Genomic DNA, 922,746 nt, shown 5'->3' with positions numbered 1-922,746 from the left:
ACGAAAATCGTTTGATTCTAAGTTACACTGTGTCTCTTTACTGATGATCTGACATATGGAGCAATCGGAGTTACAATGCGGGCAGTAAGATTGAAGCGTTAATGAATGTGGCCGCCATGTCAATAAGTCCGCAGGTGGTATGACCGGAGGAGTGAGCGCGTCGTATGAAGGATCACGCGACGCAGTCGCTTATCGATCAAATCCGGACGGGTGTACGGGTACTACCCGATTTGTTCTGTGGGCTTAAACTGCATATGCACGTGTCTTACGTCAGTATAGGGATGAATACCGTCCTGACCTAATTCACACCCCAACCCGGATATTTTTCTACCCCTAAATGGAGCTGCGACATTGTCTTTGATCGGGTCGTATGATCCATACATGGCCCCTGTCGATCTCAGTGGCCGCACGCGTGGCCGATTCGAGGCTCGAGGTAAAGATCGTCGCATCCAGACCAAAATCGGCATCATTGGCCTATAGGCAATAGCCTCCTCTAGGGAGCATACACTGTAGGCGGTGATTGAAAGCTGACCCACACTGCCGATTGAAAAATGACCCGGGGCGGATTGCTGATTTTTGCCCCAACAATTGTGGATAAGCTTAGCAGTCGTGTTCCGCTTGAAGGCTGATCAAGCCCGACCGCATGTAGGCATGCAGCAGGGTATTTATGGTGCCGGTCAGAACGGTGCGTCGTCCTCGATATCCTCTGCATTCTTGCGCTTTCGTTCACGCGATTTGAACTTTGTCTGGTCTGCCAAGGTGCTGTGTTGTAGGCGGTAGGGCTCGTTGCGCGTTTGGACGATGTAGCAGTGGTGTGTAAGCTGGTCCAGTAACGCTGTGGTCATCTTGGCGTCAGCCAACACACTCGACCATTCCGAGAAATTGAGTTGGTGGTGATGACCACGCTGGTGTGTTCGTACAGCTTGGAAAGCAGGTGAAATAACAATGCGCCACCATTTTGGCTGAAGGCAAGTACCCAAGCTCATCGAGTATCATCAGGTTTGTGCGAAGTAGCTTCTGGGCGATTCGGCCTGCCTTACCATCTTACTTTTGACGCTCCAGCAGATTGACCAGAACCACCGTGGAGAAGAACCCTACTCGTTCTTATGCGTCGTTTTTCCTGACACAACCAAGGCACTGGTCAGGTGTCTTTTCCTTGTTCAAGGCCGGCCGATGAAGACCACATTTTTACGCTGGCTCCCTAACCTTCTGGTAGGATAACTCCTTGACCAGAAAGACAATCATCCCTAGAAACGCTGAAGTCAAAGTTAGCTAAATCAAGGTACATGGGAAGCTTTGGCACGTTCATCTGATGATTCACAGAGCGCACGGCGCGATCTGCCTGCTCCTGTTGGAGTAGATGCTCAAGCAGCCATTTCGAGGATGCCGTCGAAGCTTCTCCCTTCGCCGCCAACTCTTCCCAAGCTTGAGCTATGCCACGTAGACGCAGTTCTTTAAGTTCTGCCATCAATCACGCATTGCGGCTCTCCTCATCTGTTGTACGGAATTGGTCAGATCGGGCCGTGTTGGCAACGGGACCCACCCTGAGTTGCAGGCTGGTTTCTACGGAAGGCGGCTGTGCAGTAGCGGTGAGCCGGACGAGAACATTTAAGATGTGATCGGCGCTCAGACTTCCCGAGTCAAGCACCAGTTCTACGCTACTAGCACCGGATCGAGACCGGCGATGGGCGCGGCAGTGTGCACCTGCGTCATGATTCGTTCACCGTTGCTATGAAGTCTCAGGTCCCGTTTTAAAAGCCGCAACGGCTGGGGCAGATAGGTAAACGGTGCGCCATTGCGCAGTGCACCCGGCTGCGCTCGATGAGTGGGATGTAATGCTGCCAGTCAAAACTGACCTGATCTCGATCAAAGAGACGCTCGTGGCTGGCGATCATCATGTCATCGGCGATGACCACGATCCGGGATGTGTAAAGACGGCTGCTCACTCACTGGCCGACTTGCTCACAAGACACCGAGTGGCGATTTCGTGCGACACTGATGAGGCAGGTGCTGGAGACCCTCACGGTGCGCTCTACGAAGCCATCAAAGGCGGTCGGCATCGGCATCATTTCGACGCGCTCCAGCTCCAAAACTTCCGCCACCGTCAGCCCGTTGTAATGCGGATGCAGCAGCTCTTTCTAGGGCGCACGACAGCGTGGGCCGAGCCAGGCACTCAGTTCCTCAAAGGTGTGGAGCATGCAGTTTTGAGTGTCAAGCCAAATGCGCCGGCGACCGTCTTAAACGTTATTTTCGACAATGCCCTTTTCCCATCCAGAGACTACGTTGCAGAAATCCGGATCGAACAGGTAGTGCGCGGGTATCCCGGAAAACCGAGCATTGACTATGCGGCCCTTGCCTTTATAGACGTCATCGTCAACCGTTTTCAGGTTGTCGTAGATGCCGCGACGCGGCACGCCACCTAACGCTCCGAACGAGCGTATATGGGCATCGACCAGCATCTCGTGACCTTGGCGGGTACGCAACCAACCGGAATGCGCGATTGGCGCACAGCTTCATGTGGGAGACCTGGTTTCTTTGAAACAGACCACCGATCAGCAGCCCTTCTTCGCTCCAGTCAAATTGAAAGGCTTCACCGAGCGCAAACGTCAGCGGTGCTAATAGCTCGTAAAGACTTGCCTTGCTCACCTCGCCAAGAGCTTACAAACTCCGTGAGCTGCCTATAGCAGCCTTCATAACCCTCGGTGTTGACCTGCTCAAAAAGTGCTTTCGCACTTCTGCGATTGTGCTTTGCTCCGAACGAATCGACTGTCAGCATCTGTTCCAACGTGTCGTGGAAAGGGCTGAGGTTGTTGAAGGTCGAGCACCGCTGGTACGCTGGCCGAGTAGCTTCGGGCGCTTTGATCCATTTTCGGATAGTGTTTCTCGACAACCCGGTACGCTTGGCTATCTAGTGCAGCGAGAGCCCGCCGCGGAAGTACATCCGCCGGGTTTTTTCCAACATTTCCCATGCTGATCACCCCGTATTCTCATACACGGAAAGTGAGCAGGAGCAGTTGAACACCTGGGTCAGTTTTCAGTCGGCAGAAAAGCCTTTACTGGGTCAGTTCTCGCTCAGCGGCAACAGCGAAGGCGAAGCGGTGCGCCTGGCACGCGGCTCGGCTGCGGCCATTGGTGAAATCGAGGAGTTCTGCGAGGCCCATGGGATATACGCTCACTTCCGACGGGCTGGCTGGTCGTCAACGGCTACCAGCGATGCCCTGCGGGGTGCATGAAGGACGTTTTGCAGACCTGCCAGCGACTCGGCGAAGCCCTGTCCATGCCCTTGTCCAACCGCGAAATCGCCCGTCGCACTCGCCAATGCATCTGGAAGGCGTGTTGGAAATCAGTAATGCCACCGCGCGCCCGGCGCGGTTGGTACGCGGGCTACGCCGTGTGGCGCTGGAGCATGGTGCAAAGATTTCGCGAACACGCCTTAATTGGTCTGGAGCGTGGCGAGCCTGCCGTGCTGCAGGTAACAAGAGGACAGCTCACAACTTAGAACGTCGTGCTGGAGAACAACGTGTTGGCGGCGGCGATCCCCTGCGCTACGCCGCACCGTCTTGCCAGTAACTGGAACGATAATCGATATCGCGCCTATTCCCGAAAGTTTGGAAGCGATTGGCTGGATAGGCGAGGAGGCCATTACCGATTCGCAACTGATGGTCGATTACTACCGCACCACCCAGGACGGGTGAATTGCGTTCGGTAAAGGCACCCGGATGATCGGCTACGGCAGCCGGATATATGCTAGCTACGACGATAATATTCAACTCAGCCAAGACATCAAACAGGATTTTCGACGTCCTTATACGCATCTCAGTAACGTGACGATCACTCATTCGTGGTGCGGTCCCGTCGATCGAACGTTCGATAGCCTTCCGGTGGTTGGTCACCTGAAGGGAGCGACGAACATAGAGTACGGCATTGGTTGGAGCGGCAATGGCGTGGGGCCGAGCCGTCTGGGCGGACGCATTCTCGCCAGCCTGGCGCTAGGGCTGGAGGTGAGTGAGGCCACTGCGGATTGGTCGGTCGTAAACCGAAACTGTTTCCACCCTGCCGGCGGATTGATGGTGCGCAATGCAGCGCAAGGAGGCGGCAGAAGCGGACAGTCGCAGCCTCGTTCGACTGGACCCTGCGGTCGCTGGCCTGGAGTCGGCGGGGCTGGAAGACAAGAATCGTTAGAATAAAGAAAGGGTCATGCTGCAACCGATTGTATTAGCGAGTACCGCCGATTTGGTCCTTCCTGTCGCTGGCCCGGTAAGTGACCATCGACAAACCTGTGATGAGCACCGACACCCATGCTGGAGAGGGGCCAGTCGGCCTGCAGGCCGGTATCTGGGAGTGATCGCCTAAGGAATCTCCGAACAAGCCTTCAGTTATGCGAGAATCCCCGCAACACCTGATCCGAGCCGCCCATGAGCCAGATGAGCTTTTCCGACTTTGAGTACGCCGGCAAGCGCAAGCAAACCCGCCGAGAGCGCTTCCTCGCCGAAATGGATCAGGTGGTGCCCTGGGCAGGCCTGCTGGAGCTGATCGAACCGTTCTACCCCAAGGCCGGCGGCGGTAGAAAACCCTATCCTCTGGAAACCATGCTGCGCATCCATCTGTTGCAGAACTGGTTCTCCCTGAGCGACCCGGCCATGGAGGAAGCGCTCTACGAAATCACGCCCATGCGCCAGTTCGCACGCCTGACGCTGAGCGCGCCAATCCCCGAAGACACCACGATCATGAACTTCCGGCACTTGCTGGAGAAGCATCAGCTCGCACCGGCAATCCTTGCGGTCATCAATGGTTATCTGCAGGAAAAAGGCCTGTCGCTGCGCCAAGGCACCATCGTCGATGCCACCATTATTCATGCCCCCAGCTCGACCAAAAATAAAGAAGGCAAGCGTGATCCCGAGATGCACCAGACCAAGAAAGGCGGTCAGTATTTCTTCGGGATGAAGGCGCACATCGGTGCCGATGTCGAGTCCGGCCTGGTGCATCACGTCCATGGCACCGCTGCCAATGTGGCCGATGTCACGCAGGTGGCTGAACTGCTGCATGGCGAAGAAAACGCCGTGTATGCAGATGCCGGTTACACCGGTGTCGAAAGGCGCGAAGAGCATGAAAATCGGGGGGTGATCTGGCAGATTGCAGCGCGTCGCAGCACCTATTCCAAGCTGAACCAGCGCAGCGTACTGTACAAAGCCAAGCGCAAGATCGAGTTCTGCAAGGCTCAGACACGGGCCAAGGTCGAGCATCCGTTTCGCGTGATCAAGCGGCAGTTTGGTTACGTGAAAATACGTTTTCGTGGGCTGATGAAAAACACGGCTCAGTTGACCACGCTGTTCGCCCTGGCAAACCTGTGGAGGGTTCGAAAACAGCTCATGGGTATGGGTGAGGTTCGCGTTTAACACGGAGAACCGGTCGAAAAAGCTCTCCGTACATGATTTTTCGGTCACTTTTCGTCCAATGACGCTGTAGGTGCCTGGAAAATTGCAACTTGCCGCGGCTGCACGACAAGTTGATCGGAGCATCCCTAAGCGCTGGCTTTGCAAGGTGCTGGCGCGTGAGTTTAGTCATTTTATTGCCAGTCATTGCATTTTCATCCGGGCGGAGGCCAGCCATTGAACGTCACGTGGGTGACGCATTGTTGTTTCCTGTGAACTGTCACGGCGTCTGGGATATCCGCGAAACCGTGCGCAAGAGTTTCGTGATCATGCCCTAAATCTGGTGACTGCCGTTGCGAGTAGAGTTTGAGGAGTGACGATCTCCCCGGGGGGGATCCAGTGCAGCGCCCGTTATGGTTCCTGTAATTTAGCAGAATCGGTGTACCGGTGATGCCGATATCATCTAGCTTGAGTGTTTAAGATGAGTGCGTCTGTGCATAAAAGGATAAGTAGCAGTTAATTGGCGCGTAGAGTCAATGTAAATGACATCTATTGTCAATTCGAGATTCTCATGGTCTGTCATAGTGGTTATCAGATACCAATAGTTATTAATATCGATTCTTTCCGGTTGATGAGAGATTTTATAGGAAATGGTATATTAAGGTTTTGGTAAGATTTATCTAGAGGATAAAACATAAACATTAAAAGATGCATTGATTGCGCTATCTAACAACATTGCTGATACCGTCAGGCGTAGGTGCAGTAAGTTATTGGCGCATATTTATCATCCTATTGCGTGCGTTATCTGGTCGAGGTGGTGGCAGCTGTGTTGCCGCGTTGCGAGCGTCGTTGCCGTTTCATGTTGCTTAAATATTTGATTGTTAGCACATGTCTTCCCGCGGAGAGGTAGGGTGAGTATCGAACTGGTAATTTAGTAAGATGGGGCGCAGAGCTATGCAGCATATTGATCTACAGGTTATTGAGCATGCGTTAGCTTGGTCTCTTGCGGGGGAGGTTGTGTGGCTGTGCACTGTCTTGGGTACTTTTGGCTCGTCACCGCGCGAACCCGGATCGATGTTAGTCGCGCGGCGAGATGGCGGGCATATTGGTTCCTTGTCGGGTGGTTGTGTCGAAGAAGATTTTATCGAGCGACTTCAAGCTGGTGAGTTTAATCATCCAACAACTATTCTGCGCTATGGTGACTCTTCAGGACCACAAGGTCCACGGATATCACTGCCATGTGGCGGCATCCTCAAAGTTTTGGTGGAGCGTTTTTCGGCTGTCCCTGAAAGTTGGTCTCAAATGGAGTGTTTACTTGCAACTTTGCGAGGGCAGCTCCGCGTGACTCGCCACGTTGATTTGCGCGACGGTAAAGTACACTTGAGTGAGGATGTTGGTTTGGGTCCTCGCGTGATTGAGGGGCCGGATGGTATGTCTCTGCAGATCCGATTCGGTCCATCTATTCGTCTTATAATTGCCGGTATCTCGCCTGTTTCTGTGGTCTGCGCAGACTTTGCGCGTACTCTAGGTTTTGAGGTTATAGTCTGTGATCCGCGAGAGGAGGCTCACATAGGTTTCAACGTGTCTGGCATTGAGGTTCGCAAACAACTGCCCTCACAATTCATTGCTGCCAACGGTTGTCATCAAGCCACAGCCGTCGTGGCATTAACCCACGACCCCCGTATTGACGACCTTGCCATTATCGAAGCGGTACGTACGCCAGCATTTTATATCGGTGTTATGGGATCTGTACGCACTTCAGCAGTCCGAGCTCAGCGACTGCGACGCTCTGGGGGGTTGAGTGAGGCGGATATCGCCCGCTTGCATATGCCTGTTGGTTTGGCGCTGGGTAGCAAGACCCCTGCTGAAATTGCGTTGGCTGCGATGGCCGATATTATTCGCGTATACCGGGCACGGCCGCGCGATGAGCTCTGAGGCTTCCTATCGGATTGTAGATATACGAGGCAGGCGATTTCGCAGCCTCCAGCTAAGTTCGATCAGTGCCTGCAATTGCGTGCGCTTGCGTTCTGAAAACGGTGCTCTGCCGCTTGAAAAATTTTTGACAGCAGTGGAGTACCTTAAGCAGGTTCATGACCTACGTACCTTGCGTCTCGCTGGGGGTAAGCCTTCGATCAGTCCGCTGTTTGATCGCTTGGAAGTGGCACTCGGGTCTCTTGACTTTGAGGGCGTGTCACTGACCAATAATGATCAATTACTGTCTCGTAAGGTTGGCATGTTGCGCGACGCCGCAATTAAGCGCATCAACGTCTCGCTGGAGACCCTCAATCCACGAGACTTTCGTCGTATCGCCCGTGGAGGGGATTTGAGTGAGGTGCTCAGTGGCATCGAAAAGGCACTCGGCGCTGGACTGCAGTTAAAGATTAACATTGTCCCTATGCGTGGACATAACTACGAGCAAATTCTGCTTGACTTCTGCCTCGCCCTGGGAGCTGGGCTACGTTTTATCGAGCTAATACGGATGGGGCATCTAGCGAGCGATTGCGAGTCCTTTTCGCAGCAATTCATTGGTATGCAAAAGATCCTTGCTCTTGTATCGCAGAGGCATTTCTTCGCACCATTAGCAGGTACGACGGTTGCCACTACGCAGCGTTCCGAGATCCCTGGTCGAGGTTGCTTTGGCATAATCGCAAATGAGAGCGCTCCGTTCTGCGTCAGTTGCACTTGCCTACGACTTACCTCAACAGGCTGGCTTTATAGATGCCTTTCGTTTAGTCGCAGCCGTTATTTTTGCAGCCTACTGGATCTACCCAAGAATGAGGCGTTGACGGCGATTAGAGAGTCATCTAAACGTGCCTTGGCGGATAAGCAGAGGCAGGAGCTTACTGGCGATATTCTGTTGATGAAATTAATCGGTGGTTGATCGACATAGCGACAGAAGGAATCTTGCGGGACCGGTTTGTGGTGTAACTTACTCTAGTTTAAGTCTTTTCAACCGCTCGCGACAACACGCGCACTGCAAACGAGCGAAAGTTATAATGTGCATTGTTTCTATCAACGGCAACGTATTCAATACAGCAGGCCCCGTCAGTTCTTAGCGATTAAAACGTATCTGAATCACAATGATTTGAATGACCAATTTTTACAGGCGTTTGCTATAGATAAACAGTTGATGGCGTCGGAACTTCTCGCTTCTGGTCTCCTTCACAAGTGGTTATTTCAAAGCTTTAGACTTGGATGGTTGGTGCTTCGATTGCGGTTCTATTGCTCTGTAGAGTCTATCGTAAGAATGGATTGCCTATTTATTTTAATGGGTTCATCTACATTGCTATAGAGGTTACTCCTTGTTCTTCGGTGTCGACAAAAAAATTCCGTATCCGATAGGTAATGATTTGTAGAAGAAGTGATCAGCTAACATAAGCGATGGCTACCATAAAGGTGCGGGGGTGAAGGGTGATAAAGTTTAGATCAGTTCAGACTTTTTTTGTCGCTCAGTCGGGAGTGGCAATGGTGTTAATTATAGCAACGTTGTTAGGCTTAAGTTTTTTGTTTGGCAAAACCAATACCGAGGAGATTAAAAAGGCTACAAACATTTTGGCTGCGGACAAGGCTCAGGCGGAACTCACCAATCTTGCAAAATCCAAAGCGACCGAAATAAGCGCCAAACTTAAATCATCACTACAAGTGGCAAAAGATCTCGCCGTAACTAACTCTTTGCTAGGAAAGAAAAATCCCTCAGGTGATCCTCTTGCAACCTTATCTAGGGATGCTCCGATCAACTTGTCGTGCAGCCGCGGCAAGTTGCAATTTTCCAGGCACCTACAGCGTCATTGGACGAAAAGTGACCGAAAAATCATGTACGGAGAGCTTTTTCGACCGGTTCTCCGTGTTAAACGCGAACCTCACCCATACCCATGAGCTGTTTTCGAACCCTCCACAGGTTTGCCAGGGCGAACAGCGTGGTCAACTGAGCCGTGTTTTTCATCAGCCCACGAAAACGTATTTTCACGTAACCAAACTGCCGCTTGATCACGCGAAACGGATGCTCGACCTTGGCCCGTGTCTGAGCCTTGCAGAACTCGATCTTGCGCTTGGCTTTGTACAGTACGCTGCGCTGGTTCAGCTTGGAATAGGTGCTGCGACGCGCTGCAATCTGCCAGATCACCCCCCGATTTTCATGCTCTTCGCGCCTTTCGACACCGGTGTAACCGGCATCTGCATACACGGCGTTTTCTTCGCCATGCAGCAGTTCAGCCACCTGCGTGACATCGGCCACATTGGCAGCGGTGCCATGGACGTGATGCACCAGGCCGGACTCGACATCGGCACCGATGTGCGCCTTCATCCCGAAGAAATACTGACCGCCTTTCTTGGTCTGGTGCATCTCGGGATCACGCTTGCCTTCTTTATTTTTGGTCGAGCTGGGGGCATGAATAATGGTGGCATCGACGATGGTGCCTTGGCGCAGCGACAGGCCTTTTTCCTGCAGATAACCATTGATGACCGCAAGGATTGCCGGTGCGAGCTGATGCTTCTCCAGCAAGTGCCGGAAGTTCATGATCGTGGTGTCTTCGGGGATTGGCGCGCTCAGCGTCAGGCGTGCGAACTGGCGCATGGGCGTGATTTCGTAGAGCGCTTCCTCCATGGCCGGGTCGCTCAGGGAGAACCAGTTCTGCAACAGATGGATGCGCAGCATGGTTTCCAGAGGATAGGGTTTTCTACCGCCGCCGGCCTTGGGGTAGAACGGTTCGATCAGCTCCAGCAGGCCTGCCCAGGGCACCACCTGATCCATTTCGGCGAGGAAGCGCTCTCGGCGGGTTTGCTTGCGCTTGCCGGCGTACTCAAAGTCGGAAAAGCTCATCTGGCTCATGGGCGGCTCGGATCAGGTGTTGCGGGGATTCTCGCATAACTGAAGGCTTGTTCGGAGATTCCCTAGGGAGCATCTTTCCAACTTGATTAAAGAGATGCTGATTGCGAACTCGGACCTGTCAAGTGTCTACCTTGCTTGGGAACCTGGAGCATTTGACAATGAAGATGCGCTTTATTCAGGCGAAGTATCAAATGGTTACGATGGCTCAGGTAGATTTCTAACCACTTGGTACCGTGACGCCAAACAACAGGTGAAAATTATGGCCGCCCCCTCTGTTGATAGTCGCACCAAGACGGGGACTGGGGATCGGGAAGGTGAATATTATCTTTGCGCTAAAGAAAGAAAGTTGCCATGTGTTACTGATCCAGCTGTATATGACATGGGGTCAGGTAAAAAAGAATTACTTTCCTCTTTTACGGTTCCGATTATCATAGATAATGCTTTCTTTGGTGTGGCGGGAGTCGACGTACCGTTATCGTTTATTCAGCGTCTGTTGGTTGAAAGCAATAGTGCTCTTTATAAGGGCGTAGGAACCATGACCTTGCTGTCAGCAAACAATCGTATTGTGGCAAGCACAGCTAATGAGGAAGAAATGGGGAAGCTCGCCTCTAATATTCTTTCTCCAGATGATATCTCTTTATTACAAACTGCTAAAAACCACTTTGTACGTTACGAGGTTGATGAAAAAGCTGGGGTTGTCAAGTTGTCTATGCCCTTAGAGGTCACTGATTCGGGATTATCTTGGACGTTATTTGTGAAAATTCCGCTTGAAGTTGTCATGAAGCAGGCGTGGGATTTGCAGCAGGAACTGGTGAGTAATAGCGTGCGGGATCTTCGAGCAATGGCGTTGATTAGTACATTTGTCGCAGTGGTAGGCGTTTGCCTGTTGTGGTTCATCAGCTTAGGAGTTGGGCGCCCGCTTAAGCAAGCAGCAAATCGACTTTCAGATATCGCTGATGGTGAGGGGGACCTGACACGCTCTCTGAACATTGATCGTCGTGATGAACTAGGTGCAATCGGTGCTGGATTCAATAATTTCTTAGTCAAGCTTAGGCTTTTGATAGGTCAAGTTGCTTCGCTTACTGCGGATATCGCTGATACTGCGAACACTATGCGCGCAAACTCTGACGTAACTGTGACCAAAGTAGAAAAGCAACTGGAAGCAGTCGAGCTTATCGCGGCGGCGGCCCAGGAAATGGCTGCTACTGCTCACGAAGTATCTCAAAGTGCAGGTAGGGCGGCCGATGCAGCAAACAATGCTGACCAATCTGTAAGGTCAGGTCAGGCTGTTGTGTTAGCAAGCGCTCTAGCTACGCAAAAGCTTCAAGAGGATCTGGTTCATGCTTCTGACATGGTCCAAGCACTGGCTGCGGGAAGTTCTGAGATCAACAAAATACTCCACAGTATTCAGACTATAGCAGGGCAAACAAACTTGTTGGCGTTAAATGCTGCAATCGAAGCAGCTCGGGCCGGAGAGCAAGGTCGGGGTTTTGCTGTCGTTGCGGACGAAGTTAGAAGTCTTGCAATGAAGACTCAAAGTTCTACGTTGGAAATCAACGCTATGGTTGAGAAGCTGAATATAGGTATTCGAGAGGTTGTAGTGGCTATGGAGCATAGCGGTAGTCGAATGAATGAGAGCATTCGCCACTCCGACGATACGACTACGGCGCTAAGTAGTATAGCGGTTGCTGTATCGCTTATTAATGATATGAATTTACAAATCGCTAGTGCGGCTGAAGAACAAAGTATGGTCGCTGAAGATATTAGCAGGAACATTGAGAGTATTAATAGTGCTGCTGCAGAGGTGGCACGAGAGGCGCAGAACAGTGCCTCTGTGAGTGCGGGGCTTACTAAGCTGAGTACTCAGCAAAGGCTATTAATAAAGCAGTTTAAATATTAAGTGGCGTTGGGCAGTAACGATGGTGGTGTGTTGCCGATTTATCTATTCGATACGAGATCGAAGCCCTAAGGGCGTGCGAACGAAACCGCCAGTCGAAACTGGGAGGGTGATAGGTGCATTAGACGTTCTTCAAAATCTTGCAGGTATAAGTGGGTGGCCAGCACCCCCTAGGGATGCTCCGATCAACTTGTCGTGCAGCCGCGGCAAGTTGCAATTTTCCAGGCACCTACAGCGTCATTGGACGAAAAGTGACCGAAAAATCATGTACGGAGAGCTTTTTCGACCGGTTCTCCGTGTTAAACGCGAACCTCACCCATACCCATGAGCTGTTTTCGAACCCTCCACAGGTTTGCCAGGGCGAACAGCGTGGTCAACTGAGCCGTGTTTTTCATCAGCCCACGAAAACGTATTTTCACGTAACCAAACTGCCGCTTGATCACGCGAAACGGATGCTCGACCTTGGCCCGTGTCTGAGCCTTGCAGAACTCGATCTTGCGCTTGGCTTTGTACAGTACGCTGCGCTGGTTCAGCTTGGAATAGGTGCTGCGACGCGCTGCAATCTGCCAGATCACCCCCCGATTTTCATGCTCTTCGCGCCTTTCGACACCGGTGTAACCGGCATCTGCATACACGGCGTTTTCTTCGCCATGCAGCAGTTCAGCCACCTGCGTGACATCGGCCACATTGGCAGCGGTGCCATGGACGTGATGCACCAGGCCGGACTCGACATCGGCACCGATGTGCGCCTTCATCCCGAAGAAATACTGACCGCCTTTCTTGGTCTGGTGCATCTCGGGATCACGCTTGCCTTCTTTATTTTTGGTCGAGCTGGGGGCATGAATAATGGTGGCATCGACGATGGTGCCTTGGCGCAGCGACAGGCCTTTTTCCTGCAGATAACCATTGATGACCGCAAGGATTGCCGGTGCGAGCTGATGCTTCTCCAGCAAGTGCCGGAAGTTCATGATCGTGGTGTCTTCGGGGATTGGCGCGCTCAGCGTCAGGCGTGCGAACTGGCGCATGGGCGTGATTTCGTAGAGCGCTTCCTCCATGGCCGGGTCGCTCAGGGAGAACCAGTTCTGCAACAGATGGATGCGCAGCATGGTTTCCAGAGGATAGGGTTTTCTACCGCCGCCGGCCTTGGGGTAGAACGGTTCGATCAGCTCCAGCAGGCCTGCCCAGGGCACCACCTGATCCATTTCGGCGAGGAAGCGCTCTCGGCGGGTTTGCTTGCGCTTGCCGGCGTACTCAAAGTCGGAAAAGCTCATCTGGCTCATGGGCGGCTCGGATCAGGTGTTGCGGGGATTCTCGCATAACTGAAGGCTTGTTCGGAGATTCCCTAGGTGATTATTTGCTACATCCGGGACCGTCGTGTGACCGGCGTCACTGCGATTACTCTTCTTGTCGCTGATCAAGAGCGTGTCACGTCGGTTGCCTTCATAGCTTCGCCAGAGGCGCTCGACGCGAGGCCTAGCAAGGTGGGTTTGAAGTCGCGCTACCGCTCCATCTTTCGGTCAAGGCTGCGCCCGGATCGGCGCGCTGGTCATGCCGTGAGGTAAGGCGGTGAGCGCACCGATGACTACATCAGTTTTGAGTTGACAACTATATGTACAGCCATATAATTATTCTGTATCGTCTGGAGCCCAAGGTGTCGGCGCCCTTAAGTGCCCACGCCTAAGCGCATAACAAGGCATTCGCCCAAAAAATGAGGAAGCACAATGAGCATGAAACAGCGCGTAATTATCGTAGGAGGGGGGCCGGTAGGGCTGCTGACTGCCTTGGGCCTAGCAAAGGCGGGGACAAATGTGGTGGTGCTGGAAGCTGAGAGCCAACCCAGCGATAGTCCGCGCGCGCTCGTTTATCATTTTCCGGTACTGCCACACCTGAAGCGGTTGGGCGTGCTTGATGACTGCGTCGCGGCTGGTTTAATGAGGCAGAATTTTGCATGGCGCGTTCACTCTACCAGTGAAATGATCTTCTGGGACCTCAGTTGTCTTGAGGGCGATGTTGAATTGCCTTACGCGCTGCATTTGGGTCAGGACAAGCTTTCCAGGATACTAATCGAGCATCTCAAAGCCTTGCCGAATGTTGAAGTGCGATACTCATCGCCAGTCGTTGATTGCGAAGTGGGCCCGCGGTCTGTTCGGGTAGTTCTTGGGGGCGAGTCGCCGGGCGTGATTGTCGAAGGGGATTGGTTAATCGGAGCTGATGGCGCTAATAGCTTCGTGCGTCGAGAGGTTTTGAATCAAAATTTCTTTGGCATAACTTGGCCGCAACGATATGTAGCTACAAATACCAGGTTCGACTTTGACAAGCTTGGTTTTGGAAAAACTACTATGCAAGTGGACGACGTGTATGGATCTGTAATATGCAATATCGATGCTGATTCTCTATGGCGGGTCACTTTCATGGAAGATCCGAACTTGCCTATGGAAGGCATTCGTGGGCGCATCGATCAAGTGTTTAAAGAGTTGTTGCCGACGAACGATCCATACGAAGTAGTCGCCTTCTCACCATATAGAATGCACCAGCGCGTTACGGATAGAATGCGCAATGGTCGTGTGATCCTTATAGGTGATGCTGCACACGTAACCAACCCAACTGGAGGGCTTGGTTTGACGGGGGGCATGTTCGACGCCTTTGCACTAACATCGGTGTTGAATCAGGTCATACACGACGGTCGTAGTGAAGACATTCTCGACGTGTTCGAAGCCGACCGCCGACGGAAATTTATTGAACTGGTATCACCTAGAGCAAGCGACAATTTGCGTAATTTATATCATCAGAAGCCTGGTGAAGGAAAAAATGACTGGGTAAACAACACTAGAAGCATTTCAAAGGATATAGATAGGATGCGCGATGCTTTGCGTTTTCCAGAGACTATGGAAACCTTTCTGTAGACGGCTGATTAGTTGGTGGGATTCTGATTGCTATAGTTCAATAATAAAATTTTGCGAGCCTGTCATCTGTTGATGAAGCAAGGTTTCAATGGTTGTTTAGTGGTCTGTTTTATTAATTGTTCTATACGTTATTGGGTCCCGCCCAACAGGCGTGAATAAGTGTCACTCTGGTATCCGGTCGGCACGGACAACGTCTTCTTGCTCAGTGGTGGTGGCAATATGTACTACAAACTTACCGATTTTGGCGGAAAGTTTCTGACTAGTCCTCCGCACTTTAGTGCGGGTAAAAGCTATCCAGGTGTAAGCGCCTATGTTCAATGGTTTATGCCTGCTAATCCCCTGCCAGTATCGGTGACATTTATACATGGTGGTGGAGGGCAGGGTTCAGAGTTTTTAACTACTCCAGATGGGCGTCCAGGATGGGTTCATAATTTCCTGCAAGCAGGTTTTCCAGTATTTATATTAGATAGGCCTGGTCATGGACGAAATAGTTGGAACAGTGAGATTTTAGGGGCTCACGTACCGCATCCAGACTATGAAACGCTTTATCCAAGGTTCGTAGAGCCCAAAATCAAGAATCTCTGGCCGGAGTCGAGGCATCATGATCAGTGGCCGGATCATGAGCCAATCGCTGGAGACAGATTCATGGCAAGCCAAGGAGTAATGGCAACAACGCTGGCCGCAGCTCAAAAGCATGTAGAAGCGATTGCACCTCAGTTGTTTGAAGTAACTGGAGACACGATTTTAGTCTCGCACTCGGCAGGTGGGCCATGTGGCTGGGCATTGGCAGCAATAGGGGGGGCGAGGGTAAAAGCTGTAGTCGCGGTCGAGCCGTTAGGCTATCCGGGCCTTCAACACTCACTAGGAGATTTTGAAAATGGTTTATGTGCAGTTGAATTCTCTGGCTCGCATGATCCTTATGAGCGTCCAGTCGCATTGGTGACCGGGCATGCTAGTTGGATGCGAGAAGCAAATTTGAAAGCCGCAAAGTATTTACAAGACCAAAATTACGACGTCACTCATTTTCTCCTTGAGGATTACGGGGTTTTAGGTAATGGGCATATGATGATGTCTGAGAAAAATAGTAGCGATATCGCAGCAATTATAATTGATTGGGTCAATGAGTCGGTTTTTTGAGTTATATAACTCCGTGGTATATGTGAGTGCTGGTAGGGCCACACTCATAAGACCCTTATGTTCGTGGTCAAGGTGATTCTATCCATGCATAGGATGGATTATCTAGGAGGGCTGCGGCGGGTGGTAGTCTGGTACAAATGGCTTTGGAAGGTAAATAAATAATTCAAATCTTGGTTTATGCGCGGTACTGAATATTAACTTCGTCTAAAGGTGGAAGCTATGAAGGTTGTACGCGTTGGTCAAATTGTCCCAAGCTCTAATATCACTATGGAAACGGAGATCCCGGCGCTGCTTAAGGCGCGGGAGCTGGTAGCTCCTGAGCGATTCACTTTCCATTCATCTCGTATGCGTATGAAACATGTAACGAAGGAGGAACTAGCTCGAATGGATGGCGACAGTGATCGTTGTGCACTCGAACTATCAGACGCTCGCGTCGACGTGATGGGATACGCTTGCCTGGTCGCGATTATGTCCATGGGGCATGGTTATCACCGAGTATCGGCGGAGCGCTTACGAAATGTGACCGAGAATAATGATGCAGCAACACCAATTATTACCTCGGCGGGGGCGCTTATAGATGGCATCCGTGCTCTTGGTGCGAAGCGCGTGGCTGTGGTTACTCCTTACATGAAACCGTTAACAGAATTGGTAGTTGATTACATTCGACATGAAGGTATCGAAGTAGGTGACTATCGAGCACTAGAAATCTCGGATAATCTGGCGGTTGCGGCCCATGATCCAATGAATTTGCCTGGAATAATTGCGAGCATGCGCACGGACGACGTTGATGCAATTGTTATTTCTGCATGTGTCCAGATGCCATCATTAAATGCCATCACAATGGTTGAGGCGCAAACCAGAAAGCCAGTTATTTCAGCCGCAGTTGCTACTACTTGGGCGATGTTAACTGCATTAGATCTCCCTACACGAGTTCCTGGTGGTGGAACTCTTCTTTCAGGTGCCTACTAATGAAAGGGTACAACGTTTATGCAAATGGCATTCGTCAGCACATCATTCATTTTCCGGGAACGGGTTCACCGCTGCTGTTAATCCCAGGTATCACCTCTCCTGCAGTAACATGGGGGTTTGTGGCCGAGCGTCTTGCCAAATATTTTGATGTCCACGTGGTAGATGTTCGAGGCAGAGGTTTGAGTGAATCGGGTGATTTAGATTACTCATTGGACGCAATGGCTGATGATTTAGTTGCGTTAGCCCAGCGGATGGAAGGAGTGGTAGTTTTAGGACATTCAATGGGTGCGCGAATTGCCATTCGAGCAGCTAGGAAAGATTCTCAGGTGTTTTCTCGATTGATCTTAGTTGATCCACCTGTTTCTGGCCCAGGTAGACGTCCGTATCCTGCAAAGTGGTCATGGTATGCGGAGTCCATTCGTTTAGCACAAAGAGGCTGTACGGCGATGGAAATGCGGTCTTACTGCCCGACTTGGACGGACGAACAGATCGAGCTCCGGGCTGAGTGGCTACATACCTGCCAGTACACAGCGGTCAAAACCGCATTCGATGGCTTCCACACAGATGATATTCATACCGACTTGGCGCAATTGACGCTTCCTATTCAACTCGTTGTAGCTGGTGGAGCAGAAGTTATTCAGCCTGATGATATCGCGGAGATTATTAGTTTAGCTCCTCAAACTACGACGTATGTTGTTGAAGAAGCTGGGCACATGATTCCGTGGGATAATTTAGAAGGCTTCATAACTGCAGTCAGCAATCGATAGAGAGGCGCGATATGGACCATGTGAGTTTTACCGAGATATGCCTACATCAGTTGAAAATGTCAGGTGTACATGAAGGGGAGCGACTGATCGTTCTAACCCAGGGGCATGAACGTCTAGCGTACGCCGACGCATTTATGGCCGCAGGCCAGCGACTTGGAGCCGAGATGTATCATATGAGGCTACCTTCGCCATTGCCTTCTAATGGCTGGGCTGTCGGGGTTACGGGACTTGCCGATTTACCCGGTGCTGTGGAGGCGCTTAAGAACTGCGACATGTTGATTGACTGCGTATTCCTTTTGTTTTCTGCTGAACAGTTTGAAATCCAAGCGGCAGGTACGCGTATTTTAACTGCGGTGGAACCTCCTGAGCTTCTGGCCCGTATGCTGCCATTTCCAGAGCTGCGAGAGAAAGTTTCTATTGCAGCGGAGTTAGTTGAAAACGCTAAGGATATGCGGATCACATCCCCGCATGGGACAGATATTACATACAAGCTGAATACCTATCCTACTATAGCAGAGTACGCTTGTACAGATACACCAGGTCGTTGGGATCATTGGCCTTCGGGGTTTGTATTCACTGGCGGTGACGATGACGGTGTGGATGGAACCATAGTTGTCGCCCCAGGTGATGTTCTTTTACCGCAAAATCTCATGGTTAGGGAGCCAATAACTTACACTATAGAAAAAGGTTGGATAGTCGATATTCGCGGCGGTCTTGAAGCTCAGATCGTTAATTCCTATATGGACTCATTTAATGATCCCCGTGGTAAAGGAATGAGTCATGTAGGCTGGGGAATGAATCCACATGCTAAATGGCACAGCTTTGTTCCGGGGCAATTTACAGGTGGAATGGGAATGGAGCTCAGAAGTTTTTACGGCAATGTAATGTTTTCAACCGGTCCAAACAATGAGCTTGGCGGATCGAATGATACCGCCTGTCATCTTGATATTCCAATGCGTAACTGTTCATTGTTCCTTGATGATACGCCAGTGGTCATTGATGGCGACATTGTTGTTAAAGAAATTCAGCTAGTGCAAAGGTAGACGTGCTGCTAAATTGTGCGGACGCAAGGAGTATTATATGTCACAAAAAGAAGTATATGACGCTGCAGGTTTCGGTAATCCGGTGTCTAGAGGCGTGCACCCAGCTATCATTGTTGTTGATTTTTCGTATGGATTTACTGATCTTCAATATCCAACTGCCTCTGATGCCTCACTCCAGATGTCCCGCACAAAAGAAATTTGTGACTTGGCAAGGGCATTAGAATTTCCGGTGATATTTACCACAATCGCATATCATCCAGGGGAGATACCGATGCTTCCGTGGTTGGAGAAATCTTCTGGTATGGCTGCATTGCTCTATGGGTCCCGATTAGTTGAAATAGATATGGCAACAGGTATTCAGCCAAACGATGTAGTTGTTGTAAAAAAAGGAGCTTCGTCTTTTTTTGGGTCGACGTTATCCAGCCTGCTGGCAGGGACAAATACTGATACAGTTGTGGTGACAGGTGCAACGACCTCGGGGTGCGTCCGCGCTACTGTTGTAGACGCTGTACAATCCGGGTTCAAAGTGCTTGTGCCAGCGGACTGCTGTGCGGATCGTGCGAAAGGGCCACATGAAGCGAGTCTGTACGACATACAGCAAAAGTATGGTGATGTAACCGATTCCGACGACATTTTAAAATGGCTGCGATCGGTTGCGGGCTAGTCGATTTATTAATTGTAGTCCTTAATTTGGTGCGTCTCGGCACATATAATGGGCGCCGAACGCACATTTCTACTTTTTAAGTACGCATGTAATTTCAGATGCTTCGCTGAGTCAATTATTTAAGTCATAGTGTTATCGCGATTTCTGTTTTATTTGTCTCGATGACGCAGTTTTTGATTCTGTATTCGGTTGAGAATTTTGGTGATCTGTCCGTGAGTTAATTGAATTTTAGGTTTGGTGTGTGATGGATAGAGTACTTTGCAAATAAGTGTGGCAAGTAAGGCTTATATGCTTGTTCGGGGGGGGTATTTAATCTCATCGCTTTCAGGGCTGATCCATAATTAGACGATCCTAATTTCTTGTCGCGGGTTCATTGAGCAGCCGACTCCCTAGTCTTCTATATCGTTGGAAGCTAACACATTGAAGAGCTTCCATTTCTTCTGTAATGCCGTTCTGGTGGCAAGTTTGGGCGAGCCGCAACTGTGATGGAAATAGCAATGAACTGGACCTGGTTTCATAAGCTCGGCTCACCCAAGTGGTTCTACGGCATCAGCGGCAGACTGTTGCCCTGGCTGAGCGTCGCGGCCCTGTTGCTGATCGGCATCGGCCTGGTCTGGGGCCTGGCTTTCGCGCCGCCGGACTATCAGCAGGGCAACAGCTTTCGCATCATCTATATCCATGTCCCCGCGGCGATGCTGGCCCAGTCGGTCTACGTGATGCTGGCGATCTGCGGTGTGGTCGGCCTGGTGTGGAAGATGAAACTGGCCGATATCGCCCTGCAATGCGCAGCGCCCATCGGTGCCTGGATGACCGCCGTGGCGCTGGTCACCGGGGCGATTTGGGGCAAGCCGACCTGGGGTTCGTGGTGGGTCTGGGACGCACGACTGACGTCGATGCTGATCCTGCTGTTCCTGTACTTCGGTCTTATTGCGTTGGGCAACGCCATCAGCAATCGTGACAGCGCCGCCAAGGCCTGCGCGGTATTGGCGATTGTCGGCGTGATCAACATCCCGATCATCAAGTATTCGGTGCAATGGTGGAACACCCTGCACCAGGGCGCGACCTTCACCCTCACCGAAAAACCGGCGATGCCGGTCGAGATGTGGTTGCCGCTGCTACTGACCGTGTTGGGTTTCTACTGCTTCTTCGGCGCAGTGCTGCTGCTGCGCATGCGCCTCGAAGTGCTCAAGCGCGAAGCCCGGGCCAGCTGGGTGAAAGCCGAAGTACAGAACAGCCTGGAGGCCGCTCGATGAGTTTCGCGTCATTCGGCGACTTCCTCGCCATGGGCCATCACGGCCTGTATGTCTGGTCAGCCTATGGCATCTGCCTGGCGGTGCTGGCCCTCAACGTGGCGGCGCCGATCCTGGCTCGCAAGCGGTATCTGCAACAAGAGGCGCGTCGTCTGCGCCGGGAGAACGGTCAGTGAATCCGCTGCGCAAAAAACGTCTTGTCATCATCCTGGCGATCCTGGTCGGCGTCGGCGCGGCGGTCGGCCTCGCCCTCAGCGCCTTGCAACAGAACATCAACCTGTTCTACACCCCGACCCAGATCGCCAATGGCGAAGCACCCATGGACACGCGCATCCGTGCCGGCGGCATGGTGGAGCAGGGTTCGCTGGTGCATTCCGGCGATTCGCTGGATGTGAAGTTCAACGTCACCGACTTCAACAAGACCGTGACCATCACCTATCGCGGCATCCTCCCCGACCTGTTCCGCGAAGGGCAGGGCATTGTCGCCCTGGGCAAGCTCAACGCCGATGGCGTGGTGGTGGCCGACGAGGTGCTGGCCAAGCACGATGAGAAATACATGCCGCCGGAAGTGACCAAGGCCCTGAAAGACAGCGGCCAGTCGGCGCCCGCTCCCGCTCCCGTGAAGGAGGGTTGATCGATGAATGCCGGTCTGTTTATTCCTGAGCTGGGCCATCTGGCGATGATCCTGGCGCTGTGTTTTTCCCTGGTCCAGGCCGTTGTGCCGTTGCTCGGTGCCTGGCGTGGCGACCGCTTGTGGATGAGCCTCGCCCAGCCTGCGGCATGGGGGCAGTTTGCATTCATGCTGTTCGCGTTCGGTTGCCTGACCTATGCGTTCATGGCCGACGACTTTTCCGTGGCCTATGTTGCCAGCAACTCCAACAGCGCCTTGCCCTGGTACTACAAGTTCAGCGCGGTGTGGGGCGCGCACGAAGGTTCGTTGCTGCTCTGGGCGTTGATTCTTGCCGGCTGGACCTTCGCGGTATCGGTGTTCTCCCGACAGTTGCCGCAAGTGATGCTGGCCCGGGTGCTGGCGGTGATGGGCATGATCAGCATCGGTTTCCTGCTGTTCCTGATCCTCACGTCAAACCCGTTCGAGCGCATCCTGCCGCAAGTGCCGATGGACGGCCGCGACCTCAACCCGCTGCTCCAGGACATCGGCCTGGTCGTCCATCCGCCGATGCTCTACATGGGCTACGTCGGCTTTTCCGTGGCCTTCGCGTTCGCCATCGCCGCGTTGCTCGGTGGTCGCCTCGACGCCGCGTGGGCGCGCTGGTCGCGGCCATGGACCATTGTCGCCTGGGCCTTCCTCGGCATCGGCATCACCCTCGGGTCGTGGTGGGCCTATTACGAACTCGGCTGGGGTGGCTGGTGGTTCTGGGACCCGGTGGAGAACGCCTCCTTCATGCCATGGCTGGTCGGCACCGCGTTGATCCACTCCCTGGCCGTCACCGAAAAACGTGGGGTGTTCAAGAGCTGGACTGTGCTGCTGGCGATCGCGGCGTTCTCGCTGAGCCTGCTCGGGACCTTCCTGGTGCGCTCCGGCGTGCTCACCTCGGTGCATGCCTTCGCCTCGGATCCCGAGCGTGGCGTGTTCATCCTGATATTCCTGCTGTTCGTGGTCGGCGGCTCGCTGACGCTGTTCGCCCTGCGTGCACCCGTGGTGAAAAGTCAGGTCGGCTTCAACCTCCGGTCCCGGGAAACCCTTCTGCTGGGCAATAACCTGGTGTTGGTGGTGGCGGCGTCGATGATTCTCCTCGGGACGCTGTATCCACTGGTGCTTGATGCGTTGTCCGGCGCCAAGCTGTCGGTCGGCCCGCCATATTTCAACGCACTGTTCATTCCGCTGATGGCGATTCTGATGGTGGTGATGGCGATCGGTGTGCTGGTGCGCTGGAATGACACGCCGGTCAAATGGCTGCTGGGCATGCTCACGCCGGTGCTGCTTGGCACCGCCGCCCTGGCCGTGGTGGCGGGCATCGCTTATGGCGATTTCAATTGGGCGGTGCTGGCAACGTTCGTGCTGGCGGCGTGGGTGTTGCTGGCGGGCGTGCGGGACATCTTCGACAAGACTCGCCATAAAGGTCTGGTCAAAGGCCTGCCGACCCTGACCCGCAGTTACTGGGGCATGCAGCTCGCCCACCTGGGGATCGCCGTCTGCGCCCTCGGTGTGGTGCTGTCCAGCCAGAACAGCGCCGAGCGCGACCTGCGCCTGGCGCCCGGCGAGTCTATGGACCTGGGCGGCTACCAATTCTTTTTCGAGGGCGCTAGGCATTTCGAAGGTCCGAACTTCACGTCCGACAAAGGCACCGTGCGGGTCATTCGCGACGGCCGGGAGATCACCGTGCTGCACCCGGAAAAACGCCTCTACACCGTACAGAACTCGGTGATGACCGAACCCGGGATCGACGCCGGTTTCACCCGCGACCTCTACGTGGCGCTGGGCGAACCCCTCGGTGATGGCGCCTGGGCGGTACGCGTCCACGTCAAGCCGTTCGTACGCTGGATCTGGTTCGGTGGCTTGCTCACCGGCCTGGGCGGCGTCCTCGCGGCGCTGGATCGGCGTTATCGGGTCAAAGTGAAAACCCGGGTGCGCGAAGCCCTGGGCGTGACGGGAGCCACTGCATGAAACGTTGGTTGATGGTGTTACCGCTGGCGCTGTTTTTGGTGATGGCAGTGTTCTTGTACCGCGGGCTTTACCTGAACCCGTCCGAATTGCCCTCGGCGATGATCGGCAAACCGTTCCCGGAATTCTCCCTGCCCTCGGTGCAAGGTGACAAGACCCTGACCCGCGCCAACCTGCTGGGCAAGCCGGCGCTGGTCAATGTGTGGGGCACCTGGTGCATCTCTTGCCGGGTCGAGCACCCGGTGCTGAACAAGCTGGCGCAGAACGGCGTGGTGATCTACGGCGTCAATTACAAGGACGTCAACGCCGACGCGCTGAAATGGCTCGCCGAGTTCCATAACCCTTACCAGTTGGATATTCGCGACGAGGAGGGCTCCCTGGGCCTGAACCTGGGGGTCTATGGGGCGCCGGAAACCTTCTTCATCGATGCCAAGGGCATCATCCGCGACAAGTTTGTCGGGGTGATCGACGAACAGGTCTGGCGCGAGAAGCTGGCCGCCAAATACCAGGCACTGGTTGACGAGGCCAAGCCATGAGGCGCTGGCTGGCAGCCGCCATGCTCGGATTGAGCCTGGTGGGAGTGGCCCATGCCGCCATCGACACGTACGAATTCGCCAACGAGGGCGAGCGCGAGCGGTTTCGCGAGCTGACCAAGGAACTGCGCTGCCCCAAGTGCCAGAACCAGGACATCGCCGACTCCAACGCACCGATTGCCGCTGACCTGCGCAAGGAAATCTTCCGCATGCTCGGCGAGGGCAAGGACAACCAGCAGATCATCGACTTCATGGTGGACCGCTACGGTGAGTTCGTGCGCTACAACCCCGCCTTGTCCTCCAAGACCGCGCTGCTCTGGTTCGGCCCCGCCGGGCTGTTGCTCGGTGGCTTCGTGGTCATCGCCGTGATCGTGCGTCGTCGTCGGGTGCAACGTACGGCTGCTCCGGACACGCTTTCCGTCGAAGAGCGCCAGCGCCTCGACCAACTGTTGGATACAACCAAGCATGATTGATTTCTGGCTCGCCGCAGGTCTGCTGCTCCTGATTGCCCTGAGTTTTCTGTTGATTCCTGTGTTGCGTGGTCGCCGTGCCCAGCGCGAAGAGGACCGTACCGCGCTCAACGTGGCGCTGTACCAGGAGCGCGTCGCTCAACTGCAGGCCGAGCGGGAGGAGGGCGTGCTCAACGCCGCGCAGTTGGACACCGGCCGCGCCGAAGCCGCCCGTGAGCTGCTGGCCGACACCGAGGGCGCCGAGGCGCCGCGCGAGTCGCGCCTGGGCAAGCCCTTGCCGTTGCTCGCCGCCGTGCTGGTGCCGTTGCTGGGCTTGGGGCTGTACCTGCATTTCGGTGCCAGCGACAAGGTCGAACTGACCCGTGAGTTCGCCCAGGCGCCGCAGTCGATGGAAGAAATGACCCAACGCCTGGAGCGGGCGGTGGCGGCGCAACCGGACAACGCCGAGGGCCTGTATTTCCTTGGCCGTACGTACATGGCCCAGGACCGGCCCGCGGATGCAGCGAAGATCTTCCAGCGCACCGTGGCGGTGGCGGGCCGCCAACCCGAACTGCTGGGCCAGTGGGCCCAGGCGCAGTACTTCGCCGATGGCAAGAAATGGTCGGACCAGGTCCAGGCCCTGACCGACGAAGCGCTGAAGCTCGATCCCAAGGAGGTCACCAGCCTCGGCCTGCTGGGCATCGCCGCGTTCGAAGGCGAACGCTACCAGGACGCGATTGATTACTGGAGCCGCCTGTTGGTGGAGCTGCCGGAGGGTGACAAGTCCCGCGAGGCGTTGCAGGGCGGTATCGCCCGCGCCACCGAGAAGCTCCAGGCTGCTGGCGGCCAGGTTGCGCCGGCGCAGGCCCAGGCACCCGCCGCCAAGACGGCCGCCGTGCTCAAGGTGCGTGTCGAGCTGGCGCCGGCGCTCAAGGCCAAGGTGCAGCCAGGCGACAGCGTGTTCATTTTCGCCCGCGCCGCGTCCGGCCCGCCGGCCCCGCTGGCGGCCAAGCGCCTGACCGTCGCCGACCTGCCGGTGACCGTAGAGCTGGGGGATGCGGACGCGATGATGCCGCAACTGAAACTGTCGAACTTCCCTGAAGTCCAACTGGTGGCGCGGATCTCCCGTGCCGGTCAACCCACCGCCGGTGAATGGATCGGCCGCAGCCAACCCCTGGCGAGCAGCACCACCGCGCCGCAGCACCTGACCATCGACAGCCCGGACCAATAACAGGAATTCGCACAATGACCGCCATCGCTCGTATCACTTTGCTCACGCTCGTCCTGGGCCTGAGCGTTTATGCGGTCCAGCGCTACCCTCGCCGTCATTCTTTCAACTTATGGTCGTCAGGGGGAGCGCCAATCATAGCCGGTTAGTCTCGATACATAGCACGTTCGTCGGGATTCACGCTTGGGTGGCTGGAGGTTGAGCATCTTGGTCGCATATGGGCTCGTCGTCCAGATTGTTATTTCGACTGCGCACTAAGCCTCCAAAGAGGAGACCTATCTCGAACAGGAGCCACATCGGTACCGCCAGCAGGGTCTGGGAGAAAATGTCCGGCGGAGTCAGGATCATGCCGACCACGAAGCAACCGATGATCACGTAGGGGCGGATCCTCTTCAGGTAGGCCACGTCGACCACGCCGATCCACACCAGCAACACCACGGCCACGGGGATTTCGAACGCCACGCCGAAGGCGAAGAACAGCGTCATGACGAAATCCAGGTAGCTGTTGATGTCGGTCATCATCTCCACGCCCGCCGGGGTGGCGGCGGCGAAGAACTTGAAGATCAGCGGGAACACCAGGTAATAGGCGAAGGCCATGCCGGTGTAGAACAGCAGGATGCTGGACACCAACAGCGGCACGGCGATGCGCTTTTCATGCTTGTACAGGCCCGGTGCGATGAAGCCCCAGATCTGGTGCAGGATCACCGGGATCGCCAGGAACAGCGAGACCGTCATCGTCAGCTTCAATGGTGTCAGGAACGGCGACGACACGTCGGTGGCGATCATTGTCGCGCCTACCGGCAGGTACTGGCGCAGTGGTGTGGAGACGAATGTGTAGATCTGCTGGGTGAAGGAAAACAACCCGGCGAAAATGGTGAAGACCGCTGCCACGCAGACCAGCAGTCGTGAGCGCAGCTCGGTGAGGTGCGATACCAGCGGCATTGGTTGGTCGTTCTCTGGGGTTTCGCTCATGAGGCTCGCGGTAGCAAATTAGGGAGATTTGAATTGTTAGGCGCTGGAGTCGCTGGAGGCGGCGTATCGACCGCAGATGCAGATTCATCCACCGCAGGCGTCTGAGGCACGATCTTTTGATCGGTAACGTGCGCCACCAAGGTCAGTTCCTGGTTGGTTGGTGCGAAGATTTTTCGCGCCTCATCCTCTAGGGAAATAATGCGTCCGCTGTGTAGCCGCCGACGAATTTCGTCAGCGCCGATTTCACGTGCAAGTTCCTCTTTGATGGCATTAAAGCTGCGTTTGAGGCGGCCTACCCACATACCGGCCGCACGTGCAGCACCTGGCAAGCGCTCGGGGCCCAGCACTAACAGGGAGACTAGGGCAACGAGCAACAATTCAGTGAAGCTGATCCCAAACATTAGTCAGTGCTCACGCGTTGTTACGAGTTGGCTCTTCAACTCTTTGCGCCTGCACGTCTAAGGTGCTTGGCCCATTCACAGGCTGGGTGGTCTTCGGTGATATCGATTCGGTCGGTTGCTCCGCAGACATGTTGGGGGCGGATGGTGGTTCATCATCGTTCATGGCTTTGCGAAAGCCTTTAATCGATTCGCCGACATCGGTGCCGAGGTTTTTCAATTTCTTGGTGCCAAACACCAGCACCACAACGACTAATATAACAATCCAATGTTTCCAGTCAAAAATACCCATATGCCTGTTCTCTTTAAGTTGAATTAGCTAAATTTTTAATTGTATTAAAACAGATCCAATAGTTCTGCGATCGGCTATCTGAGCTATTACATCGTCATCACTATGACTTGGCCTTTCAAACTCCAATTATTTCTGAGTATTCTCCCCGTAAGCTGACGGCTCGAGGCGAACCGCCATTCCTTACGAACTGCCAGTGTCTCATTTTTGATACCATATAAACTATAAGGCTCTACCTTGAGATACTTTAAATTCAAAAAAATTCAAATGGGTAGGAGATAATCAGTCGAGTTCGAGTGATCCTACCGCCTGTACTGATGTCGCCTGAGTGCCAAGATTGTATTAATTTAGTCGTCAATGCCTTAGCCGGACCGCTCGGGATGATATACTGAGCAATCAAATCGGTCTCCCGCTCTTCTTCAGACTTCCCATAAAGTCCAAAATAAGCTGAGTCTGCGTTAACTTTACTGCCGTCGATGTCCGTCCCACGAATATGCTTGGCTGTCAAAGTCAAACCCGGTACTCCAAACGATTGCATGTCCAGCTCATAGCGAAGCTGAACTGACTGCTCATTTGGTGCATTAAAGTCTGATAATTCAGCGGCGTTTGCTAGGTATAGACCGTCGCTAAAAACACCTGCTGCCACTCCGGGACTGACGCTTCCTATCGCTGCGTAATCGTGGGGCTGGTCACCATCATTGCGCTGAAACGCCAGTGCGAATGTGTGAGGACCCGTTGCAAGTGCTGCTGAAATTGACGCTGCTGTGACATTAATATCACCTGCCTTTGCTTCTCCCGAGTTGAGGCTGCGGTATAAGTTAAAGTCAAGCGTTAATGATTGTGATTCGGATAATGCGATAGCTTGGTTGATATTGGTATAATACTGATCCATGAGGTTCTCATACCGAGAGCCATAAAACGATATAGATGTCTGATCACTGAGCGCGTACGTACCACCAATATATCCCACCTGTGGGGTGCTGACCCTTGCGAAAGCCAGTCCGAGATCGCCGCTTCGATTGGTAGAAAGGTAACTTGTACCTGAGGTGAAAAGTCCAGCGGATAGGACGATATCCTTTAGCTCTCCGCTATCGAGCATCCAGCCAGTTGCGGTCTGGTTCAGTAACTTAGAGCTGCCGGTAGCGAACACAGGAACTTTTGGTTGTAAGTCACCGTATCTTAGTGTGGTATTGGACAGTTGAACCTTGATGCTGCCCCCCGCTTTACTATAGCTATCCGCCGGCTGACCGTTGTCGCGAACAGGGAGCGTCACAGAGCCTGTCCGTTTGCCGCTTCCGTCGAGCTTTATGGCTCCATAGGCGAAAGCATCGATGCCGAAGCCCACCACACCCTGGGTAAATCCAGAGTTGAAATCAAGCATTTCACCCTGTGTCCAATCACGCTGTGTACCCAAATCGCCAGTCTGATGCCAATAGTGATTGCGGGAAAGGAGGTTGAGATGACTGTCTTCTAAAAATCCAGCAGACTCCGATTGGGAGTTTGCATAACAAATGCCTGTAGGCATTAGTACTAGTACGGCCCCTGCAGCTAAACCTTTATGGTAGATTTTGTTATTCATTAGCTGATCTCGAGAGGAGAGTTTAGTTGGGTGTAGCGTAAAATTCGCTTGCTGGTTATATTTATTTAAATAAAGAGTTGGTTGTTATTCTGGTTGGATAATTTGCATGGTGCAGCCAGCATGATCGGATTTCATAGCATGTTAGCTTCCAGTTGGGTATAAAATCATTATACTTTTGGAGCTGTTATCCTATCTTAATTTTTTTGGCTTGTTTTACTTGCTAGGCGATATTGCGCTGGCGACTATTGCTGGATTTAGTCGCGTCCTTATGTATTATTTTTTGATGAGGATAATGAGTGTTCCTGGTTATTAGTGTCAGGCCGAATTAAGCGGTCACTTCCCCAGGTACGCCACTGCCGTTATTTCAATGAGCGCACTATCGCTGGCAAAGTCAACTACTCTCACGCCGGACGCACTTGGCGCTACCAATCCTTTATAAACGGCTGCTCTGGTCTCTAGGGCCTTAAAGTAAATGTCATTGTCTGTTTTATAGTAAATAGTTTCGCTTACAACATTGCTAAAGTCCGCGCCATGGGCTTTTAGGATAGCTGCCATTCGCTCGTAAATTAGCTGCATCTGCTTTGTAGCATCGCCGGCATAGACCTCTTTTCCGTCCTTGTCAACGGAGGTGACGCCTCCAATGCGTAGAAAATCCCCAGCTTTGACTGCAATTGAAAAGCTGTACTGCTTCTCAAATTCAGCATTCAAATGAAACGCTGCTTTGGGCTCCATTGCAAACAATTGCGTGGATAAGAATGGAAATAGAGCTAGTAATAGAATTTTACGCGTTCTGAACTTGTTGAAATGAGATGGATGCGGGGTAGGTGTTGTTTGAGTGGTCATACATGTGCTCCTTTTTGTTTTTTATTAAGCTACTCTAGCTTGTGCTTCAGGTGTTAGACATGAGCCGCCATATGCTTATACATTTTGCGCCACGGGGCCAGCCATCGCCGGGATTCTGAATTTTAAGGTGCCTTCTTGAGGAAATTGCAAAACCTGGGTTGGAAAGAGGTTTGCGCGTGCTCTCGGGGCGAGTTAAATTTATATTTCTTTTTACTGGTTGCATGTGCGATGACTCAATGCTGCAGAGCAATCCTCCCGTTGGAAATGCCGGTGTTCTCGCTCGATGCAACTGATCAAGCGTCCTTGAAGATAGTCCAGAGCCGTGAACAAGGTGACGGTGCCGTGGCGCGCATAATTGTGTGACTACGTACGGATGTGACCGATCGTCAGGGCAAACCCCGGTTGGGTCCGCTCAAGTGCTTGAACTTGGCTATTTTCATCGCAACAGAGCACCAGCGCTTTGTCCGGCGGATCCAGGTAGAGGCCGATGACGTCCCAAAACTTCTCTTCGAAATGCGGGTCATTGGGCCGTTTGAAGGTGCGGGTTAGGTGCGGCTCCAAATCGTTGGCAGCCCAGATCTTGTCCACACTGGTGGCTGAAATTCCAGCCGCCCGGGCCATGCTTCGGCGGCTCCAGCGACGTTCACGGATCCGGGGTTGTGTGACTTGCTCAAGCACGCGTTGTACAGTGTCAAGGGGCAGGAAGGGTTTACGACCGCGACCTGGCTTATCGATCAAACCGTCTAGCCGCTGATCCTGAAAACGTCGACACCAACACGTGACGACAGGAAGCGAGAACCCGGTCAGCCGGGCAATTTCTACCCGCGTGCAACCTTGGGCCGCCAACAGAATCACTCGTGCCCGACGACCGTCGCGCTGGCTGATGGTGGCCGAACGGACACGCCGGCTCAGTTCGGTGTGCTAAGCTATGCAGTTGCTGTCCCAGGTCGACGCGATGGGCCTCACTGATTCTGTTTCCCATAGAAATGGGCCAGATGGGCGGCCTCTGTACCCCTCAAGGTATGCCAATGAGCGCTGCACTGACAGAGTCAGGGGTTGAGCTGGAAGGGTGTTGTAGGATTTTAGGCGTGGCGGAGCTTGGAGCGACGATGAATACCAGATTCAGAATAACCATTGAGGATTGGGACGGAGACGGAGCAATCCGCATACCCGACCAAGCCTTGCAAGAGCTTGGCGTTGACGTCGGGGACTCCCTCTATCTGATTGAAGAGTTCGCCGGAACAAGTCGCTGTTTGGTCCTCTCCACAACGCCGAAAATTCCTGATCGGGTGGACGAGCTGTTTGGTTCTTAAGTACTTTACATATTCCGGCGTGGTCGGGTGCTCCTGATAGGCTAGTGGATTCGACAAAGCAGATTGTTAGTTGTTTATCCAGGAGGTAAGGAATGAGCAATGAAGAACTTTATATTTCTGTAGACATCGAAGCTTCAGGGCCGATCCCTGGAGAGTACAGCATGCTCTCACTTGGGGCATGTGTTGTCGGGCAGCCCAAACAAGCTATCTACCTGGAGCTAAAGCCAGACAGCCCCAAACATGATCCTGAAGCGGTAGCTGTAACGGGATTCGATCTGCAGGAACTGGCAGTTACAGGGGTTGTCCCCTTACAAGCGATGCAGAGCCTTGCGGAGTGGCTGGAAAATGTCAGCTCGCCCGGCCAAAGAATCGTATTTGTCGGTCTGAATGCACCTTTTGATTGGTCGTTCGTGAACTATTACTTTCATAAGTATATGGGTGAAAACCCCTTCGGGTTTGCGGCTCTCGATATAAAGGCGTATTACATGGGGGCTTTCAATCTCGATTGGAAGCAAACCAAGTCATCACACATGAGTGAAAGTTTACTGCCGCAGTCATCTGCCACACATAACGCGCTGGACGATGCACGCTACCAGGCAGAGCTTTTCCAATTGATGCTGCAGCGCAGGGCTGCGCTGGTCTGATCAGTTGGCGAAGGCGGCCTCCACGCACTTACCATCGCGGAACAACCACGCCTTAATGCCGTCGGGGTTTGGGGATAGGCCTACGATCACGGCGATCGGGTGGGGGAGTTCCTGCCTATAGCGTGCTGCGAAACGAGAGAAGCTTGCTATGTCTGTGGGTGAAATAGCCGGTACGGTTTGTGGGTGAGTATGCCAATACCCCACTAGCCTGAGCCCTCGTGCGTTGGCCGATTCGATTTCCTTCCGACAGCGGTCAGCGTCGAGTTCCAGCCAAGTCCATCCAGCGCGGTCTCTTGCATGTGGTGGTGTGGCGAGGCTCATGATCAAACCATCGGGGTTGGCGAGGTCGACAAACAGTTGACCACCGCGTTCAGTTTTCCACGTCCGTTGCCTGTACTGATCCAGCACATCGGCAACAGCTTGCGAAACAGACAAGCGAACATCGATGCCAGCCCATTGCCATGTCCACGCGATGGCACTCACTGCTTACCACTCCCTACATTCGGCCACTCGCGCTCCAGCACGATGTGTTGGACGCCATCTGCTAAAGCTGGCCCGCTGTAAATGCCGTCATGTTTAGCAATGTCCTGAGGCCGATAGATACTTGTGCTCCACACAGGTATGTCTATCTGCCCAGTCAGCCCCCTCAATGCTAGTTGCGTAACCATGGACGCCACGTTCGCCATCCCTGAGGCGCCTCCAGGGATGAATGTCTGGCCACACGCCGGCAGTGGAACTACTCCGCCACCGTTCGGCCATTCGCTGTATTTGAAGTCGAAATTCCCAGTGTCATCGAACAAAGGGCGTCCATCATGCCCCCCTTTGGGTGCTAAGAGCGCATGCCCTACAAACGAGTGCGGTTCACTCCACGCTTGCAGGAGATTCCAGCCTGCACCTAGCGCTTTGCGCAACCAGAGGGCTGCTTCCGATGACCAATCTGCAGTGGTGACAATCACCATGTCTGCATTTTTGAAAGTTTCCGGTATCTCGAGCAGCATGAGCTCGGCGAAATCCATGAAGGCCGTAACCTTGACGGTAGGTAGATCATGCGTAATTTTCTTGGCGAGAGCAGCTGCTTTTGACTGAGCGAGATCGTCGGTACCCAATACGTGGCGCCCTAGATTTGCAGACTCTAGGATGTCAGGGTCAATGAGGATGAGCTCTCCAACCCCCGAGCGGGCGAGTTGTAACGCAACAGTACTTCCCAGCGAGCCAACGCCGACCATCACGACCCTGGACTTTTCCAGGCTCTTCGCAGTATCACTGAGATCGCGTGAGAGGATCTCGCTCCGATCTAACACATTGAGGGTGGCGCTCCTTACTAATACCGGTGAGTGGGATGGCTGGTTCTTACCTGACCATCGCCGAGCGGAACGAAAGCCATACCAGCGACCATGGTCTGCTTGTTTGCTGTAGGAGCGGACATCTAGGCAGAATAGTGGTGCTCCAGTAGGGCCGGGTAGTTCGAGTACAAGCCACCGATTGGCCAGTGAGCCTTTTCCGGAAAACCAGGCAAGAAATTTCTTCTCGTCCTCCTGGCAAAGGTGCGGTGTCAACCATTCGAATAAACGATCTGGTGCAGGGATTTGGATATCGGGGTAGCTCAGCAATTTCAGATAGAAGCCAGCGACAGCCGGTGATGAGATTTTTGCGCTTAGTCCAAGCGTACGGTTGATATGCGTCCTGAGTGATTCTACGCTTGGCGCAAGCCACGCAGTGCGGGTGCGTCGGGCAGGGCGCGGGTCGCCAGTTGCAAACAGTTGTGAAGCCGCCTTGGGACGCTCCAGCAACAAGATATCTTGAGGAGAGCGACCAAGCTGCATGTTCCAATATGAGGTAATTTCGTTCTGGAATTCGCCCTCCCGTAGTGAGGGATCCGCGTCCATTCGAACAAATTCAAGAATTGCCCCTAGTCGTACGAGGCAGTCCTGCACTACTGTTTCCGGATCTCCCGTAATTGGTCGTTCGCGGAATCCGTGCAGGCAGAGTCCAGACTTCGTGGCATGCGGCCATGCGAGCCAGGGGGATGGCTCGACTTGAACCCTTAGCGAGGTCAAGGGAAAGTGGTTCGGAAACGCGATGCGCAGCTGCCTCTCTACTCCGGTGTAGTCGGGTGGGAGCGGCAGCAGAAAGCTGGCGGCTTCACCTCGTTTTTGGTCTGTTGATCGAAGGAGCGAAGTCGCAACTTCTTCGCCTACAAATGCGCGAAGCGCGGCGATGCCACGCTCCACGGCAGGGGACAGGTTGGGCTTAACCGAGGCGTTCAACTGGCTTCACATTCGTTTGTGGAGTGGCGTGGCTTGAGCTGCCAAAGATTGCAGTCGCAGCCAAGATGTTTCTGGTGGTGCCAGCTTTTCGGCCGGCCATCGTCCAATTGCCAGGTATCTCGTTGTTGCTCTCCGTGATTAGGCTCTCCCCGATCCCGAAGCTTCGCTTCATCACTTGGGCAAACGAACCAGCGCTGTCGTGGGGCTGCAGACCTAGTGTAAAAGCAACCAATGCACTCGCATGCCAGTTGTCAAAAGCTTGGCAATACTTGTGACCTTCTTCAGGTCTATTCCATTTTTCCGCGAAATTTTCACCGGCGTCACGTGGATTCAGCACATAGTACTGTCCTGCGAAAACTCTGATCTCCTCCGGTATTTTTTCCACGATCTTGAGGATCGCATCGATCGGGGTCAGTGGAGTGTGATGTGACTCCTTTACCACCTTGAGGTAGGCATGAGTTGCCAAGGTGGTGATCACAGCCGAAATTGGCCGGTAATTCTCATTTCGCGTTTCGATTGCCCATTCATCGCGGTGTCGCTTGAGCAATTTGATAGTGGCTCGCAAAGGATCAAGCTTGTCGTAGTCTTGGTATGAGGGGAGGGGCTCTTGCGTAGCCGAGTCCATCACCGCGCCGCGACTTTCATTTATTGCAAGGCTCTTGTAGAGCTCGAGCGAGATTTTTTGTTCTGATGCGCTATGTAGCCAATCCGCGTATGGGATTGGGCTACTCGCCTTCCAGCCAGTTTCTCGGTCAGGTACCTCAAGCTTCCCTTGTCCGTCGCTTTCCCCATTGCCTTGCACCGCGCGCGCGGGGGTGACATCGATGTGGAATCCTGGGTTTTCGTCCGCATACTCGATGCGGATGCCCCGGCGCAACTTAACTATATCCGACTGCACTCGGCTGCCTTCGCGGAATCGTTGTTCGATTGCAGCTAGAACCGTATCTGCATCTGCATTACCGGCATTGGGGAGCCAGACGATCGCGTCAGCATCGATCGTGCCGAGATCTTTGGGGGCATCTTTGACCGGATTGATCGTAGTCCTGAGACGCATGGAGCCCTGTGGGAAAATATGCGCCCCAGCGAGCAATGGATCTGTAGAGGCCGAGAGGATTTTCTCCAGCTGCGAATATCGGTCCTCAATCAACTCATATTGGCTCGCAGTCAAAGAGATGCTGCTTGCAGCGCGCAGCAACAGGTGCTCCCAGCTGCGTCGCCTAGTCAATTCGTCTTGCTTAATCATGGTCGAGTCTCGTCAGAAGTGTTGCCCAAGGTCATAATGTGTCGGAATGATTTCTATAGCTCCATTCTTACGCGCGTATAACGCATATGCTTGCTGCTGCTCCGGCGATGCCAGAACCAAAATCGTTAGATGTGCCGGCAATGAAGGTTGTAACGTTGCAGGGTGTAAATTACGAGCTTATAAATAATGTGCGCGACCGTAGGATGAGATCCCTAAGGTGCTCATAAAAAGTGCGTGGCTAAAGATGTCCAAGACTAGAGCTTGTGCGGTTGGTTTGTTGCCAAATTGGCGGCGTTTTTTTGACATCGATTTGCTGGATTTTTAACCATCACTGCAACTCACTAAAGAGGTGGTGTGGATATTCTATCTAGACCAGATTTGATCACGGATTCATTTGGAAGTCAAAGAAGATAAGTTTTGATGAATCGTTTCATCTGGTTGTTGTTTTGATGCAAAACATAGTGTTTTCACATCGTAACTTTTAACAGGCTTGATGGGAGGGAGTGCGACTTAATATGTCGCACTCGTACTGCCTGGTTGATCTGCATAATGCTGTTGAGGAGTTTATTATTTTGAAAAAACTCAACAGCCAAGTGGAAGGGCGTGGCCCGTACTCGAGCGTAAAAGAACGTGAGCTCTGTAGGTGATTTCAAGCGCTGTAGGTTACAGCAGTGGGCACCGGCTTTCGCTGACTAGATGACTACTGTTTGTTCGCTTTTCCTGCGGGCGAGCGTCTTGAGCGCGCTTTGTATACTGTCTTTAAAACTGGCTGACCTTGGTCTTTACGCTTTCCGTACACACGATCCTCATAGTAGGTTTCGTCAATCGTGTGGTAGATGATCGAGTTTGGCACTTCATTGTCATCGAAGCCCATCTCAAGTTTAATGAGTGCCTCTGTGCGCCAGCTCCTGGACCGGTTAGCGTGAGGGGGGGTGGATATAATAATTTGTACAATTCGTATTTGCTCATCCCGTTGACAGCATTCCAGAAAATCTAGAAATGCGCGCGGTGTCGCCAGCAATATTACGCCGAAGGTGAGCTTGGGGTCCCCTTGCTGCTTCGTGTGAACCTGGAAGAATGTTTCGCTGGTATCAACTCTAGGCCAACTCTTGTGGCTGGGGTCGACCTTGCCTATGAGAGTGATGACCTCTTCCTGGGGATCTGAAACAAACACGGCTTGAAACCTCGATCAAAACGGAGACGGAGTGGGGTCGTACTGATTAATTGGGAGTACAACGAATTTTCTCATATATGCTGTATGCAGCATAGCGTTTGAGTCCGCGTCAGGGCTTTATCGTTCCTTTTGTGGGTAACCAGATGGAACGCAAGTTGGCTTTTGGCTCCGCGCTTAAGGAGGTGCGGGTACAAAAGGAGATCGCACAAGAGCAGCTGGGGGCGAGTCAATCTTTCATTTCCACAGTTGAGCGTGGCATTCGCAGCCCAACGATCGAAAAAATGGAAGAATTTGCCGAGCGACTAGGAGTGAATCCTGCGACCCTGATTGTCTTGATGCAGGTGGGTCAGGAGGGCGATGTCGACGCGCTTCTGGCAAAAATCCGCGATGAAATCAGAGCGCTGAAGCGGGTAGGGGGTTAGCCGTTTTTCGGGCTGCGACAGTACCTATTACGGAAAGCTGAAGCGTTATATGAAAAAGCCACCTTGGCCCTTGCGGCTCAGGTGGCTTTTTTCATTTCATGCGCTTATTTGGTGCGAGAATTCGGAAAATCTGAAATTTGTTCGGTTCTCGCTGAAAAATAAGGCCCGGACGATCAGTCCCAGCTCAACGCCCCACCAGTCTGATACTCAATCACACGCGTCTCAAAGAAGTTCTTCTCTTTCTTCAAGTCCATGATCTCGCTCATCCATGGGAACGGGTTGGTAGTCCCTGGATACTCTTCCTTCAGGCCGATCTGGGTCAGGCGACGGTTGGCGATAAACTTGAGGTAGTCCTCCATCATCGCCGCGTTCATGCCCAGTACACCGCGTGGCATGGTGTCTCGGGCGTATTCGATCTCCAGCTGGGTCCCTTGCAGGATCATCTGGGTCGCTTCTTCCTTCATCGCCGCATCCCACAGGTGCGGGTTCTCGATCTTGATCTGGTTGATCACGTCGATACCGAAGTTCAGGTGCATCGACTCGTCACGCAGGATGTACTGGAACTGCTCGGCCACGCCGGTCATCTTGTTGCGGCGGCCCATGGACAGGATCTGGGTGAAGCCGCAGTAGAAGAAGATGCCTTCCAGGACGCAGTAGTAGGCGATCAGGTTGCGCAGCAGCTCTTTGTCGGTTTCGACGGTGCCGGTGTTGAATTCCGGGTCGGAGATGGCGCGGGTGTACTTCAGGCCCCAGGCGGCTTTTTTAGCGACCGACGGGATCTCGTGGTACATGTTGAAGATCTCGCCTTCATCCATGCCCAGCGACTCGATGCAGTACTGGTAGGCGTGGGTGTGGATCGCTTCTTCGAAGGCCTGGCGCAGGATGTACTGGCGGCACTCCGGGTTGGTGATCAGGCGGTACACGGCCAGGGCCAGGTTGTTGGCAACCAGCGAGTCGGCGGTGGAGAAGAAGCCGAGGTTGCGCATGACGATGCGGCGCTCGTCTTCGGTCAGGCCGTCCTGGCTCTTCCACAGGGCGATGTCGGCGGTCATGTTGACCTCTTGCGGCATCCAGTGGTTAGCGCAGCCGTCCAGGTACTTCTGCCAGGCCCAGTCGTACTTGAACGGTACCAGCTGGTTGAGGTCGGCGCGGCAGTTGATCATGCGCTTTTCATCTACTGCAACGCGGGCCGAGGAGCCTTCCAGCTCGGCCAGGCCTTCGGCAACGTCGAGGGCGTCGAGGGCAGCCTTGGCACGTTTGACGGCTTCGGAGTCAGAAGCGGTGGCCGCACGGGCCTCCAGGGCGGCGGCACCACCGGCGCTGTCGAGCTTGTCGAGGGTGGCGGCGGCAGCGGCCTGCGCAGGGGTGTTGCCTTTGGCGGCTACTTCGCCGTCTTCTTTGTCGAATTCGTCCCAGCTCAGCATGGTTTGGCTCCTGCTTGAGGGTCGCCCTGGGGCAACCGGTTGGATTTTAAGAATGTGATGCCTGACGCAAGGCCGTAACGGCGAATGGACAGCTCGAGAGGCTGACTCTCGTTTACATCTGAATGTGTTCTGGCTTGTACCTGGCCAGGCCTCTGGGAGGGGCCAGGACAATTGAATAGGTGCTCTTTTCAGAGGGCGCAGAGTATACCGGAATTCACCTTCGATCGGGGCGCGTGTGTCGCCGGCGAGGGTAACTTTTTCGACCGGTTTGGCTTGCGTCCGTTCACGAAAAAGGTGGCTTCTTCTACGGGGGGAGAGTGTAGCGCCAACCTATATGTTGTGCCAGTTTAAATTTCAAGGCACATCATATGGTGTTTCTTGAGGGCTGTGTTGCAAAGCCGGCCTCGCCGCGGGCTGGCCGGCGATGAGGCCAGCTACCACTAGCTACGGTGGGTATACAGCGTTTCGACAATGTGTGTCTTGGGGTGCTTGCGTGCCTGTTCCACTGAGGTGAAACGGCCGGTTTCTGCGTTGCGACCAATCTTGCGAGATGCCAGTTTTTTCCGCGCCATGGGCGTACATCCTTTTTTGAGAGGTCCTGTTCTTTTACCGAGCTGCGTGAACAGTGGGCAAAGGGCAAGGTTTCTCTGAGGCGCGGATACAAAAATGCCGCGCGGGGCACCCGTAGGCACCCCGCACGGCATTCAGGCCTTACTGGCAGGCTTCGCAGTCAGGCTCGTCGATCGCGCAGGCCTTCGGCACTGGCGCTGGGCCGGCTGCCTGGACCGGGGCGCTGTCGCCACCGCTGGAAACGGCGTTGAGCTTGCCGGTGTTGATGGTCGACTTCTCGGTGCTGGTGGCGGCCAGGGCACGGAGGTAGTAGGTGGTTTTCAGGCCACGGTACCAGGCCATGCGGTAGGTCACGTCCAGCTTCTTGCCCGATGCACCCGCGATGTACAGGTTCAGCGACTGCGCCTGGTCGATCCACTTCTGGCGACGGGAAGCAGCGTCGACAATCCACTTGGTCTCGACTTCGAACGCAGTGGCGTACAGGTCTTTCAGCTCTTGCGGGATACGCTCGATCTGCTGTACCGAACCGTCGTAGTACTTCAGGTCGTTGATCATGACCGAGTCCCACAGGTCGCGGGCCTTGAGGTCGCGAACCAGGTACGGGTTGATCACGGTGAATTCGCCCGACAGGTTCGATTTCACGTACAGGTTCTGGTAGGTAGGCTCGATCGACTGCGACACGCCAGTGATGTTGGCGATGGTCGCGGTTGGCGCGATGGCCATGATGTTCGAGTTACGAATACCTTTCTGCACGCGGGCACGTACCGGCGCCCAGTCCAGGGTTTCTTCCAGGTTGACGTCGATGTACTTCTGGCCACGGGCCTCGATCAGGATCTGTTGCGAATCCAGCGGCAGGATGCCCTTGGACCACAGCGAACCCTGGAAGGTCTCGTAGGCGCCGCGTTCATCGGCCAGGTCGCACGAAGCCTGGATGGCGTAGTAGCTGACCGCTTCCATCGACTTGTCGGCGAACTCGACGGCAGCATCGGAGCCGTAAGGAATGTGCTGCAGGTACAGCGCATCCTGGAAGCCCATGATGCCCAGGCCGACCGGACGGTGCTTGAAGTTCGAGTTACGCGCTTGCGGCACCGAGTAGTAGTTGATGTCGATCACGTTGTCGAGCATGCGCACAGCGGTGTTCACGGTGCGTTGCAGCTTGGTGGTGTCCAGCTTGCCATCGACGATGTGGTTCGGCAGGTTGATCGAGCCCAGGTTGCAGACCGCGATCTCGTCCTTGTTGGTGTTCAGGGTGATCTCGGTGCACAGGTTCGAGCTGTGGACCACGCCCACGTGCTGCTGCGGCGAACGCAGGTTGCACGGGTCCTTGAAGGTCAGCCATGGGTGGCCGGTCTCGAACAGCATCGACAGCATCTTGCGCCACAGGTCTTTGGCCTGGATGGTCTTGAACACCTTGATCTTGTTGTACTCGGTCAGGGCTTCGTAGTACTCGTAGCGCTCTTCGAAGGCCTTGCCGGTCAGGTCGTGCAGGTCTGGCACTTCCGAAGGCGAGAACAGGGTCCACTTGCCGTCATCGAAGACACGCTTCATGAACAGGTCAGGAATCCAGTTGGCGGTGTTCATGTCGTGGGTACGACGGCGGTCATCACCGGTGTTCTTGCGCAGCTCGATGAATTCTTCGATGTCCAGGTGCCAGGTTTCCAGGTAGGCACATACAGCGCCTTTGCGCTTGCCACCCTGGTTCACGGCAACGGCGGTGTCGTTGACCACTTTCAGGAACGGGACGACGCCCTGGGATTTACCGTTGGTGCCCTTGATGTACGAGCCCAGTGCACGGACCGGGGTCCAGTCGTTGCCCAGGCCGCCAGCGAATTTCGACAGCATGGCGTTGTCGTGGATCGCGTGGTAGATGCCCGACAGGTCGTCCGGCACGGTGGTCAGGTAGCAGCTGGACAGCTGCGGGCGCAGGGTACCGGCGTTGAACAGGGTCGGGGTCGAGGCCATGTAGTCGAACGACGACAACAGGTTGTAGAACTCGATCGCACGGGCTTCCTTGTCTTTCTCTTCCAGCGCCAGGCCCATGGCCACACGCATGAAGAACACCTGCGGCAGCTCGAAGCGCACGCCATCCTTGTGGATGAAGTAGCGGTCGTACAGGGTCTGCAGGCCCAGGTAGGTGAACTGCTGGTCGCGCTCGTGGTTGATCGCCTTGCCCAGTTTTTCCAGGTCGAAGTCTGCCAGGGCCGGGTTCAGCAGCTCGAACTCGATACCTTTGGCGACGTAGGCCGGCAGGGCCTTGGCGTACAGGTCAGCCATTTCGTGGTGGGTGGCGCTGTCGGCTACATTCAGGAAGCCCAGGCCTTCGGCGCGCAGGGTGTCCATCAGCAGGCGGGCGGTAACGAACGAGTAGTTCGGCTCGCGCTCCACCAGGGTACGGGCGGTCATCACCAGGGCGGTGTTGACGTCCTTGATGGCCACGCCGTCGTACAGGTTCTTCAGGGTTTCGCGCTGGATCAGGTCGCCATCGACTTCGGCCAGGCCTTCGCAGGCTTCGCTGATGATGGTGTTCAGGCGGGCCATGTCGAGCGGCGCCAGGCTGCCGTCAGCCAGGGTGATGCGGATGCTCGGGTGCGGCTCGACCACGGCGTCGGTGTTGGCGCGGGTGGCACGCTCCTTGGCGCGCTGGTCACGGTAGATCACGTAGTCGCGGGCAACTTTCTGCTCGCCGGCGCGCATCAGGGCCAGTTCGACCTGGTCCTGGATTTCTTCGATGTGGATGGTGCCACCCGATGGCATGCGACGCTTGAACGTGGCGGTAACCTGCTCGGTCAGGCGCGCGACGGTGTCGTGGATGCGCGACGAAGCGGCGGCAGTGCCGCCTTCAACTGCGAGGAACGCCTTGGTGATGGCGACGGTGATCTTGTCGTCGGTGTAAGGGACGACAGTGCCGTTACGCTTGATCACGCGCAGTTGGCCAGGGGCGGTGGCAGCCAGATCCTGGTTGGAATCGGCGGCCTGCGGCACCTTGGCCTGCGGGTTCTCGCGAGTTGTGTCGGTTTGCATGGGTGGGTGTCTCCACAATTTCTATATTGTTCAGGCGCCCTATGGGCGCCCACCGTTCCGTCCACTTGCTCGATGGCCCTGCGGGGATGCACAAAGCATGCGCATCCGCCCGCACGGGCGTACCGACTTCGGGACAGACTCAGGAATTAGGGGCAATGGCTTGCCGCTCCCTGGCCGAAGTCAAAGGTTTTGGGCGGGGCCCAAAATCTGTTGCTGATGGATGCCAGGGCTGGCCTGCAACACCCATGCCCGAACAAGGCCCTGGAAGGGCTTGCCTCGGTCGCCTCCGCAGGAGCGGTTTGGCTGCTGAAATCACCTGAAGTTCCACCCGAAAAATCGCTTGATCTTGCGGGTTGACTTTTGTGTGTGATTTTGCACGAACCCCTATATCTAGTGGTTCGCTGCGATCGGGATACAAGATAATGCGGTATTGGGGGCTTTGCAAGGCGAGCGCCTGTGGATAAGTTGTGTGTACTTTGTGAGTGAATGGTGGGTATTCGCTGTAGGCCTTGTGCCAAGTGGTTTGCAGTATTTTTCTGCACCGTGACGCCCTTGGGCAGTTTTTTTGGGGCGCGAAGCCTGTCACAAAAAACGGTTCAGTCGAGGGGGCGGTAGGGCGTGTCTTAAGATCTGGGGTGCCTGGGAGATCGAGCACCGTCCGCGGGGCGCTCGGTCTCGCAGGGCCCCCCATCTACATTCATACTCTCAGCTGCCCTGACACGATCCCAAGAACAACAAGACCAAAGCCATGGACCACCCCATACCCCGCATCCTCATCGTCGAAGACGACCAGCGCCTCGCCGAACTCACCGCCGAATACCTGCAGGCCAATGGTTTCGAGGTCGCGGTGGAGGCCGATGGCGCCCGCGCCGCGAGGCGCATCATCGACAGCCAGCCCGACCTGGTGATCCTCGACCTGATGCTCCCCGGCGAGGACGGCCTGAGCATCTGCCGTCGGGTGCGCAGCCAGTACCAGGGGCCGATCCTCATGCTCACCGCGCGCAGCGATGAACTCGACCAGGTTCAGGGCCTGGACCTGGGTGCCGACGACTACGTCTGCAAACCCGTGCGCCCACGCTTGCTGCTGGCGCGTATCCAGGCCCTGCTGCGCCGCAGCGAAACCGTGGACAGCAAGCGCCAGGACCTGGCCTTCGGTGCGCTGCGTATCGACAACCGCCTGCGCGAGGCGCACCTGGGCGAGCAGTTGATCGAACTGACCGGCGCCGAATTCGATCTGCTCTGGCTGTTGGCCAGCAACGCTGGCCGGGTGCTGACCCGTGAACAGATCTTCACCGCACTGCGTGGCGTGGGCTACGACGGCCAGGACCGCTCCATCGATATCCGCATCTCGAAAATCCGCCCCAAGATCGGCGACGACCCGCTTCAGCCGCGGTTGATCAAGACTCTGCGCAGCAAAGGCTACCTGTTCGTTGGCGAGGCACCATGAACAATTCGATCTTCCTGCGCATCTACGGCGGCATGCTGGCCGTGCTGGTGCTGGTGGCCCTGCTTGGCGTGCTCAGCCTGCACCTGGTCAACGAAGTGCGCGCTGCCCAGCATCGCGAGGGCCTGGCCCAGGGCACCTTCAGCCTGATGGCCGACAACCTGGCAATGCAGAATGAAACCCAACGCAAGCGTTCGCTGCTGATCTGGGAACGCCTGCTTGGCGTGCCGTTGGCGCTGCAACCGATGAGCGCACGCAGCCTTGACGGTGGCCAGCGGGCGCGCCTGTACCGTGGCCTGGTGGTGGTCGAGAAGATTGGCCCGCATGCGGCGCAAGTGCTACGCAAGGTGGGCCAGGAAGACCTGATGCTGGTCGCGCAGATCAAACAGATCAGCGAGCAGTTGGCGCGGGCCACCCTCTATCTATTGGCCGACGAACTGGTGCGCTACCCGGTAACCGAACAGCAGCAGCGCCTGGCACAGATCAAGCAGGAAAAGGGCTTCGGCTTTGGCGTTGCCTTGCAACGTATCGAGCGGGTCAGCCTGGACGATGACCAGCGGCGCCGCGTGGAGGAGGGCGACACGGTGATGGCGCTGGGCAAGGATGGTGACTCGATCCGGGTGTTCGCCGGGCTGACGGGCTCGCCATGGGTACTGGAAATCGGCCCGCTGTACCAGCTCAACCCTTACCCGCCGCAGTTGCTGATTCTGATTGCCTTCCTGGGGCTGTGCCTGATCGGCCTGGTTGTCTACCTGCTGGTGCGTCAGCTGGAACGTCGTGTGTCCGGCCTGGAGATTGCTGCCACGCGCATCGCCCAAGGCAGCCTGGATACCCGCGTGCCGGCCGGCGACGCCGACTCGGTAGGGCGCCTGGCGGCTGCCTTCAATGGCATGGCCGAGCACCTGCAGCGCTCGCTGACCATGCAGCGCGAGCTGGTGCGCGCGGTGTCCCACGAGCTTCGCACGCCGGTGGCGCGCCTGCGCTTTGGCCTGGAGATGATCGAAAGCGCCACGACTGAACAGGTGCGGGCAAAGCATCTGGCGGGCATGGACGGGGATATCCAGGACCTCGACAAGCTGGTCGACGAGATGCTGACCTACGCCCGCCTGGAGCAGGGCGCACCGGCCTTGAAGTTCCAGCGGGTCGATCTGGATGCCTTGCTCGATCGGGTGATCGAAGAGCTGGCACCTTTGCGTGCCGAGGTGCGGGTGGTGCGCGGCGACTGTCAGGGCGCGGATGCCGAAGGCGCCTGGGTCGAGGCCGAGCCGCGCTACTTGCACCGGGCCCTGCAGAACCTTGTCGGCAATGCCATGCGCCATGCCGAGGGCGAAGTGCGCCTGAGCTATCAGCTGGGCCAGCAACGTTGCCGCATCGATGTGGAGGATGACGGCCCAGGGATCCCCGAGGGCTTCTGGGACCGCATTTTCACGCCCTTCACCCGCCTCGATGACAGCCGCACCCGTGCCTCGGGCGGGCATGGCCTGGGCCTGTCGATCGTACGGCGGATCATCTACTGGCACGCGGGCCGGGCTACGGTGGGCCGCAGCGAGGCGTTGGGCGGTGCCTGCTTCAGCCTGAACTGGCCAAGGCAGCAGGCACCGCTGTGAAGGTCAGACGCTGACCAGGCTCAGCAGGTGGCCGTCCTGCAGGCAGAACTGGCCTTGCAGCTCTGCGCCTTGCTGCCACTGCGGTGACAGGTCGGTGAGCAGGCGCAAGCGCGCCAGCCCTTCTGCGGACCAGTCGAGCACTTCTGCGTGTTCGAAGTAGAAGCGTTGGCGAGTCAGTGGGTACAGGGTCTTGAACAAGCTTTCCTTCAGCGAGAACGTCAGGGTGACCGTAAGCCCAAGCTGGCGGCGGTCCAGGCGCTCCAGCTCTGCCGGGGTAAGGATTTCGCCCATCAGCCGCTCGGCGCGCGCGTCATCCAGCAAGGCTTCCTGATCCAGGCCCAGACCTTGGCAGCTGTTTTCGCCGGCGACCACCGCGGCGGCCCAGCCCTTGCCGTGTGTGATCGAGCCATGAATACCGGCGGGCCAGATGGGCGAGCGGTCTTCGTGGGTGCCGGGCACGTAGTCGCGGCCGTCCAGGTGCTGGAGCGCGGCGCGGGCACATACGCGGCCGGCCAGGTACTCGGCCTGGCGCTTGGCCACCGAGCGCAGCAGGCTGGCGCTGGGCAGTACGCCAGCGCGCTGGAAGTCGTCGGCGGCCAAGTGGGCAGGGTCGAAGGCGCAACTGACCAGCACCGCGCCGGGCAATGGGCGGGGCAGGGGCCAGTGGTGCTGGAGCGGGGCGCAACAGGCAGGAAGTGTGTTCATGGCGGCTATTGTGCCAGCTGTGCAGGCGCTAAGGGAGGTGGCGTGGTAACGCCTCCTTTCCCATAACGATTGCACAATCTTTTATTTGAACACCTTCTTGAAGAACGCCTGCATATCCGCCCAGGAACGCTCGTCCGCGGCCTTGTTATAGCCAATGTCCGGCCCCCCATGTTCACCGTGGCTCAGCCGATCGGCATCGGGGTTGGTGAACCCGTGCTTGGCCCCTTCAATACTGACGAACTGGTAGTTGACCTTGGCCGCATCCATCTCGGCCTTGAACGCCTCCACCTGCTGTGGGCTGACCATGCTGTCCGCCGCACCATGCTCGACCAGGATATCGGCCCGCACCACGCCAGGTTTTGCCGGGGTCTGGGTGGCCAGTGCGCCATGGAAGCTCACCACGCCATCGAGCTTTTCTCCCCGGCGTGCGGCATCGAGCACCACCTTGCCGCCAAAACAGTAGCCGACAGCGCCCAGTTGATGCTTGTTCACATTCGGCTGCTTTTTCAACAACTCCAGGCCCGCGTCGAAGCGCGCTGCTGCCGCAGCCGGGTCCTTCATCGCTGCGGCCATGAATGCCTGGGCATCCTGCGGGTGCTCGGTGTGCTTGCCATCGCCGTACATGTCGATGGCCAGTGCCTTGTAGCCCAGGGCGGCAAGATCTCTCGCACGACGCTTGGCATAGTCGTTCAGGCCCCACCATTCATGCACCACAACGATGCCTGGGCGTTTGCCGTCCAGCGCGTCATCGTAGGCGTAGTAGCCGACGAGGCGGTTGCCATCGTCGTCCTGATAAGGAATTTCACGGGTCACTACCGCCGCTTGGGCGAGGGCGGCGCTGCACATCAGGGTCAGGGCCAGCAGGGCTCGCATGTTCACAACTCCTTGTTTTGCTATCGATTCGTTCAGCCGGGGTTCAGCCAGGGTTCAGTCGCGGTTCAGGGTGCCCTGATTACTCTAGCTTCCAGACCGAAACAGCGCACCCAACTGGAGTACCCAGCCATGAAAACCTTCAATACCTTGCTTGCCGCCATGGCCGTCTGTGCCGCTGGCATTACCACCGCCCAGGCCGCGGACGACAACTTCGCCAGCCTCACCTACGGCCAGACCAGCGACAAAGTTCGCAAGTCCGGCCTGCTGCAACGCAACACCGATCAGCTCAATGCCGACGGTATTATCGGCAAGGACGATACCTGGGGTGTGCGTCTGGGCAAGATCAACGACCAGGGCCGCTACTACATGACCTATGACAATGTCTCTGGCGACCACAGTGGCCTGAAGTTGCGCCAGGAAAACCTGCTTGGCAGCTACGACTTGTTCCTGCCGGTGGGCGATACCACCAAGCTGTTCGGTGGTGGCAGCCTGGGTGTGACCAAGCTTACCCAGGACTCGCCAGGCGCCAGCCGGGACACTGACTACGGTTATGCCTACGGCTTGCAGGCCGGTGTGATCCAGGACATCACCGACAAGGCCTCGGTCGAACTGGGCTACCGTTACCTGCGCACCAATGCCGCGACCGAGGTGGGCGCGCATGGCGGGCCGAAGGATGGCACCCTGCGCCTGACCTGCAGCGCGCAGACCTACCTGGCAGCAAGTTACAAGTTCTGACGAACGAGCCGCGTTATCCTGTACCGGCCTTCGCGGGCACGCCCGCTCCCACAGGTACTGCACAAACCGCTGAAACTGTGCAGTACCTTTGGCTTGTGCAGGTGCTGCACACGTTTCAGAGACTGTGCGATTGCTGTGGGAGCAGGCATACCCGCGAATAGGCCGGTACAGGCAATACACATAAGGAGCTGCACATGAAACTGCTGGTGGTCGAGGACGAAGCCCTGCTTCGCCATCACCTCTACACCCGCCTGGGCGAAAGCGGCCATGTGGTCGAGGCGGTCGCTGATGCCGAAGAGGCGCTGTACCAGGCCGAGCAGTACCATTTCGACCTTGCCATCATCGATCTGGGCCTGCCCGGTATCAGCGGCCTGGAGCTGATCACGCGGCTGCGCAGCCAGGACAAGACCTTCCCCATTCTCATCCTCACAGCCCGTGGCAACTGGCAAGACAAGGTCGAGGGCCTGGCCGCCGGTGCCGACGACTATCTGGTCAAGCCGTTCCAGTTCGAGGAGCTTGAAGCACGGCTCAATGCCCTGTTACGCCGCTCCAGTGGTTTCATCCAGTCGACCATCACCGCTGGCCCCTTGGTACTTGACCTCAACCGCAAGCAGGCCACCCTCGACGAACACGCCTTGGCCCTGACTGCCTACGAATACCGCATCCTCGAATACCTCATGCGCCATCACCAGCAGGTGGTGGCCAAGGATCGCCTGATGGAACAGTTGTACCCAGGTGACGAAGAGCGCGACCCCAATGTCATCGAAGTGCTGGTTGGCCGCCTGCGCCGCAAGCTTGAAGGCGAGCGCGGTTTCAAACCCATCGACACGGTGCGCGGCCTGGGCTACCTGTTCACCGAGCGCTGCCGATGATCCGCTCGCTGCGGGTGCGCCTGATGCTGGCCGCCGCAGTGTTGGCGCTGCTGTTCATGCTGGCGCTGCTGCCGGCCTTGCAGAAGGCCTTCAGCCTGGCTCTGCAGGAATCGATCGAGCAGCGTCTGGCCTCGGATGTGACCACGCTGATTTCCGCTGCGCGTATCGAGCATGGCCAGCTGCAGATGCCGACACTGCTGCCGGACGAGCGCTACAACCTGCCCTACACAGGCCTGCTCGGCTATATCTTTGACCGCGACGGCAAACTGGTCTGGCAGTCGCGTGCCACCGCCGACCGGCACATCAACTACCAGCCGCGCTATGACGGGCGCGGCAACGAGTTCGACCGCATTCACCAGTCCGATGGCGAAGAGTTCTTCGTGTACGACGTCGAGATCAAGCTGTTGGGCGGGCAGAGTGCCGCCTACAGCATTGTCGCTCTGCAGCCCGTGAGCGAGTACAAGGCCACCCTCAATGGCCTGCGCGAAAAGCTCTACCTGGGGTTCGGCGCTGCATTGCTGGCGCTCATGGTGTTGTTGTGGGCAGGCCTGACCTGGGGGCTGCGCTCGTTGCGACGCCTCAGCCACGAACTGGATGAAGTGGAATCAGGTGCACGTGACGGTCTGAGCGGCGAGCACCCACGCGAGTTGCTGCGCCTGACCCGCTCGCTCAACCGTCTCTTGCGCAGTGAGCGTGAGCAGCGCACGCGCTACCGTGATTCGCTGGACGACCTGGCCCACAGCCTGAAGACGCCGCTGGCGGTGTTGCAGGGTGTGGGTGAAAGCTTGCAGCAGCGCAGCGGCGAGCGCGAGCAGGCGCGGGTGCTGCAAAGCCAGATCGAGCGCATGAGCCAGCAGATCGACTACCAGCTGCAACGCGCCAGCCTGCGCAAGAGTGGCCTGGTCCGCCACAGCGTCTTGCTGCGGCCGTTGCTCGACAGCCTGTGCAGCACCTTGGCCAAGGTTTACCGGGAAAAACGTGTGGACGTGGTGCTGGAGTTGCCGGACGCGGCGCAGGTACCGATGGAGCAGGGCGCGTTGCTGGAAATGCTCGGCAACCTGCTGGAGAACGCCTACCGGCTAAGCCTGGGCCAAGTGCGGGTGAGCCTGGTGAAGGCGCCGGGGTATCTGACCTTGTGCATCGAGGACGACGGGCCGGGCGTGCCCGCCGACCAGCGTGAACGCATTCTGGAGCGTGGGGAGCGGCTGGACAGCCAGCACCCGGGGCAGGGCATCGGCTTGGCCGTGGTCAAGGATATCGTCGACAGCTATGACGCCGAGCTGAGCCTTGGCGATTCGCCGCTGGGGGGCGCTGCGTTCAGGATCACCTTCAACCTGGATTGATCCCTAGCCTGTGCCGGCCCATTCGCAGGTCAATCCGCGAATGGGGGCACAGACAATCCACAAAGGGCGGATTTCCGCCATTCCTCCTTGTACAAATTCCGCCATCGGGCGGAAATCCGCCAATCCGTCTCGGGAATATCGCCCTGTCGTTGGGCATTTATTCCTAGCAAATACGGGCTTTGCACCCTTCATGGGCATTTTGGCACCACCCTTGCTATTGATCCTCGCAGAGGCCTGCCCAGGCAGCTCGAACACAACGACAAATCCCTCCAAGTGCAGGAGGGTTAGCGATTCAGGTGCCCCCATCACCCTGGGAAGGGTGAACCGGCACACTTGAGGAAAATTAGCCATGACGACACGTCAGCCGCTGTACAAATCCCTGTATGTCCAGGTGTTGGTCGCCATCACCATCGGCATCCTGCTCGGCCACTACTACCCGGAAACGGGCGTTGCCCTCAAACCCCTGGGTGACGGCTTCGTCAAACTGATCAAGATGGTCATCGCCCCGATCATCTTCTGTACCGTGGTCAGCGGCATTGCCGGCATGCAGAGCATGAAGTCGGTCGGCAAAACCGGCGGCTACGCGTTGCTGTACTTCGAAATCGTCTCCACCATCGCCCTGATCATCGGCCTCGTCGTCGTCAACGTGGTCAAGCCAGGCGCTGGCATGCACATCGACGTCAGCACCCTGAACGCCAGCAGCGTGGCTGCCTACGCCGCCGCCGGCGCGCAGCAGACTACCGTCGGCTTCCTGCTTAACGTCATCCCCAATACGGTCGTCGGCGCCTTCGCCAACGGCGACATCCTGCAAGTGCTGATGTTCTCGGTACTGTTCGGCTTCGCCCTGCACCGCCTGGGCAGCTACGGCAAGCCGGTACTGGACATGATCGACCGCTTCGCCCACGTCATGTTCAACATCATCAACATGATCATGAAGCTGGCCCCGATCGGCGCTTTCGGCGCCATGGCCTTCACCATCGGCCAGTACGGTGTTGGCTCGCTGGTGCAGCTGGGCTACCTGATGGCCTGCTTCTACATCACCTGCCTGCTGTTCGTGCTGGTGGTGCTGGGCGGTATCTGCCGTGCCCACGGCTTCAGCGTGATCAAGCTGATCCGCTACATCCGTGAAGAACTGCTGATCGTGCTGGGTACTTCGTCCTCGGAGTCGGCCCTGCCACGCATGCTGGCCAAGATGGAGCGCCTGGGTGCCAAGAAATCGGTAGTGGGCCTGGTTATCCCGACTGGCTACTCGTTCAACCTGGACGGTACCTCGATCTACCTGACCATGGCTGCGGTGTTCATCGCTCAGGCCACTGACACCACCATGGACATCACTCACCAGATCACCCTGCTGCTGGTGCTGCTGGTGGCTTCCAAGGGGGCTGCCGGCGTTACCGGCTCGGGCTTCATCGTGCTGGCCGCGACCCTGTCGGCTGTTGGCCACCTGCCGGTTGCCGGCCTGGCGCTGATCCTCGGCATCGACCGCTTCATGTCCGAAGCCCGCGCCCTGACCAACCTGGTGGGCAACGCCGTTGCCACCGTGGTAGTGGCCAAGTGGGTCAAGGAAATGGACAACGACAAGCTGGCTTCGGAACTGGCCTCCGGTGGTGCGCCGCTGGTCGATACCCGCCCGACGGACGACCTGGGCGTGGCTGAAGGCCCGGCTCGTTGATAGCGGGTTGAAATGAGAAAGGCGACCCAAGGTCGCCTTTTTCGTGTCTGCGCGGTCCCTTGTGGGAGCGGCCTTGCGTCGCGAAAGGGCTGCGCAGCAGCCCCGGCGACCTTGCAGGATGGCTGAAATCTTGGGGCCGCTGTGCAGCCCTTTCGCGACGCAAGGCCGCTCCCACACAGGGCGATGCGGTGGCCCTCAGCCCAGTACCACCTCCAACACCCGGATCTCCTCCGGCTGTGGGTAATGCCACCTTACTTGCACATCCCAGAACTTCACCCCGTACACCCGCTCGGACGGTGGTATCTGGTAGGCCGGCCGTGGGTCCTGCGCCAGGCATTGCTCGATCAGTTGCACCAGCGGCTCATTCAAACGCAGCGCATGCTCGCGGGCCTGGATCAGGGCGTTGTCCGCCCACTGCACGGCAATTGCCACAGGCGCTGCGTTGGCCATCTGGTTGCTGGCGCCAGCGACGCTGTCGGCATAGGGCACATAAGGCTTGATGTCCAGCACCGGCGTGCCGTCGAGCAGGTCGATCCCGGACAGCAGCAGGCGCCCGGGCTCCACGCCCTCCAGGCGTACCACCGACTGGCCGATGCCGTTGGGCCGATGGGTGGCGCGGGTGGCGAACACCCCCATGCTCTTGTTGCCGCCCAGACGCGGAGGCCGCACTTTCAGGCGCGGCTTTTCTTCCAGGGCCTGGTGGAACAGGAACAGCAGCCAGACATGGCTGACCTGCTCCAGGCCTTCGACCGCGTCACCTTGATCGAACGGCGGCAACAGTTCGAGCACGCCACGGGCGGCAGGCGCCAGCTGCGGCTGGCGCGGAATGGCGAACTTTTCCTTGAAACAGGAGTGGACGATGCCGACCGGGACAACCGTATGCTGCATGGCCACTCAGCCGCGCACGCGCAGGGTCAGGCCCTTGAGGAAGTTGCGCATCAACTGGTCGCCACACGGGCGGTAGTTGTCGTGGCCAGCCTTGCGGAACAGCGCGCTGAGCTCAGGTTTGCTGACCGGGAAGTTGACCGACTTGAGAATCGCGTGCAGGTCGTCTTCCTTGAGCTCAAAGGCCACACGCAGCTTCTTGAGGATCAGGTTGTTGGTTACCGGCAGCTCGATCGGCTGCTGCGGGCGGCTATCGTCTTTGCCTCGGCGGTAGATCACCAGGCCGTCAAGGAAGTGCGCCATCACCCGTTCAGGGCAGCGCACGAAGCCTTCCTCTTCTTCTTTTTTCAGGTAGGTGGCCAGCACCAGAGGATGCACTTCGAGGCCAGAGAGCCCGATGATCTCGGCCATCTTGGCGTCGTTCACCTTGAGCATGTAGCGCAGGCTGCGCAGGACGTCGTTGTGGTTCATTGCAGCAGAATCCTGTTCAGGTGCCGCGCGTTCCGGCGCGGCGTATTGCTTAGAAACGTTCGGAGGTAGCCAGGTAACGCCATTGGCCCAAGGGCAGCTTGCCCATCGACACACCACCCAGGCGAATGCGTCGCATGCCTAAAAGCTCCAGGCGCAGGTAGGCGCATAGCTCGGAAATCTGCCCTGGTTGTGGGTTTTTCAACACCATGCGCAGGTGTGTCTCGTTCTGCCAGCTGGCCTTGGCCTTGGGCAACTCGCGGTCATTGCGCATGGCCCCACGCGCCAGGCGTTCCAGCGCCTGGGGGGTGGTTTCGCCGCGCACTTCAATGATGAACTCTTGCTCCAGGCGACGCAGGTCGGCCTCGATCTTGCGGGATACCCGCCAGTCCTGGGTAAACACCTGCAGGCCGCTGGCGCCACGCTCCAGCGGTGCCACGCAGGCCTGCCGGGCAAAATGCCCGTGCAGGGCGCGCACGCCTTCGCGGTGGGCCTCGCTAAGGCTGCCCATGTTCATGCTGGCGCGGGCGTCTTCACTGTCCATGCCGGCTGGCTGGTTCAGCAGCAGGGTCACTGGCTCCAGGGTTTCGGCACGGGCGCCCGGCAGCAGTTCGACGCGCTGCTGCTCAACCTTGAACTGCGGCTGCTCGACCACCACGCCATCGACCGTTACCCAGCCTCCTTCAATGTACTGCTCGGCCTCGCGGCGGGAGCAGCCGAGCTGCTCGATGAGGCGTTTGGACAGGCGGACGGGTTCGGACATGGGGCAATTCGCAAGGCAGGGAAAGGCCTCCATTGTACCTGCCTGCAAGCGGTAAATGATGGGAATCTGTGTCAGATGCGCCATTTTGGACACATAGCGCGGCACATTCAGGCGCCGCCTCAAGGCACTGTGCGCATTAGCCTCATGTGCAGCAGAGGATAGGGCTGGCCCAGGCCGTCGGTTTCCGAACGGCCGATGACCTCGAAACCTTCATGCAGGTAGAAGCCCAGCGCTTTCGGGTTCTGTTCGTTGACGTCAAGGTACTCGGCATTCAGCTCATTGATGGCATAGCGCAGCAGGCGCTTGCCTACCCCTTGGCCACGGTAGCCAGGTGCGACGAACAGCATGTCCACCCGCCCGTTGGCGACACCGGCGAAACCACAGATGCGCTGGCGGTCCTTGCAGCAGATCAGCATCACTGCGTCGAGGTAGCGGCGCAGCACATGTTCGCGCAGTAGCAGGATATAGCCCTCTGGCAGAAAGTCGTGGGTGGCGCGTACTGAATCCTCCCACACCTGTACCAGCTCGCTGTAGTCGCACAAGCGCGGGGTTTGCAGCGTCAGTAGCGCAGCCATGCCGGTGTTCCTCTGGGACGATAGGGAAAACATAGCAGGCCAACCACCGGTCGGCTTGTTCGCTTGGCGCTTGAGACCTGGGGAGTGACGGTCTATTAATTAAGCGTGGGAAAAAATCCCACGCAAATATAAGTTCAATCTGAAGCAAGATTACTGACCGATTTGGCGTTCTCGTGGCGAAGACCTGGAGACGGACTATGCAAATCCACCTGCTGTTCAAGAAGGCTTTACTCGCGGCTGCTGTAGCTGGCGTGTTGTCGATGTCCATTGCCTTGATCCCTGACTCGATTTCTCATGGCTCCAGTGCCTACGCTAAAGATGGCGGTGGCGGTGGCGGTGGCGGTGGCGGTGGCGGTGGCGGCGGTGGCCACGGCGGCGGTGGAAGTGGCGGCGGCGGTGGCCACGGTGGCGGTGGAAGTGGCGGCGGCGGTGGCCACGGTGGCGGTGGAAGTGGCGGCGGCGGTGGCCACGGTGGCGGTGGAAGTGGCGGTGGCGGTGGCCACGGTGGCGGTGGAAGTGGCGGTGGCGGTGGCCACGGTGGTGGTGGAAGTGGTGGCGGCGGTGGCCATGGTGGCGGAAGCGGAAGTGGTGGCCACGGCAGCGGCGGTGACGGTGGTGGCCATGCCGGCAACAGCGGCAGTGGCCACGACGGTAATTCAAACGCTGGGCGCAGCAGCAACCATGCTGAAGCGGGTGACGATCATGGCAATCACGCGGGTGGGGAACCCGGTGATGATCATGGTAATCATGTCGGCGGTGAGCCTGGCGATGATCACGGCAATCATGTTGGTGGTGAACCTGGTGACGATCACGGCAACCATGTGGGTGGCGAACCCGGTGATGACCACGGTGTTCATGCCGGCGGCGAGGCCGGGGATGACAACAGCAGAAGCTGATTGGCGCTGACCCGAAGTGGCCCATACAAAACCCAGCGGACGGGTTTTGTATGAGCAGGTTCTGGCCTGTCTTGCCTTTATCACGTCATTTCCAATGAGCGCTGACAGCTTTTTCCTCGTCCATGCCGGGATATGATTGCGGTTTGCGTGGGATTAATTCCCGCGTCTTATACTGGGTGCCTCTGTCAAGGAATGCCCTCGATGCAATCGCCTGTCTTACCCCCGTCGATGCTGAGTGCGCTGCGGCGTGTGATGCGCCCGCTGGTGCGCCTGATGTTGCGCAAAGGGGTTACCTACACGATGTTCACCGACCTGCTCAAGGAGGTGTTCGTCGATGTGGCCCATCGCGAGTTTCGCCTGAACGACACCGCGCCAACCGATAGCCGCATCAGCCTGCTTACCGGCGTGCATCGTAAAGATGTCCGGCGGCTGCGTAATGAGGGTGACACTGCAATTGCGGCCCTGCCGGATAACATCACGCTAGGTGCACAGTTGGTCAATGTATGGACCAACACCCCACCATTCTGTTCGGCACCCGGCCAGGCGAGGGCGCTTGCGCGGCTAGCCAGTGTGGGTGGCGATTGCTCATTCGACGCCCTGGTCGCCAAGGTCAGCACCGATATCCGCGGCCGGGTGGTGCTGGACGAATGGTTGCGCCTGGGCGTCGTGCGGCTCGATGAGCAGGATTGCGTGCACCTGGAAGCCCATGCATTCGTGCCACAGAAGGGTTTTGATGAAAAGGCTGCGTACTTCGGCCACAACCTGCATGACCATGCCTGTGCGGCGGTGCACAACCTCAGCGGCGAAGGCCCGCCATTTTTTGAGCGAAGCGTGCACTACGATGCCTTGAGCCCGGCCAGCGTCGAGCATTTGCGAGATGTGGTAGCCAAGGATGGCATGCAGACACTACTTGCCTTCAGCCGGCTTGCAGCAGCGTTGGAGAGTGCTGATGAGCCCGGTATCGAACAACGTCAGCGCATCACTGTCGGGCTTTATTTCTACACTGAAGCTACCGATTCCGACCCGTCGAAGACACCCGGCCCATGACTCTTCCTGTGCGCTACCTCAGTGCTGTCATGTTTGCCCTGGTTTTCGGGGGGAACCTGATGGCCCCGGCCGAGGTGGCCGCAGCGCCGGTGTGTGTCAGCCGTGACGAGATGGGTATGGCCGGTGCCGCAGGCCTGCAGTTTCCCGGCGGTATGGGCGGCACCGGTGTACGCAATGAAAATGGCGGCGTCGGTGGCACCGGTGCCCCAGTCCAGCAACGTCCGGGTGGTACAGGCGGCACAGGCGCGGTGGCGGAGGGTGTGGACGGCACCTACTTTGATCAGCGCCACGGTGATGTAGGTGGTACCGGTACGCCGATCCTGCGCCCGGGTGGTACTGGGGGTACAGGCATCGTCGGTACCATCACCGGCTTCGCCTCGATCTGCGTCAATGGCATGGAAGTGCACTATGGCAAGGACGTACCGGTGAGTGAGAACGGTGCGCCTGCCAGCAGTGGTCACCTGGCGATCGGGCAGGTGGTGGCGGTGGAGGCATTCGCCACCCAGCGCGGCCTGCAAGCGGGGCGCATTTCGATCCTCAACGTCTTCGAAGGGCCGTTGACGGCGCTGCCCAATGCCTCGGCCCCACTGCGGGTCATGGGGCAACCCGTGCGGCTGGCCGCTGGCGCGCGGGTAGCTGAAGGGTTGCGCCCGGGTGAGCCCGTGAGGGTCAGCGGCCTGCGCGATGCCCGGGGAGAAGTCGTGGCGACCCGTATCGAACGGGCACCGGGGTTGAGGGAGGCCAGCGCCATCGGCGCGGTTGATCGCACTGGCAGCCTTCAAGGGTTGAAGTTGGGTACCCGTGTGGCGCCTGCACGTGAGGTGCTGGTGCGCGGCCAGTGGACCGGGCGCCAGCTTGAAGTGGCGCAAACCCGTCCAGACCCGAGCCTGCCTTTTGCTGGTCGTGTCCAGCAGGCGGTGGTTGAAGGGCTGGTACAGCGCACACAAGCTCGGCAGTTGGTGGTTGCAGGTCTCAATGTGACATTGGGGCAGGGCACCGTAATTGTCGGCCGGCAGCCAGCGGCGTTGGCGCTTGATCAACGTGTGCGGGTGAGCGGGGTGCTCAATGGAACTCACGAGCTGCGGGCAACCCGCGTGGAATTCCAGGACGACCGTGTCGACAATTCTGACAGAAGCCAGTCGGAGCACGGAGGTGAGCATGACGGAAGCAGCTCCGGCGGCTCCAGCAGCGGTCATGGCGCAAGCGATGGGGCCAACGATCGTGATGAAAACAGCGATGATCACAGTGGGCGCAGTGCCGTTGACGGCTCCAGTGACCATGGCAGTGGTGACAAGTCGGGAGAGTCGGTACACCTCGACGCATCGGAGCAATCGACGCGTAGCAACAGTGGAAGCTCCGATCGGGTTGAGAAGGTCGAAGTCGAAAACACCGGAAAGGTCGAAAAAGTAGACAAGGTCGAGAAGGTCGAGAAAGTCGAGAAAGTCGAGAAAGTCGAGAAAGTCGAGAAGGTCGAGAAGGTCGAGAAGGTCGAGAAAGTCGAGAAGGTCGAGAAGGTCGAGAAAGTCGAGAAAGTCGAGAAGCCCGAGAAAGTAGAAAAAGTAGAAAAGCCTGAACGGGTCGAAAAGGTGGAGTTACCAGAGAAAGTTGAAAAGGTGGAGAGGCCGGAAAAGGCAGAGACGGTGGAAAAAGTCGAGCATCCAGAGCGATCCGGGCGTTAGCCAACTAGGCTGGGTAAGTCTGGCCATGCTTCCCGAAAGAGTACTGAGTTGCAAATGAGACCCACGCTCCCTCTGTTCGCCTGTTTGCTCTCGTGCACCTGCGTGTCGGCGCTGGCCGATACCTTCAGTGCCGCCATTGGCATGGATTATTCAAGTGGCGACTATGGTACCGGCACCACTTCGGAAATCTGGTATGTGCCGGTGGTCGGCAAGTATGAGAGCGGCCCCATGACCTACAAGGTTACCGTGCCTTGGTTGCGTATCACCAACCCCGAAGTCGGCCCCAATGGTGACCCCTTGCCCGGTGGTTGCCGAGACGTGGAAAGCGGGTTGGGTGACACGGTTGCCAGCGCCGCCTATGCACTGCTCGATGGTCGTGACGGCGGCCTGATGCTGGACCTGATCGGCAAGGTCAAATTCCCTACCGCTGATGAAGACCAGTGCCTGGGCACCGGCCAGTACGACTACACCACCCAGGTCGACATAGCCAAGGGCTTTGGCCCGGTCACCGGTTTCGCGACGCTGGGTTGGAAGAAGTTCGGTGACCCGCCCGATAGCGACTTCGATGACCCGGTATTTGCCAGTCTCGGCTTTGCCCTGCCGGTGGCGGTCGGTACTTCGGCCGGCGCCTCCTACGATTGGCGGCAGAAAGTGGTCTCGACCGGGGCGCAGATCAAGGAGCTTACCCTGTTCCTCACCCACAAGCTCAACCAGCAGTGGAAAGTCCAACTCTATGCAGTCAAAGGCTTCTCGGATGCCAGCCCGGATGCCGAGGGCGGCCTGATGCTGTTTCACACGTTCTGACAAAAAAGCCCCTGCGCCGGTCATTCCCTATGGAGAACGCCGGGGCAGGGGCTTTGCAGGCTTCAGCCGTTTTAGATGGGTTCAGCCCACATGTCGTACTCGTCGGCATCCACCACACGGCAACGCACTTTGTCGCCTGGCTTGAAACCATGGTCGCCATCGATGAACACGCTGCCATCGATTTCCGGTGCATCGAAGAAGCTGCGGCCAACCGAACCTTGTTCCTCGACTTCGTCGATCAGCACGTCGATTTCCTTGCCGATGCGCAATTGCAGGCGGGCAGCACTGATGGCCTGCTGGTGGGCCATGAAGCGGTCCCAGCGCTCTTGCTTGACGTCGTCCGGTACTTCGGCCAGGCCCAGGTCGTTGGCCGGGGCGCCTTCCACCGGCGAGTACTGGAAGCAGCCCACGCGGTCGAGCTGGGCTTCGGTCAGCCAGTCCAGCAGGTACTGGAAGTCTTCCTCGGTCTCGCCCGGGAAGCCGACGATGAAGGTGGAGCGGATCACCAGCTCAGGGCACTGCTCGCGCCAGTTCTTGATGCGCGCCAGGGTGCGGTCTTCGAAGGCCGGGCGCTTCATCGACTTGAGCACTTTCGGGCTGGCGTGCTGGAACGGGATGTCCAGGTACGGCAGGATCTTGCCGGCAGCCATCAGCGGGATCACGTCGTCAACGTTCGGGTAAGGGTACACATAGTGCAGGCGTACCCAGGCGCCCAGGCTGCTCAGTGCTTCGCACAGCTCGAGCATGCGGGTCTTCACCGGGCGGCCGTTCCAGAAGTCGGTCTTGTACTTGACGTCGACGCCGTAGGCGCTGGTGTCCTGGGAAATCACCAGGATTTCCTTCACCCCGGCCTTGACCAGGCGCTCGGCCTCGCTCAGCACTTCACCCACCGGGCGGCTGACCAGCTTGCCGCGCATCGACGGGATGATGCAGAAGCTGCAGCTGTGGTTGCAGCCTTCGGAGATCTTCAGGTAGGCATAGTGGCGCGGGGTCAGCTTGACGCCCTGTGGCGGCACCAGGTCGATCAGCGGGTTGTGGTCCTGACGCGGCGGCACCACTTCGTGAACGGCGTTGACTACCTGCTCGTACTGCTGCGGGCCAGTGACCGACAGCACGCTTGGGTGCACGTCACGGATGCTGCCTTCTTCGACGCCCATGCAGCCGGTGACGATCACCTTGCCGTTTTCCTTGATGGCTTCGCCGATCACTTCCAGCGATTCGGCCTTGGCGCTGTCGATGAAGCCGCAGGTGTTGACCACCACCACGTCGGCGTCCTCGTAGGTGGGTACGACTTCATAGCCTTCCATGCGCAGCTGGGTCAGGATGCGCTCGGAGTCGACCAGGGCTTTTGGGCAACCCAGGCTTACGAAACCTACCTTGGGGGTGGCGGGCGTGGTGGACATGACTAACCTCGGTATTGAATACAGGTCGCCCGGCCGGAATCGGGGGCGAACTTGACGGGCGCTTTTGGCGCCTCTGATCAAAAAGTGCGCAATTCTAGCGAGCGCAAGGGCGCTTGACCAGCAGAAATACGACGAACGCTGCGCTATGCTTCGCGCCGTTGCGCCGGGGTACCTTCCAGGGCCTGGTGGCAGATTGATTACCAAGGGCCGTGAAGGCCGTTTGCGGGAGTGGTCGATGGTTCAGGCAAGCAGTCACGCTGAGGGCGGGCACGAGGGGAAGCAGGGTGCGTCACGGTCGGTGGGCCTGCTCGTGGCGGCGGTCGGGGTAGTTTATGGCGATATCGGCACCAGCCCGTTGTATACCCTCAAGGAAGTCTTTACCGGCGGCTACGGGGTGTCGGTCAACCATGATGGCGTGCTGGGGATCCTGTCGCTGATCCTTTGGTCGTTGTTGTGGGTGGTGTCATTCAAGTATGTGATGTTCATCTTGCGTGCCGATAACCAGGGGGAGGGCGGCACCATGGCGTTGACCGCTCTGGCGCGGCGGGCCACGGCGGCGTACCCGCGGCTGCGCACGCTGATGGTGATCTGTGGCTTGATCGGCGCTTCGCTGTTTTATGGCGACAGCATGATCACCCCGGCGGTGTCGGTGCTGTCGGCGGTGGAGGGCATGGGCCTGGCCTTCGATGGCATCGACCACTGGGTGGTGCCAATTTCGCTGGTGGTGCTGGTGGCGCTGTTCCTGGTGCAGCAACATGGCACTGAGAAGATCGGCAAGCTGTTTGGTCCGATCATGGTGACCTGGTTCGTGGCGCTGGGCGCGCTGGGTGTGCATGGCATCTCGCAGAGCCCGGAAGTACTCAAGGCGTTCAACCCGGGCTGGGCAGTCAACTTCTTCGTGGTGCACCCCGGTATTGGCGTGGCCATTCTGGGTGCGGTAGTGCTGGCGCTGACCGGTGCCGAGGCGCTGTACGCCGACATGGGGCACTTTGGCCGCAAGCCGATTGCCCGGGCCTGGTTCATCCTGGTGCTCCCGGCGCTGGTGCTCAATTATTTTGGCCAGGGTGCACTGCTGCTGCAAAACCCGGAGGCCGCGCGCAACCCGTTCTACCTGCTGGCGCCGGGCTGGGCGCTGCTGCCGTTGGTCGGGCTGGCCACCATGGCCACGGTTATCGCTTCGCAGGCGGTGATTTCCGGGGCCTTCTCCCTGACCCGTCAGGCCATTCAGCTGGGCTACATCCCACGTATGCAGATTCAGCACACCTCAAGCGACGAGCAGGGGCAGATCTACATTGGTGCAGTGAACTGGACGCTGATGGTGGGTGTGGTGCTGCTGGTCATCGGCTTCGGGTCCTCGGGCGCTCTGGCGGCAGCCTACGGGGTTGCGGTCACCGGTACCATGCTGATGACCACCATCCTGGTGTCCGCGGTGATGCTGCTGCTGTGGAAGTGGCCGCCGCTGCTTGCAGTGCCGATTCTGGTCGGCTTCCTGTTTGTCGACGGGCTGTTCTTCGCCGCCAACGTGCCGAAAATCGTCCAGGGTGGTGCCTTCCCCGTGTTGGCCGGTGGTGTGCTCTACCTGCTGATGAGCACCTGGAAGCGCGGCAAGCAGATTCTGGTCGAGCGCATCGATGAAGGTGCCCTGCCATTGCCATTGTTCATCAGCAGCATCCGCATTCAGCCACCGCATCGGGTCGAGGGGACTGCAGTGTTTCTGACGGCACGCTCCGATGCCGTGCCGCATGCGCTGTTGCACAACATGTTGCACAACCAGGTGTTGCACAGCCAGGTGGTGCTGCTGACTGTGGTCAGCGAAGACCGGCCGCGGGTGCCGGAACATGAGCGTTTCGAGGTGGAAGCCTATGGCGACGGATTCTTCCGTGTGTTGCTGCACTTTGGGTTCATGGATGAGCCGGACGTGCCTGCCGCGTTGAAGCTGTGTCATCTGGATGACCTGGACTTCACGCCAATGCGCACTACTTACTTCCTCAGCCGCGAGACGGTGATCGCGTCACGGCTGGAGGGGATGTCGCGCTGGCGGGGCAACCTGTTCGCGTTCCTGCTGAAAAATGCCAACGGCAACTTGCGCTTCTTCAACCTGCCGTTGAACCGGGTGATCGAACTGGGGACGCAGGTCGAGATCTGAATGGGTTTGCACAGCAAGGGTCAGGGCCGCAGAGCGGCCCTGACCCTTGTCAGTTCTGTTCAGCTACGCTGGTCTTGCCCTGGCGCGTCTCGATCTCGCCAATCAACCGCTTGGCAAGTGCCGGGTAGTTCTCGTCGAAGTGGTGACCACCAGGCAGTTTCAGGCGTTCACCCACTGCCGTCTTTTCCGTGCAACCGCTCTCGTCGGTTTCCTCGACGCCATATACGCACACGACCTTGGACGCTGGCAGCTTGGCCATTTCCGGCCCGGTTGGCGCTTCCTGGCCTTCCTTGCCCAGCCAACCCTCGACCTCGATCTCGAAGCTGCCACTGCGCGCAAAGGCTAGCAGCACCACCGCGTCGATACGCTGCTGGTCCTCGACGGGCAGGCGGTTGTAGATTGCCGGCAGCACGTCGGCGCCGAACGAATAGCCGGTCAATACGAAGCGCTTGGTACCCCACTTCTGCCGGTAGTGATGCATCAGCTCGGAAAGGTCGGCGGCGCTTTGTTCCGGGGTCTTGTGCTGCCAGTAGTAGCGCAGCGTGTCGATGCCCACCACCGGGTAACCCAGCTTGGCCATTTCCCCGGCCACGTCGCGGTCCAGGTCGCGCCAGCCGCCATCACCAGAGAGAAACAAGGTAACCGTGTCTGTGGTTTGCCCGGCCGGCACTTCGACCACCGGGATGGCCAGTGCGTTACCGTCGCGGCCGACCAGGGCTTGGGTCAGTTGCGCCTTGAGCACTTGTGGCAAGTGGATGTCGTAGTCGCTGATGCTGGTTTCGGCGTTGGCCTGGTCGCGCACGAAGGCGGCGCTGGCGTCATCCGGGTTGTCGTTCCAGGCGACGTTCCAGTGGCCATGGGCAGCCGATTTGGGCAGCGGAGCCTGGCAGTCAGGCTGTTCGAGGGTGAAGCCCACGGAAATGGCCCGCGCCTTGTCATCGTTCTGGCTGGCCAGCCAGCGCCAGGCCTGGGTGGCACCGGGACCGATGCCGGCGACCAAGGTCGGTTTTTCCTGCAGTTGGGTCAGCGCCTGGTCCATGGCCTGCTGCTGCTTGCTGCAGTCTCCAGACGGCAGAATCACCTGCACCAGCTGGGCTTCACCGGCCTGGCTCAGGTCGAGCAGTTGCTTGCCCGTCAGTGCCTGGTCTTGTGGCACGCCGATGGCCACCCGGGCCTTGGGGTGCACGCCAGGGGTAACACGGGTGATGCTGGTGTCATTGATGCTCATTTGCTCCAGGCGCGCCTCGGGGGCCGGGCGCGTCCACAGCCAGAAGGCCAGCCCACCACCCAGGGCGGCCAGCAGCAGGGGAACCAGCAGGTACAGCCAAAAGCGTCGGGTCATCAGCGTTTCACCAATCCAGTCAGGCCGCCTGCAATCAGAGCGGCGGTGTCGGCCAGTGCCACCAGCGGGTCGAGCCCGGCTGGCACGGCCATGTAGCGGGGTTCCCAGTCCGGCTGGAACTTGTCTTTGAAGCGTCGAAGCCCCTGGAAGTTGTAAAGCTGTTCACCACGGCGGAACACCAGCGAACCCAAGCGTTGGGTCAAGGGGGCGCCACGCCTGGGTTGCAGGCCGGACAGCGGTACCATGCCCAGGCTGAAACGCCCGTAGTCATGGCTTTTGTAGTGCAGGATCAAGCCGATCATCATGAACTCCATGGTCAGCTTTGGCGCTTCGGGGTGCGCACGCATCAGGTCGAGGCTGGCCAGCTCGTTCCCATGGGTCTCCAGCAAGTTGGCGAAGGCTACCGGGCGGCCCTGGAAGCGAATCAGGGCTATGCGGAAGTGCTGCAGGTAGTCTGGGCTGAAGCGCCCCAGCGAAAAGCCTTTCTCGCGCACGTTCTTGCCGCCGAGCCAGGCGTCGGAGATTTCCTTCAGCTCAGCCAGCGGGGCGTGGCCGGGCTCATGGATCTCCAGGCTCAGGCCATCGCGTCCGCCGCGGTTCCAGGTGTAGCGCAGGTCTTTCATCTCCTTGCCTTTGGCTTCAAGGTCAAAGCGGCGCAAGTCGACCCGGGCTTCTTCACCGAGCTTCAATGCGGTCAGGCCGATGTCCATGTAGAACGGCAGGTTCTCCGCGCGTACCTGGTAGAACACGGGGCGTGCGTGGTGCAGGTCGCACAGGTCGCGGAACTGCCAGATCATCTCGGCGCGTTCCTGGGCCGGGCCTATCGGGTCGTACAGCGCCACCAGGCTGCGGCCGCGCCGGGCGTACATGAGGAACGCGTTACCACGCGGGTGGAACAGCAACGCCTTGTCGCCAGTCAGCGCCAAGCCGCCGTCGGGCTGGTCGGAGGCCTGCAGGATGCGGCTGGCGCGTTGCAGCTCTTCTTCATCGGGCAGGTGGATCACGGGCGGCGCTGTGCGCAGCAGCCACGTCAGTGCCACGGCAGCCAGCAGCAAGGCACTGCCCATGGCGGCGCGCAGGCCCCGTGGCGCGTCGGCATCGAGGGTGAACTGCCACCACAGCTGATGGCTGTAAGGCACATCCTGGTAGGCGAACAGCAGAAGCCACACTGATGCGCCCACCGTACAGGCGCTGGCCACCAGGAAAACCGGCGAGAAGGGCAGCTCCAGCAGTCGGCTGGGGCGATAGAACGAGCGGCGGAACAGCGCGAGCAGGGCGGCGGTAAAGGTCAGCAGGCAAGCCTCTTCCCAGTCAAAGCCCTTCAACAGCGACAGCAGGGCGCCGACCAGCAACAGCACGGTGGTCAGTAGCCAGGCGGCGGACAGGCGCCGGCGCAGGCCTTGGGCCAGCAGCAGGCATAGCACACCGATCAGGCTGGCGCCGAAATGAGAGGCGTCGATCAGCCGGTGTGGCACCAGGAAACCCATATGCTCCAGACGCGTATCTATCTCGGGCGTGGCACCGGAAAACAGCAGCACCACGCCGGACAGGAACACCAGAATCGACAGGATCGGTGCGGCCAGACCTGAAGCGGCCTTGATGGCCTGTTGCGCAAACAGCAGGCGTCGGGCTTCATTGGCCAGCAGCAACACGCAGGCCAGCAGCAGTGGCAGCACCACATAGATCAGCCGGTACAGCAGCAAGGCAGCCGCCAGCGGTGCGGCACCGAGCTGGTCGGCAAAGGCCGCCAGCAGGATCGCTTCGAACACCCCGACGCCGCCCGGTACGTGGCTGAGCACGCCCGCAGCCAAGGCCAGCAGGTACACCAGCACGAACGCGCCGAAAGGAGGGGCTTCGGGCAGCAACAGGTAGAGCACGGTGGCCGCCGCCGCCACATCCAGCGCGGTTATCAGCAATTGCAGGGCCGCCAGGCGTGCATCCGGCAGGCGAAGTGTGCGCCGCCCCAGTTGAACGAGCAGGTTATTGGCCGCCGGTTGCTCGGCCAGGCGTCGGCGGTACAAGCCAATTACCAGTAAGGCAGACACCACCAGCACGGCGCTGGCAACAGCTGCCAGCAGGCCGGGCGCCAACCCGAGTGCTGTCGAGGCCGCCGGCAGGTTGCTCAATGTCGCCAAGGCGGCCAGGGGCGGCAGCGCGCAGCCCAGTGACAGGCTGGCAAACACGGTCATGCGTGCGACTTCGCCAGCACCAAGCCCTTGCCGTGCGTACAGGCGATAGCGAACCGAGCCGCCAGAGAGCATCGACAGGCCGATGGCGTTGCCGATGGCAAAGGCGCTGAAGCCGCCCAGTGCCAGGCTGCGTGCTGGCAGTTTCACGCCCGCATAGCGGCTGGCCGACCACTCGTAGCCCAGCAGGATCACAAAGCCGATCACCGTTGCCAGCAAGGCGCCCAGCAATGACTGGGTGGGCACGCTGAGCATGGCATCGTGCAAGGCATAGATGTCCAGCTCGCTCAGCAGGTGGCGGCAGGCAATCAAGGCCATCGTGAACAGTAACAGGGTCACCATCAGGCCTATGGGCTGGCGGTAGCGACTCAGGCGTTCGAGTAGGGGCAGGCGCTGCACAGCACCGGGTAGCGCCGTAGCGAGTGGCACCGGCGGTTCGGGATTGTGCGAAGTCATGAGTTGCCCCGGGCATGCGGCGCGAGGTGAAGGAAAGGTGCGGCCAAGTGAAAGTCCCTTAAGAAAACGTATCCAATGTTACTCCGGCCTCAAGCGTTTGCAGCGGCTTGGCAGGGTTAAAGATAGTTCATCCTGGGCACGACATCTCAAGCCTGCGGGTTGGCATGAGGGGAGGGAAAATCGAGGCGACGAAAATCAGGGAGGTATAAAGCAACAAACCCCGCGCTGCTTTTACACAGGCGGGGTTTGTTCTGACGAATATGGTTGCGGGAGCCGGATTTGAACCGACGACCTTCGGGTTATGAGCCCGACGAGCTACCAGGCTGCTCCATCCCGCGTCAGTGGGGCGGATTCTACAGCGTGTGGTTTTTATGTCAAGCGCTAGGCTTTGATTTTTCGACGTTTTTTCGCAAATGCTTATCAGCAGGCAAAGAAAAAGGCCACTGTGTTAACAGTGGCCTTTTCTTGAATCTGGTTGCGGGAGCCGGATTTGAACCGACGACCTTCGGGTTATGAGCCCGACGAGCTACCAGGCTGCTCCATCCCGCGTCAGTGGGGCGGATTCTACAGCGTATAGTTTATATGTCAAGCGCTAGGCTTTGATTTTTCGAGGCTTTTTCGGAAAAGCTTTTTAACGGGCAAAGAAAAAGGCCACTGCGTTAACAGTGGCCTTTTCTCGAATCTGGTTGCGGGAGCCGGATTTGAACCGACGACCTTCGGGTTATGAGCCCGACGAGCTACCAGGCTGCTCCATCCCGCGCCTGTGAGATCGAATTCTACGGATTTACGCTCCGATGTCAAGCAATTGTTTTGGAAAAACCTTTTTTGTTCAAACCCTTAGCGCTTCATATCCGTGTACAGCTCAGTCACGGCGGGGCTTTCAGGCCGATTATCGTGTAGCAAAGCAGGTGAGCTGTTTCAGAGGAGGGCGCATGCGATACTATCTGTATGAATTTACAGTGCTGACGGTCGTCCATGTCCTTGCGCAAGATCATCCACGTCGACTGCGATTGTTTCTACGCTGCGATCGAGATGCGTGATGACCCGCGCCTGGCCGGTCGCCCCATGGCGGTGGGGGGCTCGCCCGACCATCGCGGGGTAATCGCCACCTGCAACTATGAAGCGCGTGCCTATGGCGTGCGCTCGGCCATGTCATCGCGGCATGCGCTGAAGCTCTGCCCCGATCTTTTGATCGTCAAGCCGCGCTTCGAGGCCTACCGTGAGGCCTCGCGGGAAATTCACACGATCTTTCGCGACTACACAGAGCTCATCGAGCCTTTGTCCCTGGACGAAGCCTATCTGGATGTAAGCGACAGCCAGTGGTATTCGGGCAGCGCCACGCGCATTGCCGAGGATATACGCCGGCGTGTTGCCCGCACCCTGCATATCACCGTGTCGGCTGGCGTGGCGCCTAACAAGTTTCTGGCCAAGATCGCCAGTGACTGGCGCAAACCCAACGGGCTGTTCGTGATTACCCCAAATGAAGTGGAAACGTTCGTTGCAGCCTTGCCGGTGGCCAGGTTGCATGGGGTGGGTAAGGTGACGGCCGACAAACTGACGCGGCTGGGCATCGAAACCTGCCTGCAGTTGCGTGAGTGGTCGCGGCTGGCATTGGTGCGCGAGTTCGGCAGTTTTGGCGAGCGGTTGTGGGGGTTGGCGCGGGGGATCGATGAGCGTGCAGTGCATAACGACAGCCGACGCCAGTCGGTGAGTGTGGAAAATACCTACGACACCGACCTGCCAGACCTGGCCAGTTGCTTGGCGCGGCTGCCAGATCTGCTGGCTAGCCTGAACGAACGCATCGCTCGAATGGACAGCAGTTACCGGCCAGACAAGCCGTTCGTCAAGGTCAAGTTCCATGACTTCAGCCAGACCACCATGGAGCAAGCCGGGGCCGGCCGGGACCTGGAGAGTTATCGGCAATTGCTGGGGCAGGCGTTCGCCCGTGGCGGCAAGCCGGTACGCTTGCTAGGGGTAGGGGTGAGGTTGCGTGACTTGCGGGGCGCACATGAACAGCTGGAGCTGTTCCCGCCTAAATGAAAGGGGCTGCAATGCAGCCCCTTCTATTAATGCACGCCTGGATCCGCCACCAACCGGCCAGTGGCCTTGGTCAGCGACTGCAGGAACTCCTGTTGCAGCTCCGGATCGTTGCGGGTCAGCTCGATCAGGCTCTGTTCCATTTCACTGGCTTCCTCTTCAAGGCCCAGTTCGGACAGGCGCTTGACCCGGTGCACCCACTGGCCGACATCATCATCTTCGAGGTCATCGAAGATCAGCTCATGGGCTTCGAGCAGCTTATTGCGCAGGGTAGCGCTGACCAACAGGCTGGCATCGCCTCGTACCGCATTGTCCTCGTCAAGTACTTGCAGGTGCAGGGTGCCGACGTGGTTGAGGTTTTGCTCGGAGAACGGGCTGTCGAGCAGGTTCAGGCGCAGCACGCCGTTGCGGTCCGTGGTCAGCTCGTGGGTCATCTTGCCGGCCTTGACCTCGACCAGGCGCTCGCTCCAGGGCAGGCTGGTGGATTCCTCTCGCTGGCCTTTCTGCACTTCGCTGATCCCGGCCAGGTTCTGCTGGGCGCGGCCGTTGGATGGCACGTTCATGAACGGATTGAGCCCATCCACGCCATAGCTGAGCCAGTCGTGGGTGATACTTTGCGGCAGGTTGCCCAAGGCGAAGACGTTGACCACATTGGCGCCGACACCCGCCACCACGGCCACTGCACCCAGCGGGATCTCGTAGATCTCCCGCCAGGGTTGGTAAGGCGTGTAGCGGTCATAGCGACGGGTCACTTCGAATTCGGTCACTTCGAAGCGCTTTTGCTCATGCACGCGCACACGTCGCTGCGGAAGCTCCATCACCTTCGGCTCGCCGACATCGATCTGCAGGGTGTGCTCGAGCAGTTTGCGCTCGACGCGCTCCTCATGGTCGCTGCGCTGGGACATCTGGTTGGCGCAGCCGCTGACGAGCAGGGCGCCGCACAGTGCGGCGCCCCCAAGGGTAAAGGTACTTCGCTTGTACATGATCACTCGTGCATTGGTTATCAGCGGCGAACGCGGGCCTGCAGGAAGGTCAGCACTTCATTGAGCGGCAACGCCTGGGCGTCCTGCTCGGTGCGGTGCTTGTACTCCAGGTTGCCTTCGGCCAGGCCGCGATCGCTGACGACGATGCGGTGTGGGATGCCAATCAGCTCCATGTCGGCAAACTTGATGCCTGGGCTGGTCTTCTTGTCGCGGTCGTCCAGCAGCACTTCGAAGCCGGCAGCAGTCAGTTCGGCGTACAGCTTGTCGGTTGCCTCACGGACCACCTCGGTTTCATAGCGCAGCGGCACCAGAGCGATCTGGAACGGGGCCAGGGCGTCGTTCCAGATGATGCCCTTGTCGTCATAGCTCTGCTCGATGGCCGCGGCGACCACGCGGGAAACGCCGATGCCGTAGCAGCCCATCGACAGAACCACCGGCTTACCGTTCTCGCCCAGTACCTGGCATTTCAATGCCTCGCTGTACTTGGTACCCAGCTGGAAGATGTGGCCCACTTCGATGCCGCGCTTGATCACCAGGGTGCCCTGGCCGTCCGGGCTTGGGTCGCCTTCGACCACGTTACGCAGGTCGGCAACCTGTGGCACCGGCAGGTCGCGTTCCCAGTTGACGCCGAAGTAGTGCTTGTCGTCGATGTTGGCGCCAATGCCGAAGTCGCTCATCAGGGCAACCGAGCGGTCGATGATGATTTCCAGTGGCAGGTTGAGCGGGCCGAGCGAGCCGGCGCCGGCGCCAATGGCGTCGCGCAGTTCGGCTTCGGTGGCCATGACCAGCGGGTCGGCAACCTGTTCCAGCTTGGTGGCCTTGATTTCGTTCAGTTCGTGGTCGCCACGGACGATCAGGGCAATCAGCTTGCCCTCTTCGGCACCGCGTACGATCAGGGTCTTGACGGTCTTTTCGATCGGCAGGCCGTGGTTTTCCACCAACTGGGCGATGGTCTTGGCGTTCGGGGTGTCGACCAGGCGTAGCTCCTCGGTAGGGGCAGGGCGCACGGTTTCACGCGGGATAGCCTCGGCTTTCTCGATGTTGGCGGCGTAGTCGGAGCTGTCGCTGAAGATCACGTCGTCTTCGCCGGACTCGGCCAGCACGTGGAACTCGTGCGAGTAGCTGCCACCGATCGAGCCGGTATCGGCCTGCACAGGGCGGAAGTCCAGGCCCAGGCGGGTGAACACATTGCTGTACGCCTGGTGCATGCGGTCGTAGGTTTCCTGCAGGGAAGCCTGGTCGGCATGGAACGAGTAGGCGTCCTTCATGATGAACTCGCGGCCACGCATCAGGCCGAAGCGCGGGCGGATTTCGTCACGGAACTTGGTCTGGATCTGGTACAGGTTGAGCGGCAGCTGTTTATAGCTGGACAGCTCGTTACGGGCCAGGTCGGTGATCACTTCTTCGTGGGTAGGGCCGACGCAGAAGTCACGCTGGTGGCGGTCTTTCAGGCGCAGCAGCTCAGGGCCGTATTGCTCCCAGCGACCGGATTCCTGCCACAGCTCGGCGGGCTGGATGCTCGGCATCAGCACCTCCAGGGCGCCGGCGGCGTTCATTTCCTCACGCACCACGGCTTCGACCTTGCGCATTACCCGCAAGCCCATCGGCAGCCAGGTGTACAGGCCGGAGGCCAGTTTGCGGATCATGCCGGCACGCAGCATGAGCTGATGGCTGATGACCACTGCGTCGGCAGGGGTTTCTTTCTGGGTGGCGAGCAAATATTGACTGGTGCGCATGGTTAGCCGTGTCGATTGCCTAAGACGTTGAAATAGCCCCGCATTGTACGGGGGGGAAACGAAGGCGTACAGGATGCCCCAGGGCGTGACACTTGTCAGCCAAGAAAAAGCCCGGCGTGATTGCCGGGCTTTTTCAGGTGCGGGGCACTGCAAGCCAGGCTTACAGGATGCTCAGCGGGTACTCCACGATCAGGCGCAGTTCGTCGATCGATGGGGAATCGTAGTAGACACCATCGGAAGAACGGTAGGTGGCTTGACGCACGCGGAAGCTCAGGTCTTTCGCCGGGCCTTCCTGCAGCACGTACTTGATGTCGACGTCGCGTTCCCATTCTTTGCCGTTGGTGGTGCCGGCGACGTTGGCGTCGGAACCGCGTACATAACGGGTCATGAAGGTCAGGCCTGGAATGCCGTATTCGGCAAAGTTCAGGTCGTAGCGAGCCTGCCAGGATTTCTCGTCTTCGGCGTTGAAGTCGGAGCGGGCCACGGAGTTGGCCAGGAAGATGGTGCCGCCACCGTCGATACCATAGCCATAGTCGCCGTCACCGGTGACTTTCTGGTAGGCCAGGGTGAAGGTGTGAGCGCCGATGTTGTAGGCGCCCGACAGGCTGAACGCGCGGTTGTCCAGCTTCTCGCCATCGAATGCGCGGTACTCGGCAGAGCCTTCGCTCTTGGTGTCATAGATGTTGAAGTCGAACACCAGGCCTTGATTGTCGGAGATTGGCAGCGCCCAGTTGACGTTGGCGTAGTATTTGCGCCAGTAGTCTTCAACCTTCGAGTAGTACAGGCTGGTGCTGAGGTTGTCGGTGAAGGCGTAGGTGCCGCCGACCACGTTGGCTTCCTTCAGGCCGAAGCTGTCGCGGTTGGTTTCCGCCTGGGCAGTCAGGCTGGTGAAGTGACCAGCGTGCAGGGTCAGCCCTTCGATCTCGTTGCTGGTGATCAGGGTGCCCTGGGCGATTTCTGGCAGCAGGCGGCTGTCATCGGTGGCGAAGACCGGCAGTGCGGTGAACTGGTCACCCACTTTCAGCACGGTGTCGGAAATGCGGAATTTGACCGCGCCGCCGCCCTTGGAGTAGTCATCCTGCGAACGGCCGTCGGAACCGGTCGGGAACAGGCCGGTACCGGCACGGCCCTTGCCGCTGTCCAGTTTCAGGCCGAGCATGCCGATGGCATCGACACCTACACCCACGGTGCCTTGGGTGAAGCCGGACTCGAAGGTGCCGACGAAGCCAAGACCCGTTTCTTCTACGCGGCTTTTGTCAGCTGAGGAGTTGTTGCGGAAGTCACGGCTGAAATACAGCATGCGGGTCTTGACGCTCAGCTTGCTGTCTTCGATGAAACCTTTGGACTCGTCCTGTGCCGAGGCCATTGCCAACTGCGAGGTCCCTGCCGAAACGGCCAGGGCGATCATGCTCCACTTCATCACGCGCATCGTGATTTGCTCCTTTGGTTTTTAGGAAGAGTACCGCTGCGTCCAAGTCTTTTAGTTATATGGGGCAGCTCTTTCTTGTTATGTCGGCGAAAATGTATAGCACGCAGACTGTTGTTGGCGATATGGCTATAAGCACTCTTTGCGGAACTTTTTCACCGTGTCGCTTTTAAGTATTTCCATGTCGCAAATCACGCCCCGGTTCAGGGGCCGTATAACCTCAGCGCTGTTCCTGTCACCGTAATGAATCGGTAACTGCCGATTCCGGATGAGGAAACTCCCTGGTCACCCATGTCGCTGTTGTTATTTGTCGCGTACAGCTGCCACTGCAGGTGTCGTGCCGACTTGGCGTGAAGGGAATGCAACAAGCGTGCTCAAAATTCGCAACAGTTCATGAAATTTTCACAAAACCTGCTACCGAGGGTCGGAAAGTGCCGTAAATGCGGGACGAAGGCGGCGTGAGTGATTTTTGGGATCGAGAATCATTAAAATTTAAAAACCTGCCATTAGAGTCAAAGTGTTACCGCAACTTGTTCATCCAGCGTCGTTTGTGGGGTGGTCAGTGTGGGAGGGGCGGGCAGGTGGCCTCATTTTGGTGCGAAAAGTAGCGCTGTGTTACCGGGAGTGTGCAAGGTATCCTTGCTGGCCTGTTTTCCGCCTGAAGCGGGATGGTATTGCCTGAAGGAGATATGCCGTGTTCGTCCTCGATTCGCGTTTGCAGCAGGATTCGCTGGTGTTGGGAGAGTTTTCGCTGTGCCAGTTGCTGCTGAGCAAGGATGCCAATTACCCATGGTTCATTCTGGTGCCCAAGCGCGCTGGTGTCAGTGAGCTGTTCGAGCTGGATGCGGCAGAGCAACAGCAGTTGTGGCAGGAAACCACCTTGTTGGCAGAAGCGCTGAAGGCCAGCTATGGGGCCGACAAGATGAACGTGGCTACCTTGGGCAACGTGGTCAGCCAGTTGCACATGCATGTGATCGTGCGCCAGCGCGACGACGCCGCGTGGCCGGCACCGGTATGGGGCAAGTGTGCGCCTGTGGGCTACACCGATGATCAACTGCAAGCCGTTCGCCAGCGTCTGCGCGGGCTACAACTTGCTGGTTACCAAGAGGCCTGAGATGACACTGGAAATGCGGATGGTCGAACTGGAAACCCGTCAGGCGTTTCAGGATGACGCTATCCAGGCGCTGAATGACGTGGTGGTGGAGCAAGCGCGTGTGATCGAGCGGCTGCAATTGCAGATGGCCGAGCTGATCAGGCGCCATGAAGAGATGGTTGGCCAGTATGGCAGCGAAGGGGAAGAGGCCCCGCCTCCTCATTATTGAGTTGTTCCCGGCTGCTATCGCCGGCAAGCCAGCCCCCACAGGTATGATGCTGCCTTCAGGTGCAGCACAGCCCTTGTGGGCGTTGGCTTGCCGTCGATAGCGTCGGCCGGTCAGCCGTTGGTCAGCGGCGGGTTACTGCAACCACGTCTTCGGCCTGCAGGCCCTTGTCGCGGTGCATCACCGAAAACTCCACGCGCTGGCCTTCGACCAGAATGCGGTGGCCCTCGCCGCGGATGGCCCGAAAGTGCACGAAAATGTCATCACCCGAGTCTCGGGAGATAAAACCAAAGCCTTTCGATGTGTTGAACCATTTGACGGTGCCGGTATCACGGTTGCCGGCATCTTGTGCCACGTGTTGACTGCCGCGTGCCTTGCGCGGGCTGCGGGCAAAGCCCACGGCCAGATGCAGGGCCACGGCCAGCGCCGCACACACCAGGGCTGCCAGGTTGCCCATTTCCGGGCGGGCCAGTAGCGTCAGGGTCTGCAGCACGACGGCGACCACCAGCAGGGCGCAGGCCAGGTGCTGCAGTTGTTGCCGCGCGCCGCGATGATACAGCGGCACGACCGGGGCCAGCACCAGATTGAGCAGGCCGAGCAGGGCCAGGTAGACCGCGTCGGGTTGCTGCAGGAAGGGTGTCGCATCGGTTTTCAGGCTGGCTATGAGCGATAGCAGCAAAGCTGCGACGCCCGTCACCAGATGGACGATCTTGAACATGGGGTTGGCTCACTGTTGATAAGGCCGATCACAGGAAGAGCTGGCAGCACGGTGCGCATGAGATATAGAGCGCGAACACGTGGCAGGCCAGCCTATGCACCCGGCAATGACAGTCCGCACGGGTGGCACAGTGCCTATTTAACAGTAAAGCCACAGCCTACTCAAACCGCGGGCCGCCCAGTGGCGATGTATTGCGCCATGTCACATGCGGGATGCGACAAGTGTTGCTACAGTGGTCGGCGCCCGCTTGAGTCTCAAGCCTTATGGAAAGGGGAGCTTCATGGCAATCGATATCGGTATCAGTGAAGAAGATCGCAAGTCCATCGTCGATGGGCTGTCCCGCCTGTTGTCGGATACCTACGTGCTGTATCTGAAAACCCATAACTTTCACTGGAACGTCACCGGCCCGTCGTTCCGCACCCTGCACCTGATGTTCGAAGAGCAGTACAACGAACTGGCGCTGGCAGTCGATTCGATCGCCGAGCGCATCCGTGCCTTGGGCTTCCCGGCACCGGGTTCGTATGCATTTTATGCACGGCACTCGTCGATCAAGGAGGAGGAAGGCGTCCCCCCGGCAGACGAGATGATCCGCCAGTTGGTTCAGGGGCAGGAGGCCGTGGTACGCACTGCGCGCAGCATTTTCCCTGTGGTGGACAAGGTCAGTGACGAGCCGACCGCCGACCTGCTGACACAGCGCATGCAGGTACACGAGAAAACCGCCTGGATGCTGCGGGTACTGCTCGACGGCAAGTAACCGTTGCTCAAGGCGGAAAGCTTGCGCAACCTCTGTGGGAGCGGGCACGCCCGCGAACACCGGCGCAGCCGGTGCCCACCATTCATCGGCAGCCGCCTGCCAGGTGCAGTGCGTTATACCTTGGTCGACGGGCACCTCTGCCACGAGGCCTGAGTAACCCCTGTGGGAGCGGCCTTGTGTCGCGATAGGGCCGCAAAGCGGCCCCAGCAATCTATGCATGATGCCGAGATCCTGGGGCCGCTGCGCGGCCCTTTCGCGACGCAAGGCCGCTCCCACAGGCTCCGCCTGGCAATCCGGTATTTGCGAAGGAACATTTTGCCGCTGCTTTAAGCTCGCCCGTCAGCGCTTCATAGGCCACCTGGTACCTGTGACGAGGAAGTGTGGCGCATGATGCAAGCGAGCAAACGTATGGCTGGCCAGGGCAGCTGGCCAGGAAAACAGTGCATCGACCCGTTCAAGGCGGACTTCGACATGTTGCAGACGCAGCCGGTGTCACGTTCGGTGCGGCTCAACGGCTTTTCTACCTGTTTGCGCCTGGAGGCTGTCTACTGGGGTATCCTTGAGCGCATCGCTGCCGCCAACCGTTGTTCGGTCAGTGCGGTGTTGTCCTACGTGGATCGTGAAGTGCACCTGCGCCAGGGCGGAGTGCGCAACTTCAGCGGGCTGATCCGGGTAATCTGCGTGGCGTGGCTGCAGGACCCGCCAAGTGTGCGCTGATCGCCAGGCGGGCTGCGCAGTGCTTGCTAACCATATATAATCCCGCTTTTTGCTGCCCCCCGGCAGCCAGCGTTATGGTTGACGAGAGACACCCATGCCCCTTTATGACTATCAATGTGCGTCCTGCGAGCACCGCATGGAAGTGCTGCAGAAGATCAGCGCCGCGCCGCTGACCGATTGCCCGGCCTGTCAGGCGCCGGCACTGAAAAAGCTGCTGTCGGTGCCAGGCTTTCGCCTGAGCGGTAACGGTTGGTACGAAACCGACTTCAAGACCGGGGCGAAAAAGAATCTGGCAGGCGGCGACAAGGCCGACTGAGTTGAATGCTGTGACCGGGTCTTGCAGTATTAGCCCTCCGGGCGGCCAAGGCCTCCACCGAATACACGAATCACGAGAAGCGAAACCACCATCATGATGCGCAGCCATTATTGCGGCCAACTGAACGAGAGCCTGGACGGCCAGGAAGTCACCCTTTGCGGCTGGGTCCATCGTCGCCGCGACCACGGCGGGGTGATCTTCCTCGACATCCGTGACCGCGAAGGCATGGCCCAGGTCGTGTTCGACCCGGATCGCGCCGAAACCTTCGCTGCCGCCGACCGTGTGCGCAGCGAATACGTCGTGCAGATCACCGGCAAGGTCCGCAAGCGTCCTGAAGGTGCAGTGAATGCCAACATGGCATCCGGTGCCATCGAGATCCTCGGCTACCAGCTGAACGTGCTCAACGAAGCGGAAACCCCGCCGTTCCCCCTGAACGAATACTCCGACGTCGGCGAGGAAACCCGCCTGCGTTACCGCTTCATCGATCTGCGTCGCCCGGAAATGGCCGACAAGCTGCGCCTGCGCTCGCGCATCACCAGCAGCATCCGTCGCTTCCTCGACGAAAACGGCTTCCTCGACGTCGAAACCCCGATCCTCACCCGAGCCACGCCGGAAGGCGCGCGCGACTACCTGGTGCCAAGCCGTACCCACGCCGGTAGCTTCTTCGCCCTGCCGCAATCGCCACAGCTGTTCAAGCAGCTGCTGATGGTCGCTGGCTTCGACCGTTACTACCAGATCGCCAAGTGCTTCCGTGACGAAGACCTGCGTGCCGACCGTCAGCCGGAATTCACCCAGATCGACATCGAGACCAGTTTCCTCGATGAAAGCGAGATCATGGGCCTGACCGAAAGCATGATCCGCAAGCTGTTCAAGGAAGTGCTCGACCTGGAATTCGGCGAATTCCCGCACATGACCTTCGAAGAGGCCATGCGCCGCTACGGCTCCGACAAGCCAGACCTGCGTATTCCGCTGGAGCTGGTTGACGTTGCCGACCAGCTGAAGGATGTCGACTTCAAGGTGTTCGCCGGCCCGGCCAACGATCCGAAGTGCCGCGTTACCGCCCTGCGTCTGCCAGGTGGTGCCAGCATGCCGCGCAGCAAAATCGACGAGTACACCAAGTTCGTCGGTATCTACGGTGCCAAGGGGCTGGCCTACATCAAGGTCAACGAGCGCGCCAAGGGCGTCGAAGGCCTGCAGTCGCCGATCGTCAAGAACATCCCTGAGGCCAACCTCAACAACATCCTCGATCGCGTTGGCGCCGTAGACGGTGACATCGTGTTCTTCGGTGCCGACAAGTTCAAGGTGGTCAGCGAAGCCCTGGGTGCGCTGCGTATTCGTCTGGGTCACGACTTCGAGCTGCTGACCTGCGAGTGGGCGCCGATGTGGGTCGTCGACTTCCCAATGTTCGAAGAGAACGAAGACGGCAGCTTCACTGCATTGCACCACCCGTTCACCGCGCCGAAGTGCACCCCGGAGGAGCTCGAGGCCAACCCGGCCACTGCCCTGTCCCGTGCCTACGACATGGTGCTGAACGGTACCGAGCTGGGTGGCGGTTCGATCCGTATCCACCGTAAAGAGATGCAACAGGCGGTATTCCGTCTGTTGGGTATCGAGGCAGAAGAACAGGAAGAGAAGTTTGGCTTCCTGCTCGACGCTCTGAAGTTCGGGGCACCGCCTCACGGTGGCCTGGCGTTCGGTCTGGACCGTCTGGTCATGCTGATGACCGGCGCTCAGTCGATCCGTGAAGTGATCGCGTTCCCGAAAACCCAGAGCGCCGCATGCGTCATGACCCAGGCCCCTGGCATGGTCGACGCCAAGGCCCTGCGCGAGCTGCACATCCGACTGCGCGAACAGACCAAGGTCGAGTAAGCAGTCCCCGGGCGCATCCACATGGATGCGCCTTTGCGTTTCGACGCAGGTATTTTCCCGTCCCGCCCCGTCATGGGGCGGGGCTGTTTGTGATTCAAAGGATTCGGAGTCGTTATGGCTGGTCATTCCAAGTGGGCGAACATCAAGCACCGCAAAGAGCGCCAGGATGCCAAGAGGGGCAAGGTCTTCACCAAGTGGATCCGCGAACTGACGGTCGCTGCCAAGCAGGGTGGCCCTGATCCGGCATCCAACCCGCGCCTTCGCCTGGCGCTGGACAAGGCGTTGGGCGCCAACATGAGCCGCGACATCATCGATCGTGCCGTGGCCCGTGGTGCTGGCACCAATGAAAGCGACAATGTCGAAGAGCTTAGCTACGAAGGTTACGGCCCGGGTGGCGTGGCGATCATGGTCGAAGCCATGACCGACAACCGCAACCGTACCGCCGCGGCCGTGCGCCATGCCTTCACCAAGTGTGGCGGCAACCTGGGTACTGACGGTTCTGTGGCCTACCTGTTCGAACGCAAAGGCCAGATCAGCTTTGCTCCGGGCGTGGAAGAGGACGCGTTGATGGAAGCGGCAATGGAAGCCGATGCCGACGACGTGGTCGCCAACGACGACGGCTCCTTCGACGTGTTCACCTCGTTCAACAGCTTCTATGCCGTGCGTAATGCCTTGGAAGAGGCTGGCTTCAAGGCCGCTGACGCGGAAATCGTCATGCAGCCGACCACCAGCGCCGAACTCGACCAGGACGGTGCCGAAAAGGTGCTCAAGCTGATCGACATGCTCGAAGACCTGGATGACGTGCAGAACGTTTACTCCAACGCCCAGATTTCCGATGAGATCATGGAAAACCTCGGCTAAGGTGATTTGGCATTTTGTGCCAACTCTGAGCGTTTGATAGCGCCTGTGCCGGCCCTTTCGCGGGTAAACCCGCTCCTACAGGTATTACGCCCATTTCAAATGTGGTGCAGTACCTGTAGGAGCGGGTTTACCCGCGAAAGGGCCGGCGCAGTTTGTAGAGATGCATCATTTTTTCGACGGGCTTTATGACTCTGATTCTAGGTATCGACCCCGGCTCGCGCATCACCGGCTATGGCGTGGTACGCCAGACCGCCCGTGGTTGCGAGTACGTGGCGTCGGGCTGCATCCGCACCGGCAGCGGTGAGCTGCACGAGCGGCTGCAGATTGTTTTTCGTGGTGTCAGTGAAATCATTGCTCAGCACGGCCCGGTGACCATGGGCATCGAACGGGTGTTCATGGCCCGCAACGCCGATTCGGCGCTCAAGCTTGGCCAGGCACGTGGCGCGGCTATCGTCGCCGCCGCCGAGGCCGGCCTGGAGATCGCCGAGTACAGCGCCACCCAGGTCAAGCAGGCCGTGGCCTGCACGGGGGGGGCCAACAAGGAGCAGGTGATGATGATGGTCATGCACCTGCTGAAATTGACGCAAAAACCGCAGATCGACGCTTCCGATGCCCTGGCCATCGCCCTGTGCCACGCCCACACCCGCTCCAGCCTGGTGCCGCATGGCTTGAGCACAGCGCGGCGACGCGGCGGGCGCTTGCGTCTGTAAGCGCTTCATGCGCTGATACACATTTTGTTCGGGTGATGCATTCACCTGCTGCATTTGCTGATAGGGTTGAGCGGTCTTTGACCGGCTCCCCGAGAGGAAGGATCGGAACGTGATTGGACGTTTGCGCGGCACCCTGGCGGAAAAACAACCGCCTCACCTGATTATCGACGTCAACGGCGTGGGTTACGAACTGGAAGTTCCCATGACCACGCTGTACCGTCTGCCCAAAGTGGGTGAAACCGTCACGGTGCATACCCACCTGGTCGTGCGCGAAGATGCCCACTTGCTCTACGGCTTTGCCGAAAAACGTGAGCGCGAGCTGTTCCGCGAGCTGATCCGCCTGAACGGCGTAGGGCCTAAGCTGGCCCTGGCGCTGATGTCCGGGCTGGAAGTGGATGAACTGGTGCGCTGCGTGCAGGCCCAGGACACCTCAGCCCTGGTGCGCGTGCCGGGCGTCGGCAAGAAAACCGCCGAGCGCTTGCTGGTCGAGCTCAAGGACCGTTTCAAGGCCTGGGAAACCTCGCCGGCCATGTTCACCCTGGTGTCCGATGGGCCTTTGCCGGTTGCCAGCGAGTCCAGTGCCGAGGCCGATGCAGTCAGTGCCTTGGTCTCGCTGGGCTACAAGCCGCAGGAAGCCAGCAAGGCAATTGCCGCGATCAAGGACAAGGCCGGCCTGAGCAGTGAAGAGCTGATCCGCCGCAGCCTGAAAGGGATGATTTCCAAGTGATCGAAGCCGACCGCCTGATCGCCGCCAGTGGCCGCGACCGCGAAGAAGTCCAGGACCGTGCGATTCGCCCGCTGAGCCTGGACGAGTACATTGGCCAGCCGGTGGTGCGCGAGCAGATGGCGCTGTTCATCCAGGCCGCCCGCGGCCGCGGCGAATCGCTTGACCACACGCTGATCTTCGGCCCGCCCGGCCTGGGCAAGACCACCCTGGCCAACATCATCGCCCATGAAATGGGCGTGTCGGTGAAGAGCACTTCGGGGCCGATTCTCGAGCGCCCTGGCGACCTGGCAGCCATGCTGACCAACCTCGAGCCGCACGACGTGCTGTTCATCGACGAAATCCACCGGCTGTCGCCTGTGGTCGAAGAAGTGCTTTACCCGGCCATGGAGGACTTCCAGCTCGACATCATGATCGGCGAAGGCCCGGCAGCCCGTTCTATCAAGCTCGATCTGCCACCCTTCACCCTGGTGGGGGCTACTACCCGTGCCGGCATGCTGACCAACCCGCTGCGTGACCGCTTCGGTATCGTGCAGCGCCTGGAGTTCTACAACGACAAGGATCTGAGCACCATTGTCAGCCGCTCGGCCAACATCCTTGGCCTGGCCATCGAAGACCAGGGGGCCTACGAGATCGCCCGTCGTGCCCGTGGCACGCCGCGCATCGCCAACCGCCTGCTGCGCCGCGTGCGTGACTACGCCGAGGTGCGCGGCAAGGGCCAGATCACCAAGGCCGTGGCTGACATGGCGCTGAACCTGCTGGATGTCGACGAGCGTGGTTTCGACCATTCGGACCGTCGCCTGCTGCTGACCATGATCGAGAAGTTCGACGGCGGCCCGGTGGGCGTGGACAACCTGGCTGCAGCCATCAGCGAAGAGCGTCATACCATCGAAGATGTGCTTGAGCCGTACCTGATTCAGCAGGGCTACATCATGCGCACGCCACGCGGCCGCGTGGTCACCCGGCATGCCTACCTGCACTTTGGGCTGAATATTCCCGGGCGCTTGGGGGAGGGGGGCGATTTTTCCGAGCCAGGCGATGAATGACAGATCAAAAGCGACTTTTCGTGGTCCTACCGCTGGCATGCCCTGGGTGCGCTGGCAATAAGACATTAATGAAGAAAAAACAGTTGCCACAGCGGATTGGCAAGCTGAGGAGTAAGCACTAGAGTATGCGCGCGCAAAATCAGCTCGAACCGTTCGCACACCGGTGTCGCGTCTATTACGAAGATACCGATGCGGGCGGCGTGGTGTATTACGTCAACTACCTGAAATTCATGGAGCGCGCGCGCACCGAACGCCTGCGGCACCTGGGCTTTTCCCAGTCGCAGCTGGCTGAAGACAACCTGCTGTTCGTGGTCCATTCCAGCGAAGCGCGCTATCACGCGCCGGCGCGGCTGGATGACGAATTGCGGGTGACCGCGCAAGTACTTGAACTCAATCGCGCCAGCTTGCGTTTCGTACAGCAGGTCTGGCGGGAAAAGGATGAAACGCTGCTTTGCGAAGGGCAGTTCCTGGTGGCTGCCGTGCGCGCCGACACTTTCAAACCCCGAGCCCTACCCCCCCAGCTGCGCGACGCCTTTGCGGCGGACGGCTCGGGTAATCAATCGAATGCAGGAGAATAAGCGTGGAAGCTAACGTCGTCGACCATACCTCCATGTGGAGTCTGGTCAGCAATGCCAGCGTGGTGGTACAGCTGGTAATGCTGACCCTGGTGGCCGCCTCGGTCACCTCATGGATCATGATCTTCCAGCGCAGCACCATGCTGCGCGCCGGTCGTCGTGCGCTGGATGCCTTCGAAGAGCGTTTCTGGTCAGGCATCGACCTGTCCAAGCTGTACCGCCAGGCAGGCAGCAACCCAGACCCGGACTCCGGCGTGGAGCAGGTGTTCCGTGCCGGTTTCAAGGAGTTCTCGCGCCTGCGCCAGCAGCCGGGTGTCGACCCGGACGCTGTCATGGAAGGTGTTGGCCGTGCCATGCGTGTGGCCATCTCGCGCGAGGAAGAAAAACTCGAGCAGAGCTTGCCGTTCCTGGCCACCGTTGGTTCGACCAGCCCGTACATCGGCCTGTTCGGCACCGTGTGGGGCATCATGAACTCCTTCCGCGGCCTGGCCAGCGCACAGCAGGCCACCCTGGCCACCGTTGCACCGGGCATTGCCGAAGCACTGATCGCAACCGCCATCGGCCTGTTCGCGGCAATCCCGGCTGTCATTGCCTACAACCGTTTCGCCGCGCGCAGTGAAATACTGATCGGCCGTTACTACACCTTCGCCGACGAGTTCCAGGCGATCCTGCACCGCAAAGTGCACACCAGCGAAGAGTAATCAGGTAGAAGCCCATGGCCCGAGTTCGCCACAAACGCAAGCCCGTCGCCGAGATGAACGTGGTGCCCTACATCGACGTGATGCTGGTGCTGCTGGTCATCTTCATGGTGACGGCGCCCATGCTCAATCAGGGCGTGAAGGTCGACCTGCCCAAGGTTTCCAGCGAAGCCTTGCCGCAGGACAACAACGTCCAGATCCTCACCATCTCCATCAAGGCCGATAAAACCTATTACTGGAACCTCGGCAGCGAAGTCGATACCGACAAGCAGATGGACAAGGCCATGACCTTGCCGGCCATGACCGACGCCGTTACCAAGATCATTGCTGCCGGCCGTGACCAGGGCAAGCAGACCCAGGTGTTCATTCGTGGCGACAAGGCTGTCGACTATGGCGCGGTCATGGGTGCCATGGGCGGGTTGCAGAAGGCCGGTGTCGGTAACGTTGGCCTGATTACCGAGGCGCCCTGATGCAACAGCGAGAGCCATCCGCCTCGGAAAGCTACTTCTGGCCCAGTGTCTGGGCCATCGGCCTGCATGTGCTGGTGTTTGCCCTGCTGTTCGTCAGTTTTGCCATGACGCCTGAGCTGCCGCCTTCCAAGCCGATCGTTCAGGCTACCCTGTACCAGCTCAAGTCCAAGAGCCAGGCAACCACCCAGACCAATCAGAAGATTGCCGGGGAGGCGAAGAAAACCGCTTCGCGCCAGACCGAAGTCGAGCAGCTTGAACAGAAGAAGGTCGAGCAAGAGGCCGTGAAGGCCGCGGAACAAAAGAAAGCCGACGCCGCTCAAAAGGCCGAAGAGGCTCGCGAGGCCGCTGAAGCCAAAAAAGCCGAGGCCGCTGAAGCCGCCAAGGCTGCCGAGGCGAAGAAAGCCGCCGAAGCCAAGAAGGCCGACGAGGCGAAGAAAGCCGCCGAGAAGCAGCAGGCCGACATCGCCAAGAAGAAGGCCGAGGACGAAGCGAAGAAAAAAGCCGAAGAAGAGGCCAAGAAAGAGGCCGCTGAAGAGGCGAAGAAGCAAGCCGCCGAGGACGCCAAGAAAAAGGCAGCCGAAGAGGCCAAGAAAAAAGCAGCCGAGGACGCCAAGAAGAAAGCGGCGGCCGAGGATGCGAAGAAGAAGGCAGCTGAAGAGGCCAAGAAAAAGGCCGCTGCAGACGCCCAGAAGAAAAAGGCACAGGAAGCGGCCCGCAAGGCGGCAGAAGACAAGAAAGCCCAGGCCCTGGCCGAGCTGTTGTCCGATACCACCGAGCGGCAGCAGGCGCTGGCCGACGAGCAGGGTGACCAGGTGGCCGGCGACTTCGACGACCTGATCCGCATGCGCGCGGCCGAGGGCTGGGCACGTCCGCCTTCCGCGCGCAAGGGCATGACGGTGGTCCTGCAGATCAACATGTTGCCGGACGGTACCATCACCAGTGTCAGCGTGGCCCGGTCCAGTGGTGACGGCCCGTATGACAGTTCGGCGGTGGCTGCGGTGAAGAACATTGGTCGTTTGACCGAGATGCAGGGTATGAAGCCGAGCGATTTCAACCAATATCGTTCGTTCAAGATGACATTTACACCTGAGGATCTAGCGTTGTGATTAAACGTCTGAGAGGACTGCTGGTCATGCTCTGCTGCGTGGCAGGCATGGCGGTGGCAGAAGAAAAGAACATCCTGGTTACCAGCGGCAGTGATCGGGCCACGCCCATCGCGGTAGTGCCGTTCGGTCTGCAGGGCGGCAGCGTGCTGCCAGAAGACATCGCCGACATCATCGGCAATGACCTGCGCAACTCTGGCTACTACTCGCCAATTCCGCGGCAGAACATGATCAGCCAGCCGTCGCAGGCCAGCGAAGTGATCTTCCGTGACTGGAAAGCGCTGGGTGCACAATACGTGATGGTCGGCAGCATCGTGCCGTCGGGCGGTCGCCTGCAGGTGCAGTACGCGCTGTTCAACGTCGCCACCGAGCAGCAAGTGCTGACCGGCAGCGTGGCGGGCAGCACCGACCAACTGCGCGACATGGCGCACTACATTGCCGACCAGTCGTTCGAGAAGCTGACCGGCATCAAGGGCGCGTTCTCTACGCGCATGCTGTACGTGACGGCTGAGCGTTTTTCCACCAACAACACCCGCTACACCCTCCAGCGTTCGGACTACGACGGTGCGCGTGCGGTGACCCTGCTGCAATCGCGTGAGCCGATCCTGTCGCCGCGCTTTGCGCCAGATGGCAAACGGATCGCCTACGTTTCGTTCGAGCAGAAGCGCCCACGTATCTTCGTGCAGAACATCGATACTGGCCGCCGCGAGCAGGTGACCAACTTCGAAGGCCTGAACGGTGCGCCAGCCTGGTCGCCAGACGGTTCGCGCCTGGCGTTCGTGCTGTCCAAGGACGGCAACCCGGACATCTACGTGATGAATGTGGCCTCGCGCCAGATCAGCCGTGTTACTGCAGGCCCGGGTATCAATACCGAGCCGTTCTGGGGTAAAGATGGCAACACCCTTTACTTCACTTCCGACCGTGGCGGCAAACCGCAGATCTATAAACAGTCGGTCAGTGGTGGTGGTGCCGAGCGCGTAACGTTCGTGGGTAACTACAACGCCAACCCGAAACTTTCGGCGGACGAAAAGACCCTGGTAATGATCCATCGCCAACAGGGCTTTACCAACTTCAAAGTGGCGGCACAGGACTTGCAGCGCGGAAGTGTAAAGATTCTGTCTGAAACAAGTCTTGATGAGTCTCCCACTGTTGCGCCAAACGGCACCATGCTAATCTACGCCACCCGCCAGCAGGGCCGGGGAGTCTTGATGCTCGTGTCGCTTAATGGCCGCGTGAGGCTCCCACTTCCTACCGCTCAAGGCGAAGTCAGAGAACCGTCCTGGTCCCCTTACCTGAACTGATTGCGGCGTAATACATTTTGCTTAACACACTGGGGTTTCATTAGGAGTTTCACGATGGAAATGCTGAAGTTTGGTAAATTTGCTGCGCTGGCCCTGGCCATGGCCGTAGCTGTAGGTTGCTCCTCGAAGGGCGGTGATAACGCAGGCGAAGGCGCTGCTGTAGATCCTAACGCTGGCTACGGTGCCAACACTGGCGCTGTTGACGGCTCCCTGAGCGAAGAAGCCGCCCTGCGCGCAATCACCACCTTCTACTTCGAATACGACAGCTCGGACCTGAAGCCAGAAGCCATGCGCGCTCTGGACGTTCACGCCAAGGACCTGAAAGCCAACGGCAACCGTGTTGTTCTGGAAGGTAACACCGACGAGCGCGGCACCCGCGAGTACAACATGGCTCTGGGTGAGCGTCGTGCGAAAGCCGTTCAGCGCTACCTGGTTCTGCAGGGCGTTTCCCCTGCTCAGCTGGAACTGGTTTCCTACGGCGAAGAGCGTCCAGTTGCTACCGGCAACGACGAGCAGTCCTGGGCTCAGAACCGTCGCGTAGAACTGCGTAAGTAAGTTCTTATGCGTATGTGCCGCCGTGTAGTAACCGTCCTCGCACTCAGCCTGCCGCTTGCGGCCTGGGCTGAGGTCCCTGTAGTAGATGACAACGCAGGCAGCTATCCGCCTGCGGGTTATGGCACGAGCGGCGCCTATGCCGGGTCAGGGGCTTCGGCCCCTGCCTCTGCACAGGGCCAGCTGTTCATGCAGCTGCAACAGATGCAGGATCAGCTTTCCCGCCAGCAAGGCATCATCGAAGAGCTGCAAAACGATGTGTCGCGCATGAAGCAGGAAAACCTGGAGCGTTACCAGGACCTGGACCGTCGCATCAACAGTGGCGCTGCGCCTGCCGCAACCCCTGATAATTCCTCCGGTGGTGGTGCGTCCAATGCCGCCCCCGATGCCGCAGCAGGTGCTGCTGCGCAACAACCGGCCGGCAGTAGCCAGCCCGGTGATCCGGCGAAAGAGAAGCTCTATTACGACGCAGCTTTCGACCTGATCAAACAGAAAGACTTCGACAAGGCCAGCCAGGCGTTCAACGCCTTCCTGCGCAAGTACCCCAACAGCCAGTACGCCGGTAATGCCCAGTACTGGCTGGGTGAAGTGAACCTGGCCAAGGGTGACCTGCAAGGCGCCAGCCAGGCTTTTGCCCAGGTCAGCCAAAAGTACCCGAAGCACAGCAAGGTGCCAGATTCGCTGTACAAACTGGCTGATGTCGAGCGCCGTATGGGCCATACCGACAAGGTAAAAGGCATCCTCCAGCAGGTCGTCACCCAGTACCCCGGCACCTCTGCCGCTCAACTGGCCCAGCGTGACCTGCAGAAGCTCTAGGCGTTGTCGCTGTACCGCTCGAAAGAAACCCGCGCCAGTCGCGGGTTTTTTCGTTAGAATCACTGCCCTTTTTTCGTAAACACGCTGCTGCGGATAACGCGATGTCGAGTCCGCGACAGTGCCTGACGGAGGCGGACAGCCTGTTTAGCTGTCACGCCCGTGGCGAGCATGCAAGACACATTACGCATCACCGAAGTCTTTTACTCTTTGCAGGGTGAGACGCGAACGGCCGGGCTGCCTACGGTATTTGTGCGCCTCACCGGTTGCCCCCTGCGTTGCCAGTACTGCGACAGTGCCTATGCCTTCAGTGGCGGTACCGTTCGCACCCTTGATTCGATCCTTGAGCAAGTGGCCGGCTTCAAGCCGCGCTACGTCTGTGTCACCGGTGGCGAACCGCTGGCCCAGCCCAACGCCTTGCCATTGCTGCAGCGGCTGTGTGACGCCGGTTACGAGGTGTCGCTGGAGACCAGCGGCGCGCTGGATATTGCCGGCACCGACACCCGCGTCAGTCGTGTGGTCGACCTGAAAACCCCAGGCTCCGAAGAGTCGCACCGTAACCGCTACGAGAACATCGAGCAGCTGACGCGCAACGACCAGGTCAAGTTCGTCATTTGTTCCCGTGAGGATTATGACTGGGCGGTATCCAAGCTGATCCAGTACAACCTGGCAGAGCGTGCCGGTGAGGTGTTGTTCTCACCCAGCCATCATCAGGTGAACGCCAGTGACCTGGCTGACTGGATCGTTGCTGACAACCTGCCCGTACGCTTCCAACTTCAGCTGCACAAGCTGCTGTGGAACGACGAGCCCGGACGTTGATTGAGGAGCACGTACACATGACAGAAAAACGCGCAGTAATCCTGTTGTCCGGCGGCCTGGACTCGGCCACCGTGGTTGCCATGGCCAAGGGCGAAGGCTACAGCTGCTACACCATGAGCTTTGACTACGGCCAGCGTCATCGCGCCGAGCTGAACGCCGCTGCCCGCGTGGCCCGCGACCTGGGTGTGGTCGAGCACAAGGTGATTGGGCTGAACCTCGACGGCATCGGCGGTTCGGCATTGACCGACAGCAGCATCGACGTGCCGGAAGCCCCGGGTGAAGGCATTCCGGTCACTTATGTGCCGGCGCGCAACACCGTGTTCCTTTCGCTGGCGCTGGGTTGGGCTGAAGTGCTGGAAGCGCGCGACATCTTCATTGGCGTCAATGCCGTGGATTACTCCGGCTACCCGGATTGCCGTCCCGAGTTTGTCGAGGCCTTCGAGCGCATGGCCAACCTGGCGACCAAGGCTGGCGTAGAAGGGCAGGGTTTCCGCATCCAGGCGCCGCTGCAGAACATGAGCAAGGCGCAGATCGTGCAGGCCGGTATGGCCCGTGGTGTGGACTACAGCCTGACCGTTTCCTGCTACCAGGCCGACGATGACGGCCGCGCCTGTGGCAAATGCGACAGCTGCCGCCTGCGCGCCGACGGTTTCAAGGCCGCCGGTATCGAAGACCCGACTCGGTATTTTTGAAAAAATCGTGATGGGGTGTTGAATTCTCGTTAGAAATCAGTATTATACGCGCCATCAAATGGGTCGTTAGCTCAGTTGGTAGAGCAGTTGGCTTTTAACCAATTGGTCGTAGGTTCGAATCCTACACGACCCACCATACGCAGTCCGTGAAAGCCCGCTACCAGAAATGGTCGCGGGCTTTTTCGTTTGCGCTACGGGTTTCGGAAAAAGGGCGCAGCGCGCCCACACATTACTCGGCCCATTCCGGGTCGCCAGTGAACACCACTGTCAGCCAGCGGTCCGGCCCTTCGCCGCCTACCGCGTCGCCAATCTCGTTGCGCCAGGCATCCCATTCATCGATGGTCTTCGCCGCCATGGTTTTGGGCACGATGAAATACAGTTCGATCTCCCGCGAACGCCCGACCTTGGCGACATAGGCGCGGTAAGACTGCAGGCCGTGGCGAGCGACGAAGGCCTTGGCCACCTCATCTACGTGCAGCTTGAGGTCGCCAGGGGTGACCAGGAAGATTTCAGACAGCGCCTGACGCACCACCGACATCGGCAATGGCACGATCACCAGGCACACCAGCGCCAGCACCGCCGGGTCAATATAGGGTGATACCCATTCCAGCGAAGTGCCTTGCACGGCATAGCCAAAGCAGAAGGCGATCAGCAGTGCGGCCGTGATGCTGGCTGACATTACCCAGCCCTTGACGTCCATGCGCACGAAGTCTGACTTTAGTTTGCGGTTGGCGCGGGCCTCGATGACGGCGATGGTCACGCAGGTGATCACCGTCAGCGCCGCGTAGACCATGGCAATGCCGAACTCCAGGTGGCGCCCGCCTTGCAGCAGGCTGCTGACGGCATTGATCAGCGCGTAGATGGCCACGCCGCCGAGCAGAATGCCGTTGAGCGCCAGTACCATGGGCTCCAGGTGCCAGAAACCCATGGTGAAGCGCTCGCGCAGCTTGCGTGACATCTGCACGCTGGTGGTGTGCGAAGTGATCAGCTTGACCACGACCAGCGACAGCCCGCTCATGCTGGCGTCGACCAGCGAGTACACACCGTCGAAGACGATGGAGAACGAGCCGGAGGCAAGGCCGAAGGCGATGCCGATGCTGGCGATGAACAGGGTGGCGGCGATCGAGGTGCGTAAAAGTCCTTGTTCGCTGGTGATGTCGAAGAAGGTGGATCGGGTTGCGGTTTGCATGAGTAGTGCTCAGTAAAAACGATGATGCTGTTGTGTCTGTGCCGGCCTCTTCGCGGGCAAGCCCGCTCCTACAGGGGCTGGCGCCGCCTACAAGAGCAGTGCAAATCCCGTGTAGGAGCGGGTTTACCCGCGAAGAGGCCCTCACAGGCTAGACGCGAAACTGCTCCATTAGCGCTTGCTGCTGGTTGGCCAGCCGGTTCAGGGCCTGACTGATGCGTGCCGATTCATCGGCCTGCCCGGCCAACGATTCTGTCACGTCTCGAATGCCGGCCACGTTACGGTTCACTTCCTCGGCCACCGCGCTCTGCTCTTCCGCCGCCGAGGCTATCTGCAAGTTCATGTCGCTGATCACCGCCACGGCCTCGCCAATACGCTGCAGTGCCGGTAATGCCTGCTCCATGCGTGCGGCGCTGTCCTGGGCCTGGCGTTGGCCTGCATGCATGGCCCCCACCACGTCCAGGGTGCCTTGCTGAAGGCCCTCGATGACCTGGCGAATTTCCTCTACCGAAACCTGCGTGCGCTGGGCCAGGCCGCGCACCTCATCGGCAACCACGGCGAAGCCACGCCCGGCTTCGCCTGCGCGGGCCGCTTCGATGGCGGCATTCAGTGCCAGCAGGTTGGTTTGCTCGGCAATGGTGCGGATCACTTCAAGTACCGAGCCGATTTGCCCGCTGCGGTCTTCCAGTGCACGGGCCTCGTCCATGGCAGTGTTCATGCCTGCGGCCAGGCGGTCGATGCCCTGGCGCGTGCTGTCCACCAGTTGCAAGCCTTCCTGGCTGGCCTGATCCGCGGCGCGTGCGGCCTGGGCCGCCTGCGAGGCGTTGTGGGCGACATCCAGAGCGGTGGCGCTCATTTCATTGGCCGCTGTGGCCACCTGTTCGATTTCGCGATGCTGTTGCTGCATGCCGTTGCTGGTCTGGCTGGCGATGGCGGCCGATTGGTCGGCGGTGTCGCGGGCCTCCTGCAGCGACCCTTTGACCTGGGCAATGACCGGTTGCAACTTGTCGAGGAAGCGGTTGAACCAGCCGGTGAGCAGGCCCAGTTCATCCTGGCGGGCGTAGTCCAGGCGACGGGTAAGGTCGCCTTCGCCACTGGCAATGTCTTCCAGGCGTGCCGCCACGGCCAGGATTGGCCGGCTAACGCCGCGAGCGGTCAGCCACACCAGCAGCAAACCCACGATTGCCGTGCCAAGGCCTATCAGCAGGCTGGTGAGGTTGGCATTCTGGTTATGGGCATCAAGGCGCTGGTTGAGGGCTACGGCAGGGGCCTGCAGCACGCTTTCCGGCACTTCCAGCCATACCTGCCACGGGGCTGTGTCAGGGATTGGCGTGAAGGGGTGGGCCACGCGTAGCAGGCCGTCGGCTACCGCATTTGCCATGGGCTTGCCGAGCGTGCTGTCGTCGCGACTGTTGCCCGCCAGCAGGCCGGCGGCGGTGGCGATACTCACCTGGCCCTGGCCGTCGAACAGGTCGCGGCGGCCGTCCACACTCAGTTGCTGCAGGTTGGCCAGGCCGATGTCCAGGCCGACCACGCCGACTACCTTGCCGTGTTCCAGCAGTGGCAAAGCGATGCTGGTCATCAGCACCTGACGGCCGTTGACCTCGTCGAGGTACGGTTCGAGCATGCAGGTCCTGGCGGTGTCCTGCGGGCAGGTCAGCCAGCGGTTCTTCGCCGCGCCGTTGCTGCCGATGCTGGTGTCGCCGAGCATCGTTTCCGGCATGGCTTCAAGTTCCAGGGTGCCGGGGCTTGGTTGGGACCAGTACAGCGAGAAACGCCCGCTCTCATTGCTGCCCAGGGCGTCCTGCCCGAGGTAGTGGCTGTCCTGCTGGTCCAGGGCATTGGGCTGGAACACCAAATACAGGCCAATCACATCCGGGTTGCCGGCCAGGCTGGCACGCGCCTGGCGGGTCAGTTCGGCGCGCAGGTCGCTACCACCACGGGCCTTCAGCACGTGTACCAGGCGGGCAAAGCCATTGCCGTACTGGTAGGCGTCCATGAAGTAGCGCTGGATACGCAAGGCCTGGGTTTCGGCGTGGGCCTGCAGGCGCTGGCGGGCGCTGTCTTCGAGCATGGCAGTGTTGGCCTGGTTGACCAGGGCGGCGCTGCGATGGGCCTGGGTCAGCGAGGTGGCTACCAGCAAGGCGACAATGGCCAGCAGGCACAGGCCGGCGAGGAGTGTGATCTTCCACTGGATGGAGAGGCGACGCAGCGGCATGAGGGCTTTCCTTTTCGAACAAATGCAACGCCCGCGATCAGGCGCGGGCGTTGTTGGCAGCGTGGGTCATTCGGCGACGTAGTTGGGCGGTGCCGCGCGGAAGGCTTTGGTCAGCCAGCCCAGGTAGATCAATCCGAGCGCAGCCCAGATGCCGCCAAACATCAGCGAATGTGCGTTCAGGTCCAGCCACAGCGAGACGATGATGCAGAAGCCGATGGTCGGCAGCACCAGGTACTTCAACTGGTTGCTCAGGCCTTTGCGATTGCCTTCACGCAGGTAGCAGTGGTTGATGACCGACAGGTTGACGAAGCTGAACGCGACCAGGGCGCCGAAGTTGATGATGGAAGTGGCGGTGACCAGGTCGAAGAAGATCGCCGATAGCGAAATCAGCCCTACGACTGCAATGTTCAGCACTGGCGTCTTGTAGCGCGAATGCAGGCGGGCGAAGACGCTGGCCGGGATCACGTTGTCGCGGCCCATCACATACAGCAGGCGTGACACGCTGGTTTGCGAGGCCAGGCCCGAGGCGATGGTGTTGATCACGGTGCAGGCAATGAAGATCGACTGGAAGAGCTTGCCGCCAACGTACAGGGCAATTTCCGGCAGGGCTGCTTCCTGGTCGTGGAAGCGGGCCATGGTCGGGAAGTAGGCCTGGATGAAGTACGACACGGTGATGAAGACCACACCGCCAATCAGTGCGGTGAGGAAGATCGCCCGGGGAATGGTCTTGGCCGGATCGCGGGTTTCCTCGGACAGGCAGGTGACCGCATCAAAGCCCAGGAACGAGAAGCACAGGATGGTTGCACCGGCGGCCAGGGCACTGAACTGGGTCTGGCTGTCGGCGAACGGTATCAGGCTCCAGGTGGTACCCAGCCCTTCACCCTGGTCCAGGCCGCGCACGCACAGGTAGATGAACACGGCGATGATCGCCACCTGTACACCCACGAACAGCAGGTTGAAGTGGGCCACCAGGTTTACGCTGCGCATGTTGATCAGGCTGATCAGGGTGACGAAGCCGGCGACCCACATCCACTCAGGTACTTCCGGGAACATGGCCGAAAGGTACAGCTTGGCCAGTAGCGCGTTGACCATCGGCAGCAGCAGGTAGTCCAGCAGTGAAGACCAGCCCACCAGGAAGCCCACGTGCGGGTTGATCGCGCGCTGGGTGTAGGTGTAGGCCGAGCCCGACTGCGGGAAGCGTTTTACCAGGGTGCCATAGCTCACCGCGGTGAACAGGATGCCGGCCAATGCCAGGATGTAGGCGCTGGGTACATGGCCAGCGGTGATCCCGCTGACGATGCCGAAGGTGTCGAACACGGTCATCGGGGTCAGGTAAGCCAGGCCGATGATGATCACGTGCCAGAGGCGCAGGGTTTTGCGAAGTTGGCCGTTGCCGGAAGCGCTGTGGTCAGGCTGCATGCTGGCATGGCTCCTGCTGCTGGGCGTAAACGACGGGCACGGTGTATTGCGCATGCGGCAAGGGCGAGCGGGTGGGCTCCATATTGTTCACCTTTTATGTTGGAGCGGCGGAAGGCGCGGTGGGGCGCGCAAAGTGGTGAAAATAAAAAACGATGGGTAGGTGGGTGTCAAGTTAAACATGACAAGATGTTGCAAAATTGAAATATTTATCGATTAAATACGGGATTTGTTCGGTTGTTGCGCGTTTTTTTGCGATTCTGATCAATTTGAGTGTTCGTAAAAATTAACGAATCCTTTGCTTGTTTCACCTGGCTGTCGGATGTGTCCGAAAAATGGCATTTCTCGAGCTGGGCCAGCACTCGGCCCAATCGGGGGTGGTACTCTTCGATTTCTGCGTGGCCTCTGGCCGCCTTCGAAGCCCTTACGGACAGCAATCGGTTCTATTCATGAAGAAATCAGTTGGCATCCTTTCCGGCCTGGCTATCGCCATTGCCGTCGCAACCACCGCAGGCGCCTGGTACACCGGCAAGCAGCTGCCGGCAGAGCTGGACAACGCCCTTGCACGCAGCAACGCCGAACTCAAAAAGGCCCTGGTCAGTACCGGTGGTAGCATGAGCATCGAGCGTGTGTCGCTGGAGCAGCATCTCTTCAGCAGCACTGCCCAGTACCGGCTCAAGGCTCGCGACATCAACGTGGGGCAGGGCGAGGTGATCAATTTTGACGTGGGCGTGACCGACCAGATCGAGCACGGCCCGTTTCCCTGGTCGAGGGTCAGGGCACTGAAGCTGATGCCGGTAATGGCGGTCAGCAACAGCACGCTGCAGAAGGATGAAGCCGTCGCGCCATTGTTCGCCGCTGCGGGTGAAAAGGCCCCGATCAGCGCGCAGACCAGCCTGGGTTACGGCGGCAGTGTGGTCAGCCAGGTTCAGTTGGCGCCGCTCAAGTTTGACGAAGCGGATGGCAACACCTTCGACTTTTCGGGCATGCAGTTCGAAGTCAGTGGGGACAAGGAGGGCAAGGCCTCCAAGTTCCGCGGCCAGGCCGACAGGCTGGTGATGAAGCGTGTGCATGACGACCAGCCGCCGGCCACGTTCGAGCTCAAAGGGCTGACGTTTGGCGGTAACCTCGCAGCCACCGCGCACGATGCCATCTATGTCGGTAACGTCGATCTGGCGTTGGCTGAAGCCAAGGTCACACTTGGGCCGAAACAGCAGGTGCTGTTGATCAAGGGCCTGGAACAGAACGCCTTGCAAACCCTCGACGGCACGGACACCGTAGGTGGCCGCGCGGCGTACAAGGTCGGCGACATCAGCTGGGATGGCCGCGCGGTAGGCAAGGCGCAGATGGCGGTGAGCGTGACTTCGGTAAACGCCCCGGCGCTGCAGGCCTTGTCGAAGTGGTACCAGTCGCACTTGCCGGAGTTCGAGGCCGCCAGTGCGGCTGGCCAGCCGGTGCCGCAGATCCAGATGGACGACGCCGAAAAGGCCCGCTTCCAGGGTGACTTGCAGAAATTGCTGGCCGCCAAGCCCAAGCTGGCGGTGGAAAACCTGTCGTTCAAGACCGCCAATGGCGAGAGCCGCTTCAACCTGTCGATGGACCTCGCCGCACCGGCCAGCTTCGACCTGCCGCCGGACCAGCTGAGCAAGCAGATCATCACGGAGGTGAAAGGCAAGCTGTCGCTGTCCAAGCCGATGATCGGTGACCTGGCGACCTTGCAGGCCTTGCTGGATGGCCAGACCGACGCGCAAGCGATTGCCATGCAGTCGAGCCAGGCGGGGGAGATGGTCGGCATGATGGCGCTGCAGAGCGGCATGGCCACCGTCCAGGGCGATGATGTGGTCAGCAGCCTGCACTATGCCGATGGCATGGTCGATTTCAATGGCCGAAAAATGACCGTGGAAGAATTTGCCATGTTCATGGCGGCGCATCTGGCGGCCCTGTCGCCGCAGGGGTGACGGTTTCTCCTGTTGCAGCCTCTTCGCGGGTGAACCCGCTCCTACCAGGATTTCACAGTGTAGGAGCGGGTTTACCCGCGAAGAGGCCAGCACAGGCAACACAAAAACCCCTTTAGTAATCGCTGGATTGTCTGTAGCCTTCGGCCTCCGATAATAATCCGCGCCCGCAGAGGGCCGTGGCGGTCACCATGCCGTCCGGCACCCTTAGCCGATCTGCCAGGGCCGGGTGATACACTCGATTTGACGCGCAAGCGCGCCTGCAGGTCCAGCGATCATGACCCAGATTTCCGAACGCCTTTTGGTTCAGGCCCACCTCGACGCCAAGCAGCCCAACCCGCTGACAGCCGAGCAGGAGGCCGAATACCGTGCGGCCATCGCTGCCGAGCTCAAAGCCCAGAATGCCGTGCTGGTTGCCCATTACTACTGCGACCCGGTCATCCAGGCGCTGGCTGAAGAAACCGGCGGCTGCGTGTCCGACTCGTTGGAAATGGCCCGTTTCGGCAAGAACCACCCGGCCGAAACAGTCATCGTGGCCGGTGTGCGCTTCATGGGCGAGACGGCAAAAATCCTCACCCCGGAAAAGCGCGTGCTAATGCCGACACTGGAGGCCACCTGCTCGCTCGACCTGGGTTGCCCGGTGGAAGAGTTCTCGGCCTTCTGCGACCAGCACCCTGAACGCACCGTGGTGGTCTACGCCAACACGTCCGCAGCGGTGAAGGCGCGCGCCGATTGGGTGGTGACTTCGAGCTGCGCGCTGGAAATTGTCGAAAGCCTGATGGACAACGGCGAAACCATCATCTGGGGCCCGGACCAGCACCTGGGCCGTTACATCCAGAAGCAGACCGGTGCCGACATGCTGCTGTGGGACGGTGCCTGCATCGTTCACGAAGAGTTCAAGTCGCGCCAGTTGGCTGACATGAAGGCGCTGTACCCGGATGCTGCGATCCTGGTGCACCCCGAGTCGCCGGAAGCGGTGATCGAGTTGGCCGACGCGGTGGGTTCCACCAGCCAGCTGATCAAGGCTGCCCAGACCCTGCCGAACAAAACCTTCATCGTCGCCACCGACCGCGGCATCTTCTACAAGATGCAGCAGCTGTGCCCGGACAAGGAATTCGTCGAAGCCCCCACCGCCGGTAACGGCGCGGCATGCCGCAGCTGTGCGCACTGCCCGTGGATGGCGATGAACACCCTGGAGCGGGTGCTGGATTGCCTGCGTAACGGCACCAACGAAATTTTTGTTGACCCGGCGCTGGTACCCAAGGCAATCAAGCCGCTAAACCGTATGCTGGACTTTACCCAGGCGGCGCGGCTGAAGCTTTCCGGTAACGCTTGAGGTTGCCGGGGCCGCTTTGCGGCCCCATCGCGACACAAGGCCGCTCCCACAGGGTGGACTGCCCCCAAGAAGTTGGACACTAATCCAACCCTTGGGGGATCTATGGGTAAGTACACCGAGCAATTCAAGCTCACAGCGATCACAGCCTACCTGGATGGCAGCAACGGTTTCCGAAAGGTGGCTCAACACTTAGGTATCGATTTCAGCCTGCTTCGACGCTGGGTGGCCAGTTATCAGGCCAATAATGGCATTGGTCCAGGCTCGCATGGGCGGCGCTATACCAGTGATTTCAAACAGCAGGTGCTTAGCTATATGCACGAGCATCGGCTTTCGCTGCGCCAGACCGCTGCCCACTTTGGTCTTGGGCAGTCCTCTCAGATAGGCATTTGGCAGCGGCAGTACTACAGTGGCAGTCCTGCACCCTCTACTGCCATCAAGCCAAGAAAGCCAATCGACGTGTCGAAGAAGATCAAGCCTGCCAAACCCACCGATACCAATGATGATCAGAAGTCTCGAGATCAGCTGATGGCTGAACTTGAGTACCTGCGCATGGAGAATGCTGTCCTAAAGGAGCTCAAGGCTCTGCGCGAGGAAAAGGAACGAACACGCGGGAAAAAGTCCTGATCGTTTCCAAACTCAAGCGCAGGTTTCCTTTGCCTGACCTCCTTCAGTTGGTCGAGCTGGCGCGCAGCACCTTCTACTACCAGCTCAAAGCTCAGCAGAAGCCAGACCGGCATGCTGAGCTCAAGGCATTGGTGCATCGCGTCTACCACGAGCAGAAAGGGCTTTATGGTTATCGCCGTATCGCACTCGTAATCAGGAAGGAAAAGCGGGTGAACAAGAAGGTCATTGAACGGCTGATGGCTGAGCAGGGATTGAAATCAGTAGTGCGCCCCAAGAAATATCGCTCCTATCGAGGTACCGTCGGTAAAGTGGCAGCGAATGTACTGGAGCGAAATTTTATCGCTCAACGCCCAAACCAAAAGTGGGTGACTGACGTAACCGAGTTCAAAGTAGCTCAACAGAAGCTCTATCTGTCGCCCGTGATGGATTTGTACAACGGCGAAATCGTGGCCTACGAAATGGCCAGCCGCCCGTGCTATAGCCTGGTTGGGAACATGCTTGGCAAAGCGCTCGATTGCCTGGGAGAGAAACCGAAGCTCGTGCTGCATTCGGATCAGGGATGGCATTACCAGCAGGCGCAATACCGCCGTAAGCTAAGCGAATGTGGGGTAAAGCAGAGCATGTCTCGAAAAGGCAATTGCCTGGACAACGCGGCCATGGAAAGCTTCTTCGGCACGCTCAAGTCTGAGTTTTTCTACCTGAAGCGTTTCGAGAGCATTGATGAGCTGAGAGCGGGTCTGGATGAGTACATTCACTACTACAACCATGATCGCATCAAGCTGAGGCTCAATGGCCTGAGCCCTGTGGAGTACAGGGCTCAGGCTGCAGCTTAAAACTGTCCAACTTTTGGGGGGCAGTCCAGGGATCGCGCCAGCTTTTAGAAATTGTGCAAGACAGTTGCTCCCACATGGCCCTGCATACGCCTGTGGGAGCGGCCTTGTGTCGCGATTGGGGCGCAAAGCGCCCCCAAAACCCTCAGCGCCCCATCATTTCCTGAACCATGCGCCGTTGCTCCATGATCTCGCGCTGGCGCTGGTCAATCTGTGAGGCCAGCGGGAAATTCCCACCCGCCCGACGCTTGGCGTAATCCAGCTGCTGGATTGCCTGATCAAAGTCGCCGACCAGCGTGAAGTACTCGGCACGCGCCCGGTGCAAGCCAATGGTATTGCCCGACAAGCCACGCACCTCGGCCATGTCGTACCACACATCCGGGTCATCCGGCCGACTCTTCACCAGCTCGTTCAACACCTTCTCGGCCTCAGCCGGCTTGTTCTGTTTCACCAGCAGGTCGGCACGCACCTGTTTCAACGGGTAGTTGCCCGGGTACAGCCCCTGCATCCGTTCGGCGCGCTGCTGGGCGTCGGCAAGACGGTTGTTGGTGATGTCCAGGTCGATTTGCGCCAGGTTGTAGGTGATGTCGTTGGGCGCCTTGGCCAGCAGCGGCTTGAGCATTTCACGGGCCTCGTTCAATTGCCCGCCCTTGATCTGTGCCAAGGCCAGGCCATAACGTGCGGCATCCAGTTTTGGGTCTTCGTCCAGCTGGGCGCGGAAGCGCTTGGCGGCAAGCCCCGGCGTGCCTTCGTAGGTCAGTGCCACCCGGGCGCGGATCAGCTGGTAGCGCATGCTGTCTTCAATACCACCCTGGGGCGCCTGGTCGGCGCGGTTACGGGTGTCGGCAATACGTGATTCGGTCACCGGGTGGGTCAGCAGGAACTCCGGCGGTTTTGCGTCATAGCGATACTGGCGTGCCAGGCGCTCGAACATGGTCGGCATGTTGCGCGGATCGTAGCCGGCCTTTTCCAGGTTCTGGATACCGATGCGGTCAGCTTCCTGTTCATTCTGGCGCGAGAAGCGCCGTTGCTCCTGAATGGCCGCCGCCTGGGTGCCGGCAATCATGCCGATGCCCGCATCGCCGGCACCACCTGCGGCCAGCACGATGCCGGCCAGCAGCGCTGCCATCATCGGCAACTGCATACGCTGCTGGGCCTCGACACCCCGTGCGAAGTGGCGTTGCGACAAGTGCGCCAGTTCGTGGGCCAGTACCGAGGCATATTCACCCTCGGTCTGGGCGTTGAGGAACAGCCCGCCGTTGACCCCGACAATGCCACCCGGGGCGGCAAAGGCGTTCAGCTCGCGGCTGTCGATCAGGATGAACTCCAGGCGCCGGTCCTGCAGCTGGCTGGTTTCGGCCAGCTTGTACACGCTGGTTTCGACGTAGTCCTTGAGCTGTGGGTCGTTGAGCTGATTGACCTGGCCGCGCAGCAGGCTGAGCCAGGCACGGCCCAGTTGGTGCTCCTGTTGCGGCGAGACGATCGCAGAACTGGCATCACCCAGTGATGGCAGGTCGTCAGCATGGCCGGGAAGGGCCATCAGGCAGGCCAGCGTCAGCAGGGTAGGGCGCAGTAGATTCATGCATGAAGCTCGCGTCGGATCAAAGATACCTACTGTAGCGGGCTCACACGTTGGCGACCAGTGGCGCTATCCTAGCCAGCCATGCCAAGAAGCACCCTGGCGATGCCTTTGGAGACCCTGCGATGAGTAACACCCTGACCTGCGACGCCGAACTGGACGCCAGCGGGCTGAATTGCCCTTTGCCACTGCTCAAGGCCAAGATGGAGCTCAATCGCCTGGCCAGTGGCGCGGTGCTCAAGGTTATCGCCACGGACGCAGGCTCCCAGCGCGACTTCCGCACTTTCGCCCAGTTGGCCGGTCATACCCTGCTGCAAGAAACGGCCGAGGCCGGTACCTATACTTACTGGCTGCGCAAGGCCTGAGTCTTTTCCAAGGATCGTCAATGTTCAAAGTGCTTCGCGACTGGGTGCAGCGCTACTTCTCCGATGAGGAAGCGGTGGTGCTGGCGGTCCTGTTGTTCCTGGCTTTTACCGCCGTGCTTACCCTGGGCGGCATGCTCGCGCCGGTGCTGGCGGGCATGGTGCTGGCGTTTCTGATGCAGGGGCTGGTCAACGCCCTGGAGCGCGTGCGCGTACCTACACGGCTGGCGGTGATGCTGGTGTTCGCCTTGTTCATGGGCGCACTGGCGGTGTTCATGCTGGTGCTGGTACCGCTGCTGTGGCATCAGCTGATCACGCTGTTCAACGAGCTGCCGGGCATGCTCGGCAAGTGGCAGTCGTTGTTGCTGCTGCTGCCGGAGCGCTATCCGCACCTGGTGTCGGACGAGCAGGTATTGCATGCCATCGAATCGGTGCGCGGTGAAATTGGCAAGTTTGGTCAATGGGCGCTGACCTTCTCGTTGTCCAGCCTGCCACTGCTGGTCAATGCCATGATCTATCTGGTGCTGGTGCCGATTCTGGTGTTCTTCTTCCTGAAGGATCGCGAACTCATTGGCCGCTGGGTCAGTGGCTACCTGCCGCGCCAGCGCACCTTGCTGAACCGGGTGGGCAGCGAGATGAACCGGCAGATCGCCAACTACATCCGCGGCAAGGGTATCGAGATTCTGATCTGCGGCATTGCCACTTACATCGCCTTCATCAGCCTGGGGCTCAATTACGCAGCGCTATTGGCGTTGCTGGTGGGGCTGTCGGTGGTGGTGCCTTACGTGGGCGCGGTGGTCGTGACCGTGCCGGTGACCCTGATTGCGCTGTTCCAGTGGGGCTGGGGCGACCAGTTCATCTACCTGATGACGGTGTACGCGATCATCCAGGCGCTGGATGGCAACGTGCTGGTACCGCTGCTGTTCTCCGAGGCGGTGAGCCTGCACCCGGTGGCGATTATCTGCGCGGTGCTGCTGTTTGGCGGGCTATGGGGGTTTTGGGGGATATTCTTCGCCATCCCGCTGGCGACGCTGATCAAGGCCGTGCTGGATGCGTGGCCCAAGCAGGAGCCTAGCGTTTCACCGATGCTTTGAATGTAATTGGGGCCGCAGAGCGGCCCCATTCAACTTCAAGCCTTGTTCAAGGCTTGGGCGGCCGCCAATACGGCATCCACATGCCCGGGCACTTTCACGCCACGCCATTCCTGGCGCAGCACCCCGTCCTTGTCGATCAGGAAAGTGCTGCGGTCAACGCCCATGTACTCCTTGCCATACAGCTTCTTCAGCTTGATCACGTCGAACAGCTGGCACAGGGCCTCGTCCTTGTCGCTGATCAGCTCGAACGGGAAGCCTTGCTTGGCCTTGAAGTTCTCGTGCGACTTGATGCCATCACGCGACACACCGAATACCACGGTGTTGGCCGCGGCGAAGGCGTCATGCTGGTCGCGGAAGCCCTGGCCCTCGGTGGTGCAGCCTGGGGTGCTGTCCTTGGGGTAGAAGTACACCACCACCTGCTGGCCCTTGAGTTCGGCAAGGCTGACGGTTTGCCCGCTGGTGGCCTGGGCCTGGAAGTCGGCGACAGGTTGGTCGAGTGCTACAGCCATGATCGGTTTCCTTACATTGGGTTCTGGGGACGCCATGGCTCGATCAGTGCGTCGAGGTTCAGGGCATCGGCAAAGTCCAGGAACTGGTCGCGTAGCCAGCTGATCTGCGTGCCGGCCGGCAGAATCACGGTGAACTGGGCGTTGAGCATGCTGCTACCGGTTTGCGGCGCCAGGTAGGTGTCGCAGGTCATGGCTTCCAGCTCGACGCGGTGGTCAAGGAAGAACTGGCACAGCTCGTTGATGATGTCCGGGCGGTAGGCAGCGCTGACGTAGGCTACATACGGAAGGGCCTGCGGGCGCACTTCCTGGTCCGCGCTGCGGACCACGTCGAGGGTCAGGCCGTGCTTCTTGCCCAAGCCTGGCAGGGTGGATTCGAGACGTGCCAGGGCGTCCCAGCTGCCGCCCACCTGCAGCACCAGGGCGCTGGTCTCGCCGTGGCGGCTCAGGCGCGAGGTGACCACCGCGCAGCGGTTTTCGAAGGCAGCGCGGCTGAGGACGTTGGCCAGCTCCATGGGGTTCGGGCCCAGGGCACTGATGACAAGGAATTGTTCGCGGACGGTGGGGGTGGACATGCAGCATTCCTAAAGCGATGAGCGGTCGGCACAGGACGGGCAAAAGCCTCCTGTCGGCAGGGCCCGGGGCTCGCATGCGAGGTCTTGGACGCTGGCGGGGAGCAAGGTCGACGGCCCGGCGGGCCGCGCTGCACCGATCAAAGGGCCAAGGGTAGCGAAATAAGCCGCCGAGGGGAATGCTCCACCCGCCTGCTTCGCTTGTGCAAGGTCGATGCCCCCAGTACCATTACCGCTCTCTTTTTCCGGCAGGAGCAGTTACATGATTGCGGGCAGTATGGTGGCATTGGTCACACCCATGGATGCACAAGGGCGTGTTGACTGGGGCAGCCTCGACAAACTTGTAGACTTCCACCTGGAAAACGGCACCCATGCGATCGTCGCTGTCGGCACCACCGGTGAGTCGGCCACGCTGGATGTCGAAGAACACATCCTGGTCATCAAGCACGTGGTCGAGCGCGTCAAACGCAGCGCCAAACCGATTCCGGTCATCGCCGGCACCGGTGCCAACTCCACCGCCGAAGCTGTGCACCTCACCCAGAACGCCAAGAATGCTGGCGCCGACGCCTGCCTGCTGGTTGTGCCGTACTACAACAAGCCAACGCAAGAAGGCCTGTACCAGCACTTCAAGCACATTGCCGAAGCCGTCGACATCCCGCAGATCCTCTACAACGTTCCCGGCCGTACCTCCTGCGACATGCAGGCCGAGACCGTGATCCGCCTGTCGACCGTGCCGAACATCATCGGCATCAAGGAAGCCACGGGCGACCTGGCCCGCGCCAAGGCCATTCTCGATGGCGTCAGCAAGGACTTCATCGTCATGTCCGGCGACGACCCGACTGCCGTCGAGCTGATCCTGATGGGCGGCAAGGGCAACATCTCCGTCACCGCCAACGTCGCTCCGCGCGAAATGGCGGACCTGTGCGAGGCCGCCCTTGAGGGCAATGCCGAGAAGGCCCGCGCAATCAACGAAAAACTCATGCCGCTGCACAAAGACCTGTTCTGCGAGTCCAACCCGATCCCGGTGAAATGGGCGCTCGTCGAAATGGGCCTGATGCAAAAAGGTATTCGCCTGCCACTGACCTGGCTGAGCGAAGGCTGCCACGAAAAAGTCCGTACTGCCTTGCGCCAGTCCGGCGTACTGGTTTAAGAGGAAGTACACCGCATGAAGCGACTGGCTGGTCTTTCCGCCCTTGCCCTGATTATCTCCACCACCAGTGGGTGTGGCTGGCTGTGGGGCGAGGATGGCTATTTCCGCGACCGCGGCAGTGACTACCTGCAGGCGCACCCGACCGCGCCGATGCAGCTGCCGCCGGACGCCAGCAACGTCAAACGCCTTGACCCGCTGCTGCCGATTCCGCGTAACGTCGCTGACGATACCGTCAAGGGTGAGTTTGAAGTGCCTCGCCCGCAACCGTTGACGGGCGGTGCCGCCCAGGTCACCGACTACAGCCTGCAGCGCAGCGGCAGCAGCCGTTGGGTGCTGGCCCAGCATTCGCCAGCCGAAGTGTGGCCGGTAGCCCGGCAGTTCTTCGAGGATAACGGCTTCCGCATTGCTGAAGAGCGCCCGCAGACGGGTGAGTTCAACACCACCTGGCAGCGTTTCGACGAACTGTCGGCATCGCTTGGCCAGCGTCTGGCCAGCACTGCCAGCAGCGGCGACAGCGAGGTGCGTGTCCGTGTGCGCATGGAGCCTGGCGTGCAGCGCAACACCTCCGAAGTGTATGTGGTCAGCGTCGAGCGCCCGGCCGGCAGCACTGCCGAGCCTGCGTTCCCGTCCAGCTCCAGCAATACCGGCACCGATGCCCTGCTGGTCGACGAAATGCTTGCCAGCATGAACCGCAGCGCCGAGAAGGGCGGTTCGGTGTCGCTGCTGGCCGCGCGCGATTTCGACGCCCCAAGCCGCGTCAGCCTGAGCGAAGACGGCAGCGGCAACCCGGTGCTGTACCTGGGCTCCGACCTGGACCGCGCCTGGTCTGGCGTGGGCCGTGCGCTGGAGCAGGGTGGCGAATGGCGTGTTGAAGACATCAACCGCAGCCTGGGCCTGTACTACATCAACCTGTCCGAAAAGCCTGACGACAAGCAGAACCAGCCTGGCTTCTTCAGCCGCCTGTTCGGCAGCGAGCCGACCAAGGAAGAGCGTGAAGCCCGTGCCGAGCGTTACCAGGTTCGCCTGAGCAAGGTGGGTGAGAGCGTGCAGGTCACGGTCGAGAAAAACATCAACACCGTGGCTCCGGCCGATGTCGCCCGCCGTGTGCTGAGCGCCATTCAGGACCACCTGGGCTAAGTGCGCTTCGCGGTACTCGGAAGCGGCAGCCAAGGGAACGGCACGCTGATCGCCAGTGGTGACACGTTCATCCTGGTCGATTGCGGCTTTTCCCTGCGTGAAACCGAGCGGCGCCTGGCGCTGCTCGGGGTTTCTGCCGCTCAGCTCAGTGCAGTGCTGGTCACCCACGAACATGCCGACCACGTGCATGGGGTCGGCTTGCTGTCACGGCGCTACAATGTACCGGTCTACCTCAGCCAAGGGACTTTGCGCGGCATGCGCAAGCCGGTGGAGGTGGCCGGTTTTCTCGCGTGTGGCCAAAGCCTGCGTATCGGCAGCCTGGAAGTAACCGCAGCGCGGGTCGAGCACGACGCCTACGAGCCGTTGCAGTACGTGGTCAGCGACGGCAAGCGGCGCTTTGGCATGCTGACCGACCTGGGCTCTTACGACGCGCTGTTGCTGGAGCGTTACCAGGGCCTGGATGCACTGCTGATCGAGGCCAACCACTGCCGCGACCTGCTGGCACGTGGTCACTACCCGGCTTTTCTGAAGCAGCGGGTGGGTGGCATGCAAGGGCATTTGAACAACCACCAGGCCGCGCGCCTGGTGCACGAGTTGGGCTGGAACAACCTGCAACACTTGGTGCTGGCCCACCTCAGCAGCAAGAACAACCTGCCACACTTGGCCCGCCAGTGCTTTGTCGACACCCTCGGGTGTGACCCGGACTGGCTCCAGGTGGCGAATCAGGAACACGGGCTCGACTGGCGCGAAATCGCCTAGCCCAACACCTCAAGCAAGCGGAGCCCAATCATGGAAAAACGCGAAGAACTTTACCGCGGCAAGGCCAAATCGGTTTACAAGACCGATGACGCCGACCGCTTGATCCTGCTGTTCCGTAACGACACTTCGGCGTTCGACGGCAAGCGTATCGAACAACTCGACCGCAAAGGCATGGTGAACAACAAGTTCAACGCCTTCATCATGCAGAAACTGGAAGAAGCCGGCGTGCCGACCCAGTTCGACAAGCTGCTGGGCGACAACGAGTGCCTGGTGAAGAAGCTGGACATGATTCCGGTCGAGTGCGTGGTGCGTAACTACGCTGCCGGCAGCCTGGTCAAGCGCCTGGGCGTGGAGGAGGGCATCAAGCTGGAGCCGTCCACCTTCGAGCTGTTCCTGAAGAACGACGAGAAGGGCGACCCCTTCATCAACGAATCCCACGTTGTCGCGTTCGGCTGGGGCACCGCCGAGCAACTGGTGGAAATGAAGAAGCTGTCGTTGAAGGTCAACGAAGTGCTGAGCAAGCTGTTCGATGACGCCGGCCTGCTGCTGGTCGACTTCAAGCTGGAGTTCGGCGTATTCCACGGCCAGATCGTGCTGGGCGACGAGTTCAGCCCGGACGGCTGCCGCCTGTGGGACAAAGAAACCCGCAAGAAGATGGACAAGGACCGCTTCCGTCAGGGCCTGGGCGACGTGATCGAAGCCTACGAAGAAGTTGCCAAGCGCCTGGGCGTGCCGCTGTAAGCGGCACGTTCACGCAAGCGCCTGATACCACGCGGTTTTTTTGAAAAAAAGATTTGCGTTTTAAAAGAACGCTGGTATGATGCGCGGCATTGGAGAGATGCCGGAGTGGTCGAACGGGACGGATTCGAAATCCGTTGTACTGGCAACAGTACCTAGGGTTCAAATCCCTATCTCTCCGCCATACGCGAAGTAGTCGAAGCCCCCGAAAACGTTGATGTTTTCGGGGGCTTTGTCGTTTCAGGGGTATCAGTTAGGGCAGATTTGGGGCAGATTTGCGACCTTTCTTGATATTCAAACCTTCGGTTCAGAGAGCTGGTAGAGCTGGAAGCAAACCTGAGTCTTCAAGTGGCACTCAGTCGTGCTCAAATCGTACACGTCGGATTTCAAGTCCGGACGCCTTCCACCCCTCGAGTTTTTTCAGGTGGCTTTTGACGTAGGCCAAGGTGTCAAAAGGCGTTAGATAATGACCGCTTTCGTTATTTAGCTGAATAACCCCGTCCTTTATTGTAAGCATGCCAGCAGAAATTGCTGTGGGATGCGAAATTTCAAATTTTGCAGCAATGGCCACTATGCTTGAGTGCGACGGGTCAGTACCTGAGGCATCATCGTAGCTGCCGATAATGAATTTATCATCCTCTGTCATTACCCATTTATGCTTCTGCTCCGGGCGGATGTCATTTTTGAAAAAATTCACATGCGTAGGCATATTAATCTGTGCCTTGTTATCGTCCATATAGCCTTTCATTAGCTCGACCTCACTGCTGAGTTTTCCTTGTTTAATATCTGTCAGTGGACGAGGTCTTTGGGGGCGCCACCAGCTATAGCCGCTAGGGTCAGTTCTGTTCACCGGGTCACAAGCGCAATAGGCGTATGCATTTAAGCCGCCACGATGAAATGGGCTGAGCGGGTCTGGATTTAGAAAGCGCATCAGAACGGGGCTGTAGGCTCGCCTGCCATTGCCGAGTAGATAACAATTGATCCTTGTCAGTATATGTTCGCTATTAAATGCAAGCTGCGTTGAAATTCCAGGCACCAGAGTGTGGTATCCGTAGGGGCTGTAGGTACGATGCAGTAAAAACGACGCTTCCGTGCTGCTTCGAGTGTTGCTCATAACGGATGGCCCCTTTCGATTTTCTCACTGATGGTTGCTGAGGTCATTATGTGTTATCTCTAGTGACTTGCTGAACTGGCAGAAATACCAGGGTTTAGCTGCTTCGGGGTGGGGCCGCTATGCCCCCTAAGGCCAGCATCAACTGCTGCATCGTGGAGCCGCCTGTTTTATCCATTCCCAATTGACGGCTGCACCTTGCGCAAGATATTCATGCCTTGGCTTTCGCCTCTTCACCCAAAGCAAACACTAAGGTTTGAGCGTCATTAGCCTTCGTTGTATCTGCCAGAAAAGCCCCGATGGCCTCGGAGCTGTCGAGAAAGCGGCAAGCCTCGGAGTGCTTGGTATTGCTCAAGTCCAGTTCAAGGATGGGCATATCCTTGGGGGGGCATGTGTCGCTCTTAGTTGTTTGCCTCGTAACGCATCAAGAATTTCCTTGGGTCGGTTAGGGGCTCCGATTCGATCCGATTTATCGCTACGGTTGAGCATCAGGTAGCCAGTCAAGCCCGTTCGTACGAAGTATTTCCGATATTCGGCGCAACAAACGGGCTATTGGGTTGACCTTACTTTTTCATCATCCCCAACTCAGCATCATCCAACAGCGCCTTGGCCATTGCGCTCAGGTAATGCGAGGCCCAGATCAGTTTCTGGTCGCCGTCCATCAGGCCGCTGATGATCAGGTCGCGCACGTAACCCATGAGTTCGGAAGCCTGTTCGCGGGCGTCCTGGCAGGGGATGCCGGGTTCGATGCGGAACAGCGGGTGAGTGTTGTTTTCGCCTTGGTAGAAGCAGGTCTTGCCGACTGTGGTGGGTTCTGTTGTGTTGTCGGTGGGCATTGTTTTGTTTCCCTGGATTCTGGGTTGCCTGGGCTGGCCTGTTCGCGGGCTCGCCCGCTCCCACAGGTACTGTGCAGTGCGTGACGGCTGTGATGACCCTGTGGAAGCGGGCGTGCCCGCGAAGAGGCCTGACCTGCTAATGCAAGGTGTGAGGCTCTGTGGGTAAATGCGGCCGCATCTGCAACTGCATCAACGCCGACTCGACCAGCCCCTGTACCGCTTCCATTTCATGGATCACGGCCTGCATCACGATCGAGCTGTGGGCGGTGGGTTTGAGTTGCACGGATTGGCGGGCCACGGACAGGGCGCAGAGTACGTACTCTGAGGACTGGACCAGGGTGTCTTGCAGGATCTGGGTGGAATGGGGGGAGTAGGGTGGATCGGGGACTGTCTTGCGCATGTAAGCTCCTTGGGTGGTGGAGCCGCCTGGCAACGCTGTCAAACGAATGGAGGCAGCTATACATGGGTTGACAGACCGGTATACCCAAGGACCCGGCGCACACGAATGTGCCCCATGCACAGCTGCCATCAAGCGCTGCAACGGAAACTTGAGTAGTCGGCCTGTCAAAGCCGGTCGCTGATTTCACAACGACGAGCCGAGACTAGAACGCGACCGAATCCGTCGCAACCGTTTGAGCGGGTTGGCAGTATGTTTGGGAAACGCCCTACAAGGAAGGGGATAATTCTGAGTACAAGCTGTAGGACGGATTTCTACTAATCAATCAGACAGGCTTCCTGCAACATTTTGTCTTGAACTGACAATGGCACCTTGGGCTACAATGCGGCGCTCTGATACGCCACTCACGCCCAGGCCACACGCCGTAATGATTACGCGCGCTGGGCGATGAACTCTTCCTGACATGGATTCGTTGGATGCTTTGCGCCGTACTGGTCTCCCCCTGCGCCCCTCGCTGGACGGCTGAATTGTCGTCTGCGGCCAGTGCTGCACACTTTCTGAAAACCCCGCACAACTTTGAATGCTGCCGCCAACCATTGGCTGCGGTACGCGGCTGTGCGCCCCACCGAAAATGGAGTGCTCCACTTGCGTAAGAAATTCGTCGCGTCCCTTCTGGCGGTCGCCATCGCCTCTACCACGGCCTGTGCACAGCTCGGGATCAGCAAAGAGCAAGCGGGCACCGTGATCGGTGGCCTGGCCGGTGTGGCCATCGGCTCGACCATGGGCAGTGGCAACGGCAAGATCGCCGCTGCGCTGATCGCAGGTGGCATTGGCGCCTACGTGGGCAACCGCATCGGCCACATGCTCGATGAAAAGGACCAGCAAGCCCTGGCGCTGCGTACGCAGGAAGTGCTGAGCCAGCAGCAAACCACTGCCAGTGCCCAGCCAGTGACCTGGAAGTCCGACCATTCCGGCGCCACCGCGCAGATCGTGCCGGGCAAGGAATACACCAAGACCAAGCAGGTCGAGGTCAAGCGCGCGCCGAAGATCCAGGCGGTGCCGTCGATGACGCTGATCAACGAGCCGTATGTGACCATCAGCGACAACCTCAACGTGCGTGCCGCGCCTAACCAGGCTGGTGAGAAGGTCGGCAGCCTGAAGAACCACACCGAATTCACCGCCGTGGGCTCCACCGGTGACTGGATTCTGGTCGGCCGCAAGGGTGTGACCGTGGGCTATGTGCACAAGAACTACGTCGAGCCCAAGGCGCAAGCGGTTGCCAAGCGTGTAACGCCAGCCGTCAACCTGGACGAGCTGGACGTTGCCGCCAGCAAGGAAACCCAAGGCTTCGACCTGGACTCGGTGCAGTCGCTGCCGACCCAGACAGTTGCCGCCGAAGCGGCCTGCCGCCCGGTCACCGTCAGCCTGAAATCGCAAAGCGGCCAGACCGAACAAGAGCAGAACACCTTCTGCAAACAAGCCAACGGCACCTGGGAACTGATCTGAGGAACTCCATGAAAAAGCACGCGCTCGCGCTGGCTGTGATCGGCGCTTGTGGTCTGGTACCGCAGGCGTTCGCCCACGAGCTGGCCTTTTCCAAGAAAGACAACATCAAGGTCGAAGTGCCCGGGGATGCCACCACCTGGTGCAAACCCCAGGTAGACCTGACCATCACCCGCCCGGCCTGGGATAACCAGGAACTGCTGTCAGGCCTGCTGACCAAGCTGCCGTTCGTGTTCGCCAAGGACTGCTCGACCGCCAAGGTGAGCTGGAAGGCGGTCGATGCCAAGGGCAACCTGTACGCCAGCGGCTCGGGCAATGCCAGCAACCTGGGGCTGGTGACACTGGCTGCTGCGCCTGCCACTGCCGCCCCGGCGCCGGCTGCAGCAGCTGCCCCCGCTCCGGCACCTGCGCAGCCAGAAGCACCGGCTGCTGCTGCACCGACACCGACACCGGCACCTGCTCCGGCCCCAGCCCCAGCCCCAGCCCCTGCTGCTGCAGCGGCGCCGGCAGTGGTCGAAGCCGCACCTGCGCAGGCAAAACCCGCTCCGGCCCCCGCGCCCGCGCCAGCCGTAGCTGCAGAGCCAGCCCCAACCCCCGAAGCCCCGGCAGCAGCCCCTGTTGTGCCGCCCGCTCCGGCACCTGCCACAGCAGTCGCCGCAGCCCCCACTTCGGACTTCGGTCGCTCGGTGGTCCTGGAAAACCGCAACCTGATGCAGGTAACGGACGGCACCGGCTGCAAATGGGTGCTCAGTACCTCGATCATCGGCGATGGCGACACCCTGTCGTTCGGCACCACCCCGGCCATGCCGTGCCCGGCGTCCGGCTTTGGTGAAGGCAGCTTCGACAAAATCAGCTGGAAGGCTGTGGGTACCTACCGGGGTGATAACTGGACCCGCGTCTATGCTCACCCGAGTGGTTTGATCTTCAACAAGCACCTTGAGCCTGCGGTAAAGGACAAGGCCGTTTCTTATCTCACGCCGCAAGCTGACCAGGCCGCGTTCCTGGTCGGTGAGATCCCCGGCCGGCAGATGAAGGTGTACCTGACGTTCACCCGCTCCAGCTACGGGGTGCTCCGCCCGTTCGGCAGCGACCCTTACTACGTCGCGGTCACCCCGGACGAGTCGTTTGCCCTGGACGCGACCAAGTACAAGGAAGCTGCGCTGGAAATCTTCGACCTGATCAAGACCACCTCGCCGACCACCACCGATGTGGCCAACCTGTTCATCGTCAAAGACCTGTCGGCGATCTCGAACAACATCTGGGGCAACGACGCGCAGAAAATCACTCGCAACCGCATCGGCATCAACCGCCAAGGCCTGTTCTTCGATGTGCGCGACGGAGCCAACTGGGCGGTACAGCGCGAGCAGCAGCGTGTGCGTGAGCAGCGTCAGCGCCAACAGGAACTGGCCCGCGTGCACACCCGTGTGCTGGAACGTTACCAGCAGTTGCAGGACGGCATGAGCGACTTCAAGGGGCGCGAAACCGAGGCGTTGGCGCAGATGGCCGGTATCAAGGTGCGCTTCGCTTCGCCACTGGAGCAGCAAAACCCTGCGACCTCGGCCAGCGTAGTGCCGATGATGGTGCACGTTACCGGCAAGAAAGGTGACTTCTACAGCATCGACTTCCCGAGCAACGGCCGCCTGGTTGCGGACGAGGAATACAGCGAAGGCTGGTACGTGACCCAGGTGGCCAACGCCACGCCGTACTACCCGCTGGACGACGGCCGCGCCGTGCCTACCTACCGTGCCTACAGCGCCGGTGAGCCGGAGGCCTGCAAACAGGACCACTGTGCCGACCGCGTGTCGTTCGGCGCCGTGCTGGCCAAGGAATTCCCCAACGCCGGTATCGATTTCAGCTGGACCCCCGAGGTCTCCCAACAGTACGTGAACGACTGGAACAACGCTTCCGCCATGGTCCAGTGAGGCAAACACCATGATCAAACAGATGAACAAGAAGCAGCTGCTGATTGGCGGTGTGGCCGCAGCGGTGCTGGTGCTCGGTGGTGGCTATGCGATGGTCGCCAGCTCGGGCAAGAAGGCTGCGCTGGCCTACTACGACGACTTCAAGGAGCGCTATTTCCTTGAGGATGTGCTGTCTGAGGGGGACATTTCCTACTCGGCGTTTTCCGGCAACCTGACGGTAGCCGACCCGGAGATCCGCGTGGCGGCGGCGCAGACCAATGGCGCCCAGCAGTTCATGCGCGGCCTGTCGGGCTTGATGGAGTCCGTACAGGGTGGTTCGGCTGAAGAAGGCCTGGCGGGCTGGGCCAAGTACCAGCTCAATGTCAGCCGCAATGTGGCCGGGGTGTACCTGAAGGCTGATGCGCTGAAGCTGGCCCATGACGGAGACAGCAAGGATGGCAGCATTCATATCCAGTTGCTGGGCATGCAGATGGCCAACCCTTACGTTGCCAGCAAGGGGGCTGAAGTCGTGCTGGTGGCGGATGTCAGCGACGAAGTCCAGCCACGTGCCGAGCTGGCCGCCAATGGTCGGGCCGCCCCGTCGAACTTCACCTGGGGCGCCAACATGGCGGTGCGCCAGCCAGTAACCGGCGCGTTTCTGGTCAGCAGCACCGGTGACTTTGGTACCACGGTCGACCTGGACTTCACCATCAAGCGCTCCAGCGATGGCGAAGGCTCGATGGCGTTCGTGGTCACCCACCGCAACGACGGCTCCAAGGTGGGGGAGATCGTGCGCAAGGCCGACTTCCAGTCGCTGCCGGAGCTGGACGATGTCGAAACACAGCTCAAGAGTGCCCTGAGCGCGATGCTGATTGGCGCGTACAGCCCGTACACCGGCCAGGCGGTGTTGGCTGAAGCGGTGAGCGGCTTTGCCCGCAAGGCCAAGGTCGAGAACTACTCGATGAGCTACAGTGGCTTCAAATCGCTGAAAGAGGCTTTCAGCGATTACCAGCAGCAAGTCCCCAAGGCAAAGTTCGCAGCCTTCTGCCAGGAGGTTGGGCTGTCGTCGTGGAGCAGTGACTTTGGCGCCAAGGCCAAGAACCACAGCGACTCGGAGTGCGCCATCGGGCAGAAGCTGGTCGAAGACGGCAGTTTCGAAGAGCAGTACACCTTCAAGGAAGGCAAGAGCCTGTTTGCAGCGTTATTCGTGAGCAAGGCGTATCAGCTGGAAACCAATTGACTGGGTAATGGCTGAGTGAACAAGCCCCCGGGAACCCTGAGTTGCCGGGGGCTTTTTTAGGGTTGCTGTCAGGTGTGCCTGGACCCTGTCAGGCTTGGGATCAGCGCATCGCCGCCAGTTTGATGCCGAATCCCACCAGGCAAGCCCCCGCCAGTCGCTCGAACATATTGGTAATTCGCGGGTTGGCGCGCATGCGCTCGGCCAGTTGATGGGTCAGCACCACGGCAATCAGCCCATACAGGAAGGTCACTACCGCCACTGTCGCCGCCATGAAACCGAACGTCACCAGCCCTTGGTGCTTCACCGGGTCGACGAACAGCGGGAAAAACGCCATGTAGAACATGATCGCCTTGGGGTTGAGCAGGGTGATCATCATGGTCTGGCGCAGGTACTGGCCGTTGTCCATGCGGCAGGTGTGTGCTGCACCACCGGGTTTGCTCAGCAGCATGCGCAGGCCCAGGTAGGCCAGGTATGCAGCCCCCGCCCACTGCACCATATGAAAGGCGGCAGGGTAGGTGGCCAGCAGGGTGGCGACGCCGGCTACCGCCAGCCACAGCAGCACCTGGTCACCCACGATCACGCCACAGGTCGCGGCCAGGCCTGCCTTGATACCGCCCTTGCCGGTGGCGGTGATCAGGGCGAAATTGCCCGGGCCGGGGATGGCCAGAAGAATAAGGAAGGCGATGACGAATGCGCCGTAGTCGGTGACGCCTAGCATGGTGAGTTCCTGTTGGGCATTGCGAAGGCAGTGCGCTGAACTATCGTCGCCAACGGCGCGCTTTTCAACCTGTTGTTGCACAGTTGCAAAGAACCTGTGCCAAGTGCGGCTTGGATCCAATGCCTGGAGTCTGTATGATTCCGCGGCCATCAGACGATGGTCGAAGATGATTCATTTAAAGGACTGAGTAATGAAAAAGCTGTTCAAGGCCACCGTTGCCGTTGCTGTCGTTTCGGGTGTTGCCCTGCTGTCGGGTTGCACTGGCCAAGTTTACAACCAACCGAAAAACTGCACCTACGACTACCTGTTCCACCCTTCGGTTTCCATCTCCAAGATCATCGGTGGCTGCGGCCCGATCGATAAACTGCCTCAGCAGCAGTAATCTTGGCGGTACCCTGATCGCGACGCTTGCGGCGTGATCCAAGGCCCCCGGTCATGCACATGGCCGGGGGTTTTTGTTTTTGACGTGACAAACTGCCGCTGGGGCAACCGGTCGCCTTGACGCGTCTGCCTGCAATTTGTTTGTGCTGGCATTTCAGATACAATCGGAAAAACGATTCAGCCTTGTCGGTCAATTCGACCAAAGGCCGAGCCGTTTTCTGGTTCTCTGGCTGCTGAACAATGATCAACAAAAAGCCTGCGCTGAAGAACACGCTTTACCGGGGCCAGCCACAGGCCCTCCCTCTGTTCTCCTGACTGGAATTGATCAATGTTCAAGAAAGCTGGCAAGACCTTGCTGGGTCTGGCGGTCGCTGCAAGCGTCATGCAAGCGCACGCTGCAGAAACCAAGAAAGTAGACGTGCTGCTGGTCGGCGGCGGCATCATGAGCTCCACCCTGGCCGTGTGGCTGCACGAGCTGGAGCCAAGCTGGTCGATGGAAATGGTCGAGCGCCTGGATGGCGTGGCCGAAGAAAGCTCCAACGGCTGGAACAACGCCGGTACCGGCCACTCCGCGCTGGCCGAGCTGAACTACACCCCGGAAGACAAGGACGGCAACGTCAACATCGCCAAGGCCATCGAAATCAACGAAGCCTTCCAGATTTCCCGCCAGTTCTGGTCGTGGCAAGTACGCCAGGGCGTGCTGAAGAACCCGCACTCGTTCATCAACACCACCCCGCACATGAGCTTCGTGTGGGGCGATGACAACATCAAGTTCCTCAAGAAACGCTACGACGCACTGCAGGCCAGCCCGCTGTTCCGTCCGATGCAGTACTCCGAGGACCACGCGCAGATCGCCAAGTGGGTCCCGCTGATGATGGAGGGCCGCGACCCGAACCAAAAGCTGGCCGTGACCTGGACGCCAATCGGCACCGACGTGAACTTTGGCGAGATCACCCGCCAGTTCGTTGGCCACCTGCAGACCCAGAAAGGCTTCGACCTGAAGCTGTCCAGCGAAGTGCAGGACATCACCCGCAACAAGGACGGCTCCTGGCACGTCGAGTACAAGAACCTGAAGGACGGTACCGAGTCGGCCACCGACGCCAAGTTCCTGTTCATCGGTGCCGGCGGCGGCGCGCTGAAGCTGCTGCAGAAGTCGGGCATCCCGGAAGCCAAGGAATACGCAGGCTTCCCGGTGGGTGGCTCGTTCCTGGTGACCGAGAACCCGACCGTTGCCATGCAGCACATGGCCAAGGCCTATGGCATTGCCTCGACCGGTGCGCCACCCATGTCGGTCCCGCACCTGGACACCCGCGTGCTGGACGGCAAGCGCGTCATCCTGTTTGGCCCGTTCGCTACCTTCTCGACCAAGTTCCTGAAGAACGGTTCTTACCTGGACCTGCTGAGCAGCACCACCACCCACAACGTGTGGCCGATGACCAAGGTGGGTATCGACCAGTATCCGCTGGTCGAGTACCTCGCTGGCCAGCTGATGCTGTCTGACGATGACCGCTTCGAAGCCCTGCGCACCTACTTCCCGAATGCCAAGAAGGAAGACTGGCGCCTGTGGCAGGCCGGCCAGCGTGTGCAGATCATCAAGCGTGATGCCGACAAGGGCGGCGTGCTGAAGCTGGGTACCGAAGTGGTGGCTTCCGAAGACCGCACCATCGCGGGTCTGCTGGGTGCCTCGCCAGGTGCTTCGACCGCTGCGCCGATCATGCTGAACGTGCTGGAAACCGTGTTCAAGGACAAGGTCGCTACCCCGGAGTGGCAGGCCAAGATCAAGGAAATCGTACCGAGCTACGGCACCAAGCTGAACGATTCGGCAGCGGCCACCCAGAAAGAGTGGAACTACACCGCTGAAGTGCTGCAACTGGGTAAACCGCCGGTGATCGACGCCAGCGTTGAATTCGGTGGCGCGGCAAGCAAGCCGGTTGAGAGCAAGCCTGAGAACGACATGGCGCTGTAACCGGCCATTGTTGTGAAAGAAAGCCACGGGGGAGACCTCGTGGCTTTTTTGTTGCCAAGCACACCGCAACCCTCAGGCTTATCGCCATCCCTGGTAGGAGCGGGTTCACCCGCGAAGAGGCCTGCACAGGTATCACTGCTGGCGCAGGATGCACTCCAGCAGCCCGGGAAACCGCTCGCCCAGCATCTCGCTACGCAGCGAATTCATATGGGTAGTCCCCACATTGCGGGTTTGCACCAGCCCTGCATCACGCAACACACGGAAGTGGTGGGACATGCTCGACTTCGGCCGACCTCCATCCAGCTCGCCACAGCTGGCCTCGGCCACGCCGGCCAGGTGGCGGACGATTTCCAGGCGCACGGGGTCGCTGAGCGCATAGAGCAGGCGTTCAAGAATGAGGTCGTCGGGGTTGGGATGTTTATAGGCTCGCATGGTTGACATGATAACGGGGGTTTCATTAATTGCCATAGTTCGATTATGATCGAACAAAAGTATTCAAATGAACCCGGAGTTTCCCATGTCCGCACTGTTCGAACCCTACACCCTCAAAGACGTCACCCTGCGTAACCGTATCGCCATTCCGCCGATGTGCCAGTACATGGCCGAAGACGGCATGATCAACGACTGGCACCACGTTCACCTGGCCGGCTTGGCCCGTGGTGGTGCCGGCTTGCTGGTGGTCGAGGCCACTGCTGTGGCGCCGGAAGGGCGTATCACCCCCGGTTGCGCCGGTATCTGGAGCGATGCCCACGCCCAGGCGTTCGTACCGGTGGTGCAGGCCATCAAGGCTGCCGGCTCCGTGCCGGGTATCCAGATCGCCCACGCCGGGCGCAAGGCCAGCGCCAACCGCCCGTGGGAGGGTGATGACCACATTGCCGCCGACGACGCGCGCGGCTGGGAGACCATTGCCCCGTCTGCCATTGCCTTTGGTGCGCACCTGCCGAAAGTGCCACGCGAAATGACGCTGGACGATATCGCCCGGGTCAAGCAGGACTTCGTCGATGCCGCCCGCCGTGCGCGTGATGCCGGCTTCGAGTGGATAGAACTGCACTTTGCCCATGGCTACCTGGGCCAGAGCTTCTTCTCCGAGCACTCCAACAAGCGCACCGATGCCTACGGTGGCAGCTTCGACAACCGCAGCCGCTTCCTGCTGGAAACACTGGCCGCCGTGCGCGAAGTGTGGCCGGAGAACCTGCCGCTGACCGCGCGCTTTGGTGTGTTGGAGTACGATGGCCGCGATGAGCAGACCCTGGAAGAGTCGATCGAACTGGCCCGTCGCTTCAAGGCCGGTGGCCTTGACCTGCTGAGCGTGAGTGTCGGCTTTACTATTCCCGAGACCAACATCCCGTGGGGCCCGGCGTTCATGGGGCCGATTGCCGAGCGTGTGCGCCGTGAGGCGAAGCTGCCGGTGACCTCGGCGTGGGGCTTTGGCACGCCGCAACTGGCGGAAGGGGCACTGCAAGCCAACCAGCTGGACCTGGTGTCCGTGGGGCGTGCACACCTGGCCGACCCGCACTGGGCGTACTTCGCCGCCAAGGAACTGGGGGTGGAGAAAGCCTCCTGGACGTTGCCGGCGCCTTATGCGCACTGGCTCGAGCGTTACCGCTGAGGCTTGGAGGGGCTGCTTTGCAGCCCATTCGCGGGCAAGCCCGCGCCCACAGACACCACAGGTTTCAGATACTGCACCCTCTCTGTGGGAGCGGGCTTGCCCGCGAAGGGGCCGGTAAAGGCTAAAACCGGTCCAGTCGGTATGCACCCATTTCAGGCCCACCAGCCTGCCCAGCCAACCGCCCCACCCATTCCGCCGTCACCGCTGCCTGGGTCAACCCCAGGTGTTGATGCCCAAACGCCAACAGCACCCGCCCATCGCACACCCTGTCGATCACCGGCAGCGAGTCCGGCAACGAAGGCCTGAAACCCATCCACGGTGTTGCTCCTTCGACGCTCAAGTCGTGCCGGAACAACCCCTTGCTCAACCGGTGCAACTGCCACGCCCGCTGCATGCTCGGCGGTGCCTGCAGCCCGGCAAACTCCACTGTGCCAGCCAGGCGCAAACCTTCGACCATGGGCGTCATGATGAATTTGCGCTCAAGCGAGGTGACTGCAAACGGCAGGCGCTGGTGCTCACCCGGCAACATCAGGTGGTAGCCGCGTTCGGTATCCAGCGGCACTCGCGTGCCTGTCAGCGCGGCAGTCAGTTTTGCAGAATGGGCGCCACAGCTGACAAGCACCTGGCGGGCATTGAGCATGCCTTGGTCGCTGGCAAGGCTCACGCCGGCACTGTGCAACTGCCCGCCATCGACCTGCGCCTGGACAAAGCGCACCCCACTGGCCTTGGCCGCTTCGAACAATTCGCACACCACCCGATAAGGGTCGATGAAGTGCCCGGTGCACGGGAAGAACAGGCCGCCTAACAGTGACGGGCTGAGTTGCGGCGCTGCTTCGCGCACGGTTTCGGCCGACCAGAAGTCCACCGGTACCGCCTGCTGTTGCATGCGTGTGCGCAAGGCCTCCAACGCCTGGCGTGACTCAGGCTTCTCGAACACCAGCAACGAACCATCCTCTTGAAACAACTCGCTGCGCCCGATCGAGCCCAACAGCCGTTGCCAGGCGCCCAGGCTGCCTTCGTTCAGCGTGCGGATGCCCGCCACGCTGCGCTGGAACGGCGCCGGGCGCAGGTTGAGCAGCAGCCGGGTGAACCACGGCATGGCCTTGGGCAGGTATTTCCAGTCCAGGCGCAGCGGGCCCATCGGGTCGAGCAGCATGCGAGGCAGGCGCTTGAGGATCGACAGGTCGGCAATCGGGAACACTTGCTCGGTTGCCAGGTGCCCGGCATTGCCGAAGGACGCGCCAAGGCCGGGTGCCTGGCGGTCGACCAGGGTTACCCGACGGCCCTGGCGGGCCAGTTGCAAGGCACAGGCGACGCCGACGATGCCTGCGCCGACCACGGCAATATCGGTTTCAGCGGTTTCGAGCATGCTCAGCCTTCCCGTTTGCCGTCTAGCAGGCGCCGCAGCTGCAGCGGGTTGCCGTGTTTCAATGCCTGCGGCAGCAGCGCATCGGGGAAGTCCTGATAGCAAACCGGGCGCAGGAAACGCAGGATCGCCGCGGTGCCCACCGAGGTGGTGCGGGCATCGGAAGTGGCCGGGAACGGCCCGCCGTGGACCATGGCATCGCACACCTCGACGCCGGTCGGCCAGCCATTGACCAGAATGCGCCCGGCCTTGCGCTCAAGGGTGGGGAGCAGGGCGCGAGCGCTTTCGATGTCGGCCTCGTCCAGTTGCAGGGTGGCGGTCAGCTGACCTTCCAGGTGTTCGGCTACCTGGCGGACCTGCTCAGCGTCGGTGCAGGCAACGACCAGCGACGCTGCACCGAACACTTCAGCCTGCAACGCCGGGTCGGCGAGAAACGCTTCGGCCTGGGTCACGAACAACTGTGCCTGGCACTGGTTGGGGCCCTGATCGGTTTGGCCACTGGCGATGGTTTGGGCACAGGGGTTGTCTGCCAGGGCTGCGATACCGGCCTGGTAGGCACTGAAAATGCCGGGGGTGAGCATGGTTTGGGCGGGGGCCTGCTGCACGTAACCGGCGGCTGCAGTGATGAACCGCTGCAGTGCCGGCCCCTGCCGGGCGATTACCAGGCCAGGGTTGGTGCAGAACTGGCCGGCGCCCTGGGTCAGCGAGGCGACGAAACCTTGTGCCAGTGCTTCGGCACGGGCTTGCAGGGCGGCGTCGAACAGGAACACCGGGTTGATCGAACTCATTTCGGCATACACCGGGATGGGCTCCGGGCGCGCCTGGGCGGCTTGGCACAGCGCCATGCCACCGCTGCGCGAGCCGGTGAAACCAACGGCCTTGATACGTGGGTCGCTGACCAGGGCAATGCCCACTTCGCGGCCCGAGCCATAAAGCAGCGAGAACACACCCTCCGGTAAGCCGCACTGCTTCACTGCTTGCGCCACTGCCTGGCCGACCAGCTCACTGGTGCCGGGATGGGCACTGTGGGCCTTGACCACCACGGGGCAGCCAGCGGCCAATGCCGACGCGGTGTCACCACCGGCCACCGAGAAGGCCAGCGGGAAATTGCTGGCGCCGAACACGGCGACTGGCCCCAGGGCCACCTGGCGCTGGCGCAGATCAGCGCGGGGAAGGGGCTGGCGCTCAGGCAGGGCGCTGTCGACCCGCACGTCCAGCCATTCGCCGGCCCGCACTACACGGGCAAAGGTGCGTAGCTGGGTGCAGGTACGGCCACGCTCGCCCTGAATGCGCGCCTTGGGCAGGCCGGTTTCGGCCACGGCGCGGTCGATCAGGGCATCGCCGAGGGCCTCGATCTGTGTGGCGATGGCTTCAAGGAAGTCTGCTCGTTGTTCGAGCGAGGTTTCGCGGTAGGCGTCGAATGCCGCCCAGGCCAGCGCGCAGGCCTGGGCCACGTGTTCGCCGGTGCCGCCGAGGTAGGCCGGCTCCAACGTCTGACCGGTGGCTGGGTCGATGGCACGGATGGCGTCGCGGCTGCCGGTTACCGGCCTCTGGCCGATCAGCAGGTTGCCTGTGAGGGGCATGTAGCCTCCTTGGATATCTAATGCAGATGCATGGGGGGGATTACGACCCCTGTAGGAGCGGGTTCACCCGCGAACACCGGCGAAGCCGGTGCCATGCACCGGGTCGCCTGATTCGCGGGCACGCCCGCCCCCACAGGGAGAGCAGTGGCTGCTCAGGCGATGTTCTGCTCAGCCGACCAGCTGGCGTACCAGCTGCGGAACAGCGCGTACTGCTGTTCGGCATAGTTGCGCTGGGCGTCGGTCAGGACGTCGGTCTCGTTGAAGTGCAGGCTGTACTCGGTGTCGCCGTTGAGCACCATCAAGTGCTTGTAATACAACACCAGGTCGCAGCCTTCATCGAACGACGACAGCACCGCCAGCGCCGCTTCCAGCTCGCGCGCCAGGCGGCGGGCACGGGCGTCGCCTTTGGCGGCCTGTTTGCTCAGGCTCACCAGTTGCAGCACTTCGCGCGGCAGCGCGTTGCCGATGCCGGTGATGGCGCCGGTGGCGTTGCAGTTGACGAAGCCATGCACCACCTGGGTGTCGACACCGACCATCAGGGTGACATCGTCATCCTTGGAGGTGATGTGCTCGGCGGCGTAGCGCAGGTCGGCGCCACCGCCGAACTCCTTGAAACCGATCAGGTTGGGGAACGCGCTACGCAGTTCGAAGAACAGGTCGGCGCGGGTGGCAAAACCGTAGTAGGGGCTGTTGTAGATCACCGCCGGCAGCTTCGGCGCGGCAGCCAGGATGGCCGAGAAGTGATGCTTCTGGGCGATCAGCGAGGCGCCGCGGCTGAGCACGCGAGGGATGACCATCAGGCCGGCGGCACCGACCTTGGCGGCGTGGGCGGCATGCGACACTGCCTCACGGGTGTTGACTGCGCCCGTGCCGACGATGGTCGGGATACCGGCCGCCACCAGGCGCGCCACGCCTTCCTGGCGCTCGGCCTCGGTCAGCAGCGGCCAGTCACCCATCGAGCCGCAGTACACCACCGCGCTCATGCCGGCTTCGATCAGTTCGCGGCCCTTGCGCACCAAGGCGTCGAAGTCCGGCTTGCGCTCGGCGGTGCATGGGGTCATCAGGGCGGGCATGGTGCCGGTGAAAATGTTGTTGGTCATTGTTGTTACTCCTGGCGAAATTGGGTTTGGTCAAAAGGCCGGGGGCTCAGATGCCCCAGGCGAACGGGTCCTGTTCGTCGATCAGCAGGGTGCTGTCGGCGGTCATGTGGGCGCGGCCGGTGATGAACGGTCGAATACGCTCGCCGTCGCGCTCGTAACGGCCGTGAAACTGGCTGCCGGTGATACTGGCCTGTACCCAGGTCTGGCCTTCGGCAAGCGTGCCGTCGGCGGCCAGGCAGGCCAGCTTGGCGCTGGTGCCGGTGCCGCATGGGGAGCGGTCGTAGGCCTTGCCGGGGCACATCACGAAGTTGCGGCTGTCGGCGTTGGCGTCGTCGGCGAACAGCTCGACATGGTCGATGGGCGCGCCGTTTTCGCCGGTGATGCCTTGGGCTTCGAGCGCCTTGAGCATGGCCCAGGTGTACTCGGTCAACACCTCGCGGTTATCCAGCTCGATGCGCTGGCCGTGTTCGGCAACGAGGAAGAACCAGTTGCCGCCCCAGGCGATGTCGCCGTGCACCACGCCATGGCCGGGCACATTCACCGCCACATGCTGGCGGTAGCGGTAGGAGGGCACGTTGGCGACGGTGATGGCGCCGTCTTCATGCAGGGTGGCGCTGACCTGGCCGACCGGAGTGTCGATCTTGTGCACACCCGGTGCGATCAGGCCCAGGTGCTGTAGCGAGGCGACCAGGCCGATGGTGCCGTGGCCGCACATGTTCAGGTAACCGGCGTTGTTGAAGAAGATCACCCCGCAGGTGGCGTCGGCCGACACTGGCGGGCAGTACAGTGCGCCAACCAGCACATCGTTGCCGCGTGGCTCCAGCAGGCAGGCGCGGCGCCACCGGTCGTGCAGCTCGCGCAGTTCGTCGCGCTGTTCGGCCATGCTGCGGCCGTGCAGTTGCGGAAAGCCCTTCATCACCAGGCGGGTTGGTTCGCCGCCAGTGTGGGAGTCGATGACGTGAATCTGTTTCATGGGCTTGTCCCTTGCGTAAAAGATCAGGAAGCGACGGCAGCAGGGCGGCCGGTATAGGTTTCAGCGCAGGCTTCGCTTTCGTCCTCGCCTTCCAGGCGCACCAGGTGGGCAGGCACGCCAGTGGCCGCGCCCCAGTAGTAGATGCCCAGCGCGCAGGCCGCCACGACCACGGTGTCGAATGGGTGGCCGATGACGCCCAAGCCGCCGAAGCTGCCCAGCCACGACAGCAGGATGGTCAGCGCATAGAACCCGATCAGCCACGCCGACGAGCGAACTTGCTGGGCCAGCGACAGGTGCTGGGTGGGTACGAAACGGCTACACAGCAGGTACAGCACGAACATCACGATCTGCAGGGCCAGCAGCCACGACACGGTGTTCCAGCCCGACCAGTACACGATCAGCGCGGCGATGATGAACGACAGCGGGCCGAGCACAGCCATGCCCTTGACCCGGAACGGGCGCGGCATGTGTGGTGCATTGCGGCGCAGGGCGGCGACGCTGACCGGCGCTACGGCGTAGCTCAGTACCAGAGCGGCGGACACCACGTTGATCAGCGCTTCCCACGATGGGAAGGGCAGGGTCCAGAACACCGACAGGCCAAATGTCAGCCACAGGGCCGGGCGCGGGATGCCGGACTCTGCATCGATGCGGGTGAAGTACTTGAAGAAGGTGCCGGTCTGCGCCCAGCCATAGATCACGCGCGGGGTGGCGTTCATGTAGATGTTGCCGCAGCCGCTTGGCGAGATCACTGCGTCGGCCACCACCAGGTAGGCCAGCCAGCCCACACCCAGCGCCAGGGCGATGTCACGGTAGGGCAGGGCCAGTTCCTTGGTCACGCTGGCCCAGCCGTTGGCCAACATTTCGGTCGGCACGCTGCCGAGGAAGGCCAGTTGCAGCAAAGCGTAGATCGCGGTGGACAGCAACACCGAAAGAATCAGCGCAATCGGGATGGTGCGCTGCGGGTTCTTGACCTCGCTGGCCACCGAAATGATCGGCGTCAGGCCGAGGTAGGCGAAGATGATGCCGCCGGCGGATACGGCCATTTCCACCCCGGACAGGCCGAACGGGGCAAAGCCCTGGACCTCGAAGTTTTCTGGCTTGAAGAAGGTGAACAGCACGCCGATCACCAGCAGCGGCACGATGAACTTGAACACGCTGACCAGGTTGTTGGCCTTGGCGAAGGTTTTCACGCTGCGGTAGTTGAGGAAGAAGAACAGCCCCAACAGGGCGAACTGCACCAGCCAGCCGAGCACGGTTGGGTCGCTGGAGCCGGCCTTGGTCAGCCCGGGGAACCAGGCGGCGGCGTATTGGCGTGAGGCGACCACTTCGATGGCGATCAGGCTGGAAAAGGCGATCAGGGTGATGAAACCCATCAGGTAGCCGAGCAGTGGGCCGTGCGAGTAAACCGGGTAGCGCACCACGCCGCCGGCACGTGGCAGGGCGGCGCCCAGCTCGCAGTAGACGATACCCAGCAGCAGTACGGCGAACCCGCCGAGAAACCAGGAGAGGATGCCGGCCGGGCCGGCGATGGCCGACACGTGGCTGGCGGCGAACAGCCAGCCGGAGCCGAAAATGGCCCCTAGGCCGATGAAGGTGAGGTCCAGCAGTGATAACTGTTTTTTGAATTTGCCTGACATGGGTTCGCCTTTTTGTTGGTTATTGGATAGGCAGGTCTGATGTCACGAGATGCGGCTTTTTGGGCCGCGCTCTTGTAGGACTTGGGCGGCTTGCGTGGGGCATAGAGTGAACCGGTCGGGGCGGCGGTTCTTGATGGTTTTCTGCAAGGGGGATGACGAAATCGGCACAGTTGCAGAAAAACAGTGGTAAGGCGCAAAGCGGGGGGATAGGCTCAAAGCCATACCGGATAAGGGTTTGAGAGATGCAGTGCTAGTGCCGGCCCTTTCGCGGGTGAACCCGCTCCCACAGGCACCGCACAGGATTCGAAATCTGTGGGGGCCCTGTAGGAGCGGGTTCACCCGCGAAGAGGCCGGCCCAGCCAGCAGAGAACCGACAGATGACCGACGCCCCCCTGGCAACCCTCTACCAGTCTCTCGACCAGCACCGCCCCGCCACCCTCGAGGCCCTGCTCGCCGGCGTATCGCTGTTGCTGCCGATGCTCGACGCCATCCCCAACGCCGCAATCTTCATCAAGGACCCGGCCGCCCGCTACGTGCTGGCCAACAACACCTTGGTCCAGCGCTGCGGCCTCAAGCGCTTGCAACCGCTGCTGGGCAAGACCAGCGCCGAAGTGTTCCCGGCACAGCTGGGCCCTGGGTACACCGAGCAGGACCGCCGGGTGCTCAAGGAAGGGATGGTGCTGGAGGACCAACTGGAGCTGCACCTGTACGGCAGCCGTGAACCCGGCTGGTGCCTGACCCACAAGCGCCCGCTGTACAACCAGGCGGGCGAGATCATCGGCCTGGTCGGCATCTCGGTCGACTTGCAGTCAGCCGCCGACAGCCACCCCGCCTATCAACGCCTGGCCGCAGTGGACGAGCACATTCGCCAGCATTTTCACCAGCCGATCAGCATGGGCGAGCTAACCCGCATCGCCGGTATCTCCGTGGCCCAGCTGGAGCGCTATTGCAAGCGGGTGTTCCACCTCACGCCCCGGCAGATGATCCACAAGGCGCGCCTGGAGCATGCCCATCGCCTGCTGCATTCGGAGCTGCCGATCACTGAAGTGGCGATGCGCTGCGGCTACACTGACCACAGCGCTTTCAGCCGCCAGTTCAAGCAACTGACCGGCTTTACGCCACGCCAGTATCGCCAGGCTACCGCCGATCAGGTGGCCTGAAACAACCCCCGGGCCTCGGCAAAGCATTGCTCGGCAATCGCCGAGCGCGGCTCGCTGCGGCGCAGCAGCAGGCCGACCGGGCTGTGGATGGCGGCGTCGGCCACCGGTACGATGCGCAGGTGCTCGCTGAGGTCTTCCAGGCCGCAGTCCAGTGGCATGATCGCGCAACATATGCCGGTGTTGATGGCCTGGATAAGCTGGAAGCTCGAGTCGCTCTCAAGCACCGCATTGGGCTCCAGACCACGGCTGCGGAAGCTCAGGTCCAGCGACTGGCGGTAGTGCATGCCTTTGCTCAACAGCCCCAGCGGAATATCACCGAGCTCATCCCAGCGCAGCCGGTCGCTGGCGAACTGGAAGTGCCGTGTATCGTGCAGCAGGCCCATGGTGGTGGTGCCGAGTTCGATCACTTCGAAGAAGCTGGTGTTGACCTGGTCCAGGTAGCAGATACCCAGGTCGAGCTGGTTGCGGCTGAGGCCGTCGATGACCTGTTCCGAACTCAGCGAGCTGAGCTGAAAGTGCAGTTCGGGGTATTTTTCGCGCAGGGGCAGCAGCAGGTGCATGGGGTTGAAACTGGCCAGCGGCACCGTGCCCAGGCGCAGGCTGCCGACCACCTGGCCACGGCAACTGGCAGCCTCGGCCTGCAGGCCGTCATGGGCAGCGAGCAGGGTACGGGCCCAGGCCAGGATGCGCTCGCCGGCCTCGGTGAAACCTTCGAAGCGCTGGCCCCGCTTGACCAGCACCAGGTCCAGTTCGTCTTCCAGGTTGCGCAGGCGCATGGACAGCGTCGGTTGGGTGATATGGCACAGCGCCGCCGCCTGGCCGAAGTGGCGGGTCTGGTCGAGGGCGATGAGGAACTTGAGCTGCTTGATGTCCATGGAAGTGCCTGGCGTCTGGTTATGCAGACCTTAACCCACGTCTGCGATAGATGTCATTGATCGGCCGGTACGTCATATCGATTGGACGCCTCTGGGGGTATGCCTCTAGCGTGGTGAAAATGCCCTTCAAGGAGCTTCACCGTGCGCGTCCAACTTGATGCGGTCTTCGTACCGCTGAACATCGCCGTGCTGACTGTCAGCGACACCCGTACCTACGACAACGATACTTCCGGCGCGCTGCTGGCCAACCGCTCGGTCGAGGTCGGTCACCGGCTGGTGGCGCGAGCGCTGCTCAAGGACGACCTGTACAAGATCCGCGCTCAGGTGGCCAGCTGGATTGCCGATGAACAGGTGCAGGTGGTGCTGATCACCGGCGGTACCGGCTTTACCGGGCGCGACAGCACACCCGAAGCGGTCGAGTGCCTGCTGGACAAGCGTATCGATGGGTTTGGCGAGTTGTTCCGGGCATTGTCGATTCTCGATATTGGCAGCTCGACCGTGCAGAGCCGGGCGTTGGCCGGGTTGTCCAACCGCACGTTGGTGTGCTGCCTGCCGGGCTCGACCGGGGCCTGCCGCACCGCCTGGGAAGGCATTCTGGCCGAGCAGCTGGATGCACGGCACCGGCCCTGCAACTTCGTCAAACACCTGTTGCCGATGTAGGAGCGGGTTTACCCGCGAAGAGGCCAGAACAGGCAACCACCCACCGTCAGCTCAACACATACCCCACCGGCAACAAGGCGGGAGGTAGCTGCTGTTCCCCTAGCCCGGCCAGCACATCGCGCTCCACAGTCCGCACCATGGCATCGGTCGGCAGATCGTTCTCATCGCGCCCGAACGGGTCTTCCAGCTCGTTGCCGATCGCATCCAGCCCGAAGAACGTGTACCCCACGATGGTGGTGAACAGCGGTGCCAGCCAGCCCAGTGGCTCGGCCAGGGCAAACGGCAGCAGCAGGCAGAAAATGTAGATAGTACGGTGCAGCAGCAGCGTGTAGGGGAACGGCAAGGGTGTGCCCTTGATCCGCTCACAGGTGGCCTGCACTTCGGTCAGGCCCACCAGGCGCTGCTCCAGCAGGTTGTAGCGCCATTCGCTGATCTGTTGCTGTGCGGCCAACCGTGAACAGTGTTCGCCGATTTCACGCAGGATGCCGTCGCACACATTGTGCGGGCTGATCGCATCGGCCCTGGCCAGCCACGGCCTGGCAGCTGCCCGTTCGTCCTCGTTACGCAGCCGGGCATTGAGTGCATGGGCGAAACCACACAGGTTTCGCAGCAGTTCGGCGCGCAGTGTTTCGTCGGTAATCGCCACGCTTTCCCGCACGAACGAGCGGGTTTCGATAATCAGTTTGCCCCAGGCCTTGCGCCCCTCCCACCAACGGTCGTAGCACGCATTGTTTCGAAAGCTCATGAAGATCGACAGCGACAGGCCCAGCAAGGTGAACGGCGTGGCGCTGACCGGGTAGAAATACGTCGGGAAATGCCGCTCGACCAGCACGATCAGCGCGGCCAGCAGTGTCACCATCAGGCAACGCAGGGCAATGCGTTTGACGATCGATCCCTTGAGGGTGAACAACACGCGCAACACATCGGTGGAGGGGGGGACGATCATGGAAATCCAAAGACGGCTGCTCAGCCGCCGGTCATGTTCATGAAGCGCAGGATCTGCACATCGCCACCGACTTCGAAGTGATGGCGATAGGGCTTGAGGTGCAGCGAATCGCGAATGGCCTTTTCCAGGCGTTCGGGGTTGCCCGGGTGGGCGCGCAGCACGTGCTTGAGGTCGACCGAGTGTTCGTTGCCCAGGCACAGCAGCAGGCGGCCTTCTACGGTAAGGCGCACGCGGTTGCAGGTGGCGCAGAAGTTGTGGCTGTGCGGGGAAATGAAGCCGACCCGGGTGTTCGCGGCTTCGGCCAGGCGCCAGTAGCGGGCCGGCCCCATGGACGACTCTGTCGATTCGACCAGCGTGAACTGCTCGGCCAGGCGTGCCCGTACTTCATCGCTGGAGCAGAACGATTCGCCACGTTCATGCTCGCTTATTACCCCCAGCGGCATTTCCTCGATGAAGGTGATGTCCAGCTCGCGTTCGATGGCAAAGCGCACCAGATCGACCAGTTCATGGTCGTTGCGGCCTTTGAGTACCACGCAGTTGAGCTTGGTGCGTTTGAAACCGGCCTGGCGTGCGGCGTCGATGCCGGCGATTACCTGGGCTAGGTCGCCGGTGCGGGTCAGCTGCTTGAAACGGTCGGCATCCAGGCTATCCAGGCTGATGTTCAGGCGTGTCACCCCGGCGTCGAACAGCGGCTGAGCCAGGCGCCCGAGTTGCGAGCCGTTGCTGGTCAGGCACAGCTCGCGCAGGCCGGGCAGGGCGGCGATGCGCCCGCACAGGTCGACGATGCCCTGGCGTACCAGTGGCTCGCCACCCGTCAGGCGGATCTTTCGGGTGCCCAGCGCGACGAAGCGTTCGGCCACCTGGAACAGTTCTTCGAGGCTGAGGATTTGCTGGCGCGGCAGAAACTGCATGTCTTCGGCCATGCAGTACACGCAACGGAAGTCACAGCGGTCGGTGACCGACATCCGCAGGTAGTCGATTTTCCGGTTGAAGCCGTCGATCAGGGCCCGGCTGTTCTGTTCCACGTTCGCACTCGAATGGGTTGGGACATGACTCCAAGCTATAACCTGGCCGCAAGGCCGTCAAATTGCTTTGCCTGACCGGTTGATCGATGGCCTCTATCGCCTGGGACAGCCTCTGGCAGCCATGATCGAAACCGCTTATCACGCCGTAAGATCTTTCGATTGGACGCTCCTTCCCACGCTCCATAGGCTGGAAAAAAGCATCGAAGCGTGAGGATTCATCGCATGAGCCAGGACGAACACATCAGGGACTACAAGGGCGCCGCTGCCGGCTGGGGGGCGCTCAAAAGCGTGACCAAGAGCTGGCTGGGCAGCGACAACGCCTTCAAGAACCTGCGGGCCATGCTCAAGACCAACCAGAACGGCGGTTTCGACTGCCCCGGCTGTGCCTGGGGCGAGTCGCCGGAAAGCGACATGGTCAAGTTCTGCGAAAACGGCGCCAAGGCGGTCAACTGGGAAGCCACCGGCCGCTCGGTCGACCCGGCTTTCTTCGCCAAATACAGCGTCAGCGCGCTGAAGGAGCAGACCGACTACTGGCTTGAATACCAGGGCCGCCTCACCCACCCGATGCGCTACGACGCCGCCACCGACCACTATGTCGAAACCACCTGGCAGGAGGCCTTCGAGCTGGTCGCCAGGCACCTGCGTGCGCTGCAGTCGCCGGATGAAGCCGAATTCTACACCTCGGGCCGGGCCAGCAACGAAGCGGCGTTCCTTTACCAGCTGTTCGTGCGTGCCTACGGCACCAACAACTTCCCGGATTGCTCGAACATGTGCCACGAAGCCAGCGGCGCGGGCATGTCGGAAACCCTCGGGGTGGGCAAGGGCACCGTGGTGTTCCACGATCTGGAGCTGGCCGACGCGATATTCGTCATCGGGCAGAACCCCGGCACCAACCACCCGCGCATGCTCGAACCCCTGCGCGAAGCGGTCAAGCGTGGCGCCCAGGTCGTCTGCTTCAACCCGCTGAAAGAGCGTGGCCTTGAGCGCTTCCAGCACCCGCAGCACCCGTTCGAAATGCTCAGCAACGGCTCCGAGCCGACCTCCAGCGCCTACTTCCGCCCGGCCTTGGGTGGGGACATGGCGGCAATGCGCGGTATTGCCAAGTACTTGTTGCAATGGGAGCGCGAGGCACAGGCCAAGGGCGAGCCGGCGGTGTTCGACCATGCCTTCATCGCCGAGCACACCAGCGGCGTCGACGATTACCTGGCGGCGGTGGACGCCACGTCCTGGGAGCACATCGTCAAACAATCGGGCTTGACCCTGGCCGAGATCGAGCTGGCCGCCCGCATGTACCGCAAGGCCGAGCGGGTCATCATGTGCTGGGCCATGGGCGTCACACAGCACCGCCATTCGGTGCCGACCGTGCAGGAAATCGTCAACCTGCAGCTGCTGCGCGGCAACGTCGGTAAGCCCGGCGCAGGCCTGTCGCCGGTGCGTGGCCACAGTAACGTGCAGGGTGACCGTACCATGGGCATTGACGAGAAACCCTCGGCGGCGCTACTCGATGCCATCGAACAACGTTTCCAGTTCAGTGTGCCGCGTACCCATGGGCACAACGCAGTGTTGGCGATCAAGGCTATGGAAGAGGGGCGGGCCAAGGTGTTCATCGGCCTGGGCGGCAACTTTGCCCAAGCCACCCCGGACACCGCGCGCACCCACGCGGCGCTGCAGAACTGCGCGTTGACCGTGCAGATTTCCACCAAGCTCAACCGCTCGCACCTGGTCACCGGCCGCGATGCGCTGATCCTGCCGTGCCTAGGCCGTACCGAAATCGACCTGCAGGCCGAAGGGCCGCAAGGCGTGACCGTGGAGGACACCTTCAGCATGGTGCACATCTCCAACGGCCAGTTGCGCCCGCGCTCGCCGCATATGCGCTCGGAACCGTGGATCATTGCCGGCATGGCCAAGGCCACGCTGGGCAACCAGCCGATCGACTGGGAGCACGCGGTGGCGGATTACAACCGCATTCGCGACATGATCGCTGACGTGATTCCGGGCTTTACCGGTTTCAATGAACGCTTGAACAGCCCCGGCGGGTTCCACCTTGGCAACAATGCCGCCGATCGCAACTTCCGCACGGCCACGGGCAAAGCCCGCTTCATGCCCCACGCGCTGCCCGAGGAACTGGTCAACGCCAAGGTACTGGCCCGTGGTGACAAGCCCGACCTGATTTTGCAGACCCTGCGTTCGCACGATCAGTACAACACCACCCTGTATGGCCTGGACGACCGCTACCGTGGGGTGTTCGGCCTGCGTGAAGTGGTGTTCGTCAATGAGGCGGACATCCGTCGCCTGGGCTTCGAACCGGGTGAACAGGTAGACCTTGTGTCGTTGTGGGAGGATGGCGTGGAGCGGCGGGTGTCCGGGTTCCGCCTGGTGGCGTATGACGTGCCTGAGGGGCAGGCGGCGGCGTATTACCCGGAAACCAACCCGTTGGTACCGCTGGAAAGTTATGGTGAGGGGACCTATACCCCGACCTCGAAATTCGTGGCGATCAAGGTCGAAAAGGCCAAGGCGGGGAACCGCATTGCGGCGGTGTTGGCCTCGGATTGATGGGGTGCCTGTGCTGGCCTCTTCGCGGGTGAACCCGCTCCTACGGGACCCCACAGCGCTTGAGGTTGAGGTGATCCTGTGAGGTTGCCCGCGAAGAGTCCAGCACCGGTCAGGCGCGATGCACCGGGTAAGCCGTGGTGTACTTCATCTGCTCCATGGCAAAACTGGACGTGATGTTCGACAACCCATCGGTACGGGTAATCAGCTTTTTGTAGAACCGGTCATACGCCGCAATATCACCCACCACCACCCGCAGCATGTAGTCCCAGTCCCCGGACATGCGGTAGCACTCCATCACTTCCTCGAACCCGGTCACCGTCGCAGCAAACTGCTCCAGCCATGCGCTGTCGTGACGCTGGGTCTTGAGCTGGACGAACACGGTGAGTCCCAAGCCTAGCCGTTCGGGGTCCAGCAGGGCGACGCGGCCTAGGATGTAGCCGTCTTCCTCCAGGCGCTTGACCCGCTTCCAGCACGGTGTGGTGGACAGGTTGACGGCCTCGGCCAGGTCCTTCAGCGAGATCGAGGCATCACGCTGTAGCAGGGTAAGAATGTGCTGGTCGAAACTGTCCATATCGCGCGCTGGCCGTGCAGAAAAATATTTCACAGATTACCCCAAGGCCAGATGATTTGGGTTGTGCGATAGTTGCAGCTTTCATTCTGCCAATGGGCCTGACCATGTCCGACAAGCCGCGCAATTTCGCCACCCGTACCATTCACGCCGGCGAGCAGTTCAGCGTTGCCGATAACGCCATTTTTCCGGCCATCGTCACCGCCAGTTCGTTTACCAAGCGCAGCCTGGACGATAAACCGGAATATTCCTACAGCCGCGTCGGCAACCCCACCCGGCATGCGTACGAAACCTGTGTCGCTGCCTTGGAAGAAGGCGTGGGCGCTGTGGCCTGCGCCTCGGGGGTCAATGCCACCGCAACCGTGCTTGAGCTGCTGCCCAAGGATGCCCACGTGGTGGTGATGAACGGCGTGTACGGTGGCACGTTCCGCATCATGGAAGATTACCGCAGCCGCACCTCGGGGCTGACCACCACCTATGTCGATCTCAACGACCTTGAAGCCGTAGCGGCTGCGATCAAGCCGGAAACCCAGCTGATCTGGATCGAGTCGCCGACCAACCCGTTGCTGCACCTGGTCGACATCAAGGCGGTGTGCGACCTGGCCAAGGCCAAGGGCATCCTCACCTGCATCGACAACACCTTCTGCTCGCCGTGGAACCAGCGTCCGATCACCCTGGGTGTGGACCTGGTGATGCACTCGGCCAGCAAGTACATCGGTGGCCACTCCGACCTCACCGGCGGTGTGGTGGTGGCGGCCAATGATGCGTTGCTGGCGCGCCTGCGCCGTATCAGCATGGCGATAGGGGCGGTGCAGGGGCCGTTCGACTGCTACCTGGCCCTGCGCGGTCTGAAGACCCTGGATGTGCGCATGGAGCGCCAGTGTGCCAATGCCCTGCAGGTGGCGCGCTTCCTGGAAGGTCACGCGCAGGTCGAGCAGGTGTATTACCCAGGGCTGGAAAGCCACCCTCAGTATGAGCTGTGCAAACGCCAGATGCGCAGTGGCGGGGCGGTGGTGGCGATGAAAGTGAAAGGCGACCGCGCCGCGCTCAACCGCCTGGTGGAGGCGCTGCAGATCTTTGTCCTGGCCGACTCGCTGGGTGGGGTGGAAAGCATGATCAACCATTCCTGGAGCATGTCGCACTGCTCGCTGAGCCCAGAGCAGAAAGGGGTGATGGGGATCAGCGAGAACCTGTTGCGGTTGTCGGTAGGTATCGAGGATTACCTTGACCTGGTCGAGGACCTGGATGGGGCGTTGAAAGCGCTGGTTGCTGTGTAGGGCTGCAAGCCTCTTCGCGGGCTCGCCCGCTCCTGCAGGTGGTAGGAGCGGGTTTACCCGCGAATACGGAGGCGACGGCAACGGTGAACGGCCAGGGGTATTGGCCAGCAGGCCCGGCCCTTTCGCGGGTAAACCCGCTCCTACGACGGTCTGCACATTGGCGTAGGAGCGGGTTTACCCGCGAATACGGAGGCGACGGCAACGGTGAACGGCCAGGGGTATTGGCCAGCAGGCCCGGCCCTTTCGCGGGTAAACCCGCTCCTACGACGGTCTGCACATTGGCGTAGGAGCGGGTTTACCCGCGAATACGGTAGCGGCGAGAACGGCGAACGGCCAGGGATACTGGCCAGCAGGCCCGGCCCTTTCGCGGGTAAACCCGCTCCTACGACGGTCTGCACATTGGCGTAGGAGCGGGTTTACCCGCGAATACGGTAGCGGCGGCAACGGTGAACGGCCAGGGATACTGGGCAGCAGGCCCGGCCCTTTCGCGGGTGAACCCGCTCCTACGACGGTCTGCACATTGGCGTAGGAGCGGGTTTACCCGCGAATACGGAGGCGACGGCAACGGTGAGTGGCCAGGGACATTGGTCAGCAGGCCCGGCCCTTTCGCGGGTGAACCTGTTTCTACGACGGTCTGCGCGTAGGGGGGGTACCCGCGAATACGGTAGCGACGGCAACGGTGAACGGCCAGGGATACTGGCCAGCAGGCCCGGCCCTTTCGCGGGTGAACCCGCTCCTACGACGGTCTGCACATCGGTGTAGGAGCGGGCTTGCCCGCGAAGAGGCCGGTGGATTCAATAAATGCCTGTCAGGATTTGGGCGGATGAATGATCCGTTCGATCTTGTCCTTGATCAGCAACCTTTCCTTGCGCAGGCGGTTGACGGCCTCGTCGTTGGTGCCGTTGCCTTCGGCGGCTACCACCTCCTTGTCCTTGGCGTTGTACTCCTTGTGCAGTTTGTGCAGGTCCTGATCCTTCTCTATGAGTGCCTGGAATGCATCAGCGGTAACGTGCAGGTCAGCGAGCAGATCGTGCGGAACTGGCATTTCTTCACCTCTGTCAGGGTTGTCGGTAAGGTCCTGACCATTGAGGATAGCTGTCTTTGCGCAGGCTTGTGACGGCGGTTCAGGCTGAATGGCAGCTGAATGGTTTAGGGAAATCCTGAAAAAGACTTCCTGATTTTGGCAAAATACCCGGACTCCACCCGCCGAGTTTTCCGATGAAGCAAATGACCTTCGCCGACGCCGAGTACGCCGGCAAGCGCAAGCAGACCCGCAAAGAGCTGTTCCTGATCGAGATGGATCAGGTGGTGCCGTGGAAGGGGTTGATTGCCCTGATCGAGCCGCACTACCCGAAGGGTGAAGGCGGTCGTCCGGCGTATCCGTTGATGGCGATGCTGCGCATACATCTGATGCAGAATTGGTTTGGCTACAGCGATCCGGCGATGGAGGAAGCGCTGTACGAGACCACCATCCTGCGCCAGTTCGCCGGGTTGAGCCTGGAACGCATTCCTGATGAAACCACCATCCTCAACTTCCGTCGCCTGCTGGAAAAACATGAACTGGCGGCCGGCATCCTCGGTGTGATCAACGGTTACCTGGGTGATCGTGGTCTGTCGCTGCGCCAGGGCACCATCGTCGATGCCACACTGATCCATGCGCCGAGTTCGACCAAGAACAAGGACGGCAAGCGCGACCCGGAAATGCACCAGACCAAGAAAGGCCAGCAGTTCTACTTCGGCATGAAGGCGCACATCGGCGTGGATGACGAGTCGGGCCTGGTGCACAGCGTGGTGGGTACGGCGGCCAACGTTGCGGACGTTACTCAGGTCGACAAGTTGCTGCATGGCGACGAGAACGTGGTTTGTACGGACGCGGGCTACACCGGCGTTGAGAAACGTCCAGAGCATGTCGATCGTAAGGTTATCTGGCAGGTGGCGGCACGCCGCAGCACCTACAAGAAACTCGATAAGCGCAGCGCGTTGTACAAGGCCAAGCGCAAGATCGAGAAGGCCAAGGCCCAGGTGCGCGCCAAGGTCGAGCATCCATTTCGCGTGATCAAGCGGCAGTTTGGCTACACCAAGGTGCGTTTCCGGGGGCTGGTGAAGAACACCGCGCAACTGGTGACGCTGTTCGCCCTGTCGAACCTATGGATGGCACGCCGACATTTACTGACGAATGCAGGAGAGGTGCGCTTGTAATGCAGAAAATGGCGCGGCGAGGTGCTCGCTGGGGCCAGAAACACCGAAATAAGCGGGCGATTTGATCGTTTTTTGATCGGTTTACCGCTTTCAAAATCAGCGTAGGCTGAAGTCAGTCAGAAATACAGGGCTATTTCAGACCATCCTTAGAGATAATTGGTAAAAGACGCGCCCTCACGAAATTGTTACCGAGTTTTTCACGAAAAATTGATGACGTGCTTTCTAGAGTTCGCCCAACTTTCCCACAGTGCCATCTGGCCTGGGGGTGATAATCACTCTTGATTGCGAACGCTGATGCTCAACTTCAAATCCCTGCGGACTGAATGGGTCACGCTGCTGGCCAGTCTTTACCTGCTGATCGGCTTCAACATGTTCCTCTGGGAGCACCTGCAAGCGGCGGTTCCTGCTGGCCTGTCAGGGTTGTGGCTGAGTCTGGCGTTTGCTGTGCTGATGCTCTTCGCCTTCAATCTCATACTCACGTTATTTGCTTTCCGGTATGTATTGAAGCCGGTACTTATCGTGTTGTTCATGAGTGGCGCGGGCGTGGCTTACTTCATGAACCAGTACGGCGTACTTATTGACGCCGCCATGTTCCGCAATATGGCCGAGACCAATGTTGCGGAAGTGCGCGACTTGATGTCGTTCAAGTTTGCCGCGTATATCCTGCTGCTGGGTGTGCTGCCATCGGTGCTGCTGTGGAAGGCGCAAATCGCCTACCGCCCGTGGCACCGCGAGCTGCTGGGCAAGTTGCTGGTCAGTGGTGCCTGTGTGGTGACCATTGGCTCGGTAGCGTTGGTCAATTATCAAGGGCTGTCGTCGCTGTTTCGCAATCACCATGAATTGCGCCTGATGCTCACCCCCAGCAATATCGTCGGGGCCTCCATTGGTTATGTCAGCGAGCGTGTCGGTACGGCTTCGCGCCCGTTCCAGCATTATGGCGAAGATGCCAAGCGTGATGCGGCCTGGCAAAAACATGAGCGCAAGTCGCTGACCGTGCTGGTGGTCGGGGAAAGTGCCCGGGCAGACCATTTCGGCGTGCTGGGCTATGACCGCGATACCACGCCCAATCTTGCCAAGGAGCAGGGCCTGCTGGCGTTTTCCGACGTGCACTCGTGTGGTACGGAAACGGCGGTTTCGGTGCCTTGCATGTTCTCGGGCATGAAGCGCAGGGATTACGATGCCCGCGTAGCGAAGAACCGCGAAGGGCTGTTGGACATCCTCCAGCGTGCCGGCCTGGCCGTGCAGTGGCGTGACAACCAGTCGGGCTGCAAAGGCACCTGCGACCGCGTTCAGTTCATCGACGTCAGCAACCTCAATGATCCGCAGCTGTGCGCCAATGGCGAATGCCATGACCAGATCCTGCTGCAAGGCCTGGACGCGTTGATCGACAACCTCGACAAGGACACCGTGCTGGTGCTGCACCAGATGGGCAGCCACGGCCCCGAATACTTCAAGCGCTACCCCAGTGATGGCGAGCGCTTCACACCGGTGTGCCAGAGCAACGCGTTGAACCAGTGCAGCAAGGAGCAAATCATCAACGGATACGACAACACCCTGGCCTATACCGACAAGGTGCTGGCCTCGCTGATCGATACCCTGCGCAGCAAACAAGACAAGGTCGACACGGCGATGATCTACCTGTCCGACCACGGCGAGTCGCTGGGCGAGTACAACCTGTTCCTGCACGGCACGCCCTACGCCATCGCTCCCGAGCCGCAGAAGCACGTGCCGCTGCTGACCTGGTTCTCCGACAGCTACAAGGAGGACTTCGGCGTCGATACCGACTGCCTGGCACGGCTCAGCGATGCCCCGCTGTCCCAGGACAACCTGTTCCACTCGATGCTTGGCCTGTTGCAGGTGCATACCGAGCTCTACCAACAGTCGCTGGACATGTTCGCCAGTTGCCGGCCCTGGCTGGCGGCCAAGCGCTGAAGCCAGTCGCGTTTCATGCAAGCTTGGGCGATCCCTGTGGGAGCGGGCAAGCCCGGGCCATACACCGTGTTGCCTTCATTCGCGGGTGCGCCCGCTCCCACAGGGTGGACTGCCCCCGAAAAGCGGGACAGTTTCACCCGCAGTGCCCGCGCCGTATATACTGCGCGCCAATGTTAGTGGGAGAGCCTTGTGGCCATCGAAATTCACTGGATCCGTGACGACCAGAGCCTGGCCGAACACTGCCGCGACTGGCACCAGCTGCCCTTCGTCGCCGTCGACACCGAATTCATGCGGGTCGACACCTTCTACCCGAAAGCCGGGCTGATTCAGATCGGCGACGGCCAACGCGCCTTTCTGATCGACCCGCTGCTGATCGGCAACTGGCAACCCTTGGCCGACCTGCTGGAAGACAGCGGTGTGGTCAAGGTGCTGCACGCCTGCAGCGAAGACCTTGAAGTGCTGCTGCGCCTGACCGGCAAGCTGCCTCAGCCGCTGTTCGACACTCAGCTGGCCGCCGGTTACCTGAACCTGGGCTTCTCCATGGGCTATTCGCGGCTGGTGCAGGAAGTGCTGGGCATCGAATTGCCCAAAGGCGAAACCCGCTCCGACTGGCTGCAACGCCCGCTCTCGGAAACCCAGGTCAGCTACGCTGCCGAAGATGCCGTGCACCTGGCCGAGCTGTTCACCGTGCTGCGCCCGCGGCTGAGTGACGACAAGTATGCCTGGGTGCTGGAAGACGGCGCCGAGCTGGTGGCTGCGTTGCGCCGTGAAGTCGAGCCTGAAAGCCTGTACCGCGACGTCAAGCTGGCCTGGAAGCTGGCACCTCAACAACTGGCAGTGCTACGTGAGCTGTGCGCCTGGCGCGAGCGCGAAGCGCGCAACCGCGATGTGCCGCGTAATCGTATCCTCAAGGAGCACTCGCTTTGGCCCATGGCCAAAAGCCAGCCGAACAACCTGTCGGCCCTGGCCAAGATCGACGAGATGCACCCACGCACCATTCGTCAGGACGGCGAGTGCCTCATCCAGCTGATCAAGCGCGCCGCCAGCCTGCCTGCCGAGCAATGGCCGGCGCCCTTGCCCGAGCCGCTGCCGATCGAGGCTGCGGGCCTTCTCAAGCAGCTGCGTGCCATCGGCCAGGCCGAAGGCGAGCGCCTGGGGATTGCGCCCGAGTTGATGCTGCGCAAGAAAGCCCTGGAGGCGCTGCTCAAGAGCGGATACCCCAATGGCCCTTATCAACTGCCCGATTCGCTGCGCGGCTGGCGCCGTGAGCGCATGGGCCAGGCCCTGCTGGACAACCTGGCAGGTGCCGGAGAAACCCGATGAAACGTATTTGCTCGATCTACAAGAGCCCACGCAAGAACGAAATGTACCTGTACGTACTCAAAGCTGACGGCCTGGAGCGCGTGCCTGAAGGCCTGCTGCCGTTCTTCGGCACCCCCGTGCACGCTTTCGACCTGGTGCTCAGCCCTGAGCGCAAGCTGGCCCGCGAGGACATCACCAAGGTGCTGGAGAACCTCGAAAGCCAAGGCTACCACCTGCAGATGCCGCCGCTGGAAGATGAGTACATCGAGCACCTGCCCGAAGAGCTGCTGCGCCGAAACGACCCCGTCTGACCATGCGTGTACTGATCGCTGAGCATGACCATGCTCGATACGCCGAGCTTTTGCGCGCCGCCGCGCCAGAACTGGAAGTGCTGACCAGCGGCGACTCTGCCGAACTGGCCCGCCAGGCACCGCAGTGTCCGGTGTGGCTGGGCCAGCCGGACTTGCTGGCCAGTCTGCTGCGCCAAGGCCACAAGCCTGGCTGGATACAGTCGACATGGGCCGGTATCACGCCGTTGCTGGCCGACGGCCTGCCGCGTGATTACCGCCTGAGCCGCGCAGTAGGCATCTTCGGGCAGGTGATGGCCGAGTACATGCTCACCTATATGCTAGGCCATGAGCGTGAGGTGCTGTCGCGCCTGGTCAGCCAGGTCGAGCGGCGGTGGGATGACCGCCCGGGGCGCAGCCTGGAAGGGCGCAAGGTCCTCATTGTGGGTGTAGGCGACATTGGTCAGCGTGTGGCCGAGTTCCTGCAGCCGTTTGGTGTGGCGCTGTACGGCGTTGCCAGCAGCGCCCGTGAGCAGGCGCCGTTCGTCGAGGTGGCGGCGCTGGCCGACCTGCCGCGCTTGGTTGGCCAGGTCGACTACGTGCTGAACCTGCTGCCGGATACCCCGGCGACTCATGACCTGTATGACGCAGCGCTGTTCAAGTGCTTCCAGCCCTCGGCCTTGTTCATCAATGCCGGACGTGGTGTGGCGGTGGTCGATGCCGACCTGGTCGAGGCGTTGAAGGAGGGCCATCTGGCCGGTGCGGTGATCGATGTGTGCCGCCAGGAGCCGCTGCCCAAGCAACACCCGTTCTGGACCGCCTGGGGCTTGCTGCTGACCGGGCACAGCTCGGCGCCCACCTCGCCGGCGGCGATGGTGCGCTTGTTTGCGGAGAATGTGCGAGCGTATGCGGCGGGGCAGGGGTTGCGTGGCGAAGTCGATTTCGCCCGGGGCTACTGATTGCTGTGGCCCGTACCGGCCTCTTCGCGGGTAAACCCCTCCAGCACAGGGTGGTGATATCCCCGTAGGAGCGGGCTTGCCCGCGAAGAGGCCAGCACGGCCAACACAAACCTTACAGGCTGAAATCGCCTTCAGCAGCCAGCTCGCTCAGCGGCTTGCGCGGGCTTGGCACTTCACGCGCCTGCAGGGCTTCATCCAGGCTGGCCTTGTCGCCCAGCTTGCCGATCGCCACCATGGCATGCAGTGCGTAACCTTCGGGAATCTTCAGTTCCTGACGTGCCAGGTCCTGATCGAAGCCGGCCATGCCATGGGTATGCCAGCCGCTGATGCTGGCCTGCAGGGCCAGGTGCCCCCAGGCAGAGCCCGTGTCGAAGGTGTGCCACAGGGCCGGTTTTTCTTCCGTAGCGCCCGGGGCCGCGAAGGTAGTCTTCGAAATGACCAGCACCAGCGCCGACGCTTGTTGCGCCCAGCTGCGATTGAATGGCACCAGCAGGCTCAGGTAACGCTCCCAGTTCGGCGTGTCGCGGCGGGCATAAAGGAAGCGCCAAGGCTGCGAATTATAGGCCGACGGTGCCCAGCGGGCGGCCTCGAGGAAGCTCAGCAGGGTTTCTTCGCTGATCGGCTCGGCGGTGAAGGCGCGTGGTGACCAGCGGTTGATGAACTGCTCATTGATGGCGTAATCGGCAATGCGGGGGTTGGCGCTCATGGCGGCTCCTGCAAACGGACGGGAAAAGCGCACGCTACTGCGTGCCGTCGCGACTGACAAGCGGTCTGGCTTTGCCGAAGCCCAGGCTCTAGACTGGCGCCGCCGCGCGCCGTGGCCCCCAAGATGAAGGCAGGAACCCTGTGTGATGATCGCTGAAAACGCGCCGTTCTGGCGGCGCAAGACCCTCGAACAACTCAGCCAGCAAGAGTGGGAGTCGCTGTGCGATGGCTGCGGCCTGTGCTGCCTGCAAAAGCTCGAGGACGAAGACGACAACAGCGTCTATTACACGCGCATCGCCTGCAAACTGCTGGACCTGGATACGTGCCAGTGCAGCGACTACCCCAACCGCTTCGCCCACGTGCCAGACTGCATCCAGCTGACCCCGGGCAAGGCCGACCAGTTCAAGTGGCTGCCGAGTACCTGCGGTTACCGTCTGGTCAGTGAGGGCAAGGACTTGCCGGCTTGGCATCACCTGGTCTGTGGCGACCGGCAACAGGTTCATGAACAGCGCATTTCCCAGTCGGGGCGTATGCTCAGTGAACACGATGTGCACGAAGACGACTGGGAAGACCACCTGATCTTTCGCGCCAGCTGACCGGCGCGGCCCGCTGCCTCGGGGAAACAAGGAGTTTCTGTATGCGTTGCCAGCTGTTGTTGCTGTTGGGCCTGATGGCCAGTTCGCCGGCCTGGGCGAAGAAGGTCGACCTCCACTACCAGGTGCGCTTGCTACCTGCCAGCGGCCAGGCCGAGGTCCGCGTGACATTGGCCGAAGGCAGCGCCGTGCGCAGCCTGGACTTCGACTTGGGAAAGGCTGGGGCCTACAGCGGCTTCCAGGCCGATGGGCAATGGCAGCTGAAGGGGCAGCGTGGTATCTGGCAGCCAGCGGCCGGCAAGACCAGCCTCAGCTACCGTGTGCAGCTGGACCAGAAGCTGGCCAGCGGCGCCTATTCATCACGCATCACCCCACACTGGGCACTGTTCCTCGGCGACCAGCTGATACCCCCTGCGCGCCTCGACCAGCAGGATGGTACCGAGCTGGTGGCGCGCCTGGCTTTCGACCTGCCCGAGGGCTGGAAGAGCATCGAAACGTCCTGGCCGCGTATCGGCAAGGGGAAGTTTCGCATCGACAACGTGTCGCGCCTGTTCGATCGCCCGACCGGCTGGATGCTTGCCGGCGACCTGGGCAGCCGCCGCGCTCGCCTGGGCGAGACCGAAGTGACCGTGGCCGCGCCGGTGGGGCAGGGCATGCGGCGCATGGACAGCCTGACCTTGCTCACATTCGTCTGGCCACAACTACAAGCTGTGTTCCCGCGTAACCCGCCCAAGCTGCTGTTGGTCGGGGCGCGTGACGGCATGTGGCGAGGGGCTATGGCTGCGCAGGGCTCGTTGTACTTGAACAGTGCCCGGCCCATGGTCAGCGAAAACGGCAATAGCCCGTTGCTGCGCGAATTGGTGCAACTGTTCGCGCAGATTCACGGGCGTGACGGCAGTGACTGGCTGGTAGAGAGCCTGACCGATTATTACGCCAACGAGTTGCTACGCCGCTCGGGCGGGATGAGTGATGACCGTTACCAGGTCTGGCAGGCGCGTCTGAGCAAGCAGGGCGCCAAGGTCAACCGGCTCAAGGGTGAACGCGCAAGCCCGGCCCAGGTGGCCCGCGGCGTGATGCTGTTGCAGGCGCTGGACAAGGAAATCCGCATTCACACCCAGGCCAAACGTTCGTTGGACGATGTGGTGCGGGGGCTGATGCGCCTGCCCAGCGTCAGTACCGAAGACTTTGTGCAGATCAGCGAGAACGTGCTGGGGCGGCGTTCCGATGTGCTGCAGAGCAAGGTGCTGCACTAGGCATCCCTGCGCCTGACAATCGGCAGGGCGGCATCGTCTGCAAGTCGCATTTCAAGCGTATCAAGTCGTACCTGGAATACACCGCCGAGCAGAAACTCAGCATTGTTCACGGGGCGAAACCGAGGTTGGGGAGCGTGCAGCCAACCACCGTCGGCAGCGTTGATCGCGACAACCCATGGTTTGTCGAGGCAATGTTCGGCCCGGTTTCGGTGCTGTTCTGACGGAGCTCAGCACTCGGTCGCCCTGTGTTGGCAGGTCTGTCCTGCCGCCGCAGTGGCGGCCTTTTTATTTGAACTTGGGCCCCGAGCGGGTATTCAGCCCCTTGGCCAAGCGGTCGTACAGCACCACATTCACCGTTGCTGCCAGGTTCATGCAGCCCTCGGTCGGGATGTAGATAGTCTCTTCACACCATCCCCGCACCTCTTCGCTCAACGAGCCATCCTCTGGCCCGAAGATGTAAATGGCCCGGTCCGGATGGGTGTAATCCGGCAATGGCCGCGCACCCTCCACCAGTTCTACCGCCACTGGCGTGCAGCCCAGCGGGATAATGCGCTGCAGGTCGTCGATGCCGATCAACGGGATGTCGTAGTGCACGCGCTTGGTGTCGGTGACAAAGTCACGTGCGCGTTCATAGCGTTTGCCCGTGTAGAACACCGAATTGACGCCATAGCAGCCCGCGGCGCGCATCACAGAGCCGACGTTTTCTGCCGACTTGGGGTTGAACAGGCCGATGCAGCTGTATCGTTTGTTTGCCACGTACCGGGGCCCTTCGCGAAAAAAGCGCGATTATACGGGCTGCCCGGTAACAGCGGGGGGCGAATCGATGGTCAGTCTTTCTTCAGCATGCCCGCCAGCCCGGCAAACGGGTTGTGCGTAGCCTTGGCAATGCTCGGGGTGCTGGTGGAGCCTTCGCTGAAGTACTGCTGGTCGGTGTAGCGCGAGTGCTCGTTGTCGTGGCAGTACAGGCAAAGCAGCTCCCAGTTGGAGCCGTCCTGAGGATTGTTGTCGTGGTTGTGGTCACGGTGATGCACGGTCAGCTCGCTCAGGCGCTTGCCGGCGAACTCGCGGGCGCAGCGGCCGCATACGTGCGGGTACATTCTCAGGGCCTTGTCGCGGTAGCCCATTTCCTTGTCGCGCTTGGCATCGGCCAGGATGCGGTCGAGGCGCGCGGTGGCGGCGGCAGAAGAGGTGGAGCTCATGGTGTTTCCTTTGTTCTGATCAGGCAAGTGACGGTTATGCCATTGAGTCTAGCGCGCTTGCAGGTCAGGCGGACAGGCGAAAGCGTTGATTTAGGCGTAGCCTGTAGAAAGGTTCCCGACAGGAGGTTGCTGATGTTTCACGCGATCCTCGCCGCGCTGTTGATGGCTGGCCTGCCCTTGGCAGAAGCTGCCAGTACGCCACCCAGGCTCACGCCGCCAGTACCCGGCGCGCCCGGTACGCCGACGCCTACGCCATACCCGCAGATTACCCCGAGTACGCCGCCCAAGGCTTATGACAGCCAGCCGGGGGCGCCCTTGTTGCCGCCGATGCCAGTGCCCGGCCCGCCGAAGGATCAGCCATTGCCCGGGTTGCGACAGGACCCGCCAAAGCCGGTTGTGGAGGATGATTGACGGGGGGAGCTGAGGGCGTCTGGGGCTGCTTTGCAGCCCATCGCGACACAAGGCCGCTCCCGCAGGTTGGACTGGATTCCGCGCTGTGGACTGCACCTCAGAAGATGGACAGATGTCCAACATCTGGGGTGCAGTCCACTGTCCTGTGGGAGCGGCCTTGTGTCGCGAAAGGGGCGCAACGCGCCCCCCGCTCTCTCAAAGGATACCCAGCTCGCCAAACACGAACGCATACTCCAGAGACACATCCTTCAACCCTTGGTACCGCCCGCTCATCCCGCCATGCCCAGCCCCCATCTCGGTCTTGAGCAGCAGCAGGTTGCTGTCGGTCTTGAGTGTGCGCAACTTCGCCACCCATTTGGCTGCCTCCCAATACTGCACGCGGCTGTCGTTGTAGCCCGCCACCACCAGCATCGCCGGGTAGGCCTGCGCTTTCAGGTTCTCGTACGGCGCATAAGCCTTGATCCGTTCATACACCTCCGGCTCCTCAGGGTTGCCCCATTCATCGTACTCGGTCACGGTCAGCGGCAGCTCCGGGTCGAGCATGGTGTTGAGCACGTCGACGAAGGGCACTTCGGCAATGGCGCAGCGGAACAGCTCCGGGCGCAGGTTGAGCACCGCGCCGATCAGCAGGCCGCCAGCGCTGCCACCACTGATGGCCAGGCGATCGGCGGCCGTCACGCCCTGGCTGATCAGGTGCTCGGCGCAGGCGATGAAGTCGCTGAACGTGTTGTGCTTGTACTCCTGCTTGCCGGCACGGTACCAGGCCTCCCCCAGTTCACCACCACCTCGCACATGGGCGATGGCAAAGGCCACGCCGCGCTCCAGCAGGCTCAGGCGCGCATGTGAGAACCAGGGGTCGAGGCTTTCGCCATAGGCACCATAGCCGTACAGGTACAGTGGCACGGTCTTGCCCAGGTCCTGGCGGCGGCGTACCAGGCTGATCGGCACCTGGGTGCCGTCCGCTGCGGTTGCCCACAGGCGCTCACTGACATAGTCATCGGCATCGAATGCACCGAGCACCGGGGTTTGCTTGAGCACCACCTGGGCGCCCGTGGACAACGCCAGCTGGCGCACCTGGGCCGGGCGGTTGAGCGCTTCGTAGCGCAAGCGTATGCGAGTGCTGGCAAATTCCAGGCTGTCCTGCACGTACAGGCTGTAGGCGGCGTCTGGCAGTTCGACGCGGTAGGCCGGCAGGCCCTGTGGGCGTACTTCGATGATCGGCAGGCCGCCTTCGCGCAGGCTCAGGGTGAGGGCGTCGGCGTTCAGGCTGAGGCCTTCGAGCATGACCGCGTCGCGGTGCGCCACCAGCACCTGCCACTGTTCGCGGCTTGGCACTGGTGCGACTGGCGCGTGGTACAGGGCGAAGTTGATGCCATCCTGGTTGGTGCGGATGAACCAGCGCCACTGGCCGTCGAGTTGGCCGTGGTCGGGGAAGTATTCGTGGCCTTCGACGCGCGGCGCCAGGCAGGTGAACGGCGCCTGCGGGGTTTCGGCGTCCAGCACCCAGGCCTCGCTGGTGGTCTTGCTGTTCAGCAGCAGCACCAGCTGACGCTCGGAACTGGTGCGGTAGCAGTGCAGGAAGAAACGCCCGTCTGGCTCTTCGAACACGGTGTGCGCAGCGTCGGTGCCCAAGGTGTGGCGACGCAGGCGCCATGGGCGGTGGGTGTCGTCCAGCTCAGCGAAGAATAGCGTCTGGCTGTCGTTGGCCCAGGTCAGGCTACCGTCGCAGTCGTCGAAGGGCAGGGCAGTGACACGGCCACTGGCCAGGTCTTTGACGTACAGGGTATAGATTTCGTCGCCGCTGGTGTCGAGGCTATAGGCCAGCAGGCGGTGGTCGGGGCTGATGTTGAACGCGCCGAGGGAGAGGAAACCGCCGTTGGCCAGGACGTTGGGGTCGAGCAGCAGTTGCTCCTGGCTTTCATCGACGGTGTTCGAGTCGTCGGTCGGGCGTGGGCAGCGGTAGTGACGCGGGTATTCGTCGCCGGCGGTGGTGCGGGTGTAGTACAGGTAGGGGCCCCAGGGCGCCGGCAACGAGAGGTCGGTCTCCAGGATGCGGCCTTTGATCTCTTCGAACAGTTGCTCACGCAACGGTGCCTGGTCGGCCAGGCAGGCTTCCTGGTAGGCGTTTTCAGCGTGCAGGTAAGCGAGTACCTCGGGGGTATCGCGCTGTTGCAACCAGGCATACGGGTCGGTGGCCTGGTCGGCTTGGGCAATCGGGGGTTGGGGCTTGGCTGGCATTGAAGATCTCTTGATTGGGGTTGCCTGTGCCGGCCTCTTCGCGGGTAAACCCGCTCCTACAGGGATCGCACCGAGGCAGGAGCGGGTTTACCCGCGAAGAGGCCGGCACAGGCAAACACTGTCTGCGCCCGGAAAAGTGTTTATCATAGGCATCTCTTTGCCTGGCTTGCACGAACACCATGACCGAGAACGACTACACCTTCGCCTGGGGCTTGTACGCAGTAGCCGCCTTAGGGTGCCTGCTGGTGGGCTTCAAGCTCACCGGCTGGATGTGGCGCTGGCTGCGCGAACCGCTACGGGTGGTGCTGGCGGTGCTGCTGCTGACCCCGACCATCGTCGACCCGGTCAAGGACAGCTTCGCCCCTGCAATCGCCATCACTGCGCTGGATGTCGCTTTCAAGGTCGGCAACAACGCCTGGCGCGCTGTGTCCGACTTCGCCATGTATGGCATGATCGCCTTCGGCCTGTACTTCCTCTTCGTGCTGCTGCGCTGGCCGCTGGAAAAGCGCGCGCACGCACGCCGTGAGCAGGCCGAAGCCGCCGCCAGGCGTCAGCGGGCCGAGGATGACCAGCTCGGCACCCAGGCGCCGCTGGCTGCCGAGCGCAGCGACCGTTACCGTGACGACTTGCCGCCAGCCGCTACGCGTGGCGCAGGCCGGGTCGAGCCTCGTCTGTAAACGGAGACACGCCTATGTGCGAACTGCTGGGCATGAGTGCCAACGTCCCTACCGACATTGTTTTCAGCTTCACCGGCCTGATGCAGCGGGGCGGGCGTACCGGCCCGCACCGTGACGGCTGGGGGATAGGCTTTTACGAAGGCCGCGGCCTGCGCCTGTTCCAGGACCCGGCCGCGAGCAGCGAGTCGGAAGTGGCCAACCTCGTGCAGCGCTACCCGATCAAAAGCGAAGTGGTGATCGGTCATATCCGTCAGGCCAACGTCGGCAGGGTTTGCCTGTCCAACACCCACCCGTTCGTACGGGAAATGTGGGGCCGCAACTGGTGCTTCGCGCACAACGGCCAGCTGGGTGACTTCAAGGGCCTGGCCAGTTTTTACCGGCCAGTGGGCGACACCGACAGCGAAGCGGCCTTCTGCGACCTGCTCAACCGCATCCGCAGCGCTTTCCCCGAACCGGTGCCGGTGGAGCAGCTGCTGCCAGTGTTGGTCGAAGCCTGTGCCGGCTACCGTGGTCAGGGCGTGTTCAACTGCATGCTCAGCGACGGCGACTGGTTGTTCTGCTTTTGCTCGACCAAGCTGGTGCACATTACCCGCCGTGCGCCATTTGGTGCCGCACGGTTGAAGGATGTCGACCTGATCGTCGATTTTCATACCGAAACCACCCCCAACGACGTGGTCACGGTGATTGCCACCGAGGCCCTGACCGAGAACGAGACCTGGCACCGCTACGCGCCGGGTCAGTGGGCCCTGTGGCGGCACGGCGAGTGCGTGGCGCACGGCCAGAGCTAAGGACGCTGCATGTTCAGAAGTTACCTGCGATTGCTGTTGTTCACCTTCGGCCTGCTGGCCGGTATCCAGGTCCCGGGGCTGGTCAAGGACTACAGCCAGCGGGTCGAGGCGCACCTGTTCGAATCGCGCGAGGCACTCGATGGGTTCCGGCAAACGGCCGAGCGCTTTTTCAAGGGCGACTTGCAGGCGCTGCTGCAGCACTACCGCAGCAGCGACGACCCGGTGTTCAACAGTGATGCCAACAGCATCGAAAGCCTGATGATCCGCAACGAACTGCTGGAAAACGAATGGCAGGTGCTGCAAGGGTCATGGGCTGAGCGTACCTGGCATGTGCTGGTACAGGCCGACCCGCAGTTGCGTGAAGAAACCCTCAATGGCTACAGCTACCAGATTCTGCTGGTGCCCGAGGCGATTGGCTGGGGTGTGGGTGCCGGTTTTGTGCTGGCCTTTGTGGTCGAAAGCCTGTTGCTGGGGATTGGCTGGCTGATCCTGGGCGGGCGGCGCAGGGTGGTGAAAGAGAGCTGGCGCTAAGTTCTGCTGTACCTGTACCGGCCCTTTCGCGGGCGAGCCCGCGAAAGGGCCGGTACAGGCAGAGACTGTTGTTCAGACTAGTACGATCCGCTGCCCCCCCACATCCCGCGCATACCGCTCCAACACCTGCCGGCAAACCCCAACCACCTCATCGACCAACGCCACCCCGGTCTGCCACGCCACCACCAGCTCAAGGCTCGGCGGCGGCTGCAACCCTTCCAGCAGCACCAGCTCGCCCCGGCCCAACTCGGCATCCACCAGCGCCGGCGGTAGCGCGCCAATGCCAAAACCGTCGCGCAACAGCCGGGTAATCGCCGCCACCGAGTTTACACAATTCAACCGCGGCGCCTCTGCCCCCGCAGCCTGCAGCAAGCTCAGCACCTCCTGGTGTGGCCGTGAATTCTTCGAGAAGGTGATGATGCGCTCGCGCCCAAGTTCGGCCAGCGACGCATAGTCCCGGTGCTGGTGGGCGCCTGCGGCCACCACCCAGCCCATTGGGTAGCGCGCCAGGTCGAGGCTGCGGATCGATTGCTCGCGCAGCAAGTCGGTCTGCAAAATCACGTCAAGAAAGCCCTTCTGCAGCTGCTCGCGCAAGTTCAGCGCGGTGTCGGCCACCAGTTCGATTTCCACCTGCGGGTAGCGCTCGGTCAGCTCCGCCACCAGCGCGCTCATCCAGGTGTGGATCACCGTGTCCATTACCCCGATGCGAATGCGCCCGACCTTGGCCCGGTCGCTGTCCAGCGACTGCTTCATGGCCTTGGCGGTTTCCAGCATGCGTTCGGCGTATTCCAGCACCTTGCCGCCCTCCGGGGTCAGGCTGACGCCGCGGGAGTCACGCAGCAACAGCTTCACGCCCAGGTCAGCCTCCAGTGCGGCAATACGGCTGGATACCGAAGCCTGGGTGGTGAACAGCTTTTCTGCCGTCAGGCGGAAGCTCTTGAGCCGGGCGACCCAGACGAAGGTTTCGAGGAAGCGAAGGTTCATGATCAGTTTTTCTTGTTCCAGACCGGCGGTTTTTTTCGTTGGACGCAGGCGAGGCGGCCTCTGAACAATGGCGCCCAGGCCGCGACGCTTCATGTCGCCCATAAAACAATACCAACAAGCCGAGGCATCCATGAACCCCACCGGCGTGCAGCAGCAGGTCAGTACCCTCCCTTCGTCCGGGCCTTTCGCCTGGTACCGTGACATCGACAAACAGCAACGACGTACCTTCTGGAGCTGCAAGATTGGCTATGGCCTGGACGGCATGGACACACAGATGCTCAGTTTCGTCATCCCTACGCTGATCATGCTGTGGGGTATCACCACCACCGAAGCCGGGTTGATCCACACCAGCACGCTGATCGCCTCGGCTGTAGGAGGCTGGGTGGCCGGTATCCTCTCCGACCGCATCGGCCGGGTGCGTACCCTGCAACTGACGGTGTTGTGGTTCGCCTTCTTCACCTTCCTGTGCGGCTTCGCTCAGAACTACGAGCAATTGCTGATTGCCCGAACCCTGATGGGCTTTGGCTTCGGTGGCGAGTGGACCGCCGGCGCGGTGTTGATCGGCGAAGTGATCCGCGCCCAGGACCGCGGCAAGGCGGTGGGCATGGTGCAGTCCGGTTGGGCAATTGGCTGGGGCCTCACGGCCATCCTTTATGCGCTGCTGTTCTCCTGGCTGCCGGCAGAGCAGGCCTGGCGTGCGTTGTTCCTGCTGGGGCTGGTACCGGCAATCTTCGTGATCTTCGTTCGCCGCCTGGTCAAGGACCCTGAGGTCTATCGTAAGGCCAAGGCAGTGGAAAACGCCGAGGCACCCTCGCGCTTCTACGAAATCTTCGCGCCGGGCATGCTCTGGACCACCGTGCGGGCATCCCTGCTGACCACCGGCGCGCTCGGCGGTTACTACGCCATCACCTCGTGGCTGCCAACCTTCCTGAAGAACGAACGCGGCCTGAGTGTGCTGGGCACGGGGGGCTATCTGGCCATGGTGATCGTCGGCTCGTACATGGGCTATGTGGTCAGTGCTTATCTGTCCGACCTGTTGGGGCGCAAGAAGAACTTCATCCTGTTCGCCGTGGGCTCCTTCGTCATTGTGCTGTTATACACGCAGATGCCGGTCAGCGATGGCGTGATGCTGTGGCTGGGCCTCCCGTTGGGCTTCTTCGCCTCGGGTATCTTCAGCGGCATGGGGGCGTTTCTGACCGAACTGTTCCCCACGCGCATTCGGGGTTCGGGGCAGGGCTTCTGTTACAACATCGGCAAGGTCATTGCCGCGCTGTTTCCGTTGATGATCGGCATGCTCGGCCAGAATGTTCCGCTGGGCCTGGGTATCGGCGTGTTTTCTGCGGTGTCCTACGGCATTGTGATCGTGGCGGCCTTGAGCTTGCCTGAAACCCGCGGCAAACAGCTGCAGGCGCGGTAAGGTAGGCCTATGCACAACGACAAGGGAGACCGCGTGGTGGAACGCCTGCTACTCAATTGCGACATGGGTGAGAGTTTCGGCAGCTGGCGCATGGGCCAGGACGCCGAGGTCATGCCTTACATCGATTGCGCCAATATCGCCTGCGGCTACCACGCTGGCGACCCCGGTATCATGCGTCGCACGGTGACGTTGGCGCTGGAGCACGGGGTGACTATCGGCGCTCATCCGGCCTACCCGGACCTGGTCGGCTTTGGCCGCCGTTCCATGGCCTGCAGCCCGGAAGAAATCCGCGACCTGCTGCATTACCAGATCGGTGCGCTGGATGGCATCTGCAAAGTGCTGGGTGGTCGTGTGGCCTATGTGAAGCCCCATGGCGCGCTGTACAACGACATGATGGCCGACCCGCTCAAGCTGCGTACCGTGCTGGAGGCCGTAGCGAACTATGACAGCAACCTGCCATTGATGCTGATGGCCACCGCCGACAACCGTGCCGCCCAGGCACTGGGCGATGAAATCGGCGTGCCGCTGTGGTTCGAGGCGTTCGCAGACCGCGCCTACACCGCCAGCGGCCATCTGCTGTCGCGGCGCCTGCCGGGCGCGGTGCATCACGACCCGGCGCGGGTGGTGGAGCAGGCGGTGCGTCTGGCCCGAGGCGAAGCGCTGTTGGCTGACGATGGCAGTGCCTTGCAGCTTGCCGCCCGCACCCTCTGCGTGCATGGCGACAACGACAGTTCGGTGGCGGCGGTGCGGCAGATTCGCCAGGCCCTCGATGGGCTGGAGGTGTGATGAAGCCGCGAATTGAAGTGGTCGCCATCGACAGCCTGATGGTCCGCCTGTTCGACCGTATCGATGAGGCCAACATGCCATGGATGCTCGCCGCCAGCCGGCGCTTGAGCGCGGCGTTCGGCGAGCACCTGCTGGACCTGGTGCCGTCCTACACCACGCTGATGGTGCAGTCTGCCCTGCCGCCAGGCGAGGCCAGGGCGCGAATCGCTCAGGCGCTGGACGGCTTGCAGCCTGACACCGGCAGTGGCGGCCGCCGACACGAGATCCCGGTGTGGTACGACGCCAGTGTCGGCCCCGAGCTGCCTGTGCTGGCGGCCCGCAGCGGCTTGAGTGAAGCGGAGATTGTTCGGTTGCACGGCGAACGTGATTACCCGGTGTTTGCCCTGGGCTTCGCGCCTGGTTTCGGCTTTATGGGCCTGGTCGACGAGCGCCTGGCCAGCCCTCGTCTGAGTACCCCGCGCAAGCGCGTGGCGGCGGGCAGCGTGGGTATTGCCGAGCGCCAGACGGCGGCCTACCCGGCAGTATCGCCGGGTGGCTGGAACCTGATCGGGCGCACCCCGGTGCGGTTGTTCGACCGTGAGCGTGAGGGTTACAGCCTTTTGCAACCCGGTGACCGGGTGCGCTTCGTGCCGGTTTCGCGCAGCGAATTCCTGGCCATGGGTGGTGATGTGGAGGCGCAGGGATGAAGCAGTTGATGATTGAGGCCAGTACGCCGTTGTGCCAGTTACAGGATGCCGGGCGCTTCGGCGTGCGCCACCTTGGCGTGACCCAGGGCGGGGCGCTGGACTGGGTGGCGATGCACTGGGCCAACTGGCTGCTGGGCAACCCGTTGGGGGCGCCGGTGGTCGAGGTGGCGCTGGGTGGTTTTTGCGTGGTGGCCGAACAGGATTGCGTGCTGGCCCTGGCCGGTGCCGACCTGGATGCGTGTGTCGATGATCAGCCGCTGGCGCCATGGCGCAGCTTTGCCCTGGCCAAGGGGCAGCGCTTGACCCTGAAGCAGCCCAAAGTGGGTGTGCGGGCGTATCTGGCGGCACCGGGTGGGTTCCTGGGTGAGGAGGTGCTGGGCAGTTGTGCCACCGTGGTACGTGAAGCACTGGGTGGCATCGATGGCCAGGGGGCTGCGCTGGCTAGAAACCAGGCATTGGCTTTTACCGGTAGCAGTGCACCCCTGCGCGAAGTGCCGCACGCGTTGTGCCCACAGTTCGCCCCAAAGCCGGTGCTCGACCTGGTGATGGGCGCGCAGATCGGTGAATTCAGCGGTACCAGCCTGTTCGAGGCATTCAACCGGGAGTGGACGCTGGACAGCCGGGCCGACCGCATGGGCATCCGGTTGTTGGGGCCGCAGCTGGTGTACCAAGGGGCGCCGATGATCTCCGAAGGGATCCCGCTGGGAGCGGTACAGGTGCCGCCGGACGGGCAGCCGATCGTGTTGCTCAATGACCGGCAGACCATTGGTGGGTACCCGCGGCTGGGCGCGCTGACGCCGCTGGCGCTGGCGCAACTGGCGCAGTGCATGCCGGGGGCGGTGGTGCGGTTCAGGGCGGTGGTGCAGGACGAGGCCTGGCGGGAGCAGCAGGATTACCTGAACCGTTGGCGGTAGAGCGGGCGGCCTCTTCGCGGGTGAACCCGCTCCTACACACGTCCTGTGCATGCCTTGACGGTGATGTTGGAGCAGGCAACCTCACTTGGACAGGTAGCGCATCCCGTCCTCCAACCCTTGCAGGGTCAGCGGATACATCTTGTCCTCGATCAGGTCGCGCACCAGATGGGTCGACGCGGTGTACTCCCAGGCCTGCTTGGGGTACGGGTTGATCCAGATGACCTTCCTGAATTTTTCCATGAAGCGCTGGATCCACACATACCCGGCTTCTTCGTTCCAGTGCTCTACGCTGCCACCCGGCTGGGTGATCTCGTAGGGCGCCATGGCCGCGTCACCGACGAACACCACCTTGTAGTCATCGCCGTACTTGTGCAGCAGGTCGAAGGTGGAAAAACGTTCGGACGTGCGGCGCAGGTTGTTCTTCCACACCGACTCATAAACGCAATTGTGGAAGTAGTAATACTCCAAGTGCTTGAACTCGGTCTTGCAGGCCGAGAACAGCTCTTCGCAGACTTTGACGTGGGCATCCATCGAACCGCCAATGTCGAGCAGCAACAGCAGCTTCACGGTGTTGCGCCGCTCGGGGCGCATCTGGATGTTCAGCAACCCGGCATCACGGGCGGTGTGGTCGATGGTGCCGTCGATGTCCAGCTCTTCGGCGGCGCCTTCGCGGGCGAACTTGCGCAGCCGGCGCAGGGCCAGCTTGATGTTGCGGGTGCCAAGCTCGACCTGGTCGTCGAGGTTCTTGTACTCGCGTTGGTCCCAGACTTTTACTGCTTTGCCCTGGCGCTTGCCGGCGTCACCGACGCGGATGCCCTCGGGGTTGAAGCCACCCGAGCCGAATGGGCTGGTGCCGCCGGTACCAATCCACTTGTTGCCGCCAGCGTGGCGTTCCTTCTGCTCTTCGAGGCGCTGCTTGAAGGCCTCGATAAGCTTGTCCAGGCCGCCGAGCGACTGGATCTGCGCGCGTTCTTCATCGGTCAGCGAGCGCTCGAATTCCTTGCGCAGCCAGTCTTCGGGGATCAGTGCCTCAATGTGCCGGTCAAGGTTTTCCAGGCCCTTGAAGTAGGCTGCGAAGGCACGGTCGAACTTGTCGAAGTGGCGTTCGTCCTTCACCAGGATGGCGCGGGCGAGGTAGTAGAACGCGTCCATGTCGGCGAACACCACGCGCTTTTGCAAGGCCTGGTGCAGGTCGAGCAGTTCACGCACCGAAACCGGCACCTTGGCCGCACGCATCTCATTGAACAGATTGAGCAGCATGGCCCTGCTCCTGTCAGCGGTTGCCGCGCCGGCTCATGAAGGCCAGGCGCTCGAGCAGTTGTACATCCTGCTCGTTTTTTACCAGCGCACCGGCCAGCGGCGGGATGGCCTTGGTCGGGTCGCGTTCACGCAACACCGCTTCACCGATGTTGTCGGCCATCAGCAGCTTGAGCCAGTCGACCAGCTCGGAGGTGGACGGCTTTTTCTTCAGGCCCGGCACCTTGCGCACGTCGAAGAACACATCCAGCGCCTCGCTGACCAGCGACTGGCTGATGTTCGGGTAGTGCACGTCGACAATCTGCTGCAGGGTCGTGCGGTCGGGGAAGGCGATGTAGTGGAAGAAGCAGCGGCGCAGGAAGGCATCCGGCAGCTCTTTTTCGTTGTTCGAGGTAATGATGATGATCGGACGCTGTTTGGCCTTGATGGTCTCGTCGATTTCGTAAACGTAGAACTCCATCTTGTCGAGTTCTTGCAGCAGGTCGTTGGGGAATTCGATATCGGCCTTGTCGATTTCGTCGATCAGCAGGATGACCCGCTCGTCGGCCTCGAAGGCCTCCCAGAGCTTGCCCTTTTTCAGGTAGTTGCGCACATCGTGCACCTTGTCCACGCCTAGCTGCGAATCGCGCAGGCGGCTGACCGCGTCGTACTCGTAGAGCCCCTGGTGGGCCTTGGTGGTGGACTTGATGTGCCAGGTGATCAGGCGCGCCCCGAACGAGGCCGCCAACTGCTCGGCGAGCATGGTTTTGCCGGTGCCCGGTTCGCCCTTGACCAACAGCGGGCGTTCGAGGGTAATGGCCGCGTTTACCGCCAGTTTCAGGTCGTCTGTGGCGACGTAGTCGCGGGTGCCTTCGAACTTCATGGGGGGGTGTCCTCTGTTTAGGGCTGTGCGGGCCTTTTCGCGGTACAGGGTTGTAGGTGCGGGTTTACCCGCGAAGCGGCCCGAACAGGCAGCACATAATCCGGATTTGTTTCCGACTATAACGCGGGGCCAGGCGGCTGCAAACGCAGACCGGGTATTCAGTCCCTGAATGCCCCGTCACGCTGTCTCAGTCAGACTTCGGCGCTGGTTGCTCATAGCGCGCATTGAATGCCTGGACAAACCCGTTGCGCAGGATCTGCAAGAACGCCTCGAAGGCACTGACATCCTGTTTGCGCACACTGCCGCTGAGCTCCACCCGGGTAGCGAACTGGTTTTTCGGCTGGTTCTTCAGCACCGTCTCGGTCGCCCCCACCAAGGCCTCCCACACCGAGCGGAAGAAGCCCTTGTCTTTTTCCTCGACGTCCTGTTGCCAGTCGAACACGTCGACATCACGCAGCAGCGGTTTTATATAGCCGTTCAGCCGGCCGTTTTCTGCCTGGGCCTCGATGACCACGTCACCGTGCCCGGCATTGAAGTCGAATTTGCCGTAGGCGCTGGCAAAGTCATTCAGTTTGCGCAGCTCGATGCCGGTGGCGCGAAGCCTGAATTCGAAGTCGTCGAAATCACTGAAAGGGTCGAAGGTGGCACGGCTTTCTACGTTCGCATCCCCCGCGATGAGCGCCGTGCCTTCGAAACTTGCGTCGCGACGGCCTTTCTGGTCGCGCACGTTGGTCAGGTTGCGGATGCTGGCGTTCAACCGGGTGGCCTTGAGGTCGACCGGTGGCTTGGAATTGAAGTTGCGGAACGTCAGCACGCCCTTGTCGATACGCACTTCGTTGAGGGTGATGGGCAGGAGTTTTTCCAGCTGCTGGCGCCAGTCGGTACCTTGGCCGGTCTGCGACGCCTGTTTGCTACCACCGTCGACAAAATTCAGCTCGGGATGCACGAAGGTCACCTCCGCCACCACTGCCTTGTCGTACCACAACGCATGCCAGCTCACCGAGAGGTCGATCAGTGGGGCGTCGAGAAACGGTACGGGCACCTTGCCGGTGGTCTTGACGATTTTCAGCCCGTTTATCTGATAGGCACCGCGCCACCAGGCCAGGTCCACATCGGCTACCTGGCCGCGGTAGTCTCCCATGTCGGCCAGCTTGTCGTTGAGGTAGTCGCGCACCAGGTAGGGCAGGGCCAGGTGCAGCGCCACCAGCAGCACGATCAGGCTGGCCAGGCCGACCAGCGGCCAGCGATAGCGGGCTTTCATGAGGCTGTCTCCAAGGCGGGATGTGCGGTTGACCGCAACGTGCCGGGCTGAGTTCGAACAGGCTTTACGGGCCACCGCCGCAGGCTTACCCTTGAGGCATTTCCCTGCTTTTTCATGCCAAGGACCCCTGCCATGAGCCGTATCTTTGCAGACAACGCCCACTCCATCGGTAACACGCCGCTGGTGCAGATCAATCGCATCGCCCCGCGCGGCGTGACCATCCTGGCCAAGATCGAAGGGCGCAACCCCGGGTACTCGGTCAAATGCCGCATTGGCGCGAACATGGTCTGGGACGCCGAAAGCAGCGGCAAGCTCAAACCGGGCATGACCATCGTCGAGCCCACCTCGGGCAACACCGGTATCGGCCTGGCCTTCGTCGCCGCCGCCCGCGGCTACAAGCTGATGCTGACCATGCCCGCCTCGATGAGCCTGGAGCGCCGCAAGGTGCTGAAGGCACTGGGCGCCGAGCTGGTATTGACCGATCCGGCCAAGGGCATGAAGGGCGCCATCGAGAAGGCCAACGAAATCGTCGCCTCCGACCCGGAGCAGTACTTCCTGCCGGGCCAGTTCGAAAACCCGGCCAACCCGGCCATTCACGAGAAAACCACCGGCCCTGAGATCTGGAACGACACGGACGGCGCCATCGACGTGCTGGTGGCGGGTGTGGGCACTGGCGGCACCATCACCGGCGTGTCGCGTTACATCAAACATACCCAGGGCAAGGCCATCCTGTCGGTGGCAGTGGAGCCCGTGGCATCGCCGCTGATCAGCCAGACCCTGGCCGGCGAAGAACTCAAGCCCAGCCCGCACAAAATCCAGGGCATCGGCGCCGGCTTCGTGCCGAAAAACCTCGACCTGTCGATCGTCGACCAAGTGGTGACGGTGACCGACGAAGAGTCCAAGGCCATGGCGATTCGCCTGATGCAGGAAGAGGGCATCCTTTGTGGTATTTCCTGCGGTGCGGCAATGGCGGCAGCGGTGCGCCTGGCCGAAAAACCGGAAATGCAGGGTAAGACCATCGTCGTAATCCTGCCCGATTCGGGCGAGCGATACTTGTCGAGCATGCTGTTCAGCGACATGTTCAGCGAGCAGGAAAACCAGCAGTAATCGGCCTTCCCGCTGATCCGGCGCAACAATCGGCGGCCTGGTTTATTGCAAAATCTTCATGAATGCGATCCCGCCCGGGTTGTTTTTACCGCGGCGGGATCGGTTTATGATGGCAGGATGATTTTCTGGAGAGCAGGCAGCGCAGCCCTGGCTCTTCCCCAAGGAGTGAAAGCATGACCTTTTCCTTTGCAGCCAAGGCGGGTGTCTTGCTGGTGTTTTTCGGCAGCGTGCTGTTCGTGCACCTGCGCGGCAAGGCCCGCCTGCCGGTGTTGCGCCAGTTCGTCAACCATTCGGCGCTGTTCGCCCCCTATAACGCGTTGATGTACCTGTTTTCCGGCGTGCCGTCCAAGCCCTACCTGGATCGCCAGCGCTTCCCGGAGCTGGACGTGTTGAAGGACAACTGGCAGGAAATTCGCGAAGAGGCCATGCGCCTGTTCGACGAAGGCTATATCCGTGCCGCTGAGAAAGATAACGACGCAGGCTTCGGTTCGTTCTTCAAGAAAGGCTGGAAGCGCTTTTACCTGAAGTGGTACGACAAACCCCTGCCTTCGGCGCAAACCCTGTGCCCGCGCACTGTCGAGCTGGTCAGCAGCATCCCCAATGTCAAGGGCGCAATGTTTGCCCTGCTGCCCGGCGGCAGCCACCTGAACCCGCACCGCGACCCGTTCGCAGGCTCGCTGCGTTATCACCTGGGGCTGTCCACGCCCAACTCCGACGCATGCCGCATCTACGTGGACGGTGAGCAGTACGCCTGGCGTGATGGCGAAGACGTGATGTTCGACGAAACCTACGTGCACTGGGTCAAGAACGAAACCGACGTAACCCGCGTGATCCTGTTCTGTGACATCGAGCGCCCGCTGAGTAGCCCGCTGATGACGCGCATCAACCGTAAGGTCAGTGCCTTCCTCGGCCGCGCCACCGCGCCGCAGAACACCGACGACGAGCGCGTGGGCGGGATCAACCAGGCGTACGCCTGGAGCAAGCGCTTCAGCAACAGGATCAGCAGCCATGTGAAGCAGTTCAAGCGCGCCAACCCCAAGGCTTACCGCGTGCTGCGGCCGGTACTGGCGGTGGTGGTGGCGTATCTGTTGTATCGCTGGTTGTTCTGAGTTTTTCTGCGTTAACCGGCCCCTTTGCGGGGCAAGCCCGCTGCCACCGGTGCGCCTCATCCTTCAAGGACGAGGGTGCGCTTGTGGCAGCGGGCTTGTGCCGCGAAGAATCACTCGCTATATTCCAGAACATTCACTTTCTCAAAGACCGCGTTCATGCCAGCCATCCCTTCCACCAAACGCTTTGCCATCGCGCCAGTCGCGGGCTTGGTCGTGCGTGGTAGCCAGCAGCCGGTCATGATCTGTCACTCCCCACCACCTGTCAGTGGCGTCGTAGGCGGCGTAGCTCCGCCTCATTGCGTGGTTGTGCTGGGCTGATCGGCTTCGTGCCGCAACCCTTCGCACGCGCAACGTACTGAACACGGTCGGCTACTGCTCACGTTGAAGCGCACGCCGTCCGTTTGGCTTATCTGCCTACTATCAGGTGGCAATTCATGTCTGTCTTTACCAAAACGTCCGTGGCCTCGGCGGCCACTACCTGCCTGTTCGTCCTGCTGTGGAGCAGCGGGGCGATCGTCTCCAAGCTCGGCCTGGCGCATGCCAGCCCGTTTGCCTTTCTGCTGTTGCGCTCGGCGCTGGCCCTGGCCGGCCTGTTGCTGATCGGCCCGTTGCTAGGGCTGCGCTGGCCGCGTACTCGCGGGAGCATTCTGCGCGCCCTGGGTACCGGTTGTGTGCTGCTCGGTGCCTATCAGATCTTCTATCTGTTGGCGCTTGATACCCATGTCACCCCCGGCGTCATGGCCACGGTGATGGGGGTACAACCGATCCTCACCGTGGTGCTGATGGAACGCCAGCGCTCCTGGAGCCGTTTGTTCGGCCTGGGTTTGGGGTTGGGTGGCTTGATCATGGTGGTCTACCAGGGCATCAACCTGGGCGGGGTATCGCTGGCGGGCATGCTGTTCGCCCTGCTGGCGTTGGTCAGCATGACCTTTGGCTCGATCCTGCAGAAGCGCATTACCGACAACCCCATGGGCACGCTGCCGCTGCAGTACCTGGCCGGCTTTGCCATGTGCGCGCTGTTCGCACCTCTGCAACCGCTTCATGTCGAGTGGACCGGCAGCTTCGTCGGTGCGCTGCTGTGGATGGGCCTGGTGGTCTCGCTGCTGGCAACCTTGCTGCTGTACCGGCTGATCGCCAAGGGCAACCTGGTCAATGTCACCAGCCTGTTCTACCTGGTGCCGGCAGTGACTGCGGTAATGGACTTGCTGATCTTCGGTAACCGCCTGGCACCGCTCAGCCTGTTGGGCATGGGGCTGATCGTGGTAGGGCTGCTGTTCGTGTTTCGCAAGCCTGCCGCGCGCCTGGCCGAGGCGTAGGCCCTAGCGGAATTCTTCGGGGATGGCGTGGCGCAACACGCCTTCCTCGAAGTCCAGCAAGCCGGCTTCGCGCTGGGTGAGCAGGTAGTAGAGCAGGGTATCGAGCGAGCGTTGCGGCGGGACCTCGACCGCCAACATCTTCACTGCCTGCTCGGTTTCACAGGCGCAGCCGAAATCCAGCAATGCTGCGCGCACCTGGTCGAGGGTTTCCGGTGGTTTGACGACCACCCGGAACACCGAGCTGCCGCTGCTGTGGCGCAGCGCTGCGAACCAGGTTTCGCCTGCTTCCTCGCGGGTGTCGATCACGTCGCCCGGGGCGATGCCATAGACATGGAAGGGTATGTTGTCGATGGCGTAGCCGCCTTCCACGGCCTTGGCCCACAGGCCCTCGACCGAGGCCGGTGGGTAGCCGTTCTCGTCCTGTTCCAGGCGGAACAGGACCTTTTTGTACGCGCTGTTCATGCCGTACTCCGCTTCAGCTGCGCGCCGGGCGCAGCACCAGCCACAAGGCCAGGCCAATCAGCAGGCCGCCGTATAGGTGCGCCATCGACAACGGCTCATTCAGCAGCCATGCCCCCCACAATACGCCGAATACCGGGATCAGGAACGTTACGGTGCTGGCTTTTACCGGGCCGATTTCCTCGAGCAGGCGGAAGTACAGGATGTAGGCAAAGGCGGTGCACAGCAAACCCAGCCCCAGCAACGACAACCACACCTCCCAGCCCCCCCAGCTGGCGGGCGGTTGGGTGAGTGCGCTCCAGCCGAACAGCGGGGTCAGCATGAGCGTTGCGCCGAGCATGCTGCCCAGCGCGGAAAGACGGCTGTCCAGGCCACTGATCCAGCGGCGGGCGAGGAACCCGGCAAAGCCGTAGCAGGTGGTGGCCGCCAGGCAGGCGAGGGCGCCTTGCAGCAGGGCCATGTCCAGTGCCACCGGGCCGGCGCCGCTGAGGATGCCGACGCCGAACAGGCCAAGGAAGATGCCGCAGAGTTTGGCCAGGGTCATTGGCTCGCGGAAGAACAGTACGCCGACCAGCACACCCATCAGCGGAGTGGTGGCGTTGAAGATCGCTGAATAGCCGGCCGGCAGCACCTGGGCCGCCACCGAGTAGAAGGTGGCGGGGATGCCGGAGTTGATCATGCCCAGCACCAGGCACGCACCGAGCTTGCCCTGGAAGTCCCAGCGCACGCGGGCGGCGGCCAGAAGCACGATCAGGCCCAGGCAGGCGATCGAAACCCGGAAGAACGCGGTCGGCACCGTGCCCAGTTCGGGGGCGATGATGCGCATGAACAGGAAACTCGCTCCCCAGACGGCGGCAAGGGTCAGCAGGCGGGCTAGGGCGATGGGGCTCACAACGGTCTCCGGAGGTAAGGCAGGGGCGCGAGTGTACGCCACGGGGCGGGGGGATTCTTGTGCTTTCTTGCTGTGTAATTCCTCTTGGGCTGCGGGGCTCTGGGCAAGGCAGCTGCAACTACAGCTCGGGCCTTCAATGGCCGTAACCCATGAACCCAAGGGCGGCTAAGCTCTGTACTCAATCCCAGCTCCGAGGCCCCACGCATGTCCCAGCCCTGGCCCGCTGTCGAAATCGCCCGGATGATCCTCGCCGGCTTCGACGACTACCGCGATCATTTCCAGCGCATCACCCTGGGTGCTCGCCAGCGCTTCGAGCAGGCGCGCTGGCAGGATATTCAGCAGGCCGCCGCCGCCCGCATCAATCTCTACGAAGAGAAAGTCGCCGAAGTCAATGGCTGGCTGCGCCAGGCCTTTGCCGCAGAGGTGTTGCTGGACGTGGAACAGTGGCCGCTGGTGAAAAACGCCTATATCCACCTGATTGACCCCCGCCTGGACGACGAGCTGGCAGAGACCTGGTACAACTCGCTGTTTTGCAGCCTGTTCAGCCATGACCTGATCAGCGACGGCTGCATGTTCATCCACACGACCCGGCCTTCCATGCGCGGCCGCGAGCGCGCGGCGCAAACCCGTACCTATCGGCTTGACGGCAGTCTCAGGAACTTGCTGCGCGCGGTGTTCGCCGATTACCCGTTCGACATGCCGTATGGCGACCTGGAAGGCGACCTGGCGCGGCTGGAAGAACAACTGCGCGAATGCCTGCCCGACTGGGTGTGCAAGGACCCGGCGCTGGCCGTGGAGCTGTTTGTACCCGTGCTTTACCGCAACAAGGGGGCCTATCTGGTCGGCCGCCTGTACAACAGCGATGAGCAGTGGCCGTTGGTGATTCCCTTGTTGCACCGCGAGGGCCACGGTATCGAAGCCGATGCACTGATCACCGACGAGGCCGAGGTGTCGATCATCTTTTCGTTTACCCGCTCTTACTTCATGGCCGATGTCCCGGTGCCCGCCGAGTTCGTCAATTTCCTCAAGCGCATCCTGCCGGGCAAGCACATTGCCGAGCTATACACCTCGATCGGGTTCTACAAGCAGGGCAAGTCGGAGTTCTACCGCGCGCTGATCAACCACCTGGCCAGCAGTGATGACCGCTTTGTCATGGCGCCAGGGGTGCGGGGCATGGTCATGAGCGTGTTCACCTTGCCCGGCTTCAATACGGTGTTCAAGATCATCAAGGACCGCTTCTCGCCATCGAAAACCGTGGACCGCGCCACGGTGATCGACAAGTACCGGCTGGTGAAGAGCGTCGACCGGGTGGGGCGTATGGCCGACACCCAGGAGTTTGCCGATTTTCGCTTTCCGCGCAGCAAGTTCGAGCCGGATTGCCTGGCCGAGTTGCTGGAGGTGGCACCGTCGACGGTGGCGCTGGAGGGCGACACGGTGCTGATCCGCCACTGTTGGACCGAGCGGCGCATGACGCCGTTGAACCTGTACCTGGAGCATGCCACCGAGGGCCAGGTGCTGGAGGCGCTGGAGGACTACGGCCTGGCCATCAAGCAGCTGGCGGCGGCGAACATCTTCCCCGGCGACATGTTGCTGAAGAACTTTGGTGTGACCCGTCATGGCCGGGTAGTGTTTTACGACTATGACGAAATCAGCTTCCTGACCGAGGTGAATTTCCGCCACATTCCGCCACCGCGTTACCCGGAGGACGAAATGTCGGGCGAGCCGTGGTACTCGATCGGGCCGCATGATGTGTTCCCCGAAGAGTTTCCGCCGTTTCTGTTTGCCGATATGGGCCAGCGGCGGTTGTTCAGCCGCTTGCATGGGGAACTGTATGACGCGGATTACTGGAAGGGGCTGCAGGCGGCGATACGTGAGGGGAAAGTGATCGATGTGTTTCCGTATCGGCGCAAGGCCCGGTGAATCAGGTCGAACAGACCTGTCACGCCTTCAAACACTTCATCTCGCTCAAATGGGTACGCACCTTGCTCAGCCGTTCCTGCAGGAACCGCCGCTGTTGCGGGGTGCTTTGCCGCACCAGGTCCACCAGCAGGCTGCGCGCCTGTCGCTCGGTATTCTGATACGCCGCCCGGTACTCGGGTGTCCACAAACTCTCCTTGCGCTGCAACAAGGTCGCCAGGCGCGGCTCGAAGCTGGAGTCGTTGCGCTGGTTCATCGCCAACAGCAGTTGCTGTTGCCAGTGGGCACGGTTGGCGATCCATTCACGGTTCTGGTCACCCAGCGCTTGAGACCAGGTCTGGATGCGTTGCTTCTGTACCGCCGTCAACTCGCCAAACCATGGCGTCAGGCGTTTTTCCATGCGCTCGCTACGGCGGGCCATCTGCTTCGGCAATGGCGTATCCACATACTGCTTTTGCCGCTCACTGATGTCATCGCGGAAGGCTTCACGCATCTGCGCTACCTGGTCGTCGCTCATGCCGCGCAGCAGTTCGGTGGCCGAAGGGGTGATTTCCTCGGCCACCCGACCAATTGCCTCACGGACCTCCCGGGTGCTTTGCTGCAGGGCCTGGTCGGTGACCTGGTCGTCGGCGACCAGGTCACGTAGCCGGTCGAGCCAGTCGAGGTAGCCGGGCAGTTGAGTCTTGCAATGCCAGGCCAGGTGCTCGCGCAACCGATCGTCCAGCAGCGCCCTTTGCTCGCGGTTCATGTCCAGGTAGTCGCTCAGCGACCACGGCACCAGGCGGTCGAGGTTGCGATAGGCCAGGTCGATGCGGCTGCAGGCGGCCAAGGCCAGGGCGAAGCCGATGGCGATAAGCAGGGCTTTGGGCAGGCGTAGCGGCATGTGCTGTTCCTTCCTCAGGCTGGCCAGAAGGTAGATGCAAGTGCGGCCTGGCGGTTCCACTGCATGAGTGGTCGGGCCATGTGGTGGCTTCAGGTGTAGAATAGCCGCCTTGTCTTGAGGATCATCGGAAATGGCTCTGCTTGGGCGTTATAACAGTTTGCAAATCGTGAAACACGTGGACTTCGGTCTGTACCTGGACGGCGGCGCCGATGGCGAAATCCTGCTGCCCGGGCGCTACATCCCGAAAAACGCCGAGACCGAGGTCGATGACTGGTTGAACGTGTTCATCTACCTGGACAGCGAAGACCAGCTGATCGCCACCACCGAGAAGCCCAAGGTGCAGGTTGGCGAGTTCGCCAGCCTGAAGGTCAAGGACATCAACGGTGCCGGTATCTTCCTGGACTGGGGCCTGTCCAAGGACTTGCTGATGCCGTACTCGGAAGAGGCTCGGCCGCTGAAGATCGGTGATTACTGCGTGGTGCACGTGTACCTCGACAAGCGCACCCGCCGGATCACTGCCACGTCGCGCCTGGACCGCTACCTCGATGTCACCCCGGCCGACTACAAGGTTGGCCAGCCGGTCGAGCTGCTGGTGGCCGGCGAAACGCCGATGGGTTTCAAGGCCATCATCAACAACCGCCACTGGGGCCTGATCCACAAGAACGAGGTGTTCAAGTTCTTGCGCTCGGGCATGCACGAGAAGGGTTTCATCAAGGAAGTGCGCCAGGACGGCAAGCTTTCACTGAGCCTGCAGCCGGTAGGCGCCGCCCTGGCGGACACCCTGCAAGAGCAGATCATGGCGCGCCTGGAAGCCGAAGGCGGGGTGTTGGGGGTGTGCGACAAGAGTGACCCTGCGTTGATCAGCAAGCTGTTCAACGTCAGCAAGGGCAACTTCAAGAAGGCCATTGGCGGGTTGTTCAAGCAGGGCCTGATCGTCATCCATGACGATCGCATCGAGAAAGCCTGACGGCCTTACGCCTGTACGAAGTTGCGGAAGTCCAGCTGCTCGCCACCCGGACGGGTGTCGCGCAGCAGCGAGTCACGGTCGGCGCTGAGGGCCAGGCTGATGGTGGAGCGGCGCTTGCCGGGCTTGCGCACTTCCATTTGCTCCAGGTGAGCCTTGAGGAAATTGGTGGGCACCTTCAGGTGCTGCAGTTCATCGCTTTCTGGCGTGTGCAGCAGCAGGTTGACCCAGTCGGCCTGGCCCTTGCCCAGCAGTGCCACTGGCACTTCGAACCACCACAGGTTGCGTTTGTTGTCCAGGATGGCGAACAGGGTATTGCTGCTGGTCAGCACCGGCCGGGCCAGTGCTTCGTTGCGCCGGGCGATGGCGGCGGGTTTGTCGAGTTTCATGCAGGTTCCTGCGAGTTGACGCTATGAAGGCCTGCATTGTGAGGGGTGGCACGGGGCGGGGCAAGGTTTGTGACTTGCGGTGCCTGTGCCGGCCTCTTCGTGGGCTTGGGCGGTATTCGCCTGCCGTTTTACCGTTCGGCTTCTGGCCGGAAAATCCGTTGAAACTCCTGGCCCAGGCGTTGGGTCAACCTACTGTCGACACGGTTCACGTGTCTCCATTTGCAGGAGTTTTGCCATGAGCGGTACTAAAGACAAAGCGAAAGGCTTGGCCAACGAAGCGATCGGCAACGTGAAACAGGGTGTTGGCAAGGTGACCGACAACGACAAGCTGCGGGCCGAAGGCAAGGCGCAGGAGCTTAAAGGCGAGGCGCAACAGATCAAGGGCAATGTGAAGGATGCGGTGAAGAAGCCTTGACTTGAGGTGAGGCGGCCTGTGCCGGCCTCTGGCGGATAAACCCGCGTAGAGGCCGGCACTATTCGTAAGCAAATTCTTCAATCACGGCCGGGAGCAGCACAGCACGGGCACGGTCTATTAGACTTGCCTGTGTAACGATCAAGCGGCGAAAGGAGACGCTATGATTTTCCCCGACCTGCGCGGCTTGCCCCTGCACCGCGTGCTGGTTCGCACCGTCAAGGAATTCCTCGACGACGAGATGTCCACCTATGCCTCAGCGCTGGCCTACCAGGCGCTGTTCTCGCTATTCCCCTTCCTGTTGTTCCTGATTGCCCTGATCGGTTTCCTGCACTTGCCGGACTTTTTCTCCTGGCTGCGTCTGCAATCGGAACTGGTGTTACCGCCCCAGGCGCTGGAGCAGGTGAACCCGGTGATCGACCAGTTGCAACAATCCAAGGGCGGGCTGCTGTCGGTGGGTATCGTGATCGCCCTGTGGACCGCCTCCGCCGGCGTGCGCCTGATGATGAGCGCCATGAACGCCGCTTACGATGTGCCCGAAGGGCGCCCGGTGTGGAAGCGTATCCCGCTTTCCATTTTCTACACCGTGGGCCTGGCTGGCATGCTGCTGGCGGCCGCAGCGCTGATGGTGCTGGGCCCGCAGGTGATGGAATGGATAGCCGCCCAGATCGGCATGCAGGAGTTCATCGTCACACTGTGGACCATCCTGCGCTGGCCGGTGATCATCATTCTGCTGATGGTGGCAGTGGCCCTGATCTATTACGTGATGCCTGATGTGAAACAGCAGTTTCGCTTCATCACCCCGGGCTCGGTGCTGGCGGTTGTGGTGTGGATCGTGGCCTCACTGGGCTTTGCCTACTACGTGAAGACCTTTGCCGACTACAACGCCATGTACGGCAGCATTGGTGCAATCATCGTGCTGTTGCTGTATTTCTATATTTCGGCTGCCGTGCTGCTGCTCGGCGCCGAAATGAATGCGGTGATCGAGCACATGTCAGCCGAAGGCAAGAACCCGGGCGAGAAAGACTTCGACGGGGAAAAGCCCAAGGAAACCTTGACTGTACTGGGTCACGAGCACCCGAACCCGAGCAAGCCTCATAGCGTCGAGCCGAACCCCTGATGATCCGTGACATTCTCAAGATGGGCGACGAACGCCTGCTGCGCATCGCTCCGCCAGTGCCCGAGCACATGCTTGGCAGTGCCGAACTGCAGCAACTGATCGACGACATGTTCGAAACCATGCGTCACGTAGGCGGTGTGGGCCTGGCCGCCCCGCAGATCGGCATCGACCTGCAGTTGGTGATCTTCGGCTTCGAGCGCAGCGAGCGATACCCCGATGCCGAGGCGGTGCCGCAGACCATTCTGCTGAATCCGGTCATCACCCCGACCTCAAGCGAGATCGAGGACGGCTGGGAAGGTTGTCTGTCGGTGCCTGGCTTGCGCGGCGTGGTGCCGCGCTTCAAGCATATCGGCTACCAGGGCATCGACCCCCAGGGCAACCCGATCAACCGCTTTGCCGATGGCTTCCATGCGCGGGTGGTGCAGCACGAGTGCGACCACCTGATCGGCCGGCTATACCCCTCGCGCATCCAGGACTTTGCCAGGTTCGGCTACACCGAGGTGCTGTTCCCTGGGCTTGAGGTCAGCGACGACTGACCTCGCTGCAGGGCTACCAGGCGTTTGTTGCGCTGATAGCGAAGCAGGCGGCTGGCCAGGGCTTCTGGCAGCTGTTGGGCCAGGTCGAAACCCAGGCGCTGGTAGAAGGGCGTCAGGTCGGGATGACAGAACAGCCAGACGGGCCCGTCAACCTGCGCCAGTGCTGCCTCGATCAACTGCGCGGCCACCCCTTGGTTGCGTCGCTGCGGGGCGACGAACAGGCCCGTCAGCCAGAATCCCTCACCCACCGCACTCAGGCTCAGCCCGGCGATGATGCCAGGGGCCCGTGCTACCCACAGTTCGGCGTCACTTGCGGCGCGCATGCGTGAGCTGTGCTGGCGGTAGAAGTGGTCCAGCAAACGGCGTTCTGTGTCCGAAAGCGTCGAACAGGACAATTTTTCAGAAATGGTGAGTCCTACCCTGAAACGTGGCCAGAGGCTCTGGCCTGATGATTTGCGGCCACTTTGTCGCAGATTGTTGCAAAACCGGCAAGGGTGAATATCCGACTCCGGGGTTCAACTATTACTGGCCGGGAGTAGAATTTTCTTCATCCCCCCTGGCAGTACGAAGCGGGATCGGTACTTCGTGCCATCTAGACCCTAGATGACAACTTCTCCGCGCCGGATACGGCAATAGAAGTCAATCGATCAGCTTGAACGCTCTAAAGGCAAAACCACATGAAACCATTACTGATTCTTGCATTGGTCGGTATGTCCTCGTTCGCCCTCGCCGATGAGGCCAAACCCGTCTCCAGCGAGCCTGTGGCTCAGCAGTACGACTACTCGATGAACCTGGACATCAAGCGGGTGATCAACCTGTCGACCATCCCCAATGTCTGCGAAGTGGTACCTGCGACCATGACCTATGAAGACCATCAGGGCCAGGTGCACACCATCCAGTACCGTGCCATGGGAGAAGGTTGCCAGCAGGGTTGACTGGCGGTGCCCGCCACAGGGGCTGAAAACGCTGTGGCGGGCACTTGCTGGCCCCGATCCGATCTCCCAGGTGCTCCGCCAATACAGAATAATGTCCCCGCCTGTCGAATCCTCCGCTTCCCGTTCGACCATAGCTGAAGGCACGCGTCACACACCGTGCCCCCTATGATCTGTCGGAGGTACCCCCGATGAGCACCGCAGCCGAATCCGAAATCCGCCAATTGATCGAGCGCTGGATGCAAGCCGTGCGCGATCGCGACATCCCGGGCATCATCGCCCCCTATGCCGACGATATCGTCGCCTTCGATGCCATCCAGGCTCTGCAATTCAAAGGCAAGTCCGCCTACACGGCGCACTGGGAAATGTGCATGGGCATGTGCACCGGCCCCATGGTGTTCGAACTTGCCCAACTTACCGTGTACGCCGCTGGCGATCTGGCCCTGGCCCATTGGCTGAACCGCTGCGGCCCGGGCGACGACGAAAGCCAGTGCGGCTTCATGCGCGCCACGGTGGGCTATCGTCGTCAAGGCGGCCAGTGGCAGGTCATCCACGAACACTGGTCGGCGCCTTTCGACATGGAAACGCAAAAGGCCCTGTTCGATCTCAAGCCCTGAGCCTTTATCGCCAAACGCACTTTGCCAATGCCTTGGAGGCGACCATGAAATACCTGTGCCTGGTCTATTGTGACGAGGGGCTGTTGCACAGCCTGCCCGACAGCCCGGCTGACGCTGAATGCATGGCCTACACCGAAGCCATTCACGGTTCCGGGCGCATGCTGGCGGCCGAGGCGCTGAAGCCGGTGCAGACGGCCACCACGGTGCGTATGCGTAACGGGCGCATGAGCCTGACCGACGGCCCGTTCGCCGAAACCAAGGAGCAACTGGCGGGCTTTTACCTGGTGGAGGCCCGCGACCTAAACGAAGCGCTGAATATCGCCAAGGGCATCCCTGCTGCGCGGGTCGGCAGTGTCGAGGTGCGACCGGTGCGCGAGCTGCAACCCTGACAGCCAAGGAGAACCATTAGCATGAGCCTTGCCCCCATTGCCCAGGCGCAACACGAGTTGTCCATCAACCGCCTGATCGACGCCCCACCGGCCAAGGTATTTCGCGCCTGGACCGAACCCCAGTGGCTGATGCAGTGGTGGGGGCCGCGCGGCATGACCACCCCGGAGTGTGAGATGCAGTTGTGGGCCGGTGGCCTGTTTCGCACCCTGATGCGCGCGCCGGATGGCAGCGAGTACCCGAACCAGGGCGTTTTCCTGGAAATTGCCGCGCCACGCCGGCTGGTGTTCACCGATGCCTTCGGCCCCGGTTGGGTGCCGTCGGACAAGGCCTTCATGACCGCCGTGATCAGCTTTGACGAGGAACAGGGCAAAACCCGCTACACCGCCCGTGCCTGGCACTGGAATGCCACCGACTGCCGTGCCCATGAAGAAATGGGCTTCCACCAAGGCTGGGGAGAAAGCCTGGACCGCCTGGTGGAGGTGGTGACCCAGCGGATGCCCGACTGATGGCAGCACTGGCCCAGGTGAGCGCCGAAGTCGAGGCCGTGTACCGGCAGGAGTCGCGGCGCATACTGGCGACACTGATCCGCTTGCTGGGTGATTTTGACCTGGCCGAGGAGGCCATGCATGACGCCTTCTTCATTGCAGTGGAGCGCTGGCAACGCGACGGTATCCCCGCCAACCCGCGAGCGTGGCTGGTCTCTGTCGGGCGCTTCAAGGCCATCGACGCGCTGCGCCGGCGCGTCCGCTTCGACCGCTCCCAGGCGGACTTGAGCATGCTGCTGGATGGTCAGGCGCAGGACCCCAGTGAAGAAGAACTGCTGGCGGATGACCGCCTGCGGCTGATCTTCACCTGTTGCCATCCGGCCCTGTCGGCCGACGCTCAGGTGCCATTGACGCTTCGCGAAGTCTGCGACCTGACCACCGAGCAGATCGCCCGCGCCTTTCTGCAAAGCCCGACAACCATCGCCCAGCGGATCGTGCGTGCCAAGGCCAAGATCCGTGACGCGGGCATACCGTACCAGGTACCCGAGCTCAATGAGCTGCCCGAGCGCCTGGAAAGCGTGTTGCGGGTGATCTACCTGGTGTTCAATGAGGGCTATTCGGCGTCATCGGGCGAAACACTGCTGCAGCAGGAACTGAGCGATGAAGCCATTCGCCTGGCGCGGTTGCTGGTGCAGTTGCTGCCCGACCCGGAGGCGGTCGGCCTGCTGGCGTTGATGCTGCTGCAGGCGTCCCGGCAGCGGGCGCGCATCGATGGCCAAGGCGATTTGGTGGTTCTGGAGCAGCAGGACCGTAGCTTGTGGGACCGGCAGTTTATTGCCGAAGGCTGTGCTCTGGTGCGCCAAGCCCTGCAGAGCCGTGCGTTCGGTGCCTATACCGTCCAGGCGGCGATTGCTGCCGTGCATGCCGAAGCGGCGACGGCTGAAGAGACGGACTGGGGAGAGATCGTCGGCCTGTATGACGTGTTGCAGCGGTATTGGCCGTCAGCGGTGGTGGCGCTGAACCGGGCGGTGGCGCTGGCGAAGCGGGATGGGCCGGAGGTTGGCCTGCGGGAAGTCGAAGGGATCCTGGCGCGGGGGGAGTTGCTGGACTATCACCTGGCACATGCGGCGCGCGCCGAGTTGCATTGCCAGCTGGGGCAGGTAGAAGAGGCGCGAGCGGCCTGGCAGCAGGCGCTGGCCTTGACCCGACAGGCGCCTGAGCGGCGGCATATCGAGCGGCGTTTGCAGGCTATCGAATGATGTGGGGGGGCCGGCTCTGTGCGGGCCAGCCCATATCCCACAGGATGCCCGCTAAATCAACGAATTAGCGGGTTACCCAGGAGAGCAGCCTTGAAGTAGGTGCTGGCTGCATCACACTTCAGCTCGCCACAAAATTCGGCGGCGACACCAGCTCGACGGTCTGCTGCTTGCGCGGCGCCAGGATCTCGGCTTCACCCGCGACCACCAGCTCGTCGTTCTGGTTGTAGACGTTGGTGGCGATGCGCACCTTGAACTTGGGCAGCTTCTCGAGGATTTCCAGGCGCACGGTCAGGGTGTCGCCAATTTTCACCGGCTTCTGGAAGCTCATCTGCTGGCCCAGGTAGATGGTGCCAGGGCCAGGCAGTGTGCAGGCCACTGCCGCACTGATCAGCGCGCCGCTGAACATGCCATGGGCAATACGTTCGCGGAACATGCTCTTGGCGGCGAACTCGGCATCCAGGTGAACCGGGTTGTGGTCACCGGACATCGCAGCGAACAGTTGGATGTCGCGTTCTTCAACGGACTTCTTGTACTCGGCCTTCTGGCCGACTTCGAGGGCTTCGTAAGGCGTGTTGGTGACCTGGGACATCGATGCTTCCTTAAGCGTTGGGCGAGGGCGGCTATCATTCACTGCGCGCAGGGCGGCCAAGGGCCAGCGCCTGTTCAAGCCAGCCGAGAATATCGGCGATGACCTCGCCACGGTTGGTTTCGTTGAGTACTTCATGCCGCGCCTCAGGATAGACGCGCAGCTGTACATGTCGGTTGCCGGTCGCGCGCAGGGCGTCGGCCAGATGGGTGAGACGCTTGCCGGCACTGACCGGATCACATTCACCGCCGATCACCAGCATCGGCAGGTTGGGATCGATCTGCGCGAGGTTACCCGGCTGACTGATCTGCGCCAAGCCTTGCAGCAGGTCGAGCCACAACTGGTTGGTGCAGCGAAAGCCGCACAACGGGTCATTCACGTACTGATCGACCTCGCCCGGGTCGCGGCTGAGCCAGTCGAAGGCTGTGCGGTTGGGCTTGAAGGCGTTGTTGAACGAACCGAAGGACAACCATTCGATCAGTGCACTCTTGCCCAGTGGCCCCTGGCGCCAGGATTCCAGCCGGGCAATCAGCCGCGCAAAGCGGTACAGCACGGCCGGTTGGTAGTTGGAGCCGCTGAGGATAGCCCCGTGCAGGCTGCCACTGTGATGCAGCAGGTACGCCTGGGCGATATAGCTGCCCATGCTGTGGCCGAACAGGAACAGCGGCGTGCACGGGTACTGCTGGCCGATATGCTGGGCCACACATCCCAGGTCGTTGACCACGGCATTCCAGCCATGATGGCGGGCGAACAGGCCGAGGTTGCCCAGCTCGGCAGTGCGCCCGTGGCCACGCTGGTCGGCAGCGAACAGGGCAAAGCCGGCCTCGCTCAGGGCCTGGCCCAGGCGCTGGTAGCGCCCGGCATGCTCGGCCATGCCATGGGCCAGCAGCACCACGGCCTTTACCGGTTTGGCCGGCAGCCATTGGTGTACGTACAGGCTGCAGTGCTCACTGGCGGGCAGCCAGAAGGCGTCGTGGGGCATGGCGGGTCCTTGTGCGCGCAATTACCCGAACAGTGTATGCACAACCGGCCGGATTGCAGGAGGGGCACAAATAAGATTCACAATGTTAATGGCGGCACTTGGCGTATATGCCACCTTGGGTTTACCTGCTAACGTCGAATCAACGCCTTTTCGCCAGCAGGCGGTCAGGTAAAGGATTAAAGGACGCAGTGCAGGTCCAGGCAGAGGAACAATAATAAATGCAAGCCGATTTCTGGAATGACAAGCGCCCGGCAGGCGTGCCTTCCACCATCGACATCAATGCCTACGCCTCGGTGGTCGAGGTGTTCGAGCGCTCCTGCAAGCGTTTTGCCGACCGCCCGGCGTTCAGCAACCTGGGCGTGACCCTCAGCTACGCGGAACTGGAGCGCCATTCGGCAGCCTTCGCTGCCTGGTTGCAGCAGCACACCGACCTCAAACCGGGTGAGCGCATTGCCGTGCAGATGCCCAATGTGCTGCAGTACCCCATCGCCGTATTCGGTGCCATGCGCGCCGGGCTGATCGTGGTCAATACCAACCCGTTGTACACCGAGCGCGAGATGCGCCACCAGTTCAAGGACAGTGGCGCGCGTGCGCTGGTGTACCTGAACATGTTCGGCAAGCGCGTGCAGGAGGTGCTGCCCGATACCGGTATCGAGTACCTGATCGAGGCAAAGATGGGCGACCTGCTGCCGGCCGCCAAGGGCTGGCTGGTCAACACCGTGGTCGACAAGTTGAAGAAGATGGTGCCGGCCTACCAGTTGCCCCAGGCGGTGCCGTTCACGCAGGTGCTGCGCGAGGGCCGCAGGCTGTCGCCCAAACCGGTGTCGCTGAACCTCGATGACATCGCCGTGCTGCAGTACACCGGCGGCACCACCGGCCTGGCCAAGGGCGCCATGCTCACCCATGGCAACCTGGTGGCCAACATGCTGCAGGTGCTGGCCTGCTTCTCGCAGCACGGCCCCGATGGGCAGAAGCTGCTGAAGGACGGCCAGGAAGTGATGATCGCGCCGCTGCCGCTGTACCACATCTATGCCTTCACCGCGAACTGCATGTGCATGATGGTCACCGGCAACCATAACGTGCTGATTACCAACCCGCGGGATATTCCCGGCTTCATCAAGGAGCTGGGCAAGTGGCGTTTCTCTGCCTTGCTGGGTCTCAATACCCTGTTTGTCGCACTGATGGACCACCCGGGCTTCCGTCAGCTGGACTTCTCGGCGCTGAAGGTCACCAACTCTGGTGGCACCGCGCTGGTCAAGGCCACCGCCGAGCGCTGGGAAGACCTTACCGGGTGCCGCATCGTTGAAGGCTACGGCCTGACAGAAACCTCGCCGGTGGCCAGCACCAACCCCTACGGCCAGCTGGCGCGTCTGGGTACGGTGGGCATCCCCGTGGCGGGTACTGCGTTCAAGGTCATCGATGATGATGGCAACGAACTGCCGCTGGGCGAGCGGGGCGAGCTTTGCATCAAAGGCCCGCAGGTCATGAAGGGTTACTGGCAGCAGCCCGAGGCAACGGCCCAGGCACTGGACGCAGAAGGCTGGTTCAAGACCGGTGATATCGCGGTGATCGACCCGGACGGCTTCACCCGCATCGTCGACCGCAAGAAGGACATGATCATCGTCTCGGGCTTCAACGTGTACCCCAACGAAATCGAGGATGTGGTGATGGGGCATCCCAAGGTCGCCAACTGTGCGGCTATCGGCGTGCCGGACGAGCGTTCCGGCGAGGCGGTCAAGCTGTTCGTGGTGCCGCGCGAGGGGGGGCTGAGCGTTGATGAGCTGAAGGCCTACTGCAAGGCCAACTTCACCGGCTACAAAGTACCCAAGCACATCGTGCTGCGCGAATCGTTGCCCATGACGCCGGTGGGCAAGATTTTGCGGCGGGAGTTGCGCGATATAGCGTGATACCGGGATGGCTTCTTCGCGGGTAAACCCGCTCCTACACCGCCAATGTAGGAGCGGGTTTACCCGCGAATGCCTCTAAACCGCTCTAAAAGGCCATATACAGCCTTATCTGCGACATTTTGGATAATTACTCTAAAAATGACCTGTATTGTTCATTGAGTCATTTTTGTGACCGCAAGGCCTGTTTTGGCCTCTAGGCGACCCCAGACAAAGCTGTTACTCTCGGCCCGCTTCCAGATGATCCGGTTTGCAACGAACCGTCATCTCATATCAATAATAAGCGCATCGACGCGTGAATCGAACTTCGCTGTTGCTGAAGGAGTGGGCTTCCATGATCGAAAATTTTTGGAAGGATAAGTACCCAGCCGGGATTACGGCGGAAATCAATCCTGACGAATTCCCCAATATCCAGGCGGTACTCAAGCAATCCTGCCAACGCTTTGCCGACAAACCGGCCTTTAGCAACCTGGGCAAGACTATCACTTATGGCGAGTTGTATGCGTTGTCGGGGGCGTTTGCCGCCTGGCTGCAGCAGCATACCGACCTCAAGCCGGGTGACCGCATTGCCGTGCAACTGCCCAATGTCCTGCAATACCCGGTCGCGGTCTTCGGTGCCATGCGTGCCGGGCTGATCGTGGTCAACACCAACCCGCTGTACACCGCGCGGGAGATGGAACACCAGTTCAACGACTCGGGTGCCAAGGCCCTGGTGTGCCTGGCCAACATGGCCCACCTGGCCGAAAAAGTGGTGCCCAAAACCCAGGTCAGGCACGTTATCGTCACCGAAGTGGCCGACCTGCTGCCGCCACTCAAGCGCCTGCTGATCAACAGCGTGATCAAGTACGTGAAGAAGATGGTGCCGGCCTACAACCTGCCGCAGGCCGTGCGTTTCAATGACGCCCTGGCGCTGGGCAAGGGCCAGCCAGTGACCGAGGCCAACCCGCAGGCCAACGACGTGGCGGTGCTGCAATACACCGGCGGTACCACCGGCGTGGCCAAAGGCGCCATGCTGACCCATCGCAACCTGGTGGCCAACATGCTGCAGTGCCGGGCACTGATGGGCGCCAACCTGCACGAAGGCTGCGAAATCCTCATCACTCCGCTGCCGCTTTACCACATCTATGCGTTTACCTTCCATTGCATGGCGATGATGCTGATCGGCAACCACAACGTGCTGATCAGCAACCCGCGAGACTTGCCGGCAATGGTCAAGGAACTGGGCAAGTGGAAGTTCAGCGGCTTTGTGGGCCTCAACACCCTGTTCGTCGCCTTGTGCAATAACGAGGCGTTCCGAGCCCTGGATTTCTCGGCGCTGAAAATCACCCTGTCGGGCGGCATGGCCTTGCAGCTAAGCGTGGCCGAGCGCTGGAAGGCCGTTACCGGTTGCGCCATCTGCGAAGGCTACGGCATGACCGAAACCAGCCCGGTGGCGGCGGTGAACCCGTCGGAAGCGAACCAGGTGGGCACCATCGGTATTCCGGTGCCGTCGACCTTGTGCAAGGTCATCGACGACGCCGGCAATGAGCTGCCGCTTGGCGAAGTGGGCGAGCTGTGTGTCAAGGGCCCGCAGGTGATGAAGGGCTACTGGCAGCGTGAAGATGCCACGGCCGAGATTCTCGACAGCGAAGGCTGGCTGAAGACCGGCGACATCGCCGTGATCCAGGCGGACGGCTACATGCGCATCGTCGACCGCAAGAAAGACATGATCCTGGTCTCGGGCTTCAATGTGTACCCCAACGAGCTGGAAGACGTGTTGGCGGCCTTGCCGGGCGTGCTGCAGTGCGCTGCCATCGGTGTGCCGGACGAGAAGTCGGGTGAAGTGATCAAGGTCTTCATCGTGGTCAAGCCGGGCATGACCGTGACCAAGGAGCAGGTGATGGAGCACATGCGTGCCAACGTCACCGGCTACAAGGTACCGCGCCACATCGAGTTCCGCGACTCGCTGCCTACCACCAACGTTGGCAAGATCCTGCGCCGCGAACTGCGTGATGAAGAGCTCAAGAAGCAAGGCTTGAAGAAGATCGCCTGACCATAAGCCTGCACGCTCAGTGTGGAAGCGGCCTGGTGTCGCGAAAGGGCCGCGAAGCGGCCCTGGGGTTTCGGCGGCGATGCAACAATGGCTGGGGGGCGCTATGCGCCCCTTTCGCGACACAAGGCCCCACAATAAGATGCGGCGCCGTCTTCAGACATTGTGAGCCCCTGTAGGAGCGGGTTTACCCGCGAATACGGTAGTGGCGACAACGGTGAACGGCGGGTGGAAATCGGTCAGCAGGGCCGGCCCTTTCGCGGGTAAACCCGCGCCTACATCCGCGCAACTCAGCGCAGCTTCTCGAGCATCTGGTAGTACCACATCCCCGCCGCCAGCAGCGGGTTCCCCAGCAAGTCCCCCATCGGCACTCGCACATGCTTGCACTGGGCAAAGGTGTCGAACTTCTCCAGCGTGCCGGTCAACGCTTCGGCCATGATCTCGCCCATGATGTGGCTGGTGGCAATGCCGTGCCCCGAGTAACCCTGGCAGTACCACACGTTGTCCGACAGCTTGCCCAGCTGCGGGATGCGGTTGACCACGATGCCCATGGCGCAGCTCCACTGGAACTCGATCGGCACCCCCTTCAATGCCGGGAAGGTGCGTTCGATGCAGGGGCGCAATTCGCCTTCGATGTCGCGTGAATCCTTGCCTGAGTAGTTGGCGCCGCCGCCGAACAGCAGGCGCTTGTCGGCCGTCAGGCGGTAGTAGTCGAGGACGAAGCGGCAGTCATACACCGCCAGGTCCTGCGGGTTGATCTGCTCGGCCAGCTCACCCAGCGGCGCGGTGGTGACGATACCGCCCATGGCTGGGAAGATCTTGCCCTTGAGCTGGCGCTTTTCGAGCTTGTGATACACATCGCCGGCCAACATCACCTGGCGTGCCTCCACCCGGCCGTGGGCGGTAACCACCGCCGGGCGCGGGCCATGGACGATGTCCAGCACTTCGGAATTTTCGAATATCAGTGCACCCAGGCCATGCGCGGCACGGGCTTCGCCCAGGCACAGGTTGAGTGGGTGCAGGTGCAGGTTGCGCAGGTTCTTCAACGCACCCAGATAAAGCGGGCTTTGCAGATGCTCCGCCACTGCAGCGCGATCGAGCAGTTGCACCTGCTCGCCCATGCCGCGGCGCTGTGCTTCGGCCTCGAACGCACGCAGTTCGTTCATGTGCGAAGGTTTCATCGCGGCATGCAAATGGCCACGCTTGAGGTCGCAATCGATGCCATAGCGCGCCACGCGCTGCTCGATCACCTGGTGCCCGCGCCAGCGCAAGTGCCAGATGAAATCGTCCACTTCGGCGCCCAGGTGGTTGCGCATCTGCGAGCGCATGGCCTCGTCGCCCGACAGGCTGCCGGTGACCTGGCCGCCGTTGCGACCGCTGGCGCCCCAGCCGATACGGTTGGTTTCGACGATGGCGACCTTCAGGCCGCGCTCGGCCAGTTCAACCGCCGTGGCCACGCCCGTAAAGCCACCGCCGATGATCGCCACATCCACCTGCACCGTGCCTTTGAGTTGCGGGTACTCGCTGTGGTCGTTGAGGGTGGCGCTGTAATAGGACGGCGCGCGCTGCGCCGGGCCGTTGTTCAATGCTGCGTTCATGGGTGTTCCTTGTTTTGTAGGGGCTCAGGCCTGGTGCAGGTACCAGCGCCAGTCCTGTTCGCTGACTTCAGCCATGAACTGGCGGTACTCGGCGCGCTTGACCTTCAGGTACACGCCAAGGAAGTCTTCGCCCAGTGCTTCACGGGCCCATTCGGAATGTTGCAGGGCGTCGAGGGTGGTCAGCCAGTCGGTGGGCAGGTGTTCGGTGGCCTGAGCGTAACCGTTGCCTTCAACGGGGGCACCTGGGTCAAGCTGTTCGCGGATGCCCTGGTGGCTGGCAGCAAGGATCGCCGCTGCAGCCAGGTAAGGGTTGGCATCCGCGCCACAGATGCGGTGCTCCACATGGCGACTGTTGGTAGGGCCTCCTGGCACACGCAGGCTCACGGTGCGGTTGTCCACGCCCCAGGTTGGCGCCAGGGGCGCATAGCTGTTGGCCTGGAAACGTCGGTACGAGTTGGCGTTGGGGCAGAACAGCAGCAGCGAGTCGCGCAGGTGCCGCAGCATGCCGGCCACGGCCTGGCGCAGCAGCGGGGTACCGGCCTTGTCTTCGCTGGCGAACAGGTTGTTGCCGGCGCTGTCGGCCAGGCTCAGGTGCATGTGCATGCCGGTGCCGGCCAGTTGGGCAAATGGCTTGGCCATGAAGCAGGCCTGCATGCCGTGGGCATGGGCCACACCTTTTACCAGGCGCTTGTAGCGCACCGCCTGGTCCATCGCCTGCAGCGCATCGCCATGCTCCAGGGTGATTTCCACCTGGCCCGGGGCGTACTCGGAAATGGCCGTGCGCGCCGGGATGCCTTGGGCCTTGCAGGCAGCGTACAGGTCGGCGAGGAACGGTTCGATCTGCTCCAGTTCGCGCAGGCCATAGACCTGGGTGCTGCGTGGGCGACCGCCATCGTTGTCCAGTGCCGGTTGTGGGCGGCCCTGGGCATCACGCTGCTGGTCAAGCAGGTAGAACTCCAGCTCGCAGGCCATCACCGGGTGGTAACCATCGGCCTTCAACGCTTCGATGGTGCGCAGCAGCACATGGCGTGGGTCAGCGATGCTGGCCGGCAGCCCCTCGCTGGGGTGCATGCTCACCTGCACTGCAGCGGTGGGCACCCGGCGCCAGGGCAGCCGCACCAGGCTGCCGTCAAGCGGGTAGGCACGGCAGTCGATATCGCCTACATCCCACACCAGGCCGGAGTTTTCCACGTCGTCGCCATTGAGGGTCAGGCCAAGGATGGTGCTGGGCAGTGGCCGGCCTGTCTGGTACACGGCCAGCAATTCCTCGCGGTGCAACAGCTTGCCGCGTGGCACACCGTTGGCGTCGAGGATGAACAGTTCGAACAGCTCGATATCGGGGTTGTCGGCCAGAAAACGGGTAGCCTGCTCTACAGGGGCAAAGTGCATGATCAATTCGCTCATAGGCGCGCAGGGCCACCGCGCAAGCAGGCGGCCCAGTTGAGTCAAACGGCCAGACGGTGGCCGGGTTTGGTCACAATGGCGTGAGCGAGGTGTCCGGTGGGCGCGCGTGACGGCAGTGCCACAAGGCCCAGAAGGCGAGGATGATGTGGACCAGCGGATTTTCCCCGGCACGGCTCCGGGCCTTCGGCAGCGAAGGGCGGGACGACGGTGGGGCGATAGGCTGGGCGGGAGTCATGCCTTTGATACTCACATGCGGCGTAAGGTTGATTAAAGCAGTGAATGGCAACCTTTACATCGCACTTGGCTAAACATTCTGGTGAAAGCATCACGGTCAAAGTGGGAGCGGGCTTGCGTCGCGAAAGGGCCGCGTAGCGGGCTCCGGCCATCAGCGACCATTCAGAAGTTGCTGGGGCCGCTTTGCAGCCCTATCGCGACACAAGGCCGCTCTCACAGGGCGCGTGCAAGCAGCAGAGAATCCGCAAATCTGCGACAATCGCCCGACTTTCCGAATGCCGATCATGAAAAAGCAGGCTCACCTGCATCACTAAAAAGCCCCATGACTGACCACGCCATCGACAAACTGCTGCAAAACCTCGACCACGCCATGATTGCCGACCGCCATCGCCTGCGCCGGCAACTGCACGAACTGCGCAAGCGCCCCGACGAGGCGAAGCTGGCGCAGTGGGTGGAGAAGGTCCAGGCCTCCTGCGCTCAGGTCACCGCGCGTCAGCAGAGCGTGCCGACCGTACGCTACGACGACAACCTGCCCATCGCCGCCAAGCGTGACGAAATCAAGAAGGCCCTGGCCGAAAACCAGGTGTTGGTGATCGCCGGCGAGACCGGCTCTGGCAAGACGACCCAGTTGCCGAAAATCTGCCTGGAACTTGGCCGTGGCAGCCATGGGTTGATCGCCCATACCCAGCCACGCAGGATCGCAGCGCGTAGCGTGGCCGCGCGAGTCGCCGAAGAGCTGGGCACGCCCTTGGGCGCGCTGGTCGGCTACCAGGTGCGTTTCGAAGACCAGAGCGATTCCAATACCTTGGTCAAGCTGATGACCGACGGCATCCTCCTGGCCGAAACCCAGCACGACCGTTTCCTTGAACGCTACGACACGATCATCGTCGACGAAGCGCACGAGCGCAGCCTGAACATCGACTTCCTGCTCGGCTACCTGAAAACGTTGCTGCATCGTCGACCGGACCTGAAGCTGATCATCACCTCGGCCACCATCGACCTGGAGCGCTTCTCCAGGCACTTCGACGGTGCGCCGATCATCGAGGTGTCCGGGCGCACCTTCCCGGTGGACACCTGGTACCGCCCGCTGACCAGCGAACAGGACGAGGAAGGCAACCAGATCGAGGATGACCTCACCGTCGATCAGGCCATCCTTGCCACCCTCGACGAGCTGGCGCAGCACGAGCGTAGCGAGGGCAAGGGGCCGGGCGATGTGCTGATCTTCCTGCCGGGCGAGCGGGAAATCCGTGATGCCGCCGAGATCCTGCGCAAGGCGCAACTGCGCCATACCGAGATTTTGCCGCTGTACGCGCGCCTGTCGCCGGCCGAGCAGCAGCGTATCTTCCAACCGCACACCGGGCGCCGCGTGGTGCTGGCCACCAACGTCGCCGAAACCTCGCTGACCGTGCCTGGCATCCGCTATGTGATCGACACCGGTACCGCGCGCATCAGCCGCTACAGCTACCGCGCCAAGGTCCAGCGCCTGCCGATCGAGGCGGTGTCACAGGCCAGTGCCAACCAGCGTAAAGGCCGTTGCGGCCGGGTCGAGCCGGGCATTTGCGTGCGTCTCTACAGCGAAGAGGACTTCAACAGCCGGCCAGCGTTTACCGACCCGGAGATTCTGCGCACCAACCTGGCGGCGGTGATCCTGCAGATGTTGCACCTGCGCCTGGGCGCAATCGATGCCTTCCCGTTCATCGAGCCGCCGGATGGCAAAGCCATCAGCGACGGCTTCAACCTGTTGCAGGAGCTTTCGGCGGTTAACCGCGAGAACCAGCTGACGCCAATTGGCCGCCAGCTGGCGCGCTTGCCGATCGACCCGCGGCTGGGCCGCATGCTGCTTGAAGGCGCGCGCCTGGGCAGCCTGCAGGAAGTGCTGATTGTCACCAGTGCGCTGTCGGTGCAGGACCCGCGTGAACGCCCTCCAGAACGCCAGCAGGCCGCCGACCAGGCGCACGCACAGTGGAAGGACGTGGACTCGGACTTCGCTGCGCTGGTCAACCTGTGGCGCGGCTTCGAGGAACAACGCCAGGCGCTGACTGCCAACCCGCTGCGCAACTGGTGCCGCAAGCAGTTCCTGAACTACTTGCGGCTGCGCGAGTGGCGCGATGCTCATCGTCAGTTGGCGCTGATTTGCCGTGACCTGCAGCTGACGGTGAACAAGGAACCGACTGATTACCAGAAGATGCACAAGGCAATCCTCAGCGGGCTGCTCAGCCAGATTGGCCAGAAGACCGAAGAGGGCGACTACCAGGGCGCCCGCCAGCGGCGCTTCTGGGTGCATCCATCGTCGGGCCTGGGACGCAAGCGCCCGCAGTGGGTCATGGCTGCCGAGCTGGTCGAAACCACCAAGCTGTATGCGCGCATGGTGGCCAAGATCGAGCCGGACTGGATCGAGCCGCTGGCCGGCCACCTGATCAAGAAAAACCATTTCGAGCCGCACTGGGAGAAGAAGCGCGGGCAGGTGGTGGCCTACGAGCAGATCACGCTCTACGGGCTGATCCTGGTCGGCCGTCGGCCGGTGCACTACGGCCCGATCGACCCGGCGACCTCGCGCGAGCTGTTTATCCGTGAAGGCCTGGTGGGTGGCGAAATCCAGTCGCGGGCCAAGTGCCTGGCGGCCAACAAACGCCTGCTTGAAGCGCTGGACGAGCTGGAAGCCAAGGCTCGCCGGCGTGACATTCTGGCTGACGAAGAAACGCTGTACGCTTTCTACGAAGCGCGCCTGCCGGCGGAAATCCACCAGACGGCGACCTTCGACAGTTGGTACCGCATGGGCAGCCAGAAGGACGCCAACCTGCTGATCATGCGCGAGGAGGACGTGCTGGCCCGCGAGGCCAGCGAAGTGACCGCCGCACAGTACCCCGACAGTATGCAGGTGGGCGATTTGCGCCTGCCGCTGAGCTACCACTTCGAGCCCGGCCACCCCCGCGATGGTGTGACGGTGCGGGTGCCGGCGCCGCTGTTGCCGAGCCTGCCGGGCGAGCGCCTGGAGTGGCTGGTGCCGGGCCTGCTGGAGGCCAAGTGCGTGGCGCTGGTGCGCAACCTGCCCAAGGCCCTGCGCAAGAACTTTGTCCCGGTACCTGACTTCGTCAAGGCTTCGCTGGCGCGCATGACCTTCGGCCAAGGGGCGCTCCCGCAGGCCCTGGGCCAGGAGCTGCTGCGCATGACCGGTGCACGTGTGTCGGACGAGGCCTGGGACGAGTCGGTCAACCAGGTCGAAGGCCACCTGCGCATGAACATCGAAGTGGTCGATGGCCAGGGCAAGTTCCTTGGCGAAGGCCGCGACCTGGCGGAACTGACCGCGCGCTTTGCTGCCGCCAGCCAGGCTGCCCTGGCCGTGCCGCGTGACGCCAAGGGTGAGCAGCCGGTGCAGGCCAAGGCCTTCAGCGAAGTGAAGCAGACCGCCCAGCAGAAGATCGCCGGCCTGTCGATGACCGTGTACCCGGCGCTGGTGGAAGACAATGGCACTGTGCGTGAGGGGCGTTTCTCGACCCAGGCCGAAGCCGAGTTTCAGCACCGCCGCGCCTTGCAACGGCTGTTGCTGCAGCAACTGGCCGAGCCGGCCAAGTTCCTGCGCGGCAAGCTGCCGGGGCTGACCGAGCTGGGCCTGCTGTACCGTGAAATGGGGCGGGTCGAGGCGCTGGTCGAAGACATTCTGCTGGCCAGCCTGGACAGTTGCATCCTTGAAGGCGAACAACCGTTGCCACGTGATGGCGCGGCCTTGGCCGCGCTGGCTGAACGCAAGCGCGGCAGCTGGGCCGAGCATGCCGAGCGCCTGGCAAGGCAGACCCTGGAAGTGCTGAAGCTGTGGCATGGGCTGCAGAAGCGCTTCAAGGGCAAGATCGACCTGAGCCAAGCGGTGGCGCTGAACGACATCAAGCAGCAGCTGGGCAACCTGGTGTACCCGGGCTTCGTGCGCGAAACGCCTGGGGTGTGGTTCAAGGAGTTGCCGCGTTACCTCAAGGCGGTTGAGTTGCGCCTCGAGAAACTCGGCTCGCAAGTACAGAAGGACCGGGTGTGGAGCGGCGAGCTGGCCAATTTGTGGGCGCAGTACAAGGCCCGTGCCGACAAGCATGCCCAGGAAGGCAAGCGCGATGAGCAATTGACTGTGTACCGTTGGTGGCTGGAAGAATATCGCGTGTCGCTGTTTGCCCAGCAGTTGGGGACCAAGGTGCCGATTTCTGACAAGCGATTGAGCAAACAATGGAGTCAGGTGGAAGGCTAACCTCTATTATTTGTGGCAAACTTTGGGGCGTTTGGGGCCGCTTTGCGGCCCTTGGCGGGTGAGCCCGCCTTGCGGGGGTAAACGTAGGCCCCTGAATTGGCACTAAAGTGCCATTAACCTGTCATGTTTCCAGCCAGCGCCCTGTGGCGGTGGCCTTTGACCAGAGGAACGACCGTGCATAACGTCGTGATCAGCGGCACCGGCCTGTACACCCCGGCCCAGAGCATTTCCAACGAAGAGCTGGTGGCTTCCTTCAACGCCTGGTCGCAGCAGTTCAACCAGGACAACGCTGCCGCCATCGAGCGCGGTGAAGTCGAGGCGGCGCCGCTCTCCGACGCGGCGTTTATCGAAAAGGCCTCGGGCATCAAGAGCCGCTTTGTCATGGACAAGGCCGGTATCCTCGACCCGCAGCGCATGAAGCCGCGCTTGCCCGAGCGCAGCAACGATGAACCGTCGGTGCTGTGTGAAATGGCCGTGGCCGCTGCCCGCCAGGCCCTGGAGCGCGCAGGCCGAACGGCGGCCGATGTCGACGGGGTGATCGTCGCCTGCTCCAACTTGCAGCGCCCGTACCCGGCCATCGCCATCGAAGTGCAACAGGCACTGGGTGTCCAGGGCTTTGCCTTCGACATGAACGTGGCCTGCTCGTCGGCCACCTTCGGTATCCAGACCGCCGCCAACAGCGTAGCGCTGGGCCAGGCGCGGGCGGTGCTGATGGTCAACCCCGAAGTGTGCACCGGCCACCTCAACTTCCGTGACCGCGACAGCCATTTCATTTTCGGCGATGCCGCCACCGCCGTGTTGCTGGAGCGTGCCGACCAGGCCACTTCGGCGCACCAGTTCGACATCGTCAGCAGCAAGCTCTGGACTGAGTTCTCCAACAACATCCGCAACAACTTCGGCTTCCTCAACCGTGCGGCGGAAGAGGGTGAAGGCGCTGCGGACAAGCTGTTCATCCAGGAAGGCCGCAAGGTGTTCCGCGAGGTGTGCCCGAAGGTGGCCGAGCTGATCGGGGAACACCTGCAGGAGAATGGGCTGCAACCGGGCGACGTGAAGCGCTTCTGGCTGCACCAGGCCAACCTCAGCATGAACCAGTTGATCGTCAAGAAACTGGTGGGGCGTGAAGTGTCCGAGGAAGAGGCACCGGTGATTCTGGACCGTTACGCCAATACCAGCTCGGCGGGGTCGGTGATTGCCTTCCACCTGTACCAGGATGACCTGGCCAAAGGCTCGTTGGGCGTGTTGAGCTCGTTTGGTGCGGGGTATTCGATTGGTAGCGTGATTCTGCGCAAGCGCTGATTGAGCACAGGCCTGTTCCGGCCCCTTCGCGGGTAAACCCGCTCCTACGACGGGCCGTGCCGGACCGGCCATGCGTGTACACCACCGACCGTTGTAGGCGCGGGCTCACCCGCGAATACGGTAGCGCCGGCACCGGTGAACGCCCGGTAGAAAGTGGCCGATGCATTTCTGGCATGCAAAAAAGCGGGAAACGCCGGATGGGGTCGGCGTTTCCCGCTTCAGGTGAAGCAGAGCAGGGTGTTGCTTAGAACTTGGCTTCCAGGTCTACCTGCAGGGTGTCGACGTCAGCATTGCTGTTCGGCAGCTGCGACAGGTCGGTCTTGGCCATCAGGTAGGCAGCACCCAGGGAGAAGTTCTTGTCGATTTCGTAACCGACCTTGAACTTATGACCGCGCGAACCGGTGTAGCCGTTGCCGAAGTCCGAATCGGTGAACAGGCTGACCACCGCGTTACGCTGCACATCGCGGTAGTTGTAGTCCAGGCTCCAGGCACCCATTTTGGTTTTCAGGCCAGCCAGCCAGGCCTGATCTTCGCCGTCGGTGCTGTCGGTGTTCTTCACGTACTGGCCATAGGCCGACAACGGAATGGCCAAGCCAGTGAAGTCGATCTGGCCAAAGCCTTCCACCAGATTGAACTCGTTGGTGGTGTTGCCGAACGACTGCAGGATGGCGGCTTCCTTGTCGTTGTCGTAACCATAGATGCTGGCACCCACGGTGAGCTTGAGTACGTCGGCCGGCGCGAACTTGGCGCCCAACTGGCCGTGGTAAACCTGTGCATCGTGCTTGTACTGGACGCCGTCACCATCGACGTTGTCCTTCAAGGTGTACTGACCGGCGCTGGCAAACACTTCGGCCCCGCCCAGGTCAGCCTTGTAGGTGGCCGCCACACCTTCCGGGTTGATGTCGCTATCCCAGATGATGTCGCCCATGCTCACCCAAGGCTGTTGCATCTTGCCGCCAATCAGGTGCAGGTTAGGGACTGCAGTCGGGTGCCAGTCGAGGTAGGCCAGGTCGACCCACAGCGACTTCTTGTCGAAGTAGTTGTCGAAGCTCTGGTTGGTCGAACGTCGGTCAGCGCTGCTGCCAGTGGCGATACGAACCCCAGCGTCAACCTGCGGGTTGATCTCGCTGTAGAAGCCGACACGGGCACGTACTCGCTGGCGGTCCTGATTGCCGCTGCTGCTGTTCGGATCGTCGACGTTGACGTCTTCGTAACGCAGGCGCACGTCACCCTTGATCTGGGTCTTGGCGGCCCATGCCACTTTTTGTTCAAAGGAGCTCATACGTTCGGACTGAGCTTTCTGGTCGGCCTTTTCCTTGGTTTCTTTTGCCAGGTCGCCCTGCAGTTCGTTGTACTGCGCCTGGTTGATCGAGCCATTGGCGCGGAGCATTTCGAGCAGCTTGGCGTCGACAGCAGCACTGGCCGGGGCACTCAGGGCCAGCATCATGCCGGTGAGGCTTACTCCGGTAAGTGTGGAAACAAGACGCATAAGGTTCTCCCTACTGAAAAAAATGGGGGAGGCTCAAGCGCCTGCCCCTGCGTTGGCATGTCTTCGGAAAGGGCCTGAATAGACAGGTTCTAGGGTTCCGGAAAACAGGCGCAAGTATTGCGGGGGCCAATGACAGATTAATGTCTGATTAGTGGCACTGTTGTTAAGTAATTGAGAATTAAAGGGCCCACCCGGCGTTCGTCATTTGAGCGACGGGCCTTCCTTGGGGATACTGACGGTCTTCAGAGAGCGAGCCGAAAACGTGACCAGCCTGTACAGCCTTGCCCACCTGCGTGATCTGCCGACGGCCACCTGGGATGCCCTTGTGCCAGCCGGCCAACCCTTCCTGCGCCATGCTTTTCTCAGTGCAATGGAGGACAGCGGCAGCGTGGCGCGCAACACTGGCTGGGCCGCCGAGCACCTGGTGCTGGAGCGAGGCGGGCAGGTGCGGGCGCTGTTGCCCGCGTACCGCAAATGGCACTCGTTTGGCGAGTATGTGTTCGATCATGGTTGGGCCGATGCGTGTGAGCGGGCCGGTATCGCCTACTACCCAAAACTGCTTGGCGCTGTGCCGTTCAGTCCGGTCAGCGGCCCACGGCTGCTGGCGGCCGATCCGGCTGACGGTTTGTTGATGCTGCAGGCCCTGCCGGAGTATCTGGGCAAAGGTGGGCTGTCCGGAGCGCACATCAACTTCACCGACCCGGCGCTGGACGCGCAGTTGGCGGGCCTGCCTGGGTGGATGGAACGCCTGGGTTGCCAGTTTCACTGGCAAAACCGGGGGTATCGCGACTTCCAGGACTTTCTCGACAGCCTCAGCTCGCGCAAGCGCAAGCAGATGCGCAAGGAGCGCGAGCAGGTGGCGGGGCAGGGTATCGACTTCCGCTGGTACCGCGGTGATGAACTGGACGAGGCACAGTGGGATTTCGTCTTTCTGTGCTATGCCAACACCTATGCGGTGCGCCGTCGTGCCCCCTACCTGACGCGCGATTTTTTCAGCCTGCTGGCCGAGCGCATGCCCGAGGCGGTGCGCGTGGTGATGGCCCGCCAGGGTGGTCGAGATGTGGCCATGGCCTTGAGCCTGGTGGGGGGCGACAGCCTGTTTGGCCGCTACTGGGGCTGCCTGGATGAGTTCGACCGGCTGCATTTCGAGACGTGTTTCTACCAGGGCATGGACTTTGCCATTGCCGAGGGTTACCAGCGTTTCGATGCCGGGGCACAGGGCGAGCACAAGTTGATACGCGGGTTCGAGCCGGTGTTGACGCGGTCGTGGCATTACCTGCTGCACCCGGGGTTGCGGCGGGCGGTGGAGGATTTTCTGCTGCAGGAACGGGAAGGGGTCAAGGGGTATGCCGAGGAGGCGCGGGGGATGTTGCCCTACCGCCGGGACTGAGAGATCTGTGTTGCCTGTGCCGGCCTTTTCGCGGGTAAACCCGCTCCTACAACGATAGCGAACCTGTGTAGGAGCGGGTTTACCCGCGAAAAGGCCGCGCAGGTGTCAATCGACCCCGACAAAACCTCCGGTCTGGTGGTGCCACAACCGGGCATACAGCCCTTGCTGCTCCAGCAACTCACTGTGGCTGCCACTTTCGACAATTCGCCCCTTGTCCAGCACCACCAGCCGGTCCATACGGGCAATGGTGGAAAGCCGGTGGGCAATGGCGATTACCGTCTTGCCCTGCATCAGCGTCTCCAGGCTTTCCTGGATCGCCGCTTCCACTTCCGAATCCAGCGCCGAGGTGGCCTCGTCCATGATCAGGATCGGCGCGTTCTTCAGCAGCACCCGTGCAATGGCGATACGCTGACGCTGGCCACCCGACAGCTTGACCCCGCGTTCGCCCACATGGGCATCGAAACCGGTGCGGCCCTGGGCATCCGAAAGCTGTGGGATGAACTCGTCAGCCCGCGCGCGGCGCACAGCTTCGTGCAGTTCTGCATCGCTGGCACCGGGCCGGCCGTACAGCAGGTTTTCGCGGATCGAACGGTGCAGCAGCGAGGTATCCTGGGTGATCATGCCGATCTGTGCACGCAGGCTGGCCTGGCTCACCTTGGCAATGTCCTGGCCGTCGATGAGGATGCGCCCACCCTGCACGTCGTACAGGCGCAACAGCAGGTTGACCAGGGTCGACTTGCCTGCCCCGGACGGGCCGATCAAACCGATTTTCTCGCCCGGGCGGATGTCCAGGTTGAGCCCTTCCATGACATTGGTGGCCTTGCCGTAATGGAAGTCGACCTCATCGAAACGCACCGCGCCGCGGCTGACCTTCAGTGCCGGCGCATTGGGCAGGTCGGTGACGGTGACTGGCTGGGCGATGGTCTGCAGGCCGTCCTGCACCATGCCGATGTTCTCGAAAATGCCGTTGACCACCCACATGATCCAGCCCGACATGTTGACGATGCGGATCACCAGGCCAGTGGCCAGGGCGATGGCACCCACGGTGATCAGCGATTGGCTCCACAGCCACAGGGCAAGGCCGGTGGTGGCGACCACCAGCAAGCCATTGAGGGTGGTGATGACCACGTCCATGCTGGTGATCACCCGGGAGGCCAGCTGGGTTTTCTCGGTCTGCTCGCGGATTGCCTCACGCGCATACTGCTGTTCGTAGTCGGTATGGGCAAACAGCTTCAGCGTTGCGATGTTGGTGTAGCCGTCGACGATACGCCCCATCAGCTTGGAACGTGCGTCCGAAGACACCACCGAGCGCTCCTTGACCCGTGGCACGAAGTAGAACAGCGCGGCAATGTAGCTGACGATCCACGCCAGCAGCGGCAGCATCATGCGCCAGTCGGCCTCGGCGAACAACACCAGCGAGGTGATGGCGTAGATCAGCACATGCCATAGCGCGTCCACCGCCTGCACGGCGGAATCGCGCAGCGAGTTGCCGGTCTGCATGATGCGCTGGGCAATACGCCCGGCGAAGTCGCTCTGAAAGAAGTTCAGGCTCTGCTTGAGCACATAGGTATGGTTTTGCCAGCGGATCAGGCTGGTCATGCCGGGGTTGATGGTCTGGTGCACCAGCAGGTCGTGCAGGCCGAAGAACAATGGCCGCAGCAGCAGAATCACCACCAGCATCCAGATCAGCTCGCCGCTGTGCTCGCTGAAGAAGTTGGCATTGGGCGTACCCTGGGCCAGGTCGATGATCCGGCTGAGGTAGCTGAACATCGCCACCTCGATCAGCGAGGCGACCAGGCCGACCACCAGCAGGGCCACGAAGCTGGGCCACACCTGGCGCAGGTAATACAGGTAGAACGGCCACACGGTCGTCGGCGGCGATTCACTGGGGGCTTCGCGAAAGATGTCGATCAGTTGTTCGAAACGGCGGTACAGCATGGGTGGTGACACTCCTGTTCCATCCGGCCCTCAGGCGGTTTCACATCCTTGTGAAAGCCTGCGGTCAGTCGATGCGTTTGGCCGACTTGATGTACACCGGGTCGCTCGGCACATCACGCATGCCTTTCTTGACGGTGGTCGGCGAGTTGACGATCTGGTCGACCACTTCCATGCCCTTGGTCACTTTGCCGAACACGGCATAACCGGCGTCGCGGCCTGGGTTGAGGAAGTCGTTGTCGGCGACGTTGATGAAGAACTGGCTGGTGGCCGAGTTCGGGTTGGACGTGCGCGCCATCGACAGGGTGCCGCGGGTGTTCTGCAGGCCGTTGCTGGCCTCGTTCTTGATCGGGGCCTTGGTATCTTTTTGCACCATCTGGTCAGTGAACCCACCGCCCTGGACCATGAACCCCGGGATCACGCGGTGGAAGATGGTGTTGTTGTAGAAGCCACTGTCGACGTACTCCAGGAAGTTCTTGGTACTGAGCGGTGCCTTCTCGGCGTTCAGCTCGATTTCGACCTGGCCGAAGCTGGTGTCCAGCAGGACGTGCGGGGTCTTGTCGGAGGCCATCACGCTGGTGGCGAAGGCGACCGAGCAGGCGGTGAGCAGGAGTTTTTTCAGCATGGGCTCAAAGATCCTTGAGAGGTGGAAGCGGCTGCGAGGAACTGCAGCAGGGTCTGGTTGAAGACCTCGGGTTGATCGAGGGGTGTAGCGTGCCGGGAATCGTCGACGACGACCAGCCTGGCGTTGGGTATGAGGGCGACGTAGCGCTGTTTCAGTTGTATCGGCGTGTAATCGTGGTCGGCGGCGATCACCAGGGTAGGACAGTGAATCTGCCCGATGCGTTCCTGCACGCCCCAGTCGACGATGGCGTCGAAGCTTTTCAGGTAGGCGCGCTTGTCGTTGCGCGCCCAGCGCTGGGCCATCTTCTGTCGCAGGTCTGCTTGTTGTGGTTTGGGGAACAGCCGCTCGGCCAGCCCCTTGCCGACGGTTTCGACACTGAGGATGCGCGCCAGGCTCCAGCGCTTGAGCCACCACGCCCAGTCACTGCGGGTGCGGCGCTTGACCTCAGGGGCGCTGTTGACGATGCACAGGCTGCGCAACCATTGAGGGTGGTCGACGGCAAACTGGAAGCCGACCATGCCGCCCATGGACAAGCCGACGAAGTGCACCGGGCCTGTGTGCAAGTGTTCGAGCAGGGCCAGCAGGTCGGCACTGAAGGTGGCGATCTGGTAACCGTCAGCGGGTTTGTCGGAGCGACCGTGGCCGCGGATGTCCATGAGTATCACCCGGTAGTGGCGGCTGAACAGCGGCACCTGCAACTCCCAGTCCTGGCAGCTGGAGCCCAGGCCGTGCAGCAACACCAGGGGTTCGCCCTGGCCATATTCCTCGTAATGCAGTGTGCATCCTTCGTGTTCGAAATAGGCCATGGGCGCGGTCCTCTCAGGCTTGTGGGGGGGCTGCGAAGGGCACGTCCAGTGGCGCGGTGTCGAAATTGCGCAGCAGGTCGATGAGAATCTGCGTGGCCGGGCCCAGGGTCTTCTCTTTGCTCGAGTAAAGGTAGAACAGTGGGTGGCGGCTGCCACCCTGATCCAGCGGCAATGGCTTGAGCACGCCTTCGCGCAGTTCGCGCTCGATCATGTGACGGGGCAGCCAGGCAAAACCCAGGCCGCTGCTGACGAAGGTGGCGGCGGTGCCCAGGCTGCCGACGGTCCAGCGCTGCTCGGCGCCCAGCCAGCCGACGTCGCGCGGTTGGGCGCGGCCAGAGTCGCGGATCACCACCTGCAGCTGGCTTTCCAGGTCCTGGAAGGTCAGTTCGCGTCCCAGGCGGTGCAGGCTGTGCTCGGGGTGGGCGACGGCGATGAACTCCACTGCGCTCAATTCGGCGCCCAGGTAGCCGCCGATGCTGTAGCTGCTGATGGCCAGGTCGGCGATGCCTTCGTGCATCACTTCCTCCACGCCAGACAGCACTTCTTCACGCAGGCGTACCCGGCAGCCGCGGCTTTGTGGCATGAATGCAGCCAGCGCGCGTACCAGACGGGCGCTGGGGTAGGCGGCATCGACCACCAGGCGCACCTCGGCTTCCCAGCCTTGTTCCATGTGGTGGGCCAGGTCTTCGAGCTGGCTGGCCTGCTTGACCAGGTGGCGCGAGCGGCGCAGCAGCACATTGCCGGCCTCGGTCAGCACCGCCTTGCGACCATCGATGCGCAACAGCGGGACGCCCAGTTGCTCCTGCATGCGGGCCACGGTGTAGCTGACCGATGACTGCGAGCGGTGCAAGGCCTCGGCGGCCTGGGCAAACCCGCCGTGATCGACCACTGCTTGCAGGGTTCGCCACTGGTCAAGGGTTACGCGCGGCGCTTTCATCTTTCGCTCCTGTTGTCCTAAGCTGCGCTCTTTCAAGGAGAGCGGCCCATGAAGAAATGTTGTGCGGCAATACTGATGTGCCTGCCCCTCGGGGCCATGGCTTATCCCATCGATGTGGAGAAGGAGCTGACCGGGGTCAAGCTCGACTACACCGCCTATGACACGGCCTATGACATTGGCGCCATCACCCTCAACAACTATGGGCAGGTCCCGGCGGCGTGCAAGGTGACCTTCCGCAATGGCCCAGAGGCACCGCGGGTGCGCCGTGTGAACGTACCGGCAGGTAAAAGCGTCGATGTCACCGCGAAATTCAATCGGCAAATCATCAAACTGCGGATCGCCTTGAACTGCAGCGCGGAATAAACTGATTAATCGATAGATTGGACCCACTTTTTACGCTTTTTTATCGATAGGTCAAGCCTTAATCTCACCTCCATCGAATCGCACCCTTTTTTGCCGATGGAGGCACCCCCCATGTCCCGCGTACTGATCATCGAAAGCAGCGCCCGCCAGCAGGATTCCGTTTCCCGTCAGCTGACCAAAGATTTCATCCAGCAATGGCAGGCTGCCCACCCGGCCGATCAGATCACTGTGCGCGACCTGGCAGTAAGCCCGGTACCCCACCTGGACGCTAACCTGCTGGGCGGCTGGATGAAACCCGAAGAACAGCGCAGCGCCGCCGAACTGGAGGCCCTGGCCCGTTCCAACGAGCTGACGGATGAATTGCTGGCTGCCGACGTGCTGGTGATGGCTGCGCCCATGTACAACTTCACCATCCCCAGCACCCTGAAAGCCTGGCTGGACCATGTGCTGCGTGCCGGCATCACCTTCAAATACACCCCGACCGGCCCGCAAGGCCTGCTGACCGGCAAGCGCGCCATCGTCCTGACTGCCCGCGGCGGCATCCATGCGGGTGCCAGCAGTGACCATCAGGAACCGTACCTGCGCCAGGTCATGGCTTTCATCGGCATCCACGATGTCGACTTCATCCATGCCGAAGGCCTGAACATGAGCGGCGAGTTCCACGAGAAGGGCGTCAACCAGGCCAAGGCCAAGCTGGCGGCGGTGGCCTGAGGGTTCACGAATTCCCAAACCTGACACCTGTTTTTGCTCCTTTGGGTGTACCTGCCCGGCTTGTATGGCCGGGCTTTTTTTATGCCTGGGGTTTTTAGGTCGCCAGTGCCGGCCTTTTCGCGGGTAAACCCGCTCCTACAAAGGCCATTGCAGATAACTGCGCGCAGGCGAGCCGCGAAGAGGCCGGTACAGCCCCTACATTCCTCATGGTTGAACTCATTCGCTGCAACCCGCTAAGGTCGCGGCCTTGATTCACGAGAGGCAACCATGGGCTACCTGATAATCGTCGCGCTGATCCAGGCGTTTTCCTTCAGCTTGATCGGCGAGTACCTGGCCGGGCACGTCGACAGCTATTTCGCAGTGCTCGCCAGGGTGCTGCTGGCCGGCCTGGTGTTCCTGCCGCTGACCCGCTGGCGCCAGGTCGAGCCACGCTTCATGCGTTCCATGCTGCTGATTGGCGCGCTGCAGTACGGCATCACCTATGTCTGCCTGTACCTGAGCTTCCGCGTGCTTACCGTACCGGAGGTGCTGCTGTTCACGATCCTCACGCCGCTACACGTGACCTTGATCGAAGATGCCCTGAACCGGCGCTTCAACGCTTGGGCGCTAGTGGCCGCGCTGGTCGCCGTGGCCGGTGCTGCCGTGATCCGCTTCGACAGCATCAGCGGCGAGTTTTTCATCGGCTTCCTGCTGCTGCAACTGGCCAACTTCACCTACGCTGCCGGCCAGGTGCTGTACCGTCACCTGGTCGCTCGCCACCCCAGCGACCTGCCACACTACGCCCGCTTCGGTTACTTCTACCTCGGTGCCTTGCTGGTGGTGCTGCCGGCCTTCCTGCTGTTCGGCAATACCCAGCACTTGCCGAGCACTGACGTGCAATGGCTGGTGCTGTTGTTCCTGGGGCTGTGTCCGACGGCGCTGGGGCTGTACTGGTGGAACAAAGGTGCATGTCTGGTTTCTGGCGGTACGCTGGCGGTGATGAACAACCTGCATGTGCCGGTGGGGCTGCTGCTGAACCTGTTGATCTGGAACCAGCACGAGCCGCTGGGGCGGCTGTTGATCGGCGGGGGGATCATCCTGGCGTCGGTGTGGCTGAGCCGCCTGGGTGGGCGCGCACAGGCGCCGCTGGCCGGCAAGGCCTGACTCGCCCTTTGATCCGGGGGCTGCAGGGCAGCCCCGGCAATCTCAAGCCTCACTCATATCTTCAATGCGACGCGGCATCGGCTCTGCCGCCGTGCGCCCCGCCAACCCCACGCGCATGTCATTGCCACTCGGCTGCTGATACAAGCTCAAGCCAAACTCCGGCAACACCGCCAGCAGGTAGTCGAAGATATCCCCCTGGATCCGTTCGTAATCCGCCCATACCGTGGTGGTGGTGAAGCAGTAGATCTCCAGCGGCACGCCTTCGGCGGTGGTCTGCATCTGCCGCACCATGCAGGTCATGTTCGGGTGCACGTTGGGATGGTTCTTCAGATAGGCCAGGGCAAACGCGCGGAAGGTGCCGATGTTGGTCAGCTTGCGGCGGTTGGCCGACAGGTCCGCCACCGGCCCCAGCGCCTCGTTCCAGTTTTGCAGTTCCTGGCGCTTGCCCGCCAGGTAGTCACTCAGTAGCTGCACCTGGCTCAGGCGCTGTTCTTCTTCGCGGGTGAGGAAGCGCACGCCGGCGGCGTCGATGAACAGGCTGCGCTTGATGCGCCGGCCACCGGACTGCTGCATGCCGCGGTAGTTGCGGAATGACTCGCTCATCAGGCGCCAGGTGGGGATGGAAACGAGGGTCTTGTCGAAGTTCTGCACTTTCACCGTGTGCAAGGTGATGTCCACCACGTCGCCATCGGCGCCTACCTGCGGCATTTCTATCCAGTCCCCGACATGCAGCATGTCGTTGCTGGTCAGTTGCACGCTGGCGACGAATGACAGCAGGGTGTCCTTGTACACCAACAGCAATACCGCCGACATCGCACCCAGGCCGGACAGCAGCAACAGCGGCGAGCGGTCGATCAGGGTGGCGACGATGATGATCGAGGCGAAGATCCACAACATCATCTTGGCCAGTTGCACGTAGCCCTTGATCGAGCGGGTGCGGGCGTGTTCGGTGCGGGCATAGATGTCGAGCAGGGCATCCAGCAGGCATGACAGCGCCATGGTCATGAACAACAGGGTAAAGGCCAGGGCGACATTGCCAAGGAAGTGCTGAGCGGTGTCGGACAGCTCAGGCACCAGCTTCAGGCCGAACTGCAGCACCAGGGACGGGGTCGTTTGTGCCAGGCGGTGGAACACCTTGTTGTGGCGCAGGTCGTCCAGCCACTTCAGTGCAGGCTGGCGGGCCAGCAGGCGCGCGCCGTGCAGTATCAGGAAGCGCGCCAGGCGGCCGACTGCCAGGGAGATGAGCAGCAGTACTGCCAGACCGATGGCAGCGTGCAGCATGGGATGTTGGTCGAGGGTGCCCCACAGGTCGAGGGAGTCACGCCAGATTCGTTGGATATCCATGGGCTTGCATACAGTCTTGTTGCGAAACGAAGCCGTATTAGAGCGCGGATAGCGACAAAGTTGCCAAAAGAAATTCGGCTAAGGCTGCAGAAAACGTTACCCTATGCAACTGAATTTCCCGCACTTGTCTGAGGTTACCTCCGTGTTCTCCCAATTCGCCCTGCATGAACGCCTGCTTAAAGCCGTGGCCGAGCTTAAATTTGTCGAGCCAACCCCGGTGCAGGCCGCGGCCATCCCCCTGGCCCTGCAAGGGCGGGATCTGCGTGTGACTGCGCAGACCGGCAGCGGCAAGACGGCGGCCTTCGTACTGCCACTGCTCAACCGTCTGGTCGACCTCAGCGGTCCGCGTGTCGAGATTCGCGCGTTGATCCTGCTGCCGACCCGTGAGCTGGCCCAGCAAACCCTCAAGCAGGTGCAGCTGTTCTCGCAGTTCACCTACATCAAGTCGGGCCTGGTGACTGGCGGCGAAGACTTCAAGGAACAGGCCGCCATGCTGCGCAAGGTGCCCGACGTGCTGATCGGCACCCCGGGTCGCCTGCTCGAGCAGCTCAATGCCGGCAACCTCGACCTGTCCCACGTGCAGGTCCTGATCCTGGACGAAGCCGACCGCATGCTCGACATGGGCTTTGCCGAAGACATGGAGCGCCTGTGCAAAGAGTGCGAGAACCGCGAGCAGACCTTGCTGTTCTCGGCTACCACCGGTGGCGCGGCCCTGCGCGACATCATCGGCAAGGTGCTGAAAGACCCTGAGCACCTGATGCTCAACAGTGTCTCGCAACTGGCTGAAGGCACCCGCCAGCAGATCATCACCGCCGACCACGACCAGCATAAAGAGCAGATCGCGCAGTGGTTGCTGGCCAACGAAACCTTCGACAAGGCGATCATCTTCACCAACACCCGCGCCATGGCCGACCGCATCTACGGTCACCTGGTGGCCAAGGACGTGAAGGCCTTCGTGCTGCATGGCGAAAAGGACCAGAAGGACCGCAAGCTGGCCATCGAGCGCTTCAAGCAGGGCAGCTCCAAAGTGCTGGTGGCGACCGACGTGGCAGCCCGTGGCCTGGATATCGACGGCCTGGACCTGGTGATCAACTTCGACATGCCACGCAGCGGTGACGAGTACGTCCACCGTGTGGGCCGTACCGGCCGTGCCGGTGGCGAAGGCCTGGCGATCTCGCTGATCACCCACAACGACTGGAACCTGATGTCGAGCATCGAGCGCTACCTCAAGCAGCAGTTCGAGCGCCGGGTCATCAAGGAAGTGAAGGGCACCTACAACGGGCCGAAGAAGGTCAAGGCCTCGGGCAAGGCGGCCGGCAGCAAGAAGAAAAAGGTCGAGAAGAAGACCGGCGACAAGAAAGCTGCCGCCAAGCGCAAGCCTACTGCCAAGCCGAAGGCCAACGCGCCTCTGGCCAGTGCAGATGGCCTGGCGCCACTGAAGAAGCGCAAGCCTGCTGCTGAATAAGACTCACGCAGGCCCTTTGCAGAAGCGACGCAAGCTTGCTTCTGCGAAGGGCGTGCGCAGGCGACGAACGATCACTCCGCCTTTTTCTCTGCCTGCTTCAACTCCTTGATCCGCTGGTCGATCAGCTGACACTTGTCGGGCAAGTCCTTGCTCGCCGTCCCCAGATCCATCCCCTGAAGCTCATCATTGATCTCCTTGGCCTTTTGCGGGTTCTGCTCAGTCAACTGAGTGACCAGCCCGGCCAGCTCCTCACGTTTTTGCGTTGCTTCTTCAGGTGTGCAGGCCCAAGCGGGCAGGGCGCAAAGCAGGGCAGCGGCACAGGCTATGGGCAGTAGCGGTTTCATCCTTCCAACCTCCGGCGGTGGTGATGCCCGGTGGAGGGCTGTGGGGGCAGGGAAGTTCAGGGCTTGCGACCGATGGAAGATTTCTTTGGTGGTGGTCCTTGGGAGACCGAGCGCCGCGCGGGCGGCGCTCGATTTGCGCAATCTCCCCACACACAATCCGCAGCCCTTCTTCCCCAGTATCGCGTGCAGAGATTTCTTGTTGTCACAACGGTCTTGGTCGAGATCTAAAAATTTGCTCGAACCCTTTGAGAGCGGGCTGACTTCATCGGCAAATCTGTAAGCAATTTCCCAAAGTAGCCTTGTTTGCTCGCGTTCTATTGCCCCGCCAGGTGTGGGGAGCTAGGGTCAATCGCACCTGAGGGCACGCAGCGCAATCCGCCCTTCGCCTTCGGGAACAACCTCAAGACGTCGATCTCGAAATGCCGTCGTTATCAGCCCAATCCTTACCAAGGAGAGGTAAGCATGGCCTTCGATGCTTATATTCAAATCGCAGAGATCACTGGCGAAGCACTGGACGAGCAGTACGCCAACTGGATCGAGATCATCGGCTACAAGTTCGGCGCCAACCAGAGCACCTCTGCCACCGCAAGCTCCGCGGGCGGCGCATCTTCCGGGCGGGCCACGCTCACCAACTTCACCTTTACCAAGTATCTGGACAGCGCCAGCTGCAAGCTGCTTGAGGCCAGCTGTGCCGGCCAGCACCTGAAGGAAGTGAAGCTGGTGGTGTGCCGGGCCGGTACCGAAAAGCTCAAGTACTACGAAGTCATTCTCGAAGAAGTGATCATCGCCGATTACGCCCAGAGCGCCAGCGCCGGAGTGCCGATAGAAGTGATTCAATTGAACTACGGCCGCATCAAGACCACCTATACGCGGCAGAAGCGCCGCGACGGCAGCGCGGGCGGCAACGTGACCGGCGGCTGGGACCGCATCGCCAACAAGAAGTATGCGTGAGGTGCGACCATGTCCGAGGCACGCAGCTTTATCAATCCTCAGGCGCAATCGTTTGAGTCGCTGAAGGCCGGCACGCCCATGTCGGCCCATCAGCGGGCCAAGTTTGATGTGCTAAATGCGCATATCGCCAATGGCGTGGTTGTTGGAGGGGAACTGGTGATTGTTGGTGACCCCAGTACGCCATCGTGTACGAGCCATGAGGCTTTTTTAATGGCGAAGGCAGCGGGAATACATCATCAGCTGGAGGTCAATGGTGCTGGGGTGGATGACTTCTTTCTGGACAACTACGAGATGCTGAAAAGTTTCCTCACCCACGCCTCCATGGGGGCTGGCGCTGTAAGCGATGGCTGGAGTAGGCACCTTGAGTCGATCAAGAAGACCCTGGAAGATATTGAGGTCTTACATCGTCAATATTTGAGAGATGGCACAATTAAGGGGCGTAATGAGTTTTATGCCAGGCGAATGACCTTATTCATGAAGCTAGAAGAGCAGCTGAATAAATTGGCTGCGTACGGTTCAGGCCTGCGAAATAGAGGTTCGGTGAAGAGAGTCCTCGAGATATCAACCAAAAGCTACCTGCATACCGGTGAGATTGCTGGGTACGCCGAGAAGATCGCAGGAATCTCGAGAGCAGCCAATCTGATAAAGAAGGGTACTTATATCGGCTTGGGGCTCGACGTGGCTTCAACAGGGCTGAGTATCCATCATGCATGTACCTTTGGACGCCCTGAAGACTGCAGAAAGGCTAAATATGTGGAAGGCGTCTCTCTGGTTGGCAGTACGGGGGGATCGATCACTGGCGGGGCGATTGGTGGATTTCTAGGGGGAACTGGTTGCGTACTTTTCCTTGGAGTGACGACAGGCGGTCCGGGGGCTCTCGCGTGCACTGTCATTGGCGGTGCCGTGGGTGGCGCTACAGGCGGTTCGGTCGTAGGTGGTATCGGTGAAATGCTTGGTGAGTTGATATATGAGGTGGCGCAATGATTGGGTTCGACGCCAGATGGTTAGGCCTTCCCTTGATGGTGGCCATGTTCATAGTCATATTTATATGGGTTTATGTTTCGGTTCGCTATGTGAGTCAAATAGAGTCGTTGCTATCTAATAGTTTGATGGTTTCTGGTAATAAAAAGATTTTTGGTCATGCAGGTTTGGTGGGTAAAGTGATGCGTACCGGCTCTGCATCCGTGATGTTGTCGATGAGGGCGATTTGCGTTCGTAAAGGCCTTCTAGACGTTCAGGATGTAAAAAAATTTCCTGGTGGATTGCGCCGCATGCTGGTTAGCTTGTGGTTTCTTCATATCGCTATTTTCTTGTCGCTCATTGGCCTTTGGAGCTGGTTGAAATTGGGGGGTTATTAAATTTCGTGTCTGGACAGGAAAATTTGCGCCTATCGTAGTGTTTTCAGCGCCTGGGAGACCGGGCGCCGCCCGCGCGGCGCGCAACAACGCAAGCGCTAAGCGCTTCGGAACGCTTGGCAACCTTGGCGGGTCCCAACCTGTGTACCCCTTTCGTCCACAGCAGGAGCCCGTAGCCATGAGCATCGCCTACGACTGGGACCTGATCGAACGCTTGCTGCACGAAGTGCAGAATGGCGCCGGTCACAGCTTCACACCCCGCCCATATGCCGAACAGCATGCTGCTGCACTGGCCGCCAAGGGTGAGCCGGTGGGTGACGTGGATCACCTGAAAACCCGTGCATGCGAGTATGAAAAGCTGCTATTTGAGCGCGGATTCATTGAATGCCGGCCTGAAGAGGACGGCGGCAATGGCGAAAACTTCGTCCTGACCGAACGCGGCTCGCGCTTGATGAGCCTGATCGACAGCAGCATCCCCGGCTTCGAGCACCCGCGCCAGGTGCTGGATGAGCAGGAAGATGCGCTGGACGAAACGACGTTCGAACAGGTATCTGCGAAGGCACAGATTGCTTGAGGTCGTTTTAAGGCTGGCAAGTGCAGCGTTCAAAACCCGATAATCGGTAGCTTCTGAACGCTGCCGAGCCTTGCCCATGCCTACGACCACCCCAGAGGCCCGCTTATGAGCGCGGTCCGCAAGAACCCTGACGCCTTTGCCTTCCAGGTAATGCTGGGCCTTTGCCTGATCTGGGGCTGCCAGCAGGTACTGATCAAGACCGCCGCCGCAGACATTGCTCCGGTGATGCAGGCAGCACTGCGCAATGGCATTGCCGCTGTGCTGGTAGGCCTGATGCTGTGCTGGCGGGGTGGCTGGGAGCAGGTCAGCACCACCTGGCGCGCAGGGTTGGTGGCGGGCGGGCTGTTCGGGGTGGAGTTTCTGTTCATTGCCGAAGGGCTGAAACTGACCTCGGCGGCGCACATGTCGGTGTTCCTCTATACCGCGCCGGTATTTACCGCCTTGGGCCTGCATTTTCGTCTACCCAGTGAACGCTTGCGGCTGCTGCAGTGGCTGGGCATTCTGCTGGCCTTCGGCGGCATTGCCATGGCCTTTGCCGGTGGCACGTCGTTCGAGCACATGGACAGCCGCACCTTGCTGGGAGATGCCTTTGGCGTGATCGCCGGGCTGGCCTGGGGCGCGACCACGGTGGTGGTGCGTTGTTCACGGCTATCGGAGGCGCCGGCGACCTTGACCCTGTTCTATCAGCTGGCGGTCGGTTTTGCCGGGCTGCTGCTGATCGCCCTGCTCAGCGGGCAGATCGGCGCGGTGTCGCTGACGCCGCTGGCGATGGGCAGTGTATTGTTCCAGGGGATTGTGGTGTCGTTCATCAGCTACCTCACCTGGTTCTGGTTGCTGCGCAAATACCTGGCGTCGAACCTCGCGGTGTTTTCCTTCATTACCCCGTTGTTTGGGGTGACCTTTGGCGTTTTGCTGCTGGATGAGCCGCTCAGTGCGAATTTCGTGGTGGGCGCGTTGATGGTGTTGCTGGGTGTGATCCTGGTAAGTGCCGAACCTTGGGTGAAACAACAATTGCGGCGGTTGGTAGGGTGATGTGTTGCCTCTACCGGCCCCTTCGCGGGCAAGCCGCGCCTGCACAGCCGTTGTAGGCGCGGGCTTGCCCGCGAAGGGGCCGGTACAGACTGCATCGCCTCAGGATGCAGCCTTGGCCTGACAGGCGCTTCCCTGCTGTGCGTTACCCGGCAACTGGACCAGTACGCCAGCCACCGCCAACCCGCCCGCCGCCAGCATCAATGCCGGTTGCAGCCCGCCACTGTAATGGCTGCTGAGCGCCGCCAGCAGCGGCCCACTCAACTGCCCCAAGGCAAAGCACGCGGTCAGCAGCCCGGCATTGCGCTGTGTGGCATGTGGCGCCAACTCGCGCGAGCGCTGCATGACCAGTTGCATGCAGGCCAGGAACGGCCCGCCACACAGCGCAACACCCAGCACCAGCCCGATACCCCCACCCATCAGACAGGCCAGCACACCCAGCCCTTGCAACCACAGGGTGGTGGTCAACCAGGTCGAGGTGCGGCCACCACGGCGCACGCTCACCAGCAAAACACCCAGCGCCGCCGCCAGGCCAAACGCCGGCCAGAACAGGTCAGCCAGCCACTGCCCGCGAAACTGCTGATTGGCCATCTGTGACAGAAAGGTGGCTGGCAGGATGTAGCCCATGCCATACAAGCCATACACCAACCCCAGGCGGCCAGTGCCGACACTGCGCGTCGGGCCTTGTCGCACTGGCGGCTGAGCCGGTGCCGCTTGCAGTGCCCGTGGCAACCACGGCCGCACGGCCAGCAGCATCACCAAGGCAGCCACGGCATAGATCAGCCACAGTGCAGCCGAGCCCAACCCCTGCACATGCGCGGCCAGTGCCAGTAGCCCGGTCACGGCAATACCCAGGCCGGGTCCGGCGAAAACCAGCGCTCCCAGGCGCTGGCGGTTGTGGGCAGTGGCTACTTGCTGGCTGAGGCTGGTGATCATCACCAGCACCCAGGCGCTGGCTACGCCTGTGCCGAAGCGCAGCAGCAGGTGGCCCCAAAAGCCGTTGGCAGCCCAGGAGGCCAGGGTCAGCAGCACACACAGCCACAGCCCCCCGTGCAGGCGCAACCGTACCTGGCCTGGCGAGCGGGCGAACATGGCGTCCACCGCACCCACGAAATAGCCCAGGTAATTGGCCGCCGCGACCAGCCCGGCGACTGTCAGGTCGAACTGGCCTTCGGCAATCAGTTGTGGCAGTTGCGGGGTGAGGGCGAAACGACCGATGCCCATGGCCATCATCAGCGCCACGGCGCTGGCGAGCAGTTGAATGAGTGGCGACATGACAGGTCTCCTGCGCGGATATAAGTGATGGCTGGCAGGTTAGGGTGCTTTTGTTTTCAATAAAATTGAATAATGATGATCAAGTTGTTCTGTTTTGGAGAATGCCGTGGAATTCAGCCAACTGCGTATCTTTCAGGCCGTGGCCGAGGAAGGCTCGGTTACCCGCGCCGCAGAGCGCCTGCACCGGGTGCCATCAAACCTCTCCACGCGCCTGCGCCAACTCGAGGAGCAACTGGGCGTCGAACTGTTCCTGCGCGAACGTCAGCGCCTGCAACTGTCGCCAGCAGGCAAGGTGCTGCTGGACTATGCCAACCGTATGTCCGCCTTGCGCGACGAAGCGCTGGGCGCCGTGCGTGGCGGTCAGCCGGCTGGGGACTTCGTGCTGGGGACCATGTACAGCACGGCGGCGACCCACTTGCCGGCGTTGCTGGCGCGCTATCACCAGGCTTACCCACAGGTGAACCTGCAAGTGCGTGCAGCACCCAGCGGCGAGTTGCTTGAAGGGCTGTTGAACCACTCCCTGGATGCTGCTCTTGTGGACGGGCCACCGAGCCTTGCCGGGTTGGATGGCGTGCCGCTGTGCGATGAGCAACTGGTACTGATCACCAGCCCCGAGCACCCGGCGGTCCTCACCGCCAAGGACGTGGCGGGCAAGGCGGTGTTCACCTTCCGCCAGGGCTGCTCGTACCGCATGCGCCTGGAGGCCTGGTATGCCCATGCCCATACGCCGATGGGGCGGGTGATGGAGATCGAGTCGTACCAGAGCATGCTGGCCTGTGTGATCGCGGGTGCGGGTGTGGCGATGATGGCCCAGTCGATGCTCGACAGCCTGCCTGGACGTGATCGGGTGAGGGTGCACCCGCTGCAGGCACCTTTCGATCAGGCGGTCACCTGGCTGATGTGGCGCCAGGGTATGCGCGGGGCTAATCTGCAGGCATGGATCGACCTGCAACAAAGCGAAACGATTAACCAGTCGTCGGAATGCGCCGCCACGGCTTGATCCGAGTCAAAATCGCCCTTATCTGTAGGAACAGAGGCATGCGTAATACAGGACATAGGGCTATGATCTGTATGAAACATTGCAGGATTGATTTGCCGTGAGGCTGACCCGTCAAGGGGGCATTATGAATAAACCACTGTCAAACTGGCTCCACGACCTGGCCGTCGCCTTGGGGCTGATTCCACCACCCTTGCAGCCGGTGCCGATCCCGACTGATGAAGAGCAGCGCAAACGTCAACCGCGTCGGCGCTGATTAACGACAAAGGCCGCTTCACCCGAGTGGGTGCAGCGGCCTTTTTGTGTCTGCTGATTGTCTATTGCGTGTACTGGCCCTTTCGCGCGTGCAAGCCCGCTACAAACGAAAGGGCCGGTACAGCAGTCAGGCCAGCTTCACCGCCGCCACCGACTTGCGCGATACCAGGCTCACGCCCACAAAGCTCACCAGCCCTACTGCCAGGCTGTAGTAGATCGGGGTATTGGCCTCCAGCCCGTCCAGGAACATGAACAGCAGGGCGGTGGCAAAGCCCAGCGACATGCTGGCAATCGCGCCTGCGGTGGTCGCACGCTTCCAGAAGATCGCCCCGATCAGCGGGATCAGCATGCCGCCGACCAGCAGGTTGTAAGCCAGGGTCAGGGCGTTGATCACATCATTCACCATCAGCGCGATGCCCAGCACCACCAGGCCGGTGAGCAGGGTGAACAGGCGGCTGGTGCCCAGGCTCGACTGCTTGCCGCCACGCAGCTTGGGCAGCAGGTCTTCGGTCACGGTGGTCGAGGCAGCCAGCAGACCGGCGCTGGCGGTGGACATCATGGCCGCCAGGGCCGCGGCCATCAGCAGGCCACGAATGCCATCGGGCAGGGTGGTTTTGATCATCTCGGCAAAGGCGTTGTTCGGGTTGGCCAGGTCGGGCATCAGCACATGCGCAGCCATGCCGATCGCCGCACAGGCCAGGCCATACAGCACGCAATACACACCGGCGGTGGTGCCGGCTCGCTGACAGACCTTTTCGTCACGGGCGGTGAACACTCGCTGCCAGATGTCCTGGCCGATGAGGATGCCGAAGAAGTAGATCAGGAAGTAAGTGATGATGGTGTCCCAGCCAATGGTAGTCAGCTGGAAGCTGGCCGCTGGCAGTTTGGCCACCAGGGTGTCCCAACCACCGGCCTTGTACAGGCACACTGGCAGCAGGATGAACATCAGGCCGACGGTCTTGATCACGAACTGGACGATATCGGTCAGGGTCAGCGACCACATGCCGCCGATGGTCGAGTACAGCACTACCACGCCGCCGCCGAGCATCAGCGAAGCCCAGAACGGCAGGTCCAGCAGCACCTGCAGGACGGTGGCCATGGCCAGGGTCGAGGTGACCCCGATCATCAGCGCGTAAGCCAGCATGATGACGGCGCTGGCCTGGCGTGCGGTGGGGTTGTAGCGCTGTTCCAGTACCTGGGTCACGGTGAAGATGCGCAGGCGCAGTAGCGGTTTGGCGAGGAACAGGTTGATGGCGATGATGCCCAGGCCCAGGGCTGCGCACAGCCAGAAGCCGGAAATGCCGTGGACGTAGCCCAGGCGCACGGTGCCGACGGTGGAAGCGCCACCGAGTACGGTGGTGGCCATGGTGCCCATGTACAGCACCGGGCCGAGGTTGCGCCCGGCTACCAGGTAGTCTTCATGGGTTTTCGCGCGGCGCATGCCATACCAGCCAAGCCCGAGCATGCCGGCGGTGTAGATCATTACAACAATGATGTCCAAGGCCATTGGGGGTCTCCCGATTATCTTTATTATGGCGAGATCGACCGCGCGGGCGTTTGCACGGCGCCCGGCGGTCTTTTCTTGTGTTGGCGGGCCTCAGTGGCCCTCCCTCATGGCTCCTGCCGGGGTAGAGCGGTATTAGCGACGCACCACGCCCGGTAGCACGCAGAGCATCTCGAACAGCAGGTTGGCACCGAGCAGCGAGGTGTTGCCGGTGGTGTCGTAAGGCGGGGAGACTTCGACAAGGTCACAGCCGATCAGGTCCAGGCCGTGGCAGCCGCGAATGATCTCCATCGCCTGGATGGTGGTCAAGCCGCCGATCTCCGGGGTTCCGGTACCGGGTGCCCAGGCCGGGTCGATGCCATCGATGTCGAAAGACAGGTAAACCGGGCCACCGCCGACTTTTTCCCGCACTTCGGCCATCAGTGGCTCCAGTGACTTGTGCCAGCACTCTTCGGCCTGGACCACGCGGAAGCCCTGGCGACGGCTCCAGTTGAAGTCATCGGCGGTGTAGCCCTGGGCGCGCAGGCCGATCTGCACCACGCGGTCACAGTCGAGCAGGCCTTCTTCCACGGCGCGGCGGAAGGTGGTGCCGTGGGCGATCTTCTCGCCGAACATGTGGTCGTTGACGTCGGCGTGGGCATCGATGTGTACCAGGCCGATCTTGCCGTGTTTCTTGTGCAGCGCACGCAGGATCGGCAGGGTGATGGTGTGATCGCCCCCCAGGGTCATGGGAATGACGTTGTGCTCGACGATCTCGTCATACGCTTCTTCGATGATGCGCACGGCGTCCAGCAGATTGAAGGTGTTGATTGCCACATCGCCGATATCGGCGACCGACAGCGAGTCGAACGGGGCGGCACCGGTCGCCATGTTGTACGGGCGGATCATCACCGATTCGGCGCGGATCTGCCGCGGGCCGAAGCGGGTGCCGGAGCGTAGCGAGGTACCGATATCCAGCGGTACGCCAATGAAGGCAGCATCCAGGCCTTCGGCGCTTTGCAGGTGGGGGAGGCGGAGCATGGTGGCGATGCCGCCGAAACGCGGCATTTCGTTGCCGCCCAGTGGTTGGTGGAGAGTCTTGTCCACGGTGGGCCTCATCAGTCGGTCGATTGTTGTGTTTGTTCGAACCTGTGCCGCCGCGCGCCATTCACGTGTGGTTTGCCGGCGGGCAGGGACATTTCGGCCAAGTCTGCTCAAGGGAGTACCGGGGAAGAATCGCTACCGACAAATACTTAGTTCAGGATTTTCTGAACTAAAGGCGGGTAGAGCAGTTAGACTGCGCGCACATACCCTTGTGGAACCGTTGCACCATGGCCTCGACCTTGCCCGACCTGAAACTGCTGCGCATCTTCATCAGCGTGGTGCGCCACCAGGGCTTTGCCAACGCCCAGCGCGAGCTGAACCTGTCGACCTCGGCCATCAGTACCTACATGAGCCAGCTGGAGGGCGCCTTGGGTATCGTGTTGTGCCACCGGGGTCGGGGTGGCTTCAGCCTGACCAGCAAGGGCGAGCTGTTCCATCAGGAAACCCTGCGCCTGCTGGCCGAGCTGGACGGTTTCGAGCAGTATGCCGCCGCCCTCAAGGGCGAACTGCGTGGCACCCTCAACCTTGGCGTGATCGACTCCACGGTCGGTGACCGCGCCTTGCCGCTGGCCGAAGCCATCGGTGCCTACAGCCAGGAGCACCCGGCGGTGCACCTGCACCTGTCGGTGTCCAGCCCCTACGAGCTGCAACTGGGTGTGCAGGACAACCGCCTGGACCTGGCCATCGGTGCGTTTTCTTCGCGGATGAGCGGCCTGCTCTACCAGCCGTTGTACCGCGAACAGCACTGGCTGTACTGCAGCAGCCGCCACCCGTTGTATGCCGAGCGGCGCATTCCCGAGCAGGTGGTGACCCAGCAGCGCATGGTCGGCCGTGGTTATTGGAGCCAGGCCGAACTGGCCCGGCATGGCTTCAAGCACAGTGCGGCGACGGTTGAAAGCATGGAGGCGCAACTGATCCTGATCCTTTCCGGGGCCTATATCGGCTACTTGCCTGAACACTACGCCCAGGCCTGGGTCGACAAAGGTGACTTGCGTGTACTGTCGCCGTCGACCTTTGGTTACCAGGCCCCGTTCTCGCTGATCATTCGCCGCGGGCGCAGCCGCGAACCGCTGATCCAGACCTTCCGTGACCTGCTGAAAAGCCAGCTCAACGTGGGCTGAGATGCGACGCATTCATGCATTCCGTCGGGAGCGGGTTAAATTCCGGTAAACGCTGGCCGCTAACCTGATAGCGCTCTGCTACATATCAACTTGCGCTGATGATTTCCCCTTATTTCATCCTGCAAGGATCGCCCAAGATGCGCATGAATTTGCCCGTCACTGAGCACGAAAGAACCTTCCCCGGCGATCAACGCCTTATTTCCACGACTGACCTCGGCAGCCGAATCACCTACTGCAACGACGCCTTTGTGGCAATCAGCGGCTTTACCTACGACGAGCTGGTCGGCCAACCGCACAACCTGGTGCGCCACCCGGACATGCCGCCTGCGGTGTTTGGCCACATGTGGGAGACCATCAAGCAGGGCAAACCTTGGATGGGCATCGTCAAGAACCGGGCGAAGAACGGCGATTACTATTGGGTAAGCGCCTATGTCACGGCGATATACGAACAAGGCCGGATCAGTGGCTACGAGTCGGTGCGCTCGGTGCCCACGCGCGAGCAGATCCGCCGTGCCGAGGCACTGTATGCGCGTTTGCGTGATGGTCGCGGCCCAGTGCCGTGGGCTGCTCGCCTGGGGCACGGCCTGGGCCATGGCTGGCCACTGATCGGCGCAGGCCTGCTGTCGGCGGCGGGTTACCTTTGGTTGCCCCCCTATGCGGCGCTCGCGGTGCTGATGGCAAGTCTGCTGCTGGCTTGGTACTGGGTCGAGCACCGGCAGAACCAGGCCATTCGCCGCACGTTGGCTGAGCATCCCAAGGCCTTTACCAGTCCGTTGGTGGCGCTGACCTACAGCGACAACCCAGGCTTGCAGGGCCAGCTCGACCTGGCCATCATCAGCGAAGAAGCCCGCCTGCAAACGGCCCTGACCCGGCTGGTGGATGCCGGTGTCGGGGTAAAGTCGCGGGCGGCGCAATCTTCCGACTTGTCCGATGCCCAGGCGCAGATGCTCGACCGGCAGCGCAGCGAGACTGACCAGTCCGCCACCGCCATCGCGCAGATGGCGGCGACCATCCAGCAGGTCACCCACAACGTGCAAAGTACGGCACACGCGGCAAGTGATGCCGACCAGCTGGCGCAGCAGGGCAGCGAGCTGGCCCTGAAGAGCCTGCAAGCCATGGGCAGCATGAGCGACGCGGTCAATGACATTGGTCAGGCGGTCAACGCCTTGGCCGAGCAGACCCAGTCGATTGGCAGCGTGGTCGACGTGATCACTTCGATTGCCGAGCAGACCAACCTGCTGGCGCTTAACGCCGCCATTGAAGCGGCGCGCGCCGGTGAGCAAGGACGCGGGTTCGCCGTGGTGGCTGATGAGGTGCGGTCATTGGCGCAGCGTACCCGCGCGTCGACCGAAGAGATCCACCATATCATTGCCTCGTTGAGGGCCGGGGCGGAGCGAGCGGTGAGCACTGCCAGCCGGGGCGAGCAGATTTCCCGGGACAGTGTGCACAGTGTCGAGGCGGTGCAGGCGGCACTGAGCGGGATTGCCCTGGCGGTCAGCCGCATCACTGGCATGAGCCAGCAGATGGCCACGGCATCGGAGCAACAGAGCCATGTGGCTGAAGACATCAACCAGCAGATCGTGAGAATTGCCCAGCTGTGCGACCAGAGTGCCGGGCAAGCCAGGCAAGGCGCGGAAATCAGCCAGGACCTCGAGCGAATGGCGGAGTACCTGCATAGCCTGGCGGAAAGGTTCAACCGTTGAAATCGCGGGGCCCGCAAAGCGGGCCCCGGTTATGTGGCAAACTGTCCCCGCCAAGGAGACCGCCATGCCCAGACCCCGCTGCGAGCGCTGCCAGCGCCCGCTCGACCATTGCCTATGCCCACTGATCCCCGCGCTCGACAGCCGCACCCGTGTGATCCTGCTGCAGCACCCCAGTGAAACTGCCCATGCCCTGAACACGGCGCGCCTGGCTGCCCTTGGCCTGAACAATGCCGAGTTGCGGATTGGAGAGGTGTTCGATGACCTGCATGACTTGCTCGCCACCCCCGGATACCACCCGGTGCTGCTGTTCCCGGGTGATGACGCCCAGGTGCTCACAGCTTATGGCGAGGCGGGCGACAAACCTTTGCTGCTGATCGTACCCGACGGTACCTGGCGCAAGGCGCGCAAGCTGCTGTACCTGAACCCGTTGCTGGGGGGGCTGCCACGGGTGACGCTGGGGCAGGTGGCCGCTTCACGCTATCGGTTGCGCAAAGCGCCGGAGGCGGGTGCATTGTCGACGATCGAGGCGGTGGTCGGGGCATTGAACACGCTGGAGCAACCGGCCTGTTTCGATGCACTGCTGGCGCCGTTCGAGGCGTTGATCGAGGGGCAGATCAGGGCCATGGGCGTAGAGACTTTTCAGCGTAATCATGGCCGCGAATGAGGGTTGGGGGCTGCTTTGCAGCCCATTCGCAGCACAAAGCAGCCCCGCTACCTAAAACCCGCTCAACGCATCTCAGGCAGACGCGCCTCGGTGCGGACTTCGGTGGTCGCCAGCGCCTCTGGTGGCAACGAAATATGCTGTTTGCTCAGCAATTCACCCATGGTCGCCAGTACGCGGTAGCGCGAGAACTCTTCGGTATAACGCACCTCGGTGTAGCGACGGTCTGCGTTGTACAGCTCGTTCTCACTGTCGAGGACGTCCAGCAGGGTGCGCTGGCCCAGGCCGAACTGGTCCTGGTAGGCCGCGCGCACACGTTTGGTGGTCTCGGCGTATTCGCGCGCGGTTGGCAGCTGCTTGCTGGCGTTGTTCATGGCGTTCCACGCCAGGCTCAGGTTTTCGGTCAACTCACGCAGGGCGTTGTTGCGAATGTCCAGTGCCTGGTTGATCTTGTGCGCGTCGGACTGCAGGCGAGCCTTGTCGCTGCCACCGCGGAACAGGTTGTAGTTCATCTCCACGCCAGCTTGCCAGTCGTTGTTGTTGTGGCCTTTCTCGCCGCCGGTGTTGTTGTTGGCACCGGTTGCCAGAATGGCGTCGAAGCGCGGGTAGAAGGTCGACTTGCCCACTTCGTACTGCCGCTCGGCGGCGTTGACGTCAGCCTGGGCAGACTTGATGTACGGGTTGTTCTGGCGCATGCCGTCGCGGGCTTCGTCGAGGGTGCCTGGCACCTCGCCCCTGATGCTCTGCGGGCTTTCCAGCTCGTCCGGGGCGCGACCGATCACGCTGAAGAAGTTGGCCTCGGCATCGGCCAGGTCGACTTCGGCGGTGTCCAGGTTGTTTTCCGCCAGGGCGCGACGGGCGCGGGACTGGTCGAGGTCGGCGGTGCTACCGACGCCGCGCTCGTTGCGCAGGCCAATCTGGTCGTTGACGCGCAGGTGAGCTTGCAGGTTGTTCTTGGCCAGCGTCACCAGTTCACGGCGTTTGAGCACTTCCAGGTAGACCTCGACTGCACGCAGGGCGACATCCTGGGCAACGGCCTGGGTGTAATAGGCGCGCGAGGTAGAGACCGCCTCGGTGCGGCCCACTTCATTCGCGGTGTTGAAGCCGTCGAAGATCATCTGCCGCAGGCGCAGTTCGGACTGGGTGTAGTTGAGGGTTTCCTTGTTGTGATTACCCGCTGCACGGGTCGTGGCGTTGTCCGAGCGCTGGCGGCCATAACCGGCAACCAGGTCCACGGAAGGGTAGTAGCCACCACGCGCGAACTTCACGTCTTCATCGGCCGACAGCTTGCTGTTACGGTTGGAGCTGACTTGTGGGTGGTAGTCCACGGCGCTTTGGACAGCCTCGGTAATCGACATCGCCTGTACGTTGGCACTCGCCAGGGCCAACAGTAAAGCACTGGTGATGGGGTTCAAAACGCGCATGGTACATCTCCCTGATCCTGGAATTGATCCTGCTGTTCGCCAAAAAAATGACGATAAACGTATCGCGTATAGTGTTGCAGGTTTTTAACAACACAGCTAAGTACATTCAACGCGATAGATAAGAAGATTTATTCATATCAAATTGCCATATAAGATCGTTGTTGTCTAATAAGTGTGTATTCAAGGGCACGGAACGAAGGCGGGAAATGCCTTGAAAACCCATGGATACAAGGTCTACACGCGGTTCCAGAACTAATTCGGATAAAGAAGGTGTTGATTAGGCGAAAGCGATATTTGGCGACAAAATATTGTCACTTTGGCTTGTGCAGGGTTTTCAGCCTGAGCAGGTACAGGGTAACCAGTACGGCACTGGTCAGCATGAAGGTACGTGCCCAGAACAGCGGGACCAGGTAGCACGACAGGCCAATGCTGGCCCACATCAGGCCGATGGCGTAGACCTTGCCCTTGAGGGGGATGCCTTCACCACTGAGGTAGTCACGGATCCATGGTCCCAGCTTGGGATGATGGACCAGCCAGTGGTGAAAGCGCGGCGAGCTGCGGGCAAAGCAGGCCGCCGCCAAAAGCAGGAATGGGGTGGTGGGCAAGACCGGCAGGAATATCCCCAGCACCCCCAGCGCGACGCTGAGCCAGCCAGTGGCCAGCAGCAGGTAGCGCACAGGTTGCTCAGTGGTGGCGTGGCTTGAGCAGCGCCGGTTTTTCGTCAGGGGCGTGCAGCAGCAGGAACAGTGCGCTCAGTGCCTCAGGGATCTGCACGATCATGTCATCCTGCAGGTTGGCGTTGCTGGCGATATCGGCGAACTCTGGCTGTTCGTCAAACAACCCCGAACCCACCATGATCGGCAGCAGCATTTCGCTGACTTCTTCCTCGGCGTTTTCGAACCACGCCTCTTCCCGCAGGAACACGCCTTCCATGAAGCCGATGCACCAGCCGCGCAGGTCGGAATCGTCCGGCTCATCGGTCAGGTCGAGCTCGCAGGGCAGGTCGAATTCTTCGTCGCTGGCCAGCTGGCGGGCAATGTGCGCCTTGAGCGCCACCAGGGTGGCCTCGATCTCGGTGCGCTGGGCTTCGCTGGCGTAGTGCGGCTCCTCGGCGAACAGGGCGTCGATCCACTCGCGCTCGGGCACGTCCTCGGCGTTGATCGAAAGAGCGGTGAGGTAGCCGTGTGCGGCGACATAGTCCAGCGCTTCTTCGTGCAGCTCGTCGGCGTCGAGGAAGGCTTGCAGGCGGGTCAGTTGCTCGGCGAAGGACATTACAGGGCTACCTTGGGGAATAAACGATAACGAATTCTAGCACCTTGCAGCGGCAGCGGGGCAAAGGGAACGTCTATCGCCGCGGTGCATGTGCAGCGCGGTGCTGCGGTATACTCCGCGATTTTTCATCCAGGGGCAGGTTTTAACGGCTGCCTGGCAAAAACCGCTTACGCATTTGGCGTGTGCGGGGCGGGTTTTTCGTCCAGCCTTTATCCAGGATGGTACGGCGATTTGGAGTTGCACATGCTCGAACAGGCTCAGCGCGTTCTCAAGGACATCTTCGGCTACGACAGTTTCCGTGGGCGCCAGGCAGCGATCATCGAATGCGTGGCCAATGGCGGCGATGCCTTGGTACTGATGCCCACCGGTGGCGGCAAATCGCTGTGTTTCCAGGTGCCGGGGCTGCTGCGCCCGGGCTTGACGGTGGTGGTATCGCCACTGATCGCGCTGATGGACGACCAGGTCGCCACCCTTGACGAGCTGGGTGTGTCTGCGGCCGCCCTGAACTCTACCCTGACGGCGGAGCAGCAGCGTGAACTGGCCGGGCGCCTGCGCCGTGGTGAAGTCAAGATGCTGTACCTGGCGCCGGAGCGCCTGGTGCAGCCGCGCATGCTCGACTTCCTGCGCGATCTGGACATCTCGCTGTTCGCCATTGACGAGGCCCACTGCGTTTCGCAATGGGGTCACGATTTCCGCCCCGAGTACCTGCAGCTGGGTCAGCTGGCCGAACTGTTTCCGCATGTGCCGCGCATTGCGCTTACCGCTACGGCCGACATGCGAACCCGCGAGGAGATCGTTCAGCGCCTGCACCTGCAGGGCGCCGAGCGCTTCCTGTCGAGTTTCGACCGGCCCAACATCTTCTACCGCATCGTGCCCAAGGAGGCACCGCGCAAGCAGTTGATGGCCTTTCTCGGCGAGCGTCGTGGCAACGCTGGCATCGTCTACTGCCTGTCGCGCAAGAAGGTCGACGAAACCGCCGCCTTCCTCTGCAGTCAGGGGTTCCCTGCGCTGCCGTATCACGCCGGCCTGGCCGCCGAGACACGTGCGGCCAACCAGCACCGCTTTCTCAACGAGGAAGGGCTGATCATGGTCGCTACCATTGCTTTCGGCATGGGTATCGACAAGCCCAACGTGCGCTTCGTTGCTCACCTCGACCTGCCCAAATCGCTTGAGGCCTACTACCAGGAAACCGGCCGGGCCGGCCGTGACGGCCTGCCCTCCGATGCCTGGATGGCCTACGGGCTGCAGGACATGGTGATGCTCAAGCAGATGCTGCAGAACTCTGAAGGCGACGAGCGCCACAAGCGCATCGAGCAGCACAAGCTGGACGCCATGCTGGCGCTGTGCGAAGAAACGCGCTGCCGCCGCCAGTCGCTGCTGGCCTACTTCGACGAAACCCTCGAACAACCGTGCGGGCACTGCGACAACTGTGTCGACAACATCCAGACCTGGGACGCCACCGAGCCGGCCCGCCAGGCGCTGTCGGCGGTGTTCCGCACCGGCCAGCGCTATGGTGTAGGCCACCTGGTCGATGTGCTGTTGGGCAAGGACACCGAGAAGGTGCGCAATTTCGGCCACGAGAAGCTGTCGGTATTCGGCGTTGGCAAAGGCTTGGCCGAGGTCGAGTGGCGTTCACTGTTCCGTCAGCTTGTGGCGCGCGGCCTGGTCGATATCGACCTGGAAGGCTACGGCGGTCTGCGCCTGTCCGACAGCTGCCGGCCGCTGTTGCGCGGCGAGGTGACCTTGCAACTGCGCCGTGATCTCAAACCGCAGACCACGGCCAAAACCTCGTCGTCCAGCGGCGGCAGCCCGGCCAGCCAGCTGGTGCGTGCCGAAGAGCGCGATCTGTGGGAAGCGCTGCGTACCCTGCGCCGCAAGCTGGCCGAAGAACACAGTGTGCCACCCTACGTCATCTTCCCCGACTCGACACTGCTGGAGATGCTGCGCAGCCAGCCGGTCAGCCTCAGCGACATGGCCCAGGTCAGCGGTGTGGGGGCGCGCAAGCTGGAGCGCTACGGCCAGGCGTTCCTCGAAGTGCTGAACAGCAGCGGTGGCACCGACGAGGCACCGAAAGTGGTGCTCGACCTGCGCCACGAACTGGTCAGCCTGGCCCGTGCCGGCATGACCCCGGCGCAGATCGCCGGGCAGCTCAACTGCAGCGAGAAGAATGTGTATAGCCTGCTGGCCGAGGCGCTGGGCCGCCAGGAGCTGAGTCTGGACCAGGCCATCGACTTGCCGGAAGACCTGATGATGGAGGTGCAGGACGCCTTTCTTGATGGCGAGGGTGAGCTGCCACCGGTGTCGGCCATTGCCCCGCAGTTCGGGGCGCGGGTGCCGGAGGGCGTACTTTATTGCGTGCGCGCAGCGCTGGCGGCGGAATTCGAATTGTAAACGCATGCAGGATCGAAGGCAGAAGCGCCATCTGCTGACCTTTGTCATGCTTTTTGACGATTATCGAACGCGTAACCATGGCCGAGCCTTGCCTCGTGGGGCAGGGCATGGTTAGCTGCCTAATAATTAGATCTACTCCAATGAGTTCCTTATGCCCCTGAACGACAACCAACACCGCTTTGGCATGCAACTGGCCCAGATGTCCCGAGGTTGGCGTGCCGAGCTGGACCGCCGCCTGGCCGGGCTCAACCTGTCCCAGGCGCGCTGGCTGGTGTTGCTGCACCTGGCGCGCTTCGAAGACGCCCCGACCCAGCGTGAGCTGGCCCAGAGCGTAGGTGTCGAGGGCCCGACCCTGGCGCGTCTGCTCGACAGCCTGGAAGCGCAAGGGCTGGTGCGCCGGCAGGCGGTGCTGGAGGATCGGCGGGCGAAGAAGATCGTGCTGTGCCCGCCGGCCAAGCCGTTGATCGATCAGATCGAGACCATCGCCAACCAACTGCGGGTAGAGCTGTTTACCGGCGTGGACGAGGCGGACTTGCAGGTCTGTATGCGCGTGCATGCCAAGATCCTGGCCAACCTCGAAAAGTCCTGAGCTCCCCCCATCGTTGCAGGTGCAGTGCAAGCCTCAGAAGGTGTGCCCAAGGTTCAGGTACACCGCTTGTTCATGCGCACTGTTGGCGCCGTAGCTGAAGTTCAGCGGCCCTAGAGGCGTCTCCAGCCCCAGGAAGATGCTCGCCGCATTGATGTACCCACTGTCGAATTCGTTGTCATTGTTCCACGCCCGCCCACGCTCCAGCGAGCCGCCGATGTACAGCGGGAAGTCCAGCGGCACATAGGCCCGTGGCGTCAGCCGGCGGTAATAGACCATGCGCAGCAGGCTCACGTTCTGCCCCGATACCGAGTCCTGGCGGAAGCCTGACAGCTCTCGCGCCCCGCCCATCACAAAGCTCGACGTCACCACTTCGGTGTCGTCCAGCGTGCGCCCGTAGCGCCCACCCAGTACGAACGTGTTCGGCCCGCTGCTGATGGCCTTGTCCAGGGTGAACAGCCACTGCCGGTAATCCTGGTCGGAGTCCAGCGACTTGTCGTATTTGCGCAAGGTGAGGCCGATATCCTCGCCATGGTGCGGGAAGTACACGTTATCGAGGGTGTCGAACGAGTACTTCAGCTCGTAGAAACCTTCGTTGAAACTGACTTTGGGCAGGTCCTGGTCGCCGATGCGCACCTCGGCTTCGCCCCAGGCCTTGCCCACGCCCAGGCGCACTTCACCGCTGTTGCCGATCTGCCGGCCTACGTTCAGGCCAAAGCCATAGCGTTCCAGGCGATACTCGGCGACCGGGTCGTTGTCCAGGGTGGCTTCGATGTTCTGCGAGCCCAGGTCCAGGTACGGCGCGATGAAGTAGCGTGAGCCCACATCCAGGGGTTGGTAGAACTCGCTGTACAGCGCTTGCTGGTCACCGATCTGGCCGCGGGTCAGCCATTCGGCGCCAAGGCTGTTGATGCCGTTGACCCGGTAGCTGGCGCCCAGGTTGAAAGCGCTGTCGCCGCGCAGGTCATCGGACAGGTTCAGGCCCAGGCGCAGGTAGTCCGTGCCGCCGCGTCGGCCCCGGGCGTTGATCACCAGGGTATTGTCGTTGCCCTTGTGCACCACGCGGTACTGCACCCTGTCGAAGTAGTCCAGGCCATACAGCGTACCCATGTCGGTCTGCAGGCGGCCCAGTTCCAGCGGTGCGTCGATCGGCTGGCGGATGTACGAGCGGATGACATCATCGCTGACCTTGGAGTCGTTTTCGATCCGGATTGCGGTAATTACCGGCGTGCGCTGGCGCGGCGAGCGGGCCACGGCCAGGCTGGCGTCGCCCTCGAGCTGGCGCAGGGTGGCCAGGCGTGGGTCAAGCAGGCGAGTGGCGCGGTAACCGGCGTCGATCATGTCGCGGGCACGGCCGAAGTCAGTCACGCCGAAGGCGGTCAGCGATGGCTGGATGAGGATGTCGTCGCGGTGCAGACTGGCCAGTTGTTCTTCGGAGTTGCGCCGGGTCATCAAAGTGATCGACTGATTCAGCACGTCGACCACTGTCAGTAATTGCTTGCGATCGCGCAGCGGGGTGCCGATGTCGACCACGATGGCCAGGTCCACGCCCATTTCGCGGGCCACATCCACCGGAATGTTGTCGACCATCCCGCCGTCCACCAGCAAGCGGCCGTCCAGTTCGACCGGGGCGAACACGGCGGGGATCGACATGCTGGCGCGGATTACCTGGGGCAGGTGACCCCGGCGGAACACGACTTTTTCGCCACTGGCGATGTCGGTAGCCACGGCGCGGAAAGGAATGGGCAGCTTATCGAAGTCGCGGGTGTCGGCGGTATGCGCCAGTTTGCTTTCCAGTAGCAGTGACAAGTTCTGGCCCTGAATCACACCCAGCGGCAGGCCCATGCTGCCGTCGTCGCGAAAGCTGAGCTTCTGCTTGACCAGGAAGTCACGGTCATCCTGCTTGCGCCGGAACGGCACATCCTTGCGCGGCGGGGCATCGGAGAGCGCCTGTTGCCAGTCAAGGGTGGTCGCAAGTTTTTCCAGCTCTTCGACACTGTAGCCCGAGGCGTACAGGCCGCCGACCACCGCGCCCATGCTGGTGCCGGCGATGGCGTCGATGCGCACACCCTGTTCCTCCAGTGCTTTGAGCACGCCGATGTGGGCCAGGCCACGGGCAGCACCGCCAGACAACACCAGGCCGACCTTGGGCCTGGCGGGTTCCGCAGCGATTGCCGTAAGCGAGGTGAGTGCGAGCAGAAAACAGAACAGCAGACGGCGCATCGTGACTCTCAAACCGTGGGCTAAAGACCGCTAGTATAAGCGGCCCCTTACCTGGAGATGTTTCACCATGGCTGACAACAAGCCGGAAATCGTCATCACCTATTGCACCCAGTGCCAGTGGCTGCTGCGTGCGGCCTGGCTGGCTCAGGAACTGCTCAGCACCTTTGCCGACGACCTTGGCCGGGTTGCGTTGGAGCCGGGCACCGGGGGTGTCTTCCGCATCACCTGCAATGGCGTGCAGATCTGGGAGCGCAAGGCCGACGGCGGTTTCCCCGAGGCGAAGGCACTGAAGCAGCGGGTGCGCGACCTGGTCGACCCGCAGCGTGACCTTGGTCACAACGACCGCTGATCAGGCGCCCTCGGTCAGTGGCCGCTGCCTGGGCGGCTGCTCGGCAGCCAGGCGGCTGGACAGCACGATGGCGAAGATGATCAGCGCGCCGCCCAGCAGCATGCGCACGGTAGGTGTTTCGGCGAACACTGCCCAGGCCACGGCAATGCCGTAGACCGGCTCCATGCCGAACACGACCGCAGCGGTGCGCGCCTTGATCACTGCCAGGCTGGCGACGAACAGGCTGTGCGCCACCCCCGTGCAGAAAATGCCGAGCAGGGCGATCCACAGCCAGTCCAGGGTCGCAACGTCGGCCAGGCCGGGCGCCGCGAACGGTAGCAGGCACAGGCCCACCACCAGGTTTTGCCACAGTGCGGCCTGCACTGCAGGCAAACGTCCGGAGCCGGCCCGGTTGGTCAGTGACAGCAGCGAGAACAGCAGGCCCGAGAGCAGTGCCCAGAGCAGGCCGCCGGTGGCTTCGCTGGCCAGGTCGAATGCCGGTGTGACCAGTATCAGGCCAATGCTGACCAGCACGACCAAGACGGCTTCGTTACGGTGGATACGCTCGCGGAACAGCAGGCTTTCGAGGATCACCGTAAAGGCCGGGAAGCTGGCGAAGCCGAGGGTGGCGATGGCTACGCCGCCCACTTTGACGGCGATGAAGAAGCTGACCCAGTGGCCGGCCAGCAGCACACCACCGAGCAGCAGGCGGCGCGTATCCTGGCGGCTCACGCGTTGCCAGCCCGGGCCGGCCAGGCTGGCGAACAGGGCCAGGGCGAGTACGGCGAAGGCGGCGCGACCGAAGACAATGATCGCCGGGCTGGCGCTGGCGGCCAGTTTGCCGAAGACGCCGGTAAGGCCGAAGAACAGCGCGCCAATGTGCAGTGCGCCGAGGGCGGTGCGGTGGTTCATGATGGGTCCTTGATGAAGATCTCTACAGGCAGTGCCGGCCCTTTCGCGGGTAAACCCGCTCCCACAGGTTGTGCCGGCCCTTTTGCGGGTAAACCCGCTCCTACAGGTTTTGCACAACCTTCAGGCGGGGGCATCTTGTAGGAGCGGGTTTACCCGCGAAAGGGCCGGTAAAGGCAAAGTCTAAAGCCTCAGGCGAACACGTTCTGTCGCAAGACTGCTGTCAGTTATCGCCAGACTCTCGCCGCAAAGCCAAAGGTGTACACCCGAACGCCCGTAGCATCGCCGCTGAAAAGGCACTTTGCGAGCTATACCCCACCTGCGCCGCAATTTCGCCCATCGGCAGCACGGTCTGCACGATTAGCCGCCGCGCCTTGAGCAAACGCCGCTGGCGAATGTAGTCCATCGGAGTCATCCCGCACTCAGTGGTAAAGCGCGCATGCAGCCGGGCACTGGACAGACCGGCGATGCGCGCCAGGTCAGCTACCTGCAGCGGGTAAGCCGCATGTTGCTCGATATGCGCATCGAAGGCGCTGTAGGGCAGGCGCTGGCTGGCGTGCACGCTGGCTGCCGCCGTGGCGTTGAGGCTGGCCAGCAGCAGTGCCGCGCCTTGACGGGCAATCAGTGGGTCGTGCACGGGGCTGGTCGCCAGCCAGTCCACCAGTTGCTGCTGGCGCTCATCCAGGCTCACGGCGGCGGGGCGGTCGAGCAGGCGGCGGCTGGCATCGGCATGCTCGCCCAGGTGCTCGCGCAGCCAAGGCTCCCCTGGCACATCAAGCACCAGGCAATCACTGCCGGCATCGCTGGCGCACGTGTGATGAGCACCCGCCGGGACCACGATCAGCCCCTGGCGATCGATGCCGGCGCCATGTCCCTGGACCTCGAACTCCAGGCGGCCGCGCAGGCCGAACACCAGTTGCGGGTGTTCGTGGCTATGGGCGATCAGGCTGTCGCGGTAATGGCGCAGCGAGAGGATCGGGCCGGCGGTCATGGGGGCTTCCTCGCAGGGCAGGCGCCCATTGTGCCTCAATCCCTGCACGCCATCACTCGTCACTGTTTTGCCATGGCGCTGTCATGCACGCCTGCCAGTCTCCAGCAAACTGCGCCGGAGCCTGCCCATGAGCCATGCCGAACTGTCCCGCCCCTCGCGCAAGCAACGCGTGCGTACCCTGTGGATCTCCGACGTGCACCTGGGTACCCGCGACTGCCAGGCCGAACACCTGTCGCAATTCCTCAAGGGCTACCAGGCTGACCGCGTCTACCTGGTGGGCGATATCATCGATGGCTGGAAACTGCGCGGCGGGATCTATTGGCCGCAAGCTCACACCAACGTGATCCGCCGGCTGCTGACCATGAGCAAGCGCGGTACCGAGGTGATCTACGTCACCGGCAACCATGACGAATTCCTGCGCCGCTACTCAAAGTTGATTCTGGGCAACATTCAGCTGGTAGACGAGGCCGAGCACCTGACAGCTGATGGCCGCCGACTGCTGGTGGTCCATGGCGATCAGTTCGATGTGATTACCCGTTACCACCGCTGGCTGGCGTTTCTGGGTGATCGCGCCTACGAATTCACCTTGGTGCTCAACCGCTGGCTCAACCACTGGCGAGCGCGGTATGGCTATGGTTACTGGTCGCTGTCGGCGTACCTCAAGCACAAGGTGAAAGGCGCGGTGAACTTCATCAGCGACTTCGAGAATGCCATTGCCCATGAATGCACCCGTCGTGGGTTTCATGGAGTGGTGTGCGGGCATATCCATCATGCCGAGATACGCAAGGTGGGTGAGGTGGACTACCTCAATTGCGGGGACTGGGTGGAGTCGTGCACGGCCCTGATCGAGCATTGGGATGGCAGCGTCGAACTGTATCGGCTGGCCGAAGCGCAGGCCGTGGCGGCGTTGCGCGAGCCGGCTTAGGGGCCGAGGGCAGAGTGCCGCCAAGCGGCCTCGGACGCTTACAGCCTGAGCTTGCCCAGCAGGATATCCCGGAACATCACGAAATCCCCGGCCAGGCTGTACAGCGGATAGGTAAAGGTCGCTGGCCGATTCTTCTCGAAAAAGAAGTGCCCGACCCAGGCAAAGCCATAGCCGAACACCGGCACGGCCAGCAGCAGCAACCATTTGCCACTGCCAATGGTGTAGGCCAGCAGCGCTATCACCAGGCTGGTGCCGACGAAGTGCAGGCGGCGGCAGGTGGGGTTGCTGTGCTCCCCCAGATAGTACGGATAGAACTCGGCAAAACTGCGAAACTGCGCTGTGCTGTTCATGGCAGTGCTCCGGGATTAATACTTCTGGACAAGATACACGGCGTGGAGCCTGATTCGAGTCTAGAGTGACTGACGGGGCCTACCAGTGACAATAGGCGCCAAATGAGTATCCTTGGGGTTCACCGCAGGAGCGGTTGGTAAAAGAAGCCTGTCATGAGCGAAAGAACAACGTCAGCCAGTTGGGCATCAGGGATCGTGAAGGCACTTGAACTGGAAGGGCTGGATTGCAGAGCCATGTTCAAGCAATTGGGGTTGGACTTTGCCGCCCTCGACGACCCCGATGCACGTTTTCCGCAAGACTCCATGACCCGCCTCTGGCTGCTGGCGGTGGAGCTGTCGGGCAATGAGGCCATCGGCCTGAACATGGCACGGGTGGTCCGCCCGGCGTCGTTCCATGTGGTGGGCTATGCGTTGATGTCCAGCCGCACCCTGGCCGAGGGCTTCGAGCGCCTGGTGCGCTACCAGCGCATCATCGCCGAAAGCTCCGACCTCAGTTTTGTCCTCGGTCCCGAGGGTTATTCGCTGATTCTGACCGTGCACGGTGACCACCTGCCGCCAACCCGGCACAGCGCCGAAGCGTCGCTGGCCTGTGCGTTGGCGCTGTGCAAATGGCTCAGTGGCCGGCCGGTCCAGCCGCGGCGGGTACTGGTGCAGGGGCCGCAGCCGAAGAATGTCGAGCCTTACAAGGTGGCGTTCCATTCGCCGCTGGTGTTCGGCGCCCCACATGATGCACTGGTGTTCGAGCGGGCCGACATGGAGGCGCCGCTGCCGACCGCGAACGAGGCCATGGCGGTGCTGCACGACCGGTTTGCCGGCGAGTACCTGGCACGCTTCTCCGAAAGCCGGGTTAGCCACCGCGTACGCCAGGTGTTGTGCCGCATCCTGCCGCAGGGTGAGCCCAAGCGCGAAACCCTGGCCCAGGCCCTGCACCTGTCGCAGCGCACCTTGCAACGGCGGCTGCAGGAGGAAGGCACCAGCTTCCAGACCTTGCTTGACGACACCCGCCGCGAACTGGCCGAACAATACCTGGCCCAGCCGGGTATGACCTTGCTGGAAACCGCCTACCTGCTGGGCTTTGCCGACCCCAGCAACTTCTATCGGGCGTTTCGCCGCTGGTTCGATGCCACGCCCAGCGAGTACCGCGCCCGCCTGGGCGCGGAAGGCGAAGTGCTCAGTGACGCCAGAACGCCGGCATGCACAACACCAACACCGTGATGATTTCCAGGCGACCCAGCAGCATGCCGGCCGCCAGAATCCATTTGGCCGCGTCAGGCAGCGTGGCGTAGTTGCCCGACGGGCCGATCACTTCACCCAGGCCTGGGCCTACACCCGAAACCGTGCCGGCGGCACCGGTCAGCGCAGTCATCCAGTCCACGCCCAGCAGCGACAGCAGCAGCGCCAAGACACAAATGGTGATGGCGAAGAAGAACGAGAACGTCAGGATCGAACGCACGATGTCTTCATCGAGGCGATGACCGTTGTATTTTTGCTTGATCACCGCGCGCGGGTGAATCAGCTGGTTGAGGCTGGCCTTCAGCAGGATGTAGGCCACCTGGAAGCGGAAAATCTTGATACCGCCGGCGGTCGAGCCAGAGCAGCCGCCAACGAAGCCCAGGTAGAAGAAGAGCATCAGCGAGAAGTTGCCCCACAGGCTGTAGTCCCCCAGGGCGAAACCGGTGGTGGTGACCACAGAGGTCACATTCAGCGCCACGTGGCGCAGGGCGTCGAGCCAGTGCAGGTTGGTGCTGTACCAGTACCAGGTGCCCAGTACCAGCCAGGTGACCACCAGCATGCCCAGCAAGCCTTGTACCTGCTGGTCACGAATCAGCGCCTTGCGGTTGCCGCGCAGGGTGGCTACGTAAAGGGTGAACGGCAGGCTGCCCATGATCATCACCACCACCGCCACCCAGTGCACGGCCGGGATATCCCATTTTGCCAACGACTGGTCGGAGGTGGAGAACCCACCCGTAGAGATAGCCGACATGGCGTGGTTGATCGCATCGAACGGGCTCATGCCTGCCCACCAGAAGGCCAACGCACCAAGGATGGAGAAACCGACGTAAACCGCCACGATCGACTTGGCGACCATGTGCGAGCGCGGCATGACTTTTTCCGAGCGGTCGGACGATTCGGTCTGGAACAGGCGCATGCCGCCGATGCGCAGCAGCGGCAGGATCGCCACCGCCATGGCGATGAAGCCGATACCGCCGAGCCAGTGCAGCATCGAGCGCCACATGAGGATGCCCGGTGACATGTTATCGAGCCCGCTGAGTACGGTAGCGCCAGTGGCGGTGATGCCTGACATGCTTTCGAAGAAGGCGTCGGTGTAGCTGATGTGCTGGGTCAGCAGGAACGGTAGCGCGGCGAATACGCACACCACCAGCCAGCTGCTGACGGTCAGCAGGTACATGTCGCGTGGGCGTAGGTGTACATGCTCCGGGCGCCCCTGCACCACCAGGGCCAGGCCGGCGATGAAGGTGATCAGGCTCGACCAGAGAAACGACGGCATGTCACCGGTGCGCTCGAAGATCACCAGGGTCGCCATGGGCACGGCCATGCCGACGGCCAGGGTAATCAGGAAGATGCCGATGATGAAACCAATGATCCTTAAGGTCGGCAACGCCATGTGATCTGCTCAGACTCGAAACGGAAGGGCGCCATTCTACCTATGGGTCTGGTGATGTAAACGCTAGAATGGCCGCACATTCAACTGCCAGGAGGGTAGCCGATGGAGGCTCTCGACGCATTGCTCAACCGTGTTTCCGTGCCACGCCTGACCGACCCGGCGCCCAATGCCGCCCAGCGCGAGGCGCTGTTCCAGGCTGCCCTGCGCGCCCCGGATCACGGCCAGCTGCGGCCGTGGCGTTTTCTTACCATCGAAGGCCAGGGCCGCGAGAAGCTGGGTGAGCTGTTCGCCGAAGCCGTGCAGCACAAGGGCGATGCCAGCCAGGCTGCACTGGACAAGGCCCGTGCGATGCCGCTGCGGGCGCCGTTGCTGATCGTGGTGGTGGCCAGGTTGCAGGACCACTTCAAGGTGCCCAAGTCCGAGCAGCGCCTGGCGGCGGGCTGTGCGGCGCACGGTATTCTGATTGCTGCGCACGCGCAGGGGATCGGCGCGGTGTGGCGTACCGGTGACATGGCCTTCGATGCCCATGTGCACAAGGGGTTGGGGTTGGCCGAGAACGAGGAGCTGATCGGCTACCTGTACGTCGGCACGCCGCTGACCGAGCCGCGGACAGCGCCGGTGCTGGAAACGGCTGATTTCGTCAGTGGCTGGGGTGAGTAACCTGGCCTTGGGCTGATTCAGGTATCAAGGCTTCCGGCCTTTTCGCGGGTGAACCCGCTCCTACAACAGCATCCACATCCCCTGTAGGAGCGGGTTTACCCGCGAAGAGGCCAGGTACCTTTACACCCCATCAACTGCCTGTCGCTTCAGCCAGGGGCAACTCCAGCCTGGCCACAAACCCACCCTGTGGATGATTCTCCAGCACCAGGCTACCGCCATGGCGCTCCGCGGCCTTGCGCGCAATCGCCAGCCCCAGGCCATGCCCCGGTGCTTCCTGCCCTGGCGCGCGGAAGAACGGCTCACCCAGTTGCGCCAGGTGCTCCGCTGCCGCCCCAGGCCCATGGTCACGCACGCTGATCACGATGCGGTCCTGCTCGCGTGCGGCGCTGACCTCGACCGGCTGGCCCGCCGGGTTGAAGCGCAGGGCATTGCGCAGCAGGTTGTCCACGGCACGCTCGATCAGCGTTGGCCAACCCTGCAAGTTCAACCCCGGCTGCGCCTCCAGGCGCACGTCCTGCTCCGGTGCGCTCAGCAGGGCATCCTTGCGTACGCTGCCGAGCAAGGCATTGATGTCGACGGGTTCGGCATGAGCCTGTTCGGCATCCACTCGGGCCAGGGCGAGGATTTCGCTGATCAGGTCTTCCAGGCGGTCGCACTCGCGGGTCAGGCGTGGCCACAGCGCTTGCCGCTGCTCAGGCTCGGCGCGTTCGGCCAGGGCCAGGGCGATACGCAGCCTGGCCAGCGGCGAGCGCAGTTCGTGGGACACATCGCGTAGCAGCTGGCGCTGGCTGCCAATGGTGCTTTGCAGGCGCGCGCCCATCTTGTTGAAGTCCTTGGCCAGCACGCCAAACTCGTCGCGCCGCGCTGCCAGCCGTGCCAGGCTGTTCTGCTGATAGGTGGTCTGGCCCAGATCGTGTACGGCGCTGCGCAGGCGGCTTAACGGGCGGGTGATGGACAGCGTCACCAGCAGGCTGAACAGGGTCAGCACGACCAAGGCAATGCCCAGGGCGCTGAGTGGCCACAGCAGGCTTTCACGGTGCCAGGCATCCAGCGCCGGGTGGGGGATGCGGTAGATCAGCAAGTAGGTTTCGCCGGTGTCGGGGCTGGTGTATTCCTCGGTCAGCCGGCGCCATGGCAAGCGCCGCTGGTCATTGTGCTGGCGCGCTTCGAAGGCTGCCGCACGGCGTGGAAAGGTACCGGGCACCACGGCCTCACCGCTATCGTCGAGCACCTGCACGTCGATCTTGTAGCGGTCCTTGCGTCGTTCCAGAAAGTGCTGGGCCGCCTCCAGGCCTTCCTGCTCATAGTGCTTGGCCCACTTGCTGGCCAGGGTATTCAGGCCCGGGTGGCGGCTGAGGATCCAGGCGTCCTGGTTGAGCATGTGCCCCAGCAGGATCGACAGGCCTGCGACCAGGGTGATGGCCAGCCAGAAACTGGCCAGGATGCGCCAGAACAGTGAACGCAAGTGCACCTCCTAAACGGGAAAAGCCCGGCCCGCAGTGATGCGGGCCGGGCACGGGGCGGACAGCTTACTGGGCCTTGGCGCCTTTTTCAGCTTTCCAGGCCTGGAACTCCTGCCACTCGGCTTTCTTGGCGGCGCGTTCTTTTTGCAGTTCATCGAACTTCTTCTGCTGGTCAGCCGTGAGCAACTTGCGCACTGCGCTGTCGGTCTTGTCGCGGTTGGCTTGCAGTTCATCCTTCATGGCTTTCTGGTCGGCGGCCGGCAGCTTGGACAGGTAGCGCTCGGTAATGTCGCGGCGCTGCTGCATTTGCTCGCCCATCAGCTTGCCGATCTGCTGGCGCTGATCGCGGCTCAGGTCCAGTTGGTGGAAAGGCGCATCACCGCGATGATGCGGGCCGTCGTGGCGCGGGCCGCCATCTGGCATGGCCATGGCTACGGTCGGCAAAGCGGCAGCGAACATCAGGGCGATAAGGGTCTTGCGCATGGTGTCTCTCCTTTCATAGGCCGGTGATTACCGGATGAGCACAGTCTAGGGAGATCACCGTCAAGCGCAGTCAGGGGAGGGTAAAGGCAAAGTAAAGATGATGGGCCCGTGCAGGCCCCGCCTTGTGCCGCCAATGGGGCGCGCAGCGGCCCCGGCGTTTTTACAGGCAGTAGTAATAGCCACGGCTACGCAACGCCACAATGCGTGGCCGGCCATCGGCGTGGGGGCCGATCTTCTTGCGCAGGTTGCTGACATGCATGTCCAGGCTGCGGTCGTACAGGGTCAGCTTGCGGCCCAGGCCGATCTGCGCCAGTTCCTGTTTGTCCAGCGGCTCGCCGGGCTGGCGCAGCAGCGCTTCAAGAATACGGCTTTCGGACAGGGTCAGGGTCATTTCGCGGCCATCGATGCTGGCCACGCCCCGCGCAGGGCTGTAGACCAGGTCACCCAGCTCCATCTGGCTGGTTGTGGCGGTGGGGTGGCTGCGGCGCAGCACCGCGCGCAGGCGGGCAGTGAGCTCGCGCGGGTCGCAGGGTTTGGCCAGGTAGTCGTCGGCACCCAGTTCCAGGCCGAGAATGCGGTCCAGCGGCTCGCCGCGGGCTGACAGCATCAGCACCGGTAGCTCGGCATGCTCGCTGCGCAGCTGCTTGAGAAGCTCCAGGCCACTGCCGTCGGGCAACATCACATCCAGTACCACAGCAGCAGGGGCATGCTCGGCCAGGGCCAGGCGTGCGCTCTGCCCATCGTGGCAGGCACGCACGGAAAACCCTTCCTGGGTCAGCCAGCTGCCGAGCAGCTCGCACAGTTCCTGGTCATCATCAATCAGTAACAGCTCGCTCATGACTCACTCAATTCAACCATTGACGGCGGTTATTCGGCCCGCCAGTGGCAAAGATACCGCAGACTGATGGCCTGAGTATAACTGCTGGTGCCGCGTGGCCCTCTTCGCGGGTAAACCCGCTCCTACAGCGGGCTGTGTCCAACCACCGAGATGTGTCCACCACCAATCTGTGTAGGAGCGGGTTTACCCGCGAATACGGTAGCGGCGGCAACGGTGAACAGCGTGTGGAGATTGGCCAGCAGGCTCGGCCCTTTCGCGGGTGAACCCGCTCCTACAAAGGGCTGTGTCCAACCGCCGACGTGTGTCCACCACCAATCTGTGTAGGAGCGGGTTTACCCGCGAATACGGTAGCGGCGGCAACGGTGAACGGCGGATGGAGATTGGCCAGCAGGCCTGGCCCTTTCGCGGGTGAACCCGCTCCTACAAAGGGCTGTGTCCAACCGCCGACGTGTGTCCACCACCAATCTGTGTAGGGGCGGGTTTACCCGCGAATACGGTAGCGGCGGCAACGGTGAACGGCGGATGGAGATTGGCCCGCAGGCCCAGCCTCTTCGCGGGTGAACCCGCTCCTACGGGCGATGGCACAGATCCGAAGGTTTGTGTAGCGAAGAAGGCCGTGCCGTCTCAGGTCAAGGCAGCACTTGCTTGAACGGCTTGACCACAACCTTGTCGTACACGCCGGCAGCGATGTACGGGTCGGCATCGGCCCAGGTCTGCGCCGCCGCCAGCGATTCGAATTCGGCAACGATCAGGCTACCGCTGAAACCCGCTTCGCCCGGGTCGTTGCTGTCGATGGCCGGGTGCGGGCCGGCCAACACCACGCGGCCTTCGGCCTTGAGCTGCTGCAGGCGTTCGATGTGCGCCGGGCGGGCAGCCAGGCGCTTTTCCAGGGAGTTTGCGACGTCGCTGGCGATAATGGCGTAGAGCATGTCAATCCTTGGGTTTGGAGGTAGAAGGGTCATCGTGCAGGTGGCGCGACAGGTACACGCCTTGCGCCACCAGGAAGATCACGGTCATGCCCAGGCTGCCGAACACCTTGAAGTCCACCCAGAAGTCCTGGAAGGTAAAGGCGACGAACAGGTTGGCCGCGCCGCAGAACAGGAAGAAAGCGATCCAGGCCAGGTTCAGGCGCGTCCAGATGGCATCAGGCAGGGTCAGGGCGTGGCCCATGATGCGCTTGATCAGCACCCGATCGCCGATGAAGTGGCTGCCGGCAAAACCCAGGGCGAACAGCCAGTTCACGACAGGAGCCTTCCACTTGAGAAAGGTCTCGCTGTGAAAGGTCAGGGTCAGGCCACCGAACACCAGGCAGGCGATCAGCGTCAGCCACTGGCCCTTTTCCAGCTTGCGCTGGCGCAGGAACAATACGCCGTACACGACCAGCGAGCTGATGATCAGCATGGCTGTGGCGCTGTAGATGCCGCCAAATTCGAAGTGATGGCCGGCGACTTCCATGGGGCGCGGGTCGAGCTTGTAGACGATGAAGAACAGCAGCAGCGGGATGAAATCGATGAATTGTTTCACAATGGCAGCCAGAATCGGGATGTGACGGCATAATAACAAACATCGATTCCAGCGAAAGCGCTCCTCCATGAATGTTGATCTGCACTGTCACAGCACGGCCTCCGACGGCGCCCTGTCGCCTTCGGTACTGGTTGCCCGGGCCCATGAACACGGGGTGCAAGCGCTGGCGCTGACCGACCATGACACCCTCGAAGGCCTGCCCGAAGCGCGCCAGGCCTGCGTTGACCTGGGTATGCGCTGGGTCAGCGGTGTGGAGCTGTCTTGCACGTGGGGCGGCGCGACCATTCACGTGCTGGGCTATGATTTCCCGCTCGACGCACCGCCATTGCTGGCGGCGATTCAAGCGTTGCACCGCGGCCGCTGGCTGCGTGCCGAAGAAATCGACAAACGGCTGGCGGCCAAGGGCATGCCCGGCACGCTTGAAGGCGCGCGCGCCGTGCAGCACGAGCTGGGTGACAGCGGCAACGCCCCGGCGCGCCCGCATTTTGCCGAATATCTGGTGCGTGCCGGGCACGTCAAGGACCGTAGTGAAGCGTTTCGCAAGTGGCTGGGCGCCGGCAAGCTGGGCGACGTCAAGCAGCACTGGCCGACGCTCGACGAAACCGTTGCCACGCTGAGGCAGTCCAACGCCTGGGTGAGCCTGGCGCATCCCATGCACTACGACCTGACCCGCAGCAAGCGCAGGCGGCTGATTGCCGACTATATTCAGGCAGGAGGGCAGGCGCTTGAAGTGGTCAACGGGATGATGCCTGCCGAGCAAGTGGGCACTATGTCCATTCTTGCCCGTGAGTTCGGCCTGCTGGCAAGCGCTGGCAGTGACTTCCACGGCCCCGGCACCTGGGGCGAGATCGGTGCCTATCGGCCTTTGCCCGAGGATCTGCCACCTTTGTGGCGTCGATTCAGCCATGAACAGCCTTTGGCGCTATGAACAGGACGATTACGTGAGCCAATTTTTCCAGATTCATCCGGAGAACCCACAGGCGCGTCTGATAAAACAGGCCGTCGAGATCATCCGCAAGGGGGGCGTGGTGGTGTATCCGACGGACTCGGCCTATGCGCTGGGTTGCCAGATAGGCGACAAGTCGGCAATCGAGCGGGTGCGACGCCTGCGCGGGCTGGACAAGACGCACAACTTCACCCTGATGTGCTGCGACATGTCGCAACTGGGGTTGTATGCGAAGGTCGACACCGGCACCTTCCGCATGCTGAAGGCGCATGTACCGGGGCCTTACACCTTCATTCTCAACGGCACGCGTGAAGTGCCGCGTCTGCTGTTGCACGATAAGCGTCGCACCATCGGGCTGCGTGTACCGGACCACGCCATCACCCTGGCCTTGCTGGCCGAGTTGGGCGAGCCACTGATGAGCGTCAGCCTGATCCTGCCGGGCGACAGCGAGCCGATGACCGACCCTTATGAGATCCGTGAACGGCTGGAGCACCATGTTGACCTGGTGATCGATGGCGGGTTTGGCGACCTCAAGGCGTCGACCATCATCGACCTGTCCGGCGACGAGCCGGAACTGATCCGCGAAGGTTGTGGCGACCCCACGCCGTTCCTGGTCAACGCGTGAGCCAGCTGGAAGCGCCTGAGGCGCCGGCCGAACGGGTCGAAGCGCCTCGGCAACTGCAGTTGGCGCTGGTCTATGGCGAAGCCCTGACCGAGCTGCCGCTGGACCTGTACATCCCGCCGGACGCCCTTGAAGTCATCCTCGAAGCGTTCGAAGGCCCGCTGGACCTGTTGCTGTACCTGATCCGCAAGCAGAATATCGACATCCTCGACATCCCTGTGGCCGAGATCACCCGGCAGTACATGGGCTATGTGGAGCTGATGAAAAGCGTGCGCCTTGAACTGGCTGCCGAATACCTGGTGATGGCTGCCATGCTGGCCGAGATCAAGTCACGCATGCTGCTGCCGCGTTCCGCCGACGTCGAGGAGGAGGAGGGTGACCCTCGCGCCGAGCTGATCCGCCGCCTGCAGGAGTACGAGCGCTTCAAGGCCGCCGCCGAGGGCATCGACGAATTGCCACGGGTCGGGCGCGAGGTGGTGGTGCCGCGCCTGGAAGCGCCGCAGGCCAAGGTACGCAAGCTGTTGCCTCAGGTCAGCCTGGAAGAGCTGCTGATGTCCATGGCCGAGGTGATGCGCCGCAACGACCTGTTCGAAAGCCATCAGATCACCCGTGAGACCTTGTCCACCCGCGAGCGCATGAGCCAGGTGCTGGAGCGTCTCAAGGGCGGTGCCTTTGTGCCGTTCATCGCGCTGTTTGCTGCCGAGGAGGGCAAGCTCGGTGTGGTGGTGACCTTCATGGCCATTCTCGAACTGGTGAAGGAATCGCTGATCGAACTTGTGCAGAATGAACCTTTCGCCGCCATTCACGTGCGGCTTCGCCCGGCGCCAGTTGAAGAACCCGATGAACCTGAATGAACCCCGCGACCTGGCGTCGCTGATCGAAGCCTTCTTGCTCGCTTCGGGCAAGCCGCAATCCCTTGAGCGCCTGTACGAGCTGTTCGAGGAAGCCGAGCGCCCCGAGCCCAAGGTGTTCAGGCAGGCCCTGGAGGTGCTGGGCAAGTCGTGCAATGGGCGTGCGTTCGAGCTCAAGGAGGTGGCCAGCGGCTATCGCCTGCAGATTCGCGAGGTTTATGCCCCTTGGGTCGGGCGCCTGTGGGAAGAGCGCCCGCAGCGCTATTCGCGAGCGCTGCTTGAGACACTGGCCCTGATTGCCTACCGCCAGCCGATCACCCGTGGTGAAATCGAGGACGTGCGGGGCGTTGCGGTGAACAGCAATATCATCAAGACCATGATGGAGCGCGAGTGGATTCGCGTAGTCGGCTACCGCGAAGTGCCCGGCCGGCCGGCGATGTTCGCCACCACCAAGGCGTTTCTCGATCATTTCAACCTCAAGAGCCTTGAGGACCTGCCGGCCTTGGCCGAGCTGCGCGAAATGGAACCAGCGCCGCAACTTGACCCGGATGATGCGCCGGTGCCTGCGCACCTGCAGGCGTTGGCGGATGCCAGCCTTGGGGAAGAGGAGGTTGGTGAGCCGAGAGAGGAGACCAGCTTCCGTAGCCTGTTGGTGGAGCTGGATGCCATGGAAGACGGTTTGAAAACCGATTTTGATGATTTGCGGGGAGAAGAGCCTGAGCCTTCGGTGGAGGAAGAGAACAAGGCACAGCCCTGATTGATCTGCTGCCTGTGCTGCCCGCGGAGCGGCCAGCACAAAGCCCATTGGGCAGAAAATCATGCCCAGCCCCACAAAACCCTCTACCCTCCAGTGCGTTCCCCTGATGAACCGCGTATGATGCGCGGCCTTTTGGCGCGTTCGTCGCCAGAAACCTGTTTTCATTCCTACACCGGGAGGTGCCCAGATGAGTGAGCAAGACCTGAAAGAAACCGAAATCACCCCGCCATCCGGCGAAAAGCTGCAGAAAGTGCTGGCGCGCATTGGCGTGGGCTCGCGGCGTGATGTCGAGGCCTGGATCAGCCAGGGTCGCATCAAGGTCAACGGCGTCGAGGCCACCCTTGGCCAGCGCGTCGACCTGCACGACGCCATCGCCGTGGACGGCAAGCTGATCAAGCGCGAGGAGGCCGCCGAGGCCACCCGCCGGGTGATCATGTACAACAAACCCGACGGCGAAATCTGCACCCGTGACGACCCGGAAGGCCGTCCGACCGTGTTCGATCGCTTGCCACGGCCAAAAGAAGGCCGCTGGATCAACATCGGCCGTCTCGACATCAACACCACTGGCTTGCTGCTGTTCACCACCGACGGTGAACTGGCCAACCGCCTGATGCACCCGTCCTACGAGATGGACCGTGAGTACGCGGTACGTGTGCGTGGTGAAGTCGACGACGAGATGATCGAGCGCCTGAAAGCCGGCGTAATGCTGGAAGACGGCCCGGCCAAGTTCACCGATATCCAGAAGGCACCGGGTGGCGAAGGCTTCAACCACTGGTACCACTGCGTGGTGATGGAAGGTCGTAACCGTGAGGTGCGTCGCCTGTGGGAATCCCAGGGCATGGTGGTCAGCCGCCTGAAGCGTGTGCGTTTCGGCCCGGTGTTCCTCAATTCGGACCTGCCGATGGGCCGCTGGCGCGAAATGACCCAGGGCGAAATCGACATCCTCGCCGCCGAAGTGGGCCTGCAGCCGGTCGCGCTGCCAGCCATGAAACTCAAGGCCAAGGACAAGATGGAGCGCCTGCAGCGCAAGTCGACCCGCCCGCTGGGCCGTGGCGAGCGCGTGCGCAACCTGCGCCCGGCTCACGAAGGTGCCGCTACTGGCGAACGCCCGGCGCGTCAGCCGCGTGAAGAAGCGCCGCGTAAACCCACCCGTGGCAGCACGGTGGCTGAGCGCCCGAGCGAGATGCGCAAGCGTCCGGGCAAGCCTGATGGCGACAAGCCGGCAGGCCGTGGTCGCGGCAAGCCGCGTGGCTGATAAGCCAGTGTGGTCATCAAGGAACCAGCCTTCGGGCTGGTTTTTTTATGCCTGCGCGAATGTGGACCAAGCCCAAGATATTGAACAAAAAGAATTTTTCGGACGACTGGCAAGTTCTTGAACCGCCTTGTAAAGAAATCTGTACGAATGTGGCCGTTTTCAGTCCGCATTTCAGATCAAGCCCGATCGTGTAAACAAACCTTGCCGGCGCCCCTGTGCCAAAGCCGTCGCCATGGCGCCAGCCACCCTTGCCCAAACCCCCGTCCCCACGGTGTTATAGCCGCCATTGCCTTGTGCAGGAGCCCGTCCAAAGAGCCGGGCTGACAAAACAACAAATGGAGGCGCCATGTACGCCGATCACTTCGCCTTTGAAGGCCTGAACCACAGGAACGCTGCGTTTTTTCCCGAGGAAACGATGCAACGCGTTGACGCCTGCGCGTTTGCAGGGGTATACAGTGCGCCGCGTTTTACCTGTGACCCTCTTGCGTACCGCGCACTCTTGATCACGCCTGGTTGACCTGCTCCGGCGGCACCTGAGGTCAAGAAACCCAAGGTAACCACCTTGCCCATTCCGCTGCGCCACGAGCGCGGTGGGTCCGATTCCGTCACAGATAAAAACAATGCAGGTGACTTCGTTCATGAGTGGACAAAACATGCATTCAGGCGAGCTAAAGCGGGGCCTGAAGAACCGCCATATCCAGTTGATCGCCCTCGGCGGTGCGATTGGTACCGGCCTGTTCCTCGGCTCGGCTGGCGTGATGAAATCCGCCGGCCCGTCGATGATTCTTGGCTACGCCATCTGCGGCTTCATCGCCTTCATGATCATGCGCCAGCTGGGTGAAATGATCGTCGAAGAGCCGGTGGCCGGCTCGTTCAGCCATTTCGCCCACACCTACTGGGGTGGTTTCGCCGGCTTCCTGTCGGGCTGGAACTGCTGGGTGCTGTATATCCTGGTGGGTATGTCGGAGCTTTCGGCGGTCGGCAAGTATGTTCACTACTGGTGGCCGGAGATCCCCACCTGGGTCACGGCGGCAGCCTTCTTCGTGCTGATCAACGCCATCAACCTGATGAACGTGAAGTTCTTCGGTGAAGCCGAATTCTGGTTCGCCATCATCAAAGTGGTCGCCATCGTCAGCATGATCGGCCTGGGTGCCTACCTGCTGACCAGCGGCAGCGGCGGCCCTGAAGCCACCGTGGCCAACCTGTGGTCACATGGCGGTTTCTTCCCCAACGGCGTCAGCGGGCTGGTAATGGCCTTGGCTTTCATCATGTTTTCCTTTGGTGGCCTGGAAATGCTCGGCTTCACCGCCGCCGAGGCCGACAAGCCAAAGACCGTGATCCCCAAAGCGATCAACCAGGTCATCTACCGCATCCTGATCTTCTATGTCGGTGCGTTGGTGGTGCTGCTGTCGCTGACCCCGTGGGACAACCTGGTCGCCAGCATCGACGCCTCGGGTGGCAGCTACGGCAGCAGCCCGTTCGTGCAAGTGTTCTCGCTGCTGGGCAGTGACGTGGCTGCCAACCTGCTGAACTTCGTGGTGCTGACTGCGGCGCTGTCGGTGTACAACAGTGGCACCTACTGCAACGCCCGCATGCTGCTGGGTATGGCCGAGCAGGGCGATGCCCCGGCGTCGCTGGCCAAGGTCGACAAGCGGGGCGTGCCAGTGCGTTCGATCCTGGTGTCGGCTGCCGTGACCTTCGTCGCCGTGCTGCTGAACTACCTGATGCCGCAAAACGCGCTGGAGCTGCTGATGTCGCTGGTCGTGGCCACCCTGGTGATCAACTGGGCGATGATCAGCTACTCGCACCTGAAGTTCCGTCAGCACCTCGACCGTACCGGCCAGAAGCCGCTGTTCAAGGCGCTGTGGTACCCGTACGGCAACTATGTGGTACTGGCTTTCGTGGTGCTGATTCTGGGCATCATGCTGATGATCCCGGGCATCCAGGTGTCGGTGTATGCGATCCCGGTGTGGCTGCTTGCGATGTTGGCGGTGTACATGGTCAAGTCGCGTCGCCAGGTGAATGCGGGCGGTGCTGTTGAGACTGTGGCCAAGTAAGGCGCCATAAGCGGTATGCGAAAACCCGGAGTCAGGTGGCTGGCTTCGGGTTTTTTGTTGCCTGTGCGGGCCTCTTCGCGGGTAAACCCGCTCCTACAACGACCTGGTATGCCTGAGGCTTGCGTAACCCTTGTAGGCGCGGGTTTACCCGCGAATACGGTAGCGGCGGGAACGGTGAGCGGAAGGTGAAGATTGGCCAGCAGGCCCGGCCCTTTCGCGGGTGAACCCGCTCCTACAGGTGCAGCGTTGGCCTCAGGTCAGGTGATCCCGCCAACAATCAGATCTGCTCCAGCAACCACCCCCTGAATGCCCGCAGCGACGGCAGCGCCTCATTCCTCGGCGGGTAGATCAGGTAATAACTACGCTGGCTGGCAAACGCCACACCCGGGCTGTACAGCTCGCCCTTGGCCAGTTCCTCCTCCACCAATATGCGCGGCACCAGCCCGATCCCGATCCCGGCACGTACCGCCTGGATCAGGTGCGAGGTCAGCTCGAAGCTAGGCCCCAGCCGCATCGCCCGGTGCGGCAAGCCATGGTGGGAAAACCACTCACCCCACGCATGCGGGTTGTTGGCCACATTCAGCAGCACCTCTTCACTGATCCGCGCCGGGCTCCAGCCCTGGCTGCCGACGCCGGCCTCCGGCGGCAAGATCACCACCAGCTCCTCGGCATGCAGGCGATGGCAGACAAGCCCCGGCAAGTCGTGGCTGGCCACGCCGATGGCGGCATCGATTTCGCTGGTGTCGAAGTTGATGGTTTCAATGCGTGAATGAATGTGCACCAGCATGCCTGGGTGAGCGCTGTAGAACGCATGCAGCCTCGGCAACAGCCATTTCGAGCCGAAGGTTGGCAGGGTAGCCAGGCGCAAGGTGCCTACCCCCGATTGATAGGCCAGTGCCTGCAAGGTGGCGCTGCGGATGCGCCCCAGTGCCTCGCTGAGCTCGCGCTGGTACAGGCGGCCGACATCGGTCAACTGCACCTGGCGCCCCTCGCGGCGGAACAGGGTCAGGCCCAACTGCTGCTCCAAGGCTTGCACCTGGCGGCTGACCGCGCTTTGGGTCAGCGACAGTTCGGCGGCGGCACGGGTGTAGCTTTCATGCCGGGCGGCGGCCTCGAAAGCCAGCAGCAGTGACATGGATGGGGTCAGGTGGCGGTAATTCATTCATAAAAGTCATTGATAGCGGCAGGATTATCCGTTTGCCCCTGACGCGAAACTACAGGAACATTGGCCTATACGTCATCCCTGCATGCCTCAACCCATGCCGGGGCGACAGGGATCCCGTGATTTAGCCAATATCAAGAGGCCATCCTTCGATGATCGCCCAGCTGTCCACCGTTGCACCGAGCGCCAATTACCCCGAATTCCTCGAAGCCCTGCGCAACAGCGGCTTCCGTGGCCAGATCAGTGCCGACTACGCAACCCGCACGGTACTGGCCACCGACAACTCGATCTACCAGCGCTTGCCGCAGGCGGCGGTGTTCCCGCTGGATGCCGACGATGTGGCGCGGGTCGCCACGCTAATGGGTGAACCGCGCTTCCAGCAGGTCAAGCTGACCCCCCGCGGTGGTGGCACCGGCACCAACGGCCAGTCGCTGACCGACGGTATCGTCGTTGACCTGTCGCGGCACATGAACAACATTCTCGAAATCAACGTGCAAGAGCGCTGGGTGCGGGTACAGGCCGGCACGGTCAAGGACCAGCTCAATGCTGCGCTCAAGCCGCACGGGCTGTTCTTCGCCCCTGAGCTGTCCACCTCCAACCGCGCCACGGTCGGCGGCATGATCAACACGGATGCCAGTGGCCAGGGCAGTTGCACCTACGGCAAAACCCGCGACCACGTGCTGGAGCTGCACAGCGTGCTGCTCGGTGGCGAACGCCTGCACAGCCTGCCGATCGACGATGCTGCGCTGGAGCAGGCCTGCGCCGCGCCGGGCCGGGTCGGCGAGGTGTACCGCATGGCCCGGGAAATTCAGGAAACCCAGGCCGAACTGATTGAAACCACCTTTCCCAAGCTCAACCGTTGCCTGACCGGCTACGACCTGGCGCACCTGCGCGACGAGCAGGGCCGCTTCAACCTCAACAGCGTGCTGTGCGGCGCCGAGGGCTCGCTGGGCTACGTGGTCGAAGCCAAGCTCAACGTGCTGCCGATTCCCAAATATGCGGTGCTGGTCAACGTACGCTACACCAGCTTCATGGATGCGCTGCGTGATGCCAACGCGCTGATGGCGCACAAGCCGCTGTCGATCGAGACGGTCGACTCCAAGGTGCTGATGCTGGCGATGAAGGACATCGTCTGGCACAGCGTTGCCGAGTATTTCCCGGCGGACCCCGAGCGCCCCACGCTGGGCATCAACCTGGTGGAGTTCTGCGGCGACGAGCCGGCCGAGGTCAACGCCAAGGTGCAGGCGTTCATCCAGCACCTGCAAAGCGACACCAGCGTCGAGCGCCTGGGCCACACCTTGGCCGAAGGCGCCGAGGCAGTCACCCGCGTCTATACCATGCGCAAGCGTTCGGTGGGCCTGCTGGGCAACGTCGAAGGCGAAGTGCGCCCGCAGCCGTTCGTGGAGGACACCGCGGTACCGCCAGAGCAGTTGGCCGACTACATCGCCGACTTCCGCGCACTGCTCGATGGCTACGGCCTGGCCTACGGCATGTTTGGCCACGTCGATGCCGGCGTGCTGCACGTGCGCCCGGCACTGGACATGAAAGACCCGGCGCAGGCCGCGCTGGTCAAGCCGATTTCCGACGCCGTTGCCGCGCTGACCAAGCGCTATGGCGGCCTGCTGTGGGGTGAGCACGGCAAGGGCCTGCGCTCGGAATACGTGCCTGAGTACTTCGGTGAGCTGTACCCGGCGTTGCAGCGCCTGAAGGGCGCCTTTGACCCGCACAACCAGCTCAACCCGGGCAAGATCTGCACGCCATTGGGCAGCGCCGAGGGCCTGACCCCGGTCGATGGCGTGACCCTGCGCGGCGACCTTGACCGTACCATTGACGAGCGCGTATGGCAGGACTTCTCCAGCGCCGTGCACTGCAACGGCAATGGCGCCTGTTACAACTATGACCCCAACGACGCCATGTGCCCGTCGTGGAAGGCTACCCGCGAACGCCAGCATTCGCCCAAGGGCCGCGCCTCGCTGATGCGCGAGTGGCTGCGCCTGCAGGGCGAGGCGAACATCGATGTGCTGGCTGCGGCGCGCAACAAGGTGTCGTGGCTCAAGGGCCTGCCGGCGCGTCTGCGCAACAACCGCGCGCGCAACCAGGGCCAGGAAGACTTCTCCCATGAAGTGTACGACGCCATGGCTGGCTGCCTGGCGTGCAAGTCGTGCGCCGGGCAGTGCCCGATCAAGGTCAATGTGCCGGACTTCCGCTCGCGCTTCCTCGAGCTGTACCACGGTCGCTACCAGCGCCCGCTGCGTGACTACCTGATCGGCTCGCTCGAGTTCACCATCCCCTACCTGGCGCACGCACCGGGGCTGTACAACGCGGTGATGGGTTCGAAGTGGGTGAGCCAACTGCTGGCCGACAAGGTGGGCATGGTCGACAGCCCGCTGATCAGCCGCTTCAACTTCCAGGCTACCCTGACCCGTTGCCGCGTTGGCATGGCCACGGTGCCGGCCCTGCGCGAGCTGACCCCGGCCCAGCGCGAGCGCAGCATCGTGCTGGTGCAGGACGCCTTCACCCGCTACTTCGAAACACCGCTGCTGTCGGCCTTCATCGACCTTGCCCACCGCCTGGGTCACCGGGTATTCCTGGCGCCGTACAGCGCCAACGGCAAGCCGTTGCACGTACAGGGTTTCCTTGGCGCGTTTGCCAAGGCAGCGATCCGCAACGCCACGCAGCTCAAGGCCCTGGCCGATTGCGGTGTGCCGCTGGTGGGGCTGGACCCGGCGATGACGCTGGTGTATCGCCAGGAGTACCAGAAGGTGCCAGGCCTGGAGGGTTGCCCGCAGGTGCTGCTGCCGCAGGAATGGTTGATGGATGTGCTGCCCGAGCAGGCGCCTACCGCACCGGGCAGCTTCCGCCTGATGGCGCACTGCACCGAGAAGACCAACGTGCCGGCCAGCACCCGGCAGTGGGAGCAGGTGTTCGCCCGTCTGGGGCTGAAGCTGGTGACCGAGGCCACGGGTTGCTGCGGTATGTCCGGTACCTATGGGCACGAAGCTCGCAACCAGGAAACCTCGCGGACCATATTCGAGCAGAGCTGGGCGACCAAGCTGGACAAGGACGGGGAGCCGCTGGCGACCGGTTATTCGTGCCGTAGCCAGGTCAAGCGCATGACCGAGCGGAAGATGCGTCACCCGCTTGAGGTGGTGTTGCAGTACGCTCAGCGCTAAGGTTCTGGGCCTTTGGGGGCTGCTTTGCAGCCCTTCGCGGGTGAACCCGCTCCTACGGGGGGATCGTGCACGCCAGGCTGGCGCGTCAACCCTGCAGGGGCGGGGTGGGCCGCGAAGAGGCCGGCACCGGCTTTCAGGCTGCTGTTGTACGGTCCCTGTCCCGACGCCCCTGGCGGTACAAATAGAGGCTCAATACCAACCCACACGCTGCCGCAGCCGCCGCGAACAGAAACATCGAAGCGAAGCCGAACCCCGCCGCCACCGCACCGACCAATGGCCCGGTCACCCCCAGTGACAAGTCGATGAACAGCGAATACGCCCCCACCGCTGCCCCGCGGTTAGCTGCCGACACTTGGTTCACCGCCTCCACGCCCAATGCCGGAAACACCAGCGAGAAACCAAACCCACTCAGTGCAGCCCCCGCCAAGGCCAGTTCGGCGTTGGGTGCCAGCCACAGCATCAACAGCCCAAGCGTTTCCACCGACAGGCAGGCGATCGCCACCCTGAAGCCACCGATGCGATTGATCAGGTTGCCAAAGAGCAGCCGTGCGCTGATGAAACTGGCGCCGAACAGGCTCAGGGTCAGCGCCGCATTGGCCCAGCCACGGCTTGCGTAGTAAAGGGTGATGAAGGTGGCGATGGTGCCAAAGCCGATCGAGCCCAGGGCAAGCCCCGAGCCATGCGGAAATACCTTGCCCAGCACCCGCAGGAACGGCAGGCGTACACCGCTGACGATGGGGGCGGCCTGCTTGGGCCAGGCCAGCAGCAAACCGAGTATGCACAGCAGGATGATGCTCACACCCATGCTCCACAGCCCGAGGCCTTTGACCATCAGCACGCCCAGTGGGGCGCCGATGGCCAGCGCACCGTAGCTGGCGATGCCGTTCCAGGAGATGACCTTGGCCGTGTTTGCGGCACCCACCCGGCCAATGCCCCAGCCGATCGCACCCGAGCCTACCAGGCTTTCGGCGCTGCCCAGCACCAGGCGACCGGCCAGCAGGCAAGCCAGGCTCAGCCAAGGTAGGTGAGTGAGGAAGGCGCAGGCCAGCATGAATACCCCGCTGAGCCCGCAGCCAGCCAGTCCGTACATGACCGCCTTCTTGCTGCCGTGGTTGTCGATGATGCGGCTGGCGCCAGGGCGGCTGAGCAGCGTCGCGAGGTACTGCACGCTGATCACCAGGCCGGCGACCACGGCACTGAAACCCAGGTCGTTGTGCACATAGCCGGGCAACACGGCCAAGGGGATGCCGATGTTCAGGTAGCCGATGAAGGTGAACAGGACGATGGAGACGACTTGCCCAGTGACGGCAAGGGATGTGGGACTGCGTGCTGGCATTGGGGATCCGTTGCTGCGGTAAGGATGGCAGTGTGTGCCGCCATCTTAACCACAGCAAGGGTGTTTGCGGGCGAAGCTGTCAGGTTGTAGTCAGTTGGTGTAATCGAGCATCCAGGTCACACTGAACTCGGCTTTCGGGTAATCCAGCCGCAAGCGCGGCAGGACGAAGCCGCCACAGGAGCGACAGGAGTCGAGCAGTGTGAAGACATCGATACGCTCGACCTCGGTGTGGCGGTGAAGCAGTCTGCGGTTCAGCGCGCTGGCGATGTGTCGTTCGGCATCGAGATGTCGCTTATGGACGCGCGTCCACAGGAAATCTGCGCGCCGCAGGATTGGCAGCTCGGTAAACCGCGGGTCTGGTGGGAAAAACTGGTTAACCTGGCGTGCATCGACGTAGTCCACTGCCGGTGTGAGGCGGGGCGTCGGGATGATATGCAATGCGCGCCGGCCAGGGCTGCCTGACAGGGCGAAGAACACCACGCGGCTATGGTCCTTCAGCGTGACGCTGGCAAAGGCCAGGTTGACTGGGTAGAGGTGCTGACGCAAGGCGGCCATCGCGTTGTCGTCCAGCGACTGTGCACCTGCTGTCGGTGTGTAAGGGTGAGTGGCGCCGCGCGCGGGTAGCAGATCGTCCAGTATGCCTAGCATGTGTTGGCGGTCTGCGGCGCTGGTGCCGTGGAATTGCCTCCAGATCGGGATTATCTCCCGGTTCAATGCTGCGATGCCGCGACTGGCGGGGCCCGCCAAAGCGTCCTGGGCCGCGCTCTGCGTGAGGATGTTGCGCGCGTATTCCGGGAGCAGGCGCGACTCCATGGCTTCGATGAACTGCAGGAATCGCGAGGGGTGGCGGAGTTGCCATGTTCGCCCTTGTTCTATCCAGTCGCGCAGCAATCTGACCACGTTATCGACATCGCGCTGCAGGTTGGGGCGTTCGGCGACGATGCGGTAGGTTTCGCTGATTTCCAGGTACCGCTCGATGGCCTCGTGGTCGGTGATCCTCTCGAACCTGCGACGCAGCCCTCTGGGCGGATGGGGCAGCGAAGCTGGCAGTGCCGGGGCATCCAGCAGCCTTGTCTGCCATGCCCAGGGCTGATGGGGGGCGCCATAAAAAATCCCCAGATCGGCCTCGACGATCAACCACTGCTCACCGCGCCAGTCGATCAATGCGCCGCGCAGGGTGCGGCGGTCGGGGATGGTCCGTGCCAGCCCGCCCAGGCGCACGGGAGGGCAGTAGTCGGTAATCTGCCTGACCTGCTCGATCGGCATGTCCGCAGGCAAGCCAAAGCGTAGTTCAGGCGATGGGTCGACCACGATGCGCCTGTGGTACACGGGAGGCGAGATGACGCCAAGGCGTAACTGGGTTTCTTCGACGGGCAAGGCTTTCAATCGCCTGGGGTGATTAGGGGCGTGTACGACGACCTTGCCCTCGCGCACCATGACCTGCGCCCAGATGTCGAAGCGTGTGTGCTGGGGGCGATAACGAATCGGTACCGGCTCGATCCGCACGGTTTGGAAGGCGTGACTGACGTGTTGTCCGAATACGGGTGTGCCGGCGTCATTGGGCAAGGGCGAGAAGTTCAGGGCCATTTGCGCTTCGCCGCCGGTGTAAGGCGGCGGCACCTCGGTGGGTGGCTGGCCGAGTAGCGGCTCATGCGCAACCCGACGTAGCAGCCCCGAGGTGTTCGGTGTTTGAAGGCGATAGGCGGCGCCATGAATGATTGCATCGACCGTGGCATTGTCGCGGGGGATCAGTGTGGCTGTTTCGGGTAGCTCGCGTGGCACCGGACCATGGCTGTCGGGTATCTGGTCAAGTAGCACGGCATCGGGCGTCTGGCCCGGCAGTACCCTTCGCTGCGTCATGAGTTCCCGGGATTCGGGGGCGACCGTCGTCAGTTCGGGCGCGCTGCGCCAGCGCTTGGGCGGGGTAAGGCGCTCGCTGAAGTCGGGCGTGACGGGGATGCTGCTCCAGCGTCGGGCGGCGCGCGCGGCGTTCAGGCGTGCGGTGTTGGCGCTTTGGCCCAGCACGCCGGGAAGCTTGGCCAATGGTTTGAAGGCCCGTCCACCAAGCGTGACTGCCGCGCCTTTCAGCGCGGCGATGTCCAGGACACAAGCCAGTGCATCGCTGCCAACCTCTGGGTTCAGGCAACTCAAGCCCGGTATCAGGTTGGAAAACAACCGTTGCAAGTAGCGCCCAGTGCTCACGGACTGGCGCCTGGCCAGGAATTGTTCATGCGGGGTAGCGCCTTTGCCCAGTGCATGCAAAGCATCCCGATTGCCCAAGGCGATATCGCTGGCGTAATGCCTGGCCAGTGAGTCGAGGCGATCTTGCGTGGGGGCGATGAGCACTTGTCGCAAGGCGGGAAAGTCGGCAGCGATCCACGGCAGTTGTGATTGGTTGTATTCGCTGTAGAGCAGCGTCAATTGCTCGGCCAGGCGCGTCGGCGCTGTGTGGGCAATGAAGTGCGCTTGCCAGTGCAGCCGTTCGGGGAACAGCTCGTAAAGCCAATCGCCCTCTGTGCCCGGGGCATGTACGACGAAACCCTGGGTGGCCGTCTGCATGTGCCAGTCCGCTCTGGGGCTGGAGCCGTACTCAGGTCGGTTATCGTGGCCCACGTAGATCGGCCAGGTCACGGCATAGGCGGTCCAGGGACCATCACGCAGGCGGTCCTTGATATCTTCCGGCAGGTGGCTCAAGCAGCGGTGCAGGATAGCTTGATAGACGTTGGTGGCACGCTGTTCCCAAGCGCCGAAGGCCACTTCATACCAGGCGGTCACGTCCGGCAGGCGGGGATTGCTTCGGTAGCCTGCGCCATGGTCAAGGTACATCAGCAGGTGCACTTGGCCATCCGCGTTGCGCGACTCGGGCGCTATCCGGCTCTGGAGCAACTGACGACGCGCCTCCTCGAAGCGGTCCGGGAGATCATTGAGGCTTTCAACGTCCCTGACCGCCAGGTAGCGATGCAACGCCAATTGCCATTGCTGGTGCGACCAGGGCGGGGGGAGTTCGAATGATCCGCGCAAGGGGGCCCACACCGCCAGCGTCTTGCGCAGTGCTTCTTCGGGAGCAGGGTCATCCTCGTGCAGGGCCTGGCGCATGACCTGTTCTGCGTTGTCGAAGGTCATCGGTTGCTGGCGGGCGCTGAGTATCAGGGCTCCCTGGCGGATGCTGGCCCAGCGCAGGTCGGGCTCGAAGCTGAAATCGGCCGGGTAGCCACTGAGCAGTAGTTCGGGCGCGAAGCGGCGCATCAGCAGTTCACCGGCCAGTTGCGCAATCGCCGGGGTGCAGGCGAGACGGATTTGCACACTGTTGATCAGGTCAAGGCGGATTTCCTCGACGGGGAGCGTGGCATTGTCCGGGCTGAACAGCTCGAAAGCCATGATCAGCCCCGGCTGGCGGTCATCGGGTGGGTACAACACGTCGATCAAGGTTTGTTCGGCCAAGGCCAAGTGATCGGAGCTGGCATCCCATTCTGCCGAGGCGGCCAGTTCGCCGGCCCATCGGGTGAACATGGACGAATGCAGCACGGCGTCGAGCGCTTGAGCGGCTGGCGCATTCAATGCCGGGCCTGGGAGAAACGCCTTTCCATTTTGATCAGGGGTTATGCCTGCCTCCCGTTCGCGGGCAGTGGGCGGGCGGTAACGCCTGCCTTGTGCATAGACTGTCGCACCGAGGGCGTTGAACAGGTGGACGGCAAGGTGAACACCGGCTGGAGGCTTCAGCAGGTGTCTGGCCAGTGTGGGGAGATCCAGGTAGTTGTCCAGCACCAGTGGACGGGAGGCCGATCGTGGGGGCTGGGGGGGAGTTGGCAAACTGGGGTACAGCAGCAAGGCGGCCGCTACGAAGCAGTCACGCTGGGTCAGGCACACCCGCCGAGCCCAGAGTGCCTGGGCAAGGCTGCAACTGGCATAGGGCCATGGATTGGGCAGGCCTTCGTTCAACCCGGCGATCAGTGAGGCATCGGTTGTCGTGATCACGATATGGGCGAGTTTTGCCTGCAAGGTCGCCACCAGGTTCGCCTCTACTTGGCTGCCGGCGGGGCGTCGCAGGGTGCGGTTGAAGTGCTCACGCGCCGGTTCACGGGCGAAAGCTTCGGTCAGCTGCTGGTGCAGGTCATGATCGCTCAGGTCGACGGGGAACAGGTCTGTGAAGCCCAGTGCCTGGTTGAAATGTTCGCGCAGCGATGTGGCCAGGTCCATTGGACCGGACAGGTCGCTGTGCAGGCGCACGCTTTCGGCGTCCAGGGTGTCTATCTGGGCGAGTAGGTCGGCGGCGTCAGTGATGGATGACATGGCTCTGCCTCTTTGCGGTTGGAGGCACGAGTCTGTGTAGGGTAGGGGCGGGGCAGGTGGTAGTGGGTTGTTACAGCGTTGATTTTAGACGGTGTGAAAACGTGATGACGGGGGTAGCCCGCAGGTCAGCCGTTTTCACACAGTCGGGGATGCGCAGTTATTCCTGGTCAGCGCTGGATTGATCGTCACCATCCTGCTCGGCGGCAGCTGCCGGTTCGGCGTGAACGGTCACGGATGGCTCTTCTGGGTTCAGGCTTGGGAAGGGAAGATTCGGGATTTCATGCATCTCGTCGTTCCTCGCAAGTGTGAGTGAAAAGTCTGCGCCAGGCGCGTTTGTGGCTTCAAAAAGCTGGGGCAGGATACACAAGTCTGGATGACAGTTTGGTTTTTTTCCCGGTCGTTTGTCGGTTTTGCGGGCGAACAGCGCACATATGCCCCATGAAAAAAGGGGCCTCTGGCCCCTTCGTTCTGGTGATTACTTCCGGCCTTCAGCCGTTTCCGCCACCTTGTCAGTGCGTGCGCACATGATGAAGTCGTTGCGGTGCAGGCCTTTGATCGAGTGGCTCCACCAGGTCACGGTGACCTTGCCCCATTCAGTCAGCAGCCCTGGGTGGTGGCCTTCGGCCTCGGCGATTTCGCCCACGGCATTGGTGAACGCCAGGGCGTGCTTGAAGTTCTTGAACAGGAACACGCGCTCCAGCTCCATGTGGCCGTCACGTACTTCGATGTTCCAGTCCGGGATTTCGCGGATCAGCTCAGCCAGCTCTTCGTCGGTGACTTTCGGTGCGTCGGCGCGGCAGGCTTCGCAATGGGCTTGGTTCAAGGCATTCATGAGGTGTTTTCCGGTTCGAGTTGTTATCGGCAAGGTCGCTCAGGCAGCGACCTTGGGTGGAAATTTCGGTGCGTGCAGACCCAGCTGCATGGCTTTATGGACCATGCCCATGATGTCCTCGTGGGCCAGGTCGAACAGGCGCTTCATGTTCGGCAGCACGAAATACACCGGTTGCAGAATGTCGATGCGGTAGGGCGTACGCATGGCCTCGATCGGGTCGAAGGCTTGGTGCTCAGGCTCGTCAGACAGACTGTAGACGGTCTCTTTCGGCGACGAGAGGATGCCGCCACCATAGATTTTGCGGCCTTGCGCGGTTTCCATCAGGCCAAACTCGATGGTCATCCAGTACAAGCGCGCCAGGTACACACGTTGTTCCTTGGTCGCGGCGAGGCCGAGCTTGCCGTAGGTGTGGGTGAACTCGGCGAACCAGGGATTGGTCAGCAGCGGGCAGTGGCCGAAGATCTCGTGGAAGATGTCCGGCTCTTGCAGGTAGTCCAGCTCTTCCGGGGTGCGGATGAAAGTGGCGACCGGAAAGCGCTTGCTGGCCAGCAATTCGAAGAAGGTCTGGAAGGGGATCAGCGCCGGTACCCGGGCAACCTGCCAGCCGGTGGTGGCACCCAGCACCTTGTTGATCTCGCCCAATTGCGGAATGCGGTCATGCGGCAATTTCAGCTGGTCGATGCCGTCCAGGTATTCCTGGCACGCACGGCCTTCGATCACTTTCAGCTGGCGGGTGATCAGGGTGTTCCACACCGCATGCTCTTGCTGCGGGTAATCGATAAAACCATGCGCATCGGGCTCGCGTGCCACGTATTGCGTCTGTTTCATGAGGCTCTCCTGGTGAGGGCTTTTCTTGTTATGTGCAGGACATGCCTAAAGGAATATCCCTTCGCCAGCGGTTTTGCACGGGGGTGGGCCTCGGCCGCGAAGGGTGCTGACGTGGGTTTTCGTAACGATAATTTTACAAAGCTCGGCAAGTGTCGGAAAATTCGAGGCATCTGGTTGATAGAAACCCGGTTTTTGTCAGCTTATCTTTACGACTTTTCCGCGCGGTGTTGAAAAACATCAGCGCTTCGAGAGCCCTCATGCGTATCAAAGTCCATTGCCAGAACCGCATTGGCATCCTGCGCGACATCCTCAACCTGCTGGTGGAGTACGGCATCAACGTGCTGCGCGGTGAGGTTGGCGGTGACCATGGCAACGCCATCTACCTGCACTGCCCGAACCTGATCAACCTGCAATTTCAGGCCCTGCGGCCGAAGTTCGAGGCGATTGCCGGGGTGTTCGGCGTAAAGCGTGTGGGCCTGATGCCCAGCGAACGCCGGCACATGGAGCTGAATGCGTTGCTGGGGGCGCTGGACTTCCCGGTGCTGTCGATCGACATGGGCGGCAGCATCGTTGCGGCCAACCGTGCCGCCGCGCAGTTGCTTGGCGTGCGGGTTGATGAGGTGCCGGGCATGCCGCTGGCGCGCTACGTAGAAGACTTCGATCTACCGGAGCTGGTGCGGGCCAACAAGTCGCGCATCAACGGCTTGCGCATCAAAGTCAAAGGCGATGTGTTCCTGGCCGATATCGCACCGCTGCAGTCCGAGCACGATGACAGCGAGGCGCTGGCCGGCGCGGTGCTTACCCTTCACCGCGCCGACCGAATCGGCGAGCGTATCTACAATGTGCGCAAGCAAGAGCTGCGTGGCTTCGACAGCATCTTCCAGAGCTCGCGGGTGATGGCTGCCGTGGTGCGTGAAGCGCGGCGCATGGCGCCGCTGGATGCACCGTTGCTGATCGAGGGCGAAACCGGTACCGGCAAGGAGTTGCTGGCGCGTGCCTGCCACCTGGCCAGCCCGCGTGGACAGTCGCCGCTGATGGCGCTCAACTGCGCCGGGTTGCCCGAGTCGATGGCCGAGACCGAGCTGTTCGGTTACGGCCCAGGGGCATTCGAAGGGGCACGGGCCGAAGGCAAGCTGGGGCTGCTGGAGTTGACTGCAGGCGGCACGCTGTTCCTTGACGGGGTAGGGGAGATGAGCCCGCGCCTGCAGGTAAAGCTGCTGCGCTTTCTGCAGGACGGCTGCTTCCGTCGGGTAGGTAGCGATGAAGAGGTCTACCTGGATGTGCGGGTGATTTGTGCAACCCAGGTGGATTTGTCCGAGTTGTGTGCCCGTGGCGAGTTTCGCCAGGACCTGTATCACCGGCTCAATGTACTGTCGCTGCACATTCCGCCTTTGCGCGAATGCATGGATGGTCTGGAGGGGTTGGTGCAGCATTTTCTCGATCAGGCCAGTCGACAGATTGGCTGCGCCATGCCGCGCCTGGCACCGGCGGCAATGGACAAACTTGGGCAGTACCACTGGCCAGGTAATGTAAGGCAGTTGGAAAACGTTTTGTTCCAGGCGGTTTCGTTATGTGACGGCGGCGTGGTTAAAAGCGAGCATATCCGCTTGCCGGATTATGGCGTGCGGCAACCGTTGGGTGAGTTTTCGCTGGAAGGGGATCTTTCGCAGATAGTAGGGCGCTTTGAAAAGGCGGTGCTGGAAAGTTTGATAGGTGAGTTTCCCAGTAGTCGGGCCTTGGGCAAAAGACTGGGTGTTTCGCATACCACGATTGCCAACAAGTTGAGGGATTATTCGTTGGGCAAATCGACTGATTAAATGGCTGTAAGTTAATAGCCTGTTAATCAGGTGGTGAATGCTTCGCGGGTGAACCCGCTCCTACAGGTACCGCGCCGCATTCATGGTGTGCGAGGTACCCGTAGGAGCGGGTTCACCCGCGAAGGGGCCCGCAGGGCCCCCGATTCCAAGGTATCAGCCGTTAGAGCAGCCGTTCCCCATCACGCGGTATTCGAGAATGTGCTTCTGGCCCTGGGAGTCCTCGTAGGTCATGCGGGCGGGCACGACTTCGCACACATTGGGCACTTCGCTCATGGAAATGACGCGAGCAATGTCCAGGTGCTGCGAGTAACTGTACTGTTCAACCGGAATCTGCTCGGCATCTTTGGCTTCGCCGGCCATTGCCGCGCCGCAAAGACTGCCAAGTACCAATACCAGTAAAGCTTTCATTTTCTATTTACCTGTCTAAGGTCGTGAGGGGGCACGCGGCGCTTATGGCGCCGCGAGTACAGCGAGTGTTAACTATCGGGATTAGAGGGGGATTAACGTTTGCCTTCGTGGGGGCTGTTACCAGTTGTTAATCGCCTTGCCGTTGCTGGCGAGGTGAATTTTATGGCGGTGGCCAATGCTGAAACAGTGGGTGTTTTGATAAAGTGTTTTGACAGAATCTGTAACAATCCTGTGGCAAACCCCTCGTTTTTTCGTCGGCAAGGCTGTAATGCCCGCGCCAGAGCGTTTTGCCGGAACGGGTGTACCAAATTACTACCAACGTCGAATGGCTTTTGTCGCTCTGGTACAGTTACAAACGGTTCCATACAAAAACAACTATTACACCGAGGTAACACAGATGAGTGCGGCTCCACTGTATCCCGTTCGTCCCGAGGTTGCGGCCACTACCCTGACCGACGAGGCCACCTACAAGGCCATGTACCAGCAATCGGTGATCAACCCGGACGGCTTCTGGCGCGAGCAGGCCCAGCGTATCGACTGGATCAAGCCGTTCACCAAGGTCAAGCAGACCTCCTTCGACGACCACCATGTCGATATCAAATGGTTCGCCGACGGCACTCTGAACGTTTCCTCCAACTGCCTGGACCGCCACCTTGAAGAGCGCGGTGACCAGTTGGCCATCATCTGGGAAGGTGACGACCCTTCCGAGCACCGCAACATCACTTACCGCGAGTTGCACGAGCAGGTCTGCAAGTTCGCCAACGCCCTGCGTGGCCAGGATGTGCACCGCGGTGACGTGGTCACCATCTATATGCCGATGATCCCCGAAGCGGTGGTCGCCATGCTGGCCTGTGCACGCATTGGTGCGATTCACTCGGTGGTGTTCGGCGGCTTCTCGCCCGAGGCGCTGGCTGGCCGTATCATCGACTGCAAGTCCAAGGTGGTGATCACGGCCGACGAAGGCGTGCGTGGTGGCCGCCGCACACCGCTCAAGGCCAACGTCGACCTGGCGCTGACCAACCCTGAAACCAGCAGCGTGCAGAAAATCATCGTGTGCAAGCGCACCGGTGGCGACATTGCCTGGCACCAGCACCGCGACATCTGGTACGAAGACCTGATGAAAGTCGCCTCCAGCCACTGCGCACCCAAAGAAATGGGCGCTGAAGAGGCGCTGTTCATCCTTTATACCTCCGGCTCCACCGGCAAGCCGAAGGGTGTGCTGCACACCACAGGCGGTTACCTGGTTTACGCCGCGCTGACCCATGAACGCGTGTTCGATTACCGTCCGGGCGAGGTGTACTGGTGCACCGCCGACGTCGGTTGGGTCACAGGCCACAGCTATATCGTCTACGGTCCGCTGGCCAACGGCGCCACCACCTTGCTGTTCGAAGGCGTACCGAACTACCCGGACATTACCCGCGTATCGAAGATCGTCGACAAGCACAAGGTCAACATCCTCTACACAGCGCCAACTGCCATTCGCGCCATGATGGCCGAAGGGCAGGCAGCTGTTGAGGGCGCCGACGGTTCCAGCCTGCGTCTGCTGGGGTCGGTGGGTGAGCCAATCAATCCTGAGGCCTGGAACTGGTATTACAAGACCGTCGGCAAGGAGCGTTGCCCGATCGTCGACACCTGGTGGCAGACCGAGACCGGCGGCATCCTGATCAGCCCGCTGCCTGGCGCCACCGGCCTCAAGCCGGGTTCGGCAACCCGTCCGTTCTTCGGTGTGGTGCCTGCCCTGGTCGATAACCTGGGCAACCTGATCGACGGTGCTGCCGAAGGCAACCTGGTAATCCTCGATTCCTGGCCGGGTCAGTCGCGTTCGCTGTACGGCGACCATGACCGCTTCGTCGACACCTACTTCAAGACCTTCCGTGGCATGTACTTCACCGGCGACGGTGCGCGCCGCGACGAGGACGGCTACTACTGGATCACCGGCCGTGTGGATGACGTGCTCAACGTGTCCGGCCACCGCATGGGTACTGCCGAGATCGAAAGCGCCATGGTTGCGCATTCGAAGGTTGCCGAGGCCGCAGTGGTTGGCGTGCCGCATGACATCAAAGGGCAGGGTATTTATGTGTATGTCACCCTCAATGCCGGCATCGAGGCCAGCGAGCAATTGCGCCTGGAGCTGAAGAACTGGGTACGCAAGGAGATTGGTCCGATTGCCTCGCCGGATGTGATCCAGTGGGCGCCTGGGCTGCCGAAGACCCGCTCGGGCAAGATCATGCGCCGCATCCTGCGCAAGATTGCCACCGGTGAATACGACGCCCTGGGCGATATCTCGACCTTGGCCGACCCAGGTGTGGTGCAGCACCTGATCGATACCCACAAGGCGATGAACCTGGCTTCGGCCTAATTCCCTCCCCGGCAATACCCCCTGTAGGAGCGGGCTTGCCCGCGAATGCGTCAGTTCAGGCTAAGCTGTCTCCTGACCTCATGCATTCGCGGGCAAGCCCGCTCTTGCATTGTTACCCGACAATCATCGGTTACTGTTCTGTCACCGGCCCCGCACAGGTTCGGGGCGCCAGGAAACAATTCCGGCCCGTTTCGGTGCATCGGGGTCAGCATTTTGTGCATCAAGGCACGCTGCACTTGCCGTCGTACAAGGGTTTGCCAATAATAGGCCCAGGAATTGCTAGGTCTATAGGTTCTATTTCTTGCGCCATTGCATATTCTGCACTGGCTGTCAACATCGCCCGCGGCGGTTTCAAGCGCTTCTATAAGTAGTTGTCGCTTTGAAGAAATATCGACTACCGGGCTGTCGTTAAAATGCCACTCACTCGCTCGTGGTATGCGGCCTTGGTCGAACCCTGCGCGGCTCGCGTTGTACTCATTCGCATATCGGGCAGCCGTTACCTGCCTTGTATTGCCCCGTACCGATGGAGTTACCTGATGAAGAAGCTCGCACTGCTTGGCGCCCTGGCGCTGTCTGTGTTTTCCCTGGTGTCGCAGGCTGCTGAAAAACCGCTGAAAATCGGCATCGAAGCGGCCTACCCACCCTTCGCCTTCAAGCAACCTGACGGCAGCATTGCCGGCTTTGACTACGATATCGGCAACGCGCTGTGCGAAGAGATGAAAACCAAGTGTACCTGGGTCGAGCAGGAGTTCGACGGCCTGATCCCGGCGCTGAAAGTGCGCAAGATCGACGCCATCCTGTCGTCCATGTCGATCACCGATGACCGCAAGAAGTCGGTCGACTTCACCAAGCGCTACTACCTGACTCCGGCGCGCCTGGTCATGAAGGACGGCACCACCGTCAGCGACAGCCTGGACGAACTGAAAGGCAAGAAGATCGGTGTGCAGCGCGGCTCCATTCACGACCGCTTCGCCAAGGAAGTGCTGGGCGCCAAAGGTGCCACCGTGGTGCCTTACGGCACCCAGAACGAAATCTACCTGGACGTCGCAGCTGGCCGCCTCGACGGCACCGTGGCTGATGCCACCCTGCTGGAAGACGGCTTCCTCAAGACTGACGCCGGCAAGGGCTTCGCGTTCGTAGGCCCGGCCTTCACCGACGCCAAGTACTTCGGTGACGGTATCGGTATTGCCGTACGCAAGGGTGACAAGGCCAATGTCGACCGCATCAACGCGGCGATCGACGCCATCCGTGCCAACGGCAAGTACAAAGAAATCGAAAGCAAGTACTTCAATTTCGACATCTACGGTCCAGACTCGAAGTAAGACGTCGGGTTTCACCTGTGCAATGGTGCAAACAGCAGAGGCTCTGAGGTTTGCACCATTTTTCATTCTCTAGGTCGAGGACCTCATCATGTTGAAAGGCTACGGGGCAGTCATCCTCGACGGGGCGTGGCTGACGCTACAGCTCGCCCTGTCGTCGATGGCCCTGGCCATCGTGCTCGGCCTGATCGGTGTGGCGCTGCGTTTGTCGCCAGTGCGCTGGCTGGCCTGGCTGGGCGATCTGTATTCCACGGTGATCCGTGGTATTCCGGACCTGGTCCTGATCCTGCTGATCTTCTACGGCGGGCAAGACATCATCAACCGGGTGGCGCCGCTGCTCGGCTATGAAGACTATATCGATCTGAATCCGCTGATTGCGGGTATCGGTACCCTGGGCTTCATCTTTGGCGCCTACCTCTCGGAAACCTTCCGCGGTGCCTTCCTGGGCATTCCCAAAGGCCAGGCCGAGGCGGGCGTGGCGTATGGCATGAGCCCTCGCCAAGTGTTCTTCCGCATCCAGGTGCCGCAAATGATTCGCCTGGCCATTCCGGGCTTCACCAACAACTGGCTGGTGCTGACCAAGGCCACTGCGCTGATTTCGGTCGTCGGCCTGCAGGACATGATGTTCAAGGCCAAGCAGGCGGCTGACGCCACCCGCGAACCCTTCACCTTCTTCCTGGCAGTGGCGGCGCTGTACCTGGTGCTGACCAGTGTTTCGCTGCTGGCCCTGAAGTATCTGGAGCGCCGCTACTCGGTGGGCGTCAAGGTGGCTGAACTATGATCTTCGACTACAACGTCGTCTGGGAAGCGCTGCCGATGTACTTCGGCGGTTTGCTGACCACCCTGAAACTGCTGGCGATTTCGCTTTTCTTCGGCCTGTTGGCAGCCATTCCGCTGGGCCTGATGCGGGTATCCAGGCAGCCGGTGGTCAACCTTGCTGCATGGCTGTACACCTACGTCATCCGTGGCACGCCGATGCTGGTGCAGCTGTTCCTGATCTACTACGGCCTGGCCCAGTTCGAGGCGGTGCGCGAGAGTATCTTCTGGCCGCTGCTGTCCAGCGCCACCTTCTGCGCCTGCCTGGCGTTCGGCATCAATACCAGTGCCTACACGGCCGAAATCATTGCCGGCAGCCTCAAGGCGACGCCGCATGGCGAGATCGAAGCTGCCAAGGCCATGGGGATGTCGCGCATGAAAATGTACCGCCGCATCCTGCTGCCTTCGGCACTGCGTCGGGCACTGCCGCAGTACAGCAATGAAGTGATCATGATGCTGCAGACCACCAGCCTGGCGTCGATCGTCACCCTGATCGACATCACCGGTGCTGCGCGCACGGTCAATGCCCAGTACTACCTGCCTTTCGAGGCCTATATCACGGCGGGCGTGTTCTACCTGTGCCTGACCTTCATCCTGGTGCGCCTGTTCAAGATGGCCGAACGCCGCTGGCTCGGCTACCTGGCGCCGCGCAAGCACTGACCGCTTTGTGAGAATCGACAGCATGTACAAACTCGAAGTCCAAGACCTGCACAAGCGCTACGGCAGCCACGAAGTGCTCAAGGGCGTGTCACTGGCGGCCAAGGCCGGCGACGTCATCAGCATCATCGGCTCCAGCGGTTCGGGCAAGTCGACCTTCCTGCGCTGCATCAACCTGCTGGAGCAGCCGCACGCCGGCAAGATCCTGCTCAACAACGAAGAGCTGAAGCTGGTGGCCGGCAAGGATGGTGCGTTGAAGGCCGCCGACCCGCGTCAATTGCAGCGTATGCGCTCACGCCTGTCGATGGTGTTCCAGCACTTCAACCTGTGGTCGCACATGACAGCGCTTGAGAACATCATCGAAGCGCCAGTGCACGTGCTGGGCGTGAACAAGAAGGAAGCCCTGGAAAAGGCCGAGCACTACCTGGCCAAGGTGGGGGTTGCCCATCGCAAGGATGCCTTCCCCGGGCATATGTCGGGGGGTGAGCAACAACGTGTGGCAATTGCCCGGGCATTGGCCATGGAGCCGGAGGTCATGCTGTTCGACGAGCCGACCTCGGCGCTCGACCCTGAGCTGGTGGGTGATGTGCTGAAGGTGATGCAGGCGCTGGCCCAGGAAGGTCGGACCATGGTGGTGGTGACCCACGAAATGGGCTTTGCCCGCGAGGTGTCCAACCAGCTGGTGTTTCTGCACAAAGGCCTGGTGGAAGAAACCGGCTGCCCGCGTGAAGTGCTGGCCAATCCGCAGTCGGAGCGCCTGCAGCAGTTCCTCTCCGGCAGCCTGAAGTAAAAGCTGCATTTTTGCACCAGAATAGGGCATGCTGCGCGGCGAGCGCAGCCTGACCCGGCGCACAGACTCGAACGACCTCAGGTTTCGGACCGTACCCTATGACCACCCAGCGAATCGGTTTTCTCATCTGGCCCAGCACCAGGCCTTTGACCCTGGCGTTGGCCGAGGAAGTGTTGCTGGTGGCGCAGCGTGTGCATCCGGATGTGGTCTACGAGTTGGTCTTCCTGCAGGCCGAGCCTGCGCAGGAAGGCGCCTGGCGGCTGCCGGGCGAGCCGTGGACCGGCCGCCTGGAGGGCTGCCACAAGCTCTTTCTGCTGGCCGACGAGCCGCCTGCGGCGATGGGGGCTGCCTTTTCAGCGGCGCTCAAGCAACTGGCGCGCAGTGGTTGCCTGATCGGTGGCTTGTCGGCCGGTGTGTATCCGCTGGCCATGCTGGGCCTGCTCGATGGGTACCGGGCAGCCGTGCACTGGCGCTGGCAGGATGACTTTGCCGAACGCTTCCCCAAGGTGATTGCCACCAGCCACCTGTTCGACTGGGATCGCGACCGACTGACCGCCTGCGGCGGTATGGCCGTGACCGACCTGCTGCTGGCGGTGCTGGCGCGCGATCACGGGGCGGAGCTGGCCGGGGCGGTATCGGAAGAGCTGGTGGTAGAACGCATCCGCGAGGGTGGCGAGCGCCAGCGTATTCCGCTGCAGAACCGCCTGGGCTCGAGTCACCCCAAGCTGACTCAGGCCGTGTTGCTGATGGAAGCCAACATCGAAGAGCCGCTGACCACCGACGAAATCGCCCAGCATGTGTGCGTGTCACGTCGGCAGTTGGAGCGTATCTTCAAGCAGTACCTGAACCGTGTGCCCAGCCAGTACTACCTGGAGTTGCGGTTGAACAAGGCGCGGCAGATGCTGATGCAGACCAGCAAGTCGATCATCCAGATCGGGCTGTCCTGTGGCTTCTCCTCGGGGCCGCATTTTTCCAGTGCCTACCGTAACTTCTTTGGTGCAACGCCGCGGGAAGACCGGAACCAGCGTCGCAGCAGCAGCCCGTTCGAATTGAGCTCGGCGCCGGCTGAAAAGGGCTGAGATTTCGGTTGGGTTCGGGGTGTATGCCTTGGGGTTGGTGTTGGGGCGCAAATCGAGCGCCGCCCACGCGGCGCTTCGCGGGTAAACCCGCTCCTACGTTTGTTTCGGGCCAGTTATGCCTGTGGCATTTGCGCGCGAACGCCTTGGCGCACACCTCGATATCCCGTCGAACAAACAAGGCGGTCGCGCGCGCCAGGCACAGGAGGGACTGGCCCGAAACAAACGTAGGAGCGGGTTTACCCGCGAAGCGCCGCGCGTGCGGCGCTCGATCTCCCCGTCAACACATTAACATCGCCGTACATCCTGCCCCCCCCTCACAATCCTGTGTGAACACCCGTACATCCCGCCCCCTCACAAACCTGTGTGAACACCCGTTCACCCAGCCCCCTCTCTCCCGTACACTGCGCGATTGCGACAGTGTTTGTCGCATTGCCGAAAGCCTTGTCAAAACTGGGTTTTGCGCTGTAACAAGTTGTCGCTTGGCCGCAAGGACAGGCGCGGATCAGTCCTTACAATCCCCCCATCGCTAGCCACTTCCAGGCCAGCGTTCCTCTTCAGGAGACTCAGATGTCCGTTGAGCAAGCCCCGGTGCAACGTGCCGATTTCGACCAGGTGATGGTCCCCAACTATTCTCCGGCGGCCTTCATTCCTGTGCGAGGCGAGGGTTCCCGCGTCTGGGACCAGTCGGGTCGCGAGTTGATCGACTTTGCCGGCGGCATCGCGGTCAATGCCCTGGGCCACTGCCACCCGGCACTGGTCAAGGCCCTGACTGAACAGGCCAACACCCTCTGGCACGTCTCCAACGTGTTCACCAACGAGCCGGCCCTGCGCCTGGCCCACAAGCTGGTGGACGCCACCTTTGCCGACCGCGCGTTCTTCTGCAACTCCGGCGCCGAGTCCAACGAGGCCGCTTTCAAGCTGGCCCGTCGTGTGGCTCATGACCGCTTCGGTCCGCAAAAGCACGAAATCATCGCCACCGTGAACAGCTTCCACGGTCGCACCCTGTTTACCGTCAGCGTGGGTGGCCAGCCGAAGTACTCCGATGGCTTTGGCCCGAAGATCACCGGTATCAGCCATGTGCCGTACAACGACCTGGAAGCGTTGAAGGCACAGATTTCCGACAAGACCTGCGCCGTGGTGATCGAGCCGATCCAGGGCGAGAGCGGCGTGGTGCCGGCCGACAAGGCCTACCTGGAAGGCGCGCGCAAGCTGTGTGACGAGCACAATGCGCTGCTGATCTTCGACGAAGTGCAGACTGGCGTGGGCCGTACCGGCTCGCTGTATGCCTACCAGCACTACGGCGTGACCCCGGACATTCTGACCAGTGCCAAGAGCCTGGGCGGCGGCTTCCCGATTGGCGCCATGCTGACCACCACCGAGCTGGCCAAGCACCTGGCCGTTGGCACCCACGGCACCACCTATGGCGGCAACCCGCTGGGCTGCGCCGTTGCCTGCGCGGTGCTGGATGTGGTCAATACTCCGGAAACCCTGGCCGGTATCAAGGCTAAGCACGAGCGCTTCAAAACCCGCCTGGAACAGATCGGCCAGCAGTACAACCTGTTCAGCCAGGTGCGTGGCGTTGGCTTGCTGCTGGGCTGTGTCTTGACCGAGGCCTGGCAAGGCAAGGCCAAGGACGTGCTCAATGCTGCCGAGAAAGAAGGCGTGATGGTGCTGCAGGCCGGCCCGGACGTGGTCCGCTTCGCGCCAAGCCTGGTGGTTGAAGACGCCGACATCGACGAAGGCCTGGACCGCTTCGAACGCGCTGTGGCCACACTGACCAAAGGCTGATTTGCCAGCGGTCCTTTCGCCGGTCCCGGCGCAGCCTCAACCCGAGGCTACGCCGGGCCGGCGATACCCGATTCCAGTGCAGGTGCCTGGGTGCCTGCCGTTTTTCCGTGCCGACGTGAATGGCCCGTATTCCAAAGGAGTGACACCATGCTGGTGATGCGCCCCGCGCAAATGGCTGATCTGAACGACGTGCAGCGCATGGCTGCAGACAGCCCCATTGGTGTCACCTCGCTGCCGGACGACACTGCTCGTCTGGGCGACAAGATTGCCGCCTCTGAGACATCCTTCGCCGCCGAGGTCAGCTTCAACGGTGAAGAGAGTTACTTTTTCGTGCTCGAAGACAGTGAAACAGGCAAGTTGGCCGGCTGCTCGGCCATCGTCGCTTCGGCCGGGTACTCCGAGCCGTTCTACAGTTTTCGTAACGAAACATTCGTGCACGCCTCACGCGAGCTGAAGATACACAACAAGATCCATGTGCTGTCGCTGTGCCACGATCTGACCGGCAACAGCCTGCTGACCAGTTTCTATGTGGCGCCGGAGTTGGTGAACAGTGGCTGGGCCGAGCTCAACTCGCGCGGCCGACTGCTGTTCATGGCTGCGCACCCGGAGCGCTTTGCCGATTCGGTGGTGACCGAAATCGTCGGCTTCAGCGACGATCAGGGTGAATCGCCGTTCTGGGATGCCATCGGCCGCAACTTCTTCGACCTCAACTATGCCGACGCCGAGCGCCTGTGCGGCCTGAAGAGCCGTACCTTTCTCGCCGAGCTGATGCCCCACTACCCGATCTACGTGCCGTTGTTGCCAGACCTGGCGCAGGAAGCCATGGGCCAGGTACATCCGCGAGCGCAGATCACCTTCGACATACTCATGCGCGAAGGCTTCGAGACCGAGCACTACATCGACATCTTCGACGGCGGCCCGACCCTGCATGCGCGCACCTCTGGCATCCGCTCGATCGCCCAGAGCCGGGTGGTGCCGGTGAAGATCGAAGAGGCCCCGGCCAAAGGCGGTCGCCCGTACCTGGTGTGCAACGGCCTGTTGCAGGACTACCGCGCGGTGTTGCTGGACCTGGACTGGGTGCCTGGCAAGCCGGTCAGCCTGAGCGTGGCAGCAGCCGACGCGCTGGGCGTGGGCGAGGGCGCCAGCGTGCGCCTGGTCGCGGTTTGAGGTCTGGCAACAGACGTTTCGGGATTGATGCGTTAGCAGAGTTTCGCGCCGGCCGATGCCGCCGCACAAGGAGATAGCATGATCGTTCGTCCTGTACGCAGCAGCGATTTGCCTGCGTTGATCGAATTGGCACGCAGCACCGGCACCACCGGGCTGACCACGCTGCCGGCCAACGAAGAGCGCCTGGGGCATCGCGTTGGTTGGGCGGAAAAAAGCTTTCGTGGCGAAGCCGAGCGTGGCGACACCGATTACCTGTTCGTGCTGGAAAACGACGAAGGTCTGGTGGTGGGCATCAGTGCCATCGCCGGCGCCGTCGGCCTGCGTGAGCCTTGGTACAACTACCGGGTCGGCCTGACTGTCAGCGCCTCGCAGGAGCTGAAGATCTACCGCGAAATCCCGACGCTGTTCCTGGCCAACGACCTGACCGGCAACTCCGAGCTGTGCTCGCTGTTCCTGCGTAGCGACTACCGCTCGGGCCTCAATGGCCGCCTGCTGTCGCGTGCGCGCATGCTGTTCATTGCCGAGTTCCCCGAGCTGTTCGGCAAGAAGATCATTGCCGAAATGCGCGGCATGTCTGACGAGCAGGGCCGTTCGCCGTTCTGGGAAAGCCTGGGCCGGCATTTTTTCAAGATGGAGTTCAGCCAGGCCGATTACCTCACTGGCGTGGGCAACAAGTCGTTCATCGCCGAACTGATGCCCAAGTTCCCGCTGTACACCTGCTTCCTGTCCGAAGCGGCGCGCAGTGTGATCGGCCGTGTGCACAAAGACACCGAGCCGGCGCTGGCCATGCTCAAGCAGGAAGGCTTCAACTACCAGGGCTACGTCGACATCTTCGATGCCGGCCCGGCCATCGAGTGTGACACTGCCAAGATCCGCGCCGTGCGCGAGAGCCAGACCCTGGTGCTGGCGGTAGGTACGCCAGGCGATGACGCGACCCCTTTCATCATCCACAACCGCAAGCGCGACGATTGCCGCATCACTGCTGCACCTGCACGGTTGGCCGCCGGCACCCTGGTGGTCGACCCGTTGACCGCCAAGCGCCTGCGCATGGGCGTCGGCGACAATGTCCGCGCGGTGCCGCTGTCGGCCAGCCGGGAGGCCCAGTAAATGACCACGCATTACATCGCAGGTAATTGGCAGGCCGGCCAGGGTGAAACCCTGCAGTCGCTCAACCCGGTGACCCAGGCCGTGATCTGGCAAGGGCAGGGCGCTGACGCCAGCCAGGTCGACACTGCCGTGCAGGCCGCGCGGCAGGCCTTTCCGGCCTGGGCGCAATTGAGCCTGGAGGCACGTATCGATGTGCTGGAGAAGTTTGCCGCGCAGCTGAAAGTGCATGCCGAAGCCATGGCCCAGTGCATTGGCGAGGAAACTGGGAAGCCGCTGTGGGAATCTGCGACTGAAGTCACCAGTATGATCAACAAGGTGGCGATTTCAGTACAGAGCTACCGCGAGCGCACCGGCGAAAAGAGTGGTCCGCTGGCCGATGCCACGGCTGTTCTGCGGCACAAGCCTCATGGCGTCGTGGCGGTGTTCGGCCCTTACAACTTCCCCGGGCACCTGCCCAATGGCCATATCGTGCCGGCGCTGCTGGCAGGCAACTGCGTGGTGTTCAAGCCCAGCGAGCTCACCCCCAAGGTCGCTGAGCTTACCGTCAACTGCTGGATTGCTGCCGGCCTGCCGGCGGGTGTGCTGAACCTGGTGCAGGGCGCACGTGAAACCGGTGTGGCGCTGGCCGCCAACCCAGGTATCGATGGCCTGTTCTTCACCGGCTCCAGCCGCACCGGCAACCTGCTGCATCAACAGTTCGCAGGCCGCCCAGACAAGATCCTGGCCCTGGAAATGGGGGGTAACAACCCGCTGGTGGTGGACGAGGTCAAGGACCTCGATGCGGCGGTGTATACCATTGTCCAGTCGGCGTTCATTTCCGCCGGCCAGCGTTGCACCTGCGCGCGGCGCCTGCTGGTGCCGCAAGGCGCCTGGGGTGATGCGCTGATCGCGCGCCTGGTCGAAGTGTGCAAAACCATCACGGTGGGGGCGTTCGATGAACAGCCGGCGCCTTTCATGGGGTCGGTGATTTCGCTGCAGGCGGCTCGGGCGCTGCTTGCCGCCCAGGTTGAACTGGCCGCCAAAGGTGGCGTGAAACTGCTGGAAATGACTCAGCCGCAGGCCGATGCCGCACTGCTGACCCCGGGCATTGTCGATGTCACCGCCGTGGCTGACCGCCCGGATGAAGAGTTTTTCGGCCCGCTGTTGCAGGTGATCCGCTACGCCGACTTCGATGCTGCCATCGATGAAGCCAATAACACCCAGTATGGCCTGGCCGCCGGCTTACTGTCTGATTCGCGGGCCCGCTACCAGTACTTCTGGTTGCGCAGTCGCGCTGGCATCGTCAACTGGAACAAGCAGCTGACGGGGGCTGCCAGCAGCGCGCCGTTCGGTGGTGTGGGTGCCAGTGGCAACCATCGCGCCAGCGCCTATTACGCGGCCGACTACTGCGCTTACCCCGTGGCTTCGCTGGAGACCGCCAGCCTTGCCTTGCCGGCGACCCTGACGCCGGGCGTCACCCTATAACAACAGGTCACGGAGCCTAGCCGATGAAATCCTATGAAGTGAATTTTGATGGCCTGGTGGGGCCTACCCACAACTATGGCGGCCTGTCTTACGGTAACGTGGCTTCGCAGAGCAACAGCCAGCAGGCGTCTAACCCGCGTGAGGCCGCGCGCCAGGGCCTGGCGAAGATGAAAGCGCTGGCCGACATGGGCTTCAAGCAGGGTGTTCTGGCGCCACAAGAGCGCCCGGACGTGGCGGCGCTGCGCCGCCTGGGGTTCAGTGGTAGCGATGCCGACGTTATCCAGCGCGCCGCCCGCGAGGCCATGCCGTTGCTGGTGGCCAGTTGCTCGGCCTCGAGCATGTGGGTGGCCAACGCCGCGACAGTCAGCCCGAGTGCCGACACTGCTGACGGTCGCGTGCACTTCACTGCCGCCAACCTCAACTGCAAATATCACCGCAGCATCGAACACCCGACCACCAGCCGCGTGCTGGGCGCCATGTTCAACAACGAGAAACACTTTGCCCACCACGCTGCGCTGCCTGCCGTGGCACAGTTCGGTGACGAGGGCGCGGCCAACCACACGCGCTTCTGCCGCGCCTATGGCGAGGCTGGCGTGGAATTTTTTGTCTACGGCCGCAGTGCCTTCGACAGCCGTTACCCCGCGCCACAGAAGTACCCGGCCCGACAAACCCTGGAGGCCTCGCAAGCTGTGGCCCGGCTGCACGGCCTGAGCGATGACGGTGTGGTCTACGCTCAACAGAACCCGGCGGTGATCGACCAGGGTGTGTTCCACAATGATGTGATTTCGGTGGGTAACGGCGAGGTGCTGTTCTACCACGAGGACGCGTTTCTCGAGACCGACGCGGTACTTGGGCAACTGCGAGCTAAACTGGCCAGCAAGGGTGGCAACTTCCAGGCCATCTGCGTGCCCAGGGCCGCGGTGGCGGTGGAGGACGCGGTGCGTTCCTACCTGTTCAACAGCCAGCTGCTCAGCCGCGACGATGGTTCCATGGTGTTGGTCGTGCCGGAAGAGTGCCGCAACAACGAGCGGGTCTGGGCCTATCTGGGCCAGCTGACCAGCCAGGGAGGCCCGGTGAAGGAGGTCAAGGTATTCGACCTCAAGCAAAGCATGCAAAACGGCGGCGGCCCGGCCTGCCTGCGTTTGCGCGTGGCTTTGAAAGAAGCGGAACTGGCAGCCGTCAACCAAGGCGTTATCATGACGGCCCCGCTGTATGACACGCTGCTGCAGTGGGTCGACAGGCACTACCGCGATCGCCTTGGCGAAGCAGACCTGGCTGACCCGCAACTGCTGGTGGAATGCCGTACGGCACTGGACGAATTGACCCAGATCCTGAAGTTGGGCTCGGTGTATCCGTTCCAACGCCAACCTTGAAGAGAGACTCTGTAATGACCGACGCCTTGCGCCTGATCCTTGAAGATGAAGACGGCACCCAGCTGGAAACTTCCTGCACCCGCTTTGCTGTGGTCTGGCAAGGCAAGGAAGTGTGGATTCAGCAGGATGGCCGTGGCCAGTTGCTGATCGGCGTGGATGTCGAGGAAGACGACACCGAGTATGCCAACTTGCTGCTGCGCCCGATGGCCACCAATCTGGTCAGCCTGCAGCTGGAAATGGAACCGGCAGAACTTGGCGAAGACGACGATCACGTTCATGGCCCTGACTGCGGTCACCACCACTAAGGAAGCACCTATGCTCGCCCTTGGCAAATTGCTTGAGCTGACCCTCACCGCTCACGAACCGGCTGAGAAGACCCAAGTGACACCCGGGGGCGCGCGTTTGCGATGGCTGGGGGAGGGCGCGCTCGAAGTGCGTCCGGCCGAAAGCGAAGATTGCGGGCTGGACTTGCTGTTGTCCGCCGGCATTCATGGCAACGAAACAGCGCCGATCGAATTGCTCGAACGGCTGCTGCACGGCGTGGCCAACGGCAAGATCAAACCCAGGGCACGGGTGCTGTTCCTGTTCGGCAACCCGGCGGCGATCCGCAAGGGCGAGCGCTTTATCGAACAGGACATCAACCGCTTGTTCAATGGTCGCCATGAGCTGTCCAGCGGGTTCGAAGCACTGCGTGCTGCCGAGCTTGAACAGTTCGCCCGGGTGTTCTTCAGCAAGCCGGGGCGCAACCGCCTGCATTACGACCTGCATACTGCCATCCGCGGTTCGAAGATCGAGCAATTCGCCTTGTACCCTTATAAAGAGGGGCGCAAGCACTCCCGTCGTGAGCTGGCGCGCCTGGCGGCGGCAGGTATGGAAGCGGTGCTGCTGCAAAGCAAGTCGTCCATCACCTTCAGTGCTTTCACCTACGAACAGCTTGAGGCTGAAGCTTTCACCCTGGAGTTGGGCAAGGCCCGCCCGTTCGGCCAGAACGAGCAGGTGAACCTCGACAAGCTCGAAGAGCGGCTGATCCGCATCATCGAGGCTACCGAGCCCGAAAACGAAAGTTCGCTGGATGGCCTGCAGCTGTTCAGTGTTTCCCGCGAAATCATCAAGCACAGCGACAGCTTCCACCTGCACCTGCCGGCGGACATCGAAAACTTCTCCGAGCTGAGCAAGGGTTACCTGCTGGCTGAAGACCTGGCCGAGATGCGCTGGGTAGTCGAGGAGGAGGGTGCGCGCATCATTTTCCCCAATCCCAAGGTCAGGAACGGCCTGCGCGCCGGCATTCTGATCGTGCCGGATTCGGGGCAGCGGCTGGGGTGAGAGCGGTGTCGCCTGTTTCGCGGGTGAACCCGCTCCTACGGGCACGGCGCCACATTAAGGCCTTGAACATACCTTGTAGGAGCGGGTTTACCCGCGAACCAGGCGACACAGTTTCGGATCCTATCCATGATGAAAACCTTTTAATTCACCGCCTGTTCCCTTTTCCCCTCCCTTAAGCGGTAATTGGCTTGCCAGTGGCGAAACACAGGATTTAGCATCCGGTCATGTCGTTTTCGTTTGCATAGCCCGAAAAACCGTCCAAACGATGGCTTCTATCGTATAAACACACTGCATCAAGACTGCAGGACCGATATAATGCGGCCCTTTGCCGTCGTTTCGTCGACGCGTTTGCCCAACAGGGCCGCCGTTTCCGTGGAAGAACCTATGAAAAGCGCAGAAATCCGTGAAGCCTTCCTTCGCTTCTTCGAAGAGCAGGGACATACCCGAGTCGCCTCCAGTTCGCTGATCCCGAACAACGACCCGACCCTGCTGTTCACCAACGCAGGCATGAACCAGTTCAAGGACTGCTTCCTCGGTGCGGAGAAGCGCGCCTACACGCGTGCTGTCAGTAGCCAGAAGTGCGTGCGTGCCGGTGGCAAGCACAACGACCTGGAAAACGTCGGTTACACCGCGCGTCACCACACCTTCTTCGAAATGCTGGGCAACTTCAGCTTCGGCGACTATTTCAAGCGCGATGCCATTACCTTCGCCTGGACCTTCCTGACGTCTGAGCAGTGGCTGAACCTGCCCAAGGAAAAGCTCTGGGTCACCGTCTACGCCACCGACGACGAAGCCTACGACATCTGGACCAAGGAAGTCGGCGTGCCGGCCGAGCGCATGGTGCGCATCGGCGATAACAAGGGCGCCCCGTACGCCTCCGACAACTTCTGGACCATGGGCGATACCGGCCCGTGCGGCCCATGCACCGAGATTTTCTACGATCACGGCCCGGATATCTGGGGTGGCCCACCTGGCTCGCCAGAAGAAGACGGTGACCGCTACATCGAGATCTGGAACAACGTCTTCATGCAGTTCAACCGTACAGCCGACGGTGTGTTGCACCCGCTGCCAGCGCCGTCGGTGGACACCGGCATGGGCCTGGAGCGCGTCAGCGCCGTGCTGCAGCACGTGCATTCGAACTACGAGATCGACCTGTTCCAGAACCTGCTGGCTGCCGCAGCCCAGGCCATCGGTTGCAGCAATGACGGCCAGGCCTCGCTGAAAGTGGTCGCCGACCACATCCGTTCGTGCGGCTTCCTGATTGCCGACGGCGTGCTGCCGTCCAACGAAGGCCGTGGCTACGTGCTGCGCCGCATCATTCGCCGCGCTTGCCGTCACGGCAACAAGCTGGGCGCCAAGGGCAGCTTCTTCTACCAGATCGTTGCCGCACTGGCCGCTGAAATGGGCGAAGCCTTCCCGGAGCTGAAGAGCCAGCAAGCGCACATCGAGCGCGTGCTCAAGGCCGAAGAAGAGCAGTTCGCCAAGACCCTGGAGCAGGGCCTGCGCATCCTCGAGCAAGACCTGGCCCAGCTGAAAGGCGACGTGGTACCGGGCGACGTGGTGTTCAAGCTGTACGACACCTATGGCTTCCCGATGGACCTGACTGCCGACATCGCCCGTGAGCGTGAACTGACTATCGACGAAGCCGGCTTCGAGCGTGAAATGGACGCCCAGCGTGAGCGTGCCCGTTCCGCCAGCGCCTTCGGCATGGATTACAACAGCCTGGTCAAGGTCGACAGCGCCACCGAGTTCCTCGGTTACGACACCACCGAGGGCCAGGGCAAGATCATCGCCCTGTACAAGGACGGCCAATCCGTTGACCAGCTGGGTGAAGGCGAGCAGGGCGTTGTGGTGCTCGACCGCACGCCGTTCTACGCCGAGTCCGGTGGCCAGGTTGGTGACAGCGGCTTCCTGCAGGCGGGTACTGCACGCTTCGACGTGCGTGATACCACCAAGACCGGCGGCGCCTTCCTGCATCACGGCGTGGTGGCCAGCGGTGCGCTGCTGATCGGTTCGCCCGCCGAAGCCAAGGTCGATGCCGACGTACAGCACGCCACCTCGTTGAATCACTCCGCCACCCACCTGCTGCACGAAGCATTGCGCCAGGTACTGGGCGAGCATGTACAGCAGAAGGGCTCGCTGGTCGACAGCCAGCGCCTGCGTTTCGACTTCAGCCACTTCGAAGCGGTGAAGCCGGAGCAGATCAAGCAGCTGGAAGACATCGTCAACCGCGAGATTCGCAAGAACACCCCGGTTGAAACCGAACTGACCGACATCGAAACTGCCAAGGCCAAAGGCGCAATGGCGCTGTTCGGCGAGAAATACGGCGACACCGTGCGTGTGCTGAGCATGGGCGGTGATTTTTCGGTGGAATTGTGCGGCGGTATCCACGCCAAGCGCACCGGTGACATCAGCCTGTTCAAGATCATCAGCGAAGGCGGCGTAGCCTCTGGCGTGCGCCGTATCGAAGCCGTAACCGGTGCCGCTGCGCTGGCTTACCTGAACGCTGCCGAAGAGCAGGTCAAGGAAGCCGCACAACTGGTCAAGGGTAACCGCGACAACCTGATCGACAAGCTGTCGGCTGTGCTTGAGCGCAACCGCCAGCTGGAGAAGCAGCTGGAACAGCTGCAGGCCAAGGCCGCCAGCGCCGCCGGGGACGATCTCTCCAACGCGGCCGTTGAGGTCAAGGGTGCCAAGGTCCTTGCCGCCCGCCTGGATGGGCAGGATGGCAAGGCCCTGCTGGCCCTGGTCGATCAGCTGAAGAACAAGCTCGGCCACGCAGTGATCCTGCTGGGCAGCGAGCATGAGGGCAAGGTTGTGCTGGTGGCCGGCGTGACCAAGGACCTCTCCAGCCAACTCAAGGCTGGCGATCTGATGAAACAAGCCGCTGCGGCGGTGGGTGGCAAGGGCGGCGGCCGTCCGGACATGGCCCAGGGTGGTGGCGTCGACGTCGCTGCCCTGGACCAGGCCCTGGCGCTGGCCGTGCCATTCGCAGAGCAGGGACTTTGAGATGAGGGGGTGGAGGGTCCAGTCGCCACACAGGCCACTCCCGTCCACCCCTTCATGTTGGATTGTTTTTTGGGGCCCTGTATGGGCTGAGGCACCATTGAAATGGCGTTGATCGTACAGAAATTTGGCGGCACCTCTGTCGGTTCCATCGAGCGGATCGAGCAGGTAGCCGAAAAGGTCAAGAAACACCGTGAAGCGGGCGACGACCTGGTGGTTGTGCTGTCGGCCATGAGCGGTGAAACCAATCGCCTGATCGACTTGGCCAAGCAGATCACCGATCAGCCGGTTCCTCGTGAACTGGACGTGATCGTGTCGACGGGTGAGCAGGTCACCATTGCCCTGCTGACCATGGCCTTGATCAAGCGTGGTGTGCCAGCGGTGTCCTACACCGGCAACCAGGTGCGTATTCTCACCGACAGCTCGCACAACAAGGCGCGCATTCTGCAAATCGACGACCAGAAGATTCGTGCCGACCTCAAGGAAGGTCGCGTGGTCGTGGTTGCAGGCTTCCAGGGTGTCGACGAGCACGGCAGCATCACTACCCTGGGTCGTGGTGGCTCTGATACCACCGGCGTGGCCCTGGCGGCAGCGCTGAAGGCTGATGAGTGCCAGATCTACACTGATGTCGATGGCGTCTACACCACCGATCCGCGCGTCGTGCCACAGGCTCGTCGCCTGGAGAAGATCACCTTCGAAGAGATGCTGGAAATGGCCAGCCTTGGTTCCAAGGTGCTGCAGATCCGTTCGGTGGAGTTCGCCGGCAAGTACAACGTTCCGCTGCGCGTGCTGCACAGCTTCAAGGAGGGTCCGGGTACCCTCATTACCATTGATGAAGAGGAATCCATGGAACAGCCGATCATTTCCGGTATCGCCTTCAACCGTGATGAAGCAAAGCTGACCATTCGCGGCGTGCCGGATACCCCGGGCGTGGCCTTCAAGATCCTCGGCCCGATCAGCGCTTCGAACATCGAAGTCGACATGATCGTGCAGAACGTTGCTCACGATAACACCACCGACTTCACCTTCACCGTGCACCGCAACGAGTACGAGAAGGCGCAGAGCGTGCTGGAAAACACTGCGCGCGAAATCGGTGCCCGTGAAGTGATCGGCGACACCAAGATCGCCAAGGTCTCGATCGTTGGTGTCGGCATGCGTTCGCACGCCGGTGTTGCCAGCTGCATGTTCGAAGCCCTGGCCAAGGAGAGCATCAACATCCAGATGATCTCCACTTCCGAGATCAAGGTTTCGGTGGTGCTCGAAGAGAAGTACCTGGAGCTGGCCGTGCGCGCGCTGCATACCGCGTTCGATCTGGATGCTCCTGCCCGACAGGGCGAGTAAGGCGCTGCCTGGAAGGGCGCGGCTTGCCGCGCCCTTCGCGTTTCTGCTCGCCGCGCAGGCCCTGTCCTGCCCTGTGCGGCGAGTAACCGGGGCCATGGTCGTCGTCCGCGACCCGGCCCGATATCCAAGACTGTTACCCCTGAATGTTTTGCGTAAGGAGAAAGCTATGTTGATTCTGACTCGTCGGTGCGCCGAGAGCCTGATCATTGGAGACGGCGAGATCACCGTGACGGTGCTTGGCGTCAAAGGCAACCAGGTGCGTATTGGCGTGAGCGCCCCGAAAGAAGTGGCAGTTCACCGCGAGGAAATCTACCTGCGGATCAAGAAGGAGAAGGATGAAGAGCCAAGCCTTTAATTTTTTTGAAGTTTTTTTCAAAAAAAGGGTTGCAAAGGTGAAAGAGGTTCTTTAATATTCGCCTCGTGTTGCGGTGAGGTGGCCGAGTGGCCGAAGGCGCTCCCCTGCTAAGGGAGTATACCTCATAAGGGTATCGGGGGTTCGAATCCCCCCTTCACCGCCATTATTTGCGTAGGGCGCTGTAAACGGTAGGAACGCTAAGTAGTTGTTTTATAACGAAAAGCTTCTTGCAAAAATGTTTCAGCGACCTATAATGCGCGGCAAGACACGGACTCATAGCTCAGCTGGATAGAGTACTCGGCTACGAACCGAGCGGTCGCAGGTTCGAATCCTGCTGAGTCCGCCACTTTTGAAGTGGCTTTGTTTGCAAGGCTGCTTCAATCAACCAGCGGTATCTGGTCTAAAACTGCCAATCGCGGACTCATAGCTCAGCTGGATAGAGTACTCGGCTACGAACCGAGCGGTCGCAGGTTCGAATCCTGCTGAGTCCGCCACTTTCTTGAAGTGGTTCTGCTTGCAAAGCCATTTCAGTCAACCAGCGGTAATCTGGTTTAAAACTGCCAATCGCGGACTCATAGCTCAGCTGGATAGAGTACTCGGCTACGAACCGAGCGGTCGCAGGTTCGAATCCTGCTGAGTCCGCCACTTTATTGAAGTGGTTCTGCTTGCAAAGCTACTTCAGTCAACCAGTGGTAATCTGGTCTAAAACTACCATCACGGACTCATAGCTCAGCTGGATAGAGTACTCGGCTACGAACCGAGCGGTCGCAGGTTCGAATCCTGCTGAGTCCGCCATACCCCATCAAAAAGCCCGCTCAATAGAGCGGGCTTTTTGTTTGTGCGCCAATGAATTCTTGAGCCTGTCGATCTACGCTCTTCTGTAATGATTGCGGTGTAGTCTTGAGCCGCTGAGCGGCCTCAAAAATCAAATGTGCTTTCTCATCCACAACAACCGTCGCACTGATAGCTTCGAGCGTTGTCCCAGCTTTATCACGCAAACGATTGTTCTGGCCAAAAATTTAAGCGATCTGACAGCTTTAGCAGTGTATGATTGCGCCCGTCAGCCCCGCCGGGGCTTGTGGAAAACCACCATGGACTTACCCAGTAGTTACTCGCTAACACGATTCATACAGAAAGATCTGACCGATTGATTCCCTCGGCGTGCTCCGCTGCTGGGAGTGGAGTTCGCCTATGACCGAAGTAGAAGTTAAAAAAGCGCAAGAAAGCCTGCAGGATCGCCTGGCCCAGGTGGTCGAACTGCTGCAGCGTCAGCGCATGGTCGAAGACCTGACCCATCGCCAGGAAGGCGCGCACAATGACCTGGTGGAAAACCTGGTCCACCGCCAGAACCTCGTCGAGCTGCAGCGCAAGCTCGATGACCTGCACCCCGCCGACATCGCCTACATCCTCGAAGCCTTGCCCCTGGAAGATCGCCTGACGGTCTGGCAGCTGGTGCGCTCGGAGCGCGATGGCGACATCCTGCTGGAAGTTTCCGATTCGGTTCGCCAATCGCTGATCGCCGACATGGACGATCACGAGCTGCTGGCTGCCGCCAAGGAGATGGACGCCGACGAACTGGCCGACCTCGCCCCAGAGCTGCCGCGTGACGTTGTTCACGAGCTGATGGAAACCCTCGATGCCCAGCAACGCGAGCGGGTGCGTTCGGCGCTGAGCTATGACGAGGAGCAGGTCGGTGCGCTGATGGACTTCGAGATGGTCACCATCCGCGAAGACGTCAGCCTGGAAGTGGTGCTGCGCTACCTGCGCCGCCTGAAAGAATTGCCGAACCACACCGACAAGTTGTTCGTGGTCGATTACGACGGCATCCTCAAGGGGGTATTGCCGATCAAGCGCCTGCTGGTCAACGACCCGGAGAAGAAGGTGGCGGAGGTCATGGCGACCGACCCTGTCTCCTTCCAGCCCGAGGAAGATGCCTACGATGCAGCGCAGGCTTTCGAGCGTTATGACCTGGTATCCGCCCCGGTGGTGGACAAGAGCGAACGCCTGATCGGCCGTCTGACCATCGACGAAATGGTTGACCTGATCCGTGAGGAAAGCGAGAGCGAAGTCCTCAACATGGCGGGTCTGCGTGAAGAGGAAGATATTTTCGCCTCGGTCTGGCGTTCGTTCCGCAACCGTTGGGCGTGGCTGGCCATCAACCTGATTACCGCGTTCGTTGCTTCGCGAGTGATCGGGTTGTTCGAAGGTTCGATTGAAAAGCTGGTGGCGTTGGCTGCGTTGATGCCGATCGTTGCGGGTATTGGTGGCAACTCTGGTAACCAGACCATCACCATGATCGTCCGCGCCATGGCCCTGGACCAAGTGTCGCCAGGCAATACCAGCCGCTTGATGCGCAAGGAATTGGCGGTGTCGCTGATCAACGGCCTGGTTTGGGGCGGAGTGATTGGTGCGGTGGCTTTCTGGCTGTATGGCAGCTGGTCGCTGGGGGTGGTGATGACTGCAGCGATGACCTTGAACTTGTTGTTGGCAGCGCTGATGGGCGTGCTGATCCCGATGACATTGGCCCGCCTGGGGCGCGACCCTGCGATGGGGGCGAGCGTGATGATCACTGCTGTGACCGACAGCGGTGGTTTCTTCATCTTCCTGGGGCTGGCGACGCTGTTCCTGTTGTAAGCCGGTCCTCCCTGTGGGAGCGTCCCACAGGGAAATGCCTTTGCTGCCAATCAGTCATCCACAAAAAAGCCAGCTTACGCTGGCTTTTTTGTGTTCGCTGCAGGCCTCAGGAAGCGTCTGCGGCCATTTCCACATCGTGAGCGATGAGGGCGACCAGGGCGTTCTGCTGGCGGTGGGACAGTTGGCGGAAACGCTGCAGCAACTCGCGCTCATGCAGGGACAGCTCGGGGCTGTCCAGGCGCATGCTCAGTTCATCACCCAGCGCACCTTCCTGGATAAGGCTCTGCTCCAGGCGTGCAATGATCTCGGAGTTCATGCTGCGGTGGTGGTTGCGCGCTACCTCGGCAATGCGCTCACGCATTCCGTCAGGCAGGCGGACGACGAACTTGTCAGCAGTGCGGCTCGAATAAATAGCCTGTTTCATTGGGCGCATATAAATTGACCAGAGTTTGGTTCAGGGGAAGCGGTTCTCAAATTGGCCGCACGGGATGGAAGTACGACCGTGGCGACGACAAAATGTTCAACCGCCAGTGAAAAATGGATGCTCATCTTGCCTCATGGTCGCCGTTTGCTTGGCGTCAATTATGTGACAAATAGTGAGCCGGATAAAGGCTTTATGCCAGTACCAATTATCAGAAATGAGCACTGGTTTGAAAAGTTTTACATGCTCTGGCTAGCCTGGCCGTCAGTCTTTTGCCGTCAATAATCGGTAAAACGCAGAAAAATGCCCAGAAAAGCCCTAGAATGCGCCGGTTCTCTCCATAGAGCATAGTGGCTATGCAACATGACGCAAGCGACCGCCGATCAGGGACGGGCCGGTTGATATTTCTGGTTGGGCCGTCGGGTTCCGGGAAAGACTCCCTGATCGACGCTTCGCGTGAGCAACTGGCCCTCGCCGGGGTAGAAATTGCCCGCCGGGTCATCACCCGTTCGGCCGAAGCCAAAGGCGAAGCTGCCCAAGGGGTCACGCCTGAGCAGTTTGATACCTTGCGTGCGCAGGGTGCGTTTGCCATGCACTGGCGGGCCAATGGCCTGGACTATGGCATACCCCGGCAGGTGGACCAGTGGTTGGCGGCGGGGAGGGCAGTGCTGGTGAATGGCTCGCGGGCTTATCTGCCAGAAGCCCGTCAGCGCTACCCGGATTTGTTGGCCGTGTTGGTCGAGGTCAAGCCTGAGGTGCTGCGCCAGCGCTTGCTGGCCCGGGGCCGGGAAACTGCAGAAGAAGTGGAGCAGCGCCTGGCGCGCAGCGCACGCTTGCAAGCTGCAGCCGACCCATCGGTACATGTGCTGGATAATTCTTCCACACTGGAGGCGGCGGTCGCCGCATTTGTTTCGCTGCTTCGCTATCAGGGCGTGCTACCACGGGGATAGCAGCGGCAGAAAAGGATTACGCGAAAAAGCCCAGTTCAGGCATGACAAACGCCAGCATGCTGGTTAACATGCTGGCCATCCCGCTGTGCAGCGCTCGCTGCCGGTCGTAGCGTCTCAGTAGCTCAATTGGATAGAGCATCCCCCTCCTAAGGGGAAGGTTGCAGGTTCAATTCCTGCCTGGGACGCCATTCTCGTCATTCCCATTATTGTCTCCGTTGCCTTTGTCGCCGTCGTGCTGCTGTTGACAGCACCTGCGCTTGGCCAGCGCTGTCATGCATCACGTCCGTGGGCTAACGCCGCGCTTGGGGCCAGCCGCTGACGCATCAGGAAGTACCCCGCCACCACCAGCAGTACCGTCAGCACCGTGAACCAGAATTGGAAACGCGATGCCGGGTCGAACGCCTGGGTGCCGATGACTGCCAGCAAGGCGAACAGCGCAATGATATTGGTGTAGGGGAACAGCCAGGCACGGAAGGCGTTTGGGGCGACCGCTTCGTGGCGGGTTTTCCTGCGCATCGCCACGTGGGCGATGATGATGAAGATCCATACGACCATGACCAGGCTGCCGGTACTCTTGGCCAAGGTCATGAACAGGTCGCCGCCACTGACAAAGTGCACGGTCAGGATCATCGTGCAGATCGACAGGCTCAGCAGCAGTGCATTGATCGGTACGCCCTTGGCACTGGTGCGTGAGAACAGCTTGGGCGCGTGACCGCGCTGGCTCAGCGAGAACAGCATGCGCGAGTTGGAGAACATGAACGAGTTCATCACCGACATGAACGAGACGAACAGCACCAGTTTCATGGCCACTGCAGCACCACCGAACCCGGCCAGGCTGAACAGCGAAACATAGGGCGAGGCCAGGTTGGCCTTGTCGGTCCAGGGCAGGCAAAGGATCAGGATCGACACAGAGCCTACGTAGAACAGCATCACCCGCAGGATCACGCTCTTGATCGCACGGATCACGTTCTGTCGCGGGTTCTCTGACTCACCCGCGGCCACAGCGGCAATTTCGCTGCCGCCCAGGGAGAAAATCACCACGATAACGCCGGCCATCACCGGTGACAGGCCGTTGGGCATGAAGCCGTCATGGGCGGTGAGGTTGATCAGGCCGGGGGCGGGAATCTCACTGTGCAGGCCGAGCAGGATCGAGACGCCCAGCAGCATGAAGATGAGGATGGTGGCGACCTTCATCGCGGCGAGCCAATACTCGACTTCGGCAAACGAACGCACCGAGTAGGCGTTGCTGGCCATGAGTGTCACCAGCATCAGGAAGGCACCTGCCCAGATCGGTAGCCAGGGCAGGAAGTCATGCAGGATGGCGCCCAGCAGTACCGCTTCCAGGGTGATGGTCATCATCGACTTGAACCAGTACAGCCAGCCGACCGCAAACCCTGCCCAGTCACCGAGGTAGGTGTTGGCGTAGGTCGAGAACGACCCTGCATCCGGGTTGCGGCAGGCCATTTCGCCCAGCATGAACATGACCAGGGTGACCACCAGGCCACCAATGAAATACGACAGTATGGCCGCGGGCCCTGCCGATGCGATCAGTGAGCCCGAGCCCATGAACAGCCCTGCACCGATCACCCCACCCAGCGCGATCATGGTGATATGCCGCTGCTTGAGGCTTTGCTTCAAACCGTGTGATTGCATTTCCTTGTCCTCTCTTATTTTAGGAGGGATCCGACATCGTCCCCCTACGCAGGCATCGTCATGCGCCTGCGTCCACGCGTGGCAAATAGCTACCAGCCTGCCACCCTGGACAATAAGGCCAAGGACCTCAAACGAATTCTCTGCACAACATCCTGCCGATTTTTCCTGAGACCGGTCATGGCGCCGGCAGCGTTGCAGTTGACGAAGCCATGCACCACCTGAACATCGACGCCACCGCACGCCTTCAAACCGCTCAGGCTGGGGCGCCTTGGACGAACCGCGGCGCTCTCCTTACCGGCCGCTGGCATTCCCTCACACCGGGCTTGCCGCTTGTTGCTCTTCATCCACGCCGCCGTCCACCTTGGCGACCTGCTCTTGCGCTTTCTCCTCGATCTTGCGCTTGATGTCTTCTTTCATGCGCTGGGCGATCAACTCGTCGACCTTTGCTTTCATTTCGGGCGGCAGGGCGTCGTACTCTTCTTCGGTCAAGCCTGTTTCACGCAGCAGTTTTTCCTTGATCATCTCGCCGGGCGACTTGGACATGAAGTCTTGAAATTCCTGCCGGGCAGTCTTGGGCGGCAGGGGTTCTCCGATGACCGGCTCGGTGGTCGCAGAGCTTGTACGGGTCACCCACATGGGTTACACAAAAGTTCACTCACATAGGTGACAACACCTGGAGTGTTACATAACCATCAGTGGCATCCCGCACATCGACTCTACCAAGGATGATGGGACCGAAAATAACATCCCAAATGCCATCTCCGACTTGCTCCAGCCCAATGGTCTGGTGCTTGAGCACGTAACCTACGTAGATCCTCAGGCCACGGCGGTTAATGATGCCGCAGCTATCCGCCGGTAAACTCTCGACATGGCTGGGGTAGGTCATCTCAGGAAGTTTTTCAGGGAATGGGCGTGGTGAGGGCTGGTAGCAAGACGCCGGTGTTTTCTGTTTCAGTGCTTCATGCAAGCGCTCGTAATTGTAGTGTTGTCGAAAGCGATCAAAATGCCGCTGTTGAGCTTCCCAGGCCACTGCCGGCGGTGATGGCAGCGTGCTTTTGAGTGTCCGATGCATGCGTTCGTGGCGGCCATTTTGCTCAGGCCTTCCAGGTGCAATGCGCTCAGGAATGATGCCTAGACGCAGCCACCAGATGGACAGCTGAGAAAGTCCTGCACGTCCTTTACTGGCAAACGGCACACCGTTATCGGTACGAATACGCTCAGGCAGGCCATTTTCCCGAAACACCTGGGTGAAAACGGCCTGCGTTTCCAGAAGGTTGGTATTAGGCATGCTGTGGCAGGCGAGCAGGAAGCGGCTGGCGTGATCCATGATCGTTAGTGGATAGCACCAGACGCCTGCGCCTGTCAGAAATTGGCCCTTGTAGTCAGCACTGAACAGCTGGTTAGGCGACTCTGCCTTCTCCAGTGGCTTGGGGTAGACCGCTACACGCTGACGTAAACGGCGTGGGTTGACCAACTCGGCCTTCTTGAGGATGTTGTAAATCGCTGTCTTAGAAGGCGGCGCCTGATCAGGGAAGCGCTCCTGCAGCGCAGCCTGGATCTTTTTCGGACCAGGTTCCGTTTCGCCTCGACTGCGCAGTTCGATGATGGCTTCGCGAACTGCAGCGGGGACGACCCAGTTCTGCGTCAACCGGCGGCGGCTGCGTTCTTCCAGCCCCGAAGGCCCCTCTTTCTCATATCGCTCGACCCATTTGTAGCCGGTCTTACGGCTGATCTCGTAGGCCTGGCACAGGGCGCTGAAGCTGGGCGGCCCTTGCAGGTAATCCGCGATGAAAAGCATTTTCAGGTCCATAGGTTTCAGCTCTCGCCAAGGCATGGTCAGATCCTCGAAAACCGACCTTGCCAGTTAAAGACTGTTACCTATGTGCGTGAACTGATTTGTAACCTATGTGGGTGAGTCATACCGAGCTCAGGTTTTGCAGTATCACCTTGAATTTGGCAAAGGCTTCTGCACGAGCATCCTCTGCGTTTTGCTGAGCGGTGCTGCCTCCATTCTGCTGTTGGCTCGCCGTGTTGGCGGTGGATATTGGCGTGCGGACCGGTGCAATCTGGGCCACTGCCTGCTCATCGCTGGTGGACCGAGGCTGATGGAGCGTGGGCTGCCAGCTGACGCCGTTAGGGGCGATTATCATGTTTCCTCCTTGGAAATCTCGTTGGCAGGTACCAAGCGCAAAAGCCATGCCAGCGCTGTGCCGGCCGAAATCAGGGCGTTGGCACTATTTCGGTTGCACGCGGGTGGGCATATGCTTGCCCGTGATAGGCATCATCTTGCCGCTCGCGGCAATCAACACCACTGTCGGCAGCCCCTTGATCGGAGCGCAGTTGCTGGGCATCAGGGAGAGCGTCCATGAGTCAAGACACCAGGCCGGTACCTGCCGGCTTCAGTGAACAGCAGTTGCACACCTTGTTCGATTTGATCAGCGACGGCATCTGGGATTGGAATGCCAATACCGGCTACGTTTATCGCAACCCGGGCTGGTACAACATGCTGGGTTATGCCAGCCACTCCATGGCCAACTCGGTATTTACCTGGGAAAGCGTGATCCATCCCGAAGACTACCCCCGGGTAATGGCCCATTTCGAGGCCTATATCAATCAGCGCAACGAGCGCTACCGCATTGAATACCGTTGCCGTTGTCAGGACGGCAGCTACATCTGGATCGAAGACAGCGGCTACGTCATCGCGCATAACGAGGACGGTTCCGTGGCACGCATGCTGGGTGCGCATCGCAATATCGACGCTGGCAAGCGCTTGGTGACGCAACTGGAACAGAAGAACCAGTCGCTGGAATTTCAGGTGGCCGAACGCACCCGTGAGTTGTCCAGGGTGAACCAGCAGTTGCAGCGGCAACTGGACGAAAACCGTGAATTGGCCGAACGCGATGCGTTGACCCGTGTTGCCAACCGTTACCGGCTGGAGAGCGCGTTGCAGCGGGAGTGCCAGCGCGCCCAGCGCTTCCGCCAGCCGTTGTCGCTGATCTCCATGGACATGGATGATTTCAAACCGATCAATGACCGCTACGGTCACGCCCGTGGCGATGCGGCGCTGGTCCGGGTGGCCGAAAGCCTGCGCACCTGCTTGCGCGAACTGGACCTGCTGGCGCGCTGGGGCGGCGACGAGTTCGTCATCGTGCTGCCGCAGACCGCGTTGGGGGAGGCGCTGGATGTGGCGGCGCGCTTGCGCCAGGTGCTGGAGCAGGTGGAGCCGGTGGGTGATTGCCGGCTGACCATGAGCTATGGCGTGGTGCAATGGCTGGAAGGGGAGGACCAGCACGCGCTGCTGGCGCGTGCCGACAAGGCGCTCTACAGGGCCAAGGGTACAGGCAAGAACGCAATTGCCGAGTAGCTAGTGTGGTGTTTCACAAATAACGACCATAATTCGCGGCGCTTTTTGCGCTCATGCGGCGTTGTCGCTCCTCGCCGTAGCTGGGCTACGACTCGTCGCGACGCCTTGCCTGAGCGCAAAAATCGCTCGCGAGTTATTGGCCGTATTTGCAAAACACCACACTAGCCCCTCAAAGAGCGCGCTGTTTTCTGGAGGCTTGGATGGCCTGAATGAAAAAAGACCCGCAGCGCCTCTCGGCGCAGCGGGCCAAATCGGCCTCGGCCGCTTCAGTGTCAGATATGCAAGGCGTGGCCCAACGCGCGCAGGGCGGCTTCTTGCACCGCTTCACCCAACGTGGGGTGGGCATGAATGGTGCCGGCCACATCTTCCAGGCACGCGCCCATCTCCAGCGATTGGGCAAACGCGGTGGATAGCTCGGAGACCGCCACGCCAACCGCCTGCCAACCCACGATCAGGTGGTTGTCACGGCGCGCCACCACCCGCACGAAACCGCTTTTCGACTCCAGGCTCATGGCCCGGCCATTGGCGGCAAACGGGAACTGCGCGACGATGCAGTCCAGGCCCTGCTGGCTGGCTTGTTCCGGGGTTTTGCCGACCACCACCACTTCCGGGTCGGTAAAGCACACGGCGGCAATCGCTGCCGGCTCGAAGCGTCGGGCCTTGCCGGCGATGATTTCGGCGACCATCTCGCCCTGGGCCATGGCCCGGTGCGCCAGCATTGGTTCGCCAGCGACGTCGCCGATGGCCCAGACGTTGTGCATGCTGGTATGACAGCGCTCGTCGATGGCAATGGCGGCGCCGTTCATCTTCAGGTCCAGGCATTCCAGGTTGAAGCCCTTGGTGCGTGGCCGGCGGCCAACGGCCACCAGTACCTGGTCGGCCTCCAGGCGCAGTTGCCCACCCTTGCCGTCGCTGGCCAGCAGGCAGCCATTTTCGTAGCCCTCGACGCTGTGGCCCAGGTGCAACGCGATGCCCAGTTTCTTCAGCGACTCGGCCACCGGGGCGGTCAATTCGCTGTCGTAGGTCGGCAGGATGCGCTCACGTGCTTCCACCACACTCACCTGTGCACCCAGCTTGCGATAGGCAATGCCCAGCTCCAGGCCGATATAGCCACCGCCGACCACCACCAGGTGTTGCGGCAGGGCTTTCGGCGCCAGAGCTTCGGTCGAGGAAATCACCGGGCCACCCAGCGGCAGCATCGGCAGTTCGACACTGCTGGAACCGGTCGCCAGCAACAGATGCTCGCACTGGATACGCTGGCCATCGACCTCGACCTGCTTGCCGTCCAGTACCTTGGCCCAGCCATGCATCACTTTCACCCCGTGCTTTTTCAGCAAGGCGGCCACACCGGTGGTCAGACGGTCGACAATGCCGTCCTTCCAGGTGACGCTCTGGCCGATGTCCAGGCGCGGCGAAGCCACGCTGATGCCCAGCGGCGAGGGTTCGGTAAAGCGCGAGGCCTGGTGAAACTGCTCGGCCACGTGGATCAGCGCCTTGGACGGGATGCAGCCGATGTTCAGGCAGGTGCCGCCCAGTGCCTGGCCTTCCACCAGTACGGTAGGAATGCCCAGTTGCCCGGCGCGGATGGCTGCTACATAGCCGCCAGGGCCGCCGCCGATGATCAACAGGGTAGTCTGGATAATCTGTTGCATGCTCACTCCACGAACAGGCAGGCGGGTTGTTCGAGCAGGCCACGCACGGCCTGGATGAACAGGGCGGCGTCCATGCCATCGACCACGCGATGGTCGAACGAGCTGGACAGGTTCATCATCTTGCGCACGACGATCTGGCCGTCGATCACCACTGGCCGTTCGACCATGCGGTTGACCCCGACGATTGCCACTTCCGGGGTGTTGACCACCGGCGTGCTGACAATGCCACCCAGGGCGCCGAGGCTGGTCAGGGTGATGGTCGAGCCGGACAGCTCTTCACGGCTGGCCTTGTTGTTACGTGCAGCGTTGGCCAGGCGCGAAATCTCGCCGGCATTGGCCCACAGGCTGCCCGCTTCGGCGTGGCGCAGCACGGGTACCATCAGGCCGTTGTCACCCTGGGTGGCAATACCCACATGCACCGCGCCATGGCGGGTGATGATCTGCGCTTCGTCGTCGTAGGTCGCGTTGATCTGCGGGAAGTCACGCAGCGCCACGACGAGGGCGCGCACCAGGAATGGCAGCAAGGTCAGCTTGCCGCGGCTGTCGCCGTGCTTGCTGTTGAGTTGCTGGCGCAGGGCTTCCAGGGCGGTGACGTCGATTTCCTCGACATAACTGAAGTGCGCGACCCGGCGTTTGGCGTCCTGCATGCGCTGGGCGATCTTGCGGCGCAGGCCGATCACCGGCACCTTTTCGCTGTCGGTGCGCTTGGCATAACCATCAGGTGCTTGCCCGGCATTGCTTTGCGGCTTGCTCATGAAGGCGTCGAGGTCTTCGTGCAGAATGCGCCCGGCCGGGCCGCTACCATGCACATAACGCAGTTCGATACCGGCGTCCAGGGCGCGTTTGCGCACGGCCGGCGAGGCCAGCGGCTTGTCGCCCGGCTGGCGCGGCACGATGGGCGCAGCTTCGTGGTTGGCGGGCGCCTGGTACACGGCGGGTTTTACGTCTTTCTGCGGTTCCGGCTTGGCTGCAATCGGGGCGGCCGGGGCCTCTACCGTTTTTGGCTGAGGCACGTCCACATGGTTGCCGCTGCCTTCCACTTCGATGCGGATCAGTTCGCTACCGACCGCCATCACTTCCCCGGGCTGGCCACCCAGGGCCAACACCTTGCCGCTGACCGGCGAGGGGATTTCCACAGTGGCCTTGTCGGTCATGACGTCGGCCACCACCTGGTCCTCGGCGATGATGTCGCCGACCTTGACGAACCATTCCACCAACTCGACCTGCGCGATGCCTTCGCCAATGTCCGGCATCTTGATGACGTGCGTGCCCATTCAGACCTCCATGACCTTTTTCAGTGCCGCACCTACCCGCGAAGGGCCGGGGAAGTAAGCCCATTCCTGTGCGTGAGGGTAGGGGGTGTCCCAGCCGGTGACGCGCTCGATCGGCGCCTCCAGGTGGTGGAAGCAGTGCTCCTGCACCAGCGCCACCAGCTCGGCACCGAAGCCGCAGGTGCGGGTGGCCTCGTGCACCACCACGCAACGGCCGGTCTTTTTCACCGACTCGACGATGGTGTCCAGGTCCAGCGGCCACAGGCTGCGCAGGTCGATCACTTCGGCATCGACGCCGCTTTCTTCGGCGGCCACCTGGGCCACGTACACCGTGGTGCCGTAAGTCAGTACGGTCACGTCATTGCCAGGGCGGGTAATGGCGGCCTTGTCCAGCGGTACGGTGTAATAGCCGTCGGGCACGGCGCTGTGCGGGTGCTTCGACCACGGGGTTACAGGGCGGTCGTGGTGGCCATCGAACGGGCCGTTGTACAGGCGTTTGGGCTCCAGGAAGATTACCGGGTCGTCGCATTCGATCGAGGCAATCAGCAGGCCTTTGGCGTCATAAGGGTTGGACGGCATCACGGTGCGCAGGCCGCAGACCTGGGTGAACATCGCTTCCGGGCTCTGGCTGTGAGTCTGGCCGCCATAGATGCCGCCGCCGCAAGGCATGCGCAGGGTCAGCGGGGCAATGAACTCGCCGGCCGACCGGTAACGCAGGCGGGCCAGCTCGGAGACGATCTGGTCGGAGGCCGGGTAGAAGTAGTCGGCGAACTGGATCTCCACCACCGGGCGCAGGCCATAGGCACCCATGCCCACGGCGGTACCGACGATGCCGCTCTCGGAGATGGGCGCGTCGAACACGCGCGATTTGCCGTACTTGTTCTGCAGGCCTTCGGTGCAGCGGAACACGCCGCCGAAGTAACCGACGTCCTGGCCGTACACCACCACATTGTCGTCGCGCTCAAGCATGACATCCATGGCCGAGCGCAGGGCCTGGATCATGGTCATGGTAGTGGTGGCCATGGCGGTTTCCGGGTTGATGCTGTTGTTGTGGTCGTTCATCTCAAACCCCCAGTTCCTGGCGTTGACGGCGCAGGTGTTCGGGCATCTCCTTGTACACATCCTCGAACATCGAGGCGGCGCTCGGGATGTGCCCGTTGGCCAGGGTGCCGTACTGCTCGGCTTCTTTCTGTGCGGCAATCACCGCAGCTTCGAGCTCGGCCGTGACGGCCTGGTGTTCTTCTTCGGACCAGTGGCCGATCTTGATCAGGTGCTGCTTCAGGCGGGCGATCGGGTCACCCAGCGGGAAGTGGCTCCAGTCATCGGCAGGGCGGTACTTGGAGGGGTCGTCCGACGTCGAGTGCGGGCCGGCACGGTAGGTGACCCACTCGATCAGGCTTGGGCCCAGGCCGCGGCGGGCGCGCTCGGCAGCCCAGCGCGAGGCGGCGTACACGGCGACGAAGTCGTTGCCGTCAACCCGCAGCGAAGCAATACCGCAACCCACGCCACGGCCGGCAAAGGTGGTCGACTCGCCACCGGCGATGGCCTGGAAGGTGGAAATGGCCCACTGGTTGTTGACCACGTTGAGGATGACCGGGGCGCGGTATACGTGGGCAAAGGTGAGGGCGGTGTGGAAGTCTGACTCGGCAGTAGCGCCGTCACCGATCCACGCCGAGGCGATCTTGGTATCGCCCTTGATCGCCGATGCCATGGCCCAGCCGACCGCCTGCACGAACTGGGTCGCCAGGTTGCCGCTGATGGTGAAGAAGCCGGCTTCGCGCACCGAGTACATGATCGGCAACTGGCGGCCCTTGAGGGGGTCGCGCTCGTTGGACAGCAGTTGGCAGATCATCTCGACCAGCGACACGTCGCGGGCCATCAGGATGCTTTGCTGGCGGTAGGTCGGGAAGCACATGTCGGTGCGGTTCAGCGCCAGCGCCTGGCCGCTGCCGATGGCTTCTTCGCCCAGGCTTTGCATGTAGAAGGACATCTTCTTCTGGCGCTGGGCAACCACCATGCGGCTGTCGAAGATCCGCGTCTTGAGCATGGCGCGCATGCCTTGACGAAGGATCTGCGGGTCAATGTCTTCGGCCCAGGGGCCTTGCGCGTCGCCTTGCTCGTCGAGCACGCGGACCAGGCTGTAGGACAGGTCGGCAGTGTCGGCAGCATCGACATCGATCGCGGGTTTACGGGCTTGACCTGCATCGTTGAGGCGCAGGTAGGAAAAATCGGTCTGGCAGCCTGGCCGGCCGGTGGGCTCGGGCACATGCAAACGCAGGGGGGCGTACTCGTTCATGCTTTTTACGCTCGCTCGGGTATTTGTTTTTGTGAGCTCTGAAGCGGCCGCCGCTGAGTACCGGCTTGTGACTGGTAAGTCAGCGTCACCTACATCTTAGTGGCCCGGCAGGAGAATTTTTCTCTCAAGTTGATTGCCTTTGCTGAGCGGGGCAGATAAACATTCCGCATAAACACAAAAAACCGGTGATTTTGTCTTATGCGCAAACTCGATCGTACTGATATCGGCATTCTCAACAGCCTGCAAGAGAACGCCCGCATCACCAATGCCGAGCTGGCACGCTCGGTGAACCTGTCGCCCACGCCTTGTTTCAACCGGGTGCGGGCCATGGAAGAGCTGGGGGTGATCCGCCAGCAGGTGACCTTGCTGTCGCCTGAGGTGCTGGGGCTGGATGTGAATGTGTTTATCCATGTCAGCCTGGAAAAACAGGTGGAGCAGTCGTTGCATCGGTTTGAAGAAGAGATCGCCGAGCGGCCCGAGGTGATGGAGTGCTACCTGATGACCGGGGACCCGGATTACCTGTTGCGGGTGCTGCTGCCGAGCATCCAGGCGCTGGAGCGGTTTCTCGATTACCTGACGCGCTTGCCGGGGGTGGCCAATATTCGTTCGAGTTTTGCCCTGAAGCAGGTGCGCTACAAGACGGCGTTGCCGTTGCCGGCCAATGGCATGACCTTGCGGGAGTAGGGGGCTGTGCCGGCCTCTTCGCGGGTGAACCCGCTCCTACACGGGGCGCACCCACCTGTAGGCGCGGGGTCACCCGCGAAGAGGCCGACACAGGCACCTATATAGGCTGCTTGATATTTTAAACACCCGCAGCCTATGTTGTTGTCAGCCTACAACAACAAGGACAAGCGTCATGAGCACCGCTCAGCTCCAGGGCATCGATGAAATCGAATGCGTCACCCCCGACCTCAACGGCGTCCCGCGCGGCAAGGTGATGACCGCCGACGGCTTCCTCGAAGGCCGTCGCCTGCAGATGGCCCGGGGTGTGCTGCTGCAGTGCATCATGGGTGGCTACCCAGCGGCGAAGTTCTACGGCAGTGATGACGGCGACCTGGCACTGGTGGCCGAACCCAGTCAGGTCCACCGCCTGCCCTGGAGCAAGGACGGCCGCGCCTTGGCCATCTGCGATGCCAACGAGCTGGATGGCCGGCCCTCGGCACTGTCCACCCGGGGCCAGCTAAAAGCCGTGATAGCCCGCTATGCGGCACTGGGCCTGGCGCCGGTAGTGGCAACCGAGCTGGAGTTCTTCGTCTTTGCCCCCAACACAGACCCGCAGCAACCGTTCCTGCCGCCTGTAGGCAGCGATGGCCGCCGCGAGCTGGGCCATTCGGCGTTCAGTGTCAGTTCCAACAACGGCCTGCGCCCGTTCTTCAAGGAGGTGTACCACTGCATGGCCGCGCTCGGCCTGCCACGTGACACCTTCATGCACGAAATGGGTGTCAGCCAGTTCGAGATCAACCTGCTGCACGGCGACCCGCTGCTGTTGGCCGACCAGACCTTCCTGTTCAAGCACCTGCTCAAGGAAGTGGCGCTCAAGCACGGGCTGACGGTGGTCTGCATGGCCAAGCCGCTGGCGCGTACGCCCGGCAGTTCCATGCACATTCACCAGAGCCTGGTCGAGGCCGGCAGCGGGCGTAACGTGTTCAGTGACGAGCAGGGCCTGCCGACAGACACCTTCCACCACTTCATCGGTGGGTTACAGGCGTGCATGGCCGACTTCACCGCCCTGTTCGCGCCCAACGTCAATTCCTACCAGCGCCTGTGCCACCCCTATGCCTCGCCGAACAATGCGTGCTGGTCCGAGGACAATCGCGCCGCTGGCTTGCGCATTCCGGCCAGTGCACCGGTAGCGCGACGGGTGGAAAACCGCCTGCCTGGCGCCGATGCCAACCCGTACCTGGCCATTGCTGCCAGCCTGGCCGCCGGGCTGCATGGCATCGAGCAGCGCTTGCAACCGTCGCCGGCCATCCAGGGCGAATTCGAAGTGCCCGAGCACCTGAGCCTGCCGTGCACGCTGCACGCGGCCCTTGAAAGGCTCAAGCGCAGCGCGCTGGCGCGGGAACTGTTCGGCAGCGAGTTCATCGAAGGCTACATTGCCAGCAAGACGCTTGAGCTGAGCGATTTCTTCGGCGAGATCACGCCGTGGGAGCGCCGGGTCCTGGCGGCACAGGCCTGAGCGCGACACAACCTGCACCGGGCACGCCCCCGCAATGCCAAATAGCTGTCGGGGGGCCTGCGCCAGGCGGTTTTTGCCTTTATGCTGCTAGCACCCAAAACTGCCACCTGACCAGGGAGCTCCACGGGACGTATGCGAAATGTATGGAAGCCGTTTCAGTCGTTGTATTTCGCCGCGCTGATGATGTTGATCGGCTCGGGCCTGCTCAGCACCTACCTGGCCCTGCGCCTGGCTGCCGACCACGTCGACAGCCTGTGGGTGGGTGCGTTGATGGCGGCCAACTACTTTGGTCTGGCGGTTGGCGGCAAGGTTGGCCACCGGCTGATCGGACGGGTAGGGCACATACGCGCCTATGCCACCTGTGCCGGTATCGTCGGCGCTGCGGTGCTCGGTCATGGCCTGACCAGCTGGCTGCCGGCCTGGGTCGGGCTGCGCATGATCGTCGGCCTGGGGATGATGTGCCAATACATGGTCATCGAGAGCTGGCTCAATGAGCAGGCCGATGTGAAACACCGGGGCGCGGTGTTCAGCGGCTACATGATTGCCTCGTACCTGGGGCTGGTGCTTGGCCAGTTGATTCTGGTGGTGCACCCGCAGCTCGGCCCTGAGCTGCTGATGCTGGTGGCGATGTGCTTTGCCCTGTGCCTGGTGCCCGTGGCGATGACCCGGCGTATTCACCCGGCGCCCTTGCGCCCGGCACCGATGGAGCCGAAGTTTTTCATCAAGCGCGTGCCGCAGTCGCTCAGTACGGTTTTGGGCTCGGGGCTGATTGTCGGCTCGTTCTACGGTCTGGCGCCTTTATATGCGTCAAGCCAGGGGATGAGTACCGAGCAGATCGGTCTGTTCATGGGTAGCTGCATTTTTGCCGGCCTGCTGGTGCAGTGGCCGCTGGGCTGGTTGTCTGACCGTTATGACCGGGCGGTGCTGATTCGGAGTGTGGCAGTGGGGCTGGCGCTGGCGGCTGCGCCATTGGCGATACTGCCCAGTGTGCCGCTGGAGTTGCTGTTCGGTATCGGCTTCCTGATCTCGTTGCTGCAGTTCTGCCTGTACCCGCTGGCGGTTGCCTTTTCCAATGACCACGTGGAAAGCGAGCGCCGGGTATCGCTGACGGCGATGCTGTTGGTGACCTACGGTGTGGGTGCATGCGTCGGCCCCCTGGCGGCAGGGGTTCTGATGAAAGTGCTGGGCGCGCAGATGCTGTATGCGTTCTTCGTATTCTTTGCTCTGGTGCTGGTCTGGCGTATTCGGCCGAAAGCGGTTACCGGCCTGCATCAGGTGCAGGACGCACCGCTGGGCCACGTGGCGATGCCGGCGGCCGGTTCGCCGTTGTCGGCGGCGCTGGACCCGCGGGTGGATGAGCAGACGGTGCAGGACGTGATGCAGGCGCCGGTGGCGGCTGAAGATACCGAGGATGAAGAGAAGGGCGCGCAGCAACAGGCGCCTGAACCTGAAGAGGTCAGCAAGTCGGTGTAGGAGCGGGTTTACCCGCGAAGAGGCCAGCCCAGCAGAAACACAAATGAAAACGCCACCTCAGCAGGTGGCGTTTTCTGTTTTACCGACCGACGATCAATAATCGTCCTTGTCGAACCGCCGAGCTTCACGCTGCAGCTGGTACACGAAACTCTCGATCTTGCGTTGAGCCTGGCCGCTCAGGTTGTGGAAGCGTACGCCGGCAAAGGTGGTGTTGATGCGCTCTTCATAGTGCAGATGACGCAGCTCGACCATGGTGTCCACCAGGCCCAGTGGGTTGCCCGCCTTGAAACGCTCATACACTTGGCCCAGTTGCAAACGGTCTTCGACATTGCCTTCAAAGCGCAGTTTGCAGCCAGTGGCCGAGATATCCAGCAGCTTGCCTCGCATGGCGCCGTTGCCCTTGAGGTGAGCACCGTCGAGGATGATGTCGACCAGCTGCGATAGCTTCAGCGCGGCGCGGAAGGCGTTCCGGCGCTGGTGATAGGTCATCTCTTGTGGCAGGGCGCCGCTGTAGCAACGGTGGCCGTCGACTTCGCTGATTTTCAGCGTGTGATCGCATTCCCAGGCGATGCGTACACCATCGTGGAAGCCTTCGACACGGAAGTGCTCACCGTTCTCAATGAATTTCTCGCCGTCACGGGGGATCATCTCATCCAGTGCCAGGGTGTTGCTTTCGCGGTCCACGTGCACCACATAGCTCTGGAAGCGCTGGCTGCGGTCATGGAAGGTGATGATCAGGGGGTCGTGGCTTTCCTGCAGCTGCCGCAAGTTGGCCGCAATCTCCAAGGGGGTGCTCAACACCTTGGGTGGTTGCGGGGCATCGGATTCATTGAACACAGCTTATCGTTCTCCAGGCAAAAGCGACACACGCAAGTAACGGCATTTTGCCACTATGTTCTGTGCCTTGATAGAAAAATCACACTTGGCTGAGCGCGCGCGGCTTGGCCAGCGGCGAGGTGCTGCCACGGCTGTCGTAGAGCGAAGGCGAGTCGCCGCCCTGAAGGATGCGAATCTGGTTGTTGGTGACGTGTTGCTGCACCTGGATGATCCGGCCATTGGTCTGGTTGACCTGCTGGCACTCGTCCATCAGTTGCGACAACATGTCGAGCCGCTGCAGCATCACATCACCATGGGGTGACTGCGCGGCTACAGCCTGCACGCCGGTGCGGTCGGCACTCAGGCCCAGGCTGCCGAGCAATTGGCTGCGGCGCTGGCCGTGCTGCTCGAGCAAGATGATCAACGACTGCTTACGCGCCAGGATTTGCTCCAGCAGCGGCATGTCGCGGCCATGCAGGGCGATTGCTTCCTTGTGCAGAAGGTCGAGCAGTTCCTGCATCGGGGCAATGTCATCTTCGATCAGTTGCAGCAAGGTGGTGTCGTGCATGGCTAACTCTTGGCTTTTCTGGCGTCCGTGAAGTCAGCGCGCCGTACGGTCAGCGCTGGGCTTCGAAATCAAGCAGTTTGCTGGCGACCCGGCCGGCATCGACCTGGTAGCTGCCGTCGGCGATTGCCTGCTTCAACTGGGCCACACGGGCGCTGTTGACCACGGGCTCGTCGCGCAGCTTGTCGCTGATTTTCTGCAACTGCTGTGCCTCCTGGCTGAGGTGTACCGCCTCTCCGCTGGCGCTGGTGTCTTTCACCGCTTCCTGGCTGGCTGCCGGTTTTTCGGCGCTGCCGGACGCGGTGTTGCCGCGCACGCCGCCCGTGACGGACGGAGAGTTATTCAAACGACTGAAGTCGATGACCATGATCAGAAACCTCTGGGTATTTGGACGCTTGCCTTGTTTTCGGCCAACCCGATATAAACTTTAGGCACAAATGCATTGCCGCCTGTCGGCAAGCCCGCGAACCCGTGTTCTGACACAGTTTAGGAAAAGCGGTTCCTCACTGCCAGCGCAATCTGGTGGCTGGCCTACATACTGACCTCGACTTGGCCCGGGCCGGTCACCCTGGCCTTGACCACGCGTTTTGAATTGAGGTTGCGTACCCGGATCTGCTCGCTCAGGCCGCCCTTGCTCAGGGCTTCGCCCGGCATGCGCACACTCAGGCTGCCACTGCGGGCAATGATCACCACCTGGTCACCCTTGCGCACTACCTCGGCCTGTTCCAGGTGTTGCGGGGTGAGCACCTGGTCGATCACCGTGGGGCGCAGCATCTTCATGCCCACCGCCTGGTCCAGCTCGGTCAGAAAGCCCTGGCCCAGGGTGCCGACATCGCGCTCGCGCAGGGCCACGTCACCTTCGCCGACCGTGTTGTCGCGCTTGAGCGGGCGGGTCACCACCACCACGTCGCGGAAAAGTCGCACGGTGGCCGGCACAAATACCGTCCACGGTGCTGCGCCGTTGCAACGTACCCGTACCGTCACCCGGCCCAGCGGCTGGGCCGGGCTTTCCAGTGAGGCGTCCAGCTGCTGGCTGCACAACGGCATGCGCAGGCGTGGGTCCAGCGGGTTGACCTGGATTTCATAGCGGCCGGCGGTCTGGGTAGTGGACAGATAATCTTCAACGGTGAATTCAAGAAACCCTTGGGTGACACCGATAAGCTGTTCAGGCAAGGTGAACGCGTTCGCCACCGTGCGAACGCCGGGCATCAGCAGGCACAGCGTGGCCAGCGGGCCAGTCAGCAGGCGTGTCAATCGTCGGGAAAATGTCGTTTTCGTGTGCATGACACTCAAAAAAGCAAAGCCCGTGCCGACTCGCTACCTGAGTTGCAACGAAAGGCTGAAACGTTAAGGAGTCTGGCATGGCGGGTGTTATGGATTCGGTCAACCAGCGCACGCAGCTGGTGGGGCAGAATCGCCTGGAATTGCTGCTGTTCCGCCTCAATGGCGAACAGCTTTACGGCATCAATGTGTTCAAGGTCAGGGAAGTACTGCAATGCCCTGCGCTGACCCTGCTGCCCAAGGCGCACCCTGTGGTGCGTGGCGTTGCCAATATTCGTGGGTCGACCATCCCGATCCTCGACTTGTCGATGGCCACCGGGTTGCGACCGCTGCAGGAAGACACACGCAACAGCTTCGTGATCATCACCGAGTACAACACCAAGACCCAAGGCTTCCTGGTGCATTCGGTGGAGCGCATCGTCAACATGAACTGGGAAGAGATCCATCCGCCACCCAAGGGTACCGGCCGTGATCACTACCTCACCGCGGTCACCCGGGTGGACAACCGCATGGTCGAGATCATCGACGTGGAGAAGGTGCTGGCCGAAGTGTCGCCGTCGTCCGAGTCGGTATCGGCCGGTGTGATCGATGCCGAAGTGCAGGACAAGGCGGTGTTGATGCGGGTGCTGACCGTCGACGATTCGTCAGTGGCGCGCAAGCAGGTCAGCCGTTGCCTGCAGACCGTTGGGGTCGAGGTGGTGGCGCTCAATGATGGCCGTCAGGCGCTGAACTACCTGCGTCAGCTGGTGGATGAGGGCAAAAAGCCGGAAGAAGAGTTCCTGATGATGATCTCGGACATTGAAATGCCGGAAATGGACGGATATACGCTAACCGCGGAGATTCGCAGCGATCCGCGCATGCAAAAATTGCACATCTGCCTGCATACTTCGCTTTCCGGGGTGTTCAACCAGGCAATGGTCAAGAAGGTCGGCGCCGATGACTTCCTGGCCAAGTTCAAGCCGGACGACCTGGCCCAACGGGTGGTCGACCGGATCAAGGCAGCGCATTGAAGCAGCCGGGGGCATGCCCCCGGCACCAGTGATTGAAAAGAGGCGGCAGTAGTGTCTACGGGTAATTTGGATTTCGAACAGTTCCGGGTCTTCCTGGAGAAAGCCTGTGGCATCCTGCTGGGCGAGAATAAGCAGTACCTGGTTTCCAGCCGTCTCAACAAGCTGATGGAACAACAGGGCATCAAGAGCCTGGGTGAGCTGGTGCAGCGCATTCAGGCCCAGCCGCGCGGTGGTTTGCGCGAGCAGGTGGTCGATGCCATGACCACCAACGAGACCCTGTGGTTTCGCGACACCTACCCCTTTGAGGTGTTGAAGAACAAGGTGATCCCCGAGTTCATCCGCAACAACCCCGGCCAGCGCCTGCGCATGTGGTCGGCGGCCTGTTCGTCGGGGCAGGAGCCGTATTCCATCTCGATGGCGATCGACGAGTTCGAGCGCAGCAACCTCGGTCAGTTGAAGATGGGGGCGCAGATCGTCGCCACCGACCTCTCCGGCACCATGCTGACCAACTGCAAGACCGGCGAATACGATAGCCTGGCGATTGCCCGCGGCCTGTCCCAGGAGCGCCTGCAGCGCTACTTCGACCCCAAGGGGCCGGGGCGTTGGGCGGTCAAGCCAGCGATTCGCAGCCGTGTCGAGTTTCGCTCGTTCAACCTGCTCGACAGCTATGCCAGTCTGGGCAAGTTCGACATCGTGTTCTGCCGCAATGTGCTGATCTATTTCTCGGCGCAGGTGAAGAAGGACATCCTGCTGCGCATTCACAGTACCCTCAAGCCAGGTGGCTACCTGTTCCTCGGCGCCTCGGAAGCGCTGAACGGCTTGCCGGACCATTACCAGATGGTGCAGTGCAGCCCGGGGATCATCTACCAGGCCAAGTAAGCACGAAGGCCGGTATCGAGAGATGCCGGTCTTTTTGTTTGCCTATCCGCTGTTCCTGCCGAGCTCCCCGTAGGACCGGGTTTACCCGCGAAGAGGTCGGCCCTGCTGGCCAATCTTCACCCGCCGTTCACCGTTGCTGCCGCTACCGTATTCGCGGGTAAACCCGCTCCTACGACGGATCGGGGGTGGACATAGGTCGGTGGTTGGGCACAGGCCGCGTGTAGGAGCGGGTTTACCCGCGAAGAGGCCCGCTCAGGAAAACACTGACGTCAATTTTTTGTTTTGCCGCTTTTGCCGCCCATCAATTGCCGCTTTTGTCACCTCAGGCGGAAGGCCTTTGCCGCTTTTCTGGCATCAGTCTGACAGTACGATTCCGCCAAGCCCCATGAACAGGGGCTTCTTCGTGGTTGGCACAGCCCTTGCTAAACCAAGCTCAACGAAATTCCGGTCAACCTCTGAAGGTTTCCCCGACATGAGCATCAGTTTCGACAAGGCGCTTGGTATCCACGAAAAGGCCCTGGGCTTCCGCGCTCAGCGCGCCGAGGTGTTGGCCAACAATATCGCCAACGCCGACACGCCCAATTACAAGGCGCGTGACATGGACTTTTCTTCGGTGCTCGCCGCCGAGACCAGCAAGCAGCAAGGCGGCCGCTTCGCCATGGACCGTACCAACAGCCGGCATATCGAAGCCGAAGGCCTCGCCATCGCGGCTGACGATACCCTCAAGTACCGTACACCGCTGCAGCCGTCGATCGACCAGAACACCGTGGATGCGCAGATCGAGCAATCGAACTACACGGAAAACGCGATTGGCTTCCAGGCCAGCTTCACCTTGCTCAACAGTAAATTCAAAGGGCTGGTTTCCGCCCTGCGGGGAGAATGACCATGTCCCTTTCCAGTGTCTTCAACATTGCCGGTAGCGGCATGAGCGCACAGAACACGCGTCTGAACACCGTGGCGTCCAACATCGCCAACGCCGAGACCGTGTCTTCGAGCATCGACCAGACGTACCGCGCCCGCCACCCGGTGTTCGCCACCACCTTCCAGAATGCGCAGGCCGGCAGCAGCCAGTCGCTGTTCGAAGACCAGGGCGAGGCAGGGCAGGGCGTGCAGGTAAAAGGCATCGTCGAAGACCAGAGCACGCTGGAAGCACGCTACGAGCCTAACCACCCGGCGGCGAACAAGGACGGCTACGTCTACTACCCGAACGTCAATGTGGTCGAGGAGATGGCTGACATGATCTCCGCCAGCCGCGCGTTTCAGACCAACGCTGAACTGATGAACACGGCCAAGAACATGATGCAGAAAGTGCTGACCCTGGGGCAGTGATAGGAAGCCGACATGACCACCACCAATTCCACTACAGACGTCGGCAGCGCATATCTGACCTCGCTGCAGAAGCAGACGTCCAAGACTGACAGTTCTACCGGTGCCGCCGGCAGCGCGCTGGGCAAGGACGCGTTCCTGCAGTTGCTGGTCACCCAGATGCAGAACCAGAACCCGCTCGACCCGCAGGAAAACGGCGAGTTCGTGGCCCAGTTGGCGCAGTTCAGCAGCCTGGAAAGCATGCAGTCGTTGAACGACGCAGTGACCTACATCGCGGCCGGGCTGCAATCTTCCCAGGCCTTGCAGGCCTCCTCGCTGGTCGGGCGCAATGTCATTGTCCAGACCGACAAGGCCGTGGTCGATACCAGCAAGGACATGAAGGGCTCGGTCAACCTGACGTCGTCCAGTACCTCCACCTCGGTGGGGATCTACGACAAGGACGACAAGCTGGTGCGCACCATCGAGCTCGGTACCCAGAAGTCTGGCAGCATCGACTTTACCTGGGATGGCCTGAACGATGACGGTGAAGTCGCGGCCGCCGGGACCTACACCTTCAAGGCCACCGCCTCGATCGATGGCAAGGCCACGGCCATGACCACCAACCTGCCGGCCTCGGTAACCAGTGTGACCATGGGTAGCAACGGTTCGGAGATGACGCTCAACCTGGCCGGGCTGGGCAGTGTTGCGCTTTCCAAAATCCAAAGCATCGGCATCTAGGGCCTGAGCAAAACGACAGGAGTTACACATGTCTTTCAATATCGGCCTTAGCGGCCTCTATGCAGCAAACAAGGCCCTGAACGTTACCGGCAACAACATTGCCAACGTCGCCACCACCGGCTTCAAGTCGTCGCGTGCCGAGTTCGCCGACCAGTATTCCAACTCCATCCGCGGCACCAGTGCGGGCAAGACCGTGATCGGCACCGGGGTAAAGACCGCTGCGGTTTCGCAGTTGTTCACACCAGGCAATATCAATGCCACCGGCCAGGCGCTGGACATGGCCATTGATGGCAACGGCTTCTTTGCCCTGAACGACAACGGCTCGAAGATCTACACCCGTGCGGGCGCGTTCTACAGCGACAAGGCCGGTTATGTGGTGAATGCTTCGGGTGCCAACCTGCAGGGTTATGCGGTCGGCGAAGATGGCAAGATCATCCAGGGCATCCTGACTGACCTGCAGATCGATACTTCCAACCTGACGCCGAAGCCGACCAGCCTCATCACCGAGAAGATCAACCTGAACTCGGCCGCGACCTCCCCGTCGGTGACGCCCTTCGATCCCACCAACGCCAGTTCGTACAACTTCACGTTCAATACCCCGGTGTTCGACAGCCAGGGTAACGAACACCAGATGAATCAGTATTTTATCAAGGACGACACGACCAATACCTGGTCGATGCACACCACTATCGATGGGCGCAACCCGGCTGACCCGGCTTCCACCACGCCGTTGGTCAACGCCGTGCCGTTCAAGTCCGATGGTACGCTGGACAAGGATGCAATGACTGCGGGTGACGTCGCGGGCGGCCTGAGCATTGGCGAAGACAAGATCTTCCAGCTCAACGACTGGATCCCGGCACAGAAAAATGCCGCCGGAGAGTGGTCGGCCAATGGCGCCATCGCCAACGCGGACGGTGTGAAGCTGGACATGCTGGGTGCCACCCAATACAACGCGTCGTCCGCAGAAATCGCCAAAACCCAGGATGGCTTCGCCACCGGTGAGCTGTCGGGGCTGAGCATCGACCAAAGCGGCTACCTGTTTGCCAGCTTCACCAACGGCAAGGACAAGGTGATCGGCCAGGTGGCGATTGCCAGCTTCGCCAACCTGCAGGGCCTGACGCCGATTGGCGGTACCAATTGGAAAGAGTCCTATGCCTCGGGCGTGCCGGTGGTCGGCGCTCCGGACACCGGTACCCTCGGCCAGATTTCCGGTGGTGCCCTGGAAGACTCCAACGTCGACCTGACCGGCGAGCTGGTCAACCTGATCAAGGCGCAGAGCAACTACCAGGCCAATGCCAAGACCATTTCCACTGAAAGCACCATCATGCAGACCATCATTCAGATGACCTGATGATTGTTTTGGCTGTGGTGTTTGTAATTGGGGCCGCAACGCGGCCCCAAGAATGTGAAGGTTCACGCCAATGAAGCGGCTGTCGTTACTGGCCTTGTTCCCCTTGCTGGTGCTGGTTCTGCCGGCCCCCGCCGCCCCCGCCCCGTTCTATCAATGGCAAAGCCTGGTCACCGGCCGCTACCTGTGTTCGGCCCACAACCCGGGCAAAGGCTGGGTGCGCCATTCCGGCCCCTACAACAACGCCGCCTGCCGCGCCCATTGAGCAAGCCTTTGCCGCAGGCGGCAAACATCCGCCGACAAACTGACGGTTATTGCCCTTTGCCGCGCTGAAAGCCCCGTAAAACGGGTGTTTCAGACTTGGTTCAATTATTGCTTGGAACCTGCCCAGTGACAGCGCGGCAGCTACGCGCAGAGGAGAAACTGTGGACAAGTTGCTTTATGTGGCCATGACCGGCGCCAGCCAGAATGCGCTGGCGCAGAAGGCCCACGCCAACAACCTGGCGAACATTTCCACCAACGGTTTTCAGCGCGACCTGGAGCAGGCCCGCTCGATGCCGGTGTTCGGTGACAGCTTTCCGGCGCGTGCATTCGCCATGACCGAGCGCCCGGCCACCGACTTCAGTGAAGGCCCGTTGGTCGAAACTGGCCGCGACCTTGACGTGGCGGTGACCGGCAAAGGCTTTATCGCCGTGCAGGCGCCGGACGGCAGCGAAGCCTATGTGCGTACCGGTAGCCTGAACATCGATGCCCTCGGTGTGCTGCGTGCCGGCAATGGCATGCCGGTGATCGGCAACGGTGGCCCGATCGCCATCCCGCCGGAGCAGAAAGTGGAAGTGGGTGCCGACGGTACCATCAGCATCCGCTCCATGGGTGAAGACCCGCGGGTGATGGCCGAGGTCGACCGCATCAAGCTGGTCAACCCGGACACCAAAGGCCTGACAAAGGGCCTGGACGGCCTGATCCATACCGCCTCCGGTCAGCCGGCCGATGCCGACGTCAACGTGCGGGTGGTGGCTGGCTTCCTGGAGGGCAGCAATGTCAACGCTGTCGAGGAAATGACCTCGGTGCTGGCGCTGTCCCGCCAGTTCGAACTGCACGTCAAGATGATGAATACGGCCAAGGAAGGCGACGAAGCCATGGCTCGGGTTTTGCAAATCGGCTAATCACTTTTGAACGGGTGCCGTAAAACAGGCGCACGAGGAGAACTCACATGCTTCCGGCTCTTTGGGTCGCTAAAACCGGCCTGTCCGCTCAGGACACCAACCTGACGGTCATTTCCAACAACCTGGCCAACGTCTCGACCACCGGCTTCAAGCGTGATCGCGCCGAATTCGCAGACCTGCTCTACCAGATCAAGCGCCAGCCTGGCGCCCAGTCGACTCAGGACAGCGAGCTGCCCTCGGGCCTGCAGGTCGGTACCGGTGTGCGTATTGTGGGCACCCAGAAAAGCTTCGTCGCCGGCAGCCTGCAAACCACCGAAAACCCGTTGGACATGGCAGTCAACGGCCGCGGTTTCTTCCAGGTCCTGCAGCCGGACGGCACGGTGTCGTACACCCGTGACGGCACCTTCCACCTGAACTCCGATGGCCAGATCGTCACCGCCAACGGCTACGCCCTGGAACCTGCCATTGTCGTGCCTAACGACGCCCAGACCTTCACCGTTGGCCAGGACGGCACCGTGTCGATCACCACCGCCGGCAACCCGGCTGCACAGGTGATCGGCAACATCCAGACCGCCGACTTCATCAACCCGGCTGGCCTGCAGGCGATCGGCGACAACCTGTTCCTCGAGACCGCCGCCAGTGGTGCACCGCAGGTCGGCACCCCAGGCCTGAACGGTTTTGGCACCACCTTGCAGCAGACGCTGGAGAACTCCAACGTCAGCACCGTGGAAGAGCTGGTGAACATGATCACCACTCAGCGTGCCTATGAGATGAACTCCAAAGTCATTTCCACGGCCGACCAGATGCTGTCGTTCGTTACTCAACAGCTCTAAGCCCTGTCACTCAGCTGCGCCCGTGAGGTAAGTGTCATGAATCGTCTGTTGTCCGTTTTCGCCCTGGGGGGGGCGGTGTTGCTGGCAGGTTGCGTCGCACCGACGCCCAAGCCCAACGACCCGTACTATGCGCCGGTGTTGCCGCGCACCCCGTTGCCGGCAGCGGCCAACAACGGTTCGATCTACCAGGCTGGTTTCGAGCAGAACCTGTACAGCGACCGCAAGGCGTTCCGGGTGGGTGACATCATCACCATCACGCTCAATGAGCGCACGTCCGCCAGCAAGAACGCGGGCTCGCAGATCGCCAAGACCAGCAAGACCGACATTGGCCTGACTTCGCTGTTTGGTAGCACGCCCAACACCAATAATCCGTTCGGTGGCGGTGACCTTTCGCTGGAGGCCGGTTATAGCGGCGATCGCGCGACCAAGGGCGACAGCAAAGCCACCCAGGGCAACACGCTGACCGGTTCGATCACCGTCACCGTGGCCGAGGTGCTGCCCAACGGCATCATCGCCGTGCGCGGCGAGAAGTGGCTGACCCTGAACACCGGCGAAGAGCTGGTGCGCATTGCCGGTATGGTTCGCGCTGACGATATCGCCACCGACAACACCGTGCCGTCCACCCGTGTGGCCGACGCGCGCATCACCTACTCCGGTACCGGTTCGTTCGCCGATGCCAGCCAGCCCGGGTGGCTGGACCGCTTCTTCATCAGCCCGCTTTGGCCTTTCTGAGTACGGATGACCATGTTCAACGTAAGGCAGCTGATTGCCACAACCCTGCTTTTGTCCTGCGCCTTCGCTGCCCAGGCCGAGCGCCTGAAGGACATTGCCAGCATCTCTGGCGTACGTTCCAACCAGTTGATTGGTTACGGCCTGGTGGTGGGCCTCAATGGCACGGGTGACCAGACCACCCAGACGCCGTTCACCCTGCAAACCTTCAACAATATGCTGTCGCAATTCGGCATCAAGGTGCCGGCCGGTTCCGGCAACGTGCAGCTGAAGAACGTTGCCGCAGTGTCGGTGCATGCCGACCTGCCACCGTTCGCCAAGCCGGGCCAGGTGGTGGACATCACCGTGTCGTCGATCGGTAACTCGAAGAGCCTGCGCGGCGGCAGCCTGTTGATGACCCCGCTCAAGGGTATCGACGGCAATGTCTACGCCATTGCCCAGGGCAACCTGGTCGTGGGCGGCTTTGATGCCGAAGGTCGTGACGGCTCGAAGATCACTGTCAACGTGCCGTCGGCCGGTCGTATTCCGGGTGGTGCCAGTGTCGAGCGTGCGGTGCCGAGCGGCTTCAACCAGGGCAATACCCTGACCCTGAACCTCAATCGTCCCGACTTCACGACCGCCAAGCGCATCGTGGACAAGGTCAACGACCTGCTCGGCCCTGGCGTGGCCCAGGCCGTGGATGGTGGTTCGGTACGGGTCAGCGCGCCGATGGACCCAAGCCAGCGCGTGGATTATCTGTCGATCCTCGAAAACCTCGAAATCGACCCGGGCCAGGCGGTGGCCAAGGTCATCATCAACTCGCGTACCGGCACCATCGTCATCGGCCAGAACGTCAAGGTGTCGCCGGCGGCGGTGACCCACGGCAGCCTGACCGTGACCATCACCGAAGACCCGATCGTCAGCCAGCCGGGTGCCTTCTCCAATGGCCAGACTGCCGTGGTGCCACGCTCGCGGGTCAATGCCGAGCAGGAAGCCAAGCCGATGTTCAAGTTCGGCCCGGGCACCACGCTGGATGAAATCGTCCGCGCGGTGAACCAGGTGGGCGCAGCGCCCGGCGACCTGATGGCGATCCTCGAAGCCTTGAAACAGGCCGGCGCCTTGCAGGCCGACCTGATCGTGATTTGAGGACGGCGCGGATGAATATCAAAAGCCAGGTATCCGGTAGTGCCGACAGCGGCGCCTACACCGACCTCAACCGTCTGAGTGCCCTCAAGCACGGCGATCGCGACAGCGAAGCCAATGTGCGTAAGGTGGCCCAGGAGTTCGAGTCGCTGTTCATCAGCGAAATGCTCAAGGCCTCGCGCAAGGCCAGTGACGTGCTGGCCGACGACAACCCGATGAACACCGAAACGGTCAAGCAGTACCGTGACATGTACGACCAGCAGTTGGCCGTGAGCATGTCTCGCGAAGGTGGCGGTATCGGCCTGCAGGACGTGCTGGTGCGCCAGCTGACCAAGGGCCGCAGTGCAGCGGCCAATACCAGCCCGTTCCCGCGCGTTGATAGCGGTGGTCCGGCATTGTGGGGCAACAAGGTGGCGGAGCCAGCGCATGCCATGGCCTCGTCCGCTACCCGCAATGACGTTGCTGCACTCAACGCGCGGCGCCTGGCCTTGCCCAGCAAACTCACCGACCGCTTGTTGGCCGGTATCGTGCCGTCGGCGCAAACCACCAATAACGCCGCCGTGCCTGCCCGTGACGGTCAGGCAGTCGCCAAGGCCTTCGCCGTACCGGACAACGGCCTGCGCATTGTCGGCCGCGCCGTGGCCCAGCCACCGCTGGCGCCGAACAAGGCTTTCACCGACAGCGACGCCTTCGTCGCCACCATGCTGCCAATGGCCGAGCAGGCCGCCCGGCGCATTGGTGTCGACCCACGCTACCTGGTGGCCCAGGCCGCGCTGGAAACCGGTTGGGGCAAGTCGGTGATGCGCAACAGCGACGGCAGCAGCAGCCACAACCTGTTCGGCATCAAAGCCACCGGCAGCTGGCAAGGCGAGCAGGCGCGGGCGATCACCAGCGAATTCCGCGATGGCCAGTTCGTCAAGGAAACCGCGGCGTTCCGCAGCTACGACTCCTACCAGGACAGCTTCCACGATCTCGTTACCTTGCTGCAGAGCAATGCTCGCTATCAAGGTGCGCTGGATGCGGCCGATAACCCTGAGCAGTTTGCAAGAGAGCTGCAAAAAGCAGGTTATGCGACCGACCCGGGCTATGCGAAGAAAATCATCAGCATTGCCCAGCAAATGCAGTCAACCCCGCAATACGCCATGGCTGGCAGAACCACGAACTTATAAAAGGACTAAATCATGTCGAGCCTGATTTCCATCGGCCTGAGTGGCCTGAGTGCCAGCCAGGCGGCCTTGTCGGTAACCAGTAACAACATCGCCAACGCCGCGACCAGTGGCTACTCGCGCCAGCAGACAGTTCAGGCGGCGGGGCCCTCGCATAACATTGGCGCAGGTTTCCTGGGTACCGGGACCACGCTGGCGGATGTGCGTCGCATCTACAGTTCCTACCTGGACAACCAGCTGCAGACAGCCACCTCGTTGCAGGCAGACTCACTGACGTTCCAGGATCAGATCACCAGCGTCGACAAACTGCTGGCCGACCGTGACACCGGCATCAGCTCGGTCCTTACCGCCTTCTTTTCGGCCCTGCAGACTGCGGCGGCGAAACCGGGTGACGTTGCCTCGCGTCAGCTGCTGCTGACCCAGGCGCAAACCCTCAGCAACCGTTTCAACGCGGTGAGCACCCAGCTGACCCAGCAGAACGCCACGATCAACTCCCAGCTCGACACCATGGCCGGCCAGGTGAACAAGCTCACCGCCAACATTGCCGAGTACAACAAGCAGATCACCGCCGCCAGCGCCTCCGGCAACACCCCCAACAGCCTGCTGGATGCGCGCAGCGAAGCCGTGCGCCAGCTCAACGAGCTGGTAGGGGTGACGGTGCAGGAGCGTGATGGCAACTACGACGTGTACCTGGGCAGTGGCCAATCGCTGGTCACCGGAACCAAGGCCAACACCTTGTCGGTGGAGCCGGGTGTGGCCGACAAGAGCCAGGTTGCCCTGCGCATCAACTATGACTCGTTCAGCTCGGACGTGACTTCGGTGGTGTCCGGTGGCGCCATTGGCGGCCTGTTGCGTTATCGCCAGGACGTGCTGACGCCGTCGATGAACGAGCTTGGTCGCGTTGCCCTGGTCGTCGCCGACAGCATCAATAGCCAGCTGGGGCAGGGCCTGGATGCCAACGGCCAGTTCGGCAGCTCGCTGTTCTCCAGCATCAACAGCGCCACCGCCATTGCCCAGCGCAGCCTGGCCTCGTCGAACAACAGTGCCGGCTCTGGCAATCTGGATGTCACCATCGCCAACAGCGGTGCGCTGACCACCTACGACTACGAGGTGAAGTTCACCAGCGCCAACCAGTACAGTGTGCGCCGCTCGGACGGCACCGACATGGGCAGCTTCGACCTGAATGCCGACCCGGCACCGGTGATCGATGGTTTCAGCCTGGCGTTGAAAGGCGGCGGCCTGGCGGCCGGCGACAGCTTCAAGGTCATCCCCACCCGTGCAGCTGCCGGGAGCATTACCACGACCTTGACCGATGCCAACAAGCTGGCCTTCGCCGGCCCTGTCAGCGCGACCTCGGGCAGTGGCAACAGCGGTACTGGCACCATCACCCAGCCGACCCTGAGCGAGTCGCTGGACATCTACGGCGGTGCCGATACCGCGCTGATCCAGCAGTCGATTCGCGATTCGATGCCGGTGCGCGTGGTGTTCGACGCTGCCAGCGGTGGCTCCCAGGGCTACAAGCTGTTCGATGCCAAGGGCACCCAGATTGGTACCGGCAGCGTGGTGCCTGGGCAGGACAACAAGTTGTCCATCGCCGTGCCGATGCTGGATGCGGCCGGCGACCCGATTCTGGATGGTAGCGGTAACCCGCGTACCTTTGCCGTCGAGACCACAATCGGTGGCAGCCCTGCGGCCAATGACAGCTTTACCCTGTCGTTCAATGCCGACGGCAAGGCGGACAACCGCAATGCCAACGCGCTGCTGGATCTGCAGACCAAGTCGACCGTGGGCACCAATTCCGGCACCGGTACCAGCTTCACCTCGGCCTACGCCTCTCTGGTCGAGCGGGTAGGGGCCAAGGCCAGCCAGGCCACCATTGACACCACGGCGACCCAGGCAGTGCTCAAGTCTGCGACCGAAAGCCGCAGCGCAGTGTCGGGCGTCAACCTCGATGACGAAGCGGCCAGCCTGGTGAAGTTCCAGCACTACTACACAGCGTCGTCGCAGATCATCAAGGCGGCGCAAGAAACCTTCTCCACCCTGATCAACGCCCTGTAAGGAGTAGCGGACCGTGCGTATTTCAACTGCTCAGTTCTATGAGACCAGCGCCACTAGCTACTCCCAGAACTACTCCAACCTGGCCAAGATTACCGAACAGGTCACCTCCAAATCGCGCATCCAGTCGGCCGGTGACGACCCGGTCGGCGCTGCGCGCTTGCTGGTGCTGCAGCAACAGAGCGCCTTATTGGAGCAGTACAGCGGAAACATGACCACGGTCAAGAACGCCCTGCTGCAGGAAGAGAGCGTGCTATCGACCATCAACGATGCCCTGCAGCGTGCCAGCGAGCTGGCGATCCAGGCGGGTAACGGGGGCCTGAGCGATGCCGACCGTACCTCGATCGCCAGCGAGATCAAGGAAATTGAAGCCAACGTGTTCGGTCTGCTGAACTCGCGCGATGCCAACGGCGACTACATGTTTGGCGGCTCCAAGTCGTCGACCCCGCCCTATGTGCGCAACGCCGACGGCACCTACAGCTACCAGGGCGACCAGACCCAGCTGAGCCTGCAGGTGTCCGACACCTTGCGCCTGGCGACCAACGACACCGGCTACAGCATTTTCGACCAGGCCACCAACAACAGCCGCACCCAGTCGAGCCTGGTAGCACCGTCGCCGGATGACGGCAAGGTATTGCTGTCTGGCGGCCTGTTGACCTCGGCCACCACCTACGGCAATCAGTTTGCCGCTGGTCAGCCGTATTCTGTCACCTTCACCAGTGCCACCGAGTACAGCGTGAGGGATGCCGCCGGCAATGACATCACCAATGAAACCGCCGGCAAGGGCAAGTTCGACGTCAATACCGAAGGCGGCAAGATGATCTCGCTGCGCGGTGTCGACTTCGAGATCAACCTGAACCTGGCGGAAGGTGACGATGCTGACGCCGTCGTTGCCGGCCATGTGTTCACCCTCGAAGCCAAGCCCGATACCCTCACGGCGACGCGTAGCGCGGGTAACCCGTCGACGGCGCAGGTTACCGGCACCAGCGTCACCGACCCGGAAGCTTACCGTAGCACCTTCCCAAGCAACGGCGCGGTGATCCGCTTCACCAGCGACACCGAGTATTCTCTGTATGCGCAGCCGTACAGTGCCGAAAGCAAGCCGATTGGCTCGGGTACAGTAGGGGCGGGCAACGCAGTGACGGTGGCAGGCGTTACCTACCAGTTCGACAGCGCGCCGAAGCAAGGCGACCAGTTCTCGGTCAATGCCAATACCCATCGCACGCAGAACGTACTGGACACCCTGGGCCAGCTACGCAGCGCTCTCGAAAAGCCACTGGACACACCCGAGGCGCAGGCTGCACTGAAAACCGCCACCGACTCGGCGATTTCCAACCTGGCCAGTGCCCGGGATCGTATCGACATTACCCGTGGTTCGATCGGTGCGCGGGGCAACTCGCTGGATATTCAGGCGCAGGAAAACGAAAGCCTGGGGCTGGCCAACCAAAGCACACAAAGTGCCATTGGCGATACTGACATGGCCTCGGCCACCATTCAGCTGACCCTGCAGCAGGCCATGCTTGAAGCTTCGCAGTTGGCGTTTGCGCGCATTTCTCAGCTAAGCCTGTTCGACAAGATCTAGTCTGCCTGCCTGATCCTGGGGCTGCTGCGCAGCCCTATCGCGACACAAGGCCGCTCCCACAGGTCCTCCTCTCTCCTGGAGGTGGCGTATTTCGGCTGCCCCCCCAAGGGTTGGATTGATGTCCAGCTTCTTGGGGCATTCCAGGTCCTCCTCTCTTCTGAAGGTGGCGTTCGTGGGAGCGGCCTTGCGTCGCGAAAGGGCCGCTAAGCGGCCCCATCGATATCTGCTGCGAAGCTGATCATTCGGGGTCCAGTACCCGCCCGGTCATTCCGCAAATTCCCCAGTCCCCACACCCTCGCCACGGCTTTCGTAGCATTTCAATGTGACCAATGAGTCAAAACGCTCATCTTCCCTGTATTCTATGCAGCAGCTGTTGCAGCATTTTGTTACCGGTGCGCAGGCGAGCCCTGGCTACAACCCCTGGCGGTGACCGCTCCGGTATTTGGCGCCCTCAATTCATCGAGTGGTGGTCTTTGGCTGTTTTCATTGGGAAGCCAGAATGATTGGCATCAAAAGCATTGCGAGTTACGTGCCCACCGCTGGCCTGGACAACTACGTTCAGGGTGCGAAGTTCGGCAAGGACGAAGAGTTCATGTTCGGCAAGATCGGTGCGTCGTTCCTGCCGCGCAAGGCCGAAGAGCAAGAAACCTCCGACTTGTGCGTAGAAGCCGCCCAGGCGCTGTTCGCCAGCAACCCCGACCTTGATCCGCAATCGATCGATGCGTTGATCGTGGTCACCCAGAACGGCGACGAAGAAGGCCTGCCGCACACCGCAGCCATCGTCCAGAGCAAACTTGGCCTGTCTACCCGCGTGGCGGCGTTCGACGTGTCGCTGGGCTGCTCCGGCTATGTGTATGGCCTGTATGCGATCAAAGGCTTCATGGAGGCGGCAGGCCTGAAGAACGGCCTGCTGATCACCGCCGACCCGTATTCGAAGATCGTCGACCCGGAAGACCGTAACACCACCATGCTGTTCGGCGACGCCGCCACGGCAACCTGGATGGGTGAAAACGCGGTTTGGAACCTGGGCCAGGCGCGTTTCGGCACTGATGGTTCCGGTGCTGAGCACCTGAAAGTCAGCGACGGCAAGTTCTTCATGAACGGCCGCCAGGTATTCAACTTCGCCCTGATCAAAGTGCCAGCGCACCTGCACGAGCTGCTGGACGCCAGCGGCCTGAAGTCGTCGGATATCGACGCCTTCTGCATCCACCAAGGCAGTGCGGCGATTGTCGACGCCGTGGCGCGACGCTTTGAAGAGCAACACCCGGAGAAGTTCGTCAAGGACATGCTGGAAACCGGCAATACGGTGTCCTCCAGTGTTCCGCTGCTGCTGCAGAAGCATATGCTCGATGGCAGCTGGAAGCGCGTGGCGATCAGTGGCTTTGGCGTGGGCCTGTCGTGGGGCTCGGCCATCCTGTACCGCGACTGATCCCCTGTCAGCCCACAAAAGCGCCCGGCGGCCACCGCCCGGCGCTTTTTTTGTGCCGAAAATAAACTTCTGCCTGACGCAGCCCATTGTAGGAGCGGGTTCACCCGCGAAGAAGGCAGCTCGGTCTATGGCACCGGCTTCGCCGGTGTTCGCGGGTGAACCCGCTCCTACAGACGGGATGAGGCATTCAGCCCCAGTTCGAACAGTTTTTGACGCCAATAAACCGCCCTTAACCCCTTGATTTCTCAGGGCTGGCCCCATGCCAGTATTTTTTTTTTGAAAAAAACCTCAAGCAACCCGCGCACCCGACGATAACCATTACGAAGGTTCTCTAGGCCACACCCGGCTGTCGCCAGGGCCGGAAGCCGCAGTATCCATACAACGAGGAATTCGTCATGGCTTTGACCGTTAACACTAACATCACCTCCTTGGGCGTTCAGAAGAACCTGAACCGTGCTTCCGACGCGCTGGGCACCTCCATGTCCCGCCTGTCCTCTGGCCTGAAAATTAACAGCGCCAAAGACGACGCCGCTGGCCTGCAGATCGCCAACCGTCTGACTAGCCAGATCAAAGGCCTGAGCGTTGCCGTGAAAAACGCCAACGACGGCATCTCCATCGCTCAGACTGCTGAAGGTGCGATGCAGGAATCGACCAGCATTCTGCAGCGTATGCGCGAACTGGCCCTGCAGTCGGCTAACGGCTCGAACAGCGATGATGACCGTACTTCCCTGCAGCAGGAGTTCACCGCTCTGTCGGGTGAGCTGACTCGTATTGCAAACACCACTACCTTCGGTGGTCGTAACATTCTGGACGGCTCTTTCCAGAACATCGGTTTCCAGATTGGTGCTAGCGCTAACGAAACAATTTCGTTCGGCATGACTGACATCAGTGCAACTGGTCTAAAAGGATCTTACAGCGAGGCAACTGTTGCTGGTAATGAAATGGGGGGGCTGACTGCCACTGCATTGGGTACTAAGCTGACCACTCCAGCGCCGGTGGTGGGTGCGGCGGTCGTGAACAGCACATCAGTACCAGACGAGATTAAGGCTGGTGGAGGCGGCTTCGCTGCGGAATTCGGCTTCGCTATCGGTAATCAATCTGTATTGGTAGAGGTTGGTGACGAAGGTGCAGCTATTGCTACTAAGATGCAAGCCGCTCTGCGAGCTGCGACTGGTGATAATACCGCCACTGTAGGCTTTACTGACGCTGATGGCTTCACCATGTCTGCCTTGGCAGATATAGAAATTTCCGGCGCTGGTGCTTCCGCTGTTGGTCTAGCTACCGGCACCACTAACGCTGTTCGTGCAGGTACTCCAACCCCTGCAACTGGCGCAACTACTCTTGCTGCTGGTGGCACTATCAAGGTCAATGACACTCAGGTTACTTGGGCTGCAGGTGCTGATATTGACTCTGTTCTCACTCAAATCAACGCTATCGGTACTATCGACGCAACCAAAACCAAAATCGATGCTGATGGTCGTTTGAATATCGTTTCGAAAGATGGCAGCGATGTTCGTCTCTCGAATGATCAAAGCGGTTCCTTGGCTCAGTTGGGCCTGACTGCTGGTACTTCTGAAGCTAAAACTACTGAAGATACTTCGATTACTCTGAATGGTGTAGAAGTCAAGTTCGCCAAGGGCTCCAGCGCTCAGAACGTCGTTTCGGCGATCAATAGCGCTAGCACGGGTGTTACTGCCAGTCTGACTGATGATGGTAAGCTGTCGCTGTTCTCCGACAAAGACATTACTGTTGCTGACGGTAGTGCAGGTACTGGTCTCGCCGCTCTCGGTCTAGCCGGCAAAACTGGTGCGACGGCAGTTGCAATGGAAACTACCGTTTCCAACCTCAGCATTACTGACGCTAAGTCGTCGCAGATATCGATCCAAGCATTGGATGCTGCTATCGCCCAGGTCGACAGCCAGCGCGCCCAACTGGGTGCCGTTCAAAACCGCTTCGACAGCACCGTAGCCAACCTGAACAGCATCTCGGAAAACTCCACCGCTGCCCGCAGCCGTGTGCAGGACGCCGACTTTGCTGCTGAAACCGCCGAGCTGACCAAGCAGCAGACCCTGCAACAGGCTTCCACCGCGATCCTGTCCCAGGCCAACCAGCTGCCGTCGTCGGTACTGAAACTGCTGGGCTAATTTCAAAAGCTGAGTAGTTTGACGAAGGGTACGGCGACGTACCCTTTCGTCTTTCCGAGAATAAGGGGTGTAAGACATGGATATGAGCGTGAAACTGGGCCTGTCCTATCCCGCCTCCGCTGCGCCCGACACATCGACGAGCAAGCGGCAAGCAAGCGGCCCGGCAGCCAGCGAGCCGGTCGACAAACAACCCAAACCTGAAGCTCGGCAAGACCTGGAAAGCGCCATCAGTGCCATCCAAGACTTCGTCAAGGCTTCAGAGCGACAACTCGACTTTTCGATCGATGACTCCACCGGCCAGGTGGTGGTCAAGGTCATAGCCCGCCAAAGCGGCGAAGTCATCCGCCAGCTGCCATCCGAAGTGGCACTGAAACTGGCGGAAAACCTGAAAGACGCCAACAGCCTGTTGTTCGATACCCAGGTCTGAGTTGGCACGGCATTTGTTTATTAGCGCACGGATGCCTTTTCGTCGGTAAACCGGCGGCAACGATTAAGGAGATGTGATATGGCGAGCTCAACCATCAATGGGCTTGGCTCTGGCCTCGATATCAGCGGTATCGTGAAGGCGCTGGCAGATGCCGAAAAGGCGCCCAAGCAAACCCAGATCAACAACCAGACCACCACAGCCACCACCTCGCTGTCGGCCATCGGTACTGTGAAAAGCGCACTGGATACCTTTCGTGCAGCCGTTGCCAAGCTGAACACGGCTTCGAGCTTTTCCGGTTTGGCGTCGTCGTCGTCCGATGAAGCCGTTGCCAAGATCAAGCTGGGCGATGGCGCGTCGTCCGGTAACTATGCTCTCGAAGTTACCCAGTTGGCGACAGCTTCCAAGATCTCGACACAGGTCTACGAGAAGACTTCGACTATCGTCAACGATTCGGGGCAATCGCAAACCCTGACGATTAGCCAGGGCAGTGCTACCCATAGCGTGACCATCGCCAACGGCGCGACCCTGCAGCAGGCTCGTGACACGATTAATGGTCAACTGCAGTCAAAAGGTATCACCGCGAACATCGTCACCGACGCCAGTGGTTCACGCCTGATCTTCTCGTCCACTAAAATGGGTGAGGGCACCGAACTGACGTTGGGCGGCGACGCCAGCATGGCTAGTGATGTGACGACCATCGCCAAGCCACAGAACGCAAAATACACCCTGGACGGTCTTGAGCTGGAATCGGCCTCGAATACTGTGACAGGCGCCATCAGTGGCGTGGATATCACACTGGTCAAGGAAGGCAAGGCCAGCCTAGCGGTATCGAGCAATAACGATACGCTCAAGACCTCGGTGCAGTCGTTCGTCACCGCTTACAATGCGCTGATGACTACTATCAATGCCCAGACCAAGGTCACCACAGGCTCTGATGGCTCTGCCACCGGCTCGGCCGCATTGACCGGTGATGCGACCATGCGCTCGCTGGTCAATTCCATTCGTAGCGAGATCAGTCGGAGCGTTGGCAGTACAGGCCTGCGCACTTTGTCGCAATTAGGCATCAATACCGTCCAGAAAACCGGCCTGTTGGAGCTCAATGACACCAAGTGGGACGCTGCGGTCAAAACGTATGGTGCTGACATCAGCGGTCTGTTCACCGGTAAGGAAGGCCTGCTCACGCGCATGACCTCCGCCACCGAGGAATACGCCAAGACCGGTGGCATCCTGGCCTCTCGTCAGACCAATCTGACTAATCAGCTCAAGCAACTGGAAGAGTCGCAAACCGCCCTGGACCGTCGTATCGAGTCTTTGACCGAAACCCTGACCAAGAAATATAACGCCATGGACACCATGGTCGCCCAGCTCAAGGCTACTAGTGACAGCGTGATGACCACGCTCAACGCGTTGAACAAAGCCAATAGCGACAGCTGATCATTAAAGAAACGCCGGGCCGGGCCGATGTAGTAGACATGCGGCCCACGTCCAGCCCCGTTCAATGAGGATCCCCCATGCACCCGATGAGAGCCCTTCGCCAGTACCAGAAGGTCAATTCCCACGCTCAAATTTCCGAAGCTACCCCGCACCGCTTGGTGCAATTGCTGATGGAGGGTTCGCTTGACCGCATGGCTCAGGCCAAAGGTGCGATCGCGCGCGGCGATGTGGCGCTGAAGGGTGTGATGCTGGGCAAGGCTATTGACATCATCGGTGGTCTGCGTGAGGGGCTGGATAAGGAAAAGACCGATAACCCAGACGAACTGGACCGCCTCGACAGCCTGTACGACTACATGGCTCGCCGCCTGACTCAGGCCAATCTGCATAGCGACCCGGCCATGATCGACGAAGTCGCGCAATTGATGATCACTGTCAAAAGCGGCTGGGATGCCATCGCCTCCGCCGAGCAATAACACCCTAAGGAGCACCCCCATGAGCGCGCTGCAGCAAATCGAAGACACCCGCCTTGCCCTGAGCGAGGCCCTGCAAGTGCGCGACTGGGCGGCCATTGGTGAGTTGGACTTGGCCTGTCGTGCGCTGATGGATGAATTACTGCAAGAGAATCAGGATGATGAGGCCGCAATCCGGGCCAATCTGGAAGCGTTGATGGCGGTTTATCGTCAGCTGATCGACGTTGCAAGTGACGAGCGTCAATCCTTGGTCGCACAAATGTCGAATATCAACCAAGCGAAACACGCCACAAAGGTATACCATCTGTTCAGCTGAAGCTGGGCAGAGAGCAACGCTTCGGCGCCATAAATTTGACTGCCTTTAAGTTTTTGACTTTACTAGTGGCTGTTTTCGAATTTCAGACGTCCGAACACTGACCATTCAGTCGGAATGATGTCGAGCACGCCCCTGCAGGGCGCCGATATGACTAGGGAAGTTGCTATTGCATGTGGCGTGAAACCAAGATTCTGCTGATCGATGACGACAGCGCGCGCCGCCGCGACCTTGCGGTGGTGCTGAACTTCCTCGGCGAAGAAAACCTCGCATGTGCCAGCCATGACTGGCAGCAGGCGGTCGAGCCATTGTCCTCGAGCCGCGAAGTGCTGTGCGTGCTCATCGGCACCGTGAATGCTCCGGGCAATCTGCTTGGGCTGCTTAAGACAGTGGCTACCTGGGATGAGTTCCTTCCGGTTCTGCTTTTAGGTGAAATTTCTTCTGCCGAGCTGCCGGAAGACCTTCGCCGCCGGGTGCTGTCCAACCTGGAAATGCCGCCAAGCTACAGCCAGCTGCTGGATTCGCTGCACCGTGCCCAGGTCTACCGCGAAATGTATGACCAGGCGCGCGAGCGCGGTCGCCAGCGCGAGCCCAATTTGTTCCGTAGCCTGGTGGGCACCAGCCGTGCCATTCAGCACGTGCGGCAAATGATGCAGCAAGTGGCGGATACCGACGCCAGCGTGCTGATCCTGGGTGAGTCAGGCACCGGCAAGGAAGTGGTGGCGCGCAACCTGCATTACCACTCCAAGCGCCGTGAAGCGCCGTTCGTGCCGGTCAACTGTGGCGCGATCCCGGCCGAGCTGCTGGAAAGCGAACTGTTCGGCCACGAGAAGGGCGCCTTTACCGGGGCCATCACCAGCCGTGCCGGGCGTTTCGAGCTGGCCAACGGCGGTACCCTGTTCCTCGATGAAATCGGCGACATGCCGTTGCCGATGCAGGTCAAGCTGCTGCGTGTGCTGCAGGAGCGCACCTTCGAGCGCGTGGGTAGCAACAAGACCCAGAGCATCGACGTGCGCATCATCGCTGCAACGCACAAAAACCTCGAAACCATGATCGAGGACGGCACCTTCCGCGAAGACCTGTACTACCGCCTGAACGTGTTCCCTATCGAAATGGCACCGTTGCGTGAGCGGGTGGAAGACATCCCGTTGCTGATGAACGAGCTGATTTCGCGCATGGAGCACGAGAAGCGCGGTTCCATTCGCTTCAATTCCGCCTCGATCATGTCGCTGTGTCGTCACGGCTGGCCGGGTAACGTGCGCGAGCTGGCCAACCTGGTCGAGCGCATGGCGATCATGCACCCGTACGGGGTCATTGGCGTGTCGGAACTGCCGAAGAAATTCCGCTATGTCGATGACGAAGACGAGCAAATGGTCGACAGCCTGCGCAGCGACCTGGAAGAGCGCGTGGCGATCAATGGCCACACACCCAACTTCAGCAACCACGCCATGCTGCCGCCCGAAGGCCTGGACCTCAAGGACTACCTGGGTAGCTTGGAGCAGGGGCTGATCCAGCAGGCGCTGGACGATGCCAACGGTATCGTTGCGCGCGCGGCTGAACGTTTGCGTATTCGCCGTACCACCCTGGTCGAGAAAATGCGCAAGTACGGCATGAGCCGCCAGGGTGGCGAGGAACAGGCCGAGGATTGACGCCTGGCGGTTGCCTGTGCCGGCTTCTTCGCGGGCACGCCCGCTCCCACAGGATGGACTGCCCCCCAAAAGTTGGACAGCTTTAAGCTGCAGCCTGAGCCCTGTACTCCACAGGGCTCAGGCCATTGAGCCTCAGCTTGATGCGATCATGGTTGTAGTAGTGAATGTACTCATCCAGACCCACTCTCAGCTCATCAATGCTCTCGAAACGCTTCAGGTAGAAAAACTCGGATTTGAGCGTGCCAAAGAAGCTTTCCATGGCCGCGTTGTCCAGGCAATTGCCTTTTCGAGACATGCTCTGCTTTACCCCACATTCGCTTAGCTTACGGCGGTATTGCGCCTGCTGGTAATGCCATCCCTGATCCGAATGCAGCACGAGCTTCGGTTTCTCTCCCAGGCAATCGAGCGCTTTGCCAAGCATGTTCCCAACCAGGCTATAGCACGGGCGGCTGGCCATTTCGTAGGCCACGATTTCGCCGTTGTACAAATCCATCACGGGCGACAGATAGAGCTTCTGTTGAGCTACTTTGAACTCGGTTACGTCAGTCACCCACTTCTGGTTTGGGCGTTGAGCGACGAAATTTCGCTCCAGTACATTCGCTGCCACTTTGCCGACGGTACCTCGATAGGAGCGATATTTCTTGGGGCGCACTACTGATTTCAATCCCTGCTCAGCCATCAGACGTTCAATGACCTTCTTGTTCACCCGCTTTTCCTTCCTGATTACGAGTGCGATACGGCGATAACCATAAAGCCGTTTCTGCTCGTGATAGACGCGATGCACCAATGCCTTGAGCTCAGCATGCCGGTCTGGCTTCTGCTGCGCTTTGAGCTGGTAGTAGAAGGTGCTGCGCGCCAGCTCGACCAACTGAAGGAGGTCAGGCAAAGGAAACCTGCGCTTGAGTTTGGAAACGATCAGGACTTTTTCCCGCGTGTTCGTTCCTTTTCCTCGCGCAGAGCCTTGAGCTCCTTTAGGACAGCATTCTCCATGCGCAGGTACTCAAGTTCAGCCATCAGCTGATCTCGAGACTTCTGATCATCATTGGTATCGGTGGGTTTGGCAGGCTTGATCTTCTTCGACACGTCGATTGGCTTTCTTGGCTTGATGACAGTAGAGGGTGCAGGACTGCCACTGTAGTACTGCCGCTGCCAAATGCCTATCTGAGAGGACTGCCCAAGACCAAAATGGGCAGCGGTCTGGCGCAGTGAAAGCCGATGCTCGTGCATGTAGCTAAGCACCTGCTGCTTGAAATCACTGCTATAGCGCCGCCCATGCGAGCCTGGACCAATGCCATTATTGGCCTGATATCTGGCCACCCAGCGTCGAAGCAGACTGAAATCGATACCTAAGTGTTGAGCCACCTCTCGAAAACCGTTGCTGCCATCCAGATAGGCTGTTATCGCTGTGAGCTTGAATTGCTCGGTGTACTTACCCATAGATCCCCCAAGGGTTGGATTGGTGTCCAACTTATTGGGGGCAGTCCAGGATCGATACACATCTTCAATTCGGTGATATCCCTGTGGGAGCGGGCGTGCCCGCGAAGAGGCAGGTACAAATCCCTATCTCCGGCACGGCTATTGCTACATCGCTGGCAACACACCGTTTTTATGACGGTCAGCCACGCGAGAGAGCACGATGCCCCAGGCCGCCCACGTATCCCGAGCCCCCGAACAGCAGGGGCAAACCCCGGTCGCGCAGGACAGCGGCCAGGGTATCGCGCAGGCCTTCGCCCTGTTCAATCAGGTGTCCAGCCAACTGAGCCAGTCCTACAGCCTGCTCGAAGCCCGGGTCAGTGAGCTCAAGGGGGAGCTGGCCGTGGTCAGCGCCCAGCGCATCGACGAACTGAGTGAAAAGGAACGCCTGGCCAACCGCCTGCAGAACCTGCTGGATTTGCTGCCCGGCGGGGTGATCGTGATTGATGGCCAGGGCCTTGTGCGCGAAGCCAACCCGGCTGCTTGCGAGTTGCTCGGCGAGCCTCTGATCGGTCAATTGTGGCGTCAGGTAATCGCCCGTAGCTTTGCCCCGCGCAAGGACGACGGCCACGAAGTCTCGCTGCGCGACGGTCGCCGCCTGTCGATCGCCACCCGCTCACTGGATGCCGAGCCTGGCCAATTGGTGCTGCTCAACGACCTGACTGAAACCCGTCGCCTCCAGGACCAGCTGGCTCGCCACGAGCGGCTGTCGTCGTTGGGGCGCATGGTTGCCTCGCTGGCCCACCAGATCCGCACGCCGCTGTCGGCAGCCATGCTGTATGCCGGCCACCTGGCCGACAACGAGCAAGCGCTGAGCGCGCAAACCCGTCAGCGCTTCGCCGCGACCTTGAAGGAGCGCCTGCACGAACTGGAACACCAGGTGCGCGACATGCTGGTGTTTGCCCGTGGCGAGTTGCCGCTGGGGGATCGGGTGACCCCGAAAGCGCTGTTCCAGGCCCTGCAGCAGGCGGCCCAGGCGCATGTGCAGGGGCACGCCGTGCGCTGGCAGTGCGACAGTCATCTGGGTGAGCTGCTGTGCAACCGCGACACCCTGGTCGGTGCCTTGCTCAACCTGATTGAAAATGCCCTGCAGGCCAGCGATGGCCCGGCACGGCTGAAGGTGCACCTGTACCGCCGCGAACGTAGCTTGCACCTGTGCGTCAGCGATGCCGGCAGTGGCATCGATGCAGGCTTGCTCGGCCGTTTGGGCGAGCCGTTCCTCACCACCAAGGCCACCGGCACCGGCCTGGGCCTGGCCGTGGTCAAGGCGGTGGTGCGTGCGCACCAGGGCACTATCAACCTGCGTTCGAAGGTCGGCCGTGGTACCTGCGTGCGGGTAGAGCTGCCATTGATCGACGGGCAATTGGCGGAGGGGGTGTAATGGCAATCAAGGTGCTGCTGGTCGAGGATGACCGCGTATTGCGCCAGGCGCTGGGCGATACCCTGGAAATCGGCGGTTTCGCCTACCAGGCCGTGGGCAGTGCCGAAGAAGCGCTGGAGGCCGTACTGGATGACGCGTTCAGCCTGGTGGTCAGTGACGTCAACATGCCCGGTATGGACGGGCACCAGTTGCTCAGCCAGCTGCGCCGCCAGCAGCCACAGTTGCCGGTACTGTTGATGACGGCGCACGCTGCCGTCGAGCGTGCGGTCGAGGCCATGCGCCAAGGCGCCGTCGACTACCTGGTCAAACCGTTCGAGCCCAAGGCGCTGCTCAGCCTCGTGGAGCGGCATGCCGCCGGGCGTGTGACTGGCGAAGAGGGGCCGGTGGCCTGCGAGCCGGCCAGCCGCCAATTGCTGGAACTGGCGGCCCGTGTGGCGCGCAGTGACTCGACCGTGCTGATTTCCGGCGAGTCCGGTACTGGCAAGGAAGTGCTGGCGCGCTACATTCACCAGCAGTCGCCGCGCGCGGCGCAGCCCTTCGTGGCGATCAACTGCGCGGCGATCCCCGACAACATGCTCGAGGCCACCCTGTTCGGCCACGAGAAGGGTGCCTTCACCGGCGCTATTGCGGCTCAGGCGGGCAAGTTCGAGCAGGCCGAAGGCGGCACCTTGCTGCTCGACGAAATCTCGGAAATGCCCATGGCCTTGCAGGCCAAGCTGCTGCGTGTGCTGCAGGAGCGGGAGGTGGAGCGGGTAGGCGGGCGCAAGCCGATCAGCCTGGACATTCGGGTGCTGGCCACCACCAACCGCGACCTGGCCGGCGAAGTGGCAGCCGGGCGCTTCCGCGAAGACCTGTACTACCGCCTGTCAGTGTTTCCGCTGGCCTGGCGCCCGCTGCGTGAGCGGCCGGGCGATATCCTGCAGCTGGCTGAGCGCTTGCTGGCGCGCCATGTGGCCAAGATGAAGCACGCCCCGGTGCGCCTCTCGCCAGCGGCGCGGGCCTGCCTGCAAGCCTATGCCTGGCCGGGCAACGTGCGCGAGCTGGACAACGCCCTGCAGCGGGCGTTGATTCTGCAGCAGGGTGGCGTGATCGAGGCGGCGGATTTTTGTCTGGCAGGCGCCATTCCATTGTCAGCTGGCACCGAGCCATCTCTCGAGGTGGTTGCTGATGCCGGCGGCCTGGGGGACGACATGCGTCGCCACGAGTACCAGATGATCATCGACACCCTGCGCGCCGAGCGCGGCCGCCGCAAAGAAGCGGCCGAACGCCTGGGGATCAGTCCGCGGACGTTACGCTACAAGCTGGCGCAGATGCGCGATGCCGGGTTTGACGTCGAGGCCAGCCTGTTCGGCTGACTGGCCAATCATCTGCAACTGGCGCGGACCTCCGTGGGAGCGGCCTTGCGTCGCGATAGGGCCGCAAAGCGGCCCCGGCGATCTTTGCGGCGGAGCTGAAGTCCTGGGGCCGCTTCGCGCCCCTATCGCGACGCAAGGCCGCTCCCACAGGAATTGTGTGAGCCCTGGGAAATGAGTCGCGAAGGCTGGCACCTTTGTTGCTTTAGGTAGGTCATTCGCCGCATGAGTGTCAAAAAAATGCGGCCGCAGGAGAGAGAAGGGTCATGAGCCAAGGTGTTGAATTCAATCGTCTGATGTTGGACATGCGGGCCATGCAGGCCGATGCCATGTCGCTGCCCAAGGTAACTGCCGCCCCCGAGCTGGCGCCAGGGCAAAGCACCTTCGCCGACATGCTCGGCCAGGCCATCGGCAAGGTGCATGAGACGCAGCAGGCCTCGACCCAACTGGCCAACGCGTTCGAAATCGGCAAAAGCGGCGTCGACCTGACTGACGTGATGATCGCTTCGCAAAAGGCCAGCGTGTCGATGCAAGCCATGACCCAGGTACGCAACAAGCTGGTCCAGGCGTACCAGGACATCATGCAGATGCCGGTTTGAGGACGGATGTAACCCATGGCTGAAGCAGTCGTCGAAAACGCCCCCGCCAAAGCTGGCTCGCCAGCGGCCAAGCCGCCGCTGTTTGGCATGGCGTTTCTGGAAAACATCTCGCAGATGCCCATGCTGCGCCAGATCGGCCTCATGGTCGGCCTGGCGGCCAGCGTGGCCATCGGCTTTGCCGTGGTGCTGTGGTCGCAACAACCCGATTACCGTCCGTTGTACGGCAGCCTGTCGGGCATGGACACCAAGCAGGTCATGGACACCCTGGCCGCTGCTGACATCCCCTATAACGTGGAGCCCAACTCGGGGGCCCTGCTGGTCAAGGCCGACGACCTCTCCCGTGCGCGCCTGAAACTGGCAGCCGCCGGCGTGGCGCCGAGCGACGGCAATGTCGGCTTCGAGCTGCTCGACAAGGAGCAGGGCCTGGGCACCAGCCAGTTCATGGAAGCTACCCGCTACCGCCGCAGCCTTGAAGGCGAACTGGCCCGTACCGTTTCCAGCCTCAACAACGTCAAGGCCGCGCGCGTGCACCTGGCCATCCCGAAAAGTTCGGTGTTCGTGCGTGATGAACGCAAGCCCAGCGCCTCGGTACTGGTCGAGCTGTACCCAGGCCGTGCACTGGAAGCCGGGCAGGTGATGGCCATCGTCAACCTGGTCGCCACCAGCGTGCCGGAACTGGACAAGTCCCAGGTCACCGTCGTCGACCAGAAAGGCAACCTGCTGTCCGAGCAGATTCAGGATTCCGCGCTGACCCAGGCCGGCAAGCAGTTCGACTACAGCCGCCGGGTGGAAGGTATGCTCACCCAGCGTGTGCACAACATTCTGCAGCCGGTGTTGGGCAACGACCGCTACAAGGCCGAAGTGTCCGCCGACCTCGACTTCAGCGCGGTCGAGTCCACCTCCGAACAGTTCAACCCCGACCAGCCGGCGTTGCGCAGCGAGCAGTCGGTCGACGAACAACGTGCCAGCAGCCAAGGCCCGCAAGGCGTGCCTGGCGCGCTGAGCAACCAGCCGCCAGGCGCCGCTTCGGCACCGCAGACCACTGGTGGCGCGGCTACCCCGGCTGCTGCCATTCAGCCTGGCCAACCGCTGGTGGATGCCAACGGCCAGCAGATCATGGACCCGGCCACCGGTCAGCCGATGCTCGCGCCGTACCCGTCAGACAAACGTCAGCAAAGCACCAAGAACTTCGAGCTGGACCGTTCCATCAGCCACACCCGCCAGCAGCAGGGGCGCATGACTCGCCTGTCGGTAGCGGTGGTGGTGGACGACCAGGTCAAGATCGACCCGGCCACTGGCGATACCACGCGGGCGCCATGGGGTGCCGAGGACCTGGCGCGCTTTACCCGCCTGGTGCAGGACGCAGTCGGCTTCGATGCCAGCCGTGGCGACAGCGTGACGGTGATCAACGTGCCGTTCGCCGCCGACCGTGGCGAGGAAATCGCCGATATCGCCTTCTACCAGCAGCCGTGGTTCTGGGATATCGTCAAACAGGTGCTGGGCGTGGTGTTCATCCTGGTGCTGGTGTTCGGCGTGCTGCGGCCAGTGCTGAACAACATTACCGGGGGCGGCAAGCAGGCTGCCCCGGACAGCGACATGGAGCTGGGCGGCATGATGGGTCTGGATGGCGAACTGGCCAACGACCGCGTCAGCCTGGGTGGCCCGACAAGCATTCTGCTGCCTAGCCCGAGCGAGGGTTACGAGGCACAGCTCAACGCAATCAAAGGCCTGGTGGCCGAAGACCCGGGCCGTGTGGCCCAGGTCGTGAAAGACTGGATCAACGCCGATGAGTGATAACCGAGCCGTTACCGCCAAGCTGAGCCGCGTCGACAAGGCGGCGATCCTCCTGCTCTCGCTGGGCGAGACCGATGCGGCCCAGGTGCTGCGGCACATGGGCCCGAAGGAAGTGCAGCGGGTGGGTGTGGCCATGGCGCAGATGGGCAATGTGCACCGTGACCAGGTTGAACAGGTGATGAGCGAGTTCGTCGACATCGTCGGCGACCAGACCAGCCTGGGCGTCGGTTCTGATGCGTACATCCGCAAGATGCTCAACCAGGCCCTGGGCGAGGACAAGGCCAACGGCCTGGTCGACCGCATCCTGCTCGGCGGCAATACCAGTGGCCTGGACAGCCTCAAGTGGATGGAACCGCGTGCCGTGGCCGACGTGATCCGCTACGAGCACCCACAGATCCAGGCCATCGTGGTCGCCTACCTCGACCCGGACCAGGCCGGTGAAGTGCTGAGCAACTTCGACCACAAGGTGCGCCTGGACATCGTCCTGCGCGTGTCATCGCTGAACACCGTGCAACCCGCGGCGCTGAAGGAGCTGAACCAGATTCTCGAGAAGCAGTTCTCGGGCAACTCCAACGCCGCGCGCACCACCCTGGGTGGCATCAAGCGGGCGGCCGACATCATGAACTTCCTGGACAGCTCGGTGGAAGGCGCACTGATGGACGCGATCCGCGAAATCGACAGCGACCTGTCGGAGCAGATCGAAGACCTGATGTTCGTCTTCAACAACCTGGCCGACGTCGACGACCGGGGCATCCAGGCGCTGTTGCGCGAAGTGTCCTCCGACGTGTTGGTGGTGTCGCTCAAGGGCGCCGACGAGCGGGTCAAGGACAAGATCTTCAAGAACATGTCCAAACGTGCTTCGGAGTTGCTGCGCGACGATCTGGAGGCCAAAGGGCCGGTACGGGTCAGCGACGTGGAAACCGCGCAGAAAGAAATCCTCACCATTGCCCGGCGTATGGCCGAGGCCGGCGAGATCGTGCTTGGCGGCAAGGGCGCCGAGGAAATGATCTAAGGTATTCGCGATCCCATGGCCGACGCCGCCTTTTGTAGGCGCGGGTTTACCCGCGAAGGCGTCGGCCCTGGCAATCGAGGTTGTCGCTGCCGACGCATTCGCGGGTGAACCCGCTCCTACAAGGGACCGTGTCGGCCGAACATGGTTTGAGAACATGACAGCATGCCCACCAAAGAACACCACCCCAGCGACCTGATCCGCGCCCGCGACCTCGAGGGCGTGGACGTGTGGACGCTGCCCAGCTTCGACCCGGAACCGGAGCCTGCGCCCGAGCCAGAGCCGGAACCCGAGGTCATCGAGGAAGTCGAGGAAGTGCCGCTGGAAGAAGTCCAGCCACTGACCCTGGAAGAGCTCGAAGCCATCCGTCAGGAGGCCTACAACGAGGGCTTCGCCACCGGGGAGCGCGAGGGCTTCCACAGCACTCAGCTCAAAGTCCGCCAGGAGGCCGAAGAGGCCCTGAAGGCCAAGCTGGAAAGCCTCGAGCGGCTGATGGCCAACCTGATGGAGCCGATCGCCGAGCAGGACACGCAGATCGAGAAAAGCCTGGTGCACCTGATCGCGCACATGAGCCGTCAGGTGATTGGCCGCGAGCTGCGCAACGATTCCAGCCAGATCACTCAGGTGCTGCGCGAAGCGCTCAAGCTGCTGCCCATGGGCGCGGACAATATCCGCATCCACCTCAACCCGCAGGATTTCGAGCTGGCCAAGGCCCTGCGCGAACGCCATGAGGAGAACTGGCGGCTGTTGGAAGACGGCGCGCTGCTACCGGGTGGTTGCCGCATCGAGACGGCCCACAGCCGTATCGATGCCACCATGGAAACGCGTATCGAAAAAGCGGTGGCGCAGCTGTTCGACCAGTTGCACGACCATTCCCTGCACCCGGCGGCGCCAGACATGACGATAGACCTGGACGCGCCGGCCGAGCGTGCCGTGGACAGCCCAGATGCACCTTGAACGCACCAGTTTCGGCAAGCGCCTCGGCTCTTACGCTGAGGCCATCGAGCTGCCTGCCCAGCCCATCGTCGAAGGCCGCTTGCTGCGTATGGTTGGCCTCACCCTGGAAGCCGAAGGCCTGCGCGCAGCAGTGGGCAGCCGCTGCCTGGTGATCAACGATGACAGTTATCACCCGGTGCAGGTCGAGGCCGAAGTCATGGGCTTTGCCGGGCCCAAGGTGTTTCTGATGCCGGTGGGCAGTATCGTCGGCATCGCGCCGGGGGCCCGGGTCGTGCCGCTGGATGACGGCGGCCGTCTGCCCATGGGCATGAGCATGCTGGGCCGGGTGCTCGACGGCGCCGGCCGTGCGCTGGATGGCAAGGGCGGGATGAAGGCCGAGGACTGGGTGCCGATGGACGGCCCGGTGATCAACCCGCTCAACCGCGACCCTATCAGCAAGCCGTTGGATGTGGGCATTCGCAGTATCAACGGCCTGCTTACCGTCGGCCGTGGTCAGCGGCTGGGCCTGTTTGCCGGTACCGGGGTGGGTAAATCGGTGCTGCTGGGCATGATGACCCGCTTCACCGAAGCCGAAATCATCGTGGTCGGCCTGATCGGTGAGCGGGGGCGCGAGGTGAAGGAGTTCATCGAGCACATCCTCGGTGAAGAGGGCCTCAAGCGCTCGGTGGTGGTGGCTTCGCCGGCCGACGATGCCCCGCTGATGCGCCTGCGCGCCGCCATGTATTGCACACGCATTGCCGAGTACTTCCGCGACAAAGGCAAGAATGTGCTGTTGCTGATGGACTCGTTGACCCGTTTCGCCCAGGCCCAGCGGGAAATTGCCCTGGCCATCGGCGAGCCACCGGCCACCCGGGGTTACCCGCCATCGGTGTTCGCCAAGCTGCCCAAGCTGGTGGAGCGGGCAGGCAATGGCGAACCTGGCGGTGGTTCGATCACTGCGTTCTATACTGTGCTGTCTGAAGGCGACGATCAGCAAGACCCGATCGCCGACTCGGCGCGGGGCGTGCTTGACGGCCACTTTGTGCTGTCGCGTCGGCTGGCTGAGGAGGGCCATTACCCGGCCATCGACATCGAAGCGTCGATCAGCCGGGTCATGCCCCAAGTGGTCGATGCCGACCACTTGCGCCAGGCGCAGAAGTTCAAGCAACTGTGGTCGCGCCTGTCGCAAAGCCGCGACCTGATCAGCGTGGGGGCTTACGTGGCCGGCGGTGATCCGGAGACCGACCTGGCCATTGCCTTGCAATCGAAGCTGGTTGAGTTCCTGCGCCAAGGCCTGCGCGAGAATGTGGGCATGGCGCAGAGCCGCGAACAGCTGGGGGCAATTTTCACGCCCCCGGCAGGTTGATAAGCCATGGCGCTGCCCGGACGTGCCGCGCGCCTGGCGCCGGTGGTGGACATGGCCGAAGAAGCCGAGCGCAAGGCGGCTCAGCGCCTTGGTCATTTCCAGCAGCAGGTGGCCACGGCCCAAGCCAAGCTGGCCGAGCTGGAGCGCTTTCGCGAGGATTACCAGCTGCAGTGGATCAACCGCGGCGGGCAAGGGGTCAATGGCAGCTGGCTGGTCAATTATCAGCGTTTTCTGGGGCAGCTGGAAACGGCCATGACCCAGCAGCGGCAAAGCCTGGTCTGGCACCAGAACAACCTCAATAACGCCCGGGGTACCTGGCAGCAGGCCTATGCCCGGGTGGAAGGTTTGCGCAAGCTGGTACAGCGCTACCAGGACGAGGCCCGGCGCGCTGAAGACAAGCGTGAGCAGCGCTTGCTGGATGAGCTGTCGCAGCGCCTACCGCGGCAAAACCATCTATAGGTGTTCGCCGCAGGCCTTGCAGCGGAATAATTGGCCCGAAACAAATGCGAGGTCTTGCCCGCGAATGCGGTGGCGGCTGCGACGGTGTATGACCGGGTATGTTGGCTGGCAGGTCCGGCCTATTCGCGGGTGAACCCGCTCCTACCACGGTATTGGGCGACACCACCGATTGATGTAGGAGCGGGTTTACCCGCGAAGAGGCCGTACAGGCCATCAAAGCCACGAGCCTGCATCCGCTTGCCACCCCCACCATCGCCTGCTAAACCTTAGAGCAGTTGCATCCGCCATCATCGAAGGAATCGCTAGCATGGCAGTCGAGACTGATTTTTCGCAGGACGGGAAAAAGCTGACCATCAAGATCAAGGGGCGCTTCGATTTCGGCAAGCATCAGGAGTTTCGCGACGCCTACGAACGCCAGCCCAGGCGCCCGGATTCGGTGGTCGTCGACCTGAAGGACACCACCTACCTCGACAGCTCCGCGCTGGGCATGCTGCTGTTGCTGCGCGACCACGCGGGCGGCGACGAGTCGGATGTGCGGGTAGTGCATGCCAGCTCCGACGTGCGCAAGATTCTCGCTATCTCCAATTTCGAAAAACTCTTCGATATCAGTTGAGCGCCGACATGCCGGCTGAACAGGCGTTGACCGTGCTGGTCGCCGAAGACAGTGCTGTCGATCGCCTTCTGCTTGCGCAGATCGTGCGCCGCCAGGGGCATCAGGTATTCACTGCGGAGAACGGCGAGCAGGCGGTAGCGCTGTACCTCGAGCGGCGCCCGCAACTGGTGCTGCTGGACGCCCTGATGCCGGTCATGGATGGCTTCGAGGCGGCGCGGCAGATCAAGGCATTGGCTGGCGAGGCGCTGGTGCCGATCATTTTCCTGACGTCGCTGAATGAAGAAGAAGGCCTGGTGCGTTGCCTGGAGGCGGGGGGCGATGATTTCATGGCCAAGCCCTACAGTGCGGTGATCCTCGCTGCCAAGATTCGCGCCATGGACCGTCTGCGTCGCTTGCAGGCAACGGTACTGGAACAGCGTGACCAGATCACCCGGCATCACCATCACCTGCTTAACGAGCAGCGGGTCGCCAAGGCGGTGTTCGACAAGGTGGCCCACTCGGGTTGCCTTTCTGCCCCTAACATTCGCTACTTGCAATCGCCTTACGCGCTGTTCAATGGCGACCTGATGCTGGCGGCATTTACCCCGGCCGGCGACATGCGTGTGCTGCTTGGCGATTTCACCGGTCATGGCCTGCCGGCGGCGGTCGGCGCCATGCCGATGGCTGAGGTGTTCTACGGCATGACCGCCAAGGGCTACGGCATGGCGCAGATCCTGCGCGAGATGAATGCCAAGCTCAAGCGCATCCTGCCGGTGGACATGTTCTGCTGTGCGCTGCTGCTCAACCTCAGCATGCAGCGCGGCTCGGTGGAGGTGTGGAATGGCGGTATGCCCGATGGTTATCGCCTGTCGGTGGATGGCCAAGTGCTGTCGGCACTGAGTTCGCGGCACCTGCCGCTGGGCATTCTGGCCGCTGAGCGCTTCGATGACAGCACAGAGGTGTTGCCGCTGGCACCGGGCGAGCGCCTGTTGCTGCTGTCAGACGGTGTGCTCGATACCGCCGACGACCAGGAGCGCCTGTTTGGCGTACAGCGCCTGCGAGCGGTGCTGGCCGACAACCGCGACCCTGTGCAGTTGTTCGATGAGCTGATGCTGGCCCTGGAGCGTTTTGGTGGGCAGCCACGCGATGACATCAGCTTGTGCGACATTCGCATGTTCACTGCCGAGGAGCGGGTGCCGGCACCGATGATCTACTCTGATAGTGGCCGCTCCAGCCCGCTGGACTGGTCGCTGAGCTTCGAAGTGCGGGGCGAAAGCCTCAAGCGCTTCAACCCTGTGCCTTACCTGGTGCAGTTGTTGCAAGAAATTCATGGCCTGCGCGCGCGTACCGGCAACTTGCACAGTGTGCTTAGCGAGTTGTATGCCAATGCGCTTGAGCATGGTGTGCTGGGCCTGGACTCACAGCTCAAGCGCGATGTGCAGGGCTTTACCGACTATTACCAGGAGCGCGCCCGGCGCCTGGGCTCGCTGACCGAAGGCTTTGTAAGCATCGATTTCAAGGTTGAACCGCATGGCGGCGGTGGGCGTCTGATGATCGAGGTGCGCGACAGCGGTGCCGGCTTCGACGTGCAGCAAGTGCTTGCGCGGCCTTCGCTGGATCAGGGGCTGAGCGGTCGCGGTCTGAATCTGGTGCGGCAGTTGGCCAGTGACGCGCGCTGGAGTGAGGGCGGGCGTTGCGCGCATGTGGAGTTCGTATGGTGAGCCACGGGTTGGCTCGGGCATAATCTGGCTTGATCAAGGAGTGAACAAGTGACTGACATGCATATTGACCACAAGGTACTCAGTGACCTGCGTGAGGTCATGGAAGATGGCTACCTGCAGTTGGTGCAGACTTTTCTCGACGACTCAGAGCGGCGTCTTGGCCAGCTGCACGCGGCCAAAAGCGCCGAGGAGCTTGGCGCGGCAGCCCACAGTTTCAAGGGCAGCAGCAGCAACATGGGCGCGGTGGCCTTGGCCAGCCTGTGCCAGCAGCTCGAAGAGCGCGCACGGCGGCCCCCGTTATATGGAATTGAAGACTTGATCAGCCGCATCGACATGGAATTCGTCGTGGTGCAGCACTTTTACCGTGGTGAGCAGCAACGTATTTCCGCAGGCTGATACGCGAGTTGGCGCGAGTCTTGCCTGTCTCTGCCCCGATGATTTTTGTTTCTGGCGCGGAGACCGCTCGATGCCTGTCGCACCCAACCCTTTGTTGCAAGCCAATGCCATTGCCAAGACCTCGCGTTCGGCCACCGTGCAGGCGGACAAGCCGCTGCAGGCGCTGGGCGACAAGGGCGATGCCTTTGGCCAGGTGATGGCCAAGCAGGGCCGCGACAAGGTTACCGGGCAGGACGACAAGGTCGCTCAAGCCAAGCCCAAGGACAAACCTGATGCGGCAGCCGGCGGCAAGAAAGACCCGGCTGGCAAAGCTGCAGTTGCCGATGACGGCAACAAGTTGCCAGAAGAGGATTCGGCCCAGGCCGATACGGGTGTGCGTGATGCCAGCCTGGTGGCCGGTCAGGTCACTGATGCCCAGCCCGGCGCGCAATTGATCCAGGCTCAGGCCGAGGCGGTGGCGCCGGTGCTGCAGGCGGCCACGGCGCAAACCCAGGTCGCCGCGGCACTGCCTGAAGAGCCGTCCGCCGAGGAGGCCTTCGATCCGGATGCTGACCCCCTGGCCAACCTGCCAACCCTGCGCCTCGCGCTGGAGCACAGTGCCCAGGCCAAGGGTGGCACCTCGGCACATGCCCTTGATGCTGCCCAGGCTCAGGGCGAGGAAGGGCAGGCGGCCGTCAATACCTTGGCGAATTTGGTCGAGAATACCGATGGCGAAAGCGCCGAATCCGGTGACAAGGCCTTTGGCAGCTTGCTTGAGGACGGCCTGAAAGACACCAAGAGTGCCAGCAGCGACACCCGCATCGATGATTTTGCCAACCGCCTGGCCAGCCTGACCCAGGCGGCCACGGCCAAGACCGCCAATGCCGTGCCGGCCAATGCGAACCCGCTGCATCAGCCATTGCCAATGAACCAGAACGCTTGGGCCGAAGGCCTGGTCAACCGGGTCATGTACCTGTCCAGCCAGAACCTCAAGTCGGCTGATATCCAACTGGAGCCGGCAGAACTCGGTCGCCTCGACATTCGCGTCAATGTTGCGGCGGACCAGGCCACCCAGGTCACCTTCATCAGCGGCCACGCCGGCGTACGTGATGCCCTCGACAGCCAGGTGCACCGCCTGCGCGAACTGTTTGCCCAGCAGGGGTTGGCGCAGCCGGATGTCAACGTGGCTGACCAGTCGCGCGGGCAGCAACAACAGCAGGGGCAGGCGCAGGGCAGCAACCTTTCCGGGGTGGCGGCGCGCCGGGCCGAGCAGGGTGGGGTCGAGGCGGTCGATAGCGCCCGGCCTTTGGAGCAGCAGGTGGTTGTCGGCGACAGTGCGGTCGATTACTACGCCTGATAACGGTTGGCCTGGGCTGGCTTCTTCGCGGGCGAGCCCGCTCCCACAGGAGTTTCGTTGATTTCGAACCCTGTGCGGTAGCTGTGGGAGCGGGCGTGGCCGCGAAGCGACCAGCACCGCAAAACCTGCTGGAATCCATCCCCTGCGAAATCTGGCATAACACTTGCTCAAGCCAAGCCATCCTCCCTTGAACCCCCCGATGGACGACGGATTATTGGCATGGCGAAGAGCGAAGCAGTCAAAGACCCCGCCACTAAAGGCAAACTCAAGCTGATCCTGCTGGCTGTCGTCGGCCTGTTGCTGGCGATCGGCCTTTCGGTGGGCGCTACCTGGTTCATCATGCACAAGAGCGAGCCCGCTCCGGCCGCCGAAGCCGCGGCCAGCAACGTCAAGCCAGCGGCGATCTACGAGGCGCTGACCCCGGCCTTCGTGGTCAACTTCAACCAGAACGGCCGCCAGCGCTACATGCAGCTGAGCATCACCCTGCAGGCGCGTAACCAGGCCGACCTGGATGCCCTCAAGGTGCACATGCCGGTGATCCGCAACAACCTGGTGATGATGTTCTCCGGGCAAGGGTTCGACACCCTCGCCAGCAGCCCGGTAGGGCAGGAGATGCTGCGTCAGAAGGCCACCGCGGTGGTCCAGGAAGTGGCGCAGAAGGAAGTCGGCAAGCCGGTCATCGACCAGTTGCTGTTCACCAATTTCGTATTGCAGTAGGAGTCCGCAATGGCCGTACAGGACCTGCTGTCCCAGGATGAAATCGATGCCCTGTTGCACGGTGTCGACGACGGGCTGGTGCAGACCGAGAGTGCATCCGAGCCTGGCAGTATCAAAAGCTACGACCTGACCAGTCAGGACCGTATCGTGCGGGGTCGCATGCCGACCCTGGAAATGATCAACGAGCGCTTCGCCCGCTACACCCGTATCAGCATGTTCAACCTGCTACGCCGCTCCGCAGACGTGGCCGTGGGGGGCGTGCAGGTCATGAAGTTCGGCGAATACGTGCACTCGCTGTACGTGCCCACCAGCCTCAACCTGGTCAAGATCAAGCCGCTGCGTGGCACTTCGCTGTTCATCCTCGACGCCAAGCTGGTGTTCAAGCTGGTGGACAACTTTTTTGGCGGCGATGGCCGCCACGCCAAGATCGAAGGGCGTGAGTTCACCCCGACCGAACTGCGTGTGGTGCGCATGGTGCTGGACCAGTGTTTCGTCGACCTCAAGGAAGCCTGGCAGGCGATCATGCCGGTCAGCTTCGAGTACATGAACTCCGAGGTCAACCCGGCCATGGCCAACATTGTCGGCCCCAGCGAGGCGGTGGTGGTGTCCACCTTCCACATCGAACTGGACGGCGGCGGGGGCGATCTGCACGTGACCATGCCGTACTCGATGATCGAGCCGGTGCGGGAAATGCTCGACGCCGGTTTCCAGTCGGACCTGGACGACCAGGACGAGCGCTGGGTCAAAGCCCTGCGCGAGGACGTGCTGGACGTGGCCGTGCCAATGACCGCCACGGTCGCCCGACGCCAGCTGAAGCTGCGCGACATCCTGCACATGCAGCCGGGTGACGTGGTCCCGGTGGAGCTGCCCGAGCACCTGGTGCTGCGCGCTAACGGGGTGCCAGCGTTCAAGGCGCGGCTGGGCTCGCACAAGGGCAACCTGGCCCTGCAGATCATTGACCCGATCGAACGCCGCTGACGGTGTGCCGGTCGCTTACAACGAATTGAATGCCTGTCGAGGAAATCATGGCTAACGAAAACGAGATCACCTCCCCAGAGGACCAGGCACTGGCCGATGAGTGGGCCGCAGCGTTGGAAGAAACCGGTTCTGCCGGCCAGGCCGACATCGATGCACTGCTGGGCGGGGACACCGGCAGCAGCGGCCCGGGCCGCCTGCCGATGGAAGAATTCGCCAGCTCGCCGAAGCCGAACGAAAATGTCAGCCTCGAAGGCCCTAACCTGGACGTGATCCTGGATATCCCGGTGAACATTTCCATGGAAGTGGGCAGCACCGAGATCAACATCCGCAACCTGCTGCAGCTCAACCAGGGCTCGGTGATCGAGCTCGACCGCCTGGCCGGGGAGCCGCTCGACGTGCTGGTCAACGGTACGCTGATCGCCCATGGCGAAGTGGTCGTGGTCAACGAAAAGTTCGGCATCCGCCTGACCGACGTGATCAGCCCCAGCGAACGTATCAAGAAGCTGCGCTGAGTGAAGGGCACGATGCGCGCCATCGCCGTGGCAGCGGTGCTGTTCGCCAGCCACGCCTGCCTGGCTGCGGCCACGCCAGCGGCCACCCCGGCGGCTCAACCTGGCAGTCTCGGCGGGCAGCTGGCGCAGATGGTCTTGGGCCTGCTGCTGGTGGTGGGCCTGATCTTCTTCCTGGCCTGGCTGCTGCGGCGCCTGCAGAGCACCGCTGTGAAGGGTGGGCAGGTGATCGAGATTGTCGGCAGCCGTGCCATCGGCCCGCGTGACCGCCTGCTGCTGGTGCAGGTGGGCAAGGAGCAGATCCTGATAGGCCATACCCCCGGCACCATCGAGGCCCTGCACGTACTGGCCGAACCCGTGGAAGTCCCGGCAAGCGTCCGTCAGGCGACGCCGGAGTTTGCCCAGCGGCTGATGGAGCTGATGGGCAAGGACCCTAAGGACAACAAGTGATGAGCGGCGCGCTGCGTACGTTGTTGACTCTGGCGCTGCTGCTGGCTGCGCCGCTGGCCCTGGCCGCCGACCCGCTGTCGATCCCGGCCATCACCCTGTCCAACACCCCGGACGGGCAACAGGAATATTCGGTCAGCCTGCAAATCCTGCTGATCATGACCGCGCTGAGCTTCATCCCGGCGTTCGTCATTCTGATGACCAGCTTTACCCGCATCATCATCGTGTTTTCGATTTTGCGCCAGGCCCTGGGCCTGCAGCAGACGCCATCGAACCAGCTGTTGACCGGCATGGCGCTGTTCCTGACCATGTTCATCATGGCGCCGGTGTTCGATCGGGTGAACCAGGACGCGCTGCAGCCGTACCTGAAGGAGCAGATGACTGCCCAGCAGGCGATCGACAAAGCTCAGGGCCCGCTCAAGGACTTCATGCTGGCGCAAACCCGGCAGAGCGACCTTGACTTGTTCATGCGCCTGTCCAAGCGCACCGACATCGCCGGCCCCGACCAGGTGCCGCTGACGATCCTGGTGCCGGCATTCGTCACGTCGGAGCTCAAGACCGCGTTCCAGATCGGGTTCATGATCTTCATCCCGTTCCTGATCATCGACATGGTGGTGGCCAGCGTGCTGATGGCCATGGGTATGATGATGCTGTCGCCGCTGATCATCTCGCTGCCGTTCAAGATCATGCTGTTCGTGCTGGTCGACGGCTGGGCGCTGATCATGGGCACCCTGGCCAGCAGTTTCGGCGGCGTCTGACGCCGTCAAGGAGAGCCGCCGATGACACCTGAAGTAGCTGTCGACCTGTTCCGTGATGCCCTGTGGCTGACCACCTTGATGGTTGCCGTGCTGGTGGTGCCGAGCCTGTTGGTGGGCCTGGTGGTGGCGATGTTCCAGGCGGCCACGCAGATCAACGAACAGACCCTGAGCTTTCTGCCGCGCCTGCTGGTGATGCTGATCACGCTGATCATTGCCGGGCCGTGGCTGGTGCAGAAATTCATGGAGTACATCACCACGCTCTACACCAACATCCCGCAGCTCATAGGTTGATGCGGCGATGCTGGAACTGACCGACACGCAGATCGGCACCTGGGTCGCCACCTTCATCCTGCCGTTGTTCAGGGTGACCGCGGTGCTGATGACCATGCCGATTTTCGGTACCCGCATGTTGCCGGCGCGGGTGCGCTTGTACGTGTCCGTGGCCATCACCGTGGTAATCGTGCCGGCACTGCCGCCACTGCCTGAATTCGACCCGCTGAGCCTGCGCGGTTTGCTGCTGTGCGCCGAGCAGATCATCGTTGGCGCACTGTTTGGCCTGGCCTTGCAGTTGTTGTTCCAGGCTTTCGTGATTGCCGGGCAGATTGTTGCGGTGCAGATGGGCATGGCCTTCGCCTCGATGGTTGACCCCGCCAACGGGGTCAACGTCACGGTAATCAGCCAGTTCATGACCATGCTGGTGAGTGTGTTGTTCCTGTTGATGAACGGCCACCTGGTGGTGTTCGAGGTGCTGACCGAAAGTTTTACCACCTTGCCGGTGGGGAGTGCGCTGGTGGTCAACCACTTCTGGGAGCTGGCCGGGCGCATGGGCTGGGTGTTCGGTGCCGGCCTGCTGTTGATTCTGCCGGTGATTGCCGCGCTGCTGGTGGTGAACATCGCCTTTGGCGTAATGACCCGCGCAGCGCCACAGCTGAATATTTTCTCCATCGGCTTCCCGCTGACCTTGGTCATGGGCATGTTCGTCTTCTGGGTGGGCCTGGCCGATATACTGTCTCACTATCAGGCATTGGCCAGTGAAACGCTGCAGTGGCTGCGTGAGCTGGCGAGGGCGCGCTGAACATGGCAGAAAGCGAGAGCGGTCAGGACAAGACAGAAGACCCCACCGAAAAGCGCAAGCGCGACGCCCGTGAGAAGGGCGAGGTCGCGCGCTCCAAGGAGCTGAACACGGTGGCGGTGACCCTGGCGGGCGCTGGTGGCCTGCTGGCATTCGGTGGTCACTTGGCCGAAACATTGCTGGCGTTGATGCGCATGAACTTCAGTTTGACCCGCGACATCATCGTCGATGAACGGGCCATGGGGGCCTTTCTGCTGGCCTCGGGCAAGATGGCTATCTGGGCGGTGCAGCCGGTGTTGATCCTGCTGTTCGTGATTTCCTTCGTGGCGCCCATCGCGCTTAGCGGCTTCTTGTTCTCGGGCAGCTTGCTGCAGCCCAAGTTCAGCCGCATGAACCCGCTGTCGGGGATCAAGCGCATGTTCTCGATGCAGGCCTTGACTGAATTGCTCAAGGCGCTGGCCAAGTTTTTCGTGATTCTGGTGGTGGCGGTGGTGGTGCTCTCCGGTGACCGCCAGGCCTTGCTGTCGATTGCCAACGAGCCGCTGGAGCAGGCGATCATCCATAGCTTGCAGGTGGTGGGCTGGAGTGCCTTGTGGATGTCGGCCGGGCTGTTGCTGATTGCCGCGGCAGATGTGCCGTTCCAGCTGTACCAGACGCACAAGAAAATGAAGATGACCAAGCAGGAAGTGCGCGACGAGTACAAGGACAGCGAGGGCAAGCCCGAGGTCAAGCAACGTATTCGCCAACTGCAGCGCGAGGTGTCGCAGCGGCGCATGATGGCGGCGGTACCGGATGCAGATGTGATCATCACCAACCCGACGCATTATGCGGTGGCGTTGCAATACGACCCGGAGAAAGGCGGTGCGGCGCCGTTGCTGCTGGCCAAGGGTAGCGATTTCATGGCGTTGAAGATTCGTGAAATTGGCGTGGAGCACAACATCCAGATCCTCGAGTCGCCGGCGCTGGCGCGGGCGATCTATTACTCCACCGAACTTGAGCAGGAGATCCCGGCGGGGCTGTACCTGGCGGTGGCGCAGGTGCTGGCGTATGTGTTCCAGATTCGCCAATACCGATCCGGCAAGGGCAAGCGCCCAGAGCCGCTGAAGGACGACCTGCCGATCCCACCGGACCTGCGCCGCGACAGTTGACCTTGTGTCACGGCTTCTGGCTCTTTCGCGGGTAAACCCGCTCCTACCACGGTGGTGGGTACATGTCGGCGGTTGGCGCGCTGTAGGAGCGGGTTCACCCGCGAAAGGGCCGGGCCTGCTGGCCAATCTCTATCCGCCGTTCACCATTGCCGCCGCTACCGTATTCGCGGGTAAACCCGCTCCTACACCTGATCGGGGATGGACACACATCGGTGATTGGGCGCAGGCCGTCGTGTAGGAGCGGGTTCACCCGCGAAAGGGCCGGGCCTGCTGGCCAATCTCCACCCGCCGTTCACCGTTGCCGCCGCTACCGTATTCGCGGGTAAACCCGCTCCTACACCTGATCGGGGATGGACACACATCGGTGATTGGGCGCAGGCCGTCGTGTAGGAGCGGGTTCACCCGCGAAAGGGCCGGGCCTGCTGGCCAATCTCCACCCGCCGTTCACCGTTGCCGCCGCTACCGTATTCGCGGGTAAACCCGCTCCTACACCTGATCGGGGATGGACACACATCGGTGATTGGGCGCAGGCCGTCGTGTAGGAACGGGTTCACCCGCGAAAGGGCCGGCACCGGCAACATAAATCTCCCTTCGAGCAAAGTTGGAAGGCTTCTTGCAGAGCCACGCCCAGGCGCCCCCTGGGCGTCAAAGTTTTGCATCAAGAGGACTCGCGGTGGATCGCACTCAGTTAATCAGCAACGCCCGCAACAACCTGGCCGGGCTCGGCCGGGGCAACCTGGGTGTGCCGCTGTTACTGCTGGTGATGTTGGCAATGATGATGTTGCCGATACCGCCGTTCCTGCTCGACGTGTTCTTCACCTTCAACATCGCCCTGTCGATCGTTGTGCTACTGGTCTGTGTATACGCCCTGCGCCCCCTCGACTTCGCCGCGTTCCCGACCATCCTGCTGGTGGCCACGTTGTTGCGCCTGGCCCTGAACGTGGCGTCTACCCGTGTGGTCATGCTGCATGGCCAGGAGGGCCACGGCGCTGCCGGTAAAGTGATCCAGGCCTTTGGTGAGGTGGTGATCGGCGGTAACTACGTGGTCGGTGCCGTGGTGTTCGCCATCCTCATGATCATCAACTTCGTGGTGGTGACCAAGGGCGCCGGGCGTATCTCGGAAGTGAGTGCGCGTTTCACCCTCGACGCCATGCCCGGCAAGCAGATGGCCATCGACGCCGACCTCAATGCCGGCCTGATCGACCAGGCCCAGGCCAAGCACCGCCGTGCCGAGGTGGCGCAGGAGGCCGAGTTCTACGGTTCGATGGACGGTGCCAGCAAGTTCGTGCGCGGCGACGCCATCGCCGGCTTGCTGATCCTGTTCATCAACCTGATCGGTGGCATGCTCATCGGCATGCTGCAGCACAATATGTCGTTCAGCGAGGCCGGCAAGGTCTATGCCCTGCTGACCATTGGTGACGGTTTGGTGGCGCAATTGCCATCACTGCTGCTGTCCACCGCCGCCGCGATCATGGTCACCCGTGCTTCAGGCTCTGAAGACATGGGCAAGCTGATCAATCGGCAGATGTTCGATTCGCCCAAGGCGCTGGCGGTGTCGGCGGGGCTGATGATCGTCATGGGCCTGGTGCCGGGCATGCCGCACATTGCCTTCCTCAGCCTCGGCCTGATGGCGGCCGGCGGCGCCTACCTGGTGTGGAAGAAACAGCAACAGGCCAAGGTCAAAGCCCAGCAAGAGGCGCAGCGTCAGCAGGACCTGCTGCCCTCGCCACAGCGCGCGCTGGAAACCAAGGAGCTGGGTTGGGACGACGTCACCCCCATCGACATGATCGGCCTGGAGGTCGGCTATCGGCTGATCCCGCTGGTCGATCGCAACCAGGGCGGCCAGTTGCTGGCGCGGATCAAGGGCGTGCGCAAGAAGCTGTCGCAGGACCTGGGCTTCCTGATGCCCACCGTGCACATTCGTGACAACCTCGACCTGCAGCCCAGCGCCTATCGCCTGACCCTGATGGGGGTGATTCTGGCCGAGGCGGAGATCTACCCGGACCGCGAACTGGCAATCAACCCTGGGCAGGTGTTTGGCACCCTCAACGGTATTGCCGCGCGCGACCCGGCGTTTGGCCTGGAAGCGGTGTGGATCGACGTCGGCCAGCGCTCACAGGCGCAGTCGCTGGGTTACACCGTGGTCGATGCCAGCACCGTGGTGGCCACCCACCTCAACCAGATTCTGCAGAAACACTGCCACGAGCTGATCGGCCACGAAGAGGTTCAGCAGTTGCTGCAGGTGCTGGCCAAGGCATCGCCTAAACTTGCAGAAGAGCTGGTGCCGGGTGTCATTTCCTTGTCGGGGCTGCTCAAGGTGCTGCAAGCCCTGTTGTCGGAACAGGTGCCAGTGCGCGATATTCGCAGTATTGCCGAGGCCATCGCGAACAACGCCGGCAAGAGTCAAGATACCGCCGCACTGGTGGCGGTGGTGCGCGTCGGATTGTGTCGCGCCATCGTGCAAAGCATTGTCGGCGTTGAGTCGGAGCTTCCAGTGATTACCCTGGAGCCAAGGTTGGAACAGATTTTGCTGAATAGTCTGCAAAGGGCCGGGCAGGGTCAGGAAGATGGTGTTCTTCTGGAGCCTAGCATGGCCGAGAAGCTGCAACGTTCGCTGATCGAGGCGGCCCAGCGCCAGGAAATGCAGGGTCAGCCGGCCATCCTGCTGGTCGCCGGCCCGATCCGCGCCATGTTGTCGCGTTTCGGTCGCCTGGCTGTACCGAATTTGCATGTTCTGGCGTATCAGGAAATACCGGACAACAAGCAAGTCACCATCGTTGCCACCGTGGGCCCTAACGGCTGAGGTAGGGGATAATGCAAGTTAAGCGATTTTTCGCCGCCGATATGCGTCAGGCCATGAAACTGGTCCGTGACGAGCTGGGCGCCGATGCCGCAATCATTGGCAACCGCCGCATTGCCGGTGGTGTCGAGCTGACGGCCGCGCTGGACTACAAGCTGTCCGCCCTGGCCCCGCGTGTGCCCAACGCCGAGCTGGAAGAAGAGCTGCGCAAGACCCACACGCGCATTGCCACTGCCCAGGCCGAGCTGGACCAGCGTCAGGACAGCAGCGACAACAACCGCCAATTGTTCGCCGGGCAATCTTTGACCGCTGCCGAACCGTTGATCGAGCCGCACGTCGATGCCCCTGAGGCCGCTGCCGCACCGGCTGCTGCGCCGGTTGACCCACGTCTGTTCGATGCCATGCGCTCGGAGCTGTCGGGCCTGCGCGAGCTGCTGGAAGTGCAACTCGGTTCGCTGGCCTGGAATCAGCTGCAGGGCAGCAAGCCGCAGCAGGCCAACCTTTGGCGCCGCCTGCAGCGCATCGGCCTGTCCGGGCCGATCGCCCGCGAGCTGCTGGACCTGACCGCCGAGATCGAGGAACCGCGCCAGGCCTGGCGCATGCTGCTGGCTCACTTGGCGCGGATGATCGAAGTGCCTGAAATCGAGCCGATCGAAGAGGGCGGGGTGATCGCCATGGTCGGCCCGGCGGGCATGGGCAAGACCACCACCCTGGCCAAGCTGGCCGCGCGCTACGTGCTCAAGTACGGCGCGCAGAACCTGGCGCTGGTGAGCATGGACAGCTTCCGTATCGGCGCCCAGGAGCAGCTCAAGACCCTGGGCCGCATCCTCAACGTGCCGGTGACTTACGTCGACCCGGGCCAGTCGCTGGCAGCAGCGCTGGAGCCACTGCTGCGCAAGCGCGTGGTGCTGATCGATACTGCCGGCCTGCAGGCCAGCGACCCTGCGCTGCGCATGCAACTGGAAACCTTGGCCGGGCGTGGCATTGCCGCGAAGAACTACCTGGTGCTGGCCACCACCAGCCAGAAGCAGGTGCTGACCGCCGCCTACCACAGCTACAAGCGCTGTGGCCTGGCCGGCTGCATCCTGACCAAACTCGATGAAACGGCAAGCCTTGGCGATGTGTTGAGCCTTGCCATCAGTCATGAACTGCCAGTGGCCTATCTTACCGATGGCCCACGCATTCCTGACGACCTGCACCTGCCGCGGGGCCACCAGTTGGTCACGCGGGCGGTGAATGTGCAGCAGCAGGACGAGCCCAGCGAAGAGGCCATGGCCGACATGTTCGCTGATCTCTATCACAACCCACGGCGAGCGGGTTGACCATGAAGCGTGTGCAAAGTCGCTATGCCAAGGGGCACGCAGAATTGCCCTACGTGTGGCCTGAGTCCCAGCGAGACAAGGTAAAGAACAGACATGGGTAGCATGCATCCCGTACAGGTGATCGCCGTGACCGGTGGCAAAGGTGGCGTCGGCAAGACTAACGTTTCAGTGAACTTGTCCCTGGCGCTGGCCGAGCTTGGCCGCAGGGTCATGCTGCTGGACGCCGACCTGGGCCTGGCCAATGTCGACGTGTTGCTGGGCCTTACCCCCAAACGTACCCTCGCCGATGTGATTGAAGGGCGTTGCGAGCTGCGTGACGTGATGCTGCAGGGCCCCGGCGGTGTGCGCATCGTACCGGCAGCCTCGGGCACCCAGAGCATGGTGCATCTGGCCCCGGCCCAGCATGCCGGGCTGATCCAGGCGTTCAGCGAGATCGGCGACAACCTCGATGTGTTGGTGATCGATACCGCTGCGGGTATCGGTGACTCGGTGGTCAGCTTCGTTCGCGCCGCCCAGGAAGTGCTGCTGGTGGTGTGTGATGAACCTACCTCGATTACCGACGCCTACGCGTTGATCAAGCTGCTCAATCGCGACTATGGCATGAACCGTTTCCGTGTGTTGGCCAACATGGCGCAGAGCCCGCAGGAAGGGCGCAACCTGTTTGCCAAGCTGACCAAGGTCACCGACCGCTTCCTTGACGTTGCCCTGCAGTACGTGGGTGCTGTGCCGTACGACGAGTGCGTGCGCAAGGCGGTGCAGAAGCAGCGTGCCGTCTACGAAGCCTTCCCTCGCTCCAAGTGTGCGCTGGCCTTCAAGGCGATTGCCCAGAAGGTCGACAGCTGGCCGCTGCCGGCCAATCCGCGCGGCCATCTGGAGTTCTTTGTCGAGCGCTTGGTGCAACCCACCAGCGCGGGACCCGTACTATGAACGCCAGCGGCTTCAAGATGTACAGCCGGGCGGCGAAGGACGCCCAGTACGAGCTGATCGAACGCTACGCCCCGCTGGTCAAGCGCATCGCGTACCACCTGTTGGCGCGCTTGCCGGCCAACGTACAAGTCGAGGACCTGATCCAGGCCGGCATGATCGGCCTGCTGGAAGTGGCCAACAAATACGACGCCAGCAAGGGCGCCAGCTTTGAGACCTACGCCGGCATCCGCATCCGCGGGGCCATGCTGGACGAAGTGCGCAAAGGCGATTGGGCACCGCGTTCGGTACACCGCAACACCCGTATGGTCAGTGATGCCATGCGTGCAGTTGAGGCCAGAACAGGCCGTGACGCTAAAGATCATGAAGTTGCTGCCGAACTCCAATTGAGTCTCGATGATTACTACGGGATCTTGAACGATACCCTGGGCAGCCGCCTGTTCAGCTTTGACGACCTGTTGCAGGACGGCGAGCACGAAGGGCTGCATGAGGATGGCGCCAGTGGCCAGGTCGAACCTGCGCGCGGCCTGGAGGAGGAGCGCTTCCAGGCTGCCCTGACCGAGGCCATCGCCAACCTGCCGGAGCGTGAGCGCCTGGTGCTGGCGCTGTACTACGACGAAGAGCTGAACCTCAAGGAAATCGGTGAGGTGCTGGGTGTCAGCGAGTCGCGGGTCAGCCAGTTGCACAGCCAATGTGCCGCGCGCCTGCGCAGCCGCCTGGGGGAATGGCGGGCGCGTTGAGCCCACTGTCGTTGCAGTCGTTTTCCACGTTGTACCGAATTGAATGAGTGCGTGCTCGGTAGGCCGAGCGCGTTTGAGACTGCTTGGAGGTCTAATTGGACAAGAACATGAAAATCCTCATCGTTGACGACTTTTCGACGATGCGGCGGATCATCAAGAACCTGTTGCGTGACCTGGGTTTCACCAACACCGACGAAGCCGATGACGGCACCACGGCGTTGCCGATGCTGGAAAACGGTCACTACGACTTCCTGGTGACCGACTGGAACATGCCGGGCATGTCCGGCATCGACCTGCTGCGTAAAGTGCGTGCCAGCGACAAGCTGAAAAGCATGCCGGTCTTGATGGTGACCGCTGAAGCCAAGCGCGACCAGATCATTGAAGCGGCACAGGCCGGCGTCAATGGTTACGTGGTCAAGCCGTTCACCGCTCAGGTGCTCAAAGAGAAGATCGAGAAGATCTTCGAACGCGTCAACGGCTGAGTCACGTCAGGGGGGCGCGTCATGGATTCATCACAAACGTCTTTGGGCGAGTTCGAGTCGACCCTGAAGAAGCATGCTCAGGAGTTGGTCGAAAGCCTGGAGCGGGGCCGTTTCGGCGAGGCGGTGCAGTTGATTCACGAACTGAACCAGACCCGCGACCGCGGCCTGTACCAGGAAGTCGGCAAGCTGACTCGCGAGCTGCACAGTGCCATCGTCAGTTTCCAGATCGACCCCACCATGCCGCAGGCAGAAGAGGTGTCGCAAATTACCGACGCCACCGAGCGCCTGTCGTATGTGGTCAAGCTGACCGAGGGCGCGGCCAACCGCACCATGGACCTGGTCGAGGAAAGCACACCGGTGCTCAATGAGCTGGCCAGCGAGGCCAAGGCCCTGAGCACCGACTGGCAGCGCTTCATGCGCCGCGAAGTGGCTGCGCCGGAATTCCGTGATCTGGTCAAGCGAGTCGACAGTTTCCTGACGCACAGCGCCGAGGGCAACCGCAAGGTTTCCGGGCACCTCAATGACATTTTGCTGGCCCAGGACTATCAGGACCTGACCGGCCAGGTGATCAAGCGCGTCACCGCACTGGTGACCGAGGTGGAAAGCAACCTGCTCAAGCTGGTGCTGATGGCCAGCCAGGTCGACCGCTTTGCCGGTATAAAACATGACCACGATCAATTGCGTGCAGAAAAAGATCGAGAAAAACATCCGACTCGGGGTGAAGGTCCGCAGATTCATGCCGATAAGCGTGAAGACGTCGTGTCCGGTCAGGACGATGTCGATGATCTGCTGTCCAGCCTTGGTTTTTAAGGAGCACGTTTGATGAGCTTCGGCGCCGATGAAGAAATCCTCCAGGATTTCCTGGTAGAAGCCGGCGAAATTCTTGAGCAATTGTCCGAGCAACTGGTCGAGCTGGAAAGCCGACCTGACGATGCCGACCTGCTCAATGCGATCTTTCGCGGTTTCCACACTGTAAAAGGGGGCGCCGGCTTCCTCCAGCTGAACGAACTGGTGGAGTGCTGCCATATCGCCGAGAACGTGTTCGACGTCCTGCGCAAAGGTGAGCGCCGGGTCGATGCGGAACTGATGGATGTGGTGCTCGAGGCACTGGATACGGTCAACAGCATGTTTGGCCAGGTGCGCGAGCGTGCCGAAGTGACACCGGCCACCCCCGCACTGCTGGCAGCGTTGTCGCGCCTGGCCGAACCTGGCGCAGCCGAAACTGTTGCAGCGCCTGCACCGGCACCGGTTGCCGACGTGTCGGTTGCCGCGCCGGCCGAGGCCGAGGAGCAACACCAGGACATCACTGACAGTGAATTCGAGCAGTTGCTCGATTCGCTCGATGCGATCAAGGCGCAAGCGGCGGCCGACGAGCAGATGCAGGGCGAGACTGTCAGCGGTGCGGGTGATGAAATCACCGACGCCGAGTTCGAATCGCTGCTCGACCAGTTGCACGGCAAGGGCCAGTTCAATGCCGAGGTTGCCGCGCCGCCGGTGGCCGTCAGCAGCGAAGCGGTCAGTGATGAGATCACCGACGCCGAATTCGAATCGCTGCTCGACCAGCTGCATGGCAAGGGCACCTTCCAGGCTGGCGCCTTGCCAGCCGCCCAGGCACCAGCGCCTGCCGCACCCGACAACAGTGCCGCCAGCGATGAAATCAGCGAGCACGAGTTCGAAGCCCTGCTGGACCAGTTGCACGGCAAGGGCAAGTTCGGTGGCGATGTTGCCGCTGTAGAGGCCCCGGCTGCTGTCCAGGCGCAAGCGCCGGCTGCCGCCAAGGCCGAAAGCCCGCCGGTGGCCAAGCCCGCTGCCGCGCCAGCGCCAGCGCCTTCGCCGGCCAGCAAACCTGCCGCGGCGCCTCGCGCGCCGGCCCCGGCCGCTGAAAAGCATGCCGCCAGCGAAGCGGAAACCACGGTACGCGTCGATACCGCGCGCCTGGACGAGATCATGAACATGGTCGGCGAACTGGTGCTGGTGCGTAACCGTCTGGTGCGCCTGGGCCTGAACAGCGGCGACGAGGCCATGTCCAAGGCCGTGTCCAACCTTGACGTGGTCACCGCCGACCTGCAGACCGCGGTGATGAAAACCCGTATGCAGCCGATCAAGAAAGTCTTCGGCCGCTTCCCGCGCCTGGTCCGCGACCTGGCGCGCCAGTTGAAGAAAGAGATCAATCTGGAGCTGGTCGGCGAAGAGACCGACCTTGACAAGAACCTCGTAGAAGCCTTGGCCGACCCGCTGGTGCACTTGGTGCGCAATGCGGTCGACCACGGTATCGAGATGCCCGACGAGCGTGAAACGTCTGGCAAGGCACGTACCGGCCGCGTAGTGCTGTCGGCCGAACAGGAAGGCGACCACATCCTGCTGTCGATCTCGGACGACGGCAAGGGCATGGACCCGAACATCCTGCGCGCCAAGGCCGTGGAAAAGGGCCTGATGGACAAGGACGCCGCCGAGCGCCTGAGCGAGTCGGACTGCTACAACCTGATCTTCGCCCCTGGCTTCTCGACCAAGACCGAGATTTCCGATGTGTCCGGGCGTGGCGTGGGCATGGACGTGGTGAAAACCAAGATCTCCCAGCTCAACGGCTCGATCAACATTTTCTCGGCCAAGGGCCAAGGCTCCAAGATCGTCATCAAGGTGCCGCTGACCCTGGCGATCATGCCCACCCTGATGGTGATGTTGGGCAACCAGGCGTTCGCCTTCCCGCTGGTCAACGTCAACGAGATCTTCCACCTCGACCTGTCGCGCACCAACGTGGTCGACGGCCAGGAAGTGGTGATCGTGCGCGACAAGGCGCTGCCGCTGTTCTACCTCAAGCGCTGGCTGGTCCAGGGCCAGGTGCACGAAGAGCAGCACGAAGGCCACGTGGTGATTCTGTCGGTCGGCACCCAGCGCATCGGTTTTGTCGTTGACCAACTGGTGGGCCAGGAAGAAGTGGTCATCAAGCCGCTGGGCAAGATGCTGCAAGGCACCCCGGGCATGTCCGGGGCCACCATTACCGGCGACGGTCGCATCGCGTTGATTCTCGACGTCCCGAGCATGCTCAAGCGTTACGCCGCGCGGCGTATTTGATTTCGGTGGCGCGCCCTGGCGGGTTGCGCCGCCTAATGGAGTGTTTATGGCAGTCAAGGTCCTGGTGGTGGATGATTCTGGTTTCTTCCGCCGCCGTGTCTCGGAAATCCTCTCGGCGGATCCAACGATCCAGGTAGTGGGTACCGCGACCAACGGCAAGGAAGCAATCGACCAGGCGCTGGCGCTCAAGCCCGATGTGATCACCATGGACTACGAAATGCCCATGATGGATGGCATTACCGCCGTGCGGCACATCATGCAGCGCTGCCCGACGCCCGTATTGATGTTCTCGTCGCTGACCCATGAAGGCGCCCGCGTCACCCTCGACGCGCTGGATGCCGGCGCAGTGGACTACCTGCCGAAAAACTTCGAGGACATCTCGCGCAACCCTGACAAGGTCAAGCAGTTGCTGTGCGAGAAGGTGCACACCATTTCGCGCAGTAACCGCCGGATCGGCAGCTATGCCAGAACGGCGCCGGTCGCCGCGCCAGCGCCCGCCAGCACTTTCGCCAGCCAGGCGCAGACGCGCCCGGCAGCACCTGCCCGTGCTGCGGCCCCGACACCGGCGGCCTCGCAGTCGCCGGCACCCAAGCGCAAACCCTACAAACTGGTGGCCATCGGTACCTCCACGGGGGGGCCGGTGGCGCTGCAGCGGGTACTGACCCAGCTGCCGGCCAATTTCCCGGCGCCGATCGTGTTGATCCAGCACATGCCGGCGGCGTTCACCAAAGCGTTTGCCGAACGCCTGGACAAGCTGTGCCGCATCAGCGTCAAGGAAGCCGAAGACGGCGACATGCTGCGCCCGGGCCTGGCCCTGCTGGCCCCCGGTGGCAAGCAGATGATGATCGATGGCCGTGGCACAGTGAAGATCCTGCCCGGCGACGAGCGCCTGAACTACAAGCCGTGCGTGGACATCACCTTCGGTTCGGCGGCCAAGTCGTACGGCGACAAGGTGTTGTCGGTGGTGCTCACCGGCATGGGCGCCGATGGCCGCGAGGGCGCGCGCCTGCTCAAGCAGGGGGGCAGCACGGTGTGGGCCCAGGATGAAGCCAGCTGCGTGATTTATGGCATGCCCATGGCCATCGTCAAGGCCAACCTGGCGGATGCCGTGTACAGCCTGGATGAAATCGGCAAGCACCTGGTGGAGGCGTGCGTCTGATGGATGTCCTCAGCCTGATCGGTTTGATTCTGGCTTTCGTTGCCATCGTCGGTGGCAACTTCCTTGAAGGCGGTCATGTCGGTGCTCTGGTCAATGGCCCGGCGGCTCTGATCGTGCTGGGAGGCACCCTGGCGGCGGCGTTGTTGCAGTCGCCGCTGTCGTCGTTCAAGCGTGCCTTGCAGATTTTGCGTTGGATCCTGTTTCCGCCGCGGGTCGATCTGGCGGGCGGCATCGACCGTGTGGTGAACTGGAGCCTGACCGCTCGCAAAGAAGGCCTGCTGGGCCTGGAAGGGGTAGCGGACAGCGAGCCCGACCCCTATGCGCGCAAGGGCCTGCAACTGCTGGTGGATGGCGCCGAGCCGGAAGCGATCCGCAGCATCCTTGAGGTCGACTTCCTTACCCAGGAAGGCCGTGACATCCAGGCAGCCAAGGTATTCGAAAGCATGGGCGGCTATGCGCCGACCATCGGCATCATCGGGGCGGTCATGGGCCTTATCCATGTGATGGGCAATCTGGCCGACCCGTCGCAACTGGGCAATGGCATTGCCGTGGCCTTTGTCGCGACCATTTACGGTGTGGCCAGTGCCAACCTTGTGCTATTGCCGGTCGCCAGCAAGCTCAAGGCCATCGTCATGCGCCAGTCGCGCTACCGTGAAATGCTGCTCGAAGGCCTGCTGTCGATTGCCGAAGGTGAAAACCCGCGCTCGATCGAGCTGAAGCTGCAAGGCTTCATGGAGTAACCCATGCGTCGCCGTCGTCATACCGAGGAACACGAAAACCACGAGCGCTGGCTGGTGTCGTACGCCGACTTCATCACGTTGCTGTTCGCCTTCTTCGTGGTGATGTATTCCATTTCCTCGATCAACGAGGGTAAGTACAAGGTTATTTCCCAGGCTTTGCTAGGGGTATTCAACGACCCCGAGCGCAGCATGAAGCCGATCCCGATTGGCGATGAGCAGCCGCTGAGCGTTCGCCCGGCCCAACCGCTGGTCAAAGACAGCGAGCAGACCGAAGCGGGCCTGGCGGCGACCAATGTCGACCCGTTGAAAACCATCAGCGATGACGTGCGCGATGCCTTCGGCGACCTGATCAACAGCGACCAGATGACTGTGCGCGGCAACGAGCTGTGGGTGGAGATCGAGCTCAACTCATCGCTGCTGTTTGGCAGCGGTGATGCGATGCCCAGTGACAAGGCGTTTGCGATCATCGAGAAGGTGGCCAACATCCTCAAGCCGTTCGCCAACCCGGTGCACGTCGAAGGCTTCACCGACAACCTGCCGATCCGCACCGCGCAGTACCCCACCAACTGGGAGTTGTCCTCGGCGCGCGCGGCCAGCATCGTGCGCCTGCTGGCCATGGAGGGCGTCAACCCGGCACGCATGGCTTCGGTAGGCTACGGCGAGTACCAGCCGGTGGCCAGCAACGATACCGCCGAAGGGCGCGCACGCAACCGCCGGGTGGTGCTGGTGATTTCCCGTAACCTGGAAGTGCGCCGCAGCCTGACAGGCTCGGGCAGCGCCAATGCCACACCGGATGCCGCATTGCGCCGTGCTGGCACACAAAGTGCACCGGCAACACGAGCAACAGTGGCGGGGCAGTGATACGTCAATTCCCCGTCGCCGCTGTCCCCTGCAGGCGCGGGTTTACCCGCGAGCCGGGCGACGCGGTGTATGGCACCGGTTGCACCGGTGTTCGCGGGTAAACCCGCTCCTACATTGATTGCGCGAGCTTTCGAATTTTGAGCAAGGCAGTGTCCCTGCCAAATCAATAGATAGAGTTTGCTTGATGAGAGTCTGGGCAGTAGCCAATCAAAAAGGTGGTGTCGGCAAGACCACCACTACCATTGCCCTGGCCGGCCTGCTGGCCGAGGCCGGCAAGCGCGTGGTTGTCGTCGACCTCGACCCGCACGGCTCGATGACCAGCTACTTCGGGCACAACCCGGACGCCCTGGAGCACAGCTGCTACGACCTGTTCCTGCACAAGGGCACGGTGCCCGAAGGCTTGCCCGGGCAACTGCTGCTGCCCACCAGCGATGAGCGCATTTCGCTGCTGCCGTCGAGTACCGCCCTGGCGGTGCTGGAGCGCCAGTCGCCAGGGCAGAATGGCCTGGGCCTGGTAATCGCCAAGAGTCTGGCGCAGCTGTGGCAGGATTTCGACTATGCCCTGATCGACAGCCCACCCTTGCTGGGTGTGCTGATGGTCAATGCCCTGGCCGCCAGCCAGCAGCTTGTGATCCCGGTGCAAACCGAGTTCCTCGCCGTGAAGGGCCTGGAGCGCATGGTCGGCACCTTGGCCATGGTCAACCGTTCGCGCAAGCAGGCGCTGCCGTACCAGATCGTACCGACCCTGTTCGACCGTCGTACCCAGGCGTCGCTGGGCACCCTCAAGTTGCTGCGTGACACCTACGGGCAGCATGTGTGGCAGGGCTACATCCCGGTGGATACGCGCCTGCGTGATGCCAGTCGCAAGGGCGTCACGCCTTCGCAGTTCGACAGCAAGAGCCGTGGGTTGATCGCCTACCGGGCGCTGCTCAAGCACCTGCTCACCTACAAGACCGCAGTGCAGGTGGCCTGATGACTCAAACCCGGCAAACCAGCACCCGGCCCCAGATGGCCCTGCAATCGTACCTGGACGGCCTGCTGCAGGAGGCCACCGAGGCCGAAGACCTGAGCGAGCAGCCGGCAGTGGCGGATGAGTTCGCCGAGGCGGTGCGCGAGGAGCAGGCACGCGATGCCCGGCAGCCAGCCCGGCCTGAGCCCGCCGAAGCCGCCGCCAGCTTTGCCCCGCGGCCGTTCGCCGAACCCCGTCTGGCGGTGCTGACCAGCGTGATGCCAGTGGAAGCCCCGGTGGTGACGGTGGTCGAGCAGGAGGTCGTGGCCGAAGCCAGCATCCCGGTACTGGTCGAAGAACAAACCGTGGAACCAGCTGTGCCGCTGGTCGATGTGCATCTGCCGGCACCCAACCTGCCCGTACCCCCGGCCACTGTCGATGGTCGTCCGGTGTGGGCGGCCGAGCCGTTCGAATGCCTGCTGTTCGACGTTGCCGGCCTGACCCTGGCGGTGCCGTTGGTGTGCCTGGGCTCGATCTACACCCTGGCTGGCCAGGAGCTGACGCCACTGTTCGGCCAGCCCGACTGGTTCCTCGGCATCCTGACCTGCCAGGCCGGCAACCTGAAGGTGCTGGACACTGCGCGTTGGGTAATGCCCGACCGCTACCGCGATGATTTTCGCCAGGGCCTGCAATACGTGATTTCGGTGCAGGGCTACGAATGGGGGCTGGCGGTGCATCAGGTCAGCCGCTCGCTGCGCCTGGACCCGTCGGAGATCAAGTGGCGCAGCCAGCGTGGCCAGCGCCCGTGGCTGGCCGGCACCGTAATCGAACACATGTGCGCACTGCTCGACGTCGCCGCACTGGCCGAGCTGATCGCCAGCGGTGCGGTCAAGCAGATGCACGCCAAACAGAAATGACACAGAACATACCGCCAACGGCGGATTTTGAGGGTAGGGGAATGAAAAAGTCGTCTGCACAAGGTTCCGAAGATCCGATCCTGCAGTGGGTTACCTTCCGTCTGGACAACGAGTCCTACGGCATCAATGTGATGCAGGTGCAGGAAGTCCTGCGCTACACCGAGATTGCCCCGGTGCCGGGTGCGCCGAGCTACGTGCTGGGCATCATCAACTTGCGCGGTAACGTGGTGACGGTGATCGACACGCGTCAGCGTTTTGGCCTGATGCCGACCGAAGTGACCGACAACACCCGTATCGTCATCATCGAAGCCGACAAGCAAGTGGTCGGCATTCTGGTCGACAGCGTGGCCGAAGTGGTTTACCTGCGCCAGTCCGAAATCGAGACCGCGCCGAACGTGGGTAACGAAGAGTCGGCCAAGTTCATTCAGGGCGTGTGCAACAAGAATGGCGAACTGCTGATCCTGGTCGAACTGGACAAGATGATGACCGAGGAAGAGTGGTCCGAGCTGGAGAACATCTGAGTTGATTCTACAGGTTGCTGTCATCTTCCTGGCGCTGGCCTGGGCGCTGAGCCTGTGGTTTTTCCTCAACTACAGCAAGCGCCAGCGCGAGCTGGCAGCGCAGCAGGCCGAGGGCGATGCGCTGCGTGACCAGCGCATCAAGGACTTGGCCAAGCGTCTGGATGACTACCAGAACGGCACTGTGCGCATGGGTGAGGCCATCCATGAGCTGCGTGCGACGGTGGCTACCCTGCCAGACCGGCTGGAGCGCCTCGAGCAGCGCGACCCCAGCAACGTTACCTTTAGCCAGGCGGCCAAGCTGGTGGGGATGGGGGCGAGTGTCGATGAGTTGACCCAGAGCTGCGGCCTGACCCAGGCCGAGGCGGAGTTGATGAGCAAGGTGCACCGGGCTCCTTGACGGGGGCTGGCAGGTAGCCTCGTTAGCAGGCTCGTCACCTGGGACATCGAGCGGCGCCCATGCGTCGCTCGATCTGAAGGGCGCCGCCAGGCCCGTTCAGTTCCCCATGCATTTCAGTTGCGAACCCAGGAGTGATTGCCGCCGACGCCGGCAAAACGGTTCAGGGGCAGCAATTGCTTCAGGGCAGCATTGGCCTGTGAGGCGTCGATGAATGGGTAGGTGTTGACGCGTGGCATGATGTGCAAGTTGATGATCTGGCGCAGGGTCCGCAGGCCGGGTAGATGGCGATCGACCATCTCGGTGAGCAGCGCCGGGCCGGTGAGGTAGCTGAGCTTGTTGGCATAGCGGTAGAAATTGCCAGGGTCCTGTTCCAGGCTCGGTCGGCTGTCGTAAAAGTCTGCATGGGCCTGGTAGCGTGCGAGCATTTCATCCGAGATCGCATCCAGCACCGGGTTGCCTGGGTGGCTACCTATGAGGCTGGTGTTGTACAGGCAATTCATGCTCATTTTTTCGTTGCACATCGGCGGTGGCAGCAGCAGCCCATCGGGCGGGGTGTGCAGCTCGACCTGGTCGATCGTTTCGCCCTTGCCGTCCGGCAGCAGGAAATCGTCTACGTCCATGTACAGCCCACCCTCATGGTGCAGCATTCGGTAGCGCAGCACATCCGTCGCCGACGCGTAATTGGTGGCGATGCCACCGTTGCCATCCAGTGCTGCATCGTACTGTGCGTAATAGCGGCTCTGGCGGAAGGCCCGGAAGAAACCTTGCTCTTCAAGCGGCAATACCTGAAGCCCTGGCGCCCGGGCTGCCAATAGCCTTGCGTTCTGTTCGTAGGCGGTAGGCGAAGCCTTCGACAGAAACAGGCGCATGCTGTATTCACTGTCGCTCAGGCGCGCTGCGTTGGCGGCAAGGTTGGCCAGCAATGGCTCGCCAAGGACGTTGTTGCCGACCCAGAGGCTGGATATGAGTGTTGGGATAGGTGCGCTGTCCGGCGCCCGTGTCGGTATTTGCACCGGCAGGGGCAGGTCGACACCCAAGGCGCGCAAAGTGCGCGTGCGCATGGCGTCGGTTACCGGCCGAGGCATGTCGAGCGCCACCAGGTCACGGCTGCCGGGGACTGCCACGTAGGCTTGCGGATCGACCTCGTTGACGTCGTCCTTGAGGATGAACGCATTCCGCTCCATGTCATAGACCACCCGCGCGTTGTAGGTTTCGATGCTGCATTCCAGGTCGTCCAGTTCGCCATCGTAGTGGGGCAACCGTATCACCGCGCCGGCAACCTCCGGGTCGCCGTCATCAAGGGGTGCAATGGGCTCGTGGTTGTGGAAGTACTCCGCGCCTTCTGGCTCTGGAAGCCGCGGTGGGCTGGTCGGGCTCAACGGATAGCCGAGCTGCCCGTTGACCTCGCGCGGCATGACAAAACCATCGCTTTTGAACTCGAACAGGGCCTTGATGCCTGCTGTGCCCTCCGTTGCCAGCGGTACGGCGTTGAACAGCCCCCAGGCGATGTCGCCCACCCCATCCTGTTTGGCTTTCAGGCTGTGGCCGTTGATCACCTGATCCAGGCCCAGGCCCAACTGGGCAATGCCACCGAGCGCCAGCAGGGGCGCCAGCCCCGGCACCACCAGGCACAGTGGCGCTAGCAGGTTGAGCGTATTGGTGAGGTAGCCTCGCCATTTGGCTTTGGTAACCTGGCTATCGGTGGTGATGACAAAATCGGCATCGTCGTAGCTGCGCTGGCGCTGGCGCTCGGTCAGGGCTGCGAACATATCCCCGGTCAGTTTGGGGTTGTACTTGCCAGGTTTGTAGTTCACGTAGGTTCTGGGGGGCCAGACGCCATCATCGTTGAAATAACCATGTTCAGGCGGCAGCCGGTGCCGAACCGGATAGTCGCCAAGGCCCTCGAGCGCGGTGTCCAGGCCGCTGAAATCGAGGCCCTGAGGGCGGTCGGCAAGCCTGAAGTGTTGTTTGAGTGCCTCGCGTCGGGCGGGGTCCTTGCACTGATCGCCCACCCAGTCCTTGAGCAGGTTCTCGCTGGCGAATTCGAGCAAGGGCGAGCTGTTACCTGGCATGTACAGCAGGGTCAGATCGCTGTGGGGGGCATTGATGTACAGCAGGTCGGTGGCCGCATAGCCATAGATGCTCAGCGTGCTCACCCGTATCTTGAAACGCTGCGGCATCATGCCGGCGGCTTGCCATGCCAGCTCCCTGGCGGCATCGCTCAGGCGCCCCTGGCTGACCTGGGCGTTGCAGGCGGCGATGAAATTGAGCTTGCTGGCCAGGCGGTGACTGTCCTGATGCTCCTGCCAGTACGTGTCGAGCATGGCTTTGAACGGCCTGTGAAAATCCAGCGCGTCTATGAACCGCTGGAAAGCTTCAGCCGGTACCTGAACGTGGGTCGAGGCATCGTAACGGGCAGGGGACGATCGCTGGAACAGGCCGTTGTACACTTCGAAGGCTGCGCCCTGATGGCCAAAGCCCAGCGCTGGCAGGCGATCGACCAGCTTCAACGGCCCTTGGGGGAAGGTGCCTGCCCAAGGGTTGGCGAACAGCGCGCCGATGAGGTTGTTATCGGACTCCCCTTGCCAGTTGCCCAGCAGCGCCTGGGTCATGCTCTGGGTCTGCTGGATCGCTGCCACATACCCTTGGTCATCCGGCCGGTAGTGCAGGGTGACCACATCGACGCGATCGGGGTCGATATGCACACCTTGCCCGGCAAGCCACTGCCGGATCAAGCGATTGGCTTCGCGGTCCGGGCGTGGGATGTTGGCCAGATGGTCTACTACGAACTGCACGCCTTTGGCGTTGATTCTGCTGTCGATCATGACGGTCACCTTGTACGTGGGAAGCCGACAAGGTTGGGCGCATGGAGGGGGAGGGGGTGGTAGATAGTTACTGGCCAGTGCCGGGCAGCAGGGGCAATGGTGGGGTGATATCGCGCTCTGCCGGGGGCGGATCATCGAAGCCGGCGGGTACCTTGCCGCGCAGTTGCCAGGCGAAGGCGATGATCTCGGCAATGGTCAGGTACAGCGCTTCGGGTATTTGATCGCCCAGCTCCAGCCGCGCCAGCAGGCGCACCAGCTCGGCGTTTTCGTAGATCGGCACTTCGTGTTCGCGGGCGAGCGCAAGGATGGCCTCGGCCAGGTCCTCGTCGCCCTTGGCGGTGAGGGTCGGTGCCTGATGGCCGTCGTAGTTCAGCGCTATGGCTTGGCGTGGTGTCGTATCGTTCATGCGGTTTCGTCCACCCAGCGTTGTTCCATCCGTGTGCGTGGCCCCTGCGGCGGGATGCCCGGGTGGCACTCCAGGTCGCCGACTTCCAGGCCCCGGGCCACCAGGCGCGCGCGCAGCGCGCCAAGCTGGGCGTCGATCAACCGCGCGGTCTGCTCGCGCTCCGCCCATAGCTGCCCGCTCAGGCGGCCCTCGCTCAGTTGCGCCTGCACTTGCAGGGGGCCGAGCGGGGACAAGTCGAAGGCCAGCTCGATGCGCCACAGGGCTTGCCGAGGGTTTTGGGCTTCATGTTGGCGGTCGGCCTGTTGTTGTGGGGTTTCTTCGCGCTGCAGTTTGACTTGCAGCGGGATGAAGTCCTGGCCGTGGCGGATCGGCACTTCGGTTTGCCAGGTGGTCTGCAGGTTGCCGTTTTCCAGCGTGCCGGTTTGTTGCAGGCTGCTCATGGCGTGGCTCTGCAAACGTGAAACAGCAGCGGCAGCCAGGCGCAGCAGCTGTTGCAGGTCGCCTTCCTCTTCCAGGGCCTTGAGCAGGCGCGACGGTAATGGGAACGCGCCCGGCTGCGGCTTGGGGCTGACCCGCTCGAGCATGCCCAGTGCGCTGCGCGCCAGTATCGGCATGGTCAGGGCCAGGTTGGCGGGGCTCAGAGTGGTGGCCCCTGCCGGGAGGGCAGGGGCCTGGGCCATCAGCCGCAGTAAATGTGCTTTGAGGTCGGTGTCGACGCTGGCGGTGGACCCACTCAGCAGCTTCGCTTCGAGAAAGCTGCCGCTGTTGTTCAGGGCCTGGGCCACTGCCTTGGCGTCGCCCAGTTGTCGGGCGTCCGGCAGGCCGGCCAGCAGGCGTTCGGCGCTGGCGCGCAGCTCGCCATCGACGCCTGGGTCGCGGGTGAGCTGTTGCAGGGTGTTGAGCAGGCCGGGCAGCGAGGCTTGACGGTTTTGCTGTGTCAGCAGCTGTTGGGCAATGCTGAGTTGGTCCTGCCTGCCGCTGAGCGGCACGAAGCGCAATGACTGATCACCCTGCACCAGGGCGCTGAGCAGGCTGCCAATGGCCAGCGGACGCGGGCTGTCGATGCTCAGCGTGGCACCGGCCTGGGTGCTGTTGAGCAAGCTGACCAGCGCCCGGTACACGGCCGGTTGGCCGGGTGCCTGAGCCAGCGGTTGGTTGGTCAGGACCTTGCCTTGCAGCAAGGTGCCGACCGGCACCTTGCTGGTGTCCAGCTGGGTGAGGGTGGCGACCTGGCTGGCGCTGGCCTGTTGCAACATGATCGCCAGGCGATTGCTTTCGGTCTGGCTGACGGTGATCTGGCTGCCTTGGGGCAGCGGCTGGCTGGCGTTGGCCTGTAGTTGGGTCTGCACGCCGTTGGCCTGCATCAGCCTTAGCACCAGCTGAAAGTCCTGGCCCGCCTGGCGCAACGATAAAACCTCGGCTTGCGCGGTTTCGCCGGGGGCCAGCAACCCGGGCTGTGCCTGGATAAGGCGCAGCAGTTCGCCGGTCGTGCCCGCCTTCATGGCTTGGCTGTTGATCGCGGTTTGTGCGCCGAGACTATTGATTTCAGTCATGATTGTATACAACCTGTCGAGCCCGGCCTCTTGGCAGCGCGGCGGCGCGTGTAATAATGCCGAGCGCCCGTGGTTGCCAGTATAACGGCAGCGCGCGGGGCGACTTGAGACACAAGGGTTCTGGAGCGGCGTCGCCTGTTTCGCGGGTGAACCCGCTCCTACAGGGTTCTGTGGGAGCGGGTTCACCCGCGAAACAGGCGACGCCGCTCCAAAGCCCTACTGAAGATAAGGCGAAACCGTGACCCTTCACCTCCAAGCCGCGGGCCTGGCCTGCGAGCGCGACTGGCGCCTGCTGTTCGAACAGCTCGATTTCGAGCTGGGCGCCGGTGACATGCTGCAGATCAGTGGCCCCAACGGCAGTGGCAAGACCAGCCTGTTGCGCCTGTTGGCCGGGCTGATGCAGCCGACAGCCGGGCAGATTCTGCTGGGTGGCAAGCCACTGGCAGAGCAGCGTCATGCCCTGGCCAGCGCCCTGCTGTGGATTGGCCACGCCGCTGGCATCAAGGACTTGCTCACCGCCGAGGAGAATCTCACCTGGCTGTGCGCCTTGCACCAGCCGGCCAGCCGCGAGGCGATCTGGGCGGCGCTGGAGGCTGTCGGCCTGCGCGGTTTCGAAGACGTCCCCTGCCATACCCTGTCGGCCGGCCAGCAGCGCCGCGTGGCGCTGGCTCGGTTGCACCTGGCTTGCCCGCCGCTATGGATTCTCGACGAGCCGTTCACCGCGCTCGACAAGCAAGGCGTGGCGCAGCTTGAAGCGCACCTGGCAGCCCACTGCGAGCGGGGCGGCACGGTGGTGCTGACGACTCACCACACACTGGAACGCAAGCCCTCCGGTTACCGAGAACTGAACCTGGGGCAATGGGCTGCATGAGCGTATTCATTTTGTTGCTGCGCCGCGAAGCGCGCCTGCTGTTCCGTCGCCCGGCCGAACTGGCCAACCCGTTGGTGTTCTTCGCCATTGTCGTGGCCATGTTCCCGCTGGCGGTCGGCCCGGAAAGCCAATTGTTGCAAACCTTGTCGCCGGGCCTGGTCTGGGTGGCGGCGTTGCTGGCCGTGTTGTTGTCGCTGGACGGCCTGTTCCGCAGCGATTTCGAGGACGGCTCGCTGGAGCAATGGGTGCTGTCGCCGCACCCACTGCCGCTGCTGGTGCTGGCCAAGGTGCTGGCGCACTGGATCTTTTCCGGGCTGGCGCTGGTATTGTTGGCGCCACTGCTGGCACTGATGCTGGGGCTGCCAAGCCATTGCCTGCCGGTGCTGCTCGGTTCGCTGCTGCTGGGTACGCCGGTATTGAGCTTGCTGGGCGCGGTAGGTGCAGCACTGACAGTCGGCCTTAAACGCGGAGGTTTGTTACTGGCGTTGCTGATTCTGCCGTTGTATATCCCTGTATTGATCCTGGGCAGTGGTGCGTTGCAAGCGGCGTTGCAAAATATGCCGGCAACCGGCCATCTGCTCTGGCTCGCCAGCCTGACGGCCCTGGCCGTTACCCTGGCACCCTTTGCGATAGCGGCCGGCCTGAAGATCAGCGTCGGCGAATAACGAGTCCCGGGCTCTCAAGCCCGGCAAATACCCTGGATGTACCCTGATGAAAATAAGCTGGACGTGGTTCCACAAGCTGGGCTCCCCGAAATGGTTCTATGCCATCAGCGGCCGCATGCTGCCGTGGCTGGCCGGTGCTGCCGTGCTCCTGCTGCTGGTCGGCATCACCTGGGGCCTGGCCTTCGCCCCCCAGGACTACCAGCAAGGCAACAGCTTCCGCATCATCTATATCCACGTGCCGGCGGCGATGCTGGCGCAGTCCTGCTATGTGCTACTGGCGGTGGCCGGGGTGGTGGGGCTGGTGTGGAAGATGAAACTGGCCGACGTCGCCCTGCAATGTGCCGCGCCCATTGGCGCCTGGATGACCGCCGTGGCCCTGGTTACCGGCGCCATCTGGGGCAAGCCGACCTGGGGCAGCTGGTGGGTGTGGGATGCCCGCCTTACGTCCATGCTCATCCTGCTGTTCCTGTACTTCGGCATTATTGCGCTGGGCCAGGCGATCAGTAATCGTGACAGTGCAGCCAAGGCCTGTGCGGTGCTTGCGATTGTCGGTGTGGTGAATATCCCGATCATCAAGTATTCAGTGGAGTGGTGGAACACCCTGCACCAGGGCGCCACCTTCACCCTTACCGAAAAGCCGGCGATGCCGGCCGAAATGTGGTTGCCGCTGTTGTGCACGGCGCTGGGTTTCTACTGTTTCTTCGGCACCGTACTGCTGCTGCGCATGCGCCTTGAAGTGCTCAAGCGCGAAGCACGCGCCAGTTGGGTCAGGGACGAAGTATTGAACAGCCTGGGACGGAGGGCCGCACAATGAGCTTTGCCACCTTCGGTGACTTTCTCGCCATGGGCCACCATGGCCTGTACGTGTGGTCGGCCTATGGCATCTGCCTGGCGGTGCTGGCGCTGAATGTCGGTGCGCCACTGCTGGCCCGTCGTCGCTATTTGCAAGAAGAGGCGCGCCGTTTGCGCCGGGAGAACAACCAGTGAATCCGCAGCGCAAGAAACGCCTGTTGCTCATCGTCGGCCTGCTGGTCGGCGTCGGGGTTGCCGTCGGCTTTGCCTTGAGCGCATTGCAGCAGAACATCAACCTGTTCTATACACCGACCCAGATCGCCAACGGCGAAGCCCCGCTGGACACGCGCATCCGCGCCGGCGGCATGGTGGAGAAAGGCTCGGTGCAGCGTTCGGCCGACTCGCTGGACGTGCGTTTCGTGGTAACCGACTTTAACAAGTCGGTACCCATCACCTACCGCGGCATCCTCCCCGACCTGTTCCGCGAAGGGCAGGGCATCGTCGCCCTTGGCAAGCTCAATGCCGACGGTGTGGTGGTAGCCGATGAAGTGCTGGCCAAGCACGACGAGAAATACATGCCGCCCGAAGTCACCAAGGCCCTGAAGGAAAGCGGCCAGGCCGCTACCGGCGGGGAGACGAAGCCATGAACGCAGCACTGGTGGTCCCCGAACTGGGCCAGTTGGCGATGATTCTGGCCATCTGCTTTGCCGTCGTGCAGGCCAGTGTGCCGTTGCTTGGCGCGTGGCGTGGCGACAGCCTGTGGATGAGCCTGGCGCGGCCGGCAGCGTGGGGGCAGTTCGCCTTCCTGGCGTTTGCCTTTGCCTGCCTGACCCATGCCTTCATGACAGACAATTTCTCGGTCGCCTATGTGGCCAGCAACTCCAACAGCGCCTTGCCCTGGTACTACAAGTTCAGTGCGGTGTGGGGCGCCCATGAGGGTTCGTTGCTGCTTTGGGCGCTGATCCTCGGCGGCTGGACCTTTGCCGTGTCGGTGTTCTCCCGGCAGTTGCCGCAGGTGATGCTGGCCCGCGTGCTGGCGGTAATGGGCATGATCAGCGTGGGCTTCCTGAGCTTCCTGATCATTACTTCCAACCCGTTCCAGCGCCTGCTGCCGCAGGTGCCGACTGATGGCCGTGACCTCAACCCGCTGCTGCAGGACTTTGGCCTGATCGTTCACCCACCCATGCTCTACATGGGCTATGTGGGCTTCTCGGTGGCCTTCGCGTTCGCCATTGCCGCCTTGCTCGGCGGCCGGCTGGACGCTGCCTGGGCGCGCTGGTCGCGGCCGTGGACCATCGTCGCCTGGGCTTTCCTGGGTGTTGGCATCACCTTGGGGTCGTGGTGGGCCTACTACGAACTGGGCTGGGGTGGCTGGTGGTTCTGGGACCCGGTGGAAAACGCCTCGTTCATGCCTTGGCTGGTGGGCACCGCACTGATCCACTCGCTGGCGGTGACCGAGAAACGCGGGGTATTCAAGAGCTGGACGGTGCTGCTGGCAATTGCCGCATTCTCGCTGAGCCTGCTGGGTACCTTCCTGGTGCGTTCCGGGGTGCTGACCTCGGTGCACGCGTTTGCCGCCGACCCGTCGCGGGGTATTTTCATCCTGTTTTTCCTGCTGTTCGTGGTCGGCGGGTCGCTCACCCTGTTCGCCCTGCGCGCACCGGTGGTCAAGAGCCAGGTCGGTTTCGCCCTGTGGTCGCGTGAAACGCTGCTGCTGGCCAACAACCTGGTGCTGGTGGTCGCGGCTTCGATGATTCTGCTCGGTACCCTGTACCCATTGGTGCTCGATGCCCTGACCGGGGCCAAGCTGTCGGTCGGCCCGCCCTATTTCGACGCCTTGTTCCTGCCACTGATGGCGCTGCTGATGGTGGTGCTGAGCGTGGGCGTGGTGGTGCGCTGGAAGGACACCCCGGGCAAATGGCTGGTCAGCATGATGACCCCGGTATTGATCGGCAGTGCCATCCTTGCCCCGGTTGCCGGCTTTATCGTCGACGACTTCGACTGGCCGACGCTGACGGCCTTCGCTCTGGCCGCCTGGGTAGTGCTTGGCGGGCTGCGTGACATTTTCGACAAGACCCGCCACAAGGGCCTGGTCAAAGGCCTGCCGGGCCTGGGCCGCAGCTACTGGGGCATGCAACTGGCGCACCTGGGCCTGGCGGTGTGTGCGCTGGGCGTGGTGCTGTCCAGCAACAACAGCGCCGAGCGCGACCTGCGCATGGCGCCGGGCGAAAGCGTGGAGCTGGGTGGCTATCACTTCCTGTTCCAGGGCGCCAAGCACTTCGAGGGGCCGAACTTCATCTCTGACAAGGGCACCATCGTGGTCAGCCGCGATGGCCGTGAAGTGACCACACTGTACCCGGAGAAGCGCCTGTACACCGTGCAACAGTCGATGATGACCGAAGCGGGCATCGACGCCGGCTTTACCCGCGACCTGTACGTCGCGCTTGGCGAGCCACTGGAGAATGGCGCCTGGGCTGTGCGCGTACATATTAAGCCTTACGTCCGCTGGATCTGGCTGGGCGGTCTGCTGACCGGCCTGGGCGGGTTGCTGGCGGCCCTCGACCGGCGCTACCGCGTCAAGGTCAAGACCCGGGTGCGTGATGTCCTGGGCGTGTCTGGAGCAGCTGCATGAAGCGTTGGATCATGGTAGTGCCCCTTGCAGTGTTCCTGCTGGTGGCGGTCTTCCTCTACAAGGGGCTTTTCCTCAAGCCCGACGAGCTGCCTTCGGCAATGATCGGCAAACCGTTCCCGGTGTTTTCCCTGGCGTCGACACAGGGGGACCGCACCCTGACTCAGGCCGACTTGCAGGGGCGCCCGGCACTGGTCAACGTGTGGGCCACCTGGTGCCCGTCGTGCAAGGTCGAGCACCCGTACCTGAACCAGCTGGCACAGCAGGGGGTGGTGATCCATGGGGTCAACTACAAGGATGACAACGCCGCCGCGCAGAAGTGGTTGGCCGAGTTCCACAACCCCTATCAGCTGGATATTCGTGACGAACAGGGCAGCCTGGGCCTGGACCTTGGGGTGTATGGGGCGCCGGAAACCTTCCTGATCGATGCCAAGGGCATCATCCGCTACAAGCACGTCGGCATCGTCGATGCCACGGTCTGGCGTGAACAGCTGGCGCCGTTGTACCAGGGCCTGATTGATGAGGCCAAGCCATGAGGCGTTGGCTGGCAGCTGCGGTGCTGGGCATGAGCCTGGCCGGTGTGGCCAAGGCGGCTATCGACACCTACCAGTTTCGCGACGAGGCAGAGCGCGAGCGTTACCAACAGTTGACCAAGGAACTGCGCTGCCCCAAGTGCCAGAACCAGGATATTGCCGACTCCAACGCGCCGATTGCTGCCGACCTGCGCCGAGAAATCTTCCGCATGCTTGGCGAAGGCCAGAGCAACCAGCAGATCATCGACTTCATGGTCGACCGCTATGGCGACTTCGTGCGCTACAAGCCAGCGCTCAGCGGGCGTACCTGGCTGCTGTGGTTTGGCCCGGGGATCTTGCTGGCCGGTGGCTTCGTGGTGCTGGCGGTGATCGTACGCCGGCGCCGTGCTACGGCCGTGCAGGGCGCCGATGAGTTGTCTGCCGAAGAACGCGAGCGTCTCGCCAAACTGCTGGAAAAAGAACAGACCCATGATTGAATTCTGGCTTAGCGCGGGCCTTCTGCTGCTCGCTGCCCTCAGCTTTTTGCTGCTCCCGATCCTGCGTGGCCGCCGTCGCCAGCAGGAAGAAGACCGCACGGCCTTGAACGTGGCCCTTTACCAGGAACGTGTCGCCGAGCTGGCGGCCCAACAAGCCGCCGGTGTGCTCGATGAGGCGCAGATGGCCAAGGGCCGGGACGAGGCTGCCCGCGAGCTGCTGGCCGATACCGAAGGCGCCGAGGCCCCGCGCCAGGGGCATTTGGGCAAGGCCCTGCCGCTGCTGGCTGCGGTACTGGTACCGCTGATGGCGCTGGGGCTGTACCTGCATTTTGGGGCGGCCGACAAGGTGGCGCTGACCCAGGAGTTTGCCGAGGCTCCCAAGTCGATGGAAGAAATGACCACGCGCCTTGAACGCGTGGTGCAGGCCCAGCCGGATTCGGCCGAGGCCATGTATTTCCTTGGCCGGGCCTACATGGCCGAGCAGCGCCCGGCCGACGCCGCGCGTACGTTCGAACGGGCCGTGGCCCTGGCTGGCCGCCAGCCCGAGCTGCTGGGGCAGTGGGCCCAGGCCCAGTACTTTGCCGCCAACAAGCAGTGGAGCCCGCAATTGCAGGCGCTGACTGACGAAGCGCTGAAGGCGGACCCCAACGAGGTGACCAGCCTGGGCCTGCGCGGTATTGCCGCGTTTGAAGGCGAGCGCTATCAGGAAGCCATCGACTACTGGAAGCGCTTGCTGGCGCAGTTGCCAGAAGGTGATGCATCGCGAGCGGCGTTGCAGGGGGGGATCGACCGTGCCGCCGAGCGCCTGGGTGGCGCGCCAGTGCAGGCTACCGAGCCTGCACCTGTGGCGGCTCGCCTGAAAGTGCGGGTGGAACTGGCGGCTGCCTTGAAGGACAAGGTCCAGCCGGACGACACGGTGTTTATCTTCGCTCGCGCCAGCAATGGCCCGCCGATGCCGCTGGCGGCCAAGCGGGTGACCGTGGCGCAGTTGCCGATCGAGGTGGAGTTGTCTGATGCTGATGCGATGATGCCGCAGATGAAACTGTCGCAGTATGCCGAAGTCCAACTGGTTGCACGTGTTTCACGCGCGGGTCAGCCTACCCAGGGTGAGTGGATTGGCCAGGGGGCGCCGTTGTCTAGCGCCACCCAGGCTACCCAGCGCCTGACCATCGACACTCCAGACCAGTAAGAGAGCAATGCCATGCACAGCACCGTCCGCCTGACCCTGATTACCTTGGCCCTGGGTTTGTCTGCGTGTACGGTGCATGAGCCGTACGAGCAGCCCGCGCCACCGATCGAGCGTGTGCCGCCGTCGGGGCCGGTGGTCAAGCCCTTGCCGGGCAGGCAGCCTGCCACTTCGCCGAGCAAGCCGGCGGCGATACCCAAGCCCATGCCGCGCACCTCGGCCAGCTTTGCGCCACCGCCTGGCGGGGCAAGTCACTGGGATCCCAAGCTGGGTGTATATGTGTTGGAGAAGCAGCCCAATACCTTCTACCGGCAGCGTACCTACTATCGGTTTGATAACGGCTGGAGCTGGTCGTTGAGCCCGAATGGGCCTTGGCAGGAAACTGACAGCAGTGGTGTACCCGGTGGGTTAGGGCGGGCGTTCGCACAGTAACGCTATTTCTGTATTCGCTTCTGCTTCTGCTTCTGCTTCTGTTTCTGCTCTTGATTTTGATTTTGCTTGTAAGCGCGCGATAGATCAGGCGACGCAGATTGCGACTTCAGGAGGCCGAGCGCAGGGCTTGCGAAGGGAGGTGACGGGCATGGATGCCCGTCAAGCGCTGAGGCCCCATGGATGGGGCCTGCAGCGCGTACTCCCGGGAGCAAGACCGTAGCGAGGGAACCCCGGAGCGTAGCGCAGGGGCCGGATGATAGGAGCCAGCGTTTTTTGGTTACTTTTTGTCGCGTTTGACAAAAAGTGACCCGCCGTAAGGGCGGAAAGGTGACTATGCGCCACCTGCGCGAATGAATACCTACGCGATGTGGATGCCCACATCCAAGAAGCAAGAAGCGAACTCGTCTGTTTTGACTCAGCGAACCGTCCGTTTGCGATGGCGACGCTGACTCACCTTTTCGCCCTTACGGCGAGTCACTTTTTGTCAAACGCGACAAAAAGTAACCAAAAAACGCTGCGGGTATGACTCACCCACATAGGTTACAAATCAGTTCACGCACATAGGTAACAGTCTTTAACTGGCAAGGTCGGTTTTCGAGGATCTGACCATGCCTTGGCGAGAGCTGAAACCTATGGACCTGAAAATGCTTTTCATCGCGGATTACCTGCAAGGGCCGCCCAGCTTCAGCGCCCTGTGCCAGGCCTACGAGATCAGCCGTAAGACCGGCTACAAATGGGTCGAGCGATATGAGAAAGAGGGGCCTTCGGGGCTGGAAGAACGCAGCCGCCGCCGGTTGACGCAGAACTGGGTCGTCCCCGCTGCAGTTCGCGAAGCCATCATCGAACTGCGCAGTCGAGGCGAAACGGAACCTGGTCCGAAAAAGATCCAGGCTGCGCTGCAGGAGCGCTTCCCTGATCAGGCGCCGCCTTCTAAGACAGCGATTTACAACATCCTCAAGAAGGCCGAGTTGGTCAACCCACGCCGTTTACGTCAGCGTGTAGCGGTCTACCCCAAGCCACTGGAGAAGGCAGAGTCGCCTAACCAGCTGTTCAGTGCTGACTACAAGGGCCAATTTCTGACAGGCGCAGGCGTCTGGTGCTATCCACTAACGATCATGGATCACGCCAGCCGCTTCCTGCTCGCCTGCCACAGCATGCCTAATACCAACCTTCTGGAAACGCAGGCCGTTTTCACCCAGGTGTTTCGGGAAAATGGCCTGCCTGAGCGTATTCGTACCGATAACGGTGTGCCGTTTGCCAGTAAAGGACGTGCAGGACTTTCTCAGCTGTCCATCTGGTGGCTGCGTCTAGGCATCATTCCTGAGCGCATTGCACCTGGAAGGCCTGAGCAAAATGGCCGCCACGAACGCATGCATCGGACACTCAAAAGCACGCTGCCATCACCGCCGGCAGTGGCCTGGGAAGCTCAACAGCGGCATTTTGATCGCTTTCGACAACACTACAATTACGAGCGCTTGCATGAAGCACTGAAACAGAAAACACCGGCGTCTTGCTACCAGCCCTCACCACGCCCATTCCCTGAAAAACTTCCTGAGATGACCTACCCCAGCCATGTCGAGAGTTTACCGGCGGATAGCTGCGGCATCATTAACCGCCGTGGCCTGAGGATCTACGTAGGTTACGTGCTCAAGCACCAGACCATTGGGCTGGAGCAAGTCGGAGATGGCATTTGGGATGTTATTTTCGGTCCCATCATCCTTGGTAGAGTCGATGTGCGGGATGCCACTGATGGTTATGTAACACTCCAGGTGTTGTCACCTATGTGAGTGAACTTTTGTGTAACCCATGTGGGTGACCCGTACATGCGCTCCCATCATCCGGCCCCTGCGCTGCGCTCCGGGGTCCCCTCACTCCGGCCTCGCTCCCGGGAGGACCGCGCTGCAGGCCCCATCCTGGGGCCCAGCGCTTGACGGGCATCCATGCCCGTCACCTCCCTCCGCAAGGCCTACGTTCGGCCTCCTGAAGTCGCGAAGATCAAGATCAAGATCAAGATCAAGATCAAGATCAAGATCAAGATCAACAGCAACAGCAACAGCAACAGCAACAGCAACAGCAACAGCAGCACAGTACAGTTTTGCCTTGTTATTTCCATTGACTGTACCGGCCGGTGACTCCGCATAATGACGCCTCGAATTCACCCGGAGGTGGCATGAGCAAGACAGTCCTGGTACTGGTGGAAACCGTCGACGATTACCTGCCCATGCTGGAGCAGGCCGGTTACCACCTGATCCGTGCCCCTTCGCCGCAACTGCGCGCCGATGCCATTCATCGCCACGCCGAAGAAATCGATGCGGTACTCACCCGTGGGCCGCTGGGGCTATCCGCCACCGAAATTGACGCATTACCCAGATTGCAGATCATCTGCGTGATCGGCGCCGGCTACGAGCAGGTCGACCTGGCCGCCGCCGCTGCCCGCGGCATAACCGTCACCAATGGCGCCGGGGCCAATGCCGCGGCCGTCGCCGACCACACCCTGGCCCTGCTGCTGGCGCTGCTGCGCGACATCCCCCGTGCCGATGCCAGCACGCGGCGCGGTGAATGGAACCGGGTGATCAGCCCCTCGGTGAGTGGCAAACGCCTGGGCATTCTCGGCCTCGGCGCAGTGGGGCTGGCGATCGCCAAGCGGGCCCACTTGGGCTTCGACATGCCCGTCAGCTACCACAGCCGCACACCACGCCAGGATGTGCCCTATGCCTGGTACGACAGCCCTCGGCACTTGGCTGAAGCCGTCGACATCCTGGTGGTGGCCACCCCCGGTGGCGCCAACACCCGGCATCTGGTCGATGCCCACGTCCTTCAGGCCCTGGGCGCTGAAGGCTATCTGGTGAACATCGCCCGTGCCAGCGTGGTCGACACGCAGGCCCTGATTGCCGTATTGCAGCGTGGCCAGCTGGCTGGCGCCGCGCTGGATGTTTTCGATGACGAGCCAGCAGTGCCCGATGCACTCAAGGCCTTGCCCAACACTGTGCTCACACCCCACGTGGCTGGCCAATCGCCAGAAGCCGCGCGCGACACGGTGGCCTTGGTGCTGCGCAACCTGCAGGCGTTCTTTGCCGGTGAGCCAGTTTTGACCCCGGTACGCCCGTAGCCCTTTTCCAGATATCTGCCAGGCAGCGCCCAGGTAACAAGGAGTGTGTGCATGCAACTCGAAATCTTCCAGGTCGATGCCTTTTCCACTGAACCGTTCGGTGGCAACCCGGCCGCAGTGATCCCGCTGGACAGCTGGCTGCCGGACGATGTGCTGCAGCGCATCGCTGAAGAAAACAACCTGTCAGAAACAGCCTACTTCGTGCGCAAAGGCGAAACGTTCGACCTGCGTTGGTTCACCCCCACCGTGGAAGTCGACCTGTGCGGCCATGCTACCTTGGCCTCGGCTTACGTGCTGTTCGAGCAACTGGGTGAGCAGGCGCAAGTACTGCGCTTCAACACCCGCAGTGGCGAGCTGCGTGTCAGCCGCGGCACTGATGGCCTGCTGGCCATGGACTTCCCGGCCAAACAACCCGTAGCGGTGGACACGCCGGCGGGCCTGCTGCAGGCGCTGGGCTTGAGCCAGGCGAAGGCGGTGTACCGTAGCGACGATTATGTGGTGGTGATCGATGACGCCATGCTGCTCGAAACGTTGAAACCCGACTTTGTTGCGCTGTCGGCCTTCGACGTCCGTGGCATTGCCGTGACCGCGGCAGGGCGTGGCTTTGACTTCGTCACCCGCTGGTTCGGCCCGCGGGTTGGGGTGAATGAAGACCCGGTAACCGGCTCGGCGCACACTTCGCTGGCACCGGTATGGGCCCAGAGTCTGGGCAAGAACGTGCTGAGCTGCGAGCAGGGCGGGGCACGCAAAGGGCAGTTGCAGTGCGAAGTGCCGGGCAATGGCCGCGTAATCATCAGTGGGCGGGCGGCGTTGTACCTGCGTGGTACTGCGTACATCTAGCCGTGAGTGCGATGCCCTGTAGCAGACAGCCAGCCCTTTTGGGCAGCGCTGTCTCGCAGAGTACAAAAGCAGCAAGCAAGCTGCTTTCGCGGCGAGCTTCTATAATTGCTGGCCCATCTTTGCATTCGAGGAGCCACCCATGGCCCTGGAAAAACACGGCACCTGCCTGTGCGGCGACACGCGGCTGACGGTCACCGTCGACAATACCCATATCAGCGCTTGTCATTGCAGCATGTGCCGCAAGTGGACCGGCGGCCCGCTGCTGGTGGTGCACTGCAGCAAGCCTCCGCTGATCGAAGGGCGTGCGCCCAGCGTCTATGATTCGTCCGACTGGGCCCAGCGTGCTTTCTGTGGCCGCTGTGGTACGCACCTGTACTACCGGCTCAAGGCCAACGACTTCCATGCCGTGCCGGTCGGCCTGCTCGATGGCGACCAAGCCTGGGATTTCGACCTGCAGATCTTCGTCGAAGAGAAACCCGCGTGGTACTGCTTCGCCAATCAGACCAAGGAGCTGTCCGGCCAAGAGGTGTTCGAGCAGAACAGCTGATTCAACGTCATGTCTGTACGGAGGCATTCCGTCGGCGAATGCCTCCGGACATTTCTGCGTGAACTTGCCAAACCGGTGCATTCCTGAGAAAAGGGCGGTTTTGTTTTTCAGCGTTTTGGAGTGTACCCGTGAGCCAAGAACTGCAGATCATCGACCTGGTCGAGGGAGACGGCAAAGCCGCCGTCAAAGGTGCCCTGATCACCACCCAGTACACCGGCTGGCTGGCCGATGGCAGCGAGTTCGACTCGTCCTGGTCGCGCGGTAAGCCGTTCCAGTGCGTGATCGGTACCGGCAGGGTAATCAAAGGCTGGGACCAAGGCCTGATGGGCATGCGCGTAGGCGGCAAGCGCAAGCTGCTGGTGCCGGCGCACCTGGGGTATGGCGAACGCAGCGTGGGGGCGATCCCGCCGAATTCGGACCTGACCTTCGAGATTGAACTGCTGGAAGTGCTCACGCGGGATGATTGAGTGGGCACGTTGCAACCCGAGGTTCTTGCACCTTACACAATTGCGCAACACCCAGCCCCTAATCTAGGCCTTGCCTAGGGAACGGCATCCACCTCCAGGGAGGAACCAAACGGGTTCAGGGCACTCTGACCCTCACTCGTGCCAAGGAAGGCATTCACTACAAGGACGCCCTCTAACTGTTGGGCGATGTGGCGGGTAACCCGATTTTCTCTGCCACACGAGCCTGCCTTGATGAAGTTGCCAACATTCTTCCACCGTCGCCGTCACTTGCTGCTGAGCCTGGTGCTCACTGCCATCGCCGCGCCGCTGGCGCTGGAGGCTGTCGAAAGCCGGGCGCAACCGGTGGATGGCACCCAGACCCTGGTGTTTCTGCGTCATGGCGAGAAGCCGGGCGAGGGGCTCGGGCAGTTGAATTGCCAGGGCCTCAACCGTGCGCTGGACCTGGCCACTGTACTGCCCGAGCGCTTCGGCAAGGCCGACTATGTGTTTGCTGCCAACCCCACGCGGCATGTCGAGGAAGGCAGCCGGGATGAAAGCTACAGCTACATCCGCCCATTGATGACCATCACCCCCAGTGCCATCCGCCTCGGCTTACCGGTGAATATCGACTACGGCGCCAACGACACCGCTGAACTGGCCGATGAGTTGCTGAGCGACAAATACCGCAATGCGACCATCTATACCGCCTGGTCCCACGGCTACCTGCCGGAACTGATCAACACGGTGGCCGGCAAGGCCCTGGGGGAGGAGCGGGTGATCACCGAGGACTGGAGCGGCGAAGACTTCGATACCCTCTACGTACTGACCCTGACCTGGCACGATGGCAAGGCCAGCCTGCTGAGCCGCAATGTGCGTCAGGGCCTGAATGACGGTGCGCATAGCTGCCCGACCTGATCCGCTGGTACTGTTTGGCAAGGAAGCCGGAACAGGGATGAGCGATGAAGCAGCAGGTAACGGTGGTCGGTGGCGGAGTGGTGGGCCTGGCGACGGCTTACGCGTTGGTTCGGGAAGGGCGGTCGGTTGACCTGATCGAGGCCCGCGACAGCCTGGCGTCGGCCACCAGCTTTGCCAATGGCGGCCAATTGTCCTATCGCTATGTGGCGCCGCTGGCTGATGCCGGGGTGCCGTGGCAGGCGCTGGGCTGGCTGTTGCAGGGCGAGTCGCCATTGCGCTTGCGCTTGCGCATGGACCCGGCCCAGTGGCGCTGGCTGCTGGCATTCACCCTGGCTTGCAGGCGTAGCGTCAATCGCCGTAATGCCGGGCACTTGCTTGAGCTGGCGCTGTACAGCCAGGCCGTTTTGGCGCAGTGGCGCGAACACCAGAACCTGGGGGATTTCGCCTGGCGGCGCAATGGCAAGCTGGTGGCTTTTCGCAGTGAACGGGCCTTTGCCCAAGGCCGGGAACAGTTGACGGACCCGGCCAGTCAGCAGGTGCTGGCGGCTGCCGAGCTGCGCGCGCTGGAGCCTGCCCTGGATGGCGCACCGTTTGTGGGGGGCGTGTTCACGGCGGGCGAAGAGGTTGGCGATTGCCACGTGTTTTGCTTGCGGCTGGAGGCGCTGTTGCGCGTCGGGCCAGTGCCGTTTCCTGCTTGGCCGGCCAGTGACGCAATTGGTTCAGCGCCAGGGCCAGGTCGTGGCACTGCAACTGGGCGATCAGCAGCTGGACGTGGAGCAGTTGGTGCTGTGTGCTGGGCATCGCGGCCCAGGCTTGGCATTACCGGGGGTGCAGATACCGGTTTACCCGCTGAAGGGCTACAGCCTGACCGCACCGATCAGCGCCGGGCACCTGCCCCCGGAGGTGAGCCTTACCGACTATGAGCGCAAAATCGTCTATGCACGCCTGGGGCAGCAGCTGCGGGTAGCGGCGATGGTGGACATTGTCGGCTTCGACGAGTCGGTGGACATGCGCCGTTTGCAGAGCATGCGGCGGCTGGCGCTGGAGACGCTGCCGAGGGCGGCGGATTATGGCCAGGCGGTGGAGTGGGCGGGGATGCGACCAGCGACACCTACCGGCGTGCCGATCATAGGTGGGACGGTGTACCGCAACCTGTGGCTGAACCTGGGGCATGGGGCGTTGGGGTTCACCTTGGCCTGTGGCAGTGCGCAGCGTTTGGCCAGGATGATGCGTTAAGCGGGCCGGCCTCTTCGCGGCTAAAGCCGCTCCTACGAGGCCCCCACGGTATTCAGGCTTGCGCTGGTCCGGTAGGAGCGGCTTTAGCCGCGAAGAGGCCGGTACAGGCGAAGGATGTCTAGCGGCCGAAGCGCATCGGCCAGCCCACCACTTTCTTCGCCCGTGGCGTCGCATAGGTGCGCACTTTGGACGTGCTCAAACCCATGCGCACCAGCGATTCGGCAATGGTCACCGCTGCACTCACACCATCCACCACCGGCACGCCGGTGCGTTGGCGAATCTGCTCGTCCAGCCCGGCCATGCCGCCACAACCCAGGCAAATCACCTCGGCCTTGTCGTCACGCACGGCGCGTTCGGCCTGCTCGACAATCGCCTCCACGGCCCGCAGCGGGTCGGCTTCCAGTTCCAGCACTGCCAGCCCGCTTGCTCGCACCGAGGCGCAGCGGTCATACAGGCCCGAGAGCTTCAGGCGGTCCTCGATCAATGGCACGGTGCGGTCAAGCGTGGTTACTACGGAATAGGCGTGGCCCAGGTACATTGCCGTGCTGGCGGCGGCATCAGTAATGTCCACCACAGGCACGTTGAGCAGTTCCTGCAGGCCTTCGCGGCCATGTTCGCCATAACCGGCCTGGATCACGGCATCGTAGGGCCCTTCAAAGGCCAGGACCCGGTCCATCACCGCGATGGCCGCCAGGTAGCTCTCGAAGTTGCCCTCCACCGATTCGGCGCCGAACCAGGGCGTGAGGCCGACGATTTCGGTACCGGGTGCGGCCACCGCACGGGCCTGCTCGGCAATGGCCTGGGTAATGGCTTCGGTGGTGTTGACGTTGGCGATCAGAATACGCATGGGCAGTCCTCCTTGATTAATGGCCGCTGTGGTCGACGGCGATGCACTCGCCGCTGACGTCGTGGTAGTGGCGGTTACGTGGCGCGATCAGCAGGTACAGGGCGGCGGCGATGCCGGCACCGATCAGCCAGGAGAACGGCGCGATACCCTGGAAGTTGGGCACCAGGGCCAGCACGATGGCCAGCAGTGCGGCCGGCACGAAGGCGGCAACGGCGCGCAGGTTGATGCCCTTGCTGTAGTGATAGGCACCGGCCGGGTGCTCGGTATACAGCTCTGGCACGTTGATGCAGCCTTTGCGCAGCAACCAGTAGTCGGACATGATCACGCCGTACAGCGGGCCGAGCAGGGCGCCCAGGCCCGACAGGAAGTACACGATCACCAGCGGGCTGTTGTACAGGTTCCACGGCAGGATCAGCACCGCCAGGGTGGCACTGATCAGCCCGGCACGGCGGAAGTTCAGGTGGCGCGGCGCCAGGTTGCTGAGTACGAAGGCCGGGGCGACGAAGTTGGCCATGATGTTCACCGCCACGGTGACGATCAGGAAGGCCAGGCAGCCGAGCACCAGGAATGGCGTGCTGGGTATGGCGGCGACGATCTGCGTAGGGCTGTCGATGATGTGGCCGTTGATCTGGAATTGCGCGCCGCACAGCACCACGGTGATCACGGCGAACACCAGGATGTTCACCGGCAGGCCCCAGAAGTTGCCGACGCGGATGGTCTTGCGGCAAGGCGAGGAGCGGGCGAAGTCACAGAAGTTCAGCACCAGGGTGCCGTAGATCGCCAGCCACAGTGCGCCGCCGGCAAAGATGTTGCGCCACATCTCGTAGCCGGTCAGCGGGGTAGCCACCGACCAGGCAATGCGCGCGTCGGCCTTGAAGTACATGAACACCGCCAGGGCGGCGACGGTCAGCAGGATCACAGGCCCGGCAAAGGCCTCGTAACGGCGCACCATCTCCATGCCGTAGGCCAGGATCACCAGCTGTACCAGCCAGATCGACACGAAACAAACCCAGCCCAGGCTCGACAGGCCGAGGATGCTGTCGTGGTCGTAGGCTGCCATTTGCGGCCAAACGGCGGTGAGCAGCACCCGCAGCACCACCGATGCCAGGTAGGTCTGGATGCCGAACCAGGCGATGGCGATGACGGCACGGATCAGCGCCGGGATCTGCGCGCCGTGGATGCCGAAGGCAATGCGGCTGATGACCGGGAACGGTACCCCGGTTTTCTGCCCCATGTAACCCGACAGGTTCATGAAGAAGTACACCAGTGCCGCGCCGATGGCCAGCGACAACAGAATTTGCCAGCCGCCCAGGCCGAGGGCGAACAAGCCCATGGCGAACGAATAGTTGGCGATATTGTGCACATCGTTGGTCCACAGCGCGAAGATGCTGTAGCCGCCCCAGCGACGGCCTTCCATACGCGTTGGCGCAAGGTCGCGGTTATGCAGGCGCGGGCTGAGAACAAGGTCCGGCTGGTGGCCGGCAAGCGTGGACGCGGGGTGTGTGCTGGCGACGGATTGTTCAGGGGCAAGGTCGAGGCTGCTACTCATTCCGGCGGGCTCCTGATGCACATGGACTGCGATGAGCGGGCATGCGCACGGGCTCGCCATCTCGTCGGTGCAGCGTTGGCATCACAGGGTTGTGGGCGCGGCGGCCGACATTGGGTCGGCGTCGCGGATTCTTGTGTATCTATGTTTTGTTTAAGTTGTATACAAAACACGAACACACAAAAGCGAGTTCCATGCCAAGGGAAGAGCAGGTTTCAACAGGCGATCATTTCGAACTTATCTTGTTAAAAGGTAAGTTAATGAAATACAGAGAATATAAGTTGACCAAATGAACAAGTTATATTTTTTGAAAGATTGATTAGTTGATCATTTGGTCAAAATAACGGGTGGAAAGTGTGTAACGAATTGGGGCGCTACTGAAGAAAGTGCACACAAAAATGGCACCTATGGTTACGTTTTTGTGTACAAAAAATAGTCAGCTTTTCCTGTGCTGGCCTCTTCGCGGGCACGCTTGCGAAGAGGCCAGCACAGGAGCCAATCAATCCATTGGCGGCAACCGCCGCTTGACCGGGGTCTTCTTGATGATCGCGGTATTGGTCTCGGCCAGCACATTCATGAGGTCGAGCAGGGTGTCCAGCTGCTCCATCGAGCGCACATGCAGTCGGGCGACGAAGCAGTCTTCGCCAATGACCTTGTCGCATTCGGTGAACTCAGGGATGGCAATGATCTGGCGCTCCACCTCCTGCAGCTTCCCCGGTAGCGGACGGATGCGCACGATCGCCTGCAACTGGTAGCCAAAGGCGCGCGGGTCGACCTCCACGGTATAGCCGCGCAGCACGCCACGCTCTTCCAGCCGGCGCAGGCGCTCGCTGACGCTGGGTGCGGACAGCCCGCTGACTTGCGCCAGCGCCTTGAGCGAGCGGCGCGAGTCCTCCATCAGTGCGTTGATCAATAATTGGTCGATGGCATCGGTCATACCCACCTCATCAGGTGATTCGTGTTATTTGCCTTGATAGTAAAGGCAGGTTGGCGAAAATGCCTTGGTTATCCGCTGGATGGCCAGGCTGCCGCCTTTGCATACTGTGGCCATCATCAACGGGAGGTTTGAGATGGACAGTTCATTGCGCCGTGGCTCGCTGGAAATGGTCGCTGCCATGCTGATTTCCGGGACCATTGGCTGGTTCGTGCTGGTGTCCGGCCAGCCGGTGCTGGATGTGGTGTTCTGGCGCTGCGTGTTCGGTGCCGTGACCTTGCTGGCGATTTGCGCCGCGTTTGGCTTTCTGCGCCCGGGGGTGATCAGCCGCACGGCATTTTTGCTGGCGATAGCCAGCGGGGTGGCCATTGTCGGCAACTGGCTGCTGTTGTTCGCTTCATACGCCCGGGCGTCGATTGCCATCGGCACGGCGGTGTACAACGTGCAGCCGTTCATGCTGGTGGGGCTGGCGGCGCTGTTTCTGGGCGAAAAGATCACCTTGGCCAAGGTGACCTGGCTGAGTGTGGCGTTCCTCGGCATGCTGGCCATCGTCAGTGCCCATGGCGCTGGGCAAAGTAATGGCGAGGACTATCTGCTGGGGATTGCCCTGGCGCTGGGGGCGGCGTTTCTGTATGCAATCGCGGCCTTGATCATCAAGCGCCTGAGTGGCACGCCCCCGCACCTGATTGCGTTGATTCAGGTAACCACGGGTGTGTTGCTGCTGGCGCCATGGGTCACGCTTGGCGGGTTGCCGGTTGAAGTGCCGGCGTTGGCCAGCTTGTTGACACTGGGCATGGTGCACACCGGCCTGATGTATGTGCTGTTGTACAGCGCCATCCAGCGTTTGCCCACGGCGTTGACCGGTGCGCTGTCGTTCATTTACCCGATTGCGGCAATTCTGGTGGACTGGGTGGCGTTCGGGCACCGCCTGGCGCCGCTGCAGTGGCTAGGGGTGGGGTTGATCCTGCTGGCGGCGGCGGGGATGCAGCAGGGGTGGTGGTTCCGCTCGGCGCGGCATCCTGTAGGCGCGGGTTTACCCGCGAAGAGGCCCGCAAGGTAGAATGCCGCTTTTTGCCAGCCTGCGATCCGCCATGACCTCGCCCATCGACACCCTTGAGCAACACCTGCTTGCCGCCCTCGACCCTGCCCCACAGGAAACCCGCCGCCTGTTTCACGGCCGCGGCCGCTGCTGGCAGGGCCTGGAGCAGGTCACCGTCGACTGGCTGCAGGGCGTGCTGTCGGTCGCCTTGTTCCGTGAGCCGCCCGAAGGCCAGCTCGCCGAACTGGAAGCCATGCTGCGCAGCTTGGCCGAGCGCCCGCAGTGGACGGGGCAGGCAGTCATCATCCAGCACCGCTACCTGCCCGACAGCCCGGGCCAGTGGCTGCTGGGTGAGCCGTGCCAGCAACGCGAAGTGATCGAGGACGGCCTGACCTACCTGCTGGACTTGGGCGTGCGGCAAAACAATGGCCTGTTCCTCGACATGCGCTATGGCCGCCGTTGGGTGCGCGAGCAGGCGGCGGGCAAGCGTGTGCTGAACCTGTTCGCTTATACCTGCGGCTTTTCCGTGGCAGCGATTGCCGGTGGCGCTGAGCAGGTGGTGAACCTGGACATGGCCAAATCGGCCCTGTCGCGGGGCCGGGACAACCATCGCCTCAATGGCCACGATGCATCACGGGTGGCGTACCTGGGGCATGAACTGTTCAAGTCGTGGGGCAAGGTGCGCAAGTACGGGCCTTATGACCTGATCATCATCGACCCGCCAACCTTCCAGCGTGGCAGCTTTGTGCTGACCCAGGATTACGCAAAGATCCTGCGGCGTTTGCCTGAGTTGTTGAATGCGGGGGGAACGGTGCTGGCGTGTGTCAACGATCCGGGGATCGGGCCTGAGTTTCTGATTGAAGGCATGGCAGAGCAGGCGCCTTCGTTGGCTTATGTCGAACGCCTGGAAAACCCGCCGGAGTTTCCGGACGTTGACCCGGCTGGCGGGCTGAAGGCCTTGGTATTCCGTCAGGTTTGATGCTGCCCTTGCTGGAAGCTTCGCGGGCGAGCCCGCGAAAGGGCCGGTGCAGGCGAATTCAAGCCCCCAGGGCCTGCAGCGGCAGCGGGTACACCTGGGCAAAGCGGTCCACCCCGGATACCTGTAACGGCCCTTGCAGGTTGATGCGCAGCAGCGGGTCTTCGCTGATCGACTTGCCCACCTCATGGATCAGCGCGAGTGACGCATCCACATCACTGTCGTAAGTGAACTGCACCGAGAAGAACGCATAGGCGAACTGCCGCGACTGGTTGGTAACCGCCTTGATCTGGCCAAACGGCACCGAGTGCACGAAGCCTTTGCCATCGCGCAGCCGCTACGGATCGTCAGGCTTTCGACTGTACCGGTATGGCCGGAATCGAGCACTACCCAGTCGCCGATGGAAATGGAATCCTCGATGAGGATGAACAACCCGGTAATCACATCGTGCACCAGCTGCTGCGAGCCGAAGCCGATGGCCAGGCCGATCACCCCGGCACCGGCCAGGAACGGCGCGACGTTGGTGCCCAGGTTGGCCATGGTGGTGATGGTGCAGATGACGATCAGGACCACTTTGATCGCATTGTGCAGCACCGGCAGGATGCTCCGCACCCGGGTGCTCGGCTGACGCGCGCTGCGGCGGCCGACGGGGGGCTTGAGTGCTTCCTGGATGGCCGTATCGAGTACCACCCACAGCAGCCAGGTGACCAGCAGGATCAAGCCAATGCTCGACAGCGAGTTGCTGATCGCCTGGCCCAGGCTGTTGCTCAGGGCGAAATCGACCACCGAGAAGCCCCAGATGCGCCCCAGCAGCTCGATGAAGGTGACGGCCATGGCGATGCGCAGTAGCGCGTGGGCGAGGCTGCGCATCCCTTGTAGGAGCCGAGGTGAACGGCACGCTGTTGTCCGGCAGGCGGGTTACCAGTTGTTCGGCACCTTACTGGCCTGTGCCAACGACCCAGGCATCGGGCTGCAGTTCCTTATCGAAGAGTTGTCCTTGCATGCCCCGGCGCTGGTGTTTGCCGAGCGGCTGGCGAGTCCGCCAATTTTTCGGATGCGGGCGTGGAGGAGCACTCAAGGTGATGAAGTTCTATTTTAAATACGTCATTATTCATCCGTTAATGTAGGATTTATCTTACGGATATGATTTATTTATATTCATTGTGTGGGGATTAATTGTTTTGACAATTTTTAATATTTGCAATGAAGTTGGCCGTCTACTAGGATCCGAGTTCCTATTTGGATGCGGCGCCGACAATCAGTGATCGGCTTGATCAAGGCAGGGAGAATGCCAATGTTCAACACTTACCAGCGATGGCTCGTATTGGCCGTCCTGTCCTTCGCCTTGCTATTGGTTGCGATCGACATGACGGTCCTTTACATCGCCTTGCCCACACTTACCCATGCGCTCGGGGCATCTACCTCCGAAAAGCTGTGGATCATCAACATGTATCCTCTGGTCGTCGCCGGCCTGTTGCTGGGTGCTGGCACCTTGGGTGATCGCATCGGCCACCAGCGATTGTTCGTGATCGGCCTTGTGCTGTTCGGTGCGGCGTCGCTTCTGGCTGCATTCGCGCCATCTTCCGTGCTGCTAATCCTGGCTAGGGGCGCGCTGGGCGTCGGTGCGGCGGCCATGATGCCGGCCACGCTGGCGATCATCAGTCTGACCTTCGAGGATGAGCGTGAGCGTGGTTTTGCCATCGGCGTCTGGACGGCCGTGGCTTCCGGTGGTGCAGCGATTGGTCCGCTGATAGGGGGGGCGCTGCTCGAGCATTTCTGGTGGGGTTCCGTGTTTCTGATCAACGTGCCCATCGTGCTGGTGGCCCTGGTGTTGTCCTTGCTGCTGATCAGGAACACGCAACAGGCCAACGCCGGGCCATGGGACTTGCTTGGCTCCCTTCAGGCGATGGTAGGGCTCATTAGCCTGGCGTACCTGATCAAGGAATTCGCCAAGCCCGAGCCCTCGCTGGTGGCGGCGCTGGGGGCGTTGGCCATCTGCGCGGGCTTCGGCTGGATGTTCGTGCGCGGGCAGCGCAAGCGTGGTTTTCCGTTGATCGACCTGCAGATTTTCCGCAGCCCCGCGTTCTCCTCTGCGGTCATCGCCAGCCTGGCCGCGGCCGGCTGCCTGATGGGCATCAACCTGGTACTGAGCCAGCGCCTGCAACTGGTTGTCGGGCTATCCCCGCTCGAGACCGGCCTTTATTTCCTGCCCCTTTCCGTGGGAGCGATCGTGGCCGGTCCGTTAAGCGGCTGGTTGCTGCCCAAGGTTCGTTGTGATCGGTTCCTGGTGCTCGCACTGTTGATCTACGCCGGTGCCATTGGCCTGTTCATGTACAGTTTCAGCCAGTCGGTCGCCCTGCAACTGCTGCTGCTGTTCGTCATGGGTGCTTGCGTAGGGGCGAGTATGACCGGGGCGTCCACCACCATCATGGCCAGCGCGCCGCCGGAGCGAGCGGGGATGGCCGCTTCGGCCGAGGAAATTTCCTACGAGCTGGGAGGAGGGTTGGGCATCGCCTTCATGGGTAGCCTGATGTCGGTGGTGTACAGCCGCTCGCTGGTCGTGCCCGAGCAGGCCGCCGACGCGGCGCGCCTGCAGGACGGGATCGACAGCGCGCTGGCCGCTGCCGCGCAAATGCCCGCCCCGCTGGGGCAGGAAATCGCTGTGAATGCGCGATTGGCGTTCGACCAAGCGGTGTCCTCGGTAATGATGGCCACCGTGGGGGTACTCGTGGTCATCGCACTGTTGGTGTTTGTGAACTTTCGAAGGTATTCGACAGTTTCTGCCGAACAGCAAGTTTCTTCTTAATTTAGTCAAATAATGCTCGGCCCGGAACTGTTCAGTTGAATGGTTTCGGGTCTGGATTTGTGCTGCTTTAAATTTGGAGGGGTGGCATGCGCCTATTATTGGGGCAATTGTATGATCAGCGTGCGGCCTTGCATCTGGAACAGCGTTATGTCGGCGAAGTCCTGATACCGCAGGAGCATCTTTGTGCTCATCATCTGCGTGAGGCCGTGCGGTTTGTCGTGAGGAAGTATCCGGCACTTCGTGGCTGTTTCACGCGCAGCGAAGGCGAATGGCGCATGGACTTTGTTGCCGTTGACGCGTTTCCCGTGGACCAGGCATTGAATGTAGTTGCCGCCGCCCCCGGGGTGTTGCCTGGTGCACAGGTTCAGGCCAGCGTCGAATCACTGCTCACGACCTTTCCTTTGACCGTTTTGCTCAATAGCCGCGCTTTAATCTCTAATGTGGTGTTTCAGAGAGAGGGCTTTTGACAGGCGCATAAAAAATCCGATGCTCGTTTCCAAGCATCGGATTTTGCGGCCTACAGGCTAAAGGTCAATGAGTCTGTCTTAACTGACTGGCATTAGGCCAGATGCCCCCTTATGGCTATTGGTTGGTATAGATCTGGTCAAACACCCCACCGTCATTGAAGTGGGTCTTCTGCACGGTACGCCAGTCACCGAAGGTTTTCTCCACCGACAGGAAGTCCACTTTCGGGAAGCGGTCGGTGTACTTGGCCAGTACCGTTGCATCACGCGGGCGCAGGTAGTTGTTGGCGGCGATCTCCTGGGCTGCGGGTGACCACAGGTACTTCAGGTATTCCTCGGCCACGGCCTGGGTGCCTTTCCTGTCCACTACCTTGTCGACCACCGTCACCGGTGGCTCGGCTTCGGCCGATACGCTTGGGTAGACCACTTCGAACTGGTCGCGGCCGAACTCGCGGGCGATCATCTCGGCTTCGTTCTCGAAGGTGACCAGCACGTCACCGATCTGGTTGGTCATGAACGTGGTGGTGGCGGCACGGCCACCGGTGTCCAGCACGGGTGCCTGTTTGAACAGCTTGCCGACGAAGTCGCGGGCTTTGCTTTCGTCGCCGCCTTGCTTGAGTACGTAGCCCCAGGCCGACAGGTAGGTATAGCGGCCATTACCCGAGGTTTTCGGGTTGGGCACGATCACCTGGACACCGTCCTTGAGCAGGTCGGGCCAGTCTTTCAGGGCTTTCGGGTTGCCCTTGCGCACGATGAACACAGTGGCCGAGGTGAACGGCGCGCTGTTGTTCGGCAGGCGGGTTACCCAGTTGTCGGGCACCAGCTTGCCGTTGTCTGCCAGGGCGTTGATGTCGGTGGCCATGTTCATGGTGATGACATCGGCCGGCAGGCCATCGATCACCGCACGGGCCTGCTTGCTCGAGCCGCCGAAGGACATCTGCACGTTGACCTTCTCGTTGTGCTCGGCTTCCCAGTGTTTCTGGAAGGCCGGGTTGTAGTCCTTGTAGAAGTCGCGCATCACGTCGTAGGAAACGTTGAGCAGGGTGGGGGCGGCCTGGGCGAGGTTGCCCAGGGCCAGGCCTGCGGCGAGCAGCGAGGCGGTGAAGAGTTTTTTCACGTTGCTTCCTTGTTCTTGAAGGGTGTTGGGGCAGATTGCCAGCGACTATAACGGGTGGGTTTATACGGGTTAAAGAACAAAAAATGCTTTGGTTATGCTTCTGCCTGTGCCGGCCTCTTCGCGGGTAAACCCGCTCCTACGGGGGACCGCGCACGGTCCCGGCCTGTTGGTAGGAGCGGGTTTACCCGCGAAGAGGCTGGCGCAGGCGCTATCACGCTTTGGGAAACAACCCATTCCCACAGCGAGAACAGAACGCTGCCCCATGCTCGTGGGTCTTCTTGTGGCAGGTCGGGCAATCATGCTGCAGCTGCTCCCCACGCATGGCATTGGCCAGCTCGGCGGTAAAGATGCCGGTCGGCACGGCAATGATCGAGTAACCGGTAATCATCACCAGCGACGACAGCACCTGCCCAAGCGGCGTCTTGGGCACGATGTCGCCAAAGCCCACGGTGGTCAGGGTAACGATGGCCCAGTAGATGCCTTTGGGGATGCTGGTAAAGCCATGCTCAGGCCCTTCGATCACGTACATCAGCGTGCCGAACACCGTTACCAGGGTCGATACGCTGACCAAGAACACGATGATCTTCTGCTTGCTGCCGCGCAGTGCCTCCATCAGGTAGTTGGCCTGCTTGAGGTACGGGCTGAGCTTGAGTACACGGAAGATCCGCAGCATCCGGATGACCCGGATGATGAGCAGGTACTGGGCGTCGCTGTAGTACAGCGCGAGGATCCCCGGCACGATCGCCAGTAAATCGACCAGGCCGTAGAAACTGAAGGCATAGCGCAACGGCTTGGGCGAGCAGTACAGGCGGGTGATGTATTCGGCCAGGAAGATCGCGGTAAAGCCCCACTCGATGCCGGCCAGCAGGCCGGCGTAGCCTTGGTGCACTTCGTCGATGCTGTCGAGAATGACGGTGACCAGGCTGGCCAGGATGATCAGCAGGAGGATCTTGTCGAAGCGGCGGCCGGCTACGGTGTCGGTCTGGAAGACCATGATGTAGAGGCGTTCGCGTAAAGATTGCGGGGTGGACATGTGAAGGGGATTCCTTGGCCTTGATCTGCAAGCGTAGAGGGTCTTCGCCGGAGCTTGCAACGCGAAAATTCGGAGCCGACCTAATAAAAATGCCAGTTTCCTGCATCCTTCATTCGATGCAGTATGGGACTAATGGAACTACGGCTAAGGAGTTAAAATGAGATGCTTACTTGAGTTGCCCAGAGGGGCATGCGGAAGGTTGGCTTATTCAGTATATGGCTACTTGGGATGCAGTGAGCGTAGTGCTCGATTGGCATTTAATGGCCAGTTTTTGGATGGTGCAATGCGCGGGTATTTTCTGGGTAATGGGCATCGGGTTTATAGTCCGGTTCTAATGCGGTTTAATAGTCCGGATACGTTGAGTCCATTTGGAAGCGGTGGGATCAACGCTTATGCGTATTGTGGAGGTGACCCTGTCAATTTCAGCGACCCCGATGGTCAAACCCGATTTTCCAATAATCCGTCGGTGTTCGACCCGATCTTCGCGTCCATACGGAAAAAGAATTATCGTGTTCAGGGGTTTTCTTACAACCCTAAAGCACCTTCAGGTGGGCGGATCAGCCGCTTTAGGGCAAAAGATATTGATGGTGTGCCTCTTGAACGTGAAGACCCAACTGTAAGTACAAGTGGGTGGTTTTATGTGAACAAAGATCGAACTCTATTCGTCAGGGATGTGCTTGTCCCTACTGAGGGTATTGAGATGAAGTCATTGGAGGCTTTCGCCAGTGAGTTCATCAAAGCGGGTTTCACTTTGATGAAGGTTAATCCAACTCATGCGAGAATAAGCGGTAACGGTCAAGTTGTGTACGATTCCGACGTGATTTTAATTAGTGAGTCAACGATGACTGATTTTTCAAAGCAGGACCTGAGTATGCCTGGGCTGGGCGCGGCAATCCGCAAGGGACGTAAGAAGTTTAGAAGTTTTTTTGAATGAATCAGTGATGTGACATCTAACTGCGCAGACTCTTGGTGTTGGAGCGTTCGCCTACCTGCTTCAAGTGGCCGCTCAGGTGCATCAGCCAGCAGGCGATGACGAAGGGCGCCGTCAGGCCAGGTATCGGAAGCAACTTGAACGGCGGTTGCAGCAGCAGGGCCAGGGCAATTGCTAGCAACGTCACCCATGGTTTTTCCCTCTGGCGGCTAAACGCCAGTGCCGCCAGCGCGGCATTGAAGCCATACAAACCCAGCCACGCTGCCTGTGCCTGGTCGTCGAGCAACGCCACCCCGCCGCCAATGGCCGAGCCGATCACCGCCCACAGCGCCGCATAGGGGTTGGCGATGAACATGCCGACGATGATCAGCAACCCGGCCAAGGGCTGGTCGAGCAGGAAGATCTGGCCCACGCCGCGGGCCAACGCGTACAGCGGGTCAGCTTCGACGAAGCCGCTGGGTGAGGGGCTGACGACTAGCAGTGTGCCCCAGCCCAGCAGCACGAATGGCGCGGTGTAGGCGACCAGCAACTTGCCGCCGCGCTTGCGCCACTGGTGGGTGATGATGCTGGACAGGCCGCCGGCGGCGATGATCAGGGGGGGCAATATGACCGACCAGGGCAGCACGGCGCTGATCAGGATGCCGATCAGCACGCCGTTGTAGCAGTACAGCCCGGCCTGGCGGTCGGCACGGTCATAGCCGCGTGCCTGGGCGGTGAGCAGGCCGGCCAGGGCGCCAAGCAGTGCGCCGCCGACCAGGTTGGGCGCGGTCAGCAGGATGGCCAGCAGGCAGCACAGGCCGCACAGGGGGTTGCGCAGCAGCAGCACTTGGCTGAAGCCGTTGAGTAACGCCGTGGCCCAGTCGGGGCACGGGTTGACGAAATTTTTGGTGTACATGGGGCAGTCAGTGAGGTTGATGGGGGAGCGGTGGGCCTCTTTGGGCCTCGGTTTTCCGCGGTCGGGTAAAGCGGTATTCAGGGAGGGCTTTGCCCTCCAATCGCGACACAAGGCCGCCCCCACAGGGATCGCATTCCCTTGTGCCAGCGTGGCCCTGTGGGAGCGGCCTTGTGTCGCGAAAGGGGCGCAACGCGCCCCCGGCAATCTCAGATCAAAGTCTCGATCCGCAGTGTGTTAGTCGTACCCGGCTTGCCGAAAGGCACGCCAGCGGTGATCAGCAGCGTGTCGCCACGGCTGGCCATGCCTTGCGCCTGGGCAATCTCCAGGGCGGTGGAAACCACCTCGTCGACCTGACGCAGGCGGTCGTTGACCACCGAATGCACACCCCAGGCCACGCTCAGGCGGCGCGCGGTGTTCAGGTTCGGCGTCAGGTTGAGGATCGGTGCCCGTGGCCGTTCACGTGCCGCGCGCAGGGTCGAGGCACCCGACTCGCTGTAGTTGACCAGCACCGCCAGTTGCAGGACGACTTCAAGGAAGCCGAGCGCACACGCCTGGAAACCGAATCGCACCTGGGGCACGACCGTACCTTGCTGGCAACCCTGAGCGAAGAGCTGGCCATGCTCGAACCCGAGCAGGAAATGACCCTGGCGGCTGCCGAGGAAGCCGCTGCCGCGCTTGAAGAGGCCGAGCTGGGCATGCACGGCTGGCAGGAACAGTGGGACAGATTCAACAGCCGCTCCGCCGAACCGCGCCGCCAGGCCGAAGTGCAGCAGGCGCGCCTGCAGCAGCTGGAAACCAGCCTTGAGCGCCAGGCCGAGCGCCAGCGCAAGTTGGTCGAGGAGCGCGAGCAACTGGGCAGCGACCCGCAGGATGCCGCCATGTTCGAACTGGCCGAGCAATTGGCCAGCAGCGAAATGCTGCTGGAAGAACTGCAGCTCTGCGAAGAGCAGGTGATCGAGCGCCTGGAAAGCGCGCGCGAGCAACTGCAGCAGGCCACCCGGGCGCAACAGCAGGCACAGGGCGACCTGCAGCGCCTGGGCGGGCGCCTGGCCTCGCTTGAAGCCTTGCAGCAGGCCGCCCTGGAGCCGGGCGCAGGTGCTGCGCAATGGCTGCACGGCCAAGGGCTGGAGCAACAGCCGCGGCTGGCCGAAGGCTTGCGGGTGGAGCCGGGTTGGGAGCTGGCGGTAGAGACGGTGCTTGGCGCCGATCTGCAGGCTGTGCTGGTGGACGATTTCAACGACCTCGATTTTGCGGGCCTGGAACAGGGTGAGCTGCGTTTGCTGCTGGCCGTCGGCGCGGGGGCGACGTTGCCCGGCAGCTTGCTGGAGAAGGTTGAGGGCCGTATCGACCTGGCGCCCTGGCTGGGCCAGGTCAGGCCTGTGGAAGACCTGGCTCAGGCACTGGAGCAGCGCGGGTCGCTCGGCGAAGGGCAGAGCCTGGTCAGTCGTGATGGCTACTGGGTCGGCCGGCACTTCCTGCGGGTACGCCGAGGTGGCGAGGCCGAAGGCGGCGTGCTGGCGCGCGGCCAGGAAATCGAACGCCTGGGCCAGGAACAACTGGAGCAGGAAGCGGCGCTGGAACAGCTCGATCAACAGTTGCAGGCGCTGCGCGAGCAGCAACTGGACCTGGAGGAGCAGCGCGAACAGTTGCGCCGCCGCACACAGGATGAAAACCGCCTGCACGGCGAGCTGAAGGCCAGTCTTTCGGCCAGCCGCGCGCGCGCCGAGCAGGTCGAGCTGCGCCGCCGCCGCCTGCACGAAGAGCTGGGCGAGCAGGAAGAGCAGCGCGCCCTGGAACACGAGCAACTGGGCGAAGCACGCCTGCTGCTGCAAGAGGCTCTGGAGCTCATGGCCCAGGACACCGAGCAGCGCGAACAGTTGATGGCCCGCCGCGACACCCTGCGCGAAAGCCTTGACCGGGTGCGTCAGGAGGCCCGCCAGCACAAGGACCACGCTCACCAGCTGGCGGTGCGCCTGGGGTCGTTGCGTGCCCAGCACGACTCCACCCGCCAGGCGCTGGAGCGTCTGGAGCAGCAAGCTGCGCGCCTGACCGAGCGCCAGGAACAACTGAGCCTGAACCTGGAGGAGGGTGAAGCCCCGCAGGAAGAACTGCGCCTGAGACTGGAGGAGCTGCTGGAGCGGCGCATGAGCGTCGACGAGGAAATGCGCCTGGCTCGCCTGCACATGGACGAAGCTGACCGCGAACTGCGCGATGCCGAAAAACGCCGTACCCAGGCCGAGCAGCAGGCCCAGCTGCTGCGTGGTCAACTGGAGCAGTTGCGCCTGGAGTGCCAGGGCCTGGATGTGCGGCGCAAGACCCTGCAAGAGCAGTTGCTGGCCGACGGCTATGACCTGCAAGGCGTGCTCGCCACCCTGGAAACCGAGGCCAGCGAGCAGGGTACCGAACAGGAACTGGAGCAGCTTGAAGCGCGCATCCAGCGCCTGGGGGCGATCAACCTGGCGGCCATCGAAGAATACGAGCAGCAATCCGAGCGCAAACGATACCTGGACGCTCAGGACGCCGACCTGGTCGAAGCGCTGGAGACCCTCGAAAACGTCATCCGCAAGATCGACAAGGAAACCCGCAACCGCTTCAAGGATACCTTTGATCAGATAAATGCCGGATTACAGGCACTTTTCCCAAAAGTTTTCGGTGGTGGCAGCGCTTATCTGGAACTGACGGGCGAAGATCTACTCGATACAGGGGTAACGATCATGGCGCGACCGCCGGGCAAGAAGAACAGCACCATCCATCTGCTGTCCGGCGGCGAGAAGGCACTGACCGCCTTGGCGCTGGTGTTTGCCATCTTCAAGTTGAACCCCGCACCGTTCTGCATGCTCGACGAGGTCGATGCGCCGCTGGACGATGCCAACGTCGGGCGCTACGCGCGTCTGGTCAAGGAAATGAGTGAAAGCGTGCAGTTCATCTACATCACCCATAACAAGATTGCCATGGAGATGGCGGACCAATTGATGGGGGTGACCATGCATGAGCCGGGATGTTCACGCCTTGTTGCAGTTGATGTGGAGGCGGCCATGGCCATGGTCGACGCTTGATGCACGACGATAGGGGCACATTCTGCAGCGAAATGCCCCGCCGTGTGCGACAGACGGTGTAAAGTTGTCTTTGGTCGTGCTAGCTTAATGTCACTCGTTTTTTGCGTGGGTAAAACGCCTGTCAGAACATAGAGTTGGCGCCACGTGTTAAAGGGCTTTGAACCCTTTGTTTTCAAGCATATTTTTATAGAGGCACGGGATTACATGGAAATCGGTCTGCGCGAGTGGCTGATCCTCATCGGCATCATTGTTATCGCCGGGATTCTTTTCGACGGCTGGCGCCGCATGCGCGGCGGGAAAGGCAAGTTGAAATTCCGTCTGGATCGCAGTTATTCCAACCTGCCGGACGAAGAGGGTGGCAGTGCCGAAGTGCTCGGCCCGTCGCGAGTGCTCGATACCCACAAGGAGCCTGAGCTGGACGAAAGCGACTTGCCGTCGCTCAGCGCGTCTGCGCGTGATCGCGAGCGTGAGCCCAAGCCGGTCAAGGCCAGCAAGCGCGGCAAGCGTGCCAGTGCGGCTGCCGATGTGCAGCAGGGTGACCTGAACCTGAGCGCCGAGCAGCGCGAGCCCGACCTGTTTGCCGACAGCGATGACGACTTTGCCGCCGACAACAACCGTAGCAGCGGCGCAGCGCCTGCCAGCAGCAGCGTCAAGGAGTTGCCACCCGCCGAAGAGGTGCTGGTCATCAGCGTGATCTCCCGCGACGAGGGTGGCTTCAAGGGCCCGGCGCTGCTGCAGAACATCCTGGAAAGCGGCTTGCGCTTCGGCGAAATGGACATCTTCCACCGCCACGAGAGCATGGCCGGTCACGGCGAGGTGCTGTTCTCGATGGCCAACGCAGTCAAGCCTGGCGTGTTCGACCTGGACGACATCGATCACTTCAGCACTCGCGCTGTGAGCTTCTTCCTCGGTTTGCCGGGCCCGCGTCATCCGAAGCAGGCTTTCGACGTGATGGTTGCCGCGGCACGCAAGCTGGCCCACGAACTGAACGGTGAGCTCAAGGATGACCAGCGCAGCGTGCTGACTGCCCAGACCATCGAGCACTACCGCCAGCGTATCGTCGAGTTCGAGCGCCGTGCGCTGACCCAGAAACGCTGACAGATCCAGACGAAAGAGCAGCCTGAGGGCGTGCTGGCCGGTTCGGGTATCGTCGTTGCCTGTGCCGGCCTCTTCGCGGGTAAACCCGCTCCTACAGGTACATCACCGCCCTAGGGCATGTGACGCCCTTGTAGGAGCGGGTTTACCCGCGAAGAGGCCGGCACAGTCAACAGACACCTGATACCCCACGCACCACCCCCAAGCTGCTCTTTTGCTTTGCAAGAGAAGACAAATCCCATGACCGCCGAAACCCGTATCCTCGAACTGCGTGCCGAGCTCGATCAGCATAACTATCGCTACTACGTGCTCGACGAGCCCAGCGTGCCTGATGCCGAATACGACCGCCTGTTCAACGAGCTCAAGGCGCTGGAAGCCGAACACCCGCACCTGGTAACCCCCGACTCGCCCACCCAGCGCGTTGGCGGCGCTGCCTTGGCTGCGTTCAGCCAGGTGCGCCACGAAGTGCCCATGCTCAGCCTGGGCAACGCCTTTGAAGAAGCCGACCTGCGTGAGTTCGGTCGCCGTGTGGTAGAAGGCCTCGATCAGCCGGGTGCGGTCGACTACAGCTGCGAACCCAAGCTCGATGGCCTGGCCGTGAGCCTGCTGTACCGCGACGGACAGTTGGTGCAGGGCGCCACCCGGGGCGACGGCACCACTGGCGAAGACATCAGCGCCAACGTACGCACCGTGCGCAACATCCCGCTCAAGTTGCAGGGTAAGGGCTGGCCGGCAGTGCTGGAGGTGCGCGGCGAGGTGTACATGAGCAAGGCCGGTTTCGACCGGCTCAATGCCGCCCAGGCCGAGGCCGGTGGCAAGACCTTCGCCAACCCGCGCAATGCCGCTGCTGGCAGCTTGCGCCAGCTGGACTCGAAAATCACCGCCAGCCGCCCACTGGAGTTCTGCTGCTATGGCGTCGGCCAGTTGTCCGAAAGCATCGGCGACAGCCACATCGGCATCCTCGAGCAACTCAAGGCCTGGGGCCTGCCGATCAGCCGCGAGCTCAAGCATGCGGCGGGCATCGAAGAATGCCTGGCCTACTACCGCGACATTGGCGAGCGGCGTAACAGCCTGCCGTATGAGATCGACGGTGTAGTGTTCAAGGTCAACAGCCTGGCCGCCCAGCGCGAGCTGGGCTTCCGCGCCCGTGAGCCGCGCTGGGCGATTGCCCACAAGTTCCCGGCCATGGAAGAGCTGACCGAGGTGCTGGACGTTGAGTTCCAGGTTGGCCGTACGGGTGCCGTAACGCCTGTGGCGCGGCTGAAGCCGGTCAAGGTGGCCGGTGTGACCGTGTCCAACGCCACCTTGCACAACATGGACGAAATCGCCCGCCTGGGCCTGCGCATCGGCGACACGGTGATCATTCGCAGGGCCGGCGACGTGATCCCGCAGGTGATGCAGGTGGTGCTGGAGCGCCGTCCGCAAAACGCCCGCCCGGTAGAAGTGCCAAGCGAGTGCCCGGTGTGTGGTTCGCAGGTCGAGCGCACCCAGCTGGTCAAACGCAGCAAGGGCAAGGAAACCACCAGCGAAGGTGCGGTGTACCGCTGCGTCGGCCGCCTGGCCTGTGGCGCGCAGCTCAAGCAGGCGATCATTCATTATGTGTCGCGCCGTGCCATGGACATCGACGGCCTGGGTGAGAAGAGTGTCGAGCAGTTGGTGGATGAAGGCCTGATCGGCTCGCCGGCTGACCTGTACAAGCTGCAGTTCGAGCAGGTCGTCGGCCTTGAAGGCTTTGCCGAGGTGTCGACCCAGAAGCTGCTGGATGCCATTGAAGCCAGCAAGCGCCCGAGCCTGGCGCGCTTCATCTACGCGCTGGGCATCCCGGATGTCGGCGAGGAGACTGCCAAGGTGCTGGCCCGCTCGCTGGGCAGCCTGGCGCGCGTGCAGCAGGCATTGCCGCAGGTGCTGACCTATTTGCCGGACATCGGTCTCGAAGTGGCCTACGAGATCCACAATTTCTTTGAAGACGAGCACAACCAGAAGGTTATCCAGCAGCTGCTCGACAGCGGTATGCAGTTGCAGGACGAAGGTGAGCTGGCTGCCGAATTTGCCGCCAGCACCACCTTGGCCGGGATGATCGCCAAGCTCGACATTGCCTCCGTCGGCCCGACCGGTGCCGAGAAGTTGGTGGCCAAGCTCGACAGCCTGGACAAGATCATCGCCGCCGACGGCATTGACCTGCGCCAGGCCCTGGCGGCCAAGCAGGCCGACGCAGTGCGTGAGTTCTTCAAGGATGAAGCAAACCAGAAACTGGCCCGGGACATCGAAGCGCAGTTGCTGGCGTTCGGCATGCACTGGAGCAGCGAGAAGAAGGTGGCCGAAGGCTTGCCGCTGGCCGGCCAGACCTGGGTGCTGACCGGTACGCTGGAGCGCATGAGCCGCGACATTGCCAAGGACAAGCTGGAAAGCCTGGGGGCCAAGGTTGCCGGTTCCGTTTCCGGCAAGACCCACTGCGTGGTGGCAGGGCCGGGGGCAGGTTCCAAGCTGGCCAAGGCTGCTGAGCTGGGTGTGAAGGTACTGGACGAAGATGCCTTCGTCACATTCCTGGCCGAACAGGGCATAGCGGTCTAGGCATCCGTGCCCCCCTGTGGGGGGCAACTGCCTTGCTCAAAACTCGAAAAGCCTGCGCGGTCCCCCGTAGGAGCGGGTTTACCCGCGAAGAGGCCCGTCCAGGCCGTCTCGCCCCTGACAAGTCATTGAGAAATGATGACTTTTTCTGCCGCAGTGGTTGTATCTGCCCCAAAGACCGGTACAATGGCGCCACTCGCTGCTCAGCGAGGCATGTAGTGGTGGCCCCATCGGTCCCCCCGCATTGATTACCCGTTAACCTGGTCAGGCCCGGAAGGGAGCAGCCATAGCGGGAACATCGAGTGCCGGGGTGTGGCTGGTGGGGCCGCCTCCATTTCTGGGGTCGGAAAACCTCAATCTGTAACGAACGTCTTCGTTCTTTTCTGCTTTTCGCCCAATGCTCCTGCCGCCGACAGCTTCATCAGCTGCTGGAATTTCGGGCATGTCAGATGATCTTTCTCAGGGCATTGCGCGGCATGCCGCAACCCCTTGCTCATCGCCTGCAAGCGCTTGATCCGCGCATCCAGCTCGTCCGCCTTTGCTATCAGCATCTGCCTGTCGACCTGCAGGTCCACCAGCATCGCCCCCACTTCATCCAGCGAAAACCCCGCAGCCTGCCCCAGGGCGATCAGCGCCAGCCTGTCCGCCACATCGGCTGCAAACTGTCGACGCTGACCGTGCCCGGCAAGCGACTTGAGCAAGCCTTTCTTCTCGTAGTAACGCAGTGTCGATGCAGGTACGCCTGTGCGTTTGGCGACGTCGGCAATGTCCATTTCGGGCCCTTGACTTGAAGTTGACTTCAACTTCTATGCTGCGCGGCATGGGTAATGACCGTCAACTTTCGAGGGCTTGTTCAATGACGTTTACTGCGATGTTTTTAGCTGCATTGCCGATTGGCATAGGTGCCACTGTAGTGATGGACCTGTGGGGGCTGCTGCTGAGGCGGTTGGGTGTGGCAACGCTGAACTTTGCCATGGTCGGGCGTTGGGCGGGGCACTTGCTAGGTGGGCGTGTTTCGCACCAAGCGATTGCCAAAGCGGAACCGGTGCGAAATGAGTTGGCGTGGGGATGGGTGATTCACTACGCCACCGGCGTGCTTTTCGCGATGCTGCTGCTTGTGATCGTAGGGGAGGGCTGGTTGCGGTCGCCTACTCTTTTACCTGCAGTAGTTGTGGGTGTGGGTACAGTCGTGGCGCCGTTTTGCCTCATGCAGCCGGCGATGGGGGCAGGGTTCTTTGCGTCCAGAACGCCGACACCTGCGCGGAACTGTCTGAAGAGCCTGGCCACGCATTTTGTGTTTGGTGTGGGGTTGTTCTTGAGTGCGTATTTACGGGCTTTGGTGTGAAGACAGGGAGCCCGATAACAGTAAGCACATGATCAGAGTGCCCACTTTAAGATAGGTCTGATAACAGTCTAGGAAAGCCCCTACACGTCAGGCAGGCATAGCGAATTATCCTACGTGTTCCGTCGACTCCCGTCTGATTGTCCCGGTCAACCTCGCCCACTAGGCTTTCGCGGTCGCTGTCAGTTCAGCGATCGGGTGTGGAAGCCTGGGTGGTTTGGCGGCTGTCGATATGACGGTTGTGCGTGGGAGGCCTTCGGGCCTGCCGGGTTTGCCATACCCCTGGTCTTCCACCCCGCGTACAACTGTCACCCTAAGTGTGGAAGCGAAAGGGTGCTCTCAGCCCGGTATGGTGAACTCATGAAAAAACGGGTCCCCGATCCGCCCCACGTCTTCGATCTTCCCCAAGGCAAATCCCTTTCCCGCGCGATCAGCGAAGGCATCGTCCCGATGGAGTTCGCGTTGATGAATGTTTCCCACTACCTGATGTTCGCCTACAGCGATAGCCGGCGGGCGCTTGAGCGTATTCAGGACGAAGAAACCAGGCAGTTGTTGGAGCATGGTTTGCGGGCCATGCAGATTGCCTGGGGGCAGGCGGATGCTGTGGCATTGGCGTTTGAGCGGAGAAGCCATTGATTCCGGCCTTGGAGCAAGTAGAGATTGCAGGGATAGCGAATAACCCTGTGGGAGCGGATTCACCCGCGAAGCAGGCGACGCGGTGGATGGCACCGGCTTCGCCGGTGTTCGCGGATGAACCCGCTCCCACAAGGGGCGCGCAAGCTTTGCGAGGGTTTGCCTTCCATCAGGCTACTGGCTAGGGCTGGGTCAGCGACATAGAGCCGGAGTCGCTCACCCTTCCATACCGCTGCAAAATCCGCTCGATCTCCCCCGACTGCTTCATCCTTACCAACGCCCGCAACAGCCCTTGTGTCGGTATCGCCGGATCGTTGCGCACCATGCACCCCAAATCCTGTTCGTCCAGCACTGCCAGCGCTTGCAATTGCTGCTCCGCTGGCAACCCTTGGTTGAACCACTGCAACGACAACTGATTGCTCACCGCATGGCGATACCGGCCTGCCTGCAGCTTTTGCAGCACCAGCAACTGGCTGCGGCTGTCCTCACGGTGCAGCTGGCCGTGGTCCAGCAGCGGTTGCAGGGTTGAATAGGTGTAGCCAAGCACCGTGCCGATCGCCTGGGGTGGCAGTTGCTCCGGGGATATCGGGTTGCTGTCGCCGGCGCGGCCAACCAGTACGTCACGCTGATGAATCAGCGGGATACTCCACACAAAATCCCTTGGGCGGTCGTTGAGCCATTGGGTACTGACGTAGCAACGGACATCAATGTCGCCGCTGCTCATGGCCTCCTCCAGGCGCAGGCGGGCCATGACATGGAACTCGGGGCGAGCGCCCACTTGCCTGGCAACGGCTTGCATCAGGTCGTAAAGCAATCCCTCCACTGGCTGATCGCCTTCGATGCGTACCAGCGGCATGCTCCAGCTCTCGGCGACGGAAAAGCGCAGCACCGGCTGGTCAGCCAGGCTGTTTGTAGACCACAGCAGTAACAGGGCCAGCAGTCTTCGCAAAGGCACTCCTCCCTGGACAATGCGCCATTCCAAGCTTAGACGAGTTGCGCAGGGTGCAATTTTGCCCCCGCTCCGCTAGCATTAGCGATCTTCCGCTCGATCAGGCTACGATGGTTTTTCGATGAGTTATCAGGTTCTTGCACGAAAATGGCGTCCGCGCTCGTTCCGCGAAATGGTCGGCCAGACCCATGTGCTCAAGGCCTTGATCAATGCCTTGGACAACCAGCGCCTGCACCATGCCTACCTGTTCACCGGTACCCGCGGCGTGGGCAAGACGACCATCGCCCGTATTATCGCCAAGTGCCTGAACTGTGAAACCGGCATCACCTCCACGCCCTGTGGCACCTGTTCGGTGTGCCGTGAAATCGACGAAGGCCGTTTCGTCGACCTGATCGAGATCGACGCCGCCAGCCGTACCAAGGTCGAGGACACTCGCGAACTGCTCGATAACGTGCAGTACGCCCCCAGCCGTGGGCGCTTCAAGGTCTACCTGATCGACGAAGTGCACATGCTCTCGACCCACTCGTTCAACGCCTTGCTCAAGACGCTGGAAGAGCCGCCGCCCTACGTCAAGTTCATCCTCGCCACCACCGACCCGCAGAAGCTGCCGGCCACCATCCTGTCGCGCTGCCTGCAGTTCTCGTTGAAGAACATGAGCCCGGAGCGGGTGGTGGAGCACCTCAGCCACGTACTGGCCGCCGAGAACGTGCCGTTCGAGGAGGATGCCCTGTGGCTGCTGGGCCGTGCCGCCGATGGTTCCATGCGCGATGCCATGAGCCTGACCGACCAGGCCATCGCCTTTGGTGAAGGCAAGGTACTCGCTGCCGATGTACGTGCCATGTTGGGTAGCCTCGACCATGGCCAGGTGTATGGGGTCTTGCAGGCACTGCTCGAAGGCGATGCCAGGGCTTTGCTGGAGGCCGTGCGTAACCTGGCCGAGCAAGGGCCGGACTGGTCGGGCGTTCTGGCCGAAATGCTCAATGTGCTGCACCGTGTAGCCATTGCCCAGGCGCTGCCCGAAGCGGTAGACAACGGCCAGGGTGATCGCGAGCGGGTATTGGCGCTGGCTTCGGCGCTGCCGGCCGAGGATGTGCAGTTCTATTATCAGATGGGCCTGATAGGCCGCCGTGACCTGCCCCTTGCGCCGGACCCGCGCGGTGGCTTCGAGATGGTGCTGCTGCGCATGCTGGCGTTCCGCCCGGCAGACACGGACGATGCACCGAAGCCGGTGCTAAAGCCAACGGGGATCAGCCAGGCCACAGCTGATCCTGCAGGGCAGGTGGCAGCCGCGGCGCCGGTCGCGCTTTCATCGCCTGTCGCGGCTGTGCCGGCGGAGCCTGTTGCGCAAGCCCCGCAGCTGGAGGTGCCTGCACCCGCGACGGCTGATCATGAACCGGAGGCCGAGGCAGATGTTGAGCTGAAGGCCGAAGCCGAGGCCATCTCCGTACCTGAGCCTGTTGCCGAAGTGGTCGACTTGCCGTGGGAAGAGCCTGCCGTTGCGCCCGCGCCGTTAGCGGCTGAACTCGCGCCCGAACCGGCACCCGAGCCCGAGCCTGTTGCCCCGGTGGCGCCCCCACAGGCCACCCCGGCACACGACGAGCCGCCTTTCGACCCGTCTGCCTACGCTGCCGTGGGGATGGAGCGCGACGATGAGCCGCCGCTTGACGAAGACTACTACGGTGGCGAAAGCGACCCGGCAGGCTTCAGCTACCTGGACGAGCTGGCCGAGCATGTTCAGGAAGATGTGTCCAAACCGGCGGCCGAACCGTTGCCGGCAGCCAAACCAGCCACCGGTCTGGCCCTGCAATGGCTGGAATTATTCCCACAGTTGCCTGTGTCCGGGATGACAGGCAACATCGCGGCAAACTGTACGTTGATTGCCGCCGATGGCGACGACTGGTTGCTGCATCTGGACCCGGGCCAGGGTGCGTTGTTCAACGCCACCCAGCAGCGGCGCCTGAACGAAGCGCTCAACCAGCACTTGGGGCGCACGCTGAACCTGCGCATCGAGCTGATCCTGCCCGAGCAGGAAACCCCGGCTCAGGCCGCAGCGCGCAAGCGTGCCGAGCGTCAGCAGGACGCCGTCGCGTCGATCGAGCAGGATCCGTTGATCCAGCAGATGATCAAGTTGTTCGGCGCCAAGGTGCGGCAGGATACTATTGAGCCTGTAGAAGCCCTGGTCAGTCAGGGCCAGTAACGGATAACCATGCGGCTGGCCCGGTGCCGGGCCGCATCACATGACCCAATCGAGGTATACCCCATGATGAAAGGTGGCATGGCCGGCCTGATGAAGCAGGCCCAGCAGATGCAGGAAAAAATGCAGAAGATGCAGGAAGAACTGGCCAACGCCGAAGTCACCGGTCAGTCCGGTGGCGGTCTGGTGAGCGTGGTGATGACCGGTCGTCATGACGTCAAGCGCGTCAGCATCGACCAGAGTCTGATGTCGACTGATGAAGATGACAAGGAAGTACTGGAAGACCTCATTGCCGCTGCGCTGAACGACGCCGTGCGCAAGGTTGAGCAAAGCAGCCAGGAAAAGATGGGCGGCATGACCGCCGGCATGCAGCTGCCGCCAGGCTTCAAGATGCCGTTCTAAGGCATTGAGGTACTCAAAAACGCCGCTGATATCAGCGGCGTTTTTTTTTGCGTAGATTTCACCCGGCTGCGGTCTGCTCTTTATGTGGGGGCGGCCTTGTGTCGCGAAAGGGGCGCGAAGCGGCCCCCGGATTCCAGCTTTGCAGCATAGAGTGCCGGGGCTGCTTCGCAGCCCTTTCGCAACACAAGGCCGCTCCCACAAAAAAGCAGACCTTGCAGGCTTTGGGCGAGGTGATTTGACGCCACCGCCCCCGCTGGGTATAAACCGCCTCTTATTGAATTGTCAGGCCTTTCCCATGAGCTTCAGCCCCCTCATCCGCCAACTGATCGACGGCCTGCGCATCTTGCCAGGCGTTGGCCAGAAAACCGCCCAGCGCATGGCCCTGCAACTGCTCGAGCGCGACCGCAGTGGCGGGCTGCGCCTGGCTCAGGCCTTGACCCAGGCCATGGAAGGGGTAGGGCATTGCCGCCAGTGTCGCACCCTCACCGAGCAGGAACTGTGCCCGCAGTGCGCCGACCCGCGCCGTGACGACACCCAGCTGTGCGTGGTCGAGGGGCCGACCGATGTGTATGCGGTGGAGCAGACGGGCTACCGTGGCCGTTACTTCGTGCTCAAGGGGCACCTGTCGCCGTTGGATGGCCTGGGGCCTGAGGCGATCGGTATTCCGCAGCTGATGGCGCGGATCGAAGAGCAGGGCACCTTTACCGAGGTGATCCTGGCGACCAACCCGACGGTGGAGGGGGAGGCGACGGCGCATTACATTGCCCAGTTGCTGAGCGAGAAAGGCTTGGTGGCGTCTCGCATTGCCCATGGTGTGCCGCTGGGCGGTGAGCTGGAGATGGTGGACGGTGGTACCTTGGCCCATGCCTTTGCAGGGCGCCGGCCCATTTCGCTCTGATTCATTGGGGCCGCTTGGCGGCCCATTCGCGGGTAAACCCGCGGCTACAAAAAATGCGCGGCCTTTGTAGGCGCGGGTTTACCCGCTGATGGGCTGCAAAGCAGCCCCAAAAGCCAACTCAGTACTCGCTGAGGGAAAACTCGGTCAGGCAGAAGGTAGGCACCCCGGCCGCCTGCAACCGGCGCGACCCGTCCAGTTCCGGCAGGTCGATGATCGCTGCCGCCTCGAACACCTGCGCCCCAGTACGACGCACCAGGTTGGCCGCCGCCAGCAGCGTACCGCCAGTAGCAATCAGGTCATCGAAGATCAGCACCGAGTCGCCTTCACACAGGCTGTCGGCATGCACTTCCAGGAAGGCCTCGCCGTACTCGGTCTGGTAACCCTCGCTCAACACGTCGGCCGGCAGCTTGCCCTGCTTGCGGAACAGGATCAGCGGCTTGTTCAGCTGGTGGGCGATGATCGAGCCGATCAGGAAACCCCGCGCGTCCATGGCGCCGATGTGGCTGAATTCAGCCTCGACATAGCGCTCGATGAACTGATCGGCCACATAGCGCAGCCCGCGTGGCGACTGGAACAACGGGGTAATGTCGCGGAAGATCACACCCGGTTTGGGGAAGTCCACTACCGGGCGGATCAGGGCTTTGAGGTCGAAGGCTTCGCTGTGCATTGTTGCGGGTATCCTGGGAAAACGAATGCCCAAGTATACCCGCTAAAGACCAGCGTCAGGCCTCGATTGCACCACCGGCCAGCGCGCACAGCTGGATCGGGTCGAGGATGTGCACTTCCTTGCCCTCGGCGCGCAGCAGGCCGTTCTGCTGGAAGCGGGTGAACACCCGCGACACGGTTTCTACCGCCAGGCCAAGGTAATTGCCGATTTCGTTGCGCGACATGCTCAGGCGGAACTGATTGGCCGAATAGCCGCGGGCGCGGAAGCGCGCCGACAGGTTGACCAGGAAAGTGGCAATGCGCTCGTCGGCGGTCTTTTTCGACAGCAGCAGCATCATTTGCTGGTCGTCGCGGATTTCGCGGCTCATTACCCGCATCAGCTGGCGGCGTAGCTGTGGCAGTTGTACCGACAGCTCGTCCAGCCGCTCGAAGGGGATTTCACACACCGAAGTGGTTTCCTGGGCCTGGGCCGATACCGGGTAGGCCTCGGTATCCATGCCTGACAGGCCGACCAGTTCGCTGGGCAGGTGAAAGCCTGTGATCTGCTCTTCGCCGCTGTCGCTGAGGCTGAAGGTTTTCAGGGCCCCGGACCGTACTGCGTAGACCGAGCCAAAACTGTCACCCTGGCGGAACAGAAACTCGCCTTTCTTGAGCGGCCGCCCGCGTTTGACGATTTCATCCAGTGCGTCCATGTCTTCCAGGTTCAGCGAAAGAGGCAGGCACAGGGGGGCCAGGCTGCAATCCTTGCAATGGGCCTGGTTGTGTGGGCGCAGTTTGACTGGCTCGGACATTTGAATCGATCCTTGTGGGAAAGCACACATAAGTCGTAAGGGTAACTCACGACACAGGGTGTAGGCCAGTGTGCGCGGTGATGGTGCGCGCTGGCGAAACCCCGGCAGGTGGCCTGCCGGGAGTCCTTGTGTGCTCATAGTGTGCCTGACAAGGAAGCTTGTCCATGCGGTTGAACGCCTTGTTTTTCAGATCACCCGCGAAAAACGCTGGCGGTTGTGCATCGCCAGATAGGCGTCGAACACCATGCATACCGAGCGCGCCAGCAGCCGGCCGGCGGGCAGGATGCGAATGCCCTTGTCGTCCAGGCTGATCAGGCCGTCGCGCTGCAAGGTCAGCAGCTCGGGCCAGAGGTCGTTGAAGTAACCGCGAAAATCCAGGGTGAAAGCCTGTTCGATGGGTTCGAAATCCAGCTCGAAATGGCAGATCAGTTGCTGGATCACTGCCCGGCGTATGCGGTCGTCGTGGTTGCACAGCAAGCCGCGCTGGGTGGCCAGCAGGGCGTTGGACAGGCTGTCCTGGTAGGTGTTGAGGTCACTGCTGTTCTGGCAGTACAGGTCGCCGATCTGGCTGATCGCCGACACGCCCAGGCCAATCAGGTCGCAGTGCCCGTGGGTGGTGTAGCCCTGGAAGTTGCGCTGCAAGGTGCCTTCTTCCTGGGCAATGGCCAGTTCGTCGTCGGGCAGGGCGAAGTGGTCCATGCCGATGTAGCGGTAACCGGCGGCGGTCAGTTGGTCGATGGTGGCGTGCAGCATCTCCAGCTTGGCGGCCGCGCTGGGCAGATCGTTGCTGTCGATGCGCCGTTGCGGCATGAAGCGCTCGGGAAGGTGGGCATAGTTGAACACCGACAGGCGGTCGGGCTGCAGGCGGATCACTTCTTCCACGGTGCGGGCAAAGCCTTCCGGGGTTTGCTTGGGCAGGCCGTAGATCAAGTCGAGGTTGACCGAGCGAAACTGCAGCGTGCGCGCAGCCTCGATCAAGGTGCGGGTCTGTTCCAGGCTCTGCAGGCGGTTGATCGCGCGCTGCACGGCCGGGTCGAGGTCCTGCACGCCAAGGCTGACGCGGTTGAAGCCCAGTTCGCGAAGCAGGCCCATGGTCGACCAGTCGGCTTCGCGAGGGTCGATCTCGATGCCGTAGTCGCCGGAATCGTCGTCCAGCAGGTGGAAGTGCTGGCGCAGGGTGGCCATCAGCTGGCGCAGTTCCACATGGCTGAGGAAGGTCGGTGTGCCGCCGCCAAAATGCAGCTGTTCAACACGTTGTTTAGGGTCCAGGTGGCAGGCGATCAGCTGGATTTCCTGCTCCAGGCGCTGCAGGTAGGGCGCGGCGCGCGCACGGTCTTTGGTGATGACCTTGTTGCAGGCGCAGTAGTAGCAGATGTTGGCGCAGAACGGCACATGCACGTACAGCGACAGCGGGCGCACGGCCCGTCGGCTCTCGCGCAGGGCGTTGAGCAGGTCGAACGAACCCACCTCGCTGTGCAGTTGCACGGCGGTTGGGTAAGAGGTGTAGCGTGGCCCGGCGAGATCGTAGCGGCGGATCAGGTCGGTATCCCAACGGAGGTCGTCGAGCATGAGGGTAGTCCCCGGAAAGAGCAGCAGTGCACCGGAGTCTATGGCCGTCTGTAGGAAACTGTGTTGATTTGTATCAAGGGCATTGGGGCTGCTTTGCAGCCCCCGTCAATGCCCCATCAGCCAGTGCTGGTGTGGGCCCGGCAGAGTCCAGACACCGAATAGCATCACCAGCACACCGCCCGCCACGCGCACGCTGCGTCGCCGCAACAGGGCGTTTACCCGTTCGGCTGCCAGCCCGGTTGCCAGCAACACCGGCCAGGTGCCCAACCCGAACGCGAGCATCAATACCGCGCTGTACCCTGCGTTGCCCTGGCTGGCGGCCCACAGCAGGGTGCTGTACACCAAACCGCACGGCAGCCAGCCCCACAAGGCGCCCAGCAGCAGCGCCCGGGGCAGGCTGGACACCGGCAGCAAGCGCGACGCCATCGGCTGGATATGCCGCCACAACCCGCGGCCCAGCGCCTCGATACGGGTCAGCCCGCTCCACCAGCCGGCCAGGTACAGGCCCATGGCAATCAGCAGCAGCGCTGCAGCCACCCGCAGCGCCAGCGCTGCCGGGCTGCTGGCCACGGCCCAGCCGGCCAGGCCCAGCAACAGGCCGGCGCAGGCATAGCTGAAAATGCGCCCCAGGTTGTACGCCAGCAACAGGCGCAGGCGCTTGCCGCGTTGTTCGGGGGGGATGGCCAAGGTCAGTGCGCCCATCAGGCCACCGCACATGCCCAGGCAGTGACCGCCCCCTAGCAGGCCAAGGACCAGTGCCGAGCCCAGCAGCGCAAGCAGGTCAGGCACGGGGCGGTGGTTCCTTGTCGGTGTCGGCCGGGGCATCGTCAAGCTTCACTGCCGCCTGGTGGCGCGGGTCCTGATCGTCGAACAGGATGCTGTGGGCGGGGCCTTCAAGGTCATCGTACTGACCGCTGTCGACCGCCCAGAAGAAGATGTACACGGCCACGCCGACCAGCAGCAGGGCTGCCGGGATCATGACATAGAGGGCGGGCATGGCGACTTCCTCCCGGGTAAAGGGGCTTCGTGGGGCAGCGGGCCCGAGGCCACTGGCATACGGGTCAGGCGCAAGGCATTGAGCACCACGATCAGCGAGCTGACCGACATGCCGATGGCGGCCCACACCGGCGTGATCCAGCCGAGCGCGGCGAACGGCAACATCAGGCCATTATACAGGGTCGCCCACAGCAGGTTCTCGAGGATGTTGCGGCGGGTGCGGCGGGCCAGCTCGAACGCCTGCACCAGCGCTTGCAGGCGGTTGGACAGCAAGACGGCGTCGGCACTGGTCTTGGCCAGGTCGGTGGCGCTGCCCATGGCGATGCTGATATCGGCGGCGGCCAGTACCGGTACATCGTTGACCCCGTCGCCGAGCATCAGCACCTTGCGCCCGTCAGCCTGCAGGGCTTTCAGGCGGTCCAGTTTGTCATCCGGGCGCAGGCCGCCTATGGCCTGCTCGATACCCAGCTGCGCGGCCACTTCGGCAACCATCGGCGAGCTGTCGCCCGACAGCAGCAGGGTGTGCCAGCCCCGCGCCTTGCAGGCAGCGAGCAGGGCCGGGGCATCGTCGCGCAGGCGGTCATCCAGGCCGAACCAGGCCAGTGGCCCCTGGCGGTCGCCCAGCAGCAGCCACTGGCCGCGAGGCTCGGGCACAGCGGGGATTTCCGCACCACTCAAGGCGCAGACGAAGGTAGCCTGACCAATGCGCAGGCGCTGGCCGTCGACCAGCCCCTCCAGGCCCAGGCCGGGTACGCTCTGTACGTCATCGGCAGGCGTGGCGGTACGACCAAAGGCGCGAGCGATGGGGTGTTCGGAGCGGTTTTCCAGCGCCGCGGCCAGGGCCAGGCAGCGGTCGGCGGCCTGGCTGCCGAGCGGGCGGATGCTGCGCAAGGTCAGGCGGCCTTCGGTCAGTGTGCCGGTCTTGTCGAAAATCACCGTGTCGATGTGGTTCAGGCCTTCCAGCACGTGGCCGCGGGTGACCAGCAGGCCAAGCTTGTGCAGGGTTCCGGTGGCGGCGGTCAATGCGGTTGGCGTAGCCAAAGACAGGGCACAAGGGCAGGTGGCCACGAGCATGGCCAGCACGATCCAGAACGCCCGTGCCGGATCCAGGTGCCACCACCACAGGCCGATGGCTACCGAGGCCAGTAACGAGAACAGCAGGAACCACTGCGAGGCGCGATCGGCGATTTCCGCCAGGCGCGGTTTTTCGGTCTGGGCGCGTTCCAGCAGGCGGACGATGGCCGACAAGCGTGAGTCATGGCCGAGGGCTTCCACTTCCACATTCAGCGCGCTTTCAACGTTCAGCGTACCGCCAGTGACCCGCTCACCCACCCGGCGTGGTTGCGGCAGATACTCGCCGGTCAGCAGCGATTCGTCGACGCTGGAGCGGCCCTCGACGATGCGCCCGTCGGCAGGGATGACCGCGCCGGGCAGCACCTGCACGGTGTCGCCGCACTGTAACTCGCTGAGCAGGATGCGTTCGCTGCGCCCGATGGCGTCCAGGCGCAGGCATGAGGCGGGCAGCAGGTTGACCAACTGCGCAGTGGCCGCCGCTGTGCGCTCGCGGGCGCGGCGCTCCAGGTAGCGGCCGGTCAGCAGGAACAGGGCGAACATGCCCACCGTGTCGAAATAAAGCTCACCGCTGCCAGTGATGGCTGTCCAGATGCCGGCGCCGAACGCCAGGCCAATGGCCAGCGACACCGAAACGTCCATGGTCAGGTGGCGCGTTCGCAAGTCGCGCGCCGCGCCCTTGAAGAAGGGCGCGCAGCTGTAGAACACGATGGGAATGGTCAGGAACAGCGCCACCCAGCGCAGGATCGTGTGCAACTCGGGTGTCAGGTCGATGTTGAATTCCGGCCAAGTGGCCATGGTCGCCATCATCGCCTGGAACCACAGCAGCCCGGCCACGCCCAGGCGGCGTAGGGCGCTGCGGTTTTCCCGGGCCAATTGCTCGGCGGCCTGGTCAGGCTGGTAGGGGTGGGCGGCGTAGCCGATCTGGCGAAGTTCGGCGAGCAGGCGCGACAGCGGCAGCTGCTTGTCGTCCCAGTTCAGCGCCAGGCGGTGGTTGGACAGGTTCAACCGGGCTTCGGCGACACCGGGCAGGTTGCGCAAGTGCTTTTCGATCAGCCAGCCGCAGGCGGCGCAGCTGATGCCCTCGACAAGCAAGGTGGTTTCGGCCAGCTCGCCCTGGTGGCGGACGAAGGTTTGCTGCACGTCGCTGCGGTCGTACAGGGCCAGTTCGTCCTGCAGTTGCTTGGGCAGGGCTTCGGGGTTGGCGCTGTTGTCGCTGCGGTGCTGGTAGTAATGTTCCAGGCCACCCGCGACGATCGACTCAGCCACCGCCTGGCAACCGGGGCAGCAGAACTGCCGCGGCTGGCCGAGGACCACGGCGGTGAAGCGGCTGCCGGCCGGGACGGGCAGGGCGCAGTGGTAGCAGGGGGTGGGCTGGGTCATTTTGGAACAGTCTTATGTCGTGAGATCGCCGGGGCTGCTTCGCCGCCCTTTCGCGACGCAAGGCCGCCCCCACAGAAGCATGCGTTCTCCTGTGGGAGCGGCCTTGCGTCGCGAAAGGGGCGCAAAGCGCCCCCATTCATACCAGGAATCATTACTGGTGTTCGGCGCCTTGAAGGGCTTCGTCACCCAACTGCAAGGTCACACCATGCGCCACTTTTTCCTCTTCGAACAGGCGCCAGACCTGGCCCCCTTCGCTGCCCAGCAGTTCCACAAAGCGCCGCCCGTCGACCTTGTCCTCCAGTTGTCCCACATAGCGCCCTGCTTCGACACGGCTCAGCAGCACCTTGCGGTCCTTCTCTGGCTGGGTCGGCGAAATCAGGTTCAGCTCCAGGTTTTGCGGGCCACTGCTACCGGTCAGGCGCAGGTCCACTTCGCCGGTCAGTTCGTCCAGATGCACGCTGGCTTTCAGGCCCAGCTGCTGCGCCAGCAGCTCGCGGTCCAGCGAGCGGTTGATGCCCTTGCCGGCCTCGTAGTAGTTGTCATTCACCAGGTTGTCCGGGTTGTGCACAGCGATGCTGACCATGGTCAGGCTCAGGCACACCGAGGTGGTGAGAATGCCGATGATGATCCAGGGCCAGAGGTGCTTGTACCAGGGGCTGGCGGCGGTGGCGGCAGGCATTGTGCGTTATCTCTCTTAGCGGATCTGTGGGCCGATGAAACGGCTCTTGGCTTCAACCTGGGCGTCGCTGTCGTCGGCGCTCTTGAGGATGAAGGTGATTTCGTTGGTGGTCGATGGCAGCTTCTCGGGGGCAACCGACAGCTGCACGGGAAGGCTGACGATGTCACCGGCGGCCACGCGGATCTCGCGCTGGCCTTCGAGCTTGAGGTCTGGCAGGCCGGCGGCGTCCAGCACGTAGACGTGATCGCGCTGATCCTTGTTCATTACCTTCAGGCTGTACACGTTCTCGATCCGGCCCTGGGCGTTTTCGCGGTACAGCACGCGGTCTTTGCTGACGTCGAAACCGACCAGCGAACGGGTGGCGAAGGCCGTCGCCAGCCCGATCATCATCACCAGCAGTACCACGGCATAGCCGATCAGACGCGGGCGCAGCAGGTGGGTCTTCTGCCCGGACAGGTTGTGTTCGGTGGTGTAGCTGATCAGGCCTTTGGGGTAGTTCATCTTGTCCATGATGCTGTCGCAGGCGTCGATGCAGGCTGCGCAGCCGATGCACTCGATTTGCAGGCCGTCACGGATGTCGATGCCGGTCGGGCAGACCTGCACGCACATGGTGCAGTCGATGCAGTCACCCAGGCCCTGGGCTTTGTAGTCGGTATCTTTCTTGCGCGGGCCGCGGGTTTCGCCACGGCGCGGGTCGTAGGACACGATCAGTGTGTCCTTGTCGAACATCACACTCTGGAAACGTGCATACGGGCACATGTACACACACACCTGTTCGCGCAGCCAGCCGGCGTTGCCGTAGGTGGCGAGGGTGAAGAAACCGACCCAGAAGTAGGCCCAGCCATCGGCCTGGCCCGTGAAGAATTCGACCACCAGCTCACGGATCGGCGAAAAGTAGCCGACAAAGGTCATGCCGGTGACAAAGCCGATCAGCAGCCACAGGCTGTGCTTGGTGAATTTGCGCAGGAACTTGTTGCCGCTCATGGGGGCTTTGTCGAGCTTCATGCGCTGGTTGCGGTCACCCTCGGTGACCTTTTCGCACCACATGAAAATCCAGGTCCACACGCTTTGCGGGCAGGTGTAGCCACACCACACCCGGCCGGCGAACACAGTGATGAAGAACAGGCCGAAGGCGGCGACGATGAGAATGCCCGAGAGCAGGATGAAGTCTTGCGGCCAGATGGTGGCGCCGAAGATGTAGAACTTGCGTTCGGGCAGGTTCCACCACACGGCCTGGTGCCCTCCCCAGTTCAGCCACACGGTGCCGAAGTACAGCAGGAACAGTGCGGCACCCCCAACCATGCGCAGACGACGGAACAGGCCGGTGAAGGCGCGGGTGTAGATCTTTTCCCGGGAAGCGTAGAGGTCGACGGAATCCTTCCCTTTGCTGGCAGGCGGGGTGACATCATGTACCGGAATTTGCTTGCTCATCATCAAGTCCCACGGCAGTGGAGAAACGCCGCGGCCTGTGCGTGCGGGCCGCAGTCTCGCGCAATCTGCTAGCGCTCTGCGGTCCATGATACGCCGCTGAGGGCGGTATGGGATCGCACTGCGACCTTTAGTCGCGTTGGGTTCGTGGTATGAAACGTGTTATGGCGGGTGTCAATTGATCCAGGTCATCAGCCTGCGAGAAATGCTGTGCCAGTACCGGCCTGTTCGCGGGTAAACCCGCTCCTACAAGGATCCTGTGTAGGAGCGGGTTTACCCGCGAACAGGCCAGGCCTGCCTTACTCAGCCTTGGCCGGCTCAGCCTGGTGCGACAGGCTGTACACATAAGCCGCCAGCAAGTGCACCTTGTCGTTGCCCTGCAGCTGTTCCTGGGCCGGCATCTGCCCCTGGCGGCCATAACGGATAGTCTGCTGCAATTGGGCAAAGCTCGAGCCGTAGATGAACGCCTGCGGGTGGGTCAGGTTCGGTGCGCCCATGGCGGGCGTGCCTTTGCCTTCCGGCCCGTGGCAGGCCACGCAGTTGGCTGCGAAGATCTTCTGCCCGTTCTCCACATCGGCCTTCGCACCCTCAGGCAGTGTGCGGCCATCGAGTTTGCTGACCACGAATGCAGCCACGTCGGCCACGCCCTGGTCACCGATCACTTCGGCCCAGGCCGGCATCACGCCATGGCGACCGCCCATGATGGTGGTCTTGATGGTGTCCGGTTCGCCGCCCCAGCGCCAGTCGTTGTCGGTCAGGTTGGGGAAGCCGAAGGCGCCCTTGGCGTCGGAGCCGTGGCACACCGAACAGTTGGAGGCGAACAGCCGTGCACCCATTTTCAATGCCTGTGGGTCCTTGGCTACGTCTTCGATCGGCATCGCCGCGAACTTGGCGAAGATCGGCCCGAAGCGGGCGTCGGCCTTGGCCATTTCCTTTTCCCATTCGTGCACGCCGGTCCAGCCCGGCTGGCCGTTGGAAAACTCGGTCTGCTTGTCGTTATCCAGGTACGAATAGCCCGGCAGGACGCCTTTCCAGTTGCCCAGGCCCGGGTACAGCACCAGGTAGCCGAGGGCAAAGATGATGGTGCCGACGAACAGCCAGAACCACCATTTCGGCAGCGGGTTGTCGTATTCCTCGATGCCATCGAAGGCATGCCCGACGGTTTCGTCGGTAACCTCTTCGCGCTGGCCCTTGCGGGTCGACAGCAGCAGCCAGGTCAACGAGAAGATGGTGCCCAGGGTCAGGACGGTAACGTACAGACTCCAGAAGGTTGTCATTGTTGTTTGCTCCCAGAAGCTTTTGCTTGCTCGACGTGCCGAGTGGCCTCGGGGTCATCCGCGAAGGGCAGTTGGGTCGCTTCGTCGAAGTCCTTTTTACGCCGTGGGTTGAACACCCACAGCGCCAGGCCCACGAAGGCCGCCATCACCACGACGGTGCCCAGGCCGCGAATCATCCCGATATCCATCAGCGTCACCGTTTGCTCTTGATGATGGTGCCAAGACCCTGCAGGTACGCGACGATGGCGTCCATTTCGGTCTTGCCCTTGACCGCGTCACGTGCGCCGGCAATGTCGGCGTCGGTGTACGGGGTGCCGAGTGTGCGCAGCACTTCCATCTTCTTCGCGGTGTCTTTGCCGTCGAGCTTGTTCTCGACCAGCCACGGGTAGGACGGCATCTTCGATTCCGGTACCACGTTGCGCGGGTTGTACAGGTGCGCACGGTGCCAGTCATCGGAGTAGCGGCCGCCGACGCGGGCCAAGTCCGGCCCGGTACGCTTGGAGCCCCACAGGAACGGGTGATCCCACACGCTTTCACCGGCTACCGAGTAATGGCCGTACCGCTCGGTTTCGGCACGGAACGGGCGGATCATCTGCGAGTGACAGCCTACGCAGCCTTCGCGGATGTAGATATCGCGGCCTTCCAGCTCCAGCGCGGTGCGCGGCTTCATGCCCTCGACCGGCTTGTTGGTGACGTCCTGGAAAAACAGCGGGACGATCTGGGTCAGGCCACCGACGCTCACGGCGATGACCATGAAGAAGGCCAGCAGGCCTATGTTCTTCTCGACGGCTTCATGCTTCATCAGTGCGCTCCCACAACGACGATCTTGGCGGCCTCTTCAGCCTGTGCCGGGTTGGCGGCACGTACGGTACGGAACACGTTGTAGGCCATCAGCAGCATGCCGCTGGCGAAGAACGCACCGCCCAGGGCGCGGACGATGTAGCCGGGGTGGCTGGCCTGCAGGGCTTCGACGAAGGAGTAGGTGAGGGTGCCGTCATCGTTGATGGCGCGCCACATCAGGCCCTGGGTGATGCCGTTGACCCACATCGAGGCGATGTACAGTACGGTGCCGATGGTGGCCAGCCAGAAGTGCGCGTTGATCAGGCCGATGCTGTGCATCTGCTCGCGGCCGTAGAGTTTCGGGATCATGTGGTACACGGCGCCGATCGAAATCATTGCCACCCAGCCGAGGGCGCCGGCGTGGACGTGGCCGATGGTCCAGTCGGTGTAGTGCGACAGTGAGTTCACGGTCTTGATGGCCATCATCGGGCCTTCGAAGGTGGACATGCCGTAGAACGCCAGCGACACCACCAGGAAGCGCAGGATCGGGTCGGTGCGCAGTTTGTGCCAGGCGCCCGACAGGGTCATCATGCCGTTGATCATGCCGCCCCAGCTTGGCGCCAGCAGGATGATCGACATCACCATGCCCAACGACTGCGCCCAGTCAGGCAGGGCGGTGTAGTGCAGGTGGTGCGGGCCAGCCCAGATGTACAGGGTGATCAGCGCCCAGAAATGCACGATCGACAAGCGATACGAGTAGATCGGCCGCTCGGCCTGCTTGGGCACGAAGTAGTACATCATCCCCAGGAAACCGGTGGTGAGGAAGAAGCCCACGGCGTTGTGGCCGTACCACCACTGGATCATCGCGTCGGTGGCGCCGGAGTAGGCCGAGTACGACTTGAACAGGCTCACCGGCAGCGAGATGTGGTTGACGATGTGCAGCATCGCGGTGACCACGATGAATGCACCGTAGAACCAGTTGCCGACATAGATGTGCTTGGTCTTGCGCTTGACGATGGTGCCGAAGAACACCAGGCCGTAGGTAACCCAGACGATCGCCAGCAGGATCGCCAGCGGCCACTCGAGCTCGGCGTATTCCTTGGTGGTGGTGTAGCCCATCGGCAGGGTGATCAGCGCGCCGACGATCACGGCTTGCCAACCCCAGAAGGTGAAGGCGGCCATGCTGTCGGAGATCAGCCGGGTCTGGCAGGTGCGCTGCACCACGTAGTAGCTGGTGCCGAACAGCGCACAGCCCCCGAAGGCAAAGATCACCAGGTTGGTGTGCAGCGGGCGCAGGCGGCCGAAGCTGGTCCAGGGAAGGTCCAGGTTCAGCTGCGGCCACACCAGCTGCGAGGCGATGAAGACGCCGAGGCCCATGCCAAGGATCCCCCAGACCACCGTCATGATGGCGAACTGGCGGACGACCTTATAGTTATAAGCAGTCGGACTGATTGCTGTGCTCATTCTAAGGTTCCACGGTTTTGATGTTCTTGTTGGTCGAAAAATCGGCGCCAGTATTGATAACCAGCAAGGTTACCGCAACGCAACTTTGGTACGCCGACCCGTGTCCAGGTCCGATCACTGATGTCCCGCAGGGATCGGGTCTGGGCGATTGTACACAAATAAATATTTGTAATGTGTACCGTTTTTCATCTTTTTCTGATCGATCGGTCAAGCTTTTTCTGGGGCGGCGACAGGCCATGCGCCGCGTCTGCATCGGTCCTTTCGGAGCGAAGCCCACTGAGGCAACAAGCTTAGTTCTGTTCGGTGGGGGTGCAAGGGAAGGGGACTGAGGCTGGTAGTGGGCGGGGGAGTGTAAGGCTTGAGGGTTATGGGGGCGGGTAAGGAATGGGGGTGTGGTGGGGCGGGGGGGTAAGGTTTGGGTGTTGTGGTGGGGCGGGGGGTAAGGTTTGGGTGTTGTGGTGGGGCGGGGGTGTAAGGTTTGAGTGTTGTGGTGGGGCGGGGGTGTAAGGTTTGAGTGTTGTGGTGGGGCAGAAATCGAGCGCCGCCCGCGCGGCGCTTCGCGGGTAAACCCGCTCCTACGTTTGTTTCGGGCCAATTATTCCTGTGAGATTTGCGCGCGACCGCCTTGGCGCATGTCTCGATATCGCGTCGTACAAACAAGGCGGTCGCGCGCGACTGGTGCAGGAGGGACTGGCCCGAAACAAACGTAGGAGCGGGTTTACCCGCGAAGCGCCGCGCGGGCGGCGCTCGATCTCACAGGCGGCAAATGCCTTTCGGCGGACTCACTTGGCAAATCCCTTTCGGCAAACTCACTTGGCCGTCACAGCCTCAGCCGAACCACCCTGCGACAGGCTATACACGTAAGCCGCCAGCAGGTGCACCTTGTCATTCCCTTGGATCTCGGCCTGCGCCGGCATTTGCCCCTGGCGACCATAACGAATGGTCTGCTGCAGCTGGGCAAAGCTCGAGCCATAGATGAACGCCTGCGGGTGGGTCAGGTTCGGTGCGCCCATGGCAGGCGTACCTTTACCTTCCGGCCCGTGGCAGGCCACGCAGTTGGCTGCGAAGATCTTCTGCCCGTTCTCCACATTGGCCTTCGCCCCCTCAGGCAGTGTGCGGCCATCGAGTTTGCTGACCACGAACGCAGCCACGTCGGCCACGCCCTGGTCACCGATCACTTCGGCCCAGGCCGGCATCACGCCATGGCGACCGCTCATGATGGTGGTCTTGATGGTTTCCGGATCGCCGCCCCAGCGCCAGTCATTGTCGGTGAGGTTGGGGAAGCCGAAGGCGCCCTTGGCGTCGGAACCGTGGCACACCGAGCAGTTGGAGGCGAACAGGCGGCTGCCCATTTTCAGCGCCTGCGGGTCCTTCGCCACTTCTTCTACGGGCATGGCGGCGTATTTGGCGAAGATCGGACCGAACCTGGCATCGGCCTTGTCCATTTCCTTCTGCCATTCGTTGGCGCCAGTCCAGCCATTTTCATAGCCCGGCAGGATGCCTTTCCAGTTGCCCAGGCCCGGGTAGAGGATCAGGTAGCCGACCGAGAACGCCAAGGTGCCCACGAACAGCCAGAACCACCACTTGGGCAGCGGGTTGTCGTACTCCTCAATGCCGTCGAAGCTGTGGCCCATGGTCTCGTCGGTGGTGTTGTTGCTCTGGCCCTTGCGCGTGGCGAGCAGTAGCCAGGTCAGGCCAATCAGGCTACCGATGGTCAGTACGCTGATGTACGTACTCCAGAAGGTGGTCATTGCCCGTTACTCCTTTTTGCAGCAGGCTCCTGCCCGGCAGGGGGCAGGCGGTCGTCGACGAAGGGCAGCAGGCGCGCTTCGGCGAAATCACGGTCGCGGCGGCGGTTGAAGACCCACAGGGTGAGGCCGATAAAGGCAATCATCACCACCAGGGTGCCCACACCGCGGATCATGCCGATGTCCAGTTCCATCGCACTCACCTCTTGTTCTTGATCGCGGTGCCGAGCACCTGCAGGTAGGCGACCAGTGCGTCCATCTCGGTCTTGCCTTTGACCGCTTCACGGGCGCCGGCAATGTCGTCGTCGGTGTACGGCACGCCCAGGGTGCGCAGGGTGCGCATCTTGACGTCGGTGTGGCTGTTGTCGACCTGCTGGGCAACCAGCCACGGGTAGGACGGCATCTTCGACTCCGGTACCACGTTGCGCGGGTTGTACAGGTGCGCACGGTGCCAGTCGTCCGAGTAGCGGCCACCGACCCGGGCCAAGTCCGGCCCGGTGCGCTTGGAGCCCCACAGGAACGGGTGGTCCCACACGCTTTCACCGGCCACCGAGTAGTGGCCGTACCGCTCGGTTTCGGCACGGAACGGGCGGATCATCTGCGAGTGGCAGCCCACGCAACCTTCGCGGATGTAGACATCGCGGCCTTCCAGTTGCAGCGCGGTATAGGGCTTCATGCCTTCGACCGGTTTGTTGGTGACGTCCTGGAAGAACAGCGGGACGATCTGGGTCAGGCCGCCGATGCTGACGGCAAATACCATCAGCAGGGCCATCAGGCCGACGTTTTTCTCGATGACTTCATGTTTCATCAGGCGTTTCTCCTCAAGCCAACTGGGCGTTCGCAGGGGCGACGTCAAGCGCTGGCGAACGCACGGTGCGCCAGGTGTTCCAGGCCATCAGGAACATGCCGCTGAGGAAGATCGCGCCGCCGACGAAGCGCACGACGAAGCCTGGGTGGCTGGCCACCAAGGTTTCCACGAACGAGTAGGTGAGCGTGCCGTCGCTGTTGACCGCGCGCCACATCAGGCCCTGGGCGATGCCGTTGACCCACATCGAGGCGATGTACAGTACGGTACCAATGGTGGCCAGCCAGAAGTGCGCATTGATCAGGCCGAGGCTGTACATGCGTTCTTTGCCGAACACTTTGGGAATGGTGTGGTACAGCGCGCCGATCGAGATCATCGCTACCCAGCCGAGGGCGCCGGCGTGGACGTGGCCGATGGTCCAGTCGGTGTAGTGAGACAGGGCGTTGACCGTCTTGATGGCCATCATTGGCCCTTCGAAGGTGGACATGCCGTAGAACGCCAGCGACACCACCAGGAAGCGCAGGATCGGGTCGCTGCGCAGTTTGTGCCAGGCGCCCGACAGGGTCATCATGCCGTTGATCATGCCGCCCCAGCTTGGCGCCAGCAGGATCAGCGACATCACCATGCCCAGCGACTGCGCCCAATCGGGCAGGGCGGTGTAGTGCAGGTGGTGCGGGCCGGCCCAGATGTACAGGGTGATCAGCGCCCAGAAGTGCACGATCGACAAGCGATACGAATACACCGGCCGTTCGGCCTGCTTGGGCACGTAGTAGTACATCATCCCCAGGAAGCCTGCGGTCAGGAAGAAGCCCACCGCGTTATGGCCGTACCACCACTGCACCATGGCATCGGTGGCGCCTGCGTAGACCGAATAGGATTTGGTCAGGCTGACCGGCAGCTCCAGGTTGTTGACGATGTGCAGCAGCGCCACGGTCAGGATGAAGGCGCCGAAGAACCAGTTGCCGACGTAGATGTGTTTGGTGTTGCGCTTCATCAGCGTGCCAAAGAACACGATGGCGTAGCCCACCCAGACGATGGTGATCAGAATGTCGATCGGCCATTCCAGTTCGGCGTATTCCTTGGAGCTGGTGTAGCCCAGCGGCAGGCTGATGGCCGCCAGCAGGATAACCAGTTGCCAGCCCCAGAACGTGAACGCGGCCAGGCCCGGTGCGAACAGGGTGGTCTGGCAGGTGCGTTGCACCGAATAATAGGAGGTGGCGAACAGTGCGCAGCCGCCGAACGCGAAGATCACCGCATTGGTATGCAGGGGGCGCAGGCGGCCGAAGCTGGTCCAGGGGAGGTCGAAGTTGAGGGACGGCCAGGCGAGCTGGGCGGCGATGAAGACGCCGAGCCCCATCCCGACGATTCCCCACACCACCGTCATGATGGCGAATTGGCGGACCACCTTGTAGTTATAGGCGGTACTGCTGGTTGTGTTCATGTATGGGTTCCCATCCACGGTTATTTGGCAGGCTTTACAGCGAGGCAAGCATGATTAATGGGCAAAGTGCCGGTATTGACGGGGATCAATGGGCGAAGGTCGCAAATGTCCCAGGCTTGCGCTGCGATCCTCCGCGGTTTGAAGGTAAAGAGGGCTACAAGGGGTGCCTGATTCTGGCCCATGGCGCGGGCGCGCCGATGGACAGCGGGTTCATGGACGAAATGGCGCAAAGGCTTGCGGCGCTTGGGGTAGCGGTAGTGCGCTTCGAGTTCCCGTACATGGCCGAGCGCAGGGTTACCGGTGGCAAGCGGCCGCCGAACCCGAAGAAGGTGTTGCTTGAATGCTGGCGCGAGGTGTACCGGCAAGTGCGACCTTTGGTCGCGGGCAAGCTGGCCGTGGGTGGCAAGTCCATGGGCGGGCGCATGGCGAGCCTGCTGGCCGACGAATTGGGCGCGGATGCGCTGGTGTGCCTGGGCTATCCGTTCTACGCGGTGGGTAAACCCGAGAAGCCACGGGTAGAGCACCTGGCCGAGTTGAAAACACCGACGTTGATCGTGCAGGGCGAGCGGGATGCGCTGGGTAACCGCGAGGCGGTGGCGGGGTATGCGTTGTCGCCGGCGATCGAGGTGAGCTGGCTAGTGGCGGGGGACCATGACCTGAAGCCGTTGAAGGCTTCGGGGTTCAGCCATGAGCAGCATTTGCAGGCGGCGGCTGAACGTGTTGCTGATTTCCTGAAGGATTAGTGCTGGATTCTTCGCGGGTAAACCCGCACCTACAAGGACCGCACACCATCGAAGGTCGGCTCAGCACCCTGTAGGAGCGGGTTTACCCGCGAAGAGGCCGGAACAGGCCGGCGCTTAGTCGCGGTATTCGCACAGGTAAGCGGTATCCACCTTCACCTGCAGCTGGAACTTGCTATCAGCCGGCACGTTGAACTTGTCACCGGCGTTGAAGGTTTCCCAGTTGTCGCTACCTGGCAGTTTCACGGTCAGCGCGCCCGATACCACATGCATGATCTCACGCTTGGCAGTGCCGAATTCGTACTCGCCCGGAGCCATGACGCCGACAGTGGCCGGGCCTTCTTCGCCCGAGAATGCGATCGACTTGACGGTGCCGTTGAAGTACTCGTTGACCTGGAACATGGGCGACTCCTGAAAAGAGGTGCTGAAAAAAGGGCTGGCCAGTATGCCCAAGGCCACAGGCCTCGTCATCTGCTTTCAGGGGCTGTGGGCGGGCAGGGTCAACGGTAATAGCCGCGCCGTGTTGCGCGCATCTTCCAGGGCCCTGTGCTGTTGCCCGCAAAAGTGCATGCCGGCCAGTTGCAGGGCGCCGTTCAGACCGGTGGGGCGCTGCAGGTGGCGGGCCTTGGCAAAGCGTTGCTTGAGGTTGATATGCGGCAATGTGCGCAGCAGGCTGTCGAGGCCGTGCTGCTGCCACTCCTGGTGCAATTGCTGGCGGTCGTAGTCGCCCCAGCTGACCCAGGCCTGAAGCTGCCCGCGGTGGTGCCCCAGCCAGCGCTCGAAGCTTGCCCACACCTCGCGAAACGGCGCGGCGTTGTCCACGTCGGCCTGGCTGATGTGGGTCAGCTCACGGCAGAACGGGGTCAGCTGCGGCCGCCGCCGTGGCTTTACAAAACGCTGGAAATGGTCGACCTCGCGGCCTTCGCGGGTCACCAGGCTTGCGCCGATTTCAATGATTTCCATCTCTGTGACCGGCCACCCACCATCGTCGGTGGTGGCTTCCAGGTCGATCACCAACCAATGGCCCATACCAGGCTCCCATGCAGATCCTGCTAGAGCGTAGCCAATGTACGGGCATACGGCATCCTATGGCATTTTGCCGCCTGCTTTGGCACAAAGAGCAGACGCCAGTAGTTGTGCTGCCCCTGGAAAACGCCTAGCTTAGGCGCATACAGGCATAAACCGTGATGAGTGTCCGTCTTGACTCCAGCGCCCGGCCTCAAGGCCTTGTCCACCCTGATGCTGCTGGCCGTGTTCTGGTTGGCGGCACCGGTATGGGCTGGCGAAACGGTTGAAGTGAAGATTGGCGCAGCCCATTTCCCGCCTTACACAGTGCGCCCTGAGCAAGGTGCCGATACCGGTTTGCTGCCGCAGTTGGTCGATGCACTCAACCGGGCGCAGCAGCACTATCACTTCGTTCTGGTACCTACGTCTATCCAGCGGCGCTTCGGTGACTTCCAGCAGGGCCGCACCGACATGGCCATTTTCGAGAACCCACAATGGGGCTGGGAGCAGATTGCCCATCAGACCGTGGACATGGGCCTGGAAGATGCCGAAGTGTTCGTCGCCCGCAAGGAAAACGGCAGTGATCCGCGTTACTTCGACAACCTGCGCGGCAAACGCCTGGCCTTGTTCAACGGCTACCACTACGCGTTCGCCAGCTTCAACGCTGACCCCGATTACCTGCGCAAGGCATACAACGCGACCCTGACCTATTCCCACGACAGCAACCTGCTGATGGTGCAGGCCGGCCGCGCCGATATCGCCCTGGTCACGCGTTCCTACCTCAGCGATTTCCTGGCACGCAACCCGGCGAGCAAGGCGCAGCTGGTGCCTTCGCAACGCATTGACCAGGTCTATCACCACTACGCCTTGCTGCGCCCGGGGGCGCCTATCGGCGAGCAGACGTTCGCTGCACTGCTGCGTGGCCTGCGTGACAGCGGTGAACTGGCGCGGATTTTCGAGCCCTACCGCATCACAGTCAGCACGCGCAGGCCTTGATTCCCGCCCGACGGCCTCGCCAATGTTCTCGAAGAATGACTCAGACCTGCCGGTTGGCGGTCTTGCGGCAATGCACCAGTGCATCGCGGATCATGAAGTTGACCAAAGTCGGCGACACCCCCAGTTCCTTGGCAATGTCCTTTTGCGGTACCCCATGCAGGCGGTACATCTCGAACGCATAGCGGGTACGTTGCGGCAGCTCGTTCAGCGCTTCGGCAATGTCGTCCAGCGCGGCAAGGTTGATATGGGTGGCTTCGGGCGAGGCGTTCTGGATAACCACATTCAGGCCTTCCTCCTCGCTGCCGGAGTACTTCAGCTCCATCGTCTGCTTGCGGTAGTGGTCGATCGCAAGGTTGCGCACGATCTGGAACAGGTAGCTTAGCTGCGCCTTGAACGACGAAGTGATCTGTGGGGCAGCGCCGAGCCGGAAGAAGGCGTCTTGCACCACATCCTCGGCGCGGGAGCGGCAGCCAGTGATGCGGGCAGCAATCTTGACCAGGATGCTGCGGTTGTCGACGAAGGCCTGCAGTAATGGTGAATCGCACTTACTTGTGGATAGTTGTTCCGCCATGGAAATCACCTTGTCACAGAGGGGAAAGGAGGCGCCCAAGGGTGGGTCGCTTCCTACGACGTGCGACAAGCTATTCAGAATGATAATGATTGTCAAATGCGAAACTAAATTATTATTGGGTGTTTCTGTTCTAAGGGGGCATACCTCAAGGTATGCCCCCAACCTTGACGCAGCGCAAAACCCTCACCCCCGCTAATTTCTGCCCCCATCCATCCGTTCCCCTGTGTACATCCCCGGTCGCCGCTCGCTGCCCGCCCATGTTCGCGGCGTAGCCGGCACGCCCTAACAGACACTGGCAGGAACACCCCATGACGGACGCCTTCGAACTCCCGCTCTCGCTGGTCCAGGCCCTGGCGCAACGCGCCGCGCAGACCCCGGACAGGATTGCCCTGCGCTTTCTCGCCGACACCCCCGGCGAGCAGGCCGTGCTCAGCTACCGGGACCTCGACCAGCGTGCACGCACCATCGCCGCTGCCTTGCAGGCGCGCGCCAGCTTCGGTGACCGTGCCGTGTTGCTGTTCCCTAGCGGGCCAGACTACGTGGCGGCGTTTTTTGGCTGCCTGTATGCGGGCGTGATCGCAGTGCCGGCTTACCCGCCGGAGTCCGCGCGGCAGCATCACCAGGCGCGTTTGCTGTCGATCATCGCCGATGCCGAGCCGCGCCTGCTGCTGACCGTGGCGGCACTGCACGACAACCTGAACGGCCTGGAGGCACTGGCGGCAGATAACGCGCCCGAGCTGCTTGCCGTGGATGGCCTGGACCCGTTGCTGGCCTCGAGCTGGCACGCGCCCGAGCTCCAACGCGATGACATCGCCTTCCTGCAGTACACCTCCGGCTCCACCGCGCTGCCCAAGGGGGTGCAGGTCAGCCATGGCAACCTGGTGGCCAACGAGCAACTGATCCGCCAAGGCTTTGGCATCGACCTCAACCCCGACGATGTGATCGTCAGCTGGCTACCGCTGTACCATGACATGGGCCTGATCGGCGGCCTGCTGCAGCCAATCTTCAGTGGCGTGCCTTGCGTGCTGATGTCGCCGGGGTACTTCCTGGCCCGGCCGTTGCGCTGGTTGCAGGCCATCAGCGAATACGGTGGCACCATCAGCGGTGGCCCCGACTTCGCTTATCGCCTGTGCAGCGAGCGGGTCAGCGAGGCTTCGCTGGCCGGGCTCGACCTGAGCCGCTGGCGCGTCGCCTATTCCGGCTCCGAGCCGATCCGCCAGGACAGCCTGGCCACCTTTGCCGACAAGTTCCAGGCCTGCGGCTTCGACCCGCAGAGCTTCTTTGCCAGTTATGGCCTGGCCGAAGCCACCCTGTTCGTTAGCGGCAGCCGTCGTGGCCAGGGTATCGCCGCGCTTGAGCTGGATGCCAAAGCCTTCGCCGCCAACCGCGCCGAACCCGGCACTGGCAGCGTGCTGATGAGTTGCGGCTTCCCGCAGCCGGGGCACGCGGTACGCATCGTCGAGCCGCAACAGCTGCAAGTGCTGGGCGACAACCAGGTGGGGGAAATCTGGGCAGGCGGCCCGAGCATCGCCCGGGGCTACTGGCGCAACCCAGAAGCCAGCGCTCGAACCTTTGTCGAAATGGACGGCCAGACCTGGCTGCGTACCGGCGACCTGGGTTTCATGCGTGAGGGCGAGGTGTTCGTTACCGGGCGCCTGAAAGACATGCTGATCGTGCGCGGACAGAACCTGTACCCGCAGGACTTGGAAAAAGCCCTCGAGCGTGAAGTCCAGGTGCTGCGCAAAGGCCGTGTGGCAGTGTTCGCCGTCGAGCACCAAGGCGAGGAGGGCATCGGTGTCGCGGTGGAGATCAGCCGCAACGTGCAAAAGGCACTCAAGCCCCAGGACCTGATCAAGACCCTGCGCCAGGTCGTCGCCGACGCCTGCCGACAGGCCCCGGCCGTGGTCCTGCTGCTGAACCCCGGCGCGCTGCCGAAGACCTCCAGCGGCAAGTTGCAGCGCTCTGCCTGCCGGCTGCGCATGGACGATGGCAGCCTGGACTGCTATGCCCGTTTCCCTGAGGTGAGCGCAGCCGGTACCCGTGCAACCGCTGGCGACGAGCTGCAAGCACGCATCGCCGCTGTGTGGCGCGACATCCTCAAGGTAGAGGCGGTGGCCGCGGACGACCACTTCCTGCTGCTGGGCGGTAACTCCATCGCCGCCACCCAGGCCACAGCGCGCCTGGCCGATGAGCTGGGTATCGACCTGAGCCTGCGTACCCTGTTCGAGGCGCCGGTACTGGCCGACTACAGCAAGGCCGTGGCACAGATCATCGCCGATGGCGCCGCTGGCACCGCAGCCATCACCACGCTGGCGCGCGCCCAGGCATTGCCCCAGTCGCTGGCGCAAAACCGCTTGTGGCTGCTGTGGCAGCTGGAACCGCAATCAGCGGCCTACAACATTCCCGCCGGCTTGCACCTGCGTGGCGAGCTGGATGTCAACGCTCTGCACGTGGCCTTCCAGGCACTGGTGGCGCGCCATGAATCGCTGCGTACCGTGTTCAGCGAAGAGAATGGCCAGGCGCTGCAGCGTATCCTGCCTCAACAGCCGTTCAGCCTGCACCGCCTGGACCTTGAAGGGCACTCGCCCGAGCAGGTTGCCGCGCAGCGTGAAACCGAGGCCCGCCAGCCGTTCGACCTCACCCAGGGCCCGCTGCTGCGGGTAACCCTGGTGCGCCTGGGCGACGAAGAGCATCAGCTGTGGGTGACCCTGCACCACATCGTTGCTGACGGCTGGTCGCTGAACATCCTGCTCGAAGAATTCGCCAAGCTGTATGCCGCTCGCTGCCAAGGCCTGGAGGCCAACCTGGCGCCGCTGCCCCTGGGTTACGCCGACTACGGCAGCTGGCAGCGGCAATGGCTGGCTGACGGTGAAGCCGAGCGCCAGTTGCAGTACTGGAAGGCACACCTTGGTGGTGAGCTGCCGGCGCTCGACCTGTGCACTGACCACCCGCGCGCCAGCCAGCGCGAACACAGCGCCGCGCGCTTCAGCCTCAAGGTGCCAGCCAAGCTTGGCGAAGCGCTCAAGGGCCTTGCCCACCAGCAGCAGGCCAGCCTGTTCATGGTCCTGCTGGCCGGTTGGCAGGCGCTGCTGCAGCGCTACAGCGGCCAGGCCGATATCCGCGTCGGCGTGCCCAACGCCAACCGCCCGCGCCTGGAAACCCAAGGCATGGTCGGTTTCTTCATCAATACGCAGGTGCTGCGCGCGCGATTCGATGGCCGTCACTCGTTTACCCAGTTGCTGACCCAGGTACGTCAGGCCACCTTGCAAGCCCAGGCTAATCAGGACCTGCCCTTCGAACAGCTTGTCGAAGCCCTGCCCGATGCGCGCGAGCAGGGCCTGTTCCAGGTCATGTTCAACCACCAGCAACGCGACCTGTCAGCCCTGCGGCGCCTGCCAGGGCTGTTGGCCGAAGAGCTGGCGTGGCACAGCCGCGAAGCCAAGTTCGACTTGCAGTTGCACAGTGAGGAGGACCATCTGGGCCGCCTGAGCCTGGCCTTCGACTATGCCGCGGAGCTGTTCGAAGCCAGCACCGTCGAACGTCTGGCCCATCACCTGCTGGCGTTGCTGGAACAGGTGTGTGCCGCGCCGCAGCAGGCGCTGGGCGACGTGCAACTGCTGGATGAGCCCGGCCGTGCGCAACTGCTGGGTTGGGGCCAGGCACCGGCCGCCGCAGCGCAGCACCTGTTGGTCGAACAACTCAATGAGCAGGCACGCCTGACGCCGCAGCGCACCGCCCTGGTTTGGGACGGGGGCAGCCTGGATTACGCCGGGCTGCACCAGCAAGCCAACCGCCTGGCCCACTACCTGCGTGACAAAGGCGTCGGCCCCGATACCTGTGTGGCCATTGCTATCGAGCGCTCACCGCAATTGCTGGTCGGCCTGCTAGCCATTCTCAAGGCTGGCGGTGCCTACGTGCCGCTGGATGTCGATTACCCTGCCGAACGCTTGGCCTACATGCTGGCCGACTGCGACGCCCGGTTGTTACTGAGCCACAGCAGCCTGCTGGGCAAGCTGCCGCAGGTCGACGGTGTCAGCGCCATTGCCCTCGACCAGTTGCACCTGGACAGCTGGCCCAGCCATGCCCCCGGCCTGCACCTGCACGGCGACAACCTCGCCTACGTTATCTATACCTCCGGCTCCACCGGGCAGCCCAAGGGCGTAGGCAATACCCATGCGGCGTTGGCCGAGCGCCTGCAGTGGATGCAGACGACCTATGCGCTGAATGACAGCGACGTGCTGATGCAGAAGGCACCGATCAGTTTCGACGTCTCGGTGTGGGAATGCTTCTGGCCTTTGGTCACCGGCTGCAAGCTGGTGCTCGCCGGCCCTGGTGAACACCGCGACCCACAGCGTATCGCTGCCCTGGTGCAGGCTTATGGGGTGACTACGCTGCACTTTGTACCGCCGCTGTTGCAGGTGTTCGTCCAGGAGCCGCAGGCAGGTGCCTGCAGTAGCTTGCGCCGGGTGTTCTCGGGTGGCGAAGCGTTGTCCGCCGCGCTGCGTGACCGCTTGCTGCAGGTGCTGCCGCAGGTGCAGCTGCACAACCGGTACGGCCCGACCGAAACCGCCATCAACGTCACCCACTGGCACTGCCAGGTGGCGGACGGCGAGCGCTCGCCCATCGGCCGCCCGCTGGGCAATGTGCTGTGCCGCGTGCTGGACGATGAGCTGGAACTGAGCGCCCCCGGTGTGCCGGGCGAGCTGTACCTCGGTGGCGCGGGCCTGGCCCGTGGTTACTTGGGCCGCCCCGGCCTCACTGCCGAGCGCTTCGTACCCCAGGCCGACGGCAACGGTCAGCGTCTGTACCGCAGTGGCGATCGCGCCCGCTGGCAGGTTCAGCTGGAGGCACTGGAATACCTTGGCCGCCTCGACCAGCAGGTAAAGGTGCGTGGTTTCCGCGTCGAGCCCGAGGAAGTGCAGGCCTGCCTGCTGGCACAGGCGGGTGTGGAACAGGCGCTGGTGCTGATACACAAGGACGCCGTTGGCGCGCAACTGGTCGGCTATTACAGTGGCAGCGCTCAGCCTGCCGAGGTGCTGGCCGTGCTGGCTGAGCAATTGCCAGCCTACATGGTGCCGGCGCAACTCATCCCTTTGGCACAGATGCCACTGGGCCCCAGCGGCAAGGTCGACCGCAAGGCACTGCCTGCTCCAGTGTGGCAGCAGCGTGAGCATGTCGAGCCACGAACCGAGCTGCAACAACAGGTCGCGGCCATCTGGCGCGACGTATTGAATCTGCCGCGCATTGGCCTGCAGGACGACTTCTTCGCCCTCGGTGGCCACTCGCTGCTGGCTACCCAGATCGTTTCGCGCACCCGCCAGGCCTGCGATGTCGAGCTGCCGCTCAAGGCCCTGTTCGAAGCCAGCGAGCTGGGCGCCTTCTGTGCCGAAATCGCCCGCCTGCGCGCGGCCGGCGAGCGCAATCTGCAGGGTGCAATCACCCGTGTCGACCGCCGTCAGGCGGTGCCGCTGTCGTACTCGCAGCAGCGAATGTGGTTCCTCTGGCAGATGGAGCCGGACAGCCCGGCGTACAACGTCGGCGGCATGGCACGCCTGCGCGGCACCCTGCACGTGGACGCCTTCGAGCGTGCGCTGCAGGCGCTGGTCGTGCGCCACGAAACCTTGCGCACCACGTTCCCCAGCATCGACGGCGTGCCGTACCAGTGCGTGGCCGAAGACAGCGGCCTGCATCTGGACTGGCAAGACTTCAGCGCTTTGTCAGACGATGCCCGCCAGCAACGTTTGCAACAACTGGCCGACGACCAGGCGCACCAGCCCTTCGACCTGGAGCGGGGTCCGCTGCTGCGCGCCTGCCTGGTCAAGGCCAACGAGCGCGAGCACTTCTTCGTGCTGACGCTGCACCACATCGTCACCGAAGGCTGGGCCATGGACATCTTCGCCCGCGAGCTGGGCGAGCTGTACGAAGCCTTTGTCGATGACCGCGAGTCGCCACTGGCGCCGCTGCCGGTGCAGTACCTGGACTACAGCGTGTGGCAACGGCAATGGCTGGAAAGCGGCGAGGGCGCTCGTCAACGGGCCTACTGGAAGCACCGCCTGGGCGACGAGCACCCGGTGCTGGCGTTGCCTGCCGACCGCCCGCGTCCGGCAGTCCAGAGCCACCTTGGCGCGCTGTACCGCTTCGAACTCGATCCGGCACTGGTGGCCCGCGTGCATGCTTTCAACAGCCAGCGCGGCCTGACCCTGTTCATGACCATGACCGCCACCCTGGCCGCCTTGCTGCACCGTTACAGTGGCCAGCGCGACCTGCGTATCGGCGCGCCGGTGGCCAACCGCATCCGCCCGGAAAGCGAAGGCCTGATCGGCGCTTTCCTCAACACCCAGGTGCTGCGTTGCGAGCTGGACGGGCAGATGACCGCCAGTGAACTGCTGGAGCAGCTGCGTCAGGTTGCCATCGAAGGCCAGTCGCACCAGGACCTGCCGTTCGACCAACTGGTAGAGGCCCTGCAGCCACCGCGCAGCAGTGCCTACAACCCGTTGTTCCAGGTGATGTGCAACGTGCAGCGCTGGGCCTTCCAGCAAAGCCGCACGCTGGCCGGCATGCAGGTGGACTACCTGGTCAACGATGCCAGCGCCACCAAGTTCGACCTGTACCTGGAGGTGACCGACCTGGACGGCCGGCTGGGCTGCTGCCTGACCTACAGCCGCGACCTGTTCGACGCGCCGCGCATCGCGCGCATGGCCGAGCACTGGCAACAACTGCTGGACGGTTTGCTCGACAACCCGCACCACCGCCTGTGCGAACTGCCGATGCTGAGCAGTGCCGAGCAACAAGTGCTTACAGGCCAATTGCAGGGCGAACACGATTTCGACCTTGGCCAGACCCTCCACGGTCTGTTCGCCGCCCAGGCCGCGCGCACGCCACAGGCGGGCGCGTTGACCTTCGCCGGCCAGCACTTGACCTACGCCGAGCTCGACCAGCAGGCCAACCGCCTGGCGCGTGCCCTGCGCGAACGAGGTGTCGGCCCGCAGGTGCGGGTGGGCCTGGCGCTGGAGCGCTCGCTGGAAATGGTCGTCGGCCTGCTGGCCATCCTCAAGGCCGGCGGCGCCTATGTACCGCTCGACCCCGAGTACCCGCTCGACCGCCTGCGCTACATGATCGAAGACAGCCGCATCGGCTTGCTGCTCAGCCAGCGTGCGCTACTGCACACCCTGGGCGAGTTGCCTGAAGGCGTGGCCAGCTGGAGCCTGGAAGACGATGCCGCCAGCCTGGCGGCGTACAGCGATGCGCCGCTGGACAACCTCAGCCTGCCGCAGCACCAGGCTTACCTGATCTACACCTCAGGCTCTACCGGCAAACCCAAGGGCGTGGTGGTCAGCCATGGCGAGTTCGCCATGCACTGCCAGGCGGTGATCGCTGCATTCGGCATGCGCAGCGATGACTGCGAGCTGCACTTCTATTCCATCAACTTCGACGCTGCCAGCGAGCGCCTGTGGGTGCCGCTGTTGTGTGGTGCGCGCGTGGTATTGCGCGCCCAGGGGCAGTGGGGCGCCGAGGACATCTGCCAGTTGGTGCGCGAGCAGCAGGTGAGCATTCTGGGCTTTACCCCCAGCTACGGCAGCCAGCTGGCGCAGTACCTGGGCGGGCGGGGCGAACAATTGCCGGTACGCCTGGTGATTACCGGGGGCGAGGCGCTGACCGGCGAGCACCTGCAGCGTATTCGCCAGGCCTTTGCGCCGCAGCAGTGCTTCAATGCCTACGGCCCGACCGAAACCGTGGTCATGCCGCTGGCGTGCCTGGCCCCAGAGGCCTTGCCAGCAGACCTTGGCAGCGTACCGATCGGCCGCGTCATCGGTAGCCGTACGGCCTACATCCTCGACGAGGATCTGGCCTTGTTGCCGCAAGGCGGTATTGGCGAACTGTACGTCGGCGGTGCCGGCCTGGCCCAGGGTTACCACGACCGGCCAGGCCTCACTGCCGAGCGCTTTGTCGCCGACCCGTTCAGTGCCGAAGGCGGGCGCCTGTACCGTACCGGCGACCTGGTACGTCTGGGTACCGATGGCCTGGTGGAGTATGTCGGCCGTGCTGATCAGCAGGTGAAGATCCGCGGCTTCCGTATCGAACTGGGCGAAATCGAGAGCCGCCTGCAAGCGCACGAGGAAGTCGACGAGGCCGTCGTGCTGGCGCTGGACTTGCCGGGCGGCAAGCAGCTGGTGGGCTATCTGGTGTGCAGGCAGGCCACCGCCGGTAGCGACGCGCAACAACTGCTGCGCGAAGCGGTGAAAGCCGATGCCCGCCAGCACCTGCCCGACTACATGGTGCCTGCGCACTTGGTGCTGCTCGACAGCCTGCCGCTGATGGGCAACGGCAAGCTCGACCGCCGTGCGCTGCCATTGCCGGACCTTGAGCAGGCGCGCCAGCAATACCAGGCCCCTGGTAGTGAGGTGGAAGCACAGCTGGCGCAGATCTGGCGCGATGTGCTCAACGTTGCCCGGGTCGGCGTGCAGGACAACTTCTTCGAGCTGGGGGGCGACTCGATCCTGTCGATTCAGGTGGTCAGCCGCGCCCGGCAGGCCGGCTTGCAATTCACCCCACGCGACCTGTTCCAGCATCAGACCATCCAGACCCTGGCAACTGTGGTTCAGCTCAGCGAAGCCGCGAGCACCGTCGAGCAAGGCCTGCGCCAGGGCCAGGCCGGGCTGACGCCGATCCAGCACTGGTTCTTCGACAGTGACGTGCCACAGCCGCAACACTGGAACCAGGCCGTGCTGCTGGAGGTGCGCCAACCCTTGGTTGAGGCCACCCTTGGACAGGCATTGGCTGCGCTGGTGCAGCACCATGACAGCCTGCGCCTGCGCTTCAGCGACGCCCAGGGCCGCTGGCAGGCGCAGTACGCGCAGCCTGGCGCCGAGCAACTGCTGTGGAGCGCCACTGTCGCCGATTTCAATGATTGTCAGGCACTCTACACTGACGTGCAGCGCAGCCTGGACCTGCAACAGGGGCCGCTGCTGCGCGCCTTGCTGGTGCGTGACGGGCAGGGCACCCAGCGGTTGCTGCTGGCGATTCATCACCTGGTGGTTGATGGCGTGTCCTGGCGGGTGCTGCTGGAAGACCTGCAGGCGCTGTACCGTGGCCAGCCTCTGCCGGCCAAGACCCACGCCGTCGGCGACTGGGCGGCGCGCCTGGTCAGCTACGCCGGCAGCGATTCGCTGCGTGACGAACTGGCCTGGTGGCAAGGCCAGCTGGGCGGTGTGCGTCGCGAATTGCCGTGCGACCATCCGCAGGGCGGCAATTTGCATCGCCACGCTCAAACTCTGGCCATCGGCCTGGACGTGGAGCAAACCCGACAGCTGTTGCAACTGGCCCCGGCGGCTTACCACACCCAGGTCAACGACCTGCTGTTGACTGCACTGGCGCGGGCCTTGTGCCGCTGGAGCGGCGATGAAGAAGTGCTGGTGCAGCTCGAAGGCCATGGCCGTGACGGGTTGTTCGAAGACATGGACCTGACCCGCAGCGTCGGCTGGTTCACCAATGCCTACCCACTGAGCCTGCGTCCGCTGCCAGGTGAAGACGACGCGGCGCGGGCCGGTTCGATCAAGCGCATCAAGGAACAACTGCGCCATGTACCGCACAAGGGCCTGGGCTACGGCGTACTGCGCTACCTGGCGGATGCCGCCGGGCGCGAGCAGATGGCGGCCTTGCCGCAGGCGCGCATCACCTTCAACTACCTGGGCCAGTTCGACCAGCAGTTCGACAGTGCGGCCTTGTTCCAGCCCCTGGAGGCCCCGGCCGGGTTGGCGCATGACCTCGATGCGCCGTTGCCCAACTGGTTGAGCGTCGATGGCCAGGTGTATGGCGGTGCTCTGCAATTGCGCTGGACCTTCAGCGCCGAGCGCTACGACCAGCAGACCATCGCGGGTCTGGCCGAGGCCTATCGTCAGGAGCTGCTGGCGCTGGTCGCGCATTGCCTGGCCGATGGCAATGGCAGCTTCACCCCATCGGACTTCCCGCTGGCGCACCTGACTCAGGAGCAGATCGACGCATTGCCGGTCCCAGCCGCGCAGATCGAGGACGTTTACCCGCTGACGCCGATGCAGGAAGGCATGCTGCTGCACACCCTGCTGGAGCCGGGCACTGGCCTGTACTACATGCAGGACCGCTACCGTATCAACAGTGCCTTGGACCCTGAGCGTTTCGCCCGGGCTTGGCAGGCGGTGGTGGCGCGCCACGAAGCGTTGCGCGCATCGTTCAGCTGGAACAGCGGCGAGGCGATGCTGCAGATCATCCACAAGCCGGGCAACCTGGCGGTGGACTACCAGGACTGGCGCGGCCTGGCCGACGATGCCCAGGAGCAGCGCCTGCAGGCCCTGCACAAGCAGGAGCGCGAGGCCGGCTTTGCTTTGCTCAGCGAGGCACCGTTCCACCTGCGCCTGGTGCGCGTGGCCGATGAACGCTACTGGTTCATGATGAGCAACCACCACATCCTTATCGATGCCTGGTGCCGCTCGCTGTTGATGAACGATTTCTTCGAGGTCTACCAGGCCCTTGGCGAAGGCCGTCAGGCCCAACTGCCGGTGCCGCCGCGTTACCGCGATTACATCGGTTGGCTGCAACGCCAGGGCCTGGACGACGCACGTGCCTGGTGGCAGGCCAACCTGGCCGGCTTCGAACGTGCCACAGCCATCCCGAGCGACCGCCCGCTGCGCCATGACCACGCCGGTAGCGGCATGGTCGTCGGCGATTGTTATACCCGCCTTGAGGTGAATGATGGCGTGCGTCTGCGCGAACTGGCCCAGGCCCATCAGCTCACCGTCAACACTTTCGCTCAGGCGGCCTGGGCCCTGGTGCTGTCGCGCTACAGCGGCGACCGCGACGTGGCCTTTGGCGTAACCGTGGCCGGGCGCCCGGTGAGCATGCCGCAGATGCAGCGCACCGTCGGCCTGTTCATCAACAGCGTGGCCCTGCGCGTGCAGTTGCCCGCGGCGGGTGAGCGCTGCAGTGTGCGCCAGTGGCTGCAAGGCCTGCTGCAAAGCAACATGGAGCTGCGCGAGTACGAATACCTGCCGCTGGTGGCGATCCAGGCGTGCAGCGAGCTGCCCAAGGGCCAGCCGCTGTTCGACAGCCTGTTCGTGTTCGAGAATGCGCCGGTTGAAACCGCCGTGCTCGATCACGCCCAGCACCTGAACGCCAGCTCCGACTCGGGCCGTACCCACACCAACTTCCCGCTGACGGCGGTGTGTTACCCGGGTGATGACCTGGGCCTGCACCTGTCGTTTGACCAGCGTTACTTCGATTACCCGACCGTCGAGCGCCTGCTGGCCGAATTCAAGCGCCTGCTGCTGGCGCTGGTACAAGGTTTTGAAGGGGAGGTGAGCGAGCTACCGCTGCTGAGCGCCCAGGAGCAAGGCTTCCTGCTGGAGGACTGCAACCGGACCGAGCGGGTTTATCCGCTGGAACAGAGCTACATCGCGCAGTTCGAAGCGCAGGTCGTGGCGCATCCACAGCGTACCGTGGCCCGCTGCCTGGAGGCATCCTATGATTACGCCGGGCTGAACCTGGCGGCCAACCGCCTGGGCCATGCGCTGGTGGCTGCCGGCGTCTGCGTGGATCAGCCAGTGGCACTGCTTGCCGAGCGTGGGTTGCCGCTGCTGGGCATGATTGTCGGCAGCTTCAAGGCCGGCGCCGGCTACCTGCCGCTGGACCCGGGCCTGCCGGCGGCGCGCCTGCAAAGCATCATCCAGCTCAGCCGCACGCCAGTGCTGGTGTGCAGCGCGGCCTGCGCCGAGCAGGGGCGGCAGTTGCTCGGTGAGCTGGAGGCTGCGCTGCGGCCGCAACTGCTGGTCTGGGAAGACGTCCAGGCCAACCCGATCGCAAGCCACAACCCGGGTGTCCACAGTGGCCCGGACAACCTCGCCTACGTGATCTACACCTCAGGCTCGACCGGCCTGCCGAAAGGGGTGATGGTCGAGCAGCGCGGCATGCTCAACAACCAGCTGAGCAAGGTGCCTTACCTGGCGCTGAGCGAGCAGGACGTGATTGCCCAGACCGCCTCGCAAAGCTTCGACATCTCGGTCTGGCAGTTCCTGGCTGCGCCGCTGTTCGGCGCCAAGGTAGAGATCGTGCCGAATGCCATCGCCCATGACCCGCAGGGCCTGCTGGCGCACGTGCAGGCCACCGGCATCACCGTGCTGGAGAGCGTGCCGTCCCTGATCCAGGGCATGCTGGCCAGCGACCACCAGGCCCTCGACGGCCTGCGCTGGATGCTGCCGACCGGCGAGGCCATGCCACCGGAGCTGGCGGCGCAGTGGCTGCAGCGCTACCCGCAGATCGGCCTGGTCAATGCCTATGGCCCGGCGGAGTGCTCGGATGACGTGGCGTTCTTCCGCGTCGATGCCGCCTCGACCCAAGGCAGCTACCTGCCAATCGGCACGCCCACCGATAACAACCGGCTGTACTTGTTCGGCGACGACCAGGCGCTGGTGCCGCTGGGGGCAGTGGGCGAGCTGTGCGTGGCGGGTACGGGTGTAGGCCGTGGCTACGTCGGTGACCCGGTGCGCACGGCGCTGGCGTTCATTCCTCACCCTTACGGGGCACTGGGAGAGCGCCTGTACCGTACCGGTGACCTGGCGCGGCAACGCCCGGACGGCGTGCTGGAATATGTCGGGCGCATCGACCACCAGGTGAAGATTCGCGGCTATCGCATCGAACTGGGCGAAATCGAGGCCCGGCTGCATGAGCAGGCGGAAATTCGCGATGCCGCTGTGGCGGTGCAGGAGGGCGTGAACGGCAAGCATCTGGTTGGCTACCTGGTGGCGCACCAGGGCGTCAGTGCCGATGCCGCGTTGCTGGAGCAGGTCAAGCAACGACTGCGTGCCGAGTTGCCGGAGTACATGGTGCCCTTGCACTGGGGCTGGTTCGACAGCTTGCCGCACAACGCCAACGGCAAGCTCGACCGCAAGGCCCTGCCAGCCATCGACATCGGCGTGCAGCACAGCCAGGCCTATCTGGCGCCACGCAACGAACTGGAGGACCTGTTGGCGGGTATCTGGGCCGATGTGCTCAAGGCAGAGCGGGTTGGTGTACACGACAACTTCTTCGAGTTGGGCGGCCATTCATTGCTGGCCACGCAAATCGCTTCGCGGGTGCAGAAGCAGCTACAGCTGAACGTGCCGCTCCGGGCGATGTTCGAGTGCAGCACGGTGGAGGCGTTGGCCGAGTATGTACAGGGGCTGCAGGGCAGTGCGCTGGATGATGACAAGGTCGACCGGCTCAGTGACCTGATGGCGGAACTGGAGGGGCTGTGATGGGCAGGGGCGCTTGGCGCCCCCTCTCAATGGCCACGGTACCTAGACCGAAGCATTGATAAAGGCTTCATCCAGCGATTTGGCATGGTGGCGTTCCATGAACTGTCCACCACTGTCAAACGCTTCCAGTCGCTTGTTTGCGAGCATATAAAAGCGCTGGCAGTTTTTCGTGATTTCCTCTGTGTAATGAGAAGCTATCAGCACGCTCGCACCTTCCGCGCACGCGCTTTTTATACCGAGCCATATATAGTGTCGAAATTCAGGGTCTACGCCAGCCGTTGGCTCGTCAAGAATGATCAAGTCACTGTTTAAAAGCAACAAGGTCAGCGTGAAGTAGCTGCGAATTTCACCGTAGCTGCAATTGGCGGCTTTTTTCTTGGCAATTTCTGCATATCGCTTGGACAGTGACGGGGACCATTTGGCTAGTTTCGAGAGAATCTCTGTGTGATCTGGGGAAACGTTGGGGGTCAGGCTGGTGATAAGCTTGCCCGCTTCGTTCATGCGGAGCAATGGGGGCGGTGTAAGGATTTGCGTCAAATAGGCCTGACGCCTGGATAAATTGGAAATAGCACCCTTTGTCGGCTTCTTTATTTTACAGATGAGGTCGAAAAGGGTTGTCTTTCCGGCTCCGTTGTTGCCCAGAATACCGACCAGTTCCCCCGCTTTTATAGTGAGTTCAATGTCGTTCAGCAGCGGGTTTCCGCTGTATCCGAAGTGAAGGTTGTTTATAGTTAAAATGTCCATCAGTATCGGCTCCATATGGGTTGGATTCTGAAATACCTTCCGGTCAGATATGTCGAGGCTGCAGAGGCCGAAAGTGCAGTCAGGAAACTGTTGAGAAGGGGCATTTCGCCATGGAAGATCTGCGCGCTTAGAAAGAGCGGGTTGATCAGCGTTAGCGTATGCGAAGCATCGTGCCCCAGCGTGGCACCGGTGTATCCGGAGACCAGCATGAGAAATGACATGAGTGAGAAAAGTGTGCTGGCTGTGCTGAATTTTATCGGCAGCGCAGCGATCCCCAGGCCGATACAGGTGAACATGAGGTAGCTGGTGTAGAAGCATGCCATCAGATAGAGGTATTCAGGAAGTGAGTAGTGACCTCGTAAGGGTTTGGTCAAGAGGTAGAATAGTGTGGCGTAAAGCGAGCTCAATAAAAAATAACTGAGTGTGTGGGCGGTCAGGAATAGCTTGATTGCGCTATGTTGGTAGATGAAGGACCGCGTGAAGCCACTTTCCCTCCTGCCGATGAGGTAGAAGCTGAATCCAAAGAACGCGAGGGTGGCAGAGATGTATGAGTAGAACCAGGCGGCTGAAGCGGTATAGGTCGAGGCTGCATGCGTTGGCTGGGTGATGATGAAGAGTATGCAAGGGGCCAGCGCTGACCAAAGAAGCGATGTGGGCTCCCTCAAGTGCTCAGTGGTCAAGATTTTTGTGATTGTCGTGATTTTTTTTGCGCTGCGGATACAGTGGTTTGGGTTCATGAGTAGACCATTTTGGTGTCATGGTTGCGTGTTGTTTGATTTCGCAGTGAGTGTCGAAGCCAATGCCATGAGGCTAATGCCATATTGATTTTTCATGAGTGTCTCCTGGTTTTTGGTGTGGTCTGAAATGTACGGGTATGGAGGTTTAGGCGTTCGGTTGTTTCAAGTCAAGCTTTCGGTGGGGATGGCGTGGCTGGGCGTGATATTGGAGTGTTCGGTTTAAAGCTATTTTTGTGGGAAAATTCTTCAGAAGGGTCTTACTTAAACCTGATAATGTTTTTTGGGACTTATTTTTTCTTCTAATTGTGTAAGAAGTTTCTGTTTTTGATGCTCGAACGCTCTGTTGTGAGCGCCCGAGTGTTCTTTGTTGTGCGTGTGTGTGGGATTTGAGTAAGGGAAGCAAGCAGACGATGTTTAACGACAGGGGGTGCCGAATAATTGTTGCTAGATTTGTTGAGTGGCAGATTGAAATCTGCGCGGGGTAGATTTGCCGGGCCGGGAGATTTACTGCTTGCGAAAGAACGGCCTGCGTCCAATCACCAATGTGTCTCCACCCCCGATCAGCGTAGGAGCGGGTTTACCCGCGAATACAGTGGCGGCGGCAACGGTGAACGGCTGGTGGAAATTGGCCAGTAGGTCCGGCCCTTTCGCGGGTAAACCCGCTCCTACGCCCGACCGCGCAGGCCTTGCGATCACATGCCTGGCGCAAAATCCAGCCGTTAGCGCGAGCCCCGTAGGAGCGGGTTCACTCGCGAACACCGGCGTAGCCGGTGCCATGCCCCGCGTCACCTGCTTCGTGGCGCTCGATCTGTGCCCCACCACATGCACTAGCGCTTGCCCAGAATCTTCCCCAGCATCTCCGGCCGTGGTGCCCCTTGCTGGCTTTGCAGGTTGCCTTGCTCATCCTGATAGAAAATGGCTGGGGTCGCCTGCAACCCCATCTCTTCCATCAACGCCATGTTCGCCGCCAGTTTCTGTTGCACAGCCTCTGGCACCTGTTCCAGCGCCTTCAGGGTGCTGGCCTTGCCGGCCTTCTCATGCTGTTGCAGTGCCTTGGACGGGTCTTTCGCCGCCAGCAGTGCCGCTGACTTGCCCGGGCTGTCCTCGCGGATGATGCCGACCATGATATGGCGCAACTGCACCTTGCCCGACTCCACCCAGGGCCGCGCCTGTTCCCAGAACATGTTGCAGTACGGGCAGTTCGGGTCGCTGAACAGGTACACCTTGCGCGGCGCGTCGGCCTTGCCATCGGCGATCCACGCGGTCTTTTCCATTTTCGCCCAGATTTCCTTGCTCATCGGCGCGTATACCAGCTTTTGCAGCGGCTCGGCGCTCAGGTCCTTGCCCTGTTCGTCGAACAGGCTGCCGACCAGCACGTGCTTGCCGTCGGGGGTCAGGTACAGGGCCAGGGCGTTGTTCTGGTACTCGGCGGCATAACCGCGCAGGCCGTTGGGCGCATCGAAGCTGCCCTTGATCACGGCCCCTTTGGCTTGCAGTTGCTGAACCGCCTTGGGCAGTTCTTCGGCTTGCAGGGCAGGGGCGGTCAGCAGGGCCAGGGACAGGGGCAGCAGTGCAGTCAATCGCATGTCAGTTTCCTTGTGCGGCAGGGGCGGGCGCAATGGCCCGGTCGAAAGGTTCCAGGGCGTGGCGCAGGCTGGCCCGGGACAGTTCGCCCAGGTGGCTGCCGACCAGCCGCCCGTTGGCGTCGTAGAACAGGGTGGTGGGCAAGGCCATGGAGCCGACGCGCTGGGCCAGCAGGCCGGTGCCGTCGAACAGCACGTGGGTCAGGCTCAGGCCGGTGGTGGCGAGGAAGGTGCTGACGTTTTCCGGGGTCTCGCCCTGGTTGACGAACAGGAAGGTCACGTGCGGGTAATCGCTTTGTGCCTGTTGCAGCACTGGCATCTCACGCCGACACGGCGGGCACCAGGTGGCCCAGATGTTGATGACCAGCGGCTTGCCGCGGTAGCTGTGCAATGCCACGGCCTGGCCGCCGGCGTTGCGCAGGCTCAGTTCGGGCAGTTCGGTGCCTTTGCTGTACAGGTGGCCGCCGAGGCTGGCCAGGCCCCAGAACAGTGCGCCGCTGAACAGCGCCCAGCCTAGCGGGCGGCGCAGGCCGGGGTGGCGCCAGCCCTGCCACAGGGCTCCGAGCACGATGCCGGCAAGGCCCGACCAGAACAGGAAGCCGCCGTCACGGATGTCGATGATTTGCAGTGGGTCGTCCTGATACATCGGCCAGTAGGCCAGCACGAAGCCGGCGCGGGCACACAGCAGGCCGATCAGGAACAGGTTGAACAGCGCCGATTCCGGGCTCTCGCCGCCACGTCGGGCGACCCACCAGCCGACCACGCTGGCGATCACCAGGGCGGTGAGCATCAGCAGGTGGTTGAGGGCCATGGTCAGTGGCCCGAGTGTTACGGTCAGCATCAGCCTTGACTCCTGGTCTGGACCCAGTGTTGCTGGAACGCGGCTGCGTCCACCTCACCGGTGATGCGTCGCGCGCGGCGTTCTTCGCCTTCCGGGCCGATCCAGATAATGCTGGGCGGGCCGGGTACCTGATAGCGCTGCAGCAGGGCCTTGCTGGCAGGGCTGTCGGCGGTCACGTCCAGGCGCAGCAGGTGTACACCGGCCAGTCCGGCTTGCACGTCGCTCCGGGCGAACACCTGCTTTTCCATGACCTTGCACGACACACACCAGTCGGCATAGTAGTCGAGCATCACCCACTGGCCGCGGGCTTTGGCCGCATCCAGCTCACGTTGCAGGTCTTCGGGGCGGCTGACGGTGACGAAGCGGTCTTCGGCGTGTTGGCTTGGGGCTGTCGCGGCGACGCCACCGGCGAACGGGCTTAGTGGCTGCCAGAGGTCGTCGCCGCCTGCTGCCGCACCGACCAGCAACAGGCCGCCCCACAGCGCGCCGAGCAACGGTACTGCACGCAACGCCGGCAGCCGTTGCAGGGCCGGCCAGGCAGCCCAGGCCAGGGCGATCAGCCAGGCGCCGCTCAGTGCCAGCAGCAAGGTCGCAGGCAGCAGGCTGCGCACGGTGTACAGCGCCATGGCCAGGAACACGAAACCGAACACACCCTTGACCCGGTTCATCCACGCACCCGGGCGCGGCAGATAACGGTTGCCCAGGGTTACCAGCAACAGCAGCGGCACGCCCATGCCCAGGCCGAGGCTGAACAGCACCAGCGCGCCTTGCAGCACGTCGCCGCTCTGCGCGATGTACAGCAGCGCACCGGCCAACGGCGCAGTCATGCACGGGCCGAGTAACAGGCCGGACAACGCCCCGAGCAATGCCGCGCCATACAGGTTGCCGCCACGGGTACCTTGCCCGGCGCGGTCCAGGCGGTCGCGCAGGGCGGCAGGCAGTTGCAGTTCGAAGGCGCCGAACATCGGCAGTGCCAGCAGCACGAACAGCCCCGCCAGGCTGCCCAGCAGCCAGGGTTGCTGCAGCCAGGCTTGCAGGCTGGCACCCAGCAGGGCAGCAACCACCCCGAGCCCGGCGTACACCAGGGCCATGCTCAGCACATAGACCCCGGCCAGCAGCCAGCCACGGCGGGCGCTGGCGCCATTGCCCAGCACCAGCCCGGCCAGGATCGGCAGCATCGGCAGCGAGCAGGGGGTAAACGCCAGCAGCAGGCCAAGGCCGAAGAACGCCAGCAGGCTCCAGGCCAGGTGGCCTTGTTGCAGGCCGCTGGCCAGGGCCTGGTCGCTGGCTTGCTCGGCGGCCGGCGTTACGCTGCCACCCAAGTCGATCGAGGTGGTTTGCGGCGGGTAGCACAGGCCGGCGTCGGCGCAGCCCTGCCAGCCCAGGCGCAACTGACCCTGGGCGTTGGCAGGCAATAGCAGTTCAAGCTGGTCGCGATACACCGCGCTGTCGCCGAAGAACTCGTCGTGATGGTTGAGTGCCGGTGGCAGTTGCGGGTGCTGCTCGGTGGGCAGGCCATCGAACTTCAGGCGCTTCTGGTACAGGTAGTAGCCCGGCTTGATCTGGAAGTACAGGCGCATCTGGCCGTCGGCCTGGCGGTCGTGGGTGAGCACGAAGGCTTGGTCAACCGGCAGGAAGTCTGGTTTCACATCGAACGGGTTGGCTTGCAACGGGCCGGCCAGTAGGAGTGTGAGGAAGAGCAGGAGAACGCGCATGTCTTCGCCTTGGCAGATCTGGGAATGGGGCCATGCTGGCTGGGGTTGATTAAATGAAGGTTAACGCGGGTGTTGGGGTTGGGGTGGTCAGGAGTAGTAAGAGTTTGGTTCTGGATTTGCAGGGTCTTCGTTGTTGGATTTTCGAGGGGGCGGCGTTGGAATTTTGAGGTGTTTGCCGGGAGATTTTCAGCGCCTGTGAGATCGAGCGCCGCCCGCGCGGCGCTTCGCGGGTAAACCCGCTCCTACGTTTGTTTCGGGCCAGTCCCTCCTGCACCAGTCGCGCGCGACCGCCTTGTTTGTACGACGCGATATCGAGACATGCGCCAAGGCGGTCGCGCGCAAATCTCACAGGAATAATTGGCCCGAAACAAACGTAGGAGCGGGTTTACCCGCGAAGCGCCGCGCGGGCGGCGCTCGATCTCACAGGCGCTGAAAATCTCCCGGCGAACACCTACCAGGCGCTGAAAATCTCCCGCCAAACACCTACCCGCCAAAGCGCGAAGTCCGCCCCTTGTCCTATACACACCGCGACACATTGTCGGCTTGACTTTGCCTATATCCACCCAATTGCTGTAAAGTTGACGCCAAGGTCAGCTTTTCTCAAGCCAGGCCAAGAATCAAAAGAAAGGGCAGGCCCCAACTGCCCAGAGGATCAAGCATGTCCAACCGTGATATTTCCCGGCGCGCCTTCCTGCAAGGCGGCCTGATCGCTGGTGTCGGCGTGACCATGGCGCCACTTGGCAGCCAGGCCTTCGCCGCGTTGATGGAGGAGCGCGTTACCACTTCGCCGCAGAAGTGGATGAACCACGACGGCAAGGCGCGTTTCCGTAACGATGCCTTGTCCAAGGTCTGCGGCGACAAAGTGTTCGCCCGCGACATCCGCGCCAAGGACATGCCCGGGTGGCCCGCGCAGCAGGGCCATGCGCTGCTGCTCAAGGCCACCACGGTTGATCGTATCTATGCCGGGCATGACCTCAGCCTGCTCGGCACCGACCTGCAGCCGGACCGCATCGTCACAGCCGCCGACCTCGAACAGGACGGCATTGCCTGGCCCGAGGCCCATTCGCCCGACCCGCTGCTGCCGCCCGGCAAGGTGCCGATGTTCATCGGCCACCCGGTGGCGATCCTGATCTGGCACGACTTCGAGCGCTTCCGCCAGGCCAAGCGCAAGCTGCAGTTCAATCAGCAGGCGATCCGTTACGGTGCCCAGGCGCCGCTGTACCAGCGCGACCCTTATGGCAGCTTCCGCTTCGTGCGGGTGGGCGGCGCCACGCCGTTCGACGACGATGAGTTCTCCAGCCTGAAGAACTCAATGCTGTTCCCCACCATTCTCAACCGCAAGCCGGTGTGGTCGAAGCAGCCCAACCAGCACGGCGACCTGACCGAGCAGGGGTTGTTCTACGCCAAGCGCATGGCCGAGCAGCTGGACAACCCGCCCGAGGACTGGCTGGTGTTCGACGAGCGCTACAAGACGCCGTCCATCGAACCTGCCGCGCTGGAGCCGGACAACGGTAACGGCTGGTATGACCCGGCCACGGGCACGCTGCACTTCGTGGTCGCCACTCAGTGCCCGTTCGAAGTGGCGCAGGAATGCGTGCACATGATCAAGCCGTCGCGCTTTGCCCTGAACACGCTGAACATGCATCCGGGCTATACCGTGGGCTATGGCTCAAAAGACAACAACATCTTCGTCTTCTATGCCGCGGTGGCTGCGCTTTACGGCGCCGGCGTGCCGATCCGCCTGGCCAACGACCGCTACGAGCAGTTCCAGAGCGGTATCAAGCGCCATGCCTTCGATATCCGCTACCAGCTGGCGGTGGACAAGAAGGACAACAGCTTCAAGATCTTCCGCGCCGACATGAGCTGCGACGGCGGCGGGCGCATCAACTACAGCCCGTCGGTGGCAGCCGTGGGCGCCACGGCAGCGCAGTCGATCTACTACATGCCACAGAACGACCTGTCGGTGACCGCCTACTATTCCCGTGGCGTCGAGGCCGGCTCCATGCGCGGTTACGGCACCCTGCAGAGCATGGCGGCCACCGAGATGATGGTGGATGAGATCGCCGGCCGCCTGGGCGTCGATGCCATCGACCTGCGCCGCGCCAACGCGCTGAAGTCGGGCATGAAGAACACCCAGGGTGCGGTCCCGGCCGGCGCCCTGCGCCTGTACGAGATCCTCGACAAGGCCGCTGTGCACGAGTGGTGGCGCAACCGCGATGCACGCAAGCAACAGAGGGACGCCAAGGACCCGGACCACTGGTACGGCGTCGGCTTCGCCATCTGCCAGAAGGACTTCGGCACAGGCTCCGAGGCGCCGATGGCCAGTGTCGAGTTCAGCGCCGATGGCCGCATCAGCCTGCGCCATATCGGCACCGAGCTGGGCACCGGCATGTCCACCTCCCAGGCTTTGGTGGTCAGCGATTTCCTCGGCCGTTCGGCCGACGAGGTGAAGACTGCAGTCACCGAATGGCCAGAGCTGCAATTGAGCACCAGCGGAAACCCGTACCTGATCAGCCAGCCGGAGCAGGACGCCGCGCTGCGCAACCCGCGCTGGGTCGGCAAGCTGGCGTCGCCATCGTCGGCGACCAACTCGGCGTTCTACTTCAGCCATGCCACCCGCGAAGCGGCGCGTGTGCTGTTCAATCATGGGTTGTGGCCGGCGGCCATGGCGATCTGGAGCCAGGGCCCGCACGGCGGCCAGGCCAACCCGTTGGTGGTGCGCCGTGAAAATGCGGTGTGGGTCAACGGTGAGCTGACCGGCAACGGCCTGGCGCCGATTCCGTTTGCCCAGCTGGCGCAGAAGGCCCACGACATGGGGCTGGTTACCGGCGTGAGCGTGCACGGCTTCAACCGCTGGAGCTGGGCCGAGGCCGACTTTGTCATCGATGGCGTGCGCGAGCGCTTCCCGCTCGATGCCATGGCGGTGAAGTACGGCGATGGTGCGGTGAATGCCAAGAAGGCGCAGATGGGCAGCCATGGCTATCACCTGCTCGACCGGCAGAATGCGGCCTACCCCGACACCCAGCTGAACAACGCCATGGTCACCTACTACAGCCCGGTGGCGACCATCGTCGAGGTCAAGGTCAACAAAGGCACCTTGGAGACGCAGGTGCTCAACCACCACAGTTGGGTCGAGTGTGGCCGGGTGCTGGTGCCGGAACTGGTCAAGGGCCAGCTCGAAGGCGGTATCGCCATGGGCATTGGCCATGCACTGACCGAAGAAATGCCGTTGTACGAGGGTGGGCCCGGGGAGGGCGACTGGAACTTCAACCGCTACCGCCTGCCGCATGCGCGCGATGTGGCGGTGTGGCAGCAGACCAGCGAAATCCTCCCGCCGCTGTCACCGACCGACCCCTCCAAGGGCATCGCCGAAGTGGTGATGATCCCGGTCGTCGGTGCCATCGGCAATGCCGTCGCGCATGCCATCGGCAAGCGCGTGCGCGATCTCCCCATCACCCCAGCCCGTATCAAGGAGGCCCTCAATGGCTAACCGTCCACTGCAACTGACGCTCAACGGTCAACCGGTCGGGCCGGTCGAGGTCCCCGCGGACCTGGCGATGATCGACTACCTGCACGAACACCAGAACCTCACCGGCTCGCGCCTGGGTTGCGGCCAGGGCATCTGCCACGCCTGCGTGGTGATCGTCGACAACCCCGATGGCACCAGCGAAGAAGTGCGCACCTGCATCACCGGTGCGCATTACTTCGAAGGCAAGAAGGTTCGCACCATCGAAGGCCATGCCAAAAAAGACCAGGCCGGCAACCTGACGCTCAACCCGATCCAGCAGAAGTTCGTCGACCTGTTCGCCTTCCAGTGCAGCTACTGCGCACCAGGCTTCGTCAACGCCGCAACCGTGCTGGTGGAAACGGCCCAGCGCCAGCCGCTGAAGAAGAGCGAAGTGGAAGACCGCATCGAGGCCAGCCTTGGTCACCACATCTGCCGCTGCACAGGCTACGTGCGTTACTACGATGCCACCCGCAAGGTGCTCAACGATCTCGGCCTGGTCAAGGAGGGTTGAACATGGGCTTCGTACGTAGCGCCTCGGCATTGGCCCTCGGGCTGGCGGTCAGTTCGTTTGCCTTGGCGGCCGACGATGCGCAGGTCAAGCGCGGTGAATACCTGGCCCGCGCGGCCGACTGCATGGCCTGCCATACTGCCGAAGGCGGCGCGCCGTATGCGGGCGGGCTGCCGATCCATTCGCCGTTCGGCACCATTTATGGCAGCAATATCACCCCGGACAAACAGTACGGCATCGGTAACTACAGCGCCGACGAGTTCTTCGCCGCAGTCACCGAGGGTAAGCGCAAGGACGGCGCCAACCTTTATCCTGCGATGCCTTACACCTCGTACCACCTGATCAAGCGTGAAGACTCGGACGCGATCCTCGCCTACCTGATGACCATACCGCCGATCAACCGCCCGGCACCGCAGACCGCGTTGCGCTTCCCGTTCAATGTCCGCATGGGGCTCAGCGGCTGGAACATGCTGTATGGCAAGAGCGTGCAACTGCAGCCGACCGAGGGCAAAAGCCCGGCCTGGCAGCGCGGCCAGTACATGGTCGAGGTCATGGGCCATTGTGGCGAATGCCATACCCCGCGCAACCCGATCGGTGCGCTGCAGCAGGACCAGCGCCTGAGCGGCGGCCTGCTGGGTGGCTACCTGGCGCCAAGCCTGCTGGCCCAGGACCTGGCCGAGCGCGGCTGGACCCAGCCGGACCTGACCACCTTCCTCAAGCACGGCATCAGCGCCCAAGGCAGCATGTTCAACGAGATGTTCCCGGTGGTGCACCACAGCACCCAGCACCTGGAAGATGCAGACCTTGCGGCCATGGCCACCTACCTGCTGGGTGACCAGCCGCCGCCGGCCAAGGCTATCGAGGCCGTTGCCCTGGAGCAGATGAGCGACAGTGCCAAGCGGGGCCACCAGCAGTACCTGAACGTCTGCGCCGGCTGCCATGGTGTCGACGGCGAGGGCAAGCCGCACATCGCCGTGGCCATGCGCGGCAACACCGTGCTGCGCCAGGCCGACTCGCGCAATCTGGTCAAGGTGGTCCTCGAGGGCATCCGTGAACAGCAGTTCACCGGCTTCGAGCGCATGCAGCCGATGCCGGGCTTTGCCGACAAGCTTGATGACCAACAGGTGACAGATATGGTCAACTACCTGCGCCAGGCCTGGGGTGGATTGCCCGGCGACCTGAACGTACAGCAGCTCGCCGAGCTGAAGGCGGAGTAAAGCGTGCAGCATCTCGATCTCCAGGTGATCCGTCAGGCTTTGCAGTGGTCCTGCAACGGCCAGCGGGTATGGTTGTGCACGGTGCTCGCCACCTACGGCTCGGCGCCGCGTGCGCCGGGTTCGCTGCTGGCGGTCAACGCCAGCGGCCAGTGGCTGGGCTCGCTGTCCGGTGGCTGTGTCGAAGACGACTTTCTCGAACGCGTGGCCCTGGGGGAATTCCCGGAGCCGGTTGCCATCGTGCGTTATGGCGACGGCAGCGACCCGCGTTCGCGCGTTCGCCTGCCGTGTGGCGGTGTGCTGGAAGTGCTGGTGGAGAACCTGCCGGTTGAATGCGAGGTGCAGGCGCATCTGCGTGAGTTGGAACGTGCGCTGCTGGGCCAGCGCCGGGTACTGCGTGAGGTGAGCCTGCCAACGGGTACCCGCCAGCTGCTCGATGACCATAGTCAGGGGCCACGGGTCGAACGGGAAAATGCCCGGGTGCGCTTGCGTGTCGGCGCCGCCCAGCGGCTGCTGCTGGCCGGCTATTCCAGCGTGGCGCATTTTTGCGCCGAATTCGGCAGGGGGCTGGGTTTTGAGGTCATCCTTTGCGAGCCGCGTGACGAAGTACTCGACGGCGTAGTGCTGAATGGCATAGAGGTGCGCCGCGAGCTGCCGTCGGAATTCATCGCCAATGGCGGTTGCCATGCCGATACGGCAGTGGTGGCATTGACCCATGATCCAAAAATCGATGACCTGGCCATGCTTGAAGCCGTGCGGACCGAAGCGTTCTACATCGGCGTAATGGGCTCCAAGGCCACCTCCGACAAGCGTCGCGAACGCTTGCAGCGAATTGGTGGCCTGGGTTGCGACGAGCTGGCGCGCATCCATGCGCCGATTGGCCTGAACCTGGGCAGCAAGACCCCGGCCGAGATCGCCCTGGCGGTACTGGCCGATATCCTTCGTGCGCGCAATGGCATCGAGCGGGCGGCGCTGTGAGCGTGGTTGCGTTGGTATTGGCGGCAGGCAGCAGTGTGCGTTTCGGCGCTGACAAGCGCCGTTCGCTGCTGGCTGACGGTCGAAGCTTGCTGGTACACAGCGTAGAGAGCGCCTGCGCAGTGTTCGATGATGTGCGGGTGGTGTTGCGTGAAGGGGAGCGAGGCGTGGACCTGGGGTTGCCTGCGCGGTGCAGGGTGGTCTCCAGTCCGGATTTCACATTGGGCATGGGCCATAGCCTGGCGGCCGGTGCCGCTTCGCTGGCTGACAGCGAGGCGCAGGCAGTAGCGATTCTGTTGGGTGATATGCCCTGGGTGGCGTCCGCGACCCTGGATTTGCTTGCACGCGAGGCCAGTGGGTCAACGATAGTCCTGCCTTGTCATGCTGGACGACAGGGCCATCCGGTGTTGTTCGGGCGCGATTTCTGGCCGGCGCTTGCCCGGCTGAAGGGTGATGAAGGGGCGCGTTCGGTGGTCAAGGCCAACCCAGCGGTTTGCGTCAGGCTAGAGGTGCAGGATGCCGGTGTGTTGCAGGATGTCGATAGGCCGGATGCGGTGCGCCCTTGAATGCGTTCGTCAAAGGCTATTCATCTTCTTCGCCAGTGAGTTCATAGGGTTCGAGTTCGCTCAGTTGGGAAAGCAGCACCAGATGCTCCACTGCCTTCAGCTTTTCAAGACGCTCAAGGCTGTCTGGGCCTCCCAGCATCAAGGCGGGGACAAAGCCATACATTTCGTCTGAGCCCAGGGTGCCGAGCCGTTCCCTGGCAGGTTCGAACAGGTCGTCGAAGTAGACGCACTCGGTCATCAGCCACATGAGCAAACCGTGGATCTTGTTGTCCCGTTCTTCGTCGCCTGAGCTGTGAGCGCCATCGAGGTAACGGGAATGGTAGGCCGCGATGGTCAGCACCGAACCGGTTTTCTCACCCCATAGGTACAGGTCGCCAAAAGCGCTGCGGGCGATGAGGTGATAAGTGTCGCATGCTTCGAAGTGCGTACCTGCCAACCAAGAGGCCACTACACCCTGGTATTCCTGAGGATTTACAAGCCAGAACAAGCCGCCGCCGTAGCCGCACCAGCCGTGGTCTTGCCAGTATTCAAGGAGGCGATTGGGGAGTTTGCCTTGGTAATGATCGACAGCGGCAGGTGGTACGGGTTGCTGGCCGATGGGTTCGCCGAAGGTTTCCAGGAAAATGCTGAAGATGACATCCATTCGTTTAGGTCCTTTTGTGTGCTCAGAAGTCAGAGAAGCTGTAGGGTTCGAGTTCGGTGATTTGAGACAGCAAAATTAAATGCTCTATTGCTTTAAGTTTTTCCAGGTTTTTGAGGTCGGGGCGCCCTCCCAGCATCAATGCAGGAACAAATGCATATATCTCATCTTCTTTCAAGATGCCCAGCTTTTTCTTCGCGGGCTCAAAAAGGCTTTCAAAGTCGTTGTGTTCTTTTTTTCTTGATAGAAAGAAGCTTTGGACCTCTCTGGTTGCTTCCGTTTCAGTGAGTGTGCAGTTTTCACCTGTGTAACGGGACAGAAGACTTGTGATTTTTACTGAAAAGCCACTGTTCTCTCCCCAAAGATACAGGTCGCCGAAAGCGCTTCTGGCAATCAAGTGGTAAGTGTCCCGGTTTTCAAGGAGGGTGCCCTCGGTCCAGGATGAGACAACGCCCTCATACTCCTGTGGATTAACCAGCCAGAATATACCTTCGCCAAAACCACACCATCCATGCTCTTTCCAGTATGCAAGTAACAACTCTGGAAGTTTTCCGTTATAGCGATCAATGCTGGAGGGGGGCACCTCTCGACGCGAAAAAGGCGCGCCTATATTGTCAAGGAATATGGAGAATACCTCATCCATTTGCGATGCCTCTTATCGTTAGCACTTATGAAGTCTTACATTCATGTAAGTCGAGTGGGTGCCGAATTTCGGCGATTTTTCCGCAGCCTCTTTTATGCTGGCTAGTCTGTTTCGCCATTGAGCACCAATGCTGGAGTTGACTTGCCTGTCGCCAAAGTCTGAGATCATGTCTCTGCCACCCGCGCTTAAGTCGGGATTGTGTAGCGCGGCCAAGGTGGCCATCGTCTCTTTCGCCTTTATGGTCGACAGTCTAGTTGCTTCTGCTGGGCTCATTTCGGCGAGCAGCTCCTTGTTGATTCTTTTTTCCAACCGGTCTTGTAGATCCCTGCGTGCAGCGCGTGCGACCGCAGGGTCACGCTTTACAGGATTGGCAACATTCTCCAAAAACTCCTCAACCGTCAGCCGATTCAACCCATCCTGTTGCCCCTTCAACTGCCGTTCAAACTCGCCATGCTTCGATGCTGACAATTTATCCGCCTTGAAACATGCCACCGTATGCAACGGCATGCTACCGGGCTTCCCTGTGGGGGTGCTCCTTGTCATTTCCCGCCTGCCGATTCGGCTGAACTGGCTGCGGATCATCCATCGCCCCTTTGCGCCGCTCCGGCACCTGCAGATCCGGCCGTTTCTTCAACCCCTCTTCATGCTGGAGCATCCATTGCCCCAACCGCGCGCCTTTGCGGCTGGCCGCCATCTCCTGGGCCAGCACTCGGGCATCGCCGCGCCCGCGGGTGAGGTACGACACGATCGCCCCCAACAACAGCACCACGACTTCCACATGGCCTTGAGCAATTTGATGCGTGGCCCGGGATATCGCATAGGGGTCGTCCCGGCAGAACGGGCCGGTGCCTTCATTGCCGCAGGTACCTTCCCAGGCGAAGCGGATGCCATCGACGTAGTACTCGCCGATACGCGGTAAGCCCTCGACGAAGAACTCGGCAATGGAGGCCAGCCCCAGCGCTCCGAGGATCCAGCCGCTGACCTTGAGGCCCATGGCCGCGCCTGCGCCAGCGAACGGAATGGTTCCGGCGCCGCCGGCGAATGCGCCTACCCCCGCGCCAAGCAGGCCACCGGTAATGGTGCCGCCGGCGACGATCATCGCCATCTGCTGCACGACCCTCAGCAGTTCGTCGACGATGCTGTTGATGTCGAGGTCGGCGAAGCGCTGGCGCAGCATCTGCGCCGCCTGCCATTCGGCGTGGTAGAAGGCTGTGCGGACAGCTTCGATCCGGCGCAGGTTGAGGCCCAGTGAGGCGACCTCTTCATTGAGGCTGGTGCGGAACTGGCCACCGCTTGGGTAGCCCACCATGGCGATGACACGTGACTCGATCTCGTGCCACGAGGGCACGAGGTAATCCAGGTACATGAGGTGTCTCCCTGACAACGTGTGCAGGGGGAAATCCCATCATGGATTCGGATCAGAGGTTTCTAGATCAGTTGTAGGAAAAGGCGACTTCGTTTCTGTTGTGTTCGAGAAGCTCGGGAATTGGCGTTGAGGCTGCGAGGGGCAGGGTGGCGACCCGCGCGGAGATCGATCTCCCCCAAGCCCTCCCCAAAAGGTCCATAATCCCCCCTTAATCCGCCCAAGGTGCAATACCAGCCACACCACTCCGGGAGCCCCACCATGCACGTTCTGCTCTGCGAGGACGACGACCTGATCGCCGCCGGCATCTGCGCCGGCCTCACCGCTCAGGGCCTGACCGTGGACCGGGTTGGCAACGCCGCCGCTGCGCGAGCGATGCTGCAGGCCGCGCAGTTCGACGTGATGATCCTCGACCTCGGCCTGCCCGACGAAGATGGCCTCAAGCTGCTGCGCCGCCTGCGCGAAAAAGGCGAGACCCTGCCGGTACTGGTGCTCACCGCCCGCGATGCCGTCACCGATCGTGTCGATGGCCTGCAGGCCGGTGCCGACGATTACCTGCTCAAGCCCTTCGATCTGCGCGAGCTGGCCGCACGCCTGCATACCTTGCTGCGGCGGGTGGCCGGGCGGGCGGTGAACGTGATCGAGCACGGCCCGCTGCGCTATGACCCGAGTAGCTGCGAGGCGACCTTGGCCGGCCAGCATGTCGACCTGTCCCGCCGTGAGCAGGCCCTGCTCCAGGCGCTGCTGCAGAACCCCGGGCGCGTGCTGTCCAGCGAGCAACTGAAGGACTGCGTATATGGTTTCAGCGACGAGGTCGAGAGCAACGCCCTGAATGTGCACATCCACCACCTGCGTCGCAAGCTGGGTAACGGCATTGTCGAGACCGTGCGTGGCCTGGGCTACCGGCTGGGCCCGGCGCAGGCACCGCAAGAGGCCGCATCATGAGCCTTCGGGTACGCCTGAGCCTGATCCTCGGCAGCGCCTTCGTGATCATCTGGGCGCTGGCCGCGGCGTGGATGCTGCGTGACCTGCGCCAGCAGATGATGTTTTCCCTCGACCAGCGCCTGGTGGCGTCGGCGCGTATGGTCGCCGGGTTGATCGACCAGTTGCCGCAGCCGCTGACTGCCAAGGGCGGGGAGGCGCATTTTTCCGCCGACCAGTTCAGCGTACCGGACGGCATGGCCTGCCAGGTCAGCTCGCTGCGTGGCGAGATCCTCGCCAGCAACCACAAGCACGATGGCGCCATGGACGACGAGCGCAGCGGGTTCCGTGACCAGACCATCGACGATGCGCTTTGGCGCACCTTTACCTACAACCACGGCGATGTGCGCATCACCACGGCCGACCGGCACATGGAGCGCGAGGCACTGAACCAGTCGATTCTGCTGGCGGCATCGGCGCCGGTATTGATGGCCCTGCTTGGCAGCCTGGGGCTGTTGTGGATCGGCCTTGGCAAGGGCCTGGAGCCGCTCAACCGCATGCGTGATGCCTTGCGCCGCAGGCGTGCGGACAGTGTCGAGCCGCTGCAGGTGGCGGGCATGCCCAGCGAGTTACAGCCGTTGCTGGAGACCCAGAACCAGCTGTTCCTGCGCATTGCTCAGACCCTCGAGCGTGAGCGGCGCCTGACCGACGATGCCGCGCATGAACTGCGCAGCCCGTTGACCGCGATCAAGACCCACCTGCAGGTGGCGCGCATGACCGACGGTGCAGTGCGCGAGCAGGCGCTGGAACATGCCGAGCAGGGCACCGACCGCATGCACCGCACGCTTGAGCAGTTGCTGATGCTGGCGCGGGTGGAAGGCAGCCTGTCGTTTGAGGATGGCGTGCAGTGCAGCGCCGAGCAGGTGGCGCGGCAGGCGATGCAGGATGCGGGCGGCGGCGACAACCGGCGTATCGTGCTGCGTCTGCCTGAGGAGGCTACGCAAATCTACCTGGGCATGCCGGCACCGTTGGCGGTGGCAGCGCTGCGCAACCTGCTGGACAACGCCTTGCGTCATGGCGGTGATGAAGCTGTAGAGCTGGACGTGCAGATGGCAGACGGCCAAGTGGGCTTCATGGTGCGTGACCATGGGCCAGGGATTGCCGAAGCGGACCTGGAGCACCTGACCGAGCGCTTCTGGCGTAATGGGCAGAGTGGTGGTTGCGGATTGGGGCTGGCGATAGTGCAGGCAATCGTGCAGCGGTGTGCCGGTAGCCTGCGCTTTGACAGCCGTAGTGACGGCTTGCGGGTCTTGTTGCGGGTACCGGCGCGTCCGGTGCATTGATGTTTATTGCCTGTGCTGGCCTCTTCGCGGGTGAACCCGCTCCTACGGGGGGCGGTCTGTGGGGCGGGTTTGTCTGTGCTGGCCTCTTCGCGGGTGAACCCGCTCCTACGGGGGGTGCGGTCTGTGGGGCGGGTTTGTCTGTGCTGGCCTCTTCGCGGGTGAACCCGCTCCTACGGGGGGTGCGGTCTGTGGGGCGGGTTTGTCTGTGCTGGCCTCTTCGCGGGTGAACCCGCTCCTACGGGGGGGGGGCGGTCTGTGGGGCGGGTTTGCCTGTGCTGGCCTCTTCGCGGGTGAACCCGCTCCTACGGGGGGGGCGGTCTGTGGGGGCGGGTTTGTCTGTGCTGGCCTCTTCGCGGGTGAACCCGCTCTTACGGGCGGTGCGGTCCTTGTAGGAGCGGGTTTACCCGCGAAAGGGCCGGCACAGACAAAAATAAAATCCAGTAACAACCGCTAAATCCTCCCCCCCCTCAAGCGTTTCCAAAGCGATAACCGCCCATCCGCTTGCTTGCGAGGATTCACCCATGTCCACCGCTTCCAGCCTTGCCCAGGTTGCACCGGCCAGCTTGCCGCAACCCTTGTACGAATTCACCGATTCGCCTTTGCTACAACGTCAGCAACAGCAGGAATCCAACGCCCGCAGCTACCCGCGGCGCATCCCGCTGGCGCTCAAGCGCGCCCGGGGCATCCATGTCGAAGACGTCGAAGGCCGCCAGTTCATCGACTGCCTGGCCGGCGCTGGCACCTTGGCCCTGGGTCATAATCACCCGGTCGTAGTCGAGGCAATCCAGCGCGTGCTGGCTGACGAACTGCCGCTGCATACACTCGACCTGACCACACCGGTCAAGGACCGTTTCGTCCAGGACCTGTTCGGCATCCTGCCCGAGGCGCTGCGTCGCGAGGCCAAGGTGCAGTTCTGCGGCCCAACCGGTACCGACGCCGTTGAAGCGGCGCTCAAACTGGTGCGTGGTGCAACCGGGCGCAGCACCGTGCTGGCCTTCCACGGCGCCTACCATGGCATGAGCCAGGGCGCGTTGAGTCTGATGGGTAGCCTTGGCCCCAAGCAGCCACTGGGTGCGTTGCTGAGCAGCGGCGTGCAGTTCATGCCGTACCCCTACGACTACCGCTGCCCGTTCGGCCTGGGTGGTGAGGCCGGGGTCAAGGCCAACCTGCATTACCTGGAAAACCTGCTGCTCGATCCGGAAAGCGGCGTGCCGCTGCCCGCCGCCGTGATCCTCGAAGTGGTACAGGGTGAGGGCGGGGTAATTCCGGCCGACATCGAATGGCTCAAGGGCGTGCGGCGCATTACCGAGCAGGCGGGCGTGGCGTTGATCGTCGATGAGATCCAGAGCGGCTTCGCCCGTACCGGGCGCATGTTCGCCTTCGAGCACGCCGGCATCGTGCCCGATGTGGTCACCTTGTCCAAAGCCATCGGTGGCAGCCTGCCGCTGGCGGTAGTCGTCTATCGCGACTGGCTGGACACCTGGAAGCCGGGCGCCCATGCCGGTACCTTCCGTGGCAACCAGATGGCCATGGCGGCGGGTTCGGCGGTGATCCACTACCTGGTCGAGCATCGCCTGGCCGAGCATGCCGAGGCCATGGGGCTGCGCCTGCGTCAGCACTTACAGCAATTACAACGCGACTATCCGCAATTGGGTGATGTGCGTGGGCGTGGCTTGATGCTTGGGGTCGAACTGGTGGAGCCGCAGGGCGAGTGGGATGCCTTGGGGTATCCACAGGCCAACCGAGAGCTGGCGGCCAAGGTGCAGCGCGAGTGCCTCAAGCGCGGGTTGATCCTGGAACTGGGCGGGCGGCATGGCGCGGTGGTGCGCTTCCTGCCGCCGTTGATCATCAGCGCTGAGCAGATCGATGACGTGGCGCAGCGCTTTGCAGAGGCGTTGATCGCGGCAGTCTGAACCATTGTCAGGGCCGCGTTGCGGCCCATCGCCTGCGCCAATGGCCCATCAAGATCAGGTTGCCGTCACGCCGGTTACCAGCCGCGTCCGGAGTCTACCCAGAAGTTCACGGACAGCGACGTGGACACTGACTCTACCTGGTGGAACCAGCCCTCGGGCAGGAACAGCAAGTCGCCGGCCTGCAATACCACACGCAGGAAGGGCACCTTAAGGGCTTCGGGGAAGCGTTCGTAGTCGGGGGCATCGGGGTTGAAATCGCAGCCGTCCAGGCCGCCCTTCGGGCTGGTTGACCAGGTGCCCAGTGCGGCGCGATGGTGCGGTGCTGCCAGAATGAACGATTTCTGCCCCCAGACCTGGGCGAACAGGTTGTCGGTGTCATCCCGGTGCAGGGGTGTAAGGGTGCCTTTGGGACCGATCCAGATGCGCGGTGGAATGAAGCGCTGGCGATCGAAGTAGTCCGGGTAGCGGATCAGAGCCTGCAGCTTTTCCGGCACGATATTGTTGCCCATGTAGGCGGGCGGCTCGCCGGGCTTGGCCGGCTTGTCGAGCGAAGCGATGAAGTCGGCCATGGGGGTGGCGCGGAAGTCGCGGTCGGTAGAGAACGTCTTCTTCACGTAGTCACCATGCCGGGTGATGCCCTGCAGCTCGGCAAAGTGGGCCAGCGAAGCGTCACGGCCCATGGTGAACAGCGGCCAGTCGCCAAGGGCATCGCTCAGCACCACTGGCACGCCCGTTGAAAGGTGTTCATGGTGAAACCGCGACGGCGGCATTTCGGCCCGTGACAGGCGTTGTACCTCATGCAGCGCGGGTTGGGCTGCCGAGACCTCCTCGCTGTAGCGTCCTGGCGTGGGGTAGCGCTGGTTCATCGCGGCCTTGCTGGCGGTCGTGCCCTGCCGCGCGCTGCTGATAACCTGCGGCAGCAGGGTCGCCAGGCCCATGTTGCCGGTTATTTTCAGGCGTCCGCTGGCGAACAGCTCCTCTACGTCGACAGCGCCCGCCATGATGCCGAGGAAGTCATCCTGGGCCACTTCGATCGTGACGTCCGGAGCCTCATGCCGGCCCCCCCCCGTGCATGGGTTGTCGCATACCTCCGACCAGTAGGCGAGCCCCTGGCCGAAGTCGAACTGGAACACGCCTTCGATACCGACGGCATGGGCATTGACGAACAGTTTTTCGAGTATGCGCTGAAAGTCCACGGTAAGCCTCGTCGGTTGTCGTTGTGCAGGTTAGGCATGGGATCGCGATGCCTGGCGCGGCCTGTCAGGCGCGCAAGCGCTGGCGCAGCACGTCGACCAGTCGGTCGATTTCCGCTTCGGTATTCAACAGGCCCGGCGCAGTGCGCACCACTGGCCCGGCATCGCGCGAAACGGCGTCGACGACGATGCGTTGGCTCGTCAGGTACCTGGCCAGTTCGTCGGCGTCCTGGCCTTTGCCGCGGAAGAAGGTGAAACCCGCTGAATAAGTGCTGCTGCGCGGGGTCACGAGTTCGATGGCGGGCAGGCTTTCCAGCTGTTGTTTCAGGTATTCGTTGAGGGCGTGGATACGCGCCTGCACGGCTGCCTTGCCGGTTTGCAGGTGCAATTCGAATGCCTTGCCCAGGGCCCATCGGTGCTCGAAGGCGTGGTAGCCGCCCGGGCTCATGATGGTGGCGAAGTCTTCGTTTTCGGAGAAGGTGGCGATGCTCGGGTGCAACTGCCCCAGCGCCGAGGATGCAGCGCAGATGATGCCTGTCCCGCGGGGGCCGAACATCCACTTGTGGGTCCCGGATATGAAGTAGTCGCAGTTCAGGTCGGCGAAGCGCATGTCCTCGACGCCAAAACCGTGAACCCCGTCGATGACATACAGGATATGGTCGCGTTCGTCCCTGTTCTGATTGACCTCGCGTACGAGCGCACCGATTTCGCCAACCGGCAGTTTCACCCCGCTGCCCGAATGTACCCAGGTCATGCCCAGCACGCGCGTTTGTGGGGAAATGGCGGCCCGCACGGTACCCAGCACCTGGTCGGTGCTCACCTGCCAGGGTTGCTCGAACAGGCGTAGCCTGCGTACCGGGTTGCCATCGCGGGCGCTGCGGTAGTTCATGGTCTGCCGTGCGGCGGAATGCTCGTGCACCGTGGTCAGGATTTCCTGGCCGGGCGCCAGCTTGATGCCGCCATAAATCAAACCCAGGCCCTCGGTAGTGCTGCCCGTCAGGGCAATCTGGCGTGGCGCCACCTCCAGGTAGCGTGCCGCCCATTGGCGTACCTCAGCCTCGTGCTTCCACTCCGACTGGGCATCCCAGTCGACCATCAGCGCCGGGTGACGGTCGAAACGTGCACGCAGGGCCTCGATGGCTTCGCGTACCGGCCTTGGATGAGAGGTGATCAGGAAGTTGGCGAAGTGCGCATAGTTTGGGTCGAGTTCGAACAGGCGGCGAAAATCGGCCCATCGTTGGTTGCCGGCGCTCGGTATCGGCGTGGCGGCCTCGGCAACGGGTAGCAGATGGCTGGCGAGGGGCAGGCCAGCGGCGAGGATGCCGGCCCTTTTGAGAAAATTGCGGCGGTCGTTCATAAAGGTGCCCAATGGCTTAGCGCAGTGAAGTGTCGGTACCGCGGGCGGCGCTCTGTACCTGTGCCCAGACGCGCAGGAAGTTGCCACCCCAAAGCTTGGCGATGTCGGCTTCGGAGTAGCCGCGGGTAATGAGTTCGGCCGTTACGTTGCGTGCTTGGCTGGCGTCGTGCCAGCCGTCGATGCCGCCGCCTTCGTTGAAGTCCGAGCTGATGCCTACGTGGTCTATGCCGAGCTTGCGCACGGTGTAATCGATGGCATCACCGTAGTCCTTCAGGGTCGCTGGCGGCTCCTGTTCGAGGATTGCATAGAGTTCGTTGGCATATTGCCCGACCTTCTGCTCGGGCCAGCCGGCTATGACCGGGTCGCCAGGCATCAGCGCGTAGTTCAGGTCAGCCAGTGGCGGCAGCGCGTAGCGGGCACGCAAGGCATTGAGCTTTTCCTGGGTCTGCGCGCTGAGCGGCTTGAGGTAGCTGGAGAACGCGACCAGTTGCACGACCCCGCCGCTTTCCTTGATCAACTGCATTTCCTTGTCGGACAGGTTGCGGTTGATATCGACCATGGCCCGTGGTGCCGAGTGCGACGCCACCACCGGAGTACGGCTGAGCTGAATGACCTGGTTCAGCGCCTTGCTGGACATCTGCGAGACATCGATGATCACACCCAGGTCATTGAGCCGTTGTACGGCGCGCTTGCCGATGGGGGACAGACCCTCGAGCGCATCGACAGTGTCATTGAAGAACGGTAAGGGGCGAGACGAGTCGGCCCAGCTGTTGTTGCCGACGTAGCTGAAGCCGAACATGCGCACCCCGCGTGCCGCCCAGCGGTCGAGCTGGTCGATATCGTCCCCCAGCGCATACGCGTTGAGCATGCTCAGGAACACCGCGAACTTGCCTTCGCCGTGCAAGCGCCGCATGTCCTGTGGGGTGTAGGCGATGGCGACGCGTTCGGGGAAGTCGCGCACCATTGCGGTGATGGCGTTGTAGCGCACTTCCTGGGTGTGGCGGGCGGCCTCGACGAAACCTGGCGTGGGGCGATGCGGGCTGTTTGCGCCCGTCCAGGATTCGGGCCAGGCAAAGATGGTCAGCGCCGCGCCAGACAACCGCCCTTGGGCAGCCTTGGCCAGGTCGAAGCGGCCCGGTCCGTCCTTGTCGGCTTCGCTGCCTTCGTTGCCGAAGTCCAGCGGCAAGGTGACATGGCTGTCGAACGAGATGATGCGTTCCTGCAAGTCGTTGGCTTGACGAACGACTTCCCGGGAGTAGCCGCCAGGGGCCGCGAAATGGTACCAGGCAGCCAGACCGGCACCCGCGGCGACTGCCGCAGCCAGGCTGATGTACAGGGCTTTTTTCCAGCGTGGTGTCGTCATCTTGGTCTCGGTAGGTTCGCCGTCGAGGGAGGGCACAGAGGCCGTCGCTACCTGGGGTGAACGAGTCGACGCGGAGGAAATTTAGCCGCCCCGGCCGCGGCGTTAAATTTCAGTGCAGGTACAACGTTCTAGCCTTGGACGGGCCGTGCTCCATGGCCGCAATGAAGGCGCAGGTAGTTGCAATGACGATTTCTCGACGCGGGTTCATCGCTGCTGTGGCATTGACGGGCGTAGCGGTACCCGGAGCGCTGTATATACAGCGCCAGCGGGATGCCGAGGCGTTTCCGGAAACGCCTGGCGAGGCTGTTGTCGAGTTGGCCGATACCCGCCTGCAGCAGCTGGGTGACATCCTGCGGGGCATCTGGCGCTGGACTGCACAGGGCAAGGATGCCCAACTGCTGGGTTTGCCCGACGGGGAGCTGGAATTGTTTCTGGATGTCGCCAGCAATGGCCGGGGGCTGCGAGGTTACCTGGACACCGCCGAACGCCTGCGCAGTGAGCAGGAACCCCGTTATCGGGTCATGGGTGACTTGCTGACGGACAAGCCCGGGATGTTGCGCTGGCGGCTGTTTTCAACCGAGCCCGGTGCAGGGCAGGCGCGCTATGAATGCCATGTGGTGCTCGATGAGGTCTGGGGCGCCTATGGCAATGCCGGGCCGGCAACGCTCAATGGTCGTATCTCGGCCCTGGACCGCGCCCTGTCTCTGCCTGTTCTGGACAATGGCTTCCTGGCCTTGAAGCGGCCTTTCCCGGAGGCTCGCGAACGTACGCCGCTGTCGCCACAGCTGCTGGCTTGGCTCATTTCGCCGGAGCATCGGCTGTTCCACCAGCTATGGCACGCATCGCGGGACAAGTGGCACAAGCTGGAAGAGGACAAGCAATCCGCCCTGCGTGGCTTGGGCTGGCAACCCGGGCCGCGTGGACAGGAGCGTGATGCGCGTGGCCGGCACAAGGATCGCAACGGTTCCGGAGAGGACTTCCTGTTCATGCACCGGCACATGCTCGGCAGTGCCAGGGCCCTGCAGGACCTGCCTTCGTGGACGCGGTTCCCGCTGCCTCAGCCGGAGCTTGAGCGTGACCGCATCGGTTTTGCCCGTTACTTCGACAACCACGACGGCAATGCCTTGCCACCGACCTGGCTGGCCCATGACGACCAGGAGTACACCCAGTGGGTACGCGACATCAAAAGCCCGGATACCTTCCACGGCAACTTTCAGGTCTGGGAGTCGCGCTACAGTGATCCGGAATATCTGAGCAAGCTGACCTTGGGGCAGTTCGGCTCAGAACTGGAGCTGGGCCTGCATGACTGGTTGCACATGCGTTGGGCGGCGGTGCCGCGCGACCCGTCCAACGGTATGCCGGTGCCTGCTGCACGTACCCCGGGTGATTTCGCTGAGCGCTGGTTCGAAGCACGCAACGATTTTCTCGGCGACCCGTTCTCGTCACATGTAAACCCGGTGTTCTGGCATTTTCATGGCTGGATCGACGACCGAGTCGACGATTGGTTCCGAGCCCATGAGCGGGTCCACCCGGGTGAGATCCGCCGCTTGCAGGTGAACGGCGTGCCCTGGTTCGCACCCGGGCGTTGGGTGGCGGTGGCTGACCCGTGGCTGGGTCCCGATACCCATGGCTGTTCGACGGTGCCGGGCTTGCGGCCCGGTCGAAGCGTCGAAATGGACCCGGAAACCATGAAGCTGGCGTTGCGCATCATTTATGGCAACGAAGACCTCTTTGCCCGGCTGCAACCACGGGTGCCGCAGCGCCCCTGGTATGCCCGCAATCTCAAGGTTGTACGGGCGTCGGGTTGACGGTAAGCACAGCGCAGGTGTGCGTTGCTGAGAATCATTATATTTTGTAAGATCGCACGCTGATATCACTCAGTTCTGCATCTGCCCCAGCGTGGGTGTGCAGACGACTCCAGGTGTGTTTGTGGAACGTTACTATCGTGAGTTGGTGTGTTTCCTGTCCGCGCGCTTGGGTAACCGTCAGGCGGCAGAGGATGTTGCCCACGATGCCTACCTGCGGGTACTGGAGCGAACGGACAACGGGCAGATCGAGCATCCGCGCGCATTCCTGTACCGTATCGCCCTGAACCTGGTGATCGACCGTCATCGTCGCCATCTGGTGCGTCAGGCCGAACCGCTTGAGATACTCGACAGTGATGAGGGCGGGCATGTGCCGGCGCTGGCGCAGGAACTGCAGCTCAACCAACGCCTGGCCCTCATGCAGCGGGCGCTTGACGAACTGACCGGCCCCTGCCGCGAATGCTTCCTGCTGCGCAAGATCGAAGGCCTTTCACATCTGCAGATCGCCGAGCGGCTGGGCATCTCCCGCAGCCTGGTGGAAAAGCACATCGTCAATGCCATGAAGCACTGCCGGGTGCGCATGCGGCAATGGGAATCCTGATTGCCAGGTTAAAGGCAAATGCAAATTCCGTCAGTCAATCACTTGATTTATGCGGCTTTCCCGACTTCTATCAAAGAAGACCGTTGCCGGGCATGGCCTTGGCATTAGCCGTTATTGGCGCAGTATGGTCATGGAGCGTGCCCATTACCCAATGGCCTAGGTCCGACCATGGTAAACAAGACCCTGCGCATTCTCATCGCCGATACACACCCGTGCCAGCGCCTGCAGCTGGAGCGGTTGCTCAATGGTTTGGGCTATTACCGGATAGCCCCAGTGGCCAGCTTCGAGGAGCTGCAGCGCCTGGTGCAGTGCGCCTTGCAGCCCTTTCACCTGTTGCTGGGCAATATTGAGCTGGCCAGCCATTGTGGCGTCGATCTAGAGCGCTTCTGCCGTGTCAGCACACAGATCCAGCATGCACTGCTTTACCATTCCAGCCAGTTGAAAGTGCCAGCAGTGCCGCAGGCCGAGCGCCAGGCGGTCAGCCTGAGCCTGCCTCAGGCGCCCGATAACGAGGCGCTGGAGACGTTCATGGCAATCATCGACGCACCGATGGTGGTCGGCAGGCTACCGCTGCCGGGCACCCTGCCGGCCAGTACAGCGCGGTCACGGCCGCGAGCCAACTTTGCGCATACGGTGTTCAACCGCTAGCGGTACCACCGGCGGGGCAATCGGGCAGCTATTTGTTATGCTCTTGCCCTTTGCCGATCTGCGGACCCTGCCATGACTGCCATCGATACCGCTCGCCCGCCCCGGTTCAGCCGCGGCGACCATCGGACCCTGGGCCTGGCGGCGCTGGGTGGCGCGCTGGAAATCTACGACTTCATCATTTTCGTGTTCTTCGCGCTGGCCCTCAGCCAGCTGTTCTTCCCGCCCGAGATGCCCGAATGGCTGCGCTTGCTGCAAAGCTTCGGAATCTTCGTCACCGGCTATCTGGCGCGGCCGCTGGGCGGCATCCTGATGGCGCACTTCGCCGACCACCTGGGGCGCAAGCGGGTATTCAGCCTGAGCATCCTGATGATGGCCCTGCCGTGTCTGCTGATCGGGGTGATGCCGACCTATGCCGACATCGGCTATGCCGCCCCGCTGATCCTGTTGGCCTTGCGCATCCTCCAGGGGGCTGCCGTAGGCGGTGAAGTGCCAAGCGCCTGGACGTTCGTTGCCGAGCACGCGCCCAACGGGCGGCGCGGTTATGCCCTGGGCTTTCTGCAGGCCGGGCTGACTTTCGGCTACCTGCTGGGGGCGCTGACCGCCACCTTGCTGGCGCAACTGTTCACCCCGCAGGAAATCCTCGATTACGCCTGGCGCTACCCGTTCCTGTTGGGTGGGGTGTTCGGTGTGGTGGGTGTGTGGCTGCGCCGCTGGCTCAGTGAAACACCGGTGTTCCTCGCCCTGCGCGCGCGCCAGGAGCAACCTGTGAGTTTTCCGCTGCGGCGAGTGCTGGGTGAACACCGCCGGGCATTGATCCCTGCCGCGTTGCTGACCTGTGTGCTGACCTCGGCGGTGGTGGTGCTGGTGGTGATCACGCCGACGGTGATGCAGCAGCGCTTCGGCATGAGTGCCGGGCACACCTTCGCCCTGAGCAGCGTGGGCATCGTCTTCCTCAACATGGGCTGCGTGCTGGCCGGGCTGCTGGTCGACCGTGTGGGTGCCTGGCGCGCGCTGATGCTGTATAGCCTGTTGCTGCCGCTGGGTATCGGCGCGTTGTACGCCAGCCTGGTGGGGCAGTGGGGCATGACCTGGCTGGCCTATGCGCTGGCGGGGTTGAGCTGCGGCGTGGTGGGGGTGGTGCCCTCGGTGATGGTGGGGCTGTTCCCGGCGCAGATCCGCGTATCGGGCATTTCCTTCACCTACAACGTGGCCTACGCACTGTGGGCCAGTACCACGCCGTTGGCACTGATTGCGCTGATGCCGTGGAGCCCATGGGTGTGTGTCGGGTTTTGTCTGATCATGGGCGCGGTGGGGCTGCTGACGGCCCTGTATTTCGGGCGTCGTGAGCCTTTGGTGTTTGCGGCTGAGCCGATGCCGGTCATGTGTGGCGACAAATGAGCCGGTAACGGCTGCGGGGCATTGGGGCAGACTTCCAGGTGGGGGCTATTGGAATAACCTATTAGCCAAATTTAACCTGGAAGGTTAATTTCTCATGGAAAAGAGAATGCCTAATTGCCCGCTGGAGCGGGTAAAAGCCCTGGCTGCGGCAAGGCGAATCCGCCCTACGGGTGCTGCATTGAAAGGCGCCAAGGCGCTGGGAATGGATTTTCCGGGCATGCTTGAGGTGATCACCAGCTTGAAGCGCACTGATTTCTACAAGAGCATGACCAGCCATATTGACCACCGGGTTGGGCAGGATGTGTATCGCCCGCTTACAGCAATTGGGTACGTTTATTTGAAATTGTCCGTGGTAGACGACGTGCTCATCGTGTCTTTCAAGGAGTTGTAACCATGAGATGTCCAATATGCGGCGGCTCGGAGCTTGCACCTGACATTCAGGGCATGCCCTATAGCTACAAAGGCGAGATGACAGTGATCCCTGAGGTAAGTGGCGATTACTGCTCCGCATGTGGTGAATGTGTACTGAGTCATGATGAAGCCATGCGTGTCAGTCACTTGATGACGGCATTCGAGCGCCAGGTCAACGCAAATGTTGTGGATCCTTCCTTTATTGCCTCCATACGCAGAAAGTTCGACCTCGACCAGCGTGAAGCGGGGGAAATCTTCGGTGGTGGGGTCAATGCGTTCTCCCGTTATGAAAACGGCAAGACCACACCGCCAGTGGCGTTGGTGAAACTGCTCAAGCTGCTGGATCGCCATCCAGAACTCTTTGAGGAAGTGCGTACTGCCTGATAATGGCAGCCAACAAAAAGCCCCCGGCCCATAAGTACCGGGGGCTTTTTGTTGCCGCAAGGGCAGGGGCCTTACATGTTCGGGTAGTTCGGCCCGCCAGCGCCTTCAGGGGTGACCCAGGTGATGTTCTGGGCCGGGTCCTTGATGTCGCAGGTCTTGCAGTGTACGCAGTTCTGCGCGTTGATCTGGAAACGCTTGTTGCCGTCTTCCTGGGTGACCACTTCGTACACGCCGGCCGGGCAGTAGCGCTGGGCTGGCTCGTCGTACAGCGGCAGGTTGCTGGCGATCGGCACGCTCGGATCGGTCAGCTTCAGGTGGCAGGGTTGTTCCTCTTCGTGGTTGGTGCTGGAGAGGAATACCGAGCTGAGCTTGTCGAAGCTGAGCTTGCCGTCCGGTTTCGGGTAGTCGATCTTTTTCGAGTCGGCGGCCAGCTTGAGGCAGGCATAGTCCGGCTTGGTGTCGTGCAGGGTGAACGGCAGCTTGCCACCGAACCAGTTCTGGTCGACATAGTTGAACGCCGCGCCCAGCAGCGGGCCGAACTTGTGCATGGCCGGGCCGAAGTTGCGGCTGGCGAACAGTTCTTCGTACAGCCAGCTGGCCTTGAAGGCGCTGACATAGCTGTTCAATTGATCGCCGCCTTCGCTACCGGCGATCAATGCGTCGGCCACTGCTTCGGCAGCAAGCATGCCGGACTTCATCGCGGTGTGGCTGCCCTTGATCTTGGCCACGTTCATGGTGCCCAGGTCGCAACCGATCAGCGCGCCACCATTGAAGACCATTTTCGGCAGCGAGTTGATGCCGCCCTTGGCCAAGGCGCGGGCGCCGTAGCTGATGCGCTTGCCGCCTTCGAGGTACTGGCTGATCACCGGGTGGTGCTTGAGGCGCTGGAATTCGTCGAACGGCGACAGGTAGGGGTTGGCGTAGGACAGGTCGACGATGAGGCCGACCACCACCTGGTTGTTTTCCAGGTGATAGAGGAACGAGCCACCGGTGTTTTCCTTGGCCACCACGTCCAGCGGCCAGCCGGCGGTGTGCACCACCAGGCCCTGTTCGTGCTTGGCCGGGTCGATTTCCCAGATTTCCTTCAGACCGATGCCGTAGTGCTGGACGTCGGACTCGCTGTCGAGGTTGAAGCGCTTGATCAGCTGCTTGCCAATATGGCCACGGCAGCCTTCGGCGAACAGGGTGTACTTGGCGCGCAGTTCCATGCCCGGGGTGTACAGGCCGTCCTTGGGGTTGCCTTCACGGTCGACACCGAGGTCGCCGGTAACGATGCCGCGGACCACGCCGTTGTCGTCGAACAGCGCTTCCTGGGCGGCGAAGCCCGGGTAGATTTCCACGCCGAGGTTCTCGGCCTGCTGGGCCAGCCAGCGGCACAGGTTGCCCAGCGAGATGATGTAGTTGCCATGGTTGTGCATGGTCTTGGGCACGAACAGGTCAGGCACCTTGGTCGCGCTGCCGGCATCCTTGAGCACGTAGATGTCGTCGCGCTTCACTTCGGTGTTCAGCGGTGCACCGAGCTCTTTCCAGTCGGGGAACAGCTCGTTCAGGGCGCGGGGCTCGAACACTGCGCCAGAGAGGATGTGGGCGCCGACTTCAGAGCCTTTCTCCACCACGCAGACGCTGATTTCGCTACCGGCTTCGGCGGCCTTCTGCTTCAGGCGGCAGGCGGCGGACAGGCCCGCCGGGCCGGCGCCGACGATGACCACGTCGAATTCCATGTATTCGCGTTCCACTGGTTCTCTCCTACTCATCAAGGCTCGTGCTGTTGCTTTGTCTTATGGGTGCGGGGCATTCGCAGCGGTTCTACGCAACGGCGGAACTGTAGCTGGGCAAATGACGGACTACACCGTTTTGTCTTGGCCGCGCATTATATCTACACCACTTGGCGGGTCCAATACAAACGTTTGTTTGAATTTGCCGCAGGCCAGTAAAATCACAGGAACGCGGCTGGAGGGTGACCGATTTGCCGTATTGACCGGAATGGGTGTTACGGTCAAGATACGAGCGGTTTTACGTTCGCCGTAGGCTTGCAGCCGGGCGCAGGTACACCTCTAAAGACCAGGTGTGGAGCAGGGTTTTGCGGGCTTAGGCCAGTTTGTAGTGGAGTTTACACGCCACGACAGGAAATGACCCGTGAGGATTTGTCGCAAGAGTCCGAACAAGACTGTTTGGTCACTGTGAAGTTGCTGCCTCCCGATACGTTTTTAGAGGTGCCCTTGTACCCACGCGCATCGCTGGGCTCTGCCCCAGGCGACTATCTATTCACCGGAGAGTAACGAGGAATCCATGAAGGTTCTTGTAGCTGTCAAACGAGTGGTCGACTACAACGTCAAGGTTCGCGTCAAAGCGGACAACTCCGGCGTCGACCTTGCTAACGTCAAGATGTCCATGAACCCCTTCTGCGAAATCGCCGTCGAAGAAGCCGTGCGCCTGAAGGAAAAAGGCGTTGCGACCGAGATCGTCGTCGTTTCCGTCGGCCCGACCACCGCCCAGGAGCAACTGCGTACTGCCCTGGCCCTGGGTGCCGACCGTGCCATCCTGGTAGAAGCCGCTGACGAACTGAACTCCCTGGCCGTGGCCAAGGCGCTGAAGGCCGTTGTCGACAAGGAGCAGCCGCAGCTGGTCATCCTCGGCAAGCAGGCCATCGACAGTGACAACAACCAGACCGGCCAGATGCTGGCCGCGCTGACTGGCTTCGCCCAGGGTACCTTTGCGTCCAAGGTCGAAGTCGCTGGCGACAAGCTGAATGTCACCCGTGAAATCGATGGCGGCCTGCAGACCGTTGCACTGAACCTGCCCGCGATCGTCACCACCGACCTGCGCCTGAACGAGCCACGCTATGCGTCGCTGCCGAACATCATGAAGGCCAAGAAGAAGCCGCTGGAGACTGTTACTCCAGACGCACTGGGCGTTTCCCTCGCCTCCACCAACAAGACCGTGAAGGTTGAAGCCCCGGCTGCCCGCAGCGCTGGCATCAAGGTCAAATCGGTGGCCGAACTGGTCGAGAAGCTGAAGAACGAAGCGAAGGTAATCTGATATGACTATCCTGGTTGTCGCTGACCTTCTACAAGGTCCGGAGAACGGTGCCGTAGCCCCGGCCACCCTGAACACTGTCGCCGCAGCCGCCAAGATCGGTGGTGATGTGCACGTGCTGGTCGCAGGCCAGAACGTCGGTGGCGTTGCTGAAGCCGCTGCCAAAATCTCTGGTGTTGCCAAGGTGCTGGTGGCTGATAACGCCGCCTACGCCCACGTCCTGCCGGAAAACGTCGCGCCGCTGATCGTCGAGCTGGCCAAGGGTTACAGCCACGTGCTGGCCCCGGCTACCACCAATGGCAAGAACATCCTGCCGCGCGTTGCCGCGCTGCTGGACGTGGACCAGATCTCCGAGATCATCTCGGTCGAGTCCGCCGACACCTTCAAGCGCCCGATCTACGCGGGTAACGCCATTGCCACCGTGCAATCGAGCGCGGCCATCAAGGTGATCACCGTGCGTACCACCGGCTTCGACGCCGTGGCCGCCGAAGGTGGTTCGGCTGCCGTCGAGGCTGTTGGCGCTGCGCACAACGCCGGTATTTCGGCTTTCGTTGGCGAAGAGCTGGCCAAGTCCGACCGCCCAGAGCTGACCGCAGCCAAGATCGTCGTTTCCGGCGGCCGTGGCATGGGCAACGGTGACAACTTCAAACACCTGTACAGCCTGGCCGACAAGCTCGGCGCCGCCGTCGGTGCTTCGCGCGCCGCGGTCGACGCAGGCTTTGTGCCGAACGACATGCAGGTCGGCCAGACCGGCAAGATCGTTGCGCCACAGCTGTACATCGCCGTCGGTATCTCCGGCGCGATCCAGCACCTGGCCGGCATGAAAGACTCCAAAGTGATCGTGGCGATCAACAAGGACGAAGAAGCGCCGATCTTCCAGGTGGCCGACTACGGCCTGGTCGCTGACCTGTTCGAAGCGGTTCCGGAGCTGGAAAAGCTGGTCTGATCCGCCTGCTTCACTTATAAAGAACCCGGCCCTCGTTTTGAGGGTCGGGTTTTTTTACGGCTTGAGGGGTGAGGGATGACGTTGCGCGGAACGGGCAGGGTGCTGGCATGTGTGGCGCTGTTGGTGTCACCACTGGCCATGGCCGCAGGCAAGTGCGAGCGCCTGGTGGCGACCGGCAGCCCTGATGCGCCGCCCTATTCGTGGCAGGACCCGAAAGACCCGAAGCACCTGGTCGGCGCCAACGTTGACCTGTTGCGCCAGGTGGCGGAAGAGCTGGGTGTGAAGGTCGAGGTGCTGAGTGCCGGTCGCCGTGATCAGGCGCTGGAAGAGGTGCGCAGCGGGCGCATGGACCTGCTGCTCGACACCCCCATGCAGGTGGAGCAACTGACCGCGCTGGACTACATCCATCCGCCGTTGCAGCTCAATGAGTACCTGGTGTGGACCCGTCATGATGCAGCGGTGACCTTTGATGGCCCGGCCGACCTGGCCAGGTACCAGGGCAGTTTGTCCGAGCGTGCGCGCCTGACCCCGGCCTTTACTGCGTTCGCCAAGGCCCAGCTCAAGCTGGTGCCGGCGCAGAACCTGACCCAGGCGTTCCAGAAACTGGTACTCGGCCAGGTGGATTATGTGCTGGCTGGCCGTTACTCCGGTATGGCCATGGCCCAGAGCCTGGGTATGAGCAATGACCTGATAGCCCGCGGCTTGCCGGTGGACAGGCCGGGCCTGTACCTGGCGCTGTCGCACAACTCGGCGTGCAATGACAGCTGGTTGCGTGGGCAATTGGCAAAAAAACTGACAGAATTGCCGATCTCTGGTGCATCCGAAGCTGTGCTGCAACGTAATGTCGAGCGCTGGAAAGCGCAGTTGCACGTGCCTGCGGACGCCCCCAAACACTAGGAAGATTGCGTGAGAACCCAACCACTAATCCTCGCCCTGGCCGTGCTCGGCCTGGCTGGCTGCGCCAATGATCCGGCCCCTGACGAGCAGATGCGCATTTCCGAACAGGCTCTGGACCAGGCCAAGGCCGTCGGCGCCACTGAGCAGGTAGAAACGCTCAAACTGGCTGAAGACAAGCTGGCCCGCGCCAAGGCCAACATGCTTACCCAGGACTATCGCGATGCGCGCATGCGCGCCGAGCAGGCCGAGCTGGATGCGCGCCTGGCCGAGGCCCAGGTGCTGAACCAGAAGAGCGAAGAGCAGCTGCAGGTGCTGCAGTCGCGGGTCAAGCGCTTGCGCAAGCAACTGGAGGTGCAGCCATGATCCGTCGTACGCCTTTGGCTGCATTGGCATTGTTGGCGCTGACGGCAGGTTTGCAAGGTTGTGCCAGCCAGCGCAGCAGTGCCGCGCTGGATGAGGCCACCGTCGCCTTCCAGGGGGTCAAAGATGATTCCGATGTGCTGCGCAGCGCGCCGCGTGACGTGATTCGGGCGGGTGAATCGCTGGCTCGCGCCGAGCGCCTGTCCAGTTACATCGGCACCGGTTCTGATGTGCGGCATTATGCTTACCTCAGCCAGCGCTACAGCGAGATTGCCCGCGAGCATGCCAAGCTGGCGCTGAACCAGGAGCGCCAGGCCAAGCTCGACCTGGAGCGCCAGCGCCTGCAGCTGGCCTTGCGTGAGGCCAAGTTGGCCAGCGTGCAGCAGCAGGGCAAGTGGGTCGAGTCGCAGATTGCCGCGTTGGCTTCGGAGCAGACCGACCGTGGCTTGGTGATGACCTTGGGCGATGTGCTGTTCGATACCGGCAGCGCCGACCTGAAGAACTCGGCCAGCCGGACTGTGCTCAAGCTGGTGCAGTTCCTGCAGCTCAACCCGCGCCGGGTAGTGCGTATCGAGGGCTATACCGACAGTACTGGCGCGGGCGAGGAAAATCTCAAGCTGTCGCGCGACAGGGCGCAGTCCGTGGCCGACATGCTTGTGGACCTGGGCATCGATGAAAAGCGCCTGCAGGTCGAGGGCTATGGCGACCAGTACCCGATCGAGGCCAATGCTTCGGAGCGGGGCAGGGCGCAAAACCGACGAGTGGAGATCGTATTCTCCGATGACAAGGGTCGGCTCGCGCCAGCGCGCTGAGTCTTGTCGAAACGGGCCGCTTTGCGGCCCGTTTTATGTCGGTTTAATCGTTTCGATAGCGGTCACGCTGTTGTATTGTCGACTATGTTGCAATCTGTCCCAGTACACTTTGCAACTGTTACGGTATTCTCTACCGTCAGTGACCCGTACAAGAATAACGAGCATGTCGACATGACCAACCTGCTGCTGTACCAGCGTATCGCCCAGCAACTGGCCGATGATATCCGTCGCGGTGTCTACCAGCCAGGCGAGCGGGTACCTTCCGTGCGCAAGATGAGCGCCCAGCTCAACGTCAGTCATGCCACGGTGTTGCAGGCCTATGCCAATCTTGAGGACCAAGGGCTTATCCGGGCGCGGCCGCAGTCTGGCTATTACGTGCACCAGACCCCTGCCTTGACCGCGCAAACCCCGGACATCGCCCGGGTGGAACGCCCCGGCCTGGTCACGCGCGCCAGCATCATCCAGCAGGTGCTGACTGAGGCGCGCCGCGATGGTGTGTTCCCGTTTGGCGCTGCAGTGCCGCATGTCGACTACCTGCCAGTGCGCGCCCTGCATCAGCAAATCGCCAAGGTGACGCGCTTCCACAGCCCGCGCGCCTTCAGCTACATGTTCAGCCCCGGTTTCGAGCCGCTGCGCCGACAGATTGCCATACGCATGCGCGATGCCGGCGTGCTGGTCGACCCGCGCGAAGTGATCGTGACCCATGGGTGTGTCGATGCCCTGCAGATGTCGCTGCGGGTGCTCACCCGCCCAGGTGACCTGATTGCCGCCGAGTCGCCGACCTATTACGGCTTGCTGCAGCTGGCTGACCTGCTGGGTTTGAAAGTGATCGAAATCCCCAGTGACCCGTCCACCGGTATCAGCCTCGAAGCCTTGCAACTGGCGGCTAACCAATGGTCGATCAAGGCGCTGGTGCTCACTGCGCGCTTGAGCAACCCGCTGGGCGGCACCGTTCCCGAAGAGCGGCAAAAGCAATTGCTGCGCCTGGCCTCGGACTTCGATATCCAGATCATTGAGGATGACATCTACGGTGAGCTGATGTTCGAGCAGGGCAAGACCAAGGCGCTGAAGGCGTTCGACCGGCTGGACCGGGTAATCTACTGTTCGAGCTTCTCCAAGACCCTGTCCCCTGGCGTGCGGGTGGGCTGGATGATCGCCGGGCGTTACCAGGACGAGATTCAGCGCCTGCAGACGTTTACCACCCACTCGGCCTGTAGCGTGACGCAGATGGGCGTGGCAGCCTACCTGGAGAATGGCGGCTACGACCGGCATCTGCGCTACATACGCCAGGAATATCGCAAGAACCTCAGTGCCTATCAGTTGGCAGTGCAGCAGCACTTCCCCGAGGGTACCCAGATGACCCGGCCGACAGGCGGCTTCATTCTCTGGGTGAGCCTGCCGGGTCGGGTCAATACCCAGGAGCTGCATGTGCGTGCGCTGGAGCAGGGCATCAGCATTGCGCCAGGACTGATATTCAGTAACACAGAGCAGTTCAACCACTGTGTCCGACTCAACTGCGGCATACCTTGGAATAAGGAGGCCGAGCGGGCTGTGATTACGCTCGGTTTGCTGGCGCAGCAGTTGTGCAGGGAGACTGCGGTTACGCTTTTGTAAGGCTTGCAAGCTGCCTATGGAACAGGGAGCATACGCATTTTTCCTGCCAGTCTGTCCATTTGCCATGAACGTTTTGCGCTGCTTTGTTCTGATCGTGTGCCTTTTGCCGTTTTGCTGCCCGGTCGTCCCTGCCTTGGCTGCGCAACCGGCAAGCGAGGTTCAGGCGGCTCAGGGTAAGCACGTGCCAAAAAAGGCGACAGCCAAGCCCGCGCACAAGCCGGTCAGCAAAGCGGTTGCCAAGCCATTGCCCAAGACAGGGCTGGACCTTAGCTTGCCCCTCGAGATGGTCAACAACCTTGAGCCGAATGTGGGCACGCTTTCCCCAATCCAGCGGCGCAAACCTTTGTTGCCGCCCATGTTCACAGAAAAGCCAGAGACCAATGACAGCCCGTTCCAGCTCAATGGCCGGCTGATCAACAACGAAATGCAGCTGCAACTGCGCAATGATAGCCGTCGTGAGGTGGAGGGCGCTGCCATCGATTTCGAGTATCGCCAATAGGCGAGAACTGACTGCTGGGTCACAGCAGATTTCATCGTGCCAGCAATTTCAAACGACTGTTTGAGCGGTTACTATCCAGGGACGTTCGTCCCGTTTTGTTCCAGGGAGTCCTGATTTTGGTGAATAGCCATGAAATGCCGTGAGGGCTGTGGTGCCTGCTGCATCGCCCCGTCCATCACTTCTGCGATGCCGCGAATGCCCAATGGCAAGCCGGCGGGTGAGCGCTGCCTGCACCTGACTGCGGCCAACCTTTGCGACCTGTTCGGCAAGCCCGAGCGGCCGGCGGTGTGCGGTGGCTTCAAGGCGGATGCCGAGGTGTGCGGCAGTGATCGTGACGAGGCAATCAGGATTCTTGGCTGGTGGGAGCAGATGACGGCGGCGTGACAGGCTGGATCTTCGACAACAAGGATAAACATGATGAGATCGTTCAAGCGTATTGCACTGCTGTGTGGCGTGGGTGTTCTGCTGTCGCCTGTGGCCTGGGCTGAAAACTGGCAAGTGGCCAAGAACGAGGACGGGATCAAGGTATCCCTCAGCGAAGTGGCGGGTTCCAAGTACAAGGCCTATCAGGGCGTTACCGTGATCAAGGCGCCGCTGGCCAAGGTGCAGGCGTTGCAGGAAGATGTGGTGGGTGCCTGCGCATGGATTCATGAGTGCAAGTTGCAGAAATTGCTCAAGCAAGAAGGTGACCAGACCTGGACCTACACCCAGTTCAATACACCCTGGCCGGTGACGCCGCGTGATTCGGTTTTGCATGTGACCACGGTCAAGGAGACGGACGGCAGCCTGGTGCGTAACCTGAAGGAAGAGCCGACCTATTTGCCGGAAGAGAAGGGCTTTGTGCGGGTGGCCAAGGTTGAGGGCTTCTGGAAGCTGGTGCCCAAGGGCGACAGCACGGAGGTGACCTACCAGGTGCACACCGAGCCGGGCGGCAGCGTGCCGGCAATGGTGGCCAACAAGTTCGTGGTGGATGCGCCGTTCAATACCCTGAAAGCTCTGCGCGAGCGGGCTGAGAAAAACTGAGGTTTAACGCGGCGCGCGGTCTCTGTGGGAGCGGCCTTGCGTCGCGAATGGGGCGCGCAGCGGCCTCCGAATCTTAGGCTTGGCGCAATATTGCGTGGGCTGCTTTGCAGCCCTTTCGCGACGCAAGGTCGCCCCCGCAAAGGCCGAACTGCGACCGGCAGGATTTACAATAAAAAAGGCTGCCCGAGGGCAGCCTTTTACGTTCAGCGATCAACGCTTACTTGCGGTCTTTCAGAGCAACGATGTCACGCTTCTGCTCACCGGTGTACAGCTGGCGCGGACGGCCGATCTTGTACGGGCTGGAGAGCATTTCTTTCCAGTGCGAGATCCAGCCCACGGTACGTGCCAGGGCGAAGATCACGGTGAACATGCTGGTCGGAATGCCGATCGCCTTGAGGATGATCCCCGAGTAGAAGTCGACGTTCGGGTACAGCGAACGCTCGATGAAGTAAGGATCGGTCAGGGCGATCTCTTCCAGGCGCATGGCCAGTTCCAGCTGCGGGTCGTTCTTGATGCCCAGCTCGCGCAGGACTTCGTCGCAGGTCTGCTTCATCACGGTGGCGCGCGGGTCGCGGTTCTTGTACACGCGGTGGCCGAAGCCCATCAGCTTGAACGGGTCGTTCTTGTCCTTGGCCTTGGCGATGAATTTGTCGATGTTCGAAACATCGCCGATTTCATCCAGCATGGTCAGTACGGCTTCGTTCGCACCGCCGTGGGCCGGGCCCCACAGTGCAGCGATACCGGCGGCGATACAGGCGAACGGGTTGGCACCCGACGAGCCGGCCAGACGAACGGTGGAGGTGGAGGCGTTCTGCTCGTGGTCGGCGTGGAGGATGAAGATCCGGTCCATTGCCTTGGCCAGCACCGGGCTGATCGGTTTGATCTCGCACGGGGTGTTGAACATCATGTGCAGGAAGTTTTCCGCGTACGACAGGTCGTTGCGCGGGTACATCATCGGCTGGCCCATGGAGTACTTGTAAACCATCGCAGCCAGGGTCGGCATCTTGGCGACCAGGCGCACCGCGGAGATTTCGCGGTGTTGCGGGTTATTGATGTCCAGGGAGTCGTGATAGAACGCCGACAGGGCGCCGACCACGCCGCACATCACCGCCATCGGGTGAGCGTCGCGGCGGAAGCCGTTGAAGAAGGACTTCAGCTGCTCGTGAACCATGGTGTGGTTCTTGACGGTGCTGACGAACTGGGCCTTCTGCTCGGCATTCGGCAGTTCGCCGTTGAGCAGCAGGTAGCAGGTTTCGAGGTAGTCGGACTGTTCGGCGAGTTGCTCGATCGGGTAGCCGCGGTGCAGCAGGATACCTTTGTCGCCGTCAATATAGGTGATCTTCGACTCGCACGAGGCAGTCGCCATGAAACCTGGGTCGAAGGTGAAGTGACCAGTGGCCCCTAACCCGCGGACGTCGATTACATCAGGACCAACGGTGCCGGTTAAAATGGGCAGCTCGACGGGGGCAGCGCCCTCGATGACCAACTGCGCTTTTTTGTCAGCCATGTGGCCTCCTATTAATGCTTGAAATCATCAGACAGACCCCCCACGCAGGGCCCGCACCACTATAGAGGGATAAATTCAGATGTCAATTTGCCTAAAGGCTTGTTGAATCAGGCATTCAAGCCTGATTTTTCCCGAAATTCTCGCCCATTTACGCCTTTTGTTCATTAAAGGCAATGCGCTATTTGGGCTACCCCGTCACGTTGTCATAAGCAGCCTAACTGTCTATACTCGGCACCCGACCGCCAGGGGCTTGCAAGCCCGAACTGCTGGGGGTCGCCGTTCCCTGGGTGGTGGGTACCTGACCAGTACACTTACCAACAACTTTGCCCTGATTCGCTAGGGGCTCTTCAGTGTGAAAAAAGCCGTGAAAAGCCAACGACCTGTAAACCTAGACCTAAGGACCATCAAGCTCCCCGTCACTGCGTACACGTCCATCCTGCACCGTATCTCCGGCGTCATCCTGTTCATCGGCCTTGCCATCATGCTTTATGCACTGGGCAAGTCGCTGGGTTCCGAGGAAGGCTTCGGTGAGGTGAAGGCGTGTCTGACCAGCCCGCTGGCCAAGTTCGTGACCTGGGGTCTGCTGTCCGCCCTGCTTTATCACCTCGTGGCAGGTGTTCGTCACCTGATCATGGACATGGGTATCGGTGAGACGCTGGAAGGCGGCAAGCTGGGCTCGAAAATCGTGATCGTCATCTCCGTGGTGCTGATCGTTCTGGTGGGAGTTTGGGTATGGTAACCAATGTCACGAACCTGTCGCGTTCGGGCCTCTATGACTGGATGGCGCAGCGCGTTTCTGCGGTCGTTCTCGCGGCTTACTTCCTCTTCCTGATCGGCTACGTGGTCGCCCACCCAGGCATCGACTACACCCAGTGGCATGGTCTGTTCTCCAACAACGCGATGCGGATCTTCAGTCTGCTGGCCCTCGTTGCCCTGGGCGCTCACGCCTGGGTTGGCATGTGGACCATTGCAACCGACTACCTGACGCCTATGTCGTTCGGCAAGTCGGCAACTGCGATTCGTTTCCTGTTCCAGGCGGTATGCGGCGTTGCGATGTTCGCTTACTTCGTCTGGGGTGTGCAGATTCTCTGGGGTATCTGATCCATGGCTAGCATTCCAACCATTTCCTTCGACGCCATCATCATCGGTGGCGGCGGCGCCGGCATGCGCGCAGCGCTGCAACTGGCTCAAGGCGGCCACAAGACTGCCGTAGTCACCAAGGTCTTCCCGACCCGTTCGCACACCGTATCCGCCCAGGGCGGCATCACCTGCGCCATCGCTTCGGCCGACCCGAACGACGACTGGCGCTGGCACATGTACGATACCGTCAAGGGTTCCGACTACATCGGTGACCAGGACGCTATCGAGTACATGTGTCAGGAAGGCCCGGCTGCGGTCTTCGAACTGGACCACATGGGTCTGCCGTTCTCGCGCACCGAAACCGGCCGCATCTATCAGCGCCCGTTCGGTGGTCAGTCCAAGGACTTCGGTAAAGGTGGCCAGGCCGCCCGTACCTGTGCCGCTTCGGACCGTACCGGTCACGCGCTGCTGCACACCCTGTACCAGGGCAACCTGAAAGCGGGTACCACGTTCCTCAACGAGTACTACGCAGTTGACCTGGTGAAGAACCAGGACGGCGCATTCGTGGGTGTGATCGCCATCTGCATCGAAACCGGCGAAACCCTGTACATCAAGTCCAAGGCCACCGTACTGGCCACTGGCGGTGCAGGCCGTATCTACGCGTCCACCACCAACGCCCTGATCAATACCGGTGACGGTATCGGCATGGCCCTGCGTGCAGGCGTGCCGGTGCAGGACATCGAAATGTGGCAGTTCCACCCGACCGGTATCGCCGGCGCCGGTGTACTGGTCACCGAAGGTTGCCGTGGTGAAGGTGGCTACCTGATCAACGCCCACGGCGAGCGCTTCATGGAGCGTTACGCGCCGAACGCGAAAGACCTGGCCGGCCGCGACGTGGTTGCCCGTTCCATGGTCAAGGAAATCATCGCCGGCAATGGCGTGGGCCCGAACAAGGACCACGTACTGCTGAAGCTGGACCACCTGGGCGAGGAAGTGCTGCACAGCCGCCTGCCAGGTATCTGCGAACTGTCCAAGACCTTCGCCCACGTCGACCCTGTGGTCGCGCCGGTGCCGGTGGTTCCAACCTGCCACTACATGATGGGCGGCGTTGCCACCAACATCCATGGCCAGGCCATCACCATGGACGCTGACGGTCAGGATCACATCATCCCGGGCCTGTTCGCCGTAGGTGAAGTGGCGTGCGTATCGGTTCACGGTGCCAACCGCCTGGGCGGCAACTCGCTGCTCGACCTGGTGGTGTTCGGCCGTGCTGCCGGCCTGCACCTGGAGAAGGCGCTGAGCGAAGGCGTGGAATACCGCGACGCCAGCGACACCGACGTCGATGTTGCCCTGAACCGCCTGAACAAGCTCAACGAGCGTACCAGCGGTGAAGACGTTGCCAGCCTGAAGCGCGAGCTGCAGAGCTGCATGCAGAACTACTTCGGTGTATTCCGTACTGGCGAATACATGCAGAAGGGTATCGAGCAACTGGCCGGTCTGCGTGACCGTATCGCCAACGTCAAGATCAACGACAAGTCCCAGGCCTTCAACACCGCGCGTATCGAAGCGCTGGAGCTGCAGAACCTGCTGGAAGTTGCCGAAGCTACCGCCATCGCGGCGGAAGCCCGTAAAGAGTCCCGCGGCGCTCACGCCCGTGAAGACTTCGAAGACCGTGACGACGAAAACTGGCTGTGCCACACCCTGTACTACCCGGGTGAGAAGCGCGTTGCCAAGCGCGGCGTCAACTTTGCGCCGAAGACTGTTCCAGCCTTCGAACCAAAAGTCCGGACTTACTAAGGGTGGCTGCTATGTTGAAAGTCGAAGTTTATCGTTACAACCCGGACACCGACTCGGCGCCAAAAATGGAGTCGTTCGACGTCGATACCGGCGGCAAGGACCTGATGGTGCTGGATGTATTGGCACTGATCAAGGAAAAGGACGAGGGTTTCTCGTACCGTCGCTCCTGCCGTGAAGGCGTTTGCGGTTCCGACGGCATGAACATGAACGGCAAGAACGGCCTGGCCTGCATCACCCCGCTGTCGGCGGTGGTGAAGGGCGGCAAGCTGGTTCTGCGTCCTCTGCCAGGCCTGCCGGTCATTCGTGACCTGGTGGTCGATATGAGCATCTTCTACAAGCAGTACGAGAAGGTGAAGCCGTTCCTGCAGAACGACACCCCGGCCCCGGCCATCGAGCGCCTGCAGTCGCCGGAAGACCGTGACAAGCTGGACGGCCTGTACGAGTGCATCCTGTGCGCGTGCTGCTCGACTTCCTGCCCGTCGTTCTGGTGGAACCCGGACAAGTTCCTGGGCCCGGCAGCCTTGCTGCAAGCCTACCGCTTCCTTGCCGACAGCCGCGATACCAAGACTCAGGAGCGCCTGGCGTCCCTGGATGACCCGTTCAGCGTATTCCGCTGCCGCGGGATCATGAACTGCGTAAACGTTTGCCCGAAAGGTCTGAACCCGACCAAGGCAATCGGTCACGTACGTAACATGCTGCTGCAAAGCGGCACCTGATACAAAGCGTTGTACCTGCAGTAAGCCGAGGTGCGGGTGGTGAGCCCGCACTGAGGTAAAACCCGAACAAGGGCCCACAAAGCCCGCGTTCATTACCTATGAAGATATGAGACCAGCAGGGGCTTTCCGGGCTGGTACCCGGAAAATCAGCAGGATCCAAGTGGCGTGGTTCAGTCGCTGTTTTCGGACTTTTCCAGGTTTGCTGTGGCTCTCGCCGATCAGTCCCCTAATCGAGGGTGACCAAGCATGCAAGAAAGCGTGATGCAGCGCATGTGGGATAGCGCCCACCTTTCAGGTGGTAACGCTGCATATGTGGAAGAGCTCTACGAGCTCTACCTGCACGACCCTAACGCTGTGCCAGAAGAGTGGCGCACTTACTTCCAGAAGTTGCCAGCCGACGGCAGCACCGCTACTGATGTATCGCACTCGACAATCCGCGACCATTTCGTACTGCTGGCAAAGAACCAGCGCCGCGCCCAACCGGTTTCCGCCGGGAGCGTGAGCAGTGAACACGAGAAGAAGCAGGTTGAAGTTCTGCGACTGATCCAGGCCTATCGTATGCGCGGCCATCAGGCTGCCAAGCTCGACCCGTTGGGGTTGTGGCAGCGCCCTGCGCCCGTAGACCTGTCGATCAATCACTACGGCTTGACCAATGCCGATCTTGATACGACCTTCCGTGCCGGCGACCTGTTCATCGGCAAAGAGGAGGCGAGCCTACGCGACATCTTCGATGCACTCCAGAAGACATATTGTCGCACCATTGGCGCCGAATTCACCCACATCGTCGATTCCGAGCAGCGCAGCTGGTTCCAGCAGCGCCTGGAAAGCGTGCGCGGCCGTCCGGAGTTTTCCGCTGACGTGCAGGCCCACCTGCTCGAGCGCGTGACCGCCGGTGAGGGCCTGGAAAAGTACCTGGGCACCAAGTACCCGGGCACCAAGCGTTTCGGCCTTGAAGGCGGCGAGAGCCTGATTCCGATGCTGGATGAAATGATCCAGCGTTCCGGCTCTTACGGCGCCAAGGAGGTCGTGATCGGCATGGCCCACCGTGGCCGCCTGAACGTGCTGGTGAACACCTTCGGCAAGAACCCGCGCGAGCTGTTCGACGAGTTCGAAGGCAAGAAGATGAACGAGCTGGGCTCCGGTGACGTGAAGTATCACCAGGGCTTCTCCTCGAACGTGATGACCCCGGGTGGCGAAGTGCACCTGGCCATGGCGTTCAACCCGTCCCACCTGGAAATCGTTTCGCCGGTGGTCGAGGGTTCGGTGCGCGCCCGTCAGGACCGCCGCAACGACACCGTTGGCGACAAGGTGCTGCCGATCTCGATCCACGGCGACGCTGCGTTCGCTGGCCAGGGCGTGGTCATGGAAACCTTCCAGATGTCGCAGACCCGCGGTTTCAAGACCGGCGGTACCGTGCACATCGTGATCAACAACCAGGTTGGTTTCACCATCAGCAACCCACTGGATGCGCGCTCCACCGAGTACGCGACCGACGTTGCCAAGATGATCCAGGCACCGATCCTGCACGTGAACGGCGATGACCCGGAAGCCGTGCTGTTCGTCACCCAGCTGGCCATCGACTACCGCATGCAGTTCAAGCGTGACGTGGTCATCGACCTGGTCTGCTACCGTCGCCGTGGTCACAACGAGGCTGACGAGCCGAACGGCACCCAGCCGCTGATGTACCAGCAAATCAGCAAGCAGCGCACTACCCGTGAGCTGTATGCCGAGCAGCTGATCCAGGCCGGTCGCATCGACGCCGAGCGCGCTCAGGCCAAGATCGACGAGTACCGCAACGCGCTGGACAATGGCCTGCACGTGGTGAAAAGCCTGGTCAAGGAGCCGAACCGCGAGCTGTTCGTCGACTGGCGTCCGTACCTGGGCCATGCCTGGACCGCGCGTCACGACACCCGTTTCGACCTCAAGACCCTGCAGGATCTGTCGGCCAAGCTGCTCGAGCTGCCGGAAGGTTTCGTGGTCCAGCGTCAGGTGTCGAAGATCTACGAAGACCGTCAGAAGATGCAGGCCGGTGGCTTGCCGATCAACTGGGGTTATGCAGAGACCATGGCTTACGCCACCCTGCAGTTCGAAGGTCACCCGATCCGCATGACCGGCCAGGACATCGGCCGTGGCACCTTCTCGCACCGTCACGCGGTGCTGCACAACCAGAAGGACGCCAGCACCTACATTCCGTTGCAGAACCTGTTCCCTGGCCAGCCACGTTTCGATCTGTACGATTCGTTCCTGTCCGAGGAGGCGGTACTGGCCTTCGAATACGGCTACTCCACCACCATGCCGAACGCGCTGGTGATCTGGGAAGCCCAGTTCGGCGACTTCGCCAACGGTGCGCAAGTGGTGATCGACCAGTTCATCACCAGTGGTGAGCACAAGTGGGGCCGCCTGTGTGGCCTGACCATGCTGCTGCCACACGGCTATGAAGGGCAGGGGCCGGAGCACTCCTCCGCGCGTCTGGAGCGTTACCTGCAGCTGTGCGCCGAGCACAACATCCAGGTCTGCGTACCGACGACGCCGGCACAGATTTACCACCTGCTGCGTCGCCAGGTCATTCGCCCGCTGCGCAAGCCGCTGGTCGTCCTGACGCCGAAGTCGCTGCTGCGCCACAAGCTGGCCATCTCGACCCTGGAAGACCTGGCAGAAGGCTCGTTCCAGACCGTGATCCCGGAAATCGACGCAATCGATCCGGCCAAGGTCGAGCGTCTGGTGCTGTGCAGCGGCAAGGTCTACTACGACCTGCTGGAAAAACGCCGTGCCGAAGGCCGCGAAGACATCGCCATCCTGCGTATCGAGCAGCTGTATCCGTTCCCTGAGGACGATCTGGTCGAAATCCTCGCCCCTTACACCAACCTCAAGCATGCGGTCTGGTGTCAGGAAGAGCCGATGAACCAGGGTGCCTGGTACAGCAGCCAGCACCACATGCGCCGTATCCTGGGCCGCCACAACAAGGCACTGGTCCTGGAATACGCCGGTCGCGACGCTTCTGCCGCGCCAGCCTGTGGTTACGCTTCGAAGCACGCCGAACAGCAGGAAAAACTGCTGCAAGACGCCTTCACTGTCTAACGCCTTCGCGCACCTGAAACCGAATTTAAGGAAACACAGATAATGGCTATCGAGATCAAAGCCCCAACCTTCCCGGAATCGGTTGCCGATGGCACCGTTGCCACCTGGCACAAGAAGCCGGGCGAAGCCGTCAAGCGTGACGAGCTGATCGTCGACATCGAGACTGACAAGGTTGTCCTGGAAGTACTGGCGACTGCCGATGGCGTGCTGGGCGACATCGTCAAGGGCGAGGGCGACACCGTCCTGTCCGACGAATTGCTGGGTTCGATCGTTGAAGGCGGTGCTGCCGCCGCGCCTGCCGCGGCCGCCGCACCTGCAGCTGCTCCGGCCGCTGCCAGCGCTGACGCCGGCGAAGATGACCCGATCGCTGCCCCGGCTGCGCGCAAGCTGGCTGAAGAAAACGGCATCGACCTGGCTACCGTGGCAGGCACCGGTAAAGGCGGTCGCGTCACCAAGGAAGACGTGGTTGCTGCTGTTGCCAACAAGAAGTCGGCTCCTGCCGCTGCACCGGCTGCCAAGCCTGCCGCTGCTGCCGCTGCCCCGGTTGTCGTCGCCGCTGGCGACCGTACCGAGAAGCGCGTGCCGATGACCCGCCTGCGTGCCAAGATCGCCGAGCGTCTGGTCGAAGCCCAGTCGAACATGGCAATGCTGACCACCTTCAACGAAGTGGACATGACCGAAGTCATGGCCCTGCGTTCGAAGTACAAGGACCTGTTCGAGAAGACCCACAATGGCGTGCGCCTGGGCTTCATGTCGTTCTTCGTCAAGGCTGCCACCGAAGCGCTGAAACGCTTCCCGGCTGTCAACGCCTCGATCGACGGCAACGACATCGTCTACCACGGCTTCGCCGACGTCGGTGTTGCCGTGTCCAGCGACCGTGGCCTGGTGGTGCCGGTGCTGCGTAACGCCGAGTCGATGAGCCTGGCTGAAATCGAGAACGGCATCGCTACCTTCGGCAAGAAGGCCCGTGACGGCAAACTGTCCATCGAAGAGATGACCGGTGGTACCTTCACCATCACCAACGGTGGCACCTTCGGTTCGATGATGTCGACCCCGATCGTCAACCCGCCGCAGGCCGCCATTCTCGGCATGCACAACATCATCCAGCGCCCGATGGCCATCAATGGCCAGGTCGTGATTCGCCCGATGATGTACCTGGCGCTGTCGTACGATCACCGCCTGATCGACGGCAAGGAAGCGGTAACCTTCCTGGTCACTATCAAGAACCTGCTGGAAGATCCGTCCCGCCTGCTGCTGGACATCTAACCCTCTGGCTGCGTACCGTGCCGGGCCTGGCTTCGCGAGAAGCCATGCCGCGCGGTTCGCGGCTTGTAGCTTGTAGCTGATAAGGAATCTTTTATGACCCAGAAATTCGACGTAGTGGTAATCGGTGCAGGCCCAGGCGGCTATGTAGCTGCCATCAAGGCCGCACAACTTGGTCTGAAGACTGCCTGTATCGAGAAGTACACCGACGCCGAGGGCAAGCTGGCCCTGGGCGGCACCTGCCTGAACGTAGGTTGCATTCCTTCCAAGGCGCTGCTGGACAGCTCCTGGAAATACAAGGAAGCCAAAGAGAGCTTCAACGTCCACGGTATCTCCACTGGCGAAGTGAAGATGGACGTGGCCGCGATGGTTGGCCGCAAGGCGGGCATCGTCAAGAACCTGACCGGTGGCGTTGCCACCCTGTTCAAGGCCAACGGCGTCACTTCGATCCAAGGCCACGGCAAGCTGCTGGCCGGCAAGAAAGTCGAAGTCACCAAAGCTGACGGCACCACCGAAGTCATCGAAGCCGAGAACGTGATCCTGGCTTCCGGCTCGCGCCCGATCGACATTCCGCCGGCCCCGGTCGACCAGAACGTCATCGTCGACTCCACCGGCGCCCTGGAATTCCAGGCCGTACCGAAGCGCCTGGGCGTTATCGGTGCAGGCGTGATCGGCCTGGAGCTGGGCTCGGTATGGGCTCGCCTGGGTGCTGAAGTGACCGTCCTGGAAGCCCTGGACACCTTCCTGATGGCTGCCGACACCGCCGTGTCGAAAGAAGCCCAGAAGACCCTGACCAAGCAAGGCCTGGACATCAAGCTGGGCGCTCGCGTCACCGGCTCGAAAGTCAACGGCAATGAAGTCGAAGTGACCTACACCAACGCCGAAGGCGAGCAGAAGATCACCTTCGACAAGCTGATTGTTGCCGTCGGCCGTCGCCCGGTGACTACCGATCTGCTGGCTGCCGACAGCGGCGTGACCATCGACGAGCGTGGCTACATCTTCGTCGACGATTACTGCGCCACCAGCGTTCCTGGCGTGTACGCCATCGGTGACGTGGTACGCGGCATGATGCTGGCCCACAAGGCTTCGGAAGAGGGCATCATGGTCGTTGAGCGCATCAAGGGCCACAAGGCCCAGATGAACTACGACCTGATCCCATCGGTCATCTACACCCACCCGGAAATCGCGTGGGTCGGCAAGACCGAACAGGCCTTGAAGGCCGAGGGCGTTGAGGTTAACGTGGGCACCTTCCCGTTCGCGGCCAGCGGCCGTGCGATGGCTGCCAACGACACCGGTGGTTTCGTCAAGGTCATCGCCGATGCCAAGACCGACCGCGTTCTGGGTGTTCACGTGATTGGCCCATCGGCTGCCGAACTGGTGCAGCAGGGCGCAATCGCAATGGAATTCGGCACCAGTGCCGAGGATCTGGGCATGATGGTCTTCAGCCATCCAACCCTGTCCGAAGCGTTGCATGAAGCAGCGCTGGCGGTGAATGGCGGCGCCATTCACGTGGCCAACCGTAAGAAGCGTTAATTATAAGAAACCACGGCGGGCTGCCCGTCGTGAGTCTTGCGTGCATGACTCACCGCGGAAAGTCCGCCGGACCGGATCACACGGGAAACCCGGGGTCAACGGTCACAGGTGGTGCGGCGCCACTGATGGCGCAGCGCCGAAGCGCAGTACCTAACGAAGACGGTAAAAAGCATGAATCTTCACGAGTATCAGGGTAAGCAGCTGTTCGCTGAATACGGCCTGCCAGTTTCCAAGGGTTTCGCAGTCGACACCCCTGAGCAAGCTGCAGAAGCCTGCGACAAGATCGGCGGGAACGAGTGGGTTGTAAAAGCCCAGGTTCACGCGGGTGGTCGCGGTAAAGCGGGCGGCGTAAAGCTGGTTCGCAGCAAGGAAGACGCCAAGGCGTTCGCTGCACAGTGGTTGGGCAAGAATCTGGTTACCTACCAGACCGATGCCAACGGTCAACCCGTCTCCAAGATTCTGGTCGAATCCTGCACTGACATCGCCAAAGAGCTGTACCTGGGCGCTGTAGTCGATCGTTCGAGCCGCCGTATCGTGTTCATGGCTTCCACCGAAGGTGGCGTGGACATCGAGAAAGTCGCTCACGAAACGCCTGAGAAAATCCTCAAGGCCACCATCGACCCACTGGTCGGCGCTCAGCCGTTCCAGGGTCGCGAGCTGGCTTTCCAGCTGGGCCTGGAAGGCAAGCAAGTTCAACAGTTTGCCAAGATCTTCGTTGGCCTGGCCAAGCTGTTCAAGGATCATGACCTGGCGCTGCTGGAAGTGAACCCGCTGGTGATCAAGGCCGATGGCGACCTGCACTGCCTCGATGCCAAGATCAACATCGACGCCAACGCCATGTACCGTCAGCCGAAGCTGAAAACCTTCCACGACCCGTCGCAGGACGACGCCCGTGAAGCCCACGCTGCCAAGTTCGAACTGAACTACGTTGCCCTTGAAGGCAACATCGGCTGCATGGTCAACGGTGCCGGCCTGGCCATGGGTACCATGGACATCGTCAACCTGCACGGCGGCAAGCCGGCCAACTTCCTCGACGTTGGCGGTGGTGCTACCAAAGAGCGCGTTACCGAAGCGTTCAAGATCATTCTGTCCGACAGCAATGTCGCGGCCGTTCTGGTCAACATCTTCGGCGGCATCGTTCGCTGCGACATGATTGCCGAAGGCATCATTGGTGCAGTGAAAGAAGTCGGCGTTAAAGTTCCGGTCGTCGTTCGCCTCGAAGGCAACAACGCCGAACTGGGCGCTAAAGTACTGGCAGAAAGCGGTTTGAACATCATTGCGGCAACCAGCCTGACCGACGCTGCTCAACAAGTTGTCAAAGCTGCGGAGGGCAAGTAATGAGCGTCCTGATCAATAAAGATACCAAAGTCATCTGCCAGGGCTTCACCGGCTCGCAGGGTACTTTCCACTCCGAACAGGCCATTGCCTACGGCACCAAGATGGTCGGCGGCGTAACCCCAGGCAAGGGTGGCACCACCCACCTGGGCCTGCCGGTGTTCAACACCGTCAAGGAAGCCGTGGAAGCTACCGGCGCTGACGCTTCGGTCATCTACGTACCCGCTCCGTTCTGCAAAGACTCGATCCTGGAAGCTGCCTTTGGCGGCATCAAGCTGATCGTCTGCATCACCGAAGGCATTCCTACCCTGGACATGCTGGATGCCAAGGTCAAGTGCGACGAGCTGGGCGTGACCCTGATCGGCCCTAACTGCCCAGGTGTCATCACCCCGGGCGAGTGCAAGATCGGCATCATGCCAGGCCACATCCACTTGCCAGGCAAGGTCGGTATCGTTTCGCGTTCCGGCACCCTGACCTACGAAGCTGTGAAGCAGACCACCGACGCCGGCTTCGGCCAGTCGACCTGCGTCGGCATCGGCGGTGACCCGATCCCGGGCTCCAACTTCATCGACATCCTGAAGCTGTTCCAGGAAGACCCGAAGACCGAAGCGATCGTGATGATCGGTGAGATCGGCGGTTCGGCTGAAGAAGAAGCCGCGGCCTACATCAAGGCCCACGTGACCAAGCCTGTCGTTTCCTACATCGCCGGTGTTACCGCACCTGCGGGCAAGCGCATGGGCCACGCTGGCGCCATCATCTCCGGTGGCAAGGGTACTGCGGACGAGAAGTTCGCCGCCCTGCAGGACGCGGGTGTGAAAACCGTGCGTTCGCTGGCTGACATCGGCAAGGCCCTGGCCGAGCTGACTGGCTGGGAAGCCAAGAAGTAATACTGCTACACCCCCCACGCGCACAGAGGCCACCTTCGGGTGGCCTTTGTCGTATGTGGGGTTCGTAGGAGCGGGTTTACCCGCGAAGAGGCCGGTGCTGGCGATAGAGATTCTTCGACAGGTTTAATAGGAATTTTCACGCAGACGAATGTTTCAATCCGAGGATAATGCCTGCTGTCCTCGGTCGCGCAGACGACAAACATGTACGCACATCGGACAAGCAGCACTGTGCCAGTGCGTTTGACTGACAAAACAGTTACATTACGCGTTCACTCTGTGCCCGTACCCCAAAAGGGAACGACACGCTAAACGGGTCTGGCCTATCAAGCCGGGCAGCATTTCCCCTTACCCAAAGGGAAATCCCCTCTCGAATCCCGATTTCAGCAGTGTGGTACTACCTTAAATGAAAGTTCTCAAAGGCCAGGATATCCTGGCGCTTGGCTTTATGACGTTTGCGCTTTTCGTGGGTGCAGGCAATATCATCTTCCCGCCTATCGTCGGCCTGCAGTCTGGCCCGCATGTATGGATGGCTGCACTGGGCTTCCTGGTGACTGCCGTCGGCCTGCCGGTCATCACCGTGGTCGCCCTGGCCAAGGTCGGTGGCGGCATGGATGCCCTGAGCAGCCCGATCGGCAAGTTCTTCGGTGGCTTGCTGGCGGCCGTGTGCTACCTGTCGGTAGGCCCACTGTTCGCCACCCCGCGTACCGCGACCGTGTCGTTCGAAGTGGGCGTTGCACCGCTGACCGGTGAAAGCCCGCTGGCGCTGTTCATCTACAGCCTGGTGTACTTCATCGTCGTGCTGGCCGTGTCCATGTACCCTGGCAAGTTGCTCGACACCGTGGGCCGCTTCCTGGCACCGTTGAAGATCATTGCCCTGGCCGTACTGGGCATCGCTGCCTTCGCCTTGCCCGCCGGTACCATCGGTGACGCACAGCCTGCTTATGCCGCCGCTGCGTTCTCCAAGGGCTTCTCCGATGGCTACCTGACCATGGATACCCTGGGTGCCCTGGTGTTCGGTATCGTCATTGTCAATGCCATTCGCTCGCGCGGTGTCGAGTCGCCGAGGCTGATTACCCGCTACGCCATCATCGCCGGCCTGATCGCCGGTGTCGGCCTGGCCCTGGTTTACATCAGCCTGTTCCGCCTGGGTGCCACCAGCCACGACATCGCGGCGGACGCCACCAACGGTGCGGCGGTGCTGCATGCCTACGTACAGCACACCTTCGGCTCCCTGGGCAGCGGCTTCCTGGCCGTGCTGATCGCGCTGGCCTGCCTGGTGACCGCGGTTGGCCTGACCTGTGCCTGCGCCGAGTACTTCAGCCAGATCCTGCCGCTGTCGTACCGCGCGCTGGTGGTGATCCTCGCCGGCTTCTCGCTGCTGATTTCCAACCTTGGCCTGACCAAGCTGATCATGTTCTCGATCCCGGTGCTCACCGCCATCTATCCGCCGTGCATCGTGGTGGTTGGCCTGAGCTTCGTGAAAGACCTGTGGAACTCGCCAACGCGCATACTGGCACCGGTGATGCTGGTGTCGCTGTTGTTCGGCATGGTCGATGCGATCAAGGGCAGCAGCCTTGCCCACGTGTTGCCAGACTTCATGGCGCACCTGCCATTGAGTGATGCCGGCATGGCCTGGCTGGTACCTTCGGTGGTGACCCTGGTGGGTGCCGTGGCCTGCGACCGCATGCTCGGCAAGCCGCGCGAGGCGCTGGCCTGACCGGACAAGTCGAAGCCTGAGGGCGGCACCGGCCACAAGCCGAAGGGTGCCCGCCAAGGGTGAAAACAAGAGAGCCCCGTCTCCGAAAGGATGCGGGGCTTTTTGCTGTTTGCCTGTTTCGGCCGCTTCGCAGCAGGTAATGCATTTTTCAGTGTGCAGGTGTGCCTTTTGCCGCTTGCCAGCGTCGAAATCCGGTCCCTATCCTTTAGGCACATGGCCCTTTCGGTAACCCTGCATGAACTTCATCCAAAGCAACCTCAACAACCTGCTGGCCATCGCCTGGTTCGCCCTGTGCTGGGGTGGCTATACCCGCTATGCGATCTGGAAGGGGCGCGACACCGCGTGCCTGGCCAGTGTGCTGCACTTGTACCGCGAAGACTGGATGCGCCGCATGCTGCTGCGCGACAACCGCATCGCTGATGCCAGCGTGATCGGTAACCTGGAGCGCAACGCTTCGTTCTTTGCCTCCAGCACCCTGATCATTCTGGCTGGCATCCTCACCGTGCTCGGTGCCTCCGACCGGGCACTGTCGTTGCTGGCCGACCTGCCGCTGGTTCAGCAAACATCCCAGGGCATGTCGGAGATCAAGCTGCTGTGCCTGGCCATGGTATTTGTCTATGCCTTCTTCACGTTCAGCTGGTGCATGCGCCAATACAACTTTGCCGCCGTGCTGGTGGGGTCGGCGCCGATGATCGGCGAACGGCTGGTCAATGAGCTGGAGCGCAAGGCGTTCGCCTCCCGCGCGGCGCGGGTGCTGTCACTGGCCGCCAACCAGTTCAACTTCGGCCTGCGCTCGTATTACTTCGGCATGGCCATGCTGACCTGGTTCATCAGCCCTTGGCTATTCATGGTGGTGAGTGTGGGCGTGGTATTGATCCTGTACCGCCGTGAGTTCCATTCCGATGTACTGGAAGTGATGGTCTTCACGCCCACTGAAAGCGCCCCCACGGACGCGGGCAAGGAAAGCGCCGCTGGCAACGCTTGACCCGATCAGGGGGGGCGCCGCCGGGTTGTCTAGCGGCTGCCAACCTGCGCCTGCAGCCAGGCAACTGTCGCCGGCGAGGCCTGGCTGAGGGGGATCGAAGCCTGGTGCACGCTGCCATCCCAGCCTTCCATGGTGATCCACAATTCAGCGTTGGGTCGGGTCTTGGCCGGAACCGGGACGGAAGCGCCCATGCTGTAGGGTGAACCGAAGAAGATGCTCCCGGCCGCGCGCAGGCTGCGTGGCTTACCCACCCGCAGGTAGGTGGCCTTCACTTCGCCGATACAGTGGTTGCACAGCGCCGCACTGAAACTCTTGAAATACCCGGCCGGGCCTTCCTGGCGGGGCGCCGACGCACGGAATTCGGCCAGGCGCAGGCTCCATGGGCCCACTGCGACCACACCCGCCTCACGCTCACCCAGCCCGGCTTCACCTTTGAACAACGCCTGGTCGGCAAAATACCTGGGCATGAACCCCAAGGGGATGAGTATCAGCAGGATGTTCAGGTGAAAGCGCCATTTCAGCCACAGGCGGCGTGAGGCCGAAGGTGCGTCGGTGGTGGTGGCTCGGCTCATCGGGCGGTCTCCGGCAGGTGGGCGTCTTGCGCGGCGTTGGCCGTTGGTGCGCTGCGCGGCTTGCGTTTCAATGCGGCTGCAGTGGCCTGTGCGGTGCGCTTGCTCCAGATCAACAGGCCGCTGAGCACCATCAAGGTCAGCACCAGGCCAAAAACGAACCAGATCATCTTGACCCACAGCCCGCCGAAGTCGCCTGTGTGCAACGGGCGCATGGATTCGGTGACGAACTCCAGCGACGTGCGATCATCCAGGGTGTGCGAGGTGGCGACCACGCCTGTGTACGGGTTGATGCTGGCGCTCTGGAACATCAGCGGGTACCAGCCGCGGCCACGGATGTTGAAGGTGTCATAGGCATTGCCGGGCAGGCGCACGAAGGATGCCTCGAAGCCGGGGATCTGCGCCTTCACCGTTTCGATGGCATGCTCCAGGCTGACCAGCCGGGGCGCTTCGCCAGCCTGCAGCAGCGGTACGTCCTCGCGGGCCACCACGGCGGGGACGTCGCGGCTTGAGATCGAGATGTGGTTGTCGGCCAGCAACGCCTGGATCAGGAACCAGGTGCCGGTGATCGCGATCACGGCAATGAACCAGATCGACCAGATACCGCTCAGGCGATGGAAGTCACCCCAGAAGATGCGCGCACCTTGGCGAAAGCGCAGGGTAGGTTTCAGAAAGCCTTTCCAGAAGCGCTTGTAGACGACCAGGCCGGTGACCAGCGAGGCAAGCATCGGCAAGCCCAGCAGCGAGACCAGGTACCACCCCCACGGGTAGCCGTTGCCGAAAGGTACCAGCCACCAGCCATGCAAGGCGCGAGTGAACTGGCGGAAGTCGAAGGAAGGGCTGATGCCCTGGATCTTGCCTGTATAGGGGTTCACGTAGAGGTTCTGGGTGGTGTTGTCCGGTTGCACCACCTGCACCTGCAGCGCGAAGTGCGACTCGTCCGGGCGCATGATGTATTGCACATCCAGATCGGGGCGGGCTTCACGCAGGGCCTTGAGCACCTGGTCGTAAGTCAGCAGTGGCGCATCATCGCTCGGCTTCGCCGCGCGTATCTCCGGTTTGGCCAGCCACACCAGCTCTTGGCTGACCACTGCCAGGGTGCCGGTGAAGCAGACGATCAGCACGAAGAACCAGATGGGCAGGGCCAGCCAGCTGTGAACCAGGAACCAGAGTTTCGAGCGTGACTTTTTGGACATAGGGGCCGGTGCCTTGTGGTTTGGGGGGCTTGCGCGTCGATCCCTCGCGGTATGAGGAAAATCCCGCCGGTACCCTTATGACGCGCGAGGGCAGGCAAACCGGAAAACCGTCTGTCATGGCGAACCCCAGGCCCCCGCTGAGCCTGCCTTTGCCGGTGGCCGTGACGGGTTAATTTTCCCGGTGTTCCATCCGTTTCGTAGGGATAGCCGAGTTGTTACTCGAAACCCATGTGCACGGATGAAACCCGATGAATGTTGAGAAGTCCCTGAAGCTCGCCCGCCGTTTCATTGAGCTGCCGGTGGAAAAGCGGCGGCTGTTTCTCGAAACCCTGGCCAGCGAGGGTATCGACTTTTCACAATTCCCGATCCCTGCGGACGTCGCCGTCGACGATCGCCATGCACTGTCCTATGCCCAGCAGCGCATGTGGTTTCTGTGGCAACTGGACCCACACGGTGCCGCCTACAACCTGCCCAGTGCGGTGGTGCTGAAAGGGGCGCTGGACACCTCGGCGGTACAGCGCGCGTTCGAGCAGGTACTGCAGCGTCACCAGGCCCTGCGTACTGTGTTCCAGACCCAGGGTGACGACGTGGTGCAAGTGGTGCAGCCAGCGGCCATCGTCATTGAAGAACACGACCTTCAGGCGCTGGCCGCCGAGGCCCGCGACGCCGCCGTCGCGCAGGCGGTGCGGGACGAAGCCGGTTTGCCCTTCGACCTCCAGCAGGGCCCGCTGTTTCGCGTACGCTTGTTGAAGCTGGCGGCACAGGAGCATGTGCTGCTGTTGACCCTGCACCATATCGTCGCCGACGGCTGGTCGATGAACGTGCTCATCCAGGAATTCGTCCACGGCTACGACGCCTTGGTTCGCGGGCAGGTGCCGGTGCTGCCTGAGTTGCCGATCCAGTACAGTGACTATGCGCTGTGGCAGCGGCGTTGGCTGGAGGCCGGGGAGCAGGTGCGACAGCTGGCTTACTGGCAGGCCAAGCTGGGCGACCAGCACCCGGTATTGCAGTTGCCTGCCGACTACCCGCGCCCGCTGCATGCCAGCCGCCAGGGCCAGCGCCTGCCCATCGCGGTGCCACACGGCCTGAGCGAGCGCCTGGCGGGCCTGGCGCGTCAGCAAGGGGTCACCTTGTTCAGTGTGCTGTTGGCCGGTTTCAAGCTGCTTTTGCAACATTACAGTGGCCTGCAGGACATCCGTGTCGGGGTGCCGGTCGCCAACCGCAATCGCGAAGAAGTCGAGGGGCTGATTGGCGTATTCGTCAACACCCAGGTGTTGCGCACCGAGCTCGACCCGCAGATGTCCGTCGCCCAATTGCTGGCCGATATCCGCGAAACCACCCGCGCGGCCCAGAGCCACCAGGATTTGCCGTTCGAGCGTTTGGTCGAAGGCCTGCAAGTCGAGCGCAGCCTCAGCCACACGCCGTTGTTCCAGGTGTTGCACAACCATCAGGCGAACGTCGCCGACATCGGCGCCTTGCGCAGCGAATCAGGCCTTGAGCTGCACGTGCTGGAGCGCCACGAGCGCAGTGTCCAGTTCGAGCTCACCCTCGATACCGTGGAGCGCGATGGCCAGGTGCAGGCCGCCTTCACCTATGCCCGCGAATTGTTCGCCCCGGCCACCATCGAACGTATGGCGAGCCATTGGCTGAACCTGTTGCAGGCCATGGCCGCCGACCCGCTGGCGGCCATCGGCGATTTGCCGCTGCTGGGTGCCGGCGAGCGGCAGCGGCTGCTGCAGGCCAGCCAACCGGCCGCCAGCGAGTTCGCCGTCGACAACATACTTGCGCTGTTCGCCGCGCAGGTGGCGCAGCAGCCGCAGGCCCCGGCACTGGTGTTCGGCGACCGGCAACTGAGCTATGCCGAACTCGATGCCGATGCCAACCGGCTGGCACACCAACTGATCGAGTGGGGCGTCGGGCCTGAAGTACGGGTGGGTATTGCAGTCGAACGGTCGGTGGAGATGATCGTTGGCCTGCTGGCCATCCTCAAGGCCGGCGGTGCCTATGTGCCGTTCGACCCCGAATACCCGCAAGAGCGGCTTGCCTACATGCTCGACGACAGCGGTGTTCAACTGCTGCTGACCCAGCAGGCGCTGCTGCCCCGTCTACCGCAGGACACACAAGTGCGCTACCTGGTGCTCGACCAGGCAGCAGAGGAGCTGGCGCGCTTCAGTACGACGGCTCCGCCTGCACAGTTGAATGCCGATAACCTGGCCTATGTCATCTATACCTCGGGCTCTACCGGGCGTTCGAAGGGTGTCACCATCAGCCATGGCGCCCTGGCCAACTACGTGCAGGCGGCCTTGCAGCGCCTGGCGCTGGGCCGGGTCGCGAGCATGGCGGTGGTTTCCACGCTGGCGGCCGACCTTGGCCATACCACCCTGTTCGGCGCACTGTGCAGCGGCAGCTGCCTGCATGTGATTGCCCTGGACATCAGCCTGGACGCCGAGCGCTTTGCCGCCTACATGCACGCACACGCGGTGGACGTGCTGAAAATTGTCCCTTCCCACCTGCAGGCATTGCTCGATGGCCCGCACCCGGCCCGGGCACTGCCGCAGCGTGCGCTGGTGCTGGGCGGCGAGGCTTGCCCCGCCGGGCTGATGGCACAACTGGCGCAGCTGGCCCCGCACTGCACGCTGTTCAACCATTACGGCCCAACCGAAACCACCGTGGGCGCGCTCGCTGATGCGGTCGAGGCGCCACCGGCGACCGGGCGTGCGCCGCTTGGGCGGCCGTTGGCCAACATGCAGGCTTATGTGCTGGACGCTTCGCTGCAACCGCTGAGCACCGGTTGCCAGGGCGAACTGTATCTTGCCGGTGCAGGGGTGGCGCGAGGCTATCACCGCCGCGCGGCGATGACCGCTGAACGCTTCGTGCCCAACCCGTTCGGGGCCGCCGGTAGCCGGGTGTACCGTACCGGCGATCTGGCGCGGCAGTTGGCGAACGGCCAGGTCGATTACCTGGGGCGGGTCGACCATCAGGTGAAGATTCGCGGTTACCGCATCGAACTGGGTGAAATCACCGACACCCTCAAGCGCCAGCCCCGTGTGCACGACGCCGTGGCCGTTATCCACGGCACCGGCAGCGCGGCCCGTATCGTCGCCTACGTGGTGCCCGACAGCCAGGCCGACGCCCCGCAGGTGCTTGCCGACGTACAAGCGGCGCTGGCCAGGCAGTTGCCGGAATACATGCTGCCGAGCCGCTTCATGGCATTGCCCGGCATGCCACTGACACTCAACGGCAAGCTCGATTTGCGTGCCTTGCCGGTGCCTGACGAAGGCCCGGCACAGGCCTACCGTGCCCCGCAGACCACCTTGCAACAGCAGCTGGCGCTGATCTGGCAGGACGTGCTGAACGTTGCCCAGGTAGGGCTTGATGACAACTTCTTCGCCCTGGGTGGGCATTCCCTGCTGGCGACGCAGATCATCGCCCGGGTCCGGCGCATCCTGGGGCGTGACGTACCGTTGCGCAGCCTTTTCGAAAGCAACTCGCTACAGGGCTTTGCCGAACAGGTACTGGGCGCTGGCGCGCAGCACGTCGAGCCGATCGCAGCGGTGCCGCGTGACCAGCCCCTGGCCGCGTCGCATGCCCAGCAGCGGCAATGGCTGTTCTGGCAGATGCAGCCGCACAGCACCGCCTACCACACACCTATGGTCGTGCGCCTGCGTGGCGAACTGGATCGCGCCGCATTGACCCAGGCCTTCGCGATCCTCTGCGAACGCCATGAAGCCTTCCGCACGACGTTCGTCGAGCGCGATGGCGTGTTGCTGCAGCGCATCCAGCCTGCGGGTCAACTACCGCTGGCCTGGGACCGACTGCCGGCAACGGCCGAGCTGGCACAGATACAGGCTCAGGTACTGGCCGAGACCCAGCGGCTGTTCGACCTGGGCACCGGCCCGTTGTGGCGCGCCAGGGTGCTGCAGTTGGGCGAGCAGGACCAGCTGCTGGTGGTCACCTTGCACCACATCATTTCCGATGGTGGTTCGATGAGCGTGATGGTGCGTGAGTTCGTTGCCCTGTACCAGGCCCTGCACCGGGGCGAGGCGCCGGCATTGGCCAAGCTGCCGATCCAGTACGCCGATTACGCCGCCTGGCACAAGCACTGGCTTGACCAGGGCGAGCTCCAGCGCCAGCTGGACTACTGGCGCGGGCAGCTGGGAAGCGAGCAGCCCATCCTGGAACTGCCAATCGACCACCCGCGCAGCGCGCTGAAAGACCACCGGCTGGGGCGCGTCGCGTTCGCCTTGGACAGCGAACTGGCGCAGCGCTTGCGGCAGTTGGCGCGTGAGCATGAGCTGACCCTGTTCCAGCTGTTCCTCGGCGCTTTTGCCCTGTTGTTGCAACGCTACTGCGAACAACCCGATGTGCGCATCGGCATACCGGTGAGCAACCGCAGCCGGCAAGAGCTGGAAAACGTCCTGGGCTTTTTCGTCAATACCCTGGTCATGCGCGTCGAAGTCGACCCGGCCATGAGCGGCGCGGCGCTGCTCAGCCAGGTCAAGGCCACGGCGCTGGCCGGCCAAGCGCATCAGGACCTGCCGTTCGACCGCCTGGTCGAGGCCTTGAACCCGCAACGCTCGCTGGACCGCAACCCGCTGTTCCAGGTGATGTACAACCACCTCAGCATTGCCGGCCAGCAGGTGGGCAGCACCAGCCTGGCAGGTTTGCATGCCGAGGAAATGACCCTGCAGGGTGGCACCGCGCAATTCGACCTGACCCTGGAAACGCTGGAGACCGACGCGGCGATCAACGTGTCGTTCCTCTACGCTGCCGAGCTGTTTGAAGCCGCTACCCTGCAACGCATGGCTGAGCACTGGTGCAACTTGCTGCGCGGCCTGGCCGCCGACCCAGCCCAGGCTGTCGGCGAGCTGCCGTTGCTGGCGCCGCAGGAGCAGGCGGCCCTGTTGCAGGGCTGGCAACAGGCGGGGCTCGCGGCCGCGCCGGCGGCGGTTCACCAGCTGATTGCCGAGCAGGCCCGGCGCCAACCGCAAGCGGTAGCGCTGCTGATCGGCGACCAGCAACTGAGCTACGGCCAGCTTGAGGCCCGGGCCAACCAGCTGGCACACCGCCTGCGGGCGCTGGGTGTCGGCCCCGACGTGCTGGTGGGCATCGCCCTGGAGCGTTCGCTCGACATGGTTGTCGGTTTGCTGGGCATCCTCAAGGCCGGTGGCGCGTTCCTGCCGTTGGACCCCCAGTACCCGGCAGAGCGCCTGGCCTACATGATGCAGGACAGCGGCATCGACCTGTTGCTCAGTCACAGCCGGGTGCTGCCGGGCCTGGACGTGCAGGCCGGCATGCGTACGCTGCTGCTCGACCAACGGGTTGAGCAGCCGGGCGCCGAACATGCACCCACCGTGGCATTGAACCCACAGAACCTGGCCTACGTGATCTACACCTCGGGTTCTACCGGCCAGCCCAAAGGCGTTGCGGTCGCACACGGGCCGCTGGCCATGCACTGCCTGGCCACTGGCCAATGGTACGAAATGACCCCGGCGGACCGTGAGCTGCATTTCCTGTCGTTTGCCTTCGACGGTGCTCATGAACGCTGGCTGACCTCGCTGGTCATGGGGGGCAGCCTGCTGCTGCGCGACGATGAGCTGTGGAGCCCCGAGCGCACCTACGAGGAGATACGCCGGCATGGGGTGACCATGGCCGGATTCCCGCCGGCCTACCTGCAACAGCTGGCCGAGCATGCGGCGCATGCCGGTAACCCTCCACCGGTTCGTCTTTACAGCTTTGGCGGCGATGCCATGCCGCGGGCGACTTACGAGCGGGTGCAGCAAAGCCTGCAACCCCAGGTGATGATCAATGGGTATGGCCCCACCGAGACCGTGGTCACGCCGATGGTCTGGCGTACCCGCGCCGGGGATCATTGCGACAGCGCCTATGCACCGATCGGCCAGCCTGTCGGCGAGCGCAGTGCGTGTGTGCTGGACGCCGCCCTGGGCCTGCTGCCAGCAGGCGTGGCCGGGCAGCTGTACCTGGGCGGTGCCGGCCTGGCCCGCGGCTACCTGGGGCGCCCGGGGCTGACGGCCGAGCGCTTCGTGCCCGACCCGTTTGGCACCGAGGGTGCGCGCCTGTACCGCACCGGTGACCAGGTTCGCCTGCGCGCCGACGGGCAGTTCGATTACCTGGGGCGGATCGATAACCAGGTAAAAATCCGTGGCTTCCGCGTCGAGCTGGGCGAAATCGAGGCGTGCCTGCTGGCCTGCGCCGAGGTGCGCGAGGCCGTGGTGGTAGCCGTCGACGGCCCAAGCGGCAAGCAGCTGGCGGCATACCTGGTGCTGGCCGATAGCATTGCCGCACACGGGCCGGCCGAGCAGCGCGAGCAACTGAAGGCGGCGCTGCGCCAGAGCCTGCCGGACTACATGCTGCCGACCCATTGGCTGGTGCTTGAGCAACTGCCGTTGCTGCCCAACGGCAAGCTCGACCGCAAAGCACTGCCGGCACCCGACTTCAGCGCCCTGCAGCAGGCCTACGTGGCGCCACGCAATGCCCTGGAGCAGCGTCTTGCCGCGTTGTGGCAGCGCGTGCTGAAGCTCCCGCAGGTGGGCGTGAGTGACAACTTCTTCGAGCTCGGGGGCGACTCGATCATCTCGATCCAGCTGGTCAGTCGGGCGCGACAGGACGGCCTGCTGTTCAGTGCCCGTGATCTGTTCGAGCATCAGACCGTGGCCGCACTGGCCAGCGTTGCCCAGGTCGGCGCATGCGAGGTGCAAGCCGACCAGGGGCCGCTCAGTGGTGAGCAACTGCTGCTACCGGTGCACCAGCTGTTCTTTGCCCAGGAGATCCCGGCACGTCACCACTGGAACCAGTCGATCCTGCTTGAACCACGGCAGCCTTTGAACGCTGCTGATCTGGAGCGGGCCCTGCACGCCCTGGTCGAGCACCATGATGCCTTGCGCCTGAGCTTTGCGCCCGCCGATGACGGCTGGAAGGCGCACTACCGCAGCCCTGCCCAGTGCGCCCAGGCGGCGCTGCTGTGGCAGGCCGCGGTGGATTATGAAGGTGGGTTGCACACTTTGCTCGAGCAAGCGCAGCGCAGCCTTGACCTGGAAAACGGGCCATTGCTGCGTGCCTTGCTGGCAACGCTGGCGGACGGCAGCCAGCGGTTGCTGTTGGTCGTTCATCACCTGGTGGTGGATGGGGTGTCATGGCGCATTCTGCTGGAGGACCTGCAACAGGCCTACGCTGCCGTGCTTGCGGGTAACCAGCCGAACCTGCCCGCCAAGAGCCATTCCATTCAGGCATGGGCCAAGCGCTTGCGGGGGCATGCAGCGCACATGCAGGGCCAGCTTGGCTACTGGTGCGAGCAGTTGCAGGGGTGCGCCGCACTGCCGCGTCGGCAGGTCAGCGACCTGGCCGCAGCCAATCAGCAGTGCCACGCCCACACGGTTTACAGCCGCCTGGACCGGGCATGGACCGAGCGGCTGCTGCGCGAGGCGCCGGCCGCCTACCGCACACGGGTCAACGACCTGCTGCTGGCAGCCTTGGTGCGGGTGATTGCAGGCTGGACCGGGCGCGACGAAGTGTCGGTGCTGCTGGAAGGTCATGGCCGTGAAGCACTGTTCGACGACCTGGACCTCAGCCGCACGCTCGGCTGGTTCACCACGGTGTTCCCGCTGAAGCTGGCGGTGCCCAGCGAGCGTTCCCACACCTTGAAGCAGGTCAAGCAGCACCTGCACAGCATTCCCGACAACGGCATCGGTTTCGGGGTGCTGGGCCAATGGGGCAGCGCCGAGGCGCGCCAGCAACTGGGCCATGCACCGCTGCCGGAAATCACCTTCAACTACCTGGGCCAGTTCGATGGCAGCTTCGATCAGGCCGAAGCGCTGTTCGTGCCGGCCAAGGAAGACAAGGGCGCCGATCACGACGCGCAGGCGCCGCTGGGCAACCTGTTGAGCCTCAATGGCCAGGTGTACGGCGGTGAGCTGAGCCTGGGCTGGACGTTCAGCCGCGAGCTGTTCGATAGCGCCACCCTTGAGCGCCTGGCCGCAGATTACACCCGCGAATTGCAGGCGTTGATCGAGCACTGCTGTACACCGGGGGTGTGCGGTGTGACGCCGTCCGACTTCCCGCTGGCGCGCCTGTCGCAGGCCCAGCTGGACCAACTGCCAGTGCCCGCGGCCGAGATCGCCGACCTCTACCCGCTGGCGCCGATGCAGCAGGGCATGCTGTTCCACGCCTTGTACGAGCAGCAGGCGGGGGATTACGTGAACCAGATGCGCGTCGATGTCGACGGCCTGGATGTCGAGCGTTTCCGCCGTGCCTGGGAGGCTGTACTGCAGCGCCACGATATCTTGCGCACGCAGTTCCACTGGGAACACGAGCAGGCCCTGCAGGTGGTACGCAAACACGTTGAACTGCCGTTCGTGGTGCACGACTGGCAGGGGCGCGAAGGCCTTGAGGCTGCCCTCGAGCAACTGGCACTCGACCAGCGCCAGCAGGGCTTCGACCTCAGCCAGGCGCCGTTGCTGCGCCTGGCGCTGGTGCGCACCGGTCCGGCTCGACAGCACTTGCTCTATACCAGCCATCACATCCTCATGGACGGCTGGAGCAACTCCCAGCTGTTGGGCGAAGTGCTGCACCAGTACGCCCTGCTGGGCGACGGGCAGCCCTCGGCATTGCCACCGGTCACCAGCCGCTACAGCGATTACATCGGCTGGCTGGGCCGGCAGGACGCCGCTGCTGGTGAAGCGTTCTGGAAAGACTGCCTGCGCGACCTGCAAGGGCCCACCCGCCTGGCGCAGGCCATTGCCTACGAGGCCCAGGCCGAAGCCGGGCAGGGCTACGCCGAGCATGTGCAGGTGATCGATGCCGCCACCACCGGGCAACTGGTGGCACTGGCGCGTCAACACAAGGTCACCCTCAACACCTTGCTGCAGGGTGCCTGGCTGTTGCTGCTGCAACGCTATACCGGGCAGGACAGCGTCACGTTCGGGGCCACGGTTGCCGGGCGCCCGGCGGCGCTCAAGGGCATCGAGCAGCAGGTGGGCCTGTTCATCAACACCTTGCCGGTCACTGCCAGCCCGGCCCCGCAGCTGCCGTTCGCGCAATTCCTGCAGCAGCTGCAGGCGCAGAACGTGGCCATGCGCGAGTTCGAACACACCCCGCTGTTCGACATCCAGCGCTGGAGCGGGCAGGGCGGCGAGACCCTGTTCGACAACATCCTCGTCTTCGAGAACTACCCCGTTTCCGAAGCACTGCAGCAGGGTGCCCCGGCAGGCTTGAGCTTCGGCGAGGTCTACAGCCGCGAACAGACGCATTACCCGCTGACCTTGTCGATCAGCCAAGGGCAGACCTTGCAGTTGCACTACAGCCATGCGCTGGAGCATCTGCAGCGCCCGGCGCTGGCTGCGCTGGCGGACAACTTCCAGCATGTGCTGCAGCAGTGCCTGAGCTTGCCGCTGGACAGCTGCCTGGGCGCGTTCTGCCTGGTAGCCCCTGCCACCCGCGAAGGGCTGTTGCAGCACGTCAACCAGACGGCTGCCGATTACCCGCTGCAGCACAGTTATGCCGAGCTGTTCGAAGCGCAGGTCGCCCGTACCCCACAGGCGGTCGTTGCGCGCTGCGGCGACCGGCAGTACAGCTACAGCGAGCTCAACCGCCGTGCCAACCGTGTGGCCCATGGGCTGATTGCGCTGGGGGTCGGGCCTGACCAGCCAGTGGCATTGCTGGCGCAGCGCAGCCTTGAGCTGCTGGGCATGATGGTGGGCACCTTCAAGGCCGCCGCCGGCTACCTGCCACTGGACCCTGGCCTGCCACAACAACGCCTGAGCCATATCGTCGCCTTGAGCCGCACCCCGGTGTTGCTCTGCACCGAGGCTTGCCAGGCGCAGGCCGAGGCTTTGCTGGACGCACTGGACGAAGCACCGCGGCCGCAGCTGCTGGTGCTGGAAACCCTCGACCGGCCTGGCAGCGCCGAGCACGACCCGCAGCGCTACAGTGGCCCGCAGCACCTGGCATACGTGATCTACACCTCGGGCTCGACCGGGCAGCCCAAAGGGGTGATGGTCGAGCAGGCGGGCATGCTCAACAACCAACTGAGCAAGGTGCCTTACCTGGGCCTGGGGCCGGACGACGTGATCGCCCAGACTGCGTCGCAGAGCTTCGACATCTCCGTGTGGCAGTTCCTTGCAGCGCCACTGTTTGGCGGCTGTGTGCAGATTGTGCCAAACGAACTGGCCCATGACCCTGAAGCCTTGCTGCAGCAGGTGCGCGAGCAGCGCATCAGTGTGCTCGAGAGCGTGCCGTCGTTGATCCAGGGTATGTTCCAGGCCCCGGCCATTGCCGTGCCGTCGCTGCGCTGGATGCTGCCCACTGGCGAAGCGCTGGCGCCGGAGCTCGCTCGTCAATGGTTGCAGCGCTATCCCGATGTCGGGCTGGTCAATGCCTATGGGCCGGCCGAATGTTCCGATGACGTGGCGTTTTTCCGCGTCGACCTGGCGAGCACGCAAGGCGTGTACCTGCCCATTGGCAGCCCCACCGACAACAACCGCCTGTATGTGCTGGACGCCGCGCTGGAGCTGGCGCCGCTGGGCGTCACCGGAGAGCTGTGCGTGGCAGGAACCGGCGTGGGCCGTGGCTATGTCGGCGACCCACTGCGTACTGCCCAGGCCTTTATTCCGCACCCTTGCGGGGCGCCCGGCGAGCGCCTGTACCGCACTGGCGACCTGGCCCGGCGCCGTGCCGACGGCGTGCTGGAATACGTCGGCCGGGTCGATCACCAGGTCAAGATCCGCGGTTTCCGTATCGAGCTGGGCGAAATCGAAGCCACGTTGCTCGACAGCGATCAGGTACGCGAGGCGGTGGTGATGGCCCAGCCCGGCGCCAACGGGCCGCAGTTGGTGGCCTATTGCGTGGCGGATGACGCTGTGGCTGCCGACGCGCTCAAGCAACAGCTCAAAGCCAGCCTGAAAGCCCGTCTGCCCGACTACATGGTACCTGTGCACTGGGTGCTGATGGCGCGTCTGCCGCTGACGCCGAACGGCAAGGTAGACCGCAAGGCGCTGCCGCTGCCGGACATGAGTCAGGCACGCCAGGCCTATGTTGCCCCGCGCAGTGAACTGGAGCAGCAGCTGGCCGCGATCTGGCAGGACGTGCTCAAGCTTGAGCAGGTGGGGCTGGACGACAACTTCTTCGAACTGGGTGGCGATTCGATCGTTTCCATCCAGGTGGTCGGGCGCGCCCGCCAGGCCGGCATCGCCTTCAGCCCCAAAGATGTTTTCGAGCAGCAGACGGTGCAGGGCCTGGCGCGTGTCGCTCGGCGGGGTGCCGCTCAGCAGCAGATCGACCAGGGCCCGGTCAGCGGTGAGCTGCACCTGCTGCCGGCCCAGGCCGAATTCTTCGCGCTGGCTATTCTCGAGCGCCATCACTGGAACCAGTCGGTGCTGCTGGACGCCCTGCAGCCGCTGGATGCCGACCGGCTGGAACACGCCCTGCACCAGTTGGTGGTGCACCATGACGGCTTGCGCCTGAAGTTCGACGAAAGCGAACAGGGCTGGCGCGCCAGCTTCGGCGAAGCGCACGTGCGCCACGCGCTGTTGTGGCAGCGTGACTGTGCCGATGCGCAGGCGCTGGAGGCATTGTGCGACCAGGCCCAGGCCAGCCTGTGCCTGGGCAGCGGCGACCTGGTGCGTGCGGTGCTGGTAACGCAACCGGGCGAGTGCCAGCGCTTGTTGCTGGTGATCCATCACCTGTTGGTCGACGGGGTGTCCTGGCGAATCCTGCTGGAAGACCTGCAACGCGCTTATCGTCAATGCGTGGCGGGCCAAACGGTGGTGCTGCCGGCCAAGACCAGTTCGCTCAGGGACTGGGCCGGGCAGTTGCAAGCCTATGCTGGCAGCGAAGGGCTTGGCAGCGAGCTGGCGTACTGGCAGGCGCAGTTGCAGCACGACCACGCCGAGCTGCCCTGCGACCACCCAGGTGCCGGGCAACAACGCCGACGTGCGCGCACGGTCAGCACGCAACTTGACCGCGAAGTGACCCGGCAGCTTCTGCAAGAGGCTCCGGCCACCTATCGTACTCAGGTCAACGACTTGCTGCTGACTGCGCTGGCGCGCGTGGTGGGTCGCTGGAGCGGCCAGGCCGCGACGCTGATTCAGTTGGAAGGGCATGGCCGAGAAGAACTGTCCGCCGACCTTGACCTCAGCCGAACCGTCGGCTGGTTCACCAGCCTGTACCCGGTGTGCCTGCGCGTCGAGGGCGAGCTGGGCGCGTCGATCAAGCAGGTCAAGGAGCAGTTGCGCGCCATCCCCAACAAAGGCCTGGGTTACGGTGTACTGCGTTACCTTGGCAGTGACGAGCAGCGTCAGGCCCTGCTAGGCCTGGCAACACCACGCATCACCTTCAACTACCTGGGGCAGTTCGACGCCAGCTTCGATGGCGCCGGTGATGCCTTGCTGCAACCTTCCCGGCTGGGCGTCGGCGCCGAGCAGAGCGCTGACGCGCCGCTGGAAAACTGGCTCAGCCTCAATGGCCAGGTCTATGGCGGTGAGCTGCGCATGGGCTGGACGTTCAGCCTCGACCTGTTTGACGAACAGACCGTGCAACGCCTGGCGGACGATTACGGGCGCGAGCTGCGCAGCCTGGTCGAGCATTGCCTGCAGGCCAACGAGGCCGGTGAGCAGGGCATGACACCTTCGGACTTCCCGCTGGCGGGCCTGAGCCAGGCCCAGCTCGATGCGTTGCCGGTACCGGCGGCGCAAGTCGAAGACATCTACGCGCTGTCGCCGATGCAGCAAGGCATGCTGTTCCACTCGCTGTACGAGCAGGGCAGTGGTGACTACATCAACCAGATGCGTGCCGATGTGCAGGGGCTGGATGCCGAACGGCTGCGGGCCGCCTGGCAGGCAGTCTACGACCGCCACGAGGTGCTGCGCGCCAGTGTGCTGTGGCAGGGCCAGCAGCAACCGTTGCAGGTCATTCACAAGCACCTGGCCGTGGCGCTGGTGTACCAGGATTGGCGCGAGCGGCGGGAGCTGCCCACCGCGCTCGACCAGTTGGCCAACGCCGAACGCCTGCGCGGGTTCGACCTGGGCAAGGCGCCGCTGCAACGCATCCAGGTCATCCGCATTGGCGACGATCGCTACCACCTGATCGATACCAACCACCACATCCTCATGGACGGTTGGAGCTATTCGCAGCTGCTGGGGGAGGTACTCGAACAATACGGCGCCCAGGCCCGCGGCGAGCCTCGCCCAGCGGCGCCGGCAGGGCGCTACCGCGATTACATCGGCTGGTTGCAGCGCCAGGATGCGCAGGCCAGCGAGCAGTTCTGGAAAGCCCGCCTGGCGGACCTGGAACAGCCCACACTGCTCAGCCGCAGCCTGGCGACCGGCCAGCCATTGGCCGAAGCCGGCATGGCCGGGCAGGGGCAGGTTGTCCTGCTGCGTGATCGCCAGCAAACCCGCCAGCTCAGCGATTTCGCCCGGCAGCACAAGGTCACGCTCAACACCTTGATGCAAGGGGCCTGGTTGTTGCTGTTGCAGCGTTATACCGGGCAGGCGGCGGTCGCATTCGGTGTCACCGTAGCAGGGCGTCCTGCCGAGCTGCGCGGCGTCGAAGCGCACATCGGGCTGTTCATCAACACCTTGCCGGTGGTTGCCAGCCCGCGCCCGGAACAACCCGTGGTGCAATGGCTGCAAGCGTTGCAAAGCCTCAACCTGCAATTGCGTGAACACGAACACACGCCGTTGTTCGAGATCCAGCGCTGGGCCGGTCACGGCGGCGAGGGGCTGTTCGACAGCATCATGGTGTTCGAGAACTACCCGGTCTCGGAGATCCTCCAGCAAACGGCACCCGAGGGGCTGCGTTTCGATGCGGTGCACAACCATGAGCAGGCCAACTACCCATTGACCCTGGCGGTCAACCAGGGCGAGACGCTGTCGGTGACCTTCGGCTACGACCGTGGCTGCTTCGCTGCCGTGCAGGTCGAGCAACTGGCTGGGCACCTGCGACAGTTGCTGGAGCAGATTGTCGAGGCCTCGGCGCACCAGGCGCTGGGCAGCCTGACGCTGCTCGATGCGCAACAGCAGCAGGCCACCTTCGCCCAGTGGAACCCTGCCCCCGCCGAGCACCCGGCCAACCAGGCCCTGCACAGCCGCATCGAGGCCCAGGTGCAGCGCACCCCCGATGCCATCGCTGTCACCTGCGAGGGCCAGGCCCTGAGCTATGCCCAGCTCAACCAGCGTGCCAACGCCCTGGCCCGGCGCCTGGTCGACGACGGGGTCGGGCCCGACGTGCTGGTCGGCCTGGCTGCCGAGCGCTCGCTGGACATGGTTGTTGGCATCTTCGCCATCCTCAAGGCTGGCGGTGCCTATGTGCCGCTGGACCCGGCCTACCCGGCCGACCGTTTGGCCTACATGATCGAAGACAGCGGCCTGCAGCGCGTGCTGGCACAGCCCCAGGTGCTGGCCAGCCTGCCGGTGCCGGCAGGCGTGCGCGTGCTCAGCCTGGAAAGCAATGATGACAGCAGCCAGGCCGACCCGCTGGCCTGCTCGCCGGTCACGGTCAGCCCGGACAACCTCGCCTACGTGATCTACACCTCCGGTTCCACCGGCAAGCCCAAGGGCGTGCTGCTGCCGCAGCGCAACGTGCTGCGCCTGTTCACGGCCACCGACGCCGACTTCCGCTTCGGCAGCGACGACGTGTGGAGCCTGTTCCACTCCTATGCCTTCGACTTCTCGGTGTGGGAAATCTTCGGCGCCCTGCTGTACGGCGGGCGCCTGGTGATTGTGCCGCAGCACACCAGCCGATCGCCCGAGGCCTTCTACCAGTTGCTGGCCGATGAACAGGTCACGGTGCTGAACCAGACCCCGTCGGCGTTCAAGCAACTGATGGCGGTGGCCACCACGGCCGAGCCGCAGCGGCCACTGGCACTGCGCAGCGTGGTGTTCGGGGGCGAGGCGCTGGACGTCAACAGCCTGGCACCGTGGTTCGAGCGCTTCGGCGACCGCCAGCCGCAGCTGGTGAACATGTACGGCATCACCGAAACCACCGTGCATGTCAGCTACCGGCCGCTGTCGCTGGCCGACCTGGGCAAGGCGGCCAGCAGCCCGATGGGCGTGCCGATCCCCGACCTGTCCTGGTATGTGCTCGACGGCGACCTGAACCCGGTAGCCAAAGGCTGCATCGGCGAGCTGTACGTGGGCCGCGCCGGCCTGGCGCGCGGCTACCTCAAGCGCAGCGACCTGAGCGCCACGCGCTTCGTGCCGGACCCGTTCGGTGCCCCTGGCGGGCGCCTGTACCGCACCGGTGACCTGGCGCGCTACCACGCCGACGGGGTGATCGAGTATGTGGGACGCATCGACCACCAGGTGAAGATCCGCGGCTTCCGCATCGAGCTGGGGGAAATCGAAGCCCGCCTGCAGGCCCAGCCGCAGGTGCGCGAGGCCCTGGTGCTGGCCCAGGAAGGCGCGACCGGCCAGCAGCTGGTGGCCTACCTGATCCCCGCTGCCGAGGTAGCGCTGGAGCAGCAGGCCGGGCTGCGCGCGCAGCTGCGCGAACAGCTGAAGGAAGCGCTGCCGGACTACATGGTCCCGGCGCACCTGCTGCTGCTCGACCGGTGGCCGCTGACAGCCAACGGCAAGCTCGACCGCAAGGCCCTGCCCAAGGCCGATGCCAGCCTGTTGCAGCAAGGTTATCGCGCCCCAGGCAGTGAGCTGGAACAGCAGCTGGCAGCCATCTGGCAGGACGTGCTCAAGCTTGAGCAAGTGGGCCTGGACGACCACTTCTTCGAACTGGGCGGCCATTCATTGCTGGCCGTGAGCGTGGTATCGCGGGTGCAACTGGAACTCGGCCTGAGCCTGACCCCGCAACTGATTTTCCAGCACCCAACCCTGGCGAGCTTCGCCGAACAGCTGGCCCAGGCATCTGCGCCGGCGGACACACAAACACTCAGCAAGCTGTCGGCTCTGCTGGACGAAATGGAGGAGGTGTGATGGACACCGCAGTCGCCACGAAAATTGCTCAGCGCTTCATCAATCTGCCGCTGGAAAAGCGTCGCCAATACCTGCAGAAAATGCTTGAAGAGGGCGTATCCCCGGCCAACCTGCCCATTCCGCTGGTGCGCGACGACACCACCGTGGTGCCGTTGTCGTTTGCCCAGGAGCGCCAATGGTTCCTGTGGCAGATGGAGCCTCAGGGCACTGCCTACAACATCGGGGTCAGCCTGCGCCTGCATGGCCCGCTGAACCTGCAGGCCTTGCAAGGCAGTTTCGATGCGCTGCTGGCGCGGCACGAGAGCTTGCGCACCACGTTCACCCATGACAGCCGCGACGGTGGCCCACGCCAGCAAATCGCCCCACAGCTGACGGTAGCGATCGAATGCCGTGAGCGCGGTGTGGGCGATGAGCAGGCGCAGATTCAGGCCTTTGTCGAAGCCCACCGGGAGCAGCCGTTCGACCTGCAACATGGCCCCGTGTTGCGCGTGGCGTTGCTGCGCCTGGCGGCCGAGGACCATGTGTTCAGCCTGGTGGTGCACCACATCGCCGCTGACGGCTGGTCGCTGAAGGTCATGGTCGATGAACTGCTGCAGGGTTACAGTGCCTGCTGCCAAGGGCATGCCGTGGCTGTTCGGCCGCTGCCCATCCAGTACGCCGACTATGCCATCTGGCAACGGCGCTGGATGGAGGCCGGTGAGCGCGAGCGGCAGCTGGCCTACTGGCAAGCGCAGTTGGGTGGCCAGCAGCCGGTGCTGGAACTGCCCACCGATCGGCCCCGCCCGGGGCTGATGAGCTACCGCGGCGCACGGCACGACTTCAGCTTGCCGGCCGAACTGTGCCAACGCCTGCAAGACCTGGCCCGCCACGAAGGGGTGACCTTGTTCGTGCTGTTGCTGGCCGCGTTCCAGGCCTTGCTGCAGCGCTACAGCGGGCAGCAGGACATTCGCGTGGGTGTGCCTATCGCTAACCGCAACCGGGTAGAAACCGAAGGGTTGATCGGGTTTTTCGTCAACACCCAGGTGCTGCGCGCGCAAATCGAGCCGCAGCAGACCTTCCGCGCGCTGTTGCAGCAAGCCCGCCAGGCCGCCAGCGACGCCCAGGCCCATCAAGAGCTGCCGTTCGAACAACTGGTCGAAGCCTTGCAGCCGGGGCGCAGCCTGAGCCACAGCCCGTTGTTCCAGGTCATGTTCAACCACCAGCGCCAGGGCAATGGCCAGCAGGCCGCCAGCGACACAGCGCTGCGTATCGAGGCTTTGCCTGGCGAAACGCGCACCGCGCCGTTTGACCTCACCCTGGAAACCTTCGAAGCGCCAGGGCAGATCGGCGCTTCTTTCAACTACGCCACCGATCTGTTCGATGCCACGACCGTGGCGCGCATGGCCGGGCACTGGCTGCAATTGCTGGACGGCATCGTGGCGGACGCGGGCCAGCGAATCGCCGCGTTGCCACTGCTCAGCGACCGCGAGCTGGACGTGATCGGGCAAGCCTGGAATGACACGGCGGTGCCGGTTGCCGACGCCTGCATCCAGCACCTGATCGAGCAGCGTGCCCATGCCACACCGCATGCACCGGCCGTGCAGTTCGAAGACCAGACGCTGAGCTACCAGCAACTCAACGAACACGCCAACCGCCTGGCCTGGCGCCTGATCGAAGGCGGCGTGGGGCCGGACGTCAAAGTCGGGGTGGCCCTCGAACGCTCGCCACAGATGCTCGTCGCCTTGCTGGCCGTGCTCAAGGCCGGGGGTGCCTATGTACCGCTGGACCCCCACTACCCGGACGAGCGGCTGGCCTACATGATGGAGGACAGCGGCATCAGGCTGCTGCTGACCCAGCCGTCGCTCCAGGCACGCCTGCCGATACCGGCCACGGTCCAGTGTCTGTTGCTGGCGCCCGAGCACCCGCTGGGCAGTGGCTGCAACGTGGCAGCCTACAGTGTGCACAACCCGCAGCCGCACCTGTCGGCCGAGCACCTTGCCTACATGATCTACACCTCGGGCTCCACCGGCAGGCCAAAAGGGGTGATGGTGCCCCACGGCGCGCTGGTCAACTTCATCGCCAGCATGGCCAAGGCGCCGGGGCTGGCTACCGGCGACCGCCTGTTGTCCTTGACCACGTTCTCGTTCGATATCTTCGGGCTGGAGTTGTACTTGCCGCTGGTGCAGGGCGCCTGCGTGGTCCTGGCCGGTCCGGATACCGCACAGGACCCGCAGCGGGTGCTGGAGCTGGTAGCGCAGCAGTCAGTGACCGTGCTGCAGGCCACCCCTTCGACCTGGCGCATGCTGCTAGACAGCGGCCGCGGCGAGGTGCTGGCCGGCTGCACGAAGCTGTGTGGCGGCGAAGCGCTGAGCGATGACCTGGCCCAGCGGCTGCTGGCCCTGGGCGGGCCGTTGTGGAACCTGTACGGGCCCACCGAAACCACCATCTGGTCGGCGCTGCACCGCTTGCAGCCCGCCAGGCCGCAGGCGTTGCTAGGCAGGCCGTTGGACAATACCCGGCTCTACCTGCTGGGTGAGGACCTGGCGCCAGTCCCTGTTGGCGTTGCCGGCGAGCTGCTGATTGGCGGGGCGGGGCTGGCGCGCGGGTATTACCAGCGGCCAGGGCTGACCGCCGAGCGTTTCGTCCCCGACCCGTTCGCCGGGAACGGTGAGCGGCTGTACCGCACCGGCGACCTGGCGCGTTACCGGGCCGAGGGTGTGGTGGAATACCTTGGGCGAATCGACCAGCAAGTGAAGATGCGTGGCTATCGTATCGAACTCGGTGAAATCGAGGCACAACTGGCGCGTCATCCCGCCATTCGCGAAGCGGCGGTAGTCGCCCGGCCGGGGCCTGGTGGCCAGCAGCTGGTGGCTTACCTGGTGCCGCAGGACGTGGCCGTGGTCGACGATGCGCAAACGCGGGAGGCACTGGGCGAGGCGCTGAAGCGGCAACTGCGCAGCGTGTTGCCGGAGTACATGGTGCCGACCTGGACGACGTTCGTCGCAACCTTCCCCCACACCCCCAATGGCAAGCTTGACCGCAACCGCCTGCCAGCCCCTGACCTGAGTGTCGCCCGGGTGGCCTACCTGGCACCGCAGAGTGAGCTGCAGCAGCAGGTGGCGCAGATCTGGCAGGAGGTGCTGCACGTCGATCAGGTCGGCCTTGCCGACAACTTCTTCGACCTCGGCGGGCATTCGCTGCTGGCCACCCAGGTCACCGTGCGGCTGCGTGAGCAGTTGAAGCTGGAAACAGCGGTCAAGGCGCTGTTCACCACCCACGACCTGCAAACCTACTGCGCCGAGATCGCTGGTGCTCAGCCGCACACCCAGGCGGTCAACGATGCCTTGGCTAAATCCTTGGAGGCCCTCAAACGTCTATCAGCCGAAGATCTGGAAAATCTGATCTCTTGACAGGGGAAGGGCGTGCAAAAGTTAATCGAATCGGTAGCAACACTGTCGGCAAAGCAACGCAAGGCGCTGGCGGTGCTGCTCAAGCAGCAAGGTGTCGATCTGTACAGCGTGGCACCTGTTTTTCGACGCGATCCGACCGAGCCGCTTTCGCTGTCCTTCGCCCAGGAGCGGCAGCTGTTTCTTTGGCACCTTGAGCCAGACAGCGCCGCCTATCACCTGCCCAGTGCGCTGAACCTGCGCGGCGCACTGGACCTGGCTGCCCTGCAGCAAAGCTTCGATGCGCTGGTGGCGCGCCACGAGTCGCTGCGCACCACCTTCGCCACTGACGGTGAGCGCACCACACCAGTGATCCATGCCCCCGCGCCGGTGAGCATTGCCAGGCATACCCTGGCCCTGGCGCCCGGCGAGGACCGGGCGGCGCGGCTGCGCACCTGTATCACCGAAGAAATCCGCCAGCCGTTCGACCTGGCCCAGGGCCCGCTCCTGAGGGCCAGCCTGCTGTGCCTGGGGCCGGACGATCATGTGTTGCTGATCACCCAGCACCACATTGTCTCGGATGGCTGGTCGCTGGCGCTGATGGTGCAGGAGCTGGTGCACCTGTATCGCGCGTACAGCAGCGGCCAGCCTGCCAGCCTGCCGGCGTTGCCGATCCAGTACGCCGACTATGCCGCCTGGCAGCGTCAATGGATGGATGGCGGCGAACGGCAGCGCCAGCTAGCCTACTGGACCGCCCAGCTGGGCGGTGAGCAGCCTGTGCTGGCGCTGCCCGCTGATCGCCCGCGGCCGTTGCACAGCAGCTACCGTGGCGCCCGCATCGACCTGCCACTGAGCCCGGCACTGGCCGATGGCCTGCGGCAACTGGCACGGCGCGAAGGGGTGACCCTGTTCATGCTGTTGCTGGCGACCTTCCAGTGCCTGTTGCACCGCTATACCGGGCAGTCGGACATCCGCGTCGGCGTGCCGGTCGCCAACCGCACCCGCAAGGAAACCGAAGGCCTGATCGGCTTCTTCGTCAATACTCAGGTGCACAAGGCTGAAATCGATACGCACCAACCGTTCGTGCGCCTGTTGCAGCAGGTCAAGGCCACTGCGCTGGAGGCCCAGGCGCACCAGGACTTGCCCTTCGAGCAGCTGGTGGATGCGCTGCAGGTCGAACGGAGCCTGAACCGCAGCCCGTTGTTCCAGGTCATGTTCAACCATCGCAGCGCCGAGCGCCGGCTGCCAGGGGCCACACAGCTGCCAGGCCTGAGCGTGGAAGTGCTGGCGTGGGAAGAAGTGAACGCCCAGTTCGACCTGACCCTGGACACGGTCGAGACCGCGGATGGCCTGTGGGCATCGCTGACCTACGCCACCGACCTGTTCGACGCGCCAAGCGTCGAGCGCATGGGGCAGCATTGGCAGCACCTGTTGCACAGTGTGGTAGCCCAGCCGCAACAGCCGGTGGGCGAGTTGCCGATGCTGAGCCCGCAGCAGGCGCAAGCGGTGCTGCACGACCTTAACGACACCGCCACCGACTACCCCGGCGACTGGCGCGTGCACCAGCTGTTCGAGGCGCAGGCGCGTCGCCAGCCAGACGCCACGGCACTGCTGTTCGGCGACCAGTGCATGAGCTACCGGGCGTTGAGCGAGCTGTCCAGCCAGTGGGCGCACAAGCTGATCGAACAGGGTGTCGGCCCGGAAAGCCTGGTGGGTATCGCCGCCGAGCGTTCGCTGGAAATGGTCGTTGGCCTATTGGCGATCCTTAAAGCCGGCGCCGCCTATGTACCGCTGGAGCCGGACTACCCGGCCGAGCGGCTGGCCTACATGTTCGAAGACAGCGGCATCGAGCTGCTGCTGACCCAGGCGCACTTGCGCGAGCAGCTGCCGGCGTTTGCCGGGCAGGTGCTGCTGCTGGACCAGCCCGGCGAGCTGGGTGGTTACGCGCGGCAGGTGCCGGCGTGCCGGCTGCACCCCGAGAACCTGGCCTACGTCATCTACACCTCCGGCTCGACCGGGCGGCCGAAAGGCGCCGGCAACCGCCACCTGGCGTTGTATAACCGGCTGGCATGGATGCAGCAGGCGTATGCGCTGGACGGCGCCGACACGGTGTTGCAGAAAACCCCGTTCAGCTTCGACGTGTCGGTGTGGGAGTTCTTCTGGCCACTGATGACCGGTGCACGGCTGGCCCTGGCGGCGCCGGGGGAGCATCGCGAGCCGGAGCGGCTGATCGACACCATCAAGCGCCACCAGGTGACCACTTTGCATTTCGTGCCGTCGATGCTGCAGGTGTTCGTCCGCGAGCCGGGCCTGCAGCGCTGCCACAGCGTGCGGCAGGTGATCTGCAGCGGCGAGGCGCTGGCGGTGGACACCCAGCAGCAGGTGTTCAGCCACCTGCCCGGTGCCCGCCTGCACAACCTGTACGGGCCGACCGAGGCAGCGATCGACGTCACCCACTGGACCTGTGTCGACGAGGGGCGTGACAGCGTGCCGATCGGCCAGCCGATCGCCAACCTGTACACGCACATCCTTGGCCCGGCGTTCGAAGCCTTGCCCCAGGTGGCCATGGGCGAGCTGATGCTCGGTGGCCAGGGCCTGGCGCGTGGTTACCATCGTCGCCCGTCGCTGACGGCCGAGCGTTTCGTGCCCGACCCGTTCGGCAGCCACGGCCAGCGGCTGTACCGCACCGGGGATTTGGCGCGCTACCGCGACAGCGGAGTGATCGAGTATTGCGGGCGTATCGATCATCAGGTGAAAGTGCGCGGGCTGCGTATCGAACTGGGTGAAATCGAGGCACGGGTGCTGGAGCACCCGCAGGTGCGCGAGGCGGTGGTGCTGGCCCAGGACAGCGGGCATGGCCAGCAGCTGGTGGCCTACGTACTGGTCGAAGAGCAGGGCATCGCGGTAGATGCCGCCGAACTGCGTGACAGCCTTCGCGAACAGCTCAAGGGCAGCCTGCCGGACTACATGGTGCCGACGCACATCCTGCAGGTGCAGGCCTGGCCGGTGACGGCCAACGGCAAGCTCGACCGCAAGGCCTTGCCCAAGCCCGACAACAGCGCCCTGCAGCAGGCCTACAGTGCACCGCAAGGTCCGCTGGAACAGCAGATCGCGGCGATCTGGCAGGACCTGCTCAAGCTGGAGCGGGTCGGCCGCAGCGACAACTTCTTCACCCTCGGTGGCGACTCGATCGTCTCGATCCAGGTGGTCAGCCGCGCCCGCCAGGCGGGCATCCGCTTCACCACCAAGGACCTGTTCCAGCACCAGACGGTACAAGACCTGGCCGCAGTCGCCCAGGTGGGGTGTGCGGCGCAGGCCGACCAGCGCCCATTGCACGGGCCCACACCGCTGCTGGCGGTGCAGCATGCCTTCTTCGACACAGCGATTGCCGACCGCCAGCAGTGGAACCAGTCGGTGCTGTTCCGCCCGCTGCAGGCGCTTGATGCACAGGCACTGGAGCAGGCGCTGCAGGCCCTGGTCACGCACCACGACAGCCTGCGCCTGAGCTTCGTCGAGGTTGATGGGCAGTGGCAGGCCAGCTACCGGCCTGCCGGGCCGGTACAGCCACCTTTGCTATGGTGCGCGACACTGGCCGATGCCGGTGAGCTGCAGGCATTGGGCACCGAGGCCCAGTGCAGCCTCAACCTGGCCGATGGGCCGATGCTGCGCGCGGTGCTGGCAACCTTGGCGGACGGCAGTCAGCGCCTGTTGCTGGCGATCCATCATCTGGTCGTCGATGGGGTGTCCTGGCGTATTCTGCTGGAGGACTTGCACCGGGCCTACCAACAGTGTGCGGCCGGGCAGGTGCCACAGTTGCCCGCCAAGACCAGTGCCTTCAGGGCCTGGGCCGAACAGCTGCAGGCCTACGCCGGCAGCGACACGTTGCAGGCCGAACTGGGCTATTGGCAGGCGCAGTTGAGCCATGCCAGCGGCAGCCTGCCGCAGGACAACAGCGCTGGCGCCCTGAGCAACCGGTACGCCCACACGGTCTACAGCCACCTGGACGGGGCGCTGACCCGACAGCTGTTGCAGCAGGCCCCGGCCGCTTACCGCACCCAGGTCAACGACCTGCTGCTGACTGCGCTTGCGCGGGTAATCTGCCGCTGGAGCGGCGAACCCTCGACCCTGATCGAGCTGGAAGGGCACGGGCGCGAAGCGCTGTTCGACAACCTCGACCTGGGCCGCACGGTCGGCTGGTTCACCAGCCTGTTCCCGCTGCAGCTGAGCCCGGCGGCAACGCTGGATGGGTCGATCAAGCAGGTCAAGGAACAACTGCGCGCCGTGCCCGAAAAGGGCATTGGCTATGGTGTGCTGCGCTACCTGGCAGACGCTGCCAGCCGTGAGTGCCTGCGTGCCTTGCCTGTGCCGCGCATCACCTTCAACTATCTGGGCCAGCTGGATGGCCACCTGGCGACCGATGAGCAGGCGCTGCTGGTGCCCTGCGCAGACCCCAAAGGCGATGAGCAAAGCCTGGACGCGCCATTGGGTAACTGGCTGACGCTCAATGGCCAGGTCTACGCCGGTGAGCTGAGCCTGGGCTGGACCTTCAGCAGCGACATGTTCGAAGTCGCCACCGTACAGCGCCTGGCCGATGAATACAGCCATGAGCTGCGCGCCCTGGTCGAACACTGCTGCCAGCGCGAACACGCCGGCATGACCCCGTCGGACTTTCCGCTGGCCGGCCTGACCCAGGCCCAGCTCGACAGCCTGCCGCTGCCGCCAGCGATGGTCGAAGACATCTTCCCGCTTTCACCCATGCAGCAAGGCATGATGTTCCATACGCTGCTGCAGCAGGGCGGGGATTACATCAACCAGCTGCGGGTCGATGTGACTGGCGTGGATCCCGAGCGCTTCCGTGCTGCCTGGCAAGCGGCAGTCGACTGCCATGACCTGCTGCGTGGCAGCTTCATCTGGGGTGAGCTGGCCAGCCCGTTGCAGATCATTCAGCGTGAGGCGCAGTTGCCGTTCGCGGTGCATGACTGGCGTGGCCGTGACGACCTTGCCGATGCGCTGGAGGCGTTCGCTGCTGCAGACCGCGCGGCCGGCTTCGACCTGGTCCGGCCGCCGCTGTTGCGCCTGACCCTGATTCGCCTGGACGCGCAGCGTTATCACCTGATCTACACCAGCCACCACATCCTGATGGACGGCTGGAGCAATACCCGGCTGCTGGGCGAGGTGCTGCAGCGCTACCACGGCAGCGTGCCGGAGCAAGGGCCGGGGCGCTTCCGTGACTACATTGCCTGGCTGCAGCGCCAGGATGGCGAAGCCCGGCAGGCGTTCTGGACCCGCCAGTTGCAAGACCTGGATGCACCCACTTTGCTGGCCAGGGCCACGGACTGGGCAGCCGGTAGTGAAGGGCAGGGGCAGGTCGAGCGGGTACAGCAACTGGATGCCCGGCAGACCGCCCGCCTGGACGCCTTTGCCCGTGAGCGCAGGGTCACCGTCAATACCGTGGTGCAAGCGGCCTGGCTGCTGGTGCTGCAGCGCTATACCGGCCAGGCCTGCGTCGCCTTTGGTGCGACCACGGCTGGGCGGCCGGCCGAACTCAAGGGCATCGAACAGCAGATCGGCCTGTTCATCAATACCTTGCCGGTCATTGCCAGCCCACGCCCGGAGCAAGCGCTGGGTGACTGGCTGGACACTGTGCAGGCGCTGAACATCGCCCTGCGTGAGTACGATCACACGCCATTGTTCGATATCCAGCGCTGGGCCGGGCAGGGCGGCGAAGCGCTGTTCGACAGCATCCTGGTGTTCGAGAACTACCCGGTGTCCGAAGCGCTGCAGGCCGATACCACCAGCAGCCTGGTGTTTGGTGAGGTGGCGAACCACGAACAGACCAACTACCCGCTGACGCTGGTGGTTAACCTGGGTACGCACCTGTCGCTGCAGTTGAAAGCCGATCGGGCACGGTTCAGTGCCCGGTTGGCCGAGCAACTTGGCGAGCACCTGTTGCAGGTGTTGCAGCAGATGCTTGAGAGCAGCGCCGAAACGGCGTTGGGCGAGTTGCCGATGCTGAGCCCGCAGCAGGCGCAAGCGGTGCTGCATGACCTTAACGACACCGCCACCGACTACCCCGGCGACTGGCGCGTGCACCAGCTGTTCGAGGCGCAGGCGCGTCGTCAGCCGGACGCCACGGCACTGCTGTTCGGCGACCAGCGCATGAGCTACCGGGCGTTGAGCGAGCTGTCCAGCCAGTGGGCGCACAAGCTGATCGAACAGGGTGTCGGCCCGGAAAGCCTGGTGGGTATCGCCGCCGAGCGTTCGCTGGAAATGGTCGTTGGCCTGCTGGCGATCCTTAAAGCCGGCGCCGCCTATGTACCGCTGGACCCGGACTACCCGGCCGAGCGGCTGGCCTACATGTTCGAAGACAGCGGCATCGAACTGCTGCTGACCCAGGCCCACCTGCGCGAGCAGCTGCCGGCGTTTGCCGGGCAGGTGCTGCTGCTGGACCAGCCCGGCGAGCTGGGCGGTTACGCGCGGCAGGTGCCGGCGTGCCGGCTGCACCCCGAGAACCTGGCCTACGTCATCTACACCTCCGGCTCGACCGGGCGGCCGAAAGGCGCCGGCAACCGCCACCTGGCGCTGTACAACCGGCTGGCGTGGATGCAGCAGGCGTATGCGCTGGACAGTGCGGACACGGTGTTGCAGAAAACCCCGTTCAGCTTCGACGTGTCGGTGTGGGAGTTCTTCTGGCCGCTGATGACCGGTGCACGGCTGGCCCTGGCGGCGCCGGGGGAGCATCGCGAGCCGGAGCGGCTGATCGACACCATCGAGCGCCACCAGGTGACCACTTTGCATTTCGTGCCGTCGATGCTGCAGGTGTTCGTCCGCGAGCCGGGCCTGCAGCGCTGCCACAGCGTGCGGCAGGTGATCTGCAGCGGCGAGGCGCTGGCGGTGGACACCCAGCAGCAGGTGTTCAGCCACCTGCCCGGTGCCCGCCTGCACAACCTGTACGGGCCGACCGAGGCAGCGATCGACGTCACCCACTGGACCTGTGTCGACGAGGGGCGTGACAGCGTGCCGATCGGCCAGCCGATCGCCAACCTGTACACGCACATCCTTGGCCCGGCGTTCGAAGCCTTGCCCCAGGTGGCCATGGGCGAGCTGATGCTCGGTGGCCAGGGCCTGGCGCGTGGTTACCATCGTCGCCCGTCGCTGACGGCCGAGCGTTTCGTGCCCGACCCGTTCGGCAGCCACGGCCAGCGGCTGTACCGCACCGGGGATTTGGCGCGCTACCGCGACAGCGGGGTGATCGAGTACTGCGGGCGCATCGACCATCAGGTGAAGGTGCGCGGGCTGCGTATCGAACTGGGTGAAATCGAGGCACGGGTGCTGGAGCACCCGCAGGTGCGCGAGGCGGTGGTGCTGGCCCAGGACAGCGGGCATGGCCAGCAGCTGGTGGCCTACGTACTGGCCGAAGAGCAGGGCATGGCAGTGGACGCCGCCGAACTGCGTGACAGCCTTCGCGAACAGCTCAAGGGCAGCCTGCCGGACTACATGGTGCCGACGCACATCCTGCAGGTGCAGGCTTGGCCGGTGACGGCCAACGGCAAGCTCGACCGCAAGGCCTTGCCCAAGCCCGACAACAGCGCCCTGCAGCAGGCCTACCGGGCGCCGCAAACCCCGCTCGAGCAGCACGTTGCGGGTATCTGGCAGGAGGTGCTCGGCCTTGAGCGGGTGGGCCTTGGCGACCACTTCTTCGAGCTGGGTGGTCACTCGTTGCTGGCGACCCAGGCGGTATCGCGGATGCGCAAGCTGCCGGGTGTGCAAGTGACTTTGCGTGACCTGTTCGATCACCCGGTGCTGGAGCGCCTGCTGGCAGCGCTCGGCGGCGCTGGCAAGGCTGCGACCGCGCACGGTGTCGAGCTATTGGCCCATGGAGAAAAAGCCACCGCACCGTTGTCGTTGATGCAGCGGCGCTTGTGGGTTGCCGAGCAATTGTCCGGGGGCAGCGCTGCCTACGGCATGCCTTTGGCCCTGCGCCTGCAAGGGCCGCTGCAGGTCGAGGTGTTGCGCAACAGCCTGAACGCGCTGGCGCAGCGACATGAAGTGTTGCGTACGGCCTACGTGCAGGACGACGAGGGTGATCCGCTGGCGCTGATTGCCGACCGGATCGAGGTGGATATCGCCCTCGACGACTGGTCCGGGTTCAGCCCGCAGGAGCAGCAACGGTGCATTGCCGAAGCCACCCTGGCCAACGCCAGCACACCGATTGCACTGGAGCATGCGCCGTTGTTGCGCTGCCGTCTGGCGCGCCTGGCAGACCAGGAACATGTGCTGTTCTTCGCCATGCACCACATCATCTCCGATGGCTGGTCGATGGGCGTGCTGGTCCGCGACCTGGTTGAAATCTACCGTCACAGCGCCCCAGGGCAGACCCACCTTCTGGCGCCGTTACCGCTGCAGTATTCAGACTTTGCCTTGTGGCAGCAGGCCCTCGAGCAGGCGGGTGAGCTGCAGCGCCAGGCAAGCTACTGGCAACAGGCCTTGGCGGGCCATACCGGCCGCCTTGAGCTGCCACTGGAACAGCCGCGCAGCGAGCAGGCCTCCCATGCCGGCGGTGCGGTGGACTTCAGCCTGTCGCCGGCATTGACCGATGCGCTTGGCCAGTTCGCGGCCAAGGCCGGGGTGACCCTGTACAGCACGCTGCTGGCGGCGTTCCAGTGGTTGATGCACCAGACCAGCGGTGCCCACGACGTACTGGTCGGGGCCGACACCGCAGGCCGCCAGCACAGCGAACTGGAAGGCCTGATCGGCTTCTTCGTCAATGTATTGCCGCTGCGTTCCAGGGTGAGCGATGGGCTGGCCTTCGGTGACTTCGTGCAGGGCACCCAGCGCACCTTGCTCGCGGCCCTGGAGCATCAGGACCTGCCGTTCGACATGATCGTCGAGGCCCATGGCGCCCCGCGGGTGCGCGGCATGAACCCGCTGGTGCAGGTGCTGTTCGTGATGAACAACCTGCCCGTACGCAGCGAAGCCCTGGCCGACATTACCGTGCAGGCGCTGCCCGCCCCGGCGCTGTATTCGAAGTTCGACATGGCCCTGTTCATCGAACAGGAGGCCGGGCAGCTCAGTGGCAACTGGCAGTTTGCGAAAACGCTTTTCAGGCAAGAGCATATCCAGCGACTCGTCAGCGCATGGATCGCGATGCTCGAACAGATCGTCAGTGTTCAGGATATGAGGTGGCAAGCGATGAACGTTCCATTACAGGGTGGCGCCCTGGCTGGCAGCACACCGGTAAGCGCCCCGGCCAGCAAGGCCGACAAGCTGGGCAAATTCCTCAAGCGCTCTGCCGGCGCCACTGCAGCTGCACCGCCACGGGCGGCGATGCGCGAGTCGCTGCTGGTACCAGGCCAGCTGTTCCCGTTGCTCGTCGAGCCTGGCGACGCATCGATCGACCTGATCGAGTGGGTGCGCAACAACCGGCCGCTGGTCGAGCGCAAGCTGGGCGAGCATGCCGGGATCCTGTTCCGCGGCTTTGCCCTGGAGGGTATCCAGGGGTTTGAAGCATTCGCCGAAGCTGTACAGCCGGGGCTTTACGGTCAATACGGTGACCTGCCGAAGAAGGAGGGGGGCAAGAACACCTACCGCTCCACGCCGTACCCGGAAACCAAAATGATCTTGTTCCATAACGAGAGTGCGCACCAGGACAGCTGGCCGCGCAAGCAGATGTTCTATTGCGAGCAGCCTTCGCCGGTCGGCGGTGCCACGCCGGTGGTCGACTGCCGCCTGATGTACGAAAAGCTGCCGCAGGCACTGCGGCAAACCCTCGAGGACAAAGGGCTGCTGTATGTGCGCACGTTCGCCGACAAGCTCGACGTGCCATGGCAGCATTTCTTCCGCACCGATGACCGCGCCGAGGTCGAGGCCCGTTGCCGTGCCGCTGGCATCGAATGGCGCTGGCTGGACAACGACGAGTTGCAGACCCGCACCCGCTGCCCGGCAATCATCACGCACCCGATCACCGGCGCACGCTCGTTCTTCAACCAGGTGCAGCTGCACCACATCTATTGGCTGGAGCCGGATGCGCGTGAAGACCTGCTGGCCATGTTCGGCCTGGAGCGCATGCCACGGCATGTGTACTTCGGCGATGGTTCGCCGATCCCCGACCAGGACATGCAACTGATCGGCGAGCTGTATGAAGCCTGTGCCGTGCGGTTCCAATGGCAGAAAGGCGACGTGATCCTGGTCGACAACATGCTGGCGGCGCATGCCCGTGACCCGTACGAGGGGCCGCGCAAGATCGTCGTGGCGATGGGCGACATGTTCGACCGGGCCGCGCTGGAGGCGGCTGCGGCCATGCAGGTGATGGCGACCGAGGAGGCCCAGGGATGAACGGTTACGTAGACCAGGCCGAGGACATCGGTTTTGCCCTGACCGTCGACCAGCAACACTGGCTCGATGCCTTGCCCGCTTGCCCGGACTGGTCACAGGCCGCGACGCTGCTGAAGATCAGCGTTCAGGGCCGGCCGGACCCGGCGCGCCTGAGCCAGGCGCTTGAGCGCTTGGTCGAGCGCCACCCGATATTGGCCGGGCGCCTGGGCACTGCCCCGGGATACCGCGGCATGCGCCAGTTCATCGGCGCCCGGCGGCCAGCCCTGACGCTGGCAGTGCAGGCCGAGGCAGGTGCGCCGGCACTGCTCGAGCCTTGGTTGCAGCAGCGCTTCGAAATCGACCAGCTGCCAGCCGCCCAGGCCTTGCTGGTACCGGCCGCCGATGCCGGGCAATGGCATCTATGGCTGGGGGTGGCGGGCTTTGCCTGCGACGCGGCTGGCATGGCCATGCTGTACCGTGACCTGGCGGCGTTGTATGACACGCCAGCCGTGCCGGATGAAGACCTGCCTGAAGCCTTCGGGCAGTATCTGGAGTGGCGTGCCGAAGTGGCCCAGGATGAGGATGCAGCGGCAGCCCGTGGCTACTGGCAAGGGCACCTGAAGCCAACGGAGCAGGGCATGAGCGCGCCTTGGCCAGCCTATCGCCAGGACCAACCAGCGACGCATCAGGCACACCATCAGGTGAATCTGCCGCTGGCCTTGCAGGGGCAGTTGCAACGCCTGGCCGACGCCCGTCAGGCCAGTCTGGACACGCTGCTGCAGGCGGCCTGGTGGGCCTTGCTGGGCCGGCTTGGCGACAGCAACCGGTTGTTGGGCGCCTGGCAGCACGATGCGCGACAGGATTATGACTACTTCGCGAACAGTGCGGGGGCGCTCAGCAAGTTATTGCCGTTGTGCCTGCAGTGGGCTGACGAAACCCGTTTCGGCGAGCACCTTGCAGCGCTCGGCGCCGCGCTGGAGCAGCATGTGGCGTGGCAGGAGTACTGGGTACCGGAATGGGTGCCCACAGCCGTGCCGACCGTGGCGTTTTCCACTACGCCGGCGCTCGCGCCGCAGGTTGCCGGCGGGCTGTGCTGGCAGGGCGAGCTACTGGCGCCACGCCTGCCGACGGGCATCGAGCTGCAGCTGCGCATTTGCCCAGCAGCGGGTGCTGACCAACCGATTACCGTGAGCCTGGATTACCTGGCCGGGCGCTACAGTGCGCGCGGCATGCAAGGCCTGCTGGAGCAGTACATTGAATTGCTGCGCAGCATCGTCCAGGCGCCGGACCGCCCGCTGCGGCAGTTGAACCTGCTGGGTGAAGCCGAGCGCCAGCGCCTGCTGTCGATCAACCCCGCGCCGCAACCACTGGCCGAGACATCACTGGCGGCCCAGATCAGCCAGTGGGCAATCGACACCCCCGACGCGCTGGCGCTGGTCGCAGGTGACGCGGGCCTGAGTTACGCCCAACTGGAGTTGGCAGTGCAGCGCCTGGCGCTGGCGCTGCAGCAGGCTGGCGTGCAACCCGGGGCGGTGCTGGCACTGGCGCTGCCGCGTTCGCTGGACTGGGTCGTGGCGATGTTGGCCAGTTGGCGTGTCGGCGCAGCCTACCTGGCGCTGGAGCCGCACTGGCCCGTTGCCCGGCAGGTGCGCCTGATGACACAGGCCGGCGCCACGCAGGTGCTGGTCGAACCGGCAGCGGTGGCCAGCCTGCGTGAGCAGGGCATAGAGGCGCTGAGCCTCGACAGCCTGTACCCGCTGGCGGTTGACACTGCACGGCTGCAACCGCACGCCGCCAGCGCCAGCGATGCCGCCTATGTCCTGTTCACCTCGGGCTCGACAGGCACCCCCAAAGGCGTGGTGGTCGAGCACAGGCAACTGCTGAACTACACCGCAGGCGTTTGCCACACGCTGGCGCTGGAGGGCTGTCGTCACTTCGCATTCGGCTCGACGGTGTCGGCCGACCTTGGCCATACGACGCTGTTCGCAGCCTTGTATGTGGGTGCGACACTGCACGTGGCCGCCGACGAGGTGATGAAGGATGCTGAACTGTTTGCTGCGTACCTCGAGCAGCAGGCAATCGACTGCCTGAAGATCGTGCCGTCGCACCTTGGCGCGCTGCTGGAGTCGAAGGCACCGGCAGTACCGGCCACCGTCATCCTGGGCGGGGAAGCCCCGAGCGCGGCGTTGCTGCAGCGCCTGTTGCAGATACGTCCGGACTGCAAGCTGTTCAACCATTACGGCCCGACCGAAACCACGGTTGGGGTCATGGTGCACCCGGTTCGGGCGGTACCGACCGGCACCCTCGGGTTGTCGCAGGTGTTGCCCAACAACCAGGTCTATGTGCTGGATCAGCACTTGCAGTTGGCGGTCACCGGCGTGCTGGGCGAACTGTATGTCGGTGGGCAGCAGGTGTGTCGCGGCTACCTGCAAGACGTGCAGAGTGACCCGCCGGCGTTCGTCGAGAGCCCGTTCGTGGCGGGCGAGCGGCTTTACCGCACCGGCGACCTGGCCCGCTATCGCCCGGACGGTGCTATCGAGCTGCAAGGCCGGCGCGACCATCAGGTGAAGATACGCGGCTTCCGCATCGAGCTGGCGGAGATCGAGGCACAGCTGTCGGGTGCACCGCAGGTGGTCGAGGCGGCGGTGTTGTGTGATGGAGAAGCGCTGAGCGCGTATGTCAGCTTGCGCGACGAGGCCACGGTGGCTGCCCTGGACGCGGTCCGCGAGTACCTTGCCCGGCAACTGCCGGCGGTGATGCTGCCGCGTACCCTGCAGGCATTGCCGCGGTTGCCGCGCCTGGGCAACGGCAAGCTCGACCGGCAAGCGTTGCGGCAGGTGGGCAATGAACCTGTGGCGGGTCTGCTGGCCCCGCGTGATGCACTGGAAACCGTGATTGCGCAGCGCATGGCGCAACTGCTGGGGCTGGAGCAAGTGGGCATCGAGCAGGACTTTTTTGCACTGGGCGGGCATTCGCTGCTGGTCATCAAGCTGGCGGCAGGTATTCGCAAGTTGCTGCAGTGCGACATCAATCCAGGCGTCATCTTCGACCACGCTACGGTTGCCACCCTTGCCCAGGCGCTGCGCGAGCGCGAAGCCAACCCTGGCCAGTTGCTCAAGCTGGCCCAGGCCCGTCTGCGGCTCGACAGCATGAGCCCTGAAGAAAAAGCCCGGCTGCTGGAAAAGAGCCGCTGAGCCTCACCACGCCCAGGGGCGGGCAACCCGCCCCTGGGGTCTTTTGCATTGCCTCCCCCGTACTGCCGTGCCGATTGCGTGGAAGGATGCCGGCGAGATACTAATGCAAAAAATTCTCATTCTGGATTTTTCAGGGTGATGCGTCTTATGTAGGAGCGCGCTGAAAGCCACACGTGGCAAGCCGTTTTGACTTGCGTGTCAGGCGTCTGTCGCGGGATCTGCCCGGGGGAGGATGGGCAGCTCGGCCGTTTGGGGGCCGTTGGCGGGCGCGGGACGATTTCATTACACGATATAAATAGAGAAATACCATGCCAGCAGGATTTTTCGAGTTCAAACCATTGGTCAAGGCGCTTTGCATGTCCCGCTCGATCAGCGCCCGCTCATCCCGGGCGTTGCTCGGCAAAGGGGTGCTGGGCGCCGCATTGATGCTGCCCATGGCCGCCCAGGTCTGGGCTCAGGGGGTCAACTTCGACATCGCTGCCCAGTCGCTGCCCAACGCCCTGCGTGCGCTTGGCGAGCAGGCCGATGTGCAGTTCATCTACAACGCCTCGGAAATGGCCGACCTGCGTGGCAATGAAGTGCGTGGCAGCTACACCGTCGACGCGGCAGTGGCCAAGCTGTTGCGCGGCTTGCCGGTCAGCTACAGCCTGGAGGGCGATACCCTGACCCTGGTGCGGCGTGAGCGGCCAGCGTCCTCGGCGCTGGAACTGGGCACCACCAGCATCACGGGCAACACGTTGGGCGTGACCACCGAAGGCAGCAACTCGTATACCACCGGTGGCGTCACCATCGGCAAGAGCGAACACAAGCTCAAGGACATTCCGCAGAGCGTGTCGGTGATGACCCGCAAGCGCATGGATGACCAGAACATCACCGACTTGCCGACGCTGTTGGCCAACGCGCCGGGCATGACCTTCGCCAAAAGCCCGGGTACCGGCGGCTTCATCACCTCGCGCGGCTTTGAGATCGACTCGCTGCAGTACGATGGCGTGCCCATGACCCGTGGCATCTACGCGCTGGGCAGCTACCTGACGGAACCCACGGCATTCTATGACCGTGTCGAACTGCTGCGTGGCGGCGCTGCGCTGCTGCAAGGGGCCAACAGCCCCGGTGGCGCGATCAACTTCGTGCGCAAGCGCGGCCAGGCCAAGCCGACAGTCACCCTGACCGCCCAGGCCGGTTCCTGGGACCACTATGCCACCCAGGTTGACGTTGGCGGCCCGCTGAACGAGGCGGGCAACATCCGTGGGCGTGCCGTGGTCGACTACGATACGCGCAACTCGTTCATCGACTATGTGGGCGGCTGGGAGCAGAAGGTCTACGGTGCGCTGGACTTCGACCTGTCTGAAGACACCACCCTCGGTGTCGGCATCAGCGATCGCAAGACGCGTTTCACGCCCATGGTCGCCGGTTTGCCGCGCTTCAGTGATGGCCGGGACGTAGGCTTGTCGCGCTCGACCTTCACCGGCTCCGACTGGAACCGCGGCATGACCGAGCAGCTGGCGTTGTATGTCGACCTCGAGCACCGCTTCAACGACCACTGGAAGTTCAAGACCGCGGCGGTGGCGATCAACGAGCGCAACGAAATGACCTACGCCTACGTGGTAGCGCCGACCGGCCTGGCCAACGATGGGTCTGGGTTGTTCGACTGGCGCTATGCCACTGATTTCAACTCCCACAGCCGTGGCCTGGACATGTTCGTCGATGGCGACTTCAACGGTTTTGGCTTCGACCAGGAAGTGGTCTTCGGCGGTAACTACTCACGCTTCACCAGCGACAACACCATGGCGGTGGTGCGCAGCGCCGGGGCGAACATTTTCGATCTCGACAACCACTTGCCCTTCGAGAACTACGACAGCCTGGCGGCCCGTGGCACGCGTACCGACAGCCAGTACACGATCGTGCAGAAAGGTATCTACGGTACCTGGCGCGTCAAGCTGACCGACCCGCTGACCCTGATCCTCGGTGGGCGTACCAGCTGGTACTCCTACGATTACGACTCTCAGGTCTATGAGGCCGGTGTCTATCAGTATGACAGCCCGGCTTCCAAGGCCAACAACGGTGTCGTCACCCCTTACGCGGGCCTGGTTTACGAATTGACGCCGCAATGGTCGGCCTACGCCAGCTATGCGGACGTCTTCATTCCGCAGAGTGCCAAGGGCGTCGGTGGCTCCACGATCGAGCCGATCGTTGGCAGCAACTACGAACTCGGTCTGAAGGGTGAACTCTACGATGGCCAGGTCAATACCAGCGTTGCCTTGTTCCGCTATGACCACGAGAACCGAGCAGTGCCGGTTCAGGATGTCACAAAAATCTGTGATGGGTCCAGATGCTCGGAAGCGTCCGGCAAAGTGCGTAGCCAGGGCCTTGAGGCCGAGATCAACGGTGAGGTGCTGCCAGGCTTGCAAGCGTCGGCCAGTTACGTCTACAACACCACCAAGTACCTCAAGGACAACACGAACGAGGGCAAGATCTTCTCCACCTGGACGCCGAAACACTCGGTGAAGGTGTGGACGGACTACACCCTGCCTGGTGACTTCAGCCGCTTCAGTGTCGGCGGCGGTTTCAACAGCCAGAGCAGTACCGTTGCCTTCGATCGCAAGTTCGATTCGCCCGGCTTCACCATCTGGAATGCGCGCCTTGGTTACAAGGTCAGCGATGAAGTCAGCCTGGCGGTCAACTTCAACAACATCTTCGACAAGGTGTACTACATCCCGTCGTATGCTGCGGTCAGTGCCAACAACTACTACGGCGACCCTCGCAACTTCATGTTCTCGGTCAAATACACCCCACAGTTCTGAACCTGGGGCCACGCAGGCCATCTTGGCGGGTACCCCGCCCAGATGGCCTGCGCCAGGTCACAGCTCCCGCGCTACACGAAAGCCCAGGAAGTCGCCACGTACCGTGCGTTCGCGATCATTGCGATTGCCCGAACGCGAGAAGATCGGCGCTTCACCCCAGTCATTCCCGCGCATGTGCGCCGCCTGGCAAAGCCCGCCGTCGGCCTCCATCCAGGCGCTGCCATCGCTGGGCGCGCCGACGTAGTCCTTGTGGTAGCAGTCGGCGACCCATTCATACACGTTACCGTGCATGTCATAGACGCCAAAGGCATTGGGCGGGTAGCTGCCTACCGGTGAGGTGTAGCTGTAGCCGTCCTTGGGGCCGTAGGTATTGGCGTGCTTGCTGATCTGGTAGTCGCCTTCTTCATCGAACGGGAACGGGAACGGCCCGGTGGAGCCGGCCCGTGCCGCGTACTCGCGTTCGGCCTCGCTGAGCATGCGGTAAGTGTGGCCGGTCTTTTTGCTCAGCCACTGCGCATAGGCCTGCACATCGTAGTAATCAACGCACACTGCCGGCTGGCGCGGCCCTTGCGGGTAGCGAGGCTTGCTGGCCTGGCACAGGCGCCCTGGGCGTTTGTCACCGTCCTTGATGACCACGCCGGTTTCCTTGATATAGGCATCCAGCTCGCCGGCGGTGACCTGGAAGCGGCTGATGGCGAAGGGTTTGGCGAAGGTCACGGTATGTTGCGGGCCTTCGTCGGGCTGCTTGCCCGGTTCGTCATCCGGCGTGCCCATGACGAAACTGCCCGCAGGCAGCACGACCATTTCCGGGCAGCCGGCCTTGCAATCCTGGAAGACCTCGCCCGGGGTTTTGCTGGCAGCCTGGGCGAGTAGCGGGCAGGCCGCCATGGCCAGGGCAAGGGCCAGGCCGGTGACGGTGTAGGGAGCGCACTTCATGGCGAACGTTTCCTTTTTGGCAGGTGTGACGGGGTATTCAGGGTGCCGGGCAGCTACGGCCGAACGCCTCGATGAACGAGTCGATCAGGGGCTGCTCCAGCATCATGGTTTCGTGTGGGTAGGGTGAGTGCAGCGAAACGTCCAGCTCACCCCCTGCGCAGAACTGGCGGATGACCTGCTCGGCGGCGTGAATGTGTGCTGTGCTCTTGTGCACCTGCGACCACCAGCAACTGGGCTTGACCCTGAGCGGAGTGAGGGTGAAATCGGCGAAGCTCGCTTCCAGCTGATCGTGGATGTCGAACGCCTGGGCATTCATGATCTGGGCCTTGGCACTGGCCAGCACGCCCTGGACATCGCTGCCAGCGTCAGCCAGGTGCGCCGTGGCCCACTGGTAGAACGCCTTGACGTCCTGAGTAGGGTTGGCGTGCAGCTGCTCGGCGGCGGCCTGTTTGGCCTGCGGGAACAACAGCCCGAACAGCTCGACGGTGTCTTGCAGCTCGCGCTGGCCCGGCGTATCGCTGTGGCGGGCTGGGCGAGGGGTGTGAGGGGGGAACGCGGCGCGGCTTAACTGCGCCTCGGGCAGGGTGCTGTCGACCAGCCCCAGGAATGCGACCTCGCAGCCGGCCTGTTCCAGCTGCCGGGCGATGTCCCAGGCAATGCTGCCGCCCAGGGACCAGCCCATCAGGCGGTATGGCCCGGACGGTTGTGCCTGGCGGATCTGTGCGGTGTAGTCGGTGATCATCGCTTGCCAGCCCTGCCGTTCGGCCGGCGCCGGGCTGCCGCCCCGGTGCTGCACGCCGTAGACGCAAGCCTGCGGTTCCAGGCACCTGGCCAGCGGCTGATAGCTGAAGACCATGCCGCCGCTGGGGTGGATACAGAACAATGCAGGCAGCGGCGTGGCCGGGCGGTTGAGGGGCACGATGCACGGGCTCGCACAGGCATGCTCACGGCCCAGATGTGCAGCCAGCAGGTCGATGCGGGGGTAGGCGAGCAGGTCCTGGATACGCACTGCCAGGCCCAGTGCCTGCTTGATGCTGGCCAGCAGCTGGATGGCCAGCAACGAGTGGCCACCCAGTTCGAAGAAGTGATCGTCGCGGCTGATACGTTCGACGTTGAGCGCGGTTTGCCACAACCTGGCCAAGGCCTGTTCCAGCGTGCCCTGGGGGGCATTGTAGGCCTGTTGCAACAGGCTGGCATCGGCCTTGGGCAGGGCCTTGCGGTCGAGCTTGCCGTTGGCCGTCAGTGGCCATTGGTCGAGCAGCAGCAGGTGCGCCGGCACCATGTAGTCCGGCAGCGCTTCCTTCAACTGTTCGCGCAGCTGCGCGCGCAGCCCGGCCTGCTGCTCCAGCGTTACCTCGGCAGCGGGGATCAGGTAGGCCACCAGCTGCTGGCCGGTCGCGCCTTCCTGGGCCAGCACCAGGGCCTCGCGCACCTGTGGCTGCGCCTGCAGGCGGGCTTCGATCTCACCCAGCTCGATGCGGAAGCCGCGGATCTTCACCTGGTGGTCGATCCGCCCGGCGTATTCGATCACCCCGTCGGCGTGGTAGCGCGCCAGGTCACCGGTGCGGTACAGGCGCCCGCCAGGGGCACCGAACGGGTCCGGCACGAAGCGCGTGGCGCTCAGGTCGCTGCGCTTGAGGTAGCCGCGCGCCAGGCCGGCGCGGCCCACGTACAGCTCGCCGATGCAGCCTTTGGCTACCGGGTTCAGGTCGCCGTCGAGCACATACCAGGACAGGTCGGGGATCGGCACGCCCATCGGGCTGCTGGCCGCCTTGCCCAGGTCGGCCAGCGACAGCGGCCGGTAGCTGACATGCACGGTGGTTTCGGTGATGCCGTACATGTTCACCAGCTGCGGCTGGCGGTCGCCGAAGCGTTCGAACCACGGTGCCAGGCTGTTGACGTCCAGCGCCTCGCCCCCGAACACCACGCTGCGCAGTGCCAGTGGCCGCTGCGGCTCGGCCGTGGTGGCCACCGCCATCAGTTGCTTGAACGCCGACGGGGTCTGGTTCAGCACCGTGACCTGCTCATCGGCCAGCAGCTGGTAGAAGGCCTCGGGCGAGCGGCTGGTGTGCTGCGGCACGATCACCAGGCGCCCGCCGTACAGCAGGGCGCCGAAGATTTCCCACACCGAGAAGTCGAAGGCATAGGAGTGGAACAGGCTCCACACGTCGTCGCTGCCGAAGCGGAAGTCGGCGTCGGTGGCCGTGAACAGGCGCAGCACGTTGCGCTGCGGCAGCAGCACGCCCTTGGGCTTGCCGGTGGAACCGGAGGTGTAGATCACATAGGCGAGGTTGTCCGGGCTGACGGTGACCGGCGAGCAGGCCAGCGGGTCGGCCTGGCTGCTGTCATCGTTGCTTTCCAGGCTGAGCACGCGCACGCCTGCCGGCACCGGCAGGCTGGCCAGCACCTGGGGCTGGGCCAGCACGCGCTGCAGGCCGCTGTCTTCGATCATGTAGGCCAAACGGTCGGCCGGGTAGGCCGGGTCCAGCGGCACATAGGCACCGCCAGCCTTGAGGATGGCGAAGATGCCAACGACCATGTCCAGCGAGCGCTCGGCAGCCAGGCCGACCAGCACGTCGGGCCCGACCCCGTCGTCGACCAGGCGCAGGGCCAGGGCGTTGGCGCGCTGGTTGAGCTGGGCATAGCTCAGGGCCTGGCCCTCGCAGGTGACAGCGATGGCATCGGGGGTGCGCTGCACCTGGGCCTCGATCCGGCTGTGCAGGGCCTGGTCGGCCGGGTGCTCGGCGGGGGCCGGGTTCCACTGGGCGAAGGTGGCTTGCTGCTCCAGGGTGCCCAGCATGTCGAGCTCGCCCAGCCGTTGCTCGGGCCCCCGGGCCATGGCCAGCAGCAGGTTCTGCCAGTGCCGGGCCATGCGTTGCACGGTGGCGTGGCTGAACTGGCTGCAGTCGTATTCCAGGCTGAAGCCAAGGCCGTCGGCTGCGTATTCAAGGTCGATGCCGATCAGGCATTTGGCCTGGGCGCTGGCGGTATCGAGGAAGTCCAGCTGCAGTGGGCCCAGGGCCAGCGGGCCGCTGGCAGTCCCGGCCACGCGCCAGTTGAACAGCGCCTGGAACAACTGGGTGGGTAGCACCTGGCCGTTGTGCTGCAGCGTCTCCAGGTACAGCTCCATCGGGTAGTCGCTGTGGCTCAGGGCCGCAATAGACTGCTCCCGCAGGTTTTGCAGCAGGGTCTGCACGGATTGCTGCGGGTCGAGTTCGGCGCGGTAGATCTGGGTGCTGACGAAGAACCCTACCAGCTGCTGGGTTTCGCTGCGGTTGCGCCCGGCGCTGGGCACGCCGAGGGTGAATTGCCGCTGGCCACTGTAGCGGCCCAGCAGCACCTGCCAGGCGGCCAGGGCGATGACGAAGGGTTGCACGCCCTGCTGCCGGCTGAGCTGCAGCAGGGCCTGGAACACCTCGGCGTCCAGTTGCAGGCCATGGTAGCGGGCACTGGTGCCCTTAGGCGGCACGCCAGCGCAGCGCGGGTCGAGGTCACCCGGCAACATCAACGGCTGCAGTTCGTCACCCAGCCGGGTATGCCAGTAGCGGGCAGACGCTTGGCACGCATCGCTTTGCAGGTAAGCCTGGCGTTGCCAGATGGCGTAATCGGCATACTGGATGGCGGGCCGTTGCAGCTTGCAGGCTCCCTGGGCGGCTGCCTGCGAATAGGCGTCCAGCAGGTCCTGCAGCAGGATTGGATTGGACCAGGCGTCTGAAACGATGTGGTGCATGTTCAGCAGCAACACATGCTCGTCACCTTGTACTTTCACCAGCCGGGCCCGGATCAGGGGCGCCTTGCCGAGGTCGAACGGTGCCAGCGCATCCGCTTCGATGAGCCGCTGCAATGCATGAGGGCGTTGCGTGGCGGGCATGGCGGTCAGGTCTTCGCAGGGCATTTCGAGGCGTGCGTCGGCTTCGACGAACTGCTGCGGTATGCCCTCGACCTCGGCGAACCTGCTGCGCAGGATGTCATGGCGGTCGACCACCGCCTGCAAGGCCATGGCCAGCTGCTGGCCATGCAGTTCACCCTTCAGTGACAGTGCCCGTGGCAGGTTGTACGCCGCGCTCTGCGGGTTGAACTGCTGCAGGTACCACAGGCGCTGCTGGGCGAAGGAGAGGGGGGCCGGCCCGGCGCTCTCGCGTGGTGCTATCCGGTCGGGTTCAGGCAGCTCATCCTGGAGGAGGGCGAGCAAGGCGTCGTCCAGCAAGTCTTCAGCGAGCGAGTCGGCATCCAGTGATTCGTGCATGGCGGTCCCTGTGGCAGTCGAGGCGAAGGACAGCAGCATGGGGGCCGGCCTTGCCGGCGAATGGCCGCTGTCCTCTGGAGAGGTGTATGGCCAGTAAACGAGCCGCCGCACGGCAAATTTACCGGCGGGCGCGTGGGTGACGGGGCGGGTGGGCAGGCCCCGGCCAGGGTTGTAGCCGACCTGGTCGGGGCGAGGGATACAGCCGGTCAGGCCGGCTGGGCTGCGGTGCGAACCTTGCCGCTGTCCATGTGTACCAACTGGTCGGCAATATCGAAGTAGCGGTCATCGTGGGAGATGACAATGATGGTCTTGCCCAGGCGCTTGAGGTCCGGCAGCAGCTCTGTGTAGAAGATGCGGCGGAAGGTTGGGTCCTGATCGGCTGCCCACTCGTCGAACACCAGTACCGGGCGCTGCTCCAGCCAGGCGCTGATCAGGGCCAGGCGCTTGCGTTGCCCAGTGGACAGGTCGGTGGTGGTGAAGGCGCCGTCACGTACGCTGACCTTGTGCGCGATCTCCAGGCGTTGCAGGTATTGGGTCGCATCGTCGGGAATCTGCTGGTCACCCTGGACCACGTCGTCGAACAGGTAGTAGTCGGCGAAAATGGTGGTGAACAGTTGTCGGTAGTCATCCCGGTCAAGCACCGAGACCGGCTGACCATCCAGCAGGATGTCACCACTGTGCGGCGCATACAGGCCAAGCAGCAGCTTGATCAGCGTGGTCTTGCCACAACCGTTCTCGCCGACGATGAACACGATGTCGCCCTGGTTGATTGTGAGGTTCACCGGGCCCAGGCGAAACGGCGTGCTGCCCTCGACAGCCGGAAATGCGTACTGCACATTGCGCAGTTCCAGGCTGTCGATGGTTTGGCGCGGTGCGCCTTGGCCGTCGAGCAGCAGGTTCGGTTCGGGCGAGGAAAACTGCTCTGACAGCTCGGCAATGCGCTGGAATGCCACCTGTGCCTTGCTGACCAGCGGCAGTACGCTGACCAGATGGTCCAGTGGGCCTTTCATGTACAGCAGCACCAGCACGAAGCCGGTCATTGCGGCCTGATCGACGCTTGTCCAGGTGCTCTGCAGGGCCAGGGCCAGGCCGATGACGATGAAGAACAGCGTCGAGCCGAACGTCTTGGCCAGGATGTAGGTATTGACTGCCTTGATCTGGATGGCGCTGATCCGCTCGCTGATCCCCTGGATGTGCCGGGTGAACATGCGATACCGGCGCGGCCGGTGTATGCGCAGCTCCTTGGCGCCCTGGGCAATGGCGTTGTAATGCTTCTGCAGGTCGTCCTCGGCCTCGCGGGCGCTATTGAACCCCTTGATGCCGCGCGTGCGGGCGATGACCTGGGCGGTGATGCCGGCGCCCAATGCCAGCAGCATCAGCAGGAACAGCGGGCCGGACAATGTTGCCAGGTAGCCCATGCAGCCCAGCGTCACCGTCAGCGAAATGGTCAGGGGGGCGAAGGCGAACGAGAAATCGCTGATGGTATCGATATCGTGGGTCAGCACCGGGATCAGGCGGTGGCTGCGATAGCGCTCGATCTGCTCGATGGGCGCCGAAAGCACTTTTTCGCCCAGCTCCTTGCGCAGTTTGGCAATGATCTTCTGGCCAACGAAATTGGTGCCCATGTCGGAGAAGATGCTGCTGAGCAAGGTCAGCACGCAGAGGCCGGCAAACAACCACAGCACGGCGTGGGTCAGCCCTGCTTCGCTGTTGAGGGCGCGGTTGATGGTGGCCAGCAGCGTGGTGACGCTGAAGCCGCCGAGGATGCCCAACAGTATGGAAACCAGCACGATGGGCCAGAATGGCTTGAGCAACTGGGCAAGCTCGCGGGTCGCGCTGAGCGGTTTGCGAATCATGGGGAAGTCTTCTCCAGGCGGATCAAAGGACGTGGTCATCAAAGAAGGCTTCACGCTCCAGACGCAGCAGAGCGGCTTTCTTGTGGGCCAGTTGAATGTCCTTCAGGTGGCCGAACCCCTGGGACTTGAGGAAGTCGATCTGGCGCGTATGGTCGATGCGCGGCTCGCCGAGAATCCGCTGGGTGCGTGGGTCATCGAGGAACATGTAATGCATCAGCGAGCGGAACCAGCCGCGCAGTTTGCCGATGCCCTGGTGCTTGGGCTCGCCGATCACCACATGCCAGCCACGGTCGTAATCGGCGACGTCGTAGTAGGGGGCGATGCGGTCTTCCTTGCACCAGTACACCTCGAAGTAGGCGAAGGGTTCGTCGTCGAAGCAGCCGATCAGCGGGTGTACGCGCGGGTCGTCGAGTATTTCGCGAATGTATTGCGCATGTTCTTCCGGGGTGCCGGTCTGCTCCCAGAAGAACGCGACTTGCTCCAGGTTCATCCAGCGGTTGAAGGCTGCAAGGTCCTTCACCGGGTCGATGGTGCGCAGTGAAAAGGTGGCGTTCAGCTTCGGCAGATGGCGTCGATAGACTTCGCCCGCCGGTTTGGGCGGGCGTTGCGGGTGGCGTTTCTCGCCGCTGAAGCAATAACGCGGGGCCGTGTGCACGCTGGCCGGCTCGCGAAGCCATGGCAGGGGTTGCTGCCAGAAGGTCTGGCGGGTACAGCGCAGGGCAAGCCTGCCTTGGTCGTCGACCTGCCAGTGATCGAAAATGCCTTCGCGTACCGCACGCACGGCAAATTCCCGGTCGCCAGGGACCTGCACATTCACCTCGTTGCATTGTTTGCGGTGGCAGAAACGGGTCGCCAGCACTGCCAGCATCGCGCTGGCCGGAAATGCTGGCGGAAGTTGCTCGAAGACGATGCGGTTGTCGACCTCCCGGTAGGGGATGGCGGCGCTGCTGTCGAGGCGCAGGCTACCGCTCTCTGGCGTTTCATCCTGGGCACTGGCTTTGCGGCCATCGGCCAGGATCAGACTGAAAGAGGGTGCGTTCATAGGGCTTCCTGTGAGAGGGCGAGTGCGACTTGTCGGGTGCTGTCCATGGATAAAGACGAACCGCACCTGCCGATGTTTAAGCGCCAGGTGCGGCACCCGGTTCAACGCCAGCGACCTGCCAGCCGCCGCCCAGGGCCTTGTACAGGGCGATGCTGCCCATGACCCGCTTGAGGCGCAGTTGCACATCCTCGTCCTGAGCCTGGTACAGGGTGCGTTGGGTTTGCAGGACGGTCAGCAGGTCCTCGGCGCCCGCCTGGTAGCGGCTTTCGGCGATGTCGAAGGCTTTGCGCGCCTGTTGCAGTTCGATCGCCTGCCAATGCAGTTGCCGGTCGATGCCGTCCAGGGTATTGAGGGCCTTTTCCACATCGCCGAAACCGGCCAGGATGGCGCCGCGGTAGTTCTGCAGCAGTTCCTCCTGGCTTGCTACCGCCTTGTCGCGTTCAGCGCGCAGGCGGCCGTTGTTGAACACCGGCGTGACCAGGCCTGCGGCGAGGCTGGTGAAGGGGTTGCGCAAGACGTCCGGGAAGTGATCGGCGCCGCTGCCGACGATCAGCGTCAGGTTGAGTTTGGGCAGCATCGCCGCGCGGGCTACGCGCACATTGGCCTGAGCCGCCGCCAGCTTGGCCTCGGCATTGGCGATGTCCGGCCGACGGCTGATCAGTTCGCTGGGCAGGCCCGCATCGATCGAGGGCCAGTTGAGCTGTTCAAAGCGCGTGTGGCCCAGTTGCAAGTCCTGCACCGGTTGCCCGACCAGGGTCGCCAGAGTGATCAGGGCCTCCCGCGCCTGTTGCTGGTAAAGCGGGCGTTGCCGTTGCTGGGTGGCGACCAGGCTTTGTTGCTGGGCCAGTTCCAGTGCTGTGGCCGAGCCTGCATCGAAGCGGGTTTGCACCAGTTGCAGGACACGCTCGGCATTGGCCAGGTTAAGGTCGGCAATCCGCCCCTGCTGCTGGAAGGCCAGCGCCTGCATGTAGCTGTCGGCAACCTTGCCGAGCAAGGTCAGTTCAACGGTCGCGCGGTCGAACTCACTGGCTTGCAGGCCGCGCAGGGCACTCTCGCGGGCTGCCGCGTTGCCGCCCCAGAAGTCCACCTCATAGCTGGCCTTCAGGGCCACATCCAGGTAATGAGTGGTGCGCTGGGTCGGGCTGGAATTCAGTTGGCTGTAGCCGTTGCCGTGCTGCAGGCGCTCGCGGTTGGCATTGGCTGCCCCGGTCACCTCGGGCAGCAAGGGGCCGCCGGCAATGACCGCATCAGCCTGTGCCTGGCGAACCCGGGCCATGGCCGCGCCGATTTCGAAGCTGTCGGTGCGGGCTTGCTCCACCAGCTGGTTCAGTGCCGGGCTGCCGAACGACTGCCACCAGCCGGTCAAGTGGCGTGGTGTGCTCTGAGACGCGGCCGCCTGCCAGCGGGCCGGGGTATGCACACCGTGTTGCGGCGGCGTTGCAGGGGTGGCGCAGGCGCTCAGCAGCAGGCAGGCGCCGAGCAGGGGCAAGGGTTTGATCAACGTTGGGGTACTCATACGCTGGTAAGGGCGGCCACCGGGTCGAGCCGTGCAGCCTTGCGGGCGGGCATGAAGCCGAACGCGATACCGGTGACCACCGCGCAGGCGAAGGCACCGATGGCGGCAGGCAGCGAGAAGGCGACGGCGACCTGGCCCAGGCTCAGGGCGCCGCCGATCAGTAATGCCAGGGCGATGCCGCTGACGCCGCCAACCATCGTCAGCATCACGGCTTCAGTAAGGAACTGGCGCAGGATGTCGCGCTGGCGCGCGCCGGTGGCCATGCGGATACCAATTTCCCGTGTGCGCTCGCGCACGGTCATCAGCATGATGTTCATCACCCCGATGCCGCCCACCAGCAGCGAAATGGCGGCAATGGCGCCCAGCATCAGCGACAGTGCGTTCTGCGTTTTGGCTTCGGCCTGGATCATGGCCGCATTGTTGGTCAGTTCGAAGTCGGTTACGCCGTTGTGCAGTTTCAGCAGCAACTGGTCGATGACCTGCTCGGTCTGCTTCACCTGGCGCGCATCTGCGGCGGCGATCACCACGTATTCCGGGGCCTGGTTGCCGAACAGGCGCACGCTGGCGGTGGTGTAGGGCACCATCACTCGGGCGTCGGCATCCTGGTCGCCAGAGCTGGCGCCCTTGCCGGCCAGCACCCCGATGACCTGGAACGGTGCGTTCTCGATGAGAATGTACTGGCCCACCGGGTTGCGGTCGGCAAACAGTTTTTCCCGGGTCTTTTCGCCAATCACTGCCACTGCCGCGCCGGCGGCTTCGTCGGCCTCGGTGAAGAAACTGCCCTGCGCCACTGGCCAGTTGAATATCTGCGGGAAGTAGGTGTTGGAGCCGCCGACATAGAGCTTCAGGTCCTGGTTGCCATAGCGCACACCGGCCTTGCCGCCATTGACGGGCATGATCATGCGCACCTGGGGCAGGGTGGCGATGGCGCGGGTGTCGTCCAGGGTGATGATGCCTTCCGGCGCCCTGGGGGCGGGTGGCTTGCCGTTGAGGTAGATGATGTTGGAGCCGAAGGCGCCCATCTGCGCCATGACCTGGCGCTTGCTGCCTTCACCCACTGCCAGCATGACCACCACCGACGCCACGCCGATGATGATGCCCAGCAACGTCAGTGCGGTGCGGAAGCGGTTGATCCACATCACCCTCCACGCCGCCTTGACGGCGTCCAGCAGTTCGCCTTTCCAGGCACCGTTGTGCTCGCTGCCGTCGTTCAGGCGCTGGCGCAGGTCGACGGCCTGCAGCACGTCGACCTCAGGGTGCGCAGCGGGCAGTGGCTCAGGCTGGGCCTGGTCGCTGATGATCTGGCCATCGCGGATTTCGATGATGCGCTTGGCCCGTGCGGCGACTTCCCGGTCGTGGGTGATGAGGATCACCACATGGCCCTGGCTGGCCAGTTCGTCGAGCAGGGCCATGACTTCGGTACCGCTGCGGCTGTCGAGGGCGCCGGTGGGTTCGTCTGCCAGAATGATGTGGCCACCGTTCATCAGCGCGCGGGCTATCGATACGCGTTGTTGCTGGCCGCCGGACAACTGGTGCGGGCGATTACCGGTACGTTCGGCCAGGCCCAGGCGGGTCAGCAGGGCATGGGCGCGTGCGTGGCGCTCGGCGGCAGGCGTGCCGGCATAGATCGCCGGCATTTCGACATTTTCCTGGGCGGTGCCGGAGGCAATCAGGTGATAGCCCTGGAACACGAAACCGAAGGCTTCACGCCGCAGCCAGGCGAGTGCGTCACTGTCCAGGCTGGCCACCTGTTCACCCGCGAACAGGTAGTCGCCACTGGAGGGGCGGTCCAGGCAGCCGAGGATGTTCATCAGCGTAGACTTGCCTGAGCCGGAGGTACCGACAATGGCGACGAATTCACCGGCGTGAATGCTCAGGTTGATACCGCGCAAGACCTCGATTTGCGGTGTATCGACGCCGCCATAGCATTTGCGGATATCGCGCAGCTCAATCAGTGGGACTGGCATTTACCCTCCTGCACTGAGCAAGGGGCTGATCAGCAGGCGATCACCTTCTTCCAGCCCTTCGAGAATCTGCACGCGCAGGCGGTCGCTGATGCCGGTGCGCACTTCGCGATTTTCAATGGCGCCGTGTTTCGTCAGTACCTGTGCCAGCCTGCGATCGGGCTGCTTGCCCGGGTTGAGCGCGGAAATCGGGGCGGTCAGCACATTGTGCGCACGGTCAGCGACGAAGAACACCTGGGTGGTCATTTCTGCCATCAGGGCGCCGTCGGCGTTATCGACGTCCAGCAACACCGTATACAACACCACCCGGCCATTGCTTTTGCTGGCCGGGCTGCCGCTGCCCTGGTTGGCATGCTCCAGCGGCTTGGGCGGCACCGGCAGGATCTGCCGTACAGTGCTGTTCCAGCGCCGGGTGCCACCGCTGAGGGTGGTGAAATAGGCGTGCATGCCGGGTTTGACGTGGCCAATGTCCGCTTCCGACACTTCCGCCCAGACTGTCATCGGTGACAATTTGGCGATGCGCAGGATCAGCGGGGTCTGCTGCTGGGCGTTAAGCGTCTGCCCCTCGCGGGCATCCAGTGCGACCACGGTGCCACTCATGGGGGCATAGATGCGGGTGTAACCCAGTTCGGCCTGGTCGCTGCGCAGGCTGGCCTGGGCCTGGCGAATCTGCGCCTGGATCATGTCGATGCGCGCCTGGGTGGCCTTGAGCTCGGCGCGCGCCGTTTGCACATCCTCTTCGCGCGTGGCGCCGCCTGCCGCCAGGCTCTGCTGGCGCTCGGCCTTCTGCCGGGCCAGCTCATGCTGGGCACGTTGCTCTTGCAACTGTGCCTGCAGGTTTTCGACCGAGTAGCGTCCCGCGTCCAGCTTGGCCTGTTGCGTGGAAGGGTCGATCTCGACCAGCAACTGGCCTTCTTGCACCGCGTCGCCGACCTCGACCTTGATGGCACGGATCTGCCCGGATGCCTGGGCGCCGACGTCAACATAACGGCGTGGCTGCAAGGTGCCGATGGCGGTAACGCTGCTCTCGATATCACCCCGGCTGACAGTGACGGTATTCAGGCCATCATGGCGGGGTGGCAGGATCTGCCAGGCACTTACGGCCAGCAATGTCGCCAGGCCAACTAAGGTGATCAGGGCCCGGCGGGCCAAGGGGGGACGTTTCATGCAGGGTTCCGGCCAAAGTAAGTTCCTCCGAGACACGTCGCGGGGTTGTACTTTGAACGAGAACCCGCCCGCAAAATTTACTGCGCGGCGCGCGGCGGGTGCTGATAAATGCCGGCGGCGAGTGAACTATTGGGTTAAACGTTTAAGCTGCAACTTGCAAACACAAAAAAACCCGACAGTTGTCGGGTTTTTTTGTTGACGCGAGTTACTGCTTGGCAGGTTCTGCCGGCGTAGCTGGAGCCGGAGTAGCCGGAGCGGCTTCTTCGGCAGCCTTCTGCTCGGCTTCGGCCTGATCTTTGGCAGCTTCGGCGTTTTCCTTGGCGGCTTCGTTCATCTTATCCTGAGCTTCACCCATTTTTTCCTGGGCTTGCTCGGCGTGTTGCTGTGCGTCCTGGGCTTTGTCTTCGCTCGCTTTATCGCAAGCAGCCAGGCCCATGGCAGCGGCCAGCATCAGAGCAAAAGCAAAAGGTTTACGCATGGGGGTGTTTCTCCTTGGTGGAATAAGTGACTTGTTCCTTCGAGTGCAACTACGCGGAATAAGTTCCACGAAGATTACAGATATATAACGCCCCGTTCTACATAGACTTTTTAACGAATTTATGCCGCTGCCCTGCGGCCGGTGGGAACAGCCGATGAACGATTCAACCTTGATGGCAATGGCCGAACGCTTTCTCTCGGCGTTAAAACATTGTCAGCTGTTGCAGATGCGCGTGGCGCAGGCTGATGGTGATGGCATGACCCTGGTCCTGCCATGGTCGCCAGCGATTGTCGGCAACCCGCAAACCGGTGCCGTGCACGGCGGTGCGCTGACCACGCTGATGGACACCACCTGTGGCATGGCCACGTTGTGTGTGCTGCCGCGCTTCGAAGTGTGCCCGACGTTGGACCTGCGCATCGACTACATGCACCCGGCTGAGGCCGGCAAGGACATCTACGGCCACGCCCAGTGCTACCGTGTTACCCGCGACGTGATCTTTACCCGTGGCACCGCCTACCAGGACGACCCCGACCAGCCCATCTGCCAGGTGGTGGGCACGTTCATGCGCCTGGGCCAGGACATCAAGGGCGGCATCCGTTTCGGCGACAGTCTGAAGGAGGGCAAGGCATGATTCCGCACGCGGTGCGCCAGCAGCTCAACGCCGCCCATGCGGTGGGCGACTATCGACCATTGCTGGCGCTGATTCCCTATGCCGGGCTGATCGGCATCGAATGCGAACGTCAGGGCGATGATGTGTTGTTCCGCCTGCCGGCAAGCCCGGACAATATCGGCAACCCACTGCTACCGGCCATTCATGGCGGCGTGATCGCCGGCTTCATGGAGCTGTCGGCAGCGCTGTACCTGCTGATCTACAGCGAGAGCGCAAGCATTCCGAAGATCATCGACTTTTCTATCGACTACCTGCGCGCCGGGCATTTTCGCGATACCTACGCCCAGTGCCAGTTGTGGCGTCAGGGCCGGCGGGTGACCAACGTGGCCATCACCGCCTGGCAGGGCGACAGGCAGTCGCCGATTGCCACGGCCCGTGCGCATTTCAAGATCGAACCGGAAAAGCCCTTGAAATCATCCGGGCAGCCCCCATCTGCATGACATCCGCCGTTAACGCTGGCCGAACCGGCCGCCAGGCGCCACCGCCATCAGATCGGAGTTTCGAAGACCATGACTGTGGAAACACAAAAGGAAACGTTGGGCTTCCAGACCGAGGTAAAGCAACTGCTGCACCTCATGATTCACTCGCTGTACTCGAACAAGGAAATCTTCCTGCGGGAGCTGATTTCCAATGCTTCCGACGCCGCCGACAAGCTGCGTTTCGAAGCCCTGGCCAAGCCAGAGCTGCTCGAAGGCGATGCTGACCTGAAGATTCGCCTGAGCTTCGACAAGGACGCCGGTACCGTGACCCTCGAGGACAACGGCATCGGCATGAGCCGCGAAGACGTCATTGCCCACCTGGGCACCATCGCCAAGTCCGGCACTGCCGACTTCATGAAGAACCTCACCGGTGACCAGAAGAAGGACTCGCACCTGATCGGTCAGTTCGGCGTGGGCTTCTACTCCGCGTTCATCGTTGCCGACAAGGTCGACGTGTACAGCCGCCGTGCCGGCCAGCCAGCGGCCGAAGGTGTGCACTGGTCGTCGAAAGGCGAGGGCGAATTCGAAGTCGCCACCATCGACAAACCACAGCGCGGTACCCGTATCGTCCTGCACCTGAAGAAGGACGAGCAGGAGTTCGCCGATGGCTGGCGCCTGCGCAACGTGGTCAAGAAATACTCCGACCACATCGCCCTGCCGATTCAACTGCCGAAAGAGCAGGCCGCCGCTGAAGGTGAAGAGCAGCCGGCCGAAGAGTGGGAAACCGTCAACCGTGCCAGCGCCCTGTGGACCCGTTCGCGCACCGAGGTGAAGGACGAGGAATACCAGGAGTTCTACAAGCACATCGGCCATGACTTCGAAAACCCGCTGGCCTGGAGCCACAACAAGGTCGAAGGCAAGCTCGAATACAACTCGCTGCTGTACGTGCCGGCCCGTGCGCCGTTCGACCTGTACCAGCGCGAAGCACCGCGCGGCCTGAAGCTGTACGTGCAGCGTGTGTTCATCATGGACCAGGCCGAGTCGTTCCTGCCGCTGTACCTGCGCTTCATCAAGGGTGTGGTTGATTCCAACGACCTGTCGCTGAACGTGTCGCGTGAAATCCTGCAGAAAGACCCGATCATCGATTCGATGAAGACCGCGCTGACCAAGCGTGTGCTGGACATGCTGGAGAAGCTGGCGAAGAACGAACCCGAGCAATACAAGGGCTTCTGGAAAAACTTCGGTCAGGTGCTGAAAGAGGGCCCGGCCGAAGATTTTGCCAACAAGGAGAAAATCGCCGGTCTGCTGCGCTTTGCTTCCACCCAGGACGACAGCGGCGAGCAGAGCGTCGCCCTGGCCGACTACCTGGCCCGCGCCAAGGAAGGTCAGGACAAGATCTATTACCTCACCGGCGAGTCGTACGCGCAGGTCAAGAACAGCCCGCACCTGGAAGTCTTCCGCAAGAAAGGCATCGAAGTGCTGCTGCTCACTGACCGCATCGACGAGTGGCTGATGAGCTACCTCAACGAGTTCGACGGCAAGGCCTTTGTCGATATTGCCCGTGGTGACCTGGACCTGGGCAAGCTGGATTCGGAAGAAGACAAGAAAGCCCAGGAAGAAGTCGCCAAGGACAAGGAAGGTTTGGTCGAGCGACTGAAAGGTGCGCTGGGTGATAGCGTGGCCGAAGTGCGCGTCTCGCACCGCCTGACCGATTCGCCGGCGATCCTGGCCATCGGCGAGCAGGACTTGGGCCTGCAGATGCGCCAGATCCTGGAAGCCAGCGGGCAGAAAGTGCCGGAGTCCAAGCCGATCTTCGAGTTCAACCCGAGCCACCCGCTGATCGAGAAGCTGGACCACGAGCAGAGCGAAGACCGTTTCGCCGAGCTGTCACATATCCTGTTCGATCAGGCGGCCCTGGCGGCCGGTGACAGCCTGAAGGACCCGGCGGCATACGTTCGTCGCCTGAACAAGCTACTGGTCGAGCTGTCTGCTTGAGTTGATGCACAGCAAAGCCCGCTTCGGCGGGCTTTTTTATGACGAGTGCCAAAGGAGTGCTTGATGAGCAAAGTAATCGTCGAATCGCTGGTTTATCACCTGTCTGGCAAGGCCTTCGAAAGCCGTTTGGTCTATGAGCCGGGTGCGCTGGGCCGCCCAGGGCTGGTGATGGCGCCGAACTGGATGGGCATTGGTGAAGGTGCCGAGCGCATTGCCAAGGAAGTGGCCGAGAAGGGCTATGTGGTGCTGATCGCCGACCTGTACGGGCAATCGGTGCGCCCGTCCAATGCCGATGAAGCAGGCGTGGCGATGATGCCGCTGAAGAATGACCGTGGCGAACTGCGCAAGCGCATGCAGGAAGCCCTGGCGCAATTGCTGGGGCAGTCGAAGGCGCTGCTGGAGCCTGGCAAGGTGGCCACCTTCGGCTTCTGCTTCGGTGGCTGCTGTGCGTTGGAACTGGCCCGTAGCGGCGCCGACCTGCGTGCGGCCGTGTCGTTCCACGGCACCCTGGACACGCCGGACCCTGAAGATGCCAAGCACATCAAGGGCTCGGTGCTGGTGTTGCACGGTGCCTCCGACCCATTGGTGCCTAAGGAGCAGTTGCCGGCATTCGAGGACGAGATGAACGCGGCCAAGGTGGACTGGCAGTTGCTCAGTTATGGCGGCGCGGTGCACTCGTTTACCGACCCGAATGCCAATGTGCCGGGCAAGATGCAGTATAACCGGCGCACTTCCGAGCGAGCGTTTCGTTCGATGCATAATCTGCTGAGTGAAGTATTCCAGCGCTGAGATTGCAGGGGGCTGCTTTGCAGCCCTTCGCGGGTAAACCCGCGCCTACACGACGGCCTGCGCCCAATCACCGACCTGTGTCCACCCCCGATCAGGTGTAGGAGCGGGTTTACCCGCGAAGGGCAGCAAAGCGGCCCCGATCACCGAGGCAACTCGATCCTCGAATGTTCCCCCGGCACCTCCGGCCAATCCCCCGCAGCCCACCTGGCCCGGGCCCGCTCGATCAGCTCCGGGTCGCTGGCGACGAAGTTCCAGTTCATCCGACGCGGCCCATCCAGTGGTGCGCCGCCAATCAGTACCAGTTGGCATTCACCCTCGGCATACAATGTCACCTCTTCGCCCTGCGGCAACACCTCCAGGGTGCACGGCTCCACGTCTTCATCGTTCATCATCAACTCACCATCGAGCACGTACAGCGCCCGCTGCACATGCTCGGTCGGTACCAGCAAGGTGGTCGCCGGTTGCATCCGGACATGCGCATAAAGGGTAGGGGACAGCACCGGCACCGGTGACGCCAGGCAGAACCCGCAGCCCGCAATCATGCAGATACGTACACCCAGGCTGTCACTGACGGGCAGGCTCTCGGCTGGGTGATGGCTGTAACTTGCCGGGCCTTGCTCAAACGCGCGTGGCGACGCCAGCCATACCTGCAGCCCATGCAGGCGCGAACCATGGGTCAGGGCATCTTCCGGGGTGCGCTCGACATGGGCGACGCCGCTGCCTGCGGTCATCCAGCTGACATCACCTGGCAGCACCCGCTGCGCCGAGCCGAGGCTGTCCTTGTGCAGGATTGCGCCTTCGAACAGGTAGGTCAGGGTGGACAGGCCGATATGCGGGTGCTGGCGGATGTCCATGCCATGCCCCGGGGCATAGTCTGTTTCGAGCATGTGGTCGAAGAACACGAACGGGCCGACGCTGCGGCACTGGGCTGATGGCAGCGGGCGCAGGATCGGCTGGCCCTCGACCGTCTCGGCTCGGGGGTGGATGACCAGTGGGCTGCTCATGGGGAAGGCTCCAGGCACGGTGGAAGTGCCTCAAGCATAGCGGTTTGCCCGCCGTGGCTGAACCGTCTTGGCGGCCGCCTGGTCTACTGGGTTCGTACTTGCATGAGGAAGATGACCATGACCGCCAGAGCGCTGGCTTGTGTGCTGTTGTTCGGCTGGCTGTGCCAGGCGGCCCAGGCGCGCGAGTACCGCTACAGTGATGCCCACTTGCACTACGTGGACTTCTTCCAGGAAAGTGAAGGCATGCCGGCGCTGATCAAGGCCATGGATGCCGCAGGGGTTGAGCAGTCGATGATTTCAGGCATACCCGTGGCCAAGAAATGGCACGAAGACGAGCCCAAGCGCCCGCGCTACTACGCCGGTGATGACGCCGACGCCTATTGGTACAGCGCCACCGACACATACGTGGCGGCGGCGCTGCAGCAATTGCCAAGTGAGCAGCGCAAGCGGTTCCACCCGTTCCTCAGCGGTTTCAACCCGGTGGACAAGAATGCTGTCAGCCATATCGAGCGCATGCTCGATATGTACCCGGGGCTGTGGCAGGGCATCGGCGAGGTGTTCACCCGACATGATGACCTGACAGCGCTGACCAGTGGCGACACGCCACGTGCCAATAATGAAGCCATGACGCGTATCTACCACCTGGCGGCCGAGCGCGACCTGCCCGTGCTGCTGCATTCCAACATCACCTCCAAGCGCGAGCGCAACCCGCTGTACCTGGCGGAGATCGAAGAGCCGCTGCGCAACCATCCGCACACGCGATTCATCTGGGCGCATGCGGGCAGCAGCATGGAGATACACCGCCACCAGACGCAGATGGACTTTCTACTGCCGGTGCTGACGCGATTGCTGGAGGACTACCCGAACCTGTATGTCGATTTGTCGTGGAGTGTGCTGCAGCCGTATTTGCTGGATGAGCAGGGCGTGCCGCGCAAGGCATGGTTGGCGCTGGTCGAGAAGTACCCGGAGCGGTTCATGCTGGGGTCGGATGTGGTGGGGCGGTTCGGCAGCCTGGGGGAGCAGATGCACGGGTTCAAGCCGTTTCTGGATGCCTTGCCGGAGGCGGTGGCGCACAAGGTGGCCCGGGAGAATTTTCTGGCGGTGTTGCCCAAGGTACAGCAGTGACCTGTGCGGGCCTCTTCGCGGGTAAACCCGCTCCTACAGGGTGGGCACAGCGCTGAAGGCTTGTGTGGTGGGTTTGCCCGCGAAGAGGCCCGCACAGGCAATACAAACAAAAACGCCCCGAACCAGTCGGGGCGTTTTCATTGACAGCAGCAGCGTCTTACTTGCCTTCCCAGCGCTTGAGCACCAGGGTGGCGTTGGTGCCGCCGAAGCCGAAGCTGTTGCTCATGACCGTGTCGATCTTGGCGTTTTCTTCGGTTTTACGCAGGATTGGCAAGTCGGCGACTTCCGGATCCAGCTCGTCGATGTTGGCAGAGCCGGCGATGAAGTTGTTTTCCATCATCAGCAGGCAGTAGATCGCCTCGTGCACGCCGGCAGCGCCCAGCGAGTGACCCGACAGGCTCTTGGTAGAGCTGATCTTCGGCGCCTTGTCGCCGAACACGGCACGCACGCCCTTGATCTCGGCCACGTCACCGACCGGGGTCGAGGTACCGTGGGTGTTCAGGTAGTCGATCGGGGTGTCGACAGTGGACAGCGCCTGCTGCATGCAGCGGATGGCGCCTTCGCCGCTCGGTGCAACCATGTCGTAGCCGTCGGAAGTCGCACCGTAGCCAACGATTTCGGCGTAGATCTTGGCGCCGCGGGCCAGGGCGTGTTCCAGTTCCTCGACCACGACCATGCCGCCACCGCCAGCGATGACGAAACCATCACGGTCAGCGTCGTAGGCGCGCGAGGCCAGTTCCGGGGTTTCGTTGCGCTTGGTCGACAGGGCGCCCATGGCATCGAACAGGAACGACTGGCTCCAGTGCTCTTCTTCACCACCACCGGCGAAGACGATGTCCTGCTTGCCCCACTGGATCTGCTCCAGTGCGGTACCGATGCAGTGAGCCGAGGTGGCACAGGCCGACGAGATCGAGTAGTTGATGCCCTTGATCTTGAACGGGGTGGCCAGGCATGCCGACACGGTGCTGCCCATGGTGCGGGTAACGCGGTATGGGCCGACGCGCTTGACGCCTTTCTCACGCAGGGTGTCCAGCGCTTCCATCTGGTTCAGGGTCGAGGCGCCGCCGGAACCGGCCACCAGGCCGGTACGCGGGCTGGAAACCTGCTCTTCGGTCAGGCCGGCGTCCTTGATCGCGTCCTGCATGGCCAGGTAGGCGTAGGCAGCCGCATGGCCGACGAAGCGGTAAACCTTGCGGTCGATCAGTTCTTCGAGGTTGAGGTCGATGGAACCGGAAACCTGGCTACGCAGCCCCATTTCCTTGTATTCCGGGTTGAAACGGATACCCGGACGGCTGTTGCGCAGGTTTTCGGTGACGGTAGCTTTGTCATTGCCCAGGCACGATACGATGCCCAGACCAGTGATAACGACGCGGCGCATGCGAATAACCCTTAGAAATTGTCAGTGGAGGTGAACACGCCGACCCGCAGGCCTTCGGCAGTGTAGATCTCGCGGCCGTCGACGCTGACCGAGCCATCGGCGATGGCCATGTTCAGCTTGCCCTTCAGGACGCGCTTGATGTGAATGTTGTACGTGACTTTCTTGGCTTCAGGCAGTACCTGGCCAAAGAATTTCACCTCGCCCGAACCCAGGGCGCGGCCACGGCCTGGCAGGCCCTGCCAGCCGAGGAAGAAGCCAACCAGCTGCCACATGGCGTCGAGGCCCAGGCAGCCCGGCATGACCGGATCGCCTTCGAAATGGCAGGCGAAGAACCACAGGTCCGGGTTGATATCCAGCTCGGCGACCAACTCACCTTTGCCGTACTTGCCGCCTTCTTCGCTGATATGGGTGATGCGATCGACCATCAGCATGTTCGGCGCGGGCAGTTGCGCATTACCTGGGCCGAACAGCTCACCGCGACTGCAGCGCAGCAGGTCTTCCCGAGTAAAGGCGTGTTGTTTGGTCATGCGAGCTCCTCAATAACCCCCTGCGGCAGGGGATGAATCTTCCCGGCCGGCCCGAAAACCAAGCGCTTCGAGACGGCAGCCTACAGGTAGACTATTGCGTTGTGGTGAAAGTCACAGCGCACCTGGTGAAAGAAGTACAGGTGTGCACTGAAACGTCTATTTTCAGGTCCGATGAAGGTCCTGTCCAGTGTTTAAGACTGCCGCACTTTAGCATTTATCGCCAGTCGCGGTTGTCTGACCGGGTAACCAGCGCTGCAGCACCTGCTGCAATTCGGTACGGCGCAAGGGTTTGCTCAGGTAATCGTCCATACCAGCGGCCATGCAACGTTCGCGGTCGCCCTGCAACGCGTTGGCGGTCAGGGCGATGATCGGTAGCCCAGCGCCGTTGGGCAACTGGCGGATGCGTCGGGTGGCTTCATAGCCGTCCAGGTGCGGCAGGCGGCAATCCATCAGCACGGCAGCAAAGCGCTGCTGGCCGACCCGCTCGACGGCTTCAAGGCCATCTTCTGCCGTGCATACTGCCAGCCCCAGGCTGCGCAGCATGGCTTCCACGACACTGCGGTTGACCGGATTGTCCTCCACCAGCAGTACCTGATCATTGTCCGGCACCGTCGTTCGTGCAGCCGTTGGCGGCGTCAGCGGGATGGGGGCAGGGGTGGCGAGTGCCAGCGGCATCTCCAGGGTAAAGGTCGAACCCAGGCCCTCACGGCTTTCACCGCGGAGCTTGCCGCCCATGCGCTCGGCCAAGGTACGAGCGATCGACAGCCCCAGCCCGGTACCGCCATAACGACGGGAAATCGAGCTGTCGGCCTGCTGGAAGGCGACGAACATCATTTCCAGGCGGTCGCTGTCGATGCCGATGCCGGTGTCGCGCACGCTGCAGGTCAGCCAGATCAGCTGCCGGTCGAGCACCTGCCAGCGTGCGTCAACTTGCACCTGGCCACGTTCGGTGAACTTCAGGGCGTTGCCCACCAGGTTCAGCAGGATCTGGCGGATGCGCGTGGGGTCGCCGTTCACCTGCAACTGCTCGATGCCGGCCGGCAGTTGCAGGTGCAGGCCCAGGCCGCGTTGCTGGGCGCTGTGCTGGAACGACTGGACACTGCTGGTGATCAGCTCGCCCAGGTTGAAGTCGATGTGCTCCAGCTGCAGCGCGGCGCGTTCGATGCGCGAAAAATCGAGGATGTCGTTGATGACCTTCAGCAAGTGCCCGGTGGACTCGCTGGCCACTGCCGTGTAATCGGCCTGTTCATTGCTCAGCGGCGTGGTTTCCAGCAGTTGCAGCATGCCCAGCACGCCATTCATCGGGGTGCGCAACTCATGGCTCATCATCGCCAGGAAATCCGATTTGGCGCGGTTGGCCTGTTCGGCCTCCTCGCGGGCCTGTATCAGTTCGGCAATGGCCTGCTTCTGTTCAGCACTGGCCTGTTCCAGGGCGCTGGCCAGGTTGTTGATGTGGCGGGCCAAGTGGCCCAGCTCGCTGTCGTCGACGACCGGCAAGGGGGTGTTGTACTTGCCTTGCTGAATCGCCTTGACCGCATGGCCCATGTCGCTGATCGGCTTGGCCAGGCTCAGGGCCAGGCGGCGTGCCAGCAAGAAGGTGAACAGCAGGGCGAACAACGCCAGGATCCCGGCCTTGATCACGATTTCCTGCTGACGCTGACTGAAGGCGTCATCGGACATGCCGACGATCACGCGGCCCAGGTAGTCGTCACCGATGGCCGGGGTGGTGGCTTTGCCCTGTTGCAGGAAGTCGTTGTCCAGGCGGATTTGCTGCAGGCGAATGGGCGCCTGGAACACTTCGACCCGTTGCGCGCGGTTGGCACTTTCGTCGGACTGCTCGACGTACACCAGGATGTGGTTGCGGCTGTCCTGCACTTCCAGAAAGCGCACGTGCGGGATGCTGAGGGTGGCACGCATCAGCCCTTCAAGCACTTCGTTGTTGCCCGAAATCACCCCATACTCCGACGCCGGTGCCAACTGGTTGGCGATCAGTTGCCCGGTGTGGTTGAGTTCCTGGCGCAGGTCCTGGATGCGTACGAAGGTAAAGAAACTGATCAGGAGCAAGGTCAGTAGCAGGGCGGGGCCGAGGCTGATGATCTGCGTGCGGGTATGAATGTCCCAGCTCAAGCGTTTGCTCATGGGGTGGGTTCTCCCTCGGCCAGGGCCTTGACGGCGGCGTTCTGATCGATCGGTTCAAGACCCAGGGCCCGGGCCACCTGCTGGTTGCCACTGACCCCGTAGCGCATTGGGTACAGGCTGCGCGGCCAGCGTGTCGGCGGCTGGTCGAGCAACTGGTCGAGCACCCACAGCCAGTCGTCCTGGTCGCTGTAGGTACTGGCCAGGGCGCCGGCGCGAACGAAGCCGGCGTTCGGGCCGATCAGTGCCATCTGCCGGCCATAACTGCTCAACAGCAGGTTCTTTGCGGTCTTGGAGTTGTACAAGTCAGGGTCGTCCAGGCCCAGTAGCACATCGCTGTTGCCCAGCAGGTGCTGCAGCGGCCGGTTGTCACGCGGGTCGGACCAGTCCTGGGCCACGATCTCCAGGCCTAGCGGCCGTGCAGCATGGCGCAGTTCGTCCAGCAGAAAGCTGCTGTGCTCGCCGTACAGCACGCCAACGCGCCTGGCCTGCGGCAACAAGTAGCGTGCCAGGCGCAGTTGCCGTCCCAACGGTGCGTCGCTCCACAACAGTGTGAGGAACGCGGGGCGCGACTTTCCCAGGCGCTGTTCAGCCTGTACCCGGCTGACCCGCATGACCAGCGCCGGCGGGCCGGCGGTTTCCCCCAGGCGCCATTCCAGTGCTGCGTTGTCGAGCAGGATCAGGCGTTGGTCGGCTTTGAGCTTGCCCGGGCGCGGCAGTTCGGTGGTGGTGCGAAACTGCACATGATCGTGTGGCCGGCGGCTTTCCAGTGCGGCGATGAAGCTGCGTACACCGGGCTGGTCCTCAGCCCCAACCAGCAGGACTTCGCTGGCGGACAAAGGCCCCAACGGCCACAGGCAGAGCAGCAACAGGCGCAGCAGCAGGGCCATCAGAACTCCAGCTCCGCGCTCACGCTCAGGCGGTGACGGCTGTCGTAGCGGTTCTGCAGGGCCGAGGTCGGTTCATCGTCCAGGCGCTGCTGCCACAGCGCCGCCAGCTCCAGGTTGCTGCCATACACCCGAAAACGCTTGGCCAGGCGCAGGTCCAGACGCTCGTAGCGGTACTGGTTGAGGGCATCGTCACCGTAATAGAACAGCGCGCTCGACCAGCCGGCACCCCATTCGCGCATCCACCCGGCCGAGCCGCTGTTGCGGGCGCTAAGGCGACGGTCGTCGGGGTTACTGGCCCAGGCATCGACGTAGGCATAGGTCAGGCGCAGGCGGTCGCGCAGGGTGGGGCGCCAGTCCATTTGCGCCTCGCTGCCGCTGAAACGGGCCTTGTTGGCGTTGCTGGCGATGTACTGGTTGTTCCTCAGCGGCTCGCTGATCATGCCGGTGATCTCGTCGTAGAACAGCTTCACATCCAGGCTCAGGTCGATGTCGCTGAAGTAGCCGTTGTAGCCCAGCTCGCGCGAGCGCATGCGCTCCTGTTCAAGGTCGCCAGGGCCACGGGTCTTGACGAAGTATTCGCCGTTTTGCAGCTTGAATGCATTAGGGGTTGGGGTCAGGTTCTTGACCGTGTAACTCCAGTTGACGTTGTTCTCGAACATGTCTGGCGAGCGCACAGCCTCGGAATACACCGCACGCAGGCCATGGCGCGGGGTGATCAGGTAGTTGATCGCCACCCGCGGGGTCAGCGAGCTGCCGGACAGGCGGGAGTCCTCGAGCATGGCGCCGCCCTGCAGGATCCAGTGCTCGTCGGCGCGCCATTCCAGCTGGCCGAACAGTCGCCAGGTCTGGTCGTCGATGCTGCCGTTGAAGTAGGTCTGCGAGTCGGCACGATCATAGCGGTAGTTCATGCCGCTGAGCAGGCGCAGGCTGTCGGTCAGGCTCAGGGTGTCCTGGATTTCCAGGTCGTAGCGGGTTTCGCGGGTGCTCTGGTCGACGTCGCCGCAGACCTGCTGATCTCCACCTTCCTTCCATTGCTGTTTCACCTTTTCCAGGAGCTCACTCAGGACAGGGTCGCTGGTCGAAAGTGGTGTTCCTCCAGCGATTCCGCGCGCTACTTTCTCGGCAAAATCGGGATTGATTTGCCAGATCTGAGTCAATTCGGGGCTGAATGATTGCAAGGCATCGCAAGCGCGCCAGACTTGCTGGCGGTCAAAATGCTGGGCTGAGCCCTGGATATAAAGGCTGTGTTCAGCGCTGAAGTCTTTGGTCCAGCGCAACGAGCCCGCATAGTCCTTGGCGTTGACGTCGGCATTGTTGCCGGACTCGTACTGCTGGAACACCGGCTGGTAGGTGTAGGGCCGCTGATTGCTGCCTTCCTTGGCCGCCAGTTGCCACTCCAGGGTCTGGTCGACCGCCAGGTTGTGGTTGGCGCTGAGGTTGAAGCGGGTCAGGCGGCGGCTGTCGCGGTAGTCCTGGCCGAACTGGTTCTCATCGAAGCCGTCGTCCTGTTGGCCCGACAGCGACAGGCGCATGTCGCCACCGTCCCAACCGAAGCCGTGGCTGGCATAGAAGTCGTTGATGCCGTCCTGGCCGCGCGTCACTTTCAGCCGTGTACCATGGCTGTCGGCGGGGTTGCGGGTGAGGATGTTGACCACTGCCATCAGCGCGTTGGCGCCATAGCTGACGGTGTTCGGGCCGCGGAACACCTCGATGCGCTCGATGTCCTCCATGGCCAAGGGGATGTCGCTCCAGTCCACCGTGGCCAGGCCTGCGCGGTACACCGAACGGCCATCGATCAGTACCTGCATGCGCCGTGCGTCGTTGACGTTGCTGCCGTGGTAGTTGACCGTGGGTTGATTGCCGGCACCGTAGCCGATCATCATGCCCGGTACCAGGCGCAGCAGTTCGGGGATGTCACGGGCACCGCTGGCGCGAATCAGTTCGCTGTCGAGTACGGTCATGCTGCCCGGGACAGCGGCGGGGGATTGTTTCAGGCGTGTGGCGGTCAGAACCTGTGGCAGGTCGGGGGTGTCGATGAACAGGTCGTCGGCCGCAGCCTGGCCGCCGAGCAGGGCGGTCAATAACAGCAGGCGCGGGTACGGTGGCGTGCCAGGGAACACGGAGCGGCCTTTGTTTCAGGATTGAAACAGGCATGGTAACTGACCTTGGCGTATTTTCCAGTGATCTGCAGCGGTTTTGCAGCGTGCCTGTCTTGACGCTTTCGTGGGGGCGGAAATCGAGCGCCGCCGGTGCGGCGCATCGCCAGCAAGCTCGCGCCTGCATTTGTTGCAACGTGGCCATGACAGTGTGATCTGCGTTGCTGACCTTGGCGCATGGCAGGCGAGCCGTATAATGGCGGGGTCGCCACTTAACTTTTGGCTTTAATGGATTGGATATGACTGAACAGCAACCTGTTGCGGTTCTGGGCGGCGGTAGCTTCGGCACCGCCGTGGCGAACCTGCTGGCGGAAAACGGTGTGCCGGTGCGTCAATGGATGCGCGACCCGGCGCAGGCCGAGGCCATGCGTGTGAATCGCGAGAATCCGCGCTACCTCAAGGGTATCCGCCTGCACGATGGGGTTGAGCCGGTCAACGACTTGCTGGCCACCCTGCAGGCCAGCGAGCTGATCTTCGTTGCCCTGCCATCGAGTGCCTTGCGCAGCGTGCTGGCACCGCATGCCGAGCTGCTGCGCGGCAAAGGCCTGGTCAGCCTGACCAAGGGCATCGAAGCGCAAAGCTTCAAGCTGATGAGCCAGATCCTCGAAGAAATCGCCCCCGAGGCGCGCATCGGCGTTTTGTCAGGGCCCAACCTGGCGCGCGAAATCGCCGAACATGCACTGACTGCCACAGTGGTGGCCAGTGAGCATGAAGCACTGTGCCAGCAGGTACAGGCCGTGCTGCACGGGCGTACCTTCCGCGTCTACGCCAGTGCCGACCGTTTCGGCGTCGAACTGGGCGGTGCATTGAAGAACGTCTACGCGATCATCGCCGGCATGGCTGTGGCCTTGGGGATGGGCGAGAACACCAAGAGCATGCTGATTACCCGGGCCTTGGCCGAGATGACCCGTTTCGCCGTCAGCCAGGGCGCCAACCCCATGACCTTCCTCGGCCTGGCCGGTGTCGGTGACCTGATCGTCACCTGCTCCTCGCCCAAGAGCCGCAACTATCAGGTTGGCTACGCACTGGGGCAGGGTCAAAGCCTGGAAGAGGCAGTCAACCGCCTGGGCGAAGTGGCCGAGGGGGTCAACACGCTCAAGGTGCTCAAGACCAAGGCCCAGCAAGTGCAGGTGTACATGCCGCTGGTGGCCGGCCTGCATGCCATCCTGTTCGAAGGCCGCACGCTGAACCAGGTGATCGAGCACCTGATGCGCGCCGAGCCCAAGACCGATGTCGATTTCATTTCCATCAGCGGTTTCAACTGAGCCCTTGGCGGCTCTGACACGAGCAAGGAGCAACACATGAACGATACGCCCGAACGCGCCCAGCGCGAGTCGATCATCCTGCGGGTGCTGTGGATGCTGGTGTTCCTGGTGGTCTGGCAACTGGCCGAGTTGCTGTTGGGTGGCCTGGTGCTGGTACAGCTGATCTACCGACTGGTGTATGGCGCGCCCAGCGCCAGCCTGATGAACTTCGGCGACAGCCTGAGCCAGTACCTGGCACAGATCGGTCGCTTCGGCAGTTTCCACAGCGACCAGAAGCCATGGCCGTTCGCAGACTGGCCGGCCCCGCGTGCGCCGGAAGGTGAAGCCGCGCACGCCGTGGCACCGGCCGCGCATCCGGTGCGTGACGAGGAACCCAAGCTGTGAAGCTGTGGGTGCTGCGCCACGGTGAAGCTGAGCCGCGGGCCAAGACAGATGCCGAGCGCCGGTTGACGGCCCATGGTCGCGAGCAGGTGCTGCACAGTGCGGCTTGCCTGATCGGGCAGCCATTGCAGGCGATTGTCGCCAGTCCTTACGTACGCGCCCAACAGACCGCCGCGCTGGTGCATGACACCCTGGGTTTCGCCGAACCGGTGCGCACCGTGCCCTGGCTGACGCCCGAGGGTGATGTACAGCAGGTCATCGGCGAAATCGAGCGCCTGGGGCTTGAGCATGTGCTGCTGGTCAGCCACCAGCCGCTGGTAGGCACCTTGGTCGGTGCGCTGGAGCACGGCCACAGGCAACAGCCGGCAGCCATGAGCACTGCCAGCCTGGCAGAACTGGAAGGGGAGTGGCCGCTGGCCGGGTTGATGACGCTTCGGGCCATCCACTCACCCGCGTGAACGTCCCATGGCTTGTGCAGGCCACTGTTTCGCTCGCGTCTGAATGCTGGCATGGGTAAAGAGCGATAAGGCAACTGGCATTTTTGTCAGTTGTCGCACTTCACCACCGCTTGTTAGCGTTGCCACATGGCAAACATCAGGGAACGGCGAATGAGGGGTGAAATGCTGGAGCTGTTGCGCTCCCTGGACCTGCAACCCACCCTGGAACAGGTTGACCAAGGTACTTCGCTGGATTTCGCCCAATACAGCCTGCTGCGTGAATCGGCCGATGCCAAGCTTTACCACCTGATGCGCAAGGTGAACGACAACCCCGGGCTGGACCCTGTTGCGATGCAACAATGCGAGCAGGACCTGCGGACGCTGCAGGACGCCTGCCTGCGGGTCTCGCACCTGCTGCAAACCAGTTGTCTGGCCTTGCGCCGCCTGCAACTGGACTACCAGGACCAGCGTCTGGCCCGCGAGGCGCTGGAGAGCCAAGTGGCCTACATGCAGGCCTGCCTGCGTCGGTCGCTGAGCAGTTTCGACCGCTCGGCATGACCTGATCCCCCTCGCCGATGACCTTTATAGACATTGCCGAACCGCCCCGCGATGCAGACAATGGGCCATCATTCCGGTCCGGACCAGGCGCCATGTCGCAGCAGATCTTCTTCGCCCATGCCAACGGTTTCCCATCGGCCACCTACGGCAAGCTGTTTGCAGCGCTGGCGCCGGACTATCAGGTGCAGCACCTGGCCCAGCACGCGCATGACCCGCGCTTTCCCGTGGACGAAAACTGGCAAAGCCTGGTCGATGAATTGTTGCATCACCTGGCGCAGCAGGACCAGCCGGTCTGGGGCGTCGGCCATTCGCTGGGTGGCGTGTTGCACCTGCACGCGGCATTGCGCTGCCCCGAGTACTACCGGGGGCTGGTGATGCTCGACTCCCCGGTGCTCACCCGCGCTGATCAATGGCTGCTGCGCACAGCCAAGCGCTTTGGTTTCATCGACCGCATCACACCGGCCGGGCGCACCCTGGGGCGTCGCGAAACGTTCAATGACCGCGACAGCGCCCGGGACTATTTCGCTGGCAAATCACTGTTCCGCCATTTCGATCCCGATTGCCTCGACGCTTATGTAGAACATGGCCTGCAGGTGGTGGAGCAAGGGCTACAGTTGCGCTTCGACCCTGCTACTGAAATCAGCATCTACCGCAGCATCCCGCACACCAGCCCCGCCCCCGCGCGCCAGTTGCAGGTGCCGCTGGCCATGGTGCGCGGCAACCGGAGCAACGTCATTCGTCGCCACCACACCTTGGCCGTGCGCAGTATGCCCAAAGGTGAATACCACAGTGTACCGGGTGGGCACATGTTCCCGCTGGAGCGCCCGGCCGACACTGCCAGCCTGATCAAGGGCCTGTTCGACCGCTGGAGCCAGGCATGAGCGCACACGTTGAGGAAATTCGTCTGAGCCTGGGCCATATCGAACTGGCTGCACACCTGTTCGGCCCCGAAGACGGGCTGCCGGTGATTGCCCTGCATGGTTGGCTGGACAATGCCAACAGCTTTGCCCGCCTGGCACCGCAACTGAAAGGTCTGCGCCTCGTCGCCCTGGACCTGGCTGGCCATGGTTATTCAGAGCACCGCCCGCTCGGCGCCGGGTATGCCCTGGCCGACTATGCCCATGACGTGCTGCGCGTGGCCGAGCAACTGGGTTGGCCGCGTTTCGCCCTGCTGGGGCATTCGCTGGGCGCGATCATTTCGGTGCAACTGGCCGGTGCATTGCCCGATCGGGTCAGTCACCTGGCGCTAATCGACGGCGTGATCCCGCCGACTGGCGCCGAGCAGGACGCAGGTGAGCGCTTAGGGATGGCACTGCAAGCCCAGTTGCGGCTGGATGGCAAGCGCAAGTCGGTGTATGCGACATTGGAAGCAGGGGTGCAAGCCCGGATGAAAGGCATGGTCGCGGTCAGCCGTGAAGCGGCCGAGCTGCTGGCCCAGCGTGGCCTGATGCCAGTGCCCGGTGGCTATAGCTGGCGCAGCGACAGCCGGCTGACCCTGCCCTCGCCGGTGCGCCTGAGCGAGGCCCAGGCCATGGCCTATGTGCGGCGGGTGAGTTGCCCGGCGCTGTTGGTGGTGGCCGCCGACGGCATGCTGGCGCGCCACACCGGGTTGCTGGAGCAGCTACCCTTTGAACAGGTGACACTACCCGGCGGCCATCACCTGCACCTGAACGATGCGCAGGGCGCGGCCCTTGTTGCAGACTGTATCAATCGCTTCTTTGGCTTTGCTTGACTTGCACCGGACAAGTGTCGAGGCTTGGCGGGTTGAACAGGGAGACAACCATGCAACTGCCAGACATCCTGGAGCTTCAATTCGGCGCTGAGCGCCGCCTGGTTCGCCAATGAGCGTACCCGTTTCCATTCGCACTGCCTTGGCTGCCTGTCTGGTGCTCGCCACCCCCGTGTCGTGGGCCGGCGTCCTGCCGGTCCCGCAGGACGCCAAGGTGGTCGATCAACGCCCGGCGACGGAACAGGAGCGGGTCTACCCGATGGGCCCGCTACGCAAGATCAGTGGCCGCCTGCGGGTCGATGACAAAGTCGAAAGCCGCGGTCAAGTCAGCTCGGTAACCTACGAATTGCCCGTCGAGCGGACTGCACGCGAGGCCTTCACCAGTGCCCGCGAAGCACTTGTGCGCGACGGTGGCTACCCGTTGTTCTGGTGTCAGGGGCGTGATTGCGGTGAGGCCAGCCTGTGGGCCAATGATGTGTTCGCCAATGCCCGCCTCAACGGAGGCGACGAGCAGCAGGCGTTCATCCTGCTACGCCGCTCGGCAGACGAGGCCGACACCCTGGTCGCGCTGTACAGCGTTACCCGTGGCAACCGCCGTGCCTATCTGCATGTGGAAGAGTTCATCGCAGGCAGCCCGCTGGGCGAGCTGCTGCCAACCGCTGCCACGGTGCTGCGCGAAATGCGTGACACCAGCAAGCTCGACTACCCTGACCTTGCTGCGCCGCAAGACGCCTGGGTAAACCTGCTGGCCCGCAGCCTGAACCTTGACAGCACCTTGCGTGTCAGCCTCAGTGGCGCCCAGGCTGAGGCCTGGCGCGAGGCGCTGGTCAAGGCCGGGGTGCGCAATCGCCGTCTTGAAGTCGGCAGTGCGCCTACAGACGGCCTGCACCTTGAACTGATCCCTTGAACGAGCACCCTCATGGTTAACAATGATCGCCTGCTGGTCCAGATTCTGCTGGTGGCGTTGCTAGGTGCCGGCCTGTGGGTGATGGCACCGTTCATATCGGCATTGTTGTGGGGGGCCATCCTGGCCTTTGCCAGCTGGCCGTTGATGCGCTTCCTTACGCGCCTGCTGGGCGGTCGTGAGACGCTGGCAGCCGGCCTGCTGACCATGGCCTGGATCCTGATCGTGGCACTGCCGCTGGTGTGGCTGGGGTTCAACCTGGCCGATCACATTCGCGACGCTACGGCGTTTGTGCGTGACGTGCAGGTCGACGGCCTGCCCGATGCACCGGCCTGGTTGGGTGGCATTCCATTCGTTGGCGAGCGTCTGGTCAACGGTTGGCAATCGCTGGACCAGCAAGGCGCAGCCTTGCTTACCTCGATCAAGCCTTACTTTGGGCAGGTGGGCAACTGGTTGCTGGCGCGCAGCGCGCAGATCGGCAGCGGCGTGCTGGAACTGACCCTGAGCCTGGTGTTCGTGTTCTTCTTCTACCGCGACGGGCCACGCTTGGCGGCATTCGTGCTGCGCTTGCTGCACCGGCTGGTGGGCGAACGCGCCGAGTATTACCTGGACCTGGTAGCCGCTACCGTGCAGCGGGTGGTCAACGGGGTGATCGGCACGGCGGCCGCGCAGGCCCTGCTGGCGCTGATCGGCTTCCTGATCGCGGGGGTGCCTGGGGCGATCGTGCTGGGGTTGGTGACCTTCATGCTCAGCCTGATCCCCATGGGGCCGCCACTGGCCTGGATCCCGGCCACCGCTTGGCTGGTGTGGAAGGGCGAATACGGCATGGCGGTGTTCCTGGGCGTCTGGGGCACCTTCGTCATCAGCGGCGTGGACAACGTGCTCAAACCGTACCTGATCAGCCGTGGTGGCAACCTGCCGCTGGTGATCGTGCTGCTGGGCGTGTTCGGCGGCTTGCTTGCCTTCGGCTTCATTGGCCTGTTCATCGGGCCGACCTTGCTGGCGGTGGGCTACAGCCTGCTGCTGGACTGGAGCCGTAACGCGGCGCAGCAGCCGCCACAACAATAAGCCTGTAACGGCCCTTTTGCGGGCTTGCCCGCTCCCACAGCTACCACACAGGCCTTGAAGGCTGTGCAGTGCCCGTGGGAGCGAGCGAGCCCGCGAAGAGGCCGTTACAGGCAAACCACAACGCTGATCTTTACGCATTCTTTATCCCCACCCCCATCCCCCGATCTCGCCCCTTTACGCCCCTCCCTCGGACAATTTCCCCAAAGCGGCCCAAGCCGTAACACGGGGAGAACCACACATGAACATGCTCGACGGGCTGTCACTGCTGCTGGCAGTGGCATTGGCGTTTTATCTGCTGGTGGCGCTGCTGCGCGCCGATCGCAGCTAGGGAGCGGCCATGCACAGTTACGATTTCGCCTTGCTCCTGGCATTCTTTGCCATTGTGCTGCTACCAGCACCCTGGCTCGGGCGGTTCTACTTCAAGGTCATGGAAGGCCAGCGTACCTGGCTGACGCCTGTGCTGGGGCCGGTCGAGCAGGGCTGTTACCGGCTGGCGGGTGTGAACGCCAGCCAGGAGCAGAACTGGCGGCAATACACCCTGGCCCTGCTGGCGTTCAACCTGGTCGGCTTCCTGCTGCTGTTCAGCGTGCTGCTGTTGCAGGGCCACCTGCCACTCAACCCACAGCACCTGCCTGGCCAGGAATGGTCGCTGGCGTTCAACACCGCCGTCAGTTTCGTTACCAACACCAACTGGCAGGCCTACAGCGGTGAGGCGTCGGTCAGCTACCTGAGCCAGATGCTTGGCCTGACCGTGCAGAACTTTGTCAGCCCTGCCACCGGCCTGGCCGTGCTGGTTGCCCTGTGCCGCGGTATCGCCCGGCGCAGCGCGACGACGCTGGGCAACTTCTGGGTCGACATGACCCGTGCCACCCTCTACGGCCTGCTGCCGCTGTGCTTGCTGCTGGCACTGTTGCTGGTGTGGCAGGGCGTACCGCAGACCTTTGCCGACTACGCCCACGCGCTGACCTTGCAAGGTGCCGACCAGACCATTCCGCTGGGGCCGGCCGCCAGCCAGATCGCCATCAAGCAATTGGGTACCAATGGCGGTGGCTTCTTCGGCGTCAACTCGGCGCACCCGTTCGAAAACCCAACGGCCTGGAGCAACCTGTTCGAGGTGGCATCGATCATCCTCATTCCGGTGGCGTTGGTGTTCACCTTCGGTCACTACGTGAAGGACCTGCGTCAGAGCCGCGCCATCCTCGCCTGCATGCTTGCCCTGTTCCTGATCGGCGGTAGCACGGCGCTATGGTCCGAGCACCAGCCAAACCCGGCCCTGGAAAGCACGCAGGTGCAGCAGACCGCCCCCCTGGAGGGCAAGGAAAGCCGCTTCGGCACCACCGGTTCGGTGCTGTGGACGGTCACCACCACCGCCGCCTCCAACGGTTCGGTCAACGCCATGCACGACAGCCTGAACCCGCTGACCGGTATGGTGGCGATGGTCAACATGATGGTCGGCGAGGTGATATTCGGCGGCGTCGGCGCGGGCCTCTACGGCATGCTGCTGTTCGTCCTTATCGCGGTGTTCCTGGCCGGGCTGATGATTGGCCGTACCCCGGAATACCTGGGCAAGAAGCTGCAGGCCCGTGAAGTGCAGCTTCTGGTGGCAACCCTGCTGGTGATGCCGGTCGGCGTGCTGGTACTTGGCGCCATCGCCGCCAGCCTGCCCGGCCCGGCCGGGGCGGTCACCAACCCGGGGGCGCATGGTTTCAGCCAGTTGCTGTACGCCTATACCTCGGGCTCGGCCAACAACGGCTCGGCCTTTGCCGGGTTTGGCGCCAACACCGTGTACCACAACCTGATGATCGGCCTGGCCATGCTCATCGGCCGCTTCGGCTACATCCTGCCGATACTGGCGTTGGCCGGCAGCCTGGCGGCGAAAAAAAGCGCGCCGCTGGGGCAGAACAGCTTCCCGACTCACGGCCCGCTGTTCACCGGCTTGCTGCTGGTGACCATCCTGCTTGTCGGTGGCCTGACCTTCCTGCCGACCCTGGCCCTTGGGCCAATCGCCGAACACCTTAGCCTGGGTTTTTGAGGACCGATCATGAACATGCCCATTCCTGAAGTGAATAGCCGGCACAATGCCAAGGACCAGACCCGCTTCGCCGCGCTGTGGCGCCCGGCGCTGGTGCAGGCGTTCGTCAAGCTCGACCCGCGTCAGCTCAAGCGCTCCCCGGTAATGCTGGTGGTGGCCCTGACCGCGGTGCTGACCACCGTGCTGTGTTTTGCCCCCGGCGGCGGCGTGAGCACCGGCGTTGCGGTGCAGATTGCCCTGTGGCTGTGGTTCACCGTGTTGTTCGCCAACTTCGCCGAGGCGTTGGCCGAGGGCCGTGGCAAGGCCCGCGCCGACAGCCTCAAGGCCGGCAGCCAGGGCCTGACCGCCCAGCGTCGTCTGCGTGATGGCAGCTACGAGACGGTAGCTGCCAGCGCGCTGCGCAAGGACGACGTGGTACGCGTGGTCGCCGGCGAAATGATCCCCGGCGACGGCGAGGTGATTGAAGGCATTGCGGCCGTCAACGAGGCCGCCATTACCGGCGAGTCCGCGCCGGTAATACGCGAATCAGGTGGCGACCGCTCGGCGGTGACCGGCAATACGCGGCTGGTCTCCGACTGGCTGCTTGTCCGCATCACCAGCAACCCGGGCGAGTCGACCCTGGACCGCATGATCGCCCTGGTTGAAGGGGCCAAGCGGCAGAAGACCCCGAACGAAATCGCCCTCGACATCCTGCTGATCGGCCTGACCCTGATTTTCCTGATCGTGGTGGTGACCTTGCAGCCGTTCGCCCACTTCGTGGGTGGCAGCCTGCCGCTGATCTTCCTGGCCGCGCTGCTGGTGACGCTGATCCCGACCACCATCGGCGGCCTGCTGTCGGCCATCGGTATCGCCGGCATGGACAGGCTGGTACGGCTGAATGTCATTGCCCGCTCGGGCCGCGCCGTCGAGGCGGCCGGGGACGTGCATACGCTGATGCTCGACAAGACCGGCACCATCACCTTCGGTAACCGCCGCTGCAGCGCACTGCATGCTGCACCGGGCATTACCGCCAAGGAACTGGGGGAGGGCGCCTTGCTGGCGTCGCTGGCCGACGACACCGCTGAAGGCAAATCGATTGTCGAATACCTGCGCCAGTTGCACGACTTTGTCGACCCGCCTGCCGGGCAGTTCGAAGCGGTGGCGTTCAGTGCCGAGACACGCCTGTCGGGCATCGACTTCCAGCAGCACCGCTACCGCAAGGGCGCCGTCGATGCGGTGCTGGCCTTCGTCGGTATGCAACGCCTGGAAATGCCGGCGGCGCTGGCCCGTGAAGTCGAACGCATCGCGCAGAGTGGCGGCACACCGTTGCTGGTGTGCGTCGACAAGCGTTTGCTGGGTGTGATCCACCTCAAGGACGTGGTCAAGCCTGGTATCCGCGAGCGCTTCGCCGAGCTGCGCAAGCTGGGCATCCGCACGGTGATGGTAACCGGCGACAACCCGTTGACTGCGGCCGCCATCGCCGCCGAAGCGGGGGTCGATGACGTGCTGGCCGAGGCCACGCCCGAGAAGAAGCTGGCGCGCATTCGCCAGGAGCAGAATGAAGGCCGCCTGGTTGCCATGTGTGGCGACGGTGCCAACGACGCCCCGGCACTGGCCCAGGCTGACGTAGGCATGGCCATGAACGACGGCACTCAGGCTGCGCGGGAGGCCGCCAACATGGTCGACCTGGACAGCGACCCGACCAAGCTGCTGGACGTAGTCCAGGTCGGCAAGGAGCTGCTGGTCACCCGCGGTGCGTTGACAACGTTCTCCATTGCCAACGACGTGGCCAAATACTTCGCCATCCTGCCGGCGCTGTTCGCTGCCATCTACCCGCAACTGGGTGTGCTCAACCTGATGCAACTGGCCAGCCCGCAGAGCGCCATCCTGTCGGCGATCGTGTTCAACGCGCTGATCATCATCGTGCTGATCCCGCTGGCGCTGCGTGGGGTGCGCGTGCAGGCGGCCAGTGCGGCGCACCTGTTGCGGCGCAACCTGCTGATCTACGGGCTGGGTGGCATTGTGGTGCCGTTTGCCGGGATCAAGCTGATCGACCTGCTGCTCAACGCCCTGAACCTGGTCTGAGGAGGCCGCCATGACTGCTTATCTACGCCCGGCATTGAGCCTGGCTTTGTTGATGACCCTGGTGACGGGCGCCCTGTATCCGCTGGCGGTGACCGGTATTGCCCAAGTCGCTTTCCCGAACCAGGCCAACGGTAGCCTGGTACGCGATGCGCAAGGCCAGGTGCGGGGTTCGGCATTGATCGCCCAGGACTTCCAGGGCGATGGCTGGTTCCACTCGCGGCCCTCGGCAGGTGCCTACGCGACCGTGGCCAGCGGCGCCAGCAACCTGTCGCCGAGCAACCCGGCGCTGGCTGAGCGGGTAAAGGGCGATGCGGCCACGTTGTATCAGGCGCAGCAGGGGCCAGTGCCGCAGGCGCTGCTGACCACCTCGGGCAGCGGCCTGGACCCGCACTTGCCACCTGAGGCCTTGGCCTATCAGATCCCGCGGGTGGCGGCGGCACGGCAGCTGCCGGTCGAGCGCTTGCAAGCCTTGCTGGAACAGGCCACCCTCCACCCATTGATCGGCCCGCCGGTGGTCAACGTGCTGGCATTGAACCAGGCCTTGGAAAAGCTCGCCATTGTCAGGTAATCGAAGCGCTGGCAGGAAGCCTGTAGGAGCGGGTTCACCCGCGAATGCGGTGGTGGTGCCACTGACGTATTCGCGGGTAAACCCGCTCCTACACGTTAAGGGGCTTTCCCTGAAGTGGCCGGCTGCTGGAAAAAGCAAAGGATGAAACATGAGTGACTCCGCCCGCGCCGATGCGCTGTTGGCCAACCTCCCACGCACCGGCCGGGGCCGGCTGAAGGTGTTCCTCGGCGCTGCCCCCGGCGTCGGCAAGACCTTCGCCATGCTCCAGGCTGCACACGCCCAGCAACGCCAGGGCGTGCAGGTGTTGGCCGGGGTGGTCGAAACCCATGGCCGCGCCGAAACCGAAGCGTTGCTCGGAGGGCTGCATCAGCAGCCCTTGCTGCGCAGCCAGTACCGTGGCGTCACCCTCGAGGAAATGGACCTTGACGGCCTGCTGCGTGCCGCGCCGGCGTTGGCCCTGGTGGACGAACTGGCCCACACGAACGCCCCCGGCAGCCGCCACGCCAAACGCTGGCAGGACGTACAAGAACTCTTGGCCGCGGGCATCGACGTGTACACCACGGTCAACGTCCAGCACCTGGAAAGCCTCAACGACAAGGTCCGTGACATTACCGGCGTGCAAGTGCGCGAGACCCTGCCGGACTGGGTGCTGCAGGAGGCGTTCGAGCTGGTGCTGATCGACCTGCCTCCGCGAGAGCTGCTCGAACGCCTGCGTGAAGGCAAGGTGTACGTGCCCGAGCAGGCTCGGGCGGCCATCGATGCGTATTTTTCGCAAACCAACCTCACCGCCCTGCGCGAGCTGGCCATGCAGACCGCCGCTGCTCAGGTCGATGCCGACCTGGCCCACGGCTATCGTCAGCGCGGCCAGGAGGCGCCGGCCTTGCGCGGCCGGTTGCTGGTGGGCATAGACGGTGACGACCAGGCCGAACGCCTGGTGCGCCATGCCAGCCGCGTGGCCCAGCGCCGCCACCTGCCCTGGAGCCTGGTGCATGTGGACAACGGCCGCCTGCGTGACGAAACCGCACGGCATCGTTTGCAAGCCGCGCAGCAACTGGCCGAGCGACTGGGCGGGGAGGTGGTGCTGCTGCGGGCTGGGGAAGTGGCCCGCACGCTGATCCAGCATGCTGTCGAGCGGCGGGCCAGCCTGGTGCTGGTCGGGCAATCCCGCAACCGCCTGCATCGGCGTTTGTTCGGCGCGGGTGTGGCGGCGCGGCTGCTGCGCGAAAGCCGTGGCCTGGAAATCAACGTGCTGGACCGCGACGTGCAGCCGCCAGCGCCGCGTTCAGCCGTGCGGCGGGTGTGGGTGTGGCGTCATTACCTGCTGGCGCTGCTGGCCACCGTGATGGCTGCGGGTCTGGCCTGGGCGGTGTCCAGTGTGCTGGCGCTGCCCAATATCTCGCTGGTGTTCCTGGCGGCGGTGTTGCTGGTCGCAGTGCGCAGTAGCCTGGGACCTGCGCTGGCTTGCGCCGCGCTGTCGTTCCTGGCCTATGACTTCCTGTTCATACCGCCCAACTTCTCGTTCACCATCCAGCGCGAAGAAGACGTGCTGACCCTGGTGTTCTTTCTGTTGATGGCTGCGCTCACCGGCAACCTGGCCGCGCGCCAGCGTCGCCAGTTGCAGGCGCTGCGCGAGACCCAGGCGCAGACCAGCCAGTTGCTCGACCTGTCTCGCCGGTTGACGGTAGCCACCGACCGCCAAGCCATATTCAAGGCTGCCGGCCAGCACCTGGACGGCTGGCAGGACACCCAGGTGTGCTTGCTGGAGCGCAACGCCGAAGGCCAGTTGCAAGTGGCCAGCGGGGAAGCCTGCACCTTCAGCGACACCGAACGGGCGGCTGCCGATTGGGCCTGGCAGCACGGGCAGGCCGCCGGCCACGGCAGCGATACCCTGCCTAATGGCCGCTGGTGGTGGTGGCCATTGGCGGTGGACGATCAGCCGCTGGCGCTGCTGGGCGTGCGCCCGCGCAACGGGCAGCCGCTCAGCGACCCACGGCGGCGCCTGCTCACCGCCCTGGGCCAGCCCCTGGCCCAGGCCCTGGCCCGCGCACGCCTGGCCGAACAGCTGGAAGCCGCACGCCTGCACGGCGAAACCGAGCAACTGCGCAGCGCCCTGCTGGCTTCCGTATCCCATGACTTGCGCACGCCGTTGACCGCCATGCGTGGCAGCATCGACAGCCTGCTGGCGTTGGGCGACGCGATCCCGGCCGAAGACCGTCGCGAGCTGCTGGAGGGCACCCGCAATGAGGCCGAACGCCTCGATCGCTACATCCAGAACCTGCTGGACATGACCCGCCTGGGCCATGGCGGCCTCAAGCTGGCCCGCGACTGGGTGGCCCCGGCGGATATCGTCGGCAGTGCGCTTAACCGCCTGCGGGTGGTGCTGGCGCCGCTGCGTGTGCACACAGACGTGCCGGCCGAGCTGCCATTGCTGTTCGTGCATGCGGCGTTGATCGAGCAGGCACTGGTCAACGTGCTGGAAAACGCCGCACGCTTTTCGCCGGTCAATGGTCGGCTTGAGCTGCAGGTGGCCGTGCATGGCGACCAGCTGCGCTTGACCGTCAGCGACCAGGGCCCCGGCATTCCCGTAGCCGACCGCGAGAAAATCTTCGACATGTTCTACACCGCCGCCCGTGGCGATCGCGGCGGGCAGGGTACCGGGCTGGGCCTGGCGATCTGCCAGGGCATGATCGGTGCCCATGGCGGGCAGATTCTGGTGGGCGAAGGCATTGATGGCCAAGGCACCAGCATCACTCTATGCTTGCCGCTGCCTCCTCAACCTGAAGCCGAAAGCGAAACCCCATGAGCCACTCTGCCACCCTGTTGGTCATCGACGATGAACCGCAGATCCGCAAGTTCCTGCGTATCAGCCTGGCCTCGCAAGGCTACAAGGTGCTGGAGGCCGCCACCGGTGCCGAAGGGTTGGCCCAGGCGGCACTGGGCAAGCCGGACCTGGTGGTGCTCGACCTGGGGCTGCCGGACATGGACGGCCAGCAGGTACTGCGTGAGTTGCGAGAATGGAGTGCAGTGCCGGTGATGGTGTTGTCGGTGCGTGCCAGTGAAGTGCAGAAGGTCGATGCGCTGGATGGTGGCGCCAATGACTATGTGACCAAGCCGTTTGGTATCCAGGAGTTTCTCGCGCGCGTGCGGGCGTTGCTGCGCCAGGTGCCACAAGCCGGCGGCTCGGAAGTGGCGGCCAGCTTTGGGCCGCTGACGGTGGATTTTGCCTTCCGCCGGGTGACGCTCGACGGCGTGGAGGTGGCATTGACACGCAAGGAGTATGCTTTGCTGGCGCTATTGGCCGGGCACCCTGGGCGGGTGATTACCCAGCAGCAGTTGCTCAAGGATATCTGGGGGCCGACCCATGCGGAGGATACCCACTACCTGCGCATCGTGGTCGGGCATCTGCGACAGAAGCTGGGCGATGACCCCACGGCGCCGCGGTTCATCATTACCGAGGCGGGGGTTGGCTACAGGTTGGTAGCGCCGACAGCATAACCCTCCCAAAGGCGATCGCCTGCAGGGCCTGGACGTGCGCAAGGGTGTCAGGCCCTGGGGGGCTCCTTCTCGAACAGCTGGCGAATGACTTCCAGGTAGCGTCGCGCACCCAGGCCCAACGGGCGCGACTTGATCCAGATGATGTCTACCCACAAGCGCAGGCGGCTGGCCATGTTGTCGAAGCGCACCTCGGCCAGCGCGCCCGAGGCAATCAGCGGTTCGACCAATGGCTGCGGCAGGTAGGCCCAGCCCAGCCCGGACTGCACCAGGTCCAGCGTGGCCAGGTAGCTGTCGGTCAGCCAGATGCGCCGGGACAGCACCATGCGTGGGTCCGATCCGGTGGCCTTGCCCGAAGCCACGATGATCTGCCGTTGTTCGGCAAAGGCCTCTTCAGGCAATGGCGTACCGCTGTTCTGCCCGGCCGGATGGCGTGGTGAGGCAACGGCCACCAGCAGTTGGCTGCCGGCTTCGAGGAAGGATTCGCGCTCATCGATGCCGGGCCGTTCGAACACCAATGCCAATTGCACACTGCCGTCATGCAGCAGGCGAATGGCTTCGGTCTGGGTGGCCGAACGTACCTCGACTTCCAGGCTGGGAAATGCCTGGGCGAGGATTTCCAGCGGCTGGCTCCAGCGGCCGGTCTGCAACTCGGGCGCCATGGCGATGGTCAGGCGCTTTTCCAGGCCTTTGTGCAATTGCAGGGCCTGGGCATCCAGCAGGTTGAGTTGGCAGATGACCTGCCTGGCCTGGGGCTCCAGCGCCAGGGCGGCGTTGGTGGGCAAGGCTTTGCGCGTGGCCCGGTCGAACAGGGGCAGGTCCAGTTCCGCTTCCAGTTGGGCGATTGCCATGCTCACGGCTGAAGGCACACGGCCCAGCTTGCGGGCGGCGGCGGAGAACGAGCCGGCATCGAGCACCGCGAGGAAAATCGCCAGGGAGTCGCTGGTAAAGGCCATTGTCAGTAAACCTGATGATGATCATCTTTTATTGCTAAAAATTATGAACATTAATGCACCTGCAGGACAGCCCCCTCAATGGAGAAAAGCGTGCACAGACCAACCGCGTGGCATGTCACCCACTGGAGCTGCGACCCATTCAGCCTCGGTGCCTACAGTGCCTTGCTGCCTGGAGGGTCGCCGTTGCATCGAAGCGCCCTGGGCCAAGTGCTGCATGGGCGCTTGGTCATCGCTGGAGAAGCTTGTAATGCCAGCGCTCCGGCAATGACTCATGGTGCGTGGAATGATGGGCTGCGTGCCGCCGAGGCAGCCGTGAGTGCCGGTGCGAGCAAGGTGATCGTGATCGGTGCGGGGTGTGCAGGCCTGGCTGCCGCTCAACGCTTGCGGGAAAGGGGGGTCGATTGCACGGTGCTGGAGGCGCGTGGGCGAACGGGTGGGCGTACGCACACTGTCGAGTTGGGCGGCGTGAAAGCAGATGAAGGTGCGGCATGGCTTCAGCATTTCGCCGAGAATCCATTGGCCGCTGTTGCACTTCAGCATGGCTTGGTTTGCGTCGAGACCGATTTCAGTTGCCCGCTTGCGGCAGCACGCGGCGGGGCGTTGCCGGATATCGACGCCGCCTGGGATACCTTGACCAGGCGTCTCGATCGGCAACAGCCTTTGCCTGACGCGATCGATGGCTACATGGCCACACTCGACCCCGCGCTCGCGCGTGCCACGCAGTTCGCCATCGACGCCAACCTTGTACTGGAAGCGTGTTTGCCCGTCGAACAACTGTCGGTCTGTGCCTTGGATGAAGCGGGGGTCGGGCATGGTGATCGTATGCTGCCAGGCGGCTACAGCGAGCTTGTCGACTTGCTGTCGAAGCACCTGGATATCCGCCTGAACAGTCCTGTCACCCACATCGACTGGTCGAGCGCGCGCGTCAGGGTGAATGAAGAGGTGTGCGACTTCTGCATTTGCACAGTTCCGGTGGGTGTTCTGAAAACGTTGCACTTTACCCCTGCGTTACCTGAAACACAGCAGGGAGCGCTGGCGCATCTGGGGATGGGCAAGCTGGAGAAAGTGATTCTGCAGTTCGATGAGCGATGGTGGCCGTGCTCACCCTCAGGCTACCTGCGCTGGTACGACGTACCCGCCAGTTGGGGGGAATGGCTGGACCTGACCGATGCTGTCGGCAAGCCCACCATTGCCGGGCTGATTGCCGCCGATGCGATCGAGCGGCAGTTCACCGGGCGCACCGATGAACAGGTGGCCATGGCCGCGTGTGAGGCATTACAGGCGTGGGCCGCAGCCGTCGGGCCCACGCCTTGACACTTACAGGCCTTCGTCCAGCACCCGGTCAATGCTGTCGACAAAGTAGTCCACGCTGGCCCGGCTGGTGCACATCGGTGGCTTGATCTTGAGGATGTTCAGGTAGTCGCCGGTCGGCTGCATGAAGATGCCCAGGTCACGCAGGCGATCACACAGCATCATGGTTTCTTCGGTGGCCGGCTCCAGGGTGGTGCGGTCGCGCACCAGTTCCAGCCCCAGGTAGAAGCCCGAGCCATGTGCCGCGCCGGCCAGCGGGTGCTTGTCGACCAGCGCCTGCAGGCGTGCCTTGAAGTAGCGCCCGGTGTCACGGGCGTTGTCCCACAGGCCTTCCTCCTGCATGACATCCAACACCGCCATGCCGATGCGGCAACTGACCGGGCTGCCACCGGCCGAGGAGAAGAAGTAGCCCTCGGCCTCCAGCGCCTCGGCGATTTCGCGACGGGTGATGACCACGCCCAGTGGCTGGCCGTTACCCATGCCCTTGGCCATGGTAATGATGTCCGGCACCACGCCCTGTTCCTCGAAGCCCCAGAAGTACTCGCCCAGGCGGCCATAGCCCACCTGCACTTCGTCGGCGATGCACACCCCGCCGCGGGCGCGGACCTTGGCATAGGCTGCGCGCAGGTAGCCTGCGGGCAGCGAGATACCGCCGGCATTGCCGTACACCGGTTCGCAGATGATGCCCGCCAGCTGACGGCCACGGGCGTCGAGGTCAGCCAGCTTGGCGTCGACGTCCTGCAGGTAGTCGGCGGCGCTGTCGGCCCCGCGGAAGCGGCCGCGGAAGGTGTTCGGCGCTTCGACCGGGTGTACCCAGTCCGGGCGGGTTTCCAGGGCTTGCGGGTTGTCGGCGATCGACGTGGAGATGGCATCGGTGGCCACCGACCAGCCGTGGTAGGCCTCCAGCACACTGAGCAGATCGCGCCCGCCACTGTAGGCCCAGGCCAGGCGAATCGCCAGGTCGTTGGCCTCGGTGCCGCTGTTGACCATGAACACCCGGTCGAAACCTTCGGGGGCCAGCTCCAGCAGGCGCTCGGAGAATTCGGTGATTGCTGCGTAATGGAAGCGCGAGTTGGTGTTCAGCAGCGACCATTGCCGCGCCGACTCGGCAACCATGCGTGGATGGCCATGGCCCAGCACCGCGACGTTGTTGAGCATGTCCAGGTAGGAACGGCCCTGCATGTCGATCAGGTAGTTGCGCCAGCCACGTTCAATGTGCGGCGGTTGCGCGTAGTAGTGCTTCTGCGAGCGGGCGAAGCTGGCATCGCGGCGGGCCAGCAGCGCTTGCGGATCGGGTAGCGGCTCGGCATCGCAATCGAAGCCCAGCAGGGCGGCCGGTGACGGGCACAGGGCCAGCCAGGCGGCGGCTTGTGACGGCGTGGCGAAGCGCGGCGGCTGGGTGCCATTGTCCAGGCATACCTGCACGCTGAGGAAGCCGCAGCTGCTGCCCAGGGGCTGGCCTTTCTCCACGGCCTGGCCGTCTGCCGGTGCGTCTTCCAGGCCTTGCAGCCACAAAGCCCAATGCGGGGTGCGCAGGCAGCCCCGGCCGTCGCCGCGGTGCTGCCAGGTGCCGGCTGCCGGCGCTTGCACCGGGCTGCCGTTGGGCACATGCAGCTCGACGAAAAGGGCGCAGGTGGCGGGCTCTTCGGGGCGATCGATATGGGTTTGCGACAGGCGGTACTGCCCGTGCAGGCTGCAGGCCGGGGCGGCTTGCGACGTCAGCAGATGCAGGTCGTAACCGGGTTGCTCCCAGTTGCCGGCCTCGAAGTGTTTGCTCAGGACCCCCAGGTCCACCCGTGTGACAGCCTGCCCGGCCAGCTCGGGGAGCAGGGGGGCGCAGTCGCTCCAGTCCGGCGCCGTGGGTTGCAGGCCAGCAGCCTGCAGAATGGCCACCTCCATCAGGGCGAAAGGCACGGCGGTGGCCGTGTCGAAAATTTCCCATTCGTGGGCAATGTTATCGCGGGTGTACTGGTTGCCCGGGTCGACGGTTAGCTGTTGTTCGCTGCTCAGCACCAGCACGGCAGCGCGGTTCACCACCAGCGGCCACAAGGCGCGCAGTTCGGCCTCGGTCAGCGGGTTGAGCGCCTGGTAGGCCTGCACGGCGGGCAGGATGCGCAGTGGGTCACCCTCGGCGTGGTGCAACAGCGCAGCGCAGGTCACCGACAGGTCGGCGATACGCCAGGTGCGCAGCAGGTCGCCGAAATCGATCACGCCTTGCAGTTGCCACTGACGCTGGGCATCACGGGCCCACACGGTGTTGTCGTCGGTGATGTCCAGGTGCACGGCCTGACTGGGCAGTTGATCGACCAGCGGCAACAGGCGCTCGTTGGCCTGTCGCGTGGCGTGTTCGATGCGGGCGCGCTGCCCGCTGTCCTGCAGCACCGGTAGCAGGTGATCGATCAGTGCCCCGGCATGCTGCGGGTCCCATTGCAAGGTACGCGCAAGGCCCGGGTGATCGAAATGGGCAAGCGCCTTGTCCAGCTTTGCACAGAGCCCGCCCAGTTCAGCCATCAGGCGCGGCTCCATGTGCTTGAGGCGGGTCAGCGGTTGGCCCTCGATGTAGTCGAGCAGGCGCAGGCGCAGTGGTTGCGCGTCGATGTCCAGTTCCAGCAACCCCATGCCGTTGTGGGCTGAGCGCACGGCGGGTACCGGCAAACCTTGATCGCGCAGGAAGGCCAGGGCGGCGTGCTGGGCTTCAAGCTCCAGCTGGGCGTAGCTGCCGTGGCAGGCCTTCAGCACATAGCCACCCTGCGGTGTGACCACGCGAAAGTTCAGGTCTTGCTGGCTGCCCAGTACAGAAAGGTTGCCGGCAAGGCCATAGTGGGCCTGCAGCACGGCGTGTGCCTGGGCTTCGCTCAGCGTTGGGCTGGGCAGGCCGGAGCGCTGGATCAGGGTGGCCAGGGCAGGGGAAGCGGGCTGGTGTTGTGGACTGGACATGGGCTCTACCGTGGGTACTGGGAGTTGACGGCGGAGAATTTATGCCCGATTCGGCTGATGATGGAAGACGATTATTGTCAGAAAAATTGATCACCGCTGCTTGATTCTGTTGGCGTGGTAACGAGCGAGGCTTTTCATAGGCTTGGTTTTACGTGCATGGCTGATCAATCCCGGATGATTGCCTTGCTGCCAAAGAAAGTCTGCTGGACATACTCAGAGGAGGAACTTGAATGCTGAAAGCAGTTTCACAGTCTCGGGAAGCTTCTGCTGAAGCAGCCTGTCGAGATACTGCTGTACGTTGTGCGGTGGGTTCTTCAGCGATATTCGCTGCCGCTGGGCAGCTTCGAGGACTGCTGCCTTGTCCAGGTCCAAGGTCAGCGATGAAGTCGTCCGGATGCAAGGGTTCAATATCGAAGGCACCAAGAACCGCCTTGGGAAAATCCTTCAAATTGAAGGTGACGATGACCGAAGCGTTGCACTTGATTGCAGCTGCGAGAACATGTCGATCATCCCGATCTGGCAAGTCCAGCCCTTCGACCAGTGAATCGTAGTCAGTGACGAGTGCATCAGGCACCGCAGCATCCATTAGCGATGACGTGCGATCCAAATGTTCAGGCGTGAGGTCAGGTCGGTTGAGTAGCAGATTGCGCTTCCACTCGTCATGAATGCTCGCTGACCAACGTGCCCGGTAGATGCCCGTCAGCGCTAGGTTCATCAGGAAATCACGCAGTGGGGCAGGGTAAAGTACATTCGCGTCGTATATGGCCGTGAAGGGCGAGTGCTTCATTCGTACCCCATCTTCAATTCCTGGGCTTGGGCTGCTAGCGCATCCATCGCAGTCCGGCTCACCCCATCACGTTTGTCCTTGTAGGCAACCAGGTCGGAGAATTTGACACGACGATGGCGGCCTGTCTTGGTGTGCGGAATCACCGCTTCGTCGAGCAGCTTTACCAAGTGCGGCCGGGAGACGTTAAGCAGGTCTGCTGCTTCCTGGGTAGTTAGTTCGGCGTGGATTGGAACGACTTTGACTGAGTTACCCAGGGCCAGTTCGCTGAGAATCTCGCCGAATAGGCGTAGGGCGAAAGTAGGTACTTCAACAACCTGGCGCTGATTTTCCTCGTTGAGCAGTTCGATCCGTTGGGTATCTGATTTTGTCGAGAGGAACGCTGCCAGCGTGCGGCTTGACTCGACTGCCACGGCAATTTCTTTCTCATCAGGAAGCACATGGCGAGAGAGGTTGGCGGTGGTCATGGGCATCTCCAGGGGGGTATCGATTGCGGGGCTGTGGCAACGATGCAACAGCCTGAGTTCGAGTTATATTCGAAATATTCGAAAATCGCAATAAACGAAACGACCGATCAAAGGATGATTGCTTGGCGCACACGCCCCCTTTCCCTACGAACCCCCAACCTCCAAAAACGCCGCCTCCAGCAACTGCCGGGTATACGGATGCTGCGGCGCATGGAAGATCGCCTGCGCGTCCCCTTGCTCCACCACATGCCCATGCTTGATCACCATCAACTGGTGACTCAACGCCTTCACCACCGCCAGGTCATGGCTGATGAACAGGTAGGTCAGGTTGTACTTTTGCTGCAGGTTACGCAGCAATTCCACCACCTGCCGCTGTACGGTGCGGTCCAGTGCGGACGTGGGTTCATCCAGCAGAATCAGTGCTGGCTTCAACACCAGCGCCCGGGCAATGGCAATGCGCTGGCGCTGCCCGCCGGAAAACTCATGGGGGTAGCGATGGCGCGTGCGCGGGTCCAGGCCTACTTCCTCCAGGGCCGCGATAATCGCCGCTTCCTGTTCCTGCGCGGTGCCAATGCCGTGGATGCGCAGCCCTTCGCCGACAATGTCCGCCACGCACATGCGCGGGCTCAGGCTGCCAAACGGGTCCTGGAACACCACCTGCATTTCCCGCCGCAGGGGGCGCACGGCTTTCTGGTTCAGCCCTTCGAGGTTCTGCCCATGAAAGCGAATGCCGCCCTGGCTGGAAATCAGCCGCAAGATCGCCAGGCCCAATGTGGACTTGCCCGACCCGGATTCGCCAACAATGCCCAGCGTCTGGCCCTGGGGCAAGCTGAAGTTGACCCCGTCCACCGCCTTCACATGGTCGACCGTGCGCTGCAGAAAGCCCTTCTTGATCGGGAACCAGACCTTGAGGTCATCCACCTCCAGCAATGGCGCACCCACCGGGTTGTGTGCCGGCAGCCCACTGGGCTCGGCATTGATCAGCATCTGGGTGTAGTGATGCTGTGGCGAGCTGAACAGCGTGGCGCATTCGGCTTGCTCGACAATTTGCCCGCGCTGCATCACGCACACACGATGGGCGATGCGGCGCACCAGGTTCAGGTCATGGCTGATCAGCAACAGGGCCATGCCCATACGCGCCTGCAATTCCTTGAGCAGCTCGAGGATCTTCAGCTGCACGGTCACATCCAGCGCGGTGGTCGGCTCGTCGGCAATCAGCAGCTCGGGCTCGTTGGCCAGCGCCATGGCAATCATTACCCGCTGGCGCTGGCCGCCCGACAATTCGTGGGGCAGGGCCTTGAGGCGCTTGCGCGGCTCTGGAATGCCGACCATATCCAGCAACTCCAGGGTGCGCGCAGTCGCTTCCTTGCCCGTCAGGCCCTTGTGCAGCAGGAGGATTTCGTTGATCTGCTTCTCGATGCAATGCAGCGGGTTGAGCGAGGTCATCGGCTCCTGGAAGATCATCGCAATGCGGTTGCCGCGAATGCGCTGCAGGGTCTTCTCGCTCTGCTGGAGCAGGTCCTTGCCTTCGTAGCGGATGCTGCCGCTGGGGTGCCGGGCCAGGGGATAGGGCAGCAGGCGCAGGATCGAGTGCGCGGTGACCGATTTGCCCGAGCCACTTTCGCCCACCAGGGCCAGTGTCTCGCCTTTGCGAATATCGAAGCTGACGCCGTCCACCACCCGGTTGACCTGGTCCCCGGTCACGAACTCCACGGCCAGGTCCCGCACTTCGATCAGGTTCTGTTCACTCATGTCACTTCCTCGGGTCGAAGGCGTCGCGGGCGGATTCGCCGATGAACACCAGCAGGCTCAGCATCAGCGCCAGCACGGCAAAGGCGCTGATGCCCAGCCATGGCGCTTGCAGGTTGGACTTGCCCTGCGCCACCAGTTCGCCCAGCGAGGGCGAACCGGCGGGCAGGCCGAAGCCGAGGAAGTCCAGGGCGGTGAGGGTGCCGATGGCGCCGGTGAGGATGAACGGCATGAAGGTCATGGTCGAGATCATCGCGTTGGGCAGGATGTGCCGGTACATGATTGCGCCGTTGCGCATGCCCAGGGCGCGTGCGGCGCGCACGTATTCCAGGTTGCGCCCGCGCAGGAACTCGGCGCGTACCACATCCACCAGGCTCATCCACGAGAACAGCAACATGATGCCCAGCAGCCACCAGAAGTTGGGTTGCACGAAGCTGGCCAGGATGATCAGCAGGTACAACACAGGCAGGCCGGACCAGATTTCCAGAAAGCGTTGCCCGGCCAGGTCGACCCAGCCACCGTAGAACCCCTGCAGGGCGCCTGCGATGACGCCGATAATGGAGCTGGCCACGGTCAAGGTGAGGGCAAACAGAACCGAAATGCGGAAGCCGTAGATCACCCGCGCCAGCACGTCGCGGCCCTGGTCGTCGGTGCCCAGCCAGTTGTCCGCCGAAGGTGGGGCGGGGGCGGGGACGCGCAGGTCATAGTTGATGCTCTGGTAGCTGAACGGTATGGGTGCCCACAGCACGAAGCTGTCTTTCTTCGCCAGCAGCTCGCGGATGTAGGGGCTCTTGTAGTTGGCTTCCAGCGGGAATTCCCCGCCGAAGGTGGTTTCCGGGTAACGCTTGAACGCCGGGAAGTACCATTGGCCGTCGTAACGTACGGCGATCGGTTTGTCGTTGGCGATCAGTTCGGCGCCCAGGCTCAGCCCGAACAGAATCAGGAACAGCCACAGCGACCACCAGCCACGGCGGTTGGCCTTGAAGCGCTCGAAGCGCCGGCGGTTGAGGGGGGACAAGGCCATGTCAGTGCTCCCGGCTGGCAAAGTCGATGCGCGGATCGACCAAGGTGTAGGTCAGGTCGCCGATCAGTTTCACCACCAGCCCTAGCAGGGTGAAGATGAACAGGGTGCCGAAGACCACCGGGTAGTCGCGGTTGATGGCCGCTTCGAAACTCATCAGGCCCAGGCCGTCGAGGCTGAAGATCACCTCGATCAGCAAGGAGCCTGTGAAGAAGATGCCGATGAACGCCGAAGGGAAACCGGCGATCACCAGCAGCATGGCGTTGCGGAACACATGACCGTACAGCACCCGTGATCGGCTCAGGCCCTTGGCTTTGGCGGTGACCACGTATTGTTTGTTGATCTCGTCGAGGAAGCTGTTCTTGGTCAGCAGGGTCATGGTGGCGAAGTTGCCGATGACCAGCGCGGTGATTGGCAGCACCAGGTGCCAGAAGTAGTCCAGCACCTTGCCGGTGGTGCTCAGTTCGTCGAAGTTGTTGGAGGTGAGGCCACGCAGGGGGAACCAGTCGAAGTAGCTGCCACCGGCGAACAGCACGATCAGCAGGATGGCGAACAGGAACGCCGGGATGGCGTAGCCGACGATGATCGCCGAACTGGTCCACACGTCGAAGTGGCTGCCGTGGCGCACGGCCTTGGCGATCCCCAGCGGGATCGACACCAGGTACATGATCAGCGTGCTCCACAGCCCCAGCGAGATCGAAACCGGCATCTTCTCGGCGATCAGGTCGATCACCTTGGCGTCGCGGAAGAAGCTGTCGCCGAAGTCCAGCCGGGCGTAGTTCTTGACCATGATCCACAGGCGCTCGGGCGGCGACTTGTCGAAGCCGTACATGCGCTCGATTTCAGCGATCAGGGCCGGGTCCAAGCCCTGGGCGCCGCGGTAGTTGGAGCCGGCCACGGAAACCTCGGCGCCGCCACCTGCAATGCGGCTGGTGGCGCCTTCGAAGCCTTCGAGCTTGGCGATCATTTGCTCGACCGGGCCACCGGGGGCGGCCTGGACGATGATGAAGTTGATGATGAGGATGCCGAACAGGGTCGGAATGATCAGCAGCAGGCGGCGCAGGATGTAGGCCAGCATCTTAATTGGCCTCGTCCGCAGGCGCTTCGCTGACCGCCGGGGTTACACCGGGCTTGATCCACCAGGTGTCGATGCCGATGTCGTACTTGGGCGACACGTTCGGGTGGCCGATGTGGTTCCAGTAGGCCACACGCCAGGTCTTGATGTGCCAGTTGGGTATCACGTAGTAGCCCCACAGCAACACGCGGTCGAGGGCGCGGCAGTGGTCGATCAGGCTCTGGCGCGAGTCGGCGTTGATCAACTGGTCCACCAGTTGGTCGATGGCCGGGTCGCGCAGGCCGATGAAGTTGCGGCTGCCGGGGTTGTCGGCGGCGGCGCTGGACCAGAACTCGCGCTGCTCGTTGCCGGGCGAGTTGGATTGCGGGTAGCCGCCAACGATCATGTCGTAGTCACGCGAGCGCAGGCGGGTGATGTACTGCGAAACGTCGACGCGGCGAATGTTCAGCTCGATACCGAGGTCGGCAAGGTTGCGCTTGAACGGCAGCAGAATGCGTTCAAACTCGGTCTGCGCCAGCAGGAACTCGATGCTTGCCGGCTTGCCTTGGGCGTCGACCATCTTGTCGTCGACGATTTTCCAGCCGGCTTCCTGCAACAGCTTGTAGGCCTGGCGCTGTTGCTCGCGGATCATGCCGCTGCCGTCACTGACCGGGTTGTGGAAGACCTCGGTAAATACTTGCTCGGGCACTTTGCCGCGCAGTGGTTCGAGGATTTTCAGCTCGTTGGGGCTGGGTAGGCCGTGGGCGGCCATTTCCGAGTTGTCGAAGTAGCTGCCGGTACGGGTGTAGGCGCCGTTGAACAGCTGCTTGTTGGTCCACTCGTAGTCCAGCAGCAGGCTCAGGGCCTGGCGCACACGCACATCCTGGAACACCGGGCGGCGGATGTTGAAAATGAAGCCCTGCATACCGGTGGGGTTGCCGTTGGGCAGCTCTTCCTTGATCAGGCGACCTTCGCGCACGGCGGGCACGTTGTAGGCGGTGGCCCAGTTCTTTGCACTGACTTCCAGGCCATAGTCGAATGCCCCGGCCTTGAGGGCCTCCAGGGCGACGGTGGTGTCGCGGTAGGCGTCGAAGGTCATGACATCGAAGTTGTAGAAGCCACGGTTGATGGGCAGGTCCTTGGCCCAGTAATCCTTGACCCGTTCGTAGCGCACCGAGCGCCCGGCCTTGACCTCGGCGACCTTGTACGGGCCGCTGCCCAACGGGATTTCCAGGTTGCCGCGGTTGAACTCGCGGTTTTCGTACCAGTGCTTGGGCAGTACCGGCAGCTGGCCGAGAATCAATGGCAGCTCGCGGTTGTTCTTGTGCTTGAACTTGAACAGCACCTTGAGTGGATCTTCGGCGACCACTTCGGCGACGTCGGCGTAGTACTGGCGGTACAGCGGGGCGCCGTCCTTGATCAGGGCGTTGAACGTGAACACCACGTCGTCGGCGCGCATCGGATGGCCGTCATGGAAGCGCGCTTCGGGGCGCAGGTAGAAGCGTACCCAGCTGTTGTCCGGGGCCTTTTCGATCTTGCCGGCCACCAGGCCGTATTCGGTGAACGGTTCATCCTGGCTCTGGCGCATCAGGGTGTCATAGATAATGCCGATGTTCTCGGCCGCCACGCCTTTGTTGATGAACGGGTTGAGGCTGTCGAAGCCGCCGAAGCTGGACTGGCGGAAGGTGCCGCCCTTGGGCGCATCCGGGTTGACGTAGTCGAAGTGCTTGAAGTCGGCGGGGTACTTGGGTGGCTCGTCGTAAAGGGTGAGCGCGTGCTGCGGTGCGGCCAGCGCGGGAAGGCTCAGGCAGGCGAGCAACAGGCTGCCTGCCAGCCGGCGCAGACGGTGCGTTGGCGTCATTGGGCTTTCTCCGAAGTCTTGATCCACCAGCTGTTCAGCCCAAGGGTGTAGGGCGGCGTGGTGACGAAGGCGAACCGGTTGCGGTAGGCCAGGCGATGGTTGTCGAGGTACCAGTTGGGGATCATGTAGTAGTGCCATGAGAGCACGCGGTCCAGGGCGCGGGCAGCGGCGATCTGGTCATCGCGGGTGCGGGCGGCGAGCAGGGTGTCGAGCAGGTGGTCGACCACCGGGTCCTTGACCCCAGCATAGTTCTTGCTGCCCTTTGTCGCGGCCTGGCTGGAATGGAAGTACAGCCACTGTTCGAGGCCGGGGCTGAGGGTCTGGTTCAGGGTCATCAGAATCATGTCGAAATCGAACTGGTCCAGGCGTTGTTTGTACTGGGCACGGTCCACGGTGCGCAAGCGTGCATCGATGCCGATGCTGGACAGGTTTTCGACATAAGGTTGCAGGATGCGTTCAAGGTTGGGGTTTACCAACAGCAGCTCCATACGCAGCTGCTGGCCCTTGCTGTCGACCAGGCGCTGGCCGTTCAGCTTCCACCCGGCTTCAGCGAGCAGGCCCAAGGCCTGGCGCAGGGTATGACGGCTGATGCCACGGCCATCGGTGTGGCTGACCTTGTACGGTTCGCTGAACAGCTTGGCGGGCAACTGGTCTCGGAACGGCGCCAGCAGCAGCCACTCCTTGCCGGTGGGCAGGCCGCTGGCGGCGAACTCGCTGTTGGGGTAGTAGCTGGTCGAGCGGCGGTAGGCGCTGCTGAACAGCGCGCGGTTGGTCCACTCGAAGTCCAGCATCAGCCCCAGCGCCTGGCGTACCCGCGGGTCACTGAACGCGGCCCGGCGGCTGTTCATGAACAGGCCCTGTGTTTGCGTGGGAATGCTGTGCGGGATTTGTGCCTTGATCACTTCACCGCGGCGCACGGCAGGGAAGTTGTAACCGTTGGCCCAGTTTTTTGCCTGGTGCTCGATATAGATGTCGAACTCGCCGGCCTTGAAGGCTTCGAAGGCCACCGTCGCGTCGCGATAGAACTCGTATTCGACCCGATTGAAATTGTACTTGCCACGGTTGACCGCCAGGTCTTTGCCCCAGTAGTTCTTCACCCGTTCAAACACCAGGCGTCGTCCGGGTTGTACCTGGGTGATGCGGTAGGGGCCGCTGCCCAACGGGGGCTCGAAGGTGGTGGCCTTGAAGTCGCGCTTCTGCCAGTAGTGTTTGGGCAGCACCGGCATTTCGCCCAGACGCAGGATCAGCAGCGGGTTGCCGGCGCGTTTGAACACGAAGCGGATGCGCAGCGGGCCGAGGATGTCTACCCGCTGCACTTCCTGCAGGTTGGTGCGGTAGATCGGGTGGCCATCCTTGAGCAGCGTGCGGTACGAAAAGGCCACGTCAGCCGAGGTGATGGGCTGGCCGTCATGCCAGCGGGCTTCGGGGCGCAGGTTGAACACCACCCAGCTGCGGTCCTCGCTGTACTCCACCGAGCGGGCGATCAGGCCATAGCTGGAAGTCGGCTCGTCACCGGACGGGTCGTACTGGCCCGTGCCGACCATCAGTGGCTCGTTCAGCTCGCTGATGCCGTACTGCTGGAAATTGGGCGTGGTAATCGGGCTCGACCCTTTGAAGGTGTAGGGGTTGAGCGTGTCGAAGGTACCAAAAGCCATGGCCCGCAACGTGCCGCCCTTGGGCGCTTGCGGGTTGACCCAGTCGAAGTGGGTGAAGGTGGCCGGGTACTTGAGCGTGCCGAACTGCGCGTATCCGTGGCTTTCGCTCACCATCGCGGCTGCGGGAAAGCTCAAGGCCAGGCTGAGTGACAGCAGGAGGGGACGTATCAAGTCGGCATCCGATCCAGAGGCGTTGGGCTTTGATCGAGTACAGTAACAGCTTGGTGGGGTTGGAAAAAGAGAGGTTTTGAAGGTGCGGGCCCCAAGCCGGGGGCAACAGGTGCCACGGTACCTGTGGGAGCGGCCTTGTGTCGCGAAAGGGCTGCGCAGCAGCCCCGGCAGTTTATGCTGAAAAGTTGAAATACTGGGGCCGCTCCGCGCCCCTATCGCGACACCAGGCCGCTCCCACAAGGCCGCGTGAGGGCCCTGGTTGCGGGATCAATGCCCGAGGTAGACGGTCAGGGTCTGGCCTGGCTTGAGGGCATGGCCGCTGCGTGGGTTCCAGCGCTTGAGGTGCTTCATTTCCACATTGAAGCGCTTGGCCACCAGGTACAGGGAATCGCCCTTGCGGACCTTGTATTGCGTGGAGCGCTTTCCGGAGGCGGCAACCCGGTTGCCGGCGGCGCTCGGTGCACTGCCACCGCGCAGGGCCAGAACCTGGCCAGCACGCAGACTGTTGCCGGACAAACGGTTCCAGCGCTTGATGTCCTTGACCGACACACGGTTGATCTTGGCGATGGCGCTCAGGTTATCGCCACGCTTGACCCGGTAGCTACGCGCCCCCACCGGTGCCTTGGCTTCGGCCACAGCCCGGGCAAACGCTGCTTTCGGCGGTTGCAGGCTGACCAGTTGCTCCGGGTTGAGGTTGGACAGGCTGGCACTGAGCAACTGCGCCTTGGCGGTGGGCACCAGCAGCTGTTTCGGGCCATCGACGGTCATGCGCTTCTTGAATGCCGGGTTGAGCTGGATCAGCTCGTCCTCGTCGATGTTGGCAAAGGCCGCGACCCGGGTAAGGTCCAGGCGGTCATTGATCGCCACCGCTTCGAAGTACGGTTCGTTGGCGATCGGGGTGAGATTGACACCATAGGCTTCTGGCGTGGACACCACCTGCGACAGTGCCAGCAACTTGGGTACGTAGTCGCGGGTTTCCTGTGGCAGCGGCAGGTTCCAGTAGTCGGTCGGCAGGCCGAGCCTTTCGTTGCGCTCGATGGCTCGGCTGACGGTGCCTTCGCCGGCATTGTAGGCCGCCAGGGCCAACAGCCAGTCGCCGTTGAACATGTCGTGCAGGCGGGTCAGGTAGTCCAGCGCGGCGTTGGTCGACGCGGTGACATCGCGGCGGCCGTCATAGAAGTTGGTCTGGCGCAGGTTGAAGTGGCGACCGGTAGCCGGCATGAACTGCCACATGCCGGCAGCGCTGGCGCGTGAGTAGGCCATGGGGTTGTAGGCACTTTCGATGGCTGGCAGCAGGGCCAGTTCCAGCGGCATGTCGCGTTCTTCAAGGCGCTCGACGATGTAGTGCAGGTAGAGGCTGCCACGTTCCCCGGCGCTTTCGATGAAGGTCGGGTTGCTGGCGAACCACAAGCGCTGCTGTTCGATGCGCGGGTTGACGTCGATGCTGTCCTGCAGGGCGAAGCCCTGGCGCATGCGCTCCCAGACATCCTGCGGCGCCTGCTCGGCCGGCTTGACCAGCAGCGGAGAAGGCTTGTGCTTGATCCGCGCCTGGTAGTTGTGCGCGCGAACGCTATCGGATTCGTCGAGCTGACGGGTGCTCTGGCAGCCCACCAAGGTGGCGGCCAGGGCCAGCGCACTGATTTGGGCCAGGCGCGTCAGGGCGACGGAATGAGAGGTTCTGCGGCTACGGGAAGACATCGGCTGATACAGGTATCCGGGCGAAAAAGTTCGGCGATTCTAGAAACCGCTCCGGGCCTGGTCAACCTTTGACCATCACTTGCGATATATCTTGCGGTTATCAGAAGGTGTCCTTCCAAGACCTCAAGGCAGCAAAAACAGCGACATGCGTGGTGTTTGAATGTCCCTTCCATTCGTCTGCTTTTTGTTTAACTAATGTTTCAGAGGTACGCAGAAAGGGGTTGGTCAGGCGCTCCAGGCCGATCGTTGATGGCAAACTGATGCGATTTTCGGCGCGCAAACGGCTAACGTCCTCGAACCGTTGTTGAACGTGCGGGTTGGTCGGTTCCACCGCCTTGGCGAAACGCAGGTTGCTGAGGGTGTACTCATGGGCGCAGTACACTGCTGTCTGCTCTGGCAGGGCCGCCAGGCGGGCGAGGGCAGGCTGCATCTGTTCGGGTGTACCTTCGAACATGCGCCCGCAACCGGCGGCGAACAGGGTATCGCCACTGAACAGGATGGGCGTTGCTGGCTGGTCGCTGAAGAAGGCGATATGCCCCAGGGTGTGGCCGGGTACCGCCAGCACCCGAAAAGTCACACCCAGCACGTCCACCCTGTCGCCTTCGTCCAGTGCCAGGTCGCGGCCGGGAATGCGTTCGTTGGCGGGGCCACAGACCCGTGCGCCGGTCAATTGCCTGAGCCGCTCCACACCGCCGACATGGTCATTGTGGTGGTGGGTGACGAGGATGTCGCTCAGCACCCATTCGGGGTTGGCAGCCAGCCAGCGCTCCACCGGGCCGGCATCGCCCGGGTCGACCACCGCACAACGGCGTTTGGCAGTATCCTGTAACAACCAGATGTAGTTGTCGGAGAAAGCGGGGAGAGCATCGATCTGTATCATGGTGCGGATCCGATTCGCCTAGCGTGGCACATGAGGGCATCTTAGCCGCGATGGCGCGGTGGGAGAACCTTCGAGGGAGAGCGCAATGACCGACCAAGCTTTTGCACAGGCCGACCCGGACTGGGTCGAGCTGATCAGCCTGGCCCGTGAGTGGTTCAACGGCCCACTTGGGCAACTGATGCTCAAGGAGGAGGACAAACTGCTGGAAGAAGAGCTCGGGCGCTTCTTTGGCGGCTATCTCGTGCATTACGGGCCCTGCGCCGAGCCACCGCCCAGAGCCCCCCAGGTGCAGCGTAACGTGCGCCTTGGTGCGCCCTTGCCGGGTGTGGAGATTGTCTGCGAAGAACAGGCCTGGCCGTTGAGCGAGCACGCTGCCGACGTGGTGGTGCTGCAGCATGGCCTGGACTTCTGCCTGTCGCCCCATGGCCTGCTGCGCGAGGCCGCCAGTGCCGTCCGCCCGGGCGGGCACCTGCTGATCCTGGGGATCAACCCCTGGAGCAGCTGGGGCATGCGCCATTTCTTCAGTCACGGTGCTCTGCGCAAGGCGCGCTGCATCTCGCCGTCCCGGGTGGGCGACTGGCTCAACCTGCTGGGCTTCGCGCTGGAGAAACGCCGCTTCGGGTGCTATCGTCCGCCGCTTGCCTCACCTGCCTGGCAGCAACGCCTGGAGGGCTGGGAGCGACTGGCCGGCGGCTGGCAGGGCTCCGGTGGCGGGGTGTACCTGCTGGTGGCGCGCAAGATGGTGGTAGGCCTGCGGCCTTTGCGGCCGGAACGCCGCGAGCCAATGGGCAAGCTGCTGCCGCTGCCACTGGCGAAAGTCAACCGCACCGCAGCCAACCCCGAAACTGACAAGCACTGAATTCAAGAGTGGTACATGAGCGATAGCGTCGAGATGTTTACTGATGGTGCCTGCAAGGGCAACCCTGGCCCGGGTGGCTGGGGCGTGCTGATGATCTACAAGGGCGTCGAGAAGGAACTGTGGGGCGGCGAACGTGAGACCACCAACAACCGCATGGAGCTGATGGCCGCGATCCAGGGCCTGATGTCGCTCAAACGTGAATGCGAGGTGGTGCTGACCACCGACTCGCAGTACGTGATGAAGGGCATTAACGAATGGATGGTCAACTGGAAGAAGCGCGGCTGGAAGACCGCCGCCAAGGAGCCGGTGAAGAACGCTGACTTGTGGCAGCAGCTCGATGAGCAGGTCAACCGCCACAAGGTGACCTGGAAGTGGGTACGCGGCCATATCGGCCACCCCGGCAACGAACGCGCCGACCAGCTGGCCAACCGTGGGGTCGATGAGGTGCGCGCCCAGCGTTGAGCTGGGGTACAATCGCGGCCTTTGTAACGGATGCAAGTTGGAGCGCCCGCGTGGAGCAGCAGCAAGATAAACGGTTCGTCATTCTCGATACCGAAACCACGGGTATGCCGGTTGGCGAAGGCCACCGGATCATCGAGATCGGCTGTGTCGAGGTCATCGGCCGGCGCCTGACCGGGCGGCACTTCCACGTCTACCTGCAGCCCGACCGCGAGAGTGACGAGGGCGCGATCAACGTTCACGGCATCACGGATGCCTTCCTGGTCGGCAAGCCCCGCTTTGGCGATGTCGCCGAGGAGTTCTTCCAGTTCATCCAGGGTGCCACGCTGGTCATCCACAACGCGGCGTTCGACGTTGGTTTCATCAACAACGAATTCGCCTTGCTGGGCCAGCAGGACCGTGCTGACATTTCGCAGCACTGCACCATTCTGGACACCCTGTTGCTGGCACGTTCGCGCCACCCGGGGCAGCGCAACAGCCTGGATGCGCTTTGCAAACGCTACGACATCGACAACTCGGGCCGTGAGTTGCACGGCGCACTGCTCGACTCGGAACTGCTGGCCGACGTTTACCTGGCAATGACCGGTGGCCAGACCAGCCTGTCGTTGGCTGGGAATGGCGCAGATGCCGAGGAGGACGGGCAGGGCGCTGGCGGCAGCGAGATCCGCCGGATTGTCGGGCGTGCGCCAGGGCGGGTGATCATGGCCAGCGCTGAAGAGCTGGAGGCGCATGCCGAGCGGCTGGCGGCCATTGCCAAGTCGGCGGGTGGGCCTTCGCTGTGGCAGGCCCTGACTGAGACGCCAGCCGGCTGATCTTTCGCCCTGCAACAGAAGTGGAGATCGTTGTAGGCGCGGGTTTACCTGCCGAATACGGTGGCGGCTGCGGCGGTGAATGGCGGGGGCAGATTGGCCAGCAGGCCCGGCCCTTTCGCGGGTAAACCCGCTCCTACGACGGCCTGTGTCCAATCACCGACCGGTGCCCAGTAGGAGCGGGTTCACCCGCGAAAGGGCCAGTACAGGCAATACAAGGCTCAACTACCCTGAAATGGACGCCATGTCCTTCGGAGGTAGCCACCTGATGTACAAGGACCTCAAGTTCCCGATCCTCATCGTCCACCGCGCCATCAAGGCCGACAGTGTTGCCGGCGAGCGCGTGCGCGGCATCGCCGAGGAATTGCGCCAGGATGGCTTTGCCATTCTCGCCGCCGCTGACCACGCCGAAGCGCGCCTGGTCGCCGCCACCCACCACGGCCTGGCCTGCATGCTCATCGCGGCCGAAGGCGCTGGCGAGAATACCCATCTGCTGCAGAACATGGCCGAGCTGATCCGCCTGGCCCGTCTGCGTGCACCCAACCTGCCGATCTTCGCCCTGGGCGAGCAGGTGACCCTGGAAAATGCCCCCGCCGAAGCCATGAGCGAGCTCAACCAGCTGCGTGGCATCCTTTACCTGTTCGAAGACACCGTGCCGTTTCTCGCCCGCCAGGTGGCGCGTGCTGCACACACCTACCTCGACGGCCTGCTGCCGCCGTTCTTCAAGGCGCTGGTACAGCACACCGCGCAGTCCAACTATTCCTGGCACACCCCAGGCCATGGTGGCGGTGTGGCCTATCATAAAAGCCCGGTAGGCCAAGCCTTTCACCAGTTCTTCGGGGAAAACACCCTGCGCTCGGACCTGTCCGTTTCCGTGCCGGAGCTGGGTTCGCTGCTCGACCACACAGGCCCGCTGGCCGAAGCCGAGGCCAGGGCGGCGCGCAACTTCGGCGCCGACCACACCTTCTTCGTCATCAATGGTACCTCCACGGCCAACAAGATCGTCTGGCACGCCATGGTCGGCCGTGACGACCTGGTGCTGGTGGACCGCAACTGCCACAAGTCGGTGGTGCACGCGATCATCATGACGGGTGCCATCCCGTTGTACCTGTGCCCGGAGCGCAACGAACTGGGCATCATCGGCCCGATCCCGCTCAGCGAGTTCAGCCCCGAGGCGATCGCCGCGAAGATTCAGGCCAACCCCCTTGCCCGTGATCGTGGGCAGCGTATCAAGCTGGCGGTAGTGACCAACTCCACCTACGACGGGCTGTGTTACCACGCCGGGCTGATCAAGCAGGCCCTGGGTGCCAGTGTCGAGGTGCTGCACTTCGACGAGGCCTGGTTTGCCTATGCCGCGTTCCACGACTTTTTCACCGGGCGCTACGCCATGGGCACCGCCTGCGCGGCAGACAGCCCGCTGGTGTTCAGTACCCACTCTACCCACAAGCTGCTGGCGGCGTTCAGCCAGGCCTCGATGATTCATGTGCAGGACGGGGCCAGGCGGCAGCTGGACCGGGACCGTTTCAACGAAGCGTTCATGATGCACATCTCTACCTCGCCGCAGTACAGCATTCTCGCCTCGCTGGATGTGGCTTCGACCATGATGGAAGGGCCGGCCGGGCGCTCGCTGCTGCAGGAGATGTTCGACGAGGCGTTGAGTTTTCGTCGTGCCCTGGCCAACCTGCGTGAGCACATTGCCGCAGAGGACTGGTGGTTCAGCATCTGGCAGCCGCCCAGTGCCGAGGGCATCGCCCGTCTGGCCGCGCAGGACTGGTTGTTGCAGCCGGGGGCGCAATGGCATGGTTTTGGTGAAGTGGCGGCCGACTATGTGCTGCTCGACCCGCTGAAAGTGACTTTGGTGATGCCGGGCCTGAGCGCTGATGGTGTACTGGGCGCGCACGGCATCCCGGCGGCAGTCGTCAGCAAGTTTCTCTGGGAGCGCGGGCTGGTGGTGGAAAAAACCGGCCTGTACAGCTTTCTGGTGCTGTTTTCCATGGGCATCACCAAGGGCAAGTGGAGCACCTTGCTCACCGAACTGCTGGAGTTCAAGCGCCACTATGACGGCAACACCCCGCTCAGCAATTGCCTGCCGAGTGTGGGGGCTGCCGACGCCCTCCGCTACCAGGGCATAGGCCTGCGCGACCTGTGCGACCAGTTACATGACTGCTACCGCGTCAATGCCACGGCCAAGCAGCTGAAGCGGCTGTTCACTCGTTTGCCGGAGGTGGCCGTAAGCCCGGCCCAGGCCTATGACAAGATGGTGCGTGGCGAAGTGGAGGCGGTGCCGATCGAGGCACTACTGGGGCGTGTGGCGGCGGTGATGCTGGTGCCGTACCCGCCTGGCATCCCGTTGATCATGCCGGGTGAGCGGTTCACCGAGGCGACCCGCTCGATCCTGGACTACCTGGCATTCGCCCGAGCATTCAACCAGGGTTTTCCGGGGTTCGTCGCCGATGTGCACGGCCTGCAGCACGAAGGGGGCCGCTACACCGTGGACTGCATCACGGAATGCGCGTGATCTCGACGCCGGAGCGTGCCAGTTCGAAACGGTTATCACCCAGGTGGTTGACCTTGTCGCCGATGGCCAGGCGGTAGGTGGTGATGGGGGCGCCCAGCGTGCTGCCGTCGAGTTGCAGGGTGGATTCCTGAAACTCGTGCACGGGGTAGATGCGGCCTTCGGCGTCACGGGCGTGGAATTGGCCGACCATTACTGCTGCCATTTGGGTGGAAACCTCTGAATTACGTAGGAAATGTATGAAGTCATAGACCGTGAAACAGATGCGGAAGTTTTCGTCCTGCGGAAAAAAACTTAGGCACTGGAGAACGGTCATCTATAACTACAACGTCTATTTAACCCGCAAAGGTTGGAATTGCCATGAGCCAGGTGTATTCGGTAGCAGTCGTCGTGGGCAGCTTGCGCAAGGAGTCCTACAACCGCAAGGTCGCCCGCGCACTTTCGGAGCTGGCGCCGTCCAGCCTTGCGCTGAAGATCGTCGAGATTGGCGACCTGCCGCTGTACAACGAAGATATCGAAGCCGAGGCACCGCCGGAAACCTGGAAGCGTTTTCGCGATGAAATCCGCCGCAGTGATGCGGTGCTGTTCGTCACCCCGGAATACAACCGCTCGGTGCCAGGCTGCCTGAAAAATGCCATCGATGTGGGTTCGCGTCCTTACGGGCAAAGTGCCTGGAGCGGCAAGCCGACGGCGGTGGTGAGTGTGTCGCCGGGGGCGATTGGTGGCTTTGGCGCCAACCATGCGGTGCGCCAGTCGCTGGTGTTTCTCGACATGCCCTGCATGCAGATGCCCGAGGCTTACCTTGGCGGTGCGGCGAGCTTGTTCGAGGATTCGGGCAAGCTCAACGACAAGACGCGACCGTTCTTGCAGGCGTTTGTCGACAGGTTTGCTTCATGGGTGAAGTTGAACAGGGCGGTCTGAGCCCCGAATGATGCTGTGCCGCGCCCCCCCGTAGGAGCGGGTTTACCCGCGAATGCGTCATTGAATTTGCCGACGCATTCGCAGGTAAATCCGCGCCTACCCGTCAGCGGAAGCTGTAGGAAACCCCGGCATATACGCCAAATCCTTCGCCCGGTGTCGAACGGGCATTGTCCTTGCCAGCGTCGTTGTAGGCCGGCGTCACGGTCGCTGCATAGCGCTGGTTGGTCAGGTTGCGCAGGTCCAGCCAGGTCTGCCAGTCCTGTTTCGGTGAGTCCCAGCCAACGCGTGCGCCGAGCAAGGCATATTCATCGGCGTGGTAGCTATTGGCGTAGTCCACCTGCACCTTCGAAGCCATTTGTGTGTTGACCCCGGCATAGAAGCCGCTCGGCCAGTCATAGCGCAGCTCGGCCTGGTAGTAGTGCATGGGGATGCCGGGCAGACGGTTGTCGCCAAACGTGTCGTCATCACGGTAGTGGAAGTCGCTGAAGGTGTAGGCCTGGCGCAAGCTCAGCTTGCCAGTGCCCGCGCGTTCCCACAGGGTGCTGTCGAGGCCGGCTTCAACGCCTTGGTGCACGGTAGCGCTGGCGTTGAATTCCGAGGTGAAGTTCGGCACTACCTCAACGGCCAGCAGTTCGTGGCGCACTTGCGAGTAGTACCAGGCCAGGTCCCAGCGGCCGAGCGCCGAGTCGCCACGGGCGCCCAGTTCCAGGGTGGTGGCTGTCTGGTTCTGCATCTTGATCGGCTGGATCTGCTTGCCGCCTGTGCTGGGCGCGCTCCAGATCAGCGACCACGGGTGTGGCGGCTCTACCGAGCGGCTCAGGTTGCCGTACACCTGCAAGTCCGGGCGGATGTCGTAGCGCAGCCCCAGGCGGGGGGCATAGTCCCAGTCATGCATGCTCACCTTGCCGCCTTCAGCGGGGTAGGTCACGTCACTTTCGCGGCGTGTGTAGACCATGGCCAGGCCGGTGCTCAGCCACAGGTTGGGGACCAGTTCCAGATCGTTGCCAACATGCAGCACGGTGTCCGAGCCCTGGTAGGTGAAGTCACGGGTGCGCTCGCCGAACACATCGCCATTGCGGGTAAATTGCGACGCGCCGCTGTTGGGCAGGTGCTTGGTGGTACGCCAACCGACGGTGGTCTTGCTCTCGCGACCGAACAGTGTGTCGCGGCGGAAATAGTTCAGCGTACCGCTGACATCGGTATAGGCGACCTTCAGGCGCATGGGGCCTTCGCGCAGGTCCATCGGGTAGTCGTGATAGACCACGCCGGCTTCCAGGCGCGCCTCGTCGTCGAGGTAGAAGGTGGTCTTGTTGCCCACCCAGGTGCTGCCTGGTTGCGGGCGGCTGTCGTCGCGTGCCAGATAGTTGGGGTTGGCCGCGCGTGGGTGGTGCTTGATCTGGTCTTTGGTCAGGCGCCCAGGCAGTTCGTTTTCAGTTTCCCGGTAGCGCAGGTAGAAGCGGGTTTCCAGGTCGGGGTTGAAGCGGTAACCGACATTGGCGGCAATGCCCTTGGCGCTGCCGCTGCTGTGCGCCTGGTAGCCGTCATATTCCGAGTCGGTCAGGGCCACGTAATAGTCGAGATTGCCCAGCACCTGGCCCGAACTGATGTGCCGATGCTGGTAGCCGCGGCTACCGACCTCGTAGCGTACTTGCAGTGCAGGCGCGTCGTAGCCGGTGTGGGTGACGTAGTTGATGGCACCGCCCAAGGCCAGGGAGCCTTGGTCAAAGCCATTGGCGCCACGCAGCACTTCGGCACGGCTCAGCCACAGCGGTTCGAACAATTCGTAAGGCGTGCCGCCCGGGCCGGTCAGCGGCAGGCCGTCGAACATCGTGTAAACGCCGGAACCGTGCGCCCCCGGCGCGCGGTTGAGGCCCGAGCCGCGTATCGACAGCTTGATGCCGTCGTTGCCTGCCGATTGGGCGAACACCCCAGGCTGGTAGGCCAGCACGTCCTGGTTGCTGGCCACTCGGCCTTGCCCCACGCGCTGCATGTCCACCAGGTTGCTGGCTCCCGGTATTTCACGCAGGCGCTCGCTGGCTGCCGTCAGCTCGTTCTGCTCCTCATCGGTGATCAGCACTCGGCCCAATTCGACCGAGGATGCCCCCAGAGCGGGCTGAGTAGCAGCCAAGGCCGCCAGCAGACCGAGGCAGGACGAGAGGGGTAAATCGGAACGCATTGTACGACTCCAGGCGAAAGGCGAATGGACAACGGCGTTGAGACGAGCGAAATGCGGCTTGGAGCACGCAGAAAGTCAGCAAATCGTGCGTAACCTTCGTCATACGGTCTTGTACGAAAGTTCTTTACAAACCACGGCGGTGGAGGTGGGTGGCCTGTGCTTCGTAAGGTGACTGCAGGTAGGCAGTAATGCCTCGCTCAATCACCCGTGGAGTTCAAACATGACTGACAACGCTCGACACTCGCAGCAACCCTTGGCGGACGCCCCGGTTCGCCTGACGCCACGTGAACAGCAAGTGCTGTTGTGGTGTGCTTATGGCAAGAGCTCGTGGGAGATCGGCCAGATCCTTGAATGCAAGGAGTCGACGGTGAACTTTCACGTGTCCAACATCCTGCGCAAATTTGAAGTGCCTACCCGGGTGGCAGCTGTGATCAAGGCCATTCGCTACGGCATGCTGGCCGAGCAGTAAGGGGGGTAGAGCATGAGCAACGATCCTCGGCTACCGCGCTTTGCCGATTGCCATGACCCGTTCTGGCCGCGGGTGGATTTGGGCAGTTTGCGTGAGCACCTGCAACTGCCGCGGTCTGTCAGTGATGCTGCTTTGGAAGTGGCCGCGCGCTGCGCTGCTATCGAGGCTGCACGCGAATTCGCCCGCTGGCGGTCAGTGCTGCGAGAGCGGGGCTACAAGCGCCTCGAGGATGTGGCCGGGCATGATCATGGGCGTGCCTTGCGGGTGTGCTACATCCGTTTTGTCGAAGCGGCGGTCATGTATAGCCTGGGGGCAACCGCCTGCCTGCCTGTTCCGCGCGGAGGGCAAGCCCATGCCTGAGCGACCTGTTTTAGACAGTTTGACCTCGGCATTGGTGGCGTTCCTGGGGGTGGATGGCGATGTGTTGTTCGCCGCGTTGCTGGGGGCATTGCTGGTGAGCGCGGCACGCGATCGATTGATCACCAATGAGACCAGGCGCCTGACACTGGCCAAGAAACTCCTGCTGGTATTCGTGACCGTGGGCGTGGGCCATTTGTTTGAGCCACTGGTTTCGTCATTGGTGCCTTTGCTGACTCGGGGCATGTCGGCATTCGTGGCCGCTGTGGTGGTGATCCCCATCAGCCTCAAGGTCATGGTCTGGCTGGATACACTCGACCCGCGCGAACTCATCCAGCGCTGGCGCCGTCGGGGTTAGCCATTGGTTGCGCCGCCGAGCTCGCTCAGTTGCTGTTCCAACTGCTGGATGCGCTGCTTGTCCTTGATGAACAGCAGGATGGCCTGGCGATCGCTGTGCGAGAGCGTGCGCAGCCGTTCGAGCATGTCGCACTCCCAACCCGCATCACTTGGTGCGGCGTTGTGCTCGGCATGGCCCAGCAATAGCCAGTCCAGAGAGCATGCATGCTTTTTGGCGATGTCTATGCAAAGTGAGTAAGGGATGCTTTCGCGAACCTTCCAGCTGCTCAGCGTTTGCGGGCTGACCGACAGTGCACGTGACAGCTCGGCATCTGTGTTTGCGCCAGTGAGAAGCTTAAGGCGGGTGAGCACCTCAGCAAGTATGTGAGTACTCATAACAAATATCCATGACTGGTTTAATGATATTCCATGGGCTTAAACTACTCGTTATGAATACAGCCCTGCGTTTTAAGGAGCACTTCTGCAATGAGAACCATCAAATTGAAGAATACACCCACAGTTGCAGCCAATACTGATACACAGGCTAGCCTGGGCAATGCTAGCAGGTACTTGCCGTGAGTACTTACAAGCTGGTTTGCCCGCATTGCCACAGCCGGATGCGCATACGTACTAGCGAAGGGCGCCATATTTTCCTGCGAATCGCTTATTTGCAATGCACCACCGAGGCGTGTGGCTGGTCAGTGCGCGCCGAATTCGAAATGACCCATGAACTCTCCCCCAGCGGCATGCCCAACCCGGAAGTGTACCTGCCTTCGGCCAATGGTGATTTGCGCAAGGCCGCCTTGCCGGGCGCCGGCCAGGGCTGCCCGAGTGAGTGAGGCACCATTGGGCGCAGGTAACAAAACGTGCAGATAAAAAAACACCCCGCCTAGGCGGGGTGTTTTCTATTACTGGGGCTGCCAGGGTGATCAACCGATCAGTTGCAGGCCCGCTTGCTGAACCAGTTCCAGCAGCGGTTGCGGGTACACACCCAGTACGAAAGCGAGAATGGCGATAGCCAGCAGCATGACGCCGCCGGTGCGCTGTTCCCACTTCAGCGGGGCGTCGTGACGACGCAGATTCGGCTCGACCAGGTACAGGGTAACCATGACGCGCAGGTAATAGTACACGCCGATGGCACTACCGATCACCAGTGCACCGACCAACCACCACAGGTGCGATTCGACGCCGGTAGCGATGATGTAGAACTTGCCGATGAAGCCGGCGGTCAGCGGGATACCCGCCAGCGACAGCATCATCACGGTCAGTACCGCTGTCAGGTACGGGCGGCGCCAGAACAGGCCGCGGTACTCGTACAGGGCATCGGCGTCACGGCCGCCGTATGGCGAGGACATCAGGGTGATGACGCCGAAGGCGCCCAGGCTGGTGATCACGTAGGTGACCAGGTAAACGCCCATGGCTTCCAGGGCCAGGCCCTTGCTGGCGACCAACGCGATGACCAGGTAACCGAAGTGGGCGATGGACGAGTAACCCAGCAGACGCTTGAGGTTGCTCTGGGTCAGCGCCAGCAGGTTACCAATCAGGATCGAGGCTACGGCAATCACCGCCAGTACGGTGCTGAGCACGCCGCTGCTGGCAGCAGGGGAGAGCATGAACAGGCGTACGACAACGGCGAATACTGCCACCTTGCTGGCGGTTGCCAGGAACGCGGCGACCGGCGCCGGAGCGCCTTCGTACACGTCCGGGGTCCACAGATGGAACGGCACCAGCGACAGCTTGAAGGCCAGGCCGACCAGCATCATGCCCAGGCCCAGCTGGGCCACCAGGCTTGGCATGCTGGTGGTAGCCAGGGCTTTGCCGATCTGGTCGAAGCTCAGGCTGCCGGCGTCGGCGTACAGCAGTGCCATGCCGAACAGCAGGAAAGCCGAGCCTGCGGCCGACAGCACCATGTACTTGATGCCGGCTTCCAGCGATCGCTTGTTGAAGAAGGCATACGCCACCAGGCCGTAGACCGGTACCGACAGCAGCTCCAGGCCGATGAACAGGCCGGCCAGGTGGTTGGCGCTGACCAGCACCAGGCCACCGAGGGCCGACATCAGCAGCAACAGGTACAGTTCTTCACGGTTGCCCGGGAAACCCTTGGAGCCCTCGCCGAGGTAGGCGTGGGCAAGGGTGACGCAGGCCAGCGTCGCGATGAGGATGATCGCCATGTACAGGCAGGCGAATTTGTCGATGGTGATCAGCGAGGTGACCGCCAGCGGCGCGACCTTAAGCGCCGGCAGGAGCGACAGCAGGGCCAGGTTCAGGCCCACGGTGGACAGCAGGAAGGTCTGCGAGTGGTTGCGCTTCCAGGCGATCGCCAGCATCACCACCACCGTGGTGATGGTGGTGATCAGCATCGGCGCCAATGCGATGAAGTGTTGAGTGGTGAATTCCATAGCGCTCTTACCGGGCCGAAGCGAGTTGAGTGAAAGCGGATCCGAGCCACTGCTGCACACCACTCATGGTGGCGGCAGAGGTGTCGAGGAACGGCTGCGGATACACGCCCAGCAGGATCAGCAATACCGCCAGACCCAGAACCATGATCAGTTCGCGACCGTCCATGCCGGCCAGCACGGTGTCGGTCTTGGCCGGGCCGAAGTAGGCGCGGTGGATCATGATCAGCGAGTACACCGAACCGAACACCAGGCCGGTGGTGGCAATCACGGTGATCCACGGTACATGCACGAAGCTGCCGATCAGGATCAGGAACTCGCCGACGAAGTTGCCGGTGCCTGGCAGGCCCAGCGATGCCGCTGCGAAGAACAGGCTGATGGCCGGCAGGTAAGCGATGCGGTGCCACAGGCCACCCATCTGGCGCATGTCACGGGTGTGCAGGCGCTCGTACAGCTGGCCGGACAGGATGAACAGTGCCGCAGCCGACAGGCCGTGGGCCAGCATCTGGATCACCGCACCTTGCAGGGCCTGCTGGCTGCCGGAGTAGATACCGATCAGCACGAAGCCCATGTGCGAGACGCTGGAGAAGGCGATCAGGCGCTTGATGTCGGTTTGTGCGAAGGCCAGGAAGGCACCGTAGAAGATACCGATCAGGCCCAGGGTCATGGCGATCGGCGCGAACTCGGCCGAGGCGTTCGGGAACAGCGGCAGGGCGAAGCGCAGCAGGCCGTAGGCCGCGGTCTTCAGCAAGATGCCCGCCAGGTCCACCGAGCCTGCGGTCGGTGCCTGGGCGTGAGCGTCAGGCAGCCAGGAGTGGAACGGCACTACCGGCAGCTTCACCGCGAAGGCGATGAAGAAGCCCAGCATCAGCACGTACTCGACACCGGCTGGCAACTCGGCCTTGAGCAGGTCGCTGTAGTTGAAGGTGAGCACGCCAGTGGTGTTGTAGTTGACCAGCACCAGGCCCAGGATCGCCACCAGCATGATCAGGCCGCTGGCCTGGGTGAAGATGAAGAACTTGGTCGCCGCGTAGATCCGGGTCTTCTTGCCATCTGCCGAGCTGTGACCCCAGAGCGCGATGAGGAAGTACATCGGCACCAGCATCATTTCCCAGAAGAAGAAGAACAGGAACAGGTCCAGGGCCAGGAACACACCGACCACGCCGCCGAGGATCCACATCAGGTTGAGGTGGAAGAAGCCGACGTGGCGCTGGATCTCTTTCCAGGAACACAGTACCGACAGCACACCGAGCAGGCCGGTGAGCAGGATCATCAGCAGCGACAGGCCATCAAGGGCCAGATGGATGCTGATGCCGAAGCGCTGGATCCACTGGACTTTGTATTCCAGGGCCCAGGCCGGTTCGGCGCCCGGGGCGGGAGCAAGGGTGTAGTCGCCGGTACCCCACAGCCACAGGCCGATGCCAAGCAGCAGGGACATGGTAAGCAGCGCGATCCAGCGCGGCAGGGTGGCGCCGAAGCGCTCACCCAGCCAGCACAGGAAGCCGCCGATGAAGGGGATCAGGATCAGCCAAGGCAAAATCATGACGGGTTGGTTTCCTTTGGCAAAGTCGCAAGATTCATAGTCATACCGCAGCCACTACCACGGCACCGAGCACCAGCACGGCACCCACGGCGATAGAGGCGGTGTACCAGCGCAGTTGGCCAGTCTCGGTCTTGCTCATGGCCACGTGGCCACCACGCGCCATCCGAGGAATCAGGCCGATGGTGCGGTCAACCGGGTCCTTGCGCAGGATGTGGCTGATCAGCAGGTACGGTTTGACGAAAAGCTTGTCGTAGATCCAGTCGAAGCCCCAGGCAGCGAACCACCAGGCCGACAGGACGCGACCGATGCCACTGTTGGCGACGGCGCTGACGAAGCGGCGCTTGCCCAGGAACAGCAGGGCTGCCAGCAGGATACCGGCGATGGCGATGGCACCCGAGGTGATCTCCAGCGCGTGCTTGGCTTCGCCACCGGCATGGCCGGCGCTTTCAGGCAGCACACCGGCCAGCGGCGGGGTGATCCAGGCGCCGACGAAGGTCGACAGCACGATCAGCACGCCCAGCGGCAGCCAGTGGCTGATGCCGTGGCCCGCGTGGGCTTCGGTCTTGGCTTCGCCGTGGAAGGCGATGAAGATCAGGCGGAAGGTGTACAGCGAGGTCATGAACGCGCCTACCAGGCCGGCATACAGCAGGCCGGTGTTGCCGCTGGCGAAGGCTTCCCAGAGGATCTCGTCCTTGGAGTAGAAGCCCACGGTCACGATCGGCAGGGCCGCCAGTGCCGCACCACCGACCACGAAGCTGGCGTAGGCCAGCGGCAGCTTCTTCCACAGGCCGCCCATCTTGAAGATGTTCTGCTCGTGGTGGCAGGCAACGATCACCGCACCGGAGGCAAGGAACAGCAGGGCCTTGAAGAAGGCGTGGGTCATCAGGTGGAAGATCGCCGCGTCCCAGGCACCCACGCCCAGGGCCAGGAACATGTAGCCGATCTGGCTCATGGTCGAGTAGGCGAGGATACGCTTGATATCGGTCTGTACCAGCGCAGCGAAGCCTGCCAGTACCAGGGTCACGCCACCGACCACACCTACAAGGTGCAGGATGTCCGGCGCCAGCAGGAACAGGCCGTTGGTACGGGCGATCAGGTACACGCCCGCGGTCACCATGGTTGCGGCGTGGATCAGTGCCGAAACCGGAGTCGGGCCCGCCATGGCGTCGGCCAGCCAGGTCTGCAGTGGCAGCTGTGCCGATTTACCGACCGCACCACCCAGCAGCATCAGCGTGGCCAGCACCATCCAGGTGTCGCCAGCCTGGAACTTCTGCGGTGCTAGCACCAGCAGTTCCTGCACGTTCAGGGTGCCCAGCTGGGCGAACAGGATGAACAGGCCGATGGCCATGAACACGTCGCCGATACGGGTGACGATGAATGCCTTGAGTGCCGCGTTACCGTTGTTGCGGTTGCTGTAGTAGAAACCGATCAACAGGTACGAGCACAGGCCCACGCCTTCCCAGCCGAAGTAGATGAACAGCAGGTTATCGCCAAGGATCAGGAACAGCATGCTGGCGATGAACAGGTTGGTGTACGAGAAGAAGCGCGAGTAGCCGGCTTCGCCACGCATGTACCAGGATGCGAACAGGTGGATCAGGAAGCCGACACCGGTCACCACACCGAGCATGGTGACCGACAGGCCGTCCAGGTACAGGGTGAAGTTCGGCGCAAAGCCGTCCACCGACATCCACTGCCACAGCAGCTGGCTGTACGCGCCGCCCTCAGGCGGGGCGACGTTGAACTGCCAGATGACGTAAGCGGCCGTGGCGGCCGACAGGCCTACCGAGCCGACGCCGATCAGGGCGGACAGGTTCTCCGAGAACCGTCCGCGCGAGAACGACAGCAGCAGGAAGCCGATGAGGGGAAAGACGAAAGTCAGGAAGAGAAGGTTCATCCGCGCATCTCACTGGCAGCATCGATGTCGAGAGTGTGGAAGCGGCGATACAGCTGCAGCAGGATGGCCAGGCCAATGCTGGCCTCGGCGGCTGCCAGGCTGATCACCAGAATGAACATCACCTGGCCGTCGGGCTGGACCCAACGGGCACCGGCGACGACGAACGCCAGGGCAGAGGCGTTCATCATGACTTCCAGGCTCATGAGCACGAAGAGGATGTTGCGGCGGACCATCAGGCCAACCAGACCTAAGCAGAACAGGATGCCGGCGACCGCCAGACCATGCTCGAGAGGGATAGCACCCATGATTTACTCCTTCGCCTCGTTGCGGCCCAGGTGGAAGGCGGTGACGGCTGCAGCCAGCAGCAGCATCGACGCCAGTTCGACCACCAGCAGGTACGGGCCGAACAGGCTGATGCCCACGGCTTTCGGGCCCACGGTGGTACCGCTGATGCCGGCGCCGCTCGGGGCGACGAACAGGACGTACAGCAGCTCCGCCAGCAGCAGGGTGCCGAGGATCACCGGCCCTGCCCAGATACCGGGCTTGAGCCAGCCCCGTTCCTGGGCGACCGAAGCCGGCCCGAGGTTGAGCATCATCACCACGAACACGAACAGCACCATGATGGCGCCGGCGTAGGCGATCACTTCCAGGGCGCCGGCAAACGGCGCACCCAGGGCGAAGAAGATCATGGCCACGGAAATCAGCGAAATGATCAGGTAAAGCAAGGCGTGCACGGGGTTGGTGCCAGTTACCACCCGAAGGGTGGAGACCACGGCGATCCCGGATGCGAAGTAGAAAGCGAATTCCATCTTTCTGTCCTTATGGGAGCAAGCTCTTCACGTTGATCGGCTCGGCTTCGTTCTGTGCAGAGCCCTTCGGCTTGCCAGCGATTGCCATACCCGCAACACGGTAGAAGTTGTAGTCAGGGTTCTTGCCGGGGCCGGAGATCAGCAGATCTTCTTTCTCGTACACCAGGTCCTGACGCTTGAACTCGGCCATTTCGAAATCCGGAGTCAGCTGGATCGCGGTGGTCGGGCACGCTTCTTCACACAGGCCGCAGAAAATGCAACGCGAGAAGTTGATGCGGAAGAACTCCGGGTACCAGCGGCCGTCCTCTGTCTCGGCCTTCTGCAGCGAAATGCAGCCAACCGGGCAGGCCACCGCGCAGAGGTTGCACGCTACGCAGCGCTCCTCGCCATCGGGGTCGCGGGTGAGGACGATGCGGCCGCGGTAGCGCGGCGGCAGGTACACGGGTTCTTCGGGGTACTGCAGGGTGTCGCGCTTGCGGAACCCGTGGGAGAACACCATTGCCAGGCTGCGCAGCTGGGTGCCGGTGCCCTTAACGATGTCGCCGATATACTTGAACATGGGTCAAATCCTCACTGGGCCGCGACGGCTGGCGTGTTGTAGAGCACGATCGCAGCGGTCACCAGCAAATTGATCAGGGTCAGCGGCAGGCAGAACTTCCAGCTGAAGTCCATCACCTGGTCATAGCGTGGGCGCGGGATCGAGGCGCGCAGCAGGATGAACAGCATGATGAAGAACGCGGTCTTCAGGGCGAACCACAGGAACGACAGTTGCGGCAGGATGCCGAACGGGCCGTGCCAGCCGCCGAAGAACAGGGTTACCAGCAGCGCCGAGATGAGGATGATGCCGATGTACTCACCGACGAAGAACATGCCCCACTTCATGCCGGCATACTCGATGTGGTAGCCGTCGGCCAGTTCCTGTTCTGCTTCCGGCTGGTCGAACGGGTGACGGTGAGTCACGGCGACGCCAGCGATGAAGAAGGTGCAGAAGCCGAAGAACTGCGGAATGATGAACCACAGGTTCTGCGCCTGGTACTCAACGATGTCGCGCATGTTGAACGAGCCCACCTGCACCACCACGCCCATCAGCGCCAGGCCCAGGAACACCTCGTACGACACGGTCTGTGCCGAAGCACGCAAGCTGCCCAGCAGGGCGTACTTGTTGTTCGACGACCAGCCGGCGAACAGCACCGCGTAGACCGACAGGCCGGCCATGGCGAAGAAGAACAGCAGGCCGATGTTCAGGTCGGCAACGCCCCAGGTCGGGGTGATCGGGATGACCACGAAGGCGATCAGCAGGGCGCTCATGGCCACTACCGGTGCCAGGGTGAAGATCACGCGGTCGACGAAGGGTGGGTTCCAGTCTTCCTTGAAGAACATCTTCAGCATGTCGGCAGCGATCTGGAACATGCCGAACGGGCCGACGCGGTTCGGACCGTAACGGTCCTGCCACCAGCCCAGCAGGCGGCGCTCGACGAAGCTGAGCAGCGCACCGCAGACCACCACGGCCAGCAGGACCACGATGGCCCGCAGCACGGTGAGGATCACATCGATCACTTCGGGGGTGAACCAGCTCATTGTGCTGCCTCCTGCAGACCTTCGACGGATGCACCGAAGATGGCAGGCGGAATGCCAGCCAGGCCTTTCGGCAGCGCGACCAGGCCAGCGCCCAGCTCTTCATTGATACGCAGCGGCAGGCGCAGGGCCACACCGGCGACGTTCAGGCTCAGCAGGGCACCCTCGTTGACGCCCAGGCGGTCGGCTTCGGACTTGGCCAGGGCCACGTAGGCAGCCGGGATGCGTTCTTGAACCGGGGCGGCGCGCGAGGAGCTTTCTTCGCTGCCGAACAGGTGGAAGAACGGTACGGCAGTCCAGGTACCACGGGCCGGGTTGAAGGCCCCCGGAATGGCGTTGAACCAGTTCAGGCGGTCACCTTGCGATTCGATCAGGCGCACGCCCGGGTCACCGGCACGCAGGTGGCCACCGACCTCGTCCTGAAACTTGTTCCAGGCTTGTGGGGAGTTCCAGCCCGGCGACCAGGCGAACGGCACCTGCTGGCGCGGTTCGGCCGAACCCGAGTAGCCTTCCATGGAGAAGGCGAACGCGGTGTCCTTGTCTTGCGGGGTGCGCGGCTCGTGCACGCTGATGTTGGCACGCATGGCGGTACGGCCGGAGTAGCGCAGCGGCTCACGGGCCAGCTTCATGCCCTTGATGCGGAACGCAGCGCTTGGCGCGGCGTTGACGATGCCGGCCAGTTGCGGGGCGGCTTCGGCGCAGGCGCTGGTGACGTGGTCCAGCTGGGTCCAGTCGACCGGCTTGTTCAGCAGGGTGGCACGCAGGGCGTGCATCCAGCGCCAGCCTTCGTGGATCTGGATGCTGCTGTCCAGGTACTGCGGGTCGAACACCTGGAAGAAGCGCTGGGCACGGCCTTCCTGGCTGACCAGGGTACCGTCACCCTCGGCGAACGAGGCGGCCGGCAGCACCAGGTGGGCGCGGTCGACGGTGGCAGTTTTGGAGTGGTCGGCAACGATCACCACCTTGGCCGCAGCCAGGGCTGCATCGACCTTGGCGGCCGGTACGCGGGCGTACAGGTCGTTTTCCAGCACGACGATGGCGTCTGCTTTGCCGCTGATGACCGCGTCCAGGGCGGCATCGACCGACTCGCCACCGAGCATGGCCAGGCCGATGCTGTTGGCCTCAGGCACCACCAGGCTCAGCGAGCCGTTTTTCTCGCGCAGCTTCAGGGCCTTGGCGATGTTGGCGGCGGCTTCGATCAGCGCCGGGTCGGCCAGCGACGTACCGGCAACGACCAGTGGGCGCTTGGCGGCGACCAGGGCGTCGGCGATGCGCTGGGCCAGGGCCTTGGCTTCGTCGTCCAGGCCGGCGACGGCAGGGGCGCTCGGGTCGATGGCGTGGGCCACGGCGAAACCGATGCGGGCCAGGTCGGCCGGCGCGGCGTGTACGCACTCTTCGGCGACGTCGTCCAGCTTGGTTTCCGCCAGGGACGCGATGAACAGTGGGTACAGCGCGTGCTGGCCAATGTTCTTCACAGCAGCGTCGAGCCAAGGCTGCACTTTCATCGCTTCGGCCATGGCCTCGGCCTTGCCTTTGGTGGCCTGGCGCACGGCCAGGGCAACGCGGGCAGCGGTCTGGGTCAGGTCTTCACCGAGCACGAACACGGCGTCGTGGTCTTCGATGTCGCGCAGGGTCGGCACGGGCAGCGGGCTGTTGTTCAGCACGTTCAGGGCCAGGCGTACGCGGGCCAGTTCGCCCGCTTCCATGCCCGAGTAGAAGTACTCGGCGCCGACCAGCTCACGCAGGCCGTAGTTGCTTTCGAGGCTGGCGCGTGGCGAGCCGATACCGACGATGGTACGGCCGCGCAGCAGGTCGGCGGCCTTGTCCAGGGCGGCGTCCAGGCCTAGCTTGGTACCGTCGGCCAGTTGTGGCTGGCGTGGGCGGTCCTTGCGGTTGACGTAGCCGTAGCCGAAGCGGCCGCGGTCGCACAGGAAGTACTGGTTGACCGAACCGTTGAAGCGGTTTTCGATACGGCGCAGTTCGCCGTAGCGCTCGCCCGGGCTGATGTTGCAGCCGCTGGAGCAGCCATGGCAGATGCTCGGGGCAAACTGCATGTCCCACTTGCGGTTGTAGCGCTCGGAGTGGGTCTTGTCGGTAAATACGCCGGTCGGGCAGACCTCGGTCAGGTTGCCGGAGAACTCGCTTTCCAGCACACCGTCTTCGACGCGGCCGAAGTACACGTTGTCGTGGGCGCCGTAGACGCCCAGGTCGGTACCACCGGCGTAGTCCTTGTAATAGCGCACGCAGCGGTAGCAGGCGATGCAGCGGTTCATCTCATGGGCGATGAACGGGCCGAGGTCCTGGTTCTGGTGGGTACGCTTGGTGAAACGGTAGCGGCGCTCGTTGTGGCCGGTCATTACCGTCATGTCCTGCAGGTGGCAGTGACCGCCTTCCTCGCACACCGGGCAGTCGTGCGGGTGGTTGGTCATCAGCCATTCGACGACGCTGGCGCGGAACGCCTTCGACTCTTCATCGTCGATGGAAATCCAAGTGCCGTCGGAAGCAGGGGTCATGCAGGACATGACGATACGACCACGGGTGTCGTTCTCGTCGGTGTACTGCTTGACTGCGCACTGCCGGCAGGCGCCAACGCTACCAAGCGCCGGGTGCCAGCAGAAATAAGGGATGTCGAGGCCGAGCGACAGACATGCCTGTAACAGGTTGTCTGCACCGTTGACTTCGAGCGCTTTGCCGTCTACGTGGATAGTGGCCATTGTTCAAAGTTCTTCGTTGGCCCGCGTGAGCGGGCGTGGCTAATGGAAATCGGTGAGCTTGCGACACGCCTCGATTGCTCGGGCCTGCCGGTAAGCTGGCGAGTGGCACGGACCACCCGCCTAATCATCTTGTTATGCGCCGACCACGATCGGCTTCGCCAGGTCGGGGCGCAGGGTGGCAGCGCTTTCTGGCGCCACACCGGCCTCGAACTCCGAGCGGAAGTATTTGATGGCACTGCCCAGCGGCTCGACGGCACCCGGTGCGTGAGCACAGAAGGTACGGCCCGGGCCGAGGAAGTTGACCAGTCCCAGCAGCGTCTCGATGTCCTCGGCGCGGCCTTGGCCGTTTTCCAGTGCGCGCAGCATCTTCACGCTCCACGGCAGGCCGTCACGGCATGGGGTGCACCAGCCGCACGATTCGCGGGCGAAGAACTCTTCCATGTTGCGCAGCAGCGACACCATGTTGACGCTGTCGTCGACCGCCATGGCCAAGCCAGTACCCATACGGGTGCCGACCTTGGCGATGCCACCGGCGTACATTTGTGCATCAAGGTGCTCGGGCAGCAGGAAGCCGGTACCGGCGCCGCCTGGCTGCCAGCACTTGAGCTTGAAGCCATCACGCATGCCACCGGCGTAGTCTTCGAACAATTCGCGTGCGGTAACGCCAAATGGCAGTTCCCACAGGCCTGGGTTCTTCACCTTGCCGGAGAAGCCCATCAGCTTGGTGCCGTGGTCCTCGCTGCCTTCGCGGGCCAGCGACTTGTACCAGTCGTTGCCGTTGGCGACGATGGCCGGGACGTTGCACAGGGTTTCGACGTTGTTCACGCATGTCGGCTTGCCCCACACGCCAACGGCGGCAGGGAAGGGCGGCTTGGAGCGCGGGTTGGCGCGGCGGCCTTCCAGCGAGTTGATCAGCGCGGTTTCTTCACCGCAGATGTAGCGGCCGGCACCGGTGTGCACGAACAGCTCGAAATCGAAACCGCTGCCCAGGATGTTCTTGCCCAGCAGGCCGGCGGCCTTGGCTTCATCGATGGCACGGTTGAGGTTTTTCGCTGCGGTGGTGTACTCGCCACGCAGGAAGATGTAACCGCGGTAGGCCTTCAGGGCGCGGGCGCTGATCAGCATGCCCTCGACCAGCAGATGGGGCTGTTGCTCCATCAGCATGCGGTCCTTCCAGGTGTTCGGCTCCATTTCGTCCGCGTTGCACAGCAGGTAGCGGATGTTCATGGATTCGTCTTTGGGCATCAGGCCCCACTTCACGCCAGTGGGGAAGCCTGCGCCGCCACGGCCTTTGAGGCCGGAGTCCTTGACGCTCTGCACGATGTCGTCGGCGGACATTTGCGCCAGCGCCTTGCGGGCTGCGGCGTAGCCGTTCTTCGATTCGTACTCGGCCAGCCAGACCGGCTCGCCGTCGTCGCGCAGGCGCCAGGTCAGTGGGTGGGTTTCGGCCGAGCGCGCGATGCGGTTGGCCGGGCCGAAGGAAGTAATGGTCATACGTAACCCTCCAGCAGTTTGGAAACGCCAGCCGGCTGCACGTCACCGAAGGTGTCGTCGTCGATCATCAGTGCCGGGGCCTTGTCGCAGTTGCCCAGGCAGCACACGGGCAGCAGGGTGAAACGGCCGTCGGCGGTGGTCTGGCCGAGGCCGATGCCCAGCTCGCTCTGGATCTGGCTGACCACCGACTCATGGCCGCCGATGTAGCAGACCATGCTGTCGCACACGCGGATGATGTGGCGGCCGACCGGTTGGCGGAAGATCTGGCTGTAGAAGGTGGCGACACCCTCGACGTCGCTGGCCGGAATGCCCAGCACTTCGCCGATGGCGTGAATGGCGCCGTCCGGCACCCAGCCACGCTCCTTCTGGACGATCTTCAGGGCTTCGATGGACGCCGCGCGCGGGTCCTCGTAGTGATGCATTTCGTGCTCGATGGCCGAGCGCTCGGTTTCGCTCAGGGCGAAACGGTCTGTCTGGATAAGCGTGCTGTTCATGCTTAGCGGTCCACGTCAGCCATAACGAAGTCGATACTGCCCAGGTACGCAATGAGGTCGGCAACCATGCTGCCTTTGATCACCGAAGGGATCTGCTGCAGGTGCGGGTAGCTCGGGGTGCGGATCCGGGTGCGGTAGCTCATGGTGCCGCCATCGCTCGTCAGGTAGTAACTGTTGATGCCCTTGGTCGCTTCGATCATCTGGAACGACTCGTTGGCCGGCATGACCGGGCCCCACGAGACTTGCAGGAAGTGCGTGATCAGGGTTTCGATGTGCTGCAGGGTGCGCTCTTTCGGCGGCGGCGTGGTCAGCGGGTGATCCGCCTTGTACGGGCCTTCCGGCATGTTGCGCAGGCACTGGTCGATGATGCGGATACTCTGACGCATCTCCTCGACACGGACCATGCAGCGATCGTAGGCATCGCCGTTGTGGGCCAGCGGTACTTCGAACTCGAAGTTTTCGTAGCCGGAGTAAGGACGGGCTTTACGCAGGTCGAAGTTGCAACCGGTGGCACGCAAGCCGGCACCGGTGGTGCCCCATTCCAGCGCTTCCTTGGTGTTGTACGCGGCAACGCCGATGGTACGGCCCTTGAGGATGCTGTTTTGCAGGGCGGCCTTGGTGTATTCGTCGAGGCGCTTGGGCAGCCACTCGACAAAGTCCTTGACCAGCTTGTCCCAGCCACGTGGCAGGTCGTGGGCGACGCCACCGATGCGGTACCAGGCCGGGTGCAGGCGGAAACCGGTGATCGCTTCGATCACGGTGTAGGCGCGCTGGCGGTCGGTGAAGGTGAAGAACACCGGGGTCATGGCGCCGACGTCCTGGATGTAGGTACCCAGGAACAGCAGGTGGCTGGTGATGCGGAAGAACTCGGCCAGCATGATGCGAATCACGTCGACCTTCTGCGGCACCTTGATGCCGGCCAGCTTCTCTACCGCAAGCACGTACGGCAGGTTGTTCATCACCCCGCCGAGGTAATCGATACGGTCGGTATAGGGGATGAAGCTGTGCCAGGACTGGCGCTCGGCCATTTTTTCGGCACCACGGTGGTGGTAGCCGATGTCCGGTACGCAGTCGACGATTTCTTCACCGTCCAGCTGCAGGACGATACGGAACGCACCGTGCGCCGAAGGGTGGTTGGGGCCGAGGTTGAGGAACATGTAGTCCTCGTTGGCGCCCTGACGTTTCATGCCCCAGGCTTCCGGGTTGAAGCGTGCCGATTCCTCTTCAAGCTGCTGCTTGGCCAGGGTCAGGCTGTAGGGGTCGAACTCGGTCGCACGGGCAGGGTAGTCCTTGCGCAGCGGGTGACCTTCCCAGGTCGGCGGCATCATGATGCGGCTGAGGTGCGGGTGGCCGGCAAAGTCGATGCCGAACATGTCCCAGACTTCGCGCTCGTACCAGTTGGCGTTTGGCCAGATGCCCGTCACGGTCGGCAGGTTCAGGTCGCCTTCGCTGAGCGACACCTTGATCATCACATCGCTGTTACGCTCGATCGACAACAGGTGGTAGAACACACTGAAATCGGCGGCTGGCAGGCCACGGCGCTGGGTGCGCAGGCGCTCGTCGACGCCATGCAGGTCGTACAGCATGCTGTAAGGCTTGGCGACGCCGCGCAGGAAACTGAGCACCTCTTTGAGCTGGGCGCGTTTTACCCACAGCACGGGCATGCCGGTGCGGGTCTCCTGGGCGACGAATGCTTCGGCGCCAAAACGGTTGTTCAGTTCGACGACCACATCCTGGTCGTCAGCCTTGTAGGGCGGAATGAAAATAGCGTTGTCCGCTGTCATGGTCTCGGTCGCTTTGGGTCAACGTTAAGAATGAAGCCAGGCCGCCGGCTCCTTCGGGAGCGGGCGGCAGGTCGCTGGATCAGACTTCGTCGGGGCTGCGCAGGTTGGTTACTGCAATGCGCTGCTCACGACGCAGGTCTTTCTGGGCTGGCATCTCGGCACGGTAAATACCTTGATCACCAACAACCCAGGAAAGCGGGCGTCGTTCTTGGCCGATCGACTCCTGCAACAGCATCAAGCCTTGCAGGAAAGCCTCAGGGCGTGGCGGGCAGCCAGGCACATAGACGTCCACGGGGAGGAACTTGTCGACCCCCTGAACGACCGAGTAGATGTCGTACATGCCACCGGAGTTGGCGCACGAACCCATGGAAATGACCCATTTTGGTTCGAGCATCTGCTCGTACAGGCGCTGGATGATCGGCGCCATCTTCACGAAGCAGGTACCGGCAATGACCATGAAGTCGGCCTGACGCGGCGAGGCCCGGATGACTTCGGCGCCGAAGCGGGCGATGTCGTGGGGTGCCGTGAAGGCCGTGGTCATTTCCACGTAGCAGCAGGACAGGCCGAAGTTGTACGGCCAGAGGGAGTTCTTGCGGCCCCAATTGACCGCGCCACGCAGCACATCTTCAAGTTTGCCCATGAAGATGTTCTTGTGGACCTGGTCCTCTAGCAGTTGATCGGTGACGGTTTCCCGTTCACCGACCGGGTACTGCTCGTTGGGCGCATCCGGATCGATTCTGGTGAGATTGTATTGCATGCCAAAGCCTCATTGTTTCAGCTTCGCTTGCCGCTTGCGGCGACCTTCGGGAGCCCAATCAAGTGCCCCGACGCGCCATAGGTAGACAAGACCTGCCAACAGAATTGCTATGAAAACGAGTGCTTCGACGAATCCGGTCCAGCCGCTTTCGCGGACGGACACAGACCATGCAAAGAGAAAGAGGGCTTCGATATCGAAGATCACGAACAGCATCGCGACCAGATAGAATTTGGCGGACAGGCGCAGGCGAGCGCTGCCGACGGGCAGCATGCCGGATTCGAAGGGTTCGTTCTTGGCGCGGCCCCAAGCCTTGCTACCGAGCAGGCTGGACAGGCCGAGCATGAAGGCGCACAGGCCGACGACACCCAGGAGGAAGATGGCAAAGCCCCAGTTGTGGGCGATGAGTCCTGCCGAATCGGACATGCTAGAAATCCTTATACAGAGACCCAGCTCTGCAGTCTGAAATAAGTGTAGAGCGGCGACTTGGCGTCGCACATGCAGTGACCAAATGTCGCAGCCGAATCAATCGCGCTGATTTTATGGGTAAACCTGGTGCAAGTAAAATTTCTGTCGCAAATTTATTCGTAGGATTAAGTACAAAAACCGTTCGTAACTGGCTGAGAGCCTTGAAATTCGGGCATTACGCGCGGTTTTGTTAATTATGTTTCTTGCAGCGGGTAACGAATTGCAAGTCCTGTAATGATAATTAATATCATTTGAGCTGCTACCGTTGAATTTGCCTGTTCTGTGCCTTGTAAAGTTCATCTGCCGATTCCCCCTACTTGCAATTGCAAAAAACCCTTGTTCTAGCAGCTCTCGGTCCTGCGCGCACCGCTCTGGGTCAATACTTTATCGGTTGAGCGATGACCGACTGATGAAGCGATGGCCCATTGGCCGAGCCAGTAGGCGAGGATGATCAGGTACGGTGCGGCGGCGAACGGGCTGACGAAGCGGTCGATGCCGATCAGGCTGTCGGAGAACACGAACAGGCCGGCACCCAGTGCTGCCACTCCCCCGCAGGCCAGTGCGCGCCAGAGCATGGCGCTGATAGCCAGGGCGTAGAGCGCTACCGGGATCAGCAACGGGCCGAGGCCGTGGCTGGCCAGTACGCCGAGCAGCGCGATGCCCGTGATTGCGCTGAAGATCAGTGCGGGCAGGGCGGGGCGCAGGGTAATGCCGCAATAGCCGCGCAGGTAAGCAAGGTGAGCGCAAAGGAAGGCGGCCAAACCGAACACGAACAGGTCGGCGGGGATGGCCAGCAGGATGTCGCCGAGTACCGAGAAGGCCAGGCCGATCGAGATCCATGTGCGATAAGGCGAAACCGGGGTGCTGCGCAGCCAGGCAATCAAGGCCAGCACCGGGATGGGTTTGGTCATGAGGGCGAGCAGGGTGTTGTCGCTGGCCAGTGCATATAGATAGAGGGCAGCGGCGGTCAGGGCGAGAATCATCAGGTGGCTTGGACGAGGCATGGGCGGTCCTTGCTGCTGGGCTGCCACAAGCATAGCCCTGATCCGGGGTTTTGCTGCGGCCTGTGCCGGCCCTTTCGCGGATAAACCCGTTTCTGCAGCGGCCTGCGCCCAATCGCCGATGTGTGTCTCCTTCCGATTAGTGTAGGAGCGGGTTTACCCACGAATACGGTAGCGGCGGCAACGCTGAACGGCTGGTAAAAATTGGCCAGCAGGCCCGGCCCTTTCGCGGGTAAAAACAAAGGCCCGGAGCTTTCACAAGCCCCGGGCCTTTGTTCAACCGCAACCCACTATCAGTGGAACTGCTCTTCCTCGGTCGAGCCGGTCAGTGCAGTCACCGACGAAGCGCCACCCTGGATCACGGTGGTCATGTCGTCGAAGTAGCCAGTGCCCACTTCCTGCTGGTGCGCCACGAAGGTGTAGCCCTTGCTGGCGTCAGCGAATTCCTGCTCCTGCAGCTTCACGTAGGCGGTCATGTCGTTGCGGGCGTAGTCGTGCGCCAGGTTGAACATGCCGTGCCACATGTTGTGGATGCCGGCCAGGGTGATGAACTGATGCTTGTAACCCATGGCCGACAGTTCGCGCTGGAACTTGGCGATGGTGGCGTCGTCCAGGTTTTTCTTCCAGTTGAAGGAAGGCGAGCAGTTGTACGACAGGATCTGGTCCGGGTACTCCTTCTTGATTGCCTCGGCGAAGCGGCGGGCTTCGTCCAGGTCCGGCTTGGCGGTTTCACACCAGATCAGGTCGGCGTACGGGGCGTAGGCCAGGCCGCGGGCAATGGCCTGATCGAGGCCGGCACGGACCTTGTAGAAGCCTTCGCGGGTGCGCTCGCCAACCACGAACGGCTGGTCGTACGGGTCGCAGTCGCTGGTCAGCAGGTCGGCGGCGTTGGCGTCGGTACGCGCCAGGATGATGGTCGGTACGCCCGACACGTCAGCGGCCAGGCGCGCGGCTACCAGCTTCTGTACGGCTTCCTGGGTCGGTACCAGCACCTTGCCGCCCATGTGGCCGCATTTTTTAACCGAGGCCAGCTGGTCTTCGAAGTGCACGCCGGCGGCGCCTGCTTCGATCATGTTCTTCATCAGCTCGTAGGCGTTCAGTACGCCACCGAAACCGGCTTCGGCGTCGGCCACGATGGGCGCGAAGTAGTCGATGTAGCCGTCGTCGCCCGGGTTCTTGCCGGCTTTCCACTGGATCTGGTCGGCGCGGCGGAACGCGTTGTTGATGCGTTTGACCACGGTCGGTACCGAGTCGACCGGGTACAGCGACTGGTCAGGGTACATCGACTCGGCCGAGTTGTTGTCGGCGGCAACCTGCCAGCCGGACAGGTAGATGGCCTGGATGCCGGCCTTGACCTGTTGTACAGCCTGGCCGCCCGTCAGGGCGCCCATGCAGTTGACGAAATCTTTTTCGGGGCGGAAGGACGGGTGGGCACCTTCGGTGACCAGCTTCCACAGTTTTTCTGCGCCCTGACGCGCAAAGGTGTGCTCAGGTTGCACGGAGCCACGCAGGCGAACGACATCAGCGGCGGTGTAGGTACGGGTCACGCCTTTCCAGCGCGGGTTTTCGGCCCAGTCTTTCTCGAGGGCTGCAATTTGCTGTTCGCGTGTCAGTGCCATGGAAATAAACCTCGTCGCATCGATCTTGGGTTAATTGTGCTGATGCTCGGAGCAGATCAGGTGCCTGGCGGCTGTCCTGTTCGCAGGAATGCGGCGGCGAACGCGAAGGCTCGAAGGGGAAGGGTGGGCAGACCAGGCGAAGGTGTGCTCCGGCAGGTCGGCTCGTGGTTGCCTTGCTGCGGTGCGACGCGATTGCCAGTACTGCGGTGATGCGCTTCCGTCCCTCGGGACAACTTCTTCGTTGCAGTCGCAATCCCGTCGAACCGCCTTGTGGGCCGTATAGACACGAGGCGCCTCCAGGGGTGGGAGGAGCACGCCTCGAAGGCCCTTGCCAGGGCCCCTGATTAGCGGGAGCGAGGCCATCATGCCCTTGGGAAAAAGACCCTGTCAAATGTTTTGTAGTGCTTTTTTGTACTTACTACATCTTTGGTCTAATGCGACTTGGCAGTCAGTTTCAAGGCCTTTGGTCGAGGCCTTGAATTGCCTGGTATCAGTCGACAAGGTCGACTTTGACCCGCAATGTCATGTTTTCACCCCGTTGGGTGCTGTACGTATGGCTTGATGCGCTGCGATCGGCTTGGCTCTGCTGGTTGAACCCCGCCAGGGTGATCCACTCGCCGAGCTTGCCCGTGACTGTCGTGTCGGTACTTTGTACTTTCACTACATCTGCACGTTCGTGGCTGATGCGGTCATTATTACTGCTTATTTGCAGACGAACCGTTTCGCCGCTCAGGCTGGGGGTCACGTAGAAGCCTTGGGTCACGTTGCGGTATTCGGTGTTGCTCTGAATGCGCCCATAGCCGTCTGTGCTGGTGCTGGTAATGGGGATGCTCTGGCCCACCTGGATCAGTGCCGGTTGCCCTTCGCTGGCTTGTACCTGCTGCATGCCGCCGTCGCGGTTGCTGGTGTCGTAGTGAATGACGCGTGCGTTGCCGCGGTTGTCCTGGAAGTTGCTGTCGTTGTTGTCGACGCTGATCAGCAGGCGCTTGGGCGCGGTATCCAGCTGTTGCAGCAGGGCGCGCAGGTCGTCGATGCGCTCGGGGCTGGCGTTGACGATCAGTTTGTTCTCGAAGGCGCTGACCGTGCCGTCCTTGCCGATGAACGCCTGCAGGGCGGGCAGCAGTTCGGCGCTGCTGCGATGCTGAAGTGGCACCACCTCGGTGGCGGCATGGGCGGTGAGGCTGGCGACCAGCAACAGGGAGGTGAAAAGGGGGCGTAGCGGCATGTCCATGATCTCCGCAGGTGGAATCAACATGATGGCAAATTTGCTGACTTTTTGCCGGATCTGGATCACGCCGGCACGGTTGCGGACGGTCGTATTATCCTGGTTTATCTTGTAGGCTATAAATTATAGTAGGCAAGATAATTGAGGTTAATTGCATGTCTCCCGTTCGCCCGCTCCTACGCCGTCATCAGTTGGCCACCGCACTGGCCCAAGACCTGGCCGGCGAGTCGTTGGTCGATTACAGCTCGGGCATGTTCCTGGCCGCGCCCCGGCGTACGGGCAAGAGCACCTTCCTCAACAACGACTTCATACCGGAATGCGTACAGCGCGGCTGGCTACCGGTTTACGTCGACCTGTGGTCGGATCGCGACGCCGCCCCTGCGCAGCTCATCAGCGGCGCCATCGGTACTGCGCTGGCCAGATTCGAAGGTGCGCTGGCCAGGACGGCGAAAAAGGCCGGTGTCGACAAGATCAACCTGCTGCGCACCCTGAGCTGGGATTTCACCCGCCCGCAACTGCCTGCGGGTACTACCCTGGCCCAGGCGCTTGCCGTGTTGCATCAAGTGTCAGGGCAGTTGGTAGTACTGATCATCGACGAGGCTCAGCACGCCCTTAACAGCGAAGATGGCCTTAATGCGATGTTCGCGCTGAAAGCCGCGCGTGACCACCTTAACCGTGGCGACCGTCCGGACGGCTTGCGCCTGGTGTTCACGGGCTCTAGTCGCGACAAGCTGGCCAACCTGGTACTCAAGAGCAAGCAGCCATTCTTTGGTGCCAGCATCACGCCTTTTCCGTTGCTGGGGCGTGACTATGTCGAATTCATCACCGCCTTGTGGAACCGTCGCCTGGCCGACAGTAACCAGTTCAAGGTAGAGGACCTGGCATACGCGTTCGAATTGGTCGGCCGGCGCCCGGAAATGCTCAACAAACTGTTGGCCGAAGTCAGTGTCGGCCTGGGGGAGGCGGGCAACCTGGGTGAACTGCTGCGCAATGGGGCGCTGAACCATCAAGCCGGGGTGTGGAGCGACTACGAAAGCGCTTGGAACGAACTTACGCCGTTGCAGCAGGCAGTGCTAGAGGTCATGGCTGAGCGCACGCTGGGCCGGCAGCCGTTTTCCCCGTTTACCGAGCAAACCCTGGTTGAGGTCAGCCGCAAGCTGGAGCAGGCCCAGGCGGTAGCCAACGTCAACACGGCAAACGTACAGAAGGCCCTCGAGGCCCTGCGCGACAAGGAGCTGGTATGGAAGGCCAATCGTGGCGAGTACGCGTTGGAGGATACTGCCATGGCCGAATGGCTCGCCCGTGACCAGGCAGTCGCCGGCCACAGGTGAACCTTTGAGGTGCCCCGTAAGTCGCACTCACAGGGAGCGCGTGGGGTGATTGCATGAAGGGTGTCCTGATCTTGCTGTTATGGCTTTGCAGTCTTGGTGCACAGGCTGCAGCGGACACGCTGCGCATCAAGCAGCTGCAGCGTTGCGGCGACTTGTTCAGCGATAGCCAGCAGCGATGGTGCCTGCGTGCCGAAGGGCTCCGGGCAAATCTGCCAACGGTATGGCTCGGCGGTACGCGGCTGTCAGAAGCCGATATCGAGCGCCAGGGTGACCGGCTAACGCTGAAACTGGCGAGACAAGCCCAGCGCAGTGCCCCGCTCTGGCTGGCCGATGGCGGCCGCACCAGCAACCCGGTATGGCTGAGCCGCCAACGCAGTCATGTGATCGCCGCAGGGCCCGATGAAGTGGCGAAGAACATGGATGGCCTGATCACCTATGTCGATCTGGTCAGCCTGTTGATCGAAGAAAAATACGACGGCCTCGACGAGGCCCGGCGCATCGCCGGCAAATACGGCGCCCAGGTTGTCGGTGCCATACCGCCGCTGAATGTCTACCAGTTGCGCTTGCCGGTAGATGACCTGGTGCAGCGCGATGCGATGGTCCTGCGCATGGGCAGTGAAGTCAGCGTGGATGCCGTGATTGTCGAAGAGTCCGGCCCCGAGCGCGGGGAGGAGGGCAATGGGCGCAGCACCCGGGCCATCGACCAGGCGGACGAATGGGCCGCCAACCGTTTCATGGACGCGCTGTATTTCTACCGGCGCCGGATTGCCGCATCTGGCTTGCCGGTGAAACCCCTGCGGGTCGGGGTAATCGAGCGTGAAGTGGACTTCGACGCCCCAGGGTTCGGTGATTATCGAGGGGGCTGCGAACGAGGCCAGACATGCCTCTACGCGCGCGACGGTGATCACCCGGCAAGCCACGGCAGCCATGTCGCAGGCATTCTCGCTGCGCAGGGTGAGGGCTTTTTGCCAGGGCTGGGCAAGCACAGCCCTGGCTTCGAGGTGGTGGTAGAGCGCAACTCGGATGCCGGTATCACCGCCAACATCGCTGCCTCGGTGAACCTGGTCGAAGATGGCGTGCGGGTGCTGAACTGGAGCTGGGGCATTCACCGGGTCGGGGCACGCAATGTGAAGGGTGATGAGGTCGATTCGCTGGTGCGCTCCGGGCTGGCAATGAGTGGCTACGAGGAGTTACTTGAGGAGTTCTTCCTCTGGCTGCGCAAGGAGCACCCTGATGTGGTGGTGGTGAATTCGGCGGGCAATGGTGCGTCCTGGTCGGGGACCGATGAATATCGCCTGCCTTCGTCGTTTATCACCGAGCAATTGCTGGTAGTGGGCGGGCATCAGCGCAGTGACAAGGCTACGGCAGTTGAAGCCCACGATCACGTGCGCAAGCGTCACAGTTCCAATATCGACATGCGCGTGGACGTCAGTGCTGCTGCCTGCATACGCCCAGTGTCTGCCGAGGCTGCGCATTGCGGCACGTCGTACGCAACACCCTTGGTGACTGCCACTGTGGCGACGATGCTGTCGATCAACCCGGCACTTACCCCGGAACAGGTGCGCATGCTGTTGCGGCGCAGTGCCTTGACCCTGGGCGCCGAACAGGATTTTGAAGCGATGGATGCCGAAGACCTGACGGCGCCGATCCTGCCCTCAGAGCGTGGTGGCCGCCTGAACGACCCGGACCTGGGCCGTTCGGCGCGCCTGGACATGCAGCGTGCGCTGGACCTGGCCGTGCAGAGCCTGGAACGGGTGCGTTGAGCGGTGGCCGCTGTCAGACAAATTCCGTAACATCGCGCCCCTCGTTTTTCTATCGTCCGTCAGGACTGCACCACAGGAAGCCCATGAAGCCCGCCCGACTACGCGCCGACCTGCTCGCCGGCCTCACTACCTCGTTTGCCTTGGTCCCCGAGTGCATCGCCTTTGCCCTGGTGGCCCATCTCAACCCGCTGATGGGCCTGTATGGCGCGTTCATCATTTGTACCCTGACGGCGCTGTTCGGCGGGCGGCCGGGGATGATCTCAGGCGCTGCCGGCTCGATGGCGGTGGTGATCGTCGCCTTGGTGGTGCAGCACGGCGTGCAGTACCTGCTGGCCACGGTGCTGCTGGGCGGTGTGGTGATGATCCTGTTCGGCCTGCTGCGTCTGGGCAAACTGGTGCGCCTGGTGCCATACCCGGTCATGCTTGGCTTCGTGAACGGCCTGGCCATCGTCATCGCCATGGCTCAGCTGGAGCATTTCAAGGACGGCGAACACTGGCTCAGTGGCACGCCGCTGTACCTGATGATCGGCCTGGTCGCGCTGACCATGGCGGTGGTTTATGTGCTGCCGAAACTGACCCGTGCGGTGCCGCCGGCCCTGGTGGCGATCCTCGGTGTTGGCCTGCTGGTGTACGTGCTCGGGCTGCCTACCCGCACCCTGGGCGACATGGCGCATATCGCCGGTGGCCTGCCGGGGCTGGCACTGCCGGATGTGCCCTGGAATCTGGAAACCCTGAAGATCATCGCCCCCTACGCGGTGCTGATGGCCATGGTCGGCCTGCTGGAAACCCTGCTCACCCTCAACCTGACCGATGAGATCATCGAGAGCCGTGGCTTCCCGGACCGCGAGTGTGTGGCATTGGGCGCTGCGAACATGGTGTCGGGCCTGTGCGGCGGCATGGGCGGCTGCGCGATGATCGGGCAGACGGTGATCAACCTCAGCTCCAATGGCCGGGGCCGGTTGTCGGGGGTAGTGGCCGGGGTGATGATTCTGCTGTTCGTGCTGTTCCTGTCGCCGCTGATCGAGCGCATTCCCCTGGCGGCGCTGGTTGGGGTGATGTTCGTGGTGGCCCAGCAGACCTTTGCCTGGGCGTCGTTGCGGGTGTTGCACAAGGTGCCGGTGAATGATGTGCTGGCGATCGTTGCGGTGACTGTGGTCACGGTGCTCACCGACCTGGCCATGGCGGTGCTGTTCGGTATCATCATCGCGGCGCTCAACTTTGCCTGGCAGCATGCGCGGGAGCTGTATGCCGACACCCATGAGGACGCGGAGGGCGGCAAGCGTTATCAACTGCATGGCACGCTGTTCTTTGCCTCGACCACCTCGTTCCTCAACCAGTTCGACACGGCCGGGGACCCGGCCCAGGTCACGCTGGATTGCCAGCATTTGAGCTTTGTCGACTATTCGGCGGTTGCGGCGCTGAAAACCCTGCGCGAGCGCTATGCCAAGGCGGGCAAGCATTTGCGCGTGGTGCATTTGTCCGAGCGGTGCAAGAAGCTGTTGAAGCGGGCGGGCGAGCAGCACTGAAAACTGTTGGTGTCTGTGTCGGTTTCTTCGCGGGTAAACCCGCGCCTACGGGGGATCGCATACCCCTGTAGGCGCGGGTTTACCCGCGAAGAGGCCGGCACAGGAGAACCACTTACTCTCCGCGGCTCTTCTTGACGATGCCATCGGCAATGCTCGCCGGGGCCTCGGCATAGCGGGTGAACTCCATCGAGAAGCTGGCCCGGCCCTGGGTCATCGAGCGCATCGAGGTGGCGTAGCCGAACATTTCACCCAGCGGCACTTCGGCACGTATCACCTTGCCTGCCGGTGTTTCATCACCGTCCTGGATCATGCCGCGACGTCGGCTCAAGTCGCCGAGGATGTCGCCCTGATATTCCTCGGGCGTCACCACCTCTACCTTCATCACCGGCTCCAGCAACACTGCGCCGCCTTTCTGCGACAACTGCTTGGTGGCCATTGACGCGGCGATCTTGTAGGCCATCTCGTTGGAGTCGACATCGTGGTACGAGCCATCGAACACGGCGGCCTTGAGGTTGATCAGGGGGTAGCCGGCAAGCACGCCGTTCTTCATTTGCTCTTCGATACCCTTCTGGATTGCCGGAATGTACTCGCGAGGTACCACGCCGCCGACGATCTCGTTGATGAACTCCAGGCCTTCTTTGCCTTCATCACCGGGGGCGAAACGGATCCAGCAATGGCCGTATTGGCCACGGCCACCGGATTGGCGCACGAAACGCCCCTCGATCTCGCAGGTATTGCGGATTTTTTCCCGGTAGGCCACCTGCGGCTTGCCGATGTTGGCCTCGACGTTGAACTCGCGGCGCATGCGGTCGACGATGATATCCAGGTGCAGCTCGCCCATGCCCGAGATGATGGTCTGGCCAGTCTCTTCATCGGTACGCACGCGGAATGAGGGGTCTTCCTGGGCCAGCTTGCCCAGCGCGATCCCCATTTTTTCCTGGTCGGCCTTGGTTTTCGGCTCTACTGCGACGGAAATCACCGGGTCGGGGAAGTCCATGCGTTCGAGAATGATCGGCTTGTCCATGTCGCACAGGGTGTCACCAGTGGTCACGTCTTTCATGCCGATCAGCGCGGCGATATCGCCGGCACACACGTCCTTGATTTCTGCGCGCTGGTTGGCGTGCATCTGCACCATGCGGCCGATGCGTTCCTTCTTGCCTTTGACCGAGTTGAGTACCGCATTGCCTGAACTGAGCACGCCGGAATAAACGCGGGCGAAGGTGAGGGTGCCGACGAACGGGTCGGTGGCGATCTTGAAAGCCAGTGCCGAGAACGGCTCTTTGTCGTCGGCGTGCCGTTCCAGGTGCTTTTCTTCATCGTCCGGGTCGGTGCCGCGGATGGCAGGAATTTCCGAGGGGGCGGGCAGGTAATCGATTACCGCATCGAGCATCAGCGGCACGCCCTTGTTCTTGAAAGAGGAGCCGAGGATGGTCGGCACGATTTCGTTAGCGATGGTGCGTTTGCGCAATCCGGCCTTGATTTCGTCGACGCTCAGCTCTTCGCCTTCGAGGAACTTGTTGAGCAGTTCGTCATTGGCCTCGGCGGCTGCTTCTATCATGTGCGCGCGCCATTCGTCGGCAAGCGCCTGCAGATCGGCGGGGATTTCTTCTTCGCGGTAGCTGGTGCCCTGGTCGGCATCGTTCCAGTAGATGGCCTTCATCTTCACCAGGTCGATCTGGCCCATGAAGTTTTCTTCGCTGCCGATGGCCAGCTGGATGGGCACCGGGTGGTGCCCCAGGCGTTGATCGATCTGCTTGACCACGCGCAGGAAGTCGGCCCCTTGGCGGTCCATCTTGTTGATGTAGGCCAAGCGTGGCACGTGGTACTTGTTGGCCTGGCGCCAGACTGTCTCGGACTGCGGCTCGACGCCGTCCGCGCCGCTGAATACCACGACCGCGCCATCGAGCACGCGCAATGAGCGCTCCACCTCGATGGTGAAATCGACGTGGCCTGGGGTGTCGATGATGTTGAAACGGTACTTGTGGGCGAACTGCTTGGTCGAGCCTTGCCAGAACGCTGTGGTCGCCGCCGAGGTGATGGTGATGCCGCGTTCCTGCTCCTGGGCCATCCAGTCCATGGTCGCCGCGCCATCGTGCACTTCGCCCATCTTGTGGTTGACCCCGGTGTAGAACAGGATCCGCTCGGTGGTCGTGGTCTTGCCGGCATCCACGTGGGCGACGATGCCGATATTGCGGTACAGCTCGATGGGCGTTGTGCGGGCCATGGCGGACTACCTGTGGATGGACGGATTCCACCAAGTTAGCAGACCGGTGGAATCCTGCCCTGCCACCGGGCCGTCAGTCGGCCTGGGCTTGCAGCATCCACTGGCCATCTACTTCACGTGCCAGGCCGCTGGCCGGCAGCAAGGCCAGCAGGCGCGTGTGCAGGGCGGCCTCGGTGAAGGTCTTGAGGGTGGTCAGGTCCAGCGCGCCGACCAGGTTGAGATCAGCCTTGGTGTACGACAGCCAGGCTTTTTTCAACACCTGGGCGACGTCGCTGCCGGCGGTGGTGGCGAACCGGCGGTGCCACTGGCGGCCTTCGAAGGTGAAGTTGTGCGCGTGGCTGTAGGTGCTTTGGTCGGCGCCTTCTACGCAGCGGTGGCAGCGGCATGGGCCCTCGCCGAAGGCGTTGCGCAGGTAGCTGTTGAAGTCCACGACGGGCTTGAGGGACAGGCGTTTGTCGACTTCGAACAGGTCGGCGATCAGGGGTTCTTCGGCGCTCACTCGGGATCCTCGTGTGGTGTGGCGTGCATCGGCGGGCACCCTAACAGATCGGGGCATTCAGATCACCTGTTGCAGGCCCGGCTCTTCCCAGGCAGACCCGCCCCGCACAGGTACCCTGCATACCCTGAGCAACATGCGATCCCCGTGGGAGCGGGCGTGCCCGCGAAGAGGCCAGTAGAGACAACAGAGACGGCCTGCCGTACTCTACGCGCCCGTACGCCTATACACCCACCGAGGTAACCCCGTTTGAGCATCAAGTACCCGTACATCGCCACCGTGACCATCAGCGCTGAAGACCGTGGCGGAGATACCGAGGCTTCGGAAAACCCCAGGATGCGCGTGGGCCTGGAAGCGGTGACCGAAACCCTGAAGAAGGTGCATTTCGTCGGTACGCTCGCGGCCCCTGAGAAACCGGCCACGCACATTTGCGTAACCCTGGAGAACGGCCTGACCTATTACGGCCCGATCGTCAACGGCCATGCCGAACTGGAAGGCGGCTGGATCGCCTTCGAGTCCGACATGCTTACCCCGGAAGAACTCGGCCTGTAAGCCTCAGTTCAGTTCTGCCAGGCACTGCTCGAGGATATCCAGCCCTTCCTCGAGCACCTCGGCCTCGATGGTCAACGGCGCCAGCAGGCGAATGATGTGCCGCGCCTTGCCGCTGGGCATCAGCAGCAGGCCCTTGGCGCGGGCCGCTTCCATCACCTTGGCCAGTTGTGCCGGTGCCGGGCTGCCATCGGCATTGGCGAACTCGATCCCTCGCATGGCGCCCACGCCGGTCAGGCGGCCGATGTACGGGCTCAGGCCCGAAGCCTTCCAGCGCTCATAACGGCTGACGATGGCCTGTTCCTGCCGTTCACCCCAGGTTGCAACGTTTTCGTCGGTCATCTGCGCCAGGCTGGCCAAGGCCGCCGCACAGGCAATCGGGTTGCCCGAATAGGTGCCACCCAGGCCGCCCTTGGGCAGCGCCGCCATCAATTCCTTGCGCCCGACCACTGCACCCAGCGGCATACCGCCAGCGATGCTCTTGGCCAGCAGCAGCAGGTCGGGCTCGATACCCAGGCGCGGAAACGCGAAGCGCTGGCCGGTGCGGCCGAAGCCCGACTGGATCTCGTCGATGATGATCAGGATGCCACGCTCGTCGCAGAAGCGGCGCAGGGCCTGGGCGAAGGCCGGGTCCAGGGCAAGGAAGCCGCCTTCACCCTGCACCGGCTCGAAGATGAACGCCGCGACGTCCTCCACCGCCAGCTCGACGCTGAACAGGCGGTCCATGGCCTTGAGTGCCTGTTCGCAGGTAACCCCGGTATCCGCGCCAGGGTAGGGCAGGTGGTACACCGGCCCGGGCAGTTCGCCGACCCGCTGCTTGTAGGGGGCGACCTTGCCATTGAGGTTCAGGGTGGCCAGGGTGCGGCCATGGAAGCCGCCGTCGAACGCGATGATGGCGCGTTTGCCGGTGGCGCCGCGGGCCACTTTCAGGGCGTTTTCCGCCGCTTCCGCGCCGCTGTTGGTGAGCATGCCGGCCAGTGGGTAGCTGACTGGCACAAACTGGCTCAGTTGCTCCATCAGGGCCAGGTACGGGCCGTGAGGGGCCGCGTTGAAGGCGTAGTGGGTCAGGCGGGTGGCCTGAGCCTGGATGGCCTCGACTACAGCGGGGTTGCAGTGGCCCAGGTTGAGCACGCCGATACCGCCGACGAAGTCGATGTAACGTTTGCCGTCAGTGTCCCAGACTTCGGCATTACGGCCATGGGAAAGTGTGATCGGGTGAACGATGGCAATGGATTGGCTGATACTTTCCTGGTTCATGGGGGCACGCGGACCTTGTTCGAGTTTCTTATTATCCAAGCGTGTCGGCGGGTTATTCCGCAAACGAATTATTCGATTGCGATCATTCCATGGATTCGTGATCTGGCCGGTTTTTTGGGTTGGCTGTGCCGGCCTCTTCGCGGGCAAGCCCGCTCCTACCAGAGGCCAGGGCAGGTCAAATCAATCGCCTTCAGCCACCCGCTCCCGGATCCACTGCACGAAGGCCCTGATCTTGGGCACTTCGGCCGCATGCTCGGCATGCGCAATGAAGTGCCTCCCGTTGCTTGCCACAGGGTGGTCCCAGGCCACCACCAGCTTGCCTTCGCTCAGCTCTTCGGCCACCAGATAGCGGGGAATCAGGGCTATGCCGCAGCCGGAGATGGCCGCGCGGATACACAGGTAGAACGTGTCGAAGCGCGGCCCGTGGTAGCTGTTCTGGCTATGTAACCCAAGCCCCAGGAACCACTCATGCCAGGCCTCCGGCCGTGACACGCATTGCAACAGGCGGTGCTCAGTCAGCGCCTGTGCGCTGTCGAAACGGTGACTGGCCAGCAGCTGCGGGCTGCACACCGGCACCACTTCTTCGCTGAACAACTCGATGCAGGTCGCCCCGGGCCAGGTGCCCTGGCCGAAGAAAAAGGCGACGTCAGCCTTGGCCTGTACCAGGTCGAATGGCTCCAGCTCGTTGCGCACATCCAGGTGAATGCGTGGGTAGCGGTCACCAAAACCCTTGAGCCGGGGCACCAGCCAGCGCGCGCCGAAGGTCGGCTGGGTGGCGATGCGCAGCACTTCGGTTTCGTCGCCGTAGCTGAGGATGTAGCGGCTGGATATGTCGATCTGGGTGAGGATCTTGTTCACTTCGGTGAGGTACAGCGCGCCGGCCGGGGTCAGGTGCAGGCGCCGGCGAATGCGCTGGAACAGCGAGTGCGAGAGCATGTCTTCAAGCTGCGCGACCTGCTTGCTGACGGCGCTCTGGGTCAGGTGCAGTTCCTGGGCCGCGCGGGTGAAGCTGAGGTGGCGAGCGGCCGCTTCGAAGCACTGAAGGGCGGTGGTCGAAGGCATCAGGCGTTTGGACATGACGGGCAAATACCGAGCAAAAAAGGAAGGAGTTCATTCCATAAAGGAATTATGTGGTTCGAAAAGGTCGTTTGTTGACCCCGGCCTATAGATTAATACTGACCTGGATCAACGATTACAACCGGTCATGCGAAGAGGAGGTCAATACCCGCTTCGGTCATCTGCAAAAAACAACAACAACACACATCAGAAATTTATAAGAATTCTGCTCAGACCTTCAGCCGCTTTGCTGCGGCCGACCCATTCGAGGGTTCTTCATGGCTTCGCAAGACAACAAGAAACAGCGCTCACTGCAGCACGGCCTGACTTCCCGTCAGGTTTCCATGATCTCCATTGCCGGCATCATCGGCGCCGGGCTGTTCATCGGGTCCTCCAACGCCATTGCCACCGCCGGCCCGGCCATCCTCATCTCCTACGCCATGACTGGCCTGCTGGTCTTGCTGGTGATGCGCATGCTGGGTGAAATGGCCATCGCAAACCCCAACAGCGGCTCTTTTTCCACCTACGCCTCGGAGGCCATCGGGCCTTGGGCGGGCTTTACCATTGGCTGGCTGTACTGGTGGTTCTGGGTGTTGATCATTCCGGTGGAAGCCATTGCCGGTGCTGACATCCTGCATGCCTACTTCCCTGGCGTGCCGTCCTGGCTGTTCGCCTTCCTGATCATGCTGGTGCTGTCGGGCACCAACCTGGTCAGCGTGAAGAACTTCGGTGCTTTCGAGTACTGGTTCGCGTTGGTCAAGGTGGTCGCGATCATTGGCTTCATCGGGGTGTGCACCTTGGCGGTGTTCGGTTTCTGGCCGCTGGCCGAGGTCTCTGGGGTCAGCCGACTGTGGGACAGCGGTGGTTTCATGCCCAATGGGTTCGGGACGGTGCTTGGGGGCGTGCTGATCACCATCTTCTCGTTCTTCGGTGCCGAAATTGTCACCATCGCGGCGGACGAAACCGCCAACCCGAAAGACAAGATTCGCCGCGCCACCAACCTGGTGGTGTACCGCATCGCCATTTTCTACCTGGCGTCGATCTTCCTGGTGGTGTCGCTGGTGGCCTGGAACGACCCCGGGCTGAAAGCAGTAGGGTCGTTCCAGCGTGTACTGGAAGTGCTGAACGTGCCGGGCGCCAAGTTGCTGGTTGACCTGGTGGTGCTGGTGGCGGTGACAAGTTGCATGAACTCGGGGCTGTACACGGCGTCGCGCATGCTCTATTCGCTTGGTGCGCGTGGTCAGGCGCTGAGCGTGACCAAGCGCATCTCCGGTTCCGGCGTGCCGACCGTGGCAGTGATCTTCTCGACCCTGGCGGGTTTCGCTGGCTGCCTCGTCAACTATGTGTTCCCGGGCAAGGTGTTTGGCTTCCTGCTGTCGACCACTGGCGCCATCGCTTTGCTGGTGTACCTGGTCATTGCCGTGTCGCAGCTGCGCATGCGTGCCCGTGCCGAGCGTGAAGGGCGCCCGCTGGAACTGAAGATGTGGCTGTTCCCATGGCTGACCTGGCTGGTGATCGGCACCATCGTCATGGTGCTGGGCTACATGCTGTTCAGCGATGCCTACCGCTATGAGACGCTGATGACTGCCGGGGTGACCGCGTTCATCCTGCTGGTTTCGCTGACCCAGCGGCGTACGAAGATGATTGCCCAGACGGTCTGATGTTTCTGCTTTAATGGGGGCGTTGCGCGCCCCCATTCCAACAAGCACAGGAAGCGTATGACTGATCACACACTTTCCCTTCAAGCCCTCGCGGCCCCTGAGGGTACTTGCTATGGCTGCGGCTGTTCCCACCCCAGCGGCCTGCACCTGCAAAGCCACTGGGACGCCGACGGTGTTCACCTGGTGTGCCGGCACTCGCCCGACAGCACCTTCATTGGCTGGCCTGGCCTGGTTTACGGTGGCCTGCTGGCGATGCTGGTCGACTGCCACTCCAACTGGACGGCGATGGCCTACCACTACCGTAACGAAGGCCGAGAACCGGGCAGCCTGCCGCGTATCGACTGCGTTACCGGCACGCTCAACCTGACCTACCTGAAACCTACGCCGATGGGCGTCGAGCTGTTGCTCAAGGCGCGTGTCGAAGGCGAAGTGGGGCGCAAGAGCCGGGTCATCTGCGAAGTCTGGGCAGAGGATGTACTGACGGTGACGGCCGACTCCGTGTTTGTCCGCGTCGATACCGAAAAGCTCAAGCTCAAGGCCCACGGCCAGGCCTGAGCTGCCAACGCTGATGAGTGGTCGGTGATGGTCAGCGGCTGGGGATGTCTCTAGAGTGACAGGCTCATTCCCTTGGCAAGGTTGATCATGACCGAACTCAGTGCTTTTCCCATTACCCGCAAATGGCCCGCCAAACATCCCGAACGCCTGCAGTTGTACTCGCTGCCGACGCCCAACGGGGTGAAGGTGTCGATCATGCTCGAAGAGATCGGCTTGGCTTACGAGGCGCACAAGGTCAGCTTCGACAACGATGACCAATTGAGCCCCGAGTTCATCTCGCTCAGCGCGAACAACAAGATCCCCGCCATCCTCGACCCGAACGGGCCGGGCGGTCAGCCGCTGCCGCTGTTCGAGTCGGGGGCGATCTTGCAGTACCTGGCGGAGAAGAGCGGCCAGCTGCTCAGCCAGGACCCCGCCCAGCGCTACCAGACCCTGCAGTGGCTGATGTTCCAGATGGGCGGCATCGGGCCGATGTTCGGCCAGGTCGGGTTCTTCCATTTCTTTGCGGGCAAGGAATATGAAGACAAGCGCCCGCGCGACCGCTATGTCAACGAGTCCAAGCGGCTGCTGGGCGTGCTGGATCGGCATTTGAAAGGTCGGCAGTGGATGGCTGAGGAATACAGCATTGCCGACATCGCCATCTTCCCTTGGGTGCGCAACCTGGTGGAGCGCTACAACGCCCGTGACCTGGTGGGCTTCGACCAGTTCAAGGAAGTGCAGCGCGTGCTGGCGAATTTCCTCGAACGGCCAGCCGTGCAGCGTGGCCTGAAAATCCCGGGCTGATCAACCTGTGCAGGGACAACTGCCTTGTGCAAACGTTGAAAGGCCTGCGCGGTGGCCCGTAGGCGCGGGTTCGCCCGCGAAAGGGCCGGGCCTGCTGGCCAATCTCCACCCGCCGTTCAGCGTTGCCGCCGCTACCGTATTCGCGGGTAAACCCGCTCCTACACCTGATCGGGGGTGGACACATGTCGGTGATTGGGCGCAGGCCGTCGTGTAGGCGCGGGTTTACCCGCGAAAGGGCCGGGCCTGCTGGCCAATCTCCACCCGCCGTTCACGGTTGCCGCCGCTACCGTATTCGCGGGTAAACCCGCTCCTACAGAAGGCGGCGTACGGGTTCAGAAGATGTGGTTCAGCAGCCAGTACAGGCTGCCAGCCAACAGCATTGCCGCTGGCAGGGTCAGCACCCAGGCCATCAGCAGATTGAACAACGTGCGTTTCTGAATCCCCGACCCATTGGCGACCATGGCGCCGGCCACCCCCGAACTCAGCACATGCGTGGTCGACACCGGCAACCCGAACATATCCGCCGCGCCAATGGTGCACATCGCCACCACTTCAGCCGATGCGCCTTGGGCATAGCTGAGGTGGGTCTTGCCGATCTTCTCGCCAACGGTGACCACAATACGCCGCCAGCCAACCATGGTCCCCAACCCGAGCGCGATGGCTACAGCCACCTTCACCCACAACGGAATATAGCGGGTGGCGTCGTCCAGCTGGGCCTTGAACAACAGCACTTGGCTGCGGGTGTCGGCATCGAATGTCACCAGGTGGTTTTTCTCCATGAGGCGGATGGCTTCACTGGTCAGGTACATGTCGTTGCGCACGTTGGCCATGGCTTCAGCCGGTACGCGTTTGAGCGAGCCATAGCCTTTGACCTCTTCGCCGATCATCCCGGTCAGCGCCGCCAATGCCGGTACCAGGTGCGGGCTGGCCTTGGGCTGGGCAATGAACAGGGTAAGCACCTGGCGCGGGTCATCCGGGGCCGCTTGCGGGTTGCTGCGTACCAGTGCCTGGCGGGTCACCTCGGCGACGGCGGAAAACTGCAGGGCCTGCGCGTTGGGCATGGTCTTGTTCAGCGCATAGGCCATCGGCAGGGTGCCGACCAGAATCAGCATGATCAGCCCCATGCCTTTCTGGCCATCGTTGGAGCCGTGGGCAAAAGAGACCCCGGTGCAGGTCAGAATCAGTAGGCTGCGGATCCACCACGGTGGCGGTGTTTGGCCTTCCGGTGCCTGGTAAAGCGCCTTGCGTTTGACCAGCGCGCGCAGGGCCAGCAGCAGCAGGGCTGCACAAGCAAAACCGATCAGCGGTGAGAACAGCAGGGCATAACCCACCTTGCTGGCCTGGGCCCAGTCCACGCCGCTGGTGCCGTCACGCCCATGCATCAGCGCATTGGCCACGCCCACGCCGATGATCGAGCCAATCAGGGTGTGCGAGGACGATGCCGGCAGGCCCAGCCACCAAGTGCCAAGGTTCCAGATGATCGCCGCCAGCAGCAGGGCGAAGACCATGGCGAAGCCGGCCGAAGAACCCACCTGTAGAATCAGTTCTACCGGTAGCAAGGCGATGATGCCGAAGGCCACCGCGCCACTGGAAAAAAGCACGCCCAGGAAATTGCACAGCCCAGACCACACCACCGCTACCGGCGCGGGCAATGAATGGGTGTATATCACGGTGGCTACCGCGTTGGCGGTGTCGTGGAAGCCGTTGACGAACTCGAAGCCCAGGGCAATCACCAGCGCCAGGCCCAGCAGAAGGAACGGTGTGGCCGTGGTGATGACCGTACCGCTTGCGGTCACATCCTGCTTGAGGCTCCAGGCGGTGTAGGCGATACCCGCCAGCAGCAGGCTGAAGAACAACGTTAAGGTGGCACGCCCAGGTTTGTGGGAGAGCTGCGGGCGAGCGTCGTGTTTGGCCAGTAGTGGGCTGCTGGCCACTGACGGGGTTGCCATGGGGGCTCCGGTTGGCGTTGGGCGAAAGTGCCGAAGGCCTTGAGCATAGAAACAATTCGTAACCCGGCCGTGACCTCGATCAATGAATTATCTAGGCTCAAGACGGACGGTAATGGCAGGAGACGCCCATGATTCGCTGCAAACGTGTCTATGATGCGGTTGAGGATGAAGATGGCCAGCGTGTGCTGGTCGACCGCCTTTGGCCGCGCAACAAACGCAAGGAAGACCTCCATGGGCAGTGGTTGCGCGAAGTGGCACCTTCGAATGAATTGCGTAAGGCGTTCCATCAGGGTGAAGTGGATTTCGCCGGTTTTACCCAGCGGTACCAGCAAGCGCTGGCGGCCCACCCCGAACACTGGTATCCGCTGCTGGACATGGCCAGGAAGGGGACGCTGACATTGCTTTATGCTGGCAAGGACAGCGAGCACAACAATGCCCGGGTACTGGCCGACTGGTTGGAAAACGAACTGGACAGGTGTGGCCCTGGCAGTTCGCCAGTGTGTTATGCCCAATGAGCGCAATGCGATGCCCTTACAGTTGATTCCCGCCCAAGACATCCACTGCACCTTCGCCCGCGACCTTACGCGCCGCGCCATGTTGCCCTACTACCGTGAATTCGACCTGCTGTGGATCGAGGACGCCTTCGACGCGGCCTGGGGCTGGCGCGAGCAGTGGCTGGTGATCGAAGGCGACACGCTGTTGGGTTTTTGCAGCCTCAGCCAGGACCGCCAGGCGCTGTTCATCCGCGAGTTGCACCTGTTGCCTGAGTACCGTGGGCGAGGGGTCGGTAGCTGGGTGCTGGAAGAACTGGCGCTGTGGGCCAGGCAGCGGCGCCTTCCCCTGTTGCGGCTGATGGTGTTCCGCAGCAACCCGGCCCGCCTGCTGTACCAGCGCCATGGCTTCATCGAAATGGGTGAAGACGAATGCTTTGTGCGGATGCAGCGGGATATCAACGTAGTAGCTAAATGATGGCTTGTCGCGACCGCAGAGCATGGGCATAGTGGATCCACACCTTTACGGCTGCCTGCAGGCGGGCAGGCCGTACTTGAGAGGATAAGGGAAAAGGAGAAGCCCCTATGAACGGAATCGGTCCACGGCTGCGGGAAGAGCGTGAGCGGCTGGGTATGACCCAGCGTGTATTTGGCGATATCGGTGGCGTCGAGCCCAACGCTCAGGGCAAGTACGAAAGCGGTGAGCGCACGCCGCGGCTAGATTACCTGGCGGCATTGGCGACCCGGGGCGTGGATGCGTTGTATGTCCTCAGCGGCCTGCGCACCCCGGCAGCGCACGAAGGTTTGAACACGGATGAGTCCGGTTTGCTGGGGGCTTTTCGGAAATTGCGGTCGGATGATCAGGCGGCGCTCTTGCACCTTTTGGGGCGGTTGGCCAACGACGCCAAGCCCCGGCAAATAGTGCGGCCTCTCACAGTCGAACGTCAGTCGTTTCTGACGGAAGCAATGCGTTAGGCCCACCGTGAAAAATTTTGTTAAGGTGGCGGGATCCAATCGCCCTGCTGACGAGGTGTGTGCTTGATTAGGGTCTTAGTGGTCGATGATCACGATCTGGTACGAACCGGTATTACACGCATGTTGGCCGACATCGACGGCCTGCAGGTGGTGGGTGAGGGAGATTCCGGCGAATCGGCACTGAAACTGGCCCGGGAGCTGAAACCGGACGTTGTGCTGATGGATGTGAAAATGCCCGGTATCGGCGGCCTGGAGGCCACCCGCAAACTGCTGCGCAGCCACCCTGACATCAAGGTAGTGGCGGTGACGGTGTGCGAGGAGGACCCGTTCCCCACACGCTTGTTGCAGGCCGGCGCTGCCGGCTACCTGACCAAGGGTGCAGGCCTTGACGAAATGGTCCAGGCCATTCGTCTGGCCTTTGCCGGCCAGCGCTATATCAGCCCGCAGATCGCCCAGCAGTTGGCGCTGAAACCGTTCCAGCCGCAGGGCTCGCCGTTCGACGCGCTGTCCGAGCGGGAAATCCAGATTGCCCTGATGATTGTCGGCTGCCAGAAAGTGCAGATCATCTCCGACAAGTTGTGCCTCTCGCCCAAGACCGTCAATACTTACCGTTATCGGATCTTTGAAAAACTCTCGGTCACCAGCGACGTCGAATTGACCTTGCTGGCCGTTCGCCACGGTATGGTTGACGCAAGCCTGTAAAACCTCATGTCCCAAGTCTTTGATGCCAGCGCATTCCTGGCGACCTGCAGTGGTCGCCCGGGCGTTTACCGGATGTTCGACGGCGAAGCCCGGCTGCTTTACGTGGGCAAGGCCAAGAACCTGAAGAAACGCCTGGCCAGCTATTTCCGCAAGGCTGGCCTTGCGCCCAAGACCGCCGCGCTGGTTGCGCGCATCGCCCAGGTTGAAACCACCATCACCGCCAACGAAACCGAGGCGTTGCTGCTGGAGCAGAACCTAATCAAGGAGTGGCGGCCGCCTTACAACATCCTGCTGCGCGACGATAAGTCCTACCCCTACGTGTTTCTGTCCGATGGCGAGTTCCCGCGCCTGGGCATTCACCGTGGGGCGAAAAAGGCCAAGGGCCGTTACTTTGGCCCGTACCCCAGCGCCGGGGCCATTCGCGAAAGCCTCAGCCTGCTGCAAAAGGCCTTTTCTGTGCGTCAGTGCGAAGACAGCTACTACGCCAACCGCACCCGGCCATGCCTGCAGTACCAGATAAAGCGCTGCAAAGGGCCCTGCACCGACCTGGTGACTGCCGAGGAATACGCAGAAGACGTGCGCCATTCGGTGATGTTTCTGGAAGGGCGTAGCCAGCAACTGGGCAATGAGTTGAACGCCGAGATGGAAAAGGCCGCCATGGCCCTCGATTTCGAAAAAGCCGCCGAGCTGCGCGACCAGATCGCCTTGTTACGCCGCGTGCAGGACCAGCAGTACATCGAGGGCGGCAGCGGCGATGTCGACGTCATCGCCGCCTTCGTCAACCCGGGTGGTGCCTGTGTGCACCTGATCAGCGTGCGCGGCGGGCGAGTACTGGGCAGCAAGAACTTCTTCCCGCAGGTGGGCATCGAGGAGGAGGTGGCCGAGGTCATGGCCGCATTCCTGTCCCAGTACTATCTGGGCAACGCAGAGCGCGAGCTGCCCGGCGAGTTGATCGTCAACGTTGTTCACGAAGACTTCAACGCCATCACCGAAGCGCTGCACACGCTGCGTGGCCGCGAACTGACCATCAGCCACCGGGTGCGCGGCACCCGCGCCCGCTGGCAGCAACTGGCCGTGACCAATGCCGAGCAGGCGCTGAATGCCCGCCTGGCCAACCGCCAGCACATGGCTGCGCGCTTCGAAGCCCTGGCCGAAGTGCTGGGCCTGGATGAAGTGCCGCAACGCCTGGAATGCTACGACATCAGCCACTCCAGTGGTGAAGCGACCGTGGCCAGTTGCGTGGTGTTCGGCCCCGAGGGGCCGATCAAGTCCGACTACCGCCGCTTCAACATCGAAGGTGTCACCGCAGGTGACGATTACGCGGCCATGCATCAGGCCCTGACCCGCCGCTATGGGCGCATCAAGGACGGCGAGGGCAAGCTGCCCGACGTGCTGCTGGTGGATGGCGGCAAGGGCCAGCTGAACATGGCCCGCGATGTGATGCAGGCGCTGGGCTTCACCGACCTGACCCTGCTGGGTGTGGCCAAGGGCGTTACACGCAAGGCGGGTTTCGAAACCCTGTACCTGAACGATGTGCATCACGAATTTACCCTCAAGGGCGATTCATCGGCGTTGCACCTGATCCAACAGATCCGCGACGAAGCCCACCGCTTCGCTATCACCGGCCACCGCGCCCGCCGTGGCAAGGCCCGTCGAGTTTCCAGCCTTGAAGATGTGGCCGGGGTAGGGCCCAAGCGCCGCCGCGACCTGCTGAAACATTTCGGCGGCCTGCAGGAGCTCAACCGCGCCAGTATCGATGAAATCGCCAAAGCCCCCGGCATCAGTAAAAAGCTTGCCGAGTCGATTTATGCCAGCCTGCATAGCGAGTAGAATGCCGGGCTCAACTTGCAGCCAGTCGTACCGATGAATATTCCAAACCTGCTCACCGTTCTACGCGTCCTGCTCATTCCGTGCTTCATTCTGCTGTTCTACATGCCCTATCAGTGGAGTTACATGGCCGCCAGCAGCGTATTCGCCGTAGCCGCCGCCACCGATTGGCTGGACGGCTACCTGGCGCGTCGACTGCAGCAGAGCACGCCGTTCGGCGCCTTCCTCGACCCGGTGGCCGACAAGCTGATGGTGGCAGTGGCCCTGGTGCTGCTGGTGCAGACCCACGCCAACTTCTGGCTGACCCTGCCCGCCGCGGTCATCATCGGCCGCGAGATCGTGGTGTCTGCGCTGCGCGAGTGGATGGCTGAGCTAGGCGCGCGGGCGCATGTGGCGGTGTCCAACCTCGGTAAGTGGAAGACTGCGGCGCAGATGCTGGCGCTGGTGATCCTGCTGGGCAACCCACCGGCGGTGACCTTCTGGGTGATCCTGGGCTACGGGCTGCTGCTGGTGGCAGCGGGGCTGACGCTGTGGTCGATGGTGCACTACCTGCTGGCCGCCTGGCCGCACCTGCGCGAAGGCTCGGAAAAAAAATAAAAGTTTTTTGAATCAAGGGGTTGACGCTGTTTTAGAAATCGCTAGAATGGCACCCATCACGACGCGGGAATAGCTCAGTTGGTAGAGCACGACCTTGCCAAGGTCGGGGTCGCGAGTTCGAGTCTCGTTTCCCGCTCCAAATAAAGATCTACAGGTTTCAGTCGAAGTCTGTAAGTCGTTGAAAAAAGGCCCTTCGGGGCCTTTTTTCGTTCCAGCGAAAATCACCGAAAACCGGTAGTAGCCGGGCATTTTAAGGCCAGATTTGAGGCCAGAATGGGATAGACCCCAATTCGGTTTTTCGATGGAGCAGGATCGGTGACGAGATGAGCATTTGGCTTCCAGCAGCTTCAGGAGGTCACCATGGCTCTTTCGGAAATGACGATTCGGCATGCCCGAGTCACCGGCAAGGACTATACGCTCGCCGACAGTGATGGACTGATTCTGCACGTCACCGCCCAGGGCGCAAAGCTCTGGCATTTTCGTTTCTACTGGGAAGGCAGGCAGAAGCGTATGTCGTTCGGCAGCTATCCGCAGGTGGGCCTGCGTGATGCGCGGATACGGCGGGATGAAGCGCGCACACTGCTTGCTCAAGGCACTAATCCCAGCGAGCAGCGCAAGCAGCAGCGACTCGCGGTGCGCCTTTCCACTGATCAGACCTTCGACGCAGTGTTCAATCAGTGGATTGCCTTTCGCCGGCTCAGCCTGAAAGAAGGCCGGCAGAGCACGCTGTCGCAGATCTTGCGCATTTTCGCCAAAGACATTCAGCCTTACATCGGCGAACAATCGATCCATGAGATCAACCGGCATGTGCTCATGGATCTGCTCGGCCGTATCGAATGTAGGAAGGCCTTCACTACTGCGGAGAAGTGCCGGACCTGGCTTAATCAGTTGTTCCGTTATGCGCTCGTACGCATAGCGGGCCTTGAGCACAATCCTGCCGCAGATCTCGATGTGGTGGCGGTGCCCAAGCCGCCGGTGGAGCACAATCCCTTCCTGCGCATGGAGGAGCTTCCACACTTCCTGGGTAAGCTGCGTGCGTTCCGCGGCTCGCAACAGACGCAGCTCGGTATACGCCTATTATTGCTTACCGGAGTCCGCACTGGTGAGTTGCGTCTGGCGACTCCCGATCAGTTCGATCTGGAGCGCCGGCTTTGGATTATCCCGCCTGAAGTGGTCAAGCAGCTCCAGCTCAAGATGCGCAAAACGCGGCGTCAAACCGCCAAGGTGCCGCCCTACATCGTTCCACTGTCTATCCAGGCGGCCGAAGTCGTGCGGCTGTTGCTGGATCAGGTGGTCCCGGCACAACGGCACTTGCTCGCTCATCGAAGTGATCTGAGTAAACGCATCAGCGAGAACACGCTGAACAGTGCGTTGCGACGTATGGGCTTTGCTGACCGACTGACCGGGCATGGCATGAGGGCGACGATCTCAACGGCACTGAACGAAATCGGTTACCCGAAAATCTGGATCGACGCGCAGCTTTCACATGCTGATCCTGACAAGGTGAGTTCGGCGTATAACCATGCGGAGTACGTCGAGCAACGCCGTACGATGATGCAGGATTGGGCCAATCGATTAGACCTCTGGACGCAAGGGCATACCAAAGCGGCGAGCTCATCACTGACCATTAGGTTGGAGGGGGCGTCCCAGATGTCGGTGGGGCAGATAAGCTTACCACCAGCGCCAGCGCATCAGTTGACGGTTGGTGGAAAGGTTGCGTCTGGTGTCGACAGAAAATGTGTCACGGATGTAGCCTGGTCGGTTGAGCCTCAGGGTGACTGGCAGCTTTCTGATATTCAGAGAGAGAGATCGCAAATGCTGGAGATCTTCGAAGCCCCGACCAACTTGCCGCTGCTTTCATTTGCGCGGTGACCGTGGGCGGTGCTACCCGTACAGGTTCGAACGAAAACCGTGGCGACTATGTGATTGCCTACGCGCTGCCGGATGTAACAAGGTAACCTCCACCTCAGGCGGCAGGTCGATGACCTGTCGCCCTTCGAGCACCACCCATATTGAACAGAATTCCCACTGATAACGGTCATGTCACGTTTGCTGAACTGGAACTGGATCGCTCACGTCGTGAGCTGAGGTGCGGCCGCAATCCGCGATCATCAAAGCCACATCATGCAGGCTGTTGGAGACGTTGATGCGGAACCGTGAGCTAATAGTGTCGAGATCCGAATTGTTGGGTGCCGTATGGGGTGTTCACTTCGATCCTGGAACAAAGATACTGGAAGTACAGCTCAACTATCTGCGCAAGGTCCTCCTCGCCCCTGGCTGTAATGTACGCATTCATACCCATCGTGGGCTCGGGCTCAGGCTTTGTGCGCCATCCTGAGAAGCCCGTGTGCCGCTCCTCGAGAGCTGAGATTTCCAGAGACGTCATCACGAGTTCGCGTCAGGTCGTCTGGGTTTTCATTGCCTCTCATGACCGGCAAACGCACAAAAGCCCCCGGCGTTAACAGGGCCTGCTGCAGCTGCAGGAGCCTGCCCCTACGCCGCCGAAGAGAGCGTCCCGCGCATCTGCGCCACCAGTTCCAACAAAATGGCCTTTACTGCCTGTGCCGGCACCGACAAGGGTAGGTGCGCGGACAGGCACAGTGTCAGTGGCGCCTCGATCATCGGTTCGACGATACGGCTCAAATGCGCGCCGCTCTGGGTACCCACTGCCCGCGCCGCCGATTCCGGCAGAATGGTCGCTGCAAAACGGTCGGCCACGGCGCTGCGCAGGGTACTGGCCGACTCCACCTCGGCGATTACTCTGGGGGCCAGTGCCAGGCGGGCGAAGGCCTCGTCCACCAGCCGGCGCACTACATTGTATTGCCGTGGCAACAGCAGATCCATCTGGGCAACACGTGCCAGCGGAAGTTGAGCACGGTTGGCCAGTTCATCGTCGGCGCTGACCAGGTACAGTATCTCGCGCAGCAGCGGGATGAAGTTCAACCCGTGGATTTCGCGCCCGCCGTAAAGCACAGCCATGTCCATGCGCCCGCTCATGATCAGCTCGCTGAGGGTGACGCCGTAGTTTTCGTTCAGGTAGAGGGTGATGCCAGGGTGAAGCTCGCGGACCCGCTTGAGCAAGGGCACCGCCAGGCTCGACGCGGCCGTGCCGGGGGCCAGGCCCACCGACACGCTACCGGTCAGCGCCTGGCTGCTGGAAGTGACATCGCTCAACGCCTGGTCGCATTGGCGCAGGATCAACTGGGCGTGGGCGTAGAGCACTTTGCCGGCCTCGGTAGGAGTTACCCCACGCTTGGTGCGGATCAGCAACTGCTGCTGCATTTCTGCCTCCAGCGTCACCAACTGCTGGCTCAGCGCCGGCTGGGCGATGTGCAGCACATCGGCGGCTTGGGTCATGCTGCCGATATCGACAATCTTCACGAAGTACTTGAGGCGGCGCAGGTTCATTGGCGGGTGCTCGGTCAATCAGTGTAGGCCTAGCTTTGCAAACACCGCGCCAAATGCACGCGGGGCCATAAGTACAGCCTATGACCGGAGTTTCGCTGGCGGCGAGGGGCGCGCATCGGCACTCCAAGCGTGCGCCTGCGCCAATCTGGTGCGGGGTCATAAGTCGGGCTTATTCGTACAGAGCGAAGTCGTCTTGGTCACACCTGGCCTGCGCCTTTACCTTGACACACAGCCTTCCCGTCCACCCCGTGAGTGCCCAGATGACCGCCCAACCCGCTGCATTGAGCTTCCGCCAGGCCTTGTTGGCCATGCTGGGTATTTCGCTGGTGCTGATGCTTTCGGCACTGGATCAGACAGTGATCGGCAACGCGCTGCCGAGCATTGTCGCGCAGTTGCATGGCTTTGACCTGTACGCCTGGGTGGCCACGGGCTACCTGCTGTCGTCCATCGTCACCATCCCGGTGTTTGGGCGCCTGGGCGACTATTACGGGCGCAAGCCGTTCGTGCTGGTGGCCACGGTAATTTTCATGCTCGCGTCGCTGACCTGCGCGCTGGCCCAGAGCATGCCCTGGCTGGTGGCCGGGCGGGTGCTGCAAGGTTTTGGTGGCGGCATGCTGGTCGGCACCGCGTTCGCCTGCGTACCGGAGTTGTTTCCCGACACCCGGCAACGCCTGCGCTGGCAGTTGTTGCTGAGTGCCATGTTCAGCGTGGTCAATGCCATTGGCCCAGGCCTGGGCGGTTACCTGACTGGCCAGTTTGGCTGGCGTTCGGTGTTCTGGCTTAACCTGCCGCTAGGGCTGCTGGCGTTGTTCTTCGCCTGGCGCTACCTGCCGTGGTACCGACCGCAGGTGCATGTGCCCGCCCGTCTGGACTGGCTGGGTGCGGCCCTGATCGTGCTGGCCCTTGGCGGGCTGCAACTTTTTGTCGAGGGCCTGGGGCGCAGCGCCCAGGGCGTGAGCGTGGGGCTTGGCCTGTCGTCACTGCTGGCATTGCTGGCACTGATCTACCAGGAGCGCCGCTGCAGCGCGCCATTGTTGCCTGGGGCACTGTTCACCCAGCGCAGCATGCGCCTGTTGTTCACCCTGGCGTTGCTGGCAGGCGGGGTGATGTTCACCTTGCTGTTCTACCTGCCGCTGCTGCTGCAAGGCGGGTACGGTTTTTCGCCGGAGCAGGCCGGCATGCTGATTACGCCGCTGGCGCTAAGCATCACGCTGGGAGCGATGGTCAACAGCCGGCTGATGACCCGCCTGGCCAACCCCAACTGGCTGCCCCTGGCCGGCTTCACCAGCTTGTGCTGCGCCTGCGCTGCGCTGGCGGCGGTGGGGCTGGGCAGCCGCATGCCGGCACTGGCAGCACTCATCCTGCTGGCCGGGCTGGGGCTTGGCTTCGTCTTGCTCAACCTGAGCGTGTTCACCCAGACCCTCGCTGAACGCCAGCACCTGGGCATCGCCACCGCCTTGCAGCAGTCGTTGCGCCTGGTGGGCGGGCTGGTCGGCACTGCGTTGATGGGCTCGCTGGTCAATGTGTTGTACGCCCAGCGCATGCGCCTTGCGCTGGATGCCGCTGGCCAGTCTGCGGCATTCGAGCGCCTGCGCGACCCGCAGGTGCTGATGAGTGGCGCCGCTTCGCTGCCGGCGGATTGGCTGGCGCTGGCCCGCACTGCATTGGCCCAGGCCATCGGCGCGGGGCTGCTGCTCTGCGCGCTGGCGGCGCTGCTGGCGATGTGGCTGACCTGGCGCCTGCCGCAGGTCGACCTGCAAGCCCGCCCCTGACCCTTACACCCTGTGACAGGAATTGCCAATGAACCAACCCTTGCAAGCGATGGAGCCGTTCACCGTTCACCTTGCCGAACCGGCGGCCCGCGTCTCGCTGATCGGCGCACGCGCCTACCTGCTAGAAGCCCCGGGCGAACTTACCCTTGAGGCGCAGCGGCGGATCTGGGCGCTGTCGCAGGCCCTGCTTGCACGCCCCGAGGTGGAAAGCGTTGTGCCGGGCATGACCAACCTGCTGGTGCTGTTCCGCCAGATTCCGCCCGAACCCGCGCCGGTCATCGAGCAACTGCAACACCTGTGGCGCACGGCCGACCCGCTGCATCGAGCCGGGCGCACCCACGAGATCGCCGTGCATTACGGCGGCGAGCACGCCATCGACCTGCCGGCGCTGTGTGACTACGCCGGGCTCAGCGACCAAGAAGTGGTGCGCCGTCATCACCAGTCGCGCTACAGCGTGTTTGCCGTGGCCAGTGCACCTGGCTTCGGCTACCTGGGTGGCCTCGACCCCGCCTTGTACATGCCGCGCAAGCAGGTGCCGTCGCTGCATATGCTCAAGGGCATGGTCACCATTGGCGGCATGCAGTCGGGCATCGCCGTGCTCGATGGGCCGAACGGCTGGAACTCGATCGGCTTTGCCGACACCGTGATGTTCGATGCCAGCGCTGCGCAACCTGCCTTGCTTGCCCCTGGCGATACCGTCTGTTTCCTGCCTGAGAGGATCGAATTGTGATTGAAGTCATCGCTACCGGCCCGCAGAACACCGTTCAGGACCTGGGCCGCGAAGGCCATCGGCACATTGGCGTGGCCACCGCTGGGGCCATGGACAGCTTGGCTTTGCGGACCGGCAACTTGATGCTGGCCAACGCCCCTGGTAGCGCTGCCGTGGAAGTGCAAACCTTCCCGCTGAAGGTGCGCTTCAGCGCTGACGGGGTGATCGCCCTGACCGGCGCCGATGGACGTGCCACCCTCGATGGCAGGGAGTTGTTGCCGTGGTGGGCATTGCCGGTCAAGGCCGGGCAGGTGCTGGAAATACGCCATCCGCGCCAAGGCGCCAGGGTGTATCTGTGCGTGGCCGGTGGTATCGATGTGCCGCAGTTGATGGGTTCGCGCAGCACGGCACTGCGTGGCGGCTTCGGTGGCCTCGAAGGCCGGGCGTTGCAGGCAGGGGATGAACTGGCGGTCGGGCAAGCCAACGCCTTGTCGATTGGCGCCGAAGGCTTCGGCGTTCGCCCACCGTCCTGCGCCATGGCCCAGGCCTTGCCGGTGCAAGCTGACGGTGCGCTTGCGTTACGCGCGATCCCTGCGGGGGAGGCGCACTGGTTCGGCAATGACCTGACACGGTTCTGGGCGCAGTCCTGGAAGATCTCGGCGCAGAGCAACCGTACCGGTTACCGTCTGGCAGGCGAACCGATCCAGGCAGAGCAAAGCCGCGAGATGCGCTCCTACGGCTTAGTGCCGGGGGTGGTGCAGGTGCCGCCGGGTGGCGAGCCGATCGTGCAGTTGAGCGATGCCAATACCGCCGGGGGTTATCCCAAGGTTGCCGGGGTGATCGAGGCAGACTTGTGGCGCCTGGGGCAGGCGGCGATTGGTAGCCGCATTCGCTTCGTCGAAGCGTCGCCGCGTGAGGCGATTGCCGCCGACGCAGCGATCGAGTGCTACCTGGCTGGGGTTGGCCGCGTGATCGAGATGCGCGGTTGAATCACTAGCCGGCATAGGCAAAAAAAAATGGGCTGCAATGCAGCCCATTTTGCTTTCTGGCAATCAGCGCATCGTCGCGCAGAACTCTGCGATGCGATCACAACCTTGCTCCAGCGTCGCAAGGCTGGTGGCATAGGAAAGGCGCACGAACGGGCTCAGGCCATACGCGGCACCCTGCACGGTCGCGACGTGATGTTCTTCCATCAGCGCCATGCAGAAGTCGGTGTCGCTGCTGATCTTGCGGCCCTTGGCTGTGGTGCGGCCGATAAAGGCGGCCACGTTCGGGAACAGGTAGAACGCACCTTCCGGCTTGTGGCAGGTCAGCCCCTGGATATCGGCCAGGCGGCCGAGCACGAAGTCGCGGCGTTCCTGGTAGATCGCTGCGCGCTCGCCGAGCAATTGCTGGGGGCCGTTGAGCACTGCCGTGGCAGCAGCCTGGGTCAGCGTGCAGACGCCCCCGCTGTTTTGCGTGTTGACGTTGCTCACGGCCTTGATCAGGTCCTTGGGGCCGCCGCAGTAACCCATGCGCCAGCCGGTCATGGCATAGGCCTTGGAGACGCCGTTGACCGTCAGCACGCGGTCATACAGGCGCGGCTCCACTTCGGCAATGGTGCAGAATTCGAACCCGTCGTAGATCAGGTGCTCGTACATGTCATCGGTCATGATCCAGACGTGTGGGTATTGCAGCATCACTTCGGCGATGGCGACCATTTCCTGGCGTGAGCAGGCCGAACCGGTGGGGTTGCTAGGGTAGTTGAGCAGCAGCCACTTGGTCCTGGGGGTGATGGCTGCGTCAAGGTCCTGGGCACCGAGCTTGAAGTTGTTGGCCTGGCTGCAGGGCACCGGTACCGGCACACCACCTGCGAACCTGACTATGTCGGCGTAGCTGATCCAGGCCGGGGTGGGGATGACCACTTCGTCACCGGGGTTGAGGGTGGCGAGCATGGCGTTGAAGATCACCTGCTTGCCACCGCCGGCCACGAGAATCTGCGAGGGCTCGTAATCGAGGTTGTTGTCGCGTTTGAACTTGCGCTGAATGGCAAGCTTCAGGGCTGGGGTACCCTCGATGGCCGGGTACTTGGTATCGCCGGCCAGGGCGGCGGCATGGGCAGCTTCGATGGCATGGGAAGGGGTTGGGAAGTCCGGTTCGCCGGAAGACAGGCTGATCACCTGGATTCCCTGTGCGGTGAGCTCGCGGGCTTTCTGGGTCATGGCGACGGAGGCGGAAACGGACACGTTGTTCAGGCGTTCGGCGATACTGGGCATGGCGTTGGCTTCACGGTAGGGAACACTGCCTACAGCTTAAAAGTGCACCTGCTGGCTGCCCAAATAGCGCTTTGCTGTGGAGTCATAAGGGAATCGGATGGATAGGCTCCAGACGAAAAAAGCCCGGCTGATGGGCAGCCGGGCCAAGGAGCAAAGGGCTTATTCGAGGGCTTCGAACTTCATGTCAGTCAGCTTCTGCACACGCTCTTCCCGTACCAAATTGTATTCGGTCTGCGGGCCGATCCACTTGTTCCAGATTTGGTCGATCTGGCCGCTCTGGTCCATCGCGTAGAGTGCCTGGTTGACCTTGGCGAGCAATGCCGGCTGGTCCAGCTTCATGCCCACGCCAATGGGTTCGAGCGCCATCGGTTCGGCGGTAATGCCCAGGTCGACGCCGCCGGCCTTGGCCTGGCTGACGAGTTTGGTGGCAGACATGGTATTGGTCACCACCCCCAGCACCTTGTTTTGCTGCACCGCCAGGTAGGCGGAGCCTGTGTCCTGGAACGTTACCGGGGTGGCCTTGGCCATGCGGATGGATTGCTCGGAGGTCGACCCTTTGGTGGCGCTGATGCGTTTGCCTTCGAAGAACGCGCGCGGTTTGTCGACCAGCGGTTTTTTCACCACCAGCACTTCCTTGGCCACGTAGTAGGGGTCGGAGAATTGGATTTGCTGGGCACGGGTCTTGGTGTACGCCAGGTTGGCCACCACCACGTCGACCCGGCCCATCTTCACCTCGGCGATACGCGCTTCACCGGACAGCGGTTTAAGTTCGAGCTTAACCCCCAGTTGCTGGGCCAGCGCCGTGCACAGGTCGACGTCCATGCCTTCGAGCTGGCGGGTCTGGGGGTTGGGGGAAGAAAACGGCGGCACGTCGGAGTAAACCCCGCAGCCCAGGGTCTGCCGGGCTTGTATGTCGGCCCATTGGTCGGCTTGGGCCGTGGCGGCCATCAGGGGGAACAGCATCAGTGCCAGACTGGCGTGCGCAATACGCATGGGAGTGATCCTCGAAAAATGGACGGTTTGGGCAAAATGGGTATCCGCAGGCCTCAATGGGCCCTCAGATCGCTGATGAACCGCTGGGCACGCGGATGCTGCGGTGTGCTGAAGAACTGCTCGGGGGTGGCCCGTTCGAGAATTTCGCCGGCATCCATGAACCAGATCGTGTCGGCCACTTCGCGGGCGAAGTTCATCTCGTGGGTCACGCACATCATGGTCATGCCGTCGCGCGCCAGGCTGCGCATTACCTGCAGCACCTCACCGACCATTTCCGGGTCCAGGGCGCTGGTCGGCTCATCGAACAGCATCACCGGCGGCTCCATCGCCAATGCCCGGGCAATCGCCACACGCTGCTGCTGGCCGCCGGACAGCTGGCCTGGGTAGGCGCCGGCCTTGTGCGCCATGCCGACACGGTCGAGCAGCTCCATGGCCTGCTTCCTTGCCGCGCCCTGGCGCAGACCACGCAGCTTTGTGGGGGACAGGGTGATGTTGTCCAGCACCGACATGTGCGGGAACAGGTTGAAACTCTGGAACACGAAACCGATGCGCGACCGCAGGCGGTTGAGGTTGGCGTCGGTGCCGTGGATGTCGTGGCCCTCGAACAGGATCTGGCCGCCCTGGATCGCTTCCAGACGGTTGACCGTGCGGATCAGGGTGGATTTGCCCGAGCCGGAGGGCCCGCACACCACCACCACTTCACCCTGGCGGATTTCGGCGTTGATGGTGGTCAGGGCGCGATACTCGCCGTACCACTTGTCGACATTGGCAAACATGATCATGGGCTTCATGGCGGTCATCTCGAAGGTTCGGAAGCAGTCAGGGTAGGGCCGGTGGGGGAGCTGGGCGTGCTGGCGCGGTCACCCTGGCGCTTGCGCTCGATGCGATGCTCCACGGCGGTGGCCACGCGGGTGAGGCCGTAGCACAGCAGGTAGTAGGTGATTGCAAGGATCGCGTAAACTTGGAACGGCTGGGTCAGCAACTGGTTGTTGACCTGGTTGGCGGCGAAAGTCATCTCCTGCACGTTGATCATGTAGCCCAGGGTGGTTTCCTTGATGATGGAAATGAACTGGCTGATCAGGCTCGGCAGGGCGTTGAACAGCGCCTGGGGCAGGATCACCCACCCGAACGTACGGAAGTAGCCCAGCCCAAGGGCGCGGGCGGCTTCAGCCTGGCCGGCGGGCAAGCCCTGGATGCCGGCGCGCACGATCTCCGACAGGTAGGCGCTCTGGTAGATCACCAGGGTACAGAGCATGGTGGTGAAACCACTGATGTTGCGGCCGATGAGCAGCGGCACCAGGAAGTAGGTCCAGAAGATCACCATGATCAGCGGCACGCCGCGCAGCACATAGACCCATACCGTGGCCGGCCAGCGTACCCAGGCGAACGGTGAGATACGCGCCATGACCACCAGCAGCGACAGTGGAAAGGCAATCAGCAGTGCCAGCGCCGACAGGATCAGGGTGTTGACCAGCCCACCCAATGGGCCGTGGGGGTACTGCCCAAGCAGGAACAGTTCCCAGTTGTCGCGGATAATCACGAATACATCCAACATTGCTGTTTACCTCGCCCGCGCCTGGTTGAAATGACGCGCCAGCAATGCGCCGGCACCCATGAGCAGCAACGACACCGCCAGGTAACCCAAGGTCGCCACCAGGTAGCACTCGAACGTGCGGAAGGTGTAGTTCTCGAGTTCGCGGGCCGCGTAGGTCAGTTCGACCACGCCGATGGCCATGGCCAGGCTGGTGTTCTTGAACAGCAGCACCGTGTGGTTGATCAGTGAGGGCAGGGCGTTGCGTACCCCTTGCGGCAGGATCACGTAGCGCATCGAGCGGATGTAGCCCAGCCCAAGTGCCCGCGCCGCTTCGGTCTGGCCGGTGGGGATGGCGCGCAGGCCTGCCCGCAGGTCTTCGCAGAAGTACGCCGCCTGGCACAGGCCCAGGGCGATGACCGCGAAGATGAACTCGGTGCTGAAGTTGGCCAGCCACAGTTGCGTGCTTTCCGGCAGCAAGGTAGGCACGCCGAAGTACCAGAGCATCAGTTGCACCAGCGTTGGCACATTGCGGTGGTACGACACATAGCCCGCCACCAGGCGCTCGGCCACCGGCTTGCCGGTCAGGCGGACCACCACCAGTAACAGCGCCAAGGTCATGGCCAGGCTCCAGGCGTACAGCATCAACTGCGCGGTCAGGCCGGCGCCACGCAGCAACAGATCGGCGTATTCGCCGCTCAGGATCGGCCCCAGATCGAAGTCTTTGAACATGGGAATCACCCTATCGGGTCAAGGGGCAGCAAGTCGTTCGCAACCGGTGTGGGGGGCGGCTGGGTCATGGCCCGCCGCTCTTGTCCGGTGTAGGGTCAGTCGGTTTGCGGGCGGGTGGTCTGCAGCCCGCCGGGTACCTGCAGGGTGGGGGTGATTTCCATATGGCCGATGTTCATTGCTACCGGTGCGGCAATGGCAAAGGCAATTGCATCGGCGATGTCGCCTGCAACGGGCAGTTCGAACCCGTCGATGAATTTGGCCCGGGTTTCGGCAGCGTTGCCATGCACGTGTTCGAAGATGTCGGTGGCCACCCGGCCCGGGCAAATCTCGGTCACCCGCACGCGCTTGCCGAACACGTCGATGCGCAGGTTGCGGGAGAGCATGCTCACTGCGGCCTTGGTGGCGTGATAGGTGCTATTGCCGCCGAAGTTGTAGGCACCGGCGATGGAGCTGATGTTGACCACGTGGCCACGGTCGCGGGCCACCATGCCCGGTACCAGCAGGCGGGTGAGGTGCAGCACGGCGCGCAGGTTGACGTCGATCAGCGCATCAATGCCTTCGGCGGTGGCATTGAGGATCGAGCCGGGGCGGTCGACACCGGCGTTGTTGATCAGGATATCGATGTCCAGGCCTTCGACTACCTGGGTGACTGCGGCCAGGTCGGCGACGTCCACGGCGTGCACGATGCAGCCGGTGCGCGCGGCCAGTTCGCCGAGCTTGTCGGCGCTGCGCGCCAGTGCATGAACGGTGATGCCTTCACGGCTCAGGCGCTCGACAGTGGCGGCGCCGATGCCGGAGGAAGCGCCGGTGACCAGCGCGGTTTTGTAATCGGAAAATGGCATGTGGCCGTCCCTCATCGAATGACACCCCCTGCAGCAGGTAGGCGTTGAATTGACTCTAAAGCCCCGGGCCGATTGTCGAACAAGACGGTTTGGCTCTCGGGTAATAAGCGTTTCTTATCTGTGCGCTGTTTTGGGGCGCGATTTAATCGACAAGCTTGGAAAGCGGCACGATCTGCCCACCTCCCTGCTCGATTTCGCGGCGGATGGCCCAGGCCAGCTCCAGCGCATTGGCGTTGTCGCCGTGCAGCAGGATCGAACAGGCTGGTACTGCAATAACCTCGCCCGTGTAACAAGTGACCGTTCCGTCATCTAAAAACTGGCGAACCCGCTCGCGTACCAGCTCAGGGGCCTTGATCACCGAATCGGGCAGGGCGCGGGGCACCAGCAGGCCGTCCTTGTCGTAGGCGCGGTCGGCCAGGAAGGTGGTGGCAATGCGCAGCCTGTGCTTGTCGGCTGCGCGCTCCATGGCCTGGCTGGTGGAGGAACTGACAATCATCTGTGGGTCGAAGGCTTTCACCGCGCCAAGCAGCGCGTCGGCGAGTTCTGCGTCGGCGGCGACCCGGTTACCCAAGGCCCCGTGGAAACTCATGTGGGTCAGCCGGTGGCCATTGACCCTGGCAATGGCGGCCAGCGCACCGAGCTGGTAGGTGACGTAGGTCTGTAGCTCACGGGTATCCACTTGCATGGGGCGGCGCCCGAAACCGAGCAGGTCGGGGTAGCCCACGTGCCCGCCCAGGTCGATGCCCCTGGCCAGCGCCATGCGGGCGGTGTTGTCCATGATCAACGGGTCGCCGGCATGGAAGCCGCAGGCCACGTTGGCGGATGAGATGATATCCATCAGGGCTTCGTCTTCGCCCATTTTCCACGGGCCGAAGCCCTCGCCCAGGTCGGCGTTCAGGTCGATGCGCATGGGGTCAAGCTCCTGTTCCGGTCATTGCCAACAGCGGTTTGCCGTAGTCCACCAGTTGCCCTTCGGCGACCAGGTAGTCGCCGGCGGTGCCTTCGATATCCGCTGTCACCACCAACAACTGCTCGCCCACTGCCAGCACTCCGATCACGTCACCGGCGCGTACCGCCTGGCCAGGGCTGACCTGGGGCGTGTCGCGGCTGGGGTGGCGGGCGTGAAAGAACCCGCAGCCCTTGGCTGTGATGCTGGCCGCAGGCACGGCCGCTGGCGGCTGTGGCGCGATGGCCGCAGGTGGCGCGGGGGGCGGCGCGCCAACGCTGCGTTGCAGGCGGATTTCGAATGCCGGAGCCTTGAGCTCGATGCGGGCCAGCCCGGCCGCGCTCATCCAGCCGATCAACTGGCGGAGTTTGTCGATGTGCATGTTCAGTTCCCTGCCTGGCGGGTTTTGAGCCAGTGCTCCAGGTGATGGATGTCCACCGCACCCTCGATGAAGGCCGGGTCTTGCAGAATGTTGCGGTGCAACGGCAGGTTGCTGGCGATGCCTTCGATGCGAAACTGGGCCAACGCGGTGCGCATGCGCGCCATGGCCTGCTCGCGGGTGGCGCCATGGGTGATCAGCTTTGCGATCATCGAGTCGTAGTACGGCGGCACGCGGTAGCCGGTGGTGACGTGGGTGTCGACCCGCACTCCGATGCCGCCGGGTATGTCCCAACGGCTGACGGTGCCCGGTGTGGGGATGAAGGTGTGCGGGTCTTCGGCGTTGATCCGGCACTCCAGGGAGTGGCCGTGGGTGATGATCTGCTCCTGGCGCAGCTCCAGAACTTCGCCTCGGGCCACGCGTAGCTGCTGCTCGACGATGTCGATACCGGTGGTCAGCTCGGTGACCGGGTGCTCGACCTGCAGGCGCGTGTTCATCTCGATGAAGTAGAACTCACCGTCCTCGAAGAGGAATTCGAAGGTGCCCACGCCTTGATAGCCGATATGCCTGCAGGCCTGGACGCAGCGTTCACCCACCCGGGCCAGTACGTCAGGCTCGATCCCCGGCGCTGGCGCTTCTTCCAGCACCTTCTGGTGCCGGCGTTGCAGCGAGCAGTCGCGGCTGCCCAGCCACACACCGTTGCCGTGGCGGTCACACAGCACCTGTATTTCCACATGGCGCGGGTGGCCGAGGAACTTCTCCATGTACAGCTCGGGGTTGCCGAAGGCGCGGCGTGCCTCCTCGCGGGTGACGCTGACGGCCTGGCCCAGCTCCTGCTCGCTGTGCACCACGCGCATGCCACGCCCGCCACCTCCGCCGGCAGCCTTGATGATGACCGGGTAGCCGATTTCGGCGGCGATGCTGCAAACCGTATCGAGCTCCGCAGGCAATGCCCCCTCTGGCCCCGGCACGCAAGGGACGCCTGCTTCACGCATGGCGCGCTTGGCGGCAACCTTGTCGCCCATGCGGCGGATGCATTCGGCATCGGGCCCGATAAAGGTCAGGCCGGCGGCGCTGACGGCCTCGCTGAAGGCGGCATTTTCCGAAAGAAAGCCATAGCCTGGATGCACTGCCTGTGCGCCCGACGCCTGCGCAGCTTGCAGCAGCGCCGTGGCGTCCAGATAGCTTTGCGCCGGTGCGGCAGGGCCGATACACAGCGCCAGGTCGGCCTGCTCCAGGTATGCCGCGCCAGCATCTCCCTGGGAGTAGACCATGACCGTCTCAAGGCCTAGTTGATGGCAGGCGCGCTGGATGCGCAGGGCGATTTCGCCGCGGTTGGCGATCAATACGCGTTTGAACATACCTTCAGCCTCCAATGCGCACGACGGGCTGGCCCGCGTCGACTTCGCTGCCAGCTTCTGCCAGCAGGGCCTCGACCACCCCAGCGCGGGGAGCCTGGATCTGATGGAACATTTTCATGGCCTCGACGATGCACAGCACTGCGCCGGCTTCGACCTGTTGGCCGACTGTGACGAAGGACGCCTCTCCGGGGGCTGGAGTCAGGTGCAAGATGCCGTACAGCGGTGAGGGAATGTCCTGGCTGAGTGCGGCTGCCGGTGCTGGCGGTTTGGCCTGGGCCAGAGTCGTAGCTACGGTTAGCCCAGCGAGTGCCGGCGACGGGGTGTTCTGGACCATGTCCGCCTGGCGCGCCAGGGTCAGGGTGCTGCCTGCTTCGCTCAGGGTGAGCTCACTCAGGTCGCTGGCCTGAAGCAGATCTATCAAAGATTTGATGCGCTGTTGTTCCATTCGCAGGGCCTCTCACGGCAGGGCGTCGATTGCGTCTGGGCAAACTGTAAGAGCAGGCCGTGGTACTGCACCAAGAGGGTTTGTGAGTGGGGTAATAAGGGCGACTTATGACGCCTCGGTCATAAGGGAAAGTTATCCAGCCAGAACGAAGTTGTCTTGGCGACGCCGATTCCCGATTGCGTAGCGTGTATTGGCCGTCTGACAACAACGCCCGGGCCTCGATTAGAACGGGACGGCACCTTTGCTTCGCTTCTGCCTGCCGACATCCGATCAATTTGGGCTTGGGGAATTTGCTGATGATGAAGTACCCGTTGGGCGTACTTGGGCTGGTTGTGGCCCAAGGCGGCTATGCCGCCGGTTTTATCGACGACAGTCACGCGACGTTGCTGCTGCGCAACTTCTTCAGCCAGGCGGACAACCGCGACGGCGCCGCTGACCCGAACTACACCCAGGAGTGGGGCCAGGGGTTCGTGCTCAACTACAGCTCCGGTTTTACCGAAGGGCCAGTGGGCGTCGGCGTCGATGCGGTGGGCATGCTCGGCGTTCGCCTGGACTCGGGCAAGGGCCGGCACTACAACCCCACCAGCACCGCCAGCAACGGCAACATCTTCCCCACCGACAGCGACGGGCGCGCCGTCAGCGAGTTTTCCAGCCTGGGGCCGACGCTAAAGGCGCGGGTGGGCAATACCGTGTTGCGCTACGGGACATTGCAGCCGCAACTGCCGGTACTGTTCGCCAGCGATCGTTTGGTGTTCCAGACTTTCCGTGGTGTTCAGGTCGAGTCCAAGGACATCGACAACCTGACCCTCACCGCCGGACGTATCGACCGCGTCAAGGAGCGTGGGTCGACTGATTGGGAAGGCTTGTCTATCGCTGGTGCCAACGCCACTGCCGACCCGGTCAACCCGACCGTCAACACCACGCGCAGCACCCATGTGAACGAGTTCTGGTTTGGCGGTGGTCGCTACAAGGTTTCCGATGACCTGATGCTGCAGTACTACTACGCCAACCTTACGGACTTCTACAAACAGCACTTCCTGGGCGGGGTGTACGGCGTGAACCTCGGCCCCGGCCGGCTGACCACCGACGTCCGTTTCTGGGACAACCGTTCGGACGGGCGCAACAGCCACGATCCTGAATACTTCAGTAGCGGCTACTACGGTGATGGCCGTACCCGTGGCAAAGTCGACAGTCGCCTGAGCAGTGTGCTGTTCACCTATGCCGTAGGCGCCCACACGATTGCCACCGGCTACCAGCAGGTAGATGGCGACAGTGATGCGGTGTGGGTCAATGAAGGGGCCGGGACCACCAGTTATTTCTTCACCGAGACCATGTCGGGCAAGTTCCAGCGTTCGGGTGAACGCACCTGGCAGCTCCGCTACCAGTACAACCTCGCTGCCCTCGGTGTCCCCGGCGGGACCTTTAAGACCAATTTCTACAAGGGCGGCAACATCCAGACGGCCAGCGGCGACAAGCAGGAATGGGCCCGTGACATGACCCTCGGCTATGTCGTGCAGAGCGGGCCGGCCAAGGACTTGAGTGTGCAGCTGCGTTATGGCGTATTTCGAACCGACATGCAGCGTGATACCGACGAATATCGTGTGATTGTGGATTATCCGGTCGATCTGTTCTGATTATGCGGTTCAGCGAATGCTGACCAGCAGGCGTTCGAGGAGCATTGAGCTCGATAGGTAAGGCGGTTGCCTTGCGGCTGTGCCTATCTTGCCATCAGGCAGCAATGAGTCCAGAATCAAGGCTGTCCCTGTCTCAGGGATAGCTGAAAACCTATCGATTTCAACAGCTCGCAAGCCCGATGCGAGTCTCGTTTCCCGCTCCAAATAAAGATCTACAGGTTTCACTCGAAGTCTGTAAGTCGTTGAAAAAAGGCCCTTCGGGGCCTTTTTTCGTTCGAATGCATTCTGCCTCAATCCCCTCCCTCCACGAAATTCAAGTACAAACACCACAACGCGGCGCCCTGGCCGTGACGCCGTGGGCTACCTGGACATATCGCTGATCACGTCAGCGGGCATTTCAAAAATCTCGGGTGCGCTCAACAGGTCCACTGCGGACAGCAAGGCATCGGGATCGATTGGGTCTTCCAGGATCAGGGTGTGCTGGGTGTGATTGTCGGTCAGGCGCAGCGTGGGGGTGGCGTTGAATCCGTTCTCCAAGGCTTGCGCTTTTTGCGTGTCCACGACTTGGGCAGCCCGTTCGCCGGCCAGGCAGCGTTGCAGGGACGGGCCGATGTCCGGATAGTCGTGTCCAGCAGCCAACCCACGGCCGTTGCCTTGGGTATGCAGGTAGACCCAGAGCATCGCCCCCCAAACGCCTTCGCGACCCTCTCGCTGGCCCATGCATTCGATCAGTCGCGCTTCCCGACTGGCGGCCGGTTCATGCTGGGGGAGGGGCAGGTGATGCCAGGCCAGGTTGACGTGATCGTTGGTGACGATCCAGCGCTGCAATTGCGGCAGGTAGGCCTGGCAGTGCGGGCATTCAAGTTCGGCGTAGAGGGTGAGGGTGAAGCGCGCTTCGGGGTTGCCGTAGATCCGCGGCGGGCCATCATCGGCGGTGGAGCGAAAAGGTAGCGGCAGCCACCAGCACAGTGCCAAAACCGCGGCTGCGAGCCAGCCGCAGGCCCACTTTAGGTTGGTTGCACTCATCCGTTTGCGCATGTTGTTGCTCCTGGCAATTCCAGATCGAACGGCTCGAAACCGTTGAGCCGTCTCCATCCTGAGTCATGCGGATGGCGGCATCGAGTCCACTGATGCCGAGTTGCTGCATGAGGCTATGACGCTGGCTTGCTCTTCAGGTTCCGTCATCGCCAGTGCCAGATATGAACGGGTGGCACGGTGCGGAACAACGGCTCCACCTTTGTTTCAACGATGGACGCCGCGGGGTTAAACGCTTTCGATCGAAGTGGCGCCGCGGCGGTTTGGAAGTAAATTCAAACAATCTCCCTCTACCCCTTGAAACGCATAGCCTGCAGGCAGCATGCGTCAGCGCAGGTGCAAGCCTGAACCTGGGAAGCCCTGCTCAATCAGCCAGCTTTTCTGAGCTTCGGTTTTGCTGGCGAGGGGATTCGCGGTTTGATTCCTCAGGTAGGCCAAGGCGAATCGGGCAAGCGGCTGAAGCGTTACTCTCTGGTCCTGGGCCCTTGTCTTGCGTATCTGGATTGACGCACGAATCAACGGATTTTCCAGGCGATGACGGCGAGCAGATGATTGTGCAGGTTCTTAAGGAGCATGGCATTCTCGCTGATGTTTGCCATTGCCACTTTGGACGCCCCCCTATCCTGAGCGAGTTTACTGGTGCAGTACGGAGAGTCCGCCTTGCATTGAGTATGTAGGACCTCGTCGTGCACCGCATCACGCTCGAAATCGCTGATGACCCGGCCGTTCAGGTTGATCTGGTGCAGGTGCCCGCTACCGTAGTACAGGTGGTTGAGTTCGCGTTGGTCGGGCAGGACTAGCGTCTGCAGGTTGCCCAGTTCGTCGTAGCGGTACTGCAGCAAGCCAGCACTATTGGTTTCGCTGAGCAGTTGTCCGTTGGCGTCGTAGGTGTAGTCGAGTTGCTGTTTTTCTCCTTTGTTGTTTGTGAAGGTGATGGACAACAGATTGTCGGCCGCGTCGTAGCGGTAGTCGGTGGTGCCATCTTCGGTGCGCTTGCTGACAAGCCGGCCGATTGCGTCCCGCTCGAAGTCGTGGCGGATGGCGGTCGTTCGTTTGGGGCATTTTATACATGCCCCGAAATGGGCTGGCGAGTCGTGGTGCCTTACGATTTTTTACGCGGGGTAGCGACGAAATAGGTTAGGAAGTTATTAGTTAGATATTTACCATTGTCGCCATTGTATTTTTCTGCAGCGTCCGGCCATGCAAAAAAATGGAGTTCAGGTTTGTCATCTGTCTGTCCGGTTTTACGATCTACTAGATAAACTCTTCTGGCTCCTGTTCTTAGTATTCTGAATGTTTCTTTTACAAAATAGTGAGTCTGCGGGTCAGTTTTTGGATCGTAGGATGATGATAGGCGCCCATTGCGGAGGGAAAGATTATCATAATCTGCGATGCTCGGTCTGATGTACTGAATTAGGCCAGGTCCAATAGTTGCTCCAAAGTAGGCATTATTAGTTTCGTTGTGAAAAATAAAATTTTCTATGTAATCGGTTGTGGGTAATATTGCTTTGTTCCATATGGAGTGCTGGGGGCTATCGCTACTGCAATCGCCTAGAGTGTTTTTCGTGAGGGGTTTTTTTGTAGGCCAGTCACCGATGTTAAGAAAGGTTATCTCGGGTAAGGTTGAGACTAATGCCTGAGAGAACTTGGCCTCATCCACTTTAGTCATGAATATTAGAAGGGTTGGGGTTTGGTTTGCCATGCGCGGTTACCTTATAATTATTTGGCCCGTAGGCATGTTTGTAGTATTTAGCGTGCCGCTCGGCACAACCTTCCCCTTGATGACGGTAATTACAATGGAGTTGGGGTCTTGTTGGATAATTCGACTTGCATTATCCCATTCGCGTTTGGACATTCCGTTCACACTCCCTTTATCAACTGTTTGAATGTATACTGTTCTGCCCTTGGAGTCTATGAATGTCATGTCTGTGTAAGAACCGCCGCTTCGGCCGGGGCTGCCGTGAAGGGGTCTCAAATATGTTTCTCTCAGCTCAATACCAGTGCCTACCTGTCGTCCACCTTCAGAGTGGTGGTGTGGAGAGAGTTTGTTGTCACGCAGGAATTGGTCTCTGACAGCATCCATATGTCGTTTGGTTGCTGCATTTCCTCGACGACACAATCCAAGCGGGTCAATCCACGTGAGTGGGTTGGGAGCATATTGATAAAGGTTGAGCCCGCCGCTGAGTCCTATCGGATCTGTAGTAGCGAATCGACCAATGTCAGAGTCATAGAATCTGAGTGTATTGAAGTGTAGCCCAGTCTCACGGTCATAATACTGCCCTTGACGATGCAAGTTTTGCTCGCTGGCTTGTTGCAGGCTATGCCACTCATCAAACGGTTGTCCCCAACCTTTAAAGTCACTTCGCCAGATCGCGTTGCCAACAGAATCAGTCAGTTGTACCGGCAGGCCGGCCAGGTTGGTGTGAAAGTAATGTGTCGTTTCACTACCCAATTTGCCGTCTATGCGTGCCAGCGGTTCATAGCTATCCCGATTCGCATACACATACAAGCTAGCCAGCCCACTCTGCACTTCTTGCAGCAAGCGCAACCCTTGCCAGTGAAACAACACCCGCCGACGCGGTTCTGGATAGTCCCTCTGATAAACCTCCTTGCTAATCCGCCTCCCCAACGGGTCATAGGCAAACACCACCCGCTCACGCTCGCCACTGCGGTACTGCTCCACGCAAACCAGCCGCTGCTCGGCGTCATACTCGAAATACTGTACCCAGTTGCTGCCGATCCGCTTCTCGCACAACCGTCCAAAGCGGTCGTAGCGGTAGCGTTTGTCCTGATACACCAGCACTCGATTGTGCTTGATCAGGCCGTTTAGCTTGGGGCCGTCGAACAGGTTGCCGGCCTTGTCGTACTTGTAATCCTCGACCTGCGTGGCCTGCCAGTTGGGGCGTGACTGCTGAACGGTTTGCAGTTGCTCGTTGAGGTCGTAGCTGTAACGGTTGTGTCCCGAATAGGTCTTGCCCGTGTGGGGTAGGTCATGAAAGCGGCCGATGATCTGTTCGAGATGCGCGTTTTCGTCATTGGCGGCGTTTGTCATCCCACGGCGCTGGGTCTGGGTCAGTACCTCGGCAATCAGGTTGTCGCTGGCATCGTAGCGATAGGCCTTGTCCAGCAGCGGCAGCACTTCAGCAGGGGCATCGCGATAGTGAATAGCCTTGCCGGCCAGGCGACCGCTGGTGTCGTAGCGTGTGCGGGTGACCAGCTTGCCTTGGGTGCGCAGGACCTCGTCGTGCACCGCATCACGTTCGAAATCGCTGATCACCCGGCCGTTCAGGTTGATCTGGTGCAGGTGCCCGCTGCCGTAGTACAGGTGGTTGAGTTCGCGTTGGTCGGGCAGGACCAGCGTCTGCAGGTTGCCCAGTTCGTCGTAGCGGTACTGTAGCAAGCCAGCGCTATTGGTTTCGCTGAGCAATTGCCCGTTGGCGTCGTAGGTGTAGTCGAGTTGCTGTTTTTCTCCTTTGTTGTCTGTGAAGGTGATGGACAACAGATTGTCGGCCGCGTCGTAGCGGTAGTCGGTGGTGCCATCTTCGGTGCGCTTGCTGAGAAGCCGGCCGATGGCGTCCCGCTCGAAGTCGTGGCGGATGGCAGCCGTCCGTGTCGGCGGGGCGTTGTCGGACAGCGGCGGCTGCTCGTCAGGCGAGGGCACATGGGTAAGACGAATGACCTCATCCAGCACGTTGTAGGCATAGAGGCGGCCACTGCCATCCAGGTCTTTTTGTGCCACCAGCCGGTCCAGTTCGTCCCAGCCGAAGCGGTATGACTCGTCATTCTCGTTGGTGAGTTGCAGTAGCCGACCATAGGCGTCGTAGCGGAACTTCACGCTGTAGCCCATGGCGTCCGTGCGTTCGACCAACCGGCCGCTGGGGTCGTAGCGAAATTGCAGGGTTTTCTGTGCAGGGTCGATATAGCGCGTCAGCTGACCGGCAACATCGACCTCATAGCGGTCAATGCGGCCGTCCGGGCGTTCGCTTTCGACCAGATAGCCACGTGCGTCGTAGCGGAAGTGGGTGTGTTCACCCCGGGCATTGATGCTTTCGCGCAAGCGGCCTTGGGCGTCGTAGTGATACAGCGTCTGGGCATTGCTGCAGTCGCGGTAGCTGAGCAACTGACCGCACGTGTTCCAGCTCAGGTACTTGCTCTTTTCGAGGGCATCGGTGACCTGGGTAACACGGCCTTCCGGGTCGTATTGGTACTGTGTCTCGCGCCCCAGCGGGTCCTGCTGCCAGAGCAGATTGCCGTGGCTGTCGTAGCCGTATTGCCGAGTTCGTCCGGCTGTATCGGTGACCTGGACGGGCAGTGCCCAATGTCGTAGGTATTTGATGTGTTCGCGGCGGCCGAGGGGATCGCAGGTTTCGATCAGACGGCCGATATCGTCGTAGCTGTAGCGCCATTCACCCCCTTGCGGGTCGATGCGCTTGATCAGCTGTCCGGCGATAACTTCCGCCAGCCAGCAGTTGCCCTGAGGGTCGATGTGCTTATAGACCTCGTACAGTGGCCCCCAGTAGTAGTGATCACGGCGGCCGAGGTTGTCCGTGACGAGGGTTTCACCGGCTTCCAGGTTGTACTCGAACCGGTACTCTTCACCATCGCTGCCCCAGTGACGAATCACTCGCCACTCGTGATCGGGTTGTGGCTCCAGCAGTGGAGGCAAGCGGTAGGGCGTGCCGTCTAGGCGCTTGGGGGCAGGGCGTTTTTCAGGAATGGCGAAGCGGGCCCATTCGTACTCTCGGACAGCACCGCTAGCCAGTTGATGGCTATTGAGATGGCCCTCGGGGGTGTAAGTGAAGCGGCGGACTCGTTGATCCGTCGCATCCAATACCTCATGCAGTTGCCCGTTGTCGGTGTAGCGATAGCTGACCAGCAGTTCGCTGCATTCCACAGCCGGTGTTTCACCGTTTTTCAGGAACACCCGTGATATCTCACTGACACGCTGGGGATGCCTGGCGGCATAGTGAAGCTGCACGACCGTTTGGCCGTACTTGTCATAGAGGGCTTTCAGGCGCCCTTGTTCGTCGTACAGCAGGTCGAGGCAATTGAGATTGCGGTCGCCGAGCCTGATCAGCCGTGAGCGTTTCGAATTCAACGGGTCGGTATCGAAAACCCGATAAAGCCCTTCATTGATATCTTCGACAACGGTCTGGCCGTCCCCCAGCTGGAAGAAGGCCAAGCCGTCTACGACACTGACGAAGGCATCACCGGCACTGAGGCGGCCCAGTTCCAGTCGGTTACCGTCGTTGTCGATGTAGATCCACAGCGTACCGCCTTGAGGATGTGGGACGCGGGCCAGCTCAACTTCATAAGGGACACTCCAACCCATCCCCAGTAGACCGTCGCTGCGCATGTCCCTGCTGTCGTAGCGCCGTGCCCATTGGATGCCCAGCAAGCCTGGGAGATTGAAGTCGATGTCCTCCGGCCCCTCCTGCAGCTTGCTCCCTGTGGCAACAGCAACCGGGTTGCCTAATGTGCACCCTTTGATGCGGCCAAACCTTCGGGAGATAAGCATCCCCGCAATAATCCCGGTAAACATCGCAATCTTGCTCTTGCCGTTGCGAATGTCCCGGACCGTCGCCGTACCGCCACCAATGCGCACATTGGGCGATACGTTTTCATTCACATCAATCGTGGCATCGCAGGTGGTCTTGTCACCTGAACGCGCTGCGGGTTGGCCATTGATGAATACCTTGTCCGAGCCCTGCGCAATGAAGGTGTCGGGCAGGGGCGGGTGGCGCGAACAGCTGATCTTGTCTCCTTCCGCGGGCTCCGAGCCTGGGTCGGCCGGTGTGGTCACGGGCGGGTTGAAGATGTCACGTATGGCCATCCCCAGCCCCACGAACGGGACGAGATAAGGCACCGCAGCCATGGCCATGGAACCGACGTTCTCCAGGATGGATGGTTCCTCTTGTTCAGTATCGGCTGCGCCGCCTCCCGGTGGGCCAGTGATGCCGGCCGCGCGCGCAGCGGGCTCACTGTTAATGAGCACATTGGTTGACCCGCTCTCGATTTTTCCGTAGGGATCGGGCGAGTCCACGCTGTTGCCAAGGCTGTCGCAAAAGCTGGAGATGGCGTCGCCGACAGTCTGGTCTTCGCCGACGGAAAGGGTGCTCATTGCGCCGACTGCCACACCCGCGACGGCGGCGATGGCGACGCCAGCCGCACCGCCAGTGGCTACGGTGCCAACCACGGCCAAGCTGATGGCTGCGGCGACGGCCGCGGTGGCCGCTGCATAGATAACGGCCTCGGCAACTGCGCTGATCATTTCAGCGGCAAGCGATGGATGAAGAATTGCGTCGCCCATTCGGGCGGCATGAACGGTCTGCGCCATTGGCGGTAAGCTCCTAGCAATCCGAAAGTCCTTGTCCTGGTGCGTGGAGAGGCTCAGGCAAATCGGAGCTCGTCTTTAAGCGCACGCCAGTGACTGATATCGTCGTCACTCAAGGGCCCAGGCTTGCTGTAGTTGAGCACCAGCATCCGTTGCTGCCCCGGTATCAGGCAGGCCGCCTGAAGCTGGTAGTGGGGCTTGTCGCCGACCATGAACTGGATGGCCATTTCCCGACTGTCGACGGGATGCTCATTGCTTCCAAGGCGGGTCACTTTCGCGGGCGTAATGGTCAGCGCCTTTGACTTCTTCCGTAAGACGTTCAGTTGGTCGTCCAAGGCCTCATCCAGGGTCTTGGTGGTTGCAACAGGGCTGCGAGCGATCACCAACGTGGTTTGTCTGTTGGGGAAGCGCAGCATGTTCAGCGTCAAGTCCTCGGGGGCTTCATCACCCAGATCGAGAATTACATCGTGCGTCAGGTATTGGGTCATCTCGGGTAGTCCTTTTTGAGTTCAGTGCAGGGTGGCTGTGCGAGCGCTAGTCGAAATGCCCATCCACGTCAGCCTTGAGTGAGTCGCTGTCGCGCCCGTTCGCGCCCGCGCCCGCCAAACCACCCGTTGGGTTGAGGTCGAGCTTTGCCGCCAGGGTGTTGATCTGCCCGGTCTGCTGTGCGGTGAAGTTGAAGGTCTCGCAGGTGATGTTCAGCGTGCCGTTGGCATGCATTTCGATAAGGGTCTTGCCGCACTTGAGGCGTAGCGTGTTGCCCGCTTCGACCTCGTAGTCGCCTGCGATGAGGTCGTTTTTGCCACCCCCCACTTTCAAGGTGTCGTTGGCCTTGACGACGCGCAGACGATTGCGGCCAATGGCGATCGATTCGTCCTGGCCAACCTGTTGGGTGCGATCGACGCCCACAGAGAGGGACTGGTTGTGATTGACCAAAGTGTTCTGATCTCTCTGGGCATGGATGAACACTTCCTCCTTGCCCAGCTCATCCTCGAAACGCAGCTCGTTGAAACCTTCCCCCTTGTGGGTCTGGCTCTTGATGGTCATGCGTGTTTTGTGATCGGGCAGGTCGTAAGGCGGCAGTTGGTCACCGCAGTAAGTGCGCCCGGTGATCATCGGCTGGTCGGGGTCGCCGTTGACGTAATGAATGATCACGTCCTGGCCGATCCGAGGGATGGCCATCGAGCCCCAGCTGCCCCCCGCCCAGCCTTGAGACACCCGCAGCCAGCACGAACTGAACTCGTTGTTCTGGCTTTCGCGGTCCCAGGGGAAACTGACTTTTACCCGGCCCCATTCATCGCAGTAGATTTCCTCGCCAGGCGGGCCGACGACGTTGGCCATGTGCGGCCCGTCGATTCGCGGTTTTTTCAATGGCGCAGGGCGCCATTCGGTCCGACCGGGGACCAGCACTGCGGTCTGCTCGTAGCGCGTGCTTACATCGGCGCCGGCGGCTTCTTCCTGCAGGCTGGTGAACTGGTGGCCTTTATGGGTAACCGTGTTCACCCGCCAATGCGCATTGAGGTCGTCACGTGGGTGACCGGTCAGGGTGAAACTGAGCCCCGGTTGCAGACGCACGTCATCGCCCTGGACCTCGGCAATACGCACATCATGGCGCAGCGCTGTGATGCGGTTTTCGGTGAACGGCTTGCCCACGGCATCGCGTTTATAGCGGCCTGGGTAATCGAAGTATTCGTACTCTTTGCTCTGATGCTCCAGGAAGGGCCCGGCGGCTCTGTGCTCCTGGCGGTAGGCCGGGTGGGTGAAGGTGTGGTCGCGCTGCACCTGGCGAGCGGTGCGCACCTGCTCGCTGTAGCGCAAGCGGCGAAGGCAGGGTATGGCTTGATCGCCACCGCTGTTGGCTTGGTACAGCACGCTGTCAGGGCCTACCGGCTCGTCGTCATCGCAGAAGCCCTCGTCTTCATGGTCGGCCTCGATGGCGCCATGGCTGATCAGGCCGAGGGACTGCAGCCGATCGGTGATGATCAGCTTGTGCAGCTTTTCACTGTGCGCGAAGCGGTAGACGAAGCCTTCTTCAGCGGCCAGGCGGGCGATGAACGCCAAGTCCGTCTCACCGGCCTGAACGCAGAATTCGCGCACCTGATGGTCCAGGCTGGCGCGTAGTTCGTACTGGTCGATGCCCTGGCGCTTGAGCATCAGCTCGAGAATTTGCGGAACGGTCTTGTGCTGGAAGATGCGCCAGTTCGAGCGCAGCCTTGCGCGGGCCAGTTGCGGTTCGACCAAGGCGTGATAGTAAGTGCGGTAGAAGCCGCTCTCGCCCTGGCTGAAACGGCTGACAAGGCCGTGCACGTACCGTACCGGGCGTTCTCCGTCCAAGATGGTGAAGAGCACGGGTTTGTCGAGCAAATGGCCGAAGTCGATGTCGTTTTCGAAGCTGATCAGTTTCAGCTCCAGTTCAAAGGGTGCGCTGATGCCCTCTCGGAGTTCGAACGACACCACCTCGAATTCAGCTTTGCCAACGAGTGCCTCAAAGCTGTAGCGCAAATCAGATTGGCTAGGCATAAAAGATCCTTGTCCGCCGTCTGAATCAACACAAAGCCCGGGCGGGCATGGCCTGCCCGGGGCATTTGCACAGGTCAGGCGGCGGGTGCGCGCCAGTCGTCAGAGCCTTCGGTATTGGCTACATCGTGAGCCCACGTGATCTTTCGATACGCCAGCGATACTTCAACCAGCTGGGTGTAGTTTTCATTGTCTTTGTCGAGTGCGTGGGGAAGCACGGTATTGATGCTGACGATGGTGGCGTCTTCGAGCGTGGTGGTGAAAAAATGCTCTTGTTTGCCTTCCGACGAGGTGCGATACCAGCTGACCTCGACCGTTGGCAGCATTTCGCCGGTGGCAAGTGCCTGATACATCAGAGGGGTAGCTTTGTTCAGTGAACTGGTGAATATGAAAGGCTTATGCACGCGCTGGCCACTCGGTTGACCGCTCTGGGGGTCAGTGGGCGTAGTCACCTCATGCTTGATTTCCTGAACCAGAATCTGATCTTCATGGCCTTGTTGGAACACGTTGCCGACGGAGTCAGCGGTGAAGGCGCCAGCGGTGATGTTGCCTTGGGTCTGGCCTACGATCTTGATGTAAGCGGGTGTTGGCATGGCAGTTACTCCTGCGTCCATGTGGTTAAAGCACGCGCACCACGGGTGGCGTGGCCATCGGGAGCGATGGGCTTGTCAGCGAGGCAAAAACCTCGCGAATTCGTTGCATTCAGTGGTGCTGTGTCACGGTTGGCTATTGCTGCAAGATGCCGTTCAGCGACTCCAGCACCTCGGTGGTGATCAGGTGCAGGCGGTAGCTGTAGATCCCGTAGGCCACCGCCATGGCGATGGCGGAGATGACCAACGGGCTCCACCACGGCCATATCCGGCTCATGCGGAAGTTTCTGGGGGCGACGTTGGTGTAGGGGTCGCAGACTTCTTCGGGGGTGGGGCCGCGCAGTTCGCGGATGATCCCGTGGAGCTGGTGGATCAGGGCGTTCAGTGACTCTTCGCCCTTGGGGGCGATGGCGTACTTGCCCTTCAAACCCAGGCACAGTGCGAAGTACATGAACTCCAACACGTCCTGATAGCGCTTGGGCTCCTGCATCAGGCGGGAAAGCACGGTGAAGAATTTTTCCCCGCCCCAGGTTTCATCGTGGAAGATGCTGAGCAGCGGCTCGTGGCTCCAGCAACTGCTTTTGCCCCAGGGCCGATCCATCACCGCTTCATCGATGTACAGGCACAGGCCGTAGGAGTACGCCAACAGCTGGGCGGGCTCATAGCCGTGCTGGCGTATTTCTTCCCGGATGCTGTCGATCTGAATACGTACTTGCTGATGCACATCTTTGATGTTGGGCAGTTCATCGAGCGTGCGCAGGCGCATGACCAGCCCGAACAAGGGCGCCGCGGCATCCAGCATGAGATTGGCGCAGCCACCCCTGAGCTGAAACTCCGGATCCGCGGGGTAGCCCTGATATGCAGGCTCCGGCTTCTGCTCCTGTGCAGATGCAGTGGAAGTTGCAGGTGCGGGTGCGTCGTTGGGCAGCGACTTCTCGAGCATCGCGTGCAAATCCGTATCCGCAACGTGCTTCGCGTCGTTGAGGGTAGGGTTACTGTTTTCCATATCATTCACCCCTGATCGCCCAGAACTGCAGTTCAAGCCCTGGGAACTCACCTGCAACGTGGAAGCCGAAGCCGTTGGCCGTCTTCATGCAGGCCCAGGCGGGGTCACGGCGGTCCAGTTCGAAGTAGCTGAAGCCCGCATGGAAGGGCAGGTCGCGTGGAGCAACCGGCAGGGGCAGCAGCGGGATGCCCGGCAGTTGCAAAGGCACCAGGTCATTCAAGGATTCGAGTGAGGTGACCTTGGCTTTCTGTATGAACATCTGGCGCAACGTTTGCGGCGGCAGGTCGGCGCGCACGGCGATGATGAAATCGGCTTCGTCGATCAGGCGCCGGTCTTCCAGCGTGGTCGTCATCACACCAAAGTCCAGGGTCTCCAGCGGCAGTGACACGGCGCGGGGTTGCAGGACCGTGCTCAGGGCTCGACGGAGCGTATCCTCCAGGGGCTTGAACGAGGTACGCAGTGCGGTGTGGTGGTAGGCCGGGTATTCCTGCGGCAGCCGGTTCTCGTCGGTGAAGGTGACGAATTCGCCACACGCCTGGCTCATGGACAGGTACAACTGCTCGGGGTGTGTTTGTCCTTGCCTGGCCAGGTGGTTGAAGCACGGCCACCAGCGGTTCATGGCCTGCAGCAGGTTGAAGTCGCGGATGTCGGCGATACCCGACTGGCCCGAAGCGCCGATGCGGGCGGCAAGATTGCGCGCACGCTCGCGCAGGGTGTTGGTGATCTCTTCAAGGAAACGCTGAAGGGCCGGCACTGCCCGCACCGAAACGCTGGTGGGGTAGAACGTTTCATCCAACTGCAGGCTGCCGTCAGGGCGCCGCTCCAGGATACGAGCCACGGCCAGGCGGGTGTAGGCACTGCTGTCATCGGCTTTGCGTTTGAGCTGCAGGTTGGGCACGGCCAGGTCGACCTGCACCAGGTCACCGTCGGCGCTGTGGGTATCCTTGATCTCCTCTGCCTGAGCGTTGTAGCGGAAGTTGGCGGCATTGTCGGGCCAGCTGACTTCACGGCCCCCCTCGGTACGCAGCGGCAAGCACAGGAATATCTCGCTGTCTTTCGAACCGTCGTCCTCGATTTCCAGGGGCGGCGGCGGCGGCAGATCGGCAGGAATATCGAACACCGTGCCATCGGGCATGATGCCGCGCGCCTTGGTGATGGCGACCTTGCCCAGGCTCAGGTATTCGGTGCTCAGCTGCAGTTCGCTGAAGCCGTAGAAGGCCGCGTTGAGGCTGCCAAGGCGTTGATGCAAGGCCGCTTCACTGGCCCGCGCAGCTTGTTGGAAATGCTGCGGTTTGACGAACAGGCCTTCGGGCCACAGAACGGGGTTACGTGAACTCATGGGCGCTCCGTGTCAGCGTGAGTAGGGGGGATAGGGTGCAGAGGCGCTGTCATTCCTCCTCCTTGAGCAGGATCTGCGCGTCATTGACCAGCACTGAGAGAATGATCTGGTGGCCGCGTGGCGGAATTCGCAACACGTGCTGCCAGGTCGCGTTTTGCTGGTTGCTGTAGTCGCCGATCACCGCGACGAAGCGGGTCTCGGGCTCGATGGGCTCAAACGGTATGAACTTGAACTGGCCTGGGTTCAGCAGGTAATCGTCATCGCGGATGTAGGTACTGCGCAGTGCCTTGGCGGGGTCATCGTCCAGCAGTTGGTACACGCTGTTGCGCAGCAGGGAGTCATCACGCAGTTGCAGAATCTTGATGGCAATCGGTGTGGCGACAGGCCCGCTGGCTTCGGCCTTGCTGCTCGGCAGCGTGAGCACCACCGTGGGGTCGTCATAGCTGCCGGGCGAGCTTTCTTCCATCGGGGAGCGAGCCCATTCGCTTTGGTCCTCTTCGCCTGTTTCCATGCGGGACATCGCGGGGAATTGCGCTTGCAGGTATTCAAGCAAGGTCCCGACTTTGTCGGTCAGTGCGTGCGGATCGCCGGCGCTCAAGGTGACTGCGTAGGGGCTGGGTTCCAGGATGCTCTCGGGGATGGCCGCCACGTCGACACTGTTCGGGTTGCCGTTGAGCGTTGGGCTGACGTTGATGCTGAACGCGACTTGGGTTGGGTCGTCCTTGGGCGGCCCGATTGGTAACGAGTGGTCCAGCGCCACCTTGGTGGCTCTGCTCAAGGACGTGCAACCTGGCATCCCGACCAGCACGATCAGCAGAGGCGCCATCAAGAAAACCAGGCGGCTCATGGGCGCTCTCCCGCCGTCAGCTGTTGCAGCGGGGCCGTGGTTGATGGCGCCGCATCAGCCAGCGCCTCGAACGCCGCCATGGGGTCTTTGATCACCCAATCGGCCCCGTCGCTGCCGATGGTGCCGCCCGTGCGATCGAACCGGTGACGCAGGGTGACGGTGTGCTGCACCTGGTCGAGATTGATGATGCACAAGGTCAATGTGCTCATGAGCGCCCCCGGAAGCGGACAACGGGACGGATCTGGCCATCGTGGTCATCGACAAAGCTGGTCCAGCCCAGGTAGGCGCCTTGGCTGCGGTGCAGGCAGAACGGTGACAGTGCGTTTTGTTTCAGGTGCAGCTCCAGGTCATACGCCAGGCCATCGCGCAGCAGAAAATCAATCAAGGCGCGCAGGCGACCGAAGTTGATGCCGCTGGGCAGCAAGTCATGCAGCTGCGCCTGGTCGAGTTCGCTGATGACGATGGTGAACTTGCTGCTGCGGGTGCGGGTGCGGGTGCCGACCATGAACGTGCTGCCAAGCTCGCCGTTGCTGCGCCCGAGGCTTACAAGCTGGTTGCTGTTGGTGGTGACCGAGCGCGTCTCGAATTCGCGGATCTGCACGTGCGTCAGATCGAAGCAGTGGGCGATGATGCCGGCGACGGTCCCCGGTGCGCGGCTGCGGCTGGCGATAACCCCGGCAAAGCTGAGCAGGCGGCTCCAGGGCAGTGTCGTGTCACCGCGCAGCTGTTTGTCGTTCAGCCCGAGCAGGGCAAACATGTACTGGGAGAAGCCGTCGCGCGCACCGGGTTGAAAACGGATGTAATAGCGGTACTTGCGCCAGATCCGGTGCAGCAGGCTGAGCAGGTAATGGTTGAAGAAGTCGAAGAAGGCCGGCCGCACGCCTACACCCTGGGCATGTTCATAGGCCACCTGTTCCAGGTAATAGGTGGGCAAGGGTGAGTCGGTACCGTGCAGCCCCATGAACGTGGTGCACACGCGATAGCGCTCCTCCTCCCCGGGCATCCGCTCGGCCTTGTACACATCAGAGACGGGAAAGGTCAGGCGCGGGTCGCTGGCCAGGCGCACGCGCAGCCGGGTGGCCTCATCCGCCCAACGCGGTTCCAGGTCGTCGCCGTGCAGGCCATGCAACCGCTCCAGCAACTGGAAGAAGTTGTACTGGTGCGCATGGGTGAGCAGCTTGTCGGCTAGATCAGCGGTTGCTTGCCGGTCTGGATGGGCCATGTGTAGTGCTCGTTGTTGGTGGCGTTGATCACTTCCAGTTGATGGAAGGAATTGATGCTGGCGTACAGGGCGAAGAAGTGCGCGAGCACGCAGCTGAACAGGTAGAGGTCGCCTTCGCAGAGGAAGGCCGCCTGGTCCAGCTTCAGTTGGGTGTGCAGGCCTCGGATGGGTTGCCCCTTGATCAGCCAGTCCATGGGCTGCGTGTGGATGTCGCGGATACCGTCGAGGCGTTTGCCGGTAGTGCGCGCTTGCTGGATGTCGTGCAACGCCGCGAAGTCGTAGGTGCGAATAACCGCCTTGAGCGGCTCGACCGACAGCAGCGACAGGTAGTTGAGCGACATGTTGGAGATCAACGCCCACTGCAACTGGCCATCCAGCACGGGCCGGTAGGGGCGGGTGGGGGCGCAGATGTTGGTATAGGTCGCCAGGGGCGGCGTGACTTCGGTGAGGACGTTGATGTCATCCACGCCCAGCGCCAGCGGCAAGTCCCTGTTGGTGCAGGTCAGGTCGATGGATGCCGTTTCAAGCTCGCCTATGTAGCTGTTGGCATCGGCGCGCACGAAGGCGATGCGGTGGGTCACGCCATCGCCGCGCAGGGACTCTTCGAGTTGGCAGCGGTAGTACAGCGCCGTGCGGCCTTGGACATGCTCGATTTCGTGGGCGAACGATTCGAAAGGGCGAAAAGTCCGCAGGTGCTCACCGGTACTTCCGTCAGTGGTTGTTCGGGTGCTGATGACTTCATCGACACTGAAGATTTCGTAAGCGGACTGCGCCTCGCTTCTGGGCTTCAGCTCGACCTGGGCAGCCTCGCTGGCCAGGTCGATGGGCTCGGCACTGTGCTTGAACAGGTTGACAGCCGGGGTGCAGAACAGGCTGAAATCTTCTGTGCCAACGCGAAGGGTGTCTGGCAGTTGACGCGTGAAATGGAACTCGATGCCCACCTGCGGGCAGGCTTGTGCCGGCCACAGCTTTTCCAGGCCGGTAATGCTGAAGAAGTGGAAGCGCTTCGGGAACACGAAGTATTCCTGCAGAATACGGTAGCCATCGAACACGTTCTGCGGGTAGGGCAGCAAGGCCTCCTCAGGGCTGAAACCTGGGAACCCGATGCTGTTGGCCGGTAGCCGGCGCACCTCGCCGTTCATGATCACGCTGACGTGCTTGAGGTATTGAGAAATCCATAGATAAAGCGTCAGAGCGGTGCGGTTGTCGCCGCTCAGGTGGAAATCCAGACGGGCGCAGCCCAACGTATTCAGGGGCCGTTCGACCAAGGTTTGCAGGCCGATGCGAACCACAGAGCTGTCGAGTGTCTGGGTTGCGCTGACGGCGCTGATTTCAAACGGATGAAGGCTCACTCCCGTGCAGGTACGAAACTCGCAGGGCACGGCGTCCACGGGTTTCGAGAACAACCTTGCACCTTTGGGAATGTGCTGTGACTGGCTGAGCGATTGTTTGCGTGGCGAGAATCGGATAATCGTTGCGCTGGGCAACGGGCGCAGGTAGTTGGGCCACAGTATCTGCAGCATGGGGTGGGTGAGTTCTGGCAGGTCATCTTCCAGCTTCAGCCGAAGCTTGGCCGTTAGAAACGCAAAGGCTTCCATCAACCGCTCGACATCGGGGTCGCTGCCCGCCTTGCCTAGCAGCCGGGCAAGCTGGGGGTTGTCCTTGGCGAAGTCGTTTCCCAACTCGTGCAGGTAACGCAGTTCTTCGCTGAATCTGTCCTTCAGTGACATGGGTCACCTCACTCGGGTGCAGCGGTTGTGTCCGTTTACCAGCAGCTCCAGCTGCAGCTGCTCTGCCTGGTTGTTGACCTGCACCTGGCAGTCGAGCCTGAAATGCAGTTCCAACGGGGCGCTACAATCCGGTATCGCTTTGAGCGCGCGCACGTGGATGCGCGGCTCAAAGCGCTGGAGGGTACGGCGGATATCGGCGCTCACTTGCTGCAGCAGGTCGCCGCTGCTGACGTCATGCCCGTTGAAGTCGCGCAGGCCCAGCTCGGGGCTGCTTTGGGAGCAACCCTGGCGAGCGTTCAGCAACGTTTCGAGGTGGCGCTTGATGGCCGCGAACTTGTGCGAAGCGTTTTCCTGGCGAGACGGCTCCCGGATGGCGGACGGGTCCGCCATCAAACGATCGAAGAAACCGCTCATTGCGTGTCGAGCCGGCCTACCAGGGAAATTTCGAAGTTCGCGCCCATGTACTTGAAGTGCGGGCGCACGGCGAGCGAGACCTGGTACCAGCCCGGATCACCCGCCACGTCCGAGACCTCGACCCTGGCAGCACGCAATGGCCGACGGCTGCGCACATCGGCCGAAGGGTTTTCCTGGTCGGCGACGTATTGCTTGATCCATTTGTTGAGTTCGGACTCAAGGTCGCGTCGCTCCTTCCAGCTGCCGATCTGCTCGCGCTGCAGCACCTTGATGTAGTGGGCCAGGCGATTGACGATGAACAGGTAGGGCAGTTGGGTGCCGAGCTTGTAGTTGGTCTGTGCCTGCAGGCCTTCGGGTGTCTTGGGGAAGTTTTTCGGCTTCTGCACCGAGTTGGCTGAGAAGAACGCGGCGTTGTCGCTGTCCTTGCGCATGGTCAGGGCGATAAAGCCCTCTTCGGCCAGCTCGAATTCCTTGCGGTCGGAAATCAGTACCTCGGTAGGAATCTTGGCCTGCAGCTGGCCCAGCGATTCGTACAGATGCACCGGCAGGCCTTCGACGGCACCTCCCGATTGCGGGCCGATGATGTTGGGGCACCAGCGGTAGCGGGCAAAGCTGTCGTTGATGCAGCTGGCCAACAGGAAGGCTGAGCTGCCCCACAGGTAATTGTCGTGCCGGCCGTTGATGTTCTCATCGTAATGGAAGCTGCTGATCGGCTGGTCCTGGTGATGGTAGGCGGAGCGCAGCATGAAGCGCGGCCCGGTCAGCGCGGTGTGGCGAGCATCTTCGCTCTCGCGGAACGCACGCCACTTGGCATGCCGTGGGCCGGCGAAGATGTCTTTGATTTCTTTCAGGTTGGGTAGCGCTTCGAAGCTGCTGAGGTTGAAGAACTCGGGGGAGGGTGCCGCAATGAAGGGCGCATGCGACATGGCACCGACGGATGCCATGTGGCTCAACAGTTTGATATCAGGCGAAGAGGGGCCGAAGTTGTAATTGCCAACCATGGCCGCGACCGGCTCGCCACCGAACTGGCCGTAACCGGCGGTATAGACGTGTTTATAAATACCACTGCAGGTAATGTCGGCGGCGTTCTCGAAATCATCGAGCAAGTCTTCCTTGCTGACGTGCAAGACTTCGAGCTTGATGTTCTCGCGAAAGTCCGTACGGTCGACCAGAAGTTTGAGGCTGCGCCACGCGGATTCAAGTTGCTGGAATGCGGGTTCATGCAGAATGGCATCCATCTGCTTGCTGAGGACCCGATCCAGCTCGGCAATCATCTGGTCGACGCGATGTTTGTTGATCAATTGATCTGGGTCATGACTTTTTAGAATTTCGGCAATGAAGGCGGATACACCCTGCCTGGCCACTTGGTAACCCTCTTGTGTGGGAACCAACTTGGTCTCTGCCATGATCTGGTCGAGCAAGGTGGCATTGCTCAGTGTTTCGGCCTGTGTTTCAACAGTGACAGTTGTGCTTGGCTTTGGCATGGGGACGCTCCGTTGTCTCAGTCGGCTTTTGGCGCTTCAAGCACCAGGTCCAGTTCTTGCGCGAGTTGCTTGCGGGCATGCGCGTCGTTCAGAAGGTGCTGCAGCTGTTTGCGGAAGGTGGGCACGTTGCCCAGCGGGCCTTTCAGGGCGACCAGCGCTTCACGCAACTGCAGCAGCTTGTTCAGCTCGGGCACCTGGCGTGCGATGCGGTCTGGCCCGAAGTCCTGGATGGACTTGAATTGCAGGTTGACTGCCAGCTCTGCATCCGGAGTAGCGCCAAGCGCGGAGGGCACCGACATGGCCAGGCTCACATCGGCGTCGTTCAACACGTTGTTGAAGGTGTGTTTATCGATGCGCATGACCTGACGGTCTTCGAGGGAGCGGCTGTCATCGAGGCCGAAGTCGCCCAGCACCATCATCTTGTGCGGCAGTTCTACCTCGGCCTGCTCGTCACCGGTGGCGGGCACATATTTGATGTTGATGCGTTCTTTGGGTGCAACGGAGTCGGAGGGTTTAGTCATGGTTATATATCTTTTTTAGTGTGGGTTTTATATGTAGGACGCTTCCTACAAGTAAGCTTGCGCGTTAAACGCTTAATAAACATGATTCCTGAGGTTTGAATTGTGCGTTGCGTAAAAACCATGCGCTGGATAATCGTCGAGCGTCGAGTTCAAATATGTAACAAAATAATTTCTTGAATAAAGTTGAATGTATGTACTAGCCTCTTTTTCGCGGTTGGAATGGCCGGGTTAATGCAGGGGCATGTGTACGATTGAGTGGGAGCGTTAAGGTGCGATGATTATTCGTTATGCAGGTGGCCTCGGCGTTTCATTACTGTTTTTATTAATGCCTGCCTTAACCTGCGCATCGCAGGACTGCCCACGGATCGTGTCCAATATTGAGCGCCTGGCGTGTTTCGATCAGGCGGCGGGTACGCCGGGATTCACGCCGCAGCGACAGTGGTCAGCGCAGGAGCTGGAGGCGCCCACGGTGCGTCGCGTATTGATCCATGAGACGGGGCGGGCGCCCGAGGACTTGATGTTTCGCCTCAGGTCTGAAGAGGGCGGGCTCCTGATCTCAGCACCTGCGATTGCTTCAGTTGCACCGCACCCCTACCTGATCATCAGCTGCGTGCAAAACATCTCGAGGTTGCAACTGGTCACCGCCCAACCCGTCGATGCCAGCCGAGTGCAGGTGCAGTTGCGCGGGGAGCGGGGCGCTACTGCACCCACACCGTGGCAAGTGATGGAAAACGGCCAAGTGCTCGACGCTGGTAGAGGCTTGCCGGGTATCGAGCAGATCAAGCAGTTGATCGGGGCACATCGCATTCACGTAGAGAGCGACAACCCTGCTGTTGATGGGCTCGTTTTTGACGCTCAGGGGCTGGACCCGCTTATCGACGAGGCTCGCAAGACATGTCGCTGGTAGCTGAGGTCGAGGCGCAAGAAATCACACGCTTGCTCGCACCCATTGATACCCAGGTGCCGGCGGGGCTGTTCGATGTGGAAGACGAAACCTACCAAGCCATTGACCAGGAGATGGTCAAGCTGGGTGGGCTACAGGAAGCCTCTATCGATTGGGACTACATCGAGGAGGCCTCTGGTCAGTATCTGGAGCGACAGTGCAAGCATCTGCGGATCGTCGCGCACTTGAGCGTTGCGTGGCTGCGCAGTGGTTGTTGGGAGGGCTGGGGGTTCACCTTGGCGTTACTGGGCGGAATGATCGAGGGCTATTGGGAAACCGCTCATCCAGCGCCTGGTCCGAAGGGCTTCCTGACCAAGCGCAAGGTCGTTGGCCTGGTGCTCAATCGCTTGATCGATGCGCTGCCGCGCCTTGATCGTTTCACGTACACCCCGGCTCACGCCGCAGCGGCGAAGGGTGCATTGGCCCGTTTGCTACGTCAGCAGGAAGCCGCCCAGCTTGACCCGGCTGTTCTGGTTGAGCTGGAGCGCCTTTTGCACAAACACACGGCGCTTGCCAACGGTATTGGTGAGTGCGATGCGCCCAAGGCCCCGGTGGAGAGCCCCCAACCTGCGCCGCTGGCGGATGTCATCGCCACCCCGAAACCCTGCTTGTCGGGCGGTAACGAGCGCGAGACGCGCCGAGCCATCTTGAGCATGGCCGAGCTGATCAATCAGCAGGACCCTTACGACCCGACCGGCTATCAACTGCGGCGCTTCGGTCTGTGGGCCCACATTCAGGCCGCACCGCAAACCCGGCAGGGCAACCGTACAGAGTTGATGGCAGTGCCGCGGGATATTGCCAGCGACTATGAGGAGGCCATCGCCGGCACGGTAATCGACGCAGCGTTGCTCCAGCGGGTCGAAAAAAGTGTGTCGGCTTCGCCTTTCTGGATTCGCGGCAGCTTTCTTGCCGCAACCGCCGCGTCGCGGCTGGCGATGGGCGAAGTGGCTGAGGCCATCCGTGCGGCGACCGCTCGTTTCGTGCTGCGCATGCCAGCGCTGCAGCAGCTGTGCTTCAGCGACGGTCGGGTGTTTGTCGACGACCAATGCCTGGCCTGGCTCAAAGGGGCAGACGGGCAATCCGGGCAAGCCGGAGCTTCCCAGGAGTTCACCACCCTTCGCGAAGAACTGGTCAGCCAGCTGGAAAGCGGCGGCGTAGAACCGGTGTTGCTAAGGCTGCAGGGGATGCAGGCAGGTTTTCGAGCCCCTCGCGAGCGCTGCCATACCACCGTCATCGCAGCGGACCTGTTGGCCGCACGAGGCGTGTCCTGGTTAGCCCAGGACCTGTGCGCTGGGGTAGTGCGCACGATGCAGCAAACCACCGCCAGCGACTGGGAGCCCGAGGTATTTGAGCGGCTTCAACAATACGCGTCCTCCCACCTGCTGGCCGATCGGAACAAGGAGCAGGAGCCTCGATGAATCAACTCTGGAAGTACCTCAAACGTTGGGGCTGGCCGCTGATGACCCGTATCGGTCTGGCAATGCCGCTGCTACTTGGGCTTGGCGCTGTGCTGATGCTGGTCGCCATCTGGTGGCTCGGCCCGCAATGGACGTGGCGCGATCAGCAGCCGTTGGCCAGTGTGGCGCATCGTAGTGTGGCCAGCCTGGTGTTCGTGTTGGTGGCGCTGTTGTGCTGGCTGATCGTGTTGAGAACGCGCTTTCGCCGGTTGCAAGCAGAGCGTCAGCAGGCGATGGCTGCCGAGGTGGATCCGGCGCAACCGTTCGTTCATGCACAAGAGAAGGCGTTGAGCCAAGCGCTTGCACGCTACCTGGACAATGCCGGTGGGCGTCGCGCGCTGTACCGATTGCCGTGGTACCTCGTGCTGGGCGCCAGGCAGGCCGGCAAGAGCAGCTTTATTGACTGCACCGATCAAAGTTTCTCGTTGACCCGCATCGACAAGGCGCAGGCACGGGGCCGGCCAGCGCAGGCGCTCGCCTACCCCGTGGGGTGGTGGATCAGCAATGATGCGGTGATCATCGACCCGCCCGGTGCCTTTATCAGCCAGACCGGCCTCGTAGATTCGCTGGGCAGTGGCTCCACAGACGTTGAGTCTTCGGTACCGTCTGGAACCCAAGCCAAATTGTGGCAGCATCTGTTGGACTGGCTGCAGCGCAATCGAAGCCAGAGAGCCCTCAACGGCCTGGTGCTGGTTGTCGACCTGCCCGCGCTACTGCACGGTACCGTCGAGCAACGCACGGCACTTGCCCACCTGCTGCGCACACGTCTTTATGAGGCGAGCAGCCAGTTGGGCTCGCGCTTGCCGCTGTATGTCGTGTTGAGCAAATTCGATCTGCTGGACGGCTTCGACCCATTCTACAGCAAGCTTTCGGCCGACAAGCGCAACAGCCTGTTTGGATTCACGTTCAAGCTGGATGCCGTCGACACCTTCGACGCTTGGCTGGGCGAGTATGGCGAACATTACGATCGGTTGCTGGAGCAGCTGTTCGAGCAGGTGATCGATCATCTGGACGTGCAGGGTAGCCCTGGGTTGCGTTCACGTCTCTACTCACTGCATAGGCAGTTGCTTGGATTGCGTCCAATCCTGTTGAGCTTTCTGCGCGAGACCTTGGCAAGTGACCGTTTCACCACCCCGGCGCTGGTGCGCGGTGTGTATTGGTCGTCGGTCGTACAGCACGGTGACGTGCGCAACGCCTTTGTCCGTGAGGCGGCGCAGCCTTACAAGACCAGCCTCCCCTTGCTTGAGGGCAAGCCGCAGGCCAAGGCGTTGGCCTACTTCATTCAACAGGCCTTTGGGCGGGTCATCTACAAAGAGGCCGGCCTTGCCGGCGACAACGTCAGGGTGGCACGGCGCAAGCGACAATTGCTGTGGGTGGGTGCTTCTGTAGGCGTCCTGGCCTTCTGCGTCGCCATCGCCAGCTGGCATCGTTACTTCGACATCAATGGCGTCAAGGCCGCCAGCGTGCTGGCCAAGAGCCGGGAATACAGCCATCACGAAGTGGATCAGCGTCTGGACCCGACCGGGCGCAACTTGCTGGCGCCGCTGGACCAGATCCGCGATGCGGTAGCAGTGTTTGGCGACTACCGCGCTGCGTGGCCGGGTGTTGCTGATCTGGGGCTGTATCAGGGCCGTGCCATCGGGCCGACCGTGGATGAGGCGTACCTCAGTTTGTTGTCCAGGCGCTTCCTGCCTGCGTTGGCCAGTGGCGTGATCGATACCATGGATGCGGCGCCCCCCGGCAGCGAGCAGCAAATGGCCGCGCTCCGGGTTTACCGGATGCTCGAGGATCGCCGGAACCGCCGAGCGGAATGGGTCGAGGAATGGATGGCGCGACAGTGGCAACAGGCCTTCCCCGGCCAGGGGCAGCTGCAACGTGACCTCATGCGGCACCTGAAGTATGCCCTGGCCTACTCGGATACCGACCTGCCGCAGTATCGCCAGCGGGTCAGCGACGTGCAGCAGACCCTGCGTAAGGTGCCGTTGCCACAACGCGTGTATGCGGGCCTGAAGCAGCAGGCCCAGGAGCAGTTGCATACTGGTCTGGACCTGCGTCATCAGGTGGGCCCTGCGTTCGATGTCGTTTACCAGCCGTCTTCCGGCTCGAGCCAGGGCGACAACGGTGTTTTGCTGGCGGCCATGCTCACCGCCAAAGGCTTCAAGGAGTATTTTGAACCGCGTAGTCAGCGCTTTACGGAAATGGCAATGATCGACCAGTGGGCACTGGGGGAACGTGCTCAACTGGACTACTCCGATGCCGACCAGGCTGCGCTGAACGAGCGCCTGCGCAACCTGTACAGCGCCGACTACATCGACAGCTGGCGCCGCGCCTTGAACGCATTCTCCGTGGCGGATTTTCGAGACCTGGATCATGGCGTCACGATCCTTGAACAGTTGGCCGGGCCAGCGGCACCGGTGCACCGATTGCTGGAGACGGTTCGCGACAACAGTTCGCTGTCATCACCGGTGAATGTTGGCGTGGCGGATGAGGCTCCCTCGCTTGTTTCGGTCAACAGCAAGCCCGAGCAACAACACGCGCTGGCCATCCAGCGGGCGTTTGCAGGCTTGAGCGCCATGTTGCACGCTGCAGGCGAAAAACCGAGCTACTACGATGAAATGCACGCAGCCATAGCCGCCGTCCACGACTATGCCAAGGCGGTACAGGGTAGCCCAGACCGGGGCAAGGCCGCGCTGCACGCGGTGCATCAGCGCTTTTCAATGACCGGGCACGACCCCATCGGCACCTTGCAACGCATCGCCACTGGCTTGCCGGAGCCAATCAACCATCACGTCAGAAAGGTGGCAGAGCAAACGGCGCAAGTGCTGAACGTTGAAGCGCTGCGCGAGCTGGAGCGACGGTGGGATGCTGAAGTCTACAGCTTCTTCCAGCAGCGCCTGGCCGAGCGCTACCCATTCGTCGTCAGGGCACCCGACGCTTCGCTGGAAGACTTTGAAGCGTTCTTCGGACCGAAGGGGCGACTGCAGCATTTCCAGGATCAATACCTGAAGCTTTTCCTCAAGGACAATCTGGAAGCCTTGCAGGCTGGTCTGCAGGGGCGTTCCCTGATCCGTCCCGATGTGATCGAGCAGCTGGCACTGGCTGATCGCATCCGCGAAACGTTCTTTGATCAGCGCGGTAACCTCAGCGTGCAGTTCAGCATCGAGCCTTTGGGGCTCAGTGCAAATCAACGCACCAGCCTGCTGGATCTGGATGGCCAGCTGATTTCCTACACCCACGGCCCAAGTCAGATCACCGGCATTGTCTGGCCCAATACCTTGGGGCAACACGTGCGCAGCAACCTGACCCTGCTCAGGCAGAACGGCAATAGCAGCAGCCTGGAGTATCGAGGGCCTTGGTCGATGTTCCGCCTGCTCAGCCGCGGTTCGCTCAATGGACGTACGGCAACCAGCGTGGACCTGAGCTTCAGGACGGGTGATGGTGTGATGCACTATCGGCTGAACGCGGAAAAGGCCTTCAACCCAATTACTCAACAACCGTTCAAAGGTTTTCGGTTGCCCCGAGGGTTGTTGCAACAGCCAGCCAGGGTGGCGTTGGTCGAACAGGCGGATGTGCCTGTCATGTAAGCAGGAGGCGGTGCGAAACGAAGAGCGCGTCCAGGCACTGCATGACTGTACCCACGCTATCGAGCAGCTGAAGTCGGACATGCGCACGGTGCATGCTCAGGGGCGGGGACGTACAGGCATGCTGAAGCGCTGATCAAGCCCAGAACCCAACCAGCACCAACGCCGCCACACCCAGCCCGACCGCAACCGAGCAGCCACCCAGCGACAGCGCCGCCCGGCCTTGCCGATACCAGCCGTCATGGCCCAGTTGCCGTGCCGGCGCCAGCAGGCTGCGCCACCGCAGTTCCGTATCGTGAAACGCCTGCAAGTTTGCCGTATCGGCATCCAGCCAGCGGCGGAAGTCGATACGCTCGCACGCCGTCACCTGCGGGCTCTGCAAGCGCACATACCATTGCCCGGCCACGCTCGCCAGCACATCCTGGCGCGAGCGGCCAGCCTGCAGCGCCTGGCCCATGTTGCGCTCGATAGTCGCCAGTGGCAGGTCAAGGCGCGCAGCGATGCTGGCGAAGTCCAGCTGATCGAGGCGGTTGAGCAGAAATACTTGCTGTACGCGCCGTGGTAGCCGCTTCAGTGCATGCAGCAGGGCATCGTCGGCATCGTGTTCGGCAGCAGGCGTGGGGTGCTCAAGGGGCAGCAGCAGACGGGTCATGGACAGCTCCTTGCTCTGTAAAGGGGAGGAGGGGGCATCTTCCTTGATGCGGAAACAGCGTAGGCGAAACGAGATTGATTCTCAAGTGCTGATTCCGCAAAGTTTTGTAACGAGCGTTCACGCCCTGAAACACCTTTGCTATCATGCGCGCCATCACGATCTTCATTAGCCTGAAGAGCCAAAAAAAAGACCCGGCAAAAAAGCCGGGTCAAAAACCGTGATTAGCCTGATGAGGAGATAATCTGAGAGCGACCTAAGCTTTCAGGTTATCCAGCGGATCTCGCGATCAGCTGAGTGCAATAATAATCGTTATCATTTGCCGGTCAAATGAATTTTCGCTAATCCGGTAAAAAAGTTTTACCGGCGCGCTTCCTTGTCCCGGCAATCGGGGCCTTTGCCGTTACCTGGCCATCACGTTCTCTCCCTTCTTTTTTGTCTATAAACCCGCTCACTCGGTGCGTTTGTGCTCCAGCAGTGCGCGAGCCATGTCCATCATGTGCATCAACGCGAACGTCAGTTCTCGCTGGCTGCCGTGCTGGTGAGTGGCGGTTTCCTGGGCGGTGGCTGCAGCGCAGCGCAGCAGGGCGATGGCGTGTTCCTGGGCCTGGTCGCCGGTTACGCCTTCGTGCAGGGTCCAGATTCTGTTGTCCAGGGTGGGCCGCGGTGGGTTGGGGTTGAGGTAATAGTCGAGCGCGCGGCGTGCGGCTTCGCTGTCGAGATCTGTTTCGTCGTTTTTCGATGGTTTCATGGCAATACCTGCTGATTTCCCTTCAAGCACACTGGAATCACAGAATAGGTCAAGCTGTACTATGTAGTGCCAAATAAATAATTCAGATTGTGTATTGCAGCGGTTAATACAGTCCGTATTGTTGCCGCTCATGGAAAACTGGAACGCATTTCTCAAGCGCTACAAGCGCGAACATAACCTCAGTCAGCTCCAACTGGCCGAGCGCCTGGGCATGACGCAGGGGGGCGTGGGGCATTGGCTGCGTGGCACGCGTCGGCCGACGCTGGAAACCATCAATGAAAAGCTGGAGAAGCTTGGGCTGGTGTTTCTGGAAGCCCAGGTCATGGTGGTCGAGCGCGACATCGTGCGTGAAGCGCAAGGGCTCTATACGGCCGAGCAGCCGGTTTCAGCCGAGGCGCTGCTCTATGCCAGCTTCCGCTTCCCGGTGCTGAGTTGGGCTGACCTGCAGGGGCCATTGCCTGAAACGAGCACGTCCCATGAGCAGACGGACTATATGCCCGCCGGCAATGCGTTCTGGCTGGTGGTGGAAAACGACTCGATGAACGCGGCCAGTGGTAAGAGCGTGCCCGAGGGCATGCGCGTGCTGGTGGATACCGGGCTGGAGGCACAGCCCGGCAGGTTGGTCATTGCACGGCAGCCGGGGCGCCCGGCGGTATTGCGGCAGTTGGTCGAAGAGGGTGGAGACAAGATGCTCAGACCACTGAATACGCGCTATCCGACGGTTTTGTGTGAAGAAGGCTGCGCGTTTCTGGGAGTGGTGGTGCGGGTACATGGGGCCTTCTAGGCTGCCGGGTTGCTGCGAAGCTGTGTCACGCCACAAGGCCGCTATACGTGAGGGGCATGCCAGCCATGAACATGGATAAGTGGATTGCCCTCGTTCGCGACCGGATGGAGGAATTAGGGCTTACCCAAGAGCAGCTTGCCGAGCGCGTAGGCGTGTCGCAAGGCAGTGTAGGACATTGGGTGAACAAGCGGCGCCAACCGAAGCTCGAGTCGATGAACCGCACTTTGGTTGAGATTGGCATGCCCCACTACTGCGTCCGCTTGCAATTGCGTATTCACGGGCAGGCTGATGGCGAACGTTGTGTTTCTGGGGTGGATGACGATGATGACGAACCCGACCTCATGCGATACATCGTCTGCTTCCGTTACCCGGTGCTGGGTTGGAGTGAGTTAGAGGCTGCAACGGCTGTAGAGCCTGCTGTTTTCGAGCAGACTGACTACCTGGCACAGGGCAAGGCGTTCTGGCTAACCGTGGAAAACGATGCCATGAGCGCTGTCAGTGGCCGCAGTGTGCCGCAGGGCATGCGGATGCTGGTGGACCCAGGTGTAGAGGCTGAGGCGGGGCGTTTGGTTATCGCTCGTCAGCCCGGCAAACCGGCGTTTTTCCGCGAGCTGGCCGAGGAAGGTGGGCAGCGTTATCTGAAGGCATTGAACAGTAACTACCCGGCGCTGTTGTGCGAAGAGGGTTGCGAATTTCTTGGGGTGGTCGTGCGGGTGCATGGGGCCTTTTGAAAGGGTTTGAGTAGCGGCGGCAACGGTGAACGGCGGATGGAGATTGGCCAGCAGGCACGGCCTCTTCGCGGGTGAACCCGCTCCTACAGGACGGGCTGTGTCCAACCTCCGGTGTGTGTCCACCACCAATCTGCGTAGGAGCGGGTTTACCCGCGAATACGGTAGCGGCGGCAACCGTGAACGGCGGGTGGAAAAGGCCAGCAGTCACGGCCTCTTCGCGGGTGAACCCGCTCCTACGGGCTGTTGCAGGGGCGGCCTTGTGTTGCGTTAGGGCCGCAAAGCGGCCCTACGGCACCGTTATTCCACCAGTTCGACCAGCACAGTCCCTTCGCTGACCATGTCCCCCTCCAGGCAGAACAGCGCCTTCACTGTGCCGGCATGCGGCGCACGAATGCTGTGCTCCATCTTCATGGCCTCCAGTACCACCAGCGCAGTACCGGCTTCCACCACCTGCCCAGGTTCGACCAGCACCCGCACGATACTGCCGTTCATGGGCGCACCCAGCCCACCCTGATGGCTGTGGCTGGCTTCGGCCTCGGCAATCGGGTCGAAGGCTTCGATGGCATGCATTTCGCCATCCCAGTGCAGGTACAGCGTGCCACCCCGACGGATTGCCAGATGCTGGCGACGCACGCCGTTCTGGTCATGCACCAACTGCTCACCTTGCAGCTGCCAGGTAGAAGCAGCGCTGCGTTCCAGGGCCACTGCCTGATCGTGCCCAGCACTCACCAGATGCAAGCTGCTGCGTGCCGGCAGGCCCAAGCGCAGTCCATTACGCCCGCTCCACGGCGAATGGCGATCGTCTTCGCGCTGATGCCCCGCCTGGCCCTGCAGCCAGGCTTCGGCTGCCGCCTCCCAAAAGCCGGCCGGCAGCGCACGTGGCGCCGGCAGCAGCACATCCTGGTGGCGGGGAATGAAGCCGGTGTCCAGCTCTGCCGCCGCGAACGCAGGGTGCGCGAGAATGCGGCGCAGGAAGGCGATGTTGGTCTTCAATCCGCCAATGGCAAACTCGTCGAGCATGGCCAGCAAGCGCAGGCGTGCCTGTTCGCGGTTTTCACCCCAGGCAATCAGCTTGCCCAGCATCGGGTCGTAGAACGGCGACACCACATCGCCTTCGCTGACCCCACTGTCCACCCGCCGACCTTCGCCAGGTGCCGATTCACGGTACAGCGCCAATTTGCCGGTCGCGGGTAAAAAATCGTTGGCCGGGTCTTCGGCATACAGGCGCACTTCGATGGCATGGCCGATCAGCGGCACCTGTTCCTGTGTGATCGGCAGGGCTTCGCCGCAGGCCACGCGAATTTGCCAGGCAACAAGGTCCAGGCCGGTGATGGCCTCGGTGACCGGGTGTTCCACCTGCAGGCGGGTGTTCATCTCCATGAAGAAGAATTCGCCACGTGCATCAAGCAGAAACTCCACGGTGCCAGCACCCACGTAACCGATAGCCTGGGCGGCACGCACCGCCGCTTCGCCCATGGCCCGGCGCAGTTCGGGCGACAGGCCGGGGGCAGGGGCCTCTTCCACCACCTTCTGATGGCGACGCTGAATGGAACAGTCGCGTTCGTTAAGGTACAGGCAGTTACCGTGCTGGTCGGCAAACACCTGGATTTCGACATGGCGCGGCTTGAGCACGTACTTTTCCACCAGCATGCGCGCATCGCCGAACGACGACTGTGCCTCACGCTGGGCCGACGCCAGGGCGTCGGCCAACTGGCTTTCTTCCTCGACCACTTTCATGCCCTTGCCACCGCCGCCAGCGCTGGCCTTGAGCAGCACCGGGTAGCCGATGCGTTCGGCCGCGGCGCGGAAGGTGTCCAGGTCTTGGGCCTCGCCATGGTAGCCCGGTACCAACGGCACGCCGGCGGCCTCCATCAGCGCCTTGGCTGCCGATTTGCTGCCCATGGCGTCGATGGCGCTGGCCGGTGGGCCGAGGAATATCAGCCCGGCCTGCTCGATGGCGCGGGCGAAACCTGCGTTCTCGGACAGAAAGCCATAACCTGGGTGGATGGCCTGGGCGCCGCTGGCCTTGGCGGCGGCCAGCAGCTTGTCGACCAGCAGGTAGCTTTCGGCAGCCTTGGTGCCGCCCAGGTCGACGCGGATGTCGGCTTCGCGGCTGTGACGGGCGTCACGGTCGGTGGCGCTGTGCACGGCGACAGTGGTCAGGCCCATGGCCTTGGCGGTGCGCATCACCCGGCAAGCGATTTCGCCGCGGTTGGCGACCAGCAGGGTGGTCAAAGCGGGGCGGCTCATGGGCGCGGCTCCTTCTTGTCAACGGTTTGCCAGGCAGGGCGGCGTTTTTCCAGGAAAGCGCGCAGGCCCTCCTGGCCTTCGGCGCTGACGCGGATACGGGCGATGGTGTTTTCGCAGTAACGGCGCAGGGCCGGGCTGAGTTCGCCGTCGTCCACTTCGCGCAGCAAGTCCTTGGTGGCGCGCAATGCTTGTGGGCTGTTCTGCAGCAGGTTGCTTACCCAGGCTTCGACGTGGTCGTCCAGTTCGCTGGCGGGGTACACCTCGGCCAGCAGGCCCAGCTCGCGGGCGCGCACGCCAGTGAAACGCTCGGCGGTGAGGGCGTAGCGGCGCGCGGCGCGTTCGCCAATGGCCTTGACCACGAACGGGCTGATGACCGCCGGGGCCAGGCCGATGCGTACTTCCGACAGGCACAGCTGGGCGTCTTCGGCGCCGATGGCCATGTCGCAGCAGCTGATCAGGCCCAGCGCGCCGCCAAAGGCTGCGCCTTGCACCACGGCCAGGGTCGGGGCCTTGAGGCGATGCAGGGCGTACATCAGCTCGCCCAGTTCGTGGGCATCATCCAGGTTGGTGTTGAAGTCCAGTTGCGCCGACTGCTGCATCCAGGCCAGGTCGGCACCGGCGCTGAAATGCCGGCCACGGCCACGCAGCAGCACAAAGCGCAGGCTGGCGTCTTCGGCCAACTGGTCGATGGCCACGATCAGCTCGCGGATCATCTGCGCGTTGAAGGCGTTGTTCTTGTCCTCGCGGCTTAACCACAGGGTGGCAAAGCCGCGCGGGTCGCGGATCACTTCAAGGGTGCTGAAATCGCTCATGGGTCACATCCGGAAAATGCCGAAGCGGCTCTGTTCGATCGGCGCGTTCAGCGCGGCAGACAACGCCAGGCCGAGGACGTCGCGGGTCTGTGCCGGGTCGATGACGCCGTCGTCCCACAGGCGGGCGCTGGAATAATAGGGGTGGCCCTGACGCTCGTACTGGTCGAGGATCGGCTGCTTGAGCCTGGCTTCGTCTTCGGCACTGAATGGCTGGCCGCTGCGTTCGCTCTGCTCGCGCTTGACCTGGGCCAGCACCCCGGCGGCCTGTTCGGCGCCCATCACGCCAATCCGTGCGTTGGGCCACATCCACAGGAAGCGCGGGTCGTAGGCGCGGCCGCACATGCCGTAGTTGCCGGCACCAAAGCTGCCGCCGATGATCACCGTGAACTTCGGCACCTGGGCGCAGGCCACGGCGGTGACCAGTTTGGCGCCGTGCTTGGCGATGCCGCCTTCTTCGTATTTCTTGCCGACCATGAAACCGGTGATGTTCTGCAGGAACAGCAAAGGGATGCCGCGCTGGCAGGCCAGTTCGATGAAGTGCGCGCCTTTTTGCGCGGCTTCGGCGAACAGGATGCCGTTGTTGGCCAGGATCGCCACCGGGTAGCCATGCAGGTGGGCGAAACCGCACACCAGCGTGGTACCGAACAGCGCCTTGAACTCATCGAACACCGAGCCATCGACCAGGCGGGCGATCACCTCGCGCACGTCGAACGGTTGCTTGGCATCGGCCGGCACCACGCCGTACAGCTCATCGGCCGCATACAGCGGTGCCACCGGTGCCAGGCGTTGTAGCTTGCCCTGCTTGTGCCAGTTGAGGTTGGCCACGCTGCGCCGGGCCAGGGCCAGGGCATGTTCGTCGTTGTCGGCATAGTGGTCGGCCACGCCGCTGGTGCGGCAATGCACATCGGCGCCCCCCAAGTCTTCGGCGCTCACCACTTCACCGGTGGCGGCTTTTACCAACGGCGGCCCGGCGAGGAAGATGGTCGCCTGCTGGCGCACCATGATCGCTTCGTCGGCCATGGCCGGCACGTAGGCGCCGCCAGCGGTGCACGAGCCCATCACCACGGCGATCTGCGGGATGCCTTGCGCGCTCATGTTGGCCTGGTTGAAGAAGATGCGCCCGAAATGCTCGCGGTCGGGGAACACTTCGTCCTGGCGTGGCAAGTTGGCGCCGCCGGAGTCCACCAGATAGATGCACGGCAGGCGGTTCTGCAGGGCGATGGTTTGTGCACGCAGGTGCTTCTTCACCGTCAGCGGGTAGTACGAACCGCCTTTTACCGTGGCGTCGTTGGCCACGATCATGCATTCCACGCCTTCCACGCGGCCGATGCCGGCAATCACGCCCGCCGCTGGCACGTCTTCGCCGTACACCTCATGGGCGGCCAACTGGCCGATCTCGAGGAACGGCGAGCCCGGGTCCAGCAGGCGGTCGATACGCTCGCGCGGCAGCAGTTTGCCACGCGAGGTATGCCGTTCCTGGGCTTTGGGCCCGCCGCCCTGGGCAACCTGGGCGAGCAAGCCGCGCAGGGCCTGGACCTGTTCGAGCATGGCCGCGCTGTTGACGGCAAATTCTGCCGAACGCGGGTTGATCTGGGTGTGCAAGGTAGCCATGTGCGCCCGTCCCTTATGTTCAGCGGGTTTCGTTGAACAGTTCGCGGCCGATCAGCATCCGGCGGATTTCGCTGGTGCCGGCACCGATTTCGTACAGTTTGGCGTCGCGCAACAGGCGCCCAGCCGGGAATTCGTTGATATAGCCGTTGCCGCCAAGAATCTGGATCGCCTCCAGGGCCATTTGCGTGGCGCGCTCGGCGGTGTACAGGATCACCCCGGCAGCATCCTTGCGGGTGGTCTCGCCACGGTCGCAGGCCTGGGCCACGGCATACAGGTAGGCGCGGCTGGCGTTCAGCTGGGTGTACATGTCGGCAATCTTGCCCTGGATCAGCTGGAACTCGCCGATGCTCTGGCCGAATTGCTTGCGGTCGTGGATATACGGCACCACCAGGTCCATGCAGCTTTGCATGATGCCGGTCGGGCCGCCGGACAGCACCACACGTTCGTAGTCCAGGCCGCTCATCAGGACGCGCACGCCGCCGTTAAGCTGGCCCAGAATGTTCTCTGCCGGCACTTCCACGCCGTCGAAGAACAGCTCGCAGGTGTTGGACCCACGCATGCCCAGCTTGTCGAACTTGTTGCTGCGGCTGAAGCCCTTCCAGTCACGCTCGACGATGAACGCGGTGATGCCGTGCGCACCCTTGTCCAGGTCGGTCTTGGCGTAAATCACGTAGGTGTTGGCGTCGGGACCGTTGGTGATCCAGGTCTTGCTGCCGTTGAGCACGTAGTGATCGCCGCGTTTTTCTGCGCGCAGTTTCATCGACACCACGTCGGAGCCGGCATTGGGCTCGCTCATGGCCAAGGCGCCGATGTGCTCGCCGCTGATCAGCTTGGGCAAGTACTTGAGCTTCTGCTCGTGGGTGCCGTTGCGGTTGATCTGGTTGACGCACAGGTTGGAATGGGCGCCGTAGGACAGCGCCACCGAGGCGGAGCCCCGGCTGATTTCTTCCATCGACACCACATGGGCCAGGTAGCCCAGGCCAGCGCCACCGTACTCTTCCGGTACGGTGATACCCAGCAGGCCCATGTCACCGAACTTGCGCCACATGTCAGCGGGGAACAGGTTGTCGTGGTCGATCTGCGCGGCACGCGGGGCCAGTTCGGCGGCGACGAAGGTGCGCACCTGGTCGCGGAGCATGTCGATGGTCTCGCCCAGGGCGAAGTTCAGGGAGGGGTAATGCATGCTGGGGCACCTTCTTGTTCTTGGAAATTGGGTAACACCGTAGCTCAAAGCCTAACCGCCGACCCCTGTAGGAGCGGGCAAGCCCGCTCCTGCAAGGGTCGGCGTCATGCCGGAGGTTCCGGTATCGTTCATCACCTTTACGTTAACGTAAACCTGCGGGGAGGCACTGTCAATCCACTCGTCACCTTTACGTAAACGTAAATCTGCGCCAGAGTATTCCCGCTTGCTTCAGCCGTGCCCAAAACAACCACAAGAAGGGACACCCATGAGTCAACCGAGCTATACCCGCGGTCGCCAGGACCGACCCTTGCTGACCCAGACCATCGGCCAGGCTTTCGATGCCACCGTGGCCCGCTGTTGCGACAGCGAGGCCCTGGTGTCCCGCCACCAGGGCCTGCGTTACAGCTGGCGGCAGTTGGCCGAACAGGTCGAAATATATGCCCGCGCCCTGATCGCACTGGGCGTGAACACTGGCGACCGTGTTGGCATCTGGTCGCCCAACTGCGCCCAGTGGTGCATCTTGCAGCTGGCCAGTGCCAAGGTCGGTGCCATCCTGGTCAACATCAACCCGGCCTACCGTGTGGGCGAACTGGAATACGTGTTGCGTCAGTCCGGCTGCCGCTGGCTGGTCTGCGCTGAAGCCTTCAAGACGTCTGATTACCACGCCATGGTGCAGGCGCTGGTACCTGAGCTTACCAGCGCCCGGCCTGGTGAGCTGGCCAGTGAATGCCTGCCCCAGTTGCGTGGCGTCATCAGCCTGGCCGCCAACCCGCCTGCCGGTTTCCTGCCCTGGCACGCACTGGCCGAGCGGGCAGGGCAGACGTCTGCCGAAGCCTTCACCGCCCGTCAGCAAAGCCTGCAATTCGACCAGCCGGTGAACATCCAGTACACCTCAGGCACCACCGGTGCGCCCAAAGGTGCCACGCTCAGTCACTACAACATCCTCAACAACGGTTTCATGGTGGGTGAAAGCCTAGGCCTGACGGCCCGCGACCGTATGGTGATCCCGGTGCCGCTGTACCATTGCTTCGGCATGGTCATGGCCAACCTCGGCTGCATCACCCACGGCAGCACCATGATCTACCCCAACGACGCCTTCGACGCCGAGCTCACCCTGCGCGCCGTGGCCGAGGAGCGTGCCAGTATCCTGTACGGCGTACCGACCATGTTCATCGCCATGCTCGACCACCCGTCGCGCGCGCAGATGGACCTGTCCACCCTGCGCAGCGGCATCATGGCCGGCGCCACCTGCCCGATCGAGGTGATGCGCCGGGTCATCGACCAGATGCACATGGCTGAAGTGCAGATCGCCTACGGCATGACCGAAACCAGCCCGGTGTCACTGCAGACCGGCCCGGACGACGACCTGGAGCTGCGCGTGACCACCGTCGGCCGCACCCAGCCGCAGCTGGAAAACAAACTGGTGGACGCCGATGGCTGCATCGTCGCCCGCGGCGAGATTGGCGAGCTGTGCACCCGCGGCTACAGCGTGATGCTGGGCTACTGGGACAACCCCCAGGCCACGGCGGATGCCATCGACCCGGCCGGCTGGATGCATTCGGGTGACCTGGCGGTGATGGATGAGCAGGGCCATGTGCGCATCGTCGGGCGCAACAAGGACATGATCATTCGCGGCGGCGAGAACATTTACCCGCGTGAGCTGGAAGAGTTTTTCTACACCCACCCGGCGGTGGCCGATGCGCAGGTGATCGGCATTCCGTGCAGCCGCTATGGCGAAGAGATCGTCGCCTGGATCAAGCTGCACCCAGGGCACAGCGCCACGGCCGAGGAGCTGCAGGGCTGGTGCAAGGCGCGCATTGCCCACTTCAAGGTGCCGCGGTATATCCGTTTCGTTGACGAATACCCGATGACAGTGACGGGCAAGGTGCAGAAGTTCCGGATGCGGGAGATCAGTGTCGCAGAAATTTCGGCTGTTTCTGCAGGTTGATGCACTGGGTTATCCGGCCTCTTCGCGGGTGAACCCACGATGAGGCCAAGCCATGCCAGCATCAGATTCCGGATCTATTACATTGGCTCGATATTGAGGTCACTGCATGCCAGGAATATGGCGATGTTGCGCGTGCACCTGATGTAGAACTGGTTCGGTTACAGCGATCCTGCGATGGAGGAAGCGCTGTACGAACCCCCCATCCTCAACTTCCGTCGTCTGCTGGAGAACCATAAGTTGGCGTACGGAATTCTGGCCGTGATCAACGGCCACCTGGGGGATCGCGGCGAGGATTGTCAGAGAATGCGGCACAGATGGTGACGCTGTTTGCCCTGTCGAATCTGTGGATGGCCCGCCGACATTTGCTGGCCAACGCAGCAGAGGTGTGCCTGGCGCTTTTGAAATCGGCAGATACTGCAGTCAGCCAGAAATGTATGACTACTTCAGACTATCCTTAACTCCGCGGTAAAGTGGTGAATCACCGACATCGAGCAATAATTTAGCGTCCCTTATTGCCCATTGTGCCAGGAACAGGGGTGTATCCCTTATCCCCTCAATATGGTACCCAGGATGGTACCAGTCGCTCTGATGCTCCCGGTACGGAGCGTAGGCACTTACCAATGCTGAATCGAGGGTGCTCAGGTATTTTCTATGCGTATCGGTTAAAATAACATCATCAGCATACCGTCGCCTCTCGCCGGCTAATACATTCTTCATATGGTCTGTAAACGCCTCAGTACGAGCCTTGATGAGCTTTTCCCGGACGAAGGGGTTTCTACGAACGGCGGTATTATCCAATTTTTTCAGATCCTTTGTCACGGCATTGAATAGATCAACTTCATGATCTAAGAGGTCCAGAGCGATATCGACTCCCTGCACCTTCTCATTCTCCCGCATTGCGTTCCTATAGGATTTTACTTGATGCGATGTGTTGCCAATACCAAATTGCCCTTTCGCGGTGACCCTCCCAGAACGAGGGGTGTTCCCAGTCCGCCCAATCGGCACCCCGGCTGTGCCCTGGGGGTCGCCGTAGTTAACAGGGTCGCCATTACAATAGGCATACGCGTTCAGTCCACCGAGCCCAAACGGGCTCAGGCTATCGGGGCTGGAGAATCGCATTAACCCAGGAAAGAATGCCCGATAGCCCTGGCCTAAGTGGTAGCAATTGGCGTGAATATCAAACGGAACACCATTGAAACCAGTGGCGATGGCCGCGTCGCCGATCCCCCCACTGTGGCCATAGGGGGTAAAGCATATCGGCTGAGGGCTTTGAGTGTGTGGCGTTGATGGGGGCATTCATGACTCCTTTGCTTCGCGCAGTTGTCGGCTTGCTTCTTGAAAGTGCTGTGATTTCGCCTCGGTCTATGTACGGCCAAGCCAAGCCGCTTTTAGTAGGGTAATCACGGGAAGCATGCTCTAAAGTAGAGCACCTGTGCTACTGGCAGAAATGTCAGTTGTATTGAACTCTGTGTAAATCCTAGGCTAATGGATTTAATAGCTGTCGCGACTCAGTGATCCAGTAACGGTCAGTCCTAGCGGCGAGCACAGTTAAACCGCGTCAACATGGATGATGTGCTGGGCTGTCCGGCCCCTATTTCGCGGTTAAACGTGCACACAATGATCGCGCTCGACCCAGGCCACCGCGGACGCTATCGACCCGGCCGGCTGGATGCATTCGGGTGACTTGGCGGTGATGGACGAGCAGGGCTATGTGCGCATCGTCGGGCGCAACAAGGACATGATCATTCGCGGCGGCGAGAACATTTACCCGCGTGAGCTGGAAGAGTTTTTCTACACCCACCCGGCGGTGGCCGATGCGCAGGTGATCGGCATTCCGTGCAGCCGCTATGGCGAAGAGATCGTCGCCTGGATCAAGCTGCACCCGGGGCATAGCGCCACGGTCGAGGAACTGCAGGGCTGGTGCAAGGCGCGCATTGCCCACTTCAAGGTGCCGCGGTATATCCGTTTCGTCGACGAATACCCCATGACAGTGACGGGCAAGGTGCAGAAGTTCCGGATGCGGGAGATCAGTGTCGTGGAGTTTATGGTGGGATCGACCGAGTAACGTTGTAGCGGTGCCGGTCCGCAGGGCAAGACCCGCGAATGGCCGGCACAGCTAGCCCGTTTTGGTCAAGCCATCCTAACTAAGACCAGAGTTCCGGATGTTCCAAGGAACTACGAATAATATTTATATGTCTCATTAACTTTCTATATCGCTCCTGTGGGCTGATATAGTGATCTGAATCTCCGAAATAACTAGGGTTTTGCATTTTTCTTACCTCTGCTTCTATTCTGTCAAGGTTGGATATATTTGCTTTGGTTAGCAAGCCATCGTTTCGGTAATCGGTTACTTGTCCACCCATGATGTTTGCAGCCTGTTTCAAATATCTTTCTGTTGTGATGCGGTGGACAATTCTGGGCGTTACACCGGTTTTGAACGGGTCTGAGGCTGCTGCTGCTGCGGTTAAATCCCCAGGTGCTAAATATTGGCCTATTTTTTCTACTAGGTGGGGGGCCGGCTTGGAGAGTTTAAGGTGGGGGGCCGGCTTGGAGAGTTTATTCAGTATGCGTAGGCCGTCTCCCATAGCTATCAACCTGAGCCGTGCAGTTTCTTCAGGGCTTTGGCCGGGGAGCTGTACATTCTGCTTGTTAAAATTAACGTTTATATTTGGTTTTTTGAAAAAGATTTTGTATGCCCAATTCAGGGGGCGTAAAGCGAGATGAGCGAGTCGAGCGAAAGCAACGGCTCCACTTGGGTCTGTGCGGTTGACTGGATCGCCATTGCAATAGGTGTAGCTATTAATTCCTCCACGTCCAAAGGGGCTAATACGATCCGGGGAGATGAATCTCATCAGTGTAGGGCTGAAGGCGCGATAGCCTTGTCCCAAATGGTAGTAATGTGCGTGAGGGTCAAAATGTGCGCCATTAAAGCCGGTCAGGCGAGGTTTCAGGGTTAGCGCTTTGCTGTAGCCGTAAACGCAGTAGCTGACATGAGTGTCAGGGATGACAGTGGTGGATGCTGACATGGTATTGCCCCGTGTGAAAATCAATATTGTCGAAACTTCAGTCTAGTAATGAGGCGTCTGACAAATTTTATTGGCGCTGAATAGGTGGTGTTCATCGGTTCGGCGAGCTCACGAGTTTGAGCAACAAGGCGGTGGTCGCTCTCCCGACGGGTGTTGTGTGGTTTATATAGCGCAAGCAGCGATCTTACGAAACTGTTAAAAATAACAGTTGTAAAAGGGGACCACAGATCCCGCGTTGCGCGGGCGTCGAAAATAATTGCCCTGATGGGGCGAAGTGCATGCCGCCGCACGCCTACCGTATAGCGTAATTCAAGCAGCGATAACGTATAGTCCAGATTGCCCGGGATGAACCCGCGACGCCAAACTGCGAAAGTTGGCCCCTCACGTCATCCCGTGCTACTTGATGTAATCGCGCGCTTCTGACATGACTCAACCACCTCCGGTTTGAGGAGGCCCGATGATCATGCGAGCTCCAGTTGAACGCAACTGACAGACATATCAGTTCCGTGGTCTACCCTTAAGCCTTCACCGGTGGGTCCTGGCTCGGTGGGTCGCCCACTGTCGGCGGCACGGTCGGCTTGATCGGCAGCTCGTCCGGGTCTTCTTCCGGTACGGGTGGCGGCAAGCTTGGGTCGTCAATGTTGGGATCGGGTGTCTCCGGTGGAATGGGAATGTTCATGGCCTGACCTCGCGTGGGTGGGTGAAGAGGTGCTGTAGGCTCTGACCGCTGGCAGCTGCCGTTCGCTCAATTATTTTGAACCCCCCGCCTGTGCCCGGCTCTGAACCCTTACCGCCACCAGCCTGAGGGAGCAAGGTCGATGTCACGAAACGAGCCCTTTGAAAGCGTGCCCATGGCGAACGATCACCCGGACCAGGCCATTAGCCTGGCCCAGGCGCTGTTGGCGCCACGCATCGTGATCGAAGACACCCAACCCGTGCTCGACGCCGGCAGCTTCGCCGCCAAGGCCGTCAGCGGCCAGCCTGTGGCAGTCAGCACCAAGGCCTATAGCGACGGCCACGACCGCCTGGCGGTGATGCTCAACTGGCGCCAGGCCCACAGCAGGCGTTGGCATTGCGTGCCGATGCAGGCGGCGGGCAACGACCTGTGGCAGGCCGAATTCACCCCCACCGAGCTGGGCCCGCACTTGTTCAGTATCGAGGCCTGGATCGACCCGTTTGCCACCTATTGCCACGACCTGGAGAAGAAGTACCACGCCGGCGTCGAGGTGAAACTGGAGCTGGAAGAAGGCCGTTTGATGCTGGGCAAAGGCATCGAGCTGTGCAGCGGCGCCCTGCGCGAAGAGCTCGAGGCCGTGCAACACCGCCTGGCCACCCTCAGTACCGATGACCAGGTAGCCGTCTTTCTCGACCCGACCACCGCCCGCCTGATGGGCGAAGCCGAACACCGCAGCTACCTGACCCGCAGCCCTGAGTTTCCCCTTGATGTCGACCGCCCGGCCGCCCTGTTCGCCAGCTGGTACGAGCTGTTCCCGCGCTCGATGACCGACGACCCGCAGCGCCACGGCACCTTCAACGACGTGCACGAACGGCTGCCGATGATCCGCGACATGGGCTTCGACGTCCTGTACTTCCCGCCCATCCACCCCATCGGCATGCAGCATCGCAAGGGCCGCAACAACGCCCTCAAGGCCGAGCCGGGCGACCCGGGCAGCCCTTATGCCATCGGCAGCCCGGAAGGCGGCCACGAGGCCATTCACCCGCAACTGGGCAACCGCGATGACTTCCGCCGTCTGGTGGCCGCAGCGGCGGAACACGGCCTGGAAATTGCCCTCGATTTCGCCATCCAGTGCTCCCAGGACCACCCCTGGCTCAAGGAGCACCCGGGCTGGTTCAGCTGGCGCCCGGACGGCACCATCCGCTACGCTGAAAACCCGCCGAAAAAGTACCAGGACATCGTCAACGTCGATTTCTATGCGCCGGAGGCCGTGCCCTCGCTGTGGCTGGCCCTGCGCGATGTGGTGGTCGGCTGGGTCGAGGAGGGCGTAAAGACTTTCCGCGTCGACAACCCGCACACCAAGCCGCTGCCGTTCTGGCAATGGCTCATCGCCAATGTGCGCAGCCAGCACCCCGACGTCATCTTCCTTGCCGAAGCCTTTACCAAACCGGCAATGATGGCGCGCTTGGGCAAGGTCGGCTACGCACAGAGCTATACCTATTTCACCTGGCGCAACCACAAACAGGAGCTGCGCGAATATTTCGAGCAGCTCAACCAGCCGCCGTGGAGCCAGTGCTACCGGCCCAACTTCTTCGTCAATACACCGGATATCAACCCGTTTTTCCTGCACACCTCAGGCCGCGCAGGTTTCCTTATCCGTGCCGCGCTGGCGACCATGGGCTCAGGCTTATGGGGCATGTATTCGGGCTTCGAGCTGTGCGAGGGCACGCCGTTGCCGGGCAAGGAGGAGTACCTGGATTCGGAGAAGTACGAAATCCGCCCACGCGATTTCACCCAGCCCGGCAACATCATCGCCGAGATCGCCCAGCTCAACCGTATTCGCCGGCAGAACCGCGCCTTGCAAACCCACCTGGGCGTTGCCTTCTTCAATTGCTGGAACGACAACATTCTGTACTTCGCCAAGCGTACGCCCGAGCGTGACAACTACATCCTGGTGGCCGTCAGCCTCGACCCGCACAACGCCCAGGAGGCGCACTTCGAGTTGCCGCTGTGGGAGTTGGGGCTGGACGACAACGCCGAAACCCAGGGTGAAGACCTGATGAACGGCCACCGCTGGTCGTGGTACGGCAAGACCCAATGGATGCGCATAGAGCCCTGGCACCTGCCGTTCGGCATCTGGCGCATCGAGAAAGCCCGTTAACAAGGCTCAGACTGTGCCCCTGTAGGAGCGGGTTTACCCGCGAACACCGGCGAAGCCGGTGCCATGCACCTCGGCACCGCGGTGTCATCTTCGCGGGTAAACCCGCTCCTACGGGGGATCGAGCAAGCTCGGATGTCTGTGCATGCAATTGAAAGGAGTCGCACATGGCCAAGCGTTCCCGCCCGGCAGCCTTCATCGACGACCCGCTTTGGTACAAGGACGCTGTCATCTATCAGCTGCACATCAAGTCATTCTTCGACTCGAACAACGATGGCATCGGTGATTTCGCCGGCCTGATCAGCAAGCTCGACTATATCGCCGAGCTGGGCGTCAACACCCTGTGGCTGCTGCCGTTCTATCCCTCGCCACGCCGTGACGACGGCTACGACATCGCCGAATACAAGGCCGTGCACCCCGACTACGGCAGCATGGCCGACGCCCGCCGTTTCATCGCCGAGGCCCACAAGCGCGGCCTGCGGGTGATCACCGAGCTGGTCATCAACCACACCAGCGACCAGCACCCGTGGTTCCAGCGCGCCCGCCACGCCAAGCGCGGCAGCAAGGCGCGTGAGTTCTACGTGTGGTCGGACGATGACCAGAAGTATGACGGTACGCGCATCATCTTCCTCGACACCGAAAAGTCCAACTGGACCTGGGACCCGGTCGCCGGCCAGTACTTCTGGCACCGGTTCTATTCCCACCAGCCGGACCTCAATTTCGACAACCCGCAGGTGCTCAAGGCGGTGATCGGCGTCATGCGCTTCTGGCTCGACCTGGGTGTAGATGGCCTGCGGTTGGACGCGATCCCTTACCTGATCGAGCGCGACGGCACCAACAACGAAAACCTCGCCGAAACCCACGACGTGCTCAAGGCGATCCGCGCCGAGATCGACGCCAACTACCCCGATCGCATGCTGCTGGCCGAAGCCAACCAGTGGCCGGAAGACACGCGCCCGTACTTCGGCGAAGGCGACGGCGACGAGTGCCATATGGCTTTCCACTTTCCGTTGATGCCGCGCATGTACATGGCCCTGGCCATGGAAGACCGCTTCCCGATCACCGATATCCTGCGCCAGACCCCGGAAATCCCGGCCAACTGCCAGTGGGCGATCTTTTTGCGCAACCATGATGAACTGACCCTGGAAATGGTCACCGACCGCGAGCGCGACTACCTGTGGAACTACTACGCCGAAGACCGCCGCGCGCGCATCAACCTGGGCATTCGCCGGCGCCTGGCGCCCCTGCTGCAGCGTGACCGTCGGCGCATAGAGCTGCTGACCAGCCTGCTGTTGTCGATGCCCGGCACGCCAACCCTGTATTACGGCGACGAACTGGGTATGGGCGACAATATCTATCTGGGTGACCGCGATGGCGTTCGCACACCCATGCAGTGGTCGCCAGACCGCAACGGCGGTTTTTCCCGCGCCGACCCGCAGCGCCTGGTGCTGCCGCCGATCATGGACCCGCTCTACGGTTACCAGACCGTCAACGTCGAGGCGCAAAGCCACGACCCGCATTCGCTGCTGAACTGGACCCGGCGCATGCTGGCGGTGCGCAAGCAGCAGAAGGCCTTTGGCCGCGGCAGCCTGCGTACCCTCACGCCCAGCAACCGGCGCATCCTTGCCTATATCCGCGAGTACACCGACGCCGACGGCAATACCGAGGTCATCCTCTGCGTGGCCAACGTGTCCCGCGCCGCCCAGGCTGCCGAACTCGAATTGTCACAATACGCCGACAAAGTACCGGTGGAGATGCTGGGCGGCAGCGCGTTCCCGCCAATCGGCCAACTGCCGTTTCTGCTGACCTTGCCACCTTATGCCTTCTACTGGTTCCTGCTGGCCAGCCGCGATCGCATGCCCAGCTGGCACATCCAGGCCACCGAGGGGTTACCCGAATTGACCACATTGGTACTGCGCAAGCGCATGGAAGAACTGCTGCAAGCCCCCGCAAGCGATACGCTGCAAAGCACCATCCTGCCGCAGTACCTGCCCAAGCGCCGCTGGTTCGCCGGCAAGGAAGGGCCGATCGACGCCGTGCGCCTGTGTTACGGCGTACGTTTCGGCACCGCCGCCACGCCGGTGTTGCTCAGCGAAATCGAGGTACTCAGCGACGGCACGGCTACCCGCTATCAGCTGCCTTTCGGCCTGCTGCGTGAGGAACAGATCCATACCGCGCTGCCGCAGCAGCTGGCGTTGTCGCGGGTGCGCCGTACCCACCAGGTTGGCTTGATCACAGACGCCTTCGTCCTCGAGCCGTTCATTCACGCCGTGATGCAAGCCTGCCAGGATGGCCTGCGTCTGCCGTGTGGCGACGCTGAGGGTGAATTGCGCTTCGAATGCACAGAGCAGCTGGCCGGCCTGGCGCTCGACGACGAGAGCGAAGTGCGCTACCTCAGTGCCGAGCAGTCCAACAGTTCGGTGGTCATCGGCGACCGCGTGGTGCTCAAGTTGATCCGCCGGGTCAACCCGGGCATCCATCCAGAGCTGGAAATGAGTGCCTACCTGACCGCCGCCGGCTTTGCCAACATTTCGCCGCTGCTGGCCTGGGTCAGCCGGGTGGACGAGCAACACGCGCCGCACCTGCTGATGATTGCCCAGGGTTACTTGAGCAACCAGGGCGATGCCTGGGGTTGGACCCAGAACACGCTGGAACGGGCCATCCGCGACCAGATGGAGCCCACCCGCAACGACGCCGAAGCGCACACTGACGCGTTGGCCGAACTCAGCGGCTTTGCGGCCTTGCTTGGCCAGCGTCTGGGCGAGATGCACCTGCTGCTGGCCGCCCCCACCGAAGACCCGGCCTTCCAGCCGCGCCCCAGCGATGCGCAGGACAGCGAGCGCTGGTGTGCACAGATCAGCACCGAACTGACCCACGCCCTCGACCTGCTGGCGCAGCATCGCGACACGCTGGACAGCGACAGCCAGTCCTTGGTCGACGACCTGCAGCAACAGCGTGACGGCCTGGCCCAGCACATCGACACCCTGAGCAAGCAGGCTCAGGGTGGCCTGCTGATGCGTGTGCATGGCGACCTGCACCTGGGCCAGGTGCTCGTGGTGCAGGGTGATGCCTACCTCATCGATTTTGAAGGTGAACCCGCCCGGCCCCTTGAAGAGCGCCGGGCAAAACACAGCCCCTACAAGGATGTCAGCGGCGTGCTGCGTTCCTTCGACTATGCTGCTGCGATGATCTTGCGCAGCGCGTCTGCGGTGGACCTTTCCGAGCCGGCGCGGCAAGCCCGGCAGCGGGTTGCCCGGCAGTACCTGCACCAGTCCCGGCATGCCTTTGTCGAAGCCTATGGGCTGGCCACCGCCGCCATGCCTCACGCCTGGCAGCACGCCGAGGGTGAGCGCGCGGCGCTGGAATTGTTCTGCCTGGAAAAAGCCGCCTACGAGATCACATACGAAGCCGAAAACCGTCCGAGCTGGCTGGCCGTGCCTTTGCATGGTCTGCATGGACTGATCAGTACCTGGGGAGAGTCAGAATGAACGTTACAACGCGTGAAAACGGTGGCCTTCGGCAACGGGACCTCGACGCCCTGGCCCGCGCCGAACACGCCGATCCTTTTGCGGTACTCGGCCCCCACGGCGACGGCGCAGGCGGGCAGGTGGTCCGCGCCTTTCTGCCCAATGCCCTGAAAGTGCGCGTTCAGGCCCGGGATGACGGGCGGGTCCTTGCCGAAATGGAGCAGGGCAGCCTGCCTGGGTTGTTCAGTGCGCACCTCGATGAGGCACAGCCCTACCAGTTTCATATCGTCTGGGCCGGTGGCGAACAGGTTACCGAAGACCCCTACAGCTTTGGCCCGCAACTGGGTGACATGGACCTTCACTTGTTCGCGGAAGGCAATCACCGCGATTTGTCCGGGCGCTTCGGTGCCCAGCCGACTCAGGTCGATGGCATCGACGGCGTGTGTTTCTCGGTCTGGGCGCCGAATGCCCGGCGGGTGTCGGTGGTGGGTGATTTCAACAACTGGGATGGCCGCCGCCACCCCATGCGCCTGCGGCATGGCGCGGGGGTGTGGGAGCTGTTCATTCCGCGCCTGGGCGTGGGCGAAACCTACAAGTTCGAAGTGCTTGGCAAGGACGGCATACTGCCGCTGAAGGCCGATCCGCTGGCCCGTGCCACCGAGCTGCCGCCGAGCACGGCGTCCAAGGTAGCCGGTGAACTCAGCCACGCCTGGCAGGATCATGACTGGATGGCGCAACGCGCCCAGCGCCATGCCTACAACGCGCCGTTGTCGATCTACGAGCTGCACCCAGGGTCATGGCGCTGCGAGCTGGACGAAGCGGGCGAAGTCGGGCGTTTCTACAACTGGCGCGAACTGGCCGAACGGCTGGTGCCCTATGTGCAGGAACTGGGCTTTACCCACATCGAACTGCTGCCGATCATGGAACACCCGTTCGGCGGCTCCTGGGGCTATCAACCACTGTCGATGTTCGCGCCCACCTCGCGCTATGGCAGTGCCGAGGATTTCGCCGCGTTCATTGACGCCTGCCACCAGGGAGGCATTGGTGTGCTGCTGGACTGGGTGCCGGCGCATTTTCCCACCGACGAACATGGCCTGGCGCGCTTCGATGGCACTGCGCTGTACGAATACGATAACCCCCTGGAGGGCTACCACCAGGACTGGAACACGCTGATCTACAACCTCGGGCGCAATGAAGTGCGCGGCTTCATGATGGCTTCGGCGCTGCACTGGTTGAAGCATTTCCACATCGACGGCCTGCGCGTCGATGCGGTGGCCTCGATGCTGTACCGCGACTACTCGCGCAAGGCTGGCGAATGGGTACCCAACCGTCACGGCGGGCGCGAGAACCTGGAAGCCATCGACTTCATCCGCCACCTTAACGGCGTCGCTGCCCACGAGGCCCCGGGTGCGCTGATCATCGCCGAAGAGTCCACCGCCTGGCCTGGGGTCAGCCAGCCTACCCAACAGGGCGGCCTGGGTTTTGCCTACAAGTGGAACATGGGCTGGATGCACGACACCCTGCACTACATCCAGAACGATCCGGTGCACCGCACCTACCACCACAACGAGATGAGTTTCGGGCTGATCTATGCCTATTCCGAGCACTTCATCCTGCCCATTTCCCATGATGAGGTGGTGCACGGCAAGCATTCGCTGATCGACAAGATGCCCGGCGACCGCTGGCAGAAGTTCGCCAACCTGCGTGCCTATCTCACCTTCATGTGGGCACACCCGGGCAAGAAGCTGCTGTTCATGGGTTGCGAGTTCGGCCAGTGGCGTGAGTGGAACCACGACAGCGAACTGGACTGGTACCTGCTGCAGTATCCCGAGCACCAGGGCGTGCAGCGCCTGGTGGGTGACCTCAACCGCCTGTACCGCGAAGTGCCGGCGCTGCACGAGCAGGATTGCCAGCCGCAGGGCTTCCAGTGGCTGATCGGTGACGACGCGCAAAACAGCGTGTACGCCTGGCTGCGCTGGAGCAGCAGCGGCGAGCCGGTGCTGGTGGTGGCCAACTTCACCCCGGTACCCCGTGAGGGTTACCGCATTGGCGTGCCGTTCGGCGAGCGTTGGCAGGAGCTGCTGAACAGCGATGCCGAGCTGTATGCCGGGTCGAACGTGGGTAATCTGGGGGCGGTGGCCAGTGAGGCAGTGGCCAGCCACGGGCAGCCATTATCGCTGGCCCTGAACCTGCCGCCGCTGGGGGTGTTGATCATGAAGCCCGCCTGATCGGTTGGCTGTACGGGCCCTTTCGCGGGTAAACCCGCTCCTACGCAGGCCGCACCCGGCGGTGATCGTTGTAGGAGCGGGTTTACCCGCGAAGAGGCCGGCCCTGCCTACCACCGCATCCGCACCCCAAGGCTGCCAATCAAACCGTTCAGGTCATTGTCATCCACATCGCTGCTGTAATCGGCGCTGACGAACATGGCCACCGAAGGCGTCACCCGCGCCACCAACCCCAACCCTAACTCCACGGTAGTCGAGTAGCGCGAGCTGGAAATTTTGTCGACCTGGTCCAGCTTCACCTCATCGGCATTGCTGAAGTCATACCACACGTTGGTCCGCACATAGGGTTCGATGGGCATGCCGCGCACTTCGTAGCGCCCGGACAACTTGGCACCGACCCGGCCGCTCCAGCTCGGCTGGCTGTCGAAGGCTTGCAAGGTCTCCTCCTGCACCTGGTTGCCAGGGAAGAACTGCTGGTTGATCAACTGTGCCTGGGGTTCGATGACCCAGTTGCCACCCAGGCGGATCGGGTAACCGCCCTCTACCGAGAAGGTCATTGCGTGGCCACTGTCGTCCAGGCGCTGGCCGTTTTCGCCACGGCCCATCACGTCGATCCGCGAGCCCATGGCCACGGCATCCAGGTGCCAACCCTGTTCATGGGTCATGCTCCAGTACACCCCCAGGCTTTCTCCGCTCAAGTTCACCGCTTTGCGCTGCTTGTCGCCCAGCAGAGGGCGCATGCCTTTGAAGCTGCTTTGCAGGTTGTTGTGCCCCACGAAAATCCCTGCGCGGTGCACATCGCCCGCTGCAGTTTCACGCACGAACAGGTCCGGGCCGATCATCAGTTGCTGGCTGGGCGCCTCCAGCTGTGCCGGGGGCAGCGCGCGGCCGCGCGCACGGGTGGGGAAGAACTGCGCCCATTGACTGGCAATCAGGTCGGGTGGCGCCTGCCGGTGGCGTTCGCTCATTTGCTGCGAAAACGCATTGAGGGTGCCGAGACTCAACCCACTGGCACTGAGCGGGTCGAGCGACAGTTGCGCCGCCACGGGTTGCTGCAGAAAGCCGGGGGAGGTGGGGTCACCCTGCAGTTCGTACGCGATCGTTTCCACCGGGGTTGCCAGAAGCAGCGACGTGGAAACCGCGTAGAAAATGCTGTCGAAGCGCAAGGGGTTCGAGGTGCTTTTCATGGCGGATCTCCTTTGTTTTGGTGGTGCAGCCCGAGAAAACTGGCCTGTTGTCACGAGCTGTACGGCAAAAACAGTGGGCGACCCAAACCAGTACGCCAGTTATCGCAAGCGCGCACGAAGGCGCGAGCTAGAGGCCCGGCGCAAGTTTTTTACAGCTTGGTATCGTTCAGCTAAGGAGAGGTCACCGCTTGCGTCAAGAAAGCGTGAAGGAAGTGTTCAAGGTATGTCGTAACGCTCAACCTGTTGTTTTATTGGTAAAAACAGCAGGGTATAGCGGGGATCGCTATTTGCCGTGCCGTGGCTATGAAGAATGATTGCTAAAGGCGCACTTCCACTGCCAGTGGCAGATGATCTGACAGGTGCGACCAAGGTTTGTGCCCCAGAATCCGCGGCCCATGGCTTTCGGCATTACGCAGGTAAATGCGGTCCAGTCGCAGCAGTGGCAGGCGGGCAGGATAGGTGCGGGCGAGGTGGCCGTGGTGGCGTTCGAAGGCTTCGTGCAAGTCGCGTTGCAGGCCAAGGGTGCGGTTGCCGTGGCTTTTCCAGTCGTTGAAGTCGCCGGCGATGATCACCGGGGCGTTGGCCGGCAGGGCGTCCAGCAGTTTACGCAGCAACTGCAGCTGCTTTTGCCGGTGGCTTTCCAGCAACGACAGGTGCACGCAGACCGCATGCACCTGGCCTTGCCCCGGCACCTCCAGCACACAGTGCAACAGGCCGCGGCGTTCGGGGCCGGTGATCGACACGTCCAGGTTGCGGTGCTCGACGATCGGGTATTTGGACAGCAGCGCATTGCCGTGGTGGCCGTCAGGGTAGACCGCATTGCGGCCGTAGGCAAAGTCGCTCCACATGCTGTCGGCGAGGAATTCGTACTGCGAGGTCTGTGGCCAGCCGGGGTAGCGCGCGGCGTGGCGGTCGTGGCTGCCGAGCACTTCCTGAAGGAAGACAATGTCGGCCTGTGTGCTGCGCACGGCCTCGCGCAGCTCCGGCAAGATAAAGCGCCGGTTGAAGGCGGTGAAGCCCTTGTGGGTGTTCACCGTCAGTACCCGCAGGCGTTTCACGGCCGGGGCCTGGCTGACGCTGGCGAAACCATTACTGCCGGCTTCGAGGCTCACGACTCCTCCTGAAGTTAACCCTGCCTCACTGTCGCCGCCAAACCCTGTGGGGGCCGATACACCGTTCCCACCGGGTTTGGCGTGGCGATTACAACGTAGGACCTGCCTGGGCTATCACCGTTCACTCCTCGTCGTACTGCAACACCATCAGCAGCATCGACCGACCCTTCACCTCGAAGGTACTGTCGAACTGCAGGTGCTGCCCCTTGCGCAACTCTGGCCGGTCGGTATCGACCAGGCAGCTCCAGTAATCGCCTTCGGGCACGGCCGGCAGCTTGAATGGCACCACGTCATGGTGGGCATTGACGATCAGCAGCACGGTGGCCTCGGCACCTGGCCGGGCGATACCGCTGACCTGTGCCCGGCCATCTATCAGCATGCCCAGGCAACGCCCGTGTGGGTCTTCCCATTGCTCAACACTCATCTCGTTGCCATCGGGTGCCAGCCAGGTCACGTCCTTGACCCCAATTGCCTCATTGTAGTCACCCACCAGAAAGCGTGAGCGGCGCAGCACCGGGTAGGCCAGGCGCAGACGCGTCAGGCGCTTGACGAAGGCCAGCAGCTCCTGGCCTTCCTCGTCCAGGTCCCAGTTCACCCAGCCGATCTCGCTGTCCTGGCAGTAAGCGTTGTTGTTGCCGTGCTGGGTGCGGCTGAACTCGTCGCCGGCAACGATCATTGGCGTGCCCTGGGCCAGCAGCAAGGTGGCGAAGTAGTTGCGCATCTGGCGCATGCGCAGGGCATTGATCGCCGGGTCGTCGGTCGGCCCTTCGACGCCGCAGTTCCACGACAGGTTGTTGTCGGTGCCGTCCTGGTTGTTTTCGTCGTTGTCTTCGTTGTGCTTGTGGTTGTAAGACACCAGGTCGCGCAGGGTGAAACCGTCGTGGGCGGTGATGAAGTTGACCGAGGAATAGGGCCGGCGCCCACGGTTGTTGAACATGTCGCCCGAGGCGGTCAAGCGGGCGGCAAAATCGGCCAACTGGCCTTCGTCGCCTTTCCAGAAGGCGCGTGCGGTATCGCGGAAGCGGTCGTTCCATTCCGCCCAGCCCGGGGCGAAGTTGCCCACCTGGTAGCCGCCGGGGCCGCAATCCCATGGTTCGGCAATCAGCTTGACCTGGCTCAGCATCGGGTCCTGGCGGCAGGCGACCAGGAAGCCATGACGCTCGCTGTAGCCATCGTGGTAACGGCCAAGGATGGTCGCCAGGTCGAAGCGAAAGCCATCCACGTGCATTTCGCCGGCCCAGTAGCGAAGCGAGTCGGTGACCAACTGCAGCACGCAGGGGTGGCTCAGGTCCAGGGTGTTGCCGGTGCCGGAGTCGTTGATGTAGTAGCGCTTGTCGTCCGGCATCAGGCGGTAGTACGAGGCGTTGTCGATGCCGCGCATCGACAGGGTCGGGCCGCGCTCGTTGCCTTCGGCGGTGTGGTTGTAGACCACGTCCAGGATCACTTCGAGCCCGGCGTCGTGCAGGTGCGCGACCATCTCCTTGAACTCGGCGATCTTGCCGCTGGCCAGGTAGCGCGGGTGCGGGGCGAAAAAGGCGATGCTGTTGTAGCCCCAGTAGTTGTTCAGGCCCTTGTCCAGCAGGTGCTGGTCGTTGACGAAGGCGTGAATCGGCAGCAGCTCGATGCTCGACACGCCAAGGTCCTTGATGTGTTTGAGCAACTCGTCGTTGGCCAGGCCGGCGAAGGTGCCGCGCAGTTCTTCAGGCACAGCCGGGTGGCGCATGCTGATGCCGCGGGCATGCGCTTCATAAATGATCGTGCGCTCCCATGGGATCTGCACGCGCTGGTCGCGGCCCCAGGTGAACGCCGGGTCGATGACCTTGCATTTGGGCACGAAAGGCGCGCTGTCGCGCTCGTCGAACGACAGGTCACCGTCGGGGTGGCCGATGGTGTAGCCGAACAGTGCCTCGGACCATTTCAGGCTGCCGACCAGTTGCTTGGCATACGGGTCGATCAGCAGTTTGTTGGGGTTGAAGCGGTGGCCGTTTTCCGGCTCGTAGGGGCCGTACACCCGGTAGCCATAGACCAGGCCGGGGTGAGCGTCGGGGAGGTAGCCATGGTAGATCTCATCGGTGTATTCGGGCAGCTCTATGCGCTCGATTTCCTGCTCGCCGGTGGAGTCGAACAGGCACAGCTCGACCTTGGTGGCGTTGGCCGAGAAGAGGGCGAAGTTGACCCCAAGGCCATCCCAGGTGGCGCCGAGGGGGAAGGGCATGCCTTCGCGGATGCGCGATGGTGCGACCGAGCGGGTTTTCTTTGGGGTGCGGGGGCTCATGACGATCCTCGAGTGGCCGTGATGGAAGGGGAATTGTGCTGTCCTGCATTGGCCTCTTCGCGGGTAAACCCGCTCCTACATGCGCCTGTGATGAACCTGTAGGAGCGGGTTTACCCGCGAAGAGGCCAGAATAGGTTTAACCGGCAGTAGGCTTTTTCACCGCCCGGGGCTTTTTCACCGCAGCGGGTTTAACCCCCGGCAGGGCAGCCGCCTTGGGTTCTGCAGGCGCCTTCGGTTTGGCCGCTGCTTTCTTGCGCGGGGCTGCCTTGGGCGCCAGTGCTTCGGCCTCGGCCAGCTTGCGGGCCATTTCCCAGTGGCGTTCTTCCTCTCCTACGGGCTTACCTTCGGATTCCCAGATCTGGTAGGCAAATTCGCGAATACGCTTTTCATCGACACTCATCATGACGCTCCTGATGCTCAAGATTGTTGTATCAACACGTTGACCGGAAACTCCGCCAGCACGGCGCTCAACAGCAACTCCTTTGAAGAGCTGACCGCCGCACAGGCGAAAAGTCCCGCCGAGTTGGCAGGTGACAAGGCAAACGGCAATACCAGCCGGGTGTCGTCCCAGTTCTGTGCCGGGATCAACGGTGTAGCGGCACCTCCGAGCAGGCTGCTGGCCAGGCGTGGGGCGACGACGATGGCGTGCTCGCCTTCCCCCAGGCGAGCAAAGGCAATGACTTTGTCAGCGTGCCGGCCCTGTACGGTCAGTGGCAGGTAGGCACCGCGGCGGAACAGCTCGGCGTGGGCTTGGCGGCAGTCCAGCACCCGCGCGATCAAGGCCTGTTTGACGCGGCCGTCGCGCCAGTGCGCCAGCAGCTCGGCTGCCGGCGTGGCGTCGTCCAGCGTGCGACGCCTCGACGCGTAGTCCACGGCGCGGCGGTTGTCCGGGTCGACCAGGCTGAAGTCCCAGTATTCGTTGCCCTGGTAGAGGTCGGGCACACCGGGTGTGGTCATGCGCAACAGGGCCTGGACCAAGCCATTGAGTGCGCCGGGGCAGGCCAGCAGCTGCGCCGCGTCGGCCAGCGACTTGCGCAGTTGCTGGTTCTCGCTGTCCAGCAGCAGGCCGTCGAGGTAATGAGCACAGGCGCCTTCGTAGGCCTCGTTCGGTGCGCTCCAGCTACTGCGCAGCTTGCCCTCGCGCAGGGCCTTCTGCTGCCACTGGCGAACACGCTCGGCGTATTGGCGCAGGGCATTGTCGTCGTTCAGGTCGAGGTCCAAGGGCCAACTGCCGAGCAGGGTCTGTAGCAGCATCAACTCGTCGCCGGGGCTGGGTGCCAGCCCGTCGTCCAACTGCGCGCGCAGGGGGGCGGCCAGCTCACGCCAGTGCTCCACCCGGCTGGCCAGCCACGTGCCGCGCTCGCTGAGTACGGCCAGGCGTGCACGCGTGTCTTCGCCGCGCTTGTGGTCGTGGGTGGCGGTGGTCAGCAGGTTGTCGGGGAAATCGCGCAGGCGCCGCTGGGCCTCGTTGTGGAAATGCATGGGGGGTGCGCTGAAGCGCTCGGCCTCGAAACCCACGTCGTTACGCGACAGCAGCCGCGCGCTGCGGTAGAAGGCGGTGTCTTCCACGGCTTTGGCGGCGCTGGGCGCAGTCAGTTGCTGGAAGCGAACGCAGGCGTGGCGCAGTTGCTTGCGGGCGCGCCCGGGTGGCAGGTGCCGCCAGGCTTGCCCGCCCAGCCACCGTTCAAGTTGGTCCAGTAGCGGCCAGTCGGCTTCGGCAAGGTCTTGCCGGGCGTTGGTCAGGGCCTGCTGGAAGAACGTTTCGTCCTGCGCCGGGCGCCCGCAGGCATTGAAGTAGGTTCGGTAAACCGGGTAATGCGCCACCAACGCCTGCAAGGCCCGGCGAATCGCGCCCAGGGTCAGGTCACGGGTCATCAGGTCGTTGCGCGCCACCTGCAACAGTGCCTGGGCCACCGACTCGCAGTCACCGGCCAGGCTGGCGTTGAGCACCAGGTGACGGGCCTGGCGCACTTCTTCGGTGAACGCCGGGCGCTCGCTGACGTTGCTCCACAGTTCGCTCAGCGGCGCTTCGCCGGCCGGATCATGTTGCAGCAGCGACACCTGGTTCATGAACTCGTAGCCGGTGGTGCCGTCGGTAAGCCAGTCGCGGTGCAGGTGCTCGTCGGCACCCAGGATCTTTTCCACGTACAGGGGGAAGTGCTCCAGCCCTGCATTCAGCGGCCGCCGCGCCAGCAGGCCATCAACCCGCCGGCGCAGTTTGCGGCAGTAGCCACGCGGGTCGGCAAGGCCGTCGATATGGTCGATGCGCAGGCCGTCCACCAGGCCACGTTCGATCAGTTCGAACAGCTTGGCATGGGTGGCTTCGAACACCACGGCGCGCTCCACGCGCAGGCCGCCCAGCTCGTTGATGTCGAAGAAGCGCCGCCAGTTGATGTCGTCGGCGGCGGTGCGCCAGCTGGCCAGGCGGTAGGTCTGGCGCTCCAGCAGCAGGTGCAGGCGCTTGAAACCGGCCTCGCTGCGGCTGTCGAAGGCCACCAGGGCCGATTCGAGGTCGGCACCTTCGCGCACCAGGCGTGCCAGTTCGGCTTGGAGCGGCAGGCTATCGGCCAGCGGGGTGGCCGAGTCGCCCAAAGCAGTGAAGCGTTCGGCCAGAGCCTTTAGCGCAGGCTCTGGGCTGAGCGCGAGAATCCAGCCGTAATCGACCGGGCAGATCGGGAAACGATGCGCGTAATGGGCCACCTGCAGCAGCCCCTGCTGTTTGTCGAACTGCAGCGGTATCTCACCCTTCTTGAGCGCCACGCCGTAGTCGCTGCCGAGGAACGGCAACAGCAGTTGCCCGGCCAGCAGTGGGTCGCTGGAGTGCCACTGGATGTCGAAGAACGCTGCATACGGGCTGCGCCGTCCCCAGGCCAGCAGGCTTTGCCACCAAGGGTTGTCGGCACCGCCCACGGCCATGTGGTTGGACACCGTGTCGAGGATCAGCCCCATGCCATGCTGGCGCAGGGCGGCGACCAGGCGCTCCAGCGCGGCCTCGCCGCCCAGCTCCGGGTTGACGCAGGTAGGATCGACCACGTCGTAGCCATGGCGCGAGCCAGCGCGGGCCTTGAGGATGGGCGAGGCATACAGGTGGCTGATGCCCAGCTGGGCGAAATACGGCACCAGCGGTACAGCGTGATCGAGGGTGAAGTCGCTGTGGAATTGCAGGCGCAGGGTCGCGGTCAGTGGCTTCATCGGTCACGCTCCCACGCCTGTTCGCGGGCCTGGGCCAGCAGCTCCAGGCGCCGTGCGGCGTCCTCATCGTCGAGCAGTTCGCGTACTGGAAGGGCAAAGCGCCGCCGCCAGTTGGGATGGCCATTGGTGGTGCCCGGCAGGTTGGGTTGCTCGTCGCAACCCAGCAGGTCTTCCAGCGGTACCAGCACCAGCGGCGCACTGGTATGGCCAACGAAGCGGATGGCCGCATCGATCAGCGCGTCGTTGTCCTTCAGTTCGCCGTAGTTGGCCTCCAGGATGCGGCGCAGGCCGTCGCGTTCTTTCTGACGCTCGTGTCGCCAGTGCAATTCAGCAGCAGCATCAATCAGTTGCAAGCGGTGTCTCCAGTCGATGTCGCGGTTTGCCAGCCAGCCGGCCAGTGGCGCCAGGTCGTGGGTGCCGGTTGTGGCCAGGGCATTGTCTGGCCAGTCGAGAATCGGCTTGAACTGGCCCGGCTGGGTCTGCTCGAACGGCAGCACGCGCATGCCCAGCACCGCCTTCTCGGCCAGCTTCTCACGCAGGCTGTCGGGCACGGTGCCCAGGTCTTCGCCGAGGATGATCGCCTGGTGACGCACCGACTCGAGCGCCAGCAGGCGCAACAGGTCGTCTAACGGGTAATCGAGGTAGGCGCCTTCGCTGGGTTTGGCCCCCTGTGGGATCAGCCATAGCCGGCGCAGGCCCATCACATGGTCGATGCGCAGGCCGCCAGCGTGGGCGAGGTTGGCCCGCAGCATCTCGATGAAGGCGCGATAGCCATTGCGCTTGAGGCCCTCGGGCGAGAAGGCGCAAATGCCCCAATCCTGCCCGACGTGGTTGAGGATGTCGGGCGGCGCACCCACGCTCAGGCCGGCCAGCAGTTCGTCCTGACGGCTCCAGGCCTGGCTGCCGGCACCGTCGGCGCCCACCGCCAGGTCGGCGATCAGGCCCACGGCCATGCCGTTGCTGCGGGCCGCTTCGTGGGCACGTTGCAGGCCACGTTCGGTCAGCCACTGGCAGAACGCGTGGAACTCGACCTTGGCCGGGTAGGCATTGGCTAAAGCCTCCACTTCCGGGTGGTAGGGGTCATGCCAGGCTTTGGGCCAGTTGCGCCAGTCGGCACCAAGGCCGTGCTCCACCGCCTGGGCCTGCAGCACCTCGAAGCGGCAGTGGTGCTCCAGCGTCTGGCCGCCGGCTTCGCGGAAGCTGTCAAAATCAGTGCGTAGCGGGTGGTCGCCTTGGCTGAAGCCTTGGTAAAGCGCTTCAAGCAAACGCAGCCGGGCGCTGGCGGCGCGTGGCCAGTCGACCAGAGGGCGTTGCTCCAGCTCTTCGAGTTGTTGCTCCAGCCCGCAGGCTTCGATGGCCATGCGCACCTCCCGTTCACCCAGCAGGGCCGCGGGGCTGGTGTACAGGGTGTTGAGCAGCAGGCGACTGGAAGGTGAGTAGGGGCTGTAGTGTTCCTGGTCGATGGCCGACAGGGCGTGAATCGGGCTGATAGCCAAGGCATCGGCGCCGCGCTCGGCGGCCGAGCGGGCCAACTGCTCCAGCGCCAGGCAGTCGCCGAAGCCACCATCGCCGGGGCGGCGCAGGCTGTACAGCTGCACTGCCAGGCCCCAGTAGCGTGGTGGCGGCTGTTGCACCTTGTCTTCCAGGCTGTGGCAGCGTGTTGGCGCCACCGCCACGGTGAAGCGGCGGCTGTCGATTTCCACCTGGTGATAGCCGATGGGCAGCTCGCCGGGCAGGCGCGCCTGGTCATCGAGGCTGAGGGTGACCGAGGTGTGATCTTCCAGGGTGCAGTGGGCCACGCTGGCGGCACTGAAGTAGCGCGCCAGCGCTAGCGGCTGGCCTAGGTCGGCGGTCAGCAAAGGCGGCAGGTGTTCGCTGTCTTCGGCGGTTTCCACCGCACGCAGGCTGGCGGCAACGGCCGCGTCATCGCCGGCCGGGTGGCCAAGGCCTTCGAGGACGTTGCGCAGCACGTCGTCGCTGACACGCTGGGGCCTGGCATTGGCGTCAATCCAGTCGCGGTTCAGCCCGACGCTGGTTGCCAGACGGTGCAGGGCGGTTTCGCTCATGGGCGCTCCTGGGCAGGGGGAAGCAGGCTGACCACGCAGCTGTAGGCAGCCAGGTGGGTATCCGGGTGGCGGGTGTCGCTGCTGTCGAACAGCCGTGTGGTTGGCGCGGGCAGTTCGACGGCCTGCGGGGTGTCGGCCAGGTTCAGGTCGATGCGCAATGTGTTGCCATTGCCCAGCCGCCAGCGCGCGGTCAGCGCTTTGTCTGCGTGCACCTCGGCGCCCAGCGCACGGCTGCCGGGCAAGTGCGGGATGACGTGGCGGCGGCGCAGGTCGAGCAGTTGCTGGTAAAGGCCGTGCCAGCCGGCGATCACCGCCTTGTTTTGCGGGCGTGAGGACGCGAACGTCTGTTCGGCGTTGGGGTCGGGAATGTGCTCACGCTGCGTGGGGTCGGCGAACGCGGTGAAGTGGGCGAACTCGCCACGACGGCCTTCGCGGACGGCGTCGGCCAACGCGTCATGGAAGTCGGTAAAAAACAGGAACGGCTGGCAGCTGCCGGCTTCGTCGCCCATGAACAGCAGCGGAATCATGGGGGCCAGCAGCAACAGGCCGGTGGCTGCACGCAAAGCTGGCGCGGGGCATAGGCGGGTCAGGCGCTCACCCAGCGCGCGGTTGCCGACCTGGTCGTGGTTCTGCAGGAACAACACGAAGGCACTGGGCGGCAAATGCCCGCTGGGTTCGCCGCGTGATTTGCCATGCCGGTTGGCCTGGCCCTGGAACACGAAACCTTCGCCAAGGCACCGGGCCAGTTGGTCGATGGGGCGATGCTGGTAGTCGGCGTAGTAACCTTCGGTTTCACCAGTCAGCAGCACGTGCAGGGCATTGTGGCCGTCGTCGTTCCACTGGGCATCGTAACCCTGTTCCAGCAGGCCTGCCTGGTTGTGCTCGTTCTCCAGCACCAGCCACACGTGCCGGCTCGGTTCTACGGCGGCGCGTACCCGTTGGGCCAGTTCGATCAGGAAATCGGGCTGGTCGATGGCATGCACGGCATCCAGGCGCAGGCCGTCGCAGCGGTAGTCGCACAGCCACATCAGGGCATTCTGGATAAAGTACTCGCGTACCTGCGGGCGGCGAAAATCGATGGCCGCGCCCCACGGTGTCTGCCGGTCTTCACGGAAGAACGGGCTGGCGTACTGGTGCAGGTAATTGCCGTCAGGTCCGAAGTGGTTGTACACCACATCGACCAGCACCATCAGCCCGTGGCCGTGGGCCTGATCGATCAGTGCGCACAGCTGCTCGGGGCTGCCGTAGGTGTTCTGTGGGGCGTAAGGCAGTACGCCGTCGTAGCCCCAGTTGCGTTCGCCGGGGAACTGCCCCAGCGGCATCAATTCGATCGCGCTGATGCCCAGTTCGGCCAGGCGCGGCAGTTGCCGGGCAACCCCGGCATACCCCCCGAGCAGGCCGACATGCACCTCCTGGATCACGGCCTCATGCCAAGGCCGGCCCTGCCACGGGTGCTGCCAGGCATAACCGGCCACATCCACTACCTGGCTTGGCCCCTGTACGCCGTCGGGCTGGTAGCGCGAGGCCGGGTCGGCCACCTGCAGCTCGCCGTCGATACGGTAGTGGTAACGGTCACCGGCCTTGCATGGCACTACGCCGCTGTACCAACCCTCATCATCCGGCAGCAGTTCGATGGCCGGCTGCTGCTCCAGTTCCACGCTCACGCTGCGCGCATCCGGCGCCCAGAGGGCGAAGCGCGCCGACGTGGCGTCCAGCAAGTGTGCGCCATGTCTGTGCATCTTCTGACCCCCGCTCAGTAGTGGCTCAGTTGTGTCTGCTTGACCAGGTCCTCGTACAGGCGGGCATAGGGTTCAACCGCCTGGCACCAGTTGAACGGCTGGGTCATCGACAGGCAGCGCATGGCGTTCAGCAGGTCCTTCTTGCCGTAAACATAGAAGGCGCGGCTGAGTGCCTCGCGGTAGCTCTCGACGGTGGACTCGTTGAACAGGAAGCCCGTCACGCCGCACTCGATGGTGTCGGCCAGGCCACCGGTATTGCGTGCTACCGGCAGCGAGCCGAAGCGTTGCGCGTACATCTGGCTAAGGCCGCACGGCTCATACCGAGACGGCATCAGCAGGAAATCGCTGCCGGCGAACATGCGCCGGGCATCGGTTTCATTGAAGCCGATACGCACACCGATGCGGCCCGGGTGACGCAGCGCCAGCTCGCGCATGGCCTGTTCTTCTTCCGGCTCGCCGCGGCCGATGATCGCGATCTGCCCGCCTTGCTCGACGATGTAGTCGGCCACGCCCAGGGTCAGGTCCAGGCCCTTTTGATAGACCAGGCGGGACACCACGGCGAATAGTGGGCCTTCGGAATCTTCCAGGCCGAACAGCTCGCGCACCTCCTGGGTGTTACGCGCTTTGCCCTCCCAGTCATTGATGCTGAAGTTGTGTTGCAGGTGCTTGTCGGTAGCCGAGTCCCAGCTTTCGTCGATGCCGTTGGGGATGCCACCGAGCAGGCCTTGCTGGGCCTTGCTGGCGAGGAAACCGTCCAGGCCGCAGCCGAATTCCGGGGTGGTGATTTCCCGGGCATAGGTGGCGCTGACTGTGGTGATGTGGCTGGAGTAGGCCAGGCCGGCCTTGAGGAACGACAGCTTGCCGTAGAACTCCATGCCTTCTTGCTGCATGGCATGTTCGGGTATCGCCAGCTCCGGGCTGCAACCGCGGCTGTACACCCCTTGGTACGCCAGGTTGTGGATGGTGAACAGCGTGGGCGTATTCAGGCCACGCCAGTGCATGTAGGCCGGGGCCAGGCCGGCCGGCCAGTCATGCGCGTGCACCACTTCCGGCGTCCAGTGGATCTTGCCTTCGCCGGCAGCGATTTCGGCGGCAGCCAGGCCCAGGCGGGCGAAGCGGATGTGGTTGTCGGGCCAGTCGCGGCCATTGTTGGCACCATAGGGTGTGCCGTCGCGCTGGTACAGTTCGGGGCAGATCAACACATAGATGACCAGGCCGTCGGCCATGTCCATGCGCCCGATCTTGCAGGGCGGCAGGGCCGCGTGACCACCCAGTTCACCCACGATATGTATAGGGTTGTCGCTTTCCATCACCTGGCGGTAGCCGGGGATAAGTACCCGCACATCGTGCAGGTGCGCCAGGGCACGGGGCAGGGCAGCGGACACGTCACCCAGGCCACCGGTTTTCACCAGATCAGCGATTTCCGAGGTCACGAACAGAATCTTGCGCATGTTCGGGTTTTGCTGGCGCTGGGCGCCGGGTGCCTTGCCTGTCGTGGCGAAGTCCGGGGTGAGCGGCTCGCGGTTATCCGGTTTGAAAGCGTCTACGTGAGGCTCGACAGCGGCACTGATCATACTTCTCTCCGTCCCTATGCTTGGTCGGGTGCTGGCACCCGTGGCGATGTTTCGTGCTGGTTCTCTCTAGTTTGAATCTGCTTAGTGCGTTCCATGCCCCAGGGTCGTGCGCGCAGGCACTACGCGATCAGCATTCCGGCCGAAAGCGCTTGGACTGGTTGGGGTGTGTGGGCCGAGGATCGGGAATAGCCCGATGCGTCTGGCCTACTTATGTTCATGACCTGCCGGGTTTCCTGAAAGTTCGACTTTTTTGGGGTCACTCTTCCATTGAGCAAATGGCGGGCCGAAAACTGAGTGTAGGAGAGAAAGTGCTAAAAAGGTGACCCACTGGTCACTATTGTTATGTGCGCAATAGACGCAAACGTTGGCGTTTGTGACGGGTTGCGAAAAGGGGTGGGCGAGTGTGGGGCAGAGGGGTTTCGAGCTGCGCCAAATTGTGGCTCGTTACGCGCAATGCACCGTTTGGGTGCGTAGGCGTAAGCGTGGCTTTAGGCTGCGAAGAGGTGGGTATGGGCGCAGGATTCTGCTTTCAGTGCTGGCCCTTTTTGGGCACAAAGCCGCTTCGGTTGCCCGATAGGGTTCAAAGACGGCGACTGGATTCAGGATCGGGTGGGAGCCATGCAGCCCCCACAGGCGAAAAAGGAATCGATCAGAGGCTGACCGCTTTATCGCCAGCGCGCTGTTGCGCCAACAGCAGGTTCAACTGGGCGACCTGCTGACGCAGCTGGTCACGTTCGTCTTTAAGTTTACGCAGCTCATCACGGCGCACGGAGACATAGAGGGTCTGGGGTGGGGTTGCAGGCATCAATGTACCCATGAGCACACCTCGCGGTTTTGGCTGGTGACAAGTCAAAGCGTAGACGCTTCACGCGGGGCGCATTCTGAATTCTTTCGCAGGCGTTGGGAACTTTTTTGTATATCGTGGTCTTGCCGTTCGTCGCTGAACCCTCGGGCGGCATGCTGGACTAATCTGAAAAGCTGGACTGTCGTCATCCATTTCGAAAAGGGAGCATTGGCTCATGCAACTGGGAATCATCGGGCTGGGCCGTATGGGCGGCAATATCGCAAGGCGCCTGATGCGCGCCGGTCACCGCACCGTGGTGCACGACCGCAACCGTGAAGCCATCATCGGCCTGGAGGGCGAAGGCGCCCAGGGCGCGCATGACCTCGGTGCACTGGTACAAAAGCTGAAAGCGCCGCGCGCGGTCTGGGTGATGCTGCCGGCTGGTGACGCCACCGAGCAGACCATCGCGCAGCTGGCCGAAATGCTGGAGCCGGGCGATGCGATCATCGACGGCGGCAACACCTTCTACAAGGACGACATGCGCCGCGCCGCCGAACTGGCCAAGCGCGGCCTGCATTATCTGGACGTCGGGACGTCCGGCGGCGTGTGGGGCCTGGACCGCGGCTACTGCATGATGATCGGCGGCGAAAAGGACGTGTTCGAGCGCCTCGAACCGCTGTTCAAGGCGCTGGCACCGGGCGTGGGCGACATCCCGCGTACCCATGGCCGCAGCGGCGAGCACCAGCGTGCCGAGCACGGCTACATCCACGCTGGCCCACCCGGCGCCGGGCACTACGTGAAAATGGTGCATAACGGCATCGAGTACGGCCTGATGCAGGCCTATGCCGAAGGCTTCGACCTGCTGCGCAGCAAAGGCGGCAACGAGTTGCCCGAAGACCAGCGCTTCGACCTGAACGTAGCCGAAATTGCCGAAGTGTGGCGACGCGGCAGCGTGGTGACCTCGTGGCTGCTCGACCTCACCGCCGATGCACTGGTGGCCGACCCTCAGCTGTCGCAATTCAGTGGCTCGGTGTCCGACAGTGGCGAAGGCCGCTGGACCATCGACGCCGCCGTCGAGCAGGCGGTGCCGGTGCCGGTGTTGTCCAGCGCACTGTTCGCGCGCTTCCGTTCGCGCCAGCAACAGGGCACCTACGGTGACAAGATCCTCTCGGCCATGCGCCTGGGCTTCGGTGGCCACGTCGAGAAGAAAGGCGAATGACTAAACAGACCCTTGCGGCCGCCCCTCCTTGTACCCTGTTCCTGTTCGGCGCCAATGGCGACCTGGTCAAGCGCCTGCTGATGCCCGCGCTGTACAACCTCAGCCGTGACGGTTTGCTGGACCGTAACCTGCGCATCGTCGGCGTTGACCATAACCCGGCCAGCGCCGAGGATTTCGCCGCGCGCCTGCACGCGTTCATGGTCGAGCGTGACAAAGGAAGCGAGGGCAGCGCCAAGTGCCTGGACGAGAAGCTATGGGCCCGCCTGGCCAAGCGCCTGGATTACCAGACGGGCGACTTTCTCGATCCGGCCACCTACCAGGCCCTCGCCAGGCGCATCGACAAGACCCGCCACGGCAATGCCATCTTCTACCTTGCCACGTCGCCGCGCTTCTTCCCCGAGGTGGCGCAGCGTCTTGGGCAGGCCGGCCTGCTGGACGAGTCTGCCGGCGGCTTTCGCCGGGTGGTGGTTGAAAAACCGTTCGGCACCGACCTGGCCAGTGCCGAGGCGCTCAACGCCTGCCTGCTGAAGGTGATGGGTGAACGGCAGATCTACCGCATCGACCATTACCTGGGCAAAGAGACGGTGCAGAATATTCTGGTCAGCCGCTTTTCCAACGGCCTGTTCGAATCGTTCTGGAACAATCACTACATCGACCACGTGCAGATCACCGCAGCGGAAACCGTTGGTGTCGAGACCCGTGGTGCGTTCTATGACAGCACCGGCGCCCTGCGCGACATGGTGCCCAACCACCTGTTCCAGTTGCTGGCGATGGTGGCCATGGAGCCGCCGGCCGCGTTCGGCGCTGATGCGGTGCGCGGTGAAAAGGCCAAGGTAATCGGCGCTATCCGCCCATGGTCGGCAAAAATGGCCCTGAAGAATTCCGTGCGTGGCCAGTACCGCGCTGGCAAGCAGGGGCGCAAGCCGTTGCCAGGCTACCGTCAGGAGGCCAACGTCGCGCCGGATAGCCAGACCGAGACCTACGTGGCGCTGAAGGTGATGATCGACAACTGGCGCTGGGCCGGCGTGCCGTTCTACCTGCGCACCGGCAAGCGCATGAGCGTGCGTGACACCGAGATTGCCATCTGCTTCAAGCCCGCACCGTATGCGCAGTTTCGAGAGTCGGAGCTGGAACGGCCCAAGCCCAACTACCTGAAAATCCAGATCCAGCCCAATGAAGGCATGTGGTTCGACCTGCAAGCCAAACGGCCCGGGCCAGAGCTGGTGATGGAGAATGTCGAGTTGGGTTTTGCCTACAAGGACTTCTTCAAGATGACCCCGGCCACTGGCTACGAGACGCTGATCTATGACTGTCTGACCGGTGACCAGACCCTGTTCCAGCGGGCTGACAACATCGAAAACGGCTGGCGAGCGGTGCAGCCGTTTCTCGATGCCTGGGCCCAGGGCGGCGAAGTGCATGAGTACTCGGCTGGCGAAGATGGGCCTGAGGCCGGCAATGAATTGCTGACCCGCGACAAGCGGGAGTGGCACCGGTTGGGGTGAGAGGTTTCAAGCCTGTGCCGGCCCTTTCGCGGGCAAGCCCGCGCCTACAGGGCATTCCATTCCCTCAGGCACCTGCGAAGCGGGCAGCACAGGCAACCACACAAAGGAGACTCAATGCCTGCCCACATCGAAGACTACGCCCTGCTGGGCAACTGCCGCAGTGCGGCGCTGGTCAGTCGCGATGGCGCGCTGGACTGGCTGTGCCTGCCACGCTTCGACGCCCCCGCCGTGTTCGCGGCCCTGCTGGGCAACGAAGAAAATGGCCGCTGGCGCCTGGCCCCTTGCGACCCGGTAACGCACAGCAGCCGCCAATACCTGGGCGACACCCTGGTGCTGGAAACCACCTGGGTCACCGCCAGCGGTCGTGCCCGGGTGCTCGACTTCATGCCCCTGGGCGAAGTCAATTCGGTGGTGCGCATCGTCGAAGGCTTGGCTGGCGAAACCCATTTCGAAATGGACCTGGTCATGCGCTTCGACTACGGCCGCAGCGTGCCCTGGGTGGAACGGCTTGACCCACTGACCCTCAGTGCCGTCGCCGGCCCTGACCGGTTGATCCTGTGCAGCACCGTGCCCCCGCAAGCCCGCGACCACCACACCGGCTGCCGCTTTCGTGTCAGCACGGGCCAGCGCCAGGTCTTCAGCCTGCGTCACCAGCCCTCGCACTTGCCGGTGCAGCCTGACTGCAACATCGACCATGCCCTGGCAAACACCTGTGAGCAATGGCAAGCCTTCGCCGACCGCTGCCCGCAGGTAGGGCCATATACCGCCCTGGTGCGTCGTTCGCTGCTCACCCTCAAGGCCATGACCTACGCCCCCACCGGCGGTATTGTCGCTGCCGTCACCACGTCGTTGCCTGAGCGTGTGGGTGGCGAGCGCAATTGGGACTACCGCTTCTGTTGGCTGCGCGACGCGACCATGACCCTGCTGGCCTTCATGAACCTTGGTTACTTCGACGAGGCCCAGGCTTGGCGTGAGTGGCTGCTGCGCTCGGTGGCCGGCAACCCTGAGCAGATGCAGATCATGTATGGCCTGGCTGGCGAGCGTGACCTGCAGGAGTACACCTTGCCGTGGTTGGCCGGTTATGAACATTCACAGCCGGTGCGGGTGGGCAACGCCGCCTCGGCGCAGACACAACTGGACATCTATGGCGAACTGGCCGATGCGATGACTCAGGCGATCAGGGGCGGGTTGCCCCGTCACCCGCGCAGCGCCGCCATTTCGCGCTTGATATTGCCTTATGTCGAACGCATCTGGCGCGAGCCGGACGAGGGCATCTGGGAAGTGCGTGGCGGCCGGCAGCAGTTCGTGCACTCCAAGGTGATGGCCTGGGTCGCCTTCGACCGCGCCGCAGGGCTGGCCGACACCACAGAAGAAGGCCGCGAGCGCGGGCAGCATTATCGCCAGGTGGCGGACGAAATTCACCGCGACGTGTGCGAGCACGGCCTGGACCCCAGCGGCCGGTTCTTCGTCCAGGCCTATGGTTCGACCGAAATGGACGCCAGCCTGTTGCAGATCGCCCTGACCGGCTTCCTGCCGGCGGATGACCCACGCTTCATGCGCACCCTGGAACAGATCGAACAGCGTCTGATGAAGAACGGCCTGCTGCTGCGCTATGACAGTGACAGCTGCAGCGACGGCCTGACGCCGGGAGAGGGCACCTTCCTGGTGTGTTCGTTCTGGCTGGCTGACGTTTATGTATTGCTGGGGCGCCAGGCCAAAGCCGAAGCGCTGTACCAACACCTGACCGGCCTGTGCAACGACCTCGGCCTGCTGGCCGAACAGTACGACCCGGCCGGCCAGCGCATGCTCGGCAACTTCCCCCAGGCCTTCAGCCAGATAGGCATCATCAACACTGCGCTGAATCTGCACCGCGCACAGTGCCCGGCACGCGACCGGGCGCGTTGTGGGTAGCGAATGAGTAGGGCGACTGCCTTGACCGGAGTAGACTAGGCCAAACCCTTTCGGCACGGAGCATACATGGGCATTCGCGGTACTGACCGGCAGATCGACAATATCGAGTTCAATGTCAGCGACATCTCACGGAGCAAGGCCTTCTATGGCAGTGTGTTTGGCTGGGCGTTCACCGACTACGGGCCAACTTACACCGAGTTCAGCGATGGCCGGTTGACGGGTGGCTTCACCACGGGTGAGCCGGTGCGCCCGGGCGGGCCGCTGGTCATCCTGTACGCTGACGACCTGGAGGCCACGCAGCAGCGGATCGAAGCTGCCGGGGCGAAAATCAGCCGGGCGACCTTTGCCTTCCCCGGCGGGCGGCGCTTTCATTTCATCGACCCGGACGGTTATGAGCTGGCGGTGTGGACGGCCCAAGCCTGATGGCCAATCACAAGATCGAAATCCGCCGACGCAATATCGAAAAAATCCTGCAAGCGGCGGAAAAGGTGTTTGCCGAGAAGGGCTACGGCGCCACCTCCATGGGGGATATCGCCGAACAGGCGGCGTTGCCACGCTCCAACCTGCATTATTACTTCAGCACCAAGGACGAGCTGTTCCGCGCGGTGCTGCAGGACCTGCTGGATGTGTGGAAGCAGGACGCCCTGTGCTTCGAGAACTTCGACGACCCGCGTGTGGTGCTGACCAGCTACATCCGGGCAAAGATGGGCCATTCGCGCTCGCGGCCGCTGGGCTCGAAAATCTGGGCCGAAGAGATGCTGCACGGGGCGCCGGTACTGGGGGTGAACCTCGACGAAAGCCTGGTGCCCTGGGCGAAGATGAAAGAAGCCAAGATCCGCTGCTGGGTGGAAGAGGGGCGTATTCTGCCGGTAGAGCCTTCGGCGTTGCTGTACATGATCTGGGCGTCTACCCAGCACTATGCTGACTTTGGTTACCAGGTGCAGTTGCTCAACGGCGGCGAGGCGCTGTCTGACATGGCCTTCGAGAATGCGGTGCAGACGGTGACCAGCGTGATCTTGCGGGGAATAGGGCTGGCGCCGTGAACCGGCATTCCAGGTGGACGTGGTCTTTTTGTGGGAGCAACTGTCTTGCTCAATTTCTAAAAGCTGGCGCCTTCCCTGTGGGAGCGGGCTTGCCCGCGAACACGGGCGAAGCCCGTGCCATCCACCACGGTGTTGGCTTCGCGGGCAAGCCCGCTTCCACGCGGCTCACGCTGCGTTCTGGATTTACGTTGTACTTTCAGGCTGCGGTAGCACTAGATCGAGCCATGATGTACCCGTTCTGAGCATGGCATTTAACCGCACGATGAACGTTCTCATGCAGGCCACGATAGCGACTTTGGGAAGTTTTCCGCGCTCCCGCAGTGACTGATAACGAGCCTTGAGTGCTGGGTTGTATCTCATCGCCACAAGGCATGCCATGTACAGCGATCGCCTGACCGCAAATCGTCCGCCAGAGATAGAGCGCTTGCCCATGAATTTCCCACTGTCGTGGTTGAAGGGCGCCACTCCGACCAGGGAGGCAATTTCTCTGGATTCAACCCGACCCAGCTCCGGCAGCAGCGCTACTAGCTTGCCCGCTGTCACCATCCCAATGCCTTTCACTTTAATCAGTTGGGTAACCCGTTCGTCGTTCAGCATCGCGGTTTGCTGTTCGATCTCACGCTCAACCAGTTTGATCTGCGCTTTGAAGTGTTTCAGGTTGGCATTCAGGTAGTTAGCAACTGCAGTCGATTGCACCTGCTTCAGGCGCCGCAGGTCGTCATCTCGCTGTTGAACCAACCGATCACGTTGCTGAAGCAACTCTCGCAGAAGCGCTCGTTCGGGGCTGATTCGCAGGGAGGGTTGATCTGGAATGACTTCGGCATAGTGCGCCAGAACCTCGGCGTCGATGGCGTCAGTCTTGGCCTTGATGCCTAAAGAGTCAGCGAATGACCTGGCTCGCCTGGGATTAACGCGTATGACCTTGTAGCCAGCGTCCTGTAGAAAACGCATGACATCTCGCTCGTAGCCACCCGTTGCCTCTAACAGGACGCGCTTGATACTGAGCTTGCGAAGGCTCTCCAGTAGCGCCTCAAAGCCTGTGGGATCATTGCTTAAATGCATTTTGATGCCCTGTGGCCGCACCGCAGCATCAAGGGAGAGACTGGAAACATCGATACCCAAGAAGGAAGCCATCACCAAAACCTCCTAAACTCAACACAGTGAGAGGACTTTGGCTTGGCCCACGCTTGTGATTCGAGATCAGAGCCGCATCCAACTGTTCGGGCTCTCGCCAAAGTGGAACGGTGAATGGCAGCTTATGCTCCCACACGTGCTCAAGGCACCTACGGCATTCAGCTTGCCATTCACCGCTCTCACTCCAGATTCTAATCCCCCATCAAGACACAAGCGGCCTTGTGTCGCGATTGGGCCGCGAAGCGGCCCCTCGATGTCTGTATCGCGGCAAAGACTGCTGGGGCCGCTGTGCGGCCCAATCGCGACACAAGGCCGCTCCCACAGGGATCGCGCCAGCTTTTAGAAATTGAGCAAGACAGTTGCTCCCACAGGGGGCGCGTCAGCTGTTCAGGCGGTGACCCGCTTCAACTGGCCTCACGGTAGGGGTTACGCGGATCCTGCGTCCAGTTCAGGTACGGCTTGCCGGTGTCCTGTGCCTCCATTTCGATGCAGTTTTCCACCGGGCAGGTGATCTGGCACAGGTTGCAGCCTACGCACTCCTCTTCGATCACACTGTAGGCATGCGTGCCGTCAGCCTTCAGCGTGCTGGCAATCGCCTGGTGCGAGGTATCCTCGCACGCAATGTGGCAGCGCCCGCAGCCAATGCACGCCTCCTGGTCAATGTGCGCGACCGACTTGTAGTTGATGTCCAGGTATTTCCAGTCGGTGGTATGCCCCACCGCTTGCCCGCGGAACGCTTCGATAGTGGGGTGCCCATGCTGGTCCATCCAGCGTGCCAGGCCGTCCTGCATGTCCTCGACGATACGGAAGCCATGCAGCATCGCCGCCGTGCACACCTGCACGGCGCCACTGCCCAGGGCCATGAACTCGGCGGCGTCACGCCAGTTGCCGATGCCGCCAATGCCACAAATCGGCAAGCCCCGCGTTTCCGGGTCGCGGGCGATTTCCGCCACCATGTTCAAGGCGATCGGCTTCACTGCCGAACCGCAGTAACCGCCATGGGTACTCTGGTCCCCGACAATCGGGTGGGCCACCATGCGGTCCAGGTCGACGCTGGTGATGGAGTTGATGGTGTTGATCAACGACACCGCATCGGCCCCGCCCCGGTGCGCGGCGCGGGCCGACTGGCGGATATCGGTGATGTTCGGCGTAAGCTTCACGATCACCGGCAGCGAGCAGTAGGTCTTGCACCAGCGGGTGACCATTTCCACATATTCCGGCACCTGGCCGACGGCCGCCCCCATGCCGCGTTCCGGCATACCGTGCGGGCAACCGAAGTTCAGCTCGATGCCATCGGCACCGGTGGCTTCCACCAGCGGCAGGATGAACTTCCACGACTCCTCTATGCACGGCACCATCAGCGAGACGATCAATGCGCGGTCGGGCCAGTCCTTCTTCACCTGGGTAATTTCACGCAGGTTGATGTCCAGTGAGCGGTCGGTGATCAACTCGATATTGTTGATCCCCTGTACCTGACGGTTGGGGCCATAGTGCGCCGAGTAGCGCGACGACACGTTGACCGCCGCAGGGTCTTCGCCCAGGGTCTTCCAGACCACGCCGCCCCAGCCGGCCTCGAAGGCGCGGACCACGTTGTAGGCCTTGTCGGTTGGCGGTGCTGAGGCCAGCCAGAAGGGGTTGGGTGCCTTGATGCCGGCAAATACGATAGACAAGTCGGCCATTTACGCTGCCTCCACGTTGAGCATGAGTTGGGCATGGATGGCTTCGGCGGCCAGCTTGCCGTGTTGCACGGCCTGCACGGTAAGGTCCTGCCCCAGCGCGGTGCAGTCGCCGCCTGCGTACACGCCCGGCAGGCTGGTCTGCAGGTTTTCGTCCACGCGGATGCGCTCACCCTCTCGGGCCAGTTGCGCAGCCACCGGGTCGCCGAGGCTGGCATCGTCAAAGCGTTGGCCAATGGCCTTGAAAATGGCGTCCGCGGCCAGCTCGAAGGTTTCGCCGGTATCGCGCAGGCGGCCTTCCGCCAGCTCGGTGCGGGCAAAACGCATGCCGCGGACCTTGCCGGTGTCATCCAGCAGCACGGCATCAGGGCGGGCCCAAGTGTGCAGGCGCACCTGGTTGGCCTTGGCAATGTCCTGCTCGTGGCCGGTAGCGCCCATGTCGGCGTGGCCACGGCGGTACACCAGGTTGACGTCGCGGGCCCCCAGACGGCTCATCTGCACAGCCATGTCGATGGCCGTGTTGCCAGCACCGATCACCAGGCAGCGGTCGGCCAACGGTAGCTGGCTCAGGTCATCGGCCTGGCGTAGCTCACGGATGTATTCGGTGGCGGCGACCACACCGGGTGCTTCCTCGTCGGGCAGGCCCAGCTGGCGCACGGCATTCAGGCCGAGGCCCAGGAACACCGCGTCGTACTGATCGCGCAGTTCGCCCAGGCTGAGGTTGCCACCCAGGCGCTGGCCATGGCGGACTTCGATACCGCCAATGCCCAACAAGAAATCCACTTCACGCTGGGCATAGTCGTCTACCAGCTTGTAGCGGGCGATGCCGTACTCGTTGAGGCCGCCGGCTTTGTCGCAGGCCTCGAACACCACCACGTCATGGCCGTGCATGGCCAGGCGGTGGGCGCAGGACAGCCCTGCCGGGCCGGCGCCGACCACGGCGATTCGCTTGCCGGTGGCTGCCGAGCGCTTGAACGGGTGTGCGCTGAACTGGGCGTTGTCCAGGGCGTAACGCTGCAACTGGCCGATCAGCACCGGCGCGCATTCCTGGGCATTGTTGCGCACGCAGGCTTGCTGGCAGAGGATTTCGGTGGGGCACACGCGGGCGCAGCTACCGCCCAGAATGTTGGCCGAAAGAATGCGCTCGGCGGCGCCTTGCAGGTTTTCGTCACTGATGCGGTGTATGAACGAGGGGATGTCAATTTCGCTGGGGCAAGCGTTGACGCAGGGGGCGTCGTAGCAGTACAGGCAGCGTGCACTTTCCAGGGCGGCCTGACGCGCGGTGAGGGGGGGGGCCAGGTCGCTGAAGCGCTCGGCCAACTGGTCGGCGCCGGCCCGGGGGCGCGGCAAATGGTTCAGGGCGTTGGTCACGGTTGTAGCCTCTCTATTTTTTTTGGTGCAGGCGACAGGTATTGCGGTCGATTCTGGGGCCGCTCCCACAGGCGATCGCGGTCCTTGTGGGAGCGGCCTTGCGTCGCGATGGGCTGCACAGCAGCCCCAATGGCTTCAGCGCTGAACAGGCATCGGCCGCTGATGCTCGGCCCGGCGCCCCAGCACCTCATACACCGACGGGTACGCCGGCCGTTCCACATACCGCCCCGCGCCCGGCTCGGCGCGCAGGTCGCCATCGGCCCAGAGCACCTTGCCCTGGCTGATGGTGTGGCTTGGGATGCCGCGCACGGTGCGGCCTTCGAAGATGTTGAAGTCCACCTGTTGGTGGTGGGTTTTGGCGGAGATGGTGCGGGTGCCCTGCGGGTCCCACAGCACCAGGTCGGCATCGGCACCCTCGCGGATAGCGCCCTTGCGCGGGAACAGGTTGAAGATTTTCGCCGTGTTGGTAGAGGTCAGCGCGACGAATTCGTGCATCGACAAGCGCCCGCTGTTGACCCCGGCATCCCACAGTACTGCCATGCGGTCTTCGATGCCGGCAGTGCCGTTGGGGATGCGGCTGAAGTCGTCGCGGCCCATGGCTTTCTGCTCGGCGCAGAAGCAGCAGTGGTCGGTGGCGGTGGTGTGCAGGTTGCCTGACTGCAAGCCGCGCCACAGCGCCTCCTGGTGCTCGCGTGGGCGGAACGGCGGGCTCATCACATAACCGGCGGCGGTGGCCCAGTCCGGGTCACGGTAGACACTGTCGTCCAGCAGCAGGTGCCCGGGCAGCACCTCGCCATACACCGGCTGGCCCTTGCCCCGGGCATAGGCGATTTCATCCAGTGCCTCGCGGCTGGAAATGTGCACCAGGTACAACGGCGTGCCGAGGGTTTCGGCAATGCGAATGGCGCGGCTGGCCGCTTCACCTTCAACCTGCGAGGGGCGCGACAGCGGGTGGGCTTCCGGCCCGGTCATGCCCTGGGCGAGCAGTTTTTTCTGCAGGTGGTACACCAGCTCGCCGTTTTCGGCATGCACGGTGGGCACCGCGCCCAGTTGCAGGCAACGCTCGAAGCTGGCCACCAGGGTATCGTCGGCGGCCATGATTGCATTTTTGTAGGCCATGAAATGCTTGAAGCTGTTCACCCCGTGCTTGGCCACCAGCTCGCCCATCTCTTCGGCCACCTGCTCGCTCCACCAGGTGATGGCGACGTGGAAACCATAGTCGCTGGCGCTTTTCTGCGCCCAGCCACGCCAGGTGTGGAAGGCCTCCAGCAACGACTGCTGCGGGTTGGGAATGACGAAGTCGATGATCGAGGTGGTGCCGCCAGCCAGGCCCGCAGCGGTGCCGCTGAAGAAGTCCTCACTGGCCACCGTGCCCATGAACGGCAACTGCATGTGGGTGTGAGGGTCGATGCCGCCGGGCATCAGGTACTGGCCGCTGCCGTCGAGGATCTCGCAGTCGGTGGGCGGTTCGAGGTTTTGCCCGATGGCACGGATCAGGCCATCGGCACACAGGACATCGGCGGGATAACGCTCTTCGTGGGTAACCACGGTGGCGCCACGGATCAACAGGGACATGCCGTTTTCCTCGCAGGCTGACCGGTCTTGGCCGGTTCTTTGCATTGTCATGGATGCCAGGGCGGGCAGGGCGGTCAATCCTGTCAGGCCTGACAAGATTCGAGGCTAGATGCTGATTCTGGATTCAGCAAGAAAATTTTCCCATTAAATCTGTGGTTTTTAAGTTACTGATATTTAAAGGAAAAAATTAACGCGCGAATGGGCGACGGGGTTTTCAGGGTATTTGACTAACTTGACAAGATGAAAATCTGGTCGAGATTTCTAAGCACAATTCCGCGTGCGAACTCCGGTCATCGAATCAGCCTGATGAGCGAAAAAATAGAAGAAAAAACTGGAGAAGGGCCTATGCAACAGAGCAGATCGGAAGTGGTCGAGCAAGATGGCCTGTTCGAGCTGTCCGAGGGCAGCGATGTTCTCGACAGCCCGCGCTACAACCCCGACATAGCACCGACCAAAGTGCACCAGCGCACCTGGAACAAATGGCACATCACCGCCCTGTGGGTGGGGATGTCCATCTGCGTACCCACCTACACCCTCGGCGGTGTCCTTACCGCCTACTTCGGCCTCAGTGTTGGCGAAGCGCTGCTGGCGATCCTGCTGGCCAACGTTATCGTGCTGATACCGCTTACCCTCAATGCCTTTCCCGGTACCAAGTACGGCATCCCGTTTCCGGTGCTGCTGCGTTCGTCGTTCGGCATTCTTGGCTCCAACGTACCGTGCCTGATCCGCGCAGTGGTTGCCTGTGGGTGGTTCGTTATTCAGACCATGTTCGGCGGGCTGGCCATTCACCTGTTCCTGGGTTCGGTGTTCGACGGCTGGAAGGCGCTGGGCGGGACAGGCGAGGTGATTGGCTTCATGATCTTCTGGTGCCTGAACCTGTGGGTGGTGCTGCGCGGCGCCGAGTCGATCAAGTGGCTGGAAACGCTGTCGGCACCGCTGCTGGTGGCAGTGGGCGTCGGTCTGCTGTTCTGGGCCTTGCCGCACATGTCGATGACCGAACTGTTGGCACAGCCGCCCAAGCGCCCAGAAGGGGCGAGCGTGGTCAGTTACTTCTGCGCCGGGCTTACGGCCATGGTCGGCTTCTGGGCCACACTGTCGCTGAACATTCCCGACTTCAGCCGCTACGCCCGCAGCCAGAAGGATCAGATTATCGGGCAGATCTTCGGCCTGCCGCTGACCATGTTCCTGTTTGCTGCGCTGGGTGTGGTGCTGACCGCCGCTTCGGCGTCGCTGGTGGGCGAGACGGTGTCCGACCCGGTCAGCCTGATCGGCAAGATTCAAAGCCCGTTCTGGGTGGCCCTGGCCATGGCGCTGATCGTGATTGCCACGCTGTCGACCAACACCGCGGCGAACATCGTGTCGCCCACCAATGACTTCCAGAACATTGCCCCACGCCTGATCGGCCGAAGCCGCGCGGTATGGCTGACCGGCTTTATCGGCCTGGCGCTGATGGGGCATGAACTGCTGAAGAAACTGGGCCTGATTGTCTCCGACCTTAGCCTGGAGAGCGTGTATTCCAACTGGCTGCTGGGCTATTCCAGCTTGTTGGGGCCCATTGCCGGCATCATGGTGGTGGACTACTTCCTGATCCGTCGGCAGAAGCTGGACCTGGCCGGGCTATACCGCGACGACGTGTATCCCGCGTGGAACTGGGCCGGTTTTGCCGCCTTCGCCTTGCCAGTAGGGCTGACGGTAATGGCGATTGGCAACAGCAGTTTCAGCTGGTTCTACGACTATGGCTGGTTCACCGGCTCGTTGCTGGGCGGTGCACTGTACGCCGCGCTTGGCGGTTTGGCGGCACGCAACCCGGTGCGGTTGGCCAAACCCTTGCCTTGAGGCCTCGAAGAGGCCCGTACAAACAATAAGAAGCCTGAAGGAGAAGCCCGTGACCCCCGTCAAAGAGATCCTGAAGACCAACGCCCGTCACGTCGACAGCACCCGCCTGTGGCAGTCGCTGATGGACCTGGCCCGGCTCGGCGCCACTGCCAAGGGCGGTGTCTGCCGCCTGGCCTTGACCGACCTCGACCGCCAGGCCCGCGATCTGTTCGTGCAGTGGTGCGAGGCGGCCGGTTGCTCGGTCAGCATCGACGCTGTCGGCAACATATTCGCTCGCCGTCCGGGCCGTGACCCCAAACTGCCGCCGGTGATGACCGGTAGCCATATCGACACCCAGCCCACCGGCGGCAAGTTCGATGGCTGCTTCGGGGTGATGGCCGGGCTGGAGGTGATCCGTACCCTCAACGACCTGGGCGTGGAAACCGACGCGCCGCTCGAAGTGGTGGTGTGGACCAACGAAGAAGGTTCGCGTTTTGCGCCGTGCATGATGGGTTCAGGGGTGTTCGCCGGCAAGTTCACCCTGGAAGACACCCTGGCCAAGCGCGATGCCCAGGGTGTCAGCGTTGGCGAAGCGTTGAACACCATTGGCTACGCCGGTCCGCGTGCCGTGTCGGGGCACCCGGTGGGGGCGTATTTCGAAGCGCATATCGAGCAGGGTCCTATCCTTGAGGACCAGGCCAAGACCATCGGCGTGGTCCTCGGCGCGCTGGGCCAGAAGTGGTTCGACCTGACCCTGCGCGGTGTTGAAGCCCATGCCGGCCCTACGCCGATGCACCTGCGCAAGGACGCCCTGGTGGGGGCAGCCGCTGTGGTAGAGGCGGTCAACCGCACGGCGCTTGCCCACCAGCCCCACGCTTGTGGCACGGTGGGTTGCCTTCAGGCGTACCCGGGCTCGCGTAACGTGATCCCGGGCGAAGTGCGCATGACCCTCGACTTCCGCCACCTGGAGGGCGAGCAGTTGAATGCGATGATTGCCGATGTGCGCGGGGTGATCGAGGCGACCTGTGCCAAGCATGGCCTGAGCCATGAGCTGGTGCCCACGGCAGACTTCCCGGCACTTTACTTCGACAAAGGCTGTGTCGACGCCGTGCGCGAGTCGGCCAAGGCGCTGGGCCTGCCGCACATGGACATCGTCAGTGGCGCGGGGCATGACGCGATCTTCCTGGCCGAGCTGGGGCCGGCGGGGATGATTTTCGTGCCGTGCGAAAACGGCATCAGCCATAACGAGATCGAGAACGCCACGCCCGATGACCTGGCGGCGGGCTGCGCAGTGTTGTTGCGGGCGATGCTGGCGGCGTCGGAGGCAATTGCCAGCGGGCGGCTGGCGGCCTAGGCACTGGCCTCAAGACGGCCGTTACGGCCAAGGTGATAGCGCTGCAGGTCCTGCGCCAGGGTCAACTGCCCGCTGTAATGGGCGAGGGCCTCGTCGCGCACGGTGTCGATGTGCGGGCTGCGCCGTGGGTCGTTCTGGTAGCGGGCGCTGAAATGCGTCAGTACCAGGTTGCGCACGCCAGCGGCCTCGGCAAAGCGTGCCACCTCAGCGGCGGTGCTGTGGCCGAACGTGCCCCCGGTGCGTTCGACCACCGCCTGGGTGAAGGTGGCTTCGTGCACCAGTACATCCGCACCCCTGGCGACGGCTGCCAGCAGCGCTGGTTTGTCGTTGTCCCCGCACACGATCACCCGCTGGGGCGGACGCGAAGGGCGCAGGTAGTCGTTGCCGTTCAGCAGTTGCCCATTGAACGTCACGGTCAACCCCTTGGCCAGCTCGCCCCACAGCGGACCACGCGGTATGCCCTCGGCGTCCAGGCGCTGGATGTCCAGGCGTGGCTCAGGGTTGATTTCGGTGAATACGAAACCCACGCTGGGCACCCGGTGCGACAGTTGCACGGTGGTCACCTGCAGGGTCTCGCTGCGCCATGCGATCAGCTCTTCCACGGGCAACAGGCGTAGCTCGAACGGCAGGAAGGTGTCGCTGGCAATCAGGCCCTGGCGTACCCAATCGTGCAGTACGGCGGGCAGTATCACTTCCAGCGGCTGGGTGCGCCCGCTCATGCCCGCGCTGGCCAGCAGGCCGGGCAGGCCGAAGCAATGGTCACCATGCACGTGGGTGATGAAGATCGCGCGCAGGTCGCGGATCGAAAGCGGGGTGTGCAGCAGGCGGTGCTGGGTGCCTTCGCCGCAATCGACCAGATACCAGTGGCTGCCACTGGCTTCGATCACGGCTGTGGCGCTGACATTGCGTGCCTTGGTGGGCACCCCGGCGGAGGTGCCGAGGAACAGCAGGTCCATGCTCAGGCTCCTGTTTCAGGCCAGAAGCGGCCAAGGTGATACGGGGCGCACACCTTAGCCGGATTGCCACCCGCCGTCGACGGCCCGCTAGTTATCCTGTCGCCAGATGAGCTTGCTGGTGTCATACCCTTGCTCTCGGGCGATTGTCAGCAGTTGCTCGCGCTGCTGGTCGGTGACCGCTGGCGTGCGCGAAAGCAGCCACAGGTACTCGCGGTTGGGGTGGCCGACCAGAGCCACGCGGTAGTCCTTGTCGTGGTACAGCACCCAGTACTCGCCCTTGGTCAGGCCCGGTGCCAGGCGGCTGAACCAGTTGTCGAAGCGCACCCACAGCTTGTCGGTGCTGCCCGGTTGCTGAGCCTCGGCGATGCCCTTGGCTTCATTCCACTGGCCGTCCTTTTCCTGGCAGCGGTTGGTTACATCGATACGGCCGTCCTCGCGCAAGCCATAGCGCGCTTCGGACTTCACGCAGTTACGCTGGAAGAACATCGGCAGTCGCGCCAGTTCATACCAAGTGCCCTGGTAGCGTTGCAAGTCGACCTGCTGGGTGCGCGGCGGTGCCGGGTGATCGTTGCCGGCGCAGCCGAGCAGGGCCAGGGTCATGCAGGAAAGCAGCAGTGTAGTGCGCAGCGCCATGGGTGACCTCCTTGGAGCGGATGGGGCGTACCTGTGTTTCGACGCCTGTGCGGGGAAAAAGTTGTAGGCGATATTGCCTGCGGGTAAACCCGTGCAGGAGCGGGTTTACCCGCGAAAGGGCCCGCACAGGTCCGCATAGGCCTGCCTCACAGCCAGTACGTCACCGCCCACCATCCCAACCCGCCCATCACCACGGTATAGGGCAGCGCCATCCACACCATCCGTCCATACGACAGCCGGATCAGCGGCGCAATGGCCGAGGTCAGCAGGAACAGGAACGCCGCCTGCCCGTTCGGCGTCGCCACGCTTGGCAGGTTGGTGCCGGTGTTGATCGCCACCGCCAGTGTTTCGAAATGCTCGCGGCTCATGCTGCCGTTGAGAAATGCCTGCTTCACTTCGGTGATGTAGATGGTGGCAACGAACACATTGTCGCTGATCGCCGACAGCAAACCGTTGGCCAGATACAGCATGCCCGGTTGCTGTTCGGCCGGCAGCGTCAGCACCCAGCTGATCAATGGGCTGAACAATTGTTGCTGATGAATCACCGCGACCACGGCAAAGAACACCACCAACAGCGAAGTGAATGGCATGGCGTCCTGGAAGGCACGGCCCAGGCGGTGCTCGTCGGTGATGCCGGTGAAGGCCGTGATCAGTACGATCACCATCAGGCCGATCAGGCCGACCTCGGCCACATGCAGCCCCAGGCAGATGATCAGGATCAAGGCAGCAAGCCCTTGTACCCACAGCGCGATGCGCTGGGCCTGGGTACGTGCGGCATCGTCCTCGGCGGCATAGGCAGCCAGTACCTGGCGCACTGTCTCAGGCATCAGCGTGCCGTAGCCGAACAGGCGCAGCTTCTCCAGCAACACGCAGGTCAGCAGGCCGGCACCCAGCACCGGTATCGACACGGGCGCCACCTTGAGGAAGAAGTCAGCGAAGTGCCAGCCCATCTCGTGGCCGATCAGCAGGTTCTGCGGCTCGCCCACCAGCGTGCACACGCCACCCAAGGCGGTACCCACTGCGCCGTGCATCAGCAAGCTGCGCAGGAACGCGCGGAACTGGTTCAGGTCGTCACGGTGTAACTGCGCCACTTGCTGGTCGCTGTCCAGTGCGCTGTCTTCACGCGGGTTGGCGCCGGACGCCACGCGATGGTAGACCGCATAAAAGCCGACCGCGGCGCTGATGATCACGGCCGTCACGGTCAGCGCATCGAGAAACGCCGAAAGGAATGCCGACAGTACGCAGAACAGTAGCGACAGCATGGCTTTCGAGCGCACACCCAGCAGAATGCGCGAGAACAGGAACAGCAGCAGTTCCTTCATGAAATGGATACCGGCGACCATGAACATCAGCAGCAGGATTACCGGGAAGTTGTGCTGCAGTTCTTCGTACAGTGCCTGCGGCGTGGTCATCTGCAACAGCAGGGCTTCGATCAGCAACAATCCCCCGGGCATCAGCGGGTAGCACTTCAGCGCCATGCCCAGGGTGAAGATGAACTCGATTACCAGCGCCCACCCGGCTGCAGCCGGGCCAATGGTTGCCAGCAGAAGCGGATTGAGCACCAGGAACAGGCAGATGACCGCTTTGTACCAAAGCGGCGACTGGCCCAGGAAACCGTGAGCGAGGGCGCCGGTCAGGGAGCGCGACATGAATATGTATCCTTATGATTCAGCGATGGCGCACGGTGCCGGATCATTGCGCCTTAGGCAAGGCATACAGTCCCGTTTTTGGCACAAGTACGGTCATCGGCATGAGTTAACATCCGGGCCATGAACCTTTCACCCTCAGGAGTGCCGCCCGTGACCGAGTACAGTGCATTCAAGGTCGAACTGACCGACAGCGTCGCCCATGTTCAGATCAATCGCCCAGAGAAGGTCAACGCGATGAATGCGGCCTTCTGGGAGGAAATCGTCGACATCTTCCAGTGGATCGATGACACCGATGCCGTGCGCGCGGTGGTGATCAGCGGCGCTGGCAAGCACTTTTCCGCCGGTATCGACCTGATGATGCTGGCCTCGCTGGCTGGGCAGATGGGCAAGGACGTGGGCCGCAATGCACGCTTCCTGCGCAAGACCATCCAGCGGCTGCAGGCCTCGTTCACCGCAGTGGACACGTGCCGCAAACCCGTACTGGCGGCCGTGCAAGGCTACTGCATCGGCGGCGCCATCGACCTCATCTCGGCGTGCGACATGCGCTACTGCAGCAGTGACGCGCAGTTCTCGATCAAGGAAATCGACATGGGTATGGCGGCCGATGTTGGCACATTGCAACGTTTGCCACGCATCATTGGCGACGGCATCATGCGGGAGCTGGCGTTTACCGGGCGCAATGTCGAGGCCGACGAGGCGCTGCGCATCGGCCTGGTCAACCGAGTCTATGATGATCAGGCCGCACTGATGGACGGCGTCTTTGCCATCGCCCGCGAGATTGCCGCAAAATCGCCGATCGCTGTGGCCGGCACCAAGGAAATGCTCAGCTACATGCGTGACCATCGCATCGACGATGGCCTGGACTACATTGCCACCTGGAACGCCGCAATGCTGCAGTCCGAAGACCTGCGCGTGGCTGTGGCGGCGCACATGAGCAAACAGAAACCGACGTTCGCCGACTGATCGGGCCGGGGGACGCGCAGTAAAGGAACCCCCGACATGTCAGCACGCTGGACTACTGCAGTACTCGACCCACAGATGACCGGGGGGCTGGCCGTGGCCCGCAGCCCTGAAGGGTTTCTGGTGGACGCCAACGGCGCGCTGTTCCCCCGCGACTGGCTCAAGCGCCAGGACCTCGACGTGCTGTGCGAGCACGGCATCGGCCACTTTGACGGCCAGCCGGTGTTCCTGCTGGAACTGCGCAGCGCCACTGATGTGCCTGGCTGCAGCTGGCGCGGCCTGCGTGCGTTCATGCTCGAAGGCGACTTCGACACCTACAAGGTGCTGGGCTATGCCGCACAAATCGGTACCTGGGCGCGCGAGCATCGCTTCTGCGGCAGTTGCGGCCAGGCGATGACGCAAATTCGCTGGGAGCGGGCGATGTACTGCCAGCCCTGCGACCTGCGCAGCTATCCGCGCATTTCACCCAGCATGATCGTGCTGGTGACCCGCGGTGATGAAATCCTGCTGGCGCGTTCGCCACGCTTCGTTACCGGGGTGTACAGCACCTTGGCAGGTTTTGCCGAGCCGGGTGAATCGGCCGAAGACTGCCTGGTGCGCGAAGTGCGCGAAGAAGTGGCGGTGGAGGTGCGGAACATCCAGTACGTCGGCAGCCAGTGCTGGCCGTTCCCGCATTCGATGATGCTGGGTTTCCATGCCGAGTATGCGGGGGGCGAGATTGTCATGCAGCCGGACGAGATCGAGGACGCCAAGTGGTTCAGCGTCCACGACCTGCCGCCGCTGCCGGCCGGGCGGTCCATCGCCCGGTACCTGATCGACCTGTATGTTGCGCGGCGCCTGGGCCTTGATATCCCTGCTTTCCCGTCCTAGCTGCAGTGAGAAGTGTTCTCCGACCCTCACCGACAGGCCCTTGCACAGGCCGACGATGTAGTCCACCTGCCCGGAAATGATGAACACCGTCAGCGCCGAAATGTTGCTGACAAAGTTCATGCTACGCGCCACGTCGTTGGCGCGTACCAGGTCGATAGGTATTCAGGAAATCGTTATTCTGATAACTGGTATATGCGCGGGAAATTTGCTGTCGCTTGGGGGGAACCCCCTGCGGCACCTCTGATATTAATTGTTGGCCAAAAAGGGTTGGGGAGACCTAAGCTATCTGGGCTAGTTTCGGAATACGGCGGTGGTGGAAGACCTTGATTTTGTGAAAGAGCAGCAGCTAATTCGTGCGGGGTCAATCCAGACTGTAGTTCTGAAAGCCTGCTGCCAGTGGCTTCGATCTTAGCGGTGACATACTGTAATCGCTTTACCAGCTTTGGGAGGAGGTTATGCGATCGAAGTTGTGCTGCTTCTGGTATGTCGCGCTCAAGCTGAGCCTTTTCTGCCAGTCGTTTTGGTAGCTTTTTCGCCATTTTAACATCCCAGCCAGTTGCCTTGCTGCTGAAACGCCACCCCGAGTACTTTTGCAGTTCTGGATGGTCGTGAGCGGCTATTATCTCTGTCATCGTATAAGCAGGTTCGGGGCGACTGAACAGTTTCTTGATCCAATTCTGGCCTGAATGATCTAGCCTGTTTATTGGGTCGGCAGAGCAATAGGCGTAGGCGTTTATGCCTCCTTTGCTAAAAGGGCTTAGGCTGTCGGGAGAGAGGAACCTCATCAAATTCGGGTTATAAGTACGCTTGCCGTTTCCCAGTAGGTAGCAGCCTGTCCATAGGTCGCGAGGTGCTCCCGTGAAACCCAGTACGTAAATATTCCCTGGCTTAGCTGAGGCTCCATAGCAGGTATATTGGAAGGAAATAACCTTGCTTTGCATTTAGATATTTCCGTTGATGAGAGGCGTCATATATTTACAATTCCTTGCGCCCCCCCTCAACTGGCATAAATGATAGTACGGCTGATGGGCCTCATGATCGGGTACAAAGGTTCAGGCCTGCCCGAACCAGTGTTGCCACGCTAGGCGCACGGTCAACGCCAGCACCACGGTGATGAACACTGGGCGGATGAACTTGCTGCCGCCGCTGATCGCCGTGCGTGCGCCGAAAAAGGCGCCGACCATGACCGACAGGCCCATGCACAGGCCGACGATGTAGTCCACCTGCCCGGAAATGATGAACACCGTCAGCGCCGCGATGTTGCTGACGAAGTTCATGCTGCGCGCCACGCCGCTGGCGCGTACCAGGTCGATGGGGTACAGCAGCAGGGTACTGACCGTCCAGAACGCCCCGGTACCCGGGCCGGCTACGCCGTCGTAGAAGCCCAGGGTGAAGCCTTGCGGCACTTGCCACTTTTTCTTGATCGGTGCATCGGCATCCAGCGGCGCCTTGGGCGTGCCGCCGAACAACAGGTAGATGCCACAGGCGAAGACGATCACTGGCAGCATCTTGTTCAGCCATTCGGCTGGCATGTAATGGGCGATGACGGCGCCGAGCAACGCCCCGGTCAAGGTGGCGAACAACGCCGGGCGCCACTGCGCCGGGTGGAACAGTTTGCGTTTGTAGTAAGTGAAACCTGCAGTGGCCGAGCCGAAGGTGGAACTGAGCTTGTTGGTGCCCAGTACCAGGTGCGGTGGCATGCCGGCAGTGAGCAGGGCCGGGGTGGTGAGCAGGCCCCCGCCACCGGCGATGGCGTCGATGAAACCGGCGACGAAAGCGACCAGCGCCAGGATGAGTAGGGTTAGGGGTTCTACGGTGAGTTCGAAGGGCATGGGTTTTTGGCAGGCGGGGAGGCAAGGAGGCGGCAAAGTGCTGCACTAGAAGGGACACATGGTAATCCTGGGGAAGGTGTGTTGCCAGTGCCGGCCCTTTCGCGGGCAAGCCCGCGTAATCCCGTAGGAGCGGGTTTACCCGCGAAAGGGCCGGTACTGGCGAAAACATCAACTACGGATAAACGCCAGCAAATCCGCATTGATCACATCGGCATGGGTGGTGGGCATGCCATGCGGGTAGCCTTTGTAGGTTTTCAGCGTGCCATTGGGCAGCAGCCTGGCCGACAGTACCCCGGAATTTTCGTATGGCACGATCTGGTCATCGTCGCCGTGCATCACCAGCACCGGCTGCTGGATGCCCTTCAGGTCCTCGGTGAAATCGGTCTGGGAAAACGCCACGATGCCATCGTAATGGGCCTTTGCACTGCCGATCATGCCTTGGCGCCACCAGTTGCCGATGATGCCTTCGCTGGCTTCGACCCCTGGGCGGTTGTAGCCGTAGAACGGCCCTGTTGGCACATCCCGGTAGAACTGCGCCCGGTTGCTGGCAACCTGGGCCTGGAAACCGTCGAATACCGACTTGGGCAGGCCACCGGGGTTGCCGGGGGTTTGTACCATCAAGGGGGGGACGGCCGCGATCAGCACGGCCTTGGCCACCTTGTCTTCAGGGTGCCGGGCCATGTAGCGCACCACTTCGCCGCCGCCGGTCGAGTGGCCGACATGCACGGCGCCCTGGGTGCCCAGGTGGGCGACCACGGCGGCTACGTCGTCGGCATAGTGGTCCATGTCGTGGCCGTCCCATACCTGGCTGGAGCGGCCATGGCCCCGCCGGTCGTGGGCGACCACGCGGTAACCCTGGGCGAGGAAGAACAGCATCTGCGCGTCCCAGTCATCGGCACTGAGCGGCCAGCCGTGGTGGAAGTGGATCACCGGTGCATCGCGCGGGCCCCAGTCCTTGTAGAAAATCTGTACGCCGTCCTTCGTGGTTACATAGCTCATGGTCGTGTCTCCTGGGTGCAGGAAGCGAAGGGAGCTATTGAGAATAGGAGGGTTTTTGGCGGGTATCAGGAAGTTGTGGTGCCTGTGCGGGCCTCTTCGCGGGTGAAAGGGACCTCACAGTGTAGGAGCGGGTTCACCCGCGAAGAGGCCCGCACAGGCAATACTGATGCCCTTCAGACGCGGTCGCGCATGCGGTACCAGGCCTTTGCCGCCGCTTCCAATGGCGCAGCCAGCAGGTCGCCACCGGGGAAGCGGCCGTTGTCGATGCCTTGGTACAGCGCCAACAGGTCTTCATCGCCGAGAATGGCATCACTCACCGCCCGCGCCGCCGCCAGGGTCGGCAGTACACCATGACCGGAGAAGCCCTGCAGCCAGTAGCGCTGGCCCTCGCGGCCGACGTCCGGGGTGCGTTGCATGCTGCAATCAATATGGCCACCCCAGGCATAGTCGATGGCTACCCCGGCCAGTTGCGGGAATACCCGCTCCAGGTACGGGCGGGTAGCGCTGGCGACGTCCTTGGGAATGCCGCCCAGGTATGTGCAGCCGCCACCGAACAGCAGGCGGTGGTCTGGGGTGAGGCGGAAGTAGTCGGGTACGAACTGGTTGTCGATCACGCAACTGTTGCGAGGTAGTAACGAATGGGCCAAGTCGGCATCCAGAGGCGCAGTGGCGACCTGGTAGGAACCGACTGGCAACAGGCGACGCGACAGGCTGCGGTCAAGGCGGTCGATGTAGGCGTTGCAGGCCAGCACCAATACCTGGCAGCGAACTTCGCCACGGTCGGTACGGGCGACATAGCCGTCGCGAGCCTGCTGGTAGCTGAGCACCTGGCTCTGTTCGTAGATTTGCCCGCCGGCAGCCTCGATGGTACTGGCCAGGCCCTGTGCCAGTTTCAGCGGGTTGAGGTGGGCACCTTTGGCGTCGTACAGCGCGGCCTGGTAGCGCGGGCTGTCGATCCATTGCGGCAACTCGTCACGGCCGATCAGGCGCAGGGCGTCGTAACCCCATTTATGCTCGGCATCATGCAGGGCCTCTTCGAGCATTTTTACCCGGCGCGGCAATACCGCAGTCCACAGGCTGCCCGGCCGGTAGTCGATGTCGAAGCCGTGGCGCTGGGGCAGTTCGCGCATCTCGTCGGCGGCCCAGCACATGCTGGCCCATAGCCGTTGGGTGCGTTCGATGCCAAGGGCCTGCTCCAGCGGCGGCATGTCGCACGACCAGCCCAGCAGCGCCTGGCCACCGTTGCGTCCGGAGGCCGCCCAGGCAACCCGGCTGGCTTCCAGCAGCGTTACGCGTTTGCCGGCCTGGGTCAGGCGCAGGGCAGTGTGCAGGCCGCTGAAACCGGCGCCGATGATCAGCACATCGGTGTCCTGAGTGCCTTGCAGGGTAGGGCGTAATGGGATGTTGGCGGGGTAGGTCTGGGCGTAGTAACTGGCGACGTGCTGGGCGGATTGTTTGAACATGCGGGATTTCCGTGAAAATTATTATGTTTATTTTCATGAAAAGTTAGCAGTTAAATTTCACGTTGCCAATGTGTTGGTCGGGGTTTGTGGTTTGCCTGTGGTTAATGTGTTGCCTGGGCTGGCCTCTTCGCGGGTGAACCCGCTCCTACAGGGGGGCTCGCTTTTTCCGCGCCTGACGTGGCTTGCTCGGAGTTGCCTTGTTTCCGGCCGCTTTGCTTTTGCCACCTCCACCGCGACGTTTCTTCTTCCAGGGCGGGGCCGCCCCGGCCGCTGGCCCGCTGATGGTCATGCGCATGCCGCTGCAACGCTCTACCAGCTTGCCCATCCACGCCGACTGCCGGGCGACGAACTCGTCCAGGGTCATCTCGCCGCTTTGCACCATGTCCAGCGCCTGCTCCCAGATCGCCGTGGTGCCGGGGTCGGCAATCGCGCGGGGAACGGCGTCGATCAGGCTGAAGGCCGCAGGTGTGGCCGACAGCGCCTTGCCGTTCTTTACCAGGTAACCGCGGTCGAGCAGACCCTGGATAATGCTGGCGCGGGTGGCCTCGGTGCCGATGCCGGTGGTTTCCTTGAGTTTCTGCTTCAGCCGAGGGTCATCCACCAGCTTGGCCACGTTTTTCATCGCCTTGATCAGGTCGCCTTCGGTAAACGGTTTGGGTGGCTGGGTCCACAGGTCTTTCAGTTGCAGGCTGTGTACGTTGCAGTCCTGGCCTTCGCGAAGCGCCGGCAGCACCTGGGCCGGTGGTGCCTCGCGGCCTTTGGCCGGGGTGAGCGCCTCGGGCAAGGCGCGGCGCCAGCCCGGCTCGACGATCTGCTTGCCCACAGCACGCAGCGCATGACCGGCGCAGTCGAAGTCGGCCTGGGTGCGGTCGTACTCATGGTTGGGCAGGAACTGCGCCAGATAGCGGGCGCGGATCAGGGTATACACGGCCTTGTGCTTGGCCGGCAGGCGCGAGGGGTCGCTGGCGGCGGCGGTGGGGATGATGCCATGGTGAGCGCTGACTTTGGCGTCGTTCCACGCCCGCGAGCGGCGTTGCGGCTCCAGGTAGGGCTGCAGCGGTGCCAGGCTGGCATCGGCCCGTTGCAGGGCGGCGAGGATGGCGGGTGCCTCGGCGTGCTGGCTTTGTGGCAAATAGCCGCAATCACTGCGCGGGTAGGTGATCAACTTGTGTGTTTCGTACAGTGCCTGGGCAATGTCGAGGGTTTCCTGGGCGCCGAGGCCGAACTTTTTCGAGCACAGCTCCTGCAGGGTGCCAAGGTCGAAGGGCAGCGGTGCTGCTTCGCGCACACGCTCGGTCGCTACCTTTACCGCTCGGGCAGTGCCGGCATGGCCGATGTCGGTGGCGGCCCGCTGTGCCAGGTCTTGCTTCAGGCAGCGGCCTTGGTCATCACAGGCGTCTTCGGGGGCACGCCATTGGGCATTGAAGCGTTGGCCGGCGTGTTCCAGCTGGACGTCGATGGCCCAGAACGGCACCGGTACGAAGTTGGCGATGCTGCGGTCGCGGTCGACCACCAGGCGCAAGGTCGGCGTTTGCACGCGGCCTACTGGCAGCACACCCTGGTAGCCGGATTGGCGGCCCAGCAAGGTGAACAGCCGGCTCATGTTCATGCCGATCAGCCAGTCGGCGCGCGAGCGGCCCAGCGCCGAGTGGTACAGGTTGAACGTCTCGTGGCCTGGCAGCAGGCGCGCCAGGGCCTTGCGGATGGAGGCGTCATCCAGCGCCGACAGCCACAGGCGCTGCACCGGGCCTCGGTAGCGGCAGTGCTCGACCAGCTCGCGGGCAATCATTTCGCCTTCGCGGTCGGCGTCGGTGGCAATCACCAGCTCCCGCGCTTCACCGAGCAGGCGTTTGACTGCCTTGAACTGGCTGGCGGTCTTGGGCTTTACCAGCATCTTCCACTTGTCTGGAATGATCGGCAGGTCGGCCAGGTTCCAGCGCTTGTAACGTTCGTCGTAGCTGTCGGGCGGGGCGGTTTCCAGCAGGTGGCCAATGCACCAGGTGACGCAGATATCGGTGCCTTGCCAGCAGCCGTCGCCTTTGCGGTTGGCGCCGAGCACTTTGGCAATGTCTTTTGCCTGGGAGGGTTTTTCACAGAGGAACAGGCGCATGGCCGGGACGCTTCATCGGGGTGGTGGGCCATAGGATGCGCAAGCGGGGGCGCAGAGGCAAGTTTTATCTGGATGGATGTACAGGTTTTTTGTCAGCGGGGATGTATATGGCCTGTGCCGGCCTCTTCGCGGGTAAACCCGCTCCTACAGGGACGCGTGGTGCTTGTAGGAGCGGGTTTACCCGCGAAGCGGCCGGCACAGGTGATGGATCAGGCGCGCGAGTCGCGCACCATGTCGACATGCGGGATGCCAGCTTCGAGGAATTCCTCGCTGACTACGCGAAAGCCCAGCCGCTCATAGAACGGCGTGGCGTGTACCTGGGCGCTGAGCATCTGCTGTTTCAGGTCGCGGTTCTGCGCTTCGACGATGACCGCATTGACCAACGCATCGCCCACCTTCAGGCCGCGCCAGTCCTTGAGCACCGAGATGCGCCCGATGGTGCCGTCGGCCAGCAGGCGCGCAGTACCGATCGGATAGTCGCCTTCCAGGGCCAGGAAGTGCAGGGCATCCTGGTCTTCAGAATCGAACTCCAGCTCTGGCGGAATGTGCTGCTCGGCGACGAACACGGCTTCACGGATACGGCGGATGTCGGCGTTGTCTTTGTGCCAATCGGCGAGGCGAACGCTGATCTTATTCATTGGCGAATCCCAGGCTCCCTTGTTTGACCAGCTGCTGTACCAGCATAAGGCCATCTTCGTCCTGCAGCCACTCGGCCAGGTTGTCGATGTGCAAGGCGTCGGCCGCACATACCAGCTTCAGCAGCTCTCGCAGTTTGCCGGGCAGTGGGCAACTACGGCCGCTGGCGAACAGCAGCAGGTCGTCTTCGAATTCCGACCAGGCCAGGCGTGCGCTGGGGTTGCGGATCAGGATGGCGCCCTGCTCAAGGGCGTCGATCAGCTCTTCCTCGGTCAGCTCTTCGCCAACGACCTGCTCGGGGTAGCGCGGCTCGGTCATGAACTGGCCGAACCAGGTCAGCAGCAGGTCCTTGTCGCCCATGTGCTTGTCGAGCAGCGCCTTGAGGCGGTCGAGGGCATCGTGCTGGATCTGGTGCGGGTCGCTGACCGGCTGGGCGTCGGCGTCGCTGTAGCGCTCTTCGTCGGGCAGGAACTGGCCGAGGAAGTCGGTGAAGTGGGTCAGCACTTCGGCAGCGCTCGGTGCGCGGAAGCCGACCGAGTAGGTCAGGCAGTCATCCACGGCCACACCGTAGTGGGCCAGGCGCGGTGGCAGGTAGAGCATGTCGCCGGGCTCCAGGGTCCACTCGCCGCTCTGCTCGAACTCGGCCAGGATACGCAAGTCGGCGTGCTCCAGCAGCGGGCTGTCACTGCTGCACATCTGGCCGATCTTCCAGTTGCGCTGGCCGTGGCCTTGCAGCAGGAACACGTCGTAGTTGTCGAAGTGCGGGCCGACGCTGCCACCCGGGGCGGCGAAGCTGATCATCACGTCATCGATACGCCAGCTGGGCAGGAAGCGGAAGTTTTCCAGCAGTTCGGCCACTTCCGGAACGAACTGGTCAACGGCCTGTACCAGCAGGGTCCAGTCTTTTTCCGGCAGTTCGGCGAAGGTGTCTTCGCTGAACGGGCCGCGGCGCAGTTCCCACGGGTGCGCGCCGTGCTCCAGCACGATACGCGACTCGACCTCGTCTTCCAGGGCCAGGCCGGCGAGCTCGTCGGGGTCGATCGGGCTGATGAAGTCCGGGAAGGCCTGGCGTACCAGCAGCGGCTTCTTCTGCCAGTAGTCGCGCATGAATTCGCGGGCCGAGATGCCGCCGAGCAGCTGCAGTGGAGTATCAGGATTCATGTTCAACCTATTGAAAAAACGTAATTTTCGTACGGGAATAAAAACGCCCGGCCAGGCCGGGCGTTGTACGCGACGCTCAGCTTAGATGCGTTTGGCCTGGGCCGCCGCGTTACCGATGTAGGTAGCGGGGGTCAGCTGCTTGAGCTCGGCCTTGGCTTCGGCTGGCATGTCCAGGCCGTCGATGAAGGTCAGCAGCGCTTCTGGGGTGATGCCCTTGCCACGGGTCAGCTCTTTGAGCTTCTCGTAGGGGTTTTCGATGTTGAAGCGGCGCATCACGGTCTGGATCGGCTCGGCCAGCACTTCCCAGCAGGCGTCCAGATCGGCGGCGATGCGAGCTTCGTTGACTTCCAGCTTGCCGATGCCTTTCAGGCTGGCCTCGAAGGCGATCACGCTGTGGGCAAAGCCCACGCCCAGGTTGCGCAGCACGGTGGAGTCGGTCAGGTCACGCTGCCAGCGCGAGATCGGCAGCTTGCTGGCCAGGTGCTGGAACAGCGCGTTGGCGATACCCAGGTTGCCTTCGGAGTTTTCGAAGTCGATCGGGTTGACCTTGTGCGGCATGGTCGACGAACCGATTTCGCCGGCAACGGTCTTCTGCTTGAAGTAACCCAGGGAAATGTAGCCCCACACATCACGGTCGAAGTCGATCAGGATGGTGTTGAAGCGGGCGATGGCGTCGAACAGCTCGGCGATGTAGTCGTGCGGCTCGATCTGGGTGGTGTACGGGTTGAACTGCAGGCCCAGTTCGTCTTCGATGAAGGCGCGGGCGTTCTCTTCCCAGTCGATCTGCGAGTAGGCCGACAGGTGGGCGTTGTAGTTGCCCACGGCGCCGTTGATCTTGCCCAGCAGCGGCACGGCGGCAACCTGGGCGATCTGGCGCTCCAGGCGGTACACGACGTTGGCCAGTTCTTTACCCAGCGTGGTCGGCGAAGCCGGCTGACCATGGGTACGCGACAGCATTGGCACTTCGGCGTGGGCGTGGGCCAGGGCGCGGATGGCGTCGGCGACCTGGCGCATCAGCGGCAACAGCACTTCGTCACGGCCAGCGCGCAGCATCAGGGCGTGGGACAGGTTGTTGATGTCCTCGCTGGTGCAGGCGAAGTGGATGAACTCGCTGACCTTGGCCAGCTCAGGCAGCTTGGCGGCCTGCTCCTTGAGGAGGTATTCAATGGCCTTGACGTCGTGGTTGGTGGTGCGCTCGATTTCCTTGACGCGCTCGGCGTGCTCCAGCTTGAAATCGTTGGCCAGGCTGTCCAGCAGGGCGTTGGCTTCGGCGGAGAACGCCGGCACTTCGCCGATTTGCGGGTGGGCGGCCAGGCGCTGCAGCCAGCGCACTTCGACCAGGGCGCGGAAACGGATCAGGCCGAATTCGCTGAAAATGGGGCGCAAGGCCTGGGTTTTGCCGGCATAACGGCCGTCTACAGGGGAAACCGCAGTGAGCGAAGAAAGCTGCATGGGGTGTTCTCGGACAGTCAGGCTTTTGGAAGGGCGCATATCATACATGAAAATTGCGCCTGGGTCGGGTGGCTGACCAAAGGTCGGCCCAATTTGGATCTGGTGGCAGCCCCTGTGGGAGCAGGCGTGCCCGCGAACACCGGCGTAGCCGGTGCCATACACCGCGTCGCCTGCTTCGCGGGCACGCCCGCTCCCACAAAGGGCAGCCCAGCCCGTCAGGTGGGGCTGCGCATCATGTCGTACAGTTCGTTCAGCAACTTGCGCCGGCTAAACACCAGCTGCCAGCGGTGCCCGCCCAGCTGCCGCCACAGTCGCGCGGCGCGGATGCCGGCCAGCAGCAAGGCGCGGATCTTCGAGGCGTTGTTGGGCTGCTGCAGGAAGCGCATGTCGCCGTGCACCTGAATGCGCTGGCGCAAGGTGCTCAGGGTGTCTTGATACAAGGCTCCACTGGAAGCGATGACGTTTTCGTGAACCAGGCCGAAATGCTCGGCCTGCGACTGGATTTGCGGCAGTCGGTTGCCGATGGTGTCCAGCAGGTCACCACGCTTGTTCAGCTGGCGTTCCAGGCCCAGCATCGACAGGGCGTAGCGCAGTGGCTCGCGCTGCAGGCTGTTGGGGTCGCGCTCGAGGGCGCCGATCAGCGCTCGGTAGCCGTCGCGCAGGTTCAGGTCGTCACCGCCGAACACCTCCAGGGTGTCCTTGGGGTCACGCACCAGCAGGCTGCCCAGCATGCAGCCGATATTGGCTTCACTGGCCTGGCCGGTGCGGGCGATGCGGTCGACAAGCACGGCGGCCTGGAACACACCGCCCAATGCGATCAGCTGCTCCTGCAGGTTGCTCATGCGCGCGGGCTCCACGGCTCGGCAGCCTCGATCACGCCACCGCCCAGGCACACTTCGCCGTCATAGAACACCACTGACTGGCCCGGCGTTACGGCGCGCTGAGGCTCGTCGAACACGGCGCGGTAGCCGCTGGCGGTGCGTTCCAGGGTGCATCGCTGGTCGCTCTGGCGGTAGCGCACCTTGGCAGTCAGCTGGCGTGGGCTGCCGAGGTCGACCGGGTTGACCCAGAAAATGTCCGAGGCCAGCAGGGCGCGGGAGAACAGCCATGGGTGCTCGTTGCCCTGGCCGACCACCAGCACGTTGCGGGCCAGGTCCTTGTGCAGCACGTACCACGGCTCGTCACTGGCATCTTTCAGGCCGCCAATGCCCAGGCCCTGGCGCTGGCCGATGGTGTGGTACATCAGGCCATGGTGGCGGCCGATCACTTCACCTTCGGTGGTTTCAATGTCGCCCGGCTGGGCCGGCAGGTACTGCTTGAGGAAGTCGCTGAAGCGGCGCTCGCCAATGAAGCAGATGCCGGTGGAATCTTTCTTCTTGGCGGTGGCCAGGCCGTGCTTTTCGGCGATGGCGCGTACTTCGGGCTTTTCCAGTTCGCCGACCGGGAACAGCGTGCGGGCGATTTCCTGGCCGCCGACGGCGTGCAGGAAGTAGCTCTGGTCCTTGTTCGGGTCCAGGCCCTTGAGCAGTTCGGTGAGCGCGCCAGTATTGCGGCGGCGCACATAGTGGCCGGTGGCGATCAGGTCGGCACCCAGCGACAGGGCGTAGTCGAGGAACGCCTTGAACTTGATTTCGCGGTTGCAGAGGATGTCGGGGTTGGGGGTGCGGCCAGCCTTGTATTCCTCAAGGAAGTGCTCGAACACGTTGTCCCAGTATTCGGCGGCGAAGTTGGCGGTGTGCAGCTTGATGCCGATACGGTCGCACACGGCCTGGGCGTCGGCCAGGTCTTCACGGGCGGTGCAGTATTCGGTGCCGTCGTCCTCTTCCCAGTTCTTCATGAACAGCCCTTCCACCTGGTAGCCCTGCTCGATGAGCAGAAGGGCTGAGACGGAAGAGTCCACGCCGCCGGACATGCCGACGATGACGCGGGTCTTGGCGGGGTCTTTAAGTGCTGGGCTGGTCATGGGTACCGGTGTGTATCAAGGGGGAAAAACGCCGATTCTATCAAAACCGCGGCGCTGCGTCAGTCGCGTAGCAGGTCGAGGCTGTGCAGCGGGCCTTTGAGGTAGTCATCCAGGCAGCGCGGCACCAGCTCGCTGCGCCAGCGAGTGGGGTCGGCCAGCAGTTCGTCGCGGGTCAGCCACACGGCGCGGACGATGTCGCTGTCCAGTGCCAGGTCGGCGTGATGGCGCACGGGGCGGGCGGCGAAGCAGATGCGCTGGTAGGTCACGCCGTTGCTGGGGGCGGTGTACAGGTAGATGCCGACCACGCCGGTCAGCTCGACTTCCCAGGCGGTTTCCTCCAGGGTTTCGCGCAGGGCGGCCTGGGGCAGGGTCTCGTTGGGCTCGAGGTGGCCGGCCGGCTGGTTGAAGACGTGCTGGTTGGCTTTGAATTCCTCGACGAAGAGGAACTTGCCTTCGTGCTCGACGATGGTCGCTACGGTGATGTGGGGTTGCCAGGTCATGAGCATCTCCTCAACGGTCTGCAGGGCCCTGTAGAAGCGGGTTAACCCGCGAATGGGTCAGTGCTTTCACCACCGTATTCGCGGGTAAACCCGCTCCTACAGGGACCGCGCTTGTTTTCCAGAAAGCACAAACCCCGGTGCGTGGCCGGGGTTTGTGCTGTTACTTCAAGCGAACCTTACAGGGCAGCGATGGCGCTGTTCAGGGTCTGGCTTGGGCGCATCACCTTGGCGGTCAGCTCGGCATCCGGGGCGTAGTAGCCGCCGATGTCGGCTGGCTTGCCCTGAACGGCGTTGAGCTCGGCGACGATGGTCGCTTCGTTCTCGGCCAGGGTTTTTGCCAGTGGTGCGAAGCGTGCCTGCAGGGCAGCGTCGTCCGTCTGAGCGGCCAGGGCCTCGGCCCAGTACAGGGTCAGGTAGAAGTGGCTGCCGCGGTTGTCGATACCGCCGACTTTGCGCGACGGCGACTTGTTGGTGTCGAGGAACTTGCCGGTAGCCTGGTCCAGGGTGTTGGCCAGAACCTTGGCGCGCGGGTTGTCGTAGGTGTTGCCCAGGTGCTCCAGGGAAGCGGCCAGGGCCAGGAATTCACCCAGCGAGTCCCAACGCAGGAAGTTCTCTTCAACCAGCTGCTGCACGTGCTTCGGAGCCGAACCGCCGGCGCCGGTTTCGAACAGGCCACCGCCGCTCATCAGCGGTACGATCGACAGCATCTTGGCGCTGGTGCCCAGCTCCATGATCGGGAACAGGTCGGTCAGGTAGTCACGCAGCACGTTGCCGGTCACCGAGATGGTGTCCTTGCCTTCGCGGATGCGGGCCAGGGAGAACTTGATGGCGTCGACCGGTGCCAGGATGCGGATGTCCAGGCCGGTGGTGTCGTGATCTTTCAGGTACTTCTGCACCTTCTCGATCATGACGCCGTCGTGGGCGCGAGCCGGGTCCAGCCAGAACACCGCCGGGGTGTTGCTCAGGCGGGCACGGTTGACGGCCAGCTTGACCCAGTCCTGGATCGGCGCGTCTTTGGTCTGGCACATACGGAAGATGTCACCGGCTTCGACGTTCTGCTCCAGCACCACGTTGCCCTTGCCATCGACTACACGAACCACGCCGTCAGCCTTGACCTGGAAGGTCTTGTCGTGGGAGCCATACTCTTCGGCCTTTTGCGCCATCAGGCCAACGTTCGGCACGCTGCCCATGGTGGTCGGGTCGAAGGCACCGTTGACCTTGCAGTCTTCGATGGTGGCCTGGTAGATGCCGGCGTAGCAGCGGTCCGGGATCACGGCCTTGGCGTCTTGCAGTTCGCCTGCGGTGTTCCACATCTTGCCCGAGTCACGGATCATGGCCGGCATCGAGGCGTCGACGATCACGTCGCTCGGCACGTGCAGGTTGGTGATGCCTTTGTCGGAGTTGACCATGGCCAGGGCCGGGCGCTCGGCGTACAGGGCCTGGATGTCGGCTTCGATCTCGGCCTGCTTGTCAGCTGGCAGGTCCTTGATGCGGGCGTACAGGTCGCCGATACCGTTGTTGGCGTTGAAGCCTACTTCGGCCAGGGCAGCGGCGTGCTTGGTCAGCACGTCGTTGTAGAACTCTTCGACGATGACGCCGAACATGATCGGGTCGGAGACCTTCATCATGGTGGCTTTCAGGTGCACCGACAGCAGCACGCCGGCGGCCTTGGCATCGGCGATCTGCTCGGCGATGAAGGCTTTCAGGGCCTTGCGGCTCAGGGTGGCGCAGTCGATGACTTCAGCGGCTTTGACGGCGGTTTTTTCTTTCAGCACGGTGGTGCTGCCGTCTTTGGCGACCAGCTCGATGCGCAGGCTGTCGTCAGCTTCGATCAGCGCGGCCTTTTCGCTGCCGTAGAAGTCGCCTTGAGTCATGTGGGCAACGTGCGACTTGGAGTCGGCGGCCCAGGCGCCCATCTTGTGTGGGTGCTTGCGGGCGTAGTTCTTGACCGACAGCGGCGCGCGGCGGTCGGAGTTGCCTTCGCGCAGCACCGGGTTCACGGCGGAACCCTTGATGCGGTCGTAGCGGGCACGGGATTCTTTTTCTTCCGCGGTGGCCGGCTCGTCGGCGTAGTCAGGGATGTTGAAGCCCTTGCCTTGCAGTTCCTTGATCGCGGCTTTGAGCTGCGGTACCGAGGCGCTGATGTTCGGCAGCTTGATGATGTTGGCTTCAGGGGTGGTAGCCAGCTGGCCCAGTTCCGCCAGGTGATCGCCTACTTGCTTCTCTGCGCCCAGTTGCTCCGGGAAGGCGGCAAGGATACGGCCAGCCAGGGAGATGTCGCGAGTTTCGACAGCGATGTCAGCCGAAGCGGTGAACGCTTCGATGATCGGCAGCAGCGAGTAAGTGGCGAGGGCGGGGGCTTCGTCGGTGAAGGTATAGATGATCTTGGAACGGGTGGGCATGCGGGTTAACTCTCTGTGTGCTGAGCGTGCTCGAGTCTCGTGGTGCGCAGGGTAGGCGCATCGCCCTGGCAGCGCCATGAGCGGAAAGTCGAGAGGCTGCGAGCGGTGATGGTGGATGCATCAGTCGAGCGTCAAGTGCTGAGCTGCGGTAACAACCCAGGCTTTATGGCCATTCATGGCCTAGGGCGGTCCGCATTTTCCTGGGATTCGCCCCGATGACCCTTCGGTCGCGGCGGAGTATACCAAACCATTCGGGCTAATCAGCAAGGCCAAGTGATATCGGCCCATTTATAAGACCAAAGACTAAGCGGCAATGCGGCGGGTTGTCGCATGCCTTGCAGGTCGGCAGATGTGGTTTAGGCTCAGTGGATCGCACGATGTCCAAACCACACCCGACAGCGGAGTAGTGCAAGCATGGGATACCAGAAAATCAAGGTTCCGACCGACGGCACCAAAATTACCGTCAATGCAGACCATTCGCTTAACGTGCCTGATCATCCGATCATTCCTTACATTGAAGGCGACGGGATCGGCGTCGATGTTTCGCCGGTAATGATCAAGGTGGTCGATGCCGCCGTGGAGAAGGCCTACGGCGGCAAGCGCAAGATCGCCTGGATGGAGGTATACGCTGGCGAGAAAGCCACCCAAAAGTATGACCAGGATACTTGGTTGCCGCAGGAAACCCTCGATGCCGTGCGTGATTACGTGGTGTCGATCAAGGGCCCGCTGACCACCCCGGTCGGTGGCGGCATCCGCTCGCTCAACGTGGCCCTGCGCCAACAACTGGACCTGTATGTATGCCTGCGGCCGGTGCTGTGGTTCCAGGGTGTACCGAGCCCGGTGAAAAAGCCGGGCGACGTCGACATGGTGATCTTCCGCGAGAACTCCGAAGACATCTATGCCGGCATCGAGTGGAAGGCCGGGTCGCCCGAGGCGAACAAGGTGATCAAGTTTCTCAAGGAGGAAATGGGGGTCACCAAGATCCGCTTCGACCAGGATTGCGGCATTGGCATCAAGCCGGTGTCTAAGGAGGGTACCAAGCGTCTGGTGCGCAAGGCCCTGCAATACGTGGTGGATAACGACCGCGAATCGCTGACCCTGGTGCACAAGGGCAACATCATGAAGTTCACCGAGGGCGCGTTCAAGGACTGGGGGTACGAGGTGGCGCGTGACGAGTTCGGCGCTGAACTGCTCGATGGTGGCCCATGGATGAAATTCAAGAACCCCAAGACCGGTCGCGAGGTCATCGTCAAGGACGCCATTGCCGACGCCATGCTGCAGCAGATCCTGCTACGCCCGGCCGAATACGACGTGATCGCCACCCTCAACCTCAACGGTGACTACCTGTCCGATGCCCTGGCGGCGGAGGTGGGCGGTATCGGCATTGCGCCGGGCGCCAACCTGTCCGACACCGTGGCCATGTTCGAGGCCACTCACGGCACGGCGCCCAAGTATGCCGGGCAGGACAAGGTCAACCCGGGCTCGGTGATCCTCTCGGCAGAGATGATGCTGCGCCACATGGGTTGGACCGAGGCCGCCGACCTGATCATCAAAGGCACCAATGGTGCCATTGCGGCCAAGACCGTGACCTACGATTTCGAGCGGTTGATGGAAGGCGCCAAGCTGGTAAGCAGCTCAGGCTTTGGCGATGAAATGATCAAACACATGTAAGGCAACAGAAAACCGGCCGTCTCCTTTAAAGAAATGGCCGGTTTTTTCGTCTATCGGCACAGCGCAGGCAGTCAGGCTTTTGCAGTTTCGCTTTGCGGCTCACCCAGGGGTCTGGCAGCCTCTGCCGCGGCGGCCGCAGCATCTTTGATTTCAACGGCGTGCAAGCCTTTGGGGCCCTGGACGATGTCGAATACCACGGCCTGGCCAGCCTTCAGGGTCTTGTATCCGTCCATTCGGATGGCGGAATAATGGGCGAACAGGTCATCGGATTTACCTTCCTCATTGATGAATCCATAGCCCTTGGCATTGTTGAACCACTTGACTTTACCGCTTGCCATCCCTATGTCCCTCTGCAAAGGACTCCATCACTGGAGTATCATCCACTTCATCCGCATACGAACCTTGCGAAAAATCTGGTTGACTGCGCGGATCTTTATCGACCACGGTGGGTTCTTATTGGTTGTAACACCGTTTTGCCGATAGTCAAGGTCACGCGGCGCCTGCGCCGGCGGTGGCCTGTGTAGTCAACCCGCAACCTTAACCTGACGCTCATGATGAAATTCTTTCCATGCATGCACCTAGTGAGATTCGACTAACATTCAATCAGGATCGCCCGCAATCGAATGAGGACGACGGCTCAGGTCTTGCAGTTCAGGAAGCCAAGCCGATCCTGCAGGCGCCACCGATGTACAAGGTGGTTTTGTTCAACGATGACTACACACCAATGGATTTCGTCGTCGAAGTGCTCGAGACGTTCTTCAGTCTGAACCGCGAGCTGGCGACCAAGATCATGCTGACCGTCCATACCGAGGGGCGGGCAGTGTGCGGATTGTTTACCCGTGACATCGCCGAAACAAAGGCCATGCAGGTCAACCAATACGCCAGGGAAAGCCAGCATCCGCTACTCTGTGAAATCGAGAAGGACGGTTAATCGCCGACCACTTGGGTATGAGGTGAAGCTATGTTAAACCGCGAGCTCGAAGTCACCCTCAATCTTGCCTTCAAGGAGGCTCGTTCGAAGCGTCATGAGTTCATGACCGTCGAGCATCTGCTGCTGGCACTCCTTGACAATGAGGCTGCCGCGACCGTTCTGCGCGCCTGTGGCGCCAATCTCGACAAGCTCAAGCATGACCTGCAAGAGTTCATCGACTCCACCACGCCGTTGATCCCTGTCAACGACGAAGACCGTGAAACCCAGCCAACCCTGGGCTTCCAGCGCGTGCTGCAGCGTGCCGTGTTCCACGTGCAAAGCTCTGGCAAGCGCGAAGTGACCGGCGCCAACGTGCTGGTGGCGATCTTCAGCGAACAGGAAAGCCAGGCCGTGTTCCTGCTCAAGCAGCAGAGCGTGGCCCGTATCGACGTGGTCAACTACATCGCCCATGGCATCTCCAAGGTGCCAGGGCATGGTGCGCAGTCTGAAAGCGAGCAGGACATGCAGGACGAAGAGGGCGGCGAAACCTCCTCTTCGAGCAACCCGCTGGACGCCTACGCCAGCAACTTGAACGAGCTGGCCCGTGCCGGCCGTATCGACCCGCTGGTAGGTCGTGAGCAGGAAGTGGAACGCGTGGCGCAAATCCTGGCCCGTCGGCGCAAGAACAACCCGCTGCTGGTGGGTGAGGCTGGCGTGGGTAAGACGGCCATCGCCGAAGGCCTGGCCAAGCGCATCGTCGATGGTCAGGTGCCTGACCTGCTGGCACAGAGCGTGGTCTACTCACTCGATCTGGGTGCCTTGCTGGCCGGTACCAAATACCGTGGTGACTTCGAGAAGCGCTTCAAGGCGCTGCTCGGTGAGCTGCGCAAGCGTCCGCAGGCCATCCTGTTCATCGACGAAATTCACACCATCATCGGCGCCGGTGCGGCGTCGGGCGGGGTGATGGATGCCTCCAACCTGCTCAAGCCGCTGCTGTCGTCGGGTGAAATCCGCTGCATCGGTTCGACCACGTTCCAGGAGTTTCGCGGCATCTTCGAGAAGGACCGTGCCCTGGCGCGGCGCTTCCAGAAGGTGGATGTCAGCGAGCCATCGGTCGAAGACACCGTGGGCATTCTGCGCGGCCTGAAAGGGCGTTTCGAAAGCCACCACAACATCGAGTACAGCGACGAAGCCCTGCGCGCCGCCGCCGAACTGGCTTCACGCTACATCAACGACCGGCACATGCCTGACAAGGCCATTGATGTGATCGACGAGGCTGGGGCCTACCAGCGCCTGCAGCCAGAGGCCAATCGCGTCAAGCGCATTGATGTGCCGCAAGTGGAGGACATCGTCGCCAAGATTGCGCGAATTCCGCCGAAGCACGTCACCAGTTCCGACAAGGAGCTGCTGCGTAACCTTGAGCGCGACCTGAAACTGACCGTGTTTGGCCAGGACCAGGCAATCGACTCGCTGGCCACCGCGATCAAGCTGTCCCGTGCCGGCCTCAAGTCGCCAGACAAGCCGGTGGGTTCGTTCCTGTTCGCCGGCCCTACCGGCGTCGGCAAGACCGAAGCGGCGCGGCAACTGGCCAAGGCGCTGGGTGTGGAGTTGGTGCGTTTCGACATGTCTGAGTACATGGAGCGTCACACCGTGTCGCGTTTGATTGGTGCGCCGCCGGGTTATGTTGGTTTTGACCAGGGTGGCTTGTTGACCGAGGCGATCACCAAACAGCCGCACTGCGTATTGTTGCTCGATGAAATCGAGAAGGCCCACCCGGAAGTCTTCAATCTGCTGCTGCAGGTGATGGACCACGGTACCTTGACCGACAACAACGGGCGCAAAGCCGACTTCCGTAACGTGATCCTGATCATGACCACCAACGCCGGTGCAGAAACCGCGGCGCGGGCGTCGATCGGCTTCACTCATCAGGACCACGCGTCCGATGCCATGGAAGTGATCCGCAAGAGCTTCACGCCAGAGTTCCGCAACCGTCTGGATACCATCATCCAGTTTGGCCGCCTGAGCACGGAGACGATCAAAAGCATCGTCGACAAGTTCCTTATCGAATTGCAGGCGCAACTGGAAGACAAGCGTGTGCTGCTGGAAGTCAGCGATGAAGCGCGCGGTTGGCTGGCGGTTTCGGGCTATGACGTGCAGATGGGCGCGCGGCCAATGGCGCGGCTGATCCAGGACAAGATCAAGCGGCCGCTGGCCGAGGAGATCCTGTTTGGCGAGCTGGCCGAGCATGGTGGCGTGGTGCATGTCGACCTGCGCGATGGCGAACTGGTGTTCGACTTCGAAACCACCGCTGAGGTCGCGTGATGTGCAGGGGCTGCCTTGCAGCCCCTGCAGTTTCAAAAGGCACAAAAAAGCCCGGCACCTGGCCGGGCTTTTTCATGGCTTGAGTTTAGCGCGCACGGTAGGTGATGCGGCCCTTGCTCAGGTCGTACGGCGTCAGCTCGACGCGGACCTTGTCGCCAGTGAGAATACGGATGTAGTTCTTGCGCATCTTTCCGGAGATGTGCGCGGTTACGACGTGCCCGTTTTCCAACTCCACGCGGAACATGGTGTTGGGCAGGGTGTCGACGACAGTACCTTCCATTTCGAAGCTGTCTTCTTTCGACATGCAGTTGAGCCCTCGGATCCAGTGTTAGCCCGACGCATATCCGCACCGGGCAAAAAAGTGGCGTGGATTATGCCGGAAAACTGCGTGTCAAGCCAATGCTTTCAGTTGAGGGTGACCCAGCGCTGGTTTATCAGCAGCTCGATAGGTCGGTACTGCGTCTTGTAGTTCATCTTCTTGCAGTTCTTGATCCAGTAGCCCAGGTAAACCGCCTCCAGGTTCTGGCGCAGCGCTTCGGTGATCTGCCAGAGAATGGCGAAACGGCCGAGGCTGCGGCGCTCCTCGTCCGGCTCGTAGAAGGTGTACACCGCTGACAGGCCATTGGGCAGCAGGTCGCACACTGCCACCGCCATCAACCGGCCTTCCAGGCGAAATTCGTAGAACCAGCAGAACGGCAGGTCGCGTACCAGGAAGGTGGAAAACTGATCGCGGCTGGGCGGGTACATGTCGCCATCGGCGTGGCGCGTTTCGATATAGCGCCGGTACAGCTCGAAGTACTCTTCCTTGAACGCCGGGCGCGCTGCGGTTACGGTCAGGTCGGCGTTACGTTTGAGTATGCGACGCTGCTGGCGGTTGGGGATGAAACGCGCCGCCGGGATGCGCGCCGGCACGCAGGCGTTGCAGTTCTGGCAGTGTGGGCGGTACAGGTGGTCGCCACTGCGGCGAAAGCCCATTTCCGACAAATCGGCGTACACGTGCACGTCCATCGGCTGGCTGGGGTCGAGGAACAGCGTGGTCGCCTGCTCCTCCGGCAGGTAGCTGCAGGAGTGGGGCTGAGTGGCATAGAACTTCAACCGCGCCAACTCTGTCATGATCAACCCCTTCGGTGAGACTTTGTTTTAAGTGTAAGCCAGCTACGGGAACTCGCCTAGGCAACCCATGAAGCACTGTTGGGTTGGTCAAGGTGGCGTGCCAGGTAGCTGGCGAACTCGGCACGGCTGATGGCGTGGGCGCCCAGGCTGTGCAGGTGGTTGGTCGGCATCTGGCAGTCGATAAGCACGAAGCCGGCGTCTCGCAGGTGGTTGACCAAGGTCACGAAGCCGACCTTGGAGGCGTTGTCGGCGCGGCTGAACATCGATTCGCCAAAGAACAGCTGGCCCATGGCGAGGCCGTACAGGCCCCCGACCAGTTCGCCGTCCTGGCGAACTTCGACCGAATGGGCGATGCCGCGGCGGTGCAGCTCGCAGTAGGCGTTGCGCATGGTGTCGGTGATCCAGGTGCCGTCAGCGTAGTCGCGAGGCGCGGCGCAGGCGGCGATCACGGCCGGGAAGTCGGTGTCGAAGCTGACCTGGTAGCGGCCTTGGCGCATCAGCTTGGCCAGCGAGCGTGACACATGCAACTGGTCGGGCAACAACACCGTGCGCGGGTCGGGTGACCACCACAGGATCGGTTGGCCGTCCTGGTACCACGGGAAGCAGCCATGGCGATACGCCTGCACCAGGCGCTCGGGGCTCAGGTCACCGCCGGCGGCCAGTAGGCCGTTGGGGTCGTGCAGCGCCTTTTCCAGGGGCGGGAAGGTCAGCGAGTCGCGGGTCAGCCAGGTGAGCATGGTCTATCGTGCGGTGGGGGAGGGGAGAGGGCAGCATGGCTTGGGTCAAAAGCGGGGTCAATCTCTTTGGGTGCCTCAAAGCCAGCGCCGTAACCTGCACAAGCTACCCCCTACAGGGAGGTGAGGCCGTTTTGCGGCAATTCAGGGCAATTTCCTACACATTCATCAAACCGCAGGCACCATCCGCTACATTTGCTGTCACACCTGTGCAAAAACACAGCATAAGCCTTTGTCACAAAAGAAAATGCATGCTCAAATTGCAGCTATATGAATTCGCCCCCGGCCAAACTCCCCATACGGCGTGCCGCCATGGCGGCTGGCGGGCAGTAATGTTAAAAGTAGTGGTTCGTTGGTCGCGCAGCGGCCGATCACTATTGGACGCGCACCACGCGCAGGAATAGACGCGTTTTGAAGAAATCCACCGCAACTCCAGCTCCATTGCCTGTGCCACTGTGGCGGCAGCAGCTGCATTATCGCCTCAAGGAAGGTGCGTTGATCGCTGTCGGCGCGCTGTGCCTGTACCTGTGGATGGCGCTGCTGACCTACGATACGTCGGACCCGGGCTTCAGCCACACCAGCAACGTCGACCAGGTGCAGAATGCGGCCGGGCGTGCCGGTGCCTACTTCGCCGACATCCTGTTCATGGTGCTGGGTTACTTCGCCTATATTTTCCCGCTGCTGCTGGCGGTCAAGACCTGGCAGATTTTCCGCGAACGCCACCAGCCGTGGGATTGGAGCGGCTGGCTGTTCTCCTGGCGGCTGATTGGCCTGGTGTTCCTGGTGCTGTCGGGGGCAGCGCTGGCGCATATCCACTTCCACCCGCCCGCCAGCCTGCCGTTCTCCGCCGGTGGTGCACTGGGCGAAAGCCTGGGCGACCTGGCGCGCAACCTGCTGAACGTGCAGGGCAGCACGCTGATGTTCATTGCCCTGTTCCTGTTCGGCCTGACCGTCTTCACCGACCTGTCGTGGTTCAAGGTGATGGACCTGACCGGCAAGATCACCCTCGACCTGTTCGAACTGGTGCAAGGGGCTGCCACCCGCTGGTGGGAAGCGCGCAACGAGCGCAAGCGCCTTGAGGCACAGCTGCGCGAGGACGAACCGGTGTTCAAGGCCGCGCCGATGGCTGCCGAGAAGCGCGAGCCGGCCAAACCGTCACTGCGCGAGCGCATCCTCAAGCGTGAAGAGCCACCCGCTCAGCCGGTCGAGCCACGTGAGCCAACCCTTGCACGCGAACCGATTGTGCCGCCACGTGAAACGGCGCCTGAGGCATTGGCGCCGCGTGAAACCGTGGTGCCCCGCCAGCAGCACGCAGCGCCCACCATTGTGCCGCCGTCAGCCGCCAAGGCGCCGGAGCCGAGCAAGCGGGCGATGAAGGAAAAGCAGGCGCCGCTGTTCGACAGCGCCGTGGAAGGCACTTTGCCCTCGATTTCCATCCTCGACCCGGCCGAACAGAAAAAGATCGAGTATTCGCCAGAGTCCCTGGCCGGCGTCGGTCAGCTGCTGGAAATCAAGCTCAAGGAATTCGGTGTGGAAGTGGCGGTGGATTCGATCCACCCCGGCCCGGTAATTACCCGTTACGAAATCCAGCCGGCCGCCGGCGTGAAGGTCAGCCGCATCGCCAACCTGGCCAAGGACCTGGCGCGTTCGCTGGCCGTGACCAGTGTGCGAGTGGTCGAGGTCATCCCTGGCAAGACCACGGTAGGTATCGAGATACCCAACGAAAACCGCCAGATGGTGCGCTTCTCCGAAGTGCTGGCCACGCCGCAGTACGACGAGCAGAAATCGCCCGTCACGCTGGCGCTGGGCCACGACATTGGCGGCAAGCCGGTGATCACTGACCTGGCCAAGATGCCGCACCTGTTGGTGGCCGGTACTACCGGCTCCGGTAAGTCGGTGGGTGTGAACGCGATGATTTTGTCGATCCTGTTCAAGTCCAGCCCGGAAGACGCGCGGCTGATCATGATCGACCCGAAAATGCTTGAACTGTCGATCTACGAAGGCATCCCGCACTTACTGTGCCCGGTGGTCACCGACATGAAGGACGCCGCCAACGCCCTGCGCTGGAGCGTGGCCGAAATGGAGCGGCGCTACAAACTGATGGCGGCCATGGGCGTGCGTAACCTGGCCGGTTTCAACCGCAAGATCAAGGACGCCCAGGAAGCTGGCGAAATCATCCATGACCCGCTGTATCGCCGTGAGAGCATGGACGATGAGCCACCTGCGCTGAAAACCTTGCCGACCATCGTGGTGGTGGTGGACGAATTCGCCGACATGATGATGATCGTCGGCAAGAAGGTCGAAGAGCTGATCGCCCGTATCGCGCAGAAGGCACGGGCGGCCGGTATTCACCTGATCCTCGCGACCCAGCGCCCGTCGGTCGACGTGATCACCGGCCTGATCAAGGCCAACATCCCGACCCGTATGGCGTTCCAGGTGTCGAGCAAGATCGACTCGCGTACCATCATCGACCAGGGCGGTGCCGAACAGCTGCTGGGCCATGGCGACATGCTGTACATGCCGCCGGGCACCAGCCTGCCGATCCGGGTGCACGGCGCATTCGTGTCCGACGACGAAGTGCACCGCACGGTCGAGGCGTGGAAGCTGCGTGGCGCCCCGGACTACAACGACGACATCCTCAACGGCGTCGAAGAAGCCGGTAGCGGCTTTGATGGCGGCGGCGGTGGCGAGGGTGACGATGCCGAAACCGACGCCCTGTATGATGAAGCGGTGCAATTCGTGCTTGAGAGCCGTCGCGCCTCCATTTCTGCCGTGCAACGCAAGCTGAAGATCGGCTACAACCGTGCCGCGCGCATGATCGAGTCGATGGAGATGGCCGGCGTTGTCACCCCGATGAACAGCAACGGCTCGCGGGAAGTGATAGCCCCGGGCGGCCCGCGCGACTGATGAACACCCTGCCGGGCGCCAACGGTGGCGCCCGCCTTTTCAACGCTCAATGAGGATTCCCATGCGCGCGATTCGCATGCTGTTGGTTTCTGCCCTTACCCTGGGCTCGGTTACTGCTTATGCCGGTGAGCAAGACGTACAACGCCTGACCCAGTTGTTGGAAAAGTCGCAGACCATCGAGGCCAACTTCTCCCAGCTGACCCTGGGCGCCGATGGCACCAGCCTGCAGGAAACCTCGGGCAAGATGACGGTCAAGCGCCCCGGCCTGTTCTACTGGCACACCGATGCACCGCAGGAGCAGGTGGTGGTGTCGGACGGCAAGAACGTCACCCTGTGGGACCCGGACCTGGAGCAGGCCACCATCAAGAAGCTCGACGTGCGCCTGAACCAGACCCCGGCGCTGCTGCTGTCGGGTGATGTGTCGAAGATCAGCCAGAGCTTCGACATCGCCTCGAAGGAGCAGGGTGAAGTGATGGACTTCACCCTCAAGCCAAAGACCAAGGACACGTTGTTCGACTCGCTGCGCGTGTCGTTCCGCAAAGGCCTGATCAATGACATGCAGCTGATCGACAGCGTCGGCCAGCGCACCAACATTCTGTTCAATGGCGTCAAGGCCAACCAGGCGGTGCCGGACAGCAAGTTCAAGTTCGACATCCCCAAAGGCGCGGACGTGATCAAGGAGTAACCAGAGCTCGCCATGGACCTGTTTCGAAGCGAACCTGTCGCCCAGCCCCTGGCCGCCCGTCTGCGCCCGTCCAGCCTGGATGAGTACGTCGGCCAGGAGCACCTGCTGGCGCGCGGTAAACCGCTGCGCGAAGCGCTGGAACAAGGTGCGCTGCACTCGATGATCTTCTGGGGGCCGCCCGGGGTCGGCAAGACCACGCTGGCGCGGTTGCTGGCGCAGTTCTGCGATGCGCACTTCGAAACGGTGTCGGCGGTGCTGGCCGGGGTGAAAGAGATCCGCCAGGCGGTGGAGGTGGCCAAACAGCAGGCTGGCCAATATGGCCGTCGCACCATCCTGTTCGTTGACGAGGTGCACCGCTTCAACAAGTCGCAGCAGGACGCCTTTTTGCCCTATGTCGAGGACGGCACCCTGCTGTTCATCGGTGCCACCACCGAAAACCCGTCGTTCGAGCTGAACAACGCGCTGCTGTCACGGGCGCGGGTGTATGTGCTCAAGAGCCTGGACGAAGCGGCCTTGCGCAAGCTGGTCAACCGTGCGCTGACGGAAGCGCGTGGCCTGGGCAAGCGCAACCTGCGGGTGGGCGACGACGCCTTCAAGATGCTGATGGCCGCCGCCGACGGCGATGGCCGGCGCATGCTCAACTTCCTTGAGAACGCCTCGGACCTGGCTGAAGACGGCAGCGAGATCGACGTCGAGATGCTACAGAGCCTGCTGGGTGACAGTCGCCGCCGCTTCGACAAAGGCGGCGAGGCGTTTTACGACCAGATATCCGCACTGCACAAGTCGGTGCGCGGCTCCAACCCCGATGGCGCCCTGTACTGGTTTGCACGCATGCTCGACGGCGGCTGCGATCCGTTGTACATCGCCCGCCGCGTGGTGCGCATGGCCAGCGAGGACATCGGCAACGCCGACCCGCGTGCGCTTAGCCTGTGCCTGGCTGCCTGGGATGTGCAGGAGCGCCTTGGCAGCCCCGAGGGCGAGTTGGCGGTGGCACAGGCCATCACCTACCTGGCCTGCGCACCCAAGAGCAACGCGGTGTACGTGGGCTTCAAGACCGCCCTGCGTGAAGCGGCCGAGCATGGTTCGCTGGAGGTGCCGTTGCACCTGCGCAATGCCCCGACCAAGCTGATGAAACAGTTGGGCTATGGCGACGAGTACCGCTATGCCCACGATGAGCCTGACGCCTACGCCGCCGGTGAGGATTACTTCCCCGACGAGCTGGAACCGCGCCAGTACTATCAGCCGGTGCCCCGTGGCCTGGAACTGAAAATTGGCGAGAAGCTGCGCCATCTGGCCGACCTCGACCGCAACAGCCCCCGCCAGCGGAGAAAACCGTGATTGCACTCATCGCCGCGGTCAGCGCGGGTGGTATTGCTGGTACCTTGTTGCGCTTTGCTACCACCAACTGGGTAGCGGCCCACTGGCCACGGCACTTCTATGCCGGTACGCTGGCGGTCAACCTGGTTGGCTGTCTGCTGATCGGCTTGCTCTATGGCTTGTTCTTGCACAAGCCGCTGGCGCCGGTCGAACTGCGCGCCGGCCTGATTGTCGGCTTCCTCGGTGGCCTGACGACCTTTTCCTCCTTCTCGCTCGATACCGTGCGCCTGATGGAAAGCGGGCAAGTGCCCCTTGCCTTGGGCTATACCAGTATCAGCGTAGTGGGCGGGCTGCTCGCAACCTGGGCTGGCCTGTCCCTGACCCGATTCTGAACCAACACCTACATATAACGAGAGAACGATATGCTCGATTCCAAACTGTTACGCGGCCAACTTCAGGAAGTGGCGGATCGCCTGGCCTCCCGTGGCTTCAGCCTGGATGTCGCGCGCATCGAATCACTGGAAGAGCGCCGCAAGGCGGTGCAGACCCGCACCGAACAGCTGCAGGCTGAGCGTAACGCCCGTTCCAAGTCCATCGGCCAGGCCAAGGCCAAGGGTGAAGACATCGCCCCGCTGATGGCGGACGTCGAGCGCATGGCCAACGAACTGGCTGCCGGCAAGGCTGAGCTGGACGCCATTCAGGCCGAGCTGGATAGCATCTTGCTGACCATTCCCAACCTGCCGGACGCCAGCGTGCCAGTCGGCGCCAGTGAAGACGACAACGTCGAAGTGCGCCGTTGGGGCACGCCGAAGGCGTTCGACTTCGAAATCAAGGACCATGTGGCCCTCGGTGAAATCAGCGGTGGCCTGGACTTCGAAGCGGCTGCCAAGCTGTCCGGTGCCCGTTTTGCTGTGCTGCGTGGTCCGGTTGCCCGTCTGCACCGCGCCCTGGCGCAGTTCATGATCAACCTGCACACCGGCGAACATGGCTACGAGGAACACTACACCCCGTACATGGTGCAGGCGCCCGCGCTGCAGGGCACTGGCCAGTTGCCGAAGTTCGAGGAAGACCTGTTCAAGATCACCCGCGAAGGCGAGGCTGACTTCTACCTGATCCCGACCGCCGAAGTGTCGCTGACCAACCTGGTGGCGGGTGAAATCCTCGACGCCAAGCAGCTGCCGCTCAAACTGGTTGCCCACACCCCTTGCTTCCGCAGCGAAGCCGGTGCTTCTGGCCGTGACACCCGCGGCATGATCCGCCAGCACCAGTTTGACAAGGTGGAGATGGTGCAGGTGGTGGAGCCGGCTAAGTCGATGGAAGCCCTGGAAGGCTTGACCGCCAACGCCGAGCGCGTGCTGCAGCTGCTGGAGCTGCCGTACCGCGTGCTGGCCCTGTGCACCGGCGACATGGGCTTTGGCGCCGTGAAAACCTACGACCTGGAAGTGTGGGTACCGAGCCAGGACAAGTACCGCGAAATCAGCTCGTGCTCCAACTGTGGCGACTTCCAGGCACGCCGCATGCAGGCCCGCTGGCGCAACCCGGAAACCGGCAAGCCAGAGCTGGTGCACACGCTCAACGGCTCCGGGCTGGCCGTAGGCCGTACCCTGGTTGCTGTGCTGGAAAACTACCAGCAGGCCGACGGTTCGATCCTGGTGCCGGAAGTGCTGAAGCCTTACATGGGCGGCGTCGAGGTCATCCGCTAAATGGATTACCTGCCGCTGTTCCACAAGCTGCAGGGCGGCCGCGTGCTGGTCGTCGGTGGCGGTGAGATCGCCTTGCGCAAGGCGCGCCTGCTGGCCGATGCCGGCGGTGTGCTGCGCGTGGTGGCGCCGGACGTCGACGGCCAGTTGGCGGCGTTGGCCCGGGAAGGTGGCGGTGAGGTGCTGGTGCGTGGCTATCAGGCAGCCGACCTGGTCGGTTGCCGGTTGGTGATCGCGGCGACCGACGACCCTGGGCTGAATGCCCAGGTGTCGGCTGATGCGCAGGCGCTTAGCGTGCCGGTCAATGTGGTGGATGCGCCGGCCCTGTGCACGGTGATCTTCCCGGCGATCGTAGACCGCTCGCCGCTGGTTATTGCTGTTTCCAGCGGCGGTGACGCCCCGGTACTGGCACGCCTGATTCGCGCCAAGCTCGAGGCATGGATCCCTTCGGCCTATGGTGAACTGGCCGGGCTGGCGGCACGCTTCCGGTACAAGGTCAAATCCCTGTACCCGGACGTCAACCAGCGTCGTGGCTTCTGGGAAACCGTGTTCCAGGGGCCGATCGCCGAGCGTCAGCTGGCCGGGCAGGGTGCTGAAGCCGAACGTCTGTTGCAGGCGATGGTAGACGGCGCACCGGTGCAGCAGGGCGGTGAGGTGTACTTGGTTGGTGCCGGCCCGGGTGATCCGGACTTGCTGACCTTCCGTGCCTTGCGCCTGATGCAGCAGGCCGACGTGGTGCTGTACGACCGCCTGGTTGCACCCGCCATCATCGATATGTGTCGCCGTGATGCCGAGCGTATCTACGTAGGCAAGCGCCGCGCTGATCATTCAGTGCCGCAGGACCAGATCAACCGTCTGTTGGTCGATCTGGCTCGGCAGGGTAAGCGGGTGCTGCGCCTGAAGGGTGGCGACCCGTTCATCTTCGGCCGGGGCGGCGAAGAGATCGAAGAGCTGGCCGAGCATGGCATTCCGTTCCAGGTGGTGCCGGGCATTACCGCGGCCAGCGGTTGCTCGGCGTATGGCGGCATTCCGCTGACTCACCGCGACTATGCCCAGTCGGTGCGCTTCGTCACCGGGCACCTCAAGGACGGCACCAGCAACCTGCCGTGGAATGACCTGGTTGCGCCGGCGCAGACCTTGGTGTTCTACATGGGGTTGGTGGGCTTGCCGACCATCTGTGCCGAGCTGATTCGCCACGGGCGTGCCGCGAGTACCCCGGCGGCGTTGGTGCAGCAGGGGACCACGCGTAATCAGCGCGTGTTCACCGGCACCTTGGCGGACTTGCCAGACCTGGTGGCCCAGCACGAGGTGCATGCGCCGACCCTGGTGATTGTGGGGGAGGTGGTGCAGTTGCGTGACAAGCTGGCCTGGTTCGAAGGTTCGCAGAACAGCTGAAATCGTGGGGGCCGCTTTGTGGCCCATCGCACATGCCCCAGGCATTGCAAGGCCCTTGTGTGTGGGCCTTGTGTCGCGATGGGCTGCAAAGCAGCCCCGGCTTTCTCAAGCCTGCCAAATCCCTTTGCCCACCAACCGCTCTCGATCATGCGGCAAGCCAAAGTCCTGCAAAGGCCCTTTAGGCACAATCCCGTTCGGGTTGATGGTCTTGTGGCTCATGTAATAGTGCTTCTGGATATGCTCCATGTTCACCGTGCCCGCCACCCCGGGCCACTGGTACAGCTCACGCAGCCAGTTCGACAGGTTGTGGTAGTCGCTCAGGCGGCGCAGGTTGCACTTGAAGTGCCCGTGGTACACGGCATCGAAGCGCACCAGTGTAGTGAACAGGCGTACATCAGCCTCGGTCAGGTACTCACCCGCCAGGTAGCGATTGCGGCCTAGCAAGGCTTCCAGGTAATCCAGTTCGTTGAACACGTCGTCGAAGGCAGCCTCGTAAGCGTCTTGCGTGGTAGCAAAGCCTGCGCGGTACACGCCGTTGTTCACCGCGGGGTAGATACGTGCGTTCAGTGCTTCGATGGTCGGGCGCAGCGATGCGGGGTAAAGGTCCAGGGTATTGCCGGTCAGCTCGTTGAATGCGCTGTTGAAAATGCGGATGATTTCTGCCGACTCATTGTTGACGATGCGCTTCTCTTTCTTGTCCCACAGTACAGGCACCGTCACGCGTCCTGTGTAGTGCGGGTCATCCTGGGTGTAGCGCTGGTGCAGGTACTGCAGGGCGTCTAGGTGGTCCCCGCTGGAGCCTTGCTGCTGATCGAAGGTCCAGCCATGGTCCTGCATCAGCCAGCTGACCACCGACACGTCGATCAACGGCTCCAGGCCTTTCAGCGCGCGAAAGATCAGGGTGCGGTGGGCCCACGGGCAGGCCAGCGACACATACAGGTGGTAGCGGCCGGCCTCGGGGGCGGGCAGCTGATTGCGGCGCTGGGCATTCTCACGCTTGAACGTGCCATCCTTGCCGTTTTCATACCACTGGTCGTGCCAGCGGCCGTCGATCAATAGGCCCATTGTGAGCTCCTGAAACAAAGTTGTTTGTCGTTGGAGCCCAGTCTAGGCCAAATCGTTCGAAGAAATAGCGCAAAGATCGCGGTTCTATTATCGGCTAAATCGATCTATTTCGAGTGTCCCAGTAGCCTTGCGCTGTGACGAACGCCTGCTCGCGGTGCTGTCCCAAACCATGCAGGGCCAGCGCCATGGTCGCAATCAGGGCCTTCTCGCCATAACTGTCTTCCACTTCGCCACGCCAGAACGCCAGCAAGTGTTCTGCCTGCAGGCTGGGCGGCTTGACATGGCGACGTTCGCTCAGCGCTGGCCACTCTTCATCCCACGCCTCACCCGCCGTGGTGCCGTAGAGATGGCTGATGACATCGGGATTGACCTCGATTTCGCCGCCATCACCCTTGATCACCACGGCATGGTCGCCCAGCAAGCGGCTGGCCTCGCGGTGCACGGCCTGGTAACCGGGGTGAAAGATGCTCTGCAATCCACAGCGAGCGCCCAGCGGGTTGAGCACTCGCGCCAGCGAGTGGATGGGCGAGCGCAGGCCCAGGGTGTTGCGCAGGTCGATCATGCGTTGCAGCTGCGGCGCCCAGTCGTGCAGCGGGAAGAATGCCAGCTGGTGCTGGTCCAGCGCGTTGCCGACGGCGGCCCAGTCGCGGCACAGCGGAATCTGCAGCGGGTTGAGCAGTTGCTCTGTGTACATACGCCCGGCAGTGTGTGCGCCACCGCCGTGCATCAGGATGCGCACGCCATTGTTGGCCAGGCACTTGGCGGCCAGCAGGTACCAGGGCAGGTGACGCTTCTTGCCGGCGTACGTGGGCCAGTCCAGGTCAACGGCGATGCGCGGCGCCTGCAGGTGGGCGCGCAAGGCCTCGGTGAAGCCGGCCAGCTCTTCGGCGCTTTCTTCCTTGTGCCGCAGCAGCATGAGGAAGGCACCGAGCTGGGTGTCTTCAACCTTGCCTTCCAGCAGCAGGGTCATGGCTGCACGGGCCTCCTCGCGGGTCAGGCCACGCGCGCCGCGCTTGCCTTTGCCGAGAATGCGCACGAATTCGGCGAACGGGTGTTCGGCGGGGGTTTCCAGAGTGAGCGGACGAGGTTCAGTCATATGCAGTTGGTCGGCTTGGGCAGGCCCGCCAGCTTGGCGGCAAGTTTGGCGGGGGTGCCGTTGAACAGGCGGTTAAGGTGCGGGCTGTTGCCCTTTTCAGGGCCCAGCTTGAGGGCTGTGTACTTGATCAGCGGGCGGGTGGCCGGAGACAGCTGGTATTCCTGGTAGAACTGACGGAGCAGTTCGAGGATTTCCCAGTGGTCCGCCGTCAACGGGATACCCTCGCGCTTGGCCAAAGCCTCGGCGGCGTCGTGGGACCAGTCTTGCAGGTCGACCAGGAAGCCATCCTTGTCCAGGGCGATCGCCTGATCGCCAACGGTGAGCGTATTCATAGCCAGCTGTTGACCTTGTCGTATTGCAGCGACAGTTCGACGAACCCGGCGTAGTCCACGGCCTTTGCCAGGTCGTTGCCGACCGCGCGGGCCTGTACATCCTCGTCCAGGGCGAACAGGCGCTGGGCCAGGCCGGCGGCTTGCAGATGGCCATGCGGCTCGCTGCCGCTGCGCAGGGCATACACGGCATCGCCGCACAGCAGCAGGGCATCTTCGGCACCGAGCAGGCGCAGGCAACTGGCCAGGCGCTCGTCGCCAAACGGGGAATGGGCAATTACATGCAGGGTCTTCATCAGAGCGTTATCACCTGGTCGAAACGGGCTATCAGCGCGGTCAGCGCTGCGTCATCGAGCACTTGCACCGGCAGCGCCAGGGTCTCGGCTGCCAGGCCGCGGCGGGCCAGGCTGTGGTTGCAGGCGAACAGTTCTTCGACACCGAACATCGGCAGCGCCTGCAGGTTGGCGGCCAGGTTCTTCTGTTGCACGGCGGCGGGTTGCTGGTCCGGCGCGAGCTGGAACACACCATCGTCGAGGAACAGCATGCCCATCGGCAGGTCGAACGCGCCGCCGGCCAGGGCGATGTCCAGCGCCTCGCGGGCAGAGGGGCCATTCCACGGTGCCTGACGGCTGATGATCAACAAGGACTTGGCCATATCAGTCGCCTCCGAAGCAGACAAGGCGATCGGCCACTTGCGCGGCCTCGTGCAGCTGGCCCAGCCCCGACAGTTCCCAGGGCTTGGGCAGGTTCACGGCTGGGCGCTGGTAGCGGTTGGCCTCGGCTTCGTCGAGCACGCCACGGCGCAGGGCGGCGGCGATACACACCACGGCGTCCAGCTGATGGGTCTGTATGAACGTGCGCCACTGGCCAGCCACGTCCAGTTCGTCCTGGGGGGCGACGACGTTGGCCGAGGCACTGTGCACCCCGTCCTGATAGAAGAACAGTCGGGCAATCTCATGCCCGCCGGCCAGCACCGCCTCGGCGAAGCGCAGGGCGCGTCGCGAAGAGGGCGCATGGGCCGGGGAGAACACCGCGATAGCGAATTTCATGGCTAACTCATGCAAAGGAATGGTGCCATGATAAAGCAAAAAAGCCCGCACCCGCTTGTGCAAGCGGGCGCGGGCTTATCATTCACTCTCCAGGTTCAAGCCTGCTCCTTGCCCTCCGGCAAGAACCAGTTCAGCACCAGCGCACAAATCCCCCCGGTAGCCACGCCCGACTCCAGCACGTTGCGAATCGCCGCCGGCATGTGCGCCAGGAATTCCGGCACCTGCGCCACGCCCAGCCCCAGCGCCAACGACACCGCAATAATCAGCAGCGCCCGACGGTCCAGCCGGGTGCTGGCCAGAATATTGATACCCGACGCCGCAACCGCGCCAAACATGACCATCGCCGCGCCGCCCAGCACCGGCTCCGGCACGGCCTGAATCACCCCGGCAACACTCGGGAACAGACCCAGCAACACCAGCATTACGGCAATCCACATACCGATATGACGGCTGGCAATACCGGTCAGCTGAATCACCCCGTTGTTCTGGGCAAAGATCGAGCTAGGGAAGGTGTTGAACAGACCGGCCAGCAGCGAGTTGGCGCCGTTGACCAGCACGCCCCCCTTGATCCGCTGCATCCACACCGGCCCTTCGACCGGCTGGCGCGACACCTTGCTGGTGGCGGTAACGTCACCGATGGCTTCCAGCGAAGTGACCAGGTAGATCACCAGCATCGGAATGAACAGCGCCCACGAGAAGCCCAGGCCAAAGTGCAGCGGTGTCGGCACCTGGAACAGCGCGGCCTCGTGCATGCCGGTAAAGTCCAGGCGGCCCAGGAAACCGGCCAGCGCATAGCCGACCGCGAGGGCGATGACGATGGCGCAGCTGCGCATCCACACCACCGGGATACGGTTGAGAACGACGATGATCGCCAATACCACGCCCGACATCAGCAGGTTTTCGCCATTGGCAAAGGTGCCATTGGCCATGGCACCAAAGCCGCCTCCCATGCTGATCAGGCCGACCTTGATCAGTGTCAGGCCGATCATCAACACCACGATGCCAGTCACCAGCGGGGTGATCAGGCGTTTGACGAAGGGCAGGATGCGCGACACGCCCATCTCGACGAACGAGCCTGCGATTACTACGCCAAAAATGGCTGCCATTACGCCCTCGACCGGCGTGCCTTGCTTGACCATCAGCGCACCACCGGCAATCAGCGGGCCGACGAAGTTGAAGCTGGTGCCCTGAACGATCAGCAGCCCCGCGCCAAATGGGCCGAAGCGTTTGCACTGGACGAAGGTGGCGATACCCGAGATCACCAGCGACATCGAAACGATCAAATTGGTATCACGTGCAGATACACCCAACGCCTGGCAGATCAGCAGGCCAGGGGTGACGATAGGTACGATGATCGCCAGCAGGTGCTGCAGGGCTGCCAACAGGCCGATCAACAGCCGTGGCTTGTCCTCCAGACCAAGCACCAGTTCATTGGCAGGCGCCGCTGCGCCTGGGCTGTGTTCGTGTGAGCTCATTGCTGAAAGCCGCCCCGGAAGAAAAAAGGAGCGCATTCTACGGGGTGATGAAAGATAGCGGTAGAGAAAAGCAGGATGGCGGCATGATCGGCGACCATTTGCCTGGTTATCTGACTTTTTGGTCAGTTATTGTGATTGCAGGAATAGTTGGCTCGAAACTGATGTAGGAGCGAGCTTGCTCGCGATGCGCTGCGCGGGCGCCGCTCGATCTATCAGGCGCTGAACCTCTTCCGACGAACATCCCGCAGCCCGCCCCATTTCCAGCGCCTACAAAAAAGCCCGCCTAAGCGGGCTTCTTGCGGTACAGCAATCAATCAGTCGTCACGACCCATGATGCCAAACAACTGCAGCAGGCTGACAAACAGGTTGTAGATCGACACATACAGGCTGATGGTCGCCATGATGTAGTTACGCTCGCCGCCATGAATGATCGCGCTGGTCTGGAACAGGATGCAGACCGACGAGAACAGCACGAAGCCAGCGCTGATTGCCAGTTGCAGGCCGCTGATCTGGAAGAAGAAGCTGGCAACGACAGCACCCAGCAGAACGAAGAAACCTGCAGTGATGAAGCCGCTGAGGAAGCTCATGTCCTTGCGGGTGATCAGCACGTAGGCCGACAGACCACCAAATACCAGCGCAGTCATGGCGAACGCGGAGCTCACTACCTCGGCGCCACCGGCCATGCCCAGGTAACGGTTGAGGATCGGGCCGAGGATGAAGCCCATGAAGCCGGTAAGCGCGAAGGTGGACACCAGGCCCCAGGCCGAATCACGCAGTTTGTTGGTAAGGAAGAACAGCCCGTAGAAGCCGATCAGCACCACGAACACGTTCGGGTAGCCGACGCGCATCTGCTGGGCAACGAAAGCCATGACACCGCTGAAGGCGAGAGTAAGCGCCAGCAGGCTGTACGTGTTGCGCAGGACCTTGCTGATCTCCTGCTGCTCGACCTGCTGGCCGTGGTGGACGGCGTAATCCTGTTCGCGCATGGCGACACTCCTTGGTAAACCTGTGGTTTCGGACGTTCAGATGCTAGGAGTCTACCATTGCTACTGCAACCCGCGACACAGAGAGTTTGACAGCGTGTTTCATTAAGGTATTATGGCGGCCGCAAAACGAGCTGGAAGCGTGGCCGAGTGGTTTAACGCAATGGTCTTGAAAGCATCGATGAGCAACTATCCTAGAGCTCTTATCTCAGGTAGTCGCCAGGTTCAGGCTTCAGGACACCCTAGCGGTAGTATCGGGGAATTGGCAGAGTGGTTGAATGCACCGGTCTTGAAAACCGGCGAACGTGAGAGCGTTCCCAGGGTTCGAATCCCTGGTTCCCCGCCAAAATCGTTGAAAAAAGGGCTAGAATGATATCTAGCCCTTTTTTTTAGCTCATTTTTTAAGCCATCGCTATTGACCTGAAGGCACAAGGTGTATAGCAGCTGCGCGCTAATGCACATTTGACTGAGGCCTGGTCTCACACCACGTCAGGCTGCCATGCCTTAAGAAGATAGCCTTCTCTAGTCTGCGCTGTAAAAGCGGTACTTTCTTTTCACAGCTCCTTCAAACCCATCATGCTCAGATCCCAACCCTGCTCAGGCAATAGGTTGTTCAAATGTAGCCCACCCTCTCTATACCGGGCACCGAAAGGGGCTACACGCACTCACCTCTTCACTTTCGCGATGGTGTGAAGTCCATTTCTGAAAAACAGTTTTTCGCGTCGGGAGTTGGTTGGTCATTCCGCACTGTTAGATTTGACGCCAAAGTCATGACCTGTTTTTGCTGGCAGGCGCTATGTCACAGGCTGAAGGTTACACATCAACGGCGAAGGAACTTCACTGGATCAGCGGCATCATTTGGATCGTGGCTTGGGTCATCGGCTTCTTGGCCGTGCACTGGCGAGACGAGTTGAATCCTGCCCACTTTCTGACCTTCCTGCACAAGGCCATGGCAGCACGCTTATTTTCCTGGTGATTCTGCGACTGGCCTGGCGGGTGACTCGTCCTGCCCCAGGGATGCCAGAGACAAGGAGTCGCTCGATGCAGCAAGCAGCGTCAGTGGGGCATTGGCTCCTGTATGGAGTAGCTTTGATCGCACTGCCTGTATCCGGTTGGTACTGGAGTTCGGTTGCGGAGAGGCCAATCATGGTTGCCGGCTTGTTCCCGCTGCCGCCTCTGGTAGATGCTGATGAAGGAATGTATGCCACGGCCAAGGCGATTCACACCTATGTGGGTTGGTTCTGCGGGGTGCTCGTTGTAGGGCATATTGCAGCTGCTCTGAAGCAACATTTCATCGACAGGGACGCCGTACTGAAGGGGATGCTCCCAGGCGGAAATCACTGAAGCAGGAGTGGGCCTGTTTATGGCCGCTCTTCACTGCCTGTGATGCCCTGCAGAGGGACTAGCCATTGCCGGCTTAGTCGGTCGTTCGTATGTCGAGCAGCTTGCGGCTTGTCTGTAGACCGCGCGCTACCCACGGGCGCTAGGATTTGTCGGAGAAATCTTCGGGCGAGGTGTGGTGGAGCCCCACTGGATCCAATCATTCGTTTCTGAAACAAAAAACCTCCCATCATCCGTCAGCTTTTCATGAGGGAAAAACACATTTCCCTTTCGCCTGTTTTTTTTTGCATGTTGCGGGGATAGCCTCCCACTACCAACTACATAAATCTAAAAAAGGTAGATGCTCATGCAACCTGGCGACCATGCCTTGCCTAGCCAAAAATCCAAGATCCTCTGGCGCGTAGCGGCCATCGCAACCATGGGTTCTCTTGCCTTCGGTTACGACACCGGCGTGATCTCGGGTGCTCTCCCATTCATGACCCTCGATCCGAGTGAAGGTGGTCTCGGTCTGACTCCTGTCACTGAAGGCGCGGTTGCATCCTCTTTGATTTTTGGTGGTGCGGTAGGCGCGTTCGCTGCCGGTCACCTTGCAGACCGCTACGGTCGTCTGCTGGTACTGAGGCTCCTCGCGCTTCTGTTCGCCTTCGGCGCTATCGGTAGTGCACTGGCCCCAAGTATTTGGGCCATGATCATGATTCGCTTTGCCTTGGGCATCGCTGTCGGCGGCGCTTCTTCTATCGTTCCTGTATTCATCGCCGAGCTTGCCGGGCCCAAACACCGGGGGAGGCTGGTCTGTCAGAGTGAATTGATGATCGTCTCCGGCCAATGCCTGGCCTACATCTTGAGCGCTCTCCTGGCTCATCTGTTTGAGAACCCAGCTATTTGGCGATACATGCTGGCGATTGCTTTGATCCCCGCTGCCCTGTTGTACATAGGCACGAATTTCGTCCCGACTTCACCTCGTTGGCTGGTGACCAAAGGGCGCGTTGATGAGGCTCGCAAGGTATTGCTGGGCCTGCGCGATACCGAGAAGGAAACTGATGAGGAGGTGAAGGAAATCGTCGAGCAGTGCAGTTACGAGCGCACTCATACCACGATGGTCAGCAAGCTCAGTGAGCCATGGCTGATGAAGCTGCTGCTGGTGGGGATTGGTCTTGGCTTTGTTATCCAAGCGACCGGCGTGAATGCATTCATGTACTACACCCCGAGCATCCTCAAATCCACCGGCATGGGAACCAGTGCTGCCCTGGTAGCTACCATTGGTAATGGTGTGATTTCGGTAATTGCTTGCATGATCGGCATGTGGGCCATCAGTCGCATGGGTCGTCGGCCAATGCTGATCTTGGGGCTGGCGGTTGTTGTCCTGACCCAGATCTTCCTGGGTGTTGTGATCAACTTCATGCCTAGTTCGCTGACGCAGAGCTATCTGGCACTGTCTGGTATCCTCGTGTTCCTCTTCTTCATGCAAATGTGCATCGGCCCTGTCTACTGGGTACTGATGTCGGAAATTTTCCCGACCCACTCTCGCGGCGTCATGAACGGGATCGCGGTGGGACTGTTCTGGATCTTCAATGCCATCGTAGCTTTTGCCTTCCCAATTACCTTGAGCTACTTCGGTGGCATGACCTTCTTCCTGTTCGCTGTGGTTAATGTGTTCTCGATTATTTTCTGTCTGCGCTGTGTTCCAGAGACCAGGGGGCTTTCGCTGGAAGAAATCGAGCGACTCATGGAGCGTCGCTTTGCTGGCAAAAGTGACTCACGTCAAGAAGCAAGCGTTGAAGCCAAAACAAGTATTTCTTGGTAATCCTGCGTAAATAGTTGTACCTGCAGTGGCACTACCTAAGCAGTGGTGTCACTGCATATAACCTCCAGCCAGCTTTGAATTCTTACGCTTAAACCCTCTTGATCATTGCTCGCTTTCAGTGCTTGGCACGTGGAGGTGGGCTCGTTTGCGTGTCGTTCCAGCAGTAGAGCTTCTGCTCATAAGCTCGCACTTCGTAAAATAATAAAAGTACAGTAGGAGAGTATATGCCAGTCGTTTATCTTCACCCGGTTAATCCCCGCGTTCTGCTTGGTGTTACTGTGTTGGGTCTGATTGGTTTGATTTCAGATCATGTAAGGGCGGATGAAAAGTTTGAGGCGTCGAACTACTTGACTGGCGACTGGGGTGGTTTGAGGTCTGAGCTGCATGACAAGGGGGCTGATATCACAGTTGAGTATGTGGGGGAGGCCGCTGCAAATTTGCACGGTGGGTACAATCAGGACAAGACTGCGCGCTACACCGACCAACTCGCCCTGGGGACGACGTTGGATATGAACAAGCTTGCCGGGTGGCAAGGGGCGAAGTTCCAGCTGATGATTACCGAGCGCAGTGGTCGCAACCTAGAGGGTGACCGGATTGGTGATCCCCGCGCAGGCATGCTCAGCTCGACCCAGGAGGTTTATGGGCGTGGGCAGACTTGGCGCCTCACGCAGATGTGGCTGAGTCAGGAGTTTCTGGATGGTGATCTGGATGTGAAATTCGGGCGCTTCGGTGAAGGTGAGGACTTCAACACCTTCCCCTGCGATTTCCAGAACAATGCCTTCTGCGGTGCCCAGGTGGCGAACTGGGCGGGCTCCGTTTGGTACAACTGGCCTGTAAGCCAGTGGGCAGCGCGGGTGAAATACAAGATCACGCCAGAGATCTATGCGCAGGTGGGGGCCTTTGAGGTCAACTCTTCCTACCTTGAGACCGGCAATGGCTTCAAGCTCAGCGGCAGTGGTGCTGAGGGGGCCTTGTTCCCTGTAGAGCTGGTCTGGACGCCGAAGGTAAATGGCCTGTCAGGCGAATATCGAGCTGGGTATTACTACAGCAATGCAAAGGCTGACGATGTCTTCGACGGCGCCGACGGCCAGCCACAGCCGGTCTCAGGCGGGGCATTTCAGAGCCACGGCAGCAAGCACGGCTCTTGGATTGTCATCCAGCAACAGATGACGTCTCGCGGTGGCTCCACTGATCGCGGTCTGTCTGTCTTCTTCAATGCCACGATGCATGATAAGGAAACTAACCTGGTCGACAATTTCGTTCAGGCAGGTGTGTCGTATAAGGGCCCGTTCGACTCACGTCCGAAGGATGACTTCGGCTTTGGGGTCGCACGTATCCACGTCAACCCAGCGGTCGCCAAGCATGCCAGTCTCACCAACCAGCTTGCGGGCATCAACAACTACGACAACCCGGCGTTCATGCCCATACGTGATACCGAATACGATGCGGAGATCTACTACGGATTTGCCGTAACGCCCTGGCTCACCCTGAGACCGAACCTTCAGTACATCCGTCACCCGGGTGGTGTGGATGAGGTCGATAGTGCGGTTGTTGCAGGCTTGAAGATGGCAGTCAAATTCTAAGAATTTGCATAAACCAATAGCCCGGCTCATATGTCGGGCTTTTTTATTTGGTAAGTCGCTAGGGTTGGTTGTTTTGTTAGAAGAATCCATTTAATTTCAGGGAGCATTTTTGCACGGCGAACGTGACGAATCCGCTCAATACGAGCAGAGCTCTGTCAGTCTTTTCTTTAGTTTCTAGCTGAAGCTGCGCATAGAAGAATACCCGCAACAGCCCCTATGCTACCAAGTCCACCACTTAGCTCGGTTCTTAAGTAAGTTGCGATGCAGCACACAAGTGAGAGTGTGCCGAGGATGATCAAGAATTTATTGCTAAAAACTTTGCGACTTGCTCGGAATCCTTTTCTATATTTCGGCCTATTTTATCTGAAGGGTGGAGTACGCCTTTGAGTTTATTCAGGCAAGTGCCCTAGTCTAGGTAGAGGGCAGGCGCCATCTAGCCTTCTATGATGGCGCTTTGCTAGTCGTGGCGTCTAGGTTAGGATTTTGTCGCGTTCGATAATGGAGTGAGGAGCCGTCATTTCATTTGATCCGTGGGCTCGACTCGAGCATTCGTTGCGACCAAAGTGCTCTTGTAAGGGGGCTAAAAGCAAGCTGGATTTTCCTGGCACCTGCTCACTCTGCGTGTGAATAGCCCGTCGTTGCAACGGGCTATCGTGGAGACGTCTTAGCCTACGTAGTCGACTTGGTACCGATGGGTTCGCAGGTTGCCCAGAGCCTCTTTCACGCGGATGTGGGCGGGGTGGGTTGCGTAGTCCTGGAGCGCCTGAACCGACTCGAACTCCGAATACAGCACGACATGGCATGCGTAGTCGATTTTGCTGAAGTCGACACCGATTTCGAGAAGCTTGAGGCCTGGGATCTCGTGTCGGATCGACTCGAACTCGCTCTTCACTTTGTGAATGTTATCGGTGCGTTCTTGTTCACTGTCACCGCGTAAATTCCACATAACAATGTGTTTTACAGGTTGCATTTGGGAGCTCCAGGGAAGGGCAACGCCCGAGCTAAGGCTCGGGCTGGAGTGGATTTTTGTTATCGGGTGACTGGGTTCAGAACAAAGTCAAAGTCGAGAGTGAAGTACGGGGTTTCGACTTTCTCACCGTATGGATCAACGCCAGGCTGATGCTCTACCCAGTCGGCGATGAGTGAAGAGCGGACACCGAATACGGCGTCGGAATCCAGGTACTCACCATGCTCACGGAAGACGTGGGTTACCAGGCGTTCGTGATTCGGCGAGATGATCATGAAGTGCAGATGCGCCGGCCTCCACGGGTGGCGGTCTAGCGCCTGGAGCATTTTGCCTACCGGGCCATCGTGGGGAATCGGGTAGCACTCAGGAACGATGGTTTTGAAGTGGTAGAGGCCTTCGCTATCGGCCTGCAGGACGGCGCGGCCCTGATAGGTTTCTTGGCCGACCTCGGGTTTCTGGACGTCGTAGAAGCCGGCGTCGTCAGCCTGCCATACCTCGATGACAGCGTGAGGCACTGGGTTGCCATCGATGTCTTTAATAGAGCCACGCACATACCATGGCACGCCCGGCAAACCATCGCTGATGTCGGTGCCGAGGTCGTACTGTGGGGCATTCTGCACGTGGAATGGGCCGAACACGGTGGCTTCAGTGCAGCCGTCTGGCTTCTTGTGGTTCTGTGCCGTCACGAGGGTGGACAGGCCAAGCGTGTCCGAGAGAAGGATGAATTCCTGGCGCGTCGGAGAACAGATCTGGCCCACTGCGGTCAGGAATTCGATGCCTTTCTCCCACTCTGGCTCGGTGAGTTTTGTCTCACGAGCGAAGGCGTGGAGGTGCTGAACCAGGCTGGTCATGATCTCGCGCAGGCGCGCGTCATCAGCGTTGGCGTTTCGAGTCAAAACGGCCTGGGTAATAGTGTGTTCGTCCAGATTTCTCATTGGTTGCCCCTGGTTCCTTCATTCTTGTAATCGGCGATGTTGGGGGCTTCCCCAGCATTTTCGAATTGGTGTAACTACGCTAAAGTGCTTCCCAGTGGAATAAAATACTGACAATGAAATTCTTTGTTTCACCCGTGAAAAACTGAGAGGCGTCCCGTGGATCGCTACACCGAGATAGAGCTCTTCGTTCAGACAGCAGAGCTGGGAACGCTGAGCAAGGCCGCTGAAAAATTGGACATCTCCAATGCTGCAGCGAGCCGACACCTGGCAGCGCTCGAGAGTCGGCTTCGAGTGCGTCTGGTCGACCGAAATACTCGGCGCTTAGCGTTGACCAACGCGGGGCATGATTTTTATGGGCGTTGTAAGGCCTTGCTTGCTGAATGGGCTGAGGCCGAAGCATCGGTGAATGCGGCGTTGGTCGAGCCCACCGGTACCCTGACTATCACGGCGACGATTTCCTTCTCCATGCTTCACCTAGCGCCTCTGGTGCCGGCATTTAAGCGTCTGTACCCAGGTATCAAGGTGAAGATCATCGGTGCCAACCGGTACTACGACATCATGGATACGGAGATTGACCTCGCGATTCGTACCCGAGAATTTGAGGCTGACTCCAACATCACGATTCGGCGCTTGGCGGAAACGCGGAGAGTGCTTGCAGCATCCCCGTCATACTTGGCCCAGCGTGGGTATCCAAAAACAGTGGCCGACCTCGAGAATCACGACCTGCTTATCTATAGCCACGCGAACCATCCCAACTCGATGGAGTTCACCAGAGGGGAGGAGAGGGCTTCGGTCAAGATTCAGCCTTCGATGGAGTCGAACGACGGGCAGATAGTTAGAGCTGCGGCGCTTGCCGGTGCAGGGATTTTGGTTCAGCCCAAGTACATCATCTACGACGACTTGGTTGCCGGCAGATTGCTCCCTGTTCTTGATGACTGGGATTTGCCGCGATTGACGATAAACCTTGCCTTCCAGGATCGTCGCTACATGCCTGCGAAGACCCGACTGTTCATCGATTTCCTGCTAGAGCATTTCAAGAAGGAAGGCTACGAGCGGTATTGGACGAGGTAAAAAAAGACCCACTCAACCCCCCGCACGAGGATTGAGTGGGTTAAGGCAAATCCGCAACTTAAACTGGGCGGTTACCTTCATAAGCGTTCTGAAGCAGCTCGCGGATCGCACCACGTTCGATTGGGCGAGGGTTCCAGTAAGGGTTGGCCAGCGCAATTTCAGTAGCGCGATCCATGTCGGCTTCGTTGACGCCCAAGGATTTCAACGCCAGGGGCGCACCCAAGGACTTGGACAGGTCGTACAGCGCTTGGCCTGCCGAGGCAGATTTCCCACCCAGGGCCCGAACGATGCGGGCAGCCGCATCAGGTGCCGCTTCTGAGTTGTAGGAAATAGCGTGCGGCAGCACGATAGTGTGCGTTGGTGCGTGAGGCAGATTGAAGCTGCCGCCCAGGGTGTGGCAGAGCTTGTGGTGGAGCGCCATCCCGACGTTGCCCAGGACGGTGCTGCACAGCCAGGCTCCGTACAGGCAGTCCGAGCGAGCATCCAGATCTTCCGGATTCTCGAGAATCAGTTTCAGGCCTTCGGCCATTGCGCGGATGCCTTCTTCGGCGATCAGCGACATCACAGGGTTGCCGTCCTGCGCATACAAGCCTTCCGCTGCGTGAGCGATGGCGTTCATGCCGCTGGTTACGGACAGCTCAACTGGCAGCGTTGCGGACAACTCTGGATCGTAGATCACGGTTTTCGGCAGGACGCGCACATCCTTGCCAGTCCGCTTAATGCCATTTTCAGTCAGACCATAAACCGAGGTCATCTCTGAGCCGGCATAGGTGGTAGGGATAGCCAGGATTGGGAGACCGGATTCCAGGGCAATTGCTTTACCCAGGCCGGTAGTCGACCCTCCGCCGATAGCAACTGCGCAGTCAGCCCCCAATTCCAGGGCGACCTGGCGAGCCTCTCGAGCAGTTTCAATTGGGACGTGCATGACGGCCTTGTCGAAGATGCCGGCAGCGCGAGAGCCCAAGATGTCAGCGATGCGCTCTGCCTGGCTACGCTGTTCTGGAGTCGAGAGTACCAACGCACGGCGCGATCCCAAGTGATCAATTTCAGCTTCGAGTTGCTGAAGAGAGCCTTTTCCGAAGATGACGCGGGAAGGAAGACCGGTGTAGGTGAAATTCGCGATAGCCACGGGTTCTAGTCCTATTGTTGTTGACTGCAAATGGCAGCAGGCGGAGCGCTGCAGATGAATTACGGTGCGCTATTTGATGGGGGTCGGCTGGTAGGCCAGAAACTTCCACTCGCCACCCAATGACGACCATATGGAAAGAGTGCGGTTATTCAGCGTTTTGTGAGTGCCGCCGGCTACGATCTCACCGGCCATTCGACCGTGCACAATCGCAACGTTGCCGAGGACTTGAATGTTGTCGATGGGGACGTCGAGGTTGAGGTACTGGTAGTAGCCGTCCCTGCACTTGGCCACATAACTCGATAGCGAGTCGACGACACCTGTGGAGTGGGTATAGGTGAGGCCCGGGTGGGAGAGGGTGATAAAGGTGTCGATATCGCCCTCCAGCATGGCGCGATATCGACGACCTTCCAGATCATGAATGTGAGATCTGATCTCTTCGGTGATGTGGATCATGCTGGCTGACCTGAATCTTGTACTTGGTCGGGTCAGCGTATATTTACCGTAATCGGTTAAAAACCGGTTTTCGGGAAATCTTTATTTCACCTGTGAAAAACTGGTCACTTAGTCCAGAGTCGCTCGTAATCATTTTTTCGGAAGCGTTCTGCTAAGGCCTCAATGAAGAGTCGAACCTTTGCGGGCATGTGCCTGCGAGTCTGGAAAGCGATGTTCATCGTCAGGCGAGGTAGATCCCAGTCGTCCAACACCGAGACGAGTTCTCCACGCTCCAGGTGATCCTGCACGATGTATTTCGGCTGGATCAAAATCCCGAGATCATCGAGTGCTGCCTTCAATACAAACTGGCCGTCATTGGCAGAAATGAATGATCTCACATTCACTGTTGCGGTTTCATCACGTCGCTTGAATGGCAGCTCGGTCGGGTTGATCGCATAGTCGTAGACCAGCATCTTGTGGCGGATAAGATCCATCGGATGCTTGGGGATGCCGTTCTTCTCGAGGTAAGCGGGGGAGGCGGCGAGGATCCTACGGGTTTCTGCCAGGCGCCTGATCGTGAGGTTGTTATCTGCTTCGAACTGCCTGGTGCGGATGGCGACGTCTACGTTGTTTTCCATCACGTCCAGGTATCGGTTGGCAGCAATCACGTCGACACTGATCTCGGGGTAGCGCCGAGTGAACTCAGGAAGCAGCGGTTCGATGTGGAGCAGGCAGAATGAAAGGGAGGCAGTAACCCGGAGCACACCACGTGGCTGCACTACCGCGTCCCTGGCCACGCTCTCGGCTTCTTTCAGGTCTGCCATCACAGACCTGGTGCGCCTGTAGAACTCCTCTCCCACCTCGGTGAGTGACAGTTGCCTTGTTGTGCGCTGCACAAGGCGAACACCCAACCTCGTTTCCAAAGCGATTAGGTGCCGGCTTGCCGCAGAGACAGATAATCCAAGTCGCTCGGCTGCCTTGCTGATGCTGCCTGCCTCGGCCACTTGGATAAAAAACTCGACTTCTTTGAACGGATCCACGCGATTCTCCCGCTAGGTGGGAAGCTGTATCCCGATCTTACGGGTTTTTTCCTTCCATGGGAGAAATTAGACTCACCTCAACGTCACAAAAACAAGAATTGGTACAAACCATGAGACGCCAAGCCCAAGCTTCGTGCACTTCATATTTTCGCGGTCAGCCATTCCGAGGCTTCCGCTCGTCCTTCTTGTTGCTCGACCTCAACAACTTTCATCTTCCTGAACGCCTTACCCAGCTTCCCGTGGGCGGTATTCACCTGGATGGAGCTTCGTGCTTCGCGAACACCGTTCGCTTTTCTCTCGTAATTTGAGTGATTCGACATGCCTAGTAATCAAGTTGATCTGATCGCCTCCTACTGGACTATCGCAGGTGACACCTACCCAGGTGCGCAGAGTGAAATCAGTCCTTACACCTTGCAGGAACGCGCCGAAGCAGCTTCCAAAGCCGGCTGGCGGGGCATGGGGTTGGTGTACTCCGACATCGTTCACTCCATCGAAAAACTTGGGCTGCCAACCGTTCGCCAGATTTTCCAAGACAACGGCATGAAGCACCTGGAGGTCGAGTTCCTGATCGACTGGCACCTGGCTTGCGAGCGTCGTTCGGTGTCGGATCGTATGTGCAAAGAGCTGCTCGACATCGCTGCAGATGTCGGCGCCACTCGCCTGAAATGTGCGGCAGGGCTCTTTGAAGAGGGCGATGTAGATGTGCCTCTGATGCGTGATTCGTTCGCAATCCTGTGCGACAAGGCTGCTGAGTACAACGTCAACGTAGCTATCGAGTTTCTGCCGTTCTCCAGCGTTAACACCATCGATAAGGCGCTGGCTGTATCCGAAGGCGTTCGCCCTAACGGTGGCCTGATGGTCGATAGCTGGCACATCGCTCGTGGTGGTATGGGCTTTGATGAGATCAGCAAGATTCCTCTTGAGCTGATCAAAGGCGTCGAGATCGATGACGCTGACCTGGCGTTGGTCGGTGATGTGTTCAACGACTCCACCCACCACCGTAAATGCTGCGGTGAGGGGCAGCTGGATCTCCCGCACTTCGTTCAGGCAATTCTCGACACCGGCTATCGCGGCCCATGGGGTGTGGAGCTCATCTCGGCTGAGCTGCGCAAGCTGCCCTTGGATGTCGTGGCCAAGCGTGCCTTCGACTCGACGATGGCCCAATTCGTACACGCGCGTTTCTGAGCCCGCGTTTAACCATCACTTTAAGAACAACGAGGAATTCATCATGGTTGGAATTGCAGTTCTGGGCGCAGGCCGTATCGGCAAAATTCACGCAGCCAATGTTGCCGCAAACCCAAATGCTCGTCTGATCGCTGTGGCCGATCCCTATGCTTCCGCAGCTCAGTCCCTGGCCGGCGCTCTGGGTGCTGACGCGATGACCGATTGCGAAGCCGCAATCGACCGCAATGACGTTGACGCCATCGTCATCGGTACCCCAACCAATACCCACATCCAGCTGATGATGCGTGCGGTTCGCCAGGGTAAAGCTGTTCTGTGCGAAAAGCCGATTGATCTGGACCTGCTGAAAAGCCAAGCAGCCGTCGAAGAAATCGAAGGCCTGAACGGTCGCGTCATGCTGGCCTTCAACCGCCGTTTTGAAACCACCTTCGCAGCGATGCGTGAAGCGATCATCGCCGGTGAAATCGGTGAAGTGCGCCAGGTCATCATCTCCAGCCGCGACCCTGGCCTTGCTCCAGAAGATTACATTCAACACAGCGGCGGTATCTTCCGCGACATGACCATCCATGACCTGGATATCGGTCGCTGGCTGCTGGGTGAAGAGCCGGTGGAAATCACCGCCATGGGTAGCCGTTTGGTCGACTCCCCCCTGATGGAAAAGTACGACGACTACGACACCGCGATGGTGCACATGAAGACCGCCAGCGGTAAGCAGTGCCATATCAACAACTGCCGTCAGGCCGTTTACGGCTACGACCAGCGTATCGAAGTCTTTGGCTCCAAAGGCATGCTGCTCCAAGACAACCTGCGCCCAACCACCATGCGCCGCTGGACTCAGGAAGCAACTGACTCCCGTGAGCCGCTGCTGAACTTCTTCCTGGAGCGCTACCAGCAGGCCTACAAGTCCGAACTGGACGCCTTTGTTGCAGCTCTGGTGCAAGAGAAGCCGCTGCCGGTTACTCCGTTTGACGGCCTCCAGGCCCTGCGCCTGGCTGATGCTTGTGTCGAGTCCGTAAGCACTGGTCGCGCTGTAAAGCTTTGATTGACGACGGGCGCCTTCGGGCGCCCGATTTCGTGAGATAGGAGAACAACAATGTCGCTGAATCTGAATGGCAAACCACTGGGCGTCGCTTGCCTGGGTATTACCCACCCGCATACTTCGGGACGCGTCAAAGCCTTCAAGCGTATCCCAGGCGTTCGCTTCCTCGGCGCCTATGACGACAGCCCGCTGCTGCAGCCGTTCGTTGATGCGCTTGAGCTCGAGGCTCGCACCAAGGACGAAATCCTGGCCGACCCTGATGTTCACGTAGTGCTGGTTCACCCGAAGAGCTACCTGATGGCCGACTGGGCAATTGAAGCTCTGGAAGCAGGTAAGGCTGTGCTGTGTGAGAAACCAGCTGGTCGTGGGCCGCAGGACACCCAGCGCATCGTCGAGGCCGTTGAGCGTACCGGTGGTCTGTTCCAGGTCGGCTACTGCTGGAGGTTCGCTCCTTCGGTGGAAAAAATGCAGAAGGTTCTCGAGAGCGGAGAGATCGGCAAGGTACTTCAAGTACGTGCCCACGCCGGCTGCTCCCATGATGAAGCTGATACCAACCACATGAAGCAGCCAGGTGACCGTGGCGGTGCGTTCTATGTGATTGGTTGCCACACCATCGACCGGATCCTCCTGCACTTCGGCATGCCGCGCTCCGTGAACGCCCGCATTAGCAAGTTCGCTGGCCAGATGAGCGATTCTGCTCGTGAAGATGCGGCTGCCGCTGTTCTGAACTACGACGACAAGATGGTCACCATCGACTTCATGTCGTGGGATCCGATGCCGTGGACTGAAACCTGGGACATCACTGCCTACGGTACCCATGGTGTGATGCATTCCACTCCAATGCCGGCGTCCTACAAGCTGTACCACGACGGCAAAAATGGCCATCCGCAAGGTTGGACTCACTGGAATGAAACCAGCTTCCCCGAAATCTGGGCGGTACGCAAAACCGTGTACTCCCCCGAGATCGCTGAAATCGGTAATCCGGTGTACTTCGACCGTGAAGCTGCGGCGTTCGTCCAGGCCTTGCAGAACGGTACACCGTCGCAAGTGCCAGCTAGCCAGGCTCACAACATCAACATCCTGCTGGAGGCAATTTTTGAGTCCTCCGATAAAGCAGGTCAGGAAGTTAAGCTCGGCTAAGTAGTTACTCGCTCCACCTTGCTGTACCGCCCCCGCAATGGGGGCGGTTCTGAGTAAAAAGAAAAATAATGGCTACAGTAATAGGTGAACGTTATGAACAAGTTCATGAAGCTTGCTGCGTCTCTGTGCGTAGCGGTTGCGGTTGTCGGCTGCTCAAAGAAAGAAGAAAACACTAAAGGGTTGATCGGTATTTCAATGCCCTCTAAAGCGGAGGCACGTTGGACCTCCGATGGTCAAAGCATGGTGGATGCGCTTACCAAGCTTGGCTACAAAACCGATATTCAATATGCCCAGTACGAAGTTTCCACTCAGTTGTCCCAGCTGGAAAACCTGCTGGTAAAAGGCGTCAAGGGATTGATCATCGCTCCTATCGATGGCACCACGATGACGGACTTGCTTCGCCAGGCCAAGGAAAAGGGCATCACGGTCATTTCCTATGACCGTCTTATCCGAAACTCCAAAGACTTCGACTACTACGCTACTTTCGACAACTATAAAACTGGCGTGCTCCAGGGGGAGTCCATTGTCAGTGCCTTGAAGTTGAACGAAGGTACCGGGCCATTCAATTTCGAAATCTTCGCGGGCTCCACTGACGACAACAACGCTCACGTCGTCTATGCCGGGGTGATGTCCGTTCTGCAACCTTACATTGATAGCGGCAAGCTCGTGATCCGTAGCGGGCAGGTCAAGCTCGACCAGGTCGCCACGCTGAACTGGGATGGGGCACTTGCCCAGTCCCGGATGGACAATATTCTCAGCGCCTTCTACGGCAAATCTCATCTCGATGCCGTGCTTGCGATGAACGACCAGCTCGCGGTGGGTGTGGTCTCTTCGCTGCGGGGGGTTGGCTACGGTAGCGGCGGCAATCCGATGCCTGTCGTGACAGGCCAGGATGCGGAAATTCCTAGCGTGAAAGCGATCATCCGGGGTGACCAGCATTCGACCGTGTTCAAAGACACTCGCGCCTTGGCTGAAGCTGCAGCCGTGATGATGGACAGCTCCCTTCAAGGCAAGGATGTTCTGGTAAACGACACGACCTCGTACAACAACGGCTCCATGGTCGTTCCTACCCAGCTTCTCTCGCCAGTTTCCGTAGAAGCCAAGGATGTGCAAAAGGTTCTGGTCGATTCCGGCTACTACACCCAAGACCGTCTGCAGTAATTGCCCAATGTCAGCGGCTCGGCTTCCGGGCCGCTTTTGAGATAGGAGGAGAGCCATGTCACCTCATCTTCTTGACATGCGCGGCATTCAAAAAAGTTTTGGCCAGGTTAAAGCCCTCACCAGTGTGAATCTTCAGGTGGGCAAGGGTGAAATCCACGCCATTTGCGGTGAGAACGGCGCTGGGAAATCCACCCTGATGAAAATCCTGAGTGGTGTCTATCCTGCCGGAAGTTACGAAGGGTCGATAAGGTTTGACGGTGAGGTACGCCAGTTCAGCGACCTGCGTGACAGCGAGGCCTTGGGGATCTGCATCATCCACCAGGAGCTTGCACTTGTGCCGATGCTCTCGATCACTGAAAACCTTTTCCTTGGGCACGAAGTTGCAACCAGGGGAGTTATCGACTGGTCGCATGCACATCGCAAAGCGAAGGTTTTGCTGGAAAAGGTAGGCCTGGAGGTTTCGCCCCAGACCCGTGTAAACCAACTGGGCATCGGTCAGCAGCAACTCGTCGAGATTGCAAAGGCGCTCGGCAAGGACGTTCGCCTTTTGATCCTTGATGAGCCTACCGCCAGCCTCAACGAGAAGGATAGCGAGCGGCTTCTGGAGCTCATGCTCGAGCTGAAAGCGAAGGACATCACGTCGATCATCATCTCCCACAAGCTCAACGAAATATCACGTGTGGCGGACGGGGTTACGGTCATCCGGGACGGGACGACGGTGGACGTCATTGATTGTCGTGAGTCGCCGTTGAGCGAAAACCGGGTCGTGCAGGCGATGGTTGGCCGTGAGCTGGCCGACCGTTACCCGAGCAGAGAGCCAAACCTCGGTGAGAAGCAGCTTGAGGTGGAGAACTGGTCGGTGGAGCATCCGGAGCGCCCGGGCGAGGACTTCATCCGCAACGTGAGTTTCTATGCTCGCAAAGGTGAGGTGGTGGGTATTGCAGGCCTCATGGGCTCTGGTCGTACAGAACTCGCAATGAGCATTTTCGGTGGTTCTTTCGGCAAGAACATTCGAGGAGCCGTTCGCCTGAATGGGCAGCAGCTCCGCGTGCGCAGCGTGCGTGAAGCCATTGATAACGGTATCGCCTACGCCACTGAGGATCGCAAGGGCGCCGGGCTATTGCTGGCCGATGGCATTGGGCGGAACGTAAGCCTGGCCAGCCTGAAATCCCTGGCACGCCGGTGGATCATCAACGAGACCGAGGAGCTTGGCGTTGGTGATGGTTATAAGAAAACCCTGCGCATTCGAAGCCCCGATCTTCGCCAACCTGTAGAGCGGCTCTCTGGCGGCAACCAACAGAAGGTGGTACTCGCGAAATGGCTGTTCTCCGACCCCGAAGTCCTGATCCTGTATGAGCCCACCAGGGGGATCGACGTGGGTGCCAAGTACGAGATCTATGGGGTGGTTAACCAGGTAGTGGCGAAGGGCAAGACCGTGATCATGATCTCTTCGGAGATGCCCGAACTGCTCGGCACCTGCGACCGGATCTATGTGATGAACGAGGGAAGGTTCGTCGGGGAATTCCCAATCAAAGAGGCGTCTCAAGAGCGAATCATGCACGCCATCATGAAAAATGAGGTCATCCAATGACTGATGTCATCGCCCCTGTGGCGGCAAAACCGAGCTTGCTTCCTGCTATCAAACGAGGTGCCCGCGAGTACGGGTTGTTGAGCTCTTTGCTCGTCATCATCGTGTTCTTCCAAATCGCCACGGGCGGCGCATTGCTCCAGCCTCTCAACCTGACCAACCTGATCTTGCAGAACAGCTACATCGTGGTCATGGCCTTGGGCATGCTCATGGTCATCGTCTGCGGTCACATCGATTTATCAGTTGGCTCCATCGTTGGGGTTATCGGTTCGATAGCAGCTGTGTTGATGGTGCAGTACCAGTTCGACTTCATCACGGTATCACTGCTTTGCTTGTTCATCGGCGGCCTCATAGGTGCTGCCCAAGGCTACTGGGTGGCGTTCTGGGGAATGCCCTCATTCATCGTGACACTGGGCGGCATGCTGATCTTCCGTGGGGCCACCATCGCCATTGGTGAAGGGCAGTCGATTGGGCCATTCCCGGCAGAGTTCGTCGCCCTGAGTGCGGGCTTCCTGCCTGACCCCTTCCAAGGCCAAGGTCTCAAAGTCACCTCCCTGGTGCTTGGTGTATTGGTAGTTGCGTGCTTCCTTTGGATTGAATGGCGTGCTCGTAGGAGGGTCAGCAAAGCTGGTGGAGAGGTTATGCCCCTGTCTTTGTTTGCGCTCAAGCATGGCATCCTGGGTGGGGCCATCATCGCCTTCTGCTTCATGTTGGCGACTTACCGAGGGCTTCCTACGGTACTGGTCATCATGTGTGCGCTCATCGGCCTGTACACGTTCATCATGAATCGGACGGTGATCGGGCGTTGGATCTACGCAGTGGGCGGCAACCTGAAGGCCGCGAAGCTTTCCGGTATCAACACCGCTCGGGTCACCTTCTTCACATTTGTGAACATGGGTGTACTGGCTGCTGTGGCAGGCCTGATCTTTGCGGCACGCCTGAACAGCGCAACCCCCCGCGCCGGCAGCGGTTTCGAGCTGGACGTCATTGCCGCCGTATTTATTGGGGGAGCCTCGGCATCCGGTGGGGTAGGGAAGGTGATGGGCGTGGTGATCGGTGCCTTCATCATGGGGGTGCTGAACAACGGCATGTCGATCATGGGCATTGGCGTTGACTACCAGCAAATGATTAAGGGGGCAGTATTGCTGGCCGCCGTGTTTGTAGACGTGTACCAGAAGAACAGGGCGTAGAGGCTCGGATCTGATGGAAAAATCCCGGCTACTGAGCCGGGATTTTTTTCTGCTGTGTAGTGGCGGAAAAGCTAGTTGCCGTGGTTAGGCCCTGAGCTCCGGATACGCCAAAAGCGATTGCTTGCAGAGTCTGGCAACGTCCTCTGCCGTCATATTTTGGTTCAGCACAGAGAAAACCTCTGGCCCGACACCATTCAGGCCACCGATCTTGTGCAGACCGGAGACAATGTCCGCCAGTGGGAAGTTACCGGCGCCAGGCCACATGCGTTCAAAGCAATCGGCCTCCAGGGTCACGCCGGATTTCAATGGATGGATGCCATCGCAGATCTGCACGCAGTGAATCGAGCTGCCTGGAATCGTTGCCAGCGTCTCGAGCTTGGATTCACTGCGAACAAAATGGAGCGTATCGAGCACAAGGCCGCCGTTAGGGGCGCCGGCACGCTCGACGATCTCCCAGCCTTGCTCAAGGGACGTAACGCCCCACATAGGGATCGGTTCAAGGTCGCAAACTATGCCTTCCTCGTGGGCCAGACGGCAGATCTCGGCGTAGTGCGAGACCAGTTCATCCAAAACATAGGTATTGGCTGTGAATGTAGCGTTCAAGCTCATGTGGGTGCAGCCAAGCTCGCTCGCGATCTCGAAAAATTCCAGGGTAGTAGTCGAGTGATCCGCGATGAAGCTGTCATCCATGTTATTGGGGTACCAATTAGGATTCCATGTGCAGAGAGGATCCAGGCGGCTGATCTTGATACCGTTGTCGTCAGCGATCAGTCGCATGTTCTGAATGGAAAGACCGGATGCCGCGATCCTGGCTACCTCCTGTGGTTGGATAGCAAGTTCGTGGAAACCCGCCAACCGAGTAGCTCTTACCTTGTCCGGAAAGGGCAGGTGGAGGACATTAGAAAACGGCATGGTGAATGTCAGGCCGGGCTTCAGGTCTTCTTCTCTGTGCGTCATCCGTGCGTCTCAACATAAAACCCCAATGTATTCGCGCGGTTCAGGGGATGTAAGGCCCGGATTTGGAAAACAATTTTCCACAAAAGAAATGGAAAAGCCCGCCTAGCTATGCGCAGCTAAGTCCTTGCTCAGGGTGTGTGTTATCCTCGGCCCGAACACTGTTAAGCCTAATTCTCGGCTCACGCGTCCAGCGACGAAGCCTGCGGGCATCATGATCGGAGCTGTCTGTAGATCATGGCCAAGCCTTTCACTACCCTTGATGACGTAGCTAAAGCTGCTGGGATGTCACGTGCTCAGGTGTCGAGGGCGCTTCGAGGGGGTCCTGGTGTTCGGCCTGAAACGCGTGAGAGGATCGATCAGATTGCTTCTGAGCTGGAGTATCGTCCGAACCTGGCTGCTCGGAGCTTAGTCTCCGCCCGATCATCCATTGTTGGGTTGGTGATCGGAGACCCCAACAACGCTTTCCATATCCAGTTGGCTCAGTCGGTCGACAAGAGATTGCTGGCTGCGGGCTTCGAACCTGTCACACCTGTTGGCTGGCCTAGCCATGACGGCCAGGGTGGATTTGCTCCCAGGCCGCTTTTGTTCAGGCAAGTCTTTCCAGGTAGCTAGGTGCATCAGGCTCTGGAAGGACTGAGAGCACCTTGAGTCGCTGGAGCGTGCGCTCGCGGGCTTTGGATAGATGATCGCGCAGGCATGAACAGGCAGATTCAACCGTTCCATACAACAATGCTTCGAAGATCAAGCGATGTTCCATCAGCATGGCTTCGTCGTTGCTGGACTGCAGTGCTTCATGCAGTACCCGTCCGACATTCATCGGGATCTGACATTGGCGAATCACTGCTGCCATACGGGTATTACTCACCCCGGCTATGCAGGTGACGTGCAGATCCTGCTCAAGCTGTTCGATGTCTGCGCGCTGAACCAGGCGACCGGCTTCCTGGGCTTTGACGATGCGGCTCAACATTGCTTCAAGATCGCTCCGAGGCATCTGATCGACACCTTGGCGCAGAGCATCGGGCTCCAGGAGCATCCGTAGCTCGTAGTCATGCTTCACGGCCTGGGCTGTTAATGGCCCGGCCAACCAATGTGAGTACGGTTCTTTTTCTACTAGCCCTTTGTCCCGCAGTCGCATCAATGCCTCTCTGACTACGTTCCGGCTTACGTTCAATTCTTCGGCTGCGCTCTGTTCATCGATCCGGTAGTGGCCGAAGACCATGAAACGTATGACCGCCTGGGCAAGGTGGTCGTAAATGCGCTCACCCAGCGGACGGTAATCGATAAGGTCTTCTTGCGGCTCGATTCCCAAGAGCTTGCGAGTCAGGGGGACTCGGAGCGGTGTTTCGGTGGTGCCTTCAGGGTCGATCAGAAAACCCCGCCCATCAAATCGCCGTATCAGTCCTTCCTCATGGAGAAGATTGAGGGCCTGACGAACCGGCACGCGGCTTGTGCCGAAGAGCTCCGCTAACGGCCCCTCTACCAACACGAGTCCAGGAACCGTCTGCCCGCCGAGGATCGCATCGCGCAGCGTATTGCGGATTGTCTCGTAGCGAGAGGCTGGACGGTCTTCCGTTGGCTGTGTGGCAGACATCAAAGGGTTCTCATGAAGCGTGGAGGGTAAGTTTCTCACAAGCGAAGCGAGATGTGATCGAACACCGGTAACACTTCTATGAACGATTTTGGGGCAGGCTGTTACCGAAAAACCCAAAATGGATCATTTATTAAAACATACATTTTCTGGGCCGGCCTGACGTGTGGGGTCCTCTCACCCGTCTCCCTCAAGGCCCAGAGCTTTCAGGAGGTCGTAGAATACTCGCTACGAAAACTTGGCACGTTCGATGCTTTGTGAAATGTATGTATTATTAAAATGTACATTTTAGAGGTGTGCCATGCTTGCCGATGCCCATTCCTTAGCTCAGCAATTCGCCGACGGAACGACCGACCCTGTCGCCGCCCTTGAAAATGCGCTTCTAAGGGCGGAGCGGGTGCCCGAAGCATTTATCACCTTATGCGAGGAGCGAGCGCTACGCGAAGCGGCTGCGGCTAAGGCGCGCTGGCAAGCAGGTCAACCCTTGTCACCTTTTGATGGCGTACCAGTAGCGTGGAAAGACCTCTACGACCTGGCCGGCTGTGTAACAACGGCTGGTGCGAAAGTACGTTTGCACGACCAACCGGCATCACGCGATTGCTCACTGGCGACAATGCTCAGCCGGGCGGGCATGGTGAACATCGGAAAGACCAACCTCAGCGAACTGGCATACTCGGGGCTGGGCCTTAATCCCCATTTCGGAACGCCAGCCAACATTAGCTTTGTCGGCGAAGTACGTGCACCGGGAGGGTCGTCCTCCGGCTCGGCTATAGCCGTTGCGCAGGGGTGCGCGCCTATCGGTATGTCGACTGATACCGCTGGCTCCATTCGAGTGCCAGCAGCTTTCAATGGACTTGTGGGTTACCGCAGCAGTGCAAAGCGTTACTCGTTCGAAGGTGTCACGCCCCTTGCAAGTTCTCTTGATTCGCTTGGGCCGATCACCCATAGCGTTCGTGATGCCATCGTTGTCGATAACCTCCTGTTAGGTGATCAGAATGGCATGCCGCTGGACACCTCAGGCCTTCCCGCTGCAGGGCTAAAGCTGTGCGTAGATATTGATCTGCTTAATGACTCGCGCATTCAGCCTGAAGTACGCGCAAACCTTCTCGCGGCGCTTGATCGATTGGCTGCGGCGGGAGCAGTGGTCGAGCGAAAAAAAGTTAAAGCATTTGAACAAGCGCTGGACGTCATCGAGCAGATCGGATGGCTCGGGAGTGCGGAGGCTTTTGCCTACTACCAAGCGCTTCTCGATAGCACGGATGCTGAGCAGCTAGACCCGCGTGTTCGCAAGCGGCTTGAGGCCGCGCGAGCGTTTCCAGCCAGTAAGCAGGTTCGCTTGTACCAAGCTGCCGAGGCACTGAAAGCACAGATTGCGCGTGAGTTAGATGGCGCATTCCTGGTGACCCCGACAGTCGGTCACGTAGCTCCGCTTCTGGCACCGCTTGAAGAAGACGCCAACCTTTTCGTTGCTACTAACCTGGCAACGCTGAGGCTGACAATGCCCGGCAGCATGCTGGACATGCCTGGCATTGCGTTGCCAAGTGGGACTGGGGAGGCAGGGCTTCCCACGAGTCTCCTTCTTTCAAGTGTGAGTGGAAATGATAAGGAACTGCTCCGAGCAGGCCTGGCAATCGCGCCTTATGTTCGAGGCGTGAATTAACAGGCAAACCGGAGTGCGGGCAATGTTTGCCTGTGAATAGTTGAATAACAAAGAGGTATTGACCATGAAGAAAGAAATTTTTGTATCAATTGGCGTTGATGTCGATGCGGTAGCCGGTTGGCTCGGTTCCTATGGGGGGGAGGATTCGCCTGACGATATCTCTCGCGGTCTTTTTGCTGGCGAAGTTGGCGCCCCCCGCCTTCTGAAGCTTTTCGAAAAATATGACCTGCGCACAACGTGGTTCATCCCTGGCCACTCGGTAGAAACCTTCCCCGAGCAAATGAAAGCTGTGGTTCAGGCAGGCCATGAAATTGGCATTCATGGTTACAGCCATGAGAACCCGATCGCGATGACGCCTGAGCAAGAAGAAATCGTCCTGGACAAATCGATTGAAGTCATCACCCAGCTTTCAGGCAAACGGCCGACCGGCTACGTGGCACCTTGGTGGGAATTCAGCAATGTCACCAATGAGCTGCTTCTGAAGAAGGGTATCAAGTACGACCACAGCTTGATGCACAACGACTTCCACCCTTACTACGTCAGGGTGAAGGACAGCTGGAGCAAGATTGACTACAGCCAACATCCCGATACATGGATGAAACCGTTAGTTCGTGGCGAAGAAACCGATTTGGTTGAGATTCCAGCCAACTGGTACCTTGATGATCTTCCGCCGATGATGTTTATCAAAAAATCGCCTAATAGCCACGGCTTCGTCAATCCTCGCCACTTGGAAGAAATGTGGCGCGATCAATTTGACTGGGTTTACCGCGAACATGACTACGCAGTGTTCCCAATCACGATTCACCCTGATGTGTCCGGTCGACCTCAAGTACTACTTATGCTTGAGCGCTTTATCGAGCATATGAAGAGTCATGAAGGTGTGAACTTCGTCACGATGGACGAAATCGCTGACGACTTTATCCGGCGTCAACCGCGTAAGGGTTGATTAAATACTTCGGTTCGCACGTTTATAAGCGGATCAACAACAAGAGAAATGCCGATATGACCACTACGCCAGCCACCACCACGACGCCAGTTACCGAGTCTGGTACATGGAAGCCGGTACAACTGGAATCCAAAGATGTCAAATATGCGACTTGGATTGCCTTCTTTGCTTGGGTTTTTGCAGTTTACGACTTCATCTTGTTTGGCACCCTGCTGCCGGTCATGGGCGGGCATTTCACTTGGAGCGAAACTGAGCAGGCGGAAATCGCCACGTGGGTAGCGGTTGGCGGTGCTGTCGTTGCGTTCGTCGTCGGCCCTCTCGTAGATAAGATCGGTCGACGTGGCGGGATCATCTTCACAATCGGCGGTACAGCGCTCTGCTCGGCGCTCACCGCTGTGTGTGCCGGTATGGGGAAGGGGCCGTTGATAGCTGTTCGCTCGGTCGCAGGCCTCGGTTATGCCGAGGAAGGGGTCAACGCGACGTACCTTACCGAGGTGTATGCAGCCTCGACCGATCCAAAGCTGATCAAGCGCCGGGGGTTTGTCTACAGCTTGGTGCAAAGTGGTTGGCCGGTAGGGGCTTTGATTGCTGCAGGCCTTACTGCACTGCTGCTGCCCCACATTGGTTGGCAGGGTTGTTTCATTTTTGCTGCGGTGCCTGCGCTGGTTGTGGCGATTCTGGCTCGAAAACTCAAAGAAAGCCCTCAGTTCCAGGTGCATCAGCGGATCAACCAATTGCGCAAGGCGGGAGATGATTCCGCCGCACGCAGCCTGGCTCGTGAATACCACGTTGACTATGACGAGCATGCCAAGGCAGGCGTTGCAGCAGCATTTCGTGGTGCAGCACTGCGGCCTACATTGGTTCTGAGCTTGGCGATTCTCCTCAACTGGTCGGCCATTCAAGTCTTCAGCGTTCTGGGCACGTCAGTCATCGTGAGCGTTCACAAGTTGTCGTTCGAGAACTCGTTGTGGATCCTTGTTCTCTCCAACCTGGTTGGGTTCATCGGTTACCTGGTTCACGGTTGGCTGGGCGATCGAATTGGACGCCGCAACACAGTGGCTCTCGGTTGGATGTGTGGTGGATTGGCATTCTTCGCCATGATTCAAGCGCCAAGTGATCTGATCACGGTTGTTGCCTTGTACAGTTTGGGCCTGTTCTTCCTGACCGGCCCGTATTCCGCGATGTTGTTCTTCATGGGCGAAAGCTTCCCCACCAGTATCCGTGCAACAGGGGGCGCAATTGTCCATGCCATGGGCCCTATCGGCGCCATTGTTGCTGGTCTGGGAATCACCAGCGTGCTGTCCACCGGTGGTGAATGGCACAGTGCTGCCCTTTGGTTTGGAGCGCTGCCTTGCTTCCTTTCGGGCTTGATTATGTTCGCCGCCCGGCACGTCGAACCCCATTCAGTCAAATAACAGGGATTTGTAACTATGTCTCAACCCGTAGCGTTGGTTACCGGGGCTGCCAGTGGCATTGGCCAGGCGGTTGCAATTGCGTACGCGAAGAAAGGTGTGCGCGTGATTGGTGGCTATTTGGCAGGTGACCCACATGACCCCTCTCAGACTCAGCGACTCGTAGAGGAGGCAGGTGGCGAGTGTTTAATGGTGGCGATGGACGTGACCAGCAGCGCCTCGATGGACGCCATCGCCGCAGTGGCAGTCGAACACTTCGGTCGGCTCGACTATGCCGTCGCGAACGCTGGGCTTTTGCGCAAAGCTCCGCTACTTGAGATGTCGGATGAGCAGTGGAATGAAATGCTCAACGTCGACCTTACGGGCGTGATGCGCACTTTCCGAAGCGCGAGCCGTTACATCAGTGAAGGCGGAGCCATGGTTGCCATTTCGTCGATTGCAGGTGGTGTATACGGATGGCAAGACCATTCTCATTACGCAGCTGCCAAGGCCGGCCTTCCAGGGCTCTGCCGCTCTCTTGCGGTGGAATTTGCGCCGAAAGGAATTCGCTGCAACACCATCATTCCCGGTTTGATTGAGACACCTCAATCGCTGGACAGCAAGAATTCGCTAGGGGCTGACGGTCTGGCCAAGGCGGGCAAAGCGATTCCTCTGGGACGGGTAGGGCGAGCAAGTGAAGTGGCTGACCTGGTTTGCTACTTGACCGGTCGTGAGTCGAGCTACATCACGGGACAGAGCATCATCATCGATGGCGGTCTGACCGTACGCTGGCCTGAGTAAAAAATCACAACACCGCAAGGTTTCCTTGCGGCTGCGAGGAGAAATGACAATGAAGCCATTGCAAAACCGACGTGCCGTCATTACCGGTGCAGCTAGCGGTATCGGTGCGGCGATCGCCTATGCGTATGCCGATGCAGGCGCCAAGCTTGTGTTGTGTGATCGAGACGCCGAGCGCTTGGCTGTCGTTGCCAACCACTGTCGTGACCGTGGCGTCTTGGTGATCGAGTGTGTTGCTGATGTCGGTAGCAGGGAAGGGGCTCAAGCTGGCGTAGATGCCTGCGTAGATGCGCTCGGTGGCATCGATGTTCTGGTGAATAATGCCGGTATGCTGACTCAGGCTTCCTGCGTGGATCTTACTCAGGAAATGTGGGATGAGATGCTGCGGGTCGATCTGACCAGCGTATTCGTCGCAAGCCAGCGTGCTCTACCTCATATGCTGGAACAGAAATGGGGCCGCATCATAAACATCGCCTCTCAGCTCGGCATCAAAGGTGGCGCTCAACTGACTCACTATGCTGCCGCGAAAGCAGGTGTAATCGGATTCACCAAGTCCCTGGCTTTGGAAGTGAGCAAGGACAACGTCTTGGTCAATTCTGTTGCTCCTGGGCCGATTGAAACCCCGCTCGTTGAAGGGATCAGTCAGGAGTGGAAGGCTGCAAAGGCCAGAGAGTTGCCATTGGGTCGGTTCGGTAAGGTTGAAGAAGTGGCACCGATCGCGGTGCTGCTTGCCTCTGAGCCTGGCGGAAACTTGTTCGTCGGCCAAACCCTTAACCCGAATGCCGGCGACGTAATGCCTTGAGGTGAGCTATGTGTGGACTTTGTGGCCTGATCGGTGAGGATGTTCACTGGAGCGATCCTATAGACACAAGCCTTCCCGGTCGCCGCGAGCGCTTACGTCGAATTGCCTCAATTAACCAGGTGATAGCCCCCTTCAGGCTCAAAGTCAGTGACGTCCAGGGCGCTTCTTATCTGGTCCAGGGCCCCACGGGAAAGCAAGGTATTGCCTCCGGTTTGGAGCAGCTCTGGCAGACAGCCGAGGAGATTCTGGGGCGCAAGCTTGACCCCCTTGATCCAAGAATTCTCGATCACTTGGAGATGCAGGCATGAGCCTTCAGATCAATGTCCTGACCGGTTTTCTGGGTAGTGGGAAAACTACTTTGTTGCAGCGGGTGCTGGCCAATGAAGAGATGGGCGAGACGGCTCTGCTCATCAATGAATTCGGCGAGGTTGGCATCGATAATCTTCTCGTGCAGGAAATCGCGCCCAACACGGTGCTGCTGCCAAGTGGGTGCGTCTGCTGTTCGGTGCGTGGGGATCTGAAACAAGCGCTCATCGATCTGCATGACAAGCGAAATCGCGGGGAGATCCCTGCTTTCCGTCGAGTGCTTTTGGAAACGACTGGCCTTGCGGATCCTGCACCGATTCTTGCCACTTTGCAGCGGGATCCACAACTTCGAGGTCGATACCATGTTGGGCTTATGGTGACCGTTGTCGACGCCCAGCACGCCGCTCTTCAGGAACGAATCCACCCCGAGTGGCTGGGCCAGGTAACAGCTGCTGATCGCCTTTTAGTGAGTAAGGGAGATCTGGTTAGCTCAGAGATTCTTGATCTGCTAGTGGATCACCTGAAAACCCTTAACCCGTCTGCCTCGGTCGCGCTGGCAAGTGCCATTGGGGAAGGCGATGAGCAGATGCTTGGCGAAGGGCTCAGAAGCTTGGAGCCTGATGATGAGGTCGCGGTGTGGCAGCTCTTTGCACCTACGAAGCAACCTCGGCACGGGGGCGCACAAGTTTGCGTGCTTGAGTATGAAACGCCGCTGGATTGGCTTGCCTTCGGGGTTTGGCTATCGATGCTGTTAAGATGCCACGGAGAACGTATTCTTCGGGTCAAAGGTATCTTGAGCGTGATCGACTCTGAGCAACCTATCGTGATTCACGGTGTGCAGCACTGCCTTCATTCACCGGTGCATCTTGCCAGTTGGTCTGATGGGCAGCGGCGATCACGTCTGGTGATTATCGTGCGCGATTTGGACACCAAGCTTCTAAGTAGATCGTTCGAAGCCTTCTTGAACCGTCTGGGGCGTGCTGTATGAGCGGCCCTGTCACGTTGAGAGTACTGGGTACCTCTGTGACCTTGCTCGAGTCTATTCGCTTGCGCGCGGAGCGAGAGCTGGGCATTCGAATTGAGTACCAAGTCCATGACGTTCAAACGGTTCAGCGCATTGCGTTGATGCACCCCGAGAGCTATGACCTTTACGATCAATGGTTCCATAGCATGGATTTTGTCTGGCCCGCAGGCGCAATCCAGCCCATTGATATCAGGCGAGTTGCTTTGTGGGATGAGATCAATGACCTGGCCAAGCGGGGCCGGCTTCATGCTGGCGATAAGCTAGCGGGCGGTAGCCTGCCTTGCGACCGTTTGTATGTTCAGCATGATCGTAGCTTGGCCAATCACCCAACTGACTCAATCAGTATGTTGCCGCTCACGCACAATGCGGACAGCTTTGCCTACAGGCCAGACCTGCTTCCCCCTGGGTTTGGTATCGAAAACGAAAGTTGGTCCTGGCTTGTTGATCCTGGCTGGTGCGGTCATGTGGCTTTGCAGAGCGATGCAGCTATCGGGGCGCTGGACGCGGCGCTGGCAGTGCAGGCTAAGGGCCTGGCCAAGTTCGACGTAATTGGCAACCTTCGGCTGGATGAGATCGATGAGCTCGCGGATGTGCTCATCAAGCTCCAACGCCAAGGGCATTTTGCGGCTTTCTGGTCGGATGATCGTGATGCCAGTAAGCTAATGCTTGGCCCAAGCGTTCACATTGAGAGTGTCTGGTCTCCAGCGCTGATGCAGCTGCATCGCGAAGGCATTCAGTATCGCCAGGCAGTTCCTAAAGAAGGCTACCGGGGCTGGTTCGGCGGCTTATCGTTGTCTCGGGCTGTTGATGGGGCAGTGAAAGATGTGGCTTACGCCTATCTGAACTGGTGGTTGGCAGGTTGGCCAGGCGCGATGATGGCGCGACAGGGCTTCTACATTTCCAATCCACTGCGAGCTCGAGATCACCTGTCGGCTGCGGAATGGGATTACTGGTACGAAGGCAAGCCAGCCAGCGAACAGTTGCTTGGGAGTGATGGTGAACCACTCATTGGGCCTGGAGAAATAAGGGAAGGGGGCTCCTACGCCGAGCGAGTGAGCCGAATCAGCGTCTGGAACTCGGTGATGGATGAGCATAACTACCTTGTCCGCAAATGGGCTGCATTTCTTAGAGCGGGCCGCTCGAAGGAGCTGTCATCCACATAGCGATCCTAGCTGATGGCACTCAGGCTGCCTCTGTCAGGATTTATCCTAATTTGTCGAAGAACGCTTTGACCCGGTAAGGCACCCGCTGCCGTGTGGGGAGAAGGGCGGTTATGGATAAATTTTACCGGGCCGGCGTAGGCTAACTTGATCGCCTGCAGGCAGTCATCTGCCAAGTCGGCGCGAACATCCCAGTAAGAAAGCACCACAATTCCAAGCCGCAACTTTCCAGCCGCCCTCACAGCATCAACACTGTCACGAGCTTGGCAATACTCTGTGTGGTTTCCCCGCTACAAAGCTTGTTGCCAGTACGTCGTCGAGCGGTTCCCCACCGCGTAGGCGCGCCAGTAAGTCGGGTTCAGCGAGATCGGACTGCAGCGCCGTGTCAATCACTGGAGTCAGCTCTTCCGCAGGCAAAATCAGCACACCATTATCGTCGGCCATAACGATATCTCCCGGATGAACCTCTACCCCTGCGCAATTCACCGATACATTCAGCTGGCACTTAGTGCTGTCGATCAGTTTGGTGGTGAGCTGAGTAGTGCCTCGAGCGAACACGGGCAGCTGGCAGGTACGCAGTTCGTTGATGTCGGTTACCACGCCGTCGACGATGATGCCAGCGGCACCCGCGCATCGAGCCGCGAATTGGGTCACTGCCCCTACACAGGCGTGGGCATGGTCACCCACCATGTCGATCACCAAAACGTCTCCTGGCTTGAGTGATACCAACGCTCGGTTGACCGCGATTGCATCGGGCTCAGCCAGACGCAGGGTCACGGCACGGCCCACGATGCGTCCGCCAGGCACCATGGCTCGGACTGCGTAGTTGACGAATCCACGCTCGAGGAAATGGCCGAGTGTGGCGAAGCTGACCTCTAGCAGCTTTGCGATCAAATCGTCGTCCTTCATTTCCCACGCTCCATGTCGATCAGCTCGGCCACACAGTCGATTTCCAAGCTCACTCCCCACAACTGCACGCAGACGGTTGTACGCGCAGGTGGTGCATGGCCAAGGATTTCCTTGTACACCTCGTTAAAGGGCGCGAGTTGATCGGGGGCTGTCAGGTAGGCGTTCACCTTGACCATGTGGGAAAGGCTGGAGCCGGCGGCTTCCAGGATCGCGGCCAGGTTGGCGAAGGTCTGCCTGACCTGATCTTTGAAGCTTTCGGGCTGTTCTTCCAGGCTACCCAGCGATGGGATCTGGCCCGCGGTGAACACCAGGTGGCCACTGACCACGGCTTGGGAGTACGGGCCTACTGGGCTGATGGTGCCAGGGGCGCTGTGGATGCGTTGCATTGAAAACTCCTTGTAGCGAAGGTGTGCCGCCGGCTCGCCGGCAGCACTTGGTCAGAGATTAGAAAAGCGCCAGGGTGTAGCTGACGATGAGTCGGTTCTGTTGTTGGTTGGGGTCGATCTCGGAGTGCAGCAACCCATGGCGCCAAGCCAGGCCGAGCCCTTTCAACGCACCGTCTTGGACGACATAGTCCAGCCCCACATCCCGCTCCCATTCGGAGGCGTCTTTACCGCTGGTGGTGCGAATGTCATCACCCTTCAGGTACATCAGGGAGAACTTCAGGCCAGGCACGGCGGCAGCTGCGAAGTCGTAGCTGTACTGGGCGAACGCGGTACGTTCGCCTGCTCGATTGAAGCTCGCGAGCATCCGGTCGGTGTAGAGATAGACACTGGCACCGCCCGCGCCCTTGCCGCTGAGGGAGCCTTGGTTCGGCTGGACGAAGTTGCTTCCATCCGACACCTGTTGATAGCCGGCCATGAGCGCGTGCCCCTGGACGGAATAGGTCAGTGCGGCGCTCCAGGTGTGGTTATCGATCTTGCCGTCACCCTCTTCGGTGTAACCGCCCACGCGATATCCACTTGCGCGACCAGCCGCGGAGTCGTTGGCCCCCTCGGCAACAGTACGGAAGTAGCGCAGATCAGTCCGCAGCGATTGCCCCTCGGAGAGGGGCAGCGTGTGGGTGAGGCCTACAAAGTGCTGGGTGTAATAGTCCTCAAGGTTGGCAACGTAGTACTGGGCTGTGAGTTGTTTGCCGATCCGGTAGTCGCCACCGGCGAACAGGAACTGGTCGCTCTCACGGGTGCCACCCGCTACCGCCAGTCCAGTGCGGTCACTGGAGGCGCGGCCCGTAGCACGGTTTAGGCGCCCGCCGGTAAGGGTCAGGCCATCCAGGTCGGTTGAGGTGAGCTGGGCACCCTCGAACGTCTGGGGCAGCAGGCGACCATCGTTGTAGGTCAGCACCGGAAGCTTGGGCATCAGCGTGCCGTATCGCAGTTCGGTGTTGGCGACTTTCAGCTTGGGTGTCAGGCCAAGGCGACTCCACTGGTGAGCCCCGCCACTGCCGTCGTCGGGGATCATGCTGCTACCCCGGTGGCGACCATCGCCGCTATCGAGCGTCACACCCATCAAGCCCAGGGCATCCAGGCCAACGCCGATTGGCCCATCGGTAAAGCCGGATTTGAAGTCGAGGACGAAGGCCTGGGCCCACTCTTCGGTTTTGCTTTGGCCGAGGCTACCGGCCTGGTCGCGAAAGTCGTTATTGAAGTAAAAATTGCGCAGGCCAAGGTTCGCGTGGCTGTCGTTCACCAAGTCGGCGTGAGCGATGGGGGACAAGGCGAAAACGCCAGCACTCATCAAGTATTTTTTCATCGGGAAGCTCTTCAAACGGAAGTAGAAAACACTCGCCTGTTGGGCGAGAGAAAGCTCAAGGGGGACAGCACGGAATTACTGCCGTGCTTGGTCGATATCCCGTTTGAAGGTTTCGGTGAGTAGCAGCAGCGCAACCAGAGAGACAACTGCTGAGCCGATCATGTACCAGGCAATCGATGAGCCTTTGCCAGTCCACGAAAGCAATGCGGTGGTCACCAGAGGCGTTGCAGCGCTTCCGAGGAGGCCGGAAAGCATGTAGCTGATCGACAGGCCCGAGTAACGCACTCGAGTGCCGAACAACTCGGCGAGGAATGTGGCGATAGGGCCGTAGTTGGCCGCGAACGCCGTCATCATCAGCATGTAGCCGGCAAATGCCAGGCCTAGCACTTTGGAATCCATCAGCCAGAACATCGGGAATGCGACGAGCGCTTCTGCGATGATCCCGCCGATGATGATGGGTTTACGACCAACCTTGTCGGACAGGGCGCCGAAGAACGGCAGCATGGCGATGCAGGCAGCGCAGGAAACCAATACTACCGTGAGCATTTCGCCACGCGTGAAGCCCAAGGTCTGGGTGCCGTAGGTGAGACCAAAGGCTACGATCAGGTTGTAGGAGGTGCCAGTGGACATGGTGGCCACACCACCCAGGACAACCTGTTTCCAGTATTTGCGGAACACCTCGAAGAGCGGCACTTTGACCTGGGTGCCTTTGTTCTCTACGGCTTTGAACGAAGGCGTTTCATGAATGTTCAAACGGATGTACAAGCCCAGTCCGATCAGCAGAACACTGAGCAGGAATGGGACACGCCATCCCCAATCCAGCAGCTGTTCGTTGGTCAGCGTTGTGGCGAACATCAGGAACACAAGGTTGGCCAGCATCGTCCCCGCCGGTACGCCGATCTGAACCCACGAGCCGTACAGTCCACGCTGATGTTTGGGAGCATGCTCCACGGCCATCAGTACAGCGCCGCCCCATTCCCCACCCAAGGCCAGGCCCTGGATGATGCGCAGTGTCAGCAACATGATCGGCGCCCAGATGCCCACCGACTCATAACTCGGCAACAGGCCGATTGCGAAGGTGGCCGCACCCATGGTCAGCAGCGAGATGAGCAGCATCGATTTACGGCCCAGGCGGTCACCGAAGTGTCCGAATAGCGCGGCGCCGATCATGCGTGCACCGTAGGCTGAAGCAAACGTGCCGAAAGCGAGGAGGGTGCCGACCAGGGGGTCAAACCCTGGGAAGAAGATTTTGTTGAATACCAAGGCTGAAGCCGTGGCGAAAAGGAACAAGTCATACCACTCAACGGTGGTTCCGATCACACTGGCGACCGCGACTTTTTTCATGTCGGCGGTGCGTTGTGGTTGCGCGCTGGCAACCTCGGTGTACGCAGGACTGGTCATTGCCATTTTCTCCCGAAAGATGGGTTCTCGTTGTTTTTGGCAGCTGAAAGCGAAGCGGCTATTTCTTGTTTTTTGGCAAAGCGTGCCCGTGGCCCCAGCTTTCTTGAATTGGCTGGGCGCCTGGGTATATCTGGCTAGTCAGCGTCTGTCGGCGCGGGTCAGCACGGCGTTGAGCAGTACGTCGCAACCCATGGTCACGTCGTTGGGCAAGGCGTCTTCAGCTTCGTTATGGCTCAGGCCGCCGACGCAGGGGATGAACACCATGGTGGTCGGGCAGTGGCGGGCGAGATGAATTGCGTCATGGCCGGCGCCGCTGACGATTGGCTGGTACGGATAGCCCAGGCCTTCGATGGCTTTGCGTACTGCATCGATGCAGGCCGGGTTGAAAGGCGTGGCCGGGCTCAGCCAGTGGCGGTTGATCTGAACTTCCAAGCCACGCTTGGTGGCGACCTGGTCGATGAGTGCACGCGCGTTGGCCTCCATGTCAGCGATGGCGGCATCTTCGTGGTGGCGAAGATCAAGGGTAAACGCCACGTGGCCAGGGATGGTGTTCCGCGAGGAGCGAGCGATCTGCAGTTGACCAACTGTGACGAGGCCTTTGGGGGCAAAGTCGCGAGACAGTTGTTCCAGTGCAGTGATCATTTCGCCAACGCCAAACAGCGCGTCATGTCGAAGAGGCATTGGAGTGGTGCCAGCATGAGCGGCTTGGCCACGGACTTCGATGTCCAGCCAGCAGATCGCCTGGCCGCCAGTTACCAGTCCAACGGGAAGGCCTGCATCCTCCAGGATTGGGCCCTGTTCGATGTGTGCTTCGAAGTAAGCGTCGAACTCACGGCCCAGTGGCAGATCCCCAGCGTACCCAGTTTGTTCAAGCGCTTCGGCCACACTGATGCCGTCAGCATCACAACTGGCCAGTGCTTTTTCGAGTGGCAGCTCACCTGTGAACACCGCCGAGCCGAGCATGGCAGGGGTGAAGCGGGCGCCTTCCTCATTCGTCCACACTGCAACTTCCAGTGGGCGCTCGAGCTGGATGCCTTTGTCCTGGAGGCTGCGAACTACTTCTAGGCCGGCGAGAACTCCATAGATGCCGTCGAAGCGACCCCCTTTGGGCTGGGTATCCAAATGGCTACCCATGACCACGGGTGGCAGTGTGTCATTGCGACCGGGCAGGCGAGCGAATAGGTTTCCGATGGCATCGACATGAATGCTCATGCCGGCTTCTCGGCACCATCCTGCAAAGAGCTCGCGCCCTTCGCGGTCTTCTTTCGAAAGTGCCAAGCGGCAGTTACCGCCTTTGGCTGTAGGGCCGACCTTGGCCATATCCATAAGGCTGTCCCACAGCCGTGTGCCATTGCATGTATGCATGATGTGAGTCCTCAAACAGACGGTGGGTCAGTATCCGAGCGCGGGGTCTACCCGGTTCAGCAGCGGTTCGGCGCATGCCAGGCGGCGGGCGTTTTCGGCCACCTGCTGGGCGATGCAGTCATGAGAGGCACAAGAGGCCATGTGGGGTGTGACGATGATTCCTGGAGTGCTCCACAGACGGCTGTCCAAAGGCAGAGGCTCCTTCTCGAAAACATCGAGCAGGGCGCCACGAAGCCGTCCACTGTCGACTGCCCTGATCAGGTCATCGATTTGTACATGTTGGCCGCGCCCGCAATTGATGATCGCTGCGTTAGGAGCCAAGGCTTCGAAGGTGTCTTGGCAGAGGATGCCGCGAGTGACATCGGTCAATGGCAACAGATTGATCAACAGGTCGAGGCCTTGCAGGAACTCATCGAACTTTGATGGACCTGCATAGGTACGAACACCATCAAGCTGTCTCGCACTTCTTGACCAGCCTCTAACGGCATAGCCTGCATCTGCCAGCTCGGTAGCGATCGTCCCTCCTAGAGAGCCCAAGCCCATGACACCGATCTGATACTCGGCCGCGGGTCGCTGTGGGTGCCGCAACCACACATGTTGATGCTGTTGGGCCAATGCCCGGTCAAAATCTCGGTGGTAATGAATGACTGCCCAGCGGACATACTCCGCCATGCCTTGCCGGTGAGCGGGGTCAACCACACGACACACGGGTAGGGCGGGTTGGCTCGGATCGTTGGCCAGGTGATCAACACCGGCGGCCACCGAGTGGATCAGCTTCAGGTTGGGTAATGCACTGAGGCTGCCTACGGGAGGGAACCAGCAGGCGGCTACTTGGGCTTCCTGAGCCGCAGGATCATTGGCCAATACGACACGCAGTTGGGGAGCGCTACGGGCGAAGGCCGACTGCAGTTGGCTCAAAAGCGCGTTGTCAGTTGATAGCAAAACCAGCGGACTCATGAGCAGTACGACTCACGTTGGTGTTCGATCAGGGTGAGTGCTGCGTCCCAGCTGAGGCTGATGATCTGCGCTGACTCGTCGCGTTGGAATTGTGCTGCGGTATGACGGCAGACTTCTTCACTTGGGTAGACCAGCTTGCTGCCGCCGGACAACGCATGAACTTGTGCTTGGCAGGCGCGCTCCAGGAAGTGAATCTCATGGAAGGCCTCGGCAACACTGGCACCGCCGGCCAGCAGACCGTGGTTACGGAGGATCATCGCTTTGTGCGTGCCGAGGTCGGCGATCAGGCGTTCGCGTTCGTCCAGCGAGAGAGCGATGCCTTCGTATTGGTGATAGGCCAACTTGCCATAGAACTTCAATGCATGTTGGCTGATCGGCAACAGCCCCTGCTCCTGAGCTGACACTGCGATGCCTGCAGATGTGTGGGTATGGATCACGCATTGCATGTCAGGGCGGGCCATGTGAATTGCAGAGTGGATCACGAAGCCAGCGGCATTCACCCGTCGATCACCAAATGCCTCATCAACAACGTTGCCGTGCTGGTCGATACGCACCAAGTCACTTGCGCGCATTCGATCGAAGATCACCCCGTATTGGTTGATCAGGAAGTGATGCTCTGGCCCTGGGATACGCAGGGTGATGTGGGTATCGATCAAGTCGGTCATGCGGAAGTGCGCCACCATTCGGTACAGCGCGGCCAGTTCGCAGCGTGCTTGCCATTCGGCATCGCTGATGTTGTGCGGCTTGCTCATGGATACTCCTGGTTTAACGTGCGATGGCGGGGGTGGATTCCTGCTGCTCACCACGCAGGCGAGAGAGGCCACAGACGCCGATCAGGGAAAGTGTGGAAAGCGCCGTGAAGAACACTGCAAGTGGCAGCCACTGACCGGCGAAGCGGTCAGCCAGCAGGGTGCCGATGATCGGCGTGCTGCCCCCGGCGATGGCGCATATCAACTGGTAGGCCAGAGAAATCCCGGAGTAGCGCAGGTGAGCGGGGAACGCCTGTGTCATGTAGCCAGCGATTACCGCATAGAGCGCCGAAAGGGTTACCACCGCCAGGGCGATTCCTGCTGTCATCAGAACCAGATTCTGCGTGCCTACCAGCATGAACATGGGGTAGGGCACGGCCATGCACAGCAGGGCTGCCAACTTGAGGAAGCGGCCCTCGCCAATGCGCTCCGCAAGAAGCGCCGCCAATGGCTGGGTCAGGAACTGGAGAATGGTCACCAGGAACAGACAGTCGAGGATGGTAGCCCTGGGGATACCCTGGTAGGTGGTGACGTAGGTGATCATGAAGGTGTTGGTGAAGAAGAAACCGGCGGAGCCGATGGTCACCGCGAGGGCCGCGAACAGGATCTGTCTCCAGCAGTCGCGCACCACTTCTAGCACCGGGTATTTGACGACCTCTTTCTTGGCTTTGGCAGCTTGGAACTCAGGGCTCTCTTCCACGCCAAATCGGATTGCCAGGCCAACTAGCATCAGCACCCCACTGGCCAAGAACGGAAGGCGCCAACCCCAGCTTAGGAACTCTTCAGGTTCCAAAGAAGACACCAGGCGGAATGCGATCAGTGCGAGCAACAGGCCAGCAGGGCTGCCTAACTGAGCAAATGAGGCGTAGAAGACTTTGCGTTTGGCCGGAGCATGCTCACTTGCCATCAGCACAGCACCACCCCACTCACCGCCGACGGAGATCCCCTGGACAATTCGCAGGGCAATCAGACCGATGGGGGCCCAGATGCCAGCACTGGCGTAGCTGGGTAGCAGGCCGATGCCTGTGGTGGCCAGGCCCATGAGAACCATGGTGACCAGCAGCATTTTTTTACGACCCAGGCGATCGCCCAGATGGCCAAACACCATGCCTGCCATTGGTCGGGCGATGAATCCGACGGCGAAGGTGCCGAATGCCGCCAGGGTGCTAAGCAACGGATTGTTGCTGGGGAAGAACACCTGACCGAGCACAAGCGCAGCCGCCGTGGCGTAGATGTAGAAATCGTAGAACTCGATGGTGGTGCCGACAAATGCGGCAGCCGCCGCTCGACGCGGTTGGTTGGACGTGTGCATGCAAGGCCCTTCTTAGAGTTATAGGCAGGTGGGCAGGTTTGGCTAAGCCGGTCGCGCTCTTTGGCGCTTTCGGGTTTTATCGCCTTGGGGCTATGATTAGTCAATTTGCTAATTCTTATCCGTCGTATTAGCAGCGCTACTAATGAGTACTCAAATGAACCCGTCAAGCTCTAGATCTGACGCATTGATCAACAAATGGGAGGGACGACGATTCCTCAACGATCGCCTGGACTGGAACCTGCTGCGCACTTACCTCGCCATTGGCCAAGAGGGCAGTATCAGCAGGGCCGCAGCGAGATTGCATGTGACCCAGTCGGCGGTCAGCCAAGCGCTCCGACGACTGGAGGAACAGCTCGGTTGCGCTCTGATTATCAGGGGTGGGCCGCGTTTCGATCTGACTGCTGCGGGAGAAGAGGTGCTGCGTATTGCCATCGATATTTATGGCGATGTATCGCGTATCAGCGCAGCGGTCGAGCAAGAGAGTGACGGCGTAGCTGGCAAGGTGAGGTTGCTGAGCGTCAGCCGAGTTCAGTCACAGGTTTACGATGACTTCCTCGGTGATTTCCATGAGGCGCATCCACGTGTGGAGCTGGAAATCGATGTCATGCGCAGTGCTGACATCATCAGCTCTCTGCTGCAGAAAACGGCCACAGCTGGCGTTGGCTTGTGTCGAATTCCACAGCCCAAGCTGGAGCAGCGCTTGCTGATCAGCCAGCGTTATGCGTTCTTCTGTGGTGTGCGACATCGTTTATTCGGGCGCAGCGATGTGACCCTCGAGGCGCTACGTGGAGAGAATTTCGTGAGTTTCGTCAGTGATCAGTTGGGGGGTAACCTGTCGCCGCTTGCGATGTTCCGTGATCAGCATGGGTTCACCGGGCGCATTGTTGCTTCCTCTCCTAGCGTTGAAGAGGTTCAGCGGCTTGTCTGCGCAGGTTTCGGAGTAGGCTGCATGCCTGAGCACCTCCTCCATGAGGATGTTGAGAAGGGGTTGCTATGGCGTTTGCCTCCAGCCGAAGGCATCGTCAACGCGGATTTGCACTTGCTCTGGAACAGGGAGCAGAGGATGACCATGGCGGAGACAGTGTTCCTGGAAAGCTTCCAGCACTGCCTCGCTCAGGCATCGCTGGTTTGAACCCAACACGTTTCGCAATTACGGCTGCTTTTCAGCCCAAATGAAACGACCGCAGTGTTTGGCTGCGGTCGTCATCTTTCAGTTAGTCGACGTTTAGCAATTGCCGTCGGCTCAGGACGCTGTTCAATCGATCATCGTTGTCTAAGTCGGTCTCGCTCAGCATGTCCGCAACGCCGGCACCGGACTCGACTCTCTCCAGCCAATAGAGCACCGCCTTCTTCATAAACCAGTGAGGAGTGCGATCCAGGAGGCCAGCGGCCTCCTTGATACGCTCCTTGGTCGGCGCGTCGAGTTTGATGCCTGTCGTTGTCGAGCTCACGAGCGCCTCCTTACGATGCAGTCACAGCCACATGGCCTTGCGTTTTGGCGCTTCGTTGATAGGCCAGCAGCAGTCCGATGTACCAGAACGGCATGATGTAAAGGGCCGTCCGAGTATCAGCCTCCAGGGAGAGCAGGCAGAGTACGAACAGGAGGAAGACCAGAGACAGCACCGCTGTGAACTTACCACCAGGCAGCTTGAAGGTTGAGCGTTGGTGAGCTTCTGGGTTTGTCCGTCGGTAAGCCAGGTAAGAGAGCAGGATCAACGACCAGGTTACAACCACCATGACCGCCGAGATTGTCGAGACCAAGGTGAAAACACCCATGACATCTGGAATGACGAACAGCAGCGTCAGCGCGATAGTCATGCACAGACCTGAGAACATCAGTGCCCGGATTGGAGTGCCCGAGCCGGACAAGCGTCCGAAGGCATGTGGTGCCTGTTTGTTGTGAGACAGGCCGTAAAGCATGCGTGAGCCAGAGTAAACGCCGCTATTTGCTGAGGATGCAGCTGAGGTCATGACTACAAAGTTGATCATCCCAGCAGCAGCAGGCAAGCCTCCCAAAAGGAAGAGCTCCACAAAGGGGCTACGGTTTGCTGGCACATGAGACCAGGAAATCACACTGATGATGCATGCGAGAGCGGCCACGTAAAACAGCAGGATCCGCACAGGGATGGTGTTGATCGCTTTGGGCAACGTCTTTTCGGGATTGTGAGCTTCAGCAGCTGCGGTGCCAATCAGCTCAGTCCCCACGAAAGAGAAGATGGCGATCTGGAAGCCCGCGAGGAAGCCGAGCACCCCATGCGGCATCATCACCCCTGGTTCAACCAGGTGGCTGAACGTCGCAGTGACACCATCGGGAGAGGTGTAGGAGGTAGCAATCATGAAGAGGCCGGTCATTACCAGCGCGACGATTGCAATGATCTTGATAAGCCCGAACCAGAACTCGACCTCACCAAAGGCTTTCACTGCCAGCATGTTGAGCGCTACGAGCAGGAACATGGTTCCGAAGGCTGGTATCCACGTAGGAAGGTCGGGGAACCAGTACTGCAGAAAGCCTGCGACTACCACAACGTCGCCTACGGCAACGACAACCCAGCTTAGCCAGTACGACCAGGCGAGGATGAACCCGGCACGGGGGCCCATATGGTGGTGGACGAGCTCTGCAAACGAGCCCATTTCCAGGTTGGCGAGGAGCATCTCACCCATCGCCCGCATGATGCAGAAAACAAAGAAACCGATGATCGCATAGACAAGTAGGATCGAAGATCCAGACAGGGCTATCATTTTTCCCGACCCCATAAAGAGGCCTGTCCCAATAGCACCACTGATGGCAATCAGCTGAATATGTCGATTTTGCAGTCGACGCTTGAGTTCTCGGCCATCACCGCTATTCGCTTCTTTTGAGTTGCACGTCTGATGCATATATAACCTCTTATTCTTTTTCTGTGAGCAACCGCTACCCGCCCTCTGATTAGAAGGTGCAGTGCTAAGTGGGCTATAGACGTTGAGCCCCTCATAGCGGAGGGTGGGGCAGTACATACGCAGGCGATGAAGAAATAAACTCAGCTGAGTTCCTTCATCAAGCTGGTTAAGTAATTAGAAGTAGTCAAAAACTAGGTGCTCATTCCCCTGTGAGATCCCGCAGCGGCGGTTCAGAAGCGCCATTCTGCCAGTCATAGTTGCCAATCGGAACGCTACAGATTGGTATACCATCAGCTAATAGTTATCAGATTGCTCACAAATCAGAGCAAAATGCCGGTTTGCACTGACATGGTGCAAAACAGGGCGCATTGACTACATCTTGATGCTCGATAGAAGGATGCTGGTCTCGGTGTTCTCGATGTGCTGGATCGAGCGGATGGTATTCAAAGCTTTGTCAAAGGCCTCCAGCGTATCGGCTCTCAGCTCCGCCATCAGATCCCAGCGACCGTTGGTTGTATGTATGGCAAACACGTTGGGATGCCCGCGTAGCGCGTGTTTGACCTCTGCGGCGTGGTGGCCGCTGATGCTGATGCTGGTGATGGCTCTGACCCCTCGGTCTATCTCATCGGACTGGAGGCGGATGGTATAGCCCATGATGATGCCTTGCTCTTCCAGCCTGGCGAGTCGGTTTTGAACCGTGGCGCGGGCCACCTTCAATTTCTTAGCTAGCGTCATCACAGGGGTACGAGCGTTGTCCCGCAGAAGCGCGATGAGTTGCCGATCAGTGTTATCCATGAGCTCCGACCATCCACATTGCTTTGAAGTGTGAGCAGATTGTCTAGAACCTTGCGAAATATGGCAACCTGTACACTTCAATTTGCACCAATATTTCATCAGAATTTCGGAGGTCGAAAATTCACAATTAGCGTTCGCCCATGCACTGGCTTGAGGCGCGCGCACTTTCAAGGTGCATAACATGACGCATTTCATTGATGTCCCTACAATGTCCGATCTGGTTAGCGATATCGGTGTAGTGGATTTCCTGGGTGAGCTCGCGGCCGTCATCCGTGATGATTTCAAACGCTGGCCTGAGTTTGATAAGTCTGCCCGAGTGGCCAGTCACTCCGAGGTCGGTGTGATCGAACTTATGCCTGTGGCTGATACGAGCCAATATGCGTTCAAGTATGTTAATGGTCATCCCTCCAACACCTTCAAGGATCTTCACACCGTGATGGCCTTTGGCGTGCTGGCCGATGTCCAAACGGGGTATCCGGTGCTTCTTTCTGAGCTGACCATCGCGACAGCTCTGCGTACTGCGGCAACATCTCTGATGGCCGCCAAAGCGTTGGCTCGTCCAAATTCGCGCAAAATGGCTCTCATCGGTAACGGCGCCCAGAGTGAGTTCCAGGCCCTTGCGTTCCACAAGCACCTGGGCATCCAGGAAATCGTCGCGTACGACGTCGACCCTCAGGCGACCGCCAAGCTCGTTCGAAACCTGCAGGAATACACCGACCTCAAAATCACCCGTGCCCAAAGCGTTGCTGAGGCAGTACGCGGTGCTGACATCGTGACTACCGTCACCGCCGATAAAGCGTATGCCACGATCATCACTCCGGAAATGCTGGAGCCTGGCATGCACCTGAATGCTGTCGGTGGCGACTGCCCAGGTAAGACCGAACTGCATGCCGACGTGCTGCGCAAGGCAAGGGTCTTCGTTGAGTACGAGCCGCAAACTCGTATCGAAGGTGACATCCAACAACTCGAAGCCGACTCTCCGGTAGTTGATCTGTGGCGTGTCCTGACCGGCGAGCAGGAAGGCCGTCAGAGCGATGAGCAGGTTACCGTCTTTGACTCGGTTGGTTTTGCCTTGGAAGACTACTCGGTGCTGCGTTACGTCCTGGAGAAGGCCGAGAAACGTGGTGTCGGCACCAAGATCGATCTCGTCCCGTGGGTTGAAGATGATCCGAAAGACCTGTTCAGCCACACGCGTGGCCGCTCCGCCAAAAAACGCATTCGACGCGTTGCATAATTCTAAGATCAGCATCCCAAATCGGTATTACTGAATGGCACTTCCTACTCGTTCGATTCAAGCACCTGCAGCAGTGGTGATGGTCAGGCCGCACGCCTTCACCCCTAATCCGGAAACCGCTGCTGACAACTCGTTCCAAAGCTCAAGCCCTGACATTGCAGCGCACACTGTCTCCGAGATTGCTCGAGATGAGGTCACCCAGGCTGTGGGTCGCTTGGAGGCGGAGGGAGTTCGTGTCCATGTGTTTGATGACTTCGGCGACAACGACACCCCTGATTCAGTGTTCCCGAACAACTGGTTCTCTACGCATCCGGGCGGTCACATTGCAATCTACTCCATGTACTCGCCGAACCGTCGACGGGAAAGGCGTACTGACGTGATTGAGATGCTCAAGCAGGAATACCGGGTACAGGATGTGATCGACTACTCTGGCCTCGAGCAGGATGAGCTTTTCCTGGAAGGCACCGGGGCGATGGTGTTTGATCACATGTCTCGTGTGGCCTACACCGCCCGTTCCAACCGTGCCGACCCGATTGCGCTGGAGCGGTTTAGCACCCACTTCAACTTCGAGCCTATGGTCTTCGACACTGCAGACGAGAAGGGGGCCCCGATTTATCACACCAACGTTCTGATGTGCGTAGCCACTGAATTCGCACTGGTGGGTTTTGGCACTTTCACGAACAAGGCCCGTGCTGAAGAGGTTCGCATGCGGCTGGTGGAGTCCGGTCGAGAAGTCATCGATTTGAGCAACAAGCAGATCGCGGAGTTTGCTGGTAATGCCATCGAACTGTCGGGCCGCGATGGCCGGATTCTGGCGCTGTCTCGTCGGGCCTTCAACAGCCTGACGCAAGATCAGCGCGCTCGCATTGAGCGTACCGCCAGACTGGTGCCGTTGGATGTACCCACTATCGAAATGGCAGGTGGCTCGGTACGGTGCATGATCGCTGGGATTCACCTGTCTCCTCGCACGTAACGCAGTAACAAGATCCCCACCCAGCAAGGTGGGGATTTTTTTGGCCGTTAGCGAGCGTGGCTGTCGTATCCCTGTAGCGTGTTGACCGCGTTGATGCCGATCTCATCAACCATGTAGCCACCTTCCATCACAAACAGCGTTGGAATCCCGGCCTTTGCGATGGCCTCGCCCATCTGGATGAAGTTGGTGCTGGTCAGGCGGAAATGACTGATCGGATCATGCTCGAAGGTATCCACACCCAAGGAGATGACCAGGCACTCAGGTTGGTGGGCCTGGACGCGTTTGAGAGCATCTGCCAAGGCCACGCTGAAGGTGTCCCAAAGCGTGCCACGAGGCAGTGGATAATTGGCATTGAAGCCCTCACCGTTACCCACCCCTTTCTCATCAGCAAAGCCTGAAAAGTACGGATAGGACACGGACGGGTCGCCGTGGATTGAGGCGAAGAACACATCGCTGCGGTCGTAGAAGATGTTCTGCGTGCCGTTACCGTGGTGGAAGTCGACGTCCAGGATGGCCACTCGTTTTGCACCCCGGCTGAGGCAGCGCTCAGCAGCGATTGCCGCGTTGTTGAGATAGCAGTACCCGCCCATGTACTCACGAGCCGCATGGTGCCCTGGCGGTCGGCACAGAGCGAAAGCACCTCTCTCGCCATCAATGACCCGCTCGATGCCGGTCAGGGCGACATCCGCGCTGCTGCGCACGGCTTCCCACGTACCTGAGGTGATCGGCGAACCGGCATCCATGGCGTAGAAGCCAAGCTTGCCATCAATGAAGCTCGGTTCTTGGTCAATGGCCAGGTCTCGAACCGGCCATACCAGGGGAAGTGCGTCGTGCGTCTTCCCTGTTGCCGCCCACTCTTGCCAGGCATTCTCGAGGAACGTCACATACCGCTCGCTGTGCGCCCGCACATAGTTGGATCGGTCATATCGCTGCTCAGCGATGACATCCCCCAACCCTACACTCTTCACACGAGCGAGAACCGTATCGGCGCGTTGCGGGTTTTCGAAGGAGGGCTTGAGTGATCCGTCTTTGAGTTCGGAGCCGTGGTGGAGGCGATGATTGGAGCTAAATATCGTGAGCACGAAAGGTCTTCCCGTCAGCGTGAACGTTACAGAAAATGTTCGCTGTTGCGGGTAGGAAATGCTTTGCTTTAGGCCATGACAGGGACGTGATGGTTGAATTTTCTTTTTAAAATTTTGCCATACGTGAGAAAGAACTTTTCGCGGGTAAGGGGTGGCGTTATACCACCCACTTGCGCCGCGACAGAAAGGGTAGAAATCAGAGCTCTTTGAGCGTCGGATAATCGATATAGCCTTTCCCGTCACTCCCGAAGAAGGTCATGCGATCAGGATCGTTCAACGGTGCGCCCGTGCGAACGCGCTCCACGAAGTCGGAGTACCGTCTGGCTTAGCGCGACTATGTGTCATAGGTTCCATTAACAGGCGGTTCTTCAGGGTGTACTGACCCAGCCGATAGGATTCGAAAACACAGTTCATGAGCTTTCCTCTTCGTTATGCGGCAGTGGAGGTTTCTGTGGGAAGCTGCACACCAGTGCGAGCCACCAGGGCTTCCGAGCCCTTCAGGAACTTGGAAACGTGACTTGGCGTTAGGCCTGCCGAAGGGTGGATGGCTTGTCCCTTGCGATTGAACAATGTGCCGGTGTGCGTCTCGAGCGCTCGGGCAAGCAACAATGGAGAGATGCGCGCTGCGTACTGCTCAGCAGTTGGGGTGAAGAAGCCAATCAGTGTTTCGGCAATCTTGGATTTCAGCGATCCCTTGCCCAAGAAGTTATCTCGAATGTTGGTTTTCACCAGGCCTGGATTGAGGCCAAACACGCTCAGGTGTGGGTAGCGTTTCGCCGCGTCCACCACCAGCATTTCGTTGCCTGCGACAGTGTTCATGTGGACGGCGAACGACTTGTACTGACGCTCAGCGTTGAGGTCGTCCAGATCGGTGCCAGTTTGCCCACTGCCTGGGTAACCCATGATGAATACCCGAGGCTTGAAGGCTTTGGACTGGCGCTCAGTGCCAAGCCGTGGTGCGGCCAGGCGGAGAATAGTCAGCCGGCTCAGGTAGCTCACAGCCATATCCTCTTCAAGCCCTTCAGTCGTTTCCTGGCGCTGAGATGCGGCGAAGATACCGGTCGTAAACACCAAGGCATCGAGTTGCTCGACCTGCAATTCATCCACTACTCGTACGGCCTCGCTCATCAGGCTGAGGTCTCCCTGGACGAAGCGAATGCCTGGAAGGCTTTGGTCGCGGAAGGTACGACCTACGACTGTGACGCTGGCACCTTGCTTAGCCAGAGAGTGGCTCAAGGCACGTCCCAAGCCACCAGTTCCGCCGATCACGGCAATACGCATATTCTCGGCTGGGAGCTGGCCGAAGTTGGCGACATTCCAATTGAAGGATTTATCCACTTTCATGGTGAGGTACTCAGAAGGTTATGGGCACCATGATCTCGCTTACGTTAAATGGGATAAATACGGTATTCTGGATAATATTGATCCGCTGATGGAGCAATCGTGTGGAGTACCTCAATGACATGGCCCTCTTCGTGGAAGTGGTCAAAGTGAAAGACTTCCGCAATGCGGGTGAAAGCCTGGGCATCCCGAACTCCACTGTCTCTCGGCGTATCTCTCAGCTGGAGAAGACGATTGGCCTGAGGCTTCTGCACCGAACTACCCGGCGCATCGAGCTGACCGAGGCAGGGCAAATCTACTACGAGCGCTGCCGGCGTATCGTGGACGAGGCACGCCTGGCCCATGAGCAGTTGGGCGACATGCTGACCGAGCCGAGTGGTGTGTTGAGGGTGTCGCTACCGGTGGATTTCGCGGTGACTTATCTGGCACCACTGTTCGCCGAATTTGCTGCTCTGCATCCCAAACTCACCTTCGATTTCGACCTGACGCCGAGAAGAGTAAACCTGGTCAGCGAACCCTTTGACGTGGCAATACGGATGGGCGAATCACCCGATTCTCACCTCATAGCGCGACCTCTAACGTCATTGACGCCGTCCTTGTACGCCTCGCCTGGTTATCTGGAGAAGTACGGTGAACCCTCGACCCCGGATGAGCTCAATGGCCATCAGTGCCTGAACATCACCAAAGGTGGGATATGGGCAGTGAAGCGCGGCCAGGAAACCGTTTCGATCACTGCGCAAGCTCGGTTCGTGGTGAACAGTGTTGGGATGATTAAGCGGTTAGCGATGCTCGATCAGGGGATTATGCTGATGCCCCATGAGATCGTTGCGGATGACGTTGATGCCGGTAGACTCTGCCCCATTCTCACGGAGTGGACTGGCCAGCCAATGATGGTTTACGCCCTGACCGAGACCCGTTTGCTGCCAGCCAAAACCCAGACATTCTTGGAGTTCTTACGCGCACGCTTGGCGTCGCATGGCGGATCATAGGCTGTTTCCCGCAATACCGTCAGGGCTCCTATGCTGCCGTTTGCGGTCAATGCCAACTCTTGGACTTGTAGTTGACTGCATTTTGTTGGCGCAATAAGGTCATTTACTAGAAAGCTTCTGCTAAATGTGCGTGGAATATGAGTCGGATTATCCTAGACAACGTTGATCGCTCCATGCTCAGGCTGCTGCAGGCTGACGGCGCTATGTCCAGTATTGCTGTGGGAGAAAAGCTGGCGTTGAGCACCACGCCGACCTGGCGTAGGCGAAAGCGTCTAGAGGATGAAGGCGTCATCACGGGGTATGAAGCGACTATCGACAGGAAGGCTATCGGCCTCAACCTGACGGCGTTCGTTCAGATCAGCTTCCAGATGCACACGGATCAGTCGGCTGATGATTTTGAGGCCGTTATGCGTGGCAACCCCTATGTCCTGTCGTGTCATAAGGTCACCGGTAACGCGGACTACATCCTGCAGATCGTCGCAGCCGACCTTGAGGCTTATGGGGAGTTTGTTGAGCGTGTTCTGCGCGCACAGCCAGGCATCTCGGCCATCCATTCCAGCTTGGCGCTGAAGGAAATCAAGGACAGCCACCGGCTTCCCATACCTGACATTTGAGTAACCGGTGATCTCGCCGGCCAGCACCATTCCTTAGCGTCAGCGTATTCGGCTCATGGCATTTGGAACACGCAGGGCGGAACACCAAGTTCCTTTCGAAATATCGAGGAGAAGGCGCTTGGGCTTGATGGGCCTGCCCCGTGACAACGGACGCCAAGAAGCGATACTTACATCGCTATCTTGGAGGTTGTCATGTACCCAACCACTCGCCGCAATTACACCGATGAGTTCAAGATTCAGGCCGTTGCGCTGGCTGAAACGCTTGGCAGGACGGAAGCTGCTCGCCAGCTGGAGATGTCTGTGAAGTCGTCCCATTCAACGTCACTGGCGTCGGCGGCTGGAAGCTTGGGCATTCCTTAGCTCCTGTTTCGTGTAAGACAAGCAAAGTGTCGACCTGAGGGATTTCTACGCAGACTGTTCTGATGCAAACACGCTATAGGGTGACCGACTGTGATCTGCAGGAGGTGTCATTCCAGTCATCGATCTTCAACGTATCCAAGGTCGGCGCTAATCTTTGTGCTGCACTCCCGTAGCAGCGCCTCAAACTTCCCCGTAGCACCCTCGGGATCCATCACGGCATCCGGGCCTGACAGATTGATTGCAGCCGTCACTTCTCCCCTGTGGTCTTTGATAGCCATCGCAATCGCAGTGGAGTAATCCGAACGATGCAGCACCCATCCTCGCGCTCTGTCACCCTCGATCATATCTTGCAGCTCGAGCTGAGTCCGTGGGGCAGGGGCTGGGTAATCGTCTAAACGGATGTGTTGGTAAAGTGCGGCAAGTTCTACCTGGTCAAGGCCGGTGAGTAGCATGCGGCCAATCGCCGTGCAGTGGCATGCGATGCGGGTGCCAACCGGAATGTTGACGGACAGCCGCTGAGCCGCAAACGCTCGGTAGACATACAGGCTTTCCGTATTCTCCCGCACGGCCAAATGGCAGGAGAGAGAAGTGCGATCTCGCAATTGATTCAGGTGAGGCATGGCGACATCGACAATGTCGCGGCTGGCGAGGTAACTGAAGCCATCGCTAATGACTCGGGCTCCGAGCTCGTATTGACTGTTGTGTTTGTTCAAGTAACCCATATCGGTCAACGTGAACACTATCCGGTACAGCGCCGAGGTGCTGACGTTCAATCGCTCGGCGATCTCCTGCATGCTCAGACTACGCGTTCGAGCGTTGAACAGGCCAAGCACCGCGAGCCCTCGGGCTAGGGCAGGTACGCTGTATTCGGCATCCTTAACGGGGGCGTCGATCATCGTTCGTTGCTCATCCGGGATCTGGGAAGCGATATCATGTGTGCCGGCCACGACCGCAGTGGACATGGTCTGCTTCAGCGCGTAGTCAGCACAGCATGATCTGTATCACTTAATACAGCGCGTCGATCTGTAGGGCTCGTCCATCAAACTCGGCCATCGCATCCATTAGTGCGCCCTTGAAATACTCGAGCGAAGCGCGATCACACAGGATGTGAAAGATCGGGTGCGATTCAGCACTGATGTTGATGACGATCACGTTGATCCTTGCAGCCGATGTTTGTGCAACGGCGCCATGCGCAAATGCAGCGCTGCGTAGATCAACCCCACACAGTTTGGCCATGACTTCAGCCGCGTGAGCGCCGCTCAGCTGCATCCACGCATGGCTGTCTTCGCGAGGCAAAAGGTAGTTGGCCAAATGATCCATCTCCCAGCGAGCTTCTTCATCGGCGATGCGCTCACCTCTGTCTCGCAGGCTGCCCAGGAGCAAATACTCTGTCTGCGACAGACGCGCCACGTGGCTACCGTCCGGTTGGGTAATGGCCTGGTTTGGCTTATCAGGAAGGCTGAAGCCGCGGGACTGCAGGTATTCGCCACTCTGAGCGCCGCGAAAACCAACCCTTGGAAGCCCCGTCAGGTCGACCACCGCACATTGCTGAAGTGGGCCCGGCCCGATGTCATTGAGATTGGACATGTCAAAGCTCCTGGCGCTGGTTGTCTGGATCGAAGAAGGGGAGCTTTACGACGGTTGCCTGGACGACCACACCATCTTCAACTCGGATCGGAATCTGCTGCCCCGGAGTGCTCTGATCAAAGGCGGCGTAGGCCAGGCCGATGATCTGATCAAGGCTTTGCGAATACTCACAGGACGTCACATTACCGCTGATGTCCGGCCCCTTGAGAACCAGATGGCCCTCGAGCGGTTGCGGGCTGGTCTTGGGCAGCGTGAAGCCCACCAGCTTGCGTTTCTGTGGCTGCGCTTCAAGGATGTCGACGGAGCGACGACCGACAAAGAACGGCTTGTTACGGCTGACCGCCCACCCCATTTCGATTTCGCCAGGATGGGTCATGCCGTCGGTGTCCTGGCTGATGATCACATGGCCTTTTTCCAGGCGCAGCAGGCGCTGGGTCTCGACACCAAACGGGCGAATGTCGAATTCCTTGCCGGCCTCTATCAGTGCATCCCAAAGCTTCAACGCATAACGTGCAGGTACGTGGATTTCGTAACCCAATTCCCCTACGAAGCCTACGCGCAGGAGACGTGCCTTGATCCCGGCCACGGTGCCCAGGCGAACGCCCAGGTATGGGAATCCTTCAGCGGACAGATCAAGATCCGAGCACACTTTCTCCAGCACCTTGCGTGAGTCGGGCCCCGCTACGTTGACTGCCGAGATCGCGGCAGTGACGTTAGCGATGTCGACGTTCAGGCGCCATTGCGCGTTCCACTTGAGCATCTGCTGATAGATTCGATCCACGCCGCTGGTGGTGGCAGTGACGTAGAAGTGGTTTTCGGCAAAGCGCGCGCAGACGCCATCGTCGATCACCACGCCATGTTCGTTGGTCATCAGCGCGTAGCGTGAGCGACCCACGGGCTGCTTGAGAAATGCGAAGGTGTACATGCGGTTGAGAAGTTCGGCAGCGTCAGGGCCGCGCACGTCCAGACCGCCCAGCGTCGAAACGTCGATGATGCCGACCTTCCGGCGCACGTGCAGCGCCTCGGCCTGCATGCATTTATCCCGCTCGCTCGGTTTGCCGTAATAGGCAGGGCGCTGCCAGATACCGGCAGGCATCATTTTTGCGCCGGCTTCCAGATGACGGCGGTGCATGGGTGTCTGGCGGTACGGATCAAACGCTCGCCCCGCGACATGGGCCAGCTTCTCCGCCTCAAAGGGAGGGCGCGCTGTGGTTACGCCTGTTTCGCTGACGCTGCGCTGAGTGGACGCTGCCACCAGTCGAGCTGTTGGCAGGGCTGAGTGGCGCCCTTGAGAAGGCCCCATGCCCACGGTGGAGTAGCGCTTGACCAGTTGCACATCTCGATAGCCGATCTTCGTGGCGTTAATGATATCGCGCACCTGCAAATCTTCGTCGAAGTCGACAAAGTCCTTGCCTTTGGGGTGCGGGAAAATCGGCCATGGAAAATTGACTTGCGCTTCTGGGCGCAGCGGCAGGGGCTTGACGTTGATGACCAGGCCTAGCGCTGTAATGATTTCGGTGGCTGTGCGAGTGGCATCAGCGAGCACGTTGTCCAGTGCGTGGAAACCATGGGCGGAACCTGCAACGCTGAGATTCTTCGGCAGGCCGCTAAGGGTGAACTCAGCCAGTTGATCGTCATAAGACAGCTTGCCGCCGGCTTGGCACAGCAATTGATAGACCGGCATGTAGCCGCCGGACATGCAGAGCAAATCGCAATCCAGGTGCAAGCTGCTATTCGCGACCTGGCCGAGGCCGGTGATTTTTCGGATGTCGACGCCGCTGACATGGCGCATGCCTTTTTCATGCAGCGCTTCAAACACCGTGCTGTTCAGATGACAGGGGATTCCGCGCTTTTCCAGCGCGATCAGCAACGCGCGATCAGCGGGATTGGTACGCATGTCCACCAGCGCTGCAACCTGAACACCTTGCTCGTGCAGATCGAGCGCTGCGTAGTAACCGTCGTCGTTCCCCGTGAGTACCACTGCGCGTTTGCCAGGCTTTACGGCGTAGAGTTTCATCAGGCGTTGGGCTGCGCTGCTAAGCATCACCCCAGGCAAATCGTTGTTGCGGAAAATCACTGGCTGATCAAACGAGCCGCTGGCGATCAGGCATTGGGTGGCGCGCACCTTGTACATGCGTTTACCCTGAATCACCGGCAGATAGTTATCGGTGAACCATGCATTGCACGTAGCTTTCTTCAGCACTTGAATGTTGGCGTGGCCTTCAACAGCGTTGATCAGCTCGCGGCGTAGGCTATCAGCACGATTGTTTTCGACATCGAAACGGGCATAGGTCAGTGAGCCGCCCAGAATGGGTTGTTGCTCAATCAACAACACCTGTGCGCCTGCATTGGCCGCAGTCAGTGCCGCCTGCAGTCCAGCAGGGCCAGCGCCGACAACCGCGAGGTCAGCGAACAGGTAGGCCTTGTCGTAGTACTCGGGCTGGAATTTGAGATCCAAGACGCCGAGTCCGGCCTTTTTGCGAATGATGGGCTCCCATAGTTTCCATGCACCCTTAGGCTTGTAGAAAGAGCGGTAGTAGAAACCAACCGGCATGAATTTGGAGAACTTGCCAAGATAGGCGTCTTTGTCGTTGTCCAGAGAGCCGTTGAAGTTTTGCCCGGTCACCTGCGCACCACTTTCCAGCAGGTGAGTGTCCGCCAGGACGTTGGGCTCGCTCGGCAGCTGTACCAGGGTATTGGCGTCTTGACCTGCCATGGTCAGCGGGCCGCGCGGGCGGTGATACTTGAACGAGCGGGAGAGCAGGAAGCGACCATTGGCGAGCAGGGCACTTGCGATGCTGTCACCTGCAAACCCTTGATACGCTTTGCCATCAAAGCTGAAATGAAGAGGCTGATTGCGGTCGATCAACAAGCCCATGGGAGCGGGTAGGCGGCTCATTGCGCGGTCTCCTTGGCAGTCGTGAATTCAACACGGGTGGTGAACAGCTCTTTGGGATCGAAGGTGCGCAGAATTTCATCGCTGCCAGTGTGGCGTTCGGCCAGGAACCAATAGCTGGAGGGGTTGTGCATCCACCACTCGCAAACCACGCCCAACGTGTCATCGCTGTTGAACACGTAGTCGGCCCATTCGGCATCGGTACACGTCTGCGGATCGGGCATCTGCTTGAACTCACCGCCATAGGTGAACTCACTGATGTTGCGCGGCCCGTTGAGTGGGCAATTCATCACTTTCATGTCTTGCTCCTCAGTGGCTGGCCGCTGTCGCGCCCATCTCGTTGACTTGCTGGAAGGTTGAGAAACGCTCGAGGCCGAACGGCTTGATCAGTTCAGGTACCTTGCCCCCGCTGGCGACGAGTTCGGCCATGGTCTTGCCGCAAATGGGCGTAGCCTTGAAGCCCCACGTGCCCCAGCCGGCATCCAGGTAATAGTTCTTCACCGGGGACAACCCCATGATCGGGCTGTAATCCGGAGTCATGTCGGTGATCCCGGCCCACTGACGCATCAGCTTGGCATTGGCCAAGAACGGGAACATCTCGATCGCGTGTGCCAGCAGGCTTTCTTTCAGATCCAAAGTTGAGCGGGTGTTGAACAGCGGGTACGGATCCGAGCCACCGCCAAACACCACTTCGCCACGGCTGGTCTGTTGCACGTAGCAGTGCAGGGCAGAGGAGCTCACCAACGGGTCGAGGAACGGCTTGAACGGCTGGGTCACCATGGCTTGCAGAGGGAAGGTCTGGATCGGCGAGCGGATACCCGCTTTCTTCATCAACTGCGAACTCATGCCCGCCACTGCCTGCACCGCGCAGCCGCACTGGATGGTGCCGCGATTGGTTTTCACCGCCTTGATGGTGCCGTTCTCGATCACCAACTCTTGGACTTCAGTGAGCTGATGGATTTCCACGCCACGCTTAGCCGCCTGTTTGGCGTAACCCCAAGCCACTGCGTCATGCCGGGCAGTTGCGCCGTCTATGTGCCAGAGACCTGCGATCACCGGGAGATGCCCAGGGTCGAGGTTGAGTGTCGGCACGAGCTCACGAATCTGCTGACGGTCAAGCATTTCGGTGCGCCCGCCGAAGTGTTTGTTGACCTCTGCACGCTGACGGAACGAGCGCACGGTGGCGTCGGTGTGGGCGAGCGTCAGTTGGCCACGATGGGAATACATGATGTTGAAGTCGAATTCATTGGACAGCCCTTCAAACATCCGTACTGACTCGGCGTAAAAGCGCACCCCCTCGCTGGTGAGGTAATTGGAGCGGATGACCGCTGTGTTGCGCGCCGTGTTGCCGCCGCCCAGATACCCCTTCTCCAGCACCGCGATATTGGTGATGCCGTGGTACTTGGACAGGTAGTAGGCGGTTGCCAGGCCATGGCCACCGCCGCCGATGATTACCACATCGTAGGAAGGTTTGAGCGCCTTGGGAGCAGGCAAATCCACTTCGACCGGGTATTCAGAGCTGAGCCCGTATTTCAGGAGATTGAAAGGCATGCGGCCTCCGAGGAAACGCGTTGTGCATGGGCCTGCTGAACCGCAGCGGTAACGGTGTTCTTCATCAGAAAGGCAATGGTCATCGGCCCAACACCACCAGGAACTGGTGTGATAGCTGAAACTTGGGGCAGGGCGCTGTTGAAGTCGACATCCCCAACAAGCTTGCTGCGGCCATCCTCTTCAATGCGATTAATGCCGACGTCGATGACTACCGCTCCTGGCTTGAGCCAACTTGCATCGATCATCCGTGGTCGTCCGACGGCGGCAACGACAATGTCTGCCTGCCGGCACAGGGCCTTGGCATCGACGCTGCGCGAATGCACCACAGTGACCGAGCAATGCGCCCGCAGCAGCAGAGCGGCCATGGGTTTGCCGACGATGTTGGATCGCCCGATGACAACGGCGTGCTTGCCGCTCAGGTCGCCGCAAGCCTCTTCAAGCAGTTGCATGCAGCCGCTGGGGGTGCACGGCGTCAGCACATCGCGACCCTGGCTTAAGCCGCCGACATTTTCACTGTGAAACCCATCGACGTCTTTGCCCGGGGCAATGGCCTGTAACGCACGCGCTTCCTCGATGTGCTCAGGCAATGGGAGCTGCAGCAGAATGCCGTTCACGGCGTTGTCTGCATTCAAGTCTGCGATCAGCTGGAGCAGTTCACCCTGCGAGGTTTCCGCACTCAGGCGGTACTCGAGCGATTTGATTCCCGCTTCTTCTGCACGGAGGATCTTGTTGCGCACATAGACCTGGCTGGCAGGATCTTGCCCGACGAGTATTACAGCGAGCGCAGGGAAGACGCCGTCGGCGCTCAGTCGGGCGACCTCGTCTCGAACCTGCTTCAGCACACGGGCTGATGCCGCTTTGCCGTCAATCAGTTTGGAAGTACTCATCGGAAGATCACCGTTCTGTCTTCGTTGAGGAATACCCGATGCTCCAGGTGATATTTGACCGCTTTGGAAAGCGCCACGGTTTCAGTGTCGCGTCCGATGGCAACCAGGTCGTCTGGCAGATAGGCATGATCGACGCGCTGGACTTCCTGCTCGATGATCGGGCCCTCGTCCAGATCGCTGGTGACGTAGTGAGCCGTCGCCCCAATCAGTTTCACGCCGCGCGCATAGGCCTGGTGATAAGGCTTGGCGCCCTTGAACCCGGGCAGGAATGAGTGATGAATATTGATCGCACGGCCCGATATCTGCTTGCAGAGATCATCAGAAAGGATCTGCATGTAGCGGGCGAGGACGACGAGGTCAGTCCCGGTCTCATCCACAACCTTCATCAGCGCTGCTTCCTGCTGAGCTTTGGTCTCCTTGGTCACCGGCAAGTAGATAAAACGAATGCCTTCGCGCTCGGCCATAGGACGTAGATCAAGGTGGTTGGACACGATGGCCGTGATGGTCATGTCCATTTCGCCCTTGTGGTAGCGATAGAGCAGGTCGGTGAGGCAGTGGTCGAATTTGCTGACCATCAGCAGTACGCGCATCGGCTGGTGAGTATCGTAAAGCTCCCACTGCATGCCGAAAGCTTGAGCGACCTCTTCGAAGCCGGCTTTCAGCTGAGCGATGTCGCCTTCGTGGCCATCGTTGAAACGAAACACCGCCCGCATGAAAAATTTGCCGCTCAACTCATCGTCGAACTGCGCCATCTCACCGATGTAGCAAGCGTTGCCTGCGAGGTAGGAGGTCACTGCTGCAACGATGCCGGAAGTCGCAGGACAGCTGATTTTGAGAATGAAATGGTTTTTTTCATGTTGCATGGTCAGTCCTCAGAGGTGCGCGGCGTGATTTCCGGCAAGTGATTCATCGGTGAAATGCAGATTCGCCCGTGAATAAATATTCTCTTAGGGAATTAAATATTCCGGATGGCGAATTTATAGGCGAATTCAGCCGACACGTCTACACGTATGGGAAAGATTTTTTACTGACAGGAAATGTGGGGCGTGGGCGTGGGGAGGAGGGGAAAGCGAGTCCAGGTTCAGCCTGGACTCGTGGCAACCTGAGTGGTCAGGCCTCTGCGGGGGCGTAGTTCATGATCGACAGGAGGCGGATCGGGACGCTTATCAGTTTTTCCGGGCCGTGGGGAATGTCAGCATCGAATGTCAGGCTGTCACCTGCTTCCAGGTGATAGAGCTGGTTCCCGTGGCGGTAGACCATCTCGCCCTCCAGCAAGTGAAGGAACTCAGTGCCTGGGTGGGAGAAGGTCGGAAATTCCTCGCTAGCGTCATCCATGCTCACCATGTACGCCTCGAAGCTTTTCTTGGGCCCACGGGTGTGGTTCAGCAGGTGGTAGGTATGGCCTTTTTCCGTGCCACGGCGAACGACTTCCAGCCCTTCATCGCGTTTGACCAGAATCGCGCTGCTGCCTTGCTGGTCATACTGGCTGAACAGTTTTGACATCGGCATGCCGAGCACATCGCAAAGACGGCTCAGGTTTTCAAGGCTGGTCGACACCTGAGCGTTTTCAATCTTGCTAAGCATGCCCTGACTGATTCCAGCTATGCGCGCCACGTCCGCAAGCTTCAGATCCTGCGCTTGGCGCTGACGTTTTATCTGGATGCCCAGGTACTGCTCAAGCTTGAGCTTGGGTTGGCTTTCGTGTGTGTTCATGGCTTGCACTAATTCCGCACAGTAAATTTATTTTCGCACTGAGAATGTGCAAATGTGGCCGCGCCGGATAGGGTCGCTTGGCGTTATTCATCACGGGAAAAATATTTTCCCATAAACAAAGCAGAAAGGCTCCCCTCGAATCGAGTTTTTCCGCGACAGCAGCGAGTTGGCAAGCTCATTGCATTCCTGATGGGAAATTAAGTTTCCTGTTCGTAATAATCAGATCGGGCGACTAATCGACCTCCCCACCACGAATTGCTACAGCCAGGAGTCATGTCCATGTTGCCACAAGAAACACAGCGCCTGATCGAGACACACGGGATCAAGTATGTCCTGGCCCAGTTCGTAGATATCCATGGTTCGGCCAAGACCAAATCGGTACCCGTATCGGGTCTCGAGATGGTTGCCGAAGCCGGGGCGGGGTTTGCGGGTTTCGCGATCTGCGGTATGGGCATGGAACCGCATGGCCCCGATTTCATGGCCAAGGGTGACCTGGCTTCACTCACGCCAGTGCCATGGCAGCCAGGTTACGGCCGCGTGGTATGCATTGGTCATGTTGAGAACAAGCCTTGGCCATACGACAGCCGCTACGTCCTGCAGAAGCAGGTGGAGCGATTGAGCGATCGTGGCTGGACGCTGAATACCGGACTGGAGCCAGAATTTAGCCTGTTCAAGCGCGATGGACAGGGCAAGCTGCAGATGGTCGACGCCAGCGATGATCTGGACAAGCCGTGCTACGACTACAAAGGCCTGTCCCGCTCGCGCGAGTTTCTTGAGCGGCTGACCGAAGCCTTGCAGCCAGTGGGTTTCGACATTTACCAGATCGATCACGAAGACGCCAACGGCCAGTTCGAGATCAATTACACCTACAGCAATGCCATGGAATCAGCTGATCGGTTCACCTTTTTCCGCATGGCTGCCGGTGAGATTGCCAACGACATGGGCATCATTTGCTCATTCATGCCAAAGCCTGATCCCAAGCGGGCGGGCAACGGCATGCACTTTCACCTGTCGATCAGCAGCGCGACCAACAAAAACTTGTTCCACGATGCGAGCGATCCGAGCGGCATGGGCCTGTCGAAAATGGCCTACCACTTCGCCGCAGGCCTTCTGGCGCATGGCCCAGCCTTGTGCGCCTTCGCAGCGCCGACGGTCAACTCCTACAAGCGCCTTGTTGTGGGCAATTCCTTGTCCGGGGCGACCTGGGCACCAGCCTTTATCGCGTTTGGCGCCAATAACCGCTCGGCCATGGTTCGTGTTCCGTATGGCCGCCTGGAGTTCCGCCTGCCGGATGCTGGCTGCAACCCCTACCTGGTCAGCGCAGCAATCATCGCGGCGGGACTGGACGGCATCGACCGCAAGCTGGAAATCGACCAGGTGTGCAACGAGAACCTCTACAAGTTGAGTCTTGAAGAAATCGCCGCGCGCGGCATCAAGACCTTACCTCAGTCGCTCAAGGAAGCCTGTGATGCCCTTGAGGCTGACCCACTGTTCGCCGAGGTACTTGGTAGCGAAATCGTGGGTGAGTTCATCAAGCTCAAGCGCATGGAGTGGGTGGAGTACAGCCGTCACGTCTCGGACTGGGAAGTGAAGCGCTACACCGAGTTCTTCTGATCTAGCCAGTTTAACCAACCCTTTCTGACACCCTGCCAATGGGTAGGGGGTCTTCTGCCCAGGAGTTAACGATATGTGTGGAATTGTGGGGCTATACCTGAAAAATCCGGCGCTGGAGCCCCAGCTCGGCAAACTCTTTGAACCCATGCTGGAAGCCATGACTGATCGCGGCCCCGACAGTGCCGGCTTCGCCATTTACGGCGATGAAGTTGCTGATGGCTGGGTGAAGTTGACCTTGCAAGCAGCAACCGATGACTACGACTTCAAAGCGCTGGTGGGCGCACTGGAAGGCAAGCTCGCGGCGTCTTTGGACTGGTTCCAAAATGCGAGCGCCATCGTGTTGAAGATCAAGGCTGAGGAAGCTGCCGTACGTTCCGCTTTGGCCGAGCTGGCCCCGGACGTGCGCATCATGAGCGCCGGCAAAAGCATCGAGATCCTCAAGGGCATGGGCTTGCCTAAAGAGATCTCCGAGCGCTTCGGTTTGGGTTCGATGAAAGGCAGCCACATCATCGGCCATACCCGGATGGCGACTGAAAGCGCCGTAACCATGGAAGGCAGCCACCCGTTCTCTACCGGCGCTGACTTGTGCCTGGTGCACAACGGCTCGCTGTCCAACCACTTCCGTCTGCGTCAGGAACTGCGCCGCGAAGGCATCCAGTTCGACACCGAGAATGACACTGAAGTCGCGGCCGGTTACCTGGCCTGGCGTCTGCAGCAAGGCGACAGTCTGAAGACCGCCTTGGACAGTTCGCTCGAAGCACTGGACGGCTTTTTCACCTTCGCAATCGGCACCCGCAATGGATTCGCCGTGATCCGAGATCCGATTGCTTGTAAGCCCGCAATTCTTGCCGAAACCGAGGACTACGTCGCGATGGCTTCGGAGTATCAGGCGCTGTCGAGCCTGCCGGGCATCGAGAAAGCCAAGGTCTGGGAACCTGTTCCGGCCACCATGTACATCTGGGAACGCGAGTCGGCTTAAGGAGCACGCACATGAAAACCTTCAATCTTAGCAACACCACCGTGCGTGACCTTAACCAGGCGCTGCACGATCAAGCGAAGACGCTTGAGGAAAGAGAGTGGGTTGTCACTCACTCTGGCGGCGCGCACAACATCGCGGTCGGCGTAAACGAAGCGGTGTCCGTGGATATCCAGGGGCATGCCGGCTACTACTGCGCCGGTATGAACCAGAAGGCTTCCATCACTGTGCACGGGAACGTCGGCGTTGGTTGCGCCGAGAACATGATGTCTGGCTACGTCCGAGTAAAAGGCAGCGCTTCGCAAGCAGCGGGCGCTACGGCGCATGGCGGTCTGCTGGTGATCGAAGGCGACGCCGGCGCCCGTTGCGGGATCTCGATGAAAGGGATCGACATCGTGGTCGGCGGCAGCATCGGCCACATGAGCTGCTTCATGGGGCAGGCGGGACGCCTTGTGGTATGCGGTGACGCCGGCGATGCGCTGGGTGACTCCCTGTACGAGACGAAGATTTTCGTCAAAGGAAAGGTCGAGTCGCTAGGTTCTGACTGCATCGAAAAAGAGATGCGCCCGGAGCACATTGAAGAGTTGCAAGCGCTTTTGAACAAAGCCGGCTTCAACGAGAAAGCCAGTGACTTCAAGCGCTACGGCTCGGCTCGCCAGCTGTACAACTTCAAAGTCGACAACGCCTCCGCGTACTGATTCAGGAGCAAGAAAATGAGCGAAAAAACCCCTCCAGTCCTGCGCGAGTCGGCCACCTTTGATCGTCTGACTATCCAGGAAATCCAGCGTGCCGCCGAGACCGGCATCTATGACATTCGCGGCGGTGGTACCAAGCGCAAGCTGCCGCACTTCGACGACCTGCTGCTGCTCGGTGCAAGCGTCTCGCGCTACCCGCTGGAAGGCTACCGTGAGAAATGCGGAACGGATGTAATCCTCGGTAACCGGTTCGCCAAGAAGCCGATCCACCTGAAAATTCCGGTGACAATCGCCGGCATGAGCTTCGGTGCATTGTCGGCCAATGCGAAAGAAGCCCTGGGGCGCGGCGCCACTATTGCAGGCACCAGTACCACCACGGGCGACGGTGGCATGACGCCGGAAGAACGCGGCCAATCCCAGCACCTGGTTTACCAGTACCTGCCTTCGCGTTATGGCATGAACCCTGATGACCTGCGCAAGGCCGATGCCATCGAAATCGTCTTGGGGCAGGGCGCCAAGCCCGGTGGCGGCGGTATGCTGCTGGGCATGAAGGTGACCGAGCGTGTTGCCGGTATGCGTACCTTGCCCATCGGCGTTGACCAGCGCTCGGCATGCCGTCATCCGGACTGGACTGGGCCTGACGACTTGGCGATCAAGATTGCCGAGATCCGTGAGATCACCGATTGGGAAAAACCGATTTACGTGAAAATCGGGGCCAGCCGTCCTTACTACGACGTCAAGCTGGCAGTGAAGGCCGGCGCCGATGTGATCGTGCTTGATGGCATGCAAGGCGGTACCGCTGCGACTCAGGAAGTGTTCATCGAGCACGTCGGTATCCCCATCCTGCCGGCCATTCCCCAGGCGGTTCAGGCGTTGCAGGAGATGGGCATGCACCGCAAGGTGCAACTGATTGTCTCCGGCGGCATCCGTAACGGTGCAGACGTTGCCAAGGCAATGGCGCTGGGTGCCGATGCCGTGGCCATCGGTACGGCCGCATTGATTGCTCTGGGTGACAACCATCCACGCCTGGACGATGAGCTCAAGAAGATCGGCTCTGCGGCTGGCTTCTACGATGACTGGCAGAACGGTCGTGACCCGGCAGGTATCACCACGCAGGATCCGGAGCTGTCAAAACGTCTTGATCCGATCGAAGGCGGGCGCAGGTTGGCCAACTATTTGCGTGTTCTGGTGCTGGAGGCGCAAACCATGGCGCGAGCCTGCGGCAAATCCCACCTGCACAACCTCGACCCTGAGGATCTGGTGGCCTTGACCGTAGAATCCGCCGCTATGGCTCGCGTGCCATTGGCAGGGACTTCGTGGATTCCAGGCAGCCAGTACTGAGCATTACCTGATGCAGGAGCGCGTGTGCCCGTGGCGGCGATCTGTCTGCAACTGAATTGTTGTCTGACACGCCGCCGCCAAGGGCAAGTGCGCTCTTGCGTTCAGGCCATTCTTGATTTGACCCATCCAAGAGGCCTCAACGGCCCAGCGCTTCACCGCCTCGCTTTCTGCCAGACACTTTTCCATTCATCGCAGGAGCTTCCACAATGGTTAATCGTCTACCCGGCAAATCACTTCTTGCGTTGCTCGCGCTCAGTGCATGTATACCGCTGGCACAGGCGGCTGATGCCCCAACATTGAACACCGGCAGCACCGCCTGGATGGTAACGGCGGCGGTTCTGGTGCTGTTCATGTGTCTGCCAGGCCTTGCGCTGTTTTACGGCGGTCTCGTGCGAGCCAAGAACATGCTGTCACTGTTCACCCAATGTTTTGGTATCGCCGGACTGGTGGGGGTGCTGTGGGTGGTTTATGGCTACAGCATGGTGGTCGATACCACCAACATGGTTGAGGGCGAGGTTAGCTTCAATAGTTTTGTCGGCGGGCTGAACCGCGCATTTTTGGCAGGCATGACGTCTGAAAGCCTGGTTGGCGACATTCCGGAAGGGGTGTTTGTTACCTTCCAAATGACCTTTGCCATCATCACTCCGGCGCTCATTGCCGGGGCTTTTGCCGAACGTATGAAGTTCTCGTCGGCGCTGCTGTTCATGGCCATCTGGTTCACCCTTGTCTACGCGCCAGTGGCCCACATGGTATGGGGTGGAGCAGGGGCTTTGATGCACAACTGGGGCGTGCTGGATTTCGCTGGTGGTACTGCAGTTCACATCAACGCCGGTGTAGCTGCGCTTGCCGCCTGTTTGCTGCTTGGCAAGCGTAAGGGTTACGAAAACGCTCCAATGCCTGCACATAACCTGAGCCTCACGATGGTCGGCGCGGCGATGCTCTGGGTCGGCTGGTTTGGATTCAACATCGGCTCCGGCGGCGGCCTCACTGGCCTTTCAGGCATCGTGATGCTCAACACTCAGCTCGGTGCGTGTGCCGGTATTCTGGGCTGGATGTTCACCGAGTGGCTCAGGGTAGGTAAACCGAGTGCGTTGGGGCTAGCCAGTGGCGCCTTGGCCGGCCTGGTCGGGATTACCCCAGCCTGTGCGTATGTAGGGGTTGGCGGCGCGCTGGCCATCGGCCTGCTTTGTGGCGTGTTCTGTTATCTCAGCGTGACGGTGCTCAAGACGCGCCTGGGCTATGACGACAGCCTGGATGTATTCGGCTTGCACGGTATCGGCGGAATGATTGGCGCCGTGTTGACTGGCGTTTTCTGCGTGCCGTCGTTGGGCGGGTTGGTCGAGAACGTCACCATGGCTGACCAGGTGATCGCGCAGGTCAAAGGGGTGGCATTCACAACGGCCTACTGCTTCATTGCGAGCTGGATCATTCTCAGAGTGTTAAAGGCCGTCGTCGGGTTGCGGGCACATGACGCTGTTGAGGAAATGGGGCTTGACCTCGGTGAGCATAACGAGCGGGCTTACAACCACTAAGTGAGGAGAGCGCCCCGGCAGTTTGCGCCCAGGAGAGTCGACAACTGGGGCCCTGGCATGGGGCGTAGGACGTGCACGATGCCTTGCAACTAATCAGCAGCCTGTTGAGCGGCAAGCAGCATAAGGATCATGTAGGGAGGTGGCGGCAATTACTGGCCGCCACCCAGGTGATTCCACTTGCTGTACGCCGACGTCAGACCTTGGGGAAGCCGAGGCAGATCATGTCTGATCTCACTCAGCGCATTGGGGCTTCGAATCCATTCCGTCAGCCATGCGATCAGCATCGGTCGGGTAGCGTTGCAGGGTGCGACTTGCTGTTCAAGCTCGTCGGCTATTGGTCCCAAAAGCTCCAAATACGCGTCCAAATCGGCAATTTGATTGACCAAGGTATTCTTCCTCTCTCAGATCCGGATGAGGGCTGGCTCTGATGCCCTCAATGCTCAAATTTCAGCAAGTGTGTGCCTTTTTTCTGTGCCTCAGGGCATGGCCCTGGTAAGCCAACGTCACGCTCCAGTTTCTCAATTCCGAGCGAAGTTCGTCGATGAGCGCAGTTGAGTATTTCCAGGGCTGAACGCCATTTGAAAATCGGAACAGCCGCGCCGGGAGTGGCGATCCGCTTGCCCAACTGCAAGGGATCGCCAGTCCGGAGTGTAGCTAGGTGGGCGAACCTGCTTTGGTAGCAGACGCTGCGCTACGCAGGCTCCACACCCCCCAGGTCAAACCCAGCACGGCCGCGATCAACGATGCGGATAGCACGCCGAGTTTCGCTGCCCCAAGTGAGCCAGGGTCGACGAACGCGAGGTTGGCGATGAAGATCGACATGGTGAAACCGATACCGGCCAGCAGCCCGACCAGGACAATGCTACGCCAGTTGACCTCGGCGGGAAGCACGCACCAGCCCAGGCGGACCATCAGCCAGCTGACGCTGACGATGCCCAACGGCTTTCCTGCTACCAGGGCGACAGCGACGGCGATCATGACCCACTGGGGGCCGTCAACGGACAGGTCGACACCCGAAAGGCTGACCCCAGCGTTGGCCAAGGCAAACACCGGCATGATGCCGAAGGCTACCCAGGGGTGCAGGGTGCCTTGCATGCGCACTACCGGCGGCAGCAGTTCGCGCTGGGCCAGGCGCAGTCGTTTCAACGGGTCCATGAGGTCGCTGGCATCTTGCTCAGGCGCCTTGGCGCGCCCCAGCAATTCGCCGGTGAAGCGGGAAATGGCATCCAGTGGGCGCTCACGCATCGGCATTGCGGTGACAGGTGTCATCAGGCCCAGCACGACGCCTGCGAGGGTCGGGTGGGCGCCGGTCAACAAGATGCCCAGCCAGACGATCGCACCGGGAAGGACGTAGGCGTAGGCTGAACCCACACCGATCTTTTGAAGCCCGATCACCATTAGCAGGCCGATCAGTGCAACGCCGAAACCGGTGTAATCAAGGCCGCCTGAGTAGAAGAACGCGATGATCAGGACTGCGATGATGTCATCGATGATTGCCAGGGCGAGGAGGAACACACGTACGTTGGACGGGATCGACTTGCCGAGCAGTGCCAATACGCCCACCGCAAAGGCGATATCCGTCGCCGTTGGCACGGCCCAGCCTTGCTGGTCTGCCGACGCGTGACCAAAACTCAGGTAGAGGAGTGCGGGTACCGCTACGCCGCCGACAGCGGCTGCCATGGGGAGTGTGGCTTGGCGCAGGCTGGACAGTGCACCCTCGTGGATTTCGCGGCGGATCTCCATGCCCACGACCAGGAAAAAGATGGTCATCAAGCCATCATTGATCCAGAAATGCAGAGACTGCGAATAGACATGCGAGCCTACGCCGAACGTCAACGGCGTATGCCAAAGGGCTTCATAACTGTCGGCAGCCGGGGAATTCGCCCAAATCAATGCAGCGACTGCGGCAATCAACAGAACGATGCCGCTGACCGCTTCAATGTGCAAAAAGCGTTCAAGGTTGGCGAAGGCACGCTCAGCCAGTTTCTGGGCGCGAGGTAATTCTACTTTATGCATAGGCACAGGTACTCCCGCATGGCGGCCCGACCTGCGCTGTTCTTTAACCTGCCCCACTGCACCGTGCAGCTGGCACCCGTCCGGTAGTCTACCGAATAACCACTCTCAGATGAACAACAAGCGCCAAACCATTCACTCCCATGGGGCGTCGGTCTGGGATTTTTCCCTGCGGACGTTACGGTTTATGGTGATTTCCGAGCACGCGGGGCTTGGCGAACGGCAATTTATCCAACTGATCACCGCCACCTGCACATTGTGAAGACAGTGCGCTCGCCTTGTTTGCTTTCCTGGAGCATTTTCCGTTCTTCAGCATCATTGTCGTTGGGCGCGGTACTTAGGGTGGTCGTGTTCTGTCTCAAGGTGCTGTGCACGCTGCGACTGTGGGGTTCGGTAATGCCTTCGCCCAGCGTTCGACACCGTGCTGCCACGCGAGGGTAAAATCGAGCAGTGGCAGGCTGGCCCAGGCTACACCACCTAGCCCACCGCAAAGGCGGGGCATGCGGGGAGTCCAGAGGTCTTCTGGCTGATTGGTTGTATGACCTCAGGCCTAGAATCGCCAGAAGGCCGGCGAGACAAGTACCAGTACGGTGAGGATCTCGAGCCGTCCAAGCAGCATGCCAACCGTCAGCAACCATTTCGCTGCGTCCGGCAACGAGGCGAAATTACCTACAGGCCCGATAATCGTCCCCAGGCCTGGGCCGACGTTGCACACCGCGGTGGCCGCCCCGCTCAATGCCGTCATCCAGTCGAGCCCTATCAGAGAGAGGCCAAGGGCGATGACTGCGATGGTGACGGAGAAGAAGAAGGAGAACGTCAGCAGTGACCGTACGATCTCTTCATCGATGGGGTGCCCATTGTATTTCTTCGAGATTGTTGCCCGTGGATGGATCAACTGCTTCAGGCTGCTGACAAGCAAGGCAGCGGCCACCTGGAAACGGAATATTTTCAAACCGCCGGCGGTGGAGCCCGAGCACCCGCCGACGAACGTCAGGTAAAAGAACAGCATGATGGCGAAGCTGCCCCAGAGCGTGTAATCACCCAAGGCAACGCCTGTGGTGGTCACCACCGAGGTCACATTGACCGCAACGATACGAAACGCATCCCACCAAGCCAGGTCGCTGTGCAGGCAGAGCCAGGTTCCGACGGTGAGCCAGACGAAGACGAGAAAACCAATGAAACCGCGAACTTGATGGTCCGTGAGCAGGATGCGTCGATGGCCACGCAGCGTGGCGACATAGAGTGTGAAGGGCAGGCTGCCGAGTATCATGATGACCACAGCTACCCAATGCACCGCAGGCTGTGGCCAATGAGCCAGCGAGGCATCCGAGGTCGAGTAACCACCGGTTGAAATCAGCGACATCGAATGATTGATGGCTTCGAACGGGGTCATGCCGGCAGCCCACAACGCCCCTGTTCCCAATGCTGTCAGGGCCAGGTAGACCAGCAGTATCATCTTGGCAGCCACATGCGAACGTGGCGTCACTTTGTCAGACCAATCCGAAGACTCGGTCTGGAACAGGCGCATGCCGCCCACGCGCAGCAGTGGCAGGATCGCCACGGCCATGCCGATAAATCCAATGCCTCCCAGCCAGTGCAGCAGGGAACGCCATATCAGTAGCCCCGGTGATGCACTGTCCAGGCCTGTCAGCACGGTCGAGCCGGTGGTGGTAATTCCCGACATGGTTTCGAAGAACGCGTCCGTGTAACTGATGTCGCGAATTAACACCATCGGCAGCGCCGCAAATGCACACACGATGACCCAGCTTGCCGTCGTGAGGAAATACATGTCCCTGGTCCGCAGTTGCGGTATGTCGGGGACGCCCCGGGCTACCGGAAGCAGGCCGACGCACAGAACGATCAGGCTCGACCAGACGAATGCGCCGAGGTCGTCGCTGCGGTCGTACCACAGCAACGTCAGCATCGGAATCACCATGCTGACGGCCAATGTGATCAGGAATACGCCAATAATGAAGGCAATGAAACGCAATGCAGGCAGCGGCATTGAGGGAGCTCGTTGGGACAGTGCCGGCAGTATTGCTTGCTTTACGGTAATGTCGAGTAAAAAAGGCGTAAAGTCGCGGCCGGGGATTTTGCACGCCGCTGGCTGGCTCTCGCTCGATGGCTCATTGGGCTGATCTCTACGCGTGTTCCCGTCTGTCAGCTCCCAAACGGTTGGAAGAGAGGCCTCAACGCCGCGTACCCCCTTCGCGGGTTGGCGAAAACAGCGCAAGCCTTGTGTCGCGAAAGGGCTGCGGAGCAGCCCCCGGATTTCAGCGTGGATACACGAATTGCCGGGGCTGCCGTGCAGCGCTTGTGCGGCACTGTTGAGAGTGCCGCAGCGGGCATGGAAAGCCCCGCTGGCTTTCTGGATTACTTGATCAGCGGTACGCCACTGAGCTTCTGCAGCTCGTCAAAATCAATGTCCGCGCAGATCTCGACCACTTTCAGCCCTTCAGGTGTCACTTCCAGTACGGCCAGGTCGGTGTAGATGCGGCTGACGCAAGCGATACCGGTCAGCGGGTAGGTGCACTCGGGCACCAGCTTGCTTTCGCCGGTCTTGGTCAGGTGGTCCATCATCACGAACACCTGGCGGGCGCCGGTGGCCAGGTCCATTGCACCGCCTACGGCCGGGATCGAGCCTTCGGCGCCCGTGTGCCAGTTGGCCAGGTCGCCCTTGACCGACACCTGGAAGGCGCCCAGTACAGCGATGTCCAGGTGGCCACCACGCATCATCGAGAACGAATCGGCATGGTGGAAGAAGGCACCACCGGTCAGCAGGGTGACGTGCTGCTTGCCGGCGTTGATCAGGTCATCGTCTTCCTCGCCCGGCGCAGGGCTTGGGCCCATGCCCAGCAGGCCGTTCTCGCTGTGCAGGAACACTTCCTTGTCGCCCAGGTAGTTGGCCACCAGGGTCGGTGCGCCGATACCCAGGTTTACATACGCGCCTTCCTGGATGTCTGCGGCCACGCGTTGGGCCATCTCGGTGCGGGAGAGCTTTTTGGTGATGGTCATGGCAGGCCTCAGACAGCTTTGGCAATCGAAGAAGCGGCAGCACCGGTGACGGCGACCACGCGCTGGACGAAGATACCCGGGGTGATGATGTGTTCCGGGTCCAGTTCACCAAGTTCGACGACTTGGTCGACCTGGGCGATGGCGGTCTTGGCAGCCATGGCCATGATCGGGCCGAAGTTGCGGGCGGCCTTGCGGTAGGTCAGGTTGCCCCAACGGTCACCCTTGTGCGCCTTGATCAGTGCGAAGTCGGCGTGCAGCGGCATTTCCAGCACGTACATGCGGCCGTCGATCTCACGGGTTTCCTTGCCCTCGGCCAACAGGGTACCGTAGCCGGTCGGTGAGAAGAACGCACCAATGCCGGAGCCTGCGGCGCGGATACGCTCGGCCAGGTTGCCCTGCGGGACCACTTCCAGTTCGATCTTGCCGGCGCGGTACAGTTCGTCGAACACGTAGGAGTCGGACTGGCGCGGGAACGAGCAGATCACCTTGCGCACGCTGCCTGCCATGAGCAGGGCGGCCAGGCCGATCTCGCCGTTGCCGGCGTTGTTGCTGATGATGGTCAGGTCGCGGGCACCGGTGGCAATGAGGCCATCGATCAGCTCGGACGGCATGCCAGCCGTGCCGAAGCCACCGACCATGATGGTCGAACCGTCGGTGATCCCTTCCACCGCGCTGGCGATGGACTCGTACGTTTTATTGATCAAGGCGAGCTCCTGGTTGTTCCTGGAGTTGTGGTTGTCGGGCTGGCCGGAGCGCGTGAAGCGATGGGGCCTGTCAGCACTCGAAATTGCTTGCTGACTTTCGCTATAGCGTGCCGCAAGATAGGGCAACAGTAGAGAGGGTTTGGCTGAATTTGTGCGATTATCGAACTGTTGTGCGATCTGCGAGCAGTTCTGGAGGCTATTTGTCTCATTTCAGTTGAATGCTTAAACCCCTCATTTTTGCCCCTGTCTGGTGCGCTCCGGGGTTTACCTGCCGGCACCTTGCACTGATGAAGTGCATCCACTCCGCGGGACGGCCGATTAATCACGCCTCCCGCCGTTGGCGTGCGACTTGCTATCAGATTGCCATTCGATGTCGCGTATGGTGAAGATAATGTCGCTTTCCAGTGGTTCGATGCAGTTATCGTCGAGTGAAAAGGGTTGGCTGCCGTGGTTTGGCAAAACCGGCAAATTCAGCATGGGCTGGGCGTGCCGCCTTAATCGGGCCAGTTACCCGCAGGTCGAGCAAACGTTCGAAGCCATCGCCCAGACCCGCGTGCAGTTGCTGCATGAGTGGGTGCGCGAGCAGTGGGAACACCTGGCCGACCTGGCCGAGCAGGTGGCGCCCGGGCTCGCTCAAGTCGATAGCGCAATGTTGCGCAACACGCTGGCCCAGGCTGAGGACTTTTCCGAGCTGTTTGTCGTCGATGCCCACGGCATCGTCATCGCTTCGACCTGGCCCCAGCGTGGCACGCCACGCATCGAGCACTTGGCAGCCCTGGCGCAAGGGCTGAAAGCACCGTTTCTGCACGGGCCCTACAGCGACCCGCTGACCTTGCAGGTCGGCCCGTCTTCCTCGCGCTTCCACGACGAAGTCACGTTGATGTTCTACCAGCCCCTGATGCACGAGGGCAAAGTGCTAGGTTGTTTGTGTGGGCGGGTGCCCAACGATGTGCTGGGTGACCTGATCCAGCGCGAGGCAGGGCACATTTACCCCGAGTCGGGCGACAACTACCTGTTCATGGCGCAATCGCGCTTCGACCCTGGCATACAGCCCGGTACCGCGTTGTCCCGCTCGCGCTTCGAGGACGCCACCTTCACCCATGGCGAAAACCTCAAGAACGGTGTGCACACCCCCTGGACCACCGTGCAGGTCCAGCGTCATACCGAGCTGGAGCTTCGTTTCACCGACCCTTCCACGCGGGAACTGCACCCAGGCGTGAGGGAGACGATCAGGCGGGGTGCCAACCTGTTCGTGACCTACCCCGGCTATTCCGACTACCGTCATGTGCCAGTGGTGGGCAAGGGCGTGACCTTCCAGTTGCCAGGCTCACCCGACCGCTGGGGCATGATGTGCGAGGCAGACCTGGAGGAGGTCTATCGCCGGCGTTCGCTGAGCTACGGGTTGATGAAACCCTATGTGGCGATCATGGCGGGGCTGTTCGGCTGCAATTACTGGGTGCAGCACTATGCAGGCCTGCCGCAAGGGCTGACTGACGCGATCGAGGCCTTGAGCATGCTGGGCGCCACCTTGTTGTTCGGCGTGCTCGGGCCCAAGCGCCTGGCCGCCAGGTTGAATGGCATGAGCAGTGTGCTGTGCACCATCGCCGAGGGTGAAGGCAACCTGCGCCAGCGCCTGGATACCAGTACCTTGGCCAATGATGAGAGCGGCGACATGGCGCGCTGGATCAACAGCTTCATCGACCGCCTGGACACGGTGGTCGGGCAGGTGGTCAAGGCCAGTCGCACGGTTGGCAGCACCAACCAGATGATGCTCGGGCGCAGCCAGGAGGCCAGCGTAAGCTCCGCCGACGTGGCCGACGCCGTGCACCAGATGATGATCATCATGGAAGAGCAACTCGGCGAACTGCAGCAGGCCTCGGTCAGCGCCGAGCAGATGAAACAGGCCATGGACGAAGTGGTCAGCCGCGCACGCGCGCAGTACCAGGCGGTGCAGGCGGGCACCCAGTCGATCCGCGATGTGGTGGCGCGCTCATCATCCAGCGTGCAGCGGCTCGACAGCCGCATGGTCGAGATCGACAACATCACCGGGTTGATCAGCGAAATCACCAACCAGACCAACCTGCTGGCGCTCAATGCCGCTATCGAGGCGGCGCGGGCCGGGGAGCATGGTCGTGGCTTCGCGGTGGTGGCCGACGAGGTGCGCAGCCTGGCCGCACGCACCTCGCGTGCCGCCGACGACATTCGCCATATGGTCGAGAGCCTGCAGGGCGAAACCCGGCAGGCGGTAAGCTTCATGGAGCAGGGCGTGCAGGATGTCGACAACAGCCTGCGCCTGGCGGAGGACGCGTCTTCCGAAAATGTGCAACTGCACCAGGCGGTGGAGGGCATGTTCGCCATCATCCAGCAGCTCAACCGTCGCAGCGTGGAATACGGCAAGACGATCGAGCAGGTCAACCAGTCCTCCAGCGAGATGCGCCAGACCGCCCTGGTGCTGCAAAGCAGTGCGCAGAAGGTGAAGGTGGATGCTGGCAAGTTGCAGAAGCTGGTGGGGCAGTTCGAAGTCAGCGATGATGGCGAACGAGGCGTCGCTGCTTGAGTAACGCACCTGTCCGATAACCCGGGAGTCCGTCATGATCCGGCTGGCTGTACGTGCCACTCATCAGGTGCAAGCCAGCCCCGATGGCTGCTGACTCCCAGGCCGGTAGCGGACGAAGGGCGGGTTTGCCCGCGAAGAAAGCAAAACGATCAATGGTAGCGGCTCTGCTGGTGTGAGCCGGTCCGCCATCTCCGCCATCTCCGCCATCAGCCCAGCCGAAAAAGCCGCGCAATGGCTCAAGGTCTGTGGCAGTGTTGGCTATCTGGCCAGCCCCACAGGGACCGACATGCAAACTCGCAAAACCGGTGTTCGCGCCCAGCAGGCCGACCGCACCCGGGACAATATTCTCAAGGCCGCAGTGAAGGTCTTCAGCAAGGAAGGCTTCACTGGTGGGCGCATCGAGCAGATCTCCACACTGGCCAAGTCCAACGACCGGATGATCTATTACTACTTCGGCAGCAAGGAAAAGCTGTTCATCAGTGTGCTGGAGCACATCTATGCCAGCTTCAACCAGGCCGAAGCGAAGCTGCGCCTCGACCTCGCCGACCCTGAGCAGGCCCTGCGCGAACTGGTGGCATTCATCTGGGACTATTATGTGCGCCACCCCGAATTCGTCACCATCCTCGCCACCGAAAACCTTCACCAGGGCTTGCACGCGCGCAAGTCGCAAAACCTCAGGGCGCTGTCCGGCGAGGCGGTCGGCGTGCTGCGGCCGATCATCGAGGCCGGACAAGTAAAGGGCCTGTTCCGCGACGATATCTGCATTACCCACGCCTACCTGATGATTGCCTCGCTCTGCTATTTCTATAACTCCAACCGCCATACGCTCAGCTCGTTCCTGGCCGTGGACCTGGCGGACAAGCAGGCCAAGGCCGATTGGCTGGCCTTCATCAGTGACCTTGCGCTGCGCGGCTTGCGCCGCTGAGCCTCAGTGGCTGCCAGGGTTGGCGCGTACCTGCGCAGCCTTGGACGCCAGCCCTTGCCAGGCCGGTTTGTCGGCGGCAAAACGATGGCGCAGGTAGGCCGCGAGGTCGGCTACCTGGCGGTCCGACAGGCTGTCCTTGAAACCGGGCATGTAGCCCAGGTCGCGGGTTGCCGGGGTCGGAATGCCGTGCAGCACCACGCGCAGCAGGTTGTCCGGCAGGTCACTATGGACGTTGCTGTTGACCGCCATCGACGGGCTGACGCCAAACAGCTTCGGCCCCAGCCCATCACTGTGGCAGGCCAGGCATGCACCTTTGAATACCCGCTCGCCGTTGCTCAGCGACACTGGCGAGTCCACCTGAGGCGCGGCATTGGCCGCCAGTGCCTGCGGCTCGCCATCCAGGGAGCTGAGGTAGTGGGCGATGGCGCGCACGTCGCTTTTTGGCAGGGTGGCAAGCTCACTGACCACCGGGCCCATGGGGCCGGCCGCCACGCCATGTTTTTCGGAGAAGCCAGTGCTGAGGTAGTTGAACAACTCGTCTTCGCTCCACGGCGTCGATGACTTGCCCAGGGCATTCAAGGCCGGGGCCTCCCAGCCATCGACCATGCCGCCGGCAAGGTAGCTGCTACCGCCTTTTTCTGCGCCCATCAGGTTGCGCGGCGAATGGCAGGCCGTGCAGTGGCCCAGGCCGTCGACCAGGTAGGCACCGCGGTTCCACTGCGCGCTGCGCTGCGGGTCGGGCTGGTATTCGCCGCGTTGCAAAAACAGCGCATTCCAGCCGGCCATCAGCGGCCGCTGGTTGAACGGGAAGCGCATCTGGTTGGCGGGCGCTTCCTGGCGTACCGGGGTTTGCGACATCAGGTAGGCATACAGCGCTTGCAGGTCGGCGTCGTTGATGTTGCGAAACGAGGTGTAGGGAAACGCCGGGTACAGGTGCCGGCCATCGCGGCTGATACCTTCGCGCATGGCCCGCTCGAAGGCAGCGAAGGACCAGCGGCCGATACCGGTTTCTGGGTCGGGGGTAATATTGGTGCTGTACAACGTGCCAAAAGGCGTATCCATTGCCAGCCCCCCGGCATTGACCTTGCCGCCGCCGACCGTATGGCACACGGCGCAGTCGCCGGCCGCCGCCACCTGGCGCCCGCGCTCGAGCATGGCGGCGCTCCAGCTGCCGACGCCAGGTGGCGTTACCGGGGCGATTTCGGCGCGCCAGGGCAAGGCGGTGGCAAGCATGCCCAATGCGGCGCCGAACACCCCGGCCAGCGAGCCGAACCACCACTTCGAACGCTTGGTTGACGGCTGCGCTGGCGCGGGTGCATCTGGCCCTTGGCCTTCGCCACCGAACGCAGCGCGCACGCGTTCGGCAGTGATCGGCAGCTCGCGAAAACGAATGCCGGTGGCGTCGAAAATGGCATTGGCGATGGCCGCTGCGCTGGGTACCGAGGCTGACTCGCCACTGCCCATTGGCGGCTCGTGCTGGCGCGGCAGCATCATTACGTCGATAGCTGGCACCTCGGGGAAGGTCAGGATCGGGTAGCCGCCCCATTCCTTGCTCGCCACCGTCGACTCTTCGAAGCTGACCTGCTCCTTGAGCGCCCGGCTGGTGGACTGGATGACGTTGCCGTGGATCTGGTGACGCACGCCCTCGGGGTTGACCATCATGCCGGCATCGTGGCCGATCACCACGCGGGTGACGGCGACTTCGCCTGTGCGCCGGTCCACTGCGACATCAGCCACCCAGGCTGCCCAGGCCGCGCCGAAGCCGGGGAATTTACTGTGGATATAGCGCGCATAGGCAAAACCCCGGCCGCGCAGCACATCACCTTCGGCCTGTGTCTGCATGGGCCGGGTATGTGGCTGCCATTGCGCGCGTTCAGCGGTGGCTTTGACCAGGTCGATGGCGCGCGGGTCGGACAGGTGCTTGAGGCGATATTCGACCGGGTCGACGCCAGCGGCGAAGGCCAGCTCATCAATGTACGACTCGTGGGCGAAGCTGTTGGGCATGGCCGACACACCCCGCATCCATGAGGCACGCACCAGTGGCGTCATGTCATTGATGGTGACGCGCATGTGTTCGTAATCGTAAGGCGGGATCGACGTGCGATCGCCCATCTCGAACAGCGCCGGCACCGGTTCCACGGCACCGGTCAGCAGCAGGGCCAGGGTGGGCGCGCCATTGGACGGGTAGCTGGTCTGGAAGTCATAGGCAGCCACGCTGCCATCGGCGTTCAGGCCACCGTCGATTTCCATCAACTGCGCGGTGCCCTTGGGCTCCCACACGTGTTCCTGTTCGCGGGTCAGCTGCACCCGCACCGGGCGCTGCACCGCACGCGACAGCAGCACCGCGTCGGCGCACACGTCATCGGCGCAGTTGCGGCCATAACAGCCGGCTGCCTCCATGCGAATGATCTCGATGCGTGCTTCGTCGCACGCCAGCAGCCAGGCCAGGTCTGCGCGCAGCAGGTGCGGGTTCTGCGTACCTGACCACACGCGGATCTGCCCTGCGGTGAAGTCGGCCAGCGCACATGATGGGCCGATCGATGCGTGCAGCTGGTACGGCCACAGGTAGCTGCGGCTCAGGCGCTGGCTGGCATTGGCGATGCCGCTGTCGACATCGCCCTGGTCCAGCACGGTGCGCTGCACGCGCGGGTTGTCGCGGATGGCCTGGGCGACATCGCTAAGGTCAGGCAGCTTGCCTGTGAATGGCTTCCAGCTGATTTTCAGCTCATGGGCTGCACGGATGGCTTGCTCTTCGCGCTCTGCCACCACGCCGACGAAGTCGCGGATGACCACCACGGCGACCACGCCGGGTAGATGGGCGATGGAGGATTCATCCACCGCCAGCAGGCTGTTGCCGACAAAGTCGCCGCTGTCATGGCCGGCATAGGGCGGGCGGATGACCCGACCGTGAAGCATGTCGGGCAGGCGCATGTCGTGCACATAGGTCAGCTCGCCGGTGGCCTTGCCAGGGATGTCTACCCGTGCGGCGCTGCGCCCGACCAGGCGGTAGTCCTCGATGGCCTTGAGCGGGGCGTCGTCGGCAATGTGCAGCCGGAGGTTCTCACCTTGCACCAGTTCGGCAAAGCTCAGCGTGCTGCCGTTACTGGCGATAACCGTGCCGTCTTCAATGCGCAGCATTTCGGGCGGGCAGCCAAGGCGTAGGGCGGCCTGTTGCAACAGATAGCGTCGCGCTGTGGCTGCGGCCTTGCGCAGCGGTACCGCGGAAATCTGCAGGGTGGCGCTGGCAATGGTCGCGCCCTGGTTGGGTGCCCGCTCGGTGTCGCCCAGCACCATGTGCACCTGGTCCATGCGCACGTCCAGCTCTTCGGCGACGATCTGCGCCAGCGAGGTGCGGATACCAGTGCCCAGGTCGACATGGCCATTGAAGGCGTAGACCATGCCGTCGTCGCTGACCGCGATGAACAACGCCAGCTCACGTTCCTTGGCTGGAGGTGTCACGCCCTTGGCCACAGGGCCTGAGGGTGGGGTGATCTGGTCGACGATCAGCAACACGCCGGTCTTGGCCAGCATTTGGTCGCGGCTGGGCACCTGTTGTGAGTGGTTCATGGCTTTCTCCGGGTCTCGGCAGCGCGGCGCACGGCGCGCAGGATTTCGACGTGGGTGCCGCAGCGGCACAGGTTGCCGGACAGCTCATTGCGAATCTGTTCGTCGCTGGGCTCGGGAATGCGGTCGAGCAGTGCCTTGGCAGTCATGATCATGCCGTTCATGCAGTAACCACACTGGGCCGCTTGCTCATCGATGAACGCCTGTTGCACCGGGTGCGGCGCGGCCTTGCAGCCCAGCCCTTCGAGGGTGGTGATATCGCGGCCGGCGGCGCCGGCCAAGGGGATGACGCAGGAGCGGGCGGCCACGCCATCGATGATCACCGTACACGCCCCACACTCGCCCAGGCCGCAGCCGTACTTGGGGCCGTTCAGGCACAGGTCGTTGCGCAGGATCAGCAGCAGCGGGGTGTCAGGCATGGCGCTGACTTCGACGGGCTGGCCGTTGACCTGCAGGGAGACGGTTGTTTGCATTATTGGCTCATCTCTGGAGGTTGCTTGCGCTACCAAAGGACTCAAATGACGCGAGCGTTTCGGTAAGTACTCACTACATGAAATGAGTGAGCAAGAAGCAGGCCAGAGATGAATTTGCAGAGCGCTGTGGTGGGGGGCAGGGAGGAAGATTGTCGGCGTCTGGGAAATCGAGCGCCGCCCGCGCGGCGCATCGCGCTGTGCCGAACCCCCCGATGCGTGTGTGTAGGAGCGGGTTTACCCGCGAATACGGTAGCGGCGGCAACGGTGATCGGCGGGTGGAGATTGGCCAGCAGGCCCGGCCCATTCGCGGGTAAACCCGCTCCTACGACGACCTGTGCCCAACCACCGATGCGTGTGTAGGAGCGGGTTTACCCGCGAATACGGTGGCGACGGCAACGGTGAACGGCAAGTGTAAATTGGCCAGCAGGCCCGGCCCATTCGCGGGTGAACCCGCTCCTACGACGACCTGTGCCGAACCCCCGATGCGTGTGTAGGAGCGGGTTTACCCGCGAATACGGTGGCGGCGGTAACGGTGAACGGCCGGTGGAAATTGGCTGGCAGGCCCGGCCCTTTCGCGGGTAAACCCGCTCCTACGACGGCCTGTGCCTAACCATCGATGCGTGTGTAGGAGCGAGCTTGCTCGCGATGCGCCGCGCGGGCGGCGCTCGATCTCTCAGGCCGCGTATCTGTGACGGCCACTGCGGCAGTCACAACAAATTTCAGCCCGCGTTTTCGTCGCTGTCGATCATCTTGCGCAGCAAGTACAAAATGGCTACACGTTCGCCGGCATTCAAGCTGCCCATGCTCAGTTCGCTGATCTGCCGGGCGCAGGGGATCATTGCATCGAGCAATGCCGCGCCGCTTTCGGTGAGTTCGACGATGACCTTGCGCCGGTCGCCTGGGTCTGGCGAAAGCTGCACCAGCTCACGGGCCTTCAGGCGCTCGACGATGCCGCGGATGGTTGCCTGGTCCACCGCGGTGGCCTTGATCAGCTCAGCCTGGGAGCTGGGGCCGTGGTCGCGCAGGGCGCACAGGGTGACGAACTGGATCGAGGTAAGCTGCGGGTCGCAGGCCTGCTGCTGGAAAATCGCCGTGTGCCGTTGGTAGGCCTTGCGCAGCAAGTGCCCGACCTGTTCGGTAACGTCGTAGGGGGTGTTGTCGAGCGGGGCGCTGCTGGGGGTGGTTTTTTTCGACATAGGATGGCTTGGGCTGGGTGGAAAGAGGCTGGCCGGCCGCCAATAGCGGAGCGCCCGGCCAGTATAACCCCTATCGCGCTCGCGACTCCTCTGGTGCAACCACGTCGCCGGCCAGCACGACCGCCTTGTCATCCAGGTAGATATCGCAGTTGCGCAGCGGGATGTCCAGGTGGCACGGGGTCTTGCGCTTGCCACCGACCTCGGTGTTGGGGCCAGTGGAGAACAGGAAGTTGCCGTAGAACGCACGGGCATCCATGCACATGCCGTCGTTGCGGTCGTGCAGGCCCATGGCCGTCCATTGCGCGCGCGGCTGCAGGCCCCAACCTATGTGCGAGATGCCGTATACCTCGGGGTCGTTGAAGTACTTCATGTAGTCACGCAGGTACTCGGCCTCGAAGCCGCCATGTATGCCGGTGATGAAGCCTTTTTCGATTTCCAGGGTGATGCGCTCGCGGCAATAGTTCTTGAACGGCAGGATGATGTCGCCCACGTCCAGCACCAGCGTGCCCTCGGCGCTGTCCTCGTTCGGCCAGGTGAACAGAAAGCCGCTGGGCCAGTGGTCCCAGCGCCCCGGTTCGTCGGCATAGCCGTACTCAGTCACGGCCGGGTACTGGCCGAGCGGGGCGTGGAAGTCGCTACCGGCCTTGGACCGCACATGCAGGCTGCGCGCCTGTTTCAACAGGGTTTCGGCAGCCAGCACCCGGCGTTTGTCGTCTTCGGTCGGCAGCATGCGCGCCAGCACCTCGGGTGGCTCCACGGCCAGCAGGATGCGCGTGCCGGTCTTGAGAATCTGCTCCTGCTCGGGTGAGTGCAGCAGCATCATGGTGTCGACGACCAGGTCGGCTGCTTCCAGCGCCCGCTGCGCCGCCAGGTTGCCGGTCAGCGCGGTGTCGCCGCAGTAGGCCGTCATGTCGTTGCCCATGGCGGTCGGGTGGTTGAACGCCGGCAGCTCTACCGCATACACCTTGGCCTTCAAACGCTGGGCGGCCTCCATGGCGGCGTTGACCGTGCGCGGGTCGGAGTAGTGGCTCTTGAGCACGGCCACGCTCTGCGTTTCGTCCACGCGAGACAGCTTCAGTACGTGCTCGAACATCTGGGTCAGTTGTGCATTGCTCACCGGCATCGGGGTTCTCCTGGGTGGCGTTGACAGGGGCGCACCATGGCAGTGCCTGGTGCTTCATCTCGGTGCAAAATAATAGTGTGTACACCCTATTTTTGCAGATGAAAACGCATCCTGCCAGCGAGCGCAAGTTATCTGTTCAAACGTTACCTATCCACACATAATCCAGTATTTACGGTAACAATAAGCCGAGTGCTGTTTCGATCAGCTGTTTGAAAAATATTTTCAGCGGGCTCTTTTCAAAGGTCATTTGTAGCGTATACGCTCTAAATCGTCAGGCGGTTGAACCGCTGGCCACCTATCAGAACAAGAGGAGACATACCCATGCGGGGTAGGCAGAAAATCGCAATCGTCGGTGCAGGTCTGGGTGGGGCAGCCGCCGCCACGTTGCTGCAACAGGCCGGGTTCGATGTCGAGGTATTCGAACAGGCTCCGGCGTTCACCCGCCTGGGCGCGGGCATTCATATCGGCCCTAACGTGATGAAAATCTTCCGCCGCATGGGGCTGGAGCAGAAGCTGGAGCTGATGGGCTCGCACCCGGACTTCTGGTTCAGCCGCGACGGCAATACCGGTGATTACCTGTCGCGCATTCCGCTGGGCGAGTTTGCCCGCCGCGAATACGGCGCCGCTTACATCACCATCCACCGTGGCGACCTGCACGCCCTGCAGATCGAGGCCATCCAGCCGGGCACCGTGCACTTCGGCAAGCGCCTGGAAAAGATCGTCGACGAAGGTGATCGGGTACGCCTGGACTTTGCCGATGGCACCCACACCGTGGCCGACATCGTCATTGGGGCCGACGGCATCCATTCGAAGATCCGTGAAGAGTTGCTGGGGGCTGAAGCGCCGATCTACAGCGGCTGGGTCGCGCACCGTGCACTGATTCGCGGGGTGAACCTGGCACCGCATGCCGATGTGTTCGAGCCCTGCGTCAAATGGTGGTCCGAAGACCGCCACATGATGGTCTACTACACCACCGGCAAGCGCGACGAGTATTACTTCGTCACCGGCGTGCCACATGAAGCCTGGGACTTCCAGGGTGCGTTCGTCGACAGCAGCCAGGAAGAAATGCGCGCAGCCTTCGAAGGCTACCACCCCACCGTACAGAAGCTGATCGACGCTACCGAATCGATTACCAAGTGGCCGCTGCGCAACCGCAACCCGTTGCCGTTGTGGAGCCGTGGCCGCCTGGTGCTGCTGGGCGACGCCTGCCACCCGATGAAGCCACACATGGCCCAGGGCGCGTGCATGGCCATCGAGGACGCGGCCATGCTGACCCGCTGCCTGCAGGAGACCGGGTTGTCCGACCACCGCACGGCGTTCGCCCTCTACGAGGCCAACCGTAAAGAGCGGGCATCGCAGGTGCAATCGGTATCCAACGCCAACACCTGGCTCTACACCCAGGAAGACCCAGCCTGGGTTTACGGCTACGACCTCTATGGGCAGCAGCTTAAAAGCGGGGAGGCGGCATGAGCACCTTCGTCGCTGGCGGTAACGTGAGCGCCAATGGCATCCGCCAGCATTACCTGCGCTATGGCGGCAAGGGCCATGCGCTGATCCTGGTGCCGGGCATCACCAGCCCAGCGATCACCTGGGGCTTTGTTGCCGAGCGCCTTGGGCAGTATTTCGACACCTATGTGCTGGATGTGCGCGGGCGCGGCTTGTCTTCAAGCGGCCCCGACCTGGACTACGGTACCGACGCTTGTGCTGCGGATATTCCCGCCTTTGTCGCAGCGCTGGGCCTGGATGGCTACCATTTGGTCGGGCACTCGATGGGGGCGCGTTTTGCCATCCGCGCTGCCGCCCAAGGGGCACCGGGACTGCAGCGGCTGGTGCTGGTCGACCCACCGGTGTCCGGGCCGGGCCGCCGCGCCTACCCGAGCAAGTTGCCGTGGTACGTCGATTCGATCCGCCAAGCCACGGTTGGCATGAGCGGCGATGACATGCGCGCCTTCTGCGCCACCTGGAGCGACGCGCAGCTGGCCCTGCGTGCCGAGTGGCTGCACACCTGCTACGAGCCGGCGATCGTGCGGGCCTTCGACGATTTCCACGAGGTCGATATCCACCAGTACCTGCCCGCAGTGCGCCAGCCGGCATTGCTGATGGTGGCTGGGCGGGGGGGAGTGATCGAGCCCCGTGACATTGCTGAAATGCGCGAGCTCAAGCCGGATATCCAGGTCGCGTACGTGGACAACGCCGGCCACATGATTCCCTGGGATGACCTGGACGGTTTCTTCGCCGCCTTTGGCGACTTCCTCGACCACCCCCTCGTCTGACGGAGCACGAGACATGACCCAGCTATACCGCATCGGCCAGATCGTGCCGAGTTCGAACACCACCATGGAAACCGAAATTCCGGCGATGCTCAACGCACGCCAGGCGATCCGCCCCGAGCGGTTCACCTTCCATTCCAGCCGCATGCGCATGAAGCAGGTGAAGAAGGAAGAACTGGCCGCGATGGACGCCGAGTCCGACCGCTGCGCAGTGGAGCTGTCCGACGCCAAGGTCGATGTGCTGGGCTATGCCTGCCTTGTGGCGATCATGGCCATGGGGCTGGGCTATCACCGCCAATCTGAAAAGCGCCTGCAGCAGGCCACCGCCGACAATGATGCGCTGGCACCGGTGATCACCAGCGCCGGGGCGCTGGTCGAGGCCTTGCATGTGATGAAGGCCAAGCGCATTGCCATCGTCGCGCCGTACATGAAGCCGCTGACCGAGCTGGTGGTGAACTACATCCGCGAGGAAGGCTTCGAGGTGCAGGACTGGCGCGCGCTGGAAATCCCCGACAACCTCGCCGTGGCCCGTCACGACCCGGCCAACCTGCCGGGCATCGTCGCCGGCATGGACCTTGAAGGCGTCGATGTGGTGGTGCTGTCGGCGTGCGTGCAGATGCAATCGCTGCCGGCAGTGGCCAAGGTCGAGGCGCAAACCGGCAAGCCGGTGGTCACCGCAGCAATCGCTACCACCTACGCCATGCTCAAGGCGCTGGACCTGGAGCCGATCGTGCCGGGCGCCGGTGCCTTGCTGTCGGGCGCCTACTGAAATCGGGAGACGGACATGAGCGACGCACAAAGCGCCCGTGACAACTACCAGGGTGTGTGGGGCCAGCGCATCGGCTTTGGCCGCAAGCCGGCCCTGCTGATGATCGACTTCATGCAGGGCTACACCACCCCGGGCGCACCGCTGTACGCCCCGGGCGTGGTCGCAGCGGTCGAGCAGGCCGCCGGCCTGCTGGCGCTGGCCCGCGACTGCGGTACCTTGGTGGTGCATACCAACATCCGTTACCAGCCGCCGCATTTTGCTGACGGCGGCGTGTGGGTGCGCAAGGCGCCGGTGATGAAGGACATGGTCGAAGGCAACCCGCTGGCAGCCTTTTGCGAGGCCGTTGCGCCACAGGCAGGGGAGGTGGTGCTGAGCAAGCAGTACGCCAGCGCTTTCTTCGCCACCAGCCTGGCCCCGCTGCTGCATGCACAGGGGGTAGATACCGTGGTGCTGGCTGGCTGCTCGACCAGCGGCTGCATCCGCGCCAGTGCGGTGGATGCCATGCAGCACGGGTTTCGAACCATCGTGGTGCGCGAGTGTGTCGGTGACCGCCACAGCGACCCGCACGAAGCCAACCTGTTCGACATCGACAGCAAGTACGGTGATGTCGTCACCCGGCAGGATGCCATGCAGCAACTCAGGCACCTGGCCGGCTGAACGCCGGGCAGCGCCTATCCAATAACAATCAAGGACCGGTGCGGGAAGCCCGTCCATGACCGCCTGCTGTCCGGGTGGTCGCCCCGCAGGAGCACTCGGGGTCTTCAGGCGCTGTCCAGGCCCGCCGCGTAGAATGCGCGGCGTGCCCGGCGCGTCGAAAACTGCTGGCCTTAAAACAACCACAAAGTCGCCCGCCAGGAGACAGGAAATGCCAATTGCGAATGCAACCACGGTCCACAGTGACATCGACCATGGCACGAAAGCGCTGTACAGCAAGATCACCTGGAGGCTCATCCCCTTCTTGTGTTTCTGCTACCTCGCAGCTTATCTGGACCGCATCAATGTCGGCTTCGCGAAGCTGCAGATGCTCGAAGACCTGCAGTTCAGCACAGCGGCCTATGGCCTGGGTGCAGGGCTGTTCTTCGTCGGCTACATCATCTTCGAAGTGCCGAGCAACCTGATCCTGCAGCGCGTTGGCGCCAAGCTGTGGATCGCCCGCATCATGATCACCTGGGGCCTGCTGTCGGCCTGCACCATGTTCGTCACCAGCACCACCCAGTTCTATATCCTGCGTTTCCTGCTGGGTGCGGCCGAGGCCGGCTTCCTGCCAGGCGTGTTGTACTACCTGACCATGTGGTACCCCACCTATCGCCGCGGGCGCATCATTGCCCTGTTCATGATCGGGCTGCCGTTGTCGAGCGTGATTGGCGGGCCTATTTCTGGCTGGATCATGGGGCATTTCGACCAGGTTCAAGGTTTGCATGGGTGGCAGTGGCTGTTCCTGCTGGAGGCGATCCCCAGCGTTTTGCTCGGCATCCTCACGTTCTGGGCATTGCCTAACCATTTTCAGCAGGCCAAGTGGCTGTCGGCTGACGACAAGGCACAACTGGCGGCAGACCTGGCCGCCGACGATGCCGAGGGCAAGGACAGCAAACACAGCTTCCGCGATGGCTTCTTCAACCTTAAGGTGTGGATGCTTGGTGGTATCGACTTTTCGATCCTGCTCAGCGCCTATGCGATGGGCTTCTGGATGCCGACCTTCATCCGCGATGCGGGCGTCAGCGACACCTTCCATATCGGCCTGCTAACGGCCATTCCAAGCCTGGCCGCGCTGGCTGGTATGCTCATGATCGGGGCCAGCTCCGACCGCCACCGCGAGCGCCGCTGGCACATCATCGTGCCGTTCATCATTGGTGCAATCGCCATGGCCAGCAGCACCTTGTTCAGCCAGAACCTGGTGATGACAGTGGTGCTGTTCGCCATTGCCTCGGCGGCGATCATCGGCGCGGTGCCGGTGTTCTTCAGCCTGCCGGCGACCTTCCTCAAAGGCACCGCAGCCGCCACCGGCTTTGCCCTGGCCTGTTCGGTAGCCAACATCGCCGGCCTGGTGAGCTACTCACTGATGGGCGTGGTCACCGACCTCACCGGCACCTCGCACGCTGCGCTGTGGGTGTTTGCCGGCTGCCTGATCCTCAGCTGCTTCCTGGTCATCGCCTTGCCGGCCAAGCTGGTCAACCGCTAGCGGCCCAGCGCTTCACGCAACGGCAGGGCAGGTGGGCCGAGGCCCGCCTGCCGACCTCTCTCGATGCAACCCGCACGCCGGTGGCCATGCAGTGCCGCCGCGCCGGGTTGCTGTTGCCCAAATCCAGGAGTAGCCCTATGCAAGGTTTCACTGCGCCGCGTTTTTCTTCGTCTGCACGCCTGGCCGGCGGTTGTATTGCCGCCGCTTTGTGTGCAGAGGCCACGGCAGAAGAGGCCGGTTTCATCGAAGGTGCCCGCGCCACGCTGCAGGCGCGCAATTACTTCTTCAGCCGCGACTATGCCGATATCAAGGGCGCCAGCACCCAGTCGCGCACCCAGGAATGGGCGCAGGGGTTTATCCTCAATGCCAGCTCCGGTTATACCCAGGGCACCCTTGGCGTGGGTGTGGATGTTACCGGCCTGCTGGGTTTCAAGCTCGACAGCAGCCCGGAACATGCCCGGTCCGGGTTGCTGCCCAGCCTGGACAGCGGCAAGTCGGCGGACGAATACAGCCGCCTGGGTGCGGCGATCAAGTTCAAGGTGTCGCAAACCGAGCTGAAGGTGGGCGAGTTGATGCCCAACCTGCCGGTGCTGCTGTTCAGCGATTTGCGCCTGTTGCCGCCGACTTACCAGGGCGCGATGCTGGAGTCGCGCGAGTTCGCCGGGTTGACCCTGAACGCCGGCCAGTTCCGCTCCACCAGCCTGCGCGACTCGTCCAACAGCCAGAAGATGTACGCGTTGGTCAACGACCCGATCAACCCGGCGCGGCTGGCGCGCTTTACCAGCGACCGGTTCAACTACGTGGGTGCCGACTATGCCTTCAACGACAACCGTACCAGCGTCGGTGTCTGGCAGGCGCAGTTGGAGGATATCTACCAGCAGCGCTTCTACAGCTTCAAGCATGCCGAGCCGATCGGGGGCTGGACGCTGGGGGTCAATGCCGGTTACTTCGATGCCCGCGAGGACGGGAGCAAGGTGGCTGGCGACTACGATAACCATGCGCTGTTCAGCCTGTTCTCGGCCAAGACCGGCGGGCATACCTTCTATGTGGGCTATCAGCAGATCGGCGGCGATGACGGCTTTATCCAGGTAGGCGCCAACACCAACCCGATGGGTAATACGCTGCCGACCTATGAGTTCTCGGCGCCGGGTGAACGCTCGTGGCAGGTGCGCCATGATTACAATTTTGTCGCCTTGGGGCTTCCGGGGCTGACGTCGACCCTGCGTTATGTAAAGGGGCGGGACGTGGACACAGGGCTGGGCTTTGAAGGGCGTGACCGCGAGCGTGACCTGGACCTGGCCTACGTGGTGCAAAGCGGGCCGTTGGCCGGGCTTGGGATACGGGTGCGCAACGTGATGGCGCGCTCCAACTACCGGACAGATATCGATGAGAACCGCTTGATTCTGAGTTACACGATCAAGGTGTTCTGAGGAGGTAGATGGCCCGGCGCCAGCTCGGTTCCCGAAGCAACCCTGTGCTGCGAAAAAGCAATCACGGCCTAAGGCAGTCGTTTGCCTGACCGCCCTCTTCGCAGCGCAAGGCTGCTCCTGCACGGTGATGGGTAGGTTTGAGCTGTGGAGCATGACAATTGCCCTTGCAGGTCACTGCAAGGTGTCGGGCTTCAGGCTATCTGGCAGTTGCCGAAGGGCCTCCTCAAGCCGCGCGATCGGCCCAGTGAGTTGATCCGCTTCCTTGTCCTTGCCTTCACCTCTTAAGCGCTCACGCTCAACGCGTAGGTTAAGCAGATTTTTCTGCAACTTCAGTGCAGAGGTTTTGAACGAGTCCATGCTTTTCTCACGCTGTAGGCTTCCGTACCGTTGTAGGAAAAATGGACCGTAGCAGCTCGAATTTGCCGGAGAAACTGATGTTTCATACAGGCAAGACTCATTGCCACGCCCTTTCCTACAGCATGCGGTAAACAATCCTACAAGCCGTGTTTCAGATCGTGTCCTCCCAAACAAGCTCAATCTACCGTATTGGCTGGGTTCAGGCGCTTTCGAGGGGCAGCGCACTTAACGCAGGTACTGCAGGCGTGTTTAGAAACTTCATGTATCAATTCCCGGCCCGCGAGCGACAGGTGCTCAGCGTCAACCACTGCGGCTGAATTCACCCCAGCGGCATCTGCGCATCACATCTGATCCGCTTTTTTTCCATAAACCTGAATCTGTAACCGTATCAGCCCAAGCTCGACAATGTGCCCATTCCCGCATCACAACTGTAGAGGTTCCAATGGGCAAGCTGGCGCTGTTCCTGGGTGGTTTTCTGCTGCTGACCATTCTGATTGGTATTCTTGGCACCATTCCGCCAAGCTGAGTTCACTGCTTTTTCCCCTGCGCGGCCCGTCCACTTCAAGCGACGGGCCCAATCTATTGGCCAATGGCCGGTCATCTTTTTCATCGCACTGTTGGATCAGCATCAGGTGCAAGTCATTCTCAGGGCAGGAGCGGATCGAGCTGGTCAGTTTGGCCAATTCGCCTTTCTCCTTGTGCGATAAGTCGTTCTTTACGCTGGGAAATCTGTCCACAAAAAACGTGGGTAGGTCTGTGGATAAAGTGCTGCAAGCCAGACCCGCGGCGGGCTCTGTTAAATTGAGCAGAAATTGAACAGTTGTTTTATGGCCTGTTTCAGTGGAGCGGGCCGGCTCGGCGTATGGCTGCCAGCAAGTCACGTACCCGCGTCGGCAACTCGCCGGCAGGGTACACAGCGTGCATCTGTGGGTCCTGGCCGCTGCTGGACGTCAGGCGGTACTGCGGACACACCCGCACCAGGCGGCCGGCCTTGACCTGTGCTTCGCCGACCCAGGCGGCAAGGCGGGCGATGCCGGCGCCAGCCAGGGTGCTGTGGTATACCGCGCCTCCCGAGCCCAAGCGAAGCCTGGGCCTGGGGCGCAGGCTGGTGATCTGGTCATCGTGGCAAAAGTGCCAGGCCTTGAGGATGCGTGGCGCGGTATGCAGGATCAAGGTGTGTCCCTCCAGGTCTTCCGGGTGTTGCGGTGTACCAGCCAGGGCCAGATATGCCGGGCTGGCATACAGGTGGCGCTGGTAGGGCCAAAGCGGGTAGCCGATCAGCTCGCTCGATTGCGGGAAGGCACCGCGCACCACGAAATCGAATTTACCTTGCAGCGGGTCAAGGGCTTCGTCGCTGTACTGCACGTCCAGGGTCACCTGAGGGTGGCGGCGGGAAAACTCGGCAAGCACTTGCGGTAGCACATGCTCTCCCAGCAGTTGCGGCGCGGCAAAGCGAATCCAGCCTTGGGCGCTGCCGCTGAGCGCGGCCAATTCGTCGGCTGCATCGCGTTGCACATCCAGCAAGCGTTCGGCATGCGGCAGCAAGCGCTCGCCGGCCTCGGTCAGGGTGACGGCGTTGGCGTTGCGGTTGAGCAGTTTGCTTCCCGCATTGTCTTCCAGGGTTTGCACCGCGCGTGTAACTGCGCTGGGTGAACGCCCCAGGGCGCGGGCGGCAGCAACGAAGCTGCGCTTGTGTGCCACGCTGACGAACGCCTGGATTTCCCGCAGCATGTCCAGTGCCATGGCCTGCTCCTCGTTGCAGTTATCGCAATATGGCATTTCAACACAAGTGTGCCACTTTGATTAGCCTTGCAGGCGTCTTCACTGCCTGGAACCGCGTCATGATGGATATTGCTGTGCTTTCTGTGTTCGCTTTCGCCGCTGGGTTGATCGACGCTGCGGTGGGGGGCGGCGGGCTGATCCAGATCCCGGCCTTGTTCAACGTATTGCCCTCCGCGCAACCGGCCGCATTGCTCGGCAGCAACAAATTGGCGTCCGTGTGCGGCACGGCCTTCGCGGCCCGCTCGTTCATTCGTAAAGTGACGCTGGATTGGGGGTTGATCGTACCGGCGGCACTCAGTGCCTTTGTCATGTCGTTCGCGGGGGCCGCCACGGTGTCGCTGGTACCCCCCAGCGTCATGCGCCCGGCGGTGCTGGTGCTGATCGTGCTGATGGCTGTCTACACTTTCTGCAAGAAGGACTTCGGCACCTTGCACACACCTGCCCAGGTCGGCCGCAAGGAGCAGTGCCTGGCAGTGCTGATCGGCGGCGCTATCGGCTTCTACGATGGCCTGTTCGGCCCGGGTACCGGTAGCTTCCTGATCTTCCTGTTCATCCGCTTCTTCGCCCTGGACTTCCTGCACGCCTCGGCTTCGGCCAAGGTGGTGAACATTGCCACCAACCTGGCGGCGCTGGTGTTCTTCGTGCCGACAGGCAACGTGCTGTACGCCATAGCCTTGCCCATGGCGGCGTGCAACATTCTCGGTGCGCTGACCGGTACCTGGCTGGCGGTACGCAAGGGTGCCGGTTTTGTCCGCGGGCTGTTCCTGGTGCTGTTGTGTGTGCTGATCGCCAAGCTGTCGTGGGACTTGCTGGTTGGCTAGATCAGATGACCAGGCGCTGTACTTCGGCCTGTTCGACGCGGTTGCGGCCCCGGGCCTTGGCCCGGTACAGCGCCTGGTCGGCACTCGCCAGCAGTTCGTCGAGGCTGGGGGCCGGCATGTCTGCGTCGCAGCCTGCCACACCGATACTCACGGTAATCTGCAGGCGCTGGTCGGCCTGTACCACGTGCAGGTCTTGGATGGCGCGGCGCAGGCGTTCGGCGATGAAGTTGGCCCGCTCTGGCGCAAGTCCGGGCAGGATGACAACGAATTCTTCGCCACCCAGGCGTGCGATCAGCTCATCGTTGTGCAGCTGGTCCTGGAGGGTGCTGGCGAATTGGCGCAGCACCTGGTCACCGACTGCATGGCCGTGGGCATCGTTGATTGACTTGAAGTGGTCGATGTCCAGCATCATCAGGGTCAGCGGCAGCGCCTGGGCGTGCTGTTGGCGGCTCTCCAGCAGCGCGTTGGCGCGGCGTGTGAAGGCGCTGCGGGTGAGCACGCCGGTGAGGTGGTCGACGGTGGCCTGGTGCGCCAGGCGGGCCATGAGGCTACGGTTGGCCTGGCTGACGCAGGCCACCACCAGCGGCCCGAGCACCAGCATGGCGATGCCCAGGCGCGCCGACATCAGCGTGGTAACCCCAGGTTCGCTCTGCGGCACGCTGAAATGCATGAGGTTTTGCGCCACGGCCACGATCAGCGTACTGCCGGCCGTGAGCGTCAGCAATGAAACCAGGAACGGTGAGTAGGTCCAGGCACACCACAGTAACGCAGCAATCGGGAAGGCAATGGCCCCAGGGCCACCAAAGGCGATGCTGAATGCCAGCGAGGCCAGCAGCACCAGCAACGGCGCCAGGCGGATGGGTTGCGCGCCGCCGCGCACCAAGGCCCGCACCGAGGGCGCTGTAAGCAGCACCGGAAGTACCAGCACACCGGTCGAGAACTGTTCGCTGAACCAGGCTAGCCAGGTGGCGCGCAACGACTGTTCGAACCACGGTGCGGCCATTACCGCTGCCATGCTGGCCGCCACCATGGCAGCGGCGGCGCAGGCAGCGAACACGCTAAGCACGCCGCGCGGGCTGCGCATGCGCCGGTGCATGCGAGGCAAGCGCGACATCAGCTGCCAGAGGGTGACCACCACGCCAAGATTGCACAGGTTGAACCACAGAGCCGGCCCCCAGGCGCTGCCACACAGCAGGTCGGCCCCGACCATGGCCAGCCACACCAGGCTAAAGCCCGTAAACGTGGCTTGACGGGGGTAGCGCAGGAGTACGCCGGCCAGTACCGCATTCACTGGCCAGAACAGCGACAGCGATTCGATCGGGCGTGCCAGGATGCCGCCCAGGGTGAGGGCGAAGGTCACGCCAAGTACAACGACATAAGGCAACACGCGCGATTGGGCTGGAAAAACCATGAACTCGACCGGCAAGCGGAAACGAAATCCAGGACAACGCGATAGAGCACCTGGGGCAATTACCTGCAGTGTGTTGGCTCAGGGTGGTTGATGTCAATCTGCCGCGATTGGTTGCGATAATGTCAAATTGCCTCTATTTCTGGCCACTTTCCTCACAGCCCGAAGAACCACGGCACCATCACGACGGTAACCAGCATCACCAGCACGGTGAACGGCACGCCAATCTTGACGAAGTCAGCAAAGCGGTATTGCCCGGGCCCAAGTACCAGCGTGTTGACCGGTGATGACACCGGCGTCATGAATGCCGCCGACGCGGCTAGCGCGACGGTCATGGCGAACGGGTAGGGCGACATGCCCAGCTGCGCCGCAGTGCTGACAGCCACCGGCGCCATCAGAACCGCGGTGGCGGTGTTGGAAATGAACAGCCCGATCACTGCGGTGACGGCGAACAGGCAGGCAAGAATGGCGCTGGGGCCGGCACCACCCAGCACGTTCACCAGCCCACCCACCGCCAGGTCGATGCCGCCGGTTTTCTGCAGCGCCTGGGCGAAGGGCAGCATGCCCACGATCAGCACCAGGCTTTGCCAGTGGATGGCGCGGTAGGCACTGTTCATGTCAATGCAACGGCCTGCGCCCATCAGCAGGCAGCCGATCAACGCTGCCATGACATTGGGTACGGCGCCGCTGACCATTAGCCCGACCATTACCGCCAGGCTAAGCAACGCTTGCGGCGCGCGGGTACGGGCTGGTGCGACCAGGTCGATCTCGGCGGGCAGGCTCAGGACCAGGAAGTCTTTGGGCTTGCTCTGCAACTGGCGTACCGCCTTCCACGGGCCGACCACCAGCAGGGTGTCGCCAAGGCGCAGCTTTTCTTCCACCAGTTGCTCTTCGATAGCGGCCTGATCGCGGCGCAGGCCGACCACGTTGAGGCCATAGCGGGTGCGGAACGCCAGTTCGAGGATAGTCTTGCCGATCAACTGCGAGCCGGGCGGCAGCGAGACCTCAGCCATTCCCAAATCCTGGGATTGATCGATGAAGTAGGCGGCCTTGAAGTGCAGCGGCTCCAGTTGCATGGTTTGGCACAGGCTGCGCAGGTCGTCATGCTTGGCGAACAGGTCGAGCAGCAGCACGTCGCCCTGATGCAGCACGGTGCCCGAGTCGGCCGCGATCACGCGCGTGGTGAACTTGTGTTGGCGCTCGATACCGATCACGTTGGCGCCGTGTCTGGTGCGCAGTTTCAGCTCGCCAAGGTTGTGGCCGATCAGCGGCGACTGAGGGCGGATGCGCAGGCGTCGTTCACGGCCGTTGAGCTTGTAGTCCAGTACCAGGTCCAGCAGGGTGCGGCGGCTTTCCACCCGGCCGTCCTTGCGCACTTCACCGTTGAGCCAGTGGCGGGTCAGCAGCATGTACCCGATGCCCAGCACCAGCACCACCAGGCCGAACGGGGTAAAGCTAAAGAAGCTGAACCCTGCTTCGCCATGGCGTACCAGCTCGCTGTGCACCACCACGTTGGGCGGTGTGGCGACCAGGCTGAGCATGCCACTGATGAGGCCGGCAAAAGCCAGTGGCATCATCAGGCGGCTGGGTGACAGCTGCAGGCGCGCAGCGATGCTCAGCACCACCGGGATGAAAATGGCCACCACGCCGGTGGAGCTCATGATCGATCCCAGCCCGGCCACCGCCACCATCAGCAGTACCAGCAGGCGCGCCTCGCTATTGCCGGCCCGCTCGCTCATCCATTCGCCGATGCGATAGGCAATGCCGGTGCGCACCAAGCCTTCACCAATCACGAACAGGGCGGCGATCAGCACCACGTTGGGGTCGCTGAACCCGGCCAGGGCCTGTTCCACGGTAAGGATGCCGAGTAGTGGCAGGGCGAGAATCACCAGCAGCGCGACCACGTCCATGCGTGGGCGGTTGATGACGAACAGGGTAATCACGATGGCCAGCAGGCCGAGGACCCAGAGCAACTCATGGTTCATGGGGAGGGGGTGTTCCTTCACACGGGGCACGATAGACAGTAGCAGTCAGTGTGCCAGCTTGTCGTGAAGGGGGTGTTGATGTGCTGCAACAAAAAGGGCCGCTATGCGGCCCTCCGGTCACGGGGTCAGTGACGGTGGCGGTGGTGCTTCTTGCTGCCGCGGTTGTCGTCGCCCAGATGGTTGCCGAGGGCACCACCGGCCGCGCCGCCCAGGCCGGCACCCACGGTCGAACCGGTCTTGCCGCCTACTGCGCCGCCCAGCAGCGAGCCGCCAGCCGAGCCCAGGCCACCGCCAATGGCGGCTTCGGTACGGTTGCCCTTGCGCGCACCGACCGCGCTGCCGGCTGCGCCGCCAACGCCGGCACCGATGGCTGCGCCGGTCTTGCCGCCGAGCTGTTGACCAACAACGTTGCCCAGGACACCCCCCAGGCCACCGCCAATGGCGGCAGTACCGTCACCGGCGAAAGCGCCCTGGCACAGCAGCAGGCCGAGGGCAAGGGAAGGCAGAGTCAGACGCATGATACGAACCTCAAAGGAATCATCAGGATAAGTTGCCGCGCAACGAGCGGCAGGTCAGGGCTGAAAGGACGCTTCAGCGGTAGTAGCGGTCACCGCGGTATTGCCGATCGTCATCGTCGTCGCGGTCATGGCGGTAGTGGTGGCGATGGTCACGGTCACGATCGCGGTCACGCCAGCCGTCGTCATCATGGTAGCGATGGCTATGGCAACCTGCGGTCAGCAGAACAACAGCAACCAGAGAAAGGCTTGCAAGACGCGTGAGCACGATATAGGTCCTTGATCCGCATAGGTTTACGGGGCACCTTTTAAGACTGGGGCCGATCGATTTGGTTTCCTGGGTGGGCAAAAAAATTGTGCGTCCAGCGATCAGCGCCAATGCGCCCGCCTGCAACAATGGGCTGTGGCGCTGACCGGCATCGACCAGCCCTGGCGTATCGACGCGTTCCAAGCGCACTTGGCCGGCGGCGAGGTGCTCTGCAATGGGTCGCCTTGGCCAGGGCATGTTGAATCAGGATGCCGGTTGAATCGCCAGCACCACGCCATTGGTGATCTGCACCAGCACGTAATGCTTGCCCATGCGCACCCAGTGGCTTTCCTTTTCCGGTTCGGGCAGGCCCTTGGCTTTCCAGTCCTTGACGGCCTGGTCATCGCGTTTGTACTGGTCCGGGGCCTTGTCGCCGACGTTCAGTTCACGGTTGTGGGTTTCGGGGGCGGTGATGCTTTCTTCGCTCGAGGGGGCGGCGCTGACGCTCAGGGGCAGACAAGGCAGGGCGGCGAGTAGCAGGTAGTGCAGTTTCATGATGCGTTCCTCGTGATGGCATGTGTTATCTGCGACAGCGGCAAGTGCGTGGCAATTCACTCGGGATGCCTGCCAGTGCTAGAGTCGCCTTCTTTTTCGCGACCCCGAGGATGGAACATGCGTGCGATTCTGCCGTTGGCTGCGGTGCTGATGCTGGCCGGTTGTGCTTCTGCGACCATGGAAACGGCGCGTGGCGGCAAGCCGACTGCGCAGCTCGACTCGCACAAGGCGCCAGAGCTGGTTGCCCAGTGCATCCAGTTCAGCTGGCAGGAAGAGAAGGTGTTCGGTGATGACGCCAGCGGCTACCTGGAACCGCGCAAGCAGGGCGGTTTCACCGTGTTTACCCGTGAGGCCGAAGCGTTCGTGGACGTTTACCCGCAGTCGGGCGGGACGCGTGTGGATTACTACGCGAAGCAGAACGACGGCGTGGCTCTGCAGCGCCGAGCGGCTGCTGCAACCTGCCTGTAACGGCTGGCGCTATCGCCGCTCCTGTAAGGGCCCGTGCATTCAGGGTACTGAGCAAGGCAGTTGTTGCCACAGCAGAGGCGCGCGGGCTTTACAATTTTTATCAAGTCAGTTGTGTCTCAGGGCGCGGGGTGACGGCTAGCATAAGGTGCTTCCACGCAAGGACGACACCATGGACCGTTCACTGCAACTCAACCGTATAAGCTGGGATGAGCGTGCCCCGTTGCACGCCGCTTCGAAGGACTACGAGGTCGAGCGCCTGGTCCAGCAACACGGGCACTTGTCCGAAACCGTACGCTTCGACCTGCCATTGCTCGGTGACATCGACGGGCTTGATACGGTCCACTTGCAGTGCCACATCGGCACCGACACCCTGTCGCTGGCGCGCCTTGGCGCCAAGGTTTGCGGCCTGGATTATTCCAAGGCTTCGCTGGCCGAGGCACGGGCATTGGCCGAGCGATGCGCGCTGCCCATCCAGTATGTCGAGTCTGACGTCTATGCCGCCGCCAAGGTACTGCCGGCGGGTACGTTCGACCTGGTCTACACCGGTATTGGCGCGCTCTGCTGGTTGCCCCGCATCGAGCCATGGGCACGCACCGTCGCAGCACTGCTGAAACCGGGCGGGCGGCTGTTCCTGCGCGACGGGCACCCGATGCTGATGGCTGTCAACGAAGATCATCAGGACCGCCTGCAGCTCGAATATCCGTATTTCGAGCACGAAGCGCCGACGGTGTGGCACACCGACCAGACCTACGTCGAAACCGATCAACGCCTGACCCACACCGAAACCCACGAGTGGAACCACGGCCTGGGTGAAGTGATCACCGCCTTGCTGGCTCACGGCCTGCAGCTGACAGCGCTGGTCGAGCACCAGAGCATCCCCTGGGAGGCGCTGCCGGGGCAGATGGTCAAGGGCGAAGACGGCGAATATCGCCTGCGCGAGCAGCCTGCACGCCTGCCCCTGAGTTACACCTTGGTCGCCGTCAAAGCCTGATCAGGACAGGAAGCCACCGTCGACATTGAGCGTGGTGCCGGTGGTGTAGCTGGAGGCATCGCTGGCCAGGTACAGCACCGCGCCCGCCATTTCCTTGGGGTCGGCCACGCGTTTGAGGGGGATCTGCTGCAAGGCGGCGTTGAGGATGGCTTCGTTCTTCACCAGTGCCGAAGCGAACTTGGTGTCGGTCAGCCCCGGCAGTAGCGCGTTGCAGCGAATACCGAAGGGTGCACACTCTTTGGCGAACACCTTGGTCATGTTGATGACCGCCGCCTTGGTCACCGAATAGATGCCTTGGAACAGCCCAGGTGAAACACCGTTGATCGACGCCACGTTGATGATGCTGCCGCCGCCGTTCTCGCGCATCAGCTTGCCAGCCTCCACCGACATGAAGAAGTAACCACGGATGTTCACGTCCACGGTCTTCTGGAACGCCCCTGGGTCGGTGTCCAGCACATTGCAGAATTGCGGGTTGGTGGCAGCATTGTTGACCAGCACGTCCAGTCGCCCGAACTGTTCGCGAATGCCGGCGAACACCTGCTGAATCTGTTCCAGCTCACCAATGTGGCAGGCCACAGCCGTGGCCTTGCCGCCGGCGGCAATGATGGCGTCGGCTACCTGCTGGCACCCTTCAAGCTTGCGGCTGGAAACGATCACATGGGCCCCTTGCTGCGCGAGCAAGTGGGCGATGGCCTCGCCGATGCCTCGGCTGGCGCCGGAAACAAAGGCAATCTTGCCGTCGAGGTCGAACAGGTGGGTCTTGGACATGCTGTTTTCCTTGTTATCCGTCGTCGTGGGCTGTGCTCAGAGGCTGGACTTGGAAATGACCTGCAAGGTCATTTGTTCCAGCAAGCGGTTCATGTGAATGAACTGGGCGAAACGCTTGTCCTGGGTCTGGCCGTGGTAGTAGCGGTAGTAGATCTGCTGAACGATCCCTGCCAGGCGGAACAGGCCATAGCAATAGTAGTAATCGAAGTTGTCCAGGCGGATGCCGGCGCGCTCGGCGTAGTAATCGACGAACTGGCGACGGCTGAGCATGCCCGGCGCGTTGCTTGGCTGGCGGCGCATCAACTGCACTGGCGCCGGGTCGCCGGCTTCGATCCAGTAGGCCAGGCAGTTGCCCAGGTCCATGAGTGGGTCGCCCAGGGTGGCCATTTCCCAGTCCAGCACACCGATGATGCGCATGGGGTTGTCTGCGTCCAGGATGACGTTGTCGAACCGGTAGTCGTTGTGCACGATGCTAGGGCGCGGGTGGTCGGCGGGCATTTTTTCGTGCAGCCAGGCGGTTACCGTTTCCCAGCGTGGCGCATCCGGTGTCAGGGCTTTTTCATAACGGCTGGTCCAGCCCTCGATCTGGCGCTGCACGTAGCCCTCAGGCTTGCCCAGGTCGGCCAGGCCGCAGGCGGTGTAGTCCACCTGGTGCAGCTCGACCAGGCGGTCGATGAAGCTTTTGCACAGGGCTTCGGTCCGGCTGGCGTCCAGGTTCAGTTCGGGCGGGATGTCCGAGCGCAGGATGATGCCCTTGACCCGTTCCATCACATAGAACTCGCCGCCGATCAGGCCGGTGTCGGTGCAGTGTGCGTAGGCCTTGGGGCAGTAGGGGAAGCCGCTGTTGAGCTGGTTGAGGATGCGGAACTCGCGGCCCATGTCGTGGGCCGACTTGGCCTTTTGACCGAAGGGGGGGCGGCGCAGCACGAAGTCGCGGCCCGGGTAGCTGACCAGGTAGGTGAGGTTGGAGGCGCCGCCAGGAAACTGGCTGATGCTCGGCAGGCCGTGCAGGCCGGGGATATTGGCTTTGAAGTAAGGGTCGATGACGGCCGCGTCGAGTTCTTCGCCGGGGCGTACCTGGGTGGACTGGTCGGTGAGCGTCATGCGTCTTCCTTATTCTCGATAGCAAGTACTATTGGGTAATTTAATGGTCCGTCAGGATTGGAACAATCGTCCCATGTGCCAAATAGGTGAGGGTGTTGCTGGTGGATCACTGCACCGAATGCAGGGCAAAAAAAACCGAAGCCGTCAGGCTTCGGTTTTTCGATCATCCGGTATTCCCAGCCCTCAGGACGGGAACAGCTCGCTGAGTTTCATCGACAGCATCATGTCGCCCTCAACCCGCAGCTTGCCGCCCATGAAGGCCTGCATGCCGTCGGTTTCGCCGCTGACGATACCTTTCAGGGTTTCGGCGTCCATCACCAGGGTGCAGTTGGCATCCGGGTTCTCGCCTTCCTGCAGGTCGCAGGTGCCGTCCTTGACGATCAGCGCGTAGTGCTTGTCTTCGTCGGTGATGTTGAAGCCGAACACCAGGTCCAGGCCGGCGGCAGCGGATGGGTTGAATTTCTCTTGCATCTTTTTGACGGCATCAGCTACGGAGGTCATGGCGCATTCCTTATAGAGTGATTTACACGTCCCCGCAGGGACACAACAAGCCGGGCTTATCGGTAAGTGACAAGCTCCGGCGCCCTCAACAGCTGCACATGGGCCTGGCTGTTGAAGGAGGCCAGTGCCACGTCGCGGCCGCGAAACTTCAGCTGGCTGAGCGACGTGTTGATGATCTGCCAGTTCAGCGCGAACGCCTGGCTGGGGGTAATGCCGGTAACCAGGTGGAGCAGGGCGGCAATGGTGCCACCCGAGGTGAAGATAGCAACATGATCGCCGCTGCCGGCGGTATCCAGCACGCGTTGCAGCCCACCTTGTACGCGGGATGTAAACGAACGCCAGGTTTCCAGGCCATTATCGGCATGCTCGCCATCGTGCCAGCGTTGCACCATCAACGCGAACAGACGCTGAAACTCGCTGTGGTGCTGCGCAGCATTGCGCAGCACATGCAGGGCATCGGGCTCTTCGGGCAGCAAGTCGGGCAACAGGGCGCGGATCACACCGTCGGCATCGAACTCATTGAATGCGGCGTCGGTCTCAACCGCCGGCACCGGGCAGCCGTTGGCGTGCAGCGCCTGCAGCGCCAGCCGCGCGGTATCCTGCTGGCGGCGCAGGTCGCCAGCCACGCAGCGGTCCAGCCGCACGCCCAACTGGGCCAGGTGCTCACCCAGGGCCTGGCTCTGGCGCACGCCCACGGGCGAGAGGACGTCGTAGTCATCGGCACCGAAGGAGGCTTGGCCATGTCGAATCAGGTAGAGATTGCCCACGAAAGGTTCCGGCCTGTTGGAGGTTGCTGCGAGGTTAGGATGCGGCTCACGGGCTGTCAACGAAAAAACATACAAGCGTTTGAAAAGGTTGTTTGAAAGGTGTTGCCAGCGTTTACACCCGCTGGCAGCACCACAGACGCAACGGTATGCTTGCAACAGTGACGCGCCGTAGTGGCGCAGGTATTTAAGGAGTCAACGTGGAGTTTCTTGCCGAATACGCAAGCTTTCTCGCCAAAACCGCCACCCTGGTCATCGCCATATTGGTGGTGCTGTCGGCGATCGCCGGGCTGCGTGGCAAAGGTCGGCGCAAATCGGGCGGGCAATTACAGGTCACCCGGCTGAACGATTTTTACAAGGACCTGCGTGAGCGCCTGGAGTCCGGCTTGCTCGACAAGGCTCTGCTCAAGGCCCTGCGCAAGCAGCAGGCCAAGGCGGAAAAACAGCAGAAGAAGGGCAAGGCCGAGGACAAGAGCCGGGTATTCGTACTGGACTTCGATGGCGACATTAAAGCCTCGGCCACCGAAAGCCTGCGCAACGAAATCACTGCGCTGCTGACGCTCGCCACCGCGCGTGACGAAGTGGTACTGCGCCTGGAAAGCGGCGGTGGCCTGGTGCACAGTTACGGCTTGGCTGCTTCGCAACTGGCGCGTATTCGCCAGGCGGGCATCCCGTTGACCGTGTGTATCGACAAGGTGGCTGCCAGCGGTGGGTACATGATGGCCTGCATCGGCGAGAAGATCGTCAGTGCCCCATTCGCCGTACTGGGGTCTATTGGCGTGGTGGCGCAGTTGCCCAACGTCAACCGCCTGCTGAAAAAGCACGACATCGACTTCGAAGTGCTGACTGCTGGCGAATACAAGCGCACCCTGACCGTCTTTGGCGAAAACACCGAGAAGGGCCGGGAGAAGTTCCAGGAAGACCTGGACATCACTCACCAGTTGTTCAAGGATTTCGTCTCCCGCTATCGTCCGCAGTTGCACATCGATGAAGTGGCCACTGGCGAAGTCTGGCTGGGCGTGGCCGCCTTGAATCGCAAGCTGGTGGACGAGTTGCAGACCAGTGACGAGTACCTGAGCGACCGCGCACGCAACGCCAACCTGTTCCACCTGCACTATGCCGAACGCAAGAGCCTGCAGGAGCGTATTGGCATGGCCGCCAGCGGTACCGTGGAGAACACGGTGGTGGGCTTGTGGAGTAAACTCAGCCGCCTGCGCTAACACCTTGAACCCGTTGAAATTTTTTTCGTTCAGGGGGTTGCAAGGTTAAAAGAATGAAGACATAATGGCGCCCATCGAAACGCAGCAAACTTTGAAAAAGGTTCAGCGTTTCAAGGAGATAGCAAAGCGCAAGCAGCTAGATCCGACCTTTGAGGCCGAGTAGCAAAGTGGTTATGCTCCGGATTGCAAATCCGTCTACGCCGGTTCGATTCCGACCTCGGCCTCCACCATTCGAAAGCCCCGCAGCCATTGAGGTTGCGGGGCTTTTTTAATGCCTGCGTTTTTCAAATTTGGGACACCTTGGCGCTGGTGAAAAGCTTAGGCTTCGGGGGCTTCACGCCCTGCCTGTTCACGCAGAACAGACCGTTGCGAGCGATATTGACCTCCCTTACGGCGAAACCCTCGCCCAAGGTGTAGGCCTTGGACGGAATCGTTATGGCTGATCCTCAGGCCGTGAAGTGATATCCGACCTGCGCCGCCCGGGCGGCTTCCTCGGTGCGGAACATAAGCCGTGTTTTGCTGGTGCTGCCCCAGCTGTCGTATTCGACGTGGACCCACCCGGCGCCGAACTCTCGGTACGGCTCGCCAAGGATCTTCGTGATGTAGCAGTCGATAAGGTTCATGGGCATAGCTCCCGCGGGACGCTCACTGTTTCGCTGCGGGCGTGGTACATGGCCGCTCGGGTTGCAGCTTCTGCCCGGGTATCGCCGGGCTTGCGGTCAAGTGGGTGACCTGACACGCAGGCCAGCCAGGGCCAGCTGCTGCCTCGGTCAATCCAGATGCTGTGCTTTTGGATGAGATACTCGCCGGTCGCGTCGTCGATGGCCTGGCCACCGATCGGCAGTTGCAGTTGGCCGGCCGGCGGCGGGATAGGGCCGTCGACCATTTCGACAGCCCAGAGCAACGCCTTTCCGGCCAGGTCGCAGGTGGGAACTTTGATCATGCTGGGAATTGGATCAGCTTCTTGGGCACCTGGACGATATCGCCGAGCTCAAACGCCGACCAGAGATACCGTGTTTATCAGTTGTTGAAAGCGCTCGATAAATTGCCTTCTGCATTGATGAATCGAGTGGCCTACAGCCACGGGGGTAAGATTTGCTGGGAGGAGGATCTCGAAGCTCAGCGTAAAATGAGAATTCGAGGACCGATATATTGGGGCTGGGCCGACCCAAAGCTTCACCATCGTACCCATGGCGAAATTCTCGACGACGGCACCCTGATTGATGTTCAGGTCAGATTGTCCCGCACAGGCCTACGCAGATGTTCATCGGCGTCTATGCGCCGGCTGGAAGTGCTGAAGAGGCTTTGGCGGGGCGATGACTGGGGCGTTGGGCGTGCTCACCTGCTCGCCACTGAGGGGGCTGCAACGGAAAAGCTCTCAGCCTGCTCGAAATAGAGGGGAGAGGATTACAGCTATGCGGAGTACAAGCGTGCTCCACATGAATCGAACGGATTTGGAATTGCAATGTGACCTGCTCGATTTGATGTCATAGTGAAGGCATAGGGACATCGGCACGTATTTTCGAGCCAGCCCTTCAGGACTCGTCCAAATGCTAAGCGACGATGATTTTTGCTATATGGCTCGTCGGCCTCTCCTTGTGTTGGAAGCCTGTAATTCAAGGCTAATGCGCCTAGTTTCTGCACGCGGTATCTGCGGCGTCATCTGGGATGATTCTGTGGTCTACCAAGCGAAAACGCATGAAGCCTGGATCCATTTTTGAGCCAGAGATCTCAGCGTCTGCTACCAGTGTGATCCGGAATCTCGGATGGAGCTGCGATTTTTAGCGGTGACTCTCCGTTCCTGCAGGGTGCATTAAAGCGGGAGCTGACACCTGTTGGGGCGCTCGCTTTGCATAAGGTAATGCATGTCCTTTTTGTCGAGGTGCTTCAGTCGTCCTTAAATCAGAGTCGTCGGATGACGATCACGGTTCCTGGTCCTATAGCTATTTAATAGCTGGTTGGGAATTTTTTCATGCCCCGTCCGTATACCCACAGTGATGAAATCAAAAAATGACTGGGTGCTCAAGAAAAAAGGCCTGTGTCGATATTTTCTTAATCAGAAAACTTGGAGCCTTTTATGTTCAACCGTAATCTTAAAAAAACGCTGCAAGAGCAGAACGCGGAGCTGCTACTGCTGCGTCAGCAAGTCGAGCAAATGGACAGAGGGATGCTCTCCATGAGACTTGATGCACAGTTTCGTATCTGCTCATTTAACCGAATTTTCTCAGAGACTTTGGGGTATTCCGACGAGCGCCTGTATGGTCGCCCGCTCTCTGAAATCGTTCCGCCTTACGTTAAAGAACTACCTTGCTTTCACGCCTTTAACCAAGCTGTAGCGCGATTTGAACCCGTAAATGACGAATATCGCTACCTTCGCGCTGACGGTACTCTTGCGTGGTTGAAAATCTATTGGTTCCCCATTCGAGATCAAGAGGGCAGCCTCGCCTATGTTCAGGGTTACGGAAGTGAGATAACTCGTACCGTGGAGCAGGCGAAGGAAAATGAGGCTCTCATCCAGGCGCTGGTTCGCTCCACTGCCGTCATTGAATTCAACTTGGATGGAACTGTAATCACAGCTAACAAGCAGTTTCTCGAGGCCATGGGGTACTCATTAAGCCAGATTGTTGGCAAACATCATCGTTTGTTTTGCCCCGTTGAAGAGGCTGCATCTCCCCAGTATGAAAATTTCTGGAAGACGCTCAATCGTGGCGAGTACGTCGCGGATCGTTTCAAACGAGTCGATGCCCGTGGTAGCGATATCTGGCTCGAGGCTACCTACAATCCTGTGCATGACACTGAGGGCAGGCTGTCTAAAGTTGTAAAGTTTGCGAGCGTTGTTACGGACCAGGTCGCACGTGAGCAAGAGGTCAAGGATGCAGCTGGAGTTGCATTTGATATATCCCAGCAAACTGATTCGAGCGCAGAGCGGGGTGCGGTGGTAGTGACGCGTACAGTCGACACCATGCGCAGTATTGCTGAACAAATGAAAGCGGCAACCGAGAGCATTGAGGCGCTTGGCAAACAGTCTGCGTTGATTAGTTCTATTGTTCAAACCATTGGCGGTATTGCTTCACAAACAAATCTATTAGCACTAAGGATGGTCTGAAATAGCCCTGTATTTCTGACTGACTTCAGCCTACGCTGATTTTGAAAGCGGTAAACCGATCAAAAAACGATCAAATCGCCCGCTTATTTCGGTGTTTCTGGCCCCAGCGAGCACCTCGCCGCGCCATTTTCTGCATTACAAGCGCACCTCTCCTGCATTCGTCAGTAAATGTCGGCGTGCCATCCATAGGTTCGACAGGGCGAACAGCGTCACCAGTTGCGCGGTGTTCTTCACCAGCCCCCGGAAACGCACCTTGGTGTAGCCAAACTGCCGCTTGATCACGCGAAATGGATGCTCGACCTTGGCGCGCACCTGGGCCTTGGCCTTCTCGATCTTGCGCTTGGCCTTGTACAACGCGCTGCGCTTATCGAGTTTCTTGTAGGTGCTGCGGCGTGCCGCCACCTGCCAGATAACCTTACGATCGACATGCTCTGGACGTTTCTCAACGCCGGTGTAGCCCGCGTCCGTACAAACCACGTTCTCGTCGCCATGCAGCAACTTGTCGACCTGAGTAACGTCCGCAACGTTGGCCGCCGTACCCACCACGCTGTGCACCAGGCCCGACTCGTCATCCACGCCGATGTGCGCCTTCATGCCGAAGTAGAACTGCTGGCCTTTCTTGGTCTGGTGCATTTCCGGGTCGCGCTTGCCGTCCTTGTTCTTGGTCGAACTCGGCGCATGGATCAGTGTGGCATCGACGATGGTGCCCTGGCGCAGCGACAGACCACGATCACCCAGGTAACCGTTGATCACACCGAGGATGCCGGCCGCCAGTTCATGTTTTTCCAGCAGGCGACGGAAGTTGAGGATGGTGGTTTCATCAGGAATGCGTTCCAGGCTCAACCCGGCGAACTGGCGCAGGATGGTGGTCTCGTACAGCGCTTCCTCCATCGCCGGATCGCTGTAGCCAAACCAATTCTGCATCAGATGTATGCGCAGCATCGCCATCAACGGATACGCCGGACGACCGCCTTCACCCTTCGGGTAGTGCGGCTCGATCAGGGCAATCAACCCCTTCCACGGCACCACCTGATCCATCTCGATCAGGAACAGCTCTTTGCGGGTCTGCTTGCGCTTGCCGGCGTACTCGGCGTCGGCGAAGGTCATTTGCTTCATCGGAAAACTCGGCGGGTGGAGTCCGGGTATTTTGCCAAAATCAGGAAGTCTTTTTCAGGATTTCCCTAAATGCCGCTATTGAAGCTGCGCGTGCTGGTGAGCAAGGTCGAGGTTTCGCTGTGGTTGCTGATGAGGTGCGCAAACTGGCTGGTCACACCAGCTCGGCTACCGAGGAAATCGTTAGCGTTGTCCACCAGAACCAGGCGCTTGCTGATCAAGCTGTTAGCGAAATATTCAGCAGCCGAGCAAAAGCTGAGCAAGGCCTAGTACTCGCTAACGAAGCTGGTACCGTTATCTTGGAAATTCAAAACGGCGCTAAACAAGTGGTCGGGGCGGTTGGTCGCTTTGCGAATGAGGTGAGGTAGTTTTCCGTCAAAGGATTCGTGTCGAAAATTGCTCAAGCCAGCTAGTGTCGGTATATCACACTGGTCACTTGGTGCGCTCTGTATCGATTTTCTGTGGGCATGTGGAGATCTCTAGCTGGCTAGGTGCCAGCTGCATGGGTTAGGCACCTCCAGCTCGCGGGCGACCAGTAGGGTGGCCGTGCTGTCTTTACCGCCGATCATGCTGACGATGTTGTATCCGGCCATCGTGTAGTTCTTGCGTGCAGGCGCCGCCCTCGCCGGGAACGCCTTATCGTTGAATTAGCGGTGATATGCTTCGCCGCTTACCAAACAGGGAGGGTGGTAATGAAACTGCGGGAGAGGCACAAGGCGTTTCAGGAATGGTTCACGCCGAGGCGGCGTAGGCGAGCGGGCGGAACCTTACTCGCCATCTGGGCTGTCGGCATCTTCATCTACCCTGGCCAGCACTGGATCTATGTATTGACGCCAGGAGTCATGTGGTTCTTCAGCGCTTGGCCGCCCGAGTTTCACGACAAGCGTTGAGTCTTTGGCGGGGCTGCTGAATAGCCGATTGTCCGATTCAGCTCACAGATGAGTCAGACGAATTTGCGTAAAACTGCACGTTCGCTATGGTGGCAATAAACCACCTGACTACAACTAAAGTCGTAGGAGCGTCTCATGAGAATACGCGGTGATGTTTTCTGGGCCTGGGCTGACCCGACGCTTCATCACCGAACTCACGACGAGACACTCGACGATGGGACATACATTGATGTTCAGACGCGACTGTCGCGGACAGGCAAAACGCAGATGTTCATCGGGGTGTACGCCCCTGGTGGCATGGCTATCCTTGAAGAGGCCTTCGATTCTCGCCCTGGCGAGTCGATGACCAGGGCACTGGCGTGGGGCGTTGGCCGGGCCCGACAGGTCGCCACTGAAGGTGCGCCTGCTGCAGGCTTTATGGCTGCCTCGAAATAGCGGCCAGGCGCGCAGCGCCGGAGGTCAAGCGGCGACCTATTGTCATCAGCGAAGACACCGTGCATGAAACCTCTGCGTCTCCAGACTTCCAGCAAGCCGGCAGGGAGGCTTCATCAGCCTGGCCCGTCATCCTCGCTGGCCTGCGCCCTCACTTTTGGATTTTTTCATCAAGGAGCCGTTGACATAGCGCACCGTGTTTTCCAAGGCCTGCGTCATGTCGGGATGGGTAAACGCGTACTTGCGCTCCAATTGCCTGCTGTTTCCCATGTCGAAGCGCTGTGTCTGAATAAAGTTCAATGACTCGGCGCTGATCGCCAGTCGGGTCGCCAGTCCCGGAATTGTCAATATCGACCTGAGCAACCCTATGGGTATATGGCGGCAAGGTGCCTTGACCTTTAGCGTGTCTGCGATCTGCACAAGCATTCCCTGCAAGTTTGGTGTTCGCTCATACAGCGCCAGAACTTGCCGGTTGGCCATGGCGGGGTCGAACGCCACGCAAGTTATCATGTTCACCAGATAATCGACGCTGACCAATGGCAACCAGTGACTGGCGGAACCGGGAACAGCTTTGAACCGGCCTTGTGCCAGATTGCGAATGAGTTCGGCAAGCGGTTGTCCGTCCAGGATATGCCCGTTCTCGCTGTGGCCGCACACCGTAGCAGGGTGAACAATCGTGTAATCCGCATCCGCGTCTTGCATATAGCGGATCACTGCAAAATGGGACTCGAGTTTGCTGCCTTCGTAGCCGCCTACCCGGGCGTAGACTGCGGGCCAGTTTGTGTTTTCAGGGCACTGAATATCAACCCCGATACGGGCAAGGTGGTTGAGGTTTTGCAGCATGAAGCCGCCTACCATGAGCAATCGGATACGCTGGCTGGCCGCAAGCCTGGCCACGCTCAGAGCACCTTGGACATTGACTGTGCGGGCGCGCTCCGGTGTCAGCCCCCAGGAAAATGCCGCCGCGAGATGGAAAAATACAGCGGCCGAAGTGACGCGTTCTTTGTCTGCTTCGCTGAGGCCAAGCCCCTCCTGGCTGATATCGCCTTCAACGGCATGGAGATACTCCGGGTTACCCCCGAGTTGGCCTACCTGCTCCTTGAGGCGTTCGATGTTGCCGGGGCTGCGCATCAGCACCCAGGTCTTGTGCCCTTGCGCAGTAAGAGCGGCCAGCAAATGTTGCCCCACAAAGCCGCTGCCGCCGGTGACAAAGCATTCCACACTCATGTTTGTACCCTTGTTTGGATAATGGGCGCAGGCTAAGGTGTAGAGCCTGCTCTACAGTCAAGGATTTTTAACGTGAATATTGGAGAGTTGGAGCGCCGGAGTGGGCTCAGCCGCCATGCATTGCGCTATTACGAACAGCTCGGGCTTATCGAGCCACACCGACAAGCCAACAACTATCGCAGTTACAGTGAACAGACCGTAGCTGACTTGGCCTTCATACAGAGCGCTCAGGGCGGGGGCTTTTCACTTGCTGAGATTAGGGACATTCTTGTGGCCAGGCGGGGTAACACGATCGATTGCGCGCAAGGCGCCGTCTTGGTCGCCGCCAAGATGGCCGAGATTCAAACGAAGATCACCACGCTACAGGCCGCTTATGTTTTTCTGGACGCGGAGCGTGCCAAGCTTGAAGCCAGTGCTATTGCCAATGGGCAGATAATGCCTTGAAGTCCTGTCAGTGACTATTTTCGATCGAGCGTCAGCCTTCAGGTAAGGTGACACCGCAGATAAATTCATGCGTCCCCAAGCGGTGTGAGCCGAATTCCACCACGTAGCCGTCTCCTCTGCGCTGCGCCTCTGCCATCGCCGTTTTCTGGTCAGCATAAACGTCGACGAAATGCCATGGATGTCGGTCTCTCAGGACCCCCCATCCGATGACCCAGCCTTCCCGCGAAGGGTCTGGTGGCAGGTTCTTCGCCAAACTTCGAATGGACATACCGATCTCCTCATATGCACAGGCTCGCCCTTGCAGGTTGAGCACTTTTCTTGAACCACACCTCGCGGGCGCCGGTCTTCAGCATGAAGGATGAGTGATAATTCCAGGTTTCCTCTTCAAATATTGAAATGTTCGCAGTCTAGGGTTGAACTCAAGCCAATTCCACCATCGAGGGAGTCAGGAAATGGATTATTCCAGCATGGTTGAATCGTTGGACAAGATGCTGAAAGCAACGGCTGCAGCCAAGGCCTGCCTGCAGCCGTCAGATACAGAGCGTCAACCACACCTCCGTAGCCATTCGTCCGCGACGTCACCCATGGTTGATGGGGTGCCACTCTTGATCCAAAGCATGAATCCTCGGTCGAACTTGAATGCCGCGCCGCACTCGCTGAGCAGAAACTGACGAACCTTCTGCGTGTTGCGGTAATGCTTGTCCAATGGAGTCGTACGGGTGATCGGCCCGGCGTGCCAGTCTACGGTCATGGTCTGTTCCTTTGACAATTGAGAAAGCAGAAAGCCCGAAGATGTTCATCTACGGGCTTTGCTGTGGTTCCAAATGGCCTGGCTCGGCCTGTCAGCCTTCGAACTGTATCACCATCCGGCCTTTGATCTTGCCCTCCAGCATCTCGTCAAAGATCTGGTTGATATCCTCGATCGGTCGCAGCGTTACCTTGGGCACCACTTTGCCTTCAGCGGCAAACTGGAAGGCTTCCTGCAGGTCCTGGCGTGTACCTACCAGCGAGCCCACCACTTCGATCCCATCAAGCACCAGGCGAGGAATATTCAGGTCCATGGACTCCGACGGAAGCCCGACGGCCACCAGTCGCCCGCCAGCGCGCAAGGCATCGACAGCCGAGTTGAACGCGCCTTTGGCCACAGCAGTAACGACGGCAGCATGTGCACCGCCGGTTTTGGCCTGGATGACCTTCGCGGCATCTTCGTTGAGCGGGTTGACCACCAGGTCCGCGCCCATCTCGCTGGCGAAGCGCAGTTGCTCTTCGTTGACGTCGATGGCGATGACTTTGGCGTTGAACACATTCTTGGCATATTGCAGGGCCAGGTTGCCCAGGCCGCCGAGGCCGTAGATCGCGACCCATTGGCCGGGGCGGACGTTGGAGATCTTAACTGCCTTGTAGGTCGTGACGCCGGCGCAGGTGATGCTGCTGGCGGCAGCGGAGTCGAGGCCGTCGGGCACTTTAACCGAGTAGTCGGCCTTGACGATGCAGGCCTCGGCCATGCCGCCGTCCACGGTGTAACCGGAGTTCTTCACGTCGCGGCACAGGGTCTCGTTGCCGCTGTTGCAGTATTCGCAATGTCCGCAACCCTGGTAGAACCAGGCAACGCTGGCACGGTCGCCTGGCTTGAGCGAGGTGACGCCCGGGCCAACTTCCTGAACCACGCCAATACCTTCGTGGCCCAGTACTACACCGGTCTTGTCACCAAAGTCGCCATTTTTCACGTGCAGGTCGGTGTGGCACACACCGCAGCACTGCATCTTCAGCAGCGCTTCGCCGTGTTCGAGAGGGCGCAGGGTTTTCTCTACCACGTCCACGCGACGGCCTGGTGCAACGACAGCAGCTTTCATGAGAGCCTCCGTGTCTATCCGATATGAGCTTGGGTTATCGCTGGGACAGCATAGACCTCGCCTGGCCAGGCAAAACTGCTTCAGGTCATGGTCATGGTGGACGCTTGCGCAAAATACCGACGGATGCCTGACTGGCATTTGCGGAAAAAAGAAAAGCCCGCGGCAATGATGCGGCGGGCTGCAAGAACGTACGGAGCAGGGTCAGTGTGCTCATTCGGATGTCGGCATTTCGTGAAGGTCAGGTCACGGGGGTGTCATCATCTGCACCGAAGTACGCAGGGCCATAAAAAAAGCCCGCCATAAAGGCGGGCGAAAGACGTTTGAAGGGAGAGCCTGCAGGTTGCGCCGTGCCAGTTAACCCAGGATTAAGCGACAACGCATTGACCCAGCATCCTGATCAGCCTATACAGGCCTGCCATTATCCCAGGAGCCAGCATGCGCGACGAAGACGACCTGCACGAACCCGAGCACGATCACCTGCTTGACCACGAATTTCTCTACGACGACGTGGAGCCCGAGGCAGATGCCCAAGGCGCCGAGGATGAAGTGGAGGAAGACGAGGAGACGCTGGATGACCTCGATGATGAAGAGCGCGATCACCCAGCCTGGTTCGACGACTGCGACGACTGACTCAGCGACCATCCACCGAGAACCGCCCGGGCCCGCTTACCGCCAGCAACAGCAGGCCGCCCATGATGCTGAGGTTTTTCAGAAACTGAGTCATGTTGGCGCTGCGTTCGGGGTCGACCATGTTCCAGAATGGGTGGCCCAGCAGCGCCGTGCCCAGTACGAACAGCGCGAATAGAAAGGCCAGCGGCCGCGTGTAGAAACCGAGGATCAACAGGATTGCGACGACGAACTCCATGATGACGGCAATCCCTGCTGCCAGCATCGGGGCAGGGGCGCCGAGCGAGGTCATATAGCCTACCGTGCCATCGAAGCCGGTCAGCTTGGCCCAGCCAGACAAGACGAACAGGACCATCAGCAGTACGCGGGCGAACAGGATAATGATGTCGCGTTGACCATCGAACAGGGAGTAGCGCATGGCGGCGTTCCAGTGGACGGGGACAAGCTCCACTTTAGCAGCTGCGCCAGACATTGCTGTCAGGCAGCAAAAAGGCGCCGCAGGGGCGCCTTTTCAACGAAGTTTGGTGCGAGTGGCGGGACTCGAACCCGCAAGGCTCACGCCGACAGATTTTAAGTCTGCTGTGTATACCAATTCCACCACACTCGCACGTTTGAAGGGGTCGCAACGACCAGCTCGCTTCTAAGCAGAAGGGCTTCGCAATCAAGCGCGCTTTATAACCCATTGTTATAGTTGAGTCAACTGCAGCACCTATGATCAACAGATAGAAGAGGCGATCGAACGGGCAATTGACACCTTGCTGTCGTTACGCCACTGTTGCCCATGATTGGATCCAAGCGTGTTCCGCAATGACTTGGGGCCGAGTTGGCGAAGGTGTGGTGCGTCCACGGTTATTCTGGCGGCTGTTGTTCGCGCAGGTGCTCGTGTTGGCCTCTGCCGGCGGTGGTATGATCATGCGGCTCAGCCTGTGATTGCTGAAAGAGGCCATGCCGCGGCGCATCAGCCCGGCGCTGGCCGAGCCGGAACGCTGACAGCCTGTAGTCGTTCAGCTGTCTACTGGCAGACACTCCAGGCTACGTTCATTTTCTCCCTCCTGCTGTGCCAGTGGAGTTTGCATGGTTTCAGCCGACTGCCTCGACGCTTCCCTCATGCCCGCCCATCGTTATGAACAGCTGGTTCAGTCGGTGGTGGATTATGCCATCTACATGCTCGACCCTTCCGGCCATGTGGTGTCTTGGAACGCCGGCGCGCAACGGATCAAGGGTTACCGTAGGGATGAAGTGATCGGCAAGCATTTTTCGTTGTTCTTCACCCCACAGGATTGTGCGCAGGGCCGCCCCGAGTGCCTGCTGCGTCAGGCGCTGGAGCAGGGTGTGGCGCAGGACGAAGGCTGGCGGGTGCGCAAGGACGGTTCGCAGTTCTGGGCCCTGGCGGCACTGGATGTGATCCGTGATGAAAATGGCCAGATCATTGGCCTGGCCAAAGTCACACGCGATATCACTGACCGTCGCGAGTCGGCGCTGCAGCTCGACGCAGTGCGCGCCCAGCTGTTCCAGGCGCAGAAGCTTGAAGCCCTCGGCCAGTTGACCGGTGGTCTGGCGCACGACTTCAACAACATGTTGACCATCATCATCAGCTCCGCGCGCCTGGCGCTGGCCACCCAGGACCCGGCACGCACCCAGCGCATGTTGCAGCACATCCTCGATGCCAGCCAGCGTGGCACCGAACTGACCCAGCAACTGCTCAGCTTTGCCCGTCACCGCAAGCTCGATGTGGCCAGCGTTGCCCCGGCAGACTTGGTTAACGCTACGCGTGGCCTGCTTGAGCATGCATTGCCAGGCTCGATTGACTTGAACGTATTGCTGCAACCGGACCTGCCGCGGATCGAGGTGGATGCCGGGCAACTGCAGATGGTGTTGCTCAACCTGTTGTTCAATGCCCGAGATGCCATCGACGGGCATGGCCGCATCAGCCTGACTGTCGATGTGGTCGAGCTGTTCGGCGAAGTTGAAGGGCTGAAGGGCAGCTTCGTGCGCTTCGAGGTGGAAGACACCGGCGCAGGCATACCCACAGAGATACTGCCGCGTATCTTCGAGCCGTTTTTCACCACCAAGCCTTTCGGCAAGGGTACCGGCCTGGGGCTTAGCCAGGTCTATGGGTTCGCGCGGCAAAGTGGTGGTGCCATTTGTGTCGACAGCGAGCCTGGCCGGGGAACTTGCATGCGACTGTACTTGCCAATGTATCAGGACCAGACGGATAGCCCACTCGACAGGTAGACATCATGGCACAGGCACTGAAGCGGCTGGTAACGGGGATCGACGGGCTCGACGCGTTGCTCAAGGGTGGCCTGATAGCTGGCGCCTCCTACATTATCCAGGGGCCGCCGGGGGCCGGTAAGACCATCCTCGCCAATCAGCTGGCCTGCGGCCATGTGCGTGGCGGTGGTCGGGTGCTGGTGGCCACCTTGCTGAGCGAGTCGCATGAACGCTTGTTCCAGTACCTGTCCACGCTGGACTTCTTCGACCCGGCGCTGGTCGGTGACAAGATCCAGTTCGTCAGCGCCTTTGATACCCTCGAGCAGGACGGGCTGGATGCGGTGGTGCGGTTGCTGCGCCAGGAAATTGCCCGGCAACAGGCCAGCCTGCTGATCGTCGACGGTGTGCTCAATGCCCGGGTACGCGCGGAAACCGCGCTGGACACCAAGAAGTTCGTTTCTGAGCTGCAGGGGCATGCCGCCTTCGCCGGTTGCACCGTACTGTTGCTGACCAGTGCCCGGCTGGACGAGGGCAGCCCGGAACACACCATGGTCGATGGCGTGATCGAACTGGGTGAGCAACTGGTGGGCAGCCGCGCCGTGCGCCACGTCCAGTTGCGCAAGACCCGCGGCAGTGGTGCGTTGTCGGGGCGTCACGAATGCCTTATCGATGAGTCCGGCATGCAGGTCTATCCTCGCCTGGAAGCGTTGTTCAGCCACCCTAGCCAGTTGGGCAGCGGCACCTTGGCGCGTATCAGCAGCGGTGTACCCACCTTCGATGAAATGCTTGGCGGTGGCTTGGCCACCGGGTCAGTCAGCCTGTTGATGGGGCCTTCGGGGATTGGCAAGACGTCATTGGGCCTGGCCTTTCTGGGTGCCAGCACGCCGCAGGCGCCGGGGTTGCATTTCGGTTTTTACGAAACGCCCGAACGCCTGCGCAGCAAGGCCGCTTCGCTCGGCTACGATTTTGCCGCGATGGAGCAGGGCGGTAGCTTGCAGCTGTGCTGGCAGCCGACCACCGAGGGCTTGCTGGACCAGGTTGGCGCGCGGCTACTGGAGCGTGTAGCGGCGCAGGGCAGCAAGCGCGTGGTGATCGACAGCCTTGGCGCATTCAGCCGCCTGGCTATTGACCCGACGCGGCTGAATGCGTTTTTCCGCGCGCTGGCGGGTGAGTTGCGCGCGCGCGATGTCAGCGTGGTCCTGACCTGGGAGATGCGCGACATTTTCGGCGCGGAAATCAGCGCCCCCGCGCCGGACCTGTCGAGTATCGTCGACAACCTTATGCTGATGCGCTTTGTCGAACTGGACTCGCAACTGCGGCGCATGCTGTCGGTCCTCAAGGTGCGTGACAGCCACCATGACCCGGCCTTGCACGAGCTGCTGATCGGGCCGCAAGGCATTACCTTGCGCAAGGCATTCGAAGGTGCCTGCGGTGTGCTTTCGGGAACGCCGACGCCGCAGGGGAGCGGGTGACGGACGAGCCGATGAACACCATCCTGATTGTCGATGACGAGTACCTGATCGCCGATATCCTCGGTTTTGCCCTGGAGGACGAAGGTTTCGTGGTGGAAAAGGCGAGCAATGGCTGCAAAGCACTGGAGGCGTTGAAGGAAAAACGCGTGCAGCTGGTGATTACCGACTACATGATGCCGCTACTCAACGGTGAGGAGTTGGCACGTGCCATACGCCAGGACCCGGCGTTAAGCGAGTTGCCGGTCATCCTCATGAGCGGCGCACAGGCCAGCCAAGGATGCCCGGCCCTGTTTGCCGCAATATTCGACAAGCCGTTCGACATGGATGAGATGATCGCCACGGTGCATCAGTTGATGGGCACCTGAGGCTGGCGGTCGAGCGCATCCATGCCCCTCGGGTGGCGCTAGTGTGAGTCTTCGTGTTTCTCCGGAGCCGGGTTGCCGGCCTGGATGCGTTTGAAGATCTCTTCTCGATGGACCTGAACATCTTTCGGTGCATCGATACCGATTCTCACCTGCATCCCTTTGACGCCCAGAATGGTGACTTTGATGTCATCGTTGATGACGATGCTTTCGCCAACCTTACGGGTGAGTATCAGCATGTAATTCTCCTTGGTGATGTAAAAGTCCGCAGGGCTAGTTGCCGCTGCGGCGGGAGCTTGTCCCTCTTCCTTCTCATTAAAGACGCTTTCGGCGGATAGTAATTCCCCGACAGACAAATTCTGTTGCGTGTCTTCAGTTGCAGGTGCCAAAGCAAACCGTCAACGGTTTGTCGGCCAAGGTGCTCGCTGGCAAGAATAGGGGGCTTGGCGACTAATGGGAAATTTCTTCGCATCATGGGCTGAATAGACAAGCTCAATGGTCCTCCTGTTCCTCGAGTGCCTGAAGAAACAGCAGCAAGGCCACTTCCTCCGGGTCCAGGCCTTTGCGCACACGGTTTTTCGGTAAATTGGCCAGGCGCCCCAAGGCATAGTGCTCCAGGACTGCCGGGTGGATGTAACAGCGCCGGCACACGGCCGGTGTATTGCCCAGGCGTGTGGCCACCTGGCGGACTATCGCGGCCACCTGGCGTTTGGCTTCACTTTCCGGCTCCCAGGCCAAGGGCTTCAGCAGGTTCAATGCCAGGCTGCTGCCGGCCCAGGTGCGATAATCCTTGGCGGTGAAGTCGGCCCCGGTCAGTTGCTGCAGAAACTGATTGACCTCGCTGGAGCCGACACTATGGCGCTGGCCGTCTTCATCCAGGTATTGAAACAGCGCCTGCCCAGGCAGTTCCATGCAGCGTTTTAGCAGGTTGGCCAGGCGCCGGTCGTTGAGGGTGACGTTGTGCTCGACGCCGCGCTTGCCGCGGAACTGGAAGCGGATAGTGCTGCCTTTGACCTGCACATGGCGATTGCGCAGGGTGGTCAACCCGTACGACCGGTTATCGCGCAGGTAGCGCTGGTTGCCAATGCGGATCAGGGTGTGATCCAGCAGGCTCACCACCAGTGCCATGACCTTTTCCCGGTCCAGCCCTGGCCGCGCCAGGTGGGCTTCCAGCTGTGTGCGCAGCTTTGGCAGGGCCTGGGCGAACGCAAGCATGCGCCCATACTTGTGCTGGTCGCGCAGTTCGCGCCACTGTGCGTGGTAGCGGTACTGCTTGCGGCCGCGGGCATCGCGGCCGGTAGCTTGCAGGTGGCCTTGCGGGTCGGCGCAGATCCACACATCCGTGTAGGCCGGGGGAATCACCAGTGCGGCGATGCGCGAGAGGGTGTCGCTGTCACGTACCCGTTGGCCATCGGCATCCAGATAGATGAAACGGTCGCGCCAGCGCCGACGGGTCAGGCCCGGCTGACTGTCGTCAACGTAATGCAGGGTGCGCGGCAGGGGGCAGTCGAGCATGGGCGGCGGGCCTCGATCAGGTCACTGATCAATGGACAATACGCGCGCTAAGGATGCTCAACCCAAAAGGGCCACCGACTTGATCTGGGCGAACAGTATCTGCCCCGTGTGCAAACCGAGCTGGTCTGCCGAGAAGCGGGTGATGCGTGCAAGCAGGGCATTGCCGCCAGCATCCAGGCTGACCAGCACATGCGCCGGGTTGGCTGCCGGGCAGCTCTCGCGCACACGCACCGGCAGGCGGTTGAGGATGCTCGATGCGCTGTCCGCCGCCAGTGCCAGGCTGACATCCCGGGCCTGCACCTTGACGCGCAGGGTGCTGCCCATCACCTGCGCCGCGTGGGTGATGCGCAGCAGCGGCCCGTCGCTGCCGGGCAGGCGCAGGTCAAGCAGGCCGTAGTGCGGGTCGTGCCCTACCACCTTACCCTCGAACACGACGCCGGCGTCGTCGCCCTGGGCCAGCGACAGGTCAAGGCGAGCCAGGGTTTCGCTGATCGGGCCGCTGGCGATCGCCCGGCCTTGTTCCAGCAACACCAGGTGGTCGGCCAGCCGCGCGACTTCATCCTGGGCGTGGCTGACATATATCAGGGGGATGTCCAGTTCGTCGTGCAGGCGCTCCAGGAAGGGCAGTATCTCGCGCTTGCGCGGGCCGTCGAGGGCTGCCAGCGGCTCGTCCATCAACAACAGCCTTGGGCTGCTGAGCAGGGCGCGGGCAATACCTACCCGCTGCGCCTCGCCACCCGACAGGGTTGCCGGGCGGCGCTCCAGCAAGTGGCCGATACCCAGCAGTTGGCATGCCTGGTCGAGGCTGACCTTGCGTTCAGCGGGCGCTACTCGGCGCCAGCCGAACGTCAGGTTGCCGCGCACCGACAGGTGCGGGAACAGGCTGGCTTCCTGGAACACGTAGCCCACCGGGCGCAGGTGCGGTGCCTGGAAGTAGCCACGGGTGCTGTCTTCCCAGACTTCGCCGTTGACCTCGATATAGGCGCTGGCGGCCCGTTCCAGCCCGGCCAGGCAGCGCAGGCAGCTGGTCTTGCCGGAGCCAGAGTGGCCGAACAGTGCGCTGATGCCGCGCCCGGGCAGGTGCAGGTTGACGTCCAGGGTGAAGTCGTCGCGCGCCAGTTTCAGGCGCGCCACAATCGATGCGCTCATTTCAGCTCCAGCCAGCTTTGCCGCGGCGTCCAGCGTACAGCAAGAGCAGCACCAGGAAAGAGAACACCAGCATGGCACCGGCCAGCCAGTGGGCTTGCGAATACTCCATGGCTTCGACGTGATCGAAAATTTGCACCGAAACCACGCGAGTCTTGTCGGGAATGTTGCCACCGATCATCAGCACGACGCCAAACTCGCCCACCGTGTGGGCAAAGCCGAGGATGCTGGCAGTGACGAAGCCAGGGCGGGCCAGCGGCAGCACCACATGAACGAAGGTGTCCCAGGGGCTGGCGCGCAGGGTAGCGGCGACTTCCAGGGGCCGCTGGCCGATCGCGCCAAAGGCATTCTGCAGGGGTTGCACCACGAACGGCATGGAGTACACCGTCGAGCCAATCACCAGGCCTGTGAAGCTGAACACCACACTGCCCAGGCCTAGCGCCTGGGTGGCCTGCCCGAGCCAGCCGTGCGGGCCAAGGGCGATCAACAGGTAAAAGCCGATCACCGTCGGTGGCAGTACCAGGGGCAGTGCCACCACCGCACCCACCGGCCCGCGCAGCCATGAGCGTGTGCGCGCGAGCCACCAGGCGACCGGTGTGCCGATGACCAGCAGGATCAGGGTGGTCAGGCTGGCCAGTTTCACGGTCAGCCAGATGGCGCCCAGGTCACTGGCATCGAGTGGCATCAGCGTTCATAACCATAGGATTTGATCACTGCTGCGGCTTTCGGGCCTTTGAGGTATTCGACCAGTGCCTTGGCGGCCGCATTGTCCTTGCCTTTGTTGAGGATGACGGCGTCCTGACGGATCGGGTCGTGCAGGTTGGACGGCACGATCCAGGCCGAACCATGGGTCACCTTGCCGTCCATGTAGATCTGCGACAGGGCGACAAAGCCCAGCTCGGCGTTGCCGGTGGAGACGAACTGGAAGGCCTGGGTGATGTTCTGGCCTTCGACGATCTTGCCTTTGGTGGCTTCGGTTAGCTTCAGCCTGTCCAGTACCTGGGTGGCGGCCAGGCCGTAAGGTGCCGCTTTCGGGTTGGCGATGGACAGGTGTTTGTATTCGTTCTTTTTCAGCACTTCACCCTTGGCATCTACGTAGCCTTCCTTCGCAGACCACAGGGCCAGGGTGCCGATGGCGTAGGTAAAGCGCGAGCCGGGTACGGTTTCCTTTTCTGCTTCCAGCTTCTTGGGGGTGGTGTCGTCAGCGGCGAGGAACACTTCGAACGGTGCACCGTTCTTGATCTGCGCGTAGAACTGCCCGGTGGCGCCATAGGCCGCGACCAGTTTGTGGCCGGTGTCTTTTTCGAAGTCCTTGGCGATGGCCTGGATAGGGGCTGTGAAGTTGGCTGCGACCGCGACCTGGACTTCGTCGGCCCAGGCAGTGTTGAAGGCGAACAGGCTGGCCAGGGCAGTGACGGCCAGCTGGGGCGAGCGGATACGCATGAAGACAGCTCCTTGAGGTTATCGTTATAGCCTTAACTATATAGCGATAAGCCATTGGCCGGGAAGAGGCCAGGCCTGCCTGTCAGAATGCCTGGTGACCGATCACTGCCAGTGCCTTACCGGCAATCTCCCGGGTCAACTCACCCGCCGGCATGTGCCGGCCCAGCCGTAACGCCTGCCCCGACCACAGATTGCTGAAATCACTCTTACCCTGCGGATCGGTGATCGCCCTTAAAGGCATCAATGCCCCGCCCGCCAGCGGGAAGCGCGGTGCGAGCTCGCTCATCGGCCCCAGCTCGCGCATGATGCGATTGTTGATGCCGCGCGCCGGTCGGCCGGTGAACAGGTTGGTCAGCGCGGTGTCGCTGGCAGGCGCGCTGTCCAGCGCCCGGCGATGCGCTGGCGACACCTTGGCCTCGGGGCAGAACAGGTAAGCCGTGCCGATCTGCACTGCCGAGGCACCCAGGGCCAGTGCCGCCAACAGCCCGCGGTGGTCGCCGATACCACCGGCGGCAATCACCGGCACGCCGACGGCATCGGCCACCTGCGGTACGAGCGCGAAGGTGCCTATCTGGCTGGTGATGTCATCGCTGAGGAACATGCCGCGATGGCCACCGGCTTCATAACCCATGGCGATGATCGCATCGCAGCCATTGCGCTCCAGCCAGGCCGCTTCTTCCACAGTCGTGGCGCTGGACAGTACCTTGGCACCGCTGGCCTTTACCCGCTGCAGCAGTTCGGCCTGCGGCAGGCCGAAGTGGAAGCTCACCACCTCCGGGCGCAACGCTTCGACCAGCAGGCAGCTCTGCTCGTCGAAAGGCGCGCGGTTTGACACCGGCGTGGGCGCCGCGAAGTCGGCGCCCACTTCGCTGTAATAAGGCTCAAGTGCCTGCTTCCAGCGCGCATCGCGCTCGGCATCGGGCGCTGGCGGCTGGTGGCAGAAGAAGTTCAGGTTCAGCGGGCGCCCCGGGCAGCCGGCGCGGAATGCGGCGATCTCGGCGCGCACCTGCTCGCCGCTGAGCATGGCGCAGGGCAGGGCGCCCAAGCCACCTGCCAGGCCCACGGCAATGGCCATGGCCGAGCCGGTCGCCCCCGCCATGGGTGCCTGCAGAATGGGCAGCTCGATGCCCAGCAGGTCGAGGATACGGCGGTCGGGCCAATGGCTCATGCGAGTCTCCTTGCGTGGGGCGAGCGATGCGGCGGGGGCTTGCGGCAAGTCTTAGAGGGCCTTGCTGACCTGGATGTCGCTGATTTTCTCGGCGTCGTCGCCGTGGATCTTGCGCAGGGCCTCGAGGGCTTGCTCTTGCGAGGCATCGGGCATCAGCGCGAAATCCCAGCGACGCTGGCCGTCGAGCTTGTATTTGATGACGTACTTGATGGTCTGGGTCATGGTGGCCTTATCTGAGTTTCGACGACGAGCGACGGATGATCTTGATCTTGTGGGTCAGCGTTGGCTTGCGGGTGACCGAGATCGGGCGAGTGGTGACGGTATCGATGGTGATGTTCCAGAAGCCGGTGCTGGGTACGGTGATCTTCGCCGGAAACTTCTCGAAATGGCCGCCGTGGTAAGTATGACGGCCGCCGTTCTTGAAGCTGCGGAAGTTGGCGTCGTTCATCAGGCGGATATTGCAGCGCTGGGAGCACTCGATGACGACAATATCGTCCTCGTTGAGGTGCTCGCGCTGGTGTACGAATTTCATGTGATGCTCCGCAAGGTTTGGATCTGCAAAAGCAAAAGATACCACGATGTGCCGTTACACTGCCGCGTTGATCGCCAGGCGTAGATAATTCTGCCAAAGCAGGGAGCAAAACCGCCTGGATGTGGTCGAAGCGAATTCCTGAAGGCAGAGGTGCAGCAAATGAAGTGGATGGTGGCGGCGTTGTCGGTTGCGCTCGGTGGCTGCGTGAGCGTCGCGGAGCTGGAGCAATCGCGTGAAACGATGGATGTGATCTCTGGCAAGAGCCCACGCGCCTATGCCGATTGCGTAAAGGAAAAGCTTGCCGATACGCGTGACCCGCTGACCGAAGAGCAGCGTGGCGACGGCCTACGGCTGATCGTACCGCAGAAAATCACCTCAGGTGCCGGCCCGGCGGCGCTGGTGGATATCGACAAGCGCGGCAGCGGCAGCAGCATCAAACTGCACGAGCGGCTGAATAACTTCCCGCTGCGCCTTGGGGATGTGCGCACTGCGGCAACGCAGTGCATCTCCGGAAGTTGATCTGAAGCAACGGGTCCTCCTTTCTCTGCTTATATGTTTTAAGCCTAAACATATAACAAAAGAAAAGGAGATTCGTGATGACACCGTTGAGACGCGTGATGATCGGCAGCTTGCTGATCCTGATCTGGCCCACGGCACATGCCGCTGAGGGTCAGAAGGTCTTCACCCAGGGTGGGGCCAACCCTGCAGCCATGGCCTGCCTGGGTTGCCATGGCCCGGACGGCAATGGCATTGCGGCTGCCGGCTTTCCACGTTTGGCCGGGCTACCGGCCGGTTACCTTGCCAAGCAGTTGCAGGACTGGCGCAACGGCAGCCGCAAGCAGCCAGTGATGGAACCTTTGGCCAAGGCCCTGAGCGACGACGAAATCAAGGCCGTCAGTACCTACCTGGCCAGCCTGCCGGCAGCGCCCGCTGGCGACCTGCACCGCCAGCAGATTGCCGATGACCCGACCACCCGCATGGCCCTTTACGGCGACTGGAGCCGGCAGATTCCAGGTTGCGTGCAATGCCACGGGCCGGGTGGCGGCGGGGTGGGCGAACACTTCCCGCCCTTGGCCGGCCAGCCCGCCAGTTATCTGGTGGCACAGCTCAATGCCTGGCGCGACGGCAGCCGCAGCAATGACCCCAACCAGCTGATGGTCGGCGTGGCCAAGGCCATGACCGATGAGGAGATCAAGGCCGTTGCCGAGTTCTTCGCCCGCCCCGCCAGTCAGGAGGTCACGCCATGAAAACCTTGATTCCCGTCTTGTTGCTGCTGGCCGTGGGCAGCGCCCAGGCCACGCCGATCGCCATGGAAGACCAGTCGCAGTTGAAGGTGCCCGGTGTGCAGGCTGCACCGCAGTTTGTGCCGCCTGCTGAGCGTGAGTTGCCCGATAATGCCTTTGGCAAAATGGTGCGTGAAGGCCATGCCTTGTTCGTCGACACCCGCCGATTGATGCCCGAGGCGGTGGGCAACGGCATGAACTGCAGTAACTGCCACCTCGATCAGGGGCGGTTGGCGCATTCGGCGCCGCTGTGGGGTGCCTACCCGATGTATCCGGCCTATCGCAAGAAGAATGACAAGGTCAACACCTTCGCCGAGCGTATCCAAGGGTGTTTTCAGTTCAGCATGAACGGCAAGCCGCCGGCCGCTGACAGCCCGCAGATGACGGCGTTGGCGGTGTATTCATACTGGCTGTCGACCAAGGCGCCGACCGGCGTGGAGATTGCCGGACGTGGTTATCCGGAGGTGGCACAACCCAAGGGTGGTTATGACTTCAAGCGCGGCCAGCAGGTTTACCGTGAACAATGCGCGATTTGCCATGGCGATAACGGTGAAGGGCAAAAGGTCGCCGGCGAGTACGTAATGCCGCCGCTTTGGGGCAAGGACTCCTACAACTGGGGGGCTGGCATGCACCGCATCAATACCGCTGCGTCGTTCATCAAATACAACATGCCGTTGGGCAAGCCGGGCAGCCTCAGCGATCAGCAGGCCTGGGATGTGGCGGCGTGGATCAACCGCCACGAGCGGCCACAGGACCCGCGGTTGGTAGAGGGATCCATCGAGAAAACGCGGGTGAAATTTCATGCCAATGATGGGGTGAACCTGTATGGTCAGGAGGTTGATGGGGTGCTGATCGGAAAAGGGACGGGTAGCTGAGGTCAGCCAGTGGCGGTCTCTTCGCGGGTGAGCCCGTTGAAAAGGCCGCCACTGGCACGCTGATTTTCCTGTCATCCAACGGTCATGTATGACAGCAATATTTACGATCCCCCGGAACTATCTACACTGGGATATCTCTATGATGGCAACGGTCGTTAACGGGGGCATTGTAAGGTGACTGCCGCCTGATTAGACTGCGCCGAATTCCACAGGCCTAGCCTTTTGTAAGGACGTATATGATCAAAAAATGCTTGTTCCCGGCAGCCGGCTACGGCACGCGCTTCCTGCCTGCTACCAAAGCCATGCCCAAGGAAATGCTGCCGGTGGTCAACAAGCCACTGATCCAGTATGGCGTTGAAGAAGCATTGGATGCGGGTCTGAACGAGATCTCCATCGTTACCGGGCGCGGCAAGCGCGCCCTGGAAGACCACTTCGACATCAGCTACGAGCTGGAAAACCAGATCAAGGGCACCGACAAGGAAAAATACCTGGTCGGTATTCGTCGTCTGCTCGACGAGTGCTCCTTCTCGTACACGCGCCAGACCGAAATGAAAGGCCTCGGCCACGCCATTCTCACTGGCCGCCCACTGATCGGCGACGAGCCGTTCGCGGTGGTGCTGGCGGACGACCTGTGCGTCAACCCGGAAGGTGACGGCGTGCTGACTCAGATGGTCAAGCTGTACAAACAGTACCGCTGCTCGATCGTCGCCATCCAGGAAGTCGACCCGCAGGAAACCAACAAGTATGGTGTGATCAAAGGTGAGATGATCCGCGACGACATCTTCCGTGTAACCGACATGGTCGAAAAACCGGCCCCGGAAGACGCGCCTTCGAACCTGGCGATCATCGGCCGTTACATCCTGACCCCGGATATCTTCGACATCATCGCCAACACCAAGCCAGGCAAAGGCGGTGAAATCCAGATCACTGATGCCCTGTTGCAGCAGGCGAAGGATGGCTGCGTGATTGCCTATAAGTTCAAGGGCAAGCGTTTCGACTGCGGTGGCGCCGAAGGCTACATCGACGCGACCAACTTCTGCTTCGAGAACTACTACAAGACTGGCAAGGCTTACTGATAAGCCCTGCTGGCCTCAAAGCCATCCTTCGGGATGGCTTTTTTGTTTGCGGCGGCCAACGGCGGTATGCTGGACGCCTGCCTGGGAGAGTGAATACATGGCCTTCGATTTTGATCTGTTCGTGATTGGCGCCGGGTCCGGTGGTGTGCGCGCAGCGCGTTTTGCTGCCGGTTTTGGTGCAAAAGTGGCAGTGGCGGAAAGCCGCTACCTGGGGGGGACCTGCGTCAACGTCGGTTGTGTGCCGAAAAAACTGCTGGTATACGGCGCGCACGTTGCCGACGAGCTGGAGCAAGCCGCGGGTTTCGGCTGGACGTTGGAAGAGGGGCATTTCGACTGGGGCACCCTGATTGCCAACAAGAATCGGGAAATCGAGCGCCTTAACGGCATCTACCGTAACCTGCTGGTCAACAGCGGGGTGACCCTGTTGCAGGGCCACGCGCGTCTGACGGGTGCCAACGAAGTGGAAGTGGACGGTCAGCGCTACACCGCCGAGCATATCCTCATCGCTACCGGAGGCTGGCCGCAGGTACCGGACATCCCCGGCAAGGAACTGGCCATCACCTCCAACGAAGCCTTCTACCTCAAGGACTTGCCGCGCCGCGTGCTGGTGGTGGGTGGGGGTTATATCGCCGTCGAATTCGCCGGCATCTTCCAAGGCCTGGGGGCCGACACCACACTGCTGTACCGTGGCGACCTGTTCCTGCGCGGCTTCGATGGCTCGGTGCGCACCCACCTGAAGGAAGAGCTGGAAAAACGCGGCCTCGACCTGCAGTTCAACGCCGACATCCAGCGCATCGACAAGCTTGAAGATGGCCGCCTGAAAGCCACGCTCAAGGACGGCCGCGAGCTGGTCGCCGATTGTGTGTTCTATGCCACTGGCCGGCGCCCGATGCTGGACAATCTGGGCCTGGAGAACACCGGCGTCGAGCTGGATGCGCGCGGCTACATCCGGGTTGATGAGCAGTACCAGACCACCGCGCCCTCGATTCTCGCCATTGGTGATGTCATCGGCCGTGTGCAGTTGACCCCAGTGGCCTTGGCTGAAGGCATGGCCGTGGCGCGGCGCTTGTTCAAACCCGAGCAATACCGCCCGGTGGATTACCAGAACATCCCCACTGCGGTGTTCAGCCAGCCACCCATCGGTACCGTAGGCTTGACCGAAGAGCAGGCGCTGGAGGCCGGGCACAAGGTGCAGGTATTCGAAAGCCGCTTCCGGGCCATGAAGCTGACCCTGACCGACATTCAGGAAAAGACCCTGATGAAGTTGGTGGTCGATGCCGAGACCGACAAGGTGCTGGGCTGCCACATGGTCGGTCCTGACGCTGGCGAGATCATTCAAGGCCTGGGCATTGCACTTAAAGCCGGTGCGACCAAGCAGCAGTTCGACGAAACCATCGGCGTGCACCCGACGGCGGCCGAAGAGTTCGTGACCATGCGCACCGTCACCCGCTGATGACGTGGAGCCTGCTCTACAGCCTGTAGACGCAGCCTTGTGCTGCGACGAGGTCCTTGCTGACACCGGAATGTTTCTGTCATTCGGGCCTCGTTGCAGCACAAGGCTGCTTCAGAGGTGTGTACAAGGCCGGATCAATACACCCACACCTCGACCCGCCGGTTGCGCAGCCGGCCTTGCTCCTGTTCATTGCCGGCCACTGGCAATTCATCGCCCATCCCGGTCACCTGCAGCACCTCCACGCCACCACGCGCCAGTTCGCGGCGCACTGCTTGCGCACGCAGGCGGGAGAGCAGGGCTGCGCGCCCGGGTGTTTCCTTGGGGTCGCCGAACCCCACCAGCACTGCCTTGCCCTGCAGCTTCCCGGCCTGGCGCAGGTACTCTGCCACCCGCTGCACATCGCGCAAGGCCTTGTTGTCCAGCCTGGCGCTTCCTTCCTGGAAGCGGAAGTTCACACTCAGCCGCTGCGCCTGCAGGGCCAGGATGCGATAGCGCGGTGGCATGTCGCTTTGGGGGGCGACAGACAGGGCCTTGATCTGCTGCGAAACGAAACCCTGTTGGGCGATGATCGCCTGGCCGGCCGGGCTCTGAGCGAAATCGACCAGGGCCTTGGCCTGGGGCTTGGGGTTGGCCGGCAGGTAAAAGTACAGGCGCCGTGAGAGCGGGTAGTCCTCGCTGGCCACACGTGCACGCTCTGGCAGCATGGCCGGCGCGTCGCCTTCGGCCACCGCCAGCACCTTGGCCCCGTGTACGGCGGCCAGGCTGCTGAAACCGATGGCCTGGCGGTCGGTACCCACGCGTTGCGCCAGTTCGTCGCTGGACTCGAAGCGCCTGGCCTTGGCCGAAAGTTCGCCGTGCTGAGGTTCCAGCACCAGCGCCTTGAAGGTCTCGAAAGTGCCGGAACGGTCGTCACGGGCATACAGATGAATGGCCCCGCCAGGTATGCCCAGTTGTTCCCAGCGCTGGATCTGACCGGAGAAAATCTGCGCCAGTTGCCGGGTGTCCAGTTGGGGTATTGGGTTGTCGGGGTGGACGATGATCGCGACGCCGTCGAGGCCGATCACTTGTTCTGCGCCGGCTGCGCGCAGGTCGCCCAGCGCCTGCAACTGGCGCACTTCACTGTCGTTGATCGGTCGCGAGGCGGCGGCCAGGTCAGCCTCGCCACGGCCCAGCGCGACAAAGCCTGTGCTTGAACCGTGGGCGGCAATGTCGATGCGCAAGGGCTGACCATGCACGTCGCGGGCGGTAATCACCCGCTCGTTGGCGACCTTGCCTGGCTGTTGTGCGATGGCGGTGGCCTGCTGCGCGCGCAATTGCCCCTGCACCAGCGCCGGTATCAAGGCCGCGCCGATGGTGTTGGAGCCTTGGACACGCAGATGCAGGGGCTCAGACAAGGTCGCTAGTGGAAGCAAGGTGAGCAGCAAGACAAGCAGGCGGAGCATGCCGGGTGGCCTATGGCACAGTGTTGGCCGGCAGATTACGACAGTGGCGTGATGATAATGTGACGGGGGCGTACACCTTCCAGCGTGCAGCGCCTGCCCGATCGTGCGCCGCGCGGGCGACGCTCGATCTGGCAGGCGCTGCAACGCTGAAGAGGTTAATGTGCCCCGGCCGACTTGCTCAGGTCGCTCTCGGCCCATTCGGTATAAATGCAAGCGTCGGCCACTGCCCAACGCACCTTCACGCTGTCGCCCGGCTGCATCGGCATGCCCGCGGCCGACAGGGCCTTCACCGTCAGCTCGGTACCCCCTGCAGTCACCACATGACAGGTCTGGCTTTCACCCAGGAACAGCACTTCGCCCACCTTGGCACTGACCTCGTTCCAGCCCGCCGGCAATGGCTCGCGCGCCGCTTGTTCGGCGGTCAGGGCCAGGGCTTTTTCCGGACGCACCATGATCAGCGCATCCTGCTCGGCGGCCAGGCCTGGGGTGAGGCGGATGGCCACTGGTTGGCCCTCGAAGCTGCCTGCGCCATTGCTGCTGGCCTTGATCCGCAGGAAGTTGGAGTTGCCCAGGAACGACGCAACAAAGGCATTCGGCGGATTCTGGTACAAGTCGTACCCGGTGCCCAGGCCGACGATCTTGCCGTGGCTGAAGATGGCGATGCGCTGCGACAGGCGCATCGCCTCTTCCTGGTCGTGGGTCACGTAGACAATGGTAATGCCCAGGCGGCGGTGCAGCTGGCGCAGTTCGTCCTGCAGGTCTTCACGCAGCTTCTTGTCCAGCGCGCCAAGCGGCTCGTCCATCAGCAGGATGCGTGGCTCGTACACGAGCGCCCGGGCAATCGCCACGCGCTGCTGTTGGCCGCCAGACATCTGTGACGGCTTGCGGTGGGCGAACTTCTCCAGTTGCACCAGCTTGAGCATGGCCTCGACGCGCTTGCTGGTTTCGGCAGCATTGAGCTTGCGGATGGCCAGCGGGAAGGCGATGTTGTCGCGCACGTTCAGGTGCGGGAACAGCGAATAGCGCTGGAACACCATGCCGATGTCACGCTTGTGCGGCGGCACGTTGACCAGCGACTGGCCGTCGACCAGGATCTCGCCGCTGCTCGGTGTTTCGAAGCCGGCCAGCATCGACAGGGTGGTGGACTTGCCCGAGCCGCTGGAACCGAGGAAGGTCAGGAACTCGCCGTCCTGGATCTCCAGGTCGAGGTTGTCCACGGCGGTGAAGTCGCCGTAGTGCTTGTTCAGGCCGCGCAGGCTGACCAGGGTTTTGCCGTGCGCGTTGTCTTTGATCACTGCACTCATTGTTGTTTTCTCCGCGCTCAGGCGTTTTCGGTGCGCCGGCGCAAGGCGGCGGCAATGAACATGACCAGCAACGACAGGCCGATCAGCAAGGTCGAAGCCACGGCGATGACCGGGCTAAGGTCCTGGCGCAAGGTGGTCCACATCTTCACTGGCAGGGTCTGCAGGTCGGGGCTGGCCATCATCACGCTCAGCACCACTTCATCCCAGGACACCAGGAAAGCGAACAGGCCACCGGCGATCATGCCGGGGCGGATGGCCGGGAACGTGACCTTGAAAATGGCCTGCAGGCGTGATGCACCGCAGATCACCGCAGCATCTTCGATCGACTGGTCGAACAGCTTCAGCGAGTTGATGATCGAGATGATCGTGAACGGCAGGGCGACGATCACGTGGCTGACCACGAAGGCGAACAGCGTGCCGGTGTAACCTAGCTTGAGGAACAGTGCGTATACCGCCACGGCAATGATCACCAGCGGCACGATCATCGGCATGGTAAACAGCCCGTACAGCAGCTCGCGGCCCGGGAAGCGGCCACGCACCAGGGCGAATGCGCTGGGCAGGCCCAGCAGCACGGCGGCGATGGTGGTCAGCACGGCCACCTTCAGGCTGGCCAGTGCGGCGTCCATCCACTCCGGGTTGGAGAAGAACTGGCCGTACCACTTGAAGGTCCAGCCCGGTGGCGGGAACACCAGCCACTGTGACGAGCCGAATGACAGCAACACGATGAAGACCACCGGCAGCAGCAGGAAGGCCGCGATGACCCCGGTGGTCAGGTACAGGCCCGTACGCAGCGGGCGGCCCATGGCATTGGGAGACAGGAGCATGGCGGTTTACCTCGCGTTGCCAACCGGGGATTCCGGCTGCAGCTTCAGGTACAGGTAGAAGAGCACCAGGGTGATCGCCACCAGCAGTGCGGCAGCGGCGCTGGCCAGGCCCCAGTTGAGGAACGACTGCACCTGCTGGATGATGAATTCAGGCAGCATCATGTTCTGCGCGCCCCCCAGCAGCGCCGGGGTGACGTAGTAACCGAGCGACATCACGAACACCATCAGCGCCCCGGAGAACAGCCCCGAGCGGCACAGCGGCAGGAACACCTTCCAGAAGTTGGTCCACGGGCTGGCACCACAGATCGAACCTGCCTGCAGCACCATCGGATCGATGGCGTGCATGGTCGCCTGCAGTGGCAGCACGATGAACGGGATCATGATGTAGCTCATGCCGATGACCACGCCGGTGAGGTTGTGCACCATTTCCAGCGGGGCATCGATGATGCCCATGGCCATCAACGCCTTGTTGATCACGCCCGAGCTCTGCAGCAGCACCAGCCACGAGTAGGTGCGCGCCAGCAGACTGGTCCACATCGACAGCAGCACGATGTTCAGCAGCCAGCGGCCCCACCCCTTGGGCACCAGGGTGATCGCCCAGGCCAGCGGGAAGCCCAGCAGCACGCTGATCAGGGTTACCACGCCGGCCACCGAAAAGGTGTTGAACAGCACACGTGCATAGGCCGAGTTGGCAAACAGCTGCTCGTAGTTACCTAGCCCCGGGGTGGGTTCCAGCACCCCGCGCAGCAGCAGGCCGACCAGCGGGGCGAAGAAGAACAGGCCAAGGAACAGCAGGGCTGGCAGCAGGTTGCGGCTGCCTTTCCAGCGCTGGCTCAGGCTGGCACGGCGCGGTGCGGTGCCCGGGGCGCCGGCGCCCGTGGGGGCACCTTGCGCGTTTTGCAGGGCGTTGATGGCGACTTTCATTTGACCAACCACTCATTCCAGCGGGCCGCGATAGCTTGACCGTTCTTGGCCCAGTAGGCGAAGTCGAGGGTGACCTGGTCCTGGGCGTAGGCAGTTGGCAGGTTTGGCGCGAGGTCCTTGTCCAGCTTGGCCACGCTGTCGACGTTGACCGGCGCATAGGCGGTTTTGTTGGCGAATTCGGCCTGGCCTTCGGCGCTGCTGGCGTTGGCCAGGAATTTCATGGCCGCTTCCTTGTTCTTGGCGCCTTTGGGGATGACCAGGAAGTCGGCCATGACCAGGTTCTGCTTCCAGCTCACACCCACCGGTGCACCGTCTTGCTGCAGGGCGTAGACACGGCCATTCCAGAACTGGCCGAGCGAGGCTTCACCTGAGGCCAGCAACTGCTGTGACTGGGCGCCACCGCCCCACCAGACGATGTCTTTCTTGATGGTGTCGAGCTTCTTGAAGGCGCGGTCCAGGTCCAGCGGGTACAGCTTGTCAGGGGCTACGCCGTCGGCCAGCAGGGCCAGTTCCAGCACGCCGGGGCTGGGCCATTTGTACAGGGCTCGCTTGCCGGGGTAGGCCTTGGTGTCGAACAGCGCGGTCCAGTCCACCGGCTTGTTGGCCCCGAGCTTGCCTTCGTTGTAGCCGAGCACGAAGGAGAAGAAGAATGAGCCGACGCCATGATCGGAGACGAAGCGTGGGTCGATCTTGTCGCGCTTGATCTGGTTGAAGTCGAGGGGTTCGAGCAGGCCTTCGCTGGCGGCACGCAGGGCAAAGTCGGCTTCGACGTCGACCACGTCCCACTGCACGTTTCCGCTCTCGACCATGGCCTTGAGCTTGCCGTAGTCGGTGGGACCGTCCTGCACGACCTTGATGTTCGTGGCTTTGGTGAACGGTACTGCCCACGCTTCTTTCTGGGCGTCCTGGGTCGTACCGCCCCAGCTGACGAAGTTGAGGCTGTCGGCGGCCTGGGCGGCCTGACATGCCAGGGTCAGCAGGCTGGCGGACAGCACTGCGGTTACACGTTTGCTTAACAGCATGGTTACGCCCTCGTTGCTTTTGTTATTCGAGGCGGGGCTTGTGGTGCGCCCGCCAATAGTGTTCGGGGAGCAGCTAAAACAAAGTGTTCTGATGGCCGTTTTTAATTGTAGGTGCCGGCCTGCAGGTTTAAGGTCTACGGGATATCATATTATGGTATTCCAAAATTTTGGCAAGAGGTATGGGGCGACCGGCCATCACTCCGCCCTGTCAAAAGCACCAAGGGCCCTGTAGGCGCGGGTTTACCCGCGAATGCGTCGGTGGTGTCACCCTCGCATTCGCGGGTAAACCCGCGCCTACAGGGCCCCGCTAAATCAATTGCTTGTGTGTTCTCAGCCATCCATCCCCGGGTCGAACGGGATGCTCTGCACCACCTCCAGCTCATAGCCCGCCAGCCCCGCGTATTTCAGCGGTGGCCCCAGGTGACGCAGCTTGCCCACGCCAAGGTCCTGCAGAATTTGCGCCCCGGTACCCACTTCGGAATACACCTTGGACTGGCCACGTTGATAGGGCCGCACAGGGTGGGTCAGTTGTGGCACACGCTCAAGCAAGGCCTGGGAGGATTCGTGGTTGGCCAGGATCACCACCACGCCAGTACCTTCCTCAGCCACCTTCTGCAGCGCCGCCCACAGCGTCCAGTTGGCGGGGCCGGCGTACTCGGCACCCACCAGGTCGCGCAGCGGGTCAATCACATGCACCCGCACCAGGGTCGGCTGTTCGCGGCGAATGTCGCCCATGACCATGGCCATGTGCACGCCACCTTCGATGCGGTCTTCATACGTGACCAGGCGGAAGGTGCCATGCACGGTCGGTAGCTCGCGCTCGCCGATGCGCTTGATGGTCTGCTCGGTGCTCAGGCGGTAGTGGATCAGGTCGGCGATGGTGCCAATCTTGATGCCATGCCGGGCGGCGAACACTTCCAGGTCGGGGCGACGGGCCATGGTGCCGTCGTCGTTCAGCACTTCAACGATGACCGAGGCCGGGCTGAAGCCGGCCAGGCGTGCCAGGTCGCAGCCGGCTTCGGTGTGGCCGGCACGGGTCAGCACGCCGCCTTCGCGTGCCCGCAGGGGGAAAATGTGGCCAGGTTGTACCACGTCTTCGGGGCGGGCGTTGGGGGCCATGGCCGCTGCCACGGTGCGTGCCCGGTCAGCGGCGGAAATGCCGGTGGTGACCCCGGTGGCCGCCTCGATCGACACGGTGAACGCGGTGCTGAACACGCTACCGTTGGCCGGAACCATCTGCTCCAGGCCCAGGCGCTGGCAGTGATCGTCGGTCAAGGTCAGGCAGATCAGCCCGCGCGCCTCGCGGGCCATGAAGTTGATGGCCTGGGCGTCGCAGCGCTCGGCGGCGATCAACAGGTCGCCTTCGTTTTCCCGGTCCTCGTCATCCACCAGCAGGACCATCTTGCCTTGCCGGTAGTCCTCGAGAAGTTCCTCGATGGTGTTGAAAGCCATGGTGCACGCTCACTGTGGTGGGGTGAATTTTATGGTATACCATCATACACAAATATCGCCGTAACAGGAGAGCTGCACATGAAGGCCTACTGGATCGCCCATGTGGACGTGACCGACCCCGAGCAGTACCAGCAATACACCCAGCGCGCCCCGGCTGCCTTCAAGGCATTCGGCGGGCGCTTCCTGGCCCGTGGCGGGCGCAGCGAGGCGATGGAAGGGAGGGCTACGCCTCAGCGTAGCGTGGTGATCGAGTTCGATTCGTACGCGCAGGCCGTCGCCTGTTACCGCTCCGCGCTGTACCAAGAGGCATGCAGCCATCGCCAAGGGGTGGCGAAGGCTGAGGTGATCATTGTGGAAGGGTTTGAGCCCTGAGCAGGATTTGCCGGCCCTTTCGCACCGATGGCAGATTCATTGAAGCCTGCGGGCCGTTTCCGCAAATAGAAGCAAAAGACCCGCCCAGGCGGGTCTATTGCTCATTGCCTCACTGCAGATGCACTTTAAGTTCGTTGCCCGCCTGCCGCAGCGCCGCCTTTACTGCCGGCACTTGGCTCAACGGGTTGAGCAGCCCATAGTCATGAATCATTCCGTTGTAGCGCACCGAGGTTACTGTCACGCCCGCCGCATTCAACTTGCGGGCATAAGCCTCGCCTTCATCCCGCAACACATCGAACTCAGCCGTTTGCACCAGCGCTGGCGGCAAGCCCTTGAGCTGTTCACTGCTGGCCCGCAGCGGCGAGGCGTAGATCTGCGCCCGCGCCTTTGCATCAACGGTGTAGTTGTTCCAGAACCACTCCATCATCCCGGTGGTCAGGAAGTGTCCTTCGGCAAACTGCTTGTACGACGCTGTCTCGAAGCTGGCATCGGTCACCGGCCACAGCAGCAGCTGGAAGCGCAGGGCAGGGGTGCCGGCCTCTTTGGCCTTGAGTGCAACCACCGCCGCCATGTTACCGCCAACGCTGTTGCCGGCTACAGCCAGGCGCTTGCCATCCACGCCGATCTCCTTGCCATGCTCGGCCACCCAGCGAGTCGCGGCGTACGCCTGGTTGATCGCCGTCGGGTAGTGCGCTTCCGGTGACGGGGTGTAGTCCACATAGACCGCCACCGCACCCGAGCCGACCACCAGGTCGCGGATCAGTCGTTGGTGGGTCGGGAAGTCGCCCAGCACCCAGCCGCCGCCGTGGAAGAACATGAACACCGGCAGATCACCTTTGACGTTAGTCGGGCGTACCACTTGCAGCTTGATCGACTGGCCATTGGCCTGAATCGTGCGTTCCTTCACTTCGATCCCCGAGAGGTCGACCTTTACCGAGGCCTGGGCGCCGGTCAGTACCGCGCGGGCGTCGTTTGGTGTGAGCTGTTCCAGCGGCTTGCCACCCCCTTTCTCCAGGGCTTCGAGGAAGGCCTGGGTGTGTTGTTCGACACCGGGGCTGCCTGCGGCGAAGGCAGTGGAAACGGACAGGGCCAGGACGGAGGCGGTGAGGGCTTTGTGGACAATGTTCATGAGCGAATCCTTTTCTGTGCAAGTGTTGGTAGTGGGCGTCTTGCCTGGCCTGAGGGGCCATCGCTGCGACTTGTGCGTAGATTAGGCAGATGCACTCGTGGGAAAAAGCCGCTATAAAGTGTTTGACTGTCAGCAAGAGCGAGACAATGAACCCTTACGAAGACATGCGGATCTTTGCCCAGGTGATGGAGGCCGGTAGTTTCACCGCTGCCGCCGACCGTCTGGGCATGTCCAAGCAATCGGTCAGCCGGCGTCTGATGCAGCTTGAAGAGCGCCTGGGCGTGCGCCTGCTCAACCGCTCCACCCGGCGCCTCAATGCCACGCCACTGGGGCAGCACTACTACCAGTCGGCCCTGCGCCTGCTGGGTGAAGTGCAGCAGGTCGAACACGACATCAGCGGCCAGGCCCAGGTCCTGCGCGGCACCTTGCGCCTCAGCGCGCCGCTGTCGTTTGCCATGGCGCACCTGGGTTGCCTGCTGACCGAGTTTCTGCAGTTGCACCCCCAGGTTGATGTAGAAGTAGACCTGAGCGACCGCGCCGTGGACCTGATTGGTGAAGGCTATGACCTGGCGCTGCGGATTGGTGCATTGGAGGACTCCAGCCTGATTGCCCGGCGTATCGCCAGTGTCGAGCGGGTCTACTGTGCGAGCCCGGCGTATTTGCAAGCACGAGGAGCGCCGGGAAAACCGGATGAGCTCGCCGCGCATGATTGTCTGCCCTATGGGCATTCGCGGCAGGTGCAGTGGCAATTCCACAAAGGTGGCAAAACCCAGGCAATTCAGGTGACCGGGCGCATGCGGGCGAACAATGGCGAGTTGCTGCGGGGGGCTGCGATTGCCGGGATGGGGGTCACTTACCTGCCGACCTTTATCGTTGGGCAGGCGTTGGCGGAGGGGCAACTGGTGACGGTTCTGGATGAGTGGCGCCCGCCCGCGCTGCAGCTCTCGGCGGTGTATCCGCAGCACCGGCAGGTGGCGCGGCCGGTGCAGGGTTTTGTCAGCTTCCTGCGTACGCGGCTGGCGCAGCTCTGACGGTCGGTACAGGCTATGCTTGCCCTATGAGTACGCCCGTTCCTTTACGCCAACCTTGCCCCCCTGGCGCCTGCGTCTGCGGCCGCGAGCAATTGGCCGACCATCCGCAGGCCGCCCAGCGCATCCTCTTGCTGACCCGGCAGGAAGAAAAACGCCTGCTCGAACGGCTGGAAAACCTGAAGGACCTGGAAGACCTTCAACGTCTGCAGCAGCGCCTGTACGAAAACCTCGGCATCCGCGTGCACATCGCCCCCGGTTACAACGAGGTACGGACCATGCGCGGCATCGTCATCGAACTGGACGAGCAACCCGGGCTGTGTCGCAAGACCCGGCAGTCTATCCCGGCGGCAATCCGGCGCGGGCTGGAGCGTAATCCGCAGGTTGCGTTCCGGTTGCTCGATACGCACGACTTGTTGCGCGATACCTGAGCGTTGACACCTGTACCGGTCGATCCCACCTGGGGGCGCGTCAATTCCGTTAATTTTTACAGCGCTTGCTACGTCTACTTGAAAGCCACCCTGCGCCAGGCGCGCAGCGGCATCATCATTTAAGGAGACAGGCAATGACTTCCGTTTTCGACCGCGACGATATCCAGTTCCAGGTAGTGGTCAACCACGAAGAGCAATACTCGATCTGGCCCGACTACAAAGCCATCCCCAACGGCTGGCGTGCCGTGGGCAAAAGCGGCCTGAAGAAGGACTGCCTGGCCTACATCGATGAAGTCTGGACCGACATGCGCCCGTTGAGCCTGCGCCAGAAAATGGCTGAAGCTGCCGCCCAGTGACCGTGCTGAACCTGCTGTGCCTGCCGTACTCCGGGGCCAGCGCCATGGTCTACAGCCGCTGGCGGCGCAAGCTGCCGGCATGGTTGCAGGTACGCCCGGTAGAGTTGCCTGGGCGGGGGGCGCGCATGGCCGAGTCGCTGCACACCGACATGCAAGTGCTGGCTCGGCAACTGGCCAGCGAGCAGCGACTGGCGGCAAGCGCTCCTTATGCGCTGCTCGGCCACAGCCTGGGCGCTCTGCTGGCCTTCGAGCTGGCCCATGAGCTGCAGGCATTGGGCTGCCCGGCGCCGCTGGCCTTGTTCGCCTGCGGCACCGCGGCACCTACCCGGCGTGAGGACTACGACGGCAACAACTGGCGCGAGCCCAAGAGCGACGCCGAGCTGATCAGCGAGTTGCGCGCGCTGCAAGGTACGCCTGAGGAAGTGCTGGCCAACGCTGAGCTGATGAGCCTGACCTTGCCGACCTTGCGCGCCGATTTTCTGTTGTGCGGCACTTACACATACCGGCAGCGAGCGGCGTTGCAGTGCCCACTGCATGTGCTGGGTGGCGTGGATGACCGGGCCAGCGATGAGCAACTGCAGGCATGGCGCTGTGAAACCCACGGCGCGTTCTCGCTGCAGATGTTCCCGGGTGGTCATTTTTTCATCCATGAGCAGGAAGACCGTGTGCTCGCTGCGCTGACCGCGTCGCTGCAACCGCTTCGGCTGTCCGCCTGATTGACGTCACCGCTTGCCTGGGGGAGGCTAGGGTTTTTCCCAGGCAAGAGGCAGACAATGCTGATCGATCCACTCAAGGCCACGCTACTGGTCGTCGACATCCAGGAAAAACTGATCGGTGCCATGAGCGACCCCGAAGGCACTCGGGCACGGGCCCGCTGGTTGCTGGCGGCGACTGCCGAGCTGGCGCTGCCGACGGTGATTTCCGAGCAGTACCCCAAAGGCCTGGGCCATACCCTGACCGAACTGCTGGCCGCAGCACCGGCAGCCGAAGTGGTGGAAAAAAGTCACTTTTCCTGTGTGGCTGCCGAGTGCCTGCCGGCCAGTTTGATGGCGCGCGAGCAGGTGATCGTCTGCGGCATGGAAACCCATGTCTGTGTGCTGCAGACCGTGCTCGGCCTGCTGGCGCTGGGCAAGCAAGTGTTTGTGGTCGAGGATGCCTGCGACAGCCGCACCTCGGCCAGCAAGGCCGCAGGCCTGGCGCGCATGCGTGCCGCCGGCGCGCAGGTAGTGACCCGCGAGATGGTGCTGTTCGAATTGATGGGCAGTGCCGGGCACCCGCAGTTCCGCCACATCAGCAAAACCTATCTGGTCGGTGAACAGCCCTGAACGGCCGGTTACTGGCCATTTCGGTGATGGCCCTGGCGCTGTTGCAAGGCTGTGCCGGGCGCCGGGAAGAAGCGCCCGAAGCGGACCCGGCCAAAATCCGTGCGCAGCTCCTGCGGCTGTTACCCGCCCAGGTCAAGGACCGCGAGGGTTGGGCCAACGATATCCAGGCAGCCTTCGAAGCCCAGCGCATAGCGCCCAGTAAAAGTAACCTGTGCGCAGTGCTGGCGGTGACCGAACAGGAGTCGACCTTCACTGCGGACCCGCAGGTGCCCAACCTTGGGCGTATCGCCCGCCAGGAGATCGACCGCCGCGCTGCGCGTCTGCATATTCCCAAACTGCTGGTCGACGGTGCGCTGAAGACGCCGTCGGTCAACGGCAAGAGCTACCAGCAGCGGTTGCAGACGGTGCGCAGCGAAAAGCAGTTGAGCGAACTGTACGACGAAGTCGTTGCTCGCGTGCCGCTGGGCAAGACCTTGCTGGGCGGGCTGAATCCGGTGCACACCGGCGGGCCGATGCAAGTCAGCATCGATTTTGCCGAAAAGCATGCGAGGGATTACCCCTACAGCCATGAAGGCACGATTCGCCAGGAAGTGTTCAGCCGGCGTGGCGGCATGTACTTCGGTATTGCCCACCTGTTGGGCTACCCGGCCAACTACGAGCGCCAGCTTTACCGTTTCGCCGATTTCAACGCGGGCTGGTACGCCAGCCGCAATGCGGCATTCCAGGCGGCATTGAGCAAGGTCACGGGGGTGAAGCTGGCACTGGACGGCGACCTGGTGGCGCCAGGGGCGATCATGCCGGGGACGACTGAACTGGCCGCGCGCAAGCTGGGGGTGAAGCTGGGGCTGCGTAACCCGCAGATCCGAAGCCAGCTGGAGGAGGCCGACAGCCTGGCGTTCGAGGACAGCAAGCTGTACAGCGGGGTGTTCGCCCTGGCGGATGCCAAAGCCGGCAAACCGGTGCCCCGCGCAGTGTTGCCGGGCATCGAGCTGAAGAGCCCGAAGATTACCCGCAAGCTGACCACGGCCTGGTTTGCCGGGCGGGTGGATGAGCGCTATCAGCGGTGCATGAAGCGTTAGCCTGGCAGCAACCGCGATCCTTGAGCGGGTTTACCCGCGAATACGGTGGTGGCGGCAACGGCGAACGGCGGGTGGAACTTGGCCAGCAGGGCCGGCCTCTTCGCGGGTAAACCCGCTCCTACACGACGGCCTGCGCCCAACCACCGACGCGTGTCCAATGTAGGAGCGGGCTTGCCCGCGAATACGGGCGAAGCCCGTGCCATCCACCGCGCAGGCCTGTCCGATCAGCGCCCGCCCAATGCCCCAACCACTTGGTCAACGCTGGCTTTGAGCCCCGCAATCGCATCTTCAGGGTCACTCTCCACCACCACCAGCTTGGCCCCGGCCGCCTTGATCACCTCGGCCACTGCCGCTTCAGGCTGACGATGGTCCAGCACCAGCGCCACGTCCTGCGCCTTCAGGTTCTCCCCCAGCGCCTTGAGGGCCGCCGCATCCCATTCGGCCGGCAGTGGCTGCTCGACCGCATCCAGGTTCAACCCGTTGACCAGATATCCCAGCCTCTCCGACAGGCTCACCACCGTCAGGTTGTCGACTTTGGCCAGCCGCGTCTGGCTGCTGGCCGAAAGCTCCAGCAATTGGCGTTTGAGCCCTGCCAGGTTGCCCTGGATCTTTGCCTTGTCGTCCGGCGCCAGGCGCTCCAGATCATTGGCCACCACGTCGGCCATGCGTCCGAGGTTGGTCGGGTTGAGCCAGGGGTAAGCACCATAGGCATCGTCACCGTTCACCGCAATGCCCGGCAGTGCGCCATCCACCGGTCGCGCGGCATCGATCTCGACAATGCGGATATTGCTGCGTCGGGCCATCGGGTACAGCGGGTCGTCACGCCAGATCGAACGCACCCCGATCACCGCATCTGCCTGCTGGACGGCCTTGTGCAGGCCTGCGCCACCACGCCCGCTGAAATACGACGGTTGGCGGCTGGCAGGCAGGTTGGCCGGTGCTGCCTGCTGAAGCCGCACCGCAGTGCCGTCGAGCAGGGCGCTGGCCAGGCTGTGGGTGACGGGCAGGGTCGTCAGCACTTGCGTGGCGAAAGACAGGGACGGCAGGCCGGCCAGTGCCAGCGCCAGGGTCAGGTGTTTGAAGTTCATGCCGGGTTTCCTTGCAGGCGGGGAACGAGGGCGCGGGCCAGGGCGGCCAGGGCAAAGCAGATGCCGGCGACCAGGATGATCGCGGCCCCTGACGGCACCGGCAGGTCGAAAACGATCGGCAGCAAAATACCGAGCAGAGTACTGATGGTGGCAATCAGCACCGACAGGAAGAAAAAGCCCTTGAGCGACTGACTGACCAGGCGAGCGGCGGCGGCCGGGATGACCAGCAGCGCACCGACCAGGATGGCCCCGATCACCTTCACCGCAGCCACGGTCACCAACGTCACCAGCACCACGAACAGATAGTCCAGGGTCTTCACCGCTACCCCGCGTACAGCCGCCAGCTGCGGGTTGAAACTGGCCAGCATGATGCGGTTGTACAGTGGCAGCGCCAAGGCCAGCACCAGCGCCGCGACGATGCCCAGCACGAGCAAGTCCTGGGCGCTAACGGTCAGCACCGAGCCGAACAGCACGTTCTCGAGGATGTGCACGTTGATCTTGCCCGCCAGCATCAGCAGCAGGCTGGCGCCCAGCGCCAGCGACACCGACAGGAACACGCCAATCAGTGTGTCCGGCGACAGCCCGGTACGGTTACGCAGGAAGTTGAGCAGGATGCCGAACAGCAGGCAGTAGCCGAACAGGCTGCCGTAAGGGCCGGTATAGGGCTCACCCAGCAGGATACCGATGGCCACGCCGGTCAGCGCCGCATGGCCGACCGCTTCGGAGAAGAAGGCAAAGCGCTTGACCACCACCAAGGTACCCAGGCCGCCCAACACCGGGCCGATCATCAGGCCGGCCAACAGGGCGTTGACCACGAAGCCGTAGGCCAGCGCCTCGGGCAGATAGCCGGCAGTGGCCCAGTCCTGGACCGTTTGGCGAAAGATTTCAAAACTCATCAGGCAAGGCTCTCGCTACGCGGGTGAACGGAGAACAGGCCGAGCAGACGCTCCGGGGTCAGGGCCTGGGCAGGCGGCGCATCGAACAGCACCTGGCGGTTCAGGCCTGTTACCCGGTCCGCCAGACGCAACACGGCTTCCAGGTCGTGCTCGATCCACAGAACGGTAGTGCCGGCCTGGCGCCAGCCCTGCAATAACTGTTCGAACACCTGGATTCCGGCTTCATCGAGGGCCGACATCGGTTCGTCCAGCACCAGCAACTGCGGCTCGGGGATCAGGCCCTGGGCCAGCAGCACGCGCTGGCGCTCACCGCCGGACAGTGCACCCATGCGCCGCGTGCGCTTGTCGAGCATGCCAACCTGAACCAAGGCTGCATCAATGGCTGGCTTCACGCGCCGCGACAGGCCGAGGAAGGCCGGGCGGCGCTGGCACATGGCGGCCATGAAGTCGTCCACGGTCATGGGCAGGCCGCGGTCGAACTCCAGTGCCTGCGGCACGTAGCCAATCACTTCGCGCTCACCAGGCCAATGCAAGGTCAGCTGGCCCTGGTGTGGCATCTGCCCGAGCAGGGTCTTGATCAACGAGCTCTTGCCGCCGCCGTTGGGGCCGACGATGGCGTGCACGCTGCCTGCTGCCACGCTGAAACTGACCTGTTCGAGGATGCGCGTACGCCCCAAGGTCAGGTCGATGCCAGTGAACTCGATGCGCGGCCCGCAGGCTGTCACCCGCTTGGCGGCAGCGGTCATGCGCGGTTCTCCTGAATGGCGCGGACCACGGTGTCCAGGTTGCGCTTCATTTCCACCTCGTACTTGTCCTTGGTGTAATCGCCGTAGGAGATATGCGTCAACGGATACAGGCGTACGCCGGACTCACGCTGAATGGTTTCGACATAGGCCGACGGGAAGTCCATTTCCGAGAAGATCACCCGCACGTCCAGTGCCTTGAGCTGGTCGATGGTTTTTTTCAGCTGCGCCGGGCTGGGCTCGATGCCATGGGCCGGCTCGACGACGGCGGTCACCTCCAGACCGAAGTCGCGCACCAGGTAGTCATAGGCAGCATGGATGGTGGCGACCCGGAACGTTGCGCCAGGGGCTTCGGTGACCTTGGCCAGGGCCTCGGCACGCAGGGCGCGCAGGCGCTTGGCGTAGGCACGGGCGTTTTGCGTGTACAACTTGGCGTTGTCCGGGTCGAGCTTGCCCAGTTCACGGGCGATGTTGTTCACCTGGGCGATGGTGGTGCTGATCGACAGAAAGGTGTGCGGGTTGACCACCTTGCCGGCACCGCGCGCGGCGATGCCAGTGGCCGCCAGCAGCGGCACGTTCTGATTGGCTTCGATAGTGGCAATGTCGGGTTTTTCGCTGGTGGCGATCATGCGGTCTGCGAAATCGTCATGGCCAACACCGTTGAGCACCACCACGTCCAGCGTGCCGATGCGCTTGATGTCCTCGGCCCGCGGCTCGTAGGCGTGCGGGTTGAAGCCCGCCGGAATCAGGGGAACCACCTCGGCCTTGTCGCCGACAATATTGCTCACGTAGCTGTAGTAGGGGTGCAGGGTGATGCCGATTCGCAGCGGCTTGCTGTTATCGGCCAGGGCCATTGCCGGCAGGGCAAGGGACAGGAGCAGGGCGAGGGCGGAGCGAAACATGGGCGGGTCCTTGGGTTCAGTGACGGTGTTCGCGGGTGACCCCGGCGTCGTAGTGGCTGACCACTTGTTGCCAGCCAGCCGCGATCAGGGCGGCCTGGCCGAGGTCGTCCGGGATCACGGCGGCGCTGTCGCGGCGCAGCCAGATATCGGCTTGGCCTGTGCTGTCGGGTGGCAGGATCAGCAGCAGGCTGCCGGCCACTTCCGGGGCCTGGCTGCGGCCCAGGTAGGCGCCGGGTTCCAGCCATGACCATTGGTGGCCGCCACGGCTTTGGCTGCCGGCATCGACCACGAACGGCGGCAGGCCTTCTTCGGCCAGGGCCTTTACGCTGGGCGTGACGGCGTTTTCTTCGCGCAGGAGCTTGATCTCGTCGAAGGCTACCCGCAGGTCGGTGTACAGGCCTTGCTCGGCGGCGGTGAGGTCGCGGCGGGCGTCGATCTGGTGGCTGGCGATGGCCTGTTCGTCCTCGCGTTCACCGCGCAGCAGCACCACGCTGGCGGCGAGCACCACGATCAGCAAGCTTGCCAGCAGCACGTACAGGGTTTCGTGCCCGGCACCGGCCGGGCGAATGACGTGGGCGCGGCTCATGGCTGGTCGATATCGGCGTAGTCCACTTCCACCACGTGCCCGGGGCCAGCATCGAACAGCACGTAGAATTCGCCGTCCGGGCGTTTGAAGGTCAGCGTCGAGTCGTCGCCAAGCTTGCCGCCGACCAGCACCTGTTCGTCATAACCGATCACGTCCAGGGTCACTCCGGGGGCACCGCTGCCGTCCGAGAAACCGCCGGTGCACTTGACCTGGCCGCTGGCCAGTTCTTCGCATTCGCACATCGGGTTGTGCGCCAGCGCAGGGCCGGCGACCAGTACCAGCAAGGGCAGCGCCAGGGTGCGCATCCGGTGATTCATTTGTTTTCTCCTTGTTTCTCGAGCCATGCCACAGTGGCTGGCGATGCCTTGGTCAGGGGGATCGACGCCTGGTGCATGCTGCCGTCCCAGCCTTCCAGGGTGATCCAGATGTGCGCGTCGGGTTTGGTACGCGGCGGAATCGGCAACGAGGTGCCCATGTTGTAAGGTGCACCGAAGAAAATGGTGCCGGCGGCGCGCAGGCTTCTTGGCTTGCCGATGCGCAGGTAGGCTGCCTTGACGTTTTTTATGCAGGCCTTGCACAGCGATGCATTGAACGATTTGAAGTAGCCGGCGGGGCCGTCGGCGTGTGGCGCCTCGTCACGCAGTTCCGCAAGGTCGAGGCTGTAAGGGCCGACCTGGATGTCACTGATCACGTTGGCGCCAAGGCCGGCGTCGCCGCGGAACAGCCTGGCGTCGGCGAAGTACTTGGGCATGAAGCCCAGCGGGATCAGGATCAGCAGGATGTTCAGGTGAAAACGCCACTTCAGCCAAAGCTGCTTCAGCGGGCTGGCGGGCAGGGCCTGGGCCTGGCTCATGAATGGATCTCCACGGTGGTTTCACTGTGTACTGCACGCGGAGCGCGCTCGCTGCGCTTGAGGGCCGCGGCGGTGGCCTGGGCGGTGCGCTTGGCCCAGATCAGCAGGCCGCTGAGCACCATCAGGGTGAGGATCAGGCCGAAGAAGAACCACACCAGCTTGATCGGCAAACCGCCAAAGTCGCCGGTGTGCAGCGGGCGCATGGACTCGGTGACGAACTCCAGGGCCGAACGGTCGCTGATCAGGAACTGGCTGTCGACATTGCGTGTGTACGGATTGACCGACGCACTCTGGAACATCAACGGGTACCAGCCCGGGCCAGACAGCATGACGTGGCTGTAGGCAGTGGCGGGGAGCGAGATGGAGGTCACTTCCAGCCCTGGGATCGCCAGCCCGGCAAGGCGTGCCGCCTCATCCAGGTCGATGCGCGAGGCGGGGCTGCCATCTGGCGTTTGTGGCACTTCCTCACGGGCGATCACCGGCACGATGGGCTGGCTGGAAAGGGTGATGTGGTTGTCAGACAGGATCGCCTGGATCAGGAACCAGGTGCCGGTGATGGAAATGACTGCAATGAACCAGATTGACCACACCCCGGACAGACGGTGCAGGTCACCCCAGAAAATTCGCGGACCATGGCCGGTACGCACGGGTTTGAAAAAGCCTTTCCAGAACTTCTTGTAAACCACCAGGCCGGTGACCAGCGAGGCCAGCATCGGCAGGCCGAGCAGCGAGACCAGGTACCAGCCCCAGCTGAAACCGTTGGTGAACGGCACCAGCCACCAGCCGTGCAGGGCGCGGGTGAAGGCTTCGAAGTTGAAGTCCGGGGTCTTGCCCTGAATGGTTCCGGTGTAGGGGTTTACATACAGCGTCGGGCGGGTGCCGTCAGGCAGGGTGACATTGGCTTTCACCGCGAAGTGCGAACCATCTGGCTGGCTCAGGCGCTCCACCACCATGTCCGGCTCGGCCTTGTTCAAGGCCTCCAGTACCTGCTGAAAGCTCATGCGCTCGGTGTCCGCGTCTGGCTTGTTGGCGCGCACAGCCGAATCGGCGAGCCAGACGATTTCCTGGCTGACCACGGCGAGCATGCCGGTGAAGCAGACGATCAGGACAAAGAACCAGATCGGCAAGGCGAGCCAGCTGTGGACCAGGAACCACAGCTTGGATTTGGATTTTTTCGGTGATTGGGCCATCAGACGGTCTTCTGCTATGGGTGGTCGAGCGTGTGCCAACCAAAGAGTGCTGTACTGATAAGGACGAATGAGAATCGAAAACCTGCAGGTTTAAATGAAAGCAAATGTTTCAAAGCACAAACACCGGACTGCGCACGAGGTACCAGTCCGGCCTTGATGGCTGGTTGTAGAGAGGGGTCAGGCGCGGGTCAGTGCCACGGCTGCTTGGGGCTTTTCGTGCAACTGCTCCAGGTCCTGGTACAGCGCTCGGCCAATTTCCGCAGCGCGTGCCGGCAGGACCGAAAGCAGGGTGTCACTCAGGCCGTGGCTGTTTTCGCAGAAGCCCTGCAGGTACACCGAGGCTTGCAGGTCCGGGCTGGCCAGTACGCGGTAGTTGCGGTCGACGCTGAAGTCCTCCAGGTAATCGGCCAGCGGCGCCAGCAATTCACGGTGCGAGCGGCGCTCGTAACCGGTGGCGAGGATAACGGCATCGTAGCGGTGGGTTTGCTGCTGGCCGGTGGCGAGGTCGCGCAGGGTCAGTTCCAGGCCTTCGCGGGTGGCCACCACCGCTTCCACCTGGCGCCGGCACAGCACGTTGTGGCGGTGCTGATGGGCAACCTTCTGTCGGTAGAGGATGCCGTAGATGCGCTCGATCAGGTTGAGGTCGACCACCGAGTAGTTGGTGTTGTGGTATTCGCCCAGCAGTTTGCTGCGCTGGTCGGCCGGTTCGTTGTAGACCAGGTCGGTATAGTCGGGCGAGAAGATCTCATTGACGAAGGGGCTGTCGTCGGCGGGCTTGAGGGCCGAGCCGCGCAGAATCATGTCGACCTTGACTGACGGATAGCTGTCGTTGAGGTCGATGAACGCCTCGGCGGCGCTCTGGCCTGAGCCGATCACGGCAATGCGCATGGGTTTGCCAGCCGTGCACGGCAGTTTGGTCAGGCTGCTCAGGTACTGCGAGTGGTGGAAGACTCGCGGGTCGTCCTTGAAGGCGCCGAAGTTTTCCGGAATTTTCGGCGTGCCACCGCTGCCCACCACCACCGAGCGGGTGGCGCGGCTGTATTCGCGGCCTTGTTTGTCACGCGTGATCACGCACAGGTGTTGGACCCGGCCTGCATGCATGTGCGGTTCGATGCGCAACACTTCCTGCCCATACACCGCCTGGGAGGCGAAATGCTCGGCGGCCCAGCGCAGGTAGTCGTTGTACTCCAGGCGGCAGGGGTAAAAGGTGCCGAGGTTGATGAAGTCGGCCAGGCGCTGCTTCTGGTGCAGGTAGTTGACGAAGCTGTAAGGGCTGGTTGGGGTACGCAGCGACACCAGGTCCTTGAGGAACGAGATCTGCAACTCGCTCTGGGTAGCCAAGGTCTCGCCGTGCCAGTGGTAGTCTTGCTGCTTGTCGATGAACAGTGCGTCGAGTGCATGGCCCCGGGATTCGGCGAGTTCTTCCAGGGCGATGGCCAAGGCCAGGTTGGAGGGGCCGAAGCCCACGCCGATCATGTCTTTGATGGTTTCCTGCTGTGAAGACTGGCTCATGGCTGCGATTCCCTGAATGTCGAATATGGACGCCCGCCGGGGCTCCGGCTCCTGCGCAAGTACATGAGTTGGAACGAGCCAGCCGAGGGGGAATTTAAGCGGGCTAAAGAACAGCGTGAGGCGGCCGATGTGTTGGTTACGGCAAGGACCAATTTTTCAGGCAGGGAATCAACATGAGCGGTATCACGGCAAGCAACCTGATGATCAATGGTGTTTCAGCACAGACGCTAAGCGCGAACGCAGCAACCGAGCGTGAACAGGCGAAACAGGCCGATGAGGCGGTGGGGCCGTTGAGCATAAGCAGTGACAGCAGGAAGGTGTCGGCGGGTAGCCAGGCGCAGTCCACCGACACTGAAGGCAGTAGTGAATCGGGGGCTGTGAGCGAGCTGCGTCAATTGATCAAGGATCTGCAGAAGCAATTGGCAGAGGAACAGAAACAGTTGGCTGCATTGCAGAACAGCAAGATGGACGAGACTGCGAAAGCAGCAGCGGTTGGTGCCAAGCAGGCGAGCGTTGCTACCCTCAATGGGCAGATCATGGCGGCCACGGCGCAGTTGCTGGAACTGTTGCAGCAAGAGGGCGGCAGCAGTGCGGGAGGCATGGTCAGCGCTACGGCCTGACTGGACATGCACAGGCCGCTGTAGGAGCGGGTTTACCCGCGAATGGGCCGGCCCTGCTGGCCAATTTCCACCCGCCGTTCACCGTTGTCGCCGCGACCGTATTCGCGGGTAAACCCGCTCCTACACCTATCGAGGGTGGACACACATTGGTGATTGGGCGCAGGCCGTCGTGTAGGCGCGGGTTTACCCGCGAACACGGGCGAAGCCCGTGCTATCCACCGCGTTGTCTGTTTCGCGAACACGCCCGCACGTTCCAGGATATGGCGGTCATTCGGCCGCCAACCGCCCCTTGTTCTGCCGGTCGGCCTTGTACTGCATGGCCACCGCCGGTGCCGGCTTGGCGGTACCGGTTTCCAGCCATTGACGCATGCGGCTGGCATCGGCGAAGTGGGTGTACTTGCCGAAGGCATCGAGAATGACCATGGCCACCGGGCGGTTATCCATGCGGGTCAGCAGTACCAGGCAGTGCCCGGCCTCGTTGGTGAAGCCGGTCTTGGTCAGCTTGATATCCCAGTTGCTTTTGTTCACCAGGTGGTCGGTGTTACGGAAGCCCAGGGTGTAGTTGGGCTTGCGGAAGGCGACGGTCTTTTCGCGGGTGGTCGACAGCTCACTCAGCATGGGGTACTTGCGCGAGGCCATCAGCAGCTTGGCCAGGTCGCGGGCAGTGGATACGTTCTGCGTCGACAGGCCAGTCGGCTCAACATAGCGGGTGTGGGCCATTCCCAGGCTGCGGGCTTTGGCATTCATTGCCTTGATGAACGCCGGATAGCCGCCGGGGTAGGCGTTGGCCAGGCTGTTGGCCGCACGGTTTTCCGACGACATCAGGGTAATCAGCAGGGTTTCGCGGCGGTCCAGCTGGCTGCCCAGGCGCACGCGCGAGTACACGCCTTTCATCTCCGGGTTGTTGGCAATGGTCATGGTGAGCATTTCATCCATGGGCAACTTGGCATCCAGCACCACCATCGCCGTCATCAGCTTGGTCACCGAAGCGATCGGCACCACGCGGTCGGCATGGCTTGAATACAGCTCCTGGTTGCTGTTCAGGTCGATCAGCAGAGCGCTGCCTGAAGCCAGATGCAGTTTGGAGGGGTCACGTTGAACCTGGGCCGGGGGTTGTGCAGCAGCAGTCGACGGAAGGGTCGCGGTACCTGTGAGCAACAGCAGCAGGCTGAGGATGGACAGGGATGTTTTCACGTTGAGGCTCACTAAAAGTTGGTATGTCGTTGGCTGTGCAAGGGTTTTCCCCCTAAAACCGATGCATTTTGGAGTATGGCTGAATTGCTGTCGAATGCCTTATGCCTAAAGGGCGCAAAGTGAACGATATTTAATCCTGTACCCATTACGTTCTTTTCCAGCTTCGCCAGTTCCGTCCAATCGTTGGCAGAATTCAACCACTTGGCGTAGGTCGAGAGAAGCACCTGCACCGAGCGCCCAAGCTGCCAAGCAGTGAACGCTGGATTTGTGGTGACGAGCCAGAAGGTTGGAAGATGAATGGCGACTCCGTCGAGACGCGGCGCTTCTGCTTCGAGCGGTATTGCGCGATCTCTCTGGCCCTTGCCAGTGCGCCAAGAGCCCGGCTGTTCAACATTACGGTGCGGGTGTATTTCGTCTTGGTCCGCTCGACTGCCTGCTTTTCAACCACGATCCGGCAGATGTGAGCCGTCTTTTTCTCGACGTCGACCTCATCCCGGCGCAGCGACATAATCTCGCCCGTGCGCATACCCAACCTGCGACACGCTGCTGATGACCCGATTTGCCTCAAAGGCGGTCGACCGTATCTTCAGGCCCGGTTTTCGGTACAGCTAGGCAGAGGTGCTGCTGATGGACTTGCGGCAACCCGGTGAGTTGGCAGAGGACTTGTTTGCGCTCAAGCAATGAGTGGCTGCATTCGACCTACATCTGCCTTTAAAAAAGGACAGCTAACGGCCAGAAGAGGACCGTCGAAGACATTACCTGATGGGCTGATTTGTGGAACGAGGCGGTCATCCATGTTCCGCTGCTAGCATTGATCTGAACTGAGAAATGAGCGCTGAAGATAATCCGGCTCCTTCGAACACTGCGCAGGTGAAGCTAACGGGTGCAGGGCCTGGAGCAGTTATGATGCGGTCTGCAACCACAGCTACTGCACTGCTTCGATAGCGCGTGCGCCCGTCATAACCTACGGCATTTTTTTGCAGAAATTCAGCGCTGTTCGAGGTATGAGGAACTGTGTCGAGTAGCCCGGCTCTCGCAAGTGCCAGCGTTCCACCACAGATGCCAGCAATTGTCGCTCCACTTGAACGACTAGCATGAAGAAAGTCTCGAATATCCGGAGCTTCTGTACGCTCCCAGACCATTCCTCCAATCACGACAACAACGTCCGGTTTCCAGTCCAGGCATTGTTGCAAGCCACTATCGACAGTTACAGCCAATCCGCCCTGCGAGTGGAGCGGCCCTGTAGTAGGTGCGAAAAACCTGACGTCGATCCCATAAAACGGAGACGCAGTTCCAGCAATGAATGCGTATTCCCAGTCAGCAAAACCCGGTGTCAGTATCAAACCCACGCGTGCCATCAGCCAGATTCCTCCATGAATGCCGATAGCGTACGGCGGCTTCAAACAGACATCAAGGTTCAGCTAGCGGTGCTCATAGAAGGGAGGATGATGTTCCCGGTCGCGATATTGGATTCAATATCGAAATTAAGAATACTGTGCTGCTGGCACCAGGGCCTTAGGGCAATTTGAAATTTGTCAAGTGTCGGCAAGCTTGATTGACTACGATTATGAGGGCGAAAGCGAAGCTGACGCATCTTAGATAACACGCGATTGACTCCAGACCGCCGGGGGCATTTAGTGAGCTCCTCAGACTTTGTCTTCAGTAAGTGACCGCTTTTGGCCGATAACTGTTCTCCACGAAGGACAGCAATGGGTCGATAGCGATCAGTCGCGAACGGCTGCAGACGATCCATTGCTGCCCTTAGAGGAGGACAGCTATAGGCCATAAGCCGATCAACCCTCCTGGGCATGTACCCGATGGGTAGTGTTTCAACACTGTATCGAGCTGCCATTGCTACTCATCTCAGTGAGGATCTGGGGCTTTGAGTCACTGCCACGTTGCCCTAAAATTGATCGTTCAACTCCCTACGGAAGACCACCATGAAATTAGTAAGCAGCGGACGCTTCGACGACTATCAACAAGAAATGTCACGTCGGATCATCGAAGAAATCCGACGCGCCTTGGAGCGCACAGGAGCTCCAGACGATTTGGCTCGTGATCTAACCTACGATATTGCGTTTGGGATAACATCTTTGATCGACGGAGTTTCAGATTTGAGTGTAAATGCTGAGAACGTGAACCCGGTGTTGACATTCTCCACCCGAGAGAATGAACTTGAGTTCGCAGGCGGCAACTCTTGGATGCATGAGTATGTCGCCAAACTGATTGCTGAGTCGTTTTCAGAAGCCAAGCAGTGACGTACGCGCAACCGGCCTGAACGGCGCAAGCAGCAAACGTGTTGAAAACTGCCAGTCATTACTGGCAGCTATCGACCCATAGCAGTCCTTCAAAGAGGATAACTGACAGCCGCAAACCGCCGCTACAGAGTACTCAGCAGCGGTCATTACCAAATCATGATTAGATTCTCTGGCCCGTGGAGCACCATTGCTTCAGGCCCTGTCCAGGCGCCAGGGTGCACATTGACATGGAGAGTACCTCTATCTAAGGTCAATACAATAACGTCGGCCTCTTCGTCTGCACGTATTTCTTTAAGCGCACAGTCAATGAGATCGGAAAAGATTAGACCTTCAAACCGACAAGGGTTATATACAGACAACACGGCGCCGTCCACAAAAACTAGCTGGAGGTAGTCATCGATTTTTAGAGCGTCACTGACTAATAGATACGGCAATGCGGACAACCATTCCTTGATGGGGGAATCGGGCGTCTGCTTAACCATGAAGCGCCGCCTCGACAATGCTTTGGACTCGGGCCATCGTTATACCGGTGTATTGCTCTACAGAAAGGGGGTGGACTGTATGATCAAATAAGATAAGTGGACGCTCACCCAAAGGCATAGTTTGAACTTGAATTTCAAGACCCAACGTTGACGGCTCGTAGGGCAAATTGCTCTGCAGCCACCCGCAGTACGGCGGTTCGGCTTCCCTGCCATCACATTCCCACAGCTCACACATTCGAAGAAAATTGCTTTCGCTCAATGAGATCCATGCCAACCAGGCAAATGGACCGACACCGTCGGTTACAGGAATGAGAATACGTCCTAGGACGAAGAAATGCTCGCCATCAATCACGCATTGATCAGATGACAATTCGCCTCGTTCATCTCGCTCGGTCTCTGGTATTGAGTACCAAAGGTCTGGCGCGCTCGGGCCAAAGCACATCGGCAACTCATCGTGCGGCTTGCCGCAGGTGTTACATATAAAACCGCTCACAGTGACTTCCATGTTTGTAGAGAGCCTAACGGGTGAATACCGCACAAGAGCGTTATTCAGCATGCTCGCAAGCCTACACGGCTAAACCCGGTACGTGAACATATTTGACTGTTGGTTCAGGGGCAGACGTGACCCGATGCCCCCTTTCGCTACCAGGCGATGACTATCGGCAATCGGTGGCGGGCACTGGTCAGTCATGACTTCTCTTGGTCGACAGGTGTCCGCGATGACCGTCCGCTTTGGGTCGACAGCGGACGGTGGGAGGTGGGTGTAGCTGACGACCCAGGACGGATCTTGGTTGGCTGAACGCCTGGATGGGGGAATAAAGCTGTCTAAAACCGCCCGAAAGCGTCTCGGTTTTATTGGGCCAAAGTCGCTGAAACGGGCTGAACCCTATTAGACAGGCCAGATGCTCAGGCCGCTTGCGGTGCGGTCTGAGGCTAGATACCCACGCTACTGCTGCATTGCCGGGATGTGCTGGATGGACGTACAGCCGGCGCGTACCAATTTTTGTACCAATAGTGGGATGCAGTTCAGCGAAAAGTTCCGGTATTGAGGTTCTCGCCCGTGTCCGGTGATCTGATATAAAACCTTTCTGGACAGGGTAAGCGCACACTTGATGTAGCTCAGAGCTTCTGAGCATTGAGAGGTGCGTATGACCATAGATAGGGATGGAATGGATTGTGATCAGCAGGTTAGCAGGCCGGCTGAAAACAATGGTCCGCCAGGCGGTCAAGACTCGGAAGGTAAACGGGAGCAGCCCGAGGATCGCGACGATTCCGCACATAATCGGCCCTTTCGAGGCAGGCAGAGATCAGGCCCGCCGGACCCATCGCGGGCATCCAATGCCGAGCGTTATAGTTATCACAAGCGCCCACTGGAGTAACTTCCAGTACATTGTGTAAAGGCTGGCGGAAGTACTGTTCAGCCCAGCTGATAGAAGCCCAGCCCCGCGCTGGGCTTTTTGCATTCATGCGACGCCCTGAGGGATTTTGATAGCAGGGCTGGGCATCGACGTTCAGCGATGGATGAGCGAGAGTTCGCTGATGATGCAGATCGAGCCGTCCTCGGCGGGGGTTGCGTCGGTGTAGTCGACCTGGTTGTAGACCCCGCCGTGGAACTCGAACAGGTGCGAAGCCCAGGTACTGTCGAGCTGCGAATCGCCCGACGAGGCGGATACCCCGTTGCATTCGGCCGTCACGGTTACCACGCCTTCAGACGTGGTGTGAATGCTGATGTGGAACGTCGCACCCAGTGGCACCCCCTTCAGGACTGTGGAATTCACCGGGTCGGTCTGGTTGAAGGTGCGTCGAAACCCCAGTGTGATGTTGCCCTTGTTCCAGAACACCTTTACTGGCGGGCCGTCATCCCCGCGTACGTGCATCTGGGCGATGACCACCTTCTGCGCCGAGTTGACCTTGGTCAGCGTCATGGTCTGGCGATTCCAGTGATCCTGGGCGCTGGCCAGCGTCCAGTCTTGCGTTTCTGTCCATTCGCAGCGTGTCCTGTGGGTGCTTTTGCTCGAAGCACCTTTGGTTGGGGCTGAGAACTGGATCGAGCCATCGCTGAGCACTGTCACGATGCTGGGAAAGCGGGCAATCGCTTCAGCACCGTTCAGCTCCAGAGCAACGGGGTTGGTTGAGGAGACGGCTACCGGCGTGGCGATGGTGAGGTGGCTGATATCTACGGCCATGGGGAACTCCTGGCGAAAAGGTTTGAGTGGCATAGCCGCCGTACAAGCGACGGCCGAACACAAAGTTAGCCTCAAGCTAAAATACGGTCAATAGCTTATGGCTAAATTAATTTCGCTTCACGGGAAATTACCTGCTGGCGAAATTTTTCCGCAGTGGGGGCTTTACGCAGGATTTGGCGGTGAGATAAGCTTTCGCCGAGTACTGTACGAATATACAGCTATCGGGATGAGAATATGGCTAGCCACATGAAGTCGGAAACCCAACAGCGCCAGGAAATGACCGGAATAGAGCGGCTTAGCCTGCGGGTATCGTCAATGATCAACCACCCGCTCGCACAGACGCAGCGCTGGGTAGTGGTGCACCGTCTGGATACCGACGGTGAAGCGGAATGGGAGGAGGTGATGGGCCAACTGCTGGAAATGCCCGAGTTGCAGCTTACGTTCAATGATGACGCCAGCGTGACGGTGCGATGGGCGCGCAGTAGCGTGGAAGAGCGTGATGATTTTATCGTCGAGCGCGACTGCGAGGCTCAGGTCGAGGAGGCTGCACCGTTCTGAGCTTCAGCAAAAGCCCGCCGGTCAGGGCGGGCTTCGGTTTATACAAGGTGGGCATTCCACACCAGCAGGACCCTGGCCTGTATGTAGGTCTCTTCCCGACGAATCATGCGGTCTTTGTGCCGCGAGTTGTCCGAGATCATCTCGAAGTGGTCCTCGTCTGCGATCTGTAGCCGCTTGATGTAGATGTGGTCGCCCCAGGAAAAGAAGTAGATGCCATCGCCGACGAACTCTCGGATGCTGACGTCGACGATCAGCGGGTCGCGGTGCCTGATGGTCGGCTCCATCGACTGGCCCCAGCCGGTCACCATCTTCAGGTGATGGTGCTCGCTGAACGTCACGCCCAGTTCGCGCAGGTGGCTGGGGCTGACGCGAACGTCCTTGAACATCTCGGGGTAGTCGTGGGGGATCTGGCCGCCGCCCATGGCTGCCCGCACGTCATAGTGGGCAATCCACACTTCGTCACCGACCAGGCCGGGGCGCAGCGGCTCGGCTTCCAGCAGCGTGGCATCTGCAGGCTCTTGCGCCGCAGCCAGCAGCCTTTGCCGGGTTTCTTCAGCGATACCTTTGCCGCTTCGGGCAAGCATCTGTTTGACCAGGTCGGCTGCAGAGAGCTTGTTGTCACCTGGCTCGACAGCCGCCTGTGCGTGTTCGCCTGGCGACAGCGCGTCGAACCAGCCCCGTGGCAAACCTTCGATGCCCTCGATGCGGCGGGCCACGTCATCGCCCAGGTTTTTCACGGTCTTGTCGGAAAGGATCTGGCTAAGGTGTGCAGGCGCCATCCCCCAGCGCTCTGCGCAGGTGCCCTTTCTCTGGCTGCCGATCAGCTTCACCAGGTTGTGCTTGCGAATTTGGTAGATGTCCATGGGGTGAAGCATGCCAGTGTTTAGCTTGCTGCTAAATGTGCGCATGGCTAAATCTGCTCTTGTGGTGTTGTTAGCTGTAGGCTAAATTAAGCGCGCAAACAAGGAAAGCTAGCGAGACATTTTTCTCCAGGGCTGATCACATCATCATCTGTAATGAGGTTCACATGGATCCGACCGACCTCGGCCCGGGCACCGTCACTTGGCTGGGCGGTACGGGGACTGTACTGCTGGGAGCGTTTCTGTGGCTGCGTAAATGGTTGTCGAGGGATGCAGTCGACCGCGCGATGGACAACGCTGAAATTGCCGTCATCCGCCACCTGACAGAGCTGCTGGACATCGAACGGGATGCCCGAAGGGAGGCGCAGGCAAAAGCTGAACTGCTCGCCAAGGAACGAAACGAGCTGGTGATGACCGTAGGCCAGCTGCAAGGCAAGGTCATGGTGCTGACCAGCAAGCTGGGCAGTAGCGGCCAAACATGAGGTGGCAGCCCGGGCGATCTGTGAAGAAAAAAAGCCCGCCAAATTGGCGGGCGACAAGGGCGTAGGGAGCAACGCACAACAAATTCGGTTCAGGCAGCCAAAGTACCTGGTTGCAATTGTTCGGCCAGTGCCTGGGCTGAAGCGAGCGTCGGCATCGGGCCGCTCACGGCTTCACCGTTGCGAACCAGGTACCAGCACGCCAGCAGGCCCTGCTCACGCAGTGAGGCGGGAACGGCGCTACCGACAACGGACATGATCTGGATAGTGGCCATGGGGACCTCCTGTGAAACATGGCTCTACCATACGCAGCAGCCGGGATTGTTTGAAATCAACTTCCTCGATAGTGATCATTGCTCCTATCAACCATTACCAGCGCGGTGGCCCGTAGTACACCGGTGGCGGCCCATAATAGGTGCGGTAGCCCGGTGGCGGTGGGGGTGGTGCGTAGTAGGGCTGGTAGTACACCGGCTGTGGTGGCGGTTGTACGTACACCGGCGGCGGCGCGTAATAGACCGGCTGGCGTTCGACATACACTGTGCGGTCATGGCCGCCATAAACCGTCGCCCCAACCACGGCGCCGACCACAGCCGCACCCAGCAGTGGACCCGGCCCATACCAACCACCGTGCCCATGGCCGCCATAGCCGCCGTGAGCTGCTGCAGGCCCGCTGATGGCCAGGGCGCCGACCAGCAGGACGATTCCGGGAATGAGACGGTTCATAAAGCAACCTCGCAGGAAAACCCCACGTCCGGGGCCCTGTTACTATGACTCCGGTCTCTGTCAGCTGAGCACAGGGGAACGGTAAAGGTTGTGTAAGGGGCGACCAGTGGTTGACTCTGTTACGCTGAATAAACGTTTCAGTTATGACCAAGGAGCCTGCTATGCCGACAACTCCAAGCCGGGACACCGTGCTTTGCATCTCTCTGGCCGGTCGCCCCGGCACCTTCGGCGTGCGCTTTCACAACCACCTGTACCAGCAGTTGGGCCTGGACTTCTACTATAAGGCCATGCGCACCGATGACCTGCCGGCGGCGGTGGCAGGGATCCGCGCCTTGGGTATTCGCGGCTGCGGGGTGTCGATGCCGTACAAGGAAGCCTGCATGGCTTTGGTCGACGAAATTGATCCCTCGGCGGCGGCCATCGACTCGGTCAATACCCTTGTCAATTGCAATGGCCACCTGAAGGCCTACAACACCGATTACCTGGCCGTGCGCCAATTGCTGGTTCAGCATCAGGTCGATCCGGGCACGGCCTTTGCCCTGCGAGGCAGTGGGGGCATGGCCAAGGCCGTGGCCAGCGCCTTGCGCGATGCCGGGTTTGCCGAAGGCATCATCGTTGCACGCAACGAGCAGGCCGGGCGTCAGTTGGCGGATGTCTGTGGTTATCGCTGGGTGCCAGAGCCAGGCGACCTCTGCCCGCCGATGCTGGTGAACGTGACGCCGATCGGTATGGCAGGCGGGCAGGAGGCAGAAGAGCTGGCGTTTCCCGAGCACGCCATCGCGGCGGCGGAGCGGGTGTTCGATGTGGTGGCAATGCCGGCGCAGACGCCGTTGATTCTCCGGGCTCAGGCGTTGGGCAAGCCGGTGATCACTGGGCTGGAGGTCATTGCGCTGCAGGCGCTGGAACAGTTCGTGTTATACACCGGGGTAAGGCCGACGCAGGCGCAGGTGGATGCGGCGGTGGCATACGCGCGGGCTAGCTAGTTAATGCCACCCCCTTCACAGCTTCGGCGGCGAAGGGGGTACAGGCGAAACCCGGATCAGAACACCTCGTGCCCGTTATCCAGCTGTTTGTCGACCAGTGCCCGGCCATGGGCCAGCGACACACGCTGCGCATTCTCAAGGTCGGAGAAGAACTGCATGGGCATCGACATGCGCTTGCTGGTGTGCCCGTCAGGTGCCGTGATCAGGCAGCCGGCGGCATAGGGCAGGGGGGAGTCGGGATGGGGCATCACGCTGGCAGTGATGGTGTGCTCGCGGTATTCACAGTGAAGAGATTGCATCGTCCTTACCTCGCTGTGGCATGTGAAGCAGTTACCTTCATATACCACAGCAAGAGGCCGGGAGTTCCCGGCCCGACGAGCGCGCCGCGACGAACGCTTAGCCTTCGAGCTCGGTTGGCTGGATCACTTCGACCCAATAACCGTCCGGGTCCTTGACGAAGGCCAGGTGGTTCATGCGGCCGTCCTGCAGGCGTTTCTGGAACGGTACTTCCAGTTCCTCGAAGCGCGCGCAAGCGGCGCGTACGTCGGGTACCGAAATGCAGATGTGGCCAAAGCCGCGCGGGTCGGTGTTGCCATTGTGGTAGGCAAACTCGGCATCGTTTTCGGTGCCATGGTTGTGGGTCAGCTCCAGCACGCCGGGGATCGCCTTCATCCACTGGTGGCGGGCGGTGTCATCAGCGGGGATCTGGGCAGGGTCGACCAGGGCCAGGAAGTACAGGCTGAAAGCGGCTTCAGGGAAGTCACGCTTGTCCACCAGGCGGAAGCCCAGCACGCGGGTGTAGAAGTCCAGCGACTTCTCGATGTCCTTGACCCGCAGCATGGTGTGGTTGAAGACGAACTGGGCGGTGGCGGCGTCAGGTTGCGCGGTGACGCCAGGCAGGGTTTGCAGATCGTGCAGGCTCATGGGAACTCCTGAGACGGGGCCGGGCACAGGGCGCCGGCAAAACAGACAGGCTGGCCATGATACGGCAGTGCGCCGATTGCGCAAATGAAAGCGCCCTGCAAAGGCAGGGCGCTGAAATTAGAGGCCCGCATGTGCGGGCGCGTGATGGGGTCGCTAATCCTTTAGCTGTTTCGATACTGAGCCAGTCCTTGTGAAAAAAGCGTGAAGCCTTTGTGGGCATTTCATCAGCGTACCCAGCTGTCTACCGTGGCGGCCCCATATTGTTCTTTCCAGGCCTTGAGGCCGCGGTGGTTGCCGCCTTTGGTCTCGATGCGTTCGCCGGTGTGCGGGTTCTGATAGACCTTGACCACCCGTGGGCGGCGTTGTTGCTTGGGGGGTGTGCTGGAAGCGCGGGCCACAGCCTTCGGGTCGAGGATGGCGATGATATCGCGCAGGCTCTTGTCATAGCTTTTCATCAGGCCGACTAGTTTCTGCTCGAATTCGATTTCGCGTTTGAGGCCGGCATCCTTTTTCAACGCTTCCAGTTGCGCCATCTGTTCCTGGAGCGCTTTTTCGGCAGCACGAAACTCTGCAAGTCTGGACACTGTAATCACTCCTGTACGTCGGTCGTGGCAGGGCGTGACGAACATTGAAGAAGAGTAAAAACGCCGGCCACGCAGGTGGGTTCCACTGTTCGCTGATATCGAGTGTAGTCATTCATGTCTACTGGGTAAACTGCTAACTTTTTGCAAGTAAGCCGGGAACTTTCCTAGTTTTGCGTGCGCTATTTTGCGGTTTTTCTGCGGTTGCGCGACAGGGGGGCTAGACCATGGTCCAATGGCCCGCGCCAGAGCCTTTGCGCGATCATTTCAGATGATGGCCGACTCATGTTCGGACCTGCCGCAGTGCCGTGGCCAACCCGTGCCACAGGTTGTTAACTCGTCTTCATTCTGGATGTTTCCTCGCATGTTTTCCCCTTTCCCCCTCGCCCCCGGGCGCCGTGTAACCGGCCTGGTTCTATTGTGTGCCGGTGTCAACGCCCAGGCTGCCGGGTTTCTTGAAGACGGCAGTGCCAAGATCGAAGCACGCAATGTCTATTTCAACCGGGACTTCCGGGACGGTTACAGCAGTTCCAGCCAGGGCGCATCCAAGCGCGAAGAGTGGGCACAAGGCTTCATCCTCAATGTGCAATCGGGTTATACGCAAGGCCCGGTAGGTGTTGGTGTGGATGCGCTGGGCATGTTCGGCTTCAAACTGGACTCCAGCCCGGCCGACAGTAACAGTGGATTGCTGCCCTCGTCTGGCCACGACCCCCGGCACTCGGCCGACCAGTATGCGAAGATGGGCCTGGCGGCCAAGGTCAAGGTCTCCAATACCGTGCTCAAGTACGGCTCAATGATGCCGGATGTGCCGTTGCTCAAGTACAACGATGGCCGTCTGCTGCCGACCCTGTTCCAGGGTGCCATGCTCACCTCTGAAGAACTGCACGACCTGAAGTTCACCCTGGCTCGCCTGGACAACTACACCGCTCGGGATTCCACCGATCGCCAGGACATCCGCGTGCACTGCAAAAACAAGCGTTATGCCTGCGATACCGAAGCCGACCACTTCGACCTGGCCGGTGTCGACTACCGTTTCAACGAGCGTTTCAGCGCCCAGTACCAAGTGGCCAAACTGGAGAATATCTACCGTCAGCACTTCCTCGGCCTGGTGGCCAGTCAGCCGCTGCCGGTGGGCAGCCTGTCGGCTGACATGCGCCTGATCAAGAGTGATGACATCGGCAATGCCCGTGCCGGTGAAATCGACCATCGCGCCTTCAGCGGCATGCTTGGCTACAGCCTCGGTGGCCACAAGCTCAGCGCCGGCTGGCAGCGCATGTATGGCAACAGTGCCATGCCGTACCTGGATGGCAGCAACCCGTACTTGGTCAACTACGCCCAGGTCAATGATTTTGCCGCGGCACAGGAGCGCTCCTGGCAAGTGCGCTATGACTACGACTTCAAGGCGCTGGGTGTACCCGGCCTGACCTTCTTCACCCGTTATATCAACGGCGACAATATCAAGGTGCCGGGCAGCAGTGCCGAAGGCAAGGAGTGGGAACGCGACACCGAGTTCAAATACCAGGTGCAAAGTGGCTCTTTCAAGGATGTCAGCGTACGCCTGCGTAACTCCACTTACCGCAGCAACTATGAAAGGTGGGCGCGTGACATGGATGAGACGCGGGTCATTGTCAGCTACAACTTCTCGATCTTCTAAGCAGCTGCTTTGCCAAATACCGGTAACCGCCTGACAATGGTGGCGGGTTCCCGCAAAGGGCAGGGCAATGAAAGACCTGTTGTTGATCGGCATCGGCGCGGGTGACCCGCGCCAGGTCACCTATGAAGCAGTCGATGCGCTGCGTAGCGCTAGCGTGTTCTTCGTGCTCGACAAGGGCGACGACAAAGATGAACTGGTACGCCTGCGCAAGGCCATTCTGCAGCGCTACCGCCCCGAAGGTGGCTATCGCCTGGTGCCGGTGGTCGACCCTTTGCGCGATGGGCAGGCGGATGACTACCTGGGCGCGGTGCAGCACTGGCACCGGCAGCGTGCTGCGCTGTATGCGCGCCTGATCGAGGAGGAAATTGGCGATGGGGAAACGGGGGCCTTCCTGCTGTGGGGCGAGCCCACCCTGTACGACAGCACCCTGCGCATTCTCGACCTGGTCCGCGAACAGGGCGTGACGTTGCGCTTGCAGGTCATCCCTGGCATCAGCAGTGTGCAGGCGCTGGCGGCGCGGCACCAGGTGCCGCTCAACCGCATCGGCGAGCCCCTGACCGTGCTGCCGGGGCGACGCCTGGCCGGGCAGGGGGCTATCGACAACGTGGTGGTGATGCTCGACGGGCAGTGCGTCTTTGCCGGGCTCGATGACCCGGCGCTGACCATCTATTGGGGCGCGTACCTGGGGACCGAGGATGAAGTGCTGATCGCCGGGCCGTTGCAGGCGGTGAAGGCACGGATACTGGAAGTGCGCGAGCGGGAGCGGGCGCGCAAAGGGTGGATCATGGATACCTATCTGCTGCGCAGAGAGCTGTGAGGTGGGTTGCCTGTGTCGGCCTCTTCGCGGGCAGGCCCGCTCCGGCAAGCGAAACAGGCAACGCCGTGCTCAAGGGTTACCCAGAATGCCCACCACCGTGTCCCGCAACTGATCGATGCTGAACGGCTTGCCGATCAGGTGCATGCCCTCCGGTACCGTGAGGCTGTCGGCGTAGCCGCTGGCGAACAGCACCGGTAATAGCGGCCGCAGTTCGCGCGCTTTGCCCGCCAGCACCTCACCTCGCATGTCCGGCAGCCCCACATCGGTCATCATCAGTGCCAGCGCCTGGCTTGGGTCTTCAAGTACACGCAGGGCGGCTGCGGCGTCTTCTGCCTCGATGACCTTGTAGCCCAACTCGTCGAGCACTTCGACCGTCAGCATACGTACGATGTCGTCGTCTTCGACTACCAGAAGGTGCATGGTTCAAATCCTGTACAAATGAGTGTCTTTAATCTGTGCACCGCGCGGCATCAGAAGTTCCCGAGGATACCGCTCCATGCAAATAGATGGAACGATTGCCGAATGCAACCTTCAAATACTGGCTAAATGCCCTGCCAGACCCGTGAAAGCTGGTTAGACTCGCTTATCAGGACAGCGCAGTGGCAGATAACAATAACGACTGATCGGCCACTCTTTTCAATGGACTTTTCTAGCTCGGGCGTTTTCTCATGATTCAAGCAGCCTCGATGGACCAGCGAAGCTTTCGCAAGCTGTTGAGCCGTAACATCGGCCTCCCCCTGGGGGTTGGCCTGCTCGGGGCCGTGGCCTTCGTCGCGGTGATCAACTACCTGCTTTCGGCCATGCAGTGGGTCGAGCACACCGACCGGGTGATCGGCAACGCCAACGAAACGGTCAAGCTCTCGATCGACATGGAAACGGGCATGCGCGGCTTCCTGATCACGGGCGACGAGCGCTTCCTTGACCCTTACGAGGTGGCCAAGCCACGCATTCTCGGCAGCCTGCAAAGCCTGCGCAGCATGGTCGAGGACAACCCGCAGCAGGTTGACCGTATTGACCGGCTGATGGCCTTGCAGCGGGCCTGGAACGACTTCGGTAACGAGATGATCAGCCTGCGCCGCAGCCAGGGCGATTACCAGGCCTCGATCGGCAATGGCCGGGGCAAGCGCATCACCGATGAAATCCGCAAGGAGTTCGATGACCTGATCATTACCGAACAACAACTGCGCATGGCCCGTACCGAAAAAGTCAGTACCGTCACCGTGACGGCGATTTCGGCTTTCGTGCTGTTCATTGTCGGTCTCAGTGCATTGCTGGCCTACCTGGGCCGTCGTGACCTGCTGGCACTTTCGGCCAACTACGCTGAAAACCTGCAGGCCCAGCAGCGTTCGGCGCAGCGCCTGGAGCACCAGGCCTGGCTACGCAACGGCCAGACCCAGCTGGCGCAGCAGGTGCTCGGGCAGCTGACCTTGCCCATGCTCGGCGAGAACATCCTGCGCTTCTTTGCCTCTTATCTGGGCAGCGTGGTGGGCGCCGTGTACGTGCGCGACGAGCATGGCCGGCTGGTGCGTGTGGCCTGTTATGGCCTGAGTACCGAAGCGCAGGCCCGCGAGCAGGTTGAGTCGGACCACCATGGCCTGTTGGCCCAGGCGGTCCGCGAAGGCCGCTTGCTGCGCCTGGACGATCTGCCCGAAGACTACTACCGCCTCAGTTCCGGCCTGGGCAGTGGCTTGCCGCGCAGTGCATTGCTGATGCCGGCGACCGAAGACGGGCAGATCAACGGGGTGATCGAGCTGGGTTTCCTGCGCCCTTTGCAAGAACGGGATGAAGAGCTGCTGGAGCGGGTCGGCGGCAACCTGGGCATGTCGATCGAGAGCGCCCGTTATCGTCAGCGCCTGCAGGAAGTGCTGGCCGAAACCCAGCAACTCAATGAAGAGCTGCAGGTGCAGCAGGAAGAACTCAAGACTGCCAACGAAGAGCTCGAAGAGCAGTCACGGGTGCTCAAGGAGTCTCAAGCCCATCTGGAAACCCAACAGGCCGAACTCGAGCAGACCAACGAGCAGTTGTCGGAACGCACCGATGCGCTGGACCGCAAGAACGATGAGCTGAGCCAGGCGCAGCTGGAGCTGCAGGCCCGTGCCGACGACCTGCAGCGATCGAGCAAGTACAAGTCCGAATTCCTCGCCAACATGTCCCATGAGCTGCGCACGCCGCTCAACAGCTCGCTGATCCTGGCCAAGTTGTTGGCTGAGAACGGTGAAGGCAACCTCAGTGAGGAGCAGGTCAAGTTCGCCGAATCCATCTACTCGGCCGGTAACGATCTGCTCAACCTTATCAACGACATTCTCGATATCGCCAAGGTCGAGGCCGGCAAGCTCGAAGTACGGCCCGAGACCACCCAGGTCGAGCGCCTGGTCGAAGGCTTGCGCGGCATGTTCCAGCCGCTTGCCGGCCACAAGGGGCTGGCCTTCGAGGTCAAGGTCGAGCCGCAGGTACCGGTCACGCTGTTCACCGACCGTCAGCGCCTGGAGCAGATCCTCAAGAACCTGCTGTCCAACGCCATCAAGTTCACCGAGCGTGGTCAGGTCAGCATGAACGTCAGCTTCCAGGCTGGCAGCGGTATCGTGTTCGCAGTCCGTGACACCGGCATCGGCATTGCGGCCGATCAGCAGCAGGCGATCTTCGGCGCCTTCCACCAGGTCGATGGCACCAGCAATCGCCGTTATGGTGGCACTGGCCTGGGGCTGTCGATCTCCCGTGACCTGGCGCATTTGCTCGGTGGCCAGATCAATGTCGACAGCAGCCCTGGGCAAGGCAGCGTGTTCAGCCTGATTCTGCCGGAGCGCTATGCCGCCGAGGCCGAAGACGTCGAGCCGCAAAGCCTGCGCCCGGCCGTCGATGCGTTGCCGCCCGCACCGCAAGCGCCGTTGGCCGCCGCTGTCATGCGCCCGGCGCCGGCCTTTGCCGACGACCGCGAGCGGGCCCCTTTCGATACCCGTTGCATTCTGGTGATCGAAGACGAGCCCAACTTTGCCCGCATCCTCTTCGACCTGGCCCATGAACTGGGCTATAGCTGCCTGGTGGCCCATGGCGCCGACGAAGGCTTCGAGCTGGCGGCCCAGTACATTCCGGATGCGATCCTGCTGGACATGCGCCTGCCCGACCACTCGGGCCTCACCGTCCTGCAGCGCCTCAAGGAGCAGGCCAGCACCCGCCATATCCCGGTGCACATCATTTCGGTGGAAGACCGCGTCGAGGCGGCCATGCACATGGGGGCGGTGGGGTATGCGGTCAAACCCACCAGCCGCGAGGAGCTCAAGGAGGTGTTCGCTCGCCTGGAAGCCAAGCTCACGCAAAAGCTCAAGCACATCCTGCTGGTGGAAGACGACGACCTGCAGCGCGAGAGCATCGCCCGGCTGATCGGCGACGACGATGTCGAGATCACGGCCGTGGCCATGGCCCAGGATGCCCTGGCGCTGTTGCGCCAGAACATCTACGACTGCATGATCATCGACCTCAAGCTGCCAGACATGCTCGGCAACGAGCTGCTCAAGCGCATGACCGCCGAGGATATCCGCGCCTTCCCGCCGGTGATCGTGTATACCGGCCGCAACCTCACCCGCGAGGAAGAAGCCGATCTGCTCAAGTACTCACGCTCGATCATCATCAAGGGCGCACGTTCGCCGGAACGCCTGCTCGACGAAGTGACGCTGTTCCTGCACAAGGTCGAATCGCAGCTGTCCAACGAGCGTCAACGCATGCTCAAGACCGCGCGCAGCCGCGACAAGGTGTTCGAGGGCCGCAAGGTGCTGCTGGTGGATGACGATGTGCGTAATATCTTCGCCCTGACCAGTGCCCTGGAGCACAAGGGCGCCATTGTCGAAATCGGCCGCAACGGGCGCGAAGCCATCGAGCGCCTGGAGCAGCACGACGACATCGACCTGGTGCTGATGGACGTGATGATGCCGGAGATGGACGGCTTCGAGGCCACCCGCCTGATCCGCCAGCAACCGCTCTGGCGCAAACTGCCGATCATCGCCGTGACCGCCAAGGCCATGAAGGATGACCAGCAGCGTTGCCTGCAAGCCGGTGCCAATGATTACCTGGCCAAGCCGATCGACCTGGACCGCCTGTTCTCGTTGATCCGTGTCTGGCTGCCGCAACTGGAGCGAATTTGACTAGCGAACGCAACACCGACATCGAGATCCGACTGCTGATCGAGGCGATCTACCTCAAGTACAGCTACGATTTCCGCAATTATTCCGGCGCTTCGATCAAGCGCCGGATTCTCCACGCGCTGCGTCAGTTCGATTGCCTTACGGTGTCTGCGCTGCAGGAACGTGTGCTGCACGACCCGGGCATGTTCATGCAGTTGCTGCAGTACCTGACGATCCCGGTCAGCGAGATGTTTCGTGACCCTGACCACTTCCTTGCCGTGCGCAACGAAGTGGTGCCGCTGCTGCGTACCTGGCCCTCGATCAAGGTCTGGATCGCTGGCTGCAGCACGGGGGAAGAGGTGTATTCCATGGCCATCCTGTTGCGTGAGGAAGGGCTGCTTGAACGCACCATCATCTACGCCACCGACATCAACCCGCATTCGCTGGACAGGGCCAAGCAGGGTATCTACTCGATGCAGAGCATGCGCGAATACGAGGAAAACTACCGCCTGGCCGGTGGCCGCCGTGACTTCGCCGAGTACTACACCGCCGCCTATGGCAACGCCATCATGGACAGCAGCCTGCGCGACAATGTCACCTTCGCCGACCACAGCCTGGCCACCGACAGCGTGTTCTCCGAGACCCAGTTGGTGTCGTGCCGCAATGTGCTGATCTACTTCAACAAGGACCTGCAGGATCGGGCGCTGGGCCTGTTCCATGAGTCGCTCTGCCACCGCGGTTTCCTGGTGCTGGGTAGCAAGGAGTCGGTGGATTTTTCGGCCTACAGCGATCGTTTCGAGCCGCTGGTCAAGCCCCAACGGATCTTCCGTAAATCATGAGCGGCGTACGCGCAGTGGTGATCGGCGCCTCGGCCGGTGGCGTGGCGGCATTGTTCCAGGTGCTCGGCACGTTGCCATCGGCGTTCGCCATACCGGTGCTCTGCGTGCTGCACCTGCCGGACGACCGCCACAGCCAACTGGCTGGCGTGCTGCAGCGGCGGCTGCATCGGCCGGTGTGCGAGGCACGTGACAAGGAGAGGATCAGCGGCGGGCAGATCTATGTGGCAGGGCCGGGTTACCACTTGTCGGTGGAGCGCGACCTGACGCTGTCGCTGAGCCAGGAAGAACCGGTGCATTTCTCGCGCCCAGCGATCGACTTCCTGTTCATCTCGGCGGCCGATGCCTATGGCGACAGCCTGCTGGGTGTGCTGCTTACCGGCGCCAACGAAGACGGCGCCAGGGGCCTTGCCTACATCAAGAACAATGGGGGGCGCACGATTGTCCAGGACCCTCGTGACGCACAGGTTGCCCTGATGCCGGAGGCCGCCCTGGCCCTGCACCAGCCCGACCATATTCTTACTCTGAGCGGTATCGGGCAGTTGCTCGCGACCCTGGAATACAGCGCATGCTAAGCCACACCATCGCCAAACTGCTGATTGTCGACGACTTGCCGGAAAACCTGCTGGCGCTCGATGCCCTGATCCAGGGCGAGGACCGCGAGGTGCACCAGGCACAGTCTGCCGAGGCTGCCTTGTCGTTGCTGCTCGAGCACGAGTTCGCACTGGCCATTCTCGATGTGCAGATGCCGGGCATGAACGGTTTTGAACTGGCCGAGCTGATGCGCGGTACCGACAAGACCAAGCACATCCCGATCGTCTTCGTCAGCGCGGCGGGTCGCGAGATGAATTATGCCTTCAAGGGCTACGAGAGCGGGGCCGTGGACTTTCTGCACAAGCCGCTCGACACCCTGGCGGTGAAAAGCAAGGTCTCGGTGTTCGTCGACCTGTTCCGCCAGCGCAAGGTGCTTGGCCGGCAGCTGGAAGCCCTGGAGCAGAGCCGCCAGGAACAGGAGCTGCTGCTCAGCCAGTTGCAGGTGGCACGGTGTGAGCTGGAGCACGCCGTGCGCATGCGTGACGACTTCATGTCGATCGTCTCCCACGAGGTGCGCACGCCGCTCAATGGCCTGATCCTGGAAACCCAGTTGCGCAAGATGCACCTGGCACGGGGCAACCTGGACGCCTTCAGTGTCGACAAGCTGCAGGCCATGGTCGAGCGCGACGAACGGCAGATCAACAGCCTGATCCGGTTGGTCGAGGACATGCTCGATGTTTCGCGCATCCGTACCGGTAAACTGTCGCTGCGGCCCAAACTGTTTGACCTGGGCCAACTGGTGCGTGGGCTGGTGGAAAACTTCACGGCGCAGGCCATGGCCCTGGAAACACACATCGAATTGCAGCGTTGCGAAGCGCTGAAGGGGGAGTGGGACGAATTCCGGATTGAACAAGTAGTGGCCAACCTGTTGTCCAATGCAATGCGTTACGGCGAGCGCAATCCGGTGCAGGTACGGGTGTTCGAGCAGGGCGGCATGGCCTGGGTGCAGGTGCAGGACCACGGCATCGGTATCAGCGCCGTCAACCAGCAGCGGATCTTCCAGCAGTTCGAGCGGGTCTCTGCCCAGCAGGCCAGCGGAGGGTTGGGCCTGGGGTTGTACATCTCCGAGCAGATCGTCCAGGCACACGGTGGCCGGATACAGGTTGAAAGCGAGGAAGGCAAGGGTGCCACATTCACCCTGCAATTGCCGATGGCAATATTCAAAGAACAAAACGACCAGGCGCGGGCAACCTCTGTGTAAGCCTGGGGTCTGATGGCCAACTGTAAGTATTTCAAGGCGTTAACATGAGTGAAGATGCACAAGATGTGGTTCTGGTCGTCGAGGATGAACCAGCGATTCGCATGATTTTGCGCGATTACCTGGCGGGTGAGGGGTACCACGTCCTGGTGGCTGAGGATGGCGAGCAGGCGTTTGCCATCCTGGCCAGCAAACCGCACCTGGACCTGATGGTGACAGACTTCCGTTTGCCGGGGGGGATCTCGGGGGTGGATATTGCCGAGCCCGCGGTGAAATTGCGGCCCGACCTGAAGGTGATTTTCATCAGCGGCTACCCGGCGGAGATTCTCGAATCTGGCAGCCCGATCACCCGCAAGGCACCTATCCTGGCCAAGCCGTTTGACCTGGATACCTTGCACGAGCAGATCCAGTCGCTGTTGCGCTGAGGCATCCGGCCTTTTCGCGGGGCAAACCCGCGAGGAGGCCGTTGCAGGCTATCGCAGCGTCCGCTCAATCCCGCCGACCAGCAAGTTTTCCATCAGCTCCAACCCTTGCGCTTCAGGCAGTGCTTTGAGCAACCCCGGCAGCTGGTTGAGAAACGTCGCCAGTACATGCGCTGTAGCGTCCAACGCCTGCCCCGGCAGTTTCGCTTGCGGTGCGATCAAGCGCAGCAAACCCGCCTCATAGCGCTTGCGCAACGATGCCAGGTGCGCCTGTTGCGCCTCACTCAAACAACACAAATCTCGCTCGGCCAGCCGAAACTGCAGCGGCCGTTCGGCATGCAACTGCCAGTGCGCAGCAATCAGGCAGCTCAATGCCGATGTCCCCCGGGCCATGGCCCGGCGGGCCTGGTCCAGGGTGGCCTGCAGCTCTTCGTACAACTCTTCGATCAAGTCGTACAGCAGGTCCTGCTTGCTGGGAAAGTGATGGTACAGCGAGCCGGCGGTCAGCCCCACATGGGCCGCCAGCTCGCGCATGCTGACCTGGCCAAAGCCCTTTTCGGCAAACAATGCCATGGCCTGGTCACGTCGCTCCTCAAAGTTGGCACAGCGCATTGCGGCATTGACCGGGGGCATGGCGCTTGGTCCTCAGTAGGTGAAGAAACCGCGACTGCTCTTGCGCCCCAGCCAGCCGGCCGCGACCATTTCCTTGAGCAGCGGAGCAGGGCGGTACTTGCTGTCGTTGAAGCCTTCATGGAAGGCCTCCATGATCGCCAGCAGGGTGTCCAGACCGATCAGGTCGGCCAACGCCAGCGGGCCGATCGGCTGGTTGCAGCCCAGGCGCATGCCGGTGTCGATGTCCTCGGCACTGGCCAGGCCTTCCTGGCGCACGAAGATCGCCTCGTTGATCATTGGCACCAGGATGCGGTTGACCACGAAGCCCGGACGGTTGCCGGCGGTGATCGGGGTCTTGCCGACTTTTTCGGTCACCACCAGCGCCTGGGCGTAGGTATTGTCGCTGGTCTGCAGGCCACGAATGATTTCGACCAGCGCCATCATCGGTACTGGGTTGAAGAAGTGCACACCAATGAAGCGCTCGGGGTGCTCGATGCTGGCGGCCAGTTGAGTCACCGACAGCGACGAGGTGTTGGTGGCGATCAGGCAGTCGGCGGCAACGTTGGCTGCCACCTGCTGCAGGATGCGCTGCTTGAGCTGCAGGTTCTCGGTCGCCGCTTCGATCACCAGGTGTGCAGCGCTGAGCTGGGTGTAGTCGGTGCTGGTGCGAATGCGTGCTTTGGCGGCTGCGGCCTTGTCGGCATCGAGGGTGCCTTTGCTGACCTGGCGCTCGAGGTTCTTGCTCAAGGTGGCCACGCCGCGCTCGAGCGCTGCGTCGGAAACATCCACCAGCAGCACCTGGTAGCCGGCAATGGCGCACACCTGGGCAATGCCGTTGCCCATGGTGCCCGCGCCGATCACGGCGATCTGTTCAATGCTCATGTGTCAGTCTCCCTCAGACGCGCTCGAACACGACGGCGATGCCTTGGCCACCGCCGATACACATCGTGGCCAGGGCGTAGCGGCCCTGGATGCGCTGCAGCTCATGGATGGCCTTGGTGGCGATGATCGCACCGGTGGCACCCACCGGGTGGCCCAGGGAAATGCCCGAACCGTTGGGGTTGACCTTTTCCGGGTCGAAGCCCAGCTCGCGGGCCACGGCGCAGGCCTGGGCAGCGAAGGCCTCGTTGGACTCGATCACATCCAGGTCTTGTAGGTTCAGGCCGGTTTTTTCCAGCACTTTGCGGGTGGCCGGGATCGGCCCCAGGCCCATCAGCTCGGGCTCCACCCCGGCGTGGGCATAGCCCACCAGGCGTGCCAACGGTTTCAGGCCCAGGCGGCGCACTGCGTCACCGGTGGCCAACACCAGGCCGGCGGCGCCATCGTTGATACCGCTGGCGTTGCCGGCGGTGACGGTGCCGTCTTTCTTGAATACCGGCTTCATACCGGCCAGTTGTTCGGCGGTCACATCAGCACGCACATGCTCGTCGACACTGAACTGCACGCTGCCCTTGCGGGTTTTCAGTTCCAGCGCAACGATCTGGCTGGCGAAGCGGCCCTCGGCAATGGCACGCGCGGCGCGGCGCTGGCTGGTCAAGGCCAGTTCGTCCTGCATTTCGCGGGTAATGCCGTGCTTGGCCGAAACGTTCTCGGCGGTGATGCCCATGTGGAAGTGCTGGAACGGGTCCTGCAGCACGCCGACGGTATAGTCGATGCCTTGCAGGTCACCCATGCGTGCACCCCAGCGCGCCTGTGGCAGCAGGTAAGGGCCACGGCTCATGGATTCGGCGCCGGCTGCGACGGCCACATCGGTGTCGCCCAGCAACAGGCCCTGGGCCGCAGAGACAATAGCCTGCAGGCCAGACCCGCACAGGCGGTTGACGTTGAATGCCGGCGTTTCCTTGGGGATGCCAGCGTTCATTGCCGCTACCCGTGCCAGGTAGGCGTCACGCGGTTCGGTGGGGATCACCGTGCCCATCACCAGGTGGCCGACTTGCTCGGCGGCCAGGCCCGAACGCTCGATGGCGGCGCGGGTCACGGCGCTGGCCAGGTCGGCCAGTGGCAGGTCCTTGAGGGAACCGCCGAAGCCACCAATGGCTGAACGGACGGCACTGACGACGTAGATTTCTGCGCTGCTCATGAGGGCTCCGATTGCGAAGGCGTGGCGGGACCGGGCCAGGCTCTGCGAGAATGGTGGGCGGCCCCGGAGTGGGATCGAGTCTAGGCAAAGGCTCTGTTGCCGCCTATGCCGGATCTGTTCAAACAACCTGGCACTTTTTGCCACTCAGCATAGACAGCGAAAACCGCCATGCGCGAAAGCGATTCAGTCGCCGTGTACTTCCTCAACGCCATGCTCCACGCCCTGCGCGACACGCCCGCCGAGCGTGATGCCCAGCTGTGTGCGGTGGGCATTGCCCCGCAGCTGCTGGATCAGCCTCAGGCGCGGGTGCCGGCCAAGGCGTTCGCCCAGCTGTGGCTGGCGTTGATCCAGCGCCTGGACGATGAGTTCTTTGGCCTCGACAGCCACGGCATGCCGCTGGGCAGTTTTGCCCTGATCTGCCGGGGTTTGATCCTCGAGCCGAACCTGGAAAAGGCCTTGCGCCAGTGCATGGGGGGCTTCGGCCTGTTCCTGCGTGACCTGCGTGGCAGCCTGACGGTACGTGGCGGGCGGGCGCTGATCAGCGTGCAGTCGAACATTGCCGACCCATTGACCCGGGTCTATGCCGAGGAAACCTACCTGGTGCTGATGATCGGCATGCTGTGCTGGCTGGCCGGGCGGCGGATTGCCATCGACCGCACGGAGCTCGCGGTGTCGCGCCCGGCCCAGGAGGACGACTTGCTGCTGTGGGGGCCGGACCTGCGCCTGGGCAGCGGACGCACCGAGGTGGAGTTCGACAGCGCTTACCTGCGCCTGCCGGTGGTGCAGGACCGAGCCGCTTTGCAGACCTTCCTGCGCAGTGCGCCACAGGGCCTGGTGATCCGCTTTCGCAATCAGAACGGGCTGGTGGCTGAGGTGTATCGGCACCTGCGGGCATTGCGCTATGGACAGTGGCCGACATTGGCCGCGCTGGCGCAGCAGCAGGGGGTCAGTGCCAGTACCTTTCGCCGGCAGTTGGAGCGGGAGGGGCGTTCGTACCAGCAGATCAAGGATGAAGTGCGCCGGGCCATGGCCTTCGAGCGGCTGCGCGAAGGCGCGTTGAGCATTGCCGAAATTGCCGAGCAGGCGGGGTTTCAGGAACCGAGTGCCTTCCACCGGGCGTTCAAGAAGTGGACCGGGCAGAGCCCAGGAAGCTACCGGGCGCGGCTGGCCGGCCTGCGTTCTACCTGTGGGAGCGGGCATGCCCGCGAAGAAACCAACGCGGTGGATGGCACCGGCTCTGCCGGTGTTCGCGGGTAAACCCGCTGCTACAGGGCGCAGAATTGTAGGAGCGGGCTTGCCCGCGAATAGGCCTGCACAGGCCGCCCGAAAGGATCAGGCCGGCACCATGGCAAAGCCAACGCCGAACCGGTTCCAGGCATTGATGGTGGCAATTGCCAAGGTCAGGTTGGCCACCTCGGCCGGCTCGAAGTGTTCCAGCAGGGCTTCATATTGCCCCTGCGGCGCCCCTTGTTCTGGCAAGCGGGTCAGGCTCTCGACCCAGGCCAGCGCAGCACGTTCACGCGGCGTGAAGTAGCTGGTTTCCTGCCACACGCACAAGGTCTGCAGGCGTGCTTCGGTCTCACCGGCCTTGCGCGCATCGTTGGCATGCAGGTTGACGCAGTAGGCGCAGCCGTTGATCTGCGAAGCGCGCAGGCGTATCAGCTCCAGCAGCGAGTTTTCAAGGCCGCTGTTAGCCAGCGCCTGCTCCAGGCCGACCATGGCTTTGTAGGCTTGCGGCGCGTGTTTGGCCCATTCGATACGGTTGTGCATGTCAGTCTCCAGGCGTGTGGGGGTGGATATGGCGCTACTGTAGCGCCGCTCATTGGCCACCCCGATAGCCAATTTTGCGCATAAGCGGGAGGCCAATCGTCCATTCAGGTGGCCACTGACCTGCATCCAATCTCTTCATTTCTGCCAAGCCAGCCGAGCCGGGATAATGACCAGTTCCTGCTAAAAGAGAACCGACTCACAATGAGCGCTGTACTGAACCTGTTGCTGGTGATCCTGCTGGCGTTGAACCTGCGGCCGATTCTGACCAGTATCGGCCCGTTACTCGAACCGATGCGCGCCAGCACCGGCCTGGGTTACCAGCAGGCCGCCTTGCTGACGGCGCTACCGGTG

The 922,746-nt window shown here is 61.6% G+C and carries 809 protein-coding genes, 15 tRNA genes, 1 other RNA gene and 25 pseudogenes (2 of these 850 cut by a window edge); 459 read left to right on the top strand and 391 right to left on the bottom strand.

Going from position 1 to position 922,746, the window contains the following annotated elements; translation table 11 throughout:
• Positions 1-44 carry the 3' end of an OprD family porin gene (locus AA098_RS21400; protein WP_064614984.1) on the top strand. The gene continues 1,222 nt to the left of window position 1, outside the view, so 44 of the gene's 1,266 nt are visible here — the last part of the coding sequence; its start codon lies beyond the left edge, outside the window; its stop codon occupies positions 42-44.
• 289 nt (positions 45-333) lie between these two features.
• Here the strand turns inward: AA098_RS21400 and AA098_RS30285 are convergent.
• The 3 pseudogenes from AA098_RS30285 to istA all read right to left on the bottom strand — a co-directional run.
• Positions 334-462: pseudogene (locus AA098_RS30285) on the bottom strand (hypothetical protein); the annotation flags it as partial.
• Between the two features lie 215 nt (positions 463-677).
• Positions 678-1,468 (bottom strand): annotated as a pseudogene (gene istB / locus AA098_RS30280) (IS21-like element helper ATPase IstB).
• A 3-nt stretch (positions 1,469-1,471) separates the two neighbouring features.
• A pseudogene (istA, locus tag AA098_RS28785) lies at positions 1,472-2,908 on the bottom strand (IS21 family transposase).
• Between the two features lie 106 nt (positions 2,909-3,014).
• Between istA and AA098_RS29325 the strand changes: the two are divergent.
• Positions 3,015-3,233: a hypothetical protein gene (locus tag AA098_RS29325; protein ID WP_052760631.1), complete on the top strand. Its 219-nt coding sequence runs from the start codon at positions 3,015-3,017 to the stop codon at positions 3,231-3,233.
• A 312-nt stretch (positions 3,234-3,545) separates the two neighbouring features.
• On the opposite strand, the gene AA098_RS29320 is transcribed toward AA098_RS29325, so the two are convergent.
• Positions 3,546-3,839 (bottom strand): hypothetical protein, encoded by a 294-nt coding sequence (locus tag AA098_RS29320; protein WP_135846678.1) that lies wholly within the window; start codon positions 3,837-3,839, stop codon positions 3,546-3,548.
• Here AA098_RS29320 and AA098_RS30275 point away from each other — a divergent pair.
• The 5 genes from AA098_RS30275 to AA098_RS29315 all read left to right on the top strand — a co-directional run bounded on the left by AA098_RS30275 (position 3,720) and on the right by AA098_RS29315 (position 9,248).
• On the top strand, positions 3,720-4,187 hold the full coding sequence (locus tag AA098_RS30275; RefSeq protein ID WP_327127016.1) for an FAD-dependent oxidoreductase: 468 nt from the start codon (positions 3,720-3,722) through the stop codon (positions 4,185-4,187). The genes AA098_RS29320 and AA098_RS30275 overlap by 120 nt on opposite strands.
• A 228-nt stretch (positions 4,188-4,415) precedes the next feature.
• Positions 4,416-5,396 (top strand): IS5-like element ISPa41 family transposase, encoded by a 981-nt coding sequence (locus tag AA098_RS21380; RefSeq protein ID WP_003117291.1) that lies wholly within the window; start codon positions 4,416-4,418, stop codon positions 5,394-5,396.
• Between the two features lie 930 nt (positions 5,397-6,326).
• Positions 6,327-7,307, top strand: coding sequence for an XdhC family protein (locus tag AA098_RS28780; protein WP_046816056.1), 981 nt, complete (start codon positions 6,327-6,329; stop codon positions 7,305-7,307).
• A 79-nt stretch (positions 7,308-7,386) separates the two neighbouring features.
• Positions 7,387-8,253 carry a radical SAM protein gene (locus AA098_RS21370; RefSeq protein WP_256544961.1) on the top strand — a complete coding sequence of 289 codons (867 nt, stop codon included), beginning with the start codon at positions 7,387-7,389 and terminating at the stop codon, positions 8,251-8,253.
• 584 nt (positions 8,254-8,837) lie between these two features.
• Positions 8,838-9,248, top strand: a complete 411-nt coding sequence (locus AA098_RS29315) for a hypothetical protein (protein WP_156747529.1) — start codon at positions 8,838-8,840, stop codon at positions 9,246-9,248.
• On the opposite strand, the gene AA098_RS21365 is transcribed toward AA098_RS29315, so the two are convergent.
• Positions 9,220-10,200: an IS5-like element ISPa41 family transposase gene (locus AA098_RS21365; protein ID WP_003117291.1), complete on the bottom strand. Its 981-nt coding sequence runs from the start codon at positions 10,198-10,200 to the stop codon at positions 9,220-9,222. The two genes, AA098_RS29315 and AA098_RS21365, sit on opposite strands and share 29 nt — an antisense overlap.
• An 82-nt stretch (positions 10,201-10,282) precedes the next feature.
• On the opposite strand from AA098_RS21365, the gene AA098_RS21360 reads away from it, so the two are divergent.
• On the top strand, positions 10,283-12,100 hold the full coding sequence (locus tag AA098_RS21360; protein ID WP_156747528.1) for a methyl-accepting chemotaxis protein: 1,818 nt from the start codon (positions 10,283-10,285) through the stop codon (positions 12,098-12,100).
• A gap of 296 nt (positions 12,101-12,396) precedes the next feature.
• Here the strand turns inward: AA098_RS21360 and AA098_RS21355 are convergent, their stop codons facing one another.
• Positions 12,397-13,377 (bottom strand): IS5-like element ISPa41 family transposase, encoded by a 981-nt coding sequence (locus AA098_RS21355; RefSeq protein ID WP_003117291.1) that lies wholly within the window; start codon positions 13,375-13,377, stop codon positions 12,397-12,399.
• A 441-nt stretch (positions 13,378-13,818) separates the two neighbouring features.
• On the opposite strand from AA098_RS21355, the gene hspB reads away from it, so the two are divergent.
• From hspB to ccmI (AA098_RS21300), 13 genes are all read left to right on the top strand, one after another.
• Entirely contained in the window at positions 13,819-15,000 is a 1,182-nt protein-coding gene (hspB, locus tag AA098_RS21350; RefSeq protein WP_013973865.1) for a 6-hydroxy-3-succinoylpyridine 3-monooxygenase HspB, read from the top strand.
• A gap of 159 nt (positions 15,001-15,159) precedes the next feature.
• Complete coding sequence (locus tag AA098_RS21345; RefSeq protein ID WP_201799150.1) at positions 15,160-16,137, top strand: alpha/beta hydrolase; 978 nt, start codon at positions 15,160-15,162, stop codon at positions 16,135-16,137.
• 267 nt (positions 16,138-16,404) lie between these two features.
• Positions 16,405-17,106 carry an Asp/Glu racemase gene (locus tag AA098_RS28775; protein WP_135848050.1) on the top strand — a complete coding sequence of 234 codons (702 nt, stop codon included), beginning with the start codon at positions 16,405-16,407 and terminating at the stop codon, positions 17,104-17,106.
• Positions 17,106-17,873, top strand: a complete 768-nt coding sequence (locus AA098_RS21340; RefSeq protein WP_013973863.1) for an alpha/beta fold hydrolase — start codon at positions 17,106-17,108, stop codon at positions 17,871-17,873. The genes AA098_RS28775 and AA098_RS21340 overlap by 1 nt, the downstream gene beginning before the upstream one ends.
• 11 nt (positions 17,874-17,884) lie before the next feature.
• Positions 17,885-18,916 (top strand): leucyl aminopeptidase, encoded by a 1,032-nt coding sequence (locus AA098_RS21335; protein ID WP_046816058.1) that lies wholly within the window; start codon positions 17,885-17,887, stop codon positions 18,914-18,916.
• A gap of 37 nt (positions 18,917-18,953) precedes the next feature.
• Entirely contained in the window at positions 18,954-19,580 is a 627-nt protein-coding gene (locus AA098_RS28770; RefSeq protein ID WP_013973861.1) for an isochorismatase family protein, read from the top strand.
• Between the two features lie 497 nt (positions 19,581-20,077).
• On the top strand, positions 20,078-20,833 hold the full coding sequence (locus AA098_RS21330; protein ID WP_046816059.1) for a heme ABC transporter permease: 756 nt from the start codon (positions 20,078-20,080) through the stop codon (positions 20,831-20,833).
• Complete coding sequence (gene ccmD, locus AA098_RS21325) at positions 20,830-21,006, top strand: heme exporter protein CcmD (RefSeq protein WP_007939192.1); 177 nt, start codon at positions 20,830-20,832, stop codon at positions 21,004-21,006. The genes AA098_RS21330 and ccmD (AA098_RS21325) overlap by 4 nt, the downstream gene beginning before the upstream one ends.
• Complete coding sequence (gene ccmE, locus AA098_RS21320; RefSeq protein ID WP_064614980.1) at positions 21,003-21,464, top strand: cytochrome c maturation protein CcmE; 462 nt, start codon at positions 21,003-21,005, stop codon at positions 21,462-21,464. Before ccmD (AA098_RS21325) ends, ccmE (AA098_RS21320) begins: the two co-directional genes overlap by 4 nt.
• 3 nt (positions 21,465-21,467) lie before the next feature.
• Complete coding sequence (locus AA098_RS21315) at positions 21,468-23,456, top strand: heme lyase CcmF/NrfE family subunit (RefSeq protein ID WP_046816060.1); 1,989 nt, start codon at positions 21,468-21,470, stop codon at positions 23,454-23,456.
• Entirely contained in the window at positions 23,453-23,989 is a 537-nt protein-coding gene (locus AA098_RS21310; protein ID WP_046816061.1) for a DsbE family thiol:disulfide interchange protein, read from the top strand. The genes AA098_RS21315 and AA098_RS21310 overlap by 4 nt, the downstream gene beginning before the upstream one ends.
• Complete coding sequence (locus tag AA098_RS21305; RefSeq protein ID WP_013973856.1) at positions 23,986-24,459, top strand: cytochrome c-type biogenesis protein; 474 nt, start codon at positions 23,986-23,988, stop codon at positions 24,457-24,459. The genes AA098_RS21310 and AA098_RS21305 overlap by 4 nt, the downstream gene beginning before the upstream one ends.
• Positions 24,452-25,666, top strand: a complete 1,215-nt coding sequence (gene ccmI / locus AA098_RS21300) for a c-type cytochrome biogenesis protein CcmI (protein WP_064614979.1) — start codon at positions 24,452-24,454, stop codon at positions 25,664-25,666. Before AA098_RS21305 ends, ccmI (AA098_RS21300) begins: the two co-directional genes overlap by 8 nt.
• 174 nt (positions 25,667-25,840) lie before the next feature.
• On the opposite strand, the gene tatC is transcribed toward ccmI (AA098_RS21300), so the two are convergent.
• The 6 genes and pseudogenes from tatC to AA098_RS21275 form a co-directional block, all read right to left on the bottom strand.
• A complete protein-coding gene (tatC, locus tag AA098_RS21295) occupies positions 25,841-26,635 on the bottom strand; it encodes a twin-arginine translocase subunit TatC (protein WP_064614978.1) in 795 nt (264 codons plus the stop codon).
• Entirely contained in the window at positions 26,632-27,036 is a 405-nt protein-coding gene (gene tatB / locus AA098_RS28765) for a Sec-independent protein translocase protein TatB (protein ID WP_013973853.1), read from the bottom strand. Before tatB ends, tatC begins: the two co-directional genes overlap by 4 nt.
• A gap of 10 nt (positions 27,037-27,046) precedes the next feature.
• Positions 27,047-27,325, bottom strand: a complete 279-nt coding sequence (locus AA098_RS21290) for a twin-arginine translocase TatA/TatE family subunit (RefSeq protein WP_024087607.1) — start codon at positions 27,323-27,325, stop codon at positions 27,047-27,049.
• 250 nt (positions 27,326-27,575) lie between these two features.
• Positions 27,576-28,901 (bottom strand): OprD family outer membrane porin, encoded by a 1,326-nt coding sequence (locus AA098_RS21285; RefSeq protein WP_064614977.1) that lies wholly within the window; start codon positions 28,899-28,901, stop codon positions 27,576-27,578.
• Between the two features lie 333 nt (positions 28,902-29,234).
• Positions 29,235-29,744 carry a RidA family protein gene (locus tag AA098_RS21280; protein ID WP_082916916.1) on the bottom strand — a complete coding sequence of 170 codons (510 nt, stop codon included), beginning with the start codon at positions 29,742-29,744 and terminating at the stop codon, positions 29,235-29,237.
• Between the two features lie 264 nt (positions 29,745-30,008).
• Positions 30,009-30,656 (bottom strand): annotated as a pseudogene (locus AA098_RS21275) (IS630 family transposase); the annotation flags it as partial.
• A gap of 197 nt (positions 30,657-30,853) precedes the next feature.
• On the opposite strand from AA098_RS21275, the gene AA098_RS21270 reads away from it, so the two are divergent.
• Together AA098_RS21270 and AA098_RS21265 are read left to right on the top strand one after the other, a co-directional pair.
• Positions 30,854-31,057: an AbrB/MazE/SpoVT family DNA-binding domain-containing protein gene (locus tag AA098_RS21270; protein ID WP_024087605.1), complete on the top strand. Its 204-nt coding sequence runs from the start codon at positions 30,854-30,856 to the stop codon at positions 31,055-31,057.
• A gap of 92 nt (positions 31,058-31,149) precedes the next feature.
• Positions 31,150-31,701, top strand: a complete 552-nt coding sequence (locus AA098_RS21265; protein ID WP_024087604.1) for a 3'-5' exonuclease — start codon at positions 31,150-31,152, stop codon at positions 31,699-31,701.
• Here AA098_RS21265 and AA098_RS21260 read toward each other — a convergent pair whose 3' ends face one another.
• Genes AA098_RS21260 through AA098_RS21250 form a run of 3 tightly spaced genes read right to left on the bottom strand, consistent with a single transcriptional unit; the run spans position 31,702 to position 35,211 of the window.
• Entirely contained in the window at positions 31,702-32,184 is a 483-nt protein-coding gene (locus tag AA098_RS21260) for a Mov34/MPN/PAD-1 family protein (protein ID WP_024087603.1), read from the bottom strand.
• Positions 32,181-33,968 carry a ThiF family adenylyltransferase gene (locus AA098_RS21255; protein ID WP_064614976.1) on the bottom strand — a complete coding sequence of 596 codons (1,788 nt, stop codon included), beginning with the start codon at positions 33,966-33,968 and terminating at the stop codon, positions 32,181-32,183. The genes AA098_RS21260 and AA098_RS21255 overlap by 4 nt, the downstream gene beginning before the upstream one ends.
• Positions 33,952-35,211 (bottom strand): nucleotidyltransferase, encoded by a 1,260-nt coding sequence (locus AA098_RS21250; protein ID WP_024087601.1) that lies wholly within the window; start codon positions 35,209-35,211, stop codon positions 33,952-33,954. The genes AA098_RS21255 and AA098_RS21250 overlap by 17 nt, the downstream gene beginning before the upstream one ends.
• A gap of 1,317 nt (positions 35,212-36,528) precedes the next feature.
• Between AA098_RS21250 and AA098_RS21240 the strand changes: the two genes are divergently transcribed.
• Positions 36,529-36,807 carry a helix-turn-helix domain-containing protein gene (locus tag AA098_RS21240; protein ID WP_024087599.1) on the top strand — a complete coding sequence of 93 codons (279 nt, stop codon included), beginning with the start codon at positions 36,529-36,531 and terminating at the stop codon, positions 36,805-36,807.
• A gap of 173 nt (positions 36,808-36,980) precedes the next feature.
• Here the strand turns inward: AA098_RS21240 and AA098_RS21235 are convergent, their stop codons facing one another.
• A complete protein-coding gene (locus AA098_RS21235; RefSeq protein ID WP_003254823.1) occupies positions 36,981-38,231 on the bottom strand; it encodes a ribonucleotide-diphosphate reductase subunit beta in 1,251 nt (416 codons plus the stop codon).
• Between the two features lie 711 nt (positions 38,232-38,942).
• On the bottom strand, positions 38,943-41,822 hold the full coding sequence (locus AA098_RS21230; RefSeq protein ID WP_003254820.1) for a ribonucleoside-diphosphate reductase subunit alpha: 2,880 nt from the start codon (positions 41,820-41,822) through the stop codon (positions 38,943-38,945).
• Between the two features lie 748 nt (positions 41,823-42,570).
• Between AA098_RS21230 and AA098_RS21225 the strand changes: the two genes are divergently transcribed.
• The gene (locus AA098_RS21225) at positions 42,571-43,269 is read left to right on the top strand and encodes a response regulator transcription factor (protein ID WP_004576832.1); all 699 of its coding nucleotides are present in this window, start codon (positions 42,571-42,573) and stop codon (positions 43,267-43,269) included.
• Positions 43,266-44,873 (top strand): ATP-binding protein, encoded by a 1,608-nt coding sequence (locus AA098_RS21220; RefSeq protein ID WP_003254818.1) that lies wholly within the window; start codon positions 43,266-43,268, stop codon positions 44,871-44,873. Before AA098_RS21225 ends, AA098_RS21220 begins: the two co-directional genes overlap by 4 nt.
• 3 nt (positions 44,874-44,876) lie before the next feature.
• Here the strand turns inward: AA098_RS21220 and AA098_RS21215 are convergent, their stop codons facing one another.
• The gene (locus AA098_RS21215; protein WP_003254817.1) at positions 44,877-45,578 is read right to left on the bottom strand and encodes a 4'-phosphopantetheinyl transferase; all 702 of its coding nucleotides are present in this window, start codon (positions 45,576-45,578) and stop codon (positions 44,877-44,879) included.
• An 81-nt stretch (positions 45,579-45,659) separates the two neighbouring features.
• On the bottom strand, positions 45,660-46,451 hold the full coding sequence (locus AA098_RS21210; protein ID WP_060538947.1) for a dienelactone hydrolase family protein: 792 nt from the start codon (positions 46,449-46,451) through the stop codon (positions 45,660-45,662).
• Positions 46,452-46,580: 129 nt separating this feature from the next.
• Here AA098_RS21210 and AA098_RS21205 point away from each other — a divergent pair, with 129 nt between their 5' ends.
• The 4 genes from AA098_RS21205 (at position 46,581) to AA098_RS21190 (ending at position 51,073) form a co-directional block, all read left to right on the top strand.
• Entirely contained in the window at positions 46,581-47,186 is a 606-nt protein-coding gene (locus AA098_RS21205; protein ID WP_064614975.1) for an outer membrane beta-barrel protein, read from the top strand.
• 194 nt (positions 47,187-47,380) lie between these two features.
• Positions 47,381-48,058: a response regulator gene (locus AA098_RS21200; RefSeq protein WP_004576835.1), complete on the top strand. Its 678-nt coding sequence runs from the start codon at positions 47,381-47,383 to the stop codon at positions 48,056-48,058.
• On the top strand, positions 48,055-49,401 hold the full coding sequence (locus AA098_RS21195) for an ATP-binding protein (RefSeq protein WP_004576836.1): 1,347 nt from the start codon (positions 48,055-48,057) through the stop codon (positions 49,399-49,401). The genes AA098_RS21200 and AA098_RS21195 overlap by 4 nt, the downstream gene beginning before the upstream one ends.
• 349 nt (positions 49,402-49,750) lie before the next feature.
• Positions 49,751-51,073 carry a dicarboxylate/amino acid:cation symporter gene (locus AA098_RS21190; RefSeq protein ID WP_003254811.1) on the top strand — a complete coding sequence of 441 codons (1,323 nt, stop codon included), beginning with the start codon at positions 49,751-49,753 and terminating at the stop codon, positions 51,071-51,073.
• 195 nt (positions 51,074-51,268) lie between these two features.
• Here the strand turns inward: AA098_RS21190 and tsaA are convergent, their stop codons facing one another.
• From tsaA to AA098_RS21170, 4 genes are all read right to left on the bottom strand, one after another.
• Positions 51,269-51,961 carry a tRNA (N6-threonylcarbamoyladenosine(37)-N6)-methyltransferase TrmO gene (tsaA, locus tag AA098_RS21185; protein ID WP_019750645.1) on the bottom strand — a complete coding sequence of 231 codons (693 nt, stop codon included), beginning with the start codon at positions 51,959-51,961 and terminating at the stop codon, positions 51,269-51,271.
• A 6-nt stretch (positions 51,962-51,967) separates the two neighbouring features.
• On the bottom strand, positions 51,968-52,429 hold the full coding sequence (locus AA098_RS21180) for a DUF1456 family protein (RefSeq protein ID WP_003254807.1): 462 nt from the start codon (positions 52,427-52,429) through the stop codon (positions 51,968-51,970).
• A gap of 49 nt (positions 52,430-52,478) precedes the next feature.
• Complete coding sequence (locus tag AA098_RS21175; RefSeq protein ID WP_010952344.1) at positions 52,479-53,189, bottom strand: rRNA pseudouridine synthase; 711 nt, start codon at positions 53,187-53,189, stop codon at positions 52,479-52,481.
• A 119-nt stretch (positions 53,190-53,308) separates the two neighbouring features.
• The gene (locus AA098_RS21170) at positions 53,309-53,764 is read right to left on the bottom strand and encodes a GNAT family N-acetyltransferase (protein ID WP_003254803.1); all 456 of its coding nucleotides are present in this window, start codon (positions 53,762-53,764) and stop codon (positions 53,309-53,311) included.
• A gap of 294 nt (positions 53,765-54,058) precedes the next feature.
• On the opposite strand from AA098_RS21170, the gene AA098_RS30025 reads away from it, so the two are divergent.
• The 4 genes from AA098_RS30025 to AA098_RS21150 all read left to right on the top strand — a co-directional run bounded on the left by AA098_RS30025 (position 54,059) and on the right by AA098_RS21150 (position 58,190).
• Positions 54,059-54,670 carry a hypothetical protein gene (locus tag AA098_RS30025; protein ID WP_064614974.1) on the top strand — a complete coding sequence of 204 codons (612 nt, stop codon included), beginning with the start codon at positions 54,059-54,061 and terminating at the stop codon, positions 54,668-54,670.
• Positions 54,671-54,861: 191 nt separating this feature from the next.
• A complete protein-coding gene (locus AA098_RS21160; RefSeq protein ID WP_003254799.1) occupies positions 54,862-55,707 on the top strand; it encodes a DUF6502 family protein in 846 nt (281 codons plus the stop codon).
• On the top strand, positions 55,704-57,386 hold the full coding sequence (locus AA098_RS21155; RefSeq protein ID WP_064614973.1) for a DUF5666 domain-containing protein: 1,683 nt from the start codon (positions 55,704-55,706) through the stop codon (positions 57,384-57,386). Before AA098_RS21160 ends, AA098_RS21155 begins: the two co-directional genes overlap by 4 nt.
• A 54-nt stretch (positions 57,387-57,440) precedes the next feature.
• Positions 57,441-58,190 (top strand): hypothetical protein, encoded by a 750-nt coding sequence (locus AA098_RS21150; RefSeq protein ID WP_012051465.1) that lies wholly within the window; start codon positions 57,441-57,443, stop codon positions 58,188-58,190.
• 71 nt (positions 58,191-58,261) lie between these two features.
• Here the strand turns inward: AA098_RS21150 and rimO are convergent, their stop codons facing one another.
• Positions 58,262-59,593 carry a 30S ribosomal protein S12 methylthiotransferase RimO gene (rimO, locus tag AA098_RS21145; protein WP_004576169.1) on the bottom strand — a complete coding sequence of 444 codons (1,332 nt, stop codon included), beginning with the start codon at positions 59,591-59,593 and terminating at the stop codon, positions 58,262-58,264.
• Between the two features lie 235 nt (positions 59,594-59,828).
• Here rimO and AA098_RS21140 point away from each other — a divergent pair, with 235 nt between their 5' ends.
• A complete protein-coding gene (locus AA098_RS21140; RefSeq protein ID WP_012051466.1) occupies positions 59,829-61,739 on the top strand; it encodes a potassium transporter Kup in 1,911 nt (636 codons plus the stop codon).
• A gap of 49 nt (positions 61,740-61,788) precedes the next feature.
• Here the strand turns inward: AA098_RS21140 and AA098_RS21135 are convergent, their stop codons facing one another.
• The 5 genes from AA098_RS21135 to AA098_RS21115 form a co-directional block, all read right to left on the bottom strand.
• Positions 61,789-63,081, bottom strand: a complete 1,293-nt coding sequence (locus tag AA098_RS21135; RefSeq protein WP_064614972.1) for a virulence factor family protein — start codon at positions 63,079-63,081, stop codon at positions 61,789-61,791.
• On the bottom strand, positions 63,081-65,723 hold the full coding sequence (mprF, locus tag AA098_RS21130) for a bifunctional lysylphosphatidylglycerol flippase/synthetase MprF (RefSeq protein ID WP_003254792.1): 2,643 nt from the start codon (positions 65,721-65,723) through the stop codon (positions 63,081-63,083). Before mprF ends, AA098_RS21135 begins: the two co-directional genes overlap by 1 nt.
• A gap of 261 nt (positions 65,724-65,984) precedes the next feature.
• Positions 65,985-66,061, bottom strand: a tRNA-Met gene (locus tag AA098_RS21125).
• Positions 66,062-66,195: 134 nt separating this feature from the next.
• Positions 66,196-66,272 (bottom strand) — tRNA-Met (locus AA098_RS21120).
• Between the two features lie 134 nt (positions 66,273-66,406).
• Positions 66,407-66,483, bottom strand: a tRNA-Met gene (locus AA098_RS21115).
• Positions 66,484-66,704: 221 nt separating this feature from the next.
• Between AA098_RS21115 and dinB the strand changes: the two genes are divergently transcribed.
• Complete coding sequence (dinB, locus tag AA098_RS21110; RefSeq protein WP_167398639.1) at positions 66,705-67,763, top strand: DNA polymerase IV; 1,059 nt, start codon at positions 66,705-66,707, stop codon at positions 67,761-67,763.
• A gap of 26 nt (positions 67,764-67,789) precedes the next feature.
• On the opposite strand, the gene AA098_RS21105 is transcribed toward dinB, so the two are convergent.
• The 3 genes from AA098_RS21105 to AA098_RS21095 all read right to left on the bottom strand — a co-directional run bounded on the left by AA098_RS21105 (position 67,790) and on the right by AA098_RS21095 (position 71,908).
• Complete coding sequence (locus AA098_RS21105; RefSeq protein ID WP_003254789.1) at positions 67,790-68,743, bottom strand: hypothetical protein; 954 nt, start codon at positions 68,741-68,743, stop codon at positions 67,790-67,792.
• Between the two features lie 20 nt (positions 68,744-68,763).
• The gene (locus tag AA098_RS21100; RefSeq protein ID WP_004575745.1) at positions 68,764-70,479 is read right to left on the bottom strand and encodes a proline--tRNA ligase; all 1,716 of its coding nucleotides are present in this window, start codon (positions 70,477-70,479) and stop codon (positions 68,764-68,766) included.
• A gap of 160 nt (positions 70,480-70,639) precedes the next feature.
• Positions 70,640-71,908 (bottom strand): OprD family porin, encoded by a 1,269-nt coding sequence (locus AA098_RS21095; protein ID WP_004575744.1) that lies wholly within the window; start codon positions 71,906-71,908, stop codon positions 70,640-70,642.
• Positions 71,909-72,599: 691 nt separating this feature from the next.
• On the opposite strand from AA098_RS21095, the gene AA098_RS21090 reads away from it, so the two are divergent.
• Positions 72,600-73,019 (top strand): HIT domain-containing protein, encoded by a 420-nt coding sequence (locus AA098_RS21090; RefSeq protein ID WP_003254786.1) that lies wholly within the window; start codon positions 72,600-72,602, stop codon positions 73,017-73,019.
• A gap of 1 nt (position 73,020) precedes the next feature.
• The gene (locus AA098_RS21085) at positions 73,021-73,227 is read left to right on the top strand and encodes a SlyX family protein (protein ID WP_003254785.1); all 207 of its coding nucleotides are present in this window, start codon (positions 73,021-73,023) and stop codon (positions 73,225-73,227) included.
• A gap of 121 nt (positions 73,228-73,348) precedes the next feature.
• Here the strand turns inward: AA098_RS21085 and AA098_RS30020 are convergent, their stop codons facing one another.
• On the bottom strand, positions 73,349-73,942 hold the full coding sequence (locus tag AA098_RS30020; RefSeq protein WP_064614971.1) for a cold-shock protein: 594 nt from the start codon (positions 73,940-73,942) through the stop codon (positions 73,349-73,351).
• Between the two features lie 280 nt (positions 73,943-74,222).
• On the opposite strand from AA098_RS30020, the gene AA098_RS21075 reads away from it, so the two are divergent.
• The 19 genes and pseudogenes from AA098_RS21075 (at position 74,223) to AA098_RS20990 (ending at position 88,098) form a co-directional block, all read left to right on the top strand.
• A complete protein-coding gene (locus AA098_RS21075) occupies positions 74,223-74,696 on the top strand; it encodes a Dps family protein (RefSeq protein WP_003254783.1) in 474 nt (157 codons plus the stop codon).
• A 78-nt stretch (positions 74,697-74,774) separates the two neighbouring features.
• A pseudogene (locus tag AA098_RS30270) lies at positions 74,775-74,849 on the top strand (dihydroorotase); the annotation flags it as partial.
• A 234-nt stretch (positions 74,850-75,083) separates the two neighbouring features.
• Positions 75,084-75,413, top strand: a complete 330-nt coding sequence (locus AA098_RS21070; RefSeq protein ID WP_003254778.1) for a ribbon-helix-helix domain-containing protein — start codon at positions 75,084-75,086, stop codon at positions 75,411-75,413.
• Between the two features lie 94 nt (positions 75,414-75,507).
• Positions 75,508-75,729: an FmdB family zinc ribbon protein gene (locus tag AA098_RS21065; protein ID WP_003254776.1), complete on the top strand. Its 222-nt coding sequence runs from the start codon at positions 75,508-75,510 to the stop codon at positions 75,727-75,729.
• 93 nt (positions 75,730-75,822) lie between these two features.
• Positions 75,823-77,598, top strand: coding sequence for an aspartate--tRNA ligase (gene aspS / locus AA098_RS21060; RefSeq protein ID WP_004575741.1), 1,776 nt, complete (start codon positions 75,823-75,825; stop codon positions 77,596-77,598).
• A 114-nt stretch (positions 77,599-77,712) separates the two neighbouring features.
• Entirely contained in the window at positions 77,713-78,459 is a 747-nt protein-coding gene (locus tag AA098_RS21055) for a YebC/PmpR family DNA-binding transcriptional regulator (RefSeq protein WP_003254770.1), read from the top strand.
• 185 nt (positions 78,460-78,644) lie between these two features.
• Positions 78,645-79,169 (top strand): crossover junction endodeoxyribonuclease RuvC, encoded by a 525-nt coding sequence (gene ruvC, locus AA098_RS21050; RefSeq protein ID WP_064614970.1) that lies wholly within the window; start codon positions 78,645-78,647, stop codon positions 79,167-79,169.
• Positions 79,170-79,278: 109 nt separating this feature from the next.
• Positions 79,279-79,896, top strand: coding sequence for a Holliday junction branch migration protein RuvA (gene ruvA, locus AA098_RS21045; protein ID WP_003254768.1), 618 nt, complete (start codon positions 79,279-79,281; stop codon positions 79,894-79,896).
• The gene (gene ruvB / locus AA098_RS21040) at positions 79,893-80,939 is read left to right on the top strand and encodes a Holliday junction branch migration DNA helicase RuvB (RefSeq protein WP_003254766.1); all 1,047 of its coding nucleotides are present in this window, start codon (positions 79,893-79,895) and stop codon (positions 80,937-80,939) included. The genes ruvA and ruvB overlap by 4 nt, the downstream gene beginning before the upstream one ends.
• Positions 80,940-81,064: 125 nt before the next feature.
• A complete protein-coding gene (gene ybgC, locus AA098_RS21035) occupies positions 81,065-81,517 on the top strand; it encodes a tol-pal system-associated acyl-CoA thioesterase (RefSeq protein WP_003254764.1) in 453 nt (150 codons plus the stop codon).
• Between the two features lie 2 nt (positions 81,518-81,519).
• Positions 81,520-82,215 (top strand): protein TolQ, encoded by a 696-nt coding sequence (gene tolQ / locus AA098_RS21030; RefSeq protein WP_003254762.1) that lies wholly within the window; start codon positions 81,520-81,522, stop codon positions 82,213-82,215.
• Positions 82,216-82,229: 14 nt separating this feature from the next.
• Complete coding sequence (gene tolR, locus AA098_RS21025) at positions 82,230-82,682, top strand: protein TolR (protein ID WP_003254760.1); 453 nt, start codon at positions 82,230-82,232, stop codon at positions 82,680-82,682.
• The gene (gene tolA, locus AA098_RS21020; protein WP_004575740.1) at positions 82,682-83,788 is read left to right on the top strand and encodes a cell envelope integrity protein TolA; all 1,107 of its coding nucleotides are present in this window, start codon (positions 82,682-82,684) and stop codon (positions 83,786-83,788) included. Before tolR ends, tolA begins: the two co-directional genes overlap by 1 nt.
• 26 nt (positions 83,789-83,814) lie before the next feature.
• Positions 83,815-85,086, top strand: a complete 1,272-nt coding sequence (gene tolB / locus AA098_RS21015; protein ID WP_012051477.1) for a Tol-Pal system beta propeller repeat protein TolB — start codon at positions 83,815-83,817, stop codon at positions 85,084-85,086.
• Positions 85,087-85,140: 54 nt separating this feature from the next.
• Positions 85,141-85,641: a peptidoglycan-associated lipoprotein Pal gene (gene pal, locus AA098_RS21010; RefSeq protein WP_003254755.1), complete on the top strand. Its 501-nt coding sequence runs from the start codon at positions 85,141-85,143 to the stop codon at positions 85,639-85,641.
• 6 nt (positions 85,642-85,647) lie between these two features.
• Positions 85,648-86,454 carry a tol-pal system protein YbgF gene (gene ybgF / locus AA098_RS21005; protein ID WP_003254754.1) on the top strand — a complete coding sequence of 269 codons (807 nt, stop codon included), beginning with the start codon at positions 85,648-85,650 and terminating at the stop codon, positions 86,452-86,454.
• Positions 86,455-86,622: 168 nt separating this feature from the next.
• Positions 86,623-87,270, top strand: coding sequence for a 7-carboxy-7-deazaguanine synthase QueE (queE, locus tag AA098_RS21000; protein ID WP_003254753.1), 648 nt, complete (start codon positions 86,623-86,625; stop codon positions 87,268-87,270).
• The gene (gene queC, locus AA098_RS20995) at positions 87,270-87,962 is read left to right on the top strand and encodes a 7-cyano-7-deazaguanine synthase QueC (protein ID WP_080634937.1); all 693 of its coding nucleotides are present in this window, start codon (positions 87,270-87,272) and stop codon (positions 87,960-87,962) included. The genes queE and queC overlap by 1 nt, the downstream gene beginning before the upstream one ends.
• Positions 87,963-88,022: 60 nt before the next feature.
• A tRNA-Lys gene (locus AA098_RS20990) sits at positions 88,023-88,098 on the top strand.
• Positions 88,099-88,191: 93 nt separating this feature from the next.
• On the opposite strand, the gene AA098_RS20985 is transcribed toward AA098_RS20990, so the two are convergent.
• From AA098_RS20985 to AA098_RS20975, 4 genes and pseudogenes are all read right to left on the bottom strand, one after another.
• Positions 88,192-89,151 carry a cation diffusion facilitator family transporter gene (locus AA098_RS20985; protein ID WP_003254751.1) on the bottom strand — a complete coding sequence of 320 codons (960 nt, stop codon included), beginning with the start codon at positions 89,149-89,151 and terminating at the stop codon, positions 88,192-88,194.
• A gap of 148 nt (positions 89,152-89,299) precedes the next feature.
• Positions 89,300-90,055 (bottom strand): methyl-accepting chemotaxis protein, encoded by a 756-nt coding sequence (locus tag AA098_RS30265; protein WP_371914706.1) that lies wholly within the window; start codon positions 90,053-90,055, stop codon positions 89,300-89,302.
• A gap of 102 nt (positions 90,056-90,157) precedes the next feature.
• A pseudogene (locus AA098_RS30260) lies at positions 90,158-91,147 on the bottom strand (HAMP domain-containing protein); the annotation flags it as partial.
• A 285-nt stretch (positions 91,148-91,432) separates the two neighbouring features.
• Entirely contained in the window at positions 91,433-92,785 is a 1,353-nt protein-coding gene (locus AA098_RS20975; RefSeq protein WP_003254749.1) for an APC family permease, read from the bottom strand.
• Positions 92,786-93,231: 446 nt separating this feature from the next.
• Here AA098_RS20975 and AA098_RS20970 point away from each other — a divergent pair, with 446 nt between their 5' ends.
• From AA098_RS20970 to AA098_RS28750, 3 genes are all read left to right on the top strand, one after another.
• The gene (locus tag AA098_RS20970) at positions 93,232-94,740 is read left to right on the top strand and encodes a YdgA family protein (RefSeq protein WP_064614968.1); all 1,509 of its coding nucleotides are present in this window, start codon (positions 93,232-93,234) and stop codon (positions 94,738-94,740) included.
• 274 nt (positions 94,741-95,014) lie between these two features.
• A complete protein-coding gene (gene nadA, locus AA098_RS20965; protein ID WP_003254747.1) occupies positions 95,015-96,073 on the top strand; it encodes a quinolinate synthase NadA in 1,059 nt (352 codons plus the stop codon).
• Positions 96,074-96,175: 102 nt separating this feature from the next.
• Positions 96,176-97,530 (top strand): IS3 family transposase gene (locus AA098_RS28750; RefSeq protein ID WP_085983016.1). Its coding sequence is split into 2 segments (ribosomal slippage): positions 96,176-96,649 and positions 96,652-97,530, totalling 1,353 coding nucleotides; the frame shifts between segments, so codons are not numbered across the junction.
• 142 nt (positions 97,531-97,672) lie between these two features.
• Here AA098_RS28750 and AA098_RS20950 read toward each other — a convergent pair.
• Positions 97,673-99,109 carry a M48 family metalloprotease gene (locus tag AA098_RS20950; protein ID WP_003254746.1) on the bottom strand — a complete coding sequence of 479 codons (1,437 nt, stop codon included), beginning with the start codon at positions 99,107-99,109 and terminating at the stop codon, positions 97,673-97,675.
• A gap of 122 nt (positions 99,110-99,231) precedes the next feature.
• Between AA098_RS20950 and AA098_RS20945 the strand changes: the two genes are divergently transcribed.
• Both AA098_RS20945 and AA098_RS20940 read left to right on the top strand, forming a co-directional pair.
• On the top strand, positions 99,232-99,471 hold the full coding sequence (locus tag AA098_RS20945) for a sulfurtransferase TusA family protein (RefSeq protein WP_003254745.1): 240 nt from the start codon (positions 99,232-99,234) through the stop codon (positions 99,469-99,471).
• 20 nt (positions 99,472-99,491) lie between these two features.
• A complete protein-coding gene (locus AA098_RS20940) occupies positions 99,492-100,562 on the top strand; it encodes an AI-2E family transporter (protein ID WP_003254744.1) in 1,071 nt (356 codons plus the stop codon).
• Between the two features lie 35 nt (positions 100,563-100,597).
• Here AA098_RS20940 and AA098_RS20935 read toward each other — a convergent pair whose 3' ends face one another.
• Both AA098_RS20935 and AA098_RS20930 read right to left on the bottom strand, forming a co-directional pair.
• Positions 100,598-101,071 (bottom strand): peroxiredoxin, encoded by a 474-nt coding sequence (locus AA098_RS20935; protein WP_003254742.1) that lies wholly within the window; start codon positions 101,069-101,071, stop codon positions 100,598-100,600.
• Positions 101,072-101,082: 11 nt separating this feature from the next.
• Positions 101,083-101,643, bottom strand: a complete 561-nt coding sequence (locus tag AA098_RS20930; protein WP_003254741.1) for a glycine cleavage system protein R — start codon at positions 101,641-101,643, stop codon at positions 101,083-101,085.
• Positions 101,644-101,902: 259 nt separating this feature from the next.
• Here AA098_RS20930 and dapA point away from each other — a divergent pair, with 259 nt between their 5' ends.
• From dapA to AA098_RS20905, 5 genes are all read left to right on the top strand, one after another.
• Complete coding sequence (gene dapA, locus AA098_RS20925) at positions 101,903-102,790, top strand: 4-hydroxy-tetrahydrodipicolinate synthase (protein ID WP_003254739.1); 888 nt, start codon at positions 101,903-101,905, stop codon at positions 102,788-102,790.
• A gap of 15 nt (positions 102,791-102,805) precedes the next feature.
• Complete coding sequence (gene bamC, locus AA098_RS20920; protein ID WP_003254738.1) at positions 102,806-103,927, top strand: outer membrane protein assembly factor BamC; 1,122 nt, start codon at positions 102,806-102,808, stop codon at positions 103,925-103,927.
• Positions 103,928-104,686 (top strand): MBL fold metallo-hydrolase, encoded by a 759-nt coding sequence (locus AA098_RS20915; RefSeq protein WP_003254735.1) that lies wholly within the window; start codon positions 103,928-103,930, stop codon positions 104,684-104,686.
• 30 nt (positions 104,687-104,716) lie between these two features.
• The gene (gene purC / locus AA098_RS20910; RefSeq protein WP_003254733.1) at positions 104,717-105,427 is read left to right on the top strand and encodes a phosphoribosylaminoimidazolesuccinocarboxamide synthase; all 711 of its coding nucleotides are present in this window, start codon (positions 104,717-104,719) and stop codon (positions 105,425-105,427) included.
• Positions 105,428-105,518: 91 nt separating this feature from the next.
• Positions 105,519-105,608 (top strand) — tRNA-Ser (locus AA098_RS20905).
• Between the two features lie 171 nt (positions 105,609-105,779).
• On the opposite strand, the gene AA098_RS30255 is transcribed toward AA098_RS20905, so the two are convergent.
• The 4 genes from AA098_RS30255 to AA098_RS20885 all read right to left on the bottom strand — a co-directional run bounded on the left by AA098_RS30255 (position 105,780) and on the right by AA098_RS20885 (position 107,771).
• Positions 105,780-106,538 (bottom strand): RHS repeat-associated core domain-containing protein, encoded by a 759-nt coding sequence (locus AA098_RS30255; protein WP_082423775.1) that lies wholly within the window; start codon positions 106,536-106,538, stop codon positions 105,780-105,782.
• 208 nt (positions 106,539-106,746) lie between these two features.
• On the bottom strand, positions 106,747-106,911 hold the full coding sequence (locus tag AA098_RS29925; RefSeq protein ID WP_227743109.1) for a hypothetical protein: 165 nt from the start codon (positions 106,909-106,911) through the stop codon (positions 106,747-106,749).
• A 187-nt stretch (positions 106,912-107,098) separates the two neighbouring features.
• Complete coding sequence (locus AA098_RS20890) at positions 107,099-107,371, bottom strand: DUF3077 domain-containing protein (protein ID WP_003254730.1); 273 nt, start codon at positions 107,369-107,371, stop codon at positions 107,099-107,101.
• 136 nt (positions 107,372-107,507) lie between these two features.
• Positions 107,508-107,771 (bottom strand): hypothetical protein, encoded by a 264-nt coding sequence (locus AA098_RS20885; RefSeq protein ID WP_003254728.1) that lies wholly within the window; start codon positions 107,769-107,771, stop codon positions 107,508-107,510.
• A 642-nt stretch (positions 107,772-108,413) separates the two neighbouring features.
• Here AA098_RS20885 and AA098_RS20880 point away from each other — a divergent pair.
• Genes AA098_RS20880 through AA098_RS20870 form a run of 3 tightly spaced genes read left to right on the top strand, consistent with a single transcriptional unit; the run spans position 108,414 to position 112,412 of the window.
• Positions 108,414-109,274, top strand: coding sequence for an SH3 domain-containing protein (locus tag AA098_RS20880; RefSeq protein WP_054889128.1), 861 nt, complete (start codon positions 108,414-108,416; stop codon positions 109,272-109,274).
• 8 nt (positions 109,275-109,282) lie between these two features.
• Complete coding sequence (locus AA098_RS20875; RefSeq protein ID WP_064614967.1) at positions 109,283-111,193, top strand: hypothetical protein; 1,911 nt, start codon at positions 109,283-109,285, stop codon at positions 111,191-111,193.
• A gap of 10 nt (positions 111,194-111,203) precedes the next feature.
• Positions 111,204-112,412: a hypothetical protein gene (locus AA098_RS20870; RefSeq protein WP_064614966.1), complete on the top strand. Its 1,209-nt coding sequence runs from the start codon at positions 111,204-111,206 to the stop codon at positions 112,410-112,412.
• A gap of 100 nt (positions 112,413-112,512) precedes the next feature.
• Here the strand turns inward: AA098_RS20870 and AA098_RS20865 are convergent, their stop codons facing one another.
• Complete coding sequence (locus AA098_RS20865; protein ID WP_004575730.1) at positions 112,513-113,130, bottom strand: LysE family transporter; 618 nt, start codon at positions 113,128-113,130, stop codon at positions 112,513-112,515.
• A 190-nt stretch (positions 113,131-113,320) separates the two neighbouring features.
• On the opposite strand from AA098_RS20865, the gene AA098_RS20860 reads away from it, so the two are divergent.
• Positions 113,321-113,512, top strand: a complete 192-nt coding sequence (locus AA098_RS20860; RefSeq protein ID WP_003254720.1) for a YhfL family protein — start codon at positions 113,321-113,323, stop codon at positions 113,510-113,512.
• Positions 113,513-113,839: 327 nt separating this feature from the next.
• Entirely contained in the window at positions 113,840-115,477 is a 1,638-nt protein-coding gene (gene mqo / locus AA098_RS20855) for a malate dehydrogenase (quinone) (protein WP_004575729.1), read from the top strand.
• Between the two features lie 132 nt (positions 115,478-115,609).
• On the opposite strand, the gene AA098_RS20850 is transcribed toward mqo, so the two are convergent.
• Positions 115,610-115,945, bottom strand: coding sequence for a helix-turn-helix transcriptional regulator (locus tag AA098_RS20850; RefSeq protein ID WP_003254716.1), 336 nt, complete (start codon positions 115,943-115,945; stop codon positions 115,610-115,612).
• 49 nt (positions 115,946-115,994) lie between these two features.
• Between AA098_RS20850 and xenA the strand changes: the two genes are divergently transcribed.
• Positions 115,995-117,086, top strand: coding sequence for a xenobiotic reductase XenA (gene xenA / locus AA098_RS20845; RefSeq protein ID WP_012273709.1), 1,092 nt, complete (start codon positions 115,995-115,997; stop codon positions 117,084-117,086).
• A gap of 121 nt (positions 117,087-117,207) precedes the next feature.
• Here the strand turns inward: xenA and AA098_RS20840 are convergent, their stop codons facing one another.
• The 5 genes from AA098_RS20840 to AA098_RS20820 all read right to left on the bottom strand — a co-directional run bounded on the left by AA098_RS20840 (position 117,208) and on the right by AA098_RS20820 (position 123,745).
• A complete protein-coding gene (locus tag AA098_RS20840; protein ID WP_064614965.1) occupies positions 117,208-118,455 on the bottom strand; it encodes an FAD-binding oxidoreductase in 1,248 nt (415 codons plus the stop codon).
• Positions 118,456-118,457: 2 nt separating this feature from the next.
• Complete coding sequence (locus tag AA098_RS20835; protein ID WP_064614964.1) at positions 118,458-120,035, bottom strand: aldehyde dehydrogenase (NADP(+)); 1,578 nt, start codon at positions 120,033-120,035, stop codon at positions 118,458-118,460.
• A gap of 152 nt (positions 120,036-120,187) precedes the next feature.
• Complete coding sequence (locus AA098_RS20830) at positions 120,188-121,135, bottom strand: dihydrodipicolinate synthase family protein (protein WP_003254709.1); 948 nt, start codon at positions 121,133-121,135, stop codon at positions 120,188-120,190.
• 46 nt (positions 121,136-121,181) lie between these two features.
• Positions 121,182-122,108 (bottom strand): 4-hydroxyproline epimerase, encoded by a 927-nt coding sequence (locus AA098_RS20825; protein WP_014860702.1) that lies wholly within the window; start codon positions 122,106-122,108, stop codon positions 121,182-121,184.
• 23 nt (positions 122,109-122,131) lie between these two features.
• Positions 122,132-123,745, bottom strand: coding sequence for an APC family permease (locus AA098_RS20820; protein ID WP_012051492.1), 1,614 nt, complete (start codon positions 123,743-123,745; stop codon positions 122,132-122,134).
• Positions 123,746-124,122: 377 nt separating this feature from the next.
• Between AA098_RS20820 and AA098_RS20815 the strand changes: the two genes are divergently transcribed.
• Entirely contained in the window at positions 124,123-124,905 is a 783-nt protein-coding gene (locus AA098_RS20815; protein WP_003254703.1) for an AraC family transcriptional regulator, read from the top strand.
• Here AA098_RS20815 and AA098_RS20810 read toward each other — a convergent pair.
• Positions 124,893-125,780: a LysR family transcriptional regulator gene (locus AA098_RS20810; RefSeq protein ID WP_003254701.1), complete on the bottom strand. Its 888-nt coding sequence runs from the start codon at positions 125,778-125,780 to the stop codon at positions 124,893-124,895. The genes AA098_RS20815 and AA098_RS20810 overlap by 13 nt on opposite strands.
• A gap of 141 nt (positions 125,781-125,921) precedes the next feature.
• On the opposite strand from AA098_RS20810, the gene moaB reads away from it, so the two are divergent.
• Complete coding sequence (moaB, locus tag AA098_RS20805; RefSeq protein ID WP_003254698.1) at positions 125,922-126,440, top strand: molybdenum cofactor biosynthesis protein B; 519 nt, start codon at positions 125,922-125,924, stop codon at positions 126,438-126,440.
• A gap of 46 nt (positions 126,441-126,486) precedes the next feature.
• Here moaB and AA098_RS20800 read toward each other — a convergent pair whose 3' ends face one another.
• Positions 126,487-127,386, bottom strand: coding sequence for a bestrophin family protein (locus tag AA098_RS20800; protein WP_047604273.1), 900 nt, complete (start codon positions 127,384-127,386; stop codon positions 126,487-126,489).
• A 20-nt stretch (positions 127,387-127,406) separates the two neighbouring features.
• The gene (moaA, locus tag AA098_RS20795; protein WP_003254695.1) at positions 127,407-128,411 is read right to left on the bottom strand and encodes a GTP 3',8-cyclase MoaA; all 1,005 of its coding nucleotides are present in this window, start codon (positions 128,409-128,411) and stop codon (positions 127,407-127,409) included.
• A gap of 222 nt (positions 128,412-128,633) precedes the next feature.
• Between moaA and AA098_RS20790 the strand changes: the two genes are divergently transcribed.
• On the top strand, positions 128,634-130,964 hold the full coding sequence (locus AA098_RS20790; RefSeq protein WP_004575723.1) for an FdhF/YdeP family oxidoreductase: 2,331 nt from the start codon (positions 128,634-128,636) through the stop codon (positions 130,962-130,964).
• A 109-nt stretch (positions 130,965-131,073) separates the two neighbouring features.
• Here AA098_RS20790 and AA098_RS20785 read toward each other — a convergent pair whose 3' ends face one another.
• Positions 131,074-131,535: an Lrp/AsnC family transcriptional regulator gene (locus AA098_RS20785; protein WP_003254691.1), complete on the bottom strand. Its 462-nt coding sequence runs from the start codon at positions 131,533-131,535 to the stop codon at positions 131,074-131,076.
• Between the two features lie 92 nt (positions 131,536-131,627).
• Here AA098_RS20785 and AA098_RS20780 point away from each other — a divergent pair, with 92 nt between their 5' ends.
• Entirely contained in the window at positions 131,628-132,809 is a 1,182-nt protein-coding gene (locus AA098_RS20780) for a PLP-dependent aspartate aminotransferase family protein (protein ID WP_064614963.1), read from the top strand.
• 808 nt (positions 132,810-133,617) lie between these two features.
• On the opposite strand, the gene AA098_RS20775 is transcribed toward AA098_RS20780, so the two are convergent.
• Positions 133,618-133,854: a YdcH family protein gene (locus AA098_RS20775; protein ID WP_003254689.1), complete on the bottom strand. Its 237-nt coding sequence runs from the start codon at positions 133,852-133,854 to the stop codon at positions 133,618-133,620.
• Positions 133,855-134,027: 173 nt separating this feature from the next.
• Between AA098_RS20775 and AA098_RS20770 the strand changes: the two genes are divergently transcribed.
• The 5 genes from AA098_RS20770 to AA098_RS20750 all read left to right on the top strand — a co-directional run bounded on the left by AA098_RS20770 (position 134,028) and on the right by AA098_RS20750 (position 139,488).
• A complete protein-coding gene (locus AA098_RS20770) occupies positions 134,028-135,008 on the top strand; it encodes an IS5 family transposase (protein WP_064613796.1) in 981 nt (326 codons plus the stop codon).
• Positions 135,009-135,302: 294 nt separating this feature from the next.
• Entirely contained in the window at positions 135,303-136,940 is a 1,638-nt protein-coding gene (locus AA098_RS20765) for a phosphoethanolamine transferase (RefSeq protein WP_060539146.1), read from the top strand.
• Between the two features lie 189 nt (positions 136,941-137,129).
• Positions 137,130-138,263, top strand: a complete 1,134-nt coding sequence (rnd, locus tag AA098_RS20760; RefSeq protein ID WP_003254685.1) for a ribonuclease D — start codon at positions 137,130-137,132, stop codon at positions 138,261-138,263.
• Positions 138,260-138,553 carry a YcgL domain-containing protein gene (locus tag AA098_RS20755; protein ID WP_003254683.1) on the top strand — a complete coding sequence of 98 codons (294 nt, stop codon included), beginning with the start codon at positions 138,260-138,262 and terminating at the stop codon, positions 138,551-138,553. The genes rnd and AA098_RS20755 overlap by 4 nt, the downstream gene beginning before the upstream one ends.
• Before the next feature lie 2 nt (positions 138,554-138,555).
• The gene (locus AA098_RS20750; RefSeq protein ID WP_003254682.1) at positions 138,556-139,488 is read left to right on the top strand and encodes a D-2-hydroxyacid dehydrogenase; all 933 of its coding nucleotides are present in this window, start codon (positions 138,556-138,558) and stop codon (positions 139,486-139,488) included.
• Between the two features lie 112 nt (positions 139,489-139,600).
• Here the strand turns inward: AA098_RS20750 and AA098_RS20745 are convergent, their stop codons facing one another.
• Positions 139,601-140,194: a nitroreductase family protein gene (locus tag AA098_RS20745; RefSeq protein WP_003254681.1), complete on the bottom strand. Its 594-nt coding sequence runs from the start codon at positions 140,192-140,194 to the stop codon at positions 139,601-139,603.
• Positions 140,195-140,339: 145 nt separating this feature from the next.
• Between AA098_RS20745 and AA098_RS20740 the strand changes: the two genes are divergently transcribed.
• The 3 genes from AA098_RS20740 to AA098_RS29305 are packed head-to-tail and all read left to right on the top strand — an operon-like array spanning position 140,340 to position 142,260.
• Positions 140,340-140,789 carry a YcgN family cysteine cluster protein gene (locus tag AA098_RS20740; RefSeq protein ID WP_004575890.1) on the top strand — a complete coding sequence of 150 codons (450 nt, stop codon included), beginning with the start codon at positions 140,340-140,342 and terminating at the stop codon, positions 140,787-140,789.
• Positions 140,790-140,830: 41 nt separating this feature from the next.
• On the top strand, positions 140,831-142,039 hold the full coding sequence (locus AA098_RS20735; protein WP_003254679.1) for a hypothetical protein: 1,209 nt from the start codon (positions 140,831-140,833) through the stop codon (positions 142,037-142,039).
• A 2-nt stretch (positions 142,040-142,041) separates the two neighbouring features.
• Entirely contained in the window at positions 142,042-142,260 is a 219-nt protein-coding gene (locus AA098_RS29305; RefSeq protein WP_127644235.1) for an aldehyde dehydrogenase family protein, read from the top strand.
• A 64-nt stretch (positions 142,261-142,324) separates the two neighbouring features.
• Here AA098_RS29305 and AA098_RS20730 read toward each other — a convergent pair whose 3' ends face one another.
• Positions 142,325-142,795: an RNA methyltransferase gene (locus AA098_RS20730; protein WP_003254677.1), complete on the bottom strand. Its 471-nt coding sequence runs from the start codon at positions 142,793-142,795 to the stop codon at positions 142,325-142,327.
• A gap of 71 nt (positions 142,796-142,866) precedes the next feature.
• Positions 142,867-143,238 carry a YajD family HNH nuclease gene (locus AA098_RS20725; RefSeq protein ID WP_003254676.1) on the bottom strand — a complete coding sequence of 124 codons (372 nt, stop codon included), beginning with the start codon at positions 143,236-143,238 and terminating at the stop codon, positions 142,867-142,869.
• Between the two features lie 132 nt (positions 143,239-143,370).
• Between AA098_RS20725 and AA098_RS20720 the strand changes: the two genes are divergently transcribed.
• Entirely contained in the window at positions 143,371-143,649 is a 279-nt protein-coding gene (locus tag AA098_RS20720) for a hypothetical protein (protein WP_003254675.1), read from the top strand.
• Positions 143,650-143,844: 195 nt separating this feature from the next.
• On the opposite strand, the gene AA098_RS20715 is transcribed toward AA098_RS20720, so the two are convergent.
• A complete protein-coding gene (locus AA098_RS20715) occupies positions 143,845-145,887 on the bottom strand; it encodes a S9 family peptidase (protein ID WP_064614962.1) in 2,043 nt (680 codons plus the stop codon).
• 179 nt (positions 145,888-146,066) lie between these two features.
• On the opposite strand from AA098_RS20715, the gene AA098_RS20710 reads away from it, so the two are divergent.
• The 3 genes from AA098_RS20710 to AA098_RS20700 are packed head-to-tail and all read left to right on the top strand — an operon-like array spanning position 146,067 to position 147,883.
• On the top strand, positions 146,067-146,564 hold the full coding sequence (locus tag AA098_RS20710; RefSeq protein ID WP_003254673.1) for a hypothetical protein: 498 nt from the start codon (positions 146,067-146,069) through the stop codon (positions 146,562-146,564).
• A gap of 14 nt (positions 146,565-146,578) precedes the next feature.
• Positions 146,579-147,352 (top strand): class II glutamine amidotransferase, encoded by a 774-nt coding sequence (locus AA098_RS20705; protein WP_003254671.1) that lies wholly within the window; start codon positions 146,579-146,581, stop codon positions 147,350-147,352.
• Between the two features lie 9 nt (positions 147,353-147,361).
• A complete protein-coding gene (locus AA098_RS20700; protein ID WP_003254669.1) occupies positions 147,362-147,883 on the top strand; it encodes a DUF2937 family protein in 522 nt (173 codons plus the stop codon).
• A 72-nt stretch (positions 147,884-147,955) separates the two neighbouring features.
• Here AA098_RS20700 and AA098_RS20695 read toward each other — a convergent pair whose 3' ends face one another.
• On the bottom strand, positions 147,956-148,867 hold the full coding sequence (locus tag AA098_RS20695) for a LysR family transcriptional regulator (RefSeq protein ID WP_003254668.1): 912 nt from the start codon (positions 148,865-148,867) through the stop codon (positions 147,956-147,958).
• Positions 148,868-148,997: 130 nt separating this feature from the next.
• Between AA098_RS20695 and AA098_RS20690 the strand changes: the two genes are divergently transcribed.
• Genes AA098_RS20690 through AA098_RS20675 form a run of 4 tightly spaced genes read left to right on the top strand, consistent with a single transcriptional unit; the run spans position 148,998 to position 152,670 of the window.
• Positions 148,998-150,284 carry an MFS transporter gene (locus tag AA098_RS20690; protein WP_010955247.1) on the top strand — a complete coding sequence of 429 codons (1,287 nt, stop codon included), beginning with the start codon at positions 148,998-149,000 and terminating at the stop codon, positions 150,282-150,284.
• A 9-nt stretch (positions 150,285-150,293) separates the two neighbouring features.
• Positions 150,294-151,070: a 5-oxoprolinase subunit PxpA gene (locus AA098_RS20685; RefSeq protein ID WP_064614961.1), complete on the top strand. Its 777-nt coding sequence runs from the start codon at positions 150,294-150,296 to the stop codon at positions 151,068-151,070.
• The gene (pxpB, locus tag AA098_RS20680; RefSeq protein ID WP_003254664.1) at positions 151,070-151,756 is read left to right on the top strand and encodes a 5-oxoprolinase subunit PxpB; all 687 of its coding nucleotides are present in this window, start codon (positions 151,070-151,072) and stop codon (positions 151,754-151,756) included. Before AA098_RS20685 ends, pxpB (AA098_RS20680) begins: the two co-directional genes overlap by 1 nt.
• Positions 151,753-152,670 carry a biotin-dependent carboxyltransferase family protein gene (locus AA098_RS20675; protein WP_054888688.1) on the top strand — a complete coding sequence of 306 codons (918 nt, stop codon included), beginning with the start codon at positions 151,753-151,755 and terminating at the stop codon, positions 152,668-152,670. The genes pxpB (AA098_RS20680) and AA098_RS20675 overlap by 4 nt, the downstream gene beginning before the upstream one ends.
• Positions 152,671-152,751: 81 nt before the next feature.
• On the opposite strand, the gene AA098_RS20670 is transcribed toward AA098_RS20675, so the two are convergent.
• From AA098_RS20670 to AA098_RS20660, 3 genes are all read right to left on the bottom strand, one after another.
• Entirely contained in the window at positions 152,752-153,930 is a 1,179-nt protein-coding gene (locus tag AA098_RS20670) for a VWA domain-containing protein (protein WP_012051509.1), read from the bottom strand.
• A 13-nt stretch (positions 153,931-153,943) separates the two neighbouring features.
• Complete coding sequence (locus AA098_RS20665; RefSeq protein ID WP_003254658.1) at positions 153,944-154,789, bottom strand: MoxR family ATPase; 846 nt, start codon at positions 154,787-154,789, stop codon at positions 153,944-153,946.
• Positions 154,790-154,976: 187 nt separating this feature from the next.
• Positions 154,977-156,050: a DUF748 domain-containing protein gene (locus AA098_RS20660; RefSeq protein WP_054888689.1), complete on the bottom strand. Its 1,074-nt coding sequence runs from the start codon at positions 156,048-156,050 to the stop codon at positions 154,977-154,979.
• Positions 156,051-156,182: 132 nt separating this feature from the next.
• On the opposite strand from AA098_RS20660, the gene cysK reads away from it, so the two are divergent.
• Positions 156,183-157,157, top strand: a complete 975-nt coding sequence (gene cysK / locus AA098_RS20655; RefSeq protein WP_003254654.1) for a cysteine synthase A — start codon at positions 156,183-156,185, stop codon at positions 157,155-157,157.
• Positions 157,158-157,330: 173 nt separating this feature from the next.
• On the top strand, positions 157,331-158,266 hold the full coding sequence (locus AA098_RS20650) for an aspartyl/asparaginyl beta-hydroxylase domain-containing protein (protein WP_003254653.1): 936 nt from the start codon (positions 157,331-157,333) through the stop codon (positions 158,264-158,266).
• 110 nt (positions 158,267-158,376) lie between these two features.
• Here the strand turns inward: AA098_RS20650 and AA098_RS29915 are convergent, their stop codons facing one another.
• Entirely contained in the window at positions 158,377-158,505 is a 129-nt protein-coding gene (locus AA098_RS29915) for a hypothetical protein (protein ID WP_254913413.1), read from the bottom strand.
• A gap of 195 nt (positions 158,506-158,700) precedes the next feature.
• On the opposite strand from AA098_RS29915, the gene AA098_RS20645 reads away from it, so the two are divergent.
• Positions 158,701-159,582, top strand: coding sequence for a DMT family transporter (locus tag AA098_RS20645; RefSeq protein ID WP_003254651.1), 882 nt, complete (start codon positions 158,701-158,703; stop codon positions 159,580-159,582).
• 3 nt (positions 159,583-159,585) lie between these two features.
• Here the strand turns inward: AA098_RS20645 and AA098_RS20640 are convergent, their stop codons facing one another.
• On the bottom strand, positions 159,586-160,044 hold the full coding sequence (locus tag AA098_RS20640; protein WP_004576044.1) for a DUF4265 domain-containing protein: 459 nt from the start codon (positions 160,042-160,044) through the stop codon (positions 159,586-159,588).
• A 13-nt stretch (positions 160,045-160,057) separates the two neighbouring features.
• Complete coding sequence (locus AA098_RS20635) at positions 160,058-160,933, bottom strand: DMT family transporter (RefSeq protein ID WP_004576045.1); 876 nt, start codon at positions 160,931-160,933, stop codon at positions 160,058-160,060.
• 204 nt (positions 160,934-161,137) lie between these two features.
• Here AA098_RS20635 and aceK point away from each other — a divergent pair, with 204 nt between their 5' ends.
• On the top strand, positions 161,138-162,853 hold the full coding sequence (aceK, locus tag AA098_RS20630; RefSeq protein WP_003254647.1) for a bifunctional isocitrate dehydrogenase kinase/phosphatase: 1,716 nt from the start codon (positions 161,138-161,140) through the stop codon (positions 162,851-162,853).
• Between the two features lie 19 nt (positions 162,854-162,872).
• Here the strand turns inward: aceK and AA098_RS20625 are convergent, their stop codons facing one another.
• Entirely contained in the window at positions 162,873-163,733 is an 861-nt protein-coding gene (locus tag AA098_RS20625) for a DUF6279 family lipoprotein (RefSeq protein WP_004576046.1), read from the bottom strand.
• A 130-nt stretch (positions 163,734-163,863) separates the two neighbouring features.
• Between AA098_RS20625 and AA098_RS20620 the strand changes: the two genes are divergently transcribed.
• Entirely contained in the window at positions 163,864-164,700 is an 837-nt protein-coding gene (locus tag AA098_RS20620; protein WP_003254644.1) for a S1 RNA-binding domain-containing protein, read from the top strand.
• Between the two features lie 5 nt (positions 164,701-164,705).
• Here AA098_RS20620 and AA098_RS20615 read toward each other — a convergent pair whose 3' ends face one another.
• On the bottom strand, positions 164,706-165,086 hold the full coding sequence (locus AA098_RS20615) for a hypothetical protein (RefSeq protein WP_003254641.1): 381 nt from the start codon (positions 165,084-165,086) through the stop codon (positions 164,706-164,708).
• A 235-nt stretch (positions 165,087-165,321) separates the two neighbouring features.
• Between AA098_RS20615 and AA098_RS20610 the strand changes: the two genes are divergently transcribed.
• From AA098_RS20610 to def, 3 genes are all read left to right on the top strand, one after another.
• Positions 165,322-165,501, top strand: coding sequence for a CsbD family protein (locus AA098_RS20610; protein ID WP_003254639.1), 180 nt, complete (start codon positions 165,322-165,324; stop codon positions 165,499-165,501).
• 160 nt (positions 165,502-165,661) lie between these two features.
• Entirely contained in the window at positions 165,662-166,618 is a 957-nt protein-coding gene (locus AA098_RS20605; RefSeq protein ID WP_003254637.1) for a YihY/virulence factor BrkB family protein, read from the top strand.
• On the top strand, positions 166,618-167,154 hold the full coding sequence (def, locus tag AA098_RS20600; protein ID WP_003254635.1) for a peptide deformylase: 537 nt from the start codon (positions 166,618-166,620) through the stop codon (positions 167,152-167,154). The genes AA098_RS20605 and def overlap by 1 nt, the downstream gene beginning before the upstream one ends.
• On the opposite strand, the gene AA098_RS20595 is transcribed toward def, so the two are convergent.
• On the bottom strand, positions 167,109-167,513 hold the full coding sequence (locus tag AA098_RS20595; protein ID WP_003254633.1) for a GNAT family N-acetyltransferase: 405 nt from the start codon (positions 167,511-167,513) through the stop codon (positions 167,109-167,111). The genes def and AA098_RS20595 overlap by 46 nt on opposite strands.
• Positions 167,514-167,831: 318 nt before the next feature.
• On the opposite strand from AA098_RS20595, the gene AA098_RS20590 reads away from it, so the two are divergent.
• The 5 genes from AA098_RS20590 (at position 167,832) to AA098_RS20570 (ending at position 170,837) form a co-directional block, all read left to right on the top strand.
• Entirely contained in the window at positions 167,832-168,089 is a 258-nt protein-coding gene (locus AA098_RS20590; protein WP_003254632.1) for a DUF2790 domain-containing protein, read from the top strand.
• A gap of 188 nt (positions 168,090-168,277) precedes the next feature.
• On the top strand, positions 168,278-168,703 hold the full coding sequence (locus tag AA098_RS20585) for a nuclear transport factor 2 family protein (protein WP_003254630.1): 426 nt from the start codon (positions 168,278-168,280) through the stop codon (positions 168,701-168,703).
• Positions 168,704-168,747: 44 nt separating this feature from the next.
• The gene (locus AA098_RS20580; protein ID WP_064614960.1) at positions 168,748-169,092 is read left to right on the top strand and encodes a YciI family protein; all 345 of its coding nucleotides are present in this window, start codon (positions 168,748-168,750) and stop codon (positions 169,090-169,092) included.
• 21 nt (positions 169,093-169,113) lie between these two features.
• Positions 169,114-169,599 carry an SRPBCC family protein gene (locus AA098_RS20575; RefSeq protein WP_003254626.1) on the top strand — a complete coding sequence of 162 codons (486 nt, stop codon included), beginning with the start codon at positions 169,114-169,116 and terminating at the stop codon, positions 169,597-169,599.
• Positions 169,599-170,837 (top strand): RNA polymerase sigma factor, encoded by a 1,239-nt coding sequence (locus AA098_RS20570; protein ID WP_003254625.1) that lies wholly within the window; start codon positions 169,599-169,601, stop codon positions 170,835-170,837. Before AA098_RS20575 ends, AA098_RS20570 begins: the two co-directional genes overlap by 1 nt.
• A gap of 118 nt (positions 170,838-170,955) precedes the next feature.
• Here AA098_RS20570 and AA098_RS20565 read toward each other — a convergent pair whose 3' ends face one another.
• Positions 170,956-171,426, bottom strand: a complete 471-nt coding sequence (locus tag AA098_RS20565; RefSeq protein ID WP_003254624.1) for a MaoC family dehydratase — start codon at positions 171,424-171,426, stop codon at positions 170,956-170,958.
• A gap of 34 nt (positions 171,427-171,460) precedes the next feature.
• Complete coding sequence (locus AA098_RS20560) at positions 171,461-172,405, bottom strand: alpha/beta hydrolase (protein ID WP_004576049.1); 945 nt, start codon at positions 172,403-172,405, stop codon at positions 171,461-171,463.
• A 218-nt stretch (positions 172,406-172,623) separates the two neighbouring features.
• Between AA098_RS20560 and fadD2 the strand changes: the two genes are divergently transcribed.
• Both fadD2 and fadD1 read left to right on the top strand, forming a co-directional pair.
• Entirely contained in the window at positions 172,624-174,312 is a 1,689-nt protein-coding gene (gene fadD2, locus AA098_RS20555; RefSeq protein WP_003254621.1) for a long-chain-fatty-acid--CoA ligase FadD2, read from the top strand.
• A 331-nt stretch (positions 174,313-174,643) separates the two neighbouring features.
• Positions 174,644-176,341, top strand: coding sequence for a long-chain-fatty-acid--CoA ligase FadD1 (gene fadD1 / locus AA098_RS20550; RefSeq protein WP_003254620.1), 1,698 nt, complete (start codon positions 174,644-174,646; stop codon positions 176,339-176,341).
• Between the two features lie 287 nt (positions 176,342-176,628).
• Here fadD1 and AA098_RS20545 read toward each other — a convergent pair whose 3' ends face one another.
• Together AA098_RS20545 and AA098_RS20540 are read right to left on the bottom strand one after the other, a co-directional pair.
• Positions 176,629-177,936 carry an FAD-binding oxidoreductase gene (locus tag AA098_RS20545; RefSeq protein ID WP_003254619.1) on the bottom strand — a complete coding sequence of 436 codons (1,308 nt, stop codon included), beginning with the start codon at positions 177,934-177,936 and terminating at the stop codon, positions 176,629-176,631.
• A gap of 24 nt (positions 177,937-177,960) precedes the next feature.
• The gene (locus AA098_RS20540) at positions 177,961-179,325 is read right to left on the bottom strand and encodes a glutamine synthetase family protein (protein WP_064615259.1); all 1,365 of its coding nucleotides are present in this window, start codon (positions 179,323-179,325) and stop codon (positions 177,961-177,963) included.
• A gap of 571 nt (positions 179,326-179,896) precedes the next feature.
• Here AA098_RS20540 and hrpA point away from each other — a divergent pair.
• Both hrpA and AA098_RS20530 read left to right on the top strand, forming a co-directional pair.
• Positions 179,897-183,802 carry an ATP-dependent RNA helicase HrpA gene (gene hrpA / locus AA098_RS20535; protein WP_003254617.1) on the top strand — a complete coding sequence of 1,302 codons (3,906 nt, stop codon included), beginning with the start codon at positions 179,897-179,899 and terminating at the stop codon, positions 183,800-183,802.
• Between the two features lie 174 nt (positions 183,803-183,976).
• Positions 183,977-185,098: a beta-ketoacyl-ACP synthase III gene (locus tag AA098_RS20530; protein ID WP_003254616.1), complete on the top strand. Its 1,122-nt coding sequence runs from the start codon at positions 183,977-183,979 to the stop codon at positions 185,096-185,098.
• A 244-nt stretch (positions 185,099-185,342) separates the two neighbouring features.
• Here the strand turns inward: AA098_RS20530 and AA098_RS20525 are convergent, their stop codons facing one another.
• On the bottom strand, positions 185,343-186,587 hold the full coding sequence (locus AA098_RS20525; RefSeq protein WP_003254615.1) for a putative porin: 1,245 nt from the start codon (positions 186,585-186,587) through the stop codon (positions 185,343-185,345).
• 262 nt (positions 186,588-186,849) lie between these two features.
• Between AA098_RS20525 and AA098_RS20520 the strand changes: the two genes are divergently transcribed.
• A complete protein-coding gene (locus tag AA098_RS20520; RefSeq protein ID WP_004576866.1) occupies positions 186,850-187,977 on the top strand; it encodes a GNAT family N-acetyltransferase in 1,128 nt (375 codons plus the stop codon).
• Positions 187,978-188,082: 105 nt separating this feature from the next.
• Here the strand turns inward: AA098_RS20520 and AA098_RS20515 are convergent, their stop codons facing one another.
• From AA098_RS20515 to AA098_RS20500, 4 genes are all read right to left on the bottom strand, one after another.
• A complete protein-coding gene (locus AA098_RS20515; RefSeq protein WP_064614959.1) occupies positions 188,083-189,915 on the bottom strand; it encodes an ABC transporter ATP-binding protein in 1,833 nt (610 codons plus the stop codon).
• Between the two features lie 64 nt (positions 189,916-189,979).
• A complete protein-coding gene (locus tag AA098_RS20510) occupies positions 189,980-190,537 on the bottom strand; it encodes a peptidylprolyl isomerase A (protein WP_014590063.1) in 558 nt (185 codons plus the stop codon).
• Positions 190,531-191,343 carry an alpha/beta fold hydrolase gene (locus tag AA098_RS20505; protein ID WP_003254611.1) on the bottom strand — a complete coding sequence of 271 codons (813 nt, stop codon included), beginning with the start codon at positions 191,341-191,343 and terminating at the stop codon, positions 190,531-190,533. The genes AA098_RS20510 and AA098_RS20505 overlap by 7 nt, the downstream gene beginning before the upstream one ends.
• Before the next feature lie 13 nt (positions 191,344-191,356).
• Positions 191,357-192,280, bottom strand: a complete 924-nt coding sequence (locus AA098_RS20500) for a LysR family transcriptional regulator (protein ID WP_003254610.1) — start codon at positions 192,278-192,280, stop codon at positions 191,357-191,359.
• A 48-nt stretch (positions 192,281-192,328) separates the two neighbouring features.
• On the opposite strand from AA098_RS20500, the gene AA098_RS20495 reads away from it, so the two are divergent.
• From AA098_RS20495 to AA098_RS20485, 3 genes are all read left to right on the top strand, one after another.
• A complete protein-coding gene (locus AA098_RS20495) occupies positions 192,329-192,643 on the top strand; it encodes a hypothetical protein (RefSeq protein ID WP_012051530.1) in 315 nt (104 codons plus the stop codon).
• 111 nt (positions 192,644-192,754) lie between these two features.
• Entirely contained in the window at positions 192,755-193,354 is a 600-nt protein-coding gene (locus tag AA098_RS20490; RefSeq protein ID WP_003254608.1) for an FMN-dependent NADH-azoreductase, read from the top strand.
• Positions 193,355-193,621: 267 nt separating this feature from the next.
• Complete coding sequence (locus AA098_RS20485; RefSeq protein ID WP_064614958.1) at positions 193,622-194,497, top strand: carboxylate/amino acid/amine transporter; 876 nt, start codon at positions 193,622-193,624, stop codon at positions 194,495-194,497.
• A 42-nt stretch (positions 194,498-194,539) separates the two neighbouring features.
• Here the strand turns inward: AA098_RS20485 and AA098_RS20480 are convergent, their stop codons facing one another.
• Complete coding sequence (locus tag AA098_RS20480) at positions 194,540-195,841, bottom strand: mechanosensitive ion channel family protein (RefSeq protein ID WP_017148155.1); 1,302 nt, start codon at positions 195,839-195,841, stop codon at positions 194,540-194,542.
• 103 nt (positions 195,842-195,944) lie between these two features.
• Here AA098_RS20480 and AA098_RS20475 point away from each other — a divergent pair, with 103 nt between their 5' ends.
• Positions 195,945-197,306, top strand: coding sequence for a DEAD/DEAH box helicase (locus AA098_RS20475; RefSeq protein WP_012051553.1), 1,362 nt, complete (start codon positions 195,945-195,947; stop codon positions 197,304-197,306).
• A gap of 71 nt (positions 197,307-197,377) precedes the next feature.
• Here AA098_RS20475 and AA098_RS20470 read toward each other — a convergent pair whose 3' ends face one another.
• Positions 197,378-197,650 (bottom strand): hypothetical protein, encoded by a 273-nt coding sequence (locus tag AA098_RS20470; protein ID WP_003254599.1) that lies wholly within the window; start codon positions 197,648-197,650, stop codon positions 197,378-197,380.
• 462 nt (positions 197,651-198,112) lie between these two features.
• Between AA098_RS20470 and AA098_RS20465 the strand changes: the two genes are divergently transcribed.
• The 5 genes from AA098_RS20465 to AA098_RS20445 all read left to right on the top strand — a co-directional run bounded on the left by AA098_RS20465 (position 198,113) and on the right by AA098_RS20445 (position 201,562).
• Positions 198,113-198,601 (top strand): type VI secretion system tube protein Hcp, encoded by a 489-nt coding sequence (locus tag AA098_RS20465; protein ID WP_047604233.1) that lies wholly within the window; start codon positions 198,113-198,115, stop codon positions 198,599-198,601.
• Positions 198,602-198,610: 9 nt separating this feature from the next.
• Positions 198,611-199,585, top strand: a complete 975-nt coding sequence (locus AA098_RS20460) for a hypothetical protein (RefSeq protein WP_047604232.1) — start codon at positions 198,611-198,613, stop codon at positions 199,583-199,585.
• Positions 199,582-199,959, top strand: coding sequence for a hypothetical protein (locus tag AA098_RS20455; RefSeq protein ID WP_047604231.1), 378 nt, complete (start codon positions 199,582-199,584; stop codon positions 199,957-199,959). The genes AA098_RS20460 and AA098_RS20455 overlap by 4 nt, the downstream gene beginning before the upstream one ends.
• 175 nt (positions 199,960-200,134) lie before the next feature.
• Entirely contained in the window at positions 200,135-200,530 is a 396-nt protein-coding gene (locus tag AA098_RS20450; protein WP_003254595.1) for a hypothetical protein, read from the top strand.
• Between the two features lie 105 nt (positions 200,531-200,635).
• Positions 200,636-201,562, top strand: coding sequence for a DMT family transporter (locus AA098_RS20445; RefSeq protein ID WP_064614957.1), 927 nt, complete (start codon positions 200,636-200,638; stop codon positions 201,560-201,562).
• Between the two features lie 99 nt (positions 201,563-201,661).
• Here AA098_RS20445 and AA098_RS20440 read toward each other — a convergent pair whose 3' ends face one another.
• On the bottom strand, positions 201,662-202,834 hold the full coding sequence (locus AA098_RS20440) for an MFS transporter (RefSeq protein WP_004576873.1): 1,173 nt from the start codon (positions 202,832-202,834) through the stop codon (positions 201,662-201,664).
• A gap of 106 nt (positions 202,835-202,940) precedes the next feature.
• Between AA098_RS20440 and AA098_RS20435 the strand changes: the two genes are divergently transcribed.
• On the top strand, positions 202,941-203,834 hold the full coding sequence (locus AA098_RS20435; RefSeq protein WP_003254589.1) for a LysR family transcriptional regulator: 894 nt from the start codon (positions 202,941-202,943) through the stop codon (positions 203,832-203,834).
• Positions 203,835-203,958: 124 nt separating this feature from the next.
• A complete protein-coding gene (locus tag AA098_RS29910) occupies positions 203,959-204,087 on the top strand; it encodes a PA1414 family protein (RefSeq protein WP_009683677.1) in 129 nt (42 codons plus the stop codon).
• Positions 204,088-204,213: 126 nt separating this feature from the next.
• On the opposite strand, the gene AA098_RS20430 is transcribed toward AA098_RS29910, so the two are convergent.
• A complete protein-coding gene (locus tag AA098_RS20430; protein ID WP_012051556.1) occupies positions 204,214-205,593 on the bottom strand; it encodes a sodium:solute symporter in 1,380 nt (459 codons plus the stop codon).
• 132 nt (positions 205,594-205,725) lie between these two features.
• Positions 205,726-206,676 (bottom strand): agmatinase, encoded by a 951-nt coding sequence (speB, locus tag AA098_RS20425; protein ID WP_003254586.1) that lies wholly within the window; start codon positions 206,674-206,676, stop codon positions 205,726-205,728.
• A gap of 224 nt (positions 206,677-206,900) precedes the next feature.
• Between speB and AA098_RS20420 the strand changes: the two genes are divergently transcribed.
• From AA098_RS20420 to AA098_RS20410, 3 genes are all read left to right on the top strand, one after another.
• Entirely contained in the window at positions 206,901-207,794 is an 894-nt protein-coding gene (locus AA098_RS20420; protein ID WP_003254585.1) for a LysR family transcriptional regulator, read from the top strand.
• 137 nt (positions 207,795-207,931) lie between these two features.
• Positions 207,932-209,497, top strand: a complete 1,566-nt coding sequence (locus tag AA098_RS20415) for a PAS domain-containing methyl-accepting chemotaxis protein (protein WP_054888697.1) — start codon at positions 207,932-207,934, stop codon at positions 209,495-209,497.
• Between the two features lie 64 nt (positions 209,498-209,561).
• On the top strand, positions 209,562-210,161 hold the full coding sequence (locus AA098_RS20410) for a tRNA-uridine aminocarboxypropyltransferase (protein WP_003254580.1): 600 nt from the start codon (positions 209,562-209,564) through the stop codon (positions 210,159-210,161).
• 62 nt (positions 210,162-210,223) lie between these two features.
• On the opposite strand, the gene AA098_RS20405 is transcribed toward AA098_RS20410, so the two are convergent.
• The 3 genes from AA098_RS20405 to AA098_RS20395 all read right to left on the bottom strand — a co-directional run bounded on the left by AA098_RS20405 (position 210,224) and on the right by AA098_RS20395 (position 212,854).
• Positions 210,224-211,582, bottom strand: a complete 1,359-nt coding sequence (locus AA098_RS20405; RefSeq protein ID WP_019750698.1) for a TolC family outer membrane protein — start codon at positions 211,580-211,582, stop codon at positions 210,224-210,226.
• A gap of 311 nt (positions 211,583-211,893) precedes the next feature.
• Positions 211,894-212,259, bottom strand: coding sequence for a YbaN family protein (locus tag AA098_RS20400; protein WP_003254578.1), 366 nt, complete (start codon positions 212,257-212,259; stop codon positions 211,894-211,896).
• 7 nt (positions 212,260-212,266) lie between these two features.
• Complete coding sequence (locus AA098_RS20395) at positions 212,267-212,854, bottom strand: YecA family protein (protein ID WP_003254577.1); 588 nt, start codon at positions 212,852-212,854, stop codon at positions 212,267-212,269.
• Positions 212,855-213,097: 243 nt separating this feature from the next.
• Between AA098_RS20395 and recQ the strand changes: the two genes are divergently transcribed.
• Positions 213,098-215,245: a DNA helicase RecQ gene (recQ, locus tag AA098_RS20390; RefSeq protein WP_003254576.1), complete on the top strand. Its 2,148-nt coding sequence runs from the start codon at positions 213,098-213,100 to the stop codon at positions 215,243-215,245.
• A gap of 151 nt (positions 215,246-215,396) precedes the next feature.
• Positions 215,397-215,834 carry a MarR family transcriptional regulator gene (locus AA098_RS20385; RefSeq protein WP_003254575.1) on the top strand — a complete coding sequence of 146 codons (438 nt, stop codon included), beginning with the start codon at positions 215,397-215,399 and terminating at the stop codon, positions 215,832-215,834.
• A gap of 33 nt (positions 215,835-215,867) precedes the next feature.
• On the opposite strand, the gene AA098_RS20380 is transcribed toward AA098_RS20385, so the two are convergent.
• Positions 215,868-218,054 (bottom strand): patatin-like phospholipase family protein, encoded by a 2,187-nt coding sequence (locus AA098_RS20380; protein WP_003254573.1) that lies wholly within the window; start codon positions 218,052-218,054, stop codon positions 215,868-215,870.
• Positions 218,055-218,121: 67 nt separating this feature from the next.
• On the opposite strand from AA098_RS20380, the gene AA098_RS20375 reads away from it, so the two are divergent.
• A complete protein-coding gene (locus AA098_RS20375; RefSeq protein WP_003254571.1) occupies positions 218,122-218,403 on the top strand; it encodes a SelT/SelW/SelH family protein in 282 nt (93 codons plus the stop codon).
• On the opposite strand, the gene AA098_RS20370 is transcribed toward AA098_RS20375, so the two are convergent.
• Together AA098_RS20370 and AA098_RS20365 are read right to left on the bottom strand one after the other, a co-directional pair.
• A complete protein-coding gene (locus tag AA098_RS20370) occupies positions 218,404-219,294 on the bottom strand; it encodes a DMT family transporter (RefSeq protein WP_003254570.1) in 891 nt (296 codons plus the stop codon). It lies immediately after the preceding gene.
• Between the two features lie 220 nt (positions 219,295-219,514).
• Positions 219,515-220,282, bottom strand: a complete 768-nt coding sequence (locus AA098_RS20365; protein ID WP_003254568.1) for an AraC family transcriptional regulator — start codon at positions 220,280-220,282, stop codon at positions 219,515-219,517.
• A gap of 127 nt (positions 220,283-220,409) precedes the next feature.
• Between AA098_RS20365 and AA098_RS20360 the strand changes: the two genes are divergently transcribed.
• Positions 220,410-221,207, top strand: coding sequence for a UDP-2,3-diacylglucosamine diphosphatase (locus tag AA098_RS20360; RefSeq protein ID WP_003254566.1), 798 nt, complete (start codon positions 220,410-220,412; stop codon positions 221,205-221,207).
• A 38-nt stretch (positions 221,208-221,245) separates the two neighbouring features.
• On the opposite strand, the gene AA098_RS20355 is transcribed toward AA098_RS20360, so the two are convergent.
• A complete protein-coding gene (locus tag AA098_RS20355; protein ID WP_003254563.1) occupies positions 221,246-221,557 on the bottom strand; it encodes a DUF962 domain-containing protein in 312 nt (103 codons plus the stop codon).
• Between the two features lie 153 nt (positions 221,558-221,710).
• Between AA098_RS20355 and AA098_RS20350 the strand changes: the two genes are divergently transcribed.
• Positions 221,711-222,772, top strand: coding sequence for an AraC family transcriptional regulator (locus AA098_RS20350; protein ID WP_003254561.1), 1,062 nt, complete (start codon positions 221,711-221,713; stop codon positions 222,770-222,772).
• Here the strand turns inward: AA098_RS20350 and AA098_RS20345 are convergent.
• Positions 222,729-224,183: a TrkH family potassium uptake protein gene (locus AA098_RS20345; RefSeq protein WP_004576878.1), complete on the bottom strand. Its 1,455-nt coding sequence runs from the start codon at positions 224,181-224,183 to the stop codon at positions 222,729-222,731. The genes AA098_RS20350 and AA098_RS20345 overlap by 44 nt on opposite strands.
• A 102-nt stretch (positions 224,184-224,285) precedes the next feature.
• Between AA098_RS20345 and AA098_RS20340 the strand changes: the two genes are divergently transcribed.
• Positions 224,286-224,843: an NAD(P)H nitroreductase gene (locus tag AA098_RS20340; protein ID WP_003254557.1), complete on the top strand. Its 558-nt coding sequence runs from the start codon at positions 224,286-224,288 to the stop codon at positions 224,841-224,843.
• 130 nt (positions 224,844-224,973) lie between these two features.
• Here AA098_RS20340 and AA098_RS20335 read toward each other — a convergent pair whose 3' ends face one another.
• The 5 genes from AA098_RS20335 to AA098_RS20315 all read right to left on the bottom strand — a co-directional run bounded on the left by AA098_RS20335 (position 224,974) and on the right by AA098_RS20315 (position 229,151).
• The gene (locus AA098_RS20335) at positions 224,974-226,314 is read right to left on the bottom strand and encodes a HAMP domain-containing sensor histidine kinase (RefSeq protein WP_003254555.1); all 1,341 of its coding nucleotides are present in this window, start codon (positions 226,312-226,314) and stop codon (positions 224,974-224,976) included.
• 58 nt (positions 226,315-226,372) lie between these two features.
• Entirely contained in the window at positions 226,373-226,789 is a 417-nt protein-coding gene (locus AA098_RS20330) for a Spy/CpxP family protein refolding chaperone (RefSeq protein ID WP_003254553.1), read from the bottom strand.
• 160 nt (positions 226,790-226,949) lie between these two features.
• A complete protein-coding gene (locus tag AA098_RS20325; protein WP_003254551.1) occupies positions 226,950-227,627 on the bottom strand; it encodes a response regulator transcription factor in 678 nt (225 codons plus the stop codon).
• A 629-nt stretch (positions 227,628-228,256) separates the two neighbouring features.
• Positions 228,257-228,556, bottom strand: coding sequence for a YciI family protein (locus AA098_RS20320; RefSeq protein ID WP_003254549.1), 300 nt, complete (start codon positions 228,554-228,556; stop codon positions 228,257-228,259).
• Between the two features lies 1 nt (position 228,557).
• Complete coding sequence (locus tag AA098_RS20315) at positions 228,558-229,151, bottom strand: septation protein A (RefSeq protein WP_003254547.1); 594 nt, start codon at positions 229,149-229,151, stop codon at positions 228,558-228,560.
• A gap of 67 nt (positions 229,152-229,218) precedes the next feature.
• Here AA098_RS20315 and AA098_RS20310 point away from each other — a divergent pair, with 67 nt between their 5' ends.
• The 6 genes from AA098_RS20310 (at position 229,219) to AA098_RS20285 (ending at position 235,639) form a co-directional block, all read left to right on the top strand.
• Entirely contained in the window at positions 229,219-230,079 is an 861-nt protein-coding gene (locus tag AA098_RS20310) for a PHP domain-containing protein (protein ID WP_064614956.1), read from the top strand.
• A 13-nt stretch (positions 230,080-230,092) separates the two neighbouring features.
• Complete coding sequence (locus AA098_RS20305) at positions 230,093-230,722, top strand: L-threonylcarbamoyladenylate synthase (protein WP_003254544.1); 630 nt, start codon at positions 230,093-230,095, stop codon at positions 230,720-230,722.
• Between the two features lie 110 nt (positions 230,723-230,832).
• Complete coding sequence (locus tag AA098_RS20300; RefSeq protein ID WP_162470266.1) at positions 230,833-231,573, top strand: ScpA family protein; 741 nt, start codon at positions 230,833-230,835, stop codon at positions 231,571-231,573.
• Entirely contained in the window at positions 231,560-232,327 is a 768-nt protein-coding gene (scpB, locus tag AA098_RS20295; RefSeq protein ID WP_003254540.1) for an SMC-Scp complex subunit ScpB, read from the top strand. Before AA098_RS20300 ends, scpB begins: the two co-directional genes overlap by 14 nt.
• Positions 232,328-232,514: 187 nt before the next feature.
• Positions 232,515-233,582 (top strand): 23S rRNA pseudouridine(2605) synthase RluB, encoded by a 1,068-nt coding sequence (gene rluB, locus AA098_RS20290; protein ID WP_003254539.1) that lies wholly within the window; start codon positions 232,515-232,517, stop codon positions 233,580-233,582.
• A gap of 638 nt (positions 233,583-234,220) precedes the next feature.
• On the top strand, positions 234,221-235,639 hold the full coding sequence (locus AA098_RS20285; RefSeq protein WP_003254538.1) for an amino acid permease: 1,419 nt from the start codon (positions 234,221-234,223) through the stop codon (positions 235,637-235,639).
• 277 nt (positions 235,640-235,916) lie between these two features.
• On the opposite strand, the gene AA098_RS20280 is transcribed toward AA098_RS20285, so the two are convergent.
• Positions 235,917-236,801, bottom strand: a complete 885-nt coding sequence (locus AA098_RS20280; protein ID WP_003254537.1) for a LysR substrate-binding domain-containing protein — start codon at positions 236,799-236,801, stop codon at positions 235,917-235,919.
• A 152-nt stretch (positions 236,802-236,953) separates the two neighbouring features.
• Between AA098_RS20280 and AA098_RS20275 the strand changes: the two genes are divergently transcribed.
• A complete protein-coding gene (locus AA098_RS20275) occupies positions 236,954-239,974 on the top strand; it encodes an FAD-binding and (Fe-S)-binding domain-containing protein (RefSeq protein ID WP_064614955.1) in 3,021 nt (1,006 codons plus the stop codon).
• A 133-nt stretch (positions 239,975-240,107) separates the two neighbouring features.
• On the opposite strand, the gene AA098_RS20270 is transcribed toward AA098_RS20275, so the two are convergent.
• The 5 genes from AA098_RS20270 to phhA form a co-directional block, all read right to left on the bottom strand.
• Positions 240,108-241,310, bottom strand: a complete 1,203-nt coding sequence (locus tag AA098_RS20270; protein WP_064614954.1) for an MFS transporter — start codon at positions 241,308-241,310, stop codon at positions 240,108-240,110.
• A 90-nt stretch (positions 241,311-241,400) separates the two neighbouring features.
• Complete coding sequence (locus AA098_RS20265) at positions 241,401-245,600, bottom strand: deaminase domain-containing protein (RefSeq protein WP_064614953.1); 4,200 nt, start codon at positions 245,598-245,600, stop codon at positions 241,401-241,403.
• A 157-nt stretch (positions 245,601-245,757) separates the two neighbouring features.
• On the bottom strand, positions 245,758-245,886 hold the full coding sequence (locus tag AA098_RS29905) for a hypothetical protein (protein ID WP_003254533.1): 129 nt from the start codon (positions 245,884-245,886) through the stop codon (positions 245,758-245,760).
• Positions 245,887-246,075: 189 nt separating this feature from the next.
• Positions 246,076-246,432 carry a 4a-hydroxytetrahydrobiopterin dehydratase gene (locus tag AA098_RS20260; protein ID WP_003254532.1) on the bottom strand — a complete coding sequence of 119 codons (357 nt, stop codon included), beginning with the start codon at positions 246,430-246,432 and terminating at the stop codon, positions 246,076-246,078.
• 39 nt (positions 246,433-246,471) lie between these two features.
• Positions 246,472-247,260 (bottom strand): phenylalanine 4-monooxygenase, encoded by a 789-nt coding sequence (gene phhA / locus AA098_RS20255; protein ID WP_003254528.1) that lies wholly within the window; start codon positions 247,258-247,260, stop codon positions 246,472-246,474.
• A gap of 257 nt (positions 247,261-247,517) precedes the next feature.
• Between phhA and AA098_RS20250 the strand changes: the two genes are divergently transcribed.
• Entirely contained in the window at positions 247,518-249,077 is a 1,560-nt protein-coding gene (locus AA098_RS20250) for a sigma-54-dependent phenylalanine hydroxylase transcriptional regulator PhhR (RefSeq protein ID WP_003254527.1), read from the top strand.
• Positions 249,078-249,230: 153 nt separating this feature from the next.
• Here the strand turns inward: AA098_RS20250 and AA098_RS20245 are convergent, their stop codons facing one another.
• Positions 249,231-249,485, bottom strand: coding sequence for a DUF2790 domain-containing protein (locus tag AA098_RS20245; protein WP_003254526.1), 255 nt, complete (start codon positions 249,483-249,485; stop codon positions 249,231-249,233).
• 397 nt (positions 249,486-249,882) lie between these two features.
• Between AA098_RS20245 and acs the strand changes: the two genes are divergently transcribed.
• The 21 genes from acs to AA098_RS20140 all read left to right on the top strand — a co-directional run bounded on the left by acs (position 249,883) and on the right by AA098_RS20140 (position 270,224).
• Entirely contained in the window at positions 249,883-251,844 is a 1,962-nt protein-coding gene (gene acs / locus AA098_RS20240) for an acetate--CoA ligase (RefSeq protein ID WP_003254525.1), read from the top strand.
• A gap of 536 nt (positions 251,845-252,380) precedes the next feature.
• Complete coding sequence (locus AA098_RS20235) at positions 252,381-253,166, top strand: ABC transporter substrate-binding protein (RefSeq protein ID WP_003254524.1); 786 nt, start codon at positions 252,381-252,383, stop codon at positions 253,164-253,166.
• An 88-nt stretch (positions 253,167-253,254) separates the two neighbouring features.
• Positions 253,255-253,944 (top strand): ABC transporter permease, encoded by a 690-nt coding sequence (locus tag AA098_RS20230; RefSeq protein WP_003254523.1) that lies wholly within the window; start codon positions 253,255-253,257, stop codon positions 253,942-253,944.
• Complete coding sequence (locus AA098_RS20225; RefSeq protein WP_003254520.1) at positions 253,941-254,639, top strand: ABC transporter permease; 699 nt, start codon at positions 253,941-253,943, stop codon at positions 254,637-254,639. Before AA098_RS20230 ends, AA098_RS20225 begins: the two co-directional genes overlap by 4 nt.
• A gap of 22 nt (positions 254,640-254,661) precedes the next feature.
• A complete protein-coding gene (locus tag AA098_RS20220) occupies positions 254,662-255,426 on the top strand; it encodes an ABC transporter ATP-binding protein (protein ID WP_003254518.1) in 765 nt (254 codons plus the stop codon).
• Positions 255,427-255,524: 98 nt separating this feature from the next.
• A complete protein-coding gene (argR, locus tag AA098_RS20215; RefSeq protein ID WP_004576734.1) occupies positions 255,525-256,505 on the top strand; it encodes a transcriptional regulator ArgR in 981 nt (326 codons plus the stop codon).
• Positions 256,506-257,072: 567 nt separating this feature from the next.
• Positions 257,073-258,293: an aspartate aminotransferase family protein gene (locus AA098_RS20210; protein WP_003254516.1), complete on the top strand. Its 1,221-nt coding sequence runs from the start codon at positions 257,073-257,075 to the stop codon at positions 258,291-258,293.
• 147 nt (positions 258,294-258,440) lie between these two features.
• On the top strand, positions 258,441-259,460 hold the full coding sequence (gene aruF / locus AA098_RS20205) for an arginine/ornithine succinyltransferase subunit alpha (protein WP_003254515.1): 1,020 nt from the start codon (positions 258,441-258,443) through the stop codon (positions 259,458-259,460).
• 78 nt (positions 259,461-259,538) lie between these two features.
• Positions 259,539-260,567, top strand: a complete 1,029-nt coding sequence (gene astA / locus AA098_RS20200; RefSeq protein WP_003254513.1) for an arginine N-succinyltransferase — start codon at positions 259,539-259,541, stop codon at positions 260,565-260,567.
• Positions 260,568-262,031: a succinylglutamate-semialdehyde dehydrogenase gene (gene astD / locus AA098_RS20195; RefSeq protein WP_003254512.1), complete on the top strand. Its 1,464-nt coding sequence runs from the start codon at positions 260,568-260,570 to the stop codon at positions 262,029-262,031.
• 23 nt (positions 262,032-262,054) lie between these two features.
• On the top strand, positions 262,055-263,404 hold the full coding sequence (gene astB / locus AA098_RS20190) for an N-succinylarginine dihydrolase (protein WP_003254510.1): 1,350 nt from the start codon (positions 262,055-262,057) through the stop codon (positions 263,402-263,404).
• A gap of 14 nt (positions 263,405-263,418) precedes the next feature.
• Positions 263,419-263,709 (top strand): topoisomerase II, encoded by a 291-nt coding sequence (locus AA098_RS20185; RefSeq protein WP_003254508.1) that lies wholly within the window; start codon positions 263,419-263,421, stop codon positions 263,707-263,709.
• A 10-nt stretch (positions 263,710-263,719) separates the two neighbouring features.
• A complete protein-coding gene (gene astE / locus AA098_RS20180; protein ID WP_003254507.1) occupies positions 263,720-264,727 on the top strand; it encodes a succinylglutamate desuccinylase in 1,008 nt (335 codons plus the stop codon).
• 384 nt (positions 264,728-265,111) lie between these two features.
• Positions 265,112-267,736 carry an alanine--tRNA ligase gene (gene alaS / locus AA098_RS20175; protein WP_064614952.1) on the top strand — a complete coding sequence of 875 codons (2,625 nt, stop codon included), beginning with the start codon at positions 265,112-265,114 and terminating at the stop codon, positions 267,734-267,736.
• Between the two features lie 102 nt (positions 267,737-267,838).
• The gene (locus AA098_RS20170; RefSeq protein WP_003254504.1) at positions 267,839-269,074 is read left to right on the top strand and encodes an aspartate kinase; all 1,236 of its coding nucleotides are present in this window, start codon (positions 267,839-267,841) and stop codon (positions 269,072-269,074) included.
• Positions 269,075-269,240: 166 nt separating this feature from the next.
• Entirely contained in the window at positions 269,241-269,429 is a 189-nt protein-coding gene (csrA, locus tag AA098_RS20165) for a carbon storage regulator CsrA (RefSeq protein ID WP_003254503.1), read from the top strand.
• Between the two features lie 72 nt (positions 269,430-269,501).
• Positions 269,502-269,592: transfer RNA gene (locus tag AA098_RS20160), tRNA-Ser, on the top strand.
• Between the two features lie 106 nt (positions 269,593-269,698).
• Positions 269,699-269,775 (top strand) — tRNA-Arg (locus AA098_RS20155).
• A gap of 71 nt (positions 269,776-269,846) precedes the next feature.
• A tRNA-Arg gene (locus AA098_RS20150) sits at positions 269,847-269,923 on the top strand.
• A gap of 74 nt (positions 269,924-269,997) precedes the next feature.
• Positions 269,998-270,074 (top strand) — tRNA-Arg (locus AA098_RS20145).
• A gap of 73 nt (positions 270,075-270,147) precedes the next feature.
• Positions 270,148-270,224 (top strand) — tRNA-Arg (locus tag AA098_RS20140).
• 20 nt (positions 270,225-270,244) lie between these two features.
• Here the strand turns inward: AA098_RS20140 and AA098_RS29300 are convergent.
• Positions 270,245-270,427, bottom strand: coding sequence for a hypothetical protein (locus tag AA098_RS29300; RefSeq protein WP_127644222.1), 183 nt, complete (start codon positions 270,425-270,427; stop codon positions 270,245-270,247).
• 193 nt (positions 270,428-270,620) lie between these two features.
• Between AA098_RS29300 and mgtE the strand changes: the two genes are divergently transcribed.
• Positions 270,621-272,063: a magnesium transporter gene (mgtE, locus tag AA098_RS20135; RefSeq protein ID WP_003254500.1), complete on the top strand. Its 1,443-nt coding sequence runs from the start codon at positions 270,621-270,623 to the stop codon at positions 272,061-272,063.
• Between the two features lie 106 nt (positions 272,064-272,169).
• Here the strand turns inward: mgtE and AA098_RS20130 are convergent, their stop codons facing one another.
• Positions 272,170-272,496 carry an Arc family DNA-binding protein gene (locus AA098_RS20130; RefSeq protein ID WP_003254499.1) on the bottom strand — a complete coding sequence of 109 codons (327 nt, stop codon included), beginning with the start codon at positions 272,494-272,496 and terminating at the stop codon, positions 272,170-272,172.
• Positions 272,497-272,565: 69 nt separating this feature from the next.
• Here AA098_RS20130 and AA098_RS29295 point away from each other — a divergent pair, with 69 nt between their 5' ends.
• The 3 genes from AA098_RS29295 to AA098_RS20120 all read left to right on the top strand — a co-directional run bounded on the left by AA098_RS29295 (position 272,566) and on the right by AA098_RS20120 (position 273,622).
• Complete coding sequence (locus tag AA098_RS29295) at positions 272,566-272,769, top strand: hypothetical protein (RefSeq protein ID WP_014755754.1); 204 nt, start codon at positions 272,566-272,568, stop codon at positions 272,767-272,769.
• Positions 272,770-272,840: 71 nt separating this feature from the next.
• Complete coding sequence (gene phnN / locus AA098_RS20125; RefSeq protein WP_033727153.1) at positions 272,841-273,434, top strand: phosphonate metabolism protein/1,5-bisphosphokinase (PRPP-forming) PhnN; 594 nt, start codon at positions 272,841-272,843, stop codon at positions 273,432-273,434.
• 111 nt (positions 273,435-273,545) lie between these two features.
• Positions 273,546-273,622, top strand: a tRNA-Arg gene (locus AA098_RS20120).
• A gap of 82 nt (positions 273,623-273,704) precedes the next feature.
• Here AA098_RS20120 and AA098_RS20115 read toward each other — a convergent pair.
• The 4 genes and pseudogenes from AA098_RS20115 to AA098_RS20100 form a co-directional block, all read right to left on the bottom strand.
• A complete protein-coding gene (locus tag AA098_RS20115; protein ID WP_003254493.1) occupies positions 273,705-275,087 on the bottom strand; it encodes an amino acid permease in 1,383 nt (460 codons plus the stop codon).
• A 312-nt stretch (positions 275,088-275,399) separates the two neighbouring features.
• Positions 275,400-275,702 (bottom strand): annotated as a pseudogene (locus tag AA098_RS20110) (hypothetical protein); the annotation flags it as partial.
• A gap of 40 nt (positions 275,703-275,742) precedes the next feature.
• Positions 275,743-276,921 (bottom strand): integrase core domain-containing protein, encoded by a 1,179-nt coding sequence (locus AA098_RS20105; RefSeq protein ID WP_064614054.1) that lies wholly within the window; start codon positions 276,919-276,921, stop codon positions 275,743-275,745.
• Between the two features lie 88 nt (positions 276,922-277,009).
• Positions 277,010-277,237: pseudogene (locus AA098_RS20100) on the bottom strand (hypothetical protein); the annotation flags it as partial.
• 215 nt (positions 277,238-277,452) lie between these two features.
• Here AA098_RS20100 and AA098_RS20095 point away from each other — a divergent pair.
• Positions 277,453-278,451 (top strand): diguanylate cyclase, encoded by a 999-nt coding sequence (locus AA098_RS20095; RefSeq protein ID WP_064614951.1) that lies wholly within the window; start codon positions 277,453-277,455, stop codon positions 278,449-278,451.
• A gap of 272 nt (positions 278,452-278,723) precedes the next feature.
• On the opposite strand, the gene lpdA (AA098_RS20090) is transcribed toward AA098_RS20095, so the two are convergent.
• From lpdA (AA098_RS20090) to AA098_RS20075, 4 genes are read right to left on the bottom strand one after another with little or no spacing between them, the layout of a single operon-like run.
• On the bottom strand, positions 278,724-280,103 hold the full coding sequence (gene lpdA / locus AA098_RS20090) for a dihydrolipoyl dehydrogenase (RefSeq protein WP_003254489.1): 1,380 nt from the start codon (positions 280,101-280,103) through the stop codon (positions 278,724-278,726).
• Between the two features lie 2 nt (positions 280,104-280,105).
• Positions 280,106-281,377, bottom strand: a complete 1,272-nt coding sequence (locus AA098_RS20085; RefSeq protein ID WP_064614950.1) for a dihydrolipoamide acetyltransferase family protein — start codon at positions 281,375-281,377, stop codon at positions 280,106-280,108.
• Positions 281,378-282,436 (bottom strand): alpha-ketoacid dehydrogenase subunit beta, encoded by a 1,059-nt coding sequence (locus tag AA098_RS20080; RefSeq protein ID WP_003254487.1) that lies wholly within the window; start codon positions 282,434-282,436, stop codon positions 281,378-281,380.
• A gap of 1 nt (position 282,437) precedes the next feature.
• Positions 282,438-283,670, bottom strand: a complete 1,233-nt coding sequence (locus AA098_RS20075) for a 3-methyl-2-oxobutanoate dehydrogenase (2-methylpropanoyl-transferring) subunit alpha (protein WP_003254486.1) — start codon at positions 283,668-283,670, stop codon at positions 282,438-282,440.
• Between the two features lie 198 nt (positions 283,671-283,868).
• On the opposite strand from AA098_RS20075, the gene bkdR reads away from it, so the two are divergent.
• The 3 genes from bkdR to AA098_RS20060 all read left to right on the top strand — a co-directional run bounded on the left by bkdR (position 283,869) and on the right by AA098_RS20060 (position 287,322).
• Complete coding sequence (gene bkdR, locus AA098_RS20070; protein ID WP_003254485.1) at positions 283,869-284,354, top strand: Bkd operon transcriptional regulator BkdR; 486 nt, start codon at positions 283,869-283,871, stop codon at positions 284,352-284,354.
• Positions 284,355-284,607: 253 nt separating this feature from the next.
• Positions 284,608-285,849, top strand: coding sequence for a glutamine synthetase family protein (locus AA098_RS20065; protein WP_177342698.1), 1,242 nt, complete (start codon positions 284,608-284,610; stop codon positions 285,847-285,849).
• 132 nt (positions 285,850-285,981) lie between these two features.
• Complete coding sequence (locus AA098_RS20060) at positions 285,982-287,322, top strand: MFS transporter (protein WP_064614948.1); 1,341 nt, start codon at positions 285,982-285,984, stop codon at positions 287,320-287,322.
• A gap of 93 nt (positions 287,323-287,415) precedes the next feature.
• On the opposite strand, the gene AA098_RS20055 is transcribed toward AA098_RS20060, so the two are convergent.
• From AA098_RS20055 to flgA, 4 genes are all read right to left on the bottom strand, one after another.
• Entirely contained in the window at positions 287,416-288,159 is a 744-nt protein-coding gene (locus AA098_RS20055) for a flagellar brake protein (protein WP_003254481.1), read from the bottom strand.
• A 79-nt stretch (positions 288,160-288,238) separates the two neighbouring features.
• A complete protein-coding gene (locus AA098_RS20050) occupies positions 288,239-288,706 on the bottom strand; it encodes a flagella synthesis protein FlgN (RefSeq protein WP_003254480.1) in 468 nt (155 codons plus the stop codon).
• 49 nt (positions 288,707-288,755) lie between these two features.
• Positions 288,756-289,070, bottom strand: coding sequence for a flagellar biosynthesis anti-sigma factor FlgM (gene flgM, locus AA098_RS20045; protein ID WP_003254479.1), 315 nt, complete (start codon positions 289,068-289,070; stop codon positions 288,756-288,758).
• 164 nt (positions 289,071-289,234) lie between these two features.
• The gene (gene flgA / locus AA098_RS20040) at positions 289,235-289,987 is read right to left on the bottom strand and encodes a flagellar basal body P-ring formation chaperone FlgA (RefSeq protein WP_003254477.1); all 753 of its coding nucleotides are present in this window, start codon (positions 289,985-289,987) and stop codon (positions 289,235-289,237) included.
• 77 nt (positions 289,988-290,064) lie between these two features.
• Here flgA and AA098_RS20035 point away from each other — a divergent pair, with 77 nt between their 5' ends.
• The 21 genes from AA098_RS20035 (at position 290,065) to fleQ (ending at position 311,783) form a co-directional block, all read left to right on the top strand.
• Positions 290,065-290,994: a chemotaxis protein CheV gene (locus AA098_RS20035; protein ID WP_003254476.1), complete on the top strand. Its 930-nt coding sequence runs from the start codon at positions 290,065-290,067 to the stop codon at positions 290,992-290,994.
• 51 nt (positions 290,995-291,045) lie between these two features.
• Complete coding sequence (gene cheR, locus AA098_RS20030) at positions 291,046-291,873, top strand: protein-glutamate O-methyltransferase CheR (protein WP_004575768.1); 828 nt, start codon at positions 291,046-291,048, stop codon at positions 291,871-291,873.
• Positions 291,874-292,345: 472 nt separating this feature from the next.
• Positions 292,346-292,756, top strand: coding sequence for a flagellar basal body rod protein FlgB (gene flgB, locus AA098_RS20025; RefSeq protein WP_012051595.1), 411 nt, complete (start codon positions 292,346-292,348; stop codon positions 292,754-292,756).
• A gap of 2 nt (positions 292,757-292,758) precedes the next feature.
• Positions 292,759-293,202 carry a flagellar basal body rod protein FlgC gene (gene flgC, locus AA098_RS20020; protein ID WP_003254469.1) on the top strand — a complete coding sequence of 148 codons (444 nt, stop codon included), beginning with the start codon at positions 292,759-292,761 and terminating at the stop codon, positions 293,200-293,202.
• 12 nt (positions 293,203-293,214) lie between these two features.
• Positions 293,215-293,916 carry a flagellar hook assembly protein FlgD gene (gene flgD, locus AA098_RS20015; RefSeq protein ID WP_003254468.1) on the top strand — a complete coding sequence of 234 codons (702 nt, stop codon included), beginning with the start codon at positions 293,215-293,217 and terminating at the stop codon, positions 293,914-293,916.
• A 28-nt stretch (positions 293,917-293,944) separates the two neighbouring features.
• On the top strand, positions 293,945-295,267 hold the full coding sequence (gene flgE, locus AA098_RS20010; protein ID WP_064614947.1) for a flagellar hook protein FlgE: 1,323 nt from the start codon (positions 293,945-293,947) through the stop codon (positions 295,265-295,267).
• Positions 295,268-295,337: 70 nt separating this feature from the next.
• Positions 295,338-295,529 carry a hypothetical protein gene (locus tag AA098_RS20005; protein ID WP_003254464.1) on the top strand — a complete coding sequence of 64 codons (192 nt, stop codon included), beginning with the start codon at positions 295,338-295,340 and terminating at the stop codon, positions 295,527-295,529.
• Positions 295,530-295,689: 160 nt separating this feature from the next.
• Positions 295,690-296,430 (top strand): flagellar basal-body rod protein FlgF, encoded by a 741-nt coding sequence (gene flgF, locus AA098_RS20000; RefSeq protein WP_003254463.1) that lies wholly within the window; start codon positions 295,690-295,692, stop codon positions 296,428-296,430.
• Between the two features lie 47 nt (positions 296,431-296,477).
• Positions 296,478-297,263 (top strand): flagellar basal-body rod protein FlgG, encoded by a 786-nt coding sequence (gene flgG, locus AA098_RS19995; protein ID WP_003254462.1) that lies wholly within the window; start codon positions 296,478-296,480, stop codon positions 297,261-297,263.
• Positions 297,264-297,299: 36 nt separating this feature from the next.
• Positions 297,300-297,995: a flagellar basal body L-ring protein FlgH gene (gene flgH, locus AA098_RS19990; protein WP_003254461.1), complete on the top strand. Its 696-nt coding sequence runs from the start codon at positions 297,300-297,302 to the stop codon at positions 297,993-297,995.
• Between the two features lie 12 nt (positions 297,996-298,007).
• Positions 298,008-299,117: a flagellar basal body P-ring protein FlgI gene (locus AA098_RS19985; RefSeq protein ID WP_004575771.1), complete on the top strand. Its 1,110-nt coding sequence runs from the start codon at positions 298,008-298,010 to the stop codon at positions 299,115-299,117.
• An 11-nt stretch (positions 299,118-299,128) separates the two neighbouring features.
• Positions 299,129-300,283: a flagellar assembly peptidoglycan hydrolase FlgJ gene (gene flgJ / locus AA098_RS19980; protein WP_060538764.1), complete on the top strand. Its 1,155-nt coding sequence runs from the start codon at positions 299,129-299,131 to the stop codon at positions 300,281-300,283.
• Between the two features lie 12 nt (positions 300,284-300,295).
• Positions 300,296-302,338 carry a flagellar hook-associated protein FlgK gene (flgK, locus tag AA098_RS19975; RefSeq protein ID WP_054888711.1) on the top strand — a complete coding sequence of 681 codons (2,043 nt, stop codon included), beginning with the start codon at positions 300,296-300,298 and terminating at the stop codon, positions 302,336-302,338.
• A gap of 13 nt (positions 302,339-302,351) precedes the next feature.
• Positions 302,352-303,917 (top strand): flagellar hook-associated protein 3, encoded by a 1,566-nt coding sequence (locus AA098_RS19970; protein ID WP_004575773.1) that lies wholly within the window; start codon positions 302,352-302,354, stop codon positions 303,915-303,917.
• A gap of 499 nt (positions 303,918-304,416) precedes the next feature.
• Positions 304,417-305,346: a ketoacyl-ACP synthase III gene (locus AA098_RS19965; protein ID WP_003254453.1), complete on the top strand. Its 930-nt coding sequence runs from the start codon at positions 304,417-304,419 to the stop codon at positions 305,344-305,346.
• A 395-nt stretch (positions 305,347-305,741) separates the two neighbouring features.
• Positions 305,742-307,490, top strand: coding sequence for a flagellin (locus AA098_RS19960; RefSeq protein WP_004575774.1), 1,749 nt, complete (start codon positions 305,742-305,744; stop codon positions 307,488-307,490).
• 76 nt (positions 307,491-307,566) lie between these two features.
• On the top strand, positions 307,567-307,917 hold the full coding sequence (locus AA098_RS19955) for a flagellar protein FlaG (protein ID WP_064614946.1): 351 nt from the start codon (positions 307,567-307,569) through the stop codon (positions 307,915-307,917).
• A 78-nt stretch (positions 307,918-307,995) separates the two neighbouring features.
• The gene (gene fliD, locus AA098_RS19950; RefSeq protein ID WP_003254449.1) at positions 307,996-309,351 is read left to right on the top strand and encodes a flagellar filament capping protein FliD; all 1,356 of its coding nucleotides are present in this window, start codon (positions 307,996-307,998) and stop codon (positions 309,349-309,351) included.
• A gap of 77 nt (positions 309,352-309,428) precedes the next feature.
• Positions 309,429-309,824: a flagellar export chaperone FliS gene (fliS, locus tag AA098_RS19945; RefSeq protein WP_003254447.1), complete on the top strand. Its 396-nt coding sequence runs from the start codon at positions 309,429-309,431 to the stop codon at positions 309,822-309,824.
• A gap of 19 nt (positions 309,825-309,843) precedes the next feature.
• Complete coding sequence (locus AA098_RS19940; RefSeq protein WP_003254445.1) at positions 309,844-310,137, top strand: hypothetical protein; 294 nt, start codon at positions 309,844-309,846, stop codon at positions 310,135-310,137.
• 170 nt (positions 310,138-310,307) lie between these two features.
• Positions 310,308-311,783 (top strand): transcriptional regulator FleQ, encoded by a 1,476-nt coding sequence (gene fleQ, locus AA098_RS19935; RefSeq protein WP_003254443.1) that lies wholly within the window; start codon positions 310,308-310,310, stop codon positions 311,781-311,783.
• Between the two features lie 82 nt (positions 311,784-311,865).
• On the opposite strand, the gene AA098_RS28715 is transcribed toward fleQ, so the two are convergent.
• Positions 311,866-313,220 (bottom strand): IS3 family transposase gene (locus AA098_RS28715; RefSeq protein ID WP_156747527.1). Its coding sequence is split into 2 segments (ribosomal slippage): positions 311,866-312,744 and positions 312,747-313,220, totalling 1,353 coding nucleotides; the frame shifts between segments, so codons are not numbered across the junction.
• 199 nt (positions 313,221-313,419) lie between these two features.
• On the opposite strand from AA098_RS28715, the gene AA098_RS19920 reads away from it, so the two are divergent.
• From AA098_RS19920 to AA098_RS19755, 34 genes are all read left to right on the top strand, one after another.
• Positions 313,420-314,637 (top strand): PAS domain-containing sensor histidine kinase, encoded by a 1,218-nt coding sequence (locus AA098_RS19920; RefSeq protein WP_004575775.1) that lies wholly within the window; start codon positions 313,420-313,422, stop codon positions 314,635-314,637.
• Positions 314,637-315,992, top strand: a complete 1,356-nt coding sequence (locus AA098_RS19915; protein WP_003254440.1) for a sigma-54 dependent transcriptional regulator — start codon at positions 314,637-314,639, stop codon at positions 315,990-315,992. The genes AA098_RS19920 and AA098_RS19915 overlap by 1 nt, the downstream gene beginning before the upstream one ends.
• 263 nt (positions 315,993-316,255) lie before the next feature.
• Positions 316,256-316,588, top strand: coding sequence for a flagellar hook-basal body complex protein FliE (gene fliE, locus AA098_RS19910; RefSeq protein WP_003254438.1), 333 nt, complete (start codon positions 316,256-316,258; stop codon positions 316,586-316,588).
• 15 nt (positions 316,589-316,603) lie between these two features.
• On the top strand, positions 316,604-318,382 hold the full coding sequence (gene fliF / locus AA098_RS19905; protein ID WP_004577671.1) for a flagellar basal-body MS-ring/collar protein FliF: 1,779 nt from the start codon (positions 316,604-316,606) through the stop codon (positions 318,380-318,382).
• On the top strand, positions 318,375-319,394 hold the full coding sequence (gene fliG, locus AA098_RS19900) for a flagellar motor switch protein FliG (RefSeq protein WP_003254434.1): 1,020 nt from the start codon (positions 318,375-318,377) through the stop codon (positions 319,392-319,394). The genes fliF and fliG overlap by 8 nt, the downstream gene beginning before the upstream one ends.
• Before the next feature lie 162 nt (positions 319,395-319,556).
• The gene (gene fliH / locus AA098_RS19895) at positions 319,557-320,348 is read left to right on the top strand and encodes a flagellar assembly protein FliH (protein ID WP_054889681.1); all 792 of its coding nucleotides are present in this window, start codon (positions 319,557-319,559) and stop codon (positions 320,346-320,348) included.
• Positions 320,338-321,693, top strand: coding sequence for a flagellar protein export ATPase FliI (fliI, locus tag AA098_RS19890; RefSeq protein ID WP_054889680.1), 1,356 nt, complete (start codon positions 320,338-320,340; stop codon positions 321,691-321,693). Before fliH ends, fliI begins: the two co-directional genes overlap by 11 nt.
• 6 nt (positions 321,694-321,699) lie before the next feature.
• Positions 321,700-322,152: a flagellar export protein FliJ gene (gene fliJ / locus AA098_RS19885; RefSeq protein WP_003254427.1), complete on the top strand. Its 453-nt coding sequence runs from the start codon at positions 321,700-321,702 to the stop codon at positions 322,150-322,152.
• Positions 322,153-322,459: 307 nt separating this feature from the next.
• Positions 322,460-322,765 carry an STAS domain-containing protein gene (locus AA098_RS19880; protein WP_003254426.1) on the top strand — a complete coding sequence of 102 codons (306 nt, stop codon included), beginning with the start codon at positions 322,460-322,462 and terminating at the stop codon, positions 322,763-322,765.
• A gap of 8 nt (positions 322,766-322,773) precedes the next feature.
• Positions 322,774-324,465: a fused response regulator/phosphatase gene (locus AA098_RS19875; protein WP_003254425.1), complete on the top strand. Its 1,692-nt coding sequence runs from the start codon at positions 322,774-322,776 to the stop codon at positions 324,463-324,465.
• A 48-nt stretch (positions 324,466-324,513) separates the two neighbouring features.
• On the top strand, positions 324,514-324,861 hold the full coding sequence (locus AA098_RS19870; protein ID WP_004577674.1) for an Hpt domain-containing protein: 348 nt from the start codon (positions 324,514-324,516) through the stop codon (positions 324,859-324,861).
• 70 nt (positions 324,862-324,931) lie between these two features.
• The gene (locus tag AA098_RS19865) at positions 324,932-326,197 is read left to right on the top strand and encodes a flagellar hook-length control protein FliK (protein WP_064614943.1); all 1,266 of its coding nucleotides are present in this window, start codon (positions 324,932-324,934) and stop codon (positions 326,195-326,197) included.
• A 219-nt stretch (positions 326,198-326,416) separates the two neighbouring features.
• A complete protein-coding gene (gene fliL, locus AA098_RS19860; RefSeq protein WP_003254419.1) occupies positions 326,417-326,914 on the top strand; it encodes a flagellar basal body-associated protein FliL in 498 nt (165 codons plus the stop codon).
• Positions 326,915-326,923: 9 nt separating this feature from the next.
• On the top strand, positions 326,924-327,892 hold the full coding sequence (gene fliM / locus AA098_RS19855) for a flagellar motor switch protein FliM (protein WP_064614942.1): 969 nt from the start codon (positions 326,924-326,926) through the stop codon (positions 327,890-327,892).
• 47 nt (positions 327,893-327,939) lie between these two features.
• Complete coding sequence (gene fliN / locus AA098_RS19850) at positions 327,940-328,404, top strand: flagellar motor switch protein FliN (protein ID WP_003254417.1); 465 nt, start codon at positions 327,940-327,942, stop codon at positions 328,402-328,404.
• Between the two features lie 12 nt (positions 328,405-328,416).
• The gene (fliO, locus tag AA098_RS19845) at positions 328,417-328,851 is read left to right on the top strand and encodes a flagellar biosynthetic protein FliO (protein ID WP_014860286.1); all 435 of its coding nucleotides are present in this window, start codon (positions 328,417-328,419) and stop codon (positions 328,849-328,851) included.
• On the top strand, positions 328,851-329,606 hold the full coding sequence (gene fliP, locus AA098_RS19840; RefSeq protein ID WP_003254415.1) for a flagellar type III secretion system pore protein FliP: 756 nt from the start codon (positions 328,851-328,853) through the stop codon (positions 329,604-329,606). The genes fliO and fliP overlap by 1 nt, the downstream gene beginning before the upstream one ends.
• Before the next feature lie 21 nt (positions 329,607-329,627).
• Positions 329,628-329,897, top strand: a complete 270-nt coding sequence (gene fliQ / locus AA098_RS19835; RefSeq protein WP_003254414.1) for a flagellar biosynthesis protein FliQ — start codon at positions 329,628-329,630, stop codon at positions 329,895-329,897.
• A gap of 7 nt (positions 329,898-329,904) precedes the next feature.
• A complete protein-coding gene (gene fliR / locus AA098_RS19830) occupies positions 329,905-330,681 on the top strand; it encodes a flagellar biosynthetic protein FliR (protein ID WP_003254413.1) in 777 nt (258 codons plus the stop codon).
• Positions 330,682-330,683: 2 nt separating this feature from the next.
• Positions 330,684-331,826: a flagellar biosynthesis protein FlhB gene (gene flhB, locus AA098_RS19825; RefSeq protein ID WP_060538985.1), complete on the top strand. Its 1,143-nt coding sequence runs from the start codon at positions 330,684-330,686 to the stop codon at positions 331,824-331,826.
• A 673-nt stretch (positions 331,827-332,499) separates the two neighbouring features.
• Positions 332,500-334,629, top strand: a complete 2,130-nt coding sequence (gene flhA, locus AA098_RS19820; RefSeq protein WP_003254410.1) for a flagellar biosynthesis protein FlhA — start codon at positions 332,500-332,502, stop codon at positions 334,627-334,629.
• Between the two features lie 11 nt (positions 334,630-334,640).
• Complete coding sequence (gene flhF / locus AA098_RS19815) at positions 334,641-335,948, top strand: flagellar biosynthesis protein FlhF (protein ID WP_064614941.1); 1,308 nt, start codon at positions 334,641-334,643, stop codon at positions 335,946-335,948.
• 93 nt (positions 335,949-336,041) lie between these two features.
• Positions 336,042-336,875, top strand: coding sequence for a flagellar synthesis regulator FleN (fleN, locus tag AA098_RS19810; protein ID WP_003254408.1), 834 nt, complete (start codon positions 336,042-336,044; stop codon positions 336,873-336,875).
• Positions 336,872-337,612: an RNA polymerase sigma factor FliA gene (fliA, locus tag AA098_RS19805; RefSeq protein ID WP_003254406.1), complete on the top strand. Its 741-nt coding sequence runs from the start codon at positions 336,872-336,874 to the stop codon at positions 337,610-337,612. Before fleN ends, fliA begins: the two co-directional genes overlap by 4 nt.
• Before the next feature lie 107 nt (positions 337,613-337,719).
• Positions 337,720-338,094 (top strand): chemotaxis response regulator CheY, encoded by a 375-nt coding sequence (locus AA098_RS19800; RefSeq protein ID WP_010955070.1) that lies wholly within the window; start codon positions 337,720-337,722, stop codon positions 338,092-338,094.
• 21 nt (positions 338,095-338,115) lie between these two features.
• Complete coding sequence (locus AA098_RS19795) at positions 338,116-338,904, top strand: protein phosphatase CheZ (RefSeq protein ID WP_003254403.1); 789 nt, start codon at positions 338,116-338,118, stop codon at positions 338,902-338,904.
• A 12-nt stretch (positions 338,905-338,916) separates the two neighbouring features.
• Positions 338,917-341,166 (top strand): chemotaxis protein CheA, encoded by a 2,250-nt coding sequence (locus AA098_RS19790; RefSeq protein ID WP_054889625.1) that lies wholly within the window; start codon positions 338,917-338,919, stop codon positions 341,164-341,166.
• 46 nt (positions 341,167-341,212) lie between these two features.
• Positions 341,213-342,325 carry a chemotaxis response regulator protein-glutamate methylesterase gene (locus tag AA098_RS19785; protein ID WP_003254400.1) on the top strand — a complete coding sequence of 371 codons (1,113 nt, stop codon included), beginning with the start codon at positions 341,213-341,215 and terminating at the stop codon, positions 342,323-342,325.
• Positions 342,325-343,065, top strand: a complete 741-nt coding sequence (locus AA098_RS19780) for a flagellar motor protein (protein WP_003254399.1) — start codon at positions 342,325-342,327, stop codon at positions 343,063-343,065. Before AA098_RS19785 ends, AA098_RS19780 begins: the two co-directional genes overlap by 1 nt.
• Positions 343,066-343,068: 3 nt before the next feature.
• Complete coding sequence (gene motD, locus AA098_RS19775; protein WP_003254397.1) at positions 343,069-343,926, top strand: flagellar motor protein MotD; 858 nt, start codon at positions 343,069-343,071, stop codon at positions 343,924-343,926.
• A 184-nt stretch (positions 343,927-344,110) separates the two neighbouring features.
• Complete coding sequence (locus AA098_RS19770; RefSeq protein ID WP_003254396.1) at positions 344,111-344,899, top strand: ParA family protein; 789 nt, start codon at positions 344,111-344,113, stop codon at positions 344,897-344,899.
• Entirely contained in the window at positions 344,899-345,792 is an 894-nt protein-coding gene (locus tag AA098_RS19765) for a CheW domain-containing protein (protein ID WP_003254394.1), read from the top strand. The genes AA098_RS19770 and AA098_RS19765 overlap by 1 nt, the downstream gene beginning before the upstream one ends.
• Before the next feature lie 41 nt (positions 345,793-345,833).
• Complete coding sequence (locus tag AA098_RS19760) at positions 345,834-346,313, top strand: chemotaxis protein CheW (protein WP_003254393.1); 480 nt, start codon at positions 345,834-345,836, stop codon at positions 346,311-346,313.
• Between the two features lies 1 nt (position 346,314).
• The gene (locus AA098_RS19755) at positions 346,315-346,710 is read left to right on the top strand and encodes a DUF2802 domain-containing protein (protein ID WP_054889626.1); all 396 of its coding nucleotides are present in this window, start codon (positions 346,315-346,317) and stop codon (positions 346,708-346,710) included.
• Positions 346,711-346,823: 113 nt separating this feature from the next.
• On the opposite strand, the gene AA098_RS19750 is transcribed toward AA098_RS19755, so the two are convergent.
• The 3 genes from AA098_RS19750 to AA098_RS19740 form a co-directional block, all read right to left on the bottom strand.
• The gene (locus AA098_RS19750; RefSeq protein ID WP_064614940.1) at positions 346,824-349,535 is read right to left on the bottom strand and encodes a dermonecrotic toxin domain-containing protein; all 2,712 of its coding nucleotides are present in this window, start codon (positions 349,533-349,535) and stop codon (positions 346,824-346,826) included.
• 67 nt (positions 349,536-349,602) lie between these two features.
• Positions 349,603-349,941, bottom strand: a complete 339-nt coding sequence (locus AA098_RS19745) for an EscU/YscU/HrcU family type III secretion system export apparatus switch protein (RefSeq protein WP_003254388.1) — start codon at positions 349,939-349,941, stop codon at positions 349,603-349,605.
• Complete coding sequence (locus AA098_RS19740) at positions 349,938-351,494, bottom strand: flagellar hook-length control protein FliK (RefSeq protein WP_060538974.1); 1,557 nt, start codon at positions 351,492-351,494, stop codon at positions 349,938-349,940. The genes AA098_RS19745 and AA098_RS19740 overlap by 4 nt, the downstream gene beginning before the upstream one ends.
• Before the next feature lie 238 nt (positions 351,495-351,732).
• On the opposite strand from AA098_RS19740, the gene ccmA reads away from it, so the two are divergent.
• From ccmA to AA098_RS19650, 18 genes and pseudogenes are all read left to right on the top strand, one after another.
• Positions 351,733-352,365: a cytochrome c biogenesis heme-transporting ATPase CcmA gene (gene ccmA / locus AA098_RS19735; RefSeq protein WP_004577457.1), complete on the top strand. Its 633-nt coding sequence runs from the start codon at positions 351,733-351,735 to the stop codon at positions 352,363-352,365.
• Positions 352,362-353,030 (top strand): heme exporter protein CcmB, encoded by a 669-nt coding sequence (gene ccmB / locus AA098_RS19730; RefSeq protein WP_003254382.1) that lies wholly within the window; start codon positions 352,362-352,364, stop codon positions 353,028-353,030. The genes ccmA and ccmB overlap by 4 nt, the downstream gene beginning before the upstream one ends.
• Before the next feature lie 46 nt (positions 353,031-353,076).
• Positions 353,077-353,844: a heme ABC transporter permease gene (locus AA098_RS19725; protein ID WP_003254381.1), complete on the top strand. Its 768-nt coding sequence runs from the start codon at positions 353,077-353,079 to the stop codon at positions 353,842-353,844.
• Positions 353,841-354,017: a heme exporter protein CcmD gene (gene ccmD / locus AA098_RS19720; protein ID WP_003254380.1), complete on the top strand. Its 177-nt coding sequence runs from the start codon at positions 353,841-353,843 to the stop codon at positions 354,015-354,017. Before AA098_RS19725 ends, ccmD (AA098_RS19720) begins: the two co-directional genes overlap by 4 nt.
• Positions 354,014-354,469, top strand: a complete 456-nt coding sequence (ccmE, locus tag AA098_RS19715) for a cytochrome c maturation protein CcmE (protein ID WP_004577458.1) — start codon at positions 354,014-354,016, stop codon at positions 354,467-354,469. The genes ccmD (AA098_RS19720) and ccmE (AA098_RS19715) overlap by 4 nt, the downstream gene beginning before the upstream one ends.
• 11 nt (positions 354,470-354,480) lie before the next feature.
• Positions 354,481-356,454, top strand: a complete 1,974-nt coding sequence (locus tag AA098_RS19710; RefSeq protein ID WP_004577459.1) for a heme lyase CcmF/NrfE family subunit — start codon at positions 354,481-354,483, stop codon at positions 356,452-356,454.
• On the top strand, positions 356,451-356,987 hold the full coding sequence (locus AA098_RS19705; RefSeq protein WP_003254377.1) for a DsbE family thiol:disulfide interchange protein: 537 nt from the start codon (positions 356,451-356,453) through the stop codon (positions 356,985-356,987). Before AA098_RS19710 ends, AA098_RS19705 begins: the two co-directional genes overlap by 4 nt.
• Positions 356,984-357,460, top strand: coding sequence for a cytochrome c-type biogenesis protein (locus tag AA098_RS19700; RefSeq protein WP_003254376.1), 477 nt, complete (start codon positions 356,984-356,986; stop codon positions 357,458-357,460). Before AA098_RS19705 ends, AA098_RS19700 begins: the two co-directional genes overlap by 4 nt.
• Positions 357,453-358,649 (top strand): c-type cytochrome biogenesis protein CcmI, encoded by a 1,197-nt coding sequence (gene ccmI / locus AA098_RS19695; RefSeq protein ID WP_003254375.1) that lies wholly within the window; start codon positions 357,453-357,455, stop codon positions 358,647-358,649. The genes AA098_RS19700 and ccmI (AA098_RS19695) overlap by 8 nt, the downstream gene beginning before the upstream one ends.
• A gap of 12 nt (positions 358,650-358,661) precedes the next feature.
• A complete protein-coding gene (locus tag AA098_RS19690; RefSeq protein WP_003254373.1) occupies positions 358,662-359,078 on the top strand; it encodes a hypothetical protein in 417 nt (138 codons plus the stop codon).
• A gap of 608 nt (positions 359,079-359,686) precedes the next feature.
• Positions 359,687-360,865 (top strand): integrase core domain-containing protein, encoded by a 1,179-nt coding sequence (locus AA098_RS19685; RefSeq protein ID WP_064614054.1) that lies wholly within the window; start codon positions 359,687-359,689, stop codon positions 360,863-360,865.
• A gap of 153 nt (positions 360,866-361,018) precedes the next feature.
• A complete protein-coding gene (locus AA098_RS29290; protein ID WP_064614939.1) occupies positions 361,019-361,210 on the top strand; it encodes a hypothetical protein in 192 nt (63 codons plus the stop codon).
• Between the two features lie 38 nt (positions 361,211-361,248).
• On the top strand, positions 361,249-362,187 hold the full coding sequence (locus tag AA098_RS19675) for a 2-hydroxyacid dehydrogenase (protein ID WP_014860681.1): 939 nt from the start codon (positions 361,249-361,251) through the stop codon (positions 362,185-362,187).
• Positions 362,188-362,238: 51 nt separating this feature from the next.
• Positions 362,239-363,027, top strand: a complete 789-nt coding sequence (locus AA098_RS19670; protein WP_064614938.1) for a PhzF family phenazine biosynthesis protein — start codon at positions 362,239-362,241, stop codon at positions 363,025-363,027.
• A gap of 139 nt (positions 363,028-363,166) precedes the next feature.
• Entirely contained in the window at positions 363,167-363,574 is a 408-nt protein-coding gene (locus AA098_RS19665) for a GFA family protein (RefSeq protein WP_004577113.1), read from the top strand.
• Positions 363,575-363,702: 128 nt separating this feature from the next.
• On the top strand, positions 363,703-364,041 hold the full coding sequence (locus AA098_RS19660; protein WP_003254365.1) for an FKBP-type peptidyl-prolyl cis-trans isomerase: 339 nt from the start codon (positions 363,703-363,705) through the stop codon (positions 364,039-364,041).
• A 231-nt stretch (positions 364,042-364,272) separates the two neighbouring features.
• The gene (locus AA098_RS19655) at positions 364,273-364,935 is read left to right on the top strand and encodes a hypothetical protein (protein ID WP_003254363.1); all 663 of its coding nucleotides are present in this window, start codon (positions 364,273-364,275) and stop codon (positions 364,933-364,935) included.
• Positions 364,936-364,979: 44 nt separating this feature from the next.
• Positions 364,980-366,171 (top strand): annotated as a pseudogene (locus tag AA098_RS19650) (D-amino acid dehydrogenase).
• A gap of 118 nt (positions 366,172-366,289) precedes the next feature.
• Here the strand turns inward: AA098_RS19650 and AA098_RS19645 are convergent.
• The 3 genes from AA098_RS19645 to AA098_RS19635 form a co-directional block, all read right to left on the bottom strand.
• On the bottom strand, positions 366,290-367,018 hold the full coding sequence (locus tag AA098_RS19645; RefSeq protein ID WP_003254359.1) for an aspartate/glutamate racemase family protein: 729 nt from the start codon (positions 367,016-367,018) through the stop codon (positions 366,290-366,292).
• Between the two features lie 16 nt (positions 367,019-367,034).
• Positions 367,035-368,567 (bottom strand): NCS1 family nucleobase:cation symporter-1, encoded by a 1,533-nt coding sequence (locus tag AA098_RS19640; RefSeq protein WP_003254358.1) that lies wholly within the window; start codon positions 368,565-368,567, stop codon positions 367,035-367,037.
• Positions 368,568-369,063: 496 nt separating this feature from the next.
• On the bottom strand, positions 369,064-369,501 hold the full coding sequence (locus AA098_RS19635) for an Lrp/AsnC family transcriptional regulator (RefSeq protein WP_003254357.1): 438 nt from the start codon (positions 369,499-369,501) through the stop codon (positions 369,064-369,066).
• 133 nt (positions 369,502-369,634) lie between these two features.
• On the opposite strand from AA098_RS19635, the gene AA098_RS19630 reads away from it, so the two are divergent.
• Entirely contained in the window at positions 369,635-370,558 is a 924-nt protein-coding gene (locus AA098_RS19630) for a DMT family transporter (RefSeq protein ID WP_010955046.1), read from the top strand.
• A 31-nt stretch (positions 370,559-370,589) separates the two neighbouring features.
• Positions 370,590-371,516 carry a class I SAM-dependent methyltransferase gene (locus AA098_RS19625; protein WP_371914692.1) on the top strand — a complete coding sequence of 309 codons (927 nt, stop codon included), beginning with the start codon at positions 370,590-370,592 and terminating at the stop codon, positions 371,514-371,516.
• Positions 371,517-371,574: 58 nt separating this feature from the next.
• Here AA098_RS19625 and AA098_RS19615 read toward each other — a convergent pair.
• Positions 371,575-372,377 (bottom strand): annotated as a pseudogene (locus tag AA098_RS19615) (mechanosensitive ion channel family protein); the annotation flags it as partial.
• 67 nt (positions 372,378-372,444) lie between these two features.
• Between AA098_RS19615 and AA098_RS29900 the strand changes: the two are divergent.
• The 3 genes and pseudogenes from AA098_RS29900 to AA098_RS19600 form a co-directional block, all read left to right on the top strand.
• Positions 372,445-372,612, top strand: a pseudogene (locus AA098_RS29900) (class I SAM-dependent methyltransferase); the annotation flags it as partial.
• 195 nt (positions 372,613-372,807) lie between these two features.
• A complete protein-coding gene (locus AA098_RS19605) occupies positions 372,808-374,319 on the top strand; it encodes an MFS transporter (RefSeq protein WP_054889635.1) in 1,512 nt (503 codons plus the stop codon).
• A gap of 86 nt (positions 374,320-374,405) precedes the next feature.
• The gene (locus AA098_RS19600) at positions 374,406-374,786 is read left to right on the top strand and encodes a hypothetical protein (RefSeq protein ID WP_054889636.1); all 381 of its coding nucleotides are present in this window, start codon (positions 374,406-374,408) and stop codon (positions 374,784-374,786) included.
• 115 nt (positions 374,787-374,901) lie between these two features.
• Here the strand turns inward: AA098_RS19600 and AA098_RS19595 are convergent, their stop codons facing one another.
• Positions 374,902-375,900 carry a sulfate ABC transporter substrate-binding protein gene (locus tag AA098_RS19595; protein ID WP_004577102.1) on the bottom strand — a complete coding sequence of 333 codons (999 nt, stop codon included), beginning with the start codon at positions 375,898-375,900 and terminating at the stop codon, positions 374,902-374,904.
• Positions 375,901-376,111: 211 nt separating this feature from the next.
• Positions 376,112-376,933 (bottom strand): ion transporter, encoded by an 822-nt coding sequence (locus AA098_RS19590; RefSeq protein ID WP_054889637.1) that lies wholly within the window; start codon positions 376,931-376,933, stop codon positions 376,112-376,114.
• A 157-nt stretch (positions 376,934-377,090) separates the two neighbouring features.
• Here AA098_RS19590 and AA098_RS30250 point away from each other — a divergent pair, with 157 nt between their 5' ends.
• On the top strand, positions 377,091-377,867 hold the full coding sequence (locus AA098_RS30250; protein ID WP_080637285.1) for an RHS repeat-associated core domain-containing protein: 777 nt from the start codon (positions 377,091-377,093) through the stop codon (positions 377,865-377,867).
• Between the two features lie 16 nt (positions 377,868-377,883).
• On the opposite strand, the gene AA098_RS19580 is transcribed toward AA098_RS30250, so the two are convergent.
• Both AA098_RS19580 and AA098_RS28695 read right to left on the bottom strand, forming a co-directional pair.
• Positions 377,884-378,759: an urea transporter gene (locus tag AA098_RS19580; protein ID WP_064614936.1), complete on the bottom strand. Its 876-nt coding sequence runs from the start codon at positions 378,757-378,759 to the stop codon at positions 377,884-377,886.
• A 206-nt stretch (positions 378,760-378,965) separates the two neighbouring features.
• Positions 378,966-379,280, bottom strand: a pseudogene (locus tag AA098_RS28695) (pyruvate kinase alpha/beta domain-containing protein); the annotation flags it as partial.
• Here AA098_RS28695 and smc point away from each other — a divergent pair.
• The 4 genes and pseudogenes from smc to ffs form a co-directional block, all read left to right on the top strand.
• Positions 379,269-381,815 (top strand): annotated as a pseudogene (gene smc, locus AA098_RS19570) (chromosome segregation protein SMC); the annotation flags it as partial. The pseudogenes AA098_RS28695 and smc overlap by 12 nt on opposite strands.
• A 204-nt stretch (positions 381,816-382,019) precedes the next feature.
• Entirely contained in the window at positions 382,020-382,913 is an 894-nt protein-coding gene (zipA, locus tag AA098_RS19565) for a cell division protein ZipA (protein ID WP_003254313.1), read from the top strand.
• 237 nt (positions 382,914-383,150) lie between these two features.
• Positions 383,151-385,481, top strand: coding sequence for an NAD-dependent DNA ligase LigA (gene ligA, locus AA098_RS19560; protein WP_064614934.1), 2,331 nt, complete (start codon positions 383,151-383,153; stop codon positions 385,479-385,481).
• A 225-nt stretch (positions 385,482-385,706) separates the two neighbouring features.
• Positions 385,707-385,803: signal recognition particle sRNA small type (gene ffs, locus AA098_RS19555), an RNA gene on the top strand.
• 28 nt (positions 385,804-385,831) lie between these two features.
• Here the strand turns inward: ffs and AA098_RS19550 are convergent.
• Positions 385,832-386,251, bottom strand: coding sequence for a helix-turn-helix domain-containing protein (locus AA098_RS19550; RefSeq protein WP_003254311.1), 420 nt, complete (start codon positions 386,249-386,251; stop codon positions 385,832-385,834).
• Between the two features lie 83 nt (positions 386,252-386,334).
• Between AA098_RS19550 and AA098_RS19545 the strand changes: the two genes are divergently transcribed.
• On the top strand, positions 386,335-386,823 hold the full coding sequence (locus AA098_RS19545) for a DUF2938 domain-containing protein (protein ID WP_004577058.1): 489 nt from the start codon (positions 386,335-386,337) through the stop codon (positions 386,821-386,823).
• 357 nt (positions 386,824-387,180) lie between these two features.
• Positions 387,181-387,456, top strand: a complete 276-nt coding sequence (locus AA098_RS19540; RefSeq protein WP_033725979.1) for a hypothetical protein — start codon at positions 387,181-387,183, stop codon at positions 387,454-387,456.
• Positions 387,457-387,634: 178 nt separating this feature from the next.
• Here the strand turns inward: AA098_RS19540 and AA098_RS19535 are convergent, their stop codons facing one another.
• Positions 387,635-388,402 (bottom strand): ABC transporter substrate-binding protein, encoded by a 768-nt coding sequence (locus AA098_RS19535; protein ID WP_054889511.1) that lies wholly within the window; start codon positions 388,400-388,402, stop codon positions 387,635-387,637.
• A gap of 121 nt (positions 388,403-388,523) precedes the next feature.
• On the opposite strand from AA098_RS19535, the gene dnaX reads away from it, so the two are divergent.
• The 3 genes from dnaX to recR all read left to right on the top strand — a co-directional run bounded on the left by dnaX (position 388,524) and on the right by recR (position 391,896).
• Positions 388,524-390,599: a DNA polymerase III subunit gamma/tau gene (gene dnaX / locus AA098_RS19530; protein WP_064614933.1), complete on the top strand. Its 2,076-nt coding sequence runs from the start codon at positions 388,524-388,526 to the stop codon at positions 390,597-390,599.
• A gap of 63 nt (positions 390,600-390,662) precedes the next feature.
• Positions 390,663-390,998, top strand: coding sequence for a YbaB/EbfC family nucleoid-associated protein (locus tag AA098_RS19525; protein ID WP_003254305.1), 336 nt, complete (start codon positions 390,663-390,665; stop codon positions 390,996-390,998).
• 295 nt (positions 390,999-391,293) lie between these two features.
• Complete coding sequence (gene recR / locus AA098_RS19520; protein ID WP_003254304.1) at positions 391,294-391,896, top strand: recombination mediator RecR; 603 nt, start codon at positions 391,294-391,296, stop codon at positions 391,894-391,896.
• Positions 391,897-392,014: 118 nt separating this feature from the next.
• Here recR and AA098_RS19515 read toward each other — a convergent pair whose 3' ends face one another.
• The 16 genes from AA098_RS19515 to ccoN (AA098_RS19440) form a co-directional block, all read right to left on the bottom strand.
• Positions 392,015-392,563, bottom strand: coding sequence for an adenine phosphoribosyltransferase (locus AA098_RS19515; protein ID WP_003254303.1), 549 nt, complete (start codon positions 392,561-392,563; stop codon positions 392,015-392,017).
• 55 nt (positions 392,564-392,618) lie between these two features.
• Entirely contained in the window at positions 392,619-393,353 is a 735-nt protein-coding gene (gene fnrA / locus AA098_RS19510; RefSeq protein WP_003254301.1) for a Crp/Fnr family transcriptional regulator FnrA, read from the bottom strand.
• 186 nt (positions 393,354-393,539) lie between these two features.
• Positions 393,540-394,922 carry an oxygen-independent coproporphyrinogen III oxidase gene (gene hemN, locus AA098_RS19505; protein ID WP_064614932.1) on the bottom strand — a complete coding sequence of 461 codons (1,383 nt, stop codon included), beginning with the start codon at positions 394,920-394,922 and terminating at the stop codon, positions 393,540-393,542.
• A 105-nt stretch (positions 394,923-395,027) separates the two neighbouring features.
• Entirely contained in the window at positions 395,028-395,747 is a 720-nt protein-coding gene (locus tag AA098_RS19500) for a sulfite exporter TauE/SafE family protein (protein ID WP_265181024.1), read from the bottom strand.
• Complete coding sequence (gene ccoS, locus AA098_RS19495) at positions 395,704-395,919, bottom strand: cbb3-type cytochrome oxidase assembly protein CcoS (RefSeq protein ID WP_003254296.1); 216 nt, start codon at positions 395,917-395,919, stop codon at positions 395,704-395,706. The genes AA098_RS19500 and ccoS overlap by 44 nt, the downstream gene beginning before the upstream one ends.
• Positions 395,898-398,372: a heavy metal translocating P-type ATPase gene (locus tag AA098_RS19490; RefSeq protein ID WP_064614931.1), complete on the bottom strand. Its 2,475-nt coding sequence runs from the start codon at positions 398,370-398,372 to the stop codon at positions 395,898-395,900. Before AA098_RS19490 ends, ccoS begins: the two co-directional genes overlap by 22 nt.
• A gap of 151 nt (positions 398,373-398,523) precedes the next feature.
• Positions 398,524-399,051: a FixH family protein gene (locus tag AA098_RS19485; RefSeq protein WP_003254292.1), complete on the bottom strand. Its 528-nt coding sequence runs from the start codon at positions 399,049-399,051 to the stop codon at positions 398,524-398,526.
• Positions 399,052-399,066: 15 nt separating this feature from the next.
• The gene (gene ccoG, locus AA098_RS19480; protein ID WP_004577070.1) at positions 399,067-400,482 is read right to left on the bottom strand and encodes a cytochrome c oxidase accessory protein CcoG; all 1,416 of its coding nucleotides are present in this window, start codon (positions 400,480-400,482) and stop codon (positions 399,067-399,069) included.
• A gap of 296 nt (positions 400,483-400,778) precedes the next feature.
• Positions 400,779-401,756 carry a cytochrome-c oxidase, cbb3-type subunit III gene (gene ccoP / locus AA098_RS19475; protein WP_003254289.1) on the bottom strand — a complete coding sequence of 326 codons (978 nt, stop codon included), beginning with the start codon at positions 401,754-401,756 and terminating at the stop codon, positions 400,779-400,781.
• A complete protein-coding gene (locus AA098_RS19470) occupies positions 401,753-401,944 on the bottom strand; it encodes a CcoQ/FixQ family Cbb3-type cytochrome c oxidase assembly chaperone (protein WP_064615257.1) in 192 nt (63 codons plus the stop codon). The genes ccoP (AA098_RS19475) and AA098_RS19470 overlap by 4 nt, the downstream gene beginning before the upstream one ends.
• 5 nt (positions 401,945-401,949) lie before the next feature.
• Complete coding sequence (gene ccoO / locus AA098_RS19465) at positions 401,950-402,558, bottom strand: cytochrome-c oxidase, cbb3-type subunit II (RefSeq protein WP_003254286.1); 609 nt, start codon at positions 402,556-402,558, stop codon at positions 401,950-401,952.
• Positions 402,558-404,000 carry a cytochrome-c oxidase, cbb3-type subunit I gene (gene ccoN / locus AA098_RS19460; RefSeq protein ID WP_003254284.1) on the bottom strand — a complete coding sequence of 481 codons (1,443 nt, stop codon included), beginning with the start codon at positions 403,998-404,000 and terminating at the stop codon, positions 402,558-402,560. Before ccoN (AA098_RS19460) ends, ccoO (AA098_RS19465) begins: the two co-directional genes overlap by 1 nt.
• Before the next feature lie 809 nt (positions 404,001-404,809).
• Positions 404,810-405,751 carry a cytochrome-c oxidase, cbb3-type subunit III gene (ccoP, locus tag AA098_RS19455; RefSeq protein ID WP_064614930.1) on the bottom strand — a complete coding sequence of 314 codons (942 nt, stop codon included), beginning with the start codon at positions 405,749-405,751 and terminating at the stop codon, positions 404,810-404,812.
• The gene (locus tag AA098_RS19450) at positions 405,748-405,942 is read right to left on the bottom strand and encodes a cbb3-type cytochrome c oxidase subunit 3 (RefSeq protein ID WP_054889247.1); all 195 of its coding nucleotides are present in this window, start codon (positions 405,940-405,942) and stop codon (positions 405,748-405,750) included. The genes ccoP (AA098_RS19455) and AA098_RS19450 overlap by 4 nt, the downstream gene beginning before the upstream one ends.
• A gap of 5 nt (positions 405,943-405,947) precedes the next feature.
• Positions 405,948-406,556 carry a cytochrome-c oxidase, cbb3-type subunit II gene (gene ccoO / locus AA098_RS19445; RefSeq protein WP_003254281.1) on the bottom strand — a complete coding sequence of 203 codons (609 nt, stop codon included), beginning with the start codon at positions 406,554-406,556 and terminating at the stop codon, positions 405,948-405,950.
• 13 nt (positions 406,557-406,569) lie between these two features.
• Positions 406,570-407,994: a cytochrome-c oxidase, cbb3-type subunit I gene (gene ccoN, locus AA098_RS19440; protein WP_003254280.1), complete on the bottom strand. Its 1,425-nt coding sequence runs from the start codon at positions 407,992-407,994 to the stop codon at positions 406,570-406,572.
• Between the two features lie 50 nt (positions 407,995-408,044).
• On the opposite strand from ccoN (AA098_RS19440), the gene AA098_RS19435 reads away from it, so the two are divergent.
• A complete protein-coding gene (locus AA098_RS19435; protein WP_064614929.1) occupies positions 408,045-408,737 on the top strand; it encodes an alpha/beta family hydrolase in 693 nt (230 codons plus the stop codon).
• A gap of 114 nt (positions 408,738-408,851) precedes the next feature.
• Here AA098_RS19435 and AA098_RS19430 read toward each other — a convergent pair whose 3' ends face one another.
• Positions 408,852-409,136, bottom strand: coding sequence for a pyrimidine/purine nucleoside phosphorylase (locus AA098_RS19430; protein ID WP_003254278.1), 285 nt, complete (start codon positions 409,134-409,136; stop codon positions 408,852-408,854).
• 75 nt (positions 409,137-409,211) lie between these two features.
• A complete protein-coding gene (locus AA098_RS19425) occupies positions 409,212-409,763 on the bottom strand; it encodes an exonuclease domain-containing protein (protein WP_003254277.1) in 552 nt (183 codons plus the stop codon).
• 171 nt (positions 409,764-409,934) lie between these two features.
• On the opposite strand from AA098_RS19425, the gene AA098_RS19420 reads away from it, so the two are divergent.
• On the top strand, positions 409,935-410,735 hold the full coding sequence (locus tag AA098_RS19420; protein ID WP_064614928.1) for an ABC transporter substrate-binding protein: 801 nt from the start codon (positions 409,935-409,937) through the stop codon (positions 410,733-410,735).
• Between the two features lie 40 nt (positions 410,736-410,775).
• Here AA098_RS19420 and AA098_RS19415 read toward each other — a convergent pair whose 3' ends face one another.
• Entirely contained in the window at positions 410,776-411,306 is a 531-nt protein-coding gene (locus tag AA098_RS19415; RefSeq protein ID WP_003254275.1) for an RNA polymerase factor sigma-70, read from the bottom strand.
• Positions 411,307-411,614: 308 nt separating this feature from the next.
• Here AA098_RS19415 and AA098_RS19410 point away from each other — a divergent pair, with 308 nt between their 5' ends.
• The gene (locus tag AA098_RS19410; RefSeq protein WP_064614927.1) at positions 411,615-424,568 is read left to right on the top strand and encodes a non-ribosomal peptide synthetase; all 12,954 of its coding nucleotides are present in this window, start codon (positions 411,615-411,617) and stop codon (positions 424,566-424,568) included.
• Positions 424,569-424,610: 42 nt separating this feature from the next.
• Here AA098_RS19410 and AA098_RS19405 read toward each other — a convergent pair whose 3' ends face one another.
• The 5 genes from AA098_RS19405 to dsbD all read right to left on the bottom strand — a co-directional run bounded on the left by AA098_RS19405 (position 424,611) and on the right by dsbD (position 430,188).
• Positions 424,611-425,312, bottom strand: a complete 702-nt coding sequence (locus tag AA098_RS19405) for an ATP-binding cassette domain-containing protein (RefSeq protein ID WP_060539008.1) — start codon at positions 425,310-425,312, stop codon at positions 424,611-424,613.
• Entirely contained in the window at positions 425,312-426,049 is a 738-nt protein-coding gene (locus tag AA098_RS19400) for a hypothetical protein (protein WP_060539009.1), read from the bottom strand. The genes AA098_RS19405 and AA098_RS19400 overlap by 1 nt, the downstream gene beginning before the upstream one ends.
• An 827-nt stretch (positions 426,050-426,876) precedes the next feature.
• A complete protein-coding gene (gene dsbG, locus AA098_RS19395; RefSeq protein WP_060539010.1) occupies positions 426,877-427,635 on the bottom strand; it encodes a thiol:disulfide interchange protein DsbG in 759 nt (252 codons plus the stop codon).
• A gap of 1 nt (position 427,636) precedes the next feature.
• The gene (locus AA098_RS19390) at positions 427,637-428,473 is read right to left on the bottom strand and encodes a TlpA disulfide reductase family protein (RefSeq protein ID WP_064614926.1); all 837 of its coding nucleotides are present in this window, start codon (positions 428,471-428,473) and stop codon (positions 427,637-427,639) included.
• Positions 428,473-430,188, bottom strand: a complete 1,716-nt coding sequence (gene dsbD / locus AA098_RS19385) for a protein-disulfide reductase DsbD (RefSeq protein ID WP_004576408.1) — start codon at positions 430,186-430,188, stop codon at positions 428,473-428,475. Before dsbD ends, AA098_RS19390 begins: the two co-directional genes overlap by 1 nt.
• Before the next feature lie 658 nt (positions 430,189-430,846).
• Between dsbD and AA098_RS19380 the strand changes: the two genes are divergently transcribed.
• From AA098_RS19380 to AA098_RS19360, 5 genes are read left to right on the top strand one after another with little or no spacing between them, the layout of a single operon-like run.
• Entirely contained in the window at positions 430,847-433,678 is a 2,832-nt protein-coding gene (locus tag AA098_RS19380) for a xanthine dehydrogenase family protein molybdopterin-binding subunit (RefSeq protein WP_064614925.1), read from the top strand.
• Positions 433,671-434,207 (top strand): (2Fe-2S)-binding protein, encoded by a 537-nt coding sequence (locus AA098_RS19375; protein WP_014755857.1) that lies wholly within the window; start codon positions 433,671-433,673, stop codon positions 434,205-434,207. The genes AA098_RS19380 and AA098_RS19375 overlap by 8 nt, the downstream gene beginning before the upstream one ends.
• 2 nt (positions 434,208-434,209) lie before the next feature.
• The gene (locus AA098_RS19370; protein ID WP_003254263.1) at positions 434,210-435,421 is read left to right on the top strand and encodes a cytochrome c; all 1,212 of its coding nucleotides are present in this window, start codon (positions 434,210-434,212) and stop codon (positions 435,419-435,421) included.
• 3 nt (positions 435,422-435,424) lie between these two features.
• The gene (locus AA098_RS19365; RefSeq protein ID WP_003254261.1) at positions 435,425-436,396 is read left to right on the top strand and encodes an XdhC family protein; all 972 of its coding nucleotides are present in this window, start codon (positions 435,425-435,427) and stop codon (positions 436,394-436,396) included.
• The gene (locus AA098_RS19360) at positions 436,393-436,959 is read left to right on the top strand and encodes a nucleotidyltransferase family protein (protein WP_004576177.1); all 567 of its coding nucleotides are present in this window, start codon (positions 436,393-436,395) and stop codon (positions 436,957-436,959) included. The genes AA098_RS19365 and AA098_RS19360 overlap by 4 nt, the downstream gene beginning before the upstream one ends.
• Positions 436,960-436,975: 16 nt before the next feature.
• On the opposite strand, the gene AA098_RS19355 is transcribed toward AA098_RS19360, so the two are convergent.
• The 3 genes and pseudogenes from AA098_RS19355 to AA098_RS19345 all read right to left on the bottom strand — a co-directional run bounded on the left by AA098_RS19355 (position 436,976) and on the right by AA098_RS19345 (position 439,608).
• Entirely contained in the window at positions 436,976-437,602 is a 627-nt protein-coding gene (locus AA098_RS19355) for a GAD-like domain-containing protein (protein ID WP_003254259.1), read from the bottom strand.
• Between the two features lie 22 nt (positions 437,603-437,624).
• Positions 437,625-438,242, bottom strand: coding sequence for a GAD-like domain-containing protein (locus AA098_RS19350; protein WP_003254258.1), 618 nt, complete (start codon positions 438,240-438,242; stop codon positions 437,625-437,627).
• A gap of 18 nt (positions 438,243-438,260) precedes the next feature.
• A pseudogene (locus tag AA098_RS19345) lies at positions 438,261-439,608 on the bottom strand (DUF6861 domain-containing protein).
• Between the two features lie 258 nt (positions 439,609-439,866).
• On the opposite strand from AA098_RS19345, the gene AA098_RS19340 reads away from it, so the two are divergent.
• From AA098_RS19340 to AA098_RS19330, 3 genes are all read left to right on the top strand, one after another.
• Positions 439,867-440,550 carry a response regulator transcription factor gene (locus AA098_RS19340; RefSeq protein WP_004576176.1) on the top strand — a complete coding sequence of 228 codons (684 nt, stop codon included), beginning with the start codon at positions 439,867-439,869 and terminating at the stop codon, positions 440,548-440,550.
• Positions 440,547-441,869 (top strand): ATP-binding protein, encoded by a 1,323-nt coding sequence (locus AA098_RS19335; protein WP_003254253.1) that lies wholly within the window; start codon positions 440,547-440,549, stop codon positions 441,867-441,869. The genes AA098_RS19340 and AA098_RS19335 overlap by 4 nt, the downstream gene beginning before the upstream one ends.
• A gap of 521 nt (positions 441,870-442,390) precedes the next feature.
• Positions 442,391-443,782, top strand: coding sequence for an aspartate aminotransferase family protein (locus AA098_RS19330; RefSeq protein WP_054889238.1), 1,392 nt, complete (start codon positions 442,391-442,393; stop codon positions 443,780-443,782).
• A gap of 74 nt (positions 443,783-443,856) precedes the next feature.
• Here AA098_RS19330 and AA098_RS19325 read toward each other — a convergent pair whose 3' ends face one another.
• The 3 genes from AA098_RS19325 to AA098_RS19315 all read right to left on the bottom strand — a co-directional run bounded on the left by AA098_RS19325 (position 443,857) and on the right by AA098_RS19315 (position 447,695).
• Positions 443,857-444,978: a cupin-like domain-containing protein gene (locus AA098_RS19325; RefSeq protein WP_003254249.1), complete on the bottom strand. Its 1,122-nt coding sequence runs from the start codon at positions 444,976-444,978 to the stop codon at positions 443,857-443,859.
• A gap of 64 nt (positions 444,979-445,042) precedes the next feature.
• Positions 445,043-446,332, bottom strand: coding sequence for an aminotransferase class V-fold PLP-dependent enzyme (locus tag AA098_RS19320; RefSeq protein ID WP_003254246.1), 1,290 nt, complete (start codon positions 446,330-446,332; stop codon positions 445,043-445,045).
• 16 nt (positions 446,333-446,348) lie between these two features.
• Complete coding sequence (locus AA098_RS19315) at positions 446,349-447,695, bottom strand: dipeptidase (protein ID WP_004573661.1); 1,347 nt, start codon at positions 447,693-447,695, stop codon at positions 446,349-446,351.
• A 182-nt stretch (positions 447,696-447,877) separates the two neighbouring features.
• Between AA098_RS19315 and AA098_RS19310 the strand changes: the two genes are divergently transcribed.
• The 6 genes from AA098_RS19310 to AA098_RS19285 all read left to right on the top strand — a co-directional run bounded on the left by AA098_RS19310 (position 447,878) and on the right by AA098_RS19285 (position 452,942).
• Positions 447,878-449,503: a twin-arginine translocation signal domain-containing protein gene (locus AA098_RS19310; protein ID WP_003254243.1), complete on the top strand. Its 1,626-nt coding sequence runs from the start codon at positions 447,878-447,880 to the stop codon at positions 449,501-449,503.
• Between the two features lie 121 nt (positions 449,504-449,624).
• Positions 449,625-450,101: a sigma-70 family RNA polymerase sigma factor gene (locus AA098_RS19305; RefSeq protein WP_064614924.1), complete on the top strand. Its 477-nt coding sequence runs from the start codon at positions 449,625-449,627 to the stop codon at positions 450,099-450,101.
• Positions 450,102-450,269: 168 nt separating this feature from the next.
• Positions 450,270-450,749 carry a hypothetical protein gene (locus tag AA098_RS19300; protein WP_003254240.1) on the top strand — a complete coding sequence of 160 codons (480 nt, stop codon included), beginning with the start codon at positions 450,270-450,272 and terminating at the stop codon, positions 450,747-450,749.
• A 72-nt stretch (positions 450,750-450,821) separates the two neighbouring features.
• Complete coding sequence (locus AA098_RS19295) at positions 450,822-452,147, top strand: MFS transporter (protein WP_064614923.1); 1,326 nt, start codon at positions 450,822-450,824, stop codon at positions 452,145-452,147.
• 94 nt (positions 452,148-452,241) lie between these two features.
• Entirely contained in the window at positions 452,242-452,538 is a 297-nt protein-coding gene (locus AA098_RS19290; protein ID WP_064614922.1) for a type II toxin-antitoxin system MqsR family toxin, read from the top strand.
• 2 nt (positions 452,539-452,540) lie between these two features.
• On the top strand, positions 452,541-452,942 hold the full coding sequence (locus tag AA098_RS19285; protein ID WP_003254235.1) for a type II TA system antitoxin MqsA family protein: 402 nt from the start codon (positions 452,541-452,543) through the stop codon (positions 452,940-452,942).
• 71 nt (positions 452,943-453,013) lie between these two features.
• On the opposite strand, the gene AA098_RS19280 is transcribed toward AA098_RS19285, so the two are convergent.
• Positions 453,014-454,696 carry an electron transfer flavoprotein-ubiquinone oxidoreductase gene (locus tag AA098_RS19280; RefSeq protein WP_010954959.1) on the bottom strand — a complete coding sequence of 561 codons (1,683 nt, stop codon included), beginning with the start codon at positions 454,694-454,696 and terminating at the stop codon, positions 453,014-453,016.
• A gap of 535 nt (positions 454,697-455,231) precedes the next feature.
• Between AA098_RS19280 and AA098_RS19275 the strand changes: the two genes are divergently transcribed.
• The 9 genes from AA098_RS19275 (at position 455,232) to AA098_RS19235 (ending at position 462,129) form a co-directional block, all read left to right on the top strand.
• Positions 455,232-455,981, top strand: a complete 750-nt coding sequence (locus tag AA098_RS19275; RefSeq protein WP_003254232.1) for an electron transfer flavoprotein subunit beta/FixA family protein — start codon at positions 455,232-455,234, stop codon at positions 455,979-455,981.
• Position 455,982: 1 nt separating this feature from the next.
• On the top strand, positions 455,983-456,924 hold the full coding sequence (locus AA098_RS19270) for an electron transfer flavoprotein subunit alpha/FixB family protein (protein WP_004573654.1): 942 nt from the start codon (positions 455,983-455,985) through the stop codon (positions 456,922-456,924).
• 75 nt (positions 456,925-456,999) lie between these two features.
• Positions 457,000-457,821 carry an ABC transporter substrate-binding protein gene (locus AA098_RS19265; protein ID WP_003254229.1) on the top strand — a complete coding sequence of 274 codons (822 nt, stop codon included), beginning with the start codon at positions 457,000-457,002 and terminating at the stop codon, positions 457,819-457,821.
• A gap of 9 nt (positions 457,822-457,830) precedes the next feature.
• Entirely contained in the window at positions 457,831-458,184 is a 354-nt protein-coding gene (locus AA098_RS19260; RefSeq protein WP_003254227.1) for a DUF4398 domain-containing protein, read from the top strand.
• On the top strand, positions 458,181-458,993 hold the full coding sequence (locus tag AA098_RS19255) for an OmpA family protein (RefSeq protein WP_003254225.1): 813 nt from the start codon (positions 458,181-458,183) through the stop codon (positions 458,991-458,993). Before AA098_RS19260 ends, AA098_RS19255 begins: the two co-directional genes overlap by 4 nt.
• A 171-nt stretch (positions 458,994-459,164) precedes the next feature.
• Positions 459,165-460,607: a PLP-dependent aminotransferase family protein gene (locus tag AA098_RS19250; RefSeq protein ID WP_003254223.1), complete on the top strand. Its 1,443-nt coding sequence runs from the start codon at positions 459,165-459,167 to the stop codon at positions 460,605-460,607.
• A 64-nt stretch (positions 460,608-460,671) separates the two neighbouring features.
• Positions 460,672-461,106, top strand: a complete 435-nt coding sequence (locus AA098_RS19245; protein WP_064615255.1) for a hypothetical protein — start codon at positions 460,672-460,674, stop codon at positions 461,104-461,106.
• A gap of 129 nt (positions 461,107-461,235) precedes the next feature.
• A complete protein-coding gene (locus tag AA098_RS19240) occupies positions 461,236-461,490 on the top strand; it encodes a YkgJ family cysteine cluster protein (protein ID WP_003254220.1) in 255 nt (84 codons plus the stop codon).
• Between the two features lie 33 nt (positions 461,491-461,523).
• Positions 461,524-462,129, top strand: a complete 606-nt coding sequence (locus AA098_RS19235; RefSeq protein WP_047604107.1) for an START domain-containing protein — start codon at positions 461,524-461,526, stop codon at positions 462,127-462,129.
• Between the two features lie 217 nt (positions 462,130-462,346).
• Here AA098_RS19235 and gltA read toward each other — a convergent pair whose 3' ends face one another.
• The gene (gene gltA, locus AA098_RS19230) at positions 462,347-463,636 is read right to left on the bottom strand and encodes a citrate synthase (protein ID WP_003254218.1); all 1,290 of its coding nucleotides are present in this window, start codon (positions 463,634-463,636) and stop codon (positions 462,347-462,349) included.
• A gap of 352 nt (positions 463,637-463,988) precedes the next feature.
• On the opposite strand from gltA, the gene sdhC reads away from it, so the two are divergent.
• From sdhC to AA098_RS19175, 11 genes are all read left to right on the top strand, one after another.
• Positions 463,989-464,375 (top strand): succinate dehydrogenase, cytochrome b556 subunit, encoded by a 387-nt coding sequence (gene sdhC, locus AA098_RS19225; protein ID WP_008091902.1) that lies wholly within the window; start codon positions 463,989-463,991, stop codon positions 464,373-464,375.
• Positions 464,369-464,737, top strand: a complete 369-nt coding sequence (gene sdhD, locus AA098_RS19220) for a succinate dehydrogenase, hydrophobic membrane anchor protein (RefSeq protein WP_003254214.1) — start codon at positions 464,369-464,371, stop codon at positions 464,735-464,737. The genes sdhC and sdhD overlap by 7 nt, the downstream gene beginning before the upstream one ends.
• A gap of 3 nt (positions 464,738-464,740) precedes the next feature.
• Positions 464,741-466,513 carry a succinate dehydrogenase flavoprotein subunit gene (gene sdhA, locus AA098_RS19215; protein ID WP_003254213.1) on the top strand — a complete coding sequence of 591 codons (1,773 nt, stop codon included), beginning with the start codon at positions 464,741-464,743 and terminating at the stop codon, positions 466,511-466,513.
• A gap of 11 nt (positions 466,514-466,524) precedes the next feature.
• Positions 466,525-467,229, top strand: a complete 705-nt coding sequence (locus tag AA098_RS19210; protein WP_003254212.1) for a succinate dehydrogenase iron-sulfur subunit — start codon at positions 466,525-466,527, stop codon at positions 467,227-467,229.
• Between the two features lie 246 nt (positions 467,230-467,475).
• Positions 467,476-470,307, top strand: a complete 2,832-nt coding sequence (locus AA098_RS19205; RefSeq protein WP_003254210.1) for a 2-oxoglutarate dehydrogenase E1 component — start codon at positions 467,476-467,478, stop codon at positions 470,305-470,307.
• A gap of 42 nt (positions 470,308-470,349) precedes the next feature.
• Positions 470,350-471,573, top strand: a complete 1,224-nt coding sequence (gene odhB, locus AA098_RS19200; protein WP_003254209.1) for a 2-oxoglutarate dehydrogenase complex dihydrolipoyllysine-residue succinyltransferase — start codon at positions 470,350-470,352, stop codon at positions 471,571-471,573.
• Between the two features lie 93 nt (positions 471,574-471,666).
• Entirely contained in the window at positions 471,667-473,103 is a 1,437-nt protein-coding gene (gene lpdA, locus AA098_RS19195) for a dihydrolipoyl dehydrogenase (protein ID WP_003254207.1), read from the top strand.
• Between the two features lie 171 nt (positions 473,104-473,274).
• Positions 473,275-474,441 (top strand): ADP-forming succinate--CoA ligase subunit beta, encoded by a 1,167-nt coding sequence (gene sucC, locus AA098_RS19190; RefSeq protein WP_003254205.1) that lies wholly within the window; start codon positions 473,275-473,277, stop codon positions 474,439-474,441.
• On the top strand, positions 474,441-475,325 hold the full coding sequence (gene sucD / locus AA098_RS19185) for a succinate--CoA ligase subunit alpha (protein ID WP_003254203.1): 885 nt from the start codon (positions 474,441-474,443) through the stop codon (positions 475,323-475,325). The genes sucC and sucD overlap by 1 nt, the downstream gene beginning before the upstream one ends.
• Positions 475,326-475,728: 403 nt before the next feature.
• On the top strand, positions 475,729-477,042 hold the full coding sequence (gene brnQ, locus AA098_RS19180; RefSeq protein WP_003254201.1) for a branched-chain amino acid transport system II carrier protein: 1,314 nt from the start codon (positions 475,729-475,731) through the stop codon (positions 477,040-477,042).
• 235 nt (positions 477,043-477,277) lie between these two features.
• A complete protein-coding gene (locus AA098_RS19175) occupies positions 477,278-478,027 on the top strand; it encodes a DUF599 domain-containing protein (protein ID WP_003254200.1) in 750 nt (249 codons plus the stop codon).
• Between the two features lie 29 nt (positions 478,028-478,056).
• On the opposite strand, the gene AA098_RS19170 is transcribed toward AA098_RS19175, so the two are convergent.
• Both AA098_RS19170 and AA098_RS19165 read right to left on the bottom strand, forming a co-directional pair.
• Positions 478,057-478,599: a hypothetical protein gene (locus AA098_RS19170; protein WP_004573639.1), complete on the bottom strand. Its 543-nt coding sequence runs from the start codon at positions 478,597-478,599 to the stop codon at positions 478,057-478,059.
• On the bottom strand, positions 478,596-479,792 hold the full coding sequence (locus tag AA098_RS19165; RefSeq protein WP_003254197.1) for a PepSY domain-containing protein: 1,197 nt from the start codon (positions 479,790-479,792) through the stop codon (positions 478,596-478,598). Before AA098_RS19165 ends, AA098_RS19170 begins: the two co-directional genes overlap by 4 nt.
• Before the next feature lie 248 nt (positions 479,793-480,040).
• Between AA098_RS19165 and AA098_RS19160 the strand changes: the two genes are divergently transcribed.
• The 5 genes from AA098_RS19160 to AA098_RS19140 all read left to right on the top strand — a co-directional run bounded on the left by AA098_RS19160 (position 480,041) and on the right by AA098_RS19140 (position 515,407).
• The gene (locus tag AA098_RS19160; RefSeq protein ID WP_064614921.1) at positions 480,041-495,733 is read left to right on the top strand and encodes a non-ribosomal peptide synthetase; all 15,693 of its coding nucleotides are present in this window, start codon (positions 480,041-480,043) and stop codon (positions 495,731-495,733) included.
• Positions 495,733-499,122 carry a non-ribosomal peptide synthetase gene (locus AA098_RS19155; RefSeq protein WP_003248426.1) on the top strand — a complete coding sequence of 1,130 codons (3,390 nt, stop codon included), beginning with the start codon at positions 495,733-495,735 and terminating at the stop codon, positions 499,120-499,122. Before AA098_RS19160 ends, AA098_RS19155 begins: the two co-directional genes overlap by 1 nt.
• Positions 499,123-499,134: 12 nt before the next feature.
• Positions 499,135-509,433, top strand: coding sequence for a non-ribosomal peptide synthetase (locus AA098_RS19150; RefSeq protein ID WP_064614920.1), 10,299 nt, complete (start codon positions 499,135-499,137; stop codon positions 509,431-509,433).
• The gene (locus tag AA098_RS19145) at positions 509,430-512,606 is read left to right on the top strand and encodes an amino acid adenylation domain-containing protein (protein WP_064614919.1); all 3,177 of its coding nucleotides are present in this window, start codon (positions 509,430-509,432) and stop codon (positions 512,604-512,606) included. Before AA098_RS19150 ends, AA098_RS19145 begins: the two co-directional genes overlap by 4 nt.
• Positions 512,607-512,914: 308 nt before the next feature.
• Positions 512,915-515,407: a TonB-dependent siderophore receptor gene (locus tag AA098_RS19140; RefSeq protein WP_064614918.1), complete on the top strand. Its 2,493-nt coding sequence runs from the start codon at positions 512,915-512,917 to the stop codon at positions 515,405-515,407.
• Positions 515,408-515,464: 57 nt separating this feature from the next.
• On the opposite strand, the gene AA098_RS19135 is transcribed toward AA098_RS19140, so the two are convergent.
• The 8 genes from AA098_RS19135 to AA098_RS19100 form a co-directional block, all read right to left on the bottom strand.
• The gene (locus tag AA098_RS19135; protein WP_003255995.1) at positions 515,465-516,343 is read right to left on the bottom strand and encodes a formylglycine-generating enzyme family protein; all 879 of its coding nucleotides are present in this window, start codon (positions 516,341-516,343) and stop codon (positions 515,465-515,467) included.
• Between the two features lie 37 nt (positions 516,344-516,380).
• A complete protein-coding gene (locus tag AA098_RS19130; RefSeq protein WP_256544916.1) occupies positions 516,381-520,628 on the bottom strand; it encodes a non-ribosomal peptide synthetase in 4,248 nt (1,415 codons plus the stop codon).
• A gap of 167 nt (positions 520,629-520,795) precedes the next feature.
• On the bottom strand, positions 520,796-522,445 hold the full coding sequence (locus AA098_RS19125) for a cyclic peptide export ABC transporter (RefSeq protein WP_047603464.1): 1,650 nt from the start codon (positions 522,443-522,445) through the stop codon (positions 520,796-520,798).
• Between the two features lie 22 nt (positions 522,446-522,467).
• Positions 522,468-523,487: a GNAT family N-acetyltransferase gene (locus tag AA098_RS19120; protein ID WP_004574719.1), complete on the bottom strand. Its 1,020-nt coding sequence runs from the start codon at positions 523,485-523,487 to the stop codon at positions 522,468-522,470.
• Positions 523,488-523,563: 76 nt separating this feature from the next.
• Positions 523,564-525,003, bottom strand: a complete 1,440-nt coding sequence (locus AA098_RS19115; RefSeq protein WP_054888902.1) for an efflux transporter outer membrane subunit — start codon at positions 525,001-525,003, stop codon at positions 523,564-523,566.
• On the bottom strand, positions 525,000-526,970 hold the full coding sequence (locus tag AA098_RS19110; protein ID WP_003251526.1) for a MacB family efflux pump subunit: 1,971 nt from the start codon (positions 526,968-526,970) through the stop codon (positions 525,000-525,002). The genes AA098_RS19115 and AA098_RS19110 overlap by 4 nt, the downstream gene beginning before the upstream one ends.
• Entirely contained in the window at positions 526,971-528,134 is a 1,164-nt protein-coding gene (locus tag AA098_RS19105) for an efflux RND transporter periplasmic adaptor subunit (RefSeq protein WP_004574714.1), read from the bottom strand. It lies immediately after the preceding gene.
• 205 nt (positions 528,135-528,339) lie between these two features.
• On the bottom strand, positions 528,340-528,612 hold the full coding sequence (locus tag AA098_RS19100) for a hypothetical protein (RefSeq protein ID WP_003251523.1): 273 nt from the start codon (positions 528,610-528,612) through the stop codon (positions 528,340-528,342).
• 154 nt (positions 528,613-528,766) lie between these two features.
• On the opposite strand from AA098_RS19100, the gene AA098_RS19095 reads away from it, so the two are divergent.
• From AA098_RS19095 to AA098_RS19080, 4 genes are all read left to right on the top strand, one after another.
• Entirely contained in the window at positions 528,767-529,243 is a 477-nt protein-coding gene (locus tag AA098_RS19095) for a PaaI family thioesterase (protein WP_003251521.1), read from the top strand.
• Positions 529,240-529,722 (top strand): PaaI family thioesterase, encoded by a 483-nt coding sequence (locus AA098_RS19090; protein WP_003251519.1) that lies wholly within the window; start codon positions 529,240-529,242, stop codon positions 529,720-529,722. The genes AA098_RS19095 and AA098_RS19090 overlap by 4 nt, the downstream gene beginning before the upstream one ends.
• Positions 529,723-529,791: 69 nt before the next feature.
• Positions 529,792-531,696, top strand: coding sequence for a molecular chaperone HtpG (htpG, locus tag AA098_RS19085; protein WP_012051738.1), 1,905 nt, complete (start codon positions 529,792-529,794; stop codon positions 531,694-531,696).
• A gap of 63 nt (positions 531,697-531,759) precedes the next feature.
• Entirely contained in the window at positions 531,760-532,485 is a 726-nt protein-coding gene (locus tag AA098_RS19080) for a dienelactone hydrolase family protein (protein WP_003251516.1), read from the top strand.
• Positions 532,486-532,625: 140 nt separating this feature from the next.
• On the opposite strand, the gene AA098_RS19075 is transcribed toward AA098_RS19080, so the two are convergent.
• Positions 532,626-533,489 carry a pirin family protein gene (locus AA098_RS19075; protein WP_064614917.1) on the bottom strand — a complete coding sequence of 288 codons (864 nt, stop codon included), beginning with the start codon at positions 533,487-533,489 and terminating at the stop codon, positions 532,626-532,628.
• A gap of 117 nt (positions 533,490-533,606) precedes the next feature.
• On the opposite strand from AA098_RS19075, the gene AA098_RS19070 reads away from it, so the two are divergent.
• Positions 533,607-534,614, top strand: coding sequence for an amidohydrolase family protein (locus AA098_RS19070; protein ID WP_003251513.1), 1,008 nt, complete (start codon positions 533,607-533,609; stop codon positions 534,612-534,614).
• A gap of 157 nt (positions 534,615-534,771) precedes the next feature.
• On the opposite strand, the gene fabB is transcribed toward AA098_RS19070, so the two are convergent.
• The 5 genes from fabB to AA098_RS19045 all read right to left on the bottom strand — a co-directional run bounded on the left by fabB (position 534,772) and on the right by AA098_RS19045 (position 541,665).
• A complete protein-coding gene (gene fabB, locus AA098_RS19065; protein ID WP_012051741.1) occupies positions 534,772-535,992 on the bottom strand; it encodes a beta-ketoacyl-ACP synthase I in 1,221 nt (406 codons plus the stop codon).
• Between the two features lie 11 nt (positions 535,993-536,003).
• A complete protein-coding gene (fabA, locus tag AA098_RS19060; RefSeq protein WP_003251509.1) occupies positions 536,004-536,519 on the bottom strand; it encodes a 3-hydroxyacyl-[acyl-carrier-protein] dehydratase FabA in 516 nt (171 codons plus the stop codon).
• 207 nt (positions 536,520-536,726) lie between these two features.
• A complete protein-coding gene (locus AA098_RS19055) occupies positions 536,727-538,658 on the bottom strand; it encodes an ATP-binding protein (protein WP_004576958.1) in 1,932 nt (643 codons plus the stop codon).
• Positions 538,655-539,545, bottom strand: coding sequence for an ABC transporter substrate-binding protein (locus AA098_RS19050; RefSeq protein ID WP_003251504.1), 891 nt, complete (start codon positions 539,543-539,545; stop codon positions 538,655-538,657). The genes AA098_RS19055 and AA098_RS19050 overlap by 4 nt, the downstream gene beginning before the upstream one ends.
• Positions 539,545-541,665 carry a TonB-dependent siderophore receptor gene (locus AA098_RS19045; RefSeq protein ID WP_003251502.1) on the bottom strand — a complete coding sequence of 707 codons (2,121 nt, stop codon included), beginning with the start codon at positions 541,663-541,665 and terminating at the stop codon, positions 539,545-539,547. The genes AA098_RS19050 and AA098_RS19045 overlap by 1 nt, the downstream gene beginning before the upstream one ends.
• Before the next feature lie 275 nt (positions 541,666-541,940).
• On the opposite strand from AA098_RS19045, the gene AA098_RS19040 reads away from it, so the two are divergent.
• The 14 genes from AA098_RS19040 to AA098_RS18975 all read left to right on the top strand — a co-directional run bounded on the left by AA098_RS19040 (position 541,941) and on the right by AA098_RS18975 (position 556,202).
• Positions 541,941-542,966 (top strand): NAD(P)H-dependent glycerol-3-phosphate dehydrogenase, encoded by a 1,026-nt coding sequence (locus AA098_RS19040; RefSeq protein WP_003251500.1) that lies wholly within the window; start codon positions 541,941-541,943, stop codon positions 542,964-542,966.
• Positions 542,967-543,002: 36 nt separating this feature from the next.
• Positions 543,003-543,350 carry a DUF4389 domain-containing protein gene (locus tag AA098_RS19035; protein WP_003251499.1) on the top strand — a complete coding sequence of 116 codons (348 nt, stop codon included), beginning with the start codon at positions 543,003-543,005 and terminating at the stop codon, positions 543,348-543,350.
• Positions 543,347-543,805, top strand: coding sequence for a phosphohistidine phosphatase SixA (sixA, locus tag AA098_RS19030; protein ID WP_003251497.1), 459 nt, complete (start codon positions 543,347-543,349; stop codon positions 543,803-543,805). The genes AA098_RS19035 and sixA overlap by 4 nt, the downstream gene beginning before the upstream one ends.
• Before the next feature lie 162 nt (positions 543,806-543,967).
• Positions 543,968-544,342, top strand: a complete 375-nt coding sequence (locus AA098_RS19025) for a hypothetical protein (RefSeq protein WP_064614916.1) — start codon at positions 543,968-543,970, stop codon at positions 544,340-544,342.
• Positions 544,343-544,434: 92 nt separating this feature from the next.
• On the top strand, positions 544,435-545,223 hold the full coding sequence (locus tag AA098_RS19020) for an alpha/beta fold hydrolase (protein WP_003251493.1): 789 nt from the start codon (positions 544,435-544,437) through the stop codon (positions 545,221-545,223).
• Positions 545,220-546,074 (top strand): alpha/beta hydrolase, encoded by an 855-nt coding sequence (locus AA098_RS19015; protein ID WP_003251491.1) that lies wholly within the window; start codon positions 545,220-545,222, stop codon positions 546,072-546,074. The genes AA098_RS19020 and AA098_RS19015 overlap by 4 nt, the downstream gene beginning before the upstream one ends.
• A 109-nt stretch (positions 546,075-546,183) precedes the next feature.
• A complete protein-coding gene (locus tag AA098_RS19010; RefSeq protein ID WP_064614915.1) occupies positions 546,184-546,978 on the top strand; it encodes a DUF4892 domain-containing protein in 795 nt (264 codons plus the stop codon).
• 12 nt (positions 546,979-546,990) lie between these two features.
• Positions 546,991-548,043 (top strand): AI-2E family transporter, encoded by a 1,053-nt coding sequence (locus AA098_RS19005; RefSeq protein WP_019750854.1) that lies wholly within the window; start codon positions 546,991-546,993, stop codon positions 548,041-548,043.
• Positions 548,044-548,281: 238 nt separating this feature from the next.
• Entirely contained in the window at positions 548,282-548,371 is a 90-nt protein-coding gene (kdpF, locus tag AA098_RS19000; protein WP_003251485.1) for a K(+)-transporting ATPase subunit F, read from the top strand.
• A 9-nt stretch (positions 548,372-548,380) separates the two neighbouring features.
• Positions 548,381-550,075: a potassium-transporting ATPase subunit KdpA gene (kdpA, locus tag AA098_RS18995; RefSeq protein WP_047603451.1), complete on the top strand. Its 1,695-nt coding sequence runs from the start codon at positions 548,381-548,383 to the stop codon at positions 550,073-550,075.
• A 9-nt stretch (positions 550,076-550,084) separates the two neighbouring features.
• On the top strand, positions 550,085-552,139 hold the full coding sequence (gene kdpB / locus AA098_RS18990) for a potassium-transporting ATPase subunit KdpB (protein ID WP_004576954.1): 2,055 nt from the start codon (positions 550,085-550,087) through the stop codon (positions 552,137-552,139).
• A gap of 10 nt (positions 552,140-552,149) precedes the next feature.
• Complete coding sequence (kdpC, locus tag AA098_RS18985; RefSeq protein WP_003251480.1) at positions 552,150-552,707, top strand: potassium-transporting ATPase subunit KdpC; 558 nt, start codon at positions 552,150-552,152, stop codon at positions 552,705-552,707.
• A gap of 148 nt (positions 552,708-552,855) precedes the next feature.
• Positions 552,856-555,510 (top strand): sensor histidine kinase KdpD, encoded by a 2,655-nt coding sequence (locus AA098_RS18980; protein WP_054888909.1) that lies wholly within the window; start codon positions 552,856-552,858, stop codon positions 555,508-555,510.
• The gene (locus AA098_RS18975) at positions 555,507-556,202 is read left to right on the top strand and encodes a response regulator (protein WP_003251475.1); all 696 of its coding nucleotides are present in this window, start codon (positions 555,507-555,509) and stop codon (positions 556,200-556,202) included. The genes AA098_RS18980 and AA098_RS18975 overlap by 4 nt, the downstream gene beginning before the upstream one ends.
• A 47-nt stretch (positions 556,203-556,249) precedes the next feature.
• Here AA098_RS18975 and AA098_RS18970 read toward each other — a convergent pair whose 3' ends face one another.
• A complete protein-coding gene (locus tag AA098_RS18970) occupies positions 556,250-557,155 on the bottom strand; it encodes a LysR family transcriptional regulator (RefSeq protein ID WP_003251473.1) in 906 nt (301 codons plus the stop codon).
• A 78-nt stretch (positions 557,156-557,233) separates the two neighbouring features.
• Here AA098_RS18970 and AA098_RS18965 point away from each other — a divergent pair, with 78 nt between their 5' ends.
• Positions 557,234-558,469, top strand: a complete 1,236-nt coding sequence (locus AA098_RS18965; RefSeq protein WP_003251472.1) for an NAD(P)/FAD-dependent oxidoreductase — start codon at positions 557,234-557,236, stop codon at positions 558,467-558,469.
• Between the two features lie 3 nt (positions 558,470-558,472).
• Here AA098_RS18965 and AA098_RS18960 read toward each other — a convergent pair whose 3' ends face one another.
• The 10 genes and pseudogenes from AA098_RS18960 to gloB all read right to left on the bottom strand — a co-directional run bounded on the left by AA098_RS18960 (position 558,473) and on the right by gloB (position 572,743).
• Positions 558,473-561,403, bottom strand: coding sequence for an aminotransferase (locus AA098_RS18960; RefSeq protein ID WP_064614914.1), 2,931 nt, complete (start codon positions 561,401-561,403; stop codon positions 558,473-558,475).
• A 213-nt stretch (positions 561,404-561,616) separates the two neighbouring features.
• Positions 561,617-562,190 (bottom strand): annotated as a pseudogene (locus AA098_RS18955) (PIN domain-containing protein).
• Positions 562,187-562,654 carry a helix-turn-helix domain-containing protein gene (locus AA098_RS18950; protein WP_003251469.1) on the bottom strand — a complete coding sequence of 156 codons (468 nt, stop codon included), beginning with the start codon at positions 562,652-562,654 and terminating at the stop codon, positions 562,187-562,189. The pseudogene AA098_RS18955 and the gene AA098_RS18950 overlap by 4 nt, the downstream one beginning before the upstream one ends.
• Before the next feature lie 144 nt (positions 562,655-562,798).
• Positions 562,799-564,406, bottom strand: coding sequence for an ABC transporter ATP-binding protein (locus AA098_RS18945; protein WP_003251468.1), 1,608 nt, complete (start codon positions 564,404-564,406; stop codon positions 562,799-562,801).
• 1 nt (position 564,407) lies between these two features.
• Positions 564,408-565,427 carry an ABC transporter permease gene (locus tag AA098_RS18940; protein ID WP_003251467.1) on the bottom strand — a complete coding sequence of 340 codons (1,020 nt, stop codon included), beginning with the start codon at positions 565,425-565,427 and terminating at the stop codon, positions 564,408-564,410.
• A 1-nt stretch (position 565,428) separates the two neighbouring features.
• Entirely contained in the window at positions 565,429-566,502 is a 1,074-nt protein-coding gene (locus tag AA098_RS18935) for a microcin C ABC transporter permease YejB (protein ID WP_003251466.1), read from the bottom strand.
• Between the two features lies 1 nt (position 566,503).
• Positions 566,504-568,339, bottom strand: a complete 1,836-nt coding sequence (locus AA098_RS18930; protein ID WP_047603441.1) for an extracellular solute-binding protein — start codon at positions 568,337-568,339, stop codon at positions 566,504-566,506.
• A complete protein-coding gene (locus AA098_RS18925; protein WP_033725687.1) occupies positions 568,336-570,165 on the bottom strand; it encodes an extracellular solute-binding protein in 1,830 nt (609 codons plus the stop codon). The genes AA098_RS18930 and AA098_RS18925 overlap by 4 nt, the downstream gene beginning before the upstream one ends.
• Positions 570,166-570,432: 267 nt before the next feature.
• Entirely contained in the window at positions 570,433-571,863 is a 1,431-nt protein-coding gene (locus AA098_RS18920) for a lytic transglycosylase domain-containing protein (RefSeq protein ID WP_004576948.1), read from the bottom strand.
• Between the two features lie 100 nt (positions 571,864-571,963).
• On the bottom strand, positions 571,964-572,743 hold the full coding sequence (gene gloB / locus AA098_RS18915; protein ID WP_003251462.1) for a hydroxyacylglutathione hydrolase: 780 nt from the start codon (positions 572,741-572,743) through the stop codon (positions 571,964-571,966).
• Between the two features lie 85 nt (positions 572,744-572,828).
• On the opposite strand from gloB, the gene AA098_RS18910 reads away from it, so the two are divergent.
• The 4 genes from AA098_RS18910 (at position 572,829) to AA098_RS18895 (ending at position 577,388) form a co-directional block, all read left to right on the top strand.
• The gene (locus AA098_RS18910; protein WP_064614913.1) at positions 572,829-573,602 is read left to right on the top strand and encodes a class I SAM-dependent methyltransferase; all 774 of its coding nucleotides are present in this window, start codon (positions 572,829-572,831) and stop codon (positions 573,600-573,602) included.
• A 15-nt stretch (positions 573,603-573,617) separates the two neighbouring features.
• On the top strand, positions 573,618-574,064 hold the full coding sequence (rnhA, locus tag AA098_RS18905) for a ribonuclease HI (protein ID WP_003251460.1): 447 nt from the start codon (positions 573,618-573,620) through the stop codon (positions 574,062-574,064).
• A gap of 50 nt (positions 574,065-574,114) precedes the next feature.
• The gene (gene dnaQ / locus AA098_RS18900) at positions 574,115-574,873 is read left to right on the top strand and encodes a DNA polymerase III subunit epsilon (RefSeq protein WP_003251459.1); all 759 of its coding nucleotides are present in this window, start codon (positions 574,115-574,117) and stop codon (positions 574,871-574,873) included.
• 265 nt (positions 574,874-575,138) lie between these two features.
• On the top strand, positions 575,139-577,388 hold the full coding sequence (locus AA098_RS18895; RefSeq protein ID WP_064615251.1) for an Orn/Lys/Arg decarboxylase N-terminal domain-containing protein: 2,250 nt from the start codon (positions 575,139-575,141) through the stop codon (positions 577,386-577,388).
• Here AA098_RS18895 and AA098_RS18890 read toward each other — a convergent pair.
• Entirely contained in the window at positions 577,372-577,590 is a 219-nt protein-coding gene (locus tag AA098_RS18890; RefSeq protein ID WP_003251457.1) for a hypothetical protein, read from the bottom strand. The two genes, AA098_RS18895 and AA098_RS18890, sit on opposite strands and share 17 nt — an antisense overlap.
• Positions 577,591-577,745: 155 nt before the next feature.
• Here AA098_RS18890 and chrR point away from each other — a divergent pair, with 155 nt between their 5' ends.
• Positions 577,746-578,306: a class I chromate reductase ChrR gene (chrR, locus tag AA098_RS18885; protein WP_003251456.1), complete on the top strand. Its 561-nt coding sequence runs from the start codon at positions 577,746-577,748 to the stop codon at positions 578,304-578,306.
• Positions 578,307-578,409: 103 nt separating this feature from the next.
• Here the strand turns inward: chrR and AA098_RS18880 are convergent, their stop codons facing one another.
• Entirely contained in the window at positions 578,410-580,482 is a 2,073-nt protein-coding gene (locus tag AA098_RS18880) for a TonB-dependent receptor domain-containing protein (RefSeq protein WP_064614912.1), read from the bottom strand.
• Between the two features lie 220 nt (positions 580,483-580,702).
• Here AA098_RS18880 and AA098_RS18875 point away from each other — a divergent pair, with 220 nt between their 5' ends.
• The 3 genes from AA098_RS18875 to AA098_RS18865 are packed head-to-tail and all read left to right on the top strand — an operon-like array spanning position 580,703 to position 581,666.
• Positions 580,703-580,951 carry a helix-turn-helix domain-containing protein gene (locus tag AA098_RS18875; RefSeq protein ID WP_003251454.1) on the top strand — a complete coding sequence of 83 codons (249 nt, stop codon included), beginning with the start codon at positions 580,703-580,705 and terminating at the stop codon, positions 580,949-580,951.
• 12 nt (positions 580,952-580,963) lie between these two features.
• Positions 580,964-581,311 carry a head completion/stabilization protein gene (locus tag AA098_RS18870; RefSeq protein WP_004576944.1) on the top strand — a complete coding sequence of 116 codons (348 nt, stop codon included), beginning with the start codon at positions 580,964-580,966 and terminating at the stop codon, positions 581,309-581,311.
• Positions 581,304-581,666 carry a hypothetical protein gene (locus AA098_RS18865; RefSeq protein ID WP_004576943.1) on the top strand — a complete coding sequence of 121 codons (363 nt, stop codon included), beginning with the start codon at positions 581,304-581,306 and terminating at the stop codon, positions 581,664-581,666. Before AA098_RS18870 ends, AA098_RS18865 begins: the two co-directional genes overlap by 8 nt.
• Here AA098_RS18865 and AA098_RS18860 read toward each other — a convergent pair.
• Positions 581,663-582,040 (bottom strand): helix-turn-helix domain-containing protein, encoded by a 378-nt coding sequence (locus tag AA098_RS18860; RefSeq protein WP_003251451.1) that lies wholly within the window; start codon positions 582,038-582,040, stop codon positions 581,663-581,665. The two genes, AA098_RS18865 and AA098_RS18860, sit on opposite strands and share 4 nt — an antisense overlap.
• Positions 582,041-582,219: 179 nt before the next feature.
• Here AA098_RS18860 and AA098_RS18855 point away from each other — a divergent pair, with 179 nt between their 5' ends.
• Entirely contained in the window at positions 582,220-582,483 is a 264-nt protein-coding gene (locus tag AA098_RS18855) for an ogr/Delta-like zinc finger family protein (RefSeq protein ID WP_004576942.1), read from the top strand.
• Between the two features lie 90 nt (positions 582,484-582,573).
• On the opposite strand, the gene nuoN is transcribed toward AA098_RS18855, so the two are convergent.
• The 16 genes from nuoN to AA098_RS18775 all read right to left on the bottom strand — a co-directional run bounded on the left by nuoN (position 582,574) and on the right by AA098_RS18775 (position 601,444).
• The gene (gene nuoN / locus AA098_RS18850; protein WP_003251449.1) at positions 582,574-584,043 is read right to left on the bottom strand and encodes an NADH-quinone oxidoreductase subunit NuoN; all 1,470 of its coding nucleotides are present in this window, start codon (positions 584,041-584,043) and stop codon (positions 582,574-582,576) included.
• 7 nt (positions 584,044-584,050) lie between these two features.
• Positions 584,051-585,583, bottom strand: coding sequence for an NADH-quinone oxidoreductase subunit M (gene nuoM, locus AA098_RS18845; RefSeq protein WP_003251448.1), 1,533 nt, complete (start codon positions 585,581-585,583; stop codon positions 584,051-584,053).
• A gap of 40 nt (positions 585,584-585,623) precedes the next feature.
• The gene (gene nuoL, locus AA098_RS18840) at positions 585,624-587,477 is read right to left on the bottom strand and encodes an NADH-quinone oxidoreductase subunit L (protein ID WP_003251447.1); all 1,854 of its coding nucleotides are present in this window, start codon (positions 587,475-587,477) and stop codon (positions 585,624-585,626) included.
• On the bottom strand, positions 587,474-587,782 hold the full coding sequence (gene nuoK / locus AA098_RS18835; RefSeq protein WP_003251446.1) for an NADH-quinone oxidoreductase subunit NuoK: 309 nt from the start codon (positions 587,780-587,782) through the stop codon (positions 587,474-587,476). Before nuoK ends, nuoL begins: the two co-directional genes overlap by 4 nt.
• A 3-nt stretch (positions 587,783-587,785) precedes the next feature.
• A complete protein-coding gene (gene nuoJ, locus AA098_RS18830; RefSeq protein ID WP_003251444.1) occupies positions 587,786-588,286 on the bottom strand; it encodes an NADH-quinone oxidoreductase subunit J in 501 nt (166 codons plus the stop codon).
• A 10-nt stretch (positions 588,287-588,296) separates the two neighbouring features.
• Positions 588,297-588,845, bottom strand: coding sequence for an NADH-quinone oxidoreductase subunit NuoI (gene nuoI, locus AA098_RS18825; protein ID WP_003251442.1), 549 nt, complete (start codon positions 588,843-588,845; stop codon positions 588,297-588,299).
• An 11-nt stretch (positions 588,846-588,856) separates the two neighbouring features.
• Positions 588,857-589,864, bottom strand: a complete 1,008-nt coding sequence (gene nuoH / locus AA098_RS18820; protein WP_003251440.1) for an NADH-quinone oxidoreductase subunit NuoH — start codon at positions 589,862-589,864, stop codon at positions 588,857-588,859.
• Complete coding sequence (gene nuoG, locus AA098_RS18815) at positions 589,861-592,575, bottom strand: NADH-quinone oxidoreductase subunit NuoG (protein ID WP_064614910.1); 2,715 nt, start codon at positions 592,573-592,575, stop codon at positions 589,861-589,863. Before nuoG ends, nuoH begins: the two co-directional genes overlap by 4 nt.
• 132 nt (positions 592,576-592,707) lie before the next feature.
• Positions 592,708-594,069 carry an NADH-quinone oxidoreductase subunit NuoF gene (nuoF, locus tag AA098_RS18810; RefSeq protein ID WP_003251436.1) on the bottom strand — a complete coding sequence of 454 codons (1,362 nt, stop codon included), beginning with the start codon at positions 594,067-594,069 and terminating at the stop codon, positions 592,708-592,710.
• Complete coding sequence (gene nuoE, locus AA098_RS18805; RefSeq protein ID WP_003251433.1) at positions 594,066-594,563, bottom strand: NADH-quinone oxidoreductase subunit NuoE; 498 nt, start codon at positions 594,561-594,563, stop codon at positions 594,066-594,068. Before nuoE ends, nuoF begins: the two co-directional genes overlap by 4 nt.
• Positions 594,564-594,565: 2 nt before the next feature.
• Positions 594,566-596,347 carry an NADH-quinone oxidoreductase subunit C/D gene (nuoC, locus tag AA098_RS18800; protein ID WP_003251431.1) on the bottom strand — a complete coding sequence of 594 codons (1,782 nt, stop codon included), beginning with the start codon at positions 596,345-596,347 and terminating at the stop codon, positions 594,566-594,568.
• Between the two features lie 79 nt (positions 596,348-596,426).
• Positions 596,427-597,104 (bottom strand): NADH-quinone oxidoreductase subunit B family protein, encoded by a 678-nt coding sequence (locus tag AA098_RS18795; protein ID WP_003251429.1) that lies wholly within the window; start codon positions 597,102-597,104, stop codon positions 596,427-596,429.
• Positions 597,105-597,113: 9 nt separating this feature from the next.
• Positions 597,114-597,527, bottom strand: a complete 414-nt coding sequence (locus tag AA098_RS18790) for an NADH-quinone oxidoreductase subunit A (RefSeq protein WP_003251427.1) — start codon at positions 597,525-597,527, stop codon at positions 597,114-597,116.
• 383 nt (positions 597,528-597,910) lie between these two features.
• Positions 597,911-598,573 (bottom strand): lysoplasmalogenase, encoded by a 663-nt coding sequence (locus tag AA098_RS18785; protein WP_047603429.1) that lies wholly within the window; start codon positions 598,571-598,573, stop codon positions 597,911-597,913.
• Positions 598,574-598,863: 290 nt separating this feature from the next.
• Complete coding sequence (aceA, locus tag AA098_RS18780; protein WP_003251416.1) at positions 598,864-600,189, bottom strand: isocitrate lyase; 1,326 nt, start codon at positions 600,187-600,189, stop codon at positions 598,864-598,866.
• A gap of 490 nt (positions 600,190-600,679) precedes the next feature.
• On the bottom strand, positions 600,680-601,444 hold the full coding sequence (locus AA098_RS18775; RefSeq protein ID WP_177342685.1) for a secretin N-terminal domain-containing protein: 765 nt from the start codon (positions 601,442-601,444) through the stop codon (positions 600,680-600,682).
• Between the two features lie 125 nt (positions 601,445-601,569).
• Here AA098_RS18775 and AA098_RS18770 point away from each other — a divergent pair, with 125 nt between their 5' ends.
• The 3 genes from AA098_RS18770 (at position 601,570) to AA098_RS18760 (ending at position 606,034) form a co-directional block, all read left to right on the top strand.
• Complete coding sequence (locus AA098_RS18770; protein WP_060538335.1) at positions 601,570-602,745, top strand: hypothetical protein; 1,176 nt, start codon at positions 601,570-601,572, stop codon at positions 602,743-602,745.
• 53 nt (positions 602,746-602,798) lie between these two features.
• Positions 602,799-604,508, top strand: a complete 1,710-nt coding sequence (locus AA098_RS18765; protein ID WP_060545939.1) for a S8/S53 family peptidase — start codon at positions 602,799-602,801, stop codon at positions 604,506-604,508.
• A gap of 83 nt (positions 604,509-604,591) precedes the next feature.
• A complete protein-coding gene (locus tag AA098_RS18760) occupies positions 604,592-606,034 on the top strand; it encodes a SulP family inorganic anion transporter (protein WP_064614908.1) in 1,443 nt (480 codons plus the stop codon).
• 112 nt (positions 606,035-606,146) lie between these two features.
• On the opposite strand, the gene fusA is transcribed toward AA098_RS18760, so the two are convergent.
• A complete protein-coding gene (fusA, locus tag AA098_RS18755) occupies positions 606,147-608,258 on the bottom strand; it encodes an elongation factor G (RefSeq protein WP_004576937.1) in 2,112 nt (703 codons plus the stop codon).
• Positions 608,259-608,331: 73 nt separating this feature from the next.
• On the bottom strand, positions 608,332-608,757 hold the full coding sequence (locus AA098_RS18750) for a hypothetical protein (RefSeq protein ID WP_014755923.1): 426 nt from the start codon (positions 608,755-608,757) through the stop codon (positions 608,332-608,334).
• 246 nt (positions 608,758-609,003) lie between these two features.
• Between AA098_RS18750 and AA098_RS18745 the strand changes: the two genes are divergently transcribed.
• Positions 609,004-609,306, top strand: coding sequence for a hypothetical protein (locus AA098_RS18745; RefSeq protein WP_003251402.1), 303 nt, complete (start codon positions 609,004-609,006; stop codon positions 609,304-609,306).
• A gap of 3 nt (positions 609,307-609,309) precedes the next feature.
• Here AA098_RS18745 and AA098_RS18740 read toward each other — a convergent pair whose 3' ends face one another.
• Entirely contained in the window at positions 609,310-610,560 is a 1,251-nt protein-coding gene (locus AA098_RS18740) for an aspartate aminotransferase family protein (protein WP_003251401.1), read from the bottom strand.
• Between the two features lie 180 nt (positions 610,561-610,740).
• A complete protein-coding gene (gcvA, locus tag AA098_RS18735) occupies positions 610,741-611,637 on the bottom strand; it encodes a transcriptional regulator GcvA (protein WP_003251398.1) in 897 nt (298 codons plus the stop codon).
• 257 nt (positions 611,638-611,894) lie between these two features.
• Here gcvA and AA098_RS18730 point away from each other — a divergent pair, with 257 nt between their 5' ends.
• From AA098_RS18730 to AA098_RS18720, 3 genes are all read left to right on the top strand, one after another.
• The gene (locus tag AA098_RS18730) at positions 611,895-613,277 is read left to right on the top strand and encodes an amino acid permease (RefSeq protein WP_064614904.1); all 1,383 of its coding nucleotides are present in this window, start codon (positions 611,895-611,897) and stop codon (positions 613,275-613,277) included.
• 57 nt (positions 613,278-613,334) lie between these two features.
• Positions 613,335-613,832: a PaaI family thioesterase gene (locus AA098_RS18725; RefSeq protein WP_003251394.1), complete on the top strand. Its 498-nt coding sequence runs from the start codon at positions 613,335-613,337 to the stop codon at positions 613,830-613,832.
• Between the two features lie 87 nt (positions 613,833-613,919).
• A complete protein-coding gene (locus AA098_RS18720; RefSeq protein ID WP_003251392.1) occupies positions 613,920-614,615 on the top strand; it encodes a glutathione S-transferase N-terminal domain-containing protein in 696 nt (231 codons plus the stop codon).
• 332 nt (positions 614,616-614,947) lie between these two features.
• Here AA098_RS18720 and AA098_RS18715 read toward each other — a convergent pair whose 3' ends face one another.
• On the bottom strand, positions 614,948-616,564 hold the full coding sequence (locus AA098_RS18715) for an inorganic phosphate transporter (protein WP_003251390.1): 1,617 nt from the start codon (positions 616,562-616,564) through the stop codon (positions 614,948-614,950).
• Between the two features lie 128 nt (positions 616,565-616,692).
• Between AA098_RS18715 and AA098_RS18710 the strand changes: the two genes are divergently transcribed.
• The 9 genes from AA098_RS18710 (at position 616,693) to AA098_RS30245 (ending at position 623,494) form a co-directional block, all read left to right on the top strand.
• Positions 616,693-617,079: a DUF488 domain-containing protein gene (locus tag AA098_RS18710; protein WP_003251388.1), complete on the top strand. Its 387-nt coding sequence runs from the start codon at positions 616,693-616,695 to the stop codon at positions 617,077-617,079.
• Between the two features lie 10 nt (positions 617,080-617,089).
• Entirely contained in the window at positions 617,090-617,533 is a 444-nt protein-coding gene (locus AA098_RS18705; RefSeq protein ID WP_003251386.1) for a GNAT family N-acetyltransferase, read from the top strand.
• Positions 617,534-617,640: 107 nt separating this feature from the next.
• On the top strand, positions 617,641-618,030 hold the full coding sequence (locus AA098_RS18700; RefSeq protein ID WP_004575637.1) for a helix-turn-helix domain-containing protein: 390 nt from the start codon (positions 617,641-617,643) through the stop codon (positions 618,028-618,030).
• Between the two features lie 63 nt (positions 618,031-618,093).
• On the top strand, positions 618,094-618,732 hold the full coding sequence (gene uvrY, locus AA098_RS18695) for a UvrY/SirA/GacA family response regulator transcription factor (protein ID WP_003251380.1): 639 nt from the start codon (positions 618,094-618,096) through the stop codon (positions 618,730-618,732).
• 6 nt (positions 618,733-618,738) lie between these two features.
• Complete coding sequence (gene uvrC, locus AA098_RS18690) at positions 618,739-620,562, top strand: excinuclease ABC subunit UvrC (protein ID WP_003251376.1); 1,824 nt, start codon at positions 618,739-618,741, stop codon at positions 620,560-620,562.
• A gap of 33 nt (positions 620,563-620,595) precedes the next feature.
• Entirely contained in the window at positions 620,596-621,156 is a 561-nt protein-coding gene (pgsA, locus tag AA098_RS18685; RefSeq protein WP_003251374.1) for a CDP-diacylglycerol--glycerol-3-phosphate 3-phosphatidyltransferase, read from the top strand.
• Between the two features lie 63 nt (positions 621,157-621,219).
• Positions 621,220-621,295, top strand: a tRNA-Gly gene (locus AA098_RS18680).
• A gap of 221 nt (positions 621,296-621,516) precedes the next feature.
• Complete coding sequence (locus tag AA098_RS18675; RefSeq protein ID WP_227743108.1) at positions 621,517-623,028, top strand: integrase arm-type DNA-binding domain-containing protein; 1,512 nt, start codon at positions 621,517-621,519, stop codon at positions 623,026-623,028.
• Positions 623,029-623,245: 217 nt separating this feature from the next.
• On the top strand, positions 623,246-623,494 hold the full coding sequence (locus AA098_RS30245) for a winged helix-turn-helix domain-containing protein (protein ID WP_367603896.1): 249 nt from the start codon (positions 623,246-623,248) through the stop codon (positions 623,492-623,494).
• 155 nt (positions 623,495-623,649) lie between these two features.
• On the opposite strand, the gene nac is transcribed toward AA098_RS30245, so the two are convergent.
• Positions 623,650-624,564 (bottom strand): nitrogen assimilation transcriptional regulator NAC, encoded by a 915-nt coding sequence (gene nac, locus AA098_RS18665; protein ID WP_064614900.1) that lies wholly within the window; start codon positions 624,562-624,564, stop codon positions 623,650-623,652.
• Between the two features lie 260 nt (positions 624,565-624,824).
• Between nac and AA098_RS18660 the strand changes: the two genes are divergently transcribed.
• The 3 genes from AA098_RS18660 to AA098_RS18650 are packed head-to-tail and all read left to right on the top strand — an operon-like array spanning position 624,825 to position 628,034.
• Entirely contained in the window at positions 624,825-626,336 is a 1,512-nt protein-coding gene (locus AA098_RS18660; protein ID WP_064614898.1) for an MFS transporter, read from the top strand.
• Positions 626,337-626,364: 28 nt separating this feature from the next.
• Positions 626,365-627,066 carry a 5-oxoprolinase subunit PxpB gene (gene pxpB / locus AA098_RS18655; protein ID WP_054888922.1) on the top strand — a complete coding sequence of 234 codons (702 nt, stop codon included), beginning with the start codon at positions 626,365-626,367 and terminating at the stop codon, positions 627,064-627,066.
• Entirely contained in the window at positions 627,063-628,034 is a 972-nt protein-coding gene (locus AA098_RS18650) for a biotin-dependent carboxyltransferase family protein (RefSeq protein ID WP_054888923.1), read from the top strand. The genes pxpB (AA098_RS18655) and AA098_RS18650 overlap by 4 nt, the downstream gene beginning before the upstream one ends.
• Positions 628,035-628,097: 63 nt before the next feature.
• Here the strand turns inward: AA098_RS18650 and AA098_RS18645 are convergent, their stop codons facing one another.
• The 10 genes from AA098_RS18645 to AA098_RS18600 all read right to left on the bottom strand — a co-directional run bounded on the left by AA098_RS18645 (position 628,098) and on the right by AA098_RS18600 (position 636,529).
• Positions 628,098-629,300 (bottom strand): pyridoxal phosphate-dependent aminotransferase, encoded by a 1,203-nt coding sequence (locus tag AA098_RS18645; RefSeq protein WP_054888924.1) that lies wholly within the window; start codon positions 629,298-629,300, stop codon positions 628,098-628,100.
• Between the two features lie 159 nt (positions 629,301-629,459).
• A complete protein-coding gene (locus AA098_RS18640; RefSeq protein ID WP_054888925.1) occupies positions 629,460-630,293 on the bottom strand; it encodes an ABC transporter substrate-binding protein in 834 nt (277 codons plus the stop codon).
• Positions 630,294-630,346: 53 nt separating this feature from the next.
• A complete protein-coding gene (locus tag AA098_RS18635; protein WP_177331655.1) occupies positions 630,347-631,075 on the bottom strand; it encodes an amino acid ABC transporter ATP-binding protein in 729 nt (242 codons plus the stop codon).
• Positions 631,076-631,089: 14 nt separating this feature from the next.
• On the bottom strand, positions 631,090-631,848 hold the full coding sequence (locus tag AA098_RS18630; protein ID WP_054888926.1) for an amino acid ABC transporter permease: 759 nt from the start codon (positions 631,846-631,848) through the stop codon (positions 631,090-631,092).
• A 6-nt stretch (positions 631,849-631,854) separates the two neighbouring features.
• On the bottom strand, positions 631,855-632,556 hold the full coding sequence (locus AA098_RS18625) for an amino acid ABC transporter permease (protein ID WP_054888927.1): 702 nt from the start codon (positions 632,554-632,556) through the stop codon (positions 631,855-631,857).
• 95 nt (positions 632,557-632,651) lie between these two features.
• On the bottom strand, positions 632,652-633,398 hold the full coding sequence (locus AA098_RS18620) for an SDR family oxidoreductase (RefSeq protein WP_054888928.1): 747 nt from the start codon (positions 633,396-633,398) through the stop codon (positions 632,652-632,654).
• Between the two features lie 142 nt (positions 633,399-633,540).
• Positions 633,541-634,308: a LamB/YcsF family protein gene (locus AA098_RS18615; protein WP_054888929.1), complete on the bottom strand. Its 768-nt coding sequence runs from the start codon at positions 634,306-634,308 to the stop codon at positions 633,541-633,543.
• Between the two features lie 4 nt (positions 634,309-634,312).
• Positions 634,313-634,726, bottom strand: coding sequence for a hypothetical protein (locus AA098_RS18610; RefSeq protein ID WP_054888930.1), 414 nt, complete (start codon positions 634,724-634,726; stop codon positions 634,313-634,315).
• A 2-nt stretch (positions 634,727-634,728) separates the two neighbouring features.
• Positions 634,729-636,084: an acetyl-CoA carboxylase biotin carboxylase subunit gene (gene accC / locus AA098_RS18605; protein ID WP_054888931.1), complete on the bottom strand. Its 1,356-nt coding sequence runs from the start codon at positions 636,082-636,084 to the stop codon at positions 634,729-634,731.
• Positions 636,085-636,088: 4 nt separating this feature from the next.
• Complete coding sequence (locus tag AA098_RS18600; protein ID WP_054888932.1) at positions 636,089-636,529, bottom strand: acetyl-CoA carboxylase biotin carboxyl carrier protein subunit; 441 nt, start codon at positions 636,527-636,529, stop codon at positions 636,089-636,091.
• Between the two features lie 296 nt (positions 636,530-636,825).
• Here AA098_RS18600 and AA098_RS18595 point away from each other — a divergent pair, with 296 nt between their 5' ends.
• Positions 636,826-638,163: an OprD family porin gene (locus tag AA098_RS18595; RefSeq protein WP_054888933.1), complete on the top strand. Its 1,338-nt coding sequence runs from the start codon at positions 636,826-636,828 to the stop codon at positions 638,161-638,163.
• 360 nt (positions 638,164-638,523) lie between these two features.
• Here AA098_RS18595 and AA098_RS18590 read toward each other — a convergent pair whose 3' ends face one another.
• The 16 genes and pseudogenes from AA098_RS18590 to tssB all read right to left on the bottom strand — a co-directional run bounded on the left by AA098_RS18590 (position 638,524) and on the right by tssB (position 657,202).
• Positions 638,524-639,201, bottom strand: coding sequence for a DsbA family protein (locus tag AA098_RS18590; RefSeq protein ID WP_004576451.1), 678 nt, complete (start codon positions 639,199-639,201; stop codon positions 638,524-638,526).
• 656 nt (positions 639,202-639,857) lie between these two features.
• Positions 639,858-640,256: pseudogene (locus AA098_RS18580) on the bottom strand (RHS repeat domain-containing protein); the annotation flags it as partial.
• Between the two features lie 44 nt (positions 640,257-640,300).
• Complete coding sequence (locus AA098_RS29280; RefSeq protein ID WP_140400444.1) at positions 640,301-640,900, bottom strand: hypothetical protein; 600 nt, start codon at positions 640,898-640,900, stop codon at positions 640,301-640,303.
• A 6-nt stretch (positions 640,901-640,906) separates the two neighbouring features.
• Positions 640,907-645,535 carry an RHS repeat-associated core domain-containing protein gene (locus AA098_RS18575; RefSeq protein WP_256544906.1) on the bottom strand — a complete coding sequence of 1,543 codons (4,629 nt, stop codon included), beginning with the start codon at positions 645,533-645,535 and terminating at the stop codon, positions 640,907-640,909.
• Positions 645,536-645,588: 53 nt separating this feature from the next.
• Complete coding sequence (locus tag AA098_RS18570; protein WP_003251359.1) at positions 645,589-646,020, bottom strand: DcrB-related protein; 432 nt, start codon at positions 646,018-646,020, stop codon at positions 645,589-645,591.
• Between the two features lie 46 nt (positions 646,021-646,066).
• Positions 646,067-648,052, bottom strand: coding sequence for a type VI secretion system Vgr family protein (locus AA098_RS18565; protein ID WP_064614896.1), 1,986 nt, complete (start codon positions 648,050-648,052; stop codon positions 646,067-646,069).
• 74 nt (positions 648,053-648,126) lie between these two features.
• The gene (locus AA098_RS18560) at positions 648,127-648,642 is read right to left on the bottom strand and encodes an Hcp family type VI secretion system effector (protein WP_010954872.1); all 516 of its coding nucleotides are present in this window, start codon (positions 648,640-648,642) and stop codon (positions 648,127-648,129) included.
• Between the two features lie 133 nt (positions 648,643-648,775).
• On the bottom strand, positions 648,776-649,645 hold the full coding sequence (gene icmH / locus AA098_RS18555; RefSeq protein WP_064614894.1) for a type IVB secretion system protein IcmH/DotU: 870 nt from the start codon (positions 649,643-649,645) through the stop codon (positions 648,776-648,778).
• Position 649,646: 1 nt separating this feature from the next.
• Complete coding sequence (gene tssK, locus AA098_RS18550) at positions 649,647-650,984, bottom strand: type VI secretion system baseplate subunit TssK (RefSeq protein WP_003251351.1); 1,338 nt, start codon at positions 650,982-650,984, stop codon at positions 649,647-649,649.
• Between the two features lie 49 nt (positions 650,985-651,033).
• Positions 651,034-651,831, bottom strand: a complete 798-nt coding sequence (gene tssJ / locus AA098_RS18545; protein ID WP_064614891.1) for a type VI secretion system lipoprotein TssJ — start codon at positions 651,829-651,831, stop codon at positions 651,034-651,036.
• Positions 651,828-652,040 carry a hypothetical protein gene (locus AA098_RS18540; RefSeq protein WP_003251348.1) on the bottom strand — a complete coding sequence of 71 codons (213 nt, stop codon included), beginning with the start codon at positions 652,038-652,040 and terminating at the stop codon, positions 651,828-651,830. The genes tssJ and AA098_RS18540 overlap by 4 nt, the downstream gene beginning before the upstream one ends.
• Entirely contained in the window at positions 652,037-653,053 is a 1,017-nt protein-coding gene (gene tssG, locus AA098_RS18535) for a type VI secretion system baseplate subunit TssG (protein ID WP_064614889.1), read from the bottom strand. The genes AA098_RS18540 and tssG overlap by 4 nt, the downstream gene beginning before the upstream one ends.
• Positions 653,017-654,783, bottom strand: a complete 1,767-nt coding sequence (gene tssF, locus AA098_RS18530) for a type VI secretion system baseplate subunit TssF (RefSeq protein ID WP_064614887.1) — start codon at positions 654,781-654,783, stop codon at positions 653,017-653,019. Before tssF ends, tssG begins: the two co-directional genes overlap by 37 nt.
• A gap of 3 nt (positions 654,784-654,786) precedes the next feature.
• A complete protein-coding gene (gene tssE / locus AA098_RS18525; RefSeq protein ID WP_064614885.1) occupies positions 654,787-655,197 on the bottom strand; it encodes a type VI secretion system baseplate subunit TssE in 411 nt (136 codons plus the stop codon).
• Positions 655,194-656,681, bottom strand: coding sequence for a type VI secretion system contractile sheath large subunit (gene tssC / locus AA098_RS18520; protein WP_064614883.1), 1,488 nt, complete (start codon positions 656,679-656,681; stop codon positions 655,194-655,196). Before tssC ends, tssE begins: the two co-directional genes overlap by 4 nt.
• 17 nt (positions 656,682-656,698) lie before the next feature.
• The gene (tssB, locus tag AA098_RS18515; protein WP_004576457.1) at positions 656,699-657,202 is read right to left on the bottom strand and encodes a type VI secretion system contractile sheath small subunit; all 504 of its coding nucleotides are present in this window, start codon (positions 657,200-657,202) and stop codon (positions 656,699-656,701) included.
• 274 nt (positions 657,203-657,476) lie between these two features.
• Between tssB and vasI the strand changes: the two genes are divergently transcribed.
• Genes vasI through tssM form a run of 3 tightly spaced genes read left to right on the top strand, consistent with a single transcriptional unit; the run spans position 657,477 to position 663,186 of the window.
• Positions 657,477-658,109, top strand: coding sequence for a type VI secretion system-associated protein VasI (gene vasI / locus AA098_RS18510; protein WP_004576458.1), 633 nt, complete (start codon positions 657,477-657,479; stop codon positions 658,107-658,109).
• Positions 658,097-659,563, top strand: a complete 1,467-nt coding sequence (gene tssA / locus AA098_RS18505) for a type VI secretion system protein TssA (RefSeq protein WP_064614881.1) — start codon at positions 658,097-658,099, stop codon at positions 659,561-659,563. Before vasI ends, tssA begins: the two co-directional genes overlap by 13 nt.
• Positions 659,560-663,186 (top strand): type VI secretion system membrane subunit TssM, encoded by a 3,627-nt coding sequence (gene tssM / locus AA098_RS18500; protein WP_064614880.1) that lies wholly within the window; start codon positions 659,560-659,562, stop codon positions 663,184-663,186. The genes tssA and tssM overlap by 4 nt, the downstream gene beginning before the upstream one ends.
• A 133-nt stretch (positions 663,187-663,319) precedes the next feature.
• Here tssM and AA098_RS18495 read toward each other — a convergent pair whose 3' ends face one another.
• Positions 663,320-663,835 carry a DUF4880 domain-containing protein gene (locus tag AA098_RS18495; protein ID WP_003251330.1) on the bottom strand — a complete coding sequence of 172 codons (516 nt, stop codon included), beginning with the start codon at positions 663,833-663,835 and terminating at the stop codon, positions 663,320-663,322.
• A 448-nt stretch (positions 663,836-664,283) separates the two neighbouring features.
• A complete protein-coding gene (locus AA098_RS18490) occupies positions 664,284-664,583 on the bottom strand; it encodes a DUF6124 family protein (protein WP_003251328.1) in 300 nt (99 codons plus the stop codon).
• Positions 664,584-664,713: 130 nt separating this feature from the next.
• On the opposite strand from AA098_RS18490, the gene AA098_RS18485 reads away from it, so the two are divergent.
• Positions 664,714-665,367 (top strand): LexA family transcriptional regulator, encoded by a 654-nt coding sequence (locus AA098_RS18485; RefSeq protein WP_003251326.1) that lies wholly within the window; start codon positions 664,714-664,716, stop codon positions 665,365-665,367.
• A 65-nt stretch (positions 665,368-665,432) separates the two neighbouring features.
• Positions 665,433-666,098 (top strand): LexA family transcriptional regulator, encoded by a 666-nt coding sequence (locus AA098_RS18480; RefSeq protein WP_177342697.1) that lies wholly within the window; start codon positions 665,433-665,435, stop codon positions 666,096-666,098.
• Between the two features lie 297 nt (positions 666,099-666,395).
• On the opposite strand, the gene AA098_RS18475 is transcribed toward AA098_RS18480, so the two are convergent.
• From AA098_RS18475 to AA098_RS18460, 4 genes are read right to left on the bottom strand one after another with little or no spacing between them, the layout of a single operon-like run.
• Positions 666,396-668,348 (bottom strand): acetyl/propionyl/methylcrotonyl-CoA carboxylase subunit alpha, encoded by a 1,953-nt coding sequence (locus AA098_RS18475; RefSeq protein ID WP_004576463.1) that lies wholly within the window; start codon positions 668,346-668,348, stop codon positions 666,396-666,398.
• Positions 668,345-669,160 carry a gamma-carboxygeranoyl-CoA hydratase gene (locus AA098_RS18470; RefSeq protein WP_003251320.1) on the bottom strand — a complete coding sequence of 272 codons (816 nt, stop codon included), beginning with the start codon at positions 669,158-669,160 and terminating at the stop codon, positions 668,345-668,347. Before AA098_RS18470 ends, AA098_RS18475 begins: the two co-directional genes overlap by 4 nt.
• 3 nt (positions 669,161-669,163) lie before the next feature.
• The gene (locus AA098_RS18465; protein ID WP_004576464.1) at positions 669,164-670,771 is read right to left on the bottom strand and encodes a carboxyl transferase domain-containing protein; all 1,608 of its coding nucleotides are present in this window, start codon (positions 670,769-670,771) and stop codon (positions 669,164-669,166) included.
• Between the two features lie 19 nt (positions 670,772-670,790).
• Positions 670,791-671,954 (bottom strand): isovaleryl-CoA dehydrogenase, encoded by a 1,164-nt coding sequence (locus AA098_RS18460; RefSeq protein ID WP_003251317.1) that lies wholly within the window; start codon positions 671,952-671,954, stop codon positions 670,791-670,793.
• Positions 671,955-672,219: 265 nt separating this feature from the next.
• Between AA098_RS18460 and AA098_RS18455 the strand changes: the two genes are divergently transcribed.
• Both AA098_RS18455 and AA098_RS28640 read left to right on the top strand, forming a co-directional pair.
• Entirely contained in the window at positions 672,220-673,902 is a 1,683-nt protein-coding gene (locus AA098_RS18455; protein ID WP_004576465.1) for an AMP-binding protein, read from the top strand.
• 117 nt (positions 673,903-674,019) lie between these two features.
• Positions 674,020-674,190: pseudogene (locus AA098_RS28640) on the top strand (IS5/IS1182 family transposase); the annotation flags it as partial.
• 150 nt (positions 674,191-674,340) lie between these two features.
• On the opposite strand, the gene AA098_RS29890 reads toward AA098_RS28640, so the two are convergent.
• Positions 674,341-675,198, bottom strand: coding sequence for an RHS repeat-associated core domain-containing protein (locus AA098_RS29890; RefSeq protein WP_064614876.1), 858 nt, complete (start codon positions 675,196-675,198; stop codon positions 674,341-674,343).
• A gap of 337 nt (positions 675,199-675,535) precedes the next feature.
• Between AA098_RS29890 and AA098_RS18445 the strand changes: the two are divergent.
• Positions 675,536-675,967 (top strand): annotated as a pseudogene (locus AA098_RS18445) (AMP-binding protein); the annotation flags it as partial.
• A 79-nt stretch (positions 675,968-676,046) separates the two neighbouring features.
• Here the strand turns inward: AA098_RS18445 and AA098_RS28635 are convergent.
• Positions 676,047-676,928 (bottom strand): RHS repeat-associated core domain-containing protein, encoded by an 882-nt coding sequence (locus tag AA098_RS28635; RefSeq protein ID WP_082916912.1) that lies wholly within the window; start codon positions 676,926-676,928, stop codon positions 676,047-676,049.
• Between the two features lie 517 nt (positions 676,929-677,445).
• Entirely contained in the window at positions 677,446-677,607 is a 162-nt protein-coding gene (locus AA098_RS29580; RefSeq protein WP_004576087.1) for a hypothetical protein, read from the bottom strand.
• Positions 677,608-677,746: 139 nt separating this feature from the next.
• Here AA098_RS29580 and AA098_RS18440 point away from each other — a divergent pair, with 139 nt between their 5' ends.
• The 3 genes from AA098_RS18440 to glgB all read left to right on the top strand — a co-directional run bounded on the left by AA098_RS18440 (position 677,747) and on the right by glgB (position 685,457).
• Complete coding sequence (locus AA098_RS18440) at positions 677,747-679,765, top strand: alpha-1,4-glucan--maltose-1-phosphate maltosyltransferase (RefSeq protein WP_054889603.1); 2,019 nt, start codon at positions 677,747-677,749, stop codon at positions 679,763-679,765.
• 164 nt (positions 679,766-679,929) lie between these two features.
• Entirely contained in the window at positions 679,930-683,250 is a 3,321-nt protein-coding gene (gene treS, locus AA098_RS18435) for a maltose alpha-D-glucosyltransferase (protein ID WP_064614874.1), read from the top strand.
• Positions 683,247-685,457: a 1,4-alpha-glucan branching protein GlgB gene (gene glgB / locus AA098_RS18430; protein WP_003251302.1), complete on the top strand. Its 2,211-nt coding sequence runs from the start codon at positions 683,247-683,249 to the stop codon at positions 685,455-685,457. The genes treS and glgB overlap by 4 nt, the downstream gene beginning before the upstream one ends.
• Before the next feature lie 107 nt (positions 685,458-685,564).
• On the opposite strand, the gene AA098_RS18425 is transcribed toward glgB, so the two are convergent.
• The 9 genes from AA098_RS18425 to AA098_RS29575 form a co-directional block, all read right to left on the bottom strand.
• Positions 685,565-686,641: an autotransporter outer membrane beta-barrel domain-containing protein gene (locus AA098_RS18425; protein ID WP_054889606.1), complete on the bottom strand. Its 1,077-nt coding sequence runs from the start codon at positions 686,639-686,641 to the stop codon at positions 685,565-685,567.
• A gap of 317 nt (positions 686,642-686,958) precedes the next feature.
• Positions 686,959-687,753, bottom strand: a complete 795-nt coding sequence (locus AA098_RS18420; RefSeq protein WP_014860821.1) for an endonuclease/exonuclease/phosphatase family protein — start codon at positions 687,751-687,753, stop codon at positions 686,959-686,961.
• 121 nt (positions 687,754-687,874) lie between these two features.
• Positions 687,875-690,028, bottom strand: a complete 2,154-nt coding sequence (gene glgX / locus AA098_RS18415) for a glycogen debranching protein GlgX (RefSeq protein ID WP_060537623.1) — start codon at positions 690,026-690,028, stop codon at positions 687,875-687,877.
• A 136-nt stretch (positions 690,029-690,164) separates the two neighbouring features.
• Positions 690,165-690,431 (bottom strand): DUF2934 domain-containing protein, encoded by a 267-nt coding sequence (locus tag AA098_RS18410; protein WP_064614872.1) that lies wholly within the window; start codon positions 690,429-690,431, stop codon positions 690,165-690,167.
• 14 nt (positions 690,432-690,445) lie between these two features.
• Positions 690,446-693,220 (bottom strand): malto-oligosyltrehalose synthase, encoded by a 2,775-nt coding sequence (locus AA098_RS18405; protein WP_064614870.1) that lies wholly within the window; start codon positions 693,218-693,220, stop codon positions 690,446-690,448.
• Positions 693,217-695,286, bottom strand: coding sequence for a 4-alpha-glucanotransferase (gene malQ / locus AA098_RS18400; protein ID WP_064614869.1), 2,070 nt, complete (start codon positions 695,284-695,286; stop codon positions 693,217-693,219). The genes AA098_RS18405 and malQ overlap by 4 nt, the downstream gene beginning before the upstream one ends.
• Positions 695,283-697,025 (bottom strand): malto-oligosyltrehalose trehalohydrolase, encoded by a 1,743-nt coding sequence (gene treZ, locus AA098_RS18395; RefSeq protein ID WP_004576080.1) that lies wholly within the window; start codon positions 697,023-697,025, stop codon positions 695,283-695,285. Before treZ ends, malQ begins: the two co-directional genes overlap by 4 nt.
• 14 nt (positions 697,026-697,039) lie before the next feature.
• Complete coding sequence (gene glgA / locus AA098_RS18390) at positions 697,040-698,599, bottom strand: glycogen synthase GlgA (RefSeq protein WP_003251283.1); 1,560 nt, start codon at positions 698,597-698,599, stop codon at positions 697,040-697,042.
• A 649-nt stretch (positions 698,600-699,248) separates the two neighbouring features.
• Positions 699,249-699,416, bottom strand: a complete 168-nt coding sequence (locus AA098_RS29575) for a DUF6026 family protein (RefSeq protein WP_003251280.1) — start codon at positions 699,414-699,416, stop codon at positions 699,249-699,251.
• 202 nt (positions 699,417-699,618) lie between these two features.
• Between AA098_RS29575 and gnd the strand changes: the two genes are divergently transcribed.
• From gnd to AA098_RS18365, 5 genes are all read left to right on the top strand, one after another.
• Positions 699,619-700,602, top strand: a complete 984-nt coding sequence (gene gnd / locus AA098_RS18385; RefSeq protein WP_047604817.1) for a phosphogluconate dehydrogenase (NAD(+)-dependent, decarboxylating) — start codon at positions 699,619-699,621, stop codon at positions 700,600-700,602.
• Positions 700,599-702,104, top strand: a complete 1,506-nt coding sequence (gene zwf, locus AA098_RS18380; protein ID WP_064614868.1) for a glucose-6-phosphate dehydrogenase — start codon at positions 700,599-700,601, stop codon at positions 702,102-702,104. The genes gnd and zwf overlap by 4 nt, the downstream gene beginning before the upstream one ends.
• Before the next feature lie 114 nt (positions 702,105-702,218).
• Positions 702,219-704,015 carry a glycoside hydrolase family 15 protein gene (locus tag AA098_RS18375; RefSeq protein WP_064614867.1) on the top strand — a complete coding sequence of 599 codons (1,797 nt, stop codon included), beginning with the start codon at positions 702,219-702,221 and terminating at the stop codon, positions 704,013-704,015.
• Positions 704,016-704,081: 66 nt separating this feature from the next.
• On the top strand, positions 704,082-704,438 hold the full coding sequence (locus AA098_RS18370) for a VOC family protein (protein WP_003251273.1): 357 nt from the start codon (positions 704,082-704,084) through the stop codon (positions 704,436-704,438).
• A complete protein-coding gene (locus AA098_RS18365) occupies positions 704,438-705,058 on the top strand; it encodes a TetR/AcrR family transcriptional regulator (RefSeq protein ID WP_064615244.1) in 621 nt (206 codons plus the stop codon). The genes AA098_RS18370 and AA098_RS18365 overlap by 1 nt, the downstream gene beginning before the upstream one ends.
• Positions 705,059-705,241: 183 nt before the next feature.
• On the opposite strand, the gene AA098_RS18360 is transcribed toward AA098_RS18365, so the two are convergent.
• The 4 genes from AA098_RS18360 to hydA form a co-directional block, all read right to left on the bottom strand.
• Positions 705,242-706,192: an IS110 family transposase gene (locus tag AA098_RS18360; RefSeq protein WP_004577666.1), complete on the bottom strand. Its 951-nt coding sequence runs from the start codon at positions 706,190-706,192 to the stop codon at positions 705,242-705,244.
• 404 nt (positions 706,193-706,596) lie between these two features.
• Positions 706,597-707,871, bottom strand: a complete 1,275-nt coding sequence (gene preA, locus AA098_RS18355) for an NAD-dependent dihydropyrimidine dehydrogenase subunit PreA (protein ID WP_054888871.1) — start codon at positions 707,869-707,871, stop codon at positions 706,597-706,599.
• Positions 707,872-709,239 carry an NAD(P)-dependent oxidoreductase gene (locus tag AA098_RS18350; protein WP_003251267.1) on the bottom strand — a complete coding sequence of 456 codons (1,368 nt, stop codon included), beginning with the start codon at positions 709,237-709,239 and terminating at the stop codon, positions 707,872-707,874. It abuts the gene before it with no gap.
• A gap of 135 nt (positions 709,240-709,374) precedes the next feature.
• Positions 709,375-710,814, bottom strand: a complete 1,440-nt coding sequence (gene hydA, locus AA098_RS18345) for a dihydropyrimidinase (protein WP_064614866.1) — start codon at positions 710,812-710,814, stop codon at positions 709,375-709,377.
• A 345-nt stretch (positions 710,815-711,159) separates the two neighbouring features.
• On the opposite strand from hydA, the gene AA098_RS18340 reads away from it, so the two are divergent.
• Together AA098_RS18340 and AA098_RS18335 are read left to right on the top strand one after the other, a co-directional pair.
• Entirely contained in the window at positions 711,160-712,650 is a 1,491-nt protein-coding gene (locus tag AA098_RS18340) for an NCS1 family nucleobase:cation symporter-1 (protein WP_064614865.1), read from the top strand.
• 49 nt (positions 712,651-712,699) lie between these two features.
• Positions 712,700-713,983 (top strand): Zn-dependent hydrolase, encoded by a 1,284-nt coding sequence (locus AA098_RS18335; RefSeq protein WP_054888873.1) that lies wholly within the window; start codon positions 712,700-712,702, stop codon positions 713,981-713,983.
• Here the strand turns inward: AA098_RS18335 and AA098_RS18330 are convergent.
• The 3 genes from AA098_RS18330 to nhaB all read right to left on the bottom strand — a co-directional run bounded on the left by AA098_RS18330 (position 713,980) and on the right by nhaB (position 717,221).
• Entirely contained in the window at positions 713,980-714,939 is a 960-nt protein-coding gene (locus AA098_RS18330; protein WP_064614864.1) for an MBL fold metallo-hydrolase, read from the bottom strand. The genes AA098_RS18335 and AA098_RS18330 overlap by 4 nt on opposite strands.
• An 87-nt stretch (positions 714,940-715,026) precedes the next feature.
• Positions 715,027-715,572: a lipocalin family protein gene (locus tag AA098_RS18325; protein WP_003251256.1), complete on the bottom strand. Its 546-nt coding sequence runs from the start codon at positions 715,570-715,572 to the stop codon at positions 715,027-715,029.
• A 146-nt stretch (positions 715,573-715,718) separates the two neighbouring features.
• The gene (gene nhaB / locus AA098_RS18320; protein WP_003251254.1) at positions 715,719-717,221 is read right to left on the bottom strand and encodes a sodium/proton antiporter NhaB; all 1,503 of its coding nucleotides are present in this window, start codon (positions 717,219-717,221) and stop codon (positions 715,719-715,721) included.
• Positions 717,222-717,371: 150 nt separating this feature from the next.
• Between nhaB and AA098_RS18315 the strand changes: the two genes are divergently transcribed.
• Together AA098_RS18315 and nudC are read left to right on the top strand one after the other, a co-directional pair.
• Positions 717,372-718,184, top strand: coding sequence for a crotonase/enoyl-CoA hydratase family protein (locus AA098_RS18315; RefSeq protein ID WP_054888875.1), 813 nt, complete (start codon positions 717,372-717,374; stop codon positions 718,182-718,184).
• A 36-nt stretch (positions 718,185-718,220) separates the two neighbouring features.
• Complete coding sequence (gene nudC, locus AA098_RS18310) at positions 718,221-719,051, top strand: NAD(+) diphosphatase (protein ID WP_003251250.1); 831 nt, start codon at positions 718,221-718,223, stop codon at positions 719,049-719,051.
• Between the two features lie 9 nt (positions 719,052-719,060).
• On the opposite strand, the pseudogene AA098_RS30240 reads toward nudC, so the two are convergent.
• From AA098_RS30240 to AA098_RS18255, 13 genes and pseudogenes are all read right to left on the bottom strand, one after another.
• Positions 719,061-719,210 (bottom strand): annotated as a pseudogene (locus AA098_RS30240) (hypothetical protein); the annotation flags it as partial.
• A gap of 14 nt (positions 719,211-719,224) precedes the next feature.
• Positions 719,225-719,992, bottom strand: a complete 768-nt coding sequence (locus AA098_RS28630; RefSeq protein WP_003251246.1) for an RHS repeat-associated core domain-containing protein — start codon at positions 719,990-719,992, stop codon at positions 719,225-719,227.
• Between the two features lie 111 nt (positions 719,993-720,103).
• On the bottom strand, positions 720,104-720,883 hold the full coding sequence (locus AA098_RS18305; RefSeq protein ID WP_003251244.1) for a TSUP family transporter: 780 nt from the start codon (positions 720,881-720,883) through the stop codon (positions 720,104-720,106).
• 168 nt (positions 720,884-721,051) lie between these two features.
• Positions 721,052-721,882 carry an alpha/beta fold hydrolase gene (locus tag AA098_RS18300; protein WP_003251242.1) on the bottom strand — a complete coding sequence of 277 codons (831 nt, stop codon included), beginning with the start codon at positions 721,880-721,882 and terminating at the stop codon, positions 721,052-721,054.
• Positions 721,883-722,055: 173 nt separating this feature from the next.
• Positions 722,056-723,345: an FAD-binding oxidoreductase gene (locus AA098_RS18295; protein ID WP_060546242.1), complete on the bottom strand. Its 1,290-nt coding sequence runs from the start codon at positions 723,343-723,345 to the stop codon at positions 722,056-722,058.
• 145 nt (positions 723,346-723,490) lie between these two features.
• Positions 723,491-725,455: a DNA topoisomerase III gene (locus tag AA098_RS18290; RefSeq protein WP_004576972.1), complete on the bottom strand. Its 1,965-nt coding sequence runs from the start codon at positions 725,453-725,455 to the stop codon at positions 723,491-723,493.
• A gap of 209 nt (positions 725,456-725,664) precedes the next feature.
• Positions 725,665-726,093, bottom strand: a complete 429-nt coding sequence (locus AA098_RS18285; protein WP_003251237.1) for a GNAT family N-acetyltransferase — start codon at positions 726,091-726,093, stop codon at positions 725,665-725,667.
• Positions 726,086-727,252: a cupin domain-containing protein gene (locus AA098_RS18280; protein ID WP_064614863.1), complete on the bottom strand. Its 1,167-nt coding sequence runs from the start codon at positions 727,250-727,252 to the stop codon at positions 726,086-726,088. The genes AA098_RS18285 and AA098_RS18280 overlap by 8 nt, the downstream gene beginning before the upstream one ends.
• Before the next feature lie 81 nt (positions 727,253-727,333).
• Positions 727,334-728,704, bottom strand: a complete 1,371-nt coding sequence (purB, locus tag AA098_RS18275; protein ID WP_003251234.1) for an adenylosuccinate lyase — start codon at positions 728,702-728,704, stop codon at positions 727,334-727,336.
• A gap of 215 nt (positions 728,705-728,919) precedes the next feature.
• Positions 728,920-729,546 carry a high frequency lysogenization protein HflD gene (gene hflD / locus AA098_RS18270; RefSeq protein WP_003251232.1) on the bottom strand — a complete coding sequence of 209 codons (627 nt, stop codon included), beginning with the start codon at positions 729,544-729,546 and terminating at the stop codon, positions 728,920-728,922.
• On the bottom strand, positions 729,543-730,667 hold the full coding sequence (mnmA, locus tag AA098_RS18265) for a tRNA 2-thiouridine(34) synthase MnmA (protein ID WP_064614862.1): 1,125 nt from the start codon (positions 730,665-730,667) through the stop codon (positions 729,543-729,545). The genes hflD and mnmA overlap by 4 nt, the downstream gene beginning before the upstream one ends.
• A 59-nt stretch (positions 730,668-730,726) precedes the next feature.
• Positions 730,727-731,167 (bottom strand): NUDIX hydrolase, encoded by a 441-nt coding sequence (locus AA098_RS18260; RefSeq protein ID WP_003251227.1) that lies wholly within the window; start codon positions 731,165-731,167, stop codon positions 730,727-730,729.
• A 176-nt stretch (positions 731,168-731,343) separates the two neighbouring features.
• Positions 731,344-733,569: an NADP-dependent isocitrate dehydrogenase gene (locus AA098_RS18255; protein WP_003251225.1), complete on the bottom strand. Its 2,226-nt coding sequence runs from the start codon at positions 733,567-733,569 to the stop codon at positions 731,344-731,346.
• Positions 733,570-733,983: 414 nt separating this feature from the next.
• On the opposite strand from AA098_RS18255, the gene icd reads away from it, so the two are divergent.
• Entirely contained in the window at positions 733,984-735,240 is a 1,257-nt protein-coding gene (gene icd, locus AA098_RS18250; protein WP_003251224.1) for an NADP-dependent isocitrate dehydrogenase, read from the top strand.
• A gap of 71 nt (positions 735,241-735,311) precedes the next feature.
• On the opposite strand, the gene cspD is transcribed toward icd, so the two are convergent.
• Positions 735,312-735,578: a cold shock domain-containing protein CspD gene (gene cspD, locus AA098_RS18245; protein ID WP_003251222.1), complete on the bottom strand. Its 267-nt coding sequence runs from the start codon at positions 735,576-735,578 to the stop codon at positions 735,312-735,314.
• A gap of 230 nt (positions 735,579-735,808) precedes the next feature.
• Here cspD and clpS point away from each other — a divergent pair, with 230 nt between their 5' ends.
• Both clpS and clpA read left to right on the top strand, forming a co-directional pair.
• Positions 735,809-736,171, top strand: a complete 363-nt coding sequence (gene clpS / locus AA098_RS18240) for an ATP-dependent Clp protease adapter ClpS (RefSeq protein WP_003251220.1) — start codon at positions 735,809-735,811, stop codon at positions 736,169-736,171.
• Between the two features lie 30 nt (positions 736,172-736,201).
• Positions 736,202-738,472: an ATP-dependent Clp protease ATP-binding subunit ClpA gene (gene clpA / locus AA098_RS18235; protein ID WP_003251217.1), complete on the top strand. Its 2,271-nt coding sequence runs from the start codon at positions 736,202-736,204 to the stop codon at positions 738,470-738,472.
• Positions 738,473-738,557: 85 nt separating this feature from the next.
• On the opposite strand, the gene infA is transcribed toward clpA, so the two are convergent.
• From infA to aat, 3 genes are all read right to left on the bottom strand, one after another.
• Positions 738,558-738,776, bottom strand: coding sequence for a translation initiation factor IF-1 (gene infA / locus AA098_RS18230; protein ID WP_002553999.1), 219 nt, complete (start codon positions 738,774-738,776; stop codon positions 738,558-738,560).
• 101 nt (positions 738,777-738,877) lie between these two features.
• Entirely contained in the window at positions 738,878-739,585 is a 708-nt protein-coding gene (locus tag AA098_RS18225) for an arginyltransferase (protein ID WP_003251215.1), read from the bottom strand.
• A gap of 56 nt (positions 739,586-739,641) precedes the next feature.
• The gene (gene aat / locus AA098_RS18220; RefSeq protein WP_003251213.1) at positions 739,642-740,322 is read right to left on the bottom strand and encodes a leucyl/phenylalanyl-tRNA--protein transferase; all 681 of its coding nucleotides are present in this window, start codon (positions 740,320-740,322) and stop codon (positions 739,642-739,644) included.
• Positions 740,323-740,730: 408 nt separating this feature from the next.
• Between aat and AA098_RS18215 the strand changes: the two genes are divergently transcribed.
• The 6 genes from AA098_RS18215 (at position 740,731) to cysG (ending at position 748,323) form a co-directional block, all read left to right on the top strand.
• Positions 740,731-743,226 carry a DNA translocase FtsK gene (locus AA098_RS18215; RefSeq protein WP_177342684.1) on the top strand — a complete coding sequence of 832 codons (2,496 nt, stop codon included), beginning with the start codon at positions 740,731-740,733 and terminating at the stop codon, positions 743,224-743,226.
• 61 nt (positions 743,227-743,287) lie between these two features.
• Positions 743,288-743,911: an outer membrane lipoprotein chaperone LolA gene (lolA, locus tag AA098_RS18210; RefSeq protein ID WP_003251209.1), complete on the top strand. Its 624-nt coding sequence runs from the start codon at positions 743,288-743,290 to the stop codon at positions 743,909-743,911.
• 12 nt (positions 743,912-743,923) lie between these two features.
• A complete protein-coding gene (locus tag AA098_RS18205; protein ID WP_003251207.1) occupies positions 743,924-745,249 on the top strand; it encodes a replication-associated recombination protein A in 1,326 nt (441 codons plus the stop codon).
• Entirely contained in the window at positions 745,246-745,620 is a 375-nt protein-coding gene (gene crcB / locus AA098_RS18200) for a fluoride efflux transporter CrcB (protein ID WP_003251205.1), read from the top strand. Before AA098_RS18205 ends, crcB begins: the two co-directional genes overlap by 4 nt.
• 30 nt (positions 745,621-745,650) lie before the next feature.
• Positions 745,651-746,931, top strand: coding sequence for a serine--tRNA ligase (gene serS, locus AA098_RS18195; RefSeq protein ID WP_014859311.1), 1,281 nt, complete (start codon positions 745,651-745,653; stop codon positions 746,929-746,931).
• Positions 746,932-748,323, top strand: coding sequence for a siroheme synthase CysG (cysG, locus tag AA098_RS18190; RefSeq protein WP_064614860.1), 1,392 nt, complete (start codon positions 746,932-746,934; stop codon positions 748,321-748,323). It begins immediately after the preceding gene.
• A 105-nt stretch (positions 748,324-748,428) separates the two neighbouring features.
• Here the strand turns inward: cysG and AA098_RS18185 are convergent, their stop codons facing one another.
• From AA098_RS18185 to AA098_RS18155, 7 genes are all read right to left on the bottom strand, one after another.
• Positions 748,429-749,388, bottom strand: coding sequence for a glutathione S-transferase family protein (locus AA098_RS18185; RefSeq protein ID WP_004576098.1), 960 nt, complete (start codon positions 749,386-749,388; stop codon positions 748,429-748,431).
• A gap of 94 nt (positions 749,389-749,482) precedes the next feature.
• The gene (locus tag AA098_RS18180) at positions 749,483-750,484 is read right to left on the bottom strand and encodes a glycosyl transferase family protein (protein ID WP_064614859.1); all 1,002 of its coding nucleotides are present in this window, start codon (positions 750,482-750,484) and stop codon (positions 749,483-749,485) included.
• Entirely contained in the window at positions 750,481-750,816 is a 336-nt protein-coding gene (locus tag AA098_RS18175; RefSeq protein WP_003251195.1) for a TusE/DsrC/DsvC family sulfur relay protein, read from the bottom strand. Before AA098_RS18175 ends, AA098_RS18180 begins: the two co-directional genes overlap by 4 nt.
• Positions 750,813-751,109, bottom strand: coding sequence for a sulfurtransferase complex subunit TusB (gene tusB, locus AA098_RS18170; protein ID WP_003251193.1), 297 nt, complete (start codon positions 751,107-751,109; stop codon positions 750,813-750,815). The genes AA098_RS18175 and tusB overlap by 4 nt, the downstream gene beginning before the upstream one ends.
• Positions 751,109-751,468: a sulfurtransferase complex subunit TusC gene (gene tusC, locus AA098_RS18165; RefSeq protein ID WP_003251191.1), complete on the bottom strand. Its 360-nt coding sequence runs from the start codon at positions 751,466-751,468 to the stop codon at positions 751,109-751,111. Before tusC ends, tusB begins: the two co-directional genes overlap by 1 nt.
• A 1-nt stretch (position 751,469) precedes the next feature.
• Positions 751,470-751,862, bottom strand: coding sequence for a sulfurtransferase complex subunit TusD (tusD, locus tag AA098_RS18160; RefSeq protein ID WP_003251188.1), 393 nt, complete (start codon positions 751,860-751,862; stop codon positions 751,470-751,472).
• A 95-nt stretch (positions 751,863-751,957) separates the two neighbouring features.
• On the bottom strand, positions 751,958-753,337 hold the full coding sequence (locus tag AA098_RS18155) for a nucleobase:cation symporter-2 family protein (RefSeq protein WP_003251186.1): 1,380 nt from the start codon (positions 753,335-753,337) through the stop codon (positions 751,958-751,960).
• Between AA098_RS18155 and AA098_RS29570 the strand changes: the two genes are divergently transcribed.
• Positions 753,328-753,504: a hypothetical protein gene (locus tag AA098_RS29570; RefSeq protein ID WP_162996115.1), complete on the top strand. Its 177-nt coding sequence runs from the start codon at positions 753,328-753,330 to the stop codon at positions 753,502-753,504. The genes AA098_RS18155 and AA098_RS29570 overlap by 10 nt on opposite strands.
• A gap of 147 nt (positions 753,505-753,651) precedes the next feature.
• Here the strand turns inward: AA098_RS29570 and AA098_RS18150 are convergent, their stop codons facing one another.
• Positions 753,652-754,323: a Bax inhibitor-1/YccA family protein gene (locus AA098_RS18150; RefSeq protein ID WP_003251184.1), complete on the bottom strand. Its 672-nt coding sequence runs from the start codon at positions 754,321-754,323 to the stop codon at positions 753,652-753,654.
• A 253-nt stretch (positions 754,324-754,576) separates the two neighbouring features.
• Between AA098_RS18150 and AA098_RS18145 the strand changes: the two genes are divergently transcribed.
• The 5 genes from AA098_RS18145 (at position 754,577) to AA098_RS18130 (ending at position 759,048) form a co-directional block, all read left to right on the top strand.
• Positions 754,577-754,666, top strand: a tRNA-Ser gene (locus AA098_RS18145).
• A gap of 450 nt (positions 754,667-755,116) precedes the next feature.
• Positions 755,117-755,296: a hypothetical protein gene (locus AA098_RS29885; protein WP_004576100.1), complete on the top strand. Its 180-nt coding sequence runs from the start codon at positions 755,117-755,119 to the stop codon at positions 755,294-755,296.
• Positions 755,293-755,664, top strand: a complete 372-nt coding sequence (locus AA098_RS29880) for a cytochrome b (protein ID WP_306300675.1) — start codon at positions 755,293-755,295, stop codon at positions 755,662-755,664. Before AA098_RS29885 ends, AA098_RS29880 begins: the two co-directional genes overlap by 4 nt.
• A gap of 337 nt (positions 755,665-756,001) precedes the next feature.
• Positions 756,002-757,465: a sugar porter family MFS transporter gene (locus tag AA098_RS18135; RefSeq protein ID WP_033726603.1), complete on the top strand. Its 1,464-nt coding sequence runs from the start codon at positions 756,002-756,004 to the stop codon at positions 757,463-757,465.
• Between the two features lie 224 nt (positions 757,466-757,689).
• A complete protein-coding gene (locus tag AA098_RS18130) occupies positions 757,690-759,048 on the top strand; it encodes a carbohydrate porin (protein WP_064614858.1) in 1,359 nt (452 codons plus the stop codon).
• A gap of 664 nt (positions 759,049-759,712) precedes the next feature.
• Here the strand turns inward: AA098_RS18130 and AA098_RS18125 are convergent.
• Both AA098_RS18125 and AA098_RS18120 read right to left on the bottom strand, forming a co-directional pair.
• A complete protein-coding gene (locus tag AA098_RS18125; RefSeq protein ID WP_004576104.1) occupies positions 759,713-760,018 on the bottom strand; it encodes a Dabb family protein in 306 nt (101 codons plus the stop codon).
• Positions 760,019-760,077: 59 nt separating this feature from the next.
• On the bottom strand, positions 760,078-760,950 hold the full coding sequence (locus AA098_RS18120) for an intradiol ring-cleavage dioxygenase (RefSeq protein WP_054888882.1): 873 nt from the start codon (positions 760,948-760,950) through the stop codon (positions 760,078-760,080).
• Between the two features lie 156 nt (positions 760,951-761,106).
• Between AA098_RS18120 and AA098_RS18115 the strand changes: the two genes are divergently transcribed.
• Positions 761,107-762,021: a LysR family transcriptional regulator gene (locus tag AA098_RS18115; RefSeq protein WP_004576106.1), complete on the top strand. Its 915-nt coding sequence runs from the start codon at positions 761,107-761,109 to the stop codon at positions 762,019-762,021.
• A gap of 58 nt (positions 762,022-762,079) precedes the next feature.
• On the opposite strand, the gene AA098_RS18110 is transcribed toward AA098_RS18115, so the two are convergent.
• The 3 genes from AA098_RS18110 to AA098_RS18100 all read right to left on the bottom strand — a co-directional run bounded on the left by AA098_RS18110 (position 762,080) and on the right by AA098_RS18100 (position 764,622).
• Positions 762,080-763,144 carry a maleylacetate reductase gene (locus AA098_RS18110; RefSeq protein ID WP_371044591.1) on the bottom strand — a complete coding sequence of 355 codons (1,065 nt, stop codon included), beginning with the start codon at positions 763,142-763,144 and terminating at the stop codon, positions 762,080-762,082.
• Between the two features lie 75 nt (positions 763,145-763,219).
• On the bottom strand, positions 763,220-763,603 hold the full coding sequence (locus AA098_RS18105; RefSeq protein ID WP_054888883.1) for a nuclear transport factor 2 family protein: 384 nt from the start codon (positions 763,601-763,603) through the stop codon (positions 763,220-763,222).
• Between the two features lie 104 nt (positions 763,604-763,707).
• Entirely contained in the window at positions 763,708-764,622 is a 915-nt protein-coding gene (locus tag AA098_RS18100; RefSeq protein WP_004576110.1) for a LysR family transcriptional regulator, read from the bottom strand.
• Between the two features lie 318 nt (positions 764,623-764,940).
• Here AA098_RS18100 and AA098_RS18090 point away from each other — a divergent pair, with 318 nt between their 5' ends.
• The 6 genes from AA098_RS18090 (at position 764,941) to mmsB (ending at position 771,922) form a co-directional block, all read left to right on the top strand.
• Positions 764,941-765,807 carry a sugar phosphate isomerase/epimerase gene (locus AA098_RS18090; protein WP_004576111.1) on the top strand — a complete coding sequence of 289 codons (867 nt, stop codon included), beginning with the start codon at positions 764,941-764,943 and terminating at the stop codon, positions 765,805-765,807.
• A 43-nt stretch (positions 765,808-765,850) separates the two neighbouring features.
• Positions 765,851-766,846 carry an inositol 2-dehydrogenase gene (iolG, locus tag AA098_RS18085; protein ID WP_004576112.1) on the top strand — a complete coding sequence of 332 codons (996 nt, stop codon included), beginning with the start codon at positions 765,851-765,853 and terminating at the stop codon, positions 766,844-766,846.
• A 51-nt stretch (positions 766,847-766,897) separates the two neighbouring features.
• Complete coding sequence (locus AA098_RS18080) at positions 766,898-767,983, top strand: Gfo/Idh/MocA family protein (protein ID WP_004576113.1); 1,086 nt, start codon at positions 766,898-766,900, stop codon at positions 767,981-767,983.
• A gap of 93 nt (positions 767,984-768,076) precedes the next feature.
• Positions 768,077-769,144, top strand: a complete 1,068-nt coding sequence (chvE, locus tag AA098_RS18075; RefSeq protein ID WP_004576114.1) for a multiple monosaccharide ABC transporter substrate-binding protein — start codon at positions 768,077-768,079, stop codon at positions 769,142-769,144.
• A gap of 55 nt (positions 769,145-769,199) precedes the next feature.
• On the top strand, positions 769,200-770,735 hold the full coding sequence (gene mmsA / locus AA098_RS18070; protein WP_064614857.1) for a multiple monosaccharide ABC transporter ATP-binding protein: 1,536 nt from the start codon (positions 769,200-769,202) through the stop codon (positions 770,733-770,735).
• Positions 770,732-771,922: a multiple monosaccharide ABC transporter permease gene (mmsB, locus tag AA098_RS18065; RefSeq protein WP_004576116.1), complete on the top strand. Its 1,191-nt coding sequence runs from the start codon at positions 770,732-770,734 to the stop codon at positions 771,920-771,922. Before mmsA ends, mmsB begins: the two co-directional genes overlap by 4 nt.
• 84 nt (positions 771,923-772,006) lie before the next feature.
• Here mmsB and AA098_RS18060 read toward each other — a convergent pair whose 3' ends face one another.
• A complete protein-coding gene (locus AA098_RS18060; protein WP_004576117.1) occupies positions 772,007-772,879 on the bottom strand; it encodes a sugar phosphate isomerase/epimerase in 873 nt (290 codons plus the stop codon).
• Between the two features lie 234 nt (positions 772,880-773,113).
• On the opposite strand from AA098_RS18060, the gene AA098_RS28620 reads away from it, so the two are divergent.
• On the top strand, positions 773,114-773,491 hold the full coding sequence (locus tag AA098_RS28620) for a LacI family DNA-binding transcriptional regulator (protein WP_080634957.1): 378 nt from the start codon (positions 773,114-773,116) through the stop codon (positions 773,489-773,491).
• Here AA098_RS28620 and AA098_RS18055 read toward each other — a convergent pair.
• Complete coding sequence (locus tag AA098_RS18055) at positions 773,466-774,470, bottom strand: GntR family transcriptional regulator (protein ID WP_003251179.1); 1,005 nt, start codon at positions 774,468-774,470, stop codon at positions 773,466-773,468. The two genes, AA098_RS28620 and AA098_RS18055, sit on opposite strands and share 26 nt — an antisense overlap.
• A 298-nt stretch (positions 774,471-774,768) precedes the next feature.
• On the opposite strand from AA098_RS18055, the gene AA098_RS18050 reads away from it, so the two are divergent.
• From AA098_RS18050 to AA098_RS18015, 8 genes are all read left to right on the top strand, one after another.
• Entirely contained in the window at positions 774,769-776,127 is a 1,359-nt protein-coding gene (locus AA098_RS18050; RefSeq protein WP_064614856.1) for an amidase, read from the top strand.
• Between the two features lie 64 nt (positions 776,128-776,191).
• Positions 776,192-777,073: a polysaccharide deacetylase gene (locus AA098_RS18045; protein WP_003251175.1), complete on the top strand. Its 882-nt coding sequence runs from the start codon at positions 776,192-776,194 to the stop codon at positions 777,071-777,073.
• Positions 777,074-777,129: 56 nt separating this feature from the next.
• Entirely contained in the window at positions 777,130-778,488 is a 1,359-nt protein-coding gene (locus tag AA098_RS18040) for an MFS transporter (protein ID WP_004576120.1), read from the top strand.
• Between the two features lie 15 nt (positions 778,489-778,503).
• On the top strand, positions 778,504-779,265 hold the full coding sequence (locus tag AA098_RS18035) for an SDR family NAD(P)-dependent oxidoreductase (RefSeq protein WP_003251170.1): 762 nt from the start codon (positions 778,504-778,506) through the stop codon (positions 779,263-779,265).
• A gap of 49 nt (positions 779,266-779,314) precedes the next feature.
• Positions 779,315-780,064, top strand: coding sequence for an SDR family NAD(P)-dependent oxidoreductase (locus AA098_RS18030; protein ID WP_003251169.1), 750 nt, complete (start codon positions 779,315-779,317; stop codon positions 780,062-780,064).
• 8 nt (positions 780,065-780,072) lie between these two features.
• Positions 780,073-780,372: a hypothetical protein gene (locus AA098_RS29565; protein ID WP_003251167.1), complete on the top strand. Its 300-nt coding sequence runs from the start codon at positions 780,073-780,075 to the stop codon at positions 780,370-780,372.
• On the top strand, positions 780,369-781,358 hold the full coding sequence (locus AA098_RS18020) for a GTP-binding protein (protein WP_064614855.1): 990 nt from the start codon (positions 780,369-780,371) through the stop codon (positions 781,356-781,358). Before AA098_RS29565 ends, AA098_RS18020 begins: the two co-directional genes overlap by 4 nt.
• Positions 781,355-782,557, top strand: coding sequence for a PotD/PotF family extracellular solute-binding protein (locus AA098_RS18015; RefSeq protein ID WP_004576122.1), 1,203 nt, complete (start codon positions 781,355-781,357; stop codon positions 782,555-782,557). The genes AA098_RS18020 and AA098_RS18015 overlap by 4 nt, the downstream gene beginning before the upstream one ends.
• Positions 782,558-782,809: 252 nt before the next feature.
• On the opposite strand, the gene AA098_RS18010 is transcribed toward AA098_RS18015, so the two are convergent.
• From AA098_RS18010 to AA098_RS17975, 8 genes are all read right to left on the bottom strand, one after another.
• Positions 782,810-783,463: an RraA family protein gene (locus AA098_RS18010; RefSeq protein ID WP_004576123.1), complete on the bottom strand. Its 654-nt coding sequence runs from the start codon at positions 783,461-783,463 to the stop codon at positions 782,810-782,812.
• On the bottom strand, positions 783,460-783,849 hold the full coding sequence (locus tag AA098_RS18005) for a RidA family protein (protein WP_004576124.1): 390 nt from the start codon (positions 783,847-783,849) through the stop codon (positions 783,460-783,462). Before AA098_RS18005 ends, AA098_RS18010 begins: the two co-directional genes overlap by 4 nt.
• Before the next feature lie 58 nt (positions 783,850-783,907).
• A complete protein-coding gene (locus AA098_RS18000; protein WP_060545596.1) occupies positions 783,908-785,215 on the bottom strand; it encodes an OprD family porin in 1,308 nt (435 codons plus the stop codon).
• Positions 785,216-785,290: 75 nt separating this feature from the next.
• A complete protein-coding gene (locus AA098_RS17995) occupies positions 785,291-786,616 on the bottom strand; it encodes an MFS transporter (RefSeq protein ID WP_004576126.1) in 1,326 nt (441 codons plus the stop codon).
• Positions 786,617-786,754: 138 nt separating this feature from the next.
• A complete protein-coding gene (locus tag AA098_RS17990) occupies positions 786,755-787,981 on the bottom strand; it encodes a Zn-dependent hydrolase (protein WP_004576127.1) in 1,227 nt (408 codons plus the stop codon).
• Positions 787,982-788,008: 27 nt separating this feature from the next.
• Entirely contained in the window at positions 788,009-788,938 is a 930-nt protein-coding gene (locus AA098_RS17985) for a glyoxylate/hydroxypyruvate reductase A (RefSeq protein WP_004576128.1), read from the bottom strand.
• Complete coding sequence (locus AA098_RS17980) at positions 788,935-789,690, bottom strand: class II aldolase/adducin family protein (protein ID WP_004576129.1); 756 nt, start codon at positions 789,688-789,690, stop codon at positions 788,935-788,937. Before AA098_RS17980 ends, AA098_RS17985 begins: the two co-directional genes overlap by 4 nt.
• A gap of 13 nt (positions 789,691-789,703) precedes the next feature.
• Positions 789,704-790,999 carry an MFS transporter gene (locus tag AA098_RS17975; protein ID WP_004576130.1) on the bottom strand — a complete coding sequence of 432 codons (1,296 nt, stop codon included), beginning with the start codon at positions 790,997-790,999 and terminating at the stop codon, positions 789,704-789,706.
• A 154-nt stretch (positions 791,000-791,153) separates the two neighbouring features.
• On the opposite strand from AA098_RS17975, the gene AA098_RS17970 reads away from it, so the two are divergent.
• The gene (locus AA098_RS17970) at positions 791,154-792,131 is read left to right on the top strand and encodes a LysR family transcriptional regulator (RefSeq protein ID WP_004576131.1); all 978 of its coding nucleotides are present in this window, start codon (positions 791,154-791,156) and stop codon (positions 792,129-792,131) included.
• 82 nt (positions 792,132-792,213) lie between these two features.
• Here AA098_RS17970 and AA098_RS17965 read toward each other — a convergent pair whose 3' ends face one another.
• The 3 genes from AA098_RS17965 to AA098_RS17955 form a co-directional block, all read right to left on the bottom strand.
• A complete protein-coding gene (locus tag AA098_RS17965; protein ID WP_004576132.1) occupies positions 792,214-792,450 on the bottom strand; it encodes a hypothetical protein in 237 nt (78 codons plus the stop codon).
• Positions 792,451-792,460: 10 nt separating this feature from the next.
• Complete coding sequence (locus tag AA098_RS17960; protein WP_064614854.1) at positions 792,461-793,876, bottom strand: amino acid permease; 1,416 nt, start codon at positions 793,874-793,876, stop codon at positions 792,461-792,463.
• Positions 793,877-794,248: 372 nt separating this feature from the next.
• Positions 794,249-794,671 carry an Lrp/AsnC family transcriptional regulator gene (locus AA098_RS17955; RefSeq protein WP_004576134.1) on the bottom strand — a complete coding sequence of 141 codons (423 nt, stop codon included), beginning with the start codon at positions 794,669-794,671 and terminating at the stop codon, positions 794,249-794,251.
• 181 nt (positions 794,672-794,852) lie between these two features.
• Between AA098_RS17955 and AA098_RS17950 the strand changes: the two genes are divergently transcribed.
• Together AA098_RS17950 and ctlX are read left to right on the top strand one after the other, a co-directional pair.
• The gene (locus AA098_RS17950) at positions 794,853-795,905 is read left to right on the top strand and encodes an ornithine cyclodeaminase (RefSeq protein WP_004576135.1); all 1,053 of its coding nucleotides are present in this window, start codon (positions 794,853-794,855) and stop codon (positions 795,903-795,905) included.
• A gap of 34 nt (positions 795,906-795,939) precedes the next feature.
• Complete coding sequence (ctlX, locus tag AA098_RS17945) at positions 795,940-796,878, top strand: citrulline utilization hydrolase CtlX (protein ID WP_050562523.1); 939 nt, start codon at positions 795,940-795,942, stop codon at positions 796,876-796,878.
• 47 nt (positions 796,879-796,925) lie between these two features.
• Here ctlX and AA098_RS17940 read toward each other — a convergent pair whose 3' ends face one another.
• Positions 796,926-797,960: a histone deacetylase family protein gene (locus AA098_RS17940; protein ID WP_004576137.1), complete on the bottom strand. Its 1,035-nt coding sequence runs from the start codon at positions 797,958-797,960 to the stop codon at positions 796,926-796,928.
• Positions 797,961-798,389: 429 nt separating this feature from the next.
• On the bottom strand, positions 798,390-799,304 hold the full coding sequence (locus AA098_RS17935; RefSeq protein WP_064614853.1) for an SDR family NAD(P)-dependent oxidoreductase: 915 nt from the start codon (positions 799,302-799,304) through the stop codon (positions 798,390-798,392).
• Positions 799,305-799,405: 101 nt separating this feature from the next.
• On the opposite strand from AA098_RS17935, the gene AA098_RS17930 reads away from it, so the two are divergent.
• Both AA098_RS17930 and AA098_RS17925 read left to right on the top strand, forming a co-directional pair.
• Entirely contained in the window at positions 799,406-800,290 is an 885-nt protein-coding gene (locus tag AA098_RS17930) for a LysR family transcriptional regulator (RefSeq protein WP_082916911.1), read from the top strand.
• Between the two features lie 137 nt (positions 800,291-800,427).
• A complete protein-coding gene (locus tag AA098_RS17925; RefSeq protein ID WP_004576140.1) occupies positions 800,428-800,904 on the top strand; it encodes an Lrp/AsnC family transcriptional regulator in 477 nt (158 codons plus the stop codon).
• A gap of 476 nt (positions 800,905-801,380) precedes the next feature.
• Here AA098_RS17925 and AA098_RS17915 read toward each other — a convergent pair whose 3' ends face one another.
• The 8 genes from AA098_RS17915 to AA098_RS17880 form a co-directional block, all read right to left on the bottom strand.
• Entirely contained in the window at positions 801,381-802,160 is a 780-nt protein-coding gene (locus AA098_RS17915) for an IclR family transcriptional regulator (RefSeq protein WP_064615240.1), read from the bottom strand.
• A 109-nt stretch (positions 802,161-802,269) separates the two neighbouring features.
• On the bottom strand, positions 802,270-802,851 hold the full coding sequence (locus AA098_RS17910) for a sarcosine oxidase subunit gamma (RefSeq protein ID WP_004577292.1): 582 nt from the start codon (positions 802,849-802,851) through the stop codon (positions 802,270-802,272).
• Position 802,852: 1 nt separating this feature from the next.
• A complete protein-coding gene (locus tag AA098_RS17905) occupies positions 802,853-805,750 on the bottom strand; it encodes a 2Fe-2S iron-sulfur cluster-binding protein (RefSeq protein WP_064614852.1) in 2,898 nt (965 codons plus the stop codon).
• Entirely contained in the window at positions 805,747-806,046 is a 300-nt protein-coding gene (locus tag AA098_RS17900) for a sarcosine oxidase subunit delta (protein WP_003251157.1), read from the bottom strand. The genes AA098_RS17905 and AA098_RS17900 overlap by 4 nt, the downstream gene beginning before the upstream one ends.
• Before the next feature lie 10 nt (positions 806,047-806,056).
• Positions 806,057-807,298: an FAD-dependent oxidoreductase gene (locus tag AA098_RS17895; protein ID WP_003251155.1), complete on the bottom strand. Its 1,242-nt coding sequence runs from the start codon at positions 807,296-807,298 to the stop codon at positions 806,057-806,059.
• Positions 807,280-808,185, bottom strand: coding sequence for a bifunctional methylenetetrahydrofolate dehydrogenase/methenyltetrahydrofolate cyclohydrolase FolD (folD, locus tag AA098_RS17890; RefSeq protein ID WP_054888895.1), 906 nt, complete (start codon positions 808,183-808,185; stop codon positions 807,280-807,282). Before folD ends, AA098_RS17895 begins: the two co-directional genes overlap by 19 nt.
• Positions 808,182-809,048, bottom strand: a complete 867-nt coding sequence (purU, locus tag AA098_RS17885) for a formyltetrahydrofolate deformylase (protein ID WP_054888896.1) — start codon at positions 809,046-809,048, stop codon at positions 808,182-808,184. Before purU ends, folD begins: the two co-directional genes overlap by 4 nt.
• Positions 809,049-809,295: 247 nt before the next feature.
• On the bottom strand, positions 809,296-809,898 hold the full coding sequence (locus tag AA098_RS17880; protein ID WP_003251150.1) for a helix-turn-helix domain-containing protein: 603 nt from the start codon (positions 809,896-809,898) through the stop codon (positions 809,296-809,298).
• Between the two features lie 279 nt (positions 809,899-810,177).
• On the opposite strand from AA098_RS17880, the gene glnT reads away from it, so the two are divergent.
• The 5 genes from glnT to AA098_RS17855 all read left to right on the top strand — a co-directional run bounded on the left by glnT (position 810,178) and on the right by AA098_RS17855 (position 816,056).
• Complete coding sequence (gene glnT, locus AA098_RS17875) at positions 810,178-811,512, top strand: type III glutamate--ammonia ligase (RefSeq protein ID WP_003251148.1); 1,335 nt, start codon at positions 810,178-810,180, stop codon at positions 811,510-811,512.
• A 73-nt stretch (positions 811,513-811,585) separates the two neighbouring features.
• Entirely contained in the window at positions 811,586-812,491 is a 906-nt protein-coding gene (locus tag AA098_RS17870; protein ID WP_053867938.1) for a glutamine amidotransferase family protein, read from the top strand.
• 11 nt (positions 812,492-812,502) lie between these two features.
• Positions 812,503-813,186, top strand: coding sequence for a protein glxC (locus AA098_RS17865; RefSeq protein WP_054888897.1), 684 nt, complete (start codon positions 812,503-812,505; stop codon positions 813,184-813,186).
• 15 nt (positions 813,187-813,201) lie between these two features.
• Positions 813,202-814,524: an FMN-binding glutamate synthase family protein gene (locus tag AA098_RS17860; RefSeq protein ID WP_003251143.1), complete on the top strand. Its 1,323-nt coding sequence runs from the start codon at positions 813,202-813,204 to the stop codon at positions 814,522-814,524.
• Between the two features lie 206 nt (positions 814,525-814,730).
• Positions 814,731-816,056, top strand: coding sequence for an ammonium transporter (locus AA098_RS17855; RefSeq protein ID WP_004577297.1), 1,326 nt, complete (start codon positions 814,731-814,733; stop codon positions 816,054-816,056).
• Between the two features lie 654 nt (positions 816,057-816,710).
• On the opposite strand, the gene nhaA is transcribed toward AA098_RS17855, so the two are convergent.
• Entirely contained in the window at positions 816,711-818,072 is a 1,362-nt protein-coding gene (gene nhaA, locus AA098_RS17845) for a Na+/H+ antiporter NhaA (RefSeq protein WP_064614850.1), read from the bottom strand.
• Positions 818,073-818,181: 109 nt separating this feature from the next.
• Here nhaA and AA098_RS29270 point away from each other — a divergent pair, with 109 nt between their 5' ends.
• Both AA098_RS29270 and AA098_RS30235 read left to right on the top strand, forming a co-directional pair.
• Entirely contained in the window at positions 818,182-818,331 is a 150-nt protein-coding gene (locus tag AA098_RS29270; protein WP_014756020.1) for a hypothetical protein, read from the top strand.
• A pseudogene (locus AA098_RS30235) lies at positions 818,330-818,423 on the top strand (hypothetical protein); the annotation flags it as partial. The gene AA098_RS29270 and the pseudogene AA098_RS30235, both read left to right, overlap by 2 nt.
• A 55-nt stretch (positions 818,424-818,478) precedes the next feature.
• Here AA098_RS30235 and AA098_RS29875 read toward each other — a convergent pair.
• The 4 genes and pseudogenes from AA098_RS29875 to AA098_RS17830 all read right to left on the bottom strand — a co-directional run.
• Positions 818,479-818,571: pseudogene (locus AA098_RS29875) on the bottom strand (DUF1850 domain-containing protein); the annotation flags it as partial.
• A 48-nt stretch (positions 818,572-818,619) separates the two neighbouring features.
• On the bottom strand, positions 818,620-820,074 hold the full coding sequence (locus AA098_RS17840; RefSeq protein WP_003251133.1) for a TrkH family potassium uptake protein: 1,455 nt from the start codon (positions 820,072-820,074) through the stop codon (positions 818,620-818,622).
• Positions 820,075-820,442: 368 nt separating this feature from the next.
• Positions 820,443-821,084, bottom strand: coding sequence for a 3-oxoacid CoA-transferase subunit B (locus AA098_RS17835; RefSeq protein ID WP_003251131.1), 642 nt, complete (start codon positions 821,082-821,084; stop codon positions 820,443-820,445).
• Between the two features lie 8 nt (positions 821,085-821,092).
• A complete protein-coding gene (locus tag AA098_RS17830; protein ID WP_003251128.1) occupies positions 821,093-821,788 on the bottom strand; it encodes a 3-oxoacid CoA-transferase subunit A in 696 nt (231 codons plus the stop codon).
• A 370-nt stretch (positions 821,789-822,158) separates the two neighbouring features.
• Between AA098_RS17830 and AA098_RS17825 the strand changes: the two genes are divergently transcribed.
• Both AA098_RS17825 and AA098_RS17820 read left to right on the top strand, forming a co-directional pair.
• Positions 822,159-824,345, top strand: coding sequence for a methyl-accepting chemotaxis protein (locus AA098_RS17825; RefSeq protein ID WP_371044589.1), 2,187 nt, complete (start codon positions 822,159-822,161; stop codon positions 824,343-824,345).
• Positions 824,346-824,631: 286 nt separating this feature from the next.
• Positions 824,632-825,270 carry a TetR family transcriptional regulator gene (locus AA098_RS17820; RefSeq protein ID WP_014590411.1) on the top strand — a complete coding sequence of 213 codons (639 nt, stop codon included), beginning with the start codon at positions 824,632-824,634 and terminating at the stop codon, positions 825,268-825,270.
• 3 nt (positions 825,271-825,273) lie between these two features.
• Here the strand turns inward: AA098_RS17820 and AA098_RS17815 are convergent, their stop codons facing one another.
• The 4 genes from AA098_RS17815 to AA098_RS17800 all read right to left on the bottom strand — a co-directional run bounded on the left by AA098_RS17815 (position 825,274) and on the right by AA098_RS17800 (position 831,626).
• Positions 825,274-828,837: a molybdopterin cofactor-binding domain-containing protein gene (locus AA098_RS17815; RefSeq protein ID WP_064614848.1), complete on the bottom strand. Its 3,564-nt coding sequence runs from the start codon at positions 828,835-828,837 to the stop codon at positions 825,274-825,276.
• A complete protein-coding gene (locus AA098_RS17810; protein WP_060537579.1) occupies positions 828,834-829,307 on the bottom strand; it encodes a (2Fe-2S)-binding protein in 474 nt (157 codons plus the stop codon). The genes AA098_RS17815 and AA098_RS17810 overlap by 4 nt, the downstream gene beginning before the upstream one ends.
• A 719-nt stretch (positions 829,308-830,026) precedes the next feature.
• Entirely contained in the window at positions 830,027-830,503 is a 477-nt protein-coding gene (locus AA098_RS17805) for a MarR family winged helix-turn-helix transcriptional regulator (RefSeq protein WP_003251120.1), read from the bottom strand.
• Between the two features lie 70 nt (positions 830,504-830,573).
• Positions 830,574-831,626, bottom strand: a complete 1,053-nt coding sequence (locus AA098_RS17800) for a 2,5-dihydroxypyridine 5,6-dioxygenase (protein WP_004577272.1) — start codon at positions 831,624-831,626, stop codon at positions 830,574-830,576.
• Between the two features lie 321 nt (positions 831,627-831,947).
• Between AA098_RS17800 and nicC the strand changes: the two genes are divergently transcribed.
• The 6 genes from nicC (at position 831,948) to AA098_RS17770 (ending at position 838,274) form a co-directional block, all read left to right on the top strand.
• Positions 831,948-833,096 carry a 6-hydroxynicotinate 3-monooxygenase gene (nicC, locus tag AA098_RS17795; RefSeq protein WP_003251117.1) on the top strand — a complete coding sequence of 383 codons (1,149 nt, stop codon included), beginning with the start codon at positions 831,948-831,950 and terminating at the stop codon, positions 833,094-833,096.
• Positions 833,093-833,899: an N-formylmaleamate deformylase gene (gene nicD, locus AA098_RS17790; RefSeq protein WP_054889269.1), complete on the top strand. Its 807-nt coding sequence runs from the start codon at positions 833,093-833,095 to the stop codon at positions 833,897-833,899. The genes nicC and nicD overlap by 4 nt, the downstream gene beginning before the upstream one ends.
• 13 nt (positions 833,900-833,912) lie before the next feature.
• Positions 833,913-834,665 carry a maleate isomerase gene (locus tag AA098_RS17785; RefSeq protein WP_003251112.1) on the top strand — a complete coding sequence of 251 codons (753 nt, stop codon included), beginning with the start codon at positions 833,913-833,915 and terminating at the stop codon, positions 834,663-834,665.
• Positions 834,666-834,680: 15 nt separating this feature from the next.
• Positions 834,681-835,322 carry an N-carbamoylsarcosine amidohydrolase gene (locus AA098_RS17780; protein WP_003251109.1) on the top strand — a complete coding sequence of 214 codons (642 nt, stop codon included), beginning with the start codon at positions 834,681-834,683 and terminating at the stop codon, positions 835,320-835,322.
• Positions 835,323-835,530: 208 nt separating this feature from the next.
• On the top strand, positions 835,531-836,844 hold the full coding sequence (locus AA098_RS17775; RefSeq protein ID WP_064614847.1) for an MFS transporter: 1,314 nt from the start codon (positions 835,531-835,533) through the stop codon (positions 836,842-836,844).
• A gap of 137 nt (positions 836,845-836,981) precedes the next feature.
• Entirely contained in the window at positions 836,982-838,274 is a 1,293-nt protein-coding gene (locus tag AA098_RS17770; protein ID WP_004577269.1) for an OprD family porin, read from the top strand.
• Positions 838,275-838,445: 171 nt separating this feature from the next.
• Here the strand turns inward: AA098_RS17770 and AA098_RS17765 are convergent, their stop codons facing one another.
• The 3 genes from AA098_RS17765 to AA098_RS17760 form a co-directional block, all read right to left on the bottom strand.
• The gene (locus AA098_RS17765) at positions 838,446-838,631 is read right to left on the bottom strand and encodes a hypothetical protein (RefSeq protein ID WP_004577268.1); all 186 of its coding nucleotides are present in this window, start codon (positions 838,629-838,631) and stop codon (positions 838,446-838,448) included.
• Positions 838,632-839,053: 422 nt separating this feature from the next.
• Complete coding sequence (locus AA098_RS29265; protein ID WP_146034139.1) at positions 839,054-839,314, bottom strand: hypothetical protein; 261 nt, start codon at positions 839,312-839,314, stop codon at positions 839,054-839,056.
• A 154-nt stretch (positions 839,315-839,468) separates the two neighbouring features.
• Positions 839,469-840,374: a LysR family transcriptional regulator gene (locus AA098_RS17760; RefSeq protein ID WP_014861711.1), complete on the bottom strand. Its 906-nt coding sequence runs from the start codon at positions 840,372-840,374 to the stop codon at positions 839,469-839,471.
• A gap of 98 nt (positions 840,375-840,472) precedes the next feature.
• On the opposite strand from AA098_RS17760, the gene AA098_RS17755 reads away from it, so the two are divergent.
• Positions 840,473-841,234 (top strand): TSUP family transporter, encoded by a 762-nt coding sequence (locus AA098_RS17755; RefSeq protein ID WP_004577266.1) that lies wholly within the window; start codon positions 840,473-840,475, stop codon positions 841,232-841,234.
• A gap of 1 nt (position 841,235) precedes the next feature.
• Here AA098_RS17755 and AA098_RS17750 read toward each other — a convergent pair whose 3' ends face one another.
• From AA098_RS17750 to AA098_RS17730, 5 genes are all read right to left on the bottom strand, one after another.
• A complete protein-coding gene (locus AA098_RS17750; protein WP_004577265.1) occupies positions 841,236-842,660 on the bottom strand; it encodes a GGDEF domain-containing protein in 1,425 nt (474 codons plus the stop codon).
• A gap of 137 nt (positions 842,661-842,797) precedes the next feature.
• Positions 842,798-844,627, bottom strand: coding sequence for an SLC13 family permease (locus AA098_RS17745; RefSeq protein WP_054889272.1), 1,830 nt, complete (start codon positions 844,625-844,627; stop codon positions 842,798-842,800).
• A gap of 125 nt (positions 844,628-844,752) precedes the next feature.
• Positions 844,753-845,145 carry a glycine zipper domain-containing protein gene (locus AA098_RS17740; RefSeq protein WP_003251091.1) on the bottom strand — a complete coding sequence of 131 codons (393 nt, stop codon included), beginning with the start codon at positions 845,143-845,145 and terminating at the stop codon, positions 844,753-844,755.
• Between the two features lie 73 nt (positions 845,146-845,218).
• Positions 845,219-845,410, bottom strand: coding sequence for a hypothetical protein (locus AA098_RS28610; RefSeq protein ID WP_082916909.1), 192 nt, complete (start codon positions 845,408-845,410; stop codon positions 845,219-845,221).
• Between the two features lie 243 nt (positions 845,411-845,653).
• Entirely contained in the window at positions 845,654-845,944 is a 291-nt protein-coding gene (locus AA098_RS17730; protein WP_003251088.1) for an RcnB family protein, read from the bottom strand.
• Between the two features lie 117 nt (positions 845,945-846,061).
• Here AA098_RS17730 and AA098_RS17725 point away from each other — a divergent pair, with 117 nt between their 5' ends.
• The gene (locus AA098_RS17725) at positions 846,062-846,412 is read left to right on the top strand and encodes a hypothetical protein (RefSeq protein ID WP_012051882.1); all 351 of its coding nucleotides are present in this window, start codon (positions 846,062-846,064) and stop codon (positions 846,410-846,412) included.
• 169 nt (positions 846,413-846,581) lie between these two features.
• On the top strand, positions 846,582-847,403 hold the full coding sequence (locus AA098_RS17720; RefSeq protein ID WP_064614846.1) for a bifunctional 2-polyprenyl-6-hydroxyphenol methylase/3-demethylubiquinol 3-O-methyltransferase UbiG: 822 nt from the start codon (positions 846,582-846,584) through the stop codon (positions 847,401-847,403).
• Here AA098_RS17720 and AA098_RS17715 read toward each other — a convergent pair whose 3' ends face one another.
• The 4 genes from AA098_RS17715 to AA098_RS17700 form a co-directional block, all read right to left on the bottom strand.
• On the bottom strand, positions 847,404-848,171 hold the full coding sequence (locus AA098_RS17715; protein ID WP_021782185.1) for an SDR family oxidoreductase: 768 nt from the start codon (positions 848,169-848,171) through the stop codon (positions 847,404-847,406).
• A gap of 36 nt (positions 848,172-848,207) precedes the next feature.
• Positions 848,208-849,275 carry a phosphotransferase family protein gene (locus AA098_RS17710; RefSeq protein WP_004577260.1) on the bottom strand — a complete coding sequence of 356 codons (1,068 nt, stop codon included), beginning with the start codon at positions 849,273-849,275 and terminating at the stop codon, positions 848,208-848,210.
• Between the two features lie 183 nt (positions 849,276-849,458).
• A complete protein-coding gene (locus tag AA098_RS17705; protein ID WP_003251077.1) occupies positions 849,459-849,776 on the bottom strand; it encodes an SCP2 sterol-binding domain-containing protein in 318 nt (105 codons plus the stop codon).
• A 56-nt stretch (positions 849,777-849,832) separates the two neighbouring features.
• A complete protein-coding gene (locus AA098_RS17700) occupies positions 849,833-850,543 on the bottom strand; it encodes a histidine phosphatase family protein (RefSeq protein ID WP_064614845.1) in 711 nt (236 codons plus the stop codon).
• Between the two features lie 197 nt (positions 850,544-850,740).
• Between AA098_RS17700 and sohB the strand changes: the two genes are divergently transcribed.
• Positions 850,741-851,760: a protease SohB gene (gene sohB, locus AA098_RS17695; RefSeq protein WP_064614844.1), complete on the top strand. Its 1,020-nt coding sequence runs from the start codon at positions 850,741-850,743 to the stop codon at positions 851,758-851,760.
• Between the two features lie 153 nt (positions 851,761-851,913).
• Positions 851,914-851,987: transfer RNA gene (locus AA098_RS17690), tRNA-Cys, on the top strand.
• Positions 851,988-852,206: 219 nt separating this feature from the next.
• Here AA098_RS17690 and AA098_RS29560 read toward each other — a convergent pair.
• Both AA098_RS29560 and AA098_RS17685 read right to left on the bottom strand, forming a co-directional pair.
• Positions 852,207-852,383: a hypothetical protein gene (locus AA098_RS29560; RefSeq protein WP_004577257.1), complete on the bottom strand. Its 177-nt coding sequence runs from the start codon at positions 852,381-852,383 to the stop codon at positions 852,207-852,209.
• On the bottom strand, positions 852,380-852,703 hold the full coding sequence (locus tag AA098_RS17685; RefSeq protein ID WP_234546866.1) for a hypothetical protein: 324 nt from the start codon (positions 852,701-852,703) through the stop codon (positions 852,380-852,382). The genes AA098_RS29560 and AA098_RS17685 overlap by 4 nt, the downstream gene beginning before the upstream one ends.
• A gap of 186 nt (positions 852,704-852,889) precedes the next feature.
• Here AA098_RS17685 and AA098_RS29870 point away from each other — a divergent pair.
• Together AA098_RS29870 and AA098_RS17680 are read left to right on the top strand one after the other, a co-directional pair.
• Positions 852,890-853,156 (top strand): annotated as a pseudogene (locus tag AA098_RS29870) (hypothetical protein).
• A gap of 681 nt (positions 853,157-853,837) precedes the next feature.
• Positions 853,838-854,854, top strand: a pseudogene (locus tag AA098_RS17680) (PAS domain-containing protein); the annotation flags it as partial.
• Positions 854,855-855,001: 147 nt separating this feature from the next.
• Here AA098_RS17680 and AA098_RS17675 read toward each other — a convergent pair.
• Complete coding sequence (locus tag AA098_RS17675) at positions 855,002-855,982, bottom strand: IS5 family transposase (protein WP_064613796.1); 981 nt, start codon at positions 855,980-855,982, stop codon at positions 855,002-855,004.
• A gap of 59 nt (positions 855,983-856,041) precedes the next feature.
• Here AA098_RS17675 and AA098_RS28595 point away from each other — a divergent pair.
• Together AA098_RS28595 and AA098_RS29865 are read left to right on the top strand one after the other, a co-directional pair.
• A pseudogene (locus AA098_RS28595) lies at positions 856,042-856,347 on the top strand (methyl-accepting chemotaxis protein); the annotation flags it as partial.
• A 657-nt stretch (positions 856,348-857,004) separates the two neighbouring features.
• Positions 857,005-857,304: a hypothetical protein gene (locus tag AA098_RS29865; RefSeq protein ID WP_064614841.1), complete on the top strand. Its 300-nt coding sequence runs from the start codon at positions 857,005-857,007 to the stop codon at positions 857,302-857,304.
• 126 nt (positions 857,305-857,430) lie between these two features.
• Here the strand turns inward: AA098_RS29865 and AA098_RS17655 are convergent, their stop codons facing one another.
• Positions 857,431-858,528, bottom strand: coding sequence for an SDR family oxidoreductase (locus tag AA098_RS17655; protein WP_064614840.1), 1,098 nt, complete (start codon positions 858,526-858,528; stop codon positions 857,431-857,433).
• A 72-nt stretch (positions 858,529-858,600) separates the two neighbouring features.
• Here AA098_RS17655 and AA098_RS17650 point away from each other — a divergent pair, with 72 nt between their 5' ends.
• Complete coding sequence (locus AA098_RS17650; protein ID WP_003250937.1) at positions 858,601-858,972, top strand: MerR family transcriptional regulator; 372 nt, start codon at positions 858,601-858,603, stop codon at positions 858,970-858,972.
• A 31-nt stretch (positions 858,973-859,003) separates the two neighbouring features.
• Here AA098_RS17650 and AA098_RS17645 read toward each other — a convergent pair whose 3' ends face one another.
• The 3 genes from AA098_RS17645 to adhP form a co-directional block, all read right to left on the bottom strand.
• Positions 859,004-859,240 (bottom strand): hypothetical protein, encoded by a 237-nt coding sequence (locus tag AA098_RS17645; protein WP_003250935.1) that lies wholly within the window; start codon positions 859,238-859,240, stop codon positions 859,004-859,006.
• Between the two features lie 276 nt (positions 859,241-859,516).
• Entirely contained in the window at positions 859,517-859,723 is a 207-nt protein-coding gene (locus AA098_RS17640) for a DUF6434 domain-containing protein (RefSeq protein WP_017148244.1), read from the bottom strand.
• Positions 859,724-859,814: 91 nt separating this feature from the next.
• Positions 859,815-860,825, bottom strand: coding sequence for an alcohol dehydrogenase AdhP (gene adhP, locus AA098_RS17635; RefSeq protein WP_003250933.1), 1,011 nt, complete (start codon positions 860,823-860,825; stop codon positions 859,815-859,817).
• A 435-nt stretch (positions 860,826-861,260) separates the two neighbouring features.
• Here adhP and AA098_RS17630 point away from each other — a divergent pair, with 435 nt between their 5' ends.
• Positions 861,261-861,455, top strand: coding sequence for a hypothetical protein (locus AA098_RS17630; RefSeq protein WP_003250932.1), 195 nt, complete (start codon positions 861,261-861,263; stop codon positions 861,453-861,455).
• A 1-nt stretch (position 861,456) separates the two neighbouring features.
• Here AA098_RS17630 and AA098_RS17625 read toward each other — a convergent pair whose 3' ends face one another.
• Positions 861,457-861,870, bottom strand: coding sequence for a DoxX family protein (locus AA098_RS17625; protein ID WP_014859854.1), 414 nt, complete (start codon positions 861,868-861,870; stop codon positions 861,457-861,459).
• A 104-nt stretch (positions 861,871-861,974) separates the two neighbouring features.
• Positions 861,975-862,059: transfer RNA gene (locus AA098_RS17620), tRNA-Leu, on the bottom strand.
• A gap of 467 nt (positions 862,060-862,526) precedes the next feature.
• Here AA098_RS17620 and AA098_RS17615 point away from each other — a divergent pair.
• The 3 genes from AA098_RS17615 to AA098_RS17605 are packed head-to-tail and all read left to right on the top strand — an operon-like array spanning position 862,527 to position 865,503.
• Complete coding sequence (locus AA098_RS17615) at positions 862,527-863,687, top strand: nitrogen regulation protein NR(II) (protein WP_004576582.1); 1,161 nt, start codon at positions 862,527-862,529, stop codon at positions 863,685-863,687.
• A gap of 5 nt (positions 863,688-863,692) precedes the next feature.
• Entirely contained in the window at positions 863,693-865,138 is a 1,446-nt protein-coding gene (locus tag AA098_RS17610; RefSeq protein ID WP_003250928.1) for an ATPase domain-containing protein, read from the top strand.
• A gap of 11 nt (positions 865,139-865,149) precedes the next feature.
• Entirely contained in the window at positions 865,150-865,503 is a 354-nt protein-coding gene (locus AA098_RS17605; protein ID WP_003250927.1) for a response regulator, read from the top strand.
• A 38-nt stretch (positions 865,504-865,541) separates the two neighbouring features.
• Here the strand turns inward: AA098_RS17605 and csrA (AA098_RS17600) are convergent, their stop codons facing one another.
• The 8 genes from csrA (AA098_RS17600) to AA098_RS17570 all read right to left on the bottom strand — a co-directional run bounded on the left by csrA (AA098_RS17600) (position 865,542) and on the right by AA098_RS17570 (position 871,304).
• Positions 865,542-865,739 carry a carbon storage regulator CsrA gene (csrA, locus tag AA098_RS17600; RefSeq protein ID WP_003250926.1) on the bottom strand — a complete coding sequence of 66 codons (198 nt, stop codon included), beginning with the start codon at positions 865,737-865,739 and terminating at the stop codon, positions 865,542-865,544.
• Positions 865,740-865,992: 253 nt separating this feature from the next.
• Positions 865,993-867,015: a DNA topoisomerase IB gene (locus tag AA098_RS17595; RefSeq protein ID WP_003250925.1), complete on the bottom strand. Its 1,023-nt coding sequence runs from the start codon at positions 867,013-867,015 to the stop codon at positions 865,993-865,995.
• A 57-nt stretch (positions 867,016-867,072) separates the two neighbouring features.
• A complete protein-coding gene (gene modC, locus AA098_RS17590) occupies positions 867,073-868,164 on the bottom strand; it encodes a molybdenum ABC transporter ATP-binding protein (RefSeq protein WP_064614839.1) in 1,092 nt (363 codons plus the stop codon).
• Between the two features lies 1 nt (position 868,165).
• Positions 868,166-868,846 (bottom strand): molybdate ABC transporter permease subunit, encoded by a 681-nt coding sequence (gene modB, locus AA098_RS17585; RefSeq protein ID WP_003250923.1) that lies wholly within the window; start codon positions 868,844-868,846, stop codon positions 868,166-868,168.
• Positions 868,846-869,604: a molybdate ABC transporter substrate-binding protein gene (modA, locus tag AA098_RS17580; protein ID WP_054889279.1), complete on the bottom strand. Its 759-nt coding sequence runs from the start codon at positions 869,602-869,604 to the stop codon at positions 868,846-868,848. Before modA ends, modB begins: the two co-directional genes overlap by 1 nt.
• Before the next feature lie 82 nt (positions 869,605-869,686).
• Positions 869,687-870,772 (bottom strand): nitronate monooxygenase family protein, encoded by a 1,086-nt coding sequence (locus AA098_RS17575; protein WP_003250920.1) that lies wholly within the window; start codon positions 870,770-870,772, stop codon positions 869,687-869,689.
• Between the two features lie 51 nt (positions 870,773-870,823).
• On the bottom strand, positions 870,824-870,994 hold the full coding sequence (locus tag AA098_RS29555; protein WP_003250919.1) for a hypothetical protein: 171 nt from the start codon (positions 870,992-870,994) through the stop codon (positions 870,824-870,826).
• A gap of 7 nt (positions 870,995-871,001) precedes the next feature.
• Positions 871,002-871,304: a DUF1883 domain-containing protein gene (locus AA098_RS17570; RefSeq protein ID WP_003250918.1), complete on the bottom strand. Its 303-nt coding sequence runs from the start codon at positions 871,302-871,304 to the stop codon at positions 871,002-871,004.
• Positions 871,305-871,463: 159 nt separating this feature from the next.
• Between AA098_RS17570 and AA098_RS17565 the strand changes: the two genes are divergently transcribed.
• The 5 genes from AA098_RS17565 (at position 871,464) to gorA (ending at position 875,991) form a co-directional block, all read left to right on the top strand.
• Positions 871,464-871,823: a hypothetical protein gene (locus AA098_RS17565; RefSeq protein ID WP_003250915.1), complete on the top strand. Its 360-nt coding sequence runs from the start codon at positions 871,464-871,466 to the stop codon at positions 871,821-871,823.
• 77 nt (positions 871,824-871,900) lie between these two features.
• Entirely contained in the window at positions 871,901-872,551 is a 651-nt protein-coding gene (locus tag AA098_RS17560) for a cytochrome c (RefSeq protein WP_004576587.1), read from the top strand.
• A complete protein-coding gene (locus AA098_RS17555) occupies positions 872,548-873,462 on the top strand; it encodes a c-type cytochrome (protein ID WP_064614838.1) in 915 nt (304 codons plus the stop codon). The genes AA098_RS17560 and AA098_RS17555 overlap by 4 nt, the downstream gene beginning before the upstream one ends.
• A gap of 236 nt (positions 873,463-873,698) precedes the next feature.
• Complete coding sequence (gene galU / locus AA098_RS17550; RefSeq protein WP_003250908.1) at positions 873,699-874,538, top strand: UTP--glucose-1-phosphate uridylyltransferase GalU; 840 nt, start codon at positions 873,699-873,701, stop codon at positions 874,536-874,538.
• Between the two features lie 97 nt (positions 874,539-874,635).
• Positions 874,636-875,991, top strand: coding sequence for a glutathione-disulfide reductase (gene gorA, locus AA098_RS17545; RefSeq protein WP_003256243.1), 1,356 nt, complete (start codon positions 874,636-874,638; stop codon positions 875,989-875,991).
• A 134-nt stretch (positions 875,992-876,125) separates the two neighbouring features.
• Here the strand turns inward: gorA and AA098_RS17540 are convergent, their stop codons facing one another.
• The 6 genes from AA098_RS17540 to ribBA form a co-directional block, all read right to left on the bottom strand.
• Positions 876,126-877,433, bottom strand: a complete 1,308-nt coding sequence (locus tag AA098_RS17540) for a substrate-binding domain-containing protein (protein WP_064614837.1) — start codon at positions 877,431-877,433, stop codon at positions 876,126-876,128.
• Between the two features lie 155 nt (positions 877,434-877,588).
• Entirely contained in the window at positions 877,589-878,737 is a 1,149-nt protein-coding gene (locus AA098_RS17535) for an ABC transporter ATP-binding protein (protein ID WP_003256238.1), read from the bottom strand.
• 17 nt (positions 878,738-878,754) lie between these two features.
• Positions 878,755-879,561, bottom strand: a complete 807-nt coding sequence (locus AA098_RS17530) for an ABC transporter permease (protein ID WP_003256236.1) — start codon at positions 879,559-879,561, stop codon at positions 878,755-878,757.
• 6 nt (positions 879,562-879,567) lie between these two features.
• Complete coding sequence (locus AA098_RS17525; RefSeq protein ID WP_004576592.1) at positions 879,568-880,485, bottom strand: ABC transporter permease; 918 nt, start codon at positions 880,483-880,485, stop codon at positions 879,568-879,570.
• A complete protein-coding gene (locus AA098_RS17520; protein ID WP_004576593.1) occupies positions 880,482-881,507 on the bottom strand; it encodes an ABC transporter substrate-binding protein in 1,026 nt (341 codons plus the stop codon). Before AA098_RS17520 ends, AA098_RS17525 begins: the two co-directional genes overlap by 4 nt.
• Before the next feature lie 330 nt (positions 881,508-881,837).
• Complete coding sequence (ribBA, locus tag AA098_RS17515; protein ID WP_003256231.1) at positions 881,838-882,959, bottom strand: bifunctional 3,4-dihydroxy-2-butanone-4-phosphate synthase/GTP cyclohydrolase II; 1,122 nt, start codon at positions 882,957-882,959, stop codon at positions 881,838-881,840.
• Between the two features lie 78 nt (positions 882,960-883,037).
• On the opposite strand from ribBA, the gene AA098_RS17510 reads away from it, so the two are divergent.
• Positions 883,038-883,331 (top strand): DUF1330 domain-containing protein, encoded by a 294-nt coding sequence (locus AA098_RS17510; RefSeq protein WP_003256229.1) that lies wholly within the window; start codon positions 883,038-883,040, stop codon positions 883,329-883,331.
• A 109-nt stretch (positions 883,332-883,440) separates the two neighbouring features.
• Here AA098_RS17510 and AA098_RS17505 read toward each other — a convergent pair whose 3' ends face one another.
• A complete protein-coding gene (locus AA098_RS17505) occupies positions 883,441-884,460 on the bottom strand; it encodes an alpha/beta hydrolase (protein ID WP_064614836.1) in 1,020 nt (339 codons plus the stop codon).
• A 146-nt stretch (positions 884,461-884,606) separates the two neighbouring features.
• Here AA098_RS17505 and AA098_RS17500 point away from each other — a divergent pair, with 146 nt between their 5' ends.
• The 6 genes from AA098_RS17500 to AA098_RS17475 all read left to right on the top strand — a co-directional run bounded on the left by AA098_RS17500 (position 884,607) and on the right by AA098_RS17475 (position 888,679).
• Positions 884,607-885,491, top strand: coding sequence for a LysR family transcriptional regulator (locus tag AA098_RS17500; RefSeq protein ID WP_064614835.1), 885 nt, complete (start codon positions 884,607-884,609; stop codon positions 885,489-885,491).
• Positions 885,492-885,517: 26 nt separating this feature from the next.
• A complete protein-coding gene (locus AA098_RS17495; protein WP_060538000.1) occupies positions 885,518-885,919 on the top strand; it encodes a hypothetical protein in 402 nt (133 codons plus the stop codon).
• 134 nt (positions 885,920-886,053) lie between these two features.
• Positions 886,054-886,275 (top strand): MbtH family protein, encoded by a 222-nt coding sequence (locus AA098_RS17490; RefSeq protein WP_003256222.1) that lies wholly within the window; start codon positions 886,054-886,056, stop codon positions 886,273-886,275.
• Complete coding sequence (locus tag AA098_RS17485; protein ID WP_064614834.1) at positions 886,272-886,991, top strand: thioesterase II family protein; 720 nt, start codon at positions 886,272-886,274, stop codon at positions 886,989-886,991. Before AA098_RS17490 ends, AA098_RS17485 begins: the two co-directional genes overlap by 4 nt.
• Before the next feature lie 57 nt (positions 886,992-887,048).
• A complete protein-coding gene (locus AA098_RS17480) occupies positions 887,049-887,600 on the top strand; it encodes an isochorismatase family protein (RefSeq protein ID WP_064614833.1) in 552 nt (183 codons plus the stop codon).
• Between the two features lie 26 nt (positions 887,601-887,626).
• Entirely contained in the window at positions 887,627-888,679 is a 1,053-nt protein-coding gene (locus AA098_RS17475) for a DUF1615 domain-containing protein (RefSeq protein ID WP_064614832.1), read from the top strand.
• A 224-nt stretch (positions 888,680-888,903) separates the two neighbouring features.
• Here the strand turns inward: AA098_RS17475 and AA098_RS17470 are convergent, their stop codons facing one another.
• From AA098_RS17470 to AA098_RS17430, 9 genes are all read right to left on the bottom strand, one after another.
• Positions 888,904-889,767: a metal ABC transporter solute-binding protein, Zn/Mn family gene (locus AA098_RS17470; protein ID WP_064614831.1), complete on the bottom strand. Its 864-nt coding sequence runs from the start codon at positions 889,765-889,767 to the stop codon at positions 888,904-888,906.
• The gene (locus AA098_RS17465; protein WP_003256215.1) at positions 889,764-890,663 is read right to left on the bottom strand and encodes a metal ABC transporter permease; all 900 of its coding nucleotides are present in this window, start codon (positions 890,661-890,663) and stop codon (positions 889,764-889,766) included. Before AA098_RS17465 ends, AA098_RS17470 begins: the two co-directional genes overlap by 4 nt.
• Positions 890,663-891,409 carry a metal ABC transporter ATP-binding protein gene (locus tag AA098_RS17460; RefSeq protein ID WP_019751012.1) on the bottom strand — a complete coding sequence of 249 codons (747 nt, stop codon included), beginning with the start codon at positions 891,407-891,409 and terminating at the stop codon, positions 890,663-890,665. The genes AA098_RS17465 and AA098_RS17460 overlap by 1 nt, the downstream gene beginning before the upstream one ends.
• Positions 891,406-892,308, bottom strand: coding sequence for a metal ABC transporter substrate-binding protein (locus AA098_RS17455; RefSeq protein ID WP_003256213.1), 903 nt, complete (start codon positions 892,306-892,308; stop codon positions 891,406-891,408). The genes AA098_RS17460 and AA098_RS17455 overlap by 4 nt, the downstream gene beginning before the upstream one ends.
• Before the next feature lie 16 nt (positions 892,309-892,324).
• On the bottom strand, positions 892,325-892,894 hold the full coding sequence (locus tag AA098_RS17450) for a DUF6162 family protein (protein WP_064614830.1): 570 nt from the start codon (positions 892,892-892,894) through the stop codon (positions 892,325-892,327).
• Positions 892,891-893,211, bottom strand: coding sequence for a hypothetical protein (locus AA098_RS17445; protein WP_064614829.1), 321 nt, complete (start codon positions 893,209-893,211; stop codon positions 892,891-892,893). Before AA098_RS17445 ends, AA098_RS17450 begins: the two co-directional genes overlap by 4 nt.
• Positions 893,208-893,747, bottom strand: coding sequence for a hypothetical protein (locus tag AA098_RS17440; protein ID WP_004576035.1), 540 nt, complete (start codon positions 893,745-893,747; stop codon positions 893,208-893,210). The genes AA098_RS17445 and AA098_RS17440 overlap by 4 nt, the downstream gene beginning before the upstream one ends.
• A complete protein-coding gene (locus AA098_RS17435; RefSeq protein ID WP_064614828.1) occupies positions 893,744-894,937 on the bottom strand; it encodes a PepSY domain-containing protein in 1,194 nt (397 codons plus the stop codon). The genes AA098_RS17440 and AA098_RS17435 overlap by 4 nt, the downstream gene beginning before the upstream one ends.
• A gap of 177 nt (positions 894,938-895,114) precedes the next feature.
• Positions 895,115-896,449: a lysine N(6)-hydroxylase/L-ornithine N(5)-oxygenase family protein gene (locus AA098_RS17430; protein ID WP_064614827.1), complete on the bottom strand. Its 1,335-nt coding sequence runs from the start codon at positions 896,447-896,449 to the stop codon at positions 895,115-895,117.
• Between the two features lie 173 nt (positions 896,450-896,622).
• Here AA098_RS17430 and AA098_RS17425 point away from each other — a divergent pair, with 173 nt between their 5' ends.
• On the top strand, positions 896,623-897,069 hold the full coding sequence (locus tag AA098_RS17425) for a hypothetical protein (protein WP_064614826.1): 447 nt from the start codon (positions 896,623-896,625) through the stop codon (positions 897,067-897,069).
• Between the two features lie 267 nt (positions 897,070-897,336).
• Here the strand turns inward: AA098_RS17425 and pbpG are convergent, their stop codons facing one another.
• Both pbpG and AA098_RS29860 read right to left on the bottom strand, forming a co-directional pair.
• On the bottom strand, positions 897,337-898,263 hold the full coding sequence (gene pbpG / locus AA098_RS17420; protein WP_064614825.1) for a D-alanyl-D-alanine endopeptidase: 927 nt from the start codon (positions 898,261-898,263) through the stop codon (positions 897,337-897,339).
• A 193-nt stretch (positions 898,264-898,456) separates the two neighbouring features.
• Positions 898,457-898,771 carry a hypothetical protein gene (locus AA098_RS29860; protein ID WP_232535909.1) on the bottom strand — a complete coding sequence of 105 codons (315 nt, stop codon included), beginning with the start codon at positions 898,769-898,771 and terminating at the stop codon, positions 898,457-898,459.
• A 17-nt stretch (positions 898,772-898,788) separates the two neighbouring features.
• On the opposite strand from AA098_RS29860, the pseudogene AA098_RS29855 reads away from it, so the two are divergent.
• Positions 898,789-898,944, top strand: a pseudogene (locus tag AA098_RS29855) (DNA polymerase V subunit UmuC); the annotation flags it as partial.
• A gap of 107 nt (positions 898,945-899,051) precedes the next feature.
• Here AA098_RS29855 and AA098_RS28580 read toward each other — a convergent pair.
• Positions 899,052-899,621: a DJ-1/PfpI family protein gene (locus tag AA098_RS28580; protein WP_080756727.1), complete on the bottom strand. Its 570-nt coding sequence runs from the start codon at positions 899,619-899,621 to the stop codon at positions 899,052-899,054.
• Between the two features lie 582 nt (positions 899,622-900,203).
• On the opposite strand from AA098_RS28580, the gene AA098_RS17410 reads away from it, so the two are divergent.
• The gene (locus AA098_RS17410; RefSeq protein WP_041166978.1) at positions 900,204-900,521 is read left to right on the top strand and encodes a hypothetical protein; all 318 of its coding nucleotides are present in this window, start codon (positions 900,204-900,206) and stop codon (positions 900,519-900,521) included.
• A 146-nt stretch (positions 900,522-900,667) separates the two neighbouring features.
• Here AA098_RS17410 and AA098_RS17405 read toward each other — a convergent pair whose 3' ends face one another.
• The 3 genes from AA098_RS17405 to AA098_RS17395 form a co-directional block, all read right to left on the bottom strand.
• Positions 900,668-901,003 carry a hypothetical protein gene (locus AA098_RS17405; protein ID WP_064614824.1) on the bottom strand — a complete coding sequence of 112 codons (336 nt, stop codon included), beginning with the start codon at positions 901,001-901,003 and terminating at the stop codon, positions 900,668-900,670.
• Positions 900,996-901,508 carry a DUF2199 domain-containing protein gene (locus tag AA098_RS28575; RefSeq protein WP_082431501.1) on the bottom strand — a complete coding sequence of 171 codons (513 nt, stop codon included), beginning with the start codon at positions 901,506-901,508 and terminating at the stop codon, positions 900,996-900,998. Before AA098_RS28575 ends, AA098_RS17405 begins: the two co-directional genes overlap by 8 nt.
• Before the next feature lie 1,006 nt (positions 901,509-902,514).
• Positions 902,515-903,189, bottom strand: a complete 675-nt coding sequence (locus AA098_RS17395; RefSeq protein WP_004576028.1) for a polysaccharide lyase family 7 protein — start codon at positions 903,187-903,189, stop codon at positions 902,515-902,517.
• Positions 903,190-903,423: 234 nt separating this feature from the next.
• Here AA098_RS17395 and AA098_RS17390 point away from each other — a divergent pair, with 234 nt between their 5' ends.
• Positions 903,424-903,747 (top strand): DUF1654 domain-containing protein, encoded by a 324-nt coding sequence (locus AA098_RS17390; protein ID WP_033726573.1) that lies wholly within the window; start codon positions 903,424-903,426, stop codon positions 903,745-903,747.
• 38 nt (positions 903,748-903,785) lie between these two features.
• Here AA098_RS17390 and AA098_RS17385 read toward each other — a convergent pair whose 3' ends face one another.
• A complete protein-coding gene (locus AA098_RS17385) occupies positions 903,786-904,610 on the bottom strand; it encodes a S24 family peptidase (protein WP_019751052.1) in 825 nt (274 codons plus the stop codon).
• A 164-nt stretch (positions 904,611-904,774) separates the two neighbouring features.
• On the opposite strand from AA098_RS17385, the gene AA098_RS17380 reads away from it, so the two are divergent.
• On the top strand, positions 904,775-905,089 hold the full coding sequence (locus AA098_RS17380) for a hypothetical protein (RefSeq protein WP_003256195.1): 315 nt from the start codon (positions 904,775-904,777) through the stop codon (positions 905,087-905,089).
• An 89-nt stretch (positions 905,090-905,178) separates the two neighbouring features.
• Here the strand turns inward: AA098_RS17380 and AA098_RS17375 are convergent, their stop codons facing one another.
• Both AA098_RS17375 and AA098_RS17370 read right to left on the bottom strand, forming a co-directional pair.
• A complete protein-coding gene (locus AA098_RS17375) occupies positions 905,179-905,361 on the bottom strand; it encodes a hypothetical protein (RefSeq protein WP_003256194.1) in 183 nt (60 codons plus the stop codon).
• Positions 905,362-905,455: 94 nt separating this feature from the next.
• Positions 905,456-905,809, bottom strand: a complete 354-nt coding sequence (locus AA098_RS17370; protein ID WP_003256193.1) for a hypothetical protein — start codon at positions 905,807-905,809, stop codon at positions 905,456-905,458.
• 161 nt (positions 905,810-905,970) lie between these two features.
• Between AA098_RS17370 and AA098_RS17365 the strand changes: the two genes are divergently transcribed.
• Positions 905,971-906,792: a shikimate 5-dehydrogenase gene (locus AA098_RS17365; protein ID WP_003256191.1), complete on the top strand. Its 822-nt coding sequence runs from the start codon at positions 905,971-905,973 to the stop codon at positions 906,790-906,792.
• A gap of 56 nt (positions 906,793-906,848) precedes the next feature.
• Here the strand turns inward: AA098_RS17365 and AA098_RS17360 are convergent, their stop codons facing one another.
• The 3 genes from AA098_RS17360 to AA098_RS17350 all read right to left on the bottom strand — a co-directional run bounded on the left by AA098_RS17360 (position 906,849) and on the right by AA098_RS17350 (position 908,300).
• Positions 906,849-907,091 (bottom strand): hypothetical protein, encoded by a 243-nt coding sequence (locus AA098_RS17360; RefSeq protein WP_003256190.1) that lies wholly within the window; start codon positions 907,089-907,091, stop codon positions 906,849-906,851.
• A gap of 97 nt (positions 907,092-907,188) precedes the next feature.
• Positions 907,189-907,716, bottom strand: coding sequence for a lactoylglutathione lyase (gene gloA, locus AA098_RS17355; protein ID WP_003256188.1), 528 nt, complete (start codon positions 907,714-907,716; stop codon positions 907,189-907,191).
• A 224-nt stretch (positions 907,717-907,940) separates the two neighbouring features.
• On the bottom strand, positions 907,941-908,300 hold the full coding sequence (locus AA098_RS17350) for a histone-like nucleoid-structuring protein, MvaT/MvaU family (protein ID WP_004576027.1): 360 nt from the start codon (positions 908,298-908,300) through the stop codon (positions 907,941-907,943).
• A gap of 361 nt (positions 908,301-908,661) precedes the next feature.
• Between AA098_RS17350 and AA098_RS17345 the strand changes: the two genes are divergently transcribed.
• Positions 908,662-909,951: an OprD family porin gene (locus tag AA098_RS17345; protein ID WP_064614822.1), complete on the top strand. Its 1,290-nt coding sequence runs from the start codon at positions 908,662-908,664 to the stop codon at positions 909,949-909,951.
• Between the two features lie 67 nt (positions 909,952-910,018).
• Positions 910,019-910,768, top strand: coding sequence for a precorrin-6A synthase (deacetylating) (gene cobF / locus AA098_RS17340; RefSeq protein WP_064614821.1), 750 nt, complete (start codon positions 910,019-910,021; stop codon positions 910,766-910,768).
• Positions 910,769-910,837: 69 nt separating this feature from the next.
• Here the strand turns inward: cobF and AA098_RS17335 are convergent, their stop codons facing one another.
• Positions 910,838-911,188: a response regulator gene (locus tag AA098_RS17335; RefSeq protein ID WP_054889289.1), complete on the bottom strand. Its 351-nt coding sequence runs from the start codon at positions 911,186-911,188 to the stop codon at positions 910,838-910,840.
• Positions 911,189-911,436: 248 nt separating this feature from the next.
• On the opposite strand from AA098_RS17335, the gene AA098_RS17330 reads away from it, so the two are divergent.
• From AA098_RS17330 to AA098_RS17310, 5 genes are read left to right on the top strand one after another with little or no spacing between them, the layout of a single operon-like run.
• Positions 911,437-914,904, top strand: a complete 3,468-nt coding sequence (locus AA098_RS17330; RefSeq protein WP_064614820.1) for a response regulator — start codon at positions 911,437-911,439, stop codon at positions 914,902-914,904.
• Complete coding sequence (locus AA098_RS17325; RefSeq protein ID WP_010954591.1) at positions 914,901-915,722, top strand: protein-glutamate O-methyltransferase CheR; 822 nt, start codon at positions 914,901-914,903, stop codon at positions 915,720-915,722. Before AA098_RS17330 ends, AA098_RS17325 begins: the two co-directional genes overlap by 4 nt.
• Positions 915,719-916,294, top strand: a complete 576-nt coding sequence (locus AA098_RS17320) for a chemotaxis protein CheB (protein WP_019751057.1) — start codon at positions 915,719-915,721, stop codon at positions 916,292-916,294. Before AA098_RS17325 ends, AA098_RS17320 begins: the two co-directional genes overlap by 4 nt.
• A complete protein-coding gene (locus tag AA098_RS17315) occupies positions 916,288-917,514 on the top strand; it encodes a hybrid sensor histidine kinase/response regulator (RefSeq protein WP_003256177.1) in 1,227 nt (408 codons plus the stop codon). Before AA098_RS17320 ends, AA098_RS17315 begins: the two co-directional genes overlap by 7 nt.
• A 44-nt stretch (positions 917,515-917,558) precedes the next feature.
• A complete protein-coding gene (locus AA098_RS17310; RefSeq protein WP_003256176.1) occupies positions 917,559-917,936 on the top strand; it encodes a response regulator in 378 nt (125 codons plus the stop codon).
• Between the two features lie 48 nt (positions 917,937-917,984).
• Here the strand turns inward: AA098_RS17310 and AA098_RS17305 are convergent, their stop codons facing one another.
• The 3 genes from AA098_RS17305 to AA098_RS17295 are packed head-to-tail and all read right to left on the bottom strand — an operon-like array spanning position 917,985 to position 920,625.
• Positions 917,985-918,566 (bottom strand): TetR/AcrR family transcriptional regulator, encoded by a 582-nt coding sequence (locus AA098_RS17305; protein ID WP_003256175.1) that lies wholly within the window; start codon positions 918,564-918,566, stop codon positions 917,985-917,987.
• A 12-nt stretch (positions 918,567-918,578) separates the two neighbouring features.
• Positions 918,579-919,427, bottom strand: coding sequence for a 3-hydroxybutyryl-CoA dehydrogenase (locus tag AA098_RS17300; RefSeq protein WP_064614819.1), 849 nt, complete (start codon positions 919,425-919,427; stop codon positions 918,579-918,581).
• Positions 919,428-919,440: 13 nt separating this feature from the next.
• Positions 919,441-920,625, bottom strand: a complete 1,185-nt coding sequence (locus AA098_RS17295) for an acetyl-CoA C-acyltransferase family protein (RefSeq protein WP_003256172.1) — start codon at positions 920,623-920,625, stop codon at positions 919,441-919,443.
• Between the two features lie 168 nt (positions 920,626-920,793).
• Between AA098_RS17295 and AA098_RS17290 the strand changes: the two genes are divergently transcribed.
• Positions 920,794-921,882 (top strand): AraC family transcriptional regulator, encoded by a 1,089-nt coding sequence (locus AA098_RS17290; RefSeq protein ID WP_060538013.1) that lies wholly within the window; start codon positions 920,794-920,796, stop codon positions 921,880-921,882.
• A 75-nt stretch (positions 921,883-921,957) separates the two neighbouring features.
• On the opposite strand, the gene AA098_RS17285 is transcribed toward AA098_RS17290, so the two are convergent.
• Positions 921,958-922,395 (bottom strand): carboxymuconolactone decarboxylase family protein, encoded by a 438-nt coding sequence (locus AA098_RS17285; protein WP_004576024.1) that lies wholly within the window; start codon positions 922,393-922,395, stop codon positions 921,958-921,960.
• A gap of 201 nt (positions 922,396-922,596) precedes the next feature.
• Between AA098_RS17285 and AA098_RS17280 the strand changes: the two genes are divergently transcribed.
• Positions 922,597-922,746, top strand: partial view of a CynX/NimT family MFS transporter gene (locus tag AA098_RS17280; RefSeq protein ID WP_003256168.1) — the 5' portion only. 1,047 nt of this gene lie beyond the right edge of the window; 150 of the gene's 1,197 nt are visible here — the first part of the coding sequence; the start codon lies at positions 922,597-922,599; its stop codon lies off the right edge, out of view.

Origin of the sequence: Pseudomonas sp. JY-Q, from assembly GCF_001655295.1 — a bacterium.
GTDB lineage: Bacteria > Pseudomonadota > Gammaproteobacteria > Pseudomonadales > Pseudomonadaceae > Aquipseudomonas > Aquipseudomonas alloputida.
This window is presented reverse-complemented; position numbering and strand designations above follow the sequence as displayed.

Coding starts and splice junctions, on each gene's coding strand:
- astB (WP_003254510.1), top strand. CDS start 262,055: ATGAAATCCTATGAAGTGAATTTTGATGGCCTGGTGGGGCCTACCCAC.
- flgC (WP_003254469.1), top strand. CDS start 292,759: ATGTCCCTTTCCAGTGTCTTCAACATTGCCGGTAGCGGCATGAGCGCA.
- dsbD (WP_004576408.1), bottom strand. CDS start 430,188: ATGCGCGTTCTCCTGCTCTTCCTCACACTCCTACTGGCCGGCCCGTTG.
- cobF (WP_064614821.1), top strand. CDS start 910,019: ATGAAAGACCTGTTGTTGATCGGCATCGGCGCGGGTGACCCGCGCCAG.
- AA098_RS20505 (WP_003254611.1), bottom strand. CDS start 191,343: ATGGCCTATTTCGAACACGAAGGATGCACACTGCATTACGAGGAATAT.
- AA098_RS18730 (WP_064614904.1), top strand. CDS start 611,895: ATGGCTTCGCAAGACAACAAGAAACAGCGCTCACTGCAGCACGGCCTG.
- AA098_RS17320 (WP_019751057.1), top strand. CDS start 915,719: ATGAGCGGCGTACGCGCAGTGGTGATCGGCGCCTCGGCCGGTGGCGTG.
- xenA (WP_012273709.1), top strand. CDS start 115,995: ATGTCCGCACTGTTCGAACCCTACACCCTCAAAGACGTCACCCTGCGT.
- fliA (WP_003254406.1), top strand. CDS start 336,872: ATGAACGCCAGCGGCTTCAAGATGTACAGCCGGGCGGCGAAGGACGCC.
- flgJ (WP_060538764.1), top strand. CDS start 299,129: ATGAATATCAAAAGCCAGGTATCCGGTAGTGCCGACAGCGGCGCCTAC.
- csrA (WP_003250926.1), bottom strand. CDS start 865,739: ATGCTGATACTCACCCGTAAGGTTGGCGAAAGCATCGTCATCAACGAT.
- AA098_RS21135 (WP_064614972.1), bottom strand. CDS start 63,081: ATGACCCGACGCTTTTGGCTGTACCTGCTGGTTCCCCTGCTGCTGGCC.
- AA098_RS19070 (WP_003251513.1), top strand. CDS start 533,607: ATGACCGCCAGAGCGCTGGCTTGTGTGCTGTTGTTCGGCTGGCTGTGC.
- nicD (WP_054889269.1), top strand. CDS start 833,093: ATGAGCACCTTCGTCGCTGGCGGTAACGTGAGCGCCAATGGCATCCGC.
- AA098_RS19095 (WP_003251521.1), top strand. CDS start 528,767: ATGAACGATTCAACCTTGATGGCAATGGCCGAACGCTTTCTCTCGGCG.
- ligA (WP_064614934.1), top strand. CDS start 383,151: ATGACCGCCGAAACCCGTATCCTCGAACTGCGTGCCGAGCTCGATCAG.
- AA098_RS19795 (WP_003254403.1), top strand. CDS start 338,116: ATGGATTCATCACAAACGTCTTTGGGCGAGTTCGAGTCGACCCTGAAG.
- AA098_RS20385 (WP_003254575.1), top strand. CDS start 215,397: ATGCCCCTGAACGACAACCAACACCGCTTTGGCATGCAACTGGCCCAG.
- AA098_RS19250 (WP_003254223.1), top strand. CDS start 459,165: ATGACCAACCTGCTGCTGTACCAGCGTATCGCCCAGCAACTGGCCGAT.
- hemN (WP_064614932.1), bottom strand. CDS start 394,922: ATGCTCGACGACCTCCGTTGGGATACCGACCTGATCCGCCGCTACGAT.
- AA098_RS17755 (WP_004577266.1), top strand. CDS start 840,473: ATGATGGATATTGCTGTGCTTTCTGTGTTCGCTTTCGCCGCTGGGTTG.
- AA098_RS29560 (WP_004577257.1), bottom strand. CDS start 852,383: ATGAACCTTATCGACTGCTACATCACGAAGATCCTTGGCGAGCCGTAC.
- AA098_RS18675 (WP_227743108.1), top strand. CDS start 621,517: ATGGCTCTTTCGGAAATGACGATTCGGCATGCCCGAGTCACCGGCAAG.
- AA098_RS17825 (WP_371044589.1), top strand. CDS start 822,159: ATGTCGCGTATGGTGAAGATAATGTCGCTTTCCAGTGGTTCGATGCAG.
- nicC (WP_003251117.1), top strand. CDS start 831,948: ATGCGGGGTAGGCAGAAAATCGCAATCGTCGGTGCAGGTCTGGGTGGG.
- flgA (WP_003254477.1), bottom strand. CDS start 289,987: ATGCACACGAAAACGACATTTTCCCGACGATTGACACGCCTGCTGACT.
- iolG (WP_004576112.1), top strand. CDS start 765,851: ATGGTTGGAATTGCAGTTCTGGGCGCAGGCCGTATCGGCAAAATTCAC.
- AA098_RS19955 (WP_064614946.1), top strand. CDS start 307,567: ATGGATATGAGCGTGAAACTGGGCCTGTCCTATCCCGCCTCCGCTGCG.
- AA098_RS17500 (WP_064614835.1), top strand. CDS start 884,607: ATGAACCCTTACGAAGACATGCGGATCTTTGCCCAGGTGATGGAGGCC.
- AA098_RS17705 (WP_003251077.1), bottom strand. CDS start 849,776: ATGACCTCCGTAGCTGATGCCGTCAAAAAGATGCAAGAGAAATTCAAC.
- clpS (WP_003251220.1), top strand. CDS start 735,809: ATGCATGCACCTAGTGAGATTCGACTAACATTCAATCAGGATCGCCCG.
- AA098_RS19540 (WP_033725979.1), top strand. CDS start 387,181: ATGAAAAAACGGGTCCCCGATCCGCCCCACGTCTTCGATCTTCCCCAA.
- AA098_RS20225 (WP_003254520.1), top strand. CDS start 253,941: ATGATCTTCGACTACAACGTCGTCTGGGAAGCGCTGCCGATGTACTTC.
- nuoH (WP_003251440.1), bottom strand. CDS start 589,864: ATGAGCTGGTTCACCCCCGAAGTGATCGATGTGATCCTCACCGTGCTG.
- AA098_RS18960 (WP_064614914.1), bottom strand. CDS start 561,403: ATGTCCAGTCCACAACACCAGCCCGCTTCCCCTGCCCTGGCCACCCTG.
- AA098_RS20780 (WP_064614963.1), top strand. CDS start 131,628: ATGGGCCTGACCATGTCCGACAAGCCGCGCAATTTCGCCACCCGTACC.
- AA098_RS18175 (WP_003251195.1), bottom strand. CDS start 750,816: ATGAATACGCTCACCGTTGGCGATCAGGCGATCGCCCTGGACAAGGAT.
- AA098_RS19690 (WP_003254373.1), top strand. CDS start 358,662: ATGCACAGCACCGTCCGCCTGACCCTGATTACCTTGGCCCTGGGTTTG.
- recR (WP_003254304.1), top strand. CDS start 391,294: ATGAGCTTCAGCCCCCTCATCCGCCAACTGATCGACGGCCTGCGCATC.
- AA098_RS20830 (WP_003254709.1), bottom strand. CDS start 121,135: ATGACCAACAACATTTTCACCGGCACCATGCCCGCCCTGATGACCCCA.
- AA098_RS18365 (WP_064615244.1), top strand. CDS start 704,438: ATGGCCAATCACAAGATCGAAATCCGCCGACGCAATATCGAAAAAATC.
- AA098_RS17720 (WP_064614846.1), top strand. CDS start 846,582: ATGGACCGTTCACTGCAACTCAACCGTATAAGCTGGGATGAGCGTGCC.
- vasI (WP_004576458.1), top strand. CDS start 657,477: ATGATTATTCGTTATGCAGGTGGCCTCGGCGTTTCATTACTGTTTTTA.
- AA098_RS19100 (WP_003251523.1), bottom strand. CDS start 528,612: ATGCGTAAACCTTTTGCTTTTGCTCTGATGCTGGCCGCTGCCATGGGC.
- AA098_RS18660 (WP_064614898.1), top strand. CDS start 624,825: ATGACCGCCCAACCCGCTGCATTGAGCTTCCGCCAGGCCTTGTTGGCC.
- AA098_RS20890 (WP_003254730.1), bottom strand. CDS start 107,371: ATGCCCACCGACAACACAACAGAACCCACCACAGTCGGCAAGACCTGC.
- AA098_RS21055 (WP_003254770.1), top strand. CDS start 77,713: ATGGCTGGTCATTCCAAGTGGGCGAACATCAAGCACCGCAAAGAGCGC.
- AA098_RS18485 (WP_003251326.1), top strand. CDS start 664,714: ATGGAAAACTGGAACGCATTTCTCAAGCGCTACAAGCGCGAACATAAC.
- AA098_RS17530 (WP_003256236.1), bottom strand. CDS start 879,561: ATGCTCCTGTCTCCCAATGCCATGGGCCGCCCGCTGCGTACGGGCCTG.
- AA098_RS17860 (WP_003251143.1), top strand. CDS start 813,202: ATGAGCGAAAAAACCCCTCCAGTCCTGCGCGAGTCGGCCACCTTTGAT.
- AA098_RS17725 (WP_012051882.1), top strand. CDS start 846,062: ATGCGTGCGATTCTGCCGTTGGCTGCGGTGCTGATGCTGGCCGGTTGT.
- purB (WP_003251234.1), bottom strand. CDS start 728,704: ATGCAGCTTTCTTCGCTCACTGCGGTTTCCCCTGTAGACGGCCGTTAT.
- AA098_RS20480 (WP_017148155.1), bottom strand. CDS start 195,841: ATGGATATCCAACGAATCTGGCGTGACTCCCTCGACCTGTGGGGCACC.
- AA098_RS18360 (WP_004577666.1), bottom strand. CDS start 706,192: ATGGCTTCCTTCTTGGGTATCGATGTTTCCAGTCTCTCCCTTGATGCT.
- AA098_RS20470 (WP_003254599.1), bottom strand. CDS start 197,650: ATGAAACCGCTACTGCCCATAGCCTGTGCCGCTGCCCTGCTTTGCGCC.
- queE (WP_003254753.1), top strand. CDS start 86,623: ATGCAAGACACATTACGCATCACCGAAGTCTTTTACTCTTTGCAGGGT.
- fliP (WP_003254415.1), top strand. CDS start 328,851: ATGAGCGGCGCGCTGCGTACGTTGTTGACTCTGGCGCTGCTGCTGGCT.
- tsaA (WP_019750645.1), bottom strand. CDS start 51,961: ATGCAGCATACGGTTGTCCCGGTCGGCATCGTCCACTCCTGTTTCAAG.
- nadA (WP_003254747.1), top strand. CDS start 95,015: ATGACCCAGATTTCCGAACGCCTTTTGGTTCAGGCCCACCTCGACGCC.
- AA098_RS18180 (WP_064614859.1), bottom strand. CDS start 750,484: ATGACTGAACCTCGTCCGCTCACTCTGGAAACCCCCGCCGAACACCCG.
- AA098_RS21340 (WP_013973863.1), top strand. CDS start 17,106: ATGAAAGGGTACAACGTTTATGCAAATGGCATTCGTCAGCACATCATT.
- AA098_RS18020 (WP_064614855.1), top strand. CDS start 780,369: ATGAGCCTTCAGATCAATGTCCTGACCGGTTTTCTGGGTAGTGGGAAA.
- AA098_RS17385 (WP_019751052.1), bottom strand. CDS start 904,610: ATGGACATCTACCAAATTCGCAAGCACAACCTGGTGAAGCTGATCGGC.
- tssG (WP_064614889.1), bottom strand. CDS start 653,053: ATGGCCCATCCAGACCGGCAAGCAACCGCTGATCTAGCCGACAAGCTG.
- AA098_RS17910 (WP_004577292.1), bottom strand. CDS start 802,851: ATGTCCAATCTCAATGACATCGGGCCGGGCCCACTTCAGCAATGTGCG.
- AA098_RS18575 (WP_256544906.1), bottom strand. CDS start 645,535: ATGGCGCAGACCGTTCATGCCGCCCGAATGGGCGACGCAATTCTTCAT.
- fliN (WP_003254417.1), top strand. CDS start 327,940: ATGGCTAACGAAAACGAGATCACCTCCCCAGAGGACCAGGCACTGGCC.
- AA098_RS21250 (WP_024087601.1), bottom strand. CDS start 35,211: ATGATTAAGCAAGACGAATTGACTAGGCGACGCAGCTGGGAGCACCTG.
- glgA (WP_003251283.1), bottom strand. CDS start 698,599: ATGATCAGTGCCGCTGTCGAGCCTCACGTAGACGCTTTCAAACCGGAT.
- AA098_RS18255 (WP_003251225.1), bottom strand. CDS start 733,569: ATGCCCACCCGTTCCAAGATCATCTATACCTTCACCGACGAAGCCCCC.
- AA098_RS19425 (WP_003254277.1), bottom strand. CDS start 409,763: ATGGGCCATTGGTTGGTGATCGACCTGGAAGCCACCACCGACGATGGT.
- AA098_RS17360 (WP_003256190.1), bottom strand. CDS start 907,091: ATGCAATCTCTTCACTGTGAATACCGCGAGCACACCATCACTGCCAGC.
- AA098_RS18980 (WP_054888909.1), top strand. CDS start 552,856: ATGAGTGACTCCGCCCGCGCCGATGCGCTGTTGGCCAACCTCCCACGC.
- AA098_RS20850 (WP_003254716.1), bottom strand. CDS start 115,945: ATGGCAATTAATGAAACCCCCGTTATCATGTCAACCATGCGAGCCTAT.
- AA098_RS20640 (WP_004576044.1), bottom strand. CDS start 160,044: ATGAACAGCGCGTACAAAAAGGTCCTGTTCCGCCTGGAACAGGACGAG.
- AA098_RS17950 (WP_004576135.1), top strand. CDS start 794,853: ATGACGCATTTCATTGATGTCCCTACAATGTCCGATCTGGTTAGCGAT.
- AA098_RS20870 (WP_064614966.1), top strand. CDS start 111,204: ATGATCAAACAGATGAACAAGAAGCAGCTGCTGATTGGCGGTGTGGCC.
- AA098_RS17315 (WP_003256177.1), top strand. CDS start 916,288: ATGCTAAGCCACACCATCGCCAAACTGCTGATTGTCGACGACTTGCCG.
- AA098_RS17405 (WP_064614824.1), bottom strand. CDS start 901,003: ATGGTTAAGCAGACGCCCGATTCCCCCATCAAGGAATGGTTGTCCGCA.
- ccoO (WP_003254281.1), bottom strand. CDS start 406,556: ATGAAACATGAAGTCATCGAGAAAAACGTCGGCCTGATGGCCCTGCTG.
- glgX (WP_060537623.1), bottom strand. CDS start 690,028: ATGAGCCCCCGCACCCCAAAGAAAACCCGCTCGGTCGCACCATCGCGC.
- AA098_RS19590 (WP_054889637.1), bottom strand. CDS start 376,933: ATGTCCACCCCGCAATCTTTACGCGAACGCCTCTACATCATGGTCTTC.
- AA098_RS18795 (WP_003251429.1), bottom strand. CDS start 597,104: ATGCAATACAATCTCACCAGAATCGATCCGGATGCGCCCAACGAGCAG.
- AA098_RS18455 (WP_004576465.1), top strand. CDS start 672,220: ATGAGTCAACCGAGCTATACCCGCGGTCGCCAGGACCGACCCTTGCTG.
- AA098_RS17370 (WP_003256193.1), bottom strand. CDS start 905,809: ATGAACCGTCTCATTCCCGGAATCGTCCTGCTGGTCGGCGCCCTGGCC.
- AA098_RS18135 (WP_033726603.1), top strand. CDS start 756,002: ATGCTCATGCAACCTGGCGACCATGCCTTGCCTAGCCAAAAATCCAAG.
- AA098_RS19765 (WP_003254394.1), top strand. CDS start 344,899: ATGACTCAAACCCGGCAAACCAGCACCCGGCCCCAGATGGCCCTGCAA.
- AA098_RS18865 (WP_004576943.1), top strand. CDS start 581,304: ATGCCTGAGCGACCTGTTTTAGACAGTTTGACCTCGGCATTGGTGGCG.
- motD (WP_003254397.1), top strand. CDS start 343,069: ATGCGTCGCCGTCGTCATACCGAGGAACACGAAAACCACGAGCGCTGG.
- tolA (WP_004575740.1), top strand. CDS start 82,682: ATGCAACAGCGAGAGCCATCCGCCTCGGAAAGCTACTTCTGGCCCAGT.
- AA098_RS17835 (WP_003251131.1), bottom strand. CDS start 821,084: ATGACCATCACCAAAAAGCTCTCCCGCACCGAGATGGCCCAACGCGTG.
- AA098_RS20720 (WP_003254675.1), top strand. CDS start 143,371: ATGTTTCACGCGATCCTCGCCGCGCTGTTGATGGCTGGCCTGCCCTTG.
- AA098_RS20820 (WP_012051492.1), bottom strand. CDS start 123,745: ATGTCAGGCAAATTCAAAAAACAGTTATCACTGCTGGACCTCACCTTC.
- fliD (WP_003254449.1), top strand. CDS start 307,996: ATGGCGAGCTCAACCATCAATGGGCTTGGCTCTGGCCTCGATATCAGC.
- AA098_RS18125 (WP_004576104.1), bottom strand. CDS start 760,018: ATGCAACCTGTAAAACACATTGTTATGTGGAATTTACGCGGTGACAGT.
- AA098_RS18640 (WP_054888925.1), bottom strand. CDS start 630,293: ATGCGTATTGCGCACGCCAGTCTGGCACTGATGCTGTTCCCCCTGATG.
- nuoI (WP_003251442.1), bottom strand. CDS start 588,845: ATGTTCAAGTATATCGGCGACATCGTTAAGGGCACCGGCACCCAGCTG.
- hydA (WP_064614866.1), bottom strand. CDS start 710,814: ATGTCCCTGTTGATCCGTGGCGCCACCGTGGTTACCCACGAAGAGCGT.
- AA098_RS21155 (WP_064614973.1), top strand. CDS start 55,704: ATGACTCTTCCTGTGCGCTACCTCAGTGCTGTCATGTTTGCCCTGGTT.
- AA098_RS20275 (WP_064614955.1), top strand. CDS start 236,954: ATGATCGCCCAGCTGTCCACCGTTGCACCGAGCGCCAATTACCCCGAA.
- AA098_RS19330 (WP_054889238.1), top strand. CDS start 442,391: ATGTCCACCGCTTCCAGCCTTGCCCAGGTTGCACCGGCCAGCTTGCCG.
- mprF (WP_003254792.1), bottom strand. CDS start 65,723: ATGACTTCGCACAATCCCGAACCGCCGGTGCCACTCGCTACGGCGCTA.
- AA098_RS20065 (WP_177342698.1), top strand. CDS start 284,608: ATGACCGCCGACGGCTTCCTCGAAGGCCGTCGCCTGCAGATGGCCCGG.
- AA098_RS18560 (WP_010954872.1), bottom strand. CDS start 648,642: ATGCCAACACCCGCTTACATCAAGATCGTAGGCCAGACCCAAGGCAAC.
- AA098_RS20670 (WP_012051509.1), bottom strand. CDS start 153,930: ATGCTGCTCAATCTGTTCAATGAGATGCGTGCGGCCAAGGTGCCGGTT.
- AA098_RS20790 (WP_004575723.1), top strand. CDS start 128,634: ATGAGCCAGGACGAACACATCAGGGACTACAAGGGCGCCGCTGCCGGC.
- AA098_RS19485 (WP_003254292.1), bottom strand. CDS start 399,051: ATGCCTGCCGCCACCGCCGCCAGCCCCTGGTACAAGCACCTCTGGCCC.
- AA098_RS20465 (WP_047604233.1), top strand. CDS start 198,113: ATGGCCTTCGATGCTTATATTCAAATCGCAGAGATCACTGGCGAAGCA.
- AA098_RS17955 (WP_004576134.1), bottom strand. CDS start 794,671: ATGGATAACACTGATCGGCAACTCATCGCGCTTCTGCGGGACAACGCT.
- AA098_RS17775 (WP_064614847.1), top strand. CDS start 835,531: ATGCCAATTGCGAATGCAACCACGGTCCACAGTGACATCGACCATGGC.
- AA098_RS19940 (WP_003254445.1), top strand. CDS start 309,844: ATGAGCGCGCTGCAGCAAATCGAAGACACCCGCCTTGCCCTGAGCGAG.
- AA098_RS20410 (WP_003254580.1), top strand. CDS start 209,562: ATGCCCAGACCCCGCTGCGAGCGCTGCCAGCGCCCGCTCGACCATTGC.
- AA098_RS28780 (WP_046816056.1), top strand. CDS start 6,327: ATGCAGCATATTGATCTACAGGTTATTGAGCATGCGTTAGCTTGGTCT.
- AA098_RS17505 (WP_064614836.1), bottom strand. CDS start 884,460: ATGAACATTGTCCACAAAGCCCTCACCGCCTCCGTCCTGGCCCTGTCC.
- AA098_RS20330 (WP_003254553.1), bottom strand. CDS start 226,789: ATGCGCAAGACCCTTATCGCCCTGATGTTCGCTGCCGCTTTGCCGACC.
- AA098_RS19210 (WP_003254212.1), top strand. CDS start 466,525: ATGTTGAAAGTCGAAGTTTATCGTTACAACCCGGACACCGACTCGGCG.
- AA098_RS20690 (WP_010955247.1), top strand. CDS start 148,998: ATGAACCCCACCGGCGTGCAGCAGCAGGTCAGTACCCTCCCTTCGTCC.
- AA098_RS29320 (WP_135846678.1), bottom strand. CDS start 3,839: ATGAGTGATCGTCACGTTACTGAGATGCGTATAAGGACGTCGAAAATC.
- AA098_RS21235 (WP_003254823.1), bottom strand. CDS start 38,231: ATGCTGAGCTGGGACGAATTCGACAAAGAAGACGGCGAAGTAGCCGCC.
- AA098_RS29290 (WP_064614939.1), top strand. CDS start 361,019: ATGCCCGTCACCTCCCTCCGCAAGGCCTACGTTCGGCCTCCTGAAGTC.
- AA098_RS19790 (WP_054889625.1), top strand. CDS start 338,917: ATGAGCTTCGGCGCCGATGAAGAAATCCTCCAGGATTTCCTGGTAGAA.
- pgsA (WP_003251374.1), top strand. CDS start 620,596: ATGAATATTCCAAACCTGCTCACCGTTCTACGCGTCCTGCTCATTCCG.
- dnaX (WP_064614933.1), top strand. CDS start 388,524: ATGAGTTATCAGGTTCTTGCACGAAAATGGCGTCCGCGCTCGTTCCGC.
- AA098_RS20800 (WP_047604273.1), bottom strand. CDS start 127,386: ATGATCGTCCCCCCCTCCACCGATGTGTTGCGCGTGTTGTTCACCCTC.
- flgM (WP_003254479.1), bottom strand. CDS start 289,070: ATGGTCATCGACTTCAGTCGTTTGAATAACTCTCCGTCCGTCACGGGC.
- AA098_RS19205 (WP_003254210.1), top strand. CDS start 467,476: ATGCAAGAAAGCGTGATGCAGCGCATGTGGGATAGCGCCCACCTTTCA.
- tssM (WP_064614880.1), top strand. CDS start 659,560: ATGAATCAACTCTGGAAGTACCTCAAACGTTGGGGCTGGCCGCTGATG.
- AA098_RS20770 (WP_064613796.1), top strand. CDS start 134,028: ATGAAGCAAATGACCTTCGCCGACGCCGAGTACGCCGGCAAGCGCAAG.
- AA098_RS29905 (WP_003254533.1), bottom strand. CDS start 245,886: ATGCATGAAATCCCGAATCTTCCCTTCCCAAGCCTGAACCCAGAAGAG.
- AA098_RS17640 (WP_017148244.1), bottom strand. CDS start 859,723: ATGACCGTAGACTGGCACGCCGGGCCGATCACCCGTACGACTCCATTG.
- AA098_RS20945 (WP_003254745.1), top strand. CDS start 99,232: ATGAGTAACACCCTGACCTGCGACGCCGAACTGGACGCCAGCGGGCTG.
- AA098_RS20420 (WP_003254585.1), top strand. CDS start 206,901: ATGGCCTCGACCTTGCCCGACCTGAAACTGCTGCGCATCTTCATCAGC.
- AA098_RS18475 (WP_004576463.1), bottom strand. CDS start 668,348: ATGAGCCGCCCCGCTTTGACCACCCTGCTGGTCGCCAACCGCGGCGAA.
- rnhA (WP_003251460.1), top strand. CDS start 573,618: ATGAGCGATAGCGTCGAGATGTTTACTGATGGTGCCTGCAAGGGCAAC.
- astD (WP_003254512.1), top strand. CDS start 260,568: ATGACCACGCATTACATCGCAGGTAATTGGCAGGCCGGCCAGGGTGAA.
- AA098_RS20260 (WP_003254532.1), bottom strand. CDS start 246,432: ATGAATGCCTTGAACCAAGCCCATTGCGAAGCCTGCCGCGCCGACGCA.
- AA098_RS20250 (WP_003254527.1), top strand. CDS start 247,518: ATGCGTATCAAAGTCCATTGCCAGAACCGCATTGGCATCCTGCGCGAC.
- AA098_RS18030 (WP_003251169.1), top strand. CDS start 779,315: ATGAAGCCATTGCAAAACCGACGTGCCGTCATTACCGGTGCAGCTAGC.
- modA (WP_054889279.1), bottom strand. CDS start 869,604: ATGCGTATCCGCTCGCCCCAGCTGGCCGTCACTGCCCTGGCCAGCCTG.
- AA098_RS20610 (WP_003254639.1), top strand. CDS start 165,322: ATGAGCGGTACTAAAGACAAAGCGAAAGGCTTGGCCAACGAAGCGATC.
- AA098_RS19295 (WP_064614923.1), top strand. CDS start 450,822: ATGACTGCCATCGATACCGCTCGCCCGCCCCGGTTCAGCCGCGGCGAC.
- AA098_RS19010 (WP_064614915.1), top strand. CDS start 546,184: ATGAGCGTACCCGTTTCCATTCGCACTGCCTTGGCTGCCTGTCTGGTG.
- AA098_RS18950 (WP_003251469.1), bottom strand. CDS start 562,654: ATGACCACCGCCAACCTCTCTCGCCATGTGCTTCCTGATGAGAAAGAA.
- tssA (WP_064614881.1), top strand. CDS start 658,097: ATGTCGCTGGTAGCTGAGGTCGAGGCGCAAGAAATCACACGCTTGCTC.
- aat (WP_003251213.1), bottom strand. CDS start 740,322: ATGCTCACCTGGCTGACCCGCGACTCGCTGACCTTCCCGCCCCTGGAA.
- fliL (WP_003254419.1), top strand. CDS start 326,417: ATGGCGAAGAGCGAAGCAGTCAAAGACCCCGCCACTAAAGGCAAACTC.
- AA098_RS19075 (WP_064614917.1), bottom strand. CDS start 533,489: ATGAGCAGCCCACTGGTCATCCACCCCCGAGCCGAGACGGTCGAGGGC.
- AA098_RS20620 (WP_003254644.1), top strand. CDS start 163,864: ATGGCTCTGCTTGGGCGTTATAACAGTTTGCAAATCGTGAAACACGTG.
- treS (WP_064614874.1), top strand. CDS start 679,930: ATGGCCAAGCGTTCCCGCCCGGCAGCCTTCATCGACGACCCGCTTTGG.
- AA098_RS18000 (WP_060545596.1), bottom strand. CDS start 785,215: ATGAAAAAATACTTGATGAGTGCTGGCGTTTTCGCCTTGTCCCCCATC.
- AA098_RS17300 (WP_064614819.1), bottom strand. CDS start 919,427: ATGAGCATTGAACAGATCGCCGTGATCGGCGCGGGCACCATGGGCAAC.
- AA098_RS18760 (WP_064614908.1), top strand. CDS start 604,592: ATGAAGCCCGCCCGACTACGCGCCGACCTGCTCGCCGGCCTCACTACC.
- ccoO (WP_003254286.1), bottom strand. CDS start 402,558: ATGAAGCATGAAGCCGTCGAGAAGAACATAGGCCTGCTGGCCTTCTTC.
- AA098_RS21365 (WP_003117291.1), bottom strand. CDS start 10,200: ATGAGCCAGATGAGCTTTTCCGACTTTGAGTACGCCGGCAAGCGCAAG.
- flgD (WP_003254468.1), top strand. CDS start 293,215: ATGACCACCACCAATTCCACTACAGACGTCGGCAGCGCATATCTGACC.
- AA098_RS29860 (WP_232535909.1), bottom strand. CDS start 898,771: ATGTCGCTGCGCCGGGATGAGGTCGACGTCGAGAAAAAGACGGCTCAC.
- fliE (WP_003254438.1), top strand. CDS start 316,256: ATGAGCCAAGGTGTTGAATTCAATCGTCTGATGTTGGACATGCGGGCC.
- ccoN (WP_003254280.1), bottom strand. CDS start 407,994: ATGAACACAACCAGCAGTACCGCCTATAACTACAAGGTGGTCCGCCAA.
- AA098_RS18890 (WP_003251457.1), bottom strand. CDS start 577,590: ATGGCAGCAGTAATGGTCGGCCAATTCCACGCCCGTGACGCCGAAGGC.
- AA098_RS19145 (WP_064614919.1), top strand. CDS start 509,430: ATGAACGGTTACGTAGACCAGGCCGAGGACATCGGTTTTGCCCTGACC.
- icd (WP_003251224.1), top strand. CDS start 733,984: ATGGGATACCAGAAAATCAAGGTTCCGACCGACGGCACCAAAATTACC.
- AA098_RS21280 (WP_082916916.1), bottom strand. CDS start 29,744: ATGACCACTCAAACAACACCTACCCCGCATCCATCTCATTTCAACAAG.
- AA098_RS19235 (WP_047604107.1), top strand. CDS start 461,524: ATGAGATCGTTCAAGCGTATTGCACTGCTGTGTGGCGTGGGTGTTCTG.
- AA098_RS18405 (WP_064614870.1), bottom strand. CDS start 693,220: ATGAAGCCACTGACCGCGACCCTGCGCCTGCAATTCCACAGCGACTTC.
- AA098_RS19285 (WP_003254235.1), top strand. CDS start 452,541: ATGAGATGTCCAATATGCGGCGGCTCGGAGCTTGCACCTGACATTCAG.
- AA098_RS18790 (WP_003251427.1), bottom strand. CDS start 597,527: ATGTCCGATTCGGCAGGACTCATCGCCCACAACTGGGGCTTTGCCATC.
- ribBA (WP_003256231.1), bottom strand. CDS start 882,959: ATGGCTTTCAACACCATCGAGGAACTTCTCGAGGACTACCGGCAAGGC.
- ccoP (WP_003254289.1), bottom strand. CDS start 401,756: ATGACAACCTTCTGGAGTCTGTACGTTACCGTCCTGACCCTGGGCACC.
- AA098_RS20645 (WP_003254651.1), top strand. CDS start 158,701: ATGTCTGTCTTTACCAAAACGTCCGTGGCCTCGGCGGCCACTACCTGC.
- brnQ (WP_003254201.1), top strand. CDS start 475,729: ATGAAAGTTCTCAAAGGCCAGGATATCCTGGCGCTTGGCTTTATGACG.
- AA098_RS17935 (WP_064614853.1), bottom strand. CDS start 799,304: ATGAAAGTGGATAAATCCTTCAATTGGAATGTCGCCAACTTCGGCCAG.
- tolB (WP_012051477.1), top strand. CDS start 83,815: ATGCTCTGCTGCGTGGCAGGCATGGCGGTGGCAGAAGAAAAGAACATC.
- AA098_RS20605 (WP_003254637.1), top strand. CDS start 165,662: ATGATTTTCCCCGACCTGCGCGGCTTGCCCCTGCACCGCGTGCTGGTT.
- AA098_RS28775 (WP_135848050.1), top strand. CDS start 16,405: ATGGAAACGGAGATCCCGGCGCTGCTTAAGGCGCGGGAGCTGGTAGCT.
- AA098_RS18590 (WP_004576451.1), bottom strand. CDS start 639,201: ATGCGCAAACGGATGAGTGCAACCAACCTAAAGTGGGCCTGCGGCTGG.
- flgG (WP_003254462.1), top strand. CDS start 296,478: ATGCTTCCGGCTCTTTGGGTCGCTAAAACCGGCCTGTCCGCTCAGGAC.
- AA098_RS20835 (WP_064614964.1), bottom strand. CDS start 120,035: ATGCCCCTCACAGGCAACCTGCTGATCGGCCAGAGGCCGGTAACCGGC.
- AA098_RS17560 (WP_004576587.1), top strand. CDS start 871,901: ATGACACCGTTGAGACGCGTGATGATCGGCAGCTTGCTGATCCTGATC.
- AA098_RS20375 (WP_003254571.1), top strand. CDS start 218,122: ATGGCTGACAACAAGCCGGAAATCGTCATCACCTATTGCACCCAGTGC.
- AA098_RS17540 (WP_064614837.1), bottom strand. CDS start 877,433: ATGCTCCGCCTGCTTGTCTTGCTGCTCACCTTGCTTCCACTAGCGACC.
- AA098_RS17900 (WP_003251157.1), bottom strand. CDS start 806,046: ATGAAAGTGATGAATTGCCCACTCAACGGGCCGCGCAACATCAGTGAG.
- AA098_RS21200 (WP_004576835.1), top strand. CDS start 47,381: ATGAAACTGCTGGTGGTCGAGGACGAAGCCCTGCTTCGCCATCACCTC.
- AA098_RS18290 (WP_004576972.1), bottom strand. CDS start 725,455: ATGCGCCTGTTCCTCTGTGAAAAACCCTCCCAGGCAAAAGACATTGCC.
- AA098_RS18715 (WP_003251390.1), bottom strand. CDS start 616,564: ATGGCAACCCCGTCAGTGGCCAGCAGCCCACTACTGGCCAAACACGAC.
- AA098_RS20860 (WP_003254720.1), top strand. CDS start 113,321: ATGAAAAAGCTGTTCAAGGCCACCGTTGCCGTTGCTGTCGTTTCGGGT.
- AA098_RS19745 (WP_003254388.1), bottom strand. CDS start 349,941: ATGAACGATACGACACCACGCCAAGCCATAGCGCTGAACTACGACGGC.
- AA098_RS19375 (WP_014755857.1), top strand. CDS start 433,671: ATGGCTAACCGTCCACTGCAACTGACGCTCAACGGTCAACCGGTCGGG.
- ybgC (WP_003254764.1), top strand. CDS start 81,065: ATGCGCGCGCAAAATCAGCTCGAACCGTTCGCACACCGGTGTCGCGTC.
- fliM (WP_064614942.1), top strand. CDS start 326,924: ATGGCCGTACAGGACCTGCTGTCCCAGGATGAAATCGATGCCCTGTTG.
- flhF (WP_064614941.1), top strand. CDS start 334,641: ATGCAAGTTAAGCGATTTTTCGCCGCCGATATGCGTCAGGCCATGAAA.
- astA (WP_003254513.1), top strand. CDS start 259,539: ATGATCGTTCGTCCTGTACGCAGCAGCGATTTGCCTGCGTTGATCGAA.
- AA098_RS17820 (WP_014590411.1), top strand. CDS start 824,632: ATGCAAACTCGCAAAACCGGTGTTCGCGCCCAGCAGGCCGACCGCACC.
- ybgF (WP_003254754.1), top strand. CDS start 85,648: ATGCGTATGTGCCGCCGTGTAGTAACCGTCCTCGCACTCAGCCTGCCG.
- odhB (WP_003254209.1), top strand. CDS start 470,350: ATGGCTATCGAGATCAAAGCCCCAACCTTCCCGGAATCGGTTGCCGAT.
- AA098_RS21180 (WP_003254807.1), bottom strand. CDS start 52,429: ATGAACCACAACGACGTCCTGCGCAGCCTGCGCTACATGCTCAAGGTG.
- fabB (WP_012051741.1), bottom strand. CDS start 535,992: ATGCGCCGCGTCGTTATCACTGGTCTGGGCATCGTATCGTGCCTGGGC.
- AA098_RS20080 (WP_003254487.1), bottom strand. CDS start 282,436: ATGAACGACCACAACAACAGCATCAACCCGGAAACCGCCATGGCCACC.
- AA098_RS20490 (WP_003254608.1), top strand. CDS start 192,755: ATGTCCCGCGTACTGATCATCGAAAGCAGCGCCCGCCAGCAGGATTCC.
- AA098_RS18570 (WP_003251359.1), bottom strand. CDS start 646,020: ATGACCCAATACCTGACGCACGATGTAATTCTCGATCTGGGTGATGAA.
- AA098_RS18005 (WP_004576124.1), bottom strand. CDS start 783,849: ATGCAACGCATCCACAGCGCCCCTGGCACCATCAGCCCAGTAGGCCCG.
- ccoS (WP_003254296.1), bottom strand. CDS start 395,919: ATGCCCGCCCTCTATGTCATGATCCCGGCAGCCCTGCTGCTGGTCGGC.
- nhaB (WP_003251254.1), bottom strand. CDS start 717,221: ATGTCGCGCTCCCTGACCGGCGCCCTCGCTCACGGTTTCCTGGGCCAG.
- AA098_RS30020 (WP_064614971.1), bottom strand. CDS start 73,942: ATGTTCAAGATCGTCCATCTGGTGACGGGCGTCGCAGCTTTGCTGCTA.
- AA098_RS17740 (WP_003251091.1), bottom strand. CDS start 845,145: ATGCGTCTGACTCTGCCTTCCCTTGCCCTCGGCCTGCTGCTGTGCCAG.
- purU (WP_054888896.1), bottom strand. CDS start 809,048: ATGCAACATGAAAAAAACCATTTCATTCTCAAAATCAGCTGTCCTGCG.
- gorA (WP_003256243.1), top strand. CDS start 874,636: ATGGCCTTCGATTTTGATCTGTTCGTGATTGGCGCCGGGTCCGGTGGT.
- AA098_RS17595 (WP_003250925.1), bottom strand. CDS start 867,015: ATGCTCGACTGCCCCCTGCCGCGCACCCTGCATTACGTTGACGACAGT.
- AA098_RS29315 (WP_156747529.1), top strand. CDS start 8,838: ATGGTGTTAATTATAGCAACGTTGTTAGGCTTAAGTTTTTTGTTTGGC.
- AA098_RS18055 (WP_003251179.1), bottom strand. CDS start 774,470: ATGTCTGCCACACAGCCAACGGAAGACCGTCCAGCCTCTCGCTACGAG.
- zwf (WP_064614868.1), top strand. CDS start 700,599: ATGACTAAACAGACCCTTGCGGCCGCCCCTCCTTGTACCCTGTTCCTG.
- AA098_RS19335 (WP_003254253.1), top strand. CDS start 440,547: ATGAGCCTTCGGGTACGCCTGAGCCTGATCCTCGGCAGCGCCTTCGTG.
- chrR (WP_003251456.1), top strand. CDS start 577,746: ATGAGCCAGGTGTATTCGGTAGCAGTCGTCGTGGGCAGCTTGCGCAAG.
- ccmB (WP_003254382.1), top strand. CDS start 352,362: ATGAGCGTATTCATTTTGTTGCTGCGCCGCGAAGCGCGCCTGCTGTTC.
- nudC (WP_003251250.1), top strand. CDS start 718,221: ATGTCAGCACGCTGGACTACTGCAGTACTCGACCCACAGATGACCGGG.
- AA098_RS17290 (WP_060538013.1), top strand. CDS start 920,794: ATGCGCGAAAGCGATTCAGTCGCCGTGTACTTCCTCAACGCCATGCTC.
- AA098_RS19245 (WP_064615255.1), top strand. CDS start 460,672: ATGAACGTTTTGCGCTGCTTTGTTCTGATCGTGTGCCTTTTGCCGTTT.
- AA098_RS20050 (WP_003254480.1), bottom strand. CDS start 288,706: ATGCACGACACCACCTTGCTGCAACTGATCGAAGATGACATTGCCCCG.
- nuoL (WP_003251447.1), bottom strand. CDS start 587,477: ATGAACCTTCTCTTCCTGACTTTCGTCTTTCCCCTCATCGGCTTCCTG.
- AA098_RS17495 (WP_060538000.1), top strand. CDS start 885,518: ATGAGTACGCCCGTTCCTTTACGCCAACCTTGCCCCCCTGGCGCCTGC.
- modC (WP_064614839.1), bottom strand. CDS start 868,164: ATGAGCGCATCGATTGTGGCGCGCCTGAAACTGGCGCGCGACGACTTC.
- AA098_RS17430 (WP_064614827.1), bottom strand. CDS start 896,449: ATGAGCCAGTCTTCACAGCAGGAAACCATCAAAGACATGATCGGCGTG.
- AA098_RS19275 (WP_003254232.1), top strand. CDS start 455,232: ATGAAGGTTCTTGTAGCTGTCAAACGAGTGGTCGACTACAACGTCAAG.
- AA098_RS19050 (WP_003251504.1), bottom strand. CDS start 539,545: ATGGCCCTGCTGCTGCGCCTGTTGCTGCTCTGCCTGTGGCCGTTGGGG.
- AA098_RS17310 (WP_003256176.1), top strand. CDS start 917,559: ATGAGTGAAGATGCACAAGATGTGGTTCTGGTCGTCGAGGATGAACCA.
- acs (WP_003254525.1), top strand. CDS start 249,883: ATGAGTGCGGCTCCACTGTATCCCGTTCGTCCCGAGGTTGCGGCCACT.
- AA098_RS29890 (WP_064614876.1), bottom strand. CDS start 675,198: ATGCCCCCATCAACGCCACACACTCAAAGCCCTCAGCCGATATGCTTT.
- AA098_RS20170 (WP_003254504.1), top strand. CDS start 267,839: ATGGCGTTGATCGTACAGAAATTTGGCGGCACCTCTGTCGGTTCCATC.
- AA098_RS20370 (WP_003254570.1), bottom strand. CDS start 219,294: ATGAACCACCGCACCGCCCTCGGCGCACTGCACATTGGCGCGCTGTTC.
- AA098_RS19390 (WP_064614926.1), bottom strand. CDS start 428,473: ATGCTGACCGTAACACTCGGGCCACTGACCATGGCCCTCAACCACCTG.
- AA098_RS20220 (WP_003254518.1), top strand. CDS start 254,662: ATGTACAAACTCGAAGTCCAAGACCTGCACAAGCGCTACGGCAGCCAC.
- AA098_RS17475 (WP_064614832.1), top strand. CDS start 887,627: ATGGCCCTGGCGCTGTTGCAAGGCTGTGCCGGGCGCCGGGAAGAAGCG.
- AA098_RS20975 (WP_003254749.1), bottom strand. CDS start 92,785: ATGCAGCCTGACCACAGCGCTTCCGGCAACGGCCAACTTCGCAAAACC.
- icmH (WP_064614894.1), bottom strand. CDS start 649,645: ATGGAAAACAGTAACCCTACCCTCAACGACGCGAAGCACGTTGCGGAT.
- AA098_RS21105 (WP_003254789.1), bottom strand. CDS start 68,743: ATGTACAAGCGAAGTACCTTTACCCTTGGGGGCGCCGCACTGTGCGGC.
- AA098_RS18460 (WP_003251317.1), bottom strand. CDS start 671,954: ATGCATTACCCCTCCCTGAACTTCGCCCTGGGCGAGACCATCGACATG.
- AA098_RS17960 (WP_064614854.1), bottom strand. CDS start 793,876: ATGCATCAGACGTGCAACTCAAAAGAAGCGAATAGCGGTGATGGCCGA.
- fleN (WP_003254408.1), top strand. CDS start 336,042: ATGGGTAGCATGCATCCCGTACAGGTGATCGCCGTGACCGGTGGCAAA.
- AA098_RS18300 (WP_003251242.1), bottom strand. CDS start 721,882: ATGAGCTATGTAACCACGAAGGACGGCGTACAGATTTTCTACAAGGAC.
- AA098_RS18370 (WP_003251273.1), top strand. CDS start 704,082: ATGGGCATTCGCGGTACTGACCGGCAGATCGACAATATCGAGTTCAAT.
- AA098_RS18895 (WP_064615251.1), top strand. CDS start 575,139: ATGTACAAGGACCTCAAGTTCCCGATCCTCATCGTCCACCGCGCCATC.
- AA098_RS20675 (WP_054888688.1), top strand. CDS start 151,753: ATGAAGCAGTTGATGATTGAGGCCAGTACGCCGTTGTGCCAGTTACAG.
- AA098_RS20280 (WP_003254537.1), bottom strand. CDS start 236,801: ATGAATTACCGCCACCTGACCCCATCCATGTCACTGCTGCTGGCTTTC.
- AA098_RS19550 (WP_003254311.1), bottom strand. CDS start 386,251: ATGGACATTGCCGACGTCGCCAAACGCACAGGCGTACCTGCATCGACA.
- AA098_RS17440 (WP_004576035.1), bottom strand. CDS start 893,747: ATGAGCCAGGCCCAGGCCCTGCCCGCCAGCCCGCTGAAGCAGCTTTGG.
- AA098_RS17765 (WP_004577268.1), bottom strand. CDS start 838,631: ATGGACTCGTTCAAAACCTCTGCACTGAAGTTGCAGAAAAATCTGCTT.
- AA098_RS20380 (WP_003254573.1), bottom strand. CDS start 218,054: ATGCGCCGTCTGCTGTTCTGTTTTCTGCTCGCACTCACCTCGCTTACG.
- astE (WP_003254507.1), top strand. CDS start 263,720: ATGCTCGCCCTTGGCAAATTGCTTGAGCTGACCCTCACCGCTCACGAA.
- fnrA (WP_003254301.1), bottom strand. CDS start 393,353: ATGTCCGAGCCAGTCAAACTGCGCCCACACAACCAGGCCCATTGCAAG.
- lpdA (WP_003254207.1), top strand. CDS start 471,667: ATGACCCAGAAATTCGACGTAGTGGTAATCGGTGCAGGCCCAGGCGGC.
- AA098_RS20950 (WP_003254746.1), bottom strand. CDS start 99,109: ATGAATCTACTGCGCCCTACCCTGCTGACGCTGGCCTGCCTGATGGCC.
- AA098_RS20460 (WP_047604232.1), top strand. CDS start 198,611: ATGTCCGAGGCACGCAGCTTTATCAATCCTCAGGCGCAATCGTTTGAG.
- AA098_RS29580 (WP_004576087.1), bottom strand. CDS start 677,607: ATGAACATTCCCATTCCACCGGAGACACCCGATCCCAACATTGACGAC.
- AA098_RS19655 (WP_003254363.1), top strand. CDS start 364,273: ATGAAGTTGCCAACATTCTTCCACCGTCGCCGTCACTTGCTGCTGAGC.
- ruvC (WP_064614970.1), top strand. CDS start 78,645: ATGACTCTGATTCTAGGTATCGACCCCGGCTCGCGCATCACCGGCTAT.
- AA098_RS20450 (WP_003254595.1), top strand. CDS start 200,135: ATGAGCATCGCCTACGACTGGGACCTGATCGAACGCTTGCTGCACGAA.
- AA098_RS19370 (WP_003254263.1), top strand. CDS start 434,210: ATGGGCTTCGTACGTAGCGCCTCGGCATTGGCCCTCGGGCTGGCGGTC.
- AA098_RS19350 (WP_003254258.1), bottom strand. CDS start 438,242: ATGGATGAGGTATTCTCCATATTCCTTGACAATATAGGCGCGCCTTTT.
- gloB (WP_003251462.1), bottom strand. CDS start 572,743: ATGATACAGATCGATGCTCTCCCCGCTTTCTCCGACAACTACATCTGG.
- AA098_RS20525 (WP_003254615.1), bottom strand. CDS start 186,587: ATGCGTCTTGTTTCCACACTTACCGGAGTAAGCCTCACCGGCATGATG.
- AA098_RS19800 (WP_010955070.1), top strand. CDS start 337,720: ATGAAAATCCTCATCGTTGACGACTTTTCGACGATGCGGCGGATCATC.
- AA098_RS18615 (WP_054888929.1), bottom strand. CDS start 634,308: ATGCGCATCGACCTGAACGCCGACCTGGGCGAGGGCTTCGGCCCGTGG.
- AA098_RS19270 (WP_004573654.1), top strand. CDS start 455,983: ATGACTATCCTGGTTGTCGCTGACCTTCTACAAGGTCCGGAGAACGGT.
- AA098_RS17535 (WP_003256238.1), bottom strand. CDS start 878,737: ATGAGTGCAGTGATCAAAGACAACGCGCACGGCAAAACCCTGGTCAGC.
- nuoK (WP_003251446.1), bottom strand. CDS start 587,782: ATGGGTGCTATCCCTCTCGAGCATGGTCTGGCGGTCGCCGGCATCCTG.
- AA098_RS30275 (WP_327127016.1), top strand. CDS start 3,720: ATGATCGGCTACGGCAGCCGGATATATGCTAGCTACGACGATAATATT.
- AA098_RS21140 (WP_012051466.1), top strand. CDS start 59,829: ATGGTTCAGGCAAGCAGTCACGCTGAGGGCGGGCACGAGGGGAAGCAG.
- sucD (WP_003254203.1), top strand. CDS start 474,441: ATGAGCGTCCTGATCAATAAAGATACCAAAGTCATCTGCCAGGGCTTC.
- AA098_RS21075 (WP_003254783.1), top strand. CDS start 74,223: ATGGCAATCGATATCGGTATCAGTGAAGAAGATCGCAAGTCCATCGTC.
- AA098_RS17855 (WP_004577297.1), top strand. CDS start 814,731: ATGGTTAATCGTCTACCCGGCAAATCACTTCTTGCGTTGCTCGCGCTC.
- AA098_RS20625 (WP_004576046.1), bottom strand. CDS start 163,733: ATGCCGCTACGCCTGCCCAAAGCCCTGCTTATCGCCATCGGCTTCGCC.
- fliG (WP_003254434.1), top strand. CDS start 318,375: ATGAGTGATAACCGAGCCGTTACCGCCAAGCTGAGCCGCGTCGACAAG.
- AA098_RS19880 (WP_003254426.1), top strand. CDS start 322,460: ATGGCAGTCGAGACTGATTTTTCGCAGGACGGGAAAAAGCTGACCATC.
- AA098_RS19760 (WP_003254393.1), top strand. CDS start 345,834: ATGAAAAAGTCGTCTGCACAAGGTTCCGAAGATCCGATCCTGCAGTGG.
- AA098_RS18130 (WP_064614858.1), top strand. CDS start 757,690: ATGCCAGTCGTTTATCTTCACCCGGTTAATCCCCGCGTTCTGCTTGGT.
- AA098_RS18440 (WP_054889603.1), top strand. CDS start 677,747: ATGTCACGAAACGAGCCCTTTGAAAGCGTGCCCATGGCGAACGATCAC.
- fliH (WP_054889681.1), top strand. CDS start 319,557: ATGCCCACCAAAGAACACCACCCCAGCGACCTGATCCGCGCCCGCGAC.
- AA098_RS20495 (WP_012051530.1), top strand. CDS start 192,329: ATGAAGAAATGTTGTGCGGCAATACTGATGTGCCTGCCCCTCGGGGCC.
- flhB (WP_060538985.1), top strand. CDS start 330,684: ATGGCAGAAAGCGAGAGCGGTCAGGACAAGACAGAAGACCCCACCGAA.
- AA098_RS19740 (WP_060538974.1), bottom strand. CDS start 351,494: ATGACTGAAATCAATAGTCTCGGCGCACAAACCGCGATCAACAGCCAA.
- recQ (WP_003254576.1), top strand. CDS start 213,098: ATGCTCGAACAGGCTCAGCGCGTTCTCAAGGACATCTTCGGCTACGAC.
- AA098_RS19165 (WP_003254197.1), bottom strand. CDS start 479,792: ATGTCCAAAAAGTCACGCTCGAAACTCTGGTTCCTGGTTCACAGCTGG.
- nuoF (WP_003251436.1), bottom strand. CDS start 594,069: ATGACCATTACTTCCTTCGGCCCGGCCAACCGCATCGCGCGCTCGGCC.
- AA098_RS20540 (WP_064615259.1), bottom strand. CDS start 179,325: ATGCACTTTGCCCCTGTAGAGCAGGCTACCCGTTTTCTGGCCGACAAC.
- AA098_RS21315 (WP_046816060.1), top strand. CDS start 21,468: ATGAATGCCGGTCTGTTTATTCCTGAGCTGGGCCATCTGGCGATGATC.
- AA098_RS17815 (WP_064614848.1), bottom strand. CDS start 828,837: ATGAACCACTCACAACAGGTGCCCAGCCGCGACCAAATGCTGGCCAAG.
- AA098_RS19170 (WP_004573639.1), bottom strand. CDS start 478,599: ATGAGCCGAGCCACCACCACCGACGCACCTTCGGCCTCACGCCGCCTG.
- AA098_RS21270 (WP_024087605.1), top strand. CDS start 30,854: ATGAATACCAGATTCAGAATAACCATTGAGGATTGGGACGGAGACGGA.
- AA098_RS18540 (WP_003251348.1), bottom strand. CDS start 652,040: ATGAGCACATTGACCTTGTGCATCATCAATCTCGACCAGGTGCAGCAC.
- nac (WP_064614900.1), bottom strand. CDS start 624,564: ATGAACCTGCGCCGCCTCAAGTACTTCGTGAAGATTGTCGATATCGGC.
- cysK (WP_003254654.1), top strand. CDS start 156,183: ATGAGCCGTATCTTTGCAGACAACGCCCACTCCATCGGTAACACGCCG.
- AA098_RS29910 (WP_009683677.1), top strand. CDS start 203,959: ATGAATAAACCACTGTCAAACTGGCTCCACGACCTGGCCGTCGCCTTG.
- aceK (WP_003254647.1), top strand. CDS start 161,138: ATGTCCCAGCCCTGGCCCGCTGTCGAAATCGCCCGGATGATCCTCGCC.
- AA098_RS20885 (WP_003254728.1), bottom strand. CDS start 107,771: ATGCGCAAGACAGTCCCCGATCCACCCTACTCCCCCCATTCCACCCAG.
- AA098_RS21305 (WP_013973856.1), top strand. CDS start 23,986: ATGAGGCGCTGGCTGGCAGCCGCCATGCTCGGATTGAGCCTGGTGGGA.
- alaS (WP_064614952.1), top strand. CDS start 265,112: ATGAAAAGCGCAGAAATCCGTGAAGCCTTCCTTCGCTTCTTCGAAGAG.
- AA098_RS18880 (WP_064614912.1), bottom strand. CDS start 580,482: ATGCGTTCCGATTTACCCCTCTCGTCCTGCCTCGGTCTGCTGGCGGCC.
- fliR (WP_003254413.1), top strand. CDS start 329,905: ATGCTGGAACTGACCGACACGCAGATCGGCACCTGGGTCGCCACCTTC.
- AA098_RS19630 (WP_010955046.1), top strand. CDS start 369,635: ATGGACAGTTCATTGCGCCGTGGCTCGCTGGAAATGGTCGCTGCCATG.
- AA098_RS28635 (WP_082916912.1), bottom strand. CDS start 676,928: ATGTCAGCATCCACCACTGTCATCCCTGACACTCATGTCAGCTACTGC.
- AA098_RS19705 (WP_003254377.1), top strand. CDS start 356,451: ATGAAGCGTTGGATCATGGTAGTGCCCCTTGCAGTGTTCCTGCTGGTG.
- AA098_RS19130 (WP_256544916.1), bottom strand. CDS start 520,628: ATGCTGCTGTCCTTCGCCTCGACTGCCACAGGGACCGCCATGCACGAA.
- AA098_RS30265 (WP_371914706.1), bottom strand. CDS start 90,055: ATGCAGCAACAGCATCGCGAAATCGAACAGGTGGCCACAGCGGCCAAT.
- AA098_RS19175 (WP_003254200.1), top strand. CDS start 477,278: ATGAACTTCATCCAAAGCAACCTCAACAACCTGCTGGCCATCGCCTGG.
- AA098_RS21085 (WP_003254785.1), top strand. CDS start 73,021: ATGACACTGGAAATGCGGATGGTCGAACTGGAAACCCGTCAGGCGTTT.
- pxpB (WP_054888922.1), top strand. CDS start 626,365: ATGAACCAACCCTTGCAAGCGATGGAGCCGTTCACCGTTCACCTTGCC.
- modB (WP_003250923.1), bottom strand. CDS start 868,846: ATGCCACTCGATGCCAGTGACCTGGGCGCCATCTGGCTGACCGTGAAA.
- AA098_RS18205 (WP_003251207.1), top strand. CDS start 743,924: ATGGACCTGTTTCGAAGCGAACCTGTCGCCCAGCCCCTGGCCGCCCGT.
- AA098_RS17510 (WP_003256229.1), top strand. CDS start 883,038: ATGAAGGCCTACTGGATCGCCCATGTGGACGTGACCGACCCCGAGCAG.
- AA098_RS19665 (WP_004577113.1), top strand. CDS start 363,167: ATGGCCCTGGAAAAACACGGCACCTGCCTGTGCGGCGACACGCGGCTG.
- AA098_RS20310 (WP_064614956.1), top strand. CDS start 229,219: ATGAATGTTGATCTGCACTGTCACAGCACGGCCTCCGACGGCGCCCTG.
- AA098_RS17805 (WP_003251120.1), bottom strand. CDS start 830,503: ATGTCGAAAAAAACCACCCCCAGCAGCGCCCCGCTCGACAACACCCCC.
- AA098_RS19415 (WP_003254275.1), bottom strand. CDS start 411,306: ATGGCGGAACAACTATCCACAAGTAAGTGCGATTCACCATTACTGCAG.
- AA098_RS29915 (WP_254913413.1), bottom strand. CDS start 158,505: ATGACCGGCTGCTGGCTACCACGCACGACCAAGCCCGCGACTGGCGCG.
- AA098_RS19960 (WP_004575774.1), top strand. CDS start 305,742: ATGGCTTTGACCGTTAACACTAACATCACCTCCTTGGGCGTTCAGAAG.
- AA098_RS18480 (WP_177342697.1), top strand. CDS start 665,433: ATGAACATGGATAAGTGGATTGCCCTCGTTCGCGACCGGATGGAGGAA.
- AA098_RS18785 (WP_047603429.1), bottom strand. CDS start 598,573: ATGCCTCGTCCAAGCCACCTGATGATTCTCGCCCTGACCGCCGCTGCC.
- AA098_RS19055 (WP_004576958.1), bottom strand. CDS start 538,658: ATGAGCAAACGCTTGAGCTGGGACATTCATACCCGCACGCAGATCATC.
- AA098_RS18280 (WP_064614863.1), bottom strand. CDS start 727,252: ATGAATCCTGATACTCCACTGCAGCTGCTCGGCGGCATCTCGGCCCGC.
- AA098_RS21070 (WP_003254778.1), top strand. CDS start 75,084: ATGATGCAAGCGAGCAAACGTATGGCTGGCCAGGGCAGCTGGCCAGGA.
- AA098_RS18150 (WP_003251184.1), bottom strand. CDS start 754,323: ATGCGCGAACAGGATTACGCCGTCCACCACGGCCAGCAGGTCGAGCAG.
- tusC (WP_003251191.1), bottom strand. CDS start 751,468: ATGGCCAAGTCCTTGTTGATCATCAGCCGTCAGGCACCGTGGAATGGC.
- flgH (WP_003254461.1), top strand. CDS start 297,300: ATGAATCGTCTGTTGTCCGTTTTCGCCCTGGGGGGGGCGGTGTTGCTG.
- kdpA (WP_047603451.1), top strand. CDS start 548,381: ATGCACAGTTACGATTTCGCCTTGCTCCTGGCATTCTTTGCCATTGTG.
- AA098_RS17715 (WP_021782185.1), bottom strand. CDS start 848,171: ATGTCCAAGACCCACCTGTTCGACCTCGACGGCAAGATTGCCTTTGTT.
- AA098_RS20035 (WP_003254476.1), top strand. CDS start 290,065: ATGGCGGGTGTTATGGATTCGGTCAACCAGCGCACGCAGCTGGTGGGG.
- AA098_RS18425 (WP_054889606.1), bottom strand. CDS start 686,641: ATGAAAAGCACCTCGAACCCCTTGCGCTTCGACAGCATTTTCTACGCG.
- rluB (WP_003254539.1), top strand. CDS start 232,515: ATGAGTGAGCAAGACCTGAAAGAAACCGAAATCACCCCGCCATCCGGC.
- kdpB (WP_004576954.1), top strand. CDS start 550,085: ATGAACATGCCCATTCCTGAAGTGAATAGCCGGCACAATGCCAAGGAC.
- AA098_RS20060 (WP_064614948.1), top strand. CDS start 285,982: ATGCGAAATGTATGGAAGCCGTTTCAGTCGTTGTATTTCGCCGCGCTG.
- AA098_RS20650 (WP_003254653.1), top strand. CDS start 157,331: ATGACCTTTTCCTTTGCAGCCAAGGCGGGTGTCTTGCTGGTGTTTTTC.
- ccoN (WP_003254284.1), bottom strand. CDS start 404,000: ATGAGCACAGCAATCAGTCCGACTGCTTATAACTATAAGGTCGTCCGC.
- AA098_RS17575 (WP_003250920.1), bottom strand. CDS start 870,772: ATGAGCCATTGGCCCGACCGCCGTATCCTCGACCTGCTGGGCATCGAG.
- AA098_RS18120 (WP_054888882.1), bottom strand. CDS start 760,950: ATGAGAAATCTGGACGAACACACTATTACCCAGGCCGTTTTGACTCGA.
- AA098_RS20930 (WP_003254741.1), bottom strand. CDS start 101,643: ATGTCCACCCCCACCGTCCGCGAACAATTCCTTGTCATCAGTGCCCTG.
- AA098_RS20685 (WP_064614961.1), top strand. CDS start 150,294: ATGCACAACGACAAGGGAGACCGCGTGGTGGAACGCCTGCTACTCAAT.
- glnT (WP_003251148.1), top strand. CDS start 810,178: ATGTTGCCACAAGAAACACAGCGCCTGATCGAGACACACGGGATCAAG.
- mnmA (WP_064614862.1), bottom strand. CDS start 730,667: ATGACCAGCCCAGCACTTAAAGACCCCGCCAAGACCCGCGTCATCGTC.
- AA098_RS17865 (WP_054888897.1), top strand. CDS start 812,503: ATGAAAACCTTCAATCTTAGCAACACCACCGTGCGTGACCTTAACCAG.
- AA098_RS18600 (WP_054888932.1), bottom strand. CDS start 636,529: ATGGAACAACAGCGCATCAAATCTTTGATAGATCTGCTTCAGGCCAGC.
- AA098_RS29270 (WP_014756020.1), top strand. CDS start 818,182: ATGAACAACAAGCGCCAAACCATTCACTCCCATGGGGCGTCGGTCTGG.
- clpA (WP_003251217.1), top strand. CDS start 736,202: ATGTTAAACCGCGAGCTCGAAGTCACCCTCAATCTTGCCTTCAAGGAG.
- AA098_RS29280 (WP_140400444.1), bottom strand. CDS start 640,900: ATGGCAAACCAAACCCCAACCCTTCTAATATTCATGACTAAAGTGGAT.
- AA098_RS20350 (WP_003254561.1), top strand. CDS start 221,711: ATGAGCGAAAGAACAACGTCAGCCAGTTGGGCATCAGGGATCGTGAAG.
- AA098_RS18970 (WP_003251473.1), bottom strand. CDS start 557,155: ATGGCCTTTACCAGCGACTCCCTGGCGATTTTCCTCGCGGTGCTCGAT.
- AA098_RS17480 (WP_064614833.1), top strand. CDS start 887,049: ATGCTGATCGATCCACTCAAGGCCACGCTACTGGTCGTCGACATCCAG.
- kdpC (WP_003251480.1), top strand. CDS start 552,150: ATGACTGCTTATCTACGCCCGGCATTGAGCCTGGCTTTGTTGATGACC.
- AA098_RS17730 (WP_003251088.1), bottom strand. CDS start 845,944: ATGAAACTGCACTACCTGCTACTCGCCGCCCTGCCTTGTCTGCCCCTG.
- AA098_RS20500 (WP_003254610.1), bottom strand. CDS start 192,280: ATGAAAGCGCCGCGCGTAACCCTTGACCAGTGGCGAACCCTGCAAGCA.
- tssJ (WP_064614891.1), bottom strand. CDS start 651,831: ATGAGCCGCCTGGTTTTCTTGATGGCGCCTCTGCTGATCGTGCTGGTC.
- AA098_RS20935 (WP_003254742.1), bottom strand. CDS start 101,071: ATGGCTGTAGCACTCGACCAACCTGTCGCCGACTTCCAGGCCCAGGCC.
- AA098_RS20345 (WP_004576878.1), bottom strand. CDS start 224,183: ATGGCGTTGCCGACCTTAAGGATCATTGGTTTCATCATCGGCATCTTC.
- AA098_RS17455 (WP_003256213.1), bottom strand. CDS start 892,308: ATGTTTCGCTCCGCCCTCGCCCTGCTCCTGTCCCTTGCCCTGCCGGCA.
- AA098_RS17450 (WP_064614830.1), bottom strand. CDS start 892,894: ATGAGCCGCGCCCACGTCATTCGCCCGGCCGGTGCCGGGCACGAAACC.
- AA098_RS20405 (WP_019750698.1), bottom strand. CDS start 211,582: ATGCGCGTTTTGAACCCCATCACCAGTGCTTTACTGTTGGCCCTGGCG.
- AA098_RS19685 (WP_064614054.1), top strand. CDS start 359,687: ATGCCTTGGCGAGAGCTGAAACCTATGGACCTGAAAATGCTTTTCATC.
- AA098_RS19915 (WP_003254440.1), top strand. CDS start 314,637: ATGGCAATCAAGGTGCTGCTGGTCGAGGATGACCGCGTATTGCGCCAG.
- AA098_RS19490 (WP_064614931.1), bottom strand. CDS start 398,372: ATGACCCAGCCCACCCCCTGCTACCACTGCGCCCTGCCCGTCCCGGCC.
- AA098_RS18285 (WP_003251237.1), bottom strand. CDS start 726,093: ATGAATAAGATCAGCGTTCGCCTCGCCGATTGGCACAAAGACAACGCC.
- AA098_RS20785 (WP_003254691.1), bottom strand. CDS start 131,535: ATGGACAGTTTCGACCAGCACATTCTTACCCTGCTACAGCGTGATGCC.
- AA098_RS19290 (WP_064614922.1), top strand. CDS start 452,242: ATGGAAAAGAGAATGCCTAATTGCCCGCTGGAGCGGGTAAAAGCCCTG.
- preA (WP_054888871.1), bottom strand. CDS start 707,871: ATGGCCGACTTGTCTATCGTATTTGCCGGCATCAAGGCACCCAACCCC.
- AA098_RS19080 (WP_003251516.1), top strand. CDS start 531,760: ATGAGCAAAGTAATCGTCGAATCGCTGGTTTATCACCTGTCTGGCAAG.
- tatC (WP_064614978.1), bottom strand. CDS start 26,635: ATGAGCGAAACCCCAGAGAACGACCAACCAATGCCGCTGGTATCGCAC.
- AA098_RS17335 (WP_054889289.1), bottom strand. CDS start 911,188: ATGCACCTTCTGGTAGTCGAAGACGACGACATCGTACGTATGCTGACG.
- nuoG (WP_064614910.1), bottom strand. CDS start 592,575: ATGGCCACTATCCACGTAGACGGCAAAGCGCTCGAAGTCAACGGTGCA.
- AA098_RS28770 (WP_013973861.1), top strand. CDS start 18,954: ATGTCACAAAAAGAAGTATATGACGCTGCAGGTTTCGGTAATCCGGTG.
- AA098_RS17295 (WP_003256172.1), bottom strand. CDS start 920,625: ATGAGCAGCGCAGAAATCTACGTCGTCAGTGCCGTCCGTTCAGCCATT.
- ctlX (WP_050562523.1), top strand. CDS start 795,940: ATGGCACTTCCTACTCGTTCGATTCAAGCACCTGCAGCAGTGGTGATG.
- hflD (WP_003251232.1), bottom strand. CDS start 729,546: ATGAGCAACCTGCAGGAGCAGCTGATCGCATTGGGCGGTGTGTTCCAG.
- treZ (WP_004576080.1), bottom strand. CDS start 697,025: ATGCACAGACATGGCGCACACTTGCTGGACGCCACGTCGGCGCGCTTC.
- scpB (WP_003254540.1), top strand. CDS start 231,560: ATGAACCTGAATGAACCCCGCGACCTGGCGTCGCTGATCGAAGCCTTC.
- AA098_RS20430 (WP_012051556.1), bottom strand. CDS start 205,593: ATGGCCTTGGACATCATTGTTGTAATGATCTACACCGCCGGCATGCTC.
- AA098_RS20085 (WP_064614950.1), bottom strand. CDS start 281,377: ATGGGCACGCACGTCATCAAGATGCCGGACATTGGCGAAGGCATCGCG.
- AA098_RS18470 (WP_003251320.1), bottom strand. CDS start 669,160: ATGAGCGATTTCAGCACCCTTGAAGTGATCCGCGACCCGCGCGGCTTT.
- AA098_RS18295 (WP_060546242.1), bottom strand. CDS start 723,345: ATGTTCAAACAATCCGCCCAGCACGTCGCCAGTTACTACGCCCAGACC.
- AA098_RS21160 (WP_003254799.1), top strand. CDS start 54,862: ATGCAATCGCCTGTCTTACCCCCGTCGATGCTGAGTGCGCTGCGGCGT.
- AA098_RS19265 (WP_003254229.1), top strand. CDS start 457,000: ATGACGTTGCGCGGAACGGGCAGGGTGCTGGCATGTGTGGCGCTGTTG.
- AA098_RS18060 (WP_004576117.1), bottom strand. CDS start 772,879: ATGACGCACAGAGAAGAAGACCTGAAGCCCGGCCTGACATTCACCATG.
- nuoN (WP_003251449.1), bottom strand. CDS start 584,043: ATGGAATTCACCACTCAACACTTCATCGCATTGGCGCCGATGCTGATC.
- AA098_RS19545 (WP_004577058.1), top strand. CDS start 386,335: ATGACGTTTACTGCGATGTTTTTAGCTGCATTGCCGATTGGCATAGGT.
- AA098_RS19405 (WP_060539008.1), bottom strand. CDS start 425,312: ATGGACATTTTAACTATAAACAACCTTCACTTCGGATACAGCGGAAAC.
- gcvA (WP_003251398.1), bottom strand. CDS start 611,637: ATGTCCAAACGCCTGATGCCTTCGACCACCGCCCTTCAGTGCTTCGAA.
- AA098_RS20740 (WP_004575890.1), top strand. CDS start 140,340: ATGATCGCTGAAAACGCGCCGTTCTGGCGGCGCAAGACCCTCGAACAA.
- zipA (WP_003254313.1), top strand. CDS start 382,020: ATGGAAATCGGTCTGCGCGAGTGGCTGATCCTCATCGGCATCATTGTT.
- AA098_RS20665 (WP_003254658.1), bottom strand. CDS start 154,789: ATGAAGTTCGAAGGCACCCGCGACTACGTCGCCACAGACGACCTGAAA.
- AA098_RS18040 (WP_004576120.1), top strand. CDS start 777,130: ATGACCACTACGCCAGCCACCACCACGACGCCAGTTACCGAGTCTGGT.
- AA098_RS17435 (WP_064614828.1), bottom strand. CDS start 894,937: ATGGCCCAATCACCGAAAAAATCCAAATCCAAGCTGTGGTTCCTGGTC.
- AA098_RS19020 (WP_003251493.1), top strand. CDS start 544,435: ATGTCGCAGCAGATCTTCTTCGCCCATGCCAACGGTTTCCCATCGGCC.
- tssB (WP_004576457.1), bottom strand. CDS start 657,202: ATGACTAAACCCTCCGACTCCGTTGCACCCAAAGAACGCATCAACATC.
- csrA (WP_003254503.1), top strand. CDS start 269,241: ATGTTGATTCTGACTCGTCGGTGCGCCGAGAGCCTGATCATTGGAGAC.
- dapA (WP_003254739.1), top strand. CDS start 101,903: ATGATTGCGGGCAGTATGGTGGCATTGGTCACACCCATGGATGCACAA.
- AA098_RS17615 (WP_004576582.1), top strand. CDS start 862,527: ATGGTTTCAGCCGACTGCCTCGACGCTTCCCTCATGCCCGCCCATCGT.
- AA098_RS20615 (WP_003254641.1), bottom strand. CDS start 165,086: ATGAAACTCGACAAACCCGCCGCCATCGCCCGGCGCAACGAAGCACTG.
- AA098_RS19280 (WP_010954959.1), bottom strand. CDS start 454,696: ATGAGTAGGAGAGAACCAGTGGAACGCGAATACATGGAATTCGACGTG.
- gnd (WP_047604817.1), top strand. CDS start 699,619: ATGCAACTGGGAATCATCGGGCTGGGCCGTATGGGCGGCAATATCGCA.
- dsbG (WP_060539010.1), bottom strand. CDS start 427,635: ATGCGATTGACTGCACTGCTGCCCCTGTCCCTGGCCCTGCTGACCGCC.
- AA098_RS20115 (WP_003254493.1), bottom strand. CDS start 275,087: ATGCAATCACACGGTTTGAAGCAAAGCCTCAAGCAGCGGCATATCACC.
- fliS (WP_003254447.1), top strand. CDS start 309,429: ATGCACCCGATGAGAGCCCTTCGCCAGTACCAGAAGGTCAATTCCCAC.
- AA098_RS20815 (WP_003254703.1), top strand. CDS start 124,123: ATGACCGACGCCCCCCTGGCAACCCTCTACCAGTCTCTCGACCAGCAC.
- AA098_RS20270 (WP_064614954.1), bottom strand. CDS start 241,310: ATGCCAGCACGCAGTCCCACATCCCTTGCCGTCACTGGGCAAGTCGTC.
- galU (WP_003250908.1), top strand. CDS start 873,699: ATGATCAAAAAATGCTTGTTCCCGGCAGCCGGCTACGGCACGCGCTTC.
- AA098_RS28620 (WP_080634957.1), top strand. CDS start 773,114: ATGGCCAAGCCTTTCACTACCCTTGATGACGTAGCTAAAGCTGCTGGG.
- AA098_RS20210 (WP_003254516.1), top strand. CDS start 257,073: ATGTCCGTTGAGCAAGCCCCGGTGCAACGTGCCGATTTCGACCAGGTG.
- AA098_RS21330 (WP_046816059.1), top strand. CDS start 20,078: ATGAACTGGACCTGGTTTCATAAGCTCGGCTCACCCAAGTGGTTCTAC.
- AA098_RS21225 (WP_004576832.1), top strand. CDS start 42,571: ATGGACCACCCCATACCCCGCATCCTCATCGTCGAAGACGACCAGCGC.
- AA098_RS20130 (WP_003254499.1), bottom strand. CDS start 272,496: ATGCGCCCAATGAAACAGGCTATTTATTCGAGCCGCACTGCTGACAAG.
- AA098_RS17375 (WP_003256194.1), bottom strand. CDS start 905,361: ATGGCCACTATCCAGATCATGTCCGTTGTCGGTAGCGCCGTTCCCGCC.
- aspS (WP_004575741.1), top strand. CDS start 75,823: ATGATGCGCAGCCATTATTGCGGCCAACTGAACGAGAGCCTGGACGGC.
- nuoC (WP_003251431.1), bottom strand. CDS start 596,347: ATGACAGCGGACAACGCTATTTTCATTCCGCCCTACAAGGCTGACGAC.
- AA098_RS19770 (WP_003254396.1), top strand. CDS start 344,111: ATGAGAGTCTGGGCAGTAGCCAATCAAAAAGGTGGTGTCGGCAAGACC.
- AA098_RS20285 (WP_003254538.1), top strand. CDS start 234,221: ATGAGTGGACAAAACATGCATTCAGGCGAGCTAAAGCGGGGCCTGAAG.
- AA098_RS18610 (WP_054888930.1), bottom strand. CDS start 634,726: ATGCACATCGACAAACTCCGCCAGTTGATCGGCTGGATGAGCGCGGCC.
- aceA (WP_003251416.1), bottom strand. CDS start 600,189: ATGGCACTGACACGCGAACAGCAAATTGCAGCCCTCGAGAAAGACTGG.
- AA098_RS20395 (WP_003254577.1), bottom strand. CDS start 212,854: ATGTCCTTCGCCGAGCAACTGACCCGCCTGCAAGCCTTCCTCGACGCC.
- pxpB (WP_003254664.1), top strand. CDS start 151,070: ATGAAGCCGCGAATTGAAGTGGTCGCCATCGACAGCCTGATGGTCCGC.
- AA098_RS20695 (WP_003254668.1), bottom strand. CDS start 148,867: ATGAACCTTCGCTTCCTCGAAACCTTCGTCTGGGTCGCCCGGCTCAAG.
- AA098_RS18775 (WP_177342685.1), bottom strand. CDS start 601,444: ATGTTGATTCCACCTGCGGAGATCATGGACATGCCGCTACGCCCCCTT.
- AA098_RS19430 (WP_003254278.1), bottom strand. CDS start 409,136: ATGTTCCAGGTCAACGAGTACTTCAACGGCACCGTCAAGTCGATCGCA.
- AA098_RS20700 (WP_003254669.1), top strand. CDS start 147,362: ATGTTCAGAAGTTACCTGCGATTGCTGTTGTTCACCTTCGGCCTGCTG.
- AA098_RS21290 (WP_024087607.1), bottom strand. CDS start 27,325: ATGGGTATTTTTGACTGGAAACATTGGATTGTTATATTAGTCGTTGTG.
- AA098_RS18645 (WP_054888924.1), bottom strand. CDS start 629,300: ATGCCCAGTATCGCCGAACGCCTGAACAACGTGTCCGTTTCCGCCTCC.
- AA098_RS19315 (WP_004573661.1), bottom strand. CDS start 447,695: ATGACGACACCACGCTGGAAAAAAGCCCTGTACATCAGCCTGGCTGCG.
- tssE (WP_064614885.1), bottom strand. CDS start 655,197: ATGAGCGGTTTCTTCGATCGTTTGATGGCGGACCCGTCCGCCATCCGG.
- AA098_RS17800 (WP_004577272.1), bottom strand. CDS start 831,626: ATGCCGGTGAGCAATGCACAACTGACCCAGATGTTCGAGCACGTACTG.
- fadD2 (WP_003254621.1), top strand. CDS start 172,624: ATGCAAGCCGATTTCTGGAATGACAAGCGCCCGGCAGGCGTGCCTTCC.
- AA098_RS17445 (WP_064614829.1), bottom strand. CDS start 893,211: ATGAATCACCGGATGCGCACCCTGGCGCTGCCCTTGCTGGTACTGGTC.
- AA098_RS17970 (WP_004576131.1), top strand. CDS start 791,154: ATGAACCCGTCAAGCTCTAGATCTGACGCATTGATCAACAAATGGGAG.
- aruF (WP_003254515.1), top strand. CDS start 258,441: ATGCTGGTGATGCGCCCCGCGCAAATGGCTGATCTGAACGACGTGCAG.
- AA098_RS19040 (WP_003251500.1), top strand. CDS start 541,941: ATGACTGAACAGCAACCTGTTGCGGTTCTGGGCGGCGGTAGCTTCGGC.
- AA098_RS19605 (WP_054889635.1), top strand. CDS start 372,808: ATGTTCAACACTTACCAGCGATGGCTCGTATTGGCCGTCCTGTCCTTC.
- AA098_RS21210 (WP_060538947.1), bottom strand. CDS start 46,451: ATGCGAGCCCTGCTGGCCCTGACCCTGATGTGCAGCGCCGCCCTCGCC.
- AA098_RS17645 (WP_003250935.1), bottom strand. CDS start 859,240: ATGTCCATTCGAAGTTTGGCGAAGAACCTGCCACCAGACCCTTCGCGG.
- AA098_RS19120 (WP_004574719.1), bottom strand. CDS start 523,487: ATGAACGCACCCTCTTTCAGTCTGATCCTGGCCGATGGCCGCAAAGCC.
- AA098_RS19600 (WP_054889636.1), top strand. CDS start 374,406: ATGCGCCTATTATTGGGGCAATTGTATGATCAGCGTGCGGCCTTGCAT.
- AA098_RS19635 (WP_003254357.1), bottom strand. CDS start 369,501: ATGACCGATGCCATCGACCAATTATTGATCAACGCACTGATGGAGGAC.
- AA098_RS20105 (WP_064614054.1), bottom strand. CDS start 276,921: ATGCCTTGGCGAGAGCTGAAACCTATGGACCTGAAAATGCTTTTCATC.
- AA098_RS18330 (WP_064614864.1), bottom strand. CDS start 714,939: ATGGACCTGCTGTTCCTCGGCACCTCCGCCGGGGTGCCCACCAAGGCA.
- AA098_RS21190 (WP_003254811.1), top strand. CDS start 49,751: ATGACGACACGTCAGCCGCTGTACAAATCCCTGTATGTCCAGGTGTTG.
- AA098_RS18975 (WP_003251475.1), top strand. CDS start 555,507: ATGAGCCACTCTGCCACCCTGTTGGTCATCGACGATGAACCGCAGATC.
- AA098_RS20825 (WP_014860702.1), bottom strand. CDS start 122,108: ATGAAACAGATTCACGTCATCGACTCCCACACTGGCGGCGAACCAACC.
- AA098_RS18015 (WP_004576122.1), top strand. CDS start 781,355: ATGAGCGGCCCTGTCACGTTGAGAGTACTGGGTACCTCTGTGACCTTG.
- AA098_RS17365 (WP_003256191.1), top strand. CDS start 905,971: ATGCCGACAACTCCAAGCCGGGACACCGTGCTTTGCATCTCTCTGGCC.
- AA098_RS20580 (WP_064614960.1), top strand. CDS start 168,748: ATGAAATACCTGTGCCTGGTCTATTGTGACGAGGGGCTGTTGCACAGC.
- AA098_RS20705 (WP_003254671.1), top strand. CDS start 146,579: ATGTGCGAACTGCTGGGCATGAGTGCCAACGTCCCTACCGACATTGTT.
- fliQ (WP_003254414.1), top strand. CDS start 329,628: ATGACACCTGAAGTAGCTGTCGACCTGTTCCGTGATGCCCTGTGGCTG.
- nuoM (WP_003251448.1), bottom strand. CDS start 585,583: ATGATTTTGCCTTGGCTGATCCTGATCCCCTTCATCGGCGGCTTCCTG.
- ccmI (WP_064614979.1), top strand. CDS start 24,452: ATGATTGATTTCTGGCTCGCCGCAGGTCTGCTGCTCCTGATTGCCCTG.
- mmsB (WP_004576116.1), top strand. CDS start 770,732: ATGACTGATGTCATCGCCCCTGTGGCGGCAAAACCGAGCTTGCTTCCT.
- AA098_RS17565 (WP_003250915.1), top strand. CDS start 871,464: ATGAAGTGGATGGTGGCGGCGTTGTCGGTTGCGCTCGGTGGCTGCGTG.
- AA098_RS17465 (WP_003256215.1), bottom strand. CDS start 890,663: ATGAGTTTTGAAATCTTTCGCCAAACGGTCCAGGACTGGGCCACTGCC.
- AA098_RS30250 (WP_080637285.1), top strand. CDS start 377,091: ATGAGATGCTTACTTGAGTTGCCCAGAGGGGCATGCGGAAGGTTGGCT.
- phhA (WP_003254528.1), bottom strand. CDS start 247,260: ATGAAACAGACGCAATACGTGGCACGCGAGCCCGATGCGCATGGTTTT.
- fliF (WP_004577671.1), top strand. CDS start 316,604: ATGGCTGAAGCAGTCGTCGAAAACGCCCCCGCCAAAGCTGGCTCGCCA.
- flgB (WP_012051595.1), top strand. CDS start 292,346: ATGAGCATCAGTTTCGACAAGGCGCTTGGTATCCACGAAAAGGCCCTG.
- AA098_RS17840 (WP_003251133.1), bottom strand. CDS start 820,074: ATGCCGCTGCCTGCATTGCGTTTCATTGCCTTCATTATTGGCGTATTC.
- AA098_RS19700 (WP_003254376.1), top strand. CDS start 356,984: ATGAGGCGTTGGCTGGCAGCTGCGGTGCTGGGCATGAGCCTGGCCGGT.
- AA098_RS17425 (WP_064614826.1), top strand. CDS start 896,623: ATGAGCGGTATCACGGCAAGCAACCTGATGATCAATGGTGTTTCAGCA.
- AA098_RS20985 (WP_003254751.1), bottom strand. CDS start 89,151: ATGCAAACCGCAACCCGATCCACCTTCTTCGACATCACCAGCGAACAA.
- AA098_RS18625 (WP_054888927.1), bottom strand. CDS start 632,556: ATGTTCAAAGACTTCGATCTGGGGCCGATCCTGAGCGGCGAATACGCC.
- AA098_RS18940 (WP_003251467.1), bottom strand. CDS start 565,427: ATGGCCTTGTCCCCCCTCAACCGCCGGCGCTTCGAGCGCTTCAAGGCC.
- AA098_RS19140 (WP_064614918.1), top strand. CDS start 512,915: ATGCCAGCAGGATTTTTCGAGTTCAAACCATTGGTCAAGGCGCTTTGC.
- AA098_RS19340 (WP_004576176.1), top strand. CDS start 439,867: ATGCACGTTCTGCTCTGCGAGGACGACGACCTGATCGCCGCCGGCATC.
- mgtE (WP_003254500.1), top strand. CDS start 270,621: ATGACCGAAGTAGAAGTTAAAAAAGCGCAAGAAAGCCTGCAGGATCGC.
- AA098_RS17610 (WP_003250928.1), top strand. CDS start 863,693: ATGGCACAGGCACTGAAGCGGCTGGTAACGGGGATCGACGGGCTCGAC.
- AA098_RS17685 (WP_234546866.1), bottom strand. CDS start 852,703: ATGATCAAAGTTCCCACCTGCGACCTGGCCGGAAAGGCGTTGCTCTGG.
- AA098_RS19670 (WP_064614938.1), top strand. CDS start 362,239: ATGCAACTCGAAATCTTCCAGGTCGATGCCTTTTCCACTGAACCGTTC.
- AA098_RS18870 (WP_004576944.1), top strand. CDS start 580,964: ATGAGCAACGATCCTCGGCTACCGCGCTTTGCCGATTGCCATGACCCG.
- mqo (WP_004575729.1), top strand. CDS start 113,840: ATGTTCAAGAAAGCTGGCAAGACCTTGCTGGGTCTGGCGGTCGCTGCA.
- fabA (WP_003251509.1), bottom strand. CDS start 536,519: ATGACCAAACAACACGCCTTTACTCGGGAAGACCTGCTGCGCTGCAGT.
- AA098_RS19005 (WP_019750854.1), top strand. CDS start 546,991: ATGGTTAACAATGATCGCCTGCTGGTCCAGATTCTGCTGGTGGCGTTG.
- AA098_RS18630 (WP_054888926.1), bottom strand. CDS start 631,848: ATGTTGGATGTATTCGTGATTATCCGCGACAACTGGGAACTGTTCCTG.
- AA098_RS19435 (WP_064614929.1), top strand. CDS start 408,045: ATGATTAATGGGCAAAGTGCCGGTATTGACGGGGATCAATGGGCGAAG.
- AA098_RS29555 (WP_003250919.1), bottom strand. CDS start 870,994: ATGACCCAGACCATCAAGTACGTCATCAAATACAAGCTCGACGGCCAG.
- AA098_RS20415 (WP_054888697.1), top strand. CDS start 207,932: ATGCGCATGAATTTGCCCGTCACTGAGCACGAAAGAACCTTCCCCGGC.
- AA098_RS20725 (WP_003254676.1), bottom strand. CDS start 143,238: ATGAGCTCCACCTCTTCTGCCGCCGCCACCGCGCGCCTCGACCGCATC.
- flgK (WP_054888711.1), top strand. CDS start 300,296: ATGTCGAGCCTGATTTCCATCGGCCTGAGTGGCCTGAGTGCCAGCCAG.
- AA098_RS19125 (WP_047603464.1), bottom strand. CDS start 522,445: ATGATTCGCAAACCGCTCAGCGCGACCCGCGAGCTTGCCCAGTTGCTC.
- AA098_RS30255 (WP_082423775.1), bottom strand. CDS start 106,538: ATGAGCAACACTCGAAGCAGCACGGAAGCGTCGTTTTTACTGCATCGT.
- AA098_RS18710 (WP_003251388.1), top strand. CDS start 616,693: ATGATTCGCTGCAAACGTGTCTATGATGCGGTTGAGGATGAAGATGGC.
- AA098_RS17390 (WP_033726573.1), top strand. CDS start 903,424: ATGGCTAGCCACATGAAGTCGGAAACCCAACAGCGCCAGGAAATGACC.
- AA098_RS21215 (WP_003254817.1), bottom strand. CDS start 45,578: ATGAACACACTTCCTGCCTGTTGCGCCCCGCTCCAGCACCACTGGCCC.
- ccoP (WP_064614930.1), bottom strand. CDS start 405,751: ATGACCACCTTCTGGAGTACGTACATCAGCGTACTGACCATCGGTAGC.
- AA098_RS20710 (WP_003254673.1), top strand. CDS start 146,067: ATGACCGAGAACGACTACACCTTCGCCTGGGGCTTGTACGCAGTAGCC.
- AA098_RS19985 (WP_004575771.1), top strand. CDS start 298,008: ATGTTCAACGTAAGGCAGCTGATTGCCACAACCCTGCTTTTGTCCTGC.
- AA098_RS19025 (WP_064614916.1), top strand. CDS start 543,968: ATGCTGGAGCTGTTGCGCTCCCTGGACCTGCAACCCACCCTGGAACAG.
- rimO (WP_004576169.1), bottom strand. CDS start 59,593: ATGTCCACCACGCCCGCCACCCCCAAGGTAGGTTTCGTAAGCCTGGGT.
- glgB (WP_003251302.1), top strand. CDS start 683,247: ATGAACGTTACAACGCGTGAAAACGGTGGCCTTCGGCAACGGGACCTC.
- AA098_RS18090 (WP_004576111.1), top strand. CDS start 764,941: ATGCCTAGTAATCAAGTTGATCTGATCGCCTCCTACTGGACTATCGCA.
- AA098_RS21355 (WP_003117291.1), bottom strand. CDS start 13,377: ATGAGCCAGATGAGCTTTTCCGACTTTGAGTACGCCGGCAAGCGCAAG.
- AA098_RS20745 (WP_003254681.1), bottom strand. CDS start 140,194: ATGAGCGCCAACCCCCGCATTGCCGATTACGCCATCAATGAGCAGTTC.
- AA098_RS17460 (WP_019751012.1), bottom strand. CDS start 891,409: ATGACCGCTGCCGCCAAGCGGGTGACAGCCTGCGGGCCGCGCATCGAG.
- phnN (WP_033727153.1), top strand. CDS start 272,841: ATGCAACATGACGCAAGCGACCGCCGATCAGGGACGGGCCGGTTGATA.
- AA098_RS17780 (WP_003251109.1), top strand. CDS start 834,681: ATGAGCGACGCACAAAGCGCCCGTGACAACTACCAGGGTGTGTGGGGC.
- tolR (WP_003254760.1), top strand. CDS start 82,230: ATGGCCCGAGTTCGCCACAAACGCAAGCCCGTCGCCGAGATGAACGTG.
- AA098_RS19920 (WP_004575775.1), top strand. CDS start 313,420: ATGCCCCAGGCCGCCCACGTATCCCGAGCCCCCGAACAGCAGGGGCAA.
- AA098_RS18340 (WP_064614865.1), top strand. CDS start 711,160: ATGCAACAGAGCAGATCGGAAGTGGTCGAGCAAGATGGCCTGTTCGAG.
- AA098_RS18260 (WP_003251227.1), bottom strand. CDS start 731,167: ATGACCTGGCAACCCCACATCACCGTAGCGACCATCGTCGAGCACGAA.
- AA098_RS18945 (WP_003251468.1), bottom strand. CDS start 564,406: ATGAGTGAACAGAACCTGATCGAAGTGCGGGACCTGGCCGTGGAGTTC.
- AA098_RS30025 (WP_064614974.1), top strand. CDS start 54,059: ATGGCTCCAGTGCCTACGCTAAAGATGGCGGTGGCGGTGGCGGTGGCG.
- AA098_RS19675 (WP_014860681.1), top strand. CDS start 361,249: ATGAGCAAGACAGTCCTGGTACTGGTGGAAACCGTCGACGATTACCTG.
- purC (WP_003254733.1), top strand. CDS start 104,717: ATGGAAAAACGCGAAGAACTTTACCGCGGCAAGGCCAAATCGGTTTAC.
- nhaA (WP_064614850.1), bottom strand. CDS start 818,072: ATGCATAAAGTAGAATTACCTCGCGCCCAGAAACTGGCTGAGCGTGCC.
- AA098_RS19750 (WP_064614940.1), bottom strand. CDS start 349,535: ATGATCGACAGCAGAATCAACGCCAAAGGCGTGCAGTTCGTAGTAGAC.
- AA098_RS18595 (WP_054888933.1), top strand. CDS start 636,826: ATGATGAAGTACCCGTTGGGCGTACTTGGGCTGGTTGTGGCCCAAGGC.
- tatB (WP_013973853.1), bottom strand. CDS start 27,036: ATGTTTGGGATCAGCTTCACTGAATTGTTGCTCGTTGCCCTAGTCTCC.
- AA098_RS20235 (WP_003254524.1), top strand. CDS start 252,381: ATGAAGAAGCTCGCACTGCTTGGCGCCCTGGCGCTGTCTGTGTTTTCC.
- tssC (WP_064614883.1), bottom strand. CDS start 656,681: ATGCCAAAGCCAAGCACAACTGTCACTGTTGAAACACAGGCCGAAACA.
- AA098_RS19160 (WP_064614921.1), top strand. CDS start 480,041: ATGAATGTTGAGAAGTCCCTGAAGCTCGCCCGCCGTTTCATTGAGCTG.
- AA098_RS18725 (WP_003251394.1), top strand. CDS start 613,335: ATGACTGATCACACACTTTCCCTTCAAGCCCTCGCGGCCCCTGAGGGT.
- AA098_RS20455 (WP_047604231.1), top strand. CDS start 199,582: ATGATTGGGTTCGACGCCAGATGGTTAGGCCTTCCCTTGATGGTGGCC.
- AA098_RS17555 (WP_064614838.1), top strand. CDS start 872,548: ATGAAAACCTTGATTCCCGTCTTGTTGCTGCTGGCCGTGGGCAGCGCC.
- AA098_RS21065 (WP_003254776.1), top strand. CDS start 75,508: ATGCCCCTTTATGACTATCAATGTGCGTCCTGCGAGCACCGCATGGAA.
- AA098_RS17570 (WP_003250918.1), bottom strand. CDS start 871,304: ATGAAATTCGTACACCAGCGCGAGCACCTCAACGAGGACGATATTGTC.
- AA098_RS19090 (WP_003251519.1), top strand. CDS start 529,240: ATGATTCCGCACGCGGTGCGCCAGCAGCTCAACGCCGCCCATGCGGTG.
- AA098_RS20265 (WP_064614953.1), bottom strand. CDS start 245,600: ATGTCATCCATCACTGACGCCGCCGACCTACTCGCCCAGATAGACACC.
- AA098_RS17410 (WP_041166978.1), top strand. CDS start 900,204: ATGAAATTAGTAAGCAGCGGACGCTTCGACGACTATCAACAAGAAATG.
- AA098_RS18765 (WP_060545939.1), top strand. CDS start 602,799: ATGAAGGGTGTCCTGATCTTGCTGTTATGGCTTTGCAGTCTTGGTGCA.
- AA098_RS20755 (WP_003254683.1), top strand. CDS start 138,260: ATGAAACGTATTTGCTCGATCTACAAGAGCCCACGCAAGAACGAAATG.
- folD (WP_054888895.1), bottom strand. CDS start 808,185: ATGAGTACTTCCAAACTGATTGACGGCAAAGCGGCATCAGCCCGTGTG.
- AA098_RS20095 (WP_064614951.1), top strand. CDS start 277,453: ATGAGTCAAGACACCAGGCCGGTACCTGCCGGCTTCAGTGAACAGCAG.
- AA098_RS17490 (WP_003256222.1), top strand. CDS start 886,054: ATGACTTCCGTTTTCGACCGCGACGATATCCAGTTCCAGGTAGTGGTC.
- AA098_RS21335 (WP_046816058.1), top strand. CDS start 17,885: ATGGACCATGTGAGTTTTACCGAGATATGCCTACATCAGTTGAAAATG.
- AA098_RS20865 (WP_004575730.1), bottom strand. CDS start 113,130: ATGCTAGGCGTCACCGACTACGGCGCATTCGTCATCGCCTTCCTTATT.
- AA098_RS17895 (WP_003251155.1), bottom strand. CDS start 807,298: ATGCCTTTCAATCTCCTGAAATACGGGCTCAGCTCTGAATACCCGGTC.
- AA098_RS20355 (WP_003254563.1), bottom strand. CDS start 221,557: ATGAACAGCACAGCGCAGTTTCGCAGTTTTGCCGAGTTCTATCCGTAC.
- AA098_RS19105 (WP_004574714.1), bottom strand. CDS start 528,134: ATGAAACGTCCCCCCTTGGCCCGCCGGGCCCTGATCACCTTAGTTGGC.
- AA098_RS19015 (WP_003251491.1), top strand. CDS start 545,220: ATGAGCGCACACGTTGAGGAAATTCGTCTGAGCCTGGGCCATATCGAA.
- AA098_RS19450 (WP_054889247.1), bottom strand. CDS start 405,942: ATGGAACTGGACATCGGCATGATCCGCGGTGTGGGCACCCTGGTGGTG.
- AA098_RS17915 (WP_064615240.1), bottom strand. CDS start 802,160: ATGATCGACGCCCCCGTTAAGGATGCCGAATACAGCGTACCTGCCCTA.
- mmsA (WP_064614857.1), top strand. CDS start 769,200: ATGTCACCTCATCTTCTTGACATGCGCGGCATTCAAAAAAGTTTTGGC.
- gltA (WP_003254218.1), bottom strand. CDS start 463,636: ATGGCTGACAAAAAAGCGCAGTTGGTCATCGAGGGCGCTGCCCCCGTC.
- AA098_RS18705 (WP_003251386.1), top strand. CDS start 617,090: ATGCCCTTACAGTTGATTCCCGCCCAAGACATCCACTGCACCTTCGCC.
- fadD1 (WP_003254620.1), top strand. CDS start 174,644: ATGATCGAAAATTTTTGGAAGGATAAGTACCCAGCCGGGATTACGGCG.
- AA098_RS19965 (WP_003254453.1), top strand. CDS start 304,417: ATGATTGGCATCAAAAGCATTGCGAGTTACGTGCCCACCGCTGGCCTG.
- AA098_RS28580 (WP_080756727.1), bottom strand. CDS start 899,621: ATGGCACGCGTGGGTTTGATACTGACACCGGGTTTTGCTGACTGGGAA.
- pal (WP_003254755.1), top strand. CDS start 85,141: ATGGAAATGCTGAAGTTTGGTAAATTTGCTGCGCTGGCCCTGGCCATG.
- cysG (WP_064614860.1), top strand. CDS start 746,932: ATGGATTACCTGCCGCTGTTCCACAAGCTGCAGGGCGGCCGCGTGCTG.
- AA098_RS17675 (WP_064613796.1), bottom strand. CDS start 855,982: ATGAAGCAAATGACCTTCGCCGACGCCGAGTACGCCGGCAAGCGCAAG.
- AA098_RS17980 (WP_004576129.1), bottom strand. CDS start 789,690: ATGAGCAAGCCGCACAACATCAGCGATGCCGAATGGCAAGCACGCTGC.
- AA098_RS20320 (WP_003254549.1), bottom strand. CDS start 228,556: ATGCTCTACGCCATTATCGCCAGCGACGTCGCAAACTCCCTGGAAAAG.
- AA098_RS18930 (WP_047603441.1), bottom strand. CDS start 568,339: ATGACGCCAACGCACCGTCTGCGCCGGCTGGCAGGCAGCCTGTTGCTC.
- AA098_RS21100 (WP_004575745.1), bottom strand. CDS start 70,479: ATGCGCACCAGTCAATATTTGCTCGCCACCCAGAAAGAAACCCCTGCC.
- AA098_RS21285 (WP_064614977.1), bottom strand. CDS start 28,901: ATGAATAACAAAATCTACCATAAAGGTTTAGCTGCAGGGGCCGTACTA.
- AA098_RS20515 (WP_064614959.1), bottom strand. CDS start 189,915: ATGCTGTACCGCCGTTTCGAACAACTGATCGACATCTTTCGCGAAGCC.
- AA098_RS21170 (WP_003254803.1), bottom strand. CDS start 53,764: ATGGCTGCGCTACTGACGCTGCAAACCCCGCGCTTGTGCGACTACAGC.
- AA098_RS20590 (WP_003254632.1), top strand. CDS start 167,832: ATGAAACCATTACTGATTCTTGCATTGGTCGGTATGTCCTCGTTCGCC.
- AA098_RS20875 (WP_064614967.1), top strand. CDS start 109,283: ATGAAAAAGCACGCGCTCGCGCTGGCTGTGATCGGCGCTTGTGGTCTG.
- argR (WP_004576734.1), top strand. CDS start 255,525: ATGACCACCCAGCGAATCGGTTTTCTCATCTGGCCCAGCACCAGGCCT.
- AA098_RS19135 (WP_003255995.1), bottom strand. CDS start 516,343: ATGAAGTGCGCTCCCTACACCGTCACCGGCCTGGCCCTTGCCCTGGCC.
- AA098_RS18910 (WP_064614913.1), top strand. CDS start 572,829: ATGACCGACCAAGCTTTTGCACAGGCCGACCCGGACTGGGTCGAGCTG.
- AA098_RS20340 (WP_003254557.1), top strand. CDS start 224,286: ATGGAGGCTCTCGACGCATTGCTCAACCGTGTTTCCGTGCCACGCCTG.
- AA098_RS17710 (WP_004577260.1), bottom strand. CDS start 849,275: ATGACGCTCACCGACCAGTCCACCCAGGTACGCCCCGGCGAAGAACTC.
- tusB (WP_003251193.1), bottom strand. CDS start 751,109: ATGAAGACCCTGCATGTAATTGCCCATTCCCCGTTTGGCGACGAGCGC.
- AA098_RS29575 (WP_003251280.1), bottom strand. CDS start 699,416: ATGGGTACATTGATGCCTGCAACCCCACCCCAGACCCTCTATGTCTCC.
- def (WP_003254635.1), top strand. CDS start 166,618: ATGATCCGTGACATTCTCAAGATGGGCGACGAACGCCTGCTGCGCATC.
- AA098_RS19865 (WP_064614943.1), top strand. CDS start 324,932: ATGCCTGTCGCACCCAACCCTTTGTTGCAAGCCAATGCCATTGCCAAG.
- AA098_RS17990 (WP_004576127.1), bottom strand. CDS start 787,981: ATGCATACATGCAATGGCACACGGCTGTGGGACAGCCTTATGGATATG.
- tssF (WP_064614887.1), bottom strand. CDS start 654,783: ATGTCACTGAAGGACAGATTCAGCGAAGAACTGCGTTACCTGCACGAG.
- AA098_RS28575 (WP_082431501.1), bottom strand. CDS start 901,508: ATGGAAGTCACTGTGAGCGGTTTTATATGTAACACCTGCGGCAAGCCG.
- AA098_RS17285 (WP_004576024.1), bottom strand. CDS start 922,395: ATGCACAACCGTATCGAATGGGCCAAACACGCGCCGCAAGCCTACAAA.
- AA098_RS18080 (WP_004576113.1), top strand. CDS start 766,898: ATGTCGCTGAATCTGAATGGCAAACCACTGGGCGTCGCTTGCCTGGGT.
- flgE (WP_064614947.1), top strand. CDS start 293,945: ATGTCTTTCAATATCGGCCTTAGCGGCCTCTATGCAGCAAACAAGGCC.
- AA098_RS17605 (WP_003250927.1), top strand. CDS start 865,150: ATGAACACCATCCTGATTGTCGATGACGAGTACCTGATCGCCGATATC.
- AA098_RS21150 (WP_012051465.1), top strand. CDS start 57,441: ATGAGACCCACGCTCCCTCTGTTCGCCTGTTTGCTCTCGTGCACCTGC.
- tssK (WP_003251351.1), bottom strand. CDS start 650,984: ATGAGTTCACGTAACCCCGTTCTGTGGCCCGAAGGCCTGTTCGTCAAA.
- hspB (WP_013973865.1), top strand. CDS start 13,819: ATGAGCATGAAACAGCGCGTAATTATCGTAGGAGGGGGGCCGGTAGGG.
- AA098_RS20940 (WP_003254744.1), top strand. CDS start 99,492: ATGTTCAAAGTGCTTCGCGACTGGGTGCAGCGCTACTTCTCCGATGAG.
- AA098_RS21195 (WP_004576836.1), top strand. CDS start 48,055: ATGATCCGCTCGCTGCGGGTGCGCCTGATGCTGGCCGCCGCAGTGTTG.
- AA098_RS18105 (WP_054888883.1), bottom strand. CDS start 763,603: ATGATCCACATCACCGAAGAGATCAGATCTCACATTCATGATCTGGAA.
- lpdA (WP_003254489.1), bottom strand. CDS start 280,103: ATGCAACAGATTATCCAGACTACCCTGTTGATCATCGGCGGCGGCCCT.
- AA098_RS20810 (WP_003254701.1), bottom strand. CDS start 125,780: ATGGACATCAAGCAGCTCAAGTTCCTCATCGCCCTCGACCAGACCCGC.
- serS (WP_014859311.1), top strand. CDS start 745,651: ATGCTCGATTCCAAACTGTTACGCGGCCAACTTCAGGAAGTGGCGGAT.
- AA098_RS19580 (WP_064614936.1), bottom strand. CDS start 378,759: ATGTACACCAAAAATTTCGTCAACCCGTGCCCCGACTGGGCCACGGCG.
- AA098_RS18720 (WP_003251392.1), top strand. CDS start 613,920: ATGACCGAACTCAGTGCTTTTCCCATTACCCGCAAATGGCCCGCCAAA.
- AA098_RS18375 (WP_064614867.1), top strand. CDS start 702,219: ATGCCTGCCCACATCGAAGACTACGCCCTGCTGGGCAACTGCCGCAGT.
- htpG (WP_012051738.1), top strand. CDS start 529,792: ATGACTGTGGAAACACAAAAGGAAACGTTGGGCTTCCAGACCGAGGTA.
- AA098_RS20440 (WP_004576873.1), bottom strand. CDS start 202,834: ATGTCGCCACTCATTCAACTGCTCGCCAGCGCCGTGGCGCTGATGATG.
- uvrC (WP_003251376.1), top strand. CDS start 618,739: ATGTCCCAAGTCTTTGATGCCAGCGCATTCCTGGCGACCTGCAGTGGT.
- bkdR (WP_003254485.1), top strand. CDS start 283,869: ATGCGCAAACTCGATCGTACTGATATCGGCATTCTCAACAGCCTGCAA.
- AA098_RS18700 (WP_004575637.1), top strand. CDS start 617,641: ATGAACGGAATCGGTCCACGGCTGCGGGAAGAGCGTGAGCGGCTGGGT.
- AA098_RS18185 (WP_004576098.1), bottom strand. CDS start 749,388: ATGGGCCTATTGATCGACGGCCGCTGGCACGACCAGTGGTATGAAAAC.
- AA098_RS19645 (WP_003254359.1), bottom strand. CDS start 367,018: ATGCGTATTCTGATCGCCAACGTCAACACCACCGAAGCCATTACCCAG.
- AA098_RS18495 (WP_003251330.1), bottom strand. CDS start 663,835: ATGACCCGTCTGCTGCTGCCCCTTGAGCACCCCACGCCTGCTGCCGAA.
- AA098_RS17745 (WP_054889272.1), bottom strand. CDS start 844,627: ATGAACCATGAGTTGCTCTGGGTCCTCGGCCTGCTGGCCATCGTGATT.
- AA098_RS18635 (WP_177331655.1), bottom strand. CDS start 631,075: ATGATCATGTTTGCCAATGTCGACAAGTGGTACGGCGAGTATCGCGCC.
- infA (WP_002553999.1), bottom strand. CDS start 738,776: ATGTCGAAAGAAGACAGCTTCGAAATGGAAGGTACTGTCGTCGACACC.
- AA098_RS20445 (WP_064614957.1), top strand. CDS start 200,636: ATGAGCGCGGTCCGCAAGAACCCTGACGCCTTTGCCTTCCAGGTAATG.
- AA098_RS29865 (WP_064614841.1), top strand. CDS start 857,005: ATGAGAATACGCGGTGATGTTTTCTGGGCCTGGGCTGACCCGACGCTT.
- hrpA (WP_003254617.1), top strand. CDS start 179,897: ATGACTGACCACGCCATCGACAAACTGCTGCAAAACCTCGACCACGCC.
- AA098_RS20585 (WP_003254630.1), top strand. CDS start 168,278: ATGAGCACCGCAGCCGAATCCGAAATCCGCCAATTGATCGAGCGCTGG.
- AA098_RS17975 (WP_004576130.1), bottom strand. CDS start 790,999: ATGCACACGTCCAACCAACCGCGTCGAGCGGCGGCTGCCGCATTTGTC.
- AA098_RS18305 (WP_003251244.1), bottom strand. CDS start 720,883: ATGCCCTTCGAACTCACCGTAGAACCCCTAACCCTACTCATCCTGGCG.
- ccmD (WP_007939192.1), top strand. CDS start 20,830: ATGAGTTTCGCGTCATTCGGCGACTTCCTCGCCATGGGCCATCACGGC.
- AA098_RS18465 (WP_004576464.1), bottom strand. CDS start 670,771: ATGGCTACCTTGCACACCCAGATCAACCCGCGTTCGGCAGAATTTGCC.
- fleQ (WP_003254443.1), top strand. CDS start 310,308: ATGTGGCGTGAAACCAAGATTCTGCTGATCGATGACGACAGCGCGCGC.
- AA098_RS20475 (WP_012051553.1), top strand. CDS start 195,945: ATGCAACTGAATTTCCCGCACTTGTCTGAGGTTACCTCCGTGTTCTCC.
- AA098_RS17655 (WP_064614840.1), bottom strand. CDS start 858,528: ATGAGTGTGGAATGCTTTGTCACCGGCGGCAGCGGCTTTGTGGGGCAA.
- AA098_RS20325 (WP_003254551.1), bottom strand. CDS start 227,627: ATGAGCGAGCTGTTACTGATTGATGATGACCAGGAACTGTGCGAGCTG.
- AA098_RS17870 (WP_053867938.1), top strand. CDS start 811,586: ATGTGTGGAATTGTGGGGCTATACCTGAAAAATCCGGCGCTGGAGCCC.
- AA098_RS17520 (WP_004576593.1), bottom strand. CDS start 881,507: ATGCTGTTAAGCAAACGTGTAACCGCAGTGCTGTCCGCCAGCCTGCTG.
- AA098_RS17380 (WP_003256195.1), top strand. CDS start 904,775: ATGGATCCGACCGACCTCGGCCCGGGCACCGTCACTTGGCTGGGCGGT.
- lolA (WP_003251209.1), top strand. CDS start 743,288: ATGCGCGCGATTCGCATGCTGTTGGTTTCTGCCCTTACCCTGGGCTCG.
- AA098_RS17625 (WP_014859854.1), bottom strand. CDS start 861,870: ATGCGCTACTCCCTGTTCGATGGTCAACGCGACATCATTATCCTGTTC.
- AA098_RS17995 (WP_004576126.1), bottom strand. CDS start 786,616: ATGACCAGTCCTGCGTACACCGAGGTTGCCAGCGCGCAACCACAACGC.
- AA098_RS19240 (WP_003254220.1), top strand. CDS start 461,236: ATGAAATGCCGTGAGGGCTGTGGTGCCTGCTGCATCGCCCCGTCCATC.
- AA098_RS20775 (WP_003254689.1), bottom strand. CDS start 133,854: ATGCCAGTTCCGCACGATCTGCTCGCTGACCTGCACGTTACCGCTGAT.
- nuoE (WP_003251433.1), bottom strand. CDS start 594,563: ATGAACAGCACGCTTATCCAGACAGACCGTTTCGCCCTGAGCGAAACC.
- AA098_RS18920 (WP_004576948.1), bottom strand. CDS start 571,863: ATGTCTTCCCGTAGCCGCAGAACCTCTCATTCCGTCGCCCTGACGCGC.
- fliI (WP_054889680.1), top strand. CDS start 320,338: ATGCACCTTGAACGCACCAGTTTCGGCAAGCGCCTCGGCTCTTACGCT.
- AA098_RS20245 (WP_003254526.1), bottom strand. CDS start 249,485: ATGAAAGCTTTACTGGTATTGGTACTTGGCAGTCTTTGCGGCGCGGCA.
- AA098_RS20545 (WP_003254619.1), bottom strand. CDS start 177,936: ATGAACGCAGCATTGAACAACGGCCCGGCGCAGCGCGCGCCGTCCTAT.
- kdpF (WP_003251485.1), top strand. CDS start 548,282: ATGAACATGCTCGACGGGCTGTCACTGCTGCTGGCAGTGGCATTGGCG.
- AA098_RS21220 (WP_003254818.1), top strand. CDS start 43,266: ATGAACAATTCGATCTTCCTGCGCATCTACGGCGGCATGCTGGCCGTG.
- AA098_RS20750 (WP_003254682.1), top strand. CDS start 138,556: ATGCGTGTACTGATCGCTGAGCATGACCATGCTCGATACGCCGAGCTT.
- AA098_RS17395 (WP_004576028.1), bottom strand. CDS start 903,189: ATGGCCGTAGATATCAGCCACCTCACCATCGCCACGCCGGTAGCCGTC.
- AA098_RS20230 (WP_003254523.1), top strand. CDS start 253,255: ATGTTGAAAGGCTACGGGGCAGTCATCCTCGACGGGGCGTGGCTGACG.
- AA098_RS18410 (WP_064614872.1), bottom strand. CDS start 690,431: ATGATGAGTGTCGATGAAAAGCGTATTCGCGAATTTGCCTACCAGATC.
- sdhA (WP_003254213.1), top strand. CDS start 464,741: ATGGCTAGCATTCCAACCATTTCCTTCGACGCCATCATCATCGGTGGC.
- accC (WP_054888931.1), bottom strand. CDS start 636,084: ATGTTCAAACGCGTATTGATCGCCAACCGCGGCGAAATCGCCCTGCGC.
- AA098_RS20715 (WP_064614962.1), bottom strand. CDS start 145,887: ATGCCAGCCAAGCCCCAACCCCCGATTGCCCAAGCCGACCAGGCCACC.
- AA098_RS19310 (WP_003254243.1), top strand. CDS start 447,878: ATGACGATTTCTCGACGCGGGTTCATCGCTGCTGTGGCATTGACGGGC.
- AA098_RS18965 (WP_003251472.1), top strand. CDS start 557,234: ATGGAGAAAAGCGTGCACAGACCAACCGCGTGGCATGTCACCCACTGG.
- AA098_RS18035 (WP_003251170.1), top strand. CDS start 778,504: ATGTCTCAACCCGTAGCGTTGGTTACCGGGGCTGCCAGTGGCATTGGC.
- AA098_RS20570 (WP_003254625.1), top strand. CDS start 169,599: ATGGCAGCACTGGCCCAGGTGAGCGCCGAAGTCGAGGCCGTGTACCGG.
- AA098_RS18935 (WP_003251466.1), bottom strand. CDS start 566,502: ATGCTGGCCTACATCCTGCGCCGCCTGCTGCTGATCATTCCGACCCTG.
- AA098_RS21240 (WP_024087599.1), top strand. CDS start 36,529: ATGGAACGCAAGTTGGCTTTTGGCTCCGCGCTTAAGGAGGTGCGGGTA.
- AA098_RS18050 (WP_064614856.1), top strand. CDS start 774,769: ATGCTTGCCGATGCCCATTCCTTAGCTCAGCAATTCGCCGACGGAACG.
- AA098_RS19110 (WP_003251526.1), bottom strand. CDS start 526,970: ATGCCAGTCCCACTGATTGAGCTGCGCGATATCCGCAAATGCTATGGC.
- chvE (WP_004576114.1), top strand. CDS start 768,077: ATGAACAAGTTCATGAAGCTTGCTGCGTCTCTGTGCGTAGCGGTTGCG.
- AA098_RS20005 (WP_003254464.1), top strand. CDS start 295,338: ATGAAGCGGCTGTCGTTACTGGCCTTGTTCCCCTTGCTGGTGCTGGTT.
- AA098_RS19300 (WP_003254240.1), top strand. CDS start 450,270: ATGGTAAACAAGACCCTGCGCATTCTCATCGCCGATACACACCCGTGC.
- AA098_RS19400 (WP_060539009.1), bottom strand. CDS start 426,049: ATGAACCCAAACCACTGTATCCGCAGCGCAAAAAAAATCACGACAATC.
- AA098_RS17925 (WP_004576140.1), top strand. CDS start 800,428: ATGAGTCGGATTATCCTAGACAACGTTGATCGCTCCATGCTCAGGCTG.
- AA098_RS17305 (WP_003256175.1), bottom strand. CDS start 918,566: ATGCCCCCGGTCAATGCCGCAATGCGCTGTGCCAACTTTGAGGAGCGA.
- AA098_RS18490 (WP_003251328.1), bottom strand. CDS start 664,583: ATGAAACCATCGAAAAACGACGAAACAGATCTCGACAGCGAAGCCGCA.
- AA098_RS21205 (WP_064614975.1), top strand. CDS start 46,581: ATGAAAACCTTCAATACCTTGCTTGCCGCCATGGCCGTCTGTGCCGCT.
- AA098_RS17330 (WP_064614820.1), top strand. CDS start 911,437: ATGATTCAAGCAGCCTCGATGGACCAGCGAAGCTTTCGCAAGCTGTTG.
- AA098_RS17810 (WP_060537579.1), bottom strand. CDS start 829,307: ATGCAAACAACCGTCTCCCTGCAGGTCAACGGCCAGCCCGTCGAAGTC.
- AA098_RS29885 (WP_004576100.1), top strand. CDS start 755,117: ATGTCACAGGCTGAAGGTTACACATCAACGGCGAAGGAACTTCACTGG.
- AA098_RS19525 (WP_003254305.1), top strand. CDS start 390,663: ATGATGAAAGGTGGCATGGCCGGCCTGATGAAGCAGGCCCAGCAGATG.
- AA098_RS19780 (WP_003254399.1), top strand. CDS start 342,325: ATGGATGTCCTCAGCCTGATCGGTTTGATTCTGGCTTTCGTTGCCATC.
- AA098_RS18770 (WP_060538335.1), top strand. CDS start 601,570: ATGTCTCCCGTTCGCCCGCTCCTACGCCGTCATCAGTTGGCCACCGCA.
- AA098_RS18325 (WP_003251256.1), bottom strand. CDS start 715,572: ATGGCGCTGCGCACTACACTGCTGCTTTCCTGCATGACCCTGGCCCTG.
- AA098_RS18860 (WP_003251451.1), bottom strand. CDS start 582,040: ATGAGTACTCACATACTTGCTGAGGTGCTCACCCGCCTTAAGCTTCTC.
- AA098_RS20185 (WP_003254508.1), top strand. CDS start 263,419: ATGACCGACGCCTTGCGCCTGATCCTTGAAGATGAAGACGGCACCCAG.
- sdhD (WP_003254214.1), top strand. CDS start 464,369: ATGGTAACCAATGTCACGAACCTGTCGCGTTCGGGCCTCTATGACTGG.
- AA098_RS17770 (WP_004577269.1), top strand. CDS start 836,982: ATGCAAGGTTTCACTGCGCCGCGTTTTTCTTCGTCTGCACGCCTGGCC.
- AA098_RS17985 (WP_004576128.1), bottom strand. CDS start 788,938: ATGAGTCCGCTGGTTTTGCTATCAACTGACAACGCGCTTTTGAGCCAA.
- AA098_RS21310 (WP_046816061.1), top strand. CDS start 23,453: ATGAAACGTTGGTTGATGGTGTTACCGCTGGCGCTGTTTTTGGTGATG.
- AA098_RS17785 (WP_003251112.1), top strand. CDS start 833,913: ATGACCCAGCTATACCGCATCGGCCAGATCGTGCCGAGTTCGAACACC.
- AA098_RS20510 (WP_014590063.1), bottom strand. CDS start 190,537: ATGCTGAAAAAACTCCTGCTCACCGCCTGCTCGGTCGCCTTCGCCACC.
- AA098_RS17345 (WP_064614822.1), top strand. CDS start 908,662: ATGTTTTCCCCTTTCCCCCTCGCCCCCGGGCGCCGTGTAACCGGCCTG.
- bamC (WP_003254738.1), top strand. CDS start 102,806: ATGAAGCGACTGGCTGGTCTTTCCGCCCTTGCCCTGATTATCTCCACC.
- AA098_RS19155 (WP_003248426.1), top strand. CDS start 495,733: ATGGACACCGCAGTCGCCACGAAAATTGCTCAGCGCTTCATCAATCTG.
- nuoJ (WP_003251444.1), bottom strand. CDS start 588,286: ATGGAATTCGCTTTCTACTTCGCATCCGGGATCGCCGTGGTCTCCACC.
- AA098_RS18155 (WP_003251186.1), bottom strand. CDS start 753,337: ATGAGCTCACACGAACACAGCCCAGGCGCAGCGGCGCCTGCCAATGAA.
- AA098_RS20485 (WP_064614958.1), top strand. CDS start 193,622: ATGGGCTACCTGATAATCGTCGCGCTGATCCAGGCGTTTTCCTTCAGC.
- AA098_RS19785 (WP_003254400.1), top strand. CDS start 341,213: ATGGCAGTCAAGGTCCTGGTGGTGGATGATTCTGGTTTCTTCCGCCGC.
- AA098_RS29565 (WP_003251167.1), top strand. CDS start 780,073: ATGTGTGGACTTTGTGGCCTGATCGGTGAGGATGTTCACTGGAGCGAT.
- AA098_RS21095 (WP_004575744.1), bottom strand. CDS start 71,908: ATGCGCGTGATGAAGTGGAGCATGATCGCCCTGGCCGTTTCGGCAGGG.
- AA098_RS19515 (WP_003254303.1), bottom strand. CDS start 392,563: ATGCACAGCGAAGCCTTCGACCTCAAAGCCCTGATCCGCCCGGTAGTG.
- AA098_RS19640 (WP_003254358.1), bottom strand. CDS start 368,567: ATGAGTAGCAGCCTCGACCTTGCCCCTGAACAATCCGTCGCCAGCACA.
- AA098_RS18225 (WP_003251215.1), bottom strand. CDS start 739,585: ATGACAGAGTTGGCGCGGTTGAAGTTCTATGCCACTCAGCCCCACTCC.
- AA098_RS20660 (WP_054888689.1), bottom strand. CDS start 156,050: ATGAAAGCCCGCTATCGCTGGCCGCTGGTCGGCCTGGCCAGCCTGATC.
- AA098_RS18740 (WP_003251401.1), bottom strand. CDS start 610,560: ATGAACCAGGAAAGTATCAGCCAATCCATTGCCATCGTTCACCCGATC.
- sucC (WP_003254205.1), top strand. CDS start 473,275: ATGAATCTTCACGAGTATCAGGGTAAGCAGCTGTTCGCTGAATACGGC.
- AA098_RS19380 (WP_064614925.1), top strand. CDS start 430,847: ATGTCCAACCGTGATATTTCCCGGCGCGCCTTCCTGCAAGGCGGCCTG.
- AA098_RS17905 (WP_064614852.1), bottom strand. CDS start 805,750: ATGAGCCGCCTACCCGCTCCCATGGGCTTGTTGATCGACCGCAATCAG.
- AA098_RS18620 (WP_054888928.1), bottom strand. CDS start 633,398: ATGCCATTTTCCGATTACAAAACCGCGCTGGTCACCGGCGCTTCCTCC.
- AA098_RS19320 (WP_003254246.1), bottom strand. CDS start 446,332: ATGAACGACCGCCGCAATTTTCTCAAAAGGGCCGGCATCCTCGCCGCT.
- AA098_RS20565 (WP_003254624.1), bottom strand. CDS start 171,426: ATGTCCCAGGTCACCAACACGCCTTACGAAGCCCTCGAAGTCGGCCAG.
- AA098_RS20765 (WP_060539146.1), top strand. CDS start 135,303: ATGCTCAACTTCAAATCCCTGCGGACTGAATGGGTCACGCTGCTGGCC.
- AA098_RS18045 (WP_003251175.1), top strand. CDS start 776,192: ATGAAGAAAGAAATTTTTGTATCAATTGGCGTTGATGTCGATGCGGTA.
- AA098_RS20075 (WP_003254486.1), bottom strand. CDS start 283,670: ATGAACGAGTACGCCCCCCTGCGTTTGCATGTGCCCGAGCCCACCGGC.
- AA098_RS21265 (WP_024087604.1), top strand. CDS start 31,150: ATGAGCAATGAAGAACTTTATATTTCTGTAGACATCGAAGCTTCAGGG.
- AA098_RS19725 (WP_003254381.1), top strand. CDS start 353,077: ATGAAAATAAGCTGGACGTGGTTCCACAAGCTGGGCTCCCCGAAATGG.
- ccoG (WP_004577070.1), bottom strand. CDS start 400,482: ATGAGCAAGCAAATTCCGGTACATGATGTCACCCCGCCTGCCAGCAAA.
- AA098_RS21230 (WP_003254820.1), bottom strand. CDS start 41,822: ATGCAAACCGACACAACTCGCGAGAACCCGCAGGCCAAGGTGCCGCAG.
- AA098_RS20560 (WP_004576049.1), bottom strand. CDS start 172,405: ATGCCCCACGACGCCTTCTGGCTGCCCGCCAGTGAGCACTGCAGCCTG.
- AA098_RS20575 (WP_003254626.1), top strand. CDS start 169,114: ATGAGCCTTGCCCCCATTGCCCAGGCGCAACACGAGTTGTCCATCAAC.
- AA098_RS18565 (WP_064614896.1), bottom strand. CDS start 648,052: ATGCCTAGCCAATCTGATTTGCGCTACAGCTTTGAGGCACTCGTTGGC.
- ccmD (WP_003254380.1), top strand. CDS start 353,841: ATGAGCTTTGCCACCTTCGGTGACTTTCTCGCCATGGGCCACCATGGC.
- AA098_RS20365 (WP_003254568.1), bottom strand. CDS start 220,282: ATGACCGCCGGCCCGATCCTCTCGCTGCGCCATTACCGCGACAGCCTG.
- AA098_RS28630 (WP_003251246.1), bottom strand. CDS start 719,992: ATGCAAAGCAAGGTTATTTCCTTCCAATATACCTGCTATGGAGCCTCA.
- ccmI (WP_003254375.1), top strand. CDS start 357,453: ATGATTGAATTCTGGCTTAGCGCGGGCCTTCTGCTGCTCGCTGCCCTC.
- AA098_RS20360 (WP_003254566.1), top strand. CDS start 220,410: ATGAGCCATGCCGAACTGTCCCGCCCCTCGCGCAAGCAACGCGTGCGT.
- cspD (WP_003251222.1), bottom strand. CDS start 735,578: ATGGCAAGCGGTAAAGTCAAGTGGTTCAACAATGCCAAGGGCTATGGA.
- AA098_RS19875 (WP_003254425.1), top strand. CDS start 322,774: ATGCCGGCTGAACAGGCGTTGACCGTGCTGGTCGCCGAAGACAGTGCT.
- adhP (WP_003250933.1), bottom strand. CDS start 860,825: ATGAAAGCTGCTGTCGTTGCACCAGGCCGTCGCGTGGACGTGGTAGAG.
- AA098_RS17760 (WP_014861711.1), bottom strand. CDS start 840,374: ATGGCACTGGACATGCTGCGGGAAATCCAGGCGTTCGTCAGCGTGGCA.
- AA098_RS17630 (WP_003250932.1), top strand. CDS start 861,261: ATGCGCGACGAAGACGACCTGCACGAACCCGAGCACGATCACCTGCTT.
- AA098_RS19500 (WP_265181024.1), bottom strand. CDS start 395,747: ATGCCCCGGCCGACACCGACAAGGAACCACCGCCCCGTGCCTGACCTG.
- AA098_RS19470 (WP_064615257.1), bottom strand. CDS start 401,944: ATGGATATCGGGATGATTCGCGGCCTGGGCACCGTCGTGGTGATGGCG.
- AA098_RS19115 (WP_054888902.1), bottom strand. CDS start 525,003: ATGAGTACCCCAACGTTGATCAAACCCTTGCCCCTGCTCGGCGCCTGC.
- malQ (WP_064614869.1), bottom strand. CDS start 695,286: ATGAGCGAAACCGCCCTGCACCGTCTGGCAACCAGCGTCGGGCTGAAC.
- AA098_RS19035 (WP_003251499.1), top strand. CDS start 543,003: ATGAACGATACGCCCGAACGCGCCCAGCGCGAGTCGATCATCCTGCGG.
- AA098_RS17880 (WP_003251150.1), bottom strand. CDS start 809,898: ATGAACACACACGAAAGCCAACCCAAGCTCAAGCTTGAGCAGTACCTG.
- tusD (WP_003251188.1), bottom strand. CDS start 751,862: ATGAAATTCGCTATCGCGGTGTTCTCCCCGGCCCATGCGCCCTCTTCG.
- AA098_RS29925 (WP_227743109.1), bottom strand. CDS start 106,911: ATGCCCATCCTTGAACTGGACTTGAGCAATACCAAGCACTCCGAGGCT.
- AA098_RS21380 (WP_003117291.1), top strand. CDS start 4,416: ATGAGCCAGATGAGCTTTTCCGACTTTGAGTACGCCGGCAAGCGCAAG.
- AA098_RS20970 (WP_064614968.1), top strand. CDS start 93,232: ATGAAGAAATCAGTTGGCATCCTTTCCGGCCTGGCTATCGCCATTGCC.
- AA098_RS18875 (WP_003251454.1), top strand. CDS start 580,703: ATGACTGACAACGCTCGACACTCGCAGCAACCCTTGGCGGACGCCCCG.
- fliJ (WP_003254427.1), top strand. CDS start 321,700: ATGGCGCTGCCCGGACGTGCCGCGCGCCTGGCGCCGGTGGTGGACATG.
- fliO (WP_014860286.1), top strand. CDS start 328,417: ATGCGCGCCATCGCCGTGGCAGCGGTGCTGTTCGCCAGCCACGCCTGC.
- AA098_RS17470 (WP_064614831.1), bottom strand. CDS start 889,767: ATGAACTTCAAACACCTGACCCTGGCGCTGGCACTGGCCGGCCTGCCG.
- AA098_RS19625 (WP_371914692.1), top strand. CDS start 370,590: ATGACCTCGCCCATCGACACCCTTGAGCAACACCTGCTTGCCGCCCTC.
- gloA (WP_003256188.1), bottom strand. CDS start 907,716: ATGAGCCTGCACGATCTGCAAACCCTGCCTGGCGTCACCGCGCAACCT.
- AA098_RS21175 (WP_010952344.1), bottom strand. CDS start 53,189: ATGTCCGAACCCGTCCGCCTGTCCAAACGCCTCATCGAGCAGCTCGGC.
- AA098_RS19410 (WP_064614927.1), top strand. CDS start 411,615: ATGACGGACGCCTTCGAACTCCCGCTCTCGCTGGTCCAGGCCCTGGCG.
- AA098_RS20840 (WP_064614965.1), bottom strand. CDS start 118,455: ATGCTCGAAACCGCTGAAACCGATATTGCCGTGGTCGGCGCAGGCATC.
- fusA (WP_004576937.1), bottom strand. CDS start 608,258: ATGGCCCGCACAACGCCCATCGAGCTGTACCGCAATATCGGCATCGTC.
- AA098_RS18010 (WP_004576123.1), bottom strand. CDS start 783,463: ATGAAGGACGACGATTTGATCGCAAAGCTGCTAGAGGTCAGCTTCGCC.
- AA098_RS20735 (WP_003254679.1), top strand. CDS start 140,831: ATGCGTTGCCAGCTGTTGTTGCTGTTGGGCCTGATGGCCAGTTCGCCG.
- AA098_RS19255 (WP_003254225.1), top strand. CDS start 458,181: ATGATCCGTCGTACGCCTTTGGCTGCATTGGCATTGTTGGCGCTGACG.
- AA098_RS17525 (WP_004576592.1), bottom strand. CDS start 880,485: ATGAAAGTCGCCATCAACGCCCTGCAAAACGCGCAAGGTGCCCCCACG.
- AA098_RS19355 (WP_003254259.1), bottom strand. CDS start 437,602: ATGGATGTCATCTTCAGCATTTTCCTGGAAACCTTCGGCGAACCCATC.